General features: G+C 71.2%; 827 protein-coding genes, 10 tRNA genes, 3 rRNA genes, 1 other RNA gene, 4 pseudogenes and 3 riboswitches (2 of these 848 running past the window's edge). Of the genes and pseudogenes, 308 read left to right on the top strand and 537 right to left on the bottom strand.

All coding sequences use genetic code 11. From position 1 onward, the window contains the following. Positions 1 to 663, bottom strand: the 5' portion of a protein-coding gene (locus tag IR212_RS07220; RefSeq protein WP_194398243.1) for a ferrochelatase. The gene continues 537 nt to the left of window position 1, outside the view; the window shows 663 of its 1,200 coding nt (coding positions 1–663); its start codon is at positions 661 to 663; the stop codon falls past the left edge of the window. 223 nt (positions 664 to 886) lie between these two features. On the opposite strand from IR212_RS07220, the gene pepN reads away from it, so the two are divergent. From pepN to IR212_RS07200, 4 genes are all read left to right on the top strand, one after another. Beyond that, a complete protein-coding gene (pepN, locus tag IR212_RS07215) occupies positions 887 to 3,433 on the top strand; it encodes an aminopeptidase N (protein ID WP_194398242.1) in 2,547 nt (848 codons plus the stop codon). An 84-nt stretch (positions 3,434 to 3,517) separates the two neighbouring features. Next, positions 3,518 to 4,621 carry a mechanosensitive ion channel family protein gene (locus IR212_RS07210; protein ID WP_194398241.1) on the top strand — a complete coding sequence of 368 codons (1,104 nt, stop codon included), beginning with the start codon at positions 3,518 to 3,520 and terminating at the stop codon, positions 4,619 to 4,621. Beyond that, a complete protein-coding gene (locus IR212_RS07205) occupies positions 4,618 to 5,127 on the top strand; it encodes a globin (RefSeq protein WP_194398240.1) in 510 nt (169 codons plus the stop codon). The genes IR212_RS07210 and IR212_RS07205 overlap by 4 nt, the downstream gene beginning before the upstream one ends. A gap of 29 nt (positions 5,128 to 5,156) precedes the next feature. Beyond that, positions 5,157 to 6,821 carry an FAD-binding dehydrogenase gene (locus IR212_RS07200; protein WP_194398239.1) on the top strand — a complete coding sequence of 555 codons (1,665 nt, stop codon included), beginning with the start codon at positions 5,157 to 5,159 and terminating at the stop codon, positions 6,819 to 6,821. A gap of 47 nt (positions 6,822 to 6,868) precedes the next feature. Here the strand turns inward: IR212_RS07200 and IR212_RS07195 are convergent, their stop codons facing one another. After that, positions 6,869 to 7,546, bottom strand: coding sequence for a DUF8185 domain-containing protein (locus tag IR212_RS07195; protein ID WP_194398238.1), 678 nt, complete (start codon positions 7,544 to 7,546; stop codon positions 6,869 to 6,871). 112 nt (positions 7,547 to 7,658) lie between these two features. Between IR212_RS07195 and IR212_RS07190 the strand changes: the two genes are divergently transcribed. Next, a complete protein-coding gene (locus tag IR212_RS07190; protein ID WP_194398577.1) occupies positions 7,659 to 8,519 on the top strand; it encodes an acyl-CoA thioesterase in 861 nt (286 codons plus the stop codon). A 1-nt stretch (position 8,520) separates the two neighbouring features. Here IR212_RS07190 and IR212_RS07185 read toward each other — a convergent pair whose 3' ends face one another. The 4 genes from IR212_RS07185 to ssb all read right to left on the bottom strand — a co-directional run bounded on the left by IR212_RS07185 (position 8,521) and on the right by ssb (position 12,027). Beyond that, positions 8,521 to 9,039 (bottom strand): acyl-CoA thioesterase, encoded by a 519-nt coding sequence (locus IR212_RS07185; RefSeq protein ID WP_194398237.1) that lies wholly within the window; start codon positions 9,037 to 9,039, stop codon positions 8,521 to 8,523. 64 nt (positions 9,040 to 9,103) lie between these two features. Next, positions 9,104 to 10,783 carry an energy-dependent translational throttle protein EttA gene (gene ettA / locus IR212_RS07180; RefSeq protein WP_194398236.1) on the bottom strand — a complete coding sequence of 560 codons (1,680 nt, stop codon included), beginning with the start codon at positions 10,781 to 10,783 and terminating at the stop codon, positions 9,104 to 9,106. Between the two features lie 133 nt (positions 10,784 to 10,916). After that, entirely contained in the window at positions 10,917 to 11,453 is a 537-nt protein-coding gene (locus tag IR212_RS17060; protein WP_228479526.1) for a DUF6993 domain-containing protein, read from the bottom strand. Between the two features lie 40 nt (positions 11,454 to 11,493). Then, positions 11,494 to 12,027 carry a single-stranded DNA-binding protein gene (ssb, locus tag IR212_RS07170; protein WP_194398235.1) on the bottom strand — a complete coding sequence of 178 codons (534 nt, stop codon included), beginning with the start codon at positions 12,025 to 12,027 and terminating at the stop codon, positions 11,494 to 11,496. Positions 12,028 to 12,247: 220 nt separating this feature from the next. On the opposite strand from ssb, the gene IR212_RS07165 reads away from it, so the two are divergent. Next, entirely contained in the window at positions 12,248 to 12,511 is a 264-nt protein-coding gene (locus IR212_RS07165; protein ID WP_194398234.1) for a hypothetical protein, read from the top strand. Positions 12,512 to 12,534: 23 nt separating this feature from the next. Here IR212_RS07165 and yczR read toward each other — a convergent pair whose 3' ends face one another. Further along, on the bottom strand, positions 12,535 to 13,959 hold the full coding sequence (gene yczR / locus IR212_RS07160) for a MocR-like transcription factor YczR (protein WP_194398233.1): 1,425 nt from the start codon (positions 13,957 to 13,959) through the stop codon (positions 12,535 to 12,537). Between the two features lie 61 nt (positions 13,960 to 14,020). Here yczR and yczE point away from each other — a divergent pair, with 61 nt between their 5' ends. After that, positions 14,021 to 14,626 (top strand): membrane protein YczE, encoded by a 606-nt coding sequence (gene yczE / locus IR212_RS07155; RefSeq protein ID WP_194398232.1) that lies wholly within the window; start codon positions 14,021 to 14,023, stop codon positions 14,624 to 14,626. 41 nt (positions 14,627 to 14,667) lie between these two features. On the opposite strand, the gene IR212_RS07150 is transcribed toward yczE, so the two are convergent. Beyond that, the gene (locus IR212_RS07150; protein ID WP_194398231.1) at positions 14,668 to 14,880 is read right to left on the bottom strand and encodes a methyltransferase; all 213 of its coding nucleotides are present in this window, start codon (positions 14,878 to 14,880) and stop codon (positions 14,668 to 14,670) included. Positions 14,881 to 14,986: 106 nt separating this feature from the next. Here IR212_RS07150 and IR212_RS07145 point away from each other — a divergent pair. The 6 genes from IR212_RS07145 to IR212_RS07120 all read left to right on the top strand — a co-directional run bounded on the left by IR212_RS07145 (position 14,987) and on the right by IR212_RS07120 (position 17,067). After that, positions 14,987 to 15,059: transfer RNA gene (locus IR212_RS07145), tRNA-Arg, on the top strand. Between the two features lie 75 nt (positions 15,060 to 15,134). Beyond that, entirely contained in the window at positions 15,135 to 15,761 is a 627-nt protein-coding gene (gene orn / locus IR212_RS07140; RefSeq protein ID WP_194398230.1) for an oligoribonuclease, read from the top strand. Positions 15,762 to 15,798: 37 nt separating this feature from the next. Beyond that, positions 15,799 to 15,874 (top strand) — tRNA-His (locus tag IR212_RS07135). Positions 15,875 to 15,938: 64 nt separating this feature from the next. Next, positions 15,939 to 16,280 carry a metallopeptidase family protein gene (locus tag IR212_RS07130; protein WP_194398229.1) on the top strand — a complete coding sequence of 114 codons (342 nt, stop codon included), beginning with the start codon at positions 15,939 to 15,941 and terminating at the stop codon, positions 16,278 to 16,280. Then, positions 16,271 to 16,579 carry an ATP-dependent Clp protease adapter ClpS gene (clpS, locus tag IR212_RS07125; protein WP_228479525.1) on the top strand — a complete coding sequence of 103 codons (309 nt, stop codon included), beginning with the start codon at positions 16,271 to 16,273 and terminating at the stop codon, positions 16,577 to 16,579. Before IR212_RS07130 ends, clpS begins: the two co-directional genes overlap by 10 nt. Beyond that, positions 16,576 to 17,067: a DUF2017 family protein gene (locus IR212_RS07120; RefSeq protein ID WP_228479524.1), complete on the top strand. Its 492-nt coding sequence runs from the start codon at positions 16,576 to 16,578 to the stop codon at positions 17,065 to 17,067. The genes clpS and IR212_RS07120 overlap by 4 nt, the downstream gene beginning before the upstream one ends. Positions 17,068 to 17,074: 7 nt before the next feature. On the opposite strand, the gene IR212_RS07115 is transcribed toward IR212_RS07120, so the two are convergent. The 6 genes from IR212_RS07115 to gatC all read right to left on the bottom strand — a co-directional run bounded on the left by IR212_RS07115 (position 17,075) and on the right by gatC (position 22,708). Next, entirely contained in the window at positions 17,075 to 17,668 is a 594-nt protein-coding gene (locus IR212_RS07115) for a nucleoside/nucleotide kinase family protein (RefSeq protein WP_228479523.1), read from the bottom strand. After that, positions 17,643 to 17,963 carry a hypothetical protein gene (locus IR212_RS07110; protein WP_194398227.1) on the bottom strand — a complete coding sequence of 107 codons (321 nt, stop codon included), beginning with the start codon at positions 17,961 to 17,963 and terminating at the stop codon, positions 17,643 to 17,645. The genes IR212_RS07115 and IR212_RS07110 overlap by 26 nt, the downstream gene beginning before the upstream one ends. 78 nt (positions 17,964 to 18,041) lie before the next feature. Next, positions 18,042 to 19,304, bottom strand: a complete 1,263-nt coding sequence (locus tag IR212_RS07105) for a DNA polymerase IV (RefSeq protein WP_194398226.1) — start codon at positions 19,302 to 19,304, stop codon at positions 18,042 to 18,044. A 60-nt stretch (positions 19,305 to 19,364) separates the two neighbouring features. Beyond that, a complete protein-coding gene (gene gatB, locus IR212_RS07100; RefSeq protein ID WP_194398225.1) occupies positions 19,365 to 20,879 on the bottom strand; it encodes an Asp-tRNA(Asn)/Glu-tRNA(Gln) amidotransferase subunit GatB in 1,515 nt (504 codons plus the stop codon). Next, entirely contained in the window at positions 20,879 to 22,399 is a 1,521-nt protein-coding gene (gene gatA / locus IR212_RS07095; RefSeq protein ID WP_194398224.1) for an Asp-tRNA(Asn)/Glu-tRNA(Gln) amidotransferase subunit GatA, read from the bottom strand. The genes gatB and gatA overlap by 1 nt, the downstream gene beginning before the upstream one ends. 9 nt (positions 22,400 to 22,408) lie before the next feature. After that, positions 22,409 to 22,708, bottom strand: coding sequence for an Asp-tRNA(Asn)/Glu-tRNA(Gln) amidotransferase subunit GatC (gene gatC, locus IR212_RS07090; protein ID WP_194398223.1), 300 nt, complete (start codon positions 22,706 to 22,708; stop codon positions 22,409 to 22,411). 60 nt (positions 22,709 to 22,768) lie between these two features. Here gatC and IR212_RS07085 point away from each other — a divergent pair, with 60 nt between their 5' ends. Beyond that, positions 22,769 to 24,469 (top strand): long-chain-fatty-acid--CoA ligase, encoded by a 1,701-nt coding sequence (locus IR212_RS07085; protein WP_194398222.1) that lies wholly within the window; start codon positions 22,769 to 22,771, stop codon positions 24,467 to 24,469. 4 nt (positions 24,470 to 24,473) lie between these two features. Here the strand turns inward: IR212_RS07085 and IR212_RS07080 are convergent, their stop codons facing one another. The 4 genes from IR212_RS07080 to IR212_RS07065 are packed head-to-tail and all read right to left on the bottom strand — an operon-like array spanning position 24,474 to position 29,461. Further along, positions 24,474 to 24,779, bottom strand: a complete 306-nt coding sequence (locus IR212_RS07080; RefSeq protein ID WP_194398221.1) for a YciI family protein — start codon at positions 24,777 to 24,779, stop codon at positions 24,474 to 24,476. 7 nt (positions 24,780 to 24,786) lie between these two features. Next, a complete protein-coding gene (gene ligA, locus IR212_RS07075; protein ID WP_194398220.1) occupies positions 24,787 to 27,120 on the bottom strand; it encodes an NAD-dependent DNA ligase LigA in 2,334 nt (777 codons plus the stop codon). A 49-nt stretch (positions 27,121 to 27,169) separates the two neighbouring features. Then, positions 27,170 to 28,267, bottom strand: a complete 1,098-nt coding sequence (gene mnmA / locus IR212_RS07070) for a tRNA 2-thiouridine(34) synthase MnmA (RefSeq protein ID WP_194398219.1) — start codon at positions 28,265 to 28,267, stop codon at positions 27,170 to 27,172. 9 nt (positions 28,268 to 28,276) lie between these two features. Continuing rightward, positions 28,277 to 29,461 (bottom strand): cysteine desulfurase family protein, encoded by a 1,185-nt coding sequence (locus tag IR212_RS07065; protein ID WP_194398218.1) that lies wholly within the window; start codon positions 29,459 to 29,461, stop codon positions 28,277 to 28,279. 108 nt (positions 29,462 to 29,569) lie between these two features. Here IR212_RS07065 and glgX (IR212_RS07060) point away from each other — a divergent pair, with 108 nt between their 5' ends. From glgX (IR212_RS07060) to glgB, 3 genes are all read left to right on the top strand, one after another. Next, positions 29,570 to 31,657, top strand: a complete 2,088-nt coding sequence (gene glgX / locus IR212_RS07060; RefSeq protein WP_194398217.1) for a glycogen debranching protein GlgX — start codon at positions 29,570 to 29,572, stop codon at positions 31,655 to 31,657. A 93-nt stretch (positions 31,658 to 31,750) separates the two neighbouring features. Next, positions 31,751 to 33,835: a maltotransferase domain-containing protein gene (locus IR212_RS07055; protein WP_194398216.1), complete on the top strand. Its 2,085-nt coding sequence runs from the start codon at positions 31,751 to 31,753 to the stop codon at positions 33,833 to 33,835. Beyond that, a complete protein-coding gene (glgB, locus tag IR212_RS07050) occupies positions 33,832 to 36,012 on the top strand; it encodes a 1,4-alpha-glucan branching protein GlgB (RefSeq protein ID WP_194398215.1) in 2,181 nt (726 codons plus the stop codon). Before IR212_RS07055 ends, glgB begins: the two co-directional genes overlap by 4 nt. Positions 36,013 to 36,093: 81 nt before the next feature. Here the strand turns inward: glgB and IR212_RS07045 are convergent, their stop codons facing one another. Next, positions 36,094 to 37,032, bottom strand: a complete 939-nt coding sequence (locus tag IR212_RS07045) for a tetratricopeptide repeat protein (protein ID WP_194398214.1) — start codon at positions 37,030 to 37,032, stop codon at positions 36,094 to 36,096. Further along, on the bottom strand, positions 37,029 to 38,948 hold the full coding sequence (locus IR212_RS07040; protein WP_228479522.1) for a DUF8094 domain-containing protein: 1,920 nt from the start codon (positions 38,946 to 38,948) through the stop codon (positions 37,029 to 37,031). Before IR212_RS07040 ends, IR212_RS07045 begins: the two co-directional genes overlap by 4 nt. Before the next feature lie 144 nt (positions 38,949 to 39,092). Between IR212_RS07040 and IR212_RS07035 the strand changes: the two genes are divergently transcribed. After that, entirely contained in the window at positions 39,093 to 40,160 is a 1,068-nt protein-coding gene (locus IR212_RS07035) for an AI-2E family transporter (RefSeq protein ID WP_194398213.1), read from the top strand. A 15-nt stretch (positions 40,161 to 40,175) separates the two neighbouring features. Here IR212_RS07035 and IR212_RS07030 read toward each other — a convergent pair whose 3' ends face one another. The 9 genes from IR212_RS07030 to rpsB all read right to left on the bottom strand — a co-directional run bounded on the left by IR212_RS07030 (position 40,176) and on the right by rpsB (position 46,941). After that, positions 40,176 to 40,904, bottom strand: a complete 729-nt coding sequence (locus tag IR212_RS07030) for an alpha/beta hydrolase (RefSeq protein WP_194398212.1) — start codon at positions 40,902 to 40,904, stop codon at positions 40,176 to 40,178. Beyond that, positions 40,905 to 41,189 (bottom strand): hypothetical protein, encoded by a 285-nt coding sequence (locus IR212_RS07025; RefSeq protein WP_194398211.1) that lies wholly within the window; start codon positions 41,187 to 41,189, stop codon positions 40,905 to 40,907. It lies immediately after the preceding gene. A 3-nt stretch (positions 41,190 to 41,192) separates the two neighbouring features. After that, entirely contained in the window at positions 41,193 to 41,810 is a 618-nt protein-coding gene (locus tag IR212_RS07020) for an aggregation-promoting factor C-terminal-like domain-containing protein (protein ID WP_194398210.1), read from the bottom strand. Between the two features lie 191 nt (positions 41,811 to 42,001). Further along, on the bottom strand, positions 42,002 to 42,565 hold the full coding sequence (locus tag IR212_RS07015; RefSeq protein WP_194398209.1) for a DivIVA domain-containing protein: 564 nt from the start codon (positions 42,563 to 42,565) through the stop codon (positions 42,002 to 42,004). Then, positions 42,562 to 43,668: a phosphatidate cytidylyltransferase gene (locus IR212_RS07010; protein WP_194398208.1), complete on the bottom strand. Its 1,107-nt coding sequence runs from the start codon at positions 43,666 to 43,668 to the stop codon at positions 42,562 to 42,564. Before IR212_RS07010 ends, IR212_RS07015 begins: the two co-directional genes overlap by 4 nt. 9 nt (positions 43,669 to 43,677) lie before the next feature. Further along, the gene (gene frr, locus IR212_RS07005; protein WP_194398207.1) at positions 43,678 to 44,232 is read right to left on the bottom strand and encodes a ribosome recycling factor; all 555 of its coding nucleotides are present in this window, start codon (positions 44,230 to 44,232) and stop codon (positions 43,678 to 43,680) included. Positions 44,233 to 44,291: 59 nt separating this feature from the next. Continuing rightward, a complete protein-coding gene (gene pyrH, locus IR212_RS07000; RefSeq protein WP_194398206.1) occupies positions 44,292 to 45,011 on the bottom strand; it encodes a UMP kinase in 720 nt (239 codons plus the stop codon). Between the two features lie 84 nt (positions 45,012 to 45,095). Continuing rightward, positions 45,096 to 45,923, bottom strand: coding sequence for a translation elongation factor Ts (gene tsf, locus IR212_RS06995; RefSeq protein WP_194398205.1), 828 nt, complete (start codon positions 45,921 to 45,923; stop codon positions 45,096 to 45,098). A 103-nt stretch (positions 45,924 to 46,026) separates the two neighbouring features. Then, positions 46,027 to 46,941, bottom strand: a complete 915-nt coding sequence (rpsB, locus tag IR212_RS06990; RefSeq protein WP_194398204.1) for a 30S ribosomal protein S2 — start codon at positions 46,939 to 46,941, stop codon at positions 46,027 to 46,029. A 351-nt stretch (positions 46,942 to 47,292) separates the two neighbouring features. Between rpsB and IR212_RS06985 the strand changes: the two genes are divergently transcribed. Continuing rightward, positions 47,293 to 47,844, top strand: coding sequence for a murein hydrolase activator EnvC family protein (locus IR212_RS06985; protein WP_194398203.1), 552 nt, complete (start codon positions 47,293 to 47,295; stop codon positions 47,842 to 47,844). A 33-nt stretch (positions 47,845 to 47,877) separates the two neighbouring features. Here the strand turns inward: IR212_RS06985 and IR212_RS06980 are convergent, their stop codons facing one another. The 9 genes from IR212_RS06980 to IR212_RS06940 all read right to left on the bottom strand — a co-directional run bounded on the left by IR212_RS06980 (position 47,878) and on the right by IR212_RS06940 (position 54,986). Continuing rightward, complete coding sequence (locus tag IR212_RS06980; RefSeq protein WP_194398202.1) at positions 47,878 to 48,783, bottom strand: tyrosine recombinase XerC; 906 nt, start codon at positions 48,781 to 48,783, stop codon at positions 47,878 to 47,880. 60 nt (positions 48,784 to 48,843) lie between these two features. After that, positions 48,844 to 50,028, bottom strand: a complete 1,185-nt coding sequence (dprA, locus tag IR212_RS06975; protein ID WP_194398201.1) for a DNA-processing protein DprA — start codon at positions 50,026 to 50,028, stop codon at positions 48,844 to 48,846. Continuing rightward, positions 50,025 to 51,548, bottom strand: a complete 1,524-nt coding sequence (locus IR212_RS06970) for a YifB family Mg chelatase-like AAA ATPase (RefSeq protein ID WP_194398200.1) — start codon at positions 51,546 to 51,548, stop codon at positions 50,025 to 50,027. Before IR212_RS06970 ends, dprA begins: the two co-directional genes overlap by 4 nt. Beyond that, complete coding sequence (locus tag IR212_RS06965) at positions 51,545 to 51,913, bottom strand: YraN family protein (protein ID WP_194398199.1); 369 nt, start codon at positions 51,911 to 51,913, stop codon at positions 51,545 to 51,547. Before IR212_RS06965 ends, IR212_RS06970 begins: the two co-directional genes overlap by 4 nt. 111 nt (positions 51,914 to 52,024) lie before the next feature. Continuing rightward, a complete protein-coding gene (locus tag IR212_RS06960; protein ID WP_159843786.1) occupies positions 52,025 to 52,348 on the bottom strand; it encodes a DUF2469 family protein in 324 nt (107 codons plus the stop codon). 61 nt (positions 52,349 to 52,409) lie between these two features. Beyond that, positions 52,410 to 53,069 carry a ribonuclease HII gene (locus IR212_RS06955; protein ID WP_194398198.1) on the bottom strand — a complete coding sequence of 220 codons (660 nt, stop codon included), beginning with the start codon at positions 53,067 to 53,069 and terminating at the stop codon, positions 52,410 to 52,412. Next, positions 53,066 to 53,842, bottom strand: coding sequence for a signal peptidase I (gene lepB, locus IR212_RS06950; protein WP_194398197.1), 777 nt, complete (start codon positions 53,840 to 53,842; stop codon positions 53,066 to 53,068). Before lepB ends, IR212_RS06955 begins: the two co-directional genes overlap by 4 nt. A 133-nt stretch (positions 53,843 to 53,975) precedes the next feature. Beyond that, positions 53,976 to 54,323: a 50S ribosomal protein L19 gene (gene rplS, locus IR212_RS06945; protein ID WP_109210763.1), complete on the bottom strand. Its 348-nt coding sequence runs from the start codon at positions 54,321 to 54,323 to the stop codon at positions 53,976 to 53,978. A 168-nt stretch (positions 54,324 to 54,491) separates the two neighbouring features. Then, positions 54,492 to 54,986: an MFS transporter permease gene (locus IR212_RS06940; RefSeq protein WP_194398196.1), complete on the bottom strand. Its 495-nt coding sequence runs from the start codon at positions 54,984 to 54,986 to the stop codon at positions 54,492 to 54,494. Between the two features lie 120 nt (positions 54,987 to 55,106). On the opposite strand from IR212_RS06940, the gene map reads away from it, so the two are divergent. Next, complete coding sequence (map, locus tag IR212_RS06935) at positions 55,107 to 55,889, top strand: type I methionyl aminopeptidase (protein ID WP_194398195.1); 783 nt, start codon at positions 55,107 to 55,109, stop codon at positions 55,887 to 55,889. 1 nt (position 55,890) lies between these two features. Here map and treZ read toward each other — a convergent pair whose 3' ends face one another. Genes treZ through glgX (IR212_RS06920) form a run of 3 tightly spaced genes read right to left on the bottom strand, consistent with a single transcriptional unit; the run spans position 55,891 to position 62,188 of the window. After that, a complete protein-coding gene (gene treZ / locus IR212_RS06930; protein ID WP_228479521.1) occupies positions 55,891 to 57,624 on the bottom strand; it encodes a malto-oligosyltrehalose trehalohydrolase in 1,734 nt (577 codons plus the stop codon). After that, on the bottom strand, positions 57,621 to 59,978 hold the full coding sequence (gene treY / locus IR212_RS06925; RefSeq protein WP_228479520.1) for a malto-oligosyltrehalose synthase: 2,358 nt from the start codon (positions 59,976 to 59,978) through the stop codon (positions 57,621 to 57,623). Before treY ends, treZ begins: the two co-directional genes overlap by 4 nt. Continuing rightward, positions 59,975 to 62,188 carry a glycogen debranching protein GlgX gene (glgX, locus tag IR212_RS06920; protein ID WP_194398194.1) on the bottom strand — a complete coding sequence of 738 codons (2,214 nt, stop codon included), beginning with the start codon at positions 62,186 to 62,188 and terminating at the stop codon, positions 59,975 to 59,977. The genes treY and glgX (IR212_RS06920) overlap by 4 nt, the downstream gene beginning before the upstream one ends. A gap of 308 nt (positions 62,189 to 62,496) precedes the next feature. Between glgX (IR212_RS06920) and nirB the strand changes: the two genes are divergently transcribed. Genes nirB through IR212_RS06900 form a run of 4 tightly spaced genes read left to right on the top strand, consistent with a single transcriptional unit; the run spans position 62,497 to position 67,356 of the window. Then, a complete protein-coding gene (gene nirB, locus IR212_RS06915; RefSeq protein ID WP_194398193.1) occupies positions 62,497 to 65,076 on the top strand; it encodes a nitrite reductase large subunit NirB in 2,580 nt (859 codons plus the stop codon). Beyond that, a complete protein-coding gene (gene nirD / locus IR212_RS06910; protein WP_194398192.1) occupies positions 65,073 to 65,471 on the top strand; it encodes a nitrite reductase small subunit NirD in 399 nt (132 codons plus the stop codon). The genes nirB and nirD overlap by 4 nt, the downstream gene beginning before the upstream one ends. Beyond that, a complete protein-coding gene (gene cobA / locus IR212_RS06905) occupies positions 65,468 to 66,223 on the top strand; it encodes a uroporphyrinogen-III C-methyltransferase (protein WP_194398191.1) in 756 nt (251 codons plus the stop codon). The genes nirD and cobA overlap by 4 nt, the downstream gene beginning before the upstream one ends. Continuing rightward, positions 66,220 to 67,356: a uroporphyrinogen-III synthase gene (locus IR212_RS06900; protein ID WP_194398190.1), complete on the top strand. Its 1,137-nt coding sequence runs from the start codon at positions 66,220 to 66,222 to the stop codon at positions 67,354 to 67,356. The genes cobA and IR212_RS06900 overlap by 4 nt, the downstream gene beginning before the upstream one ends. 28 nt (positions 67,357 to 67,384) lie before the next feature. Here the strand turns inward: IR212_RS06900 and trmD are convergent, their stop codons facing one another. After that, entirely contained in the window at positions 67,385 to 68,080 is a 696-nt protein-coding gene (gene trmD / locus IR212_RS06895; RefSeq protein ID WP_194398189.1) for a tRNA (guanosine(37)-N1)-methyltransferase TrmD, read from the bottom strand. A gap of 181 nt (positions 68,081 to 68,261) precedes the next feature. Between trmD and IR212_RS06890 the strand changes: the two genes are divergently transcribed. Further along, entirely contained in the window at positions 68,262 to 69,695 is a 1,434-nt protein-coding gene (locus IR212_RS06890; protein ID WP_194398188.1) for an MFS transporter, read from the top strand. A gap of 87 nt (positions 69,696 to 69,782) precedes the next feature. Here the strand turns inward: IR212_RS06890 and IR212_RS06885 are convergent, their stop codons facing one another. From IR212_RS06885 to rpsP, 4 genes are all read right to left on the bottom strand, one after another. Next, entirely contained in the window at positions 69,783 to 73,844 is a 4,062-nt protein-coding gene (locus IR212_RS06885) for a bifunctional nitrate reductase/sulfite reductase flavoprotein subunit alpha (RefSeq protein ID WP_194398187.1), read from the bottom strand. Positions 73,845 to 73,944: 100 nt separating this feature from the next. Then, the gene (gene rimM / locus IR212_RS06880) at positions 73,945 to 74,619 is read right to left on the bottom strand and encodes a ribosome maturation factor RimM (protein ID WP_194398186.1); all 675 of its coding nucleotides are present in this window, start codon (positions 74,617 to 74,619) and stop codon (positions 73,945 to 73,947) included. Next, entirely contained in the window at positions 74,612 to 74,842 is a 231-nt protein-coding gene (locus IR212_RS06875; RefSeq protein ID WP_106814138.1) for an RNA-binding protein, read from the bottom strand. The genes rimM and IR212_RS06875 overlap by 8 nt, the downstream gene beginning before the upstream one ends. 4 nt (positions 74,843 to 74,846) lie before the next feature. Next, positions 74,847 to 75,278: a 30S ribosomal protein S16 gene (gene rpsP, locus IR212_RS06870; protein ID WP_194398185.1), complete on the bottom strand. Its 432-nt coding sequence runs from the start codon at positions 75,276 to 75,278 to the stop codon at positions 74,847 to 74,849. Between the two features lie 194 nt (positions 75,279 to 75,472). On the opposite strand from rpsP, the gene IR212_RS06865 reads away from it, so the two are divergent. After that, entirely contained in the window at positions 75,473 to 76,636 is a 1,164-nt protein-coding gene (locus IR212_RS06865; protein ID WP_194398184.1) for a glutamate--cysteine ligase, read from the top strand. A gap of 60 nt (positions 76,637 to 76,696) precedes the next feature. On the opposite strand, the gene ffh is transcribed toward IR212_RS06865, so the two are convergent. Both ffh and IR212_RS06855 read right to left on the bottom strand, forming a co-directional pair. Continuing rightward, positions 76,697 to 78,259 (bottom strand): signal recognition particle protein, encoded by a 1,563-nt coding sequence (gene ffh, locus IR212_RS06860; protein WP_194398183.1) that lies wholly within the window; start codon positions 78,257 to 78,259, stop codon positions 76,697 to 76,699. Between the two features lie 69 nt (positions 78,260 to 78,328). Next, entirely contained in the window at positions 78,329 to 79,324 is a 996-nt protein-coding gene (locus IR212_RS06855; protein WP_194398182.1) for a TetR family transcriptional regulator, read from the bottom strand. Between the two features lie 94 nt (positions 79,325 to 79,418). Here IR212_RS06855 and lipB point away from each other — a divergent pair, with 94 nt between their 5' ends. Both lipB and lipA read left to right on the top strand, forming a co-directional pair. Continuing rightward, the gene (gene lipB, locus IR212_RS06850) at positions 79,419 to 80,057 is read left to right on the top strand and encodes a lipoyl(octanoyl) transferase LipB (RefSeq protein ID WP_194398570.1); all 639 of its coding nucleotides are present in this window, start codon (positions 79,419 to 79,421) and stop codon (positions 80,055 to 80,057) included. Continuing rightward, positions 80,054 to 81,085: a lipoyl synthase gene (gene lipA, locus IR212_RS06845; protein ID WP_194398181.1), complete on the top strand. Its 1,032-nt coding sequence runs from the start codon at positions 80,054 to 80,056 to the stop codon at positions 81,083 to 81,085. The genes lipB and lipA overlap by 4 nt, the downstream gene beginning before the upstream one ends. Positions 81,086 to 81,102: 17 nt before the next feature. Here the strand turns inward: lipA and IR212_RS06840 are convergent, their stop codons facing one another. The 3 genes from IR212_RS06840 to smc form a co-directional block, all read right to left on the bottom strand. Continuing rightward, a complete protein-coding gene (locus IR212_RS06840) occupies positions 81,103 to 81,603 on the bottom strand; it encodes a DUF2004 domain-containing protein (protein WP_194398180.1) in 501 nt (166 codons plus the stop codon). Between the two features lie 102 nt (positions 81,604 to 81,705). Beyond that, on the bottom strand, positions 81,706 to 82,578 hold the full coding sequence (gene ftsY / locus IR212_RS06835; protein WP_194398179.1) for a signal recognition particle-docking protein FtsY: 873 nt from the start codon (positions 82,576 to 82,578) through the stop codon (positions 81,706 to 81,708). A 15-nt stretch (positions 82,579 to 82,593) separates the two neighbouring features. Then, entirely contained in the window at positions 82,594 to 86,139 is a 3,546-nt protein-coding gene (gene smc, locus IR212_RS06830; RefSeq protein WP_194398178.1) for a chromosome segregation protein SMC, read from the bottom strand. 487 nt (positions 86,140 to 86,626) lie between these two features. Between smc and IR212_RS06825 the strand changes: the two genes are divergently transcribed. From IR212_RS06825 to IR212_RS06815, 3 genes are all read left to right on the top strand, one after another. Next, entirely contained in the window at positions 86,627 to 86,881 is a 255-nt protein-coding gene (locus tag IR212_RS06825; RefSeq protein WP_194398177.1) for a hypothetical protein, read from the top strand. 83 nt (positions 86,882 to 86,964) lie between these two features. Further along, positions 86,965 to 88,050: a GNAT family N-acetyltransferase gene (locus IR212_RS06820; protein ID WP_194398176.1), complete on the top strand. Its 1,086-nt coding sequence runs from the start codon at positions 86,965 to 86,967 to the stop codon at positions 88,048 to 88,050. Continuing rightward, positions 88,043 to 89,143: a GNAT family N-acetyltransferase gene (locus IR212_RS06815; protein ID WP_194398175.1), complete on the top strand. Its 1,101-nt coding sequence runs from the start codon at positions 88,043 to 88,045 to the stop codon at positions 89,141 to 89,143. The genes IR212_RS06820 and IR212_RS06815 overlap by 8 nt, the downstream gene beginning before the upstream one ends. Here IR212_RS06815 and mutM read toward each other — a convergent pair whose 3' ends face one another. The 8 genes from mutM to IR212_RS06775 all read right to left on the bottom strand — a co-directional run bounded on the left by mutM (position 89,144) and on the right by IR212_RS06775 (position 94,974). After that, positions 89,144 to 90,064: a bifunctional DNA-formamidopyrimidine glycosylase/DNA-(apurinic or apyrimidinic site) lyase gene (gene mutM / locus IR212_RS06810; protein WP_194398174.1), complete on the bottom strand. Its 921-nt coding sequence runs from the start codon at positions 90,062 to 90,064 to the stop codon at positions 89,144 to 89,146. Further along, positions 90,057 to 90,758 carry a ribonuclease III gene (gene rnc, locus IR212_RS06805; protein ID WP_194398173.1) on the bottom strand — a complete coding sequence of 234 codons (702 nt, stop codon included), beginning with the start codon at positions 90,756 to 90,758 and terminating at the stop codon, positions 90,057 to 90,059. Before rnc ends, mutM begins: the two co-directional genes overlap by 8 nt. A 16-nt stretch (positions 90,759 to 90,774) precedes the next feature. Continuing rightward, a complete protein-coding gene (rpmF, locus tag IR212_RS06800) occupies positions 90,775 to 90,984 on the bottom strand; it encodes a 50S ribosomal protein L32 (RefSeq protein ID WP_050721097.1) in 210 nt (69 codons plus the stop codon). Positions 90,985 to 91,014: 30 nt separating this feature from the next. Next, positions 91,015 to 91,497 carry a YceD family protein gene (locus tag IR212_RS06795; RefSeq protein WP_194398569.1) on the bottom strand — a complete coding sequence of 161 codons (483 nt, stop codon included), beginning with the start codon at positions 91,495 to 91,497 and terminating at the stop codon, positions 91,015 to 91,017. 114 nt (positions 91,498 to 91,611) lie between these two features. After that, entirely contained in the window at positions 91,612 to 92,109 is a 498-nt protein-coding gene (gene coaD, locus IR212_RS06790; RefSeq protein WP_194398172.1) for a pantetheine-phosphate adenylyltransferase, read from the bottom strand. A gap of 40 nt (positions 92,110 to 92,149) precedes the next feature. Continuing rightward, complete coding sequence (locus IR212_RS06785; RefSeq protein WP_194398171.1) at positions 92,150 to 94,312, bottom strand: ATP-dependent DNA helicase RecG; 2,163 nt, start codon at positions 94,310 to 94,312, stop codon at positions 92,150 to 92,152. Between the two features lie 46 nt (positions 94,313 to 94,358). Beyond that, positions 94,359 to 94,706, bottom strand: coding sequence for a hypothetical protein (locus IR212_RS06780; protein ID WP_194398170.1), 348 nt, complete (start codon positions 94,704 to 94,706; stop codon positions 94,359 to 94,361). 76 nt (positions 94,707 to 94,782) lie between these two features. Next, the gene (locus tag IR212_RS06775; protein ID WP_194398169.1) at positions 94,783 to 94,974 is read right to left on the bottom strand and encodes a hypothetical protein; all 192 of its coding nucleotides are present in this window, start codon (positions 94,972 to 94,974) and stop codon (positions 94,783 to 94,785) included. Positions 94,975 to 95,043: 69 nt separating this feature from the next. Here IR212_RS06775 and rsmD point away from each other — a divergent pair, with 69 nt between their 5' ends. Beyond that, positions 95,044 to 95,613, top strand: coding sequence for a 16S rRNA (guanine(966)-N(2))-methyltransferase RsmD (gene rsmD, locus IR212_RS06770; RefSeq protein WP_194398168.1), 570 nt, complete (start codon positions 95,044 to 95,046; stop codon positions 95,611 to 95,613). Positions 95,614 to 95,615: 2 nt separating this feature from the next. Here the strand turns inward: rsmD and thiL are convergent, their stop codons facing one another. After that, positions 95,616 to 96,611 (bottom strand): thiamine-phosphate kinase, encoded by a 996-nt coding sequence (gene thiL / locus IR212_RS06765; protein ID WP_194398167.1) that lies wholly within the window; start codon positions 96,609 to 96,611, stop codon positions 95,616 to 95,618. 85 nt (positions 96,612 to 96,696) lie between these two features. Here thiL and IR212_RS06760 point away from each other — a divergent pair, with 85 nt between their 5' ends. Further along, on the top strand, positions 96,697 to 97,197 hold the full coding sequence (locus IR212_RS06760; RefSeq protein WP_228479519.1) for a DUF3515 family protein: 501 nt from the start codon (positions 96,697 to 96,699) through the stop codon (positions 97,195 to 97,197). 11 nt (positions 97,198 to 97,208) lie between these two features. On the opposite strand, the gene IR212_RS06755 is transcribed toward IR212_RS06760, so the two are convergent. From IR212_RS06755 to IR212_RS06725, 7 genes are all read right to left on the bottom strand, one after another. Next, complete coding sequence (locus IR212_RS06755; RefSeq protein WP_194398166.1) at positions 97,209 to 98,303, bottom strand: D-alanine--D-alanine ligase family protein; 1,095 nt, start codon at positions 98,301 to 98,303, stop codon at positions 97,209 to 97,211. After that, positions 98,203 to 99,339 carry an NAD(P)H-dependent glycerol-3-phosphate dehydrogenase gene (locus IR212_RS06750; protein ID WP_194398165.1) on the bottom strand — a complete coding sequence of 379 codons (1,137 nt, stop codon included), beginning with the start codon at positions 99,337 to 99,339 and terminating at the stop codon, positions 98,203 to 98,205. Before IR212_RS06750 ends, IR212_RS06755 begins: the two co-directional genes overlap by 101 nt. Beyond that, positions 99,329 to 100,093, bottom strand: coding sequence for a lysophospholipid acyltransferase family protein (locus IR212_RS06745; protein ID WP_194398164.1), 765 nt, complete (start codon positions 100,091 to 100,093; stop codon positions 99,329 to 99,331). Before IR212_RS06745 ends, IR212_RS06750 begins: the two co-directional genes overlap by 11 nt. Before the next feature lie 4 nt (positions 100,094 to 100,097). Continuing rightward, the gene (gene murA / locus IR212_RS06740) at positions 100,098 to 101,480 is read right to left on the bottom strand and encodes a UDP-N-acetylglucosamine 1-carboxyvinyltransferase (RefSeq protein ID WP_228479518.1); all 1,383 of its coding nucleotides are present in this window, start codon (positions 101,478 to 101,480) and stop codon (positions 100,098 to 100,100) included. A 72-nt stretch (positions 101,481 to 101,552) separates the two neighbouring features. Next, on the bottom strand, positions 101,553 to 102,149 hold the full coding sequence (gene leuD, locus IR212_RS06735) for a 3-isopropylmalate dehydratase small subunit (protein WP_194398163.1): 597 nt from the start codon (positions 102,147 to 102,149) through the stop codon (positions 101,553 to 101,555). A 1-nt stretch (position 102,150) separates the two neighbouring features. Beyond that, entirely contained in the window at positions 102,151 to 103,632 is a 1,482-nt protein-coding gene (leuC, locus tag IR212_RS06730; RefSeq protein WP_194398162.1) for a 3-isopropylmalate dehydratase large subunit, read from the bottom strand. A 161-nt stretch (positions 103,633 to 103,793) separates the two neighbouring features. Then, on the bottom strand, positions 103,794 to 104,867 hold the full coding sequence (locus IR212_RS06725) for a TerC family protein (protein ID WP_194398161.1): 1,074 nt from the start codon (positions 104,865 to 104,867) through the stop codon (positions 103,794 to 103,796). Between the two features lie 244 nt (positions 104,868 to 105,111). Between IR212_RS06725 and IR212_RS06720 the strand changes: the two genes are divergently transcribed. Continuing rightward, on the top strand, positions 105,112 to 105,669 hold the full coding sequence (locus IR212_RS06720; protein WP_194398160.1) for an RNA polymerase sigma factor: 558 nt from the start codon (positions 105,112 to 105,114) through the stop codon (positions 105,667 to 105,669). After that, complete coding sequence (locus IR212_RS06715) at positions 105,666 to 106,847, top strand: DUF4349 domain-containing protein (protein ID WP_194398159.1); 1,182 nt, start codon at positions 105,666 to 105,668, stop codon at positions 106,845 to 106,847. Before IR212_RS06720 ends, IR212_RS06715 begins: the two co-directional genes overlap by 4 nt. Before the next feature lie 68 nt (positions 106,848 to 106,915). On the opposite strand, the gene IR212_RS06710 is transcribed toward IR212_RS06715, so the two are convergent. Both IR212_RS06710 and IR212_RS06705 read right to left on the bottom strand, forming a co-directional pair. Then, positions 106,916 to 106,991 (bottom strand) — tRNA-Glu (locus IR212_RS06710). A 43-nt stretch (positions 106,992 to 107,034) separates the two neighbouring features. Continuing rightward, positions 107,035 to 107,110: transfer RNA gene (locus IR212_RS06705), tRNA-Glu, on the bottom strand. Between the two features lie 118 nt (positions 107,111 to 107,228). Here IR212_RS06705 and IR212_RS06700 point away from each other — a divergent pair. Further along, the gene (locus IR212_RS06700; protein ID WP_194398158.1) at positions 107,229 to 107,867 is read left to right on the top strand and encodes an MBL fold metallo-hydrolase; all 639 of its coding nucleotides are present in this window, start codon (positions 107,229 to 107,231) and stop codon (positions 107,865 to 107,867) included. 111 nt (positions 107,868 to 107,978) lie between these two features. Here the strand turns inward: IR212_RS06700 and IR212_RS06695 are convergent, their stop codons facing one another. From IR212_RS06695 to IR212_RS06680, 4 genes are all read right to left on the bottom strand, one after another. Next, positions 107,979 to 108,248, bottom strand: a complete 270-nt coding sequence (locus IR212_RS06695) for an HPr family phosphocarrier protein (RefSeq protein WP_194398157.1) — start codon at positions 108,246 to 108,248, stop codon at positions 107,979 to 107,981. Between the two features lie 62 nt (positions 108,249 to 108,310). Continuing rightward, a complete protein-coding gene (locus tag IR212_RS06690; RefSeq protein WP_194398156.1) occupies positions 108,311 to 110,386 on the bottom strand; it encodes a PTS fructose transporter subunit IIABC in 2,076 nt (691 codons plus the stop codon). A 32-nt stretch (positions 110,387 to 110,418) separates the two neighbouring features. Further along, positions 110,419 to 111,360, bottom strand: a complete 942-nt coding sequence (locus tag IR212_RS06685) for a 1-phosphofructokinase family hexose kinase (protein WP_194398155.1) — start codon at positions 111,358 to 111,360, stop codon at positions 110,419 to 110,421. Further along, positions 111,357 to 112,136, bottom strand: a complete 780-nt coding sequence (locus IR212_RS06680; RefSeq protein ID WP_194398154.1) for a DeoR/GlpR family DNA-binding transcription regulator — start codon at positions 112,134 to 112,136, stop codon at positions 111,357 to 111,359. The genes IR212_RS06685 and IR212_RS06680 overlap by 4 nt, the downstream gene beginning before the upstream one ends. Before the next feature lie 75 nt (positions 112,137 to 112,211). Here IR212_RS06680 and IR212_RS06675 point away from each other — a divergent pair, with 75 nt between their 5' ends. Beyond that, complete coding sequence (locus IR212_RS06675; RefSeq protein ID WP_194398153.1) at positions 112,212 to 113,138, top strand: aminoglycoside phosphotransferase family protein; 927 nt, start codon at positions 112,212 to 112,214, stop codon at positions 113,136 to 113,138. 30 nt (positions 113,139 to 113,168) lie between these two features. Here IR212_RS06675 and IR212_RS06670 read toward each other — a convergent pair whose 3' ends face one another. The 4 genes from IR212_RS06670 to IR212_RS06655 all read right to left on the bottom strand — a co-directional run bounded on the left by IR212_RS06670 (position 113,169) and on the right by IR212_RS06655 (position 117,855). Next, positions 113,169 to 114,986, bottom strand: coding sequence for a serine/threonine-protein kinase (locus IR212_RS06670; protein ID WP_194398152.1), 1,818 nt, complete (start codon positions 114,984 to 114,986; stop codon positions 113,169 to 113,171). 146 nt (positions 114,987 to 115,132) lie between these two features. Beyond that, positions 115,133 to 115,207: transfer RNA gene (locus IR212_RS06665), tRNA-Gln, on the bottom strand. A gap of 69 nt (positions 115,208 to 115,276) precedes the next feature. Next, positions 115,277 to 116,806 (bottom strand): glutamate--tRNA ligase, encoded by a 1,530-nt coding sequence (gltX, locus tag IR212_RS06660; protein ID WP_194398151.1) that lies wholly within the window; start codon positions 116,804 to 116,806, stop codon positions 115,277 to 115,279. A gap of 11 nt (positions 116,807 to 116,817) precedes the next feature. Further along, positions 116,818 to 117,855 carry a LysR family transcriptional regulator gene (locus IR212_RS06655; protein WP_194398150.1) on the bottom strand — a complete coding sequence of 346 codons (1,038 nt, stop codon included), beginning with the start codon at positions 117,853 to 117,855 and terminating at the stop codon, positions 116,818 to 116,820. Positions 117,856 to 117,903: 48 nt separating this feature from the next. Between IR212_RS06655 and IR212_RS06650 the strand changes: the two genes are divergently transcribed. Together IR212_RS06650 and IR212_RS06645 are read left to right on the top strand one after the other, a co-directional pair. Beyond that, complete coding sequence (locus IR212_RS06650) at positions 117,904 to 118,971, top strand: aminotransferase class V-fold PLP-dependent enzyme (RefSeq protein WP_194398149.1); 1,068 nt, start codon at positions 117,904 to 117,906, stop codon at positions 118,969 to 118,971. Positions 118,972 to 119,113: 142 nt separating this feature from the next. Next, the gene (locus IR212_RS06645; RefSeq protein WP_194398148.1) at positions 119,114 to 121,813 is read left to right on the top strand and encodes a cell wall-binding repeat-containing protein; all 2,700 of its coding nucleotides are present in this window, start codon (positions 119,114 to 119,116) and stop codon (positions 121,811 to 121,813) included. Between the two features lie 51 nt (positions 121,814 to 121,864). Here the strand turns inward: IR212_RS06645 and IR212_RS06640 are convergent, their stop codons facing one another. From IR212_RS06640 to IR212_RS06620, 5 genes are all read right to left on the bottom strand, one after another. Then, a complete protein-coding gene (locus IR212_RS06640) occupies positions 121,865 to 123,121 on the bottom strand; it encodes an MFS transporter (protein ID WP_194398147.1) in 1,257 nt (418 codons plus the stop codon). Continuing rightward, entirely contained in the window at positions 123,114 to 123,881 is a 768-nt protein-coding gene (locus IR212_RS06635) for a fumarylacetoacetate hydrolase family protein (RefSeq protein ID WP_194398146.1), read from the bottom strand. The genes IR212_RS06640 and IR212_RS06635 overlap by 8 nt, the downstream gene beginning before the upstream one ends. Before the next feature lie 9 nt (positions 123,882 to 123,890). Then, positions 123,891 to 124,997, bottom strand: coding sequence for a branched-chain amino acid aminotransferase (locus IR212_RS06630; RefSeq protein WP_194398145.1), 1,107 nt, complete (start codon positions 124,995 to 124,997; stop codon positions 123,891 to 123,893). Positions 124,998 to 125,058: 61 nt separating this feature from the next. Continuing rightward, positions 125,059 to 126,111 (bottom strand): 3-isopropylmalate dehydrogenase, encoded by a 1,053-nt coding sequence (locus tag IR212_RS06625; protein ID WP_194398144.1) that lies wholly within the window; start codon positions 126,109 to 126,111, stop codon positions 125,059 to 125,061. Positions 126,112 to 126,118: 7 nt separating this feature from the next. Beyond that, a complete protein-coding gene (locus IR212_RS06620) occupies positions 126,119 to 127,660 on the bottom strand; it encodes an MFS transporter (RefSeq protein WP_194398143.1) in 1,542 nt (513 codons plus the stop codon). 62 nt (positions 127,661 to 127,722) lie between these two features. Between IR212_RS06620 and IR212_RS06615 the strand changes: the two genes are divergently transcribed. Further along, positions 127,723 to 128,268, top strand: coding sequence for a TetR/AcrR family transcriptional regulator (locus IR212_RS06615; RefSeq protein ID WP_194398142.1), 546 nt, complete (start codon positions 127,723 to 127,725; stop codon positions 128,266 to 128,268). A 28-nt stretch (positions 128,269 to 128,296) separates the two neighbouring features. On the opposite strand, the gene serA is transcribed toward IR212_RS06615, so the two are convergent. From serA to IR212_RS06560, 11 genes are all read right to left on the bottom strand, one after another. Further along, positions 128,297 to 129,901 carry a phosphoglycerate dehydrogenase gene (serA, locus tag IR212_RS06610; RefSeq protein WP_194398141.1) on the bottom strand — a complete coding sequence of 535 codons (1,605 nt, stop codon included), beginning with the start codon at positions 129,899 to 129,901 and terminating at the stop codon, positions 128,297 to 128,299. 131 nt (positions 129,902 to 130,032) lie between these two features. Beyond that, positions 130,033 to 130,407: a bacitracin resistance protein gene (locus IR212_RS06605; RefSeq protein ID WP_228479516.1), complete on the bottom strand. Its 375-nt coding sequence runs from the start codon at positions 130,405 to 130,407 to the stop codon at positions 130,033 to 130,035. Continuing rightward, positions 130,404 to 130,949: a DNA polymerase III subunit gamma/tau gene (locus tag IR212_RS06600; protein ID WP_194398140.1), complete on the bottom strand. Its 546-nt coding sequence runs from the start codon at positions 130,947 to 130,949 to the stop codon at positions 130,404 to 130,406. Before IR212_RS06600 ends, IR212_RS06605 begins: the two co-directional genes overlap by 4 nt. Next, positions 130,946 to 131,677 (bottom strand): copper homeostasis protein CutC, encoded by a 732-nt coding sequence (locus IR212_RS06595; RefSeq protein WP_194398139.1) that lies wholly within the window; start codon positions 131,675 to 131,677, stop codon positions 130,946 to 130,948. Before IR212_RS06595 ends, IR212_RS06600 begins: the two co-directional genes overlap by 4 nt. 78 nt (positions 131,678 to 131,755) lie before the next feature. Next, positions 131,756 to 131,962: a hypothetical protein gene (locus tag IR212_RS06590; protein ID WP_194398138.1), complete on the bottom strand. Its 207-nt coding sequence runs from the start codon at positions 131,960 to 131,962 to the stop codon at positions 131,756 to 131,758. A 143-nt stretch (positions 131,963 to 132,105) separates the two neighbouring features. After that, positions 132,106 to 133,131, bottom strand: a complete 1,026-nt coding sequence (gene ilvC / locus IR212_RS06585; RefSeq protein ID WP_194398137.1) for a ketol-acid reductoisomerase — start codon at positions 133,129 to 133,131, stop codon at positions 132,106 to 132,108. A gap of 50 nt (positions 133,132 to 133,181) precedes the next feature. After that, positions 133,182 to 133,691 (bottom strand): acetolactate synthase small subunit, encoded by a 510-nt coding sequence (gene ilvN, locus IR212_RS06580; RefSeq protein ID WP_194398136.1) that lies wholly within the window; start codon positions 133,689 to 133,691, stop codon positions 133,182 to 133,184. A gap of 3 nt (positions 133,692 to 133,694) precedes the next feature. After that, positions 133,695 to 135,497 (bottom strand): acetolactate synthase large subunit, encoded by a 1,803-nt coding sequence (locus IR212_RS06575; RefSeq protein ID WP_194398135.1) that lies wholly within the window; start codon positions 135,495 to 135,497, stop codon positions 133,695 to 133,697. A gap of 46 nt (positions 135,498 to 135,543) precedes the next feature. Next, on the bottom strand, positions 135,544 to 137,262 hold the full coding sequence (ilvD, locus tag IR212_RS06570; RefSeq protein WP_194398134.1) for a dihydroxy-acid dehydratase: 1,719 nt from the start codon (positions 137,260 to 137,262) through the stop codon (positions 135,544 to 135,546). Between the two features lie 48 nt (positions 137,263 to 137,310). Continuing rightward, positions 137,311 to 138,102 carry a trehalose-phosphatase gene (gene otsB, locus IR212_RS06565; protein ID WP_194398133.1) on the bottom strand — a complete coding sequence of 264 codons (792 nt, stop codon included), beginning with the start codon at positions 138,100 to 138,102 and terminating at the stop codon, positions 137,311 to 137,313. Continuing rightward, a complete protein-coding gene (locus IR212_RS06560) occupies positions 138,099 to 139,547 on the bottom strand; it encodes an alpha,alpha-trehalose-phosphate synthase (UDP-forming) (protein ID WP_194398132.1) in 1,449 nt (482 codons plus the stop codon). Before IR212_RS06560 ends, otsB begins: the two co-directional genes overlap by 4 nt. A gap of 138 nt (positions 139,548 to 139,685) precedes the next feature. Between IR212_RS06560 and IR212_RS06555 the strand changes: the two genes are divergently transcribed. Beyond that, positions 139,686 to 139,952 carry a hypothetical protein gene (locus IR212_RS06555; RefSeq protein WP_194398131.1) on the top strand — a complete coding sequence of 89 codons (267 nt, stop codon included), beginning with the start codon at positions 139,686 to 139,688 and terminating at the stop codon, positions 139,950 to 139,952. Positions 139,953 to 139,956: 4 nt separating this feature from the next. On the opposite strand, the gene IR212_RS06550 is transcribed toward IR212_RS06555, so the two are convergent. Genes IR212_RS06550 through IR212_RS06540 form a run of 3 tightly spaced genes read right to left on the bottom strand, consistent with a single transcriptional unit; the run spans position 139,957 to position 142,593 of the window. Continuing rightward, positions 139,957 to 141,141, bottom strand: a complete 1,185-nt coding sequence (locus IR212_RS06550) for an acetyl-CoA C-acetyltransferase (protein ID WP_194398130.1) — start codon at positions 141,139 to 141,141, stop codon at positions 139,957 to 139,959. Continuing rightward, entirely contained in the window at positions 141,138 to 141,791 is a 654-nt protein-coding gene (locus IR212_RS06545) for a CoA transferase subunit B (protein WP_194398129.1), read from the bottom strand. Before IR212_RS06545 ends, IR212_RS06550 begins: the two co-directional genes overlap by 4 nt. Before the next feature lies 1 nt (position 141,792). After that, on the bottom strand, positions 141,793 to 142,593 hold the full coding sequence (locus IR212_RS06540; RefSeq protein ID WP_194398128.1) for a CoA transferase subunit A: 801 nt from the start codon (positions 142,591 to 142,593) through the stop codon (positions 141,793 to 141,795). 187 nt (positions 142,594 to 142,780) lie between these two features. Here IR212_RS06540 and IR212_RS06535 point away from each other — a divergent pair, with 187 nt between their 5' ends. After that, positions 142,781 to 143,569, top strand: a complete 789-nt coding sequence (locus IR212_RS06535) for an IclR family transcriptional regulator (RefSeq protein ID WP_228479515.1) — start codon at positions 142,781 to 142,783, stop codon at positions 143,567 to 143,569. Between the two features lie 3 nt (positions 143,570 to 143,572). On the opposite strand, the gene IR212_RS06530 is transcribed toward IR212_RS06535, so the two are convergent. The 10 genes from IR212_RS06530 to IR212_RS06485 all read right to left on the bottom strand — a co-directional run bounded on the left by IR212_RS06530 (position 143,573) and on the right by IR212_RS06485 (position 152,580). Beyond that, a complete protein-coding gene (locus IR212_RS06530) occupies positions 143,573 to 144,547 on the bottom strand; it encodes an alpha/beta hydrolase (RefSeq protein ID WP_194398126.1) in 975 nt (324 codons plus the stop codon). After that, complete coding sequence (locus IR212_RS06525; protein ID WP_194398125.1) at positions 144,544 to 145,296, bottom strand: 3-hydroxybutyrate dehydrogenase; 753 nt, start codon at positions 145,294 to 145,296, stop codon at positions 144,544 to 144,546. The genes IR212_RS06530 and IR212_RS06525 overlap by 4 nt, the downstream gene beginning before the upstream one ends. Then, a complete protein-coding gene (locus tag IR212_RS06520) occupies positions 145,296 to 145,979 on the bottom strand; it encodes a TetR/AcrR family transcriptional regulator (RefSeq protein WP_194398124.1) in 684 nt (227 codons plus the stop codon). The genes IR212_RS06525 and IR212_RS06520 overlap by 1 nt, the downstream gene beginning before the upstream one ends. Further along, positions 145,976 to 147,586 carry a class I adenylate-forming enzyme family protein gene (locus IR212_RS06515; protein ID WP_194398123.1) on the bottom strand — a complete coding sequence of 537 codons (1,611 nt, stop codon included), beginning with the start codon at positions 147,584 to 147,586 and terminating at the stop codon, positions 145,976 to 145,978. The genes IR212_RS06520 and IR212_RS06515 overlap by 4 nt, the downstream gene beginning before the upstream one ends. Next, positions 147,586 to 148,698 carry a branched-chain amino acid ABC transporter permease gene (locus IR212_RS06510; protein ID WP_194398122.1) on the bottom strand — a complete coding sequence of 371 codons (1,113 nt, stop codon included), beginning with the start codon at positions 148,696 to 148,698 and terminating at the stop codon, positions 147,586 to 147,588. Before IR212_RS06510 ends, IR212_RS06515 begins: the two co-directional genes overlap by 1 nt. Beyond that, positions 148,695 to 149,570, bottom strand: a complete 876-nt coding sequence (locus tag IR212_RS06505; protein ID WP_194398121.1) for a branched-chain amino acid ABC transporter permease — start codon at positions 149,568 to 149,570, stop codon at positions 148,695 to 148,697. The genes IR212_RS06510 and IR212_RS06505 overlap by 4 nt, the downstream gene beginning before the upstream one ends. After that, positions 149,567 to 150,280, bottom strand: coding sequence for an ABC transporter ATP-binding protein (locus tag IR212_RS06500; RefSeq protein ID WP_194398120.1), 714 nt, complete (start codon positions 150,278 to 150,280; stop codon positions 149,567 to 149,569). The genes IR212_RS06505 and IR212_RS06500 overlap by 4 nt, the downstream gene beginning before the upstream one ends. Then, on the bottom strand, positions 150,277 to 151,092 hold the full coding sequence (locus tag IR212_RS06495) for an ABC transporter ATP-binding protein (protein ID WP_194398119.1): 816 nt from the start codon (positions 151,090 to 151,092) through the stop codon (positions 150,277 to 150,279). Before IR212_RS06495 ends, IR212_RS06500 begins: the two co-directional genes overlap by 4 nt. A 19-nt stretch (positions 151,093 to 151,111) precedes the next feature. After that, positions 151,112 to 152,314, bottom strand: coding sequence for a substrate-binding domain-containing protein (locus tag IR212_RS06490; RefSeq protein WP_194398118.1), 1,203 nt, complete (start codon positions 152,312 to 152,314; stop codon positions 151,112 to 151,114). A 193-nt stretch (positions 152,315 to 152,507) separates the two neighbouring features. After that, positions 152,508 to 152,580: transfer RNA gene (locus IR212_RS06485), tRNA-Lys, on the bottom strand. Positions 152,581 to 152,674: 94 nt separating this feature from the next. Here IR212_RS06485 and IR212_RS06480 point away from each other — a divergent pair. Next, positions 152,675 to 153,502 carry an inositol monophosphatase family protein gene (locus IR212_RS06480; protein ID WP_194398117.1) on the top strand — a complete coding sequence of 276 codons (828 nt, stop codon included), beginning with the start codon at positions 152,675 to 152,677 and terminating at the stop codon, positions 153,500 to 153,502. 37 nt (positions 153,503 to 153,539) lie between these two features. Beyond that, the gene (locus IR212_RS06475) at positions 153,540 to 154,121 is read left to right on the top strand and encodes a hypothetical protein (protein ID WP_194398116.1); all 582 of its coding nucleotides are present in this window, start codon (positions 153,540 to 153,542) and stop codon (positions 154,119 to 154,121) included. 329 nt (positions 154,122 to 154,450) lie between these two features. On the opposite strand, the gene IR212_RS06470 is transcribed toward IR212_RS06475, so the two are convergent. Further along, complete coding sequence (locus IR212_RS06470) at positions 154,451 to 160,135, bottom strand: peroxidase family protein (RefSeq protein ID WP_194398115.1); 5,685 nt, start codon at positions 160,133 to 160,135, stop codon at positions 154,451 to 154,453. Positions 160,136 to 160,536: 401 nt separating this feature from the next. Beyond that, complete coding sequence (locus IR212_RS06465; RefSeq protein ID WP_194398114.1) at positions 160,537 to 162,807, bottom strand: MMPL family transporter; 2,271 nt, start codon at positions 162,805 to 162,807, stop codon at positions 160,537 to 160,539. 106 nt (positions 162,808 to 162,913) lie between these two features. On the opposite strand from IR212_RS06465, the gene IR212_RS06460 reads away from it, so the two are divergent. The 4 genes from IR212_RS06460 to IR212_RS06445 all read left to right on the top strand — a co-directional run bounded on the left by IR212_RS06460 (position 162,914) and on the right by IR212_RS06445 (position 167,278). Continuing rightward, positions 162,914 to 163,453: a YaeQ family protein gene (locus IR212_RS06460; protein WP_194398113.1), complete on the top strand. Its 540-nt coding sequence runs from the start codon at positions 162,914 to 162,916 to the stop codon at positions 163,451 to 163,453. Between the two features lie 7 nt (positions 163,454 to 163,460). Continuing rightward, positions 163,461 to 163,676 (top strand): putative acetyltransferase, encoded by a 216-nt coding sequence (locus IR212_RS06455; protein WP_194398112.1) that lies wholly within the window; start codon positions 163,461 to 163,463, stop codon positions 163,674 to 163,676. A 108-nt stretch (positions 163,677 to 163,784) separates the two neighbouring features. Continuing rightward, positions 163,785 to 165,941: a glycosyltransferase gene (locus IR212_RS06450; RefSeq protein WP_194398111.1), complete on the top strand. Its 2,157-nt coding sequence runs from the start codon at positions 163,785 to 163,787 to the stop codon at positions 165,939 to 165,941. Continuing rightward, on the top strand, positions 165,938 to 167,278 hold the full coding sequence (locus IR212_RS06445; protein ID WP_194398110.1) for a glycosyltransferase: 1,341 nt from the start codon (positions 165,938 to 165,940) through the stop codon (positions 167,276 to 167,278). Before IR212_RS06450 ends, IR212_RS06445 begins: the two co-directional genes overlap by 4 nt. A gap of 22 nt (positions 167,279 to 167,300) precedes the next feature. Here IR212_RS06445 and IR212_RS06440 read toward each other — a convergent pair whose 3' ends face one another. The 3 genes from IR212_RS06440 to IR212_RS06430 form a co-directional block, all read right to left on the bottom strand. Then, positions 167,301 to 168,194 (bottom strand): aldo/keto reductase, encoded by an 894-nt coding sequence (locus tag IR212_RS06440; RefSeq protein ID WP_194398109.1) that lies wholly within the window; start codon positions 168,192 to 168,194, stop codon positions 167,301 to 167,303. Positions 168,195 to 168,314: 120 nt separating this feature from the next. Then, on the bottom strand, positions 168,315 to 168,794 hold the full coding sequence (locus IR212_RS06435; protein WP_194398108.1) for an SRPBCC family protein: 480 nt from the start codon (positions 168,792 to 168,794) through the stop codon (positions 168,315 to 168,317). Between the two features lie 6 nt (positions 168,795 to 168,800). Beyond that, positions 168,801 to 169,535 carry a hemerythrin domain-containing protein gene (locus tag IR212_RS06430; protein ID WP_194398107.1) on the bottom strand — a complete coding sequence of 245 codons (735 nt, stop codon included), beginning with the start codon at positions 169,533 to 169,535 and terminating at the stop codon, positions 168,801 to 168,803. Positions 169,536 to 169,915: 380 nt separating this feature from the next. Here IR212_RS06430 and IR212_RS06425 point away from each other — a divergent pair, with 380 nt between their 5' ends. Beyond that, entirely contained in the window at positions 169,916 to 170,704 is a 789-nt protein-coding gene (locus IR212_RS06425) for an EAL domain-containing protein (RefSeq protein ID WP_194398106.1), read from the top strand. Positions 170,705 to 170,721: 17 nt separating this feature from the next. Here IR212_RS06425 and IR212_RS06420 read toward each other — a convergent pair whose 3' ends face one another. Continuing rightward, positions 170,722 to 170,982 carry an STAS domain-containing protein gene (locus tag IR212_RS06420; RefSeq protein WP_194398105.1) on the bottom strand — a complete coding sequence of 87 codons (261 nt, stop codon included), beginning with the start codon at positions 170,980 to 170,982 and terminating at the stop codon, positions 170,722 to 170,724. A gap of 31 nt (positions 170,983 to 171,013) precedes the next feature. On the opposite strand from IR212_RS06420, the gene IR212_RS06415 reads away from it, so the two are divergent. Then, positions 171,014 to 172,018 (top strand): serine hydrolase domain-containing protein, encoded by a 1,005-nt coding sequence (locus IR212_RS06415; RefSeq protein WP_194398104.1) that lies wholly within the window; start codon positions 171,014 to 171,016, stop codon positions 172,016 to 172,018. 662 nt (positions 172,019 to 172,680) lie between these two features. Here IR212_RS06415 and IR212_RS06410 read toward each other — a convergent pair. Next, positions 172,681 to 175,326 (bottom strand): AAA family ATPase, encoded by a 2,646-nt coding sequence (locus IR212_RS06410; protein WP_228479514.1) that lies wholly within the window; start codon positions 175,324 to 175,326, stop codon positions 172,681 to 172,683. Positions 175,327 to 175,937: 611 nt separating this feature from the next. Between IR212_RS06410 and IR212_RS06405 the strand changes: the two genes are divergently transcribed. Then, positions 175,938 to 176,318, top strand: coding sequence for a nitroreductase family deazaflavin-dependent oxidoreductase (locus tag IR212_RS06405; RefSeq protein WP_194398102.1), 381 nt, complete (start codon positions 175,938 to 175,940; stop codon positions 176,316 to 176,318). A 351-nt stretch (positions 176,319 to 176,669) separates the two neighbouring features. On the opposite strand, the gene IR212_RS06400 is transcribed toward IR212_RS06405, so the two are convergent. The 8 genes from IR212_RS06400 to IR212_RS06365 form a co-directional block, all read right to left on the bottom strand. Further along, positions 176,670 to 176,858 carry a YHS domain-containing protein gene (locus tag IR212_RS06400; RefSeq protein WP_194398101.1) on the bottom strand — a complete coding sequence of 63 codons (189 nt, stop codon included), beginning with the start codon at positions 176,856 to 176,858 and terminating at the stop codon, positions 176,670 to 176,672. Positions 176,859 to 176,918: 60 nt separating this feature from the next. Further along, positions 176,919 to 179,423 (bottom strand): heavy metal translocating P-type ATPase, encoded by a 2,505-nt coding sequence (locus IR212_RS06395; RefSeq protein ID WP_194398100.1) that lies wholly within the window; start codon positions 179,421 to 179,423, stop codon positions 176,919 to 176,921. 37 nt (positions 179,424 to 179,460) lie between these two features. Beyond that, entirely contained in the window at positions 179,461 to 180,342 is an 882-nt protein-coding gene (locus IR212_RS06390; RefSeq protein ID WP_194398099.1) for a WD40/YVTN/BNR-like repeat-containing protein, read from the bottom strand. A 56-nt stretch (positions 180,343 to 180,398) separates the two neighbouring features. Further along, the gene (locus IR212_RS06385; protein ID WP_194398098.1) at positions 180,399 to 180,992 is read right to left on the bottom strand and encodes a DUF305 domain-containing protein; all 594 of its coding nucleotides are present in this window, start codon (positions 180,990 to 180,992) and stop codon (positions 180,399 to 180,401) included. A gap of 95 nt (positions 180,993 to 181,087) precedes the next feature. After that, positions 181,088 to 181,525 (bottom strand): DUF6153 family protein, encoded by a 438-nt coding sequence (locus tag IR212_RS06380; protein ID WP_194398097.1) that lies wholly within the window; start codon positions 181,523 to 181,525, stop codon positions 181,088 to 181,090. Positions 181,526 to 181,556: 31 nt separating this feature from the next. Continuing rightward, entirely contained in the window at positions 181,557 to 183,833 is a 2,277-nt protein-coding gene (locus IR212_RS06375) for a heavy metal translocating P-type ATPase (RefSeq protein ID WP_194398096.1), read from the bottom strand. Further along, the gene (locus IR212_RS06370; RefSeq protein ID WP_194398095.1) at positions 183,830 to 184,156 is read right to left on the bottom strand and encodes a heavy-metal-associated domain-containing protein; all 327 of its coding nucleotides are present in this window, start codon (positions 184,154 to 184,156) and stop codon (positions 183,830 to 183,832) included. The genes IR212_RS06375 and IR212_RS06370 overlap by 4 nt, the downstream gene beginning before the upstream one ends. Before the next feature lie 29 nt (positions 184,157 to 184,185). Continuing rightward, a complete protein-coding gene (locus IR212_RS06365) occupies positions 184,186 to 184,467 on the bottom strand; it encodes a metal-sensitive transcriptional regulator (RefSeq protein WP_194398094.1) in 282 nt (93 codons plus the stop codon). Positions 184,468 to 184,553: 86 nt separating this feature from the next. Between IR212_RS06365 and IR212_RS06360 the strand changes: the two genes are divergently transcribed. Then, a complete protein-coding gene (locus IR212_RS06360) occupies positions 184,554 to 184,865 on the top strand; it encodes an alkaline phosphatase family protein (protein WP_194398093.1) in 312 nt (103 codons plus the stop codon). Between the two features lie 188 nt (positions 184,866 to 185,053). Here the strand turns inward: IR212_RS06360 and IR212_RS06355 are convergent, their stop codons facing one another. From IR212_RS06355 to cmtR, 4 genes are read right to left on the bottom strand one after another with little or no spacing between them, the layout of a single operon-like run. Then, on the bottom strand, positions 185,054 to 185,845 hold the full coding sequence (locus IR212_RS06355) for a DMT family transporter (protein ID WP_273542114.1): 792 nt from the start codon (positions 185,843 to 185,845) through the stop codon (positions 185,054 to 185,056). Then, the gene (locus tag IR212_RS17230; RefSeq protein ID WP_273542113.1) at positions 185,845 to 186,111 is read right to left on the bottom strand and encodes a hypothetical protein; all 267 of its coding nucleotides are present in this window, start codon (positions 186,109 to 186,111) and stop codon (positions 185,845 to 185,847) included. The genes IR212_RS06355 and IR212_RS17230 overlap by 1 nt, the downstream gene beginning before the upstream one ends. A gap of 9 nt (positions 186,112 to 186,120) precedes the next feature. Beyond that, entirely contained in the window at positions 186,121 to 186,810 is a 690-nt protein-coding gene (locus tag IR212_RS06350) for a cation efflux transmembrane domain-containing protein (protein ID WP_194398092.1), read from the bottom strand. After that, on the bottom strand, positions 186,807 to 187,166 hold the full coding sequence (gene cmtR, locus IR212_RS06345) for a Cd(II)/Pb(II)-sensing metalloregulatory transcriptional regulator CmtR (RefSeq protein WP_194398091.1): 360 nt from the start codon (positions 187,164 to 187,166) through the stop codon (positions 186,807 to 186,809). The genes IR212_RS06350 and cmtR overlap by 4 nt, the downstream gene beginning before the upstream one ends. Before the next feature lie 315 nt (positions 187,167 to 187,481). Here cmtR and IR212_RS06340 point away from each other — a divergent pair, with 315 nt between their 5' ends. After that, positions 187,482 to 188,648 carry a tyrosine-type recombinase/integrase gene (locus IR212_RS06340; protein WP_194398090.1) on the top strand — a complete coding sequence of 389 codons (1,167 nt, stop codon included), beginning with the start codon at positions 187,482 to 187,484 and terminating at the stop codon, positions 188,646 to 188,648. A gap of 208 nt (positions 188,649 to 188,856) precedes the next feature. Here the strand turns inward: IR212_RS06340 and ssrA are convergent. Then, positions 188,857 to 189,227, bottom strand: a transfer-messenger RNA (tmRNA) gene (gene ssrA / locus IR212_RS06335). A 249-nt stretch (positions 189,228 to 189,476) separates the two neighbouring features. On the opposite strand from ssrA, the gene IR212_RS06330 reads away from it, so the two are divergent. Then, a complete protein-coding gene (locus tag IR212_RS06330) occupies positions 189,477 to 189,986 on the top strand; it encodes a DUF2231 domain-containing protein (RefSeq protein ID WP_194398089.1) in 510 nt (169 codons plus the stop codon). A 48-nt stretch (positions 189,987 to 190,034) separates the two neighbouring features. On the opposite strand, the gene IR212_RS06325 is transcribed toward IR212_RS06330, so the two are convergent. From IR212_RS06325 to IR212_RS06290, 8 genes are all read right to left on the bottom strand, one after another. Next, complete coding sequence (locus IR212_RS06325) at positions 190,035 to 190,988, bottom strand: SDR family NAD(P)-dependent oxidoreductase (RefSeq protein ID WP_194398088.1); 954 nt, start codon at positions 190,986 to 190,988, stop codon at positions 190,035 to 190,037. Then, positions 190,985 to 191,272: a hypothetical protein gene (locus IR212_RS06320; protein ID WP_194398087.1), complete on the bottom strand. Its 288-nt coding sequence runs from the start codon at positions 191,270 to 191,272 to the stop codon at positions 190,985 to 190,987. Before IR212_RS06320 ends, IR212_RS06325 begins: the two co-directional genes overlap by 4 nt. A gap of 75 nt (positions 191,273 to 191,347) precedes the next feature. Then, complete coding sequence (locus IR212_RS06315) at positions 191,348 to 192,835, bottom strand: phytoene desaturase family protein (protein WP_228479513.1); 1,488 nt, start codon at positions 192,833 to 192,835, stop codon at positions 191,348 to 191,350. Then, entirely contained in the window at positions 192,832 to 193,383 is a 552-nt protein-coding gene (locus IR212_RS06310; RefSeq protein ID WP_194398086.1) for an SRPBCC family protein, read from the bottom strand. The genes IR212_RS06315 and IR212_RS06310 overlap by 4 nt, the downstream gene beginning before the upstream one ends. Positions 193,384 to 193,523: 140 nt before the next feature. Beyond that, positions 193,524 to 194,300, bottom strand: a complete 777-nt coding sequence (locus IR212_RS06305) for an anti-sigma factor (protein WP_194398085.1) — start codon at positions 194,298 to 194,300, stop codon at positions 193,524 to 193,526. Beyond that, positions 194,287 to 194,853: an RNA polymerase sigma factor gene (locus IR212_RS06300; RefSeq protein ID WP_194398564.1), complete on the bottom strand. Its 567-nt coding sequence runs from the start codon at positions 194,851 to 194,853 to the stop codon at positions 194,287 to 194,289. Before IR212_RS06300 ends, IR212_RS06305 begins: the two co-directional genes overlap by 14 nt. A 28-nt stretch (positions 194,854 to 194,881) precedes the next feature. Then, complete coding sequence (locus tag IR212_RS06295) at positions 194,882 to 195,520, bottom strand: class F sortase (protein WP_194398084.1); 639 nt, start codon at positions 195,518 to 195,520, stop codon at positions 194,882 to 194,884. An 11-nt stretch (positions 195,521 to 195,531) separates the two neighbouring features. Beyond that, positions 195,532 to 196,356, bottom strand: coding sequence for a DUF4397 domain-containing protein (locus IR212_RS06290; protein ID WP_194398083.1), 825 nt, complete (start codon positions 196,354 to 196,356; stop codon positions 195,532 to 195,534). Between the two features lie 129 nt (positions 196,357 to 196,485). Between IR212_RS06290 and IR212_RS06285 the strand changes: the two genes are divergently transcribed. After that, positions 196,486 to 197,163 carry an SIMPL domain-containing protein gene (locus IR212_RS06285; RefSeq protein ID WP_194398082.1) on the top strand — a complete coding sequence of 226 codons (678 nt, stop codon included), beginning with the start codon at positions 196,486 to 196,488 and terminating at the stop codon, positions 197,161 to 197,163. A gap of 9 nt (positions 197,164 to 197,172) precedes the next feature. Here the strand turns inward: IR212_RS06285 and smpB are convergent, their stop codons facing one another. The 3 genes from smpB to ftsE form a co-directional block, all read right to left on the bottom strand. Further along, positions 197,173 to 197,649 carry an SsrA-binding protein SmpB gene (gene smpB, locus IR212_RS06280; RefSeq protein WP_194398081.1) on the bottom strand — a complete coding sequence of 159 codons (477 nt, stop codon included), beginning with the start codon at positions 197,647 to 197,649 and terminating at the stop codon, positions 197,173 to 197,175. Positions 197,650 to 197,739: 90 nt separating this feature from the next. Then, a complete protein-coding gene (gene ftsX, locus IR212_RS06275; RefSeq protein ID WP_194398080.1) occupies positions 197,740 to 198,657 on the bottom strand; it encodes a permease-like cell division protein FtsX in 918 nt (305 codons plus the stop codon). After that, positions 198,654 to 199,787, bottom strand: a complete 1,134-nt coding sequence (gene ftsE / locus IR212_RS06270) for a cell division ATP-binding protein FtsE (RefSeq protein WP_194398079.1) — start codon at positions 199,785 to 199,787, stop codon at positions 198,654 to 198,656. Before ftsE ends, ftsX begins: the two co-directional genes overlap by 4 nt. 116 nt (positions 199,788 to 199,903) lie before the next feature. Here ftsE and IR212_RS06265 point away from each other — a divergent pair, with 116 nt between their 5' ends. Beyond that, positions 199,904 to 201,250 carry an HNH endonuclease signature motif containing protein gene (locus tag IR212_RS06265; protein ID WP_228479511.1) on the top strand — a complete coding sequence of 449 codons (1,347 nt, stop codon included), beginning with the start codon at positions 199,904 to 199,906 and terminating at the stop codon, positions 201,248 to 201,250. Between the two features lie 16 nt (positions 201,251 to 201,266). Here IR212_RS06265 and prfB read toward each other — a convergent pair whose 3' ends face one another. Then, the gene (prfB, locus tag IR212_RS06260; protein ID WP_194398078.1) at positions 201,267 to 202,376 is read right to left on the bottom strand and encodes a peptide chain release factor 2; all 1,110 of its coding nucleotides are present in this window, start codon (positions 202,374 to 202,376) and stop codon (positions 201,267 to 201,269) included. A gap of 25 nt (positions 202,377 to 202,401) precedes the next feature. On the opposite strand from prfB, the gene IR212_RS06255 reads away from it, so the two are divergent. Continuing rightward, positions 202,402 to 203,682 (top strand): MFS transporter, encoded by a 1,281-nt coding sequence (locus IR212_RS06255; RefSeq protein WP_194398077.1) that lies wholly within the window; start codon positions 202,402 to 202,404, stop codon positions 203,680 to 203,682. Then, positions 203,679 to 204,011, top strand: coding sequence for a hypothetical protein (locus IR212_RS06250; protein ID WP_194398076.1), 333 nt, complete (start codon positions 203,679 to 203,681; stop codon positions 204,009 to 204,011). Before IR212_RS06255 ends, IR212_RS06250 begins: the two co-directional genes overlap by 4 nt. Positions 204,012 to 204,037: 26 nt before the next feature. Here IR212_RS06250 and IR212_RS06245 read toward each other — a convergent pair whose 3' ends face one another. The 7 genes from IR212_RS06245 to IR212_RS06215 are packed head-to-tail and all read right to left on the bottom strand — an operon-like array spanning position 204,038 to position 208,478. Beyond that, positions 204,038 to 204,466, bottom strand: a complete 429-nt coding sequence (locus IR212_RS06245; protein WP_194398075.1) for a pilus assembly protein TadG-related protein — start codon at positions 204,464 to 204,466, stop codon at positions 204,038 to 204,040. Further along, on the bottom strand, positions 204,463 to 204,915 hold the full coding sequence (locus IR212_RS06240; RefSeq protein WP_194398074.1) for a TadE family protein: 453 nt from the start codon (positions 204,913 to 204,915) through the stop codon (positions 204,463 to 204,465). Before IR212_RS06240 ends, IR212_RS06245 begins: the two co-directional genes overlap by 4 nt. Further along, positions 204,890 to 205,300 (bottom strand): TadE/TadG family type IV pilus assembly protein, encoded by a 411-nt coding sequence (locus IR212_RS06235; protein ID WP_194398562.1) that lies wholly within the window; start codon positions 205,298 to 205,300, stop codon positions 204,890 to 204,892. Before IR212_RS06235 ends, IR212_RS06240 begins: the two co-directional genes overlap by 26 nt. Before the next feature lie 28 nt (positions 205,301 to 205,328). Continuing rightward, positions 205,329 to 205,517, bottom strand: a complete 189-nt coding sequence (locus IR212_RS06230) for a hypothetical protein (RefSeq protein ID WP_194398073.1) — start codon at positions 205,515 to 205,517, stop codon at positions 205,329 to 205,331. Positions 205,518 to 205,546: 29 nt separating this feature from the next. Continuing rightward, positions 205,547 to 206,476, bottom strand: coding sequence for a type II secretion system F family protein (locus IR212_RS06225; RefSeq protein ID WP_228479510.1), 930 nt, complete (start codon positions 206,474 to 206,476; stop codon positions 205,547 to 205,549). After that, the gene (locus tag IR212_RS06220; protein WP_194398072.1) at positions 206,473 to 207,333 is read right to left on the bottom strand and encodes a type II secretion system F family protein; all 861 of its coding nucleotides are present in this window, start codon (positions 207,331 to 207,333) and stop codon (positions 206,473 to 206,475) included. The genes IR212_RS06225 and IR212_RS06220 overlap by 4 nt, the downstream gene beginning before the upstream one ends. After that, on the bottom strand, positions 207,330 to 208,478 hold the full coding sequence (locus IR212_RS06215; protein WP_194398071.1) for a TadA family conjugal transfer-associated ATPase: 1,149 nt from the start codon (positions 208,476 to 208,478) through the stop codon (positions 207,330 to 207,332). Before IR212_RS06215 ends, IR212_RS06220 begins: the two co-directional genes overlap by 4 nt. Positions 208,479 to 208,581: 103 nt before the next feature. On the opposite strand from IR212_RS06215, the gene IR212_RS06210 reads away from it, so the two are divergent. The 3 genes from IR212_RS06210 to IR212_RS06200 all read left to right on the top strand — a co-directional run bounded on the left by IR212_RS06210 (position 208,582) and on the right by IR212_RS06200 (position 209,728). Beyond that, positions 208,582 to 208,794, top strand: a complete 213-nt coding sequence (locus IR212_RS06210; protein ID WP_228479509.1) for a PLDc N-terminal domain-containing protein — start codon at positions 208,582 to 208,584, stop codon at positions 208,792 to 208,794. Positions 208,795 to 208,819: 25 nt separating this feature from the next. Then, positions 208,820 to 208,901 (top strand) — tRNA-Leu (locus tag IR212_RS06205). Between the two features lie 47 nt (positions 208,902 to 208,948). Beyond that, the gene (locus IR212_RS06200; protein ID WP_194398069.1) at positions 208,949 to 209,728 is read left to right on the top strand and encodes a DedA family protein; all 780 of its coding nucleotides are present in this window, start codon (positions 208,949 to 208,951) and stop codon (positions 209,726 to 209,728) included. Between the two features lie 3 nt (positions 209,729 to 209,731). Here IR212_RS06200 and ku read toward each other — a convergent pair whose 3' ends face one another. Continuing rightward, entirely contained in the window at positions 209,732 to 210,643 is a 912-nt protein-coding gene (gene ku, locus IR212_RS06195) for a non-homologous end joining protein Ku (protein ID WP_194398068.1), read from the bottom strand. A gap of 77 nt (positions 210,644 to 210,720) precedes the next feature. On the opposite strand from ku, the gene IR212_RS06190 reads away from it, so the two are divergent. Then, on the top strand, positions 210,721 to 213,195 hold the full coding sequence (locus tag IR212_RS06190) for an ATP-dependent DNA ligase (RefSeq protein WP_194398067.1): 2,475 nt from the start codon (positions 210,721 to 210,723) through the stop codon (positions 213,193 to 213,195). A 4-nt stretch (positions 213,196 to 213,199) separates the two neighbouring features. Here the strand turns inward: IR212_RS06190 and IR212_RS06185 are convergent, their stop codons facing one another. The 4 genes from IR212_RS06185 to murI all read right to left on the bottom strand — a co-directional run bounded on the left by IR212_RS06185 (position 213,200) and on the right by murI (position 216,432). Further along, complete coding sequence (locus tag IR212_RS06185; RefSeq protein WP_194398066.1) at positions 213,200 to 214,111, bottom strand: cation diffusion facilitator family transporter; 912 nt, start codon at positions 214,109 to 214,111, stop codon at positions 213,200 to 213,202. 86 nt (positions 214,112 to 214,197) lie between these two features. Continuing rightward, complete coding sequence (gene rdgB / locus IR212_RS06180; protein ID WP_194398560.1) at positions 214,198 to 214,800, bottom strand: RdgB/HAM1 family non-canonical purine NTP pyrophosphatase; 603 nt, start codon at positions 214,798 to 214,800, stop codon at positions 214,198 to 214,200. A gap of 5 nt (positions 214,801 to 214,805) precedes the next feature. Beyond that, positions 214,806 to 215,552, bottom strand: a complete 747-nt coding sequence (gene rph / locus IR212_RS06175) for a ribonuclease PH (protein ID WP_194398065.1) — start codon at positions 215,550 to 215,552, stop codon at positions 214,806 to 214,808. Positions 215,553 to 215,580: 28 nt separating this feature from the next. Then, positions 215,581 to 216,432, bottom strand: a complete 852-nt coding sequence (murI, locus tag IR212_RS06170; protein ID WP_194398064.1) for a glutamate racemase — start codon at positions 216,430 to 216,432, stop codon at positions 215,581 to 215,583. 41 nt (positions 216,433 to 216,473) lie between these two features. Between murI and IR212_RS06165 the strand changes: the two genes are divergently transcribed. Beyond that, on the top strand, positions 216,474 to 217,799 hold the full coding sequence (locus IR212_RS06165; RefSeq protein ID WP_194398063.1) for a nicotinate phosphoribosyltransferase: 1,326 nt from the start codon (positions 216,474 to 216,476) through the stop codon (positions 217,797 to 217,799). 31 nt (positions 217,800 to 217,830) lie between these two features. On the opposite strand, the gene IR212_RS06160 is transcribed toward IR212_RS06165, so the two are convergent. The 3 genes from IR212_RS06160 to IR212_RS06150 are packed head-to-tail and all read right to left on the bottom strand — an operon-like array spanning position 217,831 to position 220,837. Continuing rightward, the gene (locus IR212_RS06160; RefSeq protein WP_109210754.1) at positions 217,831 to 218,097 is read right to left on the bottom strand and encodes a DUF3039 domain-containing protein; all 267 of its coding nucleotides are present in this window, start codon (positions 218,095 to 218,097) and stop codon (positions 217,831 to 217,833) included. Between the two features lie 50 nt (positions 218,098 to 218,147). Beyond that, a complete protein-coding gene (locus IR212_RS06155; protein WP_337907625.1) occupies positions 218,148 to 219,692 on the bottom strand; it encodes a hypothetical protein in 1,545 nt (514 codons plus the stop codon). Next, positions 219,689 to 220,837 (bottom strand): ATP-binding cassette domain-containing protein, encoded by a 1,149-nt coding sequence (locus IR212_RS06150; RefSeq protein ID WP_194398061.1) that lies wholly within the window; start codon positions 220,835 to 220,837, stop codon positions 219,689 to 219,691. The genes IR212_RS06155 and IR212_RS06150 overlap by 4 nt, the downstream gene beginning before the upstream one ends. Positions 220,838 to 221,033: 196 nt before the next feature. On the opposite strand from IR212_RS06150, the gene IR212_RS06145 reads away from it, so the two are divergent. The 3 genes from IR212_RS06145 (at position 221,034) to IR212_RS06135 (ending at position 224,144) form a co-directional block, all read left to right on the top strand. After that, positions 221,034 to 221,726, top strand: a complete 693-nt coding sequence (locus tag IR212_RS06145) for a phosphocholine cytidylyltransferase family protein (RefSeq protein WP_194398060.1) — start codon at positions 221,034 to 221,036, stop codon at positions 221,724 to 221,726. A 9-nt stretch (positions 221,727 to 221,735) separates the two neighbouring features. After that, positions 221,736 to 222,659 carry a hypothetical protein gene (locus IR212_RS06140; protein WP_194398059.1) on the top strand — a complete coding sequence of 308 codons (924 nt, stop codon included), beginning with the start codon at positions 221,736 to 221,738 and terminating at the stop codon, positions 222,657 to 222,659. A gap of 84 nt (positions 222,660 to 222,743) precedes the next feature. Continuing rightward, positions 222,744 to 224,144 carry a maltokinase N-terminal cap-like domain-containing protein gene (locus IR212_RS06135; protein ID WP_194398058.1) on the top strand — a complete coding sequence of 467 codons (1,401 nt, stop codon included), beginning with the start codon at positions 222,744 to 222,746 and terminating at the stop codon, positions 224,142 to 224,144. 11 nt (positions 224,145 to 224,155) lie between these two features. On the opposite strand, the gene IR212_RS06130 is transcribed toward IR212_RS06135, so the two are convergent. Continuing rightward, positions 224,156 to 225,433: a CDP-glycerol glycerophosphotransferase family protein gene (locus IR212_RS06130; RefSeq protein WP_194398057.1), complete on the bottom strand. Its 1,278-nt coding sequence runs from the start codon at positions 225,431 to 225,433 to the stop codon at positions 224,156 to 224,158. 109 nt (positions 225,434 to 225,542) lie between these two features. On the opposite strand from IR212_RS06130, the gene IR212_RS06125 reads away from it, so the two are divergent. Then, a complete protein-coding gene (locus IR212_RS06125; protein ID WP_194398559.1) occupies positions 225,543 to 226,568 on the top strand; it encodes a glycosyltransferase family 2 protein in 1,026 nt (341 codons plus the stop codon). 20 nt (positions 226,569 to 226,588) lie between these two features. Here the strand turns inward: IR212_RS06125 and IR212_RS06120 are convergent, their stop codons facing one another. Genes IR212_RS06120 through IR212_RS06110 form a run of 3 tightly spaced genes read right to left on the bottom strand, consistent with a single transcriptional unit; the run spans position 226,589 to position 230,828 of the window. Next, positions 226,589 to 228,040 carry a CDP-glycerol glycerophosphotransferase family protein gene (locus IR212_RS06120; RefSeq protein WP_194398056.1) on the bottom strand — a complete coding sequence of 484 codons (1,452 nt, stop codon included), beginning with the start codon at positions 228,038 to 228,040 and terminating at the stop codon, positions 226,589 to 226,591. Further along, positions 228,037 to 229,314, bottom strand: a complete 1,278-nt coding sequence (locus IR212_RS06115) for a CDP-glycerol glycerophosphotransferase family protein (RefSeq protein WP_194398055.1) — start codon at positions 229,312 to 229,314, stop codon at positions 228,037 to 228,039. Before IR212_RS06115 ends, IR212_RS06120 begins: the two co-directional genes overlap by 4 nt. Positions 229,315 to 229,361: 47 nt before the next feature. Beyond that, on the bottom strand, positions 229,362 to 230,828 hold the full coding sequence (locus IR212_RS06110; protein WP_194398054.1) for a S1C family serine protease: 1,467 nt from the start codon (positions 230,826 to 230,828) through the stop codon (positions 229,362 to 229,364). Positions 230,829 to 230,943: 115 nt separating this feature from the next. Here IR212_RS06110 and IR212_RS06105 point away from each other — a divergent pair, with 115 nt between their 5' ends. Further along, on the top strand, positions 230,944 to 232,143 hold the full coding sequence (locus IR212_RS06105; protein ID WP_194398053.1) for an aminotransferase class I/II-fold pyridoxal phosphate-dependent enzyme: 1,200 nt from the start codon (positions 230,944 to 230,946) through the stop codon (positions 232,141 to 232,143). 4 nt (positions 232,144 to 232,147) lie between these two features. Here the strand turns inward: IR212_RS06105 and IR212_RS06100 are convergent, their stop codons facing one another. Then, a complete protein-coding gene (locus tag IR212_RS06100; protein ID WP_194398052.1) occupies positions 232,148 to 232,951 on the bottom strand; it encodes a carbon-nitrogen hydrolase family protein in 804 nt (267 codons plus the stop codon). Next, positions 232,948 to 233,451: a DUF6328 family protein gene (locus IR212_RS06095; RefSeq protein WP_194398051.1), complete on the bottom strand. Its 504-nt coding sequence runs from the start codon at positions 233,449 to 233,451 to the stop codon at positions 232,948 to 232,950. The genes IR212_RS06100 and IR212_RS06095 overlap by 4 nt, the downstream gene beginning before the upstream one ends. A gap of 93 nt (positions 233,452 to 233,544) precedes the next feature. On the opposite strand from IR212_RS06095, the gene IR212_RS06090 reads away from it, so the two are divergent. Further along, positions 233,545 to 233,618: transfer RNA gene (locus tag IR212_RS06090), tRNA-Met, on the top strand. Between the two features lie 55 nt (positions 233,619 to 233,673). Here the strand turns inward: IR212_RS06090 and IR212_RS06085 are convergent. Further along, positions 233,674 to 234,180, bottom strand: coding sequence for a MarR family winged helix-turn-helix transcriptional regulator (locus IR212_RS06085; protein WP_194398050.1), 507 nt, complete (start codon positions 234,178 to 234,180; stop codon positions 233,674 to 233,676). Between the two features lie 81 nt (positions 234,181 to 234,261). Between IR212_RS06085 and idi the strand changes: the two genes are divergently transcribed. Genes idi through IR212_RS06050 form a run of 7 tightly spaced genes read left to right on the top strand, consistent with a single transcriptional unit; the run spans position 234,262 to position 239,871 of the window. Continuing rightward, entirely contained in the window at positions 234,262 to 234,813 is a 552-nt protein-coding gene (gene idi / locus IR212_RS06080) for an isopentenyl-diphosphate Delta-isomerase (RefSeq protein ID WP_194398049.1), read from the top strand. Continuing rightward, a complete protein-coding gene (locus IR212_RS06075; RefSeq protein ID WP_194398048.1) occupies positions 234,810 to 235,865 on the top strand; it encodes a polyprenyl synthetase family protein in 1,056 nt (351 codons plus the stop codon). The genes idi and IR212_RS06075 overlap by 4 nt, the downstream gene beginning before the upstream one ends. Continuing rightward, positions 235,862 to 236,743 (top strand): phytoene/squalene synthase family protein, encoded by an 882-nt coding sequence (locus IR212_RS06070; protein WP_420488618.1) that lies wholly within the window; start codon positions 235,862 to 235,864, stop codon positions 236,741 to 236,743. Before IR212_RS06075 ends, IR212_RS06070 begins: the two co-directional genes overlap by 4 nt. Next, positions 236,740 to 238,305: a phytoene desaturase family protein gene (crtI, locus tag IR212_RS06065; protein WP_194398047.1), complete on the top strand. Its 1,566-nt coding sequence runs from the start codon at positions 236,740 to 236,742 to the stop codon at positions 238,303 to 238,305. Before IR212_RS06070 ends, crtI begins: the two co-directional genes overlap by 4 nt. A 2-nt stretch (positions 238,306 to 238,307) precedes the next feature. Beyond that, on the top strand, positions 238,308 to 238,661 hold the full coding sequence (locus tag IR212_RS06060) for a lycopene cyclase domain-containing protein (protein ID WP_194398046.1): 354 nt from the start codon (positions 238,308 to 238,310) through the stop codon (positions 238,659 to 238,661). Beyond that, positions 238,658 to 238,981, top strand: coding sequence for a lycopene cyclase domain-containing protein (locus IR212_RS06055; protein ID WP_194398045.1), 324 nt, complete (start codon positions 238,658 to 238,660; stop codon positions 238,979 to 238,981). Before IR212_RS06060 ends, IR212_RS06055 begins: the two co-directional genes overlap by 4 nt. After that, positions 238,978 to 239,871 carry a prenyltransferase gene (locus tag IR212_RS06050; RefSeq protein ID WP_194398044.1) on the top strand — a complete coding sequence of 298 codons (894 nt, stop codon included), beginning with the start codon at positions 238,978 to 238,980 and terminating at the stop codon, positions 239,869 to 239,871. The genes IR212_RS06055 and IR212_RS06050 overlap by 4 nt, the downstream gene beginning before the upstream one ends. A gap of 18 nt (positions 239,872 to 239,889) precedes the next feature. On the opposite strand, the gene IR212_RS06045 is transcribed toward IR212_RS06050, so the two are convergent. Beyond that, positions 239,890 to 242,805 (bottom strand): UPF0182 family membrane protein, encoded by a 2,916-nt coding sequence (locus IR212_RS06045; protein WP_194398043.1) that lies wholly within the window; start codon positions 242,803 to 242,805, stop codon positions 239,890 to 239,892. A 96-nt stretch (positions 242,806 to 242,901) separates the two neighbouring features. Then, the gene (locus tag IR212_RS06040; RefSeq protein ID WP_194398042.1) at positions 242,902 to 244,026 is read right to left on the bottom strand and encodes a YlbL family protein; all 1,125 of its coding nucleotides are present in this window, start codon (positions 244,024 to 244,026) and stop codon (positions 242,902 to 242,904) included. A 144-nt stretch (positions 244,027 to 244,170) separates the two neighbouring features. Here IR212_RS06040 and IR212_RS06035 point away from each other — a divergent pair, with 144 nt between their 5' ends. After that, positions 244,171 to 245,565 carry a zinc-dependent metalloprotease gene (locus IR212_RS06035; RefSeq protein ID WP_228479508.1) on the top strand — a complete coding sequence of 465 codons (1,395 nt, stop codon included), beginning with the start codon at positions 244,171 to 244,173 and terminating at the stop codon, positions 245,563 to 245,565. Positions 245,566 to 246,334: 769 nt separating this feature from the next. Here IR212_RS06035 and IR212_RS06030 read toward each other — a convergent pair. Both IR212_RS06030 and nudC read right to left on the bottom strand, forming a co-directional pair. Then, complete coding sequence (locus tag IR212_RS06030; RefSeq protein WP_194398041.1) at positions 246,335 to 248,113, bottom strand: ATP-dependent helicase; 1,779 nt, start codon at positions 248,111 to 248,113, stop codon at positions 246,335 to 246,337. Next, positions 248,110 to 249,024 (bottom strand): NAD(+) diphosphatase, encoded by a 915-nt coding sequence (nudC, locus tag IR212_RS06025; protein ID WP_194398040.1) that lies wholly within the window; start codon positions 249,022 to 249,024, stop codon positions 248,110 to 248,112. Before nudC ends, IR212_RS06030 begins: the two co-directional genes overlap by 4 nt. A 77-nt stretch (positions 249,025 to 249,101) precedes the next feature. Here nudC and IR212_RS06020 point away from each other — a divergent pair, with 77 nt between their 5' ends. Then, positions 249,102 to 250,352, top strand: a complete 1,251-nt coding sequence (locus IR212_RS06020) for a phosphotransferase (protein WP_194398039.1) — start codon at positions 249,102 to 249,104, stop codon at positions 250,350 to 250,352. Positions 250,353 to 250,389: 37 nt separating this feature from the next. Here the strand turns inward: IR212_RS06020 and IR212_RS06015 are convergent, their stop codons facing one another. After that, positions 250,390 to 253,686 (bottom strand): ATP-dependent DNA helicase, encoded by a 3,297-nt coding sequence (locus IR212_RS06015; protein ID WP_194398556.1) that lies wholly within the window; start codon positions 253,684 to 253,686, stop codon positions 250,390 to 250,392. A 62-nt stretch (positions 253,687 to 253,748) separates the two neighbouring features. Next, positions 253,749 to 256,937 (bottom strand): ATP-dependent helicase, encoded by a 3,189-nt coding sequence (locus tag IR212_RS06010; RefSeq protein ID WP_194398038.1) that lies wholly within the window; start codon positions 256,935 to 256,937, stop codon positions 253,749 to 253,751. Positions 256,938 to 257,074: 137 nt separating this feature from the next. Between IR212_RS06010 and IR212_RS06005 the strand changes: the two genes are divergently transcribed. Both IR212_RS06005 and IR212_RS06000 read left to right on the top strand, forming a co-directional pair. Then, entirely contained in the window at positions 257,075 to 257,299 is a 225-nt protein-coding gene (locus IR212_RS06005; protein WP_192634543.1) for a DUF3107 domain-containing protein, read from the top strand. A gap of 14 nt (positions 257,300 to 257,313) precedes the next feature. Then, complete coding sequence (locus IR212_RS06000) at positions 257,314 to 257,604, top strand: hypothetical protein (RefSeq protein ID WP_194398037.1); 291 nt, start codon at positions 257,314 to 257,316, stop codon at positions 257,602 to 257,604. A gap of 8 nt (positions 257,605 to 257,612) precedes the next feature. On the opposite strand, the gene IR212_RS05995 is transcribed toward IR212_RS06000, so the two are convergent. Continuing rightward, the gene (locus IR212_RS05995) at positions 257,613 to 258,326 is read right to left on the bottom strand and encodes a ferritin-like fold-containing protein (protein WP_194398036.1); all 714 of its coding nucleotides are present in this window, start codon (positions 258,324 to 258,326) and stop codon (positions 257,613 to 257,615) included. A 217-nt stretch (positions 258,327 to 258,543) separates the two neighbouring features. Here IR212_RS05995 and IR212_RS05990 point away from each other — a divergent pair, with 217 nt between their 5' ends. Next, positions 258,544 to 260,064 carry a DEAD/DEAH box helicase gene (locus IR212_RS05990; protein ID WP_194398035.1) on the top strand — a complete coding sequence of 507 codons (1,521 nt, stop codon included), beginning with the start codon at positions 258,544 to 258,546 and terminating at the stop codon, positions 260,062 to 260,064. A gap of 148 nt (positions 260,065 to 260,212) precedes the next feature. Continuing rightward, positions 260,213 to 260,602, top strand: coding sequence for an SHOCT domain-containing protein (locus IR212_RS05985; RefSeq protein ID WP_194398555.1), 390 nt, complete (start codon positions 260,213 to 260,215; stop codon positions 260,600 to 260,602). A 27-nt stretch (positions 260,603 to 260,629) separates the two neighbouring features. On the opposite strand, the gene IR212_RS05980 is transcribed toward IR212_RS05985, so the two are convergent. After that, the gene (locus IR212_RS05980) at positions 260,630 to 261,493 is read right to left on the bottom strand and encodes a PHP domain-containing protein (protein ID WP_194398034.1); all 864 of its coding nucleotides are present in this window, start codon (positions 261,491 to 261,493) and stop codon (positions 260,630 to 260,632) included. A 104-nt stretch (positions 261,494 to 261,597) separates the two neighbouring features. Between IR212_RS05980 and IR212_RS05975 the strand changes: the two genes are divergently transcribed. Genes IR212_RS05975 through IR212_RS05965 form a run of 3 tightly spaced genes read left to right on the top strand, consistent with a single transcriptional unit; the run spans position 261,598 to position 265,908 of the window. Then, entirely contained in the window at positions 261,598 to 262,620 is a 1,023-nt protein-coding gene (locus IR212_RS05975) for an endonuclease/exonuclease/phosphatase family protein (RefSeq protein ID WP_194398033.1), read from the top strand. 38 nt (positions 262,621 to 262,658) lie between these two features. Further along, positions 262,659 to 264,107 (top strand): aminopeptidase P family protein, encoded by a 1,449-nt coding sequence (locus IR212_RS05970; RefSeq protein ID WP_194398032.1) that lies wholly within the window; start codon positions 262,659 to 262,661, stop codon positions 264,105 to 264,107. A 1-nt stretch (position 264,108) separates the two neighbouring features. Then, a complete protein-coding gene (locus IR212_RS05965) occupies positions 264,109 to 265,908 on the top strand; it encodes a gamma-glutamyltransferase family protein (RefSeq protein WP_228479507.1) in 1,800 nt (599 codons plus the stop codon). Positions 265,909 to 265,929: 21 nt separating this feature from the next. Here the strand turns inward: IR212_RS05965 and IR212_RS05960 are convergent, their stop codons facing one another. Continuing rightward, a complete protein-coding gene (locus IR212_RS05960; RefSeq protein ID WP_194398031.1) occupies positions 265,930 to 267,081 on the bottom strand; it encodes a citrate/2-methylcitrate synthase in 1,152 nt (383 codons plus the stop codon). 96 nt (positions 267,082 to 267,177) lie between these two features. Here IR212_RS05960 and IR212_RS05955 point away from each other — a divergent pair, with 96 nt between their 5' ends. Further along, entirely contained in the window at positions 267,178 to 268,377 is a 1,200-nt protein-coding gene (locus IR212_RS05955) for a citrate/2-methylcitrate synthase (protein WP_194398030.1), read from the top strand. Here IR212_RS05955 and IR212_RS05950 read toward each other — a convergent pair. Together IR212_RS05950 and IR212_RS05945 are read right to left on the bottom strand one after the other, a co-directional pair. Continuing rightward, entirely contained in the window at positions 268,350 to 269,048 is a 699-nt protein-coding gene (locus IR212_RS05950) for an alpha/beta hydrolase family protein (RefSeq protein ID WP_228479506.1), read from the bottom strand. The two genes, IR212_RS05955 and IR212_RS05950, sit on opposite strands and share 28 nt — an antisense overlap. After that, entirely contained in the window at positions 269,045 to 269,713 is a 669-nt protein-coding gene (locus tag IR212_RS05945) for a YflT domain-containing protein (protein ID WP_228479505.1), read from the bottom strand. The genes IR212_RS05950 and IR212_RS05945 overlap by 4 nt, the downstream gene beginning before the upstream one ends. 40 nt (positions 269,714 to 269,753) lie before the next feature. Here IR212_RS05945 and IR212_RS05940 point away from each other — a divergent pair, with 40 nt between their 5' ends. From IR212_RS05940 to IR212_RS05930, 3 genes are read left to right on the top strand one after another with little or no spacing between them, the layout of a single operon-like run. Further along, positions 269,754 to 271,055: a magnesium transporter MgtE N-terminal domain-containing protein gene (locus IR212_RS05940; RefSeq protein ID WP_194398029.1), complete on the top strand. Its 1,302-nt coding sequence runs from the start codon at positions 269,754 to 269,756 to the stop codon at positions 271,053 to 271,055. Further along, positions 271,055 to 271,585 (top strand): DUF1003 domain-containing protein, encoded by a 531-nt coding sequence (locus IR212_RS05935; RefSeq protein ID WP_194398028.1) that lies wholly within the window; start codon positions 271,055 to 271,057, stop codon positions 271,583 to 271,585. The genes IR212_RS05940 and IR212_RS05935 overlap by 1 nt, the downstream gene beginning before the upstream one ends. Beyond that, complete coding sequence (locus tag IR212_RS05930) at positions 271,582 to 272,736, top strand: Mrp/NBP35 family ATP-binding protein (protein ID WP_194398027.1); 1,155 nt, start codon at positions 271,582 to 271,584, stop codon at positions 272,734 to 272,736. Before IR212_RS05935 ends, IR212_RS05930 begins: the two co-directional genes overlap by 4 nt. A 9-nt stretch (positions 272,737 to 272,745) precedes the next feature. Here IR212_RS05930 and IR212_RS05925 read toward each other — a convergent pair whose 3' ends face one another. Then, positions 272,746 to 273,138, bottom strand: a complete 393-nt coding sequence (locus tag IR212_RS05925; protein ID WP_194398026.1) for a twin-arginine translocase TatA/TatE family subunit — start codon at positions 273,136 to 273,138, stop codon at positions 272,746 to 272,748. Positions 273,139 to 273,211: 73 nt separating this feature from the next. Here IR212_RS05925 and IR212_RS05920 point away from each other — a divergent pair, with 73 nt between their 5' ends. Further along, positions 273,212 to 273,847: an O-methyltransferase gene (locus IR212_RS05920; protein WP_194398025.1), complete on the top strand. Its 636-nt coding sequence runs from the start codon at positions 273,212 to 273,214 to the stop codon at positions 273,845 to 273,847. A gap of 61 nt (positions 273,848 to 273,908) precedes the next feature. Here the strand turns inward: IR212_RS05920 and IR212_RS05915 are convergent, their stop codons facing one another. From IR212_RS05915 to tyrS, 8 genes are all read right to left on the bottom strand, one after another. Then, on the bottom strand, positions 273,909 to 274,082 hold the full coding sequence (locus tag IR212_RS05915) for a DUF3117 domain-containing protein (protein ID WP_019179788.1): 174 nt from the start codon (positions 274,080 to 274,082) through the stop codon (positions 273,909 to 273,911). Between the two features lie 96 nt (positions 274,083 to 274,178). Next, positions 274,179 to 275,399 carry a hypothetical protein gene (locus IR212_RS05910; protein ID WP_194398024.1) on the bottom strand — a complete coding sequence of 407 codons (1,221 nt, stop codon included), beginning with the start codon at positions 275,397 to 275,399 and terminating at the stop codon, positions 274,179 to 274,181. Continuing rightward, positions 275,381 to 276,457, bottom strand: a complete 1,077-nt coding sequence (gene dapE, locus IR212_RS05905; protein WP_194398023.1) for a succinyl-diaminopimelate desuccinylase — start codon at positions 276,455 to 276,457, stop codon at positions 275,381 to 275,383. The genes IR212_RS05910 and dapE overlap by 19 nt, the downstream gene beginning before the upstream one ends. Positions 276,458 to 276,539: 82 nt before the next feature. After that, positions 276,540 to 276,656, bottom strand: a 5S ribosomal RNA gene (gene rrf / locus IR212_RS05900). A 110-nt stretch (positions 276,657 to 276,766) separates the two neighbouring features. After that, positions 276,767 to 279,875, bottom strand: a 23S ribosomal RNA gene (locus tag IR212_RS05895). A 430-nt stretch (positions 279,876 to 280,305) separates the two neighbouring features. Further along, positions 280,306 to 281,829 (bottom strand): 16S ribosomal RNA (locus IR212_RS05890). Together the 16S, 23S and 5S rRNA genes form the textbook arrangement of a ribosomal RNA operon. Positions 281,830 to 282,373: 544 nt before the next feature. Continuing rightward, a complete protein-coding gene (locus tag IR212_RS05885) occupies positions 282,374 to 283,183 on the bottom strand; it encodes a DUF4184 family protein (protein WP_194398022.1) in 810 nt (269 codons plus the stop codon). A gap of 46 nt (positions 283,184 to 283,229) precedes the next feature. Beyond that, complete coding sequence (gene tyrS, locus IR212_RS05880; protein ID WP_194398021.1) at positions 283,230 to 284,555, bottom strand: tyrosine--tRNA ligase; 1,326 nt, start codon at positions 284,553 to 284,555, stop codon at positions 283,230 to 283,232. 145 nt (positions 284,556 to 284,700) lie between these two features. Here tyrS and IR212_RS05875 point away from each other — a divergent pair, with 145 nt between their 5' ends. Both IR212_RS05875 and IR212_RS05870 read left to right on the top strand, forming a co-directional pair. Then, positions 284,701 to 285,348, top strand: a complete 648-nt coding sequence (locus IR212_RS05875; RefSeq protein ID WP_194398020.1) for a DNA-binding protein — start codon at positions 284,701 to 284,703, stop codon at positions 285,346 to 285,348. A gap of 5 nt (positions 285,349 to 285,353) precedes the next feature. After that, entirely contained in the window at positions 285,354 to 285,956 is a 603-nt protein-coding gene (locus tag IR212_RS05870; RefSeq protein ID WP_194398019.1) for a hypothetical protein, read from the top strand. A gap of 61 nt (positions 285,957 to 286,017) precedes the next feature. On the opposite strand, the gene argH is transcribed toward IR212_RS05870, so the two are convergent. The 18 genes from argH to infC form a co-directional block, all read right to left on the bottom strand. Further along, positions 286,018 to 287,448, bottom strand: a complete 1,431-nt coding sequence (gene argH / locus IR212_RS05865) for an argininosuccinate lyase (RefSeq protein WP_194398018.1) — start codon at positions 287,446 to 287,448, stop codon at positions 286,018 to 286,020. A gap of 143 nt (positions 287,449 to 287,591) precedes the next feature. Continuing rightward, complete coding sequence (locus IR212_RS05860) at positions 287,592 to 288,719, bottom strand: heparan-alpha-glucosaminide N-acetyltransferase domain-containing protein (RefSeq protein WP_228479503.1); 1,128 nt, start codon at positions 288,717 to 288,719, stop codon at positions 287,592 to 287,594. 78 nt (positions 288,720 to 288,797) lie between these two features. After that, positions 288,798 to 289,721: an ornithine carbamoyltransferase gene (gene argF / locus IR212_RS05855; protein ID WP_194398017.1), complete on the bottom strand. Its 924-nt coding sequence runs from the start codon at positions 289,719 to 289,721 to the stop codon at positions 288,798 to 288,800. Further along, a complete protein-coding gene (locus IR212_RS05850) occupies positions 289,718 to 290,947 on the bottom strand; it encodes an acetylornithine transaminase (protein WP_194398016.1) in 1,230 nt (409 codons plus the stop codon). The genes argF and IR212_RS05850 overlap by 4 nt, the downstream gene beginning before the upstream one ends. Beyond that, entirely contained in the window at positions 290,944 to 291,843 is a 900-nt protein-coding gene (gene argB / locus IR212_RS05845; protein ID WP_194398015.1) for an acetylglutamate kinase, read from the bottom strand. Before argB ends, IR212_RS05850 begins: the two co-directional genes overlap by 4 nt. Further along, positions 291,840 to 292,997: a bifunctional glutamate N-acetyltransferase/amino-acid acetyltransferase ArgJ gene (argJ, locus tag IR212_RS05840; RefSeq protein ID WP_194398014.1), complete on the bottom strand. Its 1,158-nt coding sequence runs from the start codon at positions 292,995 to 292,997 to the stop codon at positions 291,840 to 291,842. Before argJ ends, argB begins: the two co-directional genes overlap by 4 nt. Then, positions 292,994 to 294,040, bottom strand: a complete 1,047-nt coding sequence (argC, locus tag IR212_RS05835) for an N-acetyl-gamma-glutamyl-phosphate reductase (protein WP_194398013.1) — start codon at positions 294,038 to 294,040, stop codon at positions 292,994 to 292,996. Before argC ends, argJ begins: the two co-directional genes overlap by 4 nt. A 242-nt stretch (positions 294,041 to 294,282) precedes the next feature. Next, positions 294,283 to 295,263, bottom strand: a complete 981-nt coding sequence (locus tag IR212_RS05830) for an NAD-dependent epimerase/dehydratase family protein (RefSeq protein WP_194398012.1) — start codon at positions 295,261 to 295,263, stop codon at positions 294,283 to 294,285. 103 nt (positions 295,264 to 295,366) lie between these two features. After that, the gene (pheT, locus tag IR212_RS05825; protein WP_194398011.1) at positions 295,367 to 297,904 is read right to left on the bottom strand and encodes a phenylalanine--tRNA ligase subunit beta; all 2,538 of its coding nucleotides are present in this window, start codon (positions 297,902 to 297,904) and stop codon (positions 295,367 to 295,369) included. Further along, positions 297,904 to 298,953, bottom strand: coding sequence for a phenylalanine--tRNA ligase subunit alpha (pheS, locus tag IR212_RS05820; RefSeq protein ID WP_194398010.1), 1,050 nt, complete (start codon positions 298,951 to 298,953; stop codon positions 297,904 to 297,906). Before pheS ends, pheT begins: the two co-directional genes overlap by 1 nt. Before the next feature lie 42 nt (positions 298,954 to 298,995). Next, on the bottom strand, positions 298,996 to 299,928 hold the full coding sequence (locus tag IR212_RS05815; protein WP_194398009.1) for an amino acid ABC transporter permease: 933 nt from the start codon (positions 299,926 to 299,928) through the stop codon (positions 298,996 to 298,998). After that, positions 299,925 to 300,572, bottom strand: coding sequence for an amino acid ABC transporter permease (locus IR212_RS05810; RefSeq protein ID WP_194398008.1), 648 nt, complete (start codon positions 300,570 to 300,572; stop codon positions 299,925 to 299,927). Before IR212_RS05810 ends, IR212_RS05815 begins: the two co-directional genes overlap by 4 nt. Positions 300,573 to 300,652: 80 nt before the next feature. Beyond that, entirely contained in the window at positions 300,653 to 301,522 is an 870-nt protein-coding gene (locus tag IR212_RS05805; RefSeq protein ID WP_194398007.1) for a glutamate ABC transporter substrate-binding protein, read from the bottom strand. A 76-nt stretch (positions 301,523 to 301,598) separates the two neighbouring features. After that, a complete protein-coding gene (locus IR212_RS05800; RefSeq protein WP_228479502.1) occupies positions 301,599 to 302,396 on the bottom strand; it encodes an amino acid ABC transporter ATP-binding protein in 798 nt (265 codons plus the stop codon). 90 nt (positions 302,397 to 302,486) lie between these two features. Further along, on the bottom strand, positions 302,487 to 303,287 hold the full coding sequence (locus tag IR212_RS05795; RefSeq protein ID WP_194398006.1) for a TrmH family RNA methyltransferase: 801 nt from the start codon (positions 303,285 to 303,287) through the stop codon (positions 302,487 to 302,489). Between the two features lie 118 nt (positions 303,288 to 303,405). Continuing rightward, positions 303,406 to 303,789 (bottom strand): 50S ribosomal protein L20, encoded by a 384-nt coding sequence (gene rplT, locus IR212_RS05790; RefSeq protein WP_192636104.1) that lies wholly within the window; start codon positions 303,787 to 303,789, stop codon positions 303,406 to 303,408. Between the two features lie 29 nt (positions 303,790 to 303,818). Then, a complete protein-coding gene (gene rpmI / locus IR212_RS05785) occupies positions 303,819 to 304,013 on the bottom strand; it encodes a 50S ribosomal protein L35 (RefSeq protein ID WP_045297246.1) in 195 nt (64 codons plus the stop codon). Between the two features lie 70 nt (positions 304,014 to 304,083). Continuing rightward, positions 304,084 to 304,689: a translation initiation factor IF-3 gene (gene infC / locus IR212_RS05780; protein WP_237684558.1), complete on the bottom strand. Its 606-nt coding sequence runs from the start codon at positions 304,687 to 304,689 to the stop codon at positions 304,084 to 304,086. Positions 304,690 to 305,009: 320 nt separating this feature from the next. On the opposite strand from infC, the gene IR212_RS05775 reads away from it, so the two are divergent. Then, positions 305,010 to 305,426 (top strand): DUF1844 domain-containing protein, encoded by a 417-nt coding sequence (locus IR212_RS05775; protein WP_194398005.1) that lies wholly within the window; start codon positions 305,010 to 305,012, stop codon positions 305,424 to 305,426. A 44-nt stretch (positions 305,427 to 305,470) separates the two neighbouring features. Here IR212_RS05775 and IR212_RS05770 read toward each other — a convergent pair whose 3' ends face one another. The 7 genes from IR212_RS05770 to IR212_RS05740 all read right to left on the bottom strand — a co-directional run bounded on the left by IR212_RS05770 (position 305,471) and on the right by IR212_RS05740 (position 311,375). Further along, the gene (locus IR212_RS05770; protein ID WP_194398004.1) at positions 305,471 to 306,931 is read right to left on the bottom strand and encodes a pyridoxal phosphate-dependent decarboxylase family protein; all 1,461 of its coding nucleotides are present in this window, start codon (positions 306,929 to 306,931) and stop codon (positions 305,471 to 305,473) included. 58 nt (positions 306,932 to 306,989) lie between these two features. After that, a complete protein-coding gene (locus IR212_RS05765; RefSeq protein WP_194398003.1) occupies positions 306,990 to 307,793 on the bottom strand; it encodes an SseB family protein in 804 nt (267 codons plus the stop codon). Beyond that, the gene (priA, locus tag IR212_RS05760; protein WP_194398002.1) at positions 307,777 to 308,523 is read right to left on the bottom strand and encodes a bifunctional 1-(5-phosphoribosyl)-5-((5-phosphoribosylamino)methylideneamino)imidazole-4-carboxamide isomerase/phosphoribosylanthranilate isomerase PriA; all 747 of its coding nucleotides are present in this window, start codon (positions 308,521 to 308,523) and stop codon (positions 307,777 to 307,779) included. Before priA ends, IR212_RS05765 begins: the two co-directional genes overlap by 17 nt. Before the next feature lie 54 nt (positions 308,524 to 308,577). Further along, entirely contained in the window at positions 308,578 to 309,249 is a 672-nt protein-coding gene (hisH, locus tag IR212_RS05755; RefSeq protein ID WP_194398001.1) for an imidazole glycerol phosphate synthase subunit HisH, read from the bottom strand. Then, the gene (gene hisB / locus IR212_RS05750) at positions 309,246 to 309,854 is read right to left on the bottom strand and encodes an imidazoleglycerol-phosphate dehydratase HisB (RefSeq protein WP_194398000.1); all 609 of its coding nucleotides are present in this window, start codon (positions 309,852 to 309,854) and stop codon (positions 309,246 to 309,248) included. The genes hisH and hisB overlap by 4 nt, the downstream gene beginning before the upstream one ends. Then, the gene (locus IR212_RS05745) at positions 309,851 to 310,945 is read right to left on the bottom strand and encodes a histidinol-phosphate transaminase (protein ID WP_194397999.1); all 1,095 of its coding nucleotides are present in this window, start codon (positions 310,943 to 310,945) and stop codon (positions 309,851 to 309,853) included. Before IR212_RS05745 ends, hisB begins: the two co-directional genes overlap by 4 nt. Positions 310,946 to 311,006: 61 nt before the next feature. Further along, positions 311,007 to 311,375, bottom strand: coding sequence for a LysM peptidoglycan-binding domain-containing protein (locus IR212_RS05740; protein WP_194397998.1), 369 nt, complete (start codon positions 311,373 to 311,375; stop codon positions 311,007 to 311,009). 262 nt (positions 311,376 to 311,637) lie between these two features. On the opposite strand from IR212_RS05740, the gene lexA reads away from it, so the two are divergent. Both lexA and IR212_RS05730 read left to right on the top strand, forming a co-directional pair. Further along, on the top strand, positions 311,638 to 312,318 hold the full coding sequence (gene lexA / locus IR212_RS05735) for a transcriptional repressor LexA (RefSeq protein ID WP_194397997.1): 681 nt from the start codon (positions 311,638 to 311,640) through the stop codon (positions 312,316 to 312,318). Between the two features lie 70 nt (positions 312,319 to 312,388). Continuing rightward, positions 312,389 to 313,960, top strand: coding sequence for a hypothetical protein (locus IR212_RS05730; protein ID WP_194397996.1), 1,572 nt, complete (start codon positions 312,389 to 312,391; stop codon positions 313,958 to 313,960). Here the strand turns inward: IR212_RS05730 and metE are convergent. Together metE and IR212_RS05720 are read right to left on the bottom strand one after the other, a co-directional pair. Then, the gene (metE, locus tag IR212_RS05725) at positions 313,957 to 316,287 is read right to left on the bottom strand and encodes a 5-methyltetrahydropteroyltriglutamate--homocysteine S-methyltransferase (protein WP_194397995.1); all 2,331 of its coding nucleotides are present in this window, start codon (positions 316,285 to 316,287) and stop codon (positions 313,957 to 313,959) included. The two genes, IR212_RS05730 and metE, sit on opposite strands and share 4 nt — an antisense overlap. A gap of 85 nt (positions 316,288 to 316,372) precedes the next feature. Continuing rightward, positions 316,373 to 317,335, bottom strand: coding sequence for a methylenetetrahydrofolate reductase (locus tag IR212_RS05720; RefSeq protein WP_194397994.1), 963 nt, complete (start codon positions 317,333 to 317,335; stop codon positions 316,373 to 316,375). 271 nt (positions 317,336 to 317,606) lie between these two features. On the opposite strand from IR212_RS05720, the gene IR212_RS05715 reads away from it, so the two are divergent. Further along, a complete protein-coding gene (locus tag IR212_RS05715) occupies positions 317,607 to 319,547 on the top strand; it encodes a S9 family peptidase (protein WP_194397993.1) in 1,941 nt (646 codons plus the stop codon). Between the two features lie 50 nt (positions 319,548 to 319,597). On the opposite strand, the gene hflX is transcribed toward IR212_RS05715, so the two are convergent. Then, a complete protein-coding gene (gene hflX / locus IR212_RS05710; RefSeq protein ID WP_194397992.1) occupies positions 319,598 to 321,115 on the bottom strand; it encodes a GTPase HflX in 1,518 nt (505 codons plus the stop codon). 155 nt (positions 321,116 to 321,270) lie between these two features. Between hflX and IR212_RS05705 the strand changes: the two genes are divergently transcribed. Then, positions 321,271 to 321,918, top strand: coding sequence for a class I SAM-dependent methyltransferase (locus IR212_RS05705; RefSeq protein WP_194397991.1), 648 nt, complete (start codon positions 321,271 to 321,273; stop codon positions 321,916 to 321,918). A 57-nt stretch (positions 321,919 to 321,975) separates the two neighbouring features. On the opposite strand, the gene dapF is transcribed toward IR212_RS05705, so the two are convergent. From dapF to IR212_RS05620, 17 genes are all read right to left on the bottom strand, one after another. Then, a complete protein-coding gene (dapF, locus tag IR212_RS05700; RefSeq protein WP_194397990.1) occupies positions 321,976 to 322,863 on the bottom strand; it encodes a diaminopimelate epimerase in 888 nt (295 codons plus the stop codon). Between the two features lie 34 nt (positions 322,864 to 322,897). Beyond that, positions 322,898 to 323,320 (bottom strand): GNAT family acetyltransferase, encoded by a 423-nt coding sequence (locus tag IR212_RS05695; protein WP_194397989.1) that lies wholly within the window; start codon positions 323,318 to 323,320, stop codon positions 322,898 to 322,900. Further along, positions 323,317 to 324,270 carry a tRNA (adenosine(37)-N6)-dimethylallyltransferase MiaA gene (gene miaA / locus IR212_RS05690; RefSeq protein ID WP_194397988.1) on the bottom strand — a complete coding sequence of 318 codons (954 nt, stop codon included), beginning with the start codon at positions 324,268 to 324,270 and terminating at the stop codon, positions 323,317 to 323,319. The genes IR212_RS05695 and miaA overlap by 4 nt, the downstream gene beginning before the upstream one ends. A gap of 76 nt (positions 324,271 to 324,346) precedes the next feature. Continuing rightward, entirely contained in the window at positions 324,347 to 325,900 is a 1,554-nt protein-coding gene (gene miaB / locus IR212_RS05685) for a tRNA (N6-isopentenyl adenosine(37)-C2)-methylthiotransferase MiaB (RefSeq protein ID WP_194397987.1), read from the bottom strand. Between the two features lie 65 nt (positions 325,901 to 325,965). After that, entirely contained in the window at positions 325,966 to 326,607 is a 642-nt protein-coding gene (locus IR212_RS05680; protein ID WP_228479501.1) for a regulatory protein RecX, read from the bottom strand. Between the two features lie 110 nt (positions 326,608 to 326,717). Then, positions 326,718 to 327,773, bottom strand: coding sequence for a recombinase RecA (gene recA, locus IR212_RS05675; protein ID WP_194397985.1), 1,056 nt, complete (start codon positions 327,771 to 327,773; stop codon positions 326,718 to 326,720). A 274-nt stretch (positions 327,774 to 328,047) separates the two neighbouring features. Next, a complete protein-coding gene (locus IR212_RS05670) occupies positions 328,048 to 328,272 on the bottom strand; it encodes a DUF3046 domain-containing protein (RefSeq protein WP_194397984.1) in 225 nt (74 codons plus the stop codon). A gap of 36 nt (positions 328,273 to 328,308) precedes the next feature. After that, a complete protein-coding gene (locus IR212_RS05665) occupies positions 328,309 to 328,617 on the bottom strand; it encodes a helix-turn-helix domain-containing protein (RefSeq protein WP_109211855.1) in 309 nt (102 codons plus the stop codon). A gap of 151 nt (positions 328,618 to 328,768) precedes the next feature. Continuing rightward, on the bottom strand, positions 328,769 to 329,272 hold the full coding sequence (locus IR212_RS05660) for a CinA family protein (RefSeq protein WP_194398758.1): 504 nt from the start codon (positions 329,270 to 329,272) through the stop codon (positions 328,769 to 328,771). Continuing rightward, positions 329,269 to 329,841: a CDP-diacylglycerol--glycerol-3-phosphate 3-phosphatidyltransferase gene (pgsA, locus tag IR212_RS05655; RefSeq protein ID WP_194397983.1), complete on the bottom strand. Its 573-nt coding sequence runs from the start codon at positions 329,839 to 329,841 to the stop codon at positions 329,269 to 329,271. The genes IR212_RS05660 and pgsA overlap by 4 nt, the downstream gene beginning before the upstream one ends. Positions 329,842 to 329,891: 50 nt before the next feature. Then, positions 329,892 to 332,618 carry a DNA translocase FtsK gene (locus IR212_RS05650; protein WP_194397982.1) on the bottom strand — a complete coding sequence of 909 codons (2,727 nt, stop codon included), beginning with the start codon at positions 332,616 to 332,618 and terminating at the stop codon, positions 329,892 to 329,894. A gap of 60 nt (positions 332,619 to 332,678) precedes the next feature. After that, positions 332,679 to 333,173, bottom strand: a complete 495-nt coding sequence (locus IR212_RS05645; protein ID WP_194397981.1) for a GNAT family N-acetyltransferase — start codon at positions 333,171 to 333,173, stop codon at positions 332,679 to 332,681. 104 nt (positions 333,174 to 333,277) lie between these two features. Further along, positions 333,278 to 334,954 (bottom strand): ribonuclease J, encoded by a 1,677-nt coding sequence (locus tag IR212_RS05640; protein ID WP_194397980.1) that lies wholly within the window; start codon positions 334,952 to 334,954, stop codon positions 333,278 to 333,280. A gap of 147 nt (positions 334,955 to 335,101) precedes the next feature. Beyond that, the gene (gene dapA, locus IR212_RS05635; RefSeq protein ID WP_194397979.1) at positions 335,102 to 336,079 is read right to left on the bottom strand and encodes a 4-hydroxy-tetrahydrodipicolinate synthase; all 978 of its coding nucleotides are present in this window, start codon (positions 336,077 to 336,079) and stop codon (positions 335,102 to 335,104) included. Positions 336,080 to 336,144: 65 nt separating this feature from the next. Beyond that, positions 336,145 to 336,909 (bottom strand): SDR family NAD(P)-dependent oxidoreductase, encoded by a 765-nt coding sequence (locus IR212_RS05630; protein ID WP_194397978.1) that lies wholly within the window; start codon positions 336,907 to 336,909, stop codon positions 336,145 to 336,147. Positions 336,910 to 336,911: 2 nt separating this feature from the next. Then, the gene (locus IR212_RS05625; RefSeq protein WP_194397977.1) at positions 336,912 to 337,448 is read right to left on the bottom strand and encodes a dihydrofolate reductase; all 537 of its coding nucleotides are present in this window, start codon (positions 337,446 to 337,448) and stop codon (positions 336,912 to 336,914) included. Continuing rightward, positions 337,445 to 338,254 carry a thymidylate synthase gene (locus IR212_RS05620; protein WP_194397976.1) on the bottom strand — a complete coding sequence of 270 codons (810 nt, stop codon included), beginning with the start codon at positions 338,252 to 338,254 and terminating at the stop codon, positions 337,445 to 337,447. The genes IR212_RS05625 and IR212_RS05620 overlap by 4 nt, the downstream gene beginning before the upstream one ends. Positions 338,255 to 338,379: 125 nt before the next feature. On the opposite strand from IR212_RS05620, the gene IR212_RS05615 reads away from it, so the two are divergent. The 4 genes from IR212_RS05615 (at position 338,380) to IR212_RS05600 (ending at position 340,876) form a co-directional block, all read left to right on the top strand. Next, positions 338,380 to 338,817, top strand: a complete 438-nt coding sequence (locus IR212_RS05615; RefSeq protein ID WP_194397975.1) for a TlpA family protein disulfide reductase — start codon at positions 338,380 to 338,382, stop codon at positions 338,815 to 338,817. After that, entirely contained in the window at positions 338,810 to 339,418 is a 609-nt protein-coding gene (locus tag IR212_RS05610; RefSeq protein ID WP_194397974.1) for a DUF4395 domain-containing protein, read from the top strand. The genes IR212_RS05615 and IR212_RS05610 overlap by 8 nt, the downstream gene beginning before the upstream one ends. A 101-nt stretch (positions 339,419 to 339,519) precedes the next feature. Continuing rightward, positions 339,520 to 339,945, top strand: a complete 426-nt coding sequence (locus IR212_RS05605; RefSeq protein ID WP_194397973.1) for an OsmC family protein — start codon at positions 339,520 to 339,522, stop codon at positions 339,943 to 339,945. Next, complete coding sequence (locus tag IR212_RS05600; RefSeq protein WP_228479500.1) at positions 339,938 to 340,876, top strand: TIGR01777 family oxidoreductase; 939 nt, start codon at positions 339,938 to 339,940, stop codon at positions 340,874 to 340,876. The genes IR212_RS05605 and IR212_RS05600 overlap by 8 nt, the downstream gene beginning before the upstream one ends. Before the next feature lie 13 nt (positions 340,877 to 340,889). Here IR212_RS05600 and IR212_RS05595 read toward each other — a convergent pair whose 3' ends face one another. Both IR212_RS05595 and IR212_RS05590 read right to left on the bottom strand, forming a co-directional pair. Next, positions 340,890 to 341,339 carry a hypothetical protein gene (locus IR212_RS05595; protein WP_194397972.1) on the bottom strand — a complete coding sequence of 150 codons (450 nt, stop codon included), beginning with the start codon at positions 341,337 to 341,339 and terminating at the stop codon, positions 340,890 to 340,892. After that, positions 341,336 to 342,151, bottom strand: a complete 816-nt coding sequence (locus IR212_RS05590; RefSeq protein ID WP_194397971.1) for a 4-hydroxy-tetrahydrodipicolinate reductase — start codon at positions 342,149 to 342,151, stop codon at positions 341,336 to 341,338. Before IR212_RS05590 ends, IR212_RS05595 begins: the two co-directional genes overlap by 4 nt. Before the next feature lie 71 nt (positions 342,152 to 342,222). On the opposite strand from IR212_RS05590, the gene IR212_RS05585 reads away from it, so the two are divergent. Beyond that, entirely contained in the window at positions 342,223 to 342,696 is a 474-nt protein-coding gene (locus IR212_RS05585) for a GNAT family N-acetyltransferase (RefSeq protein WP_194397970.1), read from the top strand. Between the two features lie 10 nt (positions 342,697 to 342,706). On the opposite strand, the gene IR212_RS05580 is transcribed toward IR212_RS05585, so the two are convergent. The 3 genes from IR212_RS05580 to IR212_RS05570 all read right to left on the bottom strand — a co-directional run bounded on the left by IR212_RS05580 (position 342,707) and on the right by IR212_RS05570 (position 347,019). Then, positions 342,707 to 343,309 carry a histidine phosphatase family protein gene (locus IR212_RS05580; protein ID WP_194397969.1) on the bottom strand — a complete coding sequence of 201 codons (603 nt, stop codon included), beginning with the start codon at positions 343,307 to 343,309 and terminating at the stop codon, positions 342,707 to 342,709. 118 nt (positions 343,310 to 343,427) lie between these two features. After that, positions 343,428 to 344,468 carry an aldo/keto reductase gene (locus tag IR212_RS05575; RefSeq protein ID WP_194397968.1) on the bottom strand — a complete coding sequence of 347 codons (1,041 nt, stop codon included), beginning with the start codon at positions 344,466 to 344,468 and terminating at the stop codon, positions 343,428 to 343,430. A 274-nt stretch (positions 344,469 to 344,742) separates the two neighbouring features. Continuing rightward, positions 344,743 to 347,019, bottom strand: coding sequence for a polyribonucleotide nucleotidyltransferase (locus IR212_RS05570; RefSeq protein ID WP_194397967.1), 2,277 nt, complete (start codon positions 347,017 to 347,019; stop codon positions 344,743 to 344,745). 331 nt (positions 347,020 to 347,350) lie between these two features. Here IR212_RS05570 and IR212_RS05565 point away from each other — a divergent pair, with 331 nt between their 5' ends. Continuing rightward, on the top strand, positions 347,351 to 347,533 hold the full coding sequence (locus tag IR212_RS05565; RefSeq protein ID WP_194397966.1) for a DUF5302 domain-containing protein: 183 nt from the start codon (positions 347,351 to 347,353) through the stop codon (positions 347,531 to 347,533). A 20-nt stretch (positions 347,534 to 347,553) separates the two neighbouring features. Continuing rightward, complete coding sequence (locus IR212_RS05560; RefSeq protein ID WP_194397965.1) at positions 347,554 to 347,739, top strand: hypothetical protein; 186 nt, start codon at positions 347,554 to 347,556, stop codon at positions 347,737 to 347,739. Between the two features lie 63 nt (positions 347,740 to 347,802). On the opposite strand, the gene IR212_RS05555 is transcribed toward IR212_RS05560, so the two are convergent. After that, entirely contained in the window at positions 347,803 to 349,254 is a 1,452-nt protein-coding gene (locus IR212_RS05555) for a cation:dicarboxylate symporter family transporter (protein WP_194397964.1), read from the bottom strand. A gap of 181 nt (positions 349,255 to 349,435) precedes the next feature. Here IR212_RS05555 and IR212_RS05550 point away from each other — a divergent pair, with 181 nt between their 5' ends. The 4 genes and pseudogenes from IR212_RS05550 (at position 349,436) to IR212_RS05535 (ending at position 352,623) form a co-directional block, all read left to right on the top strand. After that, positions 349,436 to 350,704, top strand: a complete 1,269-nt coding sequence (locus IR212_RS05550; protein WP_194397963.1) for a sensor histidine kinase — start codon at positions 349,436 to 349,438, stop codon at positions 350,702 to 350,704. Then, a complete protein-coding gene (locus tag IR212_RS05545) occupies positions 350,701 to 351,423 on the top strand; it encodes a response regulator (protein ID WP_194397962.1) in 723 nt (240 codons plus the stop codon). The genes IR212_RS05550 and IR212_RS05545 overlap by 4 nt, the downstream gene beginning before the upstream one ends. Positions 351,424 to 351,502: 79 nt before the next feature. Next, a pseudogene (locus IR212_RS05540) lies at positions 351,503 to 351,739 on the top strand (pyridoxal-dependent decarboxylase); the annotation flags it as partial. 41 nt (positions 351,740 to 351,780) lie between these two features. Beyond that, positions 351,781 to 352,623, top strand: a complete 843-nt coding sequence (locus tag IR212_RS05535; RefSeq protein WP_194397960.1) for a DNA/RNA non-specific endonuclease — start codon at positions 351,781 to 351,783, stop codon at positions 352,621 to 352,623. Between the two features lie 10 nt (positions 352,624 to 352,633). Here IR212_RS05535 and IR212_RS05530 read toward each other — a convergent pair whose 3' ends face one another. From IR212_RS05530 to IR212_RS05520, 3 genes are all read right to left on the bottom strand, one after another. Continuing rightward, the gene (locus IR212_RS05530; protein WP_194397959.1) at positions 352,634 to 353,281 is read right to left on the bottom strand and encodes an FMN reductase; all 648 of its coding nucleotides are present in this window, start codon (positions 353,279 to 353,281) and stop codon (positions 352,634 to 352,636) included. 1 nt (position 353,282) lies between these two features. After that, on the bottom strand, positions 353,283 to 354,482 hold the full coding sequence (locus IR212_RS05525; protein WP_194398548.1) for an LLM class flavin-dependent oxidoreductase: 1,200 nt from the start codon (positions 354,480 to 354,482) through the stop codon (positions 353,283 to 353,285). A gap of 126 nt (positions 354,483 to 354,608) precedes the next feature. Further along, positions 354,609 to 355,724 carry an ROK family transcriptional regulator gene (locus IR212_RS05520; protein ID WP_194397958.1) on the bottom strand — a complete coding sequence of 372 codons (1,116 nt, stop codon included), beginning with the start codon at positions 355,722 to 355,724 and terminating at the stop codon, positions 354,609 to 354,611. Between the two features lie 126 nt (positions 355,725 to 355,850). Between IR212_RS05520 and IR212_RS05515 the strand changes: the two genes are divergently transcribed. From IR212_RS05515 to IR212_RS05490, 6 genes and pseudogenes are all read left to right on the top strand, one after another. After that, on the top strand, positions 355,851 to 358,019 hold the full coding sequence (locus IR212_RS05515; protein ID WP_194397957.1) for an alpha-galactosidase: 2,169 nt from the start codon (positions 355,851 to 355,853) through the stop codon (positions 358,017 to 358,019). Positions 358,020 to 358,056: 37 nt separating this feature from the next. Next, positions 358,057 to 359,343 carry an ABC transporter substrate-binding protein gene (locus IR212_RS05510; RefSeq protein ID WP_194397956.1) on the top strand — a complete coding sequence of 429 codons (1,287 nt, stop codon included), beginning with the start codon at positions 358,057 to 358,059 and terminating at the stop codon, positions 359,341 to 359,343. A gap of 1 nt (position 359,344) precedes the next feature. Beyond that, the gene (locus IR212_RS05505) at positions 359,345 to 360,280 is read left to right on the top strand and encodes a carbohydrate ABC transporter permease (protein ID WP_228479499.1); all 936 of its coding nucleotides are present in this window, start codon (positions 359,345 to 359,347) and stop codon (positions 360,278 to 360,280) included. Continuing rightward, positions 360,280 to 361,196 (top strand): annotated as a pseudogene (locus IR212_RS05500) (carbohydrate ABC transporter permease). Before IR212_RS05505 ends, IR212_RS05500 begins: the two are co-directional and overlap by 1 nt. A gap of 105 nt (positions 361,197 to 361,301) precedes the next feature. Then, positions 361,302 to 362,477 carry an acyltransferase family protein gene (locus IR212_RS05495; RefSeq protein WP_194397955.1) on the top strand — a complete coding sequence of 392 codons (1,176 nt, stop codon included), beginning with the start codon at positions 361,302 to 361,304 and terminating at the stop codon, positions 362,475 to 362,477. 85 nt (positions 362,478 to 362,562) lie between these two features. Beyond that, positions 362,563 to 363,600, top strand: a complete 1,038-nt coding sequence (locus tag IR212_RS05490) for an isopenicillin N synthase family dioxygenase (protein WP_194397954.1) — start codon at positions 362,563 to 362,565, stop codon at positions 363,598 to 363,600. Between the two features lie 237 nt (positions 363,601 to 363,837). Here the strand turns inward: IR212_RS05490 and rpsO are convergent, their stop codons facing one another. Further along, the gene (gene rpsO, locus IR212_RS05485; protein WP_039401864.1) at positions 363,838 to 364,107 is read right to left on the bottom strand and encodes a 30S ribosomal protein S15; all 270 of its coding nucleotides are present in this window, start codon (positions 364,105 to 364,107) and stop codon (positions 363,838 to 363,840) included. Between the two features lie 186 nt (positions 364,108 to 364,293). On the opposite strand from rpsO, the gene IR212_RS05480 reads away from it, so the two are divergent. Continuing rightward, the gene (locus IR212_RS05480; protein WP_194397953.1) at positions 364,294 to 365,607 is read left to right on the top strand and encodes an MFS transporter; all 1,314 of its coding nucleotides are present in this window, start codon (positions 364,294 to 364,296) and stop codon (positions 365,605 to 365,607) included. A gap of 83 nt (positions 365,608 to 365,690) precedes the next feature. Next, the gene (locus tag IR212_RS05475; protein ID WP_420488617.1) at positions 365,691 to 366,629 is read left to right on the top strand and encodes a DMT family transporter; all 939 of its coding nucleotides are present in this window, start codon (positions 365,691 to 365,693) and stop codon (positions 366,627 to 366,629) included. A 72-nt stretch (positions 366,630 to 366,701) separates the two neighbouring features. Here IR212_RS05475 and IR212_RS05470 read toward each other — a convergent pair whose 3' ends face one another. From IR212_RS05470 to IR212_RS05460, 3 genes are all read right to left on the bottom strand, one after another. Beyond that, the gene (locus tag IR212_RS05470) at positions 366,702 to 367,265 is read right to left on the bottom strand and encodes a YceI family protein (RefSeq protein ID WP_194397952.1); all 564 of its coding nucleotides are present in this window, start codon (positions 367,263 to 367,265) and stop codon (positions 366,702 to 366,704) included. A gap of 169 nt (positions 367,266 to 367,434) precedes the next feature. After that, on the bottom strand, positions 367,435 to 367,803 hold the full coding sequence (locus tag IR212_RS05465; protein ID WP_194397951.1) for an FKBP-type peptidyl-prolyl cis-trans isomerase: 369 nt from the start codon (positions 367,801 to 367,803) through the stop codon (positions 367,435 to 367,437). Between the two features lie 350 nt (positions 367,804 to 368,153). Next, complete coding sequence (locus tag IR212_RS05460) at positions 368,154 to 369,383, bottom strand: PrsW family intramembrane metalloprotease (protein WP_194397950.1); 1,230 nt, start codon at positions 369,381 to 369,383, stop codon at positions 368,154 to 368,156. Between the two features lie 88 nt (positions 369,384 to 369,471). On the opposite strand from IR212_RS05460, the gene IR212_RS05455 reads away from it, so the two are divergent. Further along, positions 369,472 to 370,335: a fumarylacetoacetate hydrolase family protein gene (locus tag IR212_RS05455; RefSeq protein WP_194397949.1), complete on the top strand. Its 864-nt coding sequence runs from the start codon at positions 369,472 to 369,474 to the stop codon at positions 370,333 to 370,335. A 52-nt stretch (positions 370,336 to 370,387) separates the two neighbouring features. Here IR212_RS05455 and IR212_RS05450 read toward each other — a convergent pair whose 3' ends face one another. From IR212_RS05450 to IR212_RS05430, 5 genes are all read right to left on the bottom strand, one after another. Continuing rightward, positions 370,388 to 370,882, bottom strand: coding sequence for a DUF4190 domain-containing protein (locus IR212_RS05450; protein WP_194397948.1), 495 nt, complete (start codon positions 370,880 to 370,882; stop codon positions 370,388 to 370,390). Positions 370,883 to 370,944: 62 nt separating this feature from the next. Continuing rightward, a complete protein-coding gene (locus IR212_RS05445; protein ID WP_194397947.1) occupies positions 370,945 to 372,429 on the bottom strand; it encodes an aspartate ammonia-lyase in 1,485 nt (494 codons plus the stop codon). A 144-nt stretch (positions 372,430 to 372,573) separates the two neighbouring features. Further along, positions 372,574 to 373,479, bottom strand: coding sequence for a phosphodiesterase (locus tag IR212_RS05440; RefSeq protein WP_194397946.1), 906 nt, complete (start codon positions 373,477 to 373,479; stop codon positions 372,574 to 372,576). Positions 373,480 to 373,523: 44 nt separating this feature from the next. Then, positions 373,524 to 373,853: a peptidase gene (locus IR212_RS05435; protein WP_194397945.1), complete on the bottom strand. Its 330-nt coding sequence runs from the start codon at positions 373,851 to 373,853 to the stop codon at positions 373,524 to 373,526. Beyond that, positions 373,850 to 375,160 carry an inorganic phosphate transporter gene (locus IR212_RS05430; RefSeq protein ID WP_194397944.1) on the bottom strand — a complete coding sequence of 437 codons (1,311 nt, stop codon included), beginning with the start codon at positions 375,158 to 375,160 and terminating at the stop codon, positions 373,850 to 373,852. Before IR212_RS05430 ends, IR212_RS05435 begins: the two co-directional genes overlap by 4 nt. Positions 375,161 to 375,313: 153 nt before the next feature. Between IR212_RS05430 and IR212_RS05425 the strand changes: the two genes are divergently transcribed. After that, entirely contained in the window at positions 375,314 to 377,458 is a 2,145-nt protein-coding gene (locus tag IR212_RS05425; RefSeq protein ID WP_228479498.1) for a S9 family peptidase, read from the top strand. Positions 377,459 to 377,615: 157 nt separating this feature from the next. Here IR212_RS05425 and IR212_RS05420 read toward each other — a convergent pair whose 3' ends face one another. The 5 genes from IR212_RS05420 to coaBC form a co-directional block, all read right to left on the bottom strand. Continuing rightward, a complete protein-coding gene (locus IR212_RS05420; RefSeq protein ID WP_194397943.1) occupies positions 377,616 to 378,644 on the bottom strand; it encodes an ATP-dependent 6-phosphofructokinase in 1,029 nt (342 codons plus the stop codon). Positions 378,645 to 378,798: 154 nt separating this feature from the next. Further along, positions 378,799 to 380,952: a DEAD/DEAH box helicase gene (locus tag IR212_RS05415; RefSeq protein ID WP_194397942.1), complete on the bottom strand. Its 2,154-nt coding sequence runs from the start codon at positions 380,950 to 380,952 to the stop codon at positions 378,799 to 378,801. Positions 380,953 to 381,155: 203 nt separating this feature from the next. Continuing rightward, entirely contained in the window at positions 381,156 to 381,791 is a 636-nt protein-coding gene (locus IR212_RS05410; protein ID WP_194397941.1) for a hypothetical protein, read from the bottom strand. Positions 381,792 to 381,897: 106 nt separating this feature from the next. Beyond that, on the bottom strand, positions 381,898 to 382,794 hold the full coding sequence (locus IR212_RS05405) for a glycerophosphodiester phosphodiesterase (RefSeq protein ID WP_194397940.1): 897 nt from the start codon (positions 382,792 to 382,794) through the stop codon (positions 381,898 to 381,900). An 80-nt stretch (positions 382,795 to 382,874) separates the two neighbouring features. After that, positions 382,875 to 384,098 (bottom strand): bifunctional phosphopantothenoylcysteine decarboxylase/phosphopantothenate--cysteine ligase CoaBC, encoded by a 1,224-nt coding sequence (gene coaBC / locus IR212_RS05400; protein WP_194397939.1) that lies wholly within the window; start codon positions 384,096 to 384,098, stop codon positions 382,875 to 382,877. A 55-nt stretch (positions 384,099 to 384,153) separates the two neighbouring features. On the opposite strand from coaBC, the gene IR212_RS05395 reads away from it, so the two are divergent. Beyond that, positions 384,154 to 384,870: an NRDE family protein gene (locus tag IR212_RS05395; protein ID WP_194397938.1), complete on the top strand. Its 717-nt coding sequence runs from the start codon at positions 384,154 to 384,156 to the stop codon at positions 384,868 to 384,870. A gap of 13 nt (positions 384,871 to 384,883) precedes the next feature. Here IR212_RS05395 and IR212_RS05390 read toward each other — a convergent pair whose 3' ends face one another. The 11 genes from IR212_RS05390 to IR212_RS05340 all read right to left on the bottom strand — a co-directional run bounded on the left by IR212_RS05390 (position 384,884) and on the right by IR212_RS05340 (position 394,226). Beyond that, entirely contained in the window at positions 384,884 to 385,747 is an 864-nt protein-coding gene (locus IR212_RS05390; protein WP_194397937.1) for an aldehyde dehydrogenase family protein, read from the bottom strand. Next, positions 385,744 to 387,240: an aldehyde dehydrogenase family protein gene (locus IR212_RS05385; protein ID WP_194397936.1), complete on the bottom strand. Its 1,497-nt coding sequence runs from the start codon at positions 387,238 to 387,240 to the stop codon at positions 385,744 to 385,746. The genes IR212_RS05390 and IR212_RS05385 overlap by 4 nt, the downstream gene beginning before the upstream one ends. A 32-nt stretch (positions 387,241 to 387,272) precedes the next feature. After that, entirely contained in the window at positions 387,273 to 388,280 is a 1,008-nt protein-coding gene (gene deoC / locus IR212_RS05380) for a deoxyribose-phosphate aldolase (RefSeq protein WP_194397935.1), read from the bottom strand. Positions 388,281 to 388,336: 56 nt separating this feature from the next. Next, positions 388,337 to 389,281, bottom strand: a complete 945-nt coding sequence (locus IR212_RS05375; protein ID WP_194397934.1) for a sugar-binding transcriptional regulator — start codon at positions 389,279 to 389,281, stop codon at positions 388,337 to 388,339. Between the two features lie 80 nt (positions 389,282 to 389,361). Continuing rightward, positions 389,362 to 389,757, bottom strand: a complete 396-nt coding sequence (locus IR212_RS05370) for a hypothetical protein (protein ID WP_194397933.1) — start codon at positions 389,755 to 389,757, stop codon at positions 389,362 to 389,364. A gap of 40 nt (positions 389,758 to 389,797) precedes the next feature. Further along, positions 389,798 to 390,769, bottom strand: coding sequence for a bifunctional riboflavin kinase/FAD synthetase (locus IR212_RS05365; protein ID WP_194397932.1), 972 nt, complete (start codon positions 390,767 to 390,769; stop codon positions 389,798 to 389,800). After that, positions 390,766 to 391,209, bottom strand: coding sequence for a hypothetical protein (locus IR212_RS05360; protein ID WP_228479497.1), 444 nt, complete (start codon positions 391,207 to 391,209; stop codon positions 390,766 to 390,768). Before IR212_RS05360 ends, IR212_RS05365 begins: the two co-directional genes overlap by 4 nt. Positions 391,210 to 391,270: 61 nt before the next feature. Next, positions 391,271 to 391,639: a hypothetical protein gene (locus IR212_RS05355; RefSeq protein WP_194397931.1), complete on the bottom strand. Its 369-nt coding sequence runs from the start codon at positions 391,637 to 391,639 to the stop codon at positions 391,271 to 391,273. After that, complete coding sequence (gene truB / locus IR212_RS05350) at positions 391,636 to 392,544, bottom strand: tRNA pseudouridine(55) synthase TruB (RefSeq protein WP_194397930.1); 909 nt, start codon at positions 392,542 to 392,544, stop codon at positions 391,636 to 391,638. Before truB ends, IR212_RS05355 begins: the two co-directional genes overlap by 4 nt. Beyond that, positions 392,544 to 393,224: a nucleoside/nucleotide kinase family protein gene (locus IR212_RS05345; protein WP_194397929.1), complete on the bottom strand. Its 681-nt coding sequence runs from the start codon at positions 393,222 to 393,224 to the stop codon at positions 392,544 to 392,546. Before IR212_RS05345 ends, truB begins: the two co-directional genes overlap by 1 nt. A 165-nt stretch (positions 393,225 to 393,389) precedes the next feature. After that, entirely contained in the window at positions 393,390 to 394,226 is an 837-nt protein-coding gene (locus tag IR212_RS05340; RefSeq protein ID WP_194397928.1) for a type IV toxin-antitoxin system AbiEi family antitoxin domain-containing protein, read from the bottom strand. 200 nt (positions 394,227 to 394,426) lie between these two features. On the opposite strand from IR212_RS05340, the gene IR212_RS05335 reads away from it, so the two are divergent. Then, complete coding sequence (locus IR212_RS05335) at positions 394,427 to 395,293, top strand: HhH-GPD family protein (RefSeq protein ID WP_194397927.1); 867 nt, start codon at positions 394,427 to 394,429, stop codon at positions 395,291 to 395,293. 72 nt (positions 395,294 to 395,365) lie between these two features. Here the strand turns inward: IR212_RS05335 and rbfA are convergent, their stop codons facing one another. From rbfA to IR212_RS05310, 5 genes are all read right to left on the bottom strand, one after another. Beyond that, complete coding sequence (gene rbfA, locus IR212_RS05330) at positions 395,366 to 395,800, bottom strand: 30S ribosome-binding factor RbfA (RefSeq protein ID WP_194397926.1); 435 nt, start codon at positions 395,798 to 395,800, stop codon at positions 395,366 to 395,368. Positions 395,801 to 395,856: 56 nt separating this feature from the next. Next, positions 395,857 to 398,649: a translation initiation factor IF-2 gene (infB, locus tag IR212_RS05325; protein ID WP_228479496.1), complete on the bottom strand. Its 2,793-nt coding sequence runs from the start codon at positions 398,647 to 398,649 to the stop codon at positions 395,857 to 395,859. Between the two features lie 90 nt (positions 398,650 to 398,739). Further along, on the bottom strand, positions 398,740 to 398,928 hold the full coding sequence (locus IR212_RS05320) for a YlxR family protein (protein ID WP_237684557.1): 189 nt from the start codon (positions 398,926 to 398,928) through the stop codon (positions 398,740 to 398,742). Between the two features lie 106 nt (positions 398,929 to 399,034). After that, positions 399,035 to 400,024, bottom strand: a complete 990-nt coding sequence (nusA, locus tag IR212_RS05315; protein ID WP_194397924.1) for a transcription termination factor NusA — start codon at positions 400,022 to 400,024, stop codon at positions 399,035 to 399,037. Positions 400,025 to 400,126: 102 nt separating this feature from the next. After that, positions 400,127 to 402,034: a lipase family protein gene (locus IR212_RS05310; protein ID WP_194397923.1), complete on the bottom strand. Its 1,908-nt coding sequence runs from the start codon at positions 402,032 to 402,034 to the stop codon at positions 400,127 to 400,129. Positions 402,035 to 402,163: 129 nt separating this feature from the next. Between IR212_RS05310 and IR212_RS05305 the strand changes: the two genes are divergently transcribed. Beyond that, positions 402,164 to 403,000 (top strand): DUF1206 domain-containing protein, encoded by an 837-nt coding sequence (locus IR212_RS05305; protein WP_228479495.1) that lies wholly within the window; start codon positions 402,164 to 402,166, stop codon positions 402,998 to 403,000. 80 nt (positions 403,001 to 403,080) lie between these two features. Then, a complete protein-coding gene (locus tag IR212_RS05300) occupies positions 403,081 to 403,602 on the top strand; it encodes a pyridoxamine 5'-phosphate oxidase family protein (RefSeq protein WP_194397922.1) in 522 nt (173 codons plus the stop codon). Positions 403,603 to 403,617: 15 nt separating this feature from the next. Here the strand turns inward: IR212_RS05300 and IR212_RS05295 are convergent, their stop codons facing one another. The 8 genes from IR212_RS05295 to nhaA all read right to left on the bottom strand — a co-directional run bounded on the left by IR212_RS05295 (position 403,618) and on the right by nhaA (position 413,389). Next, on the bottom strand, positions 403,618 to 404,661 hold the full coding sequence (locus IR212_RS05295; protein WP_194397921.1) for an LOG family protein: 1,044 nt from the start codon (positions 404,659 to 404,661) through the stop codon (positions 403,618 to 403,620). Positions 404,662 to 404,705: 44 nt separating this feature from the next. Then, complete coding sequence (locus IR212_RS05290; RefSeq protein WP_194397920.1) at positions 404,706 to 406,505, bottom strand: proline--tRNA ligase; 1,800 nt, start codon at positions 406,503 to 406,505, stop codon at positions 404,706 to 404,708. A 40-nt stretch (positions 406,506 to 406,545) separates the two neighbouring features. Next, on the bottom strand, positions 406,546 to 407,739 hold the full coding sequence (locus IR212_RS05285; RefSeq protein ID WP_194397919.1) for a hypothetical protein: 1,194 nt from the start codon (positions 407,737 to 407,739) through the stop codon (positions 406,546 to 406,548). Then, a complete protein-coding gene (locus tag IR212_RS05280; protein WP_228479494.1) occupies positions 407,736 to 408,272 on the bottom strand; it encodes an RNA polymerase sigma factor in 537 nt (178 codons plus the stop codon). The genes IR212_RS05285 and IR212_RS05280 overlap by 4 nt, the downstream gene beginning before the upstream one ends. 66 nt (positions 408,273 to 408,338) lie before the next feature. Next, positions 408,339 to 409,550, bottom strand: coding sequence for a benzoate/H(+) symporter BenE family transporter (locus tag IR212_RS05275; protein ID WP_194397917.1), 1,212 nt, complete (start codon positions 409,548 to 409,550; stop codon positions 408,339 to 408,341). A 9-nt stretch (positions 409,551 to 409,559) separates the two neighbouring features. Beyond that, positions 409,560 to 410,444, bottom strand: coding sequence for a phosphotransferase (locus IR212_RS05270; RefSeq protein ID WP_194397916.1), 885 nt, complete (start codon positions 410,442 to 410,444; stop codon positions 409,560 to 409,562). Beyond that, the gene (gene ispG / locus IR212_RS05265) at positions 410,444 to 411,574 is read right to left on the bottom strand and encodes a flavodoxin-dependent (E)-4-hydroxy-3-methylbut-2-enyl-diphosphate synthase (protein ID WP_194398541.1); all 1,131 of its coding nucleotides are present in this window, start codon (positions 411,572 to 411,574) and stop codon (positions 410,444 to 410,446) included. Before ispG ends, IR212_RS05270 begins: the two co-directional genes overlap by 1 nt. Before the next feature lie 30 nt (positions 411,575 to 411,604). Then, positions 411,605 to 413,389: a Na+/H+ antiporter NhaA gene (nhaA, locus tag IR212_RS05260; protein WP_194398540.1), complete on the bottom strand. Its 1,785-nt coding sequence runs from the start codon at positions 413,387 to 413,389 to the stop codon at positions 411,605 to 411,607. 336 nt (positions 413,390 to 413,725) lie between these two features. Here nhaA and IR212_RS05255 point away from each other — a divergent pair, with 336 nt between their 5' ends. Next, positions 413,726 to 415,669 (top strand): anthranilate synthase family protein, encoded by a 1,944-nt coding sequence (locus IR212_RS05255; RefSeq protein ID WP_194397915.1) that lies wholly within the window; start codon positions 413,726 to 413,728, stop codon positions 415,667 to 415,669. An 18-nt stretch (positions 415,670 to 415,687) separates the two neighbouring features. Here the strand turns inward: IR212_RS05255 and IR212_RS05250 are convergent, their stop codons facing one another. The 3 genes from IR212_RS05250 to IR212_RS05240 all read right to left on the bottom strand — a co-directional run bounded on the left by IR212_RS05250 (position 415,688) and on the right by IR212_RS05240 (position 418,718). Then, entirely contained in the window at positions 415,688 to 416,950 is a 1,263-nt protein-coding gene (locus tag IR212_RS05250) for an RNA polymerase sigma factor (RefSeq protein ID WP_194397914.1), read from the bottom strand. Continuing rightward, positions 416,947 to 417,315 carry a YciI family protein gene (locus IR212_RS05245; RefSeq protein ID WP_194397913.1) on the bottom strand — a complete coding sequence of 123 codons (369 nt, stop codon included), beginning with the start codon at positions 417,313 to 417,315 and terminating at the stop codon, positions 416,947 to 416,949. Before IR212_RS05245 ends, IR212_RS05250 begins: the two co-directional genes overlap by 4 nt. 107 nt (positions 417,316 to 417,422) lie before the next feature. After that, positions 417,423 to 418,718: a M50 family metallopeptidase gene (locus IR212_RS05240; RefSeq protein ID WP_194397912.1), complete on the bottom strand. Its 1,296-nt coding sequence runs from the start codon at positions 418,716 to 418,718 to the stop codon at positions 417,423 to 417,425. 125 nt (positions 418,719 to 418,843) lie between these two features. On the opposite strand from IR212_RS05240, the gene IR212_RS05235 reads away from it, so the two are divergent. Then, positions 418,844 to 420,508, top strand: coding sequence for a Mur ligase family protein (locus IR212_RS05235; RefSeq protein WP_194397911.1), 1,665 nt, complete (start codon positions 418,844 to 418,846; stop codon positions 420,506 to 420,508). Positions 420,509 to 420,530: 22 nt separating this feature from the next. On the opposite strand, the gene dxr is transcribed toward IR212_RS05235, so the two are convergent. Then, positions 420,531 to 421,616: a 1-deoxy-D-xylulose-5-phosphate reductoisomerase gene (gene dxr, locus IR212_RS05230; protein WP_194397910.1), complete on the bottom strand. Its 1,086-nt coding sequence runs from the start codon at positions 421,614 to 421,616 to the stop codon at positions 420,531 to 420,533. Positions 421,617 to 421,652: 36 nt separating this feature from the next. Further along, the gene (locus tag IR212_RS05225; protein ID WP_194397909.1) at positions 421,653 to 422,627 is read right to left on the bottom strand and encodes an FKBP-type peptidyl-prolyl cis-trans isomerase; all 975 of its coding nucleotides are present in this window, start codon (positions 422,625 to 422,627) and stop codon (positions 421,653 to 421,655) included. A gap of 198 nt (positions 422,628 to 422,825) precedes the next feature. Here IR212_RS05225 and IR212_RS05220 point away from each other — a divergent pair, with 198 nt between their 5' ends. Further along, a complete protein-coding gene (locus IR212_RS05220) occupies positions 422,826 to 423,527 on the top strand; it encodes a lysophospholipid acyltransferase family protein (RefSeq protein ID WP_194398539.1) in 702 nt (233 codons plus the stop codon). Positions 423,528 to 423,558: 31 nt separating this feature from the next. Here IR212_RS05220 and IR212_RS05215 read toward each other — a convergent pair whose 3' ends face one another. Beyond that, positions 423,559 to 424,035, bottom strand: a complete 477-nt coding sequence (locus IR212_RS05215; protein WP_194397908.1) for an OsmC family protein — start codon at positions 424,033 to 424,035, stop codon at positions 423,559 to 423,561. A 52-nt stretch (positions 424,036 to 424,087) separates the two neighbouring features. On the opposite strand from IR212_RS05215, the gene IR212_RS05210 reads away from it, so the two are divergent. Continuing rightward, the gene (locus IR212_RS05210) at positions 424,088 to 425,077 is read left to right on the top strand and encodes an asparaginase (protein WP_194397907.1); all 990 of its coding nucleotides are present in this window, start codon (positions 424,088 to 424,090) and stop codon (positions 425,075 to 425,077) included. 56 nt (positions 425,078 to 425,133) lie between these two features. Then, positions 425,134 to 426,249, top strand: a complete 1,116-nt coding sequence (gene ald / locus IR212_RS05205) for an alanine dehydrogenase (RefSeq protein ID WP_194397906.1) — start codon at positions 425,134 to 425,136, stop codon at positions 426,247 to 426,249. Between the two features lie 17 nt (positions 426,250 to 426,266). Here the strand turns inward: ald and IR212_RS05200 are convergent, their stop codons facing one another. The 7 genes from IR212_RS05200 to IR212_RS05170 all read right to left on the bottom strand — a co-directional run bounded on the left by IR212_RS05200 (position 426,267) and on the right by IR212_RS05170 (position 437,465). Beyond that, positions 426,267 to 427,832: an APC family permease gene (locus IR212_RS05200; RefSeq protein ID WP_194397905.1), complete on the bottom strand. Its 1,566-nt coding sequence runs from the start codon at positions 427,830 to 427,832 to the stop codon at positions 426,267 to 426,269. 9 nt (positions 427,833 to 427,841) lie between these two features. After that, positions 427,842 to 430,712: an FtsK/SpoIIIE domain-containing protein gene (locus tag IR212_RS05195; RefSeq protein WP_194397904.1), complete on the bottom strand. Its 2,871-nt coding sequence runs from the start codon at positions 430,710 to 430,712 to the stop codon at positions 427,842 to 427,844. 67 nt (positions 430,713 to 430,779) lie between these two features. Next, positions 430,780 to 431,586, bottom strand: a complete 807-nt coding sequence (locus IR212_RS05190; RefSeq protein ID WP_194397903.1) for a PP2C family protein-serine/threonine phosphatase — start codon at positions 431,584 to 431,586, stop codon at positions 430,780 to 430,782. A gap of 63 nt (positions 431,587 to 431,649) precedes the next feature. Further along, complete coding sequence (locus tag IR212_RS05185) at positions 431,650 to 433,698, bottom strand: ABC transporter ATP-binding protein (RefSeq protein WP_228479492.1); 2,049 nt, start codon at positions 433,696 to 433,698, stop codon at positions 431,650 to 431,652. Continuing rightward, on the bottom strand, positions 433,695 to 435,428 hold the full coding sequence (locus tag IR212_RS05180; RefSeq protein ID WP_194397902.1) for an ABC transporter ATP-binding protein: 1,734 nt from the start codon (positions 435,426 to 435,428) through the stop codon (positions 433,695 to 433,697). Before IR212_RS05180 ends, IR212_RS05185 begins: the two co-directional genes overlap by 4 nt. Positions 435,429 to 435,560: 132 nt before the next feature. After that, positions 435,561 to 436,541: an aldo/keto reductase gene (locus tag IR212_RS05175; protein WP_194397901.1), complete on the bottom strand. Its 981-nt coding sequence runs from the start codon at positions 436,539 to 436,541 to the stop codon at positions 435,561 to 435,563. A gap of 93 nt (positions 436,542 to 436,634) precedes the next feature. Further along, the gene (locus tag IR212_RS05170) at positions 436,635 to 437,465 is read right to left on the bottom strand and encodes a large exoprotein (RefSeq protein WP_194397900.1); all 831 of its coding nucleotides are present in this window, start codon (positions 437,463 to 437,465) and stop codon (positions 436,635 to 436,637) included. A gap of 187 nt (positions 437,466 to 437,652) precedes the next feature. On the opposite strand from IR212_RS05170, the gene IR212_RS05165 reads away from it, so the two are divergent. Then, positions 437,653 to 438,105, top strand: a complete 453-nt coding sequence (locus tag IR212_RS05165; RefSeq protein ID WP_194397899.1) for a DUF4282 domain-containing protein — start codon at positions 437,653 to 437,655, stop codon at positions 438,103 to 438,105. Between the two features lie 13 nt (positions 438,106 to 438,118). Here IR212_RS05165 and IR212_RS05160 read toward each other — a convergent pair whose 3' ends face one another. The 13 genes from IR212_RS05160 to prmC all read right to left on the bottom strand — a co-directional run bounded on the left by IR212_RS05160 (position 438,119) and on the right by prmC (position 449,388). Further along, on the bottom strand, positions 438,119 to 438,895 hold the full coding sequence (locus tag IR212_RS05160; protein WP_194397898.1) for a YaaA family protein: 777 nt from the start codon (positions 438,893 to 438,895) through the stop codon (positions 438,119 to 438,121). Between the two features lie 83 nt (positions 438,896 to 438,978). Further along, on the bottom strand, positions 438,979 to 439,239 hold the full coding sequence (locus IR212_RS05155) for a F0F1 ATP synthase subunit epsilon (protein ID WP_194397897.1): 261 nt from the start codon (positions 439,237 to 439,239) through the stop codon (positions 438,979 to 438,981). A 1-nt stretch (position 439,240) separates the two neighbouring features. Further along, positions 439,241 to 440,686: a F0F1 ATP synthase subunit beta gene (gene atpD / locus IR212_RS05150; protein WP_194397896.1), complete on the bottom strand. Its 1,446-nt coding sequence runs from the start codon at positions 440,684 to 440,686 to the stop codon at positions 439,241 to 439,243. Between the two features lie 22 nt (positions 440,687 to 440,708). Continuing rightward, positions 440,709 to 441,605, bottom strand: coding sequence for a F0F1 ATP synthase subunit gamma (locus IR212_RS05145; protein WP_194397895.1), 897 nt, complete (start codon positions 441,603 to 441,605; stop codon positions 440,709 to 440,711). A 21-nt stretch (positions 441,606 to 441,626) separates the two neighbouring features. Further along, positions 441,627 to 443,264 (bottom strand): F0F1 ATP synthase subunit alpha, encoded by a 1,638-nt coding sequence (atpA, locus tag IR212_RS05140; protein WP_194397894.1) that lies wholly within the window; start codon positions 443,262 to 443,264, stop codon positions 441,627 to 441,629. A gap of 62 nt (positions 443,265 to 443,326) precedes the next feature. After that, positions 443,327 to 444,118 carry a F0F1 ATP synthase subunit delta gene (locus tag IR212_RS05135; protein WP_194397893.1) on the bottom strand — a complete coding sequence of 264 codons (792 nt, stop codon included), beginning with the start codon at positions 444,116 to 444,118 and terminating at the stop codon, positions 443,327 to 443,329. Next, positions 444,118 to 444,696: a F0F1 ATP synthase subunit B gene (locus tag IR212_RS05130; RefSeq protein WP_194397892.1), complete on the bottom strand. Its 579-nt coding sequence runs from the start codon at positions 444,694 to 444,696 to the stop codon at positions 444,118 to 444,120. The genes IR212_RS05135 and IR212_RS05130 overlap by 1 nt, the downstream gene beginning before the upstream one ends. A gap of 25 nt (positions 444,697 to 444,721) precedes the next feature. Beyond that, on the bottom strand, positions 444,722 to 444,958 hold the full coding sequence (gene atpE, locus IR212_RS05125; RefSeq protein ID WP_135064700.1) for an ATP synthase F0 subunit C: 237 nt from the start codon (positions 444,956 to 444,958) through the stop codon (positions 444,722 to 444,724). Positions 444,959 to 445,004: 46 nt separating this feature from the next. Beyond that, positions 445,005 to 445,799: a F0F1 ATP synthase subunit A gene (atpB, locus tag IR212_RS05120; RefSeq protein ID WP_194398537.1), complete on the bottom strand. Its 795-nt coding sequence runs from the start codon at positions 445,797 to 445,799 to the stop codon at positions 445,005 to 445,007. Between the two features lie 170 nt (positions 445,800 to 445,969). Continuing rightward, on the bottom strand, positions 445,970 to 446,458 hold the full coding sequence (locus tag IR212_RS05115; RefSeq protein ID WP_194397891.1) for a Cg1360 family ATP-synthase-associated protein: 489 nt from the start codon (positions 446,456 to 446,458) through the stop codon (positions 445,970 to 445,972). Further along, positions 446,455 to 447,687 carry an MraY family glycosyltransferase gene (locus tag IR212_RS05110; RefSeq protein WP_228479491.1) on the bottom strand — a complete coding sequence of 411 codons (1,233 nt, stop codon included), beginning with the start codon at positions 447,685 to 447,687 and terminating at the stop codon, positions 446,455 to 446,457. The genes IR212_RS05115 and IR212_RS05110 overlap by 4 nt, the downstream gene beginning before the upstream one ends. Continuing rightward, positions 447,684 to 448,439: an L-threonylcarbamoyladenylate synthase gene (locus IR212_RS05105; RefSeq protein ID WP_194397890.1), complete on the bottom strand. Its 756-nt coding sequence runs from the start codon at positions 448,437 to 448,439 to the stop codon at positions 447,684 to 447,686. Before IR212_RS05105 ends, IR212_RS05110 begins: the two co-directional genes overlap by 4 nt. A gap of 70 nt (positions 448,440 to 448,509) precedes the next feature. Then, complete coding sequence (gene prmC, locus IR212_RS05100; protein WP_194397889.1) at positions 448,510 to 449,388, bottom strand: peptide chain release factor N(5)-glutamine methyltransferase; 879 nt, start codon at positions 449,386 to 449,388, stop codon at positions 448,510 to 448,512. Between the two features lie 126 nt (positions 449,389 to 449,514). Between prmC and cysK (IR212_RS05095) the strand changes: the two genes are divergently transcribed. From cysK (IR212_RS05095) to epsC, 3 genes are all read left to right on the top strand, one after another. Further along, the gene (gene cysK / locus IR212_RS05095; RefSeq protein WP_194397888.1) at positions 449,515 to 450,453 is read left to right on the top strand and encodes a cysteine synthase A; all 939 of its coding nucleotides are present in this window, start codon (positions 449,515 to 449,517) and stop codon (positions 450,451 to 450,453) included. Between the two features lie 85 nt (positions 450,454 to 450,538). Continuing rightward, complete coding sequence (cysK, locus tag IR212_RS05090; protein ID WP_194397887.1) at positions 450,539 to 451,492, top strand: cysteine synthase A; 954 nt, start codon at positions 450,539 to 450,541, stop codon at positions 451,490 to 451,492. Next, positions 451,489 to 452,073, top strand: a complete 585-nt coding sequence (gene epsC / locus IR212_RS05085) for a serine O-acetyltransferase EpsC (RefSeq protein ID WP_194397886.1) — start codon at positions 451,489 to 451,491, stop codon at positions 452,071 to 452,073. Before cysK (IR212_RS05090) ends, epsC begins: the two co-directional genes overlap by 4 nt. Positions 452,074 to 452,194: 121 nt before the next feature. Here the strand turns inward: epsC and IR212_RS05080 are convergent, their stop codons facing one another. From IR212_RS05080 to IR212_RS05035, 10 genes are all read right to left on the bottom strand, one after another. Beyond that, a complete protein-coding gene (locus IR212_RS05080) occupies positions 452,195 to 452,593 on the bottom strand; it encodes a phage holin family protein (protein WP_194397885.1) in 399 nt (132 codons plus the stop codon). 126 nt (positions 452,594 to 452,719) lie between these two features. Then, positions 452,720 to 453,796: a peptide chain release factor 1 gene (prfA, locus tag IR212_RS05075; RefSeq protein ID WP_194397884.1), complete on the bottom strand. Its 1,077-nt coding sequence runs from the start codon at positions 453,794 to 453,796 to the stop codon at positions 452,720 to 452,722. Between the two features lie 3 nt (positions 453,797 to 453,799). Beyond that, positions 453,800 to 455,977 carry a transcription termination factor Rho gene (gene rho, locus IR212_RS05070; RefSeq protein WP_228479490.1) on the bottom strand — a complete coding sequence of 726 codons (2,178 nt, stop codon included), beginning with the start codon at positions 455,975 to 455,977 and terminating at the stop codon, positions 453,800 to 453,802. A gap of 198 nt (positions 455,978 to 456,175) precedes the next feature. Then, complete coding sequence (gene thrB, locus IR212_RS05065) at positions 456,176 to 457,123, bottom strand: homoserine kinase (protein WP_194397883.1); 948 nt, start codon at positions 457,121 to 457,123, stop codon at positions 456,176 to 456,178. Continuing rightward, complete coding sequence (gene thrC, locus IR212_RS05060) at positions 457,120 to 458,208, bottom strand: threonine synthase (RefSeq protein WP_194397882.1); 1,089 nt, start codon at positions 458,206 to 458,208, stop codon at positions 457,120 to 457,122. Before thrC ends, thrB begins: the two co-directional genes overlap by 4 nt. Before the next feature lie 21 nt (positions 458,209 to 458,229). Continuing rightward, the gene (locus tag IR212_RS05055; protein WP_194397881.1) at positions 458,230 to 459,543 is read right to left on the bottom strand and encodes a homoserine dehydrogenase; all 1,314 of its coding nucleotides are present in this window, start codon (positions 459,541 to 459,543) and stop codon (positions 458,230 to 458,232) included. After that, on the bottom strand, positions 459,540 to 460,994 hold the full coding sequence (lysA, locus tag IR212_RS05050) for a diaminopimelate decarboxylase (RefSeq protein ID WP_194398535.1): 1,455 nt from the start codon (positions 460,992 to 460,994) through the stop codon (positions 459,540 to 459,542). Before lysA ends, IR212_RS05055 begins: the two co-directional genes overlap by 4 nt. Positions 460,995 to 461,144: 150 nt before the next feature. Continuing rightward, positions 461,145 to 461,966 carry an LmeA family phospholipid-binding protein gene (locus tag IR212_RS05045; protein WP_194397880.1) on the bottom strand — a complete coding sequence of 274 codons (822 nt, stop codon included), beginning with the start codon at positions 461,964 to 461,966 and terminating at the stop codon, positions 461,145 to 461,147. A gap of 2 nt (positions 461,967 to 461,968) precedes the next feature. Continuing rightward, complete coding sequence (locus tag IR212_RS05040) at positions 461,969 to 463,636, bottom strand: arginine--tRNA ligase (RefSeq protein WP_194397879.1); 1,668 nt, start codon at positions 463,634 to 463,636, stop codon at positions 461,969 to 461,971. A gap of 47 nt (positions 463,637 to 463,683) precedes the next feature. Further along, positions 463,684 to 464,538: a transglutaminase-like domain-containing protein gene (locus IR212_RS05035; RefSeq protein ID WP_228479489.1), complete on the bottom strand. Its 855-nt coding sequence runs from the start codon at positions 464,536 to 464,538 to the stop codon at positions 463,684 to 463,686. A gap of 159 nt (positions 464,539 to 464,697) precedes the next feature. On the opposite strand from IR212_RS05035, the gene IR212_RS05030 reads away from it, so the two are divergent. From IR212_RS05030 to IR212_RS05015, 4 genes are all read left to right on the top strand, one after another. Then, entirely contained in the window at positions 464,698 to 465,522 is an 825-nt protein-coding gene (locus tag IR212_RS05030; RefSeq protein ID WP_228479488.1) for an SGNH/GDSL hydrolase family protein, read from the top strand. Between the two features lie 43 nt (positions 465,523 to 465,565). Then, positions 465,566 to 465,638: transfer RNA gene (locus IR212_RS05025), tRNA-Arg, on the top strand. A 200-nt stretch (positions 465,639 to 465,838) separates the two neighbouring features. After that, entirely contained in the window at positions 465,839 to 466,177 is a 339-nt protein-coding gene (locus IR212_RS05020) for a DUF7882 family protein (protein ID WP_194397877.1), read from the top strand. Positions 466,178 to 466,259: 82 nt separating this feature from the next. Continuing rightward, a complete protein-coding gene (locus tag IR212_RS05015) occupies positions 466,260 to 466,523 on the top strand; it encodes a hypothetical protein (RefSeq protein ID WP_194397876.1) in 264 nt (87 codons plus the stop codon). Between the two features lie 326 nt (positions 466,524 to 466,849). Here IR212_RS05015 and IR212_RS05010 read toward each other — a convergent pair whose 3' ends face one another. The 4 genes from IR212_RS05010 to IR212_RS04995 all read right to left on the bottom strand — a co-directional run bounded on the left by IR212_RS05010 (position 466,850) and on the right by IR212_RS04995 (position 469,842). Beyond that, positions 466,850 to 467,170: a DMT family transporter gene (locus IR212_RS05010; protein ID WP_194397875.1), complete on the bottom strand. Its 321-nt coding sequence runs from the start codon at positions 467,168 to 467,170 to the stop codon at positions 466,850 to 466,852. Positions 467,171 to 467,180: 10 nt separating this feature from the next. Next, a riboswitch (guanidine-III (ykkC-III) riboswitch) is annotated at positions 467,181 to 467,245 on the bottom strand. Between the two features lie 47 nt (positions 467,246 to 467,292). Further along, positions 467,293 to 468,198, bottom strand: a complete 906-nt coding sequence (locus tag IR212_RS05005; protein ID WP_194397874.1) for a CPBP family intramembrane glutamic endopeptidase — start codon at positions 468,196 to 468,198, stop codon at positions 467,293 to 467,295. Positions 468,199 to 468,210: 12 nt separating this feature from the next. After that, positions 468,211 to 468,894, bottom strand: coding sequence for a tRNA (guanosine(46)-N7)-methyltransferase TrmB (gene trmB, locus IR212_RS05000; RefSeq protein WP_228479598.1), 684 nt, complete (start codon positions 468,892 to 468,894; stop codon positions 468,211 to 468,213). Between the two features lie 90 nt (positions 468,895 to 468,984). Next, entirely contained in the window at positions 468,985 to 469,842 is an 858-nt protein-coding gene (locus tag IR212_RS04995; protein WP_194397873.1) for a DUF3097 family protein, read from the bottom strand. Between the two features lie 214 nt (positions 469,843 to 470,056). On the opposite strand from IR212_RS04995, the gene IR212_RS04990 reads away from it, so the two are divergent. From IR212_RS04990 to IR212_RS04975, 4 genes are all read left to right on the top strand, one after another. Next, positions 470,057 to 472,084, top strand: coding sequence for a TPM domain-containing protein (locus IR212_RS04990; protein ID WP_194397872.1), 2,028 nt, complete (start codon positions 470,057 to 470,059; stop codon positions 472,082 to 472,084). A 96-nt stretch (positions 472,085 to 472,180) separates the two neighbouring features. Then, positions 472,181 to 472,921: a PspA/IM30 family protein gene (locus IR212_RS04985; RefSeq protein ID WP_194397871.1), complete on the top strand. Its 741-nt coding sequence runs from the start codon at positions 472,181 to 472,183 to the stop codon at positions 472,919 to 472,921. A 139-nt stretch (positions 472,922 to 473,060) separates the two neighbouring features. Further along, positions 473,061 to 473,897, top strand: coding sequence for an arginase family protein (locus IR212_RS04980; RefSeq protein WP_194397870.1), 837 nt, complete (start codon positions 473,061 to 473,063; stop codon positions 473,895 to 473,897). After that, positions 473,894 to 474,352, top strand: coding sequence for a Fe-S oxidoreductase (locus IR212_RS04975; RefSeq protein WP_194397869.1), 459 nt, complete (start codon positions 473,894 to 473,896; stop codon positions 474,350 to 474,352). The genes IR212_RS04980 and IR212_RS04975 overlap by 4 nt, the downstream gene beginning before the upstream one ends. Before the next feature lie 75 nt (positions 474,353 to 474,427). Here the strand turns inward: IR212_RS04975 and IR212_RS04970 are convergent, their stop codons facing one another. The 4 genes from IR212_RS04970 to IR212_RS04955 all read right to left on the bottom strand — a co-directional run bounded on the left by IR212_RS04970 (position 474,428) and on the right by IR212_RS04955 (position 476,716). Further along, entirely contained in the window at positions 474,428 to 474,766 is a 339-nt protein-coding gene (locus IR212_RS04970; protein ID WP_194397868.1) for a hypothetical protein, read from the bottom strand. Positions 474,767 to 474,873: 107 nt separating this feature from the next. Continuing rightward, positions 474,874 to 475,350 (bottom strand): SIP domain-containing protein, encoded by a 477-nt coding sequence (locus IR212_RS04965; protein ID WP_194397867.1) that lies wholly within the window; start codon positions 475,348 to 475,350, stop codon positions 474,874 to 474,876. A gap of 77 nt (positions 475,351 to 475,427) precedes the next feature. Further along, positions 475,428 to 476,153, bottom strand: coding sequence for a tyrosine-protein phosphatase (locus tag IR212_RS04960; protein WP_194398532.1), 726 nt, complete (start codon positions 476,151 to 476,153; stop codon positions 475,428 to 475,430). Between the two features lie 53 nt (positions 476,154 to 476,206). Next, positions 476,207 to 476,716 (bottom strand): carboxymuconolactone decarboxylase family protein, encoded by a 510-nt coding sequence (locus tag IR212_RS04955; RefSeq protein ID WP_194397866.1) that lies wholly within the window; start codon positions 476,714 to 476,716, stop codon positions 476,207 to 476,209. A 66-nt stretch (positions 476,717 to 476,782) separates the two neighbouring features. Here IR212_RS04955 and IR212_RS04950 point away from each other — a divergent pair, with 66 nt between their 5' ends. From IR212_RS04950 to IR212_RS04915, 8 genes are all read left to right on the top strand, one after another. Further along, the gene (locus IR212_RS04950) at positions 476,783 to 477,736 is read left to right on the top strand and encodes an alpha/beta fold hydrolase (protein ID WP_194397865.1); all 954 of its coding nucleotides are present in this window, start codon (positions 476,783 to 476,785) and stop codon (positions 477,734 to 477,736) included. Positions 477,737 to 477,915: 179 nt separating this feature from the next. Next, complete coding sequence (locus IR212_RS04945; protein ID WP_194397864.1) at positions 477,916 to 479,430, top strand: ABC transporter substrate-binding protein; 1,515 nt, start codon at positions 477,916 to 477,918, stop codon at positions 479,428 to 479,430. Continuing rightward, positions 479,427 to 480,377: an ABC transporter permease gene (locus IR212_RS04940; RefSeq protein WP_194397863.1), complete on the top strand. Its 951-nt coding sequence runs from the start codon at positions 479,427 to 479,429 to the stop codon at positions 480,375 to 480,377. The genes IR212_RS04945 and IR212_RS04940 overlap by 4 nt, the downstream gene beginning before the upstream one ends. Next, entirely contained in the window at positions 480,374 to 481,333 is a 960-nt protein-coding gene (locus IR212_RS04935; protein ID WP_228479487.1) for an ABC transporter permease, read from the top strand. Before IR212_RS04940 ends, IR212_RS04935 begins: the two co-directional genes overlap by 4 nt. Beyond that, complete coding sequence (locus IR212_RS04930; protein WP_194397862.1) at positions 481,330 to 482,118, top strand: ABC transporter ATP-binding protein; 789 nt, start codon at positions 481,330 to 481,332, stop codon at positions 482,116 to 482,118. The genes IR212_RS04935 and IR212_RS04930 overlap by 4 nt, the downstream gene beginning before the upstream one ends. Beyond that, entirely contained in the window at positions 482,115 to 482,912 is a 798-nt protein-coding gene (locus IR212_RS04925) for an ATP-binding cassette domain-containing protein (protein WP_194397861.1), read from the top strand. Before IR212_RS04930 ends, IR212_RS04925 begins: the two co-directional genes overlap by 4 nt. A gap of 79 nt (positions 482,913 to 482,991) precedes the next feature. Next, positions 482,992 to 484,071 carry a M4 family metallopeptidase gene (locus IR212_RS04920; RefSeq protein ID WP_194397860.1) on the top strand — a complete coding sequence of 360 codons (1,080 nt, stop codon included), beginning with the start codon at positions 482,992 to 482,994 and terminating at the stop codon, positions 484,069 to 484,071. Beyond that, positions 484,040 to 484,405: a protealysin inhibitor emfourin gene (locus tag IR212_RS04915; RefSeq protein WP_194397859.1), complete on the top strand. Its 366-nt coding sequence runs from the start codon at positions 484,040 to 484,042 to the stop codon at positions 484,403 to 484,405. Before IR212_RS04920 ends, IR212_RS04915 begins: the two co-directional genes overlap by 32 nt. A 3-nt stretch (positions 484,406 to 484,408) precedes the next feature. Here the strand turns inward: IR212_RS04915 and IR212_RS04910 are convergent, their stop codons facing one another. Genes IR212_RS04910 through IR212_RS04895 form a run of 4 tightly spaced genes read right to left on the bottom strand, consistent with a single transcriptional unit; the run spans position 484,409 to position 487,435 of the window. Then, positions 484,409 to 485,047: a GNAT family N-acetyltransferase gene (locus tag IR212_RS04910; protein ID WP_194397858.1), complete on the bottom strand. Its 639-nt coding sequence runs from the start codon at positions 485,045 to 485,047 to the stop codon at positions 484,409 to 484,411. Between the two features lie 42 nt (positions 485,048 to 485,089). Further along, positions 485,090 to 485,782: a uracil-DNA glycosylase gene (locus IR212_RS04905; RefSeq protein ID WP_194398530.1), complete on the bottom strand. Its 693-nt coding sequence runs from the start codon at positions 485,780 to 485,782 to the stop codon at positions 485,090 to 485,092. A 1-nt stretch (position 485,783) separates the two neighbouring features. After that, positions 485,784 to 486,650, bottom strand: coding sequence for an alanyl-tRNA editing protein (locus IR212_RS04900; protein ID WP_194397857.1), 867 nt, complete (start codon positions 486,648 to 486,650; stop codon positions 485,784 to 485,786). Further along, positions 486,647 to 487,435 (bottom strand): SDR family oxidoreductase, encoded by a 789-nt coding sequence (locus IR212_RS04895; protein WP_194397856.1) that lies wholly within the window; start codon positions 487,433 to 487,435, stop codon positions 486,647 to 486,649. The genes IR212_RS04900 and IR212_RS04895 overlap by 4 nt, the downstream gene beginning before the upstream one ends. A gap of 159 nt (positions 487,436 to 487,594) precedes the next feature. Here IR212_RS04895 and IR212_RS04890 point away from each other — a divergent pair, with 159 nt between their 5' ends. Further along, a complete protein-coding gene (locus tag IR212_RS04890; protein WP_194397855.1) occupies positions 487,595 to 488,917 on the top strand; it encodes a bifunctional o-acetylhomoserine/o-acetylserine sulfhydrylase in 1,323 nt (440 codons plus the stop codon). Between the two features lie 59 nt (positions 488,918 to 488,976). Here the strand turns inward: IR212_RS04890 and IR212_RS04885 are convergent, their stop codons facing one another. Next, the gene (locus IR212_RS04885; RefSeq protein WP_194397854.1) at positions 488,977 to 489,930 is read right to left on the bottom strand and encodes a prenyltransferase/squalene oxidase repeat-containing protein; all 954 of its coding nucleotides are present in this window, start codon (positions 489,928 to 489,930) and stop codon (positions 488,977 to 488,979) included. Positions 489,931 to 490,033: 103 nt separating this feature from the next. Here IR212_RS04885 and metX point away from each other — a divergent pair, with 103 nt between their 5' ends. Next, the gene (metX, locus tag IR212_RS04880) at positions 490,034 to 491,239 is read left to right on the top strand and encodes a homoserine O-acetyltransferase MetX (protein WP_194397853.1); all 1,206 of its coding nucleotides are present in this window, start codon (positions 490,034 to 490,036) and stop codon (positions 491,237 to 491,239) included. A gap of 24 nt (positions 491,240 to 491,263) precedes the next feature. Here the strand turns inward: metX and IR212_RS04875 are convergent, their stop codons facing one another. From IR212_RS04875 to IR212_RS04860, 4 genes are all read right to left on the bottom strand, one after another. Then, complete coding sequence (locus IR212_RS04875; protein ID WP_194397852.1) at positions 491,264 to 492,028, bottom strand: NUDIX hydrolase; 765 nt, start codon at positions 492,026 to 492,028, stop codon at positions 491,264 to 491,266. A gap of 40 nt (positions 492,029 to 492,068) precedes the next feature. Further along, positions 492,069 to 492,386, bottom strand: coding sequence for a thiamine-binding protein (locus IR212_RS04870; protein WP_194397851.1), 318 nt, complete (start codon positions 492,384 to 492,386; stop codon positions 492,069 to 492,071). A 67-nt stretch (positions 492,387 to 492,453) separates the two neighbouring features. Beyond that, positions 492,454 to 493,665 (bottom strand): hypothetical protein, encoded by a 1,212-nt coding sequence (locus IR212_RS04865; RefSeq protein WP_228479486.1) that lies wholly within the window; start codon positions 493,663 to 493,665, stop codon positions 492,454 to 492,456. 51 nt (positions 493,666 to 493,716) lie between these two features. After that, entirely contained in the window at positions 493,717 to 494,589 is an 873-nt protein-coding gene (locus tag IR212_RS04860; RefSeq protein WP_194397850.1) for an ADP-dependent NAD(P)H-hydrate dehydratase, read from the bottom strand. A gap of 40 nt (positions 494,590 to 494,629) precedes the next feature. Between IR212_RS04860 and IR212_RS04855 the strand changes: the two genes are divergently transcribed. Continuing rightward, complete coding sequence (locus IR212_RS04855; protein ID WP_194397849.1) at positions 494,630 to 495,718, top strand: NADH:flavin oxidoreductase/NADH oxidase; 1,089 nt, start codon at positions 494,630 to 494,632, stop codon at positions 495,716 to 495,718. 68 nt (positions 495,719 to 495,786) lie between these two features. Here IR212_RS04855 and IR212_RS04850 read toward each other — a convergent pair whose 3' ends face one another. Beyond that, positions 495,787 to 496,845: a hemolysin family protein gene (locus tag IR212_RS04850; protein ID WP_194397848.1), complete on the bottom strand. Its 1,059-nt coding sequence runs from the start codon at positions 496,843 to 496,845 to the stop codon at positions 495,787 to 495,789. Continuing rightward, the gene (locus IR212_RS04845; RefSeq protein WP_194397847.1) at positions 496,842 to 498,173 is read right to left on the bottom strand and encodes a hemolysin family protein; all 1,332 of its coding nucleotides are present in this window, start codon (positions 498,171 to 498,173) and stop codon (positions 496,842 to 496,844) included. The genes IR212_RS04850 and IR212_RS04845 overlap by 4 nt, the downstream gene beginning before the upstream one ends. A gap of 202 nt (positions 498,174 to 498,375) precedes the next feature. Between IR212_RS04845 and IR212_RS04840 the strand changes: the two genes are divergently transcribed. Further along, positions 498,376 to 499,470 (top strand): YihY/virulence factor BrkB family protein, encoded by a 1,095-nt coding sequence (locus tag IR212_RS04840; protein WP_194397846.1) that lies wholly within the window; start codon positions 498,376 to 498,378, stop codon positions 499,468 to 499,470. A 39-nt stretch (positions 499,471 to 499,509) separates the two neighbouring features. On the opposite strand, the gene guaB1 is transcribed toward IR212_RS04840, so the two are convergent. After that, the gene (gene guaB1, locus IR212_RS04835) at positions 499,510 to 500,967 is read right to left on the bottom strand and encodes a GMP reductase (protein ID WP_194397845.1); all 1,458 of its coding nucleotides are present in this window, start codon (positions 500,965 to 500,967) and stop codon (positions 499,510 to 499,512) included. A gap of 177 nt (positions 500,968 to 501,144) precedes the next feature. Between guaB1 and IR212_RS04830 the strand changes: the two genes are divergently transcribed. Next, entirely contained in the window at positions 501,145 to 504,912 is a 3,768-nt protein-coding gene (locus tag IR212_RS04830) for a multifunctional oxoglutarate decarboxylase/oxoglutarate dehydrogenase thiamine pyrophosphate-binding subunit/dihydrolipoyllysine-residue succinyltransferase subunit (protein WP_194397844.1), read from the top strand. On the opposite strand, the gene IR212_RS04825 is transcribed toward IR212_RS04830, so the two are convergent. Both IR212_RS04825 and IR212_RS04820 read right to left on the bottom strand, forming a co-directional pair. Further along, positions 504,887 to 506,554: a glycerol-3-phosphate dehydrogenase/oxidase gene (locus IR212_RS04825; RefSeq protein ID WP_228479485.1), complete on the bottom strand. Its 1,668-nt coding sequence runs from the start codon at positions 506,552 to 506,554 to the stop codon at positions 504,887 to 504,889. The two genes, IR212_RS04830 and IR212_RS04825, sit on opposite strands and share 26 nt — an antisense overlap. After that, complete coding sequence (locus tag IR212_RS04820) at positions 506,551 to 507,138, bottom strand: TetR/AcrR family transcriptional regulator (protein ID WP_194397843.1); 588 nt, start codon at positions 507,136 to 507,138, stop codon at positions 506,551 to 506,553. Before IR212_RS04820 ends, IR212_RS04825 begins: the two co-directional genes overlap by 4 nt. Before the next feature lie 34 nt (positions 507,139 to 507,172). Between IR212_RS04820 and IR212_RS04815 the strand changes: the two genes are divergently transcribed. Next, positions 507,173 to 508,840: an FAD-binding oxidoreductase gene (locus tag IR212_RS04815; protein WP_194397842.1), complete on the top strand. Its 1,668-nt coding sequence runs from the start codon at positions 507,173 to 507,175 to the stop codon at positions 508,838 to 508,840. Then, positions 508,837 to 509,748 carry a diacylglycerol kinase gene (locus tag IR212_RS04810; protein ID WP_194397841.1) on the top strand — a complete coding sequence of 304 codons (912 nt, stop codon included), beginning with the start codon at positions 508,837 to 508,839 and terminating at the stop codon, positions 509,746 to 509,748. The genes IR212_RS04815 and IR212_RS04810 overlap by 4 nt, the downstream gene beginning before the upstream one ends. A 19-nt stretch (positions 509,749 to 509,767) precedes the next feature. On the opposite strand, the gene IR212_RS04805 is transcribed toward IR212_RS04810, so the two are convergent. Beyond that, positions 509,768 to 510,010: a zf-HC2 domain-containing protein gene (locus IR212_RS04805; RefSeq protein WP_194397840.1), complete on the bottom strand. Its 243-nt coding sequence runs from the start codon at positions 510,008 to 510,010 to the stop codon at positions 509,768 to 509,770. After that, positions 510,007 to 510,714: a sigma-70 family RNA polymerase sigma factor gene (locus IR212_RS04800; protein WP_194397839.1), complete on the bottom strand. Its 708-nt coding sequence runs from the start codon at positions 510,712 to 510,714 to the stop codon at positions 510,007 to 510,009. Before IR212_RS04800 ends, IR212_RS04805 begins: the two co-directional genes overlap by 4 nt. An 84-nt stretch (positions 510,715 to 510,798) precedes the next feature. Here IR212_RS04800 and aroA point away from each other — a divergent pair, with 84 nt between their 5' ends. From aroA to bcp, 3 genes are all read left to right on the top strand, one after another. Next, positions 510,799 to 512,172, top strand: a complete 1,374-nt coding sequence (gene aroA, locus IR212_RS04795) for a 3-phosphoshikimate 1-carboxyvinyltransferase (protein WP_194397838.1) — start codon at positions 510,799 to 510,801, stop codon at positions 512,170 to 512,172. Between the two features lie 61 nt (positions 512,173 to 512,233). Next, on the top strand, positions 512,234 to 513,292 hold the full coding sequence (gene rsgA, locus IR212_RS04790) for a ribosome small subunit-dependent GTPase A (protein WP_194397837.1): 1,059 nt from the start codon (positions 512,234 to 512,236) through the stop codon (positions 513,290 to 513,292). A gap of 50 nt (positions 513,293 to 513,342) precedes the next feature. Continuing rightward, positions 513,343 to 513,813, top strand: coding sequence for a thioredoxin-dependent thiol peroxidase (gene bcp, locus IR212_RS04785; RefSeq protein ID WP_194397836.1), 471 nt, complete (start codon positions 513,343 to 513,345; stop codon positions 513,811 to 513,813). Positions 513,814 to 513,845: 32 nt separating this feature from the next. On the opposite strand, the gene IR212_RS04780 is transcribed toward bcp, so the two are convergent. Then, positions 513,846 to 514,259: a histidine kinase gene (locus IR212_RS04780; protein WP_194397835.1), complete on the bottom strand. Its 414-nt coding sequence runs from the start codon at positions 514,257 to 514,259 to the stop codon at positions 513,846 to 513,848. A 244-nt stretch (positions 514,260 to 514,503) separates the two neighbouring features. On the opposite strand from IR212_RS04780, the gene IR212_RS04775 reads away from it, so the two are divergent. Continuing rightward, positions 514,504 to 514,752: a WhiB family transcriptional regulator gene (locus tag IR212_RS04775; protein ID WP_018171995.1), complete on the top strand. Its 249-nt coding sequence runs from the start codon at positions 514,504 to 514,506 to the stop codon at positions 514,750 to 514,752. 78 nt (positions 514,753 to 514,830) lie between these two features. Here IR212_RS04775 and IR212_RS04770 read toward each other — a convergent pair whose 3' ends face one another. From IR212_RS04770 to IR212_RS04760, 3 genes are read right to left on the bottom strand one after another with little or no spacing between them, the layout of a single operon-like run. Continuing rightward, positions 514,831 to 516,315, bottom strand: a complete 1,485-nt coding sequence (locus tag IR212_RS04770) for a sensor histidine kinase (RefSeq protein ID WP_194397834.1) — start codon at positions 516,313 to 516,315, stop codon at positions 514,831 to 514,833. Between the two features lie 4 nt (positions 516,316 to 516,319). Next, the gene (locus IR212_RS04765) at positions 516,320 to 517,633 is read right to left on the bottom strand and encodes a CpaE/TadZ family protein (RefSeq protein WP_194397833.1); all 1,314 of its coding nucleotides are present in this window, start codon (positions 517,631 to 517,633) and stop codon (positions 516,320 to 516,322) included. After that, complete coding sequence (locus tag IR212_RS04760) at positions 517,630 to 518,265, bottom strand: SAF domain-containing protein (RefSeq protein ID WP_194397832.1); 636 nt, start codon at positions 518,263 to 518,265, stop codon at positions 517,630 to 517,632. Before IR212_RS04760 ends, IR212_RS04765 begins: the two co-directional genes overlap by 4 nt. A 99-nt stretch (positions 518,266 to 518,364) precedes the next feature. Between IR212_RS04760 and IR212_RS04755 the strand changes: the two genes are divergently transcribed. After that, complete coding sequence (locus IR212_RS04755) at positions 518,365 to 518,643, top strand: helix-turn-helix domain-containing protein (protein ID WP_194397831.1); 279 nt, start codon at positions 518,365 to 518,367, stop codon at positions 518,641 to 518,643. A gap of 10 nt (positions 518,644 to 518,653) precedes the next feature. Here the strand turns inward: IR212_RS04755 and IR212_RS04750 are convergent, their stop codons facing one another. Beyond that, on the bottom strand, positions 518,654 to 519,253 hold the full coding sequence (locus IR212_RS04750; protein WP_194397830.1) for a hypothetical protein: 600 nt from the start codon (positions 519,251 to 519,253) through the stop codon (positions 518,654 to 518,656). A gap of 131 nt (positions 519,254 to 519,384) precedes the next feature. Here IR212_RS04750 and IR212_RS04745 point away from each other — a divergent pair, with 131 nt between their 5' ends. After that, entirely contained in the window at positions 519,385 to 519,822 is a 438-nt protein-coding gene (locus IR212_RS04745) for an Rv3235 family protein (RefSeq protein ID WP_194397829.1), read from the top strand. Positions 519,823 to 519,853: 31 nt separating this feature from the next. On the opposite strand, the gene IR212_RS04740 is transcribed toward IR212_RS04745, so the two are convergent. From IR212_RS04740 to secA, 3 genes are all read right to left on the bottom strand, one after another. Beyond that, entirely contained in the window at positions 519,854 to 520,210 is a 357-nt protein-coding gene (locus IR212_RS04740) for a hypothetical protein (RefSeq protein WP_194397828.1), read from the bottom strand. A gap of 77 nt (positions 520,211 to 520,287) precedes the next feature. Beyond that, positions 520,288 to 521,514, bottom strand: coding sequence for a pyridoxal phosphate-dependent aminotransferase (locus tag IR212_RS04735; RefSeq protein ID WP_194397827.1), 1,227 nt, complete (start codon positions 521,512 to 521,514; stop codon positions 520,288 to 520,290). Positions 521,515 to 521,572: 58 nt separating this feature from the next. Continuing rightward, positions 521,573 to 524,410 carry a preprotein translocase subunit SecA gene (secA, locus tag IR212_RS04730; protein WP_194397826.1) on the bottom strand — a complete coding sequence of 946 codons (2,838 nt, stop codon included), beginning with the start codon at positions 524,408 to 524,410 and terminating at the stop codon, positions 521,573 to 521,575. Positions 524,411 to 524,640: 230 nt separating this feature from the next. Between secA and IR212_RS04725 the strand changes: the two genes are divergently transcribed. The 3 genes from IR212_RS04725 to IR212_RS04715 all read left to right on the top strand — a co-directional run bounded on the left by IR212_RS04725 (position 524,641) and on the right by IR212_RS04715 (position 528,605). Continuing rightward, positions 524,641 to 525,246: a PadR family transcriptional regulator gene (locus IR212_RS04725; RefSeq protein ID WP_194397825.1), complete on the top strand. Its 606-nt coding sequence runs from the start codon at positions 524,641 to 524,643 to the stop codon at positions 525,244 to 525,246. Between the two features lie 113 nt (positions 525,247 to 525,359). Continuing rightward, on the top strand, positions 525,360 to 527,144 hold the full coding sequence (locus IR212_RS04720; protein ID WP_194398528.1) for a DEAD/DEAH box helicase: 1,785 nt from the start codon (positions 525,360 to 525,362) through the stop codon (positions 527,142 to 527,144). A gap of 99 nt (positions 527,145 to 527,243) precedes the next feature. Continuing rightward, the gene (locus IR212_RS04715) at positions 527,244 to 528,605 is read left to right on the top strand and encodes a coiled-coil domain-containing protein (RefSeq protein WP_194397824.1); all 1,362 of its coding nucleotides are present in this window, start codon (positions 527,244 to 527,246) and stop codon (positions 528,603 to 528,605) included. Between the two features lie 142 nt (positions 528,606 to 528,747). Here IR212_RS04715 and hpf read toward each other — a convergent pair whose 3' ends face one another. The 5 genes from hpf to mtrA all read right to left on the bottom strand — a co-directional run bounded on the left by hpf (position 528,748) and on the right by mtrA (position 534,386). After that, positions 528,748 to 529,407, bottom strand: coding sequence for a ribosome hibernation-promoting factor, HPF/YfiA family (hpf, locus tag IR212_RS04710; protein WP_194397823.1), 660 nt, complete (start codon positions 529,405 to 529,407; stop codon positions 528,748 to 528,750). 122 nt (positions 529,408 to 529,529) lie between these two features. Beyond that, on the bottom strand, positions 529,530 to 530,189 hold the full coding sequence (locus tag IR212_RS04705) for a ComF family protein (RefSeq protein ID WP_194398527.1): 660 nt from the start codon (positions 530,187 to 530,189) through the stop codon (positions 529,530 to 529,532). 93 nt (positions 530,190 to 530,282) lie between these two features. Beyond that, on the bottom strand, positions 530,283 to 531,974 hold the full coding sequence (locus IR212_RS04700) for an LpqB family beta-propeller domain-containing protein (RefSeq protein WP_194397822.1): 1,692 nt from the start codon (positions 531,972 to 531,974) through the stop codon (positions 530,283 to 530,285). Next, positions 531,971 to 533,665, bottom strand: coding sequence for an MtrAB system histidine kinase MtrB (gene mtrB / locus IR212_RS04695; protein WP_194398526.1), 1,695 nt, complete (start codon positions 533,663 to 533,665; stop codon positions 531,971 to 531,973). The genes IR212_RS04700 and mtrB overlap by 4 nt, the downstream gene beginning before the upstream one ends. Before the next feature lie 40 nt (positions 533,666 to 533,705). After that, positions 533,706 to 534,386 carry an MtrAB system response regulator MtrA gene (mtrA, locus tag IR212_RS04690; RefSeq protein ID WP_194397821.1) on the bottom strand — a complete coding sequence of 227 codons (681 nt, stop codon included), beginning with the start codon at positions 534,384 to 534,386 and terminating at the stop codon, positions 533,706 to 533,708. A gap of 245 nt (positions 534,387 to 534,631) precedes the next feature. Between mtrA and IR212_RS04685 the strand changes: the two genes are divergently transcribed. From IR212_RS04685 to aqpZ, 6 genes are all read left to right on the top strand, one after another. After that, a complete protein-coding gene (locus tag IR212_RS04685; RefSeq protein WP_194397820.1) occupies positions 534,632 to 536,023 on the top strand; it encodes a DUF7847 domain-containing protein in 1,392 nt (463 codons plus the stop codon). Then, the gene (locus IR212_RS04680; protein ID WP_194397819.1) at positions 536,014 to 536,697 is read left to right on the top strand and encodes a DUF4129 domain-containing protein; all 684 of its coding nucleotides are present in this window, start codon (positions 536,014 to 536,016) and stop codon (positions 536,695 to 536,697) included. Before IR212_RS04685 ends, IR212_RS04680 begins: the two co-directional genes overlap by 10 nt. Then, positions 536,694 to 537,929, top strand: a complete 1,236-nt coding sequence (locus IR212_RS04675) for a DUF4350 domain-containing protein (protein ID WP_228479484.1) — start codon at positions 536,694 to 536,696, stop codon at positions 537,927 to 537,929. The genes IR212_RS04680 and IR212_RS04675 overlap by 4 nt, the downstream gene beginning before the upstream one ends. Then, positions 537,926 to 538,954: an AAA family ATPase gene (locus tag IR212_RS04670; RefSeq protein WP_420488616.1), complete on the top strand. Its 1,029-nt coding sequence runs from the start codon at positions 537,926 to 537,928 to the stop codon at positions 538,952 to 538,954. The genes IR212_RS04675 and IR212_RS04670 overlap by 4 nt, the downstream gene beginning before the upstream one ends. Before the next feature lie 21 nt (positions 538,955 to 538,975). Next, the gene (locus IR212_RS04665) at positions 538,976 to 540,277 is read left to right on the top strand and encodes a DUF58 domain-containing protein (RefSeq protein ID WP_194397818.1); all 1,302 of its coding nucleotides are present in this window, start codon (positions 538,976 to 538,978) and stop codon (positions 540,275 to 540,277) included. Between the two features lie 79 nt (positions 540,278 to 540,356). Then, positions 540,357 to 541,154, top strand: a complete 798-nt coding sequence (aqpZ, locus tag IR212_RS04660) for an aquaporin Z (protein ID WP_194397817.1) — start codon at positions 540,357 to 540,359, stop codon at positions 541,152 to 541,154. A gap of 64 nt (positions 541,155 to 541,218) precedes the next feature. Here aqpZ and katG read toward each other — a convergent pair whose 3' ends face one another. The 3 genes from katG to IR212_RS04645 are packed head-to-tail and all read right to left on the bottom strand — an operon-like array spanning position 541,219 to position 545,105. Further along, on the bottom strand, positions 541,219 to 543,531 hold the full coding sequence (katG, locus tag IR212_RS04655; protein WP_228479483.1) for a catalase/peroxidase HPI: 2,313 nt from the start codon (positions 543,529 to 543,531) through the stop codon (positions 541,219 to 541,221). A 38-nt stretch (positions 543,532 to 543,569) separates the two neighbouring features. Further along, positions 543,570 to 544,058 carry a Fur family transcriptional regulator gene (locus IR212_RS04650; RefSeq protein WP_273542112.1) on the bottom strand — a complete coding sequence of 163 codons (489 nt, stop codon included), beginning with the start codon at positions 544,056 to 544,058 and terminating at the stop codon, positions 543,570 to 543,572. A 51-nt stretch (positions 544,059 to 544,109) separates the two neighbouring features. Continuing rightward, complete coding sequence (locus IR212_RS04645; RefSeq protein ID WP_194397816.1) at positions 544,110 to 545,105, bottom strand: stage II sporulation protein M; 996 nt, start codon at positions 545,103 to 545,105, stop codon at positions 544,110 to 544,112. Positions 545,106 to 545,121: 16 nt separating this feature from the next. Between IR212_RS04645 and IR212_RS04640 the strand changes: the two genes are divergently transcribed. Further along, positions 545,122 to 545,994 carry an RDD family protein gene (locus IR212_RS04640; RefSeq protein ID WP_194397815.1) on the top strand — a complete coding sequence of 291 codons (873 nt, stop codon included), beginning with the start codon at positions 545,122 to 545,124 and terminating at the stop codon, positions 545,992 to 545,994. Between the two features lie 29 nt (positions 545,995 to 546,023). On the opposite strand, the gene ahcY is transcribed toward IR212_RS04640, so the two are convergent. Both ahcY and IR212_RS04630 read right to left on the bottom strand, forming a co-directional pair. Beyond that, entirely contained in the window at positions 546,024 to 547,523 is a 1,500-nt protein-coding gene (gene ahcY, locus IR212_RS04635) for an adenosylhomocysteinase (protein WP_194397814.1), read from the bottom strand. Positions 547,524 to 547,562: 39 nt separating this feature from the next. Next, positions 547,563 to 547,769, bottom strand: a complete 207-nt coding sequence (locus tag IR212_RS04630; protein ID WP_194397813.1) for a DUF3499 family protein — start codon at positions 547,767 to 547,769, stop codon at positions 547,563 to 547,565. A 79-nt stretch (positions 547,770 to 547,848) separates the two neighbouring features. Here IR212_RS04630 and IR212_RS04625 point away from each other — a divergent pair, with 79 nt between their 5' ends. Then, positions 547,849 to 548,289: a metallopeptidase family protein gene (locus tag IR212_RS04625; protein WP_194397812.1), complete on the top strand. Its 441-nt coding sequence runs from the start codon at positions 547,849 to 547,851 to the stop codon at positions 548,287 to 548,289. 37 nt (positions 548,290 to 548,326) lie between these two features. Here the strand turns inward: IR212_RS04625 and IR212_RS04620 are convergent, their stop codons facing one another. The 4 genes from IR212_RS04620 to manA form a co-directional block, all read right to left on the bottom strand. Continuing rightward, a complete protein-coding gene (locus tag IR212_RS04620; protein ID WP_194397811.1) occupies positions 548,327 to 549,766 on the bottom strand; it encodes a DUF5719 family protein in 1,440 nt (479 codons plus the stop codon). Next, the gene (locus IR212_RS04615) at positions 549,763 to 552,624 is read right to left on the bottom strand and encodes a glycosyltransferase (RefSeq protein WP_194397810.1); all 2,862 of its coding nucleotides are present in this window, start codon (positions 552,622 to 552,624) and stop codon (positions 549,763 to 549,765) included. Before IR212_RS04615 ends, IR212_RS04620 begins: the two co-directional genes overlap by 4 nt. An 87-nt stretch (positions 552,625 to 552,711) precedes the next feature. After that, on the bottom strand, positions 552,712 to 553,038 hold the full coding sequence (locus IR212_RS04610) for a WhiB family transcriptional regulator (protein WP_194397809.1): 327 nt from the start codon (positions 553,036 to 553,038) through the stop codon (positions 552,712 to 552,714). Positions 553,039 to 553,218: 180 nt separating this feature from the next. Next, entirely contained in the window at positions 553,219 to 554,370 is a 1,152-nt protein-coding gene (manA, locus tag IR212_RS04605; RefSeq protein WP_194397808.1) for a mannose-6-phosphate isomerase, class I, read from the bottom strand. Positions 554,371 to 554,509: 139 nt separating this feature from the next. On the opposite strand from manA, the gene IR212_RS04600 reads away from it, so the two are divergent. The 3 genes from IR212_RS04600 to IR212_RS04590 are packed head-to-tail and all read left to right on the top strand — an operon-like array spanning position 554,510 to position 558,346. Further along, positions 554,510 to 555,946 (top strand): O-antigen ligase family protein, encoded by a 1,437-nt coding sequence (locus IR212_RS04600; RefSeq protein WP_194397807.1) that lies wholly within the window; start codon positions 554,510 to 554,512, stop codon positions 555,944 to 555,946. Next, the gene (locus IR212_RS04595; protein WP_194397806.1) at positions 555,943 to 557,298 is read left to right on the top strand and encodes an O-antigen ligase family protein; all 1,356 of its coding nucleotides are present in this window, start codon (positions 555,943 to 555,945) and stop codon (positions 557,296 to 557,298) included. The genes IR212_RS04600 and IR212_RS04595 overlap by 4 nt, the downstream gene beginning before the upstream one ends. Before the next feature lie 58 nt (positions 557,299 to 557,356). Next, positions 557,357 to 558,346: a glycosyltransferase gene (locus IR212_RS04590; protein WP_194397805.1), complete on the top strand. Its 990-nt coding sequence runs from the start codon at positions 557,357 to 557,359 to the stop codon at positions 558,344 to 558,346. 13 nt (positions 558,347 to 558,359) lie between these two features. Here IR212_RS04590 and IR212_RS04585 read toward each other — a convergent pair whose 3' ends face one another. From IR212_RS04585 to IR212_RS04575, 3 genes are read right to left on the bottom strand one after another with little or no spacing between them, the layout of a single operon-like run. Further along, the gene (locus IR212_RS04585) at positions 558,360 to 559,109 is read right to left on the bottom strand and encodes an ABC transporter ATP-binding protein (protein ID WP_194397804.1); all 750 of its coding nucleotides are present in this window, start codon (positions 559,107 to 559,109) and stop codon (positions 558,360 to 558,362) included. Then, a complete protein-coding gene (locus IR212_RS04580) occupies positions 559,109 to 559,906 on the bottom strand; it encodes an ABC transporter permease (protein ID WP_194397803.1) in 798 nt (265 codons plus the stop codon). Before IR212_RS04580 ends, IR212_RS04585 begins: the two co-directional genes overlap by 1 nt. Before the next feature lie 54 nt (positions 559,907 to 559,960). Then, positions 559,961 to 561,733 carry a DUF6798 domain-containing protein gene (locus IR212_RS04575; protein ID WP_194397802.1) on the bottom strand — a complete coding sequence of 591 codons (1,773 nt, stop codon included), beginning with the start codon at positions 561,731 to 561,733 and terminating at the stop codon, positions 559,961 to 559,963. Between the two features lie 232 nt (positions 561,734 to 561,965). Between IR212_RS04575 and IR212_RS04570 the strand changes: the two genes are divergently transcribed. Genes IR212_RS04570 through IR212_RS04560 form a run of 3 tightly spaced genes read left to right on the top strand, consistent with a single transcriptional unit; the run spans position 561,966 to position 566,608 of the window. After that, positions 561,966 to 563,066, top strand: a complete 1,101-nt coding sequence (locus IR212_RS04570; RefSeq protein ID WP_194397801.1) for a glycosyltransferase family 2 protein — start codon at positions 561,966 to 561,968, stop codon at positions 563,064 to 563,066. Positions 563,067 to 563,116: 50 nt separating this feature from the next. After that, on the top strand, positions 563,117 to 564,340 hold the full coding sequence (locus IR212_RS04565; RefSeq protein ID WP_194397800.1) for an oligosaccharide flippase family protein: 1,224 nt from the start codon (positions 563,117 to 563,119) through the stop codon (positions 564,338 to 564,340). A gap of 30 nt (positions 564,341 to 564,370) precedes the next feature. Then, positions 564,371 to 566,608 (top strand): glycosyltransferase, encoded by a 2,238-nt coding sequence (locus IR212_RS04560; RefSeq protein ID WP_194397799.1) that lies wholly within the window; start codon positions 564,371 to 564,373, stop codon positions 566,606 to 566,608. A gap of 12 nt (positions 566,609 to 566,620) precedes the next feature. Here IR212_RS04560 and IR212_RS04555 read toward each other — a convergent pair whose 3' ends face one another. Continuing rightward, complete coding sequence (locus IR212_RS04555; protein WP_194397798.1) at positions 566,621 to 567,706, bottom strand: UDP-N-acetylglucosamine 2-epimerase; 1,086 nt, start codon at positions 567,704 to 567,706, stop codon at positions 566,621 to 566,623. 159 nt (positions 567,707 to 567,865) lie between these two features. Here IR212_RS04555 and IR212_RS04550 point away from each other — a divergent pair, with 159 nt between their 5' ends. Both IR212_RS04550 and IR212_RS04545 read left to right on the top strand, forming a co-directional pair. After that, positions 567,866 to 569,344, top strand: a complete 1,479-nt coding sequence (locus IR212_RS04550; RefSeq protein ID WP_194397797.1) for a DUF2142 domain-containing protein — start codon at positions 567,866 to 567,868, stop codon at positions 569,342 to 569,344. After that, positions 569,341 to 570,858 carry a DUF2142 domain-containing protein gene (locus IR212_RS04545; RefSeq protein WP_194397796.1) on the top strand — a complete coding sequence of 506 codons (1,518 nt, stop codon included), beginning with the start codon at positions 569,341 to 569,343 and terminating at the stop codon, positions 570,856 to 570,858. The genes IR212_RS04550 and IR212_RS04545 overlap by 4 nt, the downstream gene beginning before the upstream one ends. On the opposite strand, the gene IR212_RS04540 is transcribed toward IR212_RS04545, so the two are convergent. Genes IR212_RS04540 through glf form a run of 3 tightly spaced genes read right to left on the bottom strand, consistent with a single transcriptional unit; the run spans position 570,816 to position 573,141 of the window. Continuing rightward, positions 570,816 to 571,214 carry a DUF2304 domain-containing protein gene (locus IR212_RS04540; RefSeq protein ID WP_194397795.1) on the bottom strand — a complete coding sequence of 133 codons (399 nt, stop codon included), beginning with the start codon at positions 571,212 to 571,214 and terminating at the stop codon, positions 570,816 to 570,818. The genes IR212_RS04545 and IR212_RS04540 overlap by 43 nt on opposite strands. Beyond that, positions 571,211 to 571,948 (bottom strand): glycosyltransferase family 2 protein, encoded by a 738-nt coding sequence (locus IR212_RS04535; protein WP_194397794.1) that lies wholly within the window; start codon positions 571,946 to 571,948, stop codon positions 571,211 to 571,213. Before IR212_RS04535 ends, IR212_RS04540 begins: the two co-directional genes overlap by 4 nt. A 56-nt stretch (positions 571,949 to 572,004) precedes the next feature. Continuing rightward, the gene (gene glf, locus IR212_RS04530; RefSeq protein WP_194397793.1) at positions 572,005 to 573,141 is read right to left on the bottom strand and encodes a UDP-galactopyranose mutase; all 1,137 of its coding nucleotides are present in this window, start codon (positions 573,139 to 573,141) and stop codon (positions 572,005 to 572,007) included. A gap of 102 nt (positions 573,142 to 573,243) precedes the next feature. On the opposite strand from glf, the gene IR212_RS04525 reads away from it, so the two are divergent. Together IR212_RS04525 and IR212_RS04520 are read left to right on the top strand one after the other, a co-directional pair. Next, positions 573,244 to 573,672: a GtrA family protein gene (locus IR212_RS04525; RefSeq protein WP_228479482.1), complete on the top strand. Its 429-nt coding sequence runs from the start codon at positions 573,244 to 573,246 to the stop codon at positions 573,670 to 573,672. Next, positions 573,672 to 574,688, top strand: a complete 1,017-nt coding sequence (locus IR212_RS04520) for a glycosyltransferase family 2 protein (RefSeq protein ID WP_194397791.1) — start codon at positions 573,672 to 573,674, stop codon at positions 574,686 to 574,688. The genes IR212_RS04525 and IR212_RS04520 overlap by 1 nt, the downstream gene beginning before the upstream one ends. Here IR212_RS04520 and IR212_RS04515 read toward each other — a convergent pair. Genes IR212_RS04515 through IR212_RS04505 form a run of 3 tightly spaced genes read right to left on the bottom strand, consistent with a single transcriptional unit; the run spans position 574,666 to position 577,354 of the window. Further along, positions 574,666 to 575,670: a Gfo/Idh/MocA family protein gene (locus IR212_RS04515; protein ID WP_194397790.1), complete on the bottom strand. Its 1,005-nt coding sequence runs from the start codon at positions 575,668 to 575,670 to the stop codon at positions 574,666 to 574,668. The genes IR212_RS04520 and IR212_RS04515 overlap by 23 nt on opposite strands. Continuing rightward, the gene (locus tag IR212_RS04510) at positions 575,670 to 576,767 is read right to left on the bottom strand and encodes a DegT/DnrJ/EryC1/StrS family aminotransferase (protein ID WP_194397789.1); all 1,098 of its coding nucleotides are present in this window, start codon (positions 576,765 to 576,767) and stop codon (positions 575,670 to 575,672) included. The genes IR212_RS04515 and IR212_RS04510 overlap by 1 nt, the downstream gene beginning before the upstream one ends. Next, the gene (locus IR212_RS04505) at positions 576,764 to 577,354 is read right to left on the bottom strand and encodes an acyltransferase (RefSeq protein WP_194397788.1); all 591 of its coding nucleotides are present in this window, start codon (positions 577,352 to 577,354) and stop codon (positions 576,764 to 576,766) included. The genes IR212_RS04510 and IR212_RS04505 overlap by 4 nt, the downstream gene beginning before the upstream one ends. Before the next feature lie 77 nt (positions 577,355 to 577,431). On the opposite strand from IR212_RS04505, the gene IR212_RS04500 reads away from it, so the two are divergent. After that, a complete protein-coding gene (locus IR212_RS04500) occupies positions 577,432 to 578,934 on the top strand; it encodes a DUF2142 domain-containing protein (RefSeq protein ID WP_194397787.1) in 1,503 nt (500 codons plus the stop codon). On the opposite strand, the gene IR212_RS04495 is transcribed toward IR212_RS04500, so the two are convergent. From IR212_RS04495 to IR212_RS04465, 7 genes are read right to left on the bottom strand one after another with little or no spacing between them, the layout of a single operon-like run. Then, positions 578,919 to 579,779: a glycosyltransferase gene (locus IR212_RS04495; RefSeq protein ID WP_194397786.1), complete on the bottom strand. Its 861-nt coding sequence runs from the start codon at positions 579,777 to 579,779 to the stop codon at positions 578,919 to 578,921. The genes IR212_RS04500 and IR212_RS04495 overlap by 16 nt on opposite strands. Before the next feature lie 14 nt (positions 579,780 to 579,793). Next, entirely contained in the window at positions 579,794 to 580,714 is a 921-nt protein-coding gene (locus tag IR212_RS04490) for a hypothetical protein (protein ID WP_194397785.1), read from the bottom strand. Between the two features lie 12 nt (positions 580,715 to 580,726). Further along, positions 580,727 to 581,941, bottom strand: a complete 1,215-nt coding sequence (locus IR212_RS04485; RefSeq protein ID WP_194398521.1) for an ABC transporter ATP-binding protein — start codon at positions 581,939 to 581,941, stop codon at positions 580,727 to 580,729. Positions 581,942 to 581,966: 25 nt separating this feature from the next. Next, positions 581,967 to 582,890 carry an ABC transporter permease gene (locus tag IR212_RS04480; protein ID WP_194397784.1) on the bottom strand — a complete coding sequence of 308 codons (924 nt, stop codon included), beginning with the start codon at positions 582,888 to 582,890 and terminating at the stop codon, positions 581,967 to 581,969. 42 nt (positions 582,891 to 582,932) lie between these two features. Then, positions 582,933 to 584,846, bottom strand: coding sequence for a rhamnan synthesis F family protein (locus tag IR212_RS04475; protein WP_194397783.1), 1,914 nt, complete (start codon positions 584,844 to 584,846; stop codon positions 582,933 to 582,935). 3 nt (positions 584,847 to 584,849) lie between these two features. Beyond that, positions 584,850 to 585,722, bottom strand: a complete 873-nt coding sequence (rfbA, locus tag IR212_RS04470) for a glucose-1-phosphate thymidylyltransferase RfbA (RefSeq protein ID WP_194397782.1) — start codon at positions 585,720 to 585,722, stop codon at positions 584,850 to 584,852. Positions 585,723 to 585,777: 55 nt separating this feature from the next. Further along, a complete protein-coding gene (locus tag IR212_RS04465) occupies positions 585,778 to 587,583 on the bottom strand; it encodes a glycosyltransferase family 2 protein (protein WP_194397781.1) in 1,806 nt (601 codons plus the stop codon). Positions 587,584 to 587,616: 33 nt separating this feature from the next. Between IR212_RS04465 and IR212_RS04460 the strand changes: the two genes are divergently transcribed. After that, complete coding sequence (locus IR212_RS04460; protein WP_194397780.1) at positions 587,617 to 589,032, top strand: glycosyltransferase; 1,416 nt, start codon at positions 587,617 to 587,619, stop codon at positions 589,030 to 589,032. Here the strand turns inward: IR212_RS04460 and IR212_RS04455 are convergent. Further along, a complete protein-coding gene (locus IR212_RS04455; RefSeq protein WP_194397779.1) occupies positions 588,976 to 590,976 on the bottom strand; it encodes a glycosyltransferase in 2,001 nt (666 codons plus the stop codon). The genes IR212_RS04460 and IR212_RS04455 overlap by 57 nt on opposite strands. A gap of 154 nt (positions 590,977 to 591,130) precedes the next feature. On the opposite strand from IR212_RS04455, the gene IR212_RS04450 reads away from it, so the two are divergent. The 3 genes from IR212_RS04450 to rfbD are packed head-to-tail and all read left to right on the top strand — an operon-like array spanning position 591,131 to position 594,745. Further along, a complete protein-coding gene (locus tag IR212_RS04450; protein WP_228479481.1) occupies positions 591,131 to 592,288 on the top strand; it encodes a glycosyltransferase family 2 protein in 1,158 nt (385 codons plus the stop codon). A 52-nt stretch (positions 592,289 to 592,340) separates the two neighbouring features. Further along, entirely contained in the window at positions 592,341 to 593,339 is a 999-nt protein-coding gene (rfbB, locus tag IR212_RS04445) for a dTDP-glucose 4,6-dehydratase (RefSeq protein WP_194397778.1), read from the top strand. Next, positions 593,339 to 594,745, top strand: coding sequence for a dTDP-4-dehydrorhamnose reductase (gene rfbD / locus IR212_RS04440; protein ID WP_194397777.1), 1,407 nt, complete (start codon positions 593,339 to 593,341; stop codon positions 594,743 to 594,745). The genes rfbB and rfbD overlap by 1 nt, the downstream gene beginning before the upstream one ends. A gap of 78 nt (positions 594,746 to 594,823) precedes the next feature. Here rfbD and IR212_RS04435 read toward each other — a convergent pair whose 3' ends face one another. From IR212_RS04435 to IR212_RS04400, 8 genes are all read right to left on the bottom strand, one after another. Then, positions 594,824 to 596,866 (bottom strand): cell wall-binding repeat-containing protein, encoded by a 2,043-nt coding sequence (locus tag IR212_RS04435; RefSeq protein ID WP_194397776.1) that lies wholly within the window; start codon positions 596,864 to 596,866, stop codon positions 594,824 to 594,826. Positions 596,867 to 596,957: 91 nt separating this feature from the next. After that, positions 596,958 to 598,088 carry a glycosyltransferase gene (locus IR212_RS04430; RefSeq protein ID WP_194397775.1) on the bottom strand — a complete coding sequence of 377 codons (1,131 nt, stop codon included), beginning with the start codon at positions 598,086 to 598,088 and terminating at the stop codon, positions 596,958 to 596,960. 3 nt (positions 598,089 to 598,091) lie between these two features. Then, complete coding sequence (locus tag IR212_RS04425) at positions 598,092 to 599,561, bottom strand: LCP family protein (RefSeq protein ID WP_228479480.1); 1,470 nt, start codon at positions 599,559 to 599,561, stop codon at positions 598,092 to 598,094. Next, on the bottom strand, positions 599,558 to 600,025 hold the full coding sequence (gene purE / locus IR212_RS04420; protein WP_194398518.1) for a 5-(carboxyamino)imidazole ribonucleotide mutase: 468 nt from the start codon (positions 600,023 to 600,025) through the stop codon (positions 599,558 to 599,560). Before purE ends, IR212_RS04425 begins: the two co-directional genes overlap by 4 nt. Before the next feature lie 149 nt (positions 600,026 to 600,174). Beyond that, on the bottom strand, positions 600,175 to 601,311 hold the full coding sequence (locus IR212_RS04415) for a 5-(carboxyamino)imidazole ribonucleotide synthase (protein ID WP_194397774.1): 1,137 nt from the start codon (positions 601,309 to 601,311) through the stop codon (positions 600,175 to 600,177). A 69-nt stretch (positions 601,312 to 601,380) separates the two neighbouring features. Then, complete coding sequence (locus IR212_RS04410) at positions 601,381 to 601,965, bottom strand: PH domain-containing protein (RefSeq protein ID WP_194397773.1); 585 nt, start codon at positions 601,963 to 601,965, stop codon at positions 601,381 to 601,383. A gap of 55 nt (positions 601,966 to 602,020) precedes the next feature. Next, on the bottom strand, positions 602,021 to 602,842 hold the full coding sequence (locus IR212_RS04405; RefSeq protein WP_194397772.1) for a biotin--[acetyl-CoA-carboxylase] ligase: 822 nt from the start codon (positions 602,840 to 602,842) through the stop codon (positions 602,021 to 602,023). Between the two features lie 59 nt (positions 602,843 to 602,901). Further along, entirely contained in the window at positions 602,902 to 605,100 is a 2,199-nt protein-coding gene (locus IR212_RS04400; RefSeq protein ID WP_194397771.1) for a serine hydrolase, read from the bottom strand. Between the two features lie 221 nt (positions 605,101 to 605,321). Between IR212_RS04400 and IR212_RS04395 the strand changes: the two genes are divergently transcribed. Continuing rightward, positions 605,322 to 606,911 carry an acyl-CoA carboxylase subunit beta gene (locus IR212_RS04395; RefSeq protein ID WP_420488615.1) on the top strand — a complete coding sequence of 530 codons (1,590 nt, stop codon included), beginning with the start codon at positions 605,322 to 605,324 and terminating at the stop codon, positions 606,909 to 606,911. Beyond that, positions 606,908 to 607,147, top strand: coding sequence for an acyl-CoA carboxylase subunit epsilon (locus tag IR212_RS04390; RefSeq protein ID WP_194397769.1), 240 nt, complete (start codon positions 606,908 to 606,910; stop codon positions 607,145 to 607,147). Before IR212_RS04395 ends, IR212_RS04390 begins: the two co-directional genes overlap by 4 nt. Positions 607,148 to 607,489: 342 nt before the next feature. Here the strand turns inward: IR212_RS04390 and IR212_RS04385 are convergent, their stop codons facing one another. Genes IR212_RS04385 through IR212_RS04370 form a run of 4 tightly spaced genes read right to left on the bottom strand, consistent with a single transcriptional unit; the run spans position 607,490 to position 611,869 of the window. After that, the gene (locus tag IR212_RS04385; protein ID WP_194397768.1) at positions 607,490 to 608,581 is read right to left on the bottom strand and encodes a hypothetical protein; all 1,092 of its coding nucleotides are present in this window, start codon (positions 608,579 to 608,581) and stop codon (positions 607,490 to 607,492) included. Then, positions 608,578 to 609,825: a sensor histidine kinase gene (locus tag IR212_RS04380; RefSeq protein ID WP_194397767.1), complete on the bottom strand. Its 1,248-nt coding sequence runs from the start codon at positions 609,823 to 609,825 to the stop codon at positions 608,578 to 608,580. Before IR212_RS04380 ends, IR212_RS04385 begins: the two co-directional genes overlap by 4 nt. Continuing rightward, positions 609,815 to 610,492, bottom strand: a complete 678-nt coding sequence (locus IR212_RS04375) for a response regulator transcription factor (RefSeq protein ID WP_194397766.1) — start codon at positions 610,490 to 610,492, stop codon at positions 609,815 to 609,817. Before IR212_RS04375 ends, IR212_RS04380 begins: the two co-directional genes overlap by 11 nt. 9 nt (positions 610,493 to 610,501) lie before the next feature. Then, the gene (locus IR212_RS04370; protein WP_194397765.1) at positions 610,502 to 611,869 is read right to left on the bottom strand and encodes a class I SAM-dependent RNA methyltransferase; all 1,368 of its coding nucleotides are present in this window, start codon (positions 611,867 to 611,869) and stop codon (positions 610,502 to 610,504) included. A gap of 147 nt (positions 611,870 to 612,016) precedes the next feature. Here IR212_RS04370 and IR212_RS04365 point away from each other — a divergent pair, with 147 nt between their 5' ends. Both IR212_RS04365 and IR212_RS04360 read left to right on the top strand, forming a co-directional pair. Continuing rightward, entirely contained in the window at positions 612,017 to 612,694 is a 678-nt protein-coding gene (locus tag IR212_RS04365) for a Maf family protein (protein WP_194397764.1), read from the top strand. 112 nt (positions 612,695 to 612,806) lie between these two features. Then, positions 612,807 to 614,573: an acetyl/propionyl/methylcrotonyl-CoA carboxylase subunit alpha gene (locus IR212_RS04360; protein WP_194397763.1), complete on the top strand. Its 1,767-nt coding sequence runs from the start codon at positions 612,807 to 612,809 to the stop codon at positions 614,571 to 614,573. Between the two features lie 153 nt (positions 614,574 to 614,726). On the opposite strand, the gene IR212_RS04355 is transcribed toward IR212_RS04360, so the two are convergent. Further along, positions 614,727 to 616,175, bottom strand: a complete 1,449-nt coding sequence (locus tag IR212_RS04355; RefSeq protein ID WP_420488614.1) for an NAD(P)H-quinone dehydrogenase — start codon at positions 616,173 to 616,175, stop codon at positions 614,727 to 614,729. Between the two features lie 114 nt (positions 616,176 to 616,289). Here IR212_RS04355 and IR212_RS04350 point away from each other — a divergent pair, with 114 nt between their 5' ends. The 4 genes from IR212_RS04350 (at position 616,290) to IR212_RS04335 (ending at position 621,142) form a co-directional block, all read left to right on the top strand. Then, positions 616,290 to 617,123, top strand: coding sequence for a purine-nucleoside phosphorylase (locus tag IR212_RS04350; RefSeq protein WP_194397761.1), 834 nt, complete (start codon positions 616,290 to 616,292; stop codon positions 617,121 to 617,123). A gap of 110 nt (positions 617,124 to 617,233) precedes the next feature. After that, the gene (locus IR212_RS04345; protein ID WP_194398517.1) at positions 617,234 to 619,012 is read left to right on the top strand and encodes a phospho-sugar mutase; all 1,779 of its coding nucleotides are present in this window, start codon (positions 617,234 to 617,236) and stop codon (positions 619,010 to 619,012) included. Positions 619,013 to 619,129: 117 nt separating this feature from the next. Then, entirely contained in the window at positions 619,130 to 620,497 is a 1,368-nt protein-coding gene (locus IR212_RS04340) for an MFS transporter (protein WP_228479479.1), read from the top strand. Positions 620,498 to 620,557: 60 nt separating this feature from the next. Continuing rightward, positions 620,558 to 621,142 (top strand): GNAT family N-acetyltransferase, encoded by a 585-nt coding sequence (locus IR212_RS04335; protein ID WP_194397759.1) that lies wholly within the window; start codon positions 620,558 to 620,560, stop codon positions 621,140 to 621,142. 43 nt (positions 621,143 to 621,185) lie between these two features. Here the strand turns inward: IR212_RS04335 and IR212_RS04330 are convergent, their stop codons facing one another. Beyond that, on the bottom strand, positions 621,186 to 623,069 hold the full coding sequence (locus tag IR212_RS04330) for a BglG family transcription antiterminator (RefSeq protein WP_194398516.1): 1,884 nt from the start codon (positions 623,067 to 623,069) through the stop codon (positions 621,186 to 621,188). Positions 623,070 to 623,245: 176 nt separating this feature from the next. Here IR212_RS04330 and IR212_RS04325 point away from each other — a divergent pair, with 176 nt between their 5' ends. The 7 genes from IR212_RS04325 (at position 623,246) to IR212_RS04295 (ending at position 629,752) form a co-directional block, all read left to right on the top strand. Further along, positions 623,246 to 623,602 carry a PTS sugar transporter subunit IIB gene (locus IR212_RS04325; RefSeq protein WP_194397758.1) on the top strand — a complete coding sequence of 119 codons (357 nt, stop codon included), beginning with the start codon at positions 623,246 to 623,248 and terminating at the stop codon, positions 623,600 to 623,602. Positions 623,603 to 623,638: 36 nt separating this feature from the next. After that, positions 623,639 to 623,917 (top strand): HPr family phosphocarrier protein, encoded by a 279-nt coding sequence (locus IR212_RS04320; protein WP_194397757.1) that lies wholly within the window; start codon positions 623,639 to 623,641, stop codon positions 623,915 to 623,917. A gap of 2 nt (positions 623,918 to 623,919) precedes the next feature. Beyond that, positions 623,920 to 625,587 carry a phosphoenolpyruvate--protein phosphotransferase gene (ptsP, locus tag IR212_RS04315; RefSeq protein WP_194397756.1) on the top strand — a complete coding sequence of 556 codons (1,668 nt, stop codon included), beginning with the start codon at positions 623,920 to 623,922 and terminating at the stop codon, positions 625,585 to 625,587. Positions 625,588 to 625,622: 35 nt separating this feature from the next. Beyond that, positions 625,623 to 627,182, top strand: a complete 1,560-nt coding sequence (locus tag IR212_RS04310; protein ID WP_194397755.1) for a PTS mannitol transporter subunit IIBC — start codon at positions 625,623 to 625,625, stop codon at positions 627,180 to 627,182. A 140-nt stretch (positions 627,183 to 627,322) separates the two neighbouring features. After that, a complete protein-coding gene (locus IR212_RS04305) occupies positions 627,323 to 627,760 on the top strand; it encodes a PTS mannitol transporter subunit IIA (protein ID WP_194397754.1) in 438 nt (145 codons plus the stop codon). After that, on the top strand, positions 627,760 to 628,923 hold the full coding sequence (locus IR212_RS04300) for a mannitol-1-phosphate 5-dehydrogenase (protein WP_194397753.1): 1,164 nt from the start codon (positions 627,760 to 627,762) through the stop codon (positions 628,921 to 628,923). The genes IR212_RS04305 and IR212_RS04300 overlap by 1 nt, the downstream gene beginning before the upstream one ends. Positions 628,924 to 628,954: 31 nt before the next feature. Beyond that, on the top strand, positions 628,955 to 629,752 hold the full coding sequence (locus IR212_RS04295) for an alpha/beta hydrolase (RefSeq protein WP_228479478.1): 798 nt from the start codon (positions 628,955 to 628,957) through the stop codon (positions 629,750 to 629,752). A gap of 377 nt (positions 629,753 to 630,129) precedes the next feature. Here IR212_RS04295 and IR212_RS04290 read toward each other — a convergent pair whose 3' ends face one another. Next, positions 630,130 to 631,398: an IS256 family transposase gene (locus tag IR212_RS04290; protein WP_194397752.1), complete on the bottom strand. Its 1,269-nt coding sequence runs from the start codon at positions 631,396 to 631,398 to the stop codon at positions 630,130 to 630,132. Positions 631,399 to 631,751: 353 nt separating this feature from the next. On the opposite strand from IR212_RS04290, the gene IR212_RS04285 reads away from it, so the two are divergent. Continuing rightward, on the top strand, positions 631,752 to 632,609 hold the full coding sequence (locus IR212_RS04285; RefSeq protein WP_228479477.1) for an endonuclease domain-containing protein: 858 nt from the start codon (positions 631,752 to 631,754) through the stop codon (positions 632,607 to 632,609). Between the two features lie 96 nt (positions 632,610 to 632,705). On the opposite strand, the gene IR212_RS04280 is transcribed toward IR212_RS04285, so the two are convergent. From IR212_RS04280 to IR212_RS04240, 9 genes are all read right to left on the bottom strand, one after another. Then, positions 632,706 to 633,821 carry an adenosine deaminase gene (locus tag IR212_RS04280; protein WP_194397751.1) on the bottom strand — a complete coding sequence of 372 codons (1,116 nt, stop codon included), beginning with the start codon at positions 633,819 to 633,821 and terminating at the stop codon, positions 632,706 to 632,708. A 93-nt stretch (positions 633,822 to 633,914) separates the two neighbouring features. Next, a complete protein-coding gene (locus tag IR212_RS04275; protein WP_194397750.1) occupies positions 633,915 to 635,225 on the bottom strand; it encodes a thymidine phosphorylase in 1,311 nt (436 codons plus the stop codon). Next, positions 635,222 to 635,623 carry a cytidine deaminase gene (locus tag IR212_RS04270; RefSeq protein ID WP_194397749.1) on the bottom strand — a complete coding sequence of 134 codons (402 nt, stop codon included), beginning with the start codon at positions 635,621 to 635,623 and terminating at the stop codon, positions 635,222 to 635,224. The genes IR212_RS04275 and IR212_RS04270 overlap by 4 nt, the downstream gene beginning before the upstream one ends. A 22-nt stretch (positions 635,624 to 635,645) precedes the next feature. Then, the gene (locus tag IR212_RS04265; protein WP_194397748.1) at positions 635,646 to 636,935 is read right to left on the bottom strand and encodes an ABC transporter permease; all 1,290 of its coding nucleotides are present in this window, start codon (positions 636,933 to 636,935) and stop codon (positions 635,646 to 635,648) included. Further along, a complete protein-coding gene (locus tag IR212_RS04260; protein WP_194397747.1) occupies positions 636,932 to 638,299 on the bottom strand; it encodes an ABC transporter permease in 1,368 nt (455 codons plus the stop codon). Before IR212_RS04260 ends, IR212_RS04265 begins: the two co-directional genes overlap by 4 nt. Then, positions 638,296 to 639,810, bottom strand: coding sequence for an ABC transporter ATP-binding protein (locus IR212_RS04255; protein WP_194397746.1), 1,515 nt, complete (start codon positions 639,808 to 639,810; stop codon positions 638,296 to 638,298). The genes IR212_RS04260 and IR212_RS04255 overlap by 4 nt, the downstream gene beginning before the upstream one ends. 110 nt (positions 639,811 to 639,920) lie before the next feature. After that, on the bottom strand, positions 639,921 to 641,039 hold the full coding sequence (locus IR212_RS04250; RefSeq protein WP_194397745.1) for a BMP family lipoprotein: 1,119 nt from the start codon (positions 641,037 to 641,039) through the stop codon (positions 639,921 to 639,923). A gap of 181 nt (positions 641,040 to 641,220) precedes the next feature. After that, positions 641,221 to 642,336 carry a mannose-1-phosphate guanylyltransferase gene (locus tag IR212_RS04245; protein WP_194397744.1) on the bottom strand — a complete coding sequence of 372 codons (1,116 nt, stop codon included), beginning with the start codon at positions 642,334 to 642,336 and terminating at the stop codon, positions 641,221 to 641,223. A gap of 94 nt (positions 642,337 to 642,430) precedes the next feature. Next, on the bottom strand, positions 642,431 to 643,594 hold the full coding sequence (locus IR212_RS04240; RefSeq protein WP_194397743.1) for an endo-1,4-beta-xylanase: 1,164 nt from the start codon (positions 643,592 to 643,594) through the stop codon (positions 642,431 to 642,433). Positions 643,595 to 643,961: 367 nt separating this feature from the next. Between IR212_RS04240 and sdhC the strand changes: the two genes are divergently transcribed. From sdhC to trpS, 7 genes are all read left to right on the top strand, one after another. Beyond that, positions 643,962 to 644,399 (top strand): succinate dehydrogenase, cytochrome b556 subunit, encoded by a 438-nt coding sequence (gene sdhC, locus IR212_RS04235; protein WP_194397742.1) that lies wholly within the window; start codon positions 643,962 to 643,964, stop codon positions 644,397 to 644,399. After that, positions 644,399 to 644,869 (top strand): succinate dehydrogenase hydrophobic membrane anchor subunit, encoded by a 471-nt coding sequence (locus tag IR212_RS04230; RefSeq protein WP_194397741.1) that lies wholly within the window; start codon positions 644,399 to 644,401, stop codon positions 644,867 to 644,869. The genes sdhC and IR212_RS04230 overlap by 1 nt, the downstream gene beginning before the upstream one ends. A 55-nt stretch (positions 644,870 to 644,924) precedes the next feature. Further along, on the top strand, positions 644,925 to 646,751 hold the full coding sequence (gene sdhA, locus IR212_RS04225; protein WP_194397740.1) for a succinate dehydrogenase flavoprotein subunit: 1,827 nt from the start codon (positions 644,925 to 644,927) through the stop codon (positions 646,749 to 646,751). Further along, positions 646,751 to 647,551, top strand: a complete 801-nt coding sequence (locus IR212_RS04220; RefSeq protein WP_194397739.1) for a succinate dehydrogenase iron-sulfur subunit — start codon at positions 646,751 to 646,753, stop codon at positions 647,549 to 647,551. Before sdhA ends, IR212_RS04220 begins: the two co-directional genes overlap by 1 nt. Positions 647,552 to 647,628: 77 nt before the next feature. Continuing rightward, positions 647,629 to 648,894, top strand: a complete 1,266-nt coding sequence (locus IR212_RS04215; protein ID WP_228479476.1) for a YihY/virulence factor BrkB family protein — start codon at positions 647,629 to 647,631, stop codon at positions 648,892 to 648,894. Between the two features lie 30 nt (positions 648,895 to 648,924). Continuing rightward, positions 648,925 to 649,791 (top strand): exodeoxyribonuclease III, encoded by an 867-nt coding sequence (locus IR212_RS04210; RefSeq protein ID WP_194397738.1) that lies wholly within the window; start codon positions 648,925 to 648,927, stop codon positions 649,789 to 649,791. Between the two features lie 71 nt (positions 649,792 to 649,862). Continuing rightward, positions 649,863 to 650,870, top strand: coding sequence for a tryptophan--tRNA ligase (trpS, locus tag IR212_RS04205; protein WP_194397737.1), 1,008 nt, complete (start codon positions 649,863 to 649,865; stop codon positions 650,868 to 650,870). Positions 650,871 to 651,027: 157 nt separating this feature from the next. Here trpS and IR212_RS04200 read toward each other — a convergent pair whose 3' ends face one another. Further along, on the bottom strand, positions 651,028 to 651,855 hold the full coding sequence (locus IR212_RS04200; RefSeq protein ID WP_194397736.1) for an endonuclease domain-containing protein: 828 nt from the start codon (positions 651,853 to 651,855) through the stop codon (positions 651,028 to 651,030). Between the two features lie 234 nt (positions 651,856 to 652,089). Here IR212_RS04200 and IR212_RS04195 point away from each other — a divergent pair, with 234 nt between their 5' ends. Both IR212_RS04195 and IR212_RS04190 read left to right on the top strand, forming a co-directional pair. Further along, positions 652,090 to 652,656 (top strand): GNAT family N-acetyltransferase, encoded by a 567-nt coding sequence (locus IR212_RS04195; protein WP_194397735.1) that lies wholly within the window; start codon positions 652,090 to 652,092, stop codon positions 652,654 to 652,656. A gap of 52 nt (positions 652,657 to 652,708) precedes the next feature. Further along, a complete protein-coding gene (locus tag IR212_RS04190) occupies positions 652,709 to 653,569 on the top strand; it encodes an Fpg/Nei family DNA glycosylase (protein WP_194397734.1) in 861 nt (286 codons plus the stop codon). Positions 653,570 to 653,576: 7 nt separating this feature from the next. On the opposite strand, the gene glpK is transcribed toward IR212_RS04190, so the two are convergent. Together glpK and IR212_RS04180 are read right to left on the bottom strand one after the other, a co-directional pair. Beyond that, positions 653,577 to 655,127 carry a glycerol kinase GlpK gene (gene glpK / locus IR212_RS04185; protein WP_194397733.1) on the bottom strand — a complete coding sequence of 517 codons (1,551 nt, stop codon included), beginning with the start codon at positions 655,125 to 655,127 and terminating at the stop codon, positions 653,577 to 653,579. A 67-nt stretch (positions 655,128 to 655,194) separates the two neighbouring features. Further along, on the bottom strand, positions 655,195 to 656,904 hold the full coding sequence (locus IR212_RS04180; protein WP_194397732.1) for a glycerol-3-phosphate dehydrogenase/oxidase: 1,710 nt from the start codon (positions 656,902 to 656,904) through the stop codon (positions 655,195 to 655,197). 91 nt (positions 656,905 to 656,995) lie between these two features. Between IR212_RS04180 and IR212_RS04175 the strand changes: the two genes are divergently transcribed. The 7 genes from IR212_RS04175 to IR212_RS04145 all read left to right on the top strand — a co-directional run bounded on the left by IR212_RS04175 (position 656,996) and on the right by IR212_RS04145 (position 663,806). Next, complete coding sequence (locus tag IR212_RS04175; protein WP_194397731.1) at positions 656,996 to 657,955, top strand: sugar-binding transcriptional regulator; 960 nt, start codon at positions 656,996 to 656,998, stop codon at positions 657,953 to 657,955. 81 nt (positions 657,956 to 658,036) lie between these two features. Beyond that, a riboswitch (FMN riboswitch) is annotated at positions 658,037 to 658,198 on the top strand. Between the two features lie 68 nt (positions 658,199 to 658,266). Then, complete coding sequence (ribD, locus tag IR212_RS04170; protein WP_194397730.1) at positions 658,267 to 659,304, top strand: bifunctional diaminohydroxyphosphoribosylaminopyrimidine deaminase/5-amino-6-(5-phosphoribosylamino)uracil reductase RibD; 1,038 nt, start codon at positions 658,267 to 658,269, stop codon at positions 659,302 to 659,304. After that, positions 659,304 to 659,975 (top strand): riboflavin synthase, encoded by a 672-nt coding sequence (locus tag IR212_RS04165; RefSeq protein ID WP_194397729.1) that lies wholly within the window; start codon positions 659,304 to 659,306, stop codon positions 659,973 to 659,975. Before ribD ends, IR212_RS04165 begins: the two co-directional genes overlap by 1 nt. Beyond that, positions 659,972 to 661,246: a GTP cyclohydrolase II gene (gene ribA, locus IR212_RS04160; RefSeq protein ID WP_194397728.1), complete on the top strand. Its 1,275-nt coding sequence runs from the start codon at positions 659,972 to 659,974 to the stop codon at positions 661,244 to 661,246. Before IR212_RS04165 ends, ribA begins: the two co-directional genes overlap by 4 nt. Next, complete coding sequence (gene ribH, locus IR212_RS04155) at positions 661,243 to 661,719, top strand: 6,7-dimethyl-8-ribityllumazine synthase (RefSeq protein WP_194397727.1); 477 nt, start codon at positions 661,243 to 661,245, stop codon at positions 661,717 to 661,719. Before ribA ends, ribH begins: the two co-directional genes overlap by 4 nt. A 29-nt stretch (positions 661,720 to 661,748) precedes the next feature. Continuing rightward, positions 661,749 to 662,102 carry a Fe-S protein gene (locus IR212_RS04150; protein ID WP_194397726.1) on the top strand — a complete coding sequence of 118 codons (354 nt, stop codon included), beginning with the start codon at positions 661,749 to 661,751 and terminating at the stop codon, positions 662,100 to 662,102. 225 nt (positions 662,103 to 662,327) lie between these two features. Further along, positions 662,328 to 663,806 (top strand): MFS transporter, encoded by a 1,479-nt coding sequence (locus IR212_RS04145; RefSeq protein ID WP_194397725.1) that lies wholly within the window; start codon positions 662,328 to 662,330, stop codon positions 663,804 to 663,806. Between the two features lie 129 nt (positions 663,807 to 663,935). Here the strand turns inward: IR212_RS04145 and IR212_RS04140 are convergent, their stop codons facing one another. From IR212_RS04140 to IR212_RS04130, 3 genes are read right to left on the bottom strand one after another with little or no spacing between them, the layout of a single operon-like run. After that, positions 663,936 to 664,778, bottom strand: coding sequence for an ABC transporter permease (locus IR212_RS04140; protein WP_194397724.1), 843 nt, complete (start codon positions 664,776 to 664,778; stop codon positions 663,936 to 663,938). After that, positions 664,775 to 665,656 carry an ABC transporter permease gene (locus IR212_RS04135; RefSeq protein ID WP_194397723.1) on the bottom strand — a complete coding sequence of 294 codons (882 nt, stop codon included), beginning with the start codon at positions 665,654 to 665,656 and terminating at the stop codon, positions 664,775 to 664,777. The genes IR212_RS04140 and IR212_RS04135 overlap by 4 nt, the downstream gene beginning before the upstream one ends. Beyond that, positions 665,653 to 666,594: an ABC transporter ATP-binding protein gene (locus IR212_RS04130; protein ID WP_194397722.1), complete on the bottom strand. Its 942-nt coding sequence runs from the start codon at positions 666,592 to 666,594 to the stop codon at positions 665,653 to 665,655. Before IR212_RS04130 ends, IR212_RS04135 begins: the two co-directional genes overlap by 4 nt. A 131-nt stretch (positions 666,595 to 666,725) precedes the next feature. On the opposite strand from IR212_RS04130, the gene IR212_RS04125 reads away from it, so the two are divergent. Together IR212_RS04125 and IR212_RS04120 are read left to right on the top strand one after the other, a co-directional pair. After that, positions 666,726 to 666,941, top strand: coding sequence for an AsnC family protein (locus tag IR212_RS04125; RefSeq protein ID WP_194397721.1), 216 nt, complete (start codon positions 666,726 to 666,728; stop codon positions 666,939 to 666,941). A gap of 25 nt (positions 666,942 to 666,966) precedes the next feature. Beyond that, positions 666,967 to 669,003 (top strand): ABC transporter ATP-binding protein, encoded by a 2,037-nt coding sequence (locus IR212_RS04120; protein WP_194397720.1) that lies wholly within the window; start codon positions 666,967 to 666,969, stop codon positions 669,001 to 669,003. Between the two features lie 75 nt (positions 669,004 to 669,078). Here IR212_RS04120 and IR212_RS04115 read toward each other — a convergent pair whose 3' ends face one another. Next, entirely contained in the window at positions 669,079 to 670,959 is a 1,881-nt protein-coding gene (locus IR212_RS04115) for a phosphoenolpyruvate carboxykinase (GTP) (protein WP_194397719.1), read from the bottom strand. Between the two features lie 136 nt (positions 670,960 to 671,095). Here IR212_RS04115 and IR212_RS04110 point away from each other — a divergent pair, with 136 nt between their 5' ends. After that, the gene (locus tag IR212_RS04110; RefSeq protein WP_194397718.1) at positions 671,096 to 672,532 is read left to right on the top strand and encodes an XRE family transcriptional regulator; all 1,437 of its coding nucleotides are present in this window, start codon (positions 671,096 to 671,098) and stop codon (positions 672,530 to 672,532) included. Between the two features lie 4 nt (positions 672,533 to 672,536). Here IR212_RS04110 and IR212_RS04105 read toward each other — a convergent pair whose 3' ends face one another. Continuing rightward, positions 672,537 to 673,616: a winged helix DNA-binding domain-containing protein gene (locus IR212_RS04105; protein ID WP_194397717.1), complete on the bottom strand. Its 1,080-nt coding sequence runs from the start codon at positions 673,614 to 673,616 to the stop codon at positions 672,537 to 672,539. 107 nt (positions 673,617 to 673,723) lie between these two features. Here IR212_RS04105 and treS point away from each other — a divergent pair, with 107 nt between their 5' ends. Beyond that, complete coding sequence (gene treS, locus IR212_RS04100) at positions 673,724 to 676,021, top strand: maltose alpha-D-glucosyltransferase (protein WP_194397716.1); 2,298 nt, start codon at positions 673,724 to 673,726, stop codon at positions 676,019 to 676,021. Between the two features lie 76 nt (positions 676,022 to 676,097). Here treS and IR212_RS04095 read toward each other — a convergent pair whose 3' ends face one another. Beyond that, positions 676,098 to 677,342: a maltokinase N-terminal cap-like domain-containing protein gene (locus IR212_RS04095; protein ID WP_194397715.1), complete on the bottom strand. Its 1,245-nt coding sequence runs from the start codon at positions 677,340 to 677,342 to the stop codon at positions 676,098 to 676,100. 141 nt (positions 677,343 to 677,483) lie between these two features. On the opposite strand from IR212_RS04095, the gene IR212_RS04090 reads away from it, so the two are divergent. Together IR212_RS04090 and IR212_RS04085 are read left to right on the top strand one after the other, a co-directional pair. Beyond that, positions 677,484 to 677,969 carry a DUF2975 domain-containing protein gene (locus IR212_RS04090; protein WP_194397714.1) on the top strand — a complete coding sequence of 162 codons (486 nt, stop codon included), beginning with the start codon at positions 677,484 to 677,486 and terminating at the stop codon, positions 677,967 to 677,969. 1 nt (position 677,970) lies between these two features. Further along, positions 677,971 to 678,192, top strand: coding sequence for a helix-turn-helix domain-containing protein (locus IR212_RS04085; RefSeq protein ID WP_194397713.1), 222 nt, complete (start codon positions 677,971 to 677,973; stop codon positions 678,190 to 678,192). A 2-nt stretch (positions 678,193 to 678,194) separates the two neighbouring features. On the opposite strand, the gene IR212_RS04080 is transcribed toward IR212_RS04085, so the two are convergent. The 4 genes from IR212_RS04080 to IR212_RS04065 form a co-directional block, all read right to left on the bottom strand. Next, a complete protein-coding gene (locus IR212_RS04080) occupies positions 678,195 to 678,764 on the bottom strand; it encodes a dihydrofolate reductase family protein (protein ID WP_194397712.1) in 570 nt (189 codons plus the stop codon). Positions 678,765 to 678,806: 42 nt separating this feature from the next. Next, positions 678,807 to 679,076 carry a hypothetical protein gene (locus IR212_RS04075; protein WP_194397711.1) on the bottom strand — a complete coding sequence of 90 codons (270 nt, stop codon included), beginning with the start codon at positions 679,074 to 679,076 and terminating at the stop codon, positions 678,807 to 678,809. Positions 679,077 to 679,104: 28 nt separating this feature from the next. Beyond that, positions 679,105 to 680,586: an NAD-dependent succinate-semialdehyde dehydrogenase gene (locus IR212_RS04070; RefSeq protein ID WP_194397710.1), complete on the bottom strand. Its 1,482-nt coding sequence runs from the start codon at positions 680,584 to 680,586 to the stop codon at positions 679,105 to 679,107. A gap of 144 nt (positions 680,587 to 680,730) precedes the next feature. Beyond that, positions 680,731 to 682,644 carry an FAD-binding monooxygenase gene (locus tag IR212_RS04065; RefSeq protein ID WP_194397709.1) on the bottom strand — a complete coding sequence of 638 codons (1,914 nt, stop codon included), beginning with the start codon at positions 682,642 to 682,644 and terminating at the stop codon, positions 680,731 to 680,733. A gap of 132 nt (positions 682,645 to 682,776) precedes the next feature. On the opposite strand from IR212_RS04065, the gene IR212_RS04060 reads away from it, so the two are divergent. Continuing rightward, entirely contained in the window at positions 682,777 to 683,490 is a 714-nt protein-coding gene (locus IR212_RS04060) for an IclR family transcriptional regulator (protein ID WP_194397708.1), read from the top strand. 9 nt (positions 683,491 to 683,499) lie between these two features. On the opposite strand, the gene IR212_RS04055 is transcribed toward IR212_RS04060, so the two are convergent. After that, a complete protein-coding gene (locus IR212_RS04055; RefSeq protein ID WP_194397707.1) occupies positions 683,500 to 683,808 on the bottom strand; it encodes a hypothetical protein in 309 nt (102 codons plus the stop codon). Positions 683,809 to 683,945: 137 nt separating this feature from the next. Between IR212_RS04055 and IR212_RS04050 the strand changes: the two genes are divergently transcribed. Next, positions 683,946 to 685,616, top strand: coding sequence for a thiamine pyrophosphate-binding protein (locus IR212_RS04050; RefSeq protein WP_194397706.1), 1,671 nt, complete (start codon positions 683,946 to 683,948; stop codon positions 685,614 to 685,616). A 16-nt stretch (positions 685,617 to 685,632) separates the two neighbouring features. Here IR212_RS04050 and IR212_RS04045 read toward each other — a convergent pair whose 3' ends face one another. From IR212_RS04045 to IR212_RS04000, 10 genes are all read right to left on the bottom strand, one after another. Next, positions 685,633 to 686,394: an enoyl-CoA hydratase/isomerase family protein gene (locus tag IR212_RS04045; RefSeq protein WP_194397705.1), complete on the bottom strand. Its 762-nt coding sequence runs from the start codon at positions 686,392 to 686,394 to the stop codon at positions 685,633 to 685,635. 10 nt (positions 686,395 to 686,404) lie between these two features. Beyond that, entirely contained in the window at positions 686,405 to 687,547 is a 1,143-nt protein-coding gene (gene paaE, locus IR212_RS04040) for a 1,2-phenylacetyl-CoA epoxidase subunit PaaE (protein WP_420488632.1), read from the bottom strand. 71 nt (positions 687,548 to 687,618) lie between these two features. Next, positions 687,619 to 688,125: a 1,2-phenylacetyl-CoA epoxidase subunit PaaD gene (paaD, locus tag IR212_RS04035; protein WP_194398512.1), complete on the bottom strand. Its 507-nt coding sequence runs from the start codon at positions 688,123 to 688,125 to the stop codon at positions 687,619 to 687,621. A 92-nt stretch (positions 688,126 to 688,217) separates the two neighbouring features. Continuing rightward, complete coding sequence (paaC, locus tag IR212_RS04030) at positions 688,218 to 689,045, bottom strand: 1,2-phenylacetyl-CoA epoxidase subunit PaaC (RefSeq protein ID WP_194397703.1); 828 nt, start codon at positions 689,043 to 689,045, stop codon at positions 688,218 to 688,220. Beyond that, positions 689,042 to 689,365: a 1,2-phenylacetyl-CoA epoxidase subunit PaaB gene (paaB, locus tag IR212_RS04025; protein ID WP_194397702.1), complete on the bottom strand. Its 324-nt coding sequence runs from the start codon at positions 689,363 to 689,365 to the stop codon at positions 689,042 to 689,044. Before paaB ends, paaC begins: the two co-directional genes overlap by 4 nt. After that, on the bottom strand, positions 689,365 to 690,336 hold the full coding sequence (paaA, locus tag IR212_RS04020; protein WP_420488613.1) for a 1,2-phenylacetyl-CoA epoxidase subunit PaaA: 972 nt from the start codon (positions 690,334 to 690,336) through the stop codon (positions 689,365 to 689,367). Before paaA ends, paaB begins: the two co-directional genes overlap by 1 nt. 66 nt (positions 690,337 to 690,402) lie before the next feature. Beyond that, a complete protein-coding gene (paaI, locus tag IR212_RS04015; protein WP_228479475.1) occupies positions 690,403 to 690,834 on the bottom strand; it encodes a hydroxyphenylacetyl-CoA thioesterase PaaI in 432 nt (143 codons plus the stop codon). Then, on the bottom strand, positions 690,831 to 692,984 hold the full coding sequence (paaZ, locus tag IR212_RS04010; RefSeq protein ID WP_194397701.1) for a phenylacetic acid degradation bifunctional protein PaaZ: 2,154 nt from the start codon (positions 692,982 to 692,984) through the stop codon (positions 690,831 to 690,833). Before paaZ ends, paaI begins: the two co-directional genes overlap by 4 nt. Continuing rightward, positions 692,981 to 693,838, bottom strand: a complete 858-nt coding sequence (locus tag IR212_RS04005; RefSeq protein ID WP_194397700.1) for a 3-hydroxyacyl-CoA dehydrogenase family protein — start codon at positions 693,836 to 693,838, stop codon at positions 692,981 to 692,983. Before IR212_RS04005 ends, paaZ begins: the two co-directional genes overlap by 4 nt. Beyond that, on the bottom strand, positions 693,835 to 694,572 hold the full coding sequence (locus IR212_RS04000; protein WP_194397699.1) for an enoyl-CoA hydratase/isomerase family protein: 738 nt from the start codon (positions 694,570 to 694,572) through the stop codon (positions 693,835 to 693,837). The genes IR212_RS04005 and IR212_RS04000 overlap by 4 nt, the downstream gene beginning before the upstream one ends. Before the next feature lie 90 nt (positions 694,573 to 694,662). Here IR212_RS04000 and IR212_RS03995 point away from each other — a divergent pair, with 90 nt between their 5' ends. Next, a complete protein-coding gene (locus IR212_RS03995; protein WP_194397698.1) occupies positions 694,663 to 695,271 on the top strand; it encodes a TetR/AcrR family transcriptional regulator in 609 nt (202 codons plus the stop codon). Positions 695,272 to 695,337: 66 nt separating this feature from the next. Here the strand turns inward: IR212_RS03995 and IR212_RS03990 are convergent, their stop codons facing one another. Then, positions 695,338 to 696,720 carry an MFS transporter gene (locus IR212_RS03990; RefSeq protein ID WP_194397697.1) on the bottom strand — a complete coding sequence of 461 codons (1,383 nt, stop codon included), beginning with the start codon at positions 696,718 to 696,720 and terminating at the stop codon, positions 695,338 to 695,340. A gap of 121 nt (positions 696,721 to 696,841) precedes the next feature. On the opposite strand from IR212_RS03990, the gene IR212_RS03985 reads away from it, so the two are divergent. The 9 genes from IR212_RS03985 (at position 696,842) to IR212_RS03945 (ending at position 706,010) form a co-directional block, all read left to right on the top strand. Then, a complete protein-coding gene (locus IR212_RS03985) occupies positions 696,842 to 698,344 on the top strand; it encodes a fumarylacetoacetate hydrolase family protein (RefSeq protein ID WP_194397696.1) in 1,503 nt (500 codons plus the stop codon). Beyond that, positions 698,341 to 699,042 (top strand): GntR family transcriptional regulator, encoded by a 702-nt coding sequence (locus IR212_RS03980; protein WP_194397695.1) that lies wholly within the window; start codon positions 698,341 to 698,343, stop codon positions 699,040 to 699,042. The genes IR212_RS03985 and IR212_RS03980 overlap by 4 nt, the downstream gene beginning before the upstream one ends. 54 nt (positions 699,043 to 699,096) lie before the next feature. Continuing rightward, on the top strand, positions 699,097 to 700,695 hold the full coding sequence (gene hpaE, locus IR212_RS03975) for a 5-carboxymethyl-2-hydroxymuconate semialdehyde dehydrogenase (RefSeq protein WP_194397694.1): 1,599 nt from the start codon (positions 699,097 to 699,099) through the stop codon (positions 700,693 to 700,695). A 114-nt stretch (positions 700,696 to 700,809) separates the two neighbouring features. After that, the gene (gene hpaD / locus IR212_RS03970) at positions 700,810 to 701,976 is read left to right on the top strand and encodes a 3,4-dihydroxyphenylacetate 2,3-dioxygenase (RefSeq protein ID WP_194397693.1); all 1,167 of its coding nucleotides are present in this window, start codon (positions 700,810 to 700,812) and stop codon (positions 701,974 to 701,976) included. A 34-nt stretch (positions 701,977 to 702,010) separates the two neighbouring features. Beyond that, the gene (locus IR212_RS03965) at positions 702,011 to 702,796 is read left to right on the top strand and encodes a 2-keto-4-pentenoate hydratase (RefSeq protein WP_194397692.1); all 786 of its coding nucleotides are present in this window, start codon (positions 702,011 to 702,013) and stop codon (positions 702,794 to 702,796) included. Then, entirely contained in the window at positions 702,781 to 703,581 is an 801-nt protein-coding gene (locus IR212_RS03960; protein WP_194397691.1) for an HpcH/HpaI aldolase family protein, read from the top strand. The genes IR212_RS03965 and IR212_RS03960 overlap by 16 nt, the downstream gene beginning before the upstream one ends. A gap of 60 nt (positions 703,582 to 703,641) precedes the next feature. Continuing rightward, positions 703,642 to 704,436 (top strand): transglutaminase-like domain-containing protein, encoded by a 795-nt coding sequence (locus IR212_RS03955; protein WP_194397690.1) that lies wholly within the window; start codon positions 703,642 to 703,644, stop codon positions 704,434 to 704,436. 69 nt (positions 704,437 to 704,505) lie between these two features. Next, a complete protein-coding gene (locus tag IR212_RS03950; protein WP_194397689.1) occupies positions 704,506 to 705,090 on the top strand; it encodes a hypothetical protein in 585 nt (194 codons plus the stop codon). A gap of 86 nt (positions 705,091 to 705,176) precedes the next feature. After that, the gene (locus IR212_RS03945; RefSeq protein ID WP_228479474.1) at positions 705,177 to 706,010 is read left to right on the top strand and encodes a DUF6596 domain-containing protein; all 834 of its coding nucleotides are present in this window, start codon (positions 705,177 to 705,179) and stop codon (positions 706,008 to 706,010) included. A gap of 158 nt (positions 706,011 to 706,168) precedes the next feature. Here the strand turns inward: IR212_RS03945 and IR212_RS03940 are convergent, their stop codons facing one another. After that, on the bottom strand, positions 706,169 to 707,050 hold the full coding sequence (locus tag IR212_RS03940) for a bifunctional methylenetetrahydrofolate dehydrogenase/methenyltetrahydrofolate cyclohydrolase (protein WP_194397688.1): 882 nt from the start codon (positions 707,048 to 707,050) through the stop codon (positions 706,169 to 706,171). A gap of 125 nt (positions 707,051 to 707,175) precedes the next feature. Further along, positions 707,176 to 708,450, bottom strand: a complete 1,275-nt coding sequence (glyA, locus tag IR212_RS03935; RefSeq protein ID WP_194397687.1) for a serine hydroxymethyltransferase — start codon at positions 708,448 to 708,450, stop codon at positions 707,176 to 707,178. A gap of 39 nt (positions 708,451 to 708,489) precedes the next feature. Beyond that, positions 708,490 to 708,574, bottom strand: a riboswitch (ZMP/ZTP riboswitch). Between the two features lie 88 nt (positions 708,575 to 708,662). Here glyA and IR212_RS03930 point away from each other — a divergent pair. From IR212_RS03930 to IR212_RS03910, 5 genes are all read left to right on the top strand, one after another. Further along, positions 708,663 to 710,174, top strand: a complete 1,512-nt coding sequence (locus IR212_RS03930) for a family 20 glycosylhydrolase (protein ID WP_194397686.1) — start codon at positions 708,663 to 708,665, stop codon at positions 710,172 to 710,174. Between the two features lie 25 nt (positions 710,175 to 710,199). Continuing rightward, complete coding sequence (nagA, locus tag IR212_RS03925; protein WP_194397685.1) at positions 710,200 to 711,336, top strand: N-acetylglucosamine-6-phosphate deacetylase; 1,137 nt, start codon at positions 710,200 to 710,202, stop codon at positions 711,334 to 711,336. Positions 711,337 to 711,662: 326 nt separating this feature from the next. Continuing rightward, a complete protein-coding gene (locus tag IR212_RS03920) occupies positions 711,663 to 713,528 on the top strand; it encodes a sigma-70 family RNA polymerase sigma factor (RefSeq protein ID WP_194397684.1) in 1,866 nt (621 codons plus the stop codon). A gap of 51 nt (positions 713,529 to 713,579) precedes the next feature. After that, the gene (locus tag IR212_RS03915) at positions 713,580 to 713,993 is read left to right on the top strand and encodes a YrdB family protein (protein ID WP_194397683.1); all 414 of its coding nucleotides are present in this window, start codon (positions 713,580 to 713,582) and stop codon (positions 713,991 to 713,993) included. After that, entirely contained in the window at positions 713,993 to 715,381 is a 1,389-nt protein-coding gene (locus tag IR212_RS03910) for an FAD-binding oxidoreductase (RefSeq protein ID WP_194397682.1), read from the top strand. Before IR212_RS03915 ends, IR212_RS03910 begins: the two co-directional genes overlap by 1 nt. A 15-nt stretch (positions 715,382 to 715,396) precedes the next feature. On the opposite strand, the gene IR212_RS03905 is transcribed toward IR212_RS03910, so the two are convergent. The 6 genes from IR212_RS03905 to IR212_RS03880 all read right to left on the bottom strand — a co-directional run bounded on the left by IR212_RS03905 (position 715,397) and on the right by IR212_RS03880 (position 721,765). Next, positions 715,397 to 716,176, bottom strand: coding sequence for a glucosamine-6-phosphate deaminase (locus IR212_RS03905; protein WP_194397681.1), 780 nt, complete (start codon positions 716,174 to 716,176; stop codon positions 715,397 to 715,399). After that, positions 716,169 to 717,122, bottom strand: coding sequence for an ROK family protein (locus tag IR212_RS03900; protein ID WP_194397680.1), 954 nt, complete (start codon positions 717,120 to 717,122; stop codon positions 716,169 to 716,171). Before IR212_RS03900 ends, IR212_RS03905 begins: the two co-directional genes overlap by 8 nt. Positions 717,123 to 717,165: 43 nt before the next feature. Beyond that, complete coding sequence (locus IR212_RS03895) at positions 717,166 to 718,059, bottom strand: carbohydrate ABC transporter permease (protein WP_194398509.1); 894 nt, start codon at positions 718,057 to 718,059, stop codon at positions 717,166 to 717,168. Between the two features lie 35 nt (positions 718,060 to 718,094). Beyond that, complete coding sequence (locus tag IR212_RS03890; protein WP_194397679.1) at positions 718,095 to 719,090, bottom strand: carbohydrate ABC transporter permease; 996 nt, start codon at positions 719,088 to 719,090, stop codon at positions 718,095 to 718,097. A gap of 143 nt (positions 719,091 to 719,233) precedes the next feature. Continuing rightward, positions 719,234 to 720,481 carry an extracellular solute-binding protein gene (locus IR212_RS03885; RefSeq protein ID WP_194397678.1) on the bottom strand — a complete coding sequence of 416 codons (1,248 nt, stop codon included), beginning with the start codon at positions 720,479 to 720,481 and terminating at the stop codon, positions 719,234 to 719,236. A 93-nt stretch (positions 720,482 to 720,574) separates the two neighbouring features. Continuing rightward, on the bottom strand, positions 720,575 to 721,765 hold the full coding sequence (locus tag IR212_RS03880; protein ID WP_228479472.1) for an ROK family transcriptional regulator: 1,191 nt from the start codon (positions 721,763 to 721,765) through the stop codon (positions 720,575 to 720,577). 220 nt (positions 721,766 to 721,985) lie between these two features. Here IR212_RS03880 and IR212_RS03875 point away from each other — a divergent pair, with 220 nt between their 5' ends. Continuing rightward, the gene (locus tag IR212_RS03875; RefSeq protein ID WP_194397677.1) at positions 721,986 to 723,425 is read left to right on the top strand and encodes a L,D-transpeptidase; all 1,440 of its coding nucleotides are present in this window, start codon (positions 721,986 to 721,988) and stop codon (positions 723,423 to 723,425) included. 67 nt (positions 723,426 to 723,492) lie between these two features. Here the strand turns inward: IR212_RS03875 and IR212_RS03870 are convergent, their stop codons facing one another. Continuing rightward, entirely contained in the window at positions 723,493 to 725,721 is a 2,229-nt protein-coding gene (locus IR212_RS03870) for an NADP-dependent isocitrate dehydrogenase (RefSeq protein ID WP_194397676.1), read from the bottom strand. A gap of 148 nt (positions 725,722 to 725,869) precedes the next feature. Here IR212_RS03870 and IR212_RS03865 point away from each other — a divergent pair, with 148 nt between their 5' ends. The 4 genes from IR212_RS03865 (at position 725,870) to IR212_RS03850 (ending at position 730,000) form a co-directional block, all read left to right on the top strand. Then, on the top strand, positions 725,870 to 726,322 hold the full coding sequence (locus tag IR212_RS03865) for a GNAT family N-acetyltransferase (RefSeq protein ID WP_194397675.1): 453 nt from the start codon (positions 725,870 to 725,872) through the stop codon (positions 726,320 to 726,322). Between the two features lie 155 nt (positions 726,323 to 726,477). Continuing rightward, positions 726,478 to 727,446 (top strand): acetylxylan esterase, encoded by a 969-nt coding sequence (locus IR212_RS03860; RefSeq protein WP_194397674.1) that lies wholly within the window; start codon positions 726,478 to 726,480, stop codon positions 727,444 to 727,446. Positions 727,447 to 727,667: 221 nt separating this feature from the next. Continuing rightward, positions 727,668 to 728,651 (top strand): hypothetical protein, encoded by a 984-nt coding sequence (locus IR212_RS03855; protein ID WP_194397673.1) that lies wholly within the window; start codon positions 727,668 to 727,670, stop codon positions 728,649 to 728,651. Positions 728,652 to 729,085: 434 nt separating this feature from the next. Next, positions 729,086 to 730,000: an N-acetylglucosamine kinase gene (locus IR212_RS03850; RefSeq protein WP_194397672.1), complete on the top strand. Its 915-nt coding sequence runs from the start codon at positions 729,086 to 729,088 to the stop codon at positions 729,998 to 730,000. A 72-nt stretch (positions 730,001 to 730,072) separates the two neighbouring features. On the opposite strand, the gene IR212_RS03845 is transcribed toward IR212_RS03850, so the two are convergent. The 16 genes from IR212_RS03845 to IR212_RS03770 all read right to left on the bottom strand — a co-directional run bounded on the left by IR212_RS03845 (position 730,073) and on the right by IR212_RS03770 (position 750,205). Beyond that, a complete protein-coding gene (locus IR212_RS03845) occupies positions 730,073 to 731,887 on the bottom strand; it encodes an ABC transporter ATP-binding protein (RefSeq protein ID WP_194397671.1) in 1,815 nt (604 codons plus the stop codon). Then, positions 731,884 to 733,725 carry an ABC transporter ATP-binding protein gene (locus IR212_RS03840; protein WP_194397670.1) on the bottom strand — a complete coding sequence of 614 codons (1,842 nt, stop codon included), beginning with the start codon at positions 733,723 to 733,725 and terminating at the stop codon, positions 731,884 to 731,886. Before IR212_RS03840 ends, IR212_RS03845 begins: the two co-directional genes overlap by 4 nt. Before the next feature lie 394 nt (positions 733,726 to 734,119). Next, positions 734,120 to 734,632, bottom strand: coding sequence for a methylated-DNA--[protein]-cysteine S-methyltransferase (locus IR212_RS03835; RefSeq protein WP_194397669.1), 513 nt, complete (start codon positions 734,630 to 734,632; stop codon positions 734,120 to 734,122). Then, the gene (locus IR212_RS03830) at positions 734,629 to 736,173 is read right to left on the bottom strand and encodes a DNA-3-methyladenine glycosylase 2 family protein (protein ID WP_228479471.1); all 1,545 of its coding nucleotides are present in this window, start codon (positions 736,171 to 736,173) and stop codon (positions 734,629 to 734,631) included. Before IR212_RS03830 ends, IR212_RS03835 begins: the two co-directional genes overlap by 4 nt. A 158-nt stretch (positions 736,174 to 736,331) precedes the next feature. Next, on the bottom strand, positions 736,332 to 736,619 hold the full coding sequence (locus IR212_RS03825) for a WXG100 family type VII secretion target (protein WP_194397663.1): 288 nt from the start codon (positions 736,617 to 736,619) through the stop codon (positions 736,332 to 736,334). A 100-nt stretch (positions 736,620 to 736,719) separates the two neighbouring features. Next, entirely contained in the window at positions 736,720 to 737,505 is a 786-nt protein-coding gene (locus IR212_RS03820) for a hypothetical protein (RefSeq protein ID WP_194397668.1), read from the bottom strand. Then, positions 737,502 to 738,116 carry a hypothetical protein gene (locus IR212_RS03815; RefSeq protein WP_194397667.1) on the bottom strand — a complete coding sequence of 205 codons (615 nt, stop codon included), beginning with the start codon at positions 738,114 to 738,116 and terminating at the stop codon, positions 737,502 to 737,504. Before IR212_RS03815 ends, IR212_RS03820 begins: the two co-directional genes overlap by 4 nt. After that, positions 738,113 to 738,730 carry a hypothetical protein gene (locus tag IR212_RS03810; protein ID WP_194397666.1) on the bottom strand — a complete coding sequence of 206 codons (618 nt, stop codon included), beginning with the start codon at positions 738,728 to 738,730 and terminating at the stop codon, positions 738,113 to 738,115. Before IR212_RS03810 ends, IR212_RS03815 begins: the two co-directional genes overlap by 4 nt. 28 nt (positions 738,731 to 738,758) lie before the next feature. After that, positions 738,759 to 739,991: a hypothetical protein gene (locus tag IR212_RS03805; protein ID WP_194397665.1), complete on the bottom strand. Its 1,233-nt coding sequence runs from the start codon at positions 739,989 to 739,991 to the stop codon at positions 738,759 to 738,761. Beyond that, a complete protein-coding gene (locus IR212_RS03800; RefSeq protein ID WP_194397664.1) occupies positions 739,991 to 740,296 on the bottom strand; it encodes a flagellar protein FlgN in 306 nt (101 codons plus the stop codon). The genes IR212_RS03805 and IR212_RS03800 overlap by 1 nt, the downstream gene beginning before the upstream one ends. An 84-nt stretch (positions 740,297 to 740,380) precedes the next feature. Continuing rightward, positions 740,381 to 740,668, bottom strand: coding sequence for a WXG100 family type VII secretion target (locus tag IR212_RS03795; protein WP_194397663.1), 288 nt, complete (start codon positions 740,666 to 740,668; stop codon positions 740,381 to 740,383). 135 nt (positions 740,669 to 740,803) lie between these two features. After that, positions 740,804 to 745,327: an FtsK/SpoIIIE domain-containing protein gene (locus tag IR212_RS03790; protein WP_194397662.1), complete on the bottom strand. Its 4,524-nt coding sequence runs from the start codon at positions 745,325 to 745,327 to the stop codon at positions 740,804 to 740,806. Between the two features lie 25 nt (positions 745,328 to 745,352). Beyond that, complete coding sequence (locus IR212_RS03785) at positions 745,353 to 746,549, bottom strand: RDD family protein (RefSeq protein WP_194397661.1); 1,197 nt, start codon at positions 746,547 to 746,549, stop codon at positions 745,353 to 745,355. Between the two features lie 70 nt (positions 746,550 to 746,619). Continuing rightward, positions 746,620 to 748,224 carry a bifunctional phosphoribosylaminoimidazolecarboxamide formyltransferase/IMP cyclohydrolase gene (purH, locus tag IR212_RS03780; RefSeq protein WP_194397660.1) on the bottom strand — a complete coding sequence of 535 codons (1,605 nt, stop codon included), beginning with the start codon at positions 748,222 to 748,224 and terminating at the stop codon, positions 746,620 to 746,622. A gap of 25 nt (positions 748,225 to 748,249) precedes the next feature. Next, positions 748,250 to 748,852 carry a phosphoribosylglycinamide formyltransferase gene (gene purN, locus IR212_RS03775; protein ID WP_194397659.1) on the bottom strand — a complete coding sequence of 201 codons (603 nt, stop codon included), beginning with the start codon at positions 748,850 to 748,852 and terminating at the stop codon, positions 748,250 to 748,252. Positions 748,853 to 748,861: 9 nt separating this feature from the next. Next, a complete protein-coding gene (locus IR212_RS03770) occupies positions 748,862 to 750,205 on the bottom strand; it encodes a cell division protein PerM (protein WP_228479470.1) in 1,344 nt (447 codons plus the stop codon). Positions 750,206 to 750,331: 126 nt separating this feature from the next. Between IR212_RS03770 and IR212_RS03765 the strand changes: the two genes are divergently transcribed. After that, complete coding sequence (locus tag IR212_RS03765) at positions 750,332 to 751,816, top strand: NCS2 family permease (protein WP_228479469.1); 1,485 nt, start codon at positions 750,332 to 750,334, stop codon at positions 751,814 to 751,816. A gap of 53 nt (positions 751,817 to 751,869) precedes the next feature. Here IR212_RS03765 and IR212_RS03760 read toward each other — a convergent pair whose 3' ends face one another. The 4 genes from IR212_RS03760 to IR212_RS03745 all read right to left on the bottom strand — a co-directional run bounded on the left by IR212_RS03760 (position 751,870) and on the right by IR212_RS03745 (position 756,192). Next, positions 751,870 to 752,307, bottom strand: coding sequence for a nitroreductase family deazaflavin-dependent oxidoreductase (locus tag IR212_RS03760; RefSeq protein ID WP_194397658.1), 438 nt, complete (start codon positions 752,305 to 752,307; stop codon positions 751,870 to 751,872). 114 nt (positions 752,308 to 752,421) lie between these two features. After that, a complete protein-coding gene (gene sucD, locus IR212_RS03755) occupies positions 752,422 to 753,324 on the bottom strand; it encodes a succinate--CoA ligase subunit alpha (RefSeq protein WP_194397657.1) in 903 nt (300 codons plus the stop codon). A 33-nt stretch (positions 753,325 to 753,357) separates the two neighbouring features. Then, positions 753,358 to 754,524, bottom strand: a complete 1,167-nt coding sequence (gene sucC, locus IR212_RS03750) for an ADP-forming succinate--CoA ligase subunit beta (RefSeq protein WP_194397656.1) — start codon at positions 754,522 to 754,524, stop codon at positions 753,358 to 753,360. An 84-nt stretch (positions 754,525 to 754,608) separates the two neighbouring features. Further along, positions 754,609 to 756,192 (bottom strand): FAD-dependent oxidoreductase, encoded by a 1,584-nt coding sequence (locus IR212_RS03745; protein ID WP_194397655.1) that lies wholly within the window; start codon positions 756,190 to 756,192, stop codon positions 754,609 to 754,611. Between the two features lie 122 nt (positions 756,193 to 756,314). Between IR212_RS03745 and IR212_RS03740 the strand changes: the two genes are divergently transcribed. The 5 genes from IR212_RS03740 (at position 756,315) to IR212_RS03720 (ending at position 762,957) form a co-directional block, all read left to right on the top strand. Continuing rightward, the gene (locus IR212_RS03740) at positions 756,315 to 757,001 is read left to right on the top strand and encodes a TetR family transcriptional regulator (RefSeq protein ID WP_194397654.1); all 687 of its coding nucleotides are present in this window, start codon (positions 756,315 to 756,317) and stop codon (positions 756,999 to 757,001) included. 62 nt (positions 757,002 to 757,063) lie between these two features. Beyond that, complete coding sequence (locus IR212_RS03735; protein ID WP_194397653.1) at positions 757,064 to 759,784, top strand: cation-translocating P-type ATPase; 2,721 nt, start codon at positions 757,064 to 757,066, stop codon at positions 759,782 to 759,784. 60 nt (positions 759,785 to 759,844) lie between these two features. Further along, a complete protein-coding gene (locus tag IR212_RS03730; RefSeq protein WP_194397652.1) occupies positions 759,845 to 760,642 on the top strand; it encodes an alpha/beta fold hydrolase in 798 nt (265 codons plus the stop codon). Next, complete coding sequence (locus tag IR212_RS03725) at positions 760,639 to 762,015, top strand: sensor domain-containing diguanylate cyclase (RefSeq protein ID WP_194397651.1); 1,377 nt, start codon at positions 760,639 to 760,641, stop codon at positions 762,013 to 762,015. Before IR212_RS03730 ends, IR212_RS03725 begins: the two co-directional genes overlap by 4 nt. Before the next feature lie 75 nt (positions 762,016 to 762,090). Beyond that, positions 762,091 to 762,957, top strand: a complete 867-nt coding sequence (locus tag IR212_RS03720; RefSeq protein WP_194397650.1) for an AraC family transcriptional regulator — start codon at positions 762,091 to 762,093, stop codon at positions 762,955 to 762,957. A 17-nt stretch (positions 762,958 to 762,974) separates the two neighbouring features. Here the strand turns inward: IR212_RS03720 and IR212_RS03715 are convergent, their stop codons facing one another. Continuing rightward, entirely contained in the window at positions 762,975 to 763,328 is a 354-nt protein-coding gene (locus IR212_RS03715; protein ID WP_194397649.1) for a DUF2834 domain-containing protein, read from the bottom strand. 101 nt (positions 763,329 to 763,429) lie between these two features. Here IR212_RS03715 and IR212_RS03710 point away from each other — a divergent pair, with 101 nt between their 5' ends. The 8 genes from IR212_RS03710 to IR212_RS17225 all read left to right on the top strand — a co-directional run bounded on the left by IR212_RS03710 (position 763,430) and on the right by IR212_RS17225 (position 770,915). Beyond that, positions 763,430 to 763,660, top strand: a complete 231-nt coding sequence (locus tag IR212_RS03710; protein ID WP_194397648.1) for a YkvA family protein — start codon at positions 763,430 to 763,432, stop codon at positions 763,658 to 763,660. Positions 763,661 to 763,718: 58 nt separating this feature from the next. Further along, positions 763,719 to 764,348, top strand: a complete 630-nt coding sequence (locus IR212_RS03705) for an SRPBCC family protein (protein ID WP_194397647.1) — start codon at positions 763,719 to 763,721, stop codon at positions 764,346 to 764,348. Then, positions 764,345 to 765,013, top strand: coding sequence for a DUF4166 domain-containing protein (locus IR212_RS03700; protein ID WP_194397646.1), 669 nt, complete (start codon positions 764,345 to 764,347; stop codon positions 765,011 to 765,013). The genes IR212_RS03705 and IR212_RS03700 overlap by 4 nt, the downstream gene beginning before the upstream one ends. Positions 765,014 to 765,135: 122 nt before the next feature. Further along, a complete protein-coding gene (locus IR212_RS03695; protein ID WP_194397645.1) occupies positions 765,136 to 766,368 on the top strand; it encodes an acyl-CoA dehydrogenase family protein in 1,233 nt (410 codons plus the stop codon). A gap of 62 nt (positions 766,369 to 766,430) precedes the next feature. Next, positions 766,431 to 767,582 (top strand): AI-2E family transporter, encoded by a 1,152-nt coding sequence (locus IR212_RS03690; protein ID WP_194397644.1) that lies wholly within the window; start codon positions 766,431 to 766,433, stop codon positions 767,580 to 767,582. 182 nt (positions 767,583 to 767,764) lie between these two features. Further along, positions 767,765 to 767,956 carry a hypothetical protein gene (locus IR212_RS03685; RefSeq protein WP_194397643.1) on the top strand — a complete coding sequence of 64 codons (192 nt, stop codon included), beginning with the start codon at positions 767,765 to 767,767 and terminating at the stop codon, positions 767,954 to 767,956. A gap of 37 nt (positions 767,957 to 767,993) precedes the next feature. After that, positions 767,994 to 769,706: an ATP-binding protein gene (locus IR212_RS17055; RefSeq protein ID WP_228479468.1), complete on the top strand. Its 1,713-nt coding sequence runs from the start codon at positions 767,994 to 767,996 to the stop codon at positions 769,704 to 769,706. Positions 769,707 to 769,832: 126 nt separating this feature from the next. Next, positions 769,833 to 770,915, top strand: a complete 1,083-nt coding sequence (locus tag IR212_RS17225) for a helix-turn-helix transcriptional regulator (protein WP_273542111.1) — start codon at positions 769,833 to 769,835, stop codon at positions 770,913 to 770,915. Between the two features lie 34 nt (positions 770,916 to 770,949). On the opposite strand, the gene IR212_RS03675 is transcribed toward IR212_RS17225, so the two are convergent. Further along, on the bottom strand, positions 770,950 to 772,527 hold the full coding sequence (locus IR212_RS03675; RefSeq protein ID WP_194397642.1) for an aspartate:alanine exchanger family transporter: 1,578 nt from the start codon (positions 772,525 to 772,527) through the stop codon (positions 770,950 to 770,952). Positions 772,528 to 772,684: 157 nt separating this feature from the next. Between IR212_RS03675 and IR212_RS03670 the strand changes: the two genes are divergently transcribed. Further along, positions 772,685 to 773,731, top strand: a complete 1,047-nt coding sequence (locus IR212_RS03670; protein ID WP_194397641.1) for an ATP-dependent DNA ligase — start codon at positions 772,685 to 772,687, stop codon at positions 773,729 to 773,731. Between the two features lie 15 nt (positions 773,732 to 773,746). Here IR212_RS03670 and IR212_RS03665 read toward each other — a convergent pair whose 3' ends face one another. From IR212_RS03665 to IR212_RS03575, 19 genes are all read right to left on the bottom strand, one after another. After that, positions 773,747 to 776,479, bottom strand: a complete 2,733-nt coding sequence (locus IR212_RS03665; RefSeq protein ID WP_194397640.1) for an AfsR/SARP family transcriptional regulator — start codon at positions 776,477 to 776,479, stop codon at positions 773,747 to 773,749. After that, positions 776,476 to 779,247, bottom strand: a complete 2,772-nt coding sequence (locus IR212_RS03660; protein WP_194397639.1) for an AfsR/SARP family transcriptional regulator — start codon at positions 779,245 to 779,247, stop codon at positions 776,476 to 776,478. The genes IR212_RS03665 and IR212_RS03660 overlap by 4 nt, the downstream gene beginning before the upstream one ends. Before the next feature lie 204 nt (positions 779,248 to 779,451). Beyond that, entirely contained in the window at positions 779,452 to 781,035 is a 1,584-nt protein-coding gene (locus IR212_RS03655; protein WP_194397638.1) for a S1C family serine protease, read from the bottom strand. A 139-nt stretch (positions 781,036 to 781,174) separates the two neighbouring features. Then, positions 781,175 to 781,762, bottom strand: a complete 588-nt coding sequence (locus tag IR212_RS03650; RefSeq protein WP_194397637.1) for a hypothetical protein — start codon at positions 781,760 to 781,762, stop codon at positions 781,175 to 781,177. A gap of 113 nt (positions 781,763 to 781,875) precedes the next feature. Further along, the gene (gene ligD, locus IR212_RS03645) at positions 781,876 to 782,907 is read right to left on the bottom strand and encodes a non-homologous end-joining DNA ligase (protein WP_194397636.1); all 1,032 of its coding nucleotides are present in this window, start codon (positions 782,905 to 782,907) and stop codon (positions 781,876 to 781,878) included. Between the two features lie 67 nt (positions 782,908 to 782,974). Further along, positions 782,975 to 784,099 carry an SseB family protein gene (locus IR212_RS03640; protein WP_194397635.1) on the bottom strand — a complete coding sequence of 375 codons (1,125 nt, stop codon included), beginning with the start codon at positions 784,097 to 784,099 and terminating at the stop codon, positions 782,975 to 782,977. A gap of 68 nt (positions 784,100 to 784,167) precedes the next feature. After that, a complete protein-coding gene (locus IR212_RS03635) occupies positions 784,168 to 786,630 on the bottom strand; it encodes an ATP-dependent helicase (protein WP_194397634.1) in 2,463 nt (820 codons plus the stop codon). A gap of 52 nt (positions 786,631 to 786,682) precedes the next feature. After that, positions 786,683 to 787,564, bottom strand: coding sequence for a CHAD domain-containing protein (locus IR212_RS03630; protein WP_194397633.1), 882 nt, complete (start codon positions 787,562 to 787,564; stop codon positions 786,683 to 786,685). Between the two features lie 137 nt (positions 787,565 to 787,701). Beyond that, positions 787,702 to 788,190 (bottom strand): glutathione peroxidase, encoded by a 489-nt coding sequence (locus IR212_RS03625; RefSeq protein WP_194397632.1) that lies wholly within the window; start codon positions 788,188 to 788,190, stop codon positions 787,702 to 787,704. Between the two features lie 69 nt (positions 788,191 to 788,259). Beyond that, positions 788,260 to 789,135 carry a MurR/RpiR family transcriptional regulator gene (locus IR212_RS03620; protein ID WP_194397631.1) on the bottom strand — a complete coding sequence of 292 codons (876 nt, stop codon included), beginning with the start codon at positions 789,133 to 789,135 and terminating at the stop codon, positions 788,260 to 788,262. Next, positions 789,135 to 790,067, bottom strand: a complete 933-nt coding sequence (murQ, locus tag IR212_RS03615) for an N-acetylmuramic acid 6-phosphate etherase (protein ID WP_194397630.1) — start codon at positions 790,065 to 790,067, stop codon at positions 789,135 to 789,137. The genes IR212_RS03620 and murQ overlap by 1 nt, the downstream gene beginning before the upstream one ends. Next, positions 790,060 to 790,956 (bottom strand): N-acetylglucosamine kinase, encoded by an 897-nt coding sequence (locus IR212_RS03610; protein ID WP_194397629.1) that lies wholly within the window; start codon positions 790,954 to 790,956, stop codon positions 790,060 to 790,062. The genes murQ and IR212_RS03610 overlap by 8 nt, the downstream gene beginning before the upstream one ends. Further along, on the bottom strand, positions 790,953 to 792,134 hold the full coding sequence (locus IR212_RS03605; protein WP_194397628.1) for an anhydro-N-acetylmuramic acid kinase: 1,182 nt from the start codon (positions 792,132 to 792,134) through the stop codon (positions 790,953 to 790,955). The genes IR212_RS03610 and IR212_RS03605 overlap by 4 nt, the downstream gene beginning before the upstream one ends. After that, positions 792,131 to 793,567 carry a glycoside hydrolase family 3 N-terminal domain-containing protein gene (locus tag IR212_RS03600; protein ID WP_194397627.1) on the bottom strand — a complete coding sequence of 479 codons (1,437 nt, stop codon included), beginning with the start codon at positions 793,565 to 793,567 and terminating at the stop codon, positions 792,131 to 792,133. The genes IR212_RS03605 and IR212_RS03600 overlap by 4 nt, the downstream gene beginning before the upstream one ends. A 1-nt stretch (position 793,568) precedes the next feature. After that, a complete protein-coding gene (locus tag IR212_RS03595; RefSeq protein ID WP_194397626.1) occupies positions 793,569 to 794,396 on the bottom strand; it encodes a carbohydrate ABC transporter permease in 828 nt (275 codons plus the stop codon). After that, positions 794,393 to 795,370, bottom strand: coding sequence for a carbohydrate ABC transporter permease (locus IR212_RS03590; RefSeq protein WP_194397625.1), 978 nt, complete (start codon positions 795,368 to 795,370; stop codon positions 794,393 to 794,395). The genes IR212_RS03595 and IR212_RS03590 overlap by 4 nt, the downstream gene beginning before the upstream one ends. An 11-nt stretch (positions 795,371 to 795,381) precedes the next feature. Continuing rightward, on the bottom strand, positions 795,382 to 796,674 hold the full coding sequence (locus tag IR212_RS03585) for a sugar ABC transporter substrate-binding protein (protein ID WP_194397624.1): 1,293 nt from the start codon (positions 796,672 to 796,674) through the stop codon (positions 795,382 to 795,384). 156 nt (positions 796,675 to 796,830) lie between these two features. Beyond that, the gene (locus IR212_RS03580) at positions 796,831 to 799,875 is read right to left on the bottom strand and encodes a hypothetical protein (protein WP_194397623.1); all 3,045 of its coding nucleotides are present in this window, start codon (positions 799,873 to 799,875) and stop codon (positions 796,831 to 796,833) included. A 9-nt stretch (positions 799,876 to 799,884) separates the two neighbouring features. Further along, positions 799,885 to 800,655: an EAL domain-containing protein gene (locus IR212_RS03575; protein WP_194397622.1), complete on the bottom strand. Its 771-nt coding sequence runs from the start codon at positions 800,653 to 800,655 to the stop codon at positions 799,885 to 799,887. A gap of 124 nt (positions 800,656 to 800,779) precedes the next feature. On the opposite strand from IR212_RS03575, the gene IR212_RS03570 reads away from it, so the two are divergent. Then, entirely contained in the window at positions 800,780 to 801,124 is a 345-nt protein-coding gene (locus IR212_RS03570; RefSeq protein ID WP_194397621.1) for a hypothetical protein, read from the top strand. A gap of 21 nt (positions 801,125 to 801,145) precedes the next feature. Here IR212_RS03570 and IR212_RS03565 read toward each other — a convergent pair whose 3' ends face one another. Further along, a complete protein-coding gene (locus IR212_RS03565; protein WP_194397620.1) occupies positions 801,146 to 801,586 on the bottom strand; it encodes a MarR family transcriptional regulator in 441 nt (146 codons plus the stop codon). A 194-nt stretch (positions 801,587 to 801,780) separates the two neighbouring features. Between IR212_RS03565 and IR212_RS03560 the strand changes: the two genes are divergently transcribed. Continuing rightward, positions 801,781 to 803,172, top strand: a complete 1,392-nt coding sequence (locus IR212_RS03560; protein WP_194397619.1) for a sensor domain-containing protein — start codon at positions 801,781 to 801,783, stop codon at positions 803,170 to 803,172. 63 nt (positions 803,173 to 803,235) lie between these two features. Here the strand turns inward: IR212_RS03560 and IR212_RS03555 are convergent, their stop codons facing one another. Together IR212_RS03555 and IR212_RS03550 are read right to left on the bottom strand one after the other, a co-directional pair. After that, positions 803,236 to 804,030: an ABC transporter permease gene (locus tag IR212_RS03555; protein ID WP_228479467.1), complete on the bottom strand. Its 795-nt coding sequence runs from the start codon at positions 804,028 to 804,030 to the stop codon at positions 803,236 to 803,238. Continuing rightward, positions 804,027 to 805,094, bottom strand: a complete 1,068-nt coding sequence (locus IR212_RS03550) for an ABC transporter ATP-binding protein (protein ID WP_194397618.1) — start codon at positions 805,092 to 805,094, stop codon at positions 804,027 to 804,029. The genes IR212_RS03555 and IR212_RS03550 overlap by 4 nt, the downstream gene beginning before the upstream one ends. Positions 805,095 to 805,156: 62 nt before the next feature. Here IR212_RS03550 and IR212_RS03545 point away from each other — a divergent pair, with 62 nt between their 5' ends. After that, on the top strand, positions 805,157 to 806,179 hold the full coding sequence (locus IR212_RS03545) for a helix-turn-helix transcriptional regulator (RefSeq protein WP_194397617.1): 1,023 nt from the start codon (positions 805,157 to 805,159) through the stop codon (positions 806,177 to 806,179). A gap of 26 nt (positions 806,180 to 806,205) precedes the next feature. On the opposite strand, the gene IR212_RS03540 is transcribed toward IR212_RS03545, so the two are convergent. After that, positions 806,206 to 806,790, bottom strand: a complete 585-nt coding sequence (locus IR212_RS03540) for a hypothetical protein (protein ID WP_194397616.1) — start codon at positions 806,788 to 806,790, stop codon at positions 806,206 to 806,208. A gap of 35 nt (positions 806,791 to 806,825) precedes the next feature. Continuing rightward, positions 806,826 to 808,241, bottom strand: a complete 1,416-nt coding sequence (locus tag IR212_RS03535; RefSeq protein WP_194397615.1) for an HNH endonuclease signature motif containing protein — start codon at positions 808,239 to 808,241, stop codon at positions 806,826 to 806,828. Between the two features lie 208 nt (positions 808,242 to 808,449). Between IR212_RS03535 and IR212_RS03530 the strand changes: the two genes are divergently transcribed. From IR212_RS03530 to IR212_RS03500, 7 genes and pseudogenes are all read left to right on the top strand, one after another. Further along, entirely contained in the window at positions 808,450 to 808,938 is a 489-nt protein-coding gene (locus tag IR212_RS03530; protein WP_194397614.1) for a heme-degrading domain-containing protein, read from the top strand. A gap of 128 nt (positions 808,939 to 809,066) precedes the next feature. Continuing rightward, the gene (locus IR212_RS03525; protein WP_194397613.1) at positions 809,067 to 809,486 is read left to right on the top strand and encodes a YciI family protein; all 420 of its coding nucleotides are present in this window, start codon (positions 809,067 to 809,069) and stop codon (positions 809,484 to 809,486) included. A 24-nt stretch (positions 809,487 to 809,510) separates the two neighbouring features. Beyond that, on the top strand, positions 809,511 to 810,752 hold the full coding sequence (locus IR212_RS03520) for an RNA polymerase sigma factor (RefSeq protein WP_194397612.1): 1,242 nt from the start codon (positions 809,511 to 809,513) through the stop codon (positions 810,750 to 810,752). Between the two features lie 166 nt (positions 810,753 to 810,918). Beyond that, positions 810,919 to 811,857, top strand: coding sequence for an SDR family oxidoreductase (locus IR212_RS03515; RefSeq protein WP_194397611.1), 939 nt, complete (start codon positions 810,919 to 810,921; stop codon positions 811,855 to 811,857). Between the two features lie 63 nt (positions 811,858 to 811,920). Further along, positions 811,921 to 812,202 (top strand): annotated as a pseudogene (locus IR212_RS03510) (helix-turn-helix domain-containing protein); the annotation flags it as partial. A 301-nt stretch (positions 812,203 to 812,503) separates the two neighbouring features. After that, entirely contained in the window at positions 812,504 to 813,028 is a 525-nt protein-coding gene (locus tag IR212_RS03505; RefSeq protein ID WP_194397610.1) for a DUF1697 domain-containing protein, read from the top strand. Next, positions 813,025 to 813,348 carry a biopolymer transporter Tol gene (locus tag IR212_RS03500; protein ID WP_194397609.1) on the top strand — a complete coding sequence of 108 codons (324 nt, stop codon included), beginning with the start codon at positions 813,025 to 813,027 and terminating at the stop codon, positions 813,346 to 813,348. The genes IR212_RS03505 and IR212_RS03500 overlap by 4 nt, the downstream gene beginning before the upstream one ends. Positions 813,349 to 813,368: 20 nt before the next feature. On the opposite strand, the gene IR212_RS03495 is transcribed toward IR212_RS03500, so the two are convergent. After that, positions 813,369 to 813,836: a hypothetical protein gene (locus IR212_RS03495; protein ID WP_194397608.1), complete on the bottom strand. Its 468-nt coding sequence runs from the start codon at positions 813,834 to 813,836 to the stop codon at positions 813,369 to 813,371. Positions 813,837 to 813,957: 121 nt separating this feature from the next. Between IR212_RS03495 and IR212_RS03490 the strand changes: the two genes are divergently transcribed. The 7 genes from IR212_RS03490 (at position 813,958) to IR212_RS03460 (ending at position 817,933) form a co-directional block, all read left to right on the top strand. Further along, a complete protein-coding gene (locus IR212_RS03490; RefSeq protein WP_228479466.1) occupies positions 813,958 to 814,263 on the top strand; it encodes a hypothetical protein in 306 nt (101 codons plus the stop codon). A gap of 117 nt (positions 814,264 to 814,380) precedes the next feature. After that, on the top strand, positions 814,381 to 815,580 hold the full coding sequence (locus IR212_RS03485; RefSeq protein ID WP_194397606.1) for a saccharopine dehydrogenase family protein: 1,200 nt from the start codon (positions 814,381 to 814,383) through the stop codon (positions 815,578 to 815,580). A 33-nt stretch (positions 815,581 to 815,613) separates the two neighbouring features. Continuing rightward, positions 815,614 to 816,393: a class I SAM-dependent methyltransferase gene (locus tag IR212_RS03480; RefSeq protein WP_228479465.1), complete on the top strand. Its 780-nt coding sequence runs from the start codon at positions 815,614 to 815,616 to the stop codon at positions 816,391 to 816,393. An 85-nt stretch (positions 816,394 to 816,478) separates the two neighbouring features. Further along, on the top strand, positions 816,479 to 816,634 hold the full coding sequence (locus IR212_RS03475; RefSeq protein ID WP_194397605.1) for a hypothetical protein: 156 nt from the start codon (positions 816,479 to 816,481) through the stop codon (positions 816,632 to 816,634). Positions 816,635 to 816,794: 160 nt separating this feature from the next. After that, positions 816,795 to 817,202 carry a DUF4383 domain-containing protein gene (locus IR212_RS03470; protein WP_194397604.1) on the top strand — a complete coding sequence of 136 codons (408 nt, stop codon included), beginning with the start codon at positions 816,795 to 816,797 and terminating at the stop codon, positions 817,200 to 817,202. Positions 817,203 to 817,204: 2 nt separating this feature from the next. Then, positions 817,205 to 817,735 (top strand): hypothetical protein, encoded by a 531-nt coding sequence (locus IR212_RS03465; protein ID WP_194397603.1) that lies wholly within the window; start codon positions 817,205 to 817,207, stop codon positions 817,733 to 817,735. 122 nt (positions 817,736 to 817,857) lie between these two features. Continuing rightward, positions 817,858 to 817,933 (top strand) — tRNA-Met (locus tag IR212_RS03460). Positions 817,934 to 818,049: 116 nt separating this feature from the next. Here the strand turns inward: IR212_RS03460 and IR212_RS17045 are convergent. The 3 genes from IR212_RS17045 to IR212_RS03445 all read right to left on the bottom strand — a co-directional run bounded on the left by IR212_RS17045 (position 818,050) and on the right by IR212_RS03445 (position 819,382). Then, positions 818,050 to 818,430 carry a hypothetical protein gene (locus IR212_RS17045; protein ID WP_228479464.1) on the bottom strand — a complete coding sequence of 127 codons (381 nt, stop codon included), beginning with the start codon at positions 818,428 to 818,430 and terminating at the stop codon, positions 818,050 to 818,052. Positions 818,431 to 818,704: 274 nt separating this feature from the next. After that, complete coding sequence (locus IR212_RS03450; RefSeq protein ID WP_194397601.1) at positions 818,705 to 819,124, bottom strand: hypothetical protein; 420 nt, start codon at positions 819,122 to 819,124, stop codon at positions 818,705 to 818,707. A 75-nt stretch (positions 819,125 to 819,199) separates the two neighbouring features. Further along, on the bottom strand, positions 819,200 to 819,382 hold the full coding sequence (locus IR212_RS03445) for a hypothetical protein (protein WP_194398757.1): 183 nt from the start codon (positions 819,380 to 819,382) through the stop codon (positions 819,200 to 819,202). Between the two features lie 83 nt (positions 819,383 to 819,465). Between IR212_RS03445 and IR212_RS03440 the strand changes: the two genes are divergently transcribed. Together IR212_RS03440 and IR212_RS03435 are read left to right on the top strand one after the other, a co-directional pair. Beyond that, a complete protein-coding gene (locus IR212_RS03440; RefSeq protein WP_194397600.1) occupies positions 819,466 to 819,906 on the top strand; it encodes a nitroreductase family deazaflavin-dependent oxidoreductase in 441 nt (146 codons plus the stop codon). A gap of 177 nt (positions 819,907 to 820,083) precedes the next feature. Further along, entirely contained in the window at positions 820,084 to 820,890 is an 807-nt protein-coding gene (locus IR212_RS03435) for a nucleotidyltransferase domain-containing protein (RefSeq protein WP_194397599.1), read from the top strand. 124 nt (positions 820,891 to 821,014) lie between these two features. On the opposite strand, the gene IR212_RS03430 is transcribed toward IR212_RS03435, so the two are convergent. From IR212_RS03430 to IR212_RS03400, 7 genes are all read right to left on the bottom strand, one after another. Next, on the bottom strand, positions 821,015 to 822,397 hold the full coding sequence (locus tag IR212_RS03430) for a M23 family metallopeptidase (protein WP_194397598.1): 1,383 nt from the start codon (positions 822,395 to 822,397) through the stop codon (positions 821,015 to 821,017). A gap of 239 nt (positions 822,398 to 822,636) precedes the next feature. Continuing rightward, complete coding sequence (locus IR212_RS03425; protein WP_194397597.1) at positions 822,637 to 823,863, bottom strand: glycoside hydrolase family 32 protein; 1,227 nt, start codon at positions 823,861 to 823,863, stop codon at positions 822,637 to 822,639. Positions 823,864 to 823,913: 50 nt separating this feature from the next. Next, on the bottom strand, positions 823,914 to 824,966 hold the full coding sequence (locus tag IR212_RS03420; protein WP_337907619.1) for a LacI family DNA-binding transcriptional regulator: 1,053 nt from the start codon (positions 824,964 to 824,966) through the stop codon (positions 823,914 to 823,916). 9 nt (positions 824,967 to 824,975) lie between these two features. Then, positions 824,976 to 826,313 (bottom strand): NosD domain-containing protein, encoded by a 1,338-nt coding sequence (locus IR212_RS03415; protein WP_194398502.1) that lies wholly within the window; start codon positions 826,311 to 826,313, stop codon positions 824,976 to 824,978. A gap of 23 nt (positions 826,314 to 826,336) precedes the next feature. Further along, on the bottom strand, positions 826,337 to 827,173 hold the full coding sequence (locus tag IR212_RS03410; protein ID WP_194397596.1) for a carbohydrate ABC transporter permease: 837 nt from the start codon (positions 827,171 to 827,173) through the stop codon (positions 826,337 to 826,339). After that, positions 827,170 to 828,024, bottom strand: a complete 855-nt coding sequence (locus IR212_RS03405) for an ABC transporter permease subunit (protein WP_194398501.1) — start codon at positions 828,022 to 828,024, stop codon at positions 827,170 to 827,172. The genes IR212_RS03410 and IR212_RS03405 overlap by 4 nt, the downstream gene beginning before the upstream one ends. Before the next feature lie 146 nt (positions 828,025 to 828,170). Beyond that, entirely contained in the window at positions 828,171 to 829,493 is a 1,323-nt protein-coding gene (locus IR212_RS03400; protein ID WP_194397595.1) for an ABC transporter substrate-binding protein, read from the bottom strand. Positions 829,494 to 829,700: 207 nt separating this feature from the next. Here IR212_RS03400 and IR212_RS03395 point away from each other — a divergent pair, with 207 nt between their 5' ends. Further along, on the top strand, positions 829,701 to 830,558 hold the full coding sequence (locus IR212_RS03395; RefSeq protein ID WP_194397594.1) for an NmrA/HSCARG family protein: 858 nt from the start codon (positions 829,701 to 829,703) through the stop codon (positions 830,556 to 830,558). A 54-nt stretch (positions 830,559 to 830,612) separates the two neighbouring features. On the opposite strand, the gene IR212_RS03390 is transcribed toward IR212_RS03395, so the two are convergent. Then, positions 830,613 to 831,197 (bottom strand): helix-turn-helix domain-containing protein, encoded by a 585-nt coding sequence (locus IR212_RS03390; protein WP_194397593.1) that lies wholly within the window; start codon positions 831,195 to 831,197, stop codon positions 830,613 to 830,615. A gap of 86 nt (positions 831,198 to 831,283) precedes the next feature. Here IR212_RS03390 and speB point away from each other — a divergent pair, with 86 nt between their 5' ends. Genes speB through IR212_RS03370 form a run of 4 tightly spaced genes read left to right on the top strand, consistent with a single transcriptional unit; the run spans position 831,284 to position 834,773 of the window. Beyond that, a complete protein-coding gene (gene speB, locus IR212_RS03385) occupies positions 831,284 to 832,258 on the top strand; it encodes an agmatinase (RefSeq protein ID WP_194397592.1) in 975 nt (324 codons plus the stop codon). 33 nt (positions 832,259 to 832,291) lie between these two features. Next, positions 832,292 to 832,681: a YybH family protein gene (locus IR212_RS03380; protein WP_194397591.1), complete on the top strand. Its 390-nt coding sequence runs from the start codon at positions 832,292 to 832,294 to the stop codon at positions 832,679 to 832,681. A 57-nt stretch (positions 832,682 to 832,738) separates the two neighbouring features. Further along, a complete protein-coding gene (locus IR212_RS03375; protein ID WP_194397590.1) occupies positions 832,739 to 834,130 on the top strand; it encodes a purine-cytosine permease family protein in 1,392 nt (463 codons plus the stop codon). Between the two features lie 7 nt (positions 834,131 to 834,137). Then, positions 834,138 to 834,773, top strand: coding sequence for a cyclase family protein (locus tag IR212_RS03370; protein WP_194397589.1), 636 nt, complete (start codon positions 834,138 to 834,140; stop codon positions 834,771 to 834,773). A 77-nt stretch (positions 834,774 to 834,850) separates the two neighbouring features. Here the strand turns inward: IR212_RS03370 and IR212_RS03365 are convergent, their stop codons facing one another. From IR212_RS03365 to IR212_RS03350, 4 genes are all read right to left on the bottom strand, one after another. Beyond that, positions 834,851 to 838,054, bottom strand: a complete 3,204-nt coding sequence (locus tag IR212_RS03365) for a M14 family metallopeptidase (protein ID WP_194397588.1) — start codon at positions 838,052 to 838,054, stop codon at positions 834,851 to 834,853. Between the two features lie 230 nt (positions 838,055 to 838,284). Next, entirely contained in the window at positions 838,285 to 838,563 is a 279-nt protein-coding gene (locus tag IR212_RS03360) for a hypothetical protein (RefSeq protein WP_194397587.1), read from the bottom strand. After that, positions 838,547 to 838,861 (bottom strand): TraR/DksA family transcriptional regulator, encoded by a 315-nt coding sequence (locus IR212_RS03355; RefSeq protein WP_194397586.1) that lies wholly within the window; start codon positions 838,859 to 838,861, stop codon positions 838,547 to 838,549. The genes IR212_RS03360 and IR212_RS03355 overlap by 17 nt, the downstream gene beginning before the upstream one ends. A 78-nt stretch (positions 838,862 to 838,939) precedes the next feature. Then, complete coding sequence (locus tag IR212_RS03350) at positions 838,940 to 839,104, bottom strand: hypothetical protein (RefSeq protein WP_194398756.1); 165 nt, start codon at positions 839,102 to 839,104, stop codon at positions 838,940 to 838,942. Between IR212_RS03350 and IR212_RS03345 the strand changes: the two genes are divergently transcribed. Further along, complete coding sequence (locus tag IR212_RS03345) at positions 839,094 to 839,375, top strand: hypothetical protein (RefSeq protein WP_194398755.1); 282 nt, start codon at positions 839,094 to 839,096, stop codon at positions 839,373 to 839,375. The genes IR212_RS03350 and IR212_RS03345 overlap by 11 nt on opposite strands. A gap of 108 nt (positions 839,376 to 839,483) precedes the next feature. Here the strand turns inward: IR212_RS03345 and IR212_RS03340 are convergent, their stop codons facing one another. Next, positions 839,484 to 841,526, bottom strand: coding sequence for a vWA domain-containing protein (locus IR212_RS03340; RefSeq protein WP_194397585.1), 2,043 nt, complete (start codon positions 841,524 to 841,526; stop codon positions 839,484 to 839,486). A 24-nt stretch (positions 841,527 to 841,550) separates the two neighbouring features. Continuing rightward, positions 841,551 to 842,942 carry an AAA family ATPase gene (locus IR212_RS03335; protein WP_194397584.1) on the bottom strand — a complete coding sequence of 464 codons (1,392 nt, stop codon included), beginning with the start codon at positions 842,940 to 842,942 and terminating at the stop codon, positions 841,551 to 841,553. A gap of 174 nt (positions 842,943 to 843,116) precedes the next feature. Between IR212_RS03335 and IR212_RS03330 the strand changes: the two genes are divergently transcribed. Both IR212_RS03330 and IR212_RS03325 read left to right on the top strand, forming a co-directional pair. Next, entirely contained in the window at positions 843,117 to 846,908 is a 3,792-nt protein-coding gene (locus IR212_RS03330; RefSeq protein ID WP_194397583.1) for a rhamnogalacturonan lyase family protein, read from the top strand. A gap of 16 nt (positions 846,909 to 846,924) precedes the next feature. Continuing rightward, complete coding sequence (locus IR212_RS03325) at positions 846,925 to 848,697, top strand: HNH endonuclease signature motif containing protein (protein WP_228479462.1); 1,773 nt, start codon at positions 846,925 to 846,927, stop codon at positions 848,695 to 848,697. 91 nt (positions 848,698 to 848,788) lie between these two features. On the opposite strand, the gene IR212_RS03320 is transcribed toward IR212_RS03325, so the two are convergent. From IR212_RS03320 to IR212_RS03270, 11 genes are all read right to left on the bottom strand, one after another. Then, positions 848,789 to 849,487: a signal peptidase I gene (locus IR212_RS03320; protein WP_194397582.1), complete on the bottom strand. Its 699-nt coding sequence runs from the start codon at positions 849,485 to 849,487 to the stop codon at positions 848,789 to 848,791. Between the two features lie 25 nt (positions 849,488 to 849,512). Further along, positions 849,513 to 850,433, bottom strand: a complete 921-nt coding sequence (locus tag IR212_RS03315; protein WP_194397581.1) for a hypothetical protein — start codon at positions 850,431 to 850,433, stop codon at positions 849,513 to 849,515. Next, positions 850,430 to 851,020 (bottom strand): M73 family metallopeptidase, encoded by a 591-nt coding sequence (locus IR212_RS03310; RefSeq protein ID WP_194397580.1) that lies wholly within the window; start codon positions 851,018 to 851,020, stop codon positions 850,430 to 850,432. The genes IR212_RS03315 and IR212_RS03310 overlap by 4 nt, the downstream gene beginning before the upstream one ends. A gap of 80 nt (positions 851,021 to 851,100) precedes the next feature. Beyond that, positions 851,101 to 851,673, bottom strand: a complete 573-nt coding sequence (locus tag IR212_RS03305; protein ID WP_194397579.1) for an alternate-type signal peptide domain-containing protein — start codon at positions 851,671 to 851,673, stop codon at positions 851,101 to 851,103. 282 nt (positions 851,674 to 851,955) lie between these two features. Beyond that, positions 851,956 to 852,534, bottom strand: coding sequence for a hypothetical protein (locus tag IR212_RS03300; RefSeq protein WP_194397578.1), 579 nt, complete (start codon positions 852,532 to 852,534; stop codon positions 851,956 to 851,958). Between the two features lie 185 nt (positions 852,535 to 852,719). Further along, positions 852,720 to 853,559 carry an ADP-dependent NAD(P)H-hydrate dehydratase gene (locus tag IR212_RS03295; RefSeq protein WP_194397577.1) on the bottom strand — a complete coding sequence of 280 codons (840 nt, stop codon included), beginning with the start codon at positions 853,557 to 853,559 and terminating at the stop codon, positions 852,720 to 852,722. Then, positions 853,543 to 854,268 carry a histidine phosphatase family protein gene (locus tag IR212_RS03290; RefSeq protein WP_194397576.1) on the bottom strand — a complete coding sequence of 242 codons (726 nt, stop codon included), beginning with the start codon at positions 854,266 to 854,268 and terminating at the stop codon, positions 853,543 to 853,545. The genes IR212_RS03295 and IR212_RS03290 overlap by 17 nt, the downstream gene beginning before the upstream one ends. 73 nt (positions 854,269 to 854,341) lie before the next feature. Then, a complete protein-coding gene (locus IR212_RS03285; protein WP_228479461.1) occupies positions 854,342 to 855,115 on the bottom strand; it encodes a PepSY domain-containing protein in 774 nt (257 codons plus the stop codon). A 56-nt stretch (positions 855,116 to 855,171) separates the two neighbouring features. Next, positions 855,172 to 856,467, bottom strand: coding sequence for a sensor histidine kinase (locus tag IR212_RS03280; RefSeq protein WP_194397575.1), 1,296 nt, complete (start codon positions 856,465 to 856,467; stop codon positions 855,172 to 855,174). Then, entirely contained in the window at positions 856,460 to 857,137 is a 678-nt protein-coding gene (locus tag IR212_RS03275) for a response regulator transcription factor (RefSeq protein WP_194397574.1), read from the bottom strand. Before IR212_RS03275 ends, IR212_RS03280 begins: the two co-directional genes overlap by 8 nt. Positions 857,138 to 857,184: 47 nt before the next feature. Beyond that, on the bottom strand, positions 857,185 to 858,690 hold the full coding sequence (locus IR212_RS03270; protein ID WP_194397573.1) for a serine/threonine-protein kinase: 1,506 nt from the start codon (positions 858,688 to 858,690) through the stop codon (positions 857,185 to 857,187). A 273-nt stretch (positions 858,691 to 858,963) separates the two neighbouring features. Here IR212_RS03270 and IR212_RS03265 point away from each other — a divergent pair, with 273 nt between their 5' ends. The 3 genes from IR212_RS03265 to IR212_RS03255 are packed head-to-tail and all read left to right on the top strand — an operon-like array spanning position 858,964 to position 861,242. Continuing rightward, positions 858,964 to 860,016 carry an iron-containing redox enzyme family protein gene (locus IR212_RS03265; protein WP_194397572.1) on the top strand — a complete coding sequence of 351 codons (1,053 nt, stop codon included), beginning with the start codon at positions 858,964 to 858,966 and terminating at the stop codon, positions 860,014 to 860,016. Positions 860,017 to 860,020: 4 nt separating this feature from the next. Beyond that, positions 860,021 to 861,043, top strand: a complete 1,023-nt coding sequence (locus tag IR212_RS03260) for a glycosyltransferase family 2 protein (protein WP_194397571.1) — start codon at positions 860,021 to 860,023, stop codon at positions 861,041 to 861,043. Next, positions 861,027 to 861,242 (top strand): CDGSH iron-sulfur domain-containing protein, encoded by a 216-nt coding sequence (locus IR212_RS03255; RefSeq protein ID WP_194397570.1) that lies wholly within the window; start codon positions 861,027 to 861,029, stop codon positions 861,240 to 861,242. The genes IR212_RS03260 and IR212_RS03255 overlap by 17 nt, the downstream gene beginning before the upstream one ends. 183 nt (positions 861,243 to 861,425) lie before the next feature. Here the strand turns inward: IR212_RS03255 and IR212_RS03250 are convergent, their stop codons facing one another. Next, positions 861,426 to 863,786, bottom strand: coding sequence for a glycoside hydrolase family 65 protein (locus IR212_RS03250; RefSeq protein ID WP_194397569.1), 2,361 nt, complete (start codon positions 863,784 to 863,786; stop codon positions 861,426 to 861,428). Between the two features lie 612 nt (positions 863,787 to 864,398). On the opposite strand from IR212_RS03250, the gene IR212_RS03245 reads away from it, so the two are divergent. Then, complete coding sequence (locus IR212_RS03245; protein ID WP_194398498.1) at positions 864,399 to 864,602, top strand: cold-shock protein; 204 nt, start codon at positions 864,399 to 864,401, stop codon at positions 864,600 to 864,602. A gap of 250 nt (positions 864,603 to 864,852) precedes the next feature. Further along, on the top strand, positions 864,853 to 865,959 hold the full coding sequence (locus IR212_RS03240; protein ID WP_194398497.1) for a fatty acid desaturase family protein: 1,107 nt from the start codon (positions 864,853 to 864,855) through the stop codon (positions 865,957 to 865,959). A 54-nt stretch (positions 865,960 to 866,013) separates the two neighbouring features. Here the strand turns inward: IR212_RS03240 and IR212_RS03235 are convergent, their stop codons facing one another. Then, on the bottom strand, positions 866,014 to 867,636 hold the full coding sequence (locus tag IR212_RS03235) for a M28 family metallopeptidase (protein WP_228479460.1): 1,623 nt from the start codon (positions 867,634 to 867,636) through the stop codon (positions 866,014 to 866,016). A gap of 129 nt (positions 867,637 to 867,765) precedes the next feature. Beyond that, the gene (locus tag IR212_RS03230; RefSeq protein WP_194397568.1) at positions 867,766 to 868,776 is read right to left on the bottom strand and encodes a glycerophosphodiester phosphodiesterase family protein; all 1,011 of its coding nucleotides are present in this window, start codon (positions 868,774 to 868,776) and stop codon (positions 867,766 to 867,768) included. A gap of 189 nt (positions 868,777 to 868,965) precedes the next feature. Here IR212_RS03230 and IR212_RS03225 point away from each other — a divergent pair, with 189 nt between their 5' ends. From IR212_RS03225 to ligD (IR212_RS03215), 3 genes are all read left to right on the top strand, one after another. Beyond that, positions 868,966 to 869,883 carry a Bax inhibitor-1/YccA family protein gene (locus tag IR212_RS03225; protein ID WP_194398495.1) on the top strand — a complete coding sequence of 306 codons (918 nt, stop codon included), beginning with the start codon at positions 868,966 to 868,968 and terminating at the stop codon, positions 869,881 to 869,883. A 100-nt stretch (positions 869,884 to 869,983) separates the two neighbouring features. Beyond that, complete coding sequence (locus tag IR212_RS03220) at positions 869,984 to 871,999, top strand: alpha/beta hydrolase (protein ID WP_194397567.1); 2,016 nt, start codon at positions 869,984 to 869,986, stop codon at positions 871,997 to 871,999. 76 nt (positions 872,000 to 872,075) lie between these two features. Continuing rightward, positions 872,076 to 873,314 carry a non-homologous end-joining DNA ligase gene (gene ligD, locus IR212_RS03215; RefSeq protein WP_194397566.1) on the top strand — a complete coding sequence of 413 codons (1,239 nt, stop codon included), beginning with the start codon at positions 872,076 to 872,078 and terminating at the stop codon, positions 873,312 to 873,314. Between the two features lie 3 nt (positions 873,315 to 873,317). Here the strand turns inward: ligD (IR212_RS03215) and IR212_RS03210 are convergent, their stop codons facing one another. Next, a complete protein-coding gene (locus IR212_RS03210; RefSeq protein WP_194397565.1) occupies positions 873,318 to 873,848 on the bottom strand; it encodes a TetR/AcrR family transcriptional regulator in 531 nt (176 codons plus the stop codon). A gap of 75 nt (positions 873,849 to 873,923) precedes the next feature. On the opposite strand from IR212_RS03210, the gene IR212_RS03205 reads away from it, so the two are divergent. Further along, positions 873,924 to 874,634, top strand: coding sequence for an MBL fold metallo-hydrolase (locus IR212_RS03205; protein WP_194397564.1), 711 nt, complete (start codon positions 873,924 to 873,926; stop codon positions 874,632 to 874,634). Positions 874,635 to 874,636: 2 nt separating this feature from the next. Here IR212_RS03205 and IR212_RS03200 read toward each other — a convergent pair whose 3' ends face one another. The 8 genes from IR212_RS03200 to guaB all read right to left on the bottom strand — a co-directional run bounded on the left by IR212_RS03200 (position 874,637) and on the right by guaB (position 883,106). Next, positions 874,637 to 876,043 carry a glycosyltransferase gene (locus IR212_RS03200; RefSeq protein WP_194397563.1) on the bottom strand — a complete coding sequence of 469 codons (1,407 nt, stop codon included), beginning with the start codon at positions 876,041 to 876,043 and terminating at the stop codon, positions 874,637 to 874,639. 67 nt (positions 876,044 to 876,110) lie between these two features. Beyond that, positions 876,111 to 877,694, bottom strand: a complete 1,584-nt coding sequence (gene guaA / locus IR212_RS03195) for a glutamine-hydrolyzing GMP synthase (RefSeq protein ID WP_194397562.1) — start codon at positions 877,692 to 877,694, stop codon at positions 876,111 to 876,113. Continuing rightward, complete coding sequence (locus IR212_RS03190; RefSeq protein ID WP_194397561.1) at positions 877,691 to 878,236, bottom strand: DUF3817 domain-containing protein; 546 nt, start codon at positions 878,234 to 878,236, stop codon at positions 877,691 to 877,693. Before IR212_RS03190 ends, guaA begins: the two co-directional genes overlap by 4 nt. A gap of 9 nt (positions 878,237 to 878,245) precedes the next feature. Next, on the bottom strand, positions 878,246 to 879,061 hold the full coding sequence (locus tag IR212_RS03185) for an SURF1 family protein (protein ID WP_194398494.1): 816 nt from the start codon (positions 879,059 to 879,061) through the stop codon (positions 878,246 to 878,248). 89 nt (positions 879,062 to 879,150) lie between these two features. Next, positions 879,151 to 880,269 carry a GuaB3 family IMP dehydrogenase-related protein gene (locus IR212_RS03180; RefSeq protein WP_194398493.1) on the bottom strand — a complete coding sequence of 373 codons (1,119 nt, stop codon included), beginning with the start codon at positions 880,267 to 880,269 and terminating at the stop codon, positions 879,151 to 879,153. A 163-nt stretch (positions 880,270 to 880,432) separates the two neighbouring features. Beyond that, positions 880,433 to 880,747, bottom strand: coding sequence for a DUF2277 domain-containing protein (locus IR212_RS03175; RefSeq protein WP_194397560.1), 315 nt, complete (start codon positions 880,745 to 880,747; stop codon positions 880,433 to 880,435). Between the two features lie 91 nt (positions 880,748 to 880,838). Further along, on the bottom strand, positions 880,839 to 881,462 hold the full coding sequence (locus tag IR212_RS03170; RefSeq protein ID WP_194397559.1) for a TMEM175 family protein: 624 nt from the start codon (positions 881,460 to 881,462) through the stop codon (positions 880,839 to 880,841). 141 nt (positions 881,463 to 881,603) lie between these two features. Further along, positions 881,604 to 883,106 carry an IMP dehydrogenase gene (guaB, locus tag IR212_RS03165; RefSeq protein ID WP_194397558.1) on the bottom strand — a complete coding sequence of 501 codons (1,503 nt, stop codon included), beginning with the start codon at positions 883,104 to 883,106 and terminating at the stop codon, positions 881,604 to 881,606. Positions 883,107 to 883,437: 331 nt separating this feature from the next. Here guaB and IR212_RS03160 point away from each other — a divergent pair, with 331 nt between their 5' ends. From IR212_RS03160 to IR212_RS03145, 4 genes are all read left to right on the top strand, one after another. Continuing rightward, entirely contained in the window at positions 883,438 to 884,799 is a 1,362-nt protein-coding gene (locus IR212_RS03160; protein WP_420488612.1) for an ABC transporter permease subunit, read from the top strand. 10 nt (positions 884,800 to 884,809) lie between these two features. Further along, a complete protein-coding gene (locus tag IR212_RS03155) occupies positions 884,810 to 885,787 on the top strand; it encodes a branched-chain amino acid ABC transporter permease (protein WP_194397557.1) in 978 nt (325 codons plus the stop codon). Then, positions 885,777 to 886,832, top strand: coding sequence for an ABC transporter ATP-binding protein (locus tag IR212_RS03150; protein WP_194397556.1), 1,056 nt, complete (start codon positions 885,777 to 885,779; stop codon positions 886,830 to 886,832). Before IR212_RS03155 ends, IR212_RS03150 begins: the two co-directional genes overlap by 11 nt. A gap of 68 nt (positions 886,833 to 886,900) precedes the next feature. Beyond that, on the top strand, positions 886,901 to 887,620 hold the full coding sequence (locus IR212_RS03145) for an ABC transporter ATP-binding protein (protein ID WP_194398491.1): 720 nt from the start codon (positions 886,901 to 886,903) through the stop codon (positions 887,618 to 887,620). A gap of 201 nt (positions 887,621 to 887,821) precedes the next feature. Here IR212_RS03145 and IR212_RS03140 read toward each other — a convergent pair whose 3' ends face one another. Next, a complete protein-coding gene (locus IR212_RS03140; RefSeq protein ID WP_194397555.1) occupies positions 887,822 to 889,090 on the bottom strand; it encodes an ABC transporter substrate-binding protein in 1,269 nt (422 codons plus the stop codon). 247 nt (positions 889,091 to 889,337) lie between these two features. On the opposite strand from IR212_RS03140, the gene IR212_RS03135 reads away from it, so the two are divergent. Genes IR212_RS03135 through IR212_RS03125 form a run of 3 tightly spaced genes read left to right on the top strand, consistent with a single transcriptional unit; the run spans position 889,338 to position 892,340 of the window. Further along, positions 889,338 to 889,550 (top strand): heavy-metal-associated domain-containing protein, encoded by a 213-nt coding sequence (locus tag IR212_RS03135; RefSeq protein ID WP_194397554.1) that lies wholly within the window; start codon positions 889,338 to 889,340, stop codon positions 889,548 to 889,550. Continuing rightward, positions 889,547 to 891,991, top strand: a complete 2,445-nt coding sequence (locus tag IR212_RS03130; protein WP_194397553.1) for a heavy metal translocating P-type ATPase — start codon at positions 889,547 to 889,549, stop codon at positions 891,989 to 891,991. The genes IR212_RS03135 and IR212_RS03130 overlap by 4 nt, the downstream gene beginning before the upstream one ends. Before the next feature lie 22 nt (positions 891,992 to 892,013). Beyond that, the gene (locus IR212_RS03125; protein WP_273542110.1) at positions 892,014 to 892,340 is read left to right on the top strand and encodes a metal-sensitive transcriptional regulator; all 327 of its coding nucleotides are present in this window, start codon (positions 892,014 to 892,016) and stop codon (positions 892,338 to 892,340) included. Positions 892,341 to 892,680: 340 nt separating this feature from the next. On the opposite strand, the gene rarD is transcribed toward IR212_RS03125, so the two are convergent. Both rarD and groES read right to left on the bottom strand, forming a co-directional pair. Beyond that, positions 892,681 to 893,598, bottom strand: a complete 918-nt coding sequence (rarD, locus tag IR212_RS03120; RefSeq protein WP_194398489.1) for an EamA family transporter RarD — start codon at positions 893,596 to 893,598, stop codon at positions 892,681 to 892,683. Between the two features lie 297 nt (positions 893,599 to 893,895). Next, on the bottom strand, positions 893,896 to 894,192 hold the full coding sequence (groES, locus tag IR212_RS03115; RefSeq protein ID WP_045275440.1) for a co-chaperone GroES: 297 nt from the start codon (positions 894,190 to 894,192) through the stop codon (positions 893,896 to 893,898). A gap of 144 nt (positions 894,193 to 894,336) precedes the next feature. On the opposite strand from groES, the gene IR212_RS03110 reads away from it, so the two are divergent. Beyond that, entirely contained in the window at positions 894,337 to 895,524 is a 1,188-nt protein-coding gene (locus tag IR212_RS03110) for a class I SAM-dependent methyltransferase (RefSeq protein WP_194397552.1), read from the top strand. Positions 895,525 to 895,743: 219 nt separating this feature from the next. Here the strand turns inward: IR212_RS03110 and IR212_RS03105 are convergent, their stop codons facing one another. The 9 genes and pseudogenes from IR212_RS03105 to coaA form a co-directional block, all read right to left on the bottom strand. Next, on the bottom strand, positions 895,744 to 896,457 hold the full coding sequence (locus tag IR212_RS03105; RefSeq protein ID WP_194397551.1) for a hypothetical protein: 714 nt from the start codon (positions 896,455 to 896,457) through the stop codon (positions 895,744 to 895,746). Beyond that, complete coding sequence (gene tsaD / locus IR212_RS03100; RefSeq protein ID WP_194397550.1) at positions 896,454 to 897,521, bottom strand: tRNA (adenosine(37)-N6)-threonylcarbamoyltransferase complex transferase subunit TsaD; 1,068 nt, start codon at positions 897,519 to 897,521, stop codon at positions 896,454 to 896,456. The genes IR212_RS03105 and tsaD overlap by 4 nt, the downstream gene beginning before the upstream one ends. Beyond that, entirely contained in the window at positions 897,518 to 898,093 is a 576-nt protein-coding gene (rimI, locus tag IR212_RS03095) for a ribosomal protein S18-alanine N-acetyltransferase (protein ID WP_194397549.1), read from the bottom strand. The genes tsaD and rimI overlap by 4 nt, the downstream gene beginning before the upstream one ends. Beyond that, positions 898,090 to 898,767 (bottom strand): tRNA (adenosine(37)-N6)-threonylcarbamoyltransferase complex dimerization subunit type 1 TsaB, encoded by a 678-nt coding sequence (gene tsaB, locus IR212_RS03090; protein WP_194397548.1) that lies wholly within the window; start codon positions 898,765 to 898,767, stop codon positions 898,090 to 898,092. The genes rimI and tsaB overlap by 4 nt, the downstream gene beginning before the upstream one ends. A 34-nt stretch (positions 898,768 to 898,801) precedes the next feature. Continuing rightward, positions 898,802 to 899,248 carry a tRNA (adenosine(37)-N6)-threonylcarbamoyltransferase complex ATPase subunit type 1 TsaE gene (gene tsaE / locus IR212_RS03085; protein WP_194398488.1) on the bottom strand — a complete coding sequence of 149 codons (447 nt, stop codon included), beginning with the start codon at positions 899,246 to 899,248 and terminating at the stop codon, positions 898,802 to 898,804. Positions 899,249 to 899,513: 265 nt separating this feature from the next. Then, positions 899,514 to 900,638, bottom strand: coding sequence for an alanine racemase (gene alr, locus IR212_RS03080; RefSeq protein ID WP_194397547.1), 1,125 nt, complete (start codon positions 900,636 to 900,638; stop codon positions 899,514 to 899,516). A gap of 641 nt (positions 900,639 to 901,279) precedes the next feature. Then, a pseudogene (locus IR212_RS03075) lies at positions 901,280 to 901,630 on the bottom strand (holo-ACP synthase); the annotation flags it as partial. Positions 901,631 to 901,858: 228 nt separating this feature from the next. Beyond that, a complete protein-coding gene (gene glmS / locus IR212_RS03070; protein ID WP_194397546.1) occupies positions 901,859 to 903,709 on the bottom strand; it encodes a glutamine--fructose-6-phosphate transaminase (isomerizing) in 1,851 nt (616 codons plus the stop codon). Between the two features lie 510 nt (positions 903,710 to 904,219). Then, positions 904,220 to 905,188, bottom strand: a complete 969-nt coding sequence (gene coaA / locus IR212_RS03065) for a type I pantothenate kinase (RefSeq protein ID WP_194397545.1) — start codon at positions 905,186 to 905,188, stop codon at positions 904,220 to 904,222. A gap of 147 nt (positions 905,189 to 905,335) precedes the next feature. On the opposite strand from coaA, the gene IR212_RS03060 reads away from it, so the two are divergent. Next, a complete protein-coding gene (locus IR212_RS03060) occupies positions 905,336 to 906,265 on the top strand; it encodes a Ppx/GppA phosphatase family protein (RefSeq protein ID WP_194397544.1) in 930 nt (309 codons plus the stop codon). 12 nt (positions 906,266 to 906,277) lie between these two features. Here the strand turns inward: IR212_RS03060 and IR212_RS03055 are convergent, their stop codons facing one another. From IR212_RS03055 to IR212_RS03020, 8 genes are all read right to left on the bottom strand, one after another. Beyond that, positions 906,278 to 907,054 (bottom strand): TetR/AcrR family transcriptional regulator, encoded by a 777-nt coding sequence (locus IR212_RS03055; protein ID WP_228479459.1) that lies wholly within the window; start codon positions 907,052 to 907,054, stop codon positions 906,278 to 906,280. Positions 907,055 to 907,283: 229 nt separating this feature from the next. Beyond that, complete coding sequence (locus tag IR212_RS03050) at positions 907,284 to 909,293, bottom strand: glycoside hydrolase family 32 protein (RefSeq protein WP_228479458.1); 2,010 nt, start codon at positions 909,291 to 909,293, stop codon at positions 907,284 to 907,286. 202 nt (positions 909,294 to 909,495) lie between these two features. Continuing rightward, entirely contained in the window at positions 909,496 to 910,464 is a 969-nt protein-coding gene (locus IR212_RS03045) for a family 43 glycosylhydrolase (protein ID WP_194397542.1), read from the bottom strand. Between the two features lie 137 nt (positions 910,465 to 910,601). Further along, the gene (locus tag IR212_RS03040; protein WP_194397541.1) at positions 910,602 to 911,564 is read right to left on the bottom strand and encodes a PfkB family carbohydrate kinase; all 963 of its coding nucleotides are present in this window, start codon (positions 911,562 to 911,564) and stop codon (positions 910,602 to 910,604) included. Continuing rightward, positions 911,561 to 912,517: a carbohydrate ABC transporter permease gene (locus tag IR212_RS03035; protein WP_194397540.1), complete on the bottom strand. Its 957-nt coding sequence runs from the start codon at positions 912,515 to 912,517 to the stop codon at positions 911,561 to 911,563. The genes IR212_RS03040 and IR212_RS03035 overlap by 4 nt, the downstream gene beginning before the upstream one ends. Before the next feature lies 1 nt (position 912,518). Further along, a complete protein-coding gene (locus IR212_RS03030) occupies positions 912,519 to 913,460 on the bottom strand; it encodes a carbohydrate ABC transporter permease (RefSeq protein WP_228479457.1) in 942 nt (313 codons plus the stop codon). A 57-nt stretch (positions 913,461 to 913,517) separates the two neighbouring features. After that, positions 913,518 to 914,807, bottom strand: coding sequence for a sugar ABC transporter substrate-binding protein (locus tag IR212_RS03025; RefSeq protein WP_194397539.1), 1,290 nt, complete (start codon positions 914,805 to 914,807; stop codon positions 913,518 to 913,520). A gap of 41 nt (positions 914,808 to 914,848) precedes the next feature. Beyond that, positions 914,849 to 915,910, bottom strand: a complete 1,062-nt coding sequence (locus IR212_RS03020; protein ID WP_228479456.1) for a LacI family DNA-binding transcriptional regulator — start codon at positions 915,908 to 915,910, stop codon at positions 914,849 to 914,851. 222 nt (positions 915,911 to 916,132) lie between these two features. On the opposite strand from IR212_RS03020, the gene IR212_RS03015 reads away from it, so the two are divergent. Both IR212_RS03015 and IR212_RS03010 read left to right on the top strand, forming a co-directional pair. Then, positions 916,133 to 917,743: a glycoside hydrolase family 68 protein gene (locus IR212_RS03015; RefSeq protein ID WP_194397537.1), complete on the top strand. Its 1,611-nt coding sequence runs from the start codon at positions 916,133 to 916,135 to the stop codon at positions 917,741 to 917,743. 788 nt (positions 917,744 to 918,531) lie between these two features. Further along, positions 918,532 to 918,608 carry the 5' end (the start) of a glycoside hydrolase family 32 protein gene (locus tag IR212_RS03010; protein ID WP_194397536.1) on the top strand. The gene runs 1,576 nt beyond the window's last position, so the window shows 77 of its 1,653 coding nt (coding positions 1–77); it begins with the start codon at positions 918,532 to 918,534; its stop codon lies off the right edge, out of view.

Below are 918,608 nucleotides of genomic sequence, written 5' to 3'. Positions count from 1 at the left end.
TCCCGAGCGCTCAGCATCGGCGGTCGGGATGCTGTGCGTCGAGAACAGCACGCGCACGGCTCCCGGCGCGATCCCGTCGGCGAGGAACCCGGCGACCGCGTCGCGCACGCCGTCGACGAACGGCTGCACGAATCCGGGGTGGTCGAAGAACTGTCGCACCTTGTCGATCGTCACCGTCCCGGCGAGCTCGGTCTCGGTCAGCACGCGGGCGAAGTCCTCACGGTACTGCCGGCAGCTCGAGAACGACGAGTAGGCGCTCGTCGCCAGGCCCAGAAGCCGCATGTGACCGGCGGCCGCGGCATCCGTCACCGCCTCTGCCAGGTAGGGCGACCAGTTGCGGTTCCCCCAATACACCGGCAGATCGATGCCGCGGCGCGCAAGCTCCGCCTCGAGGGCCGCCTTGAGGGCGCGGTTCTGGGCATTGATGGGGCTGACCCCGCCGAAATGGCGGTAGTGGTGGGCGACCTCCTCGAGTCGCTCGTCGGGGATGCCGCGCCCGCGGGTGACGTTGCGGAGGAACGGGATGACGTCGTCCTGTCCCTCGGGACCGCCGAAGCCGGCGAGAAGCAGTGCGTCGTACGCGACCGGCTGCTCCACCCATGGGGCACCCGGCGCAGCGGCGGGCGAGGCGAACGGGACCACGGGCTGCTCGGAGGACGTCACCTTCCCATCCTGACACCGCCGCGGACCGCCGAGCGCGATTCGGGGATGTCGACGCCCTCGCGCCGGACCGCCGCCCGCCGTGACCGACGAACGGGCGCGCGCACCGCGTAGGCTGGACCGGTTGTCACCGGTGCCAGCAGCGCCGGCAGCGTCCGCCGGACCCTGCGTCCGGGCCACGGGCCGAAGACACCGTCCGTCATCCTCACCCACGGGAGCCGAAGCAGTGCCTGGAGAGAACCTCACCCGCATCGAGGCGCAGGAGCGCCGCGCGATCGTCGACACGCAGTCGTACGAGGTCGCACTGGACCTGACCAGGGGCGCGGAGGTCTTCCGATCGCGCACCGTTGTCCGCTTCGCCGCGACGCCCGGCGCATCGACGTTCATCGACCTGATCGCCCGCGACGTGCATGAGATCACCCTCAACGGGCGATCCGTCGACCCGGCGACGTCGTTCGCCGACGCGCGGATCTCGCTGGACGACCTCGCCGCCCAGAACGAGCTGGTCATCGACGCGGACTGCCTCTACACCAACACCGGCGAGGGCCTGCACCGCTTCGTCGACCCCGTCGACGACGAGGTCTACCTCTACTCCCAGTTCGAGGTGCCCGACTCGCGACGGATGTACGCGGTGTTCGAGCAGCCCGACCTCAAGGCCACGTTCCAGTTCACCGTCACCGCGCCGGAGCCGTGGAAGGTCGTGTCGAACTCCCCCACGCCCGAGCCGAAGCGGCACGGCGACGGTACGGCGACGTGGCGGTTCGAGCCCACGCCGCGCATCTCCTCGTACATCACGGCGCTCATCGCCGGTCCCTACGAAGCGACCTTCTCAGAGCTGACCAGCGCATCGGGCCGCGTCATCCCGCTCGGGGTGTACGGGCGCAAGAGCCTGTGGCAGCACCTGGACGCCGACTACATCTTCGACAAGACGCGGCAGGGCTTCTCGTACTTCGAGGAGAAGTTCGACTACGCCTACCCGTTCGCCAAGTACGACCAGCTGTTCGTGCCGGAGTTCAACGCCGGGGCCATGGAGAACGCCGGCGCGGTCACGTTCACCGAGACCTACGTCTTCCGCTCGAAGGTGACCGACGCCGTCAAGGAGCGACGCGTCGTCACGATCCTGCACGAGCTCGCGCACATGTGGTTCGGCGACCTGGTCACGATGAAGTGGTGGAACGACCTCTGGCTCAACGAGTCGTTCGCCGAGTGGGCCTCGACGATCGCGACGGCGGAGGCCACCGAGTGGACCGAGGCATGGACCACCTTCAACGCGATGGAGAAGACCTGGGCGTACCGTCAGGATCAGCTGCCCTCCACCCACCCCGTCGTCGCGCAGATCAACGACCTCGAGGACGTCCAGGTCAACTTCGACGGGATCACCTACGCCAAGGGCGGCTCGGTCCTCAAGCAGCTGGCCGCGTGGGTGGGCATCGAGGCGTTCTTCGCCGGCGTGGCGGCGTACTTCAAGAAGCATGAGTGGTCGAACACCGAGCTTTCCGACCTGCTGAGCGAGCTCGAGGTCACCAGCGGCCGCGAGCTGTCGACCTGGTCGAGGAAGTGGCTCGAGACGGCCGGCGTGAACACCCTCTCGCCGGAGATCGTGACGGATGCCGATGGCACGATCACGCGGTTCGCCATCGTGCAGACGGCCCCGGCCGACTACCCGACCATCCGTCCGCACCGCCTCGGCGTGGGCTTCTACGACCTTCAGGGCGACGCGCTCGTGCGGGTGCACCATGTCGAGCTGGACGTCGACGGCGACCTCACCGAGGTGCCCGAGCTCAAGGGGCGCACCCGTCCGGCTCTCGTGCTGCTCAACGACGAGGACCTCGCCTACGCCAAGATCCGGCTGGACGACCGCTCCCTGCAGACCGCCGTCGACCACCTCGGCAAGATCAGCGACCCGCTCGCCCGCTCGCTGGTGTGGGGCGCCGCATGGGATCAGACGCGCGATGCCGAGGCATCCGCGTCCGACTACGTCGACCTGGTGCTGCGCAACATCGGCGCCGAGACGGAGTCGACCACTGTGCGCACGACGCTCGCCCAGCTCCAGCTCGCGGCGAACTCGTACGTCGCGCCGGAGAGGCGCGACGCGACGCGCGCGAAGGTGGCCGACGCGCTGTGGGAGCTGGCCGAGTCCGCGGCGGCCGGCGGCGACAGCCAGCTGCAGTTCGTCACGGCGTTCGCGTCCGCGGCCGCGGCGCCGAGCCAGTGGGAGAAGGTCCGCCGACTGCGCGACGGCGAGGTCGCCCTCGACGGGCTCGAGATCGACACCGACCTGTCGTGGCAGCTGCTCGTGTCGCTCGCGGCCGGCGGCGTGGTGACCGAGGCCGACATCGATGCCGCGCTCGCCGCCGACAACACGGCCAAGGGTGGCGAGTTCGCCGCCCAGGCGAAGGCGGCGCTTCCGACCGCCGCGGCCAAGGCTGCGGCATGGTCCTCCCTCGTCGACAGCGACGAGCTGCCCAACACGATCGTGCGCTCGGCGGCGCTCGGCTTCGTCCACCCCGCGAGTCGTGAGCTTCTCGACGCGTTCGTGCCGCGGTACTTCGACGCGCTGCAGCCGATCTGGGACTCCCGCACCTATCAGATCGCCCAGTATCTGATCGTGGGCCTCTACCCGGCGCCGCTGGCGAATGTGGCACTGCGCGACGCGACGCGCGCGTGGCTCGAGCAGAACGCCGATGCGGCGCCGGCACTGCGCCGCCTCGTCGCCGAGAACCTCGCCGGGGTCGAGCGCGCGCTGTCGGTGCAGGACCGCGACGGTCAGTGACCGGACCGCGGATGCCGCGGTCCCGCCGAGTCCGTCCATCGCGGACTCAGGCAGGGCCGGGGCATCCGCTTTAGGATCGAAGCGATGATCAACGCCCCCCTGGACACCACCACGCCTCCGGACCTGACCGACGCGGAGCTCTGGCGCCAGGTCGGGGACTTCTTCGTCAGGGCGGGATGGAATCTGCTGACCATCGCCCTGATCGTCCTCGGCGCCATCCTGCTCGCGTGGATCCTCAAGTTCGTGATCCGGCGCGTGGTGAACCGGATCGTCAACGGGGCGAAGTCCAAGGCGAACGTGGACGACACGCAGGCGCTCGAGCGTTCGCCGCTGGCTTCGGTGCGACTGGTGCAGCGCACCCGCACGCTGGGTTCGATCCTCCACAACGTGGTCAACGTGACGATCGTCGTCATCGCGATCCTGCTGATCATCAACGTCGTCGCACCGTCGGCGCTCGGGTCCCTCACCCTCCTCACGGCGGCCATCGGCGCCGGTCTCGGCTTCGGAGCGCAGAACATCGTCAAGGATGTGCTCAACGGCATCTTCATCGTCGCGGAGGACCAGGTCGGCATCGGCGACGTGGTCGATCTCGGGCTCGCCACCGGCATCGTGGAGTACGTGAGCGTCAGGGTGACCCACGTCCGCGACGTCAACGGCACCCTCTGGTACGTGCGCAACGGCGAGATCACCCGCATCGGCAACCTCTCCCAGGGATGGTCGAGGGTCATCATCGACCTCTCGGTCGCAGTCGACTCCGACATCGCGGAGGTCGAACGGGCGATGCTCGACACGGCAAAGGGGCTCGCGAAGGACCCGAAGTGGCGCACGCGCATACTCGAGCAGCCCGAGGTGTGGGGGCTGGAGTCGATCTCGGGCGACGCGCTGGTCATCCGGCTCGTCATGAAGACGCGCGCCAACGCGAAGGACGACGTCGCCCGCGAGCTGCGCATGCGACTCAAGCGCACCATCGATGAGATGGGCATCAGCCTGCCCGCCCTCGCGGCGGTCATGCCCAGCGGGATCGAGGGGGCGCAGCGGGTGCGTGGCGCCAACCCGCCGAAGACGAAGCCGACACCGGTGCCGCCGGCCGTCGAGCGACCGGTGTGGAAGCCCAAGCGCACGCCGAAGAAGAATCCGTCGCCCGTCGACGGCGCCGACGGCGCCAGCACGTCCGGAGGCACGTCATGACAGACGGTCCCATCGGCCCCGCCGGCGAGCAGCCGCCGGTCCCGCTGAGCTTCTACGATGAGATCGGCGGGCACGACACGTTCGTGCGCCTGGTCGACGCGTTCTACCGCGGCGTCGCCGACGACGACGTGCTGCGTCCGATGTATCCCGAGGAGGACCTCGGTCCCGCCAAGGAACGGCTGACGCTCTTCCTCGAGCAGTACTGGGGTGGGCCGACCACCTACAGCGCACAGCGCGGGCACCCTCGGCTTCGGATGCGGCACGCCGCCTTCCACGTGGACCCCGACGCCCGGGACCGCTGGCTCGCGCACATGCGGGTCGCCGTCGACGAGCTGAAGCTCCCGCCGCTTCACGAGGCCACGCTCTGGGACTACCTCCAGCGGGCGGCCTACGCGATGGTGAACACCTTCCAGCCCTCCGGCATCGGACCCGCCGCCGGCATGCGCGCGGCGACGTCGATCCCCGTCACCGCCGCTCCCCCGGCCGACCCCGACGCCTCCCGCTGACCCAGGCCACCGCCGACGAAGGAGTCGACATGCCCACTGCCAGCCACCGCACCGACGTGCTCGTGATCGGGTGGGGCCTGGCCGGCCTCGTCGCGGCCGCTGAGGCCGCGGCCGCCGGCAAACGCGTGATCATCGTCGACCAGGAGCCGCGGTCGAACCTGGGCGGCCAGGCGTGGTGGTCCTTCGGCGGACTGTTCTTCATCGACTCGCCGGAGCAGCGCCGGCTCGGAATCCGGGATTCCCTCGAACTCGCCCGCCAGGACTGGCTCGGCACCGCAGGCTTCGATCGCGACGAGGACCTCTGGCCGCGACGGTGGGCCGACGCGTATCTCGACTTCGCGCACCGCGAGAAGCGCGCCTGGCTGCGCCAGAAGGGCGTGGGATTCTTCCCCATCGTCGGCTGGGCCGAGCGCGGTGGCTACACCGCCACCGGTCCCGGCAACTCCGTGCCGCGCTTCCACGTCACGTGGGGAACAGGTCCCGGGCTCGTCGCCCCCTTCCAAGCAGCGGTCGAAGCGGCCGAGGCCGACGGGCGGGTGACGATCCTGCCGCGACACCGGGTGGTCTCGCTCACCGTCGAGAACGGGACGGTCACCGGAGCCGGCGGCGACATCCTGGCACCCTCGGGCGCCGTGCGCGGAGTGGCGAGCTCGCGCGACGTGGTCGACTCGTTCGCCGTGACGGCCGGCGCCACCGTCGTGGCCTCCGGCGGCATCGGAGGCAACCACGATCTCGTGCGGCGGTGGTGGCCCGAGCGCCTGGGCACCGCCCCGGCGACGATGGTGACAGGGGTGCCGGCGTACGTCGACGGCTCGATGCAGCCCATCGCGTCGGCCGCCGGCGCACGGATCATCAACGGAGATCGGATGTGGCACTACGTCGAGGGCGTCCAGAACTGGGATCCGGTGTGGCCGGGTCACGGCATCCGGATCCTCCCCGGTCCCTCTTCGCTGTGGCTCGATGCGACCGGAAGCCGGCTGCCGGTGCCGCTCTTCCCCGGCTTCGATACGCTGGGCACGCTCGCCCACCTGCGCGCGACCGGGTACGACCACTCGTGGTTCGTGCTGTCGCAGAAGATCATCGAGAAGGAGTTCACGCTCTCGGGCAGCGAGCAGAACCCCGACCTCACCGGCAAGGATGTCCGCCTCCTGGCCGCCTCCCGCCTCGGGAAGGGCGCGGCGGGGCCGGTGCAGGCGTTCATGGACCGCGGTGCCGACTTCGTCGTCCGCAACGACCTCGACGCGCTGATCGCCGGGATGCGCGCCCTCCCCGGCGGCGAAGCGCTGGACGGCGACCGGGTGCGGCACGAGGTCGAGGCGCGCGACCGCGAAGTGGAGAACGACTTCACCAAGGACGCCCAGATCGCCATGCTGCGCTCGGCGCGCGCCTTCCGCGGCGACCGGCTGATCCGCACCGCCAGCCCCCATCGCATCCTCGATCCGAAGTCGGGCCCGCTCATCGCCGTGAAGCTCCACGTTCTGACACGCAAGTCCCTCGGCGGAATCGAGACCGACCTGTCGGCGCGGGCCCTGGGTGCGGGCGGGGAGCCCGTGCCCGGCCTCTTCGCCGCGGGCGAGGCGAGTGGGTTCGGGGGCGGCGGCGTGCACGGGTATCGGGCGCTGGAAGGCACCTTCGTCGGCGGATGCCTGTTCTCCGGCCGCATCGCCGGACGGGCGGCTGCCGCAGCGGTGTGACGGTGCGGGGCGCCCCGTCTCTGCGGCGGCCGCCGACGGCGCCGGTATCAGCGGAGCGCTGACCCGGTGCTGCGCACGGCTGTGAGGCCGGTCGCCACCGGCCCGCGCACGAGCACGTGACCACGGTCGAGCGTGATCCTCGTCCACGGACCGCTCGCGAACACCCGCGCGGTCTCGCTTCCGCTGATGAAGCCGAGGCTGAGAGCCGCGAAGGCGACGCCCGCCGGCAGGCCGCCGAGCTCGTCGTCCGGCGCACCCCACACCGCCGCTCGCACCGTGCGCACCACGTCTTCGCCGGCGTCCGTGGGGACCGCGTCCGACACGCGGGCGATGCCTCCCTGCGCCTTCGCGGCGAGCGTGGCCGCCTCGATGCCCGGCCGGCGATCCCATCCGGTCCGCGGCGGCGTGATCCCCGCCCATGCGGGCGCGAGCGCGGTGTCGGGAAGCGCGAGCGCGCGGCGGTCGTCGTCCACTGCGGACAGAGCGGATGCCTCCACCACGAGATCGCAGACGAGTTCGGGGTCGGCGGCGAGGGTGCGCAGGGCGAGGACCGTCGGTGTCGGATCCCCGAACCCGCGGGGAGCGAGCGGCGCGGCCGTCATCGCCAGCACGCCCCCCGACGCGACGAGACGCAGACCCTCGTCGGTGAAGCGGGCGGCCCGTCCGGCGAAGGTCAGCGCGTCGGCGGCGGACTCGGCATCGGCGAGCAGGAGGCGCGGGGACATCGCCCCTAAGCTACCAAGCGGACCTGCGGGCGGCGGACGCCCCGGGAAGGAGCACCGCGTGGACCAGGAGCCGACCGCCGAAGCCGTCCCGGAGGCCGATCCCGTCGCCTCCATGCTGTCGGTGATCGATCTGAGCGCGTCGGATGCCCGCACAACCGAGGACATCTTCACCGGCACCTCGCAGCATATGCCGCTGGGCCGGGTCTACGGCGGTCAGGTGCTGGCGCAGTCCATCGTCGCGGCCTCGCGGACCATTCCCGAGGAGCGCACCGTCCACTCCATGCACGGCTACTTCCTCCGACCCGGCGACTCGACCAAGGGGATCACCTTCGCCGTCGACCGGATCCACGACGGCCGATCGTTCTCGACCCGCCGTACCCAGGCATTCCAGGAAGGCGTGCCGATCTTCTCGATGATCGCGTCGTTCCAGGATGAGGATCCGGGGCTCGATCACCAGACGCCGATCCCCGAGGACGTCCCCGCACCGGACGACCTGCCCGACATCGAATCGCATCTGGCGGGGCTGCATCCGATGTCGAAGCGACTGTTCACCGACCGGCCCATCGATCTGCGTCACATCCCGTCGCCCATCTATGCGACGGTCTCGGGTGAGCGCGTGCCGCGGCAGGCGGTGTGGATGCGCGTCCGGCGGCCGATCCCCGACACCCCGGCCGTCCACCGCGCCGTGCTCGCGTATCTCAGCGACCTCACCATCCAGGAGTCGATCCTGCGCGCGCACGGTGTTGCCTGGTCGACCCGCGGGCTGAAGGTGGCGAGCCTGGACCATGCGATGTGGTGGCACCGCTTCGGAAGGGTCGACGAGTGGATGCTCTACGTCCAGGAGTCCCCCAGTGCACGGGGCGGGCGCGGCCTCGCGACCGGGCGCATCTACTCCGGCGACGGCACGCTGATGGCGAGCGTCGCCCAGGAGATCATGGTCCGCGTGCCGGAGAAGGATCCCTCCGGCGGGTGACTCAGCGGCGGTGCGCGTAGCGGATCGGCTCGCTGAGATACGGCTGCCACGCGGCCCGCTCCTCGGGCGTGAGGCGCATCGGCCGTCCGCTCTCGGCATCGACCTTCACGATCACGGTCGTGGCCCTGGCGTACACGATCTGCGTGCCGAGACCTTCGACCGGGCTGCAGACTTCGTAGCAGACCTCGATGCTCGACCCGCCGAGCTTGCCGAACCACATCTGCACGTCGAGCGGATGCCGCTGATACGGCACCGGCGCGAGGTACTCGATCTCCTGTCGGGCGATGAGCGTGAGCATGCCGCTGAAGATGCTGGAGTCCAGCACCGCGGTCGGCGGCGCATCCTCGCCGGGCTCGGGCAGCCAGAAGGCGCGCACGCGCGCCTCCTCGAGGAGCTTGAGCATGGCGGTGTTGTTGACGTGGTTGAACGCGTCGAGATCGCCCCATCGCAGGTGGATCGGGATGTGCAGGCGGCGGGAGTGACCGTCGCGTGCACCCGTCGCCTCGTCGGCGTCAGCCACGCGCGCTCCTCTTTCCTTCGTCACGGGCTTCCACCGCCTCGGCGTCCGAGGAAGCTTCGTGCGCTCAATCGCGGGTCAGCTTGCGGTAGGCGGTGCGGTGCGGACGCGCCGCATCCGGGCCGAGGCGCTCGATCTTGTTCGCCTCGTACGCTTCGAAGTTGCCCTCGAACCAGTACCACCGGTCGGGGTCCTCGTCGGTCCCCTCGTAGGCGAGGATGTGGGTCGCGATGCGGTCCAGGAACCACCGGTCGTGCGTGATGACGACGGCGCAGCCGGGGAACTCCAGCAGTGCGTTCTCGAGCGACTGCAGGGTCTCGACGTCGAGATCGTTCGTGGGCTCGTCGAGAAGGAGCAGGTTGCCGCCCTCCTTGAGGGTCAGCGCGAGATTGAGTCGGTTGCGCTCACCGCCCGAGAGCACGCCGGCCTTCTTCTGCTGGTCGGGACCCTTGAAGCCGAACTTCGACACGTACGCGCGCGAGGGGATCTCGGTCTTGCCCACGGTGATGATGTCCAGTCCGTCCGACACGACTTCCCACAGTGTCTTGCCCGGGTCGATGTTCGCCCGCGACTGGTCGACGTAGCTGATCTTGACCGTCTCGCCGATCTTCAGCTCGCCCCCGTCGAGGGGCTCGAGGCCCACGATGGTCTTGAACAGCGTGGTCTTGCCGACGCCGTTGGGCCCGATGACTCCCACGATGCCGTTGGGAGGCAGGCTGAAGGTCAGCCCGTCGATGAGCGAGCGGCCGTCGAATCCCTTCTGGAGCTTCTTGGCCTCGATCACGACGCTGCCCAGACGCGGACCCGGCGGGATCTGGATCTCTTCGAAGTCCAGCTTGCGCGTCCGCTCGGCTTCGGCGGCCATCTCCTCGTAGCGGGCCAGCCGGGCCTTCGACTTCGCCTGGCGGCCCTTCTGGTTCGAGCGCACCCAGTCGAGCTCCTCGGCGAGCCGCTTGGCGAGCTTGGCGTCCTTCTTGCCCTGCACTTCCAGGCGCTCGGCCTTCTTCTCCAGGTACGTCGAGTAGTTGCCCTCGTAGCCGATGAGCCTGCCGCGGTCCACTTCGGCGATCCACTCCGCGACGTTGTCGAGGAAGTAGCGGTCGTGCGTGATGGCGATCACCGCGCCGGGGTACTTCTGCAGGTGCTGCTCGAGCCACAGCACGCTCTCGGCATCGAGATGGTTCGTGGGCTCATCCAGGAGGAGGAGATCCGGCTTCTGCAGCAGGAGCTTGGTGAGGGCGACGCGGCGCTTCTCGCCGCCGGACAGCGGAGCGATCGCCGCGTCGCCGGGAGGCGTACGCAGGGCGTCCATCGCCTGCTCGAGCTGCGAGTCGAGATCCCACGCGTCGGCGGCGTCGATCTCCTCCTGGAGCGTGCCCATCTCGGCCAGAAGCGCGTCGAAATCGGCGTCGGGGTCGGCCATCAGGCCCGAGATCTCGTTGAAGCGGTCGAGCTTCGGCTTGATCGCGATGCCGTCCTGGATGTTCTCCAGCACCGTCTTGCTCTCGTCCAGCTCGGGCTCCTGCAGGAGGATGCCGACGGAGAAGCCGGGGGTCAGCTTCGCCTCGCCGTTGGAGGGCTGGTCCAGGCCCGCCATGATCTTGAGGATCGTCGACTTTCCGGCGCCGTTCGGGCCCACCATGCCGATCTTGGCTCCGGGCAGGAACGCCATCGTGACGTCGTCGAGGATCAGCTTGTCTCCGACGGCCTTGCGGGCGCGGACCATCGAGTAGATGTACTCAGCCATGCGGGATTCAGTTCTCCTTGGAGTCGAGACGTCAGCGTCCCAGCCTACCGGCCGCCGGAGAGACGAGCATGTGGGCGAGATGAGCGACCAGCCGCCTCGCGGGCCTCGGTGGCGCGATGCGGGATATATCAGGTCACCAGTCGATGACACGCGTCTGCCCGACCAAGCAGGTGCCTTCCTGCAGCACGGGCATGATCGTCGTCACCGGTTCGCCCGTCGCCGGACCGACCTGTCCCAGGAGGCACTCCTGCCCCCACATGACTGAGAACTGGATGCTCTCGGCCGGGTTGCCCACGGTGGTGAGGTCATGCGTGACCTCCATGGCCGCCTTCTCGAAGCCCGCCTGAACCAGCGCGTCGATGTACGCCCGGCCCGCGCCGCGCTCCTCGGAGGCCCAGACCGCCGCGGTCACCGCTGCGAACAGCGGCAGGTTGTCGGCGGCCGTGCCCTCGGCGATGAGAGCGGGGGGTTCTGCAGCACCCCCCGGGTCGCGTGGTTCCGTCGCCGCAGACGTCGACTGCGCGCCCGCGGGAGCGTTCGTCGAAGCGGCGGGACGTGCCGGACCCGTGGGACTGCACCCTGCGACAGCGGCAGTGACCGCGGCGACCGCGAGCATCCGGGCGACGCACCGTCGCCGCCATGACGGTCGAGGAGCGGGGTGTGGCTGCACGGGGTGAGTCTACGGGGGCGCGGTTCTGCCGCCGGCGCACTCAGAAGGGCGTCTCCGGCTCGCGCGGCGGTTCACCGCCCGCCGAATGCGGCGGAGTCGGGAGAGGCGCGGCCGCCGGCTCGACCTCCCGCGCGCCCTGCTCCCGCTCGTTCGCATCCACGCCGGGCGCGGCCCACGCGTCACCGTGCGCCGCCCCGCCGCGATTGCCGCGCGCATCCTTCACGAAGGTGGTGGTGCCCCACCTGAGGTCGTGCCCGATCGCGTCCGCGTCGATCTCGACTGCGGTGCCCTTCGAGGATCCGGCCTCCCAGTCCCTGACCCGCAGGCGACCGGAGACGATCACCCTGTCGCCTTTCTTGAGCGACGCGAACGCGTGATCCGCGAGATCACGGAAGACCGAGACGGTGTACCAGCTGGTGCCGGCGTCCGACCACGCCCCCGCCTCGCGGTCGAAGCGCCGCAGTCCCCTCGCGAGGCGAAATGTGGTGATGGGCACACCCGCGGGGGTGTGCTTCAGCTCCGGAGCGGTGCCCACGTTGCCGGTGACGGTGATCATGTCGCCCATGTCGCTCATGTCGCATCCCTTCTGTCGACGAGGAATCTCCTCCGCCACCGGCGCCCATGCCCGGGGCGCCGGTGGGTGGACCCAGCTTGGACACCCCGCGCGCCCAGTGATCGCTGTCGCTCACGTTCTGGGGATGATGCGGCCCGTACCCGCGGCTGGGGAGGAGCCGACGGCACCGCGCCGCTCGATGTCGGACCCCGAACGTATGTTCGATTCAGGAGGAGAGCCGATGTTCACTCAGACCGATACGGAAGAGCTTGTCGCCCGTGACGTCGCGCTGCGGTGGGGCGTGCGCCTGACCCCCGCAGCACCGCACCTGTGGCGGGTGCAGGACGCGTCCGGACGGGTGGTGGGTCACCTCGAAGCCGTGGCCCACTCCGACGGTACACGCGTGCGGGCGCGAAGGTTCCACCCGCCGTCGCGCGCGTTCCGCGATCTGGGCGACTTCTGGAGTGCAGACGACGCCCTCGAGTGCCTGCGCCTGGGCCGCTGAGTCGCCGCGAGGCCGCACCGCCGTCAGACGACGGCGCCCGCCTCCGCCACGACCGAAGGCGGCGCCCCTGCCCGCACCGCCGCCCACGCGTCGGCCAGCAGTGCGGCGGCGCGCGCCATCTCGTCCGGCGGCGCGGTGAACGGCACGCGCAGCTGACGGTCGTGCCCGCCGTCCACCGAGAACCGGGGACCGGCAGTCAGCAGCACACCGCGGGACCGCGCCTCGATGACGAGGGCAGAGCTCAGCGGTGCGCCCAGCTCGATCCACAGCGACACGCCGCCGCGCGCGACGGGGATGCCCCACGACGGCAGCTGGGCCTCGAGCGCCTTGACGACCGCGTCACGGCCGGATCGCAGCAGCGCCGAGCGCTGAGCGACCACCTGGTCGAAGCGCCTGAGCAGCTGGGTCGCGATCGCCTGCTCGAACTCCGGGGTCCCGAGGTCGTGCGCGGGGCGGGCGGCGACCAGACGCCGGATCAGGTCGCCGTCGGCCCGCACCCACCCGAGCCGCAGTCCGCCCCAGACTGTCTTCCCGAGCGAGCCGATCCGCACGACGGTGCCGGGCTCCGACGGCTCGAAGCCAGGGGCGACCGGACCCCGGTCGATGTCCAGATCGGCCGTCGTCTCATCGAGCACGAGGACAGCGCCCGCCCTTTCGCCCGCGGAAAGGATGGCGGCGCGCTCGAGGGTGGTCATGCTGCGACCGGTCGGGTTCTGGAAGTCCGGCATGAGGTACGCCATCACCGGAAGCGTGCGGGCGAACGCCTGCTCCGCTCTTTCGAGGTCCCAGCCGGCATCCGTCGTCACGGGGACACCGACCAGGCGCGCTCCGGCTCGACGGAGGGCGTCGACAGCGTGGGGATAGGTGGGGGTCTCGGCGAGAACGCGGTCACCCCGCCCGACCAGCACCGACGAGATCAAGTGGATCGCGCTCTGGGCGCCTGTGGTCACCAGCACCTCGTCCGGGTGCGTGGGGATCCCGCGCTCGGCATACCGATGCGCGATGGCCTCGCGCAGCTCGATGCGCCCCAGCACGTCGTATCCGACGCGCGAGACGAGCGTCGAGGCGCTCCCCGCGGCCTCGGCCATCAGGCCGGCGAGCCCGGGCCACGCGGGTGGGCTGGCCTGTTGCAGATCGATCATGCCGTCGCCGGCGGCCACGCGGCCGGGTTCCCGCCGGCCGAGCGGGAGAGTGACGCTGCCGGAGCCGCGAAGACTCGAGATGTGGCCGGTGTCGCGGAGGCTGCGATAGGCGGCTGCGACCGTGCTGCGACTGACCGCGAGAGCCCCTGCGAGCTCGCGTTCGGCCGGTAGGGTCGTGCGCGGCGCCAGCCGGTTATCGAGGCACAGGAGGCGGATGCCGTCAGCCAGCGCCTCGTACGCGGGCTCGCGCGTGCGCCACCCGCCCAGTGCCGATGCGAGGGCGCGGGCGGACACGCGGGAATCCATGGGGCCAGATTAGCCGCATTGGACTGGTCACCACCATCCAATCCTGCGATTGGATGGTGGCATGCCACGCCGCGTCACGCAGCTCATCGTCGGCCTGTTCCTCTACGGGGCCGGGTGCGCGCTCACGGTGCGCGCCGGTCTCGGGGTCGATCCGTGGACGGTCTTCGCCGAAGGCCTCTCCGTCCGCACCGGCATCGGGATTGGATGGATCACCAACATCGTCGGATTCTTCGTGCTCCTGCTGTGGATCCCGCTGCGACAGCGACCCGGCGTCGGAACAGTCGCGAACATCCTGCTGGTGGGGACGAGCATGCAGCTCGTGCTCGGGGTGGTGCCTGAGATCTCCGGGCTCGCCGCCCAGCTCGCGACGCTGCTGGGCGGCATCCTCATCGTGGCACTGGCCTCCGGGCTCTACATCGGCGCCCGTTTCGGCCCGGGACCACGAGACGGCCTCATGACGGGCCTCAACTCCCGTCTCGGATGGCCGATCTGGGTGTGCCGGGCGACGGTCGAGCTCTCCGTCCTGGCCATCGGCTGGCTGCTGGGTGGAACGGTCGGCATCGGCACCGTGCTCTTCGCCTTCCTGATCGGACCGCTCGTGCACGTCGCGCTGCCCCTCCTGGACACGCGAAAGCAGGCGGCGCCGACCGCCGGACGCCCGATCTGACGTCCGACGGTGCTGCGAGCACGTGCGGCTCGGACCCGGCCTCAGTGCTCCCGGAACATCGGCCAGTCGCTGCCCGGCGCCATCCTGGCGTGGAGCGCGCTCTTGGCGATCTCCATCGACGGATAGGTGCCGGCCGCCGCGTCGGCCCCGGCCATCGTGACCGTATAGCCGTCGTCGTCCTTGCGGATGCTTCCGGCAACGCCTGATGCTCCGTAGGCGACCCAGAGTGGGTGGTGCGTCTCCGTGGTGCTCATCGGTGAACTCCTTTCGATGCCTCCGCCTCAGACGCTACGCCGGGCCGCGCCGGATCGCCAGCGTCCGCGACGGCGCGGCGGGACCGAGTAGTGTGGGAACACCTTTCCCTCCGTAGCTCAGGGGACAGAGCGAGCGGTTTCTACCCGCCAGGTCGGGGGTTCGAATCCTCCCGGAGGGGCACGGCGTCTCGGCGTGGGAGTCGGGATGTGCGTCCAGGCGGGGGATGTCTGGACCTTGCACGAGGATGGAGCGCATGGTGGGGGCATCCGAGAACGATCGTCTGGTGTGGATCGACTGCGAGATGACGGGACTCGACCTCGGTGTCGATGAACTCGTCGAGATCGCCGTCGTGGTGACGGACTTCGAGCTCCGACCGCTCGACCCGGGCTTCGCGATCGTGATCAGACCCGACGACTCGGCGATGGCCAACATGAGCGAGTTCGTCACGAACATGCACCGCACCTCCGGTCTGCTCGACGAGATCCCCCACGGCGTCAGCCTCGCCGACGCCGAGTTCCAAGTGCTGGAGTACATCCAGCGATTCGTGCCGCTCGAGGGGAAGGCACCCCTGGCGGGGAACACCATCGGCACGGACCGTATGTTCCTTGCGAAGTACATGCCTCGAGTCGATCGCTGGCTGCACTACCGCAACGTCGACGTGTCGAGCATCAAAGAGCTGGCGCGGCGGTGGTACCCGCGCGCGTACATCCACGCGCCGGCGAAGGAAGGGGGGCACCGCGCCCTCGCCGACATCGTCGAATCCGTGCGCGAGCTGGCTTACTACCGCCAGGCGGTGTTCGTTCCCGAACCCGGTCCCACCAGCGACGGCGCTCGCGCTGCCGCGGCCGCGGCCGTGTCGTCGTTTGCCGCAGAGGTGTGAGAGAATCTTCTGGTTGCCCGCGCAGGCGGGAGACATGGTGGGTATAGCTCAGTTGGTAGAGCACCTGGTTGTGGTCCAGGGGGTCGCGGGTTCAAGTCCCGTTACTCACCCCAATTCCTTCGAATGGGGCGCGCAGGACGCGCCCCATTCGCATCGGAGCGGGGCATCATGATGGAGATGGATGCCGCACGCTTCGAGCAGCTCGTGATCGACGAGCTGGATCAGCTCCCCGACGACATGGTCGAGGGACTCGACAACGTGGTGTTCGTCGTCGAGGACCGCCCGGAGGACGGCACCCTCGACCTGCTCGGGTTGTACGAAGGCTGGGCACTGACCGAACGCGACCGATACGGCGTCGGCGAGCTCCCCGATCGCATCGTCGTATATCGCGAGCCGCATCTGGCCGCGTGCGAGAGCGACGACGAGCTGCGCGCGGAGGTCCACACCACGCTCGTCCACGAGATCGCGCACTTCTACGGCATCGACGACGACCGCCTGCACGAGCTCGGGTGGGCGTGATGGCGGCACTGGCGGCGCCCGGCATCCGTGAAGAGGTGGAGAGGTCCACGAGGGTCGACCCCGACACGCCGTGGCAGACGGTGGTGTGGGACGATCCGGTGAACCTCATGAGCTACGTGACCCATGTCTTCCGCGAGTACTTCGGTCTCCCCCGGGCCGAGGCCGAGCGGCTCATGCTGGCCGTGCACAACGAGGGGCACGCCGTCGTCTCGCAGGGCGCCCGCGAGCAGATGGAGCTGCATGCTCAGGCGATGCACGACTACGGACTCTGGGCGACCGTGCGACGGGCACCGTCATGAGGCCTCCGACGGTGGTGATGCAGATCACCCGCTTGGAAGCAGCGCATCTGTCGGGACTGGTCGGCCAGTTCGCCGAGTTGCTGCGCGACTCCGGTCGTGACGGCGACCCCGCCATCGCCCGGCTGGCGCCGTCCGCGTACGCGGAGGACCCCGACGCCGACCGCGAGTTCCGCGAGCTCACCCAGTCGGATCTGCTCGACCGCCGGGGCGCCGACGCCGCCGTGGTCCTCACCTCGCTGAGCGAGGCGTCACGGATCCCCGAAGACCCCGCCGACCCGGCGCTGCTGGAGGAGACCGAGGTGCGCCTGGACCCCGATGCCGCCCAGGCGTGGCTGCGCACACTTGCAGCGGTGCGGCTGGTGCTCGCCACTCGGCTGGGCGTGGCCGAGGCCGACGACCGCGATTCCGATGATCCGCGGTTCGGGGTCTACGACTGGCTCGGCTACCGGCTGGACGGCCTAGTGGCGGCGCTCGACCGGCCTGACTGAGCTTCGGTCACGGAACGCCGAAGACGTGCGTCGCGAGCCGCATCGGGTCGTTCGTCGCGATATGGCGCTGCTCCTGTCTCGTCCACCGGTCCCAGTGCGGGCGAAACGCATCGCCGTCGCGGTCGAGCGCGCGCGTGCGGCGGGACGCCGTGGGCGCCTCCAGCCACACGCGCACGTCGGCCAGCCGTGCGGTGGCCGGCGTGAGCAGACCCGCACCCTCCACGATCAGCGGCAGCGACGGGTCGACCGCGTGGGCCTCGGCCGGTGCGCCGACGGTCCAGTCCCACCGCTGCCACACGCCGATGAGGCCGCGCGCATGCGGGGTCAGGATCAGCTCGCGCGCGAGTTCGACGCCCTCCTCGAGCCCGTCCCATCCCGGATAGATCGAATCGAGGGCGACCAGCTGGACCCGCCCGCGCAACGGCCACTGCGCGACCACGGCGCGCGCCAGTGACGACTTCCCCGCTCCGCTGCGCCCATCGATCAGGACGACGGGGTTGGACGCCGCCACCTCGGCGACGGCCGCCGTGATGCCTGCGGCGGCGCGGCCCAGCGCATCGCCGACCTGGTCGGTGCTACTTCTTGAGGGCGCGGATGACACGACTGAGCGCGCGGCCGGCGAAGAACACGAAGGGCACGGCAACCGTCAGCAGCGCGATGAGGTTCGGCTCGAACCGCACGTCGTCGCCGCGACGGATGTAGGCGCCCACGGGGATGGCCCACCCTCCGCCACCGCCGCCGCCGTTGCCTGCCTCATCGGATCCGCCTCCGAATCCCGACCATGTCAGTGCCACCGGGATGAGCCGGACGCCGTCGATGTCCTGCTGCTCGCCGTAGGCGCTCTTCACGCCGAAGGACGCGGACTGCCGGCCGAGTTCGAGTGCGATGTTGGGCATTGCTCCACGCTAGCGGCAGAGACCGCGCACGGACAGCCACAGATGACGGCCGACCCCCCGTTCTCGGAATGCGCCGCGTCAGGCGGGGTCCAGACGTGGCGGCGGCGGACTCGTCGGCAGGACGCCGCCGCCCCGCGGGGTGAGCAGAGTGGCTCGGGTGACCGCTCCCCGGCCGAACTTGGCAGCGGCCCCGTCCAGCGCATCCTCGATGCGCCGCCAGCCCTCGTCGTCATCCCACAGCGTCGGGGCCGTGGCGCCGGCCGGTCGGAGCTTCTCGGCCCGCACGCCGATGAGGCGCACCGGCAGCGCGCGCTCGATCGATGCGAAGAGCTCGTGGGCGGCATCCCCGATCCGCTGGCCCACGGCGGTGGGCTCGGGGAGGGTCTGCGACCGGGAGATGGTCGTGAAGTCGGAGTACCGCACCTTGATGGCCACGGTCGTCGCCTCCCATCCGTGCCGGCGAAGGCGGGCGCCGACGCGGTCCGCCAGCCGTCGCAGTTCGGAGCGCAGCACAGCGGTGTCGGCGATGTCCTGGTCGAACGTCTCTTCGTGGCCGATGCTCTTCTCGATCCGCTCGGTGTCGACCGGCCGGGGGTCGTCGCCGCGCGCCAAGTGCCACACGCGGTCGCCCATCGCCTTCCCCAGCGCCCGCTCCAGCAGCTCGCGCGGCGCGTCGAGAACATCGGCGATGGTGCGGATGCCGCGGGACTCCAACGCCTCGGACGCTTTCGGACCCACTCCCCACAGAGCTCTCACCGAGCGCGGCGCGAGGAAGGCCGCGGTGTCGGCCTCCGCGACGATCAGCAGTCCGTCCGGTTTGCTCAGCGTCGACGCCATCTTGGCGACGTGCTTGGTTGCCGCGACTCCGACGCTGCAGGTCAGCCCCGTCTCGTCGAAGACCCGCTCCCGCAGCATCCGGGCGATGTGCCCGGGGCTTCCCCAGAGGCGGCGCACGCCGCGCACGTCGAGGAACGCCTCATCGATGGACAGCGGCTCGACCAGCGGGGTGATCTCTCGGAAGATCCGCATGACCTGCGCCGAGACGGCGAGATAGCGGTCGAAGTGCGGCAGCACCACGATCGCCGTCGGACAGAGCCGCAGCGCCTGGGCCACCGGCATCGCCGAGCGCACCCCGTATCTTCGCGCCTCGTACGAGGCGCTCGAGACCACCGACCGGCCGTCGGGCGCGCCGACGACGATCGCCTTCCCCCTCAGCGAAGGATCGTCGAGCTGCTCCACGGACGCGTAGAACGCATCCATGTCGACGTGGAGGATGCCGGCACCGGCGTCGTCCGCGCCCTCCGGCGAGACGATCCGTCCTGTGCCGTCGCCCCGCCCCATGCGTCCATTCTCCGTCGTTCCGGCATTGCGCGTCCCGGCAGGCGCAACGCAGGTGCCGTCCTACTGGGCGGCTCGCTCGAGGATCAGCTCGCGCACGCGTGCGGCATCCGCCTGTCCTCTCATCGCCTTCATGACGGCGCCGATGACGGCGCCGGCGGCCTGCACCTTGCCGTCGCGGATCTTTTCCAGGACATCGGGCTGCGCCGCGAGGGCCTCGTCGATCGCGGCGATCAGGGCACCGTCATCCGACACCACGGCGAGGCCGCGCGCGTCGACGACCTGCTGCGGCGAGCCCTCTCCGGCGATGACGCCCTCGAGCACCTGGCGGGCCAGCTTGTCGGTGAGGGTGCCGGCGTCCACGAGTGCCTGCAGCGCCGCGACGTCCGCGGGCGTCGCGAGCTCGGCGGCCTCGCGTCCCTGCGCATTGGCGATGCGGGTGAGCTCACCCGTCCACCACTTGCGGGCCGCGGCCGGCGTGGCGCCTGCCGCGATCGTCGCCTCGACCTCTGCGAGCAGACCGCCGTTGACGACGTCCTGGAACTCCAGATCGGTGAAGCCCCACTCCGCCTTCAGCCGGCGACGGTGAGCCGCGGGCGGCTCGGGAAGCGCCGCGCGGAGCTGTTCGATCAGCTCGGGTGCGGGAGCCACCGGCAGCAGGTCGGGCTCGGGAAAGTACCGGTAGTCGTCGGCGTCGGACTTCGGCCGTCCGGGCGACGTGGTGCCGGTGTCCTCGTGCCAGTGGCGGGTTTCCTGCGTGATGGCGCCGCCGGCGGCGAGGATCGCCGCCTGCCGCTGGATCTCGTACCGGACCGCGCGCTCGACCGAGCGCATCGAGTTGACGTTCTTGGTCTCGGTGCGGGTGCCGAGCTTCTCCTGGCCACGGGGGCGCAGCGACACGTTGGCGTCGCAGCGCAGGTTGCCGCGCTCCATGCGCGCCTCCGAGATGCCCAGCCCGATCACGATGTCGCGGATCGTCTGGACGTACGCCTTCGCCACTTCCGGGGCCCGATGCTCCGCGCCGAAGATGGGCTTGGTGACGATCTCGACCAGCGGGACCCCGGCACGGTTGTAGTCCACGAGCGAGTACTCGGCGCCCTGGATCCGTCCCGTCGATCCACCGACGTGCGTCAGCTTGCCGGCGTCCTCCTCCATGTGCGCCCGCTCGATGGGCACCTCGAGGAGGGTGCCGTCGGCGAGCTCGATCTCCACCTGACCGTCGAACGCTATCGGCTCGTCGTACTGCGAGATCTGATAGTTCTTGCCGAGGTCGGGGTAGAAGTAGTTCTTCCGCGCGAACCGGCTGGACGGCGCGATCGAGCAGCCGAGCGCGAGACCCAGGCTGATCGAGTGCCGCACGGCGGTCTCGTTGACGACCGGAAGCGAGCCAGGCAGACCCATGTCGACCGGAGCGACGAGCGTGTTCGGCTGCGCGCCGTGGTTGGCGGAGTTCGCGGGGTTCGCCGCGCCCGAGAACATCTTGGTCTCGGTGTTGAGCTCGACGTGCACCTCGAATCCCAGCACCGGCTCGAAGAGCTCCAGCGCCTTGTCGAAGTCCATCAGCATGTCCTTCGCCATCAGCGGGCACCTCCGTTCGCACCGATCGCCGGTGCTCTGTCGAGGAGCGGACCGCCCCACGCGTCCACGAGCAGGGCCTCCAGCGCGGCACCCACGCGATACAGTCGGGCATCTTCGTAGGCGGGAGCCAGGAACTGGATCCCCACCGGCAGACCGTCCTCCGACGCGAGCCCGGACGGGATGGAGATCCCAGGCACCCCGGCGAGGTTCGCGGGGATGGTGGTCACGTCGTTGAGGTACATCTGGAGCGGGTCGTCGATCTTCTCGCCGAGCTTGAAGGCGGTGGTCGGAGCCGACGGGGTGGCGATGACGTCGACCTGCGAGAACGCGGCTGCGAAGTCGCCCTGGATGAGGGTGCGCACCTTCTGCGCGGAGCCGTAGTAGGCGTCGTAGTAGCCCGCCGAGAGCGCGTAGGTCCCGAGGATGACGCGACGCTTGACCTCGTCGCCGAAGCCGGCATCGCGGGTCGCGGCCATGACGTCCTCCACGGTGCCGCCGGGGACGTCGACGCGGAGGCCGAAGCGCACCGAATCGAACTTCGCGAGGTTGCTTGATGCCTCGGCCGGGAGGATCAGGTAGTACGCGGCGACCCCGTACTCGAAGTGGGGTGCGCTGATGTCGATGATCTCGGCGCCGTGCGCCTGCATCACGGCGAGCGCCGCTCGGAAGGACTCCGACACGCCGACCTGGAATCCGCTGTCGGGGAGCTCGCGGATGATGCCGACCTTGAGACCTTCGAGCACGGCGCCCGTCGCGCCCTCGCGCGCCGCAGCGGCGAACGACGGCCACTCGTGTGCGAGTGAGGTCGAGTCGTGCGGGTCATGGCCGCCGATCACGTCGTGCAGAAGCCCGGCGTCGAGCACCGTGCGCGTGACGGGGCCGACCTGATCCAGGCTCGAGGCGAGGGCGATGGCGCCGTATCGGCTGACGCCGCCGTACGTGGGCTTGATGCCCACCGTCCCCGTCACGTGCGCCGGCTGCCGGATGGAGCCGCCCGTGTCGGACCCCAGGGCGAGCGAGGCCTCGAAGGCGGCGACGGCCGCCGCCGAACCACCCCCCGATCCGCCGGGGATGCGGTCGAGGTCCCACGGGTTGCGCGTCGGTCCGTAGGCCGAGTGCTCGGTCGACGAGCCCATTGCGAACTCGTCCATGTTGGTCTTGCCGAGCGGGACGAGGCCGGCTGCGCGCGAGCGGGCGACGACGGTGGCGTCGTACGGCGACATGTAGCCCTCGAGGATCCGCGATCCGCTGGTCGACGGCATGTCGGTCGTGACCAGCACGTCCTTGATCGCCAGCGGCACGCCCGCGAGGGGGCCGAGCTCCTCGCCGGCGGCGCGACGGCGGTCGATGTCGGCGGCGGCGTCGAGCGCGTGCGCGTTGATGTGGAGGAACGCGTGGATGTCGGTGTCGACGGCGGCGATGCGGTCGAGGTGGGCCTGCGTCGCCTCGACGCTGGAGACCTCGCGGGTGGACAATTTGTCTGCGAGCGCGGCGGCGCTCAGCTTCGTGAGATCGGTCACGTCTGTCCCTTACTGCTCTTCGCCGAGGATCGCGGTCACGCGGAAGCGGCCGTCCGCGGCATCCGGCGCGTTCTGGAGCACCTGGGCGGGGGTCAGCTGGCCGCCCGCCACGTCGGAGCGGAAGACGTTCTGCAGCGCGATGGGGTGGCTGGTGGCGGGGACGTCCGGCGTGGCCACTTCGGAGACCTTGGCGATGTTGTCGACGATCGCGTCGAGCTGTCCGGTGAGGCGCCCGACCTCCTCGTCGCTCAGCTGGATCCGGGCGAGCACACCGAGATGGCGCACGAGATCGGGGGTGATTTCAGACACCCCCCAAGCCTACCGGGGCCGCGCCCCCGAGCCGTGGCGGCCGCGGCGTAGGCTGTGGCCGTGACGACGTACGACCCGCCTCGCCCCTGGATCGCCAGCTACGCCGAAGGCGTTCCGGAGGACCTCGCACCGGTGACCGGATCGCTCGTCGACATCGTCGCCGCGTCGGCGAGGGACTACCCGGATGCCACGGCTCTGCAGTTCTTCGGTCGCGAGACGTCCTACCGCTCGCTGCACGAGCAGATCGAGCGAGCCGCGGCGGGCCTGCGCCGTCTCGGGGTGAAGGCCGGAGATCCGGTCGCCATCGTCCTGCCCAACTGCCCGCAGCACATCGTCGCGTTCTACGCGATCCTGCGGCTCGGCGCCGTCGTCATCGAGCACAACCCCCTCTACACACCGCGGGAGCTGCGCAAGCAGTTCGAGGACCACGGCGCGAAGCACGCGATCGTGTGGAGCAAGGCGGTCAAGACCGTCCAGGACTTCCCCGCCGACGTGGCCGTGACCAGCCTCATCTCGGTGGACGTCGTGAAGGCCATGCCGTGGCGCATGCGGGCGGCGCTGACGCTGCCGGTCGCCAAGGCCCGTGAAGCGCGGCAGGCCCTCACAGAGCGCGTCTCGGGAACGGTGGCGTGGGAGCAGGTCGTCGGCACGCCGCCCCTGCCGGCCTCGCATCCGCGCCCGGGAACCGGCGACCTTGCTCTGATCCAGTACACCAGCGGGACGACCGGCACGCCCAAGGGGGCTGCGCTCACGCACCGCAACCTGCTCGCCAATGCCGCGCAGGCCCGCGCCTGGGTGCCCTCGATCGTGCGGGGCGACGGATGCGTCGTCTACGCGGTGCTGCCGATGTTCCATGCCTATGGGCTGACGCTGTGCCTGACCTTCGCGATGTCGATGGGCGCGCGACTCGTGCTCTTCCCCCGCTTCGATCCGGACATGGTGCTGGAGGTCACGAAGAAGCATCCCGCGACGTTCCTGCCGCTGGTCCCGCCGATCGCGGACCGGCTGCTGAAGGCTGCGCGCGAGAGAGGCGTCTCGCTCGAGGGCACCCGGGTGGCGATCTCCGGCGCCATGGCGCTGCCCCATGAACTGGTGGTCCCGTTCGAGGCTGCCACCGGCGGCTATCTCGTCGAGGGCTACGGGCTCAGCGAGTGCTCCCCCGTGCTCATGGCGAATCCCGTCGCGGACAACCGCGTTCCCGGGACGGTGGGACTTCCTCTTCCGGGCACCGAGTGCCGCGTCGTCGATCCCGACGACCCGACCCGCGACGTGCCCGCCGGTGAGAGGGGCGAGCTCCTCGTGCGCGGACCGCAGGTGTTCGGTGGGTACTACGGCAAGCCCGAGGAGACCGAGGCGGTGTTCGCCGACGGCTGGTTCCGCACCGGCGACATCGTCACGATCGACGATGCCGGGTTCGTGCGCATCGTGGACCGCATCAAGGAGCTCATCATCACCGGCGGGTTCAACGTGGCGCCGACCGAGGTCGAGAACGCCTTGCGCCAGCACCCGCAGGTCGATGATGCGGCAGTGGTCGGGCTTCCCAGCGAGCACTCGGGCGAGGAGGTCGTCGCCGCCGTCGTCGTCTCCCCCGGCCAGGAGATCGACCTGGAGTCGGTGCGCGATTTCGTCCGCAGCATCCTCACGCCTTACAAGGTCCCGCGCCGCATCTTCGTCGTCGATGAGCTTCCGAAGTCGCTCATCGGAAAGGTGCTGCGCCGTCAGGTGCGCGACCGTCTGCTGACGCTCATCACCGGCTCCTAGGCCGTCACACCAGGTCGCCGCGCGCCACAGCGACGGCGTACGGGTGAACCGTCGCCGTGAAGAGCCCGCCGGCGACAGCCGGATCCGCCTCGGTGATGGCGCGGGCGGTCTCTGCGTCCGGCGCCTCGAAGATCGCGATCCCGAAGGTCCCGACCGGCTCCTGGGTGCGCCCGGCGAGGATGAGGATGCCGCGGTCCCTGAGATCGATCAGATAGTCGAGGTGCGCGGAGGCCAGGACCTGTTCGTCCGCTGTCGGCGCCGCCGGCATCTCGGGGCGGGTGGGGACGACCCGGTAGAGCCACTGCGACATACCGGCATCATTCCGCAGTGGCGACGGCGTCGTCCAGGGCCGACGGGCCCACCGTCACCAGGGTGTGGAACTGCGCGGCGTCGAGGATGCGGACGCCCAGCTCCTCCGCCTTCGCGAGCTTCGAGCCCGCACCGGGTCCGGCCGCGACGAAGTCGGTCTTCTTCGACACGCTGGAGGCCGCCTTGCCGCCGGCGCGGATGATGGCCTCCTGCGCGCCCTCGCGGGTGTACCCCTCGAGCGATCCGGTAGCGACCACCGTCAGACCGTCGAGCACTCCGCCGCTCCTGGTCGCCGCCCCCGGTCCGGGGTGGCCGGGCGTCGCCAGCTGCGCACCGGCGGCGGACCACCGCTCGACGATGTCACGATGCCAGTCGACCTCGAACCAGTCGCGGAGCGAATCGGCGATGATGCCGCCGACGCCCTCGACCCCCGCGAGTTCATCACGCGACGCCGTGCGGATCGCCTCCACCGAGCCGAACCACTGCGCGAGCGCGCGGGCGGCCACGGGTCCGACGTGACGGATGTTCAGCGCCACGAGGAACCGCCAGAGTTCCTTGGTCTTCGCCCGTTCCAGCTGGTCGAGCAGGGTGAGCGCCTGCGCCGACGGCTGTGGGCCGGTCAGGCCGGCCTTCTTCTCTGCGGCCGACGGGTTGCGCCGGAACGGCGCCCGACGCACGAGCTCGCCGGACTTCTCGTCGACGCGCGGCTCGCCCGTCTCGGCGTCGCGCACGACCACCTCGATCGGCACCAGCTGATCGATGGTGAGGTCGAACAGACCGGCCTCGGTCTCAAGCGGCGGCGCGTCGGGCACGGAGGGCTGTGTGAGCGCCGCGGCGGTCACCTCGCCGAGCGCCTCGATGTCGAGGGCGCCGCGCGAGCCGATGTGCTCCACCCGCCCCCTCACCTGGGCGGGGCAGGCGCGCGTGTTCGGGCAGCGGAGGTCGATGTCGCCCTCTTTCGCGGGCGCGAGCGGCGATCCGCACTCCGGGCAGCGGGTCGGCATCACGAACTCGCGCTCGGAGCCGTCGCGCAGCTCGACGACGGGGCCGAGCACCTCCGGGATGACGTCACCGGCCTTGCGCAGCACCACCGTGTCGCCGATGAGCACGCCCTTGGCACGCACGACATCCTGGTTGTGCAGCGTTGCCTGCCGCACGACGGAGCCGGCGACGCGCGCCGGCGCCATGACCGCGAACGGCGTCGCCCGACCCGTCCGGCCGACCGACACCACGATGTCGAGCAGCTTGGTGTTCACCTGCTCGGGCGGGTACTTGTACGCGATCGCCCACCGGGGAGCCCGACTCGTCGCCCCCAGCTCGTCGTGCAGGGCGAGCTCGTCGACCTTGACCACGACGCCGTCGATCTCATGCTCGACGTCGTGGCGGCGCTCGCCGTAGCGCGCGACGAACGCGAGCACCCCGTCGACGTCGTCGGCCGTTGCGAAGTACGGGCTCGCCGGCAATCCCCACTCGGCCAGCAGCGCGTAGGTCTCGCTCTGCGCGTCGACCGGCGGCCGGCTCCAGGCGCCGATGCCGTGGACGAACAGTCGGAGGGAGTCCAGTCGCGCCTGCCCGGCCTCGCGCTCGAGGCCGTCCTTCTTGTCGAGCTGCTGCCGCAGACCGCCGGATGCGGCGTTGCGGGGGTTGGCGAACGAGGGGAACCTGCGCTCAGCGCTGATGCGCGCCTTGCTCTCGTCGAACGCACGGCCGCGCGCGCGCGTCTCGTCGACGGCTCGATCTCTCATCTCCGCCTGCAGCGCATTGAGCCGCTCGAAGGAGGCGACGGGGATGAAGACCTCGCCGCGCACCTCCACGAGATCCGGGTGGCCGGTTCCCCTCAGGCGCTGGGGGATGCCGGGGACGCGCACGGCGTTCATCGTGACGTCCTCGCCGACGCGTCCGTCGCCCCGCGTGGCGGCGGAGGTGAGCACGCCCCGCTCGTAGCGGAGGCTGATCGCCAGTCCGTCGATCTTGAGCTCGGTGAGCCAGCGGACGCCGCGCCCTGCGGCGGCCTCGGTCTTGAGGCACCAGTCGCGCAGCTCGTCGGGGCTGAACACGTTGTCGAGGCTCAGCATCCGCTCGGCGTGCTCGACCGGCGCGAACAGCGAGCTCTCGGCTGCGCCCACCGTCTGCGTGGGGGAATCCTGGCCCTGCAGCTCGGGATGCATGTGCTCGATCTCTTCGAGGCGGCGCATCCAGGCGTCGTACGTCGCGTCGTCGACGATCTCCGCGTTGCGTCCGTAGTACGCGTCGCGCGCACCGAGGATGCGCTCCGTCAGATCCTGGGCTTCGATCCGCGCGGCCTCGAGGCCGGCGTCTGCGGGAAGTGCGGCATCCGTCACCCCGTCAGTCTAGAAGCGGGGTCGGACACGACGAGGGGCGCGGAGGCGCTCAGGCCTCCACGGGAACGGCGGAGACGGTGCGGTCGATCGTGAACTGCCCGATCACCCGCGTGCCCTCGTAGAGCACGGCAGTCTGCCCGGGGGCGACGCCGTCGAACGGCGTCTCGGGCACGACGCGCAGCACGCCGCCCGCCAGCGTGGCGGTCGCCGGCACAGGATCGGCGTGCGCGCGGATCTGCACCTGGCAGGAGAACCGGCCGACCTGCGGCGCGCGACCGGCCCAGGTGAAGCGCTCCCCCGCGATCTCGGCGGTCGCCAGGGCCTCCTTCGGCCCCACCACGACGGTGTTCGTGACGGGTCGCACCTCCAGCACGAAGCGCGGCTTGCCGTCGGGTGCCGGCACACCGAGCTGCAGGCCGCGGCGCTGACCCACCGTGAACGCGTGGGCACCGCCGTGAGCACCCACCACGGCCCCCGACCTGTCGACGATGTCGCCGCGGGCGGCTCCCACCTTCTCCGCCAGCCAGCCCCGTGTGTCGCCGTCGGGGATGAAGCAGATGTCGTGACTGTCGGGCTTGTGGGCGACGGTGAGCCCGCGCGACTCCGCTTCGGCGCGGACGACGGCCTTGGACGGCGTCGAGCCGAGGGGGAAGTACGTGTGCGCGAGCTGCTGGGCGGTGAGCACACCGAGCACGTACGACTGGTCCTTGGCCGCATCCGACGCGCGATGCAGCTCGAGTCCGTCCGGACCGTCGACCAGGGTGGCGTAGTGGCCGGTGCAGACCGCGTCGAAACCCAGCTCGAGGGCGCGCTCCAGGAGAGCGGCGAACTTGATCCTCTCGTTGCAGCGCATGCACGGATTTGGGGTGCGGCCGGCACGGTACTCGGCGACGAAGTCGTCGATGACGTCGTCGCGGAACCGCTCCGAGAAGTCCCACACGTAGAAGGGGATGCCGAGCCGGTCGGCGGCGCGGCGCGCATCCATCGCGTCCTCGATCGTGCAGCACCCGCGGCTGCCGGTGCGCAGCGTGCCGCCGGCGCGCGACAGCGCCAGATGCACGCCGACCACGTCGTGACCCGCCTCGACGGCGCGCGCGGCCGCGACGGCGGAGTCGACGCCACCGCTCATGGCCGCAAGGATCCGCATGCGCCCAGTCTACGAACCGGACCCTGACCGGTACCCGGACGCCGCGCGGGCTCGCTCGACCGCGTCCGGCACCGCGGCGATCACCGCGTCGACGTCGGCGTCGACGGTGGTGCGGCCCATCGTGAACCGCAGCACCTGGCGGGCCTCGGCGTCCGTGCGTCCCATCGCGCGCACGACGTGGGACGGCTCGGGCACGCCCGCCTGACACGCCGACCCGGTGGAGACCGCGATCCCGGCGACGTCCAGCAGGAACAGCAGCGTCTCCCCGGGTGCGCCGGGGAAGAGCAGGTGCGCATTCCCGGGGATGCGCGCCACCGGGTCGCCCAGCAGCGTCGCATCCGGGATCGCGTCACGGATGCCTCGCACCAGCCGCTCCCGCAGCGTCGCGAGTCGCACCGCCTCCGCTTCGCGCTCGAGCTCGGCGAGCTCGGCGGCGACCGCGAACCCCACTGCCCCCGGGACGTCCGGGGTGCCGGCGCGCAGGCGCCGCTGCTGACCCCCGCCGTGCACGAGCGCCGCGAGCTCGGCGCCGCGGGCGACCACGAGCGCCCCCACCCCGACGGGGCCGCCGATCTTGTGCGCCGAGACGCTGAGGGCTGCCAGGCCGGCCCTGCCGCGGGCGGCGCCTCGCCACGCGCGGAAAGACACCGGAACGTGTCCGAACGCCGCGACGGCGTCGAGGTGCAGCGGGACGTCGGCCCGGAGCGCCGCCTCCGACAGCGACGCGGCGTCGTTCACGGTGCCGGCCTCGTTGTTCGCCACGAGCGCCGTCGCGAGCGCCGCCCCCGGGAGGGCCTGGGCGAACTCGTCCAGCCGGATGCCCGCGTCGGCGTCCACGCCGACATGGCGCACCTGCGCCCCCTGCGTCTCGAGCCACTCGACGGCGTCCAGCGTCGCGTGGTGCTCGGCATCGGGCAGCACCACGGCATCGGCGGTGGACTCTCGTGCCCACCACAGTCCCTTCACGGCCAGATTGACCGCCTCGGTGCCCCCGGAGGTGAACACGACCTCGATCGGGTCGGCGTCCAGCACCGCGGCGAGCCGTTCGCGCGCCTCTTCCAGCAGGCGACGCGCGTGCTGTCCGGCGGCGTGGATAGAGCTCGCGTTGCCGGCGCGCGCCGCCGCGTCGATCCAGGCGTCGCGGGCCTCCGGCCGCAGCGGGGCGGTCGCGGCGTGGTCGAGGTAGATCTCCACACGGACCCCCTCGCGATCGATGTGCGGTGCTGCTGCGCCGCAGTCCCGGCGACGGTGAGACCGAGTCCCGTAACACCGCCGACTCCGACGATGGTTATCGTAGTCGGCATGGCCAGCCCGGAGTCCGTCATCTCGCCTCCCGTCGCGGGACTGCTCGATGCGCGGTTCGACGGGCTCGGCGTGGTGCTGATCCCGGACGGGGGCCGGCTGCGGGTGTGGTCGGACGCCGCCGATGCGGTGGACCTCGTCGTCTTCGATGACCCCGACCTCGACTGGATCACGGCCAGCGAGCCCCTCGCCCCGATCGGCGGAGGGGTCTGGGAGATCACCTCGCCGCTCCTGCGTCCCGGCGTGCGCTACGCGATCCGCGTGGACGGCCCGCAGGGGCCGGGAAACACGTTCAACCGCGGCACGCTGCTGCTCGAGCCCTACACGCGCGGTCTCGTGCGCACGGGTTACGACGGCTGGCGCTCCGCCGTGGTCGACGGTTCATTCGACTGGGCGGGGGCGACCAAGCCGCGGGTTCCGATGGACCGCACGGTGATCTACGAAGGCCATCTCAAAGGCATGTCCAAGCGGCATCCGGACGTTCCCGGCGCGCTGCGCGGAACGTATGCGGGCCTGGCCCACCCCGCGATGGTGCAGCACTTCCTCGACCTCGGGGTGACGAGCATCCAACTCCTGCCCGTGCACGCCTTCACGACCGAGCCCCGCCTCCTTCAGCACGGCCTCACGAACTACTGGGGCTACAACTCCCTCAACTTCTTCACACCCCACGCGGCCTACGCGACCGAGGACGCCCGGCGCCGGGGACCCGACGCGGTGCTGCGGGAGTTCAAGGGGATGGTGAAGCTGCTGCACGAGGCCGGACTCGAGGTCATCCTCGACGTGGTCTACAACCACACCGCCGAGGAAGGACTCGGCGGGCCGCGGTCCAGTTTCCGGGGCATCGACAACCGGGCCTACTACCGGCAGCACCCCGATGGCGCCTACATCGACGTGACCGGGTGCGGCAATTCGCTGAACACGTCGACGGATGCCGCAGCCCGGCTGGTGCTCGATTCGCTGCGGTACTGGGCCGAAGACGTCCAGATCGACGGCTTCCGCTTCGATCTGGCGGCCACGCTCGGCCGCGACGAGGCACACACGTTCACCCCCGACCACGAGCTCTTGCGCGCCATCATCGACGATCCCGCCCTCGAGGGGGTCAAGAAGATCGCCGAGCCGTGGGACGTCGGCATGGGCGGCTGGCAGACCGGCAACTTCGGGGAAGGCTGGACCGAGTGGAACGACCGCTACCGCGATCGGGTCCGCAACTTCTGGCTCAGCGATGTCGACTACGCCCGTCGCGCGTCGACCTCGCCCGTCGGCGTCGGCGGCTTCGCCACGCGGCTCGCCGGATCCGCGAACACCTTCACGCAGGAGCGCGGCCCGCTCGCCGGCGTCAACTTCGTCACCGCGCACGACGGCTTCACGCTTCGCGACCTGGTCTCGTACGACGTCAAGCACAATCACGGCAACGGCGAGCAGAACCGGGACGGCGCCGACACCAATCGGTCCTTCAACCACGGCGCCGAGGGCCCGACCGACGACGAGGGCATCCTCGCCACGCGCCGCAAGGCCATGCGGAACCTGCTGGGCACGCTGCTGCTGTCCGCCGGGGTGCCGATGCTGACCGCGGGCGACGAGTTCGCACGCACCCAGCGTGGCAACAACAACGCCTACTGCCACGACTCGATGCTGACCTGGCTGTCGTGGGAGCACGCGCCGTGGCAGCGCGACCTCTACACACACGTGCGTCATCTGCTTCGCCTGCGCCGGGACAATCCCGCGCTGCGCCCGAGCAGGTTCGCACGACTCGGCGAGCACACGCCGTCGGCATCCGTCATGGAGTGGTACGACGAGCACGGCCGGACGATGTCGGGCGAGCGGTGGACCGATCCTGCCCACCGGACGCTGCAGTACGTCGCAGCCTCCACTCCCGAATTCGAGGGCTTCAACCGCGTGCTGCTCATCGTGCACGGCACGGAACGGCCGATCGATGTGACGTTGCCCGACGTGGAGGGCGTGACGCGGTTCGTCCCGCTGTGGTCCAGCGCCGACGAGGTTCCCTCGACCGGCGACGGGGCCGCATGCGTGCCCGGCGAGATCGTCCGCCTCCCCGGCACGTCGATGCGCCTCTTCCGCGCCGAATAGGGGGCGCGACGCGCCCCGGGGCGCACGCTACCGCATCGGTGGCCCTGCGTCACGCCGCTGTGCGGTTCGACAGGGGCGCGATAGGTTCGAGGCGTGGTCACGTCGACGCGTTCAGCGCTCTCCCGTCCCTGGCGGAGCGCCGCAGCCCTCCCCGTCCGCGATGCCGCCGCCCGGCAGCCCGAGCTCGACACGGCAGCTCGCCGCGTCCCCCTCGCCAAGCCGTCTCCCGCGGTGCCGTGGGGCGACTACCGGCCGAAGGCGTTCGTGGGCGAGGTCGTCCCGTTCGTCGTGACGTCGTTCCGCGAGGGACACGACCGCATCGGCGTTCAGCTGCGGCTGTTCTCGCCCTCGGGTGACGAGTCCCTGCATCGCCTCGATCCCCTCGAAGACGGATTCGACCGGTGGCGGACGGAGGTCGCGCTGCTGGAGCAGGGCGTCTGGCGCTTCCGGTTCGAGTCGTTCGGCGACGAGTTCGCCACGTGGGAGCACGCCGCCGCCCTCAAGATCGCCGCCGGGGTGGATGCGGCGCTCATGCGCGAGATCGGGGCGCTCCTGTTCGACCGTGCGCGCGCCGAGAAGGACCGCCCGGCGGCGGAGCGGAAGGCGCTGGCGACGGCTGCCGCGTCGCTCCGTGACGCCGGCGTCGACGACGCCGGCGCGCTGGAGATCGTGACCGACGCCACCATCGCCGGCTTCTTCCGTCAACGCCCCGTCATGTCGCTCGTCACGCTCGGGGACGACTTGGAACTCCTCGTGGAGCGCGAGCGTGCCGGAGTGGGCGCGTGGTACGAGTTCTTCCCGCGCTCGGAGGGCGCGCGCCGGCTCAAGGACGGCACCGTCAAGAGCGGCACGTTCCGCACTGCCGCCAAGCGGCTCCCGGGCGTCGCGGCCATGGGGTTCGAGGTGCTCTACCTGCCGCCCATCCATCCCATCGGCACGCTCAACCGCAAGGGACCGAACAACACCCTCGACGCGGGCCCGCAGGATCCCGGTTCCCCGTGGGCGATCGGGTCGGCCGCCGGCGGTCACGACACCGTCCACCCCGACCTCGGAGGGCTTGCGGACTTCCGGGCGTTCGTCCGTGCGGCGAAGGCCGAGGGGCTGGAAGTAGCGCTCGACCTCGCCCTGCAGGCCGCCCCGGATCATCCGTGGGTCGCCGAGCACCCGGAGTGGTTCACGACCCTTCCGGACGGCTCGATCGCGTACGCCGAGAACCCGCCCAAGAAGTACCAGGACATCTATCCCGTCAACTTCGACAACGACCCGGCCGGGATCCGTGCCGAGGTGCTGCGCGTCGTGCGGCACTGGATCGCCCAGGGCGTGCGCATCTTCCGCGTCGACAACCCGCACACCAAGCCCCTGCAGTTCTGGGAGTGGCTCATCCGCACGGTGAACGCCGAGGAGCCGGACGTCGTCTTCCTCGCCGAGGCGTTCACCCGTCCCGCACCGCTGCAGAGTCTCGCCTCCGCGGGCTTCCAGCAGAGCTACACGTACTTCACGTGGCGCAACACCAAGGCGGAACTGGAAGAGTTCCTGTCGCAGCTCGCGCACGAGACGGCCGACTTCCTCCGCCCGAACCTGTTCGTCAACACGCCGGACATCCTGACCGAGTACCTGCAGTACGGCGGGCGCCCGGCGTACCGCATCCGCGCCGCAATCGCCGCGACGGCGGCGCCGACGTACGGCGTGTACGCGGGCTACGAACTCTACGAGAACGTCGCGCGCCCGGGTTCGGAAGAGAACATCGACAACGAGAAGTACGAGTACAAGTTCCGCGACTGGGCTGGCGCCGTAGAGCGCGGCGACTCACTGGCACCGTTCCTCACCAGGCTCAACGAGATCCGCCGCGCCCACCCCGCGCTGCGGCAGCTGCGCAACCTGAGCGTCCACTGGAGCGACGACGATGCGATCCTCGTCTACGCCAAGCACCTCGACGCGGCCGTGTCGCCCGATGGACGCAGCGACACCGTCATCGTCGTCGTCAACACCGACCCGCACTCCGTCCGGCAGACGATGGTCCACCTGGACACGCGCGTGTGGGGCGTGGAGCCGGGCACGCCGTTCGAGGTCGAGGATCTCCTCACCGGAGCCAGGTGGACGTGGTCTGATCACAACTACGTGATGCTCGACGCGTTCACCGAGCCGGTCCACATCCTCCATGTGAAGGAGTCCCGATGATGTTCTCCGACGAGATCCTCGACACCGTCGCCACCGGCTCGTATCACGACCCGCACGCGGTGCTCGGCATCCATCCCGACACCGATGCGGAGGGAGCGAAGACCTGGGTCGTCCGAGCACGACGACCGCTGGCGCGCAGCGTCACGGCCTCGTTCGCGGACGGCACTCGCGTGCCTCTCGAGCACGTCCGTGCGGGCATCTGGGAGGGGACGCGCTCCGGCGGCGCCGCCGGGCGGTACGAGCTCGTCGCCGCGTACGAGGACGGTCCCGACTTCGTCAGCGAGGATCCCTACCGGCACTCCCCGACGATCGGCGAGCTCGATCTGCACCTGATCCGCGAGGGCCGCCACGAAGAGCTGTGGCGGGTTCTGGGCGCGCACGAGCGCGATCACGAGGGGTCCTCCGGCACGGCGTTCACCGTGTGGGCGCCCAACGCGCGCGCCGTCCGGGTGGTCGGCGACTTCAACGGCTGGGACGGCCAGGGACACGCCATGCGCTCGATGGGCGGCAGCGGCGTGTGGGAGCTCTTCCTCCCCGGCATCGGCGCGGGCACGTCCTACAAGTTCGAGCTGCTCGGACGCAACGGGCACTGGGCGCAGAAGGCCGACCCCATGGCGCAGTTCGCGGAGGTGCCGCCGGCGACCGCGTCCGTGGTCGTCCGCTCGTCGTACACGTGGGGCGACGGGGACTGGCTGGCCCAGCGGGCCAAGTCCACCCCGGTGTCGCGGCCCATGTCGGTCTACGAGCTGCACTTCGGCTCCTGGCGTCAGGGGCTGTCCTACCGGGATGCCGCGGACCAGCTGATCGATTACGTCAGCGGCCAGGGATTCACGCACATCGAATTCCTTCCCCTGGCCGAGCATCCGTTCGGCGGATCCTGGGGCTATCAGGTGACCGGCTACTACGCCCCGACCAGTCGCTACGGCCACCCGGACGACCTCCGCTACCTCATCGACCGGCTGCACCAGGCCGGTATCGGGGTGATCATGGACTGGGTCCCCGGTCACTTCCCGAAGGATGCCTTCGCCCTGGCCCGCTTCGACGGCGAGGCGCTGTACGAGCACCCGGACCCGCGGCGCGGGGAGCACCGGGACTGGGGCACCTACATCTTCGACTACGGCCGCAACGAGGTGCGGAACTTCCTCGTCGCCAACGCGCTGTACTGGTTCGAGGAATTCCACGTCGACGGCCTCCGCGTGGACGCGGTCGCCTCCATGCTCTACCTCGACTATTCGCGCAACGAGGGCGAGTGGGCGCCGAACGTCCACGGCGGCCGCGAGAACCTCGAGGCCATCCGCTTCCTCCAGGAAGTCAACGCCACCGCGTACAAGCGCTACCCCGGCATCGCGATGATCGCCGAGGAGTCCACCAGCTTCCCGGGCGTCACCGCTCCCACCGGCCACGCCGGGCTGGGCTTCGGGTTCAAGTGGAACATGGGCTGGATGAACGACTCCCTGCAGTACATCAAGCGCGATCCGCTGTACCGCTCGCACCACGAAGGCGAGATGTCGTTCTCGTTCGTCTATGCCTTCAGCGAGAACTACGTCCTGCCCATCAGCCACGACGAGGTCGTGCACGGCAAGGGCAGCCTCTTCGGACGGATGCCGGGCGATCACTGGCAGCAGCTGGCGAACATGCGAGCCTTCCTGGCCTACATGTGGGGCCACCCCGGCAAGCAGCTGCTGTTCATGGGGCAGGAGTTCGGCCAGCTGTCGGAGTGGTCCGAGGGCCGATCGCTGGACTGGTGGCTCCTCGACCAGCCGGCGCATGCGCAGCTGCAGCACTTCGTCGGCACCCTGAACCAGGTCTATCGCGACCAATCGGCACTCTGGGCACGCGACAGCGACGGCGCGGCGTTCACCCGACTGGGTGGACCGCACTGGAACTCCAATGTCATCGCGTTCGCCCGGCGGGACTGGCACGGCAACACCGTCGTCGTGATCGCGAACTTCTCCGGCTCCACGATCGGCTCGTACGAGCTGGATCTTCCCGAGGCGGGGGTCTGGCACGAGATCCTCAACACGGATGCCCAGGCCTACGGCGGCTCGGGGGTCGGCAATCTCGGTGTCGTGCACGCGGGCGCCGGCGGACGCGCGTCCCTGGTGCTGCCGCCGCTGGGCGTCCTGTGGCTGCGCCACGGCACGCCGGCGCACATCCCCTCACCGACGCAGGGTTGATCGGCCGCGCGGCGTACCGCGTCGCGTGGCCGGCCGCCGGGTGTGACGGCGCCGTCGGGGTCAGCGGGTGTCGTGCGCCGTTCAGAAGAGCAGCGACGCGAGCCGGCTGCGCGCGGCGATCACACGGGGGTCGGCGTCACCGACGAGCCCGAACAGTTCGAGAAGCCGTTCGCGCACCGGAGTGCGCTCCTCTGAGGGGAGCTGCGCGAAGAGATCGAGCAGCCGCCCGAAGGCATCCTCGACATGCCCGCCCGCGACATCGAGGTCGGCCACCGCGAGCTGCGCGGCGACGTCCGTCGGAGCGGCGGCCGCAGCTGCGCGGGCAGCCTGCAGGTCGAGGCCCTGCACACGGTCGAGCAGCCGCACCTGGCTGAGGCCGGCGCGCGCCTCGGCGTCCCGCGGGTTCTCGGCGAGAGCCTTCTCGTACGCGGCGATGGCGCGAGGATAGTCGCCAGCCTCGATCGCATCGAACGCCTCGGCGTGCAGCGGGGGCAGCGGCGGCTCGGCGGGAGAGTCATCGACGGCTTCCCCGTCGACCGAGACGGTTCCCGTCACGCCGTTCTGCGCGGCCAGCTGCAAGAGCTGGGCGAACACTTCGCGCACCTGCTGCTCGGGCACCGCACCGGTGAACAGCGGCACCGGCTGACCGGCGACGAGGGCGACGACCATGGGGATGGACTGGGCCCGGAACGCCTGGGACAGCTGGGGATTCGCGTCGACGTCGACCTTCGCCAGCACCACACGGCCGCCGAGTTCTCTCACGACCCGCTCCAGCACCGGGCTCAGCTGCTTGCACGGTCCACACCACTCCGCCCAGAGGTCGACCACGATGGGGACCGTCCGTGAGAGCTCGAGCACCTGCGGGAACGACTCGTCGGTCACGTCGAGCACGAGAGACGGGACGGCGACGGCGCCGGCAGGCGCCTGCTCCTCACCCGAAGCAGCGGGTGCGGGGCGATTGCGCAGGGCGGAGAGGTCGACGGCACCGCGAACCGCGGCACCCAGGCTGGGATCGGTCACGAGAGAACCTTCGCATCGAGGATGTCGGAAGAGTAGCCCAGGAGCCGGATCTTCTCGGTGGACCCGGGACCGGGCACGTAGAAGAACACCTGGTCGCTGAAGGTGGTGGCGAAGCCGGTCGCGGACTGGTCGACGCCGGCCAGTGACTTGACCGTGAGGTTGCCGTCGACCTTGATGACGGCATCCGCGTTCGTCGGCTTCACGGTGTCGATCTCATTCACGTTGACCGCCACGATCGCGCCGCTCTCGACGGTCTGCAGCGCGAACGGCGCCTGCGCACCCGGAGCCGAGCTGAACTCGAGGCTTCCGGTCGACGACGCGGTCTTGTTGAACTCGTCGAGGCGGCGCTGACGGTCGGCGGTGATGCTCGCCCGAAGCTGATCCCCTTCGACCTCGAAGTAGTCGTAGTACTCGCTGTCCTCGCCCTTGTTGATCACATCCGAGTACGCCGCGGCGACCTGGTCGGGAGGCAGCAGCAGGAAGGGCGAGTCCGGCTCCACCTGTGGCGCGCCGATGTAGGCCGGCGCGAGGTCGGGCAGCGTCGTCGAGGCCTCGAGGCTCGCGATGTACGAGAGCTTGTAGTCCGCCCAGGCGTCCCGCTGCGTCATGACCATGATGCTCGAGGTCTTCGACTGCTCGTCGTCGGCCACGGCGATGACCGAGCGGGGCCAGCCGTCGTATGCCTGCGGCAGGATGATCTCCAGCGGCTTGGCGAGGATCGGAGCAGGGGCCGCGTAGTCGGCGATCGCCGCGCGCAGCTTGTAGTTGGTGTCGCGTGCGGCCAGGGCCGCCCCCTCCAGCCGGGTCTCGGCCAGGTCGCCGTCCATCGCGGCGTCCGCATCGGCGACGGTCGCCGCGATTCGGGTGAGGATGCGCTCCGCCTGGGCCTTGGTCACCGCCGGCGCCTGCTGGCCGTCGGGGGCGATGACCGTGGTCGTGGGGGACGGTGTCGGCGACGGACCCAGCTGCGGCCAGGCGTCTGCGGAGCAGCCGCTGAAGAGCAGCGCGGAGACGGCGACGACGGGCACGACCGCGAAGGCTCGACGACCGCTGGAGACGGCACGACGCGTCGGCGTCTGACTGCTGATGACGCCCTTGCCGTCGGGGTCGTCGATCGCGATGTCGATGGGCTCGGTCACCGGAAGGGGCAGCCCCTTGCGACGGGGACCGCGCTTGCGACGCGCATGACGGATGCCGAGGATGTACAGGAAAACGCCCACGGCCATGAGGATCCCGCCGAGCACGATGAGGGGTCCTGCCCACGGGGTGGAGGTCTGCAGCGGCCACGTCACGGTCACGCGATCGGGCGCGGGGCTCGTGCCGTCGGCCGCAACGAGCACGCTCATCCCCTCGGGAAGCTGCAGGGGCGCGATCAGCAGGTCGCTGTGCTGGTACTCGTCGAGCCACAGGTCGGATCCGATGGGGCTGCGTCCCGCCGTCGCGGTCTCGTCGCCGGACGCGGTCTCGTCAGCGGGCTCTGCGGCGACCACATCGGCGGCTTCCGCGGCGGCTTCGTCGCCCGGCGAATCGGTTGGCGCGTCATCGGTGGTGGCGGCATCCGGGTCCGGCTCGACGAGCGCGGACTCCACGACACCATCGCCGCCCATCGTGACGTGGGTGTACTCGGTGTCGGAGAGCCATGCCTGCATGTCGGCGGTGCGGCCATAGGACGCGAAGAGGTCGCCCTCGCCCTGCGCGCGCAGCGTCTGGGTTCCGGGCAGCTGGGTGAGCACCGCGCCGTCGATGAGCAGATACGGCGCCTCCTCCTCGACCGTGATCGCGACCGTCTCGGTCCGGGGTCCCTGGAAGATCGTCCGCTGGGCGATGCCCGCCCCGATCATCACGGTGGCGAGCACGAAGGCCACCACGGCCCACACGAAACGCACGAAGAACACCTTTCCGGGGCGCGCAGACACTCCGCACCCTTCGATTCGACATTTCAGACTAGCGAACGCGACCTGTGAGCCGCGTGGGAGGCGCCATTGCCGGGTGGGCGCGCCGCTGGTGCGTATCCTTAGCGGACTGGTGCATCGGCGGGTCGTCGATGGGAGGGGATCTCGATGAAGCTGCACAACCCGTTCCGCACCGCCCTGCTCGCAACGCTCGGCGTCGGCCTCGGGCTGCTCCTCATCGGCAGCATCCAGAACCTCCAGACGATCCTGCTCTACGTCGGCACCGCGCTCTTCCTCTCGCTCGGCCTGGACCCGATCGTGGAGTGGCTTGAACGGCGCAAGCTGCCGCGCTGGGCTGCCGTCCTGATCACGATCCTCGGCGTGCTCGCCGCCTTCGCAGGGATCATCCTCATGGTCGTGCCGATCATCGTGCAGCAGATCGGCCAGCTCGTCGCCGCGCTGCAGGAGCTCGCCGAGGACGGCGCGTTCGACGATCCCGTCGGCGCGATCCAGGACTGGCTGCATACGGTCTTCCCCGCGCTGAACGTCGACGAGCTGTGGACCTACATCGAGGACTGGTACGCCTCCCTGGACGTCGGCGCGATCGGCTCAGAAGTGGGCAGCAGCATCATCGCGATCGTCGGCGCCCTCATCGCGGGCTTCGCCGGCGCGTTCATCGTGCTCATCCTGACCATCTACTTCACCGCCTCGACGCCGAACCTGAAGCGGGCGGTCTACCAGCTGGTCCCGGCGTCCAAGCGCGCGCGCTTCATGGATCTGGGCGAGCAGATCACCGATTCGGTCGGCTACTACGTCATCGGCCAGGTCGCGCTCGGCGTCATCAACGGCGTGCTGAGCGCCGTGTTCCTCTCGATCATCAATGCGCCGTTCCCCGCGGTCCTCGCCGTGATCGCCTTCTTCTTCTCACTCATCCCGCTCGTCGGCACCCTGACCGGCTCCACGATCATCGTGCTGACCTGCCTGGTGGTGGGCTCCCCCGCCACGGCGTTGATCGCGGCCATCTACTACCTGATCTACATGCAGATCGAGGCGTACGTGATCGCGCCCCGCATCATGGGCCGCGCGGTGTCGGTGCCCGGGGCGGTCGTCGTCATCGCCGCCCTCGCCGGCGGGTCGCTGCTGGGGCTCCTCGGGGCGCTCGTCGCCATCCCCGTGGCCGCCAGCATCCTCATCATCTACCGCCAGGTCGTCATTCCGCGCCAGAACGAGCGGTGACGTCCGGCGGGCCGGTCAGGCATCGGCGACGATCGGACCGTCCCAGTCGGTGGCCAGCGGCAGGGCGTCGGGATTGACCGCCGCGACGATCTCGGTCAGCACGCGGCGGGTCTGGTTCTCCCCCACCCACAGGTGCTTGCCGCCCTCGACCGGAATGAGGACGGCGTCGGAAACGCTGCCGAAGCGCTGGGCGGCGGCATCCGGTCGCAGGTAATCGTCGAACTCGGGCACCAGCACGATCAGGCGCCTCTCATCACCGGACCACGCGGCCACGTCGGCGTCGGTTGCGCGATGAAGCGGCGGGGAGAGCAGCACGGCGCCCTCGATCTCATGGTCGCGGCCGTACTTCAGGGCGAGCTCCGTCCCGAACGACCAGCCCACCAGCCACGGCCGCGGCAGTCCCCGGGTGTGGACGAAGTCCATGGCCGCGGCGACGTCGAAGGCCTCCGCCCGTCCGCCGTCGAACGCGCCGTCGCTCGTACCCCTCGGCGACGTCGTCCCGCGGGTGTTGAAGCGCAGCACGGCGAGGTCGGCGAGAGCCGGGAGGCGTCCGGCCGCCTTCCGCAGGATGTGCGAGTCCATGAAGCCGCCCGCGGTGGGAAGCGGATGCAGCGTCACCAGCGTCGCGACCGGGTCGCGAGTCTCAGGAAGTGCCAGCTCACCGACGAGCGTCAGGCCGTCGAGCGTCTCGAGCTCGATCTCCTCCCGACGCGCGGGCAGCAGCACCGGTCCGCGGATCTCCATTCACGTCACCTTCCAGCAATGCTGATGCCAGTGCCGGCGCGCGGCGAGATCGGCCGCATCCCCGAGCACACCGTCCGCGCGCCACGTCACCAGGTGGGCCACCCCGACGTCGATCTGCCCGCCGCACCCCGGGCATGTGTACGCCTTCTGCGCCTGTGCCGGCGTGACCGGCTGCACCGTCCACTCGACGCCGCGCCGCACCTCCGTGCGCTTCCAGCCCGCCAGCAAGCGCTCGAACGAGGGGTCGCCGCCCGGATCCTGCCGACGGCGGTTCGACCGCGGCACGGCTCAGTACCAGCCCGTGCGCTGAGAGTGGCCCCAGGCCCCGCACGGCGTGCCGTACCGGCCGCCGATGTAGCCCAGACCCCACGTGATCTGCGTGGCGGGGTTGGTCTCCCAGTCGGCGCCCGCCGTGGCCATCTTGCTTCCGGGCAGGGACTGCGGGATGCCGTATGCGCCGCTGCTGGCGTTGTACGCGTTGACCCGCCAGCCGGACTCCTTGTTCCACAGCGCGACAAGACACGCGAATTGGTCGTCGCCCCACCCACGCCCGAGCACCATGTCGTATGCGATGGCCTGCGCCGTTCCCGGGTCGGGGGTGACGAACGGAGGACGCCATCCCGGTCCCGACGCCGAGCGAGACGAGGCCGCAGTCCCGGTCGCCGTCGGTGTGGGCGTCGGCTTGGGCTTGACATAGACGGTGTAGTTGCCGCGCTCGAGCGCCGCCGGCTCGGCCACGGGCGCCTCATCCGCCTCGAGGCGCTGCACGTCTCCGAGTCCGCTGGCGTACAGCGAGACGGTCGAGTCGTCGTCCTGGACGCTGGCCTGCGCGAGCGCGAAGCCGGTGGGACCGATGTAGGCGACGACGAATCCGAGCACCGCGAACGCTGAGAACGCTCCGAGCACCCCGCGTCGCCGCGACCAGCGCGGTTGCGGAGAAGTCGTGCGACGCTGCCGCGCGGCGGGCGTCCGGATGTCCGAAGACAGCTCCTGACGAGGGGCGCGCCGAGTCGGGTGCAGCTCGTTTCCGGAAGTCACAGTGCCCCGATTCTCGCACACGCGCACGGAGCGATGCCATCCGCGGGACCGGAGCGGCGTCACTTGACGGCGAGCATCACCTCGACGACCGCGTCGAGCACCGCATCCACCTGCGTCTCGCGGTAGCCGCCGCGCTGCATCCGGAACGCGACCGACCGCACCTGCTCGACGGTCACGGACTCGCCCGTCTCGAGGTAGCGGGCCAGCTTGTCGGCCACGAGGTCCACTTCCGACACACGGTAGCCGTACCGCAGCCGAGAGACGCGGTCGAAGCGGTGCTGCGCCGGACGCGACAGACGATCCAAGACCTCCTGGGCGAGCTCCCGCGTCTGTCCCACCCACGCCCGCGCGCCCGCTTCGGCGACGGCCGCCGAGCGTTCCCGGGCGGCGAAGGCGTCCTCGATCCGCCCGAGAGCGGCGTCCACCGAGGCGATCGCGTAGCCGTGTCGCACCAGCGGGAAGGCGGCCCGGCGGATGTCGGCCGAGGTCAGGTCGTCGCTGCCGTCCTCGAAGGCGGCGCGGGCGCGCGCGAGGAAGTCGTCGACCGGCTGCTTGTCGTAGCCCTTCTCGCGCCCGTGCGCTTCGGGAAAGGACGTCCGCGCACTCGTGTCGGGTGTCGTCATGATGCCACCAGCGGGGTGAAGACGTAGTAGAGGCCGAGAGCGGCGACCACCGAGAGGAGGATCGAATCGAGTCGGTCCAGGACGCCCCCGTGCCCGGGGAGCCAGGAGCTCATGTCCTTGATGCCGAGGTCCCGCTTGACCATCGATTCGCCGAGGTCGCCGATCGTGGCGGTCACCAGGAGCAGGATCCCGAACACCACACCCATCCACCAGTCGATCCCGAGGAGGAACATGCCGGTGAGGACACCCGCGATGACGGCCGCAGTCGCCGCGCCGGCGAAGCCCTCCCAGGTCTTCTTGGGACTGATGCGGGGCGCCATCGGGTGCTTGCCCATCGTGATGCCGGCCACATACGCGCCGGTATCGGCGGCGACGGTCACGATGATGAAGGAGAGCACCCAGAGCTCGCCGCGCTCCTGGCTCAGCAGCACGACGCACAGGCTCCCGAGGAACGCGACGTACAGCTGCAGCAGCGAGGCGATCAGGACGTCGCCGAGGACGGCGTCGTACGCGCGGTCGTCGTGCGCGGCCATCTGCGCGACGAGCCGCCAGACGACGACGAAGGCCAGCGCGGCGAACAGGAGGACCCAGAGCGACCACGGGTCGACGAAGTAGGCCGACAAGACGACGATCGTGGTCGCGATGAGCTGCGGGACGACGTCGACGCGTCGCCCGCTGACCACGAGTGCGCGGGAGAACTCGAACACCGCCAGGAGCGCCGCGCCGAGCGCGAAGCCGATGAAGGCCCACTTGACGAAGAGGAGCGATGCGATCAGCACGGCGCCGATCGCCAGCCCGATCAGGGTCGCGACGATGAGATCGCGGCCGGTCCGCTCCTTGATGCGCTCGTTGGCCACCTCGAAGTCCGCCCGGGCGCGCTCGACCTGGCTCTCCAGCTCGCTGCGCGCAGCACGCAGGTGAGCCTGCAGCGCGGGCTGGTGCGCGTCGTGGAGGTGCCCAGCCTCCGGCGCGCGTCGCACCTCGGTGGTGCGCTGAGCCTCAGGCGCGCGCTGAGCCTCGGCGGCCCGGCGGAGCTCTTCGGCTTCCCGCCGCGTCAGCGGCGCAGCCGGCTCACCGGCGAGCGGATCGGACGGGTCGGTCATGCGCGGGGCTCAGACCTCGAGCAGCTCTGCCTCTTTGCGCTTGAGCGCCTCGTCGATCTCGTCGACGTGCGAGCGCGTGAGCGCATCGAGCTCCTTCTCACCGCGCGCGAGCTCGTCCTCGCCGACCTCGCCCTTGAGCGAGTCGATGTCGTCCTTCGACTTGCGACGGATGCCGCGCACGTGCACCTTGGCATCCTCACCCTTGCTGCGCACGAGCTTGACGTACTCCTTGCGCCGCTCCTCGGTGAGCTCGGGCATCGTGACCCGGACGAGATTACCGTCGTTCGTGGGGTTGACGCCGAGGTTCGGGATGTCGCGGATGGCCTGCTCGATGGCCTTCAGCGCCGACTTGTCGTACGGGGTGACCAGCAGCGTGCGCGCCTCGGGGTTGTTGATGGAGGCGAGCTGAGCGAGGGGGGTGGGGCTGCCGTAGTAGTCGACGAGCACCTTCTGGAACAGCTGCGGGTTCGCACGTCCGGTGCGCACCGTCGCGAAGTCCTCCTTCGCAGCCTCGACGGCGCGGTCCATGCGCGCTCGGGCATCGGCCAAGACGTCCGCGATCACAGTGTCTCCTTCGCGTAGATGGGGCTCGTCAAGTGTATCGGCGGAGGGGTCTGTGACCGTCAGGCCGTGACGAGCGTTCCGATGGATTCGCCCAGCAGAGCTCGCGTGACGTTCCCGGCGGGCTCCATCCCGAACACGCGCATGTCCATCTTGTTGTCCATGCACAGGCTGAACGCCGTCGAGTCGACGACCCTGAGGCCCCGCTGCAGGGCGTCGAGATACGTGATGCGGTCGATACGGGTGGCCGAGGAATCCTTCTTCGGATCCGCCGTGTAGACCCCGTCGACGCCGTTCTTGGCGACCAGCACCTCCTGCGCGTCGATCTCGAGGGCGCGCTGGGCGGCGACGGTGTCGGTGGAGAAGTAGGGCAGGCCGGCACCGGCGCCGAAGATGACGACGCGGCCCTTCTCCATGTGCCGCTCGGCGCGTCGCGGGATGTACGGCTCGGCGACCTGCGTCATGGAGATGGCCGACTGCACCCGGGTCGCCGCGCCCGCCTGCTCAAGGAAGTCCTGCAGCGCGAGGGCGTTCATCACCGTGCCCAGCATGCCCATGTAGTCGGCACGGCCGCGGTCCATGCCGCGCTGGCTCAGCTCGGCGCCGCGGAAGAAGTTCCCGCCGCCGACCACGACGGCGATCTCGACGCGGTCGACCGCCGCGGCGATCTCCTGCGCCATCTGGCTGACCACATCGGGGTTGACCCCGAGCTGTCCCCCGCCGAACGCCTCGCCGGAGAGCTTCAGAAGGACGCGGCGGCGCCCGGTGTTCTCGTTGATCACTGTGGTCCTCTCGTCACCCACAAACTACCCAAGGGCATGAGAAAAGGCCCGCACCGGATCGCCGGTGCGGGCCCTCTCACGATGTCAGGCGCCGACCTTGTAGCGGGCGAAGCCCGTGAGGGTCAGCCCGGCGTCCTTCGCGACCTGCGCGACCGACAGCTTGTTGTCCTTGGCGTAGTCCTGGTCCAGCAGCGAGACCTGCTTGAAGAACGCATTGACGCGGCCCTCGACGATCTTCGGCAGCGCGGCCTCCGGCTTGCCCTCGTTGCGGGAGATCTCGGTGACGATCTCGCGCTCCTTGTCGACCTCGGCCTCGGGAACCTCGTCACGCGACAGGTACGTCGGGTTCGCGAACGAGATGTGCTGGGCAAGGCTGCGGGCCGTCTCCGCGTCGTCGCCCGAGTAGGCCAGCACGACGCCCACCTGCGGCGGGAGGTCCTTGCTGGTCTTGTGGAGGTAGATCTCGAACTTGTCGCCCGAGAGCGTGTTCACGCGACGCAGCTCGACCTTCTCGCCGATGATGGCGGCCTCGTCGGAGATGAGCTCGGCGACCGTCTGGCTGCCGGCTGGCGCGGCGAGAGCCGCCTCGGCCGAGTCGGCGTGCGCGGCGGTGGCGGCGTCGAGGACCTTCTCCGCCAGCGCGATGAAGCGGTCGTTCTTGGCGACGAAGTCGGTCTCGGTGTTGAGCTCGATGATCGTGACCTGACCGTCGACCTCCTTCGCCGCGACGAGGCCCTCGCTCGTGGAGCGGTCGGCGCGCTTGGCGTTGCCCTTCGCGCCCTTGAGGCGCAGGATCTCGACGGCCTTCTCGAGGTCGCCGTCGGCCTCCTCGAGCGCCTTCTTCGTGTCGACCATGCCCGTGCCCAGCTGCTCGCGCAGCGTCTTGATGTCGGCGATCGTGAAGTTTGCCATGGGTGGCGGCTCCTTGATGTGTGTGACTTCTCGTGGATGCCTCGGCGGGACCGTCCGGCGTGCGGCCGGGCGGTCCCGCCGAGGCGGAGTGCGTGTGCGAGCCTTACTCGGCGGCGGTGGCCTCAGCGGTCTGGGGCGCCTCAGCCGTCTCGAGCGTCTCGGCGGTCTCGGCGACCTGGGCTGCCTCCGCGCCGGCCTCGTCGGCCGCCGACTCGGTCGCTGCCGTCTCGACGGCGGCGACCTCGGTCTCGACGGGCGTGCCCTGCTCGAGCAGCTCGCGCTCCCAGTCGGCCAGTGGCTCGGCATCGGCTGCCTCGTCACTCGGCTGGTGGCGCTGGATCAGGCCCTCGGCGGCTGCGTCGGCGATGATGCGGGTGAGCAGGCCCACCGAGCGGATCGCGTCGTCGTTGCCCGGGATGGGGTACTGGAACTCGTCGGGGTCGGCGTTGGTGTCGAGGATGCCGATCACCGGGATGCCGAGCTTCGAGGCCTCGTCGATGGCGAGGTGCTCGCGCTTGGCGTCGACGACCCAGATGGCCGAGGGCGTCTTCTGCAGGTTGCGGATGCCGCCGAGCGACTTGTGCAGCTTGTCGAGCTCGCGCTTCTTGAGGAGGAGCTCCTTCTTGGTGAAGCCGCTCGCAGCCGGGTCGTCGAAGTCGAGCTCTTCCAGCTCCTTCATGCGCGCGAGGCGCTTGGAGACGGTCGCGAAGTTGGTGAGCAGACCGCCGAGCCACCGCTGGTTGACGTACGGCTGACCCACGCGGGTCGCCTGCTCGGCGATGACTTCCTGCGCCTGCTTCTTGGTGCCGACGAAGAGGATGGTGCCGCCGTGCGCGACGGTCTCCTTGACGAACTCGTACGCCTTGTCGATGTAGGTCAGCGACTGCTGAAGGTCGATGATGTGGATGCCGCTGCGCTCCGTGAGGATGAAGCGCTTGACCTTCGGGTTCCACCGGCGGGTCTGGTGTCCGAAGTGGACGCCGCTGTCGAGCAGCTGGCGAATGGTGACGACGGCCATGGCCGTTCTCCTGTTCCGGCGCTGGTGCGCCTGCTTGCGGTTGTTCTGTCGCCGGCTGGTGCCGGCGGGCCTGGCGCCCGGCTCGATCCCGCCCCACGCTCGCACTCAGGCGTTCGCGGGGACCGATGGGAGGGATGCCACGCTGCTGACCCGGGGAAGACCTCGGGGACCGGAGACCGGAATCGCAGCGCTGTGGGCACGCGGAGTCACTCCGACAGGCGGAGTGCGGCCTCCAGTGTACCAGCCGGCAGAGTCCTCGCCCCTCCTCCCCCACCGCTGCATGCCGCCGGCTGTCCACCGACCGCAGGCGATCGGCGACAGCAGCCGGCGGCAGGCGGCAGAGTCGAGGTCATGGCAGCACCCGGCACGCGCGCGACGATCTGTGTGGCTGCTGCGCTCCTCCTCGGGGTCGCCGGCGGCCCGCCATCGGCGGCGCGGGCGGATGACGCCACCCGGACGGGGGTCGACGCCGACGACGGCGGCTCGGTCGCGGTGTCGAGGGGATGGCGCTGGCCGGCCGAGCCGTTCCGACTGGAGCGGCCGTTCGTGGCTCCTGCTCACGCGTACGGCCCCGGACACCGCGGTGTCGATCTCCTCCTGCTCGACGACGACGCCGTCCAGACACCCGCGCCGGGCGTGGTTGCCTTCACGGGGCAGGTCGCCGGACGGCCCGTGGTCACGATTGACCACGGCGACGGCCTCGTCACCACGCTCGAGCCCGTCGCGTCGGAGCTCGTCGCGGGAACGCCGGTCGCGGCATCCGCTCCCGTCGGAGTCCTCGCCGAAGGCGGCCACGTGGCCGCGGGCGTGCTGCACTTCGGCGTGCGGCTGGATGGTGAGTACATCAACCCGCTGGTGCTGCTCGGCGGCGTTCCACGAGCGGTGCTGCTGCCCTGCTGCTGAGCGCCGGTGCGCACTCTGCCGGACGCCGGCGCTTCAGGCGCGGGGGTGGGCGAGCCGGTACGACGCGGTGAGGCGCTCGCTCGAGACGTGCGTGTAGATCTGGGTCGTGCCGAGGCTCGCATGTCCGAGGATCTCCTGCACCGCGCGCAGATCCGCGCCGCCGTCGAGGAGGTGCGTGGCCGCGGAGTGGCGCAGCGCGTGGGGTCCGACGCCCGCGCCCATCTCGGGGCCCAGTTCGCGGGACACGAGGCTGTAGACGGCGCGCGATCCGAGCCGTCCGCCGCGCGCGCCGACGAAGAGAGCGGATGCCTCCCCGGTGCCGTCCCCGCGGACCGCCAGCGCGGGCCGGCCCCGCACGAGGTACGCCTCGACCGCGCGCAGCGCGGGCAGACCGAAGGGGACGACCCGCTCCTTGGATCCCTTGCCCAGGACCCGCAGCGTGCGCCGGTCGCGGTCGACGTCGTCGAGGTCGAGCCCGCAGAGCTCGGACACGCGCACCGCGGCCCCGTACAGCAGCTCCAGGACGGCGTGGTCGCGCAGCGCGAGCGGGTCGCCCTCCGCGGCGACCGTCGCGAGCCGCTGCAAGACGCCGGCGAGCACGTCGGCGGTCGCGACCTTCGGCAGTGTGCGGCCACGTTTGGGCGCGACGAGCCGCAGGCTCGGGTCCGCCGTCATCGCGCCCTCCTCGGTCGCCCATGCGAAGAATCCGCGCACGGCGGCGGTCCGACGCGCGATCGTCGCGCGGCTGTCTCCCCGCTGCACGGCTCGCCAGAGCCAATCGCGGAGCTGTTCGAGGTCGACGGTGGCGAGCTCCGCGTCGTCGCACGTCTCGGCGAGGTCGGCGAGGTCGGAGCGGTAGGCCCGCACGGTGGCCGGAGCGAGCCGGCGCACGTCAGCCACGTGACGCAGGTAGGCGTCGGCGGCGTCCGAGATCTTCACTCCCCCAGCTTGCGCCTCGGACGTCACCGCCGCTTGCTGCGACCCGCCCGGGGTTCGGGCTCACCGGCCGCCGGGCGCACGCCGCCATCCGCGCGGACCGCACTCGGCCTGCCCGGTCAGCGCCAGCACGCCGAGACCGGCCGTGACGGCATCCGGTGCCATGCCCGCGCGCCGCGCGATCTCGCCCACACCCCGCCAGGCGCGGCTGCTCAGTGCGTCCAGCACGCGCGTAGTGTCGTCGGTGTAGCCGCCGACGACCGCAGGGGGCTGAGCCGCGGACGTGAGCCCGAGCATCTCGCGCACATCCTCGGCTCCGGTGATGCACTCGGCGCCGTACTCGCGGATGAGGCGGAGAGTCCCTGCGGATGCCGCCGAGGTGATCGGCCCCGGGACCGCGCCGAGCGGCCGCGACAGCGCAGCGGCGTGGCCCGCCGTGTTGAGCGATCCGCTGCGCCAGCCGGCCTCGACGACGACCGTCGCACCGGCCAGCGCGGCGATGAGGCGATTGCGCTGCAGGAACCGCCACTTGGTCGGGGCGGAGCCGCAGGGCACCTCGCTCGCCACCACGCCGCGCCGGGAGATGTCGTCGATCAGCTGGGTATGCCCCGCGGGGTAGGCGCGATCGGCTCCGCCGGCGAGAAGCGCGACGGTCAGACCGCCGGCGGCGAGGGTCGCCCGATGCGCGGCGCCGTCGATGCCGTAGGCACCTCCGGAGACGACCGCGACCCCGGTGCCGGCGAGATCGGCTGTCAGCTCCATCGCGACGTGCTCGCCGTATCCCGTCGCGGCGCGGGCGCCGACGATCGCGACCGACGGGTCGACCCTGCGCAGTGCGGCGGCATCGCCGCGCACCCACAGGCAGAGCGGGGCGTGATCTCCGAGGTCGTCCAGGGGCTCGGGCCACTCCGCGTCGCTGCGTGTCACCAGCTGCACGCCGCGGCTCGCCGCTGTGCGGACGGCGACGTCTACGGCCTCCGCCGACAGCCGCGGCAGCCAGCGCCTGCAGCCCTCGGCGAGCTCGCGCGGCGTGACCTCGGATACCAGGCCTCCCCCGAGGACCGCTTCCAGCCCTGCGGCGGCACCGGAGCCGGCGATGATGCGCCGAGCCACGGAATCACCGGGCTCCGTGAGGAGGCACCAGACGACCGTGGCATGACGTTCGCGGATGTCGTCGTCGCCGCCGCTGAGTCCAAGCGGTGCGAGCGCCCGTCGGGACGCCGCCGGGCTGAGGTCGAACGCGCTCACAGCGCCAGTCCCTTCTTGAGGTAGAGGGCCCGGCCGACGTGCTCGCCGCGGAGCTGCGCGCGTCCGTCGATGTCGGCCAGCGTCCACGCGAGACGAAGCACGCGGTCGTACCCGCGCAGCGTGAGCGCGCCCCGGTGGAGCGCCGCGTCCAGCGGGCGCCGCACAGCCGGCACCGGGGCCGCAGGGCCTTCGCGCAGCCACGTGCCGGGAACGTCCGCGTTCACGCGCCACGGCGTGCCCGCCAGGCGGTGGCGCGCGCGGTCCCTGGCCTCCTTCACGCGGCTGCGCGCGACGGCGCTGGACACGGCCGGACCGAGATCGCGCTGGGCCACGGACACCCGCGTGAGCGTGAGCTCGATGTCCATGCGGTCCCGCAGCGGCCCCGACAGCTTGCCGAGGTACCGGCGGATGGCGGCGGGCGGGCACGTGCAGGTTCCGCCGCGGATGCCGTAGTCGCCGCACGGGCAGGGATTCGTCGCGAGAACCAGCTGGAATCGCGCCGGGTACTGCGCCACCGCACCGGCGCGGTGGATGGTGATCGCTCCCGACTCGAGCGGCTGGCGAAGCGCGTCCAGCGCGCTGGCGGCGAACTCACCCGCTTCGTCGAGGAAGAGCACTCCCTCGCTCGCGCGGGCGATCGCGCCGGGCCGGATCAGCCGGCTGCCGCCCCCGACGAGCGCGGCGACGCTGGCGCTGTGGTGAGGTGCTTCGAAGGGCGGCGTGCGCGAGAGCTCCACGACCCGCGCACCCGAGAGACTGCGGATCGAGGCGCTGGCGAGGGCCGCCTCGTCGTCCAGCTCGGGGAGGATCCCCGGCAGCCGGCGAGCCAGCATGGTCTTCCCGGCGCCCGGAGGGCCGCACATGAGAAGGTGGTGGCCACCGGCGGCGGCGACGATCAGCGCATCGACCGCCTCGCGCTGACCGATGACCTCCGAGAGCTCGGGCGGCGAATCCGCCGGCGGATGATCGTCGCCCGCCGCGACCGGCTCGTCGTCGGGCACCTCGACCCCGCCGCCATGCCAGGCGACGACCTGAGCCAGATTCACCGCCGCGAGGACGTCGATCCCCTCGACGAGCCGCGCTTCGGCGCCGTTCGCGTGCGGGACCACCACCCGGCGATGCCCCGCGCGGCGCGCCGCGACCACGGCGGGGAGCACCCCCACCACCGGCCGCAGTCGTCCGTCCAGCCCGAGCTCGCCGACGTGCACCGTGCTCGCCACCGATGAGGCATCCATCGTCGACTCCGTCGCAAGACACGCGACCGCGATCGCGACGTCGAACCCCGACCCGTGCTTGGGCAGGCTGGCGGGCGAGAGGTTGACCGTGAGCCGACGGCGCGGGAGCGGCGTCCCGCTGTTCGCGCAGGCGTTGTGCACCCGCTGGACCGCCTCGCCGAGCGCCTTGTCCGGCAGGCCGATGATGCGGAACTCCGGTGTCTGCTGCGACAGATCCGCTTCGACGTCGACGCACTCCCCCTGCGCGCCCACGAGCGCCACGGCCCACGTGCGGGCGACGCTCACGGCACCTCCACATCGACGAGATGCTCGAGGCGTGCGTCGTCCGGAACCGCACCGGTCAGCCCGATCGCGTCGATGCGCAGCCTGCGACCTCGGACGAGGTCGGGATGCGCCGCCGCGAAAGCGACGGCGAGACGCCACAGCCGCGCCCGCTTGCGCGCGTCGATCGCCTCGAACGGGTGACCGAAGTCCTCACCTCGCCGTGTCTTGACCTCGACGGCGACGAGCGCTGCCGCGTCGGCGACCACCAGATCCAGCTCGCCGTCGCGGGAACGCCAGTTGCGAGCCAGGACGGTGTACCCCAGCTCCTGAAAGTAGCGGGCGGCGCGATCCTCGCCCGCTCGCCCGAGCACGTCCTTGTCTGCCATTCCGGCATGCTCGCGCACGGCAAGGGCACGGCGGACGGTGCGCGACGGCATCCGTTCAGAACCCGGGCGGACCGCCGGATCGGACAGGCTGGGGAGGAGCCTCGACGGGGCTCAGCTGTCGAGGGAGAGCTCTTCGGGTAGGTGGAAGTCGCGACGCGAGAGCTCTTCGACGTTGACGTCCTTGAAGGTCAGCACGCGGACGGCCTTGACGAACCGGTCGGCCCGGTAGATGTCCCACACCCACACGTCCGACATGGAGATCTCGAAGTAGAAGTCGTGCTCGGTGTCGCGTCGCACGACGTTGACCTCGTTCGCGAGGTAGAAGCGCCGTTCCGTCTCGATCACGTACTGGAACTGCGAGACGACGTCGCGGTACTCGCGGTAGAGCGCCAGTTCGAGTTCGCGATCGTAGTCTTCGAAGACCTCGTCATCCATGGTGCCTCCATCCTATGGGCGCACGGACCTGCGGACCGCCCGGTCCGCGTCCGGCGAACAGTCAGAAGAGGGTGGGCGCGTCACCGATCGACCACGAGGCGCGATGGTGGCGGCTGATCCCGTGCAGACGGATCGCCTCACGGTGGTCCGGGCTGGCATAGCCCTTGTTGCGCGCCCAGTTGTAGGCGGGCAGCTCGTCATGGAGCTCGGTCATCAGACGGTCCCGCGCGACCTTCGCGATGACGGATGCCGCGGCCGCCGACGCGCAGTCGCGGTCGGCCTTGATCACCGGCCGCACGGTCAGTCCCCAGGCACCGGCGGGACTGATGTAGTCGTAGTTCCCGTCGAGGATGACGATGCTCTCCTCGGGAACCACCCCGTGGGCACGGAGGTCGGCCAGCGCGCGGATCGACGCCAGCCCGAGCGCGCGGATGATGCCGATCTCGTCGACCTCCTCGGAACTCGCCCAGCCCACGGCGCTCGCGGCGACCCACGACGCCGCGCGGGCCGCGACGTCGGCGCGCTTCGGCTCCGGGACGAGCTTGGAGTCCCGCAGGCCCGGCGGGATGCGCTTGCGTGAGCGGGGGGCGTCGATGACCGCCGCCCCGACCGCGACCGGACCGGCCAGCGCACCGCGGCCCACCTCGTCGAACGCGATGACGAGCGCGTGCTCACGCAGGAGACGACGCTCGAGCGTGAGCCGCGGCTCCGCGACGGTCACTGCCCGCCGCCCTCCGCAGCGGCGTCGGGGACGCTCGCGAACACCTCATGATGGAAGTCCAGCAGGCCGAAGCGGTCGAACGGCCAGGTGACGAGGAACGCGCGCCCGACGAGGTTGTCGATCGGCACGAACCCCTTGCCCGGCTGGTCGGTGTTGTAGCGGGAGTCCCGGGAGCGGTAGCGGTTGTCGCCCAGCACCCAGAGGCTTCCCTCCGGCACGACGACGTCGAACGAGTCACCGGATGCCGCGGCCTCGCCGCTGGGCAGTTTCAGGTAGTCCGTCTCATCGATGGCGACGTCGTTGATGGTGATCTGACCTGCGGCGTTGCAGCACACGACATGGTCGCCCGGGAGGCCGATGACGCGCTTCACCAGGTGATCGTCGCTGTCGGGGGCGGCCAGACCGACGAGCGACAGCGCCCATTCCACCGCTTCGATCACGGGCGGGCGCGCGGGGTCGGTGCTCGGCGGCAGCCAGCCGCCCGGGTCGCGGAACACCACGATGTCGCCGCGTGCGTAATCGCCGAACCGCGGCGTGATCTCGTCGACGAGGATGCGGTCCTGAACGTGCAGGGTGTCTTCCATCGACCCGGACGGGATGTAGAACGACCGCACCAGGAACGTCTTGACCACGAGCGAGACGAGCACGGCGATCAGGACGATGACGATGACGTCGCGCAGGAAGGTCAGCCAGCCGCGCCGGCGCGGCTGCAGGACGGCAGCGTCGTCAGGCCCGGGCGCCGACTCGGCCGGAGCCGACTTCTCGGTCGTCATGGAGTTCCTTCGCAGGCACCGACGGTCGCGGCGGCCCGGTTCAAGGGTCGCACATTCCGGAGCGTCGCGGAGACGGACGAAGCCCCGGACGCCAGGTGTCCGGGGCTTCGTCGAAGCGATGCGACAGCGGGTGTCAGTTCTCGCGCTTCTCCTTGATCTTGGCCTTCTTGCCGCGGAGGTTGCGGAGGTAGTAGAGCTTCGCACGGCGGACGTCACCGCGGGTCACGACCTCGATGTGGTCGATGACCGGGGAGTGCACCGGGAACGTGCGCTCGACGCCGACCTGGAAGCTGATCTTGCGCACGGTGAAGGTCTCGCGAACGCCGTCGCCCGAACGGCCGATGACGACGCCCTGGAAGACCTGGATGCGCGAGCGGTTGCCCTCGGTGATGTTGACGTGCACCTTCACGGTGTCGCCGGGGGCGAACGCGGGGATGTCGGAGCGGAGCGAGGCCGCGTCGACGGCGTCGAGGATCTGCATGATCGTCTCTCTCTGCGGCCGCCACAGGTCGACCGCGGGAATGATGGGAAAAGGACGGGGTGTGCCGAGGGCCCCCGGCATACGCCGGGCAGCTGGTTCCCCTGAGGCAGAACCGGTCAGGGCACAAACATCCATTCTGCCACGGATGCCGCGACCGGCCAAAACACGTCAGCTCGCGGGCGGCGACGGCTTCTCGGAGATCACGACGACCTCGCTCTCGAACTGCTGCGCGCGCCCCTGCGGGGCCGGGATGTAGGCGACCCCTTCCGTCGTGTGCAGCACGAATCGCGAGGGTCGCGCCTCGCTCCACAGCTGCCACAGTTCCAGCCAGAACAGACCGACGCCGGCGAGGATCGTCACGACCATGACCGGCGCCCACCAGTCCTCGGCGAAGAACCCCAGCGAGATGACGAGACCGTGCCACACGGTGAACCCGAGCACGTCCCACCACGACACCGCGCGGTGGGCACGGACGGTGCCGCGGGCGCGCACGAGCAGCGTGAGCAGCAGCTGCCACAGGAAGACGCCCGGGATGGCCAGGAACAGGACCCAGAGGAACTCCCAGCCGCCGGCACTGAACACGGCCCATCCGACGAGCAGCCACAGCGGCAGCAGGAACGCGGCGGGGATCAGCCAGCCGAAGAACGCACGACGCACCCACATGCCCCTGATGGTACGCCCGCCCCGGCTCGCTGTGGAGCCTGTCCGCGTGCCGCGGGGCATCCTCACAGCCTCGCCGCGGAGGGTCGGCCAGAATGGGATCCGGACGAGAGGAACCTCCACATGATCGAGCTGCGCACCCCCGCCGAGATCGAGGCGATGAGGCCCGCGGGGCGATTCGTCGCCGAGACGCTGGCGACCTTGCGCGACGAGACGAAGGTGGGGACCAATCTCCTCGCGATCGACCGCCGCGCGCACGATCTGATCCGGCGCGCGGGAGCGGAGTCGTGCTACATCGACTATCACCCGTCGTTCGGCGCGCGCCCGTTCGGGAAGGTGATCTGCACCTCTGTGAACGACGCGGTGCTCCACGGCCTGCCCTTCGACTACGCCCTGCAGGACGGCGATCTCGTCTCCCTCGACTTCGCCGTGGCCGTCGACGGCTGGGTGGCCGACTCGGCGGTCTCGTTCGTCGTCGGAACCCCGCGCGACGAGGACCTCGTGCTGATCGACACCACCGAGCGCGCGCTGGACGCCGCGATCGCCGCGGCGACGGTGGGCAACCGCATCGGCGACATCTCCGCGGCGATCGCCGAGGTCGCCCACGGCCGGGGCTACTCGATCAACACCGATTTCGGCGGTCACGGCGTCGGGCGCGTGATGCACGGCGACCCGCACGTCGCGAACGACGGCAAGGCGGGCCGGGGCTATCCGCTGCGCGCCGGTCTGGTCATCGCCCTGGAGCCCTGGTTCCTGCAGACGACCGACGAGCTCGTGACAGACCCCGACGGCTGGACCCTGCGGTCGGTCGACGGGTCGCGCGGCGCGCACTCCGAGCACACGGTGGCGATCACCGAGGACGGACCCGTCGTCCTCACCGACCGCTCCTGGCTCGGCGTCGCCTGACTCAGGCCCCTCCGCGCGTCGCCACGACGGCTGAGCGCGCCGGCAGGAAGAGCCGGTCCGCCGCCAGCCGGGCATCGTCGTCCGTCGCGAGCACGACATCCGCGGCGCCGTCGGCGGGCAGCTCCGCCTCGGTCCCGGAGAAGTTCACGACGACCTCCATGCCGCCCCGTCGCAGCCGGAACCAGCCCGCCTGCTCGTCGCACGCGGCTTCGAGATGGCGGAAGTCCGGATCGGTGAGCTCGGCCCGCTCCCGGCGCAGGGCCAGCAGCGCACGATAGAGCGCGAGGATCCGGCCGTGGACGCCGGCATCCTTCTCCTCCCACCGCAGCTTCGATCGAGAGAACGTCTCAGGATCCTGAGGGTCGGGGACGACCGACTCGTCCCACCCCATCTGGGCGAACTCCGCCTTGCGTCCCTCCGCCGTCGCCTTGCCGAGCTCCGGCTCGGGGTGCGACGTGAAGAACTGCCACGGCGTCGAGGCCGCCCACTCCTCCCCCATGAACAGCATGGGGGTGAAGGGCGCCAGTACGGTCAGCACCGCCGCGATCGCCAGCCCGCCCTCGTCGAGCGACTGCGAGAGCCGGTCCCCCGCCGCCCGGTTCCCGATCTGGTCGTGATCCTGCGAGAAGGTGACGAGTCGCCAGGTGGGGATGCGCGGGTCGATCGGGTGCCCGTGCGCGCGCCCTCGGAATGACGACCACGTCCCGTCGTGGAAGAACCCGCGGGTGGAGGCTTTGACCAGCGCCCCCAACGGCGCGAAGTCCGCATAGTAGCCGCTGGTCTCCCCCGTCAGTGCGACGTGGAGTGCGTGGTGGTAGTCGTCGCTCCACTGGGCGGTCAGCCCGTACCCGTCCGCCTCCCTGCCGGTGATCAGGCGCGGGTCGTTCATGTCGGACTCTGCGATGAGGCTGAGCGGCCGGCCGAGGTGCGCGCTGAGCGCGTCGGCGGCCTCCGCGAGCTCCTGCAGGATGTGGGTCTCGCGCCGGTCCTTCAGCGCGTGCACGGCGTCCAGGCGCAGACCGTCGACGTGGTGGTCGCGCAGCCACATGAGGGCGTTCTCCACGATGTACCGGCGCACCTCGTCCTGGTCGAGGTCGACCGACGAGCCCCACGTGTTGGACTCCGCGTCGCGCAGGTACGAACCGTACTCCGGCAGGTAGTTGCCGCTCGGGCCCAGGTGGTTGTAGACCACGTCCTGGATGACGCCGATTCCAGCGGCATGGCACGCGTCGACGAAGCGCTGGTATGCAGCCGGTCCGCCGTACGCCTCGTGCACCGTGTACCAGAGCACGCCGTCGTATCCCCAGTTGTGCACGCCGTTGAACCCGTTGACCGGGAGCAGCTCGACGAAGTCGACGCCGAGATCGACGAGGTGCTCGAGGCGGGCGGCTGCGGCATCCAGCGTCCCCTCCGGCGTGAAGGTGCCGACGTGCATCTCGTACACCACTCCGCCGGCGAGCTGCCGACCCGTCCAGGTGGCGTCCCCCCACACATGGGCGGCGGGGTCGAACACGGCGCTCAGCTCGTGCACGCCGCGGGGCTGACGTCGCGACCGCGGATCGGGGCGAGCGTGCTCCGCACCGTCGAGCACGAACCCGTACTCCTCGCCCTCGGTCAGCTCGACGTCGGCTCGCCACCACCCGCCGGCGTGCTGCGTCATGGGCATGTCCGCACCGCGTTCAGGAGCGCGGAGTGCGACGGCGCCCGCCCGGGGAGCCCACACCTCGGGGATCACGACGCGTCCGCCGTGACGAGCAGGGCGACGGGGTACGTCTCGAGGAGCTCCGCCAGCCGGATGTGGCCGCGGAAGGTCCGTCCCGTGAAGATGTCGGTCGTGGGGCCGGCGTGCCGGAGCAGCATCGTGTCCTCCCAAGGTGAGCCCGTTCGGGTGCCGCGCGCCGCCAGACCCACCGGCAGGCGCGTGGCGACGGCCAGAGCACCGCCGCGGTCGACGGCGACGGCGTGATGCGCGGCGGCGCCGACGACGGTCGCCGGCGTATAGCGCGTGAACAGATCAGGGCGATCGCGCCGGACCCGCAGCGTGCGCGCCGTGACGAGAAGCTTCGCCGCGCCCGTCCGGTCGATCAGCGGCTGCGCGCCGGCGTCGATCGCCGCGAGCAGTCGGCGCCGCGCATCGAAATCGACGGCGCGGCGGTTGTCGGGGTCGACGAGGCTCTGCTCCCACAGCTCGCTTCCCTGGTAGACGTCGGGCACGCCCGGGCCGGCGAGCTGGAGCAGCTTGGCCGACAGCGAGTTCGACCAGCCGGCGCCCTCGATCTCGGACACGAACGACTCGACGCGGGCGGCCGCGACCGGATGGTCGAACGCCGCGTCGACGACCGCATGCATCCGCCGCTCGAAGTCCGCGTCCGGCTCGAGCCACGTGGTCGCCTCGCCCGCCTCGCGCGCCGCCTTCTCCGCGTAGGCGTGCAGGCGCTCACGGGACGCCGGCCAGGCGCCGATCACGGCCTGCCACAGCAGGGCGTCGAAGGGGCCGTGGCCGCTGGAGGCGGCATCCGTCAACTCCTCCAGCACCTCCGCCCAGCGCTCGGCGATCTCGGCGAGCACCGAGAGCCGGGCGCGCACGTCTTCGCCGCGCTTGGTGTCGTGCGTCGACAGCGTCGTCATCGCGTCGGGCCACGCCGCGTGCCGGGCCGCCTGGGCCGCGTGGAACTCCTCTACCGACAGGGCGAACAGGGAAGGATCGGCACCCACCTCGGTGAGGGTCCCCAGGCGGGTGGCACGATAGAACGCGGTGTCCTCCACCCCCTTGGCCATGATCATCCCGCTCGTCTGCTGGAACCGCAGGGCAGCCGGATGCCCCGGATCGGCGAGTCTCGGCAGGATCGCGTCGATCGCGCCGGTGAGATCCGGGCGCTGCGACCTCGCGGCGTGCGCGGCGGCGACCAGGTGCTCGCGGCCCGCGGGCAGGTACGAGCGGTACACCGGGAAGCGGGCCAGCAGTTCCGCGAGGGCATCCTCGACGGCCGTGTCGTCCGCAGCGTCGAGATCGCGTGCGAGCCGCCGCACCTCGGACCGCAGGATGCCCTCGGCGACGGCGCGCTTGGTTCCCGCGATGACCTCGTCCCACGGCCGGGCAGCGGGGAGACCCGATCGCTCGCGGAGGCGCGCGTCGAGGTCGTCGAGGCCCGCCTCTCCGGCCGGGTCGACGAGCACGCGATCGATCTCGGCCAGGGCGTCGTACCCCGTCGTGCCCTCCGCGGCGAAGAACTGCGGCAGGGTCTCGCCGTGTTCCAGGATCTTCTCCACCAGCACGTACCGGCCACCGGTGACCTCGGCGAGCCGCTCGAGGTAATCCACCGGTGCACGCAGTCCGTCGGGGTGGTCGACGCGCAGACCGTCGACGAGGCCGTCGTCGAACCAGCTGCGGATCTCCGCGTGCGCCTCATCGAAGACGTCGGGATCCTCGACGCGCACGGCGGCGAGGCTCGACACCCCGAAGAACCGGCGGTAGTTGAGGTCGTCGGCTTCGCGCCGCCAGTGCATCAGCTGGTAGTGCTGACGCGCGTGCACGGCGAGGACATCCTCGCCCTCCGCGGCGGATCCCTCAGCCAGGGGGAAGCGGTGCTCGTAGTAGCGCAGCACTCCCTGTTCGACGCGCAGCGCGCCGGAGGCGGCGGCCTCCTCGACCGCCTCGCCCAGCACCGGGAGCCGGACCTTGCCGCCGCCGAAGGGCCAGTCGATGTCGAACGCGGCGGCGTACCGTGACGCCTGCCCGCGGGCGAGCACATCCCACCACCACGGGTTCTCGATCGGACGTGCCACGCCGACGTGGTTGGGCACGATGTCCACGAGCACCCCGTGACCGGCCTCGTGAAAGGCCTGCGCCGCCCGCTCGAGAGCCGCGCGACCCCCGCGCGCGGGATCCACGGTGCGTGGATCGACGACGTCGTAGCCGTGATCGGAGCCCTCGGACGCGGTGAGGATCGGCGAGAAGTAGACCCAGTCGGCACCCAGCGTCGTCAGGTACTCGCGCAGGCCGGCCGCGTCGTCCAGGGTGAAGGACGGGCGGATCTGCAGCCGGTACGTCGAGCGCGGGCGCGCGGTCGGCACGGGCGGCGCGCTCACCGCGACAGCTCCGGTCGCGGTGCGGCGCCCGGAACCTCGTCGGGCCCCTGGACGCTGGTGACCGCGAGAGAGGCGGCGACCGAGTGGTCGACCTCCGGCGTTTCCGTCTCGTGCTCGCGCAGCACCATGAGCGAGCGACCCAGGACGGTCAGCGTGGAGCCCGGCTCGACCGGCTCCGTGTCGGCGTGCTGCCCGGCGGTGTCGACGATCACGTCCCATTCCGGGCTGAAGTCGACCTCGGGGATCAGGAAGTCCACATCGTCGTCGCCCGCGTTGAACAGGATGATGAAGTGCCGGTCGGTGATGGGCTCGCCACGACGGTCGCGCTCCCGGATGCCGCCGCCGTTGAGGAACACCGCCACCGCGCGGCCGAAGCCGGAGCCCCAGTCCTCCGGCTGCATCTGCGAGCCGTCCGGGCGCGCCCAGACGATGTCGGGAACCGGCGCGCCCTCCTCGCGACGGACCGGCCGGCCGTCGAAGAAGCGGCGACGGCGGAAGGTCGGGTGCTCACGGCGGAGTCGCGCGAGCGCCGCGGTGAACTCCAGGAGCGGCTGGTCCACGGCCGACCAATCGACCCACGTGATCTCGTTGTCCTGTGCGTAGCCGTTGTTGTTCCCGCGCTGGCTGCGCCCGAGCTCGTCGCCGTGCAGCAGCATGGGCACCCCTTGCGACAGCAGCAGCGTCGCGATGAAGTTGCGCTGCTGGCGCGCCCGCAGGGTCAGGACCGCCGGGTCGTCGCTCGGACCCTCCACGCCGCAGTTCCAGGATCGGTTGTGCGACTCGCCGTCGTTGTTGTCCTCGCCGTTGGCCTCGTTGTGCTTCTCGTTGTACGAGACGAGGTCGCGCAGCGTGAAGCCGTCGTGCGCGGTGACGAAGTTGATGGATGCCACGGGCCGGCGTCCGGAGTGCTCGTAGAGGTCGGCCGATCCGGTCAGACGCGAGGCGAACTCGCCCAGGGTCGCCGGTTCGCCCCGCCAGAGGTCGCGGACCGTGTCGCGGTACTTGCCGTTCCACTCCGTCCACTGCGGGGGGAAGTTGCCGACCTGATAACCGCCCGGGCCGACGTCCCACGGCTCGGCGATGAGCTTCACCTGCGAGACCACCGGGTCCTGCTGCACGAGCTCGAAGAACGTCGCGAGGCGGTCCACCTCGTAGAACTCCCTCGCGAGCGTCGAGGCGAGGTCGAACCGGAACCCGTCGACGTGCATCTCGAGCACCCAGTACCGCAGCGAGTCCATGATCAGCTGCAGCGTGTGCGGGTTGCCCACGTTCAGGCTGTTGCCGGTGCCGGTGTAGTCCGTGTAGTACCGTTTGTCATCGTCTTCCAGCCGGTAGTAGGCCTCGTTGTCGATGCCGCGCATCGACAGAGTGGGCCCGAGGTGGTTCCCCTCGGCGGTGTGGTTGTAGACGACGTCGAGGATGACCTCGATCCCCGCAGCGTGCAGCGCCTTCACCATCGCCTTGAACTCCTGCACCTGCTGGCCGCGCTGACCGCTGGAGGAGTAGGTGTTCTGCGGGGCGAAGAAGGCGATCGTGTTGTACCCCCAGTAGTTCGACAGCCCCTTCTCCTCGAGCACGGAGTCGTTGACGAACTGGTGCACGGGCATGAGCTCGATGGCCGTGACCCCCAGCTTCTGCAGGTGCTCGATGATCGCGGGGTGGGCGATCGCGCTGTAGGTGCCGCGGATCTCGTCGGGGATGGCGGGGTGCAGCTGCGTCAGCCCGCGCACGTGGGCCTCGTAGATGAACGTCTCGGAGTAGGGGGTCTTCGGCAGGCGGTCACCGCTCCAGTCGAAGTAGGGGTTGACGACGACACCCATCATCTGATGGGCGGCCGAGTCCTCGTCGTTGCGCGAGTCCGGCTCGCCGAAGTCGTAGCCGAAGACCGGCTGACCCCAGTCGACCTGACCCTCGACCGCCTTCGCGTACGGGTCGAGCACGAGCTTGTTCGCGTTGAACCGCTTGCCGGACTCCGGATCGAACTCCCCGTGCACGCGGTACCCGTAGCGCTGGCCGGGCTGCACCGAGGGCAGGTAGCCGTGATGCACATATGCATCGACGTCGAGCAGGTCGACCCGGGTCTCGTTTCCGTCGTCGTCGAACAGGCACAGTTCGACGCGCTCGGCGCCTTCGCTGTAGAGCGCGAAGTTCGTGCCGCTTCCATCGAAGGTGGCGCCCAGCGGATACGGGGAACCTGGCCAGATCTGCATACATCCTCCATCTCGCAGGGCCTTCACGATATCGGTCGGCGATGACCGGGCGCCGGGACTGGCGCACCGTGCGCGAACAGGGTAGGCCCCCGCCACCACCGCGACCTCACAAGGGCCCCGCATGCCGTGTGAGAGAAACGTTCGCTCGAGGTAACCCCCGCCCGCAGGGCGGTGAAACACCGCGCTCGTAGCTTCGTGTTCACCGAACATCCGGCCGACGAGGAGGAGCCATGGCCCACCGCGACCGTGTCAACAACCGGAAACATGACGCTGACGCCGCTGCAACATCACCCGCGTACGGTGACCTCATGATGCACAGCCCCGCGCTCGGCACCCACGTGGTGGTCGTCGGCGCGGGCATGGTCGCCCACCGCTTCGTCGAGAGCCTGCTCACCCGAGCCGGCGACGAGTGGCGGGTGACGCTCATCGGCGAGGAGGACCGCCCGCCGTACGACCGCGTGGGGCTGACCGGCTTCTTCAGCGGCGCCTCGGCGGCCGACCTCGAACTCGAGCGCACCGTGCTCGAGGACCCGCGCGTCCGCTTCCTGCGCGGCGACGCGGTCACCCGCATCGACCGCCAGGCCCGGCGCGTGACCACCCGCAGCGGCACCAGCGTCGCGTACGACCGGCTCGTGCTCGCGACGGGATCGTACGCCGCCCGCCTGGCCGTGGACGGCTTCGGGCTCGAGGGCTGCTTCGTGTACCGCACTCTCGACGACGTCGAGAAGCTCGAGGCGTTCGTCCAGCGCCGCTCCGCGGAGCTCGGCCGCCCGCTCGTCGGCACCGTCATCGGCGGAGGACTGCTGGGCCTCGAGGCGGCCGGGGCGCTGCAGGGGCTGGACGTGGACTGCACGGTCGTCCAGTCCTCCGATCGGCTGATGTCGGCGCAGCTCGACCTCCCCGCGGGCGACGCCCTCCGGCGACTCATCGAGTCCCGGGGCATCGCGGTGAAGACCCGGACGGTCACCACACGGCTCGATCCCGACCGCACCGGCCAGGTCGCGGGACTGGAGTTCCAGGACGGCTCGTACGACCGGACGGACGTGGTCGTCTTCACGGTGGGGGTCCGCCCGCGCGACGAGCTCGCGCGGACCGCAGGCCTGGACGTGCACCAGCGCGGCGGCATCCTCATCGACGCCGGCTGCCAGACGTCGGATCCCCGCGTCCTCGCGATCGGCGAGGTCGCCAACTACGACGGCCTGTGCGTCGGGCTGGTCGCCCCGGGCTACGCGATGGCCGAGGTCGCGGCGACGCGGCTGCTCGGCGGCGAGGCATCCTTCCCCGGCTACGATCTGTCGACCAAGCTCAAGCTCTCCGGCGTCGACGTGGCGAGCTTCGGTGACGCGTTCGCCCAGACGCCGGGCGCACTGGACGTCACCTACGCCGATCCCGTGGCCGGGGTCTACAAGAAGCTCGTCCTGTCCGACGACGCGAAGACGCTGCTCGGGGGGATCCTCGTCGGCGACGCGTCCGCGTACGGATCGCTGCGGCCGCTCGTGGGCGGCGCGCTCGGCGGCGATCCCGCCGCCTACCTCATGCCCGAAGGCGGTGTGGCCGCGCCAACCGGGGACCTCCCCGACGAGGCGCTGGTCTGCTCCTGCAACAGCGTGACCGCCGGCGCCATCCGTCACGCGGTCCACGAGGAGGGCTGCACCGACGTCGCGGGTATCAAGGCGTGCACGAAGGCGGGAGCCGCCTGCGGCTCGTGCGTGATGATGGTCAAGAAGATCGTCGGCACCGAGCTCGCGAAGACCGGTGCGGCACTGAGCAACGCGCTGTGCGAGCACTTCGACATGTCGCGCCGCCAGCTGTTCGACGCGGTGCGCGTCTCCGGTCTCACCACGTTCAGCGCCGTCATCGAGCGCTTCGGCACCGGTCGCGGGTGCGACATCTGCAAGCCGGCGCTCGCCAGCATCCTGTCCACGCTCGTGCGCGGCCACGTGCTCGACGGCGAGAACGCGACGCTGCAGGACACCAACGACCACGTGATGGCGAACCTGCAGAAGGACGGCAGCTATTCGGTGGTGCCGCGCATCCCGGGCGGCGAGATCACGCCGGAGGGGCTCCTGGTCATCGGCCAGGTCGCGAAGGACTTCGGCCTGTACACCAAGATCACCGGCGGACAGCGCATCGACATGTTCGGCGCCCGCCTGGAGCAGCTTCCCGACATCTGGAAGCGCCTGGTCGACGCGGGCTTCGAGTCGGGCCATGCATACGGCAAGTCGCTGCGCACGGTGAAGTCGTGCGTCGGATCCACGTGGTGCCGCTACGGTGTGCAGGACTCCGTGGGCATGGCGGTCCAGCTGGAGCTGCGCTATCGCGGCCTCCGCTCGCCCCACAAGATCAAGCTGGGCGTCTCGGGCTGCGCCCGCGAATGCGCCGAGGCGCGAGGCAAGGATGTCGGCGTCATCGCGACCGAGGCCGGCTGGAACATGTACGTCGGCGGCAACGGCGGCTTCACGCCGCGCCACGCGGTGCTGCTGGCCGAGGGGCTCAGCGACGAGGAACTGCTCACCGCGATCGACCGGTTCCTGATGTACTACATCTTCACCGCGGACCGCCTCCAGCGCACGGCGCCGTGGTTCGAGGATCTGGACGGGGGCATCGACGGCCTTCGCGCCGCGATCTTCGACGACAGCCTCGGCATCTGCGCGGATCTGGATGCCGCGATGGCCGCGCACCTGGAATCGTACGAGGATGAATGGAAGGCGACGCTCGAGGACCCCGAGAAGCTGCGCCGCTTCGCCTCGTTCGTGAACGCCCCGAAGACCCCCGACCCGTCACTGGCCTACACCGCCGAGCGCGGACAGCCCCGACCTGCCACCGAGGACGAGCGGGCCGACTCGCGCGTGCTCATCGCCGGCACGACACTGGAGGTGCGCCGATGACCCTCGTCGACCCGCAGACGACCGAGTACACCGCACCTCCCGGATGGGTGCGCGTGTGCGAACTGGCCGACCTCGAGATCGAGCGCGGGCGCGCCGCGCTCCTGGGCGGGACCCAGATCGCCCTCTTCCTGCTCCGCGGCCCGGACGGCACGGGCGGCCGCGTCCACGCGGTGTCGAACCTCGACCCGTACAGTCGCGCGCACGTCATCTCGCGCGGGATCGTCGGAACGCGCCAGGACATCCCGACGGTCGCGTCGCCGATGTACAAGCAGGTGTTCGACCTTCGCACCGGCGCCTGCCTCGACACGCAGGGCAAGGAGCCGATGAGCCTGCACGTGTGGCCGGTGTCCGTCGATGGCGGGCACGTGCTCGTGCGCTGGGAGGACGAGGCATGAGCGTCGGCCGCGTCGACCTGATCGGCGGCGGACCGGGGCCCCTGGACCTGCTCACCGTGCGCGCCTGGCGGCTGCTCACGCGTGCGGATGTCATCGTCATGGACCGGCTGGGGCCCACCGACATCCGCGAGCATGTCGGGCCGGAGGTCGAGATCATCGACGTCGGCAAGCATCCCGGCCACCACCCGGTGCCGCAGGAGGAGATCAACGAGCTGCTGGTCGCCCGCGCGAAGGCGGGCAAGCACGTCGTCCGTCTGAAGGGCGGCGACCCCTTCGTGTACGGGCGGGGCGGCGAGGAGGTCGCCGCGTGCCTGGCCGCCGGCATCCCGGTCGACGTCGTGCCGGGCATCTCGAGCGCCATCGCCGTGCCCCAGGCCGCCGGCATCCCCGTCACCCATCGCGGCGTGGCGGGCGCGGTGCACATCGTCAACGGCCCCGCCGAGGTCACCGCGGCCACTCTCGCGGCGATGCGCGACGACGCCGTGACGACCGTGATCCTCATGGGCGTCGGAGCCCTCCCCCGCATCGTCTCGGACGCGCTGCACGCGGGCGTCCCCGCGGACCGGCCCGTGGCCATCGTCGAACGCGGCCACCACCGCGATCAGCGGACGACACGCAGCACGCTGGGCGCGGTCGTGCTCGACGCGGGCGTCGCCGGCGTCCGCAACCCCGCCGTCATCGTCGTGGGCGAGGTCGCCCGCGCCGGGCTGCTGCTTCCCGACCGCCAGCTGGCAGGTGACACCGTCCGTTGAGCTCCACCACCCGCCCCACCCTCTCGGCCGCGCTCGACGGCTGCACGATCGTCATCGCCGTCGACCGTCGCTCGCTCGAGCTGGCAGCCGCACTCGAGCGACACGGCGCGCAGGTGCGCCACGCGCCCGCGCTGACGATCGTCCCCCACATCGACGACGACGCGCTCATCGCCGCCACGCAGGAGCTCATCGCGCGTCCCCCCGACATCGTCGTCGCCACTACCGGCGTGGGCTTCCGCGGCTGGATGGAGGCGGCCGACGAGGCCGGGCTCCTCGACGAGCTGCACGACGCGCTCGCCGGGGCGCAGATCGTCGCCCGCGGCCCCAAGGCCCGGGGCGCGATCCAGCAGGCCGGGCTCACGGCGGACTGGGTGGCCGAGTCCGAGACGTCCGCCGAGCTCGGCGAGTACCTCCTGGCCGAGGGCATCGCGGACCGCCGCGTCTCGGTGCAGCATCACGGCTCGGGTGCCGACGGGCTGGATGAGCTGTTCCAGCGCGCCGGCGCCGACGTGGTGAGCCTCACCGTCTACCGCTGGGGGCCACCGCCGGACCCGGCGGCGGTGTCGCGGTCCGTCGTCGCGGCGGCGCACGGCGAGGTCGACGCCGTCCTGTTCACCTCGGCACCGGGCGCGGCCGAGTGGCTCGCGGCGGCACGGCAGGAGGGGATGCTCGAGGCGATCCTCGAGCGCGACGCCGAGGGCCGCCTGCTGACGGCAGCGGTCGGGCCGATCACGGCCGGCCCGCTGCTCGACGCCGGCCTCAAGCCCCTCATCGCCGAGCGCGGCCGGCTCGGCTCGCTGGTGCGGGCGGTCGTCACGCACTTCGGCGGCGGCGGCGCGGCATCGCTTCCCACCTCCGCCGGCCGCCTCGAGCTCCGCAGCACGGGCATCGTGCTCGACGGCCGCCACATCGCGCTGTCGCGCAGCGCGACCGACATCGTCGGCGTGCTCTTCGACGCGCACGGCGGCGTCGTGTCGCGCCATCGCCTGCAGACGGCGCTGCCGCGCTCGGGGGAGAACACCCACGCGGTCGAGATGGCCGTCGCACGCCTCCGCGAGTCGCTGGGCGTGCCGGACCTCGTCAAGACGGTCGTCAAGCGCGGCTACCGGCTCAACGTCATCGATCCGGCGTGAGCGGACCGGTCGCCGGGACGCGCCGCCGCTACGACGCGGCGTCGGGCTCCGGCAGCAGGTCGGGCCGGTGCGCACGCGTGCGCGCGAGGCTCTGCTCGCGCCGCCAGGCCGCGATGGCCCCGTGATTCCCGCTGAGCAGCACGGGCGGCACCTCCAGCCCGCGCCACTGCGCGGGCTTGGTGTAGCTGGGGTACTCCAGCAGTCCCAGCTCGTGCGACTCCTCGACGAGGCTCTCGGGATTGCCCACGACGCCGGGGATCAGCCGCGAGACCGCCTCGATCACGGCCATGGCGGCGACCTCCCCGCCGTTGAGGACGTAGTCGCCGAGACTCACCAGCCGCACGCGTCCGCGCTCGGCATAGTGGTCCACGACGCGCTGGTCGATGCCCTCGTACCTCCCGCAGGCGAACACGAGGTGCTCCTCCTGGGCGAGCTCGCGCGCCATCGGCTGCGAGAACAGCTCCCCCGCCGGGGACGGCACCAGCAGCACGGCGTCGTCGGTGAGCACCGCGTCCAGCGCCTCGCCCCACGGCTCCGGCTTCATCACCATGCCGGCCCCGCCGCCGTACGGCGTGTCGTCGACCGTGCGATGACGGTCGTGCGTCCAGTCCCGCAGGTCGTGGACGTGCATGTCCAGGATGCCGCGGTCACGGGCCTTGCCGATCAGCGAGACGCCCAGCACGTCGAAGAACGTCGGGAAGATCGTGACGATGTCGACGCGCATGCCTCCGAGTCTAGGAGGCGCGCGTGTTTCGGACGTGTGTCGCGGCACCCACCGCGGGAGGCGCCGGACGGTGATCGAGAAGTGACCGGGAAGTAACCGCGCGGGCAGACGGGCCGAAACACCCCGTTCCTAGCGTGGAAGCACACTCACCCCCAGTGTCAGCTCACCGCAGGGAGGCGCCATGACAACCACCGTGACCCCGTCCACGACCCAGACCGACGCACCGCCCCGCTCCATCGCCCCGGCCGACGCGCCGGTCGCCCTCACTCATCGACCCGGACGCTGGATCGACGGCTGGAACGCCGAGAACCCGGCGTTCTGGAAGGCCGAGGGGCGTGCGATCGCACGCCGCAACCTCGGCTGGTCGATCTTCGCCGAGTTCCTGGGCTTCATCATCTGGCAGCTGTGGAGCATCGTCGTCGTGATGCTCCCGGCCGCGGGCTTCCAGCTGACCAGCTCGGAGTCGTTCTGGCTCATCTCCCTCCCGAGCCTCGTGGGCGCCACGCTCCGCTTCCCGTACACGTTCATGGTCGCGATCTTCGGCGGCCGCAACTGGACGATCGTCTCGGCCGCGCTCCTGCTCATCCCGGCCGTGCTCCTGGGCATCGTCGTGTCCAACCCCGAGACGCCGTTCGGCGTCCTCCTGCTCGTCGCCGCCCTCGGCGGCGTCGGCGGCGGCAACTTCGCCAGCTCCATGGCCAACATCACGTACTTCTTCCCGCAGAAGGAGAAGGGCTGGGCCCTCGGCCTGAACGCCGCCGGCGGCAACCTCGGCACGTCGGTCGCCCAGTTCGCCGTGCCGATCGCTGTGACCATCGGCGCCGGGGCGACGCTGAACATCTCGCTCGCCGGCTGGATGTGGATCCCGCTCATCCTGCTGGCGATGTTCGGCGCGTGGCGCTACATGGACAACCTCTCGTCCGCGAAGGCCGACTTCGCGGGGTCCGCGGCGGCCCTCCGCGAGCCGCACCTGTGGGTCATGGCGGTCCTGTACATCGGGACGTTCGGATCGTTCATCGGTTTCGCGAGCGTCTTCCCGAAGCTCATCGCCGACCAGTTCCCGGCGCTGTCGACCATCCAGGTCGGCCAGGCGGCGATCTCGCTGGCCTTCCTCGGCGCCCTCGTCGGCTCGCTGGCCCGTCCGTACGGGGGCAGGCTCGCCGACCGTTTCGGCGGCGCGCGCGTGACCGTCGGCGCCTTCGCGGTGATGGCTCTGGGCGCGCTGGCGCTCATCCTGACGATGCCGCTGCGCAACTTCGCCGTGTTCCTGGCGTGCTTCCTCGTGCTGTTCGCCGCGACCGGAATGGGCAACGGCTCGACCTACCGCATGATCCCGAGCATCTTCGCGGCCCGCTCCCTCGCGCGAGGCGACGAGCCGGGCTCGCCGGAGGCGACGAGGATGATGCGCAAGGCCGCGGCCGCCCTCGGCCTGATCTCGGCGGTCGGCGCCTACGGCGGGTTCCTCGTGCCGCAGGTGCTCAACGCCTCGCAGCTGGCGACGGGCGGCTACACCGCGGCGTTCGCCGGGTTCGTCGCCGCGTACGTCGCGCTGCTGCTCGTGACGGTGCTCGTCTACGTCGTCCCCCGGGCCTCGCTGGCGAAGCAGCGCATCTGACGCGACACCACAAGATGAGCGGATGCCTCGGCCGAGGCATCCGCTCATCTTCGTGCTGCCCCCGCGCCCGTGGGGACGAGGCGGTCCTCAGTACACGTCGCGGGCGTAGCGGCCGTCGGCCGCCAGGGCGCGGACGTACTCCGTCGCCGCGTCCTCGGACAGCTTGCCGTGCTGCTGGGCGATGCCGACGAGCGTCGCCTCGACGTCCTTGGCCATGCGCGTCGCATCGCCGCACACGTAGACGTGGGCTCCGTCCTCGAGCCAGCGCCAGAGACGCGCACCGTGCTCGACCATGCGGTCCTGGACGTAGATCTTCTGCCGCTGGTCGCGCGAGAAGGCCAGGTCCAGGCGGGTGAGGAAGCCGTCCGCGTGCATCTGCTGAAGCTCCTCGCGGTAGTAGAAGTCCGTCTGGGCGTGCTGCTCCCCGAAGAACAGCCAGTTGCGGCCGGTGTGCCCGTCGGCGCGACGGTCGTGGAGGAATCCGCGGAACGGGGCGATGCCCGTGCCCGGGCCGATCATGATCATGGGCGCATCGGATGCGGCCGGCGGACGGAAGGCGGGCGAGCGCTGCAGGTACACGGGCGCCGCCGTCGCCTCACCGTCCGCGAGGAACGTCGAGCAGACGCCGCCCCGCGCACGGCCCGACTCGGTCTGGAACCGCACCACCGACACGGTGAGCTCGACGGTGCCCGGATCGGTCTTCGGGCTCGACGAGATCGAGTACTGGCGCGGCTGGAGCCGCTTGAGCACGCCGACCCACTCGTCGGCCGACGCGGCGACGCGGAAGTCGCGGACGAGGTCCACGGCCTGCTGGCTCCACAGGAACTGTTCGAGCCGGCCCTTGTTCTCGCGCCGGAGCAGTGCGTTCAGCGCGCTGTCGCCGCTGCGCTCGGCGATGAAGCGGACGAGGTCCAGCGGCGTCCTGGTGATGTCCAGCCGCGTCCGCAGCGCGTCGGCGAACGTGCGCTCCTCGCCGTCGAGCTCGACGATCGTGTTCGGGGCGATCCCGGTGGCCTGGAGCCACTCCGTCACCACACCCGGCGCGTTGGCACAGACGACGCCGAGCGAGTCGCCCGCCTCGTACGTCGCGCCGGACTCCGACAGGTCGAAGCCGATCCGCCGCACCTCCTTCTGCGACCCGGGCCGGCTGAGGAGCTCATTGCGCACCAGGGGCGCGTGCACCGGGTTGGCGCGGGTGAACAGGCGCTTCATGGGGGCCGGAGGTGCGACGACGGATGCCGCAGCCACCGTCCCCTCCCCCGCCAGCGTCTCGAGGATCTGCGCCAGCCACGCTTCGCGCGGCTCGTCGGCATCGGGCTCGACGTCGACGCGCTCGAGCAGGGCCGTCGCCCCCAGCTCGCCGAGCCGCGCGTCCAGACGCCGGCCGTGACCGCAGAAGTCGTCGTAGCTGGAGTCGCCGAGCGCCAGCACGGCGTAGCGGAGGTCCGAGAGCTCCGGCGCGCCGTCGGCGTTCAGGTCGTGCCACAGTGCCGCGCCGTTGTCGGGCGGGCCGCCGTCGCCGAACGTGGACGTGACGACGAGCAGTCGACGCACGGCGGTGAGATCGGTCGCGCGCAGCTCCGCCATGCTCCGCGACCGCGCCGGGATGCCGCGCGCCCCGAGGGCGGCGGTCGCGGCCGTGGCGAACTCCTCGGCGTTCCCGGTCTGCGAGCCCCACAGCACGACGACCTCATCGGCATCGCCGGACTGCGGCGTCGCGCCGCCGACGGAGGCGCGCGAGAACGCGCCGGCGAGCACGCCGTCGAACCAGGCGCGCGCGAGCGCCCCCAGCGGCGCCTCGGCCGGCAGCACCGGCACCTCACCGGGCGCGAGCGCCACCGACCGCACCGTCGACAGGAAGCCCGCCAGATAGGCGCCCTCGGTGTCGCTCAGCGGGGGTGGCGCAAGGGGCACGCCCGCCTGGGCCAGCGCCTCGTCGGCGGAGGCCGTCGACGGCTCGGCGGCGCCGGCACCGGGCCCGACGCGGCGCAGCGACACAGCGGCGACCTTGAGCTCCGGCTGCGCCGACATCGTGTCCACCGCGTCGTTGGTCACGGCGTTCACGGTGACGTACTCGCCGTGCTCGTCGTTCCAGTGGAACGGGGCGAACAGACTGCCGGGCTGGACGCGATCGGTGAGCACCGCCGGCACGACGAACCGGCCGCGGCGCGATGCGACCTCGACCTGGTCGCCGTCCGAGATGCCGTGACGCTCAGCGTCGAACGGGTGCACCTCGACGAACGGTCCAGGGTGCAGCTTGGCGAGCTTGGCCACCCGGCCCGTCTTGGTCAGGGTGTGCCAGTGATGCGGCAGGCGTCCGGTGTTGAGCACCCACGGGTAGTCGTCGTCGGGCAGCTCCGCCGGATCGAGGTGCGGACGGGCGAGGAACTGCGCGCGCCGCGACGGCGTCGCGAAGGCCAGCCGCGGCACCGTGCCGTCGTCCTCGACGTGGAGGGACTGGCTGACGCCGTCGTTCACATACCGGATCGGATGACGCGTCGCGGGGTCGCCGGGCGGGGCGGGCCACTGCACCGGCGTCTCGCGGAGGCGCTCGTAGGTGACCCCGCGCAGGTCCCAGCCGGTCTGCGGGTTCCAGAACCGGCGGATCTCGTCGAAGACCTCGGCGCTGGAGGCGAAGTCGAAGCCGTCGAATCCCATCGCCTGCGCGATGCGGCAGATCAGCAGCCAGTCCGGCTGCGCGTCGCCCGGAGCGGGCACGACGTCCCGCACCAGGGTGAGGGTGCGGTCGCTGTTGACCGTGACGCCGTCCGCCTCCACCCAGAGGGTCGCGGGGAGCAAGATGTCGGCGTACGCCGTGGTGGCCGTCTCGGTGTAGACGTCCTGCGCGATGACGAGCTCCGCGCTCTCGAGCGCCTCGATCACGGTCCTGCGGTTGGCGACGGAAGCGACCGGGTTGCTGCAGACGATCCACAGCGCCTTGATCTCGCCCTCGGCGGCGCGACGGAACATGTCGATGGTCCCGGAGCCCGATTCCGCGCGGATCGCCCCCGGCTCCAGGCCCCACACATCTTCGACGAACGCGCGGTCCGTCGCGCTGAACACCGCGCGCTGGCCGGGCAGGCCGGGCCCCATGTACCCCATCTCCCTGCCGCCCATCGCGTTGGGCTGACCGGTGAGCGAGAACGGGCCGCTGCCCGGGCGGCAGATCGCCCCGGTCGCCAGGTGCAGGTTGCAGATGGCGTTGGTCGACCAGGTGCCGTGCGTGGACTGGTTGAGTCCCATGGTCCACAGGGTCATCCACTCGCCGGCCTCGGCGATCCAGCGCGCGGCGGTGCGGATGTCCTCCTCGGCGAGGCCGGTGATGTCGGCGACGCGATCGGGCGGGTAGTCGGCCAGGAGCGCGGCCATGTGCTCCCAGCCCTCGGTGTGCGCCTCGATGAACTCCTCGTCGATGTCGCCGGCGGCCACGAGCAGATGCAGCAGCCCGTTGAGGAGCGCGAGATCCGTCCCCGAGCGGATCTGCAGGAAGAGGTCGGCCCGGTCCGCCGTCGCCGTCCGGCGCGGGTCGACCACGATGAGCCGCGCGCCCTGCTTCAGCCGATCCGCCATCCGCAGGAAGAGGATCGGATGGCAGTCCGCGGTGTTGGACCCGATGACGAAGAAGAGGTCCGCCCTGTCGAAGTCCTCGTACGACCCGGGCGGGCCGTCGGCGCCGAGCGACTGCTTGTAGCCGGTGCCGGCCGATGCCATGCACAGGCGTGAGTTGGACTCGATGTGGATGCCGCGCAGGTACCCCTTGACGAGCTTGTTGGAGAGGTACTGGGCCTCCATGCTCATCTGGCCCGACACATACAGTGCGATGGCATCGGGCCCGTGCTCGTCGAGGATCGCGCGCAGGCGGGCGGCGGCATCCGTCACGGCGTCGGTGAGCGCGACGGGCTCGGCCGGCTCACCGCGTGCCGGGCGCCGGTGTGCCGAGGTCATACGGCCCGGAGCCTGCATGAGCTCGGCGTGGGTCGCCCCCTTCGTGCACAGCCGCCCGGCGTTCGTCGGGTGCTCGCGGTCCCCCGCCACCTTCGCGATGGCGAGCGGATGCCCCGGCCCGCCGTCCGCGGTCGTGACCGAGATGCCGCAGCCGACGCCGCAGTACGAGCACACGGTGCGCACCGGGGAGCGTACTTGGGCCATGCCCCCATGGTCGGCCAGCGAGGTTCCAGGACCTTTCCCGCCGTGTTTCCCGCAGATCACATCTGCCGCACGCGGCGGCCAAGGGGTGAGTGAGACGGCCTCAGCCGGCGGTGTCGTCCGTGGCGACTGGCGTGTCCGACGCGGTCTGGGCCGACTCGCCGTCGTCGTCGGGGAGGTCTTCGAACAGCCCGGGAGGAGGGGTGACGATCACGCGGCCGGCCGCGACGTCCACCTCGGGGACGATCGCCTTGACGAAGGGCACGAGCACCTCGGCGTCGCGGACCTTGACGATGAGCAGGTCCTGCGCGGGAAGGTGGTCGACGCGCGCGACCTTGCCGACGGTCTCACCGTCGCGCACGACGTCGAGCCCGACGAGCTGGTGATCGAACCAGGCATCGTCCTCGGCGGGCGAGGCCTGCACGTCCTCGTCGATCCACAGGATCGCGCGGATGAGGCCCTCGGCGGTGTCGCGGTCCTCGACCCCCTCGAAGAAGGCGACCGGGTGGCTGTTCATCCACCGGAACTCGCGAACCGTGAGCGGCTTGCCGTGCCACGGCGATGACTCGGGCACCTGGAGCGTGAACGTCGCGCCGGGGACGAAGCGGCCCTCGGGGTCGTCGGTGTAGAGCTCGAGCTTGATGGCGCCCTTGAGACCGTGCGCCTTGACGAGGCGGCCGACGCGGAGCTGGGTCTTGCCGGCGGGGGGTACGGCGTTCACGGGCTTGCGGGCGTCAGGGCCCGATCCCGCGGTGTCCTCGCCCGGCACCTCAGTCATCCGCGACGTCGACGCGCACGCGGCGGCCGTCGGCGAGGGCAGAGATGAGGGTGCGCAGGGCTTTGGCCGTGCGGCCGCCGCGCCCGATCACGCGACCCCGGTCTTCGGGGTGCACGTGCACCTCGAGCACGTCGCCTCGCGGCGACGTGGACGAGTCGATGCGGACGTCGTCGGGGTGATCGACGATCCCCTTGACGACGTGTTCGAGCGCGGCGGCGAGCAACGGATTACTCGGCGGAGTCGGCGGCCTCGTCGGCCGCGTCGGTCGCCTCGTCGGCGGGAGCCTGGGCGGGCTCCTCGGCCTTCTTCTCGGCCTTCGGCTTGATGACCGACTTCTTCGAGGAGTCGACCTCGAAGGCGGCCTTGTCGTCGCGGGTCTTCACGGTCGAGACCGCGTCCTTGTCGCCCTTGAACCGACCCCAGTCGCCGGTCAGCTTCAGGATGGCGCGGACCTGCTCGGTCGGCTGCGCGCCGACGGACAGCCAGTACTGGGCACGGTCGGAGTCGACCTCGATGAACGAGGGCTCCTCGGTGGGGTGGTACTTGCCGATCTCCTCGATGACACGGCCGTCGCGCTTGGTGCGCGAGTCGGCCACGACGATGCGGTAGTAGGGCGCACGGATCTTGCCGAGGCGCTTGAGACGGATCTTGACAGCCACGATTCTCCTGAATGTGTGGAAAGTGAGTGAACCGATCGCCTGGAGCGTGGGGTGCACACCCGGCGGAAGCTCTGAAGGGAGGATCGCCGCGCCGGATAGAGGGTCGAGCGGGTGATCCAGCCCTCTATTCTGCCAGATGACGCGGCATGCCGTGAACCAGAACGACCGCCGTGCCACCGTGTCAGACTGTGCCCATGACGGTGCCCTTCGCGACATCATCCCGATCGTCGGTCGGCCTCGAGTGGGAGCTGATGCTCGCCGACACCGCGACCGGCGACCTGATACCGCGTGCTCCCGAGGTGCTGGAAGCGCTCGAAGAGGACTCGACGCTGGAGCGGTACACCGTCACGGGCGAGCTGCTCACCAACACCATCGAGCTCACCAGCGGCATCGGCGACACCGTCGCCGCCGCCGTCGACGACATCGGCGACGCCATCGCCGCGGTGCGGACGTTCACCGATCCGCACGGCATCGATCTGCTGTGCGCGGGGAGCCACCCCTTCGCGCAGTGGTACCACCAGACGGTGACCGACAAGACCCGCTACCACAAGCTCATCGAGCGCACGCAGTGGTGGGGGCGCAACATGATGATCTGGGGCATCCACGTCCACGTAGGGGTCGAGGACGTCAACAAGGTGTTCCCCATCATCAATGCGCTCGCAGTCTACCTGCCCCACCTGCAGGCACTCTCGGCGTCCAGCCCGTTCTGGGCGGGCGAGCGCACCGGGTACGCGTCCAATCGCGCGCTGGTGTTCCAGCAGCTGCCGACGGCGGGGCTGCCGTGGCCGCTGCGGGACTGGCGGGAGTTCGAGGGCTACCTCGACGACATGGTGCGCACCGGCGTCATGGAGGACGCCTCCGAGGTGCGGTGGGACATCCGGCCGGCGCCGCGCTGGGGGACGATCGAGGTGCGCGCGTGCGACGGGATGTCGACCCTGCCCGAGCTCGCCGCGATAGCGGCCCTCGTCCAGGTGCTCGTGGAGCGCTTCTCGCGCCTGATCGACGAGGGACACCGGCTCGAGACCATCCCGCCCTGGTTCGTCCGGGAGAACAAGTGGCGCGCGGCCCGCTACGGACTGGACGCGCGCCTGATCGTCGACCGCAACGGCACGCAGCGCCCGGTCGCCGATCATCTGCGTGAGACCCTCGCCGAGGTCGGCGACATCGCGGTGGAGCTGAGGTGCGCCCGTGAGATCGCCGGCATCGAGACGATCCTCACGGAGGGGGCGAGCTACGCGCGCCAGCTCGCCGTGGCCGACGCCGCGGACGGCGACCTGCGTGAGGTCGTGCGGCACCTGGTCGGCGAGTTCCGCTCCGGCCCGACGCTGCGCGAGCACCTGGCCGCGCTCGGCCACTGAGATCGCGCCGAGACCCGCAGCGAGCGGATGCCGCGACCGGCGGCATCCGCCATCCCGGCGTCAGCCGCGTCCGAGCATCTTCTGCAGCTCGGCGAGGTCGGCTTCGCTCGGCGCGCCCTTGGCGCCGCCGCCCAGGCCGAAGCCGGAACCCGTCGGAGCCTCGGCGGCCTGCGCGGCGATGCCGGCGTTCTCGGCGGCGCGCTTGGCCGGGTTGCCCGAGCGCGAGCCCTTCGCCTTCTGCTGCTTGCCGCGCTTCGAGGACGCGCCCGGGCGCCCGGCACCTGGCACCGGGCCCATGCCGGGGATGTTGGGCACCCCGCCGCGCGCGACGGTCTTCATCATCTTCGCGGCCTGCTCGAAGCGCTGCACGAGCTGGTTGACGTCGGTGACGGTCATGCCGGAGCCCCGTGCGATGCGCAGCCGCCGCGAGCCGTTGAGAAGCTTGGTGTTGCGGCGCTCGGCCGGCGTCATCGACCGGATGATGGCTTCGGTGCGGTCGATCTCGCGCTCGTCGAAGTCCTCGAGCTGCTGCTTCATGGAGCCCATGCCCGGGAGCATCCCGAGCATCTTCTTCATCGACCCCATCTTGCGCATCTGCTGCATCTGCTCGAGGAAGTCCTCGAGCGTGAACTGCTCGGTCGCGAGCTTCTCGGCGACCTTGAGCGCCTCCTCCTCGTCGAAGGCCTGCTGCGCCTGCTCGATGAGGGTGAGGATGTCGCCGAGGTCGAGGATGCGCGACGCCATGCGGTCGGGGTGGAACGCCTCGAGATCCTCGAGGCCCTCGCCGGTCGAGGCGAAGATGATCGGGCGGCCGGTCACCGACGCCACCGACAGTGCGGCGCCACCGCGGGCGTCGCCGTCGAGCTTGGAGAGCACGACGCCGGTGAAGTCCACACCGTCCTGGAACGCCTTGGCGGTGTTCACAGCGTCCTGACCGATCATCGCGTCGATGACGAAGAGCACCTCGTCGGGATCGGTCGCGGTGCGGATGTCGGCGGCCTGCTTCATCAGCTCGGCGTCCACACCGAGGCGGCCGGCGGTGTCGATGATGACCACGTCGTGCTGCTGGCGACGGGCGACCTCGACGCCGTCGCGCGCCACCCGCACGGGGTCGCCGACGCCGTTGCCCGGCTCAGGCGCGTAGATGGCGGCGCCGGCGCGCTGCGCGACGACCTGCAGCTGGTTCACGGCGTTGGGACGCTGGAGGTCGGCGGCGATGAGCAGAGGGGTGTGGCCCTCCTTCTCGAGCTGGCGCGCCAGCTTGCCGGCGAACGTGGTCTTTCCAGATCCCTGGAGCCCGGCGAGCATGATCACCGTCGGCGGGTTCTTGGCGAACTGGAGGCGGCGCTGCTGGCCGCCCAGGATCGCGACCAGCTCCTCGTTGACGATCTGCACGACCTGCTGCGCGGGGTTCAGCGCCCGGTTGACCTCGTCGCCGAGCGCCCGCTCACGCACCTTCGCCGTGAACTCCTTGACGACCGGCAGCGCCACGTCGGCGTCCAGCAGCGCGCGCCGGATCTCGCGGACCGTGCCGTCGACGTCCGCGGGCGTGAGCTTGCCCTTGGTGCGGAGGTTGCGGAAGGTCTCGGTGAGCCGGTCGGAGAGAGTGCCGAAAGTCGCCATGATGCACCGATTCTAACGGCGACGGATGCCGCCGCCGCTCGCGGCGGCCGGCTGCGGCCCGGCCGCGACTCAGGCGTGGGGCCCGAGCTCCTGGAACAGGGTGATCTGCAGGCCCGCAGGTCCCCGCAGCCGCGCGTTGCGTGATCGCCACGGCGTGACGCGCGGGGACGCCTCGATCTGCGCGCCCCCGTCGGCCAGTCGGCCCACGGCGGCGTCGGTGTCGGCGACCTCGAGGGCGAGCCGGATGCGGTCGCTCGGCGCGTCGCCGTCGGTCTCCACGCGGTCGATGAACTCGACCTGCGCGGGATTCGCGATCTCGAGGGTGGCGCGGCCCGCGGCGAGGATGGCCACGCGTGCACCGCCCTCCGCCTCATAGGCCTCCGCCTGCGGCATTCCGACGACGTCACGGTAGAACGCGAGCGTCTGCTCGAAGGCGGCGGCCTGCACGACCACGCGCAGCTGTGCGACCTCGCCGGCCGGAGCCGTCGGCGAGAGTGCGCCGGCCGCGTCGGCGGCCCTGGTCAGGAACCGTCCCAGCGAGGTCCGGCCGGCGCCGTCGTGCGCCCACGCCTCGACCGCGGCGATGACCGCGCCGCCCCACGCCGCGCCGGCCACCTCGGCGCCCACGCGGTCGGCGCCGCCCCGGGCGAAGCGCTCCGAAACCGCTCGGCCAACCCGGGCCCGACGCAGCGCCGCGTCGCGCTCGTACTCGTGCTCCAGGCCCATCGCGGCGGCGTTGACGATGCCGAGGGCCAGGCTGTCGGGGACGAAGCCGTCGGCGAGCGCGAGCGTGGCGGTGCGCACCGCAGTGGCGGCATCCGCGCTCTGTTCCGCGGCCAGGCGCGACTCGAGGGCCGCCAGCCGCTCGTCCAGGCCCGCCCACAGCACGTCGGACTTCGAGGAGAAGTAGTTGAAGAAGCTGGAGCGGCTCACGCCCGCCCGCCGGGCGATGTCGGCGATCGCGGTCTGCTCGTAGCCCTGCTCGAGGAACAGCTCGCAGGCGGCCTCGGCGATCGTCTCTCGTGACGACGCCTTGGGCCGCCCGGCACGGTGCTCGGTGGACATGAGGACACCTTACGACCGGGCCGTGGCGCACGGAGGTGGGGGTATTGTTGGACGCAATCCATGAATCCGTGGACCCGCACCGCGAAGGAGCATGATGCTCGACATCCGGACGGTGGGACTGTCCCCCGCCTATGTGCCGTATCTCGAGGGGTGGGCCCTGCAGCGCAGTGTCCATGCCGAGGTGGTCGCCGGGACACGTCCCAACACGCTCCTGCTGCTGGAGCACGAACCGGTGTACACCGCCGGCGCGCGCACCGCCCGCCACGAGCGCCCGACCGACGGCACACCTGTCGTCGACGTGGACCGCGGCGGCAAGATCACCTGGCACGGGCCAGGCCAGCTCGTGGGGTACCCCATCGTCCGGCTCGCCGAGCCGGTCGACGTCGTCGCGCACGTGCGGCGGCTCGAGCAGCTCCTCATCGACGTGCTCGCGCAGTACGACGTCACCGGCTATCGCGTCGAGGGCCGCAGCGGCGTATGGGTGCGCCGGCCGCTCGGCGAGGACAAGGTCGCGGCGATCGGCGTGCGCGTGCAGCGCGGCGTGACGATGCACGGCTTCGCGCTGAACTGCGACAACTCCCTCGCCGGCTTCCGCGGGATCATCCCCTGCGGCATCACGGACGCCGGGGTGACGACGCTCAGCGAGATCGCCGGCGCCGACATCGGGCCGGCCGACGTCATCGACACGCTCAGCCGCGTGTTCGCCGCGGACTTCGAGGGGGTGCCGGCATGAGCGGGTGCAGCGCGCCGGGCGCGGCATCCGGTCCCTCCACCGCCCCCGATGGTCGCAAGCTCCTGCGACTGGAGGTCCGCAACGCGCAGACGCCGATCGAGCGCAAGCCGGAATGGATCAAGACGCGCGCCAAGATGGGGCCGGAGTACCAGGCCCTGCATTCCCTCGTGAAGACCGAGGAGCTGCACACGGTGTGCCAGGAAGCCGGGTGCCCCAACATCTACGAGTGCTGGGAGGACCGGGAGGCGACGTTCCTCATCGGCGGCTCGCAGTGCACGCGGCGGTGCGACTTCTGCCAGATCGACACCGGCAAGCCGGCCGACTACGACACCGACGAGCCCCGGCGGGTGGCGCAGAGCGTCGTCCGCATGAACCTGCGCTACGCGACCGTCACCGGTGTCGCGCGTGACGATCTGCCCGATGGCGGTGCGTGGCTGCACGCCGAGACCGTGCGGCAGATCCACGCGAGGAACCCGAACACGGGGGTGGAGATCCTCGCGACGGATTTCAACGGCGACCCGGCTCTCCTCGGCGAGGTGTTCGACAGCCGTCCGGAGGTCTTCGCCCACAACGTCGAGACGGTGCCGCGGATCTTCAAGCGCATCCGGCCGGCCTTCCGCTACGAGCGGTCGCTCGATGTGCTCACCCAGGCGCGCGACGCCGGACTCATCACCAAGTCCAACCTCATCCTCGGCATGGGCGAGGAGCCCGAGGAGGTGGTGCAGGCCCTCGAGGACCTGCACGCCGCCGGCACGGACATCATCACGATCACGCAGTACCTGCGGCCTTCGCCGCGGCATCTTCCGGTCGCGCGGTGGGTCAAGCCGCAGGAGTTCGTGGAGTTCAAGGCCGAGGCGGAGCGCATCGGCTTCCTCGGCGTTCTCGCCGGTCCCCTCGTGCGCTCCTCCTACCGCGCGGGGCGACTGTGGGCCCAGTCGATGCTGTCGAAGGGGCGCGAGATCCCCGCCCACCTGGCCCACATCGCCGAGGACGTCCACGTCGAGCGGGGCTTCGCGCAGGCGGTGTGACCGGCTGCGGTCGCCGGTCAGTCGGCGCTGGTGACCGAGAGCACCGTGGCGTCGGAGCCGAGGTTGACCAGCAGCACGTCGTCGGTCGCGTCCGGGTCCAGCGCGTACTCGAGCACCGCGAACGGGTCGGCTCCGCCGTGCTCGTCCGCGAGGATCGTCATGCTCATCAGCTGCAGCGAGCGGATGACGTCGATGTGGACGTCGCCGGAGATGTCGACCAGCGCGTCCTCCAGCGACTCTCCCAGCGTCTCCTGCTGCTGCAGGATGTACTCGGTCACTTCGCTGGTGCGATCGCTGAGCTCGTTCACCATGGCGTTGCGCGCGCTGCGGTCGATGTCTTCCAAGGCCGAGATGAGGCCGGCCGCGACGTCCAGCGCCGCCTCCGAGACGTCGTCCTGATCGGGCGCGGTCAGATCCACAGTCACGGACTGGTCGCCGAGCTCGACGTTCTCCGACCAGAAGATCGATCCGTCCGGCCCGGATTCGAGAAGCCCGAAATAGTCGTGCTCGATCGCCATGACCCCATGAAACCGCAAGCGGCGCCCAGGCGATAGCCCGAACGCGGCATGGCGTCCGATCCCGCGCGCGAGTCGCCTCGCCGGGTCACTCGCGGATCCGGATCACTCCACGAGCGACGCCGCGAAGACGTGCGGCGTGAAGCCCGTGAGGTCGCCGATGCCCTCGCCCTGGCCGAGCAGCTTGACCGGGATCCCGGTGCGCTCCTGGACGGCCAGGACGAACCCGCCCTTCGCGGAGCCGTCGAGCTTGGTGATGACGAGCCCCGTCACGCCGGCGTGCTCGAGAAAGGACTGCGCCTGCATGACCCCGTTCTGGCCGGTCGTCGCGTCGAGCACGAGGAGCACCTCGCTGATCGGCGCCTGCTTCTCGATGACGCGGCGGATCTTGCCGAGCTCATCCATCAGGCCGCCCTTGGTGTGCAGACGGCCGGCGGTGTCGACCAGGACGATCTCGGTCCCCGTCTGCTTGGCGTAGTCGATCGTCTGGAAGGCGACGGATGCCGGATCCTGGCCTTCCTGCTGCGGGCGGACGATCGCCGCCCCGCCGCGCTCCGCCCAGGTCGCCAGCTGGTCGACCGCCGCGGCGCGGAACGTGTCGGCGGCACCGACCACGACGGAGCGCCCGTAGCGCTGCAGGAATTTGGCGAACTTGCCGATCGTGGTGGTCTTGCCCACCCCGTTCACCCCGACGACGAGCACGACGGCCGGACGCTCGGTGAGCCGCAGGGTGGTGTCGAACTTCGCGAAGTGCTCCTCCAGGGTCTCCTTCAGCATCCGCTGCAGATCCCTCGGGTCGGTCGTGCGGTAGCGCTCGACCTTCTCGCGCAGCTCGTCCACGATCCGCTCGGTGATGTCGGGACCGAAGTCCGCTGTCAGCAGCGCCGTCTCGAGGTCGTCCCACGTGTTCTCGTCGATGGTGGGCTTGACGAACATGCCGCGCAGTGCGCGGCCGAGCGACCAGGAGCTCTCTGCCATCCCCCCAGCCTAGGGTCAGGAGGCGACGCGCTCGGCGATGCGCTGCCCGACCACGGCCGACACGCCGTCCTGCCGCATCGACACCCCGTACAGGGCGTCGGCGATCTCCATGGTGCGCTTCTGGTGCGTGATCACGATGAGCTGGCTGGACTCCCGCAGCTGCTCGAAGACGCCGAGCAGGCGGCCGAGGTTCGCGTCGTCGAGGGCGGCCTCGACCTCGTCGAGGATGTAGAAGGGGCTGGGGCGCGCCTTGAAGATCGCGGTGAGCAATGCGACGGCCGCGAGCGACCTCTCGCCCCCCGAGAGGAGCGACAGTCGTTCGATCTTCTTGCCCACCGGGCGCACCGCCACCTCGATGCCGGTGGTCAGCGGCGAGTCGGGGTCGGTGAGGCTGATCGAGCCGGTGCCGCCGGGGAAGAGGATCGGGAACACCTCCCCGAACGCCGTCCGGGTGTCTTCGAAGGCGGCGAGGAAGATCGCCTGCATCCGCTCGTCGAGCTCTTCGATGATCGTCAGGAGGTCTTTGCGCGTCTGGGTGAGGTCCGCCAGCTGCTCGGTCATGAACCTGTGGCGCTGCTCGAGCGCCGCGAACTCCTCCAGTGCGAGCGGGTTCACCCGGCCCAGCTGCGTGAGCTTGCGCTCCGCGTGCTGCAGGCGCCGTCGCTGCGCCGATCGGTCGTACGGAACTGTCGCCGCATCGTCCTCATCAGGGGCGCCGGTGTGATCGGCCGCCGGATCCCGTGGCACCGGCTGATCAGGACCATATTCCGAAACAAGAATATCCTCGTCGAGTCCGAGCTCCGACTGCACACGCTCAAGGATCCCGGTGACGTGGAGGCGCTTCTCGTGGATCTGCAGCTCCAGGCTGTGGACGCTCTCGGTGAGCCCGGCCAGCCGCTCGCGCACCGACGACTCCTGGCCGCGCAGCGCCGCCAGCTCCGTCGTGACGGCCGTCCGCTCGGCTTCGGCGGCCGCGAGCTCCGCTCGGGCCTGCGCGAGCGAGCGATCGACCGAATCGATCACCGCGGGCAGCTGACCGGCCACCCCCGCTGCGATCTCGCGCTGGGCGCGGCGGATGACTGCACGTCGCGCGGCCTCCGCCGCCGCCTCGCGCTCGCGCTCACGCTGGCGAACGAGGGCGGCCACCCGCGCCTCGCCGGCCCGGATCCGCTCACGCAGCGTCTCGACGTCCAGACGCGAGCGCATCTCGGCATCACGCGCGTGCTCCAACGCCGCGAGCATGCCTTCGCGGGCGGACGCATCGAGGATGGGTCGCGGTGCCTCCAGCGCGGCGGTGAGCTGTTCCTCCGCTGATCCGGCGGAGCCCTCGGCCTCGTCGACAGCGGCCGCCGCCTGCGAGAGGCCGGCAGCGAGACGCTCGCACTCGGCCACCGCGGCCTCATGTCGCACGGTGGCGCGGTTGACCTGCTCGGCGTGGGCTGCGAGGGCGGCATCGTGCTCACGCAAGGTGGCCAGAGCCGTCCTGGTGCGCTGCCGGGCGTCCTCGAGCTCGCGCGTCGCGTCGGCCAGCGCCTCCCGCAGCGAGTCGGCGATCACCGTGACCTCATCGCGCCGGTCGGCTGCGGCATCCCGCTCCGCGGCCAGCTCCAGGCGCGACCGGGACGCGCCCGCCCCCGCGCGGAGGGAATTCTCGGTGTACACCTCGCCGCGGCGGGTGACCAGGGTGATCGGACCGCCGGACTCGCCCGCGGTGAGCGATGGACCAGCCTCGCGTGCGGTGGCGAGGTCGTCGACGACCACGACGTAGGAGAGCAGTCCGAGCACACCCGGGGGCGCCGACACGACCTGCCGGGCCGGAACCACCCCCGCAAGCTCCGGAAACGCCGGGTGATCGGCGCCTGCGGTGGCGATGACGATGTCGACCACCCCGCTCTCGGACTCGAGCGCGTCGTCGGCGACTGCGAACGCGGTGTCGCGGTCGTCGACGAGCACGCCCTCGGTGACGGGGCCCAGGACGGCCGCGATCGCCGCTTCGAACCCGGGCGTCACCTGCACGCGGTCGCCGACGAGCCCCCGCACGCCGTCGCGTCCCCGGGCGATCAGCGCCGAGGCGCCGTTCTTCACGTCCAGCGCCCGGCTCAGCGCCGCGGTCTGCGCCGTCAGCGCGTCGCGCTCGCGCTCGGCGGCGTGCAGGCGCTCGCGCAGGTCCGCGACCGCGGTCTCCGCGTCGGATGCCTCGCGCTGGGCGCGCTCATAGGCGGCGGCCTGGTCGGCGGATGCCGTCTCCGGAACGAGGTCGGGGTCGGCCTCGGCCAGAATCCGCTCCGCCTCGGCACGGCGTGCGAGGGCGGCATCCAGCGCCTTCTGCTGACGCTCCACCGCGCCGCGAACGGCTGCGAGAGCGGATGCCGCCGCTTCGGCGGTGCCGCGCAGGGCCGTGATGCGCATGTCATGCTCCGACACGAGGGCGCTCTGCGCCGCGATGTCCGCGTCGAGCGCGTCCAGCTCGGCCCGGGCACGCACGACCTCGCGTGCCGCTTCGGCGGCGGCATCCCGCGCCGCCCCGAGCCCGTCGGAGACCTCGTCGATCTCGGCGCGCGCCTCGTCGATCATCGCCTGCGAAACGGTCGTGAGTTCAAGGCGCTCCTCGTCCTCGGCGTCTCCGAGCAACGCGAGTCGCTGGCCGGCGAGGGCGTACAGGCTGCGCAGCCGTTCCTGCACGCGCTCGAGCCCGTGCGCCACGCGGCGGGCCCGATCGACCGCCTCGGAGCGCTGATCGTTCTCGAGCTGCTCGATGCGCAGACGGGCGTTGTCCAGGCGCTCCTGCAGAACCAGCCGCTCGGCGTGACGCTCCTGTTCGCTTCGGGCATGCGCGGCGAGCTCGCCGCGCAGACCCGCGACCTCGTCCGCGAACAGCCGGGCCTTCGCGTCGCGCACCACGGCGGCGATCGTCGCCGCCTCACGGGCGATCTCGGCCTGCCGGCCGAGAGGCTTCAGCTGGCGGCGCAACTCGCCGGCCAGGTCGCTCAGGCGCGTGAGGTTGGCTTCCATCGCGTCGAGCTTGCGAAGGGTCTTCTCCTTGCGCCGACGGTGCTTGAGGATCCCCGCCGCCTCCTCGATGAACCCGCGGCGGTCCTCGGGGGTCGCCTGCAGGACGCTGTCCAGGCGTCCCTGGCCGACGATGACATGCATCTCTCGGCCCAGGCCCGAGTCGCTCAAGAGCTCCTGCACGTCCAGAAGGCGGCAGGACTCGCCGTTGATCGCGTACTCGCTCGTCCCGTTGCGGAAGAGCGTCCGGCTGATGGTCACCTCGGAGTACTCGATCGGAAGCGCCCCGTCGCTGTTGTCGATCGTGAGCTGCACCTCCGCGCGACCCAACGGCCCTCTCGTCGCGGTGCCGGCGAAGATGACGTCCTCCATCTTGCCGCCGCGAAGGGTCTTGGCGCCCTGCTCCCCCATCACCCACGCGAGGGCGTCGACCACGTTCGACTTGCCCGACCCGTTCGGACCCACGATGCAGGTCACCCCGGGCTCGAGGGCGAACGTCGTCGGCTGGGCGAACGACTTGAACCCTTTGAGCGTCACGCTCTTCAGGTGCATGGACCGCCCCCCACCCCGTTCGAGTACGCGCCTACGCTACCCGAGCGCGAGCCGGGCGCCCGGCAGGCCGGCGGAGCGCCGGGCCGATGCGGCGACACGCCATAAGATCTCCGAATCTGCGAAAACGCTTGACGCCGGCACCCGTGAGGCTGTAGCGTCACTGACCGCGTCTGAAGTCGAGAAAGGAGGTCCACCGATGATGCACATGAACTCCACGGAGATCGCCGCCGGCAATGGCGGCGCGATTCGATTCCGCGCGTCGGGGGCCCTCTCCTTCGACGCTGTGCTGAGCGGCCGTCTCCCCGCCGCCATCTGACACCCGCAGGGGACGAGTCTGCCCGTTTCCGGGCGGCATCCGTCTGCTGCGCCGCATCCGCCCCGCGGTGCTGAGCGCGCACCCCCTGCTCCCTCCCGTCGTGCTGCGGCACGGCATCTCCGCCTTCGGCGCCGCCTGAGGCATCCCTTCCACATCGGAAAGAGAACCATCATGAACACCCTTCTCGCGCCGCAGCGCCCTTCGGGCCGGCCCGATACGCTGCGGCTCCCGAGCCGCCAGATCCGCACCTCGCTCCTGGACCGCCTCGCCCTGCACGTGGGCCTCCGGCTCCTGCTGTGGAGCACCCGCACCCCGCGGCTCACCGACGACCGCCGCCGGCACGCCCAGGCGTACCGGCTCCAGGAAGCCGTCGCTCTCCGCGAGCGCCGCTACTTCCGCGAGGCCAGCCTCGCCCCTCGGCTGTGACGGCCACCGGGTCCGCCGCCCCCACGCGGGCGGCGGACCTACCCCTCGACCACCCTTCACCACTCACGCAAGGACGCACTGACATGACCACCATCGCCACCGGCCTCGAGATCCGGCCGCTGCTCGTGCCCGAGACCGTCGAGTCGGCGGACGCCGCCGACTTCGTCGAGATGGTCCGGGTCCGCAATGAGATCTACCGCGAGATCTCCGGACACGATGACCACCGCATCTCCGCCGAGGAGCTTCTCCCCCACTACCGCCCCACCCCGTACGAGACCCGCCTGGCCTGGATCGTCGTCGAGGACGGCGCCGTGATCGGGCGCATCGGCGTGGACCTGCCGCACGAGGACGACTCGCACACCGCGTTCTGGCTCATCGAGCTGCTCCGCGCGACGTGGGGACGGGGCATCGGCTCCACCGCGTACGAGCTCGTCGAGCGCGCCGCGCGCGAGCACGGTCGCACGGTGCTGCAGTCCTGGGCGGAGCACCCCGCCGCGCCGGGCCCGCAACTCGCGCCGCCCACCGGCTTCGGCGCCATCCCGGAGGACCACATCGCGAGGTTCTTCGTGCGTCACGGGTACTCGCTGGAGCAGGTCGAGCGCAACAGCGCGTTCGATCTCACGGCACCGTTCGACGAGGTCGAGCGGCTCCTCGCCGAGGCTCGGGCCGCCTCCGGCGACTACCGGGTGGTGCAGTGGTTCGCGCCGACGCCTCCCGAGTACGCGGCGGGCTACGCGTGGATGAAGTCGCGGATGTCGACGGACGCCCCGGCCGCGGCGCTCGAGTTCGACGAGGAGAAGTGGGATGCCGCGCGCATCGCCGAGCACGATGCGAAGTACACCGAGTCCGGCCGGACGCTTCAGGTCACGGCGGCGCAGCACATCGCGACCGGCGAGCTGTGCGCCTTCAACGAGCTGGTCATCGGCAAGGATCGCACCGAGGCGTCGCACCAGGAGGACACGCTCGTCCTCAAGGAGCACCGCGGTCACAAGCTCGGCACCCTCGTCAAGTGCGCCGGGCTGCTGTCGTGGCGCGACGTCGCTCCGCAGTCCCGTCGCGTCATCACCTACAACGCAGAGGAGAACAGGCCCATGCTGGACATCAACGAGGCGATCGGCTTCGCGCCGATCGCATACGTCGGGGCGTGGAAGAAGGTGCTCGATGACTGACCTCGCCGACACCGCTGTGCTGACGGTGCAGCCGATCCCCGTGCCCGAGTCGCCCGAATCGGCCGACGCCCGGCTGTTCCTCGAGATGGTGCGCATCGGCAACGCGGTGTGCCTGAACGACGCCGGTCACGACTACCTGCGCGAGGAGCCCGAGGAGATGCTCGGCTCCTGGCAGGACCAGTCGGATTGGACCCAGCTCGGATTCGCCGCGCTGCGAGGCGCCGAGGTGGTGGGCGTCGTCACGATGATGGTCTCCAACCAGCCCGATGCCAGCACGCTCGAGTTCGACCTCATGGTCGACCCGCCCCACCGCGGGAAGGGCGCCGAGGAGCTGCTGCTGGCGGAGGCCGAGCGTGAGGCGCGCGAGCGGGGGCTGGCCGTCATCCAGACATGGACGCTGCACCGCCCCGACCGGGGCGGCGCCCGGCTCGAGCCGTCGACCGGGTGGGGGTCGGTCCCTGCGGACGACCCGCAGACCCGGTTCGCCCTCGACAGCGGGTTCACCCTCGAACAGGTCGAGCGCAACAGCGTCTTCGACCTGAGCGGTGACTTCGAGCCCGTGAGACGCATGCTCGCCGACGCGCTGGCCTTCGCCGGTGACGACTACCGCCCGCTCGAGTGGACGTCGCCGACACCCGCGGAGTACGTCGACGGCTTCGCCTACGCCCTCTCGCGCATGTCGACCGATGCGCCTGCCGGCGGGCTGGTGATCGACGAGCAGCATTGGGATGCCGCCCGCGTCGAGCGACGCGACGCTCGGCTCAGGGCGCAGGGGCTCACCGTCTCGGTGGCCGCGGTGCTGCACGTGCCGAGCGGGCGGATCGCCGCCTACAACGAGCTGGCCATCGCCGAGGACCACACCGGCGCGACGCAGCAGTACGGGACGCTCGTTCTCAAGGAGCATCGCGGCCACCGGCTCGGCACGATCGTGAAGTGCGCGAACCTCCTGCGCTGGCGCGAGCTGGTGCCCGAGTCGCCACGGGTGTCGACGTTCAACGCCGAGGAGAACCGCCACATGCTCGACATCAACGAGGCCATCGGCTTCGCTCCGGCGTCGTACGCCGGCGCGTGGAAGAAGGTGCTCGCGCTCTGATCAGCTCGCCGGGCGTCGAGGGGTCTTCTGGCAGTGCGCGCAGAAGTGGCTCGACCGGTTGGTGAATGAGACCCGCACGATCGGACGGCCGCATCGGGGACACGGCTCCCCGGTGCGGCCGTACGCGTTGAGCGAGTGGGCGAAGTAGCCGGCCTGACCGTTCACATTGACGTATTGCGCGTCGAAGCTCGTCCCGCCCTCCGCCAGCGCCTTGTCCAGCACCTGCCGGACCTCCGCCAGCAGCCGGTTGACGGCACGCGTGGAAAGATCCCGTGCCGGCGTCTCCGGGTGGATGCGGGCCGCCCACAGCGACTCGTCCGCATAGATGTTGCCGATGCCGCTCACGACGGTCTGGTCGAGCAGCACCCGCTTGATCGCGGAGTCCTTGCGCGCGAGGACTCGGCGGAATGCGGCATCCGGGAACGCAGGATCCAGCGGATCACGCGCGATGTGCGCGACCTGGGTGGGAACGGATGCCGCCTCCCAGCCGTGCCCGCCCGGCGCCCCATCACGGGTGGCCACGAGCTCGTCGATCGCCAGTGACCCGAAGGTGCGCTGATCGGCGAACACGATCGCGAGCTCGCCGTGCACCGGATGGGAGAGGTCCACGCGCACGCGCTCGTGCCGTTCCATCGCGGTTCCGGGTGGGCGCAGCAGCATCTGTCCGCTCATACCGAGGTGCCCCACCACGGCCTCCTCCGCCACACCGGTGGCAGGCGCGAGCGGAAGCCACAGGAACTTGCCGCGCCGAGCCGCGCCCGAGATCACCCGACCGGTCAGGCGCGCCTCGAAGTCCGCACCGCCACCGGCGTGACGGGTGAGGGCACGCTCATCGAGCACGGTGACCCCGAGCACCAGGGCGCCCGTGACGGCGGGAGCGAGACCGGCGCGGACGACCTCGACCTCGGGCAGCTCAGGCACGGCCGCTGAGCTCGCGCCACGCGGTGAGCGCCGCAGCCATCTCGGCGTGCTTCTTGCTGGTGCCCGCGCCCTGGGTCGTGAGTTCTCCCACGACGACGCTCGCCGTGAACCGGCGGTCGTGGTCGGGGCCGGTCGAGGTCACCGAGTACGTCGGCGGCGGCATCCCGCCACGGGCCGCCAGCTCCTGGAGCGCCGTCTTCGGATCCATCGCGGCACCGTAGCGCTCGGGGTCGGCGAGCAGGGGCTCGACCAGGCGCAGCACGAGACCGGTCGCAGCCTCCGAGCCGGCGGAGAGGTAGGCGGCGCCGAAGACCGCCTCCATCGTGTCGGCGAGGATCGAGTCCTTGTCGCGCCCTCCGGTGAGAAGCTCGCCGCGGCCCAGCAGCAGGTGCCGGCCCAGACCGATGCCCCGTGCGATCTCGGCCAGCGCGACGGTCGACACGACGCTCGCGCGCCGCTTCGCGAGGGCGCCCTCCTCCAGCTCCGGGTGCTTGGTGAACAGCCGCACGGTCACGGCGAGGCCGAGCACGGAGTCGCCGAGGAACTCGAGGCGCTCGTTGTGCGGCACCTGGCCGTTCTCGTACGCCCAGGAGCGATGGGTCAGCGCCAGCGACAGAAGCTCGGGGTCGATGTCGACTCCGAGCTTCTGTGTGAGGTCTGCCAGCGCGGTGCGCTCAGCAGTGACGTCTGTCACGTCAGGGGCGCGACGATCAGACGTCGGCGACCTTGCGGCCCTTGTACTCGAGGAACAGCTCGGTGCCCTGCGAGTCGGTGACGACCTTCGCCTGGTGGGGGCGGCTGTAGACGACCTTGCCGTTCTCCACCGTCTTGACGAGGGCGGGCGCTTCGGCCTTCCACTGCGCGCGACGCGAGCGCGTGTTCGAACGGGAGACCTTCCGCTTCGGGGGGTTGCCTGCCATGGCTTGCTCTCTTCTGTGTCTCGATGCCGATCAGCCGCGGGAGCGCGGTGATTCGTCGTCGTTGGTCATGGTGAAGTCCTGGAGCGCGGCCCATCGTGGATCGAGAGGCTCGCTCTGCTGCGACCCGGTGTTCTCGGCCAGCCGCTCGCCCGTGACCGGATCAAGGCCGGGGCAATCCGGCTGACACACCGGCTGAAACGGAAGCGACAGGACGACCGCTTCCCTGACCAGAGTTTCAAGATCCACGTGGTCGTCTTGAACCTCGAAGTCAGCTTCTTCGTCCCCAGGATACGCGAAAAGCTCCTGAAACTCGACTTGGAGCGGCTCGACGATGTCGGTCAGGCACCGGCTGCACACTCCGGCGTACTGCGTGTCGACGTCGGCGGAGGCGAGGATGCCCTCGTGCACGGACTCGAGCCGCACATCCACGGCGACCGGCTCGCCCTGCGCGACCGACACCAGACCCTCGCCCCATCTGCCGGGCGCGGGCACCTCGAACGAATGCTCGCGCATCTCGCCGGGGCGGTGTGCGATGTCGCGGACAGGGAGGACGAAAGGACCCGTCACATGCTTCTTGGCCACCTCCCCAGCCTAGCCGCGGGAGTGCAGGGCCGGCCGCGCGGCCCGTCAGATGCCGCGCGCGCCGGTGTCGAGGAACTGCGCGACAGCGCGGGGCACGAACGGCGAGACGTCGCCGCCGAGTGAGGCGACCTGGCGCACGAGCGAACTGGAGACGAGGGCGTGCGCGGGATCGGGCAGGAGGAACACCGTCTCGATCTGAGCGAGGTGCCGGTTCACGATGGCCATGGGCGTCTCGTAGGCCACATCGACCTGGGACCGGATCCCCTTCACCAGGACACCGGCGCCGACGTCCGTGGCGTAGTCCACGAGCAGGCCCATGCTCCACGAGGCCACGATGACATCGCCGTCGATGCCGCCCTCAGCGATCGACTGCTCGAGGAGGGCCTGACGCTGGGCGATGGGGAGCATCGCCTCCTTGCCCGGGTTGTGCACCACCAGCACGTGCAGCTGGTCGTACAGCGAGGCCGCACGGCGGATGACATCGAGATGCCCGAGCGTCGGCGGGTCGAACGATCCGGGGACGACGGCGATCCGGCTGCTCATGCCGAAAGCCTACTGGGCGGCACAGCGACCGGCTGACGCGCTAGTTCTTCGCCAGCGCGGCACGCTCGGCACGACCGACATCACGCTCGAGCGCCGCGGCCAGCCCTGCGTGCGAGCGGAGCGCCGGATCCTCGGCGATGACCCGTTCGGCGGCGATGCGGGCTTCGGCGATGATGTCGGCATCCTTCACGACGCGCAGCAGGCGCAGCGACGACCGCGCCCCGGACTGCGCATCGCCCAGCACGTCACCCTCGCCGCGCAGCTCGAGGTCGACCTCCGCCAGCGCGAACCCGTCGAGCGTCGCGGCCACGGCCTCGACGCGCTCGCGGGCGGGCGTGCCGAGCGGCGCCTCGGTGACGAGCAGGCACAGCCCCGGGACACCCCCGCGTCCGACACGGCCGCGCAGCTGGTGGAGCTGAGAGACGCCGAACCGGTCGGCCTCGAGGATCGCCATCGTGGAGGCGTTGGGCACATCGACGCCGACCTCGACGACGGTCGTCGCGACGAGCACGTCGACCTCGCCCCGGGCGAAGGCCTGCATGACGGCATCCTTGTCGTCCGAGGGCATCCTGCCGTGCAGGATCTCGACGCGGATCGCTTCGAAAGACGGATGCCTCGACAGCAGGTCCGCCACTTGCACGACGCCCCACCGCGTGCGGCCCGTCTCTCCTGTGGTGTCGCCGGGCAGCTCGTCCGCGGTGTCGTCCTTGGTGAGGGCCTCGGCGTCGATCGCCGCGCACACCACGAACGCCTGGCGCCCCTGCGCCACCTCCTCGGCGATGCGCTCCCACACCCGCCCGAACCACCCGGGACGCTCCGCGAGCGGGGCGGTGTAGGTCTCGATCCCGGCGCGACCGGCGGGCATGGTGCGGATCGTCGACACGTCGAGGTCGCCGAACACGGTCATGGCGACGGTGCGGGGGATCGGGGTGGCCGTGAGCACCAGGGCGTGCGGCGATGAGCCCTTCGCCCGCAGCGACTCGCGCTGCTCGACGCCGAAGCGATGCTGCTCGTCCACCACCACCAGCCCGAGGTCGGCGAACGTGGTGCTCTCGCTCAGCAGGGCATGGGTCCCGACGACGATGCGGGCCTGCCCGGACGCCGCACGCAGGGCCGCCCGGCGCCGCTCGGCGGCCGGGAGCTGCCCGGTGAGCAGCGTCGGCATGAGCTCGGGAGCCAGCCGTGGGCCGAGCATCTTCGCGATCGAGCGCACGTGCTGTGCCGCCAGCACCTCGGTCGGAGCGATGAGCGCGGACTGTCCGCCGCTCTGGGCGACCTGGAGCATGGCACGGAGGGCGACGAGCGTCTTGCCGGAGCCGACCTCGCCCTGCACGAGGCGGTTCATCGGCCACTCGCCCTGCAGGTCGCGCGCGATGTCGTCGCCGACGCTCACCTGATCCGGCGTGCGCGGGAAGGGCAAGGCCGCATCGAAGCGTTCCAGCAGCTCGCCCGGTGGCCGTTTCGTCGCCGACAGCGCGCGGACGAACTGGCGCTGCTGCAGCAGGGCGACCTGCAGGACGAACGCCTCCTGCATGCGCAGCGTGGCCCGCGCCGGCTCGATCTGCGCGAACGACTCCGGGCGGTGGATGCACTGGATCGCGGTCCGCGCATCGAGCAGTCCGTGCCGCGTACGCAGCGCGTCGGGAAGCGGGTCGGGCACCTCGCCGAGGCCGTCCAGCACGAGCTCGACGATCTTCTGCAGCTGCCAGCTGGCGACGGTGCTGGTGGCCGGATAGATGGGGATCGGCAGGTTCGCGTTGGCCTCCGCGGTGAGGCGCGCCTGCGCCTCGTCCTCGAACAGCTCGTAGTCGGGGTGCGCGAGCTGCTTCGCGCCCCGGTACTCACCGACCTTGCCAGCGAAGATGCCGCGGCGACCGGGCCGCAGGTCCTTCACCCGCCAGGCCTGATTGAAGAACGTGAGGGAGAGGTCGCCGTTGCCGTCGCTGATGAGGACCTCGAGGAGGGTCCCGTTGCGGTTCTTCATGCGGCGCTCGTTCACCCGCTTGACCTCGGCCACGATCGTCACCGCCTCGCCCACCGGGAGCGACGAGATCTGCGTGAGCTCGCCGCGACGTGCGTAACGCCGTGGATAGTGCACGAGCAGGTCGCCCACCGTCGACATGCCGAACGCGCGCTCGAGGGCCGCCGCGGTCTTCCCGCCGATGGCGCCGCCCAGACGCGAGTCCAGCGCGAAGGAGGTCACGCGAGAAGTCTAGATTCGACCCGGGACGTGCCGTTGCGACGACCGGTCAGGATCCGAAGACCGACTGCACGATCTCGGAGAGCAGCGCCCGACCGTCCCGGTTAACGGTGGACATGTAGATCCACACGCCCTCCCTCGCCACGATCATCTCCTCGGCGTCGGTCCCCTCGCCCGGGAGGACGCAGAAGTCCGCGCCGAAGTCGTCGGACACCTGACACGTGTAGCCCTGCTCCGGAAGCGTCGCCACCGCAGCCGACACCGCGTCCGGCATCGCAGTGCTGATCAGCAGCAGCACGCCGGTCGCATCGCCCACGATCCAGTCACAGCCGAGCGCCAGCGTCGCCCCGTCGGGCGCCGGCCGGACGAAACCCTCGCCGTCGCTCTGGAGCGTCATGTCGCCGACCGTCTCCTGCCAGGTCTGGGGGCTGCCGAGAGCGGTGCAGTCCGTGGGCAGCGTGACCGCAGCGGATTCACTCGGTGACGATGACGGCGTGGATGTCGGCGACGGCGACGGCGACGGCGTCGTGGTCGCGCTCGCCGTCGGCGAGGCCGTCGGCGAGCCCCCGCCCCCCGCGCAGCCCGTCAGGACGAGCGCCGCCGCGACGACGGCTGTCGCCGCCCGAGAAAGCCTGCGTGTGCTGCGGTCCATGCCGTTCCCCCATCGATCGCGCATCTCTCCCCCACTCGGATCATAGGCGGCGGCGCCCGGGTCCGGCGGATATCGTGAGGGGGTGACGCGCATCATCGCCGGCCGCGCGGGGTCCCTCGCGCTGGAGGTGCCCGACGCCGGCACCCGGCCCACCAGCGACCGCGTGCGCGAGTCGCTGTTCGGCTCGCTCGAGTCCACCGGAGCGCTGTCCGGCGCCGCCGTGCTCGACCTCTACGCGGGCTCGGGAGCGCTGGGCCTCGAGGCGGTCAGCCGGGGCGCGGCATCAGCGGATCTCGTCGAGAAGTCGGCGCGCGCGGCAGGGGTCGCCCAGCGCAATGCCAGCCGGGTGGCCAGGGCGCTCGGGCCGGATACCGCGATCCGCGTGCACCGCGCGTCGGCCGATGCGTACCTCGCGTCGGCGAAGCGCACGTTCGACCTCGTGTTCCTCGACCCGCCGTACGACCTCGGCGAGGCCGCGCTGGCCGCGACGCTGAGTCTGCTGGCGCCGCTGCTCTCCGCGGACGCCGACGTCATCATCGAACGCGGCTCGCGCTCTCCGGAGCCCGCTCTCCCCGCGGGGCTGGTCGCCGCGCGCTCCAAGCGCTACGGCGACACCGCGCTGTGGTGGGCGGCCCCGGCGTCGCGCGGCTGACGTCAGCCGGTTCCCGCGTCCCAGTCGCGGTACGGGTCCCATCCTGCGCGACCCTCGTGCGGGCGACCATCCACCAGCACCGCCACCCGGCCGTGCGGCAGGACGCTCCCGATGCGACGGAAACCCTGCGGAAGCTGACGCTCCGCCGGGAACGTCGCCAGCAGGGCATGGTCTTCCCCTCCCCCCAGCGCGTCTGCGGCCTCCCGACCGAGCAGCGGGGATTCGAGCGCGATGGTGACGCCGGATGCCGCCGCCAGGCGTGACGCGTCCAGCACGAGCCCGTCCGACACGTCCATCATCGCTGTCGCGCCGCCGTCCGCCGCCTCCGGGCCGAGGCCGATCGGGGGCGAAGGACGCAGCTGCGCGGCGAGGTCATCGCGCTCGCCCGCGGTGAGGACCGTCTCGTCGACGGGGACCGGTGCCCCCGCGGCATCCGTGAACCGCTCGAACAGAAGGCGAAGACCCCGCGCGGCGTGCCCGAGGCCGCCCGCCACCGCCACCACATCGCCCGGCCGCGCGCCCGAACGGCGCACCGGCGCGCGGCCGGCGAGGGCGCCGAGCGCGGTGACGGCGACGGTGAGCGTGTCGGACACCGTGAGGTCGCCGCCCTCGACGCGGCAGCCCGGCGCGAGCTCACGGCACGCGGCGCGCAGGCCGTCGGCCAGGTCGGTCACGAACGACAGCCGCGTGGCGTCGGGCATCGCGAGCGCCACCAGGAGTGCGGTGGGGGTGGCGCCCATGGCGGCGATGTCGGCGAGGTTGACGGCCGCCGCCTTGAAGCCGAGGTCGAATCCGTTCGTCCAGGCGAGGCGGAAGTCCGGCCCGTGGACCAGGGTGTCGACAGACGCCACCACCCGACCGTCGGCGGCGGCGAGCACCGCCGCGTCGTCGCCGGGTCCGACGATCGCCCCGGATGCGCCGAGGCGGTCGAGGATCCGGCGGAGGACGGCACCCTCGCTCAGCTCGCCCACGGTCGGATCGCTGCGGTCGTCATGCACGCGACCACGCTACCGTCGCGGCACTCGTCCGGCGGTGGCGTCGCCGAGGGGAGGTGGCGCGGCTTCCGACGGCTAGCCTGGAGGTGTGCGTCTGGTTCCCTCCGTCTTGGCCGCCGCGTTCACCGCCGCAGCGGTGATCGGCCTGACCGGCTGCTCGACGACCGTCGACCTCGAGCCGGCGGAGCAGGCGAACGACGCCGCGTGCGCAGAGGTGAGTGTGCGACTGCCGGGCACGGTCGACGGCCAGCCCCGGCGGTGGACCGACGCCCAGGCGACCGGAGCCTGGGGCGAGCCGTCGGCCGTCCTGCTGCGCTGCGGGGTCGAGGAGCCCGGGCCCACCGAGGCGAGGTGCATCACCCTCGGCGGCGTCGACTGGATCGTCGATGAGTCGCAGGCGCCGCGGTACCTCGTCACCACGTACGGTCGCACTCCCGCGGTCGAGGTGTTCATCGACAACGAGTCGGTGTCGCCCAACGAGGTGCTGACCCAGCTCGCCGAGACGGCGGTGCTGGGAGGCACGACCGTGCAGAGCGAGTGCACGTTGACCGAGGAACTGCTCCCCGGCGCCGACTCCGCGGAGGATTGACCCGGCCGCGCCTACACGCCGGCGCGCTCGAGAGCGGTGTCGATCAGCTCGGTGATGAGCTGCGGGTACGACATGCCCGAGGCGATCCAGCACTTGGGGAACATCGAGATCGGCGTGAATCCGGGCATCGTGTTCAGCTCGTTGACGTACAGCCCGTCAGCGGACAGGAAGAAGTCCACCCGCGCCAGACCCTTGCCGTCGACCGCCTCGAACGCGCGCACGCCGAGCTGCTGGATGCGCGCGATCTCGTCGTCCGTGAGGTCGGCCGGACACACGACCTCCGCTCCGTCGCCGCCGAGGTACTTCCCTTCGAAGTCGTAGAACTCGCGCGTGGTCAGCACGATCTCTCCGGGCAGCGAGGCGCGCGGCGCGCCGCCGCCCCGCCCCTCGAGGATGGCGACCTCGACCTCACGACCGACGATCGCCGCCTCGATGAGCACCTTGTCGTCCTCGGCGAAGGCGAGCGCCAGCGCGTCGTCGAGCTCGGACGCGTCGTGCACCTTCGACACGCCGACGCTCGATCCGGCGCGTGCCGGCTTGACGAAGGTGGGCTGGCCGAGAGCCGCGGCATCCGCCCTCACCGCGTCGGGATCGCGCTCCCACCGGACGCGGGTGACCGTCACCGACGGCGACACCGGCACGCCGGCCGCGGCGAGCACGATCTTCATGAAGTGCTTGTCCATGCACAGCGCCGAATCGAGCACCCCGCCACCCGCGTACGGGATGCCGAGCGTGTCGAAGTAGCCCTGCACCGTGCCGTCCTCGCCATGGAGGCCGTGGAGGATCGGGAGGACGACATCCACCTCGCCCAGCTCGTCGACCGATCCGTCGCCACGGCGCACGCGCAGCATGCGGTCGCCGGCCCCCTCGGGCCAGAGCACGCGGGTGCCGTTGTCGGCCACCTCGGGTAGGCGCTCGGCGTCGAGGGCGAACTTGGCGGGCTCGTCGTCCTCGAGGACGAACGCCCCCTCACGGGTGATCCCCACGGGGATCACCCGGTAGCGGTCACGGTCGATCGCCCGCAGCACCCCGCCCGCCGTTGCGGAACTGATCGAGTGCTCGCTGGATCGACCGCCAAAGAGCACCGCCACCGCCGGCTTGTCCATTCGTCGTCCTCTCGCCCTGTGGGGTGTCGTCGTCGGTCGTCAGGTGCGGCGCGATGTCCCGCGGGTTCATGGTGCCGTCGAGCACCATCTTGACCTGCTCGACGATGGGCATCTGCACGCCCACCTCGCGCGCCAGCTGCAGGATGGGGGCGACAGACGCCAGCCCTTCCGCGGTCTGGTTCATCTGCTTGACGACGTCGTCGAAGCGATAGCCCTGGCCGAGCAGCCGGCCGGCGGTGTTGTTGCGGCTGAGGGGCGACTGGCACGTCGCGATGAGGTCGCCGAGGCCGGCCAGTCCTTGCAGCGTCTCCTCCTGAGCACCGAAGGCAACGGCGAAGTCGGTCATCTCGACCAGCCCCCGCGTGATGATCGACGCCTTGGTGTTCTCGCCGTACCCCACGCCGTCGACGATGCCGATCGCGACCGCGATCAGGTTCTTCAGCACGCCGCCGAACTCGGTGCCGATCACGTCGGTGTTCACGAACGTGCGGAAGTACCGGTTGCGGGCCAGGCGCGCGACGGCCTCCGCCGTCTCCTGGCTGGTCGAGGAGACGACGGCGGCGGTGGGCTGCTCGCGGGCGATCTCGAGGGCGAGGTTGGGCCCCGATGCGACCGCGATGCGGGCGGGATCGCAGTGCAGCTCCTGCTCGATCACCTGGCTCATCCGCAGGCCGGTGCGGCGCTCGACGCCTTTCATGAGCGACACGATGGGCGCCTCGGACTGCGAGATCAGCGGTCGCACGGCCTTGAGGTTCTGGCGCACCGCCTGACTGGGGATCGAGAGGTACACCTGGTCGGCGCCGTCCAGCGCCTCGGACAGGTGGTGCGTGGCATGCATCGTGCGGGGCAGGTTGATGCCCGGGAGGTACTCGCTGTTGCGCTTGGCCTCGTGGATCTCGCTCGCCAGCTCCGGGCGTCGGGCCCACATGGTGACGTGGGCGCCGCCATCGGCGAGGATCTTGCCGAATGTGGTGCCCCAGCTTCCCGCGCCGACGACGACGACGCGCGGGCGGGCGGCGTCGTGCCTACGGCTCAAGGCGCCCCGTCTCCTTCTGACCGTGGTCGGCCGGGTTCCACCGCTCAGCCGGCGCCGGCTCTCTCCGCAGCCCGGAGAGGAGCTGCGAGATCGCGTCCATCACGACGTCTGTCGCCTGCACCAGGGCGGTCTGCGATGAGGCCGCGCCCGCGAACGCCGACAGGTCGACCGGGTCTCCGATGATCACCCGCACCCGGCGGCGGGGTGGCCAGAGCTTGAGCTTGCCGTAGCGGGGCAGCACCTGCTGGGCGCCCCACTGCGCCATGGGGACCACCGGGATGCCACCCGCGAGAGCCAGACGCACCGCCCCGGTCTTGCCGCGCATCGGCCAGAGATCCGGGTCGCGGGTGAGGGTGCCCTCGGGATAGACGATGACGCCCCGGCGGCTGCGCGCCAGCGTCTGCGAGGCTTCGAGCGTCGCGCGGGCCGCGGACGCGGATGACGCGCGTGCGACCGGGATCATTCCGGTCACGCGGAGGATCCCGCCCAGCACCGGCGTCCGGAAGAGGCTCTCCTTCGCCATGAAGCGCGGCGCGCGTCCGGCGCGCCACACCGCGACGGCGACGACCAGCGGATCGATCTCGCTCACGTGATTGGGGGCGAGCACGTACGCGCCCTCTCGGGGCAGCTTCTCGGCGCCCTCCAGCTCGACCTTGAAGATGAGCCCCACCAGCGGCACGACGATCGCGGCGAGAGGCCAGAAGATGCTCGGGCGGGACTTCTCCGCGGACGCGCGCGGGCGGGTGGGCGCCACGGGGCTATCCGATGACGTCGAAGTCCGCGCCGAGCATGTCGAGCTTGGCGAAGAACTTCTCGTAGCCGCGGCGGATGATGCCGACGTTGCGGACGATGGACTCCCCCTCGGCGGCGAGGGCGGCGATGACGTAGCTGTATCCGCCCCGGAGGTCAGGGACCACCACATCCGCGCCGTGCAGCGGAGTCGGCCCGTTGATGACGGCGGCCTGCTCGAGCGCACGCCGCGGGACGCGCCGGTTCGCCGTGTCGAGGCCGTGCGGGTGCACGACGATGTCCGCGCCCATCTGGTTGAGCGCGTCGGTGAAGCCGAGGCGGTTCTCGTACACGGTCTCGTGGACCGTGGAGGTGCCCGCGGCCTGCGTCAGCGCGACGATGAGCGGCTGCTGCCAGTCGGTCATGAAGCCGGGGTGCACGTCCGTCTCGACCATGACGGCCTTCAGCGGCCCGCCCCGTCGGAACTGGATCCCGTCCTCGCGGACGTCGAACCAGCCGCCGGCCTTGCGGAAGACGTTGAGGAACGTCAGCATCTCCTGCTGACGTGCGCCCCCGACGAAGATGTCGCCGTCGGTGGCGAGGGCCGCGCAGGCCCAGGAGGCAGCCTCGTTGCGGTCGAAGATCGCCCGGTGATCGTAGCCGCGCAGCGAGTCCACGCCCTCGATGAAGATGACGCGGTTGGGCTCGTACGAGATGATCGCGCCCATCTTCTGCAGCACCGCGATGAGGTCCATGATCTCCGGCTCGATGGCCGCGTTGCGCAGCTCCGTCACCCCTTTCGCGCGGACGGCGGTGAGCAGCACCTGCTCGGTGGCGCCGACGCTGGGGTACGGCAGCTCGATGTTCGCGCCGTGGAGGCCGTCGGGAGCCGTGATGCGGATGCCCTCGTAGCTCTTGTCGACGATCGCGCCGAACGCGCGCAGCGCGTCCATGTGGAAGTTGATGGGCCGATCGCCGATGCGGCAGCCGCCGAGGTCGGGGATCAGCGCCTCGCCGAGCAGGTGCAGCAGCGGACCGCAGAAGAGGATGGGGATGCGGGACGCGCCGGCGTGCGCGTCGATCTCCTCGAAATGCGCCGACACCGCCCCACTGGGATCGAAGACCAGTGAGCCCTCTTCATCGCCCTCCGTCACGGTCACGCCGTGAACCTCCAGGAGCGACCGGACGACCTGGACGTCGCTGATGTCCGGGACGTCGCGCAGGACGCTCGTCGTCTCGCCGAGCAGAGCCGCCACCATCGCCTTGGTGACGAGGTTCTTGGCGCCCTTCACCTCAACGCGGCCCGTGAGCGGCCGCCCGCCCCGGATCGCGAGGACTTCGCCCGTCACTTCCTGTTCCCCCGTCTTCGCAGCTGCGCCTTCGCCTGCGGCGACATTCAGAAGTGGCTTCATCCGATGGTCCTCACTTGGTTGCTCGAGGGTGTCTGCGGCGGTCGGGCGCCCTGGTGGGGCATCCGACCCGGCTTACGGAACCGGAAGCGTCCGCGGCCGCCACGCCTCTCGGCGAGCCTCGAACTGTGCGATCGCCTCTTCGTTGCGCAGCGTGAGCCCGATGTCGTCGAGCCCTTCGAGAAGCCGCCACCTAGTGTAATCATCGATCTCGAAAGGGAGCTCCAGGGTGCCCACCGTGGCGGTGCGCGCCTCGAGGTCGACCGTCATCCTCGCCCCCGGGGCCGCCTCGATCGCGGCCCATACCGCCTCCAGGTCGGGCTCGGAGATCACGCCGGCGACCAGTCCCTGCTTGCCGGCGTTGCCGCGGAAGATGTCGGCGAACCGGGGGCTGAGCACGACCTTGAAGCCGTAGTCCCGCAGCGCCCACACCGCGTGCTCGCGACTGGAGCCGGTGCCGAAGTCCGGGCCTGCCACCAGGATGCTGGCACCGGCGTACGCCGGCTGGTTGAGCACGAAGTCGGGGTCCTGACGCCAGCTGGAGAACAGCGCGTCCTCGAAGCCGGTCTTCGTGACCCGCTTCAGGTAGACCGCGGGAATGATCTGGTCGGTGTCGACCGCCGAGCGGCGCAGGGGAGCGGCGATGCCGGTGTGCGTCGTGAACTTCTCCATGTCAGGCCTCCGTTCCACGCGCGCCGGCCGGGATGGGCGCGGGAAGATCGCTCGGACTGGCCAGTCGGCCCAGCACGGCGGTCGCGGCGGCGACCAGCGGCGAGACCAGATGAGTGCGTCCGCCCTTGCCCTGGCGGCCCTCGAAGTTGCGGTTGCTGGTGGAGGCGCACCGCTCCCCCGGCGCGAGCTGATCGGGATTCATGCCCAGGCACATCGAGCACCCCGCGAAGCGCCACTCCGCGCCGAACTCCTCGAAGACCTTGTCCAGGCCCTCAGCCTCGGCCTCCAGCCGCACGCGTGCCGACCCCGGGACAACCATGACGCGCACGCTCTCTGCCTTCTTGCGGCCGGCGACGATCGATGCGAACGCTCGCAGATCCTCGATCCGGCTGTTCGTGCACGAGCCCATGAAGACGGCGTCGACGGCGATCTCCTTGAGCGGCGTGCCCGGCTGCAGATCCATGTACTCCAGCGCTCGTTCGGCCGCGGCGCGCTCGTTCGGGTCGGCGAAGTCCTCCGGCGCCGGCACCGACCCGCTCAGCGACACGCCCTGGCCGGGGTTGGTGCCCCAGGTCACGAAGGGCTCGAGCTGGTTCGCGTCGAGGAAGACCTCGGCGTCGTACACGGCACCCTCGTCCGACGGCAGTGTGCGCCAGTAGGCGACGGCGTCCTCCCAGTCCTTGCCGCGGGGCGCATGCGGGCGCCCCGCGAGGTACGCGAAGGTGGTCTCGTCGGGGGCGACCATGCCCGCGCGGGCTCCCGCCTCGATCGACATGTTGCAGATCGTCATGCGGCCCTCCATCGAAAGGGACCGGATGGCGCTGCCCCGGTACTCCAGCACGTAGCCCTGGCCGCCGTTGGTGCCGATCCTGGCGATGACGGCGAGGATGATGTCCTTGGCCGTGACGCCGGGCTTCAGCTCGCCCTCGACCGTGATCGCCATGGTCTTGAAGGGCTTCAGCGGCAGCGTCTGGGTCGCCAGGACGTGCTCGACCTCGCTGGTGCCGATGCCGAACGCCATGGCACCGAACGCGCCGTGGGTGGAGGTGTGGGAGTCGCCGCACACCACGGTGATGCCCGGCATGGTGAGCCCCAGCTGAGGGCCCACGACGTGCACGATGCCCTGCTCCCTGTCACCGAGCGAGTGCAGCCTGACGCCGAACTCGGCGGCGTTGCGGCGGAGCGTCTCGATCTGGGTGCGGCTGGTGAGGTCGGCGATGGGCTTGTCGATGTCGAGGGTCGGGGTGTTGTGATCCTCGGTCGCGATCGTGAGGTCGAGGCGCCGCACCGGGCGCCCCTCCGCCCGCAGGCCGTCGAACGCCTGCGGACTGGTCACCTCGTGCACGAGGTGCAAGTCGATGTAGATCAAGTCGGGCTGGCCGTCCTCGCCCTGCACGACGACGTGGTCGTCCCAGACCTTCTCGGCCAGCGTGCGCGGACGCTCGGGGATGCCGGCGCTGCCGGACGCGGCGATGGTGCTCATGTCTGTCGTTCTCCTTTTGGGACTGTGCCCGCATGGGTGGGGCCCGCGACGAACTCCGCGACGAGAAAGGCCTGGGAACTAGGACTCGTCGCGGCCGCTAAGGAGAAGGCGAGCGATCCGCACGTGCTCAGGCTACCACCGACCCGCCGCCCGCCCGGCGCTCAGCGGCGGTCGTCGTGGTGCGGCTGCTCGACAGTGGGGGGTGTGCCCTTCTCGTCCGCGACGACGGCGGCGGCGGCGTCCGCCGTCGCGGCCTTCTTGTCGCGCGCGGAGGCGACGAGGCTCGCAACCGTCGCCACCGCCATCGACACCACGATGACCGCGAGCGACATCCAGGTCGAGATCTCCGGCGCCCACTCGATGTGCTCGCCGTTGTTGATGAACGGCAGCTCGTTGACGTGCATGGCGTGGAACACGAGCTTCAGGCCGATGAAGGCGAGGATGAACGCGATTCCGTAGTGCAGGTAACGGAGGCGATCGAGCAGGTCGCCGAGGAGGAAGTACAGCTGCCTGAGGCCCATGAGCGCGAAGATGTTGGCCGTGAACACGATGAACGCGCTCTGCGTGATGCCGAAGATCGCCGGGATGGAGTCGATGGCGAACAGCAGGTCGGTCACGCCGATCGCGGCGAAGACGATGACCATCGGCGTCCACATCTTCTTGCCGTTCACGACCGTGCGGATCTTCGCGCCGTCGTAGTGGTCGCTGATGTCGATGGTGCGGCGCAGCACGCGGACGACGAAGGCCTCCTGCTTCACGTCGTCGTCGTGATCACCGCCCGGGAAGGCCTGGCGCCACGCGGTCCACACCAGGAACGCGCCGAAGATGTAGAAGACCCAGCTGAACTGCTCGATCACCGCGGCACCGACGAGGATGAAGACACCGCGCAGCACGAGGGCGATGATGATGCCGACCATCAGGACTTCCTGCTGGTAACGACGCGGCACCGCGAACTGGCTCATGATCAGCACGAACACGAAGAGGTTGTCGATCGACAGGCTGTACTCCGTGAGCCAGCCGGCGACGAACTGCCCGGCGTACTCGGGTCCGGCGACGATCCACATGATGCCCGCGAAGATCAGCGCCAGCGTCACGTAGAACACGACCCAGAGTGTCGACTCGCGCGTCGACGGGATGTGCGGTCGCTTCAGGATGAGCAGCAGATCGGCCAGGAGGATGAGCGAGAGGACCACGAGGGATCCGATCTCGAACCACAGCGGGAGAACCAGGTCCATTCAGGGCCTTTCGGAGCGGGGAGAAGAAGGGGTCGGTCGACGCCGAAAGTCTCTCCCCCGCGGGCCGCGGCCTGCGGTGCGCACCCGGGGTCGCACTGTCGGGACCCGTGATGACGGATGCGCGATGACGGGATACTCCCCTTCGCTCGCACAAGGATACAGCCGGGATGCCGCGGCCCGCGCCCGTGAGACGATCCGGGCCGTGCGGACACTGACACGGTGAGAGACAATGCGGAGGGTGGGGATGGAAGGCGAGACTCCGGCCGGCGACGCCGAACTCGTGGCGCTGGCCGCGGGCGGCAGCGAGCGTGCGTTCCGTGCCCTGTACCGCGCCTACGTCCGGCCGGTCTACTGGCTGGCGCACGGCCTCGTCGGCAACCCCGCCGACGCCGAGGAGGTGACGCAGGAGACGTTCCTCGTGGCATGGCGGAAGCTTCCGGGCTTCGATCTCGCCGGAGAGTCGCTGCTGCCGTGGCTCGCCACGATCTGCCGATTCCAGTGCGCCAACCGCGTCCGGAGGCAGCGGCGCGACCGCGAGCACACGGCGGCACCCGCCGACGAGAGCGTTCCTTCGACCGTGGACGTGGAGCAGCAGGTGATCGACGAGCGCCTCGCGGAGGCGATCCTCCGCGAGGTCGCCGGGCTCAGCGACCTCGACCGTGCGATCTTCCGGCTGTGCGCGACCGAGGGCTACGCGTACCAGGCCGCCGCCGACGAGCTCGGCGTGGCGCACGGAGTGGTCCGCAATCGTCTCTCCCGCATCCGCACCAGACTGCGGACCGTCGTCAAGGAGAGCACATGAGCACCGACCAGCCGGCAGCCGGAACCCCGGCCGCCCTCCCCTCACTGAGTGACCAGCGCATCGACGAGATCGAGGACGCGCTCTTCGCCGACATCGCCCGCGAGCGATCGCAGCGGTCGGCGCGCGGGCGCCGCCGCGGCCGTCTCTGGGTCGCGGGCGGCGCTGCGGCCGCGGTCATCGTCGTCGCGGCGGTGATCGCCCCTTCTGTCGGGCAGCTCGTCGGCGTCGCCGGCGGCGCGTCGGACCAGTCCGCCGTCGCCCCGGCGATGCCCGGTGGCTCGGAGGACGGCACGGCGTTCGACGCGTCCTCCGAGGAGTCCCGCGGGACGTCGGGACTCGCCGTGGCACCGGACGGCGGCGCTGACAGCGCCGCCGGTGCGACGCAGGCCGACCGTGACATCATCACCACCGCTACCGCCACCGTGACAGTCGACGACGTGGATGCCGCGGCGCGGTCGATCGGCAACTCCGCGGTCGCGCACGGCGGGTACGTGGAGTCGATGAGCGTCGGCCGGGACGGCAGCGTGTACCCCGTCGAGCCGATGGACGGCGGTATCGTGGGCGACAGCTCGTACCCGTACCCGCAACCGGTTCCGACCGATGGGGCCTGGATCACCGTGCGCATCCCCGCGGACGAGCTCGCCGCGGTCGTGAGCGAGCTGGACGACGTCGGCGAGGTGACCGCCTCCGGCATCAACCGGCAGGACGTGACGGAGCAGACGGTCGACCTCGAGGCGCGCATCGACGCGGCCCAGGCCTCCGTCGACAGGCTCATCGACCTGATGGCCCAGGCGGAGAGCGTCGCCGACCTCCTGGCCGCAGAGACCGCCCTCTCCGAGCGGCAGGCGCAGCTGGAGTCCTACCAGCAGCAGCTCGAGATGCTGGACGATCAGGTGGAGATGTCCACCCTGTCGGTGACCGTCCTGCCCGATGTCGAGGTCGTCACGGCCGATCCCGCCGGTTTCGGCGACGGTCTCGCGGCCGGGTGGAACGGGCTGGTCGCGACTCTGAACGGCATCGTCGTGGCGATCGGCTTCCTGATCCCGTGGCTGCTCGTCGCCGCGGCGGCCGGGCTGCTGGTGTGGGGCGTCGTGCGCCTCGTGCGCGGGCGCCGCCAGGCGAGAGCCCGGCAGCCGGACGCCGCCCCCGAGGAGGTCGCGGACGAGCGGAGCGCGTGACGTGCCCGGCGCCGGCGCAGAGCGGGAATGCGGAAGAGCCCCCGGTCAGGACCGGGGGCTCTTCGTCATGGTGACCCCAGCGGGATTCGAACCCGCGTTACCGCCGTGAGAGGGCGGCGTACTAGGCCGCTATACGATGGGGCCGTACAGCGCTGCCGCAGCGCCGGCTGCGACGATGTTGCCTGACTGGTGACCCCAGCGGGATTCGAACCCGCGTTACCGCCGTGAGAGGGCGGCGTACTAGGCCGCTATACGATGGGGCCGTTCAGGCAACCGTTCGATTATGCCATGGCGGCCGATGCGGCTCCAAATCGGTGCGGTCCCGCAGGACGTCGGTTCCTCCCGCTTGCCCGCCCGCCCCGCGGACGGTTGACTCGACGCATGCGAGTCACCAAGTTCGAGCACGCGACCCTCACCCTCGTCGACGCCGGGAAGAGCCTGGTGATCGACCCCGGGTCGTTCACGGCACCGCTGGGCGAGCTCGAGGGGGTCGCGGCGATCGTGATCACGCACGAGCATCCTGACCACTGGACCCCCGATCACCTGGACCGCATCCTGGGCACTTTCCCGGGCACCCCGATCTACGCCCCCGAGGGCGTGGCCAAGGCCGCAGCCGGGTACGACATCACCATCGTGCACCCCGGCGAGGTCGTCGAGCTCGATCCGTTCCGCCTCGAGTTCTTCGGGGGGCGGCACGCGGTCATCCATGAGTCCATTCCCGTCGTCGACAACGTCGGCGTGCTGGTGAACGACCATTTCTACTACCCCGGCGATTCCTATGCGGTACCCCAGGGCCGCAACGTGAAGCTCCTCGCCGCCCCGGTGGGGGCCCCGTGGCTCAAGATCGGCGAAGCCATGGACTTCGTGCTCGCCGTCGCCCCGCGACGGGTCTTCGGCACGCACGACATGACCCTCTCCGTCGCGGGCCGGGACATGGGCAGATCGCGCCTGCGGTGGGCCGTCGAGCGGGACGGCGGCGAGCTGATCGTGCTCGACCCGGGGCAGGGCACCGACATCTGATCCCAGGGCACCGACATCTGATCCCCTGAGACGCGGACGACGGATGCCGCAGCGGCTTCGACCCGCGGCATCCGTCGTCACATCCTCCCGGCTTCGCGCCGGGACTGCCTCCTACTGTGCGTCCAGATCCGTCTCCAGGAGCGCGACCAGCGCGTCGAGGGCCTCGTCGGCGCCCTCACCCTCGGCCTTGAGCGTCACGACCGTCCCCTGAGACGCGCCCAGGCCCATCAGCGACAGGATGCTGCCGGCGTTGAGGTCCGGGCCGCCGTCGACGGCGATCGTGACGGGGACGGGCTGGGCCTGCACCGCCTGCACGAACAGCTTCGCGGGGCGCGCGTGCAGCCCGGAGCTGCTGGCGATGGTGGCCTGACGTTCTGCCATTGTTCTCTCCTGTCTGCGTCGGACTCGACCGGCCGACGTCTCCGATTCTGTCTGAGCGGGCCTCAGGCCGCCACGGGTACCGCCATCTCGACCGCCTCTGCCTGCTCGAGCTCCTTGCGGCCGACCCACTTCTTGAGTGCGATGACCACCAGCGCCGTGACGACGGTGCCGGCGGCGATCGCCACCAGGAAGCCCCAGATGGGGTTGATCGCGAAGAGCACGAACACGCCGCCGTGCGGGGCGAGCGACTGCACCGCGAACGCCATGCTGAGCGCGCCGGTCACCGCACCTCCGACCATGGAGGCGGGGATCACCCGCAGCGGGTCGGCTGCGGCGAACGGGATCGCGCCCTCCGAGATGAAGGCCGCGCCCAGGAGCCATGCCGCCTTGCCGTTCTCTCGTTCGACGGGAGGGAACAGGTTGCGCGCGAGCACGGTGGAGGCGAGCGCCATCGCCAGCGGCGGCACCATGCCGGCCGCCATCACCGCGGCCATGATGTAGTACGGCGTCGGGTTCTCGGGCGATCCTGCGGCCAGGCCCGCGACGGCGAATGCGTACGCGACCTTGTTGATGGGTCCGCCGAGGTCGAAGCACATCATGAGGCCGAGGATCACGCCCACCACCACGATGCCCGCCGTGCCGGCGAGGTCCGTGAGCCAGACGTTCAGCCATTCCATCAGCGTCGCGATGGGGCGCCCGAGGAACAGGATCATGAGGCCCGAGGCCACGATGGAAGCGATGAGCGGGATGATCACGACCGGCATCAGGCCGCGCAGCCACCGGGGCACGCTCCACGATCCGATCCACCACGCCGTCACACCGGCCAGGAGGCCGCCCACGATGCCGCCGATGAAGCCGGCGTTCATCAGCACGGCGACCGCGCCGGCGACGAAGCCGGGGGCGATGCCGGGACGGTCGGCGATGGCGAAGGCGATGTAGCCGGCCAGCGCCGACACCAGGAAGCCCATCGACGTCGCGCCGATCATGAAGAACACCGAGCCCAGGTACTGGCCGAGCGGGCCGTAGTTGGAGGTGATCTCTTCGGTGGGAAGATCCCACAGCGAGTTCTGCACGATGACGTTCGCGGCGTTGTCGGTGACGTTGTAGCCGCCCAGCAGGAAGCCGAGCGCGATGAGGAGGCCGCCGCCGGCGACGAACGGGATCATGTAACTCACGCCGGTGAGAAGGATCCGCTGGATGCGGGCGCCCCACGACATCGTCTCAGCGGGAGCCGCGGTCGCCGCGGCGGCCTCGCCGCTCACGCGCGTCGCATTCGGGTCCTTGGCCGCCGCGAGCGCTTCGGCGATGAGCTGGCCAGGCTGCTCGATGCCGCGCTTCACGCCCGAGCGCACCACCGGCTTGCCGGCGAAGCGCTGCGGTTCGCGCACGTCCACGTCGGTCGCGAAGATCACCGCGTCCGCGTCGCGGATGACGTGATCGGGCAGCGCCTGGTATCCGCTGGATCCCTGGGGCTCGACGACGAGGTCGACCCCGGCTTTCTTGCCTGCGGCGGTGAGCGCGTCGGCGGCCATGAAGGTGTGCGCGATACCGGTGGCACAGGCGGTCACTGCGACGATACGGGCGGTCTGACCGTCCACGCTCGTGCCGGCTGCGGCTGCCGCAGGGGCGGCTGCCGCAGGCGCGGCGGCCGCAGGCGCGGCGGCCGCAGGCGCAGCGGAGGCACCGCCCTCGCCGATCGCCGCCTGCACGATCGCCACGACCTCGTTGTCCGTCGCGGCACCGCGAAGACCGGAGGTGAAGTCATCCTGCATGAGGCTTCGGGCGAGCTTCGAGAGCACGGCCAGGTGGGCCTCCGCCGCGTCGGCCGGAGCGGCGATCAGGAAGACCAGGTCTGCGGGGCCGTCCGGGGCGCCGAAGTCGACTCCCGGCTTCAAGCGCGCGAAGGCGAGCGACGGCGTCGTCACCGCAGCGCTCTTGGCGTGCGGAATGGCGATGCCGCCGGGCAGACCGGTCTCGTCCTTCTGCTCGCGCGCCCAGGCGTCGTCGTACAGCGCCTCGGCGTCGGTCGCGCGCCCCTGCGCGACCACGCGTGCGGCGAGCGAGCGGATGACGGCGGACTTGTCTTGCCCCAGCGGGGCGTCCAGGCTCACCAGGCCTGTCGTGATGGTGTCGGACACGGTGACCTCCTGCGGTCGGGTGGGGTGGTGGTTCAGGGCAGGCGCGTGACGGGCACGTCGCCGGTGGGAAGGTCTGCGGGGGTGGGCGCCTGGGTTCCGGGAAGGGAGGCCGCAGCCGCCCCGTAGCGGACGGCGAGGCGCAGGCTGTCTTCGGCGGCGGCACCGCGGCTGTCTGCGAAGACGAAACCGGCGAGCGAACTGTCGCCCGCGCCCACGGTGCTCACCACTCGGATCGGCGGCGGCGTCGCCGCCCAGGTTCCGTCGCGGCGGACAAGCACCGCGCCGCGCGAGCCCAGCGTCACGAGGGCTGCTCCGACCCTCGCCGGCACCAGCGTGCGCGCCACCTCGGCGACGGCGGACACGTCGGCGTCGGTGAGGTCGGCGCCGGCGAGCTCGGCGAGCTCCTCGTCGTTCGGCTTGATGAGGTCCGGTGCGCCGGCAGCCACCACCGCCGCGAGCGCGGCCCCGGAGGTGTCGACGGCGATGAGCGGCGCGTGCGCGTCGAGGGCACGGCGGACCGCGCGGATGACGCGGACGTAGAAGTCGTCGGGCGCCCCGGGCGGGAGCGAGCCGGCAAGCACGAGCCATCGGGCGCCGGCCGACGCCGCCACGACCTCGTCGACCACGGCGGTCGCGTCGTCGTCGGTCAGGGCTGCGCCGCGCAGGTTGAGCTTGGTGGTGACGCCCGCGGGATCCGTGATCGCGATGTTCGCCCGCACGCGACCGGTGATCGGCACACGGCGCGTGACCAGGCCGGCGCCGAGGAGGACCGCCTCGAAGGGATCCCCGGGGGCCAGCGGCAGCACCGCCCGGCACTCCTCCCCCGCCGCCGTGATGACCCGGGCGACGTTGATCCCCTTGCCGCCGGCATCCTCGCGCGCCGACGCGGCGCTCTGGACGTCGCCGACCCGGAGAGGGGCGGGAAGGGTCACAGTTCGGTCGAGCGACGGGTTGGCGGTGAGTGTGACGATCATGAGAGCCAGACCTCCACTTCGGCGTCTGCGAGCGCAACGGCGAGATCCGCGTCGGGCGCGGCATCCGTCACCAGCACGTCGATGTCGGAGAGCGGCGCGAATCCGACGAGCAGCTCGGCGCCCAGCTTGTCGGCATCGGCGACGACGACGACCCGCTGCGCGGCCCGCACGATCGCGCGCTTGACGGCGGCCTCGTCGGGGTCGGGAGTGCTCAGTCCGAATCGAGCGGAGACCCCGTTCGTGCCGATGAAGGCGACGTCGGGACGGAGGGACCCGATCGCGCGCACGGTGTCGGCGCCCACGGCCGCCGCCGTCAAGCCGCGGATCCGTCCGCCGATCAGCGAGAGGGACGCGCCGGGGGCGCCCGCGAGCGAGTGCCCGAGCGTCAGCGAGTGGGTCACGACCTCGATGTGCGTCGTGGCCAGCCGCGGCGCGAGTGCCGCCGCGACGGCCCCGGTCGTGGTGCCGGCGTCGAGGAACACCGATCCGCTGAAGTGCGGGCCGAGCGCATCGAGGGCGCGCCGGCCGATCGCGGCCTTCGCGCTGCCATGGCGGCGTTCGCGCTCGGCGAGCGAGGGCTCACGGGTGCTCGCGCGCTCGCGTCCCACGGCTCCGCCGTGCACGCGGCGCAGCGCACCCGCGGACTCCAGATGATCGAGGTCGCGGCGGACGGTCTCGGTGGTGACGTCGAAGCGCTCGGCCAGGTCGACGACGCTCACGCGGCCCTGTGCGGCCAGCAGCAACTCGATCTGCTCGTGGCGCTCCGTCGCATACATCTCAGGCACTCCTTCGTGTGATTCCCACACATTACAACACATTCCCACACAAACGCAACGGGTTATCGTCGTCGAGTGCCAGACAGACCCGCCGCAGAGGTCCGCATCGATCGCGACCTCATTCGTGACCTTCTCGCCGGGCAGGCGGAAGCGGCCATTCCGGGCGCGTCCGCCCTGCCGCTCGCCAAGGTCGCCGAAGGCTGGGACAGTGAGATCTGGCGGCTCGGTGCCCGCCACGCGGTGCGACTGCCTCGTCGTGCGGCCGCCGCGCCGCTGGTGCTGCATGAGCAGCTCGTGCTCCCCGGCATCGCCGAGCGTCTCGCCGCATCGGGTGTGAGGGTGCCCGCGCCGCTGGTCGCCGGGAGCCCTGCCGCCGGATATCCGTGGGCATGGTCGGTGGTCCCGTGGATCGAGGGCGCGAGGGCCATGGACGAGCCGGTCTCCCTTCGCGGCGCCTGGGCCGAGACGCTGGCGCGCACCTTGGCGGCGCTCCACGTCGAGGCGCCCCCCGGGTACCCGCTCAATCCCTACCGCGGAGTTCCGCTCGAAACGCGGTCGGACGCCGTGGCCGAGCGCCTGACCGTCCTGCGCGCCGCGGAAACGCTGAGCACCGCGTCCGCGCAGGCGCTCGACGCGGTCTGGCGCACAGGCGTCGCCGCCGCGCCGTGGATGCGACCGGCGGTCTGGCTGCACGGCGACCTTCACCCGGGCAACCTCGTGGTCCGCGACGGCCGGCTGTCCGGCATCATCGACTTCGGCGACGTGACCGCCGGGGACCCCGCCTACGACCTGGCCGTGGCGTGGCTCGCGTTCGACGCCGGCGGGCGTGCGCGCTTCCGCGCCGCGACCGGGGAGCGATACGACCTCGCCACCTGGCGTCGGGCGCACGCCTGGGCCGCCGCCGTCGCGCTCATGCTCCTCGCGCACAGCGACGACGATCCCGCCTACTTCGCGCTGGGGCGGGATGCCGCGGCCGAGGTCGTCTCCGACCGCCCTCGCTGATCCCGACCTGCTGCGGTGCGCCGGCCCGCGTCAGCGCTCGCCGCTGCTGAGCACCTCGGTCGCCGCGATCTTCAGGACGCCCCCGTCGTCGACGAAGCGGTACGCGGTCACCTCATCCACCACGCGGCCGTCCGCGAAGTAGTACGTCAGCGTCGCCTGGCCGGTGTCGGGACCGGTGGCGATGACGTCGGCCACTGTCACGTCCGAGACGCCGGACCAGAACGCTTCGTACCCACCGCGGCCGCCGGCATGGTTCTCCTGGTAGTCCGCGGTCATCAGCGGCCAGGCGCTGTCCCGATCCGCCGGCATCATCGCGTAGTACCCCGCGATGGTGTCGACCACCCGCTGCTCGGGAGCCACCGGGGCCGGTGCAGGCGCCTCCTCCGCCGTGGGCTCCGGGGGCTCCGGCTCCGGGGCCTCCGGCTCCGGGGTCGCCGTCGGCGTGCGACTCTCCGACGGCGTCGCCTCCGCGGTGCGCGATGCCGCCGGGCCCGCCACCTGCCCGTCGTCCGCCGCCGGGATCAGGAGGAACGCGGCGCCGAGGCCGAGCGCCGCGACGAGGATCAGGAGGCCGACGAGGATCGCGGTGCGACCACGACGGGTCTGCTGCGGCACTCGCGCGTCGGTCGCCTCGCCGGGACCCGCCGCCTGCGGCGTGGCTGCAGCCGTCGTTGTCGAGGCGGCGGGGCGGAGAGGCTCGGTCTCGGCGGTCGGAGCCTCGTACCGGGTCGGTCGGTCGACGGGCACGGTCGGCCGGGTCGGCAGCCGTGCCGTCGACTGCACGGCGGGGGCTGCGCCGGGTCCTGCGGTCTCCTCATCGCCCAGGAGCCAGGCGGGGATCGTCGGCGGGGTGGGCGGAAGCGGCTCGGGTCCGACCGCGGGCGAGACCGCAGGCGCGGCATCCGTCGCCGGGCCGTCAGGCGGGTCGTCGGGTCGGTCGCCCACCACGTCGGCAGTCGGTGTCCCGACGGTGGTGGCGTCGAACCCCAGCGCGATGAGGCCACGCGCGACGTCGCCGTCGACGGCCGGCTCCTGCGGGAAGGCGGCGAGCGCGCCGGCCACCGCCGCCATGGTCGGCCGGCGCTTGGGCTGTGGGGCGAGCATCCTGCGCAGCAGCGGTGCGAGATCGGCCGCGTGCTTCGGCGCCGGGTATCCCCCCTTGGCCACGCGGTGCAGGAGCGCGATGGAGTTCCGGTCGCTGCCGAACGGCGGCTCCCCCTCCACCATCGTGTACAGGGTCGACCCGAGCGAGAACACATCCGACGCGAAGCTGGTGGGAAGTCCGCGCGCGACCTCCGGCGCGAGGAAGGCGGGTGTCCCGTGGATGACCCCGGTCGCCGTGACCGTCGCATCCCCGAGGGCGTGCGAGATGCCGAAGTCGCTGATCCTCGCCGAGCCGTCGGCGGTGATGAGGATGTTGCCGGGCTTGACGTCGCGGTGGACGATCTTCAGCTCGTGCGCAGCCGCCAACGCCGACGCGACCTGCGCGCCGATACGGGCTGTCTGTGCGGGCGAGAAGGTGCCGTGCTCGCGGAGGAGCTCCGACAGCGGCGTCGACTCGAGCAGCTGCATGACGATGCACGGCTGGTCCTCGTGCTCGACGACGTCAAAGACGGTGACCGCGTGGGGGTGATGAAGGCCGGCGGTGATCTGCGCCTCGCGCATGGCGCGGTCGGTGGCGACCTGACGCTCTTCGTCCGTCAGCTCGGGCTGCGTCCGCAGCATCTTCAGTGCGACCGGCCGCCGCAGCCGGGTGTCCCAGGCCTGCCACACGATGCCCATGCCGCCCGCGCCCAGCATCTTCACCAGCCGGTAGCGATCCGCGACGAGGGCGGAAGGAGTAGTCACGCGTCGTCCCCTCGAACCTCTCACGAAGGCTACGCGCGCCGCCGCCACGCCCCAGGGGGTTGCGTCACGTCGACCGGTGTGGAATCAGTGCGCTCAGAAGCGGGTCGCGAACGCGAAAAACCCCCGCCGAGCGGGGGTTGTATCGGTGGCTGGGGTACCTGGACTCGAACCAAGAACAACTGAACCAGAATCAGCCGTGTTGCCAATTACACCATACCCCAAGGCTGTCAGCCGAAGCCGTGCCGAAGATAGAGTCTACGCGACCGGGGGACCTGCTCCAAACCGGGCCGTCAGCCGCGCGCGTCGGCGAGGGCCGTCAGACGACGGAGCGACTCCGCCTTGCCCAGGAGCTCCATCGACTCGAAGAGCGGCGGCGATACGCGGCGTCCGCTCAGCGCCACGCGCAGCGGCCCGTAGGCCACGCGAGGCTTCAGCCCGAGCCCGCCCTCCTCGACCGGCGACACGAGGGTGCCGGCAAGGGCGTTCTGCACGGCGGTCGCGGTGAAGTCGGTGTCCGGCACGCTCTCGAGGGCCGTCGCCGAGGCCCGGAGCACCTCGCCCGCGTTCGCCGGGAGGGACGCCAGGGCGTCGTCCTGGTACGTCACCCGGTCGGTGAACAAGAAGCCCAGCAGGCCCGGCGCATCGCCGAGCAGCTGCATCCGCTCCTGGACGAGCGGGGCAGCGGCGACCAGCGTCGCCCGCTGTGCGGGCGTCGGGTCCTCCTCGACGACACCTGCGGCGGCGAGATACGGCACCAGACGCTCAGCGAAGTCGTCGGGCTGCAGCATCCGGATGTGGTCGCCGTTGATCGATTCGGCCTTCTTCTGGTCGAAGCGCGCCGGGTTCGGATTCACGTCAGCGATGTCGAAGGCCGCGACGAGCTCCTCGAGCGAGAACACGTCGCGATCGTGGCTGATGGACCAGCCGAGCAGTGCCAGGTAGTTCAGCAGGCCCTCGTGGATGAAGCCCTTCTCGCGCTGCAGGAACAGGTCGGCCTTCGGATCGCGCTTCGAGAGCTTCTTGTTCCCCTCCTCGCCGAGGACGAGCGGCATGTGCGCGAAGCGCGGGATGAACGTCGTGATGCCCGCGTCCACCAGCGCGCTGTACAGCGCGAGCTGGCGCGCCGTCGAGGGCATGAGGTCCTCGCCGCGGATGACGTGCGTGATGCCCATCAGCGCGTCGTCCACGGGGTTCACGAACGGGTACAGCGGCACGCCGCCCGCGCGCACGAGAACGAAGTCGGGGAACGAGCCGGCGGGGAACGTCACCTCGCCGCGGATGAGGTCGACGTACGTGAGGTCCTCATCCGGCACGCGCAGGCGCCACGCGGGCTCCCGACCCTCGGCCCGGTACGCGGCCTTCTGCTCCTCGGTGAGGTCCCGGTCGAAGTTGTCGTACCCGAGCTGCTTGGCACGGCCGCCGGCCTCGTTGCGCGCATCGATCTCTGCGGGCGTCGAGTAGCTCTCGTACACCGCGCCCGCGGCGATGAGCTTGTCGAGCACCTCGCGGTAGATGTGATGACGCTGCGACTGGCGGTAGGGTGCGTGCGGACCCCCGACCTCGACGCCTTCGTCCCAGTCGATCTGGAGCCAGCGCAGCGCCTCCAGCAGCTGCTGGTAGCTCTCCTCGCTGTCGCGCGCGGCATCGGTGTCTTCGATCCGGAACACGAGCCTGCCGCCGTGATGACGTGCGTAGGCCCAGTTGAACAGCACCGTGCGGATGAGCCCGACGTGCGGGAGGCCGGTGGGCGACGGGCAGAACCGGACGCGCACGTCGGCTCCCGTGGCGGTGGTGGTGCGGGGGTCAGGCGAAGAAGACATCGTGACCGAGTTTAGTTGCCGTCGGTCGCGGCCTCGGGCGTCCGCCCCGCTCCGCGGAGGTCGCCTGCTCGAGCGCCCTGCGCCCCGGCGACCAGACGACCCAATGCGGCCAGCGTCACCCGGACGGCCGGCACCCGTTCCGCACCCCTCGCCGTCACCGTGTGGATCGTGCGCCGCTCGCCGGCCGGCAGCGGCACGATCGCGACGCCGGGAAGGCGCGGGAACGACTCCACCGCGAGGCGCGGCAACGTGGCCACCCCGATCCCCTGCGCCACGAGACCCTCGACCGCGACGACGTTGTCGGTCTCGAACGCGATACGCGGCGTGAAGCCGGCTCGACCGCACAGCTCCAGCAGGTGACCCCGGCAGCGCGGGCACCCCGCGATCCAGTCGGCATCGGCGAGCGCACCCACATCCAGTTCCGACGCGCTCGCTGCCGGATGGCCCGCCGGCAGCACGCCCAGCAGCTGATCGGTGCCGACCGCATGCACCGCGAGCCCCCGAGCGCTCGACCCGTGCGGATCGTCGCGGTCACCCGGATAGCTGAAGGTGAGAGCGATGTCGGTCCGGTCATCGCGGACCGCCTCCACCGCCTCGGGCGGCTCCGCCTCGACATAGGTGAGCGAGATGCCCGGATGCCGCCTCGCCAGCGTGGCGAGCAGCCGCGGCACGATCGTGGGCGACGCCGAGGGGAACCCCATCAGCCGCACCCGCGCGGCGCGCAGCCCTCGCAGCTCCGCCAGCTCGCCGGCGGCAGCATCCAGCGCCGTGGCGACCGCGGTCGCGTGTCGGGCGAGGACCCGCCCGGCGTCGGTGAGGCGGACGCTGCGTCCGACCCGCTCGACGATCGCCACGCCCAGCCGCTGCTCGAGACGCCTGACCTGCTGGCTGACGGCGGGCTGACTGTAGCCGAGCGCCGTGGCGGCGCCCGTGATCGATCCGGCGTCGGCGATCGCCCGCACCACCCGCAGTTCCCTCGCGTCGAACGCGGGTTCGCCGCCCACCGTGTCGCTCACGGGTGAATCATAAGCCACCGTTATGCATGCCATGGAACACCGGCTCTAGACCCGCGGCGTTTCGCGGCGCACGCTGGTGCCATGCCACCCGTCGCCGCCCCTACCGCCCTCAGCGCCGCGCGTCGAGAGTTCGACGGCGGCCGAGGCTACCTCGCCGCGTGCACCGTGGGGCTCCCTCCCCGTGCCGCCCGGGCGGCGATCCTCGCCGACCTGGCCGCATGGGCCGACGGCCGCCCGGACATCGCGGCGTACTGCGCCACCGTCGAGCGATCGCGGGAGCTGTTCGCGCTGCTGATCGGCGTCGGCGCCGAGCACGTGGCGATCGGCTCGCAGGCATCCGTTGCGGCGTCCCTCGTGGCCGCCGCACTTCCCGACGGCGCAGAAGTGCTCGTTCCCGCCGGCGAGTTCTCGTCGATCGTGCTTCCGTTCGTGCACGCCGGGCGCGGGATCCACGTCCGGACCGCGCCGCTGGCCGATCTCGCCGCCCACGTGCGCCCGACGACGAAGCTGGTCTCGTTCGCGCTGGTGCAGTCCGGGACGGGCGAGGTCGCAGATGCCACGGCCGTCGCGGCGGCCGCCGAAGCGCACGACGCGCTCACCCTGTGCGATGCCACCCAGGCGGTGGGGTGGCTTCCGGTGACGGCATCCGCATTCGACGCCGTCATCTGCCACGCGTACAAGTGGCTGTGCGCTCCCCGCGGCGTGTCCTTCCTCGCCGTCTCGGACCGGCTGCGCGATCGGACGTCGCCTGTCCACGCCGGCTGGTATGCGGGCGACGACCCCTGGTCGTCCTGCTACGGCGCCGAGATCGAGCTCGCTCCGGACGCGCGCCGGTACGACGTCTCCCCCGCCTGGCAGGCGTTCGTCGGTGCGACGCCCGCACTCGAGCTCTTCGCCTCGCTGGACCCCGCAGAGCTTCACGCTCACGCGACCGGGCTGGCCGCCGAGTTCCGGGCGAGCCTGGGCATCGCGGCGCCGCCGCACCCTTCGGCGATCGTCACATGGGACGACCCGCGGGGCGAGGCTCTCGCTCTGCTGACGTCGGCGGGGGTGACGGCGTCCGGGCGCAACGGGCGCGCGCGCGTGGCCTTCCACGTCTTCAACGACGCCGACGATCTCGCGCTGGCGCTCGCCGCGCTAGGACGCTGACAATCGCTTCCGGAGCCGGGCGCCGGCAGCGCCGACCCGCCGCACCGGGTGTCGCTTTGGACGCTTTGGCACTAGCCTCGCGATCAGCCGACCGCCCCCAGGCAACCGGCGTCATCCCATAAGGAAAGACGAAGGAGACATCGTGACGTCACCCCGAACGGTGCTGCAACGACGCAGTACCGGAGTGCTGGCAGCCCTGGCACTCGCACTACCGCTCGCCGTCGTGGCCCTACAGCCGGCCACCGCGGCGGGTCCCGTCGTCCGGCCGCTGGAGATCGTGGAGGGCGAGAGCTCCACCCGCATCGCCGGCGCCGACAGGTTCGAGACAGCGGCTCTGATCGCGATGGAGTTCGACGCGCCCGACATCGTGTACGTGGCATCCGGCACGACATTCCCCGACGCTCTGTCGGCGCGCCTCGCGCCTCCCGCCATCTCCACCAGCGCATTCACCGGCAGCGGGGCGCCGACGCTGCTGACCCTGCCCGACTCGCTGCCCGACGCGACCGCCGAAGCGCTGGCGACCCTCAGCCCGACGACCATCCGCATCGTCGGCGGTGAGGCGGCGGTCTCTGCAGCTGTCGCCGCCGAGCTCGCCGAGTACGGCACCGTCGAGCGCGTCGGAGGCGCCGACCGCTATGAGACGTCGGCGCTCATCGCTGCCGACTTCCCGGTGGGCCTGCCGCTGGTGTTCGTCGCGACCGGTGAGAACTTCCCCGACGCACTGGCCGGTGGCGCCGCCGCGGCCCGCGCCGAAGCGCCCGTGCTGCTCACGCGCAGCGGCGACCTTCCCGCAGCGACCGCGGAAGCGCTGACCGCGCTCCAGCCCCAGGCGGTCATCGTGCTGGGCGGCAGCAGCGCCGTGTCCGACGCGGTGTTCAACGCCATCCAGCAGATCGTTCCCGCCACGACCCGGCTGGCCGGCGCTGATCGCTACGACACGGCGGCGATGATCGCGCTCACGTACGAGCGCGACACTGCACCACTGCTCGCGACGGGACAGGCGTTCCCCGACGCCCTGACCGGCGGCGCGCTGGCGGGCTACCTCGGTGTCCCCCTCCTGCTGACCGCCGGGGATGCGCTCACGCCCGCGACGCTGGCGGCGCTCGAACAGCTCTCGCCGCAGGGACTGACGATCCTGGGCGGCCCCAACTCGGTCGCCCCGGCCGTCCAGAATGAGATCGACATGAGCCAGCCGAGCTGGTTCGACGAGACGGTCGCCCAGGTCCTGTCGTTCAACGACTACCACGGACACCTCGAGGCGACCAGCGACGCACGACTGACGCCTGCCCAGGATCCGGAGCAGAACCTCGTCGGCGGCGCGGAGTATCTGTCGACCACCCTCGCCGGGCTGCGCACGATGTCGTTCGAGGACCGTTCGGTCACCGTGGCCGCCGGCGACCTCATCGGCGGCTCGCCGTTCCTGTCGGGTCTGTTCCAGGACGAGCCCTCGGTCGAGAGCCTCAACCTCATGGGCTTGGACATCTCGAGCGTCGGCAACCACGAGTTCGACGAGGGCACGACCGAGCTGCTGCGCATGCAGAACGGCGGATGCCACCCCGAGAAGGGATGCTTCTTCCCTGAGGAGCCCTACGCCGGCGCCGACTTCAACTGGCTGGCGGCGAACGTCGTCAACCAGTCGGACGGCGAGACGCTGCTGCCGGGCACGGAGGTGCGCGAGCTGGGCGGAATCCAGGTCGGCTTCATCGGCATGACCCTCGAGGAGACCCCGACGCTCGTCGCACCCGGAGGCGTGGCGACCGTGGACTTCCTCGACGAGGTCGAGACCGCGAACGCCGCAGCCGCCGAGCTGCAGGCCGCCGGTGTCGAGGCGATCGTCGTGCTGCTGCACGAGGGCGGCTCGCAGCCGGGGAGCTACAACGGCTGCGACGGCATCTCTGGACCGATCGTCCAGATCGCCGAGGGATTCGATCCGGCCATCGACCTCGTGGTCACCGGACACACGCACATGCCCTACATCTGCAACATCCCGGATCCGAACGGTGACAGCCGCTGGGTCACCAGCGCCAATCAGTACGGTCGCGTCGTGACGCAGACGAGCCTCGTGCTGAGCCAGGCCACCGGTGACGTGGTCCGCGACCGCGTCAGCTCCGAGAATCATCTGGTGCTGCGCGAGGAGGCCGACCCCGCGCTCACGGCGCTGATCGCCAAGTGGTCCGCACTGGGCGAGGTGGTCGGCGGCCGGGTCGTCGGCAGCGTCGTCGAGGACATCACGGGCGACTCCAGCGGAGACCGCTCGATCGAGACGCCGATGGGCAACCTCATCGCCGACGCGATCCTGTGGGGAACCGAGGCGCCCGAGAACGGCGGCGCTCAGATCGCGTTCATGAATGTGGGCGGCATCCGTGCCAGCCTGCTGTTCGACGGAGTGTCGCACGCGGAGCAGCCCGGGGAGGTCACGTACGCCGAGGCGTTCGCCGTCGCCCCGTTCGGCAACATCCTGGTGACCCTGGACATGACGGGTCAGGAGATCAAGGACGTGCTGGAACAGCAGTACGTGCCGACCCGCGGCCGGCCGTTCCTGCACCTGGGTGCCTCCGAGGGCCTCACCTACGCCTGGGACAAGGCCGCCCCGCAGGGGCAGCAGATCAGCGGGCTGGCTCTGGACGGCGTGCCGATCGATCCGGCGGCGACGTATCGCGTCGCGACGCTGAACTTCCTCGCGGAAGGCGGCGACCAGTTCACCGCGTTCACCCAAGGGGAGAACCTCGTCGGCGGCCCGGAGGACCTGGCCAACCTCGTGGCCTTCCTGGAGGCGAACCCGGGCCTGAGCGCACCGGCGACCGACCGGGTCACCGAGGTGGTGGCGGTTCCGGTGCCGTAACGCTCCGATAGCCGCTTCGGGGCCGGATCCGGGTCGGGTCCGGCCCCGAAGCTATGCGCGCACCGCGGCGCGCCACCCGAGCGGCGCGAGCACCACGGACGCGACCACCAGCGCCATCACCACCAGTGCGAGCCCGCCGTAGCCGATCCCCCCGAGCACGGCCCCGGCCACGATGGCTCCGACGCCGCCGACGACGCTCATCGTGAAGTCGCTCAGCCCCTGCCGGCGCGTCCGCAGCTCCTCGGAAGACGATTCCGTGAGCAGTGCGGATCCCGCGACCGTCGACGCGCTCCACCCCAGACCGAGCAGAACGAGCGCGACGGTGACCGCGACGGTGGAGTTCTGACCGAAGGACGCCGTGAGCAGCGCTGCCGCGAGCACACCCTGACCGACGAGGATGGTCGGCACACGCCCCACGCGGTCGGCGAGAACGCCGAAGACGGGCGAGAGCACGTACATGCCGGCGATGTGGAGGCTGATGGTCAAGCCGATGATCGAGAGCGTGGCAGCCTCGGTCGCGCCGTGGGCCAGGTGGGTGAGATGCACCGGCGTCATCGCCATGACCGACACCATCGTGCCGTGCGCGGCGGCGACGGCGAAGATCGCGTAGCGCGCGGCCGCCGGCCGATCCGCGCGGGCGATGGGGCGGCTGCCGGCGGGGGCGGATGCCACCACCCGCTGCGCGAGCAGCAGCGGGTCGGGACGCATCGCGACGAGGTACACGAGGATCGCGAGCCCCTGCGCGATGAGGGTGAACAGGTATGCGCCCGTGAGCGCCGGCATGCCGATCGCCGCGCCGACGGCCTCCCCCGGTCCGGTGAGGTTCGGGCCGAGCACGGCACCGATCGTCGTCGCCCACACCACGATGGAAAGATCGCGGCCCCGCGATGCGTCGGTCGCCAGGTCTGCCGCGGCGAAGCGCGACTGCAGGTTTGCGGCCTGGCCCGCGCCGATGATGAGGAAGCCGACGAGCAGCAGTGGGAAGGCGTCCACGCCGACGGCGGCGATGACGAGACCGACGCCGACGAGTGCGACGGCCATGCCCGTCGTGAGAGAGAGCCGTCGTCCTCGTCGGCGCGCGATCGCCGCGAGCGGCACGGCGGTGAGCGCCGTGCCGAAGGTCACCGCCGCCGCGGCCAGGCCCGCGAACGCCTCGTCGCCGGAGAGCTCCGCTGCCAGGACGGCGCCGAGCGACAGCGTCGCGCCGAAGGCGAGTCCACCGAGAACCTGCCCGAGCGAGAGCACCGCGACCGTGCGCCGCTGCACCCGCGCCAGCTCGCCGACGGAGAGCGATGCGGTCTCAGGCATCGCGCGCGGGATTGCGCAGCGTGCCGAGTCCGGTGATCTCGACCTCGACCGTGTCGCCGGCGGTGATCTGGCCCACCCCGGCGGGTGTTCCGGTGAGGATGACGTCGCCGGGCAGCAGTGTGAAGGCGGCGGAGGCAAAGGCGATGATGTCGGCGAGCGAGAAGATCATGTCGCTGATCGGCCCCTGCTGGCGGACCTCGCCGTTCAGACGCGTCGTGATCACGGCAGGCCCGTTCACGTCGAACTCCGTCTCGATGGCGGGCCCGAGCGGGCACGAAGAGTCGAAGCCCTTCGCACGGGCCCACTGCCCGTCGGAGCGCTGCCAGTCGCGCGCGGTGAGATCGTTGGCGATCGTGTAGCCGAAGACGTAGTCCAGAGCGCTCTCAGCGGGGACGTTCTTCGCGATCCGCCCGATCACGGCGGCCAGCTCGCCCTCGAAGCTGATGAAGTCCGAGCCCTTCGGGAGCACCACCGAGTCGCCGGGCCCGATGACCGACGTGTTGGGCTTGAAGAACAGCATCGGAGCCTGGGGCACCTCGTTGCCGAGCTCGGCTGCGTGCTCGCGATAGTTGCGGCCGACGCAGACGACCTTCGACCGCGGGATCACCGGCGCCAGGAGCGCGACGTCGGCCAGCGGCACGCGCTCCCCCGTCGTCTCGTATCCCGCGAACATCGGGTCACCCGCGAGGACGACCATCTCCCCTTCGTCGACGATCCCGAACCTGATGGCGTCGTTGTGGCTGAAGCGCGCGATCCTCACCCGATGACCCTACCCGTCAAGGCGCAGCAGCCACCCGTGCTTGTCTTCGCGGCGGCCGTACTGGATGTCGGTGAGCTCCTCGCGCAGCGACAGCGCCAGCTCGCCGGTCGGCTGGTCGTCGACGAAGTCCTTCCCCTTGAGCAGGCCGATCGGCGTGACGACGGCGGCGGTGCCGCACGCGAACACCTCCACGATGTCGCCCGACGCCACGCCCTGACGCCATTCGTCGAACGAGACCGAACGCCCCTCGACCCGGTGGCCCCGGTCACGAGCGAGCTGAAGGATCGAGTCGCGCGTGATGCCCTCGAGGATGGAATCGGACTGCGGCGTCACCAGCGTGCCGTCCTTGTACACGAAGACCACGTTCATGCCGCCGAGTTCCTCGACGTTGCGGTCCTGATCGAGGAAGACGACCTGGTCGCACTCGTTCTCGTAGGCCTCCGACTGGGGCAGCAGGCTCGCGGCGTAGTTGCCGCCCGTCTTGGCCGCACCCGTGCCGCCCTTTCCGGCGCGCGCATAGTCCTCGCTCAGCCAGATGGACACGGGTTGCACGCCGCCCTTGAAGTAGGCGCCCGCGGGCGAGGCGATGACGTAGTACCCCACCTTGTGCGCGGGGCGGACGCCGAGGAACGCCTCCTTGGCGAACATGAACGGGCGCAGGTAGAGGCTCTGGTCGGCACCCGACGGCACCCACTCGCCGTCGACGGCGACGAGCTCGCGCAGGGACTGGATGAAGTACGACACGGGCAGTTCCGGAAGCGCGAGCCGGCGGGCCGAGCGCTGCAGGCGGCGTCCGTTCTGGTCAGGGCGGAACGTGTGGACGGAGCCGTCCGCGTGCCGGTACGCCTTGATGCCCTCGAAGATCTCCTGCCCGTAGTGCAGGACGGCGGCGGCCGGGTCGAGGGACAGCGGGCCGTACGGCTGGACGCGCGGGCGGTGCCACCCGCCGCCGGTGGACCAGCAGATGTCGACCATGTGGTCGGTGAAGTTGGTGCCGAAGCCCGGGTTGGCGAGGATCTCCTCGCGCTGCTGTGCGGTCTTGGCCTGCAGGTTGCGGTGGACGGTGAACTCGAGCGGGGCGAGTCCGGTGTCGGGGTCGGAATCGATGAGGGTCATGACGGCCTGTGCTTTCGTGCGGATCGTTCCGCGAGAGTGGGCGGCGCTTGCCGGTTCCAGATTACGCCCGGAGGCGTCGGGCGATGGCGTCGCCGATCTGCGCCGTGGTACGCGGTGCCGTGCCCCGGCTCGCGAGGTCGTCTTCGACAGCGGTGGTGACGCGCTGTGCTTCGCCCTGCAGCCCGAGGTGGTCGAGCAGCAGCGAGACCGAGAGGATCGCGGCCGTGGGGTCGGCCTTCTGCTGTCCTGCGATGTCGGGCGCCGAACCGTGCACGGGCTCGAACATCGAGGGGAACGCGCCGCCGGGGTTGATGTTTCCCGAGGCGGCGAGGCCGATGCCACCGGTGACGGCGCCGGCCAGGTCGGTGAGGATGTCGCCGAAGAGGTTGTCGGTGACGATCACGTCGAAGCGGCCCGGGTTCGTGACCAGGTAGATGGTGGCCGCGTCGACGTGCACGTAGTCTACGGCGACGTCGGGGTGCTCCTGCGCCACCTCGTCGACGAGGCGCTTCCAGATGCCGCCGGCATGCACGAGGACGTTCGTCTTGTGGACGAGCGTCAGCTTCCTGCGGCGGCGCTCGGCGAGATGGAACGCGTAGCGCACCACCCGCTCCACCCCGAAGGCGGTGTTCACCGACGTCTCGTTGGCGACCTCGTGCGGCGTGCCGGTGCGGATGGATCCGCCGTTGCCGACATAGGGCCCCTCGGTGCCCTCGCGGACCACCACGAAGTCGACGTCGCCGGGACTCGCGAGGGGTCCGGGCACCCCGGGATAGAGCCGCGAGGGGCGGAGGTTGACGTAGTGGTCGAGCGCGAAGCGCAGCTTCAGCAGGAGCCCCCGCTCGATGTTGGCGTCCTTGAGGCGGGGGTCCCCGGGCACTCCTCCCACCGCGCCGAGGAGGATCGCGTCGTGCGCCGCGATCGAGGCGAGGTCGCCGTCGGTGAGGGTGTCGCCGGTCTCGAGGAATCGCGCGGCCCCCAGCGAGAACCGGGTCTTGTCGAAGCGGATGCCGCTTCCGACGGTGACCGCTTCGAGCACCTTCTCCGCCTCGGCGATGACCTCCGGACCGATGCCGTCTCCGGGGATGACGGCCAGCTTCACGACACGCGACATGGTGCTCCTACGACTTCTGGCGGGACCCTCCCAGGGTAGTGGCCGCGATGACCCCGGCGATGACGACCAGGACCGCTCCGATCAGCGCCGTGACCGCGACGCCCTGGTCGAACGCGGTCGCAGCGGCCTCGAAGAGCGCCTGGCCGGTGGCGCCGCCGACCGTCTCTGCCGCGTGCACGGCCCCGGCCAGCGTCTCGGACGCTGCGGTGGCCGCGGCATCCGGGACATCTGCGGGCACGACGAGATGAGCACGGTAGAGCGCGGTGAGGATGCCGCCCAGCACGGTCGTGCCGAGCACCGCGCCGAGCTCGTACGCCGTCTCGGACACCGCACTGGCGGCACCGGCCTTGGCAGGCGGCGCGCTGGAGAGCACCAGCTCGTTGGACACGGTCTCGGCCGCACCGATGCCGATGCCGAGGGCGACGAAGGCGGCGACGAGCGCGCCGATGCTGTCGGAGCCGGTCGAGAACGCCACCGCCACGTAGCCGCCGAGCGAGAAGACCAGCGCTGCCGGCACCACCACGCGGGCAGGCCACTTCTTCGAGATCGGCACGACCGCGAGTCCGGCCAGGATCATCATGACGAGGCCCGGCACCAGCGCCAGGCCCGCCTGCATCGGCGACAGGCCGACGACGAGCTGCAGGTGCTGCGCGACGAAGAAGAGGAAGCCGACGAGCGCGATGACGCTCAGGAGGTTCACCAGTAGCGCGCCGCTGAACGTGCCCCGCGCGAACAGGCGCATGTCCAGCATCGGCGTCGACGCCCGCAGTTGCCGGCGCACGAACAGCACGCCGAACCCCGTGCCGGCGAGCATGGGAAGCCACGCCGCAGCGGTGAGGCCGTGGACTGCGAGCTCCTTGATGCCGTACACGATCGGGATCATGGTGGCCAGGGAAAGCGCGATGCTGAGGGGATCGATGCGGCCGGGCGCGGGGTCGCGGCTCTCGGGCACGAGGAGGGGTGCGAGGACGAGAAGCGGGACGAGGACCGGCACCGACAGGAGGAAGACCGAGCCCCACGAGTAGTGCTCGAGGAGCAGACCGCCGACGATCGGGCCGAGTGCCGCCCCCGCGGAGAACATGGCCGCCCACACCGCGATCGCAAGCCGACGCTGATCGCGGTCGGTGAAGATGCTGCGCAGCAGCGACAGCGTCGACGGCATCAGCATCGCCCCGAACACGCCCATCCCGGCGCGCGCGGCGATGAGCCACCCGGCGCTGGGCGCGAAGGCCGCGAGCACCGAGACGGCGGCGAAGCCGGTGGCGCCGATGAGCAGCATCCGCCGCCGCCCGAACCGGTCCCCCAGGGTGCCCATCGTCACGAGCAGTCCCGCGAGGACGAGCGGATAGGCGTCGATGATCCACAGCTGCTGGGCGCTGGTGGGCCCGAGCTCCAGGGCGATCGACGGAAGCGCGAAACTCAGCACCGTGTTGTCGACCGAGACCAGGAGCACCGGCAGCATGAGCACCACCAGCGCCGCCCAGCCCCGCCAGCCGACCTTGCGGGCTCGAGCGTCCGCGAGCGTGAGTTCCTGAGTAAGAGTCGTCATTTCTATACCGTCCAGCCGGTATAGTAACAGGACGGGCGACCCGTGTCGATACGATCGGAACCATGAGCCGCCCACCCCTCGCCCGCGAGAAGGTGGTGGACGCCTTCGAGCAGATCCTCATCGACGAAGGAGAGCGCGCGGCGACGATGGACGCGACGGCGCGGGCCGCGGGCGTCTCCAAGGGCGGCCTGCTCTACCACTTCGCCACGAAGGACGCGCTCGAGGCGGCGATCATCGACAGACTCCACGAACTCGTCGCCGAGGACGTCGCGGCCATGACGGCGGCACCCGAAGGGCCGATCGCCTACTTCCTGCGCTCGTCGGCGATGGAGAACGACCCCCTCGACCGCGCCGTCCTCGCGACGTCGCGCCTTGCTCAGGGCGGCAACGCGGCGGCGACCGATGCGCTCCGGGGTATCCGCGACCAGTGGGCGGACGCGCTGCGATCGCACACGAAGGACGCCACCGCCCTCGATCTGGTCATGCTCGTCAGTGACGGTCTGTACTTCAACAACGCCCTCGCGGGCGGATCGATCCCCGGCCCGGTCCCCCGCGGCGCCGCGATGGACGCCCTCGTCGAGGTGGTCGAACGCGCGGTCCGCCGCTGAGCGTGGCCGGCGGGCTCGCCGCCGGCGCTCAGTCCTCGGTGACCTCGATGCGACGGAACAGGTCGGCGCCGACCGCCTCGCGCATGTCGTCGAGCAGCTCTTCCGGAACGGGTGAGTCGACCGTCAGCACGGAGAGCGCACGGCCGCTGGCATCCGCCTGCGCGACCTGAAGCCCTGCGATGTTGATGCCCGCGTTGCCGAGCTTCTGACCGTAGATCGCGACGATTCCGGGGCGGTCGGCGTAGCGCATCACGAGGTGGTGGCGCTCGATCGGCACCTCGATCTCGTAGCCGTTGATGCCGACCACCTTGGGCACCATTCGGGTCCCGGCGAGAGTGCCCGAGACGGTGAGCACCGAGCCGTCGGCGAGCGTGCCTCGGAGGATGGTGATGTTGCGATAGAGCGGGCTCTCCGGCTCCACGATCAGACGCGTCTCGATGCCGCGCTGCTCGGCGAACAGCGGCGCGTTCACGTACGACACGTTCTCGCTGACGACGTTGGCCAGGATGCCCTTGAGCGCGGCGAGGCGGTAGACGCTCACGTCGTACGCCGCCAGCTCTCCGCGCACCTCGATGTCGAGGCTCGTCAGGGCGCTGTGGGCCAGCCCGGTGAAGAACTGGCCGAGCTGCTCCACCAGCGAGATCCCGGGACGGACGAAGGGGTCGATGATGCCCCCGGCGACGTTCACGGCGTCGGGCACGAGGTCTCCCTCGAGGGCGAGCTTGACCGACTTCGCGACCGAGACGCCCGCCTTCTCCTGCGCCTCGTCGGTCGACGCGCCGAGGTGCGGAGTGACGACGACGTTGGGAAGGCTCAGGAGCGGGAAGGCGGTGCCGTCGGCAGCAGGCGGCTCGCTCGTGAACACGTCGAGGCCCGCACCGGCGATCTCGCCGTCGGTCAGTGCCGTGTAGAGGGCCTCCTCGTCGATGAGGCCGCCACGGGCCACGTTGACGACGAAAGCGGTCTTCTTCATGAGGCGGAACTGCTCCGCGCCGATCATGCCCGTCGTCTCGGGCGTCTTCGGCATGTGGATCGTGACGAAGTCGCTCTGGGCGAGCAGCTCGTCCAGATCGAGCAGCTGAACGCCCAGCTGCTGCGCCCGCGTCGGCGTGACGTAGGGGTCGTAGGCGACGATGGAGACGCCGAAAGCCTGCAGGCGCGCGGCGATGAGGGCGCCGATCCGGCCGAGCCCGATGATGCCGACCGTCTTCTCGAAGAGCTCGGTGCCGGTGTACGCGCTGCGCTTCCACTGGCCGGCGGCGAGCGAGGCATGTGCGGCGGGGATGCGGCGGGCGAGGCTGAGGATGTGGCCCACGGTCAGCTCGGCGGCCGAGATGATGTTCGACGTCGGGGCGTTGACCACCATGACTCCGGCAGTAGTGGCCGTCTTGATGTCGACGTTGTCGAGGCCGACGCCCGCGCGGGCGACGACCTTCAGGACGGGAGCCGCGGCGATCGCCTCCGCGTCGATCTTCGTGGCCGAGCGGATGAGCACCGCGTTGGCGTCGGCGAGTGCCGACAGCAGCGCCGGCCGGTCGGTGCCGTCGACGTAGCGCACGTCGAAGTCAGGACCCAGGGCGTCGATCGTGGCGGGAGAGAGCTCTTCGGCGATGAGGACGACAGGCTTCGGCACGGGTGTTCCTTCGGGGCGGTGCGCGAGCGCGCGGAGCAGGGCGGAGCGGATGCCGCGCCGCACGCCGTCGGGGGCGAGGCCTGTGCCAGCCTACCGTCCGCCGGGGCAACCACCGGACCGTGTGACGGCGCTCACCCGAGGAACGACGCCGAGTTGAGCGTGGTGTAGGCCACGACGTTCAGCCAGAAGACGGCCACCAGTGCCAGGCCGGTGATCATGACGAGCAGCAGCTCGTGCGCGGCCCGCCGGTACCCGATCGCGAACGCGGCCCCCCAGACGAGCAGCGGGAAGACCGCCGCGAAGATCCAGATGAACCAGCCCAGCCCGTTGAGGGTCAGCCCGGCGTCGCCGAAGACCTGGAGCGTCGCCACCAGGTTTCCGATGGCGTTCCACACCGCGTAGGCGTAGAAGAGCCCGGCTATGCCGCAGATGACCGCGACGAGCCACGTCGGGGTCGCACTCGGGCGCGCCGGCGGGACCGCGGCATCCGTCGCGTTCTCGCTCACTGCCCGACCGCCCCCATCATCACGAACGGCCACGGCAGCAGGAGGACGACCCCCGCCGCCAGCCAGACGAATCTGACCCAGGGTCGGCGACCCCGGGTGAGGAGGAAGGTCGCCCCGAACCAGAGCAGCGGCGCGAGGACGGCCAGCCACAGGCTGCCCTGGTACATGACGTCGAACACGAGATACTGCGCGCGGCCCTGCAGCCGCAGCCCGCCGATGAGCCAGCCGATCGCGTAGAGCGCGTAGATCCCGCCGATCACCCCGAGCGCCACCAGCGCGCCGTTGCCCATCGGCGCACGCTCGGCGACGGCGACGGCGCCGTCGCGGTCGGGGGTCCGTGCGGGTGCGGGCGTGACCTCGACGGCCTCGCTCCCCTTGCCGACCGCGGTGTAGCCGTCGGGCAGGGCAGCCGTCGATGCTGGGGCGTCGGCCCGGTCTGCGGAACCGGCGTCGGTCTGCGGGGTGCGGTCGGCGCCGAGATGGAGGGTCGGGTCGTCGTCGCCGTCCCAGGTGAGGGCGTCGTCGTCGCGTCCGGTGGTCACCCGTCCAGCGTAATGCCGGCCGCGGCGACCGCCTCGGCGACGGTGCGCCCGTCGGTGACGTCGTGCCCCGGTGAGCCGCCGCCGGGGCCGGCAGCGGCGTCCCGGCCGGCTCGCGCCCGTGCGGAGAGGTGCACGGCGTCGACGCCGGCGGCGAAGAGCGCCGGGATGTCGGCGGGCTGGACGCCGCCGCCGGCCATGACCTCGACGGATCCCGATCGAGCCGCGAACGCGGCGAGGAGCGGGAGTCCGTCCACCGCGCGGGATGCAGCACCCGAGGTGAGCACCCGGTCGACACCCTCCGTCACCAGCGCATCGAAGACGGCAGCCGGATCGGCCGACGCGTCGATGGCGCGGTGGAAGACGAGCGTGGCCGGCCCCGAGGCATCCCGCCACCGGCGCAGCGTGTCGACGTCGAGCGCGCCGGCAACGGTGAGAGCCCCGACCACGACCCCTCCCGCGCCGCGCGCGACGCAGGTGCGGATGTCGGCCTCGACGATGGCGACCTCCTCCGCGTCGTACACGAAGCCGCCGGCCCTCGGCCGCACGAGGACGTTGACGGTCGAGGGATCGACGGCGGCGAGCACCGCCTCCAGGGTGCCGAGGGACGGGGTGAGTCCGCCCACGTCCAGCGCCTGGCAGAGCTCCAGGCGGGTGGCGCCGCCTCGCAGAGCGATCCGGGCGCCGGCGGGGTCCTGCACGGCGATCTCGACGGGTCCTGCGTCACGCATGCCGTGAGCCTAGCTGCGTGGAGGGCGCCACCACACACGTCGAGGCCCGCCGCTCCCCGATGCGGCGGGCCCCGTGCCTCAGGAGAAGCGCAGCTGCCGTGGCCCGGCCAGAAGGCTGCGCCACCACACGCCGATCCCTGAGGTGACGTGCGTGGTCGGCCGCTCGGGCGCGATCACGACGCCGCGGTCGGCGATGCTGCGAAGGATCCTGTTCTCGCGATCGAGGGCGGCCGCCCGCTCGCGATTGAGCCGGTCGACCGTGAAGACCAGGTTGTTCCCGTCCATGGTCGTTCCTTCCGTGAAGATCGCCTCGGGCTGGGGCGATGTGAGTATGAGCGCACGCCTGCTCCCCCTGATACGCACGCAGACGAGACGAGGCCCGGCCCCCGCGAACGGGAGCCGGGCCATCTCACTCGGCCACCGCGGCGCTAGCGCGCCGCGCTGCCCTCGACATAGTCGGCGTCCTGCTGCTTCCACGCGAAGAGCGAACGGAGGTCCTTGCCGACCGCCTCGATCGGGTGCGCGGCCGCCTTCTCGCGCAGCTCGAGGAACTCCTTCGCGCCGTTGTCCTGATCGTCGATGAAGCGCTTCGCGAACGCGCCCGACTGGATGTCGGCGAGCACGGCCTGCATGTTCTCCTTGACGTGCGGGTCGATGACGCGGGGGCCCGAGACGTAGTCGCCGTACTCGGCGGTGTCCGAGACCGACCAGCGCTGCTTGGCGATGCCGCCCTCCCACATGAGGTCCACGATGAGCTTCAGCTCGTGCAGCACCTCGAAGTAGGCGATCTGCGGCTGGTAGCCGGCCTCGGTGAGGGTCTCGAAGCCGTACTGCACGAGCTGCGAGACACCGCCGCAGAGCACCGCCTGCTCGCCGAAGAGGTCCGTCTCGGTCTCCTCGGTGAATGTGGTCTTGATGACGCCGGCCCGCGTGCCGCCGATGGCCTTCGCATACGACAGCGCGGTCGCCCACGCCGTGCCGGAGGCATCCCGCTCCACCGCGATGATGTCGGGGATGCCGCGGCCGGCGACGTACTCGCGGCGCACCGTGTGTCCGGGCGCCTTCGGGGCGACGAGGATCACGTCGACGCCCTCGGGAGCCTCGATGTAGCCGAAGCGGATGTTGAAGCCGTGCGCGAACGCGAGGGTCTTGCCCGGGGTCAGCTTCTCCTTGATGCTCTCGTTGTAGATCGAGCGCTGGTGCTGGTCGGGCGCGAGGATCATGATGAGGTCGGCCCACTCGGCCGCGTCGGCGACCGACTTGACCTCGAAGCCCTCGTCCTGCGCCTTCTCGGTGGACTTCGAGCCCTCCTTGAGCGCGATGACGACCTCGACGCCGGAGTCGCGAAGGTTCTGGGCGTGGGCGTGGCCCTGCGAGCCGTAGCCCACGATCGCCACCTTCTTGCCCTGGACGATGCTCAGGTCGGCATCGGCGTCGTAGAAGATCTCAGCCATCTTCGTGTCTCTCCTTATTGATCGGTCTGGGAAGTGAGGGATGCGCGGACTCAGCCGCGCAGCACGCGCTCGGTGATGCTCTTGCCGCCGCGGCCGATGGCGAGGAGACCGGACTGAGCCAGCTCCTTGATGCCGAAGGGCTCGAGCGCGCGCAGGAAGGCCTCGATCTTGCCCTTGTCGCCGGTCACCTCGACCACCAGCGCATCCGGCGCGTAGTCGACGATCTGGGCGCGGAACAGGTTCACCACCTCGAGCACGTTGGAGCGTGTCTGGTTGTCGGCGCGCACCTTCACGAGCATGTGCTCGCGCTGCACAGATGTCACGGGGTCGAGCTCGACGATCTTGATGACGTTGATGAGCTTGTTGAGCTGCTTGGTGACCTGCTCGAGGGGCAGCTCGTCCACGTCGACGACGACGGTGATGCGCGAGAGCCCGGGAACCTCGGTGACGCCCACGGCGAGCGACTCGATGTTGAAGCCGCGCCGCGCGAACAGACCCGCGACGCGCGTCAGCAGACCGGGTTTGTCCTCCACCAGGAGGCTCAGCACGTGACTGGACATGTCTCAGTCCTCCTGCTCTGCGAAGGCGGGCGAGTGATCGCGCGCGTACTGCACGTAGCTGTTGCTGACGCCCTGCGGGACCATCGGCCACACCATCGCGTCAGCGCTCACCACGAAGTCGATGACCACCGGACGGTCGTTGGTCTCGAGCGCCTTCTTGATCGCGGCATCCACGTCCTCCTCCTTCTCCACCCGGATCGCGAGGCAGCCGTAGGCCTCGGCCAGCGTCACGAAGTCGGGGATGCGGACGGTGCCGTGCCCGGTGTTGAGGTCGGTGTGCGAGTGACGGCCGTCGAAGAACAGCGTCTGCCACTGACGGACCATGCCCAGCGACGAGTTGTTGATGATCGCGACCTTGATCGGGATGTTGTTGATCGTGCAGGTGGCGAGCTCCTGATTGGTCATCTGGAAGCAGCCGTCGCCGTCGATCGCCCACACGACGCGGTCGGGCTCGGCGATCTTGGCCCCCATCGCCGCGGGGACGGAGTAGCCCATGGTGCCCGCGCCGCCCGAGTTGAGCCAGGCGTTGGGGCGCTCGTACTTGATGAACTGCGCCGCCCACATCTGGTGCTGGCCCACGCCTGCGGCGTAGATGCCCTCGGGTCCGGTGAGCTCGCCGATCCGCTGGATGACGTACTGCGGCGACATGAGGCCGTCGGTGGGCTGCGTGTAGCCGAGAGGGAACTCGTCCCGCAGCCCGTCGAGGAACGACCACCACTCGGCGATGTCGGGCTTGGCACCCTTGCCGGCGGACTGGAAAGCGGTGTGCAGGTCGACGAGCACCTCCTTCAGGTCGCCCACGATCGGCACGTCCGCGGTGCGGATCTTGGAGATCTCCGCCGGGTCGATGTCGACGTGCACGACCTTGGCGTGCGGCGCGAAGAGCGCCGCTTTGCCGGTGACGCGGTCGTCGAACCGGGCGCCGAGCGCCACGATGAGGTCGGACTCCTGCAGCGCGAGGACGGCGGGAACGGTGCCGTGCATGCCCGGCATGCCGAGGTGCTGCTGGTGTGAATCGGGGAACGCTCCGCGCGCCATGAGCGTCGTCACGACGGGAGCGCCGGTGGCCTCCGCCAGCGTGCGCAGCTCCTCCGACGCCCGGGCGCGGATCACGCCGCCCCCGACATACAGCACCGGCTTCTTGGCCTCGGCGATCAGCTGCGCCGCCGCCTGGATCTGCTTGCCGTGCGCCTTGGTCACCGGACGGTAGCCGGGCAGGTCGATCTTCGGCGGCCACACGAACGGCGTCTCTGCCTGCTGGGCATCCTTGGTGATGTCCACGAGCACGGGTCCGGGGCGGCCGGTCGATGCGATCTCGAAGGCGGCGGCGAGGGCGCCGGGAATGTCCTCGGCGCGCTTGACCAGGAACGAGTGCTTGGTGATGGGCATCGTGATACCCACGATGTCGGCCTCCTGGAAGGCATCCGTCCCCATCAGGGTCGAGAAGACCTGCCCGGTGATGCAGACGATCGGCACCGAGTCCATGTACGCGTCGGCGATGGCGGTGACGAGATTGGTCGCGCCGGGGCCCGAGGTCGCGATGGCGACGCCGACGCGACCGGAGGCTGCGGCATAGCCTTCGGCGGCGTGACCGGCGCCCTGCTCGTGACGGACGAGGATGTGGCGGACCGACTCGTCGTCCATGAGGGGGTCGTAGACGGGCATGATCGCGCCGCCGGGGAGGCCGAACACGTCGGTCACCCCCAGCAGGTCGAGGGAGCGGACGACCGCTTCCGCGCCCGTGAGCACGGGCGTCGAGGCGGTGCGGGCCGGCGGCCGGGGAACGGCAGCGGTGTCGAGTGACATGGTGGGGATCCTCTGAATCAGGTCGGAGGGTTGACGGAGGCCGGGCTCAACCGGTGGTCGCGCCCTCCGCAGCGGAGCGCACGAGTCGGGAGTACTTGGCAAGGACGCCACGGGTATAGCGCGGAGGAAGCGGCTCCCAGCCGGAGCGGCGGGAGCTCAGCTCGGCCTCATCGACGAGTAGGTCGAGAGTGCGAGCCGCGATATCGACCCGTATCAGATCACCATCGCGCACGAAGGCGATGGGACCAGCGTCCACCGCTTCGGGTGCTATGTGGCCGATGCACAGGCCGGTTGTGCCGCCTGAGAATCGTCCGTCCGTCAAGAGTAGTACATCTTTTCCGAGGCCAGCGCCCTTGATGGCGGCCGTGATGGCGAGCATCTCGCGCATGCCCGGGCCCCCCTTGGGACCCTCGTAGCGGATCACCACGACGTCGCCGGCGACGATCTCTCCGGCCTCGAGCGCGTCCATCGCGGCGCGCTCGCGCTCGAACACGCGCGCGGGCCCCTCGAACACGTTGCCGTCGAAGCCGGCCGACTTCACCACCGCGCCCTCGGGTGCGATCGTGCCGTGCAGGATGGTGATGCCGCCCTTCTCGTGGATCGGGTCGTCGAAGCGGTGGATGACGGTCCCGTCGACGGGGTCGGGGGCGAGGTCGGCGAGGTTCTCGGCCAGCGTCTTGCCGGTCACGGTCAGCGCGTCACCGTGGAGCAGACCCTCGTCGAGCATCGCCTTCATGATGACCGGGATGCCGCCGTGACGGTCGACGTCGTTCATGACGTACTGACCGAACGGCTTCATGTCGGCCACGTGCGGGACCCTGTCGCCGATGCGGTTGAAGTCGTGGAGGCTCAGCTCGACGTCGGCCTCCCGCGCGATCGCCAGGAGGTGCAGGACCACGTTGGTCGAGCCTCCCAGTGCCATCGCCAGGGCGATGGCGTTCTCGAACGCCTCCTTGGTGAGGATGTCGCGCGTGGTGATGCCCTGGCGGAGCAGGTTCACCACGGCCTCGCCCGACCGGTGGGCGAAGTAGTCGCGGCGGCGGTCTGCGGAGGGCGGCGCGGCCGAGCCCGGGAGGCTGAGGCCGAGGGCCTCGGCGACCGACGCCATCGTGTTCGCGGTGTACATGCCACCGCAGGCGCCTTCGCCGGGCGCGATCGCGCACTCGATGCGCTTGAGGTCGGACTCGCTCATCTTGCCGGCCAGGCACGCACCCACGGCTTCGAACGAGTCGATGATCGTGACGTCCTTCTCGGTGCCGTCGGAGAGCTTCACCCAGCCCGGGGCGATCGAGCCGGCGTACAGGAAGACGCTGGAGAGATCGAGGCGGGCCGAGGCCATGAGCATGCCCGGGATCGACTTGTCACAGCCCGCCAGCAGCACCGAGCCGTCCAGGCGCTCGGCCATGATGACGGTCTCGACCGAGTCGGCGATGACCTCGCGGGAGACCAGCGAGAAGTGCATGCCCTCATGGCCCATCGAGATGCCGTCCGAGACCGAGATGGTGCCGAACTGCAGCGGGTAGCCGCCTCCCGCGTGCACTCCCTCCTTGGCCCCCTGCGCGAGCCGGTCCAGGCTCAGGTTGCACGGCGTGATCTCGTTCCAGCTGGACGCGATGCCGATCTGGGGCTTGTCCCAATCCGCGTCGCCCATTCCGACCGCGCGGAGCATGCCGCGCGAGGTCGTGGCCTCTATGCCGTCTGTGACCACGCGACTGCGGGGCTTGATGTCGACGGAGTTGACAGGGCGCGAATCGGGCAGGGCCATTGACTCAGTGTATTGCCGCGCCGGAGCGCGCTCGGCCGCTGTGACAGCTCACCCGCGATGGCCCGCGCGCGCCTGCGCGAGCAGTGCGAGGAGTGCGGCGAGACCCGCGATGTCGGGCACCCGTACCGTCGCGGCGGTCTCGCCGTCGCCCACGCGCACTCCGAGGTCGGCGGGGCCGAGGCTCGCCAGCGCGTCTTCGTCGGTGACGTCGTCGCCGGCGAAGAGCACGGCGGTGGCGCCGGTGCGCTCGCGCAGCTCGGCGATCGCGGAGTCCTTACCCTCGTGCCGAAAGGCGTACTCGACGATGTTGTGACCGGTGCGCCGGCGCCACTGGGGTGCCTCCTCCGCGACGATCCGGTCGACGAGCCGGTTCGCCTCCGCTGCCGCGGCGGGTGCCGCGCGCCTGGTGTGCACGCCGAATCCGAACGTCTTCGGCTCGATCCACACGCCCTCCAGGTGCGCGGTGGCCTCCTCGGCGTGGGCGCGGAGCATGTCGCGGAGTGCGACATCCGTCTCGTCCTCCGCATGGCGCGAGAGACCCTCGCCGGGGATCCAGTACTCCGCGCCGTGGGACCCCGCCAGCAGCACGAGCGAAGAGTCGTCGTGCTCGGCGATCACGCGGAGGTCGACGAGGCTGCGTCCCGACACGAACGCCACCACTGTCCGGGGCGCAGCCACCAGAGCGGCCACCGCATCGCGCGCGGCAGGCAGCATCCGCGCGTCCATCGGCTCGTCCTCGAGAGGCGAGAGGGTGCCGTCGAAGTCGAGGGCGACCAGGAGCCGAGCGGATGCCGCGACACGCTCGATCTCGGCGCGCGCCCGGTCGTCGGTCGCGGTCATGTGCGCACCGCCGCCACGTCACGACGGTTGCGCCGCGCCCCCTCGAGGGCGTCGAGGAACGACTGCGACCAGCGCGCGACGTCGCTCTCGATCACCTTGCGGCGCAGCGCCCGCATGCGGCGACCCTGCTCGGCGGCGGGCATGTCGATGGCGCGCATGATCGCGTCCTTCATCCCGTCGATGTCATGGGGGTTGATGCGGATGGCGCTCGGCAGCTCGTCGGCAGCTCCGGCGAACTCGCTCAGCACGAGCACGCCGCGGTTGTCGATGCGCGAGGCGACGTACTCCTTCGCGACGAGATTCATGCCGTCGCGAAGGGCCGTGACGAGCATGACGTCGGCGGCGAGGAAGAGCGCCACCATCTCTTCGCGCGGATACGCCTGGTGAAGATAGCGGATCGCGGTGTGCCCCATCGTGTCGTGGTCGCCGTTGATGCGGCCCACGGTGAGCTCGATCTCGTCCCGGAGCTGCATGTATGCCTCGACGCGCTCGCGGCTCGGGCTGGCGACCTGGACGAGGGTGACATCCTCCACCGAGATGCGCCCGTCCTCGAGGAGCTCGCCGAACGCCTTCATGCGGTGGCGGATGCCCTTGGTGTAGTCGAGGCGGTCGACACCGAGAAGGATCCGCTTCGGGTTGCCCAGGCTCTCCCGGATCTCCCGGGCGCGGGCCCGCACGTCCTCGCGCCGCGCCAGCTCGATGTACGACGAGGCGTCGATGGAGATCGGGAAGGCCTTGGCGAGCGCTCGCCGGGTGGTGCCGTCGGCATTTGGCACCGTGATGCCCGTGGCCTTCGTGTCGTAGCGCAGCTGGCGCCGGACGGCCCGCGCGAAGTTGCCGGCATCCGCCACCCGCTGGAACCCGATGACGTCGGCGCCGAGCAGGCCCTCGAGCACCTGCTTGCGCCAGGGCAGCTGGGAGTAGAGGCCGTATGCCGGGAAGGGGATGTGGTGGAAGTAGCCGATCGTGAGGTCGGGCCGCATGTCGCGCAGCATCTGGGGCACGAGCTGCAGCTGGTAGTCCTGTACCCACACCGTCCCGCCCTGGGCGGCCACCGCCGCGGTGGCCTCAGCGAAACGGCGGTTCACCCGCACGTAGGTGTCCCACCACACCCGCCGGTACCGGGGCTCGGCGATGACGTCGTGGTAGAGCGGCCAGAAGGTGTCGTTCGACATCCCCTCGTAGTACTTCTCGACCTCGTCCGCGCTCAGCGCGATGGGCACGAGGTGGGTCCCCTCGAACTCGAACGGCGCGACCTCGATGTCGGGCTGGCCGGGCCAGCCCACCCAGGCCCCGTCGGAGCGCCGCATCACCGGCTCGAGCGCCGTCACGAGGCCTCCGGGAGAGCGACGCCACCTCTGCTCGCCCTCGGCGTCGACGACCCGGTCGACGGGGAGGCGGTTCGCGACGACGACGAGGTCGGCGCCTTCGGCGGGCTCTGTCACGCGGGCTCCTGACGGTTTCGTGGACTCGGCATCGCCCAGGCTAACAGCGCCGTCGCGGGCCTCCCGCGCCCCTTGACGCAGCGAGCGGGTGCGTGTCAAGGGGCGCAGGCACGCATCGCTCCGCGCTAACGTGGCCGCATGCGCAAGTACCTCTTCGGCACCGGGCTCATCACCGCCGTCACGGGAGGACTGACGCTGCTGCGAGGTCTCCGCGAGAAGGAGCCCTTCACCTGGCGCCAGGTTCTCGCGTGGGTCAGCTGGGGCATCTCCGTCGCGCTCGTCGTCGGCGCCATCGTGGATCTGCGCCGGGCGGCGCGCGGTGAAGAGGTCGCCAAGGACTCCCCCGTCCACGGGAACGAGAGGGAGATCCGCAAGGATCGCCTGAAGCGCCGCCTCGAGGGCTGAGCGCTCAGCGCGTGAGGATCAGCGCGTCTCCCTGACCGCCCCCACCGCACAGCGCCACGGCGGCCGTGCCGCCGCCACGGCGGACCAGCTCGTGCACGGCGTGGACGACCAGGCGGTTGCCGGACGCCCCGATGGGGTGCCCGATCGCGATGCCGCCGCCGTGCGGGTTGACGACGTCGTCGGAGAGCCCGAGCTCTGCCTGCGACCGCACCACGACCGCCCCGAACGCCTCGTTGATCTCCACGATGTCGAGGTCGGATGCGGCGATCCCCTGCTTCTCGAGGGCTTTCTCGATGGCGCGCGCGGGCTGCGAGTGCAGGGAGTTGTCGGGTCCGGCCACCTGGCCGGAGGCGCCCACGACGGCCAGCACGGGCCAGCCGTTCTCGTCCGCGTGGGATCGCCGCGTGAGGACGACCGCGGAGGCGCCGTCGGAGATCTGCGACGAATTGCCGGCGGTGATCGAGCCGCCCTCGGCGAAGGCGGCTCGCAGGCCCGCGAGCGTCTCCACCGTCGTGGCCGGGCGGACGCCCTCGTCGGTCGTGACGACCACCGGGTCGCCCTTCCGCTGCGGGATCTGAACCGGCACGATCTCGGCGTCGAAGATCCCGTCGGCCTGGGCAGCCGCGGCGCGCTGGTGCGACCGCGCGGCGACGGCATCCTGAGCCTCGCGCGTGACCTCCAGGCGGCCGTTATGCCGCTCGGTCGATGCGCCCATGCTCTCGCGGTCGTAGGCGTCGGTGAGCCCGTCGTACGCCATGTGGTCGAGCACCTCGATCGAGCCGTACGTCCAGCCGTCGCGTGAGCCCATCATGAGGTGGGGTGCCCGGGTCATCGACTCCATGCCGGCCGCGACGACGACGCTCGCGTCGCCCGTGGCGATCATCCGGGCACCGTCGATGACGGCGGTGAGGCCGGACAAGCAGACCTTGTTCACCGAGCTGGAGTGGACGTGCCACGGGATGCCGGCGCCCACCGCCGCCTGGCGGGCGGGGTTCTGACCGGCGCCGGCGGCCAGCACCTGGCCGACCAGCACGGCGTCAACGGCCTCGGCGGGGATCCCGCTCCGGTCGAGGGCGCCCTTGATGGCGGCGCTGCCCAGCTGCACCGCACTGAGCGGAGCAAGCTGCCCCTTCAGTCGCCCCTGCGGCGTGCGCGCGGCGGCGACGATGACGACGTCGTCGTGGTTCATGCTTCCACCTTAAGTTGGTCCGACACCGTCAGCTCCGGCTCGGTCGCCGCGATCACGTCGTCGACGGTGACCCCCGGGGCCGTCTCGACGAGCACGAGTCCGGCATCCGTCACATCGATGACCGCGAGGTCGGTGATGATGCGGTCCACGACCCTGCGACCGGTGAGAGGCAGCGAGCACTCGTTGACGATCTTCGCCGAGCCGTCCTTGGCGACGTGCTCCATGAGCACGATGACCTTCGCGGCGCCGTGGACGAGGTCCATCGCGCCGCCCGGGCCCTTGACCATCTTCCCCGGGATCATCCAGTTGGCGAGGTCGCCGGCGGCCGAGACCTGCATGGCGCCGAGGATGGCGGCGTCGATCTTCCCTCCGCGGATCATGCCGAAGCTCGTCGCCGAATCGAAGAAGGCGGCGCCCGGCAGCGTCGTCACGGTCTCCTTGCCGGCGTTGATGAGGTCGGGATCGACGTTCGCCTCGGTCGGGTACGGGCCGACGCCGAGGATGCCGTTCTCGGACTGCAGCACGACGGTGACGCCCTCGGGCACGAAGTTCGGCACGAGGGTGGGCAGTCCGATGCCGAGGTTGACGTACGCGCCGTCGGAGAGCTCCCGGGCGGCGCGGGCGGCCATCTCGTTGCGGGTGAGCGCCATGTCAGGCTCCTTCCGGCATGTCGCGCGCGGCGGCCTGGGCGACCGAGACCGTGCGGCGTTCGATGCGCTTCTCGATGTCGGATCCGACTTCCACGATGCGGTGCACGTAGATGCCGGGAAGGTGGATGGCGTCGGGGTCGAGCTCGCCCGGCTCGACGAGCTCCTCGACCTGGGCGATGCACACCCGGCCGGCCATCGCGGCGAGCGGGTTGAAGTTGCGTGCGGCCTTGTTGAACACGAGGTTGCCGTGACGGTCGCCTCGGAGGGCGTGGACGAGGGCGAAGTCGGTGACGATCGCCTCTTCGAGCACGTAGTCACGTGCGGTGCCCGAGACGTCGAAGCGGCGGACGTCCTTCACCGGCGAGGCGACGGCGATCGAGCCGTCGGCGGCGTAGCGGCGCGGGAGGCCACCCTCGGCGACCTGCGTGCCGACACCGGTCTGCGTGTAGAAGGCCGCGATACCGGCTCCGCCGGCGCGCAGCTTCTCGGCCAGGGTGCCCTGCGGAGTCAGTTCGAGCTCGAGCTCCCCCGAGAGGAACTGCCGCTCGAACTCCTTGTTCTCACCGACGTACGACGAGGTCATCTTGCGGATCCGCTTGGCGTTCAGCAGGACGCCCAGCCCCCAGTCGTCGACCCCGCAGTTGTTGCTGACGATGCTGAGGTCGCCCGTCCCCTGGGCCAGCAGGGCCTCGATGAGGGCGATCGGGTTGCCGGAGAGTCCGAAGCCTCCCACCGCCAGGGAGGCGCCGTCGGGGATGTCGGCGACGGCCTCGGCCGCCGAGCCCCACGTCTTGTCGATCATTCTGCTCCTTTGCATCGGCGACGTCTGCGGAACTCCACGGATGTGTGACGGGCGACCCGGCGGAGCGGGTTCCGCCCCGCCCGTCGCGCCGGATGCGTGGAGTTCTGCACACCATGCTTCCCTGCCCGCGGGGCTGGCGCTACGCCGCGCTTGCGATGTGGATGCGCGGTGGCTTACCGTCCATATTGTGGACGCACCTCTCAACCGCACCGTGCCCGGGGCCCAGTCCGTCGCTCGGGCCGCCCGGCTGCTGCGCCTGGTGACCTCCGGCGGCGCGGAGGGGATGGCCGTGGCGGAGCTCGCGCGGCGCGCCGAGCTCACCCGGCCCACGACCCATCGGCTGCTGACAGCCCTCCGGCACGAGGGCCTCGTGGACCACGATGAGAAGACCGGACGGTGGATGCCGGGGCCCGAGCTCTTCCTGATGGGAACCGTCGCGGCATCCCGGTACGACATCACCGCGGTGGCGAGGGACATCGTGCGCTCGCTGGCCGTGCGCACGGAGGAGAGCGCGTTCCTGTCGGTGCGCCGAGGCGACGAGACGGTCTGCCTGCTCCGCGAGGAGGGCAGCTTTCCGATCCGGTCGTTCGTGCTCTCGGAGGGCGTGCGCTTCCCGCTCGGCGTGGCCTCCGCCGGGCTGGCCATCCTGTCGTTCCTGCCGCGCCACGATGTGGACGCCTACTTCGAGCGTCATCCGCACCTCGCCACCGAGTGGGGCGCGTCGCACAGCGAGCCGCGCCTGCGCGCCCGGCTGCGCGAGACGCAGGAGCGCGGCTACGCCGTGAACCCCGGGCTCATCGTCGAGGGGTCCTACGGCATCGGCGCCGCCGTCTTCACCCGTGAGGGGCACCCGCAATGGGCGCTGAGCCTCACGGGCGTCCAGTTCCGCTTCGGCGCGGAGCGACTTCCGGAACTCGGCCGCACGCTGCTCGCCCACGCCCATCAGCTGACGACCCGCATCGCCGCCTCCCGCTGAGGGTCACGGGACCGCGACCGCGGCGAGCTCCTCGCGCACCGCGGCGGCCACGACGTCGGCACCCGACGGCGACATCACGATCGTGTAGTGGTTGAAGCCCTCGATCCGCTCGTGCGCGACAGCCGGGTACGACGCGAGCAGGCGTGCGAGGTGCTCGGGTGCGTAGAGGCCCGGCGACTCGTTCCGCAGACCACGCGGCACCGTGAGGAGGCGAGTGGGATGCCGCAGCCCCGCCAGCGCCTCCGGCAGGGCGCTGCCGGTGTTCATGTCCACCGTGTCGTCCGCGGTCGTGGCATAGCTCGTCGCCGGGCGGTACGCGCCTTCGCCGTCGTCCACGAGGTCGTACGCGAGATAGCGCTCCAGCTCGGGCGTCCACGCACCGGCGAACGCGGGATGCTTCCGCCAGAAGTCCAGATACTCCTCCGGCCCACTGAATCGCATCGACAGCCGCGCGGCGGTGGGACCCAGGATGCCCGCCACCAGGGCGTCGGTGCTCAGGCCCGCCGGCACATCCAGCGGCAGTCCGCCGTCGACGAGCAGGACGCGCGACACCCGGTCGGGATGGCGGTCGGCGAAGACGACGGCGACGAATCCGCCCATCGAGTGCCCGACCACCACCGTCTGCGAGACACCGAGCGCGTCGAGGAGGGCGGCGAGGTCGGCGGCGTGCGCGCCCATGCCGGCGGGGCCGGCCAGACCGTTGCTTCGCCCGCGACCGCGCAGGTCGGGGGCGATGACCCTCACTCCCGGCAGCCGGTCCACCACGAACGGCCATGCCAGGTGCGAGGCCGTGACGCCGTGCACGACCAGGACGGTGGGCGGGTCGCCCACCTCGTCGCTCGGTGCGGCGGCCGGCTCCCACACCCCGGTGTGCAGCAGCCCGCCGGCGACCGGCACGTCGATCTCGCGGTAGGTGTGGGTCGCGGCCGCCGCCACCGTGCCGCCGGGAGCTGCCGGTGCGATCCGGTCGTCGCTCATCGGGCCGTCCACCCGCCGTCGATCGTGTACGAGGCGCCCGTGACCATGCCGGCCTTCTCGGAAGCGAGCCAGCCCGCGAGCGACGCGACCTCGTCCGCCTCGACGAGGCGCTTGACCGCACTCTCGGTGAGCATGATCTTCTCGACCACCTCGTCCTCGGGGATGCCGTGCACCTTCGCCTGGTCGGCGATCTGCTTCTCGACCAAGGGCGTGCGCACGTACGCCGGGTTGATGCAGTTGCTGGTGACGCCGTGCGGAGCGCCCTCGAGCGCCGTCACCTTGGACAGGCCCTCCAGTCCGTGCTTGGCCGACACGTAGGCCGACTTGAAGGCGCTCGCGCGCAGGCCGTGCGCGCTGGAGATGTTGATGATGCGGCCCCAGCCGCGCTCGTACATGCCGGGAAGGGCGGCGCGGATGAGGAGGAACGGCGACTCGAGCATGAGCCGCAGCAGCAGGCGGAACGCGTCGGGGTCGAACTCCGTGATCGGCGACACCCGCTGGATGCCGGCGTTGTTCACGAGGATGTCGGCGTCGAGGGTGAGATGCTCCAGCGCCGCCGTGTCGGAGAGGTCGATCACCCAGGGCACGCCGCCCACAGCGGCGGCGGCATCCGTCGCGGCGTGCTCGTTGAGATCGGCGATCGTGACGTGCGCGCCGCGGGATGCGAACTCGTGCGCGCAGGCGAGGCCGATGCCGCTGGCGCCGCCGGTGACCACGGCGCGCCTGCCCGCGAGATCGTTGTCTGTCATCAGCGTTCCTTCTCCTCGTCGGCGCTCCGCGGAGCGAGGGCGTTGTCGATGATCCGCGACATCCCGGCGAACACCACTGGATCCAGTTCCGCCGGCGGTCTGCCCTCGGCGTCGCGCTCCCACAGCAGGAACCGCATGCCGATGAGCTCGCCCATGCCCATCAGCGCCCAGGCGGTGGTCTGGGGATCGAGCCCCCGGTCGACGTCGCCCGCTTCCTGCGCCGCGCGCAGGCCTGCCTCGTAGCCTTCGACGATGCGCGTGTAGTGCGTGCGCAGCACCTCCGGCGAGACGAATTCGGCCTCGCGCACGACGCGGTACAACGCGGGGTGCTCAGCAGTGAAGCGGAAGAATCCGGCGAAGCCCGCGCGTTCGGCCTCGAGTCGGGACGCCGCACCCGCCATGGCCTCCGACATGGAGTGCCGCACCCGGCGGTTGAGATCGAGCACGAGCTCCTCGAAGATCGATTGCTTGCTGTCGAAGTACAGGTAGAAGGTGCCCAGACCGATTCCGGCACGCTCGGTGATCTTGACGATGGATGCCTCGTGGTAGCCCTGATCGGCGAACACCAGCTCCGCCGCCTCGAGCAGGCGCCGGCGGGTGGCCTCGCCGCGCTTGGTGAGCGGACGGCCGGTCGCCGACGAGATCAGCTCCTCTTCTTCGGCGATGTCATCGGGCATGCTCATGCGGACTCCCCTTTCGTGCGCCCGGCGCCGGCGGCGGGCGTCCCCTGCTCGCTCTCCCCCGAGCGATCCATCAGCGCGCGTGCCTGTTCACGCAGCCGCGACCGCGCGAGCTTGTCGATCGTCGCCCGCGGCAGCTCGTCGACCAGCACGATCCGCACCGGCACCTTGAACGCGGCGAGGTTGCGGCGGGCGTGGGTGCGCACTTCGTCCTCCGCCAGCGCCGCACCCGCGACCGGCACGACGAACGCCACGCCCCGCTCGCCCCAGACGGGGTCGGGAACGCCGACGACGGCAGCCGCGGCGACCAGCGGGTGCAGGCACAGGGCGTACTCGACCTCGGCGGGGGCGACGTTCTCGCCGCCCGAGATGAAGATGTCCTTCAGCCGTTCCACGACCCGGAAGTTCCCGTCCGCGTCGCGGGAGACGAGGTCGCCGGAGCGCAGCCATTCCCCGCTCATCGCGCGGGCGGTGGCGGCTTCGTCGCCGAGATAGCCGGCGAAGACGCTCGGGCCCCGGACCCACAGCTCGCCGGTCGCCGCCCCCTCCAGCGTCAGCTCGGAGGCCGGATCGACGACCTTCACCGAGACGTACGGATAGGGACGCCCGACGGCGCCCGCGGTGCCTGCGGCCTCGGCGGCGGCCAGGTGCAGCACATTGGGGCCCGCCTCGGTCAGACCGTACCCCTGAGTGAGGGGGATGCCGCGCGCACCCCAGGCCTCCTGCAGCGACATCGGCATGGTGGCGCCGCCGACGAGGGCGAGGCGCAGGGACGAGGCATCCGTCGACAGCCAGGCGCGATCCGCGGCGAGCAACGCGTACTGGGTGGGCACGCCCATCATCGCGGTCACCCCCCGGTCGGCGATGAGCTGGAGCACCCGGGCGGGCTGGAACGAGCGCTCGAGAACGACGGTCGCCCCGACCCACCAGGCCAGCAGCGGCTGGCAGTTCCAGGCCGCGACGTGGAACTGCGGCAGCATCGCCAGCACCACGTCCTCCTGCGTCAGCGGCAGCGCCTGTGCGAGGGCGAGGTTGTTCCAGAAGCAGTTGGCGTGGGTGAGCACGACGCCCTTCGGAGCCGCCTCGCTGCCGGACGTGAAGATGACGAGCAGCGGGTCGTCGTCGCGCACCGGCCGACGGGTCCGCGGATGGAGGGAGGGCGGGACGGATGCCTCGATCCCGGTGGTGCCCAGTGCCGCGGCCGGCGCCGGCCCGCCCGCGATCCGCAGGGCGTCGCCGGCCAGTGCGGCGTGCTCGTCCTCGATGAGCACGAGCGCGGGCGCCGAGCGGGTGAGCACCTCGGCGAGCTCGCGCGGTGTGAGCCGCCACGACAGCGGCACGAAGGCGATGCCCGCGATCGCGCAGGCGAAGAACGCGACGACGTGATCGGTGGAGTTGCCCGACACCGTCGCGATGCGGTCTCCGGGGCCGTACCCGGCCCGCCGCAGGCTCTCGGCGAGCTCGCCGGCCCGGGCGGCGAGCGTCGCGTAGTCGGTGGTCACGCCGCGGTCGTCGACAGCGACGCGATCCGGCGATCGTCCGGCGCGATCGGTGATCCACCGGCCGATCGTGTGCGGCTCGTCCTCCAGGTGCGGATCGACGCTCCACATCACGAGCGCACCTCGAGCGGAGCCTCGGTCGTCTCCGCCGCCCGCTCGGCGTCGTCGAGCCCGCGCAGCGACGTGCGCACCCGCTCGCCCCGGCGGCGGCGGACCGCGCCGTCGATCGTGCCGGCGATGCCGCCGGGGAGGAACATCACCACGACGATGAACAGCACACCCAGGAGGAACAGCGGCTCAGACAGCGGCACGCGCAGCCAGTCCGGGAGGCCCGCGATGGCCTCGGACCCTGCGAGCACGGTGAGTCGCTGGTCGAGAAGCGTGTACAGCACACCACCGACGATGGCACCCCACCGGAACCCCACGCCACCCAGCACGACCATGACGAGCACGGTGATGGTGAGGTCCGCGGACACGGCCCGCGGGACGGTGCCCGACTGCAGCAGCATGTACGCCAAGCCGGCGAGGCTCGCCAGCGCCGCGGCGATGACGAAGACGATGAGTCGCACGCGGTACGGCGACAGCCCGAGCACCCGAACGCGCTGCTCGTTCTCGCGCGTCGCGCGGGCGAGGTGGCCGAGGCGCGAGGTGTCGACCCACAGCGTCACGAGGTAGACGACGACCAGCACCGCGAGCGTGAACCAGTACAGATTGCGCGTGTTGATGACGCCGATGAGGAAGTCCGGCACCTGCTCGGTGGCAAGGCTCAGTCCCTCCTCGCCGCCGGTCACCTGCGAGTTGCGGCGCACCAGCACCGACCCCGCCTGTGCGAAGGCGAGCGTCACCATCGCGAACGGGATGCCCGACACCCGCATCGACACCGCGCCGGTGACCAGCGCGATGACCATGCCGCCGATCAGCGCGAGGAAGATCCCGGGCCACAGCGGCACGCCGAAGTGCTCGAGCGCGATGCCCAGGCCGTACGCGCCCGCGCCGAAGTAGAGCGCATGACCGAACGACAGCATCCCGCCCGATCCGAGCAGCAGGTTGTACGACAGGGCGAGCGCCGCGAACACCATGCACAGCGACAGCAGCGCGAGCGTGCCCGGCATGTACGTCGGCGTGGGGAGGATGCCCGGGAGCGAGAGGTTGAGCAGCGGCAGCATCGCCATGAGGACGACGAGCGCCGCCCCGACGATCATGAGAACGTACCGGCGCATCATGCCTTCCTCCCGAGGAGCCCGCTCGGCCGCACCAGCAGCACGACTGCCAGCAGGATCACGACGATGAAGTCGCCCGTCCCGCCGAGGTAGAAGTTCGCGAACTGCTGCAGCACCGCGACGAGGACGGATGCCACGGCCGCGCCGGTCAGCGATCCGAGGCCCCCCACCACGGTGACGATGAAAGCGAAGATGAGGAGCGTCTGCCCCAGGTGGGCCGACACGAACGTCGAGTAGTGCATCGCGAGCACTCCGCCGATGCCCGCGGCCGCGCCCCCGATCGCGAAGACGAGTGTGAACGAACGCCGCACGTCGATGCCGAGCGCCGTCACCATGGAGCGGTTCTCCACCCCCGCGCGGATGATCATGCCGTACCGCGTCTTCTGCAGGAAGAGCACCAGCGCGGCGAGAACGAGCACGGCGGCGATCATGAGCACCCAGTAGGTGTTCGGGATGCGGGCGCCGAGCACCTCGGTGGTCTGCTTGAGCCAGGGCGGCCCCGAGATGTGGATGGGATCGGTGCCCCAGATGCCCTCGAACAGCGCCACGGCGGCGAAGGAGAGGCCGACCGTCACGAGCACCTGCTCGATGTGGCGCTCGTACAGCGGGCGGATGAGGACGAGCTCCGTGAGCGTGGCGAACACCGCACCGACCGCGGCGCCGACGAGCACGGACAGCAGGAACGACCCCCACGAGTCGGTGCCGAGCGCCTGGGCCACCATGAAGCCCATGAAGGCGCTCAGCGTGAGGAAGGCCCCGTGCGCGAAGTTCAGCACGTGCATCAGCCCGTAGATCAGGCTGAGTCCGCTCGCGACCAGGAAGTAGAGGGCGCCGAGGCCGATCCCGGTGATCAGTGTCAGGACGAGGGTGCTCATAGGACGTTCTCCACGTGCACGCCCAGCAGGCGGCGGGTCAGGTCGTCGTCGTCGAGGATCTCCCGTGCCTTGCCGACATGCGCGACGCGTCCGCCCGCGATGACGACGGCGTCCTCGGCGAGGCGGCGCACCACGTCGAGGTTCTGCTCGACCAGCAGGATCGGCACGGTTCTGGACGCCTCCTCCAGCGCGTCGGCCACCTCCGTCACGATCTTCGGCGCGAGGCCCTTCGTCGGTTCGTCGACCAGCAGCAGCCGGTTGTCGTTGAGAAGCGCCCGTGCGACGGAGACCATCTGCTGCTGGCCGCCCGAAAGCGTCCCTGCCTGCTGGTCGCGGCGCGCGACCAGATCGGGGAAGAGCCCGGCGACGAACTCGTGCCGCGGATGGCGCTGCCGCTCCGCGAGCGCGAGGTTCTCGGCGACGGTCAGCTTGGCGAAGACCTCGCGGTCCTCCGGCACGTAGCCCACGCCCCGCCGGACGATGCGGTGCGTCGGCAGGCCGTCGATGCGCTCACCCGCGAGGCGCACCTCGCCGCGGCGGGTGATGAGGCCGAGGATCCCGCGGAGGGTCGACGTCTTGCCGACGCCGTTGCGGCCGAGGACCGCGGTGATGCCGGTCGCAGGCACGTCGAACGACACGTCTTCGACGACCTGCTGACCCGCGATCGTGCCGCGCAGGTTCCGGACGGTGAGGATGGGCTCCGCGCTCATGCGGCCTCCGTCCCCGTCGCGCCGGTGCCGAGGTACGCGCTCTGCACCAGCGGGTCGTCCATGATCCTCTGCGGCGTGTCGTAGGCGATGATCGTGCCGAAGTACATCACCGCCACCTTCTCGACCAGTCCCATCAGCACGTCGATGTGGTGCTCGACCATCAGCAGGGTGCAGCCCTTCTCGCGCTGCATGTCGCGGATGTTCTGCACCAGTCCCGGCACGTCTCCGGAGGCGACGCCCGCCATCGGCTCGTCCAGCAGCACGATGCGGGACTCGGTGGCCAGCAGCACCGCGATCTCGAGCTTGCGCTTGTCGCCGTGGGAGATGTCACCGGCCATCGCGTCCCGCATGTGGTCGAGCCCGACGACCTCGAGCTTCTCGAGTGCGAGTGCGGTCGCGGCATCCGTCCGCTTCGGGAATCGCAGGAGCGAACCGGAGCCGCCCAGCGACACCTGGGCCGCCAGGCGCACGTTCTCGAGCACCGACAGCTTGGGGAACAGACTCGAGGTCTGGAAGGTGCGCCCCAGTCCCGCCCGCGCCCGTGCGGGCACCGACGCCGTCGTGATGTCGCGGTCGTCCAGCACCACACGGCCGGCGGTGGGCTTCATGAGCCCGGAGATCACGTTGAAGAGCGTGGTCTTGCCGGCGCCGTTGGGACCGATGACGCCCACGAGGGCGCCAGCCGCGACGTCGAGGTCGACGTCCTTGAGGATCGTCGCGCCGCCGATCTGCAGGCCGAGGCCCTCGATGCGCAGCGGAGCGCCGCGGCGGGCGGACTCCGCGCGGGGCGCGGACGGGATCTGGGTGCTCATCGTCGCTTGATGCTCCGGGTCACTCGGCTTCGGCCGGGGCGACCTCGTCGGCGGCGACCGTGTCGATGAGCTCGGGCACGAAGCTGCCGCCGTCGGCGATGAGCTTCACCTGGTACATCTCCTGGATGAGGGCGTGGTCGCTTTCGCGCACCGTCATCGCGCCCTTGGGTCCGTCGAACTCGAAGCCCTCCAGTGCCGACACCATCGCGTCGACGTCGCCCTTGCCTTCCTGGATCGCGTGGACGATCATGATCGCCGCGTTGAAGCCGTCGGGGCTGAAGAGGTCGGGGGTGCCGCCGGCCGCCTCGATCGCCTCGACCATCGCAGCGTTCACGTCGTTGTCGGGTCCGCCCGGGAAGTAGTGATTGAGGAAGTTGATCTTCTCGGATGCCTCCCCGTACGCACCGAACGTCGCAGCGTCGCCGAGTCCGGTGACGACGGGGATCTCGTCGAGCACCCCCTGCTGGCTCATCGCCTGCCACATCGCGCCTGAGGTCGCACCCGCCCACGCCACGAAGACGAGGTCGGGAGCTCCGGCGAGCACCTGCTGCGCGAACGGCGTGAACTCGGTCACGTCTTCGGCGACCAGGACCGGAGTGACCGTCGCCCCTTTGGCGCCGAGGATGGCCTGGACGGCGGCCACGTTGCCCTGCCCGAATGCGTTGTCCTGCGCGAAGACCGCCACCGTCTTGCCCTCGATGTCGTCGAGGAACGTTCCGGCGGTGGCGACGTCCTGCGCGCTCTGACGGCCGGATCGGAAGGTGTACTCGTTGATGCCGGTGATCGCGTCGGCCGCGGCCGGCCCGGAGATGTAGAGCACCTTGTTCTGGGCCGCCTGCTCGGCGACCGCGAGGGCGACCCCCGACGACGCGGTGCCGGCAATGATGTTCACGCCCTCGCCGATCAGCTCTTTGACGGCGGTGACGGCCTTGTCCGGGTCGCCTGCGTCGTCGCGGTTCTCGATGGTGATGGTCGTGCCGTCGATCTGGCCGGTGCCGTCGGTGGCGTAGTCGAGGCCGGCCTCGAACGCGTCGAGGTACTGCTTGCCGTAGCCGGCGAGCGGACCCGACTCGCTCGTGACGATGCCGACGGTGACCTCGGCCGGGCCCCCGCCGTCGGTCGCCTCGCCAGACGGCGCGCCGGCGGGCGGCGCGCACGCCGCGAGGGCCATCGCAGCTGTGGCGACCACAGAGCCCAGGAGCAACTTCTTCGTAACCCGCATGTGCGTGCCTTTCCCCATTGGAAGGTGTTGGTCCCTGAGGTCGGGAGCGAAAACCCGACCTGAGACCCGATTCAGGTTCTTGCAATCTAGGCATCGCTCCGTGTCCGGGTCAAGTCGAGGCGGCGTCGTTACCGAATCGGGACCTGCGGGGACGACGAAGGGCGGCCCTTTCGGACCGCCCTTCTGACGTGTGTGCACCCCCTGGGACTCGAACCCAGAACCCACTGATTAAGAGTCAGTTGCTCTGCCGATTGAGCTAGAGGTGCTCGGCTCGCGACGCGGCGAACCGAGGATCAACGTTACCATCACGATCACACAACGTGAAATCGAGCGCGGACCGCCCCGGGTATCCTTGGTCGGGTGACCTCCCCCCTCTCGCCATCGACGTTCGACACGCCGTTCGAGGGGGATCTGTCCGAGGATCTCGACCTCGCGCTGCGCCTCGCAGACGCCGCCGACGCCGCATCCATGTCCCGCTTCGACGCGGCCGACCTGGAGGTGCGGGTGAAGGCGGATGCCACGCACGTGACCGAGGCCGATCTCGCGACCGAGCGCGCCATCCGCGCGATCCTCGAGCAGGAACGGCCTCGCGACGCCGTGTTCGGCGAGGAGTTCGGCACCAGCGGCGAGTCGGCCCGCCAGTGGATCATCGACCCCATCGACGGCACCGCCAACTACCTCAAGGGCATTCCGATGTGGACGACGCTCATCGCGCTCGCCATCGACGGCGTGCCGCGGGTGGGCGTGGCGAGCCAGCCGGCCATCGGCCGCCGATGGTGGGCGGCTGCGGGTCTCGGCGCCTGGACGAACAGCCCCACCGGCGAGAGCCGGCGCCTGTCGGTGTCGCGGGTCGACTCGATCGCCGATTCCAGCGTGAGCTTCCAGAGCATCGGGCAGTGGCGGGATGCCGGCAAGCTCGACGCCCTCGAGCGCCTCACGTCGTCGGTGTGGCGGGACCGCGGGTACGGGGATACCTGGCCGTACATGCTGCTCGCCGAGGGACGGCTGGAGCTCGTGGCGGAGTTCGGCGTGCGGGAGTACGACATCGCCGCGCTCGTGCCCATCGTCACCGAGGCCGGCGGCAGGTTCACGTCGTTCGACGGCGACGACTCCGTGTCGGATCGCTCCGCGCTGGCGACCAATCGCGTGCTGCATTCCGCCTTCCTCAATCTGCTCCATTCCGCCTGACGCCCGTCCGCCCCTCCCTTCCCCACGGAGATACGCCATGCCTGCGCCCCGGATCCTCGGCACCGCCGCCGCGCTCGTCCTCACCGCGACGGTCCTCACCGCCTGCTCCGGCGCGCCCGAGGAAGCGACCCCCGAAGAGACCGGCGACGCGGCGACACCGACCACCGTCGCCCCGGACCCGTCCCCCACGCCAGAGCCCGAACCGGCGTCGAACGAGATTCCGACGTGCGAGACGCTGATCGGGGAGACCGTGGTGGCCGACTTCGAGAGCATCGGCTGGAGCGCAGAGGAGAAGCCGCTGTACATCGGCAGCACCCAGATCGAGGGCGGGATCCAGTGCATGTGGGCGGATTTCAGCGGCCCCGCCGGCGACCACGGACAGACCTTCGGCTGGGCGCCCCTCGACGAGGAGGCCGCCTCCGCTGCGCAGACCGAGCTCGTGTCGCAGGGATGGATCCGCGAGGAGGATGCATCGGCCGTGTACGTCACCGAGAGCCCGAGCACCGTCATCGCCCCCGATGAGAACGGGTACGGCATCACCTACCGGTTCGCGGACGGCCAGGTCACCGTCGCGGACACCAAGCAGGGCCTGCTGCTCATCGAGTGGCCGCGGGGCTGACGCTCGTCCCGGGCTCGAAGGCAGCGCGAAGGGCCGGTTCTCTCGAACCGGCCCTTCGGCCGTTCCCGGCGAGCCCACGGGCTGCGGCGAGGCGCCCCCGGCATCCGCTTGCGCAACGGAGCCGGTCGCTCGAACCCGCAGACGATCTCTGCCGTCGGCCGGTTGGGGTCACGTCCGGGCGGGTATGAGACCGCCGGTGAGGGACCACGCGAGCTTTGATCGCCGGGACGGCGACACCGGCCGAAGCCGGCTGGTCCGGTGTGCTCCGGACCGAGGGGACGAAGGGGTCCCGGCCGACACGGGGAGCGTATCGGCCGGGACCCCTTTCGTCACGGCGCTGCCGAGATCGGTACCGAGGTGTACGCAGACACGGTCTGCGCGGTCTCGGCGCCGTCGACGTAGCCGATGGTCACCCGGATCGTCCGTCCGACGTCAGCGGCCGTCGGCGCGTACGCGCTCGCCGTCCCGCCGGCGTCAGCCGGAATGTCGGTCCACACCGCGGTGGGCGATGCCGGGTCGTCGGTCGTCCACGCCCACTGGTAGGTGAGCGCGCCTTCCTCGAACAGCCCGTCCGGGTCGCTCGGGACGCCGGGGATGATCGGCGTGCCGACGGTGAACGGAGCCACCGACTGCATGGTGAGCGTGCCGTTCTGCTGCACATCCGCCACCGGCGTCGTCGAGACCGCCGACCGTGCCGCCCGGAACAGCCCGTCCGCCGGGTCGGTGTAGCCGACCGTCACGCGGAGGAACTGGCCGACAGCCGCCTGAGTGGGCACGTAGGTCGGGCTCGTCGTGGTGGCGAGCACCTCCCACTCGCCCACCGTGGCGGGGGTGTCGCCCTCGCCGGCCCACCAGGTGTAGAGGAGGTTGGTCACAGCCGACTCATCGAAGTCGACGGTGAACGCCTCATCCGCCCACAGGGTCGCGGTGACGGGCTCGCCCTCCACCGGGTCCATCGGCGCCATCTGCACGAAGGCCGACGGCTCGCAGGACACCCACTCGCCCTCGATCAGCTCGGCGCAGCCGTCCGCGAACTGCATGCGCTCGAACCCGACGATGGTGTCGGTGCCGTCGCTCTCCTCGGCCTCCTGGACCGCGGTGTGAGCGACCGACCAGTAGCCGGAGCCCTCGAACCCGATCTCCGAGATCGCGTACGCGGCCCGCACATCGGCGTACTGCACCGTGTCGGTCGCCCCATCTGCGCGGTCGATGTCGATCGCGCGGATGATCTCGATGTTGCCCGGGTTCAGCCGGCCCTCCACCGCGTGGGTCACCAGCTCCGACGCGCTGTTGACGACGAGTACCGTGCCGTCGTTGAGCGTCGCCTGCAGCTGCACCCGCAGGACCGCGTCGCCGTCGAGGTAGTCGTTGCCACCCCGTCCTTCGACGGTGTCACTGCCGGGTCCGGCGATCATCACCTTGTGCACGCCGTCCGCGTCGATCTCCGGCGCGTCCCGCAGGATCGGGAGGGCGAAGTCGCCGAGGGCGATCTCGTCACCGGTCACGGGGTGCGTCGCCGTCGGCCGCAGCATGGCCTCGAAGCCGTCCACCAGGTCGAGCGACGCTTCGGTCGCCTTGTTGAGGGGCGCCTCGCTCAGCGTGGTGAAGTCGTCCGGTTCCACGAGCGGACCGCGGAGCGTGTCGTTCCCGACGCCGCCCGACAGGGCCTCGAGGAGATCGAAGCGCGAAGCCAGCTGGTTCTGCGTCTCGAACACCCGGTTGAATGCCCAGTCGGAGACCACTCCATCCGGCGTGCCCCAGTAGGTCAGCCAGTCGAAGCCCAGGTTTCCGAGGTGACGATCGGTGCCGACGGAGGTTCCGACAATGATGTCGTCACCGCCCTCGCCCTCGATGTCGTCGTTGCCGAAGCGACCGATCACGACGTCGTTGCCACCCAGGGTGTCGTTCTGCGCCTGGTCGGCGTTGTCGCCCTGCAGCAGGTCGGCGTGGCTGGATCCTTCGACCCAGTCGTTGTGCTCGCCACCGAAGACCGTCGTGCGGCCGGAGGTGCCGAGGGTGACGTCGTCGCCCAGCCCTGCGAAGAGCGTGGTCGCGTCACCACCGCCGTTGATCATGAAGTCGTCACCCAGACCACCGATCGACAGGTCGTCGCCGGGGCCGTTGTGCATGACGTCATTGCCCTGCTTGCCCTTGAGGTTGTCATCGCCGAACGAGTCGGTGATGATGTCGTCGCCCGTGCCGCCGACGAGCGCGTCGTTGCCCGACCCGCCCTCGATGCGGTCGTTGCCGGCGTAACCCCAGATGGCGTCGTCACCCTCGTCTCCCCGCATCCGGTCGTTGGCGTCGGATCCGTGGAGTTCGACGTGCTCGTCACCGCTCCAGCGGTACGTGCCGTCCGGCTCCTGGATCAGACCCGCGGGCAGCGCGCCTCCACCTGCGAAGTCATCGACGTCGAGGATGGGGTCGTGCAGCGCGAAGATGTCTGCCGGAAGGTTGGAGGCATCCGTGTTCCGCTGAATGATGTCGGAGAACGTGTTGCCTTCGAGTGCGGCGAACAGCTGCTCGCCCTGGTTGCGGAACAGGTAGTAGAACCGGTCACCGAACTGGAGCTTCTCGAGCTGCGTCTCGAACACGAAGTTGAACGTCGATCCGAGCATTCCGCCGAACGGGTTCAGCCGCTCCGCGAGACCGCCGACCCAGAAGTCGACGTTGTTCAGACCCGTCTCGACTCCAGCCCAGGCGCCCGTGCTGTTCATGAACTCCAGACGGTCCTCGGGGGCCTGCAGCGGCTCGGGAGCGAACTCGGCGAGCGCGAGCTCGACCTCCTCGCTCACCACTGCGGTGCCGCCAAGGATCCGGATCTGCTGCGGCGAGATCCGCTGGATCTCGGCGATCAGCTCCGGCGTCAGCCCTGTCGGAGGAACGAGCAGCAGCGGCGAGCCGTTGATGCCGGCACCCGGGGTGCTCGCGAGAGCATCCGGGAAGTTCGCTCCGGTCGCCAGGTACAGCGCGTCCGCCCCCGTGGGGAAGAAGTGCTGCGTGATGTCGATCGCCGTCGCGTACCGGTCAGCCCCGCCGAGCCGGATCACGTCGCCGGTGGTGAAACCACCCAGCTGCGCCGCGACCGAGGCCGAGACCGCAGCCGTCTGGCCGAGGATCACGATCTCAGACGGGTTCAGCTCGCCGAGCACCTCTGCCGTCGCTGCGGGGATGCCCGTGGGAGTCACCAGCAGGACGGCCGAGCCGTCAGCGGCGGCCACCGCCGCGCCCGCGAGGGCGTCGGGGAAGTTCAGGCCGTTGGCGATGAACACCCGGCCGCCGGGCTCGAGCTGACGCGCGATCTCGGCTGCCGTCTCGAAGCGATCCGCACCCGAGATCCGCTCGACGGGAGCGTCCGTGGCGGACACGTCGTTGAGCGCGGCAACGGTGTTCGGACCGACGGCCGCAGGGCCACCGAGCACGACGATCCGCTGCGGTTCGAGGTGCGCGAGGGCCAAGACCGTGGCGAGCGGAAGCTCACCGGTGTCCGTCGGCCCCGCCAGCAGGATCGGGCCACCCGTGGCCGCCGCAAGCGCGCCGCCCGCGAGGGCGTCCGGGAAGTTGTACCCGGGTGCGATGTAGGCGACGGGGACTCCCGGCTGGAAGTGACGCTCCGCGATCACGCGCGCCGTCTGGAAGCGGTCGGGCCCGGCGAACCGGATCACGAACTCTTCACCGAGCGGCGCACCGTTGACCAGCAGAGCGGCGGCGGCGCGCTTCTCCTCCAGCGTGGTGGCGTTGGTGATCGTCTCGTGGGTGCCGTAGGCAGCCACGAAGTTCACCAGCGACGCCCGCTCACCGGCGCGTCCGAAGTTGTTGCCGTTCTTCGTGTTGAGCCCGAAGTCGTTCCAGCTCGTGTACGGACGCAGGTCGTCGTCGCCCGTCGCCTGGAAGAACGTCTGACGCGCGGTCTGCAGCGACGGAACACCGGCGTCGCGGCCGCGGAGCAGGTTCAGCGAGGCAAGGTCGAGCGGCAGACCCAGGAGGTTGTTACGCAGGACGTCGACGATGTGCTCGTCGATCTGGCTGCCGATCCGCGACGTCATGCCGTTGATCAGCGTCCCTGCGGCTTCCTCCGGGCTGAGCTGGCCGTTGTGGTCGAACTCGTCCGGGTTCAAGAACCCGGTGAGCAGCGGCACATCGCCCGCACCGTCCGGCGCGATCGCACCCGAGTCGCCCTCGAGCAGCGGCTCGCGGCCGATCTCCTCGGTCATCATCGAGTGCCCGAACCGGTAGACGACGTGGGCGAACTCGGCGGTGATGGCCGCGTTGATGTCGGCGTTGTAGCTGTTCTCGTTGAACACGACAGCGTCGATGGTCGGCGCGATCTTGCGACCGAACTCCTCGAACACGAGGTGCTGGTACTGCATCTCGGTCGCGAACTTCGCCGCCTGGAACAGACGCTCCTGGAACGTCCAGTCGTCCGCCTGACCCGCGACCGGAGCGGCCGCCGGGTTGTCCGCCGGCACGTAGCCGGGCAGCTGGTCCTCGGGACGGTCGGACGCGTAGGAGTGGTTCTCGCCGCGGAACGCCGCTGCGAACTCGGCGATGCCGCCGCGCTCGTCGGAGTCCTGCGCCTCGAGCTCGGGACGCGCGCCGTTGAGCACATCGAGGATCTGCCCCACCATGCGGTTGTGCTCCGCGTGGAACACCGCGTGCACGGCGGTCAGGCCGATGTTCTCGTTCACGCGACCGTCGCCGGCCATGAAGTGAGCGTCGAGGGTGGCGTTGTCGTACCCGGTGAGGACGGGCTCGCCGTTCTCGTCGAGGATCGGCTCGCCGTTCTCGTCGAAGCGGGGCAGCAGCTCACCGTTCTCGCCGACGACCGGAGTCGATCCGTGGGCGATGTCGTCAAGGAACGCGTGTCCGGTGCCGACCTTCGACCAGCCGGCCGGGATCGTGACGCCGCCAGGCTGGCCCTCGAGCCACTGGGTCTCGCCCGCCTCGTTGACGAGGAGGAACATCGGGAAGCCGTTCGCCCCCCGGACGAAGTTGCCGTACGGGTCGACCGCGATCTGCGGCACATCCAGCAGGTCGGCGTCGGTGAGGTTCAGACCGAGGATCTCATTGGTCTGCGCCTTCACGTCGGCCCACGTCGACATCCCGCCGTTGACACCCTCGATCAGGCGACCGGTGGGCTGCGGAACGCCCTCGACGAGCTCGTACTGACGCAGGTAGACCTGGTGCGCGGGGTGCGAGGCATAGGTCTGGTTCTGGTCGATGAACGGGCTGGTGAGGTTCGCGTGCTGGTTCGTCGGGTTGCCCGCCTCGTCCTCCAGGCGGTCCGCCCGCGACAGGGTGATGAAGTTCGCGTCCGGGTTGCACGTGATGGTCTCGTCCTGTGCACGCACGCCGGTCGGCAGGCAGTACAGCGGGTCATCCGCGGCGAGCGGGATGATCATCGTGCCGTTGCCGCCCTTGTCGACGAGGTCGAGACCGTGGTCGAAGAACTGCCCGAAGAAGCCCATGAACGTGTTGAACGGCGCCGACAGCTCTTCGTCGGGCGCCGTGTTCGGGGTCGTGACGCGGTCGGTGCCGGGGACGGGGATGGCCGTGCCCGCCTCTACCTGGTTCACGATGGCCGGGTTGTTCGTCGTCTGGTCGACGATGAGGTTGCTGATCTCACGCGGGTGGGAGTCGTAGACGTTGCCATCCGTCTGCGAGTAGCAGGTGTTGCCCGTCCCGCCACACGCAGCCATCTGCTCGGGGGTGTTGGCGTCGAATCCGAGGTCGAGCGCTTCCGGCTCAGCCTGCCGCCACAGCTCCGGCAGCAGCCGGGGGAACGCGTTGTCGGAGGAGCCGTACCCGCCGCGACCTGCGACGAGGTTGTTGTAGCTGCCGTCGACGGTGCGTACGCCCGCGGGCCGCATGATGTCGGGCACGCAGTTCTGAGCCGCGGTGCCCTGCGCGGGGCAGTACAGCTCGTAGTTGGACGGGTTCAGCTCGTCCGCCGCGTGCGCCTCGGAGATCTGGATCTGACGGAGGATGAACTCCAAGTCGTTCTGCGTCAGCACGAACGAGGGATCCTCGTCGGTTATGGCTCTCGCTGTCGGCGGTGGTGGTGCCAACAGCAGCGTCACGACCAAAGCCATGATCGCTGTGACTGCGGCCGCGATCTGCAGCGTTGCCGCTGACAAACCCGGTTCGATCCGCGTGCGTGTAGATGTTCTTGCGTCCACGGCAAATGCCTCCTACGGGCGTCGCCACCCATATCCCCAAATGATGCGCCGGATCCCCTGAGCCGGCCGCGCAGACGTCGGGCAAGAACGACTGCAGGCTCTGTCTACTCCATCACCCAGCCAACGGCAAGGATTTTTCGAGGTGATCTGCAGGAATGATTCGGCCTGATGAATTGCTGAGGCAGCCTAAAGGAAAGCCCAAGATTCCGATCCGCTAGAGCGGTGGCGACGTGATCTCAGACGCGCGCGGCGTCGCCGTCCGCGCGCATGGCCTCGCCGGACGGCAGCGCTTCCCCGGCGGCCGGCTCGCCCGAGCCCGCACCGCCGGTCGAGGCATCCAGGCTCTCCGGCCGCGCCGGGCGGGCACGGCCCAGCCGGCTGGGCCACCACGCGCGGTGGTCGAGGTCGTACACCAGCGCCGGGACGAGGAGCGTGCGCACCACGAACGTGTCCAGCAGCACGCCGAAGGCCACGATGAACGCGATCTGGGCGAGGAACAGCAGCGGCAGCACGCCGAGCGCTGCGAAGGTCGCCGCCAGCACGATTCCGGCGGACGTGATCACGCCCCCGGTCACGACAAGTGCGCGCAGGACGCCCTCTCGCGGCCCGTGGTGCAGCGTCTCTTCGCGCGCGCGTGTCATCAGGAAGATGTTGTAGTCCACGCCGAGCGCGATGAGGAAGACGAACGCGAACAGCGGCACGGTGGGGTCGGCGCCCGAGAATCCGAACACCGTGTTGAAGACGAGAGCGGACACGCCGAGCGCCGCGGCGAACGAGAGCGCGACGCTGCCGATGACGATCAGGGGCGCGACGACCGATCGCAGCAGCAGCACGAGAATGAGCGCGATCGCGAGGAAGATCGCGGGGATGATGAGCGTGCGGTCGGTGATCGCCGCGGCGTTCGCGTCGACGTCGATCGCCGTCTGACCTCCCACCAGCACGTCGGTCCCGACGTCGTCCAGCGCGGCGCGCAGCTCCCTCACCGTCGCCTCTGCGGCGGGCGTGTCGGCGGCCGACGTCAGCGTGGCCTCCAGGAGCACCCGGCCGTCCAGCACGAGGGGCGCGAGCGCGATGCCCGACCCGGCGGCGAAGGGCTGCACGCCGTCCGCCGTCACCGGCGTGGGGCCCCCCAGGGTCGCGATGCGCACATGGTCCACGCCGTCGACCTCGAGCATGGCCGCGACGGCGTCGAGCGAGCGCTCGACGTCCACGATCACGACAGCGGGGGTCCCCGAGCCCGCGGGATAGTGCTCGCCGAGCACCGCCAGACCCTCGCGCGCCTGCGACTGCCCGGTCACGTATTCGCTCGAGGGCGAGCCGTCCGCCTTCAGCTGGGTCACGCCGAGCGCCATCACGGCCAGCACCAGGGAGGTCGCCACCCACACCAGCCGGTGTCTGCGCCGGATGAACCGCGCCAGCCGTGGCCAGACTCCCGATGCCTCCAGGACCGTGGCATCGGGCGGCGGCGCGGTGAGCTTCCGCGGCCAGAACGCCGCCCTTCCGGCCCAGTACAGGAGCGCAGGGAGGAGGGTGAAGGACGCGAGGAGGGCGAACACGATGCCGATCGAGGCGATCGGTCCGAGCGTGCGGTTGGAGTCGAGCTGACTGGCGAGCAGCACCATCAGCGCGGCGATGACCGTCAGGCCCGAGGCGAGAATGGGCTGCCATGACCGTCTCAGCGCATCCCACGTGGCATCCCATCGGGACTCGTGCCGGGTGAGCGCCTCGGTGTAGCGGGAGATGTAGAGGAGGGCGTAGTTGGTCGTGGCACCGACCACGAGGATCAGGAGGATCCCCTGCGTCTGGCCGGCGAGGAGGATCGCCCCCGACCGTGCGAGGCCGGCGACCACCAGCACCGCGCCGCACAGCGCGGACAGACTCGTCGCGAGCACGATGATCGGCAGCAGCGGCGAGCGGTAGACGACGATCAGGATGATCAGCACCGCGCCGAGCGCCACGAGCAGCAAGAGGCCGTCGATCCCGGAGAACGCCGCGATGATGTCGGCCGCGAAGCCGGCGCCGCCGGTGATGTACACCCCGGATGCCTCCGGCACCGCCTGCGCCAGTCCCGCGCGCAGGTCGGCGACGGCTTCGTCGAGTTCTCCGGCGGCGTCCACCGGGATCACCAGCTCGGCGGCGAGCCGGTCGTCCGAGACGATGATGGGGGTCGCGCGGAAGACGTCGACACCCTCGATCGGTTCCATGCGCTGGATGGAGCGCTCCATGAGCGGCGCGGCGTGCTCATCGAGGGGCTCGTCGAAGCTGAAGACCGCCACGGCGTACGAGAAGCCCTCCGCGCGGAACCGGGACTGCTGCTCCTGCACCATGGTGGATTCGGCGCTGGCCGGCAGGAACTGCACGCGGTCGTTCGTGCCGAGGTCGTTGAGCTGGCTGAACGCGCGCCCTCCCAGGAGGAAGATCGCCAGCCACACCACCACGATCACCGCCGTCGCGGCGATGCGTCGCCGTCGCGACGCACCCCGGACTCCCGTCAGCTCCCCAGCCATGCAGTCAACCTAAGGCATCTTCGTCGAGGCGCCGGGAAAACTTGGAAGAACATCAGCGACCGCACGCGCCCGGCCCGGGGTTCGCGACCGCGTAGGCTCGATCGCTATGGCAGCCGGCGCGACGATGTACACCTTCACGATCCAGCTGGCCGACATCGACCGGGGCGTCTACGAGGATCTGTCCGTGCGTGTGGCGCGGCATCCGTCCGAGACCGACGCCTTCCTGATCACGCGCGTGCTGGCGTACTGCCTCGAGTACGAGGACGGCATCGCGTTCAGCGAGGGCATCTCCGCCACCGACGAGCCGGCCGTGCTCGCCCGCGACCTCACCGGTGCCCTCACCGCGTGGGTGGAGGTCGGCGCTCCGGATGCCGCGCGCCTGCACGCCGGCAGCCTGCAGGCGTCGCGGGTCGCGGTGTACACGCATCGCGACCCCGCACGGGTGGCCGGCTTGTGGGCTGGCAAGCGGATCCACCGCGCCGAGGACATCCGCCTGCACAGCTTCGACCCGGGGTTCGTCGACGCCGTGGCCGCCCAGCTCGAGCGGCGGAGCGCCATGACGGTCTCCATCACGGAACGCCGCATCTACCTCGACATCAGCGGCACGAGCCTGGAGTCGGACATCCGCACCCGGGGCATCGTCTGAGCACCTCATGATCCGCCTCCCCGAGCCCGGCCGCCGCGTCGTCGTGAGGTACCTCCTGCCGACGGGACAGGCCACCGACGTGCTCGGCGAGCTCCTGCGCGCAGACCCCCAGTTCGTCGTCGTCGACGGCAAGCGGGGGATCGTCACCATCCCGCGCGACGCGATCATCGCCGCGAAGCCGGTTCCTCCGCCACCCGCTCCTCGCCGACACGCGTTCGGGTGAGCCGGACCAGCACCGATACGAACCTTTGTCAAGCGCGCCCTCCCCCATCGGCGGCGGCTTACGCTTTCGACAGCGCAGACTCGCCCTGCGTTGTGAGTGAGGTTGACCGTGGGCGTTCAGACCGCGATGGATGAGGTTCACCACGCACCGACGATCGTCGAGGCACTCCGCGCCGCCGACGACGTGGCGTTCGAAGCCGGCCGCGACCCGAGTGTGCGCACGCTGCGGGTCCTGCTGGCGGCGATCGCGAGCAACGACGACATCGCCGCGATCGCGTCGGTGCACGCGCTTGCCGAGATGCACGACGAAGAGGCACTGCGGCGGCTCGTCGATCTGCTGTCGGATCACCGGGCCTTCATCCGCGAGCATGCGGCGTGGGCCCTCGGCCAGAGCCTCCCGAGAGCGGAGGCGGTCGCCCGGCTGCTGGGAATGGTGGCGGCGGGCGGCTTCACCGGGATGCTCGCGCAGCACACGATCGAGAAGTGGTCGGGCGTGGCCGGCGAGACGCTCGCGGTTCCGATCGAGGCGGCGCTGCTCGGCATGACGGATGCCTCATCCCGTGCCGCCCTCGTGGAGACACTCGGTCTCATCCGCCAGCCCATCGCCACACGCCGTCTCCGCGAGGTGGCGCTGGACTCGGCCGAGTCCGAGCAGGTCCGAGAGGTCGCGATCGCAGCGCTCGGTCAGCGCCTGGACAGCGCGGGACTCGACGAAGAACTGGGCGCGCTGGTCGCCGGGGAAGGCCGTCTGGCTGCCGCAGCCCGCCTGGCGTTGATCGACCTCGACCCGCCCCCCGCCGCCCACCGCGCTCCGCGAGGCCTCACCGTCGCACAGCTGTTCCTCCACGCCGACATCGAACCCTCGCTGTCGGCAGCCGGCGCCGGTGACAATGGCGGCGTCGCCACCCTGCTGGTGCGCCTGGGCGACGCCCTGGTCAGCGGCGCCGGTCCCATCGAGCGGGTGCTGACGCTGTCGCGCGGACCGCTCCGCCACAGCGCCGAGGACCTGCTCCAGGTGGCCGGGACGACGTCGGGTCACGTCTACGGCCACGTCCCGCTCGCCGCCGAGCCGGTCGCGTCCGCGGTCGCCTGGCCGTATCGGGTGGCGGCGCGTCGCGGCATCCGCCGTATCCTTCGCGCCGCCGGCGGGGTCGACGTGATCCATCTGCGGATGGCCGACGTGGGCAGTCTGGCTGCCGCGGACGTGGCACGGGAGCTCGGCATTCCCACGGTCTTCACCGTCGCCCCCGACCCGCATAGCGTCATCCGGTCGCTGGAGGACGCCGGCGCGCTGACGCGAGAGGGTTTCGGGCAGAGCGACCTCCGCGATCACTTCTGGTTCCGGACCCGCCTGGTCCAGACGCTTGCGGCGTCCTCCTCGCACACCGTCTTCTTCCCGCGCCCGCACCTCGTCGAGGAGATGCGCGAGCTCATCGGCATCGACATGACGGCGCGGAGCGAGCGGCACACCGTGGTCGCGGAGGGCGTCGACCTCGACGTGATCGACTGCGCCGTAGCGGAGGCCCGCGCTGCGGCGCAGGCGGCCGATCGCCCCGCTGCCGGCACGCCGCTCGGCGTCCTCGCCGCGCTGCTCGAGGGCCTTCCGCACGATCGCCGCGACCTTCCGCTGCTGATCACCGTGGGACGCCTCCATCGCGTGAAAGGGGTGGCGACACTCGTCGACGCGTGGGCCGGATCGTCGCTCGCCGACCGCGCGAACCTCCTCGTCATCGGGGGCGATCTCGACCGGCCGTCGCGCGACGAGCAGGAGCAGATCGACCTCATCGCGAAGGTCGTCCCGCCCGGCGAGCAGACGCGTCGAGGACTGATCCTCGCGGGTCACCGCGCCAACGACATCGCCGCACGGTGGATGGCCGCGGCGAGGTTCGGGGTGCCGGGGCTCGCCGCCCCGGGCGGTGCGTACGTGTGCCCGAGCATCAAGGAGGAGTTCGGTCTCGCCGTCCTCGAGGCGATGGCAACCGGCCTCGTGGTGGTCGCCCCGGACGGCGGCGGACCGGCCACCTACGTGGACCACGGCGACACCGGCTTCCTCACCGCCACGTGGGACACCGGCCGGCTGGCCGATGCGGTCGCGGCGGCACTGGACCGGGCCGTGGACGGCGACGAGAAACGGCCCCGGCGGTCGCGGGAGGTCGTCGTGACGCGATTCACGATCCAGTCCATGGCCGCCACCCTGGCACCCATCTATTCCTCGGTGGTCGAGCAGGAGGCCGAGTTCGCCCGGTCGGCGAGGCTGCCCGCATGACGCTTCTGGTCATCAGCCCGGATTTCGCCTCGCACCTTCTGCCCCTTGCCACGCTCGCGACGGCCTGGCGCGAGGCCGGCGAGCGCGTGGTGGTCGCGACCGGCTCCGCTACCGAGCCCATCGTGACGGCGTTCGGCCTCGAACGCATCGATCTGCCGCTCGGCCGCGGGGCCAACGCCGGCGTCATGCGCACCCGGGAGCAGGATGCCGCCGAGGCGGCATCGCTCGAAGGCTTCTTCGCCGCGACGCGACAAGGCATGGTGCCGACCCTGGCGTACCAGGCGCGCGAGCGTCTCACCGATCTGATGTGGCGGCCGGAGGAGCGCGCGCGAGCCACCCTCGCCGTCGTCGATCGGGTCCAGCCTGACGTCGTCCTCGTCGACCACCTCGCCTTCAGCGCCAGGCTGGCGCTGCACGTCGCGGGCATCGACTACGGCGACGTCGTGCTCGGCCACCCTTCGGCGCTGCCGGCACCGGGCGAGGTGTACGGGTACCCGCCTGCGTGGCCCCGGGCCTTCGATCCCGACCCCACCGCGCTGGCGGGGTTGCGCCGGCTGTGTCTCGAGGTGTCCGATCGCTTCGCGCAGCAGTGGAACACCGCCGCGCGCGAGCTCGATCCGAGCGCTCGGACGGTGGACGATGCGTTCGCGCTCCACGGCGACATGGTCCTCTACAACTACCCTGCACTCCTGGCGGAGGGAGATGGACGGATGCTGCCGCCGCACGTCTTCCTCGGCTCGACGCGGCGCGACGAACGGCCCGATGACGCCGTGGACGAGTTCCTCCGCGACGACGCGCCGTTCGTCTACGTGAGCTTCGGCAGCTTCCTTTCCGTCCGGGGCGACGTGCTGGCGCGGGTCGCCGCGGCCGTCAGACGCGCCGGCCTCCGCGCTGCCGTCGCGACCGGCGCCACCCCCGCCGCGGATCTCGGGGCGCTGCCGGAGGGCTGGCTGGTCCGCGAGTATCTCCCGCAGGTGCGACTGCTCGGCACCGCTGCGCTCGCCGTCACGCACGGCGGCAACAATTCGGTCACCGAGGCGGTGGGCAACGGCGTGCCCCTCCTGGTGCTGCCGTACTCGACCGACCAGTTCGCCGGCGCCGCTGCGGTGGAGCGCAGCGGCGCGGGTCGCGCGCTGGCGCCCAACACCGCGACGGTGGACGAGCTGGCCGAGGCCATCGTCGAGCTCGCCGATCCCGCTTGGCCGGGTCGCGAGACGCTGCGCACCGAAGCGGCGGCGCAGCACGAGCGTCCGGGGCCGACGCTGGCCTATGCGGCGCTCTCCTCGATGGCCGTCGCCCCGGTGTCGTCGGTCGAGTCGGTCGCCTCCGCCGGGTGAACCCCGCGTCCGGTCGACGCGTTCAGTCGCCGAAGATGCCCACGGATTCGGACAGGCGGGTGACCTCGCCGCCGGTGAGCTCGAGATCGGCCGCCTTCGCGGAGTCCGTGATGGATGCCGCGCGCCGGGCGCCCGGGATGGGGATGACGTGCCCGCCGAGAGCGAGCTCCCAGGCCAGTACGACCTGCTGGGGGCTGACGCCGTGTGCTTCGCCGACCTCGGCGAAGGCGGCGAACCGCTCCCCCACGCGCCGCGCCCCTCCGCCGGTGCCCCCCAGCGGGCTCCACGGGAGGAAGGCGATGCCGTGCTCGCCGCAGAACGTCAGTTCACCGATGCTGCCAGGGTGTTTCGGCGAGAACTCGTTCTGCACGCTCGCGAGGTTGCCCTCGCCGAGTACGTCCAGCGCGATCTGAATCTCCTCGACACTGGCGTTCGAGATCCCGACCGCGCGGATGAGGCCCTCTTGCTGCAGCTGCGCCAGCGACACCATGACATCGCCGTACACGCGCCACCGATCGGGACGGTGATACTGGTACAGCTCGATCTGGTCGACGCCGAGGTTCTCGAGGGACTTCTCGACGGCGGAGCGCAGATACTCCTGGGACCCGTCACGGCCCCACGTCTCCCCCTCGGCGCGCGTGATTCCGCCCTTCGTCGTGACGAAGATGCCGGACTGGTCCCCCTCCCAGGTCTGCAGCGCCTCCGCGACGATGCGCTCGTTGTGGCCCATCTGATCCCAGGCCGGCGCATAGATGTCGGCGGTGTCGATCAGTGTGACGCCGGCGTCCAGCGCGGCGTGCACCGTCGCCACGGCGTCCTCGAACGAGGGGTACTGCCTGTCGTTGTTCATCGACAGCGGCATAGCGCCCAGCCCGATCGCCGAGACCTGTCGTCCTGCCAGAGTGCGCTGCTTCATCACTGTCCTTCCGGTCACCCCGTCAGCCTCCCACGCGCGCCGAGACCCGCGGCGGGGCTGGACATGCACCGCCCCGCCGCACGAGGGGATCAGGCTGACGGCACCCGTCGAAGACGCCTGTCAGCCACGGGCAACGCCGGCGTCGAGTGCGAGGATCGACCCAGTCTCGGCTGCGAGCAGTCGTTCGAGCCCGCGGAAGTCCCGCATCAGGATGCGCGCGAGCACGAACGTCGGCAGCAGAGCCACGAGCCGCAGCCACCCGGCGACGTCGCCCTCGTAGTCGGCGAGCACGCGCGTCCCGCCGCCGTGGGCGACGCAGACGTACTCGACTCGCGAGTTCCACGGCGCCGTGGAGTGCCACATCACCCGTCGCGGCGGCTCGATGACCTCGAGTTCGTCAGCGAAGCGGACGGTGAACGGCCCGAGGATGCGGTCGATCGCCCACCATCGGCTCCCCACCCGTGCGGGCCCCTCACCGATGCGCTGGCGGAACTGCACCGCCGGGGCGAAGTCCGGCCACCGCGCAGGGTCGGCGAAGTAGGGGAAGACCCGCTCCGGCGGGTACGGCAGAGGCACGTCGAGGAAGATGCGTCGACGCATGAGCGGTCACACCATCGCGGGGACCGGCCGGTCGGGGTACAGCTCCCTCATCGCCCGGTCGTACTGCCGCTTCATCAACAGGACATACAGCAGCCGGATCGGCGCGGGGATGTTCTTGCGCATCCAGTCAGCCCGCTCCTCTTCCGGGACGCTCGCGATGAGCAGCCCGACCTGCAGCGACATGATGTCCTTGCCCAGCTCCTTGCGGTGCGCGGCCAGGTGCTCGCGGGTGTGCTCCTCCATCCAGTCCCATTCCTGCTGTGAGAGGACGGCTCCCGCGACGGGCAGGATGTCGTCCTCCTCCTGCATCAGATGCGCTCGCAGGGTGTCGCGCAGGGTCTCGATGTCCGTCGCGAACGCGTCACCCAGTCGCGGGTCCGCGGTGGCGGTCCACGGCGCCAGCTGGGGCTCTATACGCGCGAGCTGTGCCGCCACCTCGGCGTGCTGCGCCCGCATCTGATCGACGTGGAGGGCGCATCCCGGGTCACGCGAGGTCAGCCGGTCCCAGAGCGCGATGTCCTCCGTCTCGTGATGCATGTGGAGCGCATAGAAGTCCAGGTGCGCGTACCGCCCGACGATCGCGGCGCGCTCCAGGTCACCGGGCTTCACCTCGCGCACCAGCTCGGGCAGCTGGGTGTACAGCCAGCGGAAGATGCGGTGCACCAGGATGAGCCCCGACGTGTCACAGCCCGGATGCTGCCCCGCGGGCATCGCGCCGGACGACGGCAGCTTGGTCACCATGGCGAACCCCCAGTCCCCCTCGACCGTGCCTCCGGTCCCCACCGGTGCGCACGACCGCACGATACACCCGTCGCGGGACCCGCACATCACCCCGACGAACGCCAGACCGTCGGTCGCGCCTCCGTCGTGCCGCGGAGACCTGTCAGGTCCGCTTGTCAAGACACCCCGAACCGACCGCAGGTTCGGGATACTCGGTCAACGCATCGCGCAGCTCCAGGACTGTGGACCGGGTGAAACCCTCTCGTGGCCTCGGCGTAACGCACGCACCCGTACCGTCGTAGTCAACGCTCATGAAAGAAGCAGATGTCTCGTCCAGAGCTCGTCCAGCGCACGACCGATCATCGCCGGTCGACGGTGGCACGCGGAGCGCTGAGGGAACCGTGACGTCTTCAGACGAAGCGCGAGCGGATGCCGACCTGGCGGCCGCGCTCGATGGCGCGCTGGAGCGCGAGGAGCTGTTCGCAGTGTTCCAGCCACAGTTCGACCTCCGCTCCCGGGACGTCGTCGGCGCTGAGGCGCTCTGCCGTTGGCGGCACCCGACGCTCGGACTCGTGCCTCCGGATGTGTTCATCCCGATAGCCGAGCGCTCCGGCGCAATCCACCCCATCGGCCGGTTCATGCTCGAACAGGCCTTGGACGCGGCAAGCGGGTGGCAGGGATCGACGGACCCCGTCTCGGTATCGGTGAACGCCTCACCGGTGCAGCTCGAGGCCGACAGCTTCGTTCTCGATGTCACCTCGATGCTGGGGCGATTCGCCTTCCCGCCGGCCCTGCTCACGATCGAGATCACCGAGTCGTATCCCCTGCTGGATGTGGGGGCCGTGACGGCACGGCTCGACGACATACGCGAGATGGGCGGAGTCGTGTCGCTCGACGATTACGGGGTCGGTCATGCGTCGTCGACTCAGCTGGCCCGGCTGCCCGTCGACGAGGTGAAACTCGACCGGTCCCTCCTCGACGGCAACAACCTCGAAGCGAGCGACATCATCGCCGGCGTTGTCGAGGTCGCCCGCCGCCGAGGATTGCGCGTCGTCGCCGAGGGCGTCGAAACGCCGGAGCAGCTCGAATTCGTCTCGACGGTCGGATGCCACCGAGCGCAGGGCTTCCTCCTCGGCCGGCCGGTGGACAAAGACGCGATCGACGACCTGATCCTCCGGCCCGCGAGCTGACGCTCTCGAACGCCGTTTCACCCAACGCGAGGATCATCCGCGGAAGTCGTTCCGAGCCGCACCGTCTCCGCATGCGCATAAGCAAGGTCGAGCGCCTCTTGGAGCTTCGATGTCGCGGCCACGATGTCGTCTTCGCCGAGGTGACTCAGTCGGCCGGTGCGACGAACCAGTTGGCGGAATCTTTCGGGCACGCCGCAGACGACGAGCTTCACGTCCTGGCGGCGCAGCGTGAGGGCGATCGCGTCCAGGGCCTTGAGGAACGTCGCTGAGGGCACCATCGGTCGCTCGTCGGTCCCGCGCCTGCCTTACGTGACCGCGACCGGCGTGGCCGACCTGGCGACCGGAGAGCCGCTGGCTCCGGACATGCAGTTCAAGATCGCCAGCCAGACCAAGACCTTCACTGCGAACCTCGTGCTCCAGCTGGTCGGTGAAGGGAGCGTCGGTCTGGATGACACGATCTCCACCTGGGTGCCGGGCGTCCCGAACGGCGACCAGATCACCATCCGGCAGTTGTTGAACCACACCAGCGGTCTCGCCGACGGCTTCACGTCCCCTACTGTGCAGGCGCAGGTGCCGTCGGGTTGCACTGTGAACGAGCTGCTCACCGCCGAGGCGCTGTTCGAGCCTGTCGCGGCGCCCGGCGAACGATGGTCGTACAGCAACTACGGATACAACCTGCTCGGTCGCGTCGTGGAAATCGTCACCGGCCAGGACCTCAATACCGCGCTGCAAGAACGCATCGCGACACCCCTTGGTCTCGACCGAACGCTGCTTCCGGCATCGGGGAGCGGCCTCACCCCGCCGTTGACGCGCGGCTACGGAACCGGGTCCACGGGGCCGACCCAGGCCCCGACTGCCGCGGATGATGCGACCGACATCCCCGGATCCTGTCTCTGGGCGCACGGCGGCATGGTGTCGACCCTGACCGACATGCGGGTGTGGGCCGAATCTCTGGCCACCGGATCGCTGCTCACTCCGGAGGTTTGGGCGGAGGCGACGACCGACATGATGCCGTTCGTCTTCGGTGGCAACTACAACGGCCCCGGGCAGTGGCGCTACGGGCTCGGCTTCGTCGAGACCGGAGGCTTCTCTACGGCGCGGAGGGCAGCTTCGCCGGCTACGAGTCGGCGACGATGCACTCACCCGAGCTCGACACGACCATTGCCGTGGTGTCCACGAAGCTTGCGAACGCGATCACGCCGCCGCCGATGGTCCAGGCGCTCGGGATCGCACTGTACGGTGACGACGTCGATTTCGGGCTCACCCTCGCAGGCGCTCGAGGGCAACAGCTTCAGCGACGATCCAGCCGAGTGACAGAGCGTCGATCCGCGCACGTTGGAGCGGTCAGCGCGAAGAGGGCCCGAGCTCCGCAGAATTCTGCGGAGCTCGGGCCCTCTTCGGTGACAGCGGTTGGTGGAGATGGGGGGAATCGAATGAGGCGAAAGGCATATGAACAACCCTCATTCACCCGCAAAAACCGCGGAATTCCGGAGCGCTCAGGCGCATGCGCCGACACGAATATGCATTGAAATTCGCGGCTCTTCTCAGCAAGTGCGGGCGAAATGTGGGCCGCTCGACCGATGTGTGATTCAACGTCGATAACGCGACTGGAAGTCGCAATCCCACGGTACCGAGAACCGCGCATCGCGGCACCAGACAACGCGCTGTGGCCAGTGTAGGTGACGGCCTACGCACCGGCCGGAAATGTAGTCCGATCGCAGGTCCTGCCGGGTCTGCGTCGCCCAACTGATGCGGCGACGTCAGCTTCTGCTGCTCCGTCTGCATCCGGTTGTAGGTCTCGCGCGAGATGAGACCCGTTGCGCGCCCCTCCTGTTCCATTTTCGCCATCATGCGTGTTGCTGTGCTGACGCTCACATCGAGTTGGTCAGCAACGACTTGAGCGCAGCGAGATTCGCGGTGGGCGCGATCTAGTGGAGGACGACGTCGCAAAGCGGATGCCCGCAGTCCCAACGCAATCAGCGCGACAGTCCGCCGAGCGAGGCAGAAGAGCCCGGGACGTTCCACGGCCCGGACGCCTCCAGCGCCCGCTCGCGCGCCGCTCGCCGCAGCTCAGCCTCCGCCGCGCGCATCGCGTCCTGGATCGTCAGCTCGGTCGTTCCGCGCATCATCGTAGCGCCGATGTTGCTTAGCGCATCCTCGTCGGTCCGAGCGATCGTGACGGCGATGTTCTGGTGCCGCCCACGCGTCAGGCCTACATACAGGCCGGCCGCGTCGACATCAGGCCCAACCACCGCGGCATCCGTCGTCTCACCTTGAATGCCGTGCACCGTCGACGCGTACGCAAGTTGCAGATGGTCGAGCGCGTAGTCGCGGCTCACGCGGCGAATCTCACCACTGTCACTGACCGAGGCGAGGTCAATGCTCCCATCCGATATGTTGCGCACCATCCATTGCGCACGGTTCTCGACACCGGTGCGCGGATCGTTGCGGCGGGTCTGCACGGTGTCACCGACCAGGATGCACTGCTCCCCCATCCCCAGCGCGAGCGTCGTGGGGTCCAGCTCACCTTCATCGACGCGTCGTTGCTGGATGGCGTCGTTGATCGCATCCGCCTCTCCGTTTGAACCGGAAACCAGCGCCACTCGCTTGCCTCGCGCGTGCCAATCGAAGTAAGCCGCAACCATCGCCTCGCGCGCTTCGTCCGTGCTGGCCACACGTTGCACGTGCCCGCGTCGAAGCAACTCCCCCGCAACGCTGAGGGCCTCGTCGCGGTCGCGGGGGTTGCGCAGGCGCAGCGTGAGCGCCGCGTATTCGGGATCGCTGAACCGGTGGACGGTGTCGAGTTCGACGGATGCTGTCGCGTAGCGCACTGCGGTTGCCATCGCTCCTGCATGCCCGGCCGGGAGCGCTTGATGAGGATCTCCTACCATCGCCACGCCGACGCCGTGCGCTAGGGCGAGATCGACAAGCGCGGCCGCGGTCTGGAGGTCGACCATGCCGGCCTCATCCACGACGATCCGATCGCCCTGCCGGAGGACGAACTTCGCAGGCCCGTCATACACGATCCCTGTCGCTGGATCCGCGTCGCCGCGCGACAGCCGAGTCCATACTTGGGCTCCGGCGGGATCGGCGTGCCAGCGGTATCCGTGGTCGGCGAGCAGAGCGTGCAGGCTCGAGGCTGCGGCGCCGACCTCGCGCGAGGCGACCGATGCCGCTTTCCGGGTCGGCGCGACCACCAGCATCCGTCGCCGTTGTCCGATCAGTCCAGCGTGCGCGACGCGCAGCATGGTGGTCTTGCCCGCGCCGGCCGGCCCGGTGACCGCCACGAGCCCACCCGTCCCCGCGATCGCACCCGCCGCTGCGAACTGCGAGGCATCCAAGTTTTCGATGTCTTCCGCGGATGCAGCGGCACGACGTAGCTCGGCCGGCAGGAGTGAGCGGCCGGGTGAGGCGAGAGCATCGAGGCGCCCCGCGAGACGGATCTTCAGGCGCATCGTGTCCGTCGCCATGAACGCCTTCACGTGGCCGGGAATGCCCGCGTCCCCCACGAGTCGCACGGACTTGCGATGCGCTCGGTCGGTGATCTCATCGATCGTGGTGGTCATCGCGTCGCGCGGCGCGATCACTCCGCTGTGGGATAGGGCGCGGATGGCGCCGGCGCGGAGATCGAAAGAGTTGAACCGGCCGCCGGAACGGGTGGACCGCGCGTCGGCATCAACGACCGCAGCATTCGACAGCAGATCCAGGTCCAGCGCGTCGAGGGGCGTTGCGGTAGTCGAGATCGGAGCCCGATAACGGGTGAGTGCGGGATCGATACCCGCCAGCTCGTGGCGGACGGTCAATTCCCAGGACTGCTCGTCCAGGTGGGCCGGCTTGTTCGGGCGCGACATCGCCCATGCGCGACGGTCGATCTGCGTCAGGACCCGGACGCTGGGGCTCGCCCCATTGTGCTCGGCCGTCCACTCCGCTACCAACCTCGCTCGGTTCCGCTCGATCTGCGCCGACCGACGCGAGAAGGACCGCACCGCGCCCGCGAGCTGCGCCACCTCCCCGTCCCCGTCGAGAGTGAACCCGTAGCGTGCGAGGGCGGCCATCCATCGGGGGTCGGTGCGGGCAGCGAGATCGCCTTCGGCGTTGATCACCGTATGCAGCTTCATCGCGACACGCGAGTCGACGTTCGACCACTTGCCGTCCTCACCCAGCACCTTGACGTTCAACCACATGTGACGGTGAGCGTGCGGGTCGAGCGCCCGGGAGCGACGATGCTGCAGCTCGACGACCTCGATCCGGGTGATGTCCTCTCGGATGAGTCCGCCGTGCCCACGTCGCGCGTTCAGCTCACGCTGCCAGGTGAGCAGGATCTGATCCCGCAGCCGGTCCTGCAGCGCCTCGAACTCGGCCGCGAGTTCTGGATGCAGCAACGCGGCGATGCTGTACGACTTGGGGTGATTGAGCGTGCCGTCGAGCAAGAGGTCAGCGTCGGCGCTCAGCCGTTGCCGGCCGCGCTCCTCGCCGCTGACGGGGTCGTGGCCGGTCAGCCAGACGCGAAGCCCGCTGGCGGTGAGCTCGTCGGCCGAGATGCGGCCCTGGTCGACGATGAATCGCGCGACGGTCGAGTCAGATGCCAGACCGTACGCTTCGAGCGCATCAGCACCGGACAAGTGCGGGAGGTGAGCATCACAGGTGCCCTCAAGCGCGTAGGCGATCGCGTGTCGAACCCCGCGGGACTCGACACCCCTTTTCCACCGCTCAAGGCCTCCTCGCATGCCGTCAGCGTACGGCCGGTTTTGCGCGTTATCCAGGACTTTTTACGGTTTGCTTGCGAGTGCAGGGAGATGCACGTTTAGGTTGCCGATGAGGTAACCACCAGGTCGGGTGCCTGCGTGCATCGCTGTCGCTCTTTCCCTACTTCGCTCGCTCGTGTTCCGCCGTGTCGCTGTCGCGCGCCGTAGTGCGTTGCGTTGTCGCAAGCGTCTCTTCGCGCCGATTGCCGTCCTTCAATGCCGATTGCCGTCCTTCAATTTCGAGCGCCGTGCTTGCCTCGTAAAGCGCACCTGACCGCGACTACTAGTGCAGACGGGTCTTGCGGACATTGACCACTCTGGCGCCGCCGAACGCTACCTACGGCTGGGACCACGACTCGGCGCTGCGTTGACCGACCCGCTGGCGACAGACTTGGTTATTGCCTGCGAAGCTTTGCCATCAGCGTTGCGCACGGAAAGTCTCACCGATCGCTCGGAATGTCTGCAGCAGCGAGATTGCTTCAACAGGTGTGAACAACGACGTCCGCGAAGCCCTGCACCGAAGCCAGCTCATCGACCTGACGACGACCGGTCGCCGTAGCGGGCTACCGCGCCGCATCGAGATCTTCCTACACGATGAGGATGGCGTGCTGTTCATCACCGGGATGCCGCGTCGAGACCGCACACGGGACTGGATACACAACATCACCGCAGACCCAAACGTCATTGTGCATTTGAAGAAGGGCATCGAAGCCGACGTCCCAGCCACGGCGCGTATAATCCCCGATCCCCACGAAGCACGGCCGCTCATCGAGGCTGCGGCGCGCCGATGGCGCAGAGACGATGTCGACGACATGATCGCGCACAGCCCGCTCATCGTGCTGACTGCGGCTACCGCGCCCGACGCCTGACGGCATCCCGAGTCACTGTCCGCCGTGCCCGCGCGAAGGAAGACAGCCTCCCTGAGCCCGAAGAGCAGCCGGAAGGCAAACGCCAGAGTGATAGCGAACGTTGGCGGGATGGGGGCGATCGCCACGACAACGATCCAAGAGGCACCGACTCTCGCAACCACCTTGTCGAACGTCCGAGTCGGTCGTCAGACTGGCGGCATCACGCGAGGACTGCGTAATGGCCGACGACAGCATTCCGACCGGATCGCGCGTGATCAAGCCGCACACTCTCGAGACCTGAGCTCTGGGCCGTCAAGAACAACGAACGCTGAGCGACCCGATTGCGGACGGGCGACACAGGCGGTGAGGGGATCACTGTGCCGCGTGGGGGTGACCGTAGCGGTGGGGGTCGGCGTCGAATGCGGCGGCGCAGCCGTGTGAGCAGAAGTAGAAGGTGGTTCCTTCGTGCTCGCGGGTGGTGACGGCTATCTGGGGATCGATCTGCATGCCGCAGACCGGGTCGGTCACCAGTGCTGCGCTATGGGTGGCGTTTTCTGACATGGGCGTTCTCCTTTGTTGAGGTCACGGCCGTGCTGGCCACGAGCTTGGGCTAGGCGTACGTCACGCTCGGTCGCCGCTGGGCACGGGAGACGGACCGGAATGTTTTTCCGTCGGGGCGGCCGGGGCCGGGAGGCGGAGGCGCTTCAGCATGAGTGCGTTGACGGCGACGATGACGCTCGAGCCGGACATGGTGATTGCGGCGATCTCGGGTGTGAGCATGATGCCCAGCGACGGATAGAACACGCCTGCGGCGATGGGTAGTGCGACGGCGTTGTAGCCGATGGCCCATCCGAGGTTCTGGCGCATTTTGCGGACGGTGCCTTTGCCGATGCGTAGCGCGGTTGCCACGTCGAGCGGGTCGGAGCGCATCAGTACGACGTCGGCGGTTTCGATGGCGACGTCGGTGCCGGCTCCGATCGCGATGCCGAGGGCGGCTTGTGCGAGTGCGGGGGCGTCGTTGACGCCGTCGCCCACCATGGCGACCTTCTTGCCTGAGCGTTGCAGTTCGGCGATCTTGGCGGACTTGTCCTCGGGGAGCACTTCGGCGATGACGGTGTCGATGCCCAGCAGCGCGGCAATGCGTTTGGCCGTGGGTTCGTTATCGCCGGTGAGCATCACCACCTCGATGCCGGATTCGTGCAGTGCGGTGATCGCTGCGGCGGCGGTCTCGCGTGGCGCGTCGGCGAGGGCGATCACGCCGGCGGCTTTGCCGTCGACGGCGAATGCGATGGCGGTGCGTCCGGTGGCGGCGAGTTCGTTCTGGGCGGCGGCGATGGAGCTGATGTCGATTCCTTCGTCGGCCATTAGTCGGGCGTTGCCCATCACCACGCGGCGGCCATCGACCGTTGCAACGGCACCGAGGCCGGTGACGTTGCGGAATGAGCTGGCTGTGCGACGGGGAATGTTGCGGGCGTCGGCGTAGGCGACGACGGCTTTGGCGAGCGGGTGCTCGGACTCGCGCTCGGCGGCGGCGGCAAGGGAGAGCAGTTCGATGTCGTTCATCCCGATGGGGAGGTAGTCGGTCACTTCGGGTTCGCCCTTAGTGAGGGTGCCGGTCTTGTCCAGGACGACTGTGTCTATGTGCGCGGCGGACTCGATCGCTCCGGCGTTCTTGAACAGCACGCCGCGTTTGGCGCCGAGGCCGGTGCCGACCATGATTGCGGTCGGTGTGGCCAGGCCCAGCGCGTCGGGGCAAGTGATCACCACCACGGTGATGGCGAACAGGATCGCGGTGGGCACCGGGGCGCCGATCAGCCACCAGACCAGGAAAGTGACAGTGCCGCCAATCAGGGCGACCAGCACCAGCCAGAAGGCTGCGCGATCCGCGAGCCGCTGCCCGGGGGCTTTGGAGTTCTGCGCCTCCTGAACGAGCGCGACGATCTGGGCCAACGCGGTGTCGGCACCGACCTTAGTGGCCCGCACCCGCAGGGTGCCGGTGGTGTTGACGGTGGCGCCGATCACCGTCGATCCGGCGGTCTTGACGACTGGGAGGCTTTCGCCGGTGACCATGGATTCGTCGATCTCCGACGCGCCCTCCTCCACGGTCCCGTCTGTGGGGATCTTCGCGCCGGGCCGGACCAGCATGAGGTCCCCGGGGATGACATCGGAGGTGGGCACCTCGAGCTCTTCCCCGTTTCGTAGGACGACCGCGCGGGGCGGGGCGAGCTCGAGGAGGGTGCGGATGGCGTCGTTCGCGCCGCCGCGGGCGCGCATCTCCACCCAGTGGCCGAGCAGCACGAAGCTGGCCAGCACCGTGGCGGCCTCGTAGAACACTTCCCCGCCCCCGGTGAGGGTGACCACGACGCTGTAGAGCCAGCCGGTGCCGACCCCGACGGCGACCAGCACCATCATGTCCAGGGTGCGAGCCCGAAGGGCACGCCAGGCGCCGTCGAAGAAGATCCAGGCGGAGTAGAAGATCACTGGAAGGGAGAGGATCAGCGAGAACCAGTCGTCGCGAAGCCCGAATGGTGCCGGAACGGTGAAGCCGAGCACTTCGCGGCCGATCGGTGACCACAGGATGATCGGCAGCGACAGGACAGCGGCGACGATGAACCGGTTGCGCATATCGCGGGTCATCGCCGCCATCGACATCCCCGCATGGCTCCCGCCGTGCCCCATCGCATCCTGGCTTGTACGAGCAGGCATCCCCTCCCCATGCCCGCTGTGGGCATCGTGCCCCGAAGGCTCAGCAGGGGCCACCGCATGATCGTGCATCGGCGTGCCCGCGTCGGCGCCGTGACCCGGGTCCGCATCTGTGGAAGGTCGGGTGGGCGCCACCGTCACGCCTGCGTCGTGTGCGTGGTCGGGGTCGAGAGCGGGATCGCAGATGTGCTCGGGGACGGACTGCCCGGCGCAGTGGTAGCCGCAGTCGATGATCCACTGCCGCAGCTGTGCTTGTGAGGTGAGCTGCGGGTCGTAGGAGACGTTCGCGGTCTGGGAGACCGGGTTCGCCTCGACATCCGTGACCCCGGGCTGGCGGAGAAGCGTCGATTCGACGATCGACTTCGACGATGCCCAGGAGACTCCCTCGACTTCCAGGACGACGGTGCGCGTAGTTCCGTTCATTTCTGTTCTCCTGCTCCGTGAAGCCGCTGCGGCGTGCTCATGAGGTGGGCTCGGTTCTGATGACGACTCGCCAGGTGTTCCCGGCATCGGACGTTACGCGGACTCCACCGTCGTCGGCGATCGCGACGATCCCCTCCCAGCTGACGGCGATCGCGGACGCGGTGCCGGTGGCGTGCCCGGCGGTCTTCCACACCGCGTCGGGCGTTGTCGCCCCGGTCCAGATAGTGCCGTCGGTATCGACGCCGATGATCCCTTCCTCCACCGTCGGATCGGCCGTGATGACCAGCAGGGCGGGGCCGTTCGGCACAGGCGAGAAGGTGGTGCCGCCGTCGCGGCTGACCATCAGCCCGTCTGGGGTGGTGGCGGTGACGATGTCGGCCTGAGTGGTGTCGATGCTGATGTCACGGGCGGTCAGTGGGACAAGATCCGCCCAGGTCTGCCCGGCATCGGTACTCTCCGCCAGGACGGGCCGGTCCGAGGGGAGCCCGAGGAGGATCTCTGGTGCGGCGGGGGTGGCGGCGAGCATATGAAAGTCGGTGACGCCTGCCAACGACACCTGCTCCCAGCCGGCCTCGCTGTAGCGCACCAGTCCCACGTTGGGGGCTGTGAACGTGTGGTCCTGGTTGGCCGGGTCCGGGTGACCGGACGCGAGGATCGTATCCCCCTGAACGGTGAGTCCCATCGCATCGAATGTGGTCTTACCGACGAGGGAGACCTCATCGCTGGTGAGGTCGACCAGATAGACACCGGTGTGCGCGCCGACCAGCAGCGCCCCGTCCAGATCGAACGCGACATCGTGGACATGCGGGATGAGGGCGGGCGAGGCATCGCTGTCAGGGGACGCCGTGCAGGCAGTGGCGGTCAGGGTAAGCGTCGCGGCGAGGGTGGCGGCGGCGAGGGTACGGGCGTGTGTAGTCATAGTGGCGTTCTCCGGAGACAGCGGGCCGGCCGTCGGGTGCGGCCGGCCCCTGCCGGTCAGAGGGTCGCGAGGATGTCCTCCATGGTGGCGATCTCGGTGGTCTGGGAGGCGATGATGTTCTCGGCAAGGGTGACCACATCGGGGTTCTGCCCGTTATCGACCTCGTCTTGGGCCATCTCGATCGCACCCTCGTGGTGGACGATCATCTGCTCCAGGAACAGGCGGGAGGCCTCGGCACCGGTGGCATCCTCGAGGGCTTGCATGTCGGTGTCGGACATCATCCCCCCGTGGTCCATGCCGTCCATGTCCCCCATCGGGGTGCCCCACTCGTCGAGCCAGGACTCCATCAGCTCAATCTCGGGGCCCTGGGCTGCCTTAATCTGCTCGGCGAGGGTGATCACGCGTTCGTCGATGCCGTCCTTGGCGAGGATCATGTCAGCCATCTCGACGGCTTGTTCGTGGTGCGGGATCATCATCATCGTGAACTGCATGTCGGCGTTGTTCACGTCGGCGGCCGGGGATGCGGATGCCGATGAGCCCATTCCGGGCATGTTGTCCATCCCGCCACTGCTGGTGGTGCTGGCGCAGCCGGCGAGGGCGAGCAGGGCGGTCAGGGTGATCGTGGCAGTTGCCGCGGCACGGTTGTTCATCAGGTATCTCCTCAGTCGTATATGAGGCGCACGAGCCGGTGCCCGGGCGCGCGAATGCTGTGCCCACCCGCAAACGGGTCGGCTGACAGCGCTGCTCAGGTACGACTGATGCAGAGAACCAGAAGAGACGGTGGTCGAGTAAGGACAGCGGCACGGGCGGTCAGGGCCGGGCCGGCGCGCAGCGCGGACCCCCAGGAGATGCCCACGCGCGGGAGGAACAGCAGCAGCGAGACGATCAGGAGCGCGAGGACGCAAGCCATCGCCAGCATGCTGGCGTGCCCGCCACAATCCGCGCAGTCCCCGTCGGTCGCTGGCTGGGTGGTGCCGTGGTCGACAACGCCTGGGTTGGGGGTGCCGTGCTCGTGCATCGGCGCCGCGGCTGCGGGTGCGGCGGTCTCGGTGTGACTGTTCAGGGAGTGCATCGCGAGCAGCCCGACGATGATCGCGGCAGTGACAGCGATGAGCAGCAGGACCGAGCGACCCAGCCCGCGCGGGCCGGGACGCAGACGCTGCGCCAGAGCGATCATCGACATGTCACCTCCTTCGTGTCCAGGGTAGACCGGCTCAGGCCGGCTGCACCGTCCGGTCGGCCGGCGCGGGCGCCGCAACAGCGGGCGCGGGGTGGGGGCGGAAGCTGCGCAGGCGGAGGCTGTTGGTGACCACGAACACGGAGGACAGCGCCATGGCGGCCGCAGCAACTAGCGGGTTGAGTAGGCCGAGCATTGCGATCGGGATCGCGGCGATGTTGTACGCGAACGCCCAGAACAGGTTGCCCTTGATGGTGCCCAGGGTGCGGCGGGACAGCCGGATCGCGTCGACCACGACAAGCAGGTCGCCGGAGGCGATCGTGACATCGGAGGCGGCGATCGCCGCGTCCGTGCCGCCGCCCATGGCGACACCGAGGTCCGCTGCGGCCAGGGCTGCGGCGTCGTTGACGCCGTCGCCGACCATGGCGACGACCCGGCCGGCGGCTTGCAGCTGACGGATCACCTCGAGCTTCCCGGCCGGGGTGACCCCGGCGCGGATCTCGTCGATGCCGACCTGGGCGGCGATGTGCTGCGCGGCGCCGGCATTGTCGCCAGTGAGCAAAACCGGCGACAGGCCGAGGGCGCGGAAGCGTGCGATCGCTTCGGCGCTGGTCGGCTTGACCGTGTCCGAGACGGCGATGGTGCCGAGGAACTCGCCGTCGCGGGCGACCGCGATCACCGTGGCCCCGGCCGCTTCCAGAGCCTCTGCCTCTGTGCGGTGGGTGATCGGAGGGTGCACGCTCCACTGATCCTCAACCCACAGCGGCCGGCCGGCGACCACGAGCGCGCCGTCGACGATCGCCTGCACACCGAACCCTGCATGGGAGGCGAACGCTTCAGCCAGCGGCGGGGTGTCGCCGGCGGCGGTCACGATGGCGCGGGCGACCGGGTGCTCGGAGCCCCACTCGGCCGCCGCCGCAGTGGTCAGGAGATCCTCGGCGGTGACGCCGGGGGCGGGTGAGACGGTGGTGACGGTCATGGTGCCGTGGGTGATGGTGCCGGTCTTGTCCAGCACGATGGTGTCGACCTGGCGGGTCTGTTCCAGCACCTGCGGTCCGCGGATCAGGATCCCCAGCTGCGAGCCGCGGCCGGTGCCGACCAGCAACGCGGTCGGTGTCGCAAGGCCGAGCGCGCAGGGGCAGGCGATGATCAGGGTCGCGACCGCGGCGGTGAACGCGACCTCGAGTGATCCGCCGACCAGCAGCCACCCTGCGAACGCCACGATCGCCAGGACAATCACGATCGGGACGAACACCCCGGAGACGCGGTCGGCGAGGCGTTGCACCTTGGCTTTGCCGGTCTGGGCTTCATCCATCAGCCGTTGCATCCGTGCCAGTTCGGTGTCGGCGCCGATCCGGGTGATCTCCACGATCAGTCGTCCGCCGACGTTCACGGTCGCGCCGACGACGCGGGACCCGGTGGTCACCTCGACCGGGACGGATTCGCCGGTGAGCATGCTCGCGTCAATCGCGGAGGCCCCATCGACCACCAGGCCGTCGGAGGGGATCTTCTCCCCGGGGCGCACGAGCACCCGGTCGCCGACGATCAGCTGGGAGACGGGGACCAGTTGTTCCACGCCGCCGACCAGGCGCGTGGCATTCTTCGCGCCCAGGTGCAGGAGTGCGCGGAGCGCTTCGGTGGAGGACTTCTTGGCACGGGCCTCCGCGTACCGGCCGGCGAGGATGAACACCGTCACCAGGGCGGCGACTTCGAGGTAGATCTCGCCGCTGCCCGCCTCGGGGCTGCCGAACAGGGTGAAGGTCATGTGCATCCCGGGCATCCCGGCCATGCCGAAGAACAGCGCATACAGCGACCAGCCGAACGCGGCGATCACCCCGACGCTGATCAGCGTGTCCATCGTCGCCGCCCCGTGGCGGGCGTTCACGAACGCCGCACGGTGGAACGGCCACGCCCCCCACACCGCCACCGGCGCGGTCAGCGTCAAGGCCAGCCACTGCCAGTACGTGAACTGCAGCAGCGGGATCATCGACATCAGCGCGACCGGTACCGCCAACGCGGTGCTGATAAGTAGCCGGCGACGCAGCGACACCAGCTCGGGATCTTCCGCAGGAGTGTCGGTCGATGTCGGCTCGGGCGCGACAGGTGCCGGTACCGCCGCGGAATACCCGGCGGATTCGACCGCCGCGATCAGCTCCGCCGCCTCGACACCGTCGGCGCGGACACGGGCTTTCTCGGTCGCGTAATTGACCGTCGCCTCAACCCCGGGGAGCTTGTTCAGCTTGCGTTCGATCCGCGTCGCGCATGACGCGCAGGTCATCCCGGAGATCTCGAGCTCCACATCGAGGGTGCTCATGACGGGCTGCCGGCGAGGGCGTACCCGGCCTCCTCCACCGCGGCGCGCACGCGTTCAGCATCGATCGGTGCGGCGCTGTGAATGGTCACACGCGAGGAGCCGCCCGCGTTCAGATCGACCGATACGTTCTCGACCCCGTCGATCGCGGTGATCTCCTCAGTGACGCTCATCACGCAGTGCGAGCAGGTCATCCCGTCCACCAGAACATCCTGTGTGGTCGTCGATACGGCAACCTGCGTGTCGGTGGCGGACGCGGTGGAGCAGCAGCTGCATCCGGCGGCGGAATCGGTCAGGCCCAGGTCGGTGCGCTCGTTCGCGGTCATGATGGTGTCCTCTCGGTCGGGGGGTGTGGTCAGGAACGGACCAGGCGGGCGATCGCCTCGTTCGCTTCACGGATCTTCTCCGCAGCGACGGCGCCGCCCTCAGCGGTCGCTTCCGCCACGCAGTGCGACAGATGATCGGCCAGCAGGGAGAGGGCGACCGTCTCCAGTGCGCTGGTTGCGGCGGAGACCTGCGTGAGGATGTCGATGCAGTACTTGTCGTTCTCGACCATCCGCGCGATACCACGCACCTGACCCTCCGCGCGGCTCAGCCGCTTCAGGAGGTCGTCCTTATTCGCTGCGTACCCGTTCATATCTCGATACTATACCCCCCTAGGGTAATCTGGCTGATCGCAACTGATCGCTTTGGCATTGCAAGGCGCTGGCGGAGGATGAGGGAATGAACATCGAGGTACTCCACATCGAGGACTGCCCCAGTTGGGGCGAAACCGGGAACCGCCTCCGCGAAGCCCTGGATGCGACCGGGTTCGGTGAGACGACCATCGCCTACCGACTGCTCCGCACGTCCGAGGACGCCGCCCGGGTTCCCTTCGCGGGTTCGCCCACCATCACGATCGACGGCCAGGACCTGTTCCCCAGCGGCGGGCGCACCGCGGACCTCGCCTGCCGGGTATATATGACGCCCACCGGGCTGGCTGGACTCCCTACGACCGAACAGCTCATCGAAGCGATCGCCGCCAATGGACACTGACGCGGCGGTCCAGTGTTCCTGCTGCGGGCGAACTCTGCCCCGACGCAGAGTCCACGCGTTGAACGGCACCGCCGGATACGTGTGTCGGCGCTGCGGCCTATGGATCGCGCTACGGCTGCACAACGACCGACGCACGGCCGACTGACCACTCGCCAGGCGAACGCGCGGACCTGCTCCCGACCGAAACGCTATGTCGTCGGGTGCGAGTGCCGGTGGTGGCTGTCCGGGTAATGCTCGTGCGCGTGGGTGAGCTCAACGTGGGCGTGTGGATGCCGGTGGCGGATGCCGGCTGAGACCGGCTCGGCGTGGTCGTGGTCGTGATGCTCGTCGGGGTGCGTGTGCCAGTGGTCGTGCTCGAGGGGCTCGTGGGTGTGTGGGTGTTCGTGCCGCTCGGTCAGATGCAGCCAGACCCCGAGCACCATGAGCGCTCCGGCAATGATCAGCGGGATCGTGATCGGATCCCCCATCGCGATCGCCAGGACGGCGCCGAAGAACGGGGCGATCGAGAAGTACGCGCCAGCGCGGGCGGTGCCGATATGGCGGAGGGCGACGATGAACAGCACCAAACTGATCCCGTACGCGAACAACCCCGTCACCATCGCCGCCCCGACGTTCAGCAGCGGCGGAAGTGATGCGCCGAGCAGGAAGGCGAGTGTGAGGTTGACCGGTCCCGCGGTGAGTCCCTTGACAGCGGCGAGCCAGGTCGCGTCGTGAAGGGCGACCTTCCGGGTGAGGTTGTTGTCGATCCCCCAGGCGAGGCACGCGCCGAGGATCGCCACTGACGGGAGGATGCCGGCGAAGTCGGCCTGGCCGGGCCAAGAGAGCACGACCGCCCCGGCGACGATCGCGGCCATACCGAGGGCGATGCGACGGTCGAAGTTCTCCTTGAACACGAACCACGCCAGCAGCGCAGTCGCTACCCCCTCCGCGTTCAGCAGAAGAGACGCGCCGGATGCCGGCATCCCGACCAGTCCGAACATCAACAGCACCGGGCCGACCACCCCGCCAAAAAACACCGCCCCGGCCAGAGGCAGCAGCTCCGGCGCTCCAAACGCACCCGGGGTGCCCGGCGGATCAGCCGGTACACACCCAGGCCGATCCCGGAGCCGAGGTAGAGCAGGCCGGCGAGCATCCAGGGGCTCACGTCGACGAGCAGCAGCTTCGCGATCGGGGTACCCGCACCGAACAGCAGCGCCGCGGCAAGGGCGGCCTGTACGCCGGTGTTGCGTAGGGAGGTCAATCGCACGATTCCACGCTACGCGTGCTCGTGGTGACCGTCATGGTCGTGGTGGTGGTCGTCGATTTCGAGTTCACCAGTGAGGGCGGCGATCGGGACGGTGCAGGCGTCGCCGCGCCACGCTTCGAGTCCTTCCTTTACGGCGAACCCGGCGATGAACAGGGCGGCAAAGGAGTCCGCCCACGCCCAGCCGAACAGGCTGTTCAGCAGCAGGCCGACCAGGAGCGCCGCCGACAGGTAGGCACAGATCAGGGTTTGCTTCGAATCAGCCACCGCTGAGGCCGAGCCGAGTTCCCGCCCCGCGAGCCTCTCCAGCCAGCTCACGACAGGCATGATCACCAGGCTGATCGCGGCCAACGCGATCCCCACCGGGCTGTGCTCCGGCTCCCTAAGGCCGGTCAGCGACAGCAGTGCATCGACGCTCACGTACGCAGCCAGGGCGAAGAAGGACACGGCGATGATTCGCAGCGCCGGCTTCTCGCGAGTCTCGGGGTCGGGGGCGGCGAACTGCCAGGCGATGGCCGCCGCAGAGAGCACTTCCACGAACGAATCGAGCCCGAATCCGATCAGCGCGGCGGAAGAGGCGGCTCCACCGGCGATCAGCGCAATGATGCCCTCGATGACGTTGTAGGTGATCGTGAACCCCACGATCCAACGGATCCGCCGACGTAGGATGCCGACACGGACCGGGTCGGTCGCGACGCTCACGCCACGGCCCCCGCCCCGCAGCACAACGGGAGGGCACAGTCAGGATCCACGCATCCCGTACCGTCGTCGACCGCAAGCACAACCTGCACAAGCGCGCCGATCGCTTGGGTGAGGTGCGGGTCGGCGATCTCGTACCGGGTCTGCCGCCCCTCCGGAGTCGCAACGACAATGCCGCAGCCGCGCAGGCAGGAGAGATGGTTGGACACATTCGTCCGGGTCAGATCGAGGTCGCGTGCCATCTGCGCCGGGTAGCCGGGCTGGTCAAGGAGCGAGAGCAGGATCCGCGACCGGGTGGGATCGGCCATCGCCCGGCCCAACCGATTCATCACATCGACGCGCGAAGATAAGGTCAGCATTGACTGACTATACAGCATCCAGTGACCATACACGTCTGACAGCGGGAAAGAGCCGCGTGGAGCTCCGTGTAGCGCAAGACGATCCGTCCATGGGACGGTTCCATGCTCGATGTATTCGTTGTCCGCCATCAGTGCCCGAAGCACGATGGCCGCCAGGCACGAACTTCTCTCGAGGGAGGTTGAGTGCGGACCGCCCGACGAAGCAGAACGTCACCTATGTGCAGTTGCCGACAGTTATCCACAGGACGCGCCCGAAGCGTCACCACATCGGGCGAAGGCGATCCGGTCCGGGCTACCCTTGCCGCGAGGTGACCCATGGGAAGCATCACTGCCTACGAGATCGGATCCGGCAGACGCTATCGCGTGCGTTGGCGCGACGATCAGCAGAAGCAGGTTGAGAAGAAGGGCTTTCGCACCAAGAAGGAGGCCGAGCTCTATCGCGCACACACCGCCGTCTCGAGATCCAATGGTTCGTACACCGACCCGGGTGAAGCTCGCATCACCGTGGGGGCGCTTGGCGTCGATTGGCTACGGAACAAGAAGCACGCGCTCAAGGCGTCATCGTTCAGCTCGTTGGATACCTCCTGGCGGGTCTACGTCCTGCCGCGTTGGGGCGACGTCCGTATCGGCGACATCCGCGCGTCCCACGTCGAGCAGTGGATCCGCGAGCTGTCCGAGGGCACCGCGACAACGAAGCGCACGAAAAGTGAGAAGGCTGGTGCCAATCCGCGATCCGCGAGCGTCGTCTATCGCGCGCTGGGCGTGCTGGCCGGCATCCTCGACACGGCCGTCCGCGACGGCAGAATCCCCCGGAATGTCGCCAGAGGCGCGCAGAATCTGCCTCCCAAGCAATCGCAGAAGCCGCGTCGCTACCTCACACACGCCGAGGTCGTGCGCCTCGCCGAAGCGACTAACAACGACACACACAAGACCCTCATCCTTGTTCTCGCCTACTGCGGAGTCCGATGGAGCGAGGCGATCGGAATGCACGTCAGCGACATCATCTTTCCGAGGCACCGCATCCAGGTACAGCGAGCGGCAGTCGAGGTCAACGGCAAGATCGTGCTCGGTACGCCCAAGAACTGGGAACGTCGGCTCGTGCCGTTTCCTGCGTTTCTCGAGCAGCCTCTCAAACGACTGTGCAGTGGCAAGCGAGCCCACGATCTCGTCTTCACCGACTTGGAGGGCAAGCACCTGCGGCGTGCGAAAACCCAGCAAGGAATGAACTCATGGTTCACGACCGCCCTGAGCATTGCTGACATCGAGCGTCTGACGCCCCATGATCTGCGCCACACGGCCGCCAGCCTTGCGATCTCATCCGGAGCCAACGTGAAGGCGGTCCAGCGGATGCTGGGGCACAAGTCGGCCTCGATGACTCTCGACACGTACGCCGATCTGTTCGACGACGACCTCGCCGACGTCGCGGAACGGATGAATCAGGGCGGCGTGAACGCGGATGTCGGCCGCCTCTGGGCCAGTTAGTCGCTCCACTCGTGAGCAGCGCGCGCGAACATCGCCATCGAGAACCGTCATTGCACGGCATCCAGACGCAGTTTCCCACGCTTATGCGCCGAAAATTCGTGGGCGATTTGTGGGCGATGCAGCTTGGCATGACCAACCATGACCAAAAGGATGGGCTCGAGAACCGCGTGATTCCGCGGCTCTCGAGCCCATTCAAGTGACAGCGGATTGGTGGAGATGGGGGGAATCGAACCCCCGTCCATCGCTGAGTAACGGCGGATTCTCCGGGCGCAGTCTGTGAAGGCGTTCTGCTCGGCTCCGACCTTTGTCACAGACACCTAAGTCGACGAGCCCATCCTGAAAAGAGTCCCGCGTGACGCTCAGGCGACGTCACGCAGCAAGATCCCTAGATGACGCCAATACCCGTGACGGGATCAGTCACGGATTGACGGAGTCGGGCTCGCTGCTCAGGCAGCGAGGGCGAACTCGGACTGCTTCTGTTCGGCAGTTATTGGTTTGCAGGGGGCGTTCACGAGATAACCCTGCATCCTCGGCCCGCTTCACGCAGATTCGCAGGCGATGTCGAAACCGATCATCCCCGTGCCCTCGTTTCGAGGTGTCCTTCGTGCGAAGGGCCGCTGTCACACTGTGGAATTGTCACAACTCGGACGCCGAGGCATCCGAGCACATCAGTCTATAACGGATGCCGCACCCCCGCCATTCCCGCTGGCCACGGCGGTGTGGAGAGAACGGTGGGGCGAGGCATCCGTTTTCCGGCGTTGTCAAGGCCCGTGCGCGATCGAACCGCTGATGGTCGGCTGAGCCAAACGACCCAAGGAGCGAACCGAGATGTCTGAGAACACCCCGCAGCAGCGCGCGAAGCGTCCTCGCACCGGCCTGGCCGGCCCCTACGGACACCCCTTCCACCCGATCCTCGTCACGATTCCCATCGGGGCCTGGGTCGCGAGCCTCGTCTTCGACATCATCGGCCTCGTCTCTGAGGACCCCGAGCCGTACATCCGGGCCGCCTGGATCCTCATCGTCATCGGGCTCGTCGGAGCCGTGCTCGCCGCCATCTGGGGCTTCCTCGACTACCTGCAGCTCGGCCGCAGCACCGTGGCGCGGCGCACCGCGACCATCCACATGGCGCTGAACCTCGGCGTCACCGTGCTTTTCGTCATCAACCTCCTCGTCCGGCTGTCGGCCGACGACGACGATCAGGTGAGCATCGTCGGGTTCATCCTCAGCATCATCGGACTCGGAGCCCTCGGCGTCTCGGGCTGGCTCGGCGGCAAGCTCGCCTACCGCTACGGCGTGCGCGTTGCCGACGAGCGCACCCAGATGGAGGGCTTCCGCTGACCCGGGGCTGGTGACCCCGCCCGCTGCGGGCGACCCTGCCGGCCCCCCTCAAGCGCGGCGGACCTGCGCCACCAGCAGCGACACGACCGCTGAGGCCAACGCGCCCGTCACCAGCCTCGCGCGCAGGGATCGCCAGCCGCCGGTGGAGGGGCTCGCTTCGGTCGGCGCGACGAACACCGTGCCGTCCGTCGGCTCGGCGTCTCCCCCGCGCAGTTCTACGTTCTCCTTGACCCATCTGGCCGCGGTGTCGTAGACGGGCGGCGCGTAGCGATGCACCGGAAGCACCGCCGTCTGCGTGCGCCCGACGAAGGCCGCGTGACGCCGACGGGACGGCGACCGGACGATCGCCCGCGCCACGCGGGCCGGGGACGAGGCCGGCGGCAGCGGGTGCACGCGGCGTCCGGTGACGTTGGCGGCGTGCTGATAGATCGGCGTGTCCACTGTGCCGGGAAGGACCACGCGGACGCGGATGCCGGAGCCGCGCAGCTCCTGGCGCAGCGCCTCCGCGAACCCGAGCAGACCCCACTTGCTGGTGACGTACGGTGCCTTCCCGGGTGAGCCGACGCGCGAGTACAGCGAGCCGACCAGCACCAGCATGCCCGATCCTTGGCGCCGGAAATGCGGGAGCACGGCACGGGCACCGTGCACCTGACCCATCAGGTTCGTCTCCACGACCTGACGGAACACCGCGGCGGGGAGTTCCTCGAACGTCCCGTAGGAGAACACGCCGGCGTTGCCCACCCACACATCGATGCGCCCGAACTCTCGTACGGCGGTGGCCGCGAGCGTGCGCACCGCCTCCTCGTCCGTGACATCGGTGGCAACGGCCAGGGCCCGTGCGCCCAGCGCGCGGCACTCGTCGGCAACCGTCTCGAGGGCCGGCCGGCTGCGCGAAGCCAGTACGAGCCTTGCGTTCTTCTTCGCATACCGGCGGGCGGTCTCGCGGCCGATGCCGCTGGAGGCGCCGGTGATCACGACGACGGGGGCCTCCCCGCGGCTCATGCGTCCGCCGCCCGCCCGGGGAGGTTGAGCTCGTCAGGGTCCACCTCGACATCGCCGACGTCGTCCGGCCCCCCGGTGCCCGGAACGACGTTCACCGCGTCCGCGTCGATGTCGGGGTCGAGGGAGTCCGGCAGCTCGTCCTCCTGCTTGCGCTGGGTCTCGGTCTCGCTGCCCGGGCTGTAGCTCATGTCCTTGCGCAACGAGTCCTGCTCGGACAGCGGGCTCAGCCGCTCCTTCGAAGAGGTCGATGAGGCGGCGTCGGGGTTCTCGCGTTGCGGTTCCATGCACTGACGGTAGGCGGCATCCGCGACGGCGCCCTCCCCCTTGACAGGTGAGCGGATGCCGGTGGCCGGCGCCCGTCAGCCGGCGCGCCTGCGGGGGGACAGGTCGGGCAGCGCACGGGTTCCGAAGTCGTGGCGGAGTGCGCTGAGTGCGGCGTACCACCCTGGCAGCCCGTGGACACCGGGTCCGGGCGCGGTCGACGCCGAGGCGAGGTACACCCCCGGCATCGGTGTGCGCCAGGGATCGGCGCTCAGCACGGGACGGCCGAGAATCTGCGCGAACGTCGGTGCACCCGCCGCGATGTCGCCGCCCGGGTAGTTGGGATTGTGCCGCTCGACCTCCCGGGCGCTCCGGGAGCTCGTGGCGATGATGGTGTCGCGGAAGCCGGGAGCGAACCGCTCGATCTGCCCGATGACGGCTTCCCGACGGTCGACGGGGTCGCCGGCGGGCACGTGCGTGTACGTCCACAGCGTGTGCATCCCCGCGGGCGCGCGGGTGGAGTCGAAGAGGGTGGGCTGCGACACCAGCACATACGGTCGCGCAGGCATGCGTCCGCGATTGACCTGGTTCTCGGCATCGGCCACCTCGCCGCGCGTGCCGCCGACGTGCACCGTCCCCGCGTGGCGCAGTTCCGGGTGCGTCCATGGGACGGGCTCGCTGAGCGCGAAATCCACTTTCGCCACCCCGTCGCCGTACCGGAAGCGTCGCAGCGCCGTGCGGTAGCGCTCCGGCAACGCGTCGCCGGCGAGTCGGATGAGCGCCTTCGGCGTGACATCCAGCACCGTCACGCGCGCCGCCGGAAGCGCCGCCAGCGAGGTGACCTCGTGGTCCAGCACGACCTCCCCGCCATGGGACCGCAGATCGTCGACCATCGCGTCGATGATAGCCTGGCTTCCGCCGACCGGGATCGGCCAGCCGCGAGCATGGGCGTACGCGGTGAGCGCGAGTCCGGCGCCGGCGGCGGCCACGCTCGGCTGGGACAGGATCGTGTGCGCTGCGACGCCGGTGAGCATCGCGGGCGCGACATCCTCGTGGAACCGGGCGTTCCACGCGGGTGTCCCCTGCTCGAGGGCACGCAGGCCGAACGCGATGGTCGTGACGGGGTCGGGCGGAATCTGCAGCAGCGTCGAACCGGTGAAGTCCGCCACCGCGGTCGCGCGCTCCACAAGGCCGCGCAGGAGCTGCTCGTACGCACGGCCGTCTCTGCCCAGGTTGTCGCGGGTGCGGGTCAGGTCGCGGTACGCGATGCCGGCCCGCCCTCCGTCGAGCGGATGCCCGAACGAGATCTCGGGGACGACGAAGTCGACCCGCTCGCGCAGCCCGAACTCGCGGAAGAACCGCGACTCGAACGCCATGGGGTGCACGGCCGAGCAGACATCGTGTCGAAACCCCGGGACTGTCAGCTCGCGGGTGGCCGCGCCACCGCCCGCCTGGTCGGCACGCTCGAAGACGCGCACGCGCAGTCCCGCGCGCGCGAGCGTGACGGCGGCGGCCAGACCGTTGGGGCCCGCCCCCACGATCACGGCGTCGAGGTCGTCGCCTCCCACTCGCGCACGGGCGTTCACGGCGTCGACGCCTCGCTCGCCGCCGTCTCCCCGCTCTCGGCCGTCTCCCCGCTCTCGGCCGTCTCCCCGCTCGCGGCCATCTCCTTCTCGGCGGTCGACGCCGCCGTGCGCCGCGTCGCGCGGCCCTCCGCGAGGTAGGCGAGGCGGTGCAGCGTCTCACTGTTGCGCCAGTGCAGCGGGAGGTCGAGCAGGGGCTCGGGCACCAGCCGTCCCGGGCCGGCGACCGCCTCCTCCTGGATGCGGACGACGCACTCTGTACCCCGCGGCTTGACGTCGATCGTCACGCGCGCTTCGCCGATCGGCCACCCGCGCGCCTTCATGACCACGCGCTCCGGTGGGGCGTACTCCTCCACCACAGTCTTGTCGTCGATCAGCAGCGGCCAGACGCCGAACGAGTGATGCACCTCGGCCCCCTCGTGCGGCCAGCGCTCGTCGACCTCGCGCATGCGGGACGCACCGACCACCCACGCGGGGTAGAGCCACCCGTCGCTCAGCACCTCGAACACGTCCTCCGGTGTGCACTTCAGCACTCTCACGTTGCGCGACATCGCCATGCTCCTGTCGTCGACGGGCTTCCGGTGTCCACGACGATAGGCGCGGCAAGCCGCCGAGCGGAGCGGCTTGCGCCGCAGCCCGGCATGTGGCAGTCGCCGGCGGCGCCACCTGTTGGGGGCGCCGGCTGCGATCCTCACGCGAACCCGAGCTCACCTCGCACGATCGAGTCTCCGGAATGGTCGGGGTCGCCGTCCGCCGGCTCCTGGGAGATGTCCACGAGCACGTACTCACGCAGGTCGATGTCGTCGGGCACCGAGAACACACCCGTGCGGCCTTCCAGCACGCCCAGGCTGACGAGCGCCGAGGCGTCCGCCCTGATCAGCCACACCTCGCGGAAGCCGTCGTCGGGCTCGCTGTCGTCGAGGTCGACCTCGATCTGCCGCTCGCCGTCGGGCTGCTCCACCACGACGGCCGTGCCGGCCGCGCCGGGGTGCGCGGGGAAGGCCTCGAGCGTCGCCGAGGCCAGCTCGACGGGCTCGGGCTGGCGAACGAAGGTCCACACGCCGACGACGGCGACGATGAGCGCGAGGCTGGCCGCGAGGGCGAACAGGAGCCGGATGCCTCGGCGGCGGTGCGGCTTCTCGGCGGACGGCGCGCGAGTCGAGTCGGACCGGTCGGCGACGGGGACGGATGCCTCGTCACCTGCCACGCGCGTCGCGTCGGCCGACCCGCCCTCGTCCCCGGAGGCCGCGCCCAGGTGCAGCTCGGCGGCGATGCGGTCCCAGACCCGGTCGGGAGGCGCCTGCAGGTCGCCGAGCGCGACGGTCGAGCGGCCGACGACGACCGTGTACTCCAGCTCTGCGAGCTCGAGGGCGCACTCGTCGCACACATCGAGGTGGCGGCGCTCGTCTTCGCTCGCTGCTTCGCCGAGCGCGATCAGCGAGAGCCGGTCAGGATCAAGATGCGACATGGCCGACCTCCAATCGACTGCGCAGGCGGGTGAGACTTCGTCGGATATGGCTCTTCACGGTACCGAGCGGCATGCCCAGCCTCTCCGATATCTGCTCGTGTGTGAGGTCGTCGTAGAACGCCAGCCGCAGCACGCGGCGGGCATCCGGCTCGAGCCTGTCGATCTCGTCCGCCAGGAGCAGTCGGTCGCCCAGGTCGATCTCGCCGCCGACCACGTCCTCGGGGGTCGTGAACCGCTGCAGCTCCTCCTGCAGCGCGCGTACCCGCGCCCGCGCCTCGAGCGTGTCGGCGATGCGGCGACGCGTGATCGCGATCAGCCACGTCGACAGCTTCGCCTTCGCCGGGTCGTAGGACTGCCGCGAGGTCCACGCCGAGACGAATGCCTTCTGCGTCACGTCCTCGGCGTCGCCGCGGTCGCCGACGAATCGCAGCGCCATGGTGAAGACGACCGGCGACCATCGCCGGTAGATCTCCTCGAGCGCCCGCTCGTCGCCGGCGCGGAAGCGATCGCTCAGCTCCCGCTCGTGCGCCTCTTCCACGCTGTGTCCTCTCATCCTCATCGCGGTCGGCATCCTCGCCGGCTCAGGGGATCGGGGTCGCGATGGCGACCACGTTATCGGCGTAACGACCCGTCGTGGAGTCGAACGCGCCACCGCACGTGATCAGCACGAGATCCCTCGTGCCCGCGCGGGCGAACAGCTCACTCACGGGGAGGTCCGCCTTCGGGTAGTAGGTGACGGACTCGACGGAATAGCGATGCGCCGCGCCCGCGGCATCCGTCACCTCGACGACCTCCCCTGCGGCCAGGTCGCGCAGCCGGCTGAACGGGCCGATGGGGTAGGCAGGGGCGTCGACGTGCGCCGAGATCACGACGTTGCCGTCGGGGCTGGCCGGATCGGAGCCGAACCGGTACCAGCCGGCGATCGCGGGATCGACGGGAAGCTCCATGAACCCGCCGGTCTCCACGCCGACGGGGACGACGGGAACATCGACGTCGACGGAGGCGGCGACCACCCGCACCGGGGGCTGGGGATTCCGCACCGGAGCCTGGGTGGCCGCCGCGATCGGCACGTCGACGGTCGATGTCGGGGCCGGCGTGGGAGTCGCCGTCACCGTCGGTGCCGCCCGCGGCGGGGTGGGCTCGGCCTGCCCCGAGCCACACCCCGCCAGCACGAGGACGACCGCCAGAGCCGTCAGCGCTCCCGCGGTCGCCCTCGTCATGTCGGCCGCCCTCAGCGGTTCGCGCGGGCGCGGACGGCGATGACGGATCCCGCCACCGCAGCCGCGATCGCGAGCCCCGCGAAGACGAACAGGGACTGCATCATCGCGTCGCGCTCGGCCAGCTGGCCGCCGCTGCCCGAGGGAACCCCGTCAGGAGCCGAGTGCAGACCCGAGATCGTCTGGACAGCGACGGCCAGGTTGTCGTCCTCGAGGCTGCCCCACGCGTAGACGATCGTGAGAGCGCCCTCTTCGACCGTGACATCTGTGGGTCCGAGGACCGGATCGGTGGTGCCGGCGGCCGCGACCGACGCGGAGATCGTGCCGGCGGCGAGGTTGAGCGTCGCCTCGTTGGGGTTCGTCAGATCCTCGATCACCGGCGAGCCGCCGGCGAGGACGTCGACGGCAGGTGCGGCCGCGACGTGACGCACGGTCAGACGGCCCTCACCCGCGGCGGTGGCGGCGGTGTCGTTGACGAAGGGCGTGACCGTGGGCTCGCCGCCTTCGTTGAGGTGCGCCACGGCGGTGTAGTTGACGCCTGCCTCCAGGGTGACGCTCACGGGTCCGAGGACCGGGGAGCTGGCGTCGGTGGCGTCGGGCGCGGTCAGGACGACCTCGTAGGCGCCGGCCGGGAGGTCGAGGGGTCCGGCCAGATCGCCCGGCTGGAAGTCGTCGATCGTCAGGTCACCGTTGACGTAGACGTCGACGGGAGTGTCGGGGATGCCGTGAAGCACCGACAGCTGGGCGCCGCCGGCGGTGGCGGCGGTGGCGGGCGCGACCATCAACCCGAGGGCTGCAACGGCCCCGGCGGCGATGCCCGCGAGAATCTTGTTTCGCACGGTGGTCCTCCTTCGTCGGGGCGGCCGTTCGCCGCCCATCGAAAAGTGATTCCCGCCGCTCGGGGAGTTTGGATGCAGCTGAATGAAGATTTCTCGAACCGGGGAGCTTCGATGCGTAGAGTCGGCGACATGAGCGACGTCGTCATCACCGTCCGCGGGGAGCACGAGACCCGCATCGCCCCCGAACGCGCGGTCGCGCACCTCACCATCCGCGCCGAGGGACCGGAGCGAGGCGCTGTGGTCGAGCGGATATCCGCACTCACCGAGCCGATCCGCGACGACCTCGCGGCCCGCAAGACCGCCGGAACCGTCGCGGAGTGGACGAGCCAGCGCGTCTCCGTCTGGTCCGAGCGCCCCTGGAGCAACGAGGGGCGGCGGCTCGCCCCCGTGCACTACGCCACGGTCGACTTCTCGGTGACCTTCACCGACTTCGCGGTGCTCTCCTGGTGGGCGGGCGACGTCGCCGAGCGTGAGGGCGTCCAGCTCGGCTGGATCGAGTGGAAGCTCACGCCCGAGACCCGGGCGTCGGTGGAGCGGTCCGTGGCGACCGAGGCGGTCGGCGTCGCCGTCGCCCGCGCCGCCGCCTATGCCGGCGCGCTGGGGTTGGCCGACGTGGCGGCGCTCGAGATCGCCGACCTCGGCCTGCTCGGACGCCCCGAACGGCCGGAGATGGCACCGGGACCGCGCATGATGGTCGCGAAGGCGTCGTTCGCCGCGGATGCGGGCGGCGGCGCACCGGCGGTGCAGCTGCAGCCGGAGGACATCGTCATCTCGGCGGCGGTGGAGGCCCGGTTCGCCGCTCGCTGACGGTGCGGCTCACTCCCCCAGGCGGTTGCGGGTGCGCATCGCCCGTTCGGCCTCCCGCTTGTCTTCGCGCTCGCGGATGGTCTGGCGCTTCTCGAACTCGCGCTTGCCCTTCGCCACGGCGATCTCGACCTTCGCGCGGCCGTCCGAGAAGTAGAGCTTCAGCGGCACCAGCGTGTAGCCGCCCGCCGAGACGGCGTGGGAGAGCTTGATGATCTCGTCCTTATGCAGCAGCAGCTTGCGCGTGCGCTTGGCGGAGTGGTTGGTCCAGTGCCCCTGCGAGTATTCGGGGATGTGAACGGCGTCCAGGAACGCCTCGCCGCCATCGATGTACGCGTAGCCGTCGGTCAGGTTCGCCCGTCCTTCGCGCAGTGACTTGACCTCGGTGCCGGTGAGCACGAGCCCCGCCTCGTACGTCTTCTCGATGGCGTACTCGTGACGTGCGCGACGATTGGTCGCCACGACCTTCTCCCCGCGTTCCCTCGGCATGGCGACTCCGTTCCCGGTTGCTTGGCTCGTGACCGTGCCACACGGACCGCGTGGCAGCCTGTCAGTCTACCGCGGCCGGACCGCCTCGCCTCACGCGCGGAGCCACCGCCGGATCGCGAAACCCGCCGACAGCGCGGCGAGCACGATGCCGACGAGGATGAGGACCGGCACCACCAGCCAGGCCTCGCCGAGGTCGACCCAGGTCGTCACGAAGTCGACTCTGTTCCGGAGGTAGTTGTCCACGCCGAAATGCACCCCCGCGATCACCGCGGCGCTGGCGAGCACCGAGCCCAGCAGCGCCGCGAACACGCCCTCGAGGATGAACGGGGTCTGGATGAACCGGTTGGATGCCCCGACCAGGCGCATGATGCCCAGCTCGCGCCGTCGCGCGTACGCCGAGAGCCGGATCGTGGTGGCGATGAGCAGGACGGCCGCGATGAGCATGAGGGCTGCGATGCCGACGGCGATGTAGGTCGCGACGGTGAGCGCGGAGAAGAGGGGCTCGAGGTACTGCAGCTGATCCTGCACCTGCTCGACGCCGGCCGTGCCGGTGAACGCCTCGATGATGACCGCCGACTGGGCGGGGTCCACGAGCGTGATGCGGAAGGTCTCGTTCACCTGCTCGGGGGTGACCACGCTGGCGTCCTCCTCGCCCACGAGGTCCAGCAGCTCCTCATAGGCCTGCTGATGGTCCAGGAACACCATGTCCCGGATGAGCGGCGACAGCGCGCTGCCGGCGAGCTTCCCCCGCACCTCCTCGACCTGCTCGGGCGTCGCCTCTCCGTCGGCGCAGGTCGCCTGATTGGTGGAGATCTCCGTGCACATGTAGATGGCGACCTGCGCGCGGTCGACCCAGAAGTCGCGCATGGTCCCGATCTGCATCTGCATGAGGATGGCGGCGCCGACGAACGTGAGCGACACGAACGTGACGAGGATGACCGAGATCACCATGGAGACGTTGCGCCGGAGACCGGTGAACGCCTCCGACATGATGAGTCCGAACCTCATGAGGTGGGCCCCACTTCGTCGTCGGGATCTGTCTCACCGAGTCCGAGGCGATCCGCGAGCCCCAGCTCCGCCACCTCGATCTGGTCCATGACGGGGATCGACTGCGTCTGGGACGGCGCCTGTTCCGTGGCCGTGCCCTCCGGATTCGCTGGGTCCACATCCTCGTCGGACGGTGCTTCGACCGCGTGCTCCAGCGCCCGAGCCTTGCTCAGCTCGTCTGCCGCCAGCGCCGCCGCCATCGCGGCCGTGGTCGCAGCCGAGGCCGCAGCCGAGGCTGCGGCATCCGTCTCCGCGACCGTGATCGTGCCGTCGTCGGACACGACGGTCGGATCCAGACCCGCCGCCGCAGCGAGGGAGGCTTCGCGCTGCACCTCGAGCACCGCCGTGAGCGCGGCCACGGCGGCAGCGCCGCGCTCGGGCTCCGGGGTGAGGCTGGGCAGGTTCGAGCGGTCGCCGTAGCCGCCGTGCCGCTCGTCGCGCATGATCTCGCCGTGGCTCAGCTCGATGACCCGACGCTGCATCTGGTCGACGAAGCCGGCCTCATGCGTGGCCATCACGACCGTGGTGCCGCCGGCGTTGATGCGCGCAAGCAGCTGCATGATGTCGATGGAGGTCGCCGGGTCGAGGTTGCCGGTCGGTTCATCGGCGAGGAGGATCTGCGGACGGTTGACGAGGGCACGCGCGATCGCCACTCGCTGCTGCTCACCGCCGGAGAGCTCATGCGGGAACCGCTTCTCCTTACCGGCGAGCCCGACGAGGGCGAGCACCTCCGGCACCGCCTGCTGGATGAAGCCTCGTGATGAGCCGATCACCTGCAGCGTGAAGGCGACGTTCTGGAAGACCGTCTTGGTGGGAAGCAGCCGGAAGTCCTGGAACACGGCGCCGATGTGACGGCGGAAGTACGGCACCTTGCGGTTCGACAGGGTGCGCAGGTCGCGGCCGAGCACGACCACCCGGCCCTCGCTCGGCGTCTCCTCGCGCAGGATCAGTCGCAGACAGGACGACTTCCCCGAGCCGGAGGCACCGACGAGGAAGACGAACTCACCACGCTGCACCTCGAAGTCGACATCGCTGAGGGCGGGCTTCGCAGTGCCGCGAAAGCGCTTCGTGACGTTCTCGAACCGGATCATGGCCTAACGAGCCTAAGCGGCCGTGGGGGTCTGCGGTCCAGCGACACCCGCCCGACCGGGACGAGGTGTCCCGCCTGCACGGCAGGGATGTCGGAGGTATGTTCTAACCTCGTTCCATGATCTCCTCCGCGACCCCTGGGGCGACAGCCGCGGACCCGCGCGGTGTGGGACAAGTCGGTGAGCCCTCCCTCGATGAGGAGACATGGATCGACGCTGCGGCACCCGTGCCCGACGATCTCGACCTCGTCACCGAAGTGGACGGCATGATGGCGGCGTTCGCGGCGGAGCGCTTCGTACGCATCGACACCCTGCGTCGTCGAGCCGTCGCCGATGGCGCCCGCTCGGGCGGAGCGCTGGCTTCCGTCGTCGAGAGGTCGGTGCGCCTCGAACTGGCATCGGCCCTGCGCATCACCGAGGCTGCGGCGGCACGCCTGCTGAACCTGGCGCAGGCCCTCGTCCACCGCTATCCCGACATCCTGGAGTCGCTTCACCGTGCCCGCATCAGCGAGCGGCACGCCGAGATCATGGTCGACGCCCTCGATGCCGTCGCACCGGACGTGCGGGCGCGCCTGAGGGGGCGCGCGTCGGAGCTGGCAGAGCAGCTTCCGGTCGGCTCGTTCCGCAGACAGCTCGCCCGGCTGATCGAGACCGAGCGCTCCGCCACCCTCGCCGACCGCCACGAATCAGCTCTTCGGCAGCGTCGAGTGGTGGTGGAGGTCGCCGACGATGGGATGGCGTGGCTTCACGCGTTCCTCCCTGCGGTGGAGGCGCACGCCATTCACGGCAGGATCACGGCGATGGCCAAGGCGCTCGGAGCACGGACCGATGAGGAGCGCACGCTGGATCAGCGTCGTGCCGACGTGCTCGGCGACCTCCTCGTCGACGGCGACACGGCGGCGGTCGCTCCCCAGGCGCGCGGCATCCGAGCCACCGTCGCCATCACCGTGCCGGCGCTCGCCCTGCTCGACGCGCGCGCCGTAGACGTCCACGCGGGCCACTCGCCGGCGGCGGTGGAAGGCCTGGGACCGATCCCTCTCGAACGGGCGCGCGAACTGTGCGGCGGCGCCGACGGCTGGATGCGCGTGCTCACGCATCCCGAGACGGGAGCGGTGCTCTCCGTCGGGCGCGAGCAGTACCGTCCGCCGCCGGCGCTCCGCCGGCTGGTCCGGTGGCGAGCAGACCGGTGCATGGCTCCTGGCTGCGGGATTCCGGCCTCGCGGTGCGAGATCGATCACACCGTCGCCTGGGAGCACGGGGGCGAGACCTCGCTCGACAATCTGGCTCCCCTCTGCAAGGGACACCACACCCTCAAGCACAACGGAGGGTGGCAGGTGGAGCAGATCTCCGGAAGCGGGGGTGCGCTGCAATGGACGTCGCCCGCGGGGCGTCGCTACGTCACCGAGCCGGAACGCCGGGTGCCAGTGTTCTGCTCCTCGGTGAACGACTCCGCGGCGCCGTTCTGACCCGCCGTGCGAGGCGTCAGTCGTCGTCCTTGCGCTTGCGCCAGCGGATGCCGGCCGAGATGAAGCCGTCCAGGTCGCCGTCGAACACGATCGCCGGGTTGCCGACCTCGTGGCCGGTGCGGAGGTCCTTCACGAGCTGCTGCCCGTAGAGGAAATAGGAGCGCATCTGGTCGCCCCAGCTGGCCGTGATGGTGCCGGCGAGCTCCTTCTTCTTCGCCGCCTCCTCCTCGCGCTTGAGCAGGAGCAGACGGGTCTGCAGCACCCGCATCGCGGCGGCGCGGTTCTGGATCTGCGACTTCTCGTTCTGCATCGACACGACGATCCCCGTCGGCAGGTGCGTGAGGCGCACGGCCGAGTCCGTCGTGTTGACCGACTGCCCACCGGGACCGGACGAGCGGAAGACATCGACCCGGATGTCACCCTCCGGGATGTCGACCTCGACGGCCTCCTCCATCACGGGGATGACCTCCACGGCGGCGAACGAGGTCTGCCTCTTGTCGGCGGAGCCGAACGGGCTGATGCGGGCGAGACGGTGCGTCCCCGCCTCGACCGACAGCGTGCCGTAGGCGTACGGAGCGTCGACCTCGAAGGTCGCCGACTTGATGCCGGCTCCCTCGGCGTATGACGTGTCCATGACCTTCACCGGGTACTTGTGCCGCTCCGCCCAGCGCAGGTACATGCGCATCAGCATCTCGGCGAAGTCGGTGGCGTCGTCGCCGCCCGCGCCGGAGCGGATCGTCACGACGGCGGACCGGGCGTCATACTCGCCGTCCAGCAGCGTCTGCACCTCGAGCTGGCTGATGATGTCCTCGAGTTCGGCGATCTCGTGACGCGCTTCCTCGGCGGAGTCCTCATCGTCCATCTCGTTGGCGAGCTCGACGAGGACGTCCAGATCGTCCAGGCGCTGCTCGACGTCGGTGATCCGCTTGAGCTCGGCCTGGCGATGGCTCAGCGCGCTGGTGACCTTCTGGGCCTTCTCGACGTCGTCCCACAGGTCGGGGGCGCCGGCCTCCTCGCTGAGACGGGCGATGTCGGCGTTGAGTGCCTCGACGTCGACCACGGCCTTGATGTCGGCGAACGTGGAGCGCAGGGCCTGGATGTCGGCGGAGGGATCGAAGTCGAGCATGACACTCCAGACTAACGTGGAAGAGATGACCGATCACGCCGGCTCCCCCACTGCCAGGGACGTGCTGTGGCGGTTCGGCCCGATGGTGTACGGCCCCACCGTGCTGTTCGCGCTCGGCGAGGGTGCCGTCATCCCGCTGATTCCCGTGATCGCAGCACAGCTCGGAGCGGATGTCGCCACCGCCGCCCTGGTCGCCTCGGCGCTCGTCGTCGGGCAGCTCTGCGGCAACATGCCCGCAGGCTGGGCGGTCGCCCGGATCGGCGAGCGCCTCACCATGGCGGTGGCGGGCTTCATCTCTCTCGCCGGCGTGGTCGGAATGGCCCTCGCCCCGTCGCTGGGCCTCTTCGCGATCGCCGTCTTCCTCATCGGCTTCTGCGCCGCAGCCTTCGGCCTCGCACGGCACTCCTTCATGACCACACGCGTTCCGCTGGCGTTCCGCGCCCGCGCCCTGTCGCTCCTCGGGGGCACGTTCCGGCTGGGCATGTTCATCGGTCCGTTCGTAGCCGCGGGGCTGCTGGCGGTCTTCGGCGACGAGCACGCCGCCATCTGGTTCTTCGGCGGATGCCTCGCCGGCACGATCATCCTGGTGCTGCTGGGCCCGGACCCCGAGAAGCAGTTCCTGGCGCCGGGCGCCGCGCGCGACGACGTCGGGGCGGAGGACACCGGGGAGCCCGTGACGGGCGCGATCCCGACGGTGGAGCGCACGGGTGTCCTGCGGACCATGTGGCGTCACCGCTGCGTGCTTTCGACACTCGGGCTGGCCGCGGCATCCCTCTCCGCCGTCCGCTCCGCGCGCCAGGTCGTGCTGCCGCTGTGGGGTGTGTCGATCGGGCTGGACGCTCAGACGATCGCGCTCGTGGTCGGCATCTCGGGCGCCATCGACTTCGCATTGTTCTATGCGAGCGGCCAGGTGATGGACCGCTTCGGGCGCCTCTGGGCCGCTCTGCCCGCCATGCTGCTCATGGGCGCCGGCTTCGTCGCGCTGGCGTTCACGCACGATCTGCCGCAGTCAGCGATGTGGTTCGCGATGTTCGCCGCCGTGCTGGGCGTCGGCAACGGGCTGTCCAGCGGCATCCTGCTCACCCTCGGCGCCGATGTGGCTCCGAAGGCGGAGCCCGCGGCGTTCCTCGGGTCGTGGCGAACCCTCACCGACGCGGGCGGTGCCGTCGCGCCGCTGCTCGTCTCGGGCATCGCCGCCGCCGCGTCGCTCGCCGTCGCGACGGGCGTGATGGGCGCGGTCGGCCTGCTCGGCGCGCTCGCATTCGTGCGCTGGGTGCCCCGCTACGTCCCGCGGACGAGACCATGAGCGGCGTCGTGCAGTTCTGCCGCAGCCGCAACCACGATCGGCGCTGCACGCGCCCGCTCGACCACCCGGGCCTGCACCGTCACCGCGCGATCATGTGGACCGATGCGGCAGCCGACCCGCCGCGCTGCTCCGGCTCCGGCGCACCCGGTGAGCCGGCGGCCCTGCTCGCCGACGGCTACCCCGGCGGGAGGGCGCTGTGCCCCGTGTGCCTTCGGTTCGTGGAGCTCGACGGCGCGTCGCGGCTCGTCGAGCACGACAGCTCCGATGAGGCGGAGACGCGCACCGAGACCGAGCGCCGCCGCGCCTGGATCAACGCGCACGGCTGGTAGGCGGCCGCGGGCCGCTCACTCTGTCGTCAGCGGAGCGCCGTGCGGCTCGTCGCGGTGGCTTGGAGCGCGACGCCGTCGGGCAGGAACAGCGTGACGATCGGCGGATGCCACTCCCCCGCGACCGCCACGCGCGCGGAGACGCCATCGGGACTCGATGCCGACACGAGCACCGCGTCGTCTCCGATCTCGGCGACCATGGCCTCGGCCTCGCGGCGCACGCCGCCGTTCTCCAGCACCGCAACGGGTTGCCCATTTGCAACGGACAGCTCGAACCCGTCCGCCGCGGCGAGGGCCGCGGCATCCGCGACCGCGTCCAGCTGCTTCTGAGCGAGGTACAGGCTCGTCGCGGCGGAGCACACCAGGATCACCGCGATCGCGAGCAGGCCGTAGCCGAGAGTGAGCAGCAGGACGCTCCCCTCGTCGTCGGTGTGCGCCGCGCGCCACCGGGGGTTCATCCGCCGCTCCAGAAGCGCGAGACCTTGTGGGCAGCGGATGCCTCGACGGGAACGGCCGCGATGCGGTCGAGCCCGAGCACGGGTGGGACGAGCGGCAGCGGCACCGTCGTGCGGACGGTCACGTGGAGCGTCGCACCGGCACGTGGGCATGACGCCCCCTCGGGCGCGCACGCGAGGGCGAGGTCGACCCCGGCGAGGCCGTACTCCTCGGAGACCGCGTCGATGACGGCATCCGCGCGCTGCCGTGCGTCGGCGGCGCCCGTCGCGGTCGACACGGCACGCGCGACATGCCGGGCGGCCGCCTCGGCACCGAGGCTCTGTCCTTGGATCATCCCCAGCGCCACCACGAGGTAGACGAGCGGGACGAGCATGAGCAGTCCCACGAGGATGAACTCCAGCGCGGCGGACCCGCGCTCGTCGTCGTCAGTCGAAGGATTCGATCGGCGCATGGGCGGTCACCTCCAGTGCGCGTGGGGCTCCGAGCAAGCCGATGAGCGGCAGAGTGGCGGCGACTCGCACCTCCACGGCGTCGTGCCCGAGAGCGGAGGTCCGGCGCACGGCGACATCATCCGCGAACTCCGCCCCCACGGTGCGGGAGACGATGTCCCTGGTGCGCTCGGCACCCTCTTGGAGCGTGGTGTCGGCGAGCGCCGCGTGGTACGCGCCCTCCACGGCCGCGTCGTGGACGACGTTGCGCACGTACACCGCGAGACCGAGCTGCAGCACGGCGAGCGTGAGCACGGTCAGCAGCGCGCCCACGAGGACGAACTCGACCGGGCTCGCGCCCGCCTCGTCGTCACGGTGCGCGGCGAGCGGGGCGCGGGCGGCCCGGATCGCGCGGACGGCGAGGGCGCTCACCTGGTCAAAGACCGGAGACGCGGCTGATCGCCTGCTCGAACAGGTCGGCGAGCGCGGGTCCCGCCATCGCCCAGATCACCACCACGAGACCTGCGGTCATCAGCGTGATCAGAACCCAGCCGGGAACATCGCCGCGGTCGTCGTCGGTGACGTCGCGCATCGCCGCGTGCAACCGGAAGACCAGCCGCTGCATCCGTGTTCTCATCATTTCTCCTTCCGGCTTCAGCCGAGTCCGAGTCGAAGCATGAAGATCCCCGGGAACACCGCGAACAGCACGCTCAAGGGCAGAATCAAGAAGACGAGGGGGAAGAGCATGTAGATCTCCTTCCGCCCGGCGCGCTCGATGAGCGCGCGTTTGGCGTCCTCGCGGGCATCGAGCGCCTGCGCCTGCAGAACGCCCGCGAGGGGTGCGCCTCGCTCGAGCGCGGCGACCAGCTGATCGACGGCGCGCGTGAGAGCCGGGATCTCGAGGCCGCTCGCCAGTCGGGACAGCGACTCGGCCAGGGGCGAACCGGTGCCCACGGCGACGACGACGCCGCGCAGCTCCGCGGTGAGCTCGCCGGCGCCGACCTCGCTGACCCGCCGCAGCGAGTCCAGGATGCCCTCGCCGGCCGACAGGCACAGCGCGAGGAACTCGAGCACCGTGGGGAGCTCCTCCTCGATGCGCGCCGCGCGGGAGCGAGCCGCCCTTGTGAGCCAGGCGTCGTACGACAGCGCACCGGCGACGGCGGCCACCGGCGGGAGAAGCCCCAGGGCCGGAGAGCCGCGCCCCACGAGCACGAGCCCCACGATCAGCGCGCCGCCGGCGCCGAGCCCCGCGACAGCCCACGCCAGCTGGCGTCCTCGAAAGGTCGCCGGGTCGATGGTCCAGCCGGCACGGTGGAGGCGTCGAGCCAGGACGGCCTCGCCGCCGGCCAGCCGGCCGAGCCGGCGCGCTGCGAACGCCGACCAGGCGAACGCCGACCAGCCGGCGCCGGCCGAGACGTCCAGCCCTCGGGGATCGGTGACATCACGGACGTAGGGGGCGATCCGGCGCGCGAGGCTCGGCGCGCCCCAGCGCGGCGCCAGCGAGACCAGCAGGCACGCCCCGACGCCCAGCGCGGTGCCGAGCACCACAGCGTAGGCCACGTCGCCCACCACGAAGCCGTTCACCCGAACCACCGCCGGGGTTCGGGCAGGCGTCCCAGCCGCAGCATGAGCCGGTACGCGACGAATGACACCGCGGCGCCGATCAGGATGAGGGCGACGCCGGTGGGGCTGCCGTACGCGCCGGCCCCCTCGGGCCGCATCGCCAGGAGGGCCAGGATCACCCAGGGGGCCACGACGCCCAGGACCGCGGCGCCCCGGATCCACGACTGCCGCGACTCGACCTCCGCGCGCAGAGCGGCGTCGGCGCGGACGGATGTCGCCAGCGCGCGCAGCACCGGCGTCAGCTCGGTTCCCCCCACCTGGCGCGCCATCCGCAGCGTCTCGACGATTCGGTCAGCCACCGGGTCTGCCAGCGCCGTCTTCAGTCGCTGTATGCCGGACTCGAAGTGGCCGGAGGCTGCCATGTCGCGCGCGAAGGCGGCGAAGGCGGGGCGCAGCTCGGCCGGTGCCGAGTCGGCCAGACTCGCCACCGCGTCGGGGAGCGACATCCCCGCGCGCACCGACGCGATGAGGAGGTCGCAGACGTCGGGCCACAGCGCGCGACGGGTGCGGAGCAGCCTCGACCGCCGCGCCCGGAGCCAGGCGAACGGCGCGAGCGCTCCGGCCGCCGCGGCGACGAGCGCGAGCGCCCCGACCGGAGCGATCAGCCAGGCGACGGCCGCGGCGACGACGGCGCAGACGCCCGCCACGACGATGGTCGCCGGCACGGAGGCGCGCGGCATTCCGGCATCCTCGAGCAGGCGCGACACGCGCCCGCGCCGCGAGACGACCACCCGGGCACCGGCGCCGGCCGGCCACATCCATGGCGACAGCATGAGCAGGAGTCCCGCCGCCAGCACGGCACCCCACACGAACGTCACGCCGCGTCCGCCCGGTAGAGCGTGCGGGCGGAGATGACGCCGCGGTCGACTCCGGTGGGAGCGACGATCTCCACCACCCGTCGCGTTCCGGTGGTGTCGCGCTGGCAGTGGGCGACCAGGTCGACGGATGCCGCGACCGCCGGCAGCACGAAGCCCGAGTCGATGTTCCGCCCGGCCAGGAGGGGCAGCGCCGCGAGCTTTCCCAGTGCCTCGCGGGCCGAGTTGGCGTGGATCGTCGCCGTGCCCGGCACTCCCGTGTTCAGCGCGAGCAGCAGGTCCAGCGCCTCGGCGTCACGGACTTCGCCGACCACGAGCCGGTCGGGCCGCATGCGCAGGGCCTCTTTCACCAGGCGCCGCAGCGTCACCTCGCCGGTGCCTTCGAGACTGGGCTGGCGGCCCTGTAGCGCAACGAGGTCGGGGGCCGCGACCGCCAGCTCGAACGTCTCCTCCACCGTGACGATCCGGTGCTCGGGCGGACACGCGGCGATGAGCGCGCCCAGCAGGGTGGTCTTTCCGGCGTGAGTGGCGCCCGAAACCAGCACCGAGCTCCCCGCGACCATGGCATCGCGCAGCATCGTCGCAGCCTCCGAGTCGAGGGACCCGGCCGCGACCAGTCTGCCCAGGTCACGGTAAGCCGGCAGGAACTTTCGGATGTTCACCGCCCAGTGGCGGCGCGTGATGTCGGGGATGACCACGTGGAGGCGGCTGCCGTCGGGGAGCGAGGCGTCGACGAACGGCTGGCTCAGGTCGACGCGACGTCCGCTGGACTGCAGCATCCGCTCGACGAGATCTCGAACCGCAGTGTCGGTGAGCATGAGGGGTGTGCGCTCGGGCACGCCCCCGCGGGCGACGAAGATGCGGTCGGGGGCGTTGATCCACACCTCCTCGACCGTGGGGTCGTCGAGGTAGGCCTGCAGCGGCCCGAAGCCGGCGACGGCGGCGAGCACCTCCCGCACGCATGCCGTCTCGTCGTCGACCGGAGCCAGACCCCGCGCCAGCGCGAAGTCGTTGTGGCGGCGCACCTCGGCGCGCGCGACCTGCGCGGCGAACTCCGGGTCGCGGGTGGGGTCAGACCGCTCGGCGCGCAGCCGTTCGCGCACGCGCTCGGCCACGAGGGTGGCGACGGGGGCGGCGGAAGCGGTCACCCCAGCATCCTGGCAATTCGGCACCGAGCCGGCCGAAAGTTATCCACAGATGCGGCGGGGGCGTGTGCGAGGCAGGATGGGAACGACGACGAAAGGGACCACGATGACCACGAAGAAGATGGAACTGGCAGCCGGCGCGAAGGCCGGACTCGGAGTCCTCGGACTCGTGCAGGCGGCGTTCGCGTTCCTGGCGTTCTGGGACCTCGCTCATCGCGGCGCCGACGAGGTCCGCGGACCGAAGGCCGTCTGGATCCCGGCGATCCTCGTCAACTGGATCGGTCCGGCGAGCTACTTCCTGTTCGGCATCCGCCGCTGATCGCGTCAGTAGACTGATCCCACTCGCGGGAGTGGTGGAATTGGCAGACACGCAGGATTTAGGTTCCTGTGCCTTCGGGCGTGTGGGTTCAAGTCCCACCTTCCGCACGCGAGCGCTCGCATCCTCCGCCGACTGACGACGGGAAACCCACATCGTGCATGCTGTTCCCACCGCCCTGATCCCGTGGCTCGACCCGGCTTCCATCATCGGATGGGCGGGGCCCTGGGCGCTCGTCGTCGTCTGCTTCATCGTCTTCGCCGAGACCGGCCTGCTGGTGGGCTTCCTGCTCCCCGGCGACACGCTGCTGGTGATCTCCGGCCTCCTGTCCCACCCGCAGCCGTACGCGCCCAACGGGGTCTTCGGACTCAGCGTCTGGTGGGTGGCGCTGCTCATCGGTCTCGCGGCATTCATCGGCGGCGAGGTCGGGTACTACATCGGCCACAAGGGCGGACCCGCCGTCTTCGAGAAGAAGGAGTCCGGTCTCTTCAGCGTCAAGAACGTCGAGCGCACGAACGCCTTCTTCGAGCGCTTCGGCGGCCTGACGATCATCCTCGCCCGGTTCGTGCCGATCGTCCGCACGTTCGCACCCGTCGCCGCCGGCGTCGGCCACATGAACAAGTGGAAGTACACCCTCTACAACTTCATCGGCGCCGTGATCTGGGGCTTCGGGCTCACGATGTTCGGCTACCTCATCGGGTTCATCCCGCCCGTGGCCGAGTTCGTCGAGAACTACATCGACCTGATCCTGCTCGCGGCTGTGGGCGGCACGGCGGTCGTGACGCTGTGGCACTACCTCCGCGAGCGCAGCAAGGCCAAGAAGGCCGCCGCGGCGGGCGAGGACGTCATCACCGACCACCAGGAGGCTGAGGCGCTGGTGCTCGACCAGGAGGTCTTCGAGCGCGGCCCCGAGCACGGCGAGGCCCCGAAGGCCTGACCGTCAGGACGCCTTCTTCTTGGCTGCCGGCTTCTTCGCTGCCTGTTTCTTGGCGGATGCCTTGGCCGCCGGCTTCGCGTCGCCAGCGGCATCCTTCTTCCCGGTCGGCTTCGATGTGCCGCCCTCTCGGGCCGCGCGCGACTTCTCGACGCTCGCGCGGAGCGCCGCCATGAGGTCGATGACCTCGCCGCCGGTCTCCTCCTCCTGCTCGCCGAAGGTCTCGGTGGTGTCCAGTGCGTCGCCCTTCTCGAGCTTGGCCTCGATCAGCGTCCGCAGCTCCTGCTGGTACTCGTCGGTGAATTCCTCGGGATCGAAGTCGCTGGCGAAGCTCTCGACGAGGGAGGCCGACAGCTCCAGCTCCTTCGCTGAGATCCGCACCGGCTCGTCGAGCGCCGGGAAGGCCGCCTCCCGCACCTCGTCCGCCCACAGCAGCGTCTGCAGCACGAGCACGTCACCGCGCACGCGGAGGGCTGCCAGACGCGTCTTCTGCCGCAGCGAGAAGCGCACGATCGCGGTGCGGTCCGTCTGCTCGAGCGTCTTGCGCAGCAGCACGTAGGCCTTCGGAGACGCCGAGTCGGGCTCGAGGTAGTAGGCGCGATCGAGGGTCAGCAGATCGATCTGCTCGCTCGGCACGAACTCCACCACGTCGATCTCGCGGCTGCGCTCAGCCGGCAGCGCGTCGAGGTCCTCTTTCGTGAGCACGACAGTGCGCTCGCCGTCGTCGTACGCCTTGTCGATGTCCTGGTAGGCGACGACCTCGCCGCACACCTCGCACTTGCGCTGGTAGCGGATGCGACCACCGTCTCTGTTGTGCACCTGATGGAGGGACACGTCGTGGTCCTCGGTCGCGGAATACACCTTGACCGGGACGTTCACGAGCCCGAACGTCAGCGCACCCTTCCAGATCGCTCTCACCACACCAGTAGACACCCGTCACACCGCCCGCGGCTAGCCCCGCGCACGGGGATTGCACGACACGGCAGGATGGGCCTATGGCGGGCGACGAGCAGCTGGTGCGCATCGGCGGCCGGCGTCTGCGCATCACCAACCTGCAGAAGGTGCTGTATCCCGAGACCGGCACCACCAAGGGCGAGGTCATCGACTACTACTCGCGCGTCGCCGAGGTGCTGATCCCCCACGTGATCGGGCGTCCGGTCACCCGCAAGCGGTGGCCGGACGGCGTGGGCACCGAGGACGACCCCGGAATGGTGTTCTTCGCGAAGGACCTCGAGCGAGGCGCGCCCTCGTGGGTGCGACGCATGCCGATCCCCCACTCGTCCGGCACCAAGGACTACCCGCTCGTCGGGGACGTGCCGACGCTGGTCTATCTCGCGCAGGTGGCGAGTCTCGAGCTGCACGTGCCCCAGTGGCGGTTCGCCCCGTCCGGCGACCGGGGGCCGGCCGACCGTCTCGTGCTGGATCTCGATCCGGGCCCCGGCGTCGGGCTGGCGGAGTGCGCGGTGGTCGCCGGGTGGGCGCGCACGCTCCTGGTCGACATGGGGCTCGAGCCGTACCCGGTCACCAGCGGCAGCAAGGGCATCCACCTCTACACGGCGCTGCCGCCGGGGCAGACGTCGGAGCAGGCGTCCGCGCTGGCGAACGAGCTGGCGCGGGCGATCGAAGCCGATCATCGCGACCTGGTGGTCAGCAGCATGAAGAAGTCGGAGCGGCACGGCAGAGTGCTCATCGACTGGAGTCAGAACAACGGCTCCAAGACGACGATCGCGCCGTACTCGCTGAGAGGACGCGCGCACCCCACCGTCGCCGCGCCGCGCACCTGGGCCGAGGTGGAGCATCCGGGACTGCGGCACCTCGAGTTCGCCGAGGTGCTCGAGCGGATAGAGACGATCGGCGACCCCATGTCGGCGCTGGGATTCCACGCCGGCGGACGCGAGGCGGAGACCGGCCCGCTCTCGGCATACATCTCCAAGCGCAGCGCCGACCGCACGCCCGAGCCCGTGCCGGCGAACCCGCTCGGCACCGCCGCGAGCGGGGAGCGCCCTCGCTTCGTGATCCAGGAGCACCACGCGACCGCGCTGCACTGGGACTTCCGGCTCGAGCACGACGGCGTGCTGGTCAGCTGGGCGGTGCCACGGGGGGTGCCGCACTCGTACAAGCGCAACAACCTCGCGATCATGACCGAAGACCACCCCATGGATTACGCCGCCTTCGAGGGGACGATCCCCGCCGGAGAGTACGGGGGCGGCACCGTCACGATCTGGGATGACGGTCGCTACGACCTCGAGAAGTGGCGCGACGACGAGGTCATCGCCACCCTGGAGGGGCGTCCGGGTGGTCCGCTCGGCCGCGTGCGGCTGGCGCTCATCCGCACGCAGGGCGAGGGCGAGAAGTCGAGCTGGCTGCTGCACCGGATGAAGACGGATGCCGCGGGCCGGCCGCAGCCGGACGGCATCGTCGTCCAGCCCAGCCCTCAGGCTGACGAGCCCCGCCGCACGGTGCCGGCTCCTGCCCCGGCCGCCGACGACCTGCGGCCGATGCTCGCGTCATCTGCGACTCCCGCGCAGGCACGTGCAGCAGCGCGCGGATGGGCAGAGCGTGACGGCGAGCGCGCGGCGTGGGTGGAGATGAAGTGGGACGGCATCCGCGCCGTCGGCGCCTGGGACGGCGCGCGCCTGCGCCTCTTCGCACGCAGCGGCAACGAGGTCACGCATCGCTACCCCGAGCTGACGGCCCTCGATGCGGGGCTCGGCCCCGAGCCGTGCGTCGTCGACGGCGAACTCGTCGCCCTCGAGCCCGACGGGCGGCCGAGCTTCCCCCTCCTGCAGACGCGGATGAACCTCGAACGCGCGGGGGACATCGCACGAGAGGCGCGCCGGACTCCTGTCCGCTACTACCTCTTCGATGTGCTCGCCCATGACGACGACGACGTCGCCGGCTTGCCGTTGCGCGAGCGCCGGGACGTGCTGGAGGCGGTGGCCGCGGCATCCGTGGATCCCATCGCCGTCCCGCCGGTGTTCGAGGACGTCGATGCTGCGCTCGAGACCAGCGAGCAGCTGCGCCTCGAGGGGATCGTCGTGAAGGATCCCGGCTCGCGGTATCTGCGCGGCGGGCGATCGGACGCCTGGCTCAAGGTGAAGCTCACCCGCACCCAGGAGGTCGTGATCGCCGGCATCCGTCCGGGGAAGGGCGGGCGCAGCACGACCTTCGGGTCGCTGCTGCTGGGCATCCCTGATGAGTCGGGGCTGCGCTACGCGGGGCGGGTGGGCACGGGATTCAGCGAATCCACCCTGAAGGCGCTGATGAAGACGCTGCTGCCGCTGCGCACCGACGACAACCCTCTGACGGGCGTGCCGCCGCTGGATGCGCGGGATGCCCTCTGGGTGCGGCCGGAGCTCGTCGGCGAGGTCGAGTACGGCGAGTTCACGCCCGGCGGCATCCTCCGCCACCCGAGGTGGCGGGGCCTCCGCCCCGACAAGGCGCCCTCGGACGTGCGGCGGGAGGACTGAGAGCTCACGCGTGGGCCTCGTGCTCGACATGCCCGGCAGGCTCGAGCTGGAATGTCGAGTGCTCCACGTCGAAGTGCTGCGCCAGGCATGTCTGAAGCCTGCTCAGGATGCCGGCCGACCGACCGTCCGCCAGCGCGGCATCGTCCACGACGACGTGCGCCGTGAACACCGGCGAACCCCGCGTGAGCTGCCAGACATGCACGTCATGGACGTCGACGACCCCCGGGGTCGAAAGGATGTGCTCGCGGATCTCCTTGACGTGGGTGCCCTGCGGTGCGGACTCCGTGAGCACCGAGACCACCTCGCGAAGCAAGCCCACCGCGCGCGGAACGATCATCGCGGCGATGAGCAGCGACGCGACGGCGTCCGCCTGCAGCCAACCGGTCGTGACGATCACCAGCGCCGCGACGATGACGGCGGCCGATCCGATCAGATCGCCGAGCACCTCGAGGTACGCGCCGCGGACGTTGATGCTGTGACGCTGCGCCGCGCTCAGGAGCCACAGCGCCACGGCGTTCGCCACGAGGCCGACGATAGCGATGACGAGCATGAGCCCGCCCGCGACCTCGATCTGACCGGGATCGACGAGGCGCGTGACCCCCTCGACGGCCACCCACGCCGACAGCACGATCAGGATCGCCGCGTTGATGAGTGCGCCGAACACCTCGGCGCGCCGGTAGCCGAAGGTGCGACGGTCGTTCGCCGGCCGCGCGGCGACGACGCTCGCGATGAGGGCGATGACGAGGGCCGCGGCATCCGTGAACATGTGCACCGCGTCGGCGAACAGCGCGAGCGAACCCGACAGCGCCGCGCCGACGATCTGCACCACCATCACGATCGCCGTGATCGCGAGCGAGAACGCCAGGAGCCGGCGATTGCCGGCTCCCCGGAGTCCCGAGGGCGCGTGGTCGTGCATGAGCCCAGGCTAAGCCCCGGCGACCCGCCGCACCCTGAGCACGGCGCAGTCGGGAATGATCGTGATTCTCAGTCGCGGCTCGCCCGTCACAGCTCGACGAGGAGCGGCCCGAGCTCCTGGAACGCGCGCACCCGGTGCGACGACGCGTTCTTCTCACTCGCCGTCCACTCCCCGACCGTACGCTCCTCGCCGTCCGGCTGCCCGTCGGGGATGAAGACGGGGTCGTAGCCGAAGCCGCCCTCCCCCGCCGGCGCGGCGGCGAGGCGACCGGGCCACACGCCCTCCACCACGCACTCGCGCGAGGCGTCGCCCGGGACGACGAGGGCGATGGTCGAGACGAACTGCGCGGTGCGATGGGGGTCGCGGATGTCGGAGAGCTGGTCGAGGAGCAGGTGGAGATTCGCCGACGCATCCTTGGCATGCCCTGCCCAGTACGCCGAGAAGACGCCCGGTGCCCCGCCGAGCACGTCGACGCAGATGCCGGAGTCGTCGGCGAGGGCGGGAAGCCCGGTGTGCGCGGCCGCTGCCCGCGCCTTGATGAGCGCGTTCTCTGCGAAGGTGACGCCGTCCTCCACGGGCTCCGGCCCGGCGTATGCGACGACGACGAGGTCGGGCCGGGTCGCGGCGACGATCGCCTGGAACTCCTCGACCTTGTGCGGGTTGTGCGTGGCCAGCACGATCTGCTGCACCGCGGTCACCCGGCCGCCCCGGCGCCCAGCGCTGCCAGCTGGTGCTCGCGGAGCCGGGCGCAGCCGTCGATCCCGAGCTCGAGCAGAGCGTCGAGCTCCCGCTTGTCGAACGGGGCGCCCTCGGCGGTGCCCTGCACCTCCACGAAGAGGCCGCGGCCGGTGACGACGACGTTCATGTCGGTCTCCGCGCGCACGTCCTCCACGTAGGCGAGGTCGAGCATCGGCTCGCCGTCGATGATCCCGACCGACACGGCAGAGACCGAGTCGATGAGCGGCGTGGCCTTCTGGCCGATGAACTTCTTCGACCGGCCCCACTCGATGGCGTCGGCGAGCGCGACGTAGGCGCCGGTGATCGCCGCGGTGCGCGTGCCGCCGTCGGCCTGCAGCACATCGCAGTCGATGACGATCGTGTTCTCGCCGAGCGCCTTGGTGTCCACGACCGCGCGCAGCGCGCGACCGATCAGCCGCGAGATCTCGTGCGTGCGCCCGCCGATCCGTCCCTTCACGCTCTCCCGGTCGTTGCGCTCATTGGTCGCGCGCGGCAGCATCGCGTACTCCGCGGTCACCCAGCCCCGGCCTTTGCCGGTCAGCCAGCGCGGCACGCCGTTGGTGAAGGACGCCGTGCACAGCACCTTGGTGCCGCCGAACGAGATGAGGGCCGACCCCTCGGCCTGGCTGGACCAGCCCCGTTCGATGGTGACGGGACGCAGCTGGTCGACGGCTCGGCCGTCGGCGCGGGTGATCTCGGTCATGTGTGTCCTCCGGAAGGGGGCGGATGCCTCAGCCGAGGCGTTGCGGCAGGTCGATGGAGCCGGTCTGCACGAGGCGCACCGCGGTGACCTCTCGACCCATGAGACGGTGGGCGAGGCGGAGGAACTCGTCGGCTGACGCACCGGTGGCCTCGTAGACGTGGCGGGGCTCGGCATCCGGCCCCGCGAGCAGGTCGCGCGTGACCAGCTGGCGGTAGACGTCCTTCGCCGTCTCGGTGTCGCTGGACACCAGGCTCACGTCGGGTCCCATCACGTAGCTGATCGCGCCCTCCAGGAACGGGTAGTGGGTGCAGCCGAGCACGAGGGTGTCGACGCCGGCGTGCCGGAGGGGCGCCAGATAGTCCTCGGCGACCGAGAGGACTTCGGGTGAGTCGGTGACGCCCGCCTCGACGAACTCGACGAAGCGAGGGCAGGCCTGCGCGAAGACCGTGAGCCGCTCGTTGACCCCCAGCATGTCCTGATACGCGCCGGAGCTGATGGTCCCGGCTGTGCCGATGACGCCCACGCGGCCGTTGCGGGTCGTCGACATCGCGGTGCGCACGGCGGGGTTGATGACCTCCACCACGGGGACGTCGTACCGCTCTCGCGCGTCGCGCAGCATCGCGGCGGAGGCGGTGTTGCAGGCGATCACCAGCATCTTCACACCCTGGGCGACGAGGTCGTCGAGCACCTCGAGCGCGTAGCGGCGCACATCGGCGATCGGCTTCGGTCCGTACGGCGAGCGGGCGGTGTCGCCGATGTAGACGATCGACTCGCGCGGCAGCTGCGCCGACACGGCGCGGGCGACGGTGAGCCCGCCGACCCCGGAGTCGAAGATTCCGATCGGCGCGTCAGCGCCGTCCTGAGCCTGCCGAAGGGTCACGATGCCCCAGCCTACGCCAGCCGCTCAGTAGGCTGGCCCCCATGCGCGCCTCGACCGCCCTGCTGACCGACCGGTACGAGCTCACCATGATCGACGCCGCCCTGCGCGACGGCAGCGGCGATCGTCGATGCGTCTTCGAGCTGTTCGGTCGGCGACTGCCCGGCGCGCGTCGCTTCGGCGTCGTCGCGGGGACGGGGCGGCTGCTCTCCCTCATCCGCGACTTCCGGTTCGGCCAGGACGAGCTGCGGTACCTGCGCGATGAGAAGGTGGTGGATGCCGCCACCCTGGACTTCCTCGAGGGCTACCGGTTCACCGGCTCGGTCACCGGGTACCGCGAGGGCGAGCTGTACTTCCCCGGCTCCCCCATCCTCACGATCGAGGGCACGTTCGCCGAGGCGGTCGTGCTCGAGACGCTGGCGCTCAGCGTCCTGAACCACGATTCCGCCGTCGCCACGGCGGCGGCCCGCATGAGCATCGCCGCCGGCGACCGGCCGCTCGCCGAGATGGGGTCGCGGCGCGCCGGCGAGGAGTCGGCTGTGGCGGCCGCGCGCGCCGCGTACATCGCCGGGTTCGGTGCGACCTCCAACCTCGAGGCCGGCCGCCGGTGGGGCATCCCCACGATGGGCACGGCCGCACACGCCTGGACGCTCCTGCACGACACCGAGGAGGACGCGTTCCGGGCGCAGATCGACGCCCTCGGCGTGGGCACGACGCTGCTCGTCGACACCTACGACATCACGGCGGGCGTCGAGACGGCGATCCGCGTGGCCGGCACGGATCTCGGCGGCGTCCGCATCGACTCGGGCGATCTGCCCACCGTCGCCGCAGAGGTGCGCGCGCAGCTCGACGAGCTCGGCGCGACCGGCACGCGGATCACCGTGACCAGCGACCTGGACGAGTACGCGATCGCTGCCCTGGCGGCCTCTCCCGTCGACGCGTACGGCGTGGGCACATCGGTCGTCACCGGGTCGGGAACGCCCACCGCCGGCATGGTCTACAAGCTCGTCGCCCGGCAGGATGCCACGGGGGGCTGGGTCGCGGTCGCGAAGGCGTCGACCGACAAGGGTTCCACGGGCGGGCGCAAGGCGGCGTTCCGGCAGCTGGACGCCGGCACGGCCACCGCCGAGCTGATCGTCGTGTCCGACGGCTTCGAGCAGCTCGACACCGCCGCCTCGCATCCGGACGCCCGTCCGCTGCAGACGACGCTGGTCGTCGACGGCGAACCCGATCCCTCGTACGAGGGCCCCGCCGGAGTGGAGGCCGCGCGAGACCATCACGCGCGCGTGCGCGAGGAGCTGCCGGTGCGCGCCCTCGCGCTCAGCAGGTCCGACCCGGCGATCCCGACGGTCTACGCCGACGCCCGCTGACGTAGCCTTCCCGGCATGTCGCGGCGGCGGGTCAGCCCTGGAGGGACTCGTAGATCTCCTTGCACGTGGGGCACACGGGGAACTTCTCGGGGTCGCGACCAGGCGTCCACTTCTTGCCGCACAGCGCGCGCACCGGCTTTCCCGTCAGCGCGGACTCCAGGATCTTGTCCTTCTTCACGTAGTGCGAGAAGCGCTCGTGGTCACCCGGCTCGATGTTCTCTTCTTTGAGGAGCTCTTCGAGCTCGCGATCGAGGGTCGCGATACCGCCCTGGTCGGGGCTGTCCAGCGGGGTGCTCATGGTCTGCCAGTGTACCCGCGGGGACCGGACGGGGCGCGGTCGGCCGCGCGTCACGTCGACTCGGCGAACTCCATGAGGCGACCGCCCCGGCGCTCGAACGCCAGGGAGCCCACGGTCACTCCTACCAGAAGCACGCCGGCGCCGATCGCGAGCCCGCCCCACAGTGCGGTGGTCGCAGCGGTGTCGTCGCCCTGGAGCGCGAGCCATGCGCACCACACCACCGGGGCGGACAGCAGGAGGGCGCCCATCAGCACGACCGCCTGCGCGATCCCGCCGCGCGCGGTCGTCCGCTGCGGCTGCTGGAAGGGGCTCTCCCCCGGGCGCGACACGGCGTACGGCGCGACGACCGACGAGATGCTCGACAGGCCGAGTCCACACAGGAACAGGCACGCGCAGACGCCCGCGAGGGCCGGCAGCATGCCCCATCGCCCGTGCACCGAGATCGCGATGGGCACGGACACCGCCAGCAGCGGAACCCCGACGAGCAGGACGGGCACGAGCCGACCGATGCGGTCCGAGACGCCCCGAACACCGCTTGCGATGTGCATCCAGACGGCCGTCGAGTCGTACGCGAGGTCGTCGTGCGGCAGCCATCCGAGCAGCAGCGCCGCGAACGGGACGGGGACGAGAGCCACGAGCTGCGGCGGCACGCCGGCGACGAGAAGCGGCACGACGGTCACCAGGGCGGCGAAGGGGATGATGATCGCGTTCACGATGTAGCGCCGGTCGCCGAACCAGTACACGAGGCTCCGTGCCGCGATGGCGCCGCCGGGGGTGCCGGGCGCGACACCGAACCAGCCGAGCCCGCCGCGCACGCGGCCCGAGGCGGGTCGCTCTGTCGTGGTGAGCACGTGGCGCACGGTCCACAGCCAGATCAGGGCGAGCAGCACCAACGTCCCGACTGCGACCAGCGCCGGCGGCCACGGGTCGCCGCCGGCGGCCACCGTCCCCGGCAGCGCCCACGCGGCTCCGAAGGGAGTGACCGCGAGGACTCTCACCGCCTCCCGCAGCTGGGGCGGGACGGTGCCGTCCCACTCCAGGGAGGCGAGGAAGACGGCGACCGGAACCACGACCACGAGCACCACGAGCACGAAGACGCCCAACAGTTCGCGTGAACGGCGCTCGCGAAGGTGAAGCGACGCCAGCGCCATGCAGACGCGCGCGAGAAGGACACACGTGAGCACGCCCAGCGCCATGCCGGCGACCGTCACCGGGGTGCGCACCGCATGCTCCTCCCAGACCACCGCGGCGCTGACGGCGACGGACACGAGCACCATGATGGGCACGCTGATGAGCCCGGCGACCGCCAGCACGACGGCGAGCCGGCCGGCCGGCAGCCCGAACAGCGCGAACCTGCGCGGGTCGAGCGGATCCTCGACGGCGGCGAACACGGGCGCGAGCGCGAACCCGAGCGTCACGGCCGACCCTCCGAGTGCTGTCACCACCAGGGCTTCCTCGACGGGGGCCTCGCGCAGGGTCAGGATCGCCCAGCAGACGGCGACGGTCGCTGCCGCGAGCAGCACGAGCCCACTGAGAATCCGCACGACGTGTCGTACGTCGCCGCGGAGCGCGCCGAGGAGAAGGGCGATCCTCAATCGGAGAATGTGTGCAGCCACTCGAGGCCCTCCACGTCGCTGAGGCCCCCGGCCAGTTCGACGAAGCGCTGCTCGAGCGTCAGTTCGCCACGGACCTCGTCGACGGTGCCCTCGGCGAGCACCTGCCCGGCCACGATGACGGCGACTCGCGAGCACACGCGCTCCACGAGCTCCATGCCGTGGCTGGAGAGGATGACCGTGCCGCCGTGCGCGACATAGGTGGAGAGGATGTCGAGGATCATCGCGCTGGAGACCGGATCCACGGCCTCGAACGGCTCGTCGAGGACCAGCAGGCGCGGTGAGTGGATGAGCGCGCCGGCGAGCATCACCTTCTTCAGCATGCCGGCGGAGTAGTCCGAGACGCTGCGCCCGAGGGCATCCTCGAGATCGAACGCGCGGGCGAGATCCGCCGTACGGCTCTCCACGACGGCGGACGGCAGCTTTCGCAGGACGCCGTAATAGTAGAGGAGCTGTCGCCCGGTGAGCCGGTCGAACGTGCGCAGCCGGTCGGGCAGCACCCCCATCACGCGCTTGGCGGCGAGCGGGTCGGCTGCGGTGTCGATGTCTCCCGCCCGGATCGACCCGCGGTCGGGCACCAGCAGGCCCGCGATGATCGACAGCGTGGTGGTCTTGCCGGCGCCGTTGGGGCCGACCAGCCCGTAGAAGCTTCCGGCCGGCACCGTGAGGTCGATCCCGTCGACGGCGCGCGTCGCGCCGAAGCTCTTGCTGACGCCCCGGAGCTCGAGCGCGATCGCCGCCCCGGCCGGCTGCGGTTCGAGGACGTCGAGAACGGACGCCTCGTCCTCGACGACAGCCGCGGGCTCCTCGGCGACAGCGGGGACGGGCTCCTCGGCGACGATGGGCGGGAGCGGAGGCCGCGGCGGAACGATGATGCCGGCCGCCGCGTCCGCAGCGCGCTGCAGATCGGTCGGCGGCGGCGGTCCCGGCTCGCCCGCCGCCTCGGGCGCGGGAGCCTCCTTCGCCGCCTTGGCCGACTTCGCCGCGCTCTTGCGCGGTTTGGCGGGCAGCCGAGGCTTCTGCGGAGCCGGCTTCGCGCCGTCCGAGAGCCGTACGACGCGCGCGGCACCGTGACGGTCCGGCTCGTCCGGATCGATGTCGTTCGGCACCGGGAGGGAGGCAGTCATCCGGACCACGGTATCAAGCGCTTCTCGCGGAAGGGTCGTCGGGTTTCGGCGCGTGGCGGACTACACCGAATGTCACGAAACCGCAACGGGCAGGCCGCATCCTGCACCTTCCCAGTCGCCCTCGCTACCATGGTCGAGGCACGAAGGGGTGTCGGGCCGGTGAACCGGCAGTGAATCACGCACTCAGGAGCACACTTTGACCCTTCAGACCGTCATCCTCGCAGCCGGAATGGGCTCGCGGCTCGGCCGCAGCCTGCCCAAGCCTCTCACGGAGCTGGGCGACGGCCGCAGCATCATGCAGCAGCAGCACGACAACATCCGTGCCGCCTTCGGCCGTGAGGCGAAGATCACGACGGTGGTCGGCTACCGCGCCGAGACGATCGTCGAGGCGTTCCCCGACGTCGACTACGTCTACAACGACCGCTACGACCAGACGAACACGTCCAAGAGCCTCCTCCGCGCCCTCGCCAAGACCGGCAAGGCCGGCGTGCTCTGGATGAACGGGGACGTCGTCTTCGATCCGCGGGTGCTCGGACGTGCCATCGGGCTCATCGAGCGGGACCAGTCCTTCGTCACCGTCAACACTTCGAAGGTCAGCGACGAAGAGGTGAAGTACACCGTCACGTCGGAGGGCTTCATCGACGAGCTCTCCAAGACCGTGACCGGCGGCATCGGCGAAGCGGTCGGCATCAACTACATCTCGAGCGCCGACAAGAAGGCGTTCATGCGGCACCTCGCACGCGTCGACGATCAGGACTACTTCGAGCGCGGCCTCGAGCTCGCCATCGCGGAGGACGGCGTGCGCCTGCAGCCCCTCGACATCTCGGACCTGTATGCCGTCGAGGTCGACTTCGCCGAGGACCTGGAGCGGGCGAACCTGTTCGTCTGAGCCATCGCGATGACCGACAAGGTTCACCGCATCCACTCGCTGCCCGGCGACGCGCCGTGGGACGGCGGGCTCCCGCCTGCCGGCTCCGAGGAGCATCCGCTCACGATCCGGGCACTGGACCGGGTGCTGGCGATCCAACGGCCCGTCGTCCTGGCCCACCTGCGCAGCATCCGGCTCCGGCACCCGGACTCCTCACCCGCCGAGATCGTCCGCATCCTCGAGCGGCGCTACCTGGCTGCTGTCACCACCGGCGGCGCGGCGGTCGGCGCGACCGCGGTCGTCCCCGGCATCGGCACCGGGGTGACCCTGGCGCTCAGCGGCGTCGAGACGATGGGCTTCCTCGAGGCCACCACTCTCTTCGCGCAGTCGGTCGCCGAGGTGCACGGCATCCCCGTCGCCGATCCGGACCGGGCTCGCGCGCTGGTGCTCACACTGATGCTCGGCAAGGAGGGCACGGACCTGGTCGCTCAGCTGGCCGCCCAGCTCGCGGGTCGCGGGCCCTCGCGCGAACGGTACTGGGGCGAGGTCGTGACGAAGACCATCCCGCGCGCCGCCGTCGGACCGCTCGTCGACCGCCTCAAGTCGACGTTCATCCGCCAGTTCGCGGTGCGCGGGGGCGCATCGTGGATCGGCAAGGCTCTGCCGTTCGGCATCGGCGCCGCGATCGGCGGCGCGGGCAACCACATCCTCGGCCGCCGCGTGCTCGTCGGCTCCCGTCGCGCCTTCGGGGCGCCGCCGACTCAGCTGCCGCCCGAGCTCGAGCCGCGACAGGGCGCGGACCGGATGGAGCGGCTGGCCGGGCGCGGCATCCGTCGGGCAGGCGAGGCGGTCGTCGGCGGCGTCAAGAGGGGGGCCGGCACGGTGCGCCGGCTCACGGTGCGGCGCCGTACGCCGGCGATCGAGGCGCCGGATGCCTCGACCGACGAGCCATGACCTGACGCGGGGCGGCAGATCCGTCTGAAAGCGCTTGCACGTGGCGCCTCGACACCCCACCGCTCCGGGCATACCCTCACAGGTATGGACAGCACGTTGGCGTGCCTGGCGGCGTGGATGCCGCGGCAGCGCTGGTACGCCGCGAAAGGACGCCCGCCGAGCCTCCGGCTGGTGTCGTGGCTGGATCTCAGCGCGGGCGAGGAGGACGACGCGCACGGTGGGTCACCACGCGGTGGCGCTCGCGTGCGCACCTTCCTGGTCGCCGACGAGGGGGCGCTTCCGGCCGTTCTGTACCAGGTTCCGGTGGTCGAGCGGGCCACGGAGACGGTGGACGCCGACTCCGATCACATCATCGGAAGCCCCACCCCCGGCACGACCTTCATCGACGGCCCGCACGACCCCGCGTACGCGGACGCCCTCCTGCGACTCGTCGCAGGAGGCGGCACCGCGCGGGGCCCGCAGACGATTGCGCGAGGCCGGCCGTTCGCGGCGGGCGGCCCGTTCGCGGAGCGATCCGCGCGGGTGATGAGCGGCGAGCAGTCCAACACGTCGCTGGTGTACGAGGGCGCGGGCATGCCGATCATCTGCAAGGTGTACCGGCAGCTGCATCCCGGGCTGAATCCCGACATCGAGCTGCAGGAGGCGCTCGCCGCTTCCGGCTCGACGCACGTCGCGCGTCCGGTCGGATCGATCGAGGGCACATGGCCCGACCTCGCCACGGCGCACGGCGCCGTGCGCGGATCTCTCGCCTTCGCGCAGGAGTTCCTCCCCGGCGTCGAAGACGCCTGGCGGGTCGCGCTGCGCGCCGCAGCCAACGCAGACGACTTCCGTGCCAGCGCTCGAGCGCTGGGCACGGCCACGGCGGACGTGCATGTCGCGCTGGCCGACTGCTTCCCCACACGCACCGCCACCGCATCCGATCGGGATGCCACCGCGGCCACGTGGGAGCGCCGCTTCTCGATCGCCATGGCCGAGGTGCCCGAGATCGCCGAGCGCCGGGACGCGGCCGCGGCCGTATACCGACGGGCGCTCGAGGTTCCCTGGCCGCCCCTGCAGCGCATCCACGGCGACTTCCACCTCGGCCAGGTGCTGCACTCGCCCCAGCGCGGTTGGGTCGTCGTCGACTTCGAGGGCGAGCCGCTGCGTCCCATGGCGGAGCGCACACAGCCGGACTTCGCGCTGCGCGACGTCGCCGGCATGCTGCGATCGTTCGACTATGTCGCGGGGTCGCTGCGCCTGGACGATCCGTCGCGTTCGGCGGAGGCCGTCCGCGGCTGGGCGCGGGACGCTCGCCAGGCGTTCGTGGACGGATACGCCGCGGCCTCCGGCGGCAACCTGGACACGCGGCATCCGCTGCTGGCCGCGCTCGAACTGGACAAGGCCGTCTACGAGGCGATCTACGAGTCGCGCAACCGCCCCACCTGGGTCGCGATCCCGCTGCGTGCCATCGCGCGGCTGGTCCAACGCCCGGCGACCGTCGCCTGAGACGCGACGGCTCAGCCGTCGTCGTCGAGCTCGGCTTCGTCCTCGGGCTCTTCGTCCGAGCCGTCCGCAGACCGGGCGTACCACGCGTCCCAGTCGTCCATCAGCCGCTGAACGGCGGCGTGGAACCGCGCGGTCGCGGCTCCCGGCGTCGTATCGCCGAAGTACCGCGCGACCCACTGCTCGAGACGTGCGACCGCGTCGGGATCGGCCAGCACGCGTTCGGTCTGGGCGACGATGTCGGCGGCATCGGCGGCGGTCAGCCACTCGCAGGCCGACAGGTATCCGTGGGTGTCGATGGCGGCGGCCGGGTCGACCGGCCGCGTGATGAGCAGCGGCCTGTCGGCAGCCAGCCGGTCGTACACCATGGCCGAGATGTCCACGACCGCGACATCGGCCGCCGCCAGCTGCCAGCCGAGGTCCGGCTTGTCGTCGAACACGTGCTGCGCGGTGGGATCGGCGGCGTTCGCCGAGGCGAGCGCGGCCACGATCCGCTTGTTGGCCGCGCCGTACTCCGCGTCGACGACGCCTGAGCGGGGATGGGGCCGGTAGATGACGCGGTGGCGTCCGGTGCTCAGCAGTGCGCGGACGAGCGCTTCCCCATGGGTGACGATGGAGCCGTAGTGGGCGGACGGCCGGTCGCCCTCCCAGGTCGGCGCGTAGAGCACGACGGTGCGGTCGTCCGGGGTGTACGGCAGTTCGCCGGAGTAGTGGTCGGCCTGCGGGCGCCCGATCGCGATCGTGCGGTGATCGAGGTCGTAGTCCCACAGCACCCGCGACAGACGCTCGCGTGCCGCATCGCCGGCGATCATGGCGTAGTCGTAAGCCTTGTATTGATTGGTCGTCATGTACATCTTGTCGGACTCGCCGTGGTTGATGAACACGTGCCACCGCCGCCCGTAGCGGAACATCTGGAAGTTGCGGGTGTTCTGGTTGACGTAGAGCACGACGCGGATGTCCTGCGTGGAGATGAACCGCTCGAGGTCGCGGACGGTCGGGACGAAGGCGACGGGCAGCGCCCCGTCGGCGACGAGTGCCTGCGCGCCGGTCGCCGCCCGGCTCAGCACCACGACCGGCCAGATCTTGGCGAGGCCCGCGAGCGGCTTGTACCACTGGCGCATCTGATACATGTTCACCGCGCCGTCGGCGAAGTACACGGCGACCCGGTAGTGGAACGGCGGATGCTGCGGCGCGTGGGCGAGCCTGCGCCTGACGTCCCTGACGGCGGAGCGGTTTCGCACCGCCTTGCGCACGAGCGCGATCGCCTTCCTGCCATCCGAGACCAGACCCACGCGTCCAGCCTACCCAGGGCGCCCGTGACATGATCGACGCGTGCATGTCGAGCAACACGGACGCAGGGACGCGCCGATCGTCCCGCCCGACGCCGGCGTGAGCTTCGTCATGCCGGTGCTCAACGAACGCGGATATCTCCGCCGCGCCGTGGAGACCGTGCTCGCACAGGATGTGCCCGGGCCGACCGAACTCGTTCTGGCGCTCGGCCCGTCGACCGACGGCACCACCGAGCTCGCCCACGATCTCGCCCGGTCCGATGAGCGGATCATCCTGGTCGACAACCCGGCCGCCGACATCCCGATCGGGCTGAACTTGGCCATCCGCGCCGGTCGATACGCCACCATCGTGCGGGTGGACGCGCACTCGGAGCTCGATCCGACGTACACCCGCAGAGCACTGGCGACCCTGGCGCGCGTCCGCGCGGCGAACGTGGGCGGGGTGATGCGAGCCGACGGCCGCACTCCCTTCCAGCGCGCCGTCGCCCGTGCCTATAACTCGCCCATCGGCCTCGGCGGCGGCGCATATCACGGCGGCACGCAGGAGGGCGAGGCGGAGTCCGCCTACCTCGGGGTCATGCGGCGCACCGTGCTGGAGGAGGTGGGGCTGTTCGACGAGAGCATCCGGCGCGGGGAGGACTGGGAGCTGAACCTCCGCATCCGGCGCGCCGGCTACCGCGTCTGGTTCGACCCCGCGCTCGCGGTGACCTACTGGCCGCGCGAGAGCTGGACGAGGCTCGTGCGCCAGTTCGCGGCGACCGGCCGCTGGCGCGGCGAGCTCGTGCGACGGTTCGGCCGGGGCAACTCGCTGCGCTTCTTCGCGCCGCCGATCCTGGTGCTCACGATCCTGGTCGCCATGGCGGTGGCGGTCCTTCAGCTCACCGGTGCCATCTCCGGGTGGTGGTCGATCGCGGCATCCGTGGTCTATGTGCCGCTCATCGCATACGCCGCACTCGTGATCGCCGTCGCGCTGGGACCCGGCGGCGGGCGCGGCTGGCGCGACAAGCTGTGGACGGCCGCGGTGCTGCCCTCGATGCATCTCGCGTGGGGCTGGGGATTCGTCGTCGGCGTGGTGCGCGGCGCGCACGACACCGTCGACACGTCACGGCTCGGCACCCGCAACACGCCGCTGCCCTGACGAACAGGCCGGCCGCTCGGTCAGGGCTCGATGAGCCCCTGATCCAGGATGCGGGTGACCACCCGCTCGGCCGCATGCCCGTCATCGCGCGCATTGAACTTCGCGCGCCAGATGTCGTACCGCTCGTCGTAGCGCTCGCGGTCGTCGGCGGCGAGGGCGGCGACGAGCTCGTCCTGGCTGCGGACCATGGGCCCTGGCGCGTGCGCGGCGAGATCGAAGTAGAACCCCCGCAGCTCGCCCCGGTAGTGCTCCATGTCAGGCACCAGGAAGTACATCGGCTTGCCCGTCACCGAGAAGTCGAACATCACCGACGAGTAGTCGGTGATCAGCGCATCCGCCACCAGCAGCAGCCGCGACGTGTCCGGGAAGCCGGTGACGTCGATGACACGGGGCCCTTCGGCATCCCGCCCCGGCAGCAGCGTGCGGGAGTGCCCGCGCACCAGCACGACGGAGTCCGTCGCCGCGGCGAGGGCCGCCGGGTCGACGAAGTCGACGATCTGCTCGCGGTCGTCCCGCCAGGTGGGCGCGTAGAGCAGCACCCGCTCGCCCGGGCGGATCCCGAGCGCGATGCGCGTGGCCGAGCCGTCGCCGCTGGCCAGCACGTCGTTGCGGGGGTAGCCCTCCACCCAGATCGGCCGGCTGAGGAACGCGTACGCCTTGCCGAGGATGCGGGCAGCGTAGGGATTCTGCGCCAGCAGGATGTTCCAGCGCCGTGACTCGCGCACCACCGCCGCCGCGCGCCGGGGATCGAAGCCGGGGCGGTGCAGAGCCAGCCGCTTGAGCGGCGTCCCATGCCAGGTCTGGAGGACCACCTGGCCTTTGCGCCGCGCGAACCGCCGGCGGAGCCAGTCGTTGACGACGAGGAGGCGCGCGGCGCCGCGCGCGCGCCACCATTCCGGGCTGCCCTCGACGACGGGGACGGCGCCTTCGGGCACGGCGACAGAGAGGTCGACGACGCTCCAGTAGCGCGTCACGCCCGGCGCGCGGCGTGTCAGCTCGCGATCGATCGCGAGCGGGTTGCAGCTGGCATTGCGTCCGTAGAAGCTCTCGAAGAACACCGCGTTCTCGAACCCGGTCCGCGGGCGGGTGGCATAGCGGCGCTCGAGAGCGTCCTGCCCCTCGCCGGAGTCGTAGGCCGGGTTCATCGGCGGACCGACGCGCAGCGTCCATCCCTCGAGCTCGGCGCGCAGCGTGCCCAGCTGGGTCAGCGGCAGCGCGACGGGAGCCGGGATGCCGCGGGCCGCGGCATCCGCCACCCGCAGCTCGTAGGTGCCGGTCGGCAGCGGCAGCTCCGGTCCTCCCCACCGCGCGGCGCGCAGCGGCAGCGTCGCCCGCCACGTCCTGCCGCGGCCGGTGAGGCGGCCCACGACCCGTGCGCGGGACCCGACCAGCTCCACCGCGGCGGGCCGCTCCCCCTCCCCCGAGAGAACGAGCGCGGGTCCCCCCTCGGTCGTGAAGCGCGCGTCGGTCATGCGTTTCCTCTCCCTCGGCGGCGGTCCGCGGCGATGCCGGCCAGAATCGCACGGTACACCCTCTCGGCGTTTCGTCCGTCGCGGTGGGCGTGCACCCGGGCGCTGAGCGCGATCGCCCGCTCGACGCGCCGCGTTCGCTCCGCGTCGCCGGCGAAGAGCGCGTCCAGCTGGGTCGCCGCCTCCCGCCAGTCCACGGCCCAGCCCTCCCCCGCGACGTCCCGGTAGGCCCCGTAGAATCCGCGGCGCCCGCCGTAGTCTGCCATGTCCGGCGCGAGGAACAGCGTCGGGACCGGAACGAGGGCGGCATCGAACGCGAGCGACGAGTAGTCCGTGATCAGCGCGTCGAGTCCGGGCAGCAGCGGGGTCACGTCGGGCACCAGGTCGCTGCCGAGCGACTGCACCCGATCGGTCGCGACGGGCGGGACGTACTCTCCGGCGCCCAGCGGGTGGGAGCGCACGAGCAGCGTCGCGTCGTGGCGACGCAGGACGTCGACGATGCCCTCCCACTCGTCATCGGTCGGGACGGCGGGGTCGGGCGCCCCGTCGCGCCAGGTCGGTGCGTAGAGCGCGATCCGCTGGGACGTCTCGGAGTGCGGCACCGACCGGGCGATCGCTGCCCGCGCCTGCACGCGCCGGTCGTCTGCCGTTCCGCGCGACAGCACGTCCACGCGTGGCTCGCCGGTGACCGGAACCGCGTCGTCGGGGAGCGCGAACGCCGACTCGAGGCGCCCCCGCACGAGGTGGGACGCGGCGGGGAGGAGGCGGATGCGCCGGGCCGCGGTGCGGTACATCGCCCGCAGCAGCGCCCGCGCCGGCCGGGCGAGAGGCGTGCGGGCGACGGCGCCCGGCACACGCGAGGTCTCGGGCGAGTCCAGGCCGATCCGCTTGAGCGGAATGCCGTGCCACAGCTGGACCACGAATCCTCCGGTGACGGCGTACCGGTTCACGTCGCCGAACCCGTGCGTGACGACGATGACGCGAGCGCGGGCAGTGCGCCAGAGGCCGCGCAGCGAGCGCTTGGGGACGCTCGGGATGCCCCGGGCCGCGGCATCCTGCGCCTCACGGGCGCTGCCGACGAGCCACACCGCGGGGTGACCGTCGGCCGCGACGACGTCCCACAGCGCGAGGGCGCCGTCGGCGATTCCGACCGCGCACCCGAACACCCACTCGTCGCGCGTCCGCGGCACCACCGCGGTCAGCATGCGTCCCGCGGCATAGAGCGGAATCGCCGCGAGCTTCCGCGCATTCCCCGCGCCGAACGAGAAGGACGCCATCACGCGAGCCTATCCTGCCCGCGCGATGGCGCCCTGGAGCCGTCGACCTACTGCTCGAGTGTTCCGAGGGTCACGGTGACGGTCTGCGTCTCGCCGTCGCGGACGAAGGTGACCTCCGCCTCGCTGCCCGCCGCTTGACCGCGCACCTGCGCGGTCAGGTCAGTCGCGTCGGTGACGGGGATGCCGTTGAAGCCGGTGACCACGTCGCCTGCGGTCAGTCCCGCAGCCGCCGCGGCCCCGCCGTCGCTGACCTCGTTGATGTAGGCGCCGGTGATGGTGGACCCTTCGACGGATGCCGCGGGCCGCACGGTCGCGCCCAGGAGACCATGCGTGGCCTCACCGTTCTCGATGAGCTCGTCGGTGATGCGCTGGACGATGTCGGACGGGATGGAGAATCCGACGCCGATCGAGCCGGAGCCCTCCGAGGAGGTGCCGCCGGCGGTCGCGATGGCGACGTTGATGCCGATGAGCCTGCCGTCGGAGTCGACGAGCGCGCCCCCGGAGTTGCCGGGGTTGATCGCCGCGTCGGTCTGGATCACCGCGATGGAGATGCTCTCGCCGGCCGGCGCCTGCTGGTCGCCCTGCCCGAAGTCGAAGCGGAAGGGACCCTGCTGACCGTTCTCCTCGGGCTGTTCCGGCGCGTCGTCCCCGCTGTCGGGAGCGGCGGCGGAGGCGATCTGGATCGAGCGGTTGAGCGCGCTCACGATGCCCTCGGTGACCGAGTTCGCCAGCCCGAGCGGCGCACCGACGGCCACGGTGGTGTCGCCCACGTTGAGGTCGCTGGAGTCGGCGAACTCGATGGGGCTCAGGCCTTCGGCGTCCTGCAGCTTGAGGACCGCGAGGTCGTACAGCGGGTCGGTGCCGACGATCTCGGCGTCGTACACGCGGCCGTCGGCGGTGGTCACCCGCACCTGGGCGTCGCCGGTCGCGCCGTCGAGCGTCACCACGTGGGTGTTCGTGACCACGTAGCCGTCCTCGGTCAGGACGACACCGGATCCGGTGCCGGCGCCCGCCGAGCTCGAGGCGGCGATGGTGACGACGCTCGGCACGACCTTGGCCGCGATGCCGGTGGTCTCGTTGACCGAATCGGTGTCGTTCACCGTGACGGTGCCGGGGCCGGCGGCCGGCGAGGTCGCCGCCGGGGTGAACCAGTTCACGCCGGCGTACGAGCCGCCGAGCCCGGCAGCGCCGCCGACGATGGCGGCGGCGACGATGAGGCCGACGACCTTGCCCGCACCCGACGACGTCTTGCGGGGCTGTCCGGCGTACGAGGGATATGCGGCCGGCTGGCCCGCGTACCCCTGCGGCCGGGCATACGCGTGGGCGCCCGTCGGGTACCCCGCGGGCGGCAGGGGCTGGGTCGGCGCCGTCGGCTGGGCGGGCGTGCGGTGCTGAGCGGCGGCCTCGGCCGCGGACTGTGCCGGGACGGCGGGCTGCGTCGGGGCCTCGCCGGGCGTGGTCGACGGGTCTGCGGGGACGTGGTCTTCCGGGCGGTCGCCCTGGGTGTCGCTCATGATTGCTCCTTCTGCCAAGCACTCACCACTGTGCCCACCGATGCTGTGCGTTTCTTATGTCGGGAATGGGACTCGCCTATGCAACGGGGATGAGCCCGCCCGGTACGGTGAAGCGATGCGACAGATCCCCGGAGCGTGGCACCGCACGGCCGCCGGTGCCGGACTCGTCGGCTCGGACGGGTCGATCCACCCCACCATCTTCGCCGAGATGTCGGCGCTCGCGGCGCGGACGGGCGCCATCAACCTCGGACAGGGCTTCCCGGACGAGGACGGCCCGAGCGAAGTCCTGGAGGCCGCTCGCGACGCGATCGCCCAGGGGGTGAACCAGTATCCACCGGGACGGGGCCTGCCGGACCTGCTCGACGCCGTTGCGGAGCACCAGCAGCGGTTCTACGGACTCCACCTCGATCCGTCCCGCAACGCCCTGGTCACGGCAGGGGCGACCGAAGCTCTCGCGGCGGCGCTGCTCGGCCTCGTGGACGGATCAGACGACGAGGTGGTCGTCTTCGAGCCGTACTACGACTCCTACGCCGCCGTCGCCGCCCTCGCCGGCGCCCGGCTCGTGCCGGTGCCGCTGCGCTGGCCGGCGTTCCAGCCCGACCTGGACGAGCTGCGGTCCGCGGTCACCGACCGCACCAGGATCATCCTGGTGAACGACCCCCACAATCCCACAGGCGCGGTCTTCAGCGCGGAGGTGCGTGACGAGATCGTCCGGCTCGCTGACCGTCACGACGCCCTGATCGTCACCGACGAGGTCTACGAGCATCTCGTCTTCGACAGCGCGCACGTTCCGCTCGCGACGCTTCCCGGCGCGTGGGAGCGCACCCTCACCATCTCGTCCGGCGGCAAGACGTTCTCCACCACCGGCTGGAAGATCGGGTGGGTGACGGGGCCCGCGCCCCTCGTGGACGCGGTGCTCGCCGTCAAGCAGTACCTCACCTATGTCAACGGCAGCGCCTTCCAGCCAGCGATCGCCGCGGGGCTCCGTCTCCCCGATGCGTTCTTCCAGGGCATCGCCGACGCGCTCCGCGTCAGACGCGACCTGCTCGGCGCGGGCCTGCGTGCAGCGGGGCTCGAGGTCTCGACGCCCGCCGGCACGTACTTCACGGTGGCCGACGCGGCACCATTGGGAGCGACGGATGCCGCGGCGTTCTGCCGCGAGCTTCCCGAGCGTGCCGGCGTGGTGGCGATACCGCTCACCGCGTTCGCGTCACCGGCGGGCCGCGGGCAGTACGCGACCCTTCTCCGCTTCGCAGCCTGCAAGCGCGTCGAGGTGCTCGAAGAGGCGGCATCCCGCCTCGCCGCACTCCGCTGACCTGTCAGCGCGGACTCACCCCGAAGCGCCGCAGGCGCAGCGCCGGATTGACCCGGCGCACGCGCTCGATCGCTCCGATGTCGAGATGTGCGACCGCCACGTCGGTCGACGTGCCGACGGCGGCCACCTCCATACCCTGCGGGTCGACGATGAGGGAGTGCCCCACCCCGAGCGGCGGAGGGTGATCGGCGGCGGCCACGAACACGGTGTTCTCGATGGCCCGTGCGTGCAGCAGGGTCCGCCAGTGGTGCTCCTTGAGCGGCCCGCGCACCCACTCGGCCGGCACGGCGAACACCTCGGCGCCGGCGTCCACGAGCACCCGCCCGACTTCGGGGAAGCGCAGGTCGTAGCAGGTCATCAGTCCGAAGGTGAGCCCGCCGCAGCCGAACGTCTGCGGCTCGGCCGGATCTCCCGCCTCGACCCAGTCGGACTCCCGCTGCCCGAAGGCGTCGTACAGATGCAGCTTGCGGTAGTGCGCCTGCAGACCTTTCGCGTCGACGGCGACGACGGTGTTGCGCACCCGCTCGCGGTCGCTCGCGCGCTCCAGCAGGCCCGCGACCACGAGGATGTCGTGCCGGGACGCGATGCGGCGCAGCTCCGTCACGAACGCGCCGTCGAGCTCCTCGGCGTTGTGCGCGAGCGACTCGTCGAAGGGGTCGACGAAGTAGCTGGAGTACTCGGGGAACACCACGACGCGTGCACCCCTGCCGGCCGCGGTGGCCGCCAGCTGCGCGATCGCCTCCCGGTTCGCCGTGGCATCCGCGGTCGGCGCGAACTGGGCGACGCCGACTCCCAGCGCCTCGGTCATCGTGGGCTCGCCTTCTCTCTGGCGCGGGCGCGGATGACGGCGGGGACGAGGACCCACAGCGCGAGGATCACCACGGCGAGGGCGATGAGAGCCCACCAGAACGCGGATCCGCCCACGACGACGTCGAACACGAACGCGACGACGCCCACCATCAGCACCGACACCGTCAGCAGCGCGGTGATGAGCGCGACGTGACCGTAGCGCACGACGGCGGGCTTGGCCCCCTGCTGGAACACCACACGGTGCAGGGCAACGGGGGCGAGCGCGATGATCGAGCTCAGGGCCGCGAGCACCACGAGGGTCAGATAGACCGCTCGCTGGCCGCCGGTGAGATCGGCGAAGGCGGGCTGGAATGCCAGCGCGAGCAGGAAGCCGGTGAGGATCTGCGTGCCCGTCTGAAGGACCCGCAGTTCCTGGAGCACCTCATTCCAGTTCCGGTCGGCGCGCTCCTCGCGTGTCTCGTCGCGACCCACGGCGTCGGATTCGGGACGATCAGACATGCGCTCATCCTGTCGTGCGGCTTCGGCTGCGGCAAGCCGCGCCGGACGGTGGCGAGACCCGCTCGGGATCCGTGCTAGGCTCTTGTCTTGTGCCGCGGGGTGGAGCAGCTCGGTAGCTCGCTGGGCTCATAACCCAGAGGTCGCAGGTTCAAATCCTGTCCCCGCAACAGAGAAGAAGAAAGGGCGTCCCCGACAGGGGACGCCCTTTCTCGTTCGGACCGGTCACACCGCGGGCGCCGGAGCCTGCGGCGCAGCGACGTCGGGCGGATCCATGGCCTCTCCGAGGTCGTCGAGGAACCGGGCGATCACGTCCAGCTCGCCCTCGTCATACCCCATGGCGACCTCCCGCATGGCGCGGAGGCGCTCGCCGAAGACGCGGAAGAATGCGGCCCGCGCCGCATCGGTCAGCACGACGACCCGGCCGCGACGGTCGCTCGGATGCGGACGGCGCTCGACGTGACCGGACTCCACCAGCCGGTCCAGCAGCTTGGTCGTCGACGCGGTCGTGATGCGGAGGTGCTGCGCGATGTCCCGGGGGCTGACGGGACGACCGGTGCGCTCCCTGACGACGAGCAGGCGAAGCGCAGCGAGGTCCGAGGCGTTCATCGCCATGTCGCCCTTCATGCCGCTGTGCATGCGCTCCATGGCGTCGCTCATGCTACGAATGGACGTGAGCACGCGCAGCACGGCGTGGTCGTGCATCGTCTGCGGAACCCAGGGCTCTGACATCGTGGACGTTCACCTCCATCCCGTTGTAGCATCACACTCAATAATTCGCTAGCTAAGCTAGCGATTGAGAGGAGCTTGCCGATGACGGACACCGACCATGTGGTGCTGCTCGATGACGAGGGCCGGGCCATCGGAACCGCCCCGAAGTCTAGCGTCCACGGTCCCGACACCGCCCTTCACCTGGCCTTCTCGTGCCATGTGCTCAACAGCGAGGGTCAGGTGCTCATCACCCGTCGCGCGCTCGCGAAGCGCACGTGGCCCGGCGTCTGGACGAACTCCTTCTGCGGCCACCCGCGGCCGGCCGAGCCGGTCATCTCGGCCGTCCGTCGCCACGCCGACGTCGAACTGGGGCTGACCCTCCGGGACCTGCGCGTGGCGCTCCCCCTGTTCCGCTACCGCGCCACCGACGCGAACGGCATCGTCGAGCACGAGGTGTGCCCGGTCTACATCGCGTACACCGACGACGAGCCGGTCCTCAACCCTCTGGAGGCGCTGGACGCCCGGTGGGTCGAGCCCGCCGACCTTGCGACATCGCTGGAAGCCACGCCGTGGGCGTTCAGCCCCTGGCTCGTCCTGCAGGCGCAGCAGCTGCACCTCTTCGACGCGCCGGCGCGTCAGCGAAGGGCGTCATGATCATCGGCCCGGAGGACCCCGGCGTCGGCATCGCGATCGACGGCTCGCTCACGCGGATCCGAGAGCGCGCCGCCGAGCTGGGTCCGGGTTTCGGTGCCCTCGCCGACGCCATCACGCGTGCCGCCCAGGGGGGGAAGCGGTTCCGCCCGGCGCTGGTGACCGCGTCGTTCGACGCGTTCCGCACCGGCGACGCGCACGCGTCGGCGGCCCTGTCGGTCGCCGCCGCGTTCGAGCTGCTGCACACGGCGTTCGTGGTACACGACGACGTGATCGACCACGACATCGAGCGACGCGGCGTGCCCAACGTGGCCGGCGAGTTCCGCCGGCGGGGCCGCACGAACGGCGCGGACGCCGATGGCGCGGCCCACCTGGGCGACGCTGCGGCGATCCTCGCCGGAGACATCCTCCTGCACGAGGCGTTCCGGCTCGTCGCGATGGCCCACACCGACGAGGCGACGAAGGACCGGCTGCTGACGCTGCTCGACGATGCCGTCCTCGTGTCTGCCGCGGGCGAACTGGCCGACGTGGAGAACAGCGTCACCTCGGCCTTCCCGTCTCGGGCCGAGACCCTCGACACGGCCTTCAACAAGACCGCTGTCTATTCCTTCCGCGCCCCGCTGCAAGCAGGGGCCCTCCTCGGCGGGGCCGACCCCGACGCCCTGCGCGTGCTCGGCGATGCCGGAGGACGCCTCGGGCTGGCGTTCCAGCTCGTCGACGACCTCATCGGCGCGTTCGGCACGTCGGCGCAGACGGGACGCGACTGCGGGCCGGACCTACGCGAGACCAAGCGGACCCCGCTGGTGGCGCTGGCGAGGGAGACGGATGCCGCGCCCGGCGTCGACCAGGCGCTCGCGCTCGCGCGCACCGGCCCGGTCGCCGTGCGCGAGGCGCAACTCGTGCTGGAGGCCACCGGCGCGAGGGACCGGCTCGTCGGCCTCATCGCCGAGACGCTGGACGACACGCGCGCGGCCTCGCATGACCCGGCACTGCCGGAGCGCGCGGGCGCCCTGTTGCGCACGCTGGCCGACCGCATCGAGGGAAGGATCCCGTGAAGGCCACCAGGCAGCAGGCGGTGACCGGGCTCTCGCTGTACGACCGGACAGCCGAAGACGCCGCGGCGGCCGTCATCAGCCGGTATTCGACATCGTTCGGCCTTGCGTGCCGCATGCTCGGCGCGCGCCCGCGGCCGCACGTGCGCAACGTCTACGCCCTCGCGCGCGTGGCCGACGAGGTCGTCGACGGCCCCGCACAGGAGGCGGGCCTCTCGCCGCACGAGACCGCAGCGGTGCTCGATCAGCTCGAGCGTGAGTGCTTCGCCGCGATCGACCGTGGGTTCAGCACGAACCTGGTGCTCCACGCCTTCGCCCGCACGGCGCGGGAGTGCGGGATCGGCGCAGACCTCATCACGCCCTTCTTCGCCTCCATGCGAGCCGACCTCGAGGTCACGAGCCACGACGCGGCGTCGCACGACGAGTACGTCTACGGCTCGGCCGAGGTGATCGGGCTGATGTGCCTCCAGGTCTTCGTCAACGCGGGGTCGCGGCATCCGGTCGATCCCGCACCCCGTCTCGTCGACGGGGCACGGCGGCTGGGAGCGGCCTTCCAGGACGTGAACTTCCTTCGCGACCTGGACGACGACCGCTCGCGGCTCGGCCGGGACTACCTGGGCCTCTCGACCCCGGCGGGCGACCGCGCGGCAGTGCTCGACCGGATCGACGCCGATCTGGGCGCAGCTGCCGCCGTGATCCCGGAGCTTCCTGCCGACTGCCGGCGCGCGGTCACGGCCGCCCACGACCTGTTCGCGGAGCTGGCGCGACGGCTCCGGGCATCCGAGGGCGGCCCGAAGCGGGTGCGGGTGCCCGACACGGTCAAGGCGCGCCTGGCCGCGCGCGCGATGCTCGGCTTCGCGCCGAAGGAGGTCCGCGCATGATCCGAAACGGCGGAGCGCGCCGTGCGATCGTGATCGGCGGGGGGATCGGCGGGCTCGCCGCCGGCGCGCTGCTGGCGTCGGAGGGCTGGGAGGTCCGGCTGCTGGAAGCTCGTGACGAGCTCGGGGGACGCGCCGGCTCGTGGGAGCAGGACGGCTTCCGCTTCGACACCGGCCCGAGCTGGTACCTCATGCCGGAGGTCTTCGACCACTTCTTCCGGCTGCTGGGCACGACGGCCGCCGATGAGCTCGATCTCGTTCCGCTGGACCCTGCCTACCGCGTCTACTCCGACCCCGCGACCGGGCTCGGGCCCCTCGACGTCCGCTCCGGGCGCGCGGAGGTCACGGCGCTGTTCGAGAGCGTCGAGCCCGGCGCGGGCGCGCGGCTGGACGCGTACCTCGACTCCGCCGCCGACGCGTACGACCTCGCCGTGACCAGGTTCCTCTACGACACGTACGAGACGACGGCCGGGCTGCGCGACCCCGCTCTGCTCCGGCGGATGCCCCGGCTGGCGCCCCTTCTCACCCGGACGCTCGCGCGCCACGTCGACAGCAGGTTCGCCGACCCCCGGCTGCGTCAGATCCTCGAGTATCCGGCGGTGTTCCTCGGCGGCTCGCCGTACGGGGTGCCGAGCCTCTACCACCTGATGAGCCACCTCGACCTCGACGAGCACGTGCTCTACCCGCGCGGCGGGTTCACCGAGATCATCCGAGCCGTGGCGCGCCTGGCCGCGGCATCCGGCGTCGCGATCGAGACCGGAGCCCGCGTGACCGCGATCACGACGGAGGGGCGCCGCGCGACCGGCGTCGAGCTCGCCGACGGGCGGCGCCTCACCGCTGACCTCGTGGTGTCGGGTGCCGACCTGCACCACACCGAGACGACGCTGCTCCCCCCCGCGCAGCAGACGTATCCCGAGAAGTGGTGGGCTTCGCGCACACCGAGTCCCGGCGCCCTCCTGGTGATGGTCGGCGTGGAGGGCGCCCTCCCGCAGCTCGCGCACCACACGCTGCTGTTCACGCGCGACTGGAAGGCGAACTTCGACGACATCTTCGGGTCTCGCCCGAGGATCCCCGACCCGGCCTCCGTGTACGTCTGCCGGCCGAGCGCGACGGACCAGACCGTCGCACCGGCGGGGCACGAGAACCTCTTCGTCCTGGTGCCCGTGCCGGCGGACCCGTCGCTCGGACGCGGCGGCGTCGAGGGCGACGGCGACGCGCGCATCGAAGCGGCAGCCGACCGGGTCATCTCCCAGATCGCGCAGTGGTGCGGGGTTCCCGACCTCGCGGACCGCATCGTCGTGCGCCGCACCGTCGCCCCCGGCGACTTCGCCGCCGAGCTCGGCGCCTGGCGTGGCAACGCCCTCGGCCTGGCCCACACCCTCGGACAGAGCGCGGTCTTCCGCCCGCGCAACGCATCGCGCGCCGTCGACGGGCTCGCGTACGTCGGCGCGTCGACCCTGCCGGGCATCGGCCTTCCCATGTGCCTCATCTCGGCGGAGCTCATCGTCAAGCGGCTCCGGGGCGACCGCTCCCCCGGTCCGCTCGCCGAACCTGCGAGAGTATGAGGGTGCCGGGCCTCTATCTGACCGCCATCCTCGCCTCCGCAGCGGGCGTCCTGCTGATCGACCGACGCTGGCGGCTGATGGCGTGGCGGTCGCCCGGCCGCACCGCGGCGGCGGTTCTCATCGGCACGGCCTTCTTCCTAGCGTGGGACGCCGTCGGGATCGCCGCAGGCGTGTTCGTCAAGGGAGGGAGCCCGCTGCTGCTCGGGATCGATCTCGCACCGCATCTGCCGCTGGAGGAACCGGTCTTCCTGGCCTTCCTGTGCTATCTCGCCCTCGTCGCGTCGGCCGGCGCTCAGCGCCTGCTCGAGCGGCGCCGAGCGGATGCCGCCGCCTCGGCGTCGGAGGCCGGGTCATGACATATCTCCTGCTGAACCTGCCGTTCCTGGCGCTCACCGCCGTCGCCGTGGCGCTGACGGCGTCGCGTCCGGCGTTCGGGCGCCGGATGGCGGCATCCGCCATCGCCGCCGCGATCCTCATCGCCTTGACCGCTGTCTTCGACAACCTCATGATCGCCGCCGGCCTCTTCACCTACCCCGAGGGCCTCATCTCGGGCGTCCGCATCGGCCTCGCCCCCGTGGAGGACTTCGCATACCCGCTGTGCGCCGCCTTCCTCGTGCCCGCGGTCTTCGTGCTCGTCGCCCGTCCCCGGTCCGCGTCCCGCGAGGCGGCCAGATGACCGCCGCCATGCCGCTGCGCGCAGGAGGCGTCGTGCGCCAGCTGTTCGTGTCGTCGCGGCCGGTGAGCTGGATCAACACCGGCTACCCCTTCGCAGCGGCGTACCTGCTGACGACCCGCCAGCTGGACCTCACCCTCGTCGTCGGCACGCTGTTCTTCCTGGTGCCGTACAACCTTGCGATGTACGGCATCAACGACGTCTTCGACTACGAGTCCGACCTCCGCAACCCCCGGAAGGGCGGCGCTCACGGTGCCGTCCTCGATCGGCGCCTGCACCGCATCACCCTGTGGGCGGCCGGCCTGTCGTGCCTGCCGTTCGTCGTGTACCTGATCGTCATCGGCGACCCGGCGTCGTGGGCGGTGCTCGCGGCCAGCCTCTTCTTCGTGGTGTTCTACAGCGCGCCGCCGCTGCGCCTGAAGGAGCGGCCGTTCCTCGATTCGATGACCAGCAGCATCCACTTCTTCTCCCCCGCCGTCTACGCCCTCGTGCTGGCGGGAGCGGTGTGGACCCCCGGTCTCGTCGCACTCATCGTGGCGTTCGCGCTGTGGGGCGTCGCCTCGCACGCCTTCGGCGCGGTGCAGGACGTGGTCGCCGATCGCGAGGCCGGCATCGCGTCGATCGCCACGGCCCGGGGCGCGCGGTGGACGGTGCGGTTCGCCCTCGCCTGTTACGCGGCGGCGGGACTCGTCATGTTCGCCACCGAGTGGCCGGGTCCGCTCGCCGCCCTGGTCGCCGTGCCGTACCTGGTCACGGTATGGCCCTACCGCTCGATCGCCGACAGCGACGCCGAGGCCGCGACGACCGGATGGCGCCGGTTCCTCTGGATCAACCAGCTCTCGGGATTCCTGGTGACTCTCCTGCTCATCTGGTACGCCCTCATCACCGCCTGAGCGTCGCTCCCCGGTCGGTTACGGGGCGCCGAGCTCGATCAGCTTGTCGACGGCAGCCGTGAGACGCTCGTCAGCCTCGCCGTAGGCGGCCCAGTCGCCGGCCTCGAGCGCCGCCTGGCGCTCCAGCATCGCCTGCTGGGCCTCCTGGAGCGCGGCCTGGTACTCGTCCGTCGGCGCGGTCGGCTCCGCGGGTTCACCGGGCTCGGTCGGCGCCGGAGTCGGTGCGGGGGTGGCGCCGGGGGTCGGCTGCACGTCCGAGTCGCCGGCGTCCACACCCGAGTCACCGCCGAACAGCGTGTCCAGCGCCTCGTTCAGCGTGTCCTCGAAGGCGATGTCGTCACCGAACGACACCAGCACCTTCTGGAGCTTGGGCAGCTTGGTCCCCGCCGAAGACTGCACGAAGACGGGCTGCACGTACAGCAGGCCGCCGCCGACCGGCAGCGTCAGCAGGTTGCCGTTGAGCACCTCCGACTGACCCTGCTTGAGCAGGTTGATCTGCGACGAGACCAGCGGATCGGAGTTGAACGTGTTCTGCACCTGACCGGGCCCGGGCACCGTGGTGTCGGCATCGATCACCAGCATCCGCAGCTTGCCGTAGTCCTCGCTCTTGACGCCGGCCTCGCTTCCCGCGTTGGAATCCACCGCGAGATAGCCCATCAGCACGTTGCGGGCGTTGCCCGCCGTGGCCGCCGGGATGAACGACGTGAACATCGAGTACGTCGGCTCATCCTGATCGGGCATCTGCATCGTGAGGTAGTACGGCGGCTGGAGCTGCGTCTCCTCCTGCGGATCGGCCGGCGTCTGCCAGCGGTTGTCGCTCTGGTAGAACGACCGCGCGTCGTCGACGTGGTAGACGCCCAGGATGGTGCGCTGCACCTTGAACAGGTCGGTCGGGTAGCGCACGTGGCTCATCAGCTCGGCCGACATGTCATCGATCGGCTTGATCGTGGACGGGTAGACCTTCTGCCACGACTGCAGCACCGGGTCCTCCTCGTCCCAGGCGTACAGCGTGACCGAGCCGTCGTAGGCGTCGACGGTCGCCTTCACCGAGTTGCGGATGTAGTTGATGTCATCCAGCGCGAAGCGCGGTGCGGGGTTGGACGAGTCCGAGATCGCCGAGGTGAGGCTCACCGTGGACGAGTACGGGTAGTTCGAGCTGAGGGTGTAGCCGTCGACGATCCACACGACGCGCCCGTCGACCACGCTCGGGTAGGCGTCGTTGTCGAGCGTCAGGTACGGCGCGACCTTCTGCACGCGGTCCCGCGGGTTGCGGTCGTAGAGGATCTGCGACTCCTCGTTGACGTAGTCCGAGAACAGGATCTGCTCGGCCTGGAACTTCAGCGCGTAGATGAGCCGGTTGAAGACGCTGCCGAGGCTGGGTCCGCCGTCACCGTCGAACGTGGTCTTCGTCTCGCCGGAGCCGTCCTCACCCGAGGGGTAGTCCAGCTCGACCGGGTCAGCGCCCTCCGGAGCGCCGACGATCGAGTACGGCGGCGAGAACTCACCGAAGTAGACGCGGGGCTGGAAGTCCTCCTGGTCGGACAGGAAACCGGCCGCCGGGATGCCGCGCTCGAGGAAGACGGGGTCGCCCTCGCCGGTGCGGTCGTTGCCCTTGGCTGCGACGATGCCGTACCCGTGCGTGTAGACGACGGCGGAGTTCTGCCAGTCCGCCGCGTTGCCCAGCTGGTCGAGGTTCAGCTCACGGACCGACACGATCGTGTCCTGCGAGACGCCGTCGATCTCGTAGCGGTCGACGTCGAGGGGATCGGCGAACTGGTAGTAGGAGCGGTACTGCTCGAGCTGGCGGATGTTCGGCGAGATGATCGCCGGATCCATGATGCGCACCTGGGCGGTGGTGGCCGCATCGTCGCGGAGCTGACCGGCCTCGACATCGGTCACGGCGGTGAAGTCCTGCTGCTCGAGGCCGGCGACGCCGTAGGCCTCGTGCGTCATGTCGACGTTGCGCTGGTAGTACTCCTCTTCCAGCGTGAACCGGTTGGGCTGCACCTGGAAGGTGTTGACCACCCACGGGTAGCCGACGCCCACGACGATGGCCGAGACCACCAGCAGCGCCGTCGCGATGAGCGGATAGCGCCAGCGGCCGATGATCGCCGTCACGAAGAACAGGATCGCGACGATCACCGCCGCGAACGCGAGGATCGTCTGTCCGGGGATGATCGCGTTCACGCCGGTGTATCCGGGCCCGGTGATGCGGCCGTCGGCACCGGACTCGACGAGCGTCTTGAACCGGTCCAGCCACAGGCTCACCCCCTGCACGAGGAGGTAGAGGCCCGCGATCACCGCGAGCTGGATGCGTGCCGACTTCGAGATGCGCAGCTCCCGCTGGCCGATTCGCACCGAGCCGTACAGGTACGACACGAGCGCCGTCACGAGCAGGCACACCAGCAGCACCGCCGAGGCGAACCCGACCAGGGCGCTCCAGAACGGCATCGCGAACATGTAGAAGCCGGTGTCGAGGCCGAACTCGGGGTCGACGGTGTCGGTGGCGACGCCGTTGAACCACAGCCATGTGGTCTCCCACTGCGCCGACGCCGCGAAGCCCGCGAAGAAGCCGAAGAAGATCGGGATGCCCCACATCGCCAGGCGCCGCAGCGGCTCGACGACCTCCTGGTAGCGGTCGAGCTGCGAGCTCAGCCGCGCATAGACCGGACGCAGGCGGTAGGCCAGCTGGATCGAGAGCCAGACCGGAACCGCCATGCCGAGGAAGCCGATCGCGAACATGATCACACGCGCGACCCACTGCGTCAGCAGCACCTCCGAGAAGCCCAGCTGCTCGTACCACAGCCAGTCGGCGTAGAGGCTGGCGAACACGAAGAAGGCCACCACCAGTGCGGCGATGATCGCGAGGGTGATGGCGATGACGCGTCGGGAGCGGGAAGGTGTGGCCGGAGTCGGCGACGAGGTCGTGGTCACGATCCCATCCTAGGCGGGGCATGATCGGGGCCTGCCCGGTGCTGGCTGGGCGAACTCTCCGAAACAGGCAACGTTTCGGGAACGGCGGGCCCGCGCTCAGCGGGCGGTGCAGGTCGGCAGTGCATCGACGTCGGCGTCGCCGCGCACCGCGTCCAGAACGTCCAGTGCGTCGCCGAGATCCTCGACCGCGAAGACGCGCAGATCGCCCGGGATGTGCCCGACGACCTCGTCGCAGTTCCGCTCCGGCGCGAGGAACCAGTCGGCCCCGGCCTCCAGCGCTCCCCACATCTTCTGCCGAACGCCGCCGATGGGTCCGACCGTGCCGTCCGCCGAGATGGTGCCGGTGCCCGCGACCTGTTCGCCGCCGTTGAGCTGGCCGGGGGTCAGCGTGTCGATGATCCCCAGCGCGAACATCATCCCCGCGCTCGGACCGCCGACGTTGTTGAGCTGGATGGTCACGTCGATGGGGAACTCGTAGTCCGTGGTGAGGTTCACTCCGATGAGCCAGGTCTCCTCGCCGTCGAGGGTTCCCTCCTCCGGGGTCACCTCGACGGTCTGCTCCTGGCCGCCACGATCGACCACGAACTCCACCGGGGCGCCGTCGCCGTCGTTGATGACGCGGCGGAGGGAGGCGGCATCCGCCACCTCCTGGCCGTCGGCGGCGAGGATGATGTCGCCCTGCTCGAGCACGCCGTCGGCGGCGGCCCCGTCGATCACGGAATAGACCGCGAGCTGCCCGCCGACGTCGTATCCGAGTTCGGTGAGCGCTGCCGCGGTCGCCTCGTGCTGCGAGTCGGTCATCATCGCCGCGCTCTGCTCATTGCGCTGCTGCGTGGTCTGGTCCTCCGGGAACACCGCATCGATGGGAAGCACGGCCTTCGTCGGGTCGAACCACGCCAGCGCCAGCTCGAACCAGGAGGGCGTCCGCTCGCGGTTTCCCTGCACCTGGACGGTGAGGAGGTCCAGCGCGCCCTCCGTCGGGAACGTCTCCGCCCCCTCGACCGAGATGAGCGGGACCTCCTCGCCGTCGGCGTTCTCGGCCGTGCCGAGCGTGTTGTACACCGGCCCGGGCTGCTGGATCACGTACGACGTGGGGAGGAACGTGATCGCCAGCAGCGCGACCATCGCCACGACGAGAGCCCAGACGCCGACGACCGTCCGGCGCGACATGCGGTGCCGCGGGGCGGGATCGATCGCGGAGTTCTCGTCGAACAGGGCCACGCGGGACCTCTCTTCCGTGCCTGGGGTGGATTCGCTGGTCGTTCGCGACCGGCGTAAGGCGTACGGGGTCCCTGCCGGGGAGTGCGACGGATGCTGCGACTAGCGTAGAGCGCGAGGGTGCCGACCGGCTGAAAGGCGACTGAAGTGGCAGACGACGACCGCAGTCCCGAGGACGACTTCCAGGAGCTCATGCGTCAGCTCTTCGGCGGCGCCGGGGGCGATCTCGACGCGGAGCAGCTCTCGCGGCTGTCGGGCATGAACATCGACCCCGCCATGATGCAGGCGGTGATGCGCCAGCTGCAGGGGGCGTTCGCCGGGGCCGACCAGGGCGGGATCTCGTGGGACCTCGCGCAGCGGCAGGCGCTGCACATCGCCAATCAGGAGGGCCTCGGCGTCACCGCCGGCCAGCGGACCGACCTCGACCAGGCGTTCGCGCTGGCGACGCTGTGGCTCAGCGAGGCGACGACGATCTCGGAGCTTCCCACTCCCCCGGCGACGATCACCCGGGGCGGGTGGGTCGAGGCCACGCTGCCGGTCTGGCAGGAGCTGGCCGAGCCGGTCGCGACGAGCATCGGCGACGCCCTGACGAGGGCGCTGAGCGAACAGGCGCCCGACGACATGCAGGCGATGGTGCAGGGCGCCGGTCGGCTGATGCGCACCGTCGGTGGCTCGCTGTTCGCCTCGCAGCTCGGCCAGGTGGTCGGCAGCCTCGCCAAGGAGGTCGTGAGCGGGGGCGATGTGGGCATCCCCCTCATGCCGGACGGGGAGGCGGCGATCCTGCCGCAGAACTTCGCCGACTTCGGGCGCGACCTCGAGGTCCCCGAAGACCAGCTCGCCCTGTACGTCGCGACGCGCGAGCTCGCCCACGCGAGGCTGTTCCGCCACGCCCGCTGGCTGCGGCTGCACGTGATCTCGCAGGTCACCGACTTCGCCCGCGGGGTGCACGTCGACACCGACGCGCTCGAAGATCTCGCGTCGCGCTTCGATCCGTCCAATCCCGATGAGCTGCGCGCCGCGATCGAGAGCGGGGCGTTGCTGCCTGCCCGCTCCGAGGCGCAGGACGCCGCGCTGGCGCGCCTGGAGAATCTGCTGGCGACCATCGAGGGGTGGGTCGAGGTCGTCACCGAGGCTGCCACCTCGCGGCTCCCGTCCGCGCCGCGCATCGCCGAAGCCGTGCGCCGTCGCCGCGCCGTGGGTGGGCCCGCGGAGCAGGCGCTGGGCTCGCTGGTGGGGCTCGAGATCCGGCCTCGCCGCATGCGCGAGGCGGCGGCGATGTGGCGTGCGGTGACGGATGCCGTCGGCGCGAGCGCGCGCGACGCGCTGTGGGACTACCCCGACCTCATGCCCGGCGCAGAAGACATCGACGATCCCGCCGCACTCGTCGCGCGGCTAGAGGCACGCGCCCGCGGCGAGGAGCCCGCTCCGGACGAGCTGGACGATGCCCTTGCGCGGCTGCTGGCCGGCGGTCTGCCCCACCGCGACGACGACGACGCCGGCGACGACGGCGACGGCGCACCGGACGATCACCGCCCGGTCTGAGCAGGCGGTCTCCCCTCCTCCCCAGGCTGCCGCCGAGACCGGTTCTCCGGCTCCTCCTGTGGATGACGACTCTCGGGCCACCGCGCGCGGCAGGATCGGGACATGCTGCGCCTCCACCCCTCCCACCCGCCGGTGTGGCGGACCGACACCGTCCTGCAGTTCGGCGCTCAGCCGGTGGCGGTGCTCGCCGAACCCGAGCAGTGGATGCTGCGCGTGGTCAGCGAGCTCCAGCGAGGCATCCCGGATTCCGCGTTCGCGCCGCTCGCGCAGGCGGTCGGCGCGCCCGACCCCGCAGCAGCGAACCGGCTGCTCGCCCGGCTGCGAGCAGCCCTCGCGCGGGACGCGCCGCCCCGGCGGCCGCGGGTCACGGTGCGGTGCGACGCGCAGGTGTCCGACGACCAGCGCGATGCCGTCGCGGCCGGCGTGGCGGCATCGGGGGCCGATGTCGGCATCGCCCACCGGTTCGATGCGACGTCTCAGACACCTCCCGGGTCCGCGGTTGTGCTGATCGTGCCTCATGTGGTTCCTCCGGCCGCTGCCGCGCCCCTCATGGGGGCGGACCGGGCGCACATCCCGGTCGTGCTCACCGGCGCAGGTGCGGAGGTGGGCCCGTTCGTCGAGCCCGGCCGCACGGCGTGCCTCGCGTGCGTCACTGCCGCGCGCTCCGACGCGGATCCATCGTGGCCGGTCGTGGCGGCTCAGCTGCTCGGACGCCCGGTGGCGGCCGACCCGGCGGTGCTGTGCGAAGCGGGCATCGTGGCGGGTCGGCTCATCGCCGAGCGCGCGCGGAACCCCGCGCCGGTCCGGACGCGTTCGGTGGCGCTGGTCGGCGGCTCCCTGCACCGGACCGTGCGGTTCCACCGGCCGCACGCAGAGTGCCGCTGCCGATCTCTCGGAGAAACCGCGACGGCTGCCGCTCCCGCGCGCCTCGAGCCCAGGTCAGCGACAGCGTTCGCCCGGCCCGCGTGATGCCGACGTAGGCGAGGCGCCGCTCCTCGTCCACCTGCTCGAACGTCGTCGCGTACGAGATCGGGAGCAGCCCCTCCGCGACGCCGACGAGATGGACGTGATGCCATTCGAGGCCCTTGGCGGCGTGGAGGGTCGCAAGGGTGACCGTGCGAAGCGCGGGCTCGTCGTGGACCTTCGCCCGAGCGGTGAGCTCATCGGCGAACGAGCGCAGGGTCGTTCCGGTGGGCGCCTCCTGCGCAAGGCGCAGCAGGGCAGCCCGCGCCTCCCACGCGTCGCGGAGGGCGCCGCCGGCTGCCGGAGGCTCGTCGGTGAGTCCCCGGGAGCGCAGGATGTCGCGCACCGTGTCGACCAAGCCGCTCTCGATCGGCGCGACGGATGCCGCCCGCAGCTCCATCACCGCCTGCCGGACCTCGGGCAGGTCGAAGAAGCGGCGCCCGCCCAGCACCGTCGTCGCCACTCCGGCGTCTGACAGCGCGGCGACGAGCTCGGCCGACTGGGCGTGGGAGCGATAGAGCACGGCGATGTCTCGCGGGTCCGCACCCCCGGCGATCTGATCGGCGATCCGCGCGGCGACGGCTCGGGCCTCGGCGCGGTCGTCCTCGAACGCGGTCACGGTCGGCACGAGCTCCGGCGCCGCGCTGCGCTCGCGCGCTGGCGCCGCCTCGAGTGAGAGCGCACCGGGCCGCCCGCGCATCAGCTCGTTCGCGACGGCGAGGATGGCGGCATCCGACCGGTAGTTCGTCTCCAGGCGCACTGTCCGCGCTCCCTCGTGCCGCGCGGCGAACTCGAGGAGGAACCGCGCGTCGGCCCCGGCGAACGAGTAGATCGTCTGACTCGCATCCCCCACGACGCAGAGATCGCGCCGATCGCCGAGCCAGAGCTCGAGCAGGCGGTTCTGCAGCGGTGAGACGTCCTGGAACTCGTCGACCGTGAAGTGGCGGTACTGCTCACGAACCGCCTTGGCGACCTGGGGCTCGGCCTCGAGCATGCCCGCGCACGCGAGCAGCACATCCTCGAAATCGAGCTGGCGCCGCTCGTCCTTGAGCCTTTCGTACGCGCGCTGCAGCGCCACCACGCGGTCGACCCCCAGCCTGCCCACCCCGCCCGGACGAGCGGCGGCGTAGTCGTCGATGCCGAGCATCGACACCTTCCGCCACTCGATCTCGGAGGCGACGTCGCGGAGGGTGGCGACGTCGGGGTCGAGCCCGATGCCGTCGGCGGCATGAGCGAGCAGCCGCACCTTGTTGTCGACGATGGCCGGTGCGGTGTCGCCCGCCAGAGTCGGCCAGAAGAAGTTCAACTGGGCCAGCGCCGCGGCATGGAACGTCCGCGCCGACACACCGTCGACCCCCAGCGCACGCAGGCGCCCGCGCATCTCGCCGGCGGCCTTCGTCGTGAAGGTCACGGCCATCACCCGCTGCGGCGAGTACGCGCCGGTGTCCACGCCGTGTGCGATGCGGTGCGTGATGACGCGCGTCTTGCCGGTGCCGGCGCCGGCGAGCACCACGACCGGGCCCCGCAGCGCCGTGGCAGCCTCGAGCTGTCGCTCGTCGAGGCCGGCGAGTGCTCCCGTGCTCATGCCCGCTCCGCGTACCAGTCGGAGATGAGCCGGTGCGCGATCGATGCGCGCCCGGGGAGCACGATGTCGCCCTCCCCCGCGAGCGCGCGTCCGATCTCGGCGCGACGGAACCATCGGACCGCCGCGATCTCGTCGCCGTCCGCGCGCGCGGCGGAATCTTCGCGCGCCTCCGCCAGGAAGCCCACCATGAGCGAGCGCGGGTACGGCCAGGCCTGCGAGCCGTGGTAGGTCACGGCTCCGACCGTGATGCCGGATTCCTCGAACACCTCCCGCCGCACCGCGGCCTCGAGGGACTCCCCCGCCTCGACGAAGCCGGCGAAACACGAGAAGCGCTGCGCCGCCCACAGCGCGTTGGATCCGAGGAGCAGCGCGTCGGGGTCGTCGGCGCTCGTGATGGCGACGATCACTGCGGGATCGGTGCGCGGGAAATGCTGGCGGCTGCAGCTCGGGCACCGCCGCGACCACCCGGCGTCGCCGAGGACGGTGCGAGTGCCGCACGCCGGGCAGTACGGCGCGTCCACCAGCCACCGGCCGAGACTCAGCGCCTCGACGAACGCGCTCCCGTCGCCCGCCGACAGCAGCCCGCCAACAGCCCGCAGCGCTCCCCAGCCCGACGGGGCGGGGAACAGTTCCTCGTCCTGTGCGGCGAACGCCGCCGCCAGCAGCGCGGTGCCGTCCGGACCGCGACCGAGGAAGCCCCACTCGGCACCGGCAGGCACGTCCGACGGCGCCACCCATCGCAGGGCGTCGGGAGCGGAGAGCGGCGCGAGGTCGCCGGCGATGACGAGCACGCGGGTGGCGGCATCCGTCCGGAGATCGTCCAGCAGTCCCGGCACGAGACGCTCCTCGCCCGAGCGATCGAGGGCCGAGAGGGCCAGCGGCGGAGGACTCGTGCTCTCGGGCGCCGTCATCAAACAGGCTCCGCTTCGTCGATCTGGGCCGGGCGTGGCGCGGGGACGGACGAGCGCGACCGACCTACCCTGGGCACATGGCACGCTCTCCCCTCACTCTAGCCGCGTCCGTCACGTCGGCTCTGCCGCGGGTCGGGGTCGTGGGAGTCGGGGCCCTCACGGAGGGCTCGACCGGTCGCTACGACACGGCCGTGGCGGACCTCGAAGACGGCCGCCGCGTCGTCGTCCGGGTTCCCGCCGCCGCCTCGGCCGCCGAGGAGCTGGCGGCGGAAGCACGGGCGCTGCGGGCCCTCACTCCGGGGGTGCGCGGACTGCTTCCGTTCCGGGCGCCCCAGCTGCTGGGTGAGGCCGGTCTCGGCGGCAGCCGGGTGGTGGTCGTGGACTTCCTGCCCGGGTATCGCGTCGACGCGGTCCACCTGCCTCCGGGTCGCGGCGCGGCGACCTCACTCGGGGCGGCGCTGGCCGCTCTTCATGCACTTCCCCACTCCGTCGTGAGGACCGAGGGCCTGCCCGCGCGCACGCCGCAGCAGGTGCGGGCGGACGCCGGACGCCTCATCGACCGCGCGACGGCGACGCGCCGTCTGCCGGTGAGCCTCGCCGCGCGGTGGCACCGCGCCGTCGACGCCGACGAGCTCTGGCGCTTCGAGTCGACCGTGGTGCTCGGCGGTGCGGGCGCCGCGTCGTTCCTGTTCGAGGACCTCGACGGCGTGCCCACCGTCACGGGTCTGCTGGACTGGCACGGGCTGTCGATCGGCGACCCCGCGACCGACCTGCAGTGGCTCGCCTCGGCGCCGGACGCGGCGGACGACGTGTACGCGGCGTACGTCGCCGCCAGCGATCGCGCGCCGGATGCCCGCACACGGGAGCGGGCCCGCCTCTACGCCGAGCTCGAGTTCGCCAAGTGGCTGGTGCACGGCCACGACGAGGGCCGTGAGGACATCGTCGCCGACGCGGTCGACCTGCTCGAGTCGCTCGCCGGCGGCGTCGCGACCGACGACTTCGTCCCGGCCGAACGGCTGGGAGTGGACGACGCGATCGCGATGCTCGACCGCATCCCCGAAGCCTCCGCGCCGACGGTCGACACCTCGATGCACACCGACGCCTACGATCCCGAGGAGCTCGCCCAGTGGGTCACCGACGACGTCGACGTGGACGACGCCGACCTTCCGCGCTCCGCGCGCGACGACGTGTCGACGGCACCGATCCAGCTCCCCGTCCCGGCCGCTGCGGCCGACCACTCAGAGCCCGGATCGGCGGAGGGATCGGATGCCGCGGCCGAGGCGGAGCGCGCCTCCGAGGCGGCGCTGCGCCGCTGGCTGTCCGAGTGACGGAGCGGTCCCATGGCGTCGCACCTGCCCGACGGCGTCATCCGCGCAGGATGATGCCTTCGGCGACGTAGAAGAGAGCGACGTCGATCTCGTCGAGCGGGACGCCGTGCTTGGCATGGTAGGCCTGCCGGTACAGCTCGAGCTGCAGCATCCGCTCGTCCTTCTCGGCGGGGGTGCGCGGTGCCGCGCCGGTCTTCCAGTCGACGATCTCGAGGCGGCCACCGCGATCCTTCCGCCGGTAGACGGCGTCGAGCTTGCAGATGACGATGTGCGGGAGACCGTCCGGCCCGACGGTCGTGAAGTCGATCTCGGTCTCGACCTCGATCGGCTGCAGCGCCGCCCATTCGGAAGCGAGGAAGCGCTCACGCAGGGCGTCGAGGGCTGCGGCGTCCGCTGAGCCGGCCGCCGTGCCGGTCGCGTCGTCGTCGGTCTCCCACAGCGCATCGTCGATGGAGCCGCCGAGGCCGACGCGACCGGACCGCTGCTCGACCCAGGCGTGGAACAGCGTGCCCAGCCGCGTCTGGCGGAAGGGTCGCTCGGGCATCGGGCGGGCGATGGCGGCGAGGGTGCCCTCCAGGTCGGCGGCATAGTCCTTGTAGCGCGACGCCGCGATGCGGGTGGGCGCGGTGAGCGTCGGACGCGCGCGGCGGGCGTCGCGCTCCGCCAGCAGAAGCGCTGCCTGCGGCTCGAGCGCCGCCCGCGGTGCGGCAGCCGCCGCCTCGACGGCTGCCGCCGCCTGCGCCACGGCGGACCGGCGCGCACCGAGGGGGTCGATCGGCCACTGGAGCTCGCGGCGCTCACCCTGGTAGGGATCGTCGCCGGGCTCGTCGGCCGGAAGCGCCACGCCCAGCGCCTCGGAGATCTCGGTGAGGAAGGTGCTCCGCTGGCGCGGACGCTTGGTTCCCGACCAGGTGGCTCCGGTGAGCAGCAGGTGCTCCCGCGCCCGAGTGACGGCGACGTACGCCAGCCGACGGTCCTCCTCGAGCTGACGCTCCCGGTTGGCCTCGACGAACGCGTCCATCGCCGCCTTCAGCTCCTGCTGGGTCTGCGCAGAGCGCCACGCGAGCTCGGGGAGCCAGGCAGAGTCGCCGCGGAACGCGAACGGCAGGACGCCGAAGCCGAGCCACGCCCTGGTGTCGCGGGGCGCGCTGGGCAGCTCGTCCTTCACCATGCGGACGACGGCGACGGCGTCCCACTCGAGGCCCTTCGAGCCGTGGATCGTCAGCAGCTGCACCACGTCGTCCTCGGGCGGCTCCGTGCGCGGAGCGAACTCGTCCAGCTGCTCGGCGTGGTCGAGCCACGCGAGCAGGCTCGACAGCGACCCTGTCTCGTCGGCGGCGACGAAGGCGTGGACCTCGTCCACGAAGGCCCTGAGCTGTGCCGAGGCGACGCGAGCGGGACCTCGCGACTCGTTCGCCGCGAGTTCGATGTCGAGCCGCAGCTCCAGCTCGATCAGTCGCACCAGCTCGGGGATCGGCATGCCGCTCGCCTGGCGGAGCCCGGCGAAGACGGATGCCGCCTCCCGCAGCCGCTGCCGCGCACCGGCGGTGAAGCCGGCGAGCCAGCCGTGGTCGGGCTTCTGCCGCAGCACGAAGTCCAGCGCGTCCACAAGGGAGCCGTCGTCGTCGCCGGCGCTGCCGCGGATGCGTTCGACCACGTCGGGCGCGAGCGGGCGCAGCGCGGCGTCGTGCCGCGCCAGCCGGCGGGCGAGCGCCGCCAGCTCCCGGAGGTCGGGCAGCCCGATCGACCAGCGCGGGCCGGAGAGGAGCCGGATGAGCGCGGAGCCGGCCGAGGGATCGCTGATCACCCGCAATGCGCACACGACGTCGACCACCTCCGGGGTGGACAGCAGCCCGCCGAGTCCCAGGATGCGGTGCGGGATCCCGCGCCTGCCGAGAGCGTCGCCGAACCGCACCATGTGCTTCTTGCTCCGGAACAGGATCGCCCCGGTCGTGCCGAGACCGGTCTGCGCGCGCTCGGCGCGCACGCGCGCGAACCAGTCCGCCACCCGGTCGGCCTCGCTGTCGAGATCGCTGTCGAAAGCCAGCTCGACCAGTCCGCCGGGCGCTCCGGGGCGTGCGCGCAGCTCCTGGACGGGAACCGACGCCGACGCCGCAAGCGGCGCGAGCACGGCGTTGGCCGCCGTCAGCACCGACGCGCTGTTGCGCCAGCTCGTCAGCAGCGAGAACCGGGCGCACGGGGCGTCCGGCGAGAAGGCAGCCGGAAAGCCGCCGAGGTTGCCGGCGCTCGCGCCGCGCCACCCGTAGATAGCCTGATGCGGGTCGCCGACGGCCATCACACCGGTGCCGGCGAAGAGCGCGGCCAGCAGGTCGGTCTGCAGCACGGACGTGTCCTGGTACTCGTCCAGCAGCACCACGCGGTAGCGACCGCGCAGCTCGTCGACCACGGCGTGGTGGCCGGCCACCACCTCGAGCGCACCGGCCACCTGATCCGAGAAGTCGATCACCCCCAGGCGGCGCTTCTCGGCGGCGTACTCGCGCGCGAGGTCGGCGAGCATCGAGAGCCCGCCGACCTTCTCGATCGCCTCGAGCACATCCGCGTACACGGTCGTGCGCTTGTTCGTCGACGGAAGGTCTCGCACGACCTGGAATCGCTCGGGGAACGCGGCGAGTTCGTCGAAGTCGACGAGGTTGTCGACGCCGTCGCGCGCGATGCGCAGCGCCGCGTCGACGATCGTGCGCACCGCCTCACCCCGCTCCTCGAGGCGGGGATCGTCGGAGGCGAACACGACCCGGCGCATGAGCAGCCAGGCCGCGGACTCGGAGAGCACGGCCGACTCGGCATCCCGCCCGATCCGCAGCGCGTGCTCGCGCACGATCTGATCGGCGAAGCTGTTGTACGTCGCGACGGTCGGACGGTGCAGCAGCGCGTCGTCGGCGGACGCCTGGGGCACGGCGCCGACGGACCGGGCGAGGTCATCGAGCACGCGGTGTCGTTCGGCAGTGGCGCGGGCGCCCGCAGCGCCGGATCGCTCCAGCTCGCCGAGGATATCCAGGCGCCCGGCCGCGGCGAGCTCCGGGAGAGCGGGGACCAGCCCGCGCCTCTCGAACTCGGCCAGGCGCGCGAGCCGCTTCTGGATCCGCTCGGCCAGCTCCCCCGCGGCCTTGCGCGTGAAGGTGAGCCCGAGTACCTCATCGCGCCGCACCACGCCGTTCGCGACGAGCCAGACCACGCGCGCAGCCATCGTCTCGGTCTTGCCGCTGCCCGCGCCCGCGACGACCAGCGCCGGGGCCAGCGGCGCCTCGATCACCGCGGTCTGCTCATCGGTGGGCGGGAACTGGCCGAGGGCGGCCGCGATGACGCGCGCCGGCAGCCGGGTCGCCGGAGCAGGGCCGGGTGCGGCGGCGGGCGTCGCGGCCTGCGGGTCGAGGATGGTCACGACGCGCTCACCGCGCCGATCGTATGGATGCGGCAGAGGCCGTACGCGTGCTCATCACGGCAGTGCTCCTCGTACGGCGCGGTGAACGACTCGCCGCGCATGATCTCGACCGCCGTGCGGATGCGCGCGAGGAACGCCTCGCGCCGCTCGTCGTCGAACGGCGGCTGCCACGGTGTCGCGTAATCCGCCTTCGCGGCCGTCGGCCGCAGCACGAGCAGCTTGGCACCGCCCGGCGCGTACCCGCTCGCGGCGGGGATCGCCCCCGCCTCGTACGCGAGCTGGTACGCCGCCAGCTGCGGGTTGTCGAGCACTTTGGGGTCGGTCTGCGGCTCACGTTTTCCGGTCTTGAGATCCACGATGACCACGCTTCCTTCGGGCGTGAGCTCCACCCGGTCGATGTAGCCCGACAGGATCACGCGATGCGGCTCGCCGCCGAGCGGGCGCGGAGCGTCGGCGAGCGGGATGTCGACCTCGAAATGCGGCTCGGCGCCGATGAGGGTGCCCCCGGCATCCTCGAAGCGCCGCAGGTACAGATGCAGCCGCCTCACCAGATCGCGCGCCCGCGCCTGCTCCGCCCGGTCACGCCACGGAGCCTCGAAGGTCAGCTCGCCCCACCGCGACTCGACCTCGGCCCACAGCGACGCCTCGTCGGTGCCGGCCGCCTGCTCGAGCGCCGCGTGGATGATGGTGCCGAGTCCCGCCGTCGTGCTGCCCGGGTCGCCTCCCAGGTCGCCGATGACCCAGTTGAGGGCGCACTCCTCCAGCGCGTGCAGCCGCGACGGAGAAACCCGGACGTCCTCGCGGGTGAGATCGCGCAGGGCACCCGTCGAGGTGGGCGGCGCGATGCCGTACCAGTCGGCGGGTGCCGCCCCCGGGACGCCGGCGTCGGCCAGCAGCGCCAGCTGCTCCGCTGCCCGCGCCACCGAACCGACGGCCGGCACTGCTTCCGGTGCCGGGGCCAGACCCCGCATGCCCGCGGTGGTGAGGGTGCGGCGGTGGCGAGCGACCAGCCCGCGCAGCGACACCGGATGATCCAGGTCGAGCGATTCGGGATCGGGCAGGAGCTCGAAGAACACGCTCGGCCCGGTGTCGTCGTCGTCGACGGCCGTGACGATCGTGCGCGCCGTCGCGCGCGACAGCGCCCGGGCCAGCAGCCGCAGCTCGTCGTGCATCGCGGCCCGGCGCCGGTCGAAGATCCCGTCGGGCTCGTCGTCGCCACGGCGTGCGGCATCGGCCAGCCGCCACGTGTCGAGCAGGCCGCCGCGCAGGCGGGTGTTGGGCCACACCGCGTCCTGGACGCCGGCGACGACGACGGTGTCGAACTCGAGGCCGAGGGCGCCGGCCGGTGTCATGACGCGGACGCTGTCGGTGCGCGGGGGCGCCTCGAGCCGGTCCTCCGCCACGCCGCTGTCGAGGATGGAGCGCACGAACACGCGGGGATCGGCATCCAGCGACCGCTCGACGAAGCGCTTGGCCGCCTGGAAGAGCGCCACGAGCGCGTCGAGGTCGCGGTTCGCCTGCTCCGCGAGCGGACCGTTCCCGCGGGCGAGCTCTGACCAGGCGCGCTGCAGACCGCTGCGCTCCCACGCCGTCCACAGCAGCTCGTGCGCGGTCGCCCCGCGATCGAGGTCGGTGCGCAGCACTGCGATCGTGCGCGCGAGCGTGGCCGCGCGGCGCGCTTCGCGGGTATCGAGCACGTCGAACTCGATCGGCCGGCGCATCGCGGAGAGGACCAGATCGCGGCCCGATCGCTCGGGTTCGCGGATCGCTTCGTCCGGCGGATCGGCCGCCCGGCGCAGCTCGGCATGCCGCAGTGCCGACCGCAGCCGTCGCAGCTCGATCACGTCCAGACGCCCATAGGTCCCCACCAGCGCGCCGGAGACGTCCTCGAACGTCCAGTCGTCCTGCGCCGCCAGCTCGATCAGCCGCAGCAGGTCGGCGACCGGCCGGACAGCGCCGAGCGCGCGCCCCGGTCCACCCGCACGCGCGGGCACCTCGCGCGCGGACAGCTCCGCCTCGAGTGCGGCGACCTGGCGGGTGTCGTGCGCGATCACCGCGCACGCGTGCCACGGCACGCCGTCGTGCACGTGCCGTTCGCGCAGCACGCGGGCGATCGCGTCGTACTCCTCGGCCGCCGACCGCAGCGTCAGCGTCCGCACCGAGCCGTCCGGCACGGCATCGACCGCCGCCCGCCGGTGCGCGACGACCCCGACCGCCCCGATCCTCGCCGTCACGCCGTCGACGAGCGCACGCTGCCAGGCGGTGCCCCGGTGTCCCTCCGAGAGCACATGGACCGCACCCAGGGAGCCGGCGAGGCGGGCGAAGTTCTCGGGCGTGGCGCCTCGGAACGACCCCGAGCCGACGTCGGGGTCTCCGAAGGCGAGCACCGCCGCGCCGCGCGCGCGTATCGCCTCGAGCATCTCGACGGCGCCGAGGGTCAGCTCCTGCGCGTCGTCGACGAGCACCACCCGCGCCCGGTCGAGGGCGGGCGCTCCCGCAGGTGACGTGCGCAGCAGCCCGACCGCCTCGCGCACCAGCCCGGCGGCATCGCGATGGGCGCCGCGCATGCCGTCGCGCACCTGCAGGTACTCGGCGTAGAAGGACGACAGCGCCACCCACGCCGGCAGCTCGTGCCGCTCACCCAGGTCGCGCAGGCGCCGCGGGTCGATTCCGAGAGTCGTGCACTCGGCGAGGAACGTTCGCACTTCGGTGCGGAACCCGGCCGTATTGCGGATCGCCGGCCCCAGCCAGTCGGGCCAGCGCAGCACCCCGGCGGCCTCGTCCTCGTCGTCGCCCTCGAGGAGGTCGCGGATGATCTGGTCCTCGTCGCCACCCGTGAGAAGTTGCGGCGGCTCGGCGTCGACCGCCACCGCGTGCGCGCGGACGAGGTGGAAGGCGTAGGAGGCGACCGATCGCGCCAGCGGTCCGCTCGTGGCGACCTGCACGGCCAGCCCGAGGCGATCGCGCAGCGACGTCGCCGTCTGGCGCGACGGCGTGAGGACGAGCAGTGTGTCGGGATCGGCGCCCGCGTCGACCAGAGCCGCCACGCGGGCGACGAGCGTCGCCGACTTGCCGGTTCCCGGCGCGCCCACCACGACGCCGGAGGCGGTCCCGGGCAGCGCGATCACGGCACGCTGCTGCGCGTCGAAGGCGAGCGGCGCGCGCTCACCGCGTTCGGTACCCATGCCTCGACGGTAACCCGCGCGACCGACATCCGACCGTTCGCCCAGAGCGTTTCGGCGACGACCGGATGCCTCGCAGTGTTGTCGTAGAGTTGCCATGCGCCCGGGGAGCCCTGAGCCCCGCGCAGGAGGTCAGTCACGTGGAGATCCGCATCGGCATCGCGAACACCGGCCGCGAGCTCAACTTCGAGACGAACGAGCCGGCGGCCGACGTCAAGAAGTCCGTCGCCGCGGCGCTGGACGCCGGGGCCACGCATGTGACGTTCGCGGATGCGAAGGGCAACTCGTACATCGTCCCCACCGCGGGCCTGGCCTACGTCGAACTCGGCTCCGAGGAGTCGCGCCGCGTCGGCTTCGTCGCCTGATCCGGGGCCCTGCCGTGCAGATCCTCATCGCCTTCATCCTCGGTGCGGTCATCGGCACCGGCATCCACTTCCAGCTGCACCAGCGGCTCACCCGCGGCGCCGTGCTCGCGCCCATGATCGGCGCGGTGTCGGCGGGGGCGGCCTGGTCGATCCTCACCTGGCTGGGCGTCGGCATCGACACCGTGTGGCCGTGGCTGGCGGCGCTGGTGGTGCCCGTCGTCGTGACGTATCCGGTCGTGATTTTCGTCTCACGTGCCCGCGTGGGCCATGACGCGCGCGAGAAGGCGCGTCTCGGGATCGGCTGACCGCCGACTCAGGCGGCCAGCCCCATGGCGTCCATGCGCCGCGAGTGCGCCGCCATCAGCTCGGTGAACACCGGCTCGACCTTCTGCTGATCGGCGCGGCCGAACTCGGTGGGACGCAGGGCCGCGCGCGCGATGAGGAGCGTGTCGCCGACCAGCCGGCGCCCCCACAACGCCAGCAGCGATCGCCACTCGGGGTCGCTGGCGATGGTATCGGCGATCAGCTCGACGATCGCCTGGCGATCGGAGTCCGCCAGCAGGACGCGGGCCACACGGTCGCCGGTGTCGCCGTAGCTCGCGGACAGCGCCAGGTAGAAGTCGTCCAGGAGGCCGGCGGTGATGTGCACCGACAGCAGCGTCTCCGGCGTACGCACCCCGTGCGTCGCGGCGCGGAAGGCGTCCAGCGGCTCGCGGAAGGGGCGCATGATCTCCGTCGGATCGTCGCCACGCTCCCTGATGAGCGCGACGAGCGCCTCGTGCTTGGTCAGCGCGGCTCCGGCGGCGCGCGAGACCGCCTCCTTCTCGGCGAGCTCGGGGATGGTCTGGATCTGCTCGGTCAGCGTCTCGAAGAAGCCGAGCTGCAGGTACGCCGCCTGACCGAGGAAGGTGTCGATGTCGGGCGCCAGCTCCTCGAAGTCGACGCGATTGGCGCCGCTGAGCTCGTCACGCGAGCGCAACTGAAGCTTGCGCCCGGTGTCCCGGCGCTCCCAGAACCACTTCACCATGAACGAAAGCCTACGAGGGCGCGCGCCCGGAAGTGTCCGCGAGAGGCTCCTCGGGTATCGTGGGTGTCGGCCCCGGCGTCGGATCGGGGCGCCCGCGCCTGTGGGAAAGAAGGGCGTGGATCGCACTTCCGCCCGCGCGGCGACCTCGACGAGGCCGGAACACGCGCCCGGGCGACATCAACCCAGGCAGCATCCCACTGCCGGACAGGCACCCATCGTGACGACCTTCGCCGACCTCGGCGTCGATCAGGACATCATCGAGGCCCTCTCGGCGCGCGGCATCACCGACGCGTTCCCCATCCAGGAGCAGACCATCCCGCTGGGCCTGCCCGGTCAGGACATCATCGGGCAGGCCAAGACGGGCACCGGCAAGACCTTCGGCTTCGGCATCCCGGTCGTCCAGCGTCTCGGACTGGACCCCTCGCACGGCGTGAAGGCGCTCATCGTCGTCCCCACCCGCGAGCTGTGCGTGCAGGTCTACGAGGACATGGACATGCTGACGTCCAACCGCTCGACCAGCGTCGTGGCGATCTACGGCGGCAAGGCGTACGAGGGCCAGATCGATCAGCTCAAGGCCGGCGCCCAGATCGTCGTGGGCACGCCCGGCCGTCTCATCGACCTCAACAACCAGCGCCTGCTCGACCTGTCGAACGCGACAGAGGTGGTCCTGGACGAGGCGGACAAGATGCTCGACCTCGGGTTCCTCCCCGACATCGAGAAGATCTTCTCCAAGGTGCCGGCCGTGCGTCACACCCAGCTCTTCTCGGCGACCATGCCCGGGCCGATCGTCGCACTCGCGCGCAGGTTCATGTCCAACCCCATCCACATCCGGGCGACCGACCCCGACGAGGGCCTCACCCAGGCGAACATCCGCCACCTGGTCTACCGCGCGCACTCGCTCGACAAGGACGAGGTGATCGCGCGCATCCTGCAGGCCGACGGCCGGGGCAAGACCGTCATCTTCACGCGCACCAAGCGTGCCGCGCAGCGGCTCGTCGACGAGCTCAACGACCGGGGCTTCAACGCCGGCGCGGTGCACGGCGACATGAGCCAGGAGGCGCGCGAGCGCTCGATGGCCGGCTTCAAGGCCGGCAAGAAGGACGTGCTCATCGCCACCGACGTGGCCGCGCGCGGCATCGACGTCGACGACGTCACCCACGTCATCAACCACACCATCCCCGACGACGAGAAGACGTATCTCCACCGTGCCGGCCGCACCGGCCGCGCCGGCAAGACCGGCATCGCGGTGACCTTCGTGGACTGGGAGGACCTGCACAAGTGGGCCCTCATCAACCGCGCGCTCGAATTCGGCCAGCCCGAGCCGGTCGAGACGTACTCGTCGAGCCCGCACCTGTTCGCCGACCTCGACATTCCGGCCGGGACGAAGGGCCGCATCGCGACGGCTCCCCGGACGCAGGCCGTGCGGGTGCAGCCCGAGCGGGCGACGGATGCCGCCGCCGAGGTCGAGGCGAACGGCCAGGGACCCACCCGCCGGCGCCGGCGCCGGCGGGGCCAGGGCGAGCGGGTGGGCTCGACGTTCGAGACCGCCGAGGGCGGAGCGAAGGCGGCGCACGAGCACGGGGCGCCGAACGGCACCGCGGACCGCTCGTCCGACGGCGGCGGCACGCACGACGGCGGCGGCAAGGAGCACCACGACGGCAAGCCCGCGCCGGCCCGTCGGCGGCGCCGTCGGCGCGGCGGCGCCACGCCGGCGGGCGGTGCGCCGGTCGGCGCCTGACGCGCACCGTCCGCCGTGTCGACGGCGGACGGGACGAGCACGGCGCTAGTGTGAGCGCACACGGCGGATATCCGTCGTGACCTCGCATTCAAGAAAGGCGTATCGTGCGATTCCTCGATGCCGTCAACACCGCGTACGAGTACCAGGGATTTGGGGATCCTTCTGGGACATCATCTGGTGGTTCCTCTGGATCTTCTTCTTCGTCGTCTACCTGTTCGCGCTGTTCGCCGTGATCGGCGACCTGTTCCGCGACCACAAGCTCAACGGCTGGCTCAAGGCGGTGTGGATCGTCTTCCTGATCTTCGTGCCTTTCCTCACGCTGCTGGTCTATCTGATCGCGCGTGGCAAGGGCATGGCCGAACGCAGCGCGCGGGAGGCGGGCGAGATCCAGAAGGCGCAGGACGCTTACATCAAGTCGGTCGCCGGCGGCTCGGCAGCGAGCCCCGCCGACGAGATCGCCAAGGCCAAGGCGCTGCTGGACGCCGGGACGATCACGCAGGCCGAGTACGACGCGCTCAAAGCGCGGGCGCTGGGCTGACCCGGCGGGCAGCGCCCTCGCTCGCTCTCAGGGGTGAACGGGGGCGCTTCCCGTCGCGCGGGCCACGACGCGGGCGACCATGTCATCCGTCGTGGTGTTCTCCCCGGGGGTGTTGGGCTTGCCGAGCCCGTGGTAGTCGCTGGATCCGGTGACGATGAGGTCGCGCTCGCGGCACAGCGCTCGAAGGGTGCCCAGCGCCGGTTCCCGGTTCTCGCGATGCCCGAGCTCGAATCCGGCCAGGCCGGCATCCAGCATCCGCTCGATCAGCCGCATCGGCAGGAGACCGGCTCGCCCGGCGGGGTGGGCGATGATCGGCACGCCTCCGGCGCCGGAGACGAGCCCGACCGCGGTGACGGGGTCGGGCGCGTACAGGGCGACGTAGTAGTCCCCGCGCGGGCTGAGGATGCCGGAGAAGGCCTCCGCGCGATCGCGCACGAAGCCGCGCGCCACGAGCGCGTCGGCGATGTGGGGGCGTCCCACCGTGGCGCCGTCGGTGGTCTGGGCGAGGATGTCGTCCCACACCAGGTCGTAGTCGCGCGCGATGCGGTCGGCGATGAGACGCGCACGATCCAGTCGGGACGCCCGGATGCGGGTGGTCTCGGCGCGCAGGGCCGGCTCGTCGGGGTCGGGAAGGTAGGCCAGCACGTGGACGCTGCGCCATTCGTGCCGCGCCGACAGCTCCATGCCCGGAACGAAGGTCATGCCGAGCGACGACGCAGCCTCGGCCGCCTCGGCCCACCCCGACGTCGTGTCGTGGTCGGTCAGCGCCGCCGTGCGGATCCCGTGGCGGTGTGCCGCCGCCATCACCTCGGCCGGAGGCTGCGTGCCGTCGGAGTGCGCGGAGTGCAGGTGCAGGTCGCTCGGCCCCTCGAAGCGCTGCGGTCCCGGCATCCTCCGAGCGTAGCGCGGCATCCGGCGTCCACCGGAGCAGCGAGGTCCTGCGCCACGCCCGCCCGCTGACGGATCTCCCAGCCTGCTCGCATAGGCTCGCCGTCGTGCTTCGCCTGCTCGGGATCCTCCTCACCGTGCTGTGCGCCATCGGCGCGGCGGTGCTGACGTGGCCGGCGTTCTTCCGCGTCGAAAGGATCTTCCCGATCGCCCAGATCGTGTCCTTCCGTGGCATCCTCGCACTCGCCTTCCTCGCCGCGGCCGTCCTCGCGCTGCTGCTCGCCATCGCGCGGCCGATCCGCGCACTCGCGCTCTCCCTCGCGGTCGTCGCAGGCGTGGCGGGCGTGGCCAACCTGGCCGTCATCGCGGGACGCGGCGGCCTCGGCACGGATCCCCTCCCCGCGAAGACCGACGCCAGCATCCGCGTCATGACCTGGAACACCGCCGGGCCCGCGACAGCGCCGGAGACGATCGCGAAGATCGCGGTGGCGATGGATGCCGATGTCGTCGCGCTCCCCGAGACCACCATCGAGACCGGCGAGCGCGTCGCCATCGCCATGCGCGATCTCGGGCACCGGATGTGGGCGCACCACGCCGAGGACCCGTCCACGGAATGGGACGCCGGTTCCACGACGCTGCTCATCTCGCCCGAGATGGGCGACTACGCCGTCATCGAGTCGTCACGGGACGGCACCAGCAACACCTCGACCGTTCCGAGCGCCGTCGCGATGCCGGTGTCGGGGCAGGGTCCCATCGTCGTGGCCGCCCACGCCGTCGCCCCACGTCAGAGCTACATGCAGAGCTGGCGGGACGACCTGCGGTGGCTCGCCGACCAGTGCGTCGAGGGGAACGTCATCATGGCAGGCGACTTCAACGCCACCGTCGACCACATGTCGGGCCTGGGAATCGACGGCGGCACACTCGGTCACTGCCGCGACGCCGCCGTGGAGACCGGCAACGGCGCGCTCGGCACGTGGTCCACCGACGTCCCGGCCATCCTCGGCGCACCCATCGACCACATCATGGCCACCGAGCAGTGGCGCCCTTCGGGATCCATCGTGCTGCGCGCCCTGGACGGCTCGGGATCGGACCACCGCCCCCTCATCGTGCAGTACGAGCCGGCCGGCTGAGCCCGCTCGGCGCGGCACGCCCGTGCGAGACTGGATGCATGAGCAGCGCAGCCCACGAGACGTCGACCGGAGCCACGAGCACCGAGGAGACGGCGACCGCCGACACCCGCACGCAGCCCTCGACGAGCACCAACCGACGTCAGCCGTTCGGGCAGGGCTTCCTCGACACCATCTCCACCGGCTGGGCCGAACGCCCGGAGTCGGCCGCACCTCCGCGCGCCCAAGCACCCTTCGCGGCAGCACGGCGCGACGCGGTCTCGGCGGCCTTCCCCGGCCGGCGCCTGGTCATCCCGGCGGGCGAGCTGAAGCAGCGCAGCAACGACACCGACTACCCGTTCCGCGCGCACTCCGCCTTCTCCCACCTGACCGGCTGGGCATCCGAGTCCGAGCCCGGCGCGGTGCTGGTGTTCGAGCCCCGCTCCGGCGACGGCCACGACGTCACGCTGTTCTTCCGTGAGCGTGCCGATCGCTCCACGAGCGAGTTCTACTCGGATGCCTCCATCGGTGAGTTCTGGATCGGTCCGCGGCCTGCCCTGGCCGCGGTAGCGGCCGACCTGGGTGTGCCGACGGCGCACATCGACGACTTCGAGGAGCGCGACGGCGACGTGGTGCTCGGTGAGGACGCGGAGCTCACGCGCTTCGTCTCGGAGCTGCGCCTCGTGAAGGACTCGTACGAGATCGGCCAGATGGAGCTGGCGGTACGGGTGACCGCCGACGGCTTCGACGACATCGTCGCGGACCTGCCCGCGATCGTCGCCCACCCTCGCGGCGAGCGCGTCGTCGAGGGGGTGTTCCACCGGCGGGCCCGCAGCGACGGCAACGCGGTCGGCTACGACACCATCGCCGCCTCCGGACCGCATGCGTGCTACCTGCACTGGACGCGCAACGACGGCGCGGTGGTCCCGGGAGACCTGATCCTCATCGATGCGGGTGTCGAGCTCGACAGCCTGTACACCGCCGACATCACGCGGACCCTTCCGGTGAGCGGCCGGTTCACCGAGGTGCAGCGTCGCGTGTACGAGACCGTGCGCGAGGCCGCCGACGCGGCGTTCGCCGCCGCGAAGCCCGGAGTCCGCTTCCGCACCATCCATGAGGCGGCGATGGAGGTGATCGCCACGCGGGTCGCCGAATGGGGACTCCTGCCGGTCAGCGCGTCCGAGGCGCTCGATGCCGACCAGGGCGGCCACCACCGCCGCTACATGGTCCACGGCACGAGCCACCACCTCGGGATCGACGTCCACGACTGCGCGCAGGCACGCCGCGACATGTACTACGACGGGTTCCTCGAGCCCGGCATGGTCTTCACGATCGAACCGGGCCTCTACTTCCAGATCGACGACCTCACGGTGCCGGAGGAGTACCGCGGCATCGGCGTGCGGATCGAGGACGACATCCTGATGACCGCGGACGGGCCCGTGAACCTGTCGGCGGCGATCCCTCGGACCGCCGACGAGGTCGAGGCCTGGATCGCCCGCGGCGGCCGCTGACGTGCCGTACACGCCCCCGTCCTCGTTCACCACTCGCCCGACGCTCACCGGCACCTTCGGGATGTCGGCCACGACGCACTGGCTCGCGACCGCCACCGCACAGGCGGTGCTGGAGCGCGGCGGGAACGCCTTCGATGCGTCGGTCGCCGCGGCCTTCGTGCTGCATGTGGTCGAGCCGCACCTCAACGGCCCGGGCGGCGACCTCGTGGGCATCTTCCAGACCGCCGACGCAAGCGCCCCGACGGTGCTGATGGGCCAGGGCACGGCACCCGCGGCCGCGACGATCGACCACTACCGCGGGGCTGGCCTCGACCTCGTGCCCGGTGCCGGCGGGCTGGCGGCGGCTGTGCCCGGCGCGGTGGATGCGTGGCTCCTGCTCCTGCGCGACCACGGCACGTGGGAGCTGACCGACGTCCTGGCGTACGCGATCGGTTATGCGCGCGACGGTCACCCGCTGGTGGCCGGTGCCGCTGCGACGATCGCGCGGGTGGCCGAGCTCTTCCGGGACGACTGGCCGACCTCCGCGGCGCTGTGGCTGCCCGACGGCGAGCCCCCCGCCGCCGGGCGGATCCTGCGCAATCCCGCCTACGCGGAGGTGCTGGACGGCCTCGTGCATGCCTCGTGCACCGTGCGCGACGACGGTCCCGTCGGCCGCGCCGCGCGCATCGACGCCGCGCGCCGCGAATGGAGGAGCGGATTCGTCGCCCACGAGGCATCCGCGTTCCTCGGGCAGCCGCACCGCCACTCGGACGGGGGTGCCCACCCGGCGGTCATCACGGCCGACGACTTCGCGGGATTCGAGGCGACCTACGAACCCGCCGTCACGCGCGACTTCCGCGGGCGCACCGTCGCCAAAGCGGGAGCCTGGACCCAGGGACCTGCGCTGCTCCAGACGCTCGCGCTGCTCGAGCCGCTGGCCGACGACCTCCTCGATCCCTCGCAGGAGGCCGGCGCCCATACCGTCCTGGAGGCGCAGAAGCTGGCACTGGCCGACCGCGACGCCTGGTTCGGCGACGACGACGTCGACCTCGAGGCGCTGCTCTCCGAGGACTACCTCGCCGAGCGCCGCGCACTCATCGCCGACACCGCGTCGGCCGAGTTCCGGCCCGGCTCACCCTCCGGGACCACGCCGTTCCGCCCGCCGCTGCGCGAGACCTACGACGCCCGTGGGATCGGCACCGGAGAGCCCACCGTCGCCAGGACCGGCGAGACCCGCGGCGACACGTGCCACCTCGACGTCGTCGACCGGTGGGGCAACATCGTCTCGGCGACCCCGTCCGGCGGCTGGCTGCAGTCGTCGCCGACCATCCCGGCGCTGGGCTTCTGCCTGGGCACGCGCCTCCAGATGACGTGGCTCGAGCCGGGGCATCCGTCGTCGCTCGTTCCCGGTCGCAGGCCGCGCACGACGCTCACGCCCACTGTCGTGCTCCGTGACGGCGCGCCGGAGTTCGCGATCGGCTCGCCCGGCGGGGACCAGCAGGATCAGTGGCAGCTGCTCGCCCTGCTGCGCATCATCGTCGGCGGCTACACGCCGCAGCAGGCCATCGACGCACCGGCCCTGCACACCACTGCCATGCCCGAGTCCTTCTGGCCCCGCACCTGGACGCCCGCGGGAGCGGTCGTGGAGGGACGGCTGGGAGAGGCGGTGATCGAGGGGCTGGAGCGCCGAGGTCACCGCGTCACGCGGGCAGGCGACTGGTCGCTCGGCCGCGTCTCCGCCGTCGGCAGGGACATGGCTGCCGGGCTGCTGTGGGCGGCGGCCAATCCCCGCGGGATGCAGGGCTACGCCGCCGGACGCTGAGAACCGGGCCGCCCGCCACGCTCAGGCGGCGTTCTCCCGCAGCGGCGGCCCCACGTACCGTGCGGACGGCCGGATGATCTTGGGATCGGCCGCCTGCTCGAGGATGTGCGCCGTCCAGCCGACGGCCCTGGCAACGGCGAAGGTCGGTGTGAACATCGACCGGGGCAGGCCGCACTGCTCCATGACGATGGCCGCCCAGAACTCGACGTTGGTGTGCAGGTCGCGTCCGGGCTTCGCCTCGGCGAGCAGGCGCTGCGCCGCCGCCTCGAACCGCACCGCGAGGTCGACGCGAGCGCCGCCCGTGCGCAGCGCGATCCTCTTCATCAGCTCGGCGCGCGGGTCCGACGTCCGGTACACGGCGTGCCCGAAGCCCATCAGCCGCCGGCCCGCGGCGAGCTCGCCGCGGATCCACGGCTCGACGCGCTCCGGCGCGCCCACCGCATCCAGTCCGTCCAGCGCACGCGACGGCGCTCCCCCGTGCAGCGGTCCCGTCAGGGCCCCGAGGGCGCCGACGAGGCAGGCGGCGGTGTCCGCCCCGGTCGACGCGATGACCCGCGCGGTGAACGTCGAGGCGTTGAAGCCGTGGTCCATCACCGAGATCAGGTAGGCGGTCAGCGCCGCCTCGGCGTCTCCGTCCGGGACGCGCCCGGTCACCTGGTGGAGGTAGTCGGCGACCAGTCCCCGGCCCGTCAGCGGCGGCAGCGGCTGCTCGCCGTTCCTCCGGCGCCACAGGGCGCCCACGATGACCGGGGTCGACCCGGCGAAGGCGATCGCCTCGTCGAGGCGCTGTGCCGGGCCGAGATCGAAGACGGGACGGATGCCGCGCCTCGCCGCGAGCAGCGACCACGCGGCCGAGAGCCCCGCCATCACGTCCGGTGTCGCCGCCGTCACCGCCGCCACGACCGCCGCGACATCGCCGGCGAGGCTCGCCCGGATCTCCTCGATCCGACGCGCGAACGACCGGCGCCCGGCATCGGTCGCCTCCTCGCCGGTGACGAGAAGCTGCCACGCCTCTTCGAAACGGGCGGACTCGGCGAGGTCGATGGCCGAGCGGTCGCGGTACTGCAGCGCGCCCTCGGCACCCCGCACGTCGCTCACCGCCGTGTCGGCCACGATCACGCCCGCAAGCCCCCGAGGCGCCTGGATGACCGGCGATTCCGACGTCGTGCTCATGAGATCCCCTTCCTTGCAGGGGGCTCGGTGGCGAGCCCGCTACACTCAGGGTCTGACTTGATCGACCGTTCGTCAATCTTGATCGGATCAACCTCTATGACCGCTCTCCCCCGCCTCACCGCGGCCGAAGCCGCCGCCCGCCTGGGCGTGAAGCCGGAGTCGCTGTACGCGTACGTGTCCCGCGGGCTGCTGTCCCGCGAGCGCGACGCGGCCGGCTCGTGGTTCGACCCGCTCGAGGTGGAGGCTTTCGCCGGGCGCCGCCGGCGGCCCCCGGTCGCGCCGCGGGGTGCGACGCCGGGGACGCCGCTGATGGTGCTGGACACGCGGCTCGCGCACGTGGAGGACGACGTGCTGCTCTACCGCGAGCGGTCTGCAGCGCGGCTGGCTCGCGAGCAGACGTTCGAGGACGTCGTCCGCTGGCTGTGGGGGATGTCGGAGCTGCGCCCGCCGGACGCCGACGACCTGCAGCTCGCGCGTCGCTCGGTCGCGTCCCTCGGCGACGCCGCACGGCCCCTCGATCGGCTCGTCGCCGCCGTGACCGCGCTGGCCGCCGCGGACCCCCTCCGCGACGATCCGGCACCCGAGCACCTCACGCGCATCGGTGCCCGGCTGCTGACAGGACTTCCGGCAGCTCTTCAACCGACAAGGCCTCCCGGACCCGTCGCGCCGACGCTGTGGCGCGCGCTCGGGGGTCACGACGACGCGGAAGGCGAGCGCCTGCTCGACGCGGCGCTCATCCTCGTGATCGACCACGACCTGGCGGTCTCGACGCTCGCCGCCCGGGTGGCGGCATCCGCCCGCGCGTCGGGCTACGGGGTGGTGACGGCCGCGCTGGGAGCGTTCGATGCACCGCTGCACGGAACGGCGAGCCGCGCGGCGTGGCAGCTGCTGCGCACCGTCCGCGACGGTGAACCGGCCGCACCGGCGATCGCCCGCGCGGTGCGCGACGGCGGACGCGGCATCCCCGGCTTCGGCCAGTCGCTCTACGCCGACGGCGACATGCGGGCGGCGGTGCTCCTCGACCTGCTTCGCCGGCGACCCGCGACCGCCGAGGTGATGTCGGCCGTCGACGCCGTGACGGCCGAGGTGTCCAGACGCACCGACAGCCGCGCGAACGTCGACCTCGCACTGGCGGCGCTGACCCTCTGGGCCGGGATGACCGCGGACGCGGGCGGGGTCGTGTTCGCCGTGGGGCGTATCGCGGGCTGGATCTCCCACGCCCGGGACGAGTACGACGAGCGGCCTCTGAGACTGCGCCCGCGTGGGCGCTACGCCGGTCCGCCGGCGGCGGAGTGAGTCGCACGCAACCACGCGGCGACCGGGGACGCCAGCTCGGCGGCCACCTCGGCGGGCGCTCTCTTGCGGCCCTTCACCTCGAAGGAATGGCCGCCTCCCTCGACCCACCAGATCTTCGCCGACCGGCACGAGGCCACCGCCCGCTCGAGCTGATCGTGCGGGTCGACGAACGGATCGTTCGATCCCGTCACGAACAGCTGTGGCGGCGCGACGTCCGGCAGGTGCGCGACGCGCGCCTTGTCCGGGCTTCCGGGCGGGTGCAGCGGATAGCCCAGGTACGCCACGCCGGCCGGGTCGATCCCGCGCTCGGCCGCCGCCATCGACGCCATCCGCCCGCCGTACGACTTGCCCACGGCGAACACCGGCAGACCGGCGGCGCGCTCGGTCAACCCGGCGTGCACCGCCTGCCACGTCGCGATCGCGTGCGCGGCCGGGCCCGGCATCCGTCTTCCGGCCTGCGCGTAAGGGAAGTTGAACCGCAGCGTCGCGACCCCCGCCTCGGCGAGGGCGTCGGCGAAACCGGTGAGGAACGGATGCCGGAACCCCGCGCCCGCTCCATGGGCCAGGGCGGCGAACCCCCACGGGGTCGGCGGGATCACGAGGTCGGCGGAGACGTCCGCGCGGCCGTTCGGCAGCTCGACCGGGATCGTGATCGAGGTCGTCGAGGTCACGCGCGGTGGGGGCTGTCGTCTGCGACGGCGTCGGACGAGGGGTCGTGCGGTGGTGCGTCGTCGTCCTCGGCCGGTGCCGCGCCCGCAGCGGCCTCGGGCGTCGTGACGACGCGCTCGCCGTACTTGGGCGGTTCGTCCGTGGCGGCCGGCACCGCGGTCGCCGCCTGGCTCTGCGACGGGCTCGAGGGCGCGGTGGACTGCGGACCCAGCACCTGCCGGGCGCGGCTGACGCTGCCGTCGGTGACGGTGACCTCGTAATGGTCCGCGATGACCTGCATGACGGATGCGTAGTCCCGCCGGCGCCTGACGAACGAGTAGGCGACGATGCTCATGAGCATGCCGATCGCGATGCCCACGAACAGCACCCCGACGAATGCCTGGATCGGCACGGACGGCGAGCCGATGACCAGGATCGCCGAGAACAGCAGCCCGAGCAGCAGTCCGTTCACCGCGCCCGAGCGGGCGGCCGAGGCGTAGCCGAGTCGACCCGTGACCCGCTCGACCGAGCGCAGCCCCTGACCGACGATCGCGATCTCGCGCGCCGGGATCTCGGCGGCGATGAGAGAGGACACCGCCTTCTGCGCCGCCTCGTACGTCGGGAAGCTCGCCACCGTCTGTCCGACGGCGTCCGAGCCCTTCGCGGAGCGGCCTCCCATCATGGTCATCTCCCCATCCTCCCACGGCACGCGGACTACGCTGGGACGGGTGAGCACGCAGAGGGTTTTCGTCGCGCGCCTGTCCGGGTGCTCGGTCTTCGATCCCGTGGGCGACCGCCTCGGCAAGGTCCGTGACGTCGTCGTCATCTACCGAAAGGACGATCCCCCGCGTGTGATCGGTCTGGTGGTCGAGATCCCCGGCCGCCGCAACGTGTTCGTCTCGATCGGGCGGGTCACCTCGATCGCCACGGGCCAGGTCATCACGACCGGCCTCATCAACGTGCGCCGCTTCCAGCAGCGCGGCGGCGAAGTCCGCGTCATGGCGGAGATGCTCGGGCGCAAGGTGTTCTTCGCCGACGGCTCCGGAACCGCTGTCATCGAGGACGTCGCCATCGAGCGCAACCGTCTGGGCGAGTGGGATGTCGGGCAGCTCTTCCTGCGCAAGCCGAAGACCAGCGCCTCCCCCTTCGCCAAGGGCGCCACGACTTTCGCCAACTGGGACGCGGTGCGCGAGAGCCAGGTGCCCGGTGAGGCGCAGTCCGCCGAACAGCTGGTCGCCACTTATTCCGAGCTGCGCCCGGCGGATCTCGCCAACACCCTCCTCGACCTGCCGGAGGAGCGCCTCCTCGAGGTGGTCGAGGAGCTTCCCGACGACCGCCTCGCCGACGCGCTCGAGGAGATGCCGGAGGAGGAGCAGGTGCACATCCTCGAGGCGCTGGACGACGAGCGTGCCGCCGACATCCTCGACGCGATGGAGCCCGACGACGCAGCGGACGTGCTCGGCCAGCTCCCCGAGGACCAGCGCGAGGAGCTGCTGGACCTCATGGAGCCCGAGGAGGCGGAGGACGTCCGCGCGCTGCTGAAGTACGGCCCCGAGACCGCCGGCGGCCTCATGACGAGCGAGCCGATCGTGCTCTCCGCCGACGCGACGATCGCGGAGGCGCTGGCCCTCATCCGGCGGCACGAGCTGCACCCCGCGCTCGCCGCGGCGGTGTTCGTGACGCTCCCGCCGTACGAGACGCCCACCGGCCGGCTCCTGGGCACCGTCCACTTCCAGCGGATGCTGCGGTATCCGCCGCACGAGCGCCTCGGCGCGATCATCGACGACACCCTCGACCCGGTGCCGGCCACCGCATCAGCGGCCGAGGTGGCGCGTCTGCTCGCGTCGTACAACCTCGTGTCGCTGCCCGTCGTGGATCCGGCCCATCGCCTCGTCGGCGCGGTGAGCGTCGACGACGTGCTCGACCACCTGCTGCCCGAGGACTGGAGATCCCACGACGCCGAGGAGGGTGAACGTCCGGCGTCCGAACCCGTACCCACCACGACCGCGAGCATTCCCCGGAGGCGCTGATGGCCCGCAACACCCGTCAGCCCTCGCTCGACGCGCCCCGCGGCCGCTCCGGCATGCTGCAGCGCTCCCCGCAGCCGTCCAGCGACCGGTTCGGTCGCTTCTCCGAGGCGTTCGCCCGCGCGATGGGGACCTCCGGCTTCCTCATCGGGATGACGATCTTCGTCGTCGTGTGGCTCGCGTGGAACACGTTCGCGCCGCGGGAGTGGCAGTTCGATCCGCGCGAGTACAACTACACGCTCCTGACGCTGATCCTGTCGCTCCAGGCCTCGTACGCGGCGCCCCTCATCCTGCTGGCGCAGAACCGTCAGGACGACCGGGACCGCGTGCAGATCGAGCAGGATCGCCAGCGCGCCGAGCGCAACCTCGCCGACACCGAGTACCTCGCCCGCGAGGTGGTGGCGCTGCGCATGGCAGTGAAGGACTACGCCGACCAGGCCGTCAGCCGAGACGTGCTGCGCCACGAGCTGCGCGCTCTCGCGGACCGGCTCGACAGCAGCGCGGACGCCGCGCCCGACACTCCGGCCCGATGACCGACCCGCTCACGGACGCGGTCCGCACCGCGGTCGGCGCCGTCCCGGACCCGGAGCTGCGCCGCCCCATCGGCGAGCTCGACATGGTGCGGGAAGTGTCCGTCGGCGACGGGGGTGTCGCCAACGTGGGCATCGCGCTCACCATCGTCGGCTGTCCCGCCGCCGACCGGATCGCCGCGGACGTGCGCGCGGCCGCGGCATCCGTCCCCGGCGTCACGGAGGTCGAACTCGAGGTGGGCGTCATGACACCCGCGGAGCGGCACGCGCTCACCGAGCGGCTCCGCGGAAGGCGGGGGCGCGAGATGCCCTTCGGGCCCGGGACGCTCACCCGCGTCATCGCCGTCACGAGCGGCAAGGGCGGCGTGGGCAAGTCCACCGTCACCGCCAATCTCGCCGTCGCGCTCGCCGCGCGCGGCCTCGCCGTCGGTCTCATCGACGCCGACGTGCACGGGTTCTCGATCCCCGCCCAGCTGGGGCTGGTCGCCGCGGACGGCTCGGTGCCGCAGCCCACCCGCGTGGACGACCTGATGCTGCCGCCGGTCGCCCACGGCGTGAAGACGATCTCGATCGGGATGTTCCTGCGCCGCGGCGCCGATGACGGCGCGATCGGCGCCGTCGCGTGGCGCGGTCCGATGCTGCACCGGACGGTGCAGCAGTTCCTCACCGACGTCTACTTCGGGGACCTCGACGTGCTGCTGCTGGACATGCCGCCGGGCACCGGCGACATCGCGATCTCCGTCGGACAGCTGCTGCCCAACGCCGAGGTGCTCGTGGTGACCACTCCGCAGGCTGCGGCATCCGATGTGGCGGTGCGCAGCGGCCTGGTGGCCCGGCAGACCGGACAGCGCGTCATCGGCGTGGTCGAGAACATGGGCGCGATGACGCTTCCAGACGGGACGCTCCTCCCGCTCTTCGGCGAAGGCGGCGGAGCCGCGGTCGCCGACGCGCTGTCGCGCGCCGGATCGGAGGTTCCGCTGCTCGCCTCCGTGCCGCTGAGCCCCGCGCTGCGGGCGGATGCCGACGCCGGCGTCCCTGCGGTCCTCGCCCACCCCGACGATCCGGCCGCACGCGCCATCGCCGACGTCGCCGAGGCGCTCGCCACCACCCCTCGGGGGCTGTCCGGGCGCGCGCTCCCGCTCCGTCTGCGCTGAGCTGCGCGATCAGGTGGCCTCGCTGTCGAACGGCGGCGGACCGGCCTCCGGGCCGCGGAACGGCGACTTCACCGGCTGCTCCGGCGGCGCCAGGGCGCTGGTGGCAGCGCCCGCCACCTGCGCCGCGCGGACGGTCGGCACCGGTGCGTCGTCGAGGAGCGCCTCGCGGATGATGCGCCGCGGATCATACTGCCGGGGATCGAGCGTGCGCCAGTCGACGTCGTCGAAGTCCTCGCCCATCTCGTCGCGCACCCGGGTCTTGGCCGTCGACACCCATTCCCGCGCGCGCTTGGTGAACTGCGCCAGCGACTCCGCGTAGCGAGGCAGCCGCTCGGGTCCGACGATGAGTGCCGCAACGAGTCCGATCAGCAGCAGCTTCTCGATCGTGAGGCCGAAGATCATGACATCAGGTTACCGCCGCGCCTGTGCGGCCAGCGCCGCGGCGCCGCGTAGGCTGGCCGTCGGAGGGATGTGCATGGGAGAGCACGACGCGAACCAGCGGTTCGTCGACGAGGTGACCAACGAGCCGGATCACATCGCCCGAGCCCGCGCCCACGCGCTCGAGCTGGGTGCGGCCCCGATCAGTCCCGCCGTCGGCGCCCAGTGCGCCGTGATCGCCGCGGTCTCGCAGGCCCTCAACATCGTGGAGATCGGCACGGGCGCCGGCGTCTCGGGACTGTGGCTGCTCCGCGGCTCGCCGCGCGCCACGCTCACCACCATCGACAAGGAGCCCGAGCACCTCGGCGCCGCCCGCCAGGCGTTCACCGACGCTCGCGTCCCCCCAGCGCGGGCGCGCTTCATCACCGGCCGCGCGGCGGAGGTGCTCCCCCGCATGAACGAGGCGTCCTACGACATCGTGCTGGTCGACGCCGACCCCGAGGGTGTCATCGAGTACGTCGAGCACGGCTTGCGCCTGGTCCGCGCCGGCGGGACGGTGCTCGTGCCCCGCGTGCTCGCTGGCGGGGCGGTCGCCGACCCGGTACGGCGGGATCCCGTGACCTCGGCCTACCGGTCGCTCATCCAGGAGACGCAGGGCTCGCCCGCCGTCATCGGGGCGCTTTCGATCACGGGTGAGGGACTCCTCCAGCTCACGACCGTCCCGACCACCTGACTCGGCTCCGCAGACAGGAACGGCCGGCCCTGAGAGGACCGGCCGTTCACGCGAATGCTTGTCACGCGGCGTTGACGACGCCCCCCAGGACGTCGTAGAGCTCCTTGGCCTCAGCGTCGTTCACCGAGACGACGAGGCGGCCGCCTCCCTCGAGCGGCACGCGCACGATGATGAGTCGACCCTCCTTCACGGCCTCCATCGGCCCGTCTCCGGTTCTCGGCTTCATGGCTGCCATTGCGGCTCCTTTACATCGATGGTCTGCGCCTCAAGTTTATCGTGAGGCAATAGTGAACGGGCACGCTTGGGGAAAGCGGCATCCGTGTCGGTCGGGTCAAGGGACCTGCCACGTCTGGTTGCCGAGGGCGTACATGTTGTAGATCCACCACCACTGTCCGACCAGGCAGACGACGAGCACGCTCGCGCGCCACAGGCGGGACCGAGGCACCGCGAAGGCGCCCCACAGCGGCGAGAGGGGCACGAGCAGCCGGAAGACGCTCGACTGCGGGAAGAAGACCAGCAGGAGGTAGACCAGGTAGCTCACGCTCCACAGCCGCAGCTCCACGCCCAGCCGGCGCACCTGGGGCAGGAAGAGCAGCGCCGCGGCGATCAGCACCACAGCGCCGGCGAGAGCCGCATAGCCGAGCTGGACGGGCAGGTTCCACATCGTGCCGAACCAGAACGCGATACCGGCGAGGAACGGCTCGAACGGCACGAAGGCCGCATCACCGGGAACCCAGTTGCGGCGCCAGGCGAGTTCCGTCGCGAGGTAGGCGTCGGGCACACCGGTGATCCAGCCCGCGATGAACTGCCAGGCGAACCCTGCGCCCGCAGCGAGCAGTCCGAGGAGCACGATGTGGACGACCTCGGCGACCGGCAACGGCTCGCGCGATCTGGTCGCCCAGCGCCAGACGCCGAAGAGCGCGAGGAACAGCGAGAAGGCCAGCACTCCGGGCCTCGTGAACGCCATGAGCGGGATGAGCGCGTACAGCCAGCCGTACCGGCGGTGCAGCACGCACCACAGCGAGCAGAACAGCCACAGCAGGTTCAGCGACTCCGCGTAGCCGACATGGAACAGCGCAGCCAGGGGGCCCGCAGCGAAGAACGCGACGGCCCACAGCGCCGCGCGATGATCGAGCCTGGGCCGCAGCAGGTGGTAGAGGACGACGGATGCCCCGTACCCGGCGACCAGCGACACGATCGCAGCGCCATACGCCCACGAGCCGAACGGCAGGGAGACCAGCTGCGCAAGGTGAGGGTAGAGCGGGAGGAACGCCCAGGCGTTCTCGGCGACCTGGCCCGATTCCGTCAGCGGCAGCTCGGTCGGATACCCGGAGTAGGCGATCAGCCAGTACCACGAGCCGTCCCACGCCACGACGGTGTCGGTGAGTTCAGCATCCGGGCCCATGCGCGAGCCGTAGCCCGACAGCTCCGCCGCGACGACCAGCATCGCGGTCGTGACCGCACGAGCGCCGAGGTAGATCGCGGCGACGACCAGAGCGGCGCGCGCCGCAGCCGGCGGCGCCGCCCGAGCGGTCAGCTCGCGCTCAGCCACGAGCGCAAGCCTCGCTCGACCGCTTCGATCTGCGAGATGGCCACGCGCTCCTCGTCGTGATGGGCGAGGTGCGGGTCGCCGGGGCCATAGTTCACCGCAGGAACGCCGAGCGCGCTGAAGCGCGCGACGTCGGTCCATCCGTACTTGGGGCGCGGCTCGGCTCCGACGGCGGCGAGGAACTCCTGGGCGAGCGCGGCATCGAGGCCCGGACGGGCGCCGGCGGCGGCGTCCACGATCTGGACGTCGAACCCGGCGAGGACATCGCGCACGTGGCGTTCGGCCTCGGCGACGTCACGACTCGGCGCGAAGCGGTAGTTGACCTCGACCTCGCACAGATCCGGGATCACGTTCCCGGCGACGCCCCCGCCGATGCGGACGGCGTTCAAGCCCTCCCGGTACACGAGTCCTTCCACTTCGACCTCTCGCGGGCGGTATTCCGCGAGGCGGTTGAGGACCGGGGCGGCCTTGTGGATCGCGTTCTCGCCGATCCACGCCCGCGCGCTGTGGGCTCGGACGCCGGAGGTGCGCACGATCGCTCGCAGGTTGCCGTTGCAGCCGCCTTCGACCTCGCCATTGGACGGCTCGCCGAGAATGGCGAAGTCGCCGGCGAAGAGGTCGGGACGGGTTCGGGCCAGCCGGGTGAGTCCGTTGAGGTCGGCGTCGACCTCCTCGTGGTCGTACCACATCCAGGTGATGTCGACGCGAGGTGCGGCCAGCTCGACCGCGAGCTTGAGCTGCACCGCGACGCCGGCCTTCATGTCGACGGTGCCCCGGCCCCAGAGGAACGGCTGCCCGTCGACGTCGATGTCCTTCGTGGGCACGTTGCCGTTGATGGGCACGGTGTCGATATGCCCGGCGATCACGACGCGCTGCGCCCGGCCGAGGTCGGTGCGGGCGACGATCGTGTCGCCGTCCCGATAGACGTCGAGGTGCGGCAGCGGTGAGACGGTGTCGAAGATCGCATCCGCGAGAGTCTTCTCATCGCCGGACACGCTCGGGATGTCGCAGATGGCGCGTGTGAGGTCGACGGCGGACAGGGAGGGATCCAGCGGCGGCATCCCTCGAGTCTACCGAGGGACGAATGCACGCCTTAACGCGGAATGGCCACCCTGCGTTGGGTGGCCATTCCGTGTAATGGGTGTCCGGCGGTGTCCTACTCTCCCACAGGGTCCCCCCTGCAGTACCATCGGCGCTGAGAGGCTTAGCTTCCGGGTTCGGAATGGGACCGGGCGTTTCCCTCTCGCTATGGCCGCCGAAACTCTGTTGATGTTTCAGTCATGCACAACGACAAGTCTGCTGTTTTGTTGTTGTTTGGTTTCCGACCGTACATCGGGAACCACTCAGTGGACGCGGGCACCAGCGAGGGCGTTATCAAGTCATCGGCTTATTAGTACCAGTCAGCTGCACGCATTGCTGCGCTTCCACATCTGGCCTATCAACCCAGTAGTCTGGCTGGGAGCCTCTCACCCCGAAGGGTATGGAAGTCTCATCTTGAGGCCGGCTTCCCGCTTAGATGCTTTCAGCGGTTATCCATCCCGAACGTAGCTAACCAGCGGTGCACTTGGCAGTACAACTGGCACACCAGAGGTTCGTCCAACCCGGTCCTCTCGTACTAGGGTCAGATCCTCTCAAACTTCCTACGCGCGCAGCGGATAGGGACCGAACTGTCTCACGACGTTCTAAACCCAGCTCGCGTACCGCTTTAATGGGCGAACAGCCCAACCCTTGGGACCTACTCCAGCCCCAGGATGCGACGAGCCGACATCGAGGTGCCAAACCATGCCGTCGATATGGACTCTTGGGCAAGATCAGCCTGTTATCCCCGAGGTACCTTTTATCCGTTGAGCGACAGCGCTTCCACAAGCCACTGCCGGATCACTAGTCCCGACTTTCGTCCCTGCTCGACCTGTCAGTCTCACAGTCAAGCTCCCTTGTGCACTTACACTCGCCACCTGATTGCCAACCAGGTTGAGGGAACCTTTGGGCGCCTCCGTTACTTTTTGGGAGGCAACCGCCCCAGTTAAACTACCCACCAGGCACTGTCCCTGAACCGGATCACGGTTCGAAGTTAGACATCCAGAGTGACCAGAGTGGTATTTCAACAACGACTCCACGAATACTGGCGTATCCGCTTCACAGTCTCCCACCTATCCTACACAAGCCACACCGAACACCAATACCAAGCTGTAGTAAAGGTCACGGGGTCTTTCCGTCCTGCTGCGCGTAACGAGCATCTTTACTCGTAATGCAATTTCGCCGAGTTCGCGGTTGAGACAGTTGGGAAGTCGTTACGCCATTCGTGCAGGTCGGAACTTACCCGACAAGGAATTTCGCTACCTTAGGATGGTTATAGTTACCACCGCCGTTTACTGGGGCTTAAATTCTCAGCTTCGCTCCGAAGAGCTGACCGGTCCTCTTAACCTTCCAGCACCGGGCAGGCGTCAGTCCGTATACATCGTCTTGCGACTTGGCACGGACCTGTGTTTTTAGTAAACAGTCGCTACCCACTAGTCTCTGCGGCCACCACGCCCTTTTCCCAGCAAGTGGGTATAAGCGGATGGCCCCCCTTCTCCCGAAGTTACGGGGGCATTTTGCCGAGTTCCTTAACCACGATTCTCTCGATCTCCTCGGTATTCTCTACCTGACCACCTGAGTCGGTTTGGGGTACGGGCGGCTAGAACCTCGCGTCGATGCTTTTCTCGGCAGCATAGGATCACCCACTTTTCATCCGCATCGTGTCTCAGCCTGTACGAGTCACGGATTTGCCTATGACTCGGCCTACGCACTTGCCCCGGGACAACCATCGCCCGGGATGGGCTACCTTCCTGCGTCACACCTGTTAATACGCTAACCGCCTCAGCATGGGGTCGTGCGCTAGGCCCACCGCATCACCCCGAAGGGATCCGTCAGTGGGATTCAGACACTTAGCACTACTGGATTGGTTGGGGCGGTTCTTCGCCGGTACGGGAATATCAACCCGTTGTCCATCGACTACGCCTGTCGGCCTCGCCTTAGGTCCCGACTTACCCAGGGAAGATTAGCTTGACCCTGGAACCCTTGGTCTTTCGGAGGACGTGTTTCTCACACGTCTTTCGCTACTCATGCCTGCATTCTCACTCGTGTGGCGTCCACGGCTGGGTCACCCCGCCGCTTCACTCGCCACACGACGCTCTCCTACCCATCAACACGGCTGGACCACGAAGGCCTACCAATAATGTCAATGCCACAACTTCGGTGGCGTGCTTGAGCCCCGTTACATTGTCGGCGCGGAATCACTTGACCAGTGAGCTATTACGCACTCTTTCAAGGGTGGCTGCTTCTAAGCCAACCTCCTGGTTGTCTGAGCAACTCCACATCCTTTCCCACTTAGCACGCGCTTAGGGACCTTAGATGGTGGTCTGGGTTGTTTCCCTCTCGACTATGAAGCTTATCCCCCACAGTCTCACTGCTGCGCTCTCACTTACCGGCATTCGGAGTTTGGCTGACGTCAGTAACCTTGTAGGGCCCATCGGCCATCCAGTAGCTCTACCTCCGGCAAGAAACACGCAACGCTGCACCTAAATGCATTTCGGAGAGAACCAGCTATCACGAAGTTTGATTGGCCTTTCACCCCTATCCACAGCTCATCCCCTCAGTTTTCAACCTAAGTGGGTTCGGCCCTCCACGACGTCTTACCGTCGCTTCAGCCTGGCCATGGATAGATCACTTCGCTTCGGGTCTAGGACATGCGACTGAATCGCCCTATTCAGACTCGCTTTCGCTACGGCTACCCCACCCGGGTTAACCTCGCCACATATCGCTAACTCGCAGGCTCATTCTTCAAAAGGCACGCTGTCACACCTACCAGGGGTGCTCCAACGGTTTGTAAGCAAACGGTTTCAGGTACTATTTCACTCCCCTCCCGGGGTACTTTTCACCTTTCCCTCACGGTACTTGTCCGCTATCGGTCATCTGGGAGTATTTAGGCTTATCAGGTGGTCCTGACAGATTCACACGGGATTTCTCGGGCCCCGTGCTACTTGGGATACTCTCCACGTCAGAACACGCATTTCGACTACGGGGCTGGCACCCACTCTGGCCCGCCTTTCAAGACGGTTCGTCTATACGCTTCTGTCACGTCGACCACTCGGCAGAATGGTCAGGAAAGTCCCGCAACCCCCCACATGCAACGCCTGCCGGCTCTCACACACATGAGGTTTAGCCTCATCCGATTTCGCTCGCCACTACTCACGGAATCACGGTTGTTTTCTCTTCCTGTGGGTACTGAGATGTTTCACTTCCCCACGTTCCCTCTACCCGCCCTATATATTCAGGCGGGAGTCACTGGGTCGGCACGCCGCCCAGCGGGGTTTCCCCATTCGGACACCCTCGGATCAAAACTTGCTTATCAGTTCCCCGAGGCTTATCGCAGATTGCTACGTCCTTCTTCGGCTCCAGATGCCAAGGCATCCACCGTTTGCTCTTAAAGACTTGAAAACATGAGAATCAAAACTCGGGCCACACCCCAAAAGGAATGCGACCAGAAATTGACTAATGATCTAAAAAGATCATCTCGAAACGCGACCCCGAAACCGGGGCCGCATCTTTAAGATGCTCGCGTCCACTGTGTAGTTCTCAAAGTACGGGCGGCACCCCCACACCCACCAGCACGAACCGGCAGCACAGGAGGCCCAGAGAGTCGCAACACCACCCCACCAAAACGGGGCAGGCGTCCGGTCCCTCAGGACCCAACAGCGTGCAGGCACCCCGCTCACCAACCCCCACCCTCCAACCCGGCCCGAAGACCCGGCGTACTAGTAGGAACCAGCTGCGCTGATGCCATGTCAAATGTTCCACCCACGAGCCCCAACCAGGAACATCCGTCCTGATCTGGGTCCTACGATCCGAAGACCGAGGTGCTCCTTAGAAAGGAGGTGATCCAGCCGCACCTTCCGGTACGGCTACCTTGTTACGACTTAGTCCTAATTACCGATCCCACCTTCGACGGCTCCCCCCACAAGGGTTGGGCCACCGGCTTCAGGTGTTACCGACTTTCATGACTTGACGGGCGGTGTGTACAAGACCCGGGAACGTATTCACCGCAGCGTTGCTGATCTGCGATTACTAGCGACTCCGACTTCATGAGGTCGAGTTGCAGACCTCAATCCGAACTGGGACCGGCTTTTTGGGATTCGCTCCACCTCACGGTATTGCAGCCCTTTGTACCGGCCATTGTAGCATGCGTGAAGCCCAAGACATAAGGGGCATGATGATTTGACGTCATCCCCACCTTCCTCCGAGTTGACCCCGGCAGTATCCCATGAGTTCCCACCATTACGTGCTGGCAACATAGAACGAGGGTTGCGCTCGTTGCGGGACTTAACCCAACATCTCACGACACGAGCTGACGACAACCATGCACCACCTGTTCACGAGTGTCCAAAGAGTCCCCTATTTCTAGGGTGTTCTCGTGTATGTCAAGCCTTGGTAAGGTTCTTCGCGTTGCATCGAATTAATCCGCATGCTCCGCCGCTTGTGCGGGTCCCCGTCAATTCCTTTGAGTTTTAGCCTTGCGGCCGTACTCCCCAGGCGGGGAACTTAATGCGTTAGCTGCGTCACGGAATCCGTGGAAAGGACCCCACAACTAGTTCCCAACGTTTACGGGGTGGACTACCAGGGTATCTAAGCCTGTTTGCTCCCCACCCTTTCGCTCCTCAGCGTCAGTTACGGCCCAGAGATCTGCCTTCGCCATCGGTGTTCCTCCTGATATCTGCGCATTCCACCGCTACACCAGGAATTCCAATCTCCCCTACCGCACTCTAGTCTGCCCGTACCCACTGCAGGCCCGAGGTTGAGCCTCGGGATTTCACAGCAGACGCGACAAACCGCCTACGAGCTCTTTACGCCCAATAATTCCGGATAACGCTTGCGCCCTACGTATTACCGCGGCTGCTGGCACGTAGTTAGCCGGCGCTTTTTCTGCAAGTACCGTCACAAAAAGCTTCTTCCTTGCTAAAAGAGGTTTACAACCCGAAGGCCGTCATCCCTCACGCGGCGTTGCTGCATCAGGCTTCCGCCCATTGTGCAATATTCCCCACTGCTGCCTCCCGTAGGAGTCTGGGCCGTGTCTCAGTCCCAGTGTGGCCGGTCACCCTCTCAGGCCGGCTACCCGTCGACGCCTTGGTGAGCCATTACCTCACCAACAAGCTGATAGGCCGCGAGCCCATCCCAGACCGAAAAATCTTTCCAACCACTGACCATGCGGCCGCGATTCATATCCAGTATTAGACGCCGTTTCCAGCGCTTATCCCAGAGTCCAGGGCAGGTTGCTCACGTGTTACTCACCCGTTCGCCACTGATCCACCCAGCAAGCTGAGCTTCACCGTTCGACTTGCATGTGTTAAGCACGCCGCCAGCGTTCATCCTGAGCCAGGATCAAACTCTCCATAAAAAAATGATGCCCACCAGAAACCGGGAAAACAGTTCACCAGCAGACGAGTTCAACCATGACCAAAAACGAATATCAAACTGACATCCATGAATTGATCCAAAAAAGACCCCCACCAACCGAAAAAACCGGTCGACAGAGAAAAAAATTGGCATTTGACAAGTGCACGCTGTTGAGTTCTCAAAGATCGGACGCACCAGCCAGCAGAGAGTCGCAGACCCTGCTGCCCCGGCTGGGCAACTTCACTATCTTATCTCCCCGAAGCCGTTCCGTCAAACTGACCGGAGCCCTTCGAGCGAGTCCCCCACGCATCCGACGAGCGGACGATCTGCTGCGCAGATCAGTGTGTGGGAGGTGGTCCGCTGCTTGAGGGGAGCCAGGCCTTCCGGCCTCCGCTCTACCCTTTGGGGCGAACAAGGAATACTTTACGTGCGCTCGGCCGGGTCGTCGAATCCGCCTCGCATCCCGGGCGTGTCGCGCGTGCTGATCGGCGTCCTCATGCGGAATCCCGACCCGCCGACGACCGCGGCAGCCAGCACCGCCGGGGTCAGGGAGCCGCGATCCGCGCCCGGCGCACCTGCACGACGAGGCAGAGCGCGACGGTCGCGGCACCCCAGATGGCACACGCCGGGGGGAGCACGCGATATCCCAGGTGCGCCGCGGTGAACTCATGGTCGAGCCCGCCGTACACGGCGAGCCCCCACAGCCACGCGACCAGGAGCACGACGGGAAGCGACGCCCACCACGTCCAGCGGACCCAGCCCGGCAGCACATGGACCGGGGCTGCCGCTGTCCGACGCCGCGCGAGCCACACCACCATCCACGCCCCGATCACCGCAAGCCCGATGACGCTCGATCCGTGCTGGAGCCAGCGGAACCCCGGGAGCGGGCCCCAATCATCCGCCAACGCCGGGATCGCCGTCGTCCCCCACCGGCCCTCGTGGGTGAAGAAATCCCACACGATGTGGCTCACGACCCCGATCGCGAGCGACGCCACGAGCAGCAGGAGACCCGGCCACCCTCCGCGCCGGTCGCCCGGAGCACCCCCGAGCGTCTCGCGGAGGGCGGCGCCCGCTCCGGCATCCCACGACGCGGGCAGGCGCACAGCGAGCCGGCGCGGTGCGAGCTCCCGCGCAGCCGGACGCAGAAGGCAGCGCCACACGAGCAGGAGGACGAAGGCCACCGCGATCGTCACGGGCAGCCATGCCGGCGAGTGCGTGAGCCCGTAGTGCAGCGGAAGCGCCCGCACGAAAAGCGGCAGGTCGGGAGTCATCGCGCCGATCGCGATCGCGGCGGGCACGAGCGGCGTGCGGAGGAAGGGCAGCGCGATGACGGCATGACTCGGAGTGAACGGCATCCGTCACCCCTTCATGGTCGGCGCGAGCGGGCGCACGGCCGCCGGCTCAGTGGACGAGCACACCCGCGAGCGTCTTCTTGCCGCGTCGCAGCACGGACACCCCGCCTGGCAGGCCACCGGTCACGACGGCCGAGTCGTCGTCGACCTTGACTCCGTCCAGAGACACTCCGCCCTGCGCGATCGCCCGGCGACCCTCCGAGAGGCTGCCCACGAGACCGGTGTCGACGAGCGCCTGCACCACGGGAGTCCCGGCCGGCACGGACGCGTTCGGCAGCTCGTCCAGCGCGTGACGCAGCGTCGCGGCGTCGAGCGACGTCAGATCGCCCTGGCCGAAGAGCGCTTCGGATGCCGCGACCACGGCGGCCGTGGCATCCGTGCCGTGCACGAAGGTGGTGACCTCCAGCGCGAGGCGCTTCTGGGCTGCGCGGCGGAACGGCTCGTCGGCCACGAGGCGCTCGTAGTCCTCGATCTCGGCGCGCGTCAGGAACGTGAAGATCTTCAGGCGCTGGATGACGTCGGCGTCGTCGGTGTTGAGCCAGAACTGGTACATCCGGTACGGGCTGCACATCGCGGCATCGAGCCAGATGGCGTTGCCCTCGCTCTTGCCGAACTTCGTGCCGTCGCTGTTGGTGATGAGCGGCGTCCCGATGGCATGGACGTGCGTGCCTTCGACGCGGTGGATGAGGTCGGTGCCGCTGGTGAGATTCCCCCACTGATCACTGCCGCCGGTCTGCAGCACGCAGCCGTACTGACGGTACAACTCGAGGTAGTCCAGGCCCTGCAGGATCTGGTAGCTGAACTCGGTGTAGCTGATGCCCGCGTCGGAGTTCAGGCGCGCCGCGACCGCGTCCTTCTTGAGCATCGTGCCCACGCGGTAGTGCTTCCCGATCTCGCGCAGGAAGTCGATGGCGCTCAACGGCGCGGTCCAGTCGAGATTGTTGACGATGCGCGCGGCGTTGTCGCCGTCGAAGCTCAGGAAGCGCTCGACCTGGGAACGCAGGTAGCCGACCCACTCGGCGACGGTCTCCTTGGTGTTCAGGGTGCGCTCCGCAGACGGCCGCGGGTCGCCCACGAGGCCGGTGGATCCGCCGACGAGCCCCAGCGGCTTGTGACCGGCGAGCTGAAGGCGGCGCATCGTGAGCAGCTGGACGAGGTTGCCCAGGTGCAGGCTGGGCGCCGTCGGATCGAAGCCGCAGTAGTACGTCACCGGCTCCCCGCCGAGAAGGGCGCGCAGCGCCTCCTGATCGGTGGACACGTGCACGAGCCCTCGCCACACGATCTCGTCCCACACGTTCTCGAACGTCGGGTCGTTGGCGGGCGCGGTCGCGCTCACGACGGTTTCAGACACGCGTTTCAGGCTATCAGCGGGCATGCGGGGCCCCGCGTCCGGGTTCGCGGGCGCGATCCTCGGATCAAGCCCACAGGCATATCTCGCCGTCATTGAGCGTGGAGACTTACGCCTGTTGAGTCTGCACGCTAAACTGAGCCGACTTCAGTTTTCAGACCAAAGGCTCCTCATGTTCGTCATCACCGCTGATCAGCGCGACAGCCGTGCGGGAACCGACCTCGTGCCCCAAGCGATCCGAGCGGTCCAGACGCTGGCCGACGCAGACATCACTCTCGCCCCCGAGCGCACCGCAGGGGACGAGATCCAGCTCGCGCTCGAAGACGCTCAGGCGGCGCTCGAGGTCGCGCTGGAGCTCACCAGATCTCAGCGGTGGGCTGTCGGCATCGGCGTCGGCGCCGTCGAGACACCCCTTCCCGACAGCGTGCGCGCGGGTCGGGGCGCGGCGTTCGTGCACGCCCGCGACGCCGTCGAGCGCGCCAAGAAGACCCCGACCCGGCTCGCGCTCACCGCCGCCGTCGACGACGCCGCCGCCACTGACGCGGAAGCCCTCGTGCGGCTCCTCGTCGAACTGCGGGACCGTCGCACGACGGAGGGGTGGGAGGTGTACGACCTGCTGACCGCGGAGCGGACCCAGCGGGATGTCGCCGAGCTGCTCGGGATCTCGGAAGCAGCGGTGAGCCTGCGGGTGAAGTCCGCCGGCCTCCGGGTCGAAGAGGCCGCCGTGCCGGCGCTGATCCGCGTGCTGCAGCGACTGGACGCCTCCGCCGACGATCCGGCGCGGGCCCCGGAGCGACGTCGGGCGTCCATGCCAGACTGAGCGCCATGGTGTCCCCCGACGTGCTGCTGGTCGCCGCGCTCTCGATCTTCCTGTTCCTCGCCCTGTGCGGGGCGCTGGTGCTCGTGGTCATCAGCCTGCGCAAGCCGGCGGACCTCCCCCTCATCGCCGCCGCGGTGCTGGTGGTCCTCTGTCTTCTGGTCGTGGTCGTCTCCCCCCTCAACGTGCCGCTCCTGGTCGGCCTGGGAATCGCGCTGCTCGGCACCGCGCTCGCCGTCCTCGGCGGCAACCCGATCACCCGTCGGGTGCTGGACGCAGCCAGCCACGGCCGCGTGGAGGAGGGCGACAACGGCGGGATCCTGCTGCGTGCGCCGTCAGCGCCCGGAGTCATCGGCTCCGAGACGGACGGGGCCGTGCGCGAGGTCATGCGCGGCGGCACCACGATCGGCTACCTCGAGCGGGTCGCGGTCGCGCTCGGCATCATCGCCGGGTTCCCCGAGGCGATCGCCGTGATCGTCGCTCTCAAGGGCATCGGCCGGTTCTCCGAACTCGCGGCGGCCGAGGCGCGAGAGCGTTTCATCATCGGCACGCTGGCGAGTCTGGTGTGGGCCTGCCTCGTCGCGGGCCTGGTGCGGCTGGCCATCTGGTAGGCCCGCTCGCGCCGGGTGCGGCATCCGCCTGCCGGCCCCGCCGGCCGCGCAGCCGCCGCCGCTACAGGCCGAGTGCGTGTGCGGCCGCCTGGACCCGTCCGATCAGCTCGACCCGCTGCTCCTCGACGCGCACCGGAGCGGTGCCGCCGGCACCGGTGCGGCTCGCCACCGATCCCTCGATGCTCAGCACGTCGCGGACCTCGGGGGCGAGATGGGGCGACAGCGCCGCCAGCTGCGCGTCGGATGCCTCGTGCAGCTCGAGCCCGTTCTCTTCGCACACCCGCACCAGCTGGCCCGAGATCTCATGCGCGTCGCGGAACGGCACGCCGCGCTTGACGAGCCACTCCGCGACATCCGTCGCCAGCGAGAAGCCCTGCGGCGCGAGTGAGGCCATGCGGTCGGTGTGGAACCGCATCGTGGCCACCATGCCGGCGAAGGCCGGCAGGACGGTCTCGAGCGTGCGCACCGAATCGAAGACGGGCTCCTTGTCTTCCTGCAGGTCGCGGTTGTACGCCAGCGGCAGCGCCTTCAGCGTCGCCAGCAGGCCGGTGAGGTTGCCGATGAGGCGGCCCGATTTGCCCCGCGCCAGTTCGGCGATGTCGGGGTTCTTCTTCTGCGGCATGATGCTCGACCCCGTCGAGTAGCCGTCGTCCAGCGTCACGAACCCGAACTCGCGCGTGTTCCAGAGGATGATCTCCTCGGCGAAGCGCGACACATCGATGCCGATCATCGCGGCGATGAACGCGAACTCCGCGACGACGTCGCGCGCTGCCGTGCCGTCGAGCGAGTTCTCCGCCGGCCGGGAGAGCCCGAGCTCCCGGGCGACGAGCTCGGGGTCCAGGCCGAGCGTCGACCCGGCGAGCGCGCCACCGCCGTAGGGCGACACCGACGCGCGGACCGACCAGTCGCGGAGACGCTCGAGATCGCGCACCAGAGGCCAGGCGTGAGCCTGGAGATGGTGCGCGAGGAGCACGGGCTGCGCGTGCTGGAGGTGGGTGCGTCCGGGCATGATCGCGTCGGCGTTCGCCTCGGCCTGCGCCACGACGGCGTCGACGAGCCGGAGGATCTCGCGCGCGATGGTGCGCGAGTGGTCGAGCAGGTACATCCGGACGAGCGTCGCGATCTGGTCGTTGCGGCTGCGCCCGGCGCGCAGCTTTCCGCCGAGCTCAGCGCCGACGACGCCGATCAGCGCCTGCTCGAGGGCGCCGTGGACGTCTTCATCGGATGCGCCCGGCCGCAGTGTCCCGTCGGTGACGCCCTGCGCGAGCGCGTCGAGGCCCTCGTGCATGGCGCGCTCCTCGTCCGCGGAGAGGTAGCCCGCCGCGGCGAGCGCCTTCGCATGCGCGTGCGACCCGGCGATGTCGTACAGCGCGAGGTCCCAGTCGAAGTGCGTGGACCGGCTGAGCTCCGCCAGCTCCGGGGACGGTCCCGTCGCGAAACGGGCTCCCCACAGTGCGCCCTCGTTGGTGCCGTCGCCCTTCGATTCACTCACCCGCCCAGCCTAGCGACGGCGGCCGCCCCCTCGAGTCCGCGGCGTGGCCGCCGGCGCGGCATCCGTCGCTCGTCTGGCGTGAGTCGTGGCATCCTCTCCCGGAAGCGGCCGGACGTGCCACGTGAAGCGTCGAGATGGCCGGATCACCGGCGGCGACCGGGCGCCACGAAGCGCGCGCCGCGATCGAGCAGCGTCTCGAGGGGACCGCGGCCGACCAGCAGCGCCCACGCGGTGCAGAACACCACGGTGCCGAGCGCGAAGGGCCTGAACGGCTCGAGCGCCCGGAATCCGGTGAGGTCGCCGACGCGGTCCAGCGTCAGTGCGGCGACGACGGCCCACACCGCCAGCTGCAGCGTGTAGGCGGTGAGCGGCATGGCACCCACCGCGCGGAGCGGCAGGACCACCCACACCAGCACCGTCCGGCACGCCAGGAGGCAGATTCCGAGTGCGAACAGCGCGAAGCCGCCCGAGCCGATGACCTCGAGCAGACCCGTCGAGTGCGGCCGCGCCGTCCATAGGGCGCCGACGTACGAGGTCGCCTCCTCCGCGGTGGTCGAGCCGGTCGCGGCATCCAGCCCGTATCCGACCGCCGCGAGCGCCATGCCCACGGCTGCGAGCAGCCCCTGCACCGAGAGCGTGGTGACGCCCGCACGCGCGACACCGAGCCCGGCGACGACGAACGCGATCCACGTGGTGAACGGATAGTGCCAGCCCAGGGCGACGGATGCCTCCACCCCGAGGGCTGTGTTCCACACCGGCAGCGCGTCGAGGATGACCTGCACGAACGGCATGGTGACGGCCAGGACGCCGGCGAGGACGAAGAGCGGGCGGGCGCGGAGGCCGGTGAGCGGGAGGGCGAGAAGGAACAGCACCGCGTAGGCGGGGAGGATCACGAACACGGGCACCGTCGTGGCGATGAGCAGGGCGCCGATCACCCACAGCAGGCACGCCCGCACCGCGATGCGGTAGCGGGCGGTGGTGAGGGCGTCGGGCGGAAGCGGCGTGCGTCCGCCGGTCATGAGGCCGATCGACACACCCGCCAGCGTGGCGAACAGGATGGAGGAGCGCCCCTCCGCCACCGCGACCCAAGTCTCGGGCTCGGCGATGTCGAACTCGTCGGTGATCGTCAGCAGGTGCGCGGCGAACATCCCGAGCACAGCGAGCCCGCGGGCGAGGTCCACGCCGGTGATGCGGGGGGCATGGTTCAGGCGCGTCCATCGCGAGGCGACCCATCCCTCTCGCGCGAGGGCGACGCGGCCCGCTTCGCTCACGGCCGCCCTCCGACCAGGCTCACGGCGGAGCCGAGCCGCGAGGCGCCTACCGATCGGGACCTCATCGCGACGGCGGGTTCAGGCCTGGCGGAGAAGCCAGACCAGCAGGGCCTTCTGGGCGTGGAGCCGGTTCTCGGCCTCGTCCCACACGACGCTCTGCGGCCCGTCGATCACCTCGGCGTCGACCTCGTAGCCGCGGTCGGCGGGCAGGCAGTGGATGAAGATCGCGTCGTCCTGCGCGAGCGACATCAGCTCCTGCGTCACCTTGTAGCCGCCGAGGTCGCGGAGGCGGGCCAGCTTCTCCTCCTCCTTGCCCATCGACACCCACGTGTCGGTGACGACGACATCGGCGCCGGCCGCCGCCTCGTTCGGGTCGGTGTAGAGCGTCACAGAGCCGCCGGTCTCAGCGGCGCGCCGGTCGGCGTCGGCGATCACGTCGTCCCGCGGCGCATACGCTTCCGGCGAAGCGACCCGCACGTGCATGCCCGCGGTGACGCCGGCGAGCACGTACGAATGAGCCATGTTCGACATGCCGTCGCCGAAGAAGGCGAGGGTGAGGCCCTCGAGGTCGCCCTTGTGCTCCTTGATGGTGAGCAGGTCCGCGAGCAGCTGGCAGGGGTGGAAGTCGTCACTCAGCGCGTTGACCACCGGCACGCGGGTCCCCCGCGCCATCTCCTCGAGCCCGGCCTGCGCGTAGGTCCGCCACACGATCGCCGCGACCTGGCGCTCCAGCACGCGCGCGGTGTCGGAGGGGGTCTCCTTGCCGCCGAGCTGGCTGTTCGCCGTCGAGATGATGAGCGGCGAGCCGCCCAGGTCGGCGATGCCCACGGCGAACGACACCCGCGTGCGCGTCGAGGACTTGTCGAAGATGACCGCGACGGTCTGCGGGCCCGCGAGAGGCTTCAGCTTCCAACGGTCCTTCTTCAGCGCGACGGCCAGCTCGAGGATCTCGTTCTGCTCGGACTGCGTCAGGTCGTCGTCGCGCAGCAGATGGCGGGTCATGCCGGGACCTCCGTCGTCGTGCCCGGCGTCGACCCCTCGAGCACCAGCGCGTCCTCGACCGTCCGCAGCGAAGCCGTGAAGAGCTCCACGAACTCGTCGATCTCGACGTCGCCGATCGTCAGGGCCGGCACCAGGCGGATCGTCTCGTCGTTCGGTGCGTTGATGACCAGGCCGTGCTCCTGCGCCGCCGCCACGAGGGCCTTGGCGACCGGATGCCGCAGACCGATGCCGAGGAGCAGGCCGAGGCCGCGGCATCCGTCGATCAGCTCCGAGTCGATGTCGAGGATGGCCTCACGCAGCTGCGCGCCGCGCTCCGCGGCGTTGCGGACCAGCTCCGCCCGCTCGATCTCGCCCAGGACCGCGCCGGCGACGGCGGTGCCCAGGGCGTTGCCGCCGAAGGTCGAGCCGTGCGTGCCCGGGTAGAACAGCTCGCTGGCCTCGCCGAAGGTGATGAGCGCGCCGATCGGGAAGCCACCCCCGATGCCCTTGGCGACGGTGATGGCGTCGGGCGTGATGCCCTCGTGCTGGAAGGCGAACCACTCCCCCGTGCGGCCCGCGCCGGTCTGGATCTCGTCGACGATCAGCAGCGCGCCGTGGCGCTGGGTGATCTCGCGCGCCGCGGCGAGGTAGCCGTCCGGGAGCGGCAGCACGCCCGCCTCGCCCTTGACCGGCTCGACGAACAGCGCCGCAACACGATCGTCCATCGCCGCCTCGAGCGCCTCCGCGGTGGAGTCGATGAACTCCACGCCGGGGGTCATCGGGAGGAAGGGCTCCTGCATGTAGGGCTTGCCGGTGAGGGCGAGGGTGCCCATGGTGCGGCCGTGGAAGGCGTCGCGCAGCGCGAGGATGCGCGGCCGGTCGGTGCCGCCGTGCAGACGGGCGAGCTTGAACGCGGCCTCGTTGGCCTCGGCGCCGGAGTTGCCGAAGTACACGCGGCCCGTGTCGCCGGTGCCGGCCAGGCGCTTGAGCGTCGCGGCGAGTGCGAGCTGCGGCGGCGTCGCGAAGTAGTTCGAGACGTGCGCCAGCGTGGCCGCCTGCGTCGAGATCGCGTCGACGAACACCGGGTGGGAGTGGCCGAGCGAGTCCACCGCGATCCCGGCCAGGAAGTCCAGGTAGCGCTTGCCGTCGGCATCCCACAGGTACGAGCCCTCGCCGCGCACGAACATCTGCATTCGGGCGCCGAAGCTCTTCACGAGGTCGCGTCCCGCGTCATCCTGCCACGTCATCCGAGGACCACCTCTGTTCCGATTCCCTTGCTGGTGAAGATCTCCACGAGCACCGAGTGCGGCACCCGCCCGTCGATGATCGCGGCGGTCTCGACGCCGCCCTCCACGGCCTCGAGGCACGCCGCCATCTTCGGGATCATGCCCGACTCGAGCGTCGGCAGCAGCGCGCGCAGCTCGGTCGAGGTCAGGTGCGACACGAGCGAGTCGCGGTTCGGCCAGTCGGCGTAGAGCCCCGCGACGTCGGTGAGCACGACGAGCTTCGCCGCCCCCAGTGCGACCGCCAGAGCGGATGCCGCGGCATCCGCGTTCACGTTCAGCGAGTGTCCCGGACGATCGAGGTCGGGCGCGATGCTCGAGACGACGGGGATGCGGCCCGCCTCCACCTGGTCGAGCACCGGTCGGGGGTCGACCTCGACGACGTCGCCCACCCGGCCGAGGTCGTGCTCGACGCCCTCGATGACGACGCCCCGGCGCCGGCCGCCGAAAAGGCCCGCGTCCTCTCCGCTGAGGCCCGTCGCGACCGGGCCGTGCGCGTTGATCTTCGACACCAGCTGCGGGTTGATCTGGCCGGTGAGCACCATGCGCACGACCGAGATGGCCTCCGTCGAGGTGACCCGGTAGCCGCCCTTGAACTCGCTGGGGATCGCGAGGCGATCGAGCATCGACGAGATCTGCGGACCCCCGCCGTGCACGACGACGGGCTTGACCCCGACGTAGCGGAGGTAGGCGATGTCGGCGGCGAAGGCATCCTGCAGCTCTTCACTGACCATCGCGTTGCCGCCGTACTTGACGACCACGATCTGGTCGCGGAACCGCTTCAGCCACGGCAGGGACTCGATGAGGGTGACGGCCCGGGCGCTGGCCTCGGACGGATCGGTGTCTTGCAGATCAGTCATGAGGAGTAGGCGCTGTTCTCGTGGACGTAATCGTGGGTGAGGTCGTTGGTGAGGATCGTCGCCTGCGCCCCGCCGACCTTCAGGTCGATGACGAGGTCGGTCGCCCGCGGGCTGAGGTCGACGGCCTCGCGCGGCGCGTCGGGCCCGCCCTGCGAGCACACGCGCACGCCGTTCATCCAGACGTCCACGTCGTACGGGTCGAACGCGGCCCGGGTGGTGCCGATCGCGGCAAGCACGCGGCCCCAGTTCGGGTCGTTGCCGAAGATCGCCGCCTTGAAGAGGTTGTTGCGGGCGACCGAGCGCCCTACCTCTACGGCTTCGTCCTCGGACGCGGCGTTGATGACCTGGATCGTGATGTCGTGGCTGGCACCCTCGGCGTCGCCCTGCAGCTGCCGCGCGAGGTCCGAGCAGACGTCGGCGAGCGCGGCGGCGAACTCCTGCAGGTCGGGCGTGATGCCCGACGCGCCGCTCACCATGAGGGTGACCTGGTCGTTCGTCGACATGCAGCCGTCCGAGTCGAGCCGGTCGAACGTGCGGGCGGTGGCGGCACGCAGCGCGGCGTCGGCCTGAGCCGCGTCGAGCACCGCGTCGGTCGTGACCACCACGAGCATCGTGGCGAGGCCGGGCGCCAGCATCCCGGCGCCCTTCGCCATGCCCCCGATCGACCAGCCGTCCCGCGTCGCCACGGACCGCTTCGGCTGGGAGTCGGTCGTCATGATGGCGAGGGATGCCGCCTCCCCGCCGTCGGCGGAGAGTTCGGCGATGCCCTGCGCGGTGCCGGCGAGCACCTTTGCGCGGAACGTCTCGTCGCCGGTGCCGATCAGCCCGGTCGAGCACACCAGGATGTCGCCGGCGCTCACCTCGAGGAGTTCGGCGGCCTTCTCGGCGGTCTGATGCGTGGTCTGGAAGCCGAAGGGGCCGGTGAAGCAGTTCGCTCCGCCGGAGTTGAGGACGATCGCCTCGACGACCCCGTCGCGGATGACCTCCTCCGACCACAGGATGGGGTTCGCCTTCGCCCGGTTGCTCGTGAACACCGCCGCACCGACCTTGAGCGGTCCGCGGTTGACGACGACCGCCACGTCGGGCTTGCCGGTCGACTTGAGGCCGACGGCGACGCCCGCCGCCTCGAACCCTGCGGGCGCGGTCACGCTCACGGTGCGACTCCGTTCACGGTGAGCGCGGTGCCTTCGGGAAGGCCCAGCGCGATGTTCATGGACTGCACGGCGGCGCCCGCGGTTCCCTTGACGAGGTTGTCGACCGCGGTGACCACGACGACGCGGTTCGCGGCGCGGTCGACGGCCAGGCCCATCAGCGCGGTGTTGGCCCCGAGCACATCCGCCGTGCGGGGGAACTGCCCGGCCGGGAGCAGCTGCACGAACGTCTCGTCGCCGTAGGCCGCCTCCCACGCACCGCGGATCTGGTCGTCGGTCGCGCCCGGCGCGATCGGTGCGGTGGACGTCGCCAGGATGCCGCGCGCCATCGGCACCAGCACGGGCGTGAACGAGATGCCGATGCGCCCGTCGGCGCCCGCACCGCGCAGCGCCTGTGCGATCTCGGGGATGTGGCGGTGCGTCCCGCCGACGGCATAGGGGTTGGCGGTGCCGAGGATCTCGCCGGCCAGGAGGTTCGTCTTGAGGCTCTTTCCCGCGCCGGACGGCCCGACAGCGAGCACCGACACGATGTCGGACGGGTCGATGACGCCGGCGGCGACGCCCGGCGCAAGGCTGAGGCTCACGGTCGAGGCGTTGCAGCCGGGAGCGGCGATGCGGGACGCCCCTGCCAGCCGCTCCCGCTGTGTGCTGCCGTGCACCGGCAGCTCGGGGACGCCGTAGACCCAGGGCTCGTGGAAGTCGCCGCCGTAGAAGGCATCCCAGTCCGCCTGCGTCGTCAGCCGGTGGTCGGCACCGGCGTCGATGACGAGGGGGGTGTCGCCGAGCGCGTCGGTGTACTGCCCGGACTGTCCGTGCGGCAGCGCGAGGAAGACGATGTCGTGCCCCGAGAGGATCTCGGGAGTCGTGTCCTGCAGCGTCAGGTGTGCGAGCGAGCGCAGGTGCGGCTGATGCTGGAGGAGCGGCTGTCCCGCGTTGGAGTGCGCGGTCACGGTGCGGATCTCGACGTCGGGATGCGCGGCGAGGATCCGCAGGATCTCGCCGCCCGCATAGCCGGATGCGCCGGAGACGGCGACCGAATATGTCATGGATTCCACCTTAGAGTCTGGGTGCGGGGCCGGAAGACGGCGACGCCCGCTCGCAACGGTCCATGACAGGACGGCGTGCGGGGTCGCCTAGAGTCGGCGCTCGCCCAGACGGCGTCGGCGCGCGGGGACGACACTCGGAACGCCCTTCGACAGGCTCAGGAACCGCGTGTGGTGCGGGAGCGCGGCCGAAGGCATGGGCCGACGATAGCCGCCGGTTCCGGCATCCGCAAATCCCGGACGGGTCACACCTGCAGCTCGTGCAGCAGCTCCAGCTCGTCGGCGCGGGTGAGGCCGGCGCGCCGCTCCCGGTCGAGGCCGCGGTCGCGCTCGTCGGCGAGCGTCCGCTCGAGGGTCTCGCGCAGCGGCCGCAGGCGTCCGCCGAGCAGGCGGTACGCCGCGTGCGACCGCGTCCAGAAGCCGGCCATCCCCGCCGGCAGCCACAGCGGCAGCGACCGCGGGCCCATCCAGTACGCCACGCCGTGCTCCTCCAGCCACGGGTCGCCCGCCGGCACGAGGGCCCCGGTGTGGCCGGCGACCTCGCGGGCTTCGGCGAGGAGCTGCCCGAGAGGCACCGGGTCGCCGACGGCGTTCACGACCCCCGTCCACCGCTCGCGCCCGATCGCCTGCACGAAATCGGCGAGGTCGTCGACGTCGATCACCTGGGCGCCGCGGCCCTCGGCGTCGGGAATCAGCACCTCGCCGTCGCCGGCGAGGGCGAGCCGCGCCACCCAGTAGCCGAAGCGATCGGTCGGATCGCCGGGTCCCACGATGAGGCCGGGCCGCACGACGGCCGCGCGGAATCCCATGGCGGAGCGGACGGATGCCTCGGCCCTCGCCTTCGCGCGCCCGTAGTCCTCCTCCTCGCCGTCGGCCGCCGGCTCGAGCAGCTCCGCGCCCTCGTCCTGGCCAGGCTCGTCGCTGGAGGCGTAGACCGAGACGGTCGAGACGTACGTCCAGTGCCGCGTGCGCTGCCCGAGCGCGTCCAGCGCCGCCGCCACGTGCTCGGGGTCGGACGAGATGTCGACGACCTCGTCCCAGTCCCGCCGTGCGACCTCGGCGTACGCGTCCGGGGCGTTCCTGTCGGCCGCCACGAGCGTCGTCCCGGAGGGCGCCGCCCGCCCGCCGCGCGCGAGGCATGCCACCGTCGCCCCGGCATCGGCCCACCGCTGCGCGATCCGGCCGCTCAGCCACCCCGTCCCGCCCAGCACCAGCACGTCGGTCATGCGTACACCCAACCAGACGCGCCGGGTCGCGGCATCCGTTTCCGCCGTGGGCGCATCAGGCGGGTTGGGACGCGCCCTCGGACGACGCCCCGCACGACCGCGGTCAGTCCCGCAGGCTCGCCCCGAACCGCTCGGTGGCCACGGCGACGCCGGCGAGCTTCGCCTCCGTCGCCTCGGCGGCGGTGAGCGTGCGATCGGGCGCGCGGAAGCGCAGCGCGAACGTCAGGCTCTTGCGGCCTTCGGGCACGCCCTGGCCCCGGTAGTCGTCCACGAGGCGCAGCGACTCCAGCAGCTCGCCCGCGCCCTCGAGCAGAGCCGCGCGCACATCGCCGGCCGGGACGTCGGCCCCGACAACGAGCGAGACGTCCTGCGTCGCGGCCGGGTAGCCCGACAGCGAGGCGGCGACGACCCGCTCGCCCGCGAGGGACAGCACGAGGTCGAGATCCAGCTCGGCGACGATCACGCGGCCGGGGAGATCGGATGCCTCCGCCACGGCCGGCAGCAGCTCGCCGACGTACCCGACCTCGGTGCCGGCGACCGACAGCACGCCGGTGCGCCCCGGGTGCAGCGCTTCGCGCCGGCCCTGCGCCACGTCGACCGCCACCCCCGCCGCGGCGCCGATGGCACGTACGGCGTCCAGGGCATCGGCGAGCTCGGCGACGACCGGGGCCATGCCCGGCTGCTTCGGCACGAGGTGGCCGGCCAGGAGCAGCGCGATGAACCGGTGCTGGGGCGGGATCGACGCATCGAGCTCGGCGAGGGTCGCGGCATCCGGTCGCACCGCGAGGGGCGGCACGTGCGCGGTGCCATAGACCACTCCGGGCCTCGGGAGGAAGACGACACCCGTCTCGAAGAGCGCGAGATCGGTGAGACCGCGCGCGACGTTGCGGTGCGCCACCTGCAGCAGACCGGGCACGAGCGAGCGGCGCAGGAACGGCGCCTGCCCGTCGAGCGGGTTGGCGAGCTTGACGCTGGGGAGGTGCTCCCCGGAGGCCGAGCCGTGGAGGTCGTTCTGTTCCTCGGTGGTGAAGCCGAACGACGGCGTCTCGGTGTAGCCGGCGGCGGCCAGCGCGTTCGCCACGCGACGGCGCCCCTGCTGGGCGGCGGTGAGGCCGCGGCCCGACGGCGGCGTCGGCAGCACCGAAGGGATGCGGTCATATCCCTCGATGCGGGCGACCTCTTCGGCGAGCGTCCACTTGTCGCTGAGGTCGGGGCGCCAGGACGGCGGGATGACCTGCCAGCCGGCGGCGTCGTCCTCGTTCGTGACGACCTCGCAGCCGATGAGGCGCAGCGCGGCCTCGATCTCGCCGTCGGTGTAGTCGACGCCGATGAGGTGCTGCACGAACCGAGGCGGGAGCTCGATGCCGGGGACGAACACCTCGGCGAACAGCGCGCCGCCATGCTCTTCATCGCTCGTGCCGCCGGCGTACTCCACCATCAGCTCGGCGACCCGGCGGGCGGCCACGAACGGCACGAGCGGGTCGACACCGCGCTCGAAGCGACGCGAGGCCTCGCTGGGCAGCTTGTGCCGCCGCGCGGTGCGCGCGATCGACACGGTGTCGAACACGGCCGCCTCGATGAGCACATTGCGCGTCGCGTCGCTCATCTCGGTAGCGCCCCCGCCCATCACGCCGGCGAGGCCGATGGGTCCGGACTCGTCGGTGATGAGCAGGTCCTCGGGGTGCAGGGTGCGCACCTTGCCGTCGAGCGTCTCGAGCTTCTCCCCCGGCTGCGCGCGGCGCACGGTGATGCCGCCCTGCAGCTTGTCGAGGTCGTAGCCGTGGATCGGCTGGCCCAGCTCGAGCATGACGTAATTCGTGATGTCGATGAGGATGCCGAGCGAGCGGATGCCGGCCAGCGACAGCCGCGCGATCATCCAGGCCGGGGTCGGCTTGGTGGGATCGACGTCTCGCACGACTCTGGCCACGAACTCGGAGGCGCCGACGCGTCCCCGGATGGGGGCTGCGTCGTCGACCGCGATCGGGAAGCCCGAGCCGGGGGCGAGCTCCTCCCACGGACGGTCGGCGGGATCGCGGAAGGCGGCGCCGGTGGAGTGCGAGTACTCGCGCGCCACCCCCCGGATGGACAGCGCGTAGCCGCGGTCGGGCGTGACGTTGATGTCGACGGCGACGTCGTCCAGGCCCAGCAGCGAGATCGCGTCGGTGCCGACCGGCGCGTCGATGCCCAGCTCGACCAGGCGCAGGATGCCGCTGTGCTCCTCGCCGAGGCCGAGCTCGCGCGCCGACGCGATCATGCCGTCGGAGACATGCCCGTAGGTCTTGCGGGCGGCGATGGGGAACGGTCCGGGGAGCACGGCGCCGGGAAGCGTCACCACGACCTTGTCGCCCGCGAAGAAGTTGCGGGCGCCGCAGACCACGCCGTGGACGGCATCGCCGCCGTCCGCCGCCGTCTCGCCGTCGGGAGCGACGCGGACGTGGCACCAGCGGATGGTCTTGCCGTTGGACTGCGGCTCCTCGACGAAGTCGAGCACCTCGCCGACGACGATCGGGCCCTGCAGCTCGAAGCGGTGGATGTCCTCCTCTTCGAAACCGACGCGGACGAGCGCCGCGAGGACGTCCTCGGGCGAGGCATCCGCCGGAACGTCGACGTACTCACGCAGCCAGGAGAGCGGGACGCGCATCAGACCACCATTCCGAACTGCTCGCTGAAGCGCACATCACCCTCGGCCATGTCGCGCATGTCCTGGACGTCGCTGCGGAACATGAGCGTGCGTTCGATGCCCATGCCGAAGGCGAAGCCCGAGTACTCCTCCGGATCGATCCCCGCCGCGCGCAGCACGTTGGGGTTGATCATCCCGCAGCCGCCCCACTCGATCCATCGCGGACCGCCCTTGAACGTCGGGTGCCAGAGGTCCAGCTCCGCGGACGGCTCGGTGAAGGGGAAGTAGTTCGCGCGGAACCGCGTCTTGGCCTCCGCCCCGAACAGCACCTTGGCCGCGTGATCGAGCGTGCCCTTGAGGTGGGCCATCGTGATGCCCTTGTCGACGACGATGCCCTCGAACTGCGTGAAGACGGGAAGGTGCGTCGCGTCGAACTCATCGGTGCGGTACACACGACCGGGGCACAGCACGTACAGGGGCAGGTCGCGCTCGAGCATAGACCGCACCTGCACGGGGCTGGTGTGCGTGCGCATCACGAGGTGCCGCTCGACCGGGTCGACGAAGAACGTGTCCTGCATCTGGCGCGCCGGGTGGTCCTCGTCGAAGTTCAGCGCGTCGAAGTTGAACCACTCGTGCTCGAGCTCCGGCCCCTCCGCGATCTCCCATCCCATCCCGACGAAGATGTCGGAGACCTGCTCCTGCAGGAGCGAGATCGGATGGCGCGCACCGACGCGCGCTCGCGACGGGAGGGCGGTGACGTCCACCCGCTCCGCCTCGAGCCGGGCGGCGGTCTCGGCCGCGGCGAGCTCCTCCTCACGGGCGGCGAACGCCTGGTTCACCCTGCCGCGGGCCTGGCCGACGAGCTTGCCGAACTCGGCCTTCTTGTCGCTCGGCACGTCGCGCAGCCGCGCGTTGAGCTTCGCCAGCGGCGAGCCCTCGGCGGAGTGCGCGGACCGTGCGGCCTTCAGCGCGGCGGTGTCGGCTGCGGCGGCGACGGCGGCGAGGGCGGCGTCGAGGGCGGCGTTCACCGCCTCAGGCGTGATCTCGGTGGGTGCGGGAGCGTCGGACACGAGAGACGAGTCTACCGACGGCGGACGCCCCGACCCGCCGCGTCAGCGACCCGGTGGCGCCTCTTCGATCGCGTCGGCCGTCGCTTCGACATGCAGCAGCGTCGCGGGGTTGGTCGGATCCTGGACGACCGCCTTCGCGCGTCCGCCCTTGCGGCCGCCGGAGGCCGTGCGGCGTGCGAGCCAGCGCGCGAACCACGACAGCAGCAGGTTGATCGTCAGGTAGATCGCGAGGGTGACGACGAACAGCGAGAACAGGTACCGGTTGCCGTAGAAGCTGCCCAGGTTGTTGATGTTGTTCCGGATGATCTCGTTGTAGCCGACGATGTAGCCGAGGGATGTGTCCTTCAGGAGCACGACCAGCTGAGCGACGATGATCGGCAGCATCTGACGGAAGGCCTGCGGGAACTCCACGAGCATCTTGGACTGGAACTCGCGCATCCCGACGCTGAGCGCGGCCTCGCGCTGCCCCTTGGGCAGCGCCGCCAGCCCCGCGCGGAGGATCTCGCCGATCAGCGTCCCGTTGTAGAGGATCAGGGCGATGACCACCGCCCAGAACGCGCCGGTGGACGCCACGAGCAGGATGAACAGCATCATCAGCAGCACGGGCATGCCGCGGAAGAACTCGATGACCCACGCGGTCGGGATGCGCACCCAGGGGATCAGCGAGCTGCGCAGCAGCGAAAGCACGATGCCGAGCGCGATCGCCCCCACCGCGGCGACAGCGGCCGCCTGCAGTGTCGCGACGATGCCCTCCGCGATGAAGCCCCACACCGCGGGGTCGGTGAAGATGTCCCACCGCGAGCCGTCGAACATGCCGGGCAGGTTGATGCCGCCCGAGGTGCGGGGGGCTGCCAGCGTCATGACGACCCAGACGACGCCGGCGAGGATCAGCAGCCCGGCGACGATCGACAGGATCAGCGACAGACGGCGGGCGCGCGGCCCGGGGGCATCGAAGAGGACGCTCGAGCCGGTCATCGCCGCACCACCCAACGCTTCTCGAGCCGCCCGGCGAGGAAGCCGAGCGGGACGGTGACCACGAGGTACAGGGCGGCCGCCGTCAGGAGGATCTGGATCACGATGTTCCCGTTGTCGTTGGCCAGCTGCCTGGTCGTGGCGAACAGCTCGACCACGAAGAAGCCGCCCGCGACCGAGGTGTTCTTGGTGAGGGCGATGAAGACGTTGATGAGAGGCGGGATCGTCATGCGGAAGGCCTGCGGCAGCACGACCAGCGAGACCGTCTGCCCGAACCCGAGCCCGATGCTGCGCGCGGCCTCGGCCTGCCCGACCGGCACGCCGTTGATGCCCGAACGCAGCGCCTCGGCCACGAACGGCGAGGTGTAGTAGGTCAGCGCGATGAAGGCGAGGATGATGTACGGCATCCGCACGCCCAGCATGGGCATCACGAACGCCGTGAAGATGAAGACCAGCGTCAGCGGCGTGTTGCGTGCGATCTCGGTCCAGAACGCCGCGAAGGCGCGAAGGGCTGCGACCGGCGAGATGCGCATCGCCGCGATGAGCGTTCCCAGCACGAGAGCACCCACGCCCGACACCGCGAGCAGGATGAGCGTCACGCGGAAGCCTTCGAGGAAGATCGGCATCAGCGACCAGAGCTGCTCCATGCGCCTCTTTCCGGGTCGGGGTCAGGGGAGCGGATGCCTCGAGCCGGCGTCTGCGGCCGGCCCGAGGCATCCGTCGTCGATCAGTAGCGGTCGGGGGTCGGCGGCTCGACGAACGGCAGCACGGTGCCTGCCGTCGCGTTCCAGGCCTCTTCGTACCGGCCGTCCTCGTACGCCTTCTCGAGCACGTCGTTGATCCACATGCGGAACTCGGTGTCCTCGAGCGCGAGGCCGATGCCGTACGGCTCCTCGGTGAAGGGCTCGCCCACGACCTTGAACTCGCCCTCGTTCTGGGCGGCGAGGCCGGCGAGGATGACGTTGTCGGTCGACACCGCCACCACGGCGCCGCTGCGCAGCGGCTCGAGGCAGTTGGAGTAGGTGTCGGTCAGCACCGGCTCGGCTCCGATCTCGGCGAGCTTCGCCGCCGGCGTCGAACCCGTGACGGAGCAGACCGGCTGACCCTCGAGGTCGGCTTCGCTCTCGATGTCGTCGTTGTCGGCGAGCACGAGGATCGACTGGCCCGCCATGTAGTACGGACCGGCGAAGGAGACGACCTCCTTGCGCTTGTCGTTGATCGTGTACGTGGCGATGACGATGTCGACCTCGCCGTTCTGGATGAACGGCTCGCGGTTGGCCGACACGGCCTCCTTCCACTCGATGTTCTCCTCGGCGATGCCGAGTTCGGAGGCGATGATCTTGCCGATCTCGACGTCGAACCCTTCGGGACCGTCGGGGCCGTTGAGACCGAACAGCGGCTGGTCGAACTTGGTGCCGATGGTGATCGAGCCCGCCTCGTTGAGCTCGGCCATCGTGGTGCCCTCTTCGAAGGTGACCTCTTCGGGCTCGGGGGCCGCGGTGTCTTCGCCGGCCGGCGTTCCGCCGGAGGCGCACGCCGACAGCGCGAGCGCACCGGCGGCAGCCAGCGCGATCAGCGGAAGTCGCATTCGCTTCATGTCTTCGTCCTTTGCTGTGCGGGACCGTTCGTGACGGTCCTCTCGGATCCCGGCCGCTGAGAGCGGCGGGGGCTTATCAGTGCTCGAGGATCTTGGAGAGGAAGTCCTTCGCGCGGTCGCTCTGCGGGTTCGTGAAGAACTGGTCCGGAGTGGCCTCCTCGACGATCGCGCCGTCGGCCATGAAGAGCACGCGGTCAGCGGCCTTGCGGGCGAAGCCCATCTCGTGGGTGACGACGATCATCGTCATGCCCTCCTGCGCAAGGCCGACCATGACGTCGAGAACCTCGTTGATCATCTCGGGGTCCAGCGCGCTGGTGGGCTCGTCCATGAGGATCAGCTTGGGGTTCATCGCCAGCGACCGGGCGATCGCCACACGCTGCTGCTGACCGCCGGACAGCTGGTTGGGCATCTTCTTGGCCTGGTTCGCGACGCCGACGCGATCGAGGAGCTGCATGGCCTTCTCGTCGGCGTCCTTCTTCTTCATGCCCCGCACCCGGATCGGACCGAGGGTGACGTTCTCGAGGACCGTCTTGTGCGCGAAGAGGTTGAAGGACTGGAAGACCATTCCCACGTCGGCACGCAGCTTCGCGAGCCCTTTGCCTTCTTCGGGAAGCGGCACGCCGTCGATCGTGATCCGGCCGGAGTCGATCGTCTCGAGGCGGTTGATCGCGCGGCACAGGGTCGACTTGCCGGAGCCCGACGGACCGATCACGACCACGACCTCGCCGCGGTTGACCACGGTGTTGATGTCTCTCAGCACGTGGAGGTCGCCGAAATGCTTGTCGACGTGGTCGACGACCACGAGCGGCTCGCCGCGACGGACGTTGATGTTGGAAGTGCGCGGCGCCGCTGCCGGTGCATCAGGTGTCGCCATGCCCTTCACCCTAGGGGTGCGCGGCGACACTCGGCCAGAGGGACGCCGCGCCTTTACCGATCCGTAACAGCACCGGAATCCGGCGCCGCCTCAGCGCCCCGCACGCTGCGCGAAGGCGGTCTCGTAGAGGCAGACGCTCGCCGCCGTCGCGAGGTTGAGTGACTCGGCGGCGCCGTAGATCGGCAGGCGGAGGGACAGGTCGGCGAGGGCGAGCGCGTCTTCGTCGAGCCCGCGGGCCTCGTTGCCGAAGAGCCACGCCGTCGGCTCTGCCAGCAGGTCGCGCGATCCCAGGAAGTCGTCGCCGCCGACGTCGGCGGCGATCACGCGCACGCCGGCCGCACGGGCTTTGGCCACGGCGCTCGCCAGGTCCACCCCGACGGCGACGGGGACGTGGAAGAGCGAACCGGTCGTCGCGCGCACCACCTTGGGGTTGTACGGGTCGACCGTGCGGCCGGTGAGCACGACCGCATCGGCACCGGCGGCGTCGGCTGCGCGGATGATGGTGCCCAGGTTGCCGGGGTCACGCACCTCCTCGCAGATCGCGACCAGGCGCGGCGAGGCCGCGAACACCTCTCGCACCGAGGTCGGCGCCTGACGGGCCACCGCCACGATGCCCTGCGGAGTCACGGTGTCGGCCATCGCATCGAGCACGGACTCGGTGGTGTAGACGACCTCGAGTCCGGCGTCCGTCGCCGCATCGCGCAGGTCGGCGTGCTTCTCGAACGCCGTGGGCGTGGCGAACAGTTCGACGAGGGTGTCGGGCCGGTACGCGAGCGCCTCACGGGCGGCTTGCGGCCCCTCGAGCAGGAACAGCCCGGTCTCCTGACGGGCACTCCTCTTGGTCAGCTTCGCGACGGCGCGCACGCGCGGAGAGCGAGGGTTCTCGAGCACGGCATCAGTCTAGAGTCGCGGCATCCCTCCCCCATCACGTCTTCCACCAACGCCACTCGGCGGGGATGCGAAAGGGCGCCCTCCGCGAGGAGGACGCCCTGTCGTCGGGATGCCGTGGTCAGGCGCTCTTGGGAGCGTTGACGTTCTCGGGCAGTGCGCCCTTGGCGGTCTGCACGAGCGACGCGAAGGTCTTGGGCTCGTTCACCGCGAGCTCGGCGAGCATGCGGCGGTCGACCTGCACACCCGCGAGGCCGAGGCCCTGGATGAAGCGGTTGTACGTGATGCCGTTCTGGCGGGCAGCGGCGTTGATGCGCTGAATCCACAGGCGACGGAAGTCGCCCTTGCGCTTGCGGCGGTCGCGGTACGCGTAGACGAGCGAGTGGGTGACCTGCTCCTTCGCCTTGCGGTACAGACGCGAGCGCTGGCCCCGGTAACCGGAGGCGCGCTCGAGGATGACGCGACGCTTCTTGTGGGCGTTGACGGCCCGCTTGACTCTAGCCATTTCTTGTTCCTAACTTGCGTCGACGCGCGTCAGCGGCCGAGGAGCTTCTTCGCGACCTTGGCGTCGCCCGGGGCGAGCACCTGCTCCTGCGACAGGCGGCGGGTACGGCGGCTGGGCTTGCCCTCGAAGTTGTGGCGCAGGTTCGCCTGCTGCTTCATGAGCTTCCCGCTGCCGGTGACCTTGAAGCGCTTCTTGGCGCCCGAGTGGGTCTTCTGCTTCGGCATCTCTTCTTCCTTCGTTTCACGTCCCGCTCGGGCGGGAGTCGGTATCCCGCAGCGCGGGAGTTCGTGGGGCCTACTCGGCCGTGGTCGCCTCGGCCTCGGGGGCCTCGGCGTCGGAGGCCGGTGCGCCGCCGTTGCGGGCGGACCGGGCGGCCTCTTTGTTGGCAGCACGCTGGGCGTTCTGCTCCGTCTTCACCTCGGACTTGTTCTTGTGCGGGGCGATGACCATCACCATGTTGCGGCCGTCGATGGTGGGGTTGGACTCCACCGTGCCGAACTCCGCGACGTCCTCGGCGAACTTGCGGAGCAGGCGGACGCCCTGCTCCGGACGCGACTGCTCGCGACCGCGGAACAGGATCATCGCCTTGACCTTGTCGCCGGACTGCAGGAAGCCCTCGGCGCGCTTGAGCTTGGTGATGTAGTCGTGAGCCTCGATCTTGAGGCGGAACCGCACCTCTTTGAGGACGGTGTTCGCCTGATTGCGACGCGCTTCCTTGGCCTTCTGCGCGGCCTCGTACTTGAACTTGCCGTAGTCCATGATCTTGACCACGGGCGGCTTCGAGTTGGGGGCCACCTCGACGAGATCGAGGTCGGCCTCCTGAGCCAGGCGCAGCGCCACCTCGATGCGGACGACGCCGACCTGCTCTCCGTTCGGGCCGACGAGGCGGACCTCGGGCACACGGATGCGGTCGTTGGTGCGGGGATCGCTGATGCGGAACTCCTTGGGTAAGTGGGTTTGGCCCCCGCGGCACACGGTTGTGCCGCGAGCGGAGGAAGATCCACTCCACCCGTCAGGACGCTTCAGCGCCGACTTCTGCACCCTGCCCCGGTGAGGGAGCCTTCCGCGACGTTCTCGCCGCAGCTACCCCGGCCGCGGACGGTCGGGGCGGAGTGCGTGACCCGGTAGCCTGGAGCGGCAAGCGCGGGTGGGATGTGATCCTCTTTCCGATCCGATGCAGAACGCACCGGAGACCGCAGAAGTCTATCAGAGAGTACGGCGTGGACACGATTCGAGACCAGGACGACCCCTCGGCGAACGCGGCGGCGGTCGACGCCGAGCGCCAGGCGCGGTGGGAGGAGCAGGAGCGTGCGGCGTCCGCAGCGACCCGCGACATCGCCGACGTCCCGGCCGTCGAGGTGATCACCACCGCCGCCGTGCACCTGATGAGCGCGGCTGCCGTCAAAGTCGGGCTCGCCGACGACCCCGCCACCCAGACCGACCTCGACGAGGCCCGCAAGCTCATCAACGCCCTCGCGGGACTGATCACCGCGGGCGCCCCCGAGATCAGCGACATGCACGCCCGGTCGCTGCGCGACGGGCTGCGCTCGGTGCAGCTGGCTTTCCGCGAGGCATCCGTCATCCCCGACCCGATCGGCAAGGGCCCGGGCGAGAAGTGGACGGGCCCGGTCACCTGATCCGACGGGGGTGAGAGCGGGCGGGGCCGAATGCCCCGGAAGCGTCACCCTCCGATGCCGAGCGCCGCCGCGCCGCGGGCGACGACGTCGACCGTCCGCCGCACCGCCTCCGCGTCGGTGCCGTGGTTGCTCACCGCGAACCGGACGACCGTGCGGCCGCGCCAGGTCGACGACGAGGCCCACACCGTCCCCTCTGCGCGGAGCCACTCCCCCAGCGCCGCCGTCGCGGCGTCGCCGTCCCGGGCGGCGAGGCACACCTGCGTGAACACCACGTCGTTGAGCACCTCGAGGCCCGCGATGCGACGGAAGCCGTCGGCCAGCGCGGTCGCGGCATCGGCAAGTCCGTCCACGAGCCCGATCACGCCGCTGCGGCCGAGGGACCGCAGCGCCGCCCACACCGTCACGCCCCGAGCACGTCGCGACAGCTCGGGCACGCGATCGTACGGATCGGTGACTCCGGCCACCGCCGGCAGGTAGGCCGCGTGGGCGCCGAGGGAAGACGCCATCGCCGCCTCATCGCGGACGATCGCCACACCGCAGTCGTACGGGACGTTGAGCGTCTTGTGGGCGTCGGTGGCCCACGAGTCGGCGTCGGCCATGCCGCGCACGAGGTGCTGCAGCCGCGGGCTCGCCGCCGCCCACAGCCCGAAGGCGCCGTCCACATGCACCCATGCCCCCGCGCGGTGCGCCACCTCGACGGCCGCGGCGAAGTCGTCGAACGCGCCGGAGTGCACATCGCCGGCCTGCAGGGCGACCACCGTGGGTCCCTCCCCGGCCTCGAGCGCCCGCGAGAGCCCGTCGACGTCGATGCGCCCCTCATCGTCGGCACCCACCGTCGCGGGCGCGCCGAGTCCGGCGATGCGGCCGCCGAGCACGACGGAGGTGTGCACGGCATCGCCCGCGAGGAACCGCACGCGCGGTCCGGCCTGCAGGCCCTCCAGAGGGTCGGCACCGTGCGCGCGCAGCACCGCGTCGCGCGCGGTGACGAGGCACGAGAGGTTGGCGCTGGTCGCACCGGTGGCGAAGCCGACGCCGCTGCCGGCGGGGAGTCCCAGCAGCTCGAGCAGCCACGCCGCGGCGACCTCTTCGACGGCGGCGGTGGCGGGCGTCGGCTGCCGCGACCCGGTGTTCTGATCCCACGCAGACACCAGCCAGTCGGCCGCGAGCGCGGCGGGGTAGGTCCCCCCGATGACGAACCCGTAGAACCGCGGCGAGCCCATCGCCATGAGCCCGGGAGCGGATGCCTCCACCAGCTCTTCGACGACCGCCTCGGCATCCTGGCCACGATCGGGCAGGTCGCGCCGCAGCCGGGCGAGCACGGCGTCGGCGTCGGCGTCGGGGCGGATCGGCCGCTGGCCCACGGATTCGAGCCACGCCGAGGAGTGGCGATGCGCCGCGTCCAACGCCCGCCGGTAGCCGTCGGCCGTCGGACCGTCCTCGACAGCACCGGCACGGCCCCTGTGCTCGGTGCTCTGTGCGTCCCCGCGTGCGATGCCGTCGTGCATGACTGCCCTCCGCGCCGATCATCCGCCGTCGGCGGGCGAAGGGCAAGGGACGGCGCTGTCAGGAGCGGACGAGCTTGACCGTCAGCGAGTCGACGAGCACTGCGATCCGGTCGTCGGCCGCCCAGCGCTTGGCGAGGCGAGCGAGCACGGCGTCCAGCTCGGCCTTCTCGAGGCCGTTCATCAGCTGGAGCTTCACGATGAGCTCGGGACCGCGCAGACGCGCCTCGGGGTCGCCGGCGTCGACGACGAGGTCGATCACCGAGAGCTCGCCCCCGATGCTCTCGCGGAGCCCCGCGACGACTTCGGCCGACAAGTAGCTCGGTTCCCACGGCTGCGACTGGCCGATCGCCCACACGGCGGGGCGCCGGATGACGAACTCGGTCTCGGAGCCCGGGTCGATGACGATGAGGTCGGTGTCGTCCGCCGCGGCGGCCAGAGCCGTGCGGACGCCCTCCACCGGGACAGGCCGGGCTGCGGCATCCCACTTCTTCATGCTGTCGACCGAGGTGAACACCGGGAGCACCCGGCGCCCGTCGGGTGCGGCGACGGTCACGATCGACAGCTCCTGCGTCTTGTCGACCTCGATTCCGTGTGCGCCCACCCCGTGATCGCCCTTGTCGGCCATGAGCGGGATGAGCAGTCGCGCGCTGCGGTACGCGTCGACGACCTCGCGCTCTGAGCCCGAGCCGGCGCGGAACGCCGTCAGCGCGGCGAGCAAGGCCGGATCGGCCGAGCCGTCGTCAGACGCGTGCGGGTTGGAGTGGAAGCCCCTCCCCTCCCACGGCACCCCGGCCGAGTCGGCGGCGCGGTCTCCGTGCGGGTGGCCCGGACCGTCGGACGGCCGATCAGTGTCCGGCGACATCCAGTGCCTCGGCGAGCGTGAACGCGCCGGCGTACAGCGCCTTGCCCACGATGGCACCCTCGACACCGAGCGGCACGAGCTCGCGCAGGGCTGCGATGTCGTCGAGGCTCGACACGCCGCCGGACGCGACGATCGGCTTGGGCGTGCGCGAGGCGAGCTCGCGCAGGAGCTCCAGGTTCGGTCCCTTGAGGGTGCCGTCCTTGGTGACGTCGGTGACCACGTACCGGCTGCAGCCGGCCGCCTCGAGGCGGTCGAGCACGGTCCACAGGTCGCCGCCGTCCCGCGTCCACCCCCTGGCGGCCAGCGTCGTGCCGCGCACGTCGAGGCCGACAGCGATCACGTCGCCGTAGCGGCCGATCACATCGGCGGCCCACTCGGGATTCTCGAGCGCCGCGGTGCCGAGGTTGATGCGCGCGGCGCCACTCTCGAGGGCAGCCTCGAGGGTGCGGTCATCGCGGATGCCGCCCGACAGCTCCACCTGCACGCCGCGCACCTGCTTGATCACCTTGCGCAGCACGCCGGCGTTGCTCCCGCGGCCGAACGCGGCGTCGAGGTCGACCAGGTGGATCCACCGGGCGCCCTGCCGCGCGAAGTCGAGGGCGGCGTCGACAGGATCGCCGTAGTTCGTCTCGGTGCCCGCCTCACCCTGGGTCAGACGCACGGCCTTGCCGTCGGCGACGTCGACGGCGGGCAGAAGGACGAGCTCGGGGGTGGACGCGAAATCGTTCATGGCTCCTCGTGCGGGAAGATCGCGGAAGCGCACGCTCCCGGAGTTGGCACGGTCTCAGAGGTTATCCCCGCCGAGCCCCTCGATCCAATTCGAGAGCAGCCGGATGCCGGCCTCCCCCGACTTCTCGGGATGGAACTGGGTGGCCGACAGCGGTCCGTTCTCGACCGCGGCGAGGAAGGGCGTGCCGTACTCGCACCACGTCAGAACCGGCTCGGGGAACGGCGGCTGCACGTCGAGAAGCCACTTCTGGGCGCCGAACGAGTGGACGAAGTAGAACCGTTCGTCCTCGATGCCGCGGAACAGGCGCGAGCCCTCGCCGGGCTGCACGGTGTTCCACCCCATGTGCGGCAGGACCGGGGCATCCAGTTCGGTCACCACTCCGGGCCACTCCCCCATGCCCTCGGTGTCGACGCCGCGCTCCACGCCGCGTTCGAAGAAGATCTGCATCCCGACGCAGACGCCGATCACCGGTCGCCCGCCGGCGAGCCGGCGCTCGATGAGCTCGTCGCCGCGGCTGGCGCGCAGCGCTTCGGCGACGGCGCGGAACGCACCCACGCCGGGGACGAACAGGCCGTCCGCCTCCATCACGAGACCGCGGTCGGACGTCAGCCGGGCGTCGGCTCCGGCCGCGACCAGCGCCTTGACGGCGGAGTGCACGTTGCCCGACCCGTAGTCCAGGACGGCGACGAGCGGCCTCTCGCGGTCGGAGGACGCGCCAGCGCTCATAGGGCGCCTTTCGTGCTCGGGATGCCGTCGACGAGCGGGTCGAGCGCCTTGGCCTGCCGGAAGGCCCGGGCGAAGGCCTTGTACTCCGCCTCGGCGATGTGATGCGGATCGCGGCCCGCGAGGACGCGCACGTGGACGGTCAGGGCCGCGTTGTACGAGACGGCCTCGAAGCTGTGACGCACCAGCGACCCGGTGAAGTGGCCGCCGATGAGGTGGTGCTCGAACCCGGCCGGCTCGCCGGTGTGCATGAGGTAGGGGCGGCCGCTGATGTCGACGACGGCCTGCGCGAGCGCTTCGTCGAGAGGCACCAGTGCGTCGCCGTAGCGCGAGATGCCGGCCTTGTCGCCGAGGGCTTCTCGGATGGCCTGACCCAGGACGATGGAGATGTCTTCGACGGTGTGGTGCGCATCGATGTCGGTGTCACCAGAGGCGCGGACGGTGAGATCGGTGAGCGAGTGCTTGGCGAACGCGGTCAGCATGTGGTCGAAGAAGGGCACCGTGGTGTCGATGCGGCTGCGCCCGGTGCCGTCGAGGTCCAGCTCGAGCTCGACCGTGGATTCGCTCGTCGCCCGTCGCAGCGAGGCGGTGCGGGTTGCGGCGCTCATGCGCTCGATCCTACCGAGGCCAGTGCGTCCAGGAACGCGGTGGTCTCCTCCTCGGTGCCCGCGGTGACCCTGAGGTGATTCGCGATTCCCACGTCGCGGATGAGCACGCCCTGGTCGTAGAGCGCCTGCCACGTCGCCGCGGGATCGGCCACTCCACCGAACAGCACGAAGTTCGTCCACGAGTCGTGCGGCGTGTAGCCGAGCGCCTCGACCGTGGCCGAGATCCGCTCGCGCTGACCGACGATCTCGTCGACCATCCCCAGCATGGTGGGGGCGTGGCGCAGCGCGGCGGTCGCGGCGGCCTGCGTGAGGGCGCTGAGGTGGTAGGGCAGGCGCACGAGCCGGAGGGCGTCGATCAGCGCGGGGTCGGCGGCGAGGTAGCCGACGCGGGCGCCGGCGAACGCGAAGGCCTTGCTCATCGTGCGCGAGACCACGAGCCGCTCGCGGCCGGGGAGCAGGGTCAGCGCCGAGCGCTCATCGTGCGGGGCGAACTCGAAGTACGCCTCATCCACGATCACGATGCCGTCGGTCGCCTCGTAGACCGCCTCGACGACGTCCAGGCCCAGGGGCGTGCCTGTCGGGTTGTTCGGCGAGCAGAGGAACACGACGGCCGGGGCCGCATCGGCCACCTGCGCGGCGGCGTCGGCCGGCTCGACGGTGTAGTCGGTCGATCGCGTGCCGGCGACCCACTCGGCGCCCGTTCCCCGCGTGAGCAGGGGATACATCGAGTACGTGGGGCCGAAGCCGAACGCCCTGCGACCCGGTCCCGCGAAAGCCTGGAGCAGGTGCTGCAGCACCTCGTTCGAGCCGTTGGCAGCCCAGACCTGTTCACGCGTGAGGCCGTGGCCGAGGTAGTCGGCGAACCCCTCGCGCAGCGCCGTGAACTCCCGGTCGGGATACCGGTTCACATCCCGCAGTGCGAGCGCCACGGCGTCCAGGATGTCGTCGGCGACATCCTGCGGCACCGGGTGCGTGTTCTCGTTGACGTTGAGCGCGACCGGCAAAGGCGCCTGCGGTGCGCCGTAGGGCTTCTGCCCGCGGAGATCGGCGCGGAGAGGGAGGTCTTCGAGACGTGCACTCACCCGTCCCATCGTAGAGCCGCACGAGTCGGAGCAGCCTCGCATGACGCCGGCGCCTCGGACGTCGGCGACGTCACCTCGACGGGTCGTACTCCGTGGGGATGGCCAAGCTCTGACCGGGTTGGACGGTCACGCTGTCGAGCGCGTTCAGGCGGGCGATGGCGTCGACCACGTCGCGCGGATCATGCTCGGGTGCCAGCTCTTCGGCGATCGTCCAGAGGGAGTCGCCGTGCGCGACAGTGATCGTCTCGAACGACCCCGTCGGCGCGCCGGCGTCGCGCGAGGCCAGAGCCGCGCCCCCGCCGATCACGGCGGCGGCCAGGGCGATCGCGGCAGGCATCGCGGCCGCTGCCGCGATGACGCGGCGGCCGCGAGCCGTCAGTCGCAGACGGGTCGGGCGCGGCGACGAGGGAGCGGACGTCGTGTAGGCGATCGCAGTCATGATGTCTCCTCGCGATGGGGGAAGAGATTCGCACTCCCCGCCCGGCCGGGGGTGGGGAATGCGAATCTCTCTTCCGAATTTATCTTCGATCTTCTAGCTTGTCAACTGTCGATACCAGGCCCGCATCTTCGAACGCGACACGCGGACCGGTTCCTCCCGGCTCCGCCGGAAGACGGATACGGTTTCGATACGAGAACCCCACCACGGGCCTCCGACATTCGAAGAAACAGCGCTCGCGGGGGCGCAGGACGGGAGCCGGAAGATGAGCGACGCAGCCGGGCGCGACAAGCCCCAGACTCGTCGGCGCAAGAGCCTCAGCGACAAGCAGCTCGCGATCCTCGAAGTGATCCAGCGCTCGATCGCCCGGCACGGCTATCCGCCGAGCATGCGGGAGATCGGCGACGCCGTGGGGCTGAAGTCGCTGTCGAGCGTCACCCACCAGCTGAACCAGCTGGAGCTCAGCGGCTACCTGCGACGGGACGCCGGCAAGACCCGGGCGATGGAGGTGCTCATCGACCTGCCAGGCATGGCCACCGAGAGCCCCGCCGACACCACCCCCTCGCTGGGCGACGCCGCGCTGGTGCCGCTCGTCGGCCGGATCGCCGCGGGCGTGCCCATCACCGCGGAGCAGCAGGTGGAGGAGATCTTCCCGCTGCCGCGCCAGCTCGTCGGCAAGGGCGACCTGTTCATGCTCAAGGTGTCCGGCGAGTCGATGATCGACGCCGCGATCTGCGACGGGGACTGGGTGGTCGTCCGTGCCCAGGCGACGGCCGACAACGGCGACATCGTGGCGGCGATGCTCGACGGCGAGGCCACGGTCAAGACCCTGCGGCAGCGCGACGGCCACACGTGGCTGCTGCCGCGCAACTCCGCCTTCGAGCCGATCCTCGGTGATGAGGCGACCGTTCTCGGCAAGGTCGTCGCGGTGCTGCGTGCCGTCTGATGGCGCTTTCGTCTGAAACGCGTGACGAAGGTCCTGGTGGCACACCGAGCCTGAGCGCTATAAGGGGGGGATGACCGATACCACCAGCGCCGCCGACGCCGATCTCCGCGCGCGCCTCGAGGCGCTCGAGGCGGAGAATGCCCGATTGCGCGGCGAACCAGGGGGCGGCTCGAAGGCATCGGACGCGCCTCCCGGGAGCCGCTGGCGGGCCTTCTTCTCGGCCCTGTGCATCGTGCTGGCGACCATCCTGGTGCCGGTGTCGATCGTCGCCGCGTGGGCGCGCGTCGAACTCGTCGACGAGACGCGCTTCGTACAGACCTTCGCTCCGCTCGCCGACGACCCGCAGGTGCAGGCCCTGGTGGCGCAGGAGGTGACGACCGCGATCGAGGAGTCGCTCGACCTCGACACGGTCGTGAACGATCTCTTCGACGGCATCCAGCAGCTGGACCTCCCACCACGCGCGCTTGCGGCGCTGGACCTGCTCCGTTCACCCGCCGCCCAAGGCGTGCAGAACCTCGTCGACACGACCGTCACGCGCCTGGTGCAGTCCGAGGCGTTCGCCGACGTCTGGGAGGCGACCCTGCGCGCCAGCCATCGGTCTGTGCAGGCCGTCGCCGCCGGGGGCGCCGCGAGCGGCGCGGTGGTGATCACCGGCGAGGGGGAGGTCGGCATCCAGCTGGGTCCGATCATCGAAGAGGTGAAGCAGCGACTCGTGGACCGCGGCATCGGGATCGCGGCGCAGATCCCCGAGATCGACCGGACCATCGTGGTGGCACAGAGCGACGCGCTCGCGGTCGTAGGCACGGTGTACAACCTCGCGGTCGCCGCCGGGTGGTGGACGCCGCTGCTCGCGCTGGTCCTCTTCGTCGCGGGCATCCTCATCGCACGGCGGCGCTCGACGGCGGTCCTCGGCACGGGCGTCGGCATCGCCGTCGGCGCGGCTTCGCTGGCCATCGCGCTCGGCGCGGCAGGGTCCGTGCTCGCCCTGAGTGGTCCCAGCCTCGGCGTGCCGGCCGGTGCGCTGGCCTCGATGTACGGGCAGATCACCGGTGCGATGCGCGACACCGCGGTCGTCCTGACGCTGCTGGGCGTCGTGATCGCCGTCCTCGGCTGGATGTCGGGACGGTGGCGCGGCGCCCGGGCGGCGCGACACGGCGTCGCCTCGGTCAACGCGGGCATCCGCACGGCGGCCCTCCGACGCGGCGTCGACACCGGACGGGTCGGCGCGTGGCTCTTCGGCCAGCGCGTGCTCGTCCGGGCGGTGCTCGGCGTGCTCGCCGTGCTGTGGCTGATGCTTCTGCGCCCGCTGTCGGTCGGCGACGTCTTCCTCGTGCTGATCGTCTGGCTCGTGGTGTGGTGGATCGCGGAACTGCTGCAGCGCCGGCCCGAGGAGGCCGAAGCGGCCACGGCCGCCGCCGCCACGTCGCCGCTCGCGGGCGGCGATGGGGCGACCGACAGTGGTGACACGCTGGTCCTCGATCCCGACGCCGAGACCCTGGTCGTCGACACGGGTGCGGCCGCCCTCGTGGACACGGAGGCCGACACCGTCGTGGTCGACACGGAGGCCGACACCGTGGTGGTCGAGACGCCGGATGCCGCGACCGACGGGGCCGCGGCATCCGGAACGAAGAAGGGCCGCTAACCGCCCACGGTCGCCCGCACCTCCCGGGTCGCCTCGACGAGGTTGCGCAGCGAGGCCACCGTCTCGGCGTACCCGCGCGTCTTGAGGCCGCAGTCGGGATTGACCCAGACACGACGCAGCGGGAGCTCGGCGACGGCGCGGTCGAGCAGCTGCGAGATCTCGGCGACGGACGGCACTCGTGGCGAGTGGATGTCGTAGACCCCCGGGCCGATGCCGGCAGCGAAGCCCGACGACGCGATGTCGCCGATGACCTCGCCGCGGCTGCGAGCGGCCTCGATCGACGTGACGTCCGCATCGAGCGCCGCGATGGCGTCGATCACGGCGTCGAACTCGGAGTAGCAGAGGTGTGTGTGCACCTGCGTGCCGGCGGCCGCGCCCCCGGTCGCGAGCCGGAACGAGCGCACCGACCAATCCAGGTACGACCGCTGATCGGCCCTCTTCAGCGGAAGCAGCTCGCGCAGCGCCGGCTCATCCACCTGGATGACGTGGATCCCCGCCGCCTCGAGATCGGCGATCTCGTCACGCAGCGCGAGGGCGACCTGGTTCGCCGTCTCGCTGAGCGGCTGGTCGTCGCGGACGAACGACCACGCCAGGATCGTGACGGGTCCGGTCAGCATCCCCTTCATCGGCTTGTGGGTGAGCGTCTGCGCGAAGGCCGACCAGGGGACGGTGATCGGCGCGGGCCGCGCCACATCGCCCCACAGGATGGAGGGGCGCGTGGCGCGCGAGCCGTAGGACTGCACCCAGCCGTTGACCGTGACGGCGAAGCCGTCGAGGTGCTCGGCGAAGTACTGCACCATGTCGTTGCGCTCGGCTTCGCCGTGGACGAGGACGTCGAGCCCGAGGTCCTCCTGGACAGCCACCACCCGGGCGATCTCGTCCCGGAGGAACCGGTCGTACTCCGCCGCGTCGAGCTCGCCTCGGCCGTGTCGCGCGCGGGCGCGGCGGATCTCGTCCGTCTGGGGGAACGATCCGATGGTCGTCGTCGGCAGCACCGGCAAGTCGAGCTTCTCGTCCTGCGCGGCGACGCGTGCGGTGTACGAGCCGCGATCGAAGTCCTCTTCCGCGAGCGCGCCGGTGCGGACGCGCACCGCCCCGTCGCGCACACCCGGGGCCGACCGTCGGTCGGCCAGCGCCGCGGATGCCTCGTCGAGGGCGTCCCCGATCGCCTCGCGGCCGCCCGCCAGACCGGTCGCCAGCGTCACCACCTGGCCGACCTTCTGGTCGGCGAACGCCAGCCAGGACGCCAGACGCGCAGACAGCGCCGGCTCGTCGGCGACGTCGTGCGGCACGTGCTGCAAGGACGTCGATGTCCCCGCCGCCAGCGCGCCGGCACCGAGCCGTTCGAGCTCGCCGAGGCGCCGCCATGCCGCTTCGAGGTCGCCGCGCCACACGTTGCGCCCGTCGATCACACCGGCGACCACCGTCTTGCCCGCGAGGCCGTCGACGGCCGCCGGGACCCCGCCGCGAGTCAGGTCGATCGCGATCGCCTCGATCGGCGCTGCGGCGAGCGCCGTCCACGCCTCGACCGAGAGCTGCGCGTAGGGGGCGGCGACGAGCACCGCGGGCCGGTCGACGGCGGCGCCGAGTGCTCGATACGCCCGGCCGGCGGCCTCCGCCAGCCTCGCGGGGTCGGCAGGCAGGCTTTCGCTCACGAGCGCAGGCTCCTCCAGCTGCACCCACTCCGCCCCCGCAGCGCGGAGGCTCGCCAGCAGATCGGCGTACACCGGCAGCAGGTCGTCCAGGCGGCTTACCGGGTCGAAGCCGGCGGGAGCGGCATCCGACGCCTTCGCCAGCGCGAGGAGCGTGACGGGACCGACGATCACGGGCCGGACGGTGAAGCCGTCGACCTTCGCCTCGGCGACCTGTCGCGCGAGGCGGTCGCTCGACAGGGCGAACACCGTCTCGGGCCCGATCTCGGGGACGAGGTAGTGGTAGTTGGTGTCGAACCACTTGGTCATCTCGAGGGGTGCAGCCTCACCGGCTCCGCGGGCGGCCGCGAAGTAGGCGCCGAGGCCGATCTGCCCGTCGTCGGCTCGGCGTGCGCCGAAGCGCGCGGGCAGCGCACCGACGGTGACCGCGGCGTCGTGGACCTGGTCGTAGAACGAGAAGGACTCCGGGATCGAGGAGTCCGCTTTGCCCAGGCCGAGGTCGGCGAGGCGTTCCCGCGTGGCGCGGCGGAGATCGGCGGCGGTGCGCTCCAGTGCCTCGAGGTCGCTGGCGCCGGACCAGTGCGCCTCCACGGCTCTCTTCAGCTCGCGGCGGCGCCCGATGCGCGGATAGCCGAGGATCGTGCCTCGAGGGAAGGGCGGGCGGGGGTCGGTCATGTGCATCTCTCTCTCAGGGTGGGTGGACGGTTCCGGGGGACGCCGAAGGCACCGTGGGGACTCCCCCACGGAGGCGTGGCGCGTCTCAGTGGACGGGGCGGGACATGCGCGGGACGGGGTCGAGCAGCCCGGCCCGCGTCAGGACGTCGAGGACGGTGTCGTGGCTGTTGAACGCGTAGAGGTGCACGCCCGGTGCCCCACCGTCGACGACGTCCCTCACCAGCTGCGCCGCGTGCGCGACACCCACGGCGCGCTGTCCCTCGGCGGTCGGCTCGACCTCGAGCGCGACGGCGAGCTCGGCCGGCAGCTGCTCCCCCGTCAGCTCGAGCACCCGCCGCAGTCGCGCGGGCGAGGTGATCGGCATGATGCCCGGCAGGATCGGGATGGTGACCCCGGCCCGGCGGGCGCGCTGCACGAAGCCGAGATAGTCCGCGGCGTGGAAGAACAGCTGGGTGATGGCGAGGGTGGCGCCGGCCGCCTGCTTCGCCAGCAGCGCATCGATGTCGCTGGCGGCATGCCGGGCGCGCGGGTGGCCGTTGGGGAACGCGGCGACTGCGATGTCGACCTGCGGCCGCTCCGCGACGCGTACCGCCCCGGGGACGCCCGGAACCGGCGCCTCGGTGTAGGGGGCGCGCGCGGCCTGCACGCAATCGATCAGCTGAACGAGCTGCGCCGCCGACTCCAGGTCGCCCAGGAACGCGTCGCCCTCCGAAGATCCGGCGGGCGGATCGCCGCGGAGGGCGAGGAAGCTGGTGATCCCGGCGTCGAGGAACTCGCGGATGAGCGACGTCGCACCGGCGTAGCTGTTGCCCACGCACGTCAGGTGGGCGAGGGGCTGGACGTGCGTCTCGCGCAGGATGTGGATCAGCAGCTCGAGGGATCGGCCGCCGGTGGAGCCCCCCGCGCCGTAGGTGACCGAGATGAAGCGAGGGTCGACGGCGGCGAGGTGGCGGATCGTCTCGTGCAGTGCGGCGAAGCCCGCGTCGGAGCGCGGCGGGTACACCTCGAACGAGACCGGCACGCCGGGGGTGCTGAGATCGATCGGCATAGGTCTGCTTCTCAGGTCGGGGACAGGGCTCGGCCGAACGGGAGAGGCCCGGACGGCCGCGGCACCACCCTCACCGCCGCAGCGGAAGGAGGTGTCATCGCGGGCGGGTGCCGGGCTCGGCTGTCGCTCCTGCCCGGTTCCCCGAGGGGCGGGGCGTCCGCGAGGACGACCGGGCGACGATGCGTCCACGGTAGCGGAGGCGGTCGGCGCGGGTCCGGGGTGTGACCTACTGTTTCGGGTGATCCCCGCACCGGCGTCGTACCGTGGTGGCGTGACCACCACCCGCACTCTCCCCTATGGCAGCTGGCCCTCCCCGATCACCGCCGCGGCGGTGTCGGCCGCTTCGCCTCGCATCGAGGGCGCCCGCTTCGTCGGCGCGGACCACGCCCACGAGGTGTGGTGGGGGGAGTCGGTGGCCGAGGAGCGCGGGCGGTCCGCGGTGCGACGGCGCACGGCGGCCGGGTCCGTCGAGGACGTCCTGCCCGCGCCGTGGAGCGCGCGCTCACGCGTGCACGAGTACGGCGGCGGCGGGTGGACCGCCGACGACGACGGGGTGCTGTACTTCGTGGAGAAGGCCGACCAGCGCGTGCGGCGCCTGGTGCGCGGGTCCGCACCGCAGGCGCTCACGCCGGCGGGGGGAGACGTGCGCTACGGCGGGCTGAGTTTGCAGGGCGGGCGACTGCTCGCGATCCGGGAGACCCACCGTCCGGATCGCCCGCCGCTGCGCGACATCGTCGAGATCCCCGCCGACGGTTCCGCGGCGACGGATGCCACCCGCGTGCAATCCATCGCGACCGACAGCGCTTTCGTGGCCCACCCCGCCCTCTCCCCCGACGGGCGACACCTGGCGTGGATCGCGTGGGATCACCCGCACATGGCGTGGGATCGCGCCGAGCTGCGCGTCGGCCTCCTCGAGGACGGCGCGGTCGCCGAGTGGACGACCGTCGCCGGCGGCGACTCGTCTCCGCTGCAGCCGGTCTGGCTCGGCGACAGCGACCTCCTCTTCTCCGACGACCCGTCCGGACGCTGGAACCTCTGGCGGATGCATCTCAGCGCCGATCTCCGGCGCACGCCGTTCGCGCCCGCCGACGCCGACACGGGTGGCGCGCTGTGGGTGCTCGGCACCCGCTGGTTCGCGCCGCTCGACGACGGGCGTATCGTGGCCGTCCGCACGAACGGGTCGGATGAGCTCGTCGTGCTGGACGCGGAGGGTGGAGCGCACGGCGTTCCGGTGGACGCCGTGACGCGCGTGTCGATCGAGGATGTCCGCGGCAGCCGCGTGCTGGTCTCCGGCGCGGGATCGCGCGGGCCGGGGCTGTGGGAGCTCGACGTCGACCGCCCCGAGGCGTCGCGACTGGTCGTCGGCGGCGAGTCGGTGTGGGGTGACGAGTGGATGCCGCGCTCCCGCGCCGTCACGTTCGCCGGCCCGCACGGCCCCGTGCACGCGTTCGACTACCCGCCCCGCAACCCGGACGCGCGCGGTCCGCAGAAGGAGCGCCCCCCGTACGTCGTCTTCGTCCACGGCGGGCCGACGGACCACGTCGGCGGCGCGGCATCCGGGAAGATCGCGTACCTGACCAGCCGCGGCATCGGCGTGCTGGACGTCAACTACGGCGGCTCCACCGGCTACGGCCGCGCGTATCGCGAGCGCCTGCGCGGTCAGTGGGGCGTCGTCGACGTGGACGACGTCATCGCCGCGGCCCGGGGTCTCGCCGACGCCGGCGCGGCGGATCCGAAGCGGCTGGCCGTCGCCGGGGGCTCCGCCGGCGGGTGGACGGTGCTCTGCGCGCTCACGACCTCCGACGTCTTCGGGGCGGGGATCAGCCGGTACGGCGTGGCCGACCTGCGCCGCCTCGCGGAGGACACCCACGACTTCGAGGCGCGGTACCTCGACGGCATGGTGGGGCCGCTTCCCGAGGCCGAGCACCTGTACATCGAGCGGTCGCCGCTGTCGCACCTCGACCGGCTGCGCACGCCCCTGCTCATCGAGCAGGGCCTGGACGATCTCGTCGTGCCGCCGTCGCAGACGGAGGCGGTTCGCGACGCTCTCGCCGCGAACGGCGCCGCCCACGCCTACCTCGCCTTCGAGGGCGAGGGCCACGGCTTCCGCGGCGCCGAGACCCTGGTGCGCACCCTCGAGGCCGAGGTCGCCTTCCTCGGGCAGATCTTCGGCTTCCGCACGCCCGGCATCCCGCCCCTCGATCTGGCCTGAGACGGCACCGGCCCCGCACCCGGGACGAGTGCGGGGCCGGCGGCTGTGCGTCAGACCGAGAACGGCGCGAGGCGGGCGGCGAGGTGCTCACCGACGCGCGCGTGCACGGCGGTGCCCCCCTCTTCGTGCGCCTGCGAGAGGATCATCCCCTGCTCGTGGATCGCCGAGACCAGCTCGCCACGGTCGTACGGCACCAGGGCGTGGACCTCGACCGCCGGGAGCGGCAGAGCCGCTTCGATCGCGGCACGCAGCTCCTCGACGCCCTCCCCCGTGCGGGAGGAGGCGAAGACCGCCTTGGGCTCGAGACCGCGCAGCACCAGGCGGGTGTCGGCGTCGACGAGGTCGGCCTTGTTGAAGACGACGATCTCGGGGATGTCGCGGGCGCCGACGTCGCCGATCACATCGCGCACCGTCGCGAGCTGCGCGGCCGGATCGGGGTGCGAACCGTCCACGACGTGCAGGATGACGTCTGCTTCTCCGACCTCTTCGAGCGTCGAGCGGAACGCCTCGACGAGCTGGTGCGGCAGGTTGCGCACGAACCCCACGGTGTCGGTGAGCGTGTACACCCGGCCCTCCGCGGTCTCGGTGCGGCGCACGGTCGCGTCCAGCGTGGCGAACAGGGCGTTCTCGACGAGCACGCCCGCGCTCGTCAGCCGGTTCAGCAGGCTCGACTTGCCGGCGTTGGTGTAGCCGGCGATCGCGACCGACGGCACCGTGTGGCGCTTGCGCTCGGCCCGCTTGGCATCGCGTGCGGGAGCGAAGTCGCGGATCTGCCGGCGGAGCTGGGCCATGCGGGTGCGGATGCGACGACGGTCGAGCTCGATCTTCGTCTCACCGGGACCGCGCGAGCCCATGCCCGCGCCGCCCGCGCCGACCTGGCCACCGGCCTGGCGGCTCATCGACTCGCCCCATCCACGCAGTCGCGGCAGAAGGTATTCGAGCTGGGCGAGCTCGACCTGCGCCTTGCCCTCGCGGCTCTTGGCGTGCTGGCTGAAGATGTCGAGGATCACCGTGGTGCGGTCGATGACCTTCACCTTCACGACGTCCTCGAGGGCACGCCGCTGGCTGGGCGCGAGCTCGGTGTCGGCGATCACGGTGTCGGCGCCGACGGCGGCCACGATGTCGCGGAGCTCCTCGGCCTTGCCCCGTCCCACGTAGGTGGCGGGATCCGGGTGGGGCCGGCGCTGCAGCACGCCGTCGAGGACGACGGCACCGGCTGTCTCGGCGAGGGCGGCCAGCTCACGCAGCGAGTTCTCGGCGTCCTCGGTCTCACCCTGCGCGTGGACGCCCACCAGCACGACGTTCTCGAGTCGCAGCTGCCGGTACTCGACCTCGGTGACGTCTTCGAGCTCGGTCGAAAGGCCCGGGACGCGCCGGAGCGCGGCACGCTCCTCACGGTCCCACTGTTCGCCATCGCTGTCGGCGAGCCCGATGGTGGTCTCGTCCTGGAGCGCCTGCGCGGCTCCGAAGACGTGCACCCCCGAGCGCGCCTCGGCGCGCGCCAGCACACGGTCCACCGGGTCGACCGGCGTCTCGTCGGTGCTCTGAGGGGTTGTCGTATCCGTCATGTGTTCCTTCGTTATGGAGGGGATGCCGTTTTCCGGCGTTCACCGGCCGCTTCCCGACGTCCGTGAATTCTAGTCCTGCTGGGTGCGCGCGGGCCGGGAATCGCGTCCGCGGACGCGTCGCACGCGGACGAGCACCTCCGCTAGGCTCGTCAGCCATGGGGAGCGACCACTACTTCAGTGCGACGCCCGCCAGCCCCGAGAATCTGCGCCGCGTCCGCGTCCGGCTCGCCGGACGCGACCTGGAGGTCACGACCGCCGGCGGCGTCTTCAGCCCCGATCACGTGGACTCCGGCACCGCGGTGCTGCTGTCGAACACGCCCCCGCCCCCGGCGGGCGGGCACTTCCTCGATCTGGGCTGCGGATGGGGTCCGATCGCGCTCAGTCTTGCGCTCGACTCGCCGCGCGCCACGGTGTGGGCCGTCGACGTCAACGAGCGGGCGCTCGACCTGGTCCGCCGCAACGCGGCCGACCTGGGGCTCGAGAATGTCAACGCAGTGCTGCCCGATGATGTTCCCGACGACGTGATGTTCCGCACGATCCGGTCCAACCCGCCGATCCGGGTCGGCAAGAACGAGCTGCACGGACTGCTCGAACGGTGGATCCCGCGGCTCGACGAGCGGGCGGATGCCTGGCTCGTGGTGCAGCGCAACCTCGGCTCGGATTCGCTCCAGCGCTGGCTTGCGGCCACTCTCGACCGGCGCTTCAGCGTCCACCGGGCCGCGACCGCCCGCGGGTTCCGCGTGCTGAAGGTCCGGCGCCACGGATCGCCGCCGAGCGAGCCCATCCGGATTCCGGAGCTCTGACGCGACGCGCGCGCCTCCGGCGGAACGGGGGCGGCGGATCACGACGATGCCGCCGGATCAGGCCAGCGTGACCTCGCCCGAGTAGACCAGGGTCGCAGGGCCCGAGAGCAGCACGTGACGCTCACCGTCGACCTGCGGCATCCGGACTCCGAGGGTTCCCCCGGGCACGTCGACGGTCCAGCGGTCCGGGGCGGCGGGACCCGCCCAATGACGCACCGCCAGCGCCGCCGCCGCGACACCTGTCCCGCAGCTGAGCGTCTCACCGACGCCGCGCTCGAACACGCGCATGCGGATGAGGCCGACGCCCTCGCGGACGAGCGGGTCGCTGGGCACGACGAACTCGACGTTGGCGCCGTGCGGCGGCTCGGGCTGCAGCAGCGGCTGCGCCGCCAGGTCCAGGCCCTCGAGCTCCGACTCGTCCGGCAGTGCGACGACGACGTGGGGATTTCCGACGTCGATGCCGATGCCGGGACGCGGCGCTCCGCCGCCGCGCGTGCGGACGAGCACCTCGGACGCCTCGACCCGCCACGGCCCGAGGTCGACTTCGTATCCGCGCTCCCCCGGCGCGCCGTCGCTGCGTGTGACCGTCTTCACGCCCGCGCGCGTGCCCACAGCCAGGGGGGCGGCGTCCAGGTCGGCCCAGCCGACGTCCACGAGATACCGCACGAACACCCGCACGCCGTTGCCGCACATCTCCGCCTTCGAGCCGTCGGCGTTGCGATAGTCCATGAACCACTCGGCACCGGACGCGGCGGCTTCGGCGCCTTCGAAGATCGCGCTCGAGCGGACGACCCGGAGGATCCCGTCGCCTCCGATGCCGAACCGGCGATCGCAGAGCACCGCGACCTGGTCGTCGGTGAGGTCGAGCGCTCCCTCGGGGTCGGGAACGATCACGAAGTCGTTGCCGGTGCCGTGGCCCTTGGTGAACGCGATCGTCGTCGGCATCGTTCCAGTCTAGGGTCGCTGCGCGGAGCGCCCGTCAGTCGGCGATGAGGCGCTTGCCGGTGGCCCAGATGTCGAACGGCTCGTAATCGAGGGAGTCGTAGAATCCGCGCGCCACCCCGTTCTCGGGCCGGACCATCAGCTGCACCTTCGGGCAGCCCATCGCCAAGAGGCGGTCCTCAGCCTCGCCGACCAGACGCCTGCCGATTCCCTCTCCGCGACGGTCGGGGGCGCTGGCGAGGTAGTACAGCCAGCCGCGGTGCCCGTCGTAGCCCGCCATCACGGAGCCCACGACCAGCCGGTCGTCCACGGCGACGAGGAAGAGCTCGGGCTGCACCGAGAGCTTGCGGCTGATGTCCTGGTAGGGGTTGTTCCACGGACGGGTGAGCCCGGTGGCCTGCCAGAGCGACACGACGGCCTCGGTGTCGGCGACGTCGAAGGGGCGGATGGCGATCGTCATGGCATCGAGTCTGCCAGGGCCGCGGCATCCGCTGACCGCTCGACCCAGCGCACGGCCTCGTAGCGCCGGAACCACGACACCTGCCGACGGGCGTACCGGCGGGTGAGCGCCTGCGTCTCGGCGATCGCCTCCGCTTCGGTCATCTCGCCCCCCAGCTGCGCCAGCGCCTGGGCGTACCCGATGGCGCGTCGCGCGGTGATGCCGCGCTGGAGGCCGGACTCGCGCAGTTCCCGCACCTCGTCGACGAGCCCCTCGCGCCACATCGCCCGGACGCGCTCGTCCAGCCGCCTGACCAGCTCGTCCCGCGGCGCCCCCACCCCGACGATCCGCGTCTGCGGCTGCCACAGCGTGGGCTCCTCGGGAAGTGCGGCGCCGTGCGTGCGCTCCCCGAGTTCGAGCACCTCGAGTGCGCGCACGAGGCGGCGGCCGTTGCGGGGGTCGATCCGCTCGGCCGTGGCCGGATCCAGCTCGCGCAGCCGCGCGAAGAGCGCCCCCGGCCCGCTGCGGTCGAGTTCCGACTCGAGTCGGGCGCGCACCTCCAGGTCGCGTGGCGGGAAGCGGAAGTCGAACAGCACGCTCGAGACGTACAGTCCCGATCCGCCGACGAGCACAGCATCGGCACCGCGCGCGTGGATCCGGGTGATCGTTTCGCGCGCGGTCTGCTGGTACCAGGCCACGGCGGCCTCTTCGGTGACGTCCAGGACGTCGAGGAGATGATGACGGATGCCGCGCCGCTGCGCCTCCGGGAGCTTCGCCGTCCCGATGTCCATGCCGCGGTACAGCTGCATGGCGTCGGCGTTCACGATCTCGGCCGGGCGGCCGCGCGCCGCGAGGGCCTCGGCCAGGTCGAGCGAGAGCGCGCTCTTGCCGGTCCCGGTGGCGCCGACGATTGCCCACAGGCGAGGCCGACGCCCCTCGCCTCCCTGGTCTCGCGCTGTGGAAACCGGCATCCGCGCCGTCAGCTCCCGCCTGCGAGCGCAGCTCGGGGTGCCGCGAGCACGCCGGACCGCCGCACCGTCGGCGCCCTCAGACGCCGACGCGCAGCGTCGGCAGTCCGAGGGACACGGCGCGGGCGCCGGCGGAACCCGCCGCCCCGGGGGCGGGGATGCCGCACGACTCCGCCTGCGCCCGGTCCCACGCGTCGCCGGACCGCGTGCGGCGGATGCGCAGCGGCGCGCCGCCGGGCGCGTCGGCGAGGAGGTGGAAGGGTGCTGCGTGGGTCACGACGACCGACACCACGTCGCCCGGACGAGGCGTGTCCGATCCGGCCGGAACCTCGAAGTGGACGAGCCGGTTGTCTTCGGCCCGCCCGGTCAGGCGGTGCGTCTCGGCGTCCTTCTTGCCTTCACCGGTGGAGACGAGGAGGTGCACCTCACGGCCGAGCAGCTTCTGGTTCTCTTCGAGCGAGATGCGCTCCTGCAGGGCGACGAGGCGCTCGTAGCGCGCCTGCACGACCTCCTTGGGCACCTGGTCGGCCATGGTGGCCGCGGGGGTGCCTTCGCGGATCGAGTACTGGAAGGTGAAGGCGCTCGCGAACCGGGCCTGCTCGACGACACGCATCGTGTCTTCGAAGTCCTCGTCGGTCTCGCCCGGGAACCCGACGATGATGTCGGTCGAGATCGCGGCGTCGGGCATTCTGGCGCGTACCCGGTCGAGGATGCCGAGGAACCGCTCGCTGCGGTAGGACCTGCGCATCGCCTTGAGGATCCGGTCGCTGCCGGACTGCAGCGGCATGTGCAGCTGCGGCATCACGGCCGGCGTCTCGGCCATCGCGTCGATGACGTCGTCGGTGAAGGCGGCGGGGTGCGGGCTGGTGAAGCGGATCCGCTCGAGTCCTTCGATCTCGCCGGCTGCGCGCAGCAGTTTGCCGAACGCCTGGCGATCGCCGAACTCGACGCCGTAGGAGTTGACGTTCTGACCGAGGAGGGTGACCTCCATCGCGCCGTCGTCGACGAGCAGCCGGATCTCGTTGAGGATGTCGCCGGGGCGGCGGTCCTTCTCCTTGCCGCGAAGACTCGGCACGATGCAGAACGTGCACGTGTTGTTGCAGCCGACCGAGATCGACACCCAGCCGCTGTACACGCTGTCGCGCTTGGTGGGAAGGGTGGACGGGAAGATCTCGAGCGACTCGAGGATCTCGAGCTCGGCCTCGTCGTTGTGCCGGGCACGCTCGAGGAGGCGAGGAAGGGAGCCCATGTTGTGGGTGCCGAACACCACGTCGACCCACGGCGCCTTCTGCTGGACGACGTCCTTGTCCATCTGCGCGAGGCAGCCGCCGACGGCGATCTGCATGCCGGCGCGCTTGTCCTTGCGCGACTTCAGGTGACCGAGGGTGCCGTACAGCTTGCCGGCCGCGTTGTCGCGCACCGCGCAGGTGTTGATGACGACCACGTCAGCCTCTTCGCCGGCTTCGGCGCGGACGTAGCCGGCGCTCTCGAGCGAGCCGGAGAGCCGCTCCGAGTCGTGCACGTTCATCTGGCAGCCGAAGGTGCGCACCTCGTAGGTGCGGGCCCGGCCGTCGACGTCGTGCGCAGCCGGTGACGGCGCGATGAGGGTCGGGGTTGCGGAGGGCGAAGACATGATTCCGCCATTCTACGAGCGCTGCCGAAGAGTCAGCCGACCGGCCCTGCGAGCGCGGACGACGCCTACTCGAAGCGCACGCGGCGACCCGGCTGCGCGACCTCGTCGAGCGCCGTGCGCGCCGCCTGCAGCGCGACCGAGCCGCCGTAGCCGCGTCGGGCCAGCTGACCGGAGAGTCGACGGAGGGCGACGTCGCGGTCGAGCCCACTCATCGATCCGGCCTTCGTACGGGCGAACTCGAGGGCGCGACGGGCATCGTCGTCAGGCAGAGCATCAAGAGCTGCGTCGGCGATGCCGCGCGGGATTCCGCGCTTGGCGAGAGTCTGCGCGATGACGGTGCGCCCCTGTCCTTTGCGGTCGACTCCGGCATGGATCAGCTGATCGGCCAGCTTGGCATCGTCCAGATACCCCATCCGCAGGAACGCGCCGATCACTCCTTCGATCGCCGCGTTGTCGAGACCTCGCTCGGCCACCACGGCGCGAGCCTCGCGCACCGAGAGGGAGCGGGTGCGGAGCTTCTTCAGCAGCGTCTTCTCGGCGATCTCGCGTTCGATCTCACCGCACGCGTCGTACCCATCGCCGTGCCCGTCATCCCCGTCGTAGCCGTCATCGTCGGCAGCCTCGGCCTTGCCACCGCGCGGATCGTCTGCCCAGGTGTCGTTCCAGCCCCCGGGCCCTGCGAACGGCGCCGCCTCGCGCTGCGGCACCGGGCGAGGCACCGCCGTGTGAGGCCGCTGTGCGCCGCCGCGGGGGAAGAGAGGAGTCACGGGGGCGAGTCCGTCGCCGGACTCGCCCCCGGGTTCGCTGAAGCGCACCATCACGCAGGGCGGCGCGCCGCCAGCTCGTCTCCGGCCGCGCCGTCAACCGCGCCCTTGGGCACACCGATGCCGAGCTTCGTCTTGATCTTCGACTCGATCTCAGCGGCGACATCCTCGTTCTTGATGAGGAAGTTGCGCGCGTTCTCCTTGCCCTGCCCCAGCTGTTCGCCGTCGTAGGTGTACCACGCGCCCGACTTCTTGACGATGCCGTGCTCCACGCCGAAGTCGATGAGGCTGCCTTCACGCGAGATGCCGACGCCGTAGAGGATGTCGAACTCCGCCTGCTTGAACGGCGGCGCCATCTTGTTCTTGACGACCTTCACCCGCGTGCGGTTGCCGACCGCCTCTGTGCCGTCCTTGAGTGTCTCGATGCGTCGGATGTCGAGCCGCACGGACGCGTAGAACTTCAGAGCCTTGCCGCCGGCGGTGGTTTCGGGCGAGCCGAAGAACACACCGATCTTCTCGCGGAGCTGGTTGATGAAGATCATCGTGGTGTTGGTCTGGTTGAGCCCACCGGTCAGCTTGCGGAGAGCCTGCGACATGAGCCGCGCCTGAAGACCGACGTGCGAGTCTCCCATCTCACCCTCGATCTCGGCCTTGGGCACGAGGGCTGCGACGGAGTCGATGACGACGAGGTCGATGGCGCCCGAGCGCACCAGCATGTCGGCGATCTCGAGCGCCTGCTCACCGGTGTCGGGCTGCGACACGAGCAGCTGGTCGATGTCGACGCCCAGCTTCTGTGCGTAGTCGGGGTCGAGCGCGTGCTCCGCGTCGACGAACGCGGCGATGCCGCCGGCGCGCTGCACGTTGGCGATGGCGTGAAGGGTCAGCGTCGTCTTGCCCGATGACTCCGGCCCATAGATCTCGATGATGCGGCCGCGCGGAAGGCCGCCGATGCCGAGGGCGACGTCGAGGGCGATGGAGCCGGTCGGCACGACCTCGACGGGCGCGCGCTCGTCGCTGCCGAGGCGCATCACCGAGCCCTTGCCGAACTGCCGGTCGATCTGTGCGAGGGCCGACTCCAGGGCCTTCTCGCGGTCAAGGGGTGATGGCATGACGTGCTCCTCTGTGCTCGCGTTCCGTCGCCTGTAGGCTGTCGCGCTCCGACCCGGCGGGAGGGATGCTGCGACAAGGCGTGTGGTGTCGTTCGACGTTGTTCACGCTACGGAGGGGCTCCGACATCGGTCTTCGTTCCCCTCAGATCGGTGCAAAACACGTTCTCGACACCTGCTGTGCAGGAGCCTACGCCCGAATCGAACGAAGGTTCGAGGGACACGCCGCGGAACCACGCCGCGGAGCGGCACGTGTCGCTGCCGGCACGGAAGCGGGTCAGCGGCGCCGCAGCTGCTGTCGCCCGACGCCGTACCGCCGCTCGGCGGGAACGTCCAGCTCGTCGCAGAGCGCGAGCCACACCTCGCGGGGATCGACCCCCGCAGCGATCGCGTCCGCCGCCGTGCGTCCGCCGACGGCGGACAGGACGAGATCGGTCACCACGGCGCCGGCGCGCGCTCCGAACTCGTCTGAGACGGCGCGGTGGAACTCACTACGGCGCATGCGTGCGTGCGATTGCGAATACTCAGCCGAAGCGGATCAGCGCAGCGACAGCTCGGCGTCGACCGAGGCCACCAGGTCGTCGGGGACGACATCGGGGAACGTCTGCAGTCCCTCGAGCACCGAAATGCGGTCGCCGACCTCGCGCATGATGGTCGAGATGGGGACGTCGAGCGCTTCGGCCACGGAGGCGAGGATCTCGCTGGAGGCTTCCTTCTGTCCGCGCTCGACCTCGCTGAGGTAGCCCAGCGCGACGCTGGCGCGGCTCGCGACCTGGCGGAGGGTGCGCCCCTTCTGCTGGCGGAAATCACGAAGCACTTCGCCGATCTCTTGACGTACCAGGATCATTTTGGCCCCCTCCTCACTTCAGATTCCGCGGTGTCCGGGTGGACAACAGTACAGCACCGGATGATGCCAATCTAACCCTGCGCGCTGGGCATCGGGTGGGAATCACCGAATGTAACCGAGACGAAACACCGTCTGTTCCCGAGTCGTGACCTCACAGCAGCCGGAGCGCCAGGTCCAGCACTCCGAGCACCGCGCCGTTGCGGATCTCGTCGCGTGTACCGGTCAGGGACAGCGACGTCACGACGGTCGTCTCGGGCGTCGAGACGGCGACGAAGACGGTGCCGACCGGCCGGCCATCCTGCGGATCGGGACCGGCGACCCCTGTGGTGGCCAGGCCCACATCCGCCCGGAGGACGCGCCGCACGCCCCGCGCCATCTGCTCCGCGACGGCCGGGTCGACGGCGCCGCGGGCTGCCAGCAGGTCGGCCTCGACTCCGAGCGCACTGGTCTTGAGATCCGAGGCGTACGCGACGATCCCTCCCCGCACGCTCGCGGAGGCGCCGGGCACGTCGACGAGCGTGGCCGTCACCCGTCCGCCGGTGAGCGACTCGGCCGCCGTGACGGACCAGCCTCGCGCGTCGAGCGCGCGGAGCACCGCGACAGCCTTCTCGGCCAGGGTGGAGGTCGTGCCGTGGTCGGGCGCCGCGCCGCTCACGCGCTCCCCCGCCTCGCGCGGGCGCCGCGCACCTCGCTGACGACGTAATCGATGCCGCTGGCGATCGTGAGGATCACGGCGATCGCCATGGTGACGCCGTTCACCCAGAAGATCCATTCGCCGACGAGCGTCCACAGTGGAAGCAATGCCAGCGACAGGGCGACGCCCTGCGCGAGCGTCTTGAGCTTGCCCATCCACGCCGCCGCCAGCACATGGTCACTGACCACCGCGAAACGGTAGACGGTGATCCCGACCTCGCGCACCAGGACGATGATCGTGACCCACCACGGCAACTCCCCGAGGATCGACAGGCCGATGAACGCGAAACCCGTCAGCACCTTGTCGGCGATCGGATCGAGCAGCTTGCCGAGATCGGAGACGATGTCATGCCTGCGTGCCAGGTAGCCGTCGATGCCGTCGGTCGCGATGGCCACGATGAACAGCGCGGCGGCCCACCAGCGCAGCGGGCCGTCGGCGCCGCCGTCGGCGAGCAGCATCCAAAGGAACACCGGTGCGCACAGGATGCGCACGATCGTGATCGCGTTCGGAAGCTGCCGCGGGATCGCCATGGCCCAGAGCCTATCGGCGCGGACCAGTCCGCCGGGACGAGACGCCGCCGTCAGTCGCGCCCGGTGAGCCCCCACGCGTCTTCCGAGCCCTCATCGCCGTCGACGACGGGGTATCGGTCGTACTGCGTGGCGACGGCATCCGTCCCATAGGGGTCGTCCGCGACAGGAGGCGGCGCTGCGGCTGCCTCGTCGGGGACGTCCTCGCCACGCAGGCGAGCGAGCACCGACGGCAGCTGCTCGACGGTGACCAGCACGTCGCGGGCCTTGGAGCCCTCGGAGGGACCGACGATCTCGCGCGATTCGAGGAGGTCCATGAGGCGGCCGGCCTTCGCGAAGCCGACGCGGAGCTTGCGCTGAAGCATGGACGTCGACCCGAACTGGCTCGAGACGACGAGTTCGGCGGCGGCGAGGAGGAGCTCGAGGTCGTCGCCGATGTCGGCGTCGATCTCCTTCTTCTCGGCGGCTGCCTGCACGTCGGCGCGGTACTCGGGGCGCGCCTGAGCCGTGACGTGCGCGACCACGGCCTCGATCTCCCTCTCGCTGACCCACGCCCCCTGCACCCGGAGGGCCTTGGAGGCCCCCATGGGCAGGAACAGTCCGTCGCCCTGCCCGATCAGCCGATCGGCACCCGGCTGGTCGAGGATCACGCGGGAGTCGGTGACGCTGGTGACGGCGAAGGCCAGACGAGAAGGCACGTTGGCCTTGATGAGTCCCGTGACGACGTCCACGGAGGGTCGCTGCGTGGCAAGGACGAGGTGTATGCCGCTCGCGCGGGCCAGCTGGGTGATGCGCACGATCGAGTCCTCGACGTCGCGCGGGGCGACCATCATGAGGTCGGCGAGCTCGTCGACCACCACGAGCAGGTAGGGGTACGGCTTCAGGACCCGCTCGCTGCCCGGCGGGAGCGTGATCTCACCCGCGACGACCGCCTTGTTGAAGTCATCGATGTGACGGAAGCCGAACGACGCCAGGTCGTCGTACCGCATGTCCATCTCCTTCACGACCCACTGCAGCGCCTCGGCCGCCTTCTTCGGGTTCGTGATGATGGGCGTGATGAGATGCGGCACGCCGGCGTACGACGTGAGCTCCACGCGCTTCGGGTCGATGAGCACCATCCGCACGTCGGCGGGCTTGGCCCGCATGAGCAGGCTCGTGATCATCGAGTTGACGAAGCTCGACTTTCCGGAGCCGGTCGAGCCGGCCACGAGAAGGTGCGGCATCTTCGCGAGGTTGGCGACGACGTAGCCGCCACCGACGTCCTTGCCGACGCCGATGGTCATCGGATGGGTCTGGTTGGTCGCCGCCGCCGAGCGGAGCACGTCGCCCAGAGTCACGATCTCGCGGTCGGTGTTCGGGATCTCCACGCCGATCGCGCTCTTGCCGGGGATCGGCGCCAGGATGCGGACCTCGTTGGAGGCCACGGCGTAGGCGATGTTGTTGGTCAGCGCCGTGATGCGCTCCACCTTCACGCCCGGTCCCAGCTCGATCTCGTACTGCGTGACGGTCGGTCCACGCGAGAAGCCGGTGACGCGCGCGTCCACCCCGAACTGGTCCAGCACGCTCGTGATGGCGCGCACCGTGTCGTCGTTCGCCTGCGAGCGGGCGACATGCGGCGATCCGGCGGCGAGCGAGTGCACCGACGGCAGGCGGTAGGGGGCCGAGGGCGAGTCCACCGCGGTGGGCGATCCGATGCCGTCCAGGCCCGGAAGGGCTCCGTCGTCCTCCGCCGTCTCGGCGTCGTCGCGCAGGGAGGTGCGGGAGGAGGTGGCGGCCTTCGCGGCCGACAGCACGGCGGGGTCGATGACCTCGGTGAGGTCGTCGGTGGCTGCCGGCGGCACCGGCGGGGCCATCGCCTGCTCGAAGCCGCCTTCCACGGAGCCGGGCGGCAAGAGCGCGGTGAGGTCGTCCGAGCCGAGCCCCTCGTCGCCGGGGTCGGTCTCGCGGCCGGTCTTGTTGCGGCGCCACCACGGCAGGGCAGGGTCGCCCTCGTCGTCCTCTGCAGCATCGGCGGAGGCATCCGTCGTCTTCTGCTCCCGAGGCTCGGCCCCGAACATCCACGCGTACAGCTCGCCCAGCCGGCGCCCGATGCGATTGGGAGGCGTCTTGGTGATGATGAGGACGCTGAGCACCGCCAGCAGCGACAGCACGATGTAGGCGCCGACATCGGTGAGCACGAGCGCGAGCGGCTCGCCCACCATCCAGCCGAAGAGCCCGCCCGCCTCGCTGAGCGCCGGAAGCCCCTCGTTGGGCTGCGGACGGCCGCCGGCCACGTGGCAGAATCCGGCGATCGTGAGGATGAGCAGACCGAACCCGATACCCACGCGCCCGTTGTCATGCACCGATGAGGGATGCCGGAACATCCACCCGGCGAGGAGGAGCAGGAGGACGGGCAGCACGAAGGCCTCGCGGCCGATCAGTCCCCCGACGGTGTAGGCGCTGATCGTCTTGGCCACGTCGCTGCCGATGAAGAACCACTCGTTGACGGCGCCGGCGATCGCCAGCAGCACCAGCAGGAACGGGAAGCCGTCGCGGCGCTGCTCCTTCTCGAGCGACTCCGGACCGAACGCCCGGAACAGACCGCCCGTGCCGTGCGCCAGCCCCATCCACGCACGCACGATGAGCGGCGGACGGTCGTCGTCGCCGACGTAGCGCTTGGGTGCGGGTGCCGGTTTGGCGGCGGCGGGCTTGCGGGCCGTCGACGACGCGCCGGAACGCGCGTTCCCGGACGCGCTCGAAGACGCACGCGACCCCTTGGTCGGGCTAGTGCTCCTGGCCATCCCTCCACGGTAGGCGGGGACCCCGACAATTCAGCGCAACCACGCCGCCGCAGGACGTGCTCAGCGCAGGAGCTTGACCATCGTGTCGCGCCCCGGACCGCGCTGCGTGACCGCGAAGCCCTCGCTGCGGTACAGCGTCGTGGCGAAGTTGTCACGCTCGACACTCAGGCTGATCCGCGCATACCCCTGGGTGCGGGCGTGCTCGCACAGACGCTGCAGCAGGGCGCGCCCCACGCCGTGCGCGCGCCAGATGGGCTTGACCCCGATGATGAGCTCCGGAACCCCCGTGCCGACGTAGCCGAAGCCCGGATCGCTGCGAGGAAGGAGCCGGTACCACGCCGCGCCGATCGGCTCGCCCGCCGCCGTCTCCGCGACGAACCCGGCGTCGCCCGGCCGCATCCACCCCGCGACATAGCGCCCGTGCTCGTCGCCGCCGATCACCTCATGGCGGGGCCGTGCGCCGCCCTGACGCCAGTTCGCCGCCTCGACCACCATGTCGCCGAGGAACGAGCCGTCCGCCGGCACAGCGGGACGGACGCGGAAAGAGGATGCCACGACGCCGATCGTACGGCCAACCGTGTTACGGGCGGGCTACGCTTCGATGCTCCGCCCGTCGGTGATCTCGCTACGCTTCGATGCTCCGCCCGTCGGTGATCTCGCTACGCTTCGATCACGAGCGGGACGATCATCGGCCGGCGGCGCAGCGACTGGTTCACCCAGCGGCCGATCGTGCGCCGCACCACCTGCGACAGCGCGTGCTGGTCGCGCACGCCGGACTTGGCGGCCTCGGCGAGCGCGGCGGCGATCTTCGGCTTGACGCTGTCGAAGACGCGGTCGTCCTCGGCGAAGCCGCGGGCGTGGATCTCGGGTCCCGAGATGACCTTGCCCGTGGCGGCGTCGACCACGACGATCACCGAGATGAATCCCTCCTCGCCGAGGATCCGGCGATCCTTCAGGTCGGCGTCCGTGATCTCGCCCACCGTCGAGCCGTCGACGTACACGAAGCCGAGGTCGAGCTGCCCGACCTCGCGCGCATCGCCGTCCTTGAGGTCGATCACCGTGCCGTTCTCGGCGAGCAGGGTGCGCTCGGGGGCGATGCCGGTGTCCTGGGCCAGGCGGGCGTTGGCCATGAGGTGGCGGTACTCGCCGTGCACGGGCAGCACGTTGCGCGGCTTCAGGATGTTGTAGCAGTAGAGCAGCTCGCCGGCCGCCGCGTGACCCGAGACGTGCACCTTGGCGTTGCCCTTGTGCACGACGTTGGCGCCGAGCTTGGTGAGCCCGTCGATGACCCGGTAGACGGCGTTCTCGTTGCCGGGGATGAGGCTCGAGGCGAGGATGACGGTGTCGCCCGGACCCGGCTCGATCGCGTGGTCCAGGTTCGCCATGCGGCTGAGCACGGCCATGGGCTCGCCCTGAGATCCGGTCGACATGTAGACGATCCGGTCGTCCGGGAGGTCCCGCGCCTTCTTGTAGTCGATCAGCACGTTCTCCGGCACGTGCAGGTAGCCGAGCTCCTCGGCGATCGACATGTTGCGCACCATGCTGCGCCCGAGGAGCGCGACGCGACGGCCGTGGGCGGCTGCGGCATCGAGCACCTGCTGCACGCGGTGGACGTGACTGGAGAAGCTCGCGACGATGACCCGGCGGGGAGCCTTGCCGATCACCTGGTCCAGCACGGGGCCGATCGAGCGCTCGAGCGGCGTGAACCCCGGCACGTCGGCGTTGGTCGAGTCGACGAGGAAGAGGTCGACGCCTTCCTCGCCGAGCCGAGCGAACGCGCGCAGGTCGGTGAGGCGGCCGTCCAGCGGCAGCTGGTCCATCTTGAAGTCGCCCGTCGCGAGCACGAGGCCCGCCGGCGTGCGGATCGCGACGGCGAGGGCGTCGGGGATGGAGTGGTTGACGGCGACGAACTCCAGGTCGAACGGCCCCAGGCTCTCGCGCTGCCCCTCGGCCACCGTGAGGCTGTAGGGCTTGATCCGATGCTCCTTCAGCTTCGCCTCGGTGAGGGCGAGCGTGAGCCCGGAGCCGATGATCGGGATGTCGCTCTTGAGCTTGAGCAGGTACGGCACGGCGCCGATGTGGTCCTCGTGACCGTGGGTGAGCACCACCCCGACGATGTCGTCGAGGCGCTGCTTGATCGGCTCGAAGTCCGGGAGGATGAGGTCGACGCCGGGCTGGTGCTCCTCGGGGAACAGCACACCGCAGTCGACGATCAGCAGCTTGCCGCCGTACTCGAAGACGGTCATGTTGCGGCCGACCTCGCCGAGACCGCCGAGCGGCACGATCCGGAGGGTGCCCGCTTCCAGCTCGGGGGGATCGTACGGGGTGGTGGGCATGTCGCTCCTCCAGCTGCGTTGGAGCGCCGCGTTCAGCGGCGCGGTTGTCTCATCGTGTCGAGCGGACGGCGTCCGTGAGGCGGGCGGCCGGGCGGCGGCATCCGCTCGCTCCGGACGCCGCCGCCACGCAGGCTGCCGGCGCCGTGGTCATCTGGTGGTGCCCGACACCTTCGGCAGCGCGCCGCCGGCGGCGGCGTTGCGGTCGGGCCGGAAGTTGGAGAAGTCGGCGCCGGGAACGCCCGACACCAGGGCGAGCTCGTCCTCGATCTTCGCCGCCTCCCACTCCTCGGGCCCCACCAGCGGCAGGCGCACGCGCGGGCTGCCGATGCGGCCGAGGCCGTGCAGGATGTACTTCGCCGAGACGGTTCCCGGCACATGCGTCATGACGGCGCGCACGAGGGGCTCCAGCTGCTTGTGAGCCGCTGTCGCCGCCGCCAGGTCGCCGCGGTTCACGGCGTCCACGATCACGCGGTAGGGCTGCGCGGCGATGTTGGCGGTGACACCGATGAGGCCGGTCGCCCCGATCGCCAGGTGCGGGAGGACGTTGGCGTCGTCGCCGGAGAAGTACATCAGGTCGGTCTGGTTGAGCACGCGGCTGACCTCGCTGAAGTCGCCCTTGGCGTCCTTGATCGCGAGGATGTTCGGGTGCTTGGCGAGCCGCAGGATCGTCTCGTAGCGGATCGGCACGCCGGTGCGCCCGGGGATGTCGTACAGGATCACCGGCAGATCGGTCGCATCGGCGACGAGCCGGAAGTGCGTGAGGATGCCCGCCTGGGTGGGCTTGTTGTAGTACGGCGTGACGATCATGATGCCGTCGGCACCGACCTTCTCGCTGGCCTTGTAGAGCTCGATCGCGTGCGCGGTCTCGTTGGAGCCGCCGCCGGTGATGATCTTGGCGCGTCCGGCCGCCACGTCCTTCCCGACCTCGACCAGGCGGATCTTCTCGGCATCGGTGAGGGTGGATGTCTCCCCCGTGGTCCCGGTCACGACGATGCCGTCGGCGCCGGCGGTGATGACGTCGTCGATGTGCTTCTCGACGGCGGGCCAGTCGACCTCGCCGTCGGCCGTCATGGGGGTGACGAGCGCGACGAGCACCTGTCCGAAGGGGTTGCCCGTATGCGTCATGCTCTCAGGTTATCCGGATGCCGCGACCGCCGCGTGCCGGAGGGCTCGGGCCGCATGCGCCGGTGTCAGCGCCCGCGCTCGCCGATGCGGGCAGCCAGGGACGGCGGTGCGAACCGCGCCGCCGCGACGAGTGCCCGGTAGCGCAGCGACGGAACCGAGACGGCCACCCCACGGGCGGCGTCGCGCAGTGAGGCGGCCACCACGTCACGCGCGTCCAGCCACATCCAGTCCGGCACGCCCTCCTGTCCGGGAGGCAGGCCCGCCCGCTCGTGGAAGTTCGTGTGAGTGTAGCCGGGGCAGACCGCCGTCACGGTGACCCCGCGCGCACCGTACCGGCCGTTGGCCCAGCGGCTGAAGCTGACCAGCCACCCTTTGCACGCCCCGTACGTCGAGCGCGGGATGAACGCCGCGACCGACGCCACGTTGATGATGCGCCCGTGCCCGCGCGCGAGCATGCCGCCCAGCGCCGCGTGCGTGAGGCGCATGGGCACGTCGACGTGGAGGCGCAGGTGGCGGACCTCGTCGGCGATGTCGTTGCGCTCGAAGGCGAGGGGCAGCCCGAAGCCGGCGTTGTTGACGAGGATCTCGATGGGGCGGCTCTCGTCGGCGACCCGTTCGATCACGCGATCCCGCTGGCGCGGCTTCAGCAGATCCGCCGCGAGCACCTCGACCTCGACGCCGTAGACCGTGCGCAGCCGCGAGGCGAGGGCCTCCAGCGCGGTGCGGTCGCGCGCCACGAGCACAAGATCGGCGCCCTTGGCCGCGAGCTGCAGGGCGTACTCGGCGCCCAGGCCCGAGCTCGCACCCGTGATGAGAGCGGTCTTCGCCATGCTCACGCGTCTGCGACCGGGTCTCGGACGAGCGTCAGGAACCGGTAGCAGATGCCCGAGCTCGATGTGTGCCAGCCGTGCGCGGGGTCGATCCGCGCGGGGGTCCAGTCCGCGCGCTCCGGGGCGGTCGTGTCGCCGGGTACCGCCAGGTCGAACTCCGTGACCTCCAGGAGGTCGGCCCGCCCGATCGCCTCGCGGAAGAGCTCCCCGCCGCCGATCACCCAGATCCGCTGCGGGTCGCCCTCCGCCGCCAGCGCGAGGGCGGCTTCGAGGGACGACGCGCGCTCGGCGCCGGCATCCGTCCACTCCTCGCGGCGCGTCACGACGATGTTGCGCCGTCCCGGCAGGGGGCGGAACCGCGCCGGGAACGACTCCCACGTGCGCCTGCCCATCACCACCGGCGCACCGAGCGTCGCTTGCTTGAAATGCGCAAGATCCTCCGGCACGTGCCACGGCATGCCGCCGTCGGCTCCGATGACGCGATCGCGGGCCTCGGCCCAGATGAGGCCCACGGGGCGCGGCGGCGCGACGGCGCTCATACCGCGACGGCGCCGCGGATCGCGGGGTGGTGCTGGTAGCCCTCGAGCACGAAGTCCTCGTAGCGGTAGTCGAAGATCGAGTCGGGCGTGCGCGCGATGCGCAGCGTCGGGTACGGGTACGGTTCGCGCGTCAGCTGCTCGCGCACCTGGTCGACGTGGTTGTCGTAGATGTGGCAGTCGCCGCCCGTCCAGACGAAATCGCCCGGTTCGAGGCCGGCCTGCTGCGCCATCATCAGGGTGAGCAGCGCGTAGGAGGCGATGTTGAAGGGGACGCCGAGGAAGAGGTCTGCGCTGCGCTGGTACAGCTGGCACGACAGCCGGCCGTCGGCGACGTAGAACTGGAACATCGCGTGGCAGGGCGCCAGCGCCATGTCCGGGATGTCCGCGGGGTTCCAGGCCGACACGATGAGCCGCCGGGAATCGGGATCGGCACGGATCTGGTCCAGCACGAGCGCGATCTGGTCGATGTGCTCGCCCGCCGGGGTCGGCCACGATCGCCACTGCACGCCGTAGACGGGGCCGAGCTCACCGTCCGCGTCGGCCCACTCGTCCCAGATCGTCACGCCGTTCTGCTGCAGCCACGCGACGTTCGACTCGCCGCGCAGGAACCACAGCAGCTCGTAGGCGATCGACTTGAAGTGGACGCGCTTGGTGGTCACGAGCGGAAAGCCCTGCGCGAGATCGAAGCGGATCTGGCGGCCGAAGGCGCTCGTCGTGCCCGTGCCGGTGCGGTCGTCCTTATGCGTGCCGTTGTCCAGCACGTCTCGCAGGAGGTCCTCGTACGGGGTCGCGATCGGCGTCGTCACGGCTGCCACGATACCCGCGCCGTCGCGCCCGCCGGCGGATCGACCCGCACCGGATGCGGCGAGCGGTTCGTCATGTGGCGTGGATCGGTCCTCTATTCAGCTGAAAGGGGTTAGCCTGTTCTGCTGTGACCGTCCTCGGCGCCCTCATCGCACTCGCCGTGCTCCTCGCGGCGACGATCGCGCTGGGCGCGTACCTGAACTGGCGACAAGTCCGCGCCCGCCGCAACGTCGACCACGAGGTGGTCGAGCCCCACCGCCTGGGTGCCGACGGTCTGGGGGAAGTGGCCACGCTGCTGCAGTTCAGCACCGAGATGTGCGCTCGCTGTCCCGGAGTGCACCGCACCCTTGCCGCCATCGCCGACGATCACCCCGGCGTGCGGCACCTCGATGTCGACCTCACGCATCGCCCCGACATCGCCAAGCACTTCCACGTGCTGCAGACCCCCACCACCCTCGTGCTGGACCGGCACGGCGTGGTGCAGACGCGCTTCGGCGGGGCACCCGGCCGCGACGTCCTGGAGCTCGAGCTGAAACGACTGATCTCAGAGGACGCGAATGTCTGACGCAGCGCCTGCTGCGCGCTCGCGCGGAATCGATCCCCGCGGTCCCCGCTTCGCGGCCGGCCTCACCGCTGTGCTCCTCCTCGCCGGCGTCTTCCTCGGTCTCACGGGCCTCTCGACGGCGCGGTGGCCCGGCGGGGCGGGGCTCATCGGCCTCGTGGACCCCGACACCGGCGAAGGCTCCGTCAGCGGCGTCGCCGGCAGCTTCGTCCTGCCGGCGGCGACGCTCGCCCAGCGGGCACTCGATCCCGCCTTCCTCCTCCTCGCCGCCGTCGCCCTGCTGTTCCTGTGGGGGGTCCTCTCGCCGCGGTCGGCGCCCTGGGCCGTCCTCTTCCGCACGCTCGTCGCTCCTCGCCTGACGCCGCCCGCCGAGCTCGAAGACTCCCGGCCGCCGCGTTTCGCGCAGGGCGTGGGGCTCCTCGTGGTGACGATCGGCCTGGTGCTGCACCTCGCCGGCGTGCCGTGGTCGCTCACGATCGGCGCCGCGGCCGCGTTCGTGGCGGCCTTCCTCAACGCGCTCTTCGGCCTCTGCCTCGGCTGTCAGCTCTACCTGCTGCTGCAGCGGGCGGGCCTCGTGGGCCGCGCCCGCGTGGCCGCCGCCTGACACGTCCCGCCCCACGCGCGACGTCGCGGCGCGCCATCCGTCTTGATTAGGCTGACGCGTGACGCCTGCGACGCAGGTGCACCGCGAGCGAGGAGGCCCCCATGACCGTCACCAGCGAAGCGACCACCGCCTGGAAGGGCGGACTGTTCGACGGTTCCGGAGAGACCACCTTCGTGTCCTCAGGCCTCGGCACCTACCCGGTCAACTGGAAGGCGCGCAGCGAGGGGTCCACCTCGATCACGACACCCGAGGAACTGATCGCCGCCGCGCACTCGTCGTGCTTCAGCATGGCGTTCTCCCTGGCCCTCGCCGAGAACGGGACGCCGCCGGAGTCGATCGACACGACCGCGTCGGTGACGTTCAAGCCCGGCACCGGGATCACCGGCAGCCACCTCAACGTCAACGCCGTCGTGCCGGGCATCGAACCCGAGGACTTCGAGCGGATCGCGCAGGAGGCGAAGGCCGGCTGCCCGGTCTCGCAGGCGCTGGCCGGTGTGGAGATCACCATCGAGGCCACGCTTGCCTGAATCCCCCAGGCCGGCCGACGCCGGCACGGCCCGGATCAGAGTGGTCGTCGCCGGCGCCTCAGGACTGATCGGCGGGGCACTCGTCGAGAGTCTGCGCGCAGACGGCGTCGAGGTCGTCACGCTCGTGCGCCGTCCTGCCGCGGATGCCGGCGAGATCGAGTGGCTGACGGCCGACGAGCCGCTCGACCCGGCGGTGCTGGAAGGTGCGGACGCCGTGGTGGGGCTCAATGGCGCCAGCATCGGGCGCTTCCCGTGGACGACGTCCTACAAGTCCACCCTGCTGTGGTCGCGGATCACCCCGACACGCGCACTGGCGCGGGCTGTCCGAGAACTCGGAACGGATGCCCCGCACTTCGTATCGGCCTCCGCTGTGGGCTACTACGGCACGGCGCCGGGGGCGCGGCTCACCGAGGATGCGCCGCGCGGCGAGTCGTTCCTGGCGGACCTCGTCGGCGAGTGGGAGGCGGCGGCGCTCGGCGCGGGACCCGAGGCGGCCGTCTCGCTGCTGCGCACGGCCCCCGTGGTGCACGCCGACGGCGTCCTCAAGCCGCTGCTGCTGCTGACGCGGCTCGGAGTGAGCGGGCCCATCGGCACGGGCACCCAGGTGTGGCCGTGGATCTCGCTGGAGGATGAGGTGCGCGCCATCCGCCACGTCCTCGACCGGCGACTGACCGGACCGGTCAACCTCAGCGGCCCGACTCGAGCGGCCGCCAACGACCTCGGATTCGCGCTGGCGGTGCGCATGAACCGGCCCTTCCTCGTGCCCGCCCCGGTCTGGGGCATGAAGCTCGTGCTCGGCACCGCTGCGACGGAGGCGATCCTCACCGCAGACGCGCACGTCGTGCCCGCCGCGCTGACCGCGTCCGGCTTCAAGTTCGCCCACCCCACCGTCGAGGAGGCCGTGGCCGCCGCGGTGCCGGCGGCAGGCTGACAGGGCGACGGGGTCAGCGGGACCGCTCGGCCGACTCGAGGCGGATCGCCCTGCGGATCGCCTCTCGCGCACGACGGCGATCGCCCGCGGCGTCGTAGGCGAGGCCGAGACGGAACCAGACCCGCCAGTCGTCGGGATGCGCGTGCGCCGCTTCACGGTATCGGGGGAAGACCGCATCCGCATCCTCGCGGACCACACGTCCGCTCGGGAACACCGCGACCTCCTCGTCGGGCAGGCCGCCTTCGGCCTCGAGACGACGCCCGAGCTGCCCTGCCCGCACGCCGAACCACAGCTCACGACCGAGCGCCCACGCGGCGATGACGGGCAGCACCACGAGGGCCATCCCGATGGCGACGCCCACGCCCTCACCGCTGGTGAGCAGGAGCCAGGCACGCTGTGCGACCAGCGCGATGTACAGCGCCAGAAGCACCGCCATGACGGCGACGCCGATGCGCGCGCTCATGCGGAGGTGGCGCGGGCGACCTGCCCGGTGACGCCGCCCTCATCGAGGGGACGACCTTCCGCCTGCGTCGCCGGCCGTCCGACCCCGATGTCCATCAGGCTGTCCAGCCCGATCGTCACGCCCGACGCGTCGCGCGCCGCTGCGAGCGCGAGCCGGATGCCCGGGCCGTAGGCCGCCGCCGGCTCGGAGGTGTCGTGCACGATCGTGAGCGTCTCGCCCGGACCCGACAGAAGGGTCTCCTGCCGCGCGATCACGCCCGGGCGACGCAGCGAGTGGACCGGAACGCTTGCGACCTGCTGTCCGCGTGCGCGCTGGTCGACGTGCGGCGATTCGACGGGGCCGACGCCCTGTCGCGCGGTGGCGATCAGCTCGGCCGTGCGCACGGCCGTGCCGCTGGGCGAGTCGATCTTCGTCTCACGGTGGGCCTCGACGATCTCGATCGACGGAAAGAACGGGGCGGCCGCGGCAGCCAGCGCAGAGCCGAGCACCGAGCCGATGGAGAAGTTCGGGATGAACACGGCACCGGTTCCTGCGGCCTCCACCAGGGGTCGCACCAGGGCGATGCGCTCGGCAGACCACCCGGACGTGCCCACGAGCACGTTGATCCCCCGTTCGATGGCGGCGCGGACGACGTCGATCGAGACCGCGGGGGTGGACGCGTCCACCACGAGGTCGGCGCCCTCGAGCTCGGACAGCTCCGAGCGGGAGGAGAGCACGGTCGTCAGCTCGAACCCCGGCTCCGCCTCGACGACCTCGCGGATGATGCCGCCGAGCTTCCCGGTGCCGCCGACGATGGCCACGCGTGTCGTCATGTCTCCATCCTAGGCGCGCCCTCCTGCCCGGGCCGGGCGGGTGACGAGCCGCGCACGCCTACGCTGGAGGGGTGGTGACCCTGCGCTCCTGCCGTGCCGACGCCCCCGACGCGCACGAGCTCCTCGCCGACTACTTCCGCGCGCGCACCGAGGGATTCGCGCTCATGGACGTGTCGTACCGCACGACCTTCCCCGACCCGGCGGCATTCGTCCCGCCCGCCGGCGTCTTCGTCGTGCTGGACGACGACGAGGGCGCGGCGCAGGGCTGCGGCGGCATCCGTCGCATCTCCCCCGGATCGCTCGGCATGCGCTACGAGCTCAAGCACCTGTACCTGCGCCCGGCTGCGCGGGGCCGCGGCTGGGGTCGCCTGCTCGTGGAGGACCTGGAGCGCCGCGCGCGTGAGTTCGGGGCGGCCGAGCTCGTGCTGGACACCCACCACTCGCTGGAGGCGGCGGGAGCGCTGTACGCCAGCACCGGTTTTGCACCGATCGATCCCTACAACGACAACCCGAACGCCACCCGGTGGTACGGCAAGGCGCTGTGACGGGCGCGCCTCAGACGGGGTAGACCTCGGGCAGTCCGGTGCGCAGCTCGACAGGCAGGTGCGCCATGTCGTTGTGCGACAGCAGCGTCCACGGACGCCCCTGCTTCTGCGCGATGACGGTGAGGCCGCAGTGCGCCTGATTGAGGGTCATCCAACGCCAGTCGGGCGCCTGCAGCACCTCGCGCACGAACCACGCGATCACGAAGTTGTGCGTGATGAGCAGCTCGTGCACCTCGCCGCGCTTGCGGACCAGGTACTCGCTCACCGCGTCGGCCATCTGGGCGCGCCCCGCGTCGACCTCGGCCTCGGTGACCGAGCCGAAGAACGGCTCGAACACCGTCGGCGTATCGGCGGTCATGCCCGTGGGCACGCAGTCGAAGAGGAGCGCCGACGGCTCGGGAGCCACCGACGGCATCCTCTCCGAGACGGCGCGCGCCGTCTGGCTGGCTCGCTCGAGAGGCGAATGCCACACGGCATCGAACGGCACCCCGGAGAGTCGATCCGCCAGCAGCGACGCCTGCCGGCGCCCGCGCGGCGAGAGGGGTCCGTCGATGAGACCGTGCTCGGCATCCTGATGCTCACCATGCCGCACGAGGTAGATGTAGTGCGTCACGCAGCTCACTCCGTCGGGGGTCGCGTGCCGGGGGACGGCACCCTTCCACCCTACGACACCGGCGCAGGCCGGCTACGGGGCTGTGTACGAGTCGGGACGCCGCGCCGGAGGCGCGCGACTACTCTGCGGCCCGGCCGATGTCGGCCAGCTGCGAGCGGCTGAGCCGCACCCCGACACCCTGCACGAGCTCCTCGACGTGCTGCGGCGCGTAGGCGTTCACGATCGGGGCGGTCACGAGCCGCTGAGCCAGGAGCCACGCGACCGCCACCGCCGCGTCGGGGACGCCGAGGTCGGCGCCGACCGCGTCGAGAGCGCGCAGCGTGCGGCTGCCACGACGGTTGAGGTTCGCCGCCAGCTGGGCGCCGCGCACCGAGAGCGCGCCGCGGATCTTCGAACGCTGCCGCCCCGCCAGGAATCCGTGCTCGAGGGCGTGCGACGGCGTGACGGCCATCGCCTGGGCGCCGGCGACGAGGCGGAGGTCCGCGTCGAACTCATGGCGGCGCAGCACGTTGAACGGGACGTCGAGCACGGTGATGCGCGGGTAGCCCGCGGACGAGAGGATGCGCGCCTCCACCAGCTGCGCCGCGGTGTACCCGTAGGCGCCGAGGGCCCGCACCTTGCCGGTGTCGACGAGCCACTCGGCCGTGGCGAGCGTGTCTTCCAGCGACGAGCCGGGGTCGGTCGTGGCATCGAGGGAGAGGACATCGATCCGGTCGGTGCGCAGCCGCTTCAGCGACGCCTCGACCGCGCGGATGAGATTCACCGGGCCGAGCCCCGGATTGTCGGCGTGACCGCCCACACGGACCGTCAGCACGATGTCGTCGCGGAGGCCCCGCGAGTGCAGCCACTGCCCGAGGATGTGCTCGCTGCGGCCGCTCGAGTAGCTGTCGGCGGTGTGCACCGCGTTGCCGCCGAGCTCGGCGTACGCGTCGAGGATCGCGTGGCTGGACTCGAGATCGACGGTCCAGCCGAACTCGGCCGCGCCGAGGATCAGGGGGAAGGCGTCCGATCCGCTCTCGCCGAGCGGCACACGGATGTTGCTGCCCACGGACGGGCCCTGCACCGGTATCGGTGCCGACGGATGGGGACGGCGTGTGCCGGTGGCGGCGGCATCCGGGCTCACCGGGGGAAGCGTCGAGTCAACGCCGAAGAAAGCCATGTGCCACCCCCTCACGCTGCTCGTCACCGAGCCCCGTGATCACTGTTCGCACCCCCCGGCGCGTACTTCGAGGGTAAGGCAGTCCGGCGAACACGCCGCGCAGCCAGGCGAACTGTCGATAAACATTACGTAACGGTTCGGTCACGAAGCGCTGACCCGGCTTCCTCGTCAGCCATCGGTCCGCGACGCGAACGCGTCAGACGACGGATGCCCGCCCCCACAGGGAGCGGGCATCCGGAGCCACGACCGGCGCGGCCGGCCGTGATCCCCGGGCTCAGGCCTCGGCGGGTGTCTCCGCGGGGGCGGCGCTGCCGGCGCCGTCCGGGTCCGCCGCCTCTTCGAGCACGGGCTCGAGCGACAGCTTGCCGCGGTCGTCGATCTTGGTGATCCTGACGAGCAGCTTCTGACCGACCGACAGCACGTCGTCGACGTTCTCCACGCGCTTGCCGCCGGCGAGCTTGCGGACCTCGCTGACGTGCAGCAGTCCGTCCTTGCCGGGCAGGAGCGAGATGAACGCGCCGAACGTCGCGATCTTCACGACCGTGCCGAGGAACTGCTCGCCGACCTCGGGGTTGGTTGGGTTGGCGATCGCGTTGACCTGGGCGCGTGCCGCCTCGGCCGACGGACCGTCGACGGCGCCGATGTAGACGGTGCCGTCCTCCTCGATGGAGATGTCGGCGCCGGTCTCATCCTGGATCGCGTTGATCGTCTTGCCCTTGGGGCCGATCAGCTCGCCGATCTTGTCGACGGGGATCTGCACGCTGATGACGCGCGGCGCGGTGGGCGCCATCTCGTCGGGCGCGTCGATCGCCGCGTTGAGCACGTTCAGGATCGTCAGGCGGGCGTCCTTGGCCTGCGTCAGCGCGGCCGAGAGCACCGACGACGGGATGCCGTCGAGCTTCGTGTCGAGCTGGATCGCGGTCACGAACTCGCTCGTCCCGGCGACCTTGAAGTCCATGTCGCCGAGGGCGTCCTCGGCGCCGAGGATGTCGGTCAGCGCGGCGTAGCGCGTCTGGCCGTCGACCTCGTCGGACACAAGGCCCATCGCGATGCCCGCGACGGGGGCGCGCAGCGGCACCCCGGCGTTCAGCAGCGACAGGGTCGAGGCGCACACCGAGCCCATCGACGTCGAGCCGTTGGAGCCGAGAGCCTCCGACACCTGGCGGATCGCGTACGGGAACTCCTCGCGGCCCGGCAGCACCGGCACGAGCGCCCGCTCCGCCAGGAAGCCGTGACCGATCTCGCGGCGCTTCGGGCTGCCCACGCGGCCCGTCTCACCGGTCGAGTACGGCGGGAAGTTGTAGTGATGCATGTAGCGCTTGTGCGTGACCGGCGACAGCGAGTCGATCTGCTGCTCCATCTTGAGCATGTTCAGCGTGGTGACGCCCAGGATCTGGGTCTCGCCGCGCTGGAAGATCGCCGAGCCGTGGACGCGCGGGATGACCTGCACCTCGGCGTCGAGCGGGCGGATGTCGGCGAGGCCGCGACCGTCGATGCGCACACCCTCGGTGAGGATGCGACCGCGCACGATCTTCTTCGTCACGGACTTGTAGGCGGCGCTGAACTCGAGCGTGGCGACGCCCGGGAGCTGCTCCGCCTCGACGGCGGCGATCAGCTCGGCCTTGACGCGGTCCTTGACGGCGTCGTCGGCGTTCTGGCGCTCCTGCTTGTCGGCGATCTGGTAGATCCCGACGAGCTCGTCGTAGGCGCGCTCCGCCACGAAGTCGTACGTCTCCTGGCTGTACGCCGGGAAGACCGGGTACGACTGGATCTCCTTGGCGGCGGTCTTCGCGACGGCGTTCTGCGCGGCGACGAGCTCCTTGATGAACGGCTTCGACGCCTCGAGGCCCTGCGCGACGACCTCTTCGCTCGGCTTCGTCGCGCCGCCCTTGATGAGGTTCCACGAGCCCTCGGTGGCCTCGGCCTCGACCATCATGATCGCGACGTCGCCGTCCTCCAGGACGCGACCGGCGACGATGAGGTCGAAGACGGCGTCCTCGAGCTGCTTGGCGTTGGGGAACGCGACCCACTGGTCGCCGTTCTCGCCGTGGCCCGGGATGAGCGCGAGGCGGACGCCGGCGATCGGACCCGAGAACGGCAGACCCGAGATCTGGGTCGACAGGGAGGCCGCGTTGATGGCCAGCGCGTCGTAGAACTCGCCGGGTGCGATCGAGAGCACCGTGACGACGATCTGCACCTCGTTGCGGAGGCCGTCGACGAACGACGGTCGCAGCGGGCGGTCGATGAGACGGCAGACGAGGATCGCCTCGGTCGACGGCCGTCCCTCGCGGCGGAAGAACGAACCGGGGATCTTTCCGGCGGCGTACGAGCGCTCCTCGACGTCCACGGTCAGCGGGAAGAAGTCGAAGCCCTCACGCGGATTCTTGCCCGCGCTGGTGGCCGAGAGGAGCATCGTCTCCTCGTCGAGATACGCGGCGACGGCACCCTGTGCCTGCTGCGCGAGTCGGCCGGTCTCGAACCGGACGGTGCGGGTGCCGAAGCGGCCGTTGTCGAGGACGGCTTCGGCGGCGGTGATTTCCGGACCTTCCAAGAGGTCCCTCCTTCTTTGTTTAGCCTCGTCCGGCCGTGTGCCGGGCGAGGGTCAGTCGAAGGAGCAGGAACAGGCAGATCTCGGCGCGCGGTGATCCCGCGGGACTCGCCAGCGCTGGTCACCAGTCGAAGATCACCCGCCGCGATGTCGCGTCGGGGAACCCACCACAGGGGACCAGCTTCCTGCCGGCCTGCTCCACAGTGCTCGGTGCGAGCACAGTGCTCGTGTTCATTTGAGCGGATGCCCGGGGGCAACCCGCACAAGCCTACCAGCGGGGCGATCCGTCGCCGGACCCTGGCGGACGTCGGATGCCGCGCCTAGGGTGGGCGTCATGAGCACCGACGAGAAGCCGGCGTCTTCGGCATCGGAAGAGATGAAGCGCAAGTTCAAGGAAGCTCTCGACAGGAAGAACGCGAATCACCGCCAGGGCGAGTCGCACCTGGACGCCGATTCGGCGATCCACGGCACCCACGGCGCGATGACCAAGCGCGAGTTCCGACGCAAGAGCGGATGAGTGATGACAGCGAGCCCGACATGAGCGACTTCCGAGAGCGCATTCCCGACGACGACCGCGACGTGCCCGTCGACGACGACGTCGAACTCGAGCTGCCACCGCCGACCCTCGACCCGCTGGAGGCCGTCGAGGACGAGGTCGACGAGTTCGAGCTCGAGGAGCGCGAATCGGCGATCGAGGCGGGCGAGCTCGATCCCAACGAGTGAGGACGGGGAAGGACGGGTGCGATCGATCGCACCCGTCCTTCACCCTGTCTCCTCGGCCGCCGCTCAGCGCGAGAGGATCGCTTCGCGCTCGCGCGCGCGCTTCTCACGGGCCTCTGCCTCGCTGATCGCGGCCTCCTCGAGCCCCTGCACGCCGACAGCGTCGGCCGATGAGGACATCCCGTCGTGGTCGTGTCCGGAAAGGGTGGTCTCGTCGAACGGCAGCTCCCCGGCCAGCACGCGACGGGCTCGCGCGGCGTCGAACTCCTTGGTCCAGGTCCCGATCAGCACCGTGGCCACGGCGTTGCCCGTGAAGTTCGTGAGGGCGCGGCCCTCCGACATGAACCGGTCGATGCCGACGATCACTCCGACGCCGTTCACCAGGTCGGGGCGGTAGGCCTGCAGACCGCCGGCGAGCGTGGCCAGGCCCGCGCCGGTGACGCCGGCGGCGCCCTTGGAGGCGATGATCATGAAGACCAGCAGGCCGATCTGCTCGCCGATCGACATCGGAGCGCCCATGCCGCTGGCGATGAACAGCGACGCCATCGTCAGGTAGATCGCCGTCCCGTCGAGGTTGAACGAGTAGCCGGTCGGCACGGTGATGCCCACCACCGGCTTGGAGACGCCGAGGTGCTCGAGCTTGGCGATGAGACGCGGCAGCGCCGACTCGGAGGACGAGGTGCCGACGATCAGCAGGTACTCGCGCGCCAGGTACTTCATGAGGCTGAAGAGGTTCACCCGGGCCACGGCGTAAAGCAGCGTGCCGAGGATCCCGACGATGAACACCGCGCACGTGATGTAGAACGCGATCATCAACGTGCCCAGCGCCCAGATCGCCGCGATGCCGGTGTTGCCCACCACCGCCGCGATGGCGCCGAAGGCGCCGAGCGGCGCGAGCCACAGGATCATGCCGAGGATGCGGAAGACGAGCGCCTGGAGGTGCTTGACCGCATTCATGATGGGAGTGCCCTTGTCGCCCATCTGCTGGAGCGCGAATCCGACGAGGAGCGCGATGAACAGCACCTGGAGGACGCTCTCGCCGGTGAAGGCGGAGAAGAACGTCGTCGGGATGATGCCGAGGATGAACTCCTGGGTGGTCTTGGCCTCCGCCGTGGACTCGTAGCTGGCGCTGGTCATGTTCAGGCCCTCACCCGGGTGGAGGAGGTTGCCGACCACGAGGCCGATGGCGAGCGCGAACGTCGACATCACCATGAAGTACAGCAGCGCCAGTCCGCCGATCCTGCCGACCGTGGCGGCCTTGGCGATGGAGCCGACGCCCACCACGATGGTGCAGAAGATGATGGGCGCGATCATCATCTTGATGAGGGCGACGAACCCCTCGCCGAGGGGCTTGAGCGCCACGCCGACGTCGGGCCAGATGAGGCCGACGACCGCGCCCAGCACCACGGCGACGATGACCGAGATGTAGAGCCAGGTGTGCTTGTCCCACGCCTGCTTGCCGCGCCGGGAGTTGAAGCCGGGAAGTGCGAACGACGTGGTCCGGGTCGAGAGAGCCATCTTTGCCTCCTGCGGGTGAACGAGTGTGTGTCTGCGGTGCCGGGGACGTCCGCGGCGTGACCACAGCGTGCGACGTCGCTGTCGCCGGGTCGACTTGTGGTCGTATTGGTCGCGGTCCGACGCTCGGTCCGAGCCGGCTCAGGCGCGAGGATGGAACCCGGCGGAATCGACGAGGAGAGCCATGTCATCGAGGACGGAGCGCACGAGTGCGGCATCCCGGGTCTTCGCGGTGGTCGCGCTCTCCGCCGCGGTCATCGTCGCCGCCCTCGCCGCCGTGCTCGTGCTGGACGCGGAGCGCTCCGAGCGCAGCGAGGCCGAGGAGGTCACGCGTGCGGTCGCCGCATCCCTGTCGGCTCTGCCGGAGGTGGGAGCCGCCCTCGCCGCTCCCGAGTCCTCGGCCCGCCTGCAGCCTGTGGCCGAGGACGTCAGGGCGCGGACGGGTGTCGACTTCGTGACGATCATGACGCCCGACGGCATCCGCGTCACCCACCGGAACCCCGACGAGATCGGCCGCCCGTATCTCGGCACGATCCCCGCCCAACGGGCAGCGGTCACCGAGGAGTTCACGGGGACGCTCGGACCCTCGGTGCGCACCATCGTCCCGGTCACGCGCGCGGGTGACCTCGTCGGCTGGGTCTCGGTCGGCGTGACCGTCGGCAGCATCTGGTCCGACATCCTCCCCCGGCTCCCCTTCGTGCTCTCGATCGCGCTCGCACTCCTGGCCGCCGGACTCGTGGGAGCCTGGCTGGCCCGTCGCTCCACGCGGCAGGTTGCCGGCGATCTGCCCGCCGGCACCATCCGCGACGCCGTTGCGTCGTACGAGTCGGTGCGTACGCTCGGTGAGGCGCTGCGCGCGCAGACCCACGAGCACGGCAACCGCATGCACACCGCGGTGTCGCTGCTGGAGCTCGGCCGCACGCGCGAAGCCGTCGAGATCCTGACGGAGACCTCACGCCAGAGCCAGGAGCTCGTGGATCAGGTCGCGGCGCGCCGCGGCGGCGATCCGACCGTGGGGGCCCTCCTGCTGGGTAAGGCGGCGCAGGCTCGGGAGCGCGGGATCGAGTGGTCGGCCGACATCGATCCCGATGCTCCCCGCAGCGCGCTCTCGCCGGTGGACGCGGTGTCGGTCGTCGGCAACCTCATCGACAACGCGATGGATGCCGCGGCGGCGGGCGACGCACCGCGCTGGGTGCGCGTCGTGTTCGCCGCCGCTTCGACCTCGCCGCCCGCGCTGCGTCTGGAGGTCGCCGACAGCGGCGCGGGTGTGCCGGCTGCGCTGCGCGACCGCATCTTCGAGCACGGCTTCTCAACCAAGCCGGGCGGCGCCGCGGGGCGCGGCGTCGGCCTGGCGCTGGTCCGCTCCATCGTCGTCGGAGCCGGCGGAACGGTGACGCTGCAGGACGACCCCACGACCTTCGTGGTGACGCTGCCCGCGGGGCGGTCGTCGTGATCGGCGTGCTGCTCGTGGACGACGACGCGCTCACGCTCGAGCTGCACCGCGAGTACGTGGCGCGTCTGGACGGCTTCGCCGTCGTCGCGGAGTGCACGGGCGCTCGCGCCGCGATCGATGCCGTCCTCGCGCGCAGCGACGAGGTCGACCTGGTGCTGCTGGACGTGACGATGCCGGACGGCACTGGCCTCGATGTGCTGCGCCACCTGCGGGCGCGTGGCGTCGCGGTCGATGTCATCGCGATCACCGGCGTGCGCGACGCCGACGTGGTGCGCCAGATGGTGGCGCTCGGGGTGGCGCAGTACCTGGTGAAGCCGTTCACCTTCGCGGCCTTCCGCGAGCGGCTCGAGCAGTACCGTCAGTTCCGCCGACGCGCCGACGAGGCGGCAGGCGCCCCCACGCAGGCCGAGATCGACGCGCTGCTGGGCGCCCTGCGCCCGGCCGTTCCGGTGCCGCTGCCCAAAGGGCTCGCGCCCGCCACGCTCGCGGTGATCAGCGACGAGGTGCGTGAGCGCGGCCCGATCTCAGCCGCCGAGGCCGCGGAGCGACTGGGCATGTCGCGCGTGGCGGCGAGACGCTACCTGGAGCACCTGGTGGCCGCGGGGCGGGCACAGCGGGCGCAGCGGTACGGCACCCGCGGGCGGCCGGAGTCCGAGTACGGCTGGGTGCATTCCGGGGAGGCGCCCGGAGGCACCGCCGGGCCGCGCGGCGGCGAGTGAGCAGCCCGTCCTTTCATGTGATCTGCGCGGTGCCCGTCGCAGCGACGCGAAGCTAGAGTCGCCGCCGAACGGACCGGCCGAGATGCTGCCCGAGACCGCCTACCGGGTCATCCGCGACCAGATCATGCTCGACGGGAACGCCCGCCTCAACCTCGCGACGTTCGTGGGCACGTGGATGGACGAGCATGCCGAGCGGCTGTACCTGGACGCGGCCGACAAGAACATGATCGACAAGGACGAGTACCCCGCCACCGCAGCCGTCGAGGAGTACTGCTGGCGTATCCTCGGCGACCTGTGGAATGCGCCAGACAAGGACGACCGCGACCCCGTGACCCCCGCCTCGGCCAGGATGGACGCGTGACCGAGACGACGCCGGACGGCTATGACGACCGCTTCGTGGGCATCCCTCTCCCTCTCCCTCAACCGCTCGGCGACGGCGAGGTCCACGTGCTGACGTATCCGCGGTTCACCGTGCTGTTGGACGCGGCTCGCAGGCTCGCGGTCGTGACGGGGGTGAACATCGACGGCTCGTCGCTGCGGGACCTGCCCCGCACCGGTCAGTGGCGCCTGGACCCGCGCGTGCCGGAGACGGAGCAGGCGGGGCCCGAACTGTACGCCGCCAACGATCTCGATCGCGGGCACCTGGTGCGCCGCCGCGACCCCGGCTGGGGTACGCCGCCCGACGCCCGCCGGGCGACCGAGGCGACGTTCGTCTACCCGAACGCGGCGCCGCAGGCCGGCGGCTTCAACCAGTCGAAGGAGCTGTGGCTGGGTCTCGAGGACCACGTGCTCGCGTACGCCGACGCCACCGATCAACGCCTCAGCGTCTTCACGGCGCCCGTGCTGGCGCCCGACGATCCGCCGTATCGCGGCATCCGGATCCCTCGTCGCTTCTTCAAGGTGGCCGCGTGGGCGACGGATCGGGACGGGCGGATGCCTGAGCTCGCGGCAGCCGGCTTCGTGCTCGACCAGTCGGCCCTGATCGACGTGCGCCAGGGAGCGCTCTCCGTGCCGCCCCTCGGCGCCTTCCGGACGTTCCAGGTGCCGATCGCCGACATCGAGGAGCTGGCCGGCGTGGATCTCGGACCGCTCGTGGAGGCCGACGTGCTGCCGCCCGTCGACGAGCTCAGGGGCAGGGAGGCGCGCGGAGAGGACGAATGGCGTCCCCTCCGCGCACGCGAGGACATCTGCCTCGGATGAGGCCGGGGGGCTACTCCCCCGCCAGCCCGCCGAGCAGGTGCCCGAACGAACGGCCCTCGCCGAGATAGTTCGCCGGGTCGAACGGGTCGGCGTCGGTCGCCGGCTCGCGCCGCGCGACCGCGTCGGCGAGCTCGCGCGCACCGCGCTCGATCCGCTCCGCGAGCGGCGCGACGTTGTCTGCCGACGCACCCCAGTCGCTGGAGGCCGCGAAGACGCCGGTGGACACCGGCTCGGCGTGGAGGTACGTGAACAGCGGCCGGATCGCGTAGTCGATCGCCAGCGAGTGACGCGCGGTGCCGGCGTTCGCTCCGATCAGCACCGGCTTGCCGGTCAGCGCGTCGGGGTCGAGCACGTCGATGAACGACTTGAACAGCCCCGAGTAGCTCGTGGAGAAGATCGGCGTCACCGCGATGACCGCGTCGGCCGAGACGACCGCGTTGACCACGGACTCCAGGGCCGGCGGCGCGAAGCCGGTCAGCAGGTTGTTCGTGATGTCGTGCGCGTAGTCGCGCAGCTCGAACACGTCGACCTCGACCTGGATGTCGCGCTCGGTCAGGTGCTCGACGGTCGCGGCGGCGAGCCGGTCGGCCAGCATGCGTGTCGACGACGGGTTCGACAGCCCCGCCGAGACGACGGCGATGCGACGGGCGGAGGTCATGTCAGGCTCCCTTCCGGCCGAGGCCGAACGCCGCGCCGGCAGGGGCCGGGCTGTCCTGGTACGGGCTCGCGCCCACCAGGTTGTCGCCCCGGTTGGCGCCGGGGACCGCCTGCCGCGGCGCCTGGCCGCCGTACGCCGCCGCGACCCGGTTCGCGTGGGTGGGGGCATCCGGCACCTCGACGGGACGGTCCTTCTGCAGCTCCTTGCGCAGCACCGGGACCACTTCGCCGCCCAGGATGTCGAGCTGCTCGAGCACGGTCTTCAAGGGGAGGCCGGCGTGGTCGATGAGGAACAGCTGGCGCTGGTAGTCGCCGAACGTCTCGCGCATCGCGGCGTACCGGTCGATCACCTGCTGCGGCGAGCCCACCGTCAGCGGGGTCATCTCGCTGAAGTCCTCCAGCGACGGGCCGTGGCCGTACACCGGGGCGTTGTCGAAGTACGGCCGGAAGTCCCGGACGGCGTCCTGCGAGTTCCTGGCCATGAAGACCTGGCCGCCCAGGCCCACGATCGCCTCCTCGGGCGTGCCGTGACCGTAGTGCGCGAAGCGCTGACGGTACAGCGTGATCAGGCGCTGGTAGTGCTCCTTGGGCCAGAAGATGTTGTTGGCGAAGAAGCCGTCGCCGTAGTACGCCGCCTGCTCGGCGATCTCGGGCGTGCGGATCGAGCCGTGCCACACGAACGGCGGCACCCCGTCGAGGGGGCGGGGCGTCGAGGTGAAGCCCTGCAGCGGCGTGCGGAACTGACCCTCCCAGTCCACGACGTCCTCGCGCCAGAGGCGGTGCAGCAGGTTGTAGTTCTCGATGGCCAGCGGCAGGCCCTGGCGGATGTCCTTGCCGAACCACGGGTACACCGGGCCGGTGTTGCCGCGGCCGAGCATCAGGTCGGTGCGGCCGCCGGACACGTGCTGGAGCATCGCGTAGTCCTCGGCGATCTTCACCGGGTCGTTGGTGGTGATGAGGGTCGTCGCGGTGGACAGGATCAGGCGCTCGGTCTGCGCGGCGATGTACGCGAGGGTCGTCGTCGGCGACGACGACCAGAACGGCGGGTTGTGGTGCTCGCCCAGCGCGAAGACGTCGAGCCCCACCTCCTCGGCGTGCTTGGCGATCTCGATGGTCGCCTTGATGCGCTCGGCCTCACTGGGGGTGGTGCCGTTCGTCGGGTCCTCGGTGATGTCGCTCACCGTGAAGATTCCGAACTGCATTCCCGACCACGTGGTGCTCTCGCTCACGATCGCTTCTCCGCTCTTTCGCCGTGCGGGTTCTCCGTCGCGGACGAATCTATGCAAATGAATGTATATCGTGCAACGTGTGCAGGTCGAGGTTATTCCCTAATCCAGGCGGAGCCGATCGACGGCCGCCTGGATCGCGACGGCGGCAGCGCCCCGCGCCCAGGCGGTGAACCCCGAGTCGTCGACATAGAGCCGCACCGCGTCCGCCCGCGGATCGCGCCCCGCCGCGATCGCCGCGCGGACGCGCTCCTCGGCGATGTCGAAGAGGGCGATCCCCTCCCCTGCGAGCACCGCCGCCGGCTGGAACGTGAGATTGGCCGCGAGCGCGATGAACCGCCCGAGCGCATCCGCCGCCGCATCGACGACCGCGAGCGCGGCAGGATCGCCCGCGGACGCCAGCTCGAGGACCTGCGGGTAGCTCACCGTGCGCTGGAGCGCCGCGGAGACCTGCGCGGCGATCGAGCCGGACGTCAGCATCGCCTGCGAGCAGCCGCGGTGGCCCGACGGACAGAGCGGGCCGCTGTCGGAGAGCGGGATGTGTCCGCCGAAGCCCAGCCCGGCCTCGGTCGATCGCACGACCTCACCGTCGACGACGAGCCCGTAGCCGACGCCGGCGCCGATGGTGATGACGAAGAAGCCCGGGATGCCGCGCCCGAGCCCGAACCACCTCTCGGCTTCGCTGAGCGCGATGACGTCGTTCTCGAGGACGACGGGGACGCCGAGCCCGCGCTGGAGAAGTGCGCCGAAGGGGACGTCCTCCCACTCGAGGAACGGCGCGTAGCGGGCGACCGCGCCGTCGACGGCGCCACCCAGGGCCACGCCGGCACCGATCACGCCGTCCACGCCGATCGCGGCCACCGCATCGGCGATCTGCGCCGCGACCGCCTCGGGCTCGTGCGAGCGCAGGGCCTCGGTGCGCTGCGCGAGCAGGTCCGCACGGACGTCGGTGGCGACGACGTGCATCGCGTCGCCGGTGATCTTGACACCGATGAACCGCCCCAGCCCGGGCGCGACGTCCAGCGGGCGCACCGGGCGGCCGACCGAGCCGTCGGCGAGGTCCTCGAGCTCGACGAGGTATCCGCGGTCGAGGAACGGCTTGGCGAGCCGGGTGAGACTCGCCGGCGACAGGCCGAGCCGGCTCGTCAGGGCGCTGCGGGCGATCGGCCCGTGGATCAGCACGGCCCGTGCGAGCGCGCGTTCACTGTCCGTCAGCATCGGCGATGAACCTCCTCGGTCCGAGCGAAATGCTTCCATTGTGGCACCAATGGGGCGTTCTCCCCAGGAGATCGTCGCTGGAAACGACTCTTGATCCCTGCATTAGTTCCATGGTAGAACTAACTCATGCACCGCAGCGACTCGCAGCTCGACGCCGAGCAGACCGTGACCACCTCCGCTCCGCACGTCCTCCACCTGACCCGGGGCGGCACGAGCGTCGTGCTGGACCTGGACGCGTCGCCCGGTCCGTCGATCGTGCACTGGGGCGCCGCGCTGACCGGCTCTACGCCCGCCACCCTGCGGGGGACGGCGATCGCCGCCCGCGCTCAGCGCGTGTCGGGCGGCCTGGACGCGACCCCCGCTCTCTCGCTCGTCCCCGTCGCGGCCGACGGCTGGTTCGGGACGCCCGGGCTCGAGGGACACCGCGACGGCAACGGTGTCAGCATCCGTCTCGCGACCGTCGACGTGCAGGCCGCCGAGCATCGCGCGAGCATCGCCCTGGCAGACGCCGAAGCCGACCTCGCGGTCCGGGTGGAGCTGCGGCTCGGACCGAGCGGGCTGCTCCATCAGCGCCTCACGGTGCGCAACACCGGGACGACGCCGTACACGCTGCAATCGCTCCTGACGACGTTCCCGCTTCCCGCCGACGCGACGGAGGTGTTCGACACCACCGGACACCACCTGCGCGAGCGGGCCCCGCAGCGACGTCAGCTCGGCATCGGCTCGCACGTGCGCGAGAGCCGGCGCGGCCGCACCGGCGCCGACTCGGCCATCCTGCTCGCCGCCGGACGCCCCGGTTTCGGCTTCGAGCGGGGTCGCGTCCACGGCATCCACGTCGCCTGGAGCGGCAACCACCGCGTCGTCGCGGAGCGCAGCGTCACCGGTGATGCGCTCCTCGCCGGCGGCGAGCTGCTCCTTCCCGGTGAGGTGGTGCTCGCTCCCGGCGCGGCCTACAGCTCACCGTGGGTGATCGGCTCGTGGGGCGACGGCCTCACGGCGCTGTCGCACCGCTTCCACGACGAGTGGCGCGCCCGCCCCCAGCACCCGCGGCGCCCGCGCCCGGTGACGCTGAACACCTGGGAGGCGGTCTACTTCGATCACTCGCTCGAGCGCCTTACGGCGCTGGCCGATGCGGCGGTCTCCGTCGGCGTGGAGCGCTTCGTCCTCGACGACGGCTGGTTCGAGGGCCGGCGCGACGACACCGCGGGCCTCGGCGACTGGACCGTCGACCGCGAGGTGTGGGCGCACGGCCTGCACCCGCTCATCGACCACGTCCGGGCGCTCGGCATGGAGTTCGGCCTCTGGGTCGAGCCCGAGATGGTCAACCCCGACAGCGAGCTGGCGCGACGGCATCCCGACTGGATCCTCCGTGGGCGGATGTCGCTGCCGCCGTCCGGTCGTCAGCAGCAGGTCCTGGACCTGTCGATCCCCGACGCATACGCCCACATCGCCGCACGCCTGCACGCGCTCCTGGACGAGTACCCCATCGCCTACCTCAAGTGGGACCACAACCGCGACCTCGTCGACGCGGCCGGCGGACCGGCCGGCGCAGCCCGCGTGCACGCCCACACCCTCGCCGTCTACCGCCTGCTGGACGAGCTCAAGGCCGCACACCCGGGACTGGAGATCGAGAGCTGCGCCTCGGGCGGCGCCCGGGTGGACCTCGGCATCCTCGACCGCACCGATCGCGTGTGGACCAGCGACAGCCTCGACCCGCTCGAGCGCCTCGAGAACCAGAAGCACACCGGGCTGGTCGTCCCTCCCGAGATGCTCGGCATGCACCTCACCAGCCCCGTCGTCCACTCGTCCGGCCGCACGGTCTCGCTCGGTCTCAGCGGCGCGGTCGCCCTGTTCGGCCACTTCGGCATCGAGTGGGACCTCACCACGGTCGACGAGCGCAAGCGCGAAGAGATCGCGGAGTGGGTGGCGCTCGCCAAGCGCCTGCGCCCGCTCATCGCGAGCGGGCGCGTGGTGCACGTCGACGGCACGGAGCCCGGCATCGACGTGCGCGGCGTCGTGGCGGCGGACACCGCGTCCGCCGTCTTCACCGTCGTGCAGACCGCCTCGAGCGCCGCCTACCCGGCGGGACGGGTGCGGATGCCGGGGCTCGACCCCGCCCGCGTCTACCGGGTGCAGGTGCGGATGCGTGACGGCGAGGACGCCGGCCAGTCGCCCCTCGAATGGGCGGGCGCCGAGATCGTGATGACCGGCCTGGAGCTGGCCGAGGCCGGCGTCCGTCCTCCCGTGCAGCGTCCGCAGCAGGCGATGGTCCTCGAGATCACCGCAGCGGGCTGAACGGACCACCATCCATCCACGCGCAAGGAGGCGCACCATGAGAACCAGTCATCGACGATGGGTCCGGCCGCTCGCGGCTCTGACCGTCGTCGCAGCGGCCGCCGCGATCGGCGGCTGCGCACAGCAGCCCGGCGACGGGGTGACCGAGCTGAACTTCTTCCAGTTCAAGGGCGAGGCCCTCGAGGACTTCAACGAGATCATCGCGGACTTCGAGGCCGAGAACCCCGACATCAGGGTGGTGCAGAACCAGGTCGCCGACGCCGACACGGCGATCCGCACCCTGCTGGTGAAGGACCGCGTCCCCGACGTCATCACGCTCAACGCCAACGGGAACTTCGGCAGGCTGGCGCAGGCCGGCGTGTTCTACGACTTCTCCGATGAGCCGGTGCTCGAGACGATCAACCCGGCGGTGCAGGAGATCCTCGCCGACCTCGGCACCTACGGCGACGAGGTGAACGGGCTCGGCTACGTCAACAACGCCAACGGCGTCGTCTACAACCAGGACATCTTCGAGGAGCAGGGGCTCGAGGTGCCCGAGACGTGGGACGAGTTCATCGCCGTGTGCGATGCCCTCGAGGCCGCGGGCATCCAGCCGTTCTACGGCACGCTCGCCGATTCGTGGACCGCCATCCCGTCGTGGAACGCCCTCGGTGCGTATCCCGCGCAGGACGGCTTCTTCGACAAGATGCGCGAACAGGGCGAGAACGTGGGACCGGACTCGGAGGTGTCGTTCCAGAAGGACTTCGCCGAGGTCATGGACCGGCAGTACCAGCTGTACTCGTACATGCAGGAGGGCTACCGCGGCAGGACGTACGACGACGGGAACGCGGCGTTCGCCCGCGGCGAGTCGGCGATGCTCCTGCAGGGCATCTGGGCGACGAACCCGATCACGCAGGTGAACCCGGACATCCGGATGGGCATCTTCCCCTACCCGACCGACGAGCCCGGTGAGAGCCTCCTCGTCTCCGGCGTCGACGTGGTGTTCACGCTCGGCAAGGACAACCCGAAGCACGACGCGGCGATGCGGTTCATCGAGTACGTGTTCCAGCCCGACGTCATCGAGCGCTTCGCCGCGTCGCAGAACATGATCCCCTCGGTCGAGGGCGCCGAGCTGAGCGACGACCCCGCCCTGCAGTCCGTCCGCCCCTACTTCGAGGATCAGCGGATCACCGGCTTCATCGACCACCAGATCCCGCCGTCGATCCCGCTCATCCCCACCGATCAGCAGTTCCTCTTCGACGGCGACGCCGAGGCCGCGCTGAAGACCCTCGACAGCGAGTGGGCCAAGGTGGCCGCCCGCACGATCCCCGTGACGGAGGAGTGACATGACAACCCTCACCCAGGCGGTCCGCTCGAGCTCGACGGGCGCCTCCGGCAAGCGCGCCGCCCGCCTGCGCAGCGACAGCCGCCGCGCACCGTCGACCTACTACTGGATGGTGTGGCCCGCGGTGATCGCCTTCGCCGCCTTCCACACGCTCCCGGTCGTCGTCGGCATCTTCTTCAGCTTCACCAACTACGCCGGGTACGGCGCCTGGAACTTCGTCGGTCTGTCGAACTACCTGAACCTGTTCAAGGACGACCGCGTGCTGCAGGCGTACGGCTTTTCGTTCCTGTTCGCGATCGTGGCGACGATCCTCACGAACGGGTTCTCGCTGGCGATCGCGCTCGGCCTCAACGCCAAGATCAAGGCGCGGAACTTCTTCCGAGGCGTCTACTTCGTCCCCTACATCCTCGCGATCCTGGTGATCGGCTACGTGTTCCAGTTCTTCTTCTCGAACTCGCTGCCGAAGATCCTGTCGGGCATCCCGGTCTTCCGCGACAACATCCTGACGAACGAGACGTGGGCATGGACCGCGATCGTCGCGCTGGCCGTCTGGCAGGCGTGCGCGTTCGCGATCATCATCTACCTGTCGGGTCTGCAGACGATCCCGGCAGAGCTCTACGAGGCGTCGTCGCTGGACGGTGCGTCACCCTGGCGGCAGTTCCGCTCGATCACCTTCCCGCTCATCGGCGCCTTCTTCACCATCAACGTCGTGCTGAGCCTGAAGGGCTTCCTTCAGGTGTTCGACCCGATCGTCGCGCTCACCAACGGCGGACCGGGGACGTCGACCGAATCGGTCACGCTCCTGATCTTCCGCGGCGGCTTCTCCGGCGGGGAGTTCGCCTACCAGACGGCCAACGCGGTGATCTTCTTCATCGTCATCACGGTCGTCTCGCTCTTCCAATTCCGGGTCCTTCAGCGCAGAGAGGCCGATTTCTGATGACCACCATGACCAACACGGCATCGCAGCTCGAGCAGGAGGCCGACGCCGTCACGGCGAACGGCCGCCGGCGACGCCGCACCGAGCCCGACGACGACACGCGCAAGACCAACTGGTGGGCCACGGCTCTCATCGCAGTCTGCTCGCTCACGGTCCTGATCCCGCTCTACCTCGCGGTGGTGGTCGCGCTCAAGACGCCCGACCAGCTCAGCGCGGGCACCGGGTTCGAGCTGCCGAACCCGATCCGCTGGGAGAACTTCGCGACGCGTGGGTGCGCACCAGCTTCCCGCAGGCGCTGCTGAACACGGCGATCATCACCGTCGGGTCGGTGGTGTTCACGCTGCTGACGAGCTCGATCGTGGCCTACGCCCTCGCCCGCAACCTCCACCGGCCGTTCTTCAAGGGCGTGTTCTTCTACCTGCTGGCGGCCCTGTTCATCCCGTTCCCGATCATCATGCTTCCGCTGGTGAAGCAGACCTCGATCCTGGGGCTGGACAACCAGGCCGGCATGATCATCCTCTACACGATCTACGGGCTGTCGCTGAACATCTTCATCTACACCGCGTACATCCGCTCGATCCCGATCGAGCTCGAGGAGGCGGCGAGGGTCGACGGGGCGAGCACGTGGCGGGTGTTCTGGCAGGTCGTCTTCCCGCTGCTCATGCCGATGAACGCCACGGTCGGCATCCTCACGTGCGTGTGGGCGTGGAACGACTTCATCATGCCGCTGGTCGTGCTGACGGAGCCGTCGGCGAGGACCCTGCCACTCGCGCAGTACGTCTTCCAGGGGCAGTTCAACACCGACTACACGGTGGCGTTCGCGTCCTATCTGATGGCGATGGCGCCGCTGCTCATCGTCTACATCTTCAGCCAGCGCTGGGTGATCTCGGGCGTCACCCGGGGCTCCATCAAGTAGACGATCAGGCGAACGGACGACGGATGCCGCCACCGACGCCGGTGGCGGCATCCGTCGCGTCGTCATCTCACGGATAGTCTGGTTGGGCCCGCGCGAGAGGTGACGATGACCGGCAGCAGCGTTCCGCCCACGGCGGCCACACCGACGGGGTCGATCCCCCGCCCCAAGCGACGCACGCCGTTCTGGGACAACGCGCGCTTCGCCTGCATCGTGCTGGTCGTGCTCGGTCATGCGGTCCAGCGACTCACCTACGACTCCGACGTCGCGCTGAGCCTGTACCTGCTGATCTACGCGTTCCACATGCCGGCGTTCGCCATCATCTCGGGGTACTTCTCGAAGTCCGACGCCCCGACCCGCCGGCAGATGGCCCGGGTCATCACCGACATCCTCGTGCCGTACGTGGTGTTCGAAGGCCTGTGGACGCTCACGAAATGGCTCGTCGAGGGGCAGGCCAACCCCAACCTCACTCAGCCGTCGTGGACCCTGTGGTTCCTGCTCGCGCTCGGCATCTTCCGCGTGGTCCTCCCCTATCTCGCGCTGCTGCGCTGGCCGCTGCTGTGGACCGTCGTGATCTCGATCGGTGCGGGCTACCTGCCCAACATCGACTCGACGTTCTCGCTGTCGCGCACGCTGGGACTGCTGCCCTTCTTCACGCTCGGATGGTGGCTGCGCGAGCGCGACGTCGTCGCACGGCTGCGCCTTCTCGACCGCCGCCCCTGGTGGGTGATCCCGGCCGCGATCGGCCTGTTCGCGCTGGCGGCGTGGACGGCATGGTTCTTCGTCGACGGCTGGCGCGAGATGAACCTCCGGGAGTGGCTCTTCTACGACGAGAACTACGCGGCCATCGGCGGCACCCAGTGGTGGGCCGGCGGCGTGCGACTCGCGCTGATGCTCGTGGCCGTGCTGCTGTCGACGGCATTCTTCGCGCTCCTTCCCCGCGACACCCACTGGTGGACGCACTTCGGCCAGTACACGATGTACGTCTACCTGCTGCACTCGTTCGTGCTGTATCCGTTCCGCGAGAGCGGCGTGCTGCGCAACGCCGAGCCCACGTGGCTGTGGCTGCCGCTGGTGATCGTGATGTCGGTCCTCATCGCGCTGGGCCTGGCGACCAAGCCCGTCCGCCGGCTGTTCCGCCCCCTCGTGGAGCCGCGACCGGCGTGGTTGTTCGCCGACCGGGCGCTGGCACGCACCGAGGGACGCCGCAGCGACCCCACCGGGTCGCGCCGGCCGCGCGAGCAGCCCCGCGCCGCGCGGCCGGATCCGCGGCAGAACGGCTGAGGGCGCGGTCGAGGTCCGACTCGGCCCCCGCTTAACCCTTCGCAACAAACCGGCGGATGCCGCAGCATCCGCTTACCCTCGCCTCATGACCGAGCTGAACCTGCCGATCCTCGACCTGTCGCAGCTGGATGCGGGGCCGGACGCCGCCGCGCAGTTCCGGGACGACCTGCGCGCGGCCACGCATGACGTCGGCTTCTTCTACCTCACCGGCACCGGTGAGTCGGCCGAGCTCGAGCAGCGCCTCCACCGCGCCGCACGGGGCTTCTTCGCCCTTCCCGAAGCCGACAAGCTGGCGATCGAGAACGTCAAGAGCCCGCACTTCCGCGGCTACACGCGGGTGGGCGGCGAGCGCACCCAGGGCAAGGTCGACTGGCGCGAGCAGATCGACATCGGCCCGGAGCGCCCGGTGGTGAGCGACCCCGATGCGCCCGACTTCGCCCGGCTGATCGGTCCCAACCTCTGGCCGGCGGCGCAGCCCGAGCTGCGCGAGGTCGTCTCGGAGTGGCACGACCACCTCTCGGGGGTCGCCCGCAAGCTGCTGCGCGCGTGGGCCCTGTCGCTCGGCGCCGGCGAGAACTACTTCGACGAGCACTTCGGCGAGCCGTCGACGCTGATCAAGATCGTCCGATACCCGGGCACCGAGGATCCCACGCCGCAGCAGGGCGTGGGGGCGCACAAGGACTCGGGCGTGCTGACGCTGCTGTGGGTCGAGCCCGGCAAGGGCGGCCTCCAGGTCGAGCGCAGGGATGGCGCCACCGGAGAATGGCACTGGGTGGACGCTCCCCCGGTCCCCGGTGCGTTCGTGGTCAACATCGGGGAGCTGCTGGAGTACGCCACCCAGGGGTACCTCATCGCCACGAAGCACCGCGTGATCTCACCGACCTACCCCGACGACCGGATCTCGGTGCCGTTCTTCTTCAACCCGGCCCTCGACAAGCGCCTCCCGCTCATCGAGCTGCCGGCCGACCTCGCGGCGCACGCGCGCGGCGTCACGCAGGATCCCGCCAATCCGATCCATGCGCTCTACGGCGAGAACGCGCTGAAGTCGCGCCTGCGCGCCCACCCCGACGTGGCCGAGCTGCACCACCCGGAACTCGTCGCCGCCCGCGCCGCCTCAGCCTGAGGCATCCGCCCGCCTCGGCTTGAGGCATCCGCCCGCCCGCTGCACCCTCGAGTCGCGGCCGAGCCTTCGAGCCTGGGGGTTTCGGCCGAGACCGGGGACGTCATCTCCTGTCTCGGCCGAAACGCCCCGGTTCGGCGGGCATGTCGGGAATGACGAAGGCCTCCCCACACCGTGGGGAGGCCTTCCAAGAATGTTCTGCGCGATTGAACGCTGGGCGTGATGCCTTATCGACTGCGGCTAGCGCCGCAGACCGAGACGCTCGATGAGCGAGCGGTAACGGTTGATGTCGATGTCCTGGAGGTAGCCCAGGAGACGGCGGCGCTGACCGACGAGCAGGAACAGCCCACGACGCGAGTGGTGGTCGTGCTTGTGCTCCTTGAGGTGCTCGGTGAGGTCCTTGATGCGCTGCGTCAGCATCGCGACCTGCACCTCGGGGGATCCGGTGTCACCGGGGTGCGTCGCGTACTCTTCGATGATCGCCTTCTTGACGTCTGCATCCAGTGCCATAGGTGATCCCCTCTCTGCTTGTTGCGCGGTGCCCGTCACCCGATGTGCGAGCTCTCTTTCTCCGCGGCCGATCCAACGGCAACCTGAAGAGTCTACCAGCAGCGGGATGCCGCAGCGAACCGGACGCCGCTCCGGCGCGGGTACGCTCGAACCTGTGCAAGACGGCAGCCGCGCTGGGGTTCGGGGGTGAGCGCGGCCGGAGAGCATCGCAGCCACTTCATCGACCTGCGGCCGTTCCGTGCGAGCCCGGCGTTCACCCGGATGTGGCTCGGATCGACGATGGCGGGCCTCGGCGGCCAGCTCACCATCGTGGCCATCATGCTGCAGATGTACGACCTCACCGGGTCGACGTTCGCGGTCTCGATGATCGCGGTGGCGGGCCTCATCCCGATGGTCGTCGCCGGCATCTACGGCGGCATGCTCGCCGACGCCTTCGACCGGCGCGCCGTGGCGCTGCTCGCCGCCACCGTCACGTTCGGCTCAACCGCGGTCCTGGCCGCCCTGGCCTGGACGGGCACCGAGACGGCGTGGTGGCTCTACGGCTTGAGCATCGTCAACTCGGCCGCCAACTCGATCGTGCTGGCGACACGACAGGCGATCGTGCCGCGCCTGCTCCCCCGCGAGCTGCTCCCCGCCGCGTCGGCGCTCGGCGGCATCACCGTGGGGATCATGGTGATGGCGGGCCCGGCCCTGGCCGGCGTCCTCGTCGCGCTCACCGGCTACGCCTGGACGTACACCCTCGATGTCGCGCTGATGCTGTCGCTGTTCCTCGGACTGTGGACGCTGCCCGCGCTCCGCCCGGAGGGCCAGACCGTCCGACCGGGCCTGGAGTCGCTCCGCGACGGCTGGCGGTTCCTGCGACGAGCGTCGAACATCCGCCTGCAGTTCGTCCTCGACATCATCGCCATGACGTTCGGGCAGCCGCTGTCGCTGTTCCCCGCGATCGGCGCCGTGCTGCTGGGCGGCGGTCCGATCACGACGGGCGTGCTCACCGCGGCGGTCGCCGCAGGCGCGTTCGCGTCGAGCCTGTTCTCCGGCCGCGTGGGAGGCATCCGGCGCCAGGGCCTCGGGATCGAGCGCGCCATCCTCGTCTACGGTGCCGCGATCGGCGGACTCGGACTGGTGCTGGGCGCGGCGGCGCTCGGCTGGTTCGCTCCCGAGACGGTCGACGTCGACAGCCCCAACCTCGTGCTCATCACGCTTGCGTGCGTCGCGCTCGCCGTCGCCGGAGCGGCCGACAACATCAGCTCCATCTTCCGCAACACGATGGTCCAGGCGGCGGTGCCCGACGCGATCCGCGGGCGCCTGCAGGGGATCTTCATCGTCGTCGTCGCCGGCGGACCGCGCCTGGGCGCCCTCTACGCCGGCACACTCGCGACGCTGACGGCACTGTGGTTCCCGCCGCTGCTCGGCGGACTCGTGATCATCGTCCTCGTCGCGACGCTGGTCCGGTTCAGTCCGCGCTTCCGCGCGTACGACGCGGAGAATCCGGTGCCGTAGCCGGACCGCCGCACATCGGCGGATTTCGGACGTCGCATCCGCTCACCGTCGCCGACACGTCCACATGGTCATACCGTGGCGGAATGGCCATGACCCAGGCGCTTCCCGCGGTGCAGCCCACAGTCGCGCCGTCGACGCGATGGGTGACCGTCCAGTTCGTGCTGGCGGGAGTCGTGTGGGGTGCGAGCTTCCTGTTCATGAAGGTCTCGCTGGAAGGCATCTCGCCTGCGCAGGTCGCGTGGACGCGTATCGTCCTCGGCGCGCTCACCCTCGGCGTGCTGGTCCTCGCGCGCCGGGAGCATCTGTCGCGCAGCATCCGCGTGTGGGGCCACCTGACCGTGCTCGGCCTCACCTTCTGCGTGTTCCCGTTCCTGCTGTTCTCGTGGGCCCAGCAGCACGTCAGTTCGGGGGTGGCGAGCATCTTCAACGCCACGACGCCGATCATGACGGCGGTGATGGCGTGGCTGGTGTTCCGGGTCGAGCGCCTCAAGACGCTGCAGGTCGTCGGCATCGCCGTCGGCGTGCTGGGCGTGCTGCTCATCATCGCGCCCTGGCAGGGCATCGCGCTGGACGGCAGCCTCGTGGCGGAACTGGCCATCCTCGGCGCGACGGCCAGCTACGGGTTCAGCCTGGCCTACATGCGGCGGTTCGCGTCGAACACCGGGATGTCCGCGCTGGGGTTCACCTTCGGCTACATCGCGATGGCGGGCGTGGTCATGGCCGTGCTCACCCCGTTCCTCGTGCTCACTCCCGTGCGCCTGGACCTGCCCATCGTCGCGAGCCTGCTGATGCTCGGCTGCCTCGGCACCGGCATCGCGTACGTCTGGAGCCAGAACACCGTGCGGGCATGGGGTCCGACCCGCGCCTCGACAGTCACCTACATCACGCCGGTCGTCGGCGTCGTCCTCGGCATCCTGATCCTGGGCGAGACGATGTCGTGGAACGAGCCCGTCGGCGCCCTGGTCATCTTCCTGGGCATCCTGCTCGCCCAGGACAGGCTCCGCCGGCGCACCGGCGTCTGACGGGGCGCGCGGCTCTGCGCAGGCGGATGAGCGGATGCCTCGGGCCGAGGCATCCGCTCATCCCGCGGCTGCTCACGCGGCCTGGTGCGCGCCTTGCAGGTCGAGGGTGATGGTGATGTCCTTGCCGACGAGGACCCCGCCGGTCTCGAGCGCGGCGTTCCAGGTGAGGCCGAACTCCTCGCGGTTGACCACGGTCTTCGCCGTCGCACCGGCCTTGTAGTTGCCCCACGGGTCGACGCCGAAGCCGCCGAAGTCGAACTCGAAGGTCACGGGCTTGGTGACACCGCGGATGGTGAGGTCGCCGTCGACCAGGAAGTCGCCGTCCTCGACACGCGCACCCGTGGAGCGGAACTCCATGGTGGGGTGGTTCTCGACGTCGAAGAAGTCCGCGGAGCGCAGGTGGTTGTCGCGCGCCTCGTCCTTGGTGTCCACGGACGCGACGTCGACACTGGCCACGACGGTCGCCTCGAGCGGGTTCTCCGGCGCCACGAGCGTCGCACTCTTCATGCCGAACGTGCCGCGCACCTTCGAGATCATCATGTGACGCACGCTGAACGTCACCTCACTGTGTGCGGGGTCGAGCACCCACGTGCCCGTCCTGTAGCCGGGGATGTCGATTGCCGTGGCGTCAGTCATGTTCGTCCTTCGTTCGGTTCGGGGAGTGCCCGCGTCAGCGGGCATACGGGGTGGAACGCGGCGGCGGCCTTGTCTATTCCCGTGAATGAAAATTCCTCGGAACCGGCGAGGAGACGAGGAAGGGGACGGATGCCGCGGCATCCGTCCCCTTCCATGGGTGGCGGTGGGGTCAGCCGACCTTCACGAGGTCGATGACGAAGATGAGGGTCTTGCCGCCGAGGAAGTGGCCGCCGGCCGGTCCGTAGGCCAGGTGCGGCGGGATCACCAGCTCGCGGCGACCGCCCTCCTTCATGCCGGGGATGCCGTCCTGCCAGCCCTGGATGAGGCCGCGCAGCGGGAACTGGATGCTCTCGCCGCGGTTCCACGACGAGTCGAACTCCTCGCCGGAGTCGTACTCGACGCCCACGTAGTGGACGGTCACGGTGTCGCCCGGCTTCGCCTCGGTGCCGGTGCCCACGACGAGGTCGCGGACGACGAGGTCGGCCGGAGCCGGGCCGGCGGGTGCGTCGATCTCGGGCTTGGTGCGGTCGTCAGTCATGACTCCATCCAAGCAGGAATGCGACGGGCACGCAGGGCGGGTGGTGGCCGAGGAGATCTCGATGCGCTCGCAGAGCTCGCAGAACAGCGGGACGGGAGATCTCGATACGCTCGCAGCACAGCGGGACGGGAGATCTCGATACGCTCGCAGCACAGCGGGACGGGAGATCTCGATACGCTCGCAGAGCTCGCTACTCGATCTTGATACGACCCGCGTCAACGCTCGTTCCTCGCATTGACCCGGGTCGTATCAAGACTCAGCGCCCGGTGCCGCGGCGATGCCTGCGTGTCTACCGAGCGCTGAGTTGGTCTGGTTTCAGCATGCCGGGGCGCCCCGCGCGGTGTCAAGGGTCACGGCGCGAACATGGCCGCACGCGTGGCGGCGGTCTTCGCCAGCAGCTCCCGCTCCTCCGAGGCCGCCATCGGGTCACGCCCGGTGATCGCCCGCTGGCGAGTGGCGGCGAGTGCGGTCGCGTCGGCGATGAACGTCTTCATGAGCGGCGAACGGTCGCCGCGCAGAGTGCGCGCCCACGCGAGCGCCGTCTTGCGGCCGGCGGAGGTGGCGAGCATCTCCACCTCCTGAGGTGTGAACCACCCCGCCGCGGCGTAGTCGCCCAGCCGTCGCCGGGTCAGCCGCGACTCCTCGCGGCGAAGCGCCACGATGCCCAGCACGAAGCCGATGAACAGCGGCACCTGGAGGGTCAGGTAGAGGAAGAAGAAGTCGCCGAACAGCGCCGAGCCGTTCCAGAAGGCGTGCAGCGCGACGGCTCCCGCCAGGCCGATCAGCCACGGACCGATCGCCTGCCCGGTGGACAGGCCGCGCCGCGCGGCGAGTCCCAGGGCGAAGCCGGTCACGCTCGTGAACATCACGTGTGCGAAGGGCGACAGGATGCCGCGCACGAAGAACGTCGTGGACGTCTCGGCGGCGCCCCCCTCGATGAAGCTGACTGCGAAGTACTGGATGTTCTCGGTGAAGGCGAAGCCCGCCCCCACCAGCGCGCCGTAGACGATGCCGTCGACGGGCCCGTCGAACGCGCGGCGGGCCGTCGCGAAGATGAGGAGGACGCCGAGCCCCTTGGCGAGCTCCTCCACCACCGGAGCCTGCACCACGGTGCGCATCACATCCCTGGCGGCGGAGTCGGCACCGCCGAACACGATGGTGAGCACCAGGTCGACTCCCAGGGCGATGCCGACGGCGGCGATCGCGCCCCACGCCACCGCGAGGATCAGCAGCCCCTTCGGCTCGGGCTCCCATCGGTCGACGAGGCGGACGGCGACGAGGACCCCCGCGAGCGGGATGAGCGCGAGCACCATCCCGATGATCGACGCGCCCGGGCCGAGGGCGTTGAGGAAGTAGCCGACCAGCGCGATGAGGATGAGCACCAGGATGCCGATGATCCAGATCGACGCGGACCGACCGCGGCCAGCCGCCGCAGGCGCGGCGACGGGCACCGGCGATGGCGACCTCGCGGGAGGGGTGATGGCCGCCGGCGCGGCATGGCGGGGCTGCGCGAGAGCGGAGGCGAACTCCGGCGGCGTGAGGGAGGGCCTCGGACGGGAGGCGCCGGGGTCGTGCGTCATGCGCACAGCCTATGGCGGCGAACGCCGCAGCGGACGCGCGCGCCCCGTCGGGCGGCCCACCCCGCCGCCGAGTGAGTAGTTTGGGAGGATGCGCTTCGCCCATGTCGTGCCGACCGAGTCGGGTGGGCCGAGACTCGCGCTGATCGAGGACGACCAGGCGGTCATCGTGGCAGAGCTGTTCGACGGCGCACCACGAACCCTCGAGGAGCTGATCGCCGGCGGCCACGAGCTGCTGTCGCGCGTGCGCGACGCGGCCGACGGCGGGTCGCGGCATCCGCTGGACGGCATGCGCTACGCGTCCGCGGTCCTCGCTCCCCCGGTGGTCCTGGCGATCGGGCTCAACTACGCCGCGCACTCCAGCGAGCTCGGTCTCAAGACCGACTCCACGCCGACCGTCTTCGTGCTGTGGCCGAACTCGCTCGCCGGTCACGACGGCACCACGATCTGGCCGCGGACGCTGAGCGAGTCCGTGGACTACGAGGCCGAGCTGGGCGTGATCATCGGCACCCCGGCGAAGGACGTCGAGCCGGAGCAGGCGCTCGACCACGTCTGGGGGTACACGGTGGTCAACGACATCACCGCCCGCGACATCCAGTACTCCGAGGCGCAGTGGTCCCGATGCAAGTCGTTCGACGGGTTCACCCCGACCGGCCCGTTCGTCGTGACCGCCGACGAGGTGCCCGACCCGCAGCGCCTGCACATCTGGACGGTGCTGGACGGCAGGACGCTGCAGGACGCGTCCACCGCGCAGATGGTGCGGCCGGTCGCGACGCTGATCTCGCACCTGTCGAAGTCGGCGACGCTGCTGCCGGGAACGCTGATCTCGACCGGCAGCCCGGGCGGGGCCGGCTACTCGCGCGATCCGCAGGTCTTTCTGCGCGACAGGTCGACCGTCACCGTCGGCATCGACGGGATCGGGGCGCTGACCACCCACTGCCGCATCCTCGGCTGACGTCGGACACCACGACGGCCGGCGCTGCGTGGAGCACCGGCCGCCGAGGAGGTCAGTTGGAGACGTTCGAGCAGTCGACGGGAAGCCCGCGGACCTCCACGGTGCCCTGGAAGTCGACGGCCTGGCAGGCCTGCAGCACCTCCGACGAGAAGGTCAGCAGGGGCACGACGAGCGCGAAGAACAGGATGACGCCGAGGACCATCAGCACGGCGGAGATGATGATGGCGGCCAGCGCCCAGCCGTTCTTGTGACCCGCCTTGCGGCTCTGGACGAGCGCGACGATGCCCAGGATCAGGGCGACCAGCTGGACGAAGAACGACAGGATGAACGCGACGATGCCGAGCGTCTTGCCGGGGACGGGCCCTGCCGCCGGCGCCCCGTACGCGGCAGGCGGCGCCGAACTGTACGAAGGCGGCGGAGCGCCGTACGCGGGCGGGGGCGCGTTGTAGGCGGACGGCGGCGGCGAAGCGGCGGGGGGCGGGGTCGCAGCCGGCTGGGACGCGGGTTGCTGCGGCTCCGGCGCGGCCGGGTTCTGCGGATCGGTCATCTCTCGCCTTTCGTTCGAGTCTCCCCGACGCTATCGAGCGCCGGCCGCGCGCGGCAACAGCCTCAGCGCGTGTCTGCCGGCCGCTGCACGACGACGACGTCTTCGGGCGACTGCACGAGCGGAATGGCGGCCGTGATCGTCTCGAGTCCCGACAGGCGGGCCGGCGAGAGCTGCTTTGTCACCTCGTCCCGCGACATCAGCCCGGCCTCCACGACGAGATCGGCGACGTTGCGTCCCGTCAGCAGGGCCGCCTTGGCGAGCGCGGCTGCGGCGGCGTAGCCGATGAACGGCGTGAGCGCGGTGATGACGCCCACGCTCGAGCCGACCATGGCGCCCAGACGCTCGCGGTTGGCGGTGATGCCGTCGACGCAGTTGACGCGCAGGGTGTGCATGCCCCGGCGCATCCACGTGATCGACTGGAAGATCGAGTGCGCGATCACCGGCTCGAACGCGTTGAGCTGCAGCTGCCCGCCCTCGACGGCCATCGTGACGGTGAGGTCCGCGCCGGCCACGGCGAACGCGACCTGGTTGACGACCTCGGGGATCACCGGGTTCACCTTGCCCGGCATAATGCTCGAGCCCGCCTGACGCGCCGGGAGATTGATCTCGCCGAGTCCCGCCTGGGGACCCGACGACAGCAGGCGCAGGTCGTTGCAGATCTTCGACAGCTTGATGGCATTGCGCTTGAGGGACGCCGAGAACGACATGAAGGCGCCGGTGTCGCTGGTGGACTCCACGAGGTCGGTCGCGAGGTCCAGGTCGAGTCCGGTGATCTCACGCAGGTGGCGCAGCACGGCCTGGCTGTAGTCGGGGTGCGTGGTGATGCCCGTGCCGATGGCCGTGGCGCCCATGTTCACCTCGTAGAGCAGGTAGGCGTTCTCCTTCAGCCGGCTGTAGTCCTCGCCGAGCGTCGTGGCGAAGCCGTGGAACTCCTGCCCGAGGGTCATGGGCACGGCGTCCTGCAGCTGCGTGCGCCCCACCTTCAGCACGTCGTGGAACTCGACCGCCTTGGCGAGGAACGCCTTGCGCAGAAGGTCCAGCTCCTCGAGCAGAGTCTGCAGGTCCAGTCCGAGGCCCACCTTGATCGCGGTCGGGTACACGTCGTTGGTCGACTGGCTGCGGTTGGTGTCGTCGATGGGCGAGAGGAAGGCGTAGTCGCCCTTCTCGCGACCGGCCAGCTCGAGCGCGACGTTGGTGATGACCTCGTTCGCATTCATGTTGGTCGAGGTGCCGGCGCCTCCCTGGATGACGCCGACCACGAACTGGTCGTGGAACTGGCCGTCGATGACCAGCTGCGCCGCGCGGTCGATGAGGTCGGCCTTCGATGCGTCCAGGACGCCGATCTCCTTGTTGGCTCGCGCCGAGGCCTGCTTGACCATCGCCAGCGCCTTCACGAGGTCCTTGTACACCGAGATCGGCCGCTTGGAGATCGGGAAGTTCTCCAGCGCGCGGGCGGTGTGGATGCCCCAGTACGCGTCGGCGGGGATCTCCAGGGATCCCAGGGAATCGGTCTCGGTGCGGGTTCGCGTCATTGCGTCCAGAGCCATGTGTGCAGTCCTCGTGGGTCGTTCACAGCGGTGTGGGGTCGCCTCGAGACTACTCGGATGCGGGGTGCGGCCGCCTGTACACGGCGTACACCGGGGACGGGGCGTTCATACACTGCGGAGCGACCGCCGCGCGCCCGTGCGGGCTCACCCGCGCTTGCGCGAGAACTCCTCGAGGCGCTGCTCGGGCGTGAGCCGCGACATCCGCTCGACCCATTCCGCGGAGAAGACGTCGCCGGTCGGTGCGTCGACGACGGGCACGACGGCGTGGGTGATCGTGTCGTCGTACACGTGCACGAGGTGGAACGACTGCCCGGCGTCCATGCCGTTGACGTCGACGGCCGCGCGCGCGAGGTTCATCGTGTAGCACGTCGCGGCGGCGACGCTCACCGGGACGCCGGCGAACGTGCCGCTCGTGGAGTAATGCAGATGGCCGGCCAAGATCGCCCGCACGTCCGTTCCGGCGATCACCTCGGCGAACCGGCCCTGGTCGCGCAGCTCGAGGATGTCGAACAGCGGAACGTGCGACGGAAGCGGCGGGTGGTGAAGCGCCAGGATCGTGCCGAGGGGAGCCGGCGTGGCCAGCACCCCTCGCAGCCATTCCAGCTGGGCGGTGTCGAGGTCGCCGTGGTGCCACCCCGGGACGGAGGAATCGAGGGCGACCAGGCGGAGACCTGCGAGGTCCCACACGCCGGTGATCGGGTGCTGGCTCGCGTCCTGGTCGAGCAGCGCGCTGCGCATCGCAGGCCGCTCGTCGTGGTTGCCCGCGACCCACACGACGGGTGCGCCCAGGCGCTCGGCCACCGGCTCGACGGCCGCGCGCAGCGCCCGGTACGCCTCGGGCTCGCCGAGGTCGGTGAGGTCGCCGGTGAACACGACGGCGTCGGGACGGATGCCGGTGGCCTCGGCCGCCTCGAGGGTGCGGGCGAGGTTGGCCGCGGTGTCGAAGCGGCCGCCCAGGGCACGGTTGCCCGCGAGCAGGTGGGTGTCGCTCAGGTGCAGCAGCGTGCGGCGGGCAGGCGGATACTGACCGAACGGGACGCGGGCGACCATGTGCCCACCCTATTGCGCCGCGGGGTCATCACCGCCGCCGGGGCTCAGTGGTTGAAGACGATGAGGAGAAGTCCGCCGAGGACCGCCGCCGCGCACACCAGGAAGCACGCATAGGCGCCGATGAGCGCGACGCGCTTCTGACCCTCGGTGAGCGGGCTGCGCTTGGCGGCCTTCGCCGCGGCCTTCTCGGCGCGGCGGGCCTCCTTCTCGGTGATCACGGTGATCGCGTCGGTGAACTCCACCGGCGCGACGACCGGCGGACGGCCCGCGCGCACGAGGAGGCGCAGGCCGAGCGCGTAGAAGCCCACCACGAGCACCGCGCCGGTGAGCGCCGCGGCGAACACCTGCACGAAGGCGAACCAGTCGATGCTCATCGCTCGCCCCCGTCCTTCGAGCCGGTCGCCGTCGGCTGCGGCGGCTTCGGCTTCTGCGCCGCCTTGGCGGCCTTCCGGGCCGCGGCGGCGGCGGCCGCCTTGCGACGCGCGTCCTCACGGGCCATCGCGCGCTGCCGGCGCGTCGGCGGCGGATTCTTCTTGACCTTGACGGCACGCCCCGACTCGGCCACCTCGCTCATCGCGTTGGACGCGTTGACCTCGTTGCGGCGGGAGCGCAGGAAGATGCCCAGGATCACGACGGTGGCCAGCACCGCGTCGAGGACGATGCCCCAGAATCCGAGCCACGTCACGACGAGCGCCGCCAGCGCGCCGACGCCGCCCGCGGCGGGCAGCGTGAGCACCCAGCCGATCATGATGCGGCCCGCGGTGCGCCAGCGCACCTGTGATCCGCGGCGACCGAGCCCGGACCCGATCACCGATCCGGAGGCGACCTGCGTGGTCGACAGCGCGAAGCCGAGAGCACTGGAGGCGAGGATCGTGGAGGCCGTCGAGCTCTCCGCGGCGAATCCCTGCGCCGGCTTGACCTCGGTGAGCCCCTTTCCGAGCGTGCGGATGATGCGCCAGCCGCCCATGTAGGTGCCGAGGGCGATCGTCACGGCGCACGCCACGATCACCCACAGCTCGGGTTCGGGGTGATCCTGCAGACCCACCGTGATGAGCAGGAGCGTGATGATGCCCATCGTCTTCTGCGCGTCGTTGGTGCCGTGCGCGAGCGCGACGAGGGATGACGTGAAGATCTGCCCGACGCGGAATCCGTCCCGGCCGTCGGCCTTGCTGTCGTACCGGCGGGTGACCGCATACGCGATCTTCGTCACGACGAAGGCGATGAGTCCAGCGGTCAGCGGCGCGATGATCGCCGGCAGGATGACCTTCGACATCACGACGCCGAAGTCGATGGCACTGGCGCTGACTCCCACGATCGTCGCGCCGATGAGGCCGCCGAACAGGGCGTGGGATGACGAGGACGGCAGCCCGAGCAGCCACGTCAGCATGTTCCAGGTGATCGCGCCGATGAGGCCGGCGAGGATCACGGCGGGGAAGATGGACGCCGAGATCTCGTCTTCGCGGATGATGCCGCCCGAGATCGTCTTGGCCACCTCCGTCGACAGGAAGGCGCCCACGAGGTTCAGGATCGCCGCCAGCAGGACCGCGGTCTTGGGCTTGAGGGCGCCGGTGGCGATCGGCGTCGCCATCGCGTTGGCGGTGTCGTGGAAGCCGTTCGTGAAGTCGAAGAACAGCGCCAGCGCGATCACCAGCACGGCGGTGATGAGGGTTGCGGTTTCCACCGTTCGCTTTCGGTGAGGGGGTGAGGGGATGGTGCCGACGGGATCGGCGCGACGAACGAAGAGTTCACCAGGAATTCAGGAACCGGCAACCGGCCAGAAGAATCCTACATCCGCCACCCTGACGGTCAACTCGGCGGGCACTAGCGTGGAACGGTGACTCCGAGCGACCCCGCACCCGTCCCGTCCACGCCGGCCACCGGCATCCGTCCCCCTGTCGCCGAGCGCCGGATCACCGTGCGATCGCACCACGGCGACGCGGTCGAGGACCGCTACGAGTGGTTCCGGGCGAAGGAGGATGCCGCGGTCATCGCCCACCTCGAGGCCGAGAACGCCTACACCCAGCAGCGCACCGCACACCTCGACGGGCTGCGGGCGCAGATCTTCGACGAGATCAAGGGCCGCACGCTGGAGACCGACCTGTCGGTGCCGACGCGCCGCGGCGACTGGTGGTACTACGGCCGCACGGTCGAGGGCAAGCAGTACGGCATCCAGTGCCGGGCCCCGCTCGTCTCCGCCGACGACTGGACGCCGCCGGAGCTGTCTCCGGACGCGGACGTGCCGGGCGAGCAGGTGCTGTTGGACGGCAATATCGAGGCGGAGGGGCACGAGTTCTTCTCGCTCGGCAGCTTCGAGGTCACCACCGACGGATCGCTCATGCTCTTCGGGATCGACGTCGCGGGCGACGAACGCTACACCGTGCGCGTACGCGACCTCCGCACGGGCGAGCAGCTGCCCGACGAGATTCCCGGCACCTTCGCAGGCGCCACCTTCTCCCCCGACGGCCGCTTCATCGTCTACACCACCGTCGACGACGCCTGGCGGCCCGACACGGTGTGGCTGCACGAGCTGGGCACGCCCGTCGCCGACGACACGCAGCTGTTCCACGAGCCCGACGAGCGGTTCTGGGTCGGCGCGGGGTTCACCCGCAGCGACCGCTACCTCGTGATCGGGCTGGGCTCGTCGATCACCTCGGAGGAGTGGCTCCTGGACGCCGATGACCTGCGCGGGGAAGCGCGGGTCGTGTGGCCGCGGACCGAAGGCGTCGAGTACGACTCGGAGCACGCCGTCGTCGACGGCGAAGACGTGCTGTTCGTCCTCCACAACGACGGCGCCCTCGACTTCGAGCTGGTGCGGGTCGCGGCATCCGACCCGTCCGGCGAGCGCACCGTCGTCATCCCGCACCGCCCCGGCGAGCGCCTGCTGGGCGTCTCGACGTTCCGGGACTGGGCCGTCGTGGGGTATCGCCGGAGCGGCCTCGCGCGTCTCGGCCTGCTGGACTACCGGACCGGCGACGTCAGCGAGATCGCGTTCGACGAGCCGCTGTACTCGGTGGGCACCGGGAGCAACCCGGAGTGGGCGCCCCCGCTGCTGCGCCTGGGCTACGGCTCGTTCGTCACCCCGGGCACGGTGTACGACCTCGACGTCGCCACGCGCGAGCTCCACCTCCGCAAGCGCCAGCCGGTGCTGGGCGGCTACGATCCCGCCGAGTACGCCCAGGAGCGCGTGTGGGCGACCGCGCAGGACGGCGCGCGGATCCCGATCTCGCTGGTGTGGAAGCGCTCGTTCGGCGACGCGGGCGCCGCGCCGCGACCGACGCACCTGTACGGCTACGGCTCGTACGAGCACTCGATCGAGCCGGGGTTCTCGGTGGCGCGGCTGTCGGAGCTGGACCGGGGCGTCGTGTTCGCGGTGGCGCACGTGCGCGGCGGCGGCGAGATGGGCCGCCAGTGGTACGAGGACGGCAAGCTGCTGAACAAGCGCAACACCTTCACGGACTTCGTCGACAGCGCACGGCATCTCGTCGACAGCGGCTTCACGACGCCGTCGCAGCTGGTGGCCGAGGGCGGCTCGGCGGGCGGCCTGCTCATGGGCGCGGTGGCCAACCTCGCCCCCGAGCTGTTCGCGGGGATCCTCGCGGACGTGCCGTTCGTCGACGCGCTGACCACGATCCTCGATCCCTCCCTCCCGCTCACCGTGATCGAATGGGACGAGTGGGGCGACCCGCTGCACAACCCCGACGTCTACGCGTACATGAAGTCGTACTCGCCCTACGAGAACGTGCGCTCGGATGCCTCCTACCCGCGCATCCTCGCCGTGACGTCACTGAACGACACGCGCGTGCTGTACGTCGAGCCGGCCAAGTGGGTCGCGCGGCTGAGGGAGGTCGGCGCCGACGCGCTGCTGAAGTGCGAGATGGTCGCCGGGCACGGCGGCGTGAGCGGCCGCTACAACGCCTGGCGCGAGCGCGCGTTCGAGCTCGCCTGGCTGCTGGACGTGCTCGGCCTCGCCGACGCCTGACGTCGGGAGCGGATGCCTCGGGGCGGCGTGGCACGCCGAGTCGAGGCATCCGCTCTCCCGCACTCCGAGACCGAGGGTTCCGGCCGAGACCGGGGACGGCGACCCCTGTCTCGGCCGGGATCCGCCGTCTCGACGAGGCCGACGGGTCGGGCAGTCCTCAGCCGAAGAGCGCGGCGGCCTCTTCGTAGCGGTACAGCGGGACGGTGTTGAGCTCCCCCAGCGCGTCGACGAAGGGCACGCGGACGATGTCGGTGCCGCGCATCGCGACCATCTGGCCCCACGCGCCGTCGACGACGGCATCCGCGGCATGAAGCCCCAGGCGCGTCGCGAGCACGCGGTCGAAGCCCGACGGCGAGCCGCCGCGCTGGATGTGCCCCAGCACGGTCGCCCGCGTCTCGATGCCGGTCATGCGCTCGATCTCGGGCGCGAGCACCTCGCTGATGCCGCCGAGGCGCGGCCGGTTGAACGCATCGAGCCCCTTGTCGCTGTAGGCCTCGTCCATGCCTGTGAGGGTGAAGCCCTCCGAGACGACGATGAGGGGCGCGCGGCCGCGGTCGTGGGCCTTGGTGACCTTGTCGGCGATCTCGTCGATCGACATCGGCACTTCGGGGATGCAGATCGCGTGGGCTCCGGCGGCGATGCCCGCGTGCAGGGCGATCCAGCCGACGTGGCGGCCCATGACCTCGGCGACCATGCACCGCTGGTGCGAGTCGCCCGTGGTGCGCAGCCGGTCCATTGCGTCGGTGGCGATGTTCACCGCGGTGTCGAAGCCGAACGAGTAGTCGGTGGCGCGCAGATCGTTGTCGATCGTCTTCGGCACGCCCAGGACGTTGATGCCGTCGTTCGAGAGGCGGTTCGCCGCGGCGAGGGTGCCCTCGCCGCCGATGGCGATGATGCCGTCGAGGCGGTGGCCGTACATCGTCTTGGCGATGTTCTCCGCGCCGCCCCGCGGGCCCTCGTACGGGTTGGTGCGGCTGGTGCCGAGAATCGTGCCGCCGACCTTCGACAGGCCCTTCACCTCATGGCGCGTCAGCGGGAAGAAGTCGCCGTCCACGACGCCGCGCCAGCCGTCACGGATGCCGACGAACTCGAGGTCGTAGGTGGTCGTGCCCTTCAGCACCACACCGCGGATGACCGCGTTCAGTCCGGGGCAATCGCCGCCGCTCGTCAGGATGCCGATCTTCATGCTGTCTTCCTCGCAAGTCGGGGATGAGGGACGGCCACGCTGCCTCCCCCGACACTAGTGCCGCAGCGCCCGCCCTGCCACACGGGCGGCGCCGGCGCCGATGGCCGGAAAGCGGAGCGGGCGGTGCGCGATCCGCACCGCCCGCTCCGACGTGTCAGGCGGCGCCGAGCGCCTGCCGCAGCAGGTGCATGAGCGCCGACAGCTGCACCGAGTCGCTGGACTGCGGGTCGACTGCCTCGCCGTCGAGGGCGCGCGCCGCGAGCCCCTGCTTCGAGTCGATGAGCTCGGCGATCTTGGTGTCGATCGTGTGCGCGGCGATGATGCGCCACGCCGTCACGGGCTCGTCCTGCCCGATGCGGTGCACGCGGTCGATCGCCTGGGTCTGCTCAGCCGCCGTCCAGGACAGCTCGGCGAGCACCACGTTCGAGGACGCCTGCATGTTCACTCCCACACCGGCTGCCGTGAGCGAGCACACGGCGATCCCGACGTCGGGGTCGTTGTTGAAGGCGTCGATGGCCTGCTGACGGGCCGTCGTCGCCTGGTCGCCGCGCAGCGACACGGTCTTCAGGCCCGCCCCGGCGAAGTGCGCCTCCGCGGCGTCCATGACGTCGATGTGCTTGGCGAAGAAGACCACCTTGCCCACCGAGCGCTGCAGCTGCACGGCGTAGTCCGCCGCGAGGACGGCCTTGGCCTGGCCGATCCGCCGCACCATGGTGAAGACGTTCTCGGAGCCGGTGCCGGCGGCCTTCGACTCCTCGAGCTCGTTGTGGGCGACAAGGCGCACGATGTCGGCGTCGACCTCGCCGGGCGCGAGCCCGCGGTCGCCCCGCGCCTCGATGATGCGCCGGTACTTCGCGGCCAGCCGCTCCCCCAGCTCGCGCTCGGCCTGGCGGATCGAGCGTCCGAACTCGTCGTCCAGCTCGACGGGGAGGTCGGCGATGAGCTTGTCGGGCAGGTCGGCAGCGACATCCTTCTTCTTGCGCCGCACGATGCCCATCGAGATGACGGCGTCGCGGGCCTCGGGGTAGAACGACTTGTCGGCCGGCGTGAGGCCGGTCTCGTCGAGCTTCTCCATCAGCGCCGGTCCCGGCTTCTCGCCGTTCGTCCAGCCGAGGAACCGCCAGATCGCGTCGAAGTCCTCGACGTCGTTGATCAGCGGCGTGCCCGTGAGAGCGAGCAGCAGCGGGTTGCGCACCTGCTCGCGGATGCGCGTGGCCAGCGCGAGCACGTTCTGGGAGCGCTGCGAGGTGAGGTTCTTGATGAAGTGCGCCTCGTCGACGACCATCCCCTTGAGCCCGATCGAGCTCAGCCATGACAGGTGGCGGTCCAGGATCTCGTAGTTGACGATGAAGACGTCGGCGAAGGCGTCGATGTCCTCGCCGTCCCCGTGGATCACGGTGGCGCGGCGCTGCGGGGTCCAGCGCTCGACCTCGCGCGCCCAGTTCATCTTCACGACGTTGGGGACGACGGCCAGCAGCGGATACGCACCGGCGACGGATGCCGCGAGCACCGACTCCGCCGTCTTGCCGAGGCCGGGCTCGTCGGCGAGGAGGAACGTGCGATGGCCGGCGCGCACCGCCTCGAGGAAGCGCGACTGGTGGGGCATCACCTCCAGGCCCTTGGGCGACACGCGGTCGAACTCGGGCACCGGCGGGAGCTCCATGGTGGCGCTGCCCCCGCCCGCCCCGGTCTCGAAGGCCTTGTACAGCGGACCCATCAGCTCCCAGCTGTCCAGGCGCCGACGCGGCGTCTCCTTCGGCGCGCGCACCGACAGGTCCGGCGCGAGGAACGGGTTCGCCTCGCGACGAGCCTCGACCTGCGGGGGCACCACCTGGCGCTCTGCGAGCGCCGCGGGGACGACGGGGACGGCCACGGGCGCCACATCCGTGATGATGAGCTCGTCGGGCGGCAGCTCCGCGCCGGACTCGAGCAACCAGTCGCGCCGCATGCGGCGCGCGACCGGCGACGTCGCCTGATCGACTTCGAGGAGCTGGATGAGCGAGGTGTCGCGCGCCGCGGTCTTGGCGAGGATGGTCGCCACGCCGTCGAGCCGCTTGAGCAGCTCGGCCCGGGCGGCATCTGTCACCTCGGTGTCGGCCTTCACGCGCGCCCGCTCCTCGCGCACCAGGAAGGCGATGACCTGGAACTTGACACGGTTGGTCGGGCCCAGCTTCCCGCGCTGCGCCTTGGCTTCGACCTCGCGGACCTTGCGGGCGAGGATCGGGATGATGGGGGCCTCGTCGTCGCGGCGCGCGGACGAGGACTTGCGGCGACGTTGCGCCGTCTGGGCGGGTGCCGTGGTCGGCATGCTCCTCCTGAGCGTGAGTGCCGGATCGGGACCGGCGAAGGATCGGATGACACCGATGGTTCTGCCTGCTCCCGCGGGCGGCGTGGTCGCCGTCGCGAACGCGGGATCGGGGTTCGCCCGCCGGCGGTCGCGGGCACTCGCTTCTGCGAGCTGCGACGTCGTCGGAGGTGGCCCCGCGCTCTAGTCTAGGGGACGCCGGGCGTTCAGCCCCAGAGCGTCGCGACGATGTCCTCCGTGTAGCCCTCGGGTGAGAAGTCGATCCACGCCGTGGTGACGAGTCCACCGTCCCCGATGTAGTGCGTCTCGCCGCGGGTGTACTCCTCGTCGTCGAGGGTGATGCCGCGCTGCTCGATACGGCAGACCGTGCCGTCGCCCAACGTCTCGCACGCGAAACCGGCGGGCGGCAGCGCGGCCAGCGCCGCAGCGGCCTGCTCGTCGTCGATCGCCGTGACGTTCGTCGCGAGGCCGAACTCGCTGGGCTGCCCCCATGAGCAGCGCAACGTGGTGGATGCGCCGTCGATGATGTCGAGGAGGTCGGCGTTCTCCGTCGACAGCAGCGTCACGCCGGGGTCGTTGAGGGGTGGGTTGGCCGACTGCAGCTGCGCCAGCATGGCGGAAGAGTAGATCTCCTCGCAGGCGCGGGGAACCGCGAACCCGCTCTGCGGCTTCTCGGTCTCGACCGGCGAGACGGAGGGACCGGGTGTCGGCTGCTCCAGCGTCACGGTCGGGCTGCTGGTCGGCGTGGCCGACGGCTCGGGCTGGCACGCGGTGAGGGCGAGGGCGGCGAGGACAGCCACGCCGCCGATCACGGCCCGGTTCATCGGGTTGCGCCCGCCCATCGCACGACACCTCTCGCTCCCGGCACCGCGGAGAGCGGGCCTGTGCCCACCCTAACGACGGCGAGGGACGGATGCCTCGGGCCACGCCGCGCCCGCCGGCTCCGCATCACGGACCGGCGTAAGACGCCTGCCACTCCGACAGCGTGTGCGGGTCGTCGGTGACGATGCCGTCCACCCCGAGAGCGGTGACCGCGTCCCACTGCGCGTCGTCGTTGAGCGTGTACACCACGACGCGGGCGCCGGCGTCGTGAAGCTCGTCCACGATCTCGGGCCGCGCGAGCACCGCTTTGCGGCTGACGACGACCCCGCGCGCGCCGGCCTCCGAGACGGCGCTGACCACGTCGGTCGGCAGCTGCTTGAGGATGAGCAGTCGCGACAGCAGCTCCGACTCGGCTGCGGCGAGCGCGAGCGTCCGCGCGTCGAAGCTGGCCAGCACGACGCGCCGCTCGAGGCCGCGAGCGGAGACCTCCGCGACCGCAGCCGCGACGGCCGGCGCATCCCATTCGCCCTTGAACTCCAGGATCGCCCGCGCGCCTCCCTGCACCAGGGCGTCGAGGAACTCCTGCAGGGTGGGAACGGGCGTCCCCGCGTACGACGCGCCGAACCACGAGCCGGCGTCGAGCTCCCGCACCTGCGCGAGGGTGAGCTCGGCGACGCGGCCGTGCCCGTCGGTGGTGCGATCCACCGTCTTGTCGTGCATGAGCACCGGGTGGCCGTCTGCGGTCAGCGCGACGTCCACCTCGACGTACTCGAAGCCCGCTTCGAGGGCGGCCATGATGGCGGGCAGGGTGTTCTCGGGCGCGTGCGCCGCGCCGCCGCGATGGCTGGCGATGAACGCGGCCTCACCGGGGGTGCGCGGGTGGCCGAGCAGCTCCTGGGCCGTGACACGTGACGGGGCGGCCCCGAGCACGGCGACGACGACGCTCGCGGCTGCGAGCACGCACACGATGAACAGGGCGTGGATCCGGTCGCGGGCGCGATCGGATGCCGCAGGGTAGGGCATCGGGCATGTCCTCCGAGGGTCGTGCTCCACGTCCTCCTCGACGTGGTGCCGACCACTCTACATGCGCCGTTACTGTTTCGTTACTTTTTCGCGCGGACCGCCAGCACCGCGTCCCACAGCGCGTCGGCGACGTCGCGCTTGCTGCCCCGGCGCGCACCGACGATCTCTCCGGCGGCGTCGATGATCGTCACCGCATTGTGCCCGGACTCGAAACCCTGCGACCAGCCCACCTCGTTCACCGCGAGCAGATCGGTGCCCTTGCGTGCCGCCTTGCGCCGGCCGCGATCGAGCAGCGTCTCGCCGTCGCCGGGGGTCTCTGCGGCGAAGCCCACGACGATCTGGCCAGGGGGCCGGGTCCGGACGAGGCCCGCGAGGATGTCGTCGTTCTCGACGAGGTCGAGGGTGATGCCGCCCTCGGGAGCGGCCTCCTTCGCCCGCTTGGTGGGCGAGACCTGCGCGACGCGATAGTCGGCGACCGCCGCGGCCATGATCACGACGTCGGCAGCCCCGGCTTCGGAGGCCACCGCAGCGCCGAGCTCGGCGGCCGTTCCGGCGCGCACGACCCGGATGCGCCCACCGGCGGGTGCATCGGTCAGCACGCCGTCGTCGACGTGCGCCGCGACCAGCACGACGTCGGCGCCGCGCTCGGCGGCGGCCAGCGCGACGGCCACCCCCTGTCGGCCGCTGGAGCGATTGCCGATGTAGCGCACCGGGTCGATGGGCTCACGCGTGCCGCCGGCGCTCACCACGACGCGCAGTCCCTCCAGGTCACCTGCGGTGAGTGCGGCGGCGGCAAGCGCGGCCTCGATGATCGCCTCGGGCTCCGACATGCGTCCGGGACCGCTGTCGCCGCCGGTGAGCTCACCCTCCTCGGGTCCGACCACGACGACGCCCCGATCGCGGAGGACCCGCATGTTGTCTGCCGTCGCAGGGTGCTGCCACATCTCGGTGTGCATCGCCGGCGCCACGACGACCGGTGCGGTGGTGGCGAGTAGGGTCGTTCCGAGGAGGTCGTCCGCGAGTCCCGCGGTCATCTTCGCCAGGGTGTTCGCCGTCGCGGGCGCCACGATCACGAGATCGGCCGCCCGGCCGAGTGAGACGTGACGCACGCGCGCGACGTCGTCGTGGACGGAGGTCGTCACGGGATGGCGGCTGATCGCCTCCCAGGTGGGGAGACCCACGAACCGCAGTGCGTCATCGGTCGGGACGACATGGACCTCGTGCCCCGCCTTCACCAGCAGGCGCACGAGCTGAACCGTCTTGTAGGCGGCGATGCCACCGGTGACCCCGACCACGACGAACACCCTCCGATCTTGGCACGACCGCCCGCCGCGCCGCCCGCAACCCGAGGAGCTCCTGATGTGCACCGTCGTCATCCGCGTCCCCGAGTCGGCCGCCGAGCCGACCCGCGTGCTCGCCATCCGCGACGAGGATCCCGAGCGCCCGTGGAACCCGCTGGGACGATGGTGGCCGGAGCCGCACGACGGCGTCGTCGGCGTGCGCGATGTGCGCGCCGGCGGCGCCTGGCTCGCAGCCGACCCCACCTCCGGTCGGCTCGCGGTCTTGCTGAACCGAGCCGACGAGACCTCGCGTCCCGAGAGCGAGCTGCAGTCACGGGGCGGGATCGTGCTCGACGCGGTGGCGGGTCGCTCCCCCGCCGACGAGCCGCCGACGCACGGCTTCAACCTCGTCGAGGTGGACGGGCCCCGGGCGAGGGTCATCACGTGGGACGGCGTCTCGCTGCGCACGACCGAGCTGGAGCCGGGAACGCACATGATCGCCCACGATGACGTCGACGATGCCGGCACTGCCCGCATCGCACGGTGGCTCGACGACTTCCGCACGTCGCCGGTCGCCGATGAGGAGCGGTGGTGGATGCCGTGGCTCGGGGTGCTCGAGCGGTCGGCCGAGCTCGCGCCCACCGACGACGGCGCGATCATCCGCGACAACCGCCCGCACGGCTACCCGACCCTCTCGCTCCTGGCATGCGTCGCGTCGGTCTGGGCGGACGGCGTCGACCTGCACTACGGTGAGCTGGCCCGGCCGGGCCAGTGGGGCGGGCTCGAGCTCGCCTGATGCCCGCGTCAGCTCACACGAGGCTCTTCGTGTGCCAGACGGTCTTCGTCTCGGTGAACGCCGCGATGCGAGTGAGACTGGGGGCAGCGGCATCCGACCCGTTCTCCGGCGGGAGCACGCGCGTCAGCGTCTCGGCCGCCGCGATCTCGAGATCGACCCAGTCCAGCTCGCCGGCGCCGACGAGGTCGAGGGCGTGAACGTCGGGGTGCGAGGCGAGCCAGGGCGCGATCTCGGCAGGTGAGCCGGTGAGGACGTTGACCACTCCCCCGGGCACGTCGCTCGTCGCCAGCACCTCGGCGAGCGAGATCGCCGACAGCGGGTAGCGCTGCGAGGCCACCACGACGACCGAGTTGCCCGTCACGAGGGCCGGCGCGATCGCCGAGACCAGACCGACGAGCGCGGTGTCCTGCGGGGCGATGACGCCGACGACGCCCGTCGGCTCGGGCACCGAGATGTTGAAGTAGGGGCCTGCGACCGGGTTGCCGTTGCCGGCGACCTGCCCGAACTTGTCGCACCATCCGGCGTACCAGACCCAGCGGTCGATCGCCTCGTCCACCTCTCCGGCGGCGACCGGCGCCGACACGCCGGTCTGCTGCACGATCTCGTCCACGAACTGGGCGCGGCGGCCCTCGAGGATCTCGGCCACCCGGTACAGCACCTGACCGCGATTGTAGGCTGTTGCGCCCGACCAGCCCTTGACCGCGCCCCGGGCGGCCGAGACCGCATCGCGGGCGTCCTTGCGCGAGGCCAGCGCCGCATTGGCGAGGAAGCCGCCCTTCGGCGATGCGACCTCGTAGGTTCGTCCGGATTCGCTGCGAGGGAACGCGCCGCCGATGTAGAGCTTGTAGGTCTTGGGGATCGTCAGTCGCGAGCTCATGAGGAGACCTCCTTCTTGGTGGCACGGGAGAGGATTCGGGTGGCGCCGCCGGTGGCCGGTGCGCTCTTGAGGTAGGCGGCCAGGCCGTGGCGGCCACCCTCGCGGCCGTAGCCGGACTCCTTGTAGCCGCCGAACGGCGACGCCGGGTCGAACCGGTTGAACGTGTTCGCCCACACCACGCCGGCGCGCAGGCGGTCGGCGACCGCGAGGATGCGGGAGCCCTTGTCGCTCCAGACGCCGGCGGACAGTCCGTAGGGCGTGTTGTTGGCCTTCTCGATCGCCTCGCCCGGGGTGCGGAACGTCAGCACCGACAGCACCGGGCCGAAGATCTCGTCACGGGCGATGCGGTGGCTCGCCTGCACGTTGGTGAAGATCGTGGGGGCGAACCAGAACCCGCTGTCGGGAATCACGCAGTCGGCGCTCCAGCGCTCTGCGCCCTCCTCTTCGCCGATCCTGCTGAGCTCACGGATGCGGTCGAGCTGCTCGCGCGAGTTGATCGCGCCGATGTCGGTGTTCTTGTCCAGCGGGTCGCCCAGGCGCAGGGTCGACAGGCGCTCCTTCAGCCGGTCGACGACCTCGTCATGGATCGACTCCTGCACCAGCAGGCGGCTGCCCGCGCAGCACACGTGCCCCTGGTTGAAGAAGATCCCGTTGACGATGCCCTCCACGGCCTGGTCGATGGGCGCGTCGTCGAACACGATGTTGGCGGCCTTGCCGCCCAGCTCCAGCGTCAGCTTCTTGTCGGTGCCGGCGACCGTCTTGGCGATCTCGCGTCCGACCGCGGTGGAGCCGGTGAAGGCGACCTTGTTCACATCCGGATGCCGCACCAGGGCGGCTCCGGTCGCACCGGCGCCGGTGACGATGTTGACGACGCCGGCAGGCAGATCCGCCTGCTGGAGGATCTCGGCGAAGATCAGCGCCGACAGCGGGGTCGTCTCGGCCGGCTTCAGCACGACGGTGTTGCCGGCGGCCAGCGCAGGGGCGATCTTCCACGCGAGCATCAGCAGCGGGAAGTTCCACGGGATCACCTGGGCGGCGACGCCCAGCGACCGGGGGTCGGCGCCGAGGCCTGCGTAGTCGAGCTTGTCGGCCCAGCCGGCGTAGTAGAAGAACCACGCGGCCACCAGCGGCACGTCCACGTCACGGCTCTCCTTGATCGGCTTGCCGTTGTCGAGGCTCTCGGCCACGGCGAGCTCGCGCGCGCGCTCCTGCACGAGCCGGGCGATGCGGAAGAGGTACTTGCCGCGGTCGCGGCCGCTCATCTTCGACCACGTCTTGTCATAGGCGCGGCGCGCGGCGGCGACGGCGGTGTCGACGTCGGCCTCGCTCGCCGCGGCGATCGTCGCGATGTGCTTCTCGTCGGCGGGCGAGATGGTCGCGAACGACTCGCCGGCAGCCGGTCGGAACTCGCCGTCGATGAAGAGCCCGTAGTCGTCGCGCAGATTCAGGATCGCGCGGGATTCGGGGGCGGGGGCGTACTCGAGGAAACTCATGTCTCGTCCTTCGGGGTGCGCTTGTGCAAGCGTCAGTCGATGGTCACGTAGTCGGCACCGGAGTAGTGTCCGGAGGTCAGCTTCTGGCGCTGCAGCAGCACGTCGTTGAGCAGGCTCGACGCGCCGTACCGGAAGAGGTGAGGCTGCAGCCACTCCTCACCCACCGTCTCGGCGACGGTGACGAGGTACTTGATCGCGTCCTTCGAGGTGCGGATGCCTCCCGCAGGCTTGACGCCGACCTTCTCGCCGGTCGCCCGATGCCAGTCGCGCACGACCTCGAGCATGAGCAGCGTCACCGGCAGCGTCGCGGCGGGCTGGACCTTGCCGGTCGAGGTCTTGATGAAGTCGCCGCCCGCGAGGATCGCCAGCCACGACGCCCGTTTGATGTTGTCGTAGGTGTTGAGCTCGCCGGTCTCGAGGATCACCTTGAGCGACGCGTACGAACCGTCTTCGCGACGGCACGCCTGCTTGACTCGAGCGATCTGGTCGAACACGAGACCGTAGCGGCCGGCGAGGAACGCGCCGCGGTCGATCACCATGTCGATCTCGTCCGCGCCGTGGGCGACCGCCTCGGCAGTGTCGGCGAGCTTGATGTCCAGCGAGGCGCGGCCGCTCGGGAAGGCCGTCGCGACCGCGGCGACGCTGACCCCGCCGTCGTCCGGATCCCCGTGCGCCGAGCCGAGCGCCTCCACCGCGTACGGCACCATGTCGCCGTACACGCAGACGGCGGCCACCCGCGGGCACGTCGGGTCGGAGGCATCCGGGTTCAGCGCTTTCGCGACCAGCGATCGCACCTTGCCGGGGGTGTCCGCGCCCTCGAGGGTGGTGAGGTCGATCAGCTCGATGATCTTGTCGAGCGCCCACGCCTTGGACGATGTCTTGATGGAGCGGGTGCCGAGGCCCGCGGCGCGCTGCTCGAGCCCCACGGCATCGACCCCGGGCAGTCCGTGGAGATACCGCCGCAACGTGGTGTCGTCCGGTTGGCCGCCCAGCAGCTCGACGGCCCGCTCGGGCAGCGTCACGATGGAGGTGCCTGACATGTGATGACCTGGCTTTCGTGGTTGGGGTGGTGATGTGCGGGCGACGGGCAGAGGGGTCAGCCGTCGAGGAGATGGCGTGCGGTGGACTCGTCGGTGACCAGCACGGTGCACAGCCCCGACGAGACGACGGCGGCGGCGACGGCACGCTTGGCCTCGCCGGCGATCGCGGCGATGGCGACGTCGGCGCGACGCAGCTCGTCGAGCGAGAGCCCGACCGTCCGGGCGTCGAGGGCGGGATCGACGACGCGTCCGGCGGCGTCTATGTAACGCCCGACGACGTCGCCGACGGCGCCTGCGGCGACGAGCCGGTCGATGTCGGCTTCGCCGAGGTAGCCGCTGTCGACGTGCACGGAGCGATGGTCCGCGGCCCCGGCGCTGTAGAGGTACGCGTCGGCGGACCGCGCGATGGCCAGCACACGGGCGACGACGCGGTCGGCCTCGATGGCCTCCTTCGTCGCCCGATGCTCGAGGATCGCCGGACTCGGCAGGAGGGCCGCGGCCCCGCCGCCCTTCTGCGCGATGCCGACCGCCGTCGCGGCCGCGGTGCCGGGGCGGGCGCTCATGCTGAGACCGCCGTTGATCTGGACCACGTCGGTCCCGGACGACCACCCGTCGCGCAGATGGTGGGCGATGTCGGCGAGCGTGCGGCCCCAGCTGACGCCGAGGACCCGTGGACGCGGACGGAGGAGAGTCAGGTGGTCCGCTGCCGCCTGCGCGACGCGCTGCTGCAGCTCGTCGTCGCTGCGCACGCCCGCCTGCGACACGACGACGGCCTCGCGAAGGCCGCGCTCATCGCGCAGGCGCCGCTCGAGCTGAGGCCGTCGCGCGCGGGAGTGGAGGATCTCGATGCGGACGAAGCCCTCCTCCTTGGCCTGGGTCAGCAGTCGACCCACCTTCCAGCGGGTGATCTGCAGGCTTCGCCCGATCTCCTCCTGAGTGAGGTTCTCTTCGTAGTAGAGCTCGGCGGCGCGGATGCTGAGGAGTTCGTCGACGGCGTCCACGATCCTCCTTCCTTCCCCTTCAGGCTGACACAGGGCCGGGAGCGCGAGCAACATCTGCACGCAGTTTGCTCATATGAGCGTCACGGTCGCTGGCGTGTTGTGTCAGCTCCGCCGGGCGTCGAAGGGAAGCCGGTGGCCCTCGCATGCCGCAGCAGCACGAGCAGACCGATCCCGACCACCGCGCCGAACGCGATCGACAGCGCGGTGAAGGCGAACCGGTTCGCGTCCAGCGCGAGCACGATCCCGGCCGAGACGACGGCGACGGCCGCCGCCGCCAGCTTCGACCCGAACTTCAGGCCGACCGCCGGGGTCAGGCGCCCTGCCGGCGAGTCTCCGCGCGCGAGGATCAGGTCGGCGAACGCGTCGAGCGTGGCCAGCAGCGAGGCGGAGTAGGCGACCGCGCAGCCCAGCGCGCCCCACAGGTTGACGGAGTCGTCGGCCGCGGCATCCGCGACCATCAGGACCAGCGCGTGCACGCCTCGATGCTAGGCGCGTCGGCGTGGACGGTCTACGGTGTCAGGCGAGCTCGGCGCGGACACGCACGACGTCGTCCGTCATCTGCTCGATGAGCGCGCCGACGCCCTCGAACGCCACCATGCCGCGGATGCGCGCGACGAACTCCACTTCGACCGTGTGCCCGTAGAGGTCCAGGTCGGTCTCATCCAGTACGTATGCCTCCACCTGCCGCACCTTCACGTCGTCGAACGTGGGGTTGGTGCCGATGCTGATCGCGGCCGGGTAGCGGACCGTGCTGCGAGGCTCGGAGGCGCCGTCACCCGGCATCCCCTCGTCGACGAGCCAGCCGGCGTAGACGCCCTCGGCCGGCACGAAGCCCTCGAGCGAGGTCGAGAGGTTCGCCGTCGGGAAGCCCAGCGCGCGGCCGCGCTTGAGACCGTGGACCACCTCCCCCCGCACGGCGTGCGGACGGCCCAGCAGGCGCGCGGCGCCGGCGACGTCGCCGCCGTCGAGGAGCTCGCGCACCCACGTCGACGACACGCGACGCCCGGCGTCGATCGCTCGCACGTCATCGACCACGTCGACCTCGAAGCCGAACTCGGCGCCCAGTTCGCGCAGCAGCTGGGGATCGCCGGCGCCGCCGCGCCCGAAGCGGAAGTCCGCGCCGACCATCACGATCCGCACGCCGAGCGCTCCGACCAGGACGTGCTCGACGAACTCCCGCGCGCCGAGGTCGGCGAGCGAGCGATCGAAGGCGAGCATGAGCGTCGCGTCCACGCCGGCGTCGGCGAGGAGCCGCAGCTTCTGCTCGACGCCAACGAGACTTGCGGGGCAGATCTCGGGGCGCAGCAGCGCCAGCGGATTGCGGTCGAACGTGACGGCGACCACGCGCGCGCCGGCAGCCTCGGCATCCACGCGCGCCCGGGCGATGACGGCACGGTGGCCGGAGTGCACGCCGTCGAACTTCCCGATCGCGACGACCGACGGACCGAAGCCGGCCGGGACCTCGCTCGGATGCCGGAAGACGATCACGACGCGACCGCCGCTGGCGCCGCGGACGCCGGCTCGGCCACCGGATGGTGGGTCGCGAGCCACCAGATGCCCAGGAACGGCAGCACGAGCGGGACGAAGAGGTAGCCCATGCCGAACCACGACCACACCGTGGGGTGGGCGAAGAGCTCGGGGAGCGCCAGGCTGAGGGTGCCGATCACGAGCACGCCGGCGAGCTCGAACACGATCGCGATCCACGCCACCAGGTACCACCCACGCCGGCCGGCGAAGACGAGCGCGAGGGTGGCGACGATGTAGACGACCGCCGCGAGGGCCGACAGCGTGTACGCGAGGGGCGCCTCATCGAAGCGCTCGACGATCTGGACGAAGGACCGACCGGTGGCGCCGAGCGCCATGATCGCGTAGACGATCACGAGCACGCGGCCGATGCCGGACATACGGGGGCGAGCGGGCGACGTCATGACCACACGATTTTAGTTCGGATGCCGAGGCCCGAGGTGCGCCGGGCGCCCGCGCCCTCGCTCATGCGGCCTGGACGGTCCAGATCACCTGCATGCGCCACACCATGACCGCGATCGACAGCGCGGCGATGCCCATGATCACGGTGCTCCAGCGGCTGCGCTCCAGCAGCGCCCAGGCGACGGCGGCGAACGGCAGCAGCGCCGCCGAGACCAGGTACACCCAGAACTCGAGGAGGCTCCCCGTCGGCGGGTTGCCGGCGAACGGCGCCACGATCGCCACCACGATCTGCACGATCAGCAGCAGTTCGACCAGCGCGAGCGAGCCGACGGTCCAGTCGCTCGGCCGGCGCCCCGCGAGTCCCGCGATGATGCAGAACAGACCTGCCGCCACGGCGACGATCACCTGCGCGATCGTGAACCACAGGATCATCGGGGGGCCTCCTCGGGCATGTTCATGGCGCTCTTGACGTCGTCGCCGCGCCGCTCGACGATGCCGACGAGGGCGCCGTCGGGGTCGACGGCGGCCATCGGCCCGGCACCGGGCAGCCGCGCGGCGGCATCGGGCAGCCGCTTGCCGTGACGGAGGTCGCGGGCTTCGTCGGCGCTCACGTCGAACCGCCCGAGCACCGCGGTGGCCGCCGCGGCGGGCGCCAGCAGTGCGGCTTCGGCCAGGGCGTCGATGTTCGCGGCATCCGCCACGTCGAACGGCCCGATCCGCGTGCGCCGGAGCGCAGTGAGGTGACCGCCGACGCCCAGTGCCGCCCCCAGGTCCCTGGCGAGCGATCGGATGTAGGTGCCGCTGGAGCAGTCCACCTCGACGTCGAGATCGACCACTCCCCCGCCCGCGTCGCCGCGCGCCACCCGTCGCTCGGCGACCACCTCGAAGCGCGACACCGTGACCTCGCGGGCCTTCAGCTTGACCTCCTCGCCGGCGCGGGCGAGGTCGTACGCCCGGCGGCCGTCCACCTTGATGGCGGAGTAGGTGCTCGGCACTTGCGAGAGTCGTCCGGTCAGCGCCGCGACGCCGGCGGCGATCGTGGAAGCGTCGAGGGACGAGGCATCCGTCATCGACACGATCTCGCCGTCGGCGTCGTCGGTGACGGTCGCCGCACCGAGCCGGATGGTGGCCTGGTACGTCTTGTCGAGGCCCACGACGAAGGCGAGCAGGCGCGTCGCGCCCTCGACGCCGAGCACGAGGAGCCCCGTCGCCATGGGGTCGAGCGTGCCGGCGTGGCCGATCTTGCGCGTTCCCAGGGCGCGTCGGGCCCGTGCCACCGCGTCGTGCGAGGTGATGCCGCCCGGCTTGTCCACGAGCAGGAGTCCGGCGGTCGCCATCACACTCCCCCGACGATCCGCGGGTGGGCGAGGTCGCTGTTGTCGACGATGACGGATGCCGCCTCCCGCGGCCGCGCCTCGCCCAGGTACAGCTCCTGCCCGAGCCGGTAGCGCGCGTTCGACGGCGCGTCCGGATCGGGGTCGGAGCCGTCGCGCAGCGCCATGCGCGCGAACGTGGTCTGCACGGGGACGTCGAGCCAGACGGACCAGTCCCACAGGTCGCGCAGCTCGGGCCGGTGGAGGAAGATCCCGTCCACGACGAGGACCGCGTCCAGCGGCGCCGTGACCCACTGCGACTCGACCGGCGCATCGCGCACCACGTCGAACGCGGCGAGCTGGAACCCCGTCGCCGCCGCCGTCTGGGCGCCGTCGCGGAACGGGTCGATCAGCGTACGGCGGAAGGTCGGGTAGTCGTAGGAGTCGCGGTAGAAGCCCTCCGGGCTGTGACGGCCGCGCACGTAGCGCTCCGAGCGCGGGCGGTGGAAGCCGTCGATGCTCGCGCGGAACACCGCGTCGCCGGTCTCGGCGAACACCTCCGCGAGGCCGTCGGCGAACATGGTCTTGCCGGCGCCGTCGAGGCCGTCCACCGCCAGGATCACGCGGCCGGCGAGGTGGCGCCGTCGCACCCGTTCGCGCAGGTCGCGCCACAGCGTCGTGGTCGGCGTGACGGGGAGGCGCATGGTTCCCAGCCTACGGCGCGCCCGGCCCTCCGCCCGGCCGCTGCCGAGCCGTCCGGTCGGAGGAGATCTGCAGGAACGAGGAGTCTTCGGTGCTGGGTCTCCTCTGGTGCGCCGATCGCCGCCGATACGCTGTCGCGCAGTGAGGCCGACGCGACTCGGCCAGGCTCACCGCGAGCGGTGGAGACCCTGGGCGACCGCGCGCGTGATGAGGTCCTGCACCTCCGGCCAGCGGTGCACCACCTGGCCGTATCCCACGCGGATCACGTGGTAGCCCATGAGCGCGAGCCGCGCGTCGTGGGCGATGTCCTTCTCGCGCTGGACACCGACATGGGTGCCGCCGTCGATCTGCAGCACGAGCCGCTCGCCGATGAGGAAGTCGACCGGCCTTCCGGCGATCCAGATCTGGGGCCGCACGGGCAGATGCATCCACTTCAGGCGCGGGGGCACGAAGGACTCGAGACCCGAGTCCGACCAGGGCGTCGCCACGTCGGCCAGTCGGCGGCCCGCCGGCCCGAGCGGCAGCCTGCGCATGGTCTCGAGGTCCACCAACGACCGATTGAGCGCGGACTCCCAGATCGCCAAGGCACGCTCGTGCGGCTGACAGCTCGCCGCGATGGCGAGCACGTTCTCGATGGGATCCACGAGGGCATCCGGATGCCGCGGCAGCGGTGGCTGCGCCCAGTGGACGTGGGCGCCGCCCATCCGGACGGCACCGGAGTGGCTCGGCGCGGCGACATGCGGCTCGCCGTCATGGAGGACCCAGAGGCCCAGGCGGCCGGCCTGCGTCACGCAGGTCAGGACCACGCCGCACCGGGCGGCCGAGACGAGCGCGGGATCGGCGCCCGGCGTCGCGACCCACCCCTTCCGCACACGGTCGAGTCGACCGTCCGCGACGGCCTTGCCGATGGCGTGCCGCGTCCAGCCCTGATCCATCAGGGTCGAGGTGCGCACGACTCCGACGCGGCCAAGGCTCGCCTGCGCGGCATCCGCTGTCCATCGCATGCTGCTCAGCCTGATGGAGCGGCTCGTCTGGGACGTGCGCGCTCGTCCGATCGGTGGACGGTCAGCGCCCGGGGGCTCCTGTGCAGGAGGCGCGGAAGAGGAGATCGGCCGGACAGAGGACGCGTCTTGGCGATCACTCCTCTCCTGGGCAGATCTCCTCTGATGAGCCGTGCCGGATGCCGAGACCTAGGCTGGAGCGCATGCCCGACCTCGCTGCGCCGCTCACGGAGTGGTACCGCGAGAACGCGCGAGACCTGCCCTGGCGGCGCCCGGGCTTCGGCGCGTGGGGAGTGCTCGTGAGCGAGTTCATGCTCCAGCAGACGCCGGTGATACGGGTGATCCCCCACCTGGAGGCGTGGCTCGCGCGCTGGCCGACGCCGGCTGACCTCGCCGCGGCGGCGCCGGCCGACGCGGTGCGTCAGTGGGCCAACCTCGGGTATCCGCGGCGCGCGCTGTGGCTGCACCGGGCTGCCGTGGAGATCCGCGACCGCCACGGCGGGGTCGTCCCCCGCGACGTGGAGGCGCTCCTCGCCCTCACCGGCATCGGCGACTACACCGCCCGCGCGGTCGCCGTGTTCGCGTACGGCGACCGTCATCCCGTGGTCGACACCAACACCCGGCGGGTGCTGGCCCGGGCCGTCGACGGCCGGTCCCAGCCCGGCCCGCCCGCGCGGCGGGACCTCGACGCGATGGCTGCTGTCCTCCCCGGGGAACGGTCCGCGGCGGCGGTCGTGAACGCCGCCGCGATGGAGCTCGGGGCCACCGTGTGCGTCGCCCGCAACCCGCGCTGCGACGCGTGTCCGCTCACCGCCGTCTGCGCCTGGCGGGCCGCCGGGTACCCCGACACCGGCGACGACCGGCGCCGGCAGGGGCGCTACGAGGGCAGCGACCGGCAGGCGCGCGGTGCGGTGCTGAAGGTCCTGCGGGATGCCGCGACCCACGCCGTGCCGCTGCCCGATGTCGTGCCCGACTGGCCCGACGCGGGGCAGCGCGACCGCGCGATCGACTCGCTCATCGCGGACGGCCTGGCCGAGGCATCCGACGGTCTGCTCCGCCTTCCGGCGTGACGCCTCGCATCGGGACGGACGACGGATGCCGCTACCGGCGGACCGGCGGCGGCATCGGTGGCCCGTGGCGGGTCAGCCCTCGTCGTCGAGCTCGCGGGGCTTCACGTAGGGGTCGGCGTCGCCGGCGTACGTGGCCGACGAGGCCATTCCGGCAACCGCCTGGTCGCGCTCGCGCGCCTCGCGCAGGAGATCCTCGATGTGACCGGCGTTCTCGGGGATCGCGTCGGGGATGAACTCCAGCGACGGGGTGAGGCGCACGTTGAGGTGCTTGCCCAGCTCCGAGCGCAGCATCCCGGTGGCGGATTTGAGCGCCGCCGCCGAAGCGGCCCGCTCCTCCGCCGAGCCGAGCACCGTGTAGAACACCGAGGCGTGCTGGAGGTCACCGGTGACGCGGACGTCGGTGATGGTGACGAACCCGAGCCGCGGGTCGCGCAGCCCCTTCTCGAGGCGCTCCGCCAGGATCACGCGGATGCGGTCGCCCAGGCGTGCCTGTCGCTCTGATGCCATGATCACTCCTTCCGACGCGTGAGGGACGCCCCGCAGGGCGCCCCTCACGTCCGCGACTACGCGCGGGGCTTCTCGACCATCTCGGTGGTCTCGATCTCGTCGCCCACCTGGATGTCGTTGTACTTGCCGAGGCCGATACCGGCTTCGAAGTCCGTGCGGACCTCAGTGACGTCGTCCTTGAACCGGCGCAGCGACTCGATGGCCAGGCCGTCGGCGATGACCACGCCGTCGCGGATGACGCGCGCCTTGGCGTTGCGCGTGATCGTGCCCGAGCGGACGATGACACCGGCGATGTTGCCGAACTTCGAGGAGCGGAACACCTCGCGGATCTCGGCGACACCCGACTGGACCTCTTCGTACTCCGGCTTGAGCAGGCCCTTCAGCGACTGCTCGACGTCATCGATCGCGTTGTAGATGACGGAGTAGAACCGGACGTCCACGCCCTCGCGGGTCGCGCGTTCGCGGGCCTTGGTGTCGGGGCGGACGTTGAAGCCGATCACAATCGCGTTGTCGATCGTGGCCAGGTTGATGTCGGACTCGGTGATCGCGCCCACACCACGGTGGATGATGCGCAGCTGCACCGAGTCGTCGACCTCGATCTTGAGCAGCGACTCCTCGAGCGCCTCGACGGCACCCGACACGTCACCCTTGATGATGAGGTTGAGCGACTCGACCTTGCCCTCTTCGAGAGCGCGGGTGAAGTCCTCGAGCGAGATGCGCTTGCGGGCCTTGGCCAGCTGGGCGTTGCGCTCGGCGGCCTCGCGCTTCTCGGCGATCTGGCGGGCGGTGCGGTCCTCCTCGGTCACGATGAACGTGTCGCCGGCGCGCGGCACCGAGTTGAGACCCTGCACCTGCACCGGACGCGAGGGGTAGGCCTCCTCGACCGCGTCGCCGTTCTCGTCGATCATCGCCCGCACGCGGCCGTAGGCCGTGCCGGCGACGATCGCGTCACCGACGCGGAGCGTTCCGGACTGGATGAGGACGGTCGCCACCGAGCCGCGGCCCTTGTCGAGCTTCGCCTCGATCGCGACGCCGCGGGCATCCTTGTTCGGGTTGGCGGTGAGGTCCAGACCCGCGTCCGCGGTGAGCAGCACCGCGTCGAGGAGCTCCTGGATGCCGGTGCCCTGGCGGGCCGACACGTCGACGAACAGCACGTCGCCGCCGTACTCCTCCGCGACCAGGCCGTACTCGGTGAGCTGCTGGCGCACCTTGGCAGGGTTCGCCTCGGGCTTGTCGACCTTGTTGACGGCGACCACGATCGGGACGTTTGCCGCCTGCGCGTGGTTCAGCGCCTCCACCGTCTGCGGCATGATGCCGTCGTCGGCGGCGACCACGAGGATCGCGATGTCGGTGACCTGCGCACCACGGGCACGCATGGCGGTGAACGCCTCGTGACCCGGGGTGTCGATGAAGGTGATCGCGCGCTCGATCTCGTCGTGTTCGGTCCAGACCTGGTACGCACCGATGTGCTGCGTGATGCCGCCGGCCTCACCGGCGACCACGTTGGTCTGGCGGATGGCGTCGAGCAGTCGCGTCTTACCGTGGTCGACGTGCCCCATGACGGTCACCACCGGAGGCCGGATCTCGAGGTCCTCCTCGTTCTCCGCCTCCAGCTCGGCCTCGAGGTCGAGACCGAAGCCCTCCAGGAGCTCCTTGTCCTCGTCCTCGGGCGAGACCATCTGGATCTTGTAGCCGAGCTCCTCGCCGAGCACCTCGAAGGTGGCCTCGTCGAGCGACTCGGTCGCCGTCGCCATCTCACCCAGGTTGAACAGGATGGTCACGAGCGTGCCGGGCTGCACGGTGTAGCCGCGCAGCGCCTCGAGCTTGTCTGCGAAGTCGGCGATCGACGCGCCGCGGCGCAGGCGGATGATCTCGCCGTTGCCCTTCTGGACATTGACGCCGCCGACGACCGGCGCCGACCGCATCTCGAATTCCTGGCGCTTCGCCCGACGCGACTTGCGCTGCTTCGACTTGCCGCCGCCCTTGCCGAAGGCTCCGGCGGTGCCACCGCCGGGTCCGCGGCCACGACCGCCGCCGCCGGGACGACCGGCGAACCCGCCGGGCGCACCGCCGCCGGGGCGCTGGAAGCCGCCGCCCGCACCGCCACCGGCGCCGCCGGGACGACCGGGGCCGCCGGGACGCTGCTGGAACGGCGCACCGGGACGACCGCCGCCACCGGGACGACCGGCGCCACCCGCGCGCGGAGCGCCCGGGCGCGGGGCTCCGGGTCGGGGCGCCTGCGGGCGGGGGATGTTCCCGGGTGACGGGCGCTGGCCCATGCCCTGCGCCGATGCGAAGGGGTTGTTGCCGGGACGCGGGCCCGCGGGACGCTGGCCCATGCCCTGCGACGACGCGAACGGGTTGTTGCCGGGCCGCGGGGTGCCGCCCGGGCGCGGGGGCTGGGGGGTTCCCGCGGCCGGACCGGGCTTGGCGGCACTGGGAGCGGCCGGGGCGCCGGGCGCCTTCGCCGCCGGAGCGGCGGCAGCCGGAGCAGCCGGGGCGGCGGGGGCGGATGCCTCGGCCGCCGGGGCGGCCGGCGTCGCCGGAGTGCTCGGACGCGCGGGTCCGGGTTTGACGGCCGGGCCGGGCTTGGCAGCGGGCGCACCGGGCTTGGCAGCGGGCGCGCCGGGCCTGCCGGCAGCGGGCTTCGCCGCGGGTGCGGCCGCGTCAGCGGCCTTGCCCGCGCCGTCCGCCTCGAGGGCGGCGCGGAGCTTGCGAGCCACCGGGGGCTCGATGGTCGACGAGGGGCTCTTGACGTATTCGCCGAGCGCCTTCAGCTTCTCGAGCGCGACCTTGCTGTCGACGCCGAGCTCGGAAGCGATCTCGTGCACGCGTGGTTTGGCAGCCACAATTCTCCTGTCTGGGTCCACCCAGACAGGGCAGACCGTTAATCGCGGACGGGTCTCATTTCGAGCCGTTCACTTTGTTTCCATAGCCGTTCAGCCTTTTCGCTGGATGTGCTTCTCGATGGTCTGCGTGTCAAGCGGGCCTGACACACGCAATGCCCGCACGAAGGCGCGGCGCCGGATGGCGGCATCCACGCACTCACGCGTCTCGTGCACCCACGCGCCCCGTCCGGGCATCGATGCACGCTCGTCGGGGACGAGGACGGAATCGATGGAGACCACTCGCAGAAGAGTGGACCGGGGAGCGCGCGTGCGGCATCCGACGCACGTTCGTACGGCTTCCATTCTACACGCCCGGGCTGGGAGCTCGGCGACCCGCCGGGGCAGGTCAGCTGTCCTCGAGGATGCTGTCGGGCTGGATGTCGATCTTGGCGCCGGTCAGCTTCGCGGCGAGCCGCGCGTTCTGCCCCTCCTTGCCGATCGCGAGCGACAGCTGGTAGTCGGGGACGAGTGCGCGCACCGCCTTGCTCGCGGCGTCGAGCACGAAGCTGGAGGTGACCTTCGCGGGCGAGAGGGCGTTCGCCACGAACTTCGCCAGTTCCGGGTCGTAGTCGACGATGTCGATCTTCTCGCCGCCCAGCTCCTCGGTGACCGCGCGGACGCGGCGGCCCAGTTCGCCGATGCAGGCGCCCTTGGCGTTGATGGAGGGATCGTTGGCCTTGACCGCGATCTTGGTGCGGTGGCCGGCTTCGCGCGCGAGCGAGACGATTTCGACCAGACCCGCGGGGATCTCGGGCACCTCGAGCGCGAACAGCTTTCGGACGAGACCGGGGTGGGTGCGCGACACGGTGATCGAGGGGCCCTTCGCGCCCTTGGCCACCGACGTCACGTAGACGCGCAGGCGCGAGCCGTGGGCGTAGTCCTCTCCGGGGACCTGCTCCTCGGGCGGGAGGATCGCCTCGACGGTGCCGAGGTCGACATGCACCATGCGCGGGTTGGGGCCCTGCTGCACGACGCCGGCGACGATGTCGCCCTCCTTGCCGCGGAACTCGCCGAGCACGGCGTCGTCGGCGATGTCGCGCAGCCGCTGGCTGATGACCTGCTTCGCGGCGAAGGCGGCGATACGCCCGAAGTCCTCGGGAGTGGACTCCTCCTCGCCGATCACGGCGCCCTCGTCGTCGCGCAGCGGGATGAACACGGCCACGTGACCGGTCTTGCGGTCCAGTTCCGCGCGTGCGCCCTCCGGCAGCTCCCCGGTGGGCGAGGTGTGCTTGGCATACGCGGTCAGGATCGCCTGCTCGATGATCCGCACGAGCTCATCGAACGGGATCTCCTTCTCGCGCTCGACGGTCCGCAGAAGTCCGAGATCGATGTCCACAATGGCCTCCGTATTCAGCTCTCACCGGCACGTCGCCGCGCCGGAACCCTCCAACATTACCGGATGCCGTCTCCCCCGGTGCGGTCGGCCGCCCGCGTGCGCTCACGACGGACAGTCGTTGACGTGCGTGTCCTCGCGCGCGAAGCGGGCGTCGGTCCAGTCGATGATCACCGGCACGAACGCCGAGCCGGGAAGGAGGGGCCGGAGGTGGTCGTAGCCCCGGTACTCGAGGCTGCGCACCTGCTCCCCCTTTGCGCACAGGCGGTCGACGAACTCCTGCTGCAGCCGCGGCGGGATGACCTCGTCCTGGTCGCCCCACGCGACGAGGATGGGCTGGTCCCAGGGACCGGTCGGGGTGTTGTCCTCCAGGCGCCTGCCGAGCGGTCCGGCCGTGAGGTCCGCGACGTACAGCGGGCGGTCCTCCGACACGCCGAGCGCGGTCGCCACCGAGACGACGACGCCCGGCTCGGAGGGACAGCGCTGCGTCATCTCGCGGACGATCGCCTCCGAGCCCGGAGCGATGTACCGGTTCAGGTCGACGTCGGGATAGGTGTCGGCGTAGGGCACGAGCACCCACGAGATGAGGATCGACAGCAGCACGCCGGCGTCGCCTCGCGTGAGCTCCTCGGCGAGCGCCAGCGGATCGGCCGCGGGTGCGAGCACAGCCGTCCCGCGGATGTCGAGATCCGGGGCGTAGTCGCCCGCGATCTGCGACATCCACAGCGCCGCGTGACCGCCCTGCGAGTGGCCCCACGCGACGGTGCGGCTCGACAGCGTGAGGCCCTCCAGCTCGTCGGCGGCCAGGACGGCGTCCAGCGACGAGCGCGCCTCGCCCCGGCCGATGAGGTAGGGGAAGACGCCGGGGGCGCCCTGGCCGGAGTAGTCGGATGCCACGACCACCCAGCCTTCGGCCATCGCGCGGTCCAGACCGGGGATCGCCCACCTCGTCGCCGAGGCGTCCCGCAGGCTCGGCGCGCACCCCCGCGCGACGCCGGTGGTGCCGTGGTTCCAGGCGACCACGGGGCGCGGACCCGGCGGCGGATCCTGCGGAGAGATGACGAGCGCGCTGGCGGTGGCCGGCTGCCCGAGAGCGTCGCGCGTCGTGTAGAGGATGCGCCGCACCTCGGCATCGGGCGGCTTCTGCCCCGAGAAGTCGTCGGAACGGATCAGCCGTCCGTGCTCGTACGGCACGACCTCGGGCGGATCGTAGAACGCGTCCACCACCTGAGCGCCGTCCTCGAACCAGGAGTTGGCCCACCACCCGCCCGCGACGAGGCCGAGCAGGATCGCTGCGAGGGCATAGCGGCCGGCGGCCAGCCACCCGGCGCGGGCTCGGGAGGCCGGCCCCGGCGGAGTGCGAGGACCGGCGGGGCGCGCCGGGCCGGGGGGCGCGGCATCCGTCCCCGTCTTCCCGGCGCGGGTCCGGGCGTCCGACGGCACGGTGCGCCGGCCCTCCACGAACGCGCGGACGGCGCGCACCAGCAGCGTCGCGCCGAAGACGATGGTGCGCACTCCGAACACCACCGCGACGACCAGCACCGTCACATCGGGCCACGCGTACGCGAGGACGCCGAAGGCGATCTGCGCACCGCCCCACACGGCCGCCAGCACCCGCTGGCTCACGGTGCCGCGGGCGATCGCGTCGTAGAGCGACGCCAGGCCGCCGAGGACGAGCAGGACGGCGATGAGCTCGGGCAGGAGCTCGAGTGTGCGCCCGAGTCCGAGGAGAATCGCCAGCCCGAGCGCGAGCCACACCGAGCCGAACAGCAGGCGGGACCACAACGGCGTCTCGGGTGCGGAGAACACGCGCGCCAGGCCGGAGAAGATCGCACTCAGGCCGACATAGATCGTCAGCAGCAGCAGCGAGGTCAGCGGCCGCGTGACGATCAGCAGTCCGGTCAGAAGAGCCAGGGCGCCCACGACGACCAGCACGACCGGAGAGGCACCGCGGACCACGCGCGGGACGATGCTCCATCCGGACGGCGCCTGCCTGCGGTCCGCGCGGATCATCCGCCTCATGATAATCCAGCGGCCTTCGCCGCCGTCGGGCTGCGCACGGACCCGCCGAGAAGGTCAGGCCGCGGCGCATGCCGTCGTCAAGTCCCTGCGCAGGAGGCGGCCGCGGTCTACCGTGAGGGCGTGGAGAGCGGCGACGGCGTGAAGGAGAGTGCCAAGCAGCTCGCGCGCGATGCGGAGTCGAACTCCGTGTTCGAAGTCCTGGCGCGAGCCGGCTACGTGGCCAACGGCGTGATCCACGCGATCATCGGGATCATCGTCCTCGTCATCGCCTCCGGCGGCGACGGCGAGGGAGACCAGGCCGGCGCGCTGAAGGCGGTCGCGAGCGCGCCCGCCGGTTTCGTGCTGCTGTGGCTCGTCGCCGTGGGGCTGTGGGCGCTGGCCGTCTGGCACGCCGGCGAGGGACTGCTGGCCCACGACTGGACGGGCGACACGAAGGGCGCCGCGCGCAAGTGGGGGCGGCGAGTGGCGGAGTGGGGACAGGCCGCGGTGTTCGCCGCTCTCGGTGCGATCGCGGCGGCCGTCGCGCTGGGCGCTCGCCCCGACGGCGAGCAGGCCGCGGAGGCGGGGAGCCAGGTGCTGCTGCGGATCTGGGGGGGATCGATCGTCCTCTTCCTCATCGGTCTCGGCATCGGCATCGGCGGCATCTCCTTCATCGTCATGGGGGTGCTGCGCAGCTTCCGCAAGCGGATCGAGGTTCCCGACGGCGCGCTCGGACGCACCGTCACCGTTCTCGGCATCGTGGGCTTCGTGGCGAAGGGCATCGCCCTGGCGATCGTCGGCGTGCTCCTGGTGATCGCCGCCCTCGGCACCGACGCCGAGACGGCCGGGGGGCTGGACGGCGCCGTGGACGCGCTGCTGGACCTGTTCCTCGGGCCGGCGCTGGCGTGGGTGGTGGGCCTCGGGCTCATCGCGTACGCCGTCTTCACGGTCGCACGGGCCCGCCTCGCCCGGATGTGATCAGCGCGGCCCGCTAGGACGAGGCATCCGCGGTGTCAACAGTCTGGAGCGCTCGCCCGCAGCAGACGAGGCTTGCAGACATGACGAACACAGACGAAGATCTCGTGACCGGTCCGGAGGCGATCGCCCGCGTGAAGGAGCTCGTGGAGGACATCGACTTCACGATGCTGACCACGCGCGACACCGCCGGCAATCTGGTCAGCCGCCCCATGAGCACGCGGCAGATGGACGATGCCGGCGACATCTGGTTCTTCACGCTCGCCGGCACCGCGAAAGTGGCCGAAGCGCAGGCCGACCCGCAGCACGACGTCGGGCTGTCGTACCTCGATCCCAAGGGCCACCGCTATGTCTCGGTGGCGGGACGCGCGGAGGTGGTCCGCGACGAGGCCAAGATGAAGGAGCTCTACTCCCCCGATCTCGACATCTGGTTCGAGGACGGCCTGGACACACCCGGCATCGTGCTGCTGCGCGTGACGCCGGTCGAATGCGAGTTCTGGGAGCCGAAGCACGGGAAGCTCGTGACGGCCGCGGGCATGCTGAAGGCGCTCGTGACCAAGGACACCCCCGACGACACCATGTCGCACGGCAGGGTGAGCTGCTGACCCAGCGAGCCGAGGTCAGCCCGCCGGCGCCGATTCGAGGGCGTTGACCGCTCGGATCAGGCGGTACAGCTCTCCCACCCGGAACTGGTTCAGCCGCAGCACGAGCCGCGGCAGGTCGACGCGGTCATCGTCCTCGCGCTCGACCGTGAGAGCGCCCCGGCGCTCGATGCCGCCGTCTGTCAGGAGCGCGCGGAACTGCCGATTCAGGGCGGCCAGCTCCGCGTCGGTGGGCTCCGCCTTCAGTCGCAGCACGAGGCGCTTGCCCACCCACCGCAGCGAGTCGTAGTTGCGGTAGAACCCGGTGAGCTCGTCCACCGCCTCGGTCACCGAGTCGGTGATCAGCACGCGGTCGAAGTCGCCGGGCGAGATCACCCCCGAGGTGAGCAGGTGCTCGTCGACGAAGCGCCGCAGGCCCGCCCAGAATCCGCCGCCGGGGGCGTCGAGCAGGACGATGGGCACGGGGTCGGCCTTGCCCGTCTGCTGCAGTGTCAGCAGCTCGAACATCTCGTCGAGCGTGCCGAACCCCCCGGGCACGCACACGAACCCGCGCGACTCCTTCACCAGCATCAGCTTGCGCGTGAAGAAGTACTTCATGGCGACGTTGCGCGCGCTCTCGCCGAGGACGGCGTTCGGCTTCTCCTCGAACGGCAGCCGGATCGAGACCCCCAGGGAGTGGTGAGGGCCGGCACCCTCCGCGGCGGCCTGCATGATCCCCGGGCCGGCGCCGGTCACGACGAGCCACCCGCGCACCGCGAGCGCAGCGGCCACCTCCGACGCCTGCCGGTACAGCGCGTCCTCGGGGCGCGTGCGCGCGGAGCCGAAGATGGTGGCCTTGGGCGCGTCGTCGTAGGGCGCGAAGAGCCGGAACGCCGCGCGCATCTCGGTCAGCGCGGAGCTGGCGATCTTGAGGTCCAGCCGGTCCGCGCCGTCCATGCCCAGGCCGATCCCGGTCGTCAGGATGCGCGCGACGAGGTCCGCGTTGTCGCTGATGCCGGCGTCCGCGAGGATGCGCCGTACGTCATCGGTGACCTCGGGCGGGACGACGGTGCTTTCGCTCATGCCTCCACGTTGCCACGTCCGCGACGCTCCGGGGCGATCCGGCCTCAGCGGGCGGAGAGGCGGGCGGCGGCATCCGCGACAGCCACGACCTCCCGCTCACCGGTGCGCCGGTCCCACAGCTCGACCTGGCCGTCGGCTGCCCCGCGGCCCACAATGACGATGCGCGGCACCCCGATGAGCTCGGCGTCGCCGAACTTGACCCCCGGCGACACCTTGGGCCGGTCGTCGTAGACGACGTCGAGACCGGATGCCTCGAGCTCGGCCGCGAGCGACGCCGCGAGGTCGTACGCCACCTGGTCCTTGCCGGTGGCGACCACGTGCACGTCGAACGGCGCGACGGCCGCCGGCCAGATGAGCCCGCGTTCGTCGTTGTTGAGCTCGGCGATGATCGCGAGGATGCGCGTGACCCCGATGCCGTACGAGCCCATCGTGACGGTGACGAGCTTGCCGTTCTCGTCGAGGACCTTCAGCCCCAGCGTCTCGGCGAAGAAGCGCCCGAGCTGGAAGACATGGCCGATCTCCATGCCGCGCGCCAGCTCCACCGGGCCCGACCCGTCGGGAGCCGGATCGCCCGCGCGCACGGTGGCGACCTCGACGAATCCGTCGCCGGTGAAATCCCGTCCCGCCACGAGGGTGTGCACGTGCTTCTGGTCGATGTTGGCGCCGGTGACCCAGGCCGTGCCGTCGACGACCCGCGGGTCGAGCAGGTACCGGATGCCGGTCGCCGACTCCTCGCCGAGCACCGGGCCGGTCTCGGACCACGGGCCGATGTACCCCTTGACGAGGAGGGGATGGCGCTCGAAGTCCTGCTCGGACGCCGGCTCGACGGCCGCAGGGGCGAAGGCCACCTCGACGCGCTTGTCGTCGACGTCGCGGTCGCCCGGGATGCCGACGATGACGAGTTCGCGACGTCCGTCGACGTGCGTGAGGGCCAGGACCACGTTCTTGAGGGTGTGCGCGGCCGTCCACCGCGTCACCCCTGCGGTGGCGGGACCGGCGATGCCCGGCTCCGGCGCGTCGAGGTGCGCTTCGGCGTGGGCGACCAGCGTCTCGATCGTCGGCGTGTCCGGAGAGTCGAAGATGACGGGGGCTCCCAGCCCGTCGGAATCGATCGCGTCCGGTGCCACCGTCGTGAACGCCTCGACGTTGGCGGCATAGCCGCCGGCGGACCGGACGAAGGTGTCCTCGCCGACGGGCGTCGGGTGCAGGAACTCCTCCGAGCGCGCACCGCCCATGAGTCCGTTGTCGGCGGCGACGATGACGTACTCCAGGCCCAGCCGTTGGAAGATGCGCTCGTAGGCGTCGCGCTGCGACTGGTACGAGGCATCCTGACCCTCGTCGGTGTAGTCGAACGAGTACGCGTCCTTCATGGTGAACTCGCGGCCGCGCAGCAGGCCGGCGCGCGGACGCGCCTCGTCGCGGTACTTGTCCTGGATCTGGTAGATCATCAGCGGCAGGTCCTTGTACGAGGAGTACAGGTCCTTCACCAGCAGCGTGAACATCTCCTCGTGCGTCGGCGCCAGGAGGTAGTCCGAACCCTTGCGGTCCTGCAGGCGGAAGATGCCGTCGCCGTACGACGTCCATCGTCCCGACGCCTCGTAGGGCTCCCGCGGCAGCAGCGCCGGGAAGTGCACCTCGTACGCACCGGCGTTCGTCATCTCCTCGCGGATGACCGCCTCGATGCGCGCCTTGACCCGCAGCCCCAGCGGCAGCCAGGTGAAGACACCGGGCGCGGCGCGTCGGATGTATCCGGCGCGCACGAGCAGCCGGTGGCTCGTGACCTCGGCGTCGGCGGGGTCTTCACGGAGCGTGCGGAGGAAGAAGTGCGACAGACGGGTGACCACGAGGGACAAGTCTAGGGCGAGCGGATGCCGCCGCCCGGCGTCACGGGTGCAGCCCCGCAAGGAGCGTCCCGGTCAGCGGCAGGGCGTCGGTGGTGGCGCGGGTGATGTCGGGCGTGACCATCAGCACGTTCACCCCGTCGGTGGCCACGACGACCGAAGCCGACCCCTCGTAGCGGTCGAGCCCCGGCGCGACGACTGCCGCCTGGGCGCCCGCCACGCTCACCGGCTGTGCGCCGTCCGCGGCCAGAGCGGTGGGGAACGCGATCGCGCCACCGGGCACGACGTCGACGCGCACCACCTCTCCCCTGCTGGTGTCGCCGTCCCCGGAGGTGAAGTGAAGCTCGCACCAGCTCGTGGCCCCGGCGAACAGGGCGATGCCCTCGAGACTGTCGGTCGCCTCGCCGCGGCTGCTCTGCGAGAGCAGCGCGACGCGCTCGAACCCGTACGAGCCGGGATCGACGGATGCCGCCAGCTCGGCGCAGTCCGGCAGCGCCCACCACTGCGCCGTGCGCACGGCGGGGCTCGGTGCCGGGTGATTCGCCAGCCGCGCGGAGGCGTCGGCGAAGAGACCCTCGACGCCCGCGGCCGTCACGACACCGGCATCGCCGGCGGCGCGCACCACCATCCAGGTGCCGCCGGCCAGACCGGCCGCCGCGCACTGGACGCGGGAGCCGTCCTCGATCGGCGTGCAGCCGGTCGGCGTGCCGGCGCGCAGGTCCTCGCCGACCACCGCCTCGGGGTAGGCGAACAGGTGCGCGGTCGCGGCGAGATAGGCGCCGTCAGAGACCCACACGCAGTCGATCCCGCCGAGCACCTCGTTGGCACCCGTCTTCCAGCGGTAGTCGGACCGCACCATGTCGATCCCGGTCACGGACTCGACGGCCGCGTCGTCGAGGGCGTTCGCGCACTCGCCGGCGAACGGAGTGACCCCCTGGGCCGGAGCGGCCGGGGCGGTGGGCTCGGGGGCCGGCTCCGGCGTCGGGGTGGGCGTGGGCGTCGGTGTCGGCACCGGCTCCGTCTCGCTCACCGTGGGGGCCGGGGCGGGCCGGGCGTCCGAACCCAGCAGCGCCGCGGTGGTGACGGCTCCGCCGCTGACCACGCCGATGAGGACGAGTGCGACGGCGCCTGCCGCGATGCGCACGCGGCGGTCGCCGGCGGGGCGGATGCGCTGGGCGCCCGCGAGGACGAGGTCGCGCATCTCGCTGTGCTCCCGCGGCGTCAGGTCGTCGTTCATGCCCATGCTCCCTCGATGGATGCCATCTCCTCGCGCAGCCTCGCCTTGGCCCGGGCGAGACGCGACTTCACGGTGCCGAGGGGGATGCCGAGCGTCTCCGCCGCAGCCCGATCGGGGTAGCCCTCGAGCACCGTCAGCACGACGACGCTCTGCTCCCGGGCCGGCAGCCGCTTGAGCGCGGCGAGCACGCCGCTCTCGTCCGGGCCCTGCGGCGGACCGGCGTCGGCCGCCGCCGGCGTCCGTGCGAGCAGCGACCGGTACCGGCGGCCGGAGCGCTCGAGGTTGCGAGCGCAGTTCGACACCGCGTTCAACAGCCAGGGCAGCGGCGAACCGTCCACGAGCCGCACCGACTCGCGTTTGCGCCACAGTTCGAAGAAGCCGATCGTCACGGCATCCTTCGCGTCCTCCCGTGCGGTGAGGAGGCGGCGGGCGTGCCGGAAGAGACGCGCCTCGTGGCGATCGAACAGCGCCGCCAGCGCGGCTTCGTCGCCGGCCAGCACCCGTCCCCACAGGGCCGCGTCATCATCGTCCATACCCTGTAGTGTCCGCATTCGGCCGGATGGTTCCCACCCCTCCTGGTGGGACGACCGCGGTCCTCCTCACCGGATGCGGCGGCCCAGGTGCAGCACCTCGCGCACGACGAGTCCCGCGACGAGTGCCCAGAATGCCGCGCTCACGCCCGCCACGGCGATCCCCGACGCCGCGACGAGGAAGGTCACCACCGCCGGCAGGCGCTCCCCCGGGTCGTCGATCGCCTGCTGCACCGATGATCCGAAGGCGGCGAACAGCGCGAGCCCCGCGACCGCGGGGACGACGGCCGCCGGCGCGACCACGACCAGCGCGACCAGCGCCGCCGACAGGCCGCCCAGCACCATCCCGCTGATCCCGGTCGCCACCCCGGCCACCCATCGGCGGTCGGGATCGGGGTCGGCGTCGGGAGCCGCAGCGAGGGCGGCGCTGATCGCGGCGAGGTTGATGGCGTGCCCGCCTGCGGTCGCGCCGACGGCCGTGCCGACCCCGGTCACCAGCATCGCCGGGCGCCACGGCACCCGGTAGCCGAAGCTGCGCATGATCGCGACGCCCGGGACGTTCTGCGACGCCATCGTCACCAGGAAGAGCGGCAGCGCGAGCCCCACCACTGCTCCCAGCGTCAGCGTGGGCGCGGTGAACTCCAGCCGCGGCACGAACAGCGCCGGGTCGAGGGCTGCGCCGGTCGCGGCCACATCGACGGCGACCACGACGGATGCCGCCACGAAGGCCAGCGGCACCGCCCACCGAGGGGCGAGACGGACGAAGACGAGCCACGTGAGCACGACCGGGACGACGCCCCACGGATTCGCGACCAAGCCGGTGACGGGCGCGAGGCAGAGCGGAAGCAGCACGCCCGCGAGCATCGCCTGGGCGATCGAGGGCGGGATCCGGGCGATCAGCCGTCCCAGCTGCGGCCAGAGCGCCGTCAGCAGGATGAGCGCCGCGGTGACGAGGAACGCGCCGACCGCGGCGGGCCAGCCGCCCTCGACGGCGCCCGTGGCGGCCAGCACCGCGGCGCCCGGCGTCGACCACGCCACGGTGATCGGCATGCGATAGCGCCACGCCAGCAGGAGACCGGAGGCACCCATGGTGAGGCAGAGGATGAGCAGTCCACTCGCCGCCTGCGCGCGATCGGCCCCCACGGCGTCCAGACCGGTCAAGACGACGGCGAAGGAGCTCGTCACCCCGACGAGCGCCGTGACGATGCCCGCCACGATCGGACGGGACAGCGGTGCCGACGCCGGCGGCGGTGCGCTCGCGGCGGACTCAGCGTCGGTCATGACATCGGATCATGCCATGGCGGGTGCCTGCGGCCCGGCGCCGCCCGACTCGAGCTCAGCCAGCACGTCGCGGATCATCCGGTGTCCCTGCGCCTCGAAGGCGCCGTCGCGGACCTGGTGCGCCCAGGCAGCGGTGGCGATGGCCTCGCGGAGTCGCATGAGCAGCCAGTGCTCCGGATGGCGGGGGTCACGGCCGTATCCATCGAAGAACGCCGCCTCGCACTCCGGCGCCGCACGCCACTCCTGAGCGGCCAGCCGCACGAAGTCGGTCGCGGGCGGGCGGAACGCGAACCGGCCGAAGTCGATCACCCGCACGAGGCGCCCGTCCACGAGCCAGTTCCGCGGCTGCCAGTCCCCGTGCGTCGGCACGAGATCGGCCTCCACCGGGGCGAGGGACGACAGCGCGTCGCGCAGCCGCGCCTGGGTGTCACCGGCTATCGCGTGCTCGCCGTCAAGCCAGGCGAGCGCACGGCGAGTGGCCGCGGCATCCGTTCCCTCCGAGGGGCGCGACGCCTGGTCGTGGAAGGCCCGCAGAAGTTCGCCCGCACGGCGGTGGACGTCCGGGTCGGTGGCGGCCGGCGTGCGGTACGCGAGCCGGCCACCCAGCAGGCCCATGACGAGCACGCGCGAGCCGCGGTCCGCGTGGAGCAGGCGCGGCGCGCGTGCCGCGCGTCCCCACGCGGCGACGAAGCCGCCCTCGTACGCGTCCAGCTCACGGGCGAGATGGTGGTCGCCCGGCCCTGCCGCCTTGACGATGAGCTCCCGGCCGTCGTGGCTTGCGCGCAGCACGACGGTGCCGGAGTGGCTCCAGCTCAGGTCGTCGACGATCTCGACGCCCGGCAGCCACGAGGCCACCCGCGCCCGCTGCGCCGCCGACAGGCGGCCGAGGCCCATCAGGCCGTGACGACCTGTGCGGTGCCGACCGGCGCGCCGGGGCCCATCTCGTCGGCGATGCGGTTCGCTTCCTCGATGAGGGTCGCGACGATGTCGGCCTCGGGCACGGTCTTGATCACCTGCCCCTTCACGAAGATCTGCCCCTTGCCGTTGCCGGATGCCACCCCGAGGTCGGCCTCGCGCGCCTCGCCGGGTCCGTTCACGACGCAGCCCATGACCGCCACGCGGAGCGGCACCGTCATGTCCTTCAGTCCCTCGGTGACGGAGTCCGCGAGCGAGTACACGTCGACCTGCGCGCGACCGCACGACGGGCACGACACGATCTCGAGCTTGCGTTCGCGCAGGTTGAGCGACTGCAGGATCTGGTGGCCGACCTTGACCTCCTCGGCTGGCGGCGCCGACAGCGAGACGCGGATGGTGTCTCCGATGCCCTCGGCGAGCAAGATGCCGAAGGCCGTGGCCGACTTGATCGTCCCCTGGAACGCGGGGCCCGCCTCGGTCACTCCGAGGTGCAGCGGCCAGTCGCCGCGCTCGGCCAGCAGTCGGTAGGCCTTCACCATCACGATCGGGTCGTTGTGCTTGACCGAGATCTTGAAGTCGTGGAAGTCGTGCTCCTCGAAGAGAGAGGCCTCCCACACCGCGCTCTCGACGAGCGCCTCCGGGGTCGCCTTGCCGTACTTCTCCAGCAGGCGCCGGTCCAGCGAGCCGGCGTTCACGCCGATGCGCAGCGACACCCCGGCATCTCTTGCCGCCTTCGCGATCGCGCCGACCTGGTCGTCGAACTTGCGGATGTTGCCCGGATTGACCCGCACGGCGCCGCACCCGGCGTCGATCGCCTGGAAGACGTACTTCGGCTGGAAGTGGATGTCGGCGATGACGGGAATCTGGCTCTTCTTGGCGATGATGTGCAGCACGTCCGCGTCGTCCTGCGACGGCACCGCGACGCGCACGATCTCGCAGCCCGAGGCGGTGAGCTCGGCGATCTGCTGGAGGGTCGCGTTGATGTTCGTCGTCGGCGTCGTGGTCATCGACTGCACGCTCACGGGGGCGTCGCCGCCCACCAGCACCTTGCCGACCTTGATCTGTCGGGTCTTGCGGCGAGGGGCGAGGGTTTCGGGGACCTTGGGCATCCCCAGATTCACGGCGGGCACGGATCCAGCCTACGCGGCCGTCGTCGGATCCGGCTCGGAGCCGGTGAGGGCCCGGATGAGCGTCTGCGCGTCGTACGGGCCGACGTGCCGGACGCCGTTGATGAAGAAGGTCGGCACCGAGGTGATGTCCATCGCCTCGGCATCGAGCATGTCGTCCCGCACGCGGCCGGTGACCTTCGGTGAGCTCAGATCCTCCTCGAAGCGATCGACGTCCAGGCCCAGCTCACGCGCTCGCCGGATGATGTCCGACGGCAGCTGGTGCTCCTGGTCGGCGAACAGGCTGCGTGAGAACTCCGGCAGCTTGCCCTGCAGGTTGGCGGCCTCCGCGGCCTCGGCCGCGGCGAGCGCGTTCGGGTGCTGGCGCTCCAGCGGCGCATGCCGCCACACGTACCGCAGCCGCGGACCCAGCTCGGCGCGCACCTCTTCGATCGAGCCGGAGGCCTTCAGGCAGAACGGGCACTGGAAGTCGCCGTACTCCACGATCGTGAGCGGGGCGTCCACGTCGCCGTAGATGTGGTCCCGCTTCGGGTCGACCGGTCGCACCAGCACGCGTCCGCCGTCGTCGTCGGGCCGGCGGGCATCGGACAGGCGGAACACGATCGCCGCGAGGACGAAGGCGATGACGGATGCGGCCAGCACGCCGACCCGCGCCTCGTTCTGCACGTCGGGGTCATCGATGGCGAGATCGATGATGAACAGCGAGATCGTGAATCCGATGCCGCACAGCATCGCGCCGCCGGCGATGCGGTCGAGCGTCAGTCCCAGGCCGAACTCCCCGAGCTTGACGGCCTTCATGGTCGCGGCAGCACCGAAGACGCCGACGAACTTGCCCACCACGAGGCCCACGACGACGGCCCACGTGACGGGTGACTGCACGGCCGCGGCGAGGATGGGGCCCGAGATCTCGACGCCGGCGTTGGCCAGGGCGAACAGCGGCAGGATCACGTAGGCGACGTAGGGCGCGTACGCCGACTGCAGGCGCTCGTTGATCGAGATGGACTCGCGCAGGCTGTTGGCGGCCTGCCGGGCGTACTCGGTGTTCGGCGACTGGCGGAACATGCGGGCGAGCTCGAGCGCCTGCTCCACGTCCCGGCGGTTCGGCCGGTAGACCGGGATGAGGAGGGCGATGGCGACGCCCGCGAGCGTCGGATGCACCCCCGAGGCGAGGAAGGCCAGCCACACGATGATCGACAGCGTGGCGTAGATGGGCCCGCGCCCGCGCGGGATGTAGCGGGTGAAGAAGATCCCCGCGAGGCCCGCGGCGGCCACGAGCAGCGGAAGCGGAGTGAAGTTCTCGGTGTAGAAGAGGGCGATGATGCTGAGGGCCCCGATGTCGTCCACGACCGCCAGCGCGAGGAGGAACACGCGCAGGCGGCCCGACGCGCGCGGGCCGATGAGGGCGAGCGCACCCACCAGGAAGGCGGTGTCGGTCGAGATGACGACGCCCCACGCATGCTCCTGCCCGGAGCCGGCGGCGATGGCGAGGAACAGGCCGGCGGGCACGACCAGGCCGGCGACGGCGGCCACCACCGGGATCATCGCGCGAGACCAGCTGGTGAGCTCTCCGATCGCGAACTCCCGGCGCACCTCGAGCCCGACGGTGAAGAAGAAGATGGCCATCAGGGCGTCGTTGACCAGTGCGTGCAGCGTGAACTCCAGCTGGATGTCACCGAATCCGATCGTGAGATCGGTCTCCCAGAAGTCGTGGTACGACGCGGCACCCAGATTCGCCCACACGATCGCCGCGAGGGTGGCGAGGACCAGCAGGAGGGCTCCGGTGCGCTGCTCTCCCATGTTGCGGATGCGGTCGGCGATCGACGGCCGGCGCGCGTCGCGCTCCGGCGTCCCCGACCGGTCGGGCCGGCGCTCGGTGATCGGAAGTCGGGTCAAGACAAGCCTCCGCGGGGCGAGATGCGAGGAAACGGGTCGGCCTCAGTATGGAGCGAAACAGCCCGCCCGTGGGCCGGGACGAACGGATCGGCCGATCGCGCGTGTGGTAGTTTCGGCGCATGTCCGCTCGCCTCTCCTGGTGGCTCACCGCATAGGCGGTGGGTTGAGCGACTCAGACCGCCCTCGAGGCGGTCTTCTTCTTCGTAAGGGCTGCCTCCCCACGACGAAAGACCCACAGCCATGACCGGGCCCGCCCACCCTTCGCTTCGCGAGATCGCCCAGCGCGGCACCCCCTTCGCCCTGATCGCACGGGACAGCGCCACCGTCGAACTGCTCACCGGTGACGTCGTCGACGTCGAGCTGCTCGCCGACATCCCGCTGACCGACAGCGCCGGCACCCCTCGCGAGGTGCTGGCGCTGGTGCCGTTCCGGCAGGTCCGCGAGCGCGGCTTCGAGTGTCACGACGACGGGGCGCCGCTGCGCTGCCTCGTCGTCGCCGAACGCAGCGCCCTCCCGCGCGACGAGGTGCTGGCGCAGCTGCCGGCCGAGCCGGTCGCCCTCGAGGGCGCGGGCTTCGACATCGCCGACGACGAGTACGCCGACATCGTGCGCAGGGTGATCTCCGACGAGATCGGTCGCGGCGAGGGCGCGAACTTCGTGATCCGGCGCGACTTCACCGCCGGCGTCGCGGCGGATGCCGCCGAGGCCGCGCTGACGTGGTTCCGTGCCCTCCTCGAGCACGAGCGGGGCGCGTACTGGACCTTCGCCGTCGTCACACCCGGACACGTCGCCGTCGGCGCCAGCCCGGAGGCGCACGTCAGTGCTCGCGACGGCGTGGTGACGATGAATCCCATCTCGGGGACGTTCCGCCACCCGGAGGGCGGCGCGACGCCCGAGACGCTCGCCGAGTTCCTGCGCTCCACCAAGGAGACCGAGGAGCTTTTCATGGTCGTCGACGAGGAGCTCAAGATGATGAGCGCGGTCTGCTCGGACGGCGGCCGCATCACCGGCCCTCATCTGAAGGAGATGTCGCGGCTGACCCACACCGAGTACGTGCTGCGGGGCCGCAGCAGACTGGATCCCCGAGAGATCCTGCGCGAGACGATGTTCGCCCCGACGGTCACCGGCTCCCCCATGCAGAATGCCTGCACGGTCATCGCGCGCCACGAGACGAACCCCCGCGGGTACTACTCCGGCGTGGCGGCGCTCTTCACGCCCCGGCTCACGCTCACGGCAGGCGAGGCGACGCACGACCTCGACGCGCCGATCCTGATACGCACCGCCTATCTGCAGGACGGCCGCCTGCGCGTCCCGGTCGGCGCCACCCTCGTGCGGCACTCCGACCCGTACGGCGAGGTGGGCGAGACCCACGGGAAGGCGGCGGGCGTGCTCGGTGCCATCGGCGCGGTCCCCCGCGACGCCGCGGCCGAGGCCGCCGTCGCGGCCGCGACCGACGCCGACGTCATCGACGAGGACGCCCCCGCTCCGGCGCCGCGACGACTGGCCGACGATCCGGCGATCGCAGAGCTGCTGGCCTCGCGCAACGCCCGGCTCGCCGAGTTCTGGCTGAACCCGCAGGGCTCCGACGAGATCGGCCCGTTCGCCGGCCGCAACGCTCTCGTCGTCGACGCCGAGGACCGCTTCACGACGATGCTCGCGCACCAGCTGCGGCACCTCGGGCTGGACGCCCGCATCGTCCCGTGGCACGAGGTCACCGACGACGAGATCGACGCCGCCGAGCTGGTGATCTCGGGGCCCGGACCGGGCGACCCGCGGGATTCCGCCAGCCCGCGCATGCGCCGGATGCGCGAGGTGGTGACGCGGCGGCGGGATGCGGGGCGTCCCCTCCTGGCGGTGTGCCTCAGCCACCAGATCCTCGCAGACTCCCTCGGCATCGGCCTCGCGCCGCTGGAAACCCCGCACCAGGGCCTGCAGAAGTCGGTGGACGTGTTCGGGGTGCCGGCATCCATCGGCTTCTACAACACGTTCACCGCGCGGGTCCCCGCCGGAACGCGGCGGGTCGGCCAAGCCGAGGTCGCCGCCGACCCGTCGGGCGACGTGTACGCGCTGCGCGGTCCCGGGTTCGCCTCGGTGCAGGGGCACCTCGAGTCGATCCTGTCGCGGGACGGCATGACCACGCTGCAGCGCCTGGTCGAGCAGGCTCTCACACCCGTCGCCGCGTGACGAGACGGATGCCGCGGCTCAGCGCGCAGCACGCGCGGCGAGCAGGCGCCGCTCGGCTTCGTTGGCGGTGAGCTCGAGCGCACGGAGGTCCGCGGCGAGCGCCTCGCCGTCCCGGCCGAGCTCGCGCAGGAGCGACGCGCGCACCGCGTGCCAGAGGTGCGACCGCGCCAGAGCCGGCTCGAGCGCGTCGACCTCTGCCAGCGCGACGACAGCTCCGTCCACGCGAGCGAGCGCGACCGCGCGGTTGAGCAGCACGACCGGCGAGCGGTCGTACGCCCGCAGCATGTCGTAGAGCGTCAGCACCTGCAGCCAGTCTGTCGACGCGGCGTCCGCGGCATCCGCGTGACAGGCGGCGACGGCTGCGTGGAGCTGCCAGCGTCCGGGGCGCCGCAGCCGCGCCGCGCGCAGGAGCGTCTCGCGGGCGGAGGCGAGGAGCCGCGCGTCCCACCGCGAGCGGTCCTGGTCCGCCAGCAGCACCAGCTCCCCCTCGACGGCGCGGGCGGACTCCCGCGCCCGGTGGAACTCCAGCAGCGCGAGGAGACCCAGCGCCTCGGCGTGCTTCGGCAGCGCCTGGGCGATCACGCGCGCCAGCCACAGCGCGTCATCGGCGAGATCGCGGTCGGCCGCGGCATCCGACCCCGCCATGAAGTGCGCTTCGCTGTACATCACCGACACGACGGTGAGGACCAGATCCAGCCGCGCGGCGGCGTCGGGACCTTCCGGGACGCGCAGCGGGATGCCGCTCTCGGCGATCTTGCGCTTCGCCCGTGAGATACGCTGCCCGGTCGCCGGCTCGGTCGACAGCGTGGCGCGGGCGATCTGCGCGGTCGTCAGTCCGCACACCGCCCGCAGGGTGAGGGCCAGCTGGGACTCCGGCGCGAGAGCCGGGTGACAGCAGCCGAACAGCAGCGGCAGCCGCTCGTCCGCCGCAGCGGCTTCCGGTCGTCCGGCGGGTCGTTCGAGCAGCGCCACCTTGTCGCGCAGCACGCGCTCACGCCGCACGCGGTCCAGGGCGTTGTGGCGGGCCGCCTGCGTCAGCCACGCGCCGGGTCGGGGTGGGATGCCCTGCACCCGCCAGGCCCGCAGCGCTTCTTCGACGGCCTCGGCGACCGCCTCCTCGGCGATGTCGAAGCTGCCGAACGAGACCGTGAGGGCCGCCGTGATGCGCGCGGACTCCTCGCGCACCACGGCGGCCAGAAGACGATCGGATGCCGCGGCCCGCTCGCGCGCGCACCCCGGGTCCTGCGAGCCACCGCCGGCCGCGGCATCCGTTCCGGTCACTCGTCGAACTGGCTGTAATCGGTGACCATCGGCCGGATCTCGACCGCGACCCCCGGCAGGTCGAGCGACGGCCAGGTCTTGACCAGCGCGATGGCGGCGTCGAGGTCGGCCACGTCGATGACGCTGAAGCCGCCGACCACCTCCTTGGCCTCCGAGAACGGGCCGTCCACGACGACGGGACCGTTGTCGCCGTGGCGGACTGTGGTCGCCGTGTCGACGGGCAGCAGCTCGGCACCGCCGTCGGCGATGTGGTCCGAGTGCTCCCCGAACCATTCGTAGATCCGCCCGTAGACCTCCTGCGCCCGCTCCGGCGGCACCGCCGCGTCGAGTTCGGGCGTCGAGGTGAACATGATGACGTACTTCATGGCCGGTCGTCCTTTCGTCAGTGGAACCGTTTCATCCCCACAGCGAACGGACAAGGGCGTTCTCGACAGCACAGCCGAAAGAACCTCCCGCTGGCCCCGCGATCCGGTCAGAAGAGCGACACCGGGTTGAACAGGTCGGCGAGGATCAGGATGCCGCCCATCGCCACCAGCGCGATGAACACGGCGAACGTCAGCGGCACGAGTTTCGTGGCGTCGACCGGCTTCGGCGGCGGACGGCGGAAGATCTTGGCCCACGTCCGCTTGATCCCCTCCCACAGCGCGACGGCGATGTGCCCGCCGTCCAGGGGCAGCAGGGGGATGAGGTTGAAGACGAACAGGGCGATGTTCAGCGACGCCAGCAGCGACAGGAAGCCGGCCACGCGGTTGAGGACCGGGGAGTCCGCCGCCGCCACCTCGCCCGACAGGCGCCCGGCGCCGACGATGCTGAGCGGCCCGTTCGGGTCGCGCTCGCCACCGGTGACCAGGGTGACGCCGGTGTCCCACACCTTGACCGGCAGCTGCCAGATGATGGCCGCGACCGCCCCGACGTTCTCGATCGCCATCTGCGGGCCCACCCAGATGGGCTGTCGCACGTACTCCACCACCGGACCGACCCCGAGGAAGCCCACCTGGCCGGTGGTCGTGTCTCCGTCCGCAGCAGTCGCCCCGGACTCGACGGCGGCGGGGGTGATCGTGATCGACTGCTCCGTGCCGTCGCGCTCGATGACGAAGACCAGCGGCTCGCCGGGCGACGAGCGGATGATGGCGGATGCCTCGGAGAAGTCGGCCACCGGCTCACCGCCGATCGAGACGAGCGTGTCGCCCGGGCGGATGCCGGCCGTCGCGGCGGGGGCCGCCGGGTCCGACGCGGCGCACTCGCTCGCACCGGCCGCCGGCACGCACTCCGACAGCCGGGCGACGGTCGTCGTGGCTGTCTGGATGCCGATGCCGGTCAGCAGGATCGCGAACAGCACGATGGCGAAGAGCAGGTTCATCACCGGCCCGCCCAGCATCACCACGACGCGCTTCCATACCGGCAGGCGATAGAAGACCCTGGTGTCGTCCTCACCGTGGAGCGTCTCGTCGTTGGCGTCGCGCGCGTCCTGCACCAGCGTGGCGAAGAATCCGCCGCCCGCGCGGCCGTCTCGGCGGGCCGCCCGCGGGGACGGCGGGTACATGCCGGCCATCGAGATGTAGCCGCCCAGCGGGATGGCCTTGACGCCGTACTCGGTCTCGCCGAAGCGCCGCGACCAGAGCGTCGGCCCGAACCCGATCATGTACTGACCGACGCGGACGCCGAACTTCTTCGCCGGCCACAGGTGACCGAGCTCGTGGAGCGCGATCGACACGGCGAGGCCCACGACCATGAGCACGACGCCGATGACGAACGCGAGGACTTCCACACGCTCACGGTACTCGCGCGATGCTTTGAGTTGGGTGTGACGAGTGATCCTCCCCTACGAGGCGCGCGTGACGGGTGCGGCGACCGGAGGGCCGGCAGCAGGCGCCGTGCGAAGATGGATCCGCCATGCCCACCGACGCGCCCTCCAATCTGCCCCCGGTACTCCGCCCCGACGCGCCGCCGACCCACTCCCTCGCCGACCTCGCAGAGTTCCTGCGGACGGACGTGCGCGGCCGCGCCGAGGGCGTCCGCCTCACCGGCGTGACCCTGGCGACGGCCGATCTCCGCCCAGGCGACGTGTTCGTCGCCGTGCAGGGCGTGAACCGTCACGGTGCGGAGTTCGCCGCCGCCGCCGCCGACCGGGGTGCCGTCGCGGTGGTGACGGATGCCGCGGGCGCCGACACCGCCGCCGCGAGCGGCCTGCCCGTGCTGGTCGTCGACGACCCGCGGGCGCTCCTCGGCGAGCTGTCGGCGTGGGTGTACAGCACGGGGAGGGACGACGAGCTGCCGACGCTGTTCGGCACGACCGGGACCAACGGGAAGACGAGCGTGTCGCACCTGCTGGAGGGCATCCTCGGGCAGCTGGGCGCCGTCACCGGCCTGTCGTCGACGGCCGAGCGTCACATCGCCGGACAGGTCATCGTCTCGCGCCTGACCACGCCCGAGGCGTACGAGATGCACGCGCTGCTGGCGCTGATGCGCGAGCGGGGGGTCGAGGCGGTCGCCGTCGAGGTGAGCGCCCAGGCGCTGAGTCGCCGGCGCGTCGACGGGATCGTGTTCGACGTCGCCGGTTTCACCAACCTCACCCACGACCACCTCGACGACTACGCCGACATGCGCGAGTACTTCGAGGCGAAGCTGCCGCTGTTCCGTCCGGACCGCGCCCGTCGCGCCGTCGTGTGCATCGACTCCGCGCCGGGAGCCGAGGTCGTCGCCCGCAGCGAGGTGCCGACGGTGACCGTGGGCACCCCGGCGCTGGCCTCCGACACGGGGGCCGCGGCCGCCGCCGACTGGGTGGTCGACATCCTCGACGAGCGGCCGGTGGGCACCCGGTTCCGCCTCACCGCCCGGGACGGGCGGACCCTGACCACCCTCGTGCCGGTGATCGGCCGGCACATGGCGGCCAACGCGGGCCTCGCCATCGTCATGATCCTCGAGGGCGGCTACGCGTGGGAGCGCCTGGTCGCGGCGTTGGACGGCGGGCGCATCGAGGCGTACCTCCCCGGACGCACCGAGCTCGTGTCCGGGGACGCGGGCCCGGCGGTGTACGTGGACTTCGGGCACTCCCCCGACGCCTTCGAGAAGACGCTCGCCGCCGTCCGGCGCGTGACGCCGGGCCGGGTGGTGATGCTCTTCGGGGCCGATGGCGACCGCGACGCGACCAAGCGCCACGACATGGGCCGCACCGGCGTCGAGGGCAGCGACATCCTCGTGATCACCGACCACCACCCTCGGCACGAGGATCCGGACTCCATCCGCGCCACCCTCATCCAGGGCGCGCGTCTGGCCCGCCCCGACGCCGACATCCGCGAGTACTCCCCGCCGGAGCGCGCGATCATCGAGGCCGTCGCGCTCGTGGGCGATGGCGACGCGATCCTCTGGGCGGGGCCCGGTCACCAGGACTACCGTGACATCCGCGGCATCCGTACGCCCTACTCGGCGCGGGAGCTGGCTCGCCGCGCGCTCCGCGACGCCGGCTGGCCCGTGCCGGAGCCGCACTGGCCGGTGCCGTATCCCGACGACGAGACCCCGGCGTCCGATCCGCTTCGGCCGGTCCACCCCGAGGCCTGATCCGCCGGCCCGGACTGCGGGCTCAGGATGCCGCGGCGATGGCCTCGTCGGCGGTCCGGCGCGCCCACTCCTCCGCGTCCGAGAGCGAATCGCGAGTGAGGGCGTCGGGCGCGTCGTGCGCGTCGACCACCCGCGCGACGGTGTCGACGATGCCGAGGAAGCCCAGCCGCCCCTCGTGGAAGGCATCCACCGCCTGCTCGTTCGCGGCGTTGAAGACCGCGGGGTAGGTGCCCCCCGCGCGTCCGACCTGCTTGGCGAGCCGGACGGCGGGAAACGCGTCGTCGTCGAGCGGCTCGAAGGTCCACGAGGTGGCCGTCGTCCAGTCCAACGGTCGGCCCACCCCGGCGACGCGGTGCGGCCAGTCCAGGCCCAGGGAGATGGGCAGGCGCATGTCGGGCGGCGAGGCCTGGGCGATCGTCGACCCGTCGACGAACTCGACCATCGAGTGGACGATCGACTGCGGGTGCACCACGACATCGATGTCGGCATAGGGGACGCCGAACAGGAGGTGGGCCTCGATGACCTCCAGGCCCTTGTTCACCAGAGTGGCCGAGTTCGTGGTGACGACGCGCCCCATGTCCCACGTCGGGTGCGCGAGCGCGTCGGCAGGGGCGACGTCCGCGAGCGACGCACGACTGCGTCCTCGGAACGGTCCTCCGGATGCCGTCAGCACGAGGCGGCGCACCTCCTCGGGCTCACCGGCGCGCAGCGCCTGCGCGATCGCGGAGTGCTCGGAGTCGACGGGCACGATCTGCCCGCGGCGGGCTCGCGCAGTGACGAGGTCGCCCCCGACGATGAGGGACTCCTTGTTGGCCAGCGCCAGCGTCCGTCCGGTCTCGAGCGCGGCGAGGGTGGGACCGAGTCCGACCGAGCCGGTGATGCCGTTGAGCACGACGTCGGCCTCGATGTCGCGGACCAGCTGCTCGGCCTCCGCGGCGCCGAGCGCCGTGTGCTCGACGCGGAACTCGTCGGCCTGCGTCTGCAGCGTCGTCCGGTCGGATCCCGCCGCGAGGCCGACGACCTCGAACCGCCGCGGGTTGGCCCGCACCACGTCGAGGGCCTGTGTGCCGATCGAGCCGGTCGAGCCGAGGATGAGGACGCGCCGCATCCGGCCAGCCTAGCGAGCGGCCGCAGGCGGGCGAGGCTACTGCGCGGCGGCGGCGCGCTGCACGCCGAGGATGTCGACCACGAAGACGAGGGTCTCGCCGGTGAGGTCGGCGTCGTTGATCTCGCCCTCGCCGTAGCCGAAGGCGGGCGGGATGACCACGAGCACCTGCGAGCCGACAGCCTGACCCTCCAGCGCCTGCTGGAAGCCCTCGACGACGCCCGTCGTCGCGAAGGCGGCCGGCTGCCCGCGCTCCCAGCTGGAGTCGAACACCGAGCCGTCGGACCACTTCGCACCGGTGTACTGCACGAAGACCGTGTCGCCGGGCTCGACGACCGGGCCGTCGCCGGTCTTCAGCTGCTCCAGCTGCACCTCGGTCGGCGGCTCCGAGTCGGGAATGGAGATGGTCGGGGCGCCCTCTTCGGAGAACTCGACAGTGGGGAGGCCGTCGACGGGCTCCTGCTCCTCGCCGCCGGCTGTCGTCGGAATCAGCTCGGTGGTCTCCGCGACGACCACGACCGGCGAGCCGCCCTCGCCGAAGGCGCTGCCCGGGATGGTCATCGCGATGGTCGACCCGAGCGGCGCGCACTCGAGGGTGGCGACGAACAGCGAGTAGCTCTGCGGATCCAGCAGGATCGGAACCTCGCCCGAGTCATCGGGCGAGGTGTCGGAGGAGTCCTGCAGCAGCTCGCCGCTGGATCCGTCGTAGACCGAGTAGAAGCCGCTCACGAGCGCCCCGGCCGCGAGGTCGTCGCCCGACCCCTCTGTCGTGACGGTGCGCTGCACGTCTTCGAATGCCAGCGAGTCCGGAACGGTCGCGGCGAGGTCCGCACCCGAGCCGGTGATCTCGACGGCGTCCGAGTCGGCACCCGGCTGCGCATCGAGCAGGCAGGCGGAGTCGGAGGTCGAGGTCGGCGACGGTGTCGCGTCGGGTTCGCCTGAGCCCGAGCATCCGGCGAGCACGAGTGCCGACAGCGCGGCGGCGGACAGGGCGGCGAGCGGGCGAATGCGCACGGAGGGACCTCGAGACGGTGTAGGGGGAGCCTCCATCCTTCCGCATCTTTTCTCTGATCGCGCTGGGAAGCGGCCATGCCGATACCGGAATGCAACCGGGAGTACCCTCTACGGGTGACTTCCGACCTCGTACCCGGCACCGACGACAGGGCGGACGAGACGGCAGACGCGCAGGAGTCCGCAGCGGGCACCGCCCGGATGGGTGCGACGTACGCCCTGGGCCGCTTCATCATCGCGCCGCTGGCCCGCGTCGCCTACCGCCCGCACGTCGAGGGCAAGGCGCACGTGCCCAAGAGCGGCCCGGTGATCTTCGCGAGCAATCACCTGTCGTTCATCGACTCGATCGCGATCCCCGTCGCCGCCCCGCGGCCGGTGCACTTCCTCGCGAAGTCGAGCTATTTCGAGAAGCCGGCATCTCGCTGGTTCTTCACCGCGATCGGCGCCATCCCCGTCAAGCGCGGCGCCGGGCAGGCGGCCCTGGACGCCCTGGACCAGCAGCGCGCGCTGCTGGACGAGGGCAGCGCCGTCGCGCTCTACCCGGAGGGCACCCGGTCCCTCGACGGGCGCCTGTACAAGGGACGTACGGGAGTGGCCTTCCTCGCCCTGCAGACGGGCGCCCCGGTCGTGCCGGTCGGGCTCATCGGAACCGACAAGGTGATGCCGGTCGGTGCGAAGAAGCCCTCGATGAAGCACCGGATCACGGTGAGATTCGGCAGGCCGCTCGACCTGTCGCATCACGGCCACGCCTCCTCGGGCAGGGCCCGCCGCCTGGCGACCGACGAGATCATGAGCGCCATCCACGCCCTCTCGGGCCAGGAGCTCGCGCACGCCTACAACGAGGTGCCGGCTCACAACCCGATCGAGCGGATCAGGCAGGTGCTCCCCCACGAACGCCGCTGACCCGTGCCCGCGAGCCGACGGAAGGCGGGCGTCAGGCGCCGGCGACGAGGATCGTGGGCTCGTGCCGCACCGGGAAGTTCACCGAGTTCGCGATGAAGCACCACTCGTGGGCCTGCGCGTGCGCGGCGGTGGCGGCATCCGTCATCGACGCGTCCGCCACCGTCACGCGCGGCCGCAGCACGACCTCGCGGAATGCGCCGCCGCCGTGTCCGTCCTCGACCATGAGGCCGGATGCCTCGTCCTCGTAGCCGACCACCACCACGCCGGCGGTCACGCAGGCGTGCAGATACGACAGCAGGTGGCACTCGCTGAGCGCCGCGAGGAGCATGTCCTCGGGGTTCCACCGGGAGCGGTCGCCGCGGAACGGCTTGTCGGATGAGGCGAGGAGGGTCGGCTTTCCGTCGATCTCGATGGTCGCGGAGCGGTCGTAGTCGCGGTACCCGGAGGTGCCGGTGCCCCGATCACCCGTCCAGGTCGTCCGGACGGAGTATCGATGCTCGCCCCACATGAGCACAGTCTGTCATGCGGGCCCATCGGCGGCTCGAGGGTAGGCTGGCACGGTGCCGCAGACCTTCGCCGCAGCCGACGCCGTCGAGCTCGCCGTCGTCGACCGCAGCGGCTTCATCGAGTCCCGGCACGCCGGGATCGCCATCGTCCTGAGCGCCGACGGGGCCATCGCCGAGAAGCTCGGCGATCCTTCGTCCCTCATCCTCCCGCGCTCGTCGCTCAAGCCGCTTCAGGCGCTCGCGTGCCTGTCGGCCGGCGCTCCCCTCGAGGGCGAGCGGCTCGGGCTGGCCACCGCCAGCCACTCCGGCACCGACCGCCACGTCGCGGTGGTGCGTGAGATCCTCGCCGCCGCAGAGCTCAGCGAGGACGCCCTCGGCTGCCCCGCCGCCTGGCCCGGTGACACCGCCACACGCGACGACCTCGTCCGGGAGCTCGGTCAGCCCCAGCGCGTCCGCATGAACTGCTCGGGCAAGCACGCCGCGATGCTGCTCACGAGCGTCGTCAACGGCTGGGATCCCGCGGGGTACCTGTCGCCCGAACACCCGGTGCAGCAGCTGATCCGCGATACGGTCGAGCGGCTCACCGGCGAGAAGGCGGCCGCGGTCGCCGTCGACGGATGCGGCGCCCCGGTGTACGCGATGACGCTGTTCGGGCTGGCGCGGGCGATCCACCGCATCGGCACGTCGTCCACGACCTCCCCGTTCGCGCTGCACCGCAGCGCGGGAGCACTCGTCGAGGCGGTCCGCGCGGCGCCCTGGACGATCGACGGCCCCGCCCGCCCCGACACGATCGTGATCGAGCGGCTCGGCGTCTTCGCCAAGGGCGGTGCCGAGGGCGTCATGGTGATGGTCGCGCCCGACGGCACCACCGTCGCACTCAAGATGCTGGACGGCAGCGGCCGCGCGGCCACCGCGGTCGCGCTGCGACTGCTGGAGCGCCACGGTGCGCTGGCGGCCGCGGACGTCGCCGGGACGATGTCGAGGCTTGCGCTGACCGTCACCGGCGGCGGACAGGATGTCGGGGCCATCCGCCCGGCTTTCTAGAGGCGCTCCCACGAGGAGCCCGAGCGCTCCAACGGCGGAGCGGAAAGGATCACACGATGAGGATCAGCGTCCCCACCGAAGTGAAGAACAACGAGTACCGGGTCGCGCTCACCCCCGCAGGCGTGCACGACCTGGTGGCGGCGGGCCATGAGGTGTTCGTGCAGCGCGGCGCGGGCGAGGGGTCGTCGATGCCCGACGCCGAGTACGAGGCCGCCGGCGCGCACATGCTCGCCGACGCGGCGGAGGTGTGGGCCCGGGCGGAGCTGCTGCTCAAGGTCAAGGAGCCCATCGCGAGCGAGTACGGCCACTTCCGCGACGACCTCGTGCTGTTCACCTACCTGCACCTGGCAGCTGACCGCCCGCTGACCGAGCGACTGGTCGCCGACCGCGTCACCGCGATCGCCTACGAGACGGTGCAGCTCGCCGGCGGCGGACTTCCCCTTCTCGCCCCGATGAGCGAGGTCGCCGGCCGACTCGCACCGATGGTCGGCGCCAGCACGCTCATGCGATCGGCGGGAGGTCTGGGCCTGCTGATGTCGGGCGTGCCCGGCACGCGACCGGCGTCGGTGACCGTGATCGGCGGCGGCGTCGCCGGAGCGAACGCGGCGGTGATCGCCGTCGGCATGGGGGCCGATGTCACCGTCTTCGACACCAACGTGCAGCGACTGCGCTACCTCGACGACCACTTCCAGGGCCGGGTGAAGACGGCCGCGTCCAATCCCCTGGACCTCGACCGTGCCGTCGTGGCGTCGGACCTCGTCATCGGCTCGGTCCTCATCCCCGGTGCGAAGGCTCCCAAGCTCGTCACCAACGACATGGTCTCGCGCATGCGCCCCGGCTCGGTGCTCGTGGACATCGCGGTCGATCAGGGCGGCTGCTTCGCCGACACGCACCCCACCACGCACGCCGAGCCCACCTTCCCGGTGCACGGCAGTATCTTCTACTGCGTCGCCAACATGCCCGGCGCCGTGCCGAACACGTCGACCTCTGCTCTGACGAACGCGACGCTCCCCTACATCCGTCAGATCGCGCGACGGGGCTGGGTGGAGGCGCTGCGAGCGGATGCCGCGCTCGCCGGCGGTCTCAACACCCATGCCGGGCGCGTGGTGAACGCCGGCGTCGCGACGGCTCACGGGTTCGAGCTCGCGCCGCTGGACGACGTGCTCGTCTGACGCCCCCGCGCGCCGCGTCAGGCCAGGCCGCCGTCGACGGAACGCCCGTAGTCGGCGGGGTCGTCGGGCACGAGCACCGGCGTGTCGCGGTTGAGGCTCTCGCCCCGGAAGAACGGCTTCGAGCCGGGGAAGGCGTACCACAGCAGCATGAGCAGCACCCCGAATGCCAGCGCCCCCACCCCGAGCACGAAGGTGCCCCCGATGCCCAGCAGCACGGTGTAGCCGTAGTCGACGTCGTACATGTCGATCGCCGACTGCACGAAGGCGTAGGTGAGCATGAGGGCTCCCAGCAGCGGGAACAGGAACCTGTAGAACACGTTCCGCGTCGACGTGAACAGCTCGCGACGGTAGTACCACACGCAGGCGTAGCCGGTGATGGCGTAGTAGAACGCGATCGCAAGCCCCAGCGACAGGATCGAGTCCTGCAGGATGTTGTCGCTGATGAGCGTCATGCCGACGTAGTAGACGACGGCGACGGTTCCCATCACCAGGGTCGAGAACGAAGGCGTGCGGTAGCGAGGATGCACCGTGGAGAACTTGCGCGGCAGCGCGCGGTACGCCGCCATCGCGAGCGTGCCGCGCGCGGTCGGCAGGATCGTGGTCTGCGTGGAGGACACCGCGGAGATCATGACCGCGACGACCAGCACCCAGCCGAGCGGGCCCAGCAGGCCGTCCTTGATCGCCAGGAAGAAGTCGTCGGCGTTCGCCTCGTTCCCCAGGCCCGTGCCCGTGTCGCCGAGGCCGGCGTACATCATCGCCGCGACGGTGACCCCGACGTAGGTGACCAGCAGGATCACCGTCGTCAGCAGCGCAGCGCGGCCCGGGATGCGCTTGGGGTCCTTCGTCTCCTCGTTCAGCGCGAGACACGTGTCCCAGCCCCAGTAGATGAACAGCGCCAGCAGGACCGCCTCGACGAAGCCGCTCCACTCGGTGAAGGCGAACGGGTTGAACCACGACCAGTCGAACGGCGTGGCGTCGGGGGCGGTTCCGCCGAAGAAGTGCCACAGCGCGGCGACGACGAAGATGGCCAGAGCCAGATACTGCACGGCCAGCAGCACGTTCTGCACCCGCTCGCCGATCTCGACGCCGCGCCAGCTGATGTAGGTCATGAGGGCGATGAAGACGACGCCGGTCGCCGTCACGAGCGGCACGTTGTCGGAGAGCAGCGCGTCGGCGGGGCTGCGCACGATCCCGTCGATGAGCGCCCAGAAGTAGATGCCGCCGATCTGCGCGAGGTTGGCCAGCACGACCATGCCCGCGACGGCGACACCCCAGCCGCCGAGCCAGCCCACCCACGGGCCGAACGCCTTGGTCGCCCACGTGAAGGTGGTGCCGCAGTCGGGCACCTCGCTGTTGAGCTCCCGATAGGCGAACGCGATGAAGAGCATCGGGATGAACGCGATCACGAAGGCGATCGGGGCCTGGGCGCCGACAGCCAGCACCACGAACCCGAGCGTCGCGACCAGGGAGTAGACCGGTGCCGTGGAGGCGAGGCCGATGACGGTCGAGCCCCAGAGCCCGAGGGTCCCCGCCGCCAGTCCCTTGCCGTCCGGTCGCCGGAGTTCGATCGGAGAAGTAGCCACAGTGCGACGCTAGGTGGCCCGGTGATCGTCGGTCAATGCCCCGACCCGACGGTTCGGTTCGACATCGGCGTCGGGGAGGACGATGCGCACGGGATCGCCGCCGGCTTCCATCAGCCACGCCCGCGCGCGGCCGAGCTCGCAGTACGGCGCGACGCCGCGGAAGCCCGCGAGTGCCCGGAGCTCGGCCGCGCAGGATGTGTCGACGATGAGCCGGTGGTCCCCGCGGATGTCGGCGAGCAGCCGCCAGTGCCGTTGCCAGTCGTCCGGTTCTCCGGCCACCACGACGGGCCCCTGTGCGACGAGTCCCGGCTCGGCCACGTACTCGTCGAGGCCCAGGACGGCGATGCCGCGCTGCGTCCAGGCGGCGAGCGCGCGCCGCCCGGCCGGGGACCGACGCGCCACGAGACCTGTCAGCCCGGCATCCGGCACCCAGGTGGTGACCCGTGCCGCGGGGGTGGCCGGCGTCGCGGGGGCGAGGGCGAACTGCACCGTGCGCCGGTCGAGTCGTCCGCGACCGGCCGGAGCGGACGGGTCATGGGCGCCGGGATCGCCTCCCGCAGCGGCGTGGTCCAGGCGCGTCGCGAACGGGAGCACGATGCGGCGGGCGAACAGCTCGGCGACCCTCGACACGGCACCCGTCACGCGGTGCGCTCCGGCGACGACGAGCACCCCGGTGTCGCCCGACCGCCGAGCGAGCAGCTCGACTCGTTCCAGCACGATCTGCGCGTGCTCGGGAGGGAAGCGCAGCGCGACGGCGTCGAGGTCGTCCATGAGCACGATCGTCCCCGGCGCCGGCATCTCGTCCGACAGCCGCGCCACGGCGTCCCACATCCCCTCGAGGTCGGTGGGCACCCGCTCGACGGCTCCCGGCGCCTGCGCCTGGATCAGGTCCAGCACATTCGTGACGCCCGAGCCCGCTCCGCCGAGTACGAGGACCGTCCGATCGCGGGCCGTGACCGCCACGACCGGCTGCCGCTGCCGGTCGGGCTCGTCGGCGACCCCGAGCAGCACCGCGCCGGGCTCGTGCGCCTCGGCAGCCGCGCGGCTGATGAGCTCATCGAGCCCGAGCGCCGAGGGAAGCTCGGGCAGCCATGGTCGCGGCGATGCGACCGCGCCGCCCCGGAGTCCCGCCGCCGCGACGTCCTGCGGGCCGGACAGCGCGATCCGCACCGGCTGCGGATGCGCATCGCCCGCCCGGCGGACGTACGCCACGCCCCGGCCCGCGACGCCGCCCGGCAGCCGTGCAGCGTCGTCGGTTGCGAGCAGGGCGCGGCTGTCGGCGGCATCCGTCACCCGCAGGCTGATCCGCAGCGGACAGTTGGCGAGGAGGTTCTCGCGGATCACCCCGGCCGCGCGCTGGGTGCCGAGGACGAGATGGATGCCGAGCGCCCGACCTCGGGCCGCGAGGTCGGCGAAGAGTCCGTGCAGCTCGGGCTGGTCGGCCAGCAGCGCGGCGAACTCGTCGACGACGACCACCAGCCGCGGGAGTGCCACCCGCGGGTCGACGATGTCGCGGGCGCCGGCGGCGGCGATGGCCGCCTCTCGGCGCCGCAGCTCGGCTCGGAGGCTGTCGATGGCCCGACGGGCTCCCGAGCCGTCGAGGTCGGTGATGACGCCGGCGATGTGCGGAAGGCCGGCGAGCCCATCGAAAGCGGTGCCTCCCTTGAAGTCGGCGAGGAGGAAAGTCACCTCGTCGGCCGACCGGGTCGCACACAGTGCCAGGATCCACGTGATGAGCAGCTCGCTCTTGCCCGCACCGGTGACCCCGGCGACCACGGCGTGGGGGCCGTCGGCGACCAGATCCACGATCGCCGGGTCGCCGTCCGCCACGCCGATCACGGCGGGCAGTCCGCGCCCGAGCGCCGGGGGCGTCGCGGTCAGGAGCGGGGACAGCGGGATCGGCCCGTCGTCAGTGCGGGTCATGCCGAGGCTCGCCACGGCGCGCGCGCCCAGGGCGGCCGCGATCTCCTCGGCCTGGATGCGGGACACCGCTTCGACCCGGATCGCGGCGACCTCACCGCCGTACTCCAGGCGTGCGGACGACGGCGAGGTCACCGTCACGACCGCCTGGCAGCGCGGAGGCGGCGGGTCGCCCGGCCGGCAGCGCGCGATGACGATGTCGGCGTGGGCGGGAACCAGCTCGCCCGGCGCGACGATCGCGAGTGCGGAGCCCGCGGCGGCAGCGCGGTGCGGCAATTCCTCCGCCCACTCCAGTCCCCGGCCGAGCGAGCCCACGATGCGCAGATCGCCCGGCGCGAGCGCGAGGCACAGCTGCAGCGCGAGGGCGCGCTGCACGGCGGCGCCCACCGTCTCACCGCCCACGACGGCGACCCCGCTGTCGAGCGGGACGGTGACGGGGGCGCCGTCCACGCGCGCGGCGCGCCGCCGCAGGGCCGCGGCATCCGGGTCGCCGTCTCCACCGCTCACGCGCACCGCGCTCGCGCGCTCGCCCTCTCCGACGACGAGGGCCGTCGTCCGTCCCGTGCGCCAGACGTCGCCGGGCCGCTGGAGGAGCCGGGCAGCGTCGGGATGACGGGCCCACAGCTGCGTCCGCTCGGCCTGGTGACGCGTGGCCACCGCGGACGAGACAGTGGTGCGTGCGCGCGCCGCCTCTGCCGCGGCACGACGGCCGGCCCGGCGTGCCGCACGCCGGGCGTCGAACACGGCCGCCGCCGCGATGAGGGGGCCGAGGAGCGCGAACCACAGCGAGTACATCGATCCTGTGACCAGCCACAGACCCCCGGCGCCGACGACCGGGACGACGGCGGCGACGACGGGGAGCGGCGGCCGAGCCGGCGACGACCAGGCCGGCGGCAGGGTCAGCGGCTCGTCGTCGGGCGTGGACGGAGCCGTGGTGGCGGGGGAAGCGAGCGCCTGCATGCCTCCAGCGAACCGCGGCCGCGGTGGGCGTCGGGTGCCCCCCCCCGGATCTGTGGACGCGGCGGCGTCACTCCCCGGCTGTGGAGGAACCGCCGTGGGCGGCGTCGGAGGGTCGTCCGACGTCCAGCACCACGATGGTGATGTTGTCGCGCCCGCCGTTCTCGAGTGCCGCGTCGAGCATCGCCGTCACCGCGTCGGCGGGGTCGGCGTTCTCGTCGAGGAAATGGCGGATGCCGTAGTCGGTGAGCTCCTTGGTCAGTCCGTCCGAGCAGATCACGAACCGGTCCCCCTCGAGGACGTCGAGGCGCACGTAGTCGGGCGTGACACCCTCGCTCGGCCCGACAGCACGCGTGATCACGTTGCCGTACGGGTGGTTCTCGGCCTCTTCGGGACTCAGTCGGCCCGCGGCGACCAGCTCCTGCACCACCGAGTGGTCGGTCGTGATCTGGACGATGGCGCCGTCGCGCACCAGGTAGACGCGGGAGTCCCCGATGTTGAGCGTCACCCAGTGGGGTGCGTCGCCCGACGTGTCGAGGAAGACGCCGGTGACCGTCGTGCCGGTGCCGTCGTCGGTCGCCTCGGGGTGGGATGCGATGTCCTTCACCGCTCGCGCCAGCGCCTTCTCGATGGTCTTGGGGCTGACGTTGCCGCTGCCGGCGACCGCCCGCAGGCGGTCGATGGTGCTCGCGCTGGCGATCTCGCCGCCCACGTGTCCGCCCATGCCGTCGGCGACGACGAACAGCGGGTACTCCGCGAACACGGCATCCTGGTTGACCTCGCGACGGCGACCGGTGTCGGTGACGGCCGCCCACGCGAGCTCCAGCGCACCGCCAGGGACCGCAACGGTGAGCGACTGGGTGGATACCTCGGGCACGCCGTGTCCTCTTCGTCGCTGCCGCGGAAGCCCGTCGCCTCCGCGTCCTCACATACTAGTGGGTTACTCGAGGGCCTCTTCGGACTCGGCGAGCGCCTCCACGACGATCTGCCCGGTCGTCGGCGGCGGAGCCGGCGGCACGCTCGTCACCTGCGGCTGCTCCTCGTCCTCGGCGGCACCCTCGAACTGCGCGTTGTAGAGGCGCCAGTACGGGCCCCGCGCAGCGAGAAGATCCCCGTGCGTGCCCTGCTCGACGATGACGCCCTCCTCCATCACGAGGATCAGGTCCGCCTCGCGGATGGTCGACAGCCGATGCGCGATCACGAACGCCGTACGGTCTGTGCGCAGGCGCGACATCGCCCGCTGGATGAGCAGCTCGGTGCGGGTGTCCACCGACGAGGTCGCCTCGTCGAGGATCAGGATGCGAGGATCTGCCAGGAATGCCCGGGCGATGGTCACCAGCTGCCGCTCTCCGACACTGAGGTTCGTCGCCTCGTCGTGGAGCATCGTGTCGTACCCGTCCGGCATCGCGTGCACGAAGCGATCGACGTACGCGGCGCGCGCCGCGGCGGCGATCTCTTCCTCGGTGGCACCCGGTCGACCGTAGGCGATGTTGTCCCTGATGGTGCCGGAGAACAGCCAGGTGTCCTGCAGCACCATGCCGGTGCGGGCGCGCAGGTCGTCGCGGGTCATGCGCCGGGTGTCGACGCCGTCGAGCGTGATCCGCCCGGCGTCGACATCGTAGAACCGCATGATGAGGTTGACCAGCGTGGTCTTCCCGGCTCCGGTCGGGCCGACGATGGCCACCGTGCTGCCGGGCTGCGCCGCGAGGGACAGCCCCTGGATGAGGCGGGTGTCCGCCTCGTACCGGAACGACACGTCGTGGAACTCCAGGCGGCCGGCCGCCGGCGGCGCCGTCTCGGCGGGATCGGGGTCGGGGTCCTGCTCGCGCTCGTCGAGGAACTCGAACACGCGCTCGGCGCTGGCTACGCCCGACTGCAGCAGGTTGGCCATGGATCCCAGCTGGCTGAGGGGCTGCGTGAACTGACGGGAGTACTGGATGAACGCCTGCACGTCGCCGATCGACATCAGTCCGGCGGCGACCTGCAGGCCGCCGACCACGGCGATGGCGACGTACACCAGGTTTCCGATGAACATCATGGCGGGCATGATGACGCCCGAGAGGAACTGCGCGCCGAAGGCGGCCCGGTAGAGCTCTTCGTTCTCGGCGAGGAAGTCGGCTTCCACCCGCTTCTGGTGGCCGAACACCTTCACGACCGAGTGACCGGAGAACGTCTCCTCCACCCGGGCGTTGAGGACGCCCGTCGCCTGCCACTGCTGCACGAACAGCCGCTGCGACCGCCGGGCGACGAGGACCGTGATGACGATCGTGAGCGGGATCGTCACGAGCGCGATCAGCGCGAGGAGCGGCGAGATGACGAACATCATGGTCAGCACGCCGATGACGGTCAGGAGCGAGATCACCACCTGCGACAGCGTCTGCTGCATGGTCTGCCCGATGTTGTCGACGTCGTTCGTGACGCGGCTGAGCAGTTCGCCGCGCTGCACGCCATCGAAGGAGGACAGCGGGAGCCGGTGCACCTTGTCCTCCACCTGCAGGCGCAGACGGTGCACGGCCCGCTGCACGACCCCGTTGAGGATGCGGGCCTGCAGCCAGCCGAAGACGCTGGAGAACACGTAGACCGCGAGCACGAGCGCCAGGATCCGCGCCAGCTGCTCGAAGTCGATCCCGGCCCCGGGCACGACGTCCATGGCCGAGATCATGTCGGCCTGCTGGTTGCCGGACGCCTCGAGCTGGTCGATCACCTGCTGCTTCGTCGTGCCGGCAGGCATCTGCAGCGACACGAAGCCCGCGAACACGACGTTCGTGCCCTCGCCGAGCAGCTTCGGTCCGATCACCGACAGGGCGACCGACAGGATGCCGAACACCAGCACGACGAGGAGCTGCGGGCGGTCCGTGCGCAGCGTTCCCAGCAGTCGCCGGGCGCTGGGCCCGAAGTTCTGCGCCTTCGCCGCCGGCGCCGTCCCGCCGCCGAACGGAGCGCCGCGGGGACCCATCATCACGGGACGCGACGTCTGCCCGGCGCTCATGCCGCGGCCTCCGCCGCCAGCTGCGACTCGACGATCTCGCGGTACGTCTCGCAGGTGTCGACGAGGTCGTCGTGCCGTCCGATCCCGACCACCCGGCCATGGTCGAGCACCACGATCTGATGCGCCTGCTGGATCGTCGACACGCGCTGGGCGACGACGATCCTCGTCGCGTCGGGCAGTCGGGTGTCCAGCGCGCGCCGGAGCGCGGCATCCGTCTGCAGGTCCAACGCCGACAACGAGTCGTCGAAGATGTACACCTCGGGACGCTTCACCAGGGCGCGCGCGATCGCGAGACGCTGCCGCTGCCCGCCCGAGACGTTCGTCCCGCCCTGAGCGATCGGGGCGCCGAGGCCCTCCGGCATGGCGCGTACGAAGTCGGCGGCCTGCGCGAGTTCGAGCGCGTCCCACAGCTGCTCGTCCGTCGCGGACGCGTCGCCGTAGCGCAGGTTGGAAGCCACCGTCCCCGAGAACAGGAAGGCCCGCTGCGGGACCAAGCCGATCCGCGTCCACAGCTCGTCGGGGTCGTAGGCGCGCACGTCGACACCGTCGATGCGCACACTCCCGGCCGTCGCGTCGAACAGCCGGGGCACCAGGCTGACGAGGGTCGTCTTGCCCGAGCCCGTCGACCCGATGACCGCGGTCGTCGTGCCCGGCTCGACGGTGAAGGTGACGTCGTGCAGCACGGCCTCGTCGGCGCCCGGGTAGGCGAAGTCCACGTGGTCGAACTCGACGCGACCGGCGGGGGCGGGAGCGGATGCCGCCACCTCCGGTGCCGAGACGGAGGGCGTTGTACCGAGCACCTCGCCGATGCGGTCGGCACACACCGCGGCGCGCGGGATCATCACGAACATGAAGGTCGCCATCATGACGCCCATGAGGATCTGCATCAGGTAGGTGAGGAAGGCGAACAGCGTGCCGATCTGCACGCCGTTGTCCTGCACCTGGAACGCGCCGAACCAGATCACCGCGACGCTGGACAGGTTCATGACCAGCATCACGGCGGGGAACATCAGCGCCATGAGGTTGCCGGCACGCAGCGCGGTGTCCCGTACGTCGGCGCTGGCAGTGCCGAACCGCACGCGCTCCTCGCGCTCGCGGACGAACGCGCGCACGACGCGGATGCCGCTGAGCTGCTCCCGCATGATCTGGTTCACCCGGTCGATGCGCCGCTGCATCTCGGTGAAGGCGGGGACCATCCGCCACACGATCAGCCCGACGATCACCAGCAGCACCGGGATCGTCACCGCCATGAGCCACGACAGCCCTGCGTCCTGCCTGACCGCCATCACCACGCCGCCGATCGCGAGGATGGGCGCCGAGATCATCAGCGTCGCCGACACCTGCACCAGCATCTGCACCTGCTGCACGTCGTTGGTGTTGCGGGTGATCAGCGAGGGCGCCCCGAACTGCCCGACCTCGCGCTGGGAGAAGGCGACGACACGGTGGAAGACGTCGCGCCGCAGGTCGCGACCCATGCCCATCGCCAGGCGCGAGCCGAAGTACACCGCGACGACCGCGCAGACCACCTGGACGAGGCTGACCAGGAGCATCACCGCGCCGGTCGACCAGATGTAGGGGATGTCGCCGGTGACCACGCCGTTGTCGATGATGTCGGCGTTGAGCGTCGGCAGCCACAGCGCGGCGATCGACTGCGCGAGCTGGAACACCACGACGACCACGATGAGCAGCCAGGCCGGGCGAAGGTAGCGAACCAGGAGCTTTCCGAGCACGACGGTCCTTTCCGATGCGAGCCCGCACTGCGCAGCCGCGCACGAGAAGCGACGCTACGCCTCCGCCCCCCCGCTCGCGACAGGGCGGCGCGTAGCCGTCGGCGAACCGGCGCCGCAGCGCGCCGCAGGGGTTCAGGCAGCCCCGTTCGGCGGCGGGAAGATCCGGTCGATCGCTTCCAGGTCTGCTGCGGTGGGCGACCAGGCCGTCGCCGCCTCGGCGTTCGCGCGCACCTGCTCGGGACTCGTGGCGCCGGCGATCACGCTCGCCAGCGCGGGCCGGGCCAGCAGCCACCCGAAAGTCGCCTGCAGCATCGTGATGCCGCGCTCGTCGCAGAAGGCCTGGTACGCCTCCAGCGCGTCCCACGGCGCGTTCTCGTAGACGTGGGGTCGCTGCCGCATGATCCGGGAATCGGCGGGAGCGGCATCCCGCGAGAACTTGCCCGTCAGCAGGCCGTTGTGCAGCGGGAAGAACGGCAGGAATCCGACGCCGTAGCGCTCGACCGCCGGCAGCACGTCCGCTTCGGCACCGCGTGCGAGCAGGCTGTAGTGGTTCTGTGCCGACACGAACGGCACGCTGTGTCGCATGAGAGAGGTGAAGTGCGCTTCGGCAACCTGCCACCCGGTGAAGTTCGAGTGGCCGATGTAGCGCACCTTGCCCTCGCGGACGAGGTCCCCCAGAGCGTCGAGCGTCTCCTCGATGGGCGTCGCCTCGTCGGGGATGTGCAGCTGGTACAGGTCGATCCACTCGGTCCGAAGCCGGGTGAGGGATGCCTCGACCGCGCGCCGCACGTACGCCCGGGATCCTCTCGATCCCGACGGCGGGTAGCCCATGTCGCGGGTCTGACCGAACTTGGTCGCGAGCGTCACGCGGTCCCGCCGCCCCTGCAGGGCCTCCCCCATGAGCGTCTCGGACAGCCCCGGCTCGCGCCCGTACATGTCGGCGGTGTCGAGGAAGGTGACACCGGCGTCGATCGCCGCGTCGAGCACGGCTCGCGTGCCGTCGATCCCCTCGGTACGGGTCCCCTCCCGCCCGAAGTTGTTGCAGCCGAGGCCCACGGCGGAGACGAGGAGACCGGAGGCGCCCATCCGGCGCAGCGGAACAGTGGAGGTCATGCGTCCACGTTAGCCGCGGCGGAACACCCTCCTTCCGTCACGCCGCAGCCCCGAGCCGGTCGGCGAGGGGCTGCGGCGTCGCTCCGGCTGCGGCTAGGGCTTCGGCTGCTCGGGAGCGGGCGGTTCCGTGGCGGGCGGCTCGGAGGTGGGCGGCTCCGTGGCGGGCGGCGCGGGTGCAGCCGGGGGCGCCGCGGGCGGCTCCGCGGCTGCCGGCGGAGCGGCAGGCGCCGACGGGGGCGGCGTGTACCCGGCAGGCGGCGGCGCGTATCCGGCGGGCGGCGGCACGGCCGGGCCGGTGGCGGGGGGCGGAGGCGCCGAGTATCCGGCCGGGGGCTCGTACGCCGCCGGGGCGCCGTAGCGCGGTCCCGCCGAGGGGTAGCCGCCGGCCGGCGCCGCCTGTGCCGCCGCCTGATCGGGCTGCACCGGAATGCCCTGCCACACGGTGGTGTCCTTCAGGAACGAGTTGCGCCACGGAGACGGCGCGATGTTCGGGTTCCACCGCGAGCTGTCGAAGGCCAGGATGCCGAGCCAGATGAGAGTGCCGAGCCCGGGGATGAGCCACAGCAGCAGGAGCGGCCAGTCCTTGCCGAGCTTGGCGCCGATGCGCCAGCCGGCGAGAACCCAGGCGGCGAGGCCGACGAGGCCGAGGATCCAGCCGATGACCGGGATCTGCCCCAGGAAGCCCGCGACCAGCATCGCGCCCAGCATGACCCACGGCGACAGGTCACCGAGCTTGGCCGCGACCATCGAGTTGTAGACCGGGACCCATGCGCGCCAGCGGCCCTGAACGCCGGCCTTGTCGAAGACCTTCATGAGGAACCACGAGCCGATCACGTACCCGGCGATGGCGATGAGGAAGAGGAAGGGGGCGAGGAGGAGCCAGGCCAGAAGCATCCCCGCGCCGCCGCCGTCGTTGTAGTCCATGGTGCAGCGACCTCCGAGAGAGTCGAGTCGGGTCGCATCGGACGCGGCCCGCGGAGCCCCTGCTCCGCTGGACACATGCTAGCGACGCTCTCAGCCGACTGTCAGCATTGACGACACGAAGCGAGGGATGGCCCGTCCGGCCCGGCGGTGGATAGCCTGGGCAGAACTCTCGAGCCGAAGGACCGTGATGACCGATCAGAACCCGTCCGCGCCGACCCCGCCGCCGCTTCCGCCGCAGTCAGCCGCCGAGGCCGCTCGTGCGGCCGACCCCGACGACACCGGGGTCCCCGGGGTCGCGGGCGACGCCGGAGACGTCGGCCGGGGATTCCTCTCCGCCCTGTTCGACCTGTCGTTCCGGACGTTCATCACCCGGCGCCTCGCCAGCGTCTTCTACTTCGTCGGCCTCGTCGCGATCGGCATCGGCTTCCTCGTGTACTTCGTCGGCGGGATCATCGACGCGCTCTCGGTGATGTGGCTCAACGTGGGTGCGGGCGTCAGCGGATTGGTCGCGACGGTCATCGTGGTGCCGGTGCTGACGTTCCTCGCGATCATCCTGCTCCGATTCGTCATCGAGGCCGTCGTGGCGCTGATCGCGATCGCCGAGAACACCGAGCGCACCGCGCAGCACACCCGCCGCTGAGACCTGGGGGGATTCACCGACCGGCCGCCGGACCGTGTGCGGACGCGAACAGGTCCAGCTCTCCGGCGACGCCTTCGCGGACGCGCAGGCCGGAGGCCTCGGCCCACCGCAGGAACGCCGTCGCCGAAGAGATGCGCGGGCGCTCCTTCGCGAGCCGGCGCACCAGGTCTCCCTTGGCATGCTTGTTGAAGTGGTTGAGCGCCCGGGCTGCGCCGTCGGGGCCCTCGCTCACGACGCGCACATAACGGGACGCGATCCCCTCGGGTAGCGGGCCGAGCGCGACGTAGGCCTCCGAGCGCAGATCGAGCACGAAGCGCGGCGCGAGTCCTGCGATCCCGGCGCTGGTCGCCTCGGCCCACAGGCGCCGCAATGGCGGCACTCCCGGCAGGGACGTGCCTGCACCCAGCCGGTATCCCGGGATCGGGTCGAGCGCGCCGATGGGCCCGAAGGGCGCCGAGTGGATCAACACGTGGGCGCCGAGCCAGCGACGGGCCGCCGCCGACAGGGAGGCCGCGTCCAGAGCGTCGAAGAGCACGCCGGTGTAGCGGTCGACCGCCGGCATCGTGGGCGCCTCGCGCACCGCGGCGTTCACCGCGATCTCGCCGCGCTGCGTCGGCCCGAGCTTGAGCGCGCGCGCCGCCCGCTCCTCGTCGGACGAGAGCGCGACGAGGGCTGAGAGGACGGACTCCCGCTGGGGCGCCAGCGCCGGAATCGCCAGCTGGGTCGCCTCTACCGGCGCTCCCGAACCGCCGGTCCTCTTGGTCTCGGATGGCGGCAGGAGGATCAGCACGGTGCTCCGGGGTCGATCGGCGGGGCCGGATGAAGCGACTCGGCCGGCCCCCTGCGGGGACCGGCCGAGTGCGTTGGCGGTGATCAGGAGATGAGGGCTGCGTTCCCGGCCACGATCGTGAGGTCGTCGCCCTCCATCGACAGGAACCCGTCCTGCGCGTTGGCGATGATCTTCGTGCCGGAGGTCTGCGTGATGCGGACCTGGCCCTCGGCGAGGATCGCGAGCACCGGCTCATGCCCGGTCATGAAGCCGATCTCGCCCTCGACGGTCTTGGCGACGACGAGCGACGCCTCACCCGACCACACCTCCGCGTCCGCGGAGACGAGGCTCACCTTCAGCGGCATGTCAGCCGTTCTCCTTCTGGATACGCGCCCAGGCCTCTTCGACGTCGGAGATGCCGCCGACGTTGAAGAACGCCTGCTCGGCGACGTGGTCGAAGTCCCCCTTGACGATCGCATCGAACGACTCGATCGTCTCCTTGATCGGGACGGTCGAGCCCTCGACACCGGTGAACTTCTTCGCCATGTAGGTGTTCTGCGAGAGGAACTGCTGGATCCGGCGCGCACGAGCGACGACGATCTTGTCCTCCTCCGAGAGCTCGTCGACACCGAGGATCGCGATGATCTCCTGCAGCTCCTTGTTCTTCTGCAGGATCTGCTTCACGGCGGTGGCCACCCGGTAGTGGTCCTCGCCGATGTACCGCGGGTCGAGGATGCGGCTGGTCGACGACAGCGGGTCCACCGCGGGGTACAGGCCCTTCGAGGCAATCTCGCGCGACAGCTCGGTGGTCGCGTCGAGGTGCGCGAAGGTGGTCGCCGGCGCCGGGTCGGTGTAGTCGTCGGCGGGGACGTAGATCGCCTGGAGCGAGGTGATCGAGTGGCCGCGCGTCGAGGTGATGCGCTCCTGCAGGATGCCCATCTCGTCGGCGAGGTTCGGCTGGTACCCCACCGCAGACGGCATGCGGCCGAGGAGCGTCGACACCTCGGAGCCTGCCTGGGTGAAGCGGAAGATGTTGTCGATGAACAGCAGCACGTCCTGCTTCTGGACGTCGCGGAAGTACTCCGCCATCGTGAGGGCGGACAGCGCCACGCGCAGACGGGTCCCCGGCGGCTCGTCCATCTGGCCGAAGACGAGCGCGGTCTTGTCGAAGACGCCCGCCTCCTCCATCTCGCCGATGAGGTCGTTGCCCTCACGGGTGCGCTCGCCGACGCCGGCGAACACCGACACGCCGCCGTGGTCCTGCGCGACGCGCTGGATCATCTCCTGGATGAGGACGGTCTTGCCGACGCCCGCACCGCCGAAGAGGCCGATCTTTCCACCCTGCACATACGGGGTGAGCAGGTCGATGACCTTGATGCCGGTCTCGAACATCTCGGTCTTCGACTCGAGCTGGTCGAACGAGGGCGCCTGACGGTGGATGCCCCAGCGCTCGGTGACCTCGATCGTCTCGCCCGGTGCGCCGTTGAGCACATCGCCGGTGACGTTGAACACCTTGCCCTTGGTGACGTCGCCGACGGGCACCGTGATGGGGCCGCCGGTGTCGCGCACCTCCTGGCCGCGGACCATTCCGTCCGTCGGCTTCAGGGAGATGGCGCGGACCAGGTCGTCGCCGAGATGCTGCGCGACCTCGAGCGTGATCTCGGTGGAGTCGCTGCCGATCGTGATGGTGGTCTTCAGCGCGTTGTAGATCTCGGGGATCGCGTCGTGCGGGAACTCGATGTCGACGACCGGGCCGGTGACGCGCGCGACGCGTCCGACCGCGGTCGCGGTCTTCTCAGCGGTGAGGCTCATGGCTTCTTCTCTTTCGTATGGTCTATTTGCCCGACGCCAGGGCGTCGGCGCCGCCGACGATCTCGGCGATCTGCTGTGTGATCTCGGCCTGACGCGCGTTGTTGCGCAGGCGGGTGTAGTCGGTGATGAGCTTGTCGGCGTTGTCGCTGGCAGACTTCATCGCCTTCTGCGTCGCGGCGTGCTTGGCAGCCGACGACTGCAGGAGGGCGTTGAAGACCCGGCTCTGGATGTACACGGGCAGGAGCGCGTCCAGCACGGTCGCGGCATCCGGCTCGAACTCGTACAGCGGGTACACCTGCGCCGACGACGATTCCTCGGCCTCGACCACTTCCAGCGGAAGCAGGCGCACAGTCTCGGGCGTCTGCGTCATCATGCTGACGAAGCGGTTGTAGACGAGATGGATCTCGTCGACGCCGTGCTCTTGGCCGCCGCGGTCGTAGGCGTCCAGCAGGGTGGCGGCGATCTCCTCGGCGGTGGAGAAGTGCGGCGTGTCGGTGTCGCCCGTCCACTCCGCCGCACTCTCCATGCGGCGGAACTGGAAGTAGCCGACGGCCTTGCGGCCGACGAGGTAGAACACCGGCTCGCGACCCTCATCGCGCAGCAGCTGGGCGAGCTCGAGGCCCTCGCGGAGGATCTGCGAGTTGAACGCGCCGGCGAGGCCGCGGTCGGAGGAGAAGATCACGACCGCGGAGCGGCGGATCGTCTCGCGTTCGACGGTCAGCGGGTGATCGACGTTGGAGTGCGTCGCCACGGCCGAGACGGCACGCGTCACGGCTCGCGCGAAGGGCGACGACGCGCGCACGCGCGCCATCGCCTTCTGGATGCGCGAAGCCGCGATGAGCTCCATCGCCTTCGTGATCTTCTTGGTCGTCTGAGCAGAGCTGATCTTCTGCTTGTAGACCCGGAGTTGTGCGCCCATGGTTTCTGCCCAGGCCCGCCGTCAGCGGCGGCCCTTGACGATCTTCTCCTGGTTCACGTCTTCGGCCTGCGCGGCCGCGACCTCTTCGTGGCCCGGCTTTCCGATGGCCTGGCCCTTGCCGGCCTGGAACTCGAGGATGAACTCGTCGGTCTTCTTGCCGAGCTCGGCGACGGTGTCGTCGTCGAGGACGTTCGTCTCGCGCAGCGTGTCGAGGATCGTCGTGTTGCGACGCAGGTAGTCCAGCAGCTCCCGCTCGAACGCCAGCACGTCCTCGACCTCGATCGAGTCGAGCTTGCCGTTGGTGCCCGCCCAGATGGAGACGACCTGCTCCTCGACCGGGTACGGCGAGTACTGCGGCTGCTTGAGCAGCTCGGTCAGCCGCGCACCGCGGGCGAGCTGACGACGCGAGGCCGCGTCGAGGTCGGACGCGAACATGGCGAACGCCTCCAGCGAGCGGTACTGGGCCAGCTCGAGCTTGAGCGTGCCGGAGACCTTCTTGATCGACTTCACCTGCGCGTCGCCGCCGACGCGCGAGACCGAGATGCCCACATCGACCGCAGGACGCTGGTTGGCGTTGAAGAGGTCGGACTGCAGGAAGATCTGGCCGTCGGTGATCGAGATCACGTTGGTCGGGATGTACGCCGAGACGTCGTTCGCCTTCGTCTCGATGATCGGGAGACCCGTCATCGAGCCCGCGCCGAGGTCGTCGGACAGCTTCGCGCAGCGCTCGAGCAGACGCGAGTGGAGGTAGAAGACGTCACCGGGGTACGCCTCGCGACCCGGCGGGCGGCGGAGCAGCAGCGACACGGCGCGGTACGCCTCGGCCTGCTTCGACAGGTCGTCGAAGATCACCAGGACGTGCTTGCCCTCGTACATCCAGTGCTGGCCGATCGCCGAGCCGGTGTAGGGGGCGAGGTACTTGAAGCCGGCGGGGTCGGACGCGGGAGCCGCGACGATCGTCGTGTACTCCATTGCACCGGCGTCCTCGAGCGCGCCCTTCACGGCCGCGATCGTGGAGCCCTTCTGACCGATCGCCACGTAGATGCACCGCACCTGCTTCGTGACGTCTCCGGACTCCCAGTTCGAGCGCTGGTTGATGATCGTGTCGATCGCGATCGCGGTCTTGCCGGTCTGGCGGTCGCCGATGATCAGCTGGCGCTGGCCGCGGCCGACGGGGATCATGGCGTCGATCGCCTTGATGCCGGTCTGCAGGGGCTCGTGCACGCTCTTGCGCTGCATGACGCCGGGGGCCTGCAGCTCGAGGGCGCGGCGGCCGACGGTGGCGATCTCGCCGAGACCGTCGATCGGGTTGCCCAGCGGGTCGACGACGCGGCCCAGGTACCCGTCGCCGACGGCGACCGAGAGCACCTCGCCGGTGCGGGTGACCTGCTGGCCGGCCTCGATACCGGCGAAGTCGCCGAGCACGACGACACCGATCTCGTGCTCGTCGAGGTTGAGGGCCAGGCCCTGCGTGCCGTCCGCGAACATCACGAGCTCGTTCGCCATGACGCCCGGCAGGCCTTCGACGTGCGCGATGCCGTCGGCGGCGTCGATGACGGTGCCGACCTCGGTGGCCGCGGCGCCCGTGGGCTCGTAGGCGGCGACGAAGTCCTTCAGCGCGTCACGGATGACATCGGGGCTGATAGTGAGATCTGCCATTGTTTTCCTTCGTTCATGGGGCCGCGGCCCCGAAGTCTCCACCCGGGGGCGGGAAGTCAGTGTCAGCCTGCGAGTCGCTGACGGAGGTCGGCGAGACGCGACGAGACGCTCGCGTCGATCACGTCGTCGGCGATCTGCACCCGCAAGCCGCCGACGACGGTCGGGTCGACGATGGTGTTCAGCGACACGCGCGTGCCGTAGCGCTGGGTCAGCGCCGCGGTGAGGCGCTCGCGCTGAGCCGCGCTGAGCGGGGTCGCCGCGACGACGGTGGCCACCGTTCGGCCGCGCTGGTCGGCGACGAGCATGGTGGCGCGCGACAGCAGCCGGCGCACCCGGCGCTCACGCGGCTGGCGGACGAGGGACGACACGATGAGCGTCGTCCCCTCGCTCGCACGGCCGTTCAGCAGCGATTCGATGAGCGCGCCCTTCGACGAGGCGTCACCCAGACGGCTGCCGAGCGCGAGCTCGAGCTCGGCGTTGTCGGCGACCGTGCGCGAGAAGGCGAACAGCTCCCCCTCGATGTCCGACGCCGTGTCGGCGAGGGCCGTCGCCCGGATCGCGAGCTCCTCGATGCCGTCGACCAGGTCGCCCGGCGAGGACCAGCGCTGCTGGACGGCGGTCGCCAGCAGCGACGCGGTCGTCGGCTTGACGGACGGGCCGAAGACGTCGAAGACGACCTTGCGGCGGGCCTCGGCCGGCGCGGCCGAGTCGGCGAGCGCGCCGCTCAGCTGCGGCGAGTCGGCCACGGCGCGCGCCGCGGCGAACAACTCGCGGGCGACGTCGAGGTCGACGTCGGCGGCGGCGTCGAGCGCCGTCGTCGTCGCCGCCACGGCCTGAGTGGTCGCGCTGCCCATCAGAGCGCCGGTTCCTGAGCCTGTCGAAGGGTGGCCCCTTCGGACTGCTCGAGCTCCGCGAGGAAGCGGTCCACGACGGCCTGAGCCTTCGCGTCGTCGGACAGCGTCTCGCCGATCACGCCGCCCGCGAGGTCGAGGGCGAGCGTGCCCACCTCGCTGCGCAGCGACACCAGAGCGCTCTGGCGCTCGGCCTCGATCTGGGCGTGAGCGGTCGACGTGAGGCGCGCGGCCTCGGCCGTCGCGGCATCCTTCGCCTCGGCGACGATCTTCTTGCCGTCCTCGCGGGCGGCGTCGCGGATCTCACCGGCTTCCTTGCGGGCGTCGGCGAGCTGGGCGGTGTACTCCTCGAGTGCCGCCTCGGCCTTGCGCTGGGCCTCGTCGGCCTTCGCGATGTTGCCCTCGATCGCCGCAGAGCGCTCGTCGAGCAGCTTCTTCATCCGCGGAAGCGCGATCCTCCAGAAGAGGAAGAGGATGATGACGAAGCAGACCGACGACCAGATGATGTCGTACCACGCCGGAATGAGCGGGTTGTGTTCCGCGCCCTCTTCCGCTGCGTACGTGACAAGAGCGTTCAGCATCCTGTCTCCTTAGTCGAGATGGCGATCAGAAGCCGAAGATGAAGCCGGTCGCGATGCCGATGAAGGCGAGGGCCTCGGTGAAGGCGATACCGATCCACATGAGCACCTGCAGGCGGCCGGCGAGCTCAGGCTGGCGCGCCACGCCCTCGATCGTCTTGCCGACGACGATGCCCACGCCGATGGCGGGGCCGATGGCGGCGAGGCCGTAGCCGACGGTCGCGATCGAACCGCTCACCTGGGCGAGAACCGTAGTTGCGTCCACGGGGGTGTTTCCTTTCGGTTGAGGGCGGCTTTCGGGCCGTCCCGTTTCAGTGCTCTTCGGCGACCGCGAGCTGGATGTAGACCGCGGTGAGGAGAGCGAAGACGTACGCCTGGAGGACTGCCACCAGGATTTCGAACAGGGTGAAGACGAAGCCGAATGCGAGGCTGCCCGCACCGAGAATGCTCCACCAGCCGCCGAGATCGACGATGAAGAACTGCGTGGCGGCGAAGAACAGCACCAGCAGCAGGTGGCCGACCATCATGTTCATGAGGAGTCGGAGCGTGAGGGTGACCGGCCGGATCACGAACGTCGAGATGAGCTCGATCGGCGTGACGATGATGTAGATCGGCCACGGCACACCCGACGGGAACAGCGAGTTCTTGAAGAAGTTCTTCGGGCTCTTCTTGATGCCGGCGTAGATGAAGGTGACGTAGCTCACGATCGCGAGCGTCAGCGGTACCGCGATGATGCTCGTGCCGGCGATGTTCAGGAACGGGATGATGCCCGTGATGTTCATGAACAGCACCATGAAGAAGATCGTGGTGAGGATCGGGAGGAAGCGCTGGGCGTCCTTCTTGCCGAGGAGGTCCTCGCCGATGTTGACCCGGACGAAGTCCAGGCCCATCTCGACGATGCTCTGGAATCGACCGGGGACGACGCGCATGCGGCGCGTGCCGAGCCAGAAGATCAGGACGATCGCGATGGTCGCGAGGAACTGGATCAGGTGGATCCGGTGGACCGGGATGACGCCGAACGCAGTGAAGAGGATCTCGGGGAAGAACTCCTCGATCGACGGCCCGTGGAACTCCGGGGGCGCGTCAGCGGCAAGGGGGGCGATCAGGGTCGCAGCGTGAGTAAACAGCGCGGGCTCCAGCTTCGGGGCATCGGTGTAGGACCGTTGCGACGATGGTCGGTGAGCGTCACTCCGCAGGCGCTCACAGCAGGGTGAGCGCGCGGGCGCCCGTTCAGCCTATCAAACTTGAGAGGTCCCTGAGCCCGCGCGCCGGGGCCTCACGGGGCCGTGCCCGGGCCGTCGGTGCGCTCCCCCGCGTCGGGGTCCGTCGGCAGCTCCACGTCGCTCACGTGCGGCACCCGCATGCGCAGCAGCACCACGACGTCGATGAGCAGTGAGGCCAGGACGCTCGCCACCAGCGCGAGGAAGAAGACCGGTCCCACGATCCAGGGCTGGTCGCGCAGCACGAACAGCACCACGAGGAACACGACGAACTTGAGGATCCAGCCGCCCATCACGATGCCGAAGAAGATGGGCACATAGAGGGCGTCGCCGAACCACCGGTTGGCGATGAGGATGCTGGCGGCGGTGATCCCGAGGAACACGGCCGCGATCAGCACGCCGGCCAGCGCGCTCCACAGCCCGTCCGTCCCCGCCACGAGGTAGCCGACCAGGCCGCCCACGACGAGCAGGGCGGCGGTGACCGTCGCCGACCACACCAGGACGGTGCGCAGGATCGGCGTGCTGGAGATGGGGGTGGAAGTCATCGGGCGTCCTCCTGTGCGGGCGCGGGATCGTGTCGGGGAGCGGTGAGGACCCCGGTCGGGCGGTCGTTGACGGCGTCGACGTGCTCGGCGCCGTCGACGAGGTGAGCACGGCGGTGCGACGGGAGCAGCGTGACGACGAGACACGCGGCGATGCCCACGACGCCGTACGCGACGCCGATGAGGTAGTCGCCCGGCCACTCCAGCGTCGTGCCGATGTACATCAGCAGCACCGAGAGGCTCACCAGCGCCGTCCACGCATAGAAGATCAGCACGGCGTCGCGGTCGGAATGGCCCATGTCGAGCATGCGGTGGTGAAGGTGGCGCCGGTCGGGCGAGAACGGCGACTTGCCCTTGCTCATGCGACGCACGACCGCCAGCCCGAAGTCGAGCAGCGGCAGGAGCACCACGACGACCGGCAGCAGGATCGGGATGAACGCGCCGAGCAGCTGCGACCGCCCGAACTCGTCGTTGTCGACGACCATCGCCGGGTTGATGTTGCCGGTGATGGCGATCGCGGACGAGGCCATGAGGAGACCGAGCATGAGTGCCCCGGCATCGCCCATGAACAGCCGCGCAGGGCTCCAGTTCAGCGGCAGGAATCCGATGCACACGCCGATCAGCACCGCGGCGATGAAGGAGGCGAGGTTGAAGTAGGTGCTCGCCCCGACGTCGCGCACCATCATGTAGGAGTACGCGAAGAAGACGACGTTGGCGATGAGGCAGACGCCGGCGACGAGGCCGTCCAGTCCGTCGATGAAGTTGACCGCGTTCATCACGACGACGATCGAGAAGACGGTCAGGGTGAAGCTGGCCCAGCTCGAGATGGTCATGCCGCCGAGCGGCAGGGTGTAGATCTGCAGCTGGCCGAACCAGGCGATGAGGCCCGCCGCGAGGAACTGCGCGCCGAGCTTGATCATCCAGTCCAGGTCCCAGACATCGTCCAGGACGCCGATGACCACGATGAGGGCCGTCGCCCCCAGCAGCGCGAACACCTGCTCGGGCTCGGTCCAGATGATCGCGAAGAACGGATGCTGCGACGAGACCGCGAACGCCGCCAGCACGCCGAGGAACATGGCGATGCCGCCCAGTCGCGGCGTCGGCGTCTTGTGGACGTCGCGGTCCCGGATGCCGGGGTACAGCTTGTATCTCAGGCTCAGTCGCCAGACCGCCCACGACAGGACGAAGGTGATGGCCGCCGTGAGGAGGATGGTGAAGACGTACTGCTTCACGAGCTGCCGGGGACGCTCTGGGCGTCGGCCGCCGGGCCCGCCACCGCGGGTCCCGCTTCCGCTTCGGGCGACACGGGCTCGGCTCCCGGCGCCGGCTCCAGGAGGTCGCCGAGCACCTCGTGCAGCTGGTCGCGGCTGACCGCGCCCTCGCGCAGCACCCGCACCAGCGGCTCGTCACCGGCGACGAGGCTGGTCGCGTCGACGATCGTGGACGGCACGCCGTTCTTCGAGGGCCCGTCGCCGAGATAGACCGCGACGCTGTCCCGCAGCATCTCGTGCGCATCCTCGGCGGTGATGCCTGCCGCCATCCCGGTGAGGTTGGCGCTGGAGACCGCCAGCGGCCCCGTCTCCTCGAGGAGCTCCAGCGCGATGCGGTGCGCAGGCATGCGCACCGCCACGGTGCCGCGCGTCTCGCCCAGATCCCACGAGAGCGAGGGCTGCGAGGGCAGCACGATCGTGAGGCCGCCGGGCCAGAAGGCATCGATCAGTCGCTCGACCGGCTCGGGCACCTCCGCGACGAGCGCGCGCAGCGTCGTGACGCCGGCGACGAGCACCGGCGGCGGGGACTGGCGCCCTCGGCCCTTCGCGGCGAGCAGGCGCGCGACCGCCTGGTGGTCGAAGGCATCGGCGGCCACGCCGTAGACGGTGTCGGTCGGGATGACGACGAGCTCGCCGCGTCCGATGGCCTGGCGCGCCCGGCGCATGCCGGCGAGCAGCTGAGCCTCGTCGCGGCAGTCGAAGATGGGGGACATGTCGCCGGACAGTTTAGTCCGGGCGCGCCTGTGCGTTCGCGGCGCGCGGGGCGCCGGGCCGCGCGGGAGTTCAGGGCCGAAGCGCGGTCGTGGCGCGGTCGCGCATCGTGAGGTCGGGATGCGTCGCGGCCGCGCGCCAGCCGTCGGCGGTCAGAAGCCCGCGGATGGCCTCGCCCTGCCACTCCCCGTGCTCGATCACGATCATCCCGCCCGGGTGCGCCAGGCGCAGCCCCACCCGGCTCACCACGCGGACGACGTCCAAGCCGTCCTCGCCGCCGTAGAGGGCGGCGGGCGGGTCGAAGAACCGCACCTCCGGGTCGCGCGGGATCGCGGCATCCGGAACGTAGGGAGGGTTGGAGGCGACCACCGAGACGGTGCCTGCGAGCTCGGGGAACGCGTGGGCGAGGTCGATGAACGCCAGCCGCGCGTTCGGTGCGCCGACCGTCGCGAAGTTCTCCTTCGCCCAGACGAACGCGTCGACGGAGTTCTCGGCGGCGAACACCCGTGCGTGGGGCACCTCGGTCGCCATCGCCAGAGCGATCGCGCCGCTGCCGGTTCCGAGATCGACCGCGATCGGGGACTCGGATGCCGCCGCCCGCAGCGCGTCGATCGCCAGCTGCGCCACCGTCTCGGTCTCGGGGCGGGGCACGAAGACCCCGGGGCCGACCTTCAGCTCCAGGTGGCGGAACGGCGCCGACCCGGTGATGTGCTGCAGCGGTTCACGGGCGGCGCGCCGGGTCACGAGCTCGTCGAGACGCTCGGCGTCGGCCGCCGAGAGGCTGTCGCCGCGGACGGCGGCGGCCTGCACTCCGCCGCGCCCGAGACCGAGGACGAACGCCGTCAGCAGCTCGGCGTCGACGGCGGGATCGGCGATGCCGGCGGCGCCCAGCCGCGACGCGGCGCGCGCGATCGCGGCGGTCAGGGCGGAGGGTTCTTCGGCGGAAGGCATGACCGCACCACCCTACGCCCCGCAGGGTAGCGCGCCGCCGCCAGGCCCCTGTCACAGAAGGACTCACACGGATGCCGTCCCCCTAGGCTGTTGATGATCCGCCATGAACCCGCGAAAGGCCCCGACATGACCGGCATCCATCCCGACATCACCTCCGCTTTCGGCAACACTCCGCTGGTCCGGCTGAACCGGGTCGCGGAAGGCGTCGGCGGCACGGTGCTGGCCAAGCTCGAGTTCTACAACCCCGCCTCCAGCGTCAAGGACCGCCTCGGCATCGCCATCGTCGACGCGGCGGAGGCCTCCGGCGAGCTGAAGCCCGGCGGCACGATCGTCGAGGCGACCAGCGGAAACACCGGCATCGCCCTCGCGATGGTCGGCGCCGCCCGCGGCTATCGCGTCGTGCTGGCGATGCCGTCGTCCATGTCGGTCGAGCGTCGCCTGCTGCTGAAGGCGTACGGCGCCGAGCTCGTCCTCACCGACCCCGCCGGCGGCATGAAGGGCGCTGTCGCGAAGGCCGAGGAGCTCGTCACGGAGCTGCCGGGGGCGATCCTCGCCCGTCAGTTCGAGAACCAGGCGAACGTCGAGATCCACCGCAAGACCACCGCCGAGGAGATCCTCCGCGACACCGACGGCAAGGTCGACTACTTCGTCGCGGGCATCGGCACCGGCGGCACCATCACCGGGGTCGGCCAGGTGCTCAAGGAGCGCGTCCCCGACGCGAAGGTCGTCGCCGTGGAGCCGGCCGACTCGCCGCTGCTGACCAAGGGAACCCCGGGCCCGCACAAGATCCAGGGCATCGGCCCGAACTTCGTGCCCGCGATCCTGGACCGCGGCGTCATCGACGAGGTCATCGACGTCGAGTTCCCGGACGCGCTGACGACGGCCCGCGCCGTGGGCTCGCAGGACGGGATCCTCGTCGGGATCTCGTCGGGCGCCGCCATCTGGGCCGCGCTCCAGGTCGCCGCGCGCCCGGAGGCCGCGGGCAAGAACATCGTGGTCGTGGTGCCGTCGTTCGGCGAGCGGTACCTCTCCACGGCACTCTTCGAGGATCTGCGCGAAGATTGATCCGTCACGACGGCGCGACGGCGACCCCGACCTGATCGGCCGCCGCCGCGCCGTCGTCGTCTGGACCAACGAGAAAGGGAGCTTCGTGCCCGGCATCCATCCCGACATCACCACCGCCTTCGGGCAGACCCCGCTGGTGCGCCTCAACGCCCTGACGGAGGGCCTGGGGGCGGAGGTGCTCGCGAAGCTCGAGTTCTACAATCCGGGGTCCTCGGTGAAGGACCGCCTGGGCTACGCCCTCGTCGAGGCCGCGGAGGCGGCCGGCGAGCTGCCCCCCGGCGGCACCATCGTCGAGTCCACCAGCGGCAACACCGGCATCGCGCTGGCGCTCATCGGGGCCGCGCGGGGCTATCGGGTGATCCTCACGATGCCGGCGTCGATGTCGAAGGAGCGGCGCACCCTGCTCAAGGCGTACGGCGCCGAGCTGGTGCTGACGGACCCGTACAAGGGCATGACCGAGGCTGTCGAGGCCGCGAAGCGGATCGTGGCCGAGACGCCCGGGGCGGTGCTCGCCCGGCAGTTCGAGCACGAGGCGAACGCGGCCGTGCACCGCAGGACGACTGCCGAGGAGATCTGGCAGGACACCCATGGCCGCGTGGACTGGTTCGTCGCCGGATCCGGCACCGGCGGCACGATCACCGGTGTCGGGCAGGTTCTGAAGGAGCGCCACCCCGGCGTGAGGGTCGCGCTCGTCGAGCCCAAGGACTCCCCCGTTCTCACCGAGGGGCGGGCGGGCGGCCACCGCATCCAGGGCATCGGCCCGAACTTCGTGCCCGACGTGCTGGACCGCTCGGTGGTGGATGAGATCTTCGACGTCGAGTTCGACGACGCCATTCGCGTCGCACGCGAGCTCGCCACGCGCGAGGGCATCCTCGCCGGCATGTCGGCCGGCGCCGCCGTCTGGGCGGCGCTGCAGATCGCCGCGCGCCCCGAGGCCGAAGGGAAGCGCATCGTCGTGATCGTCCCGGACTCGGGCGAGCGCTACCTGTCCACGGCGCTGTACGAGCACCTGCGCGAAGCGGAGGCGGAGAAGAAATGACCGACGAACGCATCGGATTCCTGGCGCGCGTGCGTGAGGACGTCACCGCCGCGAAGCTGCGAGACCCGGCCGCGCGCAGCGGCCTCGAGATCGCCCTGCTGTATCCGGGCCTCCATGCCATCTGGGGCCACCGCCTCTGGCATGCGCTGTGGGTGCGCGGCGCACGATTCCCCGCGCGCGCCGGCTCGCAGATCACCCGCTGGCTCACCGGCATCGAGATCCACCCCGGAGCCGTGATCGGCCGCCGCTTCTTCATCGACCACGGCATGGGCGTGGTCATCGGCGAGACCGCCGAGGTGGGCGACGACGTCATGCTGTACCACGGCGTCACGCTGGGCGGTCGTCAGCGCGAGGGCGGCAAGCGTCACCCGACGCTGGGTGACGGCGTCGCCGTCGGGGCCGGCGCGAAGATCCTCGGGCCGGTCGTCATCGGCGAGGGGTCGGTCGTCGGGGCGAACGCCGTCGTCACGAAGGACGCGCCGGCAGACAGCGTCCTGGTCGGCGTGCCGGCCAAGCCCCGTGCCCGTCGCGTCGGCGAGGAGACCCGCGCCCTGCTGACGACCCCCGAGTACCAGATTTGACGCGGCTCGAATCAATGCGAGCGCCAGCGAGCGTTGATGCGAGCCGGGTCAAGGTTGAGTAGGCGAGGCACGAGCCGTATCGAAACCTTCGCAAGCCCGGATCAATGCGAGCGCCTCGGGATCAGCCGCGGCGGTCCTGAACCTTCCTCCGGATGAACAGCGGCGGCAGCAGCCACGACGCCAGGGCGGTCACGAGCCACACGACGAGCGTTCCGATGATCCACGCGACCGGTCCGTCGATCCCGATCCCGGCAGCGGGGACGAGCACGGCGATGAGCAGGGCGACGAAGGTCGACAGCAGCCCGATGCCGCCGATGAGGGCGTTGGCGTGGCGCCGCGTGATCTTCAGCAGCCAGGGCGCGAGGACGCTCTGCAGCACGGCGAAGATGACCACGGCGAGGAGGATGCCCCACCAGTCGTCCCAGTGCAGTGTGAAGCCCTCGAGGATGAGGTCGGCGGCGAGGAGTCCCAGCGCCGCCGAGACGAGGAAGATCAGCGCGCGGAGGAGGAGCGTGAGCACGGTCGAAGCCTAGCGGCGCGGCATCCGTGCGCTCCGGCACCGCCCGGCCGCGCCGAGACCGGGGATTCGGGTCGAGACCGAGGGCGTCGTCCCCGGTCCGAGCCGGGATCCCCGGTTTCGCCGGCGTCAGTCGCCGCCGAGGGCGGCGAGGCGCGCCTCCTCGTCGGCCTGGATCGCCGACTCGACGATCGGGTCGAGCGCCCCGTCCATCACCTGATCGAGGTTGTACGCCTTGTAGCCGGTGCGGTGGTCGGCGATGCGGTTCTCGGGGAAGTTGTACGTGCGGATGCGCTCGGAGCGGTCCATGCCGCGGATCTGGGACCTGCGGGCATCGGATGCCGCGGCCTCCCGCTCCTCCTGCTGCCGGGCGAGCAGGCGCGCGCGGAGCACCCGCATGCCGGCTTCCCGGTTCTGCAGCTGCGACTTCTCGTTCTGCATCGACACGACGATGCCGGTGGGCACATGGGTGATGCGCACCGCGGAGTCGGTCGTGTTCACCGACTGCCCGCCCGGCCCGGACGACCGGAAGACGTCGATCTTGAGGTCGCTCTGCTCGATGTGGATCTCTTCGGGCTCGTCGACCTCGGGGAACACCAGGACGCCCGTGGTCGACGTGTGGATGCGCCCCTGTGACTCGGTGGCCGGCACGCGCTGCACGCGGTGCACGCCGCCCTCGTACTTCAGGTGCGCCCACACGCCCTGCGCCGGGTCCGAGGACGAGCCCTTGATCGCGACCTGCACGTCCTTGTAGCCGCCGAGGTCCGACTCGGTGCGTTCGAGGAGCTCGGTCTTCCAGCCCTTCGAGGCGGCGTACTGCAGGTACATGCGCAGGAGGTCGGCCGCGAACAGCGCCGACTCCGCGCCGCCCTCGCCCTGCTTGATCTCCATGATGACGTCGCGCCCGTCGTCGGGGTCCCGCGGGATCAGCAGGCGTCGCAGGCGCTCCTGTGCCTCGGCGAGGTTCGCCTCGAGCGCAGGAACCTCCTCGGCGAAAGCCTCGTCCTCGCGAGCGAGCTCGCGGGCGGCATCCAGATCGTCCGATGCCGCCACCCAGTCCTCGTGCGCCTTCACGATGCGCGAGAGCTCGGCGTACCGCCGGTTCACGCGCTTGGCTCGGGCGGCATCGGCGTGCACCGCGGGGTCGGAGAGCTCCTCCTGCACCGCGCGGTGCTCGTCGATCAGCCCTTTGACCGACTCGAACACGGGTCAGCGGATGCTGTTGTCGTGGTCGTGGCTGCGTCCACCGCCGTGCCCGCCGGCGGGCGCCGGGATCGACTTCTGCATCTGCACGAGGAACTCGACGTTCGACTGCGTCTCCTTGAGCTTGCCGAGCACGACCTCAAGGGCCTGCTGGGGCTCGAGGCCCGCGAGCGCGCGGCGGAGCTTCCACGTGATCTTCACCTCGTCGGGCGACAGCAGCATCTCCTCGCGACGCGTCGACGACGCATTCACATCGACCGCCGGGAAGATGCGCTTGTCTGCCAGCTGGCGGTTCAGGCGCAGCTCGCTGTTGCCGGTGCCCTTGAACTCCTCGAAGATGACGTCGTCCATCTTGGAGCCGGTCTCGACGAGGGCCGTCGCGAGGATCGTGAGCGAGCCGCCGTTCTCGATGTTGCGCGCCGCGCCGAAGAAGCGCTTCGGCGGGTACAGCGCCGAGGCGTCCACGCCGCCGGTCAGCACACGGCCGGAGGTCGGCGCCGAGATGTTGTAGGCGCGCCCGAGGCGCGTGATCGAGTCCAGCAGCACGACGACGTCGCGGCCGAGCTCCACCAGGCGCTTGGCGCGCTCGATGGCCAGCTCGGCGACCGTGGTGTGGTCCTCGGCGGGGCGGTCGAACGTCGAGGCAATGACCTCGCCCTTGACGGTGCGCTGCATGTCGGTGACCTCTTCGGGGCGCTCGTCGACGAGCACGACCATGAGGTGCACCTCGGGGTTGTTGATCGCGATGGCGTTGGCGATCTGCTGCAGGACGATCGTCTTGCCCGCCTTGGGAGGCGCGACGATCAGGCCGCGCTGGCCCTTCCCGATCGGGGCGACGAGGTCGATGATGCGCTGAGTCAGCTTCTCGGGCGCCGTCTCGAGGCGCAGGCGCTCCTGCGGGTAGAGGGGCGTCAGCTTGCCGAACTCGACGCGCGTGGCGGCGTCGTCGACCGAGAGGCCGTTGATCGCGTCGACCTTGACCAGCGCGTTGTACTTCTGACGGCTGGACTGCTCGCCCTCGCGGGGCTGCTTGATCGCGCCGACGACGGCGTCGCCCTTGCGCAGGTTGTACTTCTTCACCTGCCCCAGCGACACGTAGACGTCGCTGGTGCCGGGCAGGTAGCCGGAGGTGCGGACGAACGCGTAATTGTCGAGGACGTCGAGGATGCCCGCGATGGGGATGAGGACGTCGTCCTCGCCGATCTCGGTCTCGAACTCGTCGCCGGTCGCCTGGCCGCCGCGGCGCTTGTTGCGCTGGCGCCCGCGGCCGTTGCCCTGGCCGGACTGGTCGTCGTCGGAGGTCTCCGCCTTCGCCGGCTCGGCCGCGGGCTTGGCGTTCTGGTTCTGTCCGCCGCCCTGACCCCCCTGGCCCTCCGCGCCCTGACCGCCCTGGTCCTTCGCCCCGCTGCGGTTGCGGCTGCGGCTGCGGCTGCGGCCGCGGCCGCGCGACGGCGTCTCGGCGCTCTCCGCGTCCGCCGCCTGGTCGGCGGTGTCTGCGGTCGCGGCTTCCGGGGTGGCCGCGTCGGCGGATGCCTCGGCGGGAGCGGATGGCTCGGCGGCAGCGGCGGCGTCGGGAGCGGCCGCGTCGGAGGCCCCCTCTCCGCCGGCGGTCGCAGCGTCGGCGGGCGCGGCGTCGGCGGGCGCGGCGGCGGGCGCCTCCGCGGGCTCGGCCGGCGGCGCGTCGGTGCTCTTGGCGCGGCGCGGTGCCCGCTTGCGGGGCGCCTTCGCGGGGGCTGCCGGCGCCTCCTCCGCGGGAACCTCGGCAGGGGTTTCGGCGGCAGCCTCGGCGACGGCCTCCGCGGCGACGACGTCGGCGGCTTCGGCCTCGACGACGGCCTCCTCGGCGACGGCGTCGGCGACCAGCGCTTCGGCGACGGCCTCCTCGGCGACGGCCTCAGCTGCCTCGGCGGCGATCGGGTCGCCGGACTCGGCGACGGCGGCGGCCTCTTCGACGGCGGCTTCCGCGACGACTTCGGCCACGACGGCCTCCTCTACGGCGGCCACGGCGGCAGCGTCGGCCTCGACGGCCTCCGCGACCGCCTCCTCGGCGACGACCTCGGCGGCGGTGGCCTGCGCAGCTTCGGCGGCTTCAGCCTGGACGGCGTCGGCGTTCTCGATGGCCTCGGGCGCTTCCGCGCGCTCGTCGGCCGGAACGTCGGCGTGGATCTCGGAGATGGACTCCACGAGTTCTCCCTTGTGAAAACGAACGGTGATGCACGATCGCACGGCACATGGATGGCATCCGCCTGTTCCGAGCAGTTGTCACGCCTGCTCGAACACCCGCCGACGGGGTGAGGGACCGCGAGGTGCTCAGCGGACGTCGGCAGGTCAGAATGCCGTGCGGTGGTTTCGCAGATTTGCGACGGAGGCCAGATTCACGATTTACGTGGAACCCTCCGCGTACTCCCTCACTGTACCACCCTTGAAGTCGACGGCGAGCATGAGGACATCCCACGGAGTGTCGGTGGTGGCCGACGCCAGCGCGGCCGCCTCGAGGCGGCGGCCGGGTCCGTCGGCGAGCACCAGGACGCTGGGGCCGGCCCCCGACACGACGGCGGCGAACCCCGCGGAGCGCAGCGCGCGCACGAGGGTGTCGGTCTCGGGCATCGCGCCGGCGCGGTAGTTCTGGTGCAGCTTGTCTTCGGTCGCGGCCTGCAGCAGCTCGGGGCTCTGGGTCAGGGCGGCGATCAGCAGGGCCGATCGCGAGACGTTGAACACGGCATCCTCGCGGGGCACCTGGGTGGGCTGGAGGCTGCGGGCGAGCGAGGTCGACATCGTGAACTCCGGCACGAAGACCAGCGGCGACACGCCGCGATGCACCAGGAGCTTCTTGTGCTGCGGGCCGTCCTCGTCGACCCACGCGATGGTGAGGCCGCCGAAGAGAGCCGGGGCGACGTTGTCGGGGTGACCCTCCAGCTCGGTGGCTAGCCGCAGGAGCGCGTCGGGACCGAGTTCGACGTCACCCTCCAGCAGCCCCTTCGCGGCGAGGAGGCCCGACACGACGGCGGCACCCGACGAGCCGAGGCCCCGCCCATGCGGGATCACGTTCCTCGCGTGAAGGCGCAGTCCCGGCATCCGTCGCCCCACCGCCTCGTAGGCGTACGCGATCGCGCGCACCACGAGGTGCGAGGCGTCACGCGGCACGTCGGCCGCGCCCGCGCCCTCGACCTCGATCTCGAGCTCGCCCTCGCCGAGCGCGGTGACGTCGAGCTCGTCGTACACGCTCAGCGCGAGGCCGAGGGTGTCGAACCCGGGTCCCAGATTGGCGCTCGTGGCGGGGACCCGCACCAGGACGCGTCGTCCGGGAGCGGGCACGACGGCTGCGTTCACGCGGTCGCCGCCGCGGGCGCGAGGTCGAGCACGGATGCCACCTCCGACGTGGCGGCGTCCACGACCGTGGGTTCGACGTCCGAGCCGTCGGCGTTGCGCAGCGCCCAGTGGGGGTCCTTCAGGCCGTGCCCGGTGACGGTGAGCACCACTCTCGCGCCCTGGGGCACGACGCCGGCCTCGACGCGGTCGAGGAGCCCCGCGACGCTGATCGCCGAGGCCGGCTCGACGAAGATCCCGACCTCGCCGGAGAGGAGCTTCTGCGCCGCGAGGATACGGTCGTCGTCGATGGCGCCGAAGTAGCCATCGGTCGCCGCGCGGGCCTCCAGGGCGAGTTCCCACGACGCCGGGTTGCCGATGCGGATGGCGCTCGCGACGGTCTCGGGGTTCTTCACGACCTCGCCGCGCACGAGCGGCGCGGAGCCGGCGGCCTGGAAGCCGAACATGCGCGGCACGCGCGTCGAGACGCCGGCCTGGGCCTCCTCGGTGTAGCCGCGGGTGTAGGCGGTGTAGTTGCCGGCGTTGCCCACGGGGATGAAGTGGAAGTCGGGGGCGTCGCCGAGCTGCTCGACGATCTCGTACGCGGCGGTCTTCTGGCCATCGATCCGGTCGGGGTTGACGGAGTTGACCAGGTGCACCGGGTAGTTGTCGGCGAGCTCGCGGGCGATCTCGAGACAGTCGTCGAAGTTGCCGCGGATCTGGATCAGGCGTCCGTTGTGCGCCACCGCCTGGCTGAGCTTGCCCATCGCGATCTTGCCCTCGGGCACGAGCACGGCCGCCGTGATGCCGGCGTGGGCGGCGTAGGCGGCCGCGGACGCGGAGGTGTTGCCCGTCGAGGCGCAGATGACCGCCTTCGCGCCGTGCTGGATCGCCCGCGAGACCGCGACGGTCATGCCGCGGTCCTTGAACGAGCCCGTCGGATTCATCCCCTCGAACTTCACCCACACGTCCGTGCCGGTACGGCGCGAGAGCGCGGGGGCGGGGAGGAGGGGCGTGCCGCCCTCGCCGAGGGTGACGACGGTGGAGGCATCCGTGACGCCCAGACGGTCTGCGTACTCGCGGAGCACTCCGCGCCAAACATGTGCCATGTCAGTTCTCCTTCAGAAGCTTCAGTTGCCTTCGACCCGCAGCACCGAGACGACGCGCTCGACGACGCCGCTCGCGCCGAGACGCGCCACGGTGTCGCTGAGGTCCTGCTCGAGGGCCTTGTGGGTGCCGATCACCAGGCGCGCGACCCCGGCTTCGCCGTCGCGCTCCTCCTCGACGGTCTGCTCGACGGTCGCGATCGAGACACGGCCGTCGCTCAGGATGCCGGCCACGGTCGCGAGCACTCCGGGCTGGTCGTCGACCTCGAGGGTGATCTGGTAGCGCGTGGTCACGCGGCCGACCGGGACGATGGGGAGGTTGGCCAGCGTCGACTCGCCGACGCCGACACCCCCGGCGATGTGGCGGCGCGCTGCCGAGACGACGTCGCCCAGCACGGCGGACGCGGTCTGTACGCCGCCGGCGCCGGCGCCGTAGAACATGAGGTTGCCCGCGGCCTCGGCTTGCACGAACACGGCGTTGTTGGCGCCGTGCACGCTCGCGAGGGGGTGAGTGCGGTCGATGAGCGCCGGGTAGACGCGGACCGAGATCGATTCGCCGGAGTCGTCGCTCAGCCGCTCGCACACCGCGAGCAGCTTGATGACGTAGCCGGCGTGGCGCGCCGAGTCCATCATCGACTTGTCGATCGCGGTGATGCCCTCCCGGTGGACCGCGTCCAGCGGCACCGTGGTGTGGAAGGCGAGGCTGGCGAGGATGGCCGCCTTCTGCGCGGCGTCGTAGCCCTCGACATCGGCGGTGGGGTCGGCTTCGGCGTAGCCCAGACGCTGCGCGTCGGCCAGCACGTCGGCGAACTCGGCGCCCTCGGTGTCCATCCGGTCGAGGATGTAGTTCGTGGTGCCGTTGACGATGCCCATGATGCGCTGCACGCGGTCGCCGGCGAGCGAGTCCCGCAGCGGCCGGATGATGGGGATGGCTCCGGCGGCGGCCGCCTCGTAGTACACCTCCGCGCCGACCTGGTCGGCGGCGTCGAAGATCTCGGGCCCGTGCGTGGCCAGCAGCGCCTTGTTGGCAGTGACCACGTCGGCGCCCGAGTTGATCGCGTGCAGGAGGTACTCGCGCGCCGGCTCGATGCCGCCCATGAGCTCGATGACGATGTCGGAGCCGACGATGAGCGCGTCGGCGTCGGTGGTGAAGAGCTCGCGCGGGAGGTCGGCGTCGCGCTTGGCGTCGACGTCGCGCACCGCGATGCCGACCAGCTCCAGGCGGGCGCCCGCCCGGTCTGCCAGCTCGTCGGCGTGACGTCGCAGCAGCGACGCCACCTGCGAGCCGACGGACCCGGCTCCCAGCAGTGCGACGCGGAGTCGTCGGTAGTCGGTCATTCCGTCCCTTCCGTCGGTGCACCCGCGGAGGGGCGCCCAGAGTCGCGCACGGCGGCGAGGGTGCCGGCGTCGCGGGCGAGCAGGTCGTCGAGGGTCTCGCCGCGCACGATGACGCGCGCCTCTCCCCCGCGCAGCGCCACGACGGGCGGGCGGGGGACGTAGTTGTAGTTGCTCGCGAGCGAGAAGCAGTACGCGCCGGTCGCCGGGACCGCCAGCAGGTCGCCGGGCGAGACGTCGGACGGCAGGTACTCGGCGTCGACCACGACGTCGCCCGACTCGCAGTGCTTGCCGACCACGCGCACCAGCGCGGGCTCGGCATCGCTCGTGCGCGACGCGATGCGCGCGGAGTAGTGGGCGCCGTACAGCGCCGGACGCGGGTTGTCGCTCATCCCGCCGTCGACGCTGACGTACAGCCGCGCGTCGCCGCCCTCGAGCGCGACCGGCTTCGTCGTTCCCACCTCGTACAGCGTGACCCCCGCGCGGCCGACGACGGCGCGACCCGGCTCGAAGGCGAGATTCGGGATGGGGATGCCGCGCACCTCGCACTGCCGGGCGACGGCGTCGGCGATGCCGACGGCGAGGGCCTCGATCGGCGTCGGGTCGTCGACGGAGGTGTAGGCGATGCCGAAGCCGCCACCCAGGTTGAGGACGGGCAGCTCACCGCCCTCGCGCAGCTCGGCGTGAAGCTCGACGATGCGGGCGGCGGACTCCTCAAACCCGGCGGTGCCGAAGATCTGCGAGCCGATGTGGCAGTGCAGTCCCACGAAGTCCAGGCCGGGAAGCTCCCGGATGCGCGCGACGGCGGCCGGGGCATCCAGGAGCGTGAAGCCGAACTTCTGATCCTCGTGGGCCGTCGCGAGGAAGTCGTGCGTCTCGGCGTGCACGCCGCTGTTGACCCGGAGCAGCACCGGCTGGGCGGCACCGCGACGCTCGACGATCGCGGCGAGTCGCTCGATCTCGATCAGGCTGTCGATCACGATCGACCCGATGCCGACCTCGACCGCCCGCTCGAGCTCGGCGACGGACTTGTTGTTGCCGTGGAAGCCCAGCCTCGCCGGATCCGCGCCGGCTGCGAGCGCGACCGCGAGCTCACCGCCGGTGCACACGTCGACCGCGAGACCCTCCTCGGTCACCCACCGCACCACCTCGGTGCTGAGGAACGCCTTGCCGGCGTAGTAGACGCGCGCCTGCACGCCATGGAGCGCCGCCGCGGCGCGGAAGGCATCGAGCGTGCGCCTGGCGGCCCCACGCACCTCGTCCTCGTCGAGCACGTACAGGGGCGTCCCGAACCGCTCGCGCAGCGTGGTGGCGGGGACGCCTCCGACCGTCAGCACGCCTGCGCCGTCGCGTGACGCCGTCGCCGGCCACACCGCGGGCGCGAGGCTGTTCGCATCGGCGGGAGGCCGGAGCCACGCGGGAGCGACGGAGCGGGTATGCGGGTCGGCGGACACGGTGGACCAATCGGTGGGGGCTTCGACGCTGTGGCCGCCCGGACGACCGATGCGGCGCGAGTGCCGGGCCGGTAGGGTCACGGCGCCTGGCAGTGCTAGCAGTCTAGGGCACGGGGGTCGGGCTCCCCGTCCCCTGTGACGCCCGGCGTCTCACGCGCACGTGCCGCTCTCCTGCAGCGCGGGGTCGTTGGCGATGCCGCCGTCGATGTCGAAGCCCGCCACGAGCGTCTCCCCCGCCACGGCGACCGAGGTGAGCGTCACGCCTGCCGGCAGGTACTCCGCGACGCAGACATCCCAGTCCCGCAGCACGCCGTCGGCGATCCGGCCGAAGCGGTCCTGCAGCTCGTCGGCCGACACCTCGGCCCCGCCCAGCTGCAGGGAGGCCGGGCTCAGCACGAGGTCGCCCCCGGAGGCTGATGGGGTGAGCGCCGCGCCCACCGCGACGGTCGCGCCGAAGATCGTCAGATCGGTGGTCGCGGTGATGTTCGGGGCCGCGAGGCCCAGGCTGTCGGCCGGGAAGCCCTCGACACCCGACAGCAGCGCACGCAGCTGCTCCTCGTCGAGGACCAGCGTGCCTTCCGCGCCCGCGATGTCGTCACTGCCGCGCACGGGAACGCCCCGTGCGACGACCGACATGTCGCCCTCGACGCTGCCGAGGACGACGTCCTCGGACGAGACGGTGAGCTCGGTGAGCGTGCCGCCGATGAGCTGCGGCAGCACCGGCTCGACCAGCCCCACGTCGATCGGCTGCGCGTCGGGCAGGGCGAGCTGCGTGCGCACCTGATCCCGGACGACGCCGATCACGACCTGCCGGGCGATCGCCTCAGCGGCGAACCACGCGGCGACCGCGAGCAGCGCCACGATGGCGAACCCGACGAACCACGGCCACGCACCCCGTCGGCGCCGCTGGGGAGGCGTGGATGCCGCGCACTGGGGAAGGGGCTCGGTCGGTCGCGTGTCCGCTCCGGCCATCGCTACATCCGCTCGGGCGCGCCGACGCCCAGGAGATCCAGCCCGTTGCGCAGCACCTGCCCGGTCGCGTCGTTGAGCCACAGTCGCGTGCGATGCACCGGCTCGACCGGCTCGTCGCCGAGCGGGATCACCCGGCAGCTGTCGTACCAGCGGTGATACAGGCCGGCCAGCTCCTCGAGGTAGCGGGCCACGCGGTGAGGCTCCCGAACCTCGGCGGCGAACGCCACGATCCGCGGGAACTCCTGCAGCGCGCCGAGCAGGGCCGACTCCGTCTCGTGCGTCAGGAGCTCGGGGGCGAACTGTGAGCGGTCGACGCCGGAGCCGTGCGCGTTGCGCGTGACGTTGTGCGTGCGGGCATGGGCGTACTGCACGTAGAAGACGGGGTTGTCGTTGGTGCGCCTGCGGAGGATCTCGGGATCCAGGGTCAGCGGCGAGTCCGCCGGGTACCGCGCGAGCGAGTAGCGCAGCGCGTCGGTGCCGAGCCATTCGCGCAGGTCGTCGAGCTCGATGATGTTGCCGGCGCGCTTGGACAGGCGAGCGCCGTTGACCGACACGAGCTGGCCGATGAGCACCTCGATGTCCTTCTCGGGATCGTCTCCGGCGGCCCCGGCGAGCGCCTTCAGCCGATGGACGTAGCCATGGTGGTCGGCACCGAGCAGATAGATCTTGTGCGCGAAGCCGCGGTCGCCCTTGTTGAGGTAGTACGCCGCGTCGGAGGCGAAGTAGGTGTACTCGCCGTTGGAGCGACGGATGACCCGGTCCTTGTCGTCGCCGAAGTCGGTCGTGCGCACCCACACCGCGCCGTCCTCGTCGAACACGTGACCCTGCTCACGCAGCCGGTCGATCGCCTCTTCGACCAGGCTCGGCTCGCCGTGGCTGCCCTTGGCATGCAGGCGACGCTCACTGAAGAAGACATCGAAGTGCACGTTGAACTTCTCAAGCGACACCTGCAGGTCGCCGAGCTGGAACTCGTACGCCCGGTCGCGCGCGCGGGCCAGCTGCTCGTCGGCCGGCAGCGACAGGAGGTCCGGCTCGGCCGCAAGCACGCGCCGGGCGAGGTCGTCGATGTACGAGCCGGGGTAGCCGTCCTCGGGCGTCGGCTCCCCCTTCGCGGCGGCGAGGACGGAACGGCCGAACCGCTCCATCTGCGCACCGGCGTCGTTCACGTAGAACTCGCGGACGAGCGTCGCGCCGCTGGCCAGCAGCAGGCGCGCCATCGCGTCGCCGAGCGCTGCCCAGCGGGTGTGCCCGATGTGCATCGGCCCGGTGGGGTTGGCGCTGACGAACTCGAGGTTGATGGTGTTGCCGCGCTGGGACTGGTTCGTCCCGAACGCCGCACCCGCCTCGACGATCGTCTTCGCGAGGGCGCCGGCGGCGGCGGCGTCCAGCCGGATGTTGATGAATCCCGGGCCCGCCACCTCGACCTCGGCGACCCCGTCGACCTCGCTGAGGCCGCGGGCGATGTCGGCGGCGAACTCCCGGGGGTTCGCGCCGACGGCCTTCGCGAGCTTCAGTGCGGCGTTGGACGCCCAGTCGCCGTGGTCGCGGTTCTTGGGACGCTCCAGCGGCAGGTCGGCGGCGGTGAGTCCCTCGGCCGCACCCGGGCGTCGGGCCTCCGCGAGCGGGGTCACGACGGCGAGCAGGGCGGCGGAGAGGGCTTCAGGATTCATAGCCGCCCCATTCTAGTTCGGCGTGCGGCCGGGTCCTGCGCCCCCGGTCAGGAGATCTGGACGAGTGCGGCGAAGTCGTCGGCCGCCGGGTCCGACGCCTCGGGGAGCGCGTCGGAGAGCATGTCCAGCCTGCCGAGCGTCGCGTCCTCGGGCACGACCCACGCGTCGACCCGCAGGCGCTCCAGGCCCACGTAGCCGCCGTGGTAGCTGAGGAACGCGCAGTCGGCGGCGTCGCGCCCGGTGGCGATGCGCACGAGTGACCGGCGATTGGCCAGGCGGGTGGCGTCTATGACGTACCAGGACCCGTCGAGGTAGGCCTCCGCGACCGCATGGAAGTCCATCGGGCGCAGACCCGGCGCGTAGCAGGCGGCGTAGCGGGCCGGCATGTCCATGGCGCGCAGGAGGGCGATGACGACGTGCGCGTAGTCCCGGCAGACCCCCTGGCCGGTCATGAGCGTCGTCACCGCGCTGTCGGTGCCGTGGCTGAGCCCGGGGGTGTAGGTGGTGCTCGACGCGACGAAGTCCGAGACCGCGGCGATCAGGTCGTGGCCGGACAGCCCCTTGAACTGGCGGCGCGCCTGCTGGAAGACCTCGTCGGACTGCGCATAGCGGCTGGGACGGAGGTACGTGATGGCCTCCAGGTCGCTCGTCCGGTTCGATGCGGCCAGGCCCTCGACGGCCGCCTCGTAGCGGATCTGCAGACGCCCCGGCTCGCCGGTCAGGCGATGAAGGCGGCTCCCGGACTGGTCGACGATCTCGGTCGGCGTGTAGACCCGATCGCCCTGCGTGAACGTCAGCTGCTCGTTCGAGACCGGCACCGCCTGGGCGGCTGCGATCTGGAAGATGAGGTCGACGGATGCCCCCAATTCGAGGTCCATCTCAGCGGTGACGACGCGTTGCACCGAAGTATCCTCGCACGCCGGGGAGCCGCTTCGGCGCGCCGGTCCACAGGCGCCCTCTCGGGCCCGGATCGCTGTGCATCGCCTCAGGATCGGCCTGTCTTCGTCCGCGCCGGGACGGGCGCGTCAAAGGTGCCCCTGCAGATGACTTACCCTCTTCTCATGCACGCGCCCGGCCGGTTCCGCGCACGGCGGCTGTGGCTCTCCCTCGTGGGCGCCGCGCTCGCCGTCGCCGCGCTGTGCGCTGTCGCCGTGCTGCGCCCCTGGGGTGCCCCGGAGCCGGTCGCGCCCGCCGCCGTGGCGGAGGGCGATGGCGCGGCCGCGGCATCCGTCCCCCTCGCTCCGCTGGCGCTCGGCGACGATGCGCGCGTGCTCGTCTTCGGCGACTCATGGGTCTACGGCTCCGCGGCCACGACGCCGACGCTCGGGTTCGCGTACCGGCTCGCCGACGAGCTGAGCGTCCAGACCATCGTCGACGGCGTGCGCGGCAGCGGCTACCTCAAGCCCGGCATCGACGGGCCGTCGTACGGCGAGCGCATCGCGTCGCTCGACCCAGGGCTGGAACCCGACGTCATCATCGTCGAAGGCTCCATCAACGACCGCCGGCTCTACCCCGAGGGCTACCGCGAAGCCGTGACCGCCGCCTGGGACGCGCTGGACGCCCGCTATCCGGATGCCGACATCGTCATCCTCGGGCCGGCTCCGCAGGTGCTGCCGGTGGAGGAGGCGACCCGGAGCATCGACGCCGACCTCGGCGAGCTCGCCGCCGCGCGCGGGTGGTGGTACGTCTCGCCCATCGCCGAGGACTGGATCACCGAGACCAACTATCTGGACGTCATCGACACCGGACCGATCGGCCGTGACCACCCCTCCACCGACGGGCACGGGTACCTGGCCCAGCGGGTGGCCGAGGCGATCCGGCGGATGGCGGATCAGCCGGCGGTCGTGGCCGACGCGCCCCACCAGGACACCGTCCCGGCCCCCTGACCGGCGGGAGCGGGCCCCGCGGGATGGTAACCTCGATCGGCACGCCTCCGTAGCTCAGGGGATAGAGCGTTGGTTTCCGGTACCAAAGGTCGCAGGTTCGATTCCTGTCGGGGGCACGCACGGTGAGGGACCGGTCCACACGGACCGGTCCTTTCGTGTTCTTCGGCCGGCACACCGTTGGCCACCTGCGCGGGGTGTCAAGGGGTGTCCAAGCCACCCCGACCGGAGGAGCATGAGCGGTGGAGCTGACCGACGTCCACCACAGGCGACCCCCACGGCGCTGCGTTCGCCGGCAGTCTCCGGGCGGAGGCAGTCGATGGGAAAGCTGATCTACGAAGGGGCTGTGAAGGTCGACTTCGATGACCGTACGCTCGCGCACCTTCAGCTGGTGATCGGCACCAAGCTGCGGCGAGGAGAGCCCTTCCACTTCACATGGCGCGACGACGCCAGCATCGGCGACGGACGCACGACGATCTGGGTCCACCCTCGATGCGCGCTGGTGTACAAGTTCTACGGCAGCCGGAAACCGCAGCTCAACCCCGCGTGGATCGACGCGCTCGCCCACACCGCGAACTCGCCGTCCGGTCTCTACCTCGTCCCCGAGCCCGCCATGCCGATCGCCGTGGAGCCGCAGGAGCACGATGTGATCGCCTGACCGCGCACCGCGCGGGCGACGGCCCCTCGCGCCGAACCGCGAACAGGGACGGCCGAGACGGCCAAGGGACGACAGGAGCGGGATGAAGCGGATCGACATCTACTACGACGGCGAGCACTACAGCGTGGGCGGCCGCCGGTTGGACGATCTCCTGCGCGAGGTGGAGGCGGGCCTGGCGAAGGGCTTCTTCTGGCTCGAGGTCAACGACGGCGAGGGCACGATGCGGCCCGCCCATCTGCTCATCACCCCTGGCGTGCCGCTCGCCGTCATCCCGATTCCGGGCGACGATGCCGCTCCGCCACCCGCGGTCGCGGGGTCGGGGCAGAACCCGCGCACCGGCGGCTGACGAACGGTGCTCCGCCCGCACGAGGCCGCCTGCGGGCGCGTCGCCGGGGCCCCGGCTTCGCGCGAGCCCCGGCGCTCCGCCCTCGGCGCAGAAAACGATGATCCCCTCGGTGCCGAAGCGCCGGGGGGATCGTCAGTGCGATTTCTGGTTTCCGTGTCCGGTTCCCTTTCGGGTACCTCGTTCCTGTTGTCTGTTCGTACTCTCGAATCTCCTCCTGTCCGACCGCGCCGTCAAGGGGGCGGGCAGAAGTCGCCTCGACGTCAACGTGAGGGTGAAGGACAGGGGGCGGGAGATGGGAGCGGATGCCGCAGCATCCGCTCCTTCGATCACTCGTGTCCGACGACCTTCAGTCCCACGACGCAGCCGACCAGGCCGAGGATGAGCAGCATCTTGACGATCGAGAAGGCCTCGTCGCCGCTGATCATGGCGTACGCGACGGTGAGCGAGGCGCCGATCCCGACCCAGACCGCATAGGCGGTGCCGGTGGAGATGTCGCGCATCGCCCACGCGAGGCCGCCCATGCTCGCCACCAGGGCGACGCCGAAGACCACGCTCGGCCAGAGCTTGGTGAAGCCCTCGGTCTTGCCCAGCGCGGTGGCCCACACGGCCTCGAGGATGCCCGAGAGGATGAGGATGACCCACGACATGACTGCGCCTCCTGGCCAGTCTTGTCGCTCACCGGGTACTGATCCGTCGTCCGGGGGTCCGGTCGGGGACCCGCATCCGACTGTAGCCGACCGGCCTGATCACCCCCTGTGCAGCCGGCGCCTCACACGAGGAACAGCCAGTCGAGCATGCCGGGGTTGTGGGCGTGGACCAGCACGAGGAAGACGACGGCGTCGAACAGCAGATGCACCGTCACGACGTAGGCCAGCGAGCGGGTCTTCATGAAGATGAAACCCTGCAGCAGCGCGAACGGGATGGTCAGGAGGGGCCCCCATGCCTGATAGCCCAGCTCCCAGAGGAACGAGACGAACACGATGGACTGCAGGATGTTCGCCTGCCAGAACGGGAAGTGGCGCCGCAGCAGCGCGAAGCAGGTGCAGATGAAGAAGAGCTCGTCCCAGATGCCCACCGCGCCCACGCCGACGAAGAGGCGCGCGATCAGATCGGGCGTGTCGACGACGGGCCAGTTGAGGTAGACCCCCGAGGTGATGAAGTAGAACGGCAGGATCAGCCAGCCCAGGAGCAGCACCGCGACCAGCCACGTCCACTGGAAGGCGGTCCACCGCCCGCCGCCGCGCCAGGGGAACCGGATCGCGCGGTCGCGGTACACCCACCGCGAGATCGCGTAGGGCACCGCCACCGCTCCCCCCAGCGCCAGGGCGAACCGGAGGATGGCCAGGTTGTCCAGCTCGGCCTTCAGCGGGATGACGCTCACGATGAGGAGGCCCACCGCGATGAGCGACAGGTCGCGCGTCAGCGAGGGGCGGCGGACGGCCTCCCCCGCCGGCCCCGCCGTCGCGCTCCCCCGCGCCGGCACGCGCTGCGCCGCGGGAACGCGCTCCATCGCCACCGCCACCGCCATGCCGATGGCCAGCAGCACCCAGCCGACCCACGGGATCCGCAGCACGAAGAACGCCGGGGCGGCGAGGCAGACGAGAAGGGCCGGGAGCAGGTGCCAGGACCACGTGGGGACGACCGGCACGGGGGCGGCGTCTGGGTGTGCGGGCATGTCAGGCTCCGGTCAATCCTCGAGCGGGCGGAGGGCACCGTTCACCCGACGGTACGCGAGGTCGCGGATGTCACGACCGACCCGGGCGCCCTTGCGCTCGAAGGCGGTGAGCACGCGACCGTCGAAGCGGGGCGCCCACTGCCCCTCGTAGGCCCGCTCGAAGGCGGCGGCCGCGTCCATGACGTCGCGCATCTGCAGCGCGTAGTCCTCCCAGTCGGTGGCCAGCCGCAGCATCCCGCCGTCCTTCAGGGCGCGCGCGGCGACGTCGGCGAATCCCGCGGTGACCAGGCGTCGCTTGGTGTGCTTCTTCTTGTGCCAGGGGTCCGGGAAGAAGACCCACAGCTCGTCGACGGATGCCGCGGGCAGCAGGTGCTCGAGGACCTCCGGCGCGTTGGCCTCGACCAGTCGCAGGTTGCGCGCGCCGGCGCGGTCGGCGTCGAGCATGGTGCGGGCCAGGCCGGCCTTGAAGACCTCGATCGCGAGGAAGTCGACCTCCGGGTGCGACGACGCCGCGTGCACGATGGCATGCCCCTGCCCGGAGCCGATCTCCACGACGAGGGGCGCGGCGCGGCCCCAGACGGCCACGGGATCGATCGCGGAGTCCGGCAGGATGCTCGTGGCCGCGACGTCGCGCGGGACGCTCACCACGTATTGCCGCGCGAGCTCGCTCCACGCGCGCTCCTGCGCCTCCGACATCCGCCCGCTGCGCCGCACGAACGACACCGGCTTCTCACGGAAGGTGCGGCCGGCGGGGATCGATGAGACGGGGTCGGTCACCCCACCAGGCTACCCAGACGCGCCGGCTCGCCCGACGGTGACGAAATCGATCAGCTCCTCCACGCGGCCGAGGAAGGCGGGCTCGAGGTCGCGGTAGCTTTTCACCGACGCCAGGATGCGCTGCCACGCGCGCGCGACGTCCGCCTGGTCGCGGGCGGGCCAGCCGAGGGCCCGGCACACGCCGACCTTGAACTCGATGCCGCGCGGCACCTCCGGCCACCGCTGGATGCCCACCGCGCGCGGGGTGACGCACTGCCAGACGTCGATCCACGGATGGCCGACGATGAGCACGTGCGCACCGTCGCGGCCGCGCGCGATCGCGTCGGCGATCCGGGACTCCTTCGATCCGGGCACGAGGTGGTCCACCAGCACGCCGTACCGGCGCTCGACGGTCGGCGGCTCCTCCGCAAGGGTGGCGGCGAGCAGGTCGATACCCTGCAGGTACTCCACGACGACGCCCTCGGCACGCAGATCGTCGCCCCACACCTTCTCCACGAGCTCGGCGTCGTGGCGTCCCTCGACGAGGATCCGGCTGGCCCGCGCCGTCCTCGCACGCGCGTCGGGCGCGGCGAACGAGCCGGAGGCGGTTCGCCGGGGACCGGAGCTGACGGGCGCGGCAGCGGGCGGCCCCAGCACGACGTCCCTGCCTTCGATCAGGAAGCCCGCGCCGAGCGGGAACACCCGCCGGCGACCCCGCCGATCCTCGAGCTCGACCATGCCGCCCGACACGCCGACCACCGCGCCGCAGTAGCCGTCGTCGGCGACCTCGACGACGAGATCGCGGGATGCGGCGACCCGAGGCAGCGCGCGAACCCCCTGCTGCTTCCATCCGGTAGCCAGCACATCGGCGCCGTAGCGATCGTCCATCGTCTTCCTCCGGATCCGAGACGCTACCCGCTCGGACCCGCGGCCGGGCGCAGCGACCCGCGCGCGGGCCGATCCCGGCTCGGCTCCTGCCGCCCGGCCGCACCCGGGCTCGCCGCATGCTCACGGCGAACACACACCCTGCGGCCGCTCGGCGGGCTACCGTCGTATACCCGGCCCTGAATAGACTCGGCCGAGGGTGACCAGAGGGGGTTCGATGCGAGTGCGATGGGCAGCGGCGCTCGTCTCCGCTGCAGTGCTCGCGGCCACGGCGGTCGGCGGGGCGGCGGCCACGGCGACTCCCCCGGTCGCGCTCGGCACGGGGTACGTCCTCGACGACGCGGATGTCCTCAGCGAGAGCGAAGAGGCCGAGGCCCAGCAGCGCCTCGAGCAGCTCAAGGCCGACAGCGGGCTGGACCTGTGGGTGGCCTACGTGGACCGGTTCACCGACCCCGAGGGTGCGGCGGAGTGGGCGAACCAGACCGCGGACGACAACGGACTCGGCATCACGCAGTACCTTCTCGCCGTGGCCGTGGACGGCCGCCAGTACTACCTGTCCGGTTCGTCGGCCGGTCCGCTCAGCGAGGAGCAGCTCTCGACGATCGAGACCCAGCGCATCCAGCCGGCGCTCCAGCGCGACGACTGGCTGGGCGCCGTGGACGCGGCAGCCGACGGGATGACCGACGCCGCCGGCGGAGGATCGGGCGCCGGCGCCTCGGATCCGCCGGGCGGGGGCGGGTGGCTCACGTGGGTGCTGGTGGCGATCGCTGTCGCGGTGGGCGTCGTGCTGCTCGTGGTGTTCCTGCGGCGCCGGAGCTCCGGCCCGGCGGTGCCGACCGGTCCCGGCGCGCCGCCGCAGGTGAGCATCGAGGAGCTCGAGAAGCGCGCCGCGTCGCTCCTGGTCGAGACGGACGACGCCCTCAAGACCAGCGCGCAGGAGCTCGGCTTCGCCAAAGCGCAGTTCGGGGATGCCGCCACCGTCGAGTTCGAGACCGCGCTGGCCACCGCGAAGCAGAACCTCGACGAAGCCTTCCGGCTGCGCCAGCAGCTCGACGACGCGACGCCCGACTCCGAGGCGGACACCCGCGCCTGGAACGAGCGCATCATCGCGCTGTGCGAGACCTCCAACCGCCTGCTCGACGAGAAGGCGGCCGCGTTCGACGAGCTGCGCAGACTCGAACAGAACGCCCCCGAGGCGCTCGCCCGCGTACAGGCGGAGCGGGCGCGCGCGGCGGCATCCCTGGATCAGGCCGCGGCCCGGCTGCAGGTGCTGCGCTCGTCGTATGCGCCGGAGGCCCTCGCCACCGTCGCCGACAACCCCGAGCAGGCCCGGCAGCGTCTCGACTTCGCCGACGAACAGCTCGTCGCGGCGCAGGCCGCCATCGCCGCCGGGGACGGCGGCGAGGCGGCAGTGGGGATCCGCGCAGCGGAGGAGGCGGTCGGCCAGGCCACCCTTCTCGAGGACGCCATCGAGAAGCTCGCTAACGACCTCGGCGCCGCCGAGCGCAGCGCGTCGGCTCTGCTCACCGAGCTGCACAGCGACATCGCCGCGGCATCCGCCCTTCCCGATGCCGACGGCCGCATCGCCGCGGTGATCGCGGCGACGCGCCAGCAGCTCGACACCGCCCGGGGACAGCTGACCGGCGCGGCAAAGCGCCCGCTCGCGGCGCTCCAGGCGCTCGAGGCCGCCGACACCCAGATCGACGCGCTCGTGCAGGGCGTGCGCGACGCGCAGGCGCAGGCGCAGCGGGCACAGCAGATGCTGGGGCAGGTGATGACGCAGGCGCAGGCGCAGGTGTCGGCGGCCGAGGACTACATCACGGCGCGGCGGGGCGCGGTCGGCGCCGAGGCGCGCACGCGGCTGGCCGAAGCCGGCGCCTCGCTCGCGCGGGCACACGCGCTGCAGGCCTCCGACCCCCAGCAGGCGATGCAGCAGGCGCAGCGGGCGGACCAGCTCGCCGGTGCGGCCATCCAGCTCGCCCAGAACGACGTGGGGGCTTTCGGCGGCATGGGCGGGATGTTCGGCGGCGGCCAGCAGGGCGGCGGGGGCAACGGCATGCTCGGCGCGGTGCTGGGCGGCATCGTCCTCAACTCGGTGCTGGGCGGCGGCCGCTCCGGCGGGGGCGGGTTCGGTGGCGGGCTCGGCGGGATGCTCGGCGGCGGCGGAGGCTCCGGCGGCGGGTTCCGGCCGGGAAGCTTCGGCGGCGGAGGCACTCGCATGCGCCGAGGGGGTGGCCGCTTCTGACCCGAACCGTCCAGCCGCCCGAGCACCACGGGGCGCGGCATCCGTCATCCGACATCGATCAAGACCAGAACTGAAGTCCGACAGGAAGGAAATCCGATGGCGAAGCAGTCCATCTTCGGTCGCATCTCGACCCTCATGAAGGCCAACATCAACGCGCTCCTCGACTCTGCCGAGGATCCGCAGAAGATGCTCGACCAGCTCGTGCGCGACTACACCAACTCCATCGCCGACGCCGAGTCGGCGATCGCCGAGACGATCGGCAACCTGCGCCTGCTGGAGCGCGACCACCAGGAGGACGTGCAAGCGGCCGCCGAGTGGGGCAACAAGGCGCTCGCCGCCAGCCGCAAGGCCGACGAGCTGCGCCGCGCCGGCAACACAAGCGACGCCGACAAGTTCGACAACCTCGCCAAGATCGCGCTGCAGCGCCAGATCAGCGAGGAGAACGAGGCCAAGGCCATCGCGCCGACCATCGCCGCGCAGAACGAGGTCGTCGACAAGCTCAAGGACGGCCTCAACGGCATGAAGCAGAAGCTCGAGCAGCTGCGCGCCAAGCGCGCCGAGCTGCTCGCGCGCGCCAAGACGGCCGAGGCCCAGAACAAGGTGCACGACGCCGTGAAGTCGATCGACGTGCTCGACCCGACGAGCGAGCTCGGGCGCTTCGAAGACAAGGTGCGCCGCCAGGAGGCGCTCGCCGCGGGCAAGCAGGAGCTGGCGGCGTCGAGCCTCGACGCGCAGTTCACCGCCCTCGAGGACGTCGGCGAGCTCACCGAGGTCGAGGCCCGGCTCGCGGCACTGAAGTCCGGTGCGACGCCGCAGCAGGCCGCGATCGAGCACTGAGCCGCACGCCGCGAGGGGCGCCGGGTCCGCACGGATCCGGCGCCCCTCTCTCGCGCCCGCGTTGGGGCCAACGGGCGCGGACGCACGGGAAGGAGTGGAGGCGGATGCCGCGACCGCGGGTGTGCGCGAAGATGAGGGGATGACGCGTTACCTCGTGGTCCCGCAGTGGCAGGGAAGCCCGTCCTCCCGCGCGATGCAGCTCATCGACGGCGCCCAGGCGATCGCCGGCGACCTGCCCCGCGCCGCGACGACGGTGCTCGACGTGCCGATGGAGGCGGGCGAGTCCCTCGACACCGGCGTCCACCGCCTGAGCGCGCTGCAGCGGGTCCAGGGCATGGTGGCCGAGGCGCTCGAGGCGCACGCGGCGTCGGCACCCGACGAGGCGGTGCTCACGGTCGGCGGCGACTGCGGCATCGCGCTCGCGCCCATCGCGCACGCCGCGCGTCGCTCCCCGGGACTCGCCGTCGTGTGGATCGACGCCCACCCCGACCTCAACTCGCCCGACACCTCCCCCTCCGGCGCCTTCGCCGGCATGGTGCTGCGGGCCGTGGTCGGCGACGGCGTGCCGCAGCTGGCCCTGCCGGCAGGGACCGTGGCGCCGCAGCGCGTCGTCATCGGCGCCACCCGGTCGTACGACGATCAGGAGATGGGTGCCGTGGCGGACTTCGGCATCACCACCCTCGGAGCCGACCGGTTCGCCGAGCCCGACGCCCTCGCCGACGCCGTCGCCGCAACCGGCGCTGAGGCCGTTTACGTGCATGTCGACATCGACGCCCTCGATCCCGCCGAGATCGCCGGCAACGCCCATCCCGAGCCGTTCGGGATCACCGTCGCCGAGCTCACCGCGGCTCTGGCCCGCCTGCGCGCGCGTGTCCCGCTGGTGGGGGCCTCACTCGCGGGCTACTCCCCTGCCTCGTCCGCAGCCGCCACCGACGATCTCGGCGCGATCCTGCGGGTGATCGGGGCGCTGGCGTGAGCCCCATCCCTGCGCCGCCGCCCGGATGGCGTGCCGGCGCCGAGCGCGCCGTCATCCGAGGCCGGCGCGTGGACGCCCTCATCCCGGCGTTCCTGCTGGACTCGCCGATCAGCCGCGTGGGCTACTGGTACGGGTGCGCCGTCGGCTGGATCTGGGGCTCGCTGTGGAGCACCGGCGCGGTCGAGCGACGGGAGGGCCTGTGGATCTTCCGGGGCCTGCCGCGGTGGGCCTTCCCCCGCGGCGGCGCGTGCGTCGGCGGATGCTTCCTCACCGGGGACGGACGCGTCTCCGATGCGCTGCTGCGCCACGAGGCCGTGCACAAGCGCCAGTGGCAGCGCTACGGCCTCCTGATGCCGCTGCTGTACCTGCTGGCCGGACGCAACCCGCTGCGCAACCGGTTCGAGATAGAGGCGGGGCTCGCCGACGGCAACTACGTGCCCCGCGGCGCCGCCTGAGAGTCACCACGGTGCGGCGCGGCGACGGCAGAAGGCGCGGCCGGCGATACCGCCGACCGCGCCGAGAGAATCAGCTCACTTGCGGCCGAACTCCTTGGCGTTACAACCGAAGGTGAACGTTCCCTCTGGGGTCGTGACTGTGACGAAGGCCGCCCCCTTGCTGGTCAGCGTCACGCCAGGGGGAAGAGGTGCATTTTTGGTGTGACCCCAGTTCTGCGTCGCGCCGGGACCCGACGGAGCGGTCGGATCCTCCGAGCCGTCCTCGAGGCCCGAGAACGCGCACTCCGAGTTCGAGTTGTAGTACGCCCCTGTGGTCTGGCCGTTGCCGCCCACCTCTCCGGCGAATGCGCCGCTTGCTGATCCGAGCACGAGAATCGCTCCGACGGTGATCCCCAGCACCAGTTTCTTGCCCATCACGGGTCCCCTCCCAGACATGAACAGCGGGCGCTCGTCGCCCGCTCGCGCCCATCGAACTCCTCGACACACTCTGCGTCAAGAGGAAGCCCGGGTGAGGACGGGGGTCAGCGGACGGTCGACAGGCCGTACTGCGCGGGGGTGTGGACAGACTCGGCGGGCACGCCGAGACCCACCAGGTGGTCGAGGATGTCGGCGGTGCCGAGGTAGCCGCCCAGGAGGTGGATGCGCGTCTGGTCGTCGTCGACGCACAGCATCTCGCCGGCCCACGCGCGGACCGCTCGCGTGAGCGCCTCACCCGGCGCGCAGCCGCGGCCCGTCCCGGGGGCGCCGGAGCGCCGGGACCGGTCGAGCCACGTCACGACCATGCGGCTCGGAGCGGCGATGTCGGAGATCCACGAGGCATCCGGGATCTCGATGAAGATGCGGCCCGTCGAGCAGATCGGCAGCGTCGCGAGGAGCGTCCCGAGCTCGGTGAGCGAGGCCTCGTCCGCGGTGATCAGATGCTGGACGCGCGTGTGCCGTGACGCACGACACGCGGACGCGTTGTGCGCGGCGGTCTCGTGAGCGGTGACGGGTGGCATGACACCCTCAGTATACGCATTGACGAAGGGTTGCCTAACCTCAGTGACTCCGAATGACAGCGGGACGGCTGCCGCCGCTAGGCGTCCCGCCGCAGCAGCACGCGACGCAGCTCCACCAGCTCGTCATCCCCCAGGCCGTGCGCTCGGAGGTAGTCCTCGGCCGAGCCGTACTGCTCACCGATGCTCAGCAGGAGCGCCTCCATGACCGGCGCCGGCGAGCGCATGACGAGGTCCTCCACGTTCACGGCCCGCGGGTGCATCGAGCGCAGCAGCGTGACGACGTAGCGGTTGCGCCGGGCCGGCAGCAGGCCCTCGGTGCGCGCGTAGTCCGCCACCACGGCATCCACATCGACACCGGCAGCGGCGAGCGTGAGCGCCACCGTCACGCCGGTGCGGTCCTTCCCGGCGGTGCAGTGCACGAGCACCGGCTGGTCGGCGAGGATGCCCCGCACCACCGAGACGACGCCCTCCGCCGAGTCGTCCACGATGCCGCGGTACATCTGATCGAGGCTGAGGTCGTCGCGGAAGAACGACTCCACCGACCCGAGGAACAGCGGCACGCGCTGGGTGACGACATCCAGTCCGGCAATACGGCTGGGGTCGCGGGCGATCTCCTCATCCGCGCGCAGGTCGATGATGCGGCGCAGGCCGAGGCCCGCGAGCGCCCGGCGACCCCTGCCCCCGAGGCGGGCGAGGTTGCCCGAGCGGAACAGGATCCCGTACCGCGTGGTCGCCGAGCCTGCCGGAAGGCCCCCCACATCGCGCAGGTTCACCGCGCCGGGGACGACCGGGTCGGAGACCACCAGGCGTTCGGGATCGGCCGGGGGTACCGGCTCGACGGCGTGGGGGTCGTCGGTCACCACGCCGCGCCCGCGGCGGCGTCCTTGTCTTCGCCGGCGAGGTCGTCGCGAGGCGGAACGCTGTAGCGCCCGGCGATCGCGATGCGGTTGAACGCGTTGATGGAGACGAGGACCCAGCTGAGGGCGACGTACTCCTTCTCGGTGAGGACGCCGCCGACGCGGTCGTAGACGTCGTCGGGGATGCCGTCCTCATGGATGAACACGAACGCCTCGGCCAGCTCGAGACCGGCGCGCTCGCGTTCAGAGAAGACACCGGAATCACGCCACACCGGCAGCTGCGCGATCTCGTCCGCCGACACACCGGCGGCTGTCGCGCGCTCGACGTGGACGCGGACGCAGTAGGCGCACCCGTTGAGCTGCGAGGCGTGGATCTGCACGAGCTCCTTGAGCCGGTCGTCGACGCCGTTCTCCGCGGCGATGCCGCCCACGGTCTTCGAGAAGGCCGAGAGGGCCTGGTAGGCGGGACGCGCCGCTCGCGAGAGGTGCACACGGTGTTCAGCCGTCATGACGCCAGACTACCCAGGCCCGCCACCCCGCGGACCGACCCCCGCGCGGTGGGGCATGATGAGCGGGTGAGCGACCCCATCGACGAGTTCTCGTTCCTCCCCGAGCAGGCCGCGGACGCCGCCATCGACGGCCCGCTTCCCCGCGGCCGGCGCCTCACGCTGACGCTCGGAAGCGGGCGCCGCCTCAGCGCACTCCACTACGCGCCGGCCGACATTCCCGATGCCCCGCCGGTGGTCACGTTCCTCCATGGCGCAGGCCTCAATGCGCACACGTGGGACACCACGATCCTGGCGCTCGGGCTGCCCGCCTTGGCGATCGACCTCCCCGGCCACGGCGACTCCTCGTGGCGCGACGATGCGCAGTACGTCGCGCGGGTGCTCGCCCCCGACGTCGCGGCGGGGATGGATGCCTGGACAGCCGGACCCCAGGTGCTCGTGGGGCAGTCGCTCGGCGGGCTGACGGCCGCCGCCGTCGCGGCGTCCCGCCCGGACCTGGTCCGGGCGCTCGTGGTCATCGACATCACCCCCGGCCTGGACCCGGACGCCGGGCCCTCCCAGATCCGCGACTTCTTCGCCGGCCCGGTCGACTGGGCCTCGCGTGACGAGCTCGTCGACCGGGCCCTCGCGTTCGGCCTGGGCGGGGGCACCCGGCGCAAGGCGGAGCGCGGCGTGTTCCACAACTCGCGCGTGCGCGCCGACGGCCGCGTCGAGTGGAAGCACCACTTCGCGCACCTCGCCAACGCCGCGACCGCCGCCGGCGGCGCGGCGCCGGCGGCGCGAGGGAGGGATGCCGTGGCGGCGGTGCTCGGCGAGTCCGGCTGGGAGGACCTCGCCGGGGTGCGCGCGCCGACGACCCTCATCCGCGGCGACCGCGGCTACGTGACCCCGGCGGACGTCGAGGTCTTCTCAGGACGGCTGCCCGCGGCATCCGTCATCTCCGTCCCGGCCGGGCACAACGTGCAGGAGGACGTCCCGTCCGACCTCGCCGCCCGCCTGCGGCTTCTCGCCGCCGACACCTGACCGGTCCCGCGTCTGCGGCGGGCACCCGAATCGGCGGATCGGGAAGCGATATCACTTCCATTGCGTTCCGAGTAGCGGGTTGCCGCGCCCGGACGCGATGTCCCTAGGCTGATATCCGCCCGACCGTCCCCACAGAACGGTCCACCGCAGCACGCGGGCCCCTCCCCGAAAGGACCTCCATGCTCCGTCGCACCTCCCTCGTCGCGGCATCCCTGCTGGTTGCCGGCGGGCTCGCGCTGACCGCCTGCAGCGGCGGCGGCGCGCAGCCGACCCCCACGGCGGTCGGCGAGCCTGATCCCGACGCCTCAGTGGCGATCCGCCTCGTGCTGGAGCCGGGCAACCTCGACATCCGGGAGACGGCGGGGTCGGCCCTGGACCAGATCCTCGTCGACAACATCTATCAGGGGCTCGTGGCGCGCACCCCCGAGCAGGACATCGTGCCGGCGCTGGCCAGCGACTGGACCGTCTCGCCCGACGGTCTCACCTACACGTTCACGGTGCGCGAGGGCGTCACCTTCCACGACGGCCAGCAGCTCACCCCGCAGGACGTGGTGTGGTCGCTGACCACGCGGCGTGACACCCCGGAGTGGCGTGACTCGGCCCGCCTCGCGAACGTCTCGACGATCGAGGCGGACGGTCAGGACGTCATCCTCACCCTCAGCGACCCTGACTCCACTCTGCTGTGGAACCTCACCGGCCGCGCGGGCATCGTCCTGAAGGAGGGCGACACCGTCGACTATCAGACCGGCGCCAACGGCACGGGGCCCTTCGTGCTGGCCGACTGGCGGCAGGGCGACAGCATCACCTTCACGCGCAACGAGGCCTACTGGGGCGACCCGTCCGGCGCCGCCGAGGTGGTCTTCGACTACATCCCCGACAACCAGGCGGCCCTCAACGCGGCCCTCGCCGGCGAGATCGACGTGCTGACGGGCTTCGATGCGAACCTGCGCGAGCAGGTCGAGGCGAACGGCGACTTCGCGATGGTCCTCGGTCAGTCGACCGACAAGGGCACGCTCGCCTTCAACCAGACCGACGGCAGCCCGCTGGAGGACAAGCGGGTGCGCCAGGCGATCCGGCAGGCCATCGACCACGACGCCATCGTGGAGGCCCTCGCGGCGGGCCAGACGCAGTACGGCCCCATCCCCGAGCTCGATCCCGGCTACGAGGACCTCTCCGACGTCGCGCCGTACGACCCCGAGGCGGCCCGCGCCCTCCTGGAGGAGGCCGGCGCCGACGACCTCGAGCTGACGCTGACCATCCCCAACTTCTACCCGACCACCATCCCGCAGATCCTCGTGTCGGACCTGGACGAGGTCGGCATCACGCTCGAGGTGGAGTCGGTGGATTTCACCACCTGGCTCACCGACGTGTACACGAACCAGGACTACGACCTCAGCTTCGTCCTGCACACCGAGGCCCGCGACTTCGAGAACTGGGCGAACCCGGACTACTACTTCACCTACGACAACCCCGAGGTGCAGGAGCTTTACGCGCAGTCCCTCGCGGCGACCGACGAAGCCGAGGCGGCCGACCTGCTGCAGGATGCCGCCCGCATCGTCGCCGAGGATCACGCGGCGGACTGGCTCTACAACGGCGCCTCGGTGATCGCGGTCGGCACTAACATCACCGGTATGCCCTCGATCAATGTGAACGAGCGCCTCGACGTCGCCGAGATCGCCAAGAGCAACGGGTGATCCGCTACGCGCTGACCCGATTCGCCCTGCTCCTGCTCGGGCTCCTCGTCGCCAGCGTGCTGATCTTCGTGACGCTCCGCGTGCTTCCCGGAGACGTCGCCTCGGTGATCGCCGGGGTCGGCTCCACCCCCGCCCAGCAGGACGCGATCCGTGAGCGCCTGGGCCTTGACCGCCCGCTGCCGGCGCAGTACCTGGAGTGGATCGGCGGACTCTTCCGCGGCGACCTCGGCACCTCGCTCCTCACCGGCTCGAGGGTCGTCGACCAGCTCGCGCAGAAGGCCGAGGTGACGGTCCCGCTGGGAGTGCTCTCGCTGCTCATCGCCGTCGTCATCAGCGTGCCGCTAGGCGTGCTGTCGGCGATGCGCCGCGGCCGCGCCGAGGGGACGGCGCTCAGCGTCGGCGCGCAGGCGCTCGCCGCGGTGCCGGTGGTCTGGGCGGGCATGATGCTCGTGGTCGTCTTCGCGGTGTGGCTCGGGTGGCTGCCGGCGCAGGGGTTCCCGCGGGCAGGGTGGGACGACCCCGCCGCGGCGCTGCGGGCGCTCATCCTGCCGGCGCTGACCATCGGCATCGTCGAGGGCGCGATGCTGCTGCGATTCGTGCGCAGCGCCACGCTGCAGGCCGTCGGGCAGGACTTCGTCCGCACCGCCGCCGCGAAGGGTCTCACCCGCGATCAAGCGCTCATCCGCCACGGCCTGCCGGTCGTCGGCCTGTCGGTCATCACGGTGCTGGGCCTTCAGGTCGCGGGAATCATCGTCGGCGCGGTCGTCATCGAGCAGCTGTTCTCGCTGCCCGGCATCGGTCGCATGCTCGTCGCCGACGTCGCCGCGCGCGACCTGCCGATGGTGCAGGGCGAGCTGCTGGCACTCACCGGCTTCGTGCTCGTCGTGGGCTTCGTGGTCGACCTCGTGCATCGCGGCATCGACCCCCGGCAGCGAGAGGCGACATGATCCCTTCCACGAGCACGGATCCCGGAAGCGCGGATGCCGCTCCCGCCGCAGCCGCTCCGGCTCGGCGCCGCTCGCGGTGGGCGTGGCTCCCGCGACTGTGGGCGCTGTCGACCGGGAGGTTCGGGCTGATCGTCGTCGGCGTCGTCGTCGTCACCGCCGTCGTGGCGCGGTTCTGGACGCCGTTCGACCCGCAGCAGGTCGACATCTCGGGCCGCTGGTCGCCGCCGGGATGGCCGCACCTGCTCGGCACCGACGGGGCAGGTCGCGACATCCTGAGCCTGGTGATGGCGGGCGCCCGCACGACGGTCGTGGTCGCCGTGGGCGCGGGGCTGGTCGCCACCGTGATCGGCATCGCGCTCGCAGCACTCGGCGCGCTGACCGCGCGGTGGGTGCGGGAGTCCGTCGCGGTCCTCGTGGACATCCTGATCGCGTTCCCCGTGCTCATCATCGCCATGATGATCGCCGCGGTCTGGGGCGGGTCGCTGTGGGTCGTGATCTGGGCTGTCGGCATCGGCTTCGGCGTCAACATCGCGCGCGTGACCCGGCCGGAGCTGCGGCGGGTGCTGCACAGCGACTTCGTGCTCGCCGGCCGGGCCTGCGGCCTCACGCCCGCGCAGAACCTGTGGCGGCACCTTCTGCCCAACGTCGCGCCGGTCTTCATCGTGCAGCTGTCGTGGGCCATGGCGGTGGCGGTCCTGGCCGAGGCCGGTCTTTCGTACCTCGGCTTCGGCGCACCGGTGACCGAGCCCTCGTGGGGCCTGCTCCTGGCCGAGCTGCAGCAGTTCATCACGGTGCATCCGCTGTCGGTGGTGTGGCCGGGTCTGGCCATCACGCTCACCGTGCTGGGGCTCAACCTCCTGGGCGATGGTCTGCGCGAGGCGACCGATCCGACGCTCTCGCGCAGCCCGTTCGCGACCCGGCGGGCGCGCCTGCACATCCCGGAGGTGGTCTCGTGACCCTCGAGGTGCGGGAGCTCACCGTCGAGATCGGCGGCCGCCGGCTGGTCGACGGCGTGTCCTTCGCCGTCCCCGACGGCGCCCGCATCGGGCTGATCGGCGAGTCGGGCTCCGGAAAATCGCTCACCGCCCTCGCGATCCTCGGGCTGCTGCCCGACGGCGCAGAGACCTCCGGAAGCGTCACGTGGAACGGCCGTGAGCTGCTCGGCCTTCCGGACGCCGAGCTGGCGCAGCTGCGCGGCGACGAGATCGGGATCGTGTTCCAGGAGCCCCGCACGGCGCTCAACCCCATCCGCACGGTCGGCCGCCAGATCGCCGAGTCGGTGCGCATCCACGAGGGACTGTCGAAGCGGGATGCCGCCGCCCGGGCTGTCACCGAGGCCGCCCGTGTCGCCCTCCCCGACCCCGAGCGCATCGTCTCGCGCTATCCGCACCAGCTCTCCGGGGGCCAGCGTCAGCGCGTCGCGATCGCCACGGCGCTCGCCTGCCGTCCCCGCCTGCTGATCGCCGACGAGCCGACCACGGCGCTGGACGTCACCATCCAGGCCGGCATCCTCGACCTGCTGCTCTCGCTCGTGCGCGACGACGGCATGTCGCTGGTGTTCATCACCCACGACCTCGCGGTGCTGTCGCAGATCGCGACGCACGGCGTCGTGCTCGAGCGGGGGCGCGTCGTGGAGGAGGCGCCGGTGGCCCAGCTGCTGTCGGCTCCGGCATCCGCCGTCACGCAGGGCCTGCTGCGGGATGCGACCGCCACGCTGTGGCGTCCGGGCGGCGCAGCGTGAACCCCCTGATCAGCGGCAGAGGGCTCACCCGCCACTATCCCGCCCCGAAGAGCCGGCTGTTCGAACGGCGCAGGTTCACCACAGGGCTGGAAGATGCCGACATCGACGTGCGCGAGGGGTCGGCGATGGGGATCATCGGCGAGTCGGGCTCGGGCAAGTCGACCCTGGTGAGACTGCTGCTGGCCCTCGATGCGCCGACCGGGGGGGCGGTGACGTTCGACGGCCGAGCGGTGGACGCCAAAGCCTCGGCGCGGTCGCTGCACTGGCTGCGGAGGCAGACGGGCATCGTGTTCCAGGATCCCTACGCCTCGCTCGACCCGCGCATGAGCGTGGGCCGGATCGTGGGCGAGCCGCTGTGGGCGCTCGGCGTGCACGGCGACCGCCGCGCCCGCGTGCGCGAGGTGCTGGAGGACGTCGGGCTGGACGCGGCGATGGCGGAGCGGTTCCCCCACGAGTTCTCGGGGGGCCAGCGACAGCGGATCGCGCTCGCCCGGGCCATCGTGCACCGGCCGCGCCTGCTGGTGGGCGACGAACCGCTGTCGGCCCTCGACGTGACCGTGCGCGCGCAGATCCTCGAGCTGCTCGGCCGGCTGCGCGCGCGGGACGGGCTCACCCTGCTGCTCGTGTCGCACGACATCGGGGTCGTGCAGAATCTCTGCGACGAGGTGGTCGTGATGAAGGACGGGCGCATCGTCGAGGAGGGACCCACCGAGAAGGTGCTGCTGCAGCCGCAGGTGTCGTACACCCGCCGGCTGCTGGCATCCATTCCGGTCGTCGACGCCGGTCCCGCCTGACCGTCCCGGCGGACCCGGCCACCCGGCGGCGGCGTGGGGTGACGGCGGCACGTCGGCGGACGGCATTAGGTTCAAAGCCATGGTCCCCGGAATCGTCCCGCCGTATCTCCTCGCCCGCATCGCCGCCGTGCAGGAGGAGGGCTGGGCCAAGGCGGCGCAAGCCGCCCGCGCCACCCTCGCCGCCCCCCGGGAGTACCGGCCGGTGCGGTCGCGTCTGCGCCTGTCGATCGAGGAGCCGGGCACCCTGGTCGCCGAGGCGACGCCGGCGCCCGACCGAGAGATCTCGGACGCGCAACAGCGAGAGAGTCTGCCGGGCGTCCGCGTGCGCGGGGAGGACGACCCGGCGACGGGCGACGCCTCGGTCGACGAGGCGTTCGACGGCCTCGGCGCGACATTCGACTTCTTCTGGGATGCGTACCGCCGCGACAGCATCAGCGGGACGGGCAGCGCCCTGCTGGCCACGGTCCATTACGGGCGCGACTACGACAACGCGTTCTGGAACGGCGAGCGGATGGTGTTCGGTGACGGCGACGGCGAGGTCTTCACCGGCTTCACCGCCTCCCTGAGCGTCATCGCCCACGAGCTGGCCCACGGCGTCATCGAGGACGAGGGCGGGCTGCTCTACCGCGGCCAGTCCGGCGCGCTCAATGAGTCCGTCGCCGACGTCTTCGGCGCGCTCGCGGAGCAGCACCGCCAAGGCCAGACCGTCGAGACCGCCGGCTGGCTCATCGGGGAGGGCATCTTCACGCCGGCGGTGCAGGGCCACGCGCTCCGCTCGCTCGCCGCACCCGGCACGGCCTACGACGACGACGTGCTGGGCAAGGACCCGCAGCCGGCCCACATGCGGGACTTCGTCGTGACCCGTGACGACAACGGCGGCGTGCACATCAACTCCGGCATCCCCAACCACGCGTTCTACCTCGCCGCAGCGGCCCTCGGCGGCCACGCGTGGGAGCGAGCCGGGCTCATCTGGTACCGCACGCTCACCAGTGGCACGGTGCCCGCCACGGCGGACTTCACCACGTTCGCGCGAGCCACCATCTCGGCGGCCGGCGCGGAGTACGGTGAGGACTCGGAGGAGGTCGACGCCGTCCGCGCCGGCTGGACGAGCGTCGGGGTGATCTCGGATGACCCGAACGAGCAGCCCACCGGGCTCTGAGGGCGGGCGCCCCGCTCTCGAGATCGACGTGGCCCGCACCGGCGGCGTCGCGGGAATGACCAGGCGGTGGTCGGCGCAGCCGCCCGCTGCCGAGGCGCCCGCGTGGCGCACGCTCATCGATCGCTGTCCGTGGACGGAGATCGCCGTCGACTCGGGCCGGCCGCCGGTGCCGGATGGCTTCGTGTGGCTCATCCGGGCCAGCTGGACGGGCTCCGACGACGCCCGCGAGGCCGAGGTCCCGGACGACGAGCTGGTCGGGGCGTGGCGTGAGCTCGTCGACGCGGTGCGCGACTGGAGCGGGAGGCCGACCAGCACGCAGCGGCGCGGGCGCTGAGATTCAGCGCCCGAAGAGGCCCCGCTTCGGGGTTGCGGCCTTGCGCCCCGCACCCTTCTTCGGGTTCAGCGACTTCTGCAGGTAGATGGTGCCCAGCCAGCGGCCGAACTTGAATCCCACACGGCCCATGCGGCCGACCTCGACGAACCCGAGCTTCTCGTGCAGCGCCACCGACCCCTCGGCGCCCTTGTCGCTGATGACGGCGACCATCTGGCGGATGCCGGCTTCCTCGCAGGCCTCGATCAGCGCCTCCAGCAGGGCGCGACCGAGGCCCTTGCCCGTGGCGGCCTGCCCCAGGTAGATCGAGTTCTCCACCGAGAACCGGTAGGCTGATTTGCTCGACATCGGCTGGACGAGGGCGTACCCGAGGATCTGGCCGGACGGCGACTCCGCGACGAGGAAGGGCAGGCCGAGGCGCCGCAGGTGATCCCGCTTCCTGCGCCACTGCGACACCGACCAGGTGTCTTCGTCGAAGGTCACCACGGAGTTGGTGACGTAGTGGTTGTAGATCTCGCGGATGTCGGGGATGTCCCAGTCCTCCACGGGGCGGATGCGGAACGAGAAGGGCCGCTCCGGCTCGGGCTGCCGCTGCAGATGGCGCGGCAGGCGCCGGCGGTCCTTATCGTATTCCTCCTCGAGCATGCGCCCTCCTGGTCTGCGGCTCGATGTGGCCCGGGCACGAGCCTACGCGGGCAGCCGCCAGTCCACCGGCTCGGCTCCCTGCGCCGAGAGCAGCTCGTTCGCACGCGAGAACGGCCGCGAGCCGAAGAATCCGCGGCTCGCCGACAGCGGCGACGGGTGCGCGGACTCGATGACGGGGGTGGCGCCCAGCAGCGGACGCAGGTTCGCCGCATCCCTCCCCCACAGGATCGCCACCAGCGGCCGGTCGCGGGCGGCAAGCGTGCGGATGGCATGCTCCGTGACCTTCTCCCACCCCCAGCCGCGGTGGGACGCCGGCGCCCCGGGCGCGACGGTGAGCACCCGGTTGAGGAGCATGACGCCCTGGTCGCTCCAGGCCGACAGGTCGCCGTGGGCCGCCCGAGGGATGCCGAGGTCGTCCTCGAGCTCGCGGTAGATGTTGGCCAGGCTGCGCGGGAGCGGACGCACGTGCGCGTCCACGGCGAATGAGAGACCGATCGGATGCCCCGGCGTGGGGTACGGGTCCTGCCCGACGATGAGCACCTTGACGTCGCGCAGCGGGCGCTGGAAGGCGCGGAGGACGAGGTCTCCGGCCGGGAGGTAGTGGCGTCCCGCCGCGACCTGGGACCGCAGCCGGTCGCCGAGCGCAGCGATGTCGCCGGCCACCGGATCCAGTGCCACCGACCAGTCGGCGTCGATCAGGCCCGCGCCGGCGAGCTCGGGCAGGGTCATCGCCATGTCAGGCACGCACGGCCATCGTGGTCATCACGAGCTCGGAGCCGCCCTCGACCGCCGTCGCCTCGAACGACACGGTCACCGCCCCGATCTCGGCGAGGGACGAGACGTGCGTCCCGCCGCACGGGATGCGGACCTCGGTCCCGGGGAGCTCACACACCCACGTCCGCCGGTCGGCGAGCTGCTCGCCGTCGGCCTCGATGCGCACGGCTCCGTCGGCCCCGACCCAGGCCGCCAGCTGCGCGTCCACGCGAGCGGCGAGGGCGCCCAGGTCGTCGAGCGCTCCCGGGTCGAATCCCTTGCGCCGCAGCGACCTGCCGATGCGGTAGACGTCCCGCGAGCCGTCGGGGAGGATGCGCGACTCCTGGATCGCCAGCGCGTCGAACGCCGGCGCCCCGAGGGCGTCGAGGGGCGCGGTCTTGCGCCACGCATCGGCGAGCGCCGCATCCAGCGCGAGCGACGCGAGGTGGCATGCCGTGTGGCCGAGCGAGAGCGCCGCGCGGTGGGCGGCATCCACCCGAACCTCCGCTGTCGCTCCGGTGGTCACCCCGTCCCCCTCCACGACGTGGGCCACGACGAATGTCCAACCCTCGGTTCCGGTGCGCACCGGGACGTCCCGGCCGAGCAGCAGCTGCTCGCCCTGCGTCGCGCCGACCACCGCATCCACCACCGCCAGCTCCGCGTCGTCGATGCGCAGCACGCCCCGGTCGGCGGGCTGGTCGGCCCACGCCGTGTCGACGGGGTGGAACGCCGTCCGGTCGAGGATGACGGCGGTGCGCCCGTCGCCGGCAGGTGCGACGTGCACCACGCTGCCGTGGGACCCGGTCGCCCCGGCCGGGTAGGTGACGACGGTGCCGTGCCGGACGGTCACGGTGCGTCCACGCCACGCGGACGCAGCGGACCGCGCGCCAGCAGGTGCTGCGCGGACTGAGCCACGGGACGCATCGTGACCAGGTCCAGGTTCACGTGACCGGGGGCGTTGAGCGCGTACGCGATCACGTCGGCGACGTCCTCGGCGGTGAGCGGCTGGCCGACGCCCTCGTAGACGCGCTCGGCGGCGACGCTGTCGCCGCCCAGGCGGTTCAGCGTGAACTCGGGCGTGTGCACCATCCCGGGTGCGATCTCGACGACGCGGATCGGCTCCCCGTTCAGCTCGAGGCGCAGTGCGTGGGCGAGCATCGCCTCCCCCGCCTTGGCGGCGTTGTAGCCGGCGCCTCCCGCGTAGGCGTTCTGCGCCGCGGTCGAGGTCACGAAGACCGTGTCGGCGTGGCCGTCGGATGCCGCGGCGCGGCGCAGCTGCGGGAGCAGCGCCGCCACGAGCCGCTGAGCCGACAGCACGTTCACCTCGAACATCCACTGCCAGTCCTCGACCCGCCCGTCCTCGACGCGGTCGGTGCCGCGGGCGCCGCCCGCGACGTGCACGAGGGCGTGCACCGGGCCGGAGCGGGCAAGGAAATCGGCGAGGGCCTCCACATCGGCATCCGTCGTCAGGTCGGCGGCGAAGGCGACCGCGCCCGTCTCGGCCTCGAGCGCGGCCAGGCGGTCGGCGCGGCGCGCCACCCCCACCACGTCCCAGCCGGTCGCCCGCAGCGCGCGCACCGCCGCCTCTCCGATCCCCGAACTCGCCCCGGTCACCACAGCACGTCTGTTCGCCATGGCTCCACGCTACCCACCCGGCACACCGCTCCCGCATCCCGCGGCCGCTCGCTCGTTACGTCCCATTTCCCCGGCGTTGTTGACAAGCCGCCCTCCTCCGTACTCTCGAACCCGGCTGGGGGCGCCTGCTTCCGGCATCCGAACCCGCAGGAGCACGCGATGTCCGCACCCGAGAACTGGCGTTTCGAGACCAAGCAGATCCACTCCGGAGCCCAGCCCGACCCGGTGACGAAGGCTCGCGCGACGCCGATCTACCAGACCACGTCGTACGTCTTCGACAACGCCGACCACGCGGCGAACCTCTTCGCCCTGGCCGAGTTCGGCAACATCTACACGCGCATCCAGAACCCCACGCAGGCGGTCGTCGAAGAGCGCCTCGCAGCCCTCGAAGGCGGCACCGGCGCCCTGCTCCTGGCGAGCGGCCAGGCCGCGGCGACCTTCGCGGTGCTGAACATCGCCGAGGCCGGCGACCACATCGTGTCGTCGAGCTCGATCTACGGCGGCACCTACAACCTGTTCAAGTACACGCTCGCCAAGCTCGGCATCGAGACGACCTTCGTCGAGAACCAGGACGACGCCGACGAATGGCGCCGCGCGGTGCGCCCGAACACCAAGCTCTTCTTCGCCGAGACCATCGGCAACCCGAAGATCAACGTGCTCGACATCCGCGCCGTCGCCGACATCGCGCACGAGAACGGCGTGCCGCTGATCGTCGACAACACCATCGCGACCCCGTACCTCATCAAGCCGTTCGAGCACGGCGCCGACATCGTGGTGCACTCCGCGACGAAGTTCCTCGGCGGCCACGGCACCACGATCGGCGGCGTGATCGTCGACGGCGGCACCTTCCCGTGGTCTCAGAACGTCGACAGGTTCCCGGGGCTCACCGTGCCCGACCCGTCGTACCACGGCGCGTCGTACACCGCGGCGGTCGGCGACGGCCTGGCGTACATCATCAAGGCGCGCGTGCAGCTGCTGCGCGACCTCGGCTCGGCCATCTCGCCGAACAGCGCCTGGCTGCTCATCCAGGGCATCGAGACCCTGTCACTGCGGGTGGAGCGCCACGTGCAGAACGCCCAGGAGATCGCCGAGTGGCTCGAGAACCACTCCGACGTCGCCTCGGTGAACTACTCGGGCCTGCCCACCTCGCCGTGGTACGCCGCGGCCAACGAGTACGCCCCGAAGGGCGTGGGCGCGGTGCTGTCGTTCGAGCTCAAGGGCGGCGTCGAGGCGGGACGCGAGTTCGTCAACTCGCTCACCCTGTTCAGCCACCTGGCCAACATCGGCGACGTGCGCTCGCTCGTCATCCACCCCGCCTCGACCACGCACTCGCAGCTCACCCCCGAGCAGCAGCTGACCACGGGCGTGACGCCCGGCCTGGTGCGGCTGTCGGTGGGCCTCGAGAACATCGAGGACCTCAAGGCCGACCTCGAGCAGGCTCTCGCCGCCGCACGGCGCGTGTCGGAGGCCGCGCGCGCCTGACCGAGGATCCCGAGACGCGGATGCCTCGACCCACGCGGGTCGAGGCATCCGCGTCTTGGTCACGTCAGCGCCGGCGCGTCGTCCCACCAGCGCAGCACCCGCAGGGCGCGCAGGGTCGCCCACCGGCTCGGGAAGCCGTCGTGCTCCCCCTCCATCGTGAACAGCACCGGGCCCTCGTGGTGATTCTCGAACGGGAACAGCCCACTGTCGAGACGCTTCTCGCGCAGCAGCTCGATCGCATCGGCGCAGCGCTCGTCGCGCTCGGGCCGGGCGAGGCGGAAGTACTCCAGGCCGCGCAGCACGTCGTAGAACCAGCGCCACGGCACCGAGATCATGGTCATGCGGAGGTCCGGCACGGTGCCGTCGGACTTGCGGCGGAACAGCCGGCGCTCGAGCAGATACTCCTCGCCGCGACGGCGGGCGGCGCGGTGCTCGTCGCTCGCCTCGGCGACCTGCTCCCATGCCCACAGTCCTTCGAGCGCGCAGATGGTGGAGTGGAAGGAGCTGGGTCTCGCCGTGTCGTCCTCCCAGCAGTTCCACCCTCCGTCGGAGTGCTGCGTCGCCAGGAGCGTCTCGGCGATCGGCGCCGCATCCCGTGAGAAGTACGCGCCGACGGCGAGCGCGATGCCGTTGATGCACGGCTCGACCTCGCCGTCGAAGTAGGGGGCGCCGTTGTACTCCCAGCGGGCGCTCCCTGCGGCGCGGTCGACGGCGCGGCGCACCGGCTCCGCCGCGGGGTCGGCCCCGTACTCGGCGAGCGACTGCAGCGAGAAGTGGGTCGCCGTCCATGCGTCGAAGAAGGGACGGTTCTCGTCGATCCACCCCGGGCGATACGTTCCGCCGTCCCACAGTCCGTCGTCGCCCTGCTCGGCGAGCAGTGCCGCGCCCCACCCCTCGGTCGCCACGCGTGATCGCTCGGCCGCGACCTCGTCTGGTGCCGCGTCCGTCAGGTCGCGCATCACCTGCCAGCGGATGGCCGGATCCCCGGTCATGAGGTACTCGATGACGTCCATGCCGGGAATGCTAGACCGACCCGAAGACACGACGACCGGTGCGGCGACGCCGTAGCCCCGTAACACACGGCCGGCCGGCGACCCGGCACGCGAGAATGGACCGATGGACTGGCAGACCTCCGAAGACACGGTGCCCAGCGCGCCGGTCACGGAGGCCGACGCCCGCCTGCTGCGCGGCCGCCCGCCTGCCACGGGAGCGTGGCGGGACGGCGACCCGCCTGGCGACCGGCACTTCGCCGCGTTCGGCGCCTTCCGCACCGAGGGCGGTCGCGAGCTGCCGGCGTACCGCCTCGCCTATGAGACCTGGGGCGAGCTGAACGCGACGCGCGACAACGCCGTGCTCGTGCTGCACGCCCTCACCGGCGACAGCCACGTGCGGGGTCCGGCAGGCGCGGGCCACCCGACGTCGGGCTGGTGGGACGACATCGTCGGTCCCGGCGGCCCGATCGACACCGACCGCTGGTTCGTGGTCGCACCCAACATGCTCGGCGGATGCCAGGGCTCGACCGGGCCGGCATCGATCGGTCCCGACGGCTACGAGTGGGCCTCCCGCTTCCCGTACCTGACCATCCGTGATCAGGTCGCCGCCCAGGTGCGCCTGGCCGACGCGCTCGGCATCGACGTGTGGGCCGCGGTCGTCGGCGGATCGATGGGCGGGATGCACGCCCTCGAGTGGGCGGTGTCGCTACCCGACCGGGTGCAGCGCGTCGCGATCCTCTCCTCGCCGCCGGTCAACACCGCCGACCAGATCGCCCTGAACTCGGTGCAGCTGGAGGCCATCCGCATCGACCCGCGCTTCCAGGGCGGCGAGTACTACGACGCCCCCGACGGCGACGGACCCACGCGCGGGCTCGCACTGGCCCGTCGCATGGCGCTGCTGAACTACCGCTCGCCCACCGAGCTGAACCAGCGGTTCCAGCGCTCCTGGCAGTCGGGCGTCAGCCCGCTCGGGCACGGCGGCCGCTTCGCCGTCGAGTCCTACCTCGACTTCCACGGCAACAAGTTCACGCGGCGCTTCGACGCGAACTCGTACATCACGCTGGTCGAGGCGATGAATTCCCATGACGTCGGCCGCGACCGCGGCGGCGTCGACGACGCCCTCGCGCGCGTCACCGCGACGGCGCTCGTGCTCGGCATCGACAGCGACCGGCTCTTCCCGATCGACGGACAGCACCGGATCGCCCGCGGCATCCGCCGCACGCTCGACGGTGATCGCGCCGTCGTGCTCACGAGCGACTTCGGCCACGACGGCTTCCTCATCGAGACCCACGCCGTGGGCACGCACCTGCGACGGCTCCTCGCCGCCTGAGCATCCGGCCGGCCGACGTGTCGCTCAGCTGCGCTGGTAGCGCCACGGCAGCGACCCGATCTCCAGGCGATGACGGGAACCGGATGCCTCGGCCGGGGCATCCGGTTCATACTCGTCGTCGCCGTGCCACAGCAGGACCGGGCCGTCGCCGCTGCGGCGGGCGACCGTCTCGAAGCGCTGGATCCCGCCGACACGAGCGGCGCCGAGGACCGATGCGGTGTCGTCGTGCCGGGCGAGGCCGTGAAGCGTCACCCATGTCGGCGGGTACAGTGTGAATCCGCCGCGGCCGTGGTCGGCCAGTGCGTCCGCCGGGCGGATCCATTCCGCCCTGACGACCTCGTCCGGCGCCGGAGCCAGGGTCCCGGTCGCGCCCGTCGCCAGGAAGAACCAGGTGCGGATCCGCAGGGCCAGCCCCGGCGGCGGGTCCCAGCACGAGAGGGTCACCACGGGCCGGGGGTCGACGATGAGTCCGGTCTCCTCACGTGTCTCGCGGATCGCCGCGCGCCGGGCCACCGTCTCCTCGGGTTCACCCTCGTCCGCACCGCGGTCGGCGGCTTCGAGCTTGCCGCCGGGGAATACCCACGCCCCGGCGAACGAGCCCCGGTCCGGACGCTCCATCATGAGCACCTCGAGCCCGCCGCGCGGCCCCGCGCCGTCGCGCAGGAGCACGACCGTCGCGGCGACCGGGATCGCGGGATCGGTGGCGTCCTCCGGTCGACGTGTCCGTGCGCCGCCGATCGAGTCGCTCAGCGCCTGCAGTGCGCGGTCGGGGGGCGTCGGCTGCGGCATCCGTCCACGCTATCCGGTCCGGCGTCGCCGGCGCCGGGCCTCACTCGTCGCCGGCGCGCCGGTCGATGGCCGCCTCGAGGCGCTCGATCTTCCCGTCCAGCTCGCCGGAGTATCCGGGCCGGATGTCGGCCTTGAGCACGAGCGACACCCGCGAACCGAAGGGGAGGACGGCGTCGGTCGCGCGCTTGACGACGCCGAAGACCTCGTCCCACTCCCCCTCGACCTCGGTGAACATCGATGTCGTCCGGTGCGGCAGCCCGCTGTCGCGGACCACCTGGACCGCAGCCGCGACGGCGTCGTGGACCGAGCCGTCGGCGCGGCCGGTGCCGCTCGGGGCGACGGAGAAGGCGACGAGCATGGGGACCTCCGGTGATCGGGATGACGGTCGCGGGGCGCCGGGGACGGCGGTGGTGGCGACCTGGGCTCTACTCTGTCACGCGCGCACGGACAGCCGGCCGCACGCGGACGCGGACGAGTCGCACCACCACCCATGCGAACAGGGCGAGCAGCAGGACGTTGCGCACGGCGAGCAGCGCGACGGCGGCGGGCGCCGCGACGAGCACCGCGTCGTACGCGAACGGGAAGATCAGCTGTGTGAGCGCCAGGATGCCGAGGGTGAGGCCCGCCGGCGCCCACCACCGGCGGCGGTCCAGCACGAGGCCCACGACGACCGGGGCGACCAGCCACGTCATGTACTGGGGAGAGCCCACCTTGTTGAGCACGATGAAGCCGAGCACCAGGGCGGCGGCGAGAGCCGGGAACAGGGCCGCGAACGTCGCACCGCGCCACGCCTTGAGCGCGCCCAGGACCGCGACCGCGAGGATCCCCGTGATCAGCACCGGCGTCATCACCGAGACGACGCCGTCCACGCCCGGGCCGTCGACCTGGAACGTGATGAGGTCCGGGTCGTAGACCACGGCCGCCCCGGGCACTCCCGCCGCGGCCATCACCATGTAGACCGTGCTGACCGGGGCCTCGATCTGGAGCCCGCGCGTGGCCTGGTCGCCGACGAAGCCGAACAGGTGCTCGCCGCCGCCCGAGAGGAACACGGCCATCGCCACCGCGCCCGACACGGCCGCCGCCGCCCCGGCGATCGCCAGTCGCCTCCGCACGGCGACGAGCGCGGCGGCCAGCAGCGCGGCAGGCCACACCTTGATCCACGTCGCCACCGCGAGGAGCGCCGACCCGAGCCACGGGCGGCCCACGAGCCACAGGCAGCCGGCGACCGCGAGCGGCACCGTGACGGCGTCGAGACGGAACATCCCGACCCCGCCGAGGGAGAGGATCGCCGCCAGCCAGAACCACCCGGCCAGCAGCCGGCCGCGGGAGCGGCCCCGTCCGATGAGGATGGCGAAGCCGACGGCGTCCAGCGCCGTGACGATCAGAGCCCACGCGAGGGTGTAGTCCAGCAGCGCGGCGAGCAGGCCCGCGGCGAGGATCGGCACCTGTGCGAGCACCGGGTAGATCCAGTCGGACGTGATCCCGGGCGTCGCCTCGCCGGTGAGCGCCAGCCCCGCCCACCACCGGTAGAGCTGATCGACGTCCCAGGAGGCGGCGCGGTCGTCGGTGAAGCCCAGCCAGAGCACGACGGCGTGGACGAGGACGAACGCGATCCACACCACCGCCCGCCGAGACACGCCTTCATCCTAGGGACGGTGCGTGAGCGTCCTCGCTCCGCCGCCAGCGCGTCAGTCCGCGAGCGCCTCGGCGACCGCGCGCGGGAGCGCTTCGGCCACGTCGAGCGCCGTGATCGGCCCGCCGCCGCCGGGCGCCGATCCCGAACCGGCCGCCGCATCCGCTGCGGCGATCGCCCCGGCCCGCCCGTGCAGCCACGCGCCCGAGGCGGCGAGCGCGGCGAGGGCGGCAGCATCCGGCGGCACCCCCCGCGCCGTCGCTCCCGCCACGAGTGCGCCGATGACGCCGGCCAGCACGTCGCCGGTGCCGGCGGTGGCGAGCCACGGGGTGCCGGACCGGACCGTCGCCGCCCACCCGTCGGGCGCGGCGACCACGGTCACCGATCCCTTGAGCAGCACCACCGCACCGGTGGCCTCGGCGGTCTCGCGGGCCGCGACGACCCGGTCGTCCGGCGCGTGACCGAGTCCCAGTGCCGACCGCAGCCGCGCGTGCTCGCGATCGTGCGGTGTGAGGACGCGCGGCGTCGTGGCTTCGGCGGCGAGGTCGAGTGCCCCGGCGTCGACCACGACGGGGTCGGTGTCCGACAGCAGTGCGCGCAGCGCCGCGGTCTCGGGGGCTGTGCGGGCCGCGGCATCCGTCCCCGATCCGATCACCCACGCCTGCACGCGGCCGTCCGCCGTCACGGTCTCGGGACGGCGGGCGAGCACCAGCGCTGTGGGCCGCTCGGGGCCGAGGTAGCGCACCATGCCGAGGCCGGTGCGCCACGCCGCCTCGACGCCGAGCACGGCGGCGCCCGGATAGGCCGCGGAGCCGGTGCGCATGCCCAGCACCCCTCGGGAATACTTGTCGTCGGCGCCTGTTGGCCTTCGGAGGGCGCGGGCGGCGTCGGCACGCGTCCATTCCCGCGCCGCGTGCGACCGCTCCATGCGGCCACAGTACCGCTCCCCCCGACCGACCCGGAGAACCATGCCCCGCCTCTTCACGCCCCTCACGCTCCGCGACGTCACCGTCCGCAACCGCCTCTGGGTGTCTCCGATGTGCCAGTACAGCGCGGTGGACGGCGTACCGCAGGAGTGGCATCACACGCATCTCGCCCAGTTCGCCTCGGGGGGCGCGGGTCTGATCGTGGCGGAGGCGACCGCGGTGACGCCCGAGGGGCGCATCTCGCCCGAAGACGTCGGACTGTGGACGGACGCGCAGCGCGACGCGTGGGCGCCGATCGTGGCCGCCATCCGCCGCCGCGGCGCCGTGGCGGGGATCCAGCTCGCGCACGCCGGCCGCAAGGCGTCGACGTGGTCGCCGCTGACGGGACGCCGCGGGTCGGTGCCGGCCGACGACGGCGGCTGGGCCACCGTCGCCCCGTCGGCGGTCGCCTACGACGGCTACGCCGAGCCGGTCGCCCTGGACATCGCGGGCATCGACCGGATCGTCGCGGCCTTCGCCGCCGCCTCCCGCCGTGCGGTCGAAGCGGGATTCCAGGTCCTCGAGCTGCACGCGGCCCACGGCTACCTGCTGCACCAGTTCCTCTCGCCGCTGTCCAATCTGCGCGAGGACGAGTACGGCGGCTCGCTCCGCAACCGTGCCCGCCTGCTCCTGCGCGTGCTGGAGGCGGTGACGGATGCCGCACCCGGCGTCCCGCTCATCGTGCGGTTCTCGGCGACCGACTGGGCGCCCGGCGGCTGGAACGCCGATGACACCGTCACCGTGGCGCGCTGGGCCGCCGAGCGCGGCGCCGACCTCTTCGACATCTCCAGTGGCGGGCTGGTCGCGCACCAGCAGCTCACGACCGGCCCCGGCTACCAGGTGGAGCTGGCGGCCCGGGTGCGGCGCGAGGCGCGGGTTCCGGTGAACGCCGTCGGGATGATCGACGACGCCGCCCACGCCGAGCGGGTGCTGGCCGAGGGCGCGGCCGACGCGGTGATGGCCGGCCGCGAGTGGCTGCGCGACCCGCACTACGGCCTGCGCGCGGCATCCGAGCTGGGCGCCGAGATCGACTACTGGCCCGCGCAGTACCTGCGCGCCCGCCCGGCCGGCGCGCGACGCCCGGCCGCCTGATCCGGCGCCGCCGCTTCGCCGACGGCGGACGCCCGGGACCGGTCGGTCCTGGGCGTCCGGCGTGCAGGTCAGAATCCGGGGCGGCGGGTCGCGTCCTGCACCTCGCCGATGAGCTCCTCGATGATGTCCTCGAGGAACAGCACCGCCGTGGTCTCCCCCTCGTCGTTGCGCACCTGGGCCAGATGGCGACCGGCGCGCCGCATGACGGCGAGCGCGTCCTCCAGGTCGGTGTTCTCGCGCACCGGCACCATGTGGTGGATGCGGCGGGTCGTGATCGGGCGCGCGACGTCGTTCACGGCATCCGGTCCCTCCGCCGCCCGCAGGATGTCCTTCAGGTGCACGTAGCCCAGCGGCGCGCCTTCATCGTCGACGATCACGTACCGCGAGAACCCGTTCTTGGCCACCGCGCGCTCGATCTCGTCGGGTGTGGTCGCCTCGGGCAGGGTCACCAGCTGCGACAGCGGGACCGCCACGTCGGCGGCCTTCTTGTCGGTGAATTCCACCACCGCCGCGACGGTCCCGGCCGCATCGTCGAGGACGCCCTCGATGCGCGACTGGTTGACGATCGTGGCGACCTCCTCGAGCGTGAACGTCGAGGCGGCCTCGTCCTTCGGCTCAACCCGGAACAGCCGCACGATGTGGTTCGCGATCCAGTTCAGGCTCACGATGACCGGGTGGAACAGCTTCGACACCCAGACCAGCGGGGTGGCGAGCATGAGCACGGCGCGGTCGGGCACCGAGAACGCGAGGTTCTTCGGCACCATCTCACCGAACACGACGTGCAGGTACGACACGAGGATGAGCGCGATGGCGAACGCGACCCCGTCGACGACCCCCTCCGACCACCCGGTGAGACCGAGCGGCTCCGCGAGCAGGTGGTGGATCGCCGGCTCCGACACGTTCAGGATCAGCAGCGAGCAGATCGTGATGCCGAGCTGACTGGTCGCGAGCATGAGCGTGGCGTGCTCCATCGCGTACAGCGCGGTCTTCGCCGAGCGCGACCCCTTCTCGGCGAGCGGCTCGATCTGCGACCGGCGCGCGGAGATGACGGCGAACTCGGCGCCGACGAAGAAGGCGTTCGCGATGAGGAGCACCACGAGCCAGGCGATTCCGGCCCAGTCGTTCATCGACGCTCACCGCCTTCCGTCGCCGCCGCGGCGTGCGGCACCGGGGTGGGGGCGAAACGCACGCGGTCCACGCGGCGCCCGTCCATGCGCTGGACCTCGAGAACCCCGTCCTCGATATCGACGGTGTCGCCGACGGCCGGGATCCGTTCGAGGACGCTCATGATGAACCCGCCGACGGTGTCGTAGACGTCCCCCTCGGGGATGCGGATGCCGATGCGGTCTCGCACCTCGTCGGGCCGCAGCTCGCCGGGGAAGATGACGGCGTCGTCGAGGCGGACGATTCCGGCGCGCCGGCGGTCGTGCTCGTCGAGCACCTCGCCGACGATCTCCTCGACGAGGTCCTCCAGCGTCACGACGCCGGCCGTGCCGCCGTACTCGTCGACGACGACCGCCATCTGGTAGCCGCGGGCACGCAGCTCGGCGACGAGCACGTCGAGGTGCACCGCCTCGGGGAAGCGCAGCGGCTCGGTCGCCAGTGCGGCGGCGGGCACGTCCGCGCGTCGCTCGCGCGGGACGCTGACGGCGGCCTTGAGGTGGACGATGCCGGTGATGTCGTCCATCGACTCGCCGTAGACCGGGAACCGGCTGTGCCCGGTGCGGCGGGCGAGCTGGATGACGTCCTCCGCGGAGTCGTCCGCGGCGAGCGCGTGGATGCTGGGCCGCGGCGTCATGACGTCGGCGGCGCTCAGGCGCGCGAAGGTCAGGCTGCGATCCAGCAGCGACGCCGTGTCCTGCTCGAGCACGCCGGCACTGGCCGAGCGGCGCACGAGGCTCGACAGCTCCTCCGCCGTGCGAGCGCCGGAGAGCTCCTCCTTGGGCTCGACGCCCATGGCCCGCAGCACGCCGTTGGCGCTCCCGTTGAGCACGACGATGGCCGGGCGGAAGACGGTCGTGAACGCGACCTGGAACGGCATGACGAGCTTGGCGGTCTGGCGCGGAACCGCCAGCGCGAAGTTCTTCGGGACGAGCTCGCCGATGATCATCGAGAACACGGTGGCGATCGACACGCCGATGACGGCGGCGAGCGGTCGCGACACGCCCTCGGGGATGCCCCACGCGTCGAAGACCGGGGCGAGCAGGTTCGAGATCGCCGGCTCCATCGTGTAGCCGGTGAGCAGGGTCGTCAGCGTGATGCCCAGCTGCGCGCTGGACAGATGCGTCGAGGTGATGCGCAGCGCACTGATCGTCAGGGTGAGCCGGGACTCGCCGGCGGCCTGGCGGGCCTCGAGGTCGGCACGGTCGAGGTTCACCAGCGCGAATTCGCTGGCGACGAACAGTCCGGTGCCGATGGTGAGCAGGAGCCCCACGCCCAGCATGACGTAGTCCATCACACGTCACCCCCGTTCGTCGGGGAGTCGGGTCGGTGGGGCTGACGTCTGCAACTGGGAGGGTCGTCCATCGTGCCGCCCAGTCTACGGCAGGCGCTCCGCGGCGCCGCCGGACGGGCGTGCCCGTGGATCCCGTCCGGCTTGCGGGCAGACGTGTCAACCCCCTCCGTGACGGTGGCCACCAGTCCGCAGGCTGGGGGGCATGACCGACACGAGCGCCGACCGGCAGACGGATCCCCGCAACGCTCCGTCACCAGAGCACCCCGACAAGCCCGACACGCCTCGCGAGATCGAGAAGCGATCCTGGAAGTACGTCTTCGTCAAGACGGCCAGGGAGTTCTCGGCGGACGAGTGCACCGACATCGCCGCCGCCCTCACCTACTTCTCGGTGCTCGCGATCTTCCCCGGACTCGTCGCGGTGTTCTCGATCTTCGGCCTCATCGCCGGCAACGGGCAGGCGACCGACGCGATCCTCGGGGTCGTCGAATCCGCCTCGCCCGAGACAGCCGAGACGCTGAGCGGACCGCTCGAGCAGCTCGCCGAGTCCCCCGCCGCCGGCTGGGGCCTCGTCCTCGGTCTTCTGCTGGCGATCTGGTCGGCGTCGGGGTACGTCGGGGCGTTCAGTCGCGCCATGAACCGCATCTACGAGATCCCGGAGGGACGCCCCTTCTGGAAGCTGAAGCCCGCACAGCTGCTCGTGACCGTCATCGGCGTGGTGCTCATCGTCGTGGCGCTGGTGATCCTCGTCGTCTCCGGCCCCGTCGCCGACGCGGTCGGCTCGGCACTGGGCCTGGGCGAGGTCGCGACGACCGTGTGGGAGATCGTGAAGTGGCCGGTGCTCGCGCTGATCGTCGTGCTGATGGTGGCGATCCTCTACTACGCCACCCCGAACGCGAAGCAGCCGAAGTTCCGCTGGATCAGCATGGGATCGCTGCTGGCGATCCTCACGCTCGTCATCGCCTCGGTGCTGTTCGGGCTGTACGTCGCGAACTTCTCCAACTACGACCGCACCTACGGATCGCTGGCAGGCGTCATCATCTTCCTGCTGTGGCTGTGGATCGCCAACATCGCGCTGCTGTTCGGGGCCGAGTTCGACGCGGAGCTGGAGCGGGGCCGCCAGCTGCAGGCCGGCATCGCGGCCGAGGAGGACATCCAGCTCCCGCCGCGCGACACCCGGAAGAGCGACAAGGCCGCCGAGAAGGAGCGCAAGGACGTCGAAGAGGGCAAGCGCATCCGTCTCCAGCACGAGGACGACGACGAGCCGGCGCGCACGGGCGGTGACCGCCCAGAACGCTGAGGCGGTGGCGGATGCCGCGGCCCGCGGCATCCGTCCTCGTCACCAGCTGACGGGCAGCGCCTTGCCCTCCTCGTAGCCGGCTGCCGACTGCAGCCCGACGCGCGCGCGGTCGTGGAACTCGGCCACCGTCGCGGCACCGGCGTAGGTGAACGAGGACCGCAAGCCCGACGTGATCATGTCGAGGAGGTCCTCCAGGCCGGGCCGGAGCGGGTCGAGGTAGATCCTCGACGACGAGATGCCCTCCGCGAACAGCTCCTTGCGGGCGAGTTCGTACGGCTCGAGGCGCCCGAACCGCTCGTGCACCGCCTTCGTCGAAGCCATGCCCCACGATTCCTTGTAGGCGCGCCCGCCCTGGTCGACCTGCAGCTCGCCGGGCGCCTCGATGGTGCCCGCGAACCACGAGCCGATCATGACGGATGCCGCGCCCGCCGCGAGCGCCAGCGCGACGTCGCGCGGGTAGCGCACCCCGCCGTCGGCCCACACGTGCGCGCCCATCATTCGGGCGGCCTCGGCCGTCTCGAGGACCGCCGAGAACTGCGGGCGCCCCACCGCGGTCATCATGCGCGTCGTGCACATCGCGCCGGGACCCACACCCACCTTCAGGATGGTCGCTCCGGCGGTCACGAGGTCGTGCACGCCTTCGGGGGTGACGATGTTGCCCGCGGCGATCGGAAGGCCGAGGTCGAGATCGGCCACGGTCCGCAGCGCCTGCAGCATCCCCTCCTGGTGACCGTGGGCGGTGTCGAGCACGAGCACGTCGACGCCGGCGGCCGCCAGTGCCTGCGCCTTGGCGGCGACGTCGCCGTTGATCCCGACCGCGGCGGCGACGATCAGACGGCCGGACGCGTCGACCGCCGGGCGGTAGAGGGTCGAGCGCAGCGCGCTGCGCCGCGAGAGCGTCCCGACGAGGTGGCCATGGTGGAGCACCGTCACCATCTCGGCGCCGGCGGCCACGATCACGTCGAACGCGTGGCGCGCGCCCTCGATGTCGTCGGCGTCCACGGATGCGGCACGCCCGCGCGCGAGGTCGCCCAGGCGCGCGTCGGGAAGGGCGGTCCCCAGGCGCGTCGCCGGCACGATGCCCAGCACGTCATCGGCGTCGATCCGGTCGCCGCCGGCCTCGGCCACGACGATCCCGTGCCCGTCGGTGGGCGGCAGCAGCCGCGCCGCGTCCGCGACGGTCGCGTCCGGCGGCAGGACCAGTGGCGTGTCCCACGTCACCGGCTGCGCCTTGACCCAGCGGATCGCGGCGTCGAGCTCCTGCAGCGGCATGTCCTGCGGGAGGACGCCGAGTCCGCCGCGCCGGGCCAGCGTGGCGGCCAGGCGCGCACCGGTGACGGAGTTCATGTTGGACGAGACCAGCGGGATGGTCGCCGTGGTGCCGTCGCCCGGGGCGAGATCGACATCGAGCCTGCTCGCGACGGCGGATCGGCGCGGAACGAGGAAGACGTCAGAGTACGTCAGGTCGACGTCGGGGGCTTCGCCGTAGAACTCCATGACCGCCAAGGGTAGTGACACTTCCTGTGCAGGTAATGGTGTGCATTCTTTCCGCTGATGCGCGGGCGGTGACCGGAACCGCCCGCCCAGACTGGGCTAGGCTTAACCGACGCGTGCGCAGGCTGTGCAGCCCCACGCGTATCCCAGAACTTCACCGATGAAAGCAGGCGATTCAGCGTGTCGAGCCAGGTGACGGGCGTCGGGGTTTCGAACGAGGGAGAGTTCGGAGCCAACGAGTGGCTCGTCGAGGAGCTGTACGAACAGTTCAAGATCGACCGGAACTCCGTCGACAAGGCATGGTGGCCCGTTCTCGAGGCCTACCACCCGGTCGACGGCGCATCCCCCGCGGAGACGGCAGCTCCGACGGCCCCCGCTCCGGCAGCCGCCGCTCCTGCACCGGCGGCTCCCGCGCCTGCAGAGGCTCCGGCGGCTCCCGCGCCTGCAGAGAATCCGGCAGCCGCGGACGAGCCCCGGCCGGTGACGGCGCCCGTGCCGGTCGTCGGCAGCCAGCCCGTCGCCCGCACCACCGCGCGCCCGGCCGCCCCGCAGCCGATCCCGGCGCAGGCTCCGAAGGCGCAGCCCTCTTCGGCCGACGGCGAGGCCGAGGCCGACGTCGTGACCGCGCTGAGGGGCCTGCCCAAGACCCTCGCGGCGAACATGGACGAGTCGCTCACGGTCCCCACCGCCACGAGCGTGCGCACGGTTCCGGCGAAGCTGATGATCGACAACCGCATCGTCATCAACAACCACATGTCCCGCACGCGCGGCGGCAAGGTGAGCTTCACTCACCTCATCGGGTGGGCGATCATCCAGACGCTCAAGGAGTTTCCGAGCCAGAACGTCTTCTACGCCGAAGTGGACGGCAAGCCCTCGGTGGTGGCGCCGGCGCACATCAACCTCGGCATCGCGATCGACCTTCCCCGCCCGGACGGCAGCCGCGCGCTGCTCGTGCCCAGCATCAAGCGCGCCGAGCAGCTCTCCTTCAACGAGTTCCTCACCACCTACGAGGACCTGGTCACCCGCGCGCGCGGCAACAAGCTGACCGCGGCGGACTTCCAGGGCACGACGATCTCGCTGACCAACCCCGGCGGCATCGGCACCGTGCACTCGGTGCCGCGGCTCATGAAGGGGCAGGGCTGCATCGTCGGCGCCGGCGCCCTCGAGTACCCGGCAGAGTTCCAGGGCGCGAGCGACAAGACGCTGAACGAGCTCGCGATCGGCAAGACGATCACGCTGACCAGCACCTACGACCACCGGGTGATCCAGGGCGCCGGATCGGGCGAGTTCCTGAAGAAGGTGCACGAGCTCTTGATCGGGCAGCGCGGCTTCTACGAGGACATCTTCTCGGCGCTGCGCATCCCGTACGCCCCGATCCACTGGGCCCCCGACATCAACGTCGACCTCGCCGAGCGCGTCGACAAGCAGGCGCGCGTGCAGGAGCTCATCAACTCCTTCCGCGTCCGCGGTCACCTGATGGCCGACATCGACCCGCTCGAGTACGTGCAGCGCACGCACCCCGACCTCGAGATCGAGAGCCACGGTCTGACCTTCTGGGACCTCGACCGCGAGTTCGTCACCGGCGGCTTCGGCGGCAAGCGCCAGATGAAGCTGCGCGACATCCTCGGCGTCCTGCGCGACTCGTACTGCCGCACGATCGGCATCGAGTACATGCACATCCAGGACCCCGTGCAGCGCGCGTGGTTCCAGCAGAACGTCGAGGTCAAGTACCAGAAGCCCGGCCACGACGAGCAGCTTCGCATCCTCGACAAGCTCAACCAGGCCGAGGCGTTCGAGACGTTCCTGCAGACCAAGTACGTCGGGCAGAAGCGCTTCAGCCTCGAGGGCGGCGAGTCGCTGATCCCGCTGCTCGACGAGATCCTGCAGGGCGCCGCCGAGGCCGGCCTGGACGGCGCGGCGATCGGCATGGCTCACCGCGGCCGCCTGAACGTGCTGACCAACATCGCCGGAAAGACGTACGGCCAGGTGTTCCGCGAGTTCGAGGGCTCTGTCGCGATCGGATCCAAGAGCGGCTCGGGCGACGTGAAGTATCACCTGGGCACCGAGGGCACCTTCGTCGCCGACAACCAGTCCGAGCTTCCCGTTTACCTCGCCGCGAACCCGTCCCACCTCGAGACGGTGGACGGGGTGCTGGAGGGCATCGTGCGGGCCAAGCAGGACCGCAAGCCCATCGGCACCTTCACCTGGCTGCCGATCCTCGTCCACGGCGACGCGGCCTTCGCCGGTCAGGGCGTCGTCGTCGAGACCCTGCAGATGTCGCAGCTGCGCGCGTACCGCACCGGCGGCACCGTGCACGTCGTGGTCAACAACCAGGTCGGCTTCACCACCACGCCCGTGGACGCCCGCACCTCGGTCTACGCCACCGACGTCGCCAAGACGATCCAGGCGCCGATCTTCCATGTGAACGGCGACGATCCCGAGGCCGTCACCCGCGTCGCCCAGCTGGCCTTCGCGTACCGCGAGCGCTTCCACCGCGACGTGGTCATCGACCTCGTCTGCTACCGGCGCCGCGGTCACAACGAGGGCGACGACCCGTCGATGACGCAGCCGCTCATGACGAACCTCATCGAGGCGAAGCGCTCGGTGCGCCGGCTGTACACCGAGGCCCTCGTCGGCCGCGGCGACATCACCGAGGAGGAGTACGAGAAGGCCAAGCAGGACTTCCAGAGCCGCCTCGAGGTCGCCTTCGCCGAGACGCACGCCGCCGAGACCGGCTCGTCCCCGGTGATCACCGCCGACGAGGTCTCGGTTCCCGTCGCCGGCGAGCCGGAGACCACGGGCGTGTCGAAGGAGATCGTGCACCTCATCGGCGACACCTTCGTCAACAAGCCCGAGGGCTTCACGGTGCACAACAAGCTGCAGCAGCTGCTCGACAAGCGCCTCGACATGAGCCGCAACGGCTCCATCGACTGGGGATTCGGCGAGCTGCTGGCGTTCGGGTCGCTCCTGCTGGAGAAGACCAACGTGCGCCTGGCCGGCCAGGACTCCCGTCGTGGCACCTTCGTGCAGCGCCACGCCGTCCTGCACGACCGCGCCAACGGGCAGGAGTGGATCCCGTTGACGAACCTGTCCGGCGACCAGGGCAAGTTCTACGTCTACGACTCGTTCCTGAGCGAGTACGCGGCGATGGCGTTCGAGTACGGCTACTCGGTCGAGCGCGCCGACTCCCTCGTGCTGTGGGAGGCCCAGTTCGGCGACTTCGCCAACGGCGCGCAGTCGGTGATCGACGAGTTCATCTCGTCGGCCGAGCAGAAGTGGGGCCAGCAGTCGAGCGTCGTGCTGCTGCTCCCCCACGGCTACGAGGGCCAGGGACCCGACCACTCGTCCGCGCGCATCGAGCGCTACCTGCAGATGTGCGCCCAGGACAACATGACCGTCGCCCGTCCCTCGACGCCGGCCTCGTACTTCCACCTGCTGCGTCGTCAGGCCTACGCCCGCCCGCGTCGCCCGCTGATCGTGTTCACCCCCAAGGCGATGCTGCGCCTGCGCGGCGCGACGAGCCCGGTCGAGGACTTCCTCACCGGCCGGTTCGAGCCGGTCCTGGACGACGACCGCGGCATCGACAAGTCGGCCGTCAAGCGGGTGCTGCTGCACGCCGGCAAGATCCACTGGGATCTGCGCGCCGAGCTGGAGAAGAACCCCGATCCCGGGATCGCCCTCGTCCGCCTCGAGCAGTTCTACCCCGCCCCCGTCGCCGAGCTGAACGCGGTCATCTCCTCGTACCCGGACGCCGAGCTGGTGTGGGTGCAGGACGAGCCCGAGAACCAGGGCGCGTGGCCGTTCATCGCCCTCGAGCTCGTGAAGCACCTCGACGGCCGCACGATCAGCCGCGTCTCCCGCTCGTCCGCCGCCTCCACCGCGACCGGCTCCCCCAAGGTGCACGCCGCCGAGCAGGCGAAGATCATGCAGCAGGCGCTGACGCTCTGACGCCAGCCACGGCGTGGGCCCCGTTCCTGCTCGCGGCGGGAACGGGGCCCGCGCCGTACTCGGGGTTCAGTCCGCCGGCGTGAGCGGCTCGACGTCGGCGCGCGCGAAGGCCGCGGCTGCGGCATCCGCCGACGCCTCGCGGTCCGCCGCGACCAGGCCGAGCCGCGTGCGACGGTCCAGCAGGTCGTCCACGCCGAGCGCGCCCTCGACCGCCACGCCCCACTGCAGCTCCTGTGCGGTGACGCCGCACGCCGCGCCCGGGCCGTCGGCGAGGGCGGCGGCGTAGGGCGGCGGCGTAGGGCGCCTCGGCGCCGAACCGGCGCACCAGGCGCGCGGGTGCGGCGATCTCGCCCAGGCGATCGCGCGGCCACGCGCCGACCAGTGGAATCGCGCGCGTCCGCGAGGGACGTGGCGGCAGCGACGGGTCTCGGCGGATGACAGCGTCCACCGCATCCTCGGCCATCCGCCGGTAGGTCGTGAGCTTCCCGCCGACGACGCTGAGGACGCCGGTGGCCGACTCGACGATGGCGTGCCGCCGCGACAGGTCGCTGGTCTCGTCGTGCGTGCCGGACAGGAGAGGCCGGAGCCCCGCGAAGGTCGCGAGCACGTCGGTGCGCTCCAGCGGCTCGGCCAGCACCGCGTTCACCGTGCCGAGCAGCATCTCGATCTCGGCGTCCGTGGCCACGGCGGCCTCGGGGACCGGGCCGTCGACGGGCACGTCGGTGAGGCCGATGTAGGTGCGGCCGTGCTGTGCGGGAAGGGTGAAGACGAACCGGCTCGAGGAGCCCGCGATCGGCACCGTGAGCGACACCTCCGAGTCGCCGAGCCGCTCGGTCGGCACGACGAGATGCGTGCCGCGGCTGGGCCGCAGTCGAAGGCCGGGATCCAGCCTGCCCGCCCACACGCCGGTGGCGTTCACCACCGCCCGCGCGCGCACGGCCGCGCGACTGCCGGTGATCACGTCGCGCAGGTGCGCCTCGCCGCCGGTCGCCGCGACGGCCTCGACACGGGTGAGGACGGATGCCCCGTACCCGGCGGCCGTCCGGGCGACGGCGACCACGAGCCGGGCGTCGTCGATCAGCTGGCCGTCCCAGCCGCGCACGCCGCCGCGGAGCCCCTCGGCACGGATCGCCGGCGCGAGGCGCGCGACCGCCTCCGGCCCCAGCGCGCGCGGGCCGGGCAGCAGGGCTCCCGGCGTGCCGACGGTGCGCCGCAGGCCGGCGCCGAGCTCGTATCCCAGTCCGATGACGGCGCCGGTCGCGACGTGGCCCGGACCATGCAGCGGCACGACCTGGGCGAGCGCCCGGGTGAGGTGGGGCGCCGTCCGGGTCATCAGCACGTGGCGCTCGAGGGCGCTCTCGCGTGCGATGCCGATCTGGCCGGAGGCGAGGTAGCGCAGACCGCCGTGGACGAGCTTGGAGCTCCACCGGCTGGTGCCGTGGGCGAGATCGCCGCGCTCGACGAGGACCGTGCGCAGGCCCCGTGAGGCGGCGTCCAGCGCGATCCCCACGCCGGTGATGCCTCCGCCGACCACGAGGACGTCGATCTCGCGCTCCTCGCCGAGCGCCTCGAGCTCGCGCCGTCGGCGGGCGGCGTTCAGCGCGCTGGAGCCGGGGGTTCGTCCGACGATGCGGGACGTCACCGCGACACCTCGCCGCCGGGCCCGAGATACCCGCGCAGCGCATGGGCGAGCTCGGCGCGCCATGCCTCGGCGGGAAGCCACTCGGCCACGAGCGGCGCCGACTGGACGGCCGACTGGGTGATCAGGAGCACCATCGCCGCCTGCTGCGCCGGGTCTCCGGCGCGCACGAGACCGCGACGCTGCGCGGCTGACAGACGCCGGGCCGTCTCGGCGTGGATCGCCCGCTGACTGGTGCCCAGCCGGCTGAGGATGTAGCGCGCGAACAGCTCAGGATCGGTGTCGCGCAGCCGGTCCACGAGCGCAAGGCGCCGCACGCGGTCGGCGGTCTCGACCAGGACCTCGACCAGACCGCCCAGGTCCGCGGACTCGCCGTCGTCCACCGGGAGGGCGGCCAGCAGCTCGCGCGTGATGAGCGCCGCGAAGACGGCCTGGGCGTCGGGCCAGTAGCGGTATAGCGTCTGTCGCGCGATCCCGCACCGTCGGGCGATGTCGGATGCCGTCGTCCGCCGGATGCCGTGCGCGAGCACCTCGGCGAGCGCGGCGTCGAGGATCGCGGTCTCGGTGTCGGACGCTCCGTCGGCCATGTGACAAAGATACAGAGCGTGTCATACTGTCGCCATGTCTGCGACGGCGCCCCCCGATTCCCCGCGCGATGCCGCGGACGCCGTCCGCATCACGCCGGAGCCCCGCCCGCGCGGCGACTGGGACGCGTGGGGTTCCGCGCCCGCCCCGCTTCCCGCTGCCGCCAAGGCCATCGTCGCGACGCTCCTCCCGGGCAGGGCGCACCCCGTTCCGCGCCGCGCTGCCCCCCGTCTCACCCCGTCCACGCTGACGGACGCCGATCTCGCCGCGCTGGCCGCCGCCGTCGGACACGGCGACGTGACGCGGGACGACGCGCGGCGGATGATGCATCTGGGCGGCAAGAGCACACCCGACCTCCTCCGCCGCCGCCTCGACGAGGAGCAGAGGGCCCCCGACGCCGTCATCACGCCCGCCGACCATGAGGAGGTGGCGGCCGTGCTTCGCGCGTGCGATGCGGCCGGCATCGCCGTCGTCCCGTTCGGCGGCGGCACGTCGGTCGTCGGCGGCGTGGAGCCGCACCGCGGCGCCCACCGTGCGGTGATCGCACTCGACCTCTCCCGCACCGCGGGCCTGCTGGCGCTCGACGAGGTGTCGCTGCTCGCCACGTTCGGCGCCGGCACCACCGGGCCCCAGGCCGAAGAGCTGCTCGCCGCCCGGGGCTACACCCTGGGCCACTTCCCGCAGAGCTACGAATACGCGTCACTCGGCGGCTTCGCCGCCACCCGCTCCAGCGGTCAGGCCTCCCGGGGGTACGGCCGCTTCGACGACCTGGTCCACGCCCTGCGCGTCGCCACGCCGGCCGGCGATCTCACCTTGGGCCGGGCACCGGCCAGCGCGGCCGGCCCCGACCTGCGCGAGCTCTTCCTGGGATCCGAGGGCGCGCTCGGCGTCCTCACCGAGCTCACCGTGCGCATCCGCCCGATCCCGGCGGCGACGGCGTATCGCGCGTGGACGTTCCCCGACTTCGAGGCGGGAGCCGCGGCGATCCGGGAAGCCACGCAGCGCGGCATCCGCCCCACCGTCCTCCGGCTCAGCGACGAGACCGAGACCCGCGTGAACGCCGCGATGGGGGGCCACCTCCTGCGGATGCGCGGCTGCCTGGCCGTCGCGACGTTCGAGGGGGCCGATCTCGCGGAGGCGACCGGGACACGTGACGCTGTGGACGGCGTGTTCGCGGCGCACGGCGCGACCTCCCGCGGGGAGGATCCGGCCCGTTCCTGGGAGCGCGGGCGGTTCGCGTCGCCCGCACTGCGCGACACGCTCCTCGACATCGGCGTGCTGGCCGAGACGCTCGAGACCGCGACGACGTGGGCGAGCCTGTCGGACCTGAAGCACGCGGTCACCGCCGCGCTGTCGGCCAGCCTCACCGCATCCGGTACCAAGCCGATCGTGCTGTGCCACATCTCGCACGTGTACCCGGCCGGCGCGTCGCTCTACTTCACCGTCGTCGCGGCGCTCTCCGAGGATCCGCGGAGCCAATGGGCGAGCGCGAAGGATGCCGCGTCCCGCGCGATCGTCGGCTCCGGCGGCACGATCACCCACCATCACGCCGTCGGGCGCGATCACCGTGCTTACCTCGAGGACGAGATCGGCCCGCTCGGCGTCGACGTGCTGCGCGCGGTCAAGGCGGTGCTCGATCCCCGCGGGATCATGAACCCCGGCGCGCTCGTCGTGCCCGGAGCGCCGCTCGGCGCCGGCGCATGAAGGTCGCGCTCCTGGTCAACCCGGCCGCCCGCGCCGGCGCGCACACGGGCGCCGCGATGACCGCCGCCGAGCGTCTCCGGGCGCACGGCGTGCAGACGACGGTCGTCAGCGGAGGAAGCGCCGCGGAGTCGTCCGCGCTGCTGCGCACGGCCGTTGCGGCCGGCGTCGACGCGGTGGCCGTCGTCGGCGGCGACGGCACGGTCAATCTCGCGCTGCAGGAGGTGGCCGGCACGGGCATCCCGCTCGGCATCGTGCCCTCGGGCACCGGCAACGACTTCGCAGCGACGCTCGGACTGCGCGAACTCGACGCCCGCGCGGCCGCCGACGCCATCGCAGCCGGGCGCACCCGCACCGTCGATCTCGCGCGCGTCACCCGCGGCGACGGGTCGAGCCGGTACTTCGGCACGGTCCTGGCCAGCGGCTTCGACTCGAAGGTCAACGACCGGGCCAACGCGATGCGCTGGCCCCGAGGCGGCTCGCGGTACAACATCGCGATCCTCATCGAGTTCCTGACCCTCGCCGGCATCCCGTACGAGGTCGATCTGGAACTCGCCGACGGCACCGCCGTGCACGTGGCCGGAGACCAGGTGATGGCGACGGTCGGCAACGGCCGCATTTACGGCAGCGGCATCCCGATCTGTCCGGACGCCGATCCCGCCGACGGCCTGCTGGACGTCGTCCTGGTGCGGCCGGCAGGGCGGATGCGACTGCTCCGGCTCCTCCCCCGCGTCTACCGGGGCACGCACACGACCGTGCCGGAGGTGTCGGTGCATCGCGTCAGATCCGTCCGGCTGAGCTCGCCGGGCGTCACCGCGTACGCGGACGGCGACCCGATCGGCACGCTCCCCCTCACGGTGGACGTCGCGCCGGGCGCACTGATCGCGTTCGCACCGGCGCACACTGACTGACCGGCGCCGGCTGCCTCGATCAGTGCGCGGCCTGGACGGCCCGCAACCGGGCGAGCACCTGGTCGCGCAGCTCCTCGGGCGCCGTCTCCTTGCACGCACGCGCGACCACCTCGGTCAGCGTGCGGGCGACGAGCGCCTCGTCCCGGCATCCCGCGCAGTGCTCCAGATGCTCGGCGATGTCGCTGTGCTCGGTCTTGCAGACCTCGTTGCGCAGGTACTCCTCGAGGTCGCGCCGCGCCTTCTCGCAGCCGCAGTCGGTCATTTCGCGCTCCTTGTGGCGGCCGTGGCGATGCCGCGCTCCGTGGCGTACTCGGCGAGCAGTTCACGAAGCATGCGCCTGCCACGATGCAGGCGGCTCATCACCGTGCCGATGGGGGTCTTCATGATGTCGGCGATCTCCTGGTAGGCGAAGCCCTCGACGTCGGCGAGGTACACCGCCAGCCGGAAGTCCTCCGGGATGGACTGCAGCGCGTCCTTGACGACCGAGGCCGGCATGCGATCGATCGCCTCCGCCTCGGCGGAACGCGTTCGCGTCGCGGTCGTCGACTCGGCCCCGCCGAGCTGCCAGTCCTCCAGCTCGTCGATGGTGCCCTGGTAGGGCTCGCGCTGCTTCTTGCGATAGGTGTTGATGTAGGTGTTGGTGAGGATGCGGTAGAGCCACGCCTTGAGGTTGGTGCCCTGCGTGAAGGTCTTCCACGACGCGAACGCCTTGACGAAGGTCTCCTGCACCAGGTCCGCGGCGTCCGCGGGATTGCGTGTCATGCGCATGGCCGCGGCGTACAGCTGGTCCATGAAGGGCAGCGCCTGCTCTTCGAACTGCTCACGCGGGTCCTGCACCGGGTCGGTCTGACCGGCCTGGTCGATCGAGTCGCTCATCACGCGCCAGTCTACGGCGGCGGGTCGCAGGCCGCCCGAGACGTCGGGGGACGGCGCCTCGAGGTCGAGGCGATCAAGAGTGGCGAACATCCGGCTCCGCTTCCGTGGGTGGACTCGCGGCCCCGACCCCGCATTACGCGGCGGATCGGAAGCCGTTCAGTAGGGTAGAACCCGATGACAGCCGATGGGTATTCCCCCACCTCCGCGCCGATCGAGCGCGGCCACTGGCATGCGCCGGTCGCGGAGGGCCCGCTGCACGCCAGAGTGACCGTCCCCGGTTCCAAGTCGCTGACCAATCGCGAGCTCGTGCTGGCGTCGCTGGCCGACGCCCCGAGCAGGCTGATCGCGCCGCTGCACTCCGACGACTCCGCCCACATGATCCAGGCGCTGCGCTCACTCGGCGTGGGCATCGAGCTGGTCGAGGGCGACGGCATTTACGGGGACGACATCGAGGTCTCACCGGTGTGGCCGCTGCGCGGCGAGACCGTGGTGGACTGCGGGCAGGCGGGCACCGTGATGCGCTTCGTCGCGGGCCTGGCCGGATTCGGCCGGGGCGATGTGACGCTCACCGCTCACGCGAGCGCGCTGCACCGCCCGATGGGCGCGATGATCACCGCGCTGCGCGACGTCGGCGTCGACATCGACGACGGCGGCCACTGGGCGCTGCCCTTCATCGTGCGCGGACACGGGCACGTGCGCGGCGGCGAGGTGACCATCGACGCCAGCGCGTCCAGCCAGTTCGTCTCCGGCCTGCTGCTGGCGGCGCCGCGCTTCGACGTCGGACTGCAGCTCGTGCACTCCGGCAGCCGCCTGCCGAGCATCCCCCACATCGACATGACGGTGGAGGCGCTGGGTCACCGCGGCGTGCACGTCGAGCGCCCCGGTGTGGGCGAGTGGATCGTGCCGGCGGGACCGATCCGCGGCAAGGACGTCGCAATCGAACCCGACCTGTCCAACGCCGCGCCGTTCCTCGCAGCGGCGATGGTGGCGGGGGGCTCGGTGTCGGTCACCGGCTGGCCCGCGCACTCCACGCAGCCGGGGGCGATGCTCACCGAGATCCTCTCCCTCATGGGCGCGCGCGTGGTCCGCCGGGGCGGCGCGCTGACGGTGACGGCGGGCAACGGCATCCAGGGCGTCGATCTGGACCTGTCCGCGGCGGGCGAGCTGACCCCGACGATCTTCGGCCTGGCCGCGTTCGCCGACTCACCCTCCACACTGCACGGCATCGGCCACATCCGCGGGCACGAGACCGATCGCATCGCGGCACTCGTCGGGGAGCTCCGGCGGCTCGGCGGCGAGGCGGAGGAGCTGGCCGACGGCATCCGCATCACGCCGCGACCGCTGCACGGCGGCACGTGGCACGCGCACCACGACCACCGCATGGCCACCACGGGAGCGCTGATCGGCCTCGCCGTCCCGGGCGTGCAGATCGACGACATCGGCACCACGGCCAAGACGATGCCGGAGTTCCCGCAGATCTGGCAGCGCATGCTCGAGGGCGAGCACATCGACGGCGGCCGCGCCGAGGAGACGATGCGCGCCTCGTGAGGCGGCACGCGACGCCGCGGAGCGATCGGCAGGACACGGTGAACCGACCCAGGACGACGGCATGAGCTGGCTCGACGACCTCGACGACGACGAACCGGAGTTCGACGAGGCGGATGTGCGGGTGCGGCCCAATCCCAAGGCGAACCGCCCGCGCACCAAGCGACGGCCGGCCCACAGCGACGCCCGGGTCGCGCGCGTGCTGGGCGTCGACCGCGGCAGGTACACGGTCCTCGTCGACGAGGACCTGCCGGACGAGAGGACCGTGCTGGCCGCCCGGGCACGCGAGCTGCGCAAGACGCCGATCGTGACCGGCGACCGTGCGCGTGTGGTGGGCGATGCGTCCGGCGAGGACGGCACGCTCGCCCGCATCGTCGGCATCGAGGAGCGCACGTCGCTGCTGCGCCGCAGCGCGGACGACACCGACCAGGTGGAGCGGGTCGTCGTCGCTAACGCCGACCAGATGCTGGTGGTCGTCGCCGCCGCCGACCCCGAGCCCCGCCCACGGCTCGTCGACCGCTACCTGGTGGCGGCGCTGGATGCCGGCATCCGTCCTCTCCTCGTCGTCACCAAGACCGACCTCGCCGATCCGGCCGGCTTCCTGGCGCACTTCGAGGGCCTCGACCTGGACGTGTTCACGAGCGGTCGCGAGGAGATGCCGCTCGACCGCATCGGGGCGACCCTGGCGGGCCACTCGACGGTGTTCGTCGGCCACTCCGGGGTCGGCAAGTCGACCCTCGTCAACGCGCTGGTCCCGGACGCGCGGCGCGCCACCGGCCACGTGAACGTCGTCACCGGCCGCGGGCGCCACACCTCGAGCTCCACGGTGTCGCTGCGGTACCGCGGTGATGCCGGCAGCGGGTGGGTGATCGACACGCCGGGCGTGCGGTCGTTCGGTCTGGGCCACGTGGATCCGGCCAACATCCTGCGCGCCTTCACCGACCTGGCCGAGGTGGCCGAGGAGTGTCCGCGGGGCTGCACCCACCTGCCCGACGCGCCCGACTGCGCGATCGTCGAGGCGGTCGCGGAGGGACGACTCGGACCCGGCGGCCCCGCACGGCTCGACTCGCTGCAGCGACTGCTCGAGACGTTCGCCAGGAAGGCGCAGGAGCCCGGCGCCTGACTCGCCGCTCCGAGCCCCGCACCGGTGCGGCCGCCGCCTAAGGTGGACAGGTGACCACGACCCGCCTCGACCCCGGCTCGCCCGCCCCCGCGTTCACCCTCGTCGACCAGGACGACCGTCCGGTCTCGCTCGCGGACTTCGAGGGGCGCGGGGTCATCCTGTTCTTCTACCCCGAGGCGATGACCCCGGGCTGCACCAAGGAGGCCTGCGACTTCCGCGACAGCCTCGCCCCGCTGCAGGCGGCGGGCTACACGATCCTCGGCGTCTCGCGCGACCAGCCCGAGAAGCTGCGACGGTTCCGCGAGCGCGACGGCCTCACCTACGATCTGCTGAGCGACCCCGACCACCGCGTGCATGAGGAGTACGCGGCGTGGGGCGAGAAGGTGAACTACGGCAAGACGCTCATGGGCGTCATCCGCTCCACGTTCGTCATCGACGAGCAGGGCCGCATCGCCCACGCGCTGTACAACGTGCGAGCCACCGGGCACGTGGCGCGGCTCCGGGCGCTCCTCGGCGTCTGACGGCGGGGCCCCTCCCCGAGGTGCGGCGCGGGTCAGCGGGGCGCCGCGCCCTCGGTCCGCTCGGCGCTTCGCGCCTGCCTGCCGGCGTCCCGGACGGCCAGCAGGAGGAGCACCAGCGCCACGACGGCCGGCGCCGCCAGCGCGAGCGCCACGCCCGGCTCGGCGAACGCCCCGGTCGCGGCCCCGAGCGCGACGGCGAGGATCAGCAGCTGCGTGACGATGCCACCCGACCGCCCCCACGACTGTCCCCGCCAGATCGCCACCGCGAACGCCAGCACGGCGGCCGCGCCCACGAGGGTGAGGACGACCAGCGCGATCGCGCTCTCGAGCGAAGCGGTGTCGCCCCCGGCGATCGCCACGATCTCCCGCACGGTCAGCGCGCCGATGCCGAGACCCTCCAGCCCCACGAGGGCGGCGGCCATCCTTGCGGCCAGGCTTGTGCGCATCTTCTGTCGACTCCTCTTCCACGCGTCAGACGTTTGTGCGAAACCTCCTGGTCAGCGGCGGAACGCACAGCAGGTCCTACACAAACCCGCCGATCGATCCTTGATTCAGGTAAACCGCTATGGGACGATTGGTGAAGCCGTGTGCTCCCACAGCGACGTGGGGCGAGTGATCTCGCACTTCCCACAGGGTATCCGACCCGACCGGAACCCATAGCCCCACCCCTCTCTCACAAGGAGCACCACCATGGACTGGCGCGACAAGGCCGCCTGCCTGACCGTCGACCCCGAGCTGTTCTTCCCCGTCGGGAACACCGGCCCTGCCGTCGATCAGATCGAGAAGGCCAAGTCGGTGTGCGCGCGCTGCACCGTCACCGAGATCTGCCTGCAGTACGCCCTCGAGACCGGTCAGGACTCGGGCGTGTGGGGCGGCCTGTCCGAGGACGAGCGCCGGGCCCTCAAGCGCCGGGCAGCCCGCGCGCGCCGCGCCAGCTGACCCGCCTGTCGAACCGAGCGGATGCCGCGCACGCGGCATCCGCTCTCTTTGCCGTCGCCCGGCGCGGCGCGCGGTCGGTCAGCTGCCGCCGCGGTCGATGTAGCGCAGCGGGATCTCGATCGTCACCTCGGTGCCGCTGCCCATGATGGTGTGCCAGTCGATGGTGCCGCCGAGCTCGCCCTGGATGAGCGTGCGCACGATCTGGGTGCCCAGGCCGCGGCCCACCTGCCCCTCGGGCAATCCCGACCCGGTGTCGCGCACGCGCACCTCGAGGCGGTCCTCGTCGCGCTCCGCGACGATCTCGACATCGCCCTCCTGTCCCGCCAGTCCGTGCTCCACCGCGTTGGTCACGAGCTCCGTCAGCGCCAGGGCCAGCGGCGTGGCGTACTCGCTGGGCAGCGTCCCGAACCGGCCGGACGAGTGCGTCCTGGCGCGGGTGTTGGGAGCGGCAGCGACCTCGGCGACGAGCTTCAGCACCCGCGCGAAGACCTCATCGAAGTCGACGTTCTGAGCCAGCCCCTCCGACAGCGTGTCGTGCACGACCGCGATGGCCGACACCCGCCGCATGGCCTGCGTCAGTGCCTCGCGCGCCTCCTCGGAGTGCGAGCGGCGCGCCTGGATGCGCAGCAGCGAGGCGACGGTCTGCAGGTTGTTCTTGACGCGGTGGTGGATCTCGCGGATCGTCGCATCCTTGGTGATGAGCTCCTGCTCCTGGTGGCGGATCTCGGTCACGTCGCGGCAGAGCACGATCGCTCCGATGCGCGTCCCGTGGTCGCGGAGCGGAATGGTGCGCAGCGAGACCGTGACGCCGCGCGACTCGAGGTCCGTGCGCCAGGGGGCGCGGCCGGTGACGACGACCGGCAGCGACTCGTCGAACTGACGCTTGCCGGGGAGGATCTGCGTCACCACCTCCACGAGCGACTCGCCCTCCAGCTCGTCGTCGAATCCCAGCCGGTTGAAGGCCGACAGCGCGTTCGGGCTGGCGAACGTCGTGACGCCGTCGACATCGAGCCGGATGAGCCCGTCCGAGGCACGCGGCGCGCCGCGGCGCGGCGACGTCGGCGCGGCGAGGTCGGGGAAGTCCCCCGACGCGATCATCCCGAACAGGTCGTCGGCACACTCGTTGAAGGTGATCTGCTGGCGCGAGGGGGTGCGCGCCTCGCCGAGATTGGTGTGGCGGGTCATCACGCCGACCACGACGTGCTGACCGTCGTGCCGTCGTGCGACCGGGACGGCGCGCACGCGCGTCGGCGTCTCCTCGAACCAGTCCGGTGACGCGGAATCGACGATGCGACCGCCCTGGAACGCGTCGCGCACCTGCGTGCGCCACTGCGGACGCACGCGGTCGCCGACGATGTCGCGATAGAACAGCGTCGCCGCGCCGCTCGGCCGGGTGTGCGCGACGGCCACGAACGAGTCGTCGGCGGTCGGCACCCACAGCACGATGTCCGCGGACGCCAGGTCGGCGAGGAGCTGGCCGTCTCCCGCGAGACGGTGCAGCCACTCCACGTCCTGTTCGCTGGAGCGGCCCTGGGCGTAGACGAGATCGCTGAGGGTCGACACCCACCTAGCCTAGAGCGCGGGCGTGCGCTCGCCGGTGCGCCGGCCCGTCCCCCTGGGGAGCCGCGCCGGCTCTGCGGGAGCGACGGATGCCGCGACCCGCGGTCGCGGCGGGCGCGCCGCCCGCCGGCGCGGGAACGACGGCCTCGCCGGCGAAGCGCCGGATCCCCAGGGTCAGCGGCGACCGCGGCGCCACCTCGGCGACCGGGCTGGCCGCGAGAAGGGCGGCATCGGCGGATCGAGGATCGAGCGGCAGGAACCAGACCTCCCGGATGCCGGCGAAGCGGTCGAGGGTGCGTCGGATCTGACCGCGCGCGTCGATGCCCAGGGTGCCGGGGCGCAGCTTGTTGGCGACCACCGCGATCGGAGTGGCGCCGATGGTGGCACGCAGGTCGGAGTGACCCCGCAGGAAGCGCGCGATGCCGACAGGATCCGCGGCCGCCACCGCGACGACGAGGTCCGCGGCGCGCAGCGCGGCCAGCGCCGCCGCATTGCGGCGCGGACCGTCGAGGTCGCTCATGATCTCCTCGTCGCGCTCGAGCGAGGACGACACGTCCACGACGGTGTAGTCGGCCCAGTCCCTGCACGCGGCGAGCGCCGCCGTCACGCGGCGCTCGCTGAGCTCCGGCCAGCGGGACGGACGGTTGATCCCGGTCAGCACGTCGACGCCCGAGCGGCCCAGCGGCACCGCGATGCGCGACAGCTCGCTCGCGTCGAGCCCGCCGAGCTCGGCCTGGCGGCAGGCGGCCGCGAAGCCGGGTCCCTCGTCTGCCAGCCCGAGCGTCAGGGCCAGCGAAGGGGCGTGCGTGTCGGCGTCGACGAGAGCGACGTGCCGCCCGCCGCGGGCGAGCTCCACCGCGAGCTCGGCCGCGACGGTCGATCGGCCGGGCGCGCCGGCGGCACCCCACACGACGACGATCCGGGGTCGTGCGGCGACGGGTCGCGACGCGCTCACCGGTCCCGCCGACAGCGCGTCGGCGACCCGCCACGGTTCCACCCGGCGATCGAGTGGGGCCTCGAGTCCGCAGGCGGCGGCGAGGCGCTCACCGGCGGGGTCCTCGACGAGCGGGACGACTCGCGTGCCCGCGCGGTCGCACAGCGCCACGACCGTGGGCGACATGGTGCGACGCGACACCGTCACCACGAGCGCGTCGGCATCGGCGAGCGCGCGCAGCACGCCCTCCGCCTCGGCCCCCGGCATGTCGTCGGCGGCAGCGAGGCTCGGTCCGTCGGCCGGGATCACGGCGCTCACCTCGATCCCCTCCCGACGCAGTCCGGCGACGAGGTCGGCCGCGTCGTCGACGGCGACGACGACCTTCATGAGCCGTCCCCCGTCGAGGGCACGATGGACAGCGCCGACTCGTCGGACATCGCGGCGAGGGTCGCCGGCACATCCGCGCGGGGGATCACGAGCTCGAGGGCCGCCGCTCCCCCTCCGATCATCGAGTCGTCGCGCGTCACCGAGACGACCGTGGCGTCGGCTACGAGCACGCGGGGCTCCTCGTAGCCGCCGTCCTCGCGGAGCGGTGCGGTCCAGACCTCGACGACGGTGCCGGTCCCCACGGACGCCGGCACGTCGACCGCGCTGCGGACGACGACGTTCGTGGTGCGCGCCGACGTGGCGTCGCCGACCGCCGCCGCCGGCACGAGCTCGCCGGCCGGCACGGTGCGCGTCGCCACGATCGCGTCCGCCGCCGTCTCACCCGGGTGCAGGTAGACATCCGCGAGGGGACCGAGGGCGATGTCGACGACCTCGAGGTCGCCTGCCTCGATGACCTGGCCGGGCACCAGGGTGTCGGCTGCGGCGTAGACCGGGACGGTCTGGCGCGCGGCGGTGACGACGAGCCAGACGCCCGCGACCGAGGCGACGACGAGGAGCACGCCGAGGAAGAAGCGCGCGTCGCCCCAGAAGGCTCGACGCGGCGCGCGGACGGGATCGCTTGCGGCGGACATGCCCTCCATCGTCGCCCACCTCGCGCAACGGCGCCGGCCGTTATCCACAGGGCCCTGCCGCTCCGGTCCGCCCGGGCGTCGCGGCGCGATAATGGGGGCATGCCCGATGACCCGACGTCCGAGGTGCGTCTTCTCGCCCCTGCTCAGGTGGCCGAGGTGCTCGGTGTCTCCGTCGACGAGGTCATGGCGCTCGTGCTCGAGGGGCGGCTGCGGGGCGTGCGGGTCGGCGCGCCCCTCCGCTGGCGCGTCGACGCCGCCAGCGTCGGCGAGTATCTCGACGATCAGGCCGAAGAGGCGCGCCGCATCGCGCTGTGGCACCAGTCGCAGACGGCCAGCTTCCCCGAGCTCTGGGGCGGGATCGTCCGCAACCCCGACTGAGGCGGTCTGCTCAGACCAGCGCCGGGGCCGCGTCCGCGCGGATCCATGCCACACTCGCGAACGGCACCAGGCGGTAGCCCGACACCTCGTCCGCGCGCCGAGGCGCGCCCGGCTCGTGCACGGCGAGGTCGAGGTGGTCCGCGCCGGCGCGGTCGATCGTGCCGGTGAGCACACGGCCGCTCGCAAGATGGACGGCGACGCCGGCGCGCCGGCGCACGAGATCGCGCAGCACGAACCCGAAGGTGAGACGGTCGGCGAGCGGCGAGCGGGCAGGCACCGGTCGCGCTGAGCGCAGCAGCTCGGCGTGCGGCAGTCCGATCGCCAGCAGGGACGCGAACGGGACGATCACGGCTCCGGCGCCCTCGGCGGGCGCCAGGGCGACCCAGTCGGCACCGACACCCGTCACCACGGCGCGCAGCGTCGTGCCGTCGGAGAGGTCGAACGAGCACGCCGCGGGTGTCTCGCCGCCCGCCAGCTGGGTCAGGCGCTCGGCGAGCACCACGCGGGAGAGCCGCAGCCGCTCGGCCTCCGTGTCGAGCGCCGCGCGCTCCGCCTCCCACTCGGAGGCGAGCTGATCCTCCAGATCGTCGAAGAAGCGGTCCCAGCGCACTCGGCGAGAGTAGGGCATACCCGTGGTGCGCGCCGTCGAGTTATCCACAGCCGGGGCTTTCCCGATTTTCCTGAGAGTTCGCCGTGTGCTCTAATCGTCCCTGACAGTCCCCACATGTCAGATAGGCACCAATGGCAACGACGCCCGCGGGTCTCGCCCGCCTTCCCCACGCATCCCGCAGCACCGAGCTCGCCGAGTTCTTCGCACCGCAGCGCACGCCCTCCACAGCACTGCCCTCCCCCGAGCCGTTCCTGCGAAACCTCGCCGTCGGTGTGCTCGAGGTCTTCGCGGGGGTGCGCGAGGTCGATCAGCTCGCGCGCTGGCTCACCGAAGACGCCTATCGCAAACTGGTGACGCGCGCCAACCTCGCCGCACGCGCGCGCAGCGCCCGGGGCGTGGCGGCGCGGCGCCCCGTGCACACGATCATGTCGGTGCACGAGTCGTCTCCGGCCGACGGCATCGTCGAGGCGGTCCTGGTCGTGCGCGGTCCGGCCCGCACCCGCGCGCTTGCCGTGCGCCTGGAGGGCATGGACGGCCGCTGGCGCGCGACGTCCCTCGCCCTCCTCTGACCCCGGAACGCCGCCCGCGGCGCGGCACAGCTCAGTCGGCGGTGTCCTCGTCGATGAGTTGGAGGAGCGACTTCAGCGCGTCGCGGATCTCATCGTGGTCGTGCTGGCCCGCCCGGCTCTCGGCGGCGATGACGCCCGAACGATGGACCTTCACGAAGTCGCCGAAGGGGAACGAGTACGCCTTCTTGGTCTCGTGGTTCTCGCTGCGGTCGATGCCGAGGTGCCAGTGCGAGTACTCGGTCCATCCCGCCTTGTCGATGAAGGCGTTCTCCTCCTCCGCGGAGGGGGCAGCCCCCGACCACGCGTCGCGCTCGTCGCGCACGACCTTGCCGTCCCGGATGAGCGCCCGCGCGTGGCGCAGCGCCGGCTGGTTCAGTTCGATGGCCATGCCCGCACGCTACGGCGCGCCGGGGTGCATGAGTGAGGGGGTTGACGGATGCCGCGCCGGCGCGGCATCCGTCGATCTCACTGCCGGTACGACGCCAGGAAGTTCCCCAGCCGCTCGACGGCCTCCGCGAGCACCCGCGCCTCGGGGAGCGTGACGATGCGCAGGTGATCGGGCGTCGGCCAGTTGAAGCCGGTGCCCTGCACGAGCAGCACGTGCTCGGCGACGAGGAAGTCGTACACGAGGCGCGCGTCATCGTGGATCTCATGCACGTTCGGATCGAGCCGGGGGAACGCGTAGAGGGCGCCCTGCGGCTTGTGGCAGGAGACCCCGGGAATGCGCTGGAGTCCCTCCCACGCGGCGTCGCGCTGCTCGTGGAGGCGTCCCTCGGGCGCGACGAGGGCGTCGATGGACTGCACGCCCGACAACGCCGCCTGCACCGCGTGCTGCGCCGGCACGTTGGGGCACAGCCGCGTCGAGGCCAGCAGCTGGATGCCCTCGAGGAACCCCGCCGCGTGCTTCTTGGGTCCGGTGATCACGAGCCACCCCGAGCGGTATCCCGCGACGCGGTACGTCTTGGACAGGCCGTTGAACGTCAGGCACAGCAGGTCGTGCGCGAGGGTCGCCAGCGGAATGTGCTTCGCGTCGTCGAAGAGGATGCGGTCGTAGATCTCGTCGGACAGCAGCAGCAGCGAGTGCTCGCGCGCGATCTCGACGATGCCCTCGAGCACCTCGCGGGAGTAGACGGCCCCCGTCGGGTTGTTGGGGTTGATCACCACGATCGCCTTCGTGCGCGCGGTGACCTTCTCCCGGATGTCGTCCAGGTCGGGCTGCCAGCCGTCGTCGGGGTCGCAGCGGTAGTGCACCGGCGTGCCGCCCGCGAGGCTCGTCATCGCCGTCCACAGCGGGTAGTCCGGCGCGGGGATCAGCACCTCGTCGCCCTCGTCCAGGAGCGCCTGCATCGTCATCGTGATGAGCTCGGACACGCCGTTTCCGAGGTACACGTCGTCGGGGTCGAACTGCGGGAACCCGGTGACCTGCTCGTAGCGCGACACCACTGCGCGCCGCGCGGGCATGATGCCCTTGGAGTCGCTGTACCCGTGCGCGTGCGGCACCGCCTCGATCATGTCGCGGACGATCTGGAACGGCGCCTCGAAGCCGAACACCGCGGGGTTGCCCGTGTTGAGCTTGAGGATCGTGTGACCCTCGTTCTCGAGCCGGTCGGCCTCTGCCAGCGCCTGTCCCCGGATCTCGTAGAGGACGTTCTGGAGCTTGCTCGACTGGTCGAGAGGGCGGAGGGGACTCATCGCCCCAGGATATCCGCGACCCGCGAGGGCCAATCGACGGGGCGTGGCCCGCGTGCGGCTACTTCTTGCGCTGGTCGGCGGCGCGGCGCTGGGCGCGGTTCATCGGCGCCTGCTGCGCCGCGGGGGCCGCGGCATCCGTCCGCTGTCCGAACGCCCCGCGAGGTGCCTCGGCGACGGGCGCCTGCTGCGCGCCGGGCGCCGCCGCGGCGGCCGCGGCCGCCTGACGGAGGCGGTTGGTGGCCGCCTGCTGCACCTGGCCGCGGTCGTTGCGGACCTCGACCTCGCCGGCGTCGTTGGATGCCGAGTACTGCAGTCGCTGGTTGTCGACCGGCTGCGCACCCAGACCCTTGGCCTCGACCTGCGTGACCTGCTCGGCGCCTGCCTCGCCCTGGCGACGCACCTCGACCTCGAGGTTGTACAGGTAGCCGACGGACTCCTCCTTGATCTGCCCCATCATCGCCTGGAACATCTGGTAGCCCTCGCGCTGGTACTCGATCAGCGGGTCGCGCTGGGCCATCGCACGCAGGCCGATGCCGTCCTTGAGGTAGTCCATCTCGTAGAGGTGGTCCCGCCACCGGCGGTCGAGCACCTGCAGCACCACGCGGCGCTCGAGCTCGCGGGTCGCCGCCTCGCCGAGGGTCTCCTGGCGCTTCTCGTAGGCGATGCGGGCATCGGAGAGGATCTCGCGCTTCAGGCCGTCGGCGGTGATGCCGCCCTTGCGGCCGGCGGCCTCGGCCACGACCTCGTCGATGGTGACGCTCACCGGGTACAGCGTCTTCAGCTCGGTCCACAGGGCGTCGAAGTCCCAGTTCTCGCTGTGCCCCGCCCCGGTGTGGTCGTCGATGACCGCGTTGATGGCGTCCTCGATGAAGTGCTGCACGCGATCGGCGATGTCGTCGCCCTGCAGGATGTGCCGGCGGTCGGAGTAGATGGCCTCGCGCTGGCGGTTGAGCACGTCGTCGTACTTGAGGACGTTCTTGCGGATCTCGGCGTTGCGCGCCTCGACCTGGCTCTGCGCGGACTTGATGGCGCGGGTGACCATGCCCGACTCGATGGCGACGTCGTCGGGGAAGTTGGTGCGGGCGATGATCGCCTCGGCGGCGCCCGACTGGAACAGCCGCATCAGGTCGTCGGTCAGCGACAGGTAGAACCGGCTCTCGCCCGGGTCACCCTGACGGCCCGAGCGGCCGCGCAGCTGATTGTCGATGCGGCGGGACTCGTGACGCTCGGTGCCGAGGACGTAGAGCCCGCCGGCCTCGACGACCTCGGAGCCCTCCTTGGCGACACGGTCGCGCATCGCCTCGTAGACGGCATCCCATTCGGCCTCGTACTCGTCGGGCGTCTCGACGGGGTCGAGCCCCTTCGCCTTCATCTCCTGCACCGCGAGGAACTCGGCGTTGCCGCCGAGCATGATGTCGGTGCCGCGCCCGGCCATGTTGGTGGCCACGGTGACGGCGCCCAGGCGCCCCGCGCGGGCGACGATCTCGGCCTCGCGGGCGTGGTTCTTGGCGTTGAGCACCTCGTGCTTGATGCCCTTCTTGGCGAGCAGGCGCGACAGGTACTCGCTCTTCTCGACGCTGACCGTTCCGACGAGGACGGGCTGGCCGACCTCGTGACGGCCGGCGATGTCTTCGACGACCTGGGCGAACTTCGCGGTCTCGTTCTTGTAGACGAGGTCGGGCTGGTCCTTGCGGATCATCGGCCTGTTCGTCGGGATCGACACGACGCCGAGCTGGTACGTCGACATGAACTCGGCCGCCTCGGTCTCGGCGGTGCCCGTCATGCCGGCGAGCTTGTCGTAGAGCCGGAAGTAGTTCTGCAGCGTGACGGTCGCGAGCGTCTGGTTCTCGGCCTTGACCGGCACGCCTTCCTTCGCCTCGATCGCCTGGTGGATGCCCTCGTTGTAGCGGCGGCCGACGAGGATGCGGCCGGTGTGCTCGTCGACGATCATGACCTCGTCGTTCATCACGACGTAGTCGGTGTCGCGCTTGAACAGCGCGAGCGCCTTGATCGAGTTGTTGAGGAACGAGATGAGCGGCGTGTTCGCCGACTCGTAGAGGTTGTCGATGCCGAGGTAGTCCTCGACCTTCTCGATGCCGGGCTCCAGCACGCCGATGGTGCGCTTCTTCTCGTCGACCTCGTAGTCCACGCCCGCCTCAAGGGTCTTGGCGATCTTCGCGAACTCGACGAACCAGCGGTTCGCCTCGCCCGACGACGGGCCCGAGATGATCAGCGGCGTCCGCGCCTCGTCGATGAGGATCGAGTCCACCTCGTCGACGATCGCGAAGAAGTGGCCCCGCTGCACGAGGTCCTCCTTGCGCCAGGCCATGTTGTCGCGGAGGTAGTCGAAGCCGAACTCGTTGTTGGTGCCGTAGGTGATGTCGCAGCCGTACTGCTCGCGACGCACCTCCGGCGTCTGCCCGGCGACGATCGTGCCGGTGGTCATCCCGAGGGCGCGGTAGATGCGGCCCATGAGCTCGGACTGGTAGGAGGCGAGGAAGTCGTTCACGGTGACCACGTGCACGCCCTTGCCGGCGATCGCGTTGAGGTAGACCGGGAACGCGGCGGTGAGGGTCTTGCCCTCACCGGTCTTCATCTCGGCGATGTTGCCGAGGTGCAGGGCCGCACCGCCCATGATCTGCACGTCGTAGGCGCGCTGGCCGAGGGTGCGCTTGGCCGCCTCGCGCACGGCGGCGAACGCCTCGGGCATGAGCTGGTCCAGCGTCTCGCCGGCCTCGTGGCGGGCGCGCAGCTCGGCCGTCTCCCCCCGGAGCTCCTCGTCGGTGAGGTGCTCGTAGTCCTCTTCGAGCGCGCCGACGGCCTTCACGACCTGCTGGAGCCGCCGGAGGATGCGACCCTCACCGGCGCGAAGCAGTTTCTCGAGGGGGTTGGCCACGGAGTGTCTCCATCTTCAGGCTTCGGGATGCGGCGCACGGGCGCCGTTGCCGCCCGAGGACCCGAGCCCCCAGGCATATCTGCCTATGTTATCCACCCGTGACCTTGGTGTGCGCTGGGTGCGCACAGCGGTGGACAGGCGCGACGCGCCGGGGCGCGGCATCCGTTCGGCTGCATTCCCGGTATGCATGTACTGGGCATGCGAATACCCGGTATGCAGCAAGGAGAGCGATGTCGGTCCGACAGAGTCTGCTGGCCATCCTCGAACAGGGCCCGTGCTACGGCTACCAGCTGCGGGCGGAGTTCCATCGCCGCACCGGGTCGACGTGGCCTCTGAACGTCGGGCAGATCTACAACACCCTCGACCGTCTCGAGCGCGACGGTCTCGTCGAGCGCGGCGACATGGACGAGCACGGTCACGTCTACTGGCGGATCACGGATGCGGGGTCCGCCCAGGCACGCAGCTGGCTCGCCTCGCCGGTGCAGCGCGCCACCGGCAGCAGGGACGAGCTCGCGATCAAGCTCGCCGTGGCCGCGACCCTTCCCGGTGTGGACGTCGTCGAGGTGATCGAGCGGCAGCGTCGCGCGTCGCTCGCGCAGCTGGAGGAGCTCCGGCTCGCGTCTCGGGCGGTCGCCACCGAGGACGGGCCGGCCGGCCTCGCCTCGTCGCTCGTCCTGGACTCGATGCTCTTCGCCGCCGAGGCCGAGCTGCGCTGGCTGGACCACTCGCAGAAGCGCCTGGCGCGGCATCCCGGACCCGCGCTGGCCCTCGGACTGTCGACGGAGAAGCCCCGCCGCGGACGGCCCGCACGGGTCGGGGCGGGCGCCTCCGCCTGACACGCCCGCCGCGCGCCGTCGTCCTGGTCCCTCCCAGGAGCGCCCCGGTACGCTGAACTGTGCACACCGACGCCGACCAGACCCAGGCCGAGGCTCCGACCGAGCCCGCAGCGATGACGTTCTCCGACCTCGGATTGAGTCAGCCCGTCCTCAAGGCGCTGCGCGAGATCGGCTACGAGACTCCCTCGGCCATCCAGGCGGCCACCATCCCGACGCTCCTCGCGGGCCGTGATGTGGTCGGCATGGCGCAGACCGGCACAGGGAAGACCGCCGCGTTCGCGCTGCCCATCGTCGACCGCCTGGAGCTCTCGCAGAAGAACCCGCAGGCGCTGGTGCTGGCTCCCACGCGCGAGCTGGCGCTGCAGGTCTGCGAGGCGTTCGAGAAGTACGCGGGACACCTCAAGGGCGTGCACGTCCTCCCCGTCTACGGCGGACAGGGCTACGGCGTGCAGCTGTCGGCGCTCCGCCGTGGGGTGCACATCGTCGTCGGCACCCCCGGACGCATCATCGACCACCTCGAGAAGGGCACGCTCGACCTCTCGGAGCTGCAGTACCTGGTGCTCGACGAGGCCGACGAGATGCTGAAGATGGGCTTCGCCGAGGACGTCGAGACGATCCTCGCCGAGACCCCCGAGACCAAGCAGGTCGCCCTCTTCTCGGCGACCATGCCCCCCGCGATCCGCCGCATGTCGAAGCAGTACCTGCACGACCCCGAGGAGATCACGGTCAAGGCCAAGACAAAGACCTCCGCCAACATCTCGCAGCGTTACCTCATCACCGCCTGGCAGCAGAAGATGGATGCGCTCACCCGCATCCTCGAGGTCGAGAACTTCGACGGCATGATCGTCTTCGGCCGCACCCGCAGCGTCACCGAGGAGATCGCCGAGAAGCTGCGGGCACGCGGCTATTCGGCGGCGGCGATCAACGGGGACATCGCGCAGCCGCAGCGAGAGAAGACGGTGAACCAGCTGAAGTCGGGCAAGCTGGACATCCTCGTCGCGACGGATGTCGCCGCCCGCGGCCTGGACGTCGAGCGCGTCTCGCATGTCGTCAACTACGACATCCCCACGGATGCCGAATCCTACGTCCACCGCATCGGACGCACCGGTCGCGCCGGGCGCTCGGGCGACGCCATCAGCTTCGTCACCCCCCGCGAGCGCGGCCTGGTGAAGATGATCGAGCGGGCGACCCGCCAGGAGCTCACCGAGATGCCGCTGCCCAGCGTCGACGAGGTGAACGTGACCCGGCTGTCGCGCTTCGACGACCGCATCACGGCCGCGCTGGATGAGGCCGAGCGCATCGAGCGCTTCCGCGACATCGTCGCCCACTACGTCCGCCACCACGACGTGCCCGAGGTCGACGTGGCGGCGGCTCTGGCCGTCGTCGCACAGGGCGAGACCCCGCTCCTGCTCGAGCCCGATCCCGAGCCGGCGCCGCGCCGCGAGCGCACCGAGCGCCCGGATCGCGGCGACCGCGCCGCGTTCGGCGACCGCCCGGAGCGCGGCGAGCGCCGCACTCCGCGCGAGGGCTTCGCGACCTACCGCATCGCCGTCGGCAAGCGCCAGCGCGTGGAGCCCCGGCAGATCGTCGGCGCGCTCGCCAACGAGGGGGGCCTGCGCCGCGACGACTTCGGCGCCATCAAGATCATGCCCGACTTCTCGCTGGTCGAGCTGCCGTCGGACCTCTCGCCCGAGACCCTCGACCGGCTCGCCGACACCCGCATCTCGGGGCAGCTCATCGAGCTGCGACCCGACACCGGGCGACCCCAGCGCCGGGCGGATGCCGCCTCCCGGCCCCGGCGCGGCGACCGCGGCTCGTTCCGCGATTCCGGCGGCCCCGGCTCCTTCCGGGACCAGGGCCCCGCCCGCAAGCCGCGGCACAAGCGCAGCGACGGCTGACGGGCCTCGCGACGCGGCGGCGGCACGCTGTCGGCGAACATCTCCCCGCGGCATCCGCTCGCCTCGGCTCGCTCCCAGCCGTCCCCGTAGGATCGATCCATGGCCGGATTCTGGGGCAGACGCAAGCGCGAGCAGGAAGAGCTGAGCACGCAGGACGCCGACCTGGCGCGGCGCGCCCAGCAGGCCCTGGTGGCCGCGGATGAGCGCATCCGCCTGACCACGGACGAACTGGCCTTCGCCGACGCGGAGCTCGGCCCGGGACCCACCAGGGAGCTTCGCGACGCGCTGGACTCGGTGCGCACCCATCTGCAGGAGGCGTTCCACCTGCACCAGCTGAACCACGACGAGATCCCCGACACCCCCGAGGAGCTCCGCACGCGCAACGCACGCATCGTGCAGCTGTGCGAGTGGGCCGAGGATCTGCTCGATGACCGCACCGAGGCACTGGCCGCGCCCATCGAGCGCGCCCGCCGCGCGCCCGAGATCATCGCGAAGGTGCGTGCGGATGCCGCCCGCCTGCGCCTGCGTCTTCCCGATGCGCGCTCGACCGTCGAGCGGCTGGCGGTGCGCTATTCCGCGCACGCGCTCGCCCAGATCGAGGCGAACCCGGCCGAGGCCGAGCAGCTGCTCGGATTCGCGGAGCACAGCGCAGGCGTGGCCGAGCGGCGTCGCGAGGCCGGCCAGCGCGAGCAGGCGAACATGGCGCTGGAGGCGGCGACCGAGTCGGTGCGGCGCGCCGAGACCCTCCTCGATGCCGTCGAGACATTCGAGGTCGAGGCGCTGCGCGCCGAGTCCACGCTGGCGGCGATCGTCGAGGATTCCCGGGGCGACCTCGTCGCGGCCCTCAAGGAGCCGCACTCCCCCGGCGTGCAGACCGCGATCGAGGAGCTCCAGTCGGCCCTGGCGGCCCTGCCCGCGGCAGGCGTCAACACCGACCCGTTCGAGCAGCTGTCGCGGCTGCGCGAGGCGAACGCGGGGCTGGACGCCGCGATCGCCGCGGCGCGCGAACGCGCCGCGCGGCCGATCCCGCCGTCGGAGCACGTGCGGCACGCCATCGACGACGCCGACCGGCAGATCGCCGTCTCGCGGGACGTCATCGCCGGGCACCGCGGGTGGATCGGCGCCGACGCGCGCACCCGGTTCGCCGAGGCCGAGCGCATCCGTCTCGACCTGGATCGCTATCTCGGGGCATCGGCCGCCGCCGTGACGACCATCGGCGAGGATCACCGCGAGCAGGCGTTCGCGATGGCCCGCCGCGCGGCCTTCCTGGCCAGCGAGGCGCTGCAGCTCGCCCAGCGCGACATCGACTCCGCCCGGCCCCAGCCCGAGCAGTGGGGCGTGCCGGGATACGGGCAGCAGGGCGGATGGGGCGGCGGCCGCCGCAGCGGCGGCGGCGACCTCATGGGCGGCATCCTCGGCGGCCTGGTCATCGGCAGCATCCTGGACGGCTTCATCGACTGATCGGCCGCCGCGCCGACCGGCCGGGACGAGGCATCCGTCATCGCCCCCGTCCGACGGGCCCGCACGCCGTCGCTCCCCGGCACGCGGCGGGCACGAGAAGGGGGCGCGGCCGGGCGGCCGCACCCCCTCGTCGGTCAGCAGGTCAGGACGCCAGTTCCTCCGGCTGCGCCTGCGTGGTCAGTGAGATGACGCCGTAGTCCCACCCCTTGCGCCGGTAGACGACGCTGGGGTGGTCGGTGCGGGCGTCGATGAAGAGGAAGAAGTCGTGGCCGACCAGCTCCATGCGGTCGACCGCCTCCTCCACCGACATCCACTCGGGATGGAACTCCTTGGTGCGGATGACGACGGGGGTGTAGCCCTCTTCGTCCTCGTTGCCGGTGATGATCGGGATCTCGCCGGTCGCGACCGCGCGGAGCACGTCGACGGATGCCGGCTGCACATCGATCCCCTGGAGGGCGCCGCTCCCCTTCTCGAACTTGGCGCCGCGGGGGTGGTTGCGCGCGTCGACGCGCTTGTCCTTGGCACGTCGCAGCTGCTCGCACAGCTTGTCGACGGCGAGGTCGAGAGCGGTGAACTTGTCGCCGTCCGTCGCTTCGGCCCGGATGACGGGCCCCTTGCCGTTGACGGTGAGCTCGACGGTCTCGTCCTCCATGCGCCCGTTGTGATAGGCGCGGTGGGTGACCTTGACATCCACGCGCTGAGCGCGCGGCGCGAGGTTCTGGATACGGGCCGCCTTCTCCTCGACGACACTGCGGAAGCGATCGGTGATCCCCACTCCCACGCCGACGATGCTGGTTTCCATCCCTGACCTCCTTGTTCCGGTCCACCCGGCCAAGGGCGGACCATCAGTCGCCTTGTCTTCCCCACGGTATCCCGGCGTACAGGGTCTGTCACCTGTGAGTTTCGAATGCGTCGAGCGTCCGTTCACCACCCCGACGGAAGACGCCTGGGCGTGGCGGCGATGGTGACCGCCCCCACCACATCGGCCCCCGCCGCCCTCAGCGCCCGCACCGCCTCCGCGAGACTGGCACCCGTCGTCAGCACATCGTCGACCACGATCACCCGCAGCCCGCCGGCGCCCGGCGCGGCGAGACTGTGCGCGACGTTGCGGCGCCGCTGATCGCGGTCGAGCCCGCGCTGGTCGGCTGTCGTGCGCACCGCCGACAGCACGCGGCGCACGTGCCGACCGGTGCGTCGCATCACGAGGTCGGGCATCCGGAAGCCGCGGCGGCGGTAGGCGGCGCGGGACGTCGGCATGGGGACGAGCAGGGCGTCCGCGTCGCCGGTGTGCGCCAGCGCCGCCTCGAGCGCGGGCGCCAGCGCGCGCGCCAGGCCGGTGCGGCCGTCCTCCTTGATGGCTCGCACCACGCGCGCCGCGACGCCGTCGAACGCCAGCCCGCTCCACACCACCACGTCGCCCCCGTCGGCCTCGACGACACGACGTCGTGGATCGGGCGCGAGCGCGATGAGGCAGCGTTCGCACAGCGCGACGTCGGGCTCGTCGCACCCGGCGCACCACAGCGGCAGCAGGAGGGCCAACGCGTCGGCTCCCGCCGCGCGCGCCGCGACCCACAGTTCTCGCATCACGGCGCCAGGTTCGCCGACCGTGGCCGGTGCCGACCGGCCGTGCCAGGGATCCGTGGATGACGAGCCCCGGCGCGCCGCTGGGGAGGAACCTTATTGCGGCGCCCCCTGTTGGGTGGCGAGCACCTGGATCCCGGTGGCGGTCGGCTGCCACGTGGTGCCGCGCTTGACGTAAAGCGTGCCGTCGAGCGCCAGCAGGCGCAGGCTCGATATCCCGCTGCCGCCGGCGATCGACTTCATTCCCGCGGCTGCCGTCGAGGTCGTGGTGGGCGCGCCGACCACCTGCTCGACGACCACCGACTCCGTCTCGCCGCTGCCCAGCACGCCGACCGTCACGTCGTCGATCCAGGTGACCCCGAGGCCGGTGCCCCCGACGCCGACGAGCCGGACGGGCGTGCCCAGTGCTTCCGGCACGCCGTCCGCGTTGCGCAGGACGCCGGCCACCCACAGCATCGACCGGCCGCCGGAGACCACGGTGGCGGCGATCCGCGTGCCGTCTCGCGAGAGAGCCATCCCCGCGATCCACGTCGCCTCGGCCCACGCATCGGCGACCTCGACGACCTCGCCGCCGGGCAGGTACGCGCGCACCGCACCGGGTGCCGTGCGCGGCACGCTCCACACGATCCCCAGCCGGTCGATCGTCGGGTCGACGAGGTCCGCGCGGGTGTCGAGCACCTCCGGCTCGACGACCGTCGCGCTGAGCCGCGCCACGGCTCCCGACGCGAGCTTCGCGGCGGCGACGGTCCGGTCGGGCGCGACCTGGACGCTCGTCGGCGCCGCGCTCTCGACGGCCTCGGACAGCCCGGGGATCCTGTCGAGCTCGTCGCCGGTGAGGAAGCCGAAGCCCTCCTCGACGAGCACGAGGGGAGCGGCCGGGACGCGCGTGGAGCGCACCGCCACGGGCTGGGCGTCGATGGGGGTGGACTCGACGCTCATCACGACGTCGGAGGCTCCTGCCGCACTGAGACTCGCCTCCAGCTGCGTCAGCATCCGGTCCAGCGCGACCGCGCTCGCGCCGACGATGCCCTCGCTGAGCTCGACCTCGGCCACCCCGTTCTCGTCGATCGGCACCGAGGGCACCGCGGTGACGTCGTCGGGGAACGCCGTCGCCACCGACGCGGCCAGCCACTCGGCGGGCGGACCGTTCACCAGCGCCCCGGCGATGCTGCTGGCGGCCGTGGTCACGGGGAACCACCGCACGTCCGGGACCAGGTACTCCCACGCCGGATCGAAGTACATCAGCGGGTAGCGGTGGAACACGGTCGGGAACTGCGCCTCGTCCAGCCAGATGCCGTCGGGCGCCTCCGTGATGCGCCACTCGCCGTCGGCGCGCTGCTCGAGGCGGAAGACCTGCTCGCCCGGCGCGAGCTCGGCGCGCTCGTAGGCGCCGATGTTGTCGACGGTGGCCACGACGTCGAACGCGAACCCCACGACGCCGTCGTCCCGCTCCACGTAGTCACGCTCCGCGCGCTCGTCGACGATGACGCCGGCCTCCGGCTTCCACGTGTCCTGCAGCGCCGGCGCGAGGAACTCGCGGGCGACCGCCCAGTTGCCGCCGACGCCGGGACCCGAGCCCGCGTCGATGAAGCCTTCCACGATCTGCGCCGGAGAGGCGCCCGGCTGGGGCCGGTTCGGGATGAAGGCGACGTTCTGCGAGCCGTCTCCGGTGTCGCCCGTCTCGAGTCCGTACTCGACCGGCCCGGTGGTCGGGAAGCCCGCGCAGCCGGTGACGACGAACGCGCACGCGGCGAGCAGGAGAGCCAGGATGCCGCGTGCCCGGGTCATGCGGATCCTCCTCGCGTCGCGGCATCCGCTCCCCCCGCGGCGCCCTGCGCCACACCCGCCCCCGGCACCGTGATCGGCTCGGTGAGGCCCAGCTCGTCGAAGGGCGCCACCGCGTCGTCGCCCGGCTCCAGCGCGATGGGCGACGTCCCGTCCAGGGCGGCGTCCTTGCGCGGCAGCGTGAGCACGAAGTGCGTGCCGCGGCCGGGCGCGGACCACACCGCCAGCTCGCCGCCGTGCAGCTTCGCGTCGCCCAGTGCGATCGACAGGCCGAGACCGGTGCCGCCGATCGTGCGCTTGCGCGATGGATCCGCACGCCAGAACCGGTCGAAGACGCGCTCCGCCTCCTCGGGCTTCATGCCCATCCCGTAGTCGCGCACGCCGATGGCGACCGCCTGCTGGTTGCTGTCCACGGTGACCACGATGGGGCGGCCCTCGCCGTGCTCGATGGCATTGCCGAGGAGGTTGCGCACGACGCGGCGCACGCGGCGGGGGTCCATGTCGACCGGCGAGTAGCCGCCCGGCGCCACCAGGCGCACGTCGCTGCCGTGCTGCTCCGCGAGCTGGTGCATCGAGGCGATGACGTCCTCGGCGAGGTGGGCGAGACTGGTCGGCTCGAGCTCGAGCTGCACCGAGCCGGCGTCGTACCGGCTGATCTCCAGCAGGTCGGTCAGGAGCGTCTCGAACCGCTGCACCTGCGCATTGAGCAGCTCGGCCGCGCGCGCCGTGGCGGGGTCGAACTCGTCGCGCTGGTCGTTGATCATGTCGGCCGCGAGCCGGATGGTGGTCATCGGCGTGCGCAGCTCGTGGGAGACGTCCGACACGAACCGCTGCTGCACGAGCGACAGCTCGGCCAGCTCCTTGATCTGCGACTCGATGCTGTCGGCCATCGCGTTGAACGACCGGCCGAGGGTGGCCAGCTCGTCCTCGCCGCGCACCTCGAGCCTCACGTCGAGCTGGCCGGACGCCAGCTTGGCGCTGGTGTCGGCCGCCTCGCTGATCGGCGTCGTCACCGAGCGAAGGACGAACCACGCGATCCCGCTGATGAGCAGCACCAGCCCGATGCCCACGACCCACAGCGTGCGCTGCACGAATGACAGCGTCTGCGGGGCGTTGGCGAGGTCGTAGGCGAGGTAGAGCTCGTAGGACGCCACGCCCTGGATGTCGAGCTGCTGTCCGACGACGATTCCGGGGACGCTCGCCTGGCCCCCGTCCGGCAGCGAGACGGGCTGCCAGATCTGACGGTCGGGGGTGGTGCGCACGAGCGTGCGCATCGGAACGGTCAGCAGCTCGTCGATCACCCCCTCCGCCGTCGAGAAGTCCTGGGGGGCGTCGGGCACCGGCGGCCCGATGCGGTAGGCGGCGACCATGTCGGCCGAGGACTGGTCGCGCAGCGCGGTGAAGGCGAGTGTCATCACGTTCTGCATCTGCACCGCGTCGCTCTGCACCGCGGCATCCAGCGTCCGCTGCGCGGCGGCCCGCGCCTGCTCCGCGTCGACGAGAACCTGGTCGCGGCGCGACGCGAAGAGGTCGTTCTGGATGGCCAGGGCCATCCACACGCACGCGACGACCACCGCGAGCGCCGTGAGGCCGATGGTCACCAGGATCGTGCGGAACCGCAGCGACCGGCGCCACAGGGCCGCCATGTTCCCCGGCCACGCCCGCCACAGACGCCACCCGGTGAGCGGTGCCATCGTGGCCGTCACGCCCGTGGTCGGCGCTGTCACGTCGGCCTCAGACGACGGCGCCGGCGCGGTACCCGACGCCGCGCACCGTCGTGACGATCTTCGGGTTGTCGGGGTCCTTCTCGACCTTCGCGCGCAGCCGCTGCACGTGCACGTTCACCAGCCTCGTGTCGGCCTTGTAGTGGTACCCCCACACCTGCTCCAGCAGCATCTCGCGGGAGAACACCTGCTGCGGCTTGGAGGCGAGCGCCACGAGCAGCTCGAACTCCAGCGGGGTCAGCGCGATCGGCGCCTCGCCGCGGCGCACCTCGTGAGCGGCGACGTCGACGGTGAGGTCGCCGATGCGCAGCGTGTCGTTCGCGGGCTGGGACGCCGGCCGCAGGCGGGTGCGGATGCGCGCGACGAGCTCCTTGGGGTTGAACGGCTTCACGATGTAGTCGTCGGCGCCGGACTCCAGACCCCGCACGACGTCCGCGGTGTCGGTGCGCGCGGTCAGCATGATGATCGGGATGCCGGACTCGGCGCGGATGCGCGTGCAGATCTCGATCCCGTCCATGCCCGGGAGCATGAGGTCGAGCAGGATCAGGTCGGGACGCTCCGTGCGCCAGGCCTCGACGGCCTGCGCGCCGTCGGCGCAGAAGGCCGTCTCGAATCCTTCCGTGCGCAGCACGATGCCGATCATCTCGGCCAGGGCGGTGTCATCGTCGACCACCAGGATGCGTGAAGTCATCGCGCGGGTTCGTTCCTTCTGTCCAGGCACGGGGCACGGCAAGCGGCGTCCCCATGCGCTTCCCACAGAGTAGTCGACGGCGACTGTGGACCGCCCGCACCCCGCCCGAGCGCTCGCCGAGAGCCGCCGGGAGCGGGTGCGGACGCCGCTGCGGAGAGCGGATGCCGCGTCCTGCGGATGTGGAACGATAGGGGCACACGGCGACCGCGCGGCCCGCGGGCGGCGCCCACCGAGAGAGGACCACCGTGACCGCGTACCCGGCTTGGACGCCGGCGTCCCGCCCCGGCATCATCCCGCTGCACCCGCTGTCGTTCGGGACGATCCTGGGCCGCTCGTTCGCGGCGCTGCGCCAGAACCCCCGGGTGCTGCTCGGGTTCGCGCTGGTCGTGCAGACCCTCGCGTACGCCGTGGTGATCGGCGGTGTGCTGCTGGTGATGTGGGCCTCGTTCTCGCGCCTGGACACCCTGCAGGAGGGGACCGAGGAGTACGACACCGTGATGGCGGGCTCCATCGCGCTCACCGCGATCGCGGGCATCGTGCTGTCGCTGGCGGCCGGGGCGCTGAGCGTGATCGTCCAGGGCATCGTGGTGGTGGAGGTGACGCACGCCGCGCTCGCCGAGAAGCTCACGCTCGGTGCCCTGTGGCGCCAGGTGAAGCCGATCGCGTGGCGGCTCCTCGGTTTCGCGGCGCTCGTGGTGCTGGCCGTCGTGGTGCTCGTCGGGGCCGTCGTGGCGGCCGTGATCGGGATCGCGACGGTGGCACCGCCTGCCGCGATCGCGCTCACCATCATCGTGATCGTCGCCGCCATCCCCGCCACGTGGTGGCTCATGATCAAGCTGCTGCTCGCGCCGGCCGCGATCATCGTCGAGCACGCCACGATCGGGCAGGCGCTGTCGCGCTCGTGGACGCTGACGCGCGGGCGCTTCTGGCCGGCACTGGGGATCATCCTCGTCATCAGCGTCATCTTCGCCACCGTCGCGCAGGTGGTGAGCCTGCCGATGAGTTTCCTCTCCCTCGGGCTCACGACGATCATCGCGCCCACCGGAGCCTCCGAGCCGACGGCGATCATCGGCTTCCTCGCGACGGCGCTGCTGACGCAGATGCTCACCCTGCTGCTGCAGTCCGTCGCGGTGGTGGTCCAGTCGACGGCGACGGCGCTGATCTACATCGACTGCCGCATGCGCCGCGAGGGGCTGGATCTCGACCTGCTCGCGTATGTGGAGCGACGGGATGCCGGAGCCGCGGGACTTCCCGATCCCTACCGCGAGAACGTCGGGCGCGCGATCGGCCCGCGCACCGCTCGCGCTCCGTACCCGGCGCCCGGCTACGGTGCCTACCCGCCCCTGCACGCCCCACCCGCCTTCCCGCCTCAGGGCGCCTACCCGCCCCCGCCCGCCGCACCGGCTGCAACGCCGGTCGCCGTCCTTCCGGTGCACGGCGGCGCGCCCGCGTACGCCCCGCCGGCCGGTTACGGCAGGCCGGCCGAGTCGGTCGCCGACGGGGACCCCTCCGCTGCAGAGGCCGAGGTCCCGCCCGTGGCGCCCCGCCCGACCGCCGCGCCGGAGGCCTCCGCCACGACGTGGACCGCCCCGGGCTCGGCTTCCGACGGGACCGACCGCGAGTCGCCGTGGTCCTGACCGAGCCGCTCGGCCCGCTCGCGCGTCCGGCCGACGCCGTGCCGCCGCTCACGCCCGACGGCGATGAGGCGCGGCGGTGGGCTGAGGACGAGCTCGCGAAATCGGTGTACGACGTCGCCGAGCCCACGCCGCTCGACCGCATCGCGCGCGCCATCGGAGACTTCGTGGCATCCCTGCTGAACCCGGACCTCTCCGGCGGCTGGGGCACGACATTCGCGCTCGTGGCCGCAATCGTGGTGGTGATCGTCATCGTCGCCGCCTTCCTGGTGTGGGGCGTGCCGCGGGCCTCGCGCCGGGCCGCCGCCCGTCCGCCGCTCCTGTTCGGCGAGCCGGAGGAGCGCAGCGCCGCAGATCTGCGCGCCGCGGCGGACGAACGCGCCCGGGCGTCGGACTGGGACGCCGCGATCGTGCTCCGCTTCCGCGCGCTCGCGCGAGGGTGCATCGAGCGCGGCGTGGTCGATCCGCCGCCGGGTGCGACGGTCCACGCCTTCGCGCGCGCCGCGGCGCACGCGTTCCCGCCGTTCGCGGGTCGGCTGGAGGACGCCGCGACCGCGTTCGACGACGTCCGCTATCTCCGGCGACCGGGCACCGGCGAGCTCTACCGCCTCGTCGCGTCGGTCGACGACGCCGTCGCAGCCGCCCGACCCGCCGTGCGCGAGGAGGTGCCGGCGTGAGCGCGACCGTCACGGCGGGCACGGCCGGAGGGGTGGAGAACACGGATGCCGCGCCGGCGGCGGGCAGCGGAGAACCCGCCGGTCCCCCCGGACGCCGCCGCCGCGTCGGCGCGTGGATCGGAATCGGTCTGGTGCTCCTGCTCGTCGCCGGAGCCGGCGCCGTCGTCTCGTCCGCGAACCAGTGGGCACAGCGCGGCGCGCTCGATCCGGACTCTGCGGGCCCGACCGGCACGCGCGCGATCGCGCAGATCCTGCGCGACCACGGCGTGGCCGTCGAGGTCGCCCGCGACCGCGACGCGGCGCGGCGAGCGCTCGCGCCGGGCGGTGCGACCCTCGTCCTCCCCGACACCCCCGCGCTGTCCGACGACGCCGTGCGCGCGCTCACCGACGCGGCCGACGACGTCGTGCTGATCGAGCCCCGCTCGCGCACGCTCGACCAGCTGCTGGCGGGGTCGGCGCCGGCGGGCTTCGCGCCCGACGGGAGCGTTCCGCCGGGCTGCGAGGTGGACGCGGGCCTCCGCGCCGGCGCGGTCGAACCGGGAGCGGTGTTCGCCCCCGGCCCCGGCGTGGTGTCGTGCTACCCGGCCGGCGAGGGCTCCGGACTCCTCCTGCAGGAGAGCGACCGAGGACAGATCGCCGCCGTCGACGGCCGGGCCCTCTTCACCAACGAGAACCTGGCCGACGACGGCAACGCCGCCCTCGCCGTGAACCTGATGGGGAGGCATCCGCTCGTCGTCTGGTACGTCCCCGGACTCGGTGACACCGACCTCACCGACGCAGATCCGTCGCTGGGCGATCTCACACCGCCCTGGGTGAGCCCGGTGATCGCGCTGCTGCTCGTGGCGGGGATCGCGGCCGGGATCTGGCGCGGCCGGCGCTTCGGCCCGCTCGTGGCCGAGCGGCTGCCGGTCACCGTCCGCGCGTCCGAGACGACCGAGGGCCGGGCCCGCCTGTACGCACGCTCGGGCGATCCGCTCCACGCCGCCGACCGGCTGCGCATCGGAGCGCTGCGTCGGCTGGCCGCGCTCCTCGGACTGGCGGCCACCACGGCGGCGCCCGAGATCGCGGACGCGGCCGCTGGCCGGATCGGGGCGGACCGCGCGGCGGTCCGGGGCCTCCTCATCGACGACGTCCCCCGCAGCGACGCCGAGCTGCTCGCACTGACCACCCGCCTGAGACAACTCGAGGACGCCGTCCGCGCGGCCGTCCGCCCCGAGAGGAGCCCCCGATGACGGACACGCCCGCAGTTCCCGTGCCGCCCTCCGCCGACACCGCCGCCGCACCGGCCGACCGGGGCGGCGCCGACGACGCCGCGCTTCGCGAGGCCATGAATCGCGTGCGCCTGGAGGTGGGCAAGGCGGTGGTCGGGCAGGACGGCACGGTCACCGGCCTACTGATCGCGCTGCTCGCGCGAGGGCACGTGCTTCTGGAGGGCGTCCCCGGCGTCGCCAAGACGCTCCTGGTGCGGGCGTTCTCGACCGCGCTGGGCCTGGACACCAAGCGCATCCAGTTCACGCCCGACCTCATGCCCGGCGACGTGTCGGGCTCGCTGGTGTACGACGCGCGCACGGGCGAGTTCGAGTTCCGCGAGGGCCCGGTCTTCACCCACATCGTGCTCGCCGACGAGATCAACCGGACGCCGCCGAAGACCCAGGCGGCGCTGCTGGAGGCCATGGAGGAGCGTCAGGTCTCGACCGACGGCGTCACGCGGCGTCTGCCCGATCCGTTCCTCGTCGCCGCGACGCAGAACCCGATCGAGCACGAGGGCACCTACACGCTGCCCGAAGCGCAGCTCGACCGCTTCCTGCTCAAGCTCATCGTCGACGTGCCCTCGCGCGACGCCGAGCTCGCCGTCCTCCGCCGCCACGCCGGCGGCTTCGACCCGCGGGACCTCGCCGCGGCGGGCCTGCGACGGGCGGCGACGGCCGACGAGCTGCGGGCGGCGCAGCGGGCCGCGGCATCCGTCACCGTCTCGGACGACGTCCTCGGCTACGTCGTCGACCTCGCACAGGCCACACGGCGCAGTCCGTCGGTGCAGCTGGGGGTGAGCCCGCGCGCCGCCACCGCGCTGCTCGCCGCCGCCAAGGCGTGGGCCTGGCTCGGCGGCTACCCCGCCATCACGCCGGACCACGTGCAGACGATGCTCGTGCCGACGTGGCGCCACCGCATCCGGCTGCGGCCGGACGCGGAGCTCGAGGGGGTCTCGGTCGACGCCGTCCTGGGCTCGGTGGTCCAGCAGACGCGCGTGCCGATTTGACGCGGGCCGGGTCCTGACACCATGTACCTCACCGGTCGCCTCCCCCTGCTCGTCGCGCTCGGCGCCGTGCCCGTCGTGCTGCTCTCTGCGGCGGGTGTCGACGCGTGGATCGCCGCCGCAGCCTGGGTGGTCCTGTGCACGGCGGCCGCGCTCGCAGACGCCGCCGCCGCGCCCGATCCGCGCCGGATCGAGGTGACCAGGCGGATGCCGCGGCGCGTGCTGCTCGGGCAGCCTGTGCTGTCCGAGCTGACGCTGCGCAACCCCGGCGACCGCACCGTGCGGGGCCGGGTGCGTGATGCGTGGCAGCCGACGGCCGGAGCGGCTCCGGACCGTCCCGCGCTCGCGCTCCCGCCCGGTGAGGCCCGGACGATCCGGATCCCCCTCCTCCCCCGCCGTCGGGGCGAGCTGAGGTCGGCCTTCGTCGTGGTGCGCTCCGACGGACCGCTGCGGCTGGCCGGACGCCAGGCACGGCTGGATGCGACGGGGGCGGTGCGCGTGCTGCCTCCCTTCACCGCGCGCCGGCATCTCCCGTCGCGTCTGGCGCGACTGCGGGAACTCGACGGGAACACCAGCATCCAGGTCCGGGGCCAGGGGACCGAGTTCGACAGCCTGCGGGAGTACGTCCGGGGCGACGACGTGCGATCGATCGACTGGCGGGCGACCGCCCGGTCGAGCACCACGATGCTGCGCACCTGGCGACCCGAGCGCGACCGCCACGTGGTCATCGTGATCGACACCGGGCGCACGGCGGCGGCGCGCGTCGGCGACGGCGTCCGGATGGATGCCGCGATGGAGGCGGCCTTGCTGCTGGCCGCGCTGGCCGCGCGGGCCGGTGACCACGTGCACCTGCTCATGTTCGATCGCGTGATCCGCGCCCGCGTCACGCGCGCCGACGGCCCCTCGCTGCTTCCGGCGATGGTCGATGCGATGGCGCCGGTGGAGCCGCAGCTCATCGACACGGACTGGGACGCCGCCTTCGCGCAGGTCGGCGCGCTCACCTCCCGCCCGTCTCTCGTGGTGCTGCTCACGGCGCAGGATTCCCCGGAAGCCGCGCGCGGCTTCCTCGGCTCGCTGCCTGCGCTCGCCCGCCGGGCCCACGTGCTCGTGGGCACCGTGACCGATGAGGCGGACGACCTCCCCGAGCGGCCGGACGCCGCAGAGGTGTACCGCGCGGCCGCGAGCGAGCGCAGCGCACACGATGCCGCGGTCGTGGCGGCCGCCGTGTCGCGAGCCGGGGGTGAGGCCATCGCCGCGACACCCGAGGACCTCCCGCCACGGATCGCTGACCGCTACCTCGCCCTCAAGGCCGCCGGACGCCTCTGACCTCGGGAAACTCCGCACCGCCATCCTGGGAATCGCCTGTGGATGCCGATACCCTCGCGGCGAGGAAAGGAGTCCGCAGATGTCGGATACCACCATCCCGCCCACCACGGTGAACAGACTCGTCGCGGAGGCCCTGGGAACGTTTCTGCTCGTCTTCGGCGGCGTCGGATCGGCGCTGTTCGCCGCCAACTTCCCGGCAGGGTCCGAATCCAACCCGCTGGGCATCGCCTTCGTCGGCGTCTCCCTCGCGTTCGGTCTGACCGTGGTGGCCGGCGCGTACGCGTGGGGACCGATCTCGGGAGGCCATTTCAACCCGGCCATCACGCTTGGCCTGGCGGCGGCGGGGCGCTTCGAGTGGAAGAAGACGATCGGCTACATCATCGCGCAGCTCATCGGCGGCGCACTGGGCACGACCGTCATCGTGCTCATCGGCCTGTTCGGCGCCGACGACTGGCTGGCCACCGCGCAGGACGGCGGCTTCGCGTCCAACGGGTTCGGCACCGGCGACTTCGGCTCCCCGGGCGGCTTCGGGCTGGGGGCAGCCATCGTCGCGGAGGTCGTGCTGACGGCGGTCTTCGTCCTCATCATCCTGGGTGTCACCAACCCCACGCGCGGCACGGCGGCCCTCGCTCCGCTCGCGATCGGCCTCACCCTGACCCTCATCCACCTCGTCTCGATCCCCATCGACAACACGTCGGTGAACCCCGCCCGGTCGATCGCGACCGCGATCTACGGCGGGCCCGACCCGCTGGCGCAGCTCTGGGTGTTCATCGTCTTCCCGATCGTCGGCGGTCTGCTCGCCGGCATCCTGCACCGCTCCCTCTTCGAGCCGAAGGGCACACTGCCGCCCGTCCAGGCGGAGGCGCGCGTCGACTGAGGCCCAACGAATCACGGAGCGGCCCGCCCCCGGATCGGGGACGGGCCGCTTCGTGTTGCCGGTGTCAGGCGAGATCGAACCGGTCGAGCTCGGTGACCTTGCCCCACGCGGCGACGAAGTCGCGCACGAACTTCTCGTTCGCGTCGTCCGAGGCGTACACCTCGGCGACCGCGCGGAGCTCGGAGTTCGACGCGAACAGCAGGTCCACGCGGGTGCCGACGCCGACGGGCTCACCCGAGCCGTCCTTCGTGCCCGAGAACGCGTGGGCGCCCGGGTCGAGCGGCTTCCACGTCGTTCCGAGGTCCAGCAGGTTCACGAAGAAGTCGTTCGTGAGCACGTCCTTTCGGTCGGTGAACACGCCGTAGTCCGAGTCGTCCCAGTTCGCACCGAGCACACGCAGTCCGCCCACGAGCACCGTCATCTCCGGCGCGCTCAGCGTGAGGAGGTTCGCCCGGTCGATGAGGTGGTGCTCCTCGGGCATGAACGCCTGCGGACCGTAGTAGTTGCGGAAGCCGTCGGCGATCGGCTCGAGGAACGCGAAGGACGAGGCTTCCGTCTGCTCCTGCGTCGCGTCCGTGCGGCCCGGGTGGAAGGGCACCTCGGCGTCCACGCCGGCATCCTTCGCCGCCTTCTCGACCGCGGCGTTGCCGCCGAGGACGATGAGGTCGGCGACCGACACCTTCTTGCCGTCGGTGCGGCCGTCGTTGAACGACGCCTGGATCTGCTCGAGCGTCGCGATCACCGTCGCCAGCTGAGCGGGCTTGTTGACCTCCCAGTCCTTCTGCGGGGCCAGGCGGATGCGAGCGCCGTTCACGCCGCCGCGCTTGTCGCTGCCGCGGAACGAGGAGGCCGCCGCCCACGTCGTCTCGACGAGCTGGGAGGGGGTGAGGCCGGACTCCAGGATCTGCGCCTTCAGCGCCGCCGCGTCGGCAGCGTCGATGAGCTCGTGGTCGACCGCAGGCACCCGGTCCTGCCAGAGGAGCTCCTCGGCGGGCACCTCGGGGCCGAGGTAGCGCTCTATCGGGCCCATGTCACGGTGGGTCAGCTTGAACCACGCGCGCGCGAACGCGTCCGCGAACGCCTCGGGGTCGTCCTTGAAGCGGCGCGAGATCCTGTCGTACTCGGGGTCGGTGCGCAGCGCCAGGTCGCTGGTGAGCATGCGCGGCTCGCGTCGGCCGTTCGAGTGCGCCATCGGCACCATGTCGGCTCCGCCGCCGTTGACCGGACGCCACTGGTGGCCGCCGCCGGGGCTGCGCATGAGCTCCCACTCGTACGCGTAGAGGATGTGGAAGAACTCGTTGTCCCAGCGCGTCGGGTGGTACGTCCAGGTGACCTCGAGGCCCGACGTGATGGTGTCGTCGCCGTGACCGGTGCCGTGGTTGTTCTTCCAGCCGAGGCCCTGCATCTCCAGACCCGCCGCCTCGGGGTTGTCCTCGACGTTGGTGTCGGGGGCCGCGCCGTGCGTCTTGCCGAAGGTGTGGCCGCCGGCGATGAGGGCGACCGTCTCCTCGTCGTTCATGGCCATCCGGCCGAACGTCTCGCGGATGTCGCGCGCCGACTTCAGCGGGTCGGGCTCGCCGTTGGGACCCTCGGGGTTGACGTAGATGAGGCCCATCTGCACCGCGGCGAGCGGCTTCTCGAGGTCACGGTCACCGGAGTAGCGCTCGTCGGCCAGCCACGTCGTCTCGGGACCCCAGTACACGTCGGCGTCGGGCTCCCACACGTCGGCACGGCCGCCGGCGAAGCCGAAGGTGCGGAAGCCCATCGACTCCAGCGCGACGTTGCCGGCGAGGATCATCAGGTCGGCCCACGAGATCGACTGGCCGTACTTCTTCTTGACCGGCCACAGCAGGCGGCGTGCCTTGTCGAGGTTGACGTTGTCCGGCCAGCTGTTCAGGGGGGCGAAGCGCTGCTGTCCCGCACCCCCGCCGCCGCGGCCGTCGGTCACGCGGTAGGTGCCTGCGCTGTGCCATGCCATGCGGATCATCAGCGGCCCGTAGTTGCCGAAGTCCGCCGGCCACCAGTCCTGCGACGTCGTGAGCGTCTCGGCGATGTCGGCCTTGACCGCCGCCAGGTCGAGCGCCTCGAAGGCGGTCTTGTAGTCGAAGTCCTCACCGAGCGGGTTGGCCACGGCGGGGTTCTTCGCGAGGATCTTGAGGTTCAGCTGGTTCGGCCACCAGACGCTGTTGGCGTTGCCGGTGGTCGGGTGCGGCTGTCCGCCGCCGTGGATGACCGGGCAGGCGTCGTCCGGATTCGGACGCGGGCGCGTCTCGCCATCCTCGCGCTCGTCGACCGGGGTGTCGATCGGCGTGACCGCCTGGTCGGTGTGGGACAGGTCCTCGCCGATCTCGGGGACGATCTCTCGGCTGTCGGTCATGGCTTCCTTCCAATCGGGATGGGCTCGGGGGAAAGGGATCAGGATGCCGCGGCCCGCGCGTCCGCGGAGGCGGCGGTGGCGGCATCCGTCGTCGTGCACGCGGGGCAGACGCCCCAGAAGGTCACCTCGGCGACCTGGAGCGCGTAGCCCCGGGCGTCTGACGGGGTGAGACACGGCGCCTCGCCGACGACGCAGTCGACGTCTTCGACCGCGCCGCAGCGGGAGCAGATGAGGTGATGGTGGTTGTCGTCGACGCGGAGCTCGAACAGGCCCGGGCGACCGGCAGGCTCGATGCGGCGCGCGAGGCCGGCGTCGACGAAGTCGCCCAGCGCGTTGTACACGGACTGCAGGCTCGTCCCCGGCACGGTGCGCGCGACCAGGGTGAAGAGCTCGTCGGCGCTGGCGTGCGGCCGCTCGGCGAGCGCAGCGACGACCGCCCGCCGGGACTCGGTGACCCGCAGCCCCGCCCCACGCAGCCGCGCGGTCGCGTGGGCGTCCGGGATGTCGGGATCGGGGGGCGATGGCACCCGTCCAGCTTATCGCTGTTTTGAGCGGTTCAAAATTGAGTGGGAGACGGGTCAGCCGGCGGTGAGGGTGGGCGTGCCCGTCTCGTACTCGGTGAGGTCGCCGGTCTCCCCCAGCCGGTGCGCCCGACGCCCCACGACCAGCATGTAGACCAGGAACACCCCGAGCGCGGCCGCCCCGATGCCGATCTTGACCGGCCAGGGCCAGGGCTGCGCCGTGACGAATCCCTCGATGAGACCCGAGAGGCCGAGGGCGATGACCAGGCCGATCGCGATCGTCGCGAGCGATCGACCCGCCGCCGCCAGCGCCTCGCCGCGTGAGCGCGGACCGGGAGCGACCCAGGCCCAGAAGATCTGCAGCCCCGCCGCCGCGGCGACGAAGATGCACGTCAGCTCCAGCAGACCGTGCGGGAGGATGAAGAGCACGAACACGTCCGCCCGGTCGAACGCCGTCATGACGGCCGCGGCGGTGCCGACGCCGACCGCGTTCTGCACGAGCACCATGACCGGCCACACGCCGGTGATGCCGAACAGCACGCACTGCGCCGCGATCCACGCGTTGTTGGTCCACACCGTCCCTGCGAAGACGGCCGCCGGATTCTCGCTGTAGTACTCGGTGAAGTCGCTCTCGGCGTACTGCTCGAGCTGCGCGCGGCTGCCCAGGCTCGCCAGCAGCGCAGGATCCTGCGAGACCCACAGCGCCACCACCGCGACCACGAGCACGAAACCCGCCGCGATCGCGAGCGTCGCCCAGCGCACCCGGTAGAGGGCGGCAGGGAGCTGGAGCGCGAAGAACCTCGGGATCTGGCGCATGACGTTCTCGGGTGCGCCCGTCAGCTTCAGCCGGGCACGGCCCAGCATCGTCGACACGTGGTCGCTCTGGATGCTCCGCCCCGCCGAGGTCTTCGCGTCGGCGAGGTCGGCGGATGCCGCACGGTACCGCGTCACCAGCTCGTCGACCTCGGCGCCCGAGAGCCGCCGGACCCGGCTGAGCTCGTCCAGCCGCGCCCATTCCTGGCGCCGGGCGGCCGTGAGCGCGTCGAGGTCCATGCGCTTTACTGTAGCCATGAGCGCTCCCCCGTCCGCCCCGCCGCCGAGCGCTCCGCGCGCGGCCGTGGTCGACATCCAGCAGGACGAGGTGCTCACCGGCGAGGCGGTCGCACTCGACGTCCAGCCGCTGGGCTTCTTCCTCCGCGCCCTCGGCGTGCTGATCGACATGCTCATCGGCGTGGCGATCCTGCTGCTGTTCGCGTGGGGCATGCTGTGGCTGGTCGGCGAGGGCGCGGTCGACAGCGCGGTGGTGCCGATCCTCACCATCGTCACGCTGGTGCTCGTGATGGTCGTCATCCCGACGGTCGTCGAGACGACGACGCACGGCCGCAGTCTGGGCCGTCTCGCCGTCGGCGGGCGCATCGTGCGCACGGACGGCGGCGCGGCCGGCTTCCGGCACGCGTTCATCCGCGCGCTGGTCGGGGTGTTCGAGCTGTGGTTCACGCTCGGCGCCGTCGCGGCGCTCGTCGGCGCGTTCACGCCGCGGTCGCAGCGCCTCGGCGACCTCGTCGCGGGCACCTACTCCGAGCGCACCCGCACGCCCCGCCTGCCCGACGGCTGGCCCGGCGTCCCGCCGGCGCTGGCGGAGTGGGCGGCGGTCGCCGATGTCGCGCGCCTGCCCGAACCACTGTCGCGTCGCATCTCCCAGTTCTCCCGGTCGGCGACGAGCATGCAGCCGTCCGCCCGCGCGCGGCTGGCGGTGTCCCTCGCCCGCGAGGCTGCGGAGCATGTCTCACCGGTGCCCCACGTCGACACCGAGCCGTTCCTCATCGCCGTCGTGGCGCTGCGGCGCGACCGGGAGCTGCGGGCGATCCAGCTCGAGACCGCCCGCGCCGAAGCGCTGGCGGGGCCGGTGTCGGGTCCGCCGCGCGGCTTCCCGCAGCGCTGACCCTCCCCCGCTCGCTCGCGGACCGGGGGTCAGTAGCGGTAGTGGTCGAGCTTGTACGGACCTTCGACGGGAACGCCGATGTAGTCGGCCTGATCCTCGGTCAAGGTGGTCAGCTTCACGCCGAGTGCGTCGAGGTGAAGGCGCGCGACCTTCTCGTCGAGGCGCTTGGGCAGCGTGTACACCGCGGTCGGATACTCGTCGCGCTTGGTGAACAGCTCGATCTGCGCCAGCACCTGGTTGGTGAAGGACGCGCTCATGACGAAGGACGGATGCCCCGTGGCATTGCCGAGGTTGAGCAGCCGGCCCTCGCTCAGCACGAGCACGCTGCGTCCGTTCGGCAGACGCCATTCGTGCACCTGCGGCTTGATCTCGATCTTCTGGACGCCGGGGAGCGCCTCGAGGCCGGCCATGTCGATCTCGTTGTCGAAGTGCCCGACGTTGCCGACGATCGCAAGGTGCTTCAGCGCGAGCAGGTGCTCGACGGTGACCACGTCCCTGTTGCCCGTGCCCGTGATGACGATGTCGACCTGCCCTGCGGCCTCGCCCAGCGGTGCCACCTGGTAGCCGTCCATCGCCGCCTGCAGGGCGCAGATCGGGTCCACCTCGCTCACGATGACCCGCGCGCCCTGGCCGCGCAGCGCCTCGGCGGCGCCCTTGCCCACGTCGCCGTAGCCGCAGACGAAGGCGACCTTGCCGCCCATCAGCACGTCGGTGGCGCGGTTGATCCCGTCGGGGAGCGAGTGACGGATGCCGTACTTGTTGTCGAACTTCGACTTGGTGACCGAATCGTTGACGTTGATGGCGGGAAAGAGCAGCTGTCCGGATGCCGCGAGCTCGTAGAGGCGGTGGACGCCCGTGGTGGTCTCCTCCGTGACGCCCAGGAGGCCGGCTACCATGCGGGTGAAGCGCTGCGGGTCGCGCGCCAGGCTCGCCCGCAGGGTCTCGAGGACGATGCGGTACTCGGCGGAGTCGTCGGGCGCGGCATCCGGAACCACCCCCGCCTTCTCGAACTCGACGCCCCTGTGCACGAGCAGGGTGGCGTCGCCGCCGTCGTCGAGGATCATGTTGGGTCCGTCGAAGCCCTCGGCCGACCAGTCGAAGATGCGGTCCGCCAGGCGCCAGTACTCCTCGAGGGTCTCGCCCTTCCACGCGAACACCGGTACGCCGGCGGGGGCGTCGACGGTGCCTGCCGGCCCGACGACGACGGCCGCGGCGGCCTCGTCCTGCGTGGAGAAGATGTTGCAGCTGGCCCACCGCACCTGGGCGCCCAGGGCCACGAGCGTCTCGATCAGCACCGCGGTCTGCACCGTCATGTGCAGCGACCCGGCGATGCGGGCGCCCTGGAGGGGCTGCGACGGCCCGAACTCCTCACGGAGCGCCATCAGCCCCGGCATCTCGTTCTCGGCCAGGCGCAGCTGGTGGCGTCCCGCCTCGGCGAGCGAGAGGTCGGCGACCTCGAACTCGAGCCCTGCGACGGATTCGGAGACCGCGGGGGCGCCGGCGGACGCGACGGAGGTGTGGGTCGGCATCCGCCCATTCTCCCACGGGGACGACGGGCGCGAGCCGGCTCAGGCGCGCAGCGTCTCGTGCCGCACGACCACCCAGCCCTTGGGCACCGAGAGGCGGTCGGTGTGGATGGCGCACAGGTCGTGCGCATGCGGGTCGCCCACAGCGCCGAGGGGGCCGAGGGCGGCCATCTGGTCGCCGTAGTCGTAGGTGAGCGTCGACATCGCCTCACGGGCGCAGCCGACCTTGGAGCAGACTCTCTCGCGCATCGGCTCGACGCTACTGCGCGATCGTGCCCGGGGACGGATGCCGCGCCGCGGCGTCTGCGCCGAGACCTAGGATGGGCTCATGGCGTGGCGTCGGACCCGGACGAGCGACCGCGCGCCGCGGCGGGCGTCGCGACACGGTCGCCACGGGCGCGAGGGGCGCAGCTCGGTCGTCCGTCCGCCCCTGCCGCCGCTGGACACGCGCGTCGACCGCTTCGACCTCTCGGTGGGAACGGCTGCGGAGTTCCTGCGGTCGGCGTGGCCCGAGCTGCGGGACGTTCGCTTCGAGGTCGCCGACATGCCCGCCGCCACCGGTGACGACGGCATCCCGCGCTGGACCGTCCTGCCCGCCGAGCACCGCATCATCCTGTACCGGCTCCCGATCGAGCGGCTCAGCCATCTGCACCGCGACGACGACCTGCACCGTCGGATGCTGGTCGAGGGTGCCGTCTTCCGCGCCGCGGCGGAGTACCTCGACCGCGATCCGTGGGACCTCGGCCCGGAGCGCTTCCGGTACTTCTGAGGGTCGGCCGCGGGAACGACCGCGTCGAGACCCGCTCTCACGGGTAGACGACCACCTCGGGCGTCACCACGTCGGCCGGCCAGATCGGGAACCCCGCGAGGGCACCGTCGCCGGCGAGCGCCAGTCCCGCCCGCACCGGCGCGTCGGGTTCGAGGACGTAGAGCGTGCGAGGCGCGAGGCGCACCGACACCGATCCGGAGGCGGGCACGGTGAGATCCATCGTCGAGCCGCGGCCGTCGACGGCGACCACCCCGACGGTGACGGGCTCGGCGGCCGGGTTCACGATCGAGATGCTCGGCGTCGGGCCCGCGGGCGTCGCGAACAGCGACGGGACCGAGACCTCGGGCGCCGGCGTGAACCAGGCGAAGTCATCGCCCGCCTGGACGCCCGTCGACTGCCACACCGCCGACACGACGGGCGCGTCGGCGTCGATCGTCACGATGTAGGTGCCGGTGCGGAGCCCGCCCAGCGCGAACTCCAGCGGCCGGCCCGCTTCCAGTGCGACATCCTCCGGCTCGCGCACGGGCTGCTCGCGGTCCACTCCGTACACGGTCACTCGGGCCGTCGCCGGCGCCGATGGCGACAGCATCCGCAGCACGGTGGCCTCCGCGGGTGTCTCCGCCTCGCCCTCGTCGGGGGCCGGGCCGGCGTCGTCGTCGGTGTCGGGGGGCACCGTCACGCCGGCGATCACCGCCCGGGTCTCCGCCTGGGCCACGGGCCCCACCTGGTCGACTCCGCCGGGCGTCAGGGTGCGGATGATGCTGGCCTGAAGCGAGGCGTGGATCGGCGCGCCGACCGCCGAGACCCGCACGACCGGAGTCTGCTCCCCGAGGGCGAGGCCCGCCAGCGGAATGACCCGCTGGGTGCCGGCAGCGATCACGAGATCCGCGCCGCCCGGGGGCACCTGCGGTCCGTCCACGCCGTACACGGTGATCTGCACGGTCGCCGCCACCTCGCCCGGATTTGACAGCAGCACGAGGTCCGCTGCACCGGTGGTCGCCGACCCGCCCACCAGCCACGAGTCCAGCAGCGGAGGGCGGCACGCCGACGCGGCGAACCCGGCCAGATCCGCCTCCGCCGCGGTCGCCGAGCCCGTGGCGGCGATGTCCACCGCCGTGTCGTCGACCGGCTGGGCGCTGAACGCGGCCGGGCCGGGCCCGACGTCGACCGTCTCGAGCTGCTCCTCCTCGGCGGGCTCCCCCTCGGCGACGCCGCCCACGACGGTCTGCGGCACCGCCACCTGCACGGCGTCGGCGTCGGTGGGGTCCCTCCCGATCGCCAGCAGCGCCCCGTCGCACACGATGGTGGACGCGGCGGGAGCGGGTGTGGCCGTGACCGCCAGCGGGGCGCGGGCGATCGTCGGCCACGGCAGCCAGATCGCGGTGACGACGGCGACCGCCGCGCAGATCGAGACCGCCGTGCCGATCAGGAGGCGGGCGCTCGAGGTCGCCCACCGGAACACTCGTCGATCGCTCATCGTCCCTCCTGCCAGTGCGGTCCCACCACGCGCGGGGTGCGACGCGCTTCGCGCATCGACGCGCCGGTCGGCACGGCGAGCAGCAGCGCGATGCCGAAGACGGCGAGCTGTCCGAGCGCGATCCACCACGAGGCGGTCGCGACGGATGCCGCCTCCTGCGGCCGCTCGGCCACCTCGTCGACGACGCGCCACAGTCCGCCCTTCGCGGTCTCCCCCACCACCACGAGGGTGTCGCGCTGCCCCAGCGCGGTCATGGCCGAGAGGCGCACGGTGCGCGCGGCGTCGGTCTCCGGCGGGGTCGCCGGCGCCAGGAGGATGAACCCGATGCCGCGGGCGCCGAGCTGTGCGACGACGTCCTCGGACGAAGGCGTGACCAGGTCCGCCGCGAGCCGCGCCAGCTCGGCGTCCTGCGCCGTCGGCTCGGTGCGGGTGGAGAGCATCGTGGTCTGGCCGCCGATCGTCTCGCTGGCGCCCCAGACGACCTGAGCGGCCACGCCGGAGTCCGCCTGCGGCGTCAGCACGATCGTGCCGACGTCCGGATCCTCACGGCCCTCCGCGGCGACGAACGCCGGAAGGGTGCTGGCCGGGCCGTTCGCCAGGGCGCTGGCGCCCCGCGCGAACGCGGTCAGCGAGGGCACGGCGAGCGCGACGGCGCATGTCAGGACGAGAGCCGCCGCGATGCCGCGGGCCACCGCGACCCGCGGGGCGAGCCCCGCGTCGAGCGCCACCAGGGCGCCGCCGAGCGCGCCCAGCCAGGCGAGGCTGAGCGCGGTCCCCGGCCAGAGCGGCACCGTGAGCGACTGGACGAACTGGACCGATATCCCCGCCGTCGCGAACGCGGTGGCCAGCCCCAGCGCGGTGACGACGAGGAGGCCGGTGCCGACGGCCCAGCGCTGGGTCAGCGGAGCGGCCAGGGCCAGGACGGCGAGCGGCAGGCTCAGCAGCGGCACCCACCAGGTGGGCCCCTCGGGGAGGAGCGCGGCCCAGCCGGCCAGGTCGGGGGTGGGGATCCCCGCGGCCAGGAGAGCCCGCCCCGCCGCGTCGGCGGCGACCTGCGGGCCCGGCCAGGGCACGCCCGGATCGGCGACGAGACTCCACGGGCTGCCGTCGATCAGCCGGTGCAGCACGAGGGGGAAGGCCAGGGCGACGGTGGGCACGAGCGTCCAGACGAGGCGCGCGACGCCGTGCCCGGCCCGCCCGAAGACGGCCAGCAGCACCGCACCCACCCAGATCGCCGCCATCGCGGGGGCGAGCGACGGCGCGGTGGCGACGACACCGGCGAGCAGGATCGACGCGGCGCCTGCGCCCGTCCATGAGCGGTGCGCGACGGACCCGGCGTAGAAGAGCCACGGCAGCAGCAGGTGAAGGATCACGCCGGTCGGCCGGCCCTGCATGAGAGCGATGAGGAAGGTGGGCGCCAGGGCCCAGACGGCACCTCCGAGCAGGCGCAGGCCCGGGCGCTCGGTGACGCGCGTCGCGCCGAACCATCCCCCCAGGGCGGCGAGGGGAAGCGCGGCGACCCACAGGAGCACCAGCATCCGCGACGGCGCCCACGGCCAGAGCGATCCGAGGACGGCCACGAGCGCCGCGAACGGATCGGCGGGGCCGACCGTGTCCAGCCCGAGCGCCCGTTGCCCGAAGGACGCGTCGTCCCACAGCTGCCCCACCGTGGTCGCGAGGGGCTGCAGCGCTCCGCCGCCGAGCACCGGCCACGCCAGCAGCGCCGGGAAGACGGCGATCGATGCGACGAGCGCGGCCAGCACGAGCCACGCCCCGCCGCCGGAGAAGAACCGCAGGTCGCTGCGGCGGTGGCCGCCGATCGCCACCTCCGGTTCATCGTCGAGGCGTTCGCGCAGCTCCGCGCGCGTGGTCCGCAGCGGGGCGAGGAGGGACCAGGAGGCCGTGCGGGCGCTGCGCAGGCGCCGCCGCCCCCGCCACACCGCGCCGAGTCCGACGAGCGCGGCCGCGGCCGCCCCCCACTCGGGGGCGATGCGGCCCGGCTGCTTTCCGGCCAGGTCCGAGATCGTCCGCCACACCGCGAGCGGCAGGATCGTCAGCCAGTGCAGCGGCACCGCCGGTGCCGGAGCGTAGACGAGGCGTCGGTGCAGCTGCGCGAGGCGGGCGGCGTAGGCGGCCCGCCGTCGCCGCTGCGGGGTGAGCGGGACCGGGAGGCTCGCGGCACCGTCCCCGGCGACGGCGACCAGTGCGCTCGGGACGAGCGAGACGCGTCCGCCGGCGAGGCGGGCTCGCACCCCGAGGTCGAGACCCTCGTCGGCGCCGGCCAGGCCCCGGTCCAGACCGCCGAGCCGCTTCCACGCCTCGGTCCGGATGAGGATGCCGCGGACGTCGGAACCGAGCACGTCTTCGCGGGCGTCGTGCTGCCCCTGGTCCAGCTCGCCGTCGGCGAGGCCGACGGTGCGCCCGAACCGGGTCATCCCCACGCCGAGCGACACGATCTCCGAGCGATCGTCCCAGCGGACGAGCTTGGGTGCCACGAAGGCGACCGACGGCGAGCGCTCCAGCGCGCCGAGCAGCCGGGCGAGCGCATCGGGCTCGGGTGCGGTGTCCTGCACGAGGAGCCACAGCATGCCGTCGCCGATGTCGTCCGTGGCCTGGGCGACGGCGGCCGCGAACCCGGTGGAGGGCGCAGCGCGCAGGATGATGTCGGGCCGGCCGCCGTCTGCCACCTCGAAGAGGTGATCGTCGCCCCCGCAGACCACGACGGTCAGGGCGTCGACCGGTCGGGACTGCTCTCTGAGCGCCGCGAGGCTCCGTCTCAGATGGAACGCGGCCGGGGTGCGACCATCGGGTCGCACGACCAGGACGGCGTGCACTCTGTTCGGCGTGGCGGCGGGCATGTCTTCGTCAGCCTAGGCGTGCGGATCCGGCACCCCGGGCGAACGCGCCGGGCCGGCCGGATCGTGCCGGTCGGCCGCGGCGTGCGTTCAGCCCGCGCGGCGCTTCAGCTTGCGACGCTCCCGCTCGCTCAGACCGCCCCAGATGCCGAACCGCTCGTCGTTCTGCAGCGCGTACTCGAGACATTCCCCGCGGACGTCGCACGACGTGCAGATGCGCTTGGCATCTCTGGTGGAGCCGCCCTTCTCAGGGAAGAACGCCTCCGGATCGGTTTGCGCGCACAGCGCGTCGGTCTGCCACGCGAGCGGATTGTCTTCTTCCGCGTCGACGTTGCGGCGAACCCCCGGAACCCCCAGTTGAACCGGATCGACGAACCAGTCGTCGGGAACGCCGGAACGGAATTGCGAAACCGTCATGTCGTTCTCACCCCCCGAGATCCTGCTCCACGCTGGTGCGTGTACGGCTAATTACACCCGTGTAGTTCGGCGAGGTCAAGTCGCAGATAGTAAAGGCTCAACCGCCTCTTGAACCTTTACGACGCGCCGACGGCGTGTCGTCGCGTGTAACGGTCCGGTGAGAAAGCCCGGACCCCGTGCTCAGCGCCCCGGCTGCGCGAGGAACAGCCGCCCCTCGCCGGAGACGTGCACTCCCCCCTCGTCGGGGGTGATGAGCACGGCGCTTCCCGGCTTCAGCGTCGTGCGCGCCCCCGACGCGCGGCCGGACACGGTGAGAGCACCCGCAGTCGCGAGGGCGATCGACGTGCCCGCGAGCGGCACGTCCACGGTCGCGTCGCCCTGGGGCACGGCCACGAGCAGGGCGAAGTCATCGACGGGGACGTCGTAGCGGGCGATGCCGTCTCCGATCGGCCGCGGGCGGATCACCGGCGGCAGGCCCGGCACGGGATCCAGCACGCCCACCAGTTCGGCGGCATCCACGTGCTTGGGCGTGAGTCCGCCGCGCAGCACGTTGTCGCTCGCCGCCATGAGCTCGACGCCGAGCCCCTCGAGGTAGGCGTGCAGGACTCCCGCGGGGACGAACAGCCCTTCGCCACGACGCAGCGTCACGAGGTTCATCAGGAGCGCGACGACGATGCCGGGGTCGCCGGGGAACGCCTCGTCCAGTGCGCGCGCGAGCGCCAGCTCGTCGGCGAACTCGTCGGAGCGGGCGGCCGCCGCGGCGGCGATCACCTCGCGCGCCGCGCCGGCGCCGTCGGACAGCAGCCAGCCGATGACGCCCGAGAGCGAGGCATCCGCTCGCTCCAGACGCTCGGCGAGCGGCGCGGCACGCGGTCCGAGCGCCGCGATGAGGCGGCGGGTGTCGTCGAGGTCGCGCAGTCCCGCGAGCGCCCGGAAGCTCTCGCTGACGGCCACGATGAGCTCGGGTTTGTGGTTGCGGTCGCGGTAGGTGCGCTCGGCGGCATCGCGCGGGATCCCGGCCGCCTCCTCCCGGGCGAAGCCGGCGGACGCCTGCGCGAGGGACGGGTGGGCCTGGATCGAGAGGGCGGATGCCGCGGCCAGCAGCTTCAGCAGGTAGGGCAGCGGCTCCCCCACCCCGACGGCGGCCCCCTCTTCGGCGATCCACCGGTCGAGCGTGCGCCCGTCGGGGATCTCCGCCGGGTCGCCCGGGTGGTCGCCGAACCAGACCTCCGCCTCGGGACGGCCCGACGGCGTGCGGCCCTCGAGCTCTGCGAGCAGAGTGGGCGAGCCCCACGCGTAGTCGCGGGGGGCGTTCGCCAGGGGGATCAGCACGCGCTCCAGCCTAGCCAAGGGCCTCCGCACGCCCGGCGTCCCGCCCCCGCGCGCGGCGGGCACGCCCCGCCCCTCGGGCAACCCCGGGGATCAGCAGATCGGCGGGGTGGCGCGGCGTCGCGCGGGTACGCTGAGAGCGATGGCCGTCCATTCGAAGCATCCGGCGTCGGCGCCGCCGGGACCGCCGGTCCGTGAGAAGACCGGCCACCTCCTGCTGCGCGGTTGGTGCATCTTCGTCCTCTTCATGTCGCTGTCGGGGACCGCGTGGGTCAACGCCATCGGCGAGCTTCCCACCGCCGTCGTGACCATCGCGGGAGGCGTGCTGTCGGCGCTGCTGTGGGCGGTGGTGCGACCGCCGGTGCAGTGGCGGCGTCTGCCCTGGTTCGTCGTGTCGTACGTGCTGTGGGCGACCCTGTCGCTCACCTGGTCGGCGTGGCCGCAGACCACGGCGATCACCCTCCTGCTGCTGTACATCACCACCCTGCAGGCGCTGTTCATCGGCAGCGTGCTCACCTGGCGGGAACTCGTGCGCGCGATCGCGTCCGCACTGAAGTGGGTCGTCGCGCTGTCGATCCTGTTCGAGCTGTGGGTGTCGGTGGTCATCGGCAAGCCGATCCTTCCCGGCTGGGTGGTCGAGAAGGCCGACGATCCGATCGAGTACTGGTCGCGCGACAACCTCTTCGACTTCCCCGAGCGCCTCCAGGGCATCATGGGCAGCGCGAATCTGCTCGGCCCGGTGGCACTGCTCGCGATCGTCGTCTTCGCCATCCGCCTGGCCTCGGGAGCGCCGCGCCGCGTCGCCCTGTGGATCTGGATCGCGCTGGCCGCCTTCCTCTTCGTCCGGGCCTCCTCGGCGACGGCGTATCTGGCGGCTGCCGCCGTCGCGGTGGTGCTCGTCACGGTCCTGCTCATGCGCCGCGCGACCAGACCCGGCGAGCGGACGAAGTTCTACGTCGGCTACGTCGTGGTGGGGGCGGGCGGGCTGGTGACCCTCTGGCTGCTGCGGGACAGCCTGTTCACCGCGCTCGGGCGCAGCTCGGACCTCACCGGTCGTGAGCGCATCTGGGAGGCCGTCTTGGCTCGCGCCGCGGAGAGGCCGTGGGTCGGCTGGGGCTTCGCGACGCCGTGGATCCCGTCGGATCCCGCCTTCGACGGCTGGATCGTCGACCACGGCCAGACCGTGATGCAGGCGCACAGCATGTGGATCGACGTGTCGATGCAGCTGGGCATCGTCGGCGTGGTGCTGCTCGCGCTGCTGTTCTTCGCGTTCATCTGGCGCTCGTGGTTCTTCGCGGTCGACCGGCCGCGCTGGGATCTGCGCGCCGACCGGCCCTACTCGCCGCTGACGCTGCTGCCCACCCTGGTGGGCGCGATCCTGCTCGTGCAGGGACTGGCCGAGTCCAGTCCGCTGCTGCTGTGGGGGTGGCTCTTCCTGGTCATGCTCGGCGGCAAGATCAAGCAGTCTCCGCACGTGGGGGTGGGCCCGGCGGAGCAGTCCGCCGCGATCGAGCGCGGGGAGGCGGTGCCCGCCGAGGAGCCCGTCCGCCCTGGCGGGGCCGCAGGGCCGGACGCGTGAGCGAATCTCCCGCATCGACGGCGCCCGGGTGGCTGGGTGCCCTGCTGAACTCGGCGTCCTTCGCGCGCGCTTACACGCTCGTGGTCTTCGGCACCGTGTTCTCGGCCTTCGCGATCGAGCGCATCGCCGGGCACGTGACCTACGTCACCGCGGTGGTGGGGCTGTGCGTGCTGGGCGTCGCCATCATGGTGGTGCGCCGTCGCGAGGTCTCGCTGCTGCGCCTGGTGCCCACGAGCGTCGTCATGTTCGCCGGCTGGGCGCTGGTCAGCGTCTTCTGGAGCGGCGAACCCGGCGCCTCGTTCTGGAGCTGGGTGTCGATGGCTGCCACCGCCTTCCTCGCCGTCGTGATCGGGCACGTGCGCGACACCCTCCAGACGGTGCGGGCGCTGGGCGACGTCCTGCGGGCGCTCCTCGGCCTCTCGCTCGCCGTCGAGGTGCTCTCGGGGATCCTCCTCGACATGCCCTTCCGCTTCCTCGGCGTGCAGGGCAACCTCGCGCAGCTCGGCCCGATCCAGGGCATCTTCGGCACACGCAACCTCCTCGGCTTCGTCGCGCTGCTCGCCCTCATCACCTTCCTCATCGAGTACCGCACGCAGTCCGTCGGCCCCGGGGTCTCCGTCGCCTCCGTGGTGCTGGCCGGCGGCCTGGCCGCGCTCAGCGACTCGCCCACGGTCCTCGTCGTGGCCGTCGCGGTGGGTCTCGCCGTGGGCGCCCTCGCGCTGGTCCGCCATGCCCGCCCCGAACGTCGCGCGGGCCTGCAGCTCGCCCTCGGCGGGCTGGTCGTGGTCGGCGTGTTCGTGGGCTATGCGGCGCGGCATCCGATCATCGCCCTGCTCGGAGCGGGCACGGACTTCTCGATGCGGGTCGACCTGTGGAACTTCATGGTCGACCTCCTCCGGCAGCGTCCCGTTCAGGGCTTCGGCTGGTACGGGGTGTGGGACCCGCAGGAGTACCCCTTCAACGCCATCAACTTCTGGCTCGACGCCGACCACGCCACGGGTCTGAACGCCTACTTCGACGTCGCGCTGCAGCTCGGGTGGGTGGGGCTCGTGCTGTTCCTCGCGCTGGGGGCTCTGGCGCTCGCCCGATCGTGGCTCGTCGCCGGCGAGCGGCGCTCGGTGGTGTACGCCTGGACGCCGCTCATCCTGGTGGCGCTGCTCGTCGACTCGATGTTCGAGAGCTTCACCCTCACGGGCCTCGGCTGGCTCATGCTGGTGCTCTGCGCGGTGCGGGCAGGGCAGTCGCGGTCGTGGCGGGAGCGGCTGGACAGCGGAACGGATGCTGCGGGCCCCGTGAGGGCGGACGGCTCGGGTCTCCCCCACGCCCAGGGAGACCACGGGGCGGCGGGGTAGGCTTCTCTCCGGCCCGTCGCCTCGGCGCCCCGCACACTCGCCCCCGGAGATCAGCCCCGTGACCCACGTCCCGTCCGCCGCGACCTTCGACCCCGCGACCGCCACGATCGCGATCGTCACGTACAACCGGTCGGGGCTGCTCACGCGCCTCCTGACGAGCCTGACCGAGATGGACCCCAAGCCCGGGCACATCGTCGTCATCGACAACGCCTCGACCGACGACACCGCCGACGTCGTGGCGTCGTTCCGCGAGAGCCTCGCGCCCGCTGAGCTGGTGTACCGCCGGATGGAGACGAACACCGGTGGCTCGGGCGGATTCAGCGAGGGGATGCGCGTCGCGTACGAACTGGGCTCGGAGTGGATCTGGCTCATGGACGACGACGTCGAGGTGCTGCCGGACGGCCTGGCGAAGATGGGCAAGTGGACGCCGCGGTTCAAGAGCATCCAGGGTCGCCGCTACGACTATGACGGCAGCGCCTTCTACTGGCAGTACCGGATCGCCGAGCCGCTGGCGATCCCGATCCCGTTCGCCCCGGCGTCCTTCGACGAGTCCGGCTTCAAGCCGATGAACTCCGGATGCTTCGAGGGGATGTTCATCCACCGCGACATCGTGCGCCAGATCGGCCTGCCCGATCCCCGGTTCTTCATCTACTGGGACGACCAGATGTACGGCTGGCTGGCATCGCGCAAGACGCAGTCGGTCATCGTCGACGACTTCGTGCTGCGGCGCACGCGCGAGATCAGGCAGTGGGACATGGGCATCCGGCACATGAACGCGTCGAGCAACGCGTATCGGTACTACATCATGCGCAATCGCGCGTACATCAAGAAGTACTACCGGTCGCTCGGGGTCTACCGGCCGCTGCCGTTCGCGCTGGGGACGGCGCTGACGTTCGCCAAGGAGCTGATCAGGCTCTTCTTCGTCGAGCGCACGGTGCGCGGCACGTCGAATCTCTTCCGCGGGCTGCGCGACGGCCGGGCCATCTCGCGGGATGCCTCGTGGCAGCCCATGCCGCCCCTCGAGGCCGCCGCACAGCCGGGCCGCTGAGCCGGCCGAACAGTCAGGCGCCCGTCGGGTAGTCGGCGTTGTAGCGGTCGAGGACATCCCGGATCGGGGCGTCCATAGCGAGGCGGTGCTTGTCCAGGTAGAGCCCGCGGGTGCAGAAGCGCCGCAGGTCCCGCTCGCTGTGCGACACGAAGAACAGCGTCCGGCCGTCGGCCAGGAGCTCGTCGATGCGGGCGTAGCACTTCTCGCGGAACGCCTTGTCGCCGACGGCCAGGACCTCGTCGACCAGCAGGATCGGCTCCTCGAGCTGCGACACGACGGAGAACGCCAGCCGCACCTTCATCCCGTTGCTGAGGTGCTTGTAGGGGGTGTCGACGAAGTCGTCGAGCTCGGCGAAGTCGATGATGCCGTCGAATCGCCGGCTGACCTCCGCCTTGGACATGCCGTGCAGTCCCGAGGTGAGGCGCACGTTCTCGCGGACGGTCAGATCGCCGACGAAGCCGCCGGTGATCTCGATGAGCGGCGCGACGCCGCCGTTGACCGACACGGTCCCCTCGTCGGGGAGCAGCACGCCGGCGACGAGCTTCAGCAGCGTCGACTTGCCCTGCCCGTTGCGACCGACGACGCCGATCGACTCGCCGGGCCGGACGTCGAAGCCCACGTCGCGCAGCGCCCAGAACTCCCCCGGCTTCGAGCGGCGCGTCGAGTCGGAGAAGAGGTCCTTGATGCTGCGCCGGCCGCGACGGTTGCGGCGGAATCGCACGCCGAGGCCCTCCACCTCGATCGCCAGGCCTGTCGACGTCATCACAGCTCCTTCAGCACCGGGCGCTCGAGGCGACGGAAGACGAAGACGCCGAGGGCGAAGACGGAAAGCGACAGCGCGGCGCCGATCGCGACGACCCAGGCGTCCCATTCCTCGGGGAAGAATCCGACGCGGTAGAGGGCGAAGATGCCGGCGAGCGGGTTGAAGGCCGCGAGCGTCTCGAAGACGCCCGGCAGGTCCGAGACGCCGTAGATGACGGGTGACGCATAGAACAGGGCGCGGAGGATGAGCTTCGTCGTGCGCTCGAGGTCGCTCCACAGCACGCACAGCGGTGCCACCAGCAGCCCGAGCCCGATCAGCAGCACCGTCTGCAGCAGGACGGCGACGGGGAACAGCAGCAGACCCCAGTTGAACTGGATGCCGGGGCCGGCGAAGACGATGAACAGCACGAGGACGGGCAGCGAGCACAAGAACTCGATCCCCTTGGACAGCACGATCCGGTTCACCCAGATCGTGCGGGGGATCGCGGTCGAGCGCACGAGCCGCGCGTCCTTGCTGAACGCCCTCGTGAAGTCCGACACGGCCGAGTTGAACCACACCCACGGCAGCAGCGCGGTGATGAGGAACACGATGTACGGCTCGTGCCCGACGGTGCGGTCGAAGATCTGGGTGAAGACGAACCAGTAGATGGCGCTCATCACGAGCGGATCGAGCACCGACCACAGATAGCCCAGCGCGCTCGTGGCGTATCGCACCTTGAGGTCCCGGGCCGACAGCAGCCACAGCGAGTGGAGGTAGCGCCGGGGCGATCCGGGGGCGCCGACGGCGGCTGTGGTCACGGTGTCGAGTCTACGGGGCGGTGCACCGCGCACATCCGAGCCGCGGACCACGCGTCACTCCCGGTGCAGCACGTGCGCGCCGGAGCCGCCCACCGGCGCGAGCACCTCGGCCCATCCGAGCCGCTTCAGCCCCGCGATCTGGGCATCCTGCCCGCGGTTGACCACGATGAACTCCGAGCCGTACTCGTCGGCGACGTCGGCGAGCGCATCGGCGGGCAGCGCGTCGTAGAGGAGCGGGCCCGGTGCCACGCACTGCTCCCATCCCGCGAGGGCGTCCAGCCGGCGCTGCCATTCGTCCCACGCCGGTCCGCCGTACGGGACGTTCTTGCAGTCCGCGATGACGGCGCGCTGCGTGACGAGCTTCACCCACTCCGATCGCGGCGATGCGACCAGGACCTCGCCGGCCGGCACGATCTCGCGCACGTGGGAGCCCCATTCGCGCAGGCCGGCATCCCTCACGAAGGTGAAGTCGACACCGCGGACCGAAAGACCGCCGTAGGAGGCGACCGAGGCGACCACCAGCACCCCGGCGAGCAGCGCGGGGCCGCCCGGGCTGCCGGCGCCCCGTGCGCGGCCCCGTCGCCACGTGCGCCAGAGATGCCAGATGAGCGGCAGCAGGAGCGAGGTGGTCAGCAGGACTTCCCGGCGGAGGAGGGTGCCGGCCCACGACGGCGTGGCGAGCAGGAGCACCCAGGCGGCACCCCAGATCGCGATGAGGACGATCATCCGGCGTGCGGGCAGCCTGACCAGCAGCGGTACGAATGCGCCCCAGACCGCGAACGGGAGGAGGACGGCTGCCAGTCGGTACACGTTGACGCCCTGGGCGATCTCTCCGAGCACGGGGATGCGCAGGGCGTCCGAGAGGAAGCCTCCGGTGTACCCCAGAGCCGCGAGGCCCGCCGTTGCGAACCACCTCCAGCGCTCCGGGCGGCGCATCAGGAGCGCGCTGAGCGCGCACAGGACGACCAGTCCCACCGTCGCCATGACGTCCCAGATGGGCCACAGATGAGCCGCACAGTGGTACGGGATGATCCGGTCGCAGATCTCGACGAAGTCGCCGAGATTGGCCGCGACCGGCCGAAGTGAGAGGCCGAGCACGACGAAGCCGATCGTGAGCCCGAGCGCTGCTGCCAGCCGGACGTCGATCCGGCGACGGCGCACTGCGTCGACGGTGAGCATCGAGGCGACGAGCACGATCGCGATCGACCCTTGCTGAACGTGGACGATCGCGATGAGCGGGGCGAGGACCGCGACGACGACGAGCCGCTGCGTGAGGAAGGCGGCGATGAGCAGGTAGATGAGGTTGGCTGAGAGCACGGCCGGGATCGCCACGGCGATGACCGGCGAACCGGTGCCGCCGATCATCCACGGAGTGACCGCCGCAACGAGCGTCACGCCCACGGCGACCTGCCAGCGTGCACCGGGCGCGAATCGGCCGGCGAGCAGAACCGTCGCGGCGGCGAAGGCGACGAGCCCCGCCATCCAGAAGAGGGCGTAGGCCGCCGAGAGCAGGCCGGAGCGCTCGCTCAAGGCGGTCAGGGCGTCGAAGAACCAGTGCGGCTGGGGCGCGGCCGCCAGAAACCAGTCGTTCTCGAACGCTTCCGGGTGCACCCATCGGAGCCCTTGCGGCGACAGCACGAAGTGGTCGCCCCACCCGGCGGTATAGCCGTAGCCGATGTTGCCCCACACCTCGAGCACGCCGAGGAGTCCTGCCACCAGGATCACCAGACCCGTGGTCCGCAGCCCGCGCCGGCTTCGCGGCGGCTGCCCACTCGCGGCGCCGACAGGTGCGGCGCCCTCCTCGGCCGCGACGACCCGGTCTGCCATTGCCCGCTCTCCTGCTTCACGAACCCATCGGTCCGGATGCCGGACCTGAGCATCCTAGTCGGGCGGCGGTGATCTGCAAGGATCCGACCCCGGCATTACGATTCATACTGGTCCCGGTCGCCTCGGCCACCAGGGCCGCTGCGGCGGATCCGGCACCGCCCCGGCCCGGCTCCGGCCGCGTCGTGCGTCTGCGGACGCCCCTCCAGGCACTCAGATGGGACTCCCGCCGCTCATGGCCACATCCTCCGGTGATATCGATCTCTCGATCGTCATCCCTTCCTACAACTCCGCGCCCTGGCTCGATTCGACGCTGGATGCCGTCGATGCAGCGCTGTCGCGCACGCCCTGGCGCGCCGAGATCGTCGTCGTGGACGACGGATCGACGGATGCCACAGCCGATCTCCTCGCCCGACGCGCGGCAGCGAGCCGATACGAGGTCCGGGTGATCGACCAGACGAATCAGGGCGTGTTCCTGGCCGTGTGGAACGGGCTGCGGGCGGCGCAGTCCGACTGGACCCTGATCCTCAACTCCCGTCTTCTGCTGCACCCGGACGCGCTGGCGCACCTGAACGCGGTGGACGCCCTCTCCTCGGCGAGCGCCTGGAACGGGCACGTGATCACCGACCCGGCGACCCCGCTCGTCGGCCGCTTCTGGGAGGTGCCCACGCATGTGTTCTGGGGCGAGTACCTCGCCGACCCGCGCCCGATGGACATCACGCCGGCGAACTTCGATCGGGTGCCCAAGGGGACCGGGTGCTTCCTCGTGCAGCGGACTGTGATGCTCGACGCGTACGACGCCTGCTGGCCTGACAAGAACGCGCGGTTCACGTCGGACGACACCAAGCTGCTGCGTCACATCGCTGCCATACAGCCCATCCGGCTGGATCCCGGCTTCTCCGCGACCTACCGTCCCCGAACCACGCTGCGGAAGTTCCTGGCCCATGCCGGCGGCCGCGGCACCATGTTCGTCGACAGCTATGCGGGAACCTCGCGGCTGCGGAACGTCGTGCTCATCGGCCTCGCACTCGCACCCCCCCTCGTCCTGGGGGCCGGCCTCGCGGCCGTCGTCACGGGGCGACCCCGTGCGCTGGGGTGGCTGAGTTCGCTCACCGCGCTGGCGATCTCGGCGCCAGCCGTCATCGCGGGGATCCGTCGTGCCCCGATCCGGGCGATCCAGTCCTACCTCGTCTATGTCCTGCCGTTCGGCCTGGTGTTCTGGCGGGGTCTGGTCCGCGGAGTCGTGCTGCACCGTCGGTCGTTCCGGGGCGGGCGGTCCGCGGCATCCGTTCCCGCGTCCAGAGGCGCTGTCGTCGAGTCTGCGCCGGACCTGTGAGCAGCGCCGATCTTCCGCCCGAGGGTCCGGCGAGAGGGTGGGGGGGCCACGTGCGGGCGCACGCGCGTGGGCTGTCGATGATCGCGCTGGCCACCATCGTCGGCGTCGTCGCGACGTTCCTCGCGCAGATCCTGAGCGCGCGATACCTCGCACCGGCGGAGTTCGGCCTGTTCGCCGCGTTCCTCGTGATCGTCAACGTCGCCGCGGTCGGAAGCTCGTCGTTGCAGAACCTCGTCACGGTGCAGACGGCAGCCGCGCTCGCGCGCAACGACACGCACGCGCGCACCAGGACCCGCTGGCCGCGCGACGCCATCGCCATCGGCCTCGGCGGCGGAGCGGTCGTCGCCGCCCTGTCCCCGCTGATCGCCGGCGCGCTGGACACGACGGTGGCCGTGGTGATCGCTGCGGGCCTCTCGATCCCGCTCACGTTCGTCTTCGCGGACGCGCTGGGATTGCTGCAGGGCGCGGGGAATGTCGCCCGCGCGGTGTGGTGGACGACCGCGTCGCAGGTCGCCCGGGTCGCGCTGATCCTGGTCGCGATGATCCTGGCTCTCGGCGTCGGCGGCATCATCGCCGCCACCCTCGTCGCCATCGCCGCGTGCCTGGTGGGCGCGGCGTGGGCGGCGCGACGCATCCCGCGACCCGCCACCGGCGTCTTCAGCGCCGACGGCCTGACCATCGTCGTGCTCACGGTGAGCTTCGCGTGGCTGACGACCTCGGACGTGTTCTACCTGCGCGCCGGGGCCGAGGCGTCGGTCGCCGGAACCTACGCCGCGGTGACGGTGCTCGTCCGTGCCGGATTCATCATCCCCGCCACACTGTCGCTCTACCTGCTTCCGCGGTTCGTGCGCAACCGCGACAACGCGGCGCTCAGCAGGCTCGGCGTGCTGCTGACCTTGGGGCTCTCACTGGCCACGGGACTGGCGCTGACGGCGGTGCTGGCCCTGTGGGGGCCGCTGATCATCTCGCTCCTCTACGGCAACGCGTACTCCGGCGCGGTCGAGATGCTCGTTCCGGTGTCGCTGGCGTACCTGCCCTGGATCGCCGCGCAGGGAATGCTCATCAAGATGACATCCTCCGCGTCCCGGGCGGGCGCGATCGCGCTGGTCATCGCCGTGGTCGCACAGTTCGCCCTGTTCACGTGGGCCATCCCCGACGTGCCGGCGATGCTCGTCGCGCTCGGCGCCATCGGCGCGGCGGTGCTCGCCGTGTTCCTCCTCGTCGATCGGCGGGCCTCGCGCAGGGCCGGGGATGCGACACGGCCGGTCGGTTAGGCTGATCGGCGATTCGAATCGAATGGACCAATGACGCTCATCCCCTCGCCAGTGGAGACCGCGCCCTCGACGAACCGGATCTGGCCTCGCTCGACGAGCCTCTTCCTCGTCCTCGTCGGCCTCGCCCTCGCCGTGACTTCGTTCATCGCGGTCATGTCCATGCCCGAACTGCCGTGGCACTCCACGCGTGACGCCGAGCTGCGTTCCACATACGACGCGTTTCGCGACACCGGCATCCTCCTCGCCACGGAGGCGGCAGCTGTGCCCGGCGGGACCGGCGCGCCATCGGACAGCCCCGTCAGCTCGACCGCCTGGGATGTCGGCCCCGGCTCGTACATCGTCGCGAGTCTCATGGCCCACGTCACGGGTTCGGACTCGCCGTATCCGGGCCTCTCGATCGTGCAGGCTCTCCTCATCTCCGCACCGCTCATCTGGCTGCCCACCGCCGTGGCGCGCATCTTCCGACGCGCGCGCGCGGGCTACGCACTCGCGCTCCTCCCCGCCCTGATGTGGCTGGTCAACAACGGCACGGTGCTCACCGGCACCGCCTACGGACTGTCGGACGAGATCTCCCCGGTCCGCGTCTACGCGCTCTACGGCATCGCTGCGGCGGTCGTCTTCCTCTCGCTCGCCCTCTGTCTGCTGTTCAGCACCTACCGGCTGTCTCCGGGAGCACTGATCGCGGCGAGCCTGGCGATCGTCGTCCTGGCGGGGTTCGGCAACCTGTTCCGGCCGTCGTCGGGCGTCGGCGTGGCCGCGGCTGTCGGTGTGCTGTGGTGGCTGAACGGAACGCGGCGGTGGCGGTGGCTGCGGGCGATCACGGCAGCCGGGATGGCGATCGCACTGGCGTTCGGGATCCAGACCACGGTGATGGGCGCGGTCGACGCCGGCAGGTCCGCGGCGACGGGGCTGGCGCTCGAGGCTGTCCCCAGCGGCCACGGCGTGTGGCATTCGCTCTATCTCGGTCTCTCCTACCCGGAGCCGGTCACCGGTCAGCCTTCGACTTTCGGCATCCCCTGGTCGGACGAGTACGCGTGGCAGACCGCCGGCGAGGGGGATCCCGACGGCATCGACGCCGGTGCACGGGACGACCTCGTCCTCCAGGATCGGTACCTCCAGGCCGTGGCATCCGACCCGTCCGGCGCGCTGGGCACCTACGTCCAGAAGCTGCTGTTCGTCGTCAAGCACTTCGGCGCGATGATCATCTTCGTCATCGTCGGCTTTGTGCTGGCGCTGACGCGTCGCGTCCCCCAACGGCGATCGCTCAAGGCTGCGCTCGCCATCGCGCTGCCCACGTTGCTGCTGGGTCTCGCGGCCCCGGTGCTGGTCATGCCCCTCCTGTACTACTACTCGGAGCTGATGCCCGCCCTCGGTCTGCTGTCGGCGGTCGCCCTCGGCGCGGTCGTCTGGTCGCTCACCTCGATGCCTTCGCATGTGCGCGCGGTGGAGCGCACGCGCCTCAGCGCCCGTGCGCGGCTGCTACCGGCGACCGGTCCCATATCCCCCGGGCGAGGGGTGTCGGCGATCGTCCCGACGCGCAACGGCGAGGATGTCATCGTGCAGACGGCGACGGCTCTGGCTGGAGTCCTGTCCGCCGACGATGAGGTCATCGTCGTGGAGAACGGCTCGTCCGACTCCACGCAGGAGGTGCTGGAACAGCTGGCCATGACGTGGGACTCTCCGAGCCGCCTTGTCGTCGTGCATTCCGCCCCGGGCCTGGGCGAGGCGCTCCGGGCGGGCGTGCTGGCCAGCACCGGCCGGAGGCTGCTCCTCACCGCCGACGACCTCCCGTTCGGCTTCACCGATCTGGAGGGCTTTCGCCTTCTCCCCGACGATGTCGTGGTCGCGATCGGATCCAAGGCGCACCCCGCCTCGGACGTCACGCGAAGCTGGCGACGCACGGTGCAGTCGAGGATCTTCCGCTTCCTGCGCGAAGCGCTGCTGCAGTCGCGCGTGGGCGACAGCCAGGGCACGATCTGGGTCGACGGCGTGTGGGCGCGGGCGTTCGCCCACCTCTCCCGGGAGACGGGTCTCATGTGGACCACCGAACTCGTCCTCGCCGCGGAACAGCAGCACCTGATCGTCCGTGAGGTGCCCGTCACACTGAGCGAGGCCCACGAGACCGGGACGAGCCGATTCCGCTTCGCCGACGCCTGGCAGTCCGTGGTGGGCTTCACGCGCCTGGCCGTCTACAAGGACGACTACTGCAACGAGGATTGGATCCGCTCGACGCATCGCAACGAGGAGCCTGCGATCGTCGGCTCGTGACCGGGGCGGAGGTCAGGACGGAACCGCGAGGCCCCGCGCCACCAGGTCGTCCACGATGATCTCGGACGGCGAGGCATCCGCTCCGGCATCCCCCGTGCGCAGCCGCTCGTACGAGGCGAGGAACTCGCGAAGCACGCTCAGATCCCAGCCCGAGAGGACCGCGCTCGACCCGAATCCTTCGCGCCCTTCGGTGACCTTGCGATGGATGAGGGTGGGCACGCCGAGCGCGGCGGCTTCCTGTTGGATGCCGCCCGAGTCGGTGACGATGAACTCGGCGCCCTTCATCGCGGCGACGAACCGGCCGTGCTCGAGCTTGGTGATCAGCGTGAAGCCGGCGAGCCCCTCGTCCTCGATCGTCTGCTCGATCGCACCGCGCGAATACGAGTCGACGATGAGGCGCAGCGGGACCTCGCTGTGCGCGGAGAGTGTGCGCAGGGTGTCGCGCACGAGCGCCTGGTTCGAGATGAACTCGTAGCGGTGCAGGAGCACCAGCGCGTACGCGCCCTCGGCGCCGGCCTCGGGGCCAGCCGCCGCTGCCGCGTCGCGCACGGCATCCTTGGCGGTGTTGCCGTGCGTCAGCACCACGTTCTCGCGCCCGCGCAGGTTGTCTGCCGCCTCTTGCGACGGAACGTAGTGGATCTGGGCGAACACGCCCACGATGCGCCGATCGAGCTCTTCGGGGAACGGATGCCGCCAATCGCCGGACCGCAGTCCTGCTTCGATGTGCGCGACCGGCGTTCGCAGGAGTCGCCCGATGAACGTGCCGAGGACCGTCGTCATCGTGTCGCCGTGCACCACGATGACCGAGCCCGCCGGCAGGGTCCGTCGGACCCGCCGCAGATTCCGGATCGTCCACCCCACGACCGAGAAGGCCCACCCCACCATCTGCAGCGGTGTCTTCAGCGGCTTGCCCCGCCAGCCGTCGGCGATGACCTCGCTCGGCGCGTCCAGCCCGAGCTCGGGGATCGCACGACGCAGCGCCTCGGTGTGCTGTTGAGTGATCCACTGCGTGTACGGGATGCCCCGGGCCCTCAGTCGTCGCGCCACGGGGGCGATCTTGATCGCCTCCGCCGTCGTGCCGTAGATGAAGACGATCACGCGCGCCCCGCGCCCGACACGCGACGAATCGAATATGCGCCGAGGGCTCGATACGATGGGAACCGGTAGGCGATCATCCGACCAGCTTAACCGTGCCGGTTCACCTCGTCCCACCTCTGCGCGCGTCGCCGACGCGGTTCGATCGACGAGAAACACAGCGTGACGAAGAGACCCCGCCCCCGTGTGCGTGCCGTTGCCGCCGTGCTCGCTCCACTGGCGATCCTGCTCGCGCTCCTGTCATGGGGACTGTCTTCACCGCCGGGATCGAGCCCGGACGATGACTACCACCTGGCGAGCATCTGGTGCGCGGCCGGCGAGGTCGACGGGCGCTGCGAGGCCGCGACCGACCCCGATGAGCGCTTCGTGCCGCCGGGCGTGCGCAAGGCGTCCGTCTGCTACGCGTTCCGATCCGAGTCCGCGGCGTGCCCCCTGGCCGAGGGCGAGATGATCGCGTTCGATCGTGGGAACTGGCTCACCGGCGCGTACCCGCCGGTGTTCTACGCGGTGATGAACCTCTTCGTCACCGAAGACGTCGCCTTCTCGGTGGTGCTGATGCGCAGCGCGAACGCGGTGCTGTACGTCGGCGTCCTCACCGCCCTGTTCTTCCTCCTCCCCCGGCAGAAGCGGCCCCCGCTGGTGTGGGGCGCCGCGGTGACCGCTGTTCCCCTGGCGATGTTCCTCATCCCGAGCGTGAATCCCAGTTCGTGGGCCGTGCTTTCGGCGACGGGCCTGTGGGTGGCGGTATGGGGGTTCATGACCACCCCGGGAAGGCGGGCGTGGCTCCTTGCGGGTTTGGCGGGACTGCTGCTTCTGCTCGGCGCGGGTGCGCGCAGCGACGCCGCCGTGTACGGGGTGATCGCGATGCTCGCGGGGGCGACGATCGCCGTCCGCCGTGACCGCGCCTATGTGCTTCGCCTGCTCGTCCCCGCCGGCCTGTCGGTCGTCGCCGCACTGTTCTTCTTCACCGCCGGCCAGTCCGCTGTGGTGTCCGCCGGCACGGCTGCAGGCGACCAGGGGCTCGCCGCCTCCACCCTCGTCTTCGCCAACCTCAAGGCGCTGCCCGAGCTGTGGGCCGGGGTGTTCGGTACATCGCCGCTCGGCTGGCTCGACACCGAGATGCCCGGTGCGGTCTGGGTCACCGCGCTGACGCTGTTCGGCGCGGTCGTGTTCTGGGGGCTGCGAAGCGGCACGTGGGGCAAGTGGGTCGCGCTGGCCGGCGTCGCTGCGAGCCTCACCATCATCCCGCTCTACATCCTCGTGCACGACGGCGTGGTCGCCGGTGAAGGCGGCGTGCAGTCGCGCTACGTCTACCCGCTCGTGATCATGCTCGCCGGCATCGCCCTCGTGGGCGGCATCCGTCCAGATCTGGGGCTCAGCCGCCTCCAGATGATCGTCGCCGCCTGCTCGCTCGTGCTCGCCAACGGCGTGGCGCTGCACGTCAACATCCGGCGGTATGTCACGGGTGACGACGTGCTCGGCGTAGACCTCGACGCCAACGTCGAGTGGTGGTGGAACGCTCCGGTGTCGCCGATGGCGCTGTGGGCCGCCGGATCCGTGGCATTCCTCGTCGGGATCGCGGCGCTCACCTTTGCGGCATGGCGACCGCGCATTGAACCGACCCACACAGGAGTGTCATGAAGCTCCCCCGCTGGGCGCGCAGCCTCGGCATGGTCCTCGTGCCGCTCTCGCTCGCCGTCACCCTCCTCGCGTGGGGGGTGTCCTCACCGCCCGGCTCGAGCCCCGACGACGACTACCACCTGGCGAGCATCTGGTGCGCCCAGGGCATCGAGCCGGGTCAGTGCGAGGAGGCGGGCGCGGAGGTGTCGCGCCGCGTGCCGGCGGAGCTCGTCGACTGGGTCGGCTGCTTCAAGTTCCGCCCGGACGTGTCGGCGGCCTGCCCGGTGGATGTCGGGGAGCTGTCGAGCACGAAACGCGGGAACTGGTATGTGAGCGCCTACCCGCCGGTGTTCTACGGGACCATGAGCCTCTTCGTCACGGACGACGTCTCGACGTCGGTCATCCTGATGCGCTCCGCCAACGCGCTGCTCTATGTCGCGGTCCTCGCCGGGCTGTTCTTCCTCTTGCCCCGCGGTCTGCGCCCGGTTCTCGTCTGGGGGGCCGCCGTCACCGCCGTGCCGCTCGGCCTCTTCCTGATTCCGAGCGTGAATCCCAGTTCCTGGGCGGTGCTGTCGGCCACTGGCCTGTGGGTGGCCGCGTGGGGCTTCTTCCGGGCCGAGGGATGGCGCAAGTGGGCCCTCGCGGGAATGACGAGCCTGCTGCTCGTGGTGGGAGCAGGCGCGCGGAGCGACGCCGCAGTCTACGGTGTGCTCGCGCTCGCGGTCGCCTGTGTGCTTTCCGCCTCGCGCACGCGCGCCTTCGCGCGGGACCTCCTGCTTCCCTTCGGCCTCGTCGTGATCGCGGTGCTGTTCTTCTTCAGCGGCCGGCAATCCGCCGTCGTCACGAGTGACACCGCAGCGTCCGACGGCGACATTCCGCTATCCCTGCTGGCCTTCATCAACATCAAGCAGCTGCCGGAGCTCTGGGCGGGCGTCTTCGGCATATGGCAGGTCGGAGGTCTGGGCTGGCTCGACACCACGATGCCCGGCGTCGTCTGGGTCTTCGCGCTCGTCGTCTTCGGCGGGGTCTCGTTCTGGGGAATGCGCACCGGCGACGTCCGGAAGTGGATCGTCGTCGCAGGCGTCAGCCTGAGCCTCGTCGCCGTGCCGATGTACATCCTGCTGAACGACGGCGTCGTCGTCGGGCAGTTCGTCCAGCCGCGCTACATCTACCCGCTCATCATCGTGCTCGCCGGCGTCGTTCTCATCGGCCTCTCGGGAGCCGCGCTGGGACTCGGCCGGCTGCAGCTGGTGCTCGTGGCCGTCGCCCTGGCGATCGCGGCCGGCGTCGCGCTGCACGTCAACCTCCGGCGCTACATCACCGGCCTCGACAACGAGACCTTCAACCTGAACGATCCGATCGAATGGTGGTGGAACGCACCGGTGTCGCCGATGCTCGTCTGGTTCGCGGGATCGGCCGCGGCGGCGCTGACCGCCGGCCTGCTCGTCGCCTTCGCGTGGTCGAGCGCGACGGCGGCCTCCGCACGCCTCGCTCAGATGGCGGGATCGGAGCCCTCGTCCGCCTCTGAGAGCTGAGCGCGCTGCCCCGCCTCCAGCAGTCGGATGCGCTCCTCCAGCAGCGCGGTGCGCTCGGCGAGCACCCGCGTCTCGGACTCGAGGTCGGTCAGCTCGGCGCTGTGCTGGATGGCCACGAGCACGAGCATGCCGATGCTGACGAAGAAGACGAGGTTCGCCGGCAGCACCACGCCCACGAGGTCGGCCACCCACACGAGCAGGCCGGGGAAGAGTCCGGCGATCACGGCCAGCGTCGTCGCGATCAGCCACCACACGGCGTGACGCTCACGCAGCCGGCGGCGCCGGAGCAGCTCGATGACGACCGAGAGCATCAGGACGGCGCCGGCGATGCCGACGAGGTACGCGGTCGCGGTCATGCGCTCACTCGGGACGACGTGACGGCCGGCGCCGGCCGGACGTACGCGAAGCCCAGCGCCACGAAGGCGCGGAGCAGGTAGACGGCCGAGCGGAACGGGTTGTGGGACGGCTTGCCCCCGGCGCGCACGCGCATCGCGACGGGCACCTGGGTGATGCGGCATCCCGACCGGGCGGCGATGACGAGCGCCTCGATGGTGTCCCCGAGGTATTCGGCCGGATAGTTCTCCGAAAACAGGGCCACGGCGCGGGGCCCGCACGCCTTGAAGCCGGACGTCGTGTCGGTGAGCGTGGTCTTGGCAGTGCGGCTCAGGACCTTGGCCATCACGCGCATGGCGAGCCGGCGCAGACCCCGGGCGCTGTAGTCGCCCACGCCGGCGAACCTCGCACCGATGACGATGTCGGCCTCGTCGAGCTTCTCGACGAGGTCGGGCACCGCGGCCGGGTCATGCTGTCCGTCGGCGTCGACCTGGACCACCACGTCGTACCCGTTCTCGACGGCGTAGATGTAGCCGAGCCGCATCGCACCACCGACGCCGAGGTTGAACGGCAGACGCAGCGCGATCGCCCCCGCCGCCTTGGCGATGCGGGACGTGTCGTCGCCGGAGCCGTCGTCGACCACGACGACGTCGACAGTGGGCAGTGTCGACCGCACCTCTGCGATCACCCCGCCGATCGCCTCCGCTTCGTTGAAGGCAGGCATCACGACGAGGACGCGCCGGTCGTGGGCAGTCATGCGGTGAAGTCTATCGAGCGGGTCGGCGTCGGACCGTGGGGCTGTGGAGGCGGACATCACGCCAGCTGGTTGTTCCACATCGACAGCGCCGAGCCGATCGCCATGTGCATGTCCAGGTACTGGTAGGTGCCCAGCCGGCCTCCGAAGTAGACGTCCGTCTCCGCCTTCGCTCGCTCCCGGTACGCCAGCAGGCCGTCGCGGTCGTCCGGGGTGTTGACTGGATAGTACGGCTCGTCGTCGTCGCCCGCGAAGCGGGAGTACTCGCGCACGATGACGGTCCGGTCGGCCGGGTAGCGGTCCGAGCGCTCGGGGTGGAAGTGCTTGAACTCGTGGATGCGCGTGTACGGCACGTCCTCGTCGGCGTAGTTCATGACCGGGGTGCCCTGGAAGTCGGACACCGCGACGACCTCTCGCTCGAAGTCGAGGGTCCGCCACGACAGCGCCCCTTCGCTGTAGTCGAAGTAGCGGTCGATCGGCCCGGTGTAGACCACGGGCACCTGCCCCGCCGTCGCCGCCTTGTGCAGCGGCTGCGACGCGTCGAAGTAGTCCGTCGACAGGCGGACCTCGATGCGCGGGTGGTCGGCCATCCTCTCGAGCCACGCGGTGTATCCATCGACGGGGAGTCCCTCCCAGCGGTCGTCGAAGTACCGGTTGTCGTAGGTGTAGCGCACCGGGAGCCGGCTGATGACGCCCGCGGGCAGATCCTTCGGATCGGTCTGCCACTGCTTGGCGGTGTAGCCGCGGATGAACGCCTCGTAGAGCGGCCGGCCGATCAGGCCGATGCCGCGCTCCTCGAGGTTGCGGGCGTTCTTCGGGTCGTACTCGCCGGCCGACTCCTGCACCAGGGCACGGGCCTGCGCAGGGGTGTAGGCCGCGGCGAAGAACTGGTTGATGGTGCCGAGGTTGATCGGCAGCGGGTACACCACCCCGCGATGCGTGGTGTAGACGCGGTGCACGTAATCGGTGAACTGCGTGAACCGGTTGGCGTACTCCCACACGACCGGGTTCGAGGTGTGGAACAGGTGAGCGCCGTAGCGGTGCACCTCGATCCCCGTGTCGGGATCGGACTCGCTGTACGCATTGCCGCCGATGTGGTCGCGCCGGTCGATGACCGTTACCCGGCGTCCAGCGGCCGCCGCCCTCTCGGCGATCGTGAGGCCGAAGAATCCGGAGCCGACGATGAGGAGATCCATATGCTCAACTTTCCGGGCGAGAGCCCCGACAAGCCTAACGCCGGGCGGCTCGCCGCTCCGTCGGGAGTGGGCGCAGCGCGGACGCATGGGAAGATGGAGCACGTGCATGCGGAACCTCGCCCCGAGCCGAGCCCGCTGATCGTCCGCATCTGGTCCTCCAGCGCCGTCCGCTACCTGTTCGTGGGCGGCCTCGCGTTCCTGTTCGACGTCGGCGTGCTCTGGCTGCTCCACGACGTCTTGGGGGTGCCGTTGCCGATCAGCACGCCCGCCGCCTTCCTGCTCAGCTTCGCCTTCACCTACACGCTGCAGCGCACGGTCGCCTTCCGGGCGTCGGACGACGTCGCGCCCAGCGTCGTGCGCTACGCGATCCTGGTGGCCGCGAACACCGTGGCCACGACCGGCATCGTGTGGGCCGCAGATGCACTGGGGCTGCCGTGGATCGTCGGCAAGATCGCCGCCGTGGTGGCCACCACGATCTGGAACTACTTCATCTATCGGTACTGGGTGTTCTCAGCCCGGAAGGGAAGCTGATGTACCGGGGAGCCCGGATCGCGGCCGTCGTGCCCGCCTACAAGGAAGAGCGCATGATCAGCCGGGTCATCGAGACGATGCCGGACTACGTCGACGACATCGTCATCGTCGACGACTGCAGCCCTGACGATACGAGCGGAGCCGTCCAGCGCGTCGGCAGCGAGCGCGTCACTCTCATCCGGCACGAGGTGAACCAGGGCGTGGGCGGCGCGATCATCACGGGTCACAAGGCCGCCCTCGAACTCGGGAGCGACGTCAATGTGATCATGGCCGGCGACGCGCAGATGGATCCGCACTACTTGCCCAAGCTCCTGGACAGCGTGACGGACGGCGGCTACGGGTTCGCCAAGGCCAACCGCTTCTATGCGCCCGAATCGTTCACCGGGATGCCGGGCTATCGCGTGTTCGGCAACATCGTGCTGTCGTTCATGACCAAGCTGACGTCGGGGTACTGGAACCTCTTCGACCCTCAGAACGGGTATACCGCAGTGCGGGCCGACGTGGTCCGCCGGCTGCCGCTGGACCGCATCGCCAAGCGCTACAGCTTCGAGAACGACCTCCTCATCCACCTGAACATCCTCCAGGTCCCCGCCGTCGACGTCCCCATACCCGCGGTGTACGGCGAGGAGGTGTCGAGCATCAAGCTGCGACGGGTGATCCCCGAGCTCCTGCACCGGCTCACCGTCGGCTTCTGGACCCGGATCTGGTATCGCTACGTGCTGTGGTCGTTCTCGCCGATCGCGCTGCTGCTCTTCCTCGGCCTCATCCTGTTCGCCTTCGGCATCGCCGTCAGCATCTGGATCCTCTTCCAGGTCTTCGGCTCGGTGATCGCGACCGCGGGGACGGTGATGCTGGCCGCGCTCCCGCTCATGCTGGGGACGCAGATGCTCATCAGCGCACTCCAGCTGGACATCCAGGCCACCCCGTCGGCTCCGACCTACCCGCCGTTCGGGGCGGTCGGAAGCGCGGGGCCTCCCGAGGAGCCGAAGCGGATCAGCCCGCCGCAGGCGCCGTAGCGACCAGGACGCCGCCACCACCGGCCGAGCGCAGCGCGGACTCGACGACCTCGAGGGTGTGCGCCGCCTCCGCCATCGTGGACAGCTGCGTCTCCTCGCCGCGCACCGCGTCGCGGAAGGCCTCCAGCTCGGCCCGCAGCGGCTCCTTCTTCGCGAACGCGAAGCGCGTCACATCCCCCTCCGAGACGCCGCGGAAAGTCGACACCGACTCCCATTCCAGCGCGACGGTACCGTTGGCATAGAACGTGAGATCGCCGGTCGCCGTGTCGGCGATGAAGGTGCCGCGCTCGCCCGTGACGACCGTGACGCGCTCCTTCATCGGGCTCAGCCAGTTGATGAGGTGATTGGCGATGACGCCGTTGCGCAGGCGGCCGGTCATCGAGATCATGTCCTCGAACGCGCGGCCGCTCTTGTGGGCGGTCTGCGCCGACACCGACTCATAGCCCGACTGAGCGACCCAGGCCGTCAGGTCCACATCGTGGGTGGCGAGGTCTTTGGCGACGCCGACGTCGCCGATGCGCCCGGGGAAGCTGCTCTGGCGGCGGGTGGCGATCTGATAGACGTCCCCGGCGTCCCCGTGGGCCAGCCGTGCGCGCAACTGCTGCAGCGCCGGGTTGAACCGCTCGACGTGCCCGACCGCGCCGACCAGTCCACGCTCGCCGAACGCCGCCGCCACCCGGTAGCCGGTCTCGGTGTCTTCGGCGATCGGCTTCTCGACCAGCGTGTGGATGCCCGCGTCCGCGAGGGCCAGCGCGGCGTCGGCGTGGAAGCGGGTGGGGATCGCCACGATCGCGATGTCCAGGCCCGCGGCGATGAGCGCTTCGACGTCGGGCAGCACGTCAAGGCCACCGGCGACGCGGTGCGGGTCTCCGCCGGGGTCGGCGACGGCCACCAGCTCGACGCCGTCCACATCGCGCAGGATCCGGGCGTGATGGCGCCCCATCATCCCGAGACCGAGAAGGCCCGCTCTCAGTCCGGCCATCAGGCGCCCGCCCCGGCGACGGCGTTCACAGCGGTCACGATGCGCTCGAGGTCGGCCTCAACCAGCGACGGGTGCACCGGCAGGGAGACGACCTCCGCCGCGGCGCGCTCGGTCTGGTCGAGGTGCAGTCCCGGCGCGAAGCGCTCGAGGGACGGCAGGCGGTGGTTGGGGATGGGGTAGTAGACCCCACTGCCCACGCCGTGCTCCTCCTTGAGCGCTTGGACGAAGCCGTCCCGGTCCTCGGGGACGCGGACGGTGTACTGGTGGTAGACGTGCCTCGCTCCGTCCGCGACCGGCGGGACGACGACGCCGCGCAGGTTCTCATCGAGGACCGCGGCGTTGTGACGGCGGGCCTCCGTCCAGGCATCGACCTTCGTCAGCTGGACGCGCCCGATGGCGGCGTGGATGTCGGTCATCCGGGCGTTGAAGCCGATGACCTCGTTCTCGTACTGGCGCTCCATGCCCTGGTTGCGCAGCAGGCGGGCGTTGCGGGCGATCCGGTCGTCGGCCGCGGCGATCATGCCGCCTTCGCCGCTGGTCATGTTCTTCGTCGGGTACAGCGAGAACATGGCGAACGCGCCGAATGTGCCGACCGGACGGCCGCCGAGCGCCGCGCCGTGTGCCTGGGCGGCATCCTCGTACAGCGCGAGGCCATGGCTGTCCGCCAGGGCGCCGAGCTCCGTCATGCGCGCGGGGTGCCCGTACAGGTGGACCGGCATGATCCCCTTGGTCCTGGCGGTGATGGCTGCTTCTACCGACGCCGGGTCCAGCGTGAACGTCTCCGGCTCGATGTCGGCGAAGACCGGGGTGGCACCGGTGAGGGCGACCGAGTTGGCGGTCGCGGCGAAGGTGAACGAGGGGACGATCACCTCGTCGCCCGGGCCGACCCCGGCGGCGAGAAGACCAAGGTGAAGGCCGGAGGTGCCGGAATTGACCGCGACGACGGGACGTCCGTCGACGAAGTGCGCCGAGAACTCTGCCTCGAAGGCGGCCACCTCGGGGCCCTGGGCGACCATTCCGCTGCGCAGGACGCGGTCGACGGCGGCACGCTCGTCGTCGCCGATGATCGGCCTGGCGGCGGGGATGAAGTCGGTCATGCGTCCTCCTCGGAAAGAATCCCGTCGGTTTCGATATACGTCCGCTCGGTGGCAGGGCAGCGCCAGCGCCCCTCATCCAGGGCGAGGAGCGGCAGCCCCGCCTGGCCTACCCAGCCGATCCGGCGGGCGGGGACGCCGGCAACCAGCGCGAAGTCGGGCACATCCTTCACCACGACCGCACCGGCGGCCACGGTGGCCCACGCGCCGATGGTGACCGGGGCAACGCAGGTGGACCGCGCGCCGATGGACGCGCCGGTGCGGATGGTCACGCCGACGGGCTCCCAGTCGTGCGCGCTCTTGAGCGAGCCGTCCGGATTGATCGCGCGCGGATACGTGTCGTTGGTGAGAACGACGGCGGGCCCGATGAACACGCCGTCCCCGAGCGAGGCCGGCTCATACACGAGGGCGTAATTCTGCACCTTGCAGTTGTCGCCCATGACGACCCCGGAGCCGACGTAGGCGCCGCGTCCCACGATGCAGTTGCGCCCGAGCCGCGCCCCCTCACGCACTTGGGCGAGGTGCCAGATCGAGGAGCCTTCGCCGATCACCGCGTCGGAGGCGACATCGGCACTCGGAACGACGCGCACGGCGGGGGGCGGGGAGTCAGCAGACACGAGCACCCAGTCTAGCCGGGGCGGGCACGCGCCTCGATTACGATGGGATCGTGACAACCGAGAGCGACGCGAGGCTTCGTCGCGTCGCCTCCATCGCCGTGCCGCTGCTCTTCCTGCTGACGCTGCTGTCGTGGGTTTTCGCGTCGCCCATCGGCTCGAGCCCGGACGACGATTTCCACCTCCCCTCGATCTGGTGCGGAATCGGCGACCGCGACGCCCTGTGCGAGCCGACGGACGACCCCGACACCCGGATGGTACCGGGGCCGGTGGTCAACGCCCCGTGCTACGCGTTCCGCTCGGACCAGAGCGCGGACTGCTGGAACCCCGTCACCGTCGACATGGTGGAGGCGGCGTGGATGAACGCGCGCGGCCTGTACCCGCCGGTGTTCTACGGGGTGATGAGCCTCTTCGTCGGACCCGACGTCACGACCTCCGTCCTGGCGATGCGCGTGTTCAACTCGGCGCTGACCGTTGGGCTGCTGACCGCGACGTTCTTCGCGCTTCCCCGATCGACGAGACCCGCCCTGGTCGTCTCCGTCGTGGCCACCTCCGTCCCCCTCGGACTCTTCGTCTTCGCCTCGACCAACCCGTCCTCCTGGGCTCTGCTGTCGGCCGCCGTCGTGTGGGTGAGCCTGTACGGAGCGCTGCGCACGACGGGCCGGCGACAGATCGTCCTGGCGGGGCTCGCCGTGCTGGCGACCCTCCTCGGGGCGGGGGCGCGCGCCGATGCGGGCGTGTTCGCGGTGTTCGGGGTGCTCCTCGCTGCCGTGCTCGGCCTGCGCCGCGGCCGGCCGCCCGTCGTCCCCGCGATCGCCGCGGCGCTGATCGTGGTGACCGCCGCCGCCTTCTACTTCACCTCCGGGCAGGGAGGGGTGCTCGCCTCCGGGCTCCCGAACGAGAATCCGCCGCTGTCCGGTTCGCAGCACCTCAGCAACCTGCTCGAACTCCCCCAGCTGTTCACGGGCGCTTTCGGCGCGGTGGGGCTGGGATGGCTCGACACGCAGCTGCCCGCGAGCGTGCATGTGCTGGCGTTCGGGGTCTTCTGCGCGGCCGTCTTCATCGGCATCCACCGCGTCCGGCCGCGACGCGCCGTGGCCCTCGCGCTGGCGGCTGCCGCGCTCTGGGCGGTTCCCCTGGTGCTCCTCGCGCAGTCGCGCTCCATCGTCGGGACGACGGTGCAGTCGCGCTATGTGCTGCCGCTCATGATCATCCTCGTCGGCGTGGCCACCCTCGCGCCGCGCATCGTCCAGGCATGGCGCGGACCGCGCTCCTTCGTGGCCGCGCTGGCGCTGGCGTTCGCGATGTCGCTCGCGCTCCACGACAACATCCGTCGCTACACCGTGGGTCAGGACAGCAACGCCCTGGATCCCGGCGCCGGAGCGGAGTGGTGGTGGAGCGCGGCACCGTCACCGCTCGTGGTGTGGCTGGGGGGCTCCGCAGCGTTCGCGGCGGCGCTGGGGCTGCTGTGGCTCGTGGTCGCACGGCTCGACGACGACCAGCCGACATCTGAGCGGACGTCGCGAGACGACGAGCTCGTTCACACGTCCTTGTAGCGCAGGCCAGCCCACGCGCCGCGCGATGCGGCACGGATCTTGGTCCATCGATCTGTCTCGCGCAGCAGCACCTTGATCCAGGCCTTCGTCGTGAAGGCCAGGTCCTCCCAGAACCAGCGGCCGAACCCGTACCGGCGGATGACGATGACGCGGTTGCGCGCCATGTGGAACTGCCGCATCGGCGAGTAGTTCGACAGATACACCCGGCGGCCGAGCAGGCGGACGGGATCGGAATCGCCGAAACGGTGGTCCAGCAGCGCGTCGAAGACCTTGTAGTTGTGAAACCCCTTCGCGCGGGCCCGCAGGCTGATGTCGTGGTCGACGTAGTCGATGAAGAGCGCTTCGTCGTGCAGGCCGATCCGCTCCAGCAGCCGGCGGGAGAACAAGGCTCCCGAGCTGATGAGCACGTCGACCTCTCGCGCGCCGTCGCCGGTCTCACGGCGGTACACGACCCCGGTGGCGTGCGACCGCAGTGCCGGGGCGATGATCCCGGCCGTGTCTCCGGCGGCGGCATGGGCGGCAAGAAGCCGGGCCAGCATTCCGGCGGTGACGGTGCTGTCCTGATCGAAGATCCAGACGAAATCGGCGCCCGCGTCGAGGGCGGCCCGCATGCCGGCATTGAACCCGGCGGCCACGCCGACGTTGCCGGGCTGCTCGAGGACGGTGACGCGGTCGTCCGCCGCCACCGGTGCGAGGACGGCTCGAGACGCCTCGTCTGGCGAGTTGTTGACGAGGTACACCTCGTCCGCCTCCGCGAGCAGCGCCCGCACGTTGTCGGCGATGTCGGCCTCGGGGTGGTACGCGAGCACCACGCCGGCGACCCGTCGTCCCGTGCGGCCGTTCATTCGGGGTCCTCCTGTCACAATGGCCTCGCCGCCTCCAGACGCGTACGCAGGTACGCCCAGAACCGGGCTTTCAGTTCGATCATCCCGAGGTACTGGTTCGAGTCCTCGCTGGTGAGTTCGACCGGTGTGTCGACCTTCTGCACGCGCCATCCGCGCGATGCGGCGTAGGCACTCGCCCACAGGTCTTCGATGAAGGCGAACCGGCCGGGGAGCCGGAGGAAGAATCCGAGCTCGCGCACGAGCGCCGCGTCGCACACCGTGCCGCCGGTGCCCACGTACTGCGCGGCCTCGCCGGCGACGGCGTTGCGACGCTCCCAGTACTGGTCGAGGATGACGAAGGCCCAGAAACCCGCGTAGGTGCGGGGCGAGTACGCGGCGAGGAGATCTCGGACGAACGTCGCGGACGGGTCGAGGTCGTCGTCCAGCATCACGAACGGCGTCGACGGCGCGTCGCGGGTGATGCTGCGGGCGACGAGAAAGCGGGCGATGCCGCCGATGTTGACCCGACTGCTGTGGTAATCGATGGCGGCGATGGCGCCGGTGGCGCCGAACGCCTCGATCTCACCGAGGTAGTGCCGGTCATTGACCGGCTTGTTGTTCCAGAAGATGACGCGCAGTGGCGGGGCGCCCTCCTGCTCGGCCAGCAGCTGCAGCGTCCGGCGGATGCGCTGGGGCCGGTTCCACAGGCACACGATGACGGGGAGTGCGTCGTGCGGGGCCGCTCCCACGATCCGAGCCAGCCACACGCCGAAGATCGCCTGACGCACCGTCTCGAACCGCCACACCGCGCGGCGCGCCGCACCGCCCGCGAGCCGGGGAAGGGATGCCGCGAACCGCGGTGCGGCACGCGGCCGATGCACGACGCGGCCGGCGACGCGTCGCGCCCGGTCGATCAGGCCTCGTGCGCGCCGAGAGGCCACGGGGGTGTCCGCCACGAGCTCAGCTGCTCACGACGCGAGCTCGCCGTGGTCGATGAACTCCGGCGCCAGGTGGACGATCCCCGCCGAGAGCGCGTACTGCTCGACGTTGAACGAGCACGCCAGCCGCGCGTCGTCGAGGTGGCGCCCCGCCTCGTCCATGAGCGAGACGTTGACGAAGTACTTGCCGGTGCCGAACCGGGCGTCCCTCAGCAGGAACTCGACCCGGCGCCGGCCCAGCAGGGTCGGCGGGTGCATTCCCATCCGATCCGTCGTCGTGCCGTATACGCCGGTGCCGAGGACCGAGTCGATCTGGATCGCACAGCGCCAGCGCTCGACGGGCGCCTCGGACTCCACGTCGACGGTGATGCGGATGTCGCTGCCCGGGGTGACCTCGCCGGCGGCGTTCCCGCCGATCACCTCGAGCTCGGCACCGAGGATCCGCGGCTCCGCGATCGGGGGCTCCGGTTCGGCGGCGGCCGCCTTGTCGTCCTCGGCGATGCGCCGCTCGTCGAGGATGTCGCGGAAGCGCGCCACGGCGATCGCCGGATCGCCGTCGTAGACGATGCGGCCCGCGTTGAGGAGGACGGCGCGGTCGCACAGCTCGGTGATCTGACCGAGCGAATGGCTGACGATGACGATCGTGCGGCCCTCGGCCTGGAACGAGCGGATCTTGTCGAGGCACTTCCGCTGGAACGCCTCGTCGCCGACGGCCAGCACCTCGTCCACCAGGAGGATGTCGGGGTCGGTGTGGACCGCGACGGCGAAGGCAAGGCGCACGTACATGCCCGACGAGTAGAACTTCACCTGCGTGTCGATGAAGTCGCCGATGCCCGAGAACGCCACGATGTCGGCGAACTTGCCCTCGGTCTCTTCGCGGCTCATGCCCAGCACGGAGGCGTTCAAGTAGACGTTCTCGCGGCCGGTGAGATCGGGGTGGAACCCGGCGCCGAGCTCGAGCAGTGCGGCGAGGCGTCCCCGCTCCTCGACCGTCCCCTCCGTCGGATCGATGATGCCGCCGATGACCTTGAGCAGCGTGCTCTTGCCCGAGCCGTTGTGCCCGATCAACCCGATGGTGCTGCCGGCCTGGATCGCGAGGCTCACGTCGCGCAGCGCCCAGAAGTCCTGGCGGTGCCGGCGCCCTGCGCGCCCGAGCGTGACGATGCGCTCCTTGATGGACGAGTCCTTGCGCACGACGAAGCGCTTGGAGACGTTGCTGATGCGCACCACGTCGGGCGCGTTCATCGTGATGGCGGGCGTGGTCAAGATCTCACAGCTCCTGGGCGAAGTTGCCCTGCAGACGCAGGAAGACGCGGTGGCTCACGAACAGCAGCACGAGCCCGATCAGGAGGGCGACGACCAGGCGCAGCAGCAGATCCGACGGCTGCGGGACGTCCTCGCCGGCGACCCAGAACGCCTTCTGGAACCCGATCACGGCGAGCGTCAGCGGGTTGTTGGTGTAGATGTCCAGCAGGATCGGGGCGTTCTTCAGCTGGTCGCTGACCATCTGCCACGAGTACACGATGGGACTGGCCCAGAACAGCAGCATCGTCCCGAGCTCCACAAGGTACTGCACGTCGCGCAGGTAGACGTTGACCGCGCTGAACAGCAGACCCAGGGCGGTGCCGTAGACCACGATGACCGCGAGGGCGGGGAAGAAGTAGAAGAACTCGGGGTGCAGCGGCGGCTTGCCGACCAGGATGGTGGCGGCGATGAGCAGGGCCAGCTGGATCAGGAAGTTGAACAGGGCCGAACCCACGCTCGCGAGCGGAAACACCTCTCGCGGGACGAAGACCTTCTTCACCAGACCGGCGTTGCCGAGGATCGAGCCGGTCGCGCCGATCACGATCTCGGTGAACAGCCCCATCGCGGTCAGCCCGGCGAAGATGTAGACAGCGAAGTCCGGGATGCCGCGAGCCGCCGCCAGGAACTGGCCGACGACGACGAAGTAGATGCCCAGCTGCATCAGCGGCCGCGCAAGCGACCAGAAGAACCCGAGGGTGGAGTCCTTGTAGCGGGCCTTCAGGTCGCGGCGGATCAGCAGGTCCAGCATCTCGCGATGCGACAGGATCGACCCCACCGAGCCCCACAGCTCGCGGGGCTTGAGACCTGCCGGTGCGCCGACGGAGCGCATGGGGAGTGCGTCGATACGCGCGAAGCGCGCGGCTGCGCTCGATTCGGGCGAAGTGGACATCCTGAAGATCCTACCGCCCGGGTTCCTGAGCAACCGCCCTGCTCAGCGGCGGCGAGGAATCCGTCGCAGCGCCTTGCCGAGCACGGCCTCGCGCCCCACGACGCGTCGGAGCGCCGCTCCCGTGCCGGGATGGTGGAGGCGGAACCACATCCGCGCGAAGTCGATGAGCCGGCCGTCGCCGACATTGCCGGCGCCGCGCAGGTAGTGGATGGCATCGACCGTGTCGCCCGGGAGCGTCGCGGTCAGCTGATCCAGCTTGTACTCGAGGGCGGTGTGGCTGATCGACATGTACTCGGGCGTGGCCACGGTCCGGGTGTGGTAGCCGAGCTCCCCCGCGGCGTACGACGGCATGCGCTCCAGCACATGGGCGAGCCCGCCGTCCGCGTACGTCTCGCTGCCCCCGAACTGCTCGTACGACCACGGCTCCGTCAGGAGGAGCCGCAGCGCCTCGGGCCGGCCGATGAACATCGAGCCGTACGGCGCGAGCGGCGAGACGTCGTCCAGCGGGACGCGGATGCCGAGTCGATCGCACAGCGCTGCCACACCGTCCTTGTTCGCCCACCAGGCGCGCCCGAGCGTGGGGTAGCCGATGTGGATCATCGGCGGGTAGACCAGACCGAGGCCCGGCTCCCGCTGGAAGAGCGCGACGAGGTTGGCGGTGTGGCCGGGGCTGTCCAGCAGGTTGCGGAACTGCTGCTCCTTGAAGTGCCGACCGATGTTGAAGCCGTCCTGCGGCGTCTTCTTCGAATGCAGCTTCACCACCAGGTCGTAACCGCCGTCGACGACCACGTCCCGACAGCCGACCAGGAAGGCGCTCTGGTCACGGCCGTCGTTGGAGTCGACGACGCGGACCTCGATCGACCCCCGCGGCGCCCCGTGCTCCGAGATGATCGAGCGGATCCGGTCCGCCCGGTCGGTGTCCGTGGTGGTGACCACGAGGTCGTAGGGACCAGGGAGCGTGTCCACCCGGTCGAGCATCTCCCCTGTCATCTCCACGTAGAAGATGTGGAGGATCGCGACGGTGCGCAGCGGCTGCGCGGGGTCGTACGAGAGATCGACGCCGGGGAGGACCTCGAGCATCCCGGCATCCGCGTTCAGCACTTTCGGCTCGACGTTGCGCGCGAGGTTCTGCCAGAACAGCGGCATGGGATAGCCGTACCCCTCGAGCCGGGCGACCAGCTCACGGCCGATGACCGCGTGGCGATCCAGGAACGGCGGGTAGTGGAAGAACGGCCGGCGCTTGATCACCGGGCATCCGTCCGCCAGCAGCAGGTCGGGATTGAACAGCGCCGGGTGGTCGGTCGGATACTCCGCCGACGGGAAGGCCACGTCGTGCGAGAAGCCCCGCGTGGCGAAGTAGTGGGTGAACACCGCCTCATGCGCGAGCACCGCGTCGAAGTACGTCGGCATCTCGGGAAGGTCGCGCCAGTAGTCGCGCCACGCGTCCGAGAGGAACATGCTGCGCCGCACCGCCACCCAGAACGACTGGAGGTGGTAGTGGAGGACGCCCTTGCCCGTGAACGGATTCGGCTCCTCGCGGGCGTGGTCCGTCATGCCCCAGAAGTGCGTCGGCCGCTCGGCCATCCGCTGCAGCACCGGCGCGTAGGGACGGACAGGGCCGAACCATGTGTCGTTGGTGAAGATGATCTCGTCGTACTCCGCGACCGCGTCACCGAGGCGCTCCAGCGCGGCCTTGTGCGCCCAGATGTCGAAGCCCTCGTTCGACCGGACGAGGATGTCGTCGGCGACCGGCTCGAGCTTGGCCCGCCCTTCTGCCGAGAGCGACCCGTTGACCACGACGAGGATGTGCGCGGCGTCGTCGCGCATGCCCTGCAGCGCATACGGGATGTAGTCGTCCACTCCCCCGCGGCGATCCCAGACGACATAGACGACCAGGCGTCGTCCGTCGGGCGGGAAGGCGAGGGCGGGCGGGACGGCGGATCCGTCGGCGACCACGGGTCAGCGCAGCCGCTGCTCGAGCGCCTTGAGCAGATACGAGCCGTAGCCGCTCTTGACCAGAGGCTCGGCGCGGCGGCGGAGCTCGTCGTCGGTGAGGAATCCCATGCGCCAGGCGACTTCCTCCGGGCAGCCGATCGACAGTCCCTGCCGCTTCTCGACGGTGCGGATGAAGTCGGTCGCCTCGGCCAGCGAGTCGAAGGTCCCGGTATCGAGCCACGCCGTCCCGCGGGGCAGGAGCTCGACCTGGAGCGCGCCGCGCCGCAGGTACTCCAGGTTCACATCGGTGATCTCCAGCTCGCCGCGCGGCGACGGCTTCAGGTTCTTCGCGATCTCCACGACGTCGTTGTCGTAGAAGTAGAGTCCGGGGACGGCGTAGTTGCTCTTGGGCTGCGCGGGCTTCTCCTCCAGCGACACCACCTTGCCGTCGGCGTCGAACTCCACGACGCCGTACGCCGTCGGGTCGTCGACCCAGTAGCCGAACACGACGCCGCCGTCGAGGTCGGTGTACTGGCGGAGGCGGGTGCCCATCCCCTGGCCGTAGAAGATGTTGTCACCCAGCACGAGCGCGGCCGAGTCGGACCCGATGTGGTCCTCGCCGAGGACGAAGGCCTGCGCCAGCCCGTCGGGCGAGGGCTGCGTCTTGTACGTCAGCGAGATGCCGAACCGCTCACCGTCGCCGAGGAGACGCTGGAACTGGTCGGCATCCTGCGGCGTCGTGATGATGAGGATGTCTTGGATCCCCGCGAGGAGCAGGGTCGACAGCGGATAGTAGATCATCGGCTTGTCGTAGACGGGGACGAGCTGCTTGGAGATGCCGAGGGTGATCGGATGCAGCCGCGAACCCGTGCCGCCGGCCAGAATGATGCCACGCATGACGTCAAGTGTCGCTGATGCGACGATCCCGCTCAAACCGGGCGACGGCGGACGGTCAGATCGGCGACTGCGAGAAGTCCAGGAGCGCGTCGGCGAATGCCCTGGCCGCCGCGCCGGCAGCACGGGTCGCCGAGGCGTGCCCGTTGTGACGGATCTCCGTCCACACGGCGTCATCGCCGAGCGCGTCGTCCAGCGAGCGACGCAGCTGGTCGAGGTCACCGCGCGAGAAGAGCAGCGCGTTGTAGCCGTCGAGCACCTCGTGTGCGAGCCGGCCGTCGACGGGGGCGAGGTAGACGGCGCCGCAGGACATGAGGGCGAACGGCTCGAGGCTGGACTGGTGCTCGACGAGGTCCACCACCGCGCGGGGCTTCAACGCCGCGACCTCCACCGGTGAGGCCCCGGACTCCAGATGGACGGCGCGTGCGCCCGGGCCGGCCGCCGCCGCCTCTGCCACGCGGCGCTCCGCCGGGCCGGCCCCGATCGTCACAACGACGTCGTCGGCAGCCTCCGGCAGCGGGTCGGGCTCGAGCGCGGGCGGGATCCGGCGCCTTGTCTCCCACGCGGCCTCGGCCTGCAGCTGCGCGGCGGTCCACCGGTTGGGGGCGATGTAGTCGAACTCGGGGCGGTAGCCGGCGATGATCCGGGACTGCGTCTCGACGTCGTGGGGGTGCCGGATGCTCTCGACCGCAGGCAGCAGATACACCGGGAGGGAGCCGGCCGTCGAGGCGAGCCAGACCGTTTCCGCGGCGCCCTCGTCGCACGCCACGGCGATCCCGCGGCGCTCCCCCAGTTCCGCGACGAGCGCGTCGTCCGGCCCGGGCCCATCCGCCTCCCGCACGGCGACGACGCGTCCGTCGGCGGCGAGCGCCGCCGCCAGCGCCTCGACGTAGCGGCGCCACGGGGCGTCGGAGGCCGGCCCCACGACAAGATCCACCGGCGCGTCGGCGCCGCGGCGGCGCGCGAGGAACTCGTCCTCCCACCGCCGCCAGAACCGCCGCATCGAGGCCAGCTCGCGCTGACCCTGGCTGTAGCCTCGGGACGCCGACTCGTGATGGACCAGCATCGCCGCAGGCTGATAGAAGCAGCGGATGCCGCGCCCCCACGCCCGCAAGCCGTAGTCGACGTCTTCGAACCCCAGCCAGAACTCGTCGTCGAGCAGTCCGACCCGGTCGAACGCCTCCCGGGTGATGTAGACGCAGGCACCGGAGATCGACCGGTTGTAGCCTGCGACGTTGGCGGTCGGCTTGGTGGCCGGCGACCCGACGTGGAGGTGCCCGAACCACTGCGGGGCCAGGAGGCGTGCGTAGTACGTCCCCGCGTACTGTATGCGGCCGTCGGGGTAGACCAGCTTCGGGCTGACCATGCCGATGGCCGGGTCCAGCGCGTACGCGGAGTACTGCAGGGCCTCGAGCCAGCCGGGCTTGGCGACGATGTCGCTGTTGAGCAGGATGATGTCGTGCCGGGCGAGCTGCATGCCGACGTTGACCGTCCCTGCGAAGCCAAGACGGCGGTCCTTGAGCACCACCGTGACCCTGTCGCTCTCGAGCTGCTTCAGCTGCTCGGAGACCTGCGGGTCGATGAAGTCGTCGACGATGATGACCTCGTACTCGGCTCCGCGGCAGGTCTCCTCGATGCTGGCGAGCGCCGCCGTGAGCAGCGGAACATCGTTGTAGCTCGGTATGACGATGCTCACCGGCCGTGCGTGGGCGGCGAACCACGCCACCATCTCGGGGTTCGCGGTGATCCCCCGGGTGTTGAGACCATAGGATCGCTCCGTCCTGGCCGAGCGGATTCGGGCCACGACGGGATCGGGCAGCTTTCGGATCGCGCGGCGAGCGATGCGCGCGGGGATGTCTGACATGAACGCGTTCCACTCGACGAATACGGAAACCCCATGCTAACGACTCCTCCCCCCGCCTCCCCGCGCCGGCCCCGCGTCGTGGTCGTCACCGCCGACGTGGTGGGCGCCCGCATGGCCGGCCCCGGCATCCGATTCGTCGAGATCGCGACGCAGCTGACGCAGGTCGCCGACGTCACGCTCGCCGTCGGGATCGAGGGGAGCGAGACCGAGAGCCTCGCCGGTCGCGGGTTCGCCGTCCGCGAGTTCCGCGGCCGCGACGAGCTCGTCGCCCTCGTGAGCGCGCACGACGTCGCCTTCTGTCAGCTCATCGACGACGAGGTCGTCCGTCAGGGCGCCGCGGCCGGATGCCGGTTCGTGTTCGACCTCTACAACGCCCTTCCCGCCGAGGCCATCGGGGCCGAGCGGATCGGCGGCTTCGACACTCAGCCGCAGATGGACGACGTCTTCAGCGACGTGCTGTCCTTCTTCCGCTTCTGCATGCGCGCCGGCAGCTACTTCGTGACCTCCAACGAACGGCAGCGCGACTTCTGGGTGGGGTACATGATGTCTGCCGGCGGGTTGCTGCCGAGCGATCTGCGCGGTCGCCACACGTCCGACCTGATCGGGCTCGTGCCGTTCGGCATGGAGGACGGCGAGCCGCACGCCGACCGGCGAGCCATTCGCGGCGAGCTCGGCATCGGCGAGGACGACCTGGTGCTCCTGTGGGCCGGCGGGATCTGGGACTGGTTCGACGCCGAGACGCCGATCCGCGCCGTCGCCGAGCTCCGCCGTGAGCGCCCCGACGTGCACCTCGTCTTCTACGGGACGACGCATCCGAACTCCCTCATCGGCAAGCCGAAGACGGTCGAGCGGGCGGAGGAGGTCGCCCGGGAGCTGGGTGTGCTGGGCGCGGGCGTGCACTTCATCGAAGGGTGGGTGCCGGCGGCCGAGCGCGCCGCCTACCTGCTCGACGCGGACGTCGCGATCTGCGCGCACAAGGAGTCGTTCGAGACCCGCTACGCCTTCCGCACGCGGGTCCTCGACCACTTCTGGGCCACTCTGCCGAGCATCGTGACCGAGGGCGACTGGTTCTCGGAGTACATCCGCGCCGGCGACCTCGGCGACGTCGTCGGCTACGGCGATGTCGCCGGCACGGTCGACGCGATCCGGGACCTCTCCGATCGGCGTCGGCGCGAGCAGGTCCGCGGCCACGTGGCGGCGATCCGCGACGACTGGCGCTGGTCGGCGACGACGTCCGACCTGCGGTCCGTCGTCGCGGACTGGGAGACCAGGCTGCTGCCGCGCGACGTGCCCGCGCGGGAGCACCCGGAGCCGGTGCCGACGGCGCCCGGCCGCCTCGCGAGGGCCCGCGCCGCCGCATCCCGCTCGCCCCTCGGTGCGGTCTACCGCGCTCTACGCCGGCGTCTCGGGGCGCTCGTCCGCGCGCTCCGTCAGCGGCACGCCCGCTGAGCCGGCGCCGGCGACGCGGCCGTAGAAGTCGGCGACGGAGTTCAGGACGTCCGGCCAACGGTATTGCGCCGCCGTCGCCAGCCCGGCGCGGCTGAGCCGCTCACGTTCCGCGGGGTCGTCCAGAAGGCGGGTGATCGCCGCCGCGAGGGCGGCGTCGTCGTCCTGTGGTACCACGACGCAGTTCTCGCCGTCCCGGCAGAAGTCGCGGTTGCCGTGCGAGTCGGTGGTGATCACGGGACAGCCGGCGGCCATCGCCTCGAGGATCGGCAGGCAGAAACCCTCGTGGCGCGACGTCTGCACGAACAGCGTCGCGGTGTTGTAGAGCTCGTTCACCTGCGCATCACGCGGGAGCAGTCGATAGTCCACCCGCGGGTCGGTCACGATGTCGGGCTCGCTCCCGAACAGCAGCAGCGTGGGGCGATCCTCGCCGAGACGGCGCCACGCGCGCTCGGTCATGGCGAAGTTCTTCTGGAAGAACGATCGCCCGAGGGCCAGCACCGTGCGCTCGTCGCGCTGCCAGCCCGGGATCTCGTGGAACACGTCCGGGTCGTAGCCGTTGGGGATGAGCGTCGTCTGCAGACCCACCTCCGCGAGCTCCTCGCGCTGATACGTCGCCTCCGTGAGCGCCAGGTGCTCCCTGCGGTAGCTCGCGACGACCGCCGCCTGCGCGACGGGGTCGTCTGGGTAGAACCAGGTCTCGAACTCCTGCACGAGATAGACCGGGATGCCGTGGCTCACCGTGGCGAGCCAGACCACCTCCGCGGTCTCCCACCACGTCGCCACCTTCACGGCGTCCTCATTGCGCAGCGAGAGGAGGAGGTCCTCGTAGTTGCGGAACATCGCCACCGGGACCCGGAGGTCGAACCAGGTCGGCGCGTCCTGCAGCGACCAGATCTCGACCTCGAACCCCCGGTCCGCCAGACCGTTGGCCAATTCGAACACGATGCGGATGCCGCCGCTGATCGAGGTCGCATTGAGCACGAAGATGACACGGCGCGTCCCGGCATCCGTCGTCGTCTGCCGCTCGAGAAGCCACCGGCGCTGCTCTCCTTCGAGCTTCAGCTGCGGCAGGGTCCGCACCGGCATGACGGTGGTGCTGAAGCACAGGGTGCGGAAGTTCCCCGCCCAGCCGTGGCGCACAAGCCGGCCGACCTGGGCGTCGAGATCGAGCCCGGCGAGGTGCCGGCGCGCGATGTCGACCCGATCGATCGCCGTGGAGGTCGCGTACAGCCCGTGCGCGGCGGCCGTCAGCACATAGCGGGGAATGCGGCTCTGTCCGTAGTCGCGCTCTCCGGGGAGCGACGGCGCGACGGCGCCGGTGCGACGGTCGATCTGATATCCCGCCGCGACCGAGCCGTTCGCTGCGTACGCCGGCGTGACGAATCCGATCTCCTGGTCATGGTGGTATTCGTAGGCCGCGTGCTGCAGCTGGACGATCGTCTCGACGGGCGGCAGGGGCTGGGAGGCGTCGATGAGCACGAGGTCCCAGCGACGTCGCTCGCGATGCATCCAGTCGTGGATCTCGGCCAAGTCGATCGCCGGCGCGTCACCGGTCCCGGCGGCGACGGTGTAGGCGTTCACGGGGATCTCGCCCGCGTGAGCGGCGATCTCGGGGGTCAGCAGGAAGTGGGCGCGGAGCAGTCCGTGCCCCCGCCGCAGCCACGCCCGCACATCGTCGACGGGCGTCCCGTAGACCACGACCACCACATGCTTCCAGTTCAAGCGGTGCCACGCGGCGGCGCGCGCGGGAGTCAGGGTGGTCGTGACGCCCTGCGCGTAGGTGGCACCCGGCCCGGAGCCCGCGGCCACGACGGTCTGGCGGTGCTGCGCGTAGCGTCGCGGGCCGAGGCGCAGCAGCACCGCGCTCTCGGCGAGCGCGCCGGCGGCGCGCTCGACGATCCGTGCGGCAGAGCGCGCGCCGCGTGCGATGAGCTGCTTGAGCATGATCCCCCCGTGCTGTGGTCGCAGGTGAGAGTGTAGGCCGCGGGCGTGGGCCGCGCGTGACCGCGATCCGCACGGCGCGGGGGCCGGTCCTGCGCGACGGTATCTTGGATGCGACCACGTCGGCGAGCCCCGCGCGACCCGAGCGCGAGGCGGTATGCCGGCACGACGAGAGAACTTTATGATCGCCATGACCATGATGGTCCGCGACGAGGCGGACATCGTCGGGACGATGATCGAGCATCACCTCGCGCAGGGCATCGACCTCTTCCTGGTGACGGACAACGGCTCGGTCGACGGCACGCGCGAGATCCTCGAGGCCTTCGCCGCCGACGGCAGGATCGAGCTCGCGCACGACCCCCGGCACCTGAAGCAGCAGCACGCGGTGGTGACGCAGATGTCGCGTGAGGCGGCGCGCCGCGGCGCGGTGTGGGTGCTCAACGCCGACGCCGACGAGTTCTGGGTGTCCAAGACCCCCGGTCGGACGATCAAGGACGAGCTCGCAACCATCGATCCCGCCATCGGCGCGTTCGAGGTGCCGGTGATCGACATGACGGGTGCGGGCGCGGACGCCGGCACCGGCCTCCAGCGGCTGATCTACCGCGATCACCGGCCGGATGAGCTGTTGCACGAACTGGGCATCCATGCGCACGCGACGCCCGACGTCGCCTTCGTCGCACGCGAGGACGTGGAGGTCGCCCAGGGCAACCACTTCGTGAACATCGAGCCCCACGGCAGCCTCGCCGAGGGTCAGGGCCTGGAGGTCTACCACTTCCCGTGGCGGTCGCTGGCCCAGTTCGCGCGCAAGGTGGAGAACGCCGGGCGCGCGTACGAGGCCTCTCCCCACCTGCGCCCCAGCGCCAATCACCACGGCATGCGCGACTACCGCCGGTTTCAGGACGGACTCCTGCGCACCTCCTACATCGCGCGCCATCCGTCCGCGGAGGAACTCGCCGAGGGCCTCGCCCGAGGGTGGTTCGTCGAAGACCGGCGGATCGCCGACGCGCTGCCGTCCGCCGTTCCCGATCAGCCCATTGCCGCAGCGGACGAGGAGCTGGAGCGCGTGATCATGTCGCGGGTGCGTCCGCTGGAGGCGCGGCTGCTGCGGTTGGAGCAGGAGAAGCGCCAGGCGACCGACGACCTCGACTTCGCCCGGCGCCACATCGCCGAACTCGATGCGCTGGTCGCCTCGCTCCGCGAGGAATCCGACGGCGCCCGGCGCGAGCGGGAAGCCGTGCAGGAAGAGCTCGCGGAGATCAACCGCAGCCGCGTCGTGCGGGCCGCGCGCCGCGTCGGATGGCTCGCCCCACGCTGAGCAGCCCAGCCGGCCGATCGGCGAACCCGGGGGGCGCCGGTATCCTGGTCCGATGCGCAGACTGCTCGTGACCGGCGGTGCCGGATTCATCGGCTCCAACTTCGTCCACCACGTCATCGGGCACACCGACGATCACGTCACCGTCCTGGACAAGCTCACCTACGCGGGCAATCGGGCGTCGCTGGAAGGCCTCCCTGGGGACCGCTTCCGGTTCGTCGAGGGCGACATCGCCGACGCCGCACTCGTGGACGAGCTGTTCCGCGACGCGGACGCCGTCGTGCACTATGCGGCGGAGTCGCACAACGACAACTCGCTGCACGACCCGCGTCCGTTCCTGGACACCAACATCATCGGCACCTACACGCTGCTGGAAGCGGCCCGCCGCCACGGCACGCGGTTCCACCACATCTCCACCGATGAGGTGTACGGCGATCTCGAACTGGACGACCCGGAGCGTTTCACCGAGAACACCCCGTACAACCCGTCGAGCCCGTACTCCTCGACCAAGGCGGGCTCCGACCTCCTCGTGCGCGCCTGGGTGCGGTCCTTCGGCGTGCAGGCGACGATCTCCAACTGCTCCAACAACTACGGGCCGTACCAGCACGTGGAGAAGTTCATCCCGCGCCAGATCACCAATGTCCTGCGCGGCATCCGTCCGAAGCTGTACGGCGCAGGCGAGAACGTGCGCGACTGGATCCACGCCGACGACCACTCGTCCGCGGTGCTGACCATCCTCGACAAGGGCGTGATCGGCGAGACGTACCTCATCGGCGCGGACGGCGAGAAGAACAACAAGCAGGTGGTCGAGCTGATCCTCACCACCATGGGTGAGCCGGCGGACGCGTACGACCACGTCACCGATCGCGCCGGGCACGACCTGCGCTATGCGATCGACTCGACCAAGCTGCGCTCCGAGCTCGGCTGGGCGCCGCAGTTCGGGGACTTCGAGGCGGGCCTCGCGGCGACCATCCAGTGGTACCGCGACCACGAGGACTGGTGGGCGCCGGCGAAGGACGCAACCGAGGCCTTCTACGCCGCAAAGGGCCAGTGATGACGCAGTTCGGCAAGGCTCTCGCGCCGACGAAGACACCCATTCCGGGCCTGGTGGTCTGGGAGCTGCCGGTACACGGTGACAGCCGCGGCTGGTTCAAGGAGAACTGGCAGCGCGAGAAGATGGTCGCCGCCGGCCTGCCCGACTTCGGACCGGTGCAGAACAACATCTCGTTCAACGACGCGGTCGGAACGACGCGCGGGATCCACGCCGAGCCGTGGGACAAGTTCGTCTCCGTCGCCACGGGGCGGATCTTCGGGGCGTGGGTGGACCTGCGCGAAGGTCCCACATTCGGCGCGGTGTTCACGACCGAGATCGACCCGTCGCGTGCGATCTTCGTCCCGCGTGGAGTGGGCAACGCGTATCAGACCCTCGAGCCCGACACCGCCTACGTCTACCTCGTCAACGACCACTGGTCGCCGCAGGCCTCGTACACGTTCCTCAACCTCGCCGACGAGACCGCGGCGATCGAGTGGCCCATTCCACTCAGCGACGTCGAGATCTCGGAGAAGGACCTGGCCCACCCCCGCCTCGACGCCGTCACGCCCGTGCCGCCTCGCCGCACGCTGGTCATCGGCGCCTCGGGACAGCTGGGACGCGCGCTGCGCGCGGAGCTCGGCGACGCCGCGCACATCGAGTACGCGACGCGAGCCGACCTGGACCTGGCGGCACCCGATGTCGCCGCCCAGCGTCGTTGGCGCGACTACCGCGTCATCATCAACGCGGCGGCCCACACCGCTGTCGACGCAGCCGAGACCGCGGACGGGCGGCGCGAGGCATGGGCCGTCAACGTGGGCGGCGTGTCGACGCTTGCGCGGATCGCCGCCGAGAACGACATCACGCTCGTGCACGTGTCGAGCGATTACGTCTTCGACGGGTCGCTCGACCGCCCCTACACCGAAGCCGACCCGCTGTGCCCGCTCGGCGTGTACGGCCAGAGCAAGGCGGCCGGCGACGCGATCGTGAGCACGGTGCCGCGCCACTACATCGTCCGGACGTCGTGGGTGATCGGCGACGGGAAGAACTTCGTGCGCACCATGGCGTCGCTGGCAGAGCGCGGCGTCGACCCGAGCGTCGTGGACGATCAGTTCGGGCGGCCGACGTTCACCGTCGACATCGCCCGGGCGATCCGGCATCTGGTCGACTCCGGCGCGGACTACGGCGTCTACAACGTGACGGGCGCGGGGGAACCCACCGCCTGGGCGGACGTGGCGCGCGCGGTCTTCTCTGCGCTGGGTCATGACGAAGCCCGGGTGAGCGGCGTGAGCACCGCCGACTACTTCGCGTCGGCGACCGGCCCGATCGCCCCCCGCCCGGTCAACAGCGTTCTGGCCCTCGATCGGATCACCGGTGCGGGCTACGAGCCCGCGCCGTGGCGCGAGCGCCTGCGCGACTACCTCCGCTGAGGGCTCGTCTGGTACGACGCGTCGCGGTGAGCGCAGCGGCCGGTCGCCGCCGGCGCGGCGCTCACCGCGATCACTCTGTCAGCAGCGCACGGAGCGGAACACCCCGTCGCCGAGCGCCGCAGGCCCCCCGACCAGCGACAGCGTCGCGGCTCCGTGGCTGATGGCGTAGTTCTTCGCCACTCCGGTGAGGCATGTCGCGAAAGTGACCAGCAGCGGCGCCTTCTGCCGGGCCGCCAGGAGCGTGCCGGTCAGCGCGTCGGGGAAATTCTCGCCGGAGGCGACGAACACGTTCGGCGCGGCGGCGGGGTACGCCGACGCCGCCAGCAGCGCGCTGGTCTCCCAGCGGTTGCCGCCGCCCTTGCGGTCCACCGTGATCCCGAGCCCGCGCAGCTGCGTCGCGATGCCTTCCGAGACGGAGGCCGGCCCGCCGGCGATGACGACCGTCCTGACGCCGAGCTGCGCGAGTGCGGTGAGGCTCTGCTCGTCGAGCGAGGCCAACGCGCCGTCCACGAGGACCACGGGGGCTCCCGCAGCGGCCGCCACGGCCGACACCGACAGCGCGTCGGCGAACCCGCGGCCGGTCGCGAGGTAGGCGACGGGCGCTGCCTGCCAGCCCGCCCGCGCAAGGGCCACAGAAGTCGCGTAGCGCGTGCCGCCGGCGAGACGCTCAACGGCGACACCGGCGCCGAGAAGCGTCGTCACGGCGCTCTGGACACCCGGGCTGATGGCGGCCTCGCCGCCCAGCAGCACGACCTTGGTCGGCTTCAGACGGGCGAGCTCCGCGGCCGTCTCAGTCGGGAGCACGCCCGACATGGTCAACAGCAGTGCCGAGCCGCTCTTGGCCGCCAGCGCCGCCCCCGACAGCGCGTCGGGGTAGTTCTCCCCCGAAGCCAGGTAGACCGTGGCCGAGCCGTTCGGATTCGTGCGCTTGGACACCTCGACAGCCGTCTGGTAGCGCGTGCCTCCGGCCACGCGGACAGTCGCGTACGTCGGCGCGGGTGTGGCGACGAGGAACTCCGATGCCACCCAGAGGATCCGCCCCTCGTATCGCACGCGCCACCAGGTGCCGAACGTGCCGATCCGGGTCACGACGGTCCCCTGCGCCAGCGACGCGCGGCCGGTGTCGCACGACGTGCTGGGGGCGATCCGGGCGTTGAGCGAGGCGACGTTCACGGTGAACTCGCCCGCGGCCGGCGCGATCGCGGTCTCGGCCGGCGGGGTGCACGCGTTCGCCGGGACCTGCGTGGAACCGAACCAGTCGGTGAAGTAGTTGAAGAAGTTGCGGTTGCCGTAGGCGGAGCATCCGTCGCCCTCGCCGTACCCCGCACGCAGCGCGGCGGCGTTCGGCTGATAGGGGGTGTAGTAGTACAGGTTCGCCGTGGCCTGGTTCTGGATGAACACCGGCGACGAGCCGCACGCGACGTTCGGGTGCCAGCGCACGTTCCAGGTCTTGCCCGGGGCGTACCACGTGAAGAACTGGCTCGTCCCCGGCGGGTTGGCGTAGCGCTTGAGCTGCCACGCCGCTCCGAAGACCTGGTTGAAGAACCCGTAGTAGCGCGTGTCGCAGGCGGCGGTGTCGGGGCATCCCTGCCCCATCGCGATGGTGTAGCGCCAGTCGCTCGGCCACACATGCGTGACCAGCCCCTGCTCCTTCTGGAGCATCACCAGAATGACCTGCGGGTTGATGCCGCACGCCTGCGCCACCTTGAAGATGATGCGCGAGGCCCGCTCGCGGACCCCGCCCGAATAGGCGCCGCACATGGCATCGGCGGCGGTGGTGCGGGAGGTGTCATACCAGTCCCGCAGACACACGTAGCCCGCCTGGCAGCGCGGGACCTTCTGCTCGAGGAACGTCTGAATCTGCGCCTCGGTCATCGAGTCCTTGTAGAAGAACACGGCGTCGCTGACGATGTTGCCCGGCTGGAACAGCGAGAGGTCGGCGGCCTGCACGATGCCCGCCGAGACCGGTCCGCTCGGGGCCGCGGCGACCGCGGGCGCAGTCGCGGCAACCGCCCCGGACCCTCCGACGAAGATGCCCGCGACCACTGTCAGAACGGCGAGCGCGCCCGCGATCGTCCTGCGCACAGACACACCGATGCTGAACCTCTGAGCCCCCGCCATGTGATCAGTGTGACCGATGGGACGGATGAGTACAACATCGGGCCGGCATTCGACGTATCGACACGTCGTTCTCGGCGGACTCCGAGCCCGTCTACAGCTCAGCGTGGAGCAGCCACACCTTGTCGGCCGCCTCGCGCCACGAGAACGCCCGGCCCCGGTCGCCGGCGAGCACGCCGAGTCGCTCGGCCGCCTCGGTCGACGCGAGCCCGGCCGCCAACGCCGCGCCGAGTCCCTCGGTCAGCTCGGCCGCGTCCCGGGCCTTCACCAGCACACCCCCGTCGACGACGACCTCGTCGTGCACGGTCGACGCCGCTGCGATCACCGGGACACCGAGCCGCAGGGCGTCCACCACGCGCCACGGGAACGCAGCGCGGCGTGACGGCGCCACCAACGCGACCGCCCCTGCGAAGACCGCGGCACGGTCGGCGGCATCCAGCGATCCCCGCACGTGAACGGCGCGCTCGGGCAGTCCCGCCGCGGAGGCGAGGTCGGCCAGCTGCGGCTCCTGGCCGTCGTCGGCGTCGATCACGACGACCGGGATGTCGACACCGGATGCCGCCACCGCCGCAAGCCCGACGGCGAGGTTCTCCGAGCTGAGGGCTCGCCCGGCGAGCAGCGCGAAGCCCTCCGGCAGGCCGAGGGCGCGACGACGGCCGACCTCATCCGTCGGCACCGCGAAGCGTGCCGGCGACGCACCGGCGATGACGCGCACCCTGCCGCCGAGCGACGGAGCGACCTCGAGCAGCCTCTCGGCGAGGGAGTGCGTCGGCACGACGACCGCGTCGGCGTGCTTGACGGCCCGCTTGAGCATCGCCCGATGCCAGGCCACCGCGGGCCGCGACAGCTCGGCCGGCGACTCCCATGGGCGCAGATCCCACACGGTGACCACGGTCTGGTCGTGGTCGTGCACGCGGTCGTGGCGTACGAGCGGTGCCAGCAGGGACGGCGCGTGGATCATCCCGCCGCCGATGCCGGTCCCCACCCCGACCTGCAGCGCGGCGGCGAGCTCCCGGCGCGGCAGCGCCGTGCGCCGCACGCCGGCCAGCCCCGGGACGCCCGCCAGCGCGTCATCGGGTCCCCCCGCCGGCGCGACGGCCTCGACCTCGCATCCGGCCGGGGCGGCGGCGACGAGCGCGCGCGCCAGCTCGAGGGATGCCTCGGCGAGCTGCGGATCGCTGGGCGCGACGAGCTGGTCGAGCATGACGCGGAGAGTCGCGACCACCGCTCAGCCCTCGGGCGTCTCGGTCGGCGGATGCAGCGTCGCCTGGATGAGCTCGGCGATGTAGGCGTAGTCGGGGTCGAACTCGTCGATCCCGCCGGCCGGGGTCAGCTCGAGGGTCTGCACGGGCTGCTCCTTGGCCTTCATCGCGAGGTCGACGAGGGTGGGGATGAGCGACTGCGGAAGATCGGTCTGGACGACGTCGGCGCCGGCGGCCGCGACGTCCTGGAACCGTGTCAGCACGACCTGCGGCGTGAACTGGGCGAGGATCGCCTCCTGCAGCTCGCGCTGCCGCTTCATGCGCGAGAAGTCGTCGGTCGTGTACCGCGAGCGCGCGTACCACTGGGCGGTGTCGCCGTCCATTCGCTGCGCGCCCGGCTCGATCCAGCCGATGGCCCAGTCCTCCGCCGGCTCGCCGGGATACGACGGCCCGCCGCCCTTCGGCAGTCGCTCGGCCACGGTGATCTCGACGCCTCCCAGCGCGTCGACCAGTGAGGCGAAGCCGTGCATGTCGATGAAGACGTAGTACGGGATCTGGATCCCGAGGATGCCCTCCGCGGCGTCCTTGGTCGCCTCGATGCCGGGGGCCGATCCGTTGGCCTCGGCATCCGGATACAGCTCGGCGCCGTCCTGGCAGACCTCCACCTCCGTGCGCAGCTGGTTGATGCCGCTTCCCCAGCCGCAGGTGGGATCCGAGAAGCCCTGGTGACCGTCGGGATAGCGGTCGCGCATGGGGCCCTCGGCGAACGGGAAGTGCGGCATGTCGCGCGGGATGCCCGTGATCGTGGTGGCGCCGGTCTCGGCGTTCACCGACACGACCGAGATGCTGTCGAACCGCATCGAGTCGCGTCCTTCTCCGCTGTCCGCGCCCAGCAGGAGGATGTTGTAGTAGCCGTCCGACGGCGGCACCGTCGGACCGCTCGCACCGAAGATGGTCGAGATCGTGCTGCGCGCGGTGCCGACCGCGTTCGACGCGTACGCGGCAGAGCCGCTGGCGACGACGAGCAGGCCGACGGCGACGGTGGCGATGGCGAAGCGCGCGCCCGGCCCGGTGCGGACGAGTCGTACCAGGCGCAGCGTGTCGATCGTCAGGACGATCCACAGCACCGCGTACCCGATGAGCACGCCCTGGGCGATGAGCAGCGGCAGCGGCCGGAGGAGACCGAGCCAGTCGGGGAGCCACGCGCTGGTGATGAGGCTGAGCCCCGCCGTCGGAGCCAGCAGGGCGAACAGCAGCGTCACCACGACGAGCGCCCAGAGCACCAGGGTCGAGGCGATGCCGAAGCGGCCCAGTCGCCGGTTGCCTGCGAGCACCTGCGCCGAGCCGGGGATCAGGAAGTTGAGGCCCACCAGCCACCAGCCGCGGCGGGTCATGAGGGCCCGGGACCCGGCATCCGGATATCGGATGGGGCGATCGTTGACGATCCCCGCCGTGGTGGCGCGGGCACCGGTGCGCTCAGGACTGGCGACGCTCACAGAGACTCCTTGAGCCGCCGGTTCTTCTCCTCCACCTGGGACTCCAGGTCACGGGCGTAGGCCTCGACGCGGTCGGCCACGGCCTCGTCGGCAGCCCCGAGGATGCGGGCGGCCAGAAGCCCGGCGTTCTTGGCCCCGTTGATCGACACGGTGGCGACCGGGATCCCGGCAGGCATCTGCACGATGCTGAGCAGGGAGTCCATCCCGTCCAGCGTCGCGAGCTGCACCGGCACGCCGATGACCGGCAGCGCCGTCACCGACGCGAGCATGCCGGGCAGGTGGGCCGCCCCGCCGGCGCCGGCGATGATGACCCGCAGGCCCCGCGAGCGGGCGTCGCGCCCGTACCGCATGAGCTTGTCGGGGGTGCGATGGGCCGAGACGACCTCCACCTCGTGCGGGATCCCGAAGTCGGTGAGCGCCTGCGAGGCGTCGCTCATGACCCGCCAATCCGAGTCGGAGCCCATGACGACGCCGACCAGCGGCGCCGGGGAGGAATGAAGGGGCGCAGTCACTCGTCAAGGCTAGGGGCCGAGGCTGGAAGATCCCCGCAACGGCGCGGCTCGTCCACGAGCTCACCCCCGCGGCAGACCCGGTGCGGCCTCATCCGTGGGGATCAGTCCAGGAAGAAGGATGCCGCGGCCCGCGCCCGGTACGCCACGTCGTCGAGGTCGTCTCCGACGACGTTGACGTGACCGACCTTGCGGCCGGGGCGCGGCGCCTTGCCGTAGGTGTGCACCTTGGCCTGCGGGTGCTCGGCCATCGCGGCGGCGAAGCGCGCATCCAGCCCGCCACCCGTCGGCCCGCCGAGGATGTTGACCATCATCGACCACTCGGCTCGCGGATCGGTGTCGCCGAGCGGGAGGTCGAGCACCGCCCGCAGATGCTGCTCGAACTGGCTCGTCACGGCGCCGTCCTGACTCCAGTGCCCGCTGTTGTGTGGCCGCATCGCCAACTCGTTGACGAGCAGCCGCTCGTCGATCGTCTCGAAGAGCTCGACCGCCAGCATCCCGGTCACGCCGAGTCCTTCGGCGATCCCCACGCCGATGTGCGCGGCCACCTGCTGCAGCCGCTCGCCTGCGTGGGGAGCCGGCGCGATCACCTCGGCGCAGACGCCGTCGCGCTGCACGGTCTCCACCACCGGATAGGCCCTCACCGCTCCCGACGGCCGGCGGGCGACCTGCTGGGCGAGCTCGCGGGAGAACTCCACGAGCTCTTCCGCCAGCAGCGCGCCGCCACGGGCATCCTCCGCCAGCGTCGCGAACCAGTCCTCGGCCTCCGCACCCGCGGACACCACCCGCACACCTTTGCCGTCGTATCCCCCGCGTGGCGTCTTCACCACGGCTCGGCCCCCGTGGTCGTCGATGAACGCCTGCAGTTCCTCGGGGGTGGTGACCGCCGCCCAGTCGGGCTGCGGCATCCCGAGCTCGTCCAGGCGTGCGCGCATCAGCAGCTTGTCCTGCGCGAACCGCAGTGCGTCGGGGCCGGGGTGGACCGCGACGCCCTCCGCGACGAGCGTCGTCAGCACCTCCTGCGGCACGTGCTCGTGGTCGAACGTCAGCACGTCCACGTCTCGGGCGAATGCGAGCACCGTCTGGGCGTCGCGGTAGTCCCCGACGGCGGTGGCGGCCAGCGCCGCCGACATGCCCTCCTCCTCGGCGAGCACGCGCAGCTCGACGCCGAGCTCGACCGCCGGTGCGATCATCATGCGGGCCAGCTGCCCGCCCCCGACGACTCCGACTCGCAGCGCCATGCCACTCCCTCTCGACCGCAGACAGACCTCCTCCATCATCCCGCACCGGCGGGCGTTGACGATGACAGGTCAGCCGGCCGGCGCGGGCGGGCGCGGCGGAACGGCGGGCGGTGGGCCCGGCGGAAGCGGCTGCGCGTCCCGGTGGGCGAGGATCTGGTTCACCTCGACCTGGTCCACGAGCGCCTCGTGCACGAGTTCGACGCTCGGGATGTCGGCCAGCCGCAGAGGCTCGTCGACGCCGTTCGTCAGCGTGATCGTCCCGGCGCCCCACAGCCGCTGCAGCACGCCCCGACGGACGGTGAGCGTGTAGCCGCGGACGTGCGCGAGCTCGCGCCGCTTGACGCCGAAGGCACCCCGGCGCTCCATGACGCGTCGCGTGGTGATGGTGTACACATGCGCCCACCACCCGAGGAACGGCAGGAGAACGAGGACCAGCACGACGACGGCCGCAGCGGTCAGCAGCATCCAGTCCTCGAACGGCGCCGGCAGGTTGCCGTACAGGTAGCCGCAGGCGGCCGCCACGGCGATCAGGACCACGGCGGACCAGAAGAGGCGGCGGGCGTGCGGCCGGAAGCGCGCGACGAGCAGCTCGGGCGTGGGGGCGCCCGGGGCCGGCGTGAGCGGCCTGCCGCCGTAGCTCGTCGGCTGCGTCATGGTCCCATTGTGACCGGTGGCCGCGACACGGCGGCGCGCACCCGCCGGTACGGCCTCAGTCGGGCGCGGAGGTCGGGCGGGTCCGGACGTGGACCACGTCTCCGGCCGACACCACGCTCTCGTACTCGTCGTCCTGGACGATGACCAGCCGGCCGTCGGGGTCGAGGCGGCTTCCGCGTCCCCACAGCGTCTGGCCGTCCGGGAGCGACACCGCCACGTCGCTTCCCAGGGTGGCGCAGAGGCTCTCGATCCCGCCGAGCACGCCGGACGCCGCCGCATCGCCGTCCGCGGCGACGAGGGCCCCCAGCTGCTCGTCGAGGTCTCTCAGGTAGTCGGCGAGCAGGCGGTCCTCGTCGCAGGTGAGGCCGTGGGCCGCGAAGGAGGTGGCCGTGGCGACGGGCAGGTCGGGCCGCGGCATCCGCGTGTTCACTCCCGCGCCGACCACGACGATCTCCGGATGGCCGGGGACGACCTCCGCCAGGATGCCGCAGACCTTGGCGCCGTCCAGCAGCACGTCGTTGGGCCACTTGAGCGCGGCGGTGTGGACGTCGCCGGGCAGCTGGGACCGGATGGCGCGCGTCATCGCCGCTCCGGCGACGAGCGGGATCCATCCGCGGGAAGGCGTCGGAAGCCCGCTCGCGTCGATGACGACGGACACCGCGAGCGCGGTGCCGGGCGGGGTCACCCACGTGCGGTCGAGCCGGCCGCGGCCCGCGCGCTGATCCTCGGTCAGCAGCAGCGAGAGGTGCGGCCACTCCGCCGGCGCCTCGGCGACGTGACGCACCACGTCGGCGTTCGTCGAGTCCGTCGACTCCACGACCTGGACCCGGGGGCTGATGGCTGCGGCGAGGGGGTAGCCGTCCTCGGTCATCGACATGGTGACACGCTACCGCGGGCGCTGCTCGCCGGTGAGCCCGGCGCCGCCGCGGCTGCGGCTCAGCGGGTGACGACGTCGGAGTAGAAGATCCACACCTGCCGCGAGCCGTACTGCACCAGGTACCAGAGGCGCCGGGCGTCCAGGACCTGCAGCGGGTACCACTGCGGCAGGCCGGCGACGACCGCGCCTCCGGGGCTCGCGCGCACCACCGTCGGAGCGACGGTCAGCACCTGCTCGACGGGGTACGACGCCGCCGCCCCGAACGCCCCGTGGAAATGCTCGTAGACGGTGCGGGAGATGACCCGGATCCCCGCCTGCGAGGTGTGCACGTCGCCGATCACGGTGAGGACGTAGGTGGACTCGGGGCCGTCGATGATCGCGGTGTCCGCGTGCATGAGCCCTCCCGAGAGCCAGAGCGCGCCGGGCTTGCTGGCCTGCGGCACGCCCGCGGGGATCCCAGACGGGATCCGGGTGCGGAAGACCTGCGTGCGCATGGGGTGGAGCAGGACGTCCGCCAGCCACGGGGCGAGGACCTCGCCGCTCCGCAGGCGACGCAGGAACAGGCTCGAGTCGCTGGAGGTCGTGCGGTTGCCGCCGTAGAGGACGCTGGTGCCGGCGGAGACGTTCCCGTAGAACGTTCCGGGGAAGCCCGCGGCGGAGATCATCCGGTTGATCTCGGGGATGGTGATCCAGTGGACGATGTCGGAGTGGCAGTAGTTGTCGGATGCCACGATCATGACGTGGATGCACCCGCCCAGCGTCGCGCCCGAGGGGAGGATCGTCCCGAACCCGGCGCGGCCCTGCTCGATCCGCTTGAGCGCCGCCCACGCGGCGAAGACCTTCAGCATGCTCGCGGGCTCACGCTGCTGCGCGCCGTTGATGTGCACCGTCTGATTCGTGCCGGTCAGCTCGCGGACCGACACGGCGTAGCTGCCGCCGATCTGCGACAGCGTCGCCTGCAGCGCCGCCTCGAGGGCGCGCTCGCCGTCGGCCCGCACCGAAGCGCAGCTGCGGCCCTCCAGCACCGGCGCCCCCAGCCAGACCGGTCCGCCCACGGCGGTCACGGCCAGCCCGGCGGCGGCGATGTGCGCCGCGGCCACATCGACCAGGCAGGGCTTGATGGTGTAGTACAGCGGCTGTCGCGTCACCGCCGCCAGGCCCGCGGCGACGCCCACGTCCGCGGCGGTGCCCGAGTTGGCGACGATGGCGCGAGCGGCGGGTGCGCTCCGCTCGTCCGCCATCATCACGGCCGTCGCGTAGCGGTCTGCGCCCGTCCGCCGCGACACCGCGAAGCCCTCGGCTCGCAACGACGCCTCGTACGACGAGCCGATGGTGCCGAGGCCTCCCACCAGCACGAGGTTGCGCACTCCGAGGGAGCGCAGCGCGTCCGCGGTCGGAGCGTCCACGCTCGCCTGGAGGCCGTTGACCAGCAGCGCCGCCCGGTCCGTCGCGGCGGCCGCCACCGACGCCACCGGCGGGTCGATCTGGCCCGCGCCGCCGGTGAGATACGCGGTGTCGGTGGGCGTGCTGCGTCCGAGCATCGCCAGGCGTGAGGTCTCGAAGCGGTCTCCGCCGCCGAATCGCCGGACGTCCGGGACGATGGCTCGCAGGCGATCGGCGACCGGGTCCGGCACGACGGTGGCGCCGCCGACGATGACGATCGAGGTCGCACCGAGCCGCGCGATCTCGGCCGCGACCACGTCGGGGACGGTCTCGGGGTGGACGTAGAGGATCGGCGCCGAAAGCCCCGCCGCAAGCCCGGCAGCGATGATCGCGTCCACGGGCGCGTAGCCCGACGTGACGAGCACGGTCGCCGTGCCGGAAGGAAAGGCCGCCTGGGAGGCCGCGACGCTTGTGCTGAACCGGTCGGCGCCCGCGAGCCGCGGCATGGTGGGCACCTCTGACACGGCAAGGGGTGCGATCGCCTCGGAGGAGTCCGGGGGCGGCGAGGGGTCGGGGGCTCCGGGCTGCGGCGCCGGCTCCTCGCCGTCGGGCGCGGGGTCCGCCTCGGGTTCGGTCGGCGCGGGGGTCGGGGTGGGCGTCGGAGTGGGGGTGGGCTCCGGGGCGCCGGTCGCGCCCGGCTCCGGGACCGGAGGCGACGTGGACGGCGACGGCGGCTCCGGCGCGACGGCGGGCTCCCCGGTGTCGTCGACCGCGGCGACCACGCTTGCGGAGTCCTGCGGCAGCGGCGCAGCGGCGGACGCGGCATCCGGTCCCAGACTCAGGGCGATCACGAGCCCGAACACCAGCGCGCGCACCGATGCCCGCTCCGACCACCTCGACCGCGGCTCCACAGTGAGTCAGACCCTACCGCCGAGGGCGGGCGACCGCACGGATCGAGGATGAGACGGCACGGCGTGGCCCCGGCGTCTCCGTGCGACACGGCGAGGCAAGTCCTGCGACGGTCGACAGCGGATGCCGCGACCCCTTGTGCACACTCTCCAACGGATGCGCCGACCCCGCCGATAGGGTGGAATCCGTGACCGAGCAGCCCGACCTCTCGACGACCGCCGGCAAGATCGCCGACCTCCGCGCCCGATTCCAGGAGGCCGTGCTCGATCCCGAGGAGGTCGCCAAGCAGAAGCAGCACGCGAAGGGCAAGGGCACCGCGCGCGAGCGCATCGATCTGCTCCTGGACACCGGCAGCTTCGTCGAGCTCGACGAGTACGTCCGCCACCGCACCACCGCCTTCGGGATGGACCGCTCGCGGCCCTACGGCGATTCCGTCGTGTCGGGGGTGGGCACCATCCACGGCCGCACGGTCGCGGTCTACTCGCAGGACTTCTCGACCTTCGGCGGATCGCTGGGCGAGGTGGCCGGCGAGAAGATCATCAAGGTGATGGAGTTCGCGCTGCGCTCCGGCATCCCTGTCGTCGGGATCCTCGACTCGGGTGGCGCACGGATCCAGGAGGGCGTGGTCGCGCTCGGCAAGTACGGCGAGATCTTCCGCCTGAACACGCAGGCGTCGGGGGTCATCCCGCAGATCTCGATCATCATGGGCCCGGCGGCCGGGGGCGCGGTGTACTCCCCCGCCCTCACCGACTTCGTCGTCATGGTCGACAAGACCAGCCAGATGTTCGTCACCGGCCCGGACGTGATCAAGACGGTGACCGGCGAGGACGTCGGCATGGAGGAGCTCGGCGGCGCGCACACGCACAACACCCGCTCCGGCGTCGCCCACTACCTCGCCGAGGACGAGGACGACGCGATCGACTATGTGCGGACCATGCTCGGCTTCCTCCCCGACAACAACATGGCCGAGCTGCCGGTCTACGAAAGCGGCTTCGAGTTCGAGACGACGGATGCCGACCGGGCTCTGAACGCGATCATCCCCGACTCGCCCAACCAGCCGTACGACATCCACCAGGTCATCCGGGGCATCGTCGACGCCGAGGACTTCCTCGAGGTGCAGCCGCTGTTCGCGCCCAACATCGTCATCGGCTTCGGCCGCATCGAGGGGCGCTCGGTCGGCATCATCGCGAACCAGCCGTCGCAGATGGCGGGCACCCTCAACATCGAGGCCGGCGAGAAGGCGAGCCGCTTCGTGCGGTTCTGCGACGCGTTCTCCATCCCGATCGTGACCCTCGTCGACGTGCCGGGCTACCTCCCCGGCACCGACCAGGAGTGGACCGGGGTCATCCGCCGCGGCGCGAAGCTGCTGTATGCGTACGCCGAGGCGACCGTGCCGCTGGTGACGGTCATCCTGCGCAAGGCCTACGGCGGCGCCTACATCGTGATGGGCTCCAAGCAGCTCGGCGCCGACATCAACCTCGCCTGGCCGACGGCGGAGATCGCCGTCATGGGCGGCCAGGGGGCGGTGAACATCCTCTACCGGGGAGAGATCAAGCGCGCCGAGGAGGCCGGCGAGGACGTCGCCGCGGTGCGCACCCGCCTGGCGAACGAGTACACGTACAACGTCGCCTCCCCGTTCCTCGCGGCCGAGCGCGGCGAGCTGGACGGCATCATCGAGCCGGCGCACACCCGGGTGTCGATCGCGAAGGCGCTGCGGGCACTGCGCGGGAAGCGCGCGAGCCTGCCCCCCAAGAAGCACGGGAACATCCCGCTGTGAGCATCGCTGAAGACGGCTCGCAGGCGGGAAGCGTCAGGATCGACGTGCTGCGCGGCGCTGCCACGGAGGAGGAGCTGGCGGCGCTCATCGCCGTCGTGAGCGAGGCGTACGTCGGAGAGGCGGCCGAGGCCGTCGCGGATGACAGCGCCCGCCGCAGCGCCTGGTCGCTCTCGCAGCGCGCCCTGCGCCTGCCGCTGCAGCGGGAGCTCGGCTGGGGACGCTTCGGCGGACGATGAGGCGGCCACCCGGCAGCCCCGCGGCGAACGGGGCGGGTGAAATGTCCCCCGAAATACCTACAGACACCGGACGCGCCCCGTCGAGATACTTGTAGCGCTGGAACGCTTCTGCGTTCGGCCGACCCGAATCCGTTCTGCGGATGCCCCGGGTCCGGCCATGCGGACGGTTTTCGGGTAACCGTCCGCCAGGCGAGGGGCGGGCGGCTTCGCCGCCCCTCGCCTCCTTCCGCTCCGCTTCCCGCCCGGCTTCCTCCCCTGCTGGGCGGGAAGCGCTCAGCAGGGGCTTCTCGCGCGCGCCGGAAGCGCGGCCTCAGCGCCGTCGCGGGACGCCACCGTGCGGGATCACACCCTCCCGGGGTGCGCGATCTCGCGCCACAGGTCGACGGCGTCCTCGTCGCTGGGCGCGCCGACCGACGGCGAGCGCCCGACGACGGTCACCGCGACACGCTCGTCCGGCGAGGTGCGGATGTACAGGCGGTCGGAGCTGGCCGATCGCAGCGTCTCGGCCAGCTGCGCGCGGATCACCGACAGCGTGTCCTCGTCGACGTCGTCGAGGCCACCCTCGTCCAGCACCGTCACATTGGCCCCGCGACGCCGCGCGCGCTCGAGCTCGGCGCGCACGTCGTCGTCGAGGAGGCGGGGGCCGCGCATCTCGTCACGCAGCCGGCCCTCGGCGATGCGCGCCTCGAGGCGGTCGTCGTCGGTGAGGGCGCCGGCGTTGGCGACAGTGCGCGTGAGCACCGGACCGGCCACGGCGAGCGCCTTCTGCACCTGCACCCGCCGCTCCCGCTGCCGCACCACCTGAGAGGTCTGCCACGCCGTCGCGGCGCGCTGCAGCCGGGTGAGCCGCGAGGTGTCCCGCGCGGCGCGGTCCATCGAGCGCACCAGCATCTGCGCGACGGCCACCCACACGATGGAGCCGACGAGACCGAGCCCGAGCGCCGTCAGCGGTCCCATCCACGCCATCGACGCCACCGACAGGGCAACGATCCCCGCCCACGCCGTCCAGGGACGGCGGCGCACCATCACGATCGTCATCAGGGCGCCGATGCCGCCGAGATACCAGGTGGCGAAGGGCTCGGTGCGCGAGGCGGCGCCGACCGAGAGGGCGATGGCGCTCGGCACGATGATCGCGCACGCCAGAGCCAGGATCTGTGCGGGCACCGGCAGCGGGACCGGTCCCCGGATGCCGTCGGCCACGGCATCGGTCCGGTCGGCGTCCGGCCGCGGGGCCCGGCCCGCGGCGGCGCGCGCGGCGCGCAGCGCCGCGGGCTCCCAGAAGATGCAGAGCCAGGTCGTCGCGAGGTAGAGCGCCAAGGTGGTGACCACGACGAGCGGATAGGGCACCGGGCTGGTCCACGAGAGCCCGCGCGCGGCCAGGTACGCCGTGAAGGCGACGGCCAGCACAACCAGGACGTTCTTGACGCTGATCATGCGGCGGCCTCCTGCCACGACAGGCGGACGACGGTCCCCTGCGGACCCGTGCGCAGGTCGGTCTGCCCGCCCACCGCGGCGACCCTGGCCACGATCGACGCGCGGATCCCGAGGCGGTCGTCGGGGACGGCATCCGGATCGAAGCCCTCCCCCGCATCCCGCACCTCGACGCGCACGCGTCCCTCGTGGGACGCGACGGCGACGTCGAGCCCCGCGCCGCCGGCGTGCTGGACGGCGTTGGCGACCGCCTGGGTCGCCGCCAGCGTCAGCGCCCGCGCCACCCGACCAGGGATCGGCGGCGAGGCGGGGTCGATGTCACGCTGCACGTCCACCTCCACGCCCAGGTCGCGCGCGGCCTCGCCGATCTCTGCGGCGAGGGTCGCGGCATCCCACGGCTCGTCGGTGCCCTCGTGGTCGTCCTGCTCGGTGTTCGCGAGCCGGGTCAGCGCTTCCCTGGCCATCGTCGCCGCGAGGGTGCGCTCGCGCGGCGTGGTCGCGCGCTCCGCCGCGATCAGCGCGGCCAGCACGCTGTCGTGCATGAGCGCCGCGACCGCCACCCGCTCCTGCTCCGCGGCATCCGCCGCCGCCGCCTGCGCGTACGAGGCCACCGCCCGGGCGCGTGTCTCGTCGACGTTGACGGCCATCGAGCGGAACAGCCAGCCCAGGGTGAGGATCACCCCACCGAGGATGAGCGTGAAGGACACGTCGAGGCCGACGACCAGCCAGTACTCCTGGGCGAACCCCACCTGGATGAGCCGGACGATCCCGAACAGCAGCGGCGTCAGCGCGGTCCACACGATCTGCAGCGGCAGCGGGAACGCCAGCACGGCGGCCAGCGTCGCGAGGTTCAGGGGCAGCCAGATCCACGGCTCGTCCAGCGACGCCGGCGCGATGCCCGCGGTCGCGATCGGCCAGGCGGCAAGGGCGAGGACGTAGATCATCGCGAACGCACCGGCGGCGATCCGCACGCCGCGGCCGATGATGCACGCCAGGATCATCACCGCGAGCGAGCCGAAGACCGAGACCATGAGGGCCAGGTGCCACCCGGGGCGCTCGTCGGTGGAGCCCAGCGCGGTCAGGAACGACTGGAGGCCGACGAGGACGGATCCGAGGCCGGCCGCGAGCGAGATGATGCGCTCGACCCGCGACCGGGTGAAGGAGCCGATGCCGGCCGTCGCGTGAGTCGAGTGCGGGATCTGCCCCCACGCCGTGTCGACCACGCCCGTCTGAACGTCAGCGGCCACGCGCCAGGTCTCCCGGGTCGGCGGACGGCTCGACGAGGATGCCGTCCTCGACCGCACGGTGGAGCAGATCGATCTTCGTGGGCGCGGGGCGCCCGACCTCGACGTACTTGACGCGGATGCGCGTGATGTTCTCCTTGGCGGTGGAGTAGGCGACGCCCAGCCGGTCGGCGACGACCTTGAGCGGCAGCCCGGCGGCGTAGAGCCGCAGCACATCGCGCTCCCGCGCCGACAGCTGGGCATCGGCGAATGCGCGGTCGCCCTCGACGGCGCTGGCCCACTCGACGTTGTTGAGGGGCTCGCCGCGGGCGACCGTGCGCACCGCGGCGATCACATCGTCGATCGGCGAGGACTTGCTGACGACGCCGGCAGCCCCCGCGGCGAGCGCCTCGCGCACAGCGGCAGGGCGGTCGGCGACGCTGTGGATGATGACGCTCGAGCCGTCGCGGACGAGCCGCGCCACGTTCTCGGTCACCGTCGTGCCGTCGCCGAGCGTGAGGTCGAGCACGACCACGTCGGCCGGCGCCTGGCGTGCGTAGGCCCGCCAGTCCAGGTACTCCGTCACGGTGCTGCCCGAGAACGCGACGTTCATGCGCTCCGCGCGGGCGCACGCCGCCTGCAGGCCGAGCCGCACCGACTCGTGGTCGTCGATGAGGGCAACGCGCGTCATGCGGCCAGCCTATCCGCGCGGATCGGTGCGGGTGAGGACTGCCACGGCCTCGACATGATGCGAATTGGGGAAGATGTCCAGGGCGTCGATGCCCGCCACCTCATACCCGCCGGAACGGAAGGTCGCGATGTCGCGGGCCAGGGCGACCGGGTCGCAGGCGACGTAGACGACCCTGGCGGGCGCCAGGGACGTGATGTGCTCGACGACCTCGCGGCCGGCTCCCGAGCGCGGCGGGTCCAGCAGCACGACACCGCGGCGCAGCCGTTCCCGTTCGGAGACGGATGCCTCCTCCGTCAGCCGCGCCAGCCATCGGTCGACCCGCCCCGTCTCGGCTCGCGCGCCCACCCATTCGGCGAGGTTCTCGCCCGCATGGTCGGTCGCCGCCGGGTCCGACTCGACGCTCGTGACACGCGTCGCCGGCCCGCCGATCTCACCCAGGGTGGCGGCGAAGAGACCCACGCCGCCGTAGAGGTCGAGGTGCCAGGCGTCCGGGTCCACCGCCGGTGCGTCACCGGAGCTGCGACGAAGGGCTGAGGCCACGGTGGTCGTCAGGGTGTGCGCGGCCAGGCGGTGGACCTGCCAGAACCCGCCGGCATCCACCCGGAAATCGCGACCCCCCACGCTCTCGACGATCACCTCGCGAGCCGGCGCTGCGCGCCGCGGCGGGCGGGAACCGGGTCGGCGGCGGCTGCTGCGCGGCCCTGCCGGCCGCGCCGCTTCGGGACGCGGCAGCACCCGGACGCGGCCGTCGGCCGGCTGCACCAGGTCGATGCGCCCGGGATCTCCGCCGCGGAGTGCGAGCGCGGCCCGCTCGACCGCGGCGGTCGCCAACGGGAGATCTTCGAGCGGGATCACCCGGTGCGTGCGGGGGGCGTACTGTCCGATGCGCCCGAGGGCGTCGACGTGCAGGCTCACCCGGGTGCGCCACGCGGTGCCGTCGACCGTCTCGCCGTCGATCTCGTCGGCGTCCTCGCCGCCGGCCCCCGCCGGCGCGAAGGCGCCGGTGATGGTGGCGTCCGGCTCGGCGATGCCGCCGAACCGGTGCAGCGCGTCCCGGAGCACCTCGAGCTTCAGGCGCCGCTGGTGGTCGAGCGAGATGTGGCCGAAATCGCCGCCGCCGGGTCGCTGCTCGGGCGGCACGTCGACGTCGGCCTGGCGCCACACGTGCAGCTGCCGGTGGGGCGACGCGTCGAGCACCTCGAGCGTCTCGGCGCGCCAGAACGACTTCTTGGCGGTGTCGGTCAGCCGCACGCGGACCCGCTCGCCGGGCACCGTGTCGGGCACGAACACCACGCGCCCCTCGTGCCGGGCGACGAAGACGCCGCCGTGGGCGACGCCGGTGATGTCGAGGTCGAGGGTGTCGCCGGTTGCACTCACCCGACGAGCCTACGCCGCCGCCCGGTTCGGGATTCAGTCCGCCGGTCCGGGCCGGGCGAGACCGGGCGCGGAAGCCCGCGGGCGCGCCCGCCTCCCCCGGACGGGCGGACTGAATCCTGAACGCCCGGCCCCGCGTACGGTGGACGCATGCGCGTCTGCCTCGCCTCGACCTCGCCCGCCCGGCTGATGCTGCTGCGTCAGTTCGGCATCCGCCCGCTGACGCTCGCCCCCGATGTCGACGAGGAGGCGGTGATCGCCGCCGTCGAGACCGCGGAGGCGCGCACGCTCGCCCCCGACGAGCATGTCCTCCTCCTCGCCCGCCGCAAGGCGGCGGACGTCGCCGCGCGGCTGCGGGACGACATCCCCGACTTCGACGGCATCGTGATCGGCGGGGACTCGATGTTCGAGCTCGACGGCGAGGTGCTGGGCAAGCCCTACACGCACGAGAACGCCCGCGCCCGCTGGCAGGCGATGCGGGGTCGTACCGGCGTGCTGCACTCCGGGCATGCCGTCGTGCGCGTCTGCCCTGATCGCGCGCCGCACGAGGTGCACGCCACCGCCGAGGCATCCGTCTCCTTCGTCGATGACATGACGGATGCCGAGATCGAGGCGTACGTCGGCACCGGCGAGCCGCTGCACGTGGCGGGCGCGTTCACCGTCGACAGTCTCGGCGGCGCCTTCATCTCGCGCGTGGAGGGCGACCCCTCCACCGTGGTCGGCATGTCGGTGGCGACGCTGCGGGCGCTGGTGCGCGAACTCGGCGTCGAGTGGACGTCGCTGTGGAACACGACGGATCCCTCGCTCGAGGAGACCTCCGCACGGTAGGGAGCACGGCACGCGGGCCCCCTGCAGGTTGTAGTAGGAATCCCACGTTTCTGGTCGGTTCTTGTATGAACCGCTCAAAAGCCCCCGCGGTGCCGTCGGTAGGCTGGCACTCATGCCTCAGATCGCCAAGGTTCTCGTTGCCAACCGCGGCGAGATCGCCGTCCGCGTCATCCGCGCCGCCCGCGACGCGGGGAAGTCCTCGGTCGCCGTGTACGCCGACCAGGACCGCGATGCGATGCACGCCCGCCTCGCCGACGAGGCGTACGCGCTCGACGGCTCGACGAGCGCCGAGACCTACCTGTCGATCGACAAGATCCTGTCGGTGGCCCGCCGCTCGGGCGCCGACGCCGTGCACCCGGGCTACGGGTTCCTGGCCGAGAACGCCGACTTCGCGCGCGCCGTGATCGGTGCCGGGCTGGTGTGGATCGGCCCGTCGCCCGAGGCCATCGAGGCGCTCGGCGACAAGGTGACCGCCCGCGCCGTCGCCGAGAAGGTGGGCGCGCCCCTCGCCCCCGGGACCCCGGGCCCCGTCTCGGGCGCCGACGAGGTCGTCGCGTTCGCCGAGTCGGTGGGTCTCCCGATCGCCATCAAGGCGGCGTACGGCGGCGGCGGCCGCGGCCTGAAGGTCGCCCGCACCATCGACGAGGTCCCCGAGATGTTCGACTCGGCGACGCGCGAGGCCATCACCGCCTTCGGCCGCGGCGAGTGCTTCGTCGAGAAGTACCTCGACAAGCCCCGCCACGTCGAGACGCAGTGCCTCGCGGATGCCGCGGGCAACGTCGTCGTCATCTCGACGCGCGACTGCTCGCTGCAGCGCCGCCACCAGAAGCTGGTCGAAGAGGCGCCGGCGCCGTTCCTCACCGACGAGCAGAACCGGACGCTGTACGACGCCTCGAAGGCGATCCTCAAGGAGGTCGGCTACGTCGGCGCGGGCACGTGCGAGTTCCTCATCGGCGCCGACGGCACCATCTCGTTCCTCGAGGTGAACACGCGCCTGCAGGTCGAGCACCCGGTCTCGGAGGAGGTCACCGGGATCGACCTCGTGCGCGAGCAGTTCCGCCTGGCCGAGGGCGAGGAGCTCGGCTACGACGACCCGGTCGCCGACGGGCACTCGATCGAGTTCCGCATCAACGGCGAGGACCCGGGGCGCGGCTTCCTCCCGCAGCCCGGACCCATCCACGTCTTCAAGACCTTCGGCGGCCCCGGCATCCGGCTGGACTCCGGCGTGACCGCCGGCGACAGCGTCTCGGGCTCCTTCGACTCGCTGCTCGCGAAGATCATCGTCACCGGCCGGGACCGCGCCGAGGCGCTGGAGCGGTCGCGACGTGCGCTGGACGAATTCGAGGTGTCGGGTCTTCCCACTGTGCTCCCGTTCCACCGCGCGGTGGTGCGCGACCCCGCCTTCACCGCAGAGGACGGCGAGTTCGGGGTCTACACCCGGTGGATCGAGACCCAGTTCGTGAACGACATCGCGCCGTGGGACGGTGAGCTCAGCGAGCCCAGCCCGGCCGAGGCGCGCCACACGGTGGTCGTCGAGGTCGCGGGCAAGCGCCTCGAGGTGAGCCTTCCCGACCGGGTCGTCGCGCCCGTCGGCGTCGCGGGGCGCCCGGCGGCCGTCCCGCCGTCGCGCCGCTCGCACTCCCCCTCGGTCGTCGCCGGCGCGTCGGGCAACGCGGTGAAGTCGCCGATGCAGGCGACCGTGGTCAAGGTTGCCGTCGAGGAGGGCCAGCAGGTCGTCAAGGGCGACCTCGTCGTGGTGCTCGAGGCGATGAAGATGGAGCAGCCCATCCAGGCCCACAAGGACGGCGTCATCGGCGCCATCAACGCCGACCCCGGCACGACGGTCTCGGCCGGCCACCAGCTCCTGACGATCTCCTGACGCCGGATGCCTCGCTCCGAGGCATCCGATCCCTCACTGCTGCGCGCGCGTCGACCTCCGAATGCGCGACGTCGCGCCGAGCGCACGGCGTCTTCCCGCCCGCACTCCGTGCATCGGGCGGGAGCCCGTGCACTCGGCGGGAGAGGCTCGGCGTCAGCCGCCGTAGATGTTGTGGTCGACGACGTGCATCGCGCGCGCGGCATCCGTGATGCTCCCCGACAGCGACGGGTAGACCGCGAAGACGCGGGAGACCTGGTCGACGGTGAGGCGGCGCTCCACGGCGATCGCGATGGGGTAGATGAGCTCCGACGCCCGGGGGGCCACGATGACGCCGCCGATGACGGTGCCGCTGCCCTCGCGGGCGATGAGCTTCACGAAGCCGTCCTTGACGCCCATCATCTTCGCGCGGGCGTTGGCCGCCAGCGGGAGCTTGTGCACGACGCCCTGGACGTGGCCGCCCGCGATGTCGTGCTCCTGCCACCCGATGGTGGCGATCTCGGGCGCGGTGAAGATGTTCGACGTGATGCGCCTGCGCTCGAGCGGGATCACGATGTCGCCCAGCGCATGGAAGACGGCGGTGCGGCCCTGCATCGAGGCGACCGACGCGAGCGGAACGAACGTGGTGCAGTCGCCCGCGGCGTAGATGTTGGGCACCGAGGTGCGCGCGACGCGATTGACCTGGATGTGGCCGGACTCGGTCATCTGGACGCCCGCCTCCTCGAGGCCGATGCCCGCGGTGTTCGGGATCGATCCGACCGCCATGAGGCAGTGGCTGCCCTCGACGGTGCTGCCGTCGGACAGCGTCACCACGACGCGGTCGCCGGTGTTCTCCACCTTGTCGGCCCGCGACTTCTGCAGGAGCTTCATGCCGCCGCGCTGGAACACGCGCTCGAGCACGGCCGCGGCGTCCTTGTCCTCGCCCGGCAGCACCTGGTCGCGGCTCGAGACCAGCGTGACCTGAGCGCCGAGGTTCATGTAGGCGCCGGCGAACTCCGCGCCGGTCACGCCGGAGCCGACGACGATCAGGTGCTCCGGGATCGCGGACATGTTGTAGAGCTGCGTCCAGGTGAGGATGCGCTCCCCGTCGGGCATGGCCGACGGCAGCACGCGGGGCGAGGACCCCGTCGAGACCACGAGCGTGTCGGCCTCGATCCGGTCGAAATCGGTCCCGCCGGGACCGGTCGACACGACGACCGCGTCGTCGCCCTCGAGGCGGCCGTGGCCCGAGATGATGCGCACGCCCGCTTCGGCGAGCGTGGCGCGCATGTCGTCGGACTGCTGGCGGGCCAGGGTGAGGAGGCGCTTGTTGACCGCGGCGAGGTTGATCGCGATCTCGGGCTTCAGCGGCTTGCCGTCCTTGCCCTTGGCGAACAGCTGCACCCCGAGGTCGCCCGCTCCGGCGATCGCGACGGCCGCATCGGCGGTGGCGATGAGGGATTTGGACGGCACGACGTCGGTGATGACCGCGGAGCCGCCGATGCCTGCCCGTTCGACCACCGTCACCTCGGCCCCGAGCTGCGCGGCCGCCAGGGCCGCCTCGTACCCGCCCGGTCCGCCGCCGATGATGGCGACGCTCTGCGTGCGCTCGAAGCTGATCGACATGGGTTCCATTCTTGCCTGCGCAAAGCGCCGGGCACGAATCCCTTGCGACACTCCCGGGCGGGGCCGCCGGAGGCACCGTTGGCTCTGACCGCCGCTCATTCCTAAAGTGGTGACATGTCAGACACCACCGGCAATCCCCTCGACGACCCCGCCGCAGACCCGTTCGAGGTCGCGGCGGCTGCCGCCGAGGACATCGCCCGCATCACCGGAGTCGAGCGCCACGACATCGCGCTGACCCTCGGCAGCGGCTGGGGCAAGGCCGCCGAGCTGCTCGGCGAGACGACCTCGACGTTCCCCGCCACGGAGGTGACCGGCTTCAGCGCCCCGGCCCTCGCGGGCCACGTCGGCACCCTCCGCAGCATCGCCACCCCCAAGGGGCGCCGCGTGCTCGTCATCGGAGCCCGCACGCACTATTACGAGGGACACGGCGTCCGCCGGGTCGTGCACAGCGTGCGCACCGCCGCAGCGACCGGTGCGCGCACGATGGTGCTCACCAACGGCGCGGGCGGCATCCGGCACACCTGGTCGCCGGGGCGCGCGGTGCTGATCAGCGACCACATCAACCTCACCGGCGACACCCCCCTCGAGGGGGCGACGTTCATCGATCTCACCGACCTGTACTCGATGCGCCTGCGCGATCTCGCGCGGTCGATCGAGCCGACATTGGACGAGGGCGTGTACTGCCAGTTCCGCGGGCCGCAGTACGAGACGCCCGCGGAGGTGCAGATGGTCAAGACCTTCGGCGGGCACATCGTCGGCATGTCGACGGCGCTCGAGGCGATCGCCGCGCGGCAGGCGGGCATGGAGATCCTCGGCTTCTCGCTCATCACCAACATGGCCGCGGGCATCCAGAAGACCCCGCTCAGCCACCAGGAGGTCATCGACGCCGGCCGGGAGGCCGAGCCGAGGATCTCGTCCCTGCTCGCCCGCGTGATCGGCGCACTGTGAACGGCGAGGAGGTGCCGGCCGCGAGCCCGGACGTCCAGGAGCCGGCACCCGACCAGGTCCCCGCCGGAGCCGACGACCCCGCCGCCGTCCTCGCCCGCGCGCGCGCGTGGATGGCACAGGACCCCGACGCCGACACGCGCGCCGAGCTGCGCGCTCTGGTCGAGGCCGCCGAGGCGGGCGACGCCGGTGCGGCCGACGACCTCGCCGACCGGTTCGCGACTCGGCTGGCGTTCGGCACGGCGGGTCTGCGCGGCGCGCTCGGCGCCGGGAGCAACCGCATGAACCGCGTGCTGGTGGCGCAGGCGGCCGCCGGTCTCGCTGCGTACGTCCGGGAACGGGCCGGGATGCCTCCTCTCGCCGCGGACGCTCCCGCCGCGGCCGATCGACCCCCCGCCGGCACGTCGGCCGCGGCGCTCACCGACGCGCCGTCACCGGACGCGCTCGAGGCCGAGGGTCCGCAGATCCCCGGCATCCTCGACGATGCGCCCATCGTCGTCATCGGCTACGACGGCCGCCGCAACTCCGACGTCTTCGCACGGGACTCCGCCGAGATCTTCGCCGGCGCGGGCCTGCGCGCCATCCTGCTGCCGCGCCTGCTGCCGACCCCCGTCCTGGCCTTCGCCGTCCGCCACCTCGGCGCGGCGGCCGGCGTCATGGTCACCGCCAGCCACAACCCGCCGGACGACAACGGCTACAAGGTGTACCTCGGCGGCGACGACGACGGCTCGCAGATCGTGTCGCCCGCCGACGCCGAGATCGCCGCGCACATCCAGCGCATCGCCGACGCAGGCGACGTCTCGACCATCCCCCGCTCGCTGGGCTTCGAGCTGGCGACCGAGGCGGTCGTCGAGGAGTACATCGCGGCGACGGCGGCGGTGGCTCCGGCGCCGCCCGGGGCCGAGGGCCTCGCCTGGGTGTACACCGCCATGCACGGCGTCGGATGGGAGACCTTCTCGCGCATCCTCGAGACCGCGGGCTACCCCGCCCCGGTGCCGGTGACAGCGCAGCTCGAGCCCGACGGCCGGTTCCCGACCGTGGCCTTCCCCAATCCTGAGGAGCCCGGCGCGATGGACCTCGCGTTCGAGGTCGCGCGCGACTCCGGCGCGGAGCTGATCGTCGCCAACGACCCTGACGCGGACCGGCTGGCCGTCGCGCTGCCCGACGACGCGGCGGAGGGCGGCTGGCGGCGCCTCACCGGCAACGAGATCGGCCTGCTGCTGGGGTGGCGCGCCGCCCGGTTGGCGACGGCCGACGGCACGTCCGCCGGGGCTTCGCTCGCCTGCTCGCTGGTGTCGTCGCCGGGACTGCAGACCGTCGCCGAGCACTACGGCCTCGACTTCCACGCGACGCTGACCGGATTCAAGTGGATCTCCCGCGCCCCCGGGATGGTGTTCGGGTTCGAGGAGGCGCTGGGATACCTCGTCAACCCGGAGACGGTCCGCGACAAGGACGGCATCTCGGCGGCCGTGGCGATCCTCGGGATGGTGGCGGAGGCGCGCGGACGCGGCGCATCCCTCGCCGACCTGCTCGTGGAGTTCGACGAGCAGTTCGGCTCGTTCGCGAGTGACCAGATCTCGGTGCGCGTCGACGATCTGTCGCAGATCGGCCGGATCATGGGGGCGCTGCGGGAGCGGCATCCGCAGTCCGTGGGCGAGGTCGCGGTGGAGCGGATCGACGATCTGCTCGGCGGTTTCGGCGACCTCCCGCCGGGCGACGTGCTTCGCCTGTGGCTGGCGGACGGGTCGCGCGTCATCGTGCGGCCCAGCGGCACCGAGCCCAAGCTCAAGCTCTATCTGGATGTGAGAGGAGACGACCGCGACGACGCGTCGGCGCGCATCCGCGCGCTCGCCGACGGCGCCCGCGCGCTGCTGGACGCCTATGGCGGCTGACTCCGCCGGGCGCCGGGCGCGTGTCCGGGGCCCGTGCTAGAGTCGCGTCCGCGTTGTCACGCGAGCCCCCTTCCGAGCCGCTCGCGATCGCGCGCGGACGACGGACGGGGAATGACGATGAGCGGCGGGAACGACGGCGCCGACGGCGCGGTGCAGACGGACCCGCCTCGCTGGCTGCGCAACGTCATCCTGTTCCTGAGCGGGCAGACGGTCAGCCTGTTCGGATCGATGCTGGTGCAGTACGCCGTCTTCTGGTACCTGACGATCACGTACCAGTCGGGCATCGTGATGATGCTGGCGGCGCTGTTCGGCTTCCTCCCGCAGGCGGTCGTGTCCATCTTCGGCGGCGTCTGGGCCGACCGCCACAACCGCAAGTACCTCATCATGGGCGCCGACGCGGCCATCGCGGCGTCGACGCTCGCGCTCGCACTCCTCATGATGACCGGGTACGACGCGGTGTGGCTGATCTTCGCCACCATGGCGGTCCGGTCGGCCGGCGCCGGCATCCAGATGCCGGCGGTGTCGGCGCTCATCCCGCAGATCGCGCCGACGCGCAACCTCATCCGGGTCAACGGCATCAACGGCTCCATCCAGTCAGCGATGGCCCTCCTGGCCCCGGCAGCCGCCGGCGCGCTGTACGCGTGGGCCTCGGCCGCGTCCGGCGGCTCGGCCGCATCGCTCATCCCGATCTTCTTCATCGACGTCGCGACCGCCGTCATCGGCATCGGCATCCTCGCCTTCATCCCGGTCGGAACCGTCCGGCGGGCCGCCGACGCCCACACCGGCTACTTCGCCGACCTCGTCGACGGCATCCGCTACATCGCCCACCACGCCTTCGTGCGGTGGCTGCTGGTGGTGTTCGCGATCATCTTCCTGCTCACCGTGGCACCCTCGAACCTCACCCCGCTCATGCTGGTGCGCTCGTTCCCCGCGGGCGAGGCGCAGGACGTCGTCAACCTCGCCGTGCTCGAGATCGCCTTCAGCGTCGGCATGATGCTCGGTGGCATCCTCGTCGCCTCCTTCTTCGCCAAGCGCAGCCGGATCGGCATGATCGTGTCGTCGTCGCTGGTGTTCGGCGCGCTCTCGATCGGGCTGGGCCTGTCGCCGAACGTCTGGGTCTTCTTCGGGTTCATGTTCCTCGTCGGACTCGCCGTGCCGTTCTTCTCCACCCCGTCGATGACGCTCCTGCAGGAGACCGTGGAACCCGAGCGGCAGGGCCGCGTGTTCGGATTCGTCGGCATCGTGATGGCCGTCGCGATGCCGATCGGCATGGTCGTGTTCGGACCGCTCGCCGACCTCGTGCCGATCGAGATGCTGCTGGTCGCCGCGGGCGTCCTGACGTTCGTCGTCATCGGGCTCTCGGTCTGGCTGCCCGCCGGTCAGCGAGCGATCGCCGCCGCCCGCCGGGCGTCCCAGGTGTCAGGGAGCGACCCGGCCGCCGCGGCCGCCGTGGTCGAGGCTGAGATGCACGCCAAGGAGTCCTGAGTCCGGCCCGCACTGGCCGGGGGCCTCGGTGCGGGCGCCCCCGGCTCTAGGCTCGGAGGCATGCTGCTGCGGGAACGCCTGACGCTCGAGAACGCGCACGTGCGGCTCGAGCCGCTCGAGCCCGCCCACGAGGCCGACCTGCGGGTGGCCGCCGCCGGACTCGAGCACGCCTGGTACACGTCGGTCCCCCGCACCGACACGGTGGGCGCCGACATCGCGCAGCGGCTGGCGTGGCGCGACGAGGGTCACATGAATCCCTGGGCGGTGCGCCGCCTCGACACCGGCCGTGTCGTGGGCACCACGACGTTCTGCAACATCGACCAGCAGAACCGGCACGTCGAGATCGGCCACACCTGGATCGGTCCCGAGGCGCAGCGCACCGCCGTCAACACCGCGTCGAAGCTCCTCCTGCTCGCGCACGCCTTCGAGACCTGCGACGCGATCGCCGTGGAGTTCCGCACGCACTGGCACAACCGGCAGTCGCGAGCCGCGATCGCGCGGCTGGGGGCGAAGCAGGACGGCGTGCTGCGCAACCACCGTCTCGGTCCCGACGGCACCTTCCGCGACACCGTCGTCTTCTCGATCCTCCCCCACGAGTGGCCCGCCGTCCGTCTCGGGTTGTCCGAGCGCCTGGCACGCGGCTGACCCGGGGCGCACCGCGACACGACACGCAGGCGGATGCCTCGGCTCAGCCGTCGATCACGGCGACGAGCTCGTCGAGGAAGGCGTTGAAGTCCGTGCCGCGGCGGACGATGCGCTGCACGCTGTCGCGTTCGCTGAACACCTCGACGAACTGCTCGAAGACGGTCTGGAACGCCTCGCGGTCGGACTCCGAGAACGCCACGAGTGCGACCACCTGCACGCGTGCGTCGCCCCACGGGATCGAGGGGTCCGCGATCCCGACCGCGATCGCGGTGCGGGACGCGGTCATCTCCAGCGCATGCGGCACCGCGAGGGCGTCGGTGAACGCCGTCGACGACAGCCGTTCGCGCTTGATGGTGCGCTCGACGTACTCGGCGTCGATGACGTCCTGGGCGACCAGCAGTGCGCCCAGCGCCCGGATCACGCCTTCGTCGCCGCCGGGCACGTCGTCGAGCCCGCGGACGAAGGCCGAGGGCTCGAAGTACCGCTCCAGCTCGGCCCGCAGGCGCGCGAGGCGGCGCGAACGCCGGATGCGCCCGGCCGCGGTCTGCACGCGCTCCACGTCGGCGTCGGTGAGGAACGGCTGGATCCGCACGATCCGGTCGCTCGGAGCCGGAGGGTCGATGGTCGTCAGCACGAGGTCGGTGTCGATCGAGTCCCAGTCGGGGTCGACGCGCGTCTCGACGCCGACGACCTCGACCGCCCGTCCGAGCGAGCGGTCGACGCTCGAGCGCAGCAGCTCGTGCAGGTCGTAGTAGCCGGGGCAGACGATCGTCGCGGTGAGCAGCTGGTCGGCACGGCGGCTGCGCTCGAGCCGCCCGCCGACGTGCATGGCGATGTAGGCGATCTCGTCGTCGGGCAGCGGGATGCCCAGGCGCTGCTGCAGGCGGCTCGCGATGAACACCGCGACCTCGAAGATCATCGGGTACGTCGACTTCAGGGAGCGCGTCAGCGGGTTCCGCGACCACGCCTGCTCGCGGGCGCGGTGCAGCAGGTTCTGCACGTGCAGGGCGAGCCGGGCGACGAAGTCGTCGTGCGCGATGTCGACGAGGAACTCCTCGGCGGCCGCCGTCACGACCTCGCGCACGATCTGCTCCACCTCGCCGTCCAGCGAGGCGGGACGGGATCCGGATGCCTCGTCCGCGGCGCCGTCCGGGGCGACCACCCTGGTCAGCACGAGGGTCGCGAGGTGCTGCAGGTCGGCCGAGCCCAGCCGCACCCCGAGGTGGCGCTCGGCGAGCTCGGCGATGATCGCGGCGACCTGCGTCTGCGTGGGGCGGTCGGCCGCGGCATCCGATTCCGGTGTGTCCAGCGGCCGATCGCGCGCCGTGCGGTCCGCGGCGATGGCGATGTGCATCACGACATCGCCGATGCCGAACTCGTTGACGAACCAGCCGAGCTCCCCCAGACGGGCGACGAGCTCGGTCTTGAACGGGCCGAACGCCCGTGCGCCCACCGACCCCTCCCCGAGCGTCCGGCGGAGGGCAGCGATGTCGAACGACCCGGCGTCCATCTCGTCGTGAGCGAGCCGGCTGAGCAGGCGCCGCTGCGCGCTCTCGGTGCCGCGCAGGCGCGCCCGGGACGCGGAGCGCTCGAGCGTGAGCTCCGTGCCGCCCAGGAGCCCGCGCACCCGCGCCAGGTCGGCGTCCAGCGTCGCGGGCGAGACGTGGAGCGCGTCGGCGGTGTGGAAGACGTCGATCCCGTCCGGCGCGTCCAGCAGCGAGCGCACCAGGGTGTGGAGGCGGTCGCGGGGCGTGCCGGGGTCGGCTCCGGCGCGCAGAGCCGCCGCCGCCTCCGAGCCCGCGCGGTACCCCTGCGGGCCCGATTCGACGGCTGTGCCGGGCGCCACCCGGGTGTTGGCGGCGGTGACATAGGAGCGGATGCTGCGCGGCGTCACGCCGAGAGCGTCTGCCAGCGCCGAGGCGGTCATCCATTCCCCGTCGCGCAGGAGCAGCCCCAGCACGCGATCTTGCCGGGCCCGGGTCACGTCTCCAGTCAATCACGCGCGCGGAAGGCGAGGCCGCCCGGGTTTCCGCCCCCGCGGAAGAAGGACTGGTTGTCCCCTCCCAGCGTTCTCACAACAATGGCAGGGAAGGAGGCGGATCGATGAGGATCCTGGTGGTCTGCGGAGCGGGTGCGTCCAGCACCTTCGTCGCCCAGCGCGTGCGCCACGCCGCGCACGCCCAGGGGCTCGACTACGCCGCCTTCGCCGGCACCGAGCGGTCGCTCCCGATCGACCTCGACGCCGCGGACATGGTCCTCGTGGGACCGCATCTGGCTCATGCGCTCGAGCGCATCGAACGGGATGCGGCAGCCCGGGGCACGACGGTGGTGCTGCTGCCGCCGGACATCTTCGGGGACCTCGACGGGACGCGCACGCTGGAGGTGGTCCGCGCAGCGGCCGGCGAGAGGGAGCCGCAGCCGGCCGTCGCCCCGCCCGACCCCGCCTCCCCCGCATACTGAACCGACGCCGGACTCCGACAGAGAGGTCACCACCACATGCCACCCATCTCCCGCACCGTCCGCATCGGATCGGCGCACGGGCTGCACGCCCGGCCCGCGAAGCTGTTCGCTCAGGCGGCCAAGGACGCCGGCATCCCGATCACGATCGCCAAGGACTCGGGAGCGCCGGTCAACGCGGCGAGCATCCTGGGCGTGATCGCGCTCGGCGTGGAGCAGGGCGACTACGTGACGCTCACCGCCGACGGGGACGGCGCCGAGTCGACGCTCGACAGGCTCGCCGAACTGCTCACCACCGACCACGACGCGGAGGCATGAACATGACCGAACTTCGGGGAGTCGGGATCGGACTGGGCGTCGCGCAGGGTCCCGTCGCACGTATGGCGGAACCGCTTCCGGCGCCGTCCGACGCGCCCAGCTCGCTGACCCCGGACGAGGAGAGAACCCGGGTGGCGGATGCCGTCGCCGCCGTCGCCCGCGAGCTGGAGGCGCGCGGCGCACAGGCGGGCGGCGCCGCGCAGGAGGTGCTCGAGGCGCAGGCGATGATGGCCGAGGACCCGAGCCTCGCCGACGAGGTGAATGCGCGCATCGCGCAGGGCAAGACCGGCGAGTTCGCCGTGTACGACGCGTTCGCGTCGTTCCGCGACCAGCTCACCGCGCTGGGCGGGTACCTGGGCGAGCGTGCCGCCGACCTCGACGACGTCGCGCAGCGCGTCATCGCGCGGCTGCGCGGCGTGGCGGCTCCGGGTGTGCCCGACCCGGGGCATCCGTTCGTCCTCGTCGCCAAGGACCTCGCCCCCGCCGACACCGCGCTCCTCGACCTCGACAAGGTGCTGGCGCTGGTCACGACCGAGGGCGGGCCGACCTCGCACACCGCGATCCTCGCCCGCGAGAAGTCGATCGTCGCGGTCGTCGGCGCCGTGCAGGCGACCGGCCTGCGCGACGGGGAGACGGTGATCGTGGATGCCGCGGCCGGCGTGGTCACGACCGACCCGACCGCCGAAGAGCTCGACCGGGCGCAGAATCGCGCCGCGGCGCGCGCCGCGCAGGCGTCCGCGCCGATCACCGACGGCGCCCTCGCCGACGGCACGACCATCCCGCTGCTGGCGAACCTCGGCAACCCCGACGGCGCGACGGACGCCGTCGCCCTCGGCGCGGAGGGCGTGGGCCTGTTCCGCACCGAGTTCCTCTTCCTGTCGTCGAACCAGGCGCCCACCGTCGAGCAGCAGCGTGAGGCGTACACCAAGCTCCTCTCCGCCTTCCCCGGCAAGAAGGTCGTGGTGCGCGTGCTGGACGCCGGCGCCGACAAGCCGCTGGCGTTCCTCAACGACGCGCACGAGGAGAACCCCGCGCTGGGCCTCCGGGGCCTGCGGGCGCTGCGGGCGAGCGAGGACATCCTGCGCGAGCAGCTCACCGCGCTGGCGGAGGCGGATGCCGCCACCGACGCCGACCTGTGGGTCATGGCGCCGATGGTGTCCACCGTCGAGGAGACCGCCTACTTCGTCGAGATCGCGCGCGACTACGGCATCAAGACCGCCGGCGTCATGGTCGAGGTTCCGTCCTCGGCGCTGCTGGCCGACCGCATCCTCGCCGAGGCCGACTTCGCGTCCATCGGCACCAACGACCTCACGCAGTACACGCTCGCCGCCGACCGGCTGCTCGGTTCGGTCGCGTCGTTCCAGGACCCGTGGCACCCGGCGGTGCTCCGGCTCGTGGGCGAGGTGGGCGAGGCCGGCCGCGGCCACGGCAAGCCGGTCGGCATCTGCGGAGAGGCGGCAGCGGATCCGCTGCTCGCCGTCGTGCTCGTGGGCCTCGGCGCCACGAGCCTGTCCATGGCCCCCACCGCACTCGCCGACGTGCGGGCCACCCTCCTGAAGTACACCAGCGACCAGGCGCGCGAGATCGCCTCGGCCGCGCTCGCCGCGTCGGACGCGGCATCCGCCAGAGCCGCCGCCCAGGCGGCCGTCACCCGAGCGGCCGCCGCCTGAGCGGCCACGGAGAACCCGAAGAAGGAGAACCAGCCATGACAACGGCGTCAGCGCCCACATCGGGCGCCAGCAGGGCGCGAGTCGGAGTCCAGCGCTTCGGCACGTTCCTTTCCGGCATGATCATGCCGAACATCCCCGCGCTCATCGCGTGGGGCATCTTCACCGCGTTCTTCATCGGAGTCGGCTGGACACCCAACGCCGACCTCGCGACGATCGTGGGCCCCTTCATCCACTACCTGCTGCCGATCCTGATCGCCTATACGGGCGGCAGCATCGTCTACGGCATCCGAGGCGGCGTGGTGGCCTCCATCGCCACGATGGGAGCGATCGCCGGCTCCGACCTCCTCATCGCCCAGTTCAACGCGACCCTCCCCGAGGGAGAGCCGCAGCTGGGTCAGGTGCACATGTTCATCGGCGCCATGATCCTCGCCCCGCTGTCGGCTTACACGATGAAGTGGCTCGACAGCCTGTGGGAGGGCAAGATCAAGGCGGGCTTCGAGATGCTCGTCAACATGTTCTCGGCGGGCATCTGGGGCTTCGTGATGGCCATCGTCGGGTTCTACCCGGTCGCGTGGCTCGTCAACGGCATCATGGGCGTGCTCTCCCGCGCGGTGGAGTGGCTCGTCGACTTCAACCTGCTGCCGCTGACCAGCATCATCATCGAGCCGGCGAAGGTGTTCTTCCTCAACAACGCCATCAACCACGGCGTCCTCACGCCGCTCGGCATCTCGCAGGCGGCCGAGGAGGGCTCGTCGATCCTGTTCCTCCTCGAGGCGAACCCCGGCCCCGGCGTCGGCCTGCTGCTGGCGTTCACCTTCTTCGGCCTGGGCGCCGCCCGCGCGTCGGCCCCCGGCGCCGCGGTGATCCAGTTCTTCGGCGGCATCCACGAGGTGTACTTCCCGTACGCGCTGATGAAGCCGATCCTCATCGTCGCGCTCATCGCCGGCGGCATGACCGGTGTCACCACCAACATGCTCCTCGGCGGGGCGCTTCGGGCACCGGCGGCACCCGGCAGCATCATCGCGGTGCTCGCGCAGACGGCCCAGGGCGCCTACCTCGCGGTGATCCTCTCGGTGATCCTCTCGGCCGCCGTCACGTTCGTCATCGCCGCGCTCATCCTGCGTGCGTCCCGCAAGCGGGACCTCGCGGCGATGGCGGCGACCGACGACGCCTTCGGCGCGGCGATCACCCAGACCGAGGCGGCCAAGGGCAAGTCCTCCGACGCGCTGGCCGGCCTCCGCGGCGGCGCGGCCACCGGAGCAGCCGGCGGCATCGAGCCGGCCACCATGACCGAGCGCGAGATCCGGAACATCGTGTTCGCGTGCGACGCGGGCATGGGGTCCTCGGCCATGGGGGCGAGCGTGCTGCGCAACAAGATCAAGAAGGCGGGCATCGAGGACGTCACGGTCGTCAACAAAGCGATCGCCAACCTCGACCGATCGGCCGACCTGGTCATCACGCAGAACCAGCTCACCGACCGGGCGCGCCAGCGCACGCCCGACGCGGTGCACGTCTCGGTCGACAACTTCATGAACTCGCCGCGCTACGACGAGGTCGTCGACCTCGTCCGCTCTCAGCACGAGGGCAAGGCGTAGCACCGACTGCGATGGGGCCGGGCCGGCGTGAAGCCCCCGGTCCCATCGCCCTTTCCGCGAGCGGCCCGTAAGGTCGAGGACACAGCCGGCCGCGGCATCCGCCCCCCACATCCACGACGACCCACCAGAAAGGCGACGACATGGCACGCGAGGTTCTGAGCATCGGTCAGGTGCGCATCCACTCCGGCAGCGCGACGCGCGACGATGCGATGCGCGAGGCCGCTGACATCCTGCAGACCGCCGGCGCGGTCACCGGCGCCTACTACGACGCCATGCTGCAGCGGGAGCAGACGGTCTCGACCTACATGGGCAACGAGCTGGCCATCCCGCACGGCACGAACGAGACGAAGAACGAGATCCTCGACTCCGCCCTCTCCGTCGTCCGCTACGACGGCGGCGTGGACTGGGACGGCAACCCGGTAACCTTCGTCATCGGCATCGCCGGCAAGGGCGATGAGCACCTCGAGATCCTGTCGCAGATCGCCATCCTGTTCTCCGACGAGGACGAGGTCGCCAAGCTCAAGCGCGCGCAGACGCCGGAGGAGCTGTTCGCCCTGGTGTCGGCGGCGGGCGTCTGATGAAGGCCGTCCACTTCGGCGCGGGCAACATCGGCCGGGGGTTCGTCGGCCTGCTCCTGCACCAGGGCGGTTACCGCCTGGTGTTCTCGGACGTCGCTGCGAGTCTCGTGGACGCCATCAACGCCGCGGACCGCTATACCGTCCACGAGGTCGGCGAGGGCGGCGAGGACACCGTGGTCACGGACTTCCGCGCCATCAACAGCGCCGAGCGCCCCGAGGAGCTGGTCGACGAGATCGCCACCGCGAACGTCGTCACGACGGCCGTCGGCCCGACCATCCTGAGGTTCGTCGCCCCGCACATCGTCGCCGGGCTCGCGCTGCGCAACCCGTCGAGCCCGCCGCTGCAGATCATGGCGTGCGAGAACGCGATCAACGCGACCGATCTGCTGCGCGACGAGATCGTCGCCCTCGCCGGCGACGGCTGGGACGGACTGGCCTCGCGCGCGGTGTTCGCCAACACCGCCGTCGACCGCATCGTGCCCGCCCAGCCGGAAGGCGGCGGCGTGGACGTCACGGTCGAGCCGTTCTTCGAGTGGGCGATCGAGCGCCTGCCGTTCGGCGAGGACCCCCCGAACATCCCCGGCGCGCACTTCGTCGACGACCTCGGCCCCTACATCGAGCGCAAGCTCTTCACGGTCAACACCGGCCACGCGGCGACGGCGTACTTCGGCGCGCAGGCCGGCGTCGAGTCGATCGCCGACGCTCTGGCCGACGCGTCGATCGCCGCGCGCGTGTCGGCCGCGCTCGAGGAGACCTCGGCACTCCTGGCGGCCAAGCACGGGCTCGATCCCGCGTCGCTCGCCGACTACCGCGCCACGATCCTGCAGCGCTTCCGCAACGCCGCGCTGCCCGACACCGTGTGGCGGGTGGGGCGCCAGCCGCTGCGCAAGCTCTCCCGCCACGAGCGCTTCACCGGTCCGGCGGCGGAGGCAGCCGAGCGCGGCCTTGGGGTGGACGCCCTCGTCGCGGCGATGGGCGCGGCGCTGGCGTTCGACGACGAGGAGGACGCCCAGTCGGTCGACCTGCAGCGGATGCTGCGCGAACAGGGAGCCGCGGAGTTCACCGAAGCCGTCACCGGCCTGGAGCCGGGGCATCCGCTCTTCCCACGCGTGGAGGCGGTCGTCGCCGCGCGGCAGGCGGAGCTGGCTCCCGAGGACGGGTAGCTTCCCAGGCGGCGGACCGTACGCTCGTACGGTGACCTCGCCTGCACCCCTCGCCGAACCCACCGATTCCTCTCAGCCCCGCCGCCGCGGGCGCCGCATCGCCTGGTGGATCGTCGGCTCGCTCGGTGCCCTGATCGTCGCCGGCGTCGTCGGCATCCTCGTCTGGAGCCAGGTCGGCGTGATGCCCGCCGAGGCGGGGCCGCTCGACGACGTGCGCGCGAACCCGGCGATCGAGATCTCCGACACCGGCGGCGCGATCGTGCTCTCTCCCGCGGACGACGGCGCCGATGTCGGACTCGTCTACGTCCCCGGTGCCAAGGTCGAGCCCCTCGCCTACGCCGACAAGCTCGCGGGGCTTGTCGCGGACGCGGGCCTCACCGTCGTCATCACGAAGCCCTGGCTCAACCTCGCCTTCTTCGATCTGCGGCCGCTCGACGCCTTCACCGGCCTCGCCCCCGAGATCGACACGTGGGTGGTCGGCGGACACTCCCTCGGCGGGGTGCGCGCGTGCCAGCTGGCGACGGATGCCGACGGCCTGGCCCTTTTCGCCTCGTACTGCGCCACCGACCTGTCCGAGAGCGGAATTCCCGTGCTCAGCATCTCCGGCAGCGAGGACGGGCTGACGACGGCCGGCAAGATCGCCGATGCCCGCCCGCTGCTGCCGGCCGACGCCGTGTTGCACGAGATCCCGGGGGCCGCCCACTCGTCGTTCGGCGACTACGGGCCGCAGGCCGGCGACGGCACCCCGACGATCTCCGACGACGACATGCGCGAGCAGCTCACCGAGCTGGTCGGCGCGTTCGCGCTGAAGGCGGCCGGCGCCAGCTGAGCTGGGGGGCTCGGCCGCCCCGGCGCGGCTGACCTGGCGCGACTCGGCCGCCCGCGTGGGCTGACCGGCGCGGCGGCGGCACCGGTCGGCTCCCGCGCGGGTCCGCTCCCCGTCCGCAACTCCTGAGAAACAGGGCCGGACACCGCCGCCGGTGCCCGGATGCGGCGGCGGCCGCCGAATCCTCAGGAGTTGCGACCACGCCAAGGGGCAAGGCTCCGCGTCGCCGGTTGCCGGCCGGTTCCCACGCGGGGTCGCGCCCCATCTCCGACTCCTGAGAAACAGGGTCGGACGCGGCCGCCGCGCCCGGGGTGCGGCGGTCGCGGGGTCAAGTCCCGTGGTGTGGTGTCACTCCGGTTGTTCCCTGTGGTGGGTGATGGTCAGGCGGTGAGGTAGAGCTCGGGGCGGGCGGGTTCGGTGTGCTCGTTGAGGGTGTGGACGAGTTTGCGCATCGAGATGTCGGAGAAGTAGCGGCGTTCGCCGTAGCTCCATTCCTCGTGCTGCTCCTGCAGGACGGCGCCGATGAGGCGGGTCACGGAGTCGCGGTCGGGGAAGATCTGCACGACGTCGTCGCGGCGTTTGATCTCGCGGTTGAGGCGTTCGATCGGGTTGTTCGACCAGACCTTCTGCCAATGCTCGCGCGGCAGTGGTGCGAACGCGGTGAGGTCGGGTTCTGCGGCCTCGAGCATGGCCGCGATCTCGGGGAAGGAGGCGCGCAGGCTGTCGGTGACGGCCTGGTACTGGGCGATCACGGCCTCCGAGGTGGTCTGCGCGAAGATCGTCGAGATCAGCGCATTGACGGGCTTGGAACGCGCGGATCCGATCTTCTGGGTGACATTGCGGGCGAAATGAACCCGGCATCGTTGCCATCCGGATCCGGGCAGGATCGCCTTGACCGCCGCTTTCAGGCCGGCGTGCGCGTCGGAGGTGACCAGCGCGACGCCGAGCGGATCGGCGTCGGTAGCGACCTTCAGCCCGCGGTCTCGGAGGCCGCGGAGGAACTCGGTCCAGAAGTCCGTAGTCTCCGCGTCGCCGAGCGCCATCCCGAGGATCTCCCGGCGGCCGTCGCCGCTGACGCCGGTGGCGACGACGAGGGCTTGGGAGACGACACGGCCGCGGTGGCGCACGTCGAGGTAAGTGGCGTCCAGGAACAGGTAGGGGAACCAGGTGTGATCGATCCGGCGGTGCAGGAACTCCTGCACCGCCTCGTCGATCTCCCCGCAGATCCGCGACACCGTCGACCTCGAGATGCCGGTGTCGTTGCCCAGCGCCCGGACCAGCTGATCGACTTTGCGAGTGGACACCCCGTCGATCCACGCCTGGCAGATCACCGCGTAGAGTGCCTTGTCGACCCGGCGGCGGGGGCTGAGCAGCGACGGGAAGAACGACCCCTCGCGCAGCTTCGGGATCTGAAGGTCGACCTCGCCGGCCGGGGTCGCGAGGGTCTTCGGGCGGGTGCCGTTACGACGCGTGGTCCGCTCTGGGGTGCGCTCGTGCGGCGCCGCGCCGATCTTCACCGTCGCTTCCGCGTTGATCAGGTCCTGCAGGCCGGCCTGCAGCATCCGTCGGAACACGTCCGAGTGGGCGAGGTCGGGATCGGCGAGGACTTCGCCGATCAGGGTCGTCAGGGCAGACTGGTGGTGGGTCATCGTGGGATCTCTGCTTTGCTTCTTGCCGGAAACAACTGGTCATCCCACGGTGGCCCTTCATCGTCTACGACGACGAGACCCCCCGCGGGAAGTGACACCACGCTATGGGACTCACCCGGTCGCGGCCGGTTCCTCAGGAGTTGCGGCCCCCGCCGAGCGACTCCCCCATCGCGGCCGATTCCTCCGGAGCTGCGACCGCCCGCCGAGCGACGCCCTCCCCATCGGCTGATTCCTCAGGAGTTGCGACCACGCCGAGCCTCGCACCCTCCTCCCCAACCCGGCCGAGTCTGGACTTGTCCTCGTACCGCGTCACCGGGGGCGGACGCAGGCGGCATCACGGGCAGGTTGTGGCCATGAGCACTCTCTCCGACGCGGCCTGGCCGGTCCCACCCGCCTTCATGACGACCGACGGATTGCGCGGTGTCGGCGTCACGCGCCGACAACTCCGCGCCGCCGTCGCCCACGGAAGGCTCCTGCGCGTCCGCAAGGGCCGGTATGTGCGGGCAGGGCTGACCGACGACGTCGTCGACGCCGCGCGACTCGGCGGCCGGCTCGACTGTGTGTCGCTGCTGCGCCGGCTGGGTGTGTTCGTGCACGCGCGCGCGCCGCTGCACCTCCAGTTCGACCCGCTGGCGAGTCGCCTCCCGACGCGGCCGTCCGAGGTCGTGGCGCATTGGCGTGCGACGACGGCGGCAGCCGATCATCTCATCACCGACGTGATCGAGGCCCTGGTCCAGGCCACGAAGTGTCAGGAGCCTCGCGCCGCCATCGCTACGCTCGACAGCGCGTGGCATCGCGGCCTGGTCGATGCCCACGACATCGCCGAGGTGTTCACCCGACTGCCGCAGAAGTACCGGCGGTTGCGGCCCCTGCTCGACCCGCGGAGCGAATCCGGGCCGGAGAGCCTGATGCGGCTCATCCTTCGCGGCCTCGGATGCCGTTTCGACGTGCAGGTCTCGGTCCCGCGCGTCGGCCGGGTGGACTTCATCGTCGACGGCTGGCTCATCGTGGAGTGCGACAGCGAGGCCTTCCACTCCGGGTGGCAGAGCCAGAAGCGGGACCGCCGCCGCGACCTCGCCGCCGCGCGCCTCGGCTACACGACCGTACGGGTGCTCGCAGAGGACGTCATGTTCGACCGTGAGGAAGTTCTCGACGCCCTGAGGGAGATCCTGACGCACGGCCGCCGTTCGACGCGCGTGCCGAACTCCTGAGAAGTGCGCGCCTGCGCCCAGGATCCGGGCCGCCGGCGCGGCTCGGCCCGAGGACTTCAGGAGTTGCGGCTCGGTCGCTGCGCAACGCCACCCGGGCTATCGCTCGAAGCCCTCGGCGATCAGCTCGATGAGCTCCTCACGCTCCTCGACCGCGAGGAAGGCCCCCGCGGCGGCGTTCAGCTGGAACGCCTCGAGGTCGTCGAGGCCGTACTCGAAGGTCTCGGCGAGCAGCGCGAGCTCGCGCGTCAGCGAGGTGCGGCTCATCGTGCGGTTGTCGACGTTCACCGTGACCGAGAAGCCGAGCTGGTAGAGCAGGTCGAACGGGTGGTCCTCCATCGTCGTGCCCCAGCGCTCGATCGCGCCGGTCTGCAGGTTCGACGACGGCGACAGCTCGAGGGGGATCTCGCGGTCGCGCACCCAGCGGGCGAGATCGCCGAATTGCACCAGCACCTCTTCGCCCGCGCGCGAGACCACCTCGAGGTCCTCGGCGATGCGCACCCCGTGGCCCAGACGCAGGGCGCGCCCGTCGATCAGCGCCGAGCGGATGGAGTCCAGCCCCGCGGCCTCGCCGGCGTGCACGGTGACCGGGAAGAACTCCGAGGCGAGGTAGTCGAACGCCTCGCGGTGGTTCGAGGCGGGGAAGCCGTCCTCCGGCCCCGCGATGTCGAAGCCGACCGCGCCGCGACCGCGCCAGTCCACCGCGAGCCGCGCGATCTCGGGCGACCGGTCGGTGTGGCGCATCGCGGTGATGAGCTGACCCACGCGGATGTCGCGCCCGCGCGCCTCGGCGGCATCCTCGCCCTCCTCGATCCCCTCCTGCACGGCGGCGACCGCATCCTCGAGCGACAGCCCGCGGCCGAGGTGCTGCTCAGGGGCCCACCGCACCTCGCCGTAGATCACGCCGTCCGCGGCGAGGTCTTCGACGAACTCCCGCGCAACCCGGGTGAGCCCTTCGCGGGTCTGCATGACGGCCGTCGTCAGGTCGAAGGTCTTCAGGTACTCGACGAGCGACCCGGAGTCGCTCTTCTCGGCGAACCAGTCCGCGAGGTCGTCGGGGTCGGACTCCGGAACCTCCAGCCCGATGGCGTCGGCGAGCTCGATGATCGTCGCGGGCCGCACGCCGCCGTCGAGGTGGTCGTGCAGCGACACCTTCGGCAGGCCGCGGATCGACAGACCCTCGAGGATGGCGTCGCCGTGCTGGTCGATGGGCATTCAGTTCTCCTCGGTGGCGATCGCGGGTGGGATTCGACGGCGGATGCCGCGGCCCGGCGCCGCCGCATGTCGCGGCAGGCGCGACTGATCAGTCTAGGCAGTGATGCGTTCGAGGACGAGGGGCGTGCGGGGCGGGGCATCCGTCCCCACCTCCCAGGCTCCTTCGAGCGCCTCGAGCGCACGCGCGAAGCGGGAGTCGTCCTGCCCGAGCAGCGTGAAGAGCGGCTGGCCGGCAGCGACCTCGTCGCCCGGCTTGACGTGGAGGTCGATGCCCGCCGCGTGCAGCACCGGGTCCTGCGCCCGGGCCCGCCCGGCCCCGAGGCGCCACGCCGCGATTCCGAAGGGGAGCGCCTCCACGCGGGTGACGAAGCCCGCCTCGGTCGCCGTCACCGTGTGCGTCTCGTTCGGCGCGGGGAGCGCGGCATCCGGATCCCCGTCCTGAGCGCGGATCATGGCGCGCCAGGCGTCCATGGCGCGGCCGTCGCGCAGCGCGGCCTCGACGTCGGCGTCCGGCTGGCCCGCGAGCGCCAGCATCTCGCGCGCGAGCGCCACCGTCAGCTCGACCACGTCGGCGGGCCCGCCGCCGGCGAGCACCTCGACCGACTCGCGCACCTCGTTGGCGTTGCCGATCGCGAGGCCGAGGGGGGTGTTCATGTCGGTGAGGAGCGCGGTCGTCGCGACCCCCGAGTCGGTGCCGAGCTCCACCATCGTGCGCGCCAGCTCGCGCGCGCGGTCCACGTCGCGCATGAACGCGCCGGAGCCGAACTTCACGTCGAGCACCAGCGAGTCGGTGCCCTCCGCGATCTTCTTCGACATGATGCTCGACGCGATCAGCGGGATCGCCTCGACCGTGCCGGTCACGTCGCGCAGCGCGTAGAGCTTCTTGTCGGCGGGCGCGAGACCGGAGCCGGCGGCGCAGATCACCGGGCCGATGTCGCGCAGCTGCGCGAACATCTCGTCGTTCGAGAGCGCCGCGCGCCACCCGGGGATCGACTCGAGCTTGTCGAGCGTGCCGCCGGTGTGGCCGAGGCCACGGCCCGACAGCTGCGGCACCGCGACGCCGAACGAGGCGACCAGCGGCGCCAGGGGAAGCGTGATCTTGTCGCCCACGCCGCCGGTGGAGTGCTTGTCGACCGTCGGCTTGCCCAGGCCCGCGAAGCTCATCCGCTCTCCCGACGCGATCATCGCGTCGGTCATGACGCGGATCTCGTCGCGGGTCATGCCGTTGAGGAGAATCGCCATCGCGAACGCCGCCATCTGGGAGTCGGCGACGTAGCCGCGCGTGTAGGCGTCGACCATCCAGCGCAGGGCGTCCTCAGGGACCGCTCCCCCGTCGCGCTTGGCGCGGATCACGTCCACCGCGTCGAACGGCTCCACCGCGGCATCCGTGCCCTGCTCGCTCATCGACCGGCCTCCTCGAGGTCTCGCGGCCCGAACGCATCGGGGAGCACCTCGTCGATGGTGCGGATGCCCGAGACGGTCTCGAGCAGCATGCCCGGGACGGCGAACTCGAACAGCAGCTGCCGGCACCGGCCGCACGGCATGATCGTGTCGCCGTGGCCGTTGACGCACACGAACGCGACGAGGCCTCCCCCGCCGGAGTTGTGCAGCTCGCTCACCAGGCCGCACTCGGCGCACAGCCCCACGCCGTACGAGGCGTTCTCGACGTTGCAGCCGGTCACGATGCGCCCGTCGGTCACGAGCGCCGCCGCGCCCACCTTGTAGCGCGAGTACGGCGCATACGCGCGCCGCATCGCGTCGGTGGCCGCGGCGCGCAGCTCATCCCAGTCGATATCGGTCACCAGAGCACTCCGTTCGCAGTGATCAGCCCTTGATGTACGGCTTGCCCGCCGCCGCGGGTCCGCGGATCTGCCCCGCGAAACCGGCCACGGCGATGATCGTCACGACGTAGGGCAGCATCAGCATGAACTCGCTGGGGATCGGCGTGCGCAGCACCGTCAGCAGGTTCTGCAGGTTGGTCGCGAAGCCGAAGAGAAGCGCAGCCAGCGTCGCGCGGATCGGGTCCCAGCGACCGAAGATCACCGCCGCCAGGGCGATGAAGCCGAGTCCGGCGGTCATCTCCTTGGTGAACTGCCCCACCGACACGAGCGTGAAGTAGGCGCCGCCGATGCCGGCGATCGCGCCGGCGAGCGAGACGTTCCAGAAGCGGCTCGTGTTCACCTTGATGCCCACGGTGTCGGCGGCCTGCGGGTGCTCCCCGACCGCGCGCAGGCGCAGACCCCACCGCGTGCGGTAGAGGCCCCACGCCACCAGCGCGACGGTGATGTACATCAGGTACACGATGAAGGTCTGGTTGAACAGCACCGGGCCGATGATGGGGATGTCTCCGAGCACCGGGATCTCCCAGCGCGTGAAGCGCACCGGACGGTTCAGCTCGGACTCGTTCGGGACCAGCAGGGCGCCGTAGAGGAAGCCGGTCAGGCCGGTGACGAGCACGTTCAGGACGACACCGACGATGACCTGGTCGACGAGGTACTTGATCGAGAACGCCGCGAGGACGAACGCCACGAGCACGCCGCCGACCATGGCGCCGACCAGGCCCACGAACGGGTTGCGCGTGATGCTGGCCAGCAGGGCGGCGCTGAAGGCGCCGAAGAGGAACTGACCCTCGATCGCGACGTTGACCACGCCCACGCGCTCGCCGATGACGCCGCCGAGGGCACCGAAGATGAGCGGGACCGACAGCGACAGCGCGCCGAAGAGCAGGCCCGTGACGGGCACGAGCCCGCCCGCCGAGGCCCACACCAGGAACGCGAAGACCGCGAGCAGGCCGAACACGATCGGCAGCCAGATGCCGGTGCGGCGGTACGACATCGCGTCCCAGAAAGCCCACACCGTCAGCAGCACCAGCAGCACGACGACGAGCCAGCTGGTCAGCGCCGTCGGCACGCTGACGTTGGGCAGCGCGATGGTCGAGCCGGGGTCGCCGAGGCGGAACGTGCTGATGCCGTTGCGCGGTACCAGGAGGAACAGCAGCGCGAGCAGCACCGTCACGATGGCCAGGGTCACGGGCAGCTTGAGATGCCGGACCCGGACAGTCGTGTGCTGGATCGTGCCGCCGGCGGCAGCAGGAGCGGGCGCCAGAGCGGTCATGCGGACACCGCCTTCTTCGCGGCCTTGGCTCTCGCCTTGGCAGCCTTCTCGGCATCGGTCTTGGGGAGGAAGAAGATCGTGCGGATCAGCGGCGGCGCGGCGATGAAGAGCACGATCAGCGACTGCACCACCAGCACGATGTCCACGGGGATGTCCTGCGAGGCCTGCATCGTGAATGACCCGGCCTTGAGCGCGCCGAACAGCAGGCCCGCCGCGAACACGCCCCACGCGCGGCTGCGGCCGAGCAGCGCCACGGTGATCGCATCGAAGCCGATGCCCGCGTCGATCAGCCCGTCGAAGCCGGTGGTGACCGAGCCCTGGATCTGGTTCATGCCCGCCAGTCCCGCCAGGCCGCCCGCGAAGAGCATCGCGTAGATGTACATGCGCTGCACCGAGATGCCCGACGCTCGCGCCGCATGCGGGTTCTCGCCCACCGCGCGCAGGCGGAAGCCGAGGCTGGAGCGCTCGACGAGCCACCAGACGAAGACCGTCGCGCCGATCACGATGAGGAAGCCCCAGTCCAGCAGCGGGAAGCGGGGACCGAGCAGATCCGGGAACTGGGCATTGGCCGGCGTCCCCGACGAGATCGGCTGGTCGCCGGCGGGGCGCTGCAGCAGGCCCGGCGTGCGCACCATCCACGTCACCAGGTAGAAGGCGACGTAGTTGAGCATGATGGTGAGGATCACCTCGTGCGCGCCGGTCTTGGCCTTGAGCACACCGACGATGCCACCCCAGATCGCGCCGCCGGCGATGCCCGCCGCGAGCGTCAGCGGCAGCTGCAGGAACATCGGCAGGTTCAGGTTGAACGTCAGCAGCGCCGCCGTCGCGCAGGCGATGAGGATCTGCCCGCGACCGCCGATGTTGAACAGGCCGACGCGGAACGCCAGCGCCACGCCGAGACCGGCCGCGATCAGCGGCGCGGCGAACCCGAGGGTGTTGGTCAGCGGACGGATCTGCGTCGCGAAGTCGTTCGCCCGCGGGTTGAAGATCGCGCCGCGGAACATCGCCTCGTACCCGCCGTACACCGCGTTCCAGACGGCCCCGAGAGTGTCGGTGGGTCTGGCGAAGAAGTAGCCCGCCGCCTCCTGGACGTCCTCGTCGGTCAGCGCCATCAGGATGCCGCCGACGATCATCGCCACGACGATCGCCAGGACCGTGGTGACCCAGTTGCTGCGCAGCAGCTCCTTGATGAAGACGTTCTGCCGCGGGGGCGGCGGCACCTCTCCGTCGACGGCACCGGGCGCGTCCGGAGTGGGTGCGGGCACGTCGGGGGAACCCGTGAGGGGTCCCGAGACGGCCGGCAGCTGGTCTGGGGGCAGCCCATTCAGCGGTTCGCCGCTCCCGGCGGGGTTCTGACCGCTCACGCGACCGCCTCCTCAGGCTTCTCGCCGGCCATCATCAGGCCGAGGACATCTCGGGGGGTGCCACCGGGCACGATGCCGACGATCGCGCCCCGGTACATGACGGCGATGCGGTCGGCGAGCGCCGCGACCTCGTCGAGCTCGGTCGAGACGACGACGACCGGGATGCCGGCATCCCGTGTCTCGACGATGCGTTTGTGGATGAACTCGATGGAGCCCACGTCGACGCCGCGCGTGGGCTGGGCCGCGACGAGGAGCTTGAGCTCGCGGCTCATCTCGCGGGCGATGACGACCTTCTGCTGGTTGCCGCCCGAGAGCGTGCCGGCGGGGACGTCGGGGCCCTGGGTGCGGATGTCGTACTCGGCGATGCGGGCCTTGGCGAACTCGTCGAGCACACCGCGACGGATGGTGCCGCCGGAGATGAAGGCGCTGTCGCCGGAGCGGTCGAGGATGAGGTTCTCGGCGACGGTGAAAGTGCCCACCAGGCCGTCCTCGGTGCGGTCCTCGGGGACGAATCCGACGCCTTCATCCAGGATGCCGCGGACGCTCTTGCCCACGAGCTCGACGCCGTCCAGCTCGATCGAGCCGGTCACCCGGTCGGCGAGGCCCACCATGGCCTCGATCAGCTCGGTCTGGCCGTTGCCCTGCACACCGGCGACGGCGAGGATCTCTCCCGGCCGCACATCGAAGCTCACCCGGTCGACGACGACCGTGCCGTCCGGCGCGACGACGCGCAGATCCCGCACCTCGAGGCCTCCGGCGCCCGGCGTGGCGGGCTCCTTGTGAACGGTGAGCTCGACGGCGCGGCCGACCATCAGCGAGGCCAGCTCGGCGTTGGACGCCGTGGGCGAGGCCTCGCCGACGACCTTCCCGAGCCGGATCACCGTGATGCGGTCGGCCACGGCGCGCACCTCGCGGAGCTTGTGGGTGATGAAGACGATCGACGTTCCCTCGTCGCGCAGCTGGCGCATGATCGCCATCAGCTCGTCGGTCTCCTGCGGCGTGAGCACCGCCGTCGGCTCGTCGAACACGAGCACCTTCGCGTCGCGCGAGAGCGCCTTGATGATCTCGACGCGCTGCTGCACGCCGACGGGCAGGTCGCCGACGATGGCATCGGGATCCACCTCGAAGCCGAACCGGTCGGCCACGGCGCGCACGTGCTGCCGGGCCTTGGCGAGGTCGAGCGCGCCGAGCGCCTTGGTGTCCTCGTGGCCCAGCATGACGTTCTCGGCGACCGTGAAGACGGGGATCAGCATGAAGTGCTGATGGACCATGCCGATGCCGGCGTTCATCGCGTCGCCGGGCCCCCGGAAGTGCTGGACGGCGTCGTCCAGCAGGATCTCGCCCTCGTCGGCCTGATACAGGCCGTAGAGCACGTTCATGAGCGTGGACTTGCCGGCGCCGTTCTCCCCCAGAAGAGCGTGGATCTCACCCGCATTGACCACCAGATCGATGTGGTCGTTCGCGACGAGGGAGCCGAAACGCTTCGTGATGCCACGGAGCTCGAGCTTCATATCTGCACCTTATATATCCAGTCGGGCGCGGCGCCACGGTCGGTGGCGTGCCCGGAAGAAAGCGGCCGGGTGGAGTCGTCCACCCGGCCGCATGTCACAGCTGCGCTGCCTTACGGCGAGCTGGGCGACGTGACCTCGAGCTCGCCCGAGATGATCTGCTCGCGCAGCGCGTCGAGCTCTTCGGTCAGACCCTCGGGCAGCTGCGACTCGAACGAGCCGAAGCCGGAGAGGCCGACGCCCTCGTTCTCGAGCGTGCCGACGTACGGGCTGACGTCGAAGTCACCCGTCGACGCCTCCATCGTGGCCTGGTAGACGGCCTCGTCGATGCGCTTCATGATCGAGACGAGCACCATGTCGGCGACCGACGGGTCGGCGACGGCGAGGTCGGAGTCCACACCGAGCATGACGGTGCCGGTGCCGCCGTCGGTGATGGCGTCGCGCGCGCTCTGGTAGATCGGGCCGCCGACCGGGAGGATGACGTCCACGCCCTGGTCGAGGATGCCCTGCATGGCCTGCTTGGCGGTGTCGTTGGCCGCGAAGCCACCGGTCATCGAGCCGTCCTGCGCCTCGACGTCCCAGCCGAAGGTCTCGACGTTCGCGCCCTTGTCCTCGTTGTACTTCGCGACGCCGTCGACGAAGCCGTCCATGAAGATCGTCACCGGCGGGATCGGGATGCCACCGACCGTGCCGACCTTGTTGACGCCGGACTGCGCCGACCACGCCGCGGCCGCGTAGCCGCCGAGGTAGGCGGCCTGCACCGTGTCGAACTGGAGCGGCTTGATGTTCGGGGCGTCGGTCTCGCCGTCGCCGTCGGCGTCGGCCCAGTCGTCGATGATGGCGTAGCTCACGTCGGGGTTCGCCGTCGCAGAGGCGATGGTGTCGGCGGAGAGCTTGAAGCCGACCGAGACGATGAACGTGCAGCCCTCGGCGATGAGGTTCTCGAGGTTGGGCGCGTAGTCGTTGGCCGAGCTCGACTCGACCTCGATCGGCTCGACGCCGAGCTCCTCGGCGGCGCGCTCCATGCCCTCGAGGGCCGACTGGTTGAACGACTTGTCGTTGAAGCCGCCGTCATCCGAGACGAGGCAGGGCGTGAAGCCCTCGACGACGTCGCCGCCCGCGTCACCGGTGGGGTCCGTCTCCTCCGGGGCGGAGCCGCAGCCCGCGAGGGCGATCAGCAGGCCCGCGGCGACCGTGACGCCGACGAGCTTCTTGGTGCGTGAGATGGTCAACTCAGCCTCCACTACGTTCCCCCGCGTCCTTCACGGGGACTGCACAAAGTTACCCACTGTGACGCCCGGCTTGCATGCGTCCGGGCCCGCGTGAGCCGAAAGGTTATGAAGACGCAATATCGCGAGACCCTCCGGATACCGGATGCCGCGGCCGGCGGCATCCGGTTCCACGGCGTTCCGCTCAGAGCACCTCGCCGCGACCGCTGAGCTTGAGCGCGTCGACGACGCCCTTGACCCGCTGCGCGTGCTCGCTGGTGGTGACCAGGAGTGCGTCATCGGTGTCGACCACGACGATGTCGCGCACGCCGATCAGGCTGATCACCCGGCGGGTCTGGCTCACCACGATCCCGCTGGCTGCATCGGAGAGCACGCGCGCGTTCTCTCCGAGGATCGCCAGGTCGTTCTTGCGCCCGCCCGAGTTGAGCTTGGCCAGACTCGCGAAGTCGCCGACGTCGTCCCAGTCGAAGTGGCCGGGCACCACGGCCAGTCGCCCCTTGGCCGCCGCCGGCTCGGCGACGGCGTAGTCGATGGCGATCTTGGTCAGTGTCGGCCACACGCGGTCCACGACGGGGCCCCGGCGGTCGCGGTCGTCCCACGCCTCGGCGAGGTCCATGAGCCCGGCGTACAGGTGCGGGTCGCTCTCGGCGATCTCGCCCAGCAGCACGTCGGCGCGGGAGATGAACATGCCCGCGTTCCACAGGTAGTTGCGATCGGCGAAGTACTCCTTCGCCGTGTCGAGGTCGGGCTTCTCGACGAAGCTCTCCACCAGCGCCGCCTCCGGCGCGCCCTCCACCGTCAGCGCTGCGCCCTTGCGGATGTAGCCGAAGCCGACCGACGGCTCGGAGGGCTGGATGCCGATGGTGCAGATGTAGCCCTCGCGCGCGGTCGCGACGGCCTGCTGCACCGCCCAGTCGAACAGCTGCGGTACCCGGATGACGTGGTCGGCGGCGAACGAGCCGATGATGACGTCGGGCTCCCGGCGGGCCAGGACCGCTGCGGCCAGCCCGATGGCCGCCGTGGAGTCCCGCGGCTCGGACTCCAGGAGCACGTTCCGGTCGGCGATCCCCGGCAGCTCTTTCTCGACCGCGGCGCGGTGCGCGCGTCCGGTCACGACCGCGATGCGGTCGGGTCCCGCGAGCGGCTCCAGGCGATCCCAGGTGTCGCGCAGCAGCGTGCGCCCGGAGCCGGTGAGATCGTGCAGGAACTTCGGCGCGTCGGCGCGGGAGAGCGGCCACAGCCGGCTGCCGATGCCGCCGGCGGGGATGACGGCGTAGAAGTCGTCGATGGGTCCAGGCATGGCCCCAGATTATCGGCCCGCCTTTCGCGGGGATGGCGGGCGTGTGGCGGGGACGTGACGGCGGCGGGCGGTGCGCCCGCCGCCGTCGCGCGGATCAGCCCTTTCGAGGCGAGACGCCCGGGGCCGCGTCGCGCAGCGACGCGAGCATCGCGTCGAACGCCGGCTTCGGCGTGAAGTCGTCCTCGAAGATGGTCGCCCAGCCCTCTCCGGGGAAGACCCCCGGGACCCAGGAGTTGGCGTCCGGGAAGCCCCACACCGTGTACGACGAGCATGCCGGCACGTTCAGGCACGCCTCGAGCATCGCGTCGTAGCGCGCGGCCTGCTCGGCGACCTGAGCAGCGGTCGGGCCGGTCTCCCCGGCCAAGAGCGGGATGCGCACGTCCGCCTCGGTGATCGCCACCTTCAGGCCCAGCGCCGCGAACCGCTCGAAGTTCGCCTGGAGGGAGGTGTCGAACCCGTAGAGCAGGCTCAGGTGGCCCTGGGCGCCGAATCCGTCCAGCGGCACGCCGTCGGCGAGCAGGCGCTGCGCCAGCGCGTAGTAGGCGTCAGTCTTCTCGTTGATGCCCTCCGCGTTGTAGTCGTTGAGGAACAGCGCGGCGTCGGGGTCGGCCTCGTGCGCCCAGCGGAATGCATCCCCGATGAGCGCCTCGGGGTCGTCCGCGCACGCGCGCAGGAACGGGTTCGCCTCGGTGCGCAGCCGGACTCCGCCGGCGTCCCACGTGTCCTGGAAGATCTCGTTGGCGACATCCCACTCGTAGATCTCGCCCTTGAAGTGGCCGACCACGGTGCGGATGTGGTCCTCGAGCACGGCGCGGGCATCGTCGCAGGTCCACGTGCTGCTCGCCGCGGTCACCCACGCCGGGTTCTGGCTGTGCCACAGCAGCGTGTGGCCGCGGATCTCCTGCTTGTTCGCCTTCGCGAACGCGACCAGAGCGTCGGCTGACGTGAAGTCGTACACGTCCGGAGCCGGGTGGATGGCATCCCACTTCATGTCGTTCTCCGGCGTCACCGAGGAGAACTGAGCGCCGAGCACCTGCTGGAGCTCGGTCGGTGCCTTGCGGTCGTAGGTGAGGAGATCGCGCTGCGCCCACACGGCGCTGCCGATCTCCAGGTCCCGCGGCGCTTGATTGCGCAGCGCGTCCTTGTCGGCGTGGCTGAATCCGGGCGGCGCCGCGGTGGCGGCCGTCCCCGTCCACAGGGGGACGACGAGTGCAGCGGCGGCGGTGGCCACCAGAAGCGATCGGATGGATCGGGGCATGAGAACTCCAGACATCTTCGTCGGCGTCGTTGGGGGCGACGCATTTGTTCTTGTGTCCGACAAAACCTAGGCAGGCGTCGAGGCCGCCGCAAAGCTTTTCGGCGGATTTTCAAGACGGTCCCGGGAAGTCGATGCTCGCGGGCTGACGATCCCGAAACTTCCGCCGTTCTTCGCGCTCGCGAAGATCCCTCCGGATGAAGGGATTCGAAGGATGCCCTTCGTCGCCGCGCCCTCCCCAGCGGGAATAGGATGGACGCAGCGCCCGCGTGACGCCGACGGCCCCGAGCCCACCGCTGGGGTCCTCGCCCGGGGGCCGTCCTCGTCCGCCGAGGCCGCCCCACCGTGTTTCGATCCAAGGAGGACGCACGTGTCTGCACCAGCACGCGTCACACCGTCGGTATCCGAGACCACCTCCCGAGTCCCCCGCGGCACCCTCTACCGCGGGAACGAGGGCATGTGGTCGTGGGTGCTCCACCGCATCACCGGCGTCGCCATCTTCTTCTTCCTCCTCGTGCACATCCTCGACACGGCGCTGATCCGGGTCGCGCCCGAGGCGTACGACGCGGTGATGAGCTCGTACAAGAACCCCATCATGGGGGTGGGCGAGGTCGTCCTGGTGGGCGCGGTCGTCTATCACGCGTTCAACGGCCTCCGGATCATCCTGGTGGACTTCTGGCCGTGGGCCACCCGCCACCAGCGCCAGCTGTGGTGGGGCGTCATCGCGCTGCTCGTGGCGACGATGATCCCCTTCACCGTCCGCCACCTGTCGATCGTCTTCGCCTACGGCTGGGGAGGAGAGCACTGATGACCCTTCGACCCGCTCAGGACGGCACCGCCATCGCCGATCCCCGCGCGCCGCGCACCCCCGTCCGTCGCACCGGACCGAACCTCGAGAAGTGGGGCTGGATCTACATGCGCGCGTCCGGCGTGCTGCTGATCGTCCTGATCTTCGGTCACCTGTTCGTCAACCTGATGCTGGGCGAGGGCATCCACGGCATCGACTTCGCGTTCGTGGCCGGCAAGTTCGCCTCGCCGTTCTGGCAGTGGTGGGACGTGCTGATGCTCTGGCTCGCGCTCATCCACGGCGCCAACGGGATGCGGACCATCGTGAACGACTACGTCATGCACGAGCGCACCCGCACCGTGCTGGTGTGGGCGCTCTGGCTGACCGCCGGCCTCCTCATCCTCCTCGGCACGCTCGTGGTCTTCACCTTCGACCCCTGCATCCCCAACCTCAGCGACGGAAGCGTCCTGGCCGAGGTCTGCAACCCCTGACGCAGACCCCCTCGCCACGACACAGAACGCATCACAGAACAGAGGCACCCGACACGTGAGCACTCAGACCGCGGACTCCTACGTCAAGGACGGCGTCCACTACCACCAGTTCGACATCGTCATCGTGGGCGCCGGCGGTGCGGGCATGCGCGCGGCCATCGAGGCCGGCCCCGGCGCGCGGACCGCCGTCATCACCAAGCTGTACCCCACGCGCTCGCACACCGGCGCGGCCCAGGGCGGCATGGCTGCGGCCCTGGCCAACGTCGAAGAGGACTCGTGGGAGTGGCACACCTTCGACACCGTCAAGGGCGGCGACTACCTCGTCGACCAGGACGCCGCCGAGATCCTCGCGAGGGAGGCCATCGACGCGGTCATCGACCTCGAGAACATGGGCCTGCCCTTCAACCGCACGCCCGAGGGCAAGATCGACCAGCGGCGCTTCGGCGGGCACACCGCCGACCACGGCAAGACGCCCGTGCGGCGCGCGTGCTACGCCGCCGACCGCACCGGCCACATGATCCTGCAGACGCTGTTCCAGAACTGCGTCAAGCTCGGCATCAACTTCTTCAACGAGTTCTACGTGCTCGACCTCATCACGGTGAAGGATGCCGCCGGCAAGACCGAGATCGCGGGAGTCGTGGCCTACGAGCTGGCCACCGGCGATCTGCACGTGTTCCACTCGAAGGCGGTCATCTTCGCCACCGGCGGGTTCGGCAAGATCTTCAAGACCACCTCCAACGCTCACACCCTCACCGGTGACGGCGTCGGGATCATCTGGCGCAAGGGCCTCCCGCTGGAGGACATGGAGTTCTTCCAGTTCCACCCGACCGGCCTCGCCGGGCTCGGCATCCTCCTGACCGAGGGCGCGCGCGGCGAAGGCGCCATCCTCCGCAACGTGTCGGGCGAGCGCTTCATGGAGCGATACGCCCCGACCATCAAGGACCTCGCTCCGCGAGACATCGTCAGCCGCTGCATGGTGCAGGAGGTGGCCGAGGGCCGGGGTGCGGGGCCCCACCGCGACTACGTGCTGCTGGACTGCACGCACCTGGGCGCGGAGGTGCTCGAGACCAAGCTGCCCGACATCACCGAGTTCGCCCGCACGTACCTCGGCGTCGACCCGGTGGTCGAGCCCGTGCCCGTCATGCCGACCGCCCACTACGCGATGGGCGGCATCCCCACGAACAACGACGCGCAGGTGCTGAGCGACAACACCACCGTCGTGCCGGGCCTGTACGCCGCCGGCGAGTGCGCCTGCGTGTCGGTCCACGGCTCCAACCGCCTCGGCACCAACTCGCTGCTGGACATCAACGTGTTCGGCAAGCGGGCCGGCCGCAACGCGGTCCAGTACGTGCAGACCGCGGACTTCGTGCCGCTGCCCGAAGACCCCGCCGGCGAGGTGCGCGACATGATCGAGGGCCTGCGCGCCAACCAGGGCACCGAGCGGATCGCCGTCCTGCGCAAGAGGCTGCAGGACGAGATGGACCGCAAGGCTCAGGTGTTCCGCACCGAGGAGTCGCTCGGCGAGGTGCTCGACGTGATCGAGGAGCTCCGCGAGCGGTACCGGAACGTGCACGTCGATGACAAGGGCAAGCGGTTCAACACCGACCTGCTCGAGGCCGTCGAGCTCGGATTCCTGCTCGACATCGCGGAGGTCGTGGTCGTGACCGCGCGCAACCGCAAGGAGAGCCGCGGCGGCCACATGCGCGACGACTTCCCGCAGCGCGACGACGAGAACTACATGCAGCACACGATGGCCTACCTCGCCGGCGACGCCGGCTCGTCCAAGGCCGACGACCACATCCGGCTCGACTGGAAGCCCGTCGTCTTCACGAAGAACGACGCCGGCGAGTTGCGCTACCCGCCGCTGGAGAGGAAGTACTGATGGCCACCTCGGCAACCGACGTGATCGAGCGCACCGACGCCGACGCCCCGGAGCGCGCGCAGGAGACGGCGAACGACACGGGCATCCAGTCGTTCCTGGTGACCTTCATCATCCGCCGCTTCGACCCGGAGGTCGACGAGGAGCCGCGCTGGGTCGACTACGACGTCGAGCTGTACTCGACCGACCGCGTGCTGGACGCCCTGCACAAGATCAAGTGGGAGGTCGACGGGTCCCTCACGTTCCGTCGCTCGTGCGCCCACGGCATCTGCGGCTCCGACGCGATGCGCATCAACGGCCGCAACCGGCTCGCGTGCAAGACGCTCATCAAGGACCTCGACATCTCGCAGCCGATCTACGTCGAGGCGATCAAGGGCCTGCCGCTGGAGAAGGACCTCGTCGTCGACATGGAGCCGTTCTTCGCGTCGTACCGCGAGGTGCAGCCGTTCCTCATCGCGAGCTCCACCCCCGAGCCGGGCAAGGAGCGCATCCAGTCGATCGTCGACCGCGAGGTCTTCGACGACACCACCAAGTGCATCCTGTGCGCCGCGTGCACGTCATCGTGCCCGGTGTTCTGGACCGACGGTCAGTACTTCGGCCCCGCCGCCATCGTCAACGCGCACCGCTTCATCTTCGACTCGCGCGACGACGCCGGCGATGTGCGCCTGGACATCCTCAACGACAAGGAGGGCGTGTGGCGATGCCGCACGACCTTCAACTGCACCGAGGCCTGTCCCCGCGGCATCGAGGTGACCAAGGCCATCGCCGAGGTGAAGCAGGCCGTCCTGCGCGGACGACCGTAGGCTTCTCACCCGGACGACGTGACGGATGCCGCATCGCGCTGCGATGCGGCATCCGTCATGTCGATAATGTGAGGTCCGTGAGCCATCGGGACGACGCGCGAGCACGACCCGGCCCGCGTGCGCAGGGCCACGACGAGGCCCGCGACCAGGCCGACGCCGCCCAGCGCGAGGAGGAGACGCTCCGCGCGCGGTGGGAGGCGACGCAGACCAGTCTGCGGCAGCGGTTCGACGAGCCGCTGAGCCGGGCGACGGCGATCACGCAGCGCACGCTGGCGTGGTTCCCGGTGCGGGTGTGGCGGCATTTCCTGCAGCACAACGGTTTCCTGCTCGCGGCGGGCGTGAGCTACCAGGCGCTGTTCGCGACTTTTGCGGCCATCTACGTGGCGTTCGCCGTCACCGGCCTCTGGCTGGGCGGCAGCCAGCAGGCGATCGACGGTCTCATCGACCTCATCAACAGCTACATCCCTGGGCTCATCGCCCCCGAAGGCGGCCTGTTCACCCCCCAGCAGGTGACCGAGGTCGCGACGACCAACGCCGGCGTCCTCGGCATCACGGGCATCATCGCGCTCGGCACCCTCGTGTGGACCGCGATCGGCTTCGTCACCTTCACCCGCCGCGCGGTGCGCGACATCTTCGGCCTGCCGCCCGACCTGCGCAGCTACTTCTACCTCAAGGCCCGCGACCTCGTCGGAGCGGGAGTCTTCGCGCTCGCGCTCGTGCTGGGCTTCGCGGCGACGTCGCTGGGCACGTGGGCGCTGAACTGGGTCGTGTCGCTCCTCGGATGGGACGACGCGTCGGGCTGGGTGGGGGCGCTGACGAGCATCGGCACGATCCTCATCTCGTTCGTCATCTACAGCGCCGCGCTCGGCGCGCTCATCCGCTTCCTCACCGGGACCCAGCTGCCCCCGCGCCGCATCGTGCCCGGCGCACTGCTCGGCGGCGGGGCCATCACGGTGCTGCAGCTGTTCACCGGCTGGCTGTTCATCTACACCCCGACCAATGCGCTGCTGGCCACCTTCGCCATCTTCGTCGGGCTGCTGCTGTGGTTCCGGATCATCGGCATCATCATGCTGGTGGCGGCCGCCTGGGTCGCCGTCTCTGCGGAGGACGACGAGATCCCGCTGCTGCCGCAAACCGAGGCGGAGCGGCTGGCCGCCGAGCACGCGGCGCTGCTCGTGGCCGCGCGCGTGCGGCTGCGCACCGCGGAGGAGGCCCGCGACACCGCGCCGTGGTACCGGGCGTGGGCGGCCAACCGCGCGGTGCGGGCGGCGGAGGACGAGCTGAGCCAGGTCGAGGCGGCCGCGCCCCCTGCGCCGAAGAAGGCCGGCAGCCTCTTCGAGTGAGTGTCGGCAGGCCCGGATAGTCTTGCCGTCGTGTCTCGCCGTGTTCGCATCGCCTCTGTCAACGTCAACGGGATCCGCGCGGCGACGCGCAAGGGCATGATCGAGTGGCTCGACGCCGCAGACATCGACGTGATGGCGCTGCAGGAGGTGCGCGCGACCGAGGACGAGCTGCGTTCGGCCCTGCCCGGGTGGGAGATCGTCAACGACGAGGCGCTGGCCAAAGGCCGCGCCGGCGTCGCCGTGGCCAGCCGCATGCCCTCGGTCGAGGTGCGGCGCGTGCTCGGCCCCGCCGCCGAGGACGCCGCAGACGTGCTCGACAGCGCGGGCCGATGGATCGAGGCCGACTTCGACATCGACGGCGAGCGCCTCATCGTCGTGAGCGCCTACGTGCACACCGGTGAGGCCGAAACGCCGAAGCAGGACGCCAAGTGGGCGTTCCTCGATGCGATGGAGAAGCGGATGCCGCAGCTTCGCGCCGCCTCGCCGCTCGCGCTCGTCATGGGCGACCTCAACGTCGGCCACCGCGAGGTCGACATCCGCAACTGGAAGGGCAACGTCAAGAAGGCCGGCTTCCTGCCGCGCGAGCGCGCCTACTTCGACCGCTTCTTCGGCGACGAGGGCGCCGACGTCACCGGGGCCGACGGGTCGGTCGGAGCGGGCCTCGGCTGGGTCGACGTCGGCCGCCGGTTCCACGGCGACGTCGACGGTCCGTACACCTGGTGGTCGATGCGCGGGCGCGCGTTCGACAACGACGCGGGGTGGCGCATCGACTACCACCTCGCGACGCCCGAACTCGGCGCGCGGGTCGTGGACTACCGCGTCGTCCGGGCACCGTCGTGGGACACCCGGTGGAGCGACCACTCCCCCGTCGTCGCCGACTACACGATCGGGCGCTGACTCGTTCGCGTCCTGCCACCGAGGGGTCCGGGCGGGACGGCGTCGCGGCATCCGCTTTATAGACTGGCCGGATGAGCAAATCGCGTCTGTACTCCGGCATGCAGCCCTCTGCCGACTCGCTCCAGATCGGCAACTACATCGGGGCTCTCATGCAGTGGCGCGAGCTGCAGGAGTCCTACGACGCGTTCTTCTCGGTGGTCGACCTGCACGCGATCACCGTCGCGCAAGACCCGGAGCACCTCCGCGAGAAGACCCGCCGCACCGCCGCGCAGTACATCGCCGCCGGCATCGAGCCGTCCAAGTCGACGCTGTACGTGCAGTCCCACGTGCCGGCGCACCCCGAGCTCGCGTGGATCCTGTCGACGATCACCGGCTTCGGCGAGGCCGGCCGCATGACCCAGTTCAAGGACAAGTCGCAGCGCTACGGCTCGGACGCCACATCGGTGGGGCTCTTCACCTACCCGGTGCTGATGGCCGCGGACATCCTGCTGTACCAGACCGACATCGTGCCCGTCGGCGACGACCAGAAGCAGCACGTCGAGCTGACCCGTGACCTCGCCGAGCGTTTCAACAGCCGCTTCGGGACCACGTTCCGCGTGCCGACGCCGGTGATCCAGCAGGAGACCGCGCGCATCTACGACCTGCAGAACCCGACCGCGAAGATGTCGAAATCGGCGGAGTCGGATGCCGGCGTCCTGTGGCTGCTGGACGACCCGGCCGTGTCGGCGAAGAAGATCATGCGGGCCGTCACCGATTCCGAGGGTGCCGTGCGGTACGACCGCGAGGCGAAGCCCGGCGTGTCGAACCTGCTGGTCATCTACGCCGCCCTCACCGGCCGCCAGATCCCCGCCATCGAGGACGAGTACGCCGGCCGCGGGTACGGCGACTTCAAGAAGGGCCTGGCCGAGGTCGTGGTGAACGAGTTCGGTCCGGTGCGGGAGCGGGCGCTGCAGCTGCTCGACGACCCGGCCGAGCTCGACCGCGTGCTCGCCGCCAACGCGGCGAAGGCCGAGGCTGTCGCCGACCGCACCCTGGCCGACGTGTACGACAGGGTCGGGCTGCTGCGCCGCACCCGCTGAGCCTCCAGCGGCGTTTGCGTCGTCGAGCGGTTCGGGATTCAGTCCTGCTGCGCCGCGTGCCCCGGCGGCACCGCGCAATACCGGGACACCCGGCCCCCCGGTTGCACGACGGGACTGAATTCTGAACTCGCTGGCGCAGCGGGAGGGCAGGCCGGGGTCACACGCGGTGAAGGAGGCCCCGGAGGGCCGCCTGTACGGCCTCCGGCCGGTAGAGGATGTCCTGGGCGGTCAGGCGCAGCACCGGATGACCGGCCTGTGCGAGGGTGAGGTCTCGCCGGTAGTCCTTGAGCTGCTGGCGCCATGAACCGTGGTGCGCCTTGCTGTCGCACTCGACGACGAGCCAGCCGTCGACCAGGAGGTCGACGAACCCGACACCGTCGAACCGGACCTGGAGCTCGACGGCGTGCCCGAGTGCCAGCACCATGAGCCGTACGAGCGTCTCCGGTCCGGACTGGGCGCGGCCGTCCACGAACGACCGGAGGATCCCGTAGCGGGCCGGAAGCGCGGCGAAGAGGTCCTCCAACTGGTCCGCGCGGATCAGTCCCTTGTTGAGGGCGCTGTCGATGGACGCGATGGCATAGCGGGCCGGCTGACATCGCACGGACTGGATGAGGGCGTCCAGCACATCGGCGCACCCGACGCCCGCCTCGCCCACGAGCGGCTGCCAATGCAGGACGACGCCGCGGTGCCGCCTCCCCGGCAGCGGCGCCTCCCTGTCGTCTGGCGAGCGCATGCGGCTCGAGCCCCGGCGCATGTGGACATGAAGCGGCGGTCTTCCGAAGACGAACACCCCGAGCATCTGCAGCAGCGACACGCAGGTCAGCAGTCCGCCCACCCTGGCCGCCCGGATGAGATCGGGCGGTGCGTCCGAGGTGAGGTAGCGGTCCTGCCGGGCGCGAACGATGGTGCCGCTCTGCACCGCCCGGGTGATCCGCCTTCCCGTCCAGCCGAGGCCGACGAGTTCCGCACGGGTCAGTACGTCCATGTGTTGAGGATGGTGAGTCGCGCCCTCGCGGCGGTCGGGGTTCCGCCGTTCTGTGGCAGACCCGCCGGTTCCCTCCGCCTGGGGAGGAGCCTGTTCGGCATTCAGTCCCGTCGAAAACGCCGGCGCCCGGGGGCGCCGGATTCCCGGGCGACGGGACCGGCGCGGCGCGCGTGGAGACTGAATGCTGAACGGCGCGAGGGGTGTTCCGGCGGCTCGCAGCCCTAGGCTGGCGCCGTGGAGCCGGTCACCCTTCGCACGCGGCGGCTGGAGCTGACCCTGCCGGTCGCGGACGACGTCGACGCCATCCACCAGGCGTGTCAGGATGCCGACATCCAGCGGTACACGCCGGTGCCGATCCCGTACGAGCGGGAGCACGCGGTGGCGTTCGTGGAGCGCATCCCGCGCGACTGGGAGACCGGGCAGCATCTGACGTGGGTCATGCGCGAGACCGGCCGCCTCGTCGGCACCATCGGCTTCTACCGCGTCGACGGGCGGGGCGCCGCCGAGATCGGCTACTGGATGGCGCCGTGGGCGCGCGGCGGCGGGAAGCTCCGCGAGGCAGCCGACGCGGTGATCGCCTGGGGCTTCGCGCCGGAGGGCCTGGGTCTTCACCGCATCGAGTGGCGCGCGGTGGTGGGCAACGTCGCCTCGGCGAAGCTCGCCCGCACGCTCGGCTTCCGCTACGAGGGGCTCCTCCGCGGCGCCCTGACCGGCGCGCACGGGCGCGACGACGGCTGGATCGCCGGACTCCTCGCCTCCGATGACCGCCGGCCGCAGCCGTGGCCGGTCCTCGAGGACTGACCGAACGGGCCGGACTGGCCCCGCTGTCGCCGGCCCGTGGCAGGATGAGCGCATGCCGGAGATGCCCGAGGTGCAGGGTCTCGTCGACTTCCTGCGCGAGCGGCTCACCGGGGTGCGCATCGAGCGGGCCACGGTCGCCAACATCGCGGCGCTGAAGACGTACGACCCGCCGATCGACGCGCTGCGGGGCGCCGAGATCACCGGCGCGGAGCGCCACGGCAAGTTCATCGACCTCGCCACGACCGGCCCCCACCTCGTGTTCCACCTCGCCAAGGCGGGATGGCTGCGGTGGTACGACGAGCTGCCGAAGACCGTCATCCGGCCCGGCAAGACCCCGATCGCGCTCCGGGTGGCGTTCGGCGACGGCGCGGGCTTCGACCTCACCGAGGCCGGCACCAAGAAGTCGCTGGCTGTCTACGTCGCGCGGGATGCCGCCGACGTGCCCGGCATCGCGCGGCTCGGGCCCGACCCGCTCGGCCCGGCCTTCACCCGGGATGTGTTCGCGTCACTGATCGAAGGCCGGCGCACCCAGATCAAGGGCGTGCTGCGCGACCAGACGATCATCGCCGGCGTCGGCAACGCGTACTCCGACGAGATCCTGCACGCGGCCAAGATGTCGCCGTACGCGCTGGCGTCCTCGCTCTCCGACGCCGACGTGACGCGGCTGTTCGAGGCGATGACCGAGACATTGACGGATGCCGTCGCCGAGGCATCCGGCAAGCCTCCGGCAGAGCTCAAAGACGCCAAGCGTCGCGGCATGCAGGTGCACGGCCGGCGCGGCGAAACCTGCCCCGTGTGCGGCGACGAGGTGCGCAGCGTGTTCTTCGCCGACAACTCGCTCGAGTACTGCCCGACGTGCCAGACCGGTGGCAAGATCCTCGCCGACCGCCGCCTCTCGCGGCTCCTGAAGTGACCCGGGCTCAGCCGGTCGGCGGCGCGTCGGTCGTGCCCATGAGCACGCGGGCGTCATCGTCGACCCAGTCGAGGGACTTCGAGACGGCCTTGCGCCACTGACGGAAGCGCCGCTCGCGCTCGTCCTCGGACATCTGCGGCTCGAAGCGGGCGTCCTCCTGCCAGTGCGTGCGCAGTTCGTCGAGGTCGCGCCAGACCCCGGTCGCGAGGCCGGCGGCGTACGCGGCGCCCAGCGCGGTGGTCTCGACGACCCGGGGGCGCACGACGGGGATGCCGAGGATGTCTGCCTGGAACTGCATCAGCAGGTCGTTGCGGGTCATGCCGCCGTCCACGCGCAGCTCGGCGAGGGTGCGGCCGGTGTCGGCCACGACGGCCTCGATGACATCACGCGTCTGGAACGCCGTCGCCTCGAGGGCGGCGCGCGCGATGTGCCCCTTGTTGACGTAGCGGGTCATGCCCACCAGCGCGCCGCGCGCGTCGGGCCGCCAGTAGGGGGCGAAGAGGCCGGAGAAGGCCGGCACGAAGTACGCTCCGCCGTTGTCGTCGACCGTGGCGGCGAGCGTCTCGACCTCCTCGGAGCGGTGGATGATGCCGAGGTTGTCGCGCAGCCACTGCACGAGCGATCCGGTGACGGCGATCGAGCCCTCCAGCGCGTAGCGCGCCGGCTCGTCGCCGATGCGGTAGCCCACCGTCGTGATGAGTCCGCTGCGGGAGCGGACGATCTCGGTCCCGGTGCCCACGAGGAGGAAGTTGCCGGTGCCGTAGGTGTTCTTCGATTCCCCGGTGTCGAACGCCGCCTGCCCGAAGGTCGCCGCCTGCTGGTCGCCGAGGATGCCGGCGATGGGGACGCCGTGGAGCACTTCCGGGAGTCGCGACTCGCCGAGGACCGCTGACGAGGAGCGGATGTCGGGCATCATCGCGCGCGGGATCCGCCACGTCTCCAGCAGCTCGTCGGACCAGTCCAGGGTGCGCAGGTCCATCAGGAGGGTGCGCGAGGCGTTCGTGACGTCAGTGACGTGGATGCCGCCGCGTGCCCCGCCGGTGAGGTTCCAGACCACCCAGGTGTCGGGCGTGCCGAACAGCAGCTCGCCCGCCTCGGCGGCCGCCCGCGCGCCCGGCACGCGATCGAGGATCCAGGCGACCTTCGACGCCGAGAAGTAGGTCGCCAGCGGCAGGCCCGTGGTGTCGGCGAACCGGTCGGCGCCGCCGTCCCGCGCCATCTCGTCGATGCGCGGCTGGGTGCGGGTGTCCTGCCACACGAGGGCGTTGTGCACGGGTCGGCCGGTGCGCTTCTCCCACACGACCGCGGTCTCGCGCTGGTTCGTCACGCCGATCGCCGCGATCTCGGACGCCCCGATGCCGGCGCGCGAGAGGCACGAGGCCACCACCCACTCCGTGTTCGTCCAGATCTCGACCGGATCGTGCTCGACCCAGCCGGCCCGGGGGAAGACCTGCTCGTGCTCGCGCTGCGAGACCGCGACGACCGCGCCGCGGGAGTCGAACACGATGGCACGGGTGGAGGTCGTCCCCTGATCGATGGACAGCACGTGGTCGGGCAACCTCGTCTCCTTCCTCGGCGGGCATCGGCGCCCGCGGCGGCGCGCTCGGGGCGCGGGTGCGGTCAGGCTATCGTGCCGACGCCGGCGACCACGTCGGGTCGGCGGCGTGCACCCGCTCGAGGGCACGGGCGACCTCGCGCGCGGTACGTGCGGCATCCCAGCCGAGCACCGGCGCGACCGCCTCGGCCACCTCGGCCACGGCCTCCGGGCTCGCACCGCCGGTGAAGGCGATGCTCGTGCGGCGCAGGAGCAGGTCGTCCAGGTGCGCGACGTCCTCGGTCGCCGCGAGGTGACGCAGCTCGCCGGAGCTATAGCCGGGAGCGTGGTCGAGCAGGGCATCCTCGGGGTCCTGCGCGATGGCCTCGACGACGGATGCCGCGACCGTGCCGTACCGGTCCAGCAGCGTGGCGACGCGCGCGGCCGGGACGTCGACGGCGTGCGAGGTGACCCACTGCTGCCGCGCGCGCTCGGTGACAGGGAAACCGCGGCCGCCGCCGATCGGCACGCCGCGGGTGGAGCGGCGGCGCGGCTGCGCGAGGAGCGCGAGGGCGCGGTCGGCGAGATCCTCGGCCGACGCGCGGAACGTCGTCCACTTGCCGCCCACGAGGCTGAGGACGGTGGCGTCGCCTCCCACCAGCGGCGCGGACTCGATGCGGTAGTCGCGCGAGACGAAACCCGGTGAGAGCTCGCCGTGGCCGGGAAGAGGCCGTACCCCCGAGAACCGGTAGACGATCTGCGAGCGGTTCACCTCCACGGCGGGGAGCACCTGCCCGATGAGGTCGATGAAGTAGTCGACCTCATCCTCCGTGCACACGACGGGGTCGCCCATGTGGTGCTCGAGGTCGGTGGTGCCGACGAGCACGCGGCCCTTCAGCGGGTAGATGAGCACGATCCGGCCGTCCTCGTTCTCGAAGAACAGCTCCCTGCCCCCGGTGGCGGCGAGCAGCTCCGGGTGGTCGAGGACGATGTGCGAGCCCTTGGTGCCCCCCATATAGTGCGTCGGGTCCCCGAGCGCGAGGTTCGTGAGGTCGGTCCAGGGTCCGCTGGCGTTGATGACGACGGATGCCGAGAACCGCGTCTCGGCACCGGTCAGCGCGTCGCGCAGCACGATGCGGCCTTCCTCGGCGCCGACGGCGGCGGTGTAGTTGGCGGCGCGAGCCCGGTCGCCGCCCGCGACGCGGCCGTCGCTCAGCACATCGATCGCCAGGCGCTCGGGGTCGTGGAGCGAGGCGTCCCAGTAGGTCGCGGTGTACTTCACATCGGGGTTCAGCTGCGGAAGCTGGGCGAGCGAGCGCTTGCGGCCGTGGAAGGTGTGGCGGGGCACCGCGCCGCCGCCTCGCGAGAACGAGTCGTAGATAACCAGGCCGATCTTGATCAGCGCCGCGCCGCGCTCGCGGTGGGTGCCGCCGCCGTGACGCAGGAAGCGCAGCGGCGCGGACAGCACCCCGGAGAAGGTCGAGAAGATGGGGATGGTGGTCTGCAGCGGACGGACGAAGTGCGGTGCGGTCTTCAGCAGCGAGTTGCGCTCGGTGACGGCCTCGTGCACCAGACGGAATTCGCCGTTCTCGAGGTAGCGGATGCCGCCGTGGATCATGTGGGACGACGCCGCGGAGGCGCCGCTGACGAAGTCGTCCTTCTCGACGAGCGCCACATCGACGCCCTGCATGGCGAGGTCGCGGAAGGCGGCGAGACCGTTGATGCCGCCGCCGACGATGAGCACGTCGGCATACGGACGCTCTGCCAGTGCTCCGAAACCTCGCTGCGAACCCGCCGTCATCGCGGACCCCTCTCTCGTCGTGTCGCTGATCCCATGATGGCATCCCTGGACGTCCTTGCAGGTCGATTGCACATATGTGCAGAATGGCCTGATGGAGCAGATCCGCGATGCCCGGACAGTCCAGCGAGCACTCACGGCTGCGCATCTGTACTACGTGCAGGACCGCACGATGGACGCCATCGCGGCCGAGCTCGGCACGTCCCGCTCCACCGTGTCGCGCCTGCTCACGCACGCGCGTGCCACCGGTATCGTCGACATCCGCATCCGGTCCCCGTTCGCCGCTCCGCAGCGGCTCGAGGAGCGCCTGTCCGAGCGCTTCGGCATCACCGCCGACGTCGTGCCCGTGCCCGATGGCGCCACCGAGGTCGAGCGCCTGCAGCGCGTGGCGATCGCCGCGGCCCACGTCGTGGCCGACCTCGTCCACGACGACATGACCGTGGGGGTCGCATGGGGCTCCACCACCGCCGCCGTGAGCCGGCATCTCGTGCCCAAGGCGGTGCACGGCACGACGTTCGTCCAGCTGAACGGCTCGGGCAACACCCAGACGACCGGGCTCCTCTACGCCAGCGAGATCCTCAGCCGCTTCGCCGAGGCGTACGCGGGCAGTGCGCAGCAGTTCCCGGTGCCCGCGTTCTTCGACGACCCGGCGACGAAGCAGGCGATGTGGCGGGAGCGGAGCACCCGCCGCATCCTCGACATGATCACGTCGATGGACCTCGTCGTCTTCAGCACGGGGTCGGCCGGCTCACAGGTGCCCAGCCACGTGTACAGCGGCGGCTACCTCGAGGCACGCGAGCGGGAGGAGCTCGCCCGGGCGGGCGTGGTGGGCGACGTCGCGACCGTGTTCTACCGTGCCGACGGCTCGAGCGACGGCATCGCCCTCAACGCGCGCGCGACCGGCCCGAGCCTCGACCTGCTGCGCCGGATCCCCCAGCGCCTGTGCATCGTCTCCGGGGTCTCCAAGCTCGCGAGCCTGCGCGGGGCCCTGGCCGCGCGCATCGCGACCGACCTGGTGGTCGACGAGGCCACCGCCCGCGCGCTGCTGGAGTGACGAGGGCTGCGCGGCCGCAAGGTTCATTCGCCGACATGGAATGAATGGACGGATGCCGCGTTGACTAGACTCGTGAGCATCAACGTGCTCCGGGGTCGGTGAGAATCCGAACCGGCGGTGACAGTCCGCGAGCCGAGGCATCAGCATCCGATCGGGTGCCGCCACGGCCGATCCGGTGCGATTCCGGAACCGACGGTGATGCGACGGGAATCCGTCGCTAGTCCGGATGGGAGGCAGCACGGGCGGCGTTTCGCGCGCCGCGGCTTCCCGTGCCCCCGGAGCGTCGAGAACGACGACGGAACGAGGGCCCGATGGCAAGCGCAGCGGAACACGACGCAATGCGTCGCGCGCTGGAGCTCGCCGCCCGCGGGCCGCGCGGGGTCAACCCGCAGGTGGGCGCGGTGCTGCTCTCCCGCGACGGCGAGGTCCTCGCGGAGGGGTGGCACCGCGGCGCCGGCACTCCGCACGCCGAGGTCGATGCACTGTCGCAGCTGACGCCCGGCGCGGCCCACGGCGCGACCGCCGTCGTGACCCTCGAGCCGTGCAACCACACCGGCCGCACCGGTCCGTGCGCCGAGGCCCTCATCGCGGCCGGGGTCTCCCGCGTGGTGTACGCCGTCGGCGACCCCGGCGACCACTCCTCCGGCGGCGCCGACCGCCTGCGCGCCGCCGGCGTCGATGTCGAATCCGGCGTGTCTGCCGCCGAGGCGACGGCGCTCCTGGACTCCTGGCTCACCGTGCAGCGCCTCGGCCGCCCGCATGTCACCGTGAAGTGGGCGCAGAGCCTGGACGGGCGGGCCGCGGCATCCGACGGCACGAGCCAGTGGATCACCGGGCCGGTGGCGCGCGCCGACGTCCACGCCCGCCGGGCGCGGGCGGATGCCATCGTCGCCGGCACCGGCACGGTGCTCGCCGACGACCCGGCCCTCACCGCCCGCGCCGAGGACGGATCGCTGCTGTCGTCCCAGCCCGTGCCCGTCGTGGTGGGCTCCCGCGCGGTGCCCGAGACCGCCGCACTGCGGCGGCACCCGCGCGCGTTCCTCCAGTACGCCGGCGACACTGGATCGGGCGGACTGGCCGGCCTGCTCGCGGACCTGCGACGACGCGGAGTGCAGCGCGTGTTCGTGGAGGGGGGGCCTTCGGTCGCCGCCTCGTTCGTGCGTGACGGACTCGCGGACGAGCTGCTGGTGTACGTCGCCCCGGTGCTCCTCGGTGGCGACCGCATGGCCCTGCACGACGTCGGCGTCACGACGATCACCGAGGCGCGACGCCTGGCCGTGGCATCCGTCACCCCCCTCGGCGACGATCTGCTCATCGTCGCCCGCCCGTCGTCGGAAGGAGACGAGTGATGTTCACCGGAATCGTCGAGGAGATCGGCGAGATCGCCGCCGTGGAGCCGTCGGGCGACGGCGTGCGCGTGACCGTCACGGGGCCCAAGGCGGTGTCGGATGCCGCGCACGGCGACTCGATCTCGGTCAGCGGCGTGTGCCTCACGGTCGTCGGCCAGGGCGCCGACTGGTTCACCGCCGACGTGATGAAGCAGACCCTCGACATGTCGACGCTCGCCGGCGCCGCCCCTGGGCGCCGCGTGAACCTCGAGCGCGCGACGGCCGCGCACAGCCGGCTGGGCGGGCACATCGTGCAGGGCCATATCGACGGCACCGGCGACGTGCTCGAGGTGCGTCCCGGGGCGCAGTGGCAGGTGCTGCGCATCTCGCTGCCGTCAGCGCTCGCCCCGCTCGTGGTCGACAAGGGCTCGATCGCCGTGGACGGCGTCTCGCTCACCGTCAGCGCGGCCAGTCCCCCCGACGCCGCCGGGGCGTGGTTCGAGGTGTCGCTGATCCCCGAAACGCTCGCGGCGACGACGCTCGGCGACCGGGTCGCCGGCGACCGCGTGAACCTCGAGACCGACATCCTGGCGCGGCACGTGCAGCGCCTCCTCTCCTTCGCCTCCGCGGCTCCGGCCGCCCCCGCAGTCCCCGCGGCGTCGTCCGCGCCCACGGAAGGAGGCTCCTCATGAGCCTTTCCACGATCCCCGAAGCCCTGGCCGCGCTGCGCGCCGGGCGCCCCGTCATCGTCGCGGACGATGAGAACCGCGAGAACGAAGGCGATGTGGTGCTGTCGGCGCAGCTCGCGACGCCGGAGTGGGTGGCCTGGACCGTCCGCTGGACGAGCGGCTTCCTGTGCGCCCCGATGCCCGCCGACTGGGCCGATCGCCTGGATCTGCCCCCGATGGTGGAGGTCAACGAAGACGCCCGCGGGACGGCCTACACCGTCAGCGTCGACGCGGCCGACCGCTCCTCGACGGGCATCAGCGCCTCCGATCGCGCGCACACGCTCAACGTCCTCGCCGACCCCGAGTCGACGCCCGCGAGCCTCATCCGCCCGGGGCACATCCTCCCGCTGCGCGCCGTCGACGGCGGCGTGCGTGAGCGCGCCGGTCACACCGAGGCCGCCGTCGAGCTGATGCGCCTGGCCGATCTCACACCCGTCGGCGTCATCGGCGAGGTCGTCGCCGACGACGGCAGCATGATGCGGCTGCCCGGCCTGCAGGAGCTCGGCGCCGAGCACGACATCCCGGTGATCACCATCGAGCAGCTCATCGCCCACCTGGACGAGACCGCGCCGTGCGACCCGGCCACCCGCAACGCCCACAAGCGTCGCGTGAGCCTGCGCGCCGAGGCGCACGTGCCCACCTCGCACGGGGCGTTCCGCTTCCTCGCCTACAAGGACCGCGTCACCGGCACCGATCACATCGCGGTCGTCTCGGGCGAGCTCTCCGACGCGCCGCTCGTGCGCGTGCACTCCGAGTGCCTCACGGGCGAGGCGTTCGGCTCGCTCAAGTGCGAGTGCGGCCCGCAGCTGGAGGCGGCCCTGGACGCCATCGAGCAGGACGGCGGCGTGGTGATCTACATGCGCGGCCACGAGGGTCGGGGCATCGGCCTCATCAACAAGCTGCGCGCCTACTCGCTGCAGGAGCGGGGGCTCGACACCGTCGACGCCAATCTCGCGCTCGGCCTCCCCGCCGACGCCCGCGACTACGCGGCGGCAGCCGGCATCCTGACCGACCTCGGCGTCGAGAAGGTGCGCCTGCTGACCAACAACACCGACAAGGTCAACCAGCTCCGCGGCCTCGGCCTCGACATCGTCGAGCAGGTGCCGCTGCTGGTGGGCGTCGGACCCAACAACCACCAGTATCTCGAGACCAAGCGCGACCGCATGGGGCACATCATCGCCGAGGCGGACCTCGCCGACGCCCTCGCCCAGATGCACGAAGGAGCAGACCGATGAGCGGCAGAGGCGCTCCGCAGACGGCGGACACGATCGACGCGGCGGGCCTGGACGTGGTCGTCGTGGCGGGAACCTGGCATGACACCATCACCGACGGCCTCATCGCCGGCGCCGAGCGCGCGCTCGAGGCGTCGGGCGCCACGTGGCGGCTGGTCCGCGTGCCGGGCTCCTTCGAGCTGCCGGTGGTGACGAAGGCGGCGCTGGATGCCGGCGCCGACGCAGCCGTCGCGCTGGGCGTCATCATCCGGGGCGGCACACCGCACTTCGACTTCGTCTCGAACGCGGCGACCGACGGCCTCACGCGGGTGGCGCTGGACACCGGCAAGCCCGTGGGCTTCGGCGTGCTCACGCTCGACGACGAGGCGCAGGGCATCGACCGCGCGGGGCTGGAGGGGTCGAAGGAGGACAAGGGCTTCGAAGCAGCCGACGCCGCACTGCGCACCGCCCTCGTGCTGCGCGCGCTTCGACAGTGAGATGAGCAACCTTCAGATAGGCTGATGGCATGGAAATCCTCCGTCATGTCGTCGTGCTCGTCCACCTCGTCGGCTTCGCGATCCTCTTCGGCGCCTGGGTCGTCGAACTGGTGAACGGGCGGCACCACATCACCCGTCTCATGCACTGGGGCCTCGCGATCGCGGGTGTCGCCGGCCTCATCCTCGCCGCGCCGTGGGGCATCGAGGGCGATCTCAACTACGCCAAGATCGGGACGAAGCTCGTCATCCTGCTGATCATCGGCGCGCTGCTGGGCGTCGGAGCCGCGCGCCAGCGGAAGTCCGGCTCGGTCCCGCCGGCGATCTTCTGGGGCATCGGCATCCTCACCTTCGCCAACGCCGCGATCGCGGTGCTCTGGCGCTGACCCGGGACTCTCGAGCGGATGCCGCGGCACAGGTCGCGGCATCCGCTTTCCCGTTCCCGGACCCGAGCCGCGCTGCGGGAGTAGGCTTGGTCCTCGTGCCCGGGCGACCACACCCGGACTCACGGTGATCCCCGTGCAGTGCCGCCTGACGCATGACCCTGCGCCGTGCGGTCGCCCACCACCGCATCCCACCCGGATGCTCCGCTTCGCACTCCCCAGGTGACAATGACTTCCCGCTCCGACGCCGCCACCGCCGCGGCTCCCGCCAATCCCCGCTCTCGCGTCATCACCGCGAGCCTCGTCGGCACCACGATCGAGTTCTACGACTTCTACGTCTACGCGACCGCCGCCGTCCTGGTCTTCCCCATCCTCTTCTTCCCCACCGGCAACGACACGACCTCGCTCCTGCTGTCGTTCAGCGTCTTCGGCGCCGCGATGATCGCGCGTCCGCTGGGCGCGATCGTCTTCGGCCACTTCGGCGACCGCTTCGGGCGCAAGGCGACCCTCGTCGCGTCGCTGCTCACGATGGGCATCGCGACCTTCCTGATCGGATGCCTCCCCACCTTCAACGAGATCGGTGTGTGGGCGGCCGTGCTGCTGCTCGTCCTGCGGCTCTTCCAGGGCTTCGCACTCGGCGGCGAGTGGTCGGGCGCCGCCCTCGTGGCCACCGAGAACGCGCCGAAGGGCAAGCGCGCCTGGTACGGCACGTTCCCGCAGCTGGGTGCACCGCTCGGGTTCATCATCGCGAACTCGGTGTTCCTCGCGATCAACTACCTGCTCCCCCACCCCGAGGGCGCGGGTCAGCGCTCGGCGGACTTCCTCGCGTGGGGCTGGCGCGTGCCGTTCCTGTTCTCGGCGGTGATGGTCATCATCGGCCTGTGGGTGCGGCTGCGACTGGTCGAGTCCGTGACGTTCGTGAAGGCCGAGGAGAAGGGCGCGATCCGCAGGTTCCCGCTCGGCACGGTGCTGCGCCACCACTGGTGGCACCTGATCCTCGGCATCTTCATCATGCTGGCGACCTACGTGCTGTTCTACCTGATGACGAACTTCACGCTGTCGTACGGCACGAAGGCCGCCGACCTCGAGACCGCGTCGGCGGCGGCGCAGCGGGCCGCCGAAGCGGCGGGCACGGCGTTCGACCCGACGGCGTTCGCCGCGCAGTTCTACCCCGGCCTCGGCTTCGCCTACACCGACTTCGTGCTGATGCAGATCCTCGGCGTGGTGTTCTTCGGCATCTTCACGCTGCTCTCGGGCCCGATCGCCGATGCCATCGGCCGCCGCCGCCTGCTGCTGTGGGTCACCGGGCTCATCATCGTATTCGGGCTGACGTTCAACCTCTTCCTGTCGCCGCAGCTCGATCCGAAGTTCACCGGTGCCCTGACGCAGGCGTTCCTCATCTTCGGGTTCATGCTGATGGGGTCGACCTTCGGCCCGATGGGCGCGGTGCTTCCCGAGCTGTTCCCGACCAACGTCCGCTACTCCGGCTCGGCGATCTCGTACAACGTGTCGTCGATCCTCGGCGCGGCGCTCGCGCCGATCGTCGCCGTCGCCCTGTGGGCGGCCGCCGACGGCAGCCCGTGGCTGGTCGGGCTCTACCTCTCGGCGATGGCGGTGCTGACCTTCATCGCACTGCTGCTCTCGCCCGAGACGAAGGACGTGGACTACGACGCCGACCTGGGCGTGGGAGCCACCGGCTCGCTCTGACCTCCCGCATCCGCACCCGAACCACCCCTTCTCGCCGAGACCACCCGGTCCGGCCCGTCCGAGACGCATGGAGTCGGCGAGAAGGGGTGGTTTCGACGCAGCGGCATGGCCGCACGGAGGGCACGCGGCTCAATCGAGGAACAGCGCGCGCAGCCGCTTCGTGGTGAAGACCAGGCCGACGGCGATCATGACGGCGAAATAGAGGACATGCCACCACATCGCCGGGGTGAGGATGCCGGTGGTGAGGCCGCGGATCAGCTCGACGCCGTGCCACAGCGGGAACGCCATGATGATGGTCTGGATCCACTCGGAGTAGATCGTGATCGGGTACAGCGTCGCCGAGAAGAGGAACATCGGCAGCAGCACGAAGTTGATCCAGTCCATCTGCTGGAAGGTCTTCATGTAGCTCGTGACCGCCATGCCGAGGCTGGCGAAGCCGAACGCGATGAGGAGCACCGCGGGCAGGGCGAACACGGCGGTCCACGCCAGGTTCAGTCCGAGCAGCTGCATGATGACCATGAACCCGGTGGCGTAGAGCAGCCCGCGCAGCAGCGCGTAGAGGATCTCGCCGAGCGCGACGTCGAGCGGGCCCATCGAGGTCGCCAGCATGCCCTCGTAGAGCTTGCCGTAGTTGAGCTTGAAGAAGACGTTCCACGTCGAGTCGTAGATCGCGCCGTTCATCGCCGACACCGCGAGCAGCGCGGGGGCGATGAAGGCGGCGTACGGCACCTCGACCCCGCTGGAGGTCTCGACGTCGCCGATGAGCGCACCGAGGCCGATGCCCATCGAGGCCAGGTAGAACACCGGCTCGAAGAATCCCGACAGCACGACAGCCCAGCTCGAGGAGCGCGCGGCGAGGAGTCCGCGCTGCACGACCGACTGCGGGTTTCCGGCCCAGAGGGCGCGCACGCCGCCGCGGCGGACCTGCGCCGTCGCCTCCTCGGGCGCCGAAGAGCCCCGGACGGTGGTCATTCGGCCAGCCTCCTGCCGAACAGGCGACGGCCGACGAGGTACCCGCCGACCGACAGCACGAGCAGGTAGCCGATGTGCACGACGATCATGATCGGCTCGGCCGGCTTGCCGTACGTGACCATGCGGCCGAGCTCGGTGGCGTGCCACAGCGGCGAGACCCACCCGACCCACTGCAGCCACAGCGGGAGCGTGGCCAGCGGGTAGAACGTGCCCGAGAACAGGAACATCGGCATGAAGATGAAGCGCTGCACGAGCGCGATCTGCCCCTTGTCCTCGGTGATCGACGCGGCGTAGGCCATGTACGGGATGCCGAACGCGAGGCCCGCGAGCAGCCCGATGGGGATCGTGAGCCAACCGGTCGCCGGGTCTGGCACGGCGCCGAAGACCCAGAGGAACCCGTAGTAGGCGACGACGACGAGGAGGATCCGCGCCGACGCGCCGGCCACGACGCCGCCGGCGATCTGGCCGGGCGACAGCGCCGAGGCGCTGAAGCCGAAGAAGTAGCGCCTCCATTTGAAGCCCGCCATCACCGGGTACGAGAACTCCTCCGACGCGACCGAGATCGCCGCCGTCATGAGCAGCGCCGGTGCGACGAAGACGAGGTACGACACCTCGACGCCGTTCTCGGTGATCGGCGCGTCGATGAGCGCCGCGAGGCCGACCGCCAAGCCCAGGAGGTAGAGGATCGGCTGGCCGAGGGCTCCGACGATGATCGTCCACCCGTAGGCGCGCATCGCGCGCACCATGTGCTCGGTGACGTACCAGGTGCCCAGCGCCCGGGGCCGGCGGCCCCACTGCAGCGCCTCGGCGCGCAGCTCGTCCAGCGACGGCTGCGCCGTCGTCGCGGTCGCGCCCGAGTCGTCGGGTGGCGCGGTCATTCGATCAGCGACCTTCCGGTCAGGCGCAGGAACACGTCTTCCAGGCTCGAGCGACGCACCAGGCTCGTGAGGGGGTGGAGGCCCCGGTGCGTGACGGCTTCGAGGGCCTCCTCGCCGTTGTGCGCGTAGACGAGGATGCGGTCGGGCAGCACCTCGACCCGGTCGCCGATGCCCTCGAGCTGCGGCGCGACCTGCTCGTTGCGGTCGGAGCCGAAGCGCACCTCGAGCACCTCACGGCTCGAGTGGTCGCGGATGAGGGATGCCGGCGTCCCCTCGGCCATGATCCGCCCCTTGTCGACGACGATGAGGCGGTCGCACAGCTGCTCGGCCTCGTCCATGTAGTGCGTCGTGAGCACGAGCGTCGTGCCGCGCTCCTTCAGTCGGAAGAGGCGGTCCCACAGCACGTGCCGCGCCTGCGGGTCCAGGCCCGTGGTCGGCTCGTCGAGCAGCAGGATGCGGGGGTCGTTGATGAGGCCGCGCGCGATGGTGAGCCGGCGCTTCATGCCGCCCGAGAGCTGGTCGACCTTCGCCTTGGCCTTGTCTTCGAGGGCCGCGAACGCGAGCAGCTCGTCGGCCTTCTCGCCGCACACCTTGCCGGGCAGCCCGAAGTAGCGGCCGTAGATGTAGAGGTTCTCGCGGGCGTTGAGCTCGCCGTCGAGGTTGTCCTGCTGCGGCACGACGCCCAGACGCGAGCGGATCTCGGGCCCGTAGCGGTCGGGGTCGAGCCCGAGGATCTCGAGCTCGCCGGCCGTGCGCGTCGACACCGCGCCGATCATCTTCATCGTCGTGGACTTGCCCGCGCCGTTGGGCCCGAGCAGGCCGAACGACTCGCCCGGCGCGACCTCGAACGAGAGCCCGTCGACGGCCAGGAAGTCGGGCTTGCCCTTGACCTTGTAGGCCTTGACGAGGTTCGCGGCGGTGATCACGGGGGCGGACACCGGACAACCCTAACGCCATGCCCCGACACCGGGACCCGTCACGTCAATATCAGTTGACACGCCGCCGCTTGTCAACTACGGTTGACGACGGATGCCGCGCCGTGCGGCACCCCGACTCCGAAAGGCGACCGATGGGCGGCGACGAGATCCGCACCCTGATCGGGGCGGCCGGCGAGCGCGAGCCGCTCGCCGAGCTCCACCGCCTGGCCGAGGTGCGCCGCGAGCTCGCCCGGGCCGAGGAGGTGCAGGTGCGCAAGGCGCGCAACCTCGGCTTCTCGTGGCAGGCGATCGCCGGCGCCCTGGGCGTGAGTCGTCAGGCCGTCCACAAGAAGTACGGTCGAAGGTAAGCCCCTTCACGAACGAGGTAGACCCATGCCCTCCGCCGAACTCGATCGAGCCTCCGCCGCCCCGCCGGCCGAGGCATCCGTCCCCCGTCGCGCCCGAGACGGACGCACGCGACGCGGCAAGGCGCAGGAGGGACCGCGCGCGACGTTCCGGCAGCTGCTGCCGTTCCTCTTCGAGCACCGGGGCACGCTCGTGGTCGTGGCGGTGCTGAGCGTGTTCAGCGCCCTCACGATGCTGGTGCAGCCGCTGCTGGTCGGACAGGTGATCGAGCGCGTGCAGAACAACCTCGACCTCGGCCTGCTGCTGTGGGCGCTCGTGGGCTTCGTCGTGCTCTCGTCGCTCGTCTCGGGCTGGCAGCACTACCTGCTGCAGCGCACCGGCACCGCGGTGGTCTACTCCAGCCGGCGCCGGCTGATCGCCCGCATCCTGCGCCTGCCGATCAGCGAGTTCGACGCCCGCCGCACCGGCGATCTCGTCTCCCGCGTGGGCAGCGACACGACGCTCCTCTACGCGGCGCTGACGCAGGGGCTCGCCGACTCGGTCGGCAACGCGCTGCTCTTCGTCGGCGCGCTGGTCGCCATGGCGGTCATCGACCCGCTGCTGCTCGGCATCATCGTGCTGGTCATCGGCGTGTCGGTCGTCGGCGTGACGATGCTGAGCGGCCGCATCCGCACCGCGTCGACCGAGCAGCAGGAGAAGGTCGGCGAGCTCGCCTCCGGCGTCGAGCGGGCGGTCGGGTCGATCCGCACGGTGCGCGCCGCCGGCGCCACCTCCCGCGAGGTCGAGGCGGTCACGTCGCAGGCGACGGACGCGTACCGGGTCGGCGTGCGCATCGCCAAGGTGTCGGCGCTCGTGGTGCCGATCGCAGGGATCGCGCTGCAGGTCTCGCTGCTCGTCGTCATCGGCCTGGGCGGCTTCCGGGTGGCCACCGGCGCGCTGTCGATCGCGAGCCTGGTGACCTTCATCATGTTCCTGTTCATGCTGATCGCCCCGCTGGGCTCGTTCTTCGGCGCGATCACGTCGGTCAACCAGGCGCTCGGGGCGCTGGGGCGCATCCAGGAGGTGCTGGACCTGCCCACGGAGTCGCAGGACGATGCCACGATCGCCGCCGGTCTCGACGTCCGCATGACGCGATCTGCCGTCTCGGAGCCTGCGAACCCGCAGGATGCGCCCATCGAATCCGGGCAGGCGCCCGCAGTCGAGTTCCGCGACGTGCGGTTCCGCTACCCCGAGAACGTCGTCGCCGCGCGCCGCAAGGCCGAGTCCGAGGCGCTCGCGGTGCTCGAGTCGGCCCACGTCGACCCGTCGACCATCGGCCTCGGCGACGGCGCCGGCTCGCCGGGCGACGCAGCGACGGATGTCGCGGCATCCGGCATCCCCGACGGCGAGGTGCTGCGCGGCGTGTCGTTCTCGGTCCCCCGCGGCGCGCGCGTCGCGCTGGTGGGACCCTCGGGAGCCGGCAAGAGCACGACGCTGGCCCTCATCGAGCGCTTCTACGACCCCACCGGCGGCGCGGTGCTCCTGAACGGGACGGATGTGCGCGCCCTGGACCGCGACGCGCTGCGGGCGCAGCTGGGCTACGTCGAGCAGGACGCCCCCACCCTGGCCGGCACGCTCGGCGACAACCTGCGGCTGGCGTCGCCGGAGGCGTCGGATGCCGAGTGCGAGGCGGTGCTGCGCGCGGTGAACCTCGGCGACGTGCTGGACCGCAACCCGCTGGGGCTCGACGCGCCGGTCGGCGAGTCGGGCGTGATGCTCTCGGGCGGGGAGCGTCAGCGCCTCGCGATCGCTCGGGCCCTGCTGGCCGCTCCCCCGATCCTGCTGCTCGACGAGTCCACCTCGTCGCTGGACGGCCTCAACGAGCAGCGCATGCGCGAGGCGATCGACGCCGTGGCCGCCGGTCGCACGCTCATCGTGATCGCCCACCGCCTCTCGACGGTCGTCGACAGCGACCACATCGTCGTCCTCGAGCAGGGCCGTGTCGTCGGGCAGGGCACCCACGCCGAGCTCGTGCAGACGACGCCGCTGTACCGCGACCTCGCGAAGCACCAGCTGCTCGTCTGACCTGGGACGACGGATGCCTCGACCCGCCGCGAAGACGCGGGGCGAGGCATCCGCTTCCGATGTCCGGTGCGCGGGTCAGGCGCGCTGCAGCCGGTAGCGCAGGGCGGCGAGCTCGGCCCACAGCGGGGCGGGGACGCGGCCCTCGAAGGTGCGGTAGAACTCCTCGGTGAGGTCGGCCTCGTGCAGCCACAGCTGCGGGTCGATCGCGAACAGCTCGTCGAGGTCGGCCTGCGGCACGTCGATGCCGTCGAGGTCGAGGTCCTCGGTGCGCGGCAGGCGCCCGATCGGGCTGTCGACGGCAGGCACCTCGCCCTCGATGCGGCGGATGATCCAGTCGATGACGCGGGAGTTGTCGCCGAAGCCGGGCCACAGGAAGCGGCCGTCCGACCCCTTGCGGAACCAGTTCACCTGGAAGATGCGCGGCGCACGGTCGAAGCGCAGCTTCTGGCCGACCTTCAGCCAGTGGCCGAAGTAGTCGGCCATGTTGTAGCCGCAGAACGGCAGCATCGCGAACGGATCGCGGCGCAGCTCGCCGACCGTCCCCTCGGCGGCGGCGGTGCGCTCGCTCGACACGTTCGAGCCCATGAAGACCCCGTGCGTCCAGTCGGTGGCCTCCACGACCAGCGGCACATTGGTGGCGCGGCGGCCGCCGAAGAGGATCGCGTCCAGGGGCACGCCCTGCGGGGCGTCCCAATCGTCCGCGATCTGCGGGCACTGCGCGGCGGCGACGGTGAAGCGCGAGTTCGGGTGCGCGGCGGGACGACCGGATGCCGGCGTCCACGGGTTGCCCTCCCAGTCGGTGAGCTCCGCCGGCGGGGTGTCGGTGAGGCCCTCCCACCACACGTCGCCGTCGGGGCGCAGCGCGACGTTGGTGAAGATCGTGTTGCCCCACAGCGTCTCGACCGCGGTGACGTTGGTGGACTCGCCGGTGCCCGGCGCGACGCCGAAGAACCCGGCCTCGGGGTTGATGGCCCACAAGCGCCCGTCCTCACCGGGGCGCAGCCACGCGATGTCGTCGCCGAGGGTCTCCACGCGCCAGCCCGGGATCGTCGGACGGAGCATCGCGAGGTTCGTCTTGCCGCACGCCGACGGGAACGCGGCGGCCAGGTGGTAGGCGCGGCCGGCGGGGTCGATCACGCGGATGAGGAGCATGTGCTCGGCGAGCCACCCCTCGTCGCGGCCGATGACCGAGGCGATCCGCAGCGCGAAGCACTTCTTGGCGAGGATGGCGTTGCCGCCGTAGCCGGAGCCGAACGACCAGACCTCGAGGGTGTCGGGGAAGTGGACGATGTACTTCTCGTCGTTGCACGGCCACGCGACGTCCTGCTGCCCCGGCTGGAGCGGGGCGCCGACCGTGTGCACGGTCTTGACCCAGGGCGCGCCGCCCGCGATCTCGCGCAGCACCTCGGTGCCCACGCGGGTCATGATGCCGATCGACGTGACGGCGTAGGCGCTGTCGGTCACCTGCACGCCGATGTGCGACAGCGGGCCGCCGACCGCGCCCATCGAGAACGGCACCACGTACATCGTGCGCCCCGCCATCGAGCCGTCGAACAGCGGGGTGATGGTGGCCCGGATCTCGTCGGGCGCGACCCAGTTGTTGGTCGGACCCGCGTCCTCCTCGCGCTCGGAGGCGATGAAGGTGCGCCCCTCGGTGCGGGCGACATCGCTCGGGTGCGAGCGGGCGAGGTACGACCCGGGACGCCACTCGGGGTTGAGCTTGATGAGCTTGCCCTCGTCGACCTGCTCGCGCAGCAGCGCCTCGTTCTCCGCCCGCGACCCGTCGACCCAGTGGATGCGCGCGGGCTTGGTCAGCGCCGCGATCTCGTCGACCCATGCCAGCAGAGCGGGCATGCCCTCACCCTGAATGGTGGGCACCTCGCCATACGTCCGCGTGGCCGCGGGACGGGCGGGGGCGGAGCCTTCGGTCCGGGTGAAGATGTCGGCAAGGGCCATAGTGTCGCTCCTCGTTGATTCGACCGTCGGGTAGACGATGCATATTCGCGCTCTTCCTCTACTTTGGTCGCCTCCTAGGGTGTCTTGCGACGAAACACGACGTCAAGAGTCTTGATTCTTTCGCTAGCATCAAAGAATGCCCGCCACCGCACTGGAACTGTCGACCCTGGGTCACCGCATCCGTCACCAGCGTCTGGCGCACGGCTACACGCTGGACGAGCTGGGCGCCCTGGTCGGCGTCGCCGGCAGCCAGCTCAGCCTCATCGAGAACGGCAAGCGCGAGCCCAAGCTCTCGCTGCTGCAGGCGATCGCGTCGTCGACCGGCGTGGAGGTCGCCGACCTGCTGTCGGCCGAGCCGCCCAACCGGCGCGCCGCGCTGGAGATCGAGCTCGAGCGGGCGCAGTCGAGCTCGGTCTTCCGCCAGCTCGGCATCGCCCCCGTCAAGGTCACCAAGGGCATGAGCGACGACACGATCGAGTCGATCCTGGGACTGCACCGCGAGCTGCAGCGCCGCGAGAAGGAGGCGATCGCGACCCCCGAGGAGGCGCGGCGGGCGAACACCGAGCTGCGGCTGAAGATGCGCGAGCGCGACAACTACCTCCCCGACATCGAGAAGCTCGCCGAGAAGCAGCTGAAGGCCGCCGGGCACACCACCGGCGCGCTGACCCACCGCACGGTGAGCATCATGGCCGAGAAGCTCGGCTTCGAGCTGATCTACGTCAACGACCTGCCGCACTCGACGCGGTCGGTGACCGACCTGGAGCACGGCCGCATCTACCTGCCCCCCGCGTCGATCCCCGGCGGCCACGGCCTGCGCTCGATGGCGCTGCAGGCGATGGCGCACCGGCTGCTCGGCCACGAGCGCCCCACCGACTACGCCGACTTCCTGCAGCAGCGGCTGGAGATCAACTACTACGCCGCGTGCTGCCTCATGCCCGAGACGGCGTCGGTGGCGTTCCTGCAGCAGGCCAAGAAGGACCGCAACCTGGCGGTCGAGGACTTCCGCGACGCCTTCGGGGTGACGCACGAGGCCGCCGGCATGCGGCTGACCAACCTCGCCACCCATCACCTGGGCATCAAGCTGCACTTCCTGCGCGTCGATGGGTCGGGGGCGATCTCGCGCGTGTACGAGAACGACGACCTCCCGCTCCCGATGGACGTCACCGGCGCGGTGGACGGGCAGATCGCATGCCGCAAGTTCTCCGCCCGCGCGGCGTTCTCGGAGCAGAACCGCACCACCGAGCACTACCAGTACACCGACACCCCCGCGGGTACGTACTGGTGCTCGACGCAGACCGGCACGACCTCGGCGGGCGAGTTCTCCATCACCGTCGGCGTGCCGTTCGACGACGCCCGCTGGTTCCGCGGTCGCGAGACCCAGAAGCGCGCGAGCTCGACCTGTCCCGACGAGTCGTGCTGCCGCCGGGCCGCCCCCGATGTGCTCGACCGCTGGTCGGGCAAGGCCTGGCCGAGCGCGCGGGTGCACATGCAGATGTTCTCGCCGCTCCCTCGCGGCACGTTCCCCGGCGTCGACGACAACGAGGTCTACGACTTCCTCGACCGCCACGCCTGACCGGCTACGCGGTGATGAAGTCGCGGTAGCGATCGAGGGCGGCAGCGATCTCGGCATCCGTCGCCGACCCGGGCGCGAAGAGCTCGGGGACGGGCGTGTCGGCGTGCCGGCCGACCGCCACCGAATGCGTCCACACGCCCACCACCTCGCCGCGGGCGACGAGGACGGGCCGGACGATGCCGTTCATGCTCGGGCCGATCGCGGTCAGGAACTCCGGCGCGCACGGCACCGTGCGGTCGAGGTACGACAGGTAGTACTCCTCGAACGGCGGCAGCGCCACGACCTCGGGTGCGGTGGGGCTGCGCCGGGGCGCGCCCGCCGCGACGACGTACTGCGGCTCCGGCTCGTCGGCGACGAGGACGAGCCGATCGGATGCCGCCTCCGCCGCCGCCCGCGACACCCCGAGCGGCAGTCCGCTCCACCACGAGAAGTCGCGGGGACCGGCCGGGCCGTGCGACGCGATGTAGCGGACGAAGAACTCCGCGAGCGGATCGACGGGGGCGGCGGCATCCGTGATCCACTCGTCGGCGAGCACCCAGTACTGCTCGCGGGTGGGCCCGCCCTCGCGCGGCACCACCGGCCCCTGGCACAGCACGGTCCGCAGCGACAGCGCGACGAGCAGGTGGTAGCCGCGCTGACGCAGCGTCGACACGCCGCCCTGCTGCCACACCTCGAACAGCTCCCTGCGGGTGAGGCGGTTGCCGCCGCCCAGCGCCGCGCGTGCGAGGCGCTCGGCGCGGTCGACCTCGTCGGCGTCGATCCCCTCGGCGCGGTGGACGGCGGCGGCCTGCCGGCGCTGCCGCTCGGCGGTGAGGGAGAACACCCACGCGACGTCGGCGGCGGGGATGGTGTGGATCGTCCCGCGCATGGTCCAGGTGCGCACGATCTCGCCGCGGCCGTAGGCGGCGTCGACGTCGCGCACCGTGATGCGCCCCCGGGTTCGCGCCGCGAGCGCCCAGCGGCCGCCCCAGAACTCCTGGCTCTGCGTGGCGAGCATGTGCCGCGCCGCATCGGCGATCGTGGCGGCCGGCGCGCTCAGGCGATGGGACCGGAGCCGCTCGTGACGCACCGTCGAGGCATCCATCCGCCCATCATGGCCCAGCCCCACGACAGCAGTCGCCCCTATAACCCTTGGTGAAGGGTGCGCACCAGTCCCTCGTGCCGGCACGACGCGATCTCTACCGTGGAGGCATGGCGCGCGACGAGCAATGGCCGGAGGTCCTGTACACCGGTCCCATCGACCTGGCCGGAGTGCAAGCCCTCGAGGGCGGCGAGCCCGAGGCCGAAGTCCCCGAGATCAGCTACGACGAGCAGCGCTACCCCGCCCGGCCGCGGCGCCTTCGCCCGCGCGACCACCTGCGCGGCAGCAGCGTCCGGCGCATCCGGACGGATCCGCGCACCGCGAACGGCACCAACCCGTCGTACGTCGAGTGGCTCGTGCGGCAGTCGATGCTGAAGGACGCCGACGTCCTGGCGCGACAGCTGTCGGGCCAGCCCACCATGTGGCGGCACGCCTACGCGCGCCCCGACGCACGGCGGGCCATCGCGACCAGCGACGTCTGGTTCACGGCGTACCCGATCTCGCTGATCACCCGGCCGGGGCAGTCGTTCCTGGCGTCGCTCGGCGACGAGGCGCTGTGGGCGGCGTTCGAGCGGATCGGCATCACCGCCATCCACACCGGCCCGGTCAAACGGGCGGGCGGCATCGCCGGGTGGCTCGACACCCCGAGTGTGGACGGCCACTTCGACCGCATCAGCACGCAGATCGACCCCGCCTTCGGCACCGAGGACGAGTTCCGCGCCCTGTGCGACGTCGCCGACACCTTCGGCGGCAGCATCATCGACGACATCGTGCCGGGGCACACCGGCAAGGGAGCCGACTTCCGCCTCGCCGAGATGGGCTTCAAGGACTACCCGGGCATCTACCACATGATCGAGATCCCGCCGGAGGACTGGGCGCTCCTGCCCGACGTGCCGGACGGCGTCGACAGCGTCAATCTGGACGCCGCGACCGAGCATGAGCTCGCCGAGCACGGGTACATCATCGGCGCGCTGCAGCGCGTCATCTTCTACACCCCGGGGGTGAAGGAGACGAACTGGAGCGCGACGGCGCCGGTCACCGGCCCCGACGGCATCACGCGCCGCTGGGTCTACCTCCACTACTTCAAGCAGGGGCAGCCCTCGATCAACTGGCTCGACCCGACGTTCGCCGGGATGCGCCTGGTCATCGGCGACGCGCTGCACTCCCTCGGCGAGCTCGGCACGAGCGCGCTGCGCCTGGACGCCAACGGGTTCCTCGGCGTGGAGAAGAGCGCCGAAGGGCTGCCCGCCTGGTCGGAGGGGCATCCGCTCTCCCACGCGGCCAACCACATCATCGCCGGGATGGTGCGCAAGGTCGGCGGCTTCACCTTCCAGGAGCTCAACCTCACCATCGAGGACATCCGCGACACCGGCGCGGTCGGGGCCGACCTCTCGTACGACTTCATCGGCCGTCCGGGCTACCATCACGCGCTGGCGACCGGCCAGACGGAGTTCCTCCGCCTCGCCCTCACGACGTCGCTGCGGCTGGGCGTGCAGCCCGTGCAGCTCGTGCACGGCATGCAGAACCACGACGAGCTCACCTACGAGCTCGTCCACTGGGCGACGCGTCACGGCGACGACGAGTTCCACTTCCGGGGACGCGACATCCCGGGAAGCCAGCTTGCCGAGGAGGTGCGGGCCGATCTGACCGAGGCTCTCACCGGCACCGCCGACTACAACCGAGTCTTCACGCAGAACGGCATCGCCTGCACCACGACGTCGCTGATCGCGGCGACGCGGGGCATCGCCCGGCTCGACGACATCACCGACGAGGACGTGCCCGCGATCCGCGACGCGCACCTGCTGCTGTGCGCGTACAACGCGTGGCAGCCCGGCGTCTTCGCGCTCTCGGGCTGGGATCTGACCGGCATGCTCACGGTGCCGGCCGGCGAGGTCGCAGACCTCGTCGCGGCCGGCGACACCCGCTGGATCGAGCGCGGCGCGCACGACCTGCTGGACGTCGACACCGCCGCGACCCGCTCGGCGGCGGGCATGCCGCGCGGCCGTTCTCTGTACGGCGCGCTGCCGGCGCAGCTGGCCGACGCCGGGTCCTTCGCGTCGCGCCTCGCCGACATCATCGCGCTGCGCCGCGAGCACGGCATCGCCACGGCGTCGCAGGTCGACATCCCGGAGGTCGCCCACGCCGGGATGCTCGTGCTCGTGCACCGCCTCGACGACGGCGACCCGCACGCCGAGGCGCCGATGCAGGTGACGGTGCTGAACTTCTCGTCCGAGCCCACGGAGGGCACCGTCCGGTCGGAGCAGCTCGTGCCCGGCAGCGAGGTGAGGGATGCCGCGTCCGGCGAGTCGGTGGGCAGGATCGACGACCTGCAGAGCTTCTCGGTCTCGCTCCCCGCCTACGGCGCGCTGTTCCTCGTGCTCGAGCCGGTCGAGCCGGCGGACGAGTAGCGCTCACCGCGGGGCCCGATGACGGATGCCTCCCCCGTGCGACGCGCACTGCTGGCGTACCCCGCCGGGCGGGCGGTCACGCGAGGGCGGCGTCGATCCCCGCGAGCGGCACCGGCAGCCAGGCCGGCCGGTTGCGTGCCTCGTAGATCGACTCGTACACCGCCTTGTCGAGCACGAGCGCCTTCAGCAGCACGGGGTCGAGCCCGACCGCGCCGTGGGCGCCCGCGTAGGCGTCGACGAACGCGGCCTGGCAGGCCGCCGCCCACTCTCTCGCGTCCGGTCCGGCCGCCACCGCCCCGGCGTAGTCGAACGACCGCAGCATGCCGGCGACGTCGCGCGGCGGCAGATCGGGGATCGCCCGTTCCTTCATGGGACGCAGCGGCTCGCCCTCGAAGTCGACGATGCGCCAGCCGCCGTCGCGGACCGCGAGGACCTGCCCGAGGTGCAGGTCGCCGTGGATGCGCTGCAGGCGCGGCCACGCCCGCTCGAGCGCCGCGCGGTAGACGGCGTCGATGGCGGGCAGCCGGTCGGCGACGGCGGGCACCTCGGCCGCCGCGATCCCCAGTCGCCGGCGCCAGGCGGTGGCGGTGGACGCGACCTCATCGGGTCCGGCATCGGCCGTCTCGAGCGCTGCTCCGAGATCGCCGTGGACACCGGCGACCGCCGTGCCGAGGTCGCGCGCCGCCGCGGTGAAGTCGCGGCCCTCGCGCGCGGCGTCGAGCGCGACCGCCCACCCGTCCTGCACACCCGGGAGGAACTCCTGCGCGAAGCCGAGCGTCCCGTGCGCGGCGCCCGACTCGCGGCCGACATCCGGCCACTCGGCATCGACGCTGCCGTAGAAGCGCGGAACGTACGGTGAGCATTGGCCGCTCAGCACGCGCTGCACGGTGACGTCGGGGTTCTCGCCGTGGTGCAGCGTGCGGAAGAGCTTGAGGATGATCGTCGGCTCGCCGTCCTCCTCGAAGACGATCGACGTGTTCGACTGCTCCCCTGTGAGCACGCGCGACCCGGTCACGCGGCTGACGTCGACGCCCATCTGCGCCAGGAGGCCGACGGCGAACTCAGGATGCCGCGCCGCGTCCACGAGGCATCCGCCCTCTCCCCCGCTGACGACAGCCTCCGCCGGCTCGATGGGCTCAGAGACCCGGGCGAGGGGCACGTGGTAGAGCGCCGGGACGGTTCCCGCGTCGTCCATGAGCAGATAGCGCGTGGCGCCGGTCACGGGACGGGCGTCGAGGAGCCGGAACCTGGGCTCGTGCCCCTTGCCTGCGTACCACCGCTGCTGCGCCACCCAGGCGCCGATCTCGTCCGTGAACTGCACCACTCCACCTTGACGTGCGGACGTCGACGCAGGAAAGGGGTGGACGGGCGCCTCGGAGAGGCGTAATGCACTCCGCTTGATTGCGCTATCTCTCGATAAACGATAGATTTCTGCTGTTCTTCGATGACAGGAGGAGCCGCCATGGCTCGATCGACCACTCTGGTCCTGCAGGTCGTGATCGCTCTGGCGCTGGCCGGATCGCTCGTCGTGCAGGCGTTCATCATCCCGGCGGTGTGGACCGACCTCCAGGGCGCTCCCCCGGTCTCGCGGATCACCTTCGTCACGCTCCTCGCTCTCGGCGTGCTCACGATGCAGGTCTTCGCGGTGTGCGTCTGGCAGCTGCTGACGAGGGTGCGCAAGGGATCGGTGTTCGCCGAGTCGTCCTTCCGCTACGTCGACGTCATCGTCTGGTCGATCTCGGCGGCGGCCGTCATCACGTTCGCCATCGCCGTGCTGCTCGCCCCCGGCGGGGTCGCGCCCGGCATCGTGGGGCTGATCTGCGGAGCCGCCCTCGTCCTGGCGGGGATGGCTCTGCTGGTGGTCGTGATGAAGAGCCTCCTGCGCCAGGCCATCGACCGGGACGCCGAGGCGGCGACCCTGCGCTCCGAGCTGGACGAGGTGGTGTGACGTGCCCATCGTCATCGATGTGGATGTGATGCTCGCCCGGCGCAAGATGTCGGTCGGCACCCTGGCGGAGCGGGTCGGCATCACCCCGGCCAATCTCGCGGTGCTCAAGAACGGCAGAGCCAAAGCCGTCCGGTTCACCACGCTCGATGCGCTCTGCGAGGCGCTGGAGTGCCAGCCCGGCGATCTGCTGCGATGGGAGCCCGACGTCGCAGTCGACGGGTGAAGTCAGCGGGCTGAGGTCACGGGACGGTACCGCACGGCGACCGCCCCCGACCGGAAGTCGTGGCGCTCGATCAGCTCGAGCGGGACGCGCTCGCGGAGCCCTTCGAGCAGCCTCGGTCCGTGCCCGGCGACGATCGGGTGCACGACGAGGACGTACTCGTCGATCAGACCGAGATCGGCCAGGGCGGCGGGGAGCGTCACGCCGCCCACCAGCAGACCCCGGCCGGGCTCCTGCTTCAATCGCTGAACGCCCTGTTCCAGGTCGCCCTGCAGCAGCTCGGCGTTCCAGTCGACGCGGTCCAGCGTGGCGGAGACGACGTGCTTCTCGGCGCGGTCGATGGTCTCGGCGAACGGGATGTCCCACTCCTGCATCCAGTCGGGCCATGCGCCCGTCGCCGGCCGGCGCCACGCCGACGCCATCATCTCGTAGGTCACCCGCCCGTACAGCAGCGCATCGGCGGCGGCGAGGGCGTCGGTCCAGTAGCGCATCGACTCCTCGTCGGGCGCGAGGCCGGCCTCGTGGTGGCAGCAGCCGTCGAGGGTGACGTTGATCGCGTACCGAAGGGGTCTCATCCGCTCACTCCGAGGGCGATGGCGATGCCGACGTCCGGGGACCTACCAGATCGTGCCGCCGCCGAGCGAGATGCCGCCCCACGTCAGCGCGATGAAGATCGCGGCGAACACCACCGGGGCGATCCCCTTGCCGTTGCGCGCGAGGCCCTTGAAGAGCCCGATCACGGCGAGCACCGCGGCGACGATCGAGAGGCCGCCGCCGAGGATCAGGCCGATGAACAGCGGGATGGGCATGAGGACGAGGCCGGCCAGCGCGATCCAGAACGCGGCCCAGGCCGTCGGATTCGAGCGACGTTCGACGGAGGAGGACATGCGCCCCATTATGTCCTGCGGCTGCGCGTCAGAAGGGATTCGGGGTCAGCGTGTACTTGGTCTGCAGGTACTCGTGGATGCCCTCGGCGCCGCCCTCGCGCCCCAGGCCCGACATCTTCCAGCCGCCGAACGGGGCGGCGGCGTTGGAGACGACGCCCACGTTCAGGCCCATCATGCCGGTCTCGAGGCGCTCGATCATGCGCTGGCCGCGGGCGAGGCTCTCGGTGAAGACGTACGAGACGAGGCCGTACTCCGTGTCGTTGGCGATGCGCACCGCGTCGTCCTCGGTGTCGAAGGGGATGATCGCGAGCACCGGTCCGAAGATCTCCTCGCGGAGGATGTCGGAGCCGGGCTGCACGTCGGTGACGACGGTGGGCTCGTAGAAGGTGCCGGGGCCCTCGACCTCCTTGCCGCCGGTGGCGACCTTCGCTCCGCGCTGGACGGCGTCCTGCACGAGCTGCGACGCCTTCGCCACGGCGCGGTCGTCGATGAGCGGTCCGATGGTGACGCCCTCCTCGGTCCCGCGTCCGACGGTGAAGCCCTTCACCCGCTCGGTGACCCGGCGGGCGAACTCGTCGGCGACCGAGCGGTGCACGATGAAGCGGTTGGCGGCCGTGCAGGCCTGGCCGATGTTGCGGAACTTGGCGAGCATCGCACCGTCGACCGCCTTGTCGAGGTCGGCGTCGTCGAACACCACGAACGGGGCGTTGCCGCCGAGTTCCATCGACGTGCGCAGCACGCCCTGCGCCGCCTGCTCCAGCAGGCGCTGGCCGACCTGCGTCGAGCCGGTGAACGACAGCTTCCGCAGCCGCGGGTCGCGGATGATCGGCTCCGACACCGCACCGGAGGTCGAGGTGGTGAACACGTTGACCACGCCGGCGGGAACGCCGGCGTCCTCGAGCAGCTTCGCGAAGTACAGGGTGGTCAGGGGGGTCAGCTCGGCGGGCTTGATGACCACGGTGCACCCTGCGGCCAGCGCCGGCGCGATCTTGCGCGTCGCCATGGCCAGCGGGAAGTTCCACGGCGTGATGAGGAAGCACGGGCCGACCGGGTGCTGCGACACGATCATGCGGCCGGTGCCCTCCGGGTTAGCGCCGTACCGGCCCTGCACGCGGACGGTCTCCTCGCTGAACCAGCGCAGGAACTCGCCGCCGTAGGCCACCTCGCCGCGCGCCTCGGCCAGCGGCTTGCCCATCTCGACCGTCATGAGCAGCGCGAACTCCTCCTTGCGCTCCTGCAGCAGGTCGAACGCGCGCCGCAGGATCTCGGCGCGCTCGCGCGCAGGCGTCGCCGCCCACGCCGGGAAGGCGTCGACCGCGGCGTCCAGGGCCGCCTTGCCGTCCTCGGGTGACGCGCTCGCGATCTCCTTGACGACCTCGCCGTTGGAGGGGTCGTAGACCTTCAGCGTCTTGCCGCCGGTCGCCGCACGCCACTGGCCGCCGATGAACAGACCGTCGGGCACGGCCGCCAGCAGCTCGGACTCACGGGTTTCGGTGGTCGTCGTGGTCACGGGGACTCCCTCGTCGGTTTCGGATGCCGCCGCTCGCGGCACCCGCTGATTCGATGTCTACGGGTCATTGTGACCCGCCGCCGCCGGAGCGGCCGATATACGCGATGTACACCGGAGGCGATGGTTTCGCCGCCGCGGAGACCCTCAGCCCGGCACGACCGCGGGTTCGCGCTGCGACAGGAACGCACCCTCCAGGAATGAAGTCAGCTCGTCGGTCGCCGTGAGCGGGAAGATGCCCGCGACGTACTGGTCGGGCCGCACCACGACGACCACGCCGTCGCGCGAGAGCCCGCGCTCGGCGAAGATGTCGGCAGTCGTCCACGCGCTCGGCGCGGCGGCGTAGACCTTCTCCCAGTCGGTGAGGCCCAGCGGTCCGGTCTTCGGCAGGAAGAGCTCGGGCACGCGGGTGACGTCGACGTCCTCGTGCGCCTGCTGGTAGATCACCTTCACGTCGAACACCGCGTCGGCGTCCGCCGCCTCCGGGGTGAAGCGGGCGACCGGGGATCCGGGAGAGGCCATGAACGTCGCCCACTCCGACAGAGCGGATGCCTCGCCCGCCGGCTGTGCGTCGGCGAAGGCGTAGATCCGCCAGCGTCCGTCGGCCTTGGCGTGGTGGCCCAGGTGCACCGGGTTGCCGTCGCACACCCGGACCACCTCGACGGACTTGAAGCGCTTGCCCAGCGGGAAGCCCTCGGCCAGGCCCTGGTGGGAGGCATCCGTCACGATCATCGACGGGCCGTACTGGGTCATGAACCCGGACGGGAACTCGGCGGTGCCGAGGTAGTAGTTCGCGAGCTCCTGGGGGTCGGAGATCTCCTCGGGCTTTCGCGCCATCAGCGTGGACCACTCCCGGTCGAAGTCGATGAGCTGCTGCGCGACCGGCTGACGCTCCGCCGAGTACGTCTCGAGCAGCGACGCGGGACTGAGCCCCGTGAGGACGTGCCCCAGCTTCCAGCCGAGGTTGAAGCCGTCCTGCATCGAGACGTTCATGCCCTGGCCGGCCTTGGCGCTGTGGGTGTGGCACGCGTCTCCGGTGAGGAACACCCGCGGGGCGTGGCCCTGGTCGACGTCGACGTCGTCGAACTTGTCGGTGACGCGATGGCCGACCTCGTACACGCTGTGCCACGCGACCTGCTTCACGTCGATCGCGTAGGGGTGGAGGATCTCGTTGGCGCGGCGGATGATCTCTTCGATCGGCGTCCGGCGCACCCGGTGGTCGTCGTCGGCGGCCACCTCGCCGAGGTCGATGTACATGCGGCTGAGGTAGCCGCCCTCGCGGGGGATGTGGAGGATGTTGCCGGCGGTCGAGTTGATCGCGCACTTGGTGCGCCAGTCGGGGAAGTCGGTGTTGACCAGGACGTCCATGACGCCCCAGGCGTGCGCCGCGAACTGCCCGACGTGCTTGCGGCCGATGGCCTCGCGCACGCCGCTGCGGGCGCCGTCGGAGCCGACGACGTACTTGGCGCGCACGGTGCGCTCCTCTCCGGCGCGGGGTCCCGCGACGTGACGCAGCCGCACCTCGACGGGGTGATCGCCCCCGGGGTGCACGGTGAGGCCGACGAACTCGATCCCGTAGTCGGGCACGATGCGCCCCGGGCCCTTCGCGGCGGCGTCGGCGAAGTAGTCCAGCACGCGCGCCTGGTTCACGATCAGGTGCGGGAACTCGCTGATCTTGAAGGCGTAGTCCTCGGTGCGCGCGGTGCGGACGATGTTGCGCGGGTTCTCGGGGTCGGGGCCCCAGAAGTTCATGTAGGCGATGTTGTACGCCTCGGCGATGATCGCCTCGGCGAAGCCGAAGGCCTGGAAGGTCTCGACGCTCCGTGGCTGGATGCCGTCCGCCTGCCCGAGCACGAGGCGCCCGTCGCGCCGCTCGACGATGCGGGTGGTGACGCCGGGGAACTGGGACATCTGGGCAGCCAGGAGCATGCCGGCCGGGCCGGAGCCGACGATGAGCACGTCCATCTCGTCGGGGAGCTCGGCCGGTCGGTCGATGCCGGTGCCGGCGGCGTCCTGCACGCGGGGATCGCCCGAGACGTAGCCGTGGTGGTGGAACTGCATCGTGTCCTCCTCGGACGACGGTGTCGAGGGCTTGTGGGCCGGAGGGGTGTGTTCTATATTCGAACACACCGTTCTACTATTGAACAGATCGTATACGACCCGCCGCGTCGCGGCAAGAGCGCGAGACCAGAGATGCCCCCTTCGCCCGCCACCGCCGCGCCGGCGTCGCAGACGCTCAGTCGCGGCATCCGGATCCTCGAAGTCCTCGCCGACGCGCGCGGCCCCCTCACGATCGACGAGATCGCGCGCCGCCTCGACGTGCACCGCTCGGTCGCCTACCGGCTGCTGCGCACCCTCGAGGATCACGGGCTCACAGAGCGCGACTCGGCGGGCCGGGTCGAGCTCGGCGCGCGCATGGCCGCCCTCGCCGCCGGCGTCGCCCACGACCTGCAGGCGGAGGCCCTCCCCGAGCTCACTGCGGTCGCCGGGGACCTGGGCGTGACGTGCTTCCTCGCGGTGCTCGACCACGACGAGTGCGTGACGCTGTCCAGCGTCGAGCCGCGTCATGCGGTGAACCCGGTCGCCCAGCGTCCGGGGACGAGACATCCGGTCACGCGCGGGGCCCCCGGCAAGGCGATCCTGTCGCTGATGCCCGAGACTTCCTGGCCGGCCGACGTCGGCGAGCAGCTGGCGCACGAGATCCGGGATGCCGCCACCCGCGGCTACGCGACAAGCCACGACGAGGTCATCCCGAGCCTGCGGGCGGTGGCCGTTCCGCTCCGCGTGCGCGGCCGCGGTCCCGCGGCGATCGCGGTGGTGTTCGTGGCCAGCGCGCACGGCGACGCCGAGATCGCCGCGCGCCTGGCGGTGTCTGCCGCGGCGATCCGCGAGGCACTCGGGGGCTGAGTCGTCCGCTCAGGCAGTCGTCGGGAACTCCGTGACGAAGCGGATGTTGTACTCGGCGACGCGCTGCGGAACACCGGCGAACGCCTCGGCGCGCGGCTCCGACGCCATGTAGTCCTTCTCGAGGGACAGGAAGGCGTCCTCGTCGCCCGGCGCGCTGACCGCCCACACGAACTCGTTCGTCTCGGGCAGACCGTAGGCGAATTCGATGGTGAAGCCGGCGGCCGGCCGCACCTTCGGCATCCACGTGCCCCACCAGGAGACGAACGCGTCGTACTCCCCCTCGACGAGCGTGTACCGGCGCAGCTGGATCGTCTTCATCCCTCCATCTTGGCGGACGTCCTATACTCGTGACGTCCGGAGGGAACGTCCCGCCGGTGCTCGAAAAATGGGCACGCAGCGCGCACGCGCGAGACACATACGGCCTCGACATCCGTTCCGTCTCGAAAGGCTCCGCCATGCCCGCGGTCTCTGCGACCACCTCCGTCTCCGCCCACGTCGCCCTCACCCTGGCCCGGCACATCGACCACGTCTTCGGCGTGATGGGCAACGGCAACGCCTACTTCCTCGACGCGCTCGAGAGCTCGACCGACGTGCACTTCACCGCCGTGCGGCACGAGGCGGGCGGCGTCGTCGCCGCGGACGCGTACCACCGCGCCTCCGGACGTCTCGCCGCCGCGACCGCCACCTACGGCGCCGGCTTCACCAACACGCTCACCGCCCTGGCCGAGGCGGTGCAGGCGCACGTGCCGCTCGTGCTCGTCGTCGGCGACGAGCCGACCTCGGGTCCGCGGCCGTGGGACGTCGACCAGATCGCGCTCGCGTCGGCGGTGGGCGCCCGCACCTACACCGTGGGGCGCGCGGATGCCGCGGCCACGACCGTCATCGCGATCGAGCACGCGCTCACCTACCGGGTGCCGACGGTGCTGGCGATCCCGTACGACGTGGCCGCGCGCGACGCCGGGCCGGTGCCGGAGGCGCCGGAGCCGCGGCTGCCCGGGCCGCTCGTGCCCACCGGGCCGTTCGCCGAGGGCGCGGTCGACGGGCTCGTCGGGGCGCTCGCCACGGCGCAGCGCCCGTTCCTGCTCGCCGGCCGCGGCGCCTGGATCTCGGGCGCCGGTTCCGCGCTCGGCGACATCGCCGACGCGGTCGGCGCCGTGACGGCCTCCACCGCGCTGGGCCGCGGCGTCTTCCCGCGAAGCGAGTTCGACCTGGGCGTCACCGGCGGCTTCGGCGCCGAGGGCGCCATGGAGCTGGTGCGTTCGGCCGATGTGGCCGTCGCGTTCGGGGCGTCCCTCAACCAGTTCACGATGCGCTTCGGGGACCTGTTCGCCCCGGGGACCCGGGTGTTCCAGGTCGATGTCACCGCGGCGGCCACCCACCCGCACGTCGGCGGGTTCGTTCGTGGGGATGCCGCCGTCGTGGCGCGTGCCGTCGCCGAGGGTCTTCGCGCGCGCGGCGCGGCTTCGAGCGGCTGGCGCGAGTCGATCGACGTGGCGGCGCTGCGGGCCTACGAGCCCGGCGAGCGCGTCGCCCCCGACGGGCGCCTGGACCCCCGCGCCGTGGCCGCCCGCATCGGAGCGCTCCTCCCCGAAGACCGGGTGGTCGTCTCGGACGGCGGCCACTTCATCGGCTGGGCGAACATGTACTGGCCGGTCGCCTCCCCCGACCGCATGAGCATGGTCGGCACGGCGTTCCAGTCCATCGGCCTCGGCTGGCCCTCGGTGCCGGGCGCCGCGCTGGCGAAGCCGTCGGCGACGGTCGTGCTGACCACCGGCGACGGCGGCGGGCTCATGGCGCTCGCCGACCTCGAGAGTGCCGTGCGGGTGGCGGGCGGTCGCGGGCTCGCGGTCGTCTGGAACGACGCCGCCTACGGCGCCGAGGTGAACCTGTACGGGCTGAAGGGCCTCGCGAAGGAGCCGATGCTCATCCCCGAGGTCGACTTCGCCGCGCTCGCGTCCGGCGTGGGCGCGGAGGGCGTCGTCGTGCGTCGCCTCGAGGACCTGGACCGGCTCGCGACCTGGACGGCCGAGCCCGCGGCATCCCGTCCCTTCCTCGTGCTCGACTGCCGCATCTCGGGCGCGGTCGTCGCGCCGTATCAGCAGGAGATCATCCGCGTGAACTCGTGACCCGGCCGGGGACGCGTCACTCGCCGGTGAAGTCCGGCTTGCGCTTCTGCTGGAAGGCGGCGAAGCCCTCGCGGTAGTCGGCGGTGGTGCGCAGCGCCTCCTGGCTGCGTGCCTCTTCGGCCACGGCATCCCACAGTCGCTCTCCGCGCAGACGCGCGATCAGGCGCTTGGAGGCCACGAAAGCCGCCGTAGGGCCGGTGGCGGCCACCGTGGCGCGCTGCAGGGTGAAGTCGAACACCTCCTCGACCGGCATCGCCCGGCTGAACAGCCCCGCCGCGACCGCTTCCGCCCCGGTCATCAGCTCGCCGGTGTAGATGAGGTCGAGGGCACGGTGCGCGCCGAGCCGCTCGTACAGGAGGGCGTGGCCGCCGGAGTCGAGCATGGCGCCGAGGCTCGCGAACGGTGAGCCGATCTTGGCGTCGTCGGCGACGTAGACGACGTCGGTCGCGATCGCGAGGCCGAGCCCCACCCCGAGGCATGCGCCGTGGACGGCGGCGAAGGTGGGCGCCGGGAAGGCGGCGATGCGCCGCATGAGGGTCTCCACACCGGCGAGGTACTGCGGCACGTCGTCGGTGACCGGGTCGACGCCGGCGATGTCGCGGCCCGCGCAGAACGCGCGCCCCTCGCTGCGCAGGACGAGAGCACGGACGCCGGCCTCCTCGGCGCTGCGGTACGCGGCATCCATCTCTCCCAGCGCCCGCAGGGAGAGCGCGTTGAGCTTCTCCGGCGCGTTGAGGACGACTTCGGCGACATCGCCGGTGATGGACAGTTCGATCATGCGTTCCTCCTCAGACGTCGTAGTCGACGACGACGGTATCGGTCGTCGGGTGTGATTGGCAGGTGAGCACGTAGCCGCGCTCGAGCTCATCGGGCTCGAGGGCGTAGTTCTCGGTCATGGTGACGGAGCCTTCGACAAGCCGCGCGCGGCACGTGCCGCACACACCCCCCGCGCACGCGAACGGCACGTCCGGCCGCACCCGCAGCGCGGCGTTGAGGATCGACTCCCGGGCAGCGACGGGGCTGTCGACGGACTGGGACTGGCCGTCGAGCGTGAACTCGATGCGCCGCACCGGCTCGTCGGCGGCCACGGCGACCGGACGCCCGGCGGACGGCTCGGCACGCTCCCCCTCGCCGGTCGTGAAGAGCTCGTAGCGCACGTGCGCCGGGTCGACGCCGATGTCGGCGAGGGTGTCGCGGCACAGCTGCACGAGCTCGAACGGACCGCACAGGAACCATTCGTCGACGGTGTCGGGCAGCACCAGCTCGCCGAGTATGCGCCGCAGGCGCGGCTCGTCGATGCGTCCCGACAGCAGCGGCGCCGTGCGCTGCTCGCGCGAGAGCACGTGGTGAAGCGCCAGACGCGTGGGGTAGCGGTCCTTGAGGTCGGACAGCTCGTCGAGGAACATGACATCCAGGCTCGACCGGTTGGTGTACACGAGCGTGAACCGCGACGTGGCGGAGCGCGCGAGGACCGTCGCGGCCAGCGCCATCAGCGGCGTGATGCCCGAGCCGGCGGCGATCCCCGCCACGTGCGCGTCGTCGAGGTCCGCCAGCTTCGAGGTGAAGGTGCCCTGCGGGCTCATGACGTCGATCCGGTCCCCGACGCGCAGCTCCGTCTGCGCCCACGTCGAGAACCGCCCGCCCGAGTCGCGCTTGATGGCGACGCTGATGGTGCGAGGGCCGTCTCCCCCACCCCCGGAGTCCGCGGCCCGGCACAGCGAGTACGACCGGCGCAGCTCGTGGCCGTCGATCACCTTGCGCAGCGCCACGTGCTGCCCGGCGAGGTAGTCGAAGTCGCCGCGCGCCTCCTCGGGGATGGCGAAGGTCACCTCGACCGAGGCATCCGTCAACGGCCGCACGGCGGCGACCCGGAGGGTGTGGAACCGCGCGCGGTGCTTCGCCCCGCGTGGCCCGCCCACGGCGGTCGTCAGCAGGGTCTCGGCGATGCGCTCGCGCTCGGCGTCCTCGGGTCCCGCCGCATGCCGGGAGTCGCCGCGGCGCATCAGTGCGCCTTGAAGTGGTCGAAGGGCTCGAGGCACGCGCGGCACTCGTAGAGCGCCTTGCAGGAGGTCGACCCGAATCGGGCGACCTCGCGGGTGTCGAGGGATCCGCACTGCGGGCACCGCACCGACAGCGGCACCGGGATCGGGCCGCGCACCGCCGCCCGGCCGGTGGGCGGGGCGATGCCGTAGTCGACGAGCTTGCGCTTGCCGGCATCCGTCATCCAGTCCGTGGTCCAGGCGGGCGCCAGCACGAGGCGCACGTCGACCTGGTCGAAGCCGGCAGCGGTCAGCGCGAGCACGACGTCGTCGCGGATGGCGTCCATCGCCGGGCATCCCGAATAGGTCGGCGTGATGGTGACGGTCACGCGACCGCCCTCGACCGCGACGTCGCGCAGCACGCCGAGGTCCTCGATCGTGAGCACCGGCACCTCGGGATCGGGGACGGATGCCGCCACCGCCCACGCCCGCCGGGCTTCGGTGTTCAGAGTCGGCGGTGCGGGATTCAGTCCAGAGGCCGCACGCGGGCCGGAAGAACTGCAGGAATCCGCGGACCCGGGCGTCGCGGGCGGCGCGGGGACTGAATCGTGAACGGCCGGCCTCACCACGTCGCCCCCGGGTGCTGACGGGCGAGCACCTGCATCTCGGCCAGCAGGTAGCCGAGCGTCGGGAAGTGGGAGCCGCGGCGACCGCCGGCCGACGACACCGGACCGGCGGGCACGTCCAGCTCGGCCTCGGCGAGCACCGCGGCGATGACGCCGTCGAACCCGGCCCGCAGCGCCGAGGGCCGCACCGCGACGCCCTCCAGGCGGTCGATCAGCGGCTCGTCGCGGAACAGCTCTCCGACGTACGGCCAGACGTCGCCGAGAGCCCGCACCATGCGGCTGCGGGACTCGTCGGTGCCGCCCGCCAGCCGCAGCGTCCACTGCACGGCGTGGTCGCGGTGGTACTCGACCTCCTTCACCGCCTTCGCGGCGACGGCGGCGAAGGTCGGGTCGGACGACCGCTGCAGAGCGGTGTAGAGCTCGAAGAGGTAGACGGATGCCGCGAGCTGGCGTGCGATCGTCTGTGCGAAGTCGCCGTTGGGCTGCTGGAAGAGCCACGCGCAGCGGAACTCGGGCTCGTCGCGCCAGTATGCGAGGTCGTCCTCGGAGCGCCCGTCGTACGTGCCGGCGTAGTGCAGCAGCGACCGGGCGTGACCGAGCAGGTCCAGCGCGATGTTCGCGAGCGCGACGTCCTCCTCCAGCTCCGGCGCGCGCGCGATCCACGCGCCGAGCTGCTGGGAGAGGATCAGCGCGTCGTCGCCGAGCCACAGCGCGTATTCGGCGACGTCGGCGGTCGCGGCGTGCCCGTCGGCGCCGGCGAGCTCGGCCGACAGCTCGACCCGCTCGACGGTGACGTCGCCGTGCGCTTCGGTGATCCCGGTCACAGGTGCGGCACCCCCTCGGACGCCGTGTAGTACGTGGCGTGGCGGTAGTTCTTGCCGGCCGGGCTCTCGAAGAACGCGCCCTTCGCGTCGGGGTCGCTCGTGCTGATGGCCTCGGCGGGAACCACCCAGATCGAGGTGCCCTCGCCCCGGCGGGTGTAAAGGTCGCGGGCGTTGCGCAGCGCCAGTGCCGCGTCCGGCGCGTGCAGCGAGCCCGCGTGCACGTGCGACAGGCCGCGTCCGGCGCGCACGAACACCTCCCAGAGCGGCCAGGTCTCGCGGCGCTCGGTCGAGGAGTCGGTCGATCCGCCCGGAGTGGTCATCACGCCACCGCCTTCCCCGCGCCCTGCAGCTGCTGCTTGCGGGCGTACTCGGCCGCCGCCTCGCGTACCCACGCGCCGTCCTCGTGCGCCGTGCGCCGGTTGCGGATGCGCTCGGCGTTCATCGCGCCCCGCCCGGCGATGACCTCCTGCAGCTCGGTCCAGTCGATCTCGCTCGTGTGCCAGCGCTGGGCGTCCTCGTCCCAGCGCAGCTGGGGATCGGGCAGCGTCACCCCCAGCACCTCGGCCTGGGGCACCAGCATCCCGATGAACCGCTGCCGCAGCTCGTCGTTCGAGAAGCGCTTGATCTTCCACGCCATCGACTGCGCCGAGTTCGGCGACGCGTCGTCGGGCGGGCCGAACATCATCAGCGACGGCCAGTACCAGCGGTCGACGGCATCCTGCGCCATCTTCCGCTGTGCGGGCGTGCCCTGCATGAGGGTCAGCAGGATCTCGAAGCCCTGCCGCTGGTGGAACGACTCCTCCTTGCAGATGCGCACCATCGCCCGGCCGTAGGGGCCGTACGAGGCGCGGCACAGCGGCACCTGGTTGCAGATCGCGGCGCCGTCGACGAGCCACCCGATCGCGCCCATGTCGGCCCACGTCGGGGTGGGGTAGTTGAAGATCGACGAGTACTTCGCGCGGCCCTCGATGAGCTGCTCGGTCATCTCGTCGCGGGTGATGCCGAGGGTCTGCGCGGCGGAGTAGAGGTACAGCCCGTGCCCGGCCTCGTCCTGCACCTTGGCCATCAGGATCGCCTTGCGCTTGAGGCTTGGCGCCCGCGTGATCCAGTTGCCCTCCGGCTGCATGCCGATGATCTCGGAGTGCGCGTGCTGCGAGATCTGGCGGATCAGCGTCCGGCGGTACGCCTCGGGCATCCAGTCGCGGGGTTCGATGCGCGAGTCCGCCTCGATGATCGCGTCGAAGGCGGCCTGCCCGGCCGCCTCGTCGATCAGCACATCGGTCGTCATCATCGACTCCTCATTTACAGACCGTTCGTTCAGTAAAGTGTATACGGCGACGGATGCCGCGACAACGGCTCACACCGAGTCGTCAGGGTGCGCCCGCCGCGTGGTGAACGACCGCCCGCGGAACTCGGCGACGACATCGCCCGTCTCGTCGGTGACCGTCACGTCGTAGACGCCGCTTCTGCCGGTGAGCACCCGGCGCCGTGCGTGCGCGGTGAGCGTCTGCCCGGCGTGCGTCGCCTTGAGGAACGAGATGTCGGCGCCGGCGGCGACCGTCACCTCGGAGTCCTCGTTGCAGGCCATCGCGAACGCCGTGTCGGCGAGCGCGAACACCATCCCACCGTGCGTGATGGCGAATCCGTTCGTCATGTCGTCGCGCACCCGCATCGACACGATCGCCTCGCCCGGCCCGTCGCGCTCGACGACCATGCCGAGCGCCGCCGATGCGCGGTCGCGCCGCAGCATCGGCCGCTGCCCGGCGAAGTGCTCGGCGGGGTCGGTCACGCGTCCACCCTGGCGGGCGCGGAAGGGACGGCGGAGGCCGCGGCTGACGCCGCCTGCTCCGCGGTCTTCGCGACGAGCGTCAGCACGTCGTAGGTCGCCACGATGTCGTCGTCCTGGTTGAGGATCACCGCGTCCCACCGCACCTCGCCGTACTCGTCCGTCTCGCGCGGCGTGATCTGCTTCGCCGTGAGCACCACGCGGATCTCGTCGCCCGGCGACACCGGCGTGACGAACCGCAGGTTCTCCAAGCCGTAGTTGGCGAGCACCGGGCCCGGCTCGGGGTCGACGAACAGGCCCGCCGCCCACGACACCAGCAGGTAGCCGTGCGCAACACGCCCGGGGAAGAACGGGTTGGCCGCTGCGGCCGCCTCGTCCATGTGGGCGTAGAACAGGTCGCCGGTGAAGTTCGCGAACGTCTCGATGTCGTCGAGCGTGACCGGGCGGGTGGGCGAGGCGATCTGGTCGCCGATCGCGAGCTCGGCCAGCGACTTGCGGAACGGGTGCGTGTCGGAGCGGGATGCCGCGCCCTGGTGCCACACGCCGGTGAGGGCGGTCAGCATCGCGGGCGACCCCTGCACCGCGGTGCGCTGCATGTGGTGGAGGACGGCGCGGATGCCGCCGAGCTCCTCGCCGCCGCCCGCGCGGCCGGGTCCGCCGTGCACGAGGTGCGGCACCGGCGCGCCGTGGCCGGTGGACGAGCGGGCATCGTCGCGGTCGAGGAACAGCAGGCGCCCGTTGTAGGCGGCGGTGCGCGCGAGGAGCGTGGTCGCCACCGCCGGATCCGAGGTCGCGACGCTGGTGACGAGCGACCCGCCGCCGCGGCCCACGAGGTCGGCAGCCTCCTCCACCGTGCGGTACGCCAGCAAGCTCGCGACGGGCCCGAAGGCCTCCACGTCGTGCACGGCATCCGGCAGCGCCGCGGGGTCGCCGTCGAAGCCGACGAGGATCGGCGCGACGAACGCTCCCTCGGGTGCCGGCCCGATCGAGCCGTCCGCGCGCGTGACGTCCGGGGCATCCGTCGTCCCCAGCAGGAGCCGTCCGCCCGCCGCCTGCAGCTCGCCGACCGCCCGCAGCACCTCGTCGCGCTGTGCGCGCGAGACGACGGGACCCATGGTGACGCCGTCGGCGCGGGGGTCGCCGACCACGACGCGCTCGGCGATCTTGCCCCGCAGCGCCTCGATCAGCGGCTCGACCGCCGCCTCGGGCACGATGGCGCGGCGGATCGCGGTGCACTTCTGCCCGGCCTTGGTCGTCAGCTCCACCATGAGCTGCTTGACGTACGCGTCGAACTCGGGAGTCCCCGGCACGGCGTCGGGGCCGAGCACCGAGGCGTTGATCGAGTCGGTCTCGCGGGTGAAGCGCACGCCGGGCGCCGCCTGTGTCCGCAGGCGCTCCGCCGTCGCGGCGCTGCCGGTGAAGCCGACGAGGTCGCCGAGCCCGAGGTGGTCGAAGAGCCCGGGAACGGCGCCGCTCACCAGCTGCAGCGATCCGGCCGGAAGCCGGCCGGTGTCGACCAGGATCCGCACCCAGGCCTCGGCGACGTACGCCGTCGGCGTCGCGGGCTTCACGATCGTCGGCACGCCCGCGAGGAACGCCGGGGCGAACTTCTCCAGCGCCCCCCACATCGGGAAGTTGAAGGCGTTGATCTGGACCGCGACACCGGGCAGGCGCGTGTACACGTGGCGGCCGAGGAACGAGCCGTCCTTCGACAGCGGCTCGACGGGTCCGTCGAGGTACACCTGGGCGTTGGGCAGCTCGCGGCGGCCCTTCGACGAGTACGTGAAGAGCACGCCGATGCCGCCGTCGACGTCGCTGAGCGAGTCGCGCACGGTCGCGCCGGCGCGCTTGGACAGCTCGTACAGCTCCTCCTTGCGGCCGGTGAGTGCGAGGGCGAACTCCTTCAGCAGCAGCGCGCGCTGGTGGAAGGTCAACGCGCCGAGGCTCGCCTGCCCGGTCGTGCGCGCGTAGGCGATGGCGCCGGCGAGGTCGACCCCGGCCGTGCTCACGCGGGTGACCACCTCACCGGTGGACGCATCGAGCACGTCCGTCGCGTCGCCGTCCGCACCCTCGCCCTGTCCGAGCGCGGGTGTCCACCACCGGTCGCACAGGTAGCTGGGGAGGATGCCGACCTCGGTCTGATCGCTGGTCACTGGTCACTCCATTCGTAGAAGCCGCGGCCGGTCTTGCGGCCGAGATGTCCGTCGGCGACGAGGCGCCGCAGCAGGTCGGGGGGCGCGAAGCGGTCGCCGAGCTTCGCGTGGAGCTCCTCGGCGATGCCGAGGCGCACGTCGAGGCCGACGAGGTCGGTGGTGCGCAGCGGGCCGAGCGGATGCCGGTACCCGAGCTCCATCGCCGCGTCGATGTCGGCCGCCGAGGCGACGCCCTCCTCCAGCATCCGGATCGCCTCGAGCCCCAGCGCGACCCCGAGCCGGCTCGACGCGAAGCCGGGGCTGTCGCGCACGACGATCGGCGTCTTGCCGAGGGCCTGCGCCCAGCGCCGGGCGTCGTCGACGAGCGCCGTGTCGGTCGCGGATCCGGTCACCACCTCGACGAGCTGCGAGGCGGGCACGGGGTTGAAGAAGTGCAGGCCCAGGAAGCGAGCCGGGCGGGCCAGCCCGGTCGCGAGGTCGTCGATGGGGATCGACGACGTGTTCGTGGCGAGAGCGGCCTCGGGAGCGAGCACGCGCTCGGTCCGGCCGAGTGCCTCGATCTTCAGGGCGCGATCCTCCGGCACGGCTTCGATCACAAGCCCGCAGCCGGCGAGGGACGAGGCATCCGTCGTCGCCGTCACCGCCCCCGCGAGCTCGTCGATCCCCCGCTGCGTCGTGCCGCGTTCGACGCTGCGCCGCAGGCTCTCCAGGAGGCGGGCGGATGCCGCGGCCGCGGCATCCGCGTCCCGCTCGACGACGGTCACCGCGGCGCCGGCCAGCGCGAACGCGTGGGCGATGCCCGCCCCCATGCGGCCCCCGCCGATCACGCCGACCCGCCCGGGCACCCCGGTCATCGCGCGCGCCTCTCGAGGAACGCGGTCATGCGCCGCTCCTTCTCGGGGCTCTCGAAGAGGTGCGCCTGCAGCTCGAGCTCGACCTCGGGGTGCGCTGCGGGCGGCGCGAGCAGCGCCGTCTTGGTGTGCCGCGTCGCGGTGGGATCGTTGCGGGCGATCCGGTCGGCGACCGCCTCGGCGGCGGCGAGGAGGTCGTCCGGCTCGACCAGCGACGACACGAGGCCCCAGGCGACGGCGGTGTCGGCCTCCAGGATCCGGCCTGTCAGCAGCATCTCGGCCGCGCGGGCCTCGCCGACCAGCTGCGGCAGCCGCCACGTCGCCCCCGCCGCGGCGATGATGCCGAGCCCCGTCTCGGGGTTGCCGATCCGCAGCCGCGGGGTGCCGATGCGGATGTCGGCGGCGTAGGCGAGCTCGGCTCCGCCGCCGAGGGCGTAGCCGTCGATCGCGGCGATGACCGGCATCGGGAGGTGGCGGATGCGCTGGAACGCCCGGGTGTTGATGCCCTTGCGCGCGTCGGCGGCCCGGCGCTCCCGCAGCTGTGCGATGTCGGCGCCGGACGCGAACACGCCGTCGGACCCGATGAGGATCAGCGTGCGGGGCTCCCGCTCGAGCTCACCGCAGAGCTCGTGCAGGCGGTCGATCATGTCCTGGTCGATCGCGTTGCGCACCTCGGGCCGCGACAGGGTGGCGATCACGCGGTCGGCGCGGCGCTGGAGCTGCAGCGGCTCTGGCATCGGCATCCTCTCGATCCGCTCCGTCGCGGACACCTCGATAATACGTGACCGATCGTTCAGTAATGAAGCCCGCCGTGCCACACTGGGCACATGACCGCGATCGCCGAGCCCCCGCCCGCGCGGCGGGGGCGACCGGGATACGACCGCGACCAGGTGCTGGAGGTCGCGGTGCGGCTCTTCAACGAGCAGGGCTACGACGCGACGTCGGTCGCCGACCTCGCCGGGCGCCTGGGGCTGACCAAGTCGGCGCTGTACCACCACTTCGCCTCCAAGGAGCAGCTGCTCTCGCTCGCACTGGATGAGGCGCTCGACGGGCTGGAGGGCGTGCTCGATGAGCCGGCCGCCGCGACCGGCGAACCGGCGGAGCGACTGGCGGCGGTGCTGCGCGGCGCGGTGCGGGTGCTCGTCGACAGACTCCCGTACGTCACATTGCTGCTGCGCGTGCGCGGCAACAGCGCCGTCGAGCGGGCGGCGCTCGAGCGCCGCCGGACGTTCGACCACCGCGTGGCCGCGCTCGTGAGCGAGGCGCAGCGCTCGGGCCGGATCCGCGCCGACGTCGACGGGGCCGTGGCGACCCGCCTGGTGTTCGGCATGGTCAACTCGATCGTCGAGTGGTACCGCCCCGACGGGGCCGTCGATCGCGAGCGCCTCGCGCACGACGTGGTCGCGGTGGCGCTCGACGGCATGCGCACCCGCTGACGGACGACGGATGCCGCGACCCGGCGCCCGCGAAGGGATCGGGTCGCGGCATCCGTCGCCGTCGGGTCAGGCCCGCGACAGGCCGTAGATCGGGCTCTTCGCCTGCTCAGCCTCGTGGTCGGGTCCGAGCGGGATGCCGGAGCGGTCGCGGAGGAGCAGCGTCGCGATGAGGCCGATGACCGTCATTCCGGCCAGGTACCACGTCACCGCCACGGTGGAGCCGGTCGCCTGGACCAGCGCCTGGGCGATCGTCGGCGCGAACGCGCCGCCCACGATGGCGCCGATCGCATATGAGATCGACACCCCGGAGAACCGGATCGAGGCGGGGAACAGCTCGCTGTAGAGGGCCGCCTGCGGGCCGTAGGTGAAGCCGAGGCCGATGGTGAGGATCGCCAGGCCGAGGAACAGCAGGCCGACGTCGGCGGAGTTGACCAGCGGGAAGAGCAGGAACACGCCGACCAGCTGCAGGATCCAGCCGATGATGTACGTCGTGCGGCGGCCGATCCTGTCGCTGATCCAGCCGGCCACGAAGGTGGCGACGAGCCACGTGACGGCCGAGCCCGTCACCGCCCACAGCACGGGGGCGGTGGGAAGCGACACCGGTCCTTCGGGGTCGGTCGCGTAGCGCTGGATGTAGCCGCCCGTGGTCATGTAGCCGACCGCGTTGTTGCCGGCGAACACGAGCGCGGCGATGATCACGAGCAGCGTGTGCTTCTTGAACAGCTGCACGATCGGCATGCGCGCCTTCTCCTTGCGCTCGGCGAGCTCGGCGAAGACCGGGCTCTCCTCGACGCGGCGGCGGACGTAGTAGCCCACGAGGATCAGCACCACGCTGAGCAGGAACGGGATGCGCCAGCCGAACTCCTTGAACCACTCGTCACCCGGGATCGCGACCAGCGCCATGATGCCCGAGGCCAGCAGCAGACCGATGGGCACGCCGACCTGCGGCGAGGCCCCGAAGATGCCGCGCCGGGTCTTGGGGGCGTGCTCGACGGCCATCAGCACCGCGCCGCCCCACTCGCCGCCGGCGGAGATGCCCTGCAGCACGCGCAGCAGGATGAGCAGGATCGGAGCGGCGATGCCGATCGCGGCGTACGTCGGCAGCAGGCCGACGAGCGTCGTCGCCGCGCCCATCAGGATCAGCGTCCACATCAGCACGACCTTGCGGCCGTACTTGTCGCCGAAGTGGCCGGCCAGGAACGCACCCAGCGGACGGAACAGGAAGCTGATGCCGACGGTGATGAACGAGAGGATCTGCGCGAAGCCCTCGCCGGCGGGGGCGAAGAACAGCTCGGCGAACACGAGGCCGGCCGCGAACGCGTAGATGAAGAAGTCGTACCACTCGACGGTCGTGCCGACGACCGTCGCGAAGACGACCCGGCGTCGATCGGCCGGAGAGGCGATCGTGCCGGTCGGGGTGAAACCCTGCGGGGTTCTCGATGAGCTCATGGGGACTCCTGTGTCGGGGCTGACGTCGTCGTCACCGGCGAACAACGGGTGGTTGCCGGATGCGGATTGATCATATACGATTTCGGATACGACGCAACAGTCCCGTTGAGTGAGGGAGCTCATGGCAGAGATCACCGAAGCGGCAGCCCCGCAGCCCGCGGCGCTTCCCACCCGCCCCGGCAAGATCGTGGCCATCCACCTCAGCTACGCGTCGCGTGCGGATCAGCGCGGGCGCCGGCCGCAGCATCCGTCGTACTTCTTCAAGCCGTCGAGCTCCCTCGCCGCGTCCGGCCAAACCATCGAGCGGCCGGCGGGCACCGAGCTGCTGGCGTTCGAGGGCGAGATCGCGCTCGTGATCGGCGCGCCGGCGCGCCGGGTCCCGCTCGCGGAGGCGTGGGACCACGTGGCCTTCGTCACCGCCGCGAACGACTTCGGGCTGTACGACCTGCGCGCGAACGACAAGGGCTCCAATGTCCGCTCGAAGGGCGGCGACGGGTACACGCCCATCGGACCCTCGCTCATCGACGCGCGCAGCATCCGGCCGGGCGACCTCCGCGTGCGCACCTGGCTCAACGGCGTCGTGGCGCAGGACGACACGGCCGCCGGCATGATCTTCCCGCTCGAGCAGCTCGTGGCCGACCTGTCGCAGCACTTCACCCTCGAGACCGGCGACGTGATCCTCACCGGCACCCCCGCCGGCTCGTCGGTCGCGGTTCCGGGTGACGTGGTCGAGGTCGAGGTGGACGTGCCGGGCGGACCGTCGACGGGCCGTCTGGTCACCACGGTCACCCAGGGCGATGCGCCCTTCGATCCCGAGCTCGGCTCGCTGCCCGCCGCCGACGACCTCCAGCGCACCGAGGCCTGGGGATCTCGCGAGGCCGCCGGCCTGCCCCCCGAGCCCGGCCCCGCAGAGACGGCGGGCTCCCCCCTCTCCGCTGAGCTGCGCGCGAAGCTCGAGGCCGTGCCGGTCGCCGGGCTGTCGGCGCAGCTGCGCAAGCGCGGCATGGAGAACGTCCACATCGACGGTGTGCGACCGCTGCACCCCGACGCCAAGCTCGTCGGCACCGCGCGGACCCTCCGCTTCGTCCCCCACCGCGAGGACCTGTTCGCCTCCCATGGCGGCGGATACAACGCGCAGAAGCGCACGTTCGACGCTGTCGGCGAGGGCGAGGTCGTGGTGATCGAGGCGCGCGGCGAGACGGGGTCGGGCACGCTCGGCGACGTGCTCGCGATCCGCGCGCACGCGCGGGGCGCCGCCGGGATCGTCACCGACGGAGGGGTGAGGGATGCCGCGGCCGTCGCCGCCGTCGGCATCCCGGTATACACCTCCGGCGCCCACCCGGCCGTCCTCGGCCGCAAGCACGTGCCGTGGGACCACGACGTCACCGTCGCCTGCGGCGGCGCGACCGTCCAGCCGGGCGACGTCATCGTCGGCGACGCCGACGGGGTGATCGTCATCCCGCCGGGTCTGGTCGAAGAGGTCGTCGACGCAGCGCTCGCGCAGGAGGCGGAGGACGCCTGGATCGCCGAGCGCGTCGCGGAGGGGCATCCGGTCGACGGCCTGTTCCCGATGAACGCGCAGTGGCGCGCCCGCTACGAGGCGGAGAGGGGCCAGGGGCGATGACCGAGCTCGACACGGGCCTGGACGCCCCCACCCAGAGCAAGTCGCAGCGCGCCTACCACTGGATCAAGGAGCGCATCGCCAACCAGGAGTTCACCCCCGGGTACCGCCTGGTGCTCGGCTCGATCGCCGGCGACCTCGACATGAGCGTGGTCCCGGTGCGCGAGGCGATCCGGCAGCTCGAGGCCGAGGGACTCGTGACGTTCGAGCGCAACGTCGGCGCGCGGGTGTCGATGGTCGACGACTCGCAGTACCGCCACAGCATGCAGGCGCTGTCGATCCTCGAGGGGACCGCCACCGCGCTCGCCGCCCGGCGCCTCACGGCCGACGACATCCGCAACGCCCGGCGCATCAACGAGCTCATGATCGAGACCCTCGAGCACTTCGACCCGCGCGCGTTCACCGCGCTCAACCAGGAGTTCCACGCGACGCTCTACGAGAAGTGCGCGAACCCCCGCATGCTCGAACTCGTTCGCGCCGAGTGGGCGCGCCTCGGCCACCTGCGCGACTCGACCTTCAGCTTCGTGCCCGGGCGCGCCCAGGAGTCGGTGCGCGAGCACGAGAGCATCGTTCAGCTCATCGAGACCGGGGCTCCCCTCGGCGAGATCGAAAAGGCCGCCCGGCGCCACCGGTCGGCCACGCTCGACGCCTACATGATCCACGAGCACCCGGACGAGGCGCTCGGCCTCCCCGCGTTCTGACACCACGACGGCGCCCGACCCGCACCGTCACGAATCTCCGACGAAGGAGCGACCATGACCGACACCCAGACCATCCGCGCGACCCGTCATGTCCCCGAGGACCTGCCGTCGCGCATCCGGCACTACATCGACGGCGAGTTCGTGGACTCGCAGGACGGCGACACGTTCGACGTGCTCGACCCGGTGACGAACGAGACCTACGTGCAGGCCGCCGCCGGCAAGAAGGCCGACATCGACCGGGCCGTCGCCGCCGCCCGGCGCGCGTTCACCGACGGGCCCTGGCCGCGGATGCTGCCGCGCGAGCGCTCGCGCGTGCTGCACCGCATCGCCGACATCGTCGAGTCGCGCGACGCGCGCCTCGCCGAGCTGGAGTCCTTCGACTCGGGGCTGCCGATCACGCAGGCGCTCGGGCAGGCGCGACGGGCGGCCGAGAACTTCCGGTTCTTCGCCGACCTGATCGTCGCCCAGGCCGACGACGCGTACAAGGTTCCCGGCCGCCAGATGAACTACGTCAACCGAAAGCCCATCGGTGTGGCCGGACTCATCACCCCGTGGAACACGCCGTTCATGCTCGAGTCCTGGAAGCTCGGCCCCGCCCTCGCCACCGGCAACACCGTCGTCCTCAAGCCGGCCGAGTTCACGCCGCTCTCGGCGTCGCTGTGGGCCGGCATCTTCGAGGAGGCGGGCCTGCCGCAGGGTGTGTTCAACCTCGTGAACGGACTGGGTGAGGATGCCGGCGACGCGCTGGTGAAGCATCCGGATGTCCCCCTCATCTCGTTCACCGGCGAGAGCCGCACCGGGCAGATCATCTTCGGCAACGCCGCGCCGTTCCTGAAGGGCCTGTCGATGGAGCTCGGCGGCAAGAGCCCCGCGGTCGTCTTCGCCGACGCCGACCTGGAGGCCGCGATCGACGCGACGATCTTCGGCGTGTTCTCGCTGAACGGCGAGCGCTGCACGGCGGGCTCGCGCATCCTCGTGGAGCGTCCGATCTACGACGAGTTCGTGAAGCGCTACGCGGCGCAGGCGGAGCGCGTGGTCGTCGGCTACCCGCACGACCCTGCGACCGAGGTCGGCGCGCTCGTGCACCCCGAGCACTACGACAAGGTGATGAGCTACATCGAGATCGGCAAGGGCGAGGCGCGCCTCGTCGCCGGCGGCGGCCGCCCCGAGGGTTTCGACGAAGGCAACTTCGTGCGCCCGACGGTGTTCGCCGACGTCGCCCGGGACGCGCGGATCTTCCAGGAGGAGATCTTCGGCCCGGTCGTCGCCATCACGCCGTTCGATACCGACGAGGAGGCCCTCGAGCTGGCGAACGGCGTCCGCTACGGTCTCGCCGCGTACGTGTGGACGAACGACCTCAAGCGGGCGCACAACTTCTCGCAGGCCATCGAGGCGGGCATGGTGTGGCTGAACTCCAACAACGTGCGCGACCTCCGCACCCCGTTCGGCGGCGTCAAGGCGTCCGGCCTCGGTCACGAGGGCGGCTACCGCTCGATCGACTTCTACACCGACCAGCAGGCCGTGCACATCACGCTCGGCCCGGCTCACAACCCGACCTTCGGCAAGGCGGCCGCCCCGACCCGCTCGGCGACCGGCGACGCCGGGCAGGCCGACGCCGCGCAGGCCGACGCCGCAGAGAAGCTGCAGGCCTGAGCCGCGGCATCCGACTCACCCTTCACCCCACTCGCCAGAACACGCCGACCGGCATCCTCCCGCCCGGAGTGTCTTGGCGAGTGGCCGGAACCTCGAACAACGCAAGGACGCGAAATGACCCACCGTGACCAGATGACCCGCACCTCCTCCGGCTTCTTCGTGAGCCAGGAGGCGCCGATCCTCTCCGACAACCCGATCCCGACGCCCAGCGCGCCGGCACCCGACATCCTGCGCTGCGCGTACATGGAGCTCGTCGTCACCGACCTGGCGGCCTCCCGCGAGTTCTACGTCGACGTGCTCGGTCTGTACGTCACCGAGGAGGACGGCGAGGCGATCTACCTCCGCTCGACGGAGGAGTTCATCCACCACAACCTGGTGCTGCGCCAGGGGCCGGTGGCCGCCGTCGCCGCGTTCTCGTACCGGGTGCGCACGCCGGAGGACCTCGACAAGGCGGTGGCGTTCTACGAGGAGCTCGGCTGCCGCGTCGAGCGGCGAGCCGACGGCTTCGTCAAGGGCATCGGTGACGCGGTGCGCGTGACCGACCCGCTCGGCTTCCCGTACGAGTTCTTCTACCAGACCGAGCACGTCGAGCGCCTGTCGTGGCGCTACGACCTGCACACCCCCGGGGAGCTGGTGCGCCTGGACCACTTCAACCAGGTCACCCCCGACGTCCCGCGCGCGGTGAACTTCATGCAGTCGCTGGGCTTCCGCGTCACCGAGGACATCCAGGACGAGGAGGGCACCGTCTACGCCGCGTGGATGCGCCGCAAGCCCACCGTGCACGACACCGCCATGACCGGCGGTGACGGCCCGCGCATGCACCACGTCGCGTTCGCCACCCACGAGAAGCACAACATCCTCGCGATCTGCGACAAGCTCGGCGCGCTGCGGCGCTCCGACGCCATCGAGCGCGGACCCGGGCGCCACGGCGTGTCGAACGCGTTCTACCTGTACCTGCGCGACCCCGACGGCCACCGCGTCGAGATCTACACGCAGGACTACTACACCGGCGACCCCGACAACCCGGTGGTCACGTGGGACGTGCACGACAACCAGCGCCGCGACTGGTGGGGCAACCCCGTCGTGCCTTCCTGGTACACCGAGGCCTCGCTCGTGCTCGACCTGGACGGCAACCCGCAGCCCGTCGTCGCCCGCACCGACACGTCCGAGATGGCGGTCACGATCGGCGCCGACGGGTTCTCCTACACGCGCCCCGACGACGAGGCCGACCAGATGCCCAGCTGGAAGCAGGGCGAGTACAAGCTCGGCCACCAGCTGTGACTCATCTGCAGAACTCCCGATGAAAGGAGAGCGGATGCTGCCCCCGGAGACCATCGCGCAGATCGCGGCTGAGCTCGCCGAGGCCGACCGGACGCACGGGGTGATCCCGCGCATCACGGCGCGGTACCCGGACGCGACGGTGGAGGACTCCTACGCGATCCAGGGCGTCTGGCGCGACCACAACATCGCCGCGGGTCGGAAGCTGGTGGGCCGCAAGATCGGCCTCACGTCGAAGGCGATGCAGCAGGCGACGGGCATCACCGAGCCCGACTACGGCGTGATGTTCGACGACACGGTGTACGCGTCGGGCGCCGAGATCCCGGTCGACCTCTTCTCGAACGTGCGCATCGAGGTGGAGCTCGCCTTCGCGCTGAAGTCGCCGCTGGAAGGCCCGGACTGCACGCTCGAGGACGCGCTCGCCGCGATCGACTACGCGGTTCCCGCGCTCGAGGTGCTGAACTCGCACATCGAGCTGGAGGGCCGCACCATCGTCGACACCATCGCCGACAACGCCGCCTACGGCGCCATGGTGCTCGGAACCGTCCGCAAGCGCCCCGACGAGATCGACCTGCGCTGGGTGCCCGGCGTGCTGAGCCGCAACGGCGAGATCGAGGAGACCGGGGTCGCTGCCGGCGTGCTCGGGCACCCCGCCACGGGTGTGGCGTGGCTTGCGAACAAGTTCCACCAGCACGGCGCGCGGCTCGAGGCGGGCGAGATCATCCTGGCGGGCTCGTTCACGCGCCCCATGTGGGTGTCGCGGGGCGATAGCGTCAGGTGCGACTACGGACCCATGGGAGTCATCGAATGCCGCTTCGTCTGAGCCCGACCTTCCGCGACGCGCTCGCGAGCGCCGACCGTCCGCTCGCGGGCATCTGGGTCTGCACCGGCTCGCCGCTGGTGGCCGAGATCTGCGCGGGGTCGGGCCTGGACTGGGTGCTCATCGACATGGAGCACTCACCCAACGGACTGGAATCGGTGCTCGCCCAGCTGCAGGCCGTCGCCGCCCACCCGGTCACCCCGGTCGTGCGCGTGCCGATCGGCGACGTCGTGACGATCAAGCAGGTGCTCGACCTCGGAGCCCAGAACCTCCTCGTGCCGATGGTGTCGTCGAAGGCGGATGCCGAGGCCGCCGTCGCCGCGGTCCGCTATCCCCCGCGGGGGAACCGCGGCGTGGGCTCGGCGCTCGCGCGGTCGGCGCGGTGGAACCGCGTCGACGGGTATCTCGAGAACGCCGATGAGCACGTCTCGCTGTTCGTGCAGATCGAGACGGCGGCGGGCGTCGACGCCGCCGACGAGATCGCGGCGGTCGACGGGGTGGACGGGGTCTTCGTGGGCCCGTCGGATCTCGCCGCGTCGATGGGCCTCCTCGGCCGGCAGACGCACCCCGACGTCGTGGCCGCCGTCCACCGGGCCTTCGCGGCCGTGCGTGCGGCGGGCAAGCCGGTGGGCGTCAATGCGTTCGACCCGCCCGCCGCCGAGGCGTACCGGAAGGAGGGGGCCTCCTTCCTCCTCGTCGGCGCCGACGTCGCGCTGCTGGCGCGCGGCTCGGAGGCGCTGGCGGCGCGGTGGGTCGAGGCATCCGACGCCGACCGCGCCTCGTACTGACCGAGCCCCGCGCGCTGTCAAGACGCACGAGGTCCTGCGCGACCGTGCCACGCTGGGGTCATGAAGCGCGACGTCTCCAGCCGCATCGCCCTGACGGTCACCGAGCCCGCCGAACTGGTGTTCGCCGTCGCCGTCTCACAGCACTACGCGCCGGTGTCGGAACGGATCGCCGCGACCGTGGACGGGAAGCCGCTCGAAGCCGAGGAGCTGCTCGATGCCCACGGGACGCGACTGCACCGCGTGCTCGCACCGGCCGGCGAGTTCGTGATGGAGTACGCCGCCACGGTGGGCGACGGTGAGCCGGCGGGCGGCGACGAGGTGGAACGGCTCGTCTTCCTGCGGCAGAGCCGCTACGCCGAGTCCGACGCGATGGCACCGACGGCGGCCGCCGAGTTCCAGGGCATCCAGGGCGGCGTGCAGCTGCTGGCGTCGGTGTCGTCGTGGGTGGGAACGCGCCTGGCGTACGTCCCCGGCTCATCGCTTCCCACCGACGGCGCCACCCGCACGCTGCTGGCCCGTCAGGGGGTGTGCCGCGACTACGCGCACCTGTGCATCGCGCTGCTGCGCGGCCTCGGCATCCCGGCCCGCATGGTCGCCGTCTACGCTCCCGGCCTTCACCCGATGGACTTCCACGCCGTCGCCGAGGCGTGGATCGACGGCGGCTGGCGGGTGGTCGATGCCACCACGCTCGCGCCGCGCCCCAGTCTCGTGCGCATAGCGACGGGGCGGGATGCCGCCGACACGGCGTTCCTCACGGTCGTGTCCGGCCGCGCCGACCTCGTCGACGTGACGGTCGCCGCCACGGCCGAGCATCTTCCCGAGGACGACCTGGACACGCTGGTCTCGATCGCCTGAGCCCGGGGAGCCGGGCCGGGGCGCGGCATCCGCTCCCCGCCTCCTTGCGGACGTGGCACAGTGAGAGCCATGAAGAAGTGGGTCGTGCGGTTCGCGTCGCTGCTCGTGTTCAACATCGTCGTGCTCCTCGTCGTCGGGTGGCTGACGCCCGCGCGCGTCGGCTGGGCGGCGCTGTGGGCGGGCATCGTGCTGACGGCGCTCGTCATCTGGATCAAGCCGCTCGTCGAGAAGGGGTTCCGCTCGATGGCGGCGAGGTCGGCGCACCAGCGCACCCGCGCGGGCGAGAAGCTCGTGGAGCTCCTGCTCGCCTTCGCCGTCGCCTTGCTCGTCTGGATCGCGACCGTGGCCTTCACCGGGGTCTCGATCGGCGGCGGCATCTTCGGCGCGTTCTGGGGCTGGGTGCTGCCTCCCGTGTTCCTCCTCATCGGCTGGGCGATCTACGATGCGATCGACGACCGGGTCGAGAGCCACGCCGGCGCGCTCTACGACCGCGCGACGGCGGGCAGGAGCGAGCAGGCGGATGCCGCGACCCCCGCTCCCCCGATCCCCAGCCCGCCCGACACCTATCCCGGCGCGCCGCGCGACTCTGCCCGCCGTGACCGGAACGACGGCCTCACCGATGAGCAGCGCCGCATGCTGGACGAGCTCGGCTGAGGCCGATTCGCCGCTGCCTGTCGATCGCGACCTTCGTCGCTCGTCATCTTCGCGACATCCTCGGCTCTGCGGCGCATCGCACCGGGGTGCCGCTGGACGCGGTGCTCTTCGCCGCCGCCCGCGGCACGAGCGCGGGCCGCGGCGCGGCCTCGCCCGTCGGCGACCCCTTCGCCGGCGACCCGGCGCGCACGCGGGAGCTGCGCGACGAGATCCCCGATCGACGGCTGGAGCTGCTCTTCGCGTGCGCGCATCCGGCGATCGACCCGGCGGTCCGGACGCCCCTGATGCTGCAGACGGTCCTCGGCTTCGACGCGGCGCAGATCGCCCGCGCCTTCGGCGTGGACCCGGCGGCGATGGCGCAGCGGCTGGTGCGCGCGAAGCGCCGCATCCGCGACGCCGGGATCCCGTTCCGCGTGCCGATCCGCGCCGACATGCCCGGACGCCTGCCGGGCGTCCTCGAGGCCATCTACGGCGCGTACGCGATCGGCTGGCTCGACCAGGGCGAGGAGCCGCGCGAATCGCTCGCCGACGAAGCGCGCTGGCTGGCGGTGCTCACCGCCGCCCTCCTCGACGACGAACCGGAGGCGTGGGGACTGGCGGCGCTGCTCACCTACGCGCAGTCGCGGGCGCCGGCCCGCATCGCGGCACCCTGGCCCCCGCTGGACGAGCAGGACCCGGCGATGTGGGACCGCGCGCTCATCGCCGAGGGCGCCGCCCTGCTGCGGCGGGCCTCGGAGCTGAGACGCCCGCTCGGTCGATTCCAGCTGGAGGCGGCGATCCAGGCGGTGCACTGCGACCGCGCCCGCACCGGGACGCTCGACGTCGACGCGCTGGTGAAGCTGTACCGCGGGCTGGTCGCTGTCGCGCCGACCGACGGCGCCCGGGCCGCCCTGGCGGCGGCCGAGTCGCGTCGCGGCTGACGCCGGGGCGCGGCATCCGTCCGCTCTTCCGCCGAGTGCACGCACTGCCGACGAGAGCACGACCTCGCGACGCCGCCGGGCCGTGCACTCGACAACAGGCCGTGCGCTCGCCGACCGGCGCGGCGCGGCGGCGAACCCGGGGCCGGCGCGGCGCCGGGTCAGCCGGCGGCGCGCTCGGCGGCCTCGACGACGTTCGTCATGAGGAGGGCGACGGTCATCGGGCCCACGCCGCCGGGGTTGGGCGAGAGGTAGCCGGCGACCTCGGCGACATCCGGGTGCACGTCGCCGTGGACCTGCGACTTTCCGGTCTCGGGGTCCTCCTCGCGCGTGACGCCCACGTCGAGCACCGCGGCTCCCGGCTTCACATCGGACGCCTGCACGATGTGCTTGACGCCGGCGGCCGCCACGATGACATCGGCCTGGCGCAGGTGGTGGCCGAGGTCAGCGGTGCCGGTGTGCGTGAGCGTCACCGTCGCGTTGATCTCGCGACGGGTCAGCAGCAGGCCGATCGACCGACCGATCGTGACACCGCGGCCGACGACGACCACGTGCTTGCCCTTGAGGTCGTAGTCGTTGCGCAGCAGCAGCTCGATGACGCCCCGCGGGGTGCACGGCAGCGGAGTCGTGATGGGCGCGTTGACGTTGAGCACGAGGCGGCCGAGATTGGTCGGGTGCAGGCCGTCGGCGTCCTTGGCGGGATCGATGCGCTCGAGGATCGCGTCGGTGTCGAGGTGCTTCGGCAGCGGCAGCTGCACGATGTAGCCGTGGCACTCCGGGTCGGCGTTGAGCTCGTCGATGAGCGCCTCGACCTGCTCCTGGGTGGCATCGGCGGGGAGCTCCTTCTGGATCGAGTTCATGCCGATGGCCTCGGACTGCCGGTGCTTCATGCCGACGTACAGCTGCGACGCCGGGTCGGCGCCGACCAGCACCGTCGCGATGCCCGGCGTGATGCCCTTCTCCTTGAGCGCCGCGATGCGCTCGCGCAGCTCGTCCTTGATCTCGGCCGCCGCGGCCTTGCCGTCGAGCTTGTGTGCGGTCATGCCGTCCTGCCTTCGTTGCTGAGGTGGAACCACGGGATCACGGATGCCGCGAGCCACGGCATCCGGAATACCTATGTTGATAGTGATAGCAGAAACCCGCGCGCCAAGGGGCGCCGGGTTCGAGGTCAGTGGCGGAAGCCCGGGTACAGCGGGAACGCGGCGGTGAGGGCCGCGACCCGCAGCCGCAGCTCCTCGAGGTCGGCACCCGGCTGCAGGGCGAGGGCGATGATGTCGGCGACCTCGGTGAACTCGGCGTCGCCGAACCCGCGCGTCGCGAGCGCGGGCGTGCCGATCCGCAGCCCCGACGTGACCATCGGCGGGCGCGGGTCGTTGGGGACGGCGTTGCGGTTCACGGTGATGCGGATCTCGTGCAGGCGGTCCTCGGCCTGCTTGCCGTCGATCTGGGCGTCGCGGAGGTCCACGAGCACCAGGTGCACGTCGGTGCCGCCCGAGCGCACCGAGATGCCGGCATCCCGCACATCCTGCTGCGAGAGCCGCTCGGCGATGATGTGCGCGCCGCGCAGCACCCGCTCCTGGCGCTCCCGGAACTCAGGCGTCGCGGCGAGCTTGAACGCCGTGGCCTTGGCCGCGATGACGTGCATGAGCGGTCCGCCCTGCTGGCCGGGGAAGACCGCGGTGTTGATCTTCTTCGCGATGTCGGCGTCGTTGGTGAGGATGAATCCCGAGCGCGGGCCGCCGATCGTCTTGTGCACCGTCGACGACACCACGTGCGCGTGCGGCACCGGGTTCGGGTGGACGCCCGCCGCGACGAGGCCCGCGAAGTGCGCCATGTCGACCCACAGCGTGGCGCCGACCTCGTCGGCGATGGCGCGGAATCGGGCGAAGTCCAGCTGGCGCGGGTAGGCCGACCAGCCGGCGATGATCACCTTCGGCTGGTGCTCGCGCGCGAGCCGGGCGACCTCGTCCATGTCGATGGTGGAGGTCTCGGGATCGACGCCGTAGGCCACGATGTTGTACAGCCGGCCCGAGAAGTTGATCTTCATGCCGTGCGTGAGGTGCCCGCCCTGGTCGAGCGACAGGCCGAGCAGCGTGTCGCCCGGGCGCGCGATCGCGTGCAGCACGGCCGCATTGGCCGTCGCGCCGGAGTGCGGCTGCACATTGGCGAATTCGGCGCCGAACAGCTTCTTGGCCCGCTGGATCGCGAGCTCCTCGGCGACGTCGACCTCCTCGCAGCCGCCGTAGTAGCGGCGGCCGGGATAGCCCTCGGCGTACTTGTTGGTCAGCACCGAGCCCTGGGACTGCAGGACCGAGACGGGGACGAAGTTCTCGGACGCGATCATCTCGAGGAACCCGCGCTGCCGGTCGAGCTCGCGGTCGAGCACCTGGGCGATCTCGGGGTCGACCTCGGCGAGCGGGGCGTTGAAGAACTGATCGGTCATGCGATCTCCTGACTCACGGCGTGCAGATAGGGGGGTTCCCACATCGGCCCAGGCGTGCGGTCGAATGCCGTCGTCGGTCGCTCCCCGGTGGTGACCCACCTCAACGCCAGTCGCGACAACCCGAGCATAACCGAACACGACGCGCTAGGCTGAGGGGCGGTCGGTTTGTTAGGAGTCTTTACATCCGCCCCCGCGCCAAGAATGGAGACACCGTGCCGCTTCCCGCCGTCGTGCCCGCACCCGCGTCGATGGCGGCGGGCGGTGCGCCGTTCCGGCTCTCCGACGCCACCACCCTGTCGGGAGACGCGGATGCCGCCGCCGGCCTGGCCGCGGCGGTGCGGGCCCGCACGGGTCACGACATCGCCACGGCCGACGAGCCCGGAGGCGTCGAGCTGCGCATCACCCCCGGCGGACCACCGGAGTCGTACCGGATCGACGTGGACGAGGCATCCGTCATCGTCACGGGGGCCGACGCCGTCGGGCTGTTCTACGGCGTCCAGACGCTCGCGCAGCTCATCGCCCGCGACGGCGACGGCTGGGTGGTTCCCGCCGTGGCGATCCTGGACGCCCCCCGCTTCCCGTACCGGGGCGTGATGCTCGACGTCGCCCGGCACTTCCACGGCGTCGACACGGTGAAGAGCCTCATCGACCACGCCGCGTCACTGAAGCTGAACGCGCTTCACCTGCACCTCACCGACGACCAGGGCTGGCGGCTGCAGCTGCACTCCCGTCCCGAGCTCACCGCGGTGGCCTCCGGCACCTCGGTCGGCGGCGACCCCGGCGGGTTCTACACGAAGGACGACTACCGCGCGATCGTGGAGCACGCCGCGTCCCGTCACATGATCGTGGTGCCCGAGATCGACATGCCCGGTCACACGCACGCCGTGGGCCTGGCGTACCCGCAGCTCGCCGAGGATCCCGTGCTCGGCGATGACACCCTCGCGGCCGTCCGCGAGCACGGCGGGGAGCCGCCCGTCGCCGGCGTGCCGTTCGACGGGATGGCCGTCGGCTTCTCGTCGCTGAAGATCGACGACGAGGCGACCTACGACTTCGTCGCGGACGTGTTCGGCGAGCTGACCGCGATGACGCCCGGGCCGTACCTGCACTTCGGCGGCGACGAGTCGCTGTCGACCAGCCCGGAGGACTTCGACGTCTTCGTCGCGCGCGTGAGCGCCATCATCGCCGACCTCGGCAAGACGCCCATCGCCTGGCACGAGGCGGGCGCGGTGAAGGGCATCGCCGACACGACAGTCGGCCAGTACTGGGGCTACGTCGTGCCGCAGGGCGATTCCGATGCGACGGCGAAGGCGTTCGCCGACAACGCCGGCGGCCTCATCCTCTCCCCCGCAGATGCGGTCTACCTCGACATGAAGTACCCGTCCGGTCCCGACCTCGGCCTCGTATGGGCGAACGGGCCGACGAGCGTCGAGCGCGCGTACTCGTGGGAGCCCGCCGACGTCATACCCGGGGTCGACGACACCGGCATCCTCGGCGTCGAGGCGCCGCTGTGGACCGAGACGGTCCGCACCGCCGCCGACGTCGACACCATGGCGTTCCCCCGCATCGCCGCCGCCGCCGAAGCCGGCTGGTCGCCGGCGACCGGCACGAGCTCGCTGCGCACGTGGGCGTCGTTCCGCGAGCGCGTCGGCGCACTCGGACCGTTGTGGACCGCGATGGGCATCGGGTTCCACCGCTCGGAAGAGATCCCGTGGGCCGTCGAGTGACCGCCGTCGAGGAAGGAGCCACCCCGTGAGCACGCTCGTCCACAGCGTCCGCGTGCTGGGATCGACGGGCGTCGACCCGGCCCGCGCAGACGGCTGGGTCCGGTTCGAGGACGGCAGGGTGTCGGCGGCCGGCGAGGGCGGCGAGCTCCCCGCCGCCCGCCACGTCGTGGACGGTGGGGGCGGATGCCTCGCCCCCGGCTTCGTCGACATCCACGGGCACGGCGGCGGCGGGGCGAGCTTCGACGACGGCCCCGAGGCGATCCGCGCGGCGCGCGCGGTGCACCGGGCCCACGGCACGACACGGGCCGTGCTCTCGCTCATCACGGCGCCGATCGACGAGCTGGCCGCCCGGGTGGCGATGGTCGCCGATCTCGCGGCATCCGATCCGACGATCCTCGGCTCCCACCTGGAGGGGCCCTTCCTCGACCCCGGCCACAAGGGCGCGCACACGGCGTCGCTGCTGCGCGCGCCGGACGCGGCATCCGTCGACCGTCTGCTGGAAGCGGGACGCGGCTCGATCCGGCAGGTCACGCTGGCTCCCGAGCTCCCGGGCGCCTTCGACGCCATCCGGCGCTTCACCGACGCCGGCGTCGCCGTCGCGGTCGGGCACACCGACGCGGATGCCGACGTCACCCGCCGGGCGTTCGACGCGGGCGCGACCCTCCTCACCCACGCGTTCAACGCGATGAACGGCATCCACCACCGCGCGCCCGGTCCCGTGGTGGCGGCGCTGCGCGACGACCGGGTCACCCTCGAGATCATCGCCGACGGCGTGCACGTCGACCTCGCCCTGATCGCGACCCTCTTCGCCGCCGGCGGGGACCGGATGGCGCTGATCACCGACGCGATGGCGGCGGCAGGGTCGTCCGACGGACGCTATGTGCTGGGCGGCCTGCCCGTACGCGTGGACGGCGGGGTCGCCCGCCTGGAGGACGGAGGGGCGATCGCCGGTTCCACCCTCACGCAGGACGCCGCGGTGCGCCACATCGTCGGCGCGGGGGTGGGCCTCGGGGACGCCGTGCGTGCCGCGGGTGCGACGCCCGCGCGGGCGGTCGGCCGGCCCGATCTCGGACGACTCGACGCCGGCTCGCCCGCGGATGCGGTGCTGCTGGACGAGCACCTCGCGGTGCGTCGCGTGTGGGTCGACGGCCGCCCGGGCTGAGCGCACACGACGAAGGCGGGGCCGAAGATCCCTCCCCCGAGATACCTTCGAACCCCGCCAGATCCGCGAGCTGTCTCGCGGGGGGCTGCCGCCCCGTGCCCCACACAGGGGCGGTGCCACTCTGACGAGAGAGACGTCGGGGTCTGCGGTCTATTACGCGAGTTCGGGAAGAATGTTCGGAGCCGCCCGGCGAGGCGCGCGGAGGCGTCGGCGCAGTCCGCGCCAGCCCCTGGCGAAACCGGCACCTTGCGGCGACAATGGATCGGTCGCGACCCGAGACGGCCGCGGCGGGAGGCGCGACGGTGCGCCGCGGAGACTGGGGATCCATGGAACACGACGAGGTGCGCGAGCGCGGGCAGGCGGCGGGCGATGCCGTCGCCGACGCCGACCTCGTCACGCGCACCCGCTCGGGCGACGCCGGCGCCTTCGGAGAACTGTGGCGCCGCCACTACCGCGCGGGCGTCACGGTCGCGCGCAACATGACGTCGAGCCTCGATGCGGACGACCTGGTGCAGGAGGCGTACACCCGCATCTACGGCTCCATCGTCTCGGGGGGCGGCCCCACCGGCTCGTTCCGCGCGTACCTCTTCACGAGCATCCGCAACACCGCGGCCGCGTGGGGGCGCGCCCGCCGTGAGACCGCGATCGACGAGCTGGACGGCGTCGAGGACCCTGCCGCCGGCGAGCATGAGAGCGAGGCGGCCCTGGACCGGGGCCTCACGCACCAGGCGTTCCGCAGCCTTCCCACCCGCTGGCAGGAGGTGCTCTGGTACTCCGAGATCGAGCAGATGAAGCCCGCCGAGATCGCGCCGCTCCTCGGCATGAAGCCGACCGCGGTCGCGCAGCTGGCGTTCCGCGCCCGCGAGGGCCTGCGAGAGGCGTGGATCCAGGCGCATCTGCGCGCGGTCGCCGACGGGTCGGACTGTCAATGGACGATCGAGCACCTCGGCGCGTACGCGCGGCGCAACCTGGGACGCCGCGATCACGCCAAGATCGAGCGCCACCTGGCGCAATGCGTGCGCTGCGCGCTGGTGTCGAGCGAGGCGGCGGAGGTGTCGAGCCGGCTCGCGCTGGTGCTGCTGCCGCTGGCGCTCGGCGCGACCGGCACGGCGGGCTACCTCGCGACGGTCCAGGGAGGCGGCACCTCGCTCGTCGCCATGGCCGGGATGCCCTCCGTCGTGGCGGAAGGCACCGTCGCGGCGCTGCCCGGTGCGGTCACCGGCACCGGCACGGGTCTCGGTGCCGGCACGGCTGCCGTCAGCTCGAGCGCCGGCGCGGTCGGCGCTGCGGCCGCGGCGGGCGGTACGACGACCGTCGTGGCAGCCGCCGCGGGCGGGTCGGCGCTGGCCGGCATCGGCGCCGCGTCGGGCCTGGCCGCGGCGGGACTCATCGTCACGGGCGGCGTGGTCGCCGCGGCGGTGGTGCTGCCGCCGGTCGCCGACCAGCCCGTCCCGACCCCGGCCGTCACAGAGGTCACGCAGCCGACCTCGCCGGTGGTACCCGGCATCGCCGACGACGCGGAGTCCGCTCTGCACCTCCCGGACGAGTCCGGCCCGGACCCCGCCGACATCCCGGTCCTGACGGACAGCGGTGCGTACGACACGGATGCCTCCACCCCGCCCTCCTCGCACGGCGCGGCGGACGGCGCACCCGGCCACGACACCGCCGGCACCCCCGGCGACGGCCACGGCGGCGGCGCGAACGCCGGCGCCCCTGCGAGTCCTCATGCGACGACGGGCAGCGGAAACCCGAACGCCGGCACCCCCTCCACCCACGCCGACCCCCACGCCGGGGCGAACCCGAACGCCGGGGCGAACCCGAACGCCGGGGCGAACCCCCACGCCGGGGCGAACCCCCACGCCGGGGCGAACCCGAACGCCCGGGCGAACCCGAACGCCGGCACCAGCGGAACCGGCTCCACCCACGCCAACCCGACCGCCGGCACCAACGCGAATGCCGGGGCCAATCCGAACGCCGGCCCCAACCCCAACGGCGGAGCGAATCCCAACGCCGGCCCCAACCCCAACGCCAACGCGAAGGCGACAGCCAAGAGCCCACCCGCCCAGGCGCAGGCCAACGCCAACGCCAACGCCAACGCCAACGCCAACCGGAGCGCACCCGCGCTCCCGCCCGCAGCGGCGGCTCCCGCCGCGCCGGAGGCGCCCGCCGCACCGCTCGCCGCAGCTCCCTAGGCGGACGCCCGCCGACCGGTGAGCGCGGCATCCCGCCGTAGACTGGAGGTCATGTCCGACACCCCTGGCGCCATGCCTGCGCCCCCGAGCAAGGATGGGCCGCAGGCCGCCGATCAGGCACCGGGCACCCGACCCCCACTCACGGCGATCGACGTCGTGGCCTTCCTGTGCGAGCTCTTCGCCTTCGCCACACTGGCGCTGTGGGGGTTCACGATGTGGCCCTTCCCGTGGAACATCGTGGCCGGCATCGCGGCCCCCGTCGTCGCGATCCTGGCCTGGGCGCTCTTCGTCTCCCCGCGCGCGGTGCTGGCCGTCCACCCGTTCGTGCGCGCCGTCGTCGAGCTCCTGGTGTACGCGTCGGCGACGATCGCGTGGTGGAGCATGGGCAACGCGTGGATCGGCCTCGTCTTCGGCGTGGTCGCCGTCACCGCCGGCGTCATCGTCGGCCGCCGCCGCCTGACGTGATGGCAGGTAGCGACGCGCTCACCCGCCTCCGCGCCGAGCTCGGCGACCGGGTCGACACCTCGCCGGCAGCGCTGGCCGCGGCGCGTGCCGACAAGTCGGGCCACGCGGCATCCGGACACCCGATCGCGGTCGTGCACGCCCGCAGCGTGGACGACGTCCAGCGCACCCTCCGCATCGCGACCGAGACGGGCACGCCCGTGGTGACCCGCGGCGCCGGCACGGGACTGGCCGGCGGCGCCAACGCGGGCGGCGGCGAGATCGCCCTCTCGGTGCGCGCGATGGACCGCATCCTCGAGGTGCGTCCCGACGACCTCCTCGCGGTCGTCGAGCCCGGCATCCTGAACGCCGACCTCAACGCCGCACTGTCCCCGCACGGCCTGTGGTGGGCGCCCGATCCGGCGAGCCGCGCCATCTCGACCGTCGGGGGCAACATCGCCACCGGCGCGGGGGGACTGCTGTGCGCGAAGTACGGCGTGGTGCGCGACGCGGTGCTCGGGGTCGACATCGTGCTGGCCGACGGGCGTCTGCTCAGACTGGGCCACCGCACCGTGAAAGGCGTGACCGGCCTCGATCTCACCTCACTCGTGATCGGGTCGGAGGGCACCCTCGGGGTGATCGTCGGCGCGACGCTGAAGCTGCGTCGCCTCACTCCGGGTCAGGTGTGCACGATCGCCGCGACCTTCCCCGATGTGCGGACGGCCGCCGTCGCCTCGGCGGCGGTCACGGCGGCGGGCGTCCAGCCGGCGATCATGGAGCTGATGGATGCCGCATCCCTCGCCGCGGTGCACGCCCTGCTGTCGCTCGACCCGCCGACGCCGGGTGCGGCGCAGCTCACCCTCCAGACCGACGGCCCGGCGGCGGTCGCCGAGGCCGACGCCATCGCGGGGGTGCTGCGCGGCGCCGGCGGCACCGTCGCCGTGTCGCACGACCCCGAGGAGGGGGAGCGTCTGCTGGCGATCCGCCGGTCGATGCATCCTGCGATGGAGACTCTCGGCACCACGCTCATCGAGGACGTGTCGGTGCCGCGCAGCGCGCTTCCCGCGATGTTCGACGAGATCGCGCGCGTCGAGCGCGAGCACGGGGTCGTCATCCCCACCGTGGCGCACGCCGGCGACGGCAACCTGCACCCGAACTTCATCTTCGTGGGCGAGCCCGACGAGTTCGGCGTCATCGAGGCGCCGGACGAGATCTGGCGGGCCGCGGACGACTTGTTCCGCGCCGCCCTGCGGCTGGGCGGCACCCTCACCGGCGAGCACGGCGTGGGCGTGCTGAAGCGTCGTTGGCTGGCCGACGAGCTCGGCGAGGACCAGTGGGAGCTGCAGCGTCAGATCACCCGGGTGTTCGACCCGCAGGGGATCCTCAACCCCGGCAAGGTCTTCGCACCGTGAGGCGCAGATGACGGGTCAGATGCCCTGCCAGTCGGGCTTGTTGTCGAACGCGTAGCGGTAGTAGGCGGCGCGCTGGAGCTGTGACGCCGCCGCCTCGTCGACCACCACGGTGGCGCGGGCGTGCAGCTGGATCGCCGACCCGGGCAGCGACGCGGTGAGCGGACCCTCGACCGCGCCGGCGACGGCTGCCGCCTTGCCCTCGCCGAACGCGAGCAGCACCAGGTGGCGCGCCCGCAGGATCGTGCCCAGGCCCTGCGTGATGCAGTGCATCGGCACGTCGTCGATCGAGTCGAAGAACCGGGCGTTGTCACGCCGCGTCTGCTCCGTCAGGGTCTTCACCCGCGTCTGGGACGCGAACGACGAGCCGGGCTCGTTGAAGCCGATGTGGCCGTCGGTTCCGATGCCGAGGATCTGCAGGTCGATGCCGCCGGCGTCGAGGATCGCGGCCTCGTACTCCTCGCCGTGGTACTCGATGCCCTCGGGCGTGCCGTCGGGCGTGCGGACCAGTTCGGGGTTGAGGCCCAGCGGCTCGACCACCTCGCGGGTGATCACGGAGCGGTAGCTCTCGGGATGCGCGGGATCTATCCCGACGTACTCGTCCAGCGCGAAGCCGCGCACCCGCGACACGTCCACGCCTTGCAGCCGGGGTCGCAGCGCCTCATACACCGGGAGCGGGGTCGATCCGGTGGCGAGGCCCAGCACCGCCTCGGGATTCTCCCGCACCAGCGCCGCGATGTGGTCGGCGACGAGCTCTCCCGCCGCCTCCTTGTCGCGGACGATCACGATCTCAGCCATGGACCAGAGCCTCCTCGGTGTCGTGTGTGGCATCGCCCTCCGCGCCGACGAGCGCGGCGCCCAGTGCCGCCGCGAGCGAACCCGGCGGCAGCAGCTCGACACGCTCGGCGAGACGCAGCGAACGCATGAAGGGGGACGCCTCGGCGCTGGCCGACAGCTCGGCTGCGACATCCGTCATCAGTCGATCGCCCAGCGCTGTCACACCCCCTCCGAGGACCACGATATCGACGTCCGCCGTCAGCACCAGCACCCGCACGGCGGCCGCCACGCCGCGCGCGAGATCCTCGCGCAGCCGCCGCGCCGACGGGTCGCCGGCGTCGGCGGCGTCGAAGACGTCGCGCACAGGAAGGGCGGAGCGGTGCCGCCAGCGTTCGGCGACGGCCCCGCCGCCGGCGAACGCCTCGATGCACCCGCGTTGGCCGCAGCGGCACAGCGGCCCGTGCGGATCGATGGAGATGTGCCCGACCTCCCCGGCGGTGCCCCGGGCGCCCCGCCACAGCCGGCCGTCCGCGACGATGCCCGCCGCCACACCCGTCCCGAGGTTGAGGTAGGCCATCGAGGCCGGCGCGGCCGCCCCTGACGCCCGGTGGAGCGCGTGCGCCCCGAGGGCCGCGGCCTTCACGTCGTTCTCGACCCGCACCGGCACCCCGAGGCGGGGTGCCACGGCCTCGGCGAGGTCCAGTGCCTCGACTCCGAGGTTGACGGCGTGCACGACGCGTCCCGTCCCCGGCTCGATCTGACCGGGGATGCCGACGCCCACGGAGCGCACCTCGGCGAGGTCGACACCGGCCTCCGCGGCGAGCGCGCCCACCGCGTCGACGACGGTCTGGGCCACGGCATCCGGCCCCCATCCGGTGGGGATGCGGATGCGCCCGGCGATCGCACCGCCGTCGTCGACGGCCACCGCATCGGTCTTCGTGCCGCCGACGTCGAGACCGACCTTCATCTGCCGACCTCCCTGCGGAAGTCGGCTGCACCGTGAGCGCGCATCAGCCCTTGACCGCCCCCGCCACGAGCCCGCTGGTCATGCGGCTCTGCACGAGGAGGAAGAACACCACGACGGGGATGGCCACCAGGGTGGAGCCCGCCATGAGCTCGGCCCAGTTGATGCCGCCGTTCGGGTCGAGGAACGTGCGCAGCCACACCGGGAGCGTCATCGCCTCGGGACGCGGGTTGAGCACGAGGGCGAAGAGGAACTCGTTCCACGCCTGGATGAACCCGAAGATCCCGGTGGCCACGAGCCCGGGCGCCAGCAGCGGGAACGTGATGCGCCAGAACGCCTGCGAGCGGCTGAGTCCGTCGATCATCGCCGCCTCTTCCAGCTCGGCCGGCACGCCGTTGACGAATCCCCGCAGCGTCCAGATCGTGAAGGGCAGCACGGTGGCGATGTACACCGCCGACAGTCCCGCGATGGTGTTGAGCATCTGCCACCCGTCGACCAGGCGGAAGATCGAGATGATCATGGCCTCGGCGGGGATCATCTGCACGAGGAGGATCGCCACGATGAAGGCCGCCCGACTGCGGAAGCGGAAGCGTGTGACGGCGAGCGCGGCGAGGAACGCGAACACGAGCGCGACGACGACCGTGATGGCCGTCACCGCGATCGAGTTCGCGAGCGCCGGCAGGAACGGCGCCCGCGAGGAGTCGAAGATGACGTTCGCGTAGTTCTCGAGCGTGCCGTTGTCCGGCCAGAAGTGCAGCTCGCTCCCCCGCACCTGGGCGTTCGGCTGGAACGACGTGTTCACCATCCAGTACACCGGGAAGACGGATGCCGCGAACACGGCGATCGCGGCGGCACCGGCGAGGATCGAGCCGATGCGGCGACGGGCGCGCTCGGCGCCCCGGCGGGGCTCGGACGCCGGCACCGCGGCGGGTGCGGGCATGCGGGATGCGCGTGCCTCGGGTGCGGCAGCGGTGGTCACAGCGTCTCCTCCTTCACGCTGCTGCGGACGTAGAACACCGAGAGCACGGCGAGCATCAGCACGAAGATCACCGAGATCGCCCCGCCGGTTCCGAAGTCGCCGGAGCCCAGCGACACGCGGTAGATGTACACCCCGAGCGTGTTGGTCTGCTCGGCCAGGCCGCCGATCGACTGCAGAGCGTAGATCTGCGTGAACACGCGCAGGTCCCAGATGATCTGCAGGATCGTGACGATCACCAGCACCGGGCGGATGAACGGGACGATCACGAGGCGGAACCGCTGGAACGCGCCGGCGCCGTCGAGCTGGGCGGCTTCGAGCACCTCGTCCGGCACCTGGGTCAGGCCCGCATACACGGTGAACGCCACGAACGGGACGGCGCCCCACACGATGACGATGGTCGCGACGAAGAAGAAGCTCAGCGGGTCGATGAGCCAGGAGTGGCCCTCGAACTGCGTCAGCCCGAACACGTTGACCAGCACGTGGTTCAGGACGCCGTACTGCGTGTCGAAGATCCAGCCCCACACGATGGTGGCCGACAGCGGCGGCATCGCCCACGCGAGCAGGAGTCCCACCGAGACCAGGGTGCGAAGGACCACTCCGAGACGGCGCATCAGGAGGGCGACCAGGACGCCGAGCGCCATCGTCAGCACGACGCAGACGGCCGCGAAGACCACGGAGCGGCCGAGGACCTGCCAGAAGGAGGGGTCGGTGAGGACCGCGGCGTAGTTGGCCACGCCCACGAACTCCGGCGGGGCGCCGAAGACCTGCGCGCGGCCGAACTCCTGGAACGACATGATCATGAGCTGCAGCAGCGGCCACCCGGTGATCACCGCCAGGACGATGAGCGCGGGCGTGAGCAGTGCATAGGGAGTGAACCCGCCGGGGCGGATGAGGCGGCGGCGAGCCGGACGCTCGGGCTCGGGGGGTGCGATCAGCCGCTCCCCGTCGATCCCGCTCACCGCCGGGGGCAGCGGAGGAGACGCGGTGGACATGGTGACTCCTGTACTTCGTTTCCAGAGTGACTGACGCCGGGCTCGGATGGCATGGGTCGGGCCGGCGGCGGAAGGCCACCGGCCCGGGTGGTGCGGCGCGCAAGGGAACGCGCGCCGCACCGGGGTCAGCGCCTGAGCGCTGTTCAGCCGTTGAGGATGTCCTCGATCTGCGTGTCGACCTCCGCCGCGAGAGCCGCGACGTCTCCGCCCTGGGCGACCTTGACGAAGAAGTCCTCCAGGATGCGCGAGGCCTCGACCTCGGCCCAGTTCGGCGAGGCCGGCGTCAGCTTCGCGTTGCCCGCGGCCTCCGCGAAGGCGAGCGCCTCCGGCGTGTCACCGAGCGTCGAGGCGAGCGACTTCTTCGCGGGGATGAGCCCGTTCTCGCCGTAGATCGTCTGGAACTCGTCGCTCATCATGATCTCGAGAGCGCTCTTGGCCAGCTCGGGGTTGGCCGACTTCGCCGAGATGCCGATGTTCGAGCCGCCGGCGAAGACCTGCGCCGGATCGCCGTCCACGCCCGGCAGGGCGTAGACGAACGGCGCCGCCGGCGGCGCGTCTGTCTCGCACTCGCTGGCCAGGCTCAGCGCCCAGTTCGGGGCCGAGAACTGGATCGCCGAACCCTCGCAGTACGGGGTCCAGGGCTCGGCGTTGTCGCCGTCCTTCGGTGCGGCCGACGCGGTGGTCATGAGGTCCTGCACCTGCTCGATACCGGCGACCGACTCGGGCGAGCTCAGCTGCGCATCCCACTGGTCGCCGTCCTGCACCGCGATCTCGCCGCCGTTCTCCCAGATGAAGGGCAGGGCGTTGTACCAGTCCTGGCCGGCGAAGTAGATGCCGGACTTCCCGGGGTTCGCCGCGGCGAGCTCCTTCGCCTGGGCGATGTACGCGTCGAGGTCGGCGGGCGCCTCGGTGACGAAGGCGGGGTCCGCGAAGACCACGCGGGCGCCGGAGTACAGCGGCGGGGCGTAGAACTGGCCCTCGTACGAGCCGCTCTCCACGAAACCGGGCAGCAGGTCGTCGCCGCCCAGGTCCTCGTACATGTCGGTCAGATCCAGGAGCGCACCGACCGAGGTGAAGGCCGGGGCCTGCGTGTTGCCGAACTCGACGATGTCGGGGCTGTCCGAGCTGGACAGGCTGGTGGTCAGGCGGTCGACGAGGCCCTCCCAGCTCTGCTCCTCGATCGTGAGGGTCGAGCCGGGGTTCTCCTCCTCGAAGGTCTCCTTCAGGTAGTCGCGCGCCTCCTGCGGGGTGTCGGTGCCGTTCAGCCACACCCGGATCTCGGCGCCCTCGCCGTCGCCGGATCCGCTGTCGTCGCCGCCGGCACCGCTGCAGCCGGCGAGCAGGAGAGCCGAGGCGCCGATCAGCGCCACCGCTCCGAGCGTCTTCTTCATGGTGTTTCCTCTGTGTTCTTCGGTTTCGGGTGGGCCGGGTGACCCATCCGGGGGGAATCGGGGTTCCGGGACGAGCCCGGAGGGACAGCACCGTCAGGACACCCCGAGCTGGCCTGACAGGACCATGACGGCGGCACCGCGCAGGACGATGTCCTGGCCTTGCTCCGTCATCCGCACCCGTACGCCGGCGTCGTCGGACGACGAGAGCGTGCGCGCGCGGAGGGTCTCGACGGTCTGGTCCGCGAGGGACCCGCCGAGGAGTTCAGGAGGGCCGGAGAGGACGATCTCCGACACGTCGAGCGTGCCGACCACGGGCGCCAGCGCGATCCCGAGCCGCTCCCCCGCATCCCGCAGCACGCCCTCACGGGAGTCGGGATCGGATGCCGCGGCCAGCCGTGACGACAGCGAGGGGACCGAGAGCCACGCCTCGAGGCATCCGACGCGTCCGCACGCGCACCGGGGACCACCGTCGGTGCCCACCGTGACGTGGCCGATCTCACCCGCGGCGAATCGACTGCCCCGCATGGGCTGGCCCGCCAGCAGCAGTCCCGACCCGACGCCTCGTCCGACTTTGACCAGCAGCACGTCGTCGGGCGCGCCGCCGAAGGTGTACTCGGCCAGCACCGCGGCGTTCGCGTCGTTGGCGACCAGTACGGGCAGCCCCAGCGCCTGGCGCAGCGCGCTCTCGAGGTCGAAGCCGGCCCAGCCGAAGTTGGGTGCGGTGAGGATGACCCCGCGGTCGTCGACCACGCCGGGGGTGCCCACGCCGATGCCGAGCACCGGCGCGCGGGAGTCGGCCACCAGTGCGCGGGCGAGCTCCACGACGGTCGCGACGACGTCCTCATCGGCGGGAAGGGCGACGTCGCGCCGGGCGACGATGCCGCCGTCGAGGGTCAGCACCGCGCCGATGAACGCGTCGCTGCCCGAGAGGTCGAGCCCCACGATGCGGTGGCCGTCGTGATCGAGGTCGACGAGGATCGCCGGCTTGCCCGGACCGGACGCCTCGCGCACCCCTCGTTCGACGACGAAGCCGTCGGCGATGAGCTCGGCGACGAGGTCGGAGATCGTGACGCGGGTGAGGCCGGTCTCGCGGGCCAGGTCGGCTCGGCTCATCGCGCCCTGGTGGAAGAGCGTCTGCAGCACCAGCGAGCGGTTGTGACCCCGCGCGTGCTCGGGCAGCACCTTGCGTCCCTGCCGCAGCGTCCGGCCGGGCGCGAACGCGCCGGAGGAGGCCGGCGCCGGGTCGAGGACGGGCACGCCGCGCTGCGCTTCGGGGTTCGACATGTTTGTTAGTAGACCTTACGAACTAACTTCACGCAAGCGGTTGGACCCAATTTGATCGGAGGGTTTACAAAACTGTGACCTTCTCTGCGAGACCGGGCCGACGCCGACCCGCGTGAATACGCGCGTGACCGGCGATTCGTGCGTGATGAGGCCGTGACCTCACGACCAGGCTCCGTCGCCTACCATGGGGGAAGCGTTTATCACAGTCGGGGGTGTTGGCGTGACAGATGTGGCGACCGAGTCACAGGCCGAGGAGGCGTCCGGGGACGACGCCGTCTACGCGTGGGCTCCTGCCGAGCCGAAGGCGAAGAAGAAGCACACCGCGGTGTGGATCGGCGCCGCCGCCGGCACCGCCGTCGTCGGTCTCGTGGTCTCGTCACTCGTGCTCATCGCACCGGGGACGACCGTCGCCGGTGTGCCGGTGGGCTGGCTGACCCCCGGAGCCGCTGAGGACGCGATCGCGCAGAGCCTCGCAGAGACCACCGTCGTCCTCACGGGCGACGGCGGCGAGGTCGAGCTGACCGGCGCGGAACTCGGCGCCACCGTCGATGCGCAGGCGCTGGCCGAGGCGGCTTTCGCCGAGCACCCCATGTGGAACGTGACGTCGTGGTTCCAGACCACCGGCGCAGAGGTCGAACTCGACGCCGCGACCGCGACCGCGGCGCTCAGCGAGGTCGTCCCCCAGCTCTACAGCGAGCCGGTCGACGCGACGCTGTCGTTCGACCCCGCGACGGCCTCGTACGCGGCGGCGCCCGCCGCCGCGGGCACCGGGATCGACCTCGCCACGGTGCAGGCGGCGCTGCAGGACGCCCTGCTGTCCGGCGCGAAGAGCGTGGACCTCGCGCCCGTCGCCACCGAGATCCCGGCCGACATCTCGACCGAGACGGCACAGGCCACGGCGGCCCAGCTCAACGGCATGCTCGACACCGCCGGCTTCTACGTCGGCGAGGAGCGCACGGTTCCCATCGACCGCGCCACGCTCGCCGGATGGCTGAGCATCGCGCCCGACGCCGACAACGGCGCCTTCGAGATCACCGCCGACGCCGCGGCGATCCAGACCATGGTGGACGGACTGCCCGCCGCCATCAACCGGGCCGCGGTGAACGGTGCCGTCATCACGAACTCGGCCGGGAAGGTGCTGCGCGAAGAGGCGCCCGGGATGTCGGGGCGCGAGGTCGGCGACACGTCCGGGATGGCCTCCGAGGCCGCCGCGCAGCTGGCCGCGGGGAACGCGGTGTTCCAGACGCCGGTGACCGAGATCGCGCCCGTCGTCACGACGCTCGCCCGCACGGTCGAGGTGGATCTGTCGTCGCAGACGGCGCACCTGTTCGAGAACGGCAACCTGATCCGCTCGTACACGATCTCGTCGGGGCGCGATGCCACCCCCACCCCGACCGGGCGCTTCACCGTGAACGCCTACACGCGCATCCAGGACATGGGCGCCCTCTGCTACAACCCCGCCGCGCAGAACAGCTACTGCACCGAGGACGTGCCGTGGATCACCTGGTTCGCGCCCGACATCGCCTTCCACGGCGCCTCCTCGTTCCGCTCCGCGCTGGGATTCCAGCAGAGCCACGGCTGCGTCAACATGTGGGACGCCGACGCGAAGTTCGTCTACGACTGGACGGCGCGCGGCACGGAGGTGTGGGTCCACTCCTGATCGCAGGTGTGACGAACGAGAGAGCGGATGCCCCGGGCCCGGGGCATCCGCTCTCCTTCGACGGCGCTCAGCCCCGGTCGTCCAGCAGGCCGTCGATCACGGCGTTGAAGGTCGCGGACGGACGCATGACGGCCGCCACGAGCTCGGCGTCGGGACGGTAGTAGCCGCCGATCTCGGCCGGCGAGCCCTGCACGGCGATCAGCTCCTCGACGATCGTCTGCTCATCGCCGGCCAGCGCCTCGGCGACCGGTGCGAACGCGGCCGCGAGCTCCGGGTCGGCCTGCTGCTTCGCGAGCTCCTGCGCCCAGTACAGCGCCAGGTAGAAGTGGCTGCCGCGGTTGTCGATCGTGCCGAGCGCGCGTCCGGGCGACTTGTCGTTCTCGAGGAACGTGCCGGTCGCGGCATCCAGCGTGTCGGCCAGTACCTGCGCCTTGACGTTGCCGGTGAAGTCGGCCAGGTGCTCCAGCGACGCGGCGAGCGCGAAGAACTCGCCGAGCGAGTCCCACCGGAGGTAGTTCTCGGCGAGCAGCTGCTGGACGTGCTTGGGAGCGGAGCCGCCCGCGCCGGTCTCGAACAGGCCGCCGCCGGCGAGCAGCGGAACGATCGAGAGCATCTTGGCGCTCGTGCCGACCTCGAGGATCGGGAACAGGTCGGTGAGGTAGTCGCGCAGCACGTTGCCGGTGACTGAGATGGTGTCTTCGCCGCGGCGCAGGCGGTCCAGCGAGTACTGGGTGGCCTCGGCCGGGGCGAGGATCTCGATCGTGAGGCCCTCGGTGTCGTGCTCGCGGAGGTACTCGCGCACCTTGGCGATGAGCGCGGCGTCGTGGGAGCGGTGCTCGTCGAGCCAGAAGACCGCCGGCGCGCCGGTGGCGCGGGCCCGGGTGACGGCGAGCTTCACCCAGTCGCGGATCGCGACGTCCTTGGTCTGCGTCGCACGCCAGATGTCGCCCGGGTGCACGGCGTGCTCGATCAGCACGTCGCCCGCCTGGTTCACCACCTGCACGGTTCCGGCCGCGGCGATCTCGAACGTCTTGTCGTGGCTGCCGTACTCCTCGGCCGCCTGGGCCATGAGCCCGACGTTGGGCACGGTGCCGATCGTCGCGGGGTCGAGCGGCCCGTGGGCGATGACGTCGCCGATCACGGTCTGGTAGACGCTCGCGTACGAGGAGTCGGGGATGACGGCGAGCGTGTCGGCCTCGCCGCCGTCGGCGCCCCAGAGCTTTCCGCCGTTGCGGATGAGCGCGGGCATGGACGCGTCGACGATGACATCCGACGGCACGTGCAGATTCGTGATGCCCTTGTCGGAGTTGACGTACGACAGACGCGGCGTGTCGGTGGCAGCGGCGAACGCGGCGGCGATCTCGTCGCCCCCGTCGAGCGCCGAGAGCCCGGCGAGGATCGCACCGAGACCGTCGTTGGGGGTCAGGCCCGCCTCGGCGATCCTGTCGCCGAAGCGGTCGAAGACGTCGGCGTAGTACGCCTTGACGACGTGGCCGAAGATGATCGGGTCGCTGACCTTCATCATGGTCGCCTTGAGGTGCACGGAGTAGAGCACGTCGTCGGCCTTGGCGGTCTCGAGCGTCTCGGCGAGGAACTCGTCGAGGGCGGCGGCCGACAGGAACGTCGCGTCGACGATCTCACCGGGGAGCACCTTGACGCCGGTCTTCAGGTCGGTCGACGTGCCGTCGGCGCCGACGAAGCGGATCGCGAGCACGTCGTCGGATGCGATCAGCGCGGTCTTCTCGTTCGACTTGAAGTCGTCGTGCCCGAGCGTCGCCACGCGCGTCCGGGAGCCGTCGGCGAACGCCTTGTTGCGGTGCGGGTGCTTGCGGGCGTAGCTCTTCACCGAGAGCGGTGCGCGGCGGTCGCTGTTGCCCTCGCGCAGCACCGGGTTGACGGCCGAGCCCTTGATGCGGTCGTACCGGGCGCGAACGTCCTTCTCCTCCAGCGTCTCGGCCTCGTCCGGATAGTCCGGGATGTCGTAGCCCTGCGACTGCAGCTCGGCGATGGCGGCCTTCAGCTGCGGGATCGACGCCGAGATGTTCGGGAGCTTGATGATGTTCGCCTCGGGCAGCGTGGCGAGACCGCCGAGCTCTGCGAGGGCATCGCCCACCTGCTGCTCGGGGGTGAGGTTCTGGGGGAAGGCCGCGAGGATGCGGCCTGCCAGCGAGATGTCGCGCGTCTCGACGTCCACGCCCGCCTGGCGGGTCACGGCCTGCACGATCGGCAGGAACGATGCGGTCGCGAGCGCCGGGGCCTCGTCGGTGTAGGTGTAGATGATGGTGGAGTCGGTCACCTGTCACGTCCTTCTTGCGGGTCGGCTGTCAGCCTATCGCAAGAGGTCCGGAGATATCTCGACGTCAAGATATCTGGGCGCGTGAACTTCGTGTTAACCCGTGATCCGGACGATGCCGGATGCGGTCATCCCCGCTAGCCTGTGCGTTATGGGTGACCTGCGACTCGTCGAACTGTCCGCCGCCACCATCGTGGCGGTCAACAATATGTCGCTGAAGCCCGGGCAGGAGGAGTTCCTCTCCCCCGTGAGCTACGGCATCGCCGCGACGGTCGTGAACCCGCAGACCACCTGGCAGCGCGTGGTGCTCGACGGCGATGAGGTCGTCGCCTTCGTGAGCGGCAACTTCGATCCCGACGACCCGCAGGAGCACTTCCGCTCTGTGCTGTGGCGCATCAACGTCGACGCCGACGACCAGGGTCGCGGCGTCGGGCGGTTCGCCGTCGCAGGCCTCCTGGAGGAGGCGCGCAACCGCGGCATGGATCACGTCAACGTGATCTACGAGGCCGGCGAGGGCGGCCCGCAGGCCTTCTTCGAGCGCGTGGGCTTCACACCGGTCGGAGAGACCGAGTACGGTGAGGTCATCGCGGAGATCCGCCTCTGACCCGGCCTGATGCAGCGCACGCGGCGGACGGGCGCGTGAAGCGCCGGAAGCGCTCCTGAGACCGGCGGCGGGGCCTCGAATACCCCTCCCCCATCGAGGTCTCGTCGCCCTCGGCGTCGGCCCAGCCCGCGGGCGGCATCGCGTAGGGTATGCGCGTGCCGAGATTCGACCTGTCGCCCGCCGAGCTCGAGACCTACGCCCCGGATGTCCGCGAACCCGCCGACTTCGACGCGTTCTGGGCTGCCACCATCGCCGACTCGCGGAGGACGGATGCCGCGCCCCGGCTGGTCCCGGCCGACACGCCGTTCACGCTCGTCGACGTCTACGACGTCACGTTCCCCGGCTTCGGCGGCGACCCGGTCCGTGCCTGGCTCACCCTCCCCGCCGGCGCCCACGCCCCGCTCCCGGCGGTCGTCGAGTTCCAGGGGTACGGCGGGGGCCGCGGGCTCGCGGGCGAACGGATCAACTGGGCGGTCGCCGGCTACGCGCACCTCTTCATGGACACCCGGGGCCAGGGCTCGGGGTGGGGATCGGGAGGCGACACGCTCGACCCCCACGGCACCGGTCCTTCGTCGTCCGGGTTCATGACGCGCGGCATCGAGGACCCCGCGACGTACTACTACCGCCGGCTCTACACCGACGCGGTGCGCGCCGTCGACGCGGTGCGCGCGCTCCCGCAGGTGGACGCCGACCGCGTCGCGGTGTGCGGCGCGAGTCAGGGCGGAGGTATCGCGCTCGCTGCCGCCGCGCTCTCGGACGGCCTGGTCGCCGTCATGCCCGACGTGCCGTTCCTGTGCCACTTCGAGCGCGCCGTCGGTCTGACCGACGACGACCCGTACCAGGAGGTCGTCCGCTACCTGTCGGTCCACCGCGGCGCCGACGAGCGCGTGTTCGACACCCTCTCGTACTTCGACGGCGTCAACATGGCGCGGCGAGCGGATGCCGCAGCCCTCTACTCCGTCGCGCTCATGGACACCGTCTGCCCGCCGTCGACGGTCTACGCGGCGTTCAACCGGCACGCCGCCGCGACGAAGCGGATCGAGGTGTACACGCACAACGGGCACGAGGGCGGTCAGGCGTACCAGTTCCCGAAGCAGGCCGGGTTCCTCGCGACGCTCGTGTGAGGCATCCGTCGCCCTGGTGGTCCACGCGCCCGCGCGCCCTCACTCACTTCCTTCGCCTGTCACGACACGCCGCATCGCCCGCCGGGTAGCAGCGCTTCGCGCCAGATGAAGAGCGGATGCCGCGGCCGGGCGGTTCCTCCCCACGGGCCGCTGCGCGGGATCACTCCCCAGAACGCCCGGTCGCAGCGTCGGACGGGTGGCCCGGCGTGCATCGTGGACGCATGGCGAGGCATCCGCACCCCCTTCCGAGCTCGCTCGGCGGAGCGTTCTCGGTGAGCGAGGCGCGTTCGGCGGGGGTCTCGTCGAGCCGGCTGCGCGCGAAAGACCTCGCTTCGCCGTTCCACGGCGTTCGCGTGCGGGCCGAGTCCGACGCGCCCCACGACGCGAGCGCAACGCCGCTTTCGCCCTGGGAGGAGTCGCGGCAGGAGGAGGTCCGCCGTGCGACGGCGTTCGCGGCGGTGATGGGGTCCGGAACGTTCTTCGCCGGCCGGACAGCCGCGGTGCTGCAGGGAGCCGCCGTCGACCCGGGGCCCGAGCTCGTCGTGGCCGTCTTCGCACCTGGGCGCGCGCCTCGCCATCGGGGCGTGCGAGGCATCCACGTCAGGCCCGGGCTCGCGCGCGTCGGCGCCTTCGACGGCATGCGCGTGACGACACCCGCCTCCACGTGGGCCATGCTCGGCGCCGAGCTGTCGGTCCGGGAACTCGTGGCGCTCGGCGACTCGATGGTGCGTGTTCCGCGCGACCGGAAGGGCAGGCTCGAGCCGCACCGACGCCTCGCCACCGTGGAACAGCTCGAGCGCGCGGTGCTCGCCGGACGACGCGTGGGTATCGCCCGGCTCCGGGACGCCCTGCACCACGTCCGGGTGGGCAGCGCGTCCCCGTTGGAGACGGACTTCCGGCTCGACGCCGTGACGGCGGGCCTGCCCGAGCCTGAGCTGGACGTCGAGATCCGCGACCGGCGCGGACGTCTCCTCGGGATCTCCGAGGTCGTGTATCGCTCAGCACGGGTGGTGGTCGAGATCGAGGGCGACCACCACCGTGTCGACCGCACGCAGTGGAACCGCGACATCGACAAGTACGCCGCGTACGCCGCCGAGGGATGGGAGGTCGTCCGGCTCACGGCGGCGCACATCCGCGGCCACCGGCCCCGCGCGGTGGGCCTCGTGCGCGCGGCACTCCTCAGGCGCGGCTGGGATCCCGCCTGACTGGGCCGAGCGCCGAAATCATTCGTGACACCCGAACGGGAGGTGGCTCCCTTCGTCTGGCACGACACGCCGCAACCCGCGCCGAGTGGCCGCCATTCGTGACACCCGAACGCCAGGTGGCTCCCTTCGCCTGGCACGACACGCCGCAACCCGCGCCGCGGGTGGTCGCCATTCGCGACACCCGAACGCCAGGTCGCCCCTTTCGCCTGGCACGACACGCCGAAACGCGCGCCGGGTGGCCGCGCTTTGTGACATCCGAACGCCAGGTCGCCCCTTCGCCTGTCACGACGCGCCGCAACCCCCGCCGGGTGGCCGCGCTTCGCGCCACCCGAACGCGGCCGACGCCGCGGACGCGTCGCCGGGAGGATGTCGGACACCGGGCGACCTGGAGTAAGACAGAGGCTGTGGCCGAGACGCGCGCGAGGACCGACGACATGACCACCGGCGTTCTGGCGATCGACGCCGGGCAGACCGGCATCAAGGTGCGCGTGCACGGGCAGGACCTCGTGTTCCCCGGCATCCGCACCGACGAGCCGCTCCTTCCGCAGCTCGCATCGGTGGCGACCGCCGCCATCGCGCGCACCAGCGTCGGGGTGTCGGTGGTGACCGCCGGCGTCTCCGGACTCACCACGAGAGAAGCGGATGCCGCGGCCCTCCTCGCCCGGATCGCCGAGCCGGCCGTGCGCGAGGTCGTCCTGGCGCACGACTCCACGACGTCGTTCCTGGGCGCGCTCGGCGACCGCCGCGGCGCCGTCGTCGCGGCCGGCACCGGCGTGGTGACGCTCGCCGTCGGCGCGGAGCGCGTCGCCCGGGTCGACGGCTGGGGCTACCTCCTCGGCGACGCCGGCAGCGGTCACTGGATCGGACGCGAGGCGCTGGACGCCGTCATGCGCGAGTTCGACGGACGCGGCCCGGCGACCGCGCTGCGGGCGGTGGCCGAGGAGCGCTGGCCCGACCTCAGCGAGGCGTACATCCACATCCAGTCCGACCCCGACCACGTGCAGGTCCTCGCGTCGTTCGCCGCGCACGTCGCCCGCCTAGCCGGCGAGGGCGACCTGGTGTCGCAGCGCGTCACGGCCCGCGCCGGCGCCGAGCTCGCCCACAGCGTCGAGACCGCGCTGCGCCGGGTGCGCACCGGGGCGCCGGACGAGCGGTTCGCCGTCTGCGCGATCGGCGGCGTCTTCCGCTCGCCCCTGCTGCGCGATGCTTTCGAATCGCACGTCGCCGCCAGCGAGCTCGACGTCACCGTGGTCGACCCGCTCGGCCACGGCATCGACGGCGCCGTCGCGCTCGCAGGCCTCGAGCCGCGCCATCCCCTCGCCCACGCCGTGTCGACCGCGCGCGCCTGAGCGACCGACGCCCGGGACGACGGATGCCCCGCCCCGCGTGCGCGCGCAGGGCGGGGGCATCCGCAACCGGGCTCAGACCAGCGACTCGCGCCACGCCGCGTGCAGCTGCGCGAACTTGCCGTCGCCGCCGATGAGCGCCTCGGGGGTGTCGTCCTCGATGATGCGGCCGTGCTCCATCACCAGCACGCGGTCGGCGATCGCGACCGTCGACAGGCGGTGCGCGATGATGATCGCGGTGCGGTCCGCGAGCAGCGTCTGCAGCGCGTCCTGGATCTGACGCTCCGACGGGATGTCGAGCGAGGCCGTCGCCTCGTCGAGGATGAGCACCGCCGGGTCGGCGAGGAAGGCCCGCGCGAACGAGATCAGCTGGCGCTGCCCCGCCGAGACGCGACCGCCCCGCTTGTTCACGTCGGTGTCGTAGCCGTCGGGGAGGCGCTCGATGAAGGCATCCGCCCCCACCGCCCGGGCCGCCGCGCGGATCTCGTCGAGCGTCGCGTCGGGCTTGCCGAGCGCGATGTTGTCGGCCACCGTGCCGCTGAAGAGGTAGGCCTCCTGTGTGACCATGACGATCGCGCGGCGCAGGTCCTTGGGATGCATGTTGCGCAGGTCCACGCCGTCGAGCGTCACAGCGCCCTCGGTCGGGTCGTAGAACCGCGACACCAGCTTGGCGAGCGTCGACTTGCCGGCCCCGGTGGTGCCCACGAGCGCGATCGTCTGCCCGGCCGGGATGTCGAGCGAGAAGTCCGGGAGGATCACCCGGTCGCGGGCGTAGCCGAACACCACGTCGTCGAACCGGATGTGACCCTTGGCCTCCCACAGGTCGACCGGGTTCTTGGGGTCGGGGACCGTGGGCTGCTCCTCGAGCACGCCCGACACCTTCTCCAGCGCCGCCGTGGCGGACTGGTAGGAGTTCAGGAAGAACGCCACCTCCTGCAGCGGCGAGAAGAAGTTGCGCACGTACAGCACGGCCGACAGCAGGAAGCCGATCTCGAGCACCCCGCCGGCGACGCGGATGCCGCCCCACGCGACGACGAGCGCGAGGGACACGGATGCCACGGCCATGAGTCCCGGCTCGAACGTGCCGAAGAGGCGGATCGAGCGGATGTTGATGTCGCGGTAGGTCATCGCCTGAGCGCCGAACTCCTCGTCGTTGCGGGCCTCCTTGCGGAAGGCCTTGACGGCGCGGATGCCGGTCATCGTCTCGACGAACTTCACGATGACCCCGGCGCTGATGACGCGCGACTCGCGGTACACCCGCTGCGAGCGCGTGTAGAACCAGCGCATCAGCAGGAACAGCGGGATCCCCATGACGGTGAGGATCAGCCCCGACTGCCAGTCGACGAGATACAGCGCCACGAGCGTGAACGCGCCGTACAGGATGCCCGACACCAGCTCGTTCAGGCCGCCGTCGAGCAGCTCGCGGATGGTGTCGAGGTCGCTCGTCTGCCGCGAGATGATCCGGCCCGAGGTGTACGACTCGTGGAACTCCAGGCTCAGCCGCTGCGTGTGCAGGAAGATGCGCTTGCGCAGGTCCAGCATCACCGCCTGGGTCAGGCGCGCGGCGACCACGACGTACCAGCCGATGAGGGCGGCGCCGCCGATCGCGGCGACGAGGTAGACGGCGACGACCACGATCGTCGGCATCCAGTCGTTGCGCTCGATGACAGCCGGCAGCGCGTTGTTGATGCCGATGCCGATGAGCCAGGGGCCGGCCACGCGCAGCGCCGTCGAGACGACGAGGACGACGGCGGCCAGGATCAGCTGGCCACGCACCGGCGTGATGAGCGAGCCCAGCAGGCGCAGCGAGCGCCGCCGGATCGCCTTGCTCTCGGCGCGCGTGTAGTCGGAGCGGTCCTCCCCGCTCGTTCCGATCACCGTGGCGGTCACAGGGTCACCTCCCTCTCCCGCATGCGGGCTTGCTCGACCTCGAGGCTCGAGATCACGTGACGGTAGTGCTCGCTGGTGCGCAGCAGCTCGGAGTGACGGCCGACCGCCGTCACGCGCCCCGCCTCCAGCAGGGCGACCCGGTCGGCGAGCATGACCGTCGACGGGCGGTGGGCGACGACGAGCGCCGTCGTCTCGTGGAGCACCTCGCGCAGCGCGTCCTCGACGAGCGCCTCGGTGTCGACGTCGAGCGCCGACAGCGGATCGTCGAGCACGAGCACGGCCGGGCGAGCCGCGACGGCGCGGGCGAGCGCGAGCCGCTGGCGCTGGCCGCCCGACAGCGAGAGGCCCTCCTCGCCGATGATGGTGTCGACGCCGTCCGGCAGGTCGTCGACGAACGACGCCTGTGCCACGTCGAGCGCCTCGCGCAGCACGCGCTCGGCCTCGGGGCTGCCGGGCTCGAGGTCTTCGCGTCCGAGCAGCACGTTGTCGCGCACCGGCTGCGAGAAGAGCGTGGCGTCCTCGAACGCCATGCCGATGTGGCGGCGCAGCTCGGTCAGGGTCAGGTCGCGCACGTCGACACCGTCGAGCGTCACGCGCCCGCCGGTCACGTCGTACAGCCGGGTGGGCAGTGTCGTGAGCGTCGTCTTGCCCGAGCCGGTGAGGCCGACGAGCGCCATCGTCTCACCGGGCCGCAGCACCAGGTCGACGCCGTCGAGCAGGTCGCGCTCGTGGGCGGAGGCGTCCTGGTACCGGAAGTGGACGCCCTCGAACGCCAGCTCGCCGCGCGGCTTCGCGATCGACACCGGGTGCTCGGGGTCGACGATGGTGTTCTGCTCGTCGAACACCTCGAAGATGCGGTCGGTGGCCGTGCGAGCGTCCAGCAGGAACGAGAAGAGGAACCCGATGGACTCCATCGGCCAGCGCAGCACCGTCGCCATCGCGAAGAACGCGATCAGCTCGGCGCCCTCCAGCTGCCCCACCGCCGTCAGGTAGATGCCGGCGCCGAGGCAGAGCGCGAACGCCACATCCGGCAGCAGCACCAGCCAGAACCAGATCCAGCCGATCGCGCGGGCCTTGCTCAGCTCGGTCTGGCGCAGCGTCTCAGCCTGCCGCGCGAACTTCTGCAGCGCGTGCTTGCCGCGGCCGAACGCCTTGAGGACGCGGATGCCGTGCACGCTCTCCTCGACCGAGGTGGCGAGGTCGCCCGCCTGGTCCTGTGACTGTCGGGCGAGCGTGCCGTACGTCTTCTCGAACCGGTAGCCGGCGTACCACAGGGGCGCGGAGGCCAGGAGGAAGATGGTGCCGAGCAACCAGTGCCAGCGGAACAGCAGCGCGGTGCCGACGGCGATGGTGAGCGCGTTGACGATGAGCAGCACCAGGCCGAAGGCGAGCCAGCGGCGCAGCATGCTCATGTCCTGCATCATGCGGCTGAGCAGCTGGCCGGACTGCCAGCGGTCGTGGAACGCGACGGGGAGACGCTGCAGGCGCGAGTAGAACGTGCGGCGCAGGTCGTACTCGACGAGGGTCGCCGGCCCCAGCACGAACCAGCGTCGCAGCCACACCATGGCAGCCTCGGCGAGCCCCAGCGCGAGGATGGCCAGAGCGCCCCACGCGATCGCGGCGTAGTCGCCCGACGCGATCGGCCCCTGCACGACCTGTTCGAGGACGAGCGGGATGCCGAGCGCGAGCAGGCTCGCGACGAGCGCGCTGACGCCGCCGAGCACAAGACGCGGCAGGACCGGCTGCACGAACGGCTTCAGCCGGCCGAGAGTCTGGAAGGTGGACGGTTCGGTCCGTTGCGGTCGTTTCGATCGCTCAGGGGTGGCGGTGGAGGTCATGGTCCTTGAGGGTGGCGGTGGTGCGGTGACCCGTGGCCGGGTCGGGTCTGGAGGGCGCCCGTGGACAGGCGTCGCCGTGCGAAGGCTCCGAGTGGGGAAACGCTTCGCCGGGCGGCGATATGCCGAAGCCGGCGGAACCGGCGAGGTGAGCGGAGGCGACTACCCCTGGATGCGGGGACGCGGCAGCCGGACGGCGATGCGGGGTCCCGCGAAGCGGAGGACGAGCGCGGCGTTCACGGCGACGGTGGCCTGAGACATTTCTTCCTCCTGGGGATGCGCGGAATGGGCTGCCCGCACCGCGATTCTCCTCGCGATGCGACAGCCCACCAGCGTATACCTGAGAGAAGCCTGAACGCAACAGCTTTTCCGGTCCCCAGCCCGGTTGGCCCCGGGGTCAGGCGACCAGGGCAGGGACTCCGGCCTCGCGGTCGAGCAGCCGCCGCTTGACGTCGAGCCCCCACGCGAACCCGCCGAGCGCTCCCCCGGTGCGCAGCACCCGATGGCACGGCACGAAGAGCGCCGGCGCGTTGCGCGCGCAGATCGATGCCGCCGCGCGCACCGCGTGAGGCGACCCCAGCTGAACGGCGAACTCGCTGTAGGTCAGCGGCTCCCCCGGTGCGATGCGGCGCAGCGCCGCCCACCCGGTCAGCTGCATGGTCGTGCCGTGCTGGGCGACGGGGATCGCGTCGATCGCCGCGAGGTAGCCGTCATAGTAGGCCGCGACGGCGGCGGCGGCATCCGTCTCGCCCTCCCGCACCGTCGACGGCCGATCCGCCGCCCGCAGTCGCTCGAGGATCCGGCCGGTCGCGGCCGTCCACCCCGACGCGAGCACGCGCCCCTCGTCGTCGGCGAGGATGGTGAAGGGGCCGTCCGGGGTGTCGAGGGTCTGGATGGTCGCGGTGGTCATGGCGTGCCTCCGGTGGTCGGGACGGTCGGGTCGGTGGTGACGGATGCCGCGGCCCGGCGCCGCGCCGGCACCTTCGGCGGGACGGCGCGCCACAGGTGGGCGGTGAGGTAGCTGCGCCACGGTGCGGCGCGGGCGGCCCAGGCCGCGAGGGCGCGCAGCTCGGCGGGAAGCCCCACCGCGGCGGCGCCGGCGCGGACGGCGACGTCGCCCGGCAGGAACACATCGGGGTCGGCGAGCACGCGCATGCGCACGTAGTCCGCCGTCCACGGTCCGATGCCCGGCATGGCCAGCAGGGCGCCCCGCTGCTCGGCTGCGTCGTCGCCGGTGGTGAGCGGGAGGGAGCCGTCGGCGAGGGCCGCCGCCGCTCCGGTGATCGCGCGGATGCGGGCGGCGGGCCCGCGCAGCACCTCGTGCCCTCGCTCGGCGATGACCGCCATCGTGGGGAACAGCTTCGACGTGCCCTCGAACCCGTCGACGTCATCGCCCAGCTGCGCCGTGAGCTGCGTCAGGGCGGTGCGCGCGGCGGCCACCGTGATCTGCTGGCCCACCATCGCCCGGATGAGCATCTCGTGCGGGTCGGCCGCCCCGGGCACGCGGATGCCGGGAAGCGCTGCGACGAGCGGCCCGAGCTCGTCGTGGCCGCCGAGCGCCTCGTCGACGGCGATGGGATCGGCGTCGAGGTCGAACAGCCGTCGCGCGCGCGTGACCAGGGGGGAGAGATCGGCGAGGTTCGCCAGGCGGGCGCGCAGCCGCACGCGCCCGTCGCCGTCGACGCGCAGCTCGAACCACGCAGGGCCGTGCGGCAGACGCACGGTGCGCGCGAACGAGGTGCCGGTGCCGACCTCGGCGCCGGCGACCGCGCGCGCGGCCATCCACGCGAACAGGCCGGCCGCGTCGAGCGGACCCCGATGCGGCAGCACGAGGTCGATCGCCCCGGGGATCGCCTGCTCGAGAGCGCCGGCCGCCCGCGACGGCCGACGGCGTGCGCGAAGCTCGAGCGGCGCCATGCCGAACACCTCGCGCACGGTGTCGTTGAACTGGCGGATGCTGGCGAACCCCGACGAGAAAGCGACGTCGGCAGCGGGCAGCTCGGTGCCGACGAGCAGCATGCGCGCGGTCTGCGCGCGATGCGCGCGGCTGAGCGCCAGCGGCCCGGCTCCGAGCTCGGCGGTGAGCAGGCGCGTCAGGTGCCGCGGCGAGTAGCCGAGCCGCCGCGCGAGACCGGGCACGCCCTCCCGCTCGACGACACCGTCGGCGATCAGTCGCATCGCCCGGCCGGCGGTGTCGCCGCGGAGGTTCCACTGCGGCGATCCGGGCGCCGCCTCGGGGAGGCACCGCTTGCACGCCCGGTAGCCGGCCTCGTGCGCGGCGGCGCTGGTCGGGTAGAAGGTGACGTTGGAGGCCTTCGGCGTGCGCGCGGGGCAGCTGGGGCGGCAGTAGATGCCGGTCGAGCGGACGGCCGTGACGAACTGGCCGTCGAACCGGGCATCGCGCGAGTCGATGGCGCGATACCTCTCGTCGAAGGTCATGACCAGGCTCATGCCCCTAGCCTGACACGCTCCCCCGACGTCGGCTCGCGGAAATCGGACACGACGGTGACGGTGTGCGGACGGTCGGCGGGCTGGGGCCGCAAACGACGGGGCGGCCGGTCGCGCCCGCCGTGAGGCGGGACGGCGACCGGCCGCCTGGGGCCTTCGGTTCAGCCGCCGGCGAGCTGCTGGTCGAGGTCCTGGATGGCGCGCATCATGCCCAGCAGCGCCTCGGACATGTCGTTGATGCCGTCCACCGCACCCTTCAGACCCGTCGTCAGCTCGGAGTAGCCCTCACCGAACTTCCCCGACGCGTGCTGCGTCTTGAAGTCCTCACCCAGCAACGTGTCCACCTGACTCTTCAGCGCGTCCAGCTGACCCTGGATGTCATCGCGAGCCTGCGACAGCGACGACGCCACCTGCTCCATCTCCGCATACGAGGCACCGAAATCCGCCATCGTCAACTCCCTCACTCAGGTAACCCGACCGGCCGGCCGATGCCTCCACGCTAACCCGGGTCGGCGCCGCCGGCCCATGGGGACCATTCCCCATCCGCGCTCAGGCGGCTCGCCCGCCTCGCGGCGTGAGGTCCTCGCGAGGTGCCATCGTGATGCCCAGCAGCCCGATCCGCGCATCCCTCGCCCGCACGAGGTCGCGTTCGCCGATGAGGTCCCGCTGGGCGAGCACGGCGAGCGCCCCCTGGAGGTCGGCGTAGATGCGGGCACGCTCGTCGGGAGGCATCTGCTCGACGGCCTTCTCGAGCGTCGTGATGTTGCGGCGCCATCGATCCGTGCCGGTGTGCGCCGGACCGCGGAACAGCACGAGATGCAGCGCCCCGACGACGACGTCGGCCACGAGGCCGACGATCCCCAGCGGTCCGTCGGCGGCGCCCTGCGCGATGGCGAGCGCCGCGACGAGCGTGCCGATCCCGGACGGGGCGAGGTGCAGCAGTCCCAGCAGCCGCTGGATGCCCGGCTCGGTGCCGAGCGATTCCCGGATCTCGGTCGCGATGCCGTTGCCGCCGAGGAGCGCGGCGATGCCGGCCAGCACGCCGGCAAGGCCCACGAGCGCGCTCCCGTCGCGGTCGAAGAGCCACGGGAGCAGGACGAGCAGCGCGACGATCGGCAGCGTGAAGCTGGCGATGTGCGACAGCGTGAGCAGGCATCCCCACGCGGGCGCGGTGTTCTTGGCGAGATCCTTCCACGCAGCCGGCGGCGCGAAGAAGGCCAGCGCGCGGCGCGCGGCGGGCACGTGGTGCAGCGCGCGGGCCTCGAGCTTCCACCAGTCCAGCGGCGTCCACGTCTGGGCGGTGCGGGCGTATGCCGTCGCGGGGGCGTCGGTCATACCCGCCACAGTCCTTCCGCGTCCTCGGCCGAGCGCATGAGCGCGCCGACGTCGAGCAGGGCGGACGGCGACCAGATCGCCCCGTCGATCCGCACCGTGTCCAGCAGGTCCTCCACGCGCGGCGCCGACAGGGCGACCGCCGCCGGGGCGAGCGGACCCAGCACGGCGAAGAGCGCGGCGCCGGTCGTCATGAAGAGCCAGCGCACCGCGCCGCGACCGTCCTCGTCGAGCAGCGTCACCGAGCAGCCCTCGCCGAGCCCGGTCGACCGCGCGGGGCGGATCCGCGGTGCGAGCACCGACTCGGGCCAGAGGTAGCGCCGCTGCTCCGCGGCATCCGGCTCCCATTCCGCCAGCGTCAGCCGCAGCGGCGCCCACGACCACGTGGCCGGCTCGAAGACCAGCAGGCTGGTGGCGGGGTCGGATGCCGCCGACCGCTGCGCCCGCGCGAGCGCCCGGGCGAGCACCTCGGTCTCGCGCGAGGGGAAGGCGTGGAGCGCGGCCATCCGCGCCGCCGCGTCGGCGGCCCACGCCTGGACGTCGCCCGCGCCGAGATCCGGGCCGGGAAGCGGGATCGCGGTCGCGGCGTCGAAGCCGAAGTCCACGCGGGTCATCGGCCGGTCCAGGCGAACGTCAGCACGTGGGCGTCCAGCAGCGAGAGCCAGCTCTTCATGTACGGGTCCTCGTCGGGATCGACGTCGTTCGGGTGCACCAGGGTGGCGGTCAGCTGCAGCGCCTTGGTCCGGCGCGAGCCCGGCAGGGGCGTGAGGTAGACGACCGTGTAGGCGCCGGCGGACTCGCCCGACAGCTCGACGGTGCGCCGGTCGGTCCAGCGGAGGAACTGCCGGCTCCCCTCGAGCGCGCGAGCACCCCGCCGCTCGACGGCGTCGGCGACCATGGCGTCCAGCGACACGCCGGGTGCGCCCTCGGTGATCGTGCCGAGCACGCTGATCGGCACGGTTGACCACTGCGGCGCCTGCTCGCCCGCCATGATCATCATGAACGCGCCCTGCCGCCGGGCGGCGCCGAGCGCTCCGGTGACGTGGGTCTCCAGCGCCGCGTACACGTCGGGGCGGTGCGCCTCGCGCAGCCGCGCCTTCGCCCGGTCGAGCAGGGCCCGCTCGGTCGCACCCGAGGTGTCGTACAGGGTCCAGCCCTCGGGCAGGCTCATCCGGAACTCGGGGATCCCGGGGCGCCCGCCGGCGAGCTGTTCGCGCAGTGAACTCACCCGCTCCACCCTGCCACAGCCGATCGCGTCACCACGTCGGGTACGCGATGCGGTCGAGCCCGGTCACCAGCTCCGCGGTGCCCTGCAGCCCGCCCACGAACGCGGCGATGTTGTTGTAGTGCGCGCCGACGCCGCTGAAGGCGTACGTCAGCTGCTCGCCGGTCGTCCCGAGGGCGCCGACGACCTCCCACATGAACGGGTCCTGTCCGGTCATCACGGTGCTCAGGATCTCGTCGAACGAGTTGACGACGTAGCCGGCCTCGGGTCCGAGCGAGCGCATGTTCGAGATCCACTGACCGGGGCTGCGCGATGCGAAGCTCAGCCCCCATCGGGCCGCGTCGTCGCCGAACGAGAGACCCCCGGCGGGGAGACCCGCCCACGCTCGCATGCCGGCCCCGAAACCGCCGCTGGCGAACTCGCCGAAGGCGCCGAACGGCAGCACGCCCAGGACGGCCAGTCCCACCTCCCAGAGCGCGGCATCACCGCGGGAGTACTGCCAGAGCGTTCCCGCGAGTGTCAGAACGCCCACGGCGAGGGCCAGCAGGGCGACGATGGGGCCGCCGACCACCATCGCCAGCACGGCGAGCACCACGCCGGCGACCGCGAGCACGTCCAGCGCGAAGTCGACGAATCCGTCGAGGTTGTCGCGCCAGCCGTCCTTGATCGCGTTGGCATTCGAGGACCGCACGCCCTCGACGGCGGCGTCGAACGCCGTCTCCCAGCGGTCGTACTGGTCGTCGAAGTCGTCGGCCGCGCCCTTCCACAGGAGGTACGCGGCGTCCTTGTCGCCCTCCGCGGCATCGACGGCGTCGGCGTGCGTGCGCTCCGCCTCGGTGCGGGCATCCGTGTCGTCATCGGCCCCGTCCGGGTACGGCACCGGTGCCATCTGCGCGCTCTGCCACTCGCTGAGCGCCTGCTGGTACTTGAGCCAGTAGGTGTCGGCATCGGGCACGGTGACCTTCATCAGCGCCTTGACCGCGGCCAGCTCCGAGCCGTAGTCGCGGACGAAGGGACCGACCGCCTGGTACAGCTCCGCCGCACGGCCCAGCTCGACGTTCACCTCGGCGCTCAGCTCGCGCAGCCTGTCGACCGCCTTGCCCTCCATGTCGGCACCGTCGTCGACGAGCCGTGTGAGCAGCGACTCCGCATCCGACATCGCCGCGCCGAGGTTGACGATCTGCTGCCCGCGCTCACGGACGTCGTCGCCGTTTCCGGCCACGACCTCGACCGGGCGTCCCTTGGGGGATTGATGGATCGACATCACTCGTCAACTTCCTGCATCTGCGCCGCGAGCTCGGCGGCCACCTGGGTGTCGAAGTCGCCGAAGCCCTCCAGCACGGTCTTGGCCTGCTCGGTGACCGCCTTGAGCCCCTCGTTCAGCTTGTTGCGCCGGTCGTCCCAGCGCTCCTCGAAGTCGTCGGTCTTGTCGCGGAGCTCGCTGCGCCCGTACGGGGACCCGATGTCACTGCTGAGGTCGCTGCGCCGCTTGGACGCCGACTCGAACTCCGTCTGCGTCGCGAGCAGGTTGGTGTACAGCGCACCGAGCTCGTCGTATGAGATCTTCACCGACACGTGTGTTCACTCCCAAGGCCGTGGTCGAACGAGAGGACGCGTGGGGAACGGGCGTCCCCCACGCGTGAAGTCCTGTGCTCAGCCGCCGGCGAGCTGCTGGTCGAGGTCCTGGATGGCGCGCATCATGCCCAGCAGCGCCTCGGACATGTCGTTGATGCCGTCCACCGCACCCTTCAGACCCGTCGTCAGCTCGGAGTAGCCCTCACCGAACTTCCCCGACGCGTGCTGCGTCTTGAAGTCCTCACCCAGCAACGTGTCCACCTGGCTCTTCAGCGCGTCCAGCTGACCCTGGATGTCATCGCGAGCCTGCGACAGCGACGACGCCACCTGCTCCATCTCCGCATACGAGGCACCGAAATCCGCCATCGTCAACTCCCTCACTCAGGTAACCCGACCCACCCCGGGCGGGACATCAGAAACCTAACCGACGCGATCGACGGGGGGCGATGGGGACCATTCCCCATGGCATGACCCCGCGCCCGCCTGCCCCGTCGCCGCCCGTCAGTGCTGCGGCACGGCTACGGGGAGAGCGGATGCCTCCACGAGCGGCAGCTGCACCGTCACCTGGCGGCCCGCCTGCACGAAGATGCCGCGCCCGTCGGGGAAGTCCGCCCGCTTGACCTTCGGGAAGGGCACCTTGAACACCGCGTCGCCGTCGAAGGCGTCGGGCTTGAGGATGATGCCCTTGCGTCCGCCCTTGAAGTCGCCCACGAGCCCGAACCCGCTGGTCACCTGCGTGACGTCGGCGTCGCCGATGAGGAAGTGCTCGCTGCGGTTGACGGCCTGGAACAGGGCCTTGAGCGGCCGCTCGGCGGGCGAGTCGGCGAACTGGGGCACATCCTCGATCACGATCATGAGACGGGTCTCGATGGACTCGTCGGCCACGAGCTCGGCGAGCTCGGTCGCGAGCTCCTTGGCCTCGTCGGGCGTCGTGGCGCTGCGCATCCACGGCGCGAACTCCTTCAGCTGCGACCGGCGGCCTCCGAAGTGGAAGAGCCTCACGCCCGGGTCGAAGCGCACCATCGCGGTGACCAGCGCCTTCATCGCGTTGGTCTTGCCCGCCAGCGGCGGCCCGGCGACGACGAAGGTGCCGACCGGATCGACCTCGCGGGGCGCGAGGGTGTCCTCGGCGATGCCGAGCGCGGGGAGGTCCCCGATCCGGTCCGGCAGCGCCGACCAGGCCAGGCGGGTCGGGAGCGACCCGATCTCGTCGACCTCGCGCGCGCCGAGCGCGCGCAGCTCGGCGGCCCACTGCCCGAGCAGCTTGGTCTGCTCGGCGACATTGGGGGTGCCGCCCAGGACCGCGATCTGCGTCTCGAATCCGTCGATGATCGCGCGGCCGGGCGCCGAGCGCTCGTCCAGCACGTCCTTCGGCGCGTTCAGCAGCGAGTACGCGTTCTCGTCGGCGAGCCGCAGGATCACGCGGCGCGAGATGTTGGAGCTGACCGCGGTGGGCACCGACCCCGAGCGGTCGGCGGTCGCGACGACGTGCACGCCGAGGGGCCGCCCCTCGCCCAGGATGCGCATGAACGCCTGGTAGAACGGCATCCGCGCGGTGGTCGTCTCCCACTCGCCGCGGAACTGCGGCAGCCCGTCCAGCAGCAGGATGATGCGCGGCTCGTCGCGACCGGTGAGCTCTCGGTACTCCGCGATGCTCGACGCGTTGGCGGCCGAGAACCGCTTGCCGCGGTCGTCGAGCACGGCGCCGAGCGACCGCAGGATGCGCTGGACGCGCTCGGCGTCGTCGCCCGGGATGATCGACCCGACGTGGGGCAGCACCTCGAGGCTCTTGAGCGCACCCGCGCCGAAGTCCAGCCCGTACACCGCGACGTTCTCGGCGCGACGTCCCATCGCCGCGGAGATCGCGGCGGTGCGCAGCACCGTGGACTTCCCCGACCCGCTCGTGCCGTAGACCAGGAGCGAGCCGTCGCGGTCGGGCTCGAAGTACACCGGCTCCTGCAGCTGCCGCTCGGGGACGTCGCGCTTGCCGAGCAGGATGCTCCCCGGCCGCCCGGCGCGGAGCGCCCGGATGTCGACGGTGGTCTCGAGGTCGTCGAGCCACGGGCGCCGGGGCGCCGGGATGCGCGCCTGCGCCGCGGCCGCCACGAGCGTCGCGACGATGCGCTTCTGGTCGTTGGGCCCCGGGTCGGCGGTGTCGTCGGTCGCCTCGCCCTGGTCGTCGAGCTCCCACCTCTGCACCGACCCGAACCGCAGCTCGGCGACGCTCACGTCGGCTGCCGGCGCTTCATCGGTGCTCCAGCCGCCCGCGTAGGCGGACTGGAACGGCACCAGACGCCCGGGCCCCGTCTTGGCGATGCCGCGACCGGGGATCCCGGGGTCGAAGCGGGCGGCGACCGGGTCGTCGACGACGTCCTTCGAGTCCGACTCGTCGGCCATGCGCAGCGCGACGCGGAGGTTGGTGTTGGCACGCAGGTTGTCCTTGATGACACCGGCCGGCCGCTGCGTGGCCATGATGAGGTGGATGCCGAGGGAGCGGCCGCGCTGGGCGATGTCGACGACGCCGTCCACGAACTCGGGCACCTCGCCGGCGAGCGCCGCGAACTCGTCGATCACGATGACCAGCGCCGGGGGCGCGTCGGGGTCGCGGCGCTTCTCGAGCTCGAGCAGGTCCTTGGCCTTCTTGCGGTTGAAGAGGTGCTCGCGATGGTGCAGCTCGGCGCGGAGGCTCGTCAGGGCGCGCCGCACGAGGTGCGGGCTCAGGTCGGTCACCAGGCCGACGCAGTGCGGCAGCTCGACGCAGTCGGCGAAGGCCGACCCGCCCTTGTAGTCGACGAAGAGGAACGTCACGCGGTCGGGGCTGTGGGCGGCGGCCATGCCGAGCACCCACGCCTGGAGGAACTCCGACTTGCCGGCGCCGGTGGTGCCGCCGACGAGGGCGTGCGGTCCCTGCGCGCGCAGGTCGAGGGTCATCGCGTCGGTCGCCCCCTGCCCCACGATCGCCCGCAGGCTGCCGGCCTTCTTCAGGCGCGGCAGCGTCGCGCCCGAGCGGTCGACGATCGTGTTGTTCTCGCGCCAGCGCTCGACGGCGAACGACGGATCCGACGCGATCTCCGGGCCGACGACCGAGAGGAACATGACAGAGTTGGGGATGTCCGAGGAGTCCTCGATGACCGTGCTGGAGTCGGCGACCGGAGCCAGGCGCCTGGCCAGCACGCTCATGAGCTCGTTCGACACGCCCTCCACCGCCGTGGCCGGGTACTCCACGCCGCTGCGGACCGTCCCCGCCCGTGCCGCCTCCAGCCCGCCCGAGACGTCGACGAAGCTCCGGCAGACCGCCGGCAGCGCCTCGACGACCGGCGCCACGAACAGTCCGTAGACGCCCACGTCGGCGCCGCGCTCGAGCACCTGGGTCAGGCGGGCACGATCCACCGGGGCATCCGCCGTCACGATCACGACGACCGCCGTCTGCCCCGGGAACGTCGCGTCCTCCGCGGCGCGGCGGACGTCCGTGCCGTAGCGCATCGGGTCCCAGTCGTCGTCGAGCGGCAGTCGCGGCGATGACGCCGCCTTCGACCGGCGCATCACCAGCTCCTCCAGCGCCGACAGGAGGGCGGCACCCGTGGACGCCGAGTCCGACAGCGGCATGTCGCGGAACGGGCTGCGCTCGCTCGTGGTGTGCGGCAGCCACTTCAGCCACTCCAGCTGCGTCGCCCACTGCGGCTCGGTGATCGCCACGGCGACGAGTTCGTTCGGCGAGTGCAGCCCGAACAGCTGCACGCACAGGCCGCGCAGCGCGTCGGCCGCCTCCCGCGGAGGTCCTGCGACGCCGATCACGCCGACGCTCTGCAGCGACTCCAGCACAGGCACGCCGTCGATGATGCGATATCGCTCACGGAGGCGGTCGACCCGGTCGACGTACTCCTGCAGCGCGTCGGGGTTCTCAGCCCGCTTGATCGTCGTGCGCGAGGGCGCCTCGGACGTCCCCAGCCTGACCGACAGGAAGTTCCAGTGCTCGGGGCGCCGCGTCCACAGCATGGGCCCCAGCCGCATCGCCTCGTCGAACACGACGGCGACCGGCGGCACCTCGGCGTTGCGCACCTCGCGCTCCCGCGGACGCTCCCGGTACAGCTTCTCCTCGAGCTCCTCGAAGGTGCGCTCGAAGATCTCGGCCTCCTTGCGCACCCGCTGACCCACCTGCGTGCGCTGCGAGATGAAGTTGCCGAGCAGCATGAGGGGCGACAGCAGCACGACCAGCAGCGAGCGCGGATTCCCGGTCATCGCGAAGATCGACGCGCCCAGGATGACCGGCGCGACGAGCATCGGCCACGGGAACAGGCGGCTCACCGGGTCCTTGGGCAGGCGCGGCTCCGGCAGCTCCTCTCCCACGTAGCGCGGCTCGACCCTCGGGCTGCGGTTGAACAGCAGCGATCCGCCCCGCTCGAGCACGGGGTCCTGTTCCACCGGCGCGAAGTCCTGCACCATGCGCACGACGAGCTCGGTGTCGCCGAGCGCGAACCGCTGACCCGGGATGACGCGGAGGCGCTGCACCAGGCCGCCGTCGACCACGATGCCGTTGGCGGAGTTGAGGTCCACCAGCTCCACGGAGGCTCCGACCTCGATGCGGGCGTGCCGCTTGGACACCAGCGGGTCGTCGAGCACGACGTCGGCCGCGGCCGCACGGCCGATCGTGAAGTGCCCCCGCGGCAGCGGGAACTCCCGTCCCGCGAACGGGCCGGCCACGACCGTCAGGATCGCCGCCGGCGGCGCGCCCGCCCGGCGGCTCGAGACGTAGTCGGCCCCGAGGTTCGCGATCGATGCGACGAAGCCCGAGCCCACCGGCGCGTCGCTGATCAGCATGTCGGGCTCGAGCAGCTGGAACGCCGACGACGTCGGCGAAGCCACCTCGAGCGTGAGGACATCGCGCGGCGACGACACGAAGCTGCGCGCGGGATCGGTCTCGGCGATGCGGCGCGCCACGTCCTGCACGGTCGCCGTGGTGTCGGAGGTGACCACGATGTCGGTGTGATGGCCGTCGCGACGCTGAAGCGTCAGTTTGAGTCTCATTCGCCGTCCTGGTCGAGCACCGGTCTCAGCCGATGCGGATCATTGCGTGTCGGTCGCCGAACCGGATCGTATCGCCGGGCCGGAGCGCAGCCGGCGCGCCCGGAGTGAGCGGATGCTCCGCCCCGCCGCGCACCACCACACTGCCGTTGGTCGACCCGCGGTCGACCACGACGGTGTCGCCGCCGTGCGGCAGCACCGCGAGATGGGTCTTGGAGACCGACATGGTGGGATCGTCGATCGGGACCGGGGTGACGCCGTCGTCGCCGGTGACCGGCGCCGGATCGCGGCCGATCAGGATGCCGGTGCCGACGTCGATGATGCGGCCGGTGTCGAGCACGAAGCGCAGGGCCGGCGGCGCTTGCGCGGCCGGAACGTCGGGCGTCTCCGGCAGCAGCCGCGGTGGCACCCATCCCGAGGCCGCCGGGGCTGGCGCAGGCGGTGACGCCGAGGCCGTCGGCGACCCGGCGTCGGGCCCGTCGCCGCGCACCGCCCCGAGCACGCCGCCGCTGCTGCGCGCAGCCGGGACGTAGGCGGCCGTCGCGGCGTCGCCGGCAGCCGTGGCGAGCGACGGGAGCTCGCGGCGGACGTCCTCGAGGTCGGTGGCCACCGTCTTGCGCGCGATGCGCATGCGCTTGGCGTCGTAGGGGTTCAGTCCGTGCCGGATGTCGACGAACCACGTCGCGCCGGCGAGGTCTGCCCATCCCCGGCCCCGGCGGTCGGGATCGAAGAACGGCGACAGCGCGACGACGAGGACGGGTCCGAGCAGCGGCACGGCGAAGCTCGCCCCCAGCACGAGTCCGCGCACGACGGCTCCCCGCCAGAAGCCGGGACGCTCGAGCGTACGCACGTTCACCGAGCGCAGGCCCGTCAGCGCCTTGCCGAGCGTGACACCCCGACGGCCGTGCAGCACGAGCTGCACGATGAGGTAGACGCTGACGAGCACCGTCGACACGGCGCTGCAGACGACGATGAGCACCCATCGGTCCCGCAGCGCCTCGGCCGGATCGGCGTCCGCGCCCGCCCCGATGAGCGCCGGCAGGGCGCCCAGCAGCAGCGGCAGCAGCAGCAGCACGTAGACCGCGGCCTCGACGGCCGCCGCGAGCGCCCGGCGCCCGAACGGCGCGCGCACCAGGCCCAGCGACGCGGCGTACGCCGGCCGCGGTCGCCCATCCTCGTCGAGACCCTCGATGCCGCGGGTCGACTCGTCGATCTCCCAGATCACGCGGTCCTCCTGGCCAAACTCCATCGACCCTAACCCGGGCGCGCGCAAGCGCCGTCACCGGGGGCGGGCGTCAGTGGAAGAAGTGGCGCTCGCCCGTGAAGAACATCGTGACGCCCGCCGCCTGCGCCGCGGCGATCACCTCGTCGTCGCGCACCGAGCCGCCGGGCTGGATGATCGCCGAGATGCCGGCGTCCAGCAGCACCTGCGGCCCGTCGGCGAAGGGAAAGAACGCGTCGGATGCCGCGACCGACCCGGCCGCGCGATCTCCCGCGCGCTCCACCGCGAGCCGGCACGAGTCGACGCGGTTGACCTGGCCCATGCCGATGCCGACGGTGGCCGAGCTCTTGGCCAGCACGATGGCGTTGGACTTGACCGCGCGGCACGACTTCCAGGCGAAGATGAGGTTGGTCATCTCGTCGTCGGACGGGCGCTCCCCCGACACCAGCTGCCAGTCCTTCGCGACCGACTCGATGTCATCGGGGAACCGGTCGGCATCCTGCAGGAGCAGGCCGCCCGAGACGAGGCGGACGTCCATCCGCTCCTGCCGCCAGTCGGCGGGAAGCTGCAGCACCCGCAGGTTCTTCTTGAGGCGGAAGACCTCCAGCGCCTCGGGCTCGAAGTCGGGGGCGACGATGACCTCGGTGAAGATGTCGCGGAGGTTCTCGGCCATCTTCAGCGTGACCGTGCGGTTCGCGGCGATGACACCGCCGAAGGCCGACACCGGGTCGCACTCGTGGGCGCGCAGGTGTGCGCTGGCGATGGGGTCGGGTGACTTCGGCGCGGCCACGGCGATCCCGCACGGATTCGCGTGCTTGATGATCGCGACGGCCGGCTTGACCATGTCGAACGCGGCGCGGAGGGCGGCATCGGCGTCCACATAGTTGTTGTACGACATCTCCTTGCCCTGCAGCTGCGTGGCCTGGGCGATGCCATGGCCGCCGTTGCGGGTGTAGATCGCCGCGCGCTGGTGCGCGTTCTCGCCGTAGCGCAGCGTCGCCAGGCGCTCGGCCTTGATCGTGAGGTGGGCGGGCAGGTCCTCTTCGAGCAGCGTGCCCTCCGAGAACCAGGTCGCCACGGCGCGGTCGTACTCCGCGGTGTGCGCGAAGGCGCGCGCCGCGAGCTCGCGCCGCTGCACCAGGGTGGTGCCCCCGGCGCGGACCGCCTCCATCACGGCGGGGTAGGACGACGGCGAGACGACGATCGCGACGTTGGCGTAGTTCTTCGCCGACGCGCGCACCATGGCGGGACCGCCGATGTCGATCTGCTCGACCACGTCGTCGCCCTGTGCCCCGGAGCGCACCGTCTCGACGAAGGGGTACAGGTTCACCACGACGAGCTCGAACGGCGCGATGTCCAGGGCGGCGAGCTGACGCTCGTGGTCCTCGAGGCGCAGATCGGCGAGGAGTCCCGCGTGCACGCCGGGGTGCAGCGTCTTGACGCGGCCGTCGAGCGACTCCGGGAACCCGGTGACGCTCGAGACGTCGGTCACGTCGTAGCCCGCGTCGCGCAGGAGCGTGGCCGAGCCGCCGGTCGACACGATCTCCACGCCCGCCTCGGCGAGCGCGGCACCGAGCGCCAGCAGGTCGGTCTTGTCGCTCACCGACACCAGCGCCCGGCGCACCGGGACGAGGTCGCGCGAGCGGTAGAGGGCGGGGTCGTGGCTCGGTCCGGCCATGCGGGTTCTCCTCTGTGGGGATGGGTCAGAGCTGGGCGCGCGCGGACTCCGCCGCGAGGTCGAGATCGCCGGTCGCGACGCGGCGCACCACGTCGATGAGCAGGCGCCGCTCGACGGGCTTGATGCGCTCGTGCAGGGCGTGCTCGTCGTCGCCCGGCAGCACCGGCACGCGCTCCTGGGCGAGGATAGGGCCGGAGTCCACTCCGCTGTCGACGATGATCACACTGGCCCCGGTCTGGGCGACGCCGGCGGCCAGTGCGTCGCGCACGCCGTGCGCACCGGGGAACTCCGGAAGGTAGGCCGGATGGGTGTTGATGATGCGCGGCGACCACGCATCGACGAGATCCGACGGCAGCAGCCGCATCAGGCCGCTCAGCACCACCAGGTCCGGCTGCCACACCGCGAGCTGCGTGCCGAGTTCGGCCCCCCATTCCTCCCGCGTGGCGAACTGCGCGAACGGCACCATGAAGGTCGGGATGCCGTACTCCTCCGCGTGGGCGAAGCCGTCGGCCTCGCGATCACCGCCGACGACGACGATGCGGGCGGGGAACTCGGGTTCGGCCGCCGCGTCGAGCAGTGCGCGCAGATTCGACCCTGTGCCCGAGATGAGGACGGCGACCGTGAGCACCGGCCCAGTTTAGTCCGGAAGCCGCCCCGGCCCGTGCGGGGTCAGACTCGGCAGCACGATCGGCTCCGTCGTCGCCTCCACGACGTCGGCCGGCGCGGGAGGCGCCGTCTCGACGGAGCCGGCCGCGCGCCGGGGCGACAGCAGCAGGATGCCCGCGCCGACGAGCACCTCCAGCCCGACCGCGAGCGCGAGCGGCCCGGGGTCCGGACCGAAGTGGGCCAGGCGGCCCGGTCCGAGCGATCCCGAGGCGGCGAGCGCCAACAGGGCGGCGGCGCCGCCTGACACGATCGCGATCCCCGCGGTGATGACGAGCCGTGCGCCGAGCGGATCGCCGGCCGACCGCTCCCGGTCTGAGTCCTCGTGCACGCCGTGCGCCACCAGGCGCGAGCGGGCGATCCACCCTGCCAGCGCGCCGAGCGCGACGGGCAGCAGTGCGAGCAGCAGCAGCCACGACGTCGTCGAGTCCGGCACCGCGCCCAGCGCGGGAAGCCCCGGCACCACGCCGACCTGGGTGCCCGCAGGTGAGACCGACGTGCCCTCCGCCACGGCGAATCCCGGCCCGGCCGCGAAGCTCATGCCCCACACCGCGAGGGTCGGCACGTACGCGAGCTGGCCGAGGGTCAGCACGGTCGCCCCCAGCACGTCGGCGTCGCCCGCCTGGAACAGCGCGACGATCTGGCCCGCCCGTGCGAAGACGGCCACGGCGGCGACCGCGGCTCCCAGACCGACCAGCCCCACGACGGCGACCGCCGACCCGCGAGCGATGAGCGCGGGCGTCTCGGCCCAGCCGTGCGGAAGGGCCTCGACCCGGTCGCGGAGCCGCGCGATCGGGCCCGCTCCGGCCTCCCTCCACTCGGTGACGATCGCCGCCGCGAGCGCCGGGAGGGCGAACACGAGCGTCGGCACGAGGATCGCCTGCCACGTCGCGGCCGACGCCGGCTCGTTCGCGCCCGTGAGCGCGGCACCGGCGGCGAGACCGGCGAAGACCAGGGACGACGTGGCGACACCGGTGGCCCAGGCGTCGGCGCGCGAAGCGCGCACACCCGACCGCGCTGCGAAGACGGCGGTGAACGCGGCGAAGGCGAGGGGCGCGAGGGAGAGGACGAAGGATGCCGCGTCCGCGGCGATTCCCGTCTCGGCGAGGTAGTCGGGCGGCAGCGTGATCTGCAGCGGGACGAGGTGGCCCAGCTGCCACACCGACACCGCGGCCGGCCATAGAACGCCCCAGTCGGCACCCGCGCCGAATCCGAACACCCACAGCAGGGTCAGCGGCGCGAGGGTCGCGGCAAGGCCGACGGCGACCGCGATGGCGGCGTCGACGGACGCGAGGAGGGCGACGATGAGGCGATTCATGCGCCATCGACCCTACTTCGTGCGGGTCCGGCCGCCGGTCGCCCGCGCCGCGAGGGGAGGCATCCGCTCGACCGCGTCAGGGGCGGCCGCCGGAGCGACTAGCGTTGTATGACGGAGGTCAACCACATGAGCACAGGTCCGTCCACCACGTCGAACGCACCCGGCGAGGTCGAAAGTCCCCGGACGCCCACGCCGAAGGGCCGCCTGGACGGGTTCTTCGAGATCACCCGGCGCGGTTCGAGCATCGGCACCGAGGTCCGAGGCGGTGTGGTGACCTTCGTGACGATGGCCTACATCGTCATCCTCAACCCGATCATCCTGTCCGCCGGCGTCGACGTGGACGGCGGTACCCTCGGATTCACTCAGGTGGCCGCCGCGACGGCGCTCACCGCGGGGGTCATGACGGTGCTGTTCGGTCTCGTGACCCGGCTGCCGTTCGCCTTCGCGGCGGGGCTCGGCATCAACTCGTTCCTCGCCGTCTCGGTCGTCGGCCAGGTGACCTGGCCCGAGGCGATGGGCCTCGTCGTGATCAACGGCCTCCTCATCGTGCTCCTCGCGGCAACCGGGCTGCGGCAGATGATCTTCGACGCGGTGCCGCTGCAGCTCAAGCTCGCCATCACCGTCGGCATCGGCCTGTTCATCGCGTTCATCGGCTTCGTCGACGCGGGCCTGGTCACGTCCACCGGCGCTTCCTCTCCCCCGGTGGGCCTCGGCGTCGACGGCTCGGTCGCCACGGTGCCGACGCTCATCTTCGTCTTCACACTGCTGCTGACCGGCATCCTGGTGGCGCGCAAGGTCAAGGGCGGCATCCTCATCGGCCTGGTGACCGGCACGGTCGTCGCCGTGATCGTCGAGGCAGTCTGGAACATCGGCCCGAAGTTCGCCGGCGACGAGGTCAACCCCGGCGGCTGGGGGCTGTCGGTGCCCGAGCTGCCGGCGTCGCTCGTGAGCATCCCGGACCTCTCGCTCGTGGGTCAGATCTCGTTCGGCTCGTTCGAGCGGATCGGCGTGCTGGCTGCCCTCATGCTGGTCTTCACCCTGGTCTTCACGAACTTCTTCGACGCGATGGGCACGATGACGGGCCTGTCGAAGGAGGCGGGCCTCGCGGACGAGAAGGGCGACTTCCCTCGCATCAAGTCGGCGCTCGTGGTCGAGGGCGTCGGCGCGGTCGCGGGCGGCCTGACCTCCAGCTCGTCCAACACGGTGTTCATCGAGTCCGGCGCCGGGATCGGGGAGGGCGCCCGGACCGGATTCGCGAACGTCGTGACCGGCGGGCTGTTCCTGGTGGCGATGTTCTTCACGCCGCTCGTCTCGATCGTGCCCACCGAGGTCGCCGCGGCGGCGCTGGTCATCGTCGGTGCGCTGATGATGTCGCAGATCCGCTTCATCGACTTCTCCGACTTCTCGATCCTGCTGCCGGTCTTCCTCGCCATCACCGTCATGCCGCTGACGTACTCGATCGCCAACGGCATCGGCGCGGGTTTCGTCGCGTGGGTGGTCGTGCGCTCGCTGTCGGGCAAGGCGCGCGAGATCAGCCCGCTGCTGTGGATCGTGGCCGCCGGCTTCGTGCTCTACTTCGCCCGCGGGCCGCTGGAGGCGCTGCTGGGCTGAGCGCTGTTCCTCTCCGAGAGCGCGTTCGACGTCGGGCTCGGCCGGGACCGGGATCAGCCCTGCGGCTCGAGCACGAAGACCGCGATCTGCCGGTCGGTGCGCATCTGGTAGGCGTCGTAGTCCGGCCACACCGCGGTGGCGCGCTCCCACCACTGCGCGCGCTCGTCGCCGGTCACCTCGCGCGCGAGGTAGTCGCGCTTCACCGCGCCGTCCTGCAGCTCGACGAGGGGATGACGACGCATGTTGTCGGCCCACTTCGGCTCGTCCGGCGCCCCGCCCTTCGAGGCGACGACGGCGTAGCGCCCGTCGTGCTCGACCCGCATCAGCGCGGTCTTGCGCAGTGCGCGGGTCTTCGCGCCGACGGTCGTCAGCACGATGATCGGCACGCCGCGCAGCGTGTTCGCCTTCTCCCCCTTGGAGGCCTCGAAGACCTCCGCCTGCTTGCGCGCCCAGTCGGACGTGGACGGCTTGTACTCTCCGGTCAACGGCATGTCCTCCAGCGTAGGCGGCTCACGAGAGGGCGGCGCCGCCGGCCGGCTGACACGGCGAGGGCGGATGCCGCGACCCGGTGTCGCGGCATCCGCCCTCGCTGTCACGCTCTGCGCTCAGAGCGCCTCGATGATCTCCCGCATCAGCGCGGCGGTCTCGGACGGCGTCTTGCCTACCTTGACGCCGGCGGCCTCGAGGGCCTCCTTCTTCGCCTGCGCGGTGCCCGCCGAACCCGAGACGATGGCCCCGGCGTGGCCCATCGTCTTGCCCTCGGGGGCGGTGAAGCCGGCGACGTACCCGACGACCGGCTTGGTGACGTGGGCCTTGATGAAGTCGGCCGCACGCTCCTCGGCGTCGCCGCCGATCTCGCCGATCATGACGATCGCCTTGGTCTCGGGGTCCGCCTCGAACGCCTCGAGCGCGTCGATGTGCGTGGTGCCGATGATGGGGTCGCCGCCGATGCCGATGGCGGTCGAGAAGCCGATGTCGCGCAGCTCGAACATCATCTGGTAGGTGAGGGTGCCCGACTTCGAGACGAGGCCGATGGGGCCCTTGCCGGTGATGTTGGCGGGCGTGATGCCCACCAGCGACTCGTCGGGCGTGATGATCCCGGGGCAGTTCGGACCGATGATGCGCGTCTTGTTGCCCTTCGCAGTGGCGTGCGCCCACGCCTCGGCGGTGTCGCCGACGGGCACGCCCTCGGTGATGACCACGAGCAGCGGGATCTCGGCGTCGATGGCCTCGACCATCGCTGCCTTGGTGAACGCGGCGGGCACGAACGCGATGGACACGTCGGCGCCGGTCTTCTCCATCGCCTCGGCGACCGAGCCGAAGACGGGCAGCTCGACGGCGTTGCCGTCGCGGTCGTGGTGGAGCACCGTGGTGCCGGCCTTGCGGGCGTTCACGCCGCCGACGACGTTGGTGCCGGCCTTGAGCATCAGCGCGGTGTGCTTGGTGCCTTCGCCGCCGGTGATGCCCTGGACGATGACCTTGGAGTCCTTGTCAAGAAAGATCGACATGTCTGTTTCGTTCCTCGTATCCGGGTGTGAGTCTCAGGCGTTGGCGAGCTCGGCGGCCTTGTCGGCGCCCTCGTCCATCGTCGCGGCCAGGGTCACCAGCGGGTGGTTCGCATCCTGGAGGATCTTGCGGCCCTCTTCGACGCGGTTGCCGTCCAGCCGCACCACGAGAGGCTTCGACGCGGTCGCGCCCAGCTCGGCGAGCGCGCCCACGATGCCCTTGGCGACGGCGTCGCACGCCGTGATCCCCCCGAAGACGTTCACGAACACGGACTTGACCTGCGGGTCGCCGAGGATGACGTCCAGGCCCGCGGCCATCACCTCGGCCGACGCGCCGCCGCCGATGTCGAGGAAGTTGGCGGGCTTGACGCCGCCGTGGCTCTCGCCGGCGTACGCGACGACATCGAGGGTCGACATGACCAGGCCCGCGCCGTTGCCGATGATGCCCACCTGACCGTCGAGCTTGACGTAGTTCAGGTCGTTCTCCTTGGCCTTGGCCTCGAGCGGGTCGGCGGCGTCCTTGTCCTCGAGCAGCGCGTGGCCCTGGTGGCGGAACTCGGCGTTCTCGTCGAGCGTCACCTTGCCGTCGAGCGCGATGATCTCGCCGTCCTCCGAGAGGATGAGCGGGTTGACCTCGACCAGGGTGGCGTCCTCGCCCTTGTAGACGTTGTAGAGCTTGACGAAGACGTCGCTCACCTTGTCGACGAGCTCGGCGTCGAAGCCGGCGGCCTCGGCGATCTCGACGGCCTTGGCCTTGTCGATGCCCGTGCCCGGGTTGACGTCGATGCGGGCCAGCGCCTCGGGCTTCTCGACCGCGAGCTGCTCGATCTCCATGCCGCCTTCGACGGACGCGAGCGACAGGTACGAGCGGTTGGCGCGGTCCAGCAGCACCGAGAAGTAGTACTCCTTCGCGATGCGGGCGCCCGCGGCGACCATGACGCGCTTGACGACGTGGCCCTTGATGTCCAGGCCGAGGATGGCCTTGGCCGCCTCGTACGCCTCGTCCGGGCTCTTGGCGACCTTGACGCCGCCCGCCTTGCCGCGGCCGCCGGTCTTGACCTGCGCCTTCACGACGACGACGCCGCCGCCGAGCTTCTCGGCCGCTGCCTTCGCCTCCTCGGGGGTGTCGGCGACGATGCCCGGGAGCACCGGCACCTCGTACTTCTCGAAAAGGTCTCGTGCCTGGTACTCGTACAGATCCACAGTGATTCCTTCGCTGGGGCGAATGGGCGGGACGACGCGGGGAAAGCGTCTCGACGTCGAGATATCGACCAGTGCCCCAGCCTACTACCGCTCGTCGAGCGGTTCCGACCGCAGCGACGCGCCGGGCGCTTCCTCGACCTCCTCGCCGGGCACGCGCGGCAGTCGGGAGAGGTCATGCAGCGCGGGACCCTCGATGCGCCTTCCGTCCGCGCTGAAGCGCGACGCGTGCAGCGGACAGTCCCACGTGCACTCGGCGTCGTTCCAGCGCAGCACGCCGCCCATGTGGGTGCAGACCGCACTCACCGCCCGGGTGCGCCCGCCGACGGTCGAGATGCCGACCGGCTGCCCGCCGCGGCCCGCGACCACCCCGCAACCGTCGGCGGGGCGACGCACCGGCGTCGGGGCGACCTGCGCGCCGATCCACCCGGCCGTCGCCTCCCAGCCGACCCGCAGATTCTGCACGCCGCCTCGCGCGAGGTCGGCGGGGACGGTGAAGCGCGTCGCGATGACGTTCATCCAGTCCGGACGGTCGCGCCGGGGCACCCGGTCGATCTCGGCCGCCAGGCGCAGGGCGGCCGCCGGCGCGTTGGAGAGTCCCCACTTGGCGTAGCCGGTGGCGAACCGGATGCGCCCGAGGGAGCGTGGCATCGCCCCGACGAACGGCACGAGGTTGTGCGACTGGTAGTCCTGCGCCGACCACTCGGCGACCGGCTCCGCACCCGGGAAGTGGCGCTGGGTCCACGCGATCAGCGCGTCGATCCGCGTGCGCGGCGACGAGGAGCGTCCGGTCGGGAACCCGTTGCCGCCGACGACGAGCTGCGCCTGCTCGACGGGTCCGTCGTCGGCCGTGATCGACCTGACCGACTTCGTCTCGCCGTCGACGGTGACGTACAGGCCCTCGGGAAGCGGCCCGTCGGTCGTGAAGGCGACGCACGAGGAGCGCAGCCCGCTCACCTTCGCGAAGTACAGGCCGCGATCCACGATCGGGGTGGCGGTGGCGAGCACGACCTGGTCGGCCTCGGCGAAGCCGGCGGTGGTCTCGACGCCGGCGTGCGGGACCACCTGCGCCCCGGTCGCGCGCACGCCGGTGTGCAGCGTGCCGCCCTCCCGGAGGAACGCCTCGGCCATGGCGACGAGCAGCCGCTGGGGGTCGATCGCGACCTGGCCGTCCAGCGCCACCGCGCCGAGGATGGGGAAGGGCGACTGCGCGAGCTGGTCCGGCTCGACGCGCCGCGCGGGCAGTCCGGCCTCGAGCGCGGCCTCCAGCTCGGCATCCACCCGGCGCACGCCGTCCGGCGTCTGCGCATACGAGTACGCGGCGCGGCGCGAGAAGGGCACGCCGAGCTCCTCCGCGATCCCGGTCAGCCATCGCGCGCCGTCGAGGTTGGCGTCGACGTACGCGCGAGCGAGGCGGGCGGAGTGGTGCCGGCGGATCGACGACAGGACCGAGCCCTGCAGCACGGTCAGCTTGCCGGTATTCGCCCCGGAGGCCAGCTCCCCGACCTCGCCGGCCTCGATCACCGCGACATCGCGGCCTTGGCGCACGAGCAGCAGCGCGGTGGCGAGGCCGGTGAGGCCCGCGCCGACGACCACCACGTCGCGGTGCCGCCCGGGCTCGAAGGGCGTCCCGGGGACGGCCGGCGCGCCCCGCTTCCAGATCGGCGTCATGGGGCCAGTGAAGTGCACGCGTGCCGCCGCGTCGAGCCCCGTTGACAGCGGCCGTCCCGCCCGGCAGGGCGCGCGCGGCGAAGCCCGCACCGCAGAGCGCGGCGCATTAGGCTCTCCCCGAGATGTCCGACACCGCCGCCTCCGCAGCCCAGGCCGCTTCGCGCGCGGCGGTGGTGGCCGCCGCCCTCGAGCTGTTCGACGAGCAGGGGTTCGACCAGACCTCGGTGGAGCAGATCGCCCAGGCGGCGGGGGTGTCGCGGTCGACGTTCTTCCGCCAGTTCGGCGGGAAGGACGACGTGGTCTTCACCGACCACGAGGTGCTGCTGGACCGCCTGCGCGACTTCCTCGGGCGGGCGCACCCCGACCCGTGGGCCGCGGTGTGCGAGGCATCCGTTCTCGTCTACTCCCACTTCGCCGCCGACCCCGAGCTGGCCCGCCGCCGGTACGCGGTGGTGCGCGGCGTGCCCGCCCTGCGCGAGCGCGAGATCGTGACCGTCTTCCGCTACGAGCGGCTCTTCGACGAGTATCTGCGCGCGTCGCTGCCTGGCCTCGATCCCCTCGACGCCGTGGGGTTCGCCGCCCTGATCACGGCGGTGCACAACCACGTCCTGCGGCGACTGATCCGCGGGCCGAAGAAGGTGCCCGTCTCGGTGCTCAAGTCCGCCCTGGACGACGCCCGCCGCCGGTTCGGGGTGCTCCCCGACGACGAGTCGGCGCCGGCCGCGGACGACGTCGTCGTCGCGGTGTTCCGCCGCGGGATCCCGACCGCCGAGCTCACCCGCCGACTCCGCGCCGAGCTCGACGACTGACCTCGCGCGAGGCGGCGAAAAAGCACTGTGCCGCGCGCGACGTGCCGCTGTATGTTCAAGCCATGAGCACCGTGGACACCCCGCCCGGCACGGCATCGGACGCCCCGTGGTACACCCAGGAGCCCGACGCGGTCGTCGCGGCGCTCCGCAGCGACCGGGAGCGCGGCCTCACCGCCGCCGACGCCGCGGCACGGCTCGCCGAGCACGGCCCGAACGCCATCGCGGCCGAGAAGCCCCCGTCGACATGGCAGGTGGCGCTGCAGCAGCTGGCCGACCCCATGAACATCATGCTGGTGGCCGTCGCGATCATCAGCCTCTTCATCAACCAGGTGAGCGTCGGAATCCTCGTCGGTGCCCTCGTCGTGCTCAACATCGTGCTCGGCACGCGGCAGGAGATGAAGGCGAAGGCATCCGTCGACGCGCTGTCGAAGATGCAGATCCCGCAGGCGAAGGTCGTCCGCGACGGCACGCTGGTCCAGCTGGACGCGACGACCCTCGTCCCCGGCGACATCGTGAACCTCGAGGCGGGCGACCTGGTCCCCGCCGACGGGCGGATCCTCCGGTCGGCGACGCTCGAGACGCAGGAGGCGGCGCTCACCGGCGAGAGCGCGCCGATCGCGAAGGATGCCTCGACCCTCGCCGATCCCGAGACCACACTGGGCGACCGCACCGACATGGTCTTCCAGAACACCCAGGTCACCCGCGGCACGGCGGCGATCGTCGTCACCGACACCGGCATGCAGACGCAGATGGGTCGCATCGCGTCGATGCTCTCGTCCGTCAAGCCCGCCAAGTCGCCCCTGCAGCGTGAGCTCGACTCGCTCACCGGCGTGCTCGGCTGGATCGCATGGGGGGCCGTCGCCGTCATCATCGTGACGGGCCTGCTGCGCGGGCAGGAGATCGCCTCGGTGATCCTGCTCGGCATCTCGATGGCGATCTCGGCGATCCCGACGGGCATGCCGTCGTTCGTGCAGGCGATGCTCTCGTACGGGTCCCGCCAGCTCGCGGAGCACAAGGCGGTGGTCAAGAACCTCACCGACGTCGAGACGCTCGGCGCGACGAGCGCCATCAATTCCGACAAGACCGGCACGCTCACCATGAACGAGATGACGGTGGAGTCGCTGTACTACCGCGGCGAGTGGTTCACGGTGGCGGGCTCCGGCTACGAGAAGACCGGCGAGGTCCGCCACGCCGCCGGACTCCCCGTGCCGCAGTTCACCCAGCTCGCCCTCGGGCTCACGCTCTGCAGCGACGCCACCGTGTCGGACGACGGCGCGGTCATCGGCGACCCGACCGAGGCCGCCCTGGTGGTGCTGGCGGCGAAGCTGGGCGCCGAGGCGGAGCTCACGCGCGCGAAGTTCCCGCGGGTGGCCGAGGTGCCGTTCGACTCGGCGTACAAGTTCATGGCGACCTTCCACCGCATCCCGGTGGAGGGCACCGAGACGCTCGTCGGCTACGTCAAGGGCGGCCCCGACGTCGTGCTGGACCGCTGCAGCGCGGTGGCGACCATGGACGGCGTCGTGCCGATCGCCGACCGCCGCGAGCAGATCCTGGAAGCCAACCGCTCGCTCTCCGAGCAGGGGCTGCGCGTGCTGGCCTTCGCGTTCCGACGCTACGCGCCGGACGCGGCGGTGGCGGAGGATCCGATGGCGGCCGTGTCCGACCTCATCTTCGTCGGGCTGGTCGGGATCATCGACCCGCTGCGCCCGTCGTCGAAGGAGGCGGTGCGGATCGCCCGGGAGGCGGGCATCGAGGTGCGCATGATCACCGGCGACCACGCGATCACGGCCGCCGCGATCGGCTCCAAGCTCGGTCTCGGCGAGGGCGCCGCCAGCGGCGCCGAGATCCAGGCGATGAGCGACGACGAGCTCAAGACCGCCCTCCCCCGACTCCACATGTTCGGCCGGGTCACGCCCGAGGACAAGCTGCGCCTGGCCCGCCTCATGCAGGAGCAGGGCGCCGTCGTCGCGATGACCGGCGACGCCGTGAACGACGCCGCCGCGCTCAAGCAGGCCGACATCGGCGTCGCCATGGGGTCGGGAAGCGACGTGACCAAGCAGGCGGGGAAGATGATCCTCGTCGACGACAACTTCGGGACCCTCGTCACGGCCGTCCGCCTCGGGCGCTCGATCTACGAGAAGATCGTCAGCTACGTCCGGTTCCAGATGTCGCAGCTGTTCTCGCTCGTGCTGCTGTTCCTCGTGGCGAGCATCTTCGGCATCAACGACGGCGTGCCGCTGACGCCCATCATGGTGCTGTTCCTGAACTTCTTCGTGGCGATCTTCCCCGTCATCGTGATCCTCCTCGACCCGGCTCCCGAGGGCATCATGCTCAAGCCGCCGCGCGACCCGAAGAAGACCATCGCCAATCCCGCGGCGGTGACGCTGTGGTTCATCTACGGCGGCCTCATCTTCCTCACGACGCTGATCCCGCTGCTGATCTACCCCGACCAGCTCAGCTCCACCCAGCCGAACGTGCCCGTGACCATGGCATTCGTCGTGTGCGCCCTCGGCTCGATCTTCGGCGGCCTGGTGATGCGCCGCGATCCCGAGTCCGGCCTCGCGCCGCCCATCCTCATCGCGGTGAAGTGGCTCTCCATCCCGCTCGTGCTCACGGTGGCGGCCGTCGAGGTCGGCTTCATGCAGCGGCTCATCGGAACGACGAGCCTGTCGGGCGACGAGTGGCTCATCGCCCTCGGGCTGGCGCTCCTGGTCCCGGTGCTGATCGAGCTCGAGAAGTGGATCCGCCGTGCGCGCCTCCGGCGCCGCGCGGCGGTCGGATGAGCGACGTGCGTCGCGTACGATCTCAAGAGGCGTTCCTCTTGCGCCGATGATGGGAACGCCATGGCTGATGCGCTGCGCCGCAACAACGTGAAGGTCATCGGCGACCCTGGCCGCCCCGTGGTGATGTTCGCCCACGGTTTCGGCTGCAGCCAGGAGGCCTGGAGCCTCGTCGCCCTGCGCTTCGAATCCGACCACTGTGTCGTCCTGTTCGACCATGTGGGAGCCGGCGGATCGGACTCGTCGGCGTACGACCGGAGCAAGTACGACTCGCTCGACGGGTATGCGACGGACGTCCTCGAGATCCTCGAGGCGCTCGATGTCACCGATGTCGTCTTCGTCGGTCACTCGGTGAGTGCGATGATCGGCGTGCTCGCCGCGAACCGCGACCCGTCGCGATTCCGCGGCCTCGTGCTCGTCGGCCCCTCCCCGCGCTACACCGACGAGGACGGGTATGAGGGCGGCTTCCGGCGCGAGGACATCGACGCGATGCTCGACGCCCTGGACGCCAACTACCTCGGCTGGTCGCAGGCCACCGCCCCGGTCATCATGGGCCGGCCCGACCGGCCCGAGCTCGGTCAGCGCCTCACCGACAGCTTCTGCAGCATCGACCCCGAGATCGCCCGTCACTTCGCACGCGTGACGTTCCTGTCGGACAACCGCACCGACCTGCCGCTCGTCTGCGTGCCCACCCTCGTGCTGCAGTGCCGCGAGGACGCCATCGCGGGCGAGTCCGTCGGCCGATATGTGCACGCCGCCATCAGGACGAGCCGCTTCGCGCTCCTCGATGCCACCGGCCATGTGCCCAACCTGTCGGCACCCGACGAGGTGGCAGACCAGATCCTCGCCTTCGTCGCATGAGCGGGCACGGCGACGGCTGGTTCGAGCACGCTCCGTGCGGGCTCGTGGCGACGACGCCCGGCGGCGATGTCGTCGACGCCAACGGGGTCTTCCTCACCTGGATGGGCCACGCTCGCGAGGACGTCGTCGGCCGGCCCTTCGCGTCGCTGCTCGACGCGGGTAGCCGGCTGTTCTACGAGACGCGCCACACCCAGGTCCTTCACCTGCGGGGCTCCGTGGAGGAGGTGGCGCTCACCCTCGTGACGGCCGACGGGACGCCCCTGCCCACCCTGGTCAACTCCGCCCGTGACGAGCAGGCAGGTCTCGTCCGGATGGCGGTCTTCAAGGCCACCGAGCGTGCGCAGTACGAGCGCGAGCTTCTCGCCGCCCGTCGCACCGCCGAGACGTCCGAGCAGCGGGTGCGCGTCCTCCAGGACGTCTCGAGCAGCTTCGACGTCAGCGCCACCGACGAGGAGGTGGCCGAGTCGTTCGCCGCCGCCGCGCGCGACGCGTTCGCCGCGCGCGACGCGGCCGTCTATCTGACCGACGACGACGGCGAGCTCCAGCTCAAGGGCGGCACCAATCCCCTCGCCGGAAAGGTCGCTCCCGTTCCGTCGCTGCGCAACGCGGCGGAGGTCACCGTCGTCAACGCCGATGAGATCGGCGACGTCTACCCCGAACTCGCCGCGGCCATGCGCGCCGAGAGACTGTCGTCGATCACGGTCACACCGCTCCTCTCCGACGGCAGGCGCCTCGGCAACCTGGCGTGCTTCTTCGCGCGGCGCACCGACTTCGACGCGCAGTACTTCGACCTGCAGCAGGCGCTCGGACGCCAGGCGTCACAGACGCTCACGCGGGTGCGGCTGCAGCGCCGCCTGGCCTTCCTGGCCCTTCACGACCAGCTCACCGGCGTCGCGAACCGGCAGCTGCTCCAGCTGAGCCTGGACGAGACGATCGCCGCCTCGGCCGCCGCCGGCGAGCCGCTCGCCGTCCTCTTCCTGGACGTCGACGACTTCAAGAGCATCAACGACGCCTTCGGCCACGCCTCCGGTGACATGGTCCTCTTCGAGCTCGCCGCGCGGCTGACGGCGTCCGTCCGTGTCGGCGATCTCGTCGGACGCATCGGCGGCGACGAGTTCGTCGCCATCTGCGCCCGAGCGGATGCGCCGGCCGCAGAGGCGATCGCCGAGCGGATCCTGGAGGTCACCCGGGCACCGATCACGGTCGCCGGCGGCGTCGTCTCGGCATCGGTGAGCGTGGGGATCTCGCTCTACCTCCCCGGCATCGACGAGCAGCCCGACGCCCAGCAGCTGCTCGTGCGCGCCGACGCGGCGATGTACAGCTCCAAGCGCACGGGGAAGAACCGCCTCACCCTGGCGCACGTCGGCGGCTGAGCCGACAACATCGGTCCGCGATCATCGGGCGGCCGCCGGACTCCTCGACCAGGCTGGTCGTCGAAGGGAGAAACCGTGATCGGGATCCTCAACCGGGTCGTGGAGGCCGTCGAGGACGGCCTCACCGGCGACCTCGCCCTCGATGTCCTCGCCGCCGACCTCGGCACGACGGAGTACCACGTACGCCGGATGTTCTCGTCGCTGGCGGGCATGCCGCTGTCGGAATACGTGAGGCGTCGACGGATGACGGTCGCCGCGTCCGAGGTGGTGGCAGGCGCCGACCTGCTCGGCGTCGCGGTGCGGTACGGCTACAGCTCGACCGAGGCCTTCGGCCGGGCGTTCCGGTCGGTGCACGGCAGCACTCCGGGCGACGTTCGTCTGCACGGCGGACCCCTTCGCTCACAACCGCAGCTCAGGTTCCGCCTGACCGTCGAAGGGAACACCCCCATGGACACCCGCCTCACCGACCGCCCCGCCTTCCGCCTCGTCGGCCACGCCGCCCGCGTGCCCCTCATCCACCACGGGGTCAACCCGCACATCCAGGCGTTCGTCTCCGGGCTTGCGGCGGGCGAGCACGCCCGCCTCAAGGCGCTGAGCGACACCGAGCCCCGGGGACTGCTCCAGATCAGCGCCGAGGTCGACCCCGACTTCGCCGAGGGCAGCGAGCTGACCTACCTGCACGGGGTCGCGGTCTCGGAGAAGACCCCCGTCCCCGACGACCTCGACACGATCGACGTCCCGGCCGGCGCGTGGGCCGTGTTCCTGAGCACCGGCGCGTACCCCGACGCCCTCCAGTCGACGTGGGCCGCGACGGCGACCGAGTGGTTCCCGTCCAACCCGTGGCGCCTTCGCCCCGGTCCGTCGATCGTGGCGGTGCTCGATCGCGCCGAGGACTTCCGCACGGCCACGTGCGAGCTGTGGCTGCCCGTCGAGCGCGCGTGACGACGCGTCGTCGACCCTCAGTAGGCGGAGCCTGGCCGGCCGGTCGCGATCGCCCGCAGCCTCCGCTCGCGCATCGCGAGGAACAGCGGGAAGGTGAAGGCGAAGGCGGTGACCAGCGAGAGCGCGATGTAGAGCCACGCGCGCTTCATGCCCAGTCGCCGCGCCTCGGCCACGATCAGGACCGCCCCCGCGACAGCGACGATCAGCAGGTCGACACCGATCGACGAGACGGCCGGGCCGCTCCCGAAGAGGTCGCCGAGGTAATCGCGACCGGCGACGACCGACCACGCGTTCAGCACGAAGGTGCCGACGAGACCGACGATCGCCAGCCCGAGGTAGACGACGGCGAGCGGGGTCCAGCTGTTCTTCATCGCGCCTCCGGTCGTTTTCGGGATGCTACCGCGACGGGGCCGTGATCACTTCGTTGTCAAGCACCCGCCGCGCTGTCGCAGGCGTGACGCACACTGGTCTCATGTGGTTCAGGTTCCTCAAGGCGGTCACGCGCCGCGAGCACCGTGTCGCGCCGACGACATGGGTCGCCGCGATCGCCGCCGTCGTGTACACGTTCGTGCCCCTCGATCTGATCCCCGAGCTGGTGCTCGGACCGATGGGCCTCGCCGACGACGTGGGCGTCTGGGCGGTGTTCGCCGTCCTGTTCGCCCGCGAGCAGCGGCGCTGGCGCGCGGGTCTGACGTCGAAGTAGCATCCGGTCGCGGGCCTGTCGCCGGCTCGGCGGCGCACGCGTGCCGTAGCGTCGTCGTGTGAGGCACCGCGGGATCTTCGTCGAGACGTCGATCGCCGCCGACCCGGAGGCGGTCTGGGCCGCGACGCAGGATCCCGCGCAGCACGTCCGCTGGGACCTGCGGTTCTCCCGGATCACACCGACGGGAACGACGACGGGCGGTGCCACCGCCTTCACGTACGAGCGCGAGATGGCCCTCCACACGGTGCGGGGGACCGGTGTGAGCCTCGGCGAGAAGCACCGCGCCGACGGATCGCGCACGTCCGCGCTGCGCTTCCACACCGCAGACCCGTTGTCGCCCATCGCGTCCGGCCGCGGGTACTGGCGGTACGTCGTCGGCGCGGACGGGGTCACCGTCTTCTCCACCGGCTACGACTACGCACCCGGCTGGGGCCGGCTCGACGCCGTCGTGCGCCCGCTGCTCGGCTGGGCGACGGCGTGGAGCTTCGACCGGCTGCGCATCTGGCTCGAGACCGGGACTCCGCCCGAGCGGTGGCCGCTGTGGAGCGTGCTGTGGTGGTGGCGCCGTGACCGCCCCCGCGCGGCGCGCTGCCGCCGTGCGCCCGAGGCATCCGCTCGCCGTTCCGACCATCTCGCCGACGCCCCGGCGTCCCTGGCGACCCTTCCGGATCCGGAGTCCGCCCGGTGACCTCGATCTTCCAGCAGGCGCTCGGCGCCGACTTCGACCGGCTGCACCCGATGATGCAGCGACGGTTCGGGGTGGGCCTCGACGCGGGTGAGGCGTGCGTCGGGCGGGGCGTGATGGCGACGATCCGGCGCGGACCGTGGTGGACGGTGCCGTTCCTCCAGATCGGGCGGCTGCGCAACATCCTGATCCCCGACACCGGCGCCGACGTGCCGTTCGTCGTCGAGAACTTCCCCTACCTCGACCCGCTCGGACGGGAGACCGTGACCTTCGTCCGCGAGTACGCGATCGGCGGCCGCCGGCGACGGTTCGACGCCACGATGATCCTCGCCGACGGCCGGATCGTGGACTATCTCGGCACCCACCAGCACCTCGCCGTCGATCTGGACCTGCGCGTGGACGAGAGCGGCGGGCTCGAGCTGACCTCGGACGCACAGCGGTTCTACGAGGGGCCGATCGCGTTCCGGTTCCCGATGCTCTTCAGCGGCCGGGCGCGGCTCCGCGAGCGCTACGACGAGGGCGACGGGCTCTTCCACATCGAGCTCGAGGTGCGCAACCGGCGGTTCGGCTTCCTGTTCGGCTACCGCGGCACCTTCGCGTGCGAGTGGATGCCGGCCGCCGACGCGCCCGCCCGCCTCAAGCCCCTCCGCCACGAGGCGCGCACCTGAGCGGGGTTCGCGCCCGACCGCTGATGCGGACGGCTTGCCGTGAGACTGAGTACTATTGCACCTGACATTCAGTTCCACCTCGGCGCCGCCCTGCGCCGCCGGATCCGCCGTCAGGAGCACCCGTGACCGAGTTCCAGCCCCGCCCCGGTCAGAGCGTCGCCGGCTACGACGTCACCGCGCGAGCGGGCACCGACTACTACGCCGTCTTCGCCGACCTCCCCGCCGCCGACCGCGAGGCATGGGACCGCGCGAAGGCGTACATCGACGAGGTCGGCACGCGCATGCAGCAGGCATGGGACGCCGCCGAGTACCCGCTCGACCTCGCCATGCGCGCCGGCGAGCTCGACCTCTTCAACGACGGCATCGATCACCCCGCCCTCACCCGCTTCTCGCCCCTCGCGGCGGGCCTGGTGAACATGGAGATCTCGCGCGGGGACGGCTCCCTCGGGACGGTACTGGCCGTTCAGGGCGGGCTCGCGCTGCGCACGCTGGCCCTGTTCGGCAGTGACCAGCAGCAGGAGCGCTGGCTGGTGCCCGTCGCGCGCGGCCGGGTCGCGGCATCCTTCGCCCTCACCGAACCCGACCACGGCTCGGACTCGGTGTCTCTCGAGACCACCGCCCGTCGCGACGGCGACGAGTGGGTGCTCGACGGCGCCAAGAAGTGGATCGGCAACGGCGCGTCGGGGGGCATCACCCTCGTGTGGGCCCGCGTCGAGGCACCGGGCGACGAGTTCCACGGGGCGGTGCGCTGCTTCCTCGTCGCGCAGGACGCGCCCGGCTATACCGGCACCGTGATCGCGGGCAAGGCGTCGCTGCGCGGCATCCACCAGGCGCACATCGCGCTGGACGGCGTGCGCGTCGCCGCCGACGCCGTGCTGCCTGGCACGCGCAGCTTCAAGGATGCTTCGACCGTGCTGTACTCCACCCGGTCGGGTGTCGCCTGGTCGGCCCTGGGGCACGCGACCGCCTGCTACGAGGCGGCGCTGGCGTACGCGCAGCAGCGGATCCAGTTCGGCAAGCCGCTGGCGAGGTTCCAGATGGTGCAGGAGCGTCTCGCGCAGATGCTCGAGGAGCTCACCGCGATGCAGCTCTACTGCCGCTGGATGGCCGACCTCGAGGAGCGCGGCGAGCTGCGCCCGACGCAGGCGTCGCTGGCGAAGTACCACAACACCCGAGCGGCCCGGCGCATCGCGGCGGTCGCCCGCGACCTGCTCGGGGGCAACGGCATCCTGCTCGAGAACGGCGTGATGCAGCACATGGCCGACATCGAGGCCATCCACACCTACGAGGGCACCGAGAGCGTGCAGGCCCTGCTCATCGGCCGGGACATCACCGGCATGAGCGCCTTCGCGTAGCCCTCGCGGGACGCGCGCGCAAGTCGACCGGCCCGGCGGCGAGGGGCGCATACCCTCGGCTCATGGGACTCTTCCGCAACGACCCGCAGCGCGTGGTGCTCGAGACGCAGGATGTCGAGCCGAGGGCCACACGACCGCCGTGGAGCCTGTGGGCCGACGGATTCGGCAAGCTCGGCATCCGCGCGATCCAGATCATCGTGGTCGGCCTGGTCGTCGCCGCGATCGTCTTCGCGCTGCAGTACCTGACGCTCGTCACGATCCCCCTGGTGATCGCGCTCATCCTCGCGTGCGCGTTCGCACCGGTCATGCGGTGGATGCGCCGGCGCGGCGTCCCGCCGGTGCTCGCGACGGTGATCACGCTGCTGGCCATCGTGCTGCTGCTCACCGGCGTCGGCTGGCTCATCGTGTGGGCGGTGCGCGACCAGTGGGACGAGCTCTACGCCCAGGCGGTCGACGGGATCCAGGCCGTGGTCGCGTGGGTGCAGACGCTCCCGTTCGCGCCGACCGAGGACCAGCTCGACCAGTGGGTCGACGGCATCCTCGACTTCATCACCAGCGCCCAGTTCGGGTCGGGGGCGCTGGCGGGCGTGAGCGCGGTGGCGAACTTCGTGACCGGCTTCGTGCTGATGGCGACGATCCTCTTCTTCTTCCTCAAGGACGGCCCGCAGATGTGGGAGTTCGTGCTGCGCCCGTTCCGCGGCGAGAACTATCTCCGGGCGCACCGGATCGGCGACAAGACCGTCGGCGTGCTCGGATCGTACGTGCGGGGAACCGCGCTGGTCGCGCTCGTCGACGCGGTCGGCATCCTGATCGGCCTCCTCATCCTCGACGTGCCGCTGGCGATCCCGCTGTCGGTGCTGGTCTTCCTCCTCGCCTTCATCCCCATCGTGGGTGCCACGCTCGCCGGCATCATCGCCGCCCTCGTCGCCCTCGTCGCCAACGGCTGGGTCAACGCGCTCTTCGTGGTCGGCGTCGTGGTCCTGGTGAACCAGCTGGAGGGCAACTTCCTCCAGCCGGTGCTCATGGGTCGCTCGATGAAGCTGCACGCCTTCGTCATCCTGGTCGCCCTGACCATCGGCACGGTGCTGGGCGGCATCGTCGGCGCCGTGCTGGCCGTGCCGATCGCGGCGGCGGCGTGGGGAGCCGTGCAGGTATGGGACGGTCCGAACCTCGCGGCCCGGTGGGCGCGCCCGAAGCATCCCGTCGCCGGGTGACGCGCGGCTCCGCGTCCTCCGCCGCCTTACGGCTCAGGGGGGCCGGTCGCGGCGGTCTAAGGCATCGGGCGTCCCAAGACTGGGCATCCGCCCGATGAAGCGCCCTCTCCTCAGGGAGGAAGGTCGTTCCTGTCAGCAGTCCGGACCCCGCACCGGGGATCGCGAGCAGACGGGAGCGACCCATGAACGACATCACCTACACCGCCTACACCCTCGACCGGCACCGCGCGTCCGACCTCGCGCGCGACGCCGAGCTCGTGCGCAGGCAGCGCGAGCACGGCCCGGCGGCGGACCGCCCGCGCGTGCGCCCGCTCGCCATGTGGTCCCGCGGCGCGACTCGCGTGCGGCGCTCGACGTTCGTCGCCGCGCGATGACCCGCCGCCGCGCCCGGGAAGGTGCCACGATATGACCATGCCCGCACTCCCCTCGAGCTCGCGCATGGTCGGCCGGCACGCCGAGCTCGCCACCCTGCTCGAGTCGTTCGACGAGGGCTCCGGCGGCCACCCCCGCACCGTCGTCGTGCGCGGCGAGGCGGGTGTGGGCAAGACGCGGCTCGTCCAGGAGTTCCTCGCGCTCGTCGCGACCGACCCCTTCGAGGCCGGACAGCCGGCCGCCGTCACCGAACGCCCCGTCGTCGCGTTCGGGCAGTGCATCGACCTCGGCCCGATCGGCGCGCCGTTCGGGCCGATCCGCCGCGTGCTGCGCGACCTGCACACGGCGGTCGGCACCGACGAGCTGCGCGAGGCGGCGGGCTCCGCGGCGGCGATCGCGAGCCTGGCCGCGCTCGTTCCCGGCATCGCACCCGAGACCCACGAGCACGATGAGCCCGCGGGCGAGTTCGCCGAGGCGATCGAGGTGCTGCTCGAGCGGCTGTCGCAGCACCGGCACATCGTGGTCGTCCTCGAGGACCTGCAGTGGGCGGATGCCGCGACCATGGCGCTGCTGAAGACCCTCGCCAGCACGCTTCGCGGGCGGCGCCTCACGATCGTCGCCACCTACCGCTCCGACGACATCGACCGGTTCCATCCGCTGCGCCCGGTGCTGGCGGAGCTGGACCGCACCCGGTCGGTCGTGCGCGTGGAGGTGACGCCGCTCAGCCCCGACGAGGTCGCCGAGCAGGTCGAGCAGCTCACCGGACGGCTCGACCCCCGGCTCGTCGAAGCGCTGGCGGAGCGCAGCGGCGGCATCCCGTTCCTCGTCGAGGAGCTCGTGGATCTCGGCGACCGTCCTCTTCCCGACACGCTGCGCGAGCTGGTGCTCGCCCGCTACGCACGGCTCGGCGACGACGCGCAGCAGGCGGTGCGCACCATGGCCGCCGGTGGCATGCACCTGGACCACGACGTGCTCGCGGCGGTGTGCGCGCTGGACGAGGCGGCGCTCGATCTCGCCGTGCGCGAGGCGGTCCACAGCAGGGTGATCCTCGCCGACGGCGCCGGCTACGCCTTCCGCCATGCGCTGACGCGCGAGGCCGTCGAGGCGGAGATGCTGCCGAGCGAGCGCGTGCGGGTGCACCGTCGCTACGCCGAGCACCTGCGCGACCACCGGGGCGACTCGCCCGACGACGCGTCGGCCGTCGCGGAGCACTGGCTCGCCGCACGCGACCTCACCGCGGCGTTCGATGCCACGGTCGCGGCGCTGCGGCAGTTGCGTTCGCGCTTCTCGCCCGCCACCTCCGCGGAGCTCACCGAGCGTCTCACCGAGCTGTGGGATCAGGTGCCGGATGCCGCGACCCGCGCCGGCACGACGCTCCCCGAGCTGCACCTCGACGCCGCACAGGCGTGGCACGACCTCGGCGACCCCGAGCGCTCGCTGCGGTCGGCGAACGAGGGCCTGGCCGTATGCCCCGACGACCCGTACACGCGCGCGGCACTGCTGCGCCAGCGGTTCGTCGAGACGTACAACCCCGAGCACCACGGCCGCAACGAGGACCTCGAGAAGGCCGTCGCCCTGCTGGAGGGCATCGACGACCCCCGTGCCCGCATCCTGCTGTCGCGCGTGCTCACCAACATCGCGCTGGACGAGCACGGCGAGGCCGCCGCCGCCCACGCGCACCGGGCGATCGCCCTCGCCGAGGAGGCCGGCGACGACGCCGCGCTGGCCGTCGCGCTGACGGTCGAGGCGTAGCGCATCGCGGGCGAGGACGACGACGAGCCCGGCGCGCTGGCACCGCTCGAGCGGGCCGTCACGCTGCGGCTCGACCCGCCGCTGCGCGCGTACGCCGGGCACGCCCTGACCGACATGCTGGTGCGCGTGGGCCGGTACGACGAGGCCATCGTCGTCGGGACCCAGCACTACGACGACGTCGCGCGGGCGGGCATCGAACGCGGCTCGGGCGCGTCGATCGCGCACTCGCTGGCGTTCGCCCTGTTCGCTGCGGGCCGGCCCGCCGAGGCCCACCGCTTCGCGCAGCGCGCCCGCCGGCTCATGAACCCGGTCGACAGCGCGTTCGTCGTGCGGCTGCTCGCGTCCCACCTCTCGTGGGACGACCGCCCCGACGAACGCGACGAGCTGCTGGCCGCCGAGCGCTCACGGATCGACGAGGCCCAGCGCCGCTACCCCGACAAGGAGGGGTGGTGGGTGATCGAGGCGGCGGATCGCGCCCTGACGCTGCACGCGGCGGACGGCGGGACGGAGGCCGCCGGCGACGTGCTGGCGGTCGCCGAGGGCGAGGCCGGCTCGCCCGCCGCGCGCCGCTACGCGCTCGTGACCGCGGGACTGCTGAGCCTGCCCGCCGGAAGGCCCGCCGCCCCGGAGCTGCGCGCCCGGTTCGAGCGGGCGATGGCGGGCTGGTCCCGCCACGACGCGGCGCAGGCGGCCGCGCGGTTCGTGCGGGCGCTCCTCGCCGACGCCGGCGACGCCGCCACCCCGGCCGACCGGGTGGCGGCATGGCGTGAGGTGTCCGGCGCACCGGGGGACGACGGGCTGCCGGTGTGGCATCGCCAGGCCGGGCGGATCCGCCTCGCGTGGGCGCTCGCCGATGACGGCGACCGCTCGGGCGCGGCCTCCGTCCTGGACGAGGTCGCCGCCGAGGCGCCGGCGCAGGGCGTCGCCCGCGCCGCGCGGTGGGCGGCCGAGCTGGCGGCGCAGGCCCGGCTCGCCGGCGCCGGCGCGCGGCAGACGAAGGGCGCGGCGGCGCTGACGCCGCGGGAGCTGCAGGTGCTCGAGCTGGTCGCCGAGGGGCTCACCAATCCGCAGATCGGTCAGCGGCTCTTCATCAGCCCGAAGACCGCGTCGGTGCACGTGTCGGCGATCCTCGCCAAGATCGGCGCCGCGAACCGCGCCGAGGCCGCCGCACTGTACGCCGCCTCCGCCGCGGCCTCGGCGTCCGCATGAGCGGGACGGATGCCGCGGGGAGCGGCATCCGTCGTCACAGCTCGACGAGCACCTGCGCGATCAGGATCTTGACGACCATCGCGGCCGGGTAGACCAGGGTGTAGCCGAGCGCGACGCGGACGTCGTAGTCGGTGCGGGAATTGGCGAAGCCGAGGATCGCCGGGTTCGTCTGCGCACCGCCGATGACGCCCGACGACCGCGTGCCGCCGAGGCGGAACACGGCGCGGGCGAGCACGAAGGTCGCGCCCATGAAGAACGTCGAGAGCACGGCGCCGAGCACGAGCAGGCGCACCACCTCGCCCGAGGCGATCGCCGAGAGGATGAGCGAACCCGCCTTGGTGCCGGCGAAGGCGAGGAAGGTGAGCAGCCCGAACTCGGCGAGCACGGTCGACGCGGTGTTGGGCAGCGACGTCACCACGCGCCCGATGCGGCCGATGCGCCCCATGATCAGCCCGACGACGAGCACGCCCGCCGCGTAGCCCAGGCTGAACTGCCCGCCGCCGGGGAGCGGGACGACGATCGACCCGAGCAGCATGCCGAGCAGGACGCCGATGCCGAGGGCGACCGGGTTGATGTCGGCGAGACCGCGCTCGGAGTCGCCGAGGAAGCGGGTGATCTCCCCCATGGATCCGGTGGGCCCGACCACGCGCAGGCGATCGCCCTGGTGCAGCACGAAGTCGGGGCTGCCGACGAAGTCGACATCGCCGCGCCGCACCTGCGCGATCGTCGCACCGTAGCGCTCGGGAAGGCGCAGGCTCGCGATCGAGCGTCCGGCCAGCCGTACATCCGACAGGATGATCCGCCGGAAGTCGAGACGGCTGCGGTCCCGGGTGAGGTCGATCGCCGACGTGTGGCCGAGCTCGGTCTTCACCGCCTCGACGTCGTCGCTCGGCCCGACGACGTTGACGATGTCACCCGGCTCCAGCTCCGTGTCGGGGCCGACGATCTCCACCTCGCCGTCGGCGTGCCGCCGCCGCGAGAACGCCACCCGGCCGCCGTACCCGGCCGCGATGTCGGCCGCGGTCGGGCGCGAGGTGGTGTCGACCTCGATCGGCTTGCCGACGATCGGGGCCTGCGCGTCGGTGTCGCGCGCACGCGAGCGCAGCGCGAGCGCGACGCCGATCATCGCGGCGATGACGCCGTACACGTACGCGCTGGCGTAGCCGACGGTCGCTTCCGGGCTGCCGCCGGTCGCGGCGAGGGCGGGGGTGTTCGTGAGGGCGCCGGCGAACGTTCCGGCGATGGTGAGCGGCGGGATGCCGAGAGCCGACCCGACCCAGAACGCCAGGCCGCCCGCCACGACGAGCACGCCGGCGACAGCGAGCATCAGCAGGTAAGAGGTGCGCAGCGCGTTGAAGAACCCGGGCCCCGCGATGAGGCCGGTGCAGAACGCGAAGACGACGAGCCCGAGGTCGCCGACCGCTGCCGGAAGTTCGATCGTCACCCCCGTCGACACACCCCACGCGGTGATGCCGATCGCGGCGAAGAGCACGCCGACGGCACCGAGCGAGACGCCCGCGACGCGAACCGTCCCCAGGGCCGCGCCGACCCCGAGGAGGAGGAACAGCAGCACGATCGGGCGATCGGCCAGGAACTGGAAGACCACGTCCATGCTCACCTCCGTGCCCGGGGCTGACGCGGGCGCTTTCCGAGTCTGCCCACTCCCGCGCCGTCGCGCATCCATCCGGGCCGGGCGAGCCGGGCCGGGCAGGTTGGGCGGGGCGCGCCGGGACTGTCGGGTGTCGGCGCGCAGCGGCAGGATGGAGCGCATGCCGTACGAGATCCCCGCGCCGATGCTGGCGAAGTCCGTGCCCGACATCCCCGATCCGGCGAAGGCGCCCGGCGGTCTCAGCTACGAGCCGAAGTGGGACGGGTTCCGCGCCCTCATCTCGTGGGACGGCGAGGACGTCGAGATCGGGTCGCGGGGCGCCAAGCCGCTGACGCGGTACTTCCCCGAGCTCGTCGAGGCGTTCGCCCGCGTCCTCCCCGAGCCGTGCCTGCTCGACGGCGAGATCGTGGTGCCGGTCGATCGCGACGGGCGGCGGCGCCTGGACTGGGAGTCGCTGTCGCAGCGCATCCATCCCGCGGCGTCGCGGGTGAACATGCTCGCCGAGCAGACGCCGGCGATGTTCATCGCGTTCGACCTGCTCGCCGTCGGCGACCGCGACCTGCAAGCGGAGCCGTTCGGCACGAGGCGCGAGGCGCTCGTGACGCTGCTGCGCGGCGTTCCCCATCCCGTCCACGTCACGCGCACGACGGACGACCCCGAGCTCGCGCGGCGCTGGCTCGCCGAGTTCGAGGGGGCGGGCCTCGACGGCGTCGTGGCCAAACCCCTCGACCAGCCGTACGCCCCGGGCAAGCGCTCGATGTTCAAGATCAAGCACGCCCGCACCGCCGACGTCGTGGCGCTCGGCTATCGCATCCACAAGTCCGGACAGGGCGTCGGCTCCCTCCTCGTGGGGCTCTACGGCGAGGACGGCACGCTGTACCCGGTCGGCGGGGTCGCCGCGTGGAGCGACAAGCGCCGGCTCGAGCTCATCGACGAGCTCGCCCCGCTCGTGGAGCGCGACGCCGACGGCGAGGTGCTGCGGGGCGAAGGCGAGAAGTCGCGCTTCCAGTCCGGCCGGGCCGACTCCTCGTTCGTGCGGCTGCGCCCGGAGCGGGTGCTCGAGGTGCGCTACGACCAGCTCGAGGGCTGGCGCTTCCGCCACACCGTGCAGTTCGAGCGCTGGCGCCCCGACCGCGACCCGCGGTCGTGCACGTACGAGCAGCTCGAGGTCGTGACAGCGTACGATCTGGCCGACGTGCTGGTCTGACGAGCCGACGCCGCGTCACGCGAGCTGGGCGAGCGCCCAGCGCAGATCTCGGTCCCGCCCGCGCGCGATCGCCTCGTCCCACTCCGCCGCTCCCAGCCCGGCAGCGGCGCGCTCGCGGAAGGGCGCCGCGTAGGAGCCGTCCGAGAGGACGGGGTGGAAGCCGAACCGCGGGCCGAGCGCGTCCACCGCGCCGAAGAGCTCGGCGGCGCGGCGATGCTCGCCGGCCTCCACGAGGGCGATCGCGTACCCGCTGACGGCGGCGACCGTGCTCGTGGCATCCTCCCGCTCGGCGGAGCGGTGCGCGGCGGTCCGCAGCATCCCCATCGCATCGCGCGGACGGCCGACCTGCGTCAGCACCTTGCCCGTGATGTAGCAGGTGGAGGCGAGCGCCCACGTGTGCCCGAGCTCGGTGGCGAGCCGGTAGGCCTGCTCGAGCGAGTCCAGCGCCTGCGCGGGCCGTCCCATCACCCGCAGTGCGTCGCCGCGGATGTACAGGTGGTCCACGACCGCCCATACTCTGTCGTCGGCGAGGCGCTCCCGGTGCCGCTGGGCCGTGGCGAGCTCCGCCTCCGCCGCCTCGACCGACTCGCCGTGCGCGGCGATCGTCGCCTGCATCGTGTGCGCGATCATGGGCAGCGACGGGTCCTGGGCCTGGTCGGCGACCAGCGCGAACCTCTCCATGGTGCGCAGCGTCGCCAGCACGTCACCCGAGACCGACCGCATGAACGACGCGGCGTACAGCGCCGTCGCCTCCGCGTCGGGGGCGGTCGGGCCGGGCAGGTCGAGGACCCGATCGATCGTCGCGATCGCCTCGTGTCCGCTGCCGCGCTCGTACCAGTGCCATGCGAGCGCGGCGACCAGACGCACGGCCGTGGGGCGGTCCCCTCCGTCGATGAGCCGCCGGCACGCGTCGTCCAGGTCGGCGCGGTTGGCGGTGAGCGCCGCCCGTGCGCGGCGGTTGTCGGCGGTGCGCAGCAGCGGCGCCCGGCGCTCGGCGTCCTCGGTCATCCACGCCGCGTGCCGCCGGTGCCACGACTCGAGATCCTCGATCGCATGCCGCGCCCGCATGTGGCGCTTGACGGTGTCGAGCACGCGGAACCGGCGCTCGCCGGGCGTCGGCGCGACCGCGGCGACGAGCGACTTGCGCGCGAGGGCGACCGCGACCTCTCGGGGGTCGCCGTCGCCGGCGTCGCACACGCCGGCGACGGCGTCGAGGGTGAACGAGCCCGAGAACTCCGCCAGCTGCGCCAGTAGCGCACGCTCGGCGGGCGACGTCGTCGCCACGCTCCACGCGATCGCGTCGTCGATCGAGTCATGACGGCCTCCGCGCCGCGGCCCGGTGGGTGCCGCGTCGAGCGACGAGGCGAGCTCCTCCAGGGTGAGGACGTCCAGGCGCGAGGCGGCGAGCTCGATGGCGAGCGGCAGTCCGTCCAGCTGGGTGCACAGGCGCTGAGCCTCGCCGATCTCGGCGGCGCTCCAGTCGCGGATGCCGCTGGACTCGCTCGCACGCTGCAGGAACAGCGCGACGGCGTCACCGGCGGCCGCGCTCGAGAGCGGATCGAGGACGATGACCCGCTCCCCGGGCATCCGCATCGACTCCCGGCTCGTGACCAGCATGCTGAGCCCGGCGCATCGCTCGAGCAGCCGGGCGGCCAGGGATGCCGTGGAGCCCAGCACGTGCTCGGCGTTGTCGAGGATCATCAGCGTCCGCCGGCCGCCGAGCGCGTCGGCGATCGCGTCGACGGAGTGGGCGGCCGCGCCGACGGCGTCGGCGACGGCGCCCACGACGCGGTCGGGCGACGAGACGACCGCGAGGTCGATGAGCCGCTGCTGCTCGTCCTCGTCGGCGCGTGCGCGCCGGGCGACCTCGATCGCCAGGCGCGTCTTGCCGACCCCCGCGGGGCCGGTGAGCGTGACCAGGCGCGACTCGGCGCGGCCGCGCCGGATGACCTCGAGCTCATTCTCGCGTCCGACGAACCTCGTGACGGGGACCGGGATCCCGACACGGTCGACGGGGCGGTCGACCACGGCAGGTTCGGCCTCGTCCTGCCGGGCGATCGCGAGCCGCAGGGCGTCGAGGTCCCGCGGCGGGCGGGTGCCGGTGTCACGCAGCGCGGTGGCGCGCGCGTCGATCGTCGCCAGGGCATCGGCCGTCCGCCCCGAGCGGTCGAGGGCGCGGGCGTACAGCGCGCCGATCTCTTCGTCGCCGAGGTCCTGCGCCAGCGGCGAGATCGCGGCGACCGCCCCCGCGGCATCCCCCGCCTCCAGTCGCAGATTGGTCAGCTCGAGGAGTGCGGTTCGACGGAGCGCTGCCAGGTCCTCCGCGACGGGCCGGGCGAACGGGAACTCGCCAAACCCGCTGAGCGGCGCGCCGCGCCACAGGCGGTCGGCGTCCTCGAGCTCGGCCGCGCGCGACGAGGCGCCGTTCCCGGCGACGAGAGCGCGGTAGCGGACGATGTCGACCGCCTGCGGGGGCAGCTCGAGTCGGTAGCCCGCGCGGCCGCCGACGAGCGCCTCGCCCCACCCGCGGGCGCGCAGGCGGGAGATGTGCGCGCGGAGGCTGCTGACGACGGCGGCGGTCGGCTCCGACCACAGTGCCTCGACGAGCTCGTCGGCCGAGAAGACGCGTCCGGGCTCGAGGGCGAGCCGCGCGAGGATCGCCTGCGGGATGGTGCCCCGCACCGCCTCGGGCGCACCGTCGCCGGACACCTCGAAGGCGCCGAAGAGCGCGATGCGCACGGCTGTCACGCCGTCGCCTCGGCGGGGAGCGGCGCGGTCTGCGGAAGACGCTCGATCAGCGCCGAGACCTCGTCCCACCCGAGCCGGCGCCCGTTGCGGTACTCGTGCTCGAACTCGCCGGGGGTGAGACCCTGCGCGACGGCCTCCCGCAGGCGGCGCGCATCGTCGCCCTCCGCGGCGGCGATGTCGTAGTCGTAGCGCCGTCCGAGCTCGTCCACCGCGCCCATGAGGCGCGCGCCCACCTCGTGCCGCTCCACGAACGCGCACGCGCCGGCCGCGACGTGCACGACGGCGAGGGCACCGGCGGCGTCCTCGTTCGCACGCGCAGCCGCGATCGCGCTGCGCGCGACGGCGATCGCCTCGCGTGGCCGTCGTGCGTCGACGAGCGACTTGGCCATGATGTACTGCGACGACGTGATCATCCACGTGTAGCCGACCGAGGATGCGATGCGGTGCGACTCGCTGAGCGCCGCGAGCGCGTCGTCCGGCCGCGCCTGCGCCCGTCGCAGCTGGCCGAGCGACATGTGGACCTCGGCGCGCGCCCAGGCCTGGGCGTCGGGGAGCAGGTCCAGCGCCTGCGCCATCAGCTGCTCGCCGAGGTCCGGCTCGCCGAACATCGACCGCCCGAACGCCTCGCGCGACAGCGCGACCGCGGTGACCGAGGCGTCCGAGCGACGCTCCCCCTCCGCGCGGGCGCGGGCGATCGCCTCGAACCCGGCCATCGCGTCGCCGGTCTGGTAGGCGAGGTTGGCGAGCTCGGTGAGAGCCAGCCCGTCCGAGTCGGTCGGGTCGCCCGGCAGCGCGAGGGCCCGCTCGACACGGGTGCGGCCCTCCCGCAGCAGCCCGCGGAGGAACCAGTACTGCGCCTGCCAGCCCGCGATGCGCACCGCCGCCTCGCGATCGCCGGCCTCGATGGCGCCTTCGAACGCGACGGCGAGATCCGCGCGGAAGCCGTCGAGCACGGCCATGGTGTCGCGGGCCTCGAACGTGCGCAGGGTCGGGCCGAGCCGGCTGGCGAGGTCGGCGAACCACCAGCGGTGCCTCAGCCGCCACGCGGCGACGCGGGCGGGGTCGTCGCGATCGGCGAGGAACTCGCGCGTCGACTCGAGCACGCGGAATCGCCGCCGGCCGGTGCCGCTGCGGTCGACGGCGACGAGCGAGCGACCGACCAGCTGCATCAGGAGCTCGGACGTCCGGGCGGTGTCCAGACCGCTCGTACCGGCCGCGGCGCCGACGGTGAAGGTCCCGGCGAACCGGGCGACGTCCGCCAGGAGCGCCCGCTGGTCGTCGTCGAGCTCGTCGAACGTCCAGCCGATCGCGGCGCGCACGCTGTCGTGCCGGCCGGTGCCCGCCCCGCGGCCGCCGATGCCCTCGCGCACCTGCTCGACGTCCAGCACGTCCAGCCGCGCCGCCGCGAGCTCGAGCGCGAGCGGGATTCCCTCCAGCTGCGCGCACAGCTGCCGGGCCTCGGCGAGCTCCTCGTCGTGGAAGGCGCGGCCACCGCGCGCATCCGCGGCCCGCTCGCTGAACAGCCGCCAGGCGTCCTCCGCGTCGTCGCCGACGAGCGGACGCAGCACGACGACGTGCTCCTGCGCGAGGCGCAGCGATTCGCGACTGGTCACGACGATGCGCAGGTGCTCGGTCTGGGCCAGCAGGGCGTCGACGGCGACGGCGAGGGCGCCGATCACATGGTCGGCGTTGTCGAGCACCAGGAGCACGCGACCGCGGCTGAGGCGGCGCACGATGCCGTCGATGCTGAGCTCGCGCGCCCGGACGACGGCAGCGATGGCGGCCACGACGTCGTCGGGGTCGCGGATGTCGGCGAGGTCCACCATGTACTGGTCGTCGTCCAGGGCGGTGGTCGCCTCGCGCGCGAGCTCCACGGCGATCCGGGTCTTGCCCACTCCCGCCGGCCCCACGACGGTGACCAGCCGGTGCCCGCGCCGGGCCTCGCGCAGGGCGAGCAGGTCGCTCCCGCGTCCGATGAAGCGGGTCAGCGGGATGGCGATGCCGACGCGGTTGACCGTCCCGCCGATGCCGATCGGCGCGACGACGGCGGGGTCGAGCCGCACGATCGAGGCCCGCAGCGCGTCCACGCGGGCCGAGGCGTCGAGCCCCTGGTCGGTGAGCCGCTCGCGGTAGCCGTCCAGCACGGCCAGCGCGTCGGCGTAGCGCGCGGAGCGCGCGAGGGCGAGGGCGAGCAGCCGCACCGGCCGCTCGTGCAGCGGGTGGCGTTCCACGGTTCCGGCCAGCACGGCGGTGGCGAGGCTGTCGTCGCCCAGCTCGATGGCCGATTCGGCGAGGTCCTCGTCCAGCAGCCGCCGCTCCTCCAGGTGATCGGCGCGCAGCCGCGCCAGGAACGGATGCCCGTCGAGGTCGGCGAGCGGCTCCTGCCCCGCGATCCCCGCCAGCTCGACGAGGCGGGCCAGGTGCTGCTCGGCGTCGGTGATCTGCGCGGCCTGCGCGAGGTCGTCGCGGAACCGCGTGAGGTCGACCCGCTCCCGCGGGATGTCGATGAGGTAGCCGCCGCGCGCGCCGACGATCGACGCGCCGAGGCCGGCGCTGCGCAGTCGCGACAGGTGCGCACGGAGCGTCGAGACCACGTTCTCGGGACGATCTGCCCAGACGTCGGCGATGAGCTCCTCCGACGGGACGAGCTCGCGCGGCGTGCTCGCCAGACGCGCGAGCAGGGCGCGCGGGAGGTCGCCGCGCACCGGCACCGCGCTCCCGTCGATCCGCAGGCCGAACGCCCCGAGCAGTTCGATGTCGATCCCCATGCGCGTCGGTCTCCTCCGGTTCGTGGTCTCTCAGGATGCTAGGCGCGCCGCGGCCCGCGCCGCCCGGCGCGGGTCACGGTGCAATCTTGATGCAATCGCGGACGGGTCGGCAGGCGCGGCGCGCTGCAATCCGCCACCCACGAGCGAGCGGATGCCGCGGCACGCAGTGTGCCGCGGCATCCGCTCCTCCGTGTCGCCCAGGTGTCAGAACGCCGCCTGGAAGCTTCCCAGCGCGCGGTCGATCGCGGTGAAGTCGCCCTCGCTCAGCGCGGTGACCGACAGCACGATGAGGTACTGGCCGTCGTTGGAGTACGCGGCGAGCATCAGGTAGTCCGCGGCCGTCTCACCGCAGCCCGTCCAGTACTGGAAGACTCCCGAGTGCAGGTCGTCGGCGTACTCGTCGATCGCCTGCTGCGAGCAGCCGGACTGGGTGAGGTAGTCGGCGGTCATCTGCAGCCACTCCTCGGGCTGGATCGTCGCGGTGGCTGCGGGAGCCGCCACCACCGAGACACCGGGCACCGACCAGCCGCTCGCGAACGCGGCGACGTCGGTCGAGGCGTCGATGCGGGCCCACTGACCGCCGCGAGGGTCGGTGTAGACGCTGGTGTCGATGCTCGACCACGCCTCGGGCACGTCGACGGTCACGCTGCCGGTGTCGTCGACGACCGACACGAAGTCCGCCGCGGCGCTGGCGCCGCCGCCGGAGCCGCCCGAGCTCGCGCCCGCCTCGCTCGCGACCGAGACGCCATCGACGGGCTCGCCGTTGAACTGGCCGGTGTAGTAGATGCCGTCCGCGGGGCGGTACAGCTCGACTCCCAGGGTCGCATCCTGCCCGTGGGTGCGCAGCACGTCGCAGTAGTCGGCCATCGTGCCGTCGGTGCCGACGCTGACACCCTCCATCTTGGTGATGAGGTCGCCGGGCTCGACGCCGGCCTTGTCGGCGGCCGAGCCCGAGGCGACCGAGTTCACCCAGATGCCCAGGCCCTCGCCCTCCTCGGTCATGAGGCCGGTGCCGTTGATGCCGAGGCTGAGCACGCTCTCGCCGGCGGCCAGCTGGTCGAGCACCTGCTGCACCTCGTCGCGGTGGATCGCGAGGTTCTGGTCGTGGAGGTCGTTGCCGGCGTAGTTCACGCCGATGAGCCTTCCGTCGGCGTCGACGAGCGGACCGCCCGAGTTGCCGCCGCGGATGCGCGCGTCGTGCTCGATGACGTGGTCGAGTGACGCCCACGGGGTGTCGACCGCCGTGTCGGCCTTCGACACGATGCCGCGCGTCATCGTGAACTCGGGGTCCCCCAGCGGGAACCCGGCCGCGTAGACGTCGGTGGCGGTGGTGATGTCGCCCTCGTGCCACGAGAAGTACGGGTAGTCGTCCTCCTGCAGCTGGATGACCGCGAGGTCGAGGCACTCCGACGAGCCGAGGACCTTCGCGTTGAGCGTCTCGGACGTGTCGCCGCCGCGCCACACCTTGAGCGTGCCGGCGCCGACGACGACGTGGTTGTTGGTGACGGCCAGGCCGTCCTCGCTGATGAGGAACCCCGAGCCGCGTCCGGCTGCTTCGTATCCGCCCATCTCGGGCGAGACGAACGTGCCGACGGCCTCGATCTGGATGGCGGCGGTCTGGATGTCGTCGAAGCCGACGCCTCCGGCGCCGCCGGCCACGCCGGCGGCGCCCTGGCCGGGCGAGACGGTGAAGGACATGCAGCCGGTCAGCGCGAGCGCCGACGTGGCCGTGAGGGCGGCACCCGCGAGAGCGAGGCCGCGGCGTGAGCGGTGTGTGGTCGTGTTCATGGTTGAGCAAGCTATTGGCGTGCAACGGTGCTGCGGGGCGGGCGTTGCACCGTGCAACCGCTGCGCAATCGAAGGGCCCGCAGACGCCGAAGAGCGGGCTGCGATCCGTCGATCGCAGCCCGCTCCCGGGTACGGCGGGTCAGCTCGCCGCGACCACCTCGGCGACGACATCGCCGTACATCCGAACCGCGTCGGTGAGGTCGTCGGTCTCGGCGACGCACTCCGTCGGCACGGTGTCGCAGCTCGCGGCGAGGAACGCCTCGCCGGCCGCCGCGACCTCGGCCGCCGCGGCGCGCAGCTCGTCGCCGAGCGCTCCCGACGGCACCTCGGCCTCGATGCGCTCGGGCGCCGTGCGCGCCTGCTCGACACCTTCCAGCGCGATGCCGATGCAGTTCTCGTCGCCCAGGGCGATGACCGCACTGCTGCAGAAGTTGTCGTACCAGCGGTCCTGCCATGCCAGGACGGCGTCGGATTCGATGGCGAGGACGGATGCCGCGCCCCCGGCGGGCTGCGTGCCGGCCGCGCCCGCATCGCTCGGGGCGGGCGACGGCTCGGAAGCCGCGGTGGCCTCGGCGGCCGTCGGGCTCGCGGCCGGCGCGCACGCGGTGAGGACGAAGGCGCCCGCCATGACGGCTCCTGCCAGTGCGAGGGCGAACGACGATCGCGGACCGGTGTGGTTGACGTGGACGTTGGTGATGCCATGGGGCTTGAAGCCGGGGATGGACATGTGTGCTCCGATGCTCAGGGGCCGGTCATTCCGGCTCCCAGCGAAGCTACGGAAGCGTCGTCGGCCCCGCGGCGGACGATGAGCCGTGCAACCGCCGTGCAATCGGGCGCGTCTTACTGCCAGTTCTCCGGGTTGATGCGGCTGGGCTGCACACGCGGCGGCTCGCCGGGCATCTTCGGGAAGTCCGGAGGGAACGGCAGCTCGCCGAGCCCGTCGTCGAGGTCGCGCTGCCACCACTCCAGGAGCGTGTCGATCCGTCCGGGCTCGGCGAGCAGGTCGGCCCACGGGTCGCCGGAGTCGGCGAGGCGCTGGGGCACCGTCCGCACCGTGAACGAGGCGGGGTCGATGCCCGCCTCGAGCTCTTCCCACGTCAGCGGGGTCGACACGGTCGCCGTGGGAAGCGCCCGCGGACTGTAGGCGCCGGCCATCGTGCGGTCGCGGTTGGCCTGGTTGAAGTCGATGAAGATGCGCTTCCCGCGCTCCTCCTTCCACCAGTTCATCGTGACCTTGTCGGGATGCCGCCGCTCCAGCTCGCGCCCCGCGGCGATGACCGCGTGCCGCACGTCGAGGAACTCCCACTCCGGCTCGATCGGGCAGAACACGTGGATGCCGCGGTTGCCGCTGGTCTTGAGGAACGCCGTGAGTCCCGCTTCGGCGAGCACGTCGCGCATCGCGGGGGCCACGGCCGCGGCATCCGCGAAGTCCGTGCCCGGCTGCGGGTCGAGGTCGATGCGCAGCTCGACGGGGTTGTCGGTGTTCGCGGTCAGCGAGGCCCACGGGTGGAACACGATCGTGTTCATCTGCACTGCCCACACGGCCGCGGCGATCTCGGTGAGGACGATCTGCGGATGCCGCCGCCCGCTGTTGTACGTCACGGTGCGCGACTCCACGAACGACGGCGCGCCCTTGGGCGGATTCTTGGAGTAGAACCGCTCCCCCTCGACGCCCTCGGGGAACCGTTCCAGCGAGACGGGCCGGTCGCCGTTGGCGGCCAGGAAGGGCCCCTGCACCGCGATGAGGTACTCGGCGAGCTCGCGCTTGGTGATCCCGAGCTGCGGCCAGATCACGCGGTCGGGGTTGGAGATCCCCACCTCCCGGTCGCCGTTCGGACCGGGGACGGTGAGGGTGATGCGCGGGGACGCCATGATCAGACGCTAGCGGGCAGTCGCGACATCCGTCACCCGATGCTCTGGGTGCCTACGCCTCCGCTCCCTAGCTGAGGGCGAGCACCGGTGCCAGTTCGTCGCGGCTGAGGCGCAGCCATGGGCCGCCCGGGTCCACGATCACCCCGGTGATGCCCTCGTCGGTGCGCAGCGCGCGCGACAGCTGAGCCGGCGTGATCGGGGCTGCGTTGTCGCCGCGACCCATCACCGCCACCTCCAGCGGGTGGGAGTACACCTCGAGGTGGCGCGTGCCGTCGGCGCTGCGGCTCTCGGCGAGGCCGCGCGCGCCGCTGTCCGCGGTGCCGACGGCGACCCAGAGCGGCACGCGGGTGAGCGCCTCGGCGACCTCCGCGCTGACCGCCATCGTGCGCGGGGCGGCGAGGAGGGTCTTCACCGTGAGCTTGGGATCGGCCTGCTCCACCGCCCGCTGCAGCAGCTCCTTCGGCAGCACGGCGCGCGACGGCGAGGAGGCCGGGTCGAGGATCAGTCCGTCGTGCGTGCTCGATATCACGTGCCGGAGCACCGTCAGCACGGGCTGCGCCATCGCCGAGGTGTCGGCGTCGCCGTCCGCGCGCAGACTCGCCTGCAGCGCCGCACCGCTCGAGTACGCCAGCGCGAAGCTGCGCTCCCCCACGGTGGCCACCGCCAGCGGCAGCCCCTTGCCCTCCGCAAGCAGCGCGCGCGCGTCTCCCTTCACCCGCAGGAACACGTGCCCCTGCAGCAGCTGCCGCGCGACGTCCAGCAGCGCCTGGGCGGGCGGCGCGTCGCCGACCCGGCCGAGCGCGGCATGCAGCAGCGCGTTGTCGTGCAGCCCCGCGATGGTCTCGGTCGGCTCGGGCGCCGTGCGCATCCACTCCCGGACCCCGACCCGCGGGCGCGGCGGCGTGGGCCCGGCGGCCTGGGTCGCCGATCCGGCGGCGGGCTGCGTGGGCTCGGCCGTTCGAGGCGCCCCGGGTCCGACGCCGAGTCCGCCGAACGACGAGACCGAGATGGGCACGGATGCCGCGGCATCCGTCTGCGCATCGCTCGCGGCCTCCGCAGGCTCAGTGCCGGCTTCCGGCTCGACGCCGGCGGCAGGCTCGACGCCGGCTTCCGGCTCGACGTCGGCGGCCGGCTCGGGGGCGGGCGTCGGCGACTCGGCGGGCTTCTTCGGACGGCGCGAGAACAAGGCCATTGATCGAGCCTAACCCGCGGCCGTCGACGCGGTCAGGCCCTCGCGTCGCCGCGCCGCGCCCCGGCGACTCAGAGCTTCTCGATGGGCGCGATCTTGATCAAGAGCTTCTTCGGGCCTGCGGCGTCGAAGCGCACGTGCGCGACGCGCTTCGCCCCCTCGCCCGTGACGGCGTCCACGCGCCCCTCGCCGAAGTCGTCGTGGCGGATGCGGTCGCCCGGCGCCAGCTCGAGGTCGCCGTTGTCGCGCACCTTGGCGGGGATCTTGTTCGCGAAGCGCTCGATTCCGCTGCCCGGCGCCGCCGCCGGCCGCTCCCGTCGACCCAGCGGCACCAGGTCGTCGCCGTAGCGACGGCCCGACCCGCCTCCGAACCCCGAGCCCCGTCGCGCGTTGAGCGCGCGCGACTGCGTGCCGCCGCGGGAGTTCACATCGCCCGGCGATTGGCGCCAGTGCAGCAGCTCGGCCGGGATCTCCTGCAGGAAGCGGCTCGGCATCGCCACCGTCACCTCGCCGAACTGCGCACGCGTCATCGCCAGCGACAGGAAGAGCCGCTTGCGGGCACGCGTGATGCCGACGTAGAAGAGGCGCCGCTCCTCCTGCGGGCCGCCGGGCTCACCCGCCGAGATGCGGTGCGGGATCAGGTCCTCCTCGACGCCCGTGACGAACACGGCGTCGTACTCGAGCCCCTTCGCGGTGTGGAGCGTCATGAGCGAGACCGAGCCGGAGGCGTCCTCGAGGTCGTCGGCATCCGACACCAGCGCGACCTCCGTGAGGAAGTCCAGCAGCGTGCCCTCGGGGTTGTTCCGGGCGAACTCGCGGGCGACGGCGACGAGCTCGTCGAGGTTCTCGATGCGCGCTTCGTCCTGCGCGTCCTTGCTCGCCCGCAGCGCGTCGTAGTAGCCGCTCTTGTTCAGCAGCAGCTGCAGGCCCTCGGCGACCGCGGTCGGCGGTGCGAGCTCGCCCGAGGCGGGGAGCATGATCTCCGATGCCTCGGCCAGCACGGCGTCGAGCTGCGCGATGGCCGCCTGGATCTTGGGGCCGACTCCCAGCGCCGACGAGTTCGCCAGCGCGTCGCGGAATGTGATGCCCTCGTCCTGGGCGTAGCGCGCGATGGTCTCGATCGTGACATCGCCGATGCCGCGCCTGGGCCGGTTGATGATGCGGCGCATCGCCATCTCGTCGGCGGGGTTGGCCACCGCGACGAGGTACGCCAGCGCGTCCTTGATCTCGGCGCGCTCGTAGAACTTCGTGCCGCCCATGATCTTGTACGGCAGCGCCGAGCGAATGAAGATCTCCTCCAGCGCACGGGACTGCGAGTTCGTGCGGTAGAACACCGCCATCTGCGAGTAGTCCACGCCGCTGCGGCGGAGCGCCTCGATCTCGTCGGCGACGAACTGGGCCTCGTCGTGCTGCGAATAGCCGGTGAAGCCGATGATCTGCTCACCGGCACCGACATCGGTCCACAGCTTCTTGTCTTTGCGGTCGAAGTTGTGGCTGATGACGGCGTTGGCGGCCGACAGGATGTTCTGCGTCGAGCGGTAGTTCTGCTCAAGCAGCACCACCTTGGCGCCCGGATAGTCCTTCTCGAACTCGCTGATGTTGCGGATGTCCGCCCCGCGGAAGGCGTAGATCGACTGATCCGAGTCGCCGACGACGGTGAGCGACGCGCCGTCCTCGGCCGCCGGCTCGGGCTCGAAGATCATCATGCCGCCCGATGCGGCCATCGGCGCGGCATCCGAGCCCGGCGGCCGCGTCAGCTCGTGGATCAGCGCGTACTGGGCGTGGTTGGTGTCTTGATACTCGTCGACCAGCACGTGACGGAACCGGCGCCGGTACACGTCGGCGACCTGCGGGAAGGCACGGAAGAGGAACACCGTCTGCGCGATGAGGTCGTCGAAGTCGAAGGCGTTCGCCCGCTGCAGCTCGCGCTGGTAGGCCGCGAACAGCTCGACGAACACCCGCTCGGCGGGATCGTTCATGTTGGCCGAGCGGGCGTAGGACTCGGCATCCGCCAGCTCGTTCTTCAGCCGCGAGATCTTCGACTGCGTGGCGGCGGGGGTCAGGCCGTACGCGTCGGCCTCGTGCTCTTTCACCAGCCGCTTGATCAGCGCCCGCGAGTCGCCGGAGTCGTAGATCGTGAACGACTTCGTGAACCCGAACTGCTCGGCCTCGCGCCGCAGGATGCGCACGCACGCCGAGTGGAACGTCGAGATCCACATGCCGCGCGCCGAGTCGCCCACGAGCTGCTCGACGCGTTCGCGCATCTCGCCCGCGGCCTTGTTGGTGAACGTGATCGCGAGGATCTGGCTCGGCCACGCCTCGCGGCCCCGCAGCAGCGACGCGATGCGCCGGGTGAGCACGCTCGTCTTGCCCGACCCCGCGCCCGCGACGATGAGCAGCGCCTGACCGCGGTAGGTCACGGCTTCGCGCTGCGGAGGATTGAGGCCGGCCAGCAGGTCGTCGTCCGCGCGCACGGCGGAGGCGCGCGGACCGATGTCGCTGCCGACGATGATGGGGGTGCTGGCGTCGGTCATTGCCCGTCAAGTCTAGGCGCGGACGCCGACACCGGCGCGGTCGACGGCGGCGTCAGGGGAGGTCGGATGCCGCGGCCCGCAGCTGCCGCACCGCCGGGCCGACATCCGCCAGCAGCTCGGCGGCGGCGTCCTCGGCGAGGACGGCGATCGCCTCGTAGTCCTCGGACCGTTCCCCGGCGTGGGCCGCGCGGGCGCCCTCCTGACGGGCGTGCTGGGCGAGCAGGGTGAGATCGCGGTGGCCGCCCAGCGCGTCGTGGAGATCGTCGCCCGCCTCGGCGATGGCCTGTACCGTGTGCGGGGCGAAGTCCGGGACCGCGTCGGCGACGGCCTCGGCGACGTACCGCGCCCGGCGGGCGGCCTTGCGCAGATCGTGGAACCGCTCGGTGGACTCATCGAGCCGGCGCGCCGCGGTGCGCACGCGCTTCACCTGGGCGCGCAGCACCTCGGCCAGCGCGGGCTCGGCCGGGCGGTCGTGGTCGACGACGTACATCGCCTCGACGAAGCGCTCGAGCGTCCGCGCCCGCTCCTGCGCCCGCGGCGAGGCGGCGAGCTCGACGAGGCGCGCGTGCGCGGCCGGGTAGGCGTCCCGCTCGCTGTCGACGAGCCGCCGGATGATCGCGGGGTCGGTGATCCCCGCATCCTCGAGGGTCTCCGCCGCGACGCTCGCGCGCACCTCGATGTCGCGCACGACGCCGAGCTGGCTGCCCCATTCGGCATAGGCGACGCGCAGCCGGTCGGCCTGGCCGGTGTCGAGGGAGTCCTCGAAGCCCGCCAGCACGCTGCGCAGCCGCCGCACGCGCACCCGGTGCTGGTGCACCGCGTCCGGCTCGTCGGCGAGCGCCGCGGGCAGCGTCTCCTCGACCTCCGCCGCCGCCCGGCGCAGGATGTCGCCGAGCACCGTCCCGATCGCGAGGTCCTTCTGCCGGCTGCCCACGTCCCGAGCCTAGGACCGGGCGGCCTGTCTGCAGGCGACGCGGCAGTACTCCACCGAACCGGCGTCGGACGCCGGCGTCTCGGCCGACCCGGGCACCGTCGGTCGCAGATGCGTGGAGTTCTGCCGCAGCCGGGCCGCTACTCGCCGGGCAGCCAGGCCTCGATGGCCTCGACGACCTCGGGCGCGTCGGGCTTCGTCTGCGGCGGGAACCGCTTCACCTCGCCCGACGGGCTCACGAGGAACTTCTCGAAGTTCCACGTGATGCGCCCCGTCTTGCCGTCGACATCGGGCGTGTCGGTGAGCCGCTGGTACAGCGGGTGGGCGCTGCGGCCGTTGACCCGCACCTTCTGCGACATCGGGAAGGTCACTCCCCACGTGGTCGAGCAGTACTCGGCGACGGCCTCCTCGCTCGACAGCTCCTGCATGAACTGGTTGCTCGGGAAGCCGACCACCGTGAACCCGCGCGCGGCGTACGCCTTCTGCAGCGCCTCGAGCTGCTCGTACTGCGGCGTCAGCCCGCAGCGCGAGGCGACGTTCACCACGAGGGCGAGGCGCCCGTCGACGAGCTCGCCGAAGGTCGTCTCCTCGCCGCGGATGGTGGTCACGGGGATGTCTTCGAGGGTCATTCCAGTCCTTTCCACGGATCAAGAGTCGACGGATGCCGCGACGGAAGCATACGTCGATCCGCGGGGTGGTCAGGCCGTCGCACCGGAATCCGGCCGGCGGGAGCTGACGGCGTCGTACGTGCGCCGCAGGCTCTCGGTCATGAGCGGGAAGTCCTGGCGCAGGACCAGCACGAAGAGCATGTCGATGAGCGCGAGCTGCGCGATGCGGCTGGCCATCGCGCCGCTGCGGAAGCGGCTCTCCCGGACGCTGGTGTGCAGCACGATGTCGCAGACGTCGTCGAGGGAGGACTGCGCGGCGTTGGTGATCCCGATGGTCAGCGCGCCGGCGCCCCGGGCAGTGGCGAGGAAGTCCAGCGTCTCGCGGGTCTCGCCGCGGAACGAGACGCCTACGGCGACGGATGCGTCGTCCAGCAGGGCAGCCTGCACGAGGGCGAGGTGGATGTCGACCGACACCGCGGCCGGCTTGCCGATGCGGCTGAGCTTCTGGAACAGGTCCTGGGCGCTGAGCGACGAGGCGCCGGCGCCGTAGAGCTCGATGCGACGGGCCGAGCGGATCGCGGCGACCGCGCGGGAGACGGCATCGGGGTCGATCGTCTGGGCGGTGTCCTGGATCGCCTGGATCTCCTGGAACGCGATCTTGGCGACGGTGTCGGCGATCGAGTCGTCGGCGCTGATCTCGCCCTCGGCGATGTCGAACCTCACGCGCTGCGCCTGGTCGCGGCTGAGCGCGGAGATCACGTCGAGGCGGAACTCGCGGTAGCCGGGGTAGCCGAGGCTCTGGCAGAACCGGGCCACGGTCGACTGGGACGCCTCACTGACATCGGCGAGCCGCATGATCGTCGACGTGCGCACGACCTCGGGGTCGGCCAGCACCACGTCGGCGACGCGGCGCTCGGACGCGCTGAGGCGGTCGCGCGACTGGCGCACCCGCAGCAGGACGTCCATCACACGGCCCCGGGGACGCTGTCCAGCGCCTCGCGCAGTCGTCCGCCGGTCTCCGAAAGCGCGCGGGCCGCGGCGTCCGCGGTCAGTCCTCTCATGCACATCAGTATCGCGGGCTTGACCTCCCACCCGGTGGCGGCGAGGGCACGGCGCGCGACGGCGGGGTCGGCGTCGGCGACGCCCATCACCGTGCGCACCGCCCGTGCACGCAGCTTCTCGTTCGTCGCGCGCACGTCGACCATCCGGTTGCCGTAGGTCTTGCCGATGCGGACCATGGCGAGTGTCGAGATGGTGTTGAGCACGATCTTCTGCGCCGTGCCGGCCTTGAGGCGCGTGGATCCGGCGAGGAGCTCGGGACCCACGACGACCTCGACCCCCACGTCGGCGGCCGCCGACAGCTCCGCACCGAGGTTGCAGCTCACGCCGATGGTGGCGGCGCCGCGCGCGCGGGCCTCGGCGATCGCACCCAGCACGTAGGGCGTGCGGCCCGAGGCGGTGAGACCCACCACGCAGTCGTCGGGGCCGATGCCCGCACGTGCGATGTCGTCGCGCCCCGCGGCCAGGTCGTCCTCGGCGTTCTCGACGGCCCACCGGATCGCCTGCTCGCCCCCGGCGATGATGCCGACGACCCGCTCCGCCGGCTCGCCGAATGTCGGCGGGATCTCGCTCGCGTCGAGGATGCCGAGCCGCCCCGGCGTGCCGGCGCCGACGTAGACGAGGCGCCCCCCCAGCTGCAGCCGCTCGGCGGCGACGTCGACGGCGGCGGCGAGGGCGGTCGAGGCGTCGGCGAGCGCCTCGGTGACCTGCCGGTTGTGGTCGATCATGGCCGCGACCAGCTCGGGTGTGCTCCGCAGGTCGAGGTCCGAGTAGTCCGGGTCGATGGCCTCGGTGGTGAGCGAGGCCAGCTGGTGCCGCAGATCGTCCAGGTCAACCATGGCGCACCACGTTCCTCTCGTAGGCGCTGCCCGGCGTGCGGGCGATGTACTCCGCCCCGGCGAGCGCGTCGCCGAGCGGCTGGGCGACCGTGAGCCCCCGGTCGCGCAGGCGCGCGCGCAGCGTGTCGCCGAAGACGCCGGAGCCGGCGATCCCGCCCATGAGGCAATACGGACCGGATGCCGCAGCGCAGGCGGTCACGACCGCCTCGACGCCGCGGTCGACGATGTCGCGGGCGACGGCGTCGCCGGCGGCCGCCGCCTCGAGCACGAACGGCGCGAAGCGCGCGAGCTGCCGGGCCGGCGCGGCGGTGTCGGCGACCCAGCGGGGAAGGGTGCGCAGCGGGGAGTGCAGGGCGAGTGCGGCGGCGGTCAGCGCCGTGGCGGGTCCGCGCCCGTCGTGCGCGGCGAGCACCGCCCGCAGTCCTTCCTGGCCGATCGCGCGCCCGCTCCCCTCGTCGCCGAGCCACGGTCCCCAGCCGTCGGTCTGCGACAGCACGCCCTCCGCATCCAAGGTCAGCAGCACCGTGCCGGTGCCGACGATCACGATGGTGCCGGGCGTCCCCTCAAAGGCGCCGGCGTGCGCGGTCACCGCGTCGCTGGTGACGGCGACCGGCGCCTCGACGTGCGCGGCCACGCGCTCGGCGAGGGCCTGCGCCGCGGCGGGCGCGGCTTCCGCGCCGGCGGCTCCCACGCCCATCGACGAGACGTTGCCCCGCACCCCCACGGGAAGCTCGCCCAGGGCGGCGACGATGGCGGCGAAGGCTCGGGCGTCCCCCTCGCTGTCGGCGAGGCCGGGCACTCCGGCCCCGGCGGCGGATGACACGGTCGTGCCGGAGGTCGCTCGGACGCGGCATCCGGTCTTCCCGAGATCGACGGCGACGATGCTCACGATCGCTCCTCTCGTGTGCGCACGCGCAGGCGGTGCGGCTGCGGCGATGCCGCGGGGACGGTGGGCAGGGGCGCGGCCGACAGGTCCCACTGGCCGGCGACGGCGGCGTGGCCGGCCGGCGTGCCGGGAAGCACGAGCGGGACGCGGGTCGCCGACAGGTAGGCCAGCAGGGCGAACATGACGGCCTCGCGCGCGTCGGCGGGGATGCCCCAGGCGTCGCTGGGCTCGACCGGCAAGCCGAGGTGCTCGGTGAGCCGCGCCATCAGGACGGGGTTGCGCGCCCCGCCGCCCGAGACCACGACGCGCGCCGGGGCGGCGTCGGCGAGCGCGTCGGCGACGGTGGTGGCGGTGAGCTCGAGAAGCGTCGCGCAGATGTCGGCGAGCGGCAGGTCGCGGCCGTCGAGGGCGTCGTCGACGGTGCGGATCGTGAACGTCTCGCGCCCGGTGGTCTTGGGCGCAGGCAGGGCGAAGTACGGGTGCGCGCGCAGACTCCCGAGCAGCTCGCCGTCGACCCGCCCCGCCCGCGCGTGCGCGCCGTCGCGGTCGAACGCCTCGGCCCCGTCGGTGGCGCGGCTGATCCAGGCGTCGAGCAGCGCGTTGGCCGGCCCGGTGTCGAAGCCGGCGGCTCGCCCGTCGGGATGCACGACCTGCACGTTGGCGATGCCGCCGAGGTTGAGCGACGCGACCGGGGCGCCTGCCGATTCGGCTGAGGCCGCGAGCCACCGCTCGTCGAAGGCGGTGATCAGGGGTGCCCCCATGCCCCCGGCGGCGACGTCGGCCACGCGCAGGTTGAAGACCACGGGGAGGCCGGTGGCGCGGGCGATCCAGGCGGGTTCGCCGACCTGCAGCGTGCCCCACACCACGCCCGCCTCGACCCCGTGGAACACGGTCTGCCCGTGGGCGCACACCACGTCGACGGTGTCGGCGCCGTCGGCGAAGCGCACCGCAGCGCGGGCGAAGGCCTGGCCCACCATGGTCTCCAGCGCGCACCACGCGGCCGGGTCGAGCCGGTCGCCGTGGACGGCGCGCCGCACGAGGTCGCGCTCGTCGGGAAGCCACGGCTCCGTGCCCCAGCGCTCGATCTCGAGCTCGAGTCCGTCCGGCGACGGCTCGACCGTGACGAGCGCCGCGTCGATCCCGTCGGCGCTGGTGCCGGACTGCAGCGCCAGGACCCTCATCGGCTCTCCCCCGTCCACGACCGCACGATCGCGGCGGAGAACCTCGAGTCGGCACCGAGCTGCACCACCGCGGCGTCGAAACCGCCGGGGATCGCGCCGACGTTGACCACGATGCTCTGCCCGGCCGCGCGCTCCCGCTCGATGACCGCGAGCTGGGCGTCGCTCGGCCGGTCGGCGACGACGGCCGTCACTCCCCCGCTGTGCGCCGCCGGGTGGCCCGTGAGCTCCCGCAGCGTCCGGTCGACCGGCACGGCACGCGTCGCGGCCGCCTGCGTCGCGCCTGCGCGGGCGTCGACGACGCGGTCGATGCGGGCGAGGGCCGACACGGCGGAGGGGTCGGATGCCGCGACCAGCGCCGCGGCGATCGCCGCGGTGTCGTCGGTGCCGAGGAGGGCGGGCTCGACCGGCAGCGGACCGGCGGTACCCGCGTCTGCGGCCGCGCGCGCTGCGGTCAGCTCGGCGGCCAGCCGGGCCACGCGGGCGTGCGCCTCTCGCAGCCGCTCCGGGGCGAGGATTCCCTCGTCGAGTGCGGCGATGACGGCCGACGTGACCTCGGCGTACTGCGCGGCGGCGTCGGCGCCTTTGAGCTCAGGGTTGCCGAGGCACACCAGGTCGATGCCGGCGGCCAGGGCGCGGACGGCCCCGCCCCCGAGGCCGTAGGTGTCGGCGATGGCGGCCATGTCGACGGCATCCGTGATCACCACGCCGTCGAACCCCTCCGCGCGCAGCCGGGCGATCGCGTCGGGGTTGACGGTCACAGGCTCGGCGCCCCACTCGGGCACGACGATGTGCGCGGTCATGATGGCGGGCACCCCTTCGCGGATCGCGGCGGCGAACGGCTCGGCGTGTCGCGCGACGGTCGCCGCGGGCACCGTCGGCAGGCCGCGGTGCGAGTCGACATCGGTGTCGCCGTGGCCGGGCCAGTGCTTCACGCAGGCCGCCACGCCGCGGCGGGAGCGGATGCCGCGCACCGTGGCGGCGACCCGCGCCGCGACGTCGTGCGGATCGCCGCCGAACGAGCGCGCTCCGATCACCGGATTCGCCGGGTTGTCGTTGACGTCGGCGCTCGGCGCGAGGAGCAGGTCGATGCCCGCACGGCGCACGCGCTCGCTCAGCACCGCGCTCGCCCGCTCCGCGACGGCGGGCGCGACGAGGCCGAGCTGCGCGGGCGAGGGCAGAGTGGAGCCGTCACGGCCCTCGAGCCGCGTGACCACGCCGCCCTCCTCGTCGGCCGCGACGAGCGCCTCGGGCCGGACGGCGCGGATGGCCGCGGCCAGGCGTGCCGTGCCACGAGGGTCAGCGGCGTCGACGTTGCCCGCGAACAGGCACACTCCGCCGAGACCGCGCTCCAGTTCGGCGCGCAGCCAGTCCGGCAGTTCGCGGCCGGCGAACCCGGGCAGCAGGACGCCGGGCACCAGCTCATGGGGGTCCATATCAGCCCTTCACCGCCCCGGCCACCAGACCGCTCGACAGGCGCCGCTGCACGATGATGAAGAACACCATGACGGGGATCGTGATGATGGTCGACGCGGCCATGACCGAGCCCCAGTCGTTGGAGTGCAGGCCGAAGAACTGCCGCAGGCCGATCGAGACGGTGTAGTTCTCCGACACGCCGCCGAGGAGCGTCATGGCGAAGATGAACTCGTTCCACGCGGTGATGAAGGCGAAGACGCTGGTGGCCACCAGGCCCGGTGCGACCAGCGGCAGCAGCACCGAGCGGAACATCCGCCACCAGGACGCGCCGTCGATGTAGGCCGCCTCTTCCAGCTCGACCGGCACGGCCGCGACGAAGCCGCGCAGCATCCAGATGCCGAACGGCAGCGCGAGCGCGGTGTAGACGACGATCAGCCCGAGCAGCGTACCCAGCAGCTGCAGGTCGCGCACCTGCACGAACAGCGGGATGACGAGCGCCTCGAGCGGCACCATCTGCACGATGAGGATCATCATGACGATCTGCGTCCGCAGTGTGAAGCGGAAGCGGGCGACGGCGATCGATGCCAGGAGGCCGAGCAGCCCCGAGACCACCACGACCACCAGCGCCACGACGGCCGAGTTGCTCAGGAACGTGGCGAACCCGCCGTCGGTCAGCACGTAGACGAAGTGGTCGAGAGTGAACTGGCGGGGCACCAGTTCGGCGCCGCCGGACGGGTTCTCATCGACGGCGCTGACGAGCATCCAGTACGTCGGGAAGAGCGTGAAGACGAGGAGCAGGAAGACGGCGACGCCCTTTAGCGCGCGTCGCGTGAGCGAGGGCCGGGTCACAGCTGGTCCTCCTTCAACAGGCGCCGCACGTAGACGACGGTGATGGCGAGCAGCAGGAGCGTGAGCAGCACCGCGATCGCGGAGCCGAAGCCGTACCGGTTCTGCCCGAAGGACTCGACGTACGACCACACCCCGAGGTTCAGCACCTCGCGGTTCGATCCGGCGCCGCCGGGCATCAGGTAGACCTGCGCGAACACCTTGAAGTCCCAGATGGTCGACAGGATGATCACGACCGCGAACACCTGGTTCAGCTGCGGAAATGTGATGCTCCAGAAGCGGCGCCATGCGCCGGCTCCGTCGAGGGATGCCGCCTCCAGCGTCTCCTTCGGCACGCCGAGCAGCCCGGCGAGAACGGTGACCGCGACGAACGGGAAGCCGTGGTGGATGACGTTGAGCAGCACGATGGCGTAGAACGACCAGCGGTTGGTGAACCAGTTGTAGGGCTCGGCCATGAGCCCGAGCTGCATGAGCAGCTGGTTGACGATGCCGCGGTCGGCGTCGAAGATCCACACCCAGACGTAGGTGCCGGTGACGGCGGGCATGGCCCAGGCCGCCATGATGGCGCTCGCCACGACCGTGCGCCAAAACGTGCCGAGCGACTGCAGCAGCAGCGCGACGAGAGTGCCGAACGCGACGGTGCCGAGCACCGCGAGCGCCGCGAAGCCGACCGTGTTCGGCAGCACCACGGTCCAGAGGGTCGGACTCGTCAGCGCCTCGACGTAGTTGTCGGCGCCGATGAAGTTCGGCTCGCCCGAGACGATCTCGCGCAGACCGTAGTCCTGGAACGAGAACAGGACGACCCGGATGAGGGGCCAGAGGAGCAGTCCCGCGAGCACCACGAGCGCGGGTGCGAGGAGCATCCAGGGCCGGAGGCGGTCCATCGGGCGCCGGCGGGATCCCCCCGCCGGGACCGCCGGGCCGGCGGCGGAGGAGGTGCGCTCCTCCGCCACCGGCGCCTGGGTCAGGTAGGCCATGCGTCGGTCTCTTACTGCCCGTTGAGCGTCGCGGTCATCTCGGCCGCGGCATCCTTGGCCGCCGTCTCGACGTCCTTCTGACCGGAGAGGATGGCCTGCATCATGGCGCTGGTCGTCTTCTTGGCCTGCACTGCGCCGAAGGTCGGCGTCACGGGCACCGAGGCGCCGCCTTCGACCATCTGCGTCGCGAAGGGCACGACCATCGGGTCGGCGTCAGCGATCGTCTGCTCCAGCAGCGAGGTCTGGCCCGGGAAGTACCCGCTCTGCGCGCCCCACTTCTCCGCGAACTCGCCGGTGGTCATCAGCTCGACGAACGCGAACGCGAGGTCCTTGTCCTCCGCGGTCTCGAAGACGCTGAGGTGCGAGCCGCCCAGCACCGACGGGGCGATGCCGCCGTCCTCGGCCGGGATCGGGATCGCCGCGAACTTGCCCTCCATGTCGGGGTTCTTCTCCACGATCGCCGACGGCGTCCACGAGCCCATCACGCCCATCCCGACGGTGCCCGCGGCGAAGCCGTCCAGCACGTCGGTCTCCTTCCACGTGGTGGCGCCCGCGGACGACAGGTTGTCCTCCGTGGCAAGACCCGTCCAGAACTCGAGGCCCTTGATCGACTCGGCGGAGTCCAGCTCGCTGGTCCACTCGCCGCCGTCCTCGGTGGCCACCTCGCCCCCGGCACCCCACACCCACGGGTACACGGTGAACTCGGCGTCACCCGGAACGGCGATGGCGGTCATGTCGGGCTTGGCCGCCTTGATGGCCAGCGCCGCGTCGCGCAGCTCGTCCCAGTTCGTGGGAGCGTCCAGACCGAGCTCCTCGAAGACGTCGGTGCGGTAGACCAGCGACCGGACGCCGGCGTACCACGGCATGCCGTAGAGCTCGTCCTCGTACGTGCCCGAGGCCACGAGGCCCTCGACGAGGTCGCCGTCCAGGCCTGCCTCGCTCACATACTCGCCGATCGGCGCCAGCGCGCCGGCGTCGGCGAACTCCGTGGTCCACGTGGTCCCCGTCTCGGCGACGTCGGGCGTCGTGCCGCCCGCGATCGACGTGACGAACCGGTCGTGCGCGTCCGCCCACTGCACGAACTCGACGTTGAGCGTGGCTCCGGTCTCCTCCTCGAACGCCTCGGCCACCTCGTCGAAGAACGGCTCGGCGTCGGGGTTCGTGCCCTGCATGATCCAGACGTCGAGCGTCTTCCCCTCGCCCGAGCCCGAGCCCGAGTCGTCTCCGCCGCCGCCACCGCTGCAGGCGGTGATGCCGAGTACTGCCACACCCAACACGGCGATGGGCAAGATGCGCTTCCTCATGAGAACTCCCTTGTGCATGGACCTTCCAGCCGACCACCACTGTATGGAAGAAAAAACCATATGTCACGCCGCAACCGGAATTTTCTCCCAAACGTTACACGAGGGATCAGCGTACGAAACCAAGCTGGCCGCTCGGTGGCAGCGCTGCGGCCCGCGTCAGGAGGCGACGGATGCCGCGCGCCGGCGCCCCGGCAGGGCCAGCAGCGTGCCCCCCACGACGAGGGCGAGGCCGAAGCCCGCGGCGGCCCACGGCGTGGCATCCGGGATCTCGAGGTAGGTCGTGATGCCGAGGATGCGCGCGAGCCCCCACGGGAGGAGACCCAGCTCGTCGTTCCAGAGGGTCAGTGCCGACTCGAGGCCCACGAGACCCACGACCACCGACGGCACGAGGAGCCCCGCGCCGACCGCGGCGAGCACGAACCCGGTCGCCCGCCGCGGGCGCATCTGGGCCGCGAGCGCCCAGCCCGCCGCGACGAACACCCACGCGAAGAGCGCGAACGCCACGGTGATGTACAGCGTGCGCAGCACCGGGTCGGTCCAGAACGCGAACCAGTAGCCGCCGGGTCCGGTGAACGACAGCGCGAACAGCGTGACGATGCAGCGGAGCACGACCACGCCGCCCACGGCTGCGATGACCGGCCACGGCGAGCGGTTCCACACGAACAGCCGCAGCACGAGGGCGAAGACCGCCCAGGCGCCGATGATGACGGCGAGGTGCGTCCACGACAGGAACGACGTCTGCACCGCGCGCGTCGCGATGAGCAGGGCGGCGGGCACGATGAGCAGCAGCCAGCGGTCGAGCTCGAGCATGCCGAGCGTCGACTCGCGGGCCCGCCACGGGCGCGTCGACGAGAGCCAGGTCGCCCGCGCGGCGGCGGCGCCGGGCTTGGCGACCAGCCGGGTTCGGGCGGCGAGCATGCCGATCACGACCCACGCCGCCGCCAGCACGAGCAGCACGCGAGCCAGCCACGCCATCGCGGCGTCGCGCTCGGCGCGCTCGACGCCGAGCTGCGCGGCGGTGAGGTTGAAGGCGGGGTGGTCGATGTCACCCTCGTAGGTCTCGACATGCTCCGCCGCCAGCCGCTCGAAGGCCGCGCGGTCGGCGTCCCACGCGGCGCGCGCGCCGGGGGCGAGCGTGTCATGCCACTGGCCCTGGTGCAGGATCATGGCCCGGTACGCCGCGAGCAGCCGCAGGGTGTCGAGCTCGTAGTCCAGCGTGTCGAGGAAGGCCTCGCGCATCTCGGGCCCGCGCCAGGTCGCGGCATCCGTCGCCGTCAGCGTCTCGCGCATGAGCTCGACCGCCGCCACCGCCTGCTCGCCGTCGGCGATCGCGGCCTCGATCGCCGCCTCGGGATCGCCGCCCGAGTCCCGCACGATGGCGTACAGCACGTCCAGCACCGCGGAATCGCCGGTGAGGATGTCCCACTCGAAGATCCACATCATGGGCGGCGGCTCGAGCCCGATGGCGAACACCCGCTGCGCGGCGAACGGCTCGATGTACATGCCCTGCGCGATCGCGTCGCGCGAGACGCTCATGGCGTCGACGATCGCCGCGACGGTCGAGGGGTCGTCCGAGAACCACTCCCGCGCCCACGCCGCGGTCACCGCGGTGACGTCGGCGTCGGGGTCCCGGGCGAGGGATGCCGCGACCTGCGTGTTCAGCTCGTACAGCTGCCAGAACCCGGCCTTGAGATACAGCGTCATCGGGCCGGCGCGCCACGGGCCGCCGTCCTGCGTCCACACCCACACTCCCTCGACTCGATCGTCGGCCTCGAGGAGCGTCTGCAGGGCGTACTGGTACTCGCGACCGAGGTCGTTCGGGAACGCGCCGAAGTTCTCGAACTCCCGCCGGCTCTGGAACTCCACGATGCGCCGCTGCGTGCCCTGCTCGAGCGTGTCGTTGAGGGGCAGCCACGTGTAGAAGTCGCCGAGCGTGTACTTCGTCGAGACGATGAGGGCCGGCGAGTCGATGCCGCCGAGCACCGCCTCGTACGAGGCGCTGTTGGTATGCATGTCGCCGACGGCGCCCACTCCCACCGACCACGTGCGGAAGATGACCTCGCGATCGGATGCCTCGGCCTGCGCCGAGAACGCCTCGAGCATGGCGCGCACGGCGTCGACCGTGGTGACCTCGAGCGCAGAGTAGTAGTCCCAGCCCTCGACGTCGTAGACGGGCCCCGCCTCGCCGATGCGGACGAGCACGCCGTCGAGCGCCGGCGCCGCGGCGTAGAGCTCGTCCAGGCCGGCGGTGTAGACGTCCCAGAACTGCGGGTTCTCGGTGTCGAGAGAGCCGAAGCGCTCGACGAGATGCTCCTCCAGCGCAGTGGTGAGGGCCAGCATGTCGGTGCGCAGGAACACCTTCACACCGAGCTCGTCGGCGCGGTCCCAGAACGGCGCGAAGGCCGCGAGCAGCGCCGACGCCTTGTCGCGATGGTCGTCGCCGTCGGGGTAGACGGGGCCGCCCGGCGCGCCGTCGAAGGTGACGAACTCGACGAAGCCGGGGAACGCCACCGCGTTGAACCCGTTCGCCAGCGAGTGGCGCAGGAAGACGTCGAAGTCGTCGTACGCCTCGGCGAGCGCCGCCTCGTCGATGTACGGCGCCTCGGGCACGATCACGTCGGCGAAGGCCTTCGACGCGTGCGAGTAGTCGTCGCCCGCCTCCCACGCGGCGGGGTCGGGGGTGACGCCGACGGCGCCGAGGTCGGTCATCCGCAGCAGCAGGCGGGAGGCCTCGTGCGTGCCGACGAGGTCTTCGACGGGGAGGCCGGCGCGCACCTGGGAAGCCAGGTCGTAGACGGCGCGGACGGCGCCGGTCTCGGAGGTGGCCTGGATGCGCAGCCCGCGGCCGTCCCCCGCGACGGTGTAGCCGTCGGCCGCCTCGGATTCGGCGATGAGTGTCGGCAGGAGCGTGACGGTCAGCGACGCCTCGCCCTCGCGCGCGGACGCCGCGTCGACGGCATCCGTCAACTCCTCCAGCGCGACGCGCATCCGCTCGGTGTCGGGGGCGTCGACCGTCGTGAACTCGGGCGGCGGCACCGCGGCGGCGACCTCCGCCGCGGTGGCGGCGGCGGGCTGCATCTGCACGGCGGGCTCCGTGCGGATGCCGAGCGCGTCGCCGACGACGACGCCCACCCCGAGCCCCAGGGCGAGGAGCACCAGGATGGTGACGACGGCAAGGATGCCTCGCCGCGTCGCCGTCATGCGACAACGCTACTCTGCGGCAGCAGGCGCTCCTGACGGGAACGCGATGTCGGAGTGCGGCTCGCGGATGAGAAAGCCCTGCGCGCGGTCGCAGCCGAGCTGCCTGGCCACGTGCAGGTGGGTGAGTGTCTCGATCCCCTCCGCCACGACGCGCAGCCCGTGCGCGTGCGCGATGTCGACCTCGCGGCCCAGGGACGCGAGGCCTTCCGTGTCGGCCGCGCGCACGAGCTCACCCGACAGCTTCACCTCGGCCAGCGGCATCTGCGGGAGTCGCCCGAGGGGCGGAGAGCCGGTGCCGTAACCGGCGAGGGAGATCTCGACGCCGCACTCGCCGAGCGCTCGCAGCTGCGGGAGGAGGGCGTCGTGATCGGCCGGCTCGGGGTGCGGTGCGAGCTCGAGGACGAGCGAGCCCGGGGCGAGCCCGCGGCGCGTCACCTCGGCGACGACGTCGCGCACGAAGGACGCGTCCTCGAACTGCAGCGGTGAGACGTTGACGGCGACCGCCCAGTCGCGGCCGTTCCCGCGCCACTCCGCGAGCCTCCGGAGGCCTTCGTCGAGCATGCGGCGGCCGAGCGCGTGGATGACGCCGCTGCGCTCGGCGACGGCGATCATCGTCACCGGGTCGACGTCGCCGAGCCGCGGGTGCGACCACCGGCACAGCGCCTCCGCGGCGACGACGGACCCGCTCTCCAGCGACACCTGCGGCTGGAACACCGCGGAGATCTGCGAACCGCCGACGGCCCTCGCCAGATCGTCCGCGAGGTCCTCGGTGGTGGGCATCGCTCCAGTCCACCGGCTCGGGTGGGCGGTCGCAACCCGCGACCCGAGGTGCGGAGATCGGCTACAGTCCGCCTCCGCTGGGTCTCTATACTCATTTCGGCGCACAGGCAGCGGGAGGATCGCGATGGCGTTTCGGAATCTGGAGACGTTGGAGTCCTGGCTCGCCGAGTACCGGGCCTCGGGCAGGCGGTTCGCCGGCGCCGCACGGGTGATGGTGCAGGACGGCGACGGCGGAGCGAACACCGGTCTCGTAGTCTTCCGGCTCGATCACGCGCCGACAGGGGTGTTCATCCAGCCGGCCACGCAGGACGCCGCGCAGTGGGTCGCGACGATGGAGCCTCGCGAGGGCAACCTCGTCCTCGACCCGGCGGGACTGCGCGAGCTTGCCGCCGAGCTGACGGCGCTGGCGGACCTGTGCGCGTTCCTCGAGGCCAAGTCGAACGCGTACCACGGCCACGACGAGGCCTGAGTGGCCGATGCGCGGCGCCCGTCAGTGGCGCGTGCTGACCGTCGCCTCGACGAGTGACGCGAGCAGGGCGGCCGAATCCCCGACCCGCGTCTCATCGGCGGCGGCAACGGCGATCTCGAAGTCATCGTCGAACCGGTTGAGGACCGACCACGGATCTTCGCCGATGTCGATCGTCGCGGTGATGCGGTTGACCCGCCGGTCGTCGGGGTCGACGTCGCGCCGTACGAGGGAGCGGTCCACGAGCCGGTCGATGAGCGTCGTCACACCCGCGGAGGTGATCCCCAGATACTCGCGCAGGGCGGTGGGGCGCGTTCCGGGATTGCCCACGATGAACAGCAGGGCCCGGGCGTCGATGTCGCTGATGCCGAGGGTGGCGCGCGCGGCCACCATCGCCGCGTTGCGCGCGTCCAGGTACTGGCGCAGCGCCTGCCCCAGGGTGAGCCCCGCCGTGTCCCTCGCCATGCCGCCCTTCTCCCTCAGCCCCGTCTCTCACCAGAATAGCTCAGATTGCTAACATCTAGGAAAGTTATCTAAGTTTGCGAAATATCGTCTAGGCTGGGTGGAGTTCGACGATACGTCGCCCCCAGCCCGCCACTGGGCGCCAGACCGCACGGAAGACAGGAGGCCGCCATGTTCAGCAGCACCGCTCTGATCGGATGCCGCAACCTGTCGACCTCTTCCGGCTCGAGCACTCCGTGCTAGGCCTCGCAACGTGCGGGCTCATCGCCGTGGACCGGGACGCCAGGATCCTCGATGCCAACCCGCGGCTGCTCGAGTGGCTCAACTGCGACCGGGATGACGTGATCGGACGGCCGCTCGAAGCGCTGCTGACGCTGCGGATGCCCCTGGCGGGAGCGGACGGGCAGCGCCCCACCGACGCCACGCTGCACGCAGTGTCGGGCGTCGTGCGACCCGTCGTCGTCGGCTCGCTCGGCGAGGACGAGGGGGGCGCCGAGCGCCTCGCGGTGTACGACGTCTCGACGCGGTCCGCGTTCAACCTGGGTTTCCGCGGCGCGGAGGCGAAGACCGAGCGGGGCCGCCAGCGCCTCCAGATCCTCCTCAACGCGGCGGTCGGCTTCGGCAACGTCCGCACCGAGATGGACGCGGCCGAGCTCCTGGTCGATGTCGCCCGGCGGGCCTTCGCCGCGAGCGCCGTCAGCGTGCACATCAGCGGCGGAGACGGACTCGTGCACGCGGCCGGCGTGAATCCGCTCGCCGCGCATTGGCCGCGCGGTCTGCAGCCGACGGGAACGGTGACCGTCCTGGCCGGCGAGGTGCTGATCGTGCGCTCCGCCGAGGAGGCGGACCGCCACGTTCCCGGTGCCGGCATGAGCGACATCTTCCGCGCCGCCGGGGTTCACGCGGCGATCGCGTCGCCGATGCGCTCCCACGGCGACGCGGTCGGATCGATGATCTGCTACTTCGACCATCCCCGCGAGTTCGACGAGGAGGCCGTCCCGCTGGCCGAAGCGCTGTCCAACCAGGCGGCGCAGGCGATCGCGAGGATCCGCCTGGAAGAGACGCTCCGCCGCGCGGCGATGCACGACGAGGTGACCGGGCTGCCCAACCGGCGGCTGATCGAGGAGGACGTCACGCGCACGCTGATGCACGGCTACCGTGCACTCACCGTCATCTTCATCGACCTCGACGGCTTCAAGGCCGTGAACGACCTGCTCGGCCACGCCGCCGGCGACGCGCTGCTGCGCGAGATCGGCCAGCGGGTGCGGGGCGTCATCCGGGAGTCCGATGTGCTCGGCCGGTTCGGCGGCGACGAGTTCATCGCGGTGGCCACGGTCGACGACCCGGATGACGCCGCGGCGCTGGCCGACCGCATCCGCGCCGCGGTGGCCGAGCCGTACCCCGACCTGCCCCCGGGCCTCTCGATCACCGCGAGTGTCGGCGTGGTCACGGTCGGCAACGACGGCGCCCCCGTCATGGACCAGCTCATCCGCGCGGCCGATCACGCCATGTACGAGGCGAAGATGGCCGGCGGCGATCGCGTCGCCGTCGCGCACACAGAGTCGTCCGTGCCCGCGCCCGTCCTCTGAGACGCCCGAAGGCGTGGGATGCCCCGGACCGGCCACGCCGGTTCGGGGCACCCGCTGTTCGGGTCAGCTGCTCCTGCGCATCGCGCGGATGCCGACCGCCAGCCCGACGATGGCCAGCACGATCGCCGCAATCCAGCCCCACAGCACCTCGGTCGCGCCGAGGTCGCCGGCGAACAGCGCCCGCTCGGCCTGCACGACCCAGTTGATCGGGTTCACCGTGGCCACCGCCCGCATCCACGCTGGACCCTCGTCGAGCGGCAGCAGCATGCCCGACAGGATCAGCAGCGGGAAGATCAGCGTCTGCTGCACGCCCCAGAAGAGCCATTCGCGGTCCTTGGTCTTGAGGGCGAGAGTGTACGACAGCGCGCCGAGGCCGACGCCGAACACCGCGAGCAGCAACAGGCCGATGACGAGACCCGGCACGTTGATGGTGAACCCGAACGGCCACGCGATGAGCACGATGATGAGCGCCTGCACCACGATCGGCGCGATCTCCTTGAGCGCGCGGCCCACCAGCAGCGACGACCGCGCGAGCGGCGCGACGAGCGTGCGCTCGTGGGAGCCGGTCATCATCTCGTACTGCAGGTTCGACCCGGTCGCCCCGGTGCCGAACAGCACAATCATGACGAGCACACCGGGCACGAACCACTGCAGGGTCTCCCCCACCGGCGCGCCCGACGAGCCCACCAGCAGCGGCGCGAACAGCCCCAGGAACACCAGCGGCTGCACCAGGCTGAAGATCAGCGTGAACGGGTCGCGCACGACGGGCTTCAGCTCGCGCGTGAGCACGTTCCACGTGTCGCGCGCCGCGTTCGCGCGCACCGCGGTGTCGGGGCGGGTCTGCATCTCGGTGGTCATCGGCTCACTCCTGTCTTCTCGGCCGGCGCGCCGGCGGTTGCAGCCGCGGCATCCGTCGCCTCTGCGGTCTCTGCGGCCTCTTCGGGCTCGGCCTCGCCCTCGCCCGCCTCACGGAGCGTGCGGCCGGTCAGCGCGAGGAACACGTCATCGAGAGTGGGCGGCACGCCCGTCGCGGTCTGGACCGTGAGGCCGGCGGCGTCGAGCTCGCGCACCGCGGACGGCAGCAGGGCGTCGCCGCCGAGCGCGGTGAGGGTGACGGATGGCCCGACCCGCTGAACCTCGCGCTCGGCGAGTCGCTGCACGACGGCGACGGCGGCGGCGGCATCCGTCTCCGAGGCGAAGCCGAACGTCAGCAGGTCGCCGGCGAGCTCGGCCTTCAGGCGCGCCGCGGTGTCATCGGCGATGACACGGCCCTTGTCCATCACCATGACGCGCTCGGCGTAGCGGTCCGCCTCTTCGAGGTAGTGCGTGGTGAGGAAGACGGTCGTGCCGTACTGCGCGCGCAGGTCGATGATGTGCTGCCACAGGTTCGCACGGCTCTGGGGATCCAGGCCCGTCGACGGCTCGTCGAGGAAGATGAGCGGCGGCGCGTGCATGAGTCCGAGCGCGACGTCCAGGCGCCGCTTCTGCCCGCCCGACAGCTGCTGCACCGACCGCGTCGCGAACGCGGTCAGGTCGAGCGACTCGATGAGCTCGTCGGCCCGTGCGCGGGCCGCGGCCTTCGACATGCCGTAGAAGGCGCCCTGGCTGAGGAGCTCGTCGCGGGCGCGCTGCGAGAAGCTGCCGCTGGTGAGCTGCCCGACGTATCCGATGCGCGCGCGCACGTCGGCGGGCCGCTGGAGGATGTCGAACCCGACGACCTGCGCCGTTCCGGACGTCGGCGGGATGAGGGTCGTGAGCATGCGCAGGCTCGTGGACTTGCCCGCGCCGTTGGGCCCGAGGAACGCCACGAGCTCGCCCCGCGCGACGTCGAAGGTGAGGTCGGTCACGGCCTCGACGGTCTTGCCTTTCACGGTGAAGCGCTTGGTCAGCCCCTGCGCTTGGATGATCGATTCGTTCGCCATGCACCCGAAGCTAGAGGGCAATGCGGACAGATCCGGTCCGCGATGCATGAGATTCTTTTCGCATGTCCGATACGACGTCGAGAGCCCTCTCGCTGCTCAATCTGCTGCAGACCCACCGGCATTGGCCGGGGTCGGAGCTGGCCGACCGGCTCGGCGTGACCGAGCGCACGGTGCGCCGCGATGTCGAGCGGCTGCGCGAGCTCGGCTACCGCATCGAGTCCACGCCGGGTGCCGCCGGCGGCTACCGGCTCGAGGCGGGGAGCGCGGTGCCGCCGCTGCTGCTCACCGATGAGGAGGCGGTGGCCATGGCGATCGGGCTGCGGGTCGCGGCATCCCAGCGGCTCGTCAGCGGAGCCGAGACGACCATCACGGCGCTCGCGAAGCTGGAGCAGGTGCTTCCCGCTCCCCTTCGGCGGCGTGTGACCGCCCTGGCCGAGGCGGTGCAGCCGGCCGGGATGAACTCCGGCGCCGCCGTCTCGGGCGAGGTGCTCGGCGAGCTGGCGCTCGCCACGCGCGATCACGAGCGCGTGCGGTTCACGTACACCGCCGCGTCCGGGGAGGTCACGAAGCGCCGGGCGGAGCCGCACGCCCTCGCACCCGCGGACCGGCACTGGTATCTGCTGTGCTGGGACCTCGACAAGGACGACTGGCGCACCTTCCGCGTCGACCGGCTCGCCGCGGTCGAGCACACGAGGGTGCTGTTCGAGCCGAAGCCCCTGACGCCGGAGCAGATCGAGGAGTTCATCTTCGTCGCCCGGTCGTGGGTGCGGCAGGCCGTCGAGGCGGATGCCGTGATGGACCTCCCACTCGACACCATGCGGGAGCTGTTCGGCCAGTGGGGTCAGGGCGCCTCGGACGAGGGCGACGGCCGGACGCGGTGGCCCGTCGGCGGCGCCGACTTCCGCGAGACGATGTATGGCCTGTCGTGGATCCCCGCCGGCATCGAGTACACGACCGACCTCGCGTCGCCCGCGCGCGACGAGCTGCGCGAGACGCTGGAGCGGATGCTGCGTGCGCTGGACGCTCCGCCACCGCCGGTGCCGGCCGAGCGGTCGCGTGAGCGGGAGCGGCAGCTGCGCGGGTAGGTCTGCTCTCGGGCTTCCGCGGCGCGTCACTCCCAGTTGCTCGACAGCGGCCGGGCGGAACCGCGCTGCCATGTGTGGGCTGGGAGGTCGGTGCGCACGCTGAGGCTCTCCTCGAGCGTGCCGTCGTCGGCCGGAACCCACCCGGTGACGACAAGGTCGCCGACCTGCGCACTCGAAGGGTCGGCCGCGATCGCGAGGGCGACCTCGTTCGCCACGGCGATCAGCGCACTGCGCGGCAGCGGCTGGCTGCAGACGTCGGCGGTGACGTCGAAGAGGCCCGCACGCGTGGCGGACGCGACGACATCGACCCCCGGTGCGAGCACCACCGCGGTCGGCAGCGCGGCGTTCGCCGCCGCCGCAGCGATCGCCGCTCCACCCTCGTCGACCGTTCCGCCCTGGCCGACCGCATCCACGCACACGGTGGGCGGCGCGTCGTCCGCGCGCGGGGCGACCGGCTCCTCGCCCTCCTCCGTCGCCGACGCCTCGGTCGACGTCGCGGACGGACTGGACGTCGTGGTCGCGGTGGGGGTCGGCGCCGGCGCCTCCGCGGTGCACGCGCCGAGCGTCATGGCGGCTGCGACGAGCACCAGAGCCAGGGGGAGGGTCCGCATCCCACCCACCGTAACGGCTGGGGCACCACCACCGCTCACGCCGACCTCGCGCGCCGCAGTTCGTTCAGCAGGAGTCGATTCGGTTCTCGCCATCGGCGCTGCGGATCGATCCACCCGGGTGGTCGCACCTGTGGCATGCCGTCGACCATGCGGATCTCCCACCCGCTGCTTTCGATGCCGCGGTGGTGATGCCAGCAGAGCAGCACGCCGTTGTCGACGGCGGTCGGTCCGCCCCGGGCCCAGTCGGTCACGTGATGCACCTCGCACCACGCGGCGGGGACGGTGCAGCCGGGGATGATGCAGCCGCCGTCGCGGGCGCCGATCGCCTTGCGCTGCCAGTGGTTGAACACGCGGTCCTCGATGCGCAGCGCCTTGATCGCCCCGTTTCGCGCGAGCGTGAGCCGGTGCACGGTGCCGTGACAGCCGACGTGCCGGGCGAACGACGTCGAGACAGGAACCGGGCCGCCCGCGCTCTCGACGAACGCCACGCCGTTCGGCCGGGTCAGGTCGTCTTCGGTCGTCGTGACGATCAGCGTCGGCGCCGCCCCACCCAGCGTCGGGGTCTCGGCGGCGCCGGCCGCGGCGACGAGGATCGACGCGAACGCGTCGTGCCGCTTCTGGTCGACGGTGCGCGGGTCGCACACAGCTTCGTCCGAGGCACCGGCGCTGTCCGCGTCGGTGAATCGCGGCAGACGGTCCTGGGCGCGCGGGTTGAGGTGCGCGTCGACGAGTCGGTCGAACTGCGCCGCGACGTCTTCGGTCACGTCGCCGGAGATCCGCCGCAGACCGCGCCGCGAGCGCCGGCTGATCCGGATACCGCGCATCCGCTCGGCGTACTGCTCATCCGGCAGCGTGCCGTCCGGGTCGAGGTACAGCGCCCAGGTCGTCGCCATCACCTTCAGCTCGTGGATCCCGCACGCCGGCTCACCGCCGTCACCGACCGCGGCAGCGACGAGCTCCGACTCGGCGGCCTCGAGTTCGTCGCGCGAGCAGCGCCCCTGCAACGGCCGCAACGCGTCGACGATCGTGGTGAGCGCGTCGGCCCCGAGTCGTCCGGACACCAGCGCCACGCGGGCGTGCTCGAGCGGTGCCGGCCGGGTCTGCCCGGTGAGTGTCACCCGCCCCGTGATCGCCTTCGCGTCGCGCAGGCGCGACCGCGCCGTCGCCGGCGAGACCCTGGTCGCGCGCTCCATCAGTTCTGCCGCGAAGCCGCACCCGAAGACCGCCGTGATGCTGTCTTCCCCGAACTCGGAGTCGGCGCGACGCCCCACCTCACCGGCCAACGCCAGGCGTGCGGCATCCGTCACCCGCCCCAGCCGCTCGATGGCCTGCAGGGCTTCGACCAGCTCGCGGTGCGACAGACCCCGCTGAGCCTCGGCGTGGAGCGCCGGACCGACCAGCGCGACGAGCGCTTCAGCAGCGCCGTCGAGGTCGGCCAGCGGGAAGTCCATACCCTCGATTCTGGTGAGGGGTTCCGACATTCCCGCGTCCAAAACCGCAGGTCGAACGGCATTCTGTTGATAAGCCGCGACACGCCGCAGAACAGCTCACCTGGGGAGGAACCGGCATCCAGACCGGCCCAGCCACGCCAGCCCTCCAGCCCGGCCACGCCACGCATCGCTGCAACCCGCCCAAACCCCTCCCCGGTAGGTTCGACGCATGACCGACGACATCGCCGCCCAGCTCGCCCGCGTCGAGGCTGAGGAGGCCGACGTGGTGCTCCCCCGCTTCGATGTGACGGATGCCTGGACCCTCGGCACCCGCATGCGCGAGGCCGCCGCGGACCGGCGGCTGCCGATCGTCATCGGGATCACACTCGGCGAGGCGCGGGTGTTCCACACCGCGCTGCCCGGCTCCAGCGCCGACAACGACGGATGGCTCGACCGCAAGACGCGCGTCGCCCGCCGCTACGGCCGGTCGTCGTTCGGGGTCGGCCTGTCGTTCCGGGTCGCCGGCAGGGACTTCGACACCGACGGGCGCCTCGACACGACGCAGTACGCCGCGCACGGCGGCGTGTTCCCGATCACGATCGAGGGCGTCGGGGTGGTCGGCACGGTCGGCGTCTCGGGCCTCCCGCAGGCCGAGGACCACGCGTTCGTCGTCGAGCACCTGCGCGCCTGGCAGGCGGATGCCGCGTCCGGGCGGTGACCGGACGACCGACGCCGACCGCCCCGGAAAAATCTTCTCTGATCGATGTCGATTCCTCCGCCGCTCGTTCGACGCGATAGTGAGAGGGACGAACGGTCACCTCGAAGCATCCGAACAAGGAGTGGGAAATGAAGCACATGCTGATCATGCGGGCGACCCAGCAGGCCGTCGAGGACTACGCGAACATGGACTTCGAGGCGATCATCAACGCGATGGGCGCGTACAACGAGTCCATGATGACGGCGGGCGTCCTCGTCGCCGGCGAGGGCCTCGCACAGGAGGCCGGCTACGTCGTCGACTTCGCGGGCGAGACCCCGATCGTGAGCGACGGCCCTTACGGCGAGGTGCACGAGCTGTTCAACGGGTTCTGGATCATCCAGACCTCCACCGCCGAGGAGGCGATCGAGTGGGCCAAGCGCGCACCGCTGACGCCCGGCAACAAGCTCGAGGTACGGCGCGTCACCGACGAGACCGACTTCGCGGGCTTCGAGGGCAACGAGTACCTCGAGAAGGAGAAGGGCTGGCGGGCCGAGCTCGGCACCGAATGACCCTCGTCGAGAAGCCGCACCACCATGGATGACACCCGGCGAACGGTCGAGGCCGTCTGGCGCATCGAGGGACTTCGGATCGTGGCATCCGTCGCCAAGATGACCGGCGACCTCGGCCTCGCCGAGGATGTCGCCCAGGAGGCGCTCGTCGAAGCCCTCGGGGCCTGGCCCAGGGACGGCCTCCCCTCGAACCCCGGAGCGTGGCTCACCGCGGTGGCGAAGCGTCGCGTCATCGACGCGTGGCGGCGGCGCGAGCGGCTCGACGAACGCTACGCGGCGATCGCGCACACGCTCGACGAGGCGACCGACGACGAGTGGCGGCCGATCGACGACGATGTCATGCGCCTCGTCTTCACCGCGTGCCACCCCGCGCTCTCGCGCGAGTCGCAGGTCGCGCTGACCCTTCGCGTGGTCGCCGCCCTCACCACGGAGGAGATCGCGCGGATGCTGCTGACCACCGTTCCGACGGTGCAGGCGCGCATCACCCGGGCCAAGAAGTCGCTCGCCGCCGCCCGTGTGCCGTTCGAGACGCCCGACCCCGCGGAGTGGAAGGACCGCCTCTCGGCCGTCCTCGGCGTCGTCTACCTCGTCTTCACCGAGGGCTACGCCGCCACCGCCGGGGACCGGTGGGTGCGCCCGGACCTCGCCGACGAGGCGCTGCGCCTCGGCCGCATCGTCGCGGAGCTCCTCCCCCGAGAGCCCGAGCCGCTGGCGCTCGTCGCACTCATGGAGTTCCAGCGCTCACGCTTCGCGGCCCGCGAGTCGCGCACCGGCGAGCCCGTGCTGCTGGCCGACCAGGACCGATCCCGCTGGGACCGCGGGCAGATCCTCCGTGCCGGCGAGGTGCTGAAGAAAGCGGATGCCGCAGCCGCCGCCCGCGGCATCGGTCGAGGTCCGTACGCGCTGCAGGCGGCGATCGCGCAGTGTCACGCGGTGGCCCCGAGCGTCGAGGAGACGGACTGGAACCGCATCGTGCTGCACTACGAGGTGCTCGGCCGCATCGCCCCGAGCCCGATCGTCGAGCTCAATCGTGCGGTGGCAGTGTCGATGGCTTCCGGTCCCGCCGACGCGCTGCCCATCGTCGACCAGCTGGAGGCGTCGGGCGCCCTGCGCGGCTCGCACCTGGTGCCGAGCGTCCGCGGCGAGCTGCTGGCGCAGCTCGGGCGCGTGGACGAGGCGCGGTCCGAGCTGCTGACCGCCGCCGCACTCACCGCGAACGCCGCGCAGCAGAAGGTGCTGCGGGCCAAGGCCGACGCGCTGCGCTGAGCGGGTCCCCGACCGCCGGGCTCGGCGCCGCACCACCCGCGCTCCCGCCGCAGGCCGGCCCACCGATCCCCAGCCAGGGACCCGCAGTCCCCGGATGACCGCGCCCTGAATCCCCTTCCGCAGTCCGCCGAGCATGGAGGCAGCCACAGACAGAAGGAGCCGCCCCATGCCCAAGCCACTCGATATCCCCGTCCCCGACCTCACCGGAAAGCTCGCCCTCGTCACCGGCGCGAGCGACGGCGTCGGCCTCGAGATCGCCGCACGCCTGGCGCGCGCCGGCGCCGACATCCTGATGCCCGTCCGCAACCAGCAGAAGGGCGAGGTCGCGGCGGCGCTCATCCGGGAGCGAACTCCGGGTGCTGGCATCCGCGTGCTCGCCCTCGACCTCGCCTCCCTCGACTCGGTCGCGGCGCTCTCCGAGACGCTGACCGCCGAAGGCGCCCCCATCGATCTGCTGATCCTGAACGCCGGCGTCATGAACCCGCCGGCCCGCCAGGTCACCGAAGACGGGTTCGAGCTGCAGCTCGCAACGAACCACCTCGGCCACTTCGCGCTCGTCGCGCGGCTGATGCCCCTCCTCATCGAGGCGAAGGCGCACGTCACGAGCCAGGTGAGCGTCGCCGCCGATCAGGGCGCCGTCAACTGGAGCGACCTGAACTGGGAGCGCGACTACGACCCGATGAAGGCGTACAGCTCGTCGAAGATCGCATTCGGCCTCTTCGCGAAGGAGCTGCAGAGGAGATCGGATGCCGCGGGCTGGGGCATCCGCAGCACCCTCTCGCACCCCGGCATCACGCCGACGAACCTGCTCTCCGCCCAGCCCGGCATGGGCCGGCCCCGCGACACGACGGCGGTGAAGGTGATCCGGGCGATGTCGCGGCGCGGCATCCTCGTGGGCACGCCCTCGTCGGCGGCGCTGTCGGCGGTGTACGCGGCGACGAGCCTCGAAGCGCGGGGCGGGCACCTCTACGGGCCGCAGGGCTTCCGTCACCTGGGCGGCCTGCCGGCCGAGCAGCCGCTCTATTCGCGACTGCAGAGCGAGACCGATGGCCGGCGCGTGTGGGAGCTCTCGGAGCAGCTCACCGGCGTGCACGTCGCGGCGTGACCTCGCCGACGGTGGGATCCCCGGTCCCTGGATGAGGAATGACGGATGCCCCAGACTCGGGTGATGGACAGAGCTCAGCTGGCCGACTTCCTGCGCCGGCGCCGCGAGGCGCTGCAGCCCGAGGACGTCGGGCTGCGGCGCGGGTCGCGGCGTCGCACCGCGGGGCTCCGGCGCGAGGAGGTCGCCGCGCTGTGCGACATGTCGACCGACTACTACAGCCGGCTCGAGCAGGCCCGCGGGCCGCAACCGTCGGAGCAGATGCTCGCCGCGATCGCCCGCGGGCTGCGACTCACGCTCGACGAGCGCGACCACCTGTTCCGGCTCGCCGGGCACACCGCGCCAGACCCTCCTCGTGCTCACGGCCACGCCCGGCACCGAGAGCTACGAGCGGCTGCAGCTGCTGTCGGTGATCGGCACGCAGCAGCTCGCCGCGGAGCGCTGAGCCGGCGCCGACAGCGGCCGGCGGCATCCGCTCTTCCGTGCTGGCGGTCGTTGCGATCGCAAGAGCACGAACCGCCGTCTCGCGTGGATGATGGGCGCCCTGGCGGCCGGGGCGCTGATCGTCGCAATCGGGATCTACATCGTCGAGTCGACGCGCCTGCCCTGGACCTGAGCACTCGCTGCGGGTGAGGCATACGCTCGCTTCATGCGCTGCGTCGCCTTCCTGCGGAACGTGAACCAGGGTCAGCGCGGTCACCCGTCGACGGCCGACATCGTGGACGGCTTCGCCGATGCCGGATGCCCCGACATCACGATGTTCCAGAGCAACGGCACGGTCCTCTTCGAGTCCGACGATCCCGCAGAGACCGTCGTGAGCGCGGCAGAAGCGATCGCCGCCCGGTCCGACCACGACCGCGACGCCCTGTGGATCCCGTTCGCCGACCTCGTCGCGATCGTCGACCAGCACCGGGCGACGCCGGAGCCACGGCGGCACGAGTTCACCCTCCACCGCGGCGGCACGGTGGACAACAGCCACCCCGACGCGCTCGCCCTCGAAACGCGGGCGCAGTGCGCGATCGTCGACGCCGGGCCGGGCTGGGCGCTCGTCCGCAACGACGTCGACGGACAGGGCAACGCCACTCCCCTGCTCGAGCGCCTCACCGGCGACCGGGCGACGTCCCGCGGCCTGCCGACGCTGATCCGCCTCGTCGACCGCTTCGGAACCCCGTGACCACGGCTGCCGGGAGCGAGGGCGCAGCCGACGACGAACGCTGGCTCGTCATCGACGGCCGGCGCTGGCGGCGCACCGATCCCGCGCTGCCCGCCGACGTCGTCGCGGCGCTCACTTCTCACCTCGGCCGAGGACGCTCGGCCGTCCGCGTCGCCAAGAAGGACGAGGATGCGAATGCCGTCGCCGACGCCCGTCGCCGGGTGAACCTCGCCAAGCACGGCCTCGGCGAGCGCGGTGAACCGTGGTGGGACCTGACCGTCGAGGACCGACTCGCGCGCGCCCGCGATGCCCTGCGGCAGCTCGACGCGCGGGAGACCTAGCTGCGGGACCCCCCTGCGGCTCACGCGAGCCCTGACATCGCCTCCCGCCACAGGCCGCGCAGCCGCCGGTTCGGCTCGGGCGCGATGCGGTTGCCCGAGCGGAACTGGAACCGCCACGCCACCTCGGGGACGACCACCTCGAGCACGTCTCGCGGCACCCGGTCTCCTTCGGCCACGAGCTCGTCGAACGCGACGTCGACGAAGCTCGCCGTGCGTCGCGGATCGGCGAAGTGCACGTCCTCGTACGGCTGCGTCAGCACCGTGGCGTGCCCGATCAGCCCGTACATCCCGCCCTGCCGCAGCAGCCATGCGTCGGTGCCGGGTGCGACCTCCTTGCGCGCTCCGACCGACCACTGCGTCACGAACGGCTGACCGGACTGCACGCCCGCCACGACGCCCGCGTACGTGCCGGGCCACCCGTCCCACAGGCTCGGATTCCAGCCCAGGATGATGCCCGCGTCGCGCCAGTGATCGGATGCCTCGGCCACCAGCCGACCCTAACCCGGTGCGACCCCCCTCGGGCTCGCAGGTGCGGGTCGCGGCATCCGACGCTCTTCGGTTCGCCGTGACGGCTACCCTCACCCCCCGGCCGTGCCGCAGACTCGACGTGTGAGCGAGCTGCACGTCGTGACGCTGGTCGTCGACCTGCCGATCACGAAGCCCGACGCGTTCGACACGATCGCCTTCGTCGCGGACGGTCAGGTCGAGGGTGCCGGCACCGTGCGCCCGCGGGTCTGGCTGAGCGCCGATGCGTGGGCGCAGGTCGAGATCCCGAAGTTCGCGGATCCTCCCCCGCTCGCGGTCGACGTCTGCTCCGAGGTCTCGCTCGAGGTCGCCTCGTTCCACGCGCGCCGCCTCGCCGCCGCGCTCGAAGCGGTCGGCTGGAGCTTCCGCCCCGAGCGGCCCCTGCGCTGACCACCCCTCGCCGGCGGGCGCGTCCGCCTCGACGACGCGCCCACGAGCCGAGAACGGTGATCCGCCCGGCGCAAGCCGCTGTCGCCCCGACCGCGTCCACCCCTACGCTCCCCTTCTATGACCCCGAACGACCGCGACCACGACATCGTCCTGCTCGGCGCCTCCGGATTCGTCGGCAGGTACACCGCTCGGCACCTGGCGCGGTCGGCGCCCGAGGGGGTGCGGATCGCCCTCGCCGGCCGGTCGACCGCACGCCTGAACGAGGTCAAGCGCGAGCTCGGCGTCGACTGGCCCGCGATCGAGGTCGACACGACCCATGACGACGCGGTCGGCCGAGTCGCGGCATCCGCTGCCGTCATCGCCACCACCGTCGGACCGTACCTCCGCTACGGCGCGCGCGTCGCGGCGGCGTGCGCCCGCGCCGGCACGTCGTACGCCGACCTGACGGGCGAGAGCATCTTCGTCGCGCGCAGCATCGAGCGCAACCACGCGGTCGCCGAGCGCACCGGGGCCAAGATCGTGCACTCGTGCGGCTTCGACTCGATCCCCTCCGACCTCGGGCTCGGCCTCGCCCACGCAGCCGCCGGCGGCGTGCCGATCGTCGCGGCGACGCTGAGGGTGCGGTCGCTGCGCGGCGGCATCAGCGGCGGCACGATCGACTCGCTGAGGCAGCAGCTGAAGGAGGCGAGAACGGATGCCTCGGCCCGCCGCCTCCTCGCGAACCCCTACGCGCTCACCCCCGGGCCGTCGGTGCGCCTGCCGAGCCGGGCCCGCACGGGCTGGGGCGCGGAGCACGGGACATGGCAGGCGCCGTTCGTGATGGGCGGCTTCAACCAGCAGATCGTGCAGCGCAGCAACTACCTCACCGGGTGGAGCTACGGGCAGCTGATGCAGTACCGCGAGGTGGTGGCGACCGGGCGCGGCGTCGGCGGCTTCCTGCGAGCGAGCGGGATCACTGTCGGAACAGCGGCCCTCGTCGGCGCGATGGCGTTCGCGCCGACGCGCGCACTGCTCGACCGGGTGCTGCCGTCGCCGGGAAGCGGTCCGAGCGACGACGCGGTCGAGCACGGGCGCTTCGCCCTCGACGTCGACGTCTACCCGGTCGAAGGCGAGCCGGTGCGCACGCGCGTCGCGGCGCCGTACGATCCCGGCTACGGCGGAACCGGCATCATGCTCGCCGAGTCGGCGCTGAGCCTCGCCCTCGACGACCTCGGCGACCGCGCCGGCGTGCTGACCCCGATGGTCGCCATGGGCGAGCACCTTGCGGCGCGGCTGCGCGCGCAGCGCTTCACGCTCGAGGCGGGATCGCTGGGCTGACCGGAGCCCGGAGCGCCGCGGTAGTCTCGCGGGGTGGCCGAACTCCCCGAGCATGTCGCTGTCAACCGCGAGTACTGGGACGGCATGGCCCACGAGTGGGTCGAGGCGGGTGAGCGCTCGTGGAACCAGGCCGAGCCGGCGTGGGGCTCGTGGGGCATTCCCGAGAGCGAGCTGCATCTGCTGCCCGACGACATGACCGGACTGCAGGCGATCGAGCTGGGCTGCGGCACGGCGTACGTGTCGGCGTGGATGGCCCGACGCGGAGCGGTGGTCACGGGCATCGACAACTCGCTCGAGCAGCTGCGCACCGCCGAGCGCCTCGCGCAGCAGCACGGCGTCGCGCTGGAGCTCATTCACGGCAACGCCGAGGCGGTGCCGAAGCCGGACGAGTCGTTCGACTTCGCGATCAGCGAGTACGGCGCGGCGATCTGGGCCGACCCGTACCGGTGGATCCCCGAGGCCCACCGCCTGCTCCGACCCGGTGGGACGCTCGTGTTCCTCGGCACGCACCACCTCGTGAGCGTGTGCTCGCCACTCGACGGTTCGTTCCCGATCCCGCGGACGCTCGAGCGTCCCTACTTCGGCGACCACCGCCTCGACTGGCGGGATGCCGCCGACGACCCGGGCGGCATCGAGTTCTCGCTGCCCTTCTCGGCGTGGATCCGGCTCTTCCGCTCGACCGGGTTCGAGGTCGTCGACTTCGCCGAGATCCAGGCGCCGGCCGACGCCGTCGGCACGAAGTCGGGCATCACCGCGGACTGGGCGCGGGACTACCCGAGCGAGCACGTGTGGACGGTCCGCAAGGCCGGCTGACCCGTCCCGCGGAGCGGCTCGCTCAGACTCCGGCGAGCTCGTCAACCCGTTTGCGCGGTTCGACGCCGTCTCGTGGACTGGAGGCATGACCGACGCAACCCTGCCCCCGCAAGAGCCCGGCCCTGAGCCCGACACCACGACCGCGGCCGAGTCAGAGCACCCCGACGACAGCATCGAATCCGAGGCTTCGCCGGCCATGCTCGACCGCGACGATGACGCCGTCGACGACTTCGAGATCTAGCATCACCTCACCCGCCGTCCCGGCGGTATGACCCGACGTCAGCGCGGCACTCGGCCGGCTGGCCGGTGACGTCCGCCGCGGCATCCCATCCGATTCCGAGCCCGCCTCGAAGACCTCTCACAGCACGGCAGATCGCCGTTGACAACAGAGAGGTCTCACTATGGGCTCTTCACCGAACCGCATCGTCGCCACGGTCTTCGGCGCCGTCTACCTTCTCGTGGGCCTGCTCGGGTTCGCGTTCACGCAGGGCGTCGGCTTCGTCGCCACCGAGGGCGGGCTCCTGCTCGGCATCTTCGAGGTGAACCCGCTCCACAACGTGGCGCACCTCTTGATCGGCGCGGCGCTGCTCGCCGCCGGCCTGCGCGGCGCGCGTCCCGCCAAGATCGTGAACATCACCGTGGGGGCCGCGTACCTGCTGCTCGGGCTGGTCGGCTTCTTCCTCGTCGGCACGCCGGCGAACATCCTCGCGCTGAACGCGCCCGACCACTTCCTGCACCTGGCCAGCGCCCTCGTGCTGCTCGGCGTCGGACTCGCTGCCGAACGCTCGTCCCGCGTCGCCACCGCGTGATCATGCGACTCGAGGCACCCGCGACGGAGCGCGCGGTCACCCGTGCCCCGTCGTGGGTGCCGGTCGCCGCGTGGGGCTTCGGCCTGGTTGCAGTCGCGCTCGGTGCCGCCGCGACCGTGGCGGCACAGGCCGACACGCTGTCGCGGGTGCTCGGCGTCATCTCTGTCGTGGTGGGGCTGGCTGCGCTCGCCTGGGGCGCGGCCAGCCTCGCCCTGGGTCGCACGCTGGCGCCGCGGCGGGCAGTCGCCGGCGTGTCGGCGGGGATGGTTACGGCGCTGACGTTGCTCGCGACCGAGCCGGGGCGCGCGAGCGTCTTCGCCATCGGCCTGCTCATCGCGCTCGGAGTGGTGGTCGCGTGCGGCATCGTGTGGGCCCGGCGTCATCCGTCCGGGCGGACGAGTCTCTGGAGCCTGGTCGCGGCAGCCGCCGTCGTCACGGTGGTCGTCGTACCGGCGTTGGGTGCATGCCAGGGCGCGGCTCTCCTCGATGCCGACGGCACCGTGCTGCCGATCGTCACCCACGACGGACACTGATGACGGATGCCTCCACCGCCGCGTGCTGAGCCACGCGGCCGGCCGCGTCACATCTCGTCACCGTCCGACACGCTCTGACACTCACGAGCGGTGGGTGCGATTCGCGCCTAGCGTGGGGTCATCGCGGCGGTCCGGGCGGTCCCGGGCTCCGGTTCATACCCGGCAGCGCTGCGGGTTCGACTCCCGCCGTCGCGTCCATCCCAGCCCACAGACGTGCCTGGGCGGTTCGCGCACATCGGCCTTCACAGTTCAGTCGCTGAACTCCTCGCGCAGCTGCCGGGCCACTGAACTGGTGGATACCGCTGGGCCGCTCTCTAGCCGACTAGGTCCCGTCCCTGTGCGGTGATAGCCCCGCTGCTCTCCATCGTCAGCTGGCAGGTGCCCGCGACGATCTGGTCGCGCGTGCAGGAGACGTCGCCCGAGATCGATATCAGGTTCTGGCCGGTGACGGTAACGATCGTGCCGACAGGGAATCCGAACGTGCAACTGGCACTGCCGCCACCGCTGGTAGTCGTGCACGTTTGAGTACCGAGACCGGCCGCGGTCAAGGTGACGCTGGCAGTCGGCGGGTCGACGCCCAGCGGTCCACCTGCGCCCGGACGGACATGGACTGTCAGAAGCCCGTTGAGCTGAGCCGGCACGCAGGTGAGGTTGACAGTGGTGACTCCTTGCGGGCTGACGCTGGCGGTGCTCAACGAGGTGGTACCGCTTCCCCCGGGCCCGCAGCTAAGTCCGACCAAGTCCTGAAGGGAATCGACGCCGCTCCCTTCCGGTCCGGCAGGGCCGATCGGACCTGGAGGGCCGATGGGTCCGACCTCTCCTTGCGCACCGGCCGGTCCGGCCGGCCCAGGATCACCCTGAGGTCCTGTGACGCCGGGGGGACCCGCGGGGCCGGTCTCACCCTGGGCGCCCGCCGGTCCGGCGGGTCCGGGCTCGCCCTGAGGTCCGGCTGGTCCCATCGGGCCGGCGCTAATGGTCGGTGCGGCCGACTTCCTCTCCGACTTCATTCACGACGACCACGCGGACCAAGTGCGGCATCGGCGCGTCCGAGCCCGTCGAGGCGAAGTTCCGGAATGCCATCGCGACGCCGACCCCTTTGACCCCCGGCGACAGCTCGGTGATCGTTACTCTCATCTCGGTGTCGTTCAACGGGTCGATGGAGCTGACGTTGCAGGCCCAGCCGATTGCGTCCTTCACGCACGCTTCTTCGAGTGTGGGCTGCTCGAGCTGTGCGGCGATGTACGCCCCCACGAGCTCGCCCGAGGGAACATCGGTGACCGTGTCGGTCGCTGCCGAAGGGCTCACCTCCGCCGGTTCGCCGACTGGCGGAGCAGCCCCACCCACGCGCCCGTCCCCGCTTGAACAGCCGGCCAAGACCATCACTGCCATCGCAATCAGGATTCCGCGAGCCGGACGAGCCACCTTGCCACTGTAGGGGGAGAACATTGACCGCATGAGGACCGGCTATCGCTCGTCCGGCTTCATCATCCTGATGCCGATGAGAACCAGGGCGGCGCCGATCGCGGCGGCGCCTACGAGCGCGACGGTCGACCCGCCGCCGAGCGGGAGCAGCGTCCCGAAGACCGCCATGGCGACACCAGTCAGGAGGAGAGCTGCGATGTAGATTGCCACGGCGGAGAAGTTCACCCCCAAACGCTATCGCCGTTGAGTGAGCCGATGCGCGCTGCTCGACGACCGGCGCGGCGCGGCGCGGCGCGGCGATCAAGTTGATGGTGGGGAATGCGAGCAGCAGCGAGATTGCTGCAACGGGTGTGGACAACGACGTCAGCACCGCCTTGTACCGAAGTCAGCTCATCGATTTGACCACCACCGGCCGCCGTAGCGGGCTGCCCCGCCGCATCGAGATCTTCCTGCACGAGGAGGACGGTGTGCTGTTCATCACCGGGATGCCGCGTCGAGACCGCACCAGGGACTGGATACACAACATCACAGCCGACCCCCACGTCATCGTGCCTCTGAAGAAGGGCATCGAGGCGGACATCCCCGCCACGGCGCGGGTGATCACCGATCCCGAGGAAGCTCGGCCGCTCATCGAGGCTGCCGCACGCCGATGGCGCAGAGACGATGTCGACGAGATGATCGCGCACAGTCCCCTCATCGTGCTGACTCCGACTTCCGCGCCCGCCGATGGCGAACGCTTGCCGAGGTGAAGGCGATCGCCACGGCGACGATCCGTGAGGCGCCGACCTCCGCAATGAGCCTGTCGAACGTCACCGACGGTCGACACACTGGCCTTGAGTGGCTGAGGACGATCGCTGCGACTCCCTCAACCCGAGAGCGGAGGCGTGGATAGGGAAGGCGCAGACCCAGTCGCTATCGTCCCGGGTATGCGCGATCCTGGTGAGGGACTGACGAAGGACGGCTTCATCCGGACGGGAGTCTCGCGCGCGAGGGTCCCGCTGGCATTCGAGCCGGTCATCGTCGATGCAATAGCAGCCTTCGATAGTCTTCGTCGGGGCGCCGCCGCGGCTTCGGCTTCGGATGTCGCGCTGCTGCTCTATGGTTCCGTCGCGACGGGAATGGCGCAGCCTGGCCGGTCGGATGTTGATCTCGTCGCGGTAGGTGTGGATCCTGGGCATGCGGAAGCGCTGGCCCGCGAGCTCTCGATGGCCTACCGGTCGATCTGTCGAGAGGTCGCGGTCGGCACAGCAATGCGCCGCGACTACGAAGAGGCGGGCGATGAGGCCTACGGCAACCGCGTCTTCTTCCGGCACTACTGCGTCCCCCTGGTGGGCGAGTCGCCCGTGCAGGCCGTGAACTTCCTCGGGGACGCCCGTGCGGCACGCGGATTCAACGGTGACATCCAACGCGCGCTCACCCGGTGGCGCCGGGGACGCCGCGAAGGTCTTCCTTTCCTGGCCAAACAGATCGGCCGGAAGACGCTGCGCGCGGCCGCAGGACTGGTCAGCATCACTGAGAGCACGTGGACGACGGACTGCGGCACTGCCGCCGCTCACTGGCGCGCGCACCGCCCCGAGCTTGCGTCAGACCTCTACACGCTGTTCAGGTGGAGCGAAGAAGCGCCGGCTCGTGCGCAAGACGTGGCCGAGGCGCTGTCTGAAGACGGCGTTGTCGGCCGCATCGCCAGCGACTTCTCGGACCGAATCGGGCTCTGGGACGCCGCGTCAAACTGAACCGTGCTGTGCCCACTCGCGGATCCTCTGTATTCGGTCTGGCCGGCCGCCCGTTGCGTTTCCTGGTGTGCGCCACTCTGCGCGTCCCAACCGCCGCGAGGCGGTCTGGACGCGCGCTCCTCATTCAAGGAAAGTCGAGGATGGTCAGGGCAAGGGGCAGTGCATTCTCGCGTGGTCCGGGGGGCGGCTCGTCGATCAACTCACCCGAGTCCGCGTCGATGGATCCGACGACGGTGAATTCTTCGAAGACGTACGGCACGCTTTCCGACGAGAAGATCAGGGGGGTGCGGCTCAGCTGAAAGTGCAAGTGCGCGGCAGAGGAGTTGCCGGAGTTGCCGAGCCGCGCGATCTCCTGTCCCTTGGTCACGGTGTCACCGACCCGAACAGTCGGAGAGCCGGGGACGAGGTGATAATAGACGGCGAAAAGGTCGGGGACGAGTTCGAGAGCGATGAGGTTGCCCCCGAGGTTGGCCAGGGTGAAGCCGGGGCCGAGGGGCAGAGTTCCTGGGGCAGTGTCCGGGTCGGTGCTGTGCACGGCGACCACGGTCGCGTCCGCGACCGCGAGCACCGGGGCGCCGTACGCGCGATAGCTCTCGTTGTCGTCAGGGTCGCCGTCGACCTCGACGAGGGCTTCGTACCCCCTCGCGCGGGTCGATGCCACGTCGATTCGGCTCGCATCGATCGCGAATCGCTCGGCACCATTGATACGGCCGCCCACCGGCAGAAGGACGTTGCGATGCCCGTTGAGGGTGCAGCATGCGTTGGAGATCAGCCATCCCTGCCCGCGAAGCGGGGCGCCGACCACCACCGGCTCCTCATTCGAGATGGTCATGGTTCCGCCGGATTGCGAGACCTCGTCAGGCCACAGCACAGCGATGCCGCCCACTCCCGACTCCGCCGACCCAAAGGATGCGCTGATCTGGTGTGTGACCGATGCCGGGATGGCCTCGCGGGTCTCGTACACGTCATCGAGCACCAGCAACGCCGTCTTTCCTGGCGGGATCCACAGCGCGGCGCTCGCGCCGTCGGCAGCGGATGCCGCGGAGCCGTAATCGGCGACGACCATCATTCGCGCGGCGATATCGTCTTGCGACAAGCTTGCCACCCTGCTGCCGTCGGGTGCGAGCGTCTCCACAGATGTGAGCACGGCGGGCCGCGGGGAGAAGTTCAGGACCGTCAATTCGTAGGCGACGTGGAAGTTCTCGTCCGATCCCCGCACGGGTATCGGCGCAGGCGCGACCGCGTCGATCAGGAGCGGGCTCATCACATCGGCCTGCGCGCTCCAGTCGGCATTGGTCGGCGTCTCCCTGGCCGTCGCTGAGGAGCTCGTCGGCGCTGCTTTCGGAGCGTCTGCGGTGCATGCGCTGATGGCGCCGGCGGCGAGGAACACCCCTATCGCGCTCCAGAGCCGCGCGCGGAACCCCAGCCGATCGTGTGGATGGCTGTCCACGTCAACGCGCGGCAACCCGAGATCGGCCAGTTCCGACGACCCCACCGTCGCTGACATGGCCCAAGTCAACTCGTCGAGCCGTTCTCCCACAAGAGATCCGGCCAGCTCCCGCGGGCGCGAACCCGGCGGGCCCGTGTCGCGCCTGCAGGGCTCCGCCACGACTCAGCTAGCCGATTCGGGGAGGTCGCTTCTGACATGAGCGCCTGTGCCACCGCCGCACGTGCCCGACAGACATCAGTGAGCGCGTCGCTTGACCGCAGATAGGGCGTTCCCCCGCAGGCTGCAAGGCCCCCGCGTCACGCCAGCCCGTACACCAGCACCTCCCCCGCCGTCGCCGACACCTCGAGCCCGCCCCCGCGCGGCTCCACTGCGGCGGCGAACACACCGGCGTCCGACGACACCTCGAGCACCGGCCCATCCACGATGAGGCGCACCACACCCGCGGCAGGCAGCGACGTCTCCCCCGCCCCCGTGGTCACGATGACTCCCCCACCTCCACGCGCGATCGCCACCACGAGGTCACCGCCCGACGCCATGGTCAGCGTCCCCTCGAGGCACGCCCATTCGATGTCTGCGGCGAGCCCGTCGACGCGACCGTCCGGTCGAACCGCCGTCCGATGCGCCGCGACATCCGGATGGGGCCGCGCGACCAGCCGGCCGTTCTCGATGGACAGCCGGTACGGAACGCTGTGCGCGCCGGCCCAGCCGTCGCCCTGGATACCCCGCAGCCAGAACGTGAGTGCCGGCATCCCATCCGCGTCTGTGAACAGCGATGGCGCGTAGAGGCTGTCTCCCCAGGTCAGCCGCTCCCAGTGATCTGCGATGAAGCGGCCGTCGGCGAACGAGCCCAGCGCGTAGGCGGCGTAGTGCAGCACGTCGTCGTCCCAGATCGACGACACCATCGCGGCGCGGCCGTCGAGCTCGAAGATCTGGGGGCACTCCCACAGCGCACCCATCCACACCGGCTCCCGCTCGTCGGAGTGTCGCTGGAGGGCGACGCCGTCGTACTGCCACGAGTCCAGGTCAGGCGAGGTGTAGGTCAGCGCATGAGCGGTGCCGTCGCGGCCGGCGGCGCCGACGAACATGCGCCAGCCGTCCCCCTCGCGCCGGATGAACGGATCGCGGAAGGCGATGAGGTCGAGCTCCGCCGGCGCCTCGACGACGACGCCGCCCTTCGTCCACTCATTCCACGACGCGTCCGTCGGGCGCGCGACGCGCACCCGGCCGATGCCGAAGTCGGGAACCGACGTCGCGGTGTAGAACGCGCGGGCGTCGTCGCCGTCGTGCACGACGCATCCGGTCCAGATGCCGTCGTCGCCGTCGCCGGGGGCGATCGCGACCGGGCCCTCCCGCAGCGTGAGCAGATCCGGGCCGGTCGCGTGGCCCCAGTGGCACTCGGGCGCCCACGTCGTTCCCGAGGTGACGTGCTGGAAGAAAGCCTCGTACCGGCCGTCGCGGACGGTGATGCCGTGAGGGTCGTTGATCCAGCCGGAGGCAGGGGTGAAGTGGAGCGCGGGGCGCATGGTGCGCGGCCTCTCGGTCGAAGCGGGTCGTGGAAAGTGAATACAGGTGGTCAGGCGGCGTCGGACGCGGCCTGCGCCGGCGGCGCCACGGAGTCGCGGCCGATCACCGGGCCGCGCAGCAGCGCGGTCGGGGCGTCGCCGGTGGCGCCGTCGATCTGGTTGAAGAGCTGCTCGGCCGCCCACACGCCCATGTCGTAGTGCGGCAGCTCGATCGTCGTGAGACCGGGATGCACGCCGTCGGCGACGTACTCCTGGTTGTCGAATCCGACGATCGAGACGTCGTCGGGAACGCGCAGCCCGAGCTCGGCGGCAGCACGGTAGGCGCCCATCGCGAGCCGGTCGTTGAAGCAGAAGATCGCCGTCGGCCGGTGCCGGCGCGAGAGGAGGTCCCTCGCCGCCTCATAGCCGCCGGGCGCCTCGGACTCGACGGCGACAACGGCGAGCTCCTCGGCGGGCAGCCCCGCCTCGGCCATCCGGGCGCGGAAGCCCTCGAGGCGACCCGACGACGCCGGGATGTCGTCGATGTTGTTGATGAACCCCAGGCGCCGGTGCCCGGCGGCGAGCAGCGTCTCGGCGGCATCCCGACCGCCCGCCTCCTCGTCGGGCGCCACCCAGGGCACGCCGGGAGTGGTGCACTCAGCGTTCAGGAACACGGTCGGCACCGACGCGAGCCGCGCGGGCAGCTCGACCTCGCGATGGAACATCGAGGCGTACAGGATGCCGTCGACCTGACGCCGCAGGAGCTCCTCGATCGCCCGCTCCTCGACGTTGCGCTGATACCCGGTCGAGACCACGAACAGCACGGCATCGCGCGACATTGCGACCTCCTGCGCACCGAGGATCAGCTTGCCCGCGAACGGCGTCGTGACGATCTCATCGCCGATGAGCCCGATGGTGTTCGAACGCTGCGTGCGCAGCGATTGCGCCAGCACGTTCGGCACGTAGCCCAGCCGCTTCGACACATCGAGGATCCGCTGGCGCGTCAGGGGGTTCACCCGCAGCCCGGGGACGTCGTTCAGGACGTGGGAGACCGTGGTGATCGACACGCCGGCCTCGGCCGCGACCTGCTTGATCGTGACTCGCTTCTGCTTCACCCTGTTCATCTCCGGCTTCTACGATCCGACCGACGGCGTGGCCCGGAACGCGTTCACTGCTCTGTCTACGACAACTTCGTCGTCGGTTCCACAATCCAGGACCGTGTTGCGGGTAGATGCGGCATCCACCATCACCGCCGTCACGGCGAGGCGCTGCGACGCGCGGGTCGCCAGCAGCGCGTCGACCTGCGCCTCGAAGCAGTCGTCGCTCGCCTCGGCATCGACGTCGAGCGCGACGACGTGGTTGCTGGCGAGATGATTTCCCTCGCCGCCCGCCAGCCGCAGGATCACCGGGCGGGAGCCTGCGGGACGGATGCCTCGGGCCGCGACGATCTCGGAGAAGTGATTGCCGATCACCGAGTTGTTGCTGCCGTCGATCCGCACCAGGCCGTAGTCGTCGTCGAGCCCGTTGTCGACGCCGAAGAACGGCGTCCACGGCTCGTGGTCGCGCAGGAAGTGGTTGGAGGCCACGAGGTTCTCGGAGCTGCCGTCCTCGAGCACCACCATCCCCGGATAGAAGGAGTGAAGGCGGTTGCTCGTCACACTCGACCGCGTCACGCCGCGCAAGTGCACGCTGCTCGACCCGCGCGGGAACACGTTGTTCGCGGTCACGAGCAGTCCGCCGTGGTTCTCGGCGTAGATCGAGTGCCCCTTCGGGCCGGCGCCGATGTGGTTGCCGGTGATCTTCGACGCCTGACCCCAGCCACGCAGCTCGATGCAGCTGCCGCACTCGGCGATGAAGTTGTCGTGGATCGACAGCGCGTCGGCGTTGTGGAAGACGACCGCATGCTCGAGGTAGACGAACCCCATGCCGGTGACGCGACACGAGTCGTTGGCGTCGACGACGAGGATGCCTGTCTTGCCGTTGACGTACGAGTTCTCGGCGTTGCCGTCAGCGCCCTCGCCGGTGAAGTGCAGCCCGTCGATGCAGAAGTCCACGAACTCGATCGAGCTGATCCGCGGACGGCCGGGGCGCGCCACGAGGAAGGCGGCGCGGTCGCGATCGCCCTCGCCATCGGGAAGATCGACGAGGACGCGGCTGCCGCCCGGCCAGAGCTCGTGGAGGTCGGGCCACTCGGACTCGGGGACGTTGAACCGGATGCTCGACGACGTGAAGCCGTGCCCTGCTCCCTGGATCCGCAGGAAGCTGATGTCGATCACCACCTGGGTGCGGAGGCGGTAGTCCCCAGGCGGGAGGTGGATCACCGCACCCGGCGCGCCACGGCCGGTCGCGGCATCCGTCGTCGACTGCCGGGTCTTGACGTCGGCGATGATGCTGTTGATCACCGCCCCGACGTCGTCATGGGGATCACCGTGCGGCCAGGCCGTCACGTCGTAGTGGGTGGTGCTGTGCATGAGTTCTCCGTCGTGCATCCCGGTCAGCCTTTGACGGCGCCGAGGGTGAGGCCGGCGACGATGTGCCGCTGCAGGATGAGCGTCAGCAGGATGACGGGCACCGAGTAGACCGCGGCGAGCGCGGTCATGCCGCCCCAGTCGAGGCCGAACTGGCTCTGGAAGTTCGCGATCACGACCGGCGTCGTCTGCGCCCGCACCGAGGTGAGCAGCAGTGCGAAGAGGAACTCGTTCCACGACGCGAGGAACGCGAAGATCGCGGTCACCGCGAGGCCGCCCGACACCACCGGCAGCACGACCCGTGCCATGGCCTGCAGGCGGTTGCAGCCGTCGACCTCGGCGGCTTCGCTCAGCTCGTCGGGCACGGCTTCGAAGAAGCTCGCCATGAGCCAGATCGACAGCGGGAGCGAGATGGTGGTGTGCGCGATCGCGAGCCCGAACGACGTGTCGGTGAGGCCGAGCGTGCGCATCACCTCGATGAGCGGCGCGCCGACCGCGATGGTCGGCACCATGCGGGTCACGAGCGCCGCGACGATGAACACGCGGCCGCTCGGCGTGCGGAACCTCGTGATCGCGTAGGCGGCGGGGACCGCCAGCACCAGCGAGATCACCGTCGAGATCACGGCGGTGACCACGCTGTTGATGAGCGCCGCGGGGACGCCCTCGCGGGTGAGCGCCGAGATGTAGTTGTCGAGCGTCCACACGTCGGGCCATACCGACGGCGGCACCGCGATGGCCTCCATCGGCGGCTTGAACGACGTGAGAAGCAGGTAGAGGAACGGGAAGCCGTAGAGGATGATCGCGGCGGCGAGCAGCACCCACAGCAGGATGCGGCTCTTTCCCTGAGTCTCGAGAGGATTCATCGTGCGCTGCCTCCTGGCCGCCAGATCAGCATGATCGCGGCGATCGCCACGGCCAGCATGACGATGAGATAGACGGTGCCCATGGCGCTTGCGAGGCCGGGATCGCCGAATCGGGTCATGGTGCGATAGATCAGCAGGCTGAGCGTCGTGGTGCTCCCCTGCGGACCACCGTCGGTCTGGATCAGGATGATGTCGAACGCCCGTGCCGCGTCGATGCCACGCACGATCAGCGCGACGGCGATCACCGGGCGCAGCAGCGGGATGATGATGCTGAAGAGTATCCGCGGGTAGCGGGCTCCGTCGATGCGCGCCGCCTCGATGACGTCGCCCGGGACGTTCTGCAGCCCCGCGAACAGCACGAGCGTGATGAAGGATGTCGTCAGCCAGATGTCGGGGATCGCGACCGAGAACAGCGCGATGTTCGGGTCGCTGAGCCACTGGATCTGGCTGGGACTCGACAGGATGCCGGCCTCGTACAGCAGCTGGTTGACGATGCCGAAGTTGTCGATGAGCAGGAACCGCCACAGCAGGCCCGCCACGACGGGCGCGATCATCAGCGGGTACATGAAGACGGTGCGGAACACGGCCGACCGGCGACCGAGCGCGGTGAACAGGAGCGCCACCGCGAGGCCGAGCACGAACTCGGCGGCGACCACGAACACGGTGTAGACGACCGTGCGGACGGACGCCGACTGGAAGGCCTCCGACGCGAACGCCGTCGCGTAGTTCGCGAAGCCCACGAAGGTGCGGGGAGCGCCGGCGAACGGCGAGATCTCGAAGAAGCTGTCGTAGACGAACCGGACCAGCGGCCACAGCACGAAGGCGGCGAGGAACAGGGCCGCCGGTGCCATGAGGACCAGCGCGAAGCGGCGGTCGCCGGCGTCCTTGCTGAGGTGTCGACCCGGCTTGCGGGTCCCCCCGGTCGGGGCGGCAAGTGCCGCCCCGACCGGGTTCGGAGGTGCGAGAGTCACCACGGGTTGCTTTCTGGACGGATCGTCTACTCGACGATCGACTCGATCTGGGACTTCGCGTCGGAGAGCAGCTGCGTGGTGTCGGCGCCGGGTTCGACGGCCTTCTGGAGCATCGGCACGAGCACCGAGTCGACGATCTCCTGCCACTGCGGGGTCGCCGGGCGCGGCAGCGACTGCGGGGACTCGAGCGTGGCGACGAGAGCCGGGTAGTTCTCGAAGCCCGCCTCCCCCTCCTTGCTTTCGAAGGCGCTCTTGCGGGCGACGAGACCGAGCGAGGTGTCGGCGGCGAGCTCGTTGTGCTCGTAGGCGAACGCAATGAACTCCTTCGCCGCGTCCTGGTTGTCTCCGGATGCCGGGACAGACAGGTACCACGCACCGGGAACGCCCGCCACCCCGCCCGGGCCGCCGATCATCGGTGCGACGCCGATGCTGTCCTTGACGGGCGAGTCGTCGGGCGTCTGTCGGTAGGCGTGGCCCCAGAACCGCATCATCGCGAGGCTGCCCTGGTAGAAGAGGTTCTGCGAGCCGCCCCAGTCGAGCTGCGCGGCGCCGGACGGCGCGTACGGCAGCAGGCTGATGTAGTAGTCGAGCGCCTCCTGGTGCTCTGCGCTGTCGATCGTGACCTGGCCGCTCTCGGAGTCGACGACCATGTGGTCTTCGCCGGCCTGCGAGACTGTTGCGAGCCATTCGGTCTCGACGGCGCCCTTCACGTCGGTGCCGTAGAGGTCGACCGCGCCGTCGCCGTCGGTGTCGCGTGTGAAGAACTCCGCAACGTCGCGGTACTCCTCCCACGTCGTCGGCGCCGCCAGCGGGTAGCCGTACTGCGCTTCGAAGTCCGCCATGTTGGCGGGGTCTTCGAAGAGGTCGGTGCGGTAGAAGAGCACCTCGGAGTTCGTCCAGACCGGCATGCCGACGAATGTCCCGTCGACCTGAGCCTCGCTGACGAGGCCGCCGAATAGGTCGGACTCGACCTCGTCGGTGAACAGGTCGTCGAGCGGAGCGAGGCCGGGCGCGAACGCCGGCAGCCAGATCGCGTCGAGCGCCGCGATGTCGAACGACGGGTCGCCGGCCTGCAGCTCCGACGAGATGCGGTCGTACAGACCCGAGTACGGAAGCTCGACGAGGGTGATCTCGGTGCCGGTCTCTTCTGTGTAGAGATCGGCGATCGGCTGCAGTTCGGCCTTGCCGCCGCCCTCGACGACGACGGTGAGCCCGCCAGCTCCCTCGGTGGCTCCTCCGCTCGGGGCGCCGGCGCCGCACCCCGCGAGGGTGCCGACGGCGAGACCCAGGGCTGCGACGGCGACGATCCCGCGCCGCCCGTGAGTGATCGCGTGCTTGCGAAGCTTCATCACTTCGACTCCATTTCCTGACGTGTAGAGAGATGGTGAGCTGTGTGCCAAGACGTTTTGCCAAAACGTCTTGGCACGACGGTAGCGAATCGGCTTCCGCTGCGTCAAGCGCGAATGCCGCCTGCATCGGCCTGACGGCGGATCGCCCGCCGCCGTGCAATCACGACAGGCGCGACGCCGCGCCGATGTCGTGGGGAAGTGACGTCCATGTCGACGACGGGACGAACGATCGCGGTCCTCGGTGCCACGGGCCGCCAAGGTGGGCAGGTCGCGCGCCGGCTGCTCGAGGAGGGGTGGACCGTCCGCGCGCTGACCCGCTCGCCGGACGGGAAGAAGGCGGCGGAGCTGCAGCGGCTCGGGGCCGACGTCGTCCGCGCCGACCTGAAGGATCCCGCGTCGCTCGCCGCCGCGTTCGCCGGCGTCCACGGCGTCTACAGCGTCCAGCTGCCGCGGGCCGGGTCCATCGAGGTCGAGATCGATCAGGGCCGCAACGTCGCCGCCGCGGCAGCCGGCGCACACGTTCAGCACGTCGTGTACGGGTCAGCCGGGCTCGACGATCAGAAGCGCGACATCGAGCAGTGGGACGCCAAGATCGAGCTCGCGCAGGGCTTCCGCCGGCTCGGCCTCCCGCTGACCGTCCTGCGACCGATGGCGTTCATGGAGCTCATGACCGACCCGACGTACTTTCCGCAGACCTCCACCTGGTACACGATGCCGAAGCTCCTCGGAGAGGATTACCCCGTCGCATGGCTCAGCGTGCGGGACCTCGGAGCCATCGCGGCGAAGGCGTTCGACGACCCGGATCGCTTCGCCGGGCGAGACCTGAACCTCGCGTCGGACCTCAGGTCCATCGCGCAGTGCCGCGAGATCTACCGTGACGTGCGCGGGCGCACGCCACCGCGCTTCCCCATGCCGCTGTTCGTCTTCCGCCGCTTCGTCGGGAACGACCTCATCACGATGTGGCGCTGGCTGCACGACCACCCACTGCAGGCCGACACCGCCGAGACGCGCGAGATCCTCCCCGAGGCGATGGACGTGCGCACCTGGCTGGCGACCACGAGCTGAGGCATCCGTCTTCAGCACACCGCCGGCGAGCACGCCGACGTCACCGCCGCGGACCTACGCCGACCCGCTCCACGGCGCCGGCACGATCACCCACAGCACCGACGCCGGCTCGCCACCGGTGACGTGCCAGGTGTGCGGTTCGCGCCCGGGGAAGGTGAGGGCGTCCCCCGGGGCCAGCTCCACCGACCGGTCGGCGAAGCGCACGGTCAGGCTGCCGGCGAGCACGTGGAGCACCTCGACGTCGCAGTTGATCGTGTAGAGGTCCGAGCCGCCGTGGGCGTCGGGCTCGAGCTCCGACCGCAGCAGCTGCACGCGATGCTCGCTGCGCGGCGACATCAGTCGCTCGTCGGCGTGGACGCCGCCGAGGTTGATGCGCGGCGCCTCGGCCAGCGAGATCCGCTGGATCTCGGGCTCGGCGAACAACGCGCCGACCGGCAGCGACAGCACCTGGCACAGCTGCACCAGGGTCGCCACGCTGGGCGACGTCTCGTCGCGCTCGACCCGGCTGAGGAATCCCTTGGACAGACCGGTGGTGTCGGCGAGTTGACCGAGCGACATGCCCTGCCCGGTGCGGGCGGCGCGCAGCCGGGCGCCGATGGGCGTTGCGTTCGGGTCGGCGTCGGGGTGAATTGCTCGCACGGTCGTCCTACCAACACTTGACGCGCCGGGTCGCCGGGCGTAGCTTCGGGATGCAGTTGCTTGTAACGTACCAAAGGTTGTCATATATGCAACATCCCGATCCCGCGACAGACGCCCCGCAGCAGGCCGAGCCGGTCGGGCCCGTCGACGCCAGCGTGGTTCCCCGGTTCGCCGGCATCGCGACGTTCGCGCGTCTCCCCCGGCTCGACGAAGTGGGCCGCGCCGACGTGGCGGTCGTGGGCGTGCCCTTCGACAGCGGAGTCAGCTACCGCCCGGGCGCACGTTTCGGACCCTCGCACGTGCGCGAGGCGTCGCGCCTCCTCCGGCCGTACAACCCGGCACAGGACGTGTTCCCATTCGGCGCGCAGCAGGTCGCCGACGCCGGAGACCTCATCGGCAACCCGTTCGACATCGCCGCCGCGGTCGCCGAGATCGAGGCCGGCGCACGCGAGCTTCGCACCCGCGCCGACCGGCTCGTCGTCATCGGCGGCGACCACACCATCGCGTTGCCGCTGCTGCGCGCGGTTCACGCCGAGCACGGTCCCGTCGCGGTGCTGCACTTCGACGCGCACCTCGACACGTGGGACACGTACTTCGGCGCGCCGACGACGCACGGCACGCCGTTCCGCCGCGCGTCGGAGGAGGGCCTCATCGATCTGACGGCGAGCATGCACGTCGGCATCCGCGGCCCGCTCTACGCCAAGAGCGACCTCGAAGACGACGAGCGCCTCGGCTTCGCGATCGTCTCGAGCGAGTTCGTCGAGGAGCAGGGCGTCGAGGCGGCCGTCGAACGCATCCGCGCCCGCGTCGGCGACAAGCCGCTCTACATCTCGATCGACATCGACGTGCTCGACCCCGCGCACGCCCCCGGCACCGGCACCCCCGAGGCCGGCGGCCTCACCAGCCGGGAACTGCTCCGGATGCTGCGTGCTCTGACCGATCTGCAGATCGTCGGCGCCGACGTGGTCGAGGTGGCCCCGGCCTACGACCACGCCCAGCTGACCGCGGTGGCGGCGAGCCATGTGGTGTACGAGCTGCTGAGCGCGATGGCGCCGAGGTAGCGGCATCCGTTCCCGATCTTCGAAGGAGAAGCCATGACGACACCCGACCCCGCGGCCGTCGAAGCGGCGGCGGCCGCCATCGTCGACGCGTTCGCCGCAACCGACACCGATCGCTACTTCGCCGGCTTCGCACGCGACGCGACCTTCGTCTTCCACACCGAGCCGAGCCGGCTCGACGACCGCGCCGCCTACGAGCGGCTGTGGCAGGAGTGGCTCCAGAGCGGCTGGCGCGTGACGTCGTGCACCTCGAGCGACCGCCGCGTGCAGGTGTTCGACGGCGGCGCCGTCTTCACCCACAGCGTCGACACCGCGGTCACGACCGCCGACGGCCCGGAGTCGTACCGCGAGCGCGAGACCATCGTCTTCGCGGTCCGCGGCGACGATCTGGTCGCCGTGCACGAGCACCTCTCCCCCCTCACCTGAATCTCCCCGTTCCCGCACCCCATCCCCGTCCCGCATCCACCCGAAGGAGCCCCGAAGATGTCGCTCTACACCCGCCTCGAGCAGCGACTCGAAGCCCAGTCCGACGACGCCGGACCCGTCCGCGGCACGTACTCGACCGGCCGCCTGCTGATGATCTGGCTGGCGGCGAACCTCGTCGTCACCACCCTGCTCACCGGCACGCTCTTCATCCCCGACGTGCCGTACGGGCTGGTGCTGCTGCTGATCGTGGTGGGCACGGTCGCCGGCGCGGCGGTGCTCGTGGCCGTCGGGACGATCGGCCGGCGCACCGGCCTGCCGACCATGGCGCTCACGCGCGGACCCTTCGGCACGCGAGGGAGCCTGCTGCCGGTGGCGGCGAACGTGCTCATCCTGATGGGCTGGAGCTGGGTGCAGGCGATGCTCGCCGGCATCGCGCTGGACTACATCGTGGCGAGCGTCACCGGCTTCTCCAGCCCGGTGATCTTCGCCGTGCTGTGCCAGACGATCGTGGTGATCCTCGCCATCTTCGGGCATGCCGGTGTGGCCCGGGTGGAGCCGTGGTTCGCTGCGGTCATCCTCGCCATCGCCGCCTACATCTTCGTCGTCGCGTTCACCTCGTTCAGCCCCGCCGAGTTCGCTGCCATCCCGGCCACCGCGGAGCCCTTCTACTCGCCCGGCCTCGTGTTCGACGTCGTGCTCGCCACCGCGATCTCGTGGACCGTGCTCTCGGCCGACTTCAACCGCTTCGCCGGCAGCACCCGCGCGAGCATCATCGGCTCGGGCGTCGGCTACACGCTGTCGACCGTCATCTCGATGTCGCTCGGCGCCACCGCCATGGGTTACGTCATCCTCAGCGGCGGCGAGGCGATCCCGTTCGACCCGGTCACGATCATCGACCCCTTCGGCTGGGTGTTCGGCCTCGCCATCTTCCTGTCGGTCATGGCCACCAACACGATGGTCGTCTACGGCATGGTGACCACGGTCGTGAACGCGGTGCCCGGCACGCGCATCAAGTTCCTGCCGACGGCCATCGTGCTCGGCGTGATCTCGATCATCGGCGCCACGTTCTTCGGGCTGCTCACCCAGTTCACGACGTTCCTCGTGACGATCGGCGCCCTGTTCGCCCCGATCTTCGCGATCATGATCGTCGACTACTACCTGATCAAGCGCAGCTCGTACGAGGCCGACATCCTGCAGCCGAAGGGCGGTCGCTACTGGTACACGGGCGGGGTGAACTGGCTCGCGATCGCCGCGTGGGCGGTCGGCGCTGTGCTCGCCTACGTGTGGGCGTACGTGTGGCCGCTGCCGTTCGGGTCCACCGCACCGGCGTTCCTCGTCACGTTCGTGCTGTACCTGCTGGTGTCGCTGCCTACCCGCCGCAAGGAGCCGTTCACACCGGTCGGCAATCTGGCCGACGCGCCCGTGACCGTTCGCCCTGCCGGAGTGTGACGATCGGATGCTGCGCGACCTGAGTCACCCGATCCTCGACGGCATGATGGTCTACCCCGGTGACCCCGAGGTGACCATCCGCCCTGCCCTGACGCTCGCGACCGACGGGGTCGCCGTCGCCCAGCTGGACCTCGGATCCCACACCGGCACCCACGTCGACGCGCCGGCGCACACCGTCCCCGGCGGTCGGACGATGGCCGACGTGACGCTCGACGAGCTCGTCGGCGACGCGCTGGTGATCCGGGTGCGTGATGTCGGCGAAGGCGAACAGTACGGCTGGGATGCCTTGACCGCCGCGGCCGACATCCCCGCGGCGGTGCCGGGGATCGTGGTCGTCTACACCGGGTGGGCGCAGTGGTTCGGGTCGGGCCGCGGGTTGCGGCATCCGTCCCTCGATCCCGCTGCGGCGCGCGAGCTCATGGCGCGCGGCATGCGGGTGCTCGCGGTCGACACGCTGAGTCCCTTCCCGACCGGGTCGGACGGCGGCTTTCCGGTACACGACGTGGTGCTCGGCGGCGACGGGCTCATCGTCGAGAACGTGACCGGGCTCGACGACCTCCCCGCCCAGGTGCGGGTCGGATTCTTCCCGTTGAAGCTCGACGGGGACGGCGCGCCGGTGCGGGGAGTCGCGTTCGTCGACTGACCCGCACGCGGGCAAAGAGGAACGGATGCCGCCCCGGCTCGCGCCGGCGCGGCATCCGTTTTCCTTGCTCGTTTCGGTCAGAGCCCGAAGTGATCGAGCATGCGGCCGACGACCAGGGCCCGCTGCTCCGGGGTGACCAGCTGCTCCAGACCGAAGCCGAAGAGCAGCGTGTCCTCCGTGGCAGTCACGGAAGCGAGCTCGGCGAGACCGTCCGCGCGCTCCCAGTCGGAGGAGTTCTCCGGACTGTCCTCGGGAGCGCCGAGCACCTGCCAAGCGCCGAGGCCCTCCTCGAAGCCCTCGGCCTGAGACGTGCCGGCCGTGCTGACCAGCTTCGTGTCGTCGATGATGACACCGAGGCCGCCCGTCGCCGGGTCGGTCACGTAGCTCACGACGATCTCGACCTGGCCACCCGCGTACGCGCTCAGGTCGTACGAGACGGGCACCCACAGCGAGGAGCCGGTCAGGGCGTTCCAGTCGCCCGTCGCACCTGGAGTTGTGCACGGGTTGCCCGGCGTCAGGTAGTTGAGCAGCCACGGGTGCAGCGCGAGGAGGAAGCCCGCCTCGCACTCCGTCGGAACCGCCGGACTCGTCGCTCCGCCCGCCTCGGGAAGGGTGGTCCACGCGTCGTCACCGGCGCCGGCGGGACGCGCCTCGACGATGACGTTGTCGTAGCCGGCCTCGAGGTCGAACCCGATCTGCGCCTGGAACGCCGGTGCGTTCGCCGCCGTCAGCGCCGTCAGGTCGTATGTCCGGCCGAGCCGCTGATAGCCGTCGTCGATATGGCCCGCCGCTGCCGCCCACTCGCCTTCGACCGCGTCGAACGGGTCGGGGTACTCGGCGGCGCCCTCGCTCGCGAACTGCGGGAACTCGTCGACCGGCAGGACATCGCTCGTCACGATGAACGCCCCCACCTCGTCGATCGCGTTGCCGACCGTCGCCGGTCCCCCGAACTCGAGCGTCAGACCGTCGAGCGGCGCAGCGACGCCCGCGGTGCCCGTCTGCGCTCCGGAGTCCTGTCGCCCGTACGCCCCCATCCAATACTGGGTGAAGTCATCGGCGAGCAGGAGGCAGTCCGAGAACGGATCGGACGTGACGACGCAGTCCTCTTCGGGAGCCCCGTCGAGGCCGTACCAGATGCCGCCGAAGAGGCCGGCTCCGAGGCCGTAGTACGCGGTCGTCTCCCCGTCGTAGGCGACCTTCCCGCCCTCGTTGAGGTAGTCGCGCATCGCGATCGTCAGGTACTGCTGGCGCTCGGCGACCGCGAGGTCGGGAATGTCCGAGCCGAAGTACGAGGTGAACACGTCCTCCTGGTCCTGCGTCAGCCGATTGTCGCCCAGGTACCAGACCACCGCGTCGTAGTGGCTCAGCACACCGAGATCGTGAGGCACGCCCTGCGCGTCCACGTCCCAGACGTCCGGCGTCACCTCGTTCGCCAGGAGTGCGTCGACGTGCGCGCCGAGATGCTTGAGGCCGTTGTTGCGCGGTGTCGTCTCGGGGTTGTACCCCTTGTAGTCCTCGTTCGCGACGACGAGCACGGAGTGGCCCGTGTCCTGGGCGACCTCGTAGGTGAAGTGCGCGCTCTCTCGCGGCCCCGCCTTCTCCCCCTTCGGCAGATCATTGGCCGATGCCACGCCCGTGAACCACACCTCGACGGAATCGCCGGGCTTCGCGCCGCGCACGACGCCCCGGTACTCGGCGTAGTAGTCGTCGTTCTCGAATCCGTAGCGTTCTCCGCCGTCCCACTCCGACACGCTCGCCTGGACGGCACGCCCTCCGTTGATCGAGTACATGAGCTTCTTGGCCTTCAGCGCGCGCTGCGCGGTGACGGCCACCGTCTGCGGGTCGCCGTACGACACCGAGAAGGTGTCGACGCGGAACTCCTCGGCGTCGCGTCCGACCACCGACACCGGGTCGTCGGGGTCTTTCGCCGACTCGGCCACCGCGAGGGCGAACGGCACGTTCTTCGCGAACTCCGCCTGGATGAGCTGCTCGTCGTCGGGGAAGTCGAAGCCCTGCAGGTTGTCGCCGCAGTCGGCCTCCGTCCAGTCGTCATCGGGATCGGATGCCACCGCCGCCAGGCACGTCGACATCTCGGGCGTGAACCCGAGCGTGCCGTACGCCTCCTGCATGTGGGAGTCGATGTCGCCGTTCGTCGTGTACAGCTCCGCGGAGATGTCGGGGTCGTAGCCGGGAACAGCCGGGTCGGCGTCGTCACCGACCATCGCCTCGTAGATCACGTCATCGGGCGACGGAGTCGCGACCTGCCAGCCGATGCCGTGCAGCAGGAGCTCGGCTGCGGAGTGGTAGTTGATGAAGAACTGAGGCGTGATCTTCGCGAACAGGTCGTAGAGCGCCTGGGACTCCGGCTCGGAGCCGGGCGACGGCCCGCGATAGGTGAGGCTGCTCGGGTTCGGCGACGATCCCTCGTTGTCGTAGCCCCAGCGCGTCGGGGAGTTGCGGTTCAGGTCGACGCCGTCGCCGCCGTCGATCACCGTGTTGCTGTTGTTGTCGCGCAGGTTCTTGCGCCACAGGCGGGTTCCGGGGTCGTCCGGCGTCGGGGCCACCTCGAAGGTGAAGTCGTAGCCGTCAGGGTTCGCCACGGGGATGAACCACATCTCGGTGGTCCGCACCAGGTCGGTGACCTTGGGGTCGCTGCCGTACGAGGTCAGCACCTGGTCGAGGAGGCGGCGCACCATCTCGGGCGTGATCCACTCTCGTGCGTGCTGTGCGGCCAGGAACACCGTCGTCGGCCGCTTGCCCTGGGCGACCCTGCCGGGGTCGCGCGTCACGCGGACCGCCTGCATCGGCGTTCCCATCCACGTCTTACCGAAGGTGACGAGCTGCGCGATGTCGGGGTACGCGGCGGCCTGTGCCGCCAGCTCCTCCGCGATGCCGCCCTCGCCGAGGTAGGGACGGAAGACGCCCTCGGCGACCGCTTCTGCCTGGAAGGAGCGCGCCCCCGGACCGGCAGCTCCGCCGTCGACCACCGGCTGCAGGTCGATGCCGCCGGCGCGGACCTGCTCGGCCTGCACCGAGGGCAGGACGACCTGGACGACGAACGTGCCGTCCGCGCCGGGCTGCACCATCAGCTCACCCTCCGCACGGTCCACACCGAGTTCGGCGATCGTTGCGAGACCGTCCGCGTCGACGGTGGCCTCGTACACCCCCACGCCGACGTCGTCCGCGACCTCTTCCGGCGGCGGACTGGCCATGGCCGGCCCCACCCCGATCCCGGAGATGACCAATGCGACGGCGGTGGCGACGGCGAGCTCACGGAACATGCGTTCCCCCTTGCGCGGATGCGTGTGAAGAGCCGGGTTGATCACCCGGCCGCCCGCTCGCGGAGGTTCGCCGCGATGCGAACGATCCTCATCTTGGCCCTCGTCCACAGGCGGGTCAACAGACTCCGTTGCGGCACCTGTTCGGCGTCGGCGGAGCCGCTTCCGCGCAGCTGGACGGCGAGCTCCACTCTCGTTGCGGAGGCACTCCCCAGGAGCGCCGGGGGCCTGGCCTACCCGAGGGCGACGAAGCGAGCCGTGGCCCCGCGGAAGGTGCTCGCGGGGCCGGCGTCGGCGTCGCCCCGGTCCGCGCGCCGGTCCGCGGTGCGCTCGTCGCGGTGACCGGCGAGCCGCCGGTGCACGACCCCACGGCCGGCGCGCGGGTGCAGCAGCGCGCCCGCCCGCTCGAGAACGCGGCCGCGCAGGTGCGCGAGGGACCCAGCCGCCCGTGCATGGGGGACCGGTGGGAGAGAGGGGATCTCGACCGGCTTGCAGTTACGCGGCGTCGACATGGCTCTGACATTCGATGCAGGCGGCGGCGTACGGGAGCACTTCGAGCCGCGCGGGTGCGATCTCGCGACCGCAGCGGGTGCATCGCCCGTACGTCCCCTGGGTGATCCGGTTCAGTGCGGCGCTGATCTGCTCGATCGCGACGCGGTGAGAGGCTGCCGTCTGGTACGCGACGGGGTCGATGCTCGGGAGGGCGAACGGCTCGATCTCCTGCAGGGCGCTGAGGCGCTCTTCGAGCTGCCGCTCGAGCTCGTGCTGGGCGCCGGCGAGCGGGGCCGACGCGGTGGTGTCGATGGTCATGCTTGCTCCTCGGGGTACAAAAAAAGCGCCGCAGGTGCGACGCGGGATGTCCGGATGGACCGATCGGTGAGGACCGGTCTACGGGGGCGCGACGCCACGGGTGGGCTGCAGGAGCAGCGCATCCGCGCCGGTCCGCCGGGGCGGGAGCACCTCGTGCCGGGCGCCCGCGATCTCGACCACCGCCGTCACCACGGAGGCGTCGACAAGACGCTCCGAGCGGTGGGGACGGGCCATGGCGGTCATGGCCATCACCATAGCCGGGATTCAGAAAAAGGCAAGTCAGCGGTTTTTTTCTGAGTTCTGGTCGCGAATTGACTTTCCCGAAAAGCGGGCTATGGTCGAGGGTTCACCCGCCAGCCAGAAGGGGAAGCGAGGAGTCATGTCGGATAGATCACCGCGTGGACGCGGCGCGAAGAAGGTCGCGCAGTCGTCGCTCAAGGAGAAGCGCGCCGAGAAGCGCGCGAGCCAGGAGTCGAGGGCGTTCATCAAGCCGCGCAAGGGCGCGTCGGGCTGACCGAACGGCGCGGGCTCCTCATCGCGAGGAGCCCGCGGCATCCATCCGCTCTGCGCTCGGGAGCATGGCGACCACACGAATCACTCCGAGGTGTGACGACCCTCCACGTCACCACCACCACGACCGACCGCGGAGCATGTCGCCGAAGTCCTCGGGCGTACCGCGGCCGGTGTGCCGGGCACCGAGATAGCTGTCGACGACCGCGCGGCCGAGGTCGTCCAGCTCCGGCGCGACGACGTGCCCGCCGGCCCGTCGCGCGAGGGCGCCGATGAACCGGGCGAGGCCGGGGTCCTCCCCCAGCCGGAAGAACGTCGTCTGCGCGCCCATCCGGTGCACGTTGTCGAGCTCGCGCACAGTCGCCGCCACCGTGTGCGGGTCGGGCGGGTAGGAGAAGAACACGCTCCCGTCGGGTCGCAGGTGCGAGGTGGGTTCGCCGTCCGTGACGATGAGGAGCACCGGCTGGGCCGTCGGATTCTTGCGGAAGTGCCGCTGCGCGAGCAGGAGCGCGTGCTGCAGGTTGGTGCCCTTGTCCCACACTGCGTCCTTCGCCGTCAACTGCTCGATGTCGATCACCTCGGCGTGCCGCGCGAATGCGATCAGCTGCAGCTTGTCGCCGCGGAACCGCGTCGAGATGAGGTGGTGCAGTGCCAGCGCCGTGCGCTTCATCGGCACCCACCGGCCGTCCATCGCCATCGAGAACGACGTGTCGACCAGCAGTGCGACCGCCGCCTGTGTGCGCTGCTCGGTCTCGACGACTTCGACGTCTCGCGTGTCGAGCCGCACGCCGGCCGCGACGTCCCCGCCGTCGAGAACGGTCCGCAGCACCGCGTTCGAGACGGTGCGCGGGATATCCCACGGCTCGGTGTCGCCGAACGCCCACTCGCGCGTCGATCCGGTGCGGTCGCCGGCGGCGCCCACGTTCCTCGTCTCGCGACGGCCGGTGCGCCCCGACTGGCGCGTCGCGATGTCGCGCAGGAGAGCCCGCCCGAGCTGCCGCATCGCCCGGGGCGTGAGCCGGAGCTGTCCGTCGGACGCGCGCAGCAGCATCCCGGTGTCCCGAAGCTCCTGCTCCAGCTCGCGCAGCGTGCGCGCGCTGACGGCGGCGTCCTGGCCGATGAGCCGCTCGAGCGCGTCGAGGTCGATGTCGTCCATGCGCGCGCCGGGGTACATCTGCCCGAGCTGGTCGGTGAGCGAATCGAGGTCGGAGAGATCCTGCATGATCCCGGTCGCCTCGCCGAGGCCCGTCGGCTGATCGCCCGAGAAGGATGCCGACCCCGTCCAGTCCTCGCCGGGCCGGAGCGACCGCAGATTGTCGTCGAGTCGAGACAGGGACTGCATGAGGTCGGGTGAGCCGAACGCCTGCTCGGCCAGGCTCATCAGCTCGTCGCGCTGTTCGGGCGTCATCGAGTTGAGCATCCGCTGCGCCGCCGCGGAGCGCTCGGCGAGCGTGTCGAGCAGCTCGTCGAGGTTCTGCGGGTTCTCGGGGAACTGGTCCCCGTGCTTGCGCATGAACTCGTCGAAGTCCTCCTGCGTGTCCTCGCCCAGGCGGCGCTTCTCGAGCAGGTCGTTGAGATCGTTGAGCATGTCGCGGATGGCCTGGCGATCGGCATCCGTCGCATTCTCCAGCGCGTTCTTCATGCCGGCGAACCGCTGATCGAGCAGCTCGCGACCGAGCAGCTCACGGATGCGGTCGTAGTCGGCGCGCGCGCTCGGGCTCTGCCAGTCGTAGTCGGCGAGCTCGTTGACAGCCGCGGCGGTCGAAGGCGGCAGGTTCTCCAGGCGCATCTCGGCGAAGGCGCGCACGTCGTCGTCGAGGTTCACGTCGCGCACGAGGTGCTTGCGCTCCTCCAGGACGGCGCGGTCGAGGAGCCTTCTGACCTCCTCGAGCGTGCCGTCGAGGCGGTGGCGCCGGGTGAGCTCGGCGCGGCGCTCGCGGACCCGTCGGGCGAGGTCGTCGAGGCCGAGCCGGTCGCGGTCCCCACGGCGCAGGTACTCGCGCATCGCGCGCTCGGCGGAGGTTCCCGACATCACGTCCTGACCGATCGTCTCGAGCGCGGACTGGATGGCGACCGGCGGCGCGAGCGGATCGCCGCCGGTGTAGCGCCCGTAGCGGGCGATGTGCGCGGGGGTGCGGTGGAAGGAGCGTGGCATTACCGGATGCCTCCTCCTCGCGTGTCAGCCATAGACCGTCTCACCGCCCGCGCTGTCCTTGCCGATGCGCTTGTCGAGGTAGAGCGACTCGAGGAGGAGCTCCACGGCGCCGGCCCGCTCGCCCGGCGTCGACGCGTCCAGGCGACGAGCGACCTCGTCGTACAGGTCGGACTCGCCGAGCACCGGCAACGCCGCGAGAACGTCGGCGGCTCGCACCTGCTCCCCCGTCATGACGGTCGCGCCATTGTGCAGCGCGTCGGCGAGCGCCCGGGCGTCGAGGCCTCGCAGGTGCGCACGGGCGGTGTCGGCGACGGCGGTGCGCAGCAGGTGCTCGAGGATCGCCCGCTCGCGCCCCTCCTCGCCCGTCTCGAACTCGATCTTGCCGCCGAGGACGTCCACGGCGGTCTCGAGGTCCACCGGCCGGGCGGCCGCGACGTCCTCGTGCTGCCGCGTCGCGCGGTGCAGGGCGGCCGCGGCGATCGTCTCGGCGCCGGCGATCGCGAACCTCGCGGAGACGCCCGCGCGCTGGTCGACGGCATCCGACTCTCGCAGGTTGCGCGTGAAGCGCGCGAGGATCTCGAGAAGGTGCGTCGGCACGAGGGCGACGAGGTCGGCCTCCTGGCGGATGACCGCGATCTCCTCGTCGATCGTCTGCGGGTAGTGCGTGCGGATCTCGGCGCCGAAGCGGTCCTGCAGCGGCGTGATGATGCGGCCGCGGTTGGTGTAGTCCTCGGGGTTGGCGGTGGCGACGACGAGGACGTCGAGGTCGAGGCGCAGCACGTAGCCGCGGATCTGGATGTCGCGCTCCTCCATGACGTTCAGCAGCGACACCTGGATGCGCTCGGCCAGGTCGGGCAGCTCGTTGATCGCAACGATGCCGCCGTTGCTGCGCGGCACGAGCCCGTAGTGGATGGTCTCGGGGTCGCCGAGGGAACGGCCCTCGGCGACCTTGATCGGGTCGACGTCGCCGATGAGGTCGGCCACCGAGGTGTCCGGAGTGGCGAGCTTCTCGGCGTACCGCTCGCTGCGGTGACGCCAGACCACGGGCAGGTCGTCGCCGAGCTCGCCGGCGCGGCGGACGGATGCCGGAGTGACGGGGTGGAACGGATGCTCGCCGAGCTCGGACCCCTCGATCACCGGCGACCACTCGTCGAGCAGTCCCACGAGGCTGCGGAGGAGCCGCGTCTTGCCTTGACCGCGCTCGCCGAGCAGCACGATGTCGTGGCCGGCCAGAAGCGCCCGCTCGAGCTGCGGGATCACGGTGTCGTCGAAGCCGTGGATGCCGGGCCACGGGTCGCCGCCGTCGGCGAGGGCGGCGAGGAGGTTCTCGCGGATCTCGATGCGGACCGGGCGGTACGTGTGGCCCGAGGCGCGGAGCTGCCCGACCGTCGTGATCCCGGATGGCGAAGGTGTCATGCCCGGGAGGCTACGCCTGCTGGGACGGCGCGGGGCCGGATCGGCGAACATCCGGGCTGGCCGGCGCGATGTTCGTGACGTGGCTCTTGACGTGCGCGGCCTGGTGAGCAAGGCTGTAAAACGTTTCCTCGGGAAACGCTTTCCCCTCCACCGCACACCATCAAGGGAGATCCCGTGCGATCCACTCGTCGTCCCCAACGACTGAGAACGCTCATCATCGCTGCGACCACCGGGGCGCTCGTCGCGTCGAGCGCCCTCCTGGTCACGGCTCCCGCGGCCGCCGCCGAGGTGGACTACTCGTTCGACTTCGGCGGTCCGGCCACGCCGGTCGCCGCCGGCTGGCTCGGCGTGCACCCCGGCACGGCCTACTCCGCCGCGCAGGGCTACGGCTTCACCACGGCGCCCGCGTCGAACGGATTCCGCGACCGCGGCGGCGACGACCTCATGCTGCGCGACTTCACGATCAGCGGCACGTCGGCCTTCGCCGTCGACGTCCCGAACGGCACCTACGAGGTCACGACGTGGGCGGGCGACCTCATCGCCGGCAACACCACCAGCTTCGATGTCGAGGGCACCGCGTTCGCCGGGCCGCGCACCTCGACGGGCGCGATCCACGAGCAGTTCTTCCCCGCGATCACCGTCGCCGACGGGCAGCTGAACGTCCGCGTCTCGGGCGGCGACGGACGCATCAACGGCATCCGCGTGCAGACGCCGCTCGCCGCCCCCGCCGGGCTCGCGGCATCCGTCGACGCCTCGGCTGAGGAGGTCACGCTCGCCTGGCAGCCGGTCGAAGGCGCCACCGGCTATGCCGTCTTCCGCTCGGCACCCGGCGGCGAGCTCGCCGAGATCGGCCGCATCGGCGCGCCGAACGACCCCGCCACCGCGCCCTCGTTCACCGACACCGGCGTCGAGCTCAGTGAGACCTACGACTACGCCGTCGCGACGGTGAAGGGCGACCGGGTGTCGCGGCCGGGCGACCGGGTGGCGGCATCCGTCATCGATGGATCCGTCGATGCACCTGCCGCACCGACGGGCCTCGTCACCACCACGATCGAGCGCGACAGCGTGACGATCGGGTGGGATGCCGCCGCCGACGTCGTGCAGTACAAGGTGTTCCGCTCCACCCGCGCCGACATCGCGTTCGAGCAGGTCGCGGTCGTCACCGAGCCGAGCTTCACCGACACCGATGTGCTGACCACGCGGCCGTACCTCTATCGGGTGGTCGCGCAGAACGCCGGCGGGTCGAGCGAGCCGAGCCAGACCCACGCGACCGAGGTCGCCACAACCCTCGTGCGGCAGGCCGAGTACCTCGACCGGTCCCCCGTCGCTGTGAGCACGGACGACGGCGTCTACCTGGGGTGGCGGCTGCTCGGACTCGACGCGCGCGACCTCGGCTTCGACATCTACCGCGACGGCGTGAAGATCACCGAGTCGCCCGTCACCGACACCACGAACTTCGTCGACGCCGAAGGCACCACCGACTCCACCTACCTGATCACCGCGCACGTGGACGACCGGGAGATCTCGGTGACGGACGAGTTCGGCGTGTGGGACGAGGACTTCCTCGACATCCCGCTCGAGAAGCCGGCCGACGCCACGCTCCCCGACGGGAGCACCGTGACCTACTGGCCGGGCGACGGCACCGTCGGCGACGTGGACGGCGACGGCGAGTACGAGCTGGTGTTCCTGTGGAATCCGTCCATCGCGAAGGACAACTCGCAGGCCGGCTACACCGGCAAGGTCTACGCCGAAGCCGTGAAGTTCGACGGCACCAGCCTGTGGCGGATCGACCTGGGCGTGAACATCCGAGCCGGTGCGCACTACACGCAGCTCGAGGTGTTCGACTTCGACGGCGACGGCCGCTCGGAGGTCGCATTCAAGACGGCCGATGGCACGGTCGACGGCGTGGGCACCGTGATCGGCGACCCCAACGCCGACCACCGCAACTCGGGCGGCTACATCCTCAGCGGACCGGAGTACCTCACGGTGTTCGACGGGGCCACCGGCGCCGCGATCGACACCGTCGACTACCTGCCCGGCCGCGGCAACGTGGGGTCGTGGGGCGACACCTACGGCAACCGCGTCGACCGCTTCCTCGCGGGAGTCGCGTACCTCGATGGCGAGCATCCGGCGCTCATCACCAGCCGCGGGTACTACACCCGCTCGGTGATCGTGGCGTGGGACCTGGTCGACGGACGGCTCGTCGAGCGCTGGACCTTCGATTCGAACGAGGCCGGCGCCCAGTACGAGGGCCAGGGGAACCACCAGTTCACCTCGGCCGACGTCGACCGCGACGGGCTCGACGAGATCGTCTTCGGCTCGATGACGATCGACCATGACGGCACGCCGCTCTACAACACGCGGCTGCACCACGGCGACGCGCTGCACGTCAGTGACTTCGTCACGGACCGTTCCGGTCTCGAGGTGTACGCCGTGCACGAGAGCCCGAGCGGCAACGGCGGCATCATCGCGTCGATGCGGGATGCCGAGACCGGCGAGATCGTCTGGTCGAACTCGGGCAACCGCGACACCGGACGCGGCGCAGCTGCCGACATCGACCCGTCATCGCCCGGCGCCGAGGCGTGGAACATCGGCGGCGACTACGCGTGGAACTCGCGCACGGGCACGCTGAACGCCTCGTCCGGCGAGGTGCTGTCGACCGACATCCCGGCAGCGAACTTCGTCACCTGGTGGGACGGCGACCTGACGCGCGAGATCACCGACCACGACTACGACGCCACCACGAGCTCCGGGGTTCCGACGATCTCGAAGTGGGATCCGCAGTCGCAGGAGGAGGTGCTGCTCGAGCGCTTCGATGGGACGCTGACGAACAACACCACCAAGGGCAACCCGGTGATTCAGGCCGACCTCTTCGGTGACTGGCGCGAGGAGCTCGCGGTGCGGCTCGACGACGGCCGCGGCATCCGGATCTACACGACCACCGATGTCACCGACGCGCGCATCCCGACGCTGATGCATGACTCGCAGTACCGGCTCGCCGTGGCGAACCAGAACTCTGCGTACAACCAGCCGCCGCACCCGTCGTTCTTCCTCGGGGCGGGGATGGACGAGGCACCGGTGCCGTCGATCAGCTACGTCGGCGCCCCCGGCGCGGACGAGTCGGCACCGGTCGTGACGGGGCTGCCGTCCGGAACCGTCGTGGCCGATGAGCCGCTGCAGCTGGCCGTGTCGGCAAACGACCCGGAGAGCGGCGTCCGCTCGCTCGTCGTCACCGTCGGCGATGAGGTCGTCGCGGCCGACGGAGCCGTCGACTTCGCCGAGCTCGGCCTCTCCGGCGAGGTGGAGATCACCGCCGTGGCCACCAACCACGCCGGGCTGGTGACCTCTGCGTCGTCGACCGTGCTGGTGGTGCGAGCGGATGCCGCGACCACGGCGCCCGGTCGCGGCACGCTGTCGAACACCAGCGGGTGGGCGTACGGGCTGCACGACGGCGCCTACGACGTGGTGATGAACCTGTGGCACGGGACGCCGGGCAGCATCTTCCGGCTGTACGAGAACGGTGCGCTCATCGAGACGCGGGTGCTTCCGGCGACGACCGCGAAGTCGCAGACGACCGGGGTCAGCATCGCGGGCAAGCCCAACGGCACGTACGTGTACACGGGCGAGCTCATCAACTCGCGAGGCGCGACCGCGACGACGTCGACCACCGTCAAGGTCGTGCACGCGGCACCGGCCGCACCCGTGGTGTCGCACGACAACGGGGACAAGGATGGCTCGTTCACCGCCACCGCGAACCTGTGGTGGGGCACGAACGCGACCTCGTACCGGTTCGAGCTGGACGGGGTCGTCGTCGGGTCGGGCGAGCTCCAGGCCCGTACTCCGGGCGCGCAGCGTGCCTCGGTGGCGCTGTCGGGCGTCGCGGCCGGCACACACACACTCGTCGCGGTGTTCGCGAACGCCAACGGCGAGACGGCGTCCAAGCCGGTGGCGGTCACGGTGCGGTGAGCGCTCGCTTCGGCGCGTGACGTCGGGAGCGGTGGTGGGGCCGGGTCGTTCTTCGGGGACGGCCCGGCCCTCGGCTTCCGGTGGTCTGGGTATCTTCACGAAAGTCGCGGCGAGTCATCCACAGGCGGAAGAACAAACGTATGGATGTCGGAGGTCGATGCCAGAATCAAGCATGGACATCTTCTCCGATCTGCAGGCGGCGCTGGACGCGCTCCGCGGTGCACTCGGAGACGGTGAGGCGGCCGGCATCCCCATCACTGTTCAGGCCCTCGGCGACGACGAGCTCGTCTCGGTGATCCAGAGCGCGACGACGCTGGTGCGCGCGGGCGAATCGATGCGCATCGCAGCGTCAGGGGTGGTGGCGGCACGCTCGACGAGGGAGTCCGGTCACGGCGGGCTCGCGCAGAGGCGCGGCCATCGCTCCGCGGTGTCGCTCATCCAAGACCTCACGGGCAGCACGCGGGCGGATGCGACGAAGCAGGTGCGCATCGGTGAAGCCCTCGCCACGTCCGCTGCGCCGGCGGCTCCGGATGCCGCGGCCGGCGACTCCGCGACGCCGGCCGCTGCGCCGCCGCCCTGGCATGCACCGCTCGGCGCGGCGCTCATGGCGGGCACGCTCACGTCCGCCCAGCACGATGCGATCTTCCGCGGGCTCGGCGCTCCTCCCGTCGAGGTCGGCGACGAGGCGGGCGACGGCGCCCGCGACGCGTGGTCGCTCGCGGCGCGGCAGTTGATCGACGAAGCGCGGGTGCGCACGGTCGAGGAACTGTCCACCGCGTCGCGGGCGGTGCGCGATCTGCTCGACCCCGAAGGGGCTCAGCGCCGCTTCGACGAGCGGTTCGATGCGCGGTCCTTCCGCGCGTGGACCGACCGCGACGGCGTGCGCCACGGCACCTTCCGGTTCGACGATGTCGGCGCCGTCGAGATCGAGACGATCATCGCGACGGCTCTGCGCCCGCGGCGCGGTGGCCCGCGCTTCGTCGATCCCGACGAGGCGGCGCGCGCCAAGGAGCTCTCGGACGACCCTCGCACCAACGATCAGCTCGCGTACGACCTCATCATGGATGTCCTCCGAGCCGGCGCGCGAGCCGACGCCCAGACCGTCTTCGGCACCCGCCAGGCGGGTGTCCGAGTCATCGCGACGAAGCGCGCCCACGACGACGCGATGGCCGGGCGCCCGGCAGTCGCGCTCGTCGAAGACACCGGCGCGACACTGCCGAGTTGGGCGATCGCCGCGCGAACCTGCGACACCGGAACGGTGGCCGTCACGCTCGATGCGGCCGGGAATCCGCTGGACGTCGGCCGCGAAGCCCGACTCTTCACTCCGAAGCAGCGCATCGCGCTCGCGGTGCGGGACGGCGGATGCCGCATCCCGGGGTGCGACCGGCCCGCATCGTACTGTGAAGCGCACCACATCGACCCGTTCGCGCATGGTGGTCGCACCGACATCGACCGGGGCATCCTGCTCTGCGCTTTCCACCACATGAACCTGCACCATCACGGCTGGCGGATCACCCGTCAGGGCAAAGGCGACTTCGTCCTCCACCGGCCGGATCAGCCACCCGTCATCCTGCCGATGCGTGCCGCCCGACGGTATGACTTCGGCGACCTCGCGCCGCCGGGCGCCTGGGCGTTCCCCGCTCGTGAGGCACACGCGCGGTCGATCCACGAGCCCGGCCGCGCTCCTGCTGCTCGACGTCGAGCACTCCATCCAACGCCCCCGCCGCTCGGCGAGACGGTACCCCGAGGTCTCGATCGGGCCCGGGGAGTACCGGCCGGAGTCGGCTGACCTACGACGACTGCGCCCTCACCGGCCCCATCTCACGGTGTGCTGCCGAGAGCGGGAGCCCCGGGCCACAGCCACTCCACCGACAGACGGCTCACACGTCGCCACGATGGGCGGCAGCGGGTCCGGCACTGTGAGGCGAGGCATCCGTCGACCTCTTCCGACGGTCGCGCACCGCACCGACGACCGAGAACACGGCATACAGGAACAGCCCACCGGCGACGACGGCCAGCACGACCGGACGGTTCGCCCCGTTCAGCACGTTGTTCACCCAGCCCAGCAACGGAAGGCTGTACCAGAGCGTCCCGCGGATCTGCACCGGCTTCACCGGCTCCGGATCGAGCGTGTCGTTGTTGTCGCCCTTCGTGAGGAACGTCAGCTCGCCGTCGGCATACGTCTTCGAGACCACCCGGTGACTCACGACAGCCGACTCCCCCGAGCGGATCTGGTACGTGATGACATCACCCACGCGGATGTCGTCGACCGGCGTCGGACGGATGACCACGAGCGTCCCCGGCGGCAGCCCCGGCTCCATCGACTGCGTCAGCACCGTCATCGCCGACCCCCCGACGACGAACGGCAGACCGACCACCGCGACGGCCAACCCCAGCAGCAGCACCAGGACCGACGCGCTCAGCGATACGGCGAGGTAGTGCAGCAGGCTCTGACCCTCATCGCGCCGACGGGCAGCGCGCGCCCGGCGCGCACGGGCGGGCGCGGCCGGCACCGGCGCAGAAGCACCGGAGGGCTCCGAAGCAGCGGCGATCGTCGGGAAGTCGGTGGTCGTCGTCATGATGAACTCGCAGATGATCGGAGGGTCAGGAGCACTGGTAGCGCGGGCCCGGCTGACCGGACTGCGCGGGATTCGTGGAACGCGTGACCTGGACGGTCGCACTCGCGGGAGCGGTCGTGGCCGAGACCGCGGTCTCGGTCGCCTCGACGGCGAGGGCGTACGTGCCGTTCTCGGCGATCGCGGTGCCGCTCAGCTCCGCCGAGACCGACGCCGCGGCGCTCGTCACCGTCGCGACGGTGAGGCCCGATGCGACGTCGTACACGCGATACGCGATCGCGGTGGAGTCGGCCCGATTGGCCGGAGCACTCCACGTCAGCCGGATGTCGCGCCCACCATCGCGCGCGCACTGCGGCGCACCGGTCGCCGCCAGCCGATACGTGGCCTGCGTGAACGCCGCGCCCGTCGCCGACGTCGACCAGTTCGCACCGACGGCGCCGGTCACGCTCAGCGTCGCCGTCGCGTCCAGGCCTTGGAGCTCGGCATTCGTGCCGCCGTCGATCTGCGTCGAGAGGCACACCGTCACCGCGGCCCCGGCGGCAAGCGTGCGCGCCGCGGCGGGCAGAGCCGGAACGGGGTCGGCCAGCGTCGTCACGACCGCGTCGGCGGGAGCCGCGCCTGCGCACGTGCCGACCCACAGCCGCAGCACCGTCTTCTGCGCGAGCGCCGCACTGCCGGTCACCTGGTTGTGCAGCACGTACGACAGCGGGGCGCCACCGGTGTTGGTGAGCCTCAGCTGCCCGGCAGCGGCGGACGAGCGACTGCCGGCGTATCGGTACGTCGTGGCAAGAGCACCGGACGGGACCAGCGTGGTCGCGACGGTCGTCGAGGAGACGGATGCCGCCACCGACGCACTCGCGATCCACGCGGCCGCGGCCCCACCCGCCCCGCCGAGCACAGCGAGCGTCACGAGCGCGGCGATCGCGGCGGCCATGCGGCGGCGGTTCATCGGGGCACCTGCATTCCGGAGACGGTGAGGGTGAGGACGGACGCGGCGCTCCCGGCGGCACCCGCCGGCGCGTCGTGCGGCAGACCGACGCCGACGCAGACGATCTGCGAAGCGCCGGGCGCAAGCGTGACCTGCAGGTCGGCGCCGGCGGCTCCCACGCGCGTGCTGACCGCCGCGGGCACCGCACCGGCGGTGCACGCGGCACCCGAGGCGGCGGCCCCCGCCGTGACCAGGACGGCCGTCGTGAAGGCGGTCGCGCCGGCGGAGCTCGTGACCGGGTCGAGGGTGAGGGCCAGGGGCACCGTGCCGGTGTTGCGCACCGTGGTCGGCGCGAAGACGGTACGGCCCGGGTAGAGATTCGCTGCCGAGAGCGAGAGCGGCGTCGCGGTCAGACCGGCGGAACCCGCCTGCAGCGTGACCGCCGACGCCACCGGCGTCGCCGCCGTCCAGACAGCGAACGTGCCGCCCCCGGCGAGCACCCCGAGGACGGTCGCACCGGCCGCGCCCAGCGCGCCGAGCAGCAGCCGCCGGGGCGCCGGCGCACGACGGGCGTCGCGCGATGCGGCGGGGCGGCGGGTGCTGCGCATGGCGGGCTCCTCGGGTCGATGCGGGTGGGGGCCACCGATGTGACCCGCGGGCTCGCCTCCCGGAGGCGAGCCCGGCTCGGTCAGTCGATGTTCTGCGTGAGGCTGACGGTCAGCGCGTCGAGCGTGACGGCGCCGTTCATCGCGTCGTTGTTGCCGCCGGCGACGTCGCCGGCGGGGAACTCGATGCGCACCGTGACCGTGACGTCCTGGCTGATCACGCCGGCGCCCGGCGTGACGGTGAATGTCGGCCCGGTGCCGCTGATGCCGGGTCCCGAGGCGGTGAGCTCCGCCGAGTCGTCGAGGTAGCCGGCGAGCGCCCGGTCGGCGTCGTTGCCGGAGTCGGCGGGAGCGATCGACGAATCGGTCAGGGCGAGCGTCGCGCTGAGGCTGTCACCCTCGGCGCCCACCTTCATCGTCTCGGTGTAGATGAGCACATCGCCGGGCACGATCGCGTAGTCGGCGATGGAGATCGGCGCACCGTTCGCCGTCCACGAGCCGCCGGCCGACGACGGCTCGACCACGAGGTTGCCCGAGACGATCGACGCGCCCTGGGTCTGGGTCGACGAGTTCCAGGTGGCGAACGTGCCCGCGCCGCCGAGGAGCAGGACGACACCGGCGGTGGTGGCGATGGAGGCCTTGACGATCTTGTTCATGGGAGTGTCCTTTCGCGGGAGGACCCGCTTCTGTGTGGAGTCAGCGTGCCGGCGGTTCGGCGGCCGGTGATCCGATCGCTCCTCGAGCACGGTGAAAGTCTCGACGGCGCGTCGCAACGTCTCACCGAGTCGCCGCGAGCGCTCTCGCAAGGCATCCGCAAGATCGCCGCGACGATGGGACCGGTCCCACGGGAAGCGCAAGATCAGCGCAAGAAGGTCCCGACTTGACGGCGCGCCGGCGCGCGGGATGCTATGGCCGACGTGTCAGAGGGACTCGACGTGTCAGGCGGGAGGATCCTCGCCGCAGAGGAGCGGCAGGTACGACGTCGGCAGGGAACGCGTCGAGTCGTCGGTGTAAGTCGCGACAGCGGTCACGCGGGTGGGGACTCCCACCAGGTAGAGGAACCTCTCCTCGGTCGTCGTGTCGAACGCGGGCGGGGTGAGGATGACGGGGATCGACCCCTCGAGGATCTCGCCGTCGACCTCGGCCTGGAACCACACGTCCATCTGCACCGACACGATGCCCGTCGTGTCACCGACGAGCCAGCCCCGGATCTGGCAGCCGATCCCTCCCCCGGCACCTCGGCCCTCACCCCACTCCATGTATGCGGTGGGAACGCCGACCGCCCAGGGCACCGGGGTCTTCCCCTTCGCGGAGTACGCCACACAGGCACCCTGCGACTCGAACGCCACCCCCGGCGTCTCGGCGGGAGCGAGAGTGGACCACCCGCCCTTCTGACAGGCCTTCGCGCCTTCCGAATTGCCGCCCTTGGCACCGACCAGCGGTGCGGCGAGCACCAGCGCGGCGAGCAGGGCGAGAAGGACCAGCAGCGGACGGTACCCCAGACGCACAGCGAACACGATCAACCCCCAGCGACTCCGTTGACGGCGGGTCCGGCCGCCTTTCCCCAGCAGCGGCCGAAACGGGCTCTGGGCCAGAGAGTATGCCCGCGTCCGGCGCCGCACAAGACACCCGCACGACCGACGCCATGCCCGCGGGATCCCTCATCCCTGCACCGTCCGCCGGGTTGCGGTGTCCGACGTCGTCAGCTCGCGACGTCGCGCATCGCGACCGGGAGCTCCCGCGCCAGCTCGCGGGCCAGGAATCCCAGGCCCAGGCGCGCGCCCAGCAGCCGGCCGGCGCGACCGTGCACCCACGCGGCCCACACCGCCGCGCGGGCCGGCTCGATGCCCCGCGCCGCGAATCCGGTGATCGCCCCCGCGAGCACGTCGCCGCTGCCCGACGTGCCGAGCCCCGCATCGCCCTCGTCGACACGCCAGGTGCGTCCATCCGGATCGGCGACCGTGCCGTAGCAGTTCACCACCGCGTCGAACCGGCGCGCGATCTCGCGGACGTCGCCCTCATGGTCGTCGAGGCCACGGCCCAGCAGGATGCCGGCCTCCTCCTTGTTCGGATTCAGCACGAGCGTCCCCGGCAGCGCCGCGCGGTCGACGTCGCCGAGCACCCCGAGCGCGAACGCGTCGAGCACCAGCACCTCCGGCCCCACCGCGGCGACGGCGAGCAGAGTGGCGCGGGTCTCGTCGGGATCGGAGAATCCGGGTCCCAGGAGCACGGCGTCCGCCGACGCGATCTGCTCACGCAGGTCGCCTTCGAGCGGCTCGTCCGCCGCATCCGGAAGGGCGAGGATCCCGGCCTCGGGCAGAGCGATCCCGACCTGCGCGTCGATGGACTGCGGCACCGCGAGCGCCACGCGCCCGGCGCCGACACGGAGCGCGGCCTCGCCCGCGAGCAGCACCGCGCCCGGCGACGTGCGCGACCCGCCGACGACGACCACGTCTCCGCGCGACTTCTTGGAGTCGCCCGGGTCGGGCAGGCCCCAGCCGCGCAGCAGCGACTCGGTGACCCGCTCAGGCCGGCTCGACATCGGGGCTTCCGGGGTGGGCGGTGACGTCGGCTCCCTCGCGCTGAAGATGGGCGACGTCGGAGAAGTCGATGAGCTCCCACCCGTCCGCTCCTCGGACGAGGTGCGTGACCGACGCGTTGAGCACGGTGTGGTCGTCGGCGAACGCCAGCAGCTCGTCCTCCCTGAGTCCCCGCAGCACATACAGCAGCAGCATCACGACGGCGTCGTGCGCCACCAGCACGACGCGTTCGCCCGGACCCGCCAGCGCCTCGCGCAGGAACGAACGCAGCCGCAGCGCCACGTCGGCCCACGATTCGCCGCCGGGCGGCCGGTGGTAGAACTTGCCGAGGTGCTTGCGCCGGGCCATCTCTTCGGGGTGACGCCGGACGACACCCGTCCTGGTGAGGAGATCCAGGATGCCGAGCTCCCGGTCGCGCAGCCGCTCGTCCACGACCACCGCACCGTCGCCACCGGAGGCCTCGAGCGCGATCTCCAGCGTCTCGCGCGCCCTCCGGTACGGCGACACCCAGAACGCGTCGACGCTTCCCCGGTGGCCCTGCAGCCACCCGCCGAGCGCGGCCGCCTGGTCGCGACCGGTGTCGGACAGCGGAACGTCGGCATCGCGCTCATCCAGGGGGATGACCTCCAGCCCCTCGATCTCGGCTCGCGTCGCGGCGACGTTGCCGATGCTCTCCCCGTGCCGGACCAACCAGAGCTCTCTGACCGTCATGGCTTCAGGCTAGGGAGAACAGCCGCCGCGGGCACCCTGTTGACAAGGTGCCCGCGGCGCTCAGGGGGAGAGCTCAGTCGTCGTCGTCGGTGCCCGACGCCACGACGGCGAACTGCGCGTCCAGGTCGATCTCGACGAACTGCCCGCCGGCGGTGAGGACGGTCACATCCCACGGCGAGGTGCTGTCGTCGTCGGCCTCGATCTCGACGATGCGGCCATCGGCCTCGGCGAGCGCGGCATCCACGATCGATGCGATGGCGGCGGCATCGAGCACGTTCTGCGGCGCGGTGTCGTCGGAGTCGGCCTGCTCGGTGGAGATGACGGATGCCTCGCCCGCCGCGTCGACCCGCACCTCGGTCTCGGCACCGTCCGACGCCTCGAGCGACACCTCGGCGCCGCCGTCGCGCTTCAGGTCGATCGAGACCGGCTCGCCCTCGCCCGCCGCGGCTGCGGCCTCGACCATCGCGACGATGTCGTCGGCCGACGAGGTGCCGAGGTTCGACAGGTCGCCGGAGGCGCTGTCGTCGCTCGCGTCGTCACCGTCCGGCTGGTCGTCGACGTCGTCGGCGTCGTCGGCGTCGTCGTCGCTCGCAGACGACGTGTCGCCGACCTCGTCGGCGATCGCCGCGCCCACGGCGATCCCGCCGCCGGTGACGAGCGCGGCGGCCAGCACGGCGCCACCGGCGATCAGGAGGCCCCGGTTGCGGCGGCGCTTCGGTGCGTCGGCGGCGGCAGCAGGGGTGGCCGCCATCGCGTCGGCGCGGGCCGCGTCGACGCGCTCCGCGTCATGCGGCTGCGGCTGGGGGGCGGTGGGGGAAGTCTCGGGGGTGCGGTTCGTGTCATCCATGTCTCGATGGTGCCGACCGGGTGCTGAAGCACACCTGAAGCCTGCTGAAGCCGCGTTCAGGGAGCCGTCGGCAGCACGACGGTGAACCGCGCGCCGCCGAGCGGCGAGTCTTCGACCCGCACCGACCCGCCCTCTGCCTCCGCCACTGCGCGCACGATCGCCAGGCCCAGCCCGCTGCCGCCGGCGTCGCGCGCCCGGGCCTCGTCGAGCCGCACGAACCGCTCGAAGACGCGTTCGCGCTCGGCGACCGGCACCCCGGCACCGTCGTCGTCGACGGTCAGCTGCACGTGCCCGTCGCGTTCGGCGACGCCGACGGCCACCGCTGACCGCGCGTGCCGGGCCGCATTGTCGGCGAGGTTGCGCACCAGCTGACCGAGCAGGCGCACATCCCCGCGCACCCGCGCGGCGCGGATGCCCGACCCGTCCGCCGCCACCCCGGCGGCGCGCAGCCGCTTCACCTCGGCGAGCGCGAGGTCGTCGAGATCGACCGACTCCGCGCGCAGCGGCGCGCGCTCGTCCAGCTTCGTCAGCAGCAGCAGCGCATCGACGAGCCCTTGCATCCGCAGTCCCTCGTCGTGCACCACGCCTGCCAGATCGTCGACGGAGGTCGCGTCCGGATGCAGCTGCGCCAGCTCGGCGTGCTGGCGGATCGTCGCGAGCGGCGAACGCAGCTCGTGGGAGGCATCCGACACGAACCGCCGTTGCGCGGTGGCCGAGGCATCCAGCCGGTCCAGCATGCGGTTCATCGTCCCGGCGAGCGCGGCGATCTCGTCGCCCGAGGGCGGCACCGCGACCCGGCGGTCGAGCCGGTCGGCGGTGATGTCGTCCACCTCGGCCCGGATGCGGGCGACCGGGCGCAGCGCCCGGCCCACCACCCACCACGTGATCGCGGCGACCAGCGCCACGACTCCGGCGACGGCGACCGCGAGGAGCAGCGCGACGGTGGCGAGCGTGCCCTGGTCGTCCTCGACCGGGGCGGCGAGGAGGAGCGTTCCGTCGTCGAGGTCCTCTCGCACGACGATCATCGGCTCGCCGTCGTAGGTGATGGCGGCGCCGTCGTCGTCGGGCAGGTCGCCGCTGTCGGCCTCCTCCGAGACCGCGACGATGCGGCCGTCGTCGTCACGCACCTGCACGATGTCGTCTTCGAGCTCGGTCACCGCCGCGAGCCCTTCGTCGTCGACGCGGGTCGCGAGCTGCTCGGCGCGGGTCTCGGCGGCGCGCACGGCGGCGTCGCGGACGCTCGCCGCGAGGATGCCGTAGAACGCCAGCGCCCCCACGACGAGAGCGGCGGCGACGACCAGCGTGGCGGCGGCCGTGATGCGGGTGCGGAGGGACCGCCGTCGCTCAGCCACCGTCGGCCGCCAGTCGGTACCCCGCACCGCGCACGGTCTCGATGGCGGCGCGCCCGAACGGCCGGTCGACCTTGCGCCGGAGGTGCCCCACGTACACCTCGACGATGTTCGGGTCGCCCTCGAAGTCGTCGTTCCACACGCCCGCGATGAGGTCGCGCTTGGACAGCACCTGGCCGCGGTGGCGCATCAGGTGCTCGAGCACCGAGAACTCCCGCGAGGTCAGCTCGATCTCGGCCTCGCCCCGCCACGCCCGGCGTGCGCCCGGGTCGAGCCGGAGGTCGCCCGCCTCGAGCACGGTCGGTCGCTCGATCCCCCCGCGTCGTATCAGCGCCCGCAGCCGCGCGACGAGCACCGCGAATGAGAACGGCTTGGTGACGTAGTCGTCGGCCCCCGTCTCGAGCGCCTCGACCTGATCCCACTCGCCGTCCTTCGCGGTGAGCATCAGCACCGGCGTCCAGTTCTCCTCCGCGCGCAGCGCCTCGCAGACCTTCCACCCGCTCATGCCCGGCATCATCAGGTCGAGCACGATCGCGTCGTACGCGGTCTCGCGAGCCCGCCACAGGCCGTCCACGCCGTTGTGCGCGACATCCACGCCGAAGCCCTCGGCTTCCAGACCGCGACGGATGCCGTCGGCCAGGCGCACCTCGTCATCCACCACCAGAATCCGCATCGGGTCCAGTCTGGCCCGCGGCGCCTGAATCCGCCCTGAAGCCGTGATCAGTCGTCGTCGCCGCCGTCGTTGTCGCCGCGCCCCGGGCCGCCCTTCCGCTCCTCCTCGACCTGCCGGCGCTGCTCCGCTTCGAGCTTCTTCTGCTCCCGCTCGGCCTTCTTCTGGGCCTCTTCCGCAAGTTTCTGAGCGCGCTCGGCGTCCCTGCGCTGCTCCTCGGTGACGCCCGGATCGACGACCACGTCCTTCCCGGTGTCTTCGGCAGGCGGCGACGGCTCGGCGGGCACCGTCAACGCCGGCTCCGGCGACTCCTGGGGACCGTTCACCGCCGAGATCCCGAACACCGTCGCGAGCGCCACGAGGGCTGCGGCCAGTCCGGCACCCGCGAGGGCGACGAGGCGCTTCCGGCGCCGCTCCCGGTCCGGCGCGGCCGCGCGGCTCCCCCATCCCGCGGGACGGGCCGGAGCGGATGCCGCGCCCCCGGCGACGCCCGGGACACCGCCCACGGCTCCCGCGCCCACGGCTCCAGCCGCTCCGTGCGCTCCCGCCGCTCCTGCCGCGCTCACGGCTCCCGGTCGCGCCGCTCCCGCCGCTCCCGCCGCTCCGGCCGCCGCGCCCACCGCTACCGCGGGTGCGGCTCCCGGGAGCGGAGCCACGAGCGTGGGCGCCGTCAGCGGAACCGTCGCCGCCGTGTGCGCGGCCGACGCGCGGTGGGGAGGCATCCGCTCGATCAGCTTCCCGACCGCGGCGGCGACCTCCGCGGCCGTCGGCCGATCACCCGGCTCGACGCTGATCATGCGCGAGAGCAGCTGCATCCACCCCGGGCCCAGGGACTCGGGCACCGTGGGCGGCGTCTCCAGCCGCGCCACCGCGGCGGCCATTCCCGCACCGCGGGGATGCACCCGCTCGCCGGTGAGCGACTCGAGGAGCACCAGACCGAGCGAGTAGATGTCGGACGCCGCCGCCGGGTCCCCACCGCGGACCTGCTCGGGCGCGAGGTAGGCGACGGTGCCGATCACGAGGCCGGGCGAGGTCAGCCGCGACGCGTCGAGGAGGTAGGCGATGCCGAAATCGGCGAGCTTGGCGCGCGGCCGGGCGCCGGGGATCTGGGGAGGGCTCAGCAGCACGTTGGAGGGCTTGATGTCGCGGTGCACGATGCCCGCCCGGTGCACGACGTGCAGCGCTTCGGCCAGCTCGGTAGCGAGGTGCGCGACGATATGAGGTGGCAGCGCGCCGGCCTCGAGACGCTTCGCGAGAGTCGGGCCCTTCACGAACTCCATCGCGAGGTACTCCGGCCGGCCGGGCTCGAGCCGTGCGTCATAGAGCGTGACGAGGGACGGATGATTGAGCGAGGCGAGCACCGTCATCTCGCTGCGGGCACGTTCGGAGGACGCGCCGTCGACACCGGGTCGGATGAGCTTGATCGCCACCGTCCGGCCGAGGACCACGTCCTCGGCGCGGTACACACGGGCCATGCCGCCCTCGCCGACGCACTCGCCCAGCCGATAGCGTCCGTCGAGCAGCGCAGCGGTCTCGTCGCTCTCCGCGGGTGTCATCCGCCCTCCCTGTCACGGCGCCGGCGCGCCGGCACTCTCTCGAACCTAGCCGCCCTCGTCGAGCGGAACCGTCCCCTTGACGGCCGGGCGAAACTCCACCGATCGGGCCGTGCAGGTGCCTTCGCACGCGTGCGCCCGCACTTCCGGCGAGATTCCGTGGAGTTCTGCGGCGGGCGGAAGACCCGGCGTATCGATCGGGTGGTGTCTCGTCAACCCCCGTGCCGGGCCCCGCCCCGTCTGCGAGCCTTCGAAGGCACCACACGGGAGACGACGATGACCGACCTGCTGCCGCGCACCTCGCCGGCCCCCTTCGCCGCGCGCGGGCACCTGAGCGAGCGGCTGCTCGCGATACTGACCTCCGAGCCCGACGACGCCCCCCTCGACGGGCTCGTCCAGGCGGCCGACGCGGCCCTCGAGACCTCCGACGTGCTGCACGACGACGACGTGCAGCTCGCGCTCTTCCTCCTCTATGCGCCGGCGTACGGATCGGTTCCCGCGCTGGACGCGGAATGGGAGTGGCATCCGACGCTCATCGCCGTCCGCCGACGCCTCGAGCGGGCGATGGAGGCGCAGCTGCGCGCCCTCGTGCCGATGCCCGAACTCCCCGAGCCGACGCAGGATGCCGTCGCGCGGCTGCTGTTCGAGATGACTGCGCCGACCCCTGCGCCCAGCGCCTCGCGCTTCGTCGCGAAGAAGGCCGATCGCGCGCAGCTCGACGAGTTCCTCATCATCAAGAGCATCTACACGCTGCGCGAGGCCGACCCGCACTCGTGGGCGATCCCGCGGCTCACCGGGCGGCCGAAGGCTGCGCTCGTCGAGATCCAGGCAGACGAGTACGGCGGCGGCGATCCCGGGCGCGTGCACGCCGCGATCTTCGCGCAGACGATGCGCGGCTGCGGCCTCGACGACACGTACGGCGCCTACGTCGACCGGGTGCCCGCGATCGTGCTGGCGGCGCACAACATGATGTCGATGTTCGGACTCAGCCGCCGGCTCGTCGGTGCCACCGTCGGCCACCTGGCCGCGTTCGAGATGACCTCGTCGCTGCCCAACCGCTCGTACGGCGACGGCTTCCGGCGCCACGGCTTCGGCGAGGACGTCACCTGGTACTTCGACGAGCACGTCGAAGCCGATGCCGTGCACGAGCAGATCGCGGGGCGCGATCTCGCCGGCGCCCTCGCCGAAGACGAGCCCGGCCTGCTCGCCGATATCGTGTTCGGCGCCGCCGCGTGCCTCGCGGTCGACGATCTCGTGGGCGCCCACGTGCTCGACGCCTGGACGGCCGGTCGCAGCGCGCTGCGGGAGCCGGTCGCGATCGGGGAGTGAGCGGATGCCGCCCCCCGAAGCCCTCGAATACGTGCTGCCGCTGCGGTGGGAGACGGATGAGGGCCTCGACGAGCTGACCACCTACCTGCGGCGCCTCGCCGGCTGGGCGGACGTGACCGTGGTCGACGGATCGCCGGCTCCCCTCTTCGACCGGCACCACCGGGCATGGAGCGTCGTGCGGCACATCGCGCCCGAGCGCCCGGGAGCCAACGGCAAGGCCCGCGGCGCCATGACGGGCATCGACCACAGCCGGCACGAGCGCATCGTGATCGCCGACGACGACGTCCGCTACTCCCGCGACGAGCTGCGGCGGGTGAGCGCGCTCCTCGACGAGGCGGACTTCGTGCGCCCGCAGAACGTCTTCCGCCCGCTGCCGTGGCACGCGCGGTGGGACACCGGGCGCACCCTCCTCAATCGCGCACTCGGCGGCGACTACTCGGGCACGGTCGCGCTGCGCCGGTCGGCGCTGCGCGGCCGCGCGTACGACACCGACGTGCTGTTCGAGAACCTCCAGCTCGAGCGCACCGTGCGCGCCCTCGGTGGGCGGATCCTCGTCGCCGACGACCTGTTCGTGGCGAGGCATCCGCCCACCGTCGGCCGGTTCCTCGAGCAGCGGGTGCGGCAGGCGTACGACGACTTCGCGCAGCCGGTGCGCCTCGTCCGCGAGCTGCTGGTGCTGCCGGCGGCGGTGCGGGCGATCGCCCGCGGCAGGTGGCTCGCCCTGGCAGGCGGCGTCGTCGCGGTGGTCGTTCTGGCGGAGGCAGGCCGGCGGCGGGCGGGCGGCACCACGGCGTTCGCGCCGACCGCGGCGCTGTGGGCGCCCCTCTGGCTCGCGGAGCGGGCGGTCACCGTGTGGCTGGCGGTCGCCCTGCGGCTCCGCGGCGGCGTGAGGTACCGCGACAGCCGCCTGGCGCGTGCGGCGTCCTCGGTGCGCAGCCTGAGGCGAGCGGCGGATGCCGCCACCGCCGCCGACCCGTCGCCCGAGGCATCCGTCACGAAGGAGGATCCCCATGTCCGAGCCGCGTGAGGCCGTGACCATCACCCCGTACCCCGATGGCCCGCTCGTCGTGCGCGGCCCTGCTCAGCTCATCGACGAGCACGGCGAGCCGATCGCGCGCAGCCGGCGGACGGTGGCGCTGTGCCGGTGCGGGGCATCCGCGATCAAGCCCTGGTGCGACGGAACGCACAAGCTCTCGGGCTTCCGCACCGGCGGCCCTGACGTCTGACGCCCGGCTCGGGTGGCACGACACGCCGCAACGTCGCGCGCGAAGCGACCACTCGCGCCAACCCAACGCCGCGCCGCCTCGGCGCGGCGCCGCTCACCTGGCACAACACGCCGCGACGCCCCGCTCGAAGCGACACATTGCGCCTACCCAAGCGCCACCGCGCCGGCGCCGCACCCCGGCTGCTCACGCCTCGGACTCGAGCATCTCGCGCGGCGAGCGTCCCTTCGGCTGCGTCGGCGCGGGGCCGGGGTCGGCGAGCGCGGGCGTCCGAAGACGCAGCGGAGCGCCGGCGTGCACCTCGACCTCCTCGCCGAAGTGGCGGAAGCGCAGCGGCCCCTCACCCTGCACGAGTGCGTAGGTCGCGGCATCCGTCTCCACCTCCACGCGCAGCACCGCGTCGCCGATGCGCACGCCGAATCCCAGTCCGCTGATCGGCTCGCCCAGCCGCGGCGCGAACTCGAGCCCGTCGGGTCCGTCCTTCATGCCGCCGAGGCCCGACACCACCGCCGTCCAGACGCCGGCGAGGGCGGCGATGTGCAGCCCGTCGTCGATGTCGTCGCGCAGGTCGTCGAGGTCGATGGTCGCCGCCTCGGTGAGGTAGTCGATCGCGAGGTCGAGGTGCCCCACCCACGCCGCCACCACCGACTGCGTCGCCGACGAGAGCGACGAGTCGCGCACGGTGAGCTCCTCGTAGTACGCGAACGCCCGCGCCATCTCGTCGTGGGTGAAGCACTCGTGGTGGAACTGCAGCGCCAGCACGAGGTCGGCCTGCTTGAGCACCTGCTTGCGGTAGAGGTCGAAGTACGGGAAATGGTCCTGCAGCGGGTACTGCTCGGACGACGTGCCCTCGAAGTCCCACCGCTCGAGCCGCGTGAACCCGGCGGACTGCTCGTGCACGTTCCGGCGCTCGTCGAACGGCACGGCCACGGCGTCGGCCGTGACGTCCCAGACGCCGATCTCCTCGTCGGTCACCCCGAGCCGACGCGCCTGTTCCGGATGCCGCCGCGCGGCCTCGGCGGCGCCCCGCAGGTTGCTCTGGGCGGCGAGATTGGTGAAGGTGTTGTCATCGACGAGCGCGGAGTACTCGTCCGGACCGGTGATCCCGTCGATGTGGAAGACGCCCTCGTCGTCCCACCGGCCGAGTGCCGCCCACAGCCGCGCGGTCTCGACGAGGATCTCGACGCCGACCTCGCGCTCGAAGTCGACGTCGCCGGTCGCCCGCACGTGGCGGATCACGGCGGCGGCGATGTCGGCGTTGATGTGGAAGGCGACGGTGCCGGCCGGCCAGTACCCCGAGCATTCCGGTCCGCTGATGGTGCGCCACGGGAACGCCGCCCCGGCCAGATGCAGGTGCTCCGCCCGGCGCCGGGCGTGGTGCAGCGTCGACTGCCGCCAGCGCAGCGCGTCGGCTGCGGCATCCGGGAGCGTGTAGGTGAGCACGGGCAGCACGAAGGCTTCGGCATCCCAGAACGTGTGCCCCTCGTATCCGGGGCCGGTGAGCCCCTTGCCGGGGATCGACCGCACCTCGGCGCGCGCCGCCGCCTGCAGCACCTGGAACTGGGCGAACCGCACCGCCTGCTGCAGGCGGGCCGAGCCGTCGATCCGCACGTCGGCGACGTCCCAGTACTCGTCGAGGCGCGCCCGCTGCTCCGCGGCCAGCCCCTCCCACCCGAGGCCCGCGGCGGTCGACACCGCGGCCTCCGCGCGGTCGCGGAGCGCGGCATCCTGCAACGCCTCCGACCACTCGTGGGCGACCACTTTCACGATGCGGATGCCGTCACCCGGCGCCAGCCGCGCCGTCACGGTCGCGCGTGCGACGTCGTCGTCCGCGTCGATCTCGCACGAGGCATCCGCGCCGGTGATCTCGTGAGCCATCGCGACCGCCACGTGGACGCCGCTGCGGCGGGTTCGGTACATGACCGTGGCCCCGGTCTGCGAGACGGTGTGGCCGACCGGCTCGTAGGGCCGCTCGAGCGGCGCCATGACGCGCTCGTCGGGATGCACCGGCGGCAGCGGCTCGTTCGCGACGATCTCCGACAGCACCGTCACCTCCACGGGCCCGCTCAGTGCGGTGACGCGGTAGTCGATGGCGGCGACGGCGCGGTGGGTGAGCGAGACGAGTCGCGTGGACTGCACGCGCACGCTCTGACCGGCCGGGGAGGTCCACTCGACCTCGCGGGTGAGAGTGCCCGCGCGGAAGTCCAGGTACTGCTCGTGGCGATGGAGGCGGCCCTCGCGGATGTCGAAGGGCTCGTCGCCGACGAGCAGCCGGATCACCTTGCCGTCGGGCGCGTTGATGATGCTCTCGCCGACGTCGGGGTACCCGTAGCCGTCCTCGGCGTACGGCATCGGGTGCTCCTCGTAGAGGCCGTTGAGGTAGGCGCCGGGAACCTCGCACGGGTCGCCCTCGTCGAGCGTGCCGCGCCACCCGATGTGCCCGTTCGACAGCGAGAAGACCGATTCCCGTCGCGCCTGGCGCTCGGGATCCCACCCGGTCCAGCCGATGCCCCAGGCCGAGACGTCGAAGCGCGAGCGGTGGGGCATGCCGCCATTGTGCGGTGCGCCGGGAACCGGCGTGAAGCACTTGCATTCGGGCAGGGGCCGGGCTAGCGGCACGACGCGACTCCGGTTCGTGACGCCGCTGAGCTCGCGCCGACAGCCGGATCGTGACGAAGGCCGGCTCTCGACGTGCTAACGTGGAACGTTCCCCGTCCGGGGAAATGCGCGTCGCTCCCCCTCTGCCTCATCGTGGAGAAGCAGAACCAGACGCTCACCGCACAACCCGCAGCCGCATCTGCTCGCCGCTGCCCCCTTCTCCGCAGAGCTCCGCATCGTCGTGAGCTCGGATTCCTCGTGATGATCAGCACCTCCCTCCCTGCGCCCGACTGGCGCCAAGCCGACGACGGCGTCTTCGTGGCGACCGTCGCCGGCGAGTACGCCGGCTTCGTCGAGGTCGGCGCGCGAGGAGTGAGCGCCTTCAGCAGCCGCGCGGTCCCCCTGGGGACCCATGAGACCGTGGATGCCGCGCGCGCGGCGGTCGCGGCATCCCTCTCCGAGCCGGCAACGCGGCCCGCTCGCCTCCCTCGTCCGCTCCGCATTCGTCGGCGCGGCACCCCCGGTCGCTCCGGCGGCCCGAAAAGTAGAAGGAAAGACACGATGGCCACTGGCACCGTGAAATGGTTCAACTCCGAGAAGGGCTACGGCTTCATCGCTCCCGATGACGGCTCGGCCGACCTCTTCGCGCACTTCAGCGCGATCACCGGCAGCGGGTTCAAGGAACTCCGCGACGACCAGAAGGTCGAATTCGACGCCGAGCAGGGCCCCAAGGGCATGCAGGCGGCGAACATCCGCCCCCTCTGATCCGCTCCGCACCGCTCGGCTCGTCTCGCACGAGCCGGCGATCGGACTTCGGCGCCCGTCTCGCTTCGGCGAGGCGGGCGCTTCGTCGTCGGGCGCGGGCGCCGCGGCATGGCAGCCACCTGACCATCGCCCGTGAGTCGCGGCATATTCCCGCCGCCTCATACGGACCGACGTAGCCTGGGCACAGCGATGGGCAACCGCCTCTGGCTTCGAAACGGCCGCTGCGGTCCCCATCGGAAACGGTGTCATCATCTCCACATCCGTCCTCGAGCCCCGGCTCGGCCCCGTCCGTCAGACCTACGCCGGCACCGCGGAGTTCCCGCCCGTCGCCCGCGCCTACACCGAGGTGTCGCAGGTGGTGCGAGAGAGCGGCCTCCTCCGCCGCACCCCGTGGTTCTATGCCGCGGTCGGAGCGGCCATCGCGCTCGCCTTCGGCGGCGCCGTCACCGGCTTCATCCTCCTCGGCGACAGCTGGTTCCAGCTGCTCATCGCCGGAGCGCTGGGCATCCTGTTCACTCAGGTGGCGTTCCTCTCGCACGAGGCGGCCCACCGGCAGATCCTCGCCTCCGGGCCCGCCAACGACCGCCTCGCCCGGATCCTCGGCAACGGAGTCGTGGGCATGAGCTACTCGTGGTGGGCCACCAAGCACACCCGGCACCACGCCAACCCGAACCGCGTCGGAAAGGACCCCGACATCGAGGTCGACACGATCTCGTTCCTCGATGAGGACGCCGCTGAGGCCCGAGGCATCCGTCGCCTCATCACCCAGCGCCAGGGCTGGCTGTTCTTCCCGCTGCTGACGCTGGAGGGGCTGAACCTGCACTTCCTGGCGTTCCGGCACCTGTTCAGCCGCGACGAGGTCAAGGGGCGCTGGATCGAGCTGAGCATGCTCGCCGCGCGATTCGCCCTCATCTGGACGCCGGTGTTCGTCTTCCTGCCGCTCGGCATGGCGTTCGCCTTCCTCGGGGTGCAGCTCGCCGTCTTCGGCGTGTACATGGGCGCGTCGTTCGCGCCGAACCACAAGGGGATGCCGGTGATCGCCCGCGACGCGAAGCTCGACTTCTTCAGCAAGCAGGTGCGGACGTCGCGCAACGTGTCGGGCGGCTGGTGGGCGACGTGGCTCATGGGCGGGCTCAACTACCAGGTGGAGCACCACCTGTTCCCCAACATGCCGCGGCCGCACCTGGCCCGCGCCCGTGAGATCGTGCGCGACCACTGCCGCACGCTCGGCGTGCCGTACACCGAGACGACGCTCTGGCGCTCGTACGGCATCGTGATCGCGTACCTCAACCGCGTCGGCCTGGCTGCGCGGGACCCCTTCGACTGCCCCGCCGCCGGCACCTACCGACGGGTGTGAGGCGCGAAAGAGGGGTGGACGGCACAGCCGCCCACCCCTCTTTCTCAGTTCAGCTCACTCGCTGTCGTAGTGACGGTCGTGGTCGTGACCGTGGTCGTCACCGCCCAGCGGGCCGGCGAAGGTGTGCTCCGGTCCGGCGGGCGCGGGAACCGGGAAGTTGCCCGGGATCTTCACGCCCTTGACGCCGTTGACGCTCTCGGTCGAGGCCGCGTACGTCGAGACGGCGTAGGCGACGGCATCCGAGTTGACCTCGAGCGCGTGAACATCGATGTTGTCGATCGTGTCGCACGCCTGGTGGTAGCACGGGTCGAACCACTCACCCGCGGTGCCGCCCCAGATCGCCTCCTGCTGAGCCGTCTTGACCTGCTCGGCGCCGGTGAACAGGCCGCCCGACGGGATGCCGACCTCGATGAACTCGGAGTAGTCGCTGCGCCCGCTGAACGCCGAGTCGTCGTACGGCTCGCCCAGCAGCGTGTAGAACTCCTCGAAGGTCTGCTCGATGTCGGTCGACCCCTCCGGGACGACGACCGGGGCGACGAAGCTCGACTCATTCGCGTCGTAGATGCCGAAGTAGTAGTTCGGCGACCCGATCATGTCGAAGTTCAGGTACAGCGCGATCTCGGCGCGCTGCTCCGCGTTGAGCGACTGAACCCACTCGGTCGAGCCGATGAGCCCGAGCTCCTCGGCGCCCCACCAGGCGAAGCGCACCGTGTTCTGCGGCTTCGTCTTGGCCATCTGCTGAGCCACCTCGAGCAGCGCGGCCGAGCCGCTGCCGTTGTCGTTGATGCCGGGTCCTGCCGGCACCGAGTCGAGGTGGGCACCGGCCATCACGACGTTGGAGGCGTTCTTGCCCGCCAGCTCGCCGATGACGTTGTGGGAGGTCGCCTCGTAGAAGTCCACCTTGACCTGCGCCGTCGAACCGGGCGCCGCCAGTGCCACGCCGGCGTCGAATGACGTGCCGACGACCGGGATCGCGGCGGTGAATGCTCCCAGCGTCGGGTTCACCGGACCGAACCGGTCGCCGTCGCCGACGGAGTCGCCCTGGTTGAACAGGATGACGGCCTCGGCGCCCGCAGTCTGCGCGTTCTGCGCCTTCTGGCCGAACGGGCACGTGCCGCGCTGGATGAGTGCGATGTCGTTGGGTCCGGAGAAGTTCAGTCCGGCGAAGTCCGACTCCTCGCACCCGCTCGAGTTGGCCCGGTCGCCGGTGAGGTTGATGTCGACGGGGATGACGGTGCCGGTGACGTCTCCCTCGCCCGTCCCGGTGGCGTCATTGGCGACGTAGTCGGCGGCGACAGGAGTGAGCTGCCTGAGCACGATGTCGGCCGCGTCGTACGTGAACGGCACGACGTCAGCCGACCACCCTGCAGCTTCGAGCACGTCGACGACGTACTCCACGCTGGCGTCGTACCCGGGGGTCTGGTCGGCGCGCGTGCCGCCGTGGGCGTCGGCGATGGCCTGGAACGCCTGCAGGTGCTCGACGACTCCGTCGACGCGCACGCACTCCAGGAGCTTCTGCTGGGTGTTGTTGGTGCGGGAGTCGCAGCCCTTCTGGGCGGGTGCGGCGGTGGCGGGGGCGGTGGCGATGAGCGTCATGCTGACCATCACACCCATCACCCCCACAGTGCCGACGACTCGTTTCATGCTCTTCCCGCGTACCAGTGGGGATGTGGTCACGATCGGCTCCTTTGCCTATCTGTCAGTGGTGTTCTTTTGGACACCAACCTGAACGACGGTAGTCCGAAGAAGCTCGATCGGCTAGGGCTCGTGAGCAGGTCGGCGTCCTGACGCACGCGCTGCCGCCGGTCAGCCCCGGAAGAACTCGACGCCCAGGTCGGGGTGGTCGACGAACACCCCGTCGACACCGGCGTCGCGGATGACGCCCCACTCCGCCTCCCAGTCGCCGAACGCGGCGGGTCCGCCCCGCGTGCGGAACTGCCCGATCAGGAAGCGGTTCTCGGGCCGGCAGGTCCAGGTGTAGACGCGCAGGCCCCGCTCCTGCGCGTCGGCGACGACCCGCGACGGGCCGCTCGTCCGGCCGAGCCTGTCGGGCGCCAGGATCATGCGCTTGTCGACGCTGATGCCGTCGATCCGCCCGACCAGCGTGTCGAGACCGGCGGGCGCCGCGGTCTGCGCGTACGTCATCGCCGCCGCCCCGTGCGCGATCTGAAGGTCGAACGGGCGGCCCGACGCCTCGAGCAGGTACACGTACGTCGCTGGGATGCCGCGCTCCTGCAGGGCGAACAGCACGCTCGACTCGAACGCCTCGATCGTGAGCGGCAGCGCCCCCGTTGCCCAGCCCGCCTCCCGCAGCTCGGTGTCCACCAGCGCCGCGACGTCCCAGCCGAGGGAGGCGAAGTAGGTGGCGTGCTTGATCTCGAGCACGACGCCGATCTCACGACCATGCTCCAACGAGGCCTCGCGGGCGGCGTCGAGAACGTCGCACAGCCGCAGCACCGGCTGCTCGTCGTCGAAGCTCGCGCTCGCGGGGCGCAGGTCGGGGATGCGCTCACGGCACCGCAGCGTCGACAGCTCGTCCCACGTGAAGTCCTCGGTGAACCAGCCGGTCAGCGAGACGCCGTCCACGGACTTCGTGGTCCGGCGACCGGCGAACTCGGGGCGCTCGGCGACATCCGTCGTGCCCGAGATCTCGTTCTCGTGCCGCACGACGAGCACCCCGTCGCGGGAGACGACGATGTCGGGCTCCACGGCGTCCACACCGAGGGCGAACGCCAGGGCGTACGACGAGCGGGAGTGCTCGGGGCGATACCCGGGCGCGCCGCGATGGCCGATGACGAGCGGGGTCCGGCGCGGCACCGTCCCAGCCTAGCCACGCGCCCTTCGACGGGCTTCGGGCGGAGCGCCGCTGGGAGCGGGCAGAGCGGCGGAGGAGGCATCCGTTCATAGCCGTCTCACAGCGCGCGCCGCGACGGTCAGGACGGCCTTCGGATAATGTTGATCAACAGCATCGTGCTGGGATTTCCTTGACATTGGAGTGTGAGAGCAGTGGCCCTCAACAACCCCGCGTTCAACAACCCGGCCTTCCAGGACCCGAAGGCCGTTCAGACCTACCCCGGCGGTCCTCAGGCGGCGAACCTCGGCGGCCCGACGCAGTTCGCGACGGCACAGCGCGCGGGAACGGATGCCGCGGCCCAGGCGCAGCTCGAGGGCATGTACGCCGCCCCGTCCGCCGGTGCCGTCGAGACCGGTCGCATGTCGTACGAAGACACCATCTGGAAGACCGTCGGCCTGTTCGCGGTCCTCCTGGTCACCGCAGCCGTCGGCTGGGTGTGGACGATGGCCGGCGTCACCCCGGCCAATCCGAACCCGTCGATCCTTCCCTGGATGGTCGGCGCGCTGGGCGGCTTCGTGCTGTCGCTCGTCGTCATCTTCGGCTCGCGCAAGAAGGTGCGCCCGGGCCTGATCATCGCGTACGCCGCGTTCGAGGGCCTCTTCGTCGGCGGCATCTCGGCGTTCTTCGAGTTCATCTGGCCCGGCATCGTCGTGCAGGCGACCCTGGCCACGCTCTCGGTCGTCGGCGTGACGCTTGCCCTCTTCGCCAGCGGAAAGATCCGCGCCTCGAAGCGCGCGACCAAGATCTTCCTGATCGCGATGGTGGGCTACCTGGTGTTCTCGCTCATCAACATCGGCCTCATGCTGTTCAACGTCCCGATCGCCGGCGGCGCCTTCGGTCTGCTGAGCCAGGAGTTCATGGGCATCCCGCTGGGCCTCATCATCGGCGTGCTCGTCGTCATCATGGCCGCGTACTCGCTGGTGCTGGACTTCGATCAGGTGCAGCAGGGCGTCCGCAACGGCGCGCCGCGCCAGTACGCCTGGCTCGGGGCGTTCGGCATCATGGTGACCGTCGTCTGGCTGTACGTCGAGATCCTGCGCATCCTCGCGATCCTGCGCGGGAGCGAGTGACCTCACACCGCTGAAGAGGGCCGTCCCGCGAGGGGCGGCCCTCTCTCGTTTGCGGTGAGGGCTTTCCGGCACGCCCCGTGAGGTCGCCTATAGTGGCGCCATGACCGCACCGCGGCGGGGCCCGCGCAGGATGGGGGCGACCGCCCTGTGGGGGATCGTCCTCGGTCTGGCGGTCTCGGTGGCCCCCGCTCCGGCGGCGATGGCCGAGCTCGGATACGCGCCGGCGGAGTGCTCCGTGGAGGTGCCCGACGAGCACGCCGGCCGCGTGTCGTGCGGCATCCTCACCGTTCCGGAAGGGCGCGGCGGTCCCGGCGATCCGGCGCGTGAGCTGCAGCTGCCCGTGATCACCGTGAAGAGCACCGCGGAAGCGCCGGCCGGCGACCCGCTGGTGTTCCCGACGTCCGGTGGCCCCGGCGCCGGAAGCATCTCGGCGCTGTGGTACTTCCTCGACCACGCCCGATGGGCCACCGACGAGCGCGATGTCATCATCGTCGAGCAGCGCGGCGACGGGGACGCCGAGCCCACGCTGGACTGCCCAGAGCTCGATACGGGAGCGGTCGCCCAGGACGGCCGACTGCCGACCGGCCCCGAGGCGGACGAGCAGCGCGCGACGCTGCTCGCCGAGTGCCGGGAGCGACTGGTCGCCGACGGGCTCGACCTCGCCGCGTACACCAGCGCCGCGAGCGTCGCCGACCTCGCCGACCTTCGCGCCGGGCTCGGCTACCAGCAGTGGAATCTGTACGGCGTCTCGTACGGCTCGCGCCTCGCGATGACGGCGATGCGGGACCGGCCGGACGGGCTGCGCGCGGTCGTGCTCGACGGCGTCTATCCCCCGAATGTGAATCGGTTCGAGCTCATGCCCGCTGCGCTGCGGGGATCGATCGACTGGCTGCTGGCCGCATGCGCCCGCGATGCCGACTGCGGCGAACGGTACCCGGATCTGGAGGCCGCCCTCGACCGGGTGCTCGAGCGCACCTCGCGGGAGCCGATCACCGTGACGGTGCGGCATCCGTCGACGGGCGGCCCGCTCGAGGTCGAGATCGCCGACGACGACATCATGCGCGGCCTCTTCGACGCGTTCTACGACGCCGGTACCGTGCGGATGCTGCCCTTCATCATCGATCGCCTCGATCAGGGTGATGACGCGGTGGTGCTGCCGCTGGCGCAGCGCCTCGTCGACAGCCGGGACGTGCTCAGCGAAGGGCTCTACCTGTCCATCGAGTGCGCCGAGGAGGTGCCGTTCAACGACCCCGCCCTCATCGAGGAGGCCACCTCGGCCGACCCCCTCCTCTCCCACTTCGCCGATTTCGGCCCCATCGCCGACGACTGCGCGGTCTGGAACGTCCCGGCGAGCGCCGCCGCCGAGAACCAGCCGGTCGCCAGCGCCGTCCCGACGCTCATCACGAGCGGTCAGTTCGACCCGGTGACCCCGAGCGCGTGGAGCGAGCTCGCCGCCGTGGGCCTCACGACGGCCTACCGTCACGAGTTCCCGGGTATGGGGCACGGGGCGGTGTGGGGCAACTGGTACGAGCCGTGCGCGGCGTCCGTGGCCGCGGCCTTCCTCCGCGACCCAGCGGTCGCGCCCGACACGTCGTGCATCGACGACGCCGAGCCGATCGACTTCCTCAGCGCCACCGACATCCACCCCACGACGGCGATCTACCGGCTCGACGCCGACGTCTTCCGCACCTCGAATCCTTGGCAGCTCGGCATCGCCGGGGTGACGGTGATCGGCCTGGTGCTGACCCTCCTCTACGCCGTGGGCTACGGGATCGCACGCCTGGTGCGGCGACGGCACGGCGAGGCGCCGGACGGCGCGGTGCTCACGGCGGGACTGGCGGCGGGAGCGAATCTGGGGTTCGTCGGAGCGCTGGCGCTGATCGTGCTGCGGACGGAGCCGCTGCTGCTCGGCTTCGGGCTTCCCGCCGGCGCATGGCCGATCGTGCTGCTGCCGCTGGTCGGCATCGCGTTCACCGTGATGCTGTGCGCGCTGCTGGTGCGCGCCGCGGTCACCCGGGAGGGCGCCGTCGGACACGTCGTCGCGCTGTGGGTCGCCGCAGCCGTCCTCGTGGTGTTCGCGGTGTGGGTGCTGGCACGCGGGCTGGTGGTGCTCTGACGCCGAAGCCCCCGGCGGGGGCGCGCCGGCCGTCAACCCCTGGCCGATGTCGCGAGGCGTCGCTAGCGTGGGCCGGGTGACGCCCGCCAAGTCGGAAGCAGAGATCCTCGAGATCGACGGCCACGAGGTGCGCGTCTCGAGCCCCGGCAAGATGGTGTTCCCCGAGCAGCGCCTCACCAAGCTCGACGTCGTGCGCTACTACCTCGCCGTCGCCGAAGGCGCGCTGCGCGGAGCGGGCGGGCGTCCCATGGTGCTCAAGCGCTTCCCGAAGGGGATCGACGCCGAGCCGTTCTTCCAGAAGCGCGTTCCCGAGAACCACCCCGACTTCATCGACACCACGACCCTGCACTACGCCCGCGGCACATCGGCCGAAGAGGCGGTGATCCGGGATGCCGCGGGCCTCGCGTGGATCGTGAACCTCGGCTGTCTCGACCTGAACCCGCACCCGGTCCGGGCGGAGGACCTCGACCACCCCGACGAGCTGCGCATCGACCTCGACCCGATGCCCGGCGTCGATTGGTCGCAGATCGTCGACGTCGCCTTCGTCGCCCGGGAGGTGCTGGATGAGGCCGGCCTCGTGGGCTGGCCGAAGACGAGCGGCTCGCGGGGCCTGCACATCCTGGTCCGCATCGCCCCGCAGTGGGACTACAAGCAGGTGCGGCTGGCGGCTGAGACCCTCGCGCGCGAGGTCGAGAACCGCGCGCCCGGTCTCGCGACCGCGCGCTGGTGGAAGGAGGAGCGCGGCGAGAGTGTGTTCGTCGACTTCAATCAGAACGCGAAAGACCGCACCGTGGCATCCGCGTACTCGATCCGTCCGCTCCCCGACGCCCGCGTCTCGACGCCGCTCGACTGGGACGAGGTGCGCGCGCGCCGGCCCGAGGAGTTCACCGCACTGACCGTTCCGCAGCGCTTCGCCGACCTCGGGGATCCGCACGCCGGCATCGACGACGCCGTGGGCACGCTCGACGGCCTTCTGCGGCTGGCCGAGAAGCTGGGGCCCGCAGAGAAGCCGCCGCGCGGCGGCGACGGGTCGGGCCGGCGCCAGTCCACCATGCCGCTCATCGAGGTCGCGCGCACCAAGACGAAGCCGGAGGCGACCGCAGCCCTAGACGAGTGGACGAGGCGGCATGCGGCGGTGGCCGCCCAGCTCCATCCCGCCGACGTGATGGTCGACGGGATGCGCGGCTCCAGCTCGCTCTGGTACCGCGTGCGTGTGAACCTGCAGCACGTGCCCGAGCCCGAGCGGCCGCCGCAGGAGGAGCTCATCGCCGACTACGACCCGTGGGAGGGGAAGGTCTGGCCCGGGCGGAGCTGACGCTCATGCCTCGGCGCGAAGGCCGGCCTCGAGGCGCTGCAGGCCGTATTCGAACGCCTCGTCGATGTCGCCGCCCAGCCGGAACGCCCCCGCCAGCTCCATGCTGACGAAGCCCGTCGCCCACGCCGTGACGAACCGGGCGGCGTCGAGCGCGCGCTCGTCGCCGACGACGGCCCGCACCGCGTCGATCACCGGAGCCGCCGCCCTGCCCATCTCGTCCGCGGCTCCGTCGACCGCGAACAGCAGGCGGTAGCCCTCCGGATGCTCGTGCGCGAACGCGCGGTAGGCCCGCGCGAGTGCGGAGAGGGACGAGTCGGATGCCGCGAGCCGCCCCGCGAGGTCGTCCGCTGTCGCCGCCGCCACGAGCAGCACGAGCGCGTCCCGGTCGCGCACGCGCTTGTACAGCGACGGCGCGCGGACGCCGACGCGATCGGCGACGGCCTGCATCGTGACGCGGGCGGGTCCCCCGCTCTCGAGCAGCGCCCGCCCTGCGGCGACGATGTCGGGCAGTGTCGTGCGATCCGGTGTCGGCATCGGTCCCCCTCATCGATGGCTATTGACAGAAGCCATGATAGCTACGTAGCATAGCCATGCACAAGAGGAGACATCATGCGACTCGGACCGAACCTGCACCGCATCGGCAACGACATCGTGGCGGCGTATCTCGTCGTGCTGCCGGAGGGCATCACGATCGTGGACGCCGGCCTGCCGGGCCATTGGGCGGATCTCGAGACCGAGCTGGCGGCCCTCGGCCGGTCGCTCGACGACGTCCGCGGCGTCGTGCTCACGCACGGCGACAGCGACCACCTCGGGTTCGCCGAGCGACTGCGGCGCGAGCGCGGGGTGCCGGTGTTCGTGCACGCCGCCGATGCGGATCGCGCGCGCGGCGGCGACAAGCCGAAGACCCCGCTCGGGCCGATGCGCCCCGCGCCGACGGCGGGCTTCTTCGCCTACGCGGTGCGCAAGCGCGGGTGGCGCACCACGTACCTGACCGACGTCGTCGAGGTGGCCGACGGCGCGGTGCTCGACCTGCCCGGCTCGCCGCGCGTGGTCGGGCTGCCCGGGCACTCCCCCGGCAGCGTCGCCGTCCACGTGCCGGCGGCACGGGCGGTGTTCGTCGGCGACGCGCTCACCACCCGCCACGTGCTGACCGGGCGCACCGGCCCGCAGCCGGCGCCGTTCACGGACGAGCCGGCCGAAGCCCTCGCGTCGCTGGACCGGCTGGCGGGCATCGACGCCGACTGGGTGCTGCCCGGTCACGGTGCGCCGTGGCACGGCTCGCCGGCCGACGCGGCGGCCGCCGTCCGGGCTGCGGCCTAGGTTCAGCGCGACGAGACCCCGGTGCGGCGCGAGGGACGCTCGACCGCTGCCCGCAGCGCGGCGACGAGCGCCGGGCGCACGGCGTCGGCGGCGAAGGCGGCCGCGGCCCGACGCGCCCGCACCGACAGCTCCGCGCGGCGGGCGTCGTCGCGCAGGAGGTCGATGATCGCCTCGGCGAGGGCGTCGACGACTCCCGGCGGCACGACGACGCCGGCGTCGCCGACCGCCTCGCGGGGGCCGTACCGGGCGTCGAACGAGACCACCGGAAGCCCGCGAGCCAGCGCTTCGGCGATCGACAGCCCCTGCCCCTCGAACGCCGTCGACGAGACGAACAGCGCGGAGCGGTCGAAGATCGCGTCGCGCTCGCCCGTCGGGCCGTGGAGGGTGACGGATGCCGCCACCCCCAGCTCCTCGATCAGCCGCTGCAGCTCGTCCCGCAGCGGCCCGTCCCCGTAGACGTCCAGCCGGGCGTCGGGCACGGCGGCCACGACCCGCGTCCAGGCGCGGATCGCGAGGTCGACGCGCTTCTGGGGAGCCAGCCGGTTCATCATGACGACCCGGCGCGGATCGCGCTCGGCGGCCGCGGGCGGCTCCGGCCCCAGGTCGATCGTGTTCGGCACGACGTGGAACGTGCCGGGGTCGCCGAAGCGCGCCGCGACCTCGTCCCGCTGCGACGCGGTCGGCCACAGCACGGCGTCGTAGCGGTCGACCGACGCGAGCCAGCGTCCCCACATCCCGACGACCGGCCGGTCGGGATCGTCGTGCGGTGCCGGCAGGTGGGAGTTGTGAACGGTGTGCACCAGGCGCACGCGCGGGTCGTCCCAGTCGACGAGCGCCTCGCCGATCTGGCGCGACTCGACGATCACCACGAGCAGGCGATCCGGGTCGCCCGCCGCCGCGCGCCGCTCATCGGCCACATGCGTGAGCCACGCGGTGTACAGCGCGCGGAAGCCCCGCAGCACCCGATCCCCGTCGGGGTCATGCACGACGATGGCGGTGTCGGTGAGGTGCCAGACGGGGTCGTCGCGGAGCACCGGAAGCGATACGGCCGGGCGGCCCGCGGCATCCGAGATCACGCGATACTCGACCCCCGCATCGGGCACATCACCCGCCGGCTCCCCGGCCGCGAACAGCCAGGACGGATCGGCGACGAGCTCGTCGAACAGATTCCGCGCCGAGGTCGTGCTCGGAAGCAGGCCGGCATCCACGAACGCCTGCCGCTGCGACGTGTGCACCTCGGGCGCTGCACCGTCCACGCTGAGCATCAGCGGATCGGCCGCGCCGGCCGACGCGAGCAGCCGCAGCCGCGTCGGCACCGCCACCGCGAACCCGCCGTCGAGGCCGAGGGCGATCCGGCTCCCGAGCAGCACGTAGTCGGCGTCGGGCAGGGCGTCGCGAGGCTCCGTCACCCGTCCATCCTTGCCCACGCGGACCGGACGACGGATGCCGCCGACCGAAGTCCGCGGCATCCCTCACTCACTCCCACTCGATGGTCCCCGGCGGCTTCGACGTGACGTCCAGCACGACGCGGTTGACCTCGCGCACCTCGTTGGTGATGCGGTTCGAGATGCGCGACAGCACGTCGTACGGCAGGCGCGTCCAGTCGGCGGTCATCGCGTCTTCCGACGAGACCGGCCGCAGCACGATGGGGTGGCCATAGGTACGACCGTCGCCCTGCACGCCCACCGACCGGACGTCTGCCAGCAGCACGACCGGGCACTGCCAGATCTCGCCGTCCAGGCCCGCCTTGGTCAGCTCCTCCCGAGCGATGGCGTCGGCATCACGCAGGATCTCGAGGCGGTCAGCGGTGACCTCACCCACGATCCGGATGCCGAGGCCGGGGCCCGGAAACGGCTGGCGGGCGACGATCGCCTCGGGGAGCCCGAGCTCGCGGCCGATCGCGCGCACCTCGTCCTTGAAGAGGGTGCGCAGCGGCTCGACGAGCTCGAACTGCAGGTCTTCGGGCAGGCCGCCGACGTTGTGGTGCGACTTGATGTTCGCGGTGCCCGTGCCGCCGCCGGACTCCACGACGTCGGGGTACAGCGTGCCCTGCACGAGGAACCGGATCGGGTCGCCCTCGGCTTCGGCCTCGGCGAGGAGGTCCGCCTGCACCTTCTCGAACGCGCGGATGAACTCGCGGCCGATGATCTTGCGCTTCTGCTCGGGGTCGCTGACTCCGGCGAGCGCGTTCAGGAACGTCTCGCGGGCGTCGACGGTGATCAGGCGCACGCCGGTCGAGGCGACGTAGTCGTTCTCGACCTGCTCGCGCTCGCCCTTGCGGAGCAGTCCGTGGTCGATGAACACCGCGACCAGCTGGTCGCCGACAGCCTCGTGCACGAGCGCCGTCGAGACGGCCGAGTCGACCCCTCCGGACAGCGCCGACAGCACGCGGCCGGAGCCGACCTGCTCGCGGATGCGCGCGACCTGCTCGGCGATGACGTTGCCGCTGTTCCAGTCCGCCGGGAGCCCGGCGGCCCGGTGCAGGAAGTTCTCGATGACGTTCTGTCCGTAGTCGGAGTGCTTGACCTCCGGATGCCACTGCACGCCGTACAGGCGACGCTCGTCGCTCCCGAACGCGGCGACGGGGGTCGCGCTCGTCGAGGCGAGCACGTCGAAGCCCTCCGGAGCGCGGGAGACCTGGTCGCCGTGGCTCATCCACACGTTCTGCTCGGTGGGCTGGCCGGCCAGCAGCACGCCGCCGTCACCGGTGACCGCGGCATCCGTCGCCCCGTACTCCCGCAGGCCGGTGTGCGCGACCTCGCCGCCGAGCGCCTGCGCCATCACCTGGAAGCCGTAGCAGATGCCGAGCGTCGGCACGTCGAGGTCGAAGACGCCGGTGTCGAGCGACGGGGCGCCGTCCTCGTACACCGACGACGGGCCGCCCGACAGGATGATGCCCACCGGGTTCTTCGCCGCGATGTCCTGCGCGGTCGCCGTGTGCGGGACGATCTCGCTGTAGACACCGGCCTCACGCACGCGGCGCGCGATCAGCTGCGCGTACTGGGCACCGAAGTCGACGACGAGGACGGGACGCTGGGAGGTCTCGGTCTGCTGGGTCAACGCTTGTTCTCCGTCGGGATGGCATGGGTGAGGGACGAGTGGCCGGCGCGGGAGTGCAGCTCCGCGTCCTCGCGGGACTGCAGGTAGGAGCGCACCTCGCGTGCGACCCGGGCCTCCATGAAGAACGACAGGAGCGGCACGATGCCGCCGAGGGCCAGCATGATGAAGCGGCCGAAGGGCCAGCGCATGAGGCTCCACACCCGGAAGCACGAGAACAGGTACACGACGTAGAACCAGCCGTGCGCCACGAGGATGGCCAGCGACAGGTTGAACCCGTCGCCCGTCGAGATCATCTCGCACTCATTGGTCATCGGCGCGAACAGCGACCACCACTGGCAGTCGGGACCGGCGATCACGGGCGCGAACCACAGGAAGCCGCCGGATCCGCCGAGGAACAGCTCGAGGTGGATGGGCGTGTACTTCAGGATCATCTCGACGAGGAGCAGCAGCAGCATCGTGCCGGTGATGATCGAGCAGATCTGGTAGAACTTCAGGGCTCCGCGGATCGCCGGGAAGGAAGCGAGCTTCGGGGCGCGGGGCATGCCCCCAGTCTACCCGCGGGTTTCCGTGCGCCCGTCGGGCTGCGGCCGGGGTGCGCTCCGCTCCTGGTCGTCCTCGAAGTCCTCGAGCTCCTTCTCCCAGGCGTCCTTGGCGAGGCGGTACCAGAGGTAGAACGCGAACCCCGCGAAGACCGCCCACTCGAGCGCGTAGAAGATGTTGAGCCAGTTGACGCTCGACCCCGCTTCGGGCGCGGGCGAGGTGATCGCATCGAGGCCGCCGAACGGCTCCTCCGACGCGATGTAGGGCCGGTAGACGAAGAGCCCGTCGACGTCCTGCCACTGCCCGAGGAGCATCGCCGGCGACATCCGCGTCATCGTCTGCGGGTCCGCGCCCGGCGGCGGCGGCACCGGCCCCTCGTCCGAGATGAGGCGGCCGGTGACGGCGACGGAGACGGATGCCTCCCCCTCGAGCCGCTCGACGGCTTCGCGCGCCACCTCCTCGGTGGGGGCCCATCCGAGGGCGACGGCGACCGAGGTCGGGGCATCCGTCGTCGTCTCGGATCGGTCCAGGCGCAGCTGCCCCGTGACCCAGTACCCCTCGACGTCATCGTTGAAGCGCGACTCCACGATCAGGAAGTCGCCCGGAATGAGGCGGCCGGACGCCTGGACGCGCTGTCCGACCAGCGGCTCGGGCAGGTACTCGCCCGGCTGTGCGACCTCCGCCAGCGGCCGGACCTCCTCGGTGGCACCGGGCGGCAGCGGGTCGGTGTCGATCGCGCGCCCGAGCTGCCACTGCCCCAGCCACGCGAAGACGCCCGCCACCAGCAGGCACAGCAGCAGCATGCCGATCCATGCCGGCCGCAGCATCACCTCGCGCAGCGTCGGCGGGAACTCCTCGACCGGCTCGCCCGCCGCCCCGGTCCCTGAGTCTGTGGAGGCGTCGGTCATGGCATCCGTCATCCGGCGGCGTACGGGGCGACGACGACCTCGACGCGCTGGAACTCCTTGAGGTCGGAGTAGCCGGTCGTGGCCATCGACTTGCGGAGGGCCCCGATGAGGTTCGCGGTGCCGTCCGCGACCGGTGCGGGTCCGTACAGGACCTCCTCGAGCGGCGCGACCTGGTCGACCTTCACGCGGCGGCCGCGCGGGAGCTTGGCATGGTGCGCCTCGGGCCCCCAGTGGAAGCCGCGGCCCGGGGCATCCGTCGCCCGCGCGAGCGCGACACCGAGCATGACGGCGTCGGCGCCCATCGCGATCGCCTTGACGATGTCGCCCGAGGTGCCCACGCCGCCGTCGGCGATGACGTGCACATAGCGCCCACCCGATTCGTCGAGGTAGTCCCGGCGCGCGCCGGCCACGTCGGCGACGGCGGTGGCCATCGGGGCGTGGAGGCCCAGGGTCGCGCGGGTGGTCGAGGCGGCTCCGCCACCGAAGCCGACGAGCACGCCGGCGGCACCGGTGCGCATGAGGTGGAGGGCCGCGGTGTACGTCGAGGCGCCGCCGACGATGACGGGGACGTCGAGGTCGTAGATGAACTTCTTGAGGTTGAGCGGCTGGTCCACCGACGACACGTGCTCGGCCGACACGGTGGTGCCGCGGATGACGAAGAGGTCCACACCCGCGGCGACGACGGTCTCATACAGCTCCTGCGTGCGCTGCGGCGTGAGGGCGCCGGCGACGGTGACGCCGGCCGCGCGGATCTCGGCGAGCCGGTCGCGCACCAGCCCCGGCTTGATGGGCTCGGCGTACAGCTCCTGCATGCGGCGGGTCGCGGCAGTCTTCTCGAGGCCCGCGATCTCGGCGAGCAGCGGCTCGGGGTCGTCGTAGCGGGTCCACAGCCCCTCGAGGTCGAGCACGCCGAGGCCGCCGAGCTGCCCGAGCATGATCGCGGTGCGGGGGCTCACGACCGAGTCCATGGGGGCGCCCAGCACCGGGATGTCGAAGCTGAAGGCGTCGATCGTCCACGAGGTCGAGACGTCCTCGGGGTTGCGGGTGCGCCGCGAGGGGACCACCGCGATGTCGTCGAACGTGTAGGCGCGGCGCGCGCGCTTGGCGCGGCCGAGCTCGATCTCCATGCTCACGGGACCAGCCTACCGGGCGGGGTCACGGGCGCCTGGAGCGCGAGCCCCCGGCCGTCGCGGGGAAGAACCGGGCAGAATCGGCCATTTCCGGCGGGGCGGGTGCGCCCCGGGCGCGGTTCTGCCCGGACTCTCGACACCGCAGCCGCCCACCGGCGGCTCAGGACGCGGCGGCCGCCCGCTTCTTCTCCTGCTGGAACGCGCGCAGCGCCTCGTAGCGGTCGGCGGAGCGCGCCTGGCGCTTGGTCGCCTCCGCCTCGCGGTTCTTCGGCGGCGCCGTGGTCACGAGATCGTCGAGGAGATGCCGGGTCGCGTGCGCGATCTCGGCGACGGCGCGGTCGAACACCTCCTGGTTGGCCTTGGACGGCTTCGTCGTTCCGGTGATCTTGCGCACGTACTGCAGGGCGGCGGCGTGGCACTCGTCGTCGGTGGCGGCCGGCTCGAAGTTGTGGAGCGGGACGATGTTGCGGCACATGCCCCGACCCTACGCCGCGCCCGCGAGAGCGGCCAGGCCGAGGCATCCGCCCCTCTTCCCGACGCCGAGAGCACGGCCGGCCGCCGCGGGCTCAGTCCCCCTTGCCGCGGAGGAGGCGGGTGAGCGGCCCGTCCAGGAAGAACAGCAGGAACGCCGCCGAGCCGACCCAGGGGGACAGGACCACGACCGCCGCCGAGATGAGGAGGGCGCTGAGCGAGCCGCGGCCGTATGCGACGGCATCCGCCTCACTCATGCCGGGAAGCATCACCTCGCGCCGACGCACCGCCCAGTTCCACTGCAGCCAGCTGAAGAGGATCGCCAGGAAGAACGTCACCGGCATCGCGAGCCGCCCCGCGAGCCACTCGGAGTACTCCGTGGTGAGGTTGGTCGCGAACGGCACGAGCACGATGAACAGCAGCCGCGCGTTGTTGAGCCACACCATGGCGGCGTCGACGCGGGCGACGTGCTCGAACTGCTGCACGTGCACCATCCACATGAGGCTCAGCAGCACGAAGCTGAGCGCGAAGTTCAGGAAGAGCTCGGACATCGCGACCAGGGCCGTCCACATCTCGGCGTCGGAGTCCACCTCGCCGAGGGAGTGCTGCGTCAGATCGAGCACGAGCAGGGTCGCGGCGATCGCGAACACCCCGTCGGTGTAAGCCTCGAGGCGCGACGTGCGCTGCGTCGACGCGGGGTGCCGCCGCTGCCTGATCATGGCGCCAGGCTAGCGACCCCGCGGCGAGCCCGCACCGCCTGCCGCACCGGGCCGCCCCCCGCACCCGGACGCGGAAGAGCGGATGCCTCGCCCGCGCGCAGCACGCGGGGGCGAGGCATCCGCTCTTCCGGTCCTGTGGGCCTACCGCTTGTAGTTGGGGGCCTCCACGACGATCTGCACGTCGTGGGGGTGGGACTCCTTGAGGCCCGCCGCGGTGATGCGCACGAACTTGCCCTTGGCCTTGAGCTCCTCCACGGTGCGGGCGCCGACGTAGAACATCGACTGACGCAGGCCGCCGACGAGCTGGTACGCGACCGCCGAGACCGGTCCGCGGTAGGCGACCTGCCCCTCGATGCCCTCGGGGATGAGCTTGTCGTCGCTGGGGACGTCGGCCTGGAAGTAGCGGTCCTTCGAGTACGAGGTCTTCTTGCCGCGGGTCTGGAGGGCGCCGAGCGATCCCATGCCCCGGTACTGCTTGAACTGCTTGCCACCCTGGAACACGATCTCGCCCGGCGACTCGTCGGTGCCGGCGAGGAGGGATCCGAGCATGACGGTGTCGGCGCCGGCGACGAGCGCCTTGGCGATGTCGCCGGAGTACTGCAGGCCGCCGTCGGCGATGACCGGGACGCCCGCTTCGCGCGCGGCGAGGGATGCTTCGTAGATCGCGGTGACCTGCGGCACCCCGACGCCCGCGACCACACGGGTGGTGCAGATCGAGCCCGGGCCGACGCCGACCTTCACGGCGTCGACGCCCGCGTCGATGAGCGCCTGGGCGCCCTCGCGCGTGGCGACGTTGCCGCCGATGACGTCGATGTGGGCGAACGACGCATCCGCCTTGAGGCGGCGCACCATGTCGATCACGCCGGCGGACTGGCCGTTCGCGGTGTCGACGACGATGACGTCGACGCCCGCGTCGCGCAGCGCCTCGGCGCGCTGCCACGCGTCGCCGAAGAAGCCGATGGCTGCGCCCACCCGCAGGCGGCCGTGCTCGTCCTTGGTGGCGAGGGGGTACTTCTCGCTCTTGTCGAAGTCCTTGATGGTGATGAGGCCGGCGAGCTTGCCGTCGTCGTCGATGAGCGGGAGTTTCTCGACGCGGTGCCGGGCGAAGAGGGCGATCACCTCGCCGGCGCTGATGCCGACGCGGCCGGTGACGAGGTCCTCGCTGGTCATGACGTCGCGCACCTTGGTGGTCTGGCGCTCGAAGCCGGAGACGAACCGCATGTCGCGGTTGGTGACGATGCCGACCAGGCGGCCGTGGTCGTCGACGACGGGAAGGCCCGAGATCCGGTAGGTCGCGCACAGCGCGTTGACCTCTTCGATCGTGGCGTCGGGCGTCGTCGTGATCGGGTCGGTGATCATGCCCGACTCGCTGCGCTTGACCCGGTCGACCATCGACGCCTGCTCTTCGATGGACAGGTTGCGGTGGATGATGCCGATGCCGCCTTCGCGGGCGATCGCGATCGCGAGACGCGCCTCGGTGACCGTGTCCATCGCGGCCGAGAGCAGGGGCGTGGCCACCGTGATGCGGCGGGTCACGCGCGACGACGTGTCGGCCTCACTGGGGATCACGTCGGTGTGCCCCGGCAGCAGCAGCACATCGTCGTAGGTCAGTCCGACGAAGCCGAAGGGGTCGTTGTGCTCCATGTGGTCTCCTGCGCTCACGGCGCGTTCTCTCAGGTGTGGACGACGACGGCCGGCGCGCACATGACGCTCCGCCTTCGATTCTAAAGCGTCCGGCACCCTCGATTTGTTCCCGCGTCGGCGGGCGCGCGGGCGCACGCGCGTGTCGCCGCGCGCAAGAACGCCGGCGATCAGGGCTCATCGGGAGGAAAGCGCACGTCCCGTTGCGAAAGGGTCACGTATCCACAGGTGAACGTATGCGAAACAGCGCGGACACATTACAGTCGTACCGTCGTTCATCACGGCCGATGCGACCCGAGCTTCGGTGTCCGCGTGGTGCCGAACTGGAGGTTTTGTGGGTCCTACGACTGCGATCACGATCAGCAGCCGCCGCTGGATCGTTCTGCTCTTCGGACTGCTGATGGCTGCGGGCATGGTGTTCCTGTCCACGCCGACCAGCGCACACGCGGACGCACCCGACACCCCGGGCGCCGACCAGGAGCAGACCGACTACTACTTCGGCGGCGTCGTCACCTTCGAGGGCGAGCCCGTCGAGGGCGTCACGATGTCCATCGAGGGGGGCGGATTCGAGGCCGAGACCGTCACCAACGCCGAGGGGCGCTGGCGGCTGTACGTCCCCGAGAAGGACGACTACGTCCTGACCATCGAAGAGGACACCCTCCCCGAGGGCGTCATCGTCGATCCCGAGCAGCTGCCCGAGGGGACGCAGCCCATCCAGGGCACCAGCGGGTCGTTCGAGGTGACGTTCGGCCTCACGAACAGCAAGATCCTCAACCTCTTCCTCGGTGAGGGAGAGCGGGTCACGGCGACCCAGTTCGACCGCGTGGTCGCGCTGGTGATCAACGGCCTGAACTTCGGTCTGCTCCTCGCGCTCGCCTCGATCGGCGTCTCGCTGATCTTCGGCACCACGGGACTGACGAACTTCGCGCACGCCGAGATGGTCACCTTCGGCGCCATCGTGGCGCTCGTCTTCGGCACGTTCCTGACCTGGCCGATGTGGATCGTCATCCCGCTCGTCCTGGTGTTCGGCGCCGCCTTCGGGTGGGGCCTGGACGCGGGACTGTGGCGGCCGCTCCGGCGAAGGGGCCTCGGCCTCGTGCAGCTGATGATCGTCAGCATCGGCCTGTCGCTCGCGCTGCGCTACACCTTCCAGTTCTTCATCGGCGGCACGAGCTACCAGCTTCCGGGCGCCGGTGCGGCGAAGATCCGCATCATCGGCCCGATCTCGCTCTCGATCATCGACATGGCCTCGATGGGCATCAGCATCGTCGTGATCGTCGCCGTCGCGTTCTGGCTCGTGCGCACCCGCGTCGGCAAGGCGACACGCGCGATCTCCGACAACCCCGGCCTCGCCGCCGCGTCCGGCATCGACGTCGACGGCGTCATCCGCATCGTGTGGATGATGTCGGCGGCGCTGGCCGCGCTCGCCGGCGTGCTGTGGGCCTACTTCCGTCCGGGTGTCCGGTGGGACATGGGCGTGCAGATCCTGCTGCTCATCTTCGCGGCGGTCACGCTCGGCGGTCTCGGCACGGCGTTCGGAGCCCTCATCGGCTCGATCATCGTGGGTCTGCTCGTGGAGATCTCCACTCTGTGGCTGCCTCCAGACCTGAAGTACGTGGGCGCGCTGGCCGTGCTCATCATCGTGCTGCTGGTCAGACCACAGGGAATCCTGGGTCGCAAGGAACGAGTGGGTTAGGGGCCGCGAGATGGATTGGGGACAGATCTTCAACAACACCGCGAGCTGGTTCCTGCAGCCGACGACCATCGCATATGCGCTGGCTGCCACCGGTCTCGCCGTCCATTTCGGCTACGCGGGCCTGCTGAACTTCGGCATGGCCGGCTTCATGGCGATCGGCGCGTACTCGTACGCGATCTCGATCCTGAGCTTCGGCCTGCCGTGGTGGGTCGGAATCCTGATCGGGATGCTGGGCGCCGTCGTGTTCGCCTTCATCCTCGGTATCCCGACACTGCGACTGCGCGCCGACTACCTCGCCATCGTGACGATCGCCGCGGCGGAGATCGTGCGGCTCCTGTTCACCACGACGGTGTTCGACGAGTTCACGAACTCGGCCGACGGACTGGGCGGCTACCACGCGGGCTTCCGCGCGGCCAACCCGTTCCCCGAGGGCACGTACGGCTTCGGCCCGTGGACGTGGACGGCCGACCAGCTGTGGGTCCGCGTGTTCGGTCTCATCCTGCTCGCGATCGCGATCTATCTGGTGTGGGCGCTCATGCGCAGCCCGTGGGGCCGCGTGCTGAAGGGCATCCGTGAGGACGAGGACGCCGTGCGCTCGCTCGGCAAGAACGTCTTCGCCTACAAGATGCAGGCGCTCATCATCGGCGGCATCTTCGGCGCGCTGGGCGGCGTGGTCTTCGCGCTCCCCTCCGCCGTGATCCCCGCCACCTACACGACCTCGCTGACGTTCTTCCTGTGGACGATCCTGCTCCTCGGCGGCGCAGCGACGGTCTTCGGCCCCGCGGTCGGGTCGGTCATCTTCTGGGTCATCATGGCGTTCCTCGACAACGTGCTGCCGGCGCTGGCCAGCGAGGGCATCCTGCCGATGACGCCGATCCAAGCCGGCATCCTGCGGTTCATCCTCGTGGGTGTGGCACTGATGCTGATCGTGATCTTCCGCCCGCAGGGCATCTTCGGAAACAAGAGGGAGCTGACCTTTGTCAAGTAACCCGCCCATCGCGCCCGAGCCGGCGCCCGAGACCCCGGGCGCGGTTCCGGCGGGCTCTCCGGCCGGGACGGGCGCCGTCCCGACGGCGACCGGATCCGTCCGGCGCCCCAAGACCGCAGGCCTCGCCAAGGGCGACCCCGTCCCGGGCGTCGCCAAGAACGACCCCATCCTCGTCGTCGACGGCGTCACCCGCCGCTTCGGCGGTCTCACCGCCGTCGACGTCGACCACCTCGAGATCCCCCGCAACGCCATCACTGCGCTCATCGGCCCCAACGGCGCCGGCAAGACCACGCTGTTCAACCTGCTGTGCGGCTTCGACAAGCCCAACTCCGGGTCCTGGGCGTTCGACGGCAAGCAGCTGGCCGGCATCCCGTCGTTCAAGGTGGCCCGCATGGGCCAGGTGCGCACGTTCCAGCTGACCAAGTCGCTGTCGCTGCTCACCGTGCTCGAGAACATGAAGCTCGGCGCGACCTCCCAGAAGGGCGAGAGCCTGTGGGCGAGCATCGTCCCCGCGCTGTGGCGCAAGCAGGACGACGGCATCGAGGAGAAGGCCCGCGAGCTGCTGCAGCGGTTCAAGCTCGACGCGAAGGCCGATGACTACGCAGCCTCGCTGTCGGGCGGACAGCGGAAGCTCCTCGAGATGGCCCGCGCTCTCATGAGCGACCCCACGCTCGTCATGCTCGACGAGCCGATGGCCGGTGTGAACCCGGCGCTGACCGAGTCGCTGCTGGACCACATCCTCGACCTCAAGGACCTCGGCATGACGGTGCTCTTCGTCGAGCACGACATGCACATGGTGCGCCACATCGCCGACTGGGTCGTCGTGATGGCCGAAGGCAAGGTCGTGGCCGAAGGCCCGCCCGACACCGTGATGGAGGACCAGGCGGTCATCGACGCGTATCTCGGCAGCCACCAGGACGTCGACCTCGGCGTCGTGACCGGCCGCGTCGCGGGCGAGCTCGACGAGTCCGCGGTCGAGCTGCTGGAAGAGATCCGCGAGGCCGAAGAAGCCGCGATCGCCGAGGCCGAGGAGGAGACCAAGTGAGCGACCCTTCGACAAGCGCAGGGGCGGGAGTCGGGCCCGTCGCCGAGGCCGCGAAGAGCGACCGCGTCGTGGTGGAGGTCAAGGACCTCACCGCGGGCTACCTGCCTGGCATCAACATCATCAACGGCGCGAATCTCATCGCCCGCAAGGGCGAGCTGATCGGCATCATCGGCCCGAACGGCGCCGGCAAGTCGACGCTGCTGAAGTCGATCTTCGGCATGGTGAAGGTGCGCGGCGGCGAGATCAACGTGGACGGCGAGAGCGTGGTGGGACTGAAGTCCGACAAGCTCGTGCAGCGCGGCGTCGGCTTCGTGCCGCAGACGAACAACGTCTTCCCCTCGCTCAGCATCGAGGAGAACCTGCAGATGGGCATGTACCAGCGCCCGAAGGTCTACGCCGAGCGCCTGGAGTTCGTCACCGGCATCTTCGCCGAGCTGGGCAAGCGCCTCAAGCAGCGCGCCGGGTCGCTCTCCGGCGGTGAGCGCCAGATGGTGGCGATGTCGCGCGCGCTCATGATGGACCCGTCGGTGCTGCTGCTGGACGAGCCGTCGGCGGGCCTGTCGCCGGTCCGCCAGGATGACGCCTTCATCCGCGTCTCCGACATCAACAAGGCGGGCGTGACGACCATCATGGTCGAGCAGAACGCGCGCCGCTGCCTGCAGATCTGCGACCGCGGGTACGTCCTCGACCAGGGCCGCGACGCCTACGAGGGCACCGGCCGCGAGCTGCTCAACGACCCCAAGGTCATCGGGCTGTACCTCGGCACGCTGGGCAGCGAGACCGCCTGACGGGCCGCTGACCGCACCGGAAAGCGGACGGATGCCTCGCCACGAGGCATCCGTCCGCTTCTTCGTGCGCGGGCCGCAGCGGCGATGCCACGGGTGCGGTCCTCGTCGCTCGCCCGTACCGGCGCAGGCAGAAGGCCCCGGATCGCTCCGGGGCCTTCTGGGTGTCGCGTGACCGCGAGTCAGCTGCTGCTGACGCTCAGGTCAGTTGATGCGGGTGTGCGTGTTGTCGGCGCCGTACTCGAAGACACCGATCGACGCCTCGGTCGGGTCGCCGTTCTCGTCGAAGGTGATGTTGCCCGAGTAGCCGTCGTAGTCGGCCACGTCGCCCGCGAGGATGATGTCGGCGCACTCCTCGAACGAGGTGCACTTCTCGCCCTCGCCGGTGCCGCCCGAGACCTCCTGCAGCTTGCCGGCGATGTCGGCCGGGTCGTTGGAGTTGGCCGCGAGTGCGGCGAGCGCGAGCAGCACGACCGCGTCGTACGACTCGGCGGCGTAGTTGAGGTCGGCGAGCTCCTCGTTGCCCTCGCCGGTCCACCACTCGTTGAGACGGTCGATGAAGTCGTCCTCGAGCGCGGGTCCGGGCTGCGTGCCCTTCGAGCCCTCGATGCTCACCGGCATCTCGTCGCCCCACTGGCTGGTGTTGCCGTCGACGAAGTAGAAGTTGCCTCCGTCGAAGCCCTCCGCCACGACGGCCGGGACGATGGTCGAGGTCTCGACGAAGCCGATCACGGCGATCGCGTCGGGGTTCTCGGCGAGCACCGCGCTGACCTGTGCGTCGAAGGTGGTGTCGGTCGCGTTGTACGCCTGGCTGGCGACGACCTCGCCGCCGGCGGCCTCGAAGTTCTCGGTCAGCGCCGCCTCGAGACCCGTGCCGTACGCGTCGTTGAGGTAGATGATGCCGAGCGTCTGGTGGCCGTCCTCGGCGATCAGGTTGCCGAGCACCTCGCCCTGGAGCAGGTCGCTGGGAGCGGTGCGCCAGTAGAGGTTGTTGTCGTCCCACGTGGTGAAGTCCGGCGACGTGTTGGCCGGCGAGAACGTGATGACGCCCGCGCCGACCGCCTGGTCGAGGAAGAGCTTGGTCACACCCGACGAGGCGGCGCCGATGAGCGCCTGGACGTCGTTGCCCAGCAGGCGCGGCACGGTGGTCTCGTACGCCTTGTTGTCGGGGTCGCCCGAGTCACCGAACTCGACGTCGACCGTGATGCTCTTGGCAGCCTCGTTGATGTCGGCCGCGGCGAGGCCGACACCGGCCTCCTCGGGCGGGCCGAGGAACGCCAGGGCTCCGGTCTGCGGGAGGACGGTGCCGATGTTGAGCGAGAGTTCCTCGCGGTCTTCGGCGGGGGCACTGGTCTCGCCACCACCGGTGTTGCCACCGCCGCCGGTGCAACCGGCGAGGACGAGGGCGCTGGCGCCGGCGAGCGCGATGCCGCCGAGAACGGTGGCCTTGCGCGAGCGGGTGAAGACGCTCATGTTGCTCCTTGCTGTATGTATGTGGGCGCGGCTCGGGCGCCCGACCCAATGCGACAAACCTAACCGGGCGCGAGGGCGCAGAATGTTGCCGTTCGTTAACGATGTGTAACGGGTCTGACCGGGGGTTCCGCGTTCCCGTCATTTCTGCAGGGTGTTCCCCGCCGTCCTCCATACCCCCGGGCCGTATTAGACTGGAGGCGTGTACCCCTCTGGGGTATCCCCTGACCTACCGACGAAAGGTGAGCACATGGCTGAGGCTGAGTACAACGTGACCGGCATGAGCTGCGGGCACTGCGAGGCATCCGTGCGGGGCGAGGTGTCGAAGCTCGCGGGCGTCGAGGACGTCCGGGTGAGCGCGGCCTCCGGCACGCTGAAGATCGTGTCCGCTGGCGAGCTCGCCGACGAGGCCGTCATCGCCGCGGTCGACGAGGCCGGCTACACCGCGGTCCGCGCCCGATGAGCCCCGCCTCGGCCCCGGTCGCCCGGATCGAGCTCGAGATCGGCGGCATGACGTGCGCGTCGTGCGCCTCGCGCATCGAGAAGCGGCTCAACCGGCTCGACGGGGTCGAGGCATCCGTCAACTACGCCACCGAGAAGGCCGTCGTGAGCGGCCCGGCGGGGCTCGATCCGCAGACGCTCATCGACGAGGTGGTGAAGACCGGCTACACCGCGGCGGTGCCCGCTCCTCCCGCCGAGGTGACGGCTCCTGCGGAGGAAGCCGACCCCGAGCTGCGCGCCCTCCGCCAGCGGCTCATCGGGTCGATCGTGCTGTCGGTGCCGGTGATCCTCCTGGCGATGATCCCGCCGCTGCAGTTCACGTACTGGCAGTGGGCGTCGCTCGCCCTCGCCGCGCCCGTCGTGGTGTGGGGCGCGTGGCCGTTCCACCGGGCGGCCTGGATCAACCTCCGCCACGGCGCCGCGACGATGGACACGCTCATCTCGCTGGGCGTGTCGGCGGCGTTCCTCTGGTCGCTGTACGCGCTGTTCTTCGGGCACGCCGGCATGCCCGGGATGACGCACACGTTCGAGTGGTCGGTCACCCCGAGCGACGGCGCCGGCGACATCTACCTCGAGGTCGCGGCGGGGGTCACCACCTTCGTGCTCGCGGGACGCTACTTCGAGCAGCGCTCCAAGCGGCGGGCGGGCGCGGCCCTCCGCGCCCTCCTCGAGATCGGCGCGAAGGACGTCGCCGTGCTCCGTCCGGCGGCGGGCGCGGCCGCCGGTCAGGTCGCCCTCGGGATGCCGGGGATCGGCTCCCCCGCCGCCCCCGCGCTCGTCGAGGTGCGCGTGCCGATCGACGAGCTTCGCGCCGGCGACGAGTTCGTGGTGCGCCCGGGCGAGAAGATCGCGACCGACGGCGTCGTGACCTCGGGCACCTCGGCCGTCGATGCCTCGATGATCACCGGCGAGTCGGTGCCCGTCGAGGTGGCCCCCGGCGACGCGGTCGTCGGCGCGACGGTCAACGCGGGCGGGCGGCTCGTGGTGCGGGCGACGCGCGTCGGCGATGAGACGCAGCTGGCGCAGATGGCGCGGCTCGTCGAGGACGCGCAGTCCGGCAAGGCGCAGGTGCAGCGCCTGGCCGATCGCATCTCGGGCGTGTTCGTGCCGATCGTGCTGCTGCTGTCGCTCGGCACGCTCGTCGGCTGGCTGCTCACCGGAGCCCCGGCCGCCATGGCCTTCACCGCCGCCGTCGCGGTGCTGATCATCGCGTGCCCGTGCGCGCTGGGCCTCGCCACCCCCACGGCGCTCCTGGTCGGCACGGGCCGCGGCGCCCAGCTGGGCATCCTGATCAAGGGGCCCGAGGTGCTCGAGTCCACGCGCACCGTCGACACCGTCGTGCTCGACAAGACCGGCACGGTCACGAGCGGCCGAATGGCGCTGGTGGACGTCGTGCCGGCTGCCGGCGCGGGGCGTGGCGTGGCGGGTTCGGCGACGGATGCCCGGGTCGACGGTGGCGGAGCGGGTGCGGGGGCGGATGCCCGGGCCGACGGTGGCGGAGCGGGTGCGGGGACGGATGCCGCGGCATCCGCTCGCTCCGAGCTGCTGCGTCTGGCGGGCGCGCTGGAGCATGCGTCCGAGCACCCCATCGCCCGTGCCGTGGCCCGCACGGCCGCCGACGAGACGGGTCCGCTCCCGGAGGTCGCCTCGTTCCAGAACGTGCCGGGCAAGGGCGTGTCGGGCGTGGTCGACGGCCACGCCGTGCTCGTCGGGCGCGAGGCGCTGCTCGCGGATTGGGCGCTCGCCCTGCCGCCCGAGCTCGCCGCAGCCAAGACGTCGGCCGAGGCGCTCGGCCGCACCGCCGTGATCGTGGCGTGGGACGGCGCCGTGCGCGGCCTCGTCGTGGTCGCCGACCAGGTCAAGCCGACCAGCGCCGAGGCGGTCGCGCAGCTGCGCGCGCTCGGGCTGACGCCGGTGCTGCTCACCGGCGACAACGCCACCGCGGCACGCGCGATCGCCGAGGAGGTCGGGATCGAGCGCGTGATCGCCGAGGTCCTGCCGCACGAGAAGGTCGCCGTCGTCGCGGAGCTGCAGGCCGAGGGCCGGGTCGTCGCGATGGTCGGCGACGGCGTGAACGACGCCGCCGCCCTCGCGCAGGCCGACCTGGGCCTTGCGATGGGGACGGGGACGGATGCCGCGATCGAGGCATCCGACATCACCCTCGTACGCGGCGACCTGCGCAGCGCCGCCGACGCGATCCGCCTGTCGCGCGCGACGCTCGGCACGATCAAAATCAACCTGTTCTGGGCGTTCGCGTACAACGTCGCGGCGATCCCGCTCGCCGCGCTCGGCCTGCTGAACCCGATGATCGCCGGCGCGGCGATGGCCTTGTCGAGCGTCTTCGTCGTGGGCAACAGCCTGCGCCTGCGACGATTCCAGAGCCGCTCCACCTCTCACCCCTGACTCTCACCGCAAAGGATCCGACATGACCGACACCGCGCTCGAGCAGACGATGCCCGCCGGCGAGCACTCGCATCACGGCTACATCACCGACAAGGACAAGTACCTCAACCGCCTCAAGCGCATCGAGGGTCAGGCCCGCGGCATCCACAAGATGGTCGAGGACGAGAAGTACTGCATCGACATCCTCACCCAGATCAGCGCGCTGACCTCGGCGCTCGAGGCGGTCGCGGTGGGCCTGCTCGACGACCACCTGCGTCACTGCGTGGTGGATGCCGCGCGCCTCGGCGGCGCCGAGGCCGACGTGAAGATCACCGAGGCCTCGCAGGCGATCGCCCGGCTCGTGCGCTGACGCCGGCTGCGGCATCCGTCGGCTCCTCCCCGGTCCCCGCTCGCGCATGTCGCCGGGACCGGGCGTTGACCGGGCTCCGGGGCATCCGTCGGCGTCTCCCGCTCATCGCGCCGAGACCGGGCGTTCCCGCCGAGACCGGGGACGCTGCCCCCTGTTTCGGCCAGGATCCTCGGTTTCGCGGAGGAGGAAGCGGCCGCAGCGGTCGCCCGGGGCGCCATCCCGGGCCCGAGCGCGACCCTCAAGCCCCAGCCTGCGCCCGACCCCGACCCCCGACCGCAGCCCACGCCCGACCGCGACCCCCAAGCCCCAGCCCACGCCCGAGCCCAGGCCCGCGCGCGACCTACCCCGCCGCGCGCGTCCGACGGGCGTGCAGCAGCGAGTCGACCGTCAGCACCGAGAGCGCGACCCACACGAGGCCGAAGCCGATCCAGCGCTCGAGGGGCATCGGCTCGCCGAGCAGCAGCCACCCGACCAGGAATTGCAGGATCGGCGCCACGAACTGCAGCAGCCCGATCGTGGTGAGCGACACGCGTCGGGCGCCCGCGGCGAAGAGCAGCAGCGGGATCGCCGTGACGATGCCCGCGAGGCTCAGCAGCACCGCGTGGGGCCACCCCGCCGCGCCGAACGTGAGGCCCTCGGTCATCCCGACGACGATGAGCACCACCACGGCGATCGGCGACAGCCACAGCGTCTCCAGCGTCAGCCCGCTCACGGCGTCGACCGACGGGCCGACCTTCTTCTTCACCAGGCCGTAGATGCCGAAGGATGCCGCGAGCGTGAGCGCGATCCACGGGAACGCGCCGTACCCGATGACGATCACGGCGACCGCCGCCGCGGCGATTCCGATGGCGACCCACTGCGTCGGCCGCAGCCGCTCCCGCAGCACGAGCACTGCGAGCAGGACGGTCGCGATCGGGTTGATGAAGTAGCCGAGGCTGGTCTCGATGACGTGACCCGACAGGGCGCCGTAGATGAACACCTGCCAGTTCACGTAGATGGTGAGGCCGGCGATCACCGTCAGGCCGAGCACGCGCGGCTGCCGGAAGATCGCGACGAGCCGCGGCCAGGTGCGCGTCGCGGTGAGCAGCAGCGCGCAGAAGCCCAGCGACAGCAGGATGCGCCAGGCCACGATCTCCCACGGCCCCGTCGGTGCCAGCAGCAGGAAGTACAGCGGCAGGAAGCCCCAGAGCAGGTAGGCCGAGAACGCGTAGATCCCGCCGAGGGTGCGCTCGCGCGCCGCGGCGACGGAGTCGCGGATGCCGCCGCTCTCCGCCGTCGTCACGCCCAGGTCGAGGGCGGTGGCGTCGTCCAGGGCGTCCACCTCGGCGCGTTCGGGAAGGCGGGACTGCTCGGGACTCACCGGGTCAGCCTACGCCCGCCGTCGACCGTGCGGTCCGTGTGCGGGCCGGTCGCGGCATCCGTCGTCTGCCGTCCGTGGGCGTATTCCTGCCACCGTCCGGTGGCGCGCTCCCGACGGCGTGAGCCGGCGAAACGGGAAAGACGAGAGGGCCGGATGCCGAAGCATCCGACCCTCTCGTCGCGCGGTGCGCAGAACTCAGCGGACGACGACCGCCAGCACGTCGCGGGCCGACAGGACGAGGAACTCGTCACCGCCGAACTTGACCTCGGTCCCGCCGTACTTGCTGTAGATCACGCGGTCGCCGACGGCGACGTCGAGCGGGATGCGGTTGCCGTTGTCGTCGATGCGACCCGGGCCCACCGCCACGACTTCACCCTCTTGGGGCTTCTCCTTGGCGGTGTCGGGGATGACCAGACCGCTGGACGTGGTCTGCTCGGCCTCGACCTGCTTGATGACGATCCGGTCCTCGAGCGGCTTGATGGAAACCGACACGGTCTACCTCTTCTTTCTTGAGACTAAGACTCGTTAGCACTCTGGCATTGCGAGTGCTGATCTCAGTCTAGGCAACCGGCTGGCACTCATGCAACGTGAGTGCCAACGAGCGTCGTCGTATGACCTCCTGGGTAGGCTCGGCGGGTGGAGATGACCGAACTCGAGGCGCTGCTGACGCCGGAGGGCCTGCGGCTGCTCGACGCGATGCCGGCGGTCGAGGACTCCGCCGACGTCGGCCGCGCGGTCACGCGGCTGCGCCGCGACGGTCACTCCCCCGACCTGGTCTCGGCGGTCGTCGGGCAGGCCCGCCTGCGCACCAAGGGTGCGGCGAAGTTCGGCGACCTCGCCCGGCGGATGCTGTTCACCCGGGCCGGCCTCGAGCAGGCCACGCGGCTTTCGATCGCCGTGCGGCACGCGGCGCGCTTCCGCGAGGCCGGCTTCGCGCATGTCGCCGACCTCGGCTGCGGCATCGGCGGCGACGCGCTGGGGCTCGCCGGGCTCGGGCTGCGGGTCACGGCCGTGGAGGCCGACGCCGTCACCGCCGGCATCGCCGCCTACAACCTGGCGCCCTTCGGCGCGGACGCCGAGGTGCGCCACGGCACCGCCGAGGACGCCGATCTCGACGGCGTCGACGCGGCGTGGCTCGACCCCGCGCGCCGCACGGCCGGTCACAGCGAGACCGCCCGCACCCGCCCCGAGGACTGGTCGCCGTCGCTGGACTGGGTGTTCGACCTCGCGCGCCGCATGCCGGTCGGCGTGAAGCTCGGGCCGGGTCTCGACCGCGACGCGATCCCCGACGACGTCGAGGCGCAGTGGGTGAGCGCGGACGGCTCGACCGTCGAGCTCGTGCTCTGGTCGGGGGCGCTGGCGCGCGAGGGCGTGCGCCGTGCGGCGCTGGTCATGCGCGGCGAGGCTGCGCACGAGCTCACGAGCGGGACGGATGCCTCGGACGAACCGGTCCGCGAGCTCGGCGCCTACCTGCACGAGCCGGACGGCGCGGTGATCCGCGCGCGCCTCATCGGAGATGTCGCCCGGTCGCTCGAGGCCGGGATGCTCGACGAGCGCATCGCGTATGTGACGTCGGATGCCGCACTGACGTCGCCGTTCGTGTCGACGTTCCGGGTGCGTGAGGTGGTCCCGTCGGATGTGAAGGCCCTCGCGAGGGCGCTGCGGGAGCGCGACATCGGACGCCTCGAGATCAAGAAGCGCGGCGTCGACATCGATCCGGCCACGCTGCGCACGCGGCTGAAGCTGCGGGGCGATCAGGCGGCGACGCTGATCCTGACGCGGATCGGCAGCCGCCGGACGGCGATCCTTGCCGACCGCGTGTAGTCGCGAAGCGGGCCGGCCCGGGCGGCCGCCTGGCGGTCGGCCAGGGCGGCCCCGGGCGGGTCGGCTCGGAAGGCCTCCGTGCCCGGGCGGCCCACCTCTCCGGCGGATCGCGCGGCGCGGGGGGTCGGCTGGGAAGGCCTCCGTGCCCCGGCGGATCCCGCGGCGCGGGCGGTCAGCAGCGGACCGCAACGGCGCGCCCCGCCGGCCGGCGCAGTGGCCTCAGCCGAGGAGGTTGGCGCGCATGGCGGCGAAGAGCAGCCACCCCGCGCTGTAGAGGATCGAGACGACCCCCAGCACGAGGGCCCACACGGCGATCGCCCGGCTCTCCAGCGGCCGGCGCAGCGCGATGATCGCCGACACGACGGCGACGATGCCGATCGGGAAGCCCCAGCCGACGAACAGCGACACGACCAGCCCCACGATGCCGAAGGCGAGCGCCCACCCGGCGAGCCCGCGGCTGAACGCGTCGTCCTGGGGCGCGATCCACGTGCCGCTGTCGGGCGCGAAGTCGCCGCCGCCCGGCTCGGCGGGTGCGGTCTCGACCGTCACCGGGACGGGTGCCGTCGGCAGCCGTGAGAAGCCGCCGCGGTGCGCGCCGGGGAGAGGCGACGCATCCTGTGCGAGCTCGACGTCGGGAGAGGGGGCCTCCACCGTCGCCTGTCCGCCCGGGGCTGCCGCCTGCGGGGAGGGAGCCGGCGGTGGGGGCGGAGCGGATGCCGCCGCGGCAGTCGCGGCCTCGGCCGGCGGAAGCGGCGGGGACGCCGCCGCCGCCTCGGCCTGCGGAAGCGGCGGGGATGCCGGCGGGGACGCCTCGGTCGGCGGAAGCGGCGGGGATGCCGGCGGGGACGCCGCCGCGGGCGCAGCCGAGCCGGGCTGCGAAGGCGCCGCGGGCTCGGGGGCCGGGGGTCGCGGCATCCGCTCGTCGTCGGTCATGCTCCCTCCGCGACCTGGATGTCGGTCACCGGCAAGGTGGAGTCCGCGCCGAACTCGAGGGTCGACGGGGGGCGGCCGGCCATGATGAGCTCGGCGGTGAGCGCGGCGATCATCGCGCCGTTGTCGGTGCAGAGCGAGAGCGGCGGGATCCGCACTGTCACACCCTCGGCGGCGGCCCGCTCGAGTGCGACGTCGCGCAGCCGCCGGTTGGCGATCACGCCGCCGCCGAGCAGCAGCCGCGGCACGCCGTGGTCGCGGCACGCCGCCAGCGCCTTCGTCACGAGCACGTCGACGACCGCCTCGCGGAAGCTCGCCGCGACGTCGGCGACCGGAACCTCCTCGCCCGCGGCGCGGCGCTGCTCGACCCAGCGGGCGACCGCGGTCTTGAGGCCCGAGAACGAGAAGTCGTAGCGGTGGTTCGCCATGTCGGAGGCGCGGGACAGCCCACGGGGGAACGCGATCGCGGCCGGATCACCGGATGCCGCGGCCCGGTCGATCTCGGGACCTCCCGGGTACGGCAGCCCGAGCAGGCGGGCCACCTTGTCGAAGGCCTCTCCGGCGGCGTCGTCCATCGTCTCTCCGAGCAGCTCGACGTCGCTCGTGAGGTCGCGCACCAGCAGCAGCGAGGTGTGCCCGCCGCTGACCAGCAGCGCGACGGTGGGGTACTCCAGCGGCGGCGCCTCGGCGTCGAGGATGTCGGCGGCGATGTGTCCGACGAGGTGGTTGACGGCGTAGAGCGGCTTGTGGAGCGAGACCGCGAGCGCCTTCGCCGCGCCCACGCCGACCATGAGCGCGCCGGCCAGCCCCGGCCCGCTGGTCACGGCCACGGCGTCCAGGTCGCCGAGACCCACGCCCGAATCGGCGAGCGCCGCCTCGATCGCCGGCTGCAGCGCCTCGAGGTGCGCGCGCGCCGCGACCTCGGGCACGACGCCGCCGTAGCGGGCGTGCTCGTCCATCGAGCTCGCGATCGTGTTCGACAGCAGCGTCCGGCCGCGCACGATCCCGATCCCGGTCTCGTCGCAGCTCGTCTCGATCCCGAGCACCAGCGGATCGGCGCGGTTCATGTGCACGCTCCCCCGGCAGAACTCCACGGATCCGGGCTGCGGAGGGCCGCGGCATCCGTTCCCTGGCCCGCATCCGCCGAGATCCGTGGAGTTTCGCCGGCCGCCGACGCGCGACCGCCGAGCCGGCCGCGCAGGTCGAGCTTCATCACGACCGCGTCGACGTCGTCGGGCTGGTAGTAGCGGGGCTTGCGGCCGATCTCGAGGAAGCCCTCGGACGTGTAGAGCGCCTGGGCGACCGGGTTGTCGGCGCGCACCTCGAGGAAGACGTCCTCCACGCCCCGCCGGCCCGCCTCGTCGAGGAGGGCGCGGAGCAGCGTGCGGCCGCGACCTCGCCCGCGGGACGCCTCGGCGATGGTGATCGTCTGGACGTCGGCATCCTTCGCGTTGCGCACCGCACGCAGACCCGCGTAGCCGACGAGCCGCCCGGCCTCCTCGTCGACGACGTACCAGCCGTGGGGTGAGTCGAGCTCTTCGCGCATCATCGCCTCGGACCAGGCGTCACGCGGGAACGAGGCGCGCTCGAGCGCCATGATGGCGCCGAGGTCGGCGGCGGTGGCGGCGCGCAGCGTCACGCGATCACCCGCTTCGGCACGGGCGACGGCGTGACGTCGGGCGACCGCAGGTACAGCGCTTCGGCGGACGACAGGGTGCGCCCGGCCGCGAGGGCCCGCGCGGCGGCGAGCGCGAGCATGGCGGCGGGAATGCGCTCCGCCTCCCGCCGGAACGCGCCGAGGCCGCCGAGCACGTCGTCGAGCCGGTCGCGAGGCGCGAGGGCGGGCTCCGCGATGCGGATCGGCAGGCCGTCGGCGTCGATGCCGCGGTAGACGGTGTACGCGAACTCGCGCCGTCGGGCATCGGTCACGACGGCGAAGCTCTCGGCCGCGCCGTCCTCGACGTCGGCGGCGTACCCCCAGTCGGTCGTCAGCGCGGCATGCAGCAGCAGCTCCAGCGCGACCGCGTCGTGGCTGGGCACCGGCACGACAGGCACCCCGCGCCCGAGCGCGAAGGCCCGTGCCGCGGCGATGCCGACGCGCAGTCCGGTGAAAGGCCCGGGACCCATGCCCGCGGCGACATGCGTGATCTGGGAAGGAGCGACGGATGCCTCGGCCAGCGCCCGCTCGATCAAGCTGCCGATGGCCTCGGCGTGCCCGCGAGGGTCGGGGCTCTCGACGTCGGCGCGGATGACGCCGTCGGGCTCGACCACCGCCACGGCGGAGCCGAGCGAGGTGTCGATGCCCAGGATCACCCTTCCAGGGTAGTCGGCGCCCTGCGGGGCCCGACTACGGCCGCCGGACGATCGACACCCGGCGGGGGGTGTCGGCGTCGAGGTCGGCCTCGTGGCCGATGGTGCCGCAGGCGTTGTCGACGCCGTGGCCGTGCCACTCGCGCTCGATCTCGACATCCCACCAGGAGTCGCGGATGCCGTCGACCATGCCGCGCCCCCACTCCACGATCACGATCGACCCGTCGAAGTCGATGTCGAGGTCGTCGAGCTCGGCGGCGGAGCCGAGGCGGTAGGCGTCCACGTGGACGAGCGGCGCGCCGCCGGAGAGCGACGGATGCGTCCGGGCCAGCACGAACGTCGGGCTCTGGATGGGTCCGCGCACGTCGAGGCCGCGGCCGATGCCCCGGGTGAGCGTCGTCTTGCCCGCGCCGAGCGGACCGGTGAGGACCACCAGGTCGCCGGGGCGCAGCATCCGCCCCATCTCCTCGCCGAGGGCCTCCATGGCCTCCGGCGAGGTGATCTCGCGCGTGCCGACCAGTGCGTCGATTCCCGTTGCCACGCCGGGTGCAACACCGGGGGCGTCGAAGGCGTTCCCGCTCACCCGGGCACCGCCTCTCGGGCCTCCGGCGTTCGGGATTCAGTTCCCCCGCCGGCCGCGGCGCCTCGTGGTCGCGGAATTCCGGGCCCGCCGCCCTGGCCGCCCGGCAGCCGGACTGAATCCTGAACGGCGCGGGCGCCGGACCCGGCCGTGGCGCCGGCGCCCACGGTCACTCCGACACCTGCCGGCGGGGGACGCGGGGTCCGACGCGGGTCACGATCTCGTAGTTGATGGTGCCCGCGGCATCCGCCCACTCCGCTGCCGACGGCGCTCCCAGCGTCGGATCCCCGAAGAGCACCGCCTCGGCGCCTACGGACACGGGGTGGTCGCCGACGTCGACCACGAACTGGTCCATGGCGACGCGGCCGGCCACGCGGAACCGCCGCCCGCCGATCACGACCGGGCCGGTGCCGGACGCCTGCCGCGGCACGCCGTCGGCGTACCCGAGCGGCACGAGGGCGAGCGTTGTCTCGCGGTCGGTGCGGTAGTCGTAGCCGTACGAGACGCCCTTGCCCGCGGGCACGCGCCGCACGGCAGCCACCGTCCCGCGCAGGGTCATCGCGGGGCGGAGACCGAGGTCCGCCGACGTGCGGTCGTCGAAGGGCGACAGTCCGTAAAGCCCGAGGCCGATGCGCACACATCCCATCCGCGACGCCGGCAGGTCGATCGCCGCGTGCGTCGCCGCGAGGTGCCGCAGCGGGGGCGCGAGCCCGAGCGAAGCGGCCACTCCGACGGCGTCCTCGAAGGCCCGCAGCGCCGCGCGGTCGTCGTCAGCGGACGCGTTCGAGAGGTGGCTGAACAGGGCGACCACGCGGATGCGGCCGATCCGCTCGAGCCGCGCCGACTCCGCGAACACGACGCGGTAGTCCTCCGGGGCGACGCCGTTGCGCGAAAGGCCGGTCTCGAGCTTGAGGTGCACCCCGACCGGACGATCGCCGGATGCCGCGGCCGCGGCCTTCTGCAGCTGGTCGAGGTTCGAGATGCCGAGCTCGATGCCGAGCGCGGCCGCCTGGGCGAAGTCCGCGTCGGGCGCGTGGAGCCACGCGACGATGGGCGCGTCGATGCCCGCGCGGCGCAGCGCCAGCGCCTCGGTGATGTCGGCGACCCCGAGCCGAGTGGCGCCGCCCGCCAGCGCGGCGTTCGCCGAACGCACGGCCCCGTGCCCGTACCCGTCGGCCTTGACCACTGCGATGACCTCCGACCCGGTGAGCCGGCGGAAGTGGCGCACATTGTCCTCGATCGCCCCGACGTCGATGACGACCTCGCGCAGGGCGCCTGCGGGAAGGCGGCTCATGCGCCCGCTCCGTCCTGGCCGGTTGCGCCGGGCGAGGCGGGGCCGGGGGGCGGGGCGGGGTCGGCGCTGCGGCTGCGGCCGGGAGCGGGGTTGGGGGCGGGGGCGGCGGCAGGGTCGGGGGCGGGGTCGGCGTTACCGCGAGACAGGGTGTTCGCGCCGAAACCGGGGGCAGCGTCCTCGGTCTCGGCCGGAACCCCCTGGTTCGGCGAGCTCGGCCCGGGCCCCGCGTCGGCAGCCACCCCGACATCACCGCGAGACAGGGTGCTCGCGCCGAAACCGGGGGCAGCGTCCCCGGTCTCGGCCGGAACGCCCTGTTTCGGCGAGCTCGGCCCGGGCTCGGGGGCGGGGACGGGGGCGGGGCGGGGGTTCGGGTTACCGCGAGACAGGGTGTTCGCGCCGAAACCGGAGGCCGCGTCCCCGGTCTCGGCCGGAGTCCCCTGTTTCGGCGAGCCGGCCCCGAGGTGAGGCTCGGCGTCGGCAGCCACCCCGACATCACCGCGAGACAGGGTGTTCGCGCCGAAACCGGGGGCAGCGTCCCCGGTCTCGGCCGGAACGCCCTGTTTCGGCGAGCTCGCGCCGCCGGCAGCGCCAAGAGCGCCCGCCGCGCCAGAGGCGCCCCCGCCGCCAGCGGCACCGACCGCAGCGGCCTCCGCGACGACGTACGCCGCCGCGAGACCGGCGTCGTGCGAGAGCGACAGGTGCACCGCCGTGATGCCGCGCTCCGCGACGACGGCGGCCGTCGACCCGCACAGCGAGAAGACCGGGCGACCGGATGCCTCGGACGCGATCTCGATCTCGGTCCAGTGCACGCCGTCCGACCCGCCGAGCGCCTTGATGAGCGCCTCCTTCGCGGCGTAGCGCGCCGCGAGGGAGTGGGGCTTGAGCTGCCGCTCGGCGTCGGAGAAGAGGCGCTCGAGCAGGCGCGGGGTGCGCTCGATCGTCCGCTCGAACCGCGGGATGTCGACGAGGTCGACGCCGATTCCGACGATCACGGGGCCTCCTGCCACGCCGCTGCCGCGGCATCCGTCACTTTATCGCGCCGCCCCGCACACCCCGCACTCCCGAGAGACCCGTGCCGCCGAAACCACCCCTTCTCGCCGAGACCACCCACGATTCGACGTCCGGCGTGGGTGGTTTCGGTGAGAAGAGGTGGTTCGGGCAGAGAAAGCAGGAGAGCAGGAGAAGGCGGGAGATCAGGAGAACAAGAGAAGCGGATGCCGCTACTCGACCGTGACGGACTTCGCCAGGTTGCGGGGCTGGTCGACGTCGAGGCCCTTCGCCGTGGCGAGGCCCATCGCAAAGATGTGCAGCGGCACGACGGCGAGGAGCGGCTCGAAGAAGGGTCCGGCGAGCGGGATGCGCAGCACCTCGTCGGCCTTGGGCAGCACGGCGACGTCGCCCTCTTCGGCGATCGCGATGACGCGGGCGCCGCGGGCGCGGATCTCCTCGATCGACGAGACGACCTTCTTGTGCATCTCGGCCGACTCGCGCGGCGACGGGACGATGACGAACACCGGCTGGCCGGGTTCGATGAGCGCGATGGGGCCGTGCTTGAGCTCGCCGGCGGCGAAGCCCTCGGCGTGGATGTACGCCAGTTCCTTGAGCTTGAGCGCACCCTCGAGGGCGATCGGGTAGCCGACATGGCGGCCGAGGAACAGCACCGAACGGGTGTCGGCCATCCAGTGCGCGAACTGCTCGATGCGGGGCTGTTCGCGCTCGAGGATCTGCGCGATCTTCGCCGGGATCTCCTCGAGCTCGCGCACGTGGTCCGCGGCGGCCTCGGCCGAGACGGCGCCGCGGATGCGGCCGATGTGCAGGCCCATGAGATACAGCGCGGTGATCTGAGCGACGAACGCCTTCGTCGAGGCGACGGCCACCTCAGGCCCTGCGTGCGTGTAGACGATCGCGTCGGACTCGCGCGGGATTGTCGCGCCCTGCGTGTTGCAGATCGACAGCGTCTTCGCGCCGCGCTCGCGGGCGTACTTGACGGCCATCAGCGTGTCCATGGTCTCGCCCGACTGGCTGATCGAGACGACGAGCGTGTCGGCCCCGATCACCGGGTCGCGGTAGCGGAACTCGTGGGCGAGCTCGACGTCGACGGGGATCCGCGTCCACTGCTCGATGGCGTACTTGCCGACCTGGCCGGCGTACGCGGCGGTGCCGCACGCGATCACGATGATGCGCGAGATGCCTCGGAAGAGCTCGTCCAGCCCGTGCAGCTCGGGGATCACGACCTGACCGTCGCGGATGCGGCCGCGCAGCGTGTTGGCGACGGCCTCCGGCTCCTCCGAGACCTCCTTGGCCATGAACGACGACCAGCCGCCCTTCTCGGCGGCCGCGGCATCCCACGTCACCTCGAACGGCTCGACCTCGACCGCACCGCCCGCGAAGTCGGTGACCTCGACGCCGTCGGGTGTGATGGCGACGATCTGGTCTTGGCCGATCGCGAGCGCGTTGCGGGTGTGCTCGACGAACGCGGCGACGTCGGAGCCGAGGAAGTTCTCGCCCTCGCCGAGGCCGATGACCAGCGGTGAGTTTCGGCGCGCGCCGACGACCAGGCCCGGCTGGTCCTTGTGCATGGCCAGCAGCGTGAAGGCGCCCTCCAGGCGCGAGACGACGGCGCGGAACGCGGTGACGAGGTCGCCGGTGCGGCGGTACTCGCGACCGAGCAGCACCGCGGCGACCTCGGTGTCGGTCTCGCTGCGGAAGGTGAAGCCCTCCGCGAGCAGCTCGTCCTTGAGCTCGGCGAAGTTCTCGATGATGCCGTTGTGGATGACGGCGAGCTTGTCGTCGTCGGCGAGGTGCGGGTGGGCGTTGCCGTCGGTCGGCCCGCCGTGGGTGGCCCAGCGGGTGTGGCCGATGCCGGTCGTGCCGTCGGCGAGCGGGTGGGCGGCGAGGTCGTCGCGCAGCACCTTCAGCTTGCCGGCGCGCTTGCGCATGCCGAGGCCCCCGTCAGCGTCGATGACGGCGATCCCGGCGGAGTCGTAGCCGCGGTACTCGAGCCGGGAGAGCCCGGAGATCAGAACGGCCTGGCTCTGGCGAGGGCCCACGTATCCGACGATTCCACACATGCCCACAATGGTAGGCGGGCGGTTTTGCGAGGAGACTGAACGAATAGCGGATGCCTCGCCCCGCGGCATCCGTCGCCCTTGTGTTCCCCCCCCCGCCCGCTGCGGTCCCGGGTTCGCAGCGCCCGACTCAGCGGCGGCCGAACGCGGGCCGACGTAGCCTGCGCGGTCGCGACTCGCCAAGACACGCCGGTGCGGGCTCGGGCGGTCGGCGTGTCTTGGCGACTCAGCGCGCGGCGTGCGTGGGTCGCAGCGTCCGATCGCGGTCTTGCCTCGCCCGCGCGCGCCCGACTCGCCAGGACACGCCGGTGCAGGCTCGGGCGGTCGGCGTGTCTTGGCGACTCAGCGACTCAGCGGCGGCCGAACGCGGGCCGACGTAGCCCGCGCGCTCCCGACTCGCCAAGACACGCCGGTCGCGGCCGAGGCGGTCGGCGTGTCTTGGCGACTCAGCGACGGAGCGACTCAGCGCGCAGCGGCGGCGACCCGCGGCCGGACGCCCCAGAGGACCCCGCCTCAAAGCTTGCGCAGCAGCACCGTCTCGACGGTGTGGTCGGCCGCCTTCTGCAGCACGAGGTTCGCGCGGTGGCGGGTCGGGAGCACGTTCTCCTCGAGGTTGGGGAGGTTGATCGAGTTCCAGAAGCCGAGGGCGCGCTCGACGGCCTCGTCGTCCGACAGCTGGGCGAAGACGTTGAAGAACGAGTTCGGGTTGCTGAACGCGGCGCGGCGCAGGGCGAGGAAGCGCTCGACGTACCATTGCGCGATGTGGGCGGCATCCGCGTCGACGTAGATCGAGAAGTCGAACAGGTCGCTCACGGCGACGTCGTTGGGGGTCGGCGGCGGCTGCAGCACGTTCAGACCCTCGACGATCACGATGTCGGGGCGGCGCACGGTGATGACCGCGTCGGGCACGATGTCATACCGCATGTGCGAGTAGAACGGGGCGCGCACCTCGGGGGCGCCGCTCTTGACCTCGGTGAGGAACGACACGAGCGCCCGGCGGTCGTACGACTCGGGGAAGCCCTTGCGCTCCATGAGCCCGCGTCGCTCGAGCTCGGCGTTGGGGTAGAGGAACCCGTCGGTGGTGATGAGCTCGACGCGCGGCGTGCCGGGCCAGCGGCTGGTGAGCTCGCGCAGCAGGCGCGCGATCGTGGACTTGCCGACCGCGACCGAGCCGGCGACGCCGACGATGAACGGGGTCGTCGCGTCCGACTCGCCGAGGAACGCCGACTCCTCGGCGCCCAGGCGCTTCGTCGACTCCGCGTAGAGCGACAGCAGCCGCGAGAGCGGCAGGTAGACCTGGGCGACCTCGGCCATGTCGAGGCGGTCGCCGAGTCCGCGGATCTGGACGATCTCGGTCTCGCTGAGCGGCTGCGTCATGCCGGCGGCCAGTCGCGCCCAGTCGGCGCGCTCGATCTCACGGTAGAGGGACAGAGCGGGGGTGGCCACGCCCGTGTCGGGCAGCGTCGCTTCTTCGGCGGACATCGCGCCCATCGTATCCGGTGGTGCGAGGGCGACGGATGCCGCGGGCCGCGGCAGGCAGATGCCCCGACCTGTCTCGGGGGGAACGGGTCGGGGCATCGGCGTCGGCGTCGCGGCATCAGATCGAGGTGACCCCGCTAACCTGAACGCGTGCGCCTGGGAGTCCTCGACATCGGCTCGAACACCGTCCACCTCCTCGTGGCCGACGCCCGTCCCGGCGGGCGGCCGCTGGCCACGACGAGCAAGCGCACGGTCCTGCGGCTGATGCGGTACCTCGCCCCCGACGGCTCGATCACCGACGAGGGCGTGACCGCGCTCGTCGCCGCGGTCACCGAGGCGCGCGCGGTCGCCGCGGCCGAGAAGGTCGACGAGCTGCTCGCCACGGCGACCTCGGCCGTCCGCGAGGCGCAGAACGGGTCCGAGGTGATCCGGCTCATCGAGGAGGCGCTGGGCCAGCCGCTCCAGGTGCTCGGCGGCGAGACCGAGGCCCGCTACACCTTCCTCGCCGTCCGCCGGTGGTTCGGGTGGGCGGCCGGGCAGATCCTGCTCTTCGACATCGGCGGCGGATCGCTCGAGCTCGCCGCGGGAGGGGACGAGCTGCCGGATGCCGCGGCATCCGTCCCCCTCGGCGCCGGCCGCATGACCGTGCGGTTCCTGCCCGACGATCCGCCCGGCGCCGCCGCGGTGGACGAGCTGCGCGCGCACGCCCGCACGACGCTCGAGCCGGTCGCGGCGTCGTTCCGGGCGCTCCCGCGTCCCGACCACGTCGTCGGCTCGTCGAAGGCGATCCGCTCGCTGGCCAAGCTCGTCGGCTACCCGGTACCGGGCTGGTCGGGGATCGAGCGGATGCTGCTTCCCCGCGACGCGCTCGGCTCGTGGATTCCGCGGCTCGCGCGCCTGCCCGCGTCGGCCCGCCAGGAGCTTCCGGGGATCACCGCCGATCGCACCTTCCAGATCGTCGCGGGCGCGGTGGTGCTGCACGAGGCGATGCGCGCGCTGGACGTCGAGGAGCTCGAGGTGTCGCCGTGGGCGCTGCGCGAGGGCGTGCTGCTGCGCTACATCGAAGAGCTCGGCTGGTAGCGCCCGCTCGCGTCAGCCGCCGAACTCGACGAACGCCGCGTAGATGCCGTAGACGGCGAGCGCGGCGACGTGCCACTCCTCGGGCCCCTCGGGTCCCATCGTGACGCTGCGGGGAGCGTCGATCATGTCGGGGTTGATGCGCCGGTGGTCGGTCATGCCGTCGATGGTGGCCATGATCGCCACGGCGAGGTCGCGCTCGTCGACCCCGTCCCGCATGCGGATGCCGAGGGCTTCGTTGAGCGACCGGTAGAGCTCGGCCATGCGCTGGGCGTACCGCTCCTCGATGTCGATGAGGAGCGTGCGGATCTCCTCCCCGCCGGGCACGGCGTCGCCGCTGGCGAGCGCGGCCGACATTGTCTTGTACGCCCGGTACGCCAGGGAGTGCTCCACCGCCACCACGTTGTGGGCGACGGCCGCCCGCACCGCGGCGCGCAGCGCGACCTCGCGGCCGAGCCGCGGATCGCGGTCGGCGACCTCCGCCGCGGCCGGACCCTGAGCCATCGCCGCCTGCAGCAGTTGCAGCGTCTCACGGTCGAAGCCGGCGTCGAACCCCGGGTCGGAGACGAAGAGAGCCCGCACCAGGTCGGCGACGAAGGCTCCGCGGTCGGGCCAGATCCGGAACACGGTCGACCGCGGCACGCCGGCGACGCGGATGAGGTCCTCCAGCGAGATGTTGGAGTAGTCCAGCAGCAGGCCCTCGGCCTTCACGCGCTCGACCGCGGCCTCGAGCATCCGTGAGCGGGTCTCGCCCGCAGGCCGACGCGTCCGGGGTGAAGCAGCAGGGGACACGCCTCGATTATCGCCCCGATCGCAGCGGCCCACAGCACCGGTCGCGGCGGCGGAGGCGGCATCCGCCCCCCGCTCGCGGTGCCGGATCCCCACAACCCGGCACCGCGTGATCTCCGCGACGGCCAGGCGCCGTCGGTCGATCCGTGCGCGAGTCACCCCATGGCCGCGCACCCTGGCCACTCTAGAGACTGGAAGTCTCGAATCTCAAGTCGAGCCTGCACGGGGACGGTCAGTCGCTGAGGACGACCTGATCGACCATGAGGTGCCCCCATTCGCCGGTCGCGTCGTCGAGGATCTGGAACTGGGCGGTGCGGCCCGCGAACTCCCTCACGTCCCACTGCACGGGTCGCAGGCGTCCCGAGTCGTCGCCGGTCGCCGTGCGCACCGGGCGCCCGTCGACGAGCAGCTGCACCGAGGTCGCCGGCTCCTCCCCCAGCGCATTGCGGCCCCCTCCCACCAGCACATGGAGGAAGTCGCGGTCGACGGTGAAGGCGGGCGAGGTGATCACCCCGGTCGCGGGGTCGCCGCCGCCGACGAAGGTGTCGGCGACCCGCCCGCCCACCTGACCCACCAGCTCGGACGTGCTGGGAGCGGCCGCCGCGAAGTCGCCGGTCGCCGTCCAGCCCTCGCCCCATGTGCGGCCCTCGAAGTCGGCGAGCAGGCGCGCGGGGCGCTGCACGACGCTGCCGAACTCGGTGATCGTCAGGTCGTGGAAGGTCGCGGGGCCGCCCGAGGAGTACAGCGCCAGCCCGTCGTCGCCGGGAGGCGCGAACACCTGGCTCGACTGCACGTAACGGCCGTCGTCGACGAACACCTCGACCGTGGTGCGGTCCACGAGGATCCGCAGCCGCACGCGGTCGGCCGCGCCGTCGAACGGCGTGCGACTCTCGGTCTTCCAGGTGCCGGACGGATGCCCCGTCTGCCCGCGGTTGAGGTACGCGTAGGTCTCCGTCACGCCGACGTCGGCGTGGCGCGTCCCGTCGGCGGAGCGCCGCAGCTGCAGCCCGATGTTGGACGCGGCCTGCCACGTCACCTCGGCCTCGAGCTGGTAGGCGTCGCCGCGATAGTCCAGGGCCCGGAAGCCGTCGACCGTCACGTCGCCGAGCCGCGTGCGCTCGGTCGCGATGTCCTGCAGCGCCGCCACCGGCTGCGACACGAGGCTGAACGACGACCCGACGCGCTTCAGCCGGATCTCGCGGGTGATCGAGTCGGTGCCGTTGAACCCGTCCGCCGTCCAGGTGGGCGTGGAGTGGGCGTAGTCCCAGTTGTTCATCCAGGCCACCGCGTAGCGGCGGTCAAGCGGCGCCGCGGGGTCCTCCCACGTGACGGCGCCGTACCAGTCGAACCCGTGATCGAGCCACTGCGGCGCCGCGTGGTCGAACGCGAACGAGGTGCCGTCGAACGATCCCGTCCAGTACGCGAAGGTCGCCGGCTCGTCGGTGGCGTAGCCGTTCGCGCTCACGCCGAACACCCATTTCAGCGTGCCGTCGTCGGCGCGGATGGGGAAGAGGTCCGGGCACTCGATCGTGCCGATGCCGGGGTTGACGTACTCCCACGTGCGCGACCAGGTCTTGAGGTCGGGCGACGTGTAGAAGCTCACGCGGTCGCGCTCGGCGATCAGCGCGACCCAGCGCCCGCGCTCCTCGTCCCACACGACCTTCGGGTCGCGGAAGTCGGCGCGGCCGCCGTTGGGGATGACGGGGTCCTCGCCGTGCGGGCGGAAGTTGCGGCCGCCGTCGGTCGAGTACCAGAGGAACTGCGCCTGCGGGCCGGAGGCGTTCAGCTGCTGCGCGGGTGTCGGGTGGTCCATCTGCGTGACCAGCATGACGACCGCGCCGGCGCCGAAGCCGGCGGTGTTCGCGTGGTCGACCACGGCGGACCCCGACCACAGGTCGTAGTTGGGGTTGGTCTTCTTCGGCGCAGCGACCCCCTGATCGGCGAACACGACCCCGTCGTACGAGGTCGCCAGGCGCCAGGCCGTGCCGAAGTTGGCCGAGGGATCGGCGTTGTAGTCGCTGTTGTAGAGGTAGTAGTAGTGGAACTTGCCGTCGATGAAGACCGGCCGCTGCGGGTCGTTCTTCCAGCGGTCCGGCACCGTGAAGTGGTACTGCGCGCGGTACTGGTCGCCGTCCTCGGCCGCCGTCGCGGGCGCCTCGGCCGCCGTCGCGGGCGCGTCGGCCGCGGCGGTGAGCCCGGAGGCCACCGCCACCACGATCACCGCGAGCACTCCGGCCGCCACGCGCGCCGATCGTCGTTGTGAAGCTGACACCATCGTCATCCTTTCTCCGGCGGACGTCGCTCCCCGCATGCGGGAACGGATGCCACGCCCCGGCGCGCACCGGCGCCGCGGCGTCGCCCGCAGCCGCGGCAGTGCGGCCGTGACCGGTCGCTCCCGCGGTGCGGCGGCCGGGGCCCGTCCGCGTGACCCCGGCCGCTCCGCGTCAGAGAGCCGCGACGCGCTCGGCGTCGCGGCGCACCAGCCGCTCCCCCTCCCAGTCGACGGGCATGGGGTCGGTGATGCCGCCCACGAACGCGCCGTCCTCGTCGGCGTTGCGGAAGGCGAACAGCAGCCACTGGCCGTCGCTGCGGCGCCGCAGCAGGCGGCCGACGTACAGCCGCTCGTCGGTCAGCGGGTACGCCGCGTCGACGTCGAACGGACCGAGCAGGCTCTCGGCCGGCACCGCCCACGTCCCGCCCCCGCTGCCGTGCCGCGACGGCGTGGCGTGCTCGTCGAGGCACGAGAAGAGCAGCACGGGCCTGCCGTCGACGATCTCGGCCTGCAGCACCTCGAGCTGTCCGAAGCCGTCGGGGCTCGGCGCCGACAGCGGCTCCCGCAGCTCCCACGTGCGCAGGTCGGCCGACCAGGCGTGGCCGACGACGCCGCGCCCGTCGACCGGGCCTTCTGCCGCGCGCGCGGTGATCAGCATGTGCCAGCCGTGGCCGGCCGGATCCGGGAAGACCCACGGGTCGCGGAAGGCCTCGTCGTGCCAGTCGCCGCTGGCGAGCTTCTCATACCACGGCCCCGCGGCCTCCAGCACCGGGCCGCCGGCCTTGGTCCACACGTGGAGGTCGGACGAGGTGGCGTACCCGATGCGCTGGATGTTCTTGCCGTCAGGGGCCGCCGTCGAGCCGGTGTAGAAGAGGAACCACGTGCCGTCCGGATGCCGCACCACCGAGCCCGTCCAGGTCGCCAGGTCGTCGAACGCCGGGGCGTCGCTGCGCACGAGCGCGTCCTCGACCTGCGTCCAGTTCACGAGGTCGGTCGAGACGGCGTGCCCGATCGAGGCGCGGTAGTGGCGGGCGTCGGGGTCGCGCAGCGCACGCGAGGCGTAGAGGAAGAACAGGTGGTAGCGGTCGCCGTCGTCGGCGAACCAGTAATCCCATACCCAGGAGCCGGGGAGGTCGAACACAGTGATCCTTCGTGTCTTGGCGCGCGGTCGGTCGATCGCGCGAGGTGCGGTCTCGCGGCCGGGCCGGACGCGAGAGGTCGGTCACGGCCGTGCGGCCGCGAGGGGTCGGCGCGGCCGCACGGGCCGCGAGCGATGGGTCACGCCGTCCGGGCGGCGTCGAGCTCGTGCCGCCGGGGCGGGTCGGCGCCGGGGCGCGACACCGTGATCGCGGCGGCGCGCGCAGCCCGCTCGAGCAGTGCCGCGACATCGGCGGAGCGGATGCCTCCCCCCGGCGCCCGCACCGCAGCGGCGGCGAACCCTCGCTCGAGCAGGCCGTCGATGAGCGCGCCCATGAACGTGTCGCCGGCGCCGACGGTGTCGACGACGTCGGTGACCACCGGCGGGATGACCACGTCGCCGTCGGCGGTGACGCCGATCGCCCCCTGCGCCCCAAGGGTCACCACGACGAGCGCCGGGCCGCGCGCGACCCACTCGCGCGCCACCTCGACGGCGTCGCGGCCCGGAGCGAGCCAGCGAAGGTCCTCGTCGCTGGCCTTCACGACGTCGGCGAGCGCGACGAGGTCGTCGACCCGGCCGCGTACGCGCGCGGGGTCGTCTACCAGCGAGGGCCGGATGTTCGGGTCGTAGGTCACGAGGGCGTCGGCGCGGGCAGCCCGCACCAGCGCCGCGACCTGCGCGTCGCCGGGCTCCAGCACCGTGGCGACGGAGCCGACGTGCACGATGTCGGCCGCCGCGGCGAGCGCCGCGTTGCGGTCCGGGTCGGCGCCGAGCTCCCACTGGAGGTCGAACTCGTAGCGGGCCGCCCCGGCCGCGTCGAGCCGCGCGGTCGCGGTGGAGGTGCGCGCCGCCTCGACCGCGACGACCTCGACGCCGGACTCCTCCAGCCACCGGCGGATGCGCCGGCCCCGCTCGTCGTCGCCGAGGCGCGTGACGAGCGTGGGCCGCCGGCCGAGGCGCCCGAGGGTGAGGGCGGTGTTGGCCGGGCTGCCGCCGGGAGCCTCGTCGACGCCCGTCCCGCGGTGCACGATGTCGACGAGGGCCTCGCCGATCACGACGACGCGAGGCGCGGCGGGACCGCCGCGGAGTGCGGCATCCGTCATCCCTTCACCCCGCTCGCGGCGATGCTGCTGACGAACGCCCGCTGGAAGACCAGGAACACGATGAGCACCGGGATGGTGATGAGCGACGTGTACGCCATCACCTCGCCCCACGCGGTGTTGAGCTGGAAGAAGTACTGCATGCCGACCATGACCGGTCGCAGCTCCTCCTTCTGCACCACCATGAGCGGCCAGAGGTACTGGTTCCACGCCGGGAGGAACGTGAGGATCGCCACGGTCGCGAACGCCGGGCCCGACAGCGGCACGAGGATGCGGCGGTAGATCGTGAACCAGCTCGCGCCGTCGATCCGCGCCGCCTCGTCGAGCGACTTCGGGATCGTCGAGAAGTACTGCGTGAACAGGAAGATCGAGAACGCGTTGGCGATGAACGGCACGATCTGCACCTCGTAGGTGTTGAGCCAGCCGAAGTCGTACTTCAGCACGCCGCCCTCCATCACCAGCGTCGGCAGCTGCGCGACCCAGTAGACCATCGGCACCGCGATGGTCTCGAAGGGCACGATGAGCGTCGCGATGATGAGGGCGAGCACGACGATGCGGCCCTTCCACTCCAGGCGCGACAGCGCGAACCCGGCCATCGAGTTCACGATCAGCCCGAGCCCGACGGTGAGCACCGTGACGAGCACCGAGTTGAACAGGAACTGCGCGACGGGGACGCGGTCGAACACGCCGAAGTAGTTGTCGAGGCTGATGTCGCCGACCGGCAGGAACGCCATCGGCGAGTCGATGTCCTGCAGGATCTGGGCGTCGGGCTTGAGGCTCGACACGAACATGAACACCAGCGGGAACAGGAACACGATCCCGAACAGCGACAGCGCGAGGTAGAGGAAGATGTTGCCGCGTCGGCGCTGGCTCTTCTCGCTGCGCCCGGGCAGTGCGGTGCGCGAGGAGCGCCGCGACTGCGCGGCCGCGGTGGTGAGGGTCTGCGTAGCGGTCACGTCAGTCCTTCTCTCGGGTGAGGCGCCGCTGGATCAGCGCGATGGCGAGCACGGCGACGAAGAAGATGAGCGAGATCGCCGCGGCGTACCCGATCTCCTGCTGCTCGTACCCCTTGCGCACGGCGTGGAAGACGATGGTGGAGGTGGAGTTCACCGGACCGCCCTGGGTCATGACGTCGATCTGCACGAACAGGCCGAGCGCGGCGATGGTGATGGTGACCAGGACGAACACCATCGTCGGCCGAAGTCCCGGCCACGTGACGTTGGTGAACTGGCGCCACGGGCTCGCGCCGTCCATCTTGGCCGCCTCGTACAGCTCTTCGGGGATGGTCTGCAGCCCCGACAGCCAGATGATCATGTGGAAGCCGACCGCCTGCCAGATCGACAGGACGATGATGGCGCCCAGCGCCGTGTTCGGGTCGTTCAGCCAGTCGACGCCCGACCACGCCCCGAAGGTGAGGGCGTCGATCATGGAGTTGATCAGGCCGTCCTTCTGGTACATGAACTTCCACAGGATCGACACCACGACGATCGAGGTGACGACGGGGATGAAGAAGATCACGCGGAAGGCGGTGACACCGCGCATGCGCCGGTTCACCAGCACCGCGAGGAGCAGGCCGAGGCCCGCCTGCACGGGCACCACGACGAGGGCGAAGATCGCGGTGTTGCCCGCCGACTGCAGGAACACCGGGTCGGCCGTGAAAGCGCGGATGAAGTTGTCCATGCCGACGAACCGCGGCGGGTTCGGCGAGATGAGGCGTGCGTTGGTGAACGACAGCGTGAACGCGAGGATCACGGGGATGATGAGGAACAGGACCAGCAGGATGCCGGCGGGGGCGATCATCCCGAGGCCGGCCCAGGTCTCACGGCCCTTGATGGAGCGGAAGCGACGGTAGGCGCGCCGAGGCTCCTCGGCGGCGACCGTCGGAGGGGTGACAGTCATGGCAGATCTCTCTGAGGGAGTCCCGGCGAGGGCGCGAGCCCTCGCCGGGACGGTTGATCACTCGAAGCCGTAGCCGTCGTTCGACTCGATGTTGGAGTCGATCTCCGACACCGCGCGGTTCAGGGTCTCCTGCACGTCGGCGCCGTTCATGATGTCCTTCGCGGCGGTCTCGAACGTCGTCGAGATCACGGCGTAGGCCGGGGTCTCGGGACGCAGCACGGCGTACTGCTGCGAGAACTCGACGAATGGACGGAGCGCCCCGTCCTCACCGAAGTACTCCGAGGCCGCGGCGGCGCTCTCGGTCGCCGGGATCACGATCTGCTTGTCGGCGAATTCGGTGATGTACTCGTCCTGGAAGCTGAACTCCAGGTACTCGCGGGCGCCGTCGGCGTCGTTGCACTCCGACGAGATGGCCCACTGCCACGAGCCGCCGCCGATCTTGGGGCCGTTGCCGAGGTCCGGCGGGGGCAGGATCAGCAGGTCGTCGCCGACCTCGTCGAGCGCCGTGACCGCGTTCCAGACGCCGGTGTAGCTCAGGGCCACCTCGTCGTCGATGAACTCCTGGTTGCCCACGGTGCCGCTGTTGCCGGCGTAGCCGTCGGCGAAGAGGCCCTGGAACCACTCGCCCCACGCGACCGCCTCGGGTCCGTTGAGGGCGCCGTCGGCGGTCAGCATGCTGTCGCGGTCGATGAGGTCGCCGCCGAAGCTCTGCAGGAACGGCGAGTACGCGTACGGCCACCACTCGCCGGTGTCCTCGGCGCCGATGTCGATCGGCGTCTCGTAGCCGGCTGCCTTCAGCGTCGCCAGGGCCGCGTTGAACTCCTCAGCGGTCCAGGGCTCCTCGACGGTCGGGATGCGGATGTCGGCTGCCTCGAGCACCGACTGGCGGGCGAAGATCGCAAGGGCGGCGTCCCAGTACCCGGCGGAGTAGATCTCGCCGTCCCACTCGCCGACGGCGGTCGGCAGCAGCGAGTCGGTGAGCTCGGTGGGCAGCCCGAGCGGCTGCAGGTAGCCCGCCCACGCCCAGTTCGGCATGATCGGGCCGTCGAGGTCGAGAAGGCAGGGGAGATCGCCGGATGCCGCGGCCGCGACGATCGCGTCGTTGTAGGCGCCCTGCGGGAACGACTCGTGCACGACCTGGTACTGGTCCTGCGAGTCGTTGAAGTCGGAGATGATCCGCTCGTAGACCTCGAGCTCGGCCGGGTTTCCGGCGGAGTGGGTCCACATCGTCAACTGGGTGCGGCCGTCATCGGTCGTGGTCTCGCCTTGACCGGCCTGCCCGCAGCCGGTCAGGGCGAGCGCCGAGACCAGGCCTGCAGACACGAGGATCGGGGTCCTTGTGCGCATTGTTGTGGTTTCCTTTTCTTGATGACCTACGCCCGCGTAGGTCATCGGTCGGGGGCCGCCTTCGGCGGCCGCTCGGTGTGTGAAGCCCGTCGCCGGTTCTGTTTGCCGACGTGCGCCGGCGGCGGGCCCACGGAGTCTCGTCGGATGACGGGACACTCCATCTGGTGCGCGGCGTCCTCATCCCCTTCCGCACGGACGCCGAGTGCGACCTCCATCGCCCAGCGCCCCATGTCGTAATGGGGCAGGGCCACGGTGGTCAGAGGGGGATCCTGTTCCGCGGCGATGAGCTGCTGGTCGTCGTAGCCGACGACCGACAGGTCCCGCGGGATGTCGAGGCCGCGGCGGTGCGCGGCGATGTACACGCCGGCCGCCATGCGGTCGTTGAAGCAGAAGACGCCCGTGGGGCGGTCCTCGCCGAGGTCGAGCAGGCGCTCCATGGCGGCACGCCCGCCGTGCGCCGAGGTCTCGGCGCGGACGTGCAGCGCGGGGTCGGCGGTGACGCCGACCTCGGCGAGCGCCTGGAGGTAGCCCTCGTGACGCAGTCGGGACGCGATGGGCCCGGGGTCTTCGGTGTCGAGGTACGCGATCCGGCGGTGACCGGCCGCGACGAGTTCGCGCACGGCGGTGAGCCCGCCGGCGCGGTCGTCGGGGACGACGCTGCGGTAGCCGCCTCCGGCGGGCCGGCAGTCGAGGAACACCGTCTGGGCCGGGATGCCGTCGGGCACGTCGACGACGCGGTGCCACATGCAGGCGTAGATCATGGCGTCGACCTGCTGCGCCGTGAGGGAGCGGATGGCCTCGCTCTCGATGCCCTCGTCACCGCCGGTGTCGACGAGGTAGACGAGGTGGCCGTTCTCGCGGGCGGCGTCCTGCGCGCCGGCGAGCATGCGTCCCGCGAACGGGGTGGTGGCGATCTGGTCGGAGATGAGCCCGACGGTGCGCGTCTGCTGCGTCCGCAGCCCCCGCGCGACCGAGCTCGGCGCGTAGCCCACAGCGCGCGCGGCATCCTTCACCCGACGCCGGGTGTCGTCCGAGATGCGCGACTCGACGTTGTTCATGACGAGCGAGACGGTCGTCACCGAGACGCCGGCTGCCGCCGCCACGTCTGAGATCCGAGCCCTCGCCACCGTCGACACTCCCTTGTGCTAAATCGATTTATCGAACGGGACCGATTATGAACCGGCGTACCGCTCGACGTCAAGTCGTTCACCGAAATCAACGTGTCCCCCGAAAGGACGACATGCGCACGCGCGCCGATCGTGTTTATATGGATGCGCTGTGCAAATCGATTTGCATCGCGTTTCCCCACCGAAGGAGCAACTTCCATGAACACTCCCCCGAAGCGCGTCAGGCGTCTCCTGACAGGGGGGCTGGCGGCCGTCGCCGTGACGGCCTCCGCCCTCGTCGGCCTCCCCACGGCCGCCGTCGCCGACCCCACGTCGGGGCTGCCCGAGCTGCAGGACGGCCCCCAGCCGACCACGCACACCCAGGAGGCATACGCCCCCGAGGACGACTTCACCGCCAAGTGGACCCGTGCCGACGCACGCCAGCTCAAGCGCCTGTCGGACCCCGCGACCCCGTCGCGTGAGAACTCGATGCCCTCGTCGCTCACGATGCCCGAGGTGCCGCAGGACTTCCCCGACATGTCGAACGAGCAGGTCTGGGTGTGGGACACCTGGCCGCTGACCGACGAGCACGGCAATCAGTACTCCATCAACGGCCAGGAGGTCATCTTCTCGCTGGTGGCCGACCGCAGCCTCGGCTTCGACGAGCGCCACGTGTACGCGAAGATCGGCTACTTCTTCCGTCCCGCCGGCGTGCCCGCCGACGAGCGGCCGGAGAACGGCGGCTGGACCTACGGCGGCCTCGTGTTCGACGAGGGCGTGACCGGCGAGATCTTCGAAGACAAGTCGTTCAGCCACCAGACCCAGTGGTCGGGTTCGGCGCGCGTCTTCAAGGGCGGCGAGGTGAAGCTGTTCTTCACCGACGTGGCCTTCTACCGCGACGAGCAGGGCAAGGACCGCAAGCCCTACGACCCGCGCCTCGCGCTGAGCGTCGGCAAGGTGCACGCGACCGGCAAGGGCGTGAAGCTCACCGGCTTCGACTCGGTGCACGACCTGCTGCAGGCCGACGGCGAGTACTACCAGACCGGCGAGCAGAACCCGTTCTTCAACTTCCGCGACCCGTTCACGTTCGAGGACCCGGCCAACCCGGGTGAGACGTACATGGTCTTCGAGGGCAACACCGCGATGCCCCGCGAGGAGGCGTACTGCACGGAGGAGGACCTCGGCTACCAGCCGGGTGACCCGTTCGCCGAGACCGTAGAAGAGGTCAACGCATCCGGCGCCCCGTACCAGATCGCGAACGTCGGTCTGGCGAAGGCGACGAACGACGACCTGACCGAGTGGGAGTTCCTCCCGCCGATCCTGTCGGCCAACTGCGTCACCGACCAGACCGAGCGCCCGCAGTTCATCTTCAAGGACGGCAAGGCGTACCTGTTCACGATCACGCACCGCAGCACCTTCGCGGCGGGAATCGACGGACCCGAGGGCGTCTACGGCTTCGTCGGCGACGGCATCCGCTCGGACTTCCAGCCGCTCAACGCCGGCTCGGGGCTGGCCCTCGGCAACCCGACGAACCTGAACTATCTGCAGGGTCAGCCGTTCGCGCCGGATTACAACCAGCACCCGGGCGCCTTCCAGGCGTACTCGCACTACGTGATGCCCGGCGGCCTGGTGCAGTCGTTCATCGACACCATCGGCACGCACGACGACTTCGTCCGCGGCGGCACGCTGGCGCCGACGGTGAAGGTCGACATCTCGGGTGACTCGACGAGCGTCGACTACTCGTACGGTGGCGACGGGCTCGGCGGCTGGGCCGATGTTCCGGCGAACATCAACATCAACAACGGCGGTCAGGTCAAGCCGCTGCGCTGATCCGTCCCGGCCCTGGTGAGGGCGACGGATGCCTCGGCTCGGCCTCGGGCCGAGGCATCCGTTCCGTCCCTTCCCGCTCGGCTTCCGCTGTCGGTGGGCTCCGGGGGATCCGGTCTCGGCCGGAATACCCGGTTTCGACGGATGCCGCGGCCCCCGGCCGCCGGGGCTCGGGCGGAGCTCGGCCGGGGCTCGCCCTCGGCCGGGGCTCGGCCGGGGTGCGGCCGGGGCTCGGACCTCACCTCCGCCGAAACAGGGGGTTCGCGCCGAGACAGAGGACGCCGCCCCCGGTTTCGGCCGGAATGCCCGGTTTCGACGGATGCCGCGCGCCCCTGGCAGCAGCCGCACCCAGAACGCCCCATCGACGCCGCACTAACCGACACCGATCCCGCAACACCCGCCCGACACCGATCCCCCGGCACCCGCCCGGCACCCGCCGGCGCCAACCCCGCCGAAACAAGGGATTCCCGCCGAGACCGAGGACGCCACCCCCGGGTTCGGCCGGAACTCCCTGGTTCGACGAATGCCTCGACCCCAGCAGCAGCCGCACCCGCAGAACAGCCCACCAACCGACACCGCCCTGACCGACATCGATCCCCCGAGACCCTGACCGACACCGATCCCCCGAGACCCCGCCCAACACCCTCCGGCGCCAACCCCGCCGAAACAAGGGATTCACGCCGAGACCGAGGACGCCACCCCCGGTCTCGGCCGGAATACCCGGTTTCGACGGATGCCGCAACCCCCGGCCGCCGCTCCGGTATGACCCTCCCGAACGGAAGGAATCTGCGATGCACGATCACGACGCCCAGCCCACGTTCCCCTCGCGGCGCGCCCTGCTCTGGGCGGCGGCGGTCATCGCGGCGGT

Source organism: Microbacterium atlanticum, assembly GCF_015277815.1.
Lineage (GTDB): Bacteria > Actinomycetota > Actinomycetes > Actinomycetales > Microbacteriaceae > Microbacterium > Microbacterium atlanticum.
This window is presented reverse-complemented; position numbering and strand designations above follow the sequence as displayed.

Coding starts and splice junctions, on each gene's coding strand:
- IR212_RS07210 (WP_194398241.1), top strand. CDS start 3,518: ATGATCAACGCCCCCCTGGACACCACCACGCCTCCGGACCTGACCGAC.
- IR212_RS07205 (WP_194398240.1), top strand. CDS start 4,618: ATGACAGACGGTCCCATCGGCCCCGCCGGCGAGCAGCCGCCGGTCCCG.
- IR212_RS07200 (WP_194398239.1), top strand. CDS start 5,157: ATGCCCACTGCCAGCCACCGCACCGACGTGCTCGTGATCGGGTGGGGC.
- IR212_RS07195 (WP_194398238.1), bottom strand. CDS start 7,546: ATGTCCCCGCGCCTCCTGCTCGCCGATGCCGAGTCCGCCGCCGACGCG.
- IR212_RS07190 (WP_194398577.1), top strand. CDS start 7,659: ATGCTGTCGGTGATCGATCTGAGCGCGTCGGATGCCCGCACAACCGAG.
- ettA (WP_194398236.1), bottom strand. CDS start 10,783: ATGGCTGAGTACATCTACTCGATGGTCCGCGCCCGCAAGGCCGTCGGA.
- ssb (WP_194398235.1), bottom strand. CDS start 12,027: ATGAGCGACATGGGCGACATGATCACCGTCACCGGCAACGTGGGCACC.
- IR212_RS07165 (WP_194398234.1), top strand. CDS start 12,248: ATGTTCACTCAGACCGATACGGAAGAGCTTGTCGCCCGTGACGTCGCG.
- yczR (WP_194398233.1), bottom strand. CDS start 13,959: ATGGATTCCCGCGTGTCCGCCCGCGCCCTCGCATCGGCACTGGGCGGG.
- yczE (WP_194398232.1), top strand. CDS start 14,021: ATGCCACGCCGCGTCACGCAGCTCATCGTCGGCCTGTTCCTCTACGGG.
- IR212_RS07150 (WP_194398231.1), bottom strand. CDS start 14,880: ATGAGCACCACGGAGACGCACCACCCACTCTGGGTCGCCTACGGAGCA.
- orn (WP_194398230.1), top strand. CDS start 15,135: ATGGTGGGGGCATCCGAGAACGATCGTCTGGTGTGGATCGACTGCGAG.
- IR212_RS07130 (WP_194398229.1), top strand. CDS start 15,939: ATGGATGCCGCACGCTTCGAGCAGCTCGTGATCGACGAGCTGGATCAG.
- IR212_RS07120 (WP_228479524.1), top strand. CDS start 16,576: ATGAGGCCTCCGACGGTGGTGATGCAGATCACCCGCTTGGAAGCAGCG.
- IR212_RS07110 (WP_194398227.1), bottom strand. CDS start 17,963: ATGCCCAACATCGCACTCGAACTCGGCCGGCAGTCCGCGTCCTTCGGC.
- IR212_RS07105 (WP_194398226.1), bottom strand. CDS start 19,304: ATGGGGCGGGGCGACGGCACAGGACGGATCGTCTCGCCGGAGGGCGCG.
- gatB (WP_194398225.1), bottom strand. CDS start 20,879: ATGGCGAAGGACATGCTGATGGACTTCGACAAGGCGCTGGAGCTCTTC.
- IR212_RS07080 (WP_194398221.1), bottom strand. CDS start 24,779: ATGTCGCAGTGGCTCTACCGGGTCGTCCCCACCCGCCCCGAGATGCCG.
- mnmA (WP_194398219.1), bottom strand. CDS start 28,267: ATGCGGATCCTTGCGGCCATGAGCGGTGGCGTCGACTCCGCCGTCGCG.
- glgX (WP_194398217.1), top strand. CDS start 29,570: ATGGCCAGCCCGGAGTCCGTCATCTCGCCTCCCGTCGCGGGACTGCTC.
- glgB (WP_194398215.1), top strand. CDS start 33,832: ATGATGTTCTCCGACGAGATCCTCGACACCGTCGCCACCGGCTCGTAT.
- IR212_RS07035 (WP_194398213.1), top strand. CDS start 39,093: ATGAAGCTGCACAACCCGTTCCGCACCGCCCTGCTCGCAACGCTCGGC.
- IR212_RS07030 (WP_194398212.1), bottom strand. CDS start 40,904: ATGGAGATCCGCGGACCGGTGCTGCTGCCCGCGCGTCGGGAGGAGATC.
- IR212_RS07015 (WP_194398209.1), bottom strand. CDS start 42,565: ATGACGACACCCGACACGAGTGCGCGGACGTCCTTTCCCGAAGCGCAC.
- IR212_RS07010 (WP_194398208.1), bottom strand. CDS start 43,668: ATGACCGACCCGTCCGATCCGCTCGCCGGTGAGCCGGCTGCGCCGCTG.
- tsf (WP_194398205.1), bottom strand. CDS start 45,923: ATGGCAAACTTCACGATCGCCGACATCAAGACGCTGCGCGAGCAGCTG.
- rpsB (WP_194398204.1), bottom strand. CDS start 46,941: ATGGCCGTCGTCACCATTCGCCAGCTGCTCGACAGCGGCGTCCACTTC.
- IR212_RS06985 (WP_194398203.1), top strand. CDS start 47,293: ATGGCAGCACCCGGCACGCGCGCGACGATCTGTGTGGCTGCTGCGCTC.
- IR212_RS06965 (WP_194398199.1), bottom strand. CDS start 51,913: ATGGCAGACAAGGACGTGCTCGGGCGAGCGGGCGAGGATCGCGCCGCC.
- IR212_RS06960 (WP_159843786.1), bottom strand. CDS start 52,348: ATGGATGACGAGGTCTTCGAAGACTACGATCGCGAACTCGAACTGGCG.
- lepB (WP_194398197.1), bottom strand. CDS start 53,842: ATGACGACCGAGAAGTCGGCTCCGGCCGAGTCGGCGCCCGGGCCTGAC.
- rplS (WP_109210763.1), bottom strand. CDS start 54,323: ATGCAGATCCTCGACGCCGTCGACGCGGCCTCGCTCCGCTCCGACATC.
- IR212_RS06940 (WP_194398196.1), bottom strand. CDS start 54,986: ATGTGGGTGCGTCGTGCGTTCTTCGGCTGGCTGATCCCCGCCGCGTTC.
- map (WP_194398195.1), top strand. CDS start 55,107: ATGATCGAGCTGCGCACCCCCGCCGAGATCGAGGCGATGAGGCCCGCG.
- glgX (WP_194398194.1), bottom strand. CDS start 62,188: ATGCAGATCTGGCCAGGTTCCCCGTATCCGCTGGGCGCCACCTTCGAT.
- nirB (WP_194398193.1), top strand. CDS start 62,497: ATGATGCACAGCCCCGCGCTCGGCACCCACGTGGTGGTCGTCGGCGCG.
- nirD (WP_194398192.1), top strand. CDS start 65,073: ATGACCCTCGTCGACCCGCAGACGACCGAGTACACCGCACCTCCCGGA.
- cobA (WP_194398191.1), top strand. CDS start 65,468: ATGAGCGTCGGCCGCGTCGACCTGATCGGCGGCGGACCGGGGCCCCTG.
- trmD (WP_194398189.1), bottom strand. CDS start 68,080: ATGCGCGTCGACATCGTCACGATCTTCCCGACGTTCTTCGACGTGCTG.
- IR212_RS06890 (WP_194398188.1), top strand. CDS start 68,262: ATGACAACCACCGTGACCCCGTCCACGACCCAGACCGACGCACCGCCC.
- IR212_RS06885 (WP_194398187.1), bottom strand. CDS start 73,844: ATGGCCCAAGTACGCTCCCCGGTGCGCACCGTGTGCTCGTACTGCGGC.
- rimM (WP_194398186.1), bottom strand. CDS start 74,619: ATGACTGAGGTGCCGGGCGAGGACACCGCGGGATCGGGCCCTGACGCC.
- IR212_RS06865 (WP_194398184.1), top strand. CDS start 75,473: ATGACGGTGCCCTTCGCGACATCATCCCGATCGTCGGTCGGCCTCGAG.
- ffh (WP_194398183.1), bottom strand. CDS start 78,259: ATGGCGACTTTCGGCACTCTCTCCGACCGGCTCACCGAGACCTTCCGC.
- IR212_RS06855 (WP_194398182.1), bottom strand. CDS start 79,324: ATGTCCACCGAGCACCGTGCCGGGCGGCCCAAGGCGTCGTCACGAGAG.
- lipB (WP_194398570.1), top strand. CDS start 79,419: ATGCTCGACATCCGGACGGTGGGACTGTCCCCCGCCTATGTGCCGTAT.
- lipA (WP_194398181.1), top strand. CDS start 80,054: ATGAGCGGGTGCAGCGCGCCGGGCGCGGCATCCGGTCCCTCCACCGCC.
- IR212_RS06840 (WP_194398180.1), bottom strand. CDS start 81,603: ATGGCGATCGAGCACGACTATTTCGGGCTTCTCGAATCCGGGCCGGAC.
- ftsY (WP_194398179.1), bottom strand. CDS start 82,578: ATGGCAGAGAGCTCCTGGTCGCTCGGCCGCGCACTGCGCGGCATGTTC.
- smc (WP_194398178.1), bottom strand. CDS start 86,139: ATGCACCTGAAGAGCGTGACGCTCAAAGGGTTCAAGTCGTTCGCCCAG.
- IR212_RS06825 (WP_194398177.1), top strand. CDS start 86,627: ATGAACACCCTTCTCGCGCCGCAGCGCCCTTCGGGCCGGCCCGATACG.
- IR212_RS06820 (WP_194398176.1), top strand. CDS start 86,965: ATGACCACCATCGCCACCGGCCTCGAGATCCGGCCGCTGCTCGTGCCC.
- IR212_RS06815 (WP_194398175.1), top strand. CDS start 88,043: ATGACTGACCTCGCCGACACCGCTGTGCTGACGGTGCAGCCGATCCCC.
- rpmF (WP_050721097.1), bottom strand. CDS start 90,984: ATGGCAGGCAACCCCCCGAAGCGGAAGGTCTCCCGTTCGAACACGCGC.
- IR212_RS06795 (WP_194398569.1), bottom strand. CDS start 91,497: ATGCGCGAGCATTCGTTCGAGGTGCCCGCGCCCGGCAGATGGGGCGAG.
- coaD (WP_194398172.1), bottom strand. CDS start 92,109: ATGAGCAGCCGGATCGCCGTCGTCCCCGGATCGTTCGACCCGCCGACG.
- IR212_RS06780 (WP_194398170.1), bottom strand. CDS start 94,706: ATGACGCTCCAGAGCGACGGCGAGGGTTTCGTCCGGCCGGCGCCCGAC.
- IR212_RS06775 (WP_194398169.1), bottom strand. CDS start 94,974: ATGGGGGAACGGCATGGACCGCAGCACACGCAGGCTTTCTCGGGCGGC.
- IR212_RS06755 (WP_194398166.1), bottom strand. CDS start 98,303: ATGGACAAGCCGGCGGTGGCGGTGCTCTTTGGCGGTCGATCCAGCGAG.
- murA (WP_228479518.1), bottom strand. CDS start 101,480: ATGAAGCCACTTCTGAATGTCGCCGCAGGCGAAGGCGCAGCTGCGAAG.
- leuD (WP_194398163.1), bottom strand. CDS start 102,149: ATGGAGAAGTTCACGACGCACACCGGCATCGCCGCTCCCCTGCGCCGC.
- leuC (WP_194398162.1), bottom strand. CDS start 103,632: ATGAGCACCATCGCCGCGTCCGGCAGCGCCGGCATCCCCGAGCGTCCG.
- IR212_RS06725 (WP_194398161.1), bottom strand. CDS start 104,867: ATGGACCTGGTTCTCCCGCTGTGGTTCGAGATCGGATCCCTCGTGGTC.
- IR212_RS06720 (WP_194398160.1), top strand. CDS start 105,112: ATGGAAGGCGAGACTCCGGCCGGCGACGCCGAACTCGTGGCGCTGGCC.
- IR212_RS06715 (WP_194398159.1), top strand. CDS start 105,666: ATGAGCACCGACCAGCCGGCAGCCGGAACCCCGGCCGCCCTCCCCTCA.
- IR212_RS06700 (WP_194398158.1), top strand. CDS start 107,229: ATGCGAGTCACCAAGTTCGAGCACGCGACCCTCACCCTCGTCGACGCC.
- IR212_RS06695 (WP_194398157.1), bottom strand. CDS start 108,248: ATGGCAGAACGTCAGGCCACCATCGCCAGCAGCTCCGGGCTGCACGCG.
- IR212_RS06685 (WP_194398155.1), bottom strand. CDS start 111,360: ATGATCGTCACACTCACCGCCAACCCGTCGCTCGACCGAACTGTGACC.
- IR212_RS06680 (WP_194398154.1), bottom strand. CDS start 112,136: ATGTATGCGACGGAGCGCCACGAGCAGATCGAGTTGCTGCTGGCCGCA.
- gltX (WP_194398151.1), bottom strand. CDS start 116,806: ATGTCTTCTTCGCCTGACCCCCGCACCACCACCGCCACGGGAGCCGAC.
- IR212_RS06655 (WP_194398150.1), bottom strand. CDS start 117,855: ATGGCATGCATAACGGTGGCTTATGATTCACCCGTGAGCGACACGGTG.
- IR212_RS06650 (WP_194398149.1), top strand. CDS start 117,904: ATGCCACCCGTCGCCGCCCCTACCGCCCTCAGCGCCGCGCGTCGAGAG.
- IR212_RS06640 (WP_194398147.1), bottom strand. CDS start 123,121: ATGCCTGAGACCGCATCGCTCTCCGTCGGCGAGCTGGCGCGGGTGCAG.
- IR212_RS06630 (WP_194398145.1), bottom strand. CDS start 124,997: ATGACCCTCATCGATTCCGACCCCGACACCGGACTCGCCCCGCTCGAG.
- IR212_RS06625 (WP_194398144.1), bottom strand. CDS start 126,111: ATGTCGCGTGTCGTGAAGCTGGCCGTCATCCCCGGAGACGGCATCGGT.
- IR212_RS06620 (WP_194398143.1), bottom strand. CDS start 127,660: ATGACGACTCTTACTCAGGAACTCACGCTCGCGGACGCTCGAGCCCGC.
- IR212_RS06615 (WP_194398142.1), top strand. CDS start 127,723: ATGAGCCGCCCACCCCTCGCCCGCGAGAAGGTGGTGGACGCCTTCGAG.
- IR212_RS06595 (WP_194398139.1), bottom strand. CDS start 131,677: ATGCGTGACGCAGGACCCGTCGAGATCGCCGTGCAGGACCCCGCCGGC.
- IR212_RS06590 (WP_194398138.1), bottom strand. CDS start 131,962: ATGGACGGGAACAACCTGGTCTTCACGGTCGACCGGCTCAATCGCGAG.
- ilvC (WP_194398137.1), bottom strand. CDS start 133,131: ATGGCTGAGATCTTCTACGACGCCGATGCCGACCTGAGCATCGTCCAG.
- ilvN (WP_194398136.1), bottom strand. CDS start 133,691: ATGTCCAGTCACGTGCTGAGCCTCCTGGTGGAGGACAAACCCGGTCTG.
- IR212_RS06575 (WP_194398135.1), bottom strand. CDS start 135,497: ATGTCACTCGACACCGCTGCCGTTCCCCGGCCGCCGGCCCGCACCGCC.
- ilvD (WP_194398134.1), bottom strand. CDS start 137,262: ATGGCCCTGCCCGATTCGCGCCCTGTCAACTCCGTCGACATCAAGCCC.
- otsB (WP_194398133.1), bottom strand. CDS start 138,102: ATGACCGCGACCGACGACCGGGCGCGCGCCGAGATCGAGCGTGTCGCG.
- IR212_RS06555 (WP_194398131.1), top strand. CDS start 139,686: ATGCGCAAGTACCTCTTCGGCACCGGGCTCATCACCGCCGTCACGGGA.
- IR212_RS06550 (WP_194398130.1), bottom strand. CDS start 141,141: ATGAACCACGACGACGTCGTCATCGTCGCCGCCGCGCGCACGCCGCAG.
- IR212_RS06545 (WP_194398129.1), bottom strand. CDS start 141,791: ATGGCGCTCACCCGCAACGAGATGGCCGCCCGCGCCGCCCGGGAGCTC.
- IR212_RS06540 (WP_194398128.1), bottom strand. CDS start 142,593: ATGATCGACAAGACGTGGGGCTCGGCGGCCGAGGCCGTCGCCGACATC.
- IR212_RS06530 (WP_194398126.1), bottom strand. CDS start 144,547: ATGAGCGACGACCGGATCGCACCGGCAGCTCCCGGCGGCACGGTGGCG.
- IR212_RS06525 (WP_194398125.1), bottom strand. CDS start 145,296: ATGACAGACAACGATCTCGCGGGCAGGCGCGCCGTGGTCACCGGCGGC.
- IR212_RS06520 (WP_194398124.1), bottom strand. CDS start 145,979: ATGAGCATGCCCGATGACATCGCCGAAGAAGAGGAGCTGATCTCGTCG.
- IR212_RS06515 (WP_194398123.1), bottom strand. CDS start 147,586: ATGTGGAGCGTCGATCCGCACCTGGAGGACGAGCCGCACACGATCGGC.
- IR212_RS06510 (WP_194398122.1), bottom strand. CDS start 148,698: ATGATGCGCCGGTACGTTCTCATGATCGTCGGGGCGGCGCTCGTCGTC.
- IR212_RS06505 (WP_194398121.1), bottom strand. CDS start 149,570: ATGAGCACCCTCGTCCTGACACTGATCACCGGGATCGGCCTCGGCGCC.
- IR212_RS06500 (WP_194398120.1), bottom strand. CDS start 150,280: ATGAGCGCGGAGCCCATCCTCACCGTCCGGAACCTGCGCGGCACGATC.
- IR212_RS06495 (WP_194398119.1), bottom strand. CDS start 151,092: ATGAGCACCCAGATCCCGTCCGCGCCCCGCGCGGAGTCCGCCCGCCGC.
- IR212_RS06490 (WP_194398118.1), bottom strand. CDS start 152,314: ATGCGGGTTACGAAGAAGTTGCTCCTGGGCTCTGTGGTCGCCACAGCT.
- IR212_RS06475 (WP_194398116.1), top strand. CDS start 153,540: ATGCCTGCGCCCCGGATCCTCGGCACCGCCGCCGCGCTCGTCCTCACC.
- IR212_RS06465 (WP_194398114.1), bottom strand. CDS start 162,807: ATGGCTGGGGAGCTGACGGGAGTCCGGGGTGCGTCGCGACGGCGACGC.
- IR212_RS06460 (WP_194398113.1), top strand. CDS start 162,914: ATGGCAGCCGGCGCGACGATGTACACCTTCACGATCCAGCTGGCCGAC.
- IR212_RS06455 (WP_194398112.1), top strand. CDS start 163,461: ATGATCCGCCTCCCCGAGCCCGGCCGCCGCGTCGTCGTGAGGTACCTC.
- IR212_RS06445 (WP_194398110.1), top strand. CDS start 165,938: ATGACGCTTCTGGTCATCAGCCCGGATTTCGCCTCGCACCTTCTGCCC.
- IR212_RS06440 (WP_194398109.1), bottom strand. CDS start 168,194: ATGAAGCAGCGCACTCTGGCAGGACGACAGGTCTCGGCGATCGGGCTG.
- IR212_RS06435 (WP_194398108.1), bottom strand. CDS start 168,794: ATGCGTCGACGCATCTTCCTCGACGTGCCTCTGCCGTACCCGCCGGAG.
- IR212_RS06430 (WP_194398107.1), bottom strand. CDS start 169,535: ATGGTGACCAAGCTGCCGTCGTCCGGCGCGATGCCCGCGGGGCAGCAT.
- IR212_RS06420 (WP_194398105.1), bottom strand. CDS start 170,982: ATGGTGCCCTCAGCGACGTTCCTCAAGGCCCTGGACGCGATCGCCCTC.
- IR212_RS06400 (WP_194398101.1), bottom strand. CDS start 176,858: ATGTCAGAAAACGCCACCCATAGCGCAGCACTGGTGACCGACCCGGTC.
- IR212_RS06395 (WP_194398100.1), bottom strand. CDS start 179,423: ATGAACGGAACTACGCGCACCGTCGTCCTGGAAGTCGAGGGAGTCTCC.
- IR212_RS06390 (WP_194398099.1), bottom strand. CDS start 180,342: ATGACTACACACGCCCGTACCCTCGCCGCCGCCACCCTCGCCGCGACG.
- IR212_RS06385 (WP_194398098.1), bottom strand. CDS start 180,992: ATGAACAACCGTGCCGCGGCAACTGCCACGATCACCCTGACCGCCCTG.
- IR212_RS06380 (WP_194398097.1), bottom strand. CDS start 181,525: ATGTCGATGATCGCTCTGGCGCAGCGTCTGCGTCCCGGCCCGCGCGGG.
- IR212_RS06375 (WP_194398096.1), bottom strand. CDS start 183,833: ATGAGCACCCTCGATGTGGAGCTCGAGATCTCCGGGATGACCTGCGCG.
- IR212_RS06370 (WP_194398095.1), bottom strand. CDS start 184,156: ATGACCGCGAACGAGCGCACCGACCTGGGCCTGACCGATTCCGCCGCC.
- IR212_RS06365 (WP_194398094.1), bottom strand. CDS start 184,467: ATGAACGGGTACGCAGCGAATAAGGACGACCTCCTGAAGCGGCTGAGC.
- IR212_RS06360 (WP_194398093.1), top strand. CDS start 184,554: ATGAACATCGAGGTACTCCACATCGAGGACTGCCCCAGTTGGGGCGAA.
- IR212_RS06355 (WP_273542114.1), bottom strand. CDS start 185,845: ATGTTCGGACTGGTCGGGATGCCGGCATCCGGCGCGTCTCTTCTGCTG.
- cmtR (WP_194398091.1), bottom strand. CDS start 187,166: ATGCTGACCTTATCTTCGCGCGTCGATGTGATGAATCGGTTGGGCCGG.
- IR212_RS06340 (WP_194398090.1), top strand. CDS start 187,482: ATGGGAAGCATCACTGCCTACGAGATCGGATCCGGCAGACGCTATCGC.
- IR212_RS06330 (WP_194398089.1), top strand. CDS start 189,477: ATGTCTGAGAACACCCCGCAGCAGCGCGCGAAGCGTCCTCGCACCGGC.
- IR212_RS06325 (WP_194398088.1), bottom strand. CDS start 190,988: ATGAGCCGCGGGGAGGCCCCCGTCGTCGTGATCACCGGCGCCTCCAGC.
- IR212_RS06320 (WP_194398087.1), bottom strand. CDS start 191,272: ATGGAACCGCAACGCGAGAACCCCGACGCCGCCTCATCGACCTCTTCG.
- IR212_RS06310 (WP_194398086.1), bottom strand. CDS start 193,383: ATGTCGCGCAACGTGAGAGTGCTGAAGTGCACACCGGAGGACGTGTTC.
- IR212_RS06305 (WP_194398085.1), bottom strand. CDS start 194,300: ATGTCGCATCTTGATCCTGACCGGCTCTCGCTGATCGCGCTCGGCGAA.
- IR212_RS06300 (WP_194398564.1), bottom strand. CDS start 194,853: ATGAGAGGACACAGCGTGGAAGAGGCGCACGAGCGGGAGCTGAGCGAT.
- IR212_RS06295 (WP_194398084.1), bottom strand. CDS start 195,520: ATGACGAGGGCGACCGCGGGAGCGCTGACGGCTCTGGCGGTCGTCCTC.
- IR212_RS06285 (WP_194398082.1), top strand. CDS start 196,486: ATGAGCGACGTCGTCATCACCGTCCGCGGGGAGCACGAGACCCGCATC.
- smpB (WP_194398081.1), bottom strand. CDS start 197,649: ATGCCGAGGGAACGCGGGGAGAAGGTCGTGGCGACCAATCGTCGCGCA.
- ftsX (WP_194398080.1), bottom strand. CDS start 198,657: ATGAGGTTCGGACTCATCATGTCGGAGGCGTTCACCGGTCTCCGGCGC.
- ftsE (WP_194398079.1), bottom strand. CDS start 199,787: ATGATCCGGTTCGAGAACGTCACGAAGCGCTTTCGCGGCACTGCGAAG.
- IR212_RS06265 (WP_228479511.1), top strand. CDS start 199,904: ATGATCTCCTCCGCGACCCCTGGGGCGACAGCCGCGGACCCGCGCGGT.
- prfB (WP_194398078.1), bottom strand. CDS start 202,376: ATGCTCGACTTCGATCCCTCCGCCGACATCCAGGCCCTGCGCTCCACG.
- IR212_RS06255 (WP_194398077.1), top strand. CDS start 202,402: ATGACCGATCACGCCGGCTCCCCCACTGCCAGGGACGTGCTGTGGCGG.
- IR212_RS06250 (WP_194398076.1), top strand. CDS start 203,679: ATGAGCGGCGTCGTGCAGTTCTGCCGCAGCCGCAACCACGATCGGCGC.
- IR212_RS06245 (WP_194398075.1), bottom strand. CDS start 204,466: ATGAACCCCCGGTGGCGCGCGGCGCACACCGACGACGAGGGGAGCGTC.
- IR212_RS06240 (WP_194398074.1), bottom strand. CDS start 204,915: ATGCGCCGATCGAATCCTTCGACTGACGACGACGAGCGCGGGTCCGCC.
- IR212_RS06230 (WP_194398073.1), bottom strand. CDS start 205,517: ATGCAGCGGCTGGTCTTCCGGTTGCACGCGGCGATGCGCGACGTCACC.
- IR212_RS06210 (WP_228479509.1), top strand. CDS start 208,582: ATGACCACGAAGAAGATGGAACTGGCAGCCGGCGCGAAGGCCGGACTC.
- IR212_RS06190 (WP_194398067.1), top strand. CDS start 210,721: ATGGCGGGCGACGAGCAGCTGGTGCGCATCGGCGGCCGGCGTCTGCGC.
- IR212_RS06185 (WP_194398066.1), bottom strand. CDS start 214,111: ATGCACGACCACGCGCCCTCGGGACTCCGGGGAGCCGGCAATCGCCGG.
- rph (WP_194398065.1), bottom strand. CDS start 215,552: ATGACCGAGATCACCCGCGCCGACGGCCGAGCCGTCGACCAGCTGCGT.
- IR212_RS06165 (WP_194398063.1), top strand. CDS start 216,474: ATGCGCGCCTCGACCGCCCTGCTGACCGACCGGTACGAGCTCACCATG.
- IR212_RS06160 (WP_109210754.1), bottom strand. CDS start 218,097: ATGAGCACCCCGCTGGACAGCCCCGACCAGGGCGGTATCGCGACCCTC.
- IR212_RS06150 (WP_194398061.1), bottom strand. CDS start 220,837: ATGACTGCCTCCCTCCCGGTGCCGAACGACATCGATCCGGACGAGCCG.
- IR212_RS06140 (WP_194398059.1), top strand. CDS start 221,736: ATGACCGACAAGGTTCACCGCATCCACTCGCTGCCCGGCGACGCGCCG.
- IR212_RS06135 (WP_194398058.1), top strand. CDS start 222,744: ATGGACAGCACGTTGGCGTGCCTGGCGGCGTGGATGCCGCGGCAGCGC.
- IR212_RS06125 (WP_194398559.1), top strand. CDS start 225,543: ATGCCGGTGCTCAACGAACGCGGATATCTCCGCCGCGCCGTGGAGACC.
- IR212_RS06120 (WP_194398056.1), bottom strand. CDS start 228,040: ATGACCGACGCGCGCTTCACGACCGAGGGGGGACCCGCGCTCGTTCTC.
- IR212_RS06115 (WP_194398055.1), bottom strand. CDS start 229,314: ATGGCGTCCTTCTCGTTCGGCGCGGGGAATGCGCGGAAGCTCGCGGCG.
- IR212_RS06110 (WP_194398054.1), bottom strand. CDS start 230,828: ATGAGCGACACCCAGGGCGACCGCCCGGAAGACCACGTCCCCGCAGAC.
- IR212_RS06105 (WP_194398053.1), top strand. CDS start 230,944: ATGCGACAGATCCCCGGAGCGTGGCACCGCACGGCCGCCGGTGCCGGA.
- IR212_RS06100 (WP_194398052.1), bottom strand. CDS start 232,951: ATGACCGAGGCGCTGGGAGTCGGCGTCGCCCAGTTCGCGCCGACCGCG.
- IR212_RS06095 (WP_194398051.1), bottom strand. CDS start 233,451: ATGTCTGATCGTCCCGAATCCGACGCCGTGGGTCGCGACGAGACACGC.
- IR212_RS06085 (WP_194398050.1), bottom strand. CDS start 234,180: ATGTCAGAGCCCTGGGTTCCGCAGACGATGCACGACCACGCCGTGCTG.
- idi (WP_194398049.1), top strand. CDS start 234,262: ATGACGGACACCGACCATGTGGTGCTGCTCGATGACGAGGGCCGGGCC.
- IR212_RS06075 (WP_194398048.1), top strand. CDS start 234,810: ATGATCATCGGCCCGGAGGACCCCGGCGTCGGCATCGCGATCGACGGC.
- crtI (WP_194398047.1), top strand. CDS start 236,740: ATGATCCGAAACGGCGGAGCGCGCCGTGCGATCGTGATCGGCGGGGGG.
- IR212_RS06055 (WP_194398045.1), top strand. CDS start 238,658: ATGACATATCTCCTGCTGAACCTGCCGTTCCTGGCGCTCACCGCCGTC.
- IR212_RS06050 (WP_194398044.1), top strand. CDS start 238,978: ATGACCGCCGCCATGCCGCTGCGCGCAGGAGGCGTCGTGCGCCAGCTG.
- IR212_RS06030 (WP_194398041.1), bottom strand. CDS start 248,113: ATGAGCACGGGAGCACTCGCCGGCCTCGACGAGCGACAGCTCGAGGCT.
- nudC (WP_194398040.1), bottom strand. CDS start 249,024: ATGACGGCGCCCGAGAGCACGAGTCCTCCGCCGCTGGCCCTCTCGGCC.
- IR212_RS06020 (WP_194398039.1), top strand. CDS start 249,102: ATGGCACGCTCTCCCCTCACTCTAGCCGCGTCCGTCACGTCGGCTCTG.
- IR212_RS06010 (WP_194398038.1), bottom strand. CDS start 256,937: ATGGGTACCGAACGCGGTGAGCGCGCGCCGCTCGCCTTCGACGCGCAG.
- IR212_RS05995 (WP_194398036.1), bottom strand. CDS start 258,326: ATGGTGAAGTGGTTCTGGGAGCGCCGGGACACCGGGCGCAAGCTTCAG.
- IR212_RS05980 (WP_194398034.1), bottom strand. CDS start 261,493: ATGCCGGGACCGCAGCGCTTCGAGGGGCCGAGCGACCTGCACCTGCAC.
- IR212_RS05970 (WP_194398032.1), top strand. CDS start 262,659: ATGAGCAGCGCAGCCCACGAGACGTCGACCGGAGCCACGAGCACCGAG.
- IR212_RS05960 (WP_194398031.1), bottom strand. CDS start 267,081: ATGAGCACGACGTCGGAATCGCCGGTCATCCAGGCGCCTCGGGGGCTT.
- IR212_RS05955 (WP_194398030.1), top strand. CDS start 267,178: ATGACCGCTCTCCCCCGCCTCACCGCGGCCGAAGCCGCCGCCCGCCTG.
- IR212_RS05945 (WP_228479505.1), bottom strand. CDS start 269,713: ATGACCATGATGGGAGGCCGCTCCGCGAAGGGCTCGGACGCCGTCGGA.
- IR212_RS05935 (WP_194398028.1), top strand. CDS start 271,055: ATGGCCCGCAACACCCGTCAGCCCTCGCTCGACGCGCCCCGCGGCCGC.
- IR212_RS05930 (WP_194398027.1), top strand. CDS start 271,582: ATGACCGACCCGCTCACGGACGCGGTCCGCACCGCGGTCGGCGCCGTC.
- IR212_RS05925 (WP_194398026.1), bottom strand. CDS start 273,138: ATGATCTTCGGCCTCACGATCGAGAAGCTGCTGCTGATCGGACTCGTT.
- IR212_RS05920 (WP_194398025.1), top strand. CDS start 273,212: ATGGGAGAGCACGACGCGAACCAGCGGTTCGTCGACGAGGTGACCAAC.
- IR212_RS05915 (WP_019179788.1), bottom strand. CDS start 274,082: ATGGCAGCCATGAAGCCGAGAACCGGAGACGGGCCGATGGAGGCCGTG.
- dapE (WP_194398023.1), bottom strand. CDS start 276,457: ATGCCGCCGCTGGATCCCTCCCTGTCCGCCGTCGACCTCACACGCGCC.
- IR212_RS05885 (WP_194398022.1), bottom strand. CDS start 283,183: ATGCCGTTCACTCCGAGTCATGCCGTCATCGCGCTGCCCTTCCTCCGC.
- tyrS (WP_194398021.1), bottom strand. CDS start 284,555: ATGCCCGCTGATAGCCTGAAACGCGTGTCTGAAACCGTCGTGAGCGCG.
- IR212_RS05875 (WP_194398020.1), top strand. CDS start 284,701: ATGTTCGTCATCACCGCTGATCAGCGCGACAGCCGTGCGGGAACCGAC.
- IR212_RS05870 (WP_194398019.1), top strand. CDS start 285,354: ATGGTGTCCCCCGACGTGCTGCTGGTCGCCGCGCTCTCGATCTTCCTG.
- argF (WP_194398017.1), bottom strand. CDS start 289,721: ATGACCCGCCATCTGCTGCGCGACGACGACCTGACGCAGTCCGAGCAG.
- IR212_RS05850 (WP_194398016.1), bottom strand. CDS start 290,947: ATGACGTGGCAGGATGACGCGGGACGCGACCTCGTGAAGAGCTTCGGC.
- argB (WP_194398015.1), bottom strand. CDS start 291,843: ATGACTGATCTGCAAGACACCGATCCGTCCGAGGCCAGCGCCCGGGCC.
- argC (WP_194398013.1), bottom strand. CDS start 294,040: ATGACATATTCGGTCGCCGTCTCCGGCGCATCCGGCTATGCGGGCGGC.
- IR212_RS05830 (WP_194398012.1), bottom strand. CDS start 295,263: ATGACCGACGTGCTGGTGCTGGGCGGGACGGGGTGGCTGAGCGGCCGG.
- pheT (WP_194398011.1), bottom strand. CDS start 297,904: ATGCGCGTCCCGCTCTCCTGGCTGCGTGAGTACGTCGACGTTCCGGCG.
- IR212_RS05815 (WP_194398009.1), bottom strand. CDS start 299,928: ATGACCGGCTCGAGCGTCCTCTTCGATGCCCCCGGGCCGCGCGCCCGC.
- IR212_RS05810 (WP_194398008.1), bottom strand. CDS start 300,572: ATGGAGCAGCTCTGGTCGCTGATGCCGATCTTCCTCGAAGGCTTCCGC.
- IR212_RS05805 (WP_194398007.1), bottom strand. CDS start 301,522: ATGAAGCGAATGCGACTTCCGCTGATCGCGCTGGCTGCCGCCGGTGCG.
- IR212_RS05800 (WP_228479502.1), bottom strand. CDS start 302,396: ATGGCGACACCTGATGCACCGGCAGCGGCGCCGCGCACTTCCAACATC.
- rplT (WP_192636104.1), bottom strand. CDS start 303,789: ATGGCTAGAGTCAAGCGGGCCGTCAACGCCCACAAGAAGCGTCGCGTC.
- rpmI (WP_045297246.1), bottom strand. CDS start 304,013: ATGCCGAAGCAGAAGACCCACTCGGGCGCCAAGAAGCGCTTCAAGGTC.
- IR212_RS05770 (WP_194398004.1), bottom strand. CDS start 306,931: ATGCACGACGGCATCGCACGCGGGGACGCACAGAGCACCGAGCACAGG.
- IR212_RS05765 (WP_194398003.1), bottom strand. CDS start 307,793: ATGTCGCCGGACACTGATCGGCCGTCCGACGGTCCGGGCCACCCGCAC.
- priA (WP_194398002.1), bottom strand. CDS start 308,523: ATGAACGATTTCGCGTCCACCCCCGAGCTCGTCCTTCTGCCCGCCGTC.
- hisH (WP_194398001.1), bottom strand. CDS start 309,249: ATGAGCGCTGGCGCGTCCTCCGACCGCGAGAGGCCGCTCGTCGCCGTC.
- hisB (WP_194398000.1), bottom strand. CDS start 309,854: ATGAGCGCCGCAACCCGCACCGCCTCGCTGCGACGGGCGACGAGCGAA.
- IR212_RS05745 (WP_194397999.1), bottom strand. CDS start 310,945: ATGGGACGGGTGAGTGCACGTCTCGAAGACCTCCCTCTCCGCGCCGAT.
- IR212_RS05740 (WP_194397998.1), bottom strand. CDS start 311,375: ATGACTGCGATCGCCTACACGACGTCCGCTCCCTCGTCGCCGCGCCCG.
- lexA (WP_194397997.1), top strand. CDS start 311,638: ATGAGCGACGCAGCCGGGCGCGACAAGCCCCAGACTCGTCGGCGCAAG.
- IR212_RS05730 (WP_194397996.1), top strand. CDS start 312,389: ATGACCGATACCACCAGCGCCGCCGACGCCGATCTCCGCGCGCGCCTC.
- metE (WP_194397995.1), bottom strand. CDS start 316,287: ATGACCGACCCCCGCCCGCCCTTCCCTCGAGGCACGATCCTCGGCTAT.
- IR212_RS05720 (WP_194397994.1), bottom strand. CDS start 317,335: ATGCCGATCGATCTCAGCACCCCCGGCGTGCCGGTCTCGTTCGAGGTG.
- hflX (WP_194397992.1), bottom strand. CDS start 321,115: ATGACGGATACGACAACCCCTCAGAGCACCGACGAGACGCCGGTCGAC.
- IR212_RS05705 (WP_194397991.1), top strand. CDS start 321,271: ATGGGGAGCGACCACTACTTCAGTGCGACGCCCGCCAGCCCCGAGAAT.
- dapF (WP_194397990.1), bottom strand. CDS start 322,863: ATGCCGACGACGATCGCGTTCACCAAGGGCCACGGCACCGGCAACGAC.
- IR212_RS05695 (WP_194397989.1), bottom strand. CDS start 323,320: ATGACGATCGCCATCCGCCCCTTCGACGTCGCCGACACCGAGGCCGTC.
- miaA (WP_194397988.1), bottom strand. CDS start 324,270: ATGCCGGTTTCCACAGCGCGAGACCAGGGAGGCGAGGGGCGTCGGCCT.
- miaB (WP_194397987.1), bottom strand. CDS start 325,900: ATGTCTTCGCCCTCCGCAACCCCGACCCTCATCGCGCCGTCACCGGCT.
- recA (WP_194397985.1), bottom strand. CDS start 327,773: ATGCCATCACCCCTTGACCGCGAGAAGGCCCTGGAGTCGGCCCTCGCA.
- IR212_RS05670 (WP_194397984.1), bottom strand. CDS start 328,272: ATGCGCCGTAGTGAGTTCCACCGCGCCGTCTCAGACGAGTTCGGAGCG.
- IR212_RS05665 (WP_109211855.1), bottom strand. CDS start 328,617: ATGATCCTGGTACGTCAAGAGATCGGCGAAGTGCTTCGTGATTTCCGC.
- pgsA (WP_194397983.1), bottom strand. CDS start 329,841: ATGGCGATCCCGCGGCAGCTTCCGAACGCGATCACGATCGTGCGCATC.
- IR212_RS05650 (WP_194397982.1), bottom strand. CDS start 332,618: ATGGCCAGGAGCACTAGCCCGACCAAGGGGTCGCGTGCGTCTTCGAGC.
- IR212_RS05640 (WP_194397980.1), bottom strand. CDS start 334,954: ATGCCCACCACCCCGTACGATCCCCCCGAGCTGGAAGCGGGCACCCTC.
- dapA (WP_194397979.1), bottom strand. CDS start 336,079: ATGACGCATACGGGCAACCCCTTCGGACAGGTGCTCGTCGCGCTCGTC.
- IR212_RS05630 (WP_194397978.1), bottom strand. CDS start 336,909: ATGGCGAAGACCGCTCTCATCACGGGTGCGAGCTCGGGCCTGGGCGCC.
- IR212_RS05625 (WP_194397977.1), bottom strand. CDS start 337,448: ATGAGCGCCGTCGCGCCGCCGCGCCCCGTGGGCCTCATCTGGGCCGAG.
- IR212_RS05610 (WP_194397974.1), top strand. CDS start 338,810: ATGTCTGACGCAGCGCCTGCTGCGCGCTCGCGCGGAATCGATCCCCGC.
- IR212_RS05605 (WP_194397973.1), top strand. CDS start 339,520: ATGACCGTCACCAGCGAAGCGACCACCGCCTGGAAGGGCGGACTGTTC.
- IR212_RS05595 (WP_194397972.1), bottom strand. CDS start 341,339: ATGAGCGCGCGCATCGGCGTCGCCGTCATGGCGGTGCTTCTGGCGCTG.
- IR212_RS05590 (WP_194397971.1), bottom strand. CDS start 342,151: ATGACGACACGCGTGGCCATCGTCGGCGGCACCGGGAAGCTCGGCGGC.
- IR212_RS05575 (WP_194397968.1), bottom strand. CDS start 344,468: ATGGCTTTCTTCGGCGTTGACTCGACGCTTCCCCCGGTGAGCCCGGAT.
- IR212_RS05565 (WP_194397966.1), top strand. CDS start 347,351: ATGAGCACCGACGAGAAGCCGGCGTCTTCGGCATCGGAAGAGATGAAG.
- IR212_RS05560 (WP_194397965.1), top strand. CDS start 347,554: ATGAGCGACTTCCGAGAGCGCATTCCCGACGACGACCGCGACGTGCCC.
- IR212_RS05555 (WP_194397964.1), bottom strand. CDS start 349,254: ATGGCTCTCTCGACCCGGACCACGTCGTTCGCACTTCCCGGCTTCAAC.
- IR212_RS05550 (WP_194397963.1), top strand. CDS start 349,436: ATGTCATCGAGGACGGAGCGCACGAGTGCGGCATCCCGGGTCTTCGCG.
- IR212_RS05530 (WP_194397959.1), bottom strand. CDS start 353,281: ATGACCTCCGCCCGTCGCATCGCCGTCGTCTCGGCGGGGCTGTCGAAC.
- IR212_RS05525 (WP_194398548.1), bottom strand. CDS start 354,482: ATGCAGTTCGGAATCTTCACGGTGAGCGACATCACCGAGGACCCGACG.
- IR212_RS05520 (WP_194397958.1), bottom strand. CDS start 355,724: ATGCTGACGGACAGTGAACGCGCGCTCGCACGGGCCGTGCTGATCCAC.
- IR212_RS05515 (WP_194397957.1), top strand. CDS start 355,851: ATGCACCGCAGCGACTCGCAGCTCGACGCCGAGCAGACCGTGACCACC.
- IR212_RS05510 (WP_194397956.1), top strand. CDS start 358,057: ATGAGAACCAGTCATCGACGATGGGTCCGGCCGCTCGCGGCTCTGACC.
- IR212_RS05505 (WP_228479499.1), top strand. CDS start 359,345: ATGACAACCCTCACCCAGGCGGTCCGCTCGAGCTCGACGGGCGCCTCC.
- IR212_RS05495 (WP_194397955.1), top strand. CDS start 361,302: ATGACCGGCAGCAGCGTTCCGCCCACGGCGGCCACACCGACGGGGTCG.
- IR212_RS05490 (WP_194397954.1), top strand. CDS start 362,563: ATGACCGAGCTGAACCTGCCGATCCTCGACCTGTCGCAGCTGGATGCG.
- rpsO (WP_039401864.1), bottom strand. CDS start 364,107: ATGGCACTGGATGCAGACGTCAAGAAGGCGATCATCGAAGAGTACGCG.
- IR212_RS05475 (WP_420488617.1), top strand. CDS start 365,691: ATGGCCATGACCCAGGCGCTTCCCGCGGTGCAGCCCACAGTCGCGCCG.
- IR212_RS05470 (WP_194397952.1), bottom strand. CDS start 367,265: ATGACTGACGCCACGGCAATCGACATCCCCGGCTACAGGACGGGCACG.
- IR212_RS05465 (WP_194397951.1), bottom strand. CDS start 367,803: ATGACTGACGACCGCACCAAGCCCGAGATCGACGCACCCGCCGGCCCG.
- IR212_RS05460 (WP_194397950.1), bottom strand. CDS start 369,383: ATGACGCACGACCCCGGCGCCTCCCGTCCGAGGCCCTCCCTCACGCCG.
- IR212_RS05455 (WP_194397949.1), top strand. CDS start 369,472: ATGCGCTTCGCCCATGTCGTGCCGACCGAGTCGGGTGGGCCGAGACTC.
- IR212_RS05450 (WP_194397948.1), bottom strand. CDS start 370,882: ATGACCGATCCGCAGAACCCGGCCGCGCCGGAGCCGCAGCAACCCGCG.
- IR212_RS05445 (WP_194397947.1), bottom strand. CDS start 372,429: ATGGCTCTGGACGCAATGACGCGAACCCGCACCGAGACCGATTCCCTG.
- IR212_RS05440 (WP_194397946.1), bottom strand. CDS start 373,479: ATGGTCGCCCGCGTCCCGTTCGGTCAGTATCCGCCTGCCCGCCGCACG.
- IR212_RS05435 (WP_194397945.1), bottom strand. CDS start 373,853: ATGAGCATCGACTGGTTCGCCTTCGTGCAGGTGTTCGCCGCGGCGCTC.
- IR212_RS05420 (WP_194397943.1), bottom strand. CDS start 378,644: ATGAAGATCGGCATCCTGACGAGCGGCGGCGATTGCCCCGGACTGAAC.
- IR212_RS05415 (WP_194397942.1), bottom strand. CDS start 380,952: ATGCCGACCACGGCACCCGCCCAGACGGCGCAACGTCGCCGCAAGTCC.
- IR212_RS05410 (WP_194397941.1), bottom strand. CDS start 381,791: ATGGGCGGGCGCAACCCGATGAACCGGGCCGTGATCGGCGGCGTGGCT.
- IR212_RS05405 (WP_194397940.1), bottom strand. CDS start 382,794: ATGCCCTACCCTGCGGCATCCGATCGCGCCCGCGACCGGATCCACGCC.
- IR212_RS05395 (WP_194397938.1), top strand. CDS start 384,154: ATGTGCACCGTCGTCATCCGCGTCCCCGAGTCGGCCGCCGAGCCGACC.
- IR212_RS05390 (WP_194397937.1), bottom strand. CDS start 385,747: ATGAGCTCGCGACTGACGATCCCCAAGACCTACAAGCTCTACATCGGC.
- IR212_RS05385 (WP_194397936.1), bottom strand. CDS start 387,240: ATGAGTTTCCTCGAGTACGCCCCCGCCCCCGAATCCCGCGCGATCCTG.
- deoC (WP_194397935.1), bottom strand. CDS start 388,280: ATGTCAGGCACCTCCATCGTGACGCTGCCCGAGCGGGCCGTCGAGCTG.
- IR212_RS05360 (WP_228479497.1), bottom strand. CDS start 391,209: ATGACGTCGCCCGCTCGCCCCCGTATGTCCGGCATCGGCCGCGTGCTC.
- IR212_RS05355 (WP_194397931.1), bottom strand. CDS start 391,639: ATGATCCTGTGGTTCACGATCGCGCAGGTGATCGTCGCCGTGGCGGCA.
- truB (WP_194397930.1), bottom strand. CDS start 392,544: ATGGCGACCGCCGGACTCCTGCTCGTGGACAAGCCGGGCGGCATCACC.
- IR212_RS05345 (WP_194397929.1), bottom strand. CDS start 393,224: ATGCGCCTCCCCGTCACGCCGACCACGACGCTGTGGCGCGACCTGCGC.
- IR212_RS05340 (WP_194397928.1), bottom strand. CDS start 394,226: ATGCGATGGACAGCGGATGCCGCGCAGGCGAGCCTTGGCCGCGTCGGA.
- IR212_RS05335 (WP_194397927.1), top strand. CDS start 394,427: ATGCCCGACCTCGCTGCGCCGCTCACGGAGTGGTACCGCGAGAACGCG.
- rbfA (WP_194397926.1), bottom strand. CDS start 395,800: ATGGCATCAGAGCGACAGGCACGCCTGGGCGACCGCATCCGCGTGATC.
- IR212_RS05310 (WP_194397923.1), bottom strand. CDS start 402,034: ATGATCCGCGCGGACCGCAGGCAGGCGCCGTCCGGATGGAGCATCGTC.
- IR212_RS05300 (WP_194397922.1), top strand. CDS start 403,081: ATGACGAACACAGACGAAGATCTCGTGACCGGTCCGGAGGCGATCGCC.
- IR212_RS05295 (WP_194397921.1), bottom strand. CDS start 404,661: ATGAGCGAAAGCACCGTCGTCCCGCCCGAGGTCACCGATGACGTACGG.
- IR212_RS05285 (WP_194397919.1), bottom strand. CDS start 407,739: ATGAACGACGACCTGACGCCGCGGGAGCACAGCGAGATGCGCGACCTC.
- IR212_RS05280 (WP_228479494.1), bottom strand. CDS start 408,272: ATGGACGATGATGACGCGGCCCTGTGGGGACGGGTGCTGGCCGGCGAC.
- IR212_RS05275 (WP_194397917.1), bottom strand. CDS start 409,550: ATGACCGACGCTGAGTCCGCCGCGAGCGCACCGCCGCCGGCGTCGGCA.
- IR212_RS05270 (WP_194397916.1), bottom strand. CDS start 410,444: ATGGGCCTCGGCCGCCTGTCGGCGGCGCAGCGGGCGCGGGTGGCCTCG.
- ispG (WP_194398541.1), bottom strand. CDS start 411,574: ATGCCCAAGGTCCCCGAAACCCTCGCCCCTCGCCGCAAGACCCGACAG.
- nhaA (WP_194398540.1), bottom strand. CDS start 413,389: ATGGGAGAGCAGCGCACCGGAGCCCTCCTGCTGGTCCTCGCCACCCTC.
- IR212_RS05255 (WP_194397915.1), top strand. CDS start 413,726: ATGACCGGGCCCGCCCACCCTTCGCTTCGCGAGATCGCCCAGCGCGGC.
- IR212_RS05245 (WP_194397913.1), bottom strand. CDS start 417,315: ATGAAGTACGTCATCATGTTCACCTCGACGCCCGAACTCGACGCGGCG.
- IR212_RS05235 (WP_194397911.1), top strand. CDS start 418,844: ATGCCCACCGACGCGCCCTCCAATCTGCCCCCGGTACTCCGCCCCGAC.
- dxr (WP_194397910.1), bottom strand. CDS start 421,616: ATGCGGCGCGTCCTCATCCTCGGCTCGACCGGCTCGATCGGCACACAG.
- IR212_RS05220 (WP_194398539.1), top strand. CDS start 422,826: ATGGGTGCGACGTACGCCCTGGGCCGCTTCATCATCGCGCCGCTGGCC.
- IR212_RS05215 (WP_194397908.1), bottom strand. CDS start 424,035: ATGTGGGGCGAGCATCGATACTCCGTCCGGACGACCTGGACGGGTGAT.
- ald (WP_194397906.1), top strand. CDS start 425,134: ATGAGGATCAGCGTCCCCACCGAAGTGAAGAACAACGAGTACCGGGTC.
- IR212_RS05195 (WP_194397904.1), bottom strand. CDS start 430,712: ATGCAGGCGCTCGCTTCCCCCGCCACCACGGCTCCGTCCACGCCCGAC.
- IR212_RS05185 (WP_228479492.1), bottom strand. CDS start 433,698: ATGAGCGCCGGGCAGACGTCGCGTCCCGTGATGATGGGTCCCCGCGGC.
- IR212_RS05175 (WP_194397901.1), bottom strand. CDS start 436,541: ATGACCTCCACTGTTCCGCTGCGCCGGATGGGCGCCTCCGGTCTCCTC.
- IR212_RS05170 (WP_194397900.1), bottom strand. CDS start 437,465: ATGGACTACAACGACGGCGGCGGCGCGGGGATGCTTCTGGCCTGGCTC.
- IR212_RS05165 (WP_194397899.1), top strand. CDS start 437,653: ATGACCGATCAGAACCCGTCCGCGCCGACCCCGCCGCCGCTTCCGCCG.
- IR212_RS05155 (WP_194397897.1), bottom strand. CDS start 439,239: ATGCCGCTGAAGGTGAGCCTCGTCTCCGCGGACGCGGAGGTGTGGTCG.
- atpD (WP_194397896.1), bottom strand. CDS start 440,686: ATGAGCCTCACCGCTGAGAAGACCGCGACCGCGGTCGGACGCGTCGCG.
- IR212_RS05145 (WP_194397895.1), bottom strand. CDS start 441,605: ATGGGCGCACAACTCCGGGTCTACAAGCAGAAGATCAGCTCTGCTCAG.
- atpA (WP_194397894.1), bottom strand. CDS start 443,264: ATGGCAGATCTCACTATCAGCCCCGATGTCATCCGTGACGCGCTGAAG.
- IR212_RS05135 (WP_194397893.1), bottom strand. CDS start 444,118: ATGGGCAGCGCGACCACTCAGGCCGTGGCGGCGACGACGACGGCGCTC.
- IR212_RS05130 (WP_194397892.1), bottom strand. CDS start 444,696: ATGCTGAACGCTCTTGTCACGTACGCAGCGGAAGAGGGCGCGGAACAC.
- IR212_RS05115 (WP_194397891.1), bottom strand. CDS start 446,458: ATGACTTCCACCCCCATCTCCAGCACGCCGATCCTGCGCACCGTCCTG.
- IR212_RS05105 (WP_194397890.1), bottom strand. CDS start 448,439: ATGTCCCCCATCTTCGACTGCCGCGACGAGGCTCAGCTGCTCGCCGGC.
- prmC (WP_194397889.1), bottom strand. CDS start 449,388: ATGCCTTCCGCCGAAGAACCCTCCGCCCTGACCGCCGCGATCGCGCGC.
- cysK (WP_194397888.1), top strand. CDS start 449,515: ATGACCGGCATCCATCCCGACATCACCTCCGCTTTCGGCAACACTCCG.
- epsC (WP_194397886.1), top strand. CDS start 451,489: ATGACCGACGAACGCATCGGATTCCTGGCGCGCGTGCGTGAGGACGTC.
- thrC (WP_194397882.1), bottom strand. CDS start 458,208: ATGGCACATGTTTGGCGCGGAGTGCTCCGCGAGTACGCAGACCGTCTG.
- IR212_RS05055 (WP_194397881.1), bottom strand. CDS start 459,543: ATGACCGACTACCGACGACTCCGCGTCGCACTGCTGGGAGCCGGGTCC.
- IR212_RS05045 (WP_194397880.1), bottom strand. CDS start 461,966: ATGGCCGGAGCGGACACGCGACCGACCGAGCCCCTTCCCCAGTGCGCG.
- IR212_RS05040 (WP_194397879.1), bottom strand. CDS start 463,636: ATGAATCCTGAAGCCCTCTCCGCCGCCCTGCTCGCCGTCGTGACCCCG.
- IR212_RS05030 (WP_228479488.1), top strand. CDS start 464,698: ATGCACGCGCCCGGCCGGTTCCGCGCACGGCGGCTGTGGCTCTCCCTC.
- IR212_RS05020 (WP_194397877.1), top strand. CDS start 465,839: ATGGGAAAGCTGATCTACGAAGGGGCTGTGAAGGTCGACTTCGATGAC.
- IR212_RS05015 (WP_194397876.1), top strand. CDS start 466,260: ATGAAGCGGATCGACATCTACTACGACGGCGAGCACTACAGCGTGGGC.
- IR212_RS05010 (WP_194397875.1), bottom strand. CDS start 467,170: ATGTCGTGGGTCATCCTCATCCTCTCGGGCATCCTCGAGGCCGTGTGG.
- IR212_RS05005 (WP_194397874.1), bottom strand. CDS start 468,198: ATGCCCGCACACCCAGACGCCGCCCCCGTGCCGGTCGTCCCCACGTGG.
- trmB (WP_228479598.1), bottom strand. CDS start 468,894: ATGTCGGAGGCGCAGGAGCGCGCGTGGAGCGAGCTCGCGCGGCAATAC.
- IR212_RS04995 (WP_194397873.1), bottom strand. CDS start 469,842: ATGGACGATCGCTACGGCGCCGATGTGCTGGCTACCGGATGGAAGCAG.
- IR212_RS04990 (WP_194397872.1), top strand. CDS start 470,057: ATGCGAGTGCGATGGGCAGCGGCGCTCGTCTCCGCTGCAGTGCTCGCG.
- IR212_RS04985 (WP_194397871.1), top strand. CDS start 472,181: ATGGCGAAGCAGTCCATCTTCGGTCGCATCTCGACCCTCATGAAGGCC.
- IR212_RS04980 (WP_194397870.1), top strand. CDS start 473,061: ATGACGCGTTACCTCGTGGTCCCGCAGTGGCAGGGAAGCCCGTCCTCC.
- IR212_RS04970 (WP_194397868.1), bottom strand. CDS start 474,766: ATGGGCAAGAAACTGGTGCTGGGGATCACCGTCGGAGCGATTCTCGTG.
- IR212_RS04965 (WP_194397867.1), bottom strand. CDS start 475,350: ATGCCACCCGTCACCGCTCACGAGACCGCCGCGCACAACGCGTCCGCG.
- IR212_RS04955 (WP_194397866.1), bottom strand. CDS start 476,716: ATGACGGCTGAACACCGTGTGCACCTCTCGCGAGCGGCGCGTCCCGCC.
- IR212_RS04945 (WP_194397864.1), top strand. CDS start 477,916: ATGCTCCGTCGCACCTCCCTCGTCGCGGCATCCCTGCTGGTTGCCGGC.
- IR212_RS04935 (WP_228479487.1), top strand. CDS start 480,374: ATGATCCCTTCCACGAGCACGGATCCCGGAAGCGCGGATGCCGCTCCC.
- IR212_RS04920 (WP_194397860.1), top strand. CDS start 482,992: ATGGTCCCCGGAATCGTCCCGCCGTATCTCCTCGCCCGCATCGCCGCC.
- IR212_RS04915 (WP_194397859.1), top strand. CDS start 484,040: ATGACCCGAACGAGCAGCCCACCGGGCTCTGAGGGCGGGCGCCCCGCT.
- IR212_RS04910 (WP_194397858.1), bottom strand. CDS start 485,047: ATGCTCGAGGAGGAATACGATAAGGACCGCCGGCGCCTGCCGCGCCAT.
- IR212_RS04905 (WP_194398530.1), bottom strand. CDS start 485,782: ATGGCGATGACCCTGCCCGAGCTCGCCGGCGCGGGCCTGATCGACGCC.
- IR212_RS04895 (WP_194397856.1), bottom strand. CDS start 487,435: ATGGCGAACAGACGTGCTGTGGTGACCGGGGCGAGTTCGGGGATCGGA.
- IR212_RS04890 (WP_194397855.1), top strand. CDS start 487,595: ATGTCCGCACCCGAGAACTGGCGTTTCGAGACCAAGCAGATCCACTCC.
- IR212_RS04885 (WP_194397854.1), bottom strand. CDS start 489,930: ATGGACGTCATCGAGTACCTCATGACCGGGGATCCGGCCATCCGCTGG.
- metX (WP_194397853.1), top strand. CDS start 490,034: ATGGACTGGCAGACCTCCGAAGACACGGTGCCCAGCGCGCCGGTCACG.
- IR212_RS04875 (WP_194397852.1), bottom strand. CDS start 492,028: ATGCCGCAGCCGACGCCCCCCGACCGCGCACTGCAGGCGCTGAGCGAC.
- IR212_RS04870 (WP_194397851.1), bottom strand. CDS start 492,386: ATGCTCGTCGCCTTCTCCGTCGCCCCGAGCGGCACCGGCCGCGCCGAC.
- IR212_RS04860 (WP_194397850.1), bottom strand. CDS start 494,589: ATGGAGCGGTCGCACGCGGCGCGGGAATGGACGCGTGCCGACGCCGCC.
- IR212_RS04855 (WP_194397849.1), top strand. CDS start 494,630: ATGCCCCGCCTCTTCACGCCCCTCACGCTCCGCGACGTCACCGTCCGC.
- IR212_RS04850 (WP_194397848.1), bottom strand. CDS start 496,845: ATGAACGACTGGGCCGGAATCGCCTGGCTCGTGGTGCTCCTCATCGCG.
- IR212_RS04845 (WP_194397847.1), bottom strand. CDS start 498,173: ATGGACTACGTCATGCTGGGCGTGGGGCTCCTGCTCACCATCGGCACC.
- IR212_RS04840 (WP_194397846.1), top strand. CDS start 498,376: ATGACCGACACGAGCGCCGACCGGCAGACGGATCCCCGCAACGCTCCG.
- guaB1 (WP_194397845.1), bottom strand. CDS start 500,967: ATGGAGTTCTACGGCGAAGCCCCCGACGTCGACCTGACGTACTCTGAC.
- IR212_RS04820 (WP_194397843.1), bottom strand. CDS start 507,138: ATGGCCGACGGAGCGTCCGACACCGAGACCGCGATCCTCGACGCCGCG.
- IR212_RS04815 (WP_194397842.1), top strand. CDS start 507,173: ATGTCTGCGACGGCGCCCCCCGATTCCCCGCGCGATGCCGCGGACGCC.
- IR212_RS04810 (WP_194397841.1), top strand. CDS start 508,837: ATGAAGGTCGCGCTCCTGGTCAACCCGGCCGCCCGCGCCGGCGCGCAC.
- IR212_RS04805 (WP_194397840.1), bottom strand. CDS start 510,010: ATGACCGACTGCGGCTGCGAGAAGGCGCGGCGCGACCTCGAGGAGTAC.
- IR212_RS04800 (WP_194397839.1), bottom strand. CDS start 510,714: ATGTTCGCCACTCTTGATCGCCTCGACCTCGAGGCGCCGTCCCCCGAC.
- aroA (WP_194397838.1), top strand. CDS start 510,799: ATGACAGCCGATGGGTATTCCCCCACCTCCGCGCCGATCGAGCGCGGC.
- rsgA (WP_194397837.1), top strand. CDS start 512,234: ATGAGCTGGCTCGACGACCTCGACGACGACGAACCGGAGTTCGACGAG.
- IR212_RS04780 (WP_194397835.1), bottom strand. CDS start 514,259: ATGCGCACAAGCCTGGCCGCAAGGATGGCCGCCGCCCTCGTGGGGCTG.
- IR212_RS04775 (WP_018171995.1), top strand. CDS start 514,504: ATGGACTGGCGCGACAAGGCCGCCTGCCTGACCGTCGACCCCGAGCTG.
- IR212_RS04765 (WP_194397833.1), bottom strand. CDS start 517,633: ATGAAGGTCGTCGTCGCCGTCGACGACGCGGCCGACCTCGTCGCCGGA.
- IR212_RS04760 (WP_194397832.1), bottom strand. CDS start 518,265: ATGTCCGCCGCAAGCGATCCCGTCCGCGCGCCGCGTCGAGCCTTCTGG.
- IR212_RS04755 (WP_194397831.1), top strand. CDS start 518,365: ATGCCCGATGACCCGACGTCCGAGGTGCGTCTTCTCGCCCCTGCTCAG.
- IR212_RS04745 (WP_194397829.1), top strand. CDS start 519,385: ATGGCAACGACGCCCGCGGGTCTCGCCCGCCTTCCCCACGCATCCCGC.
- IR212_RS04740 (WP_194397828.1), bottom strand. CDS start 520,210: ATGGCCATCGAACTGAACCAGCCGGCGCTGCGCCACGCGCGGGCGCTC.
- IR212_RS04735 (WP_194397827.1), bottom strand. CDS start 521,514: ATGAGTCCCCTCCGCCCTCTCGACCAGTCGAGCAAGCTCCAGAACGTC.
- IR212_RS04725 (WP_194397825.1), top strand. CDS start 524,641: ATGTCGGTCCGACAGAGTCTGCTGGCCATCCTCGAACAGGGCCCGTGC.
- IR212_RS04720 (WP_194398528.1), top strand. CDS start 525,360: ATGACGTTCTCCGACCTCGGATTGAGTCAGCCCGTCCTCAAGGCGCTG.
- IR212_RS04715 (WP_194397824.1), top strand. CDS start 527,244: ATGGCCGGATTCTGGGGCAGACGCAAGCGCGAGCAGGAAGAGCTGAGC.
- hpf (WP_194397823.1), bottom strand. CDS start 529,407: ATGGAAACCAGCATCGTCGGCGTGGGAGTGGGGATCACCGATCGCTTC.
- IR212_RS04705 (WP_194398527.1), bottom strand. CDS start 530,189: ATGCGAGAACTGTGGGTCGCGGCGCGCGCGGCGGGAGCCGACGCGTTG.
- IR212_RS04700 (WP_194397822.1), bottom strand. CDS start 531,974: ATGACCCGGGCACGCGGCATCCTGGCTCTCCTGCTCGCCGCGTGCGCG.
- mtrB (WP_194398526.1), bottom strand. CDS start 533,665: ATGGCACCGCTCACCGGGTGGCGTCTGTGGCGGGCGTGGCCGGGGAAC.
- mtrA (WP_194397821.1), bottom strand. CDS start 534,386: ATGACTTCACGCATCCTGGTGGTCGACGATGACACCGCCCTGGCCGAG.
- IR212_RS04670 (WP_420488616.1), top strand. CDS start 537,926: ATGACGGACACGCCCGCAGTTCCCGTGCCGCCCTCCGCCGACACCGCC.
- IR212_RS04665 (WP_194397818.1), top strand. CDS start 538,976: ATGTACCTCACCGGTCGCCTCCCCCTGCTCGTCGCGCTCGGCGCCGTG.
- aqpZ (WP_194397817.1), top strand. CDS start 540,357: ATGTCGGATACCACCATCCCGCCCACCACGGTGAACAGACTCGTCGCG.
- katG (WP_228479483.1), bottom strand. CDS start 543,531: ATGACCGACAGCCGAGAGATCGTCCCCGAGATCGGCGAGGACCTGTCC.
- IR212_RS04645 (WP_194397816.1), bottom strand. CDS start 545,105: ATGGACCTCGACGCGCTCACGGCCGCCCGGCGCCAGGAATGGGCGCGG.
- IR212_RS04640 (WP_194397815.1), top strand. CDS start 545,122: ATGAGCGCTCCCCCGTCCGCCCCGCCGCCGAGCGCTCCGCGCGCGGCC.
- ahcY (WP_194397814.1), bottom strand. CDS start 547,523: ATGCCGACCCACACCTCCGTCGCGTCCGCCGGCGCCCCCGCGGTCTCC.
- IR212_RS04630 (WP_194397813.1), bottom strand. CDS start 547,769: ATGCGCGAGAGAGTCTGCTCCAAGGTCGGCTGCGCCCGTGAGGCGATG.
- IR212_RS04625 (WP_194397812.1), top strand. CDS start 547,849: ATGGCGTGGCGTCGGACCCGGACGAGCGACCGCGCGCCGCGGCGGGCG.
- IR212_RS04620 (WP_194397811.1), bottom strand. CDS start 549,766: ATGAGCGATCGACGAGTGTTCCGGTGGGCGACCTCGAGCGCCCGCCTC.
- IR212_RS04615 (WP_194397810.1), bottom strand. CDS start 552,624: ATGCCCGCCGCCACGCCGAACAGAGTGCACGCCGTCCTGGTCGTGCGA.
- IR212_RS04610 (WP_194397809.1), bottom strand. CDS start 553,038: ATGACGGTTTCGCAATTCCGTTCCGGCGTTCCCGACGACTGGTTCGTC.
- IR212_RS04600 (WP_194397807.1), top strand. CDS start 554,510: ATGGCCGTCCATTCGAAGCATCCGGCGTCGGCGCCGCCGGGACCGCCG.
- IR212_RS04585 (WP_194397804.1), bottom strand. CDS start 559,109: ATGACGTCGACAGGCCTGGCGATCGAGGTGGAGGGCCTCGGCGTGCGA.
- IR212_RS04575 (WP_194397802.1), bottom strand. CDS start 561,733: ATGGCAGACCGGGTCGTCGCGGCCGAGGAGGGCGCCGCACCTGTCGGC.
- IR212_RS04570 (WP_194397801.1), top strand. CDS start 561,966: ATGGCCACATCCTCCGGTGATATCGATCTCTCGATCGTCATCCCTTCC.
- IR212_RS04560 (WP_194397799.1), top strand. CDS start 564,371: ATGACGCTCATCCCCTCGCCAGTGGAGACCGCGCCCTCGACGAACCGG.
- IR212_RS04545 (WP_194397796.1), top strand. CDS start 569,341: ATGAAGCTCCCCCGCTGGGCGCGCAGCCTCGGCATGGTCCTCGTGCCG.
- IR212_RS04540 (WP_194397795.1), bottom strand. CDS start 571,214: ATGACCGCGACCGCGTACCTCGTCGGCATCGCCGGCGCCGTCCTGATG.
- IR212_RS04535 (WP_194397794.1), bottom strand. CDS start 571,948: ATGACTGCCCACGACCGGCGCGTCCTCGTCGTGATGCCTGCCTTCAAC.
- glf (WP_194397793.1), bottom strand. CDS start 573,141: ATGGATCTCCTCATCGTCGGCTCCGGATTCTTCGGCCTCACGATCGCC.
- IR212_RS04520 (WP_194397791.1), top strand. CDS start 573,672: ATGTACCGGGGAGCCCGGATCGCGGCCGTCGTGCCCGCCTACAAGGAA.
- IR212_RS04515 (WP_194397790.1), bottom strand. CDS start 575,670: ATGGCCGGACTGAGAGCGGGCCTTCTCGGTCTCGGGATGATGGGGCGC.
- IR212_RS04510 (WP_194397789.1), bottom strand. CDS start 576,767: ATGACCGACTTCATCCCCGCCGCCAGGCCGATCATCGGCGACGACGAG.
- IR212_RS04495 (WP_194397786.1), bottom strand. CDS start 579,779: ATGAACGGCCGCACGGGACGACGGGTCGCCGGCGTGGTGCTCGCGTAC.
- IR212_RS04485 (WP_194398521.1), bottom strand. CDS start 581,941: ATGAACGCGCCCGACGTGGTGCGCATCAGCAACGTCTCCAAGCGCTTC.
- IR212_RS04480 (WP_194397784.1), bottom strand. CDS start 582,890: ATGTCCACTTCGCCCGAATCGAGCGCAGCCGCGCGCTTCGCGCGTATC.
- rfbA (WP_194397782.1), bottom strand. CDS start 585,722: ATGCGTGGCATCATTCTGGCCGGCGGCACGGGTTCGCGGCTGCATCCG.
- IR212_RS04465 (WP_194397781.1), bottom strand. CDS start 587,583: ATGTCAGACATCCCCGCGCGCATCGCTCGCCGCGCGATCCGAAAGCTG.
- IR212_RS04460 (WP_194397780.1), top strand. CDS start 587,617: ATGCTAACGACTCCTCCCCCCGCCTCCCCGCGCCGGCCCCGCGTCGTG.
- IR212_RS04455 (WP_194397779.1), bottom strand. CDS start 590,976: ATGCTCAAGCAGCTCATCGCACGCGGCGCGCGCTCTGCCGCACGGATC.
- IR212_RS04450 (WP_228479481.1), top strand. CDS start 591,131: ATGCCGGCACGACGAGAGAACTTTATGATCGCCATGACCATGATGGTC.
- rfbB (WP_194397778.1), top strand. CDS start 592,341: ATGCGCAGACTGCTCGTGACCGGCGGTGCCGGATTCATCGGCTCCAAC.
- rfbD (WP_194397777.1), top strand. CDS start 593,339: ATGACGCAGTTCGGCAAGGCTCTCGCGCCGACGAAGACACCCATTCCG.
- IR212_RS04435 (WP_194397776.1), bottom strand. CDS start 596,866: ATGGCGGGGGCTCAGAGGTTCAGCATCGGTGTGTCTGTGCGCAGGACG.
- purE (WP_194398518.1), bottom strand. CDS start 600,025: ATGGGCTCCGACTCGGATTGGCGGGTCATGAGCGACGCCTCGCAGGCG.
- IR212_RS04415 (WP_194397774.1), bottom strand. CDS start 601,311: ATGGCGCTGCGAGTCGGAGTCGTCGGGGGCGGGCAGCTGGCCCGCATG.
- IR212_RS04410 (WP_194397773.1), bottom strand. CDS start 601,965: ATGACGCAGCCGACGAGCTACGGCGGCAGGCCGCTCACGCCGGCCCCG.
- IR212_RS04405 (WP_194397772.1), bottom strand. CDS start 602,842: ATGTCGATGACCGAGGACGGCTACCCCCTCGCCGCAGCCATCAGCCCC.
- IR212_RS04385 (WP_194397768.1), bottom strand. CDS start 608,581: ATGATCAGCGTCAAGAACGTCCTGGTTGTGCTGGCCGTCGCCTTCACG.
- IR212_RS04375 (WP_194397766.1), bottom strand. CDS start 610,492: ATGACGCGCGTTGCCCTCATCGACGACCACGAGTCGGTGCGGCTCGGC.
- IR212_RS04365 (WP_194397764.1), top strand. CDS start 612,017: ATGCGCGTCTGCCTCGCCTCGACCTCGCCCGCCCGGCTGATGCTGCTG.
- IR212_RS04360 (WP_194397763.1), top strand. CDS start 612,807: ATGCCTCAGATCGCCAAGGTTCTCGTTGCCAACCGCGGCGAGATCGCC.
- IR212_RS04355 (WP_420488614.1), bottom strand. CDS start 616,175: ATGTCGATCAGCTTCGAGCGCACGCAGAGCGTCGCCATCATCGGCGGC.
- IR212_RS04350 (WP_194397761.1), top strand. CDS start 616,290: ATGTCAGACACCACCGGCAATCCCCTCGACGACCCCGCCGCAGACCCG.
- IR212_RS04345 (WP_194398517.1), top strand. CDS start 617,234: ATGGCACAGGACCCCGACGCCGACACGCGCGCCGAGCTGCGCGCTCTG.
- IR212_RS04340 (WP_228479479.1), top strand. CDS start 619,130: ATGAGCGGCGGGAACGACGGCGCCGACGGCGCGGTGCAGACGGACCCG.
- IR212_RS04335 (WP_194397759.1), top strand. CDS start 620,558: ATGCTGCTGCGGGAACGCCTGACGCTCGAGAACGCGCACGTGCGGCTC.
- IR212_RS04330 (WP_194398516.1), bottom strand. CDS start 623,069: ATGACCGCCTCGGCGCTGGCAGACGCTCTCGGCGTGACGCCGCGCAGC.
- IR212_RS04325 (WP_194397758.1), top strand. CDS start 623,246: ATGAGGATCCTGGTGGTCTGCGGAGCGGGTGCGTCCAGCACCTTCGTC.
- IR212_RS04320 (WP_194397757.1), top strand. CDS start 623,639: ATGCCACCCATCTCCCGCACCGTCCGCATCGGATCGGCGCACGGGCTG.
- ptsP (WP_194397756.1), top strand. CDS start 623,920: ATGACCGAACTTCGGGGAGTCGGGATCGGACTGGGCGTCGCGCAGGGT.
- IR212_RS04310 (WP_194397755.1), top strand. CDS start 625,623: ATGACAACGGCGTCAGCGCCCACATCGGGCGCCAGCAGGGCGCGAGTC.
- IR212_RS04305 (WP_194397754.1), top strand. CDS start 627,323: ATGGCACGCGAGGTTCTGAGCATCGGTCAGGTGCGCATCCACTCCGGC.
- IR212_RS04300 (WP_194397753.1), top strand. CDS start 627,760: ATGAAGGCCGTCCACTTCGGCGCGGGCAACATCGGCCGGGGGTTCGTC.
- IR212_RS04290 (WP_194397752.1), bottom strand. CDS start 631,398: ATGACCCACCACCAGTCTGCCCTGACGACCCTGATCGGCGAAGTCCTC.
- IR212_RS04285 (WP_228479477.1), top strand. CDS start 631,752: ATGAGCACTCTCTCCGACGCGGCCTGGCCGGTCCCACCCGCCTTCATG.
- IR212_RS04280 (WP_194397751.1), bottom strand. CDS start 633,821: ATGCCCATCGACCAGCACGGCGACGCCATCCTCGAGGGTCTGTCGATC.
- IR212_RS04275 (WP_194397750.1), bottom strand. CDS start 635,225: ATGAGCGAGCAGGGCACGGATGCCGCGGTGGAGCCGTTCGACGCGGTG.
- IR212_RS04265 (WP_194397748.1), bottom strand. CDS start 636,935: ATGACCGCTCTGGCGCCCGCTCCTGCTGCCGCCGGCGGCACGATCCAG.
- IR212_RS04255 (WP_194397746.1), bottom strand. CDS start 639,810: ATGAAGCTCGAGCTCCGTGGCATCACGAAGCGTTTCGGCTCCCTCGTC.
- IR212_RS04245 (WP_194397744.1), bottom strand. CDS start 642,336: ATGCCTGGACCCATCGACGACTTCTACGCCGTCATCCCCGCCGGCGGC.
- IR212_RS04240 (WP_194397743.1), bottom strand. CDS start 643,594: ATGCCCCGATCCATCCGATCGCTTCTGGTGGCCACCGCCGCCGCTGCA.
- IR212_RS04230 (WP_194397741.1), top strand. CDS start 644,399: ATGACCCTTCGACCCGCTCAGGACGGCACCGCCATCGCCGATCCCCGC.
- IR212_RS04220 (WP_194397739.1), top strand. CDS start 646,751: ATGGCCACCTCGGCAACCGACGTGATCGAGCGCACCGACGCCGACGCC.
- trpS (WP_194397737.1), top strand. CDS start 649,863: ATGAGCAAATCGCGTCTGTACTCCGGCATGCAGCCCTCTGCCGACTCG.
- IR212_RS04200 (WP_194397736.1), bottom strand. CDS start 651,855: ATGGACGTACTGACCCGTGCGGAACTCGTCGGCCTCGGCTGGACGGGA.
- IR212_RS04190 (WP_194397734.1), top strand. CDS start 652,709: ATGCCGGAGATGCCCGAGGTGCAGGGTCTCGTCGACTTCCTGCGCGAG.
- IR212_RS04180 (WP_194397732.1), bottom strand. CDS start 656,904: ATGACGGCGGGTTCGCAGCGAGGTTTCGGAGCACTGGCAGAGCGTCCG.
- IR212_RS04175 (WP_194397731.1), top strand. CDS start 656,996: ATGGAGCAGATCCGCGATGCCCGGACAGTCCAGCGAGCACTCACGGCT.
- ribD (WP_194397730.1), top strand. CDS start 658,267: ATGGCAAGCGCAGCGGAACACGACGCAATGCGTCGCGCGCTGGAGCTC.
- IR212_RS04165 (WP_194397729.1), top strand. CDS start 659,304: ATGTTCACCGGAATCGTCGAGGAGATCGGCGAGATCGCCGCCGTGGAG.
- ribA (WP_194397728.1), top strand. CDS start 659,972: ATGAGCCTTTCCACGATCCCCGAAGCCCTGGCCGCGCTGCGCGCCGGG.
- ribH (WP_194397727.1), top strand. CDS start 661,243: ATGAGCGGCAGAGGCGCTCCGCAGACGGCGGACACGATCGACGCGGCG.
- IR212_RS04150 (WP_194397726.1), top strand. CDS start 661,749: ATGGAAATCCTCCGTCATGTCGTCGTGCTCGTCCACCTCGTCGGCTTC.
- IR212_RS04145 (WP_194397725.1), top strand. CDS start 662,328: ATGACTTCCCGCTCCGACGCCGCCACCGCCGCGGCTCCCGCCAATCCC.
- IR212_RS04140 (WP_194397724.1), bottom strand. CDS start 664,778: ATGACCACCGTCCGGGGCTCTTCGGCGCCCGAGGAGGCGACGGCGCAG.
- IR212_RS04135 (WP_194397723.1), bottom strand. CDS start 665,656: ATGACCGCGCCACCCGACGACTCGGGCGCGACCGCGACGACGGCGCAG.
- IR212_RS04125 (WP_194397721.1), top strand. CDS start 666,726: ATGGGCGGCGACGAGATCCGCACCCTGATCGGGGCGGCCGGCGAGCGC.
- IR212_RS04120 (WP_194397720.1), top strand. CDS start 666,967: ATGCCCTCCGCCGAACTCGATCGAGCCTCCGCCGCCCCGCCGGCCGAG.
- IR212_RS04115 (WP_194397719.1), bottom strand. CDS start 670,959: ATGGCCCTTGCCGACATCTTCACCCGGACCGAAGGCTCCGCCCCCGCC.
- IR212_RS04110 (WP_194397718.1), top strand. CDS start 671,096: ATGCCCGCCACCGCACTGGAACTGTCGACCCTGGGTCACCGCATCCGT.
- IR212_RS04105 (WP_194397717.1), bottom strand. CDS start 673,616: ATGGATGCCTCGACGGTGCGTCACGAGCGGCTCCGGTCCCATCGCCTG.
- treS (WP_194397716.1), top strand. CDS start 673,724: ATGGCGCGCGACGAGCAATGGCCGGAGGTCCTGTACACCGGTCCCATC.
- IR212_RS04090 (WP_194397714.1), top strand. CDS start 677,484: ATGGCTCGATCGACCACTCTGGTCCTGCAGGTCGTGATCGCTCTGGCG.
- IR212_RS04080 (WP_194397712.1), bottom strand. CDS start 678,764: ATGAGACCCCTTCGGTACGCGATCAACGTCACCCTCGACGGCTGCTGC.
- IR212_RS04075 (WP_194397711.1), bottom strand. CDS start 679,076: ATGTCCTCCTCCGTCGAACGTCGCTCGAATCCGACGGCCTGGGCCGCG.
- IR212_RS04065 (WP_194397709.1), bottom strand. CDS start 682,644: ATGCAGTTCCACCACCACGGCTACGTCTCGGGCGATCCCCGCGTGCAG.
- IR212_RS04060 (WP_194397708.1), top strand. CDS start 682,777: ATGCCCCCTTCGCCCGCCACCGCCGCGCCGGCGTCGCAGACGCTCAGT.
- IR212_RS04055 (WP_194397707.1), bottom strand. CDS start 683,808: ATGAAGACGATCCAGCTGCGCCGGTACACGCTCGTCGAGGGGGAGTAC.
- IR212_RS04050 (WP_194397706.1), top strand. CDS start 683,946: ATGCCCGCGGTCTCTGCGACCACCTCCGTCTCCGCCCACGTCGCCCTC.
- IR212_RS04045 (WP_194397705.1), bottom strand. CDS start 686,394: ATGATCGAACTGTCCATCACCGGCGATGTCGCCGAAGTCGTCCTCAAC.
- paaB (WP_194397702.1), bottom strand. CDS start 689,365: ATGACCACTCCGGGCGGATCGACCGACTCCTCGACCGAGCGCCGCGAG.
- paaA (WP_420488613.1), bottom strand. CDS start 690,336: ATGATGACGACCGATGTGCTGATCGACGAGGCGGCCGGGCAGGCCGCC.
- IR212_RS04005 (WP_194397700.1), bottom strand. CDS start 693,838: ATGACCGGGGTGCCCGGGCGGGTCGGCGTGATCGGCGGGGGCCGCATG.
- IR212_RS04000 (WP_194397699.1), bottom strand. CDS start 694,572: ATGCCAGAGCCGCTGCAGCTCCAGCGCCGCGCCGACCGCGTGATCGCC.
- IR212_RS03995 (WP_194397698.1), top strand. CDS start 694,663: ATGACCGCGATCGCCGAGCCCCCGCCCGCGCGGCGGGGGCGACCGGGA.
- IR212_RS03990 (WP_194397697.1), bottom strand. CDS start 696,720: ATGAGCTCATCGAGAACCCCGCAGGGTTTCACCCCGACCGGCACGATC.
- IR212_RS03985 (WP_194397696.1), top strand. CDS start 696,842: ATGGCAGAGATCACCGAAGCGGCAGCCCCGCAGCCCGCGGCGCTTCCC.
- IR212_RS03980 (WP_194397695.1), top strand. CDS start 698,341: ATGACCGAGCTCGACACGGGCCTGGACGCCCCCACCCAGAGCAAGTCG.
- hpaE (WP_194397694.1), top strand. CDS start 699,097: ATGACCGACACCCAGACCATCCGCGCGACCCGTCATGTCCCCGAGGAC.
- hpaD (WP_194397693.1), top strand. CDS start 700,810: ATGACCCACCGTGACCAGATGACCCGCACCTCCTCCGGCTTCTTCGTG.
- IR212_RS03965 (WP_194397692.1), top strand. CDS start 702,011: ATGCTGCCCCCGGAGACCATCGCGCAGATCGCGGCTGAGCTCGCCGAG.
- IR212_RS03960 (WP_194397691.1), top strand. CDS start 702,781: ATGCCGCTTCGTCTGAGCCCGACCTTCCGCGACGCGCTCGCGAGCGCC.
- IR212_RS03955 (WP_194397690.1), top strand. CDS start 703,642: ATGAAGCGCGACGTCTCCAGCCGCATCGCCCTGACGGTCACCGAGCCC.
- IR212_RS03950 (WP_194397689.1), top strand. CDS start 704,506: ATGAAGAAGTGGGTCGTGCGGTTCGCGTCGCTGCTCGTGTTCAACATC.
- IR212_RS03940 (WP_194397688.1), bottom strand. CDS start 707,050: ATGACCGCACACAAGCTCGACGGCAAGGCCGCGGCGGCCGAGATCAAG.
- glyA (WP_194397687.1), bottom strand. CDS start 708,450: ATGACCGATCAGTTCTTCAACGCCCCGCTCGCCGAGGTCGACCCCGAG.
- IR212_RS03920 (WP_194397684.1), top strand. CDS start 711,663: ATGGAACACGACGAGGTGCGCGAGCGCGGGCAGGCGGCGGGCGATGCC.
- IR212_RS03915 (WP_194397683.1), top strand. CDS start 713,580: ATGTCCGACACCCCTGGCGCCATGCCTGCGCCCCCGAGCAAGGATGGG.
- IR212_RS03910 (WP_194397682.1), top strand. CDS start 713,993: ATGGCAGGTAGCGACGCGCTCACCCGCCTCCGCGCCGAGCTCGGCGAC.
- IR212_RS03905 (WP_194397681.1), bottom strand. CDS start 716,176: ATGGCTGAGATCGTGATCGTCCGCGACAAGGAGGCGGCGGGAGAGCTC.
- IR212_RS03900 (WP_194397680.1), bottom strand. CDS start 717,122: ATGAAGGTCGGTCTCGACGTCGGCGGCACGAAGACCGATGCGGTGGCC.
- IR212_RS03895 (WP_194398509.1), bottom strand. CDS start 718,059: ATGCCCGCACCCGCCGCGGTGCCGGCGTCCGAGCCCCGCCGGGGCGCC.
- IR212_RS03890 (WP_194397679.1), bottom strand. CDS start 719,090: ATGTCCACCGCGTCTCCTCCGCTGCCCCCGGCGGTGAGCGGGATCGAC.
- IR212_RS03885 (WP_194397678.1), bottom strand. CDS start 720,481: ATGAAGAAGACGCTCGGAGCGGTGGCGCTGATCGGCGCCTCGGCTCTC.
- IR212_RS03880 (WP_228479472.1), bottom strand. CDS start 721,765: ATGTCGAACCCCGAAGCGCAGCGCGGCGTGCCCGTCCTCGACCCGGCG.
- IR212_RS03865 (WP_194397675.1), top strand. CDS start 725,870: ATGGGTGACCTGCGACTCGTCGAACTGTCCGCCGCCACCATCGTGGCG.
- IR212_RS03855 (WP_194397673.1), top strand. CDS start 727,668: ATGGCGAGGCATCCGCACCCCCTTCCGAGCTCGCTCGGCGGAGCGTTC.
- IR212_RS03850 (WP_194397672.1), top strand. CDS start 729,086: ATGACCACCGGCGTTCTGGCGATCGACGCCGGGCAGACCGGCATCAAG.
- IR212_RS03840 (WP_194397670.1), bottom strand. CDS start 733,725: ATGACCTCCACCGCCACCCCTGAGCGATCGAAACGACCGCAACGGACC.
- IR212_RS03835 (WP_194397669.1), bottom strand. CDS start 734,632: ATGACCACCGCGACCATCCAGACCCTCGACACCCCGGACGGCCCCTTC.
- IR212_RS03830 (WP_228479471.1), bottom strand. CDS start 736,173: ATGAGCCTGGTCATGACCTTCGACGAGAGGTATCGCGCCATCGACTCG.
- IR212_RS03825 (WP_194397663.1), bottom strand. CDS start 736,619: ATGGCGGATTTCGGTGCCTCGTATGCGGAGATGGAGCAGGTGGCGTCG.
- IR212_RS03820 (WP_194397668.1), bottom strand. CDS start 737,505: ATGACCGACGCCCCCGCGACGGCATACGCCCGCACCGCCCAGACGTGG.
- IR212_RS03815 (WP_194397667.1), bottom strand. CDS start 738,116: ATGACCCGCGTGGACTTCGGCTTCGACGCCGCGACCGCGATCCCGCTT.
- IR212_RS03805 (WP_194397665.1), bottom strand. CDS start 739,991: ATGTCGATCCATCAATCCCCCAAGGGACGCCCGGTCGAGGTCGTGGCC.
- IR212_RS03795 (WP_194397663.1), bottom strand. CDS start 740,668: ATGGCGGATTTCGGTGCCTCGTATGCGGAGATGGAGCAGGTGGCGTCG.
- IR212_RS03790 (WP_194397662.1), bottom strand. CDS start 745,327: ATGAGACTCAAACTGACGCTTCAGCGTCGCGACGGCCATCACACCGAC.
- purH (WP_194397660.1), bottom strand. CDS start 748,224: ATGGCCGGACCGAGCCACGACCCCGCCCTCTACCGCTCGCGCGACCTC.
- IR212_RS03770 (WP_228479470.1), bottom strand. CDS start 750,205: ATGAATCGCCTCATCGTCGCCCTCCTCGCGTCCGTCGACGCCGCCATC.
- IR212_RS03765 (WP_228479469.1), top strand. CDS start 750,332: ATGAGCACAGGTCCGTCCACCACGTCGAACGCACCCGGCGAGGTCGAA.
- IR212_RS03760 (WP_194397658.1), bottom strand. CDS start 752,307: ATGCCGTTGACCGGAGAGTACAAGCCGTCCACGTCCGACTGGGCGCGC.
- sucD (WP_194397657.1), bottom strand. CDS start 753,324: ATGTCGATCTTTCTTGACAAGGACTCCAAGGTCATCGTCCAGGGCATC.
- IR212_RS03745 (WP_194397655.1), bottom strand. CDS start 756,192: ATGACGCCGATCTGGAAGCGGGGCGCGCCGGCCGTCCCCGGGACGCCC.
- IR212_RS03740 (WP_194397654.1), top strand. CDS start 756,315: ATGTCCGACACCGCCGCCTCCGCAGCCCAGGCCGCTTCGCGCGCGGCG.
- IR212_RS03735 (WP_194397653.1), top strand. CDS start 757,064: ATGAGCACCGTGGACACCCCGCCCGGCACGGCATCGGACGCCCCGTGG.
- IR212_RS03730 (WP_194397652.1), top strand. CDS start 759,845: ATGGCTGATGCGCTGCGCCGCAACAACGTGAAGGTCATCGGCGACCCT.
- IR212_RS03725 (WP_194397651.1), top strand. CDS start 760,639: ATGAGCGGGCACGGCGACGGCTGGTTCGAGCACGCTCCGTGCGGGCTC.
- IR212_RS03715 (WP_194397649.1), bottom strand. CDS start 763,328: ATGAAGAACAGCTGGACCCCGCTCGCCGTCGTCTACCTCGGGCTGGCG.
- IR212_RS03710 (WP_194397648.1), top strand. CDS start 763,430: ATGTGGTTCAGGTTCCTCAAGGCGGTCACGCGCCGCGAGCACCGTGTC.
- IR212_RS03690 (WP_194397644.1), top strand. CDS start 766,431: ATGGGACTCTTCCGCAACGACCCGCAGCGCGTGGTGCTCGAGACGCAG.
- IR212_RS03685 (WP_194397643.1), top strand. CDS start 767,765: ATGAACGACATCACCTACACCGCCTACACCCTCGACCGGCACCGCGCG.
- IR212_RS17055 (WP_228479468.1), top strand. CDS start 767,994: ATGCCCGCACTCCCCTCGAGCTCGCGCATGGTCGGCCGGCACGCCGAG.
- IR212_RS03675 (WP_194397642.1), bottom strand. CDS start 772,527: ATGGACGTGGTCTTCCAGTTCCTGGCCGATCGCCCGATCGTGCTGCTG.
- IR212_RS03670 (WP_194397641.1), top strand. CDS start 772,685: ATGCCGTACGAGATCCCCGCGCCGATGCTGGCGAAGTCCGTGCCCGAC.
- IR212_RS03660 (WP_194397639.1), bottom strand. CDS start 779,247: ATGGGGATCGACATCGAACTGCTCGGGGCGTTCGGCCTGCGGATCGAC.
- IR212_RS03655 (WP_194397638.1), bottom strand. CDS start 781,035: ATGAACACGACCACACACCGCTCACGCCGCGGCCTCGCTCTCGCGGGT.
- IR212_RS03650 (WP_194397637.1), bottom strand. CDS start 781,762: ATGTCCATCCCCGGCTTCAAGCCCCATGGCATCACCAACGTCCACGTC.
- ligD (WP_194397636.1), bottom strand. CDS start 782,907: ATGGCGTCCCCGCGCATCACCCTCACCGTCCCCGGTCCGAACGGCGAC.
- IR212_RS03640 (WP_194397635.1), bottom strand. CDS start 784,099: ATGGCCTTGTTCTCGCGCCGTCCGAAGAAGCCCGCCGAGTCGCCGACG.
- IR212_RS03635 (WP_194397634.1), bottom strand. CDS start 786,630: ATGACCGACGCCAGCACCCCCATCATCGTCGGCAGCGACATCGGTCCG.
- IR212_RS03625 (WP_194397632.1), bottom strand. CDS start 788,190: ATGACCCTCGAAGACATCCCCGTGACCACCATCCGCGGCGAGGAGACG.
- IR212_RS03620 (WP_194397631.1), bottom strand. CDS start 789,135: ATGGACGTCCTGCTGCGGGTGCGCCAGTCGCGCGACCGCCTCAGCGCG.
- murQ (WP_194397630.1), bottom strand. CDS start 790,067: ATGGTTGACCTGGACGATCTGCGGCACCAGCTGGCCTCGCTCACCACC.
- IR212_RS03605 (WP_194397628.1), bottom strand. CDS start 792,134: ATGAGGGTCCTGGCGCTGCAGTCCGGCACCAGCGCCGACGGGATCGAC.
- IR212_RS03600 (WP_194397627.1), bottom strand. CDS start 793,567: ATGGACCCCCATGAGCTGGTGCCCGGCGTCCTGCTGCCCGGGTTCGCC.
- IR212_RS03590 (WP_194397625.1), bottom strand. CDS start 795,370: ATGGCCTACCTGACCCAGGCGCCGGTGGCGGAGGAGCGCACCTCCTCC.
- IR212_RS03585 (WP_194397624.1), bottom strand. CDS start 796,674: ATGAGGAAGCGCATCTTGCCCATCGCCGTGTTGGGTGTGGCAGTACTC.
- IR212_RS03580 (WP_194397623.1), bottom strand. CDS start 799,875: ATGACGGCGACGCGGCGAGGCATCCTTGCCGTCGTCACCATCCTGGTG.
- IR212_RS03575 (WP_194397622.1), bottom strand. CDS start 800,655: ATGCCCACCACCGAGGACCTCGCGGACGATCTGGCGAGGGCCGTCGGC.
- IR212_RS03570 (WP_194397621.1), top strand. CDS start 800,780: ATGGCGTTTCGGAATCTGGAGACGTTGGAGTCCTGGCTCGCCGAGTAC.
- IR212_RS03565 (WP_194397620.1), bottom strand. CDS start 801,586: ATGGCGAGGGACACGGCGGGGCTCACCCTGGGGCAGGCGCTGCGCCAG.
- IR212_RS03560 (WP_194397619.1), top strand. CDS start 801,781: ATGCCGCAACCTGTCGACCTCTTCCGGCTCGAGCACTCCGTGCTAGGC.
- IR212_RS03555 (WP_228479467.1), bottom strand. CDS start 804,030: ATGACCACCGAGATGCAGACCCGCCCCGACACCGCGGTGCGCGCGAAC.
- IR212_RS03550 (WP_194397618.1), bottom strand. CDS start 805,094: ATGGCGAACGAATCGATCATCCAAGCGCAGGGGCTGACCAAGCGCTTC.
- IR212_RS03545 (WP_194397617.1), top strand. CDS start 805,157: ATGTCCGATACGACGTCGAGAGCCCTCTCGCTGCTCAATCTGCTGCAG.
- IR212_RS03540 (WP_194397616.1), bottom strand. CDS start 806,790: ATGCGGACCCTCCCCCTGGCTCTGGTGCTCGTCGCAGCCGCCATGACG.
- IR212_RS03535 (WP_194397615.1), bottom strand. CDS start 808,241: ATGGACTTCCCGCTGGCCGACCTCGACGGCGCTGCTGAAGCGCTCGTC.
- IR212_RS03530 (WP_194397614.1), top strand. CDS start 808,450: ATGACCGACGACATCGCCGCCCAGCTCGCCCGCGTCGAGGCTGAGGAG.
- IR212_RS03525 (WP_194397613.1), top strand. CDS start 809,067: ATGAAGCACATGCTGATCATGCGGGCGACCCAGCAGGCCGTCGAGGAC.
- IR212_RS03520 (WP_194397612.1), top strand. CDS start 809,511: ATGGATGACACCCGGCGAACGGTCGAGGCCGTCTGGCGCATCGAGGGA.
- IR212_RS03515 (WP_194397611.1), top strand. CDS start 810,919: ATGCCCAAGCCACTCGATATCCCCGTCCCCGACCTCACCGGAAAGCTC.
- IR212_RS03505 (WP_194397610.1), top strand. CDS start 812,504: ATGCGCTGCGTCGCCTTCCTGCGGAACGTGAACCAGGGTCAGCGCGGT.
- IR212_RS03485 (WP_194397606.1), top strand. CDS start 814,381: ATGACCCCGAACGACCGCGACCACGACATCGTCCTGCTCGGCGCCTCC.
- IR212_RS03475 (WP_194397605.1), top strand. CDS start 816,479: ATGACCGACGCAACCCTGCCCCCGCAAGAGCCCGGCCCTGAGCCCGAC.
- IR212_RS03470 (WP_194397604.1), top strand. CDS start 816,795: ATGGGCTCTTCACCGAACCGCATCGTCGCCACGGTCTTCGGCGCCGTC.
- IR212_RS03465 (WP_194397603.1), top strand. CDS start 817,205: ATGCGACTCGAGGCACCCGCGACGGAGCGCGCGGTCACCCGTGCCCCG.
- IR212_RS03450 (WP_194397601.1), bottom strand. CDS start 819,124: ATGGCAGTGATGGTCTTGGCCGGCTGTTCAAGCGGGGACGGGCGCGTG.
- IR212_RS03440 (WP_194397600.1), top strand. CDS start 819,466: ATGGTGGGGAATGCGAGCAGCAGCGAGATTGCTGCAACGGGTGTGGAC.
- IR212_RS03435 (WP_194397599.1), top strand. CDS start 820,084: ATGCGCGATCCTGGTGAGGGACTGACGAAGGACGGCTTCATCCGGACG.
- IR212_RS03430 (WP_194397598.1), bottom strand. CDS start 822,397: ATGTCAGCGACGGTGGGGTCGTCGGAACTGGCCGATCTCGGGTTGCCG.
- IR212_RS03425 (WP_194397597.1), bottom strand. CDS start 823,863: ATGCGCCCCGCGCTCCACTTCACCCCTGCCTCCGGCTGGATCAACGAC.
- IR212_RS03420 (WP_337907619.1), bottom strand. CDS start 824,966: ATGAACAGGGTGAAGCAGAAGCGAGTCACGATCAAGCAGGTCGCGGCC.
- IR212_RS03415 (WP_194398502.1), bottom strand. CDS start 826,313: ATGCACAGCACCACCCACTACGACGTGACGGCCTGGCCGCACGGTGAT.
- IR212_RS03410 (WP_194397596.1), bottom strand. CDS start 827,173: ATGAATCCTCTCGAGACTCAGGGAAAGAGCCGCATCCTGCTGTGGGTG.
- IR212_RS03405 (WP_194398501.1), bottom strand. CDS start 828,024: ATGGCACCGGCGGCCCTGTTCCTCGCCGCCTTCGTGCTGTGGCCGCTG.
- IR212_RS03400 (WP_194397595.1), bottom strand. CDS start 829,493: ATGAAGCTTCGCAAGCACGCGATCACTCACGGGCGGCGCGGGATCGTC.
- IR212_RS03395 (WP_194397594.1), top strand. CDS start 829,701: ATGTCGACGACGGGACGAACGATCGCGGTCCTCGGTGCCACGGGCCGC.
- speB (WP_194397592.1), top strand. CDS start 831,284: ATGCAACATCCCGATCCCGCGACAGACGCCCCGCAGCAGGCCGAGCCG.
- IR212_RS03380 (WP_194397591.1), top strand. CDS start 832,292: ATGACGACACCCGACCCCGCGGCCGTCGAAGCGGCGGCGGCCGCCATC.
- IR212_RS03375 (WP_194397590.1), top strand. CDS start 832,739: ATGTCGCTCTACACCCGCCTCGAGCAGCGACTCGAAGCCCAGTCCGAC.
- IR212_RS03370 (WP_194397589.1), top strand. CDS start 834,138: ATGCTGCGCGACCTGAGTCACCCGATCCTCGACGGCATGATGGTCTAC.
- IR212_RS03365 (WP_194397588.1), bottom strand. CDS start 838,054: ATGTTCCGTGAGCTCGCCGTCGCCACCGCCGTCGCATTGGTCATCTCC.
- IR212_RS03360 (WP_194397587.1), bottom strand. CDS start 838,563: ATGTCGACGCCGCGTAACTGCAAGCCGGTCGAGATCCCCTCTCTCCCA.
- IR212_RS03355 (WP_194397586.1), bottom strand. CDS start 838,861: ATGACCATCGACACCACCGCGTCGGCCCCGCTCGCCGGCGCCCAGCAC.
- IR212_RS03345 (WP_194398755.1), top strand. CDS start 839,094: ATGGCGGTCATGGCCATCACCATAGCCGGGATTCAGAAAAAGGCAAGT.
- IR212_RS03350 (WP_194398756.1), bottom strand. CDS start 839,104: ATGACCGCCATGGCCCGTCCCCACCGCTCGGAGCGTCTTGTCGACGCC.
- IR212_RS03340 (WP_194397585.1), bottom strand. CDS start 841,526: ATGCCACGCTCCTTCCACCGCACCCCCGCGCACATCGCCCGCTACGGG.
- IR212_RS03335 (WP_194397584.1), bottom strand. CDS start 842,942: ATGACACCTTCGCCATCCGGGATCACGACGGTCGGGCAGCTCCGCGCC.
- IR212_RS03320 (WP_194397582.1), bottom strand. CDS start 849,487: ATGACGACGACCACCGACTTCCCGACGATCGCCGCTGCTTCGGAGCCC.
- IR212_RS03315 (WP_194397581.1), bottom strand. CDS start 850,433: ATGAACCGCCGCCGCATGGCCGCCGCGATCGCCGCGCTCGTGACGCTC.
- IR212_RS03310 (WP_194397580.1), bottom strand. CDS start 851,020: ATGCGCAGCACCCGCCGCCCCGCCGCATCGCGCGACGCCCGTCGTGCG.
- IR212_RS03305 (WP_194397579.1), bottom strand. CDS start 851,673: ATGAACAAGATCGTCAAGGCCTCCATCGCCACCACCGCCGGTGTCGTC.
- IR212_RS03295 (WP_194397577.1), bottom strand. CDS start 853,559: ATGTCGAGCCGGCCTGAGCGGGTCACCGAGTCGCTGCTGCGCGGCTGG.
- IR212_RS03290 (WP_194397576.1), bottom strand. CDS start 854,268: ATGACGGTCAGAGAGCTCTGGTTGGTCCGGCACGGGGAGAGCATCGGC.
- IR212_RS03285 (WP_228479461.1), bottom strand. CDS start 855,115: ATGGATGACACGAACCGCACCCCCGAGACTTCCCCCACCGCCCCCCAG.
- IR212_RS03275 (WP_194397574.1), bottom strand. CDS start 857,137: ATGCGGATTCTGGTGGTGGATGACGAGGTGCGCCTGGCCGACGGCATC.
- IR212_RS03270 (WP_194397573.1), bottom strand. CDS start 858,690: ATGACACCCGCGGAGAGCGACGAGACCGCTGCGCTGCTCGACGGACGC.
- IR212_RS03265 (WP_194397572.1), top strand. CDS start 858,964: ATGACCGACCTGCTGCCGCGCACCTCGCCGGCCCCCTTCGCCGCGCGC.
- IR212_RS03260 (WP_194397571.1), top strand. CDS start 860,021: ATGCCGCCCCCCGAAGCCCTCGAATACGTGCTGCCGCTGCGGTGGGAG.
- IR212_RS03255 (WP_194397570.1), top strand. CDS start 861,027: ATGTCCGAGCCGCGTGAGGCCGTGACCATCACCCCGTACCCCGATGGC.
- IR212_RS03250 (WP_194397569.1), bottom strand. CDS start 863,786: ATGCCCCACCGCTCGCGCTTCGACGTCTCGGCCTGGGGCATCGGCTGG.
- IR212_RS03245 (WP_194398498.1), top strand. CDS start 864,399: ATGGCCACTGGCACCGTGAAATGGTTCAACTCCGAGAAGGGCTACGGC.
- IR212_RS03220 (WP_194397567.1), top strand. CDS start 869,984: ATGACCGCACCGCGGCGGGGCCCGCGCAGGATGGGGGCGACCGCCCTG.
- IR212_RS03210 (WP_194397565.1), bottom strand. CDS start 873,848: ATGCCGACACCGGATCGCACGACACTGCCCGACATCGTCGCCGCAGGG.
- IR212_RS03205 (WP_194397564.1), top strand. CDS start 873,924: ATGCGACTCGGACCGAACCTGCACCGCATCGGCAACGACATCGTGGCG.
- IR212_RS03190 (WP_194397561.1), bottom strand. CDS start 878,236: ATGCCCCGCGCCCCGAAGCTCGCTTCCTTCCCGGCGATCCGCGGAGCC.
- IR212_RS03185 (WP_194398494.1), bottom strand. CDS start 879,061: ATGCTGCGGCCGGCATGGATCGGCATGCTGCTGCTGTGCCTGCTGGTG.
- IR212_RS03180 (WP_194398493.1), bottom strand. CDS start 880,269: ATGGAGATCGAGCTCGGCCGCGCCAAGCGCGCGCGCCGCGCCTACACG.
- IR212_RS03175 (WP_194397560.1), bottom strand. CDS start 880,747: ATGTGCCGCAACATCGTCCCGCTCCACAACTTCGAGCCGGCCGCCACC.
- IR212_RS03170 (WP_194397559.1), bottom strand. CDS start 881,462: ATGATCAGGCAGCGGCGGCACCCCGCGTCGACGCAGCGCACGTCGCGC.
- guaB (WP_194397558.1), bottom strand. CDS start 883,106: ATGGAGCACAACGACCCCTTCGGCTTCGTCGGACTGACCTACGACGAT.
- IR212_RS03155 (WP_194397557.1), top strand. CDS start 884,810: ATGGATTGGGGACAGATCTTCAACAACACCGCGAGCTGGTTCCTGCAG.
- IR212_RS03140 (WP_194397555.1), bottom strand. CDS start 889,090: ATGAGCGTCTTCACCCGCTCGCGCAAGGCCACCGTTCTCGGCGGCATC.
- IR212_RS03135 (WP_194397554.1), top strand. CDS start 889,338: ATGGCTGAGGCTGAGTACAACGTGACCGGCATGAGCTGCGGGCACTGC.
- IR212_RS03130 (WP_194397553.1), top strand. CDS start 889,547: ATGAGCCCCGCCTCGGCCCCGGTCGCCCGGATCGAGCTCGAGATCGGC.
- IR212_RS03125 (WP_273542110.1), top strand. CDS start 892,014: ATGACCGACACCGCGCTCGAGCAGACGATGCCCGCCGGCGAGCACTCG.
- IR212_RS03105 (WP_194397551.1), bottom strand. CDS start 896,457: ATGACCGACGACGAGCGGATGCCGCGACCCCCGGCCCCCGAGCCCGCG.
- tsaD (WP_194397550.1), bottom strand. CDS start 897,521: ATGAACCGCGCCGATCCGCTGGTGCTCGGGATCGAGACGAGCTGCGAC.
- tsaE (WP_194398488.1), bottom strand. CDS start 899,248: ATGGAGGCCCTCGGCGAGGAGATGGGGCGGATGCTGCGCCCCGGCGAC.
- alr (WP_194397547.1), bottom strand. CDS start 900,638: ATGAGCCGCCTTCCCGCAGGCGCCCTGCGCGAGGTCGTCATCGACGTC.
- glmS (WP_194397546.1), bottom strand. CDS start 903,709: ATGTGTGGAATCGTCGGATACGTGGGCCCTCGCCAGAGCCAGGCCGTT.
- coaA (WP_194397545.1), bottom strand. CDS start 905,188: ATGTCCGCCGAAGAAGCGACGCTGCCCGACACGGGCGTGGCCACCCCC.
- IR212_RS03040 (WP_194397541.1), bottom strand. CDS start 911,564: ATGACGGATGCCGCACTCCGCGGCGGTCCCGCCGCGCCTCGCGTCGTC.
- IR212_RS03030 (WP_228479457.1), bottom strand. CDS start 913,460: ATGACTGTCACCCCTCCGACGGTCGCCGCCGAGGAGCCTCGGCGCGCC.
- IR212_RS03025 (WP_194397539.1), bottom strand. CDS start 914,807: ATGCGCACAAGGACCCCGATCCTCGTGTCTGCAGGCCTGGTCTCGGCG.
- IR212_RS03015 (WP_194397537.1), top strand. CDS start 916,133: ATGAACACTCCCCCGAAGCGCGTCAGGCGTCTCCTGACAGGGGGGCTG.